This is a genomic window from Marmoricola sp. OAE513 (assembly GCF_040546585.1).
Taxonomy (GTDB): Bacteria; Actinomycetota; Actinomycetes; order Propionibacteriales; family Nocardioidaceae; genus Marmoricola.
This window is the reverse complement of sequence record NZ_JBEPOC010000001.1, coordinates 3202501-3890914: the sequence shown is the minus strand read 5'-3', so window position 1 is coordinate 3890914 and position 688414 is coordinate 3202501. Positions and strand designations below refer to the sequence as shown.

The 688414-nt window shown below is 70.0% G+C and carries 697 protein-coding genes, 10 tRNA genes, 3 rRNA genes, 1 other RNA gene, 7 pseudogenes and 6 riboswitches (1 of these 724 cut by a window edge); of the genes and pseudogenes, 283 read left to right on the top strand and 435 right to left on the bottom strand.

What is annotated here, in order from left to right; all coding sequences use genetic code 11:
* Positions 1-130 precede the first annotated feature (130 nt).
* Positions 131-295, bottom strand: coding sequence for a hypothetical protein (locus ABIE44_RS19585; protein ID WP_209713845.1), 165 nt, complete (start codon positions 293-295; stop codon positions 131-133).
* A gap of 31 nt (positions 296-326) precedes the next feature.
* On the opposite strand from ABIE44_RS19585, the gene ABIE44_RS19580 reads away from it, so the two are divergent.
* Positions 327-1652: a wax ester/triacylglycerol synthase domain-containing protein gene (locus ABIE44_RS19580; protein ID WP_209713847.1), complete on the top strand. Its 1326-nt coding sequence runs from the start codon at positions 327-329 to the stop codon at positions 1650-1652.
* Here ABIE44_RS19580 and ABIE44_RS19575 read toward each other — a convergent pair.
* Positions 1649-2737 (bottom strand): NAD(P)H-dependent amine dehydrogenase family protein, encoded by a 1089-nt coding sequence (locus ABIE44_RS19575; RefSeq protein ID WP_354438349.1) that lies wholly within the window; start codon positions 2735-2737, stop codon positions 1649-1651. The genes ABIE44_RS19580 and ABIE44_RS19575 overlap by 4 nt on opposite strands.
* Positions 2738-2789: 52 nt before the next feature.
* On the opposite strand from ABIE44_RS19575, the gene ABIE44_RS19570 reads away from it, so the two are divergent.
* The gene (locus tag ABIE44_RS19570; protein WP_209713848.1) at positions 2790-3527 is read left to right on the top strand and encodes a glucose 1-dehydrogenase; all 738 of its coding nucleotides are present in this window, start codon (positions 2790-2792) and stop codon (positions 3525-3527) included.
* On the opposite strand, the gene ABIE44_RS19565 is transcribed toward ABIE44_RS19570, so the two are convergent.
* Positions 3528-4244, bottom strand: a complete 717-nt coding sequence (locus tag ABIE44_RS19565) for a DUF8692 domain-containing protein (RefSeq protein ID WP_209713850.1) — start codon at positions 4242-4244, stop codon at positions 3528-3530. It lies immediately after the preceding gene.
* Positions 4245-4328: 84 nt separating this feature from the next.
* Between ABIE44_RS19565 and secG the strand changes: the two genes are divergently transcribed.
* Genes secG through ABIE44_RS19550 form a run of 3 tightly spaced genes read left to right on the top strand, consistent with a single transcriptional unit; the run spans position 4329 to position 5225 of the window.
* Positions 4329-4562: a preprotein translocase subunit SecG gene (secG, locus tag ABIE44_RS19560; protein WP_209713852.1), complete on the top strand. Its 234-nt coding sequence runs from the start codon at positions 4329-4331 to the stop codon at positions 4560-4562.
* 40 nt (positions 4563-4602) lie between these two features.
* Positions 4603-4962: an RNA polymerase-binding protein RbpA gene (locus ABIE44_RS19555; RefSeq protein WP_209713854.1), complete on the top strand. Its 360-nt coding sequence runs from the start codon at positions 4603-4605 to the stop codon at positions 4960-4962.
* 35 nt (positions 4963-4997) lie between these two features.
* The gene (locus ABIE44_RS19550) at positions 4998-5225 is read left to right on the top strand and encodes a hypothetical protein (RefSeq protein WP_209713856.1); all 228 of its coding nucleotides are present in this window, start codon (positions 4998-5000) and stop codon (positions 5223-5225) included.
* On the opposite strand, the gene pgl is transcribed toward ABIE44_RS19550, so the two are convergent.
* The 6 genes from pgl to tkt are packed head-to-tail and all read right to left on the bottom strand — an operon-like array spanning position 5222 to position 13289.
* The gene (pgl, locus tag ABIE44_RS19545) at positions 5222-5929 is read right to left on the bottom strand and encodes a 6-phosphogluconolactonase (protein WP_209713858.1); all 708 of its coding nucleotides are present in this window, start codon (positions 5927-5929) and stop codon (positions 5222-5224) included. The genes ABIE44_RS19550 and pgl overlap by 4 nt on opposite strands.
* A gap of 31 nt (positions 5930-5960) precedes the next feature.
* A complete protein-coding gene (locus ABIE44_RS19540) occupies positions 5961-6872 on the bottom strand; it encodes a glucose-6-phosphate dehydrogenase assembly protein OpcA (RefSeq protein WP_209713860.1) in 912 nt (303 codons plus the stop codon).
* A complete protein-coding gene (gene zwf, locus ABIE44_RS19535) occupies positions 6869-8389 on the bottom strand; it encodes a glucose-6-phosphate dehydrogenase (RefSeq protein WP_209713862.1) in 1521 nt (506 codons plus the stop codon). Before zwf ends, ABIE44_RS19540 begins: the two co-directional genes overlap by 4 nt.
* Entirely contained in the window at positions 8386-10029 is a 1644-nt protein-coding gene (pgi, locus tag ABIE44_RS19530) for a glucose-6-phosphate isomerase (protein WP_209713864.1), read from the bottom strand. The genes zwf and pgi overlap by 4 nt, the downstream gene beginning before the upstream one ends.
* A complete protein-coding gene (tal, locus tag ABIE44_RS19525; RefSeq protein ID WP_209713867.1) occupies positions 10026-11129 on the bottom strand; it encodes a transaldolase in 1104 nt (367 codons plus the stop codon). Before tal ends, pgi begins: the two co-directional genes overlap by 4 nt.
* A gap of 24 nt (positions 11130-11153) precedes the next feature.
* Complete coding sequence (gene tkt / locus ABIE44_RS19520) at positions 11154-13289, bottom strand: transketolase (RefSeq protein WP_209713869.1); 2136 nt, start codon at positions 13287-13289, stop codon at positions 11154-11156.
* Positions 13290-13360: 71 nt separating this feature from the next.
* On the opposite strand from tkt, the gene ABIE44_RS19515 reads away from it, so the two are divergent.
* From ABIE44_RS19515 to ABIE44_RS19505, 3 genes are read left to right on the top strand one after another with little or no spacing between them, the layout of a single operon-like run.
* The gene (locus ABIE44_RS19515; protein ID WP_209713871.1) at positions 13361-14302 is read left to right on the top strand and encodes a heme o synthase; all 942 of its coding nucleotides are present in this window, start codon (positions 13361-13363) and stop codon (positions 14300-14302) included.
* Positions 14299-14763, top strand: coding sequence for a GNAT family N-acetyltransferase (locus ABIE44_RS19510; protein ID WP_209713873.1), 465 nt, complete (start codon positions 14299-14301; stop codon positions 14761-14763). Before ABIE44_RS19515 ends, ABIE44_RS19510 begins: the two co-directional genes overlap by 4 nt.
* Positions 14760-15326, top strand: a complete 567-nt coding sequence (locus ABIE44_RS19505) for a DUF2238 domain-containing protein (RefSeq protein ID WP_354438345.1) — start codon at positions 14760-14762, stop codon at positions 15324-15326. The genes ABIE44_RS19510 and ABIE44_RS19505 overlap by 4 nt, the downstream gene beginning before the upstream one ends.
* Here the strand turns inward: ABIE44_RS19505 and ABIE44_RS19500 are convergent.
* Genes ABIE44_RS19500 through ABIE44_RS19480 form a run of 5 tightly spaced genes read right to left on the bottom strand, consistent with a single transcriptional unit; the run spans position 15323 to position 19463 of the window.
* Positions 15323-16522, bottom strand: coding sequence for a low temperature requirement protein A (locus tag ABIE44_RS19500; RefSeq protein WP_209713875.1), 1200 nt, complete (start codon positions 16520-16522; stop codon positions 15323-15325). The genes ABIE44_RS19505 and ABIE44_RS19500 overlap by 4 nt on opposite strands.
* Positions 16519-16878: a thiol-disulfide oxidoreductase DCC family protein gene (locus tag ABIE44_RS19495; protein ID WP_209713877.1), complete on the bottom strand. Its 360-nt coding sequence runs from the start codon at positions 16876-16878 to the stop codon at positions 16519-16521. Before ABIE44_RS19495 ends, ABIE44_RS19500 begins: the two co-directional genes overlap by 4 nt.
* Before the next feature lies 1 nt (position 16879).
* Positions 16880-17746, bottom strand: a complete 867-nt coding sequence (locus ABIE44_RS19490) for a COX15/CtaA family protein (RefSeq protein ID WP_354438343.1) — start codon at positions 17744-17746, stop codon at positions 16880-16882.
* Positions 17737-18510, bottom strand: coding sequence for an ABC transporter permease (locus ABIE44_RS19485; protein ID WP_354438341.1), 774 nt, complete (start codon positions 18508-18510; stop codon positions 17737-17739). The genes ABIE44_RS19490 and ABIE44_RS19485 overlap by 10 nt, the downstream gene beginning before the upstream one ends.
* Complete coding sequence (locus ABIE44_RS19480) at positions 18507-19463, bottom strand: ABC transporter ATP-binding protein (protein ID WP_354438340.1); 957 nt, start codon at positions 19461-19463, stop codon at positions 18507-18509. Before ABIE44_RS19480 ends, ABIE44_RS19485 begins: the two co-directional genes overlap by 4 nt.
* A gap of 113 nt (positions 19464-19576) precedes the next feature.
* Here ABIE44_RS19480 and ABIE44_RS19475 point away from each other — a divergent pair, with 113 nt between their 5' ends.
* The 9 genes from ABIE44_RS19475 to ABIE44_RS19435 are packed head-to-tail and all read left to right on the top strand — an operon-like array spanning position 19577 to position 26652.
* Positions 19577-20242: a helix-turn-helix transcriptional regulator gene (locus ABIE44_RS19475; RefSeq protein ID WP_209713879.1), complete on the top strand. Its 666-nt coding sequence runs from the start codon at positions 19577-19579 to the stop codon at positions 20240-20242.
* Positions 20239-21657: a Fe-S cluster assembly protein SufB gene (gene sufB, locus ABIE44_RS19470; protein ID WP_209713881.1), complete on the top strand. Its 1419-nt coding sequence runs from the start codon at positions 20239-20241 to the stop codon at positions 21655-21657. The genes ABIE44_RS19475 and sufB overlap by 4 nt, the downstream gene beginning before the upstream one ends.
* A 46-nt stretch (positions 21658-21703) precedes the next feature.
* Positions 21704-22870 (top strand): Fe-S cluster assembly protein SufD, encoded by a 1167-nt coding sequence (sufD, locus tag ABIE44_RS19465; RefSeq protein ID WP_354438337.1) that lies wholly within the window; start codon positions 21704-21706, stop codon positions 22868-22870.
* 4 nt (positions 22871-22874) lie between these two features.
* Positions 22875-23189, top strand: a complete 315-nt coding sequence (locus ABIE44_RS19460) for a non-heme iron oxygenase ferredoxin subunit (RefSeq protein ID WP_209713884.1) — start codon at positions 22875-22877, stop codon at positions 23187-23189.
* Between the two features lie 2 nt (positions 23190-23191).
* Positions 23192-23953: a Fe-S cluster assembly ATPase SufC gene (gene sufC, locus ABIE44_RS19455; RefSeq protein ID WP_209713886.1), complete on the top strand. Its 762-nt coding sequence runs from the start codon at positions 23192-23194 to the stop codon at positions 23951-23953.
* Position 23954: 1 nt separating this feature from the next.
* A complete protein-coding gene (locus ABIE44_RS19450) occupies positions 23955-25199 on the top strand; it encodes an aminotransferase class V-fold PLP-dependent enzyme (protein ID WP_209713888.1) in 1245 nt (414 codons plus the stop codon).
* 12 nt (positions 25200-25211) lie between these two features.
* A complete protein-coding gene (gene sufU / locus ABIE44_RS19445) occupies positions 25212-25667 on the top strand; it encodes a Fe-S cluster assembly sulfur transfer protein SufU (RefSeq protein ID WP_209713890.1) in 456 nt (151 codons plus the stop codon).
* The gene (locus tag ABIE44_RS19440; RefSeq protein ID WP_209713892.1) at positions 25664-26023 is read left to right on the top strand and encodes a metal-sulfur cluster assembly factor; all 360 of its coding nucleotides are present in this window, start codon (positions 25664-25666) and stop codon (positions 26021-26023) included. Before sufU ends, ABIE44_RS19440 begins: the two co-directional genes overlap by 4 nt.
* Before the next feature lie 17 nt (positions 26024-26040).
* Positions 26041-26652 (top strand): acVLRF1 family peptidyl-tRNA hydrolase, encoded by a 612-nt coding sequence (locus ABIE44_RS19435; protein ID WP_209713894.1) that lies wholly within the window; start codon positions 26041-26043, stop codon positions 26650-26652.
* 1 nt (position 26653) lies between these two features.
* On the opposite strand, the gene ABIE44_RS19430 is transcribed toward ABIE44_RS19435, so the two are convergent.
* On the bottom strand, positions 26654-27268 hold the full coding sequence (locus ABIE44_RS19430) for a DUF2510 domain-containing protein (RefSeq protein ID WP_209713896.1): 615 nt from the start codon (positions 27266-27268) through the stop codon (positions 26654-26656).
* Positions 27269-27309: 41 nt separating this feature from the next.
* On the opposite strand from ABIE44_RS19430, the gene ABIE44_RS19425 reads away from it, so the two are divergent.
* On the top strand, positions 27310-28221 hold the full coding sequence (locus ABIE44_RS19425; protein ID WP_209713898.1) for a phosphotransferase: 912 nt from the start codon (positions 27310-27312) through the stop codon (positions 28219-28221).
* Here ABIE44_RS19425 and bioD read toward each other — a convergent pair.
* From bioD to ypfJ, 4 genes are read right to left on the bottom strand one after another with little or no spacing between them, the layout of a single operon-like run.
* Positions 28218-28898 (bottom strand): dethiobiotin synthase, encoded by a 681-nt coding sequence (gene bioD / locus ABIE44_RS19420; RefSeq protein WP_209713900.1) that lies wholly within the window; start codon positions 28896-28898, stop codon positions 28218-28220. The two genes, ABIE44_RS19425 and bioD, sit on opposite strands and share 4 nt — an antisense overlap.
* Positions 28895-30013, bottom strand: coding sequence for an aminotransferase class I/II-fold pyridoxal phosphate-dependent enzyme (locus ABIE44_RS19415; RefSeq protein WP_209713902.1), 1119 nt, complete (start codon positions 30011-30013; stop codon positions 28895-28897). Before ABIE44_RS19415 ends, bioD begins: the two co-directional genes overlap by 4 nt.
* On the bottom strand, positions 30010-31299 hold the full coding sequence (locus ABIE44_RS19410) for an adenosylmethionine--8-amino-7-oxononanoate transaminase (protein WP_209713904.1): 1290 nt from the start codon (positions 31297-31299) through the stop codon (positions 30010-30012). Before ABIE44_RS19410 ends, ABIE44_RS19415 begins: the two co-directional genes overlap by 4 nt.
* Positions 31296-32216 carry a KPN_02809 family neutral zinc metallopeptidase gene (ypfJ, locus tag ABIE44_RS19405; RefSeq protein WP_209713906.1) on the bottom strand — a complete coding sequence of 307 codons (921 nt, stop codon included), beginning with the start codon at positions 32214-32216 and terminating at the stop codon, positions 31296-31298. Before ypfJ ends, ABIE44_RS19410 begins: the two co-directional genes overlap by 4 nt.
* Before the next feature lie 46 nt (positions 32217-32262).
* On the opposite strand from ypfJ, the gene abc-f reads away from it, so the two are divergent.
* The 4 genes from abc-f to ABIE44_RS19385 are packed head-to-tail and all read left to right on the top strand — an operon-like array spanning position 32263 to position 37343.
* Positions 32263-33864, top strand: coding sequence for a ribosomal protection-like ABC-F family protein (abc-f, locus tag ABIE44_RS19400; protein WP_354438333.1), 1602 nt, complete (start codon positions 32263-32265; stop codon positions 33862-33864).
* Positions 33865-33893: 29 nt separating this feature from the next.
* On the top strand, positions 33894-34685 hold the full coding sequence (locus tag ABIE44_RS19395) for an enoyl-CoA hydratase/isomerase family protein (protein WP_209713910.1): 792 nt from the start codon (positions 33894-33896) through the stop codon (positions 34683-34685).
* Positions 34686-34710: 25 nt separating this feature from the next.
* Positions 34711-36591 carry an ABC transporter ATP-binding protein gene (locus tag ABIE44_RS19390; RefSeq protein ID WP_209713912.1) on the top strand — a complete coding sequence of 627 codons (1881 nt, stop codon included), beginning with the start codon at positions 34711-34713 and terminating at the stop codon, positions 36589-36591.
* Positions 36588-37343 carry an SDR family oxidoreductase gene (locus ABIE44_RS19385; protein ID WP_209713914.1) on the top strand — a complete coding sequence of 252 codons (756 nt, stop codon included), beginning with the start codon at positions 36588-36590 and terminating at the stop codon, positions 37341-37343. The genes ABIE44_RS19390 and ABIE44_RS19385 overlap by 4 nt, the downstream gene beginning before the upstream one ends.
* Here ABIE44_RS19385 and ABIE44_RS19380 read toward each other — a convergent pair.
* Positions 37284-38144: an SURF1 family protein gene (locus ABIE44_RS19380; protein WP_209713916.1), complete on the bottom strand. Its 861-nt coding sequence runs from the start codon at positions 38142-38144 to the stop codon at positions 37284-37286. The two genes, ABIE44_RS19385 and ABIE44_RS19380, sit on opposite strands and share 60 nt — an antisense overlap.
* A 51-nt stretch (positions 38145-38195) precedes the next feature.
* Between ABIE44_RS19380 and moaA the strand changes: the two genes are divergently transcribed.
* Positions 38196-39194: a GTP 3',8-cyclase MoaA gene (gene moaA, locus ABIE44_RS19375; protein WP_209713918.1), complete on the top strand. Its 999-nt coding sequence runs from the start codon at positions 38196-38198 to the stop codon at positions 39192-39194.
* Here moaA and ABIE44_RS19370 read toward each other — a convergent pair.
* Together ABIE44_RS19370 and ABIE44_RS19365 are read right to left on the bottom strand one after the other, a co-directional pair.
* A complete protein-coding gene (locus tag ABIE44_RS19370) occupies positions 39181-39375 on the bottom strand; it encodes an acetone carboxylase (RefSeq protein WP_209713920.1) in 195 nt (64 codons plus the stop codon). The genes moaA and ABIE44_RS19370 overlap by 14 nt on opposite strands.
* A 133-nt stretch (positions 39376-39508) precedes the next feature.
* Positions 39509-39835, bottom strand: a complete 327-nt coding sequence (locus ABIE44_RS19365; RefSeq protein ID WP_209713922.1) for a DUF3099 domain-containing protein — start codon at positions 39833-39835, stop codon at positions 39509-39511.
* A gap of 44 nt (positions 39836-39879) precedes the next feature.
* Here ABIE44_RS19365 and ABIE44_RS19360 point away from each other — a divergent pair, with 44 nt between their 5' ends.
* The 6 genes from ABIE44_RS19360 (at position 39880) to ABIE44_RS19335 (ending at position 44540) form a co-directional block, all read left to right on the top strand.
* Entirely contained in the window at positions 39880-40092 is a 213-nt protein-coding gene (locus tag ABIE44_RS19360; protein WP_209713923.1) for a dodecin, read from the top strand.
* Positions 40093-40311: 219 nt separating this feature from the next.
* A complete protein-coding gene (locus ABIE44_RS19355) occupies positions 40312-41016 on the top strand; it encodes a beta-ketoacyl-ACP reductase (protein ID WP_209713925.1) in 705 nt (234 codons plus the stop codon).
* Positions 41017-41021: 5 nt separating this feature from the next.
* Positions 41022-41792 carry an enoyl-ACP reductase FabI gene (gene fabI / locus ABIE44_RS19350; protein WP_209713927.1) on the top strand — a complete coding sequence of 257 codons (771 nt, stop codon included), beginning with the start codon at positions 41022-41024 and terminating at the stop codon, positions 41790-41792.
* Positions 41793-41821: 29 nt separating this feature from the next.
* The gene (locus ABIE44_RS19345) at positions 41822-43201 is read left to right on the top strand and encodes an MFS transporter (protein ID WP_209713929.1); all 1380 of its coding nucleotides are present in this window, start codon (positions 41822-41824) and stop codon (positions 43199-43201) included.
* On the top strand, positions 43198-43707 hold the full coding sequence (locus ABIE44_RS19340; RefSeq protein ID WP_209713931.1) for a SixA phosphatase family protein: 510 nt from the start codon (positions 43198-43200) through the stop codon (positions 43705-43707). The genes ABIE44_RS19345 and ABIE44_RS19340 overlap by 4 nt, the downstream gene beginning before the upstream one ends.
* Positions 43708-43745: 38 nt before the next feature.
* Positions 43746-44540 (top strand): DUF4190 domain-containing protein, encoded by a 795-nt coding sequence (locus ABIE44_RS19335; protein WP_209713933.1) that lies wholly within the window; start codon positions 43746-43748, stop codon positions 44538-44540.
* Here the strand turns inward: ABIE44_RS19335 and serB are convergent, their stop codons facing one another.
* A complete protein-coding gene (gene serB, locus ABIE44_RS19330) occupies positions 44541-45773 on the bottom strand; it encodes a phosphoserine phosphatase SerB (RefSeq protein WP_209713935.1) in 1233 nt (410 codons plus the stop codon).
* Positions 45770-46498: an Rv1486c family protein gene (locus ABIE44_RS19325; RefSeq protein ID WP_209713937.1), complete on the bottom strand. Its 729-nt coding sequence runs from the start codon at positions 46496-46498 to the stop codon at positions 45770-45772. Before ABIE44_RS19325 ends, serB begins: the two co-directional genes overlap by 4 nt.
* 35 nt (positions 46499-46533) lie before the next feature.
* On the opposite strand from ABIE44_RS19325, the gene ABIE44_RS19320 reads away from it, so the two are divergent.
* The 4 genes from ABIE44_RS19320 to ABIE44_RS19305 are packed head-to-tail and all read left to right on the top strand — an operon-like array spanning position 46534 to position 49664.
* Entirely contained in the window at positions 46534-47334 is an 801-nt protein-coding gene (locus tag ABIE44_RS19320; RefSeq protein WP_209713939.1) for an ABC transporter ATP-binding protein, read from the top strand.
* Between the two features lie 9 nt (positions 47335-47343).
* Positions 47344-47805: an NfeD family protein gene (locus tag ABIE44_RS19315; protein WP_209713941.1), complete on the top strand. Its 462-nt coding sequence runs from the start codon at positions 47344-47346 to the stop codon at positions 47803-47805.
* Entirely contained in the window at positions 47806-48918 is a 1113-nt protein-coding gene (locus tag ABIE44_RS19310; protein WP_209713943.1) for an SPFH domain-containing protein, read from the top strand.
* The gene (locus ABIE44_RS19305; protein WP_209713945.1) at positions 48915-49664 is read left to right on the top strand and encodes a sulfite exporter TauE/SafE family protein; all 750 of its coding nucleotides are present in this window, start codon (positions 48915-48917) and stop codon (positions 49662-49664) included. Before ABIE44_RS19310 ends, ABIE44_RS19305 begins: the two co-directional genes overlap by 4 nt.
* On the opposite strand, the gene ABIE44_RS19300 is transcribed toward ABIE44_RS19305, so the two are convergent.
* The 3 genes from ABIE44_RS19300 to ABIE44_RS19290 are packed head-to-tail and all read right to left on the bottom strand — an operon-like array spanning position 49661 to position 51584.
* Positions 49661-50116, bottom strand: coding sequence for a hypothetical protein (locus ABIE44_RS19300; protein ID WP_209713948.1), 456 nt, complete (start codon positions 50114-50116; stop codon positions 49661-49663). The genes ABIE44_RS19305 and ABIE44_RS19300 overlap by 4 nt on opposite strands.
* Before the next feature lie 9 nt (positions 50117-50125).
* The gene (locus tag ABIE44_RS19295) at positions 50126-51076 is read right to left on the bottom strand and encodes an alpha/beta hydrolase (RefSeq protein ID WP_209713950.1); all 951 of its coding nucleotides are present in this window, start codon (positions 51074-51076) and stop codon (positions 50126-50128) included.
* Positions 51057-51584 carry a YbhB/YbcL family Raf kinase inhibitor-like protein gene (locus ABIE44_RS19290; protein WP_209713952.1) on the bottom strand — a complete coding sequence of 176 codons (528 nt, stop codon included), beginning with the start codon at positions 51582-51584 and terminating at the stop codon, positions 51057-51059. Before ABIE44_RS19290 ends, ABIE44_RS19295 begins: the two co-directional genes overlap by 20 nt.
* Before the next feature lie 68 nt (positions 51585-51652).
* Between ABIE44_RS19290 and cobA the strand changes: the two genes are divergently transcribed.
* Together cobA and ABIE44_RS19280 are read left to right on the top strand one after the other, a co-directional pair.
* Positions 51653-52879, top strand: a complete 1227-nt coding sequence (gene cobA / locus ABIE44_RS19285; RefSeq protein WP_209713954.1) for a uroporphyrinogen-III C-methyltransferase — start codon at positions 51653-51655, stop codon at positions 52877-52879.
* Positions 52872-53675 (top strand): TrmH family RNA methyltransferase, encoded by an 804-nt coding sequence (locus tag ABIE44_RS19280; protein WP_209713956.1) that lies wholly within the window; start codon positions 52872-52874, stop codon positions 53673-53675. The genes cobA and ABIE44_RS19280 overlap by 8 nt, the downstream gene beginning before the upstream one ends.
* Here the strand turns inward: ABIE44_RS19280 and def (ABIE44_RS19275) are convergent, their stop codons facing one another.
* Positions 53676-54248: a peptide deformylase gene (def, locus tag ABIE44_RS19275; RefSeq protein WP_209713958.1), complete on the bottom strand. Its 573-nt coding sequence runs from the start codon at positions 54246-54248 to the stop codon at positions 53676-53678. It lies immediately after the preceding gene.
* A gap of 88 nt (positions 54249-54336) precedes the next feature.
* On the opposite strand from def (ABIE44_RS19275), the gene ABIE44_RS19270 reads away from it, so the two are divergent.
* Positions 54337-55701 (top strand): acyl-CoA dehydrogenase family protein, encoded by a 1365-nt coding sequence (locus tag ABIE44_RS19270; protein WP_209713960.1) that lies wholly within the window; start codon positions 54337-54339, stop codon positions 55699-55701.
* Positions 55698-56912, top strand: a complete 1215-nt coding sequence (locus ABIE44_RS19265; protein ID WP_209713962.1) for an acyl-CoA dehydrogenase family protein — start codon at positions 55698-55700, stop codon at positions 56910-56912. The genes ABIE44_RS19270 and ABIE44_RS19265 overlap by 4 nt, the downstream gene beginning before the upstream one ends.
* On the opposite strand, the gene ABIE44_RS19260 is transcribed toward ABIE44_RS19265, so the two are convergent.
* On the bottom strand, positions 56905-57909 hold the full coding sequence (locus ABIE44_RS19260) for a galactokinase (RefSeq protein ID WP_209713963.1): 1005 nt from the start codon (positions 57907-57909) through the stop codon (positions 56905-56907). The genes ABIE44_RS19265 and ABIE44_RS19260 overlap by 8 nt on opposite strands.
* A gap of 30 nt (positions 57910-57939) precedes the next feature.
* On the opposite strand from ABIE44_RS19260, the gene ABIE44_RS19255 reads away from it, so the two are divergent.
* From ABIE44_RS19255 to ABIE44_RS19245, 3 genes are read left to right on the top strand one after another with little or no spacing between them, the layout of a single operon-like run.
* Positions 57940-59370, top strand: coding sequence for a GuaB1 family IMP dehydrogenase-related protein (locus ABIE44_RS19255; protein ID WP_209713965.1), 1431 nt, complete (start codon positions 57940-57942; stop codon positions 59368-59370).
* Positions 59370-59930 carry a nucleosidase gene (locus ABIE44_RS19250; protein WP_209713967.1) on the top strand — a complete coding sequence of 187 codons (561 nt, stop codon included), beginning with the start codon at positions 59370-59372 and terminating at the stop codon, positions 59928-59930. Before ABIE44_RS19255 ends, ABIE44_RS19250 begins: the two co-directional genes overlap by 1 nt.
* A complete protein-coding gene (locus ABIE44_RS19245) occupies positions 59927-60073 on the top strand; it encodes a DUF1059 domain-containing protein (RefSeq protein WP_209713969.1) in 147 nt (48 codons plus the stop codon). Before ABIE44_RS19250 ends, ABIE44_RS19245 begins: the two co-directional genes overlap by 4 nt.
* 3 nt (positions 60074-60076) lie before the next feature.
* On the opposite strand, the gene ABIE44_RS19240 is transcribed toward ABIE44_RS19245, so the two are convergent.
* Positions 60077-60946, bottom strand: a complete 870-nt coding sequence (locus ABIE44_RS19240) for an SDR family oxidoreductase (RefSeq protein ID WP_209713971.1) — start codon at positions 60944-60946, stop codon at positions 60077-60079.
* Positions 60947-60988: 42 nt separating this feature from the next.
* Between ABIE44_RS19240 and ABIE44_RS19235 the strand changes: the two genes are divergently transcribed.
* Positions 60989-61477: a glutathione peroxidase gene (locus tag ABIE44_RS19235; protein WP_209713973.1), complete on the top strand. Its 489-nt coding sequence runs from the start codon at positions 60989-60991 to the stop codon at positions 61475-61477.
* 6 nt (positions 61478-61483) lie between these two features.
* Here ABIE44_RS19235 and ABIE44_RS19230 read toward each other — a convergent pair whose 3' ends face one another.
* On the bottom strand, positions 61484-61723 hold the full coding sequence (locus ABIE44_RS19230; protein ID WP_209713975.1) for a hypothetical protein: 240 nt from the start codon (positions 61721-61723) through the stop codon (positions 61484-61486).
* Positions 61724-61797: 74 nt separating this feature from the next.
* Positions 61798-61885, bottom strand: a tRNA-Leu gene (locus ABIE44_RS19225).
* Positions 61886-61937: 52 nt separating this feature from the next.
* Here ABIE44_RS19225 and ABIE44_RS19220 point away from each other — a divergent pair.
* A complete protein-coding gene (locus ABIE44_RS19220) occupies positions 61938-63857 on the top strand; it encodes a neutral/alkaline non-lysosomal ceramidase N-terminal domain-containing protein (protein ID WP_209713977.1) in 1920 nt (639 codons plus the stop codon).
* 29 nt (positions 63858-63886) lie between these two features.
* Positions 63887-65197, top strand: coding sequence for a M20/M25/M40 family metallo-hydrolase (locus ABIE44_RS19215; protein WP_209713978.1), 1311 nt, complete (start codon positions 63887-63889; stop codon positions 65195-65197).
* Here ABIE44_RS19215 and ABIE44_RS19210 read toward each other — a convergent pair.
* From ABIE44_RS19210 to ABIE44_RS19200, 3 genes are read right to left on the bottom strand one after another with little or no spacing between them, the layout of a single operon-like run.
* On the bottom strand, positions 65103-66440 hold the full coding sequence (locus tag ABIE44_RS19210; RefSeq protein WP_209713980.1) for an HNH endonuclease signature motif containing protein: 1338 nt from the start codon (positions 66438-66440) through the stop codon (positions 65103-65105). The genes ABIE44_RS19215 and ABIE44_RS19210 overlap by 95 nt on opposite strands.
* Before the next feature lie 50 nt (positions 66441-66490).
* Positions 66491-66724, bottom strand: coding sequence for a DUF5703 family protein (locus ABIE44_RS19205; protein ID WP_354438328.1), 234 nt, complete (start codon positions 66722-66724; stop codon positions 66491-66493).
* 2 nt (positions 66725-66726) lie between these two features.
* Positions 66727-67689 carry an aldo/keto reductase gene (locus ABIE44_RS19200; protein ID WP_209713982.1) on the bottom strand — a complete coding sequence of 321 codons (963 nt, stop codon included), beginning with the start codon at positions 67687-67689 and terminating at the stop codon, positions 66727-66729.
* Positions 67690-67788: 99 nt separating this feature from the next.
* Here ABIE44_RS19200 and ABIE44_RS19195 point away from each other — a divergent pair, with 99 nt between their 5' ends.
* Complete coding sequence (locus ABIE44_RS19195; protein WP_209713984.1) at positions 67789-68610, top strand: undecaprenyl-diphosphate phosphatase; 822 nt, start codon at positions 67789-67791, stop codon at positions 68608-68610.
* A 1-nt stretch (position 68611) separates the two neighbouring features.
* Here ABIE44_RS19195 and ABIE44_RS19190 read toward each other — a convergent pair whose 3' ends face one another.
* Positions 68612-69589 carry a magnesium and cobalt transport protein CorA gene (locus ABIE44_RS19190; RefSeq protein WP_209713986.1) on the bottom strand — a complete coding sequence of 326 codons (978 nt, stop codon included), beginning with the start codon at positions 69587-69589 and terminating at the stop codon, positions 68612-68614.
* A 48-nt stretch (positions 69590-69637) separates the two neighbouring features.
* On the opposite strand from ABIE44_RS19190, the gene ABIE44_RS19185 reads away from it, so the two are divergent.
* From ABIE44_RS19185 to mshC, 4 genes are read left to right on the top strand one after another with little or no spacing between them, the layout of a single operon-like run.
* Positions 69638-70333 (top strand): MSMEG_4193 family putative phosphomutase, encoded by a 696-nt coding sequence (locus ABIE44_RS19185; protein ID WP_209713988.1) that lies wholly within the window; start codon positions 69638-69640, stop codon positions 70331-70333.
* A 9-nt stretch (positions 70334-70342) separates the two neighbouring features.
* On the top strand, positions 70343-70933 hold the full coding sequence (locus tag ABIE44_RS19180; protein WP_209713989.1) for a DUF3090 family protein: 591 nt from the start codon (positions 70343-70345) through the stop codon (positions 70931-70933).
* 5 nt (positions 70934-70938) lie between these two features.
* The gene (locus tag ABIE44_RS19175) at positions 70939-71724 is read left to right on the top strand and encodes an SCO1664 family protein (RefSeq protein ID WP_209713991.1); all 786 of its coding nucleotides are present in this window, start codon (positions 70939-70941) and stop codon (positions 71722-71724) included.
* A 23-nt stretch (positions 71725-71747) separates the two neighbouring features.
* Complete coding sequence (gene mshC / locus ABIE44_RS19170; protein WP_209713993.1) at positions 71748-73004, top strand: cysteine--1-D-myo-inosityl 2-amino-2-deoxy-alpha-D-glucopyranoside ligase; 1257 nt, start codon at positions 71748-71750, stop codon at positions 73002-73004.
* On the opposite strand, the gene ABIE44_RS19165 is transcribed toward mshC, so the two are convergent.
* The gene (locus ABIE44_RS19165; RefSeq protein ID WP_209713995.1) at positions 73001-73861 is read right to left on the bottom strand and encodes a PAC2 family protein; all 861 of its coding nucleotides are present in this window, start codon (positions 73859-73861) and stop codon (positions 73001-73003) included. The genes mshC and ABIE44_RS19165 overlap by 4 nt on opposite strands.
* A gap of 251 nt (positions 73862-74112) precedes the next feature.
* Between ABIE44_RS19165 and metH the strand changes: the two genes are divergently transcribed.
* Both metH and ABIE44_RS19155 read left to right on the top strand, forming a co-directional pair.
* On the top strand, positions 74113-77766 hold the full coding sequence (gene metH / locus ABIE44_RS19160) for a methionine synthase (RefSeq protein WP_502912766.1): 3654 nt from the start codon (positions 74113-74115) through the stop codon (positions 77764-77766).
* Positions 77766-78260: pseudogene (locus ABIE44_RS19155) on the top strand (HAD family hydrolase); the annotation flags it as partial. The gene metH and the pseudogene ABIE44_RS19155, both read left to right, overlap by 1 nt.
* A 21-nt stretch (positions 78261-78281) precedes the next feature.
* Here ABIE44_RS19155 and ABIE44_RS19150 read toward each other — a convergent pair.
* Together ABIE44_RS19150 and ABIE44_RS19145 are read right to left on the bottom strand one after the other, a co-directional pair.
* Complete coding sequence (locus ABIE44_RS19150; protein ID WP_354438326.1) at positions 78282-79247, bottom strand: RecB family exonuclease; 966 nt, start codon at positions 79245-79247, stop codon at positions 78282-78284.
* A gap of 27 nt (positions 79248-79274) precedes the next feature.
* On the bottom strand, positions 79275-79844 hold the full coding sequence (locus ABIE44_RS19145; protein WP_354438325.1) for a GtrA family protein: 570 nt from the start codon (positions 79842-79844) through the stop codon (positions 79275-79277).
* Between the two features lie 56 nt (positions 79845-79900).
* On the opposite strand from ABIE44_RS19145, the gene ABIE44_RS19140 reads away from it, so the two are divergent.
* The 15 genes from ABIE44_RS19140 (at position 79901) to ABIE44_RS19070 (ending at position 96306) form a co-directional block, all read left to right on the top strand.
* Positions 79901-81046, top strand: coding sequence for a M50 family metallopeptidase (locus tag ABIE44_RS19140; protein ID WP_209714001.1), 1146 nt, complete (start codon positions 79901-79903; stop codon positions 81044-81046).
* On the top strand, positions 81043-82008 hold the full coding sequence (locus ABIE44_RS19135) for a tRNA (adenine-N1)-methyltransferase (protein ID WP_209714003.1): 966 nt from the start codon (positions 81043-81045) through the stop codon (positions 82006-82008). Before ABIE44_RS19140 ends, ABIE44_RS19135 begins: the two co-directional genes overlap by 4 nt.
* A 101-nt stretch (positions 82009-82109) precedes the next feature.
* Entirely contained in the window at positions 82110-83852 is a 1743-nt protein-coding gene (arc, locus tag ABIE44_RS19130) for a proteasome ATPase (RefSeq protein WP_209714005.1), read from the top strand.
* Between the two features lies 1 nt (position 83853).
* Positions 83854-85359: a depupylase/deamidase Dop gene (dop, locus tag ABIE44_RS19125; RefSeq protein ID WP_354438324.1), complete on the top strand. Its 1506-nt coding sequence runs from the start codon at positions 83854-83856 to the stop codon at positions 85357-85359.
* Positions 85360-85398: 39 nt separating this feature from the next.
* Positions 85399-85608 carry a ubiquitin-like protein Pup gene (locus tag ABIE44_RS19120; RefSeq protein WP_209714007.1) on the top strand — a complete coding sequence of 70 codons (210 nt, stop codon included), beginning with the start codon at positions 85399-85401 and terminating at the stop codon, positions 85606-85608.
* A gap of 5 nt (positions 85609-85613) precedes the next feature.
* The gene (prcB, locus tag ABIE44_RS19115) at positions 85614-86444 is read left to right on the top strand and encodes a proteasome subunit beta (protein WP_209723002.1); all 831 of its coding nucleotides are present in this window, start codon (positions 85614-85616) and stop codon (positions 86442-86444) included.
* Between the two features lie 10 nt (positions 86445-86454).
* Positions 86455-87153, top strand: a complete 699-nt coding sequence (prcA, locus tag ABIE44_RS19110; RefSeq protein WP_209714009.1) for a proteasome subunit alpha — start codon at positions 86455-86457, stop codon at positions 87151-87153.
* Between the two features lie 9 nt (positions 87154-87162).
* A complete protein-coding gene (gene pafA / locus ABIE44_RS19105; RefSeq protein ID WP_209714011.1) occupies positions 87163-88524 on the top strand; it encodes a Pup--protein ligase in 1362 nt (453 codons plus the stop codon).
* A complete protein-coding gene (locus tag ABIE44_RS19100; RefSeq protein WP_209714013.1) occupies positions 88524-89465 on the top strand; it encodes a hypothetical protein in 942 nt (313 codons plus the stop codon). Before pafA ends, ABIE44_RS19100 begins: the two co-directional genes overlap by 1 nt.
* A 25-nt stretch (positions 89466-89490) precedes the next feature.
* Positions 89491-90471 carry a helix-turn-helix transcriptional regulator gene (locus ABIE44_RS19095; RefSeq protein WP_209714015.1) on the top strand — a complete coding sequence of 327 codons (981 nt, stop codon included), beginning with the start codon at positions 89491-89493 and terminating at the stop codon, positions 90469-90471.
* Positions 90468-91451 (top strand): helix-turn-helix transcriptional regulator, encoded by a 984-nt coding sequence (locus ABIE44_RS19090; RefSeq protein WP_209714018.1) that lies wholly within the window; start codon positions 90468-90470, stop codon positions 91449-91451. The genes ABIE44_RS19095 and ABIE44_RS19090 overlap by 4 nt, the downstream gene beginning before the upstream one ends.
* A 42-nt stretch (positions 91452-91493) precedes the next feature.
* The gene (tatA, locus tag ABIE44_RS19085; protein ID WP_209714022.1) at positions 91494-91739 is read left to right on the top strand and encodes a Sec-independent protein translocase subunit TatA; all 246 of its coding nucleotides are present in this window, start codon (positions 91494-91496) and stop codon (positions 91737-91739) included.
* Between the two features lie 16 nt (positions 91740-91755).
* On the top strand, positions 91756-92592 hold the full coding sequence (tatC, locus tag ABIE44_RS19080; protein WP_354438321.1) for a twin-arginine translocase subunit TatC: 837 nt from the start codon (positions 91756-91758) through the stop codon (positions 92590-92592).
* Between the two features lie 37 nt (positions 92593-92629).
* Complete coding sequence (locus tag ABIE44_RS19075) at positions 92630-93505, top strand: diacylglycerol kinase (RefSeq protein ID WP_209714024.1); 876 nt, start codon at positions 92630-92632, stop codon at positions 93503-93505.
* Positions 93502-96306, top strand: a complete 2805-nt coding sequence (locus tag ABIE44_RS19070) for a DEAD/DEAH box helicase (RefSeq protein WP_209714026.1) — start codon at positions 93502-93504, stop codon at positions 96304-96306. Before ABIE44_RS19075 ends, ABIE44_RS19070 begins: the two co-directional genes overlap by 4 nt.
* A 9-nt stretch (positions 96307-96315) precedes the next feature.
* Here ABIE44_RS19070 and ABIE44_RS19065 read toward each other — a convergent pair whose 3' ends face one another.
* Positions 96316-96753, bottom strand: a complete 438-nt coding sequence (locus ABIE44_RS19065; protein WP_209714028.1) for a MarR family winged helix-turn-helix transcriptional regulator — start codon at positions 96751-96753, stop codon at positions 96316-96318.
* Positions 96754-96881: 128 nt separating this feature from the next.
* Between ABIE44_RS19065 and ABIE44_RS19060 the strand changes: the two genes are divergently transcribed.
* Positions 96882-97976, top strand: a complete 1095-nt coding sequence (locus ABIE44_RS19060) for a substrate-binding domain-containing protein (protein ID WP_354438320.1) — start codon at positions 96882-96884, stop codon at positions 97974-97976.
* A 16-nt stretch (positions 97977-97992) separates the two neighbouring features.
* Here ABIE44_RS19060 and ABIE44_RS19055 read toward each other — a convergent pair whose 3' ends face one another.
* The 11 genes from ABIE44_RS19055 to urtA form a co-directional block, all read right to left on the bottom strand.
* A complete protein-coding gene (locus ABIE44_RS19055) occupies positions 97993-98745 on the bottom strand; it encodes an urease accessory protein UreD (RefSeq protein ID WP_209714030.1) in 753 nt (250 codons plus the stop codon).
* Positions 98726-99469 carry an urease accessory protein UreG gene (ureG, locus tag ABIE44_RS19050; protein WP_209714032.1) on the bottom strand — a complete coding sequence of 248 codons (744 nt, stop codon included), beginning with the start codon at positions 99467-99469 and terminating at the stop codon, positions 98726-98728. The genes ABIE44_RS19055 and ureG overlap by 20 nt, the downstream gene beginning before the upstream one ends.
* On the bottom strand, positions 99462-100124 hold the full coding sequence (locus tag ABIE44_RS19045) for an urease accessory protein UreF (protein ID WP_209714034.1): 663 nt from the start codon (positions 100122-100124) through the stop codon (positions 99462-99464). The genes ureG and ABIE44_RS19045 overlap by 8 nt, the downstream gene beginning before the upstream one ends.
* A gap of 6 nt (positions 100125-100130) precedes the next feature.
* Positions 100131-101831 carry an urease subunit alpha gene (locus ABIE44_RS19040; protein ID WP_209714036.1) on the bottom strand — a complete coding sequence of 567 codons (1701 nt, stop codon included), beginning with the start codon at positions 101829-101831 and terminating at the stop codon, positions 100131-100133.
* Positions 101824-102153 carry an urease subunit beta gene (gene ureB / locus ABIE44_RS19035; RefSeq protein ID WP_502912748.1) on the bottom strand — a complete coding sequence of 110 codons (330 nt, stop codon included), beginning with the start codon at positions 102151-102153 and terminating at the stop codon, positions 101824-101826. Before ureB ends, ABIE44_RS19040 begins: the two co-directional genes overlap by 8 nt.
* Positions 102154-102173: 20 nt before the next feature.
* A complete protein-coding gene (locus ABIE44_RS19030; protein WP_209714038.1) occupies positions 102174-102476 on the bottom strand; it encodes an urease subunit gamma in 303 nt (100 codons plus the stop codon).
* 9 nt (positions 102477-102485) lie between these two features.
* Positions 102486-103178, bottom strand: a complete 693-nt coding sequence (locus ABIE44_RS19025) for an ATP-binding cassette domain-containing protein (RefSeq protein WP_354438317.1) — start codon at positions 103176-103178, stop codon at positions 102486-102488.
* Positions 103171-103926 (bottom strand): urea ABC transporter ATP-binding protein UrtD, encoded by a 756-nt coding sequence (gene urtD / locus ABIE44_RS19020; protein ID WP_209714040.1) that lies wholly within the window; start codon positions 103924-103926, stop codon positions 103171-103173. The genes ABIE44_RS19025 and urtD overlap by 8 nt, the downstream gene beginning before the upstream one ends.
* A complete protein-coding gene (gene urtC, locus ABIE44_RS19015; RefSeq protein ID WP_209714042.1) occupies positions 103923-105080 on the bottom strand; it encodes an urea ABC transporter permease subunit UrtC in 1158 nt (385 codons plus the stop codon). Before urtC ends, urtD begins: the two co-directional genes overlap by 4 nt.
* A complete protein-coding gene (gene urtB / locus ABIE44_RS19010; protein WP_209714045.1) occupies positions 105077-105958 on the bottom strand; it encodes an urea ABC transporter permease subunit UrtB in 882 nt (293 codons plus the stop codon). Before urtB ends, urtC begins: the two co-directional genes overlap by 4 nt.
* An 80-nt stretch (positions 105959-106038) precedes the next feature.
* Entirely contained in the window at positions 106039-107310 is a 1272-nt protein-coding gene (gene urtA / locus ABIE44_RS19005; protein WP_209714047.1) for an urea ABC transporter substrate-binding protein, read from the bottom strand.
* 174 nt (positions 107311-107484) lie between these two features.
* On the opposite strand from urtA, the gene ABIE44_RS19000 reads away from it, so the two are divergent.
* The 3 genes from ABIE44_RS19000 to ABIE44_RS18990 all read left to right on the top strand — a co-directional run bounded on the left by ABIE44_RS19000 (position 107485) and on the right by ABIE44_RS18990 (position 109816).
* On the top strand, positions 107485-108408 hold the full coding sequence (locus ABIE44_RS19000) for a 5'-3' exonuclease (protein WP_354438315.1): 924 nt from the start codon (positions 107485-107487) through the stop codon (positions 108406-108408).
* Between the two features lie 407 nt (positions 108409-108815).
* Positions 108816-109346, top strand: a complete 531-nt coding sequence (locus ABIE44_RS18995; RefSeq protein WP_209714049.1) for a DinB family protein — start codon at positions 108816-108818, stop codon at positions 109344-109346.
* Positions 109343-109816, top strand: coding sequence for an FxsA family protein (locus tag ABIE44_RS18990; protein ID WP_209714051.1), 474 nt, complete (start codon positions 109343-109345; stop codon positions 109814-109816). The genes ABIE44_RS18995 and ABIE44_RS18990 overlap by 4 nt, the downstream gene beginning before the upstream one ends.
* A 9-nt stretch (positions 109817-109825) precedes the next feature.
* Here the strand turns inward: ABIE44_RS18990 and ABIE44_RS18985 are convergent, their stop codons facing one another.
* The 3 genes from ABIE44_RS18985 to ABIE44_RS18975 all read right to left on the bottom strand — a co-directional run bounded on the left by ABIE44_RS18985 (position 109826) and on the right by ABIE44_RS18975 (position 112575).
* On the bottom strand, positions 109826-110218 hold the full coding sequence (locus tag ABIE44_RS18985; RefSeq protein WP_209714053.1) for an RNA polymerase-binding protein RbpA: 393 nt from the start codon (positions 110216-110218) through the stop codon (positions 109826-109828).
* A gap of 201 nt (positions 110219-110419) precedes the next feature.
* Entirely contained in the window at positions 110420-111778 is a 1359-nt protein-coding gene (locus tag ABIE44_RS18980) for an MFS transporter (protein WP_209714055.1), read from the bottom strand.
* Entirely contained in the window at positions 111775-112575 is an 801-nt protein-coding gene (locus ABIE44_RS18975; protein ID WP_209714057.1) for a glycerophosphodiester phosphodiesterase family protein, read from the bottom strand. Before ABIE44_RS18975 ends, ABIE44_RS18980 begins: the two co-directional genes overlap by 4 nt.
* A gap of 113 nt (positions 112576-112688) precedes the next feature.
* Between ABIE44_RS18975 and ABIE44_RS18970 the strand changes: the two genes are divergently transcribed.
* Positions 112689-112946, top strand: coding sequence for a TFIIB-type zinc ribbon-containing protein (locus ABIE44_RS18970; RefSeq protein WP_354438313.1), 258 nt, complete (start codon positions 112689-112691; stop codon positions 112944-112946).
* Between the two features lie 12 nt (positions 112947-112958).
* Here ABIE44_RS18970 and ABIE44_RS18965 read toward each other — a convergent pair whose 3' ends face one another.
* Positions 112959-114488 carry a helix-turn-helix domain-containing protein gene (locus ABIE44_RS18965; protein WP_209714061.1) on the bottom strand — a complete coding sequence of 510 codons (1530 nt, stop codon included), beginning with the start codon at positions 114486-114488 and terminating at the stop codon, positions 112959-112961.
* A gap of 63 nt (positions 114489-114551) precedes the next feature.
* Between ABIE44_RS18965 and ABIE44_RS18960 the strand changes: the two genes are divergently transcribed.
* The gene (locus ABIE44_RS18960; RefSeq protein WP_209714063.1) at positions 114552-115568 is read left to right on the top strand and encodes a zinc-dependent alcohol dehydrogenase family protein; all 1017 of its coding nucleotides are present in this window, start codon (positions 114552-114554) and stop codon (positions 115566-115568) included.
* A 27-nt stretch (positions 115569-115595) separates the two neighbouring features.
* Complete coding sequence (locus tag ABIE44_RS18955; RefSeq protein ID WP_209714065.1) at positions 115596-116357, top strand: isocitrate lyase/PEP mutase family protein; 762 nt, start codon at positions 115596-115598, stop codon at positions 116355-116357.
* Between the two features lies 1 nt (position 116358).
* Here the strand turns inward: ABIE44_RS18955 and ABIE44_RS18950 are convergent, their stop codons facing one another.
* A complete protein-coding gene (locus tag ABIE44_RS18950; protein ID WP_209714067.1) occupies positions 116359-116751 on the bottom strand; it encodes a limonene-1,2-epoxide hydrolase family protein in 393 nt (130 codons plus the stop codon).
* A gap of 80 nt (positions 116752-116831) precedes the next feature.
* Between ABIE44_RS18950 and ABIE44_RS18945 the strand changes: the two genes are divergently transcribed.
* The 3 genes from ABIE44_RS18945 to ABIE44_RS18935 are packed head-to-tail and all read left to right on the top strand — an operon-like array spanning position 116832 to position 118861.
* Positions 116832-117224, top strand: a complete 393-nt coding sequence (locus ABIE44_RS18945) for a response regulator transcription factor (RefSeq protein WP_209714069.1) — start codon at positions 116832-116834, stop codon at positions 117222-117224.
* Entirely contained in the window at positions 117217-117669 is a 453-nt protein-coding gene (locus ABIE44_RS18940) for a PaaI family thioesterase (protein WP_209714071.1), read from the top strand. Before ABIE44_RS18945 ends, ABIE44_RS18940 begins: the two co-directional genes overlap by 8 nt.
* Before the next feature lie 28 nt (positions 117670-117697).
* Positions 117698-118861 carry a zinc-binding dehydrogenase gene (locus tag ABIE44_RS18935; RefSeq protein WP_209714073.1) on the top strand — a complete coding sequence of 388 codons (1164 nt, stop codon included), beginning with the start codon at positions 117698-117700 and terminating at the stop codon, positions 118859-118861.
* Here ABIE44_RS18935 and ABIE44_RS18930 read toward each other — a convergent pair.
* Positions 118769-119239: a VanZ family protein gene (locus ABIE44_RS18930; protein WP_209714075.1), complete on the bottom strand. Its 471-nt coding sequence runs from the start codon at positions 119237-119239 to the stop codon at positions 118769-118771. The genes ABIE44_RS18935 and ABIE44_RS18930 overlap by 93 nt on opposite strands.
* Positions 119240-119396: 157 nt before the next feature.
* On the opposite strand from ABIE44_RS18930, the gene ABIE44_RS18925 reads away from it, so the two are divergent.
* From ABIE44_RS18925 to ABIE44_RS18905, 5 genes are read left to right on the top strand one after another with little or no spacing between them, the layout of a single operon-like run.
* Positions 119397-119768, top strand: a complete 372-nt coding sequence (locus ABIE44_RS18925) for a helix-turn-helix transcriptional regulator (RefSeq protein WP_209723020.1) — start codon at positions 119397-119399, stop codon at positions 119766-119768.
* A gap of 10 nt (positions 119769-119778) precedes the next feature.
* Positions 119779-120192: a VOC family protein gene (locus ABIE44_RS18920; protein ID WP_209714077.1), complete on the top strand. Its 414-nt coding sequence runs from the start codon at positions 119779-119781 to the stop codon at positions 120190-120192.
* Positions 120189-120800, top strand: coding sequence for a glyoxalase (locus ABIE44_RS18915; RefSeq protein WP_209714079.1), 612 nt, complete (start codon positions 120189-120191; stop codon positions 120798-120800). Before ABIE44_RS18920 ends, ABIE44_RS18915 begins: the two co-directional genes overlap by 4 nt.
* Entirely contained in the window at positions 120797-121246 is a 450-nt protein-coding gene (locus tag ABIE44_RS18910; protein ID WP_209714081.1) for a pyridoxamine 5'-phosphate oxidase family protein, read from the top strand. The genes ABIE44_RS18915 and ABIE44_RS18910 overlap by 4 nt, the downstream gene beginning before the upstream one ends.
* Positions 121247-121295: 49 nt before the next feature.
* Positions 121296-123662, top strand: coding sequence for an ATP-binding cassette domain-containing protein (locus ABIE44_RS18905; protein WP_209714083.1), 2367 nt, complete (start codon positions 121296-121298; stop codon positions 123660-123662).
* On the opposite strand, the gene ABIE44_RS18900 is transcribed toward ABIE44_RS18905, so the two are convergent.
* Entirely contained in the window at positions 123655-123978 is a 324-nt protein-coding gene (locus ABIE44_RS18900) for a hypothetical protein (RefSeq protein ID WP_209714085.1), read from the bottom strand. The two genes, ABIE44_RS18905 and ABIE44_RS18900, sit on opposite strands and share 8 nt — an antisense overlap.
* Before the next feature lie 79 nt (positions 123979-124057).
* Entirely contained in the window at positions 124058-124573 is a 516-nt protein-coding gene (locus tag ABIE44_RS18895) for a M15 family metallopeptidase (RefSeq protein ID WP_209714087.1), read from the bottom strand.
* Between the two features lie 211 nt (positions 124574-124784).
* On the opposite strand from ABIE44_RS18895, the gene ABIE44_RS18890 reads away from it, so the two are divergent.
* The 6 genes from ABIE44_RS18890 to ABIE44_RS18865 all read left to right on the top strand — a co-directional run bounded on the left by ABIE44_RS18890 (position 124785) and on the right by ABIE44_RS18865 (position 128759).
* The gene (locus ABIE44_RS18890) at positions 124785-125141 is read left to right on the top strand and encodes a cupin domain-containing protein (RefSeq protein WP_209714089.1); all 357 of its coding nucleotides are present in this window, start codon (positions 124785-124787) and stop codon (positions 125139-125141) included.
* On the top strand, positions 125141-125374 hold the full coding sequence (locus ABIE44_RS18885; RefSeq protein ID WP_209714091.1) for a phage terminase large subunit family protein: 234 nt from the start codon (positions 125141-125143) through the stop codon (positions 125372-125374). Before ABIE44_RS18890 ends, ABIE44_RS18885 begins: the two co-directional genes overlap by 1 nt.
* Positions 125371-125895: a GNAT family N-acetyltransferase gene (locus ABIE44_RS18880; RefSeq protein WP_354438311.1), complete on the top strand. Its 525-nt coding sequence runs from the start codon at positions 125371-125373 to the stop codon at positions 125893-125895. The genes ABIE44_RS18885 and ABIE44_RS18880 overlap by 4 nt, the downstream gene beginning before the upstream one ends.
* A 141-nt stretch (positions 125896-126036) precedes the next feature.
* On the top strand, positions 126037-126984 hold the full coding sequence (locus ABIE44_RS18875) for an alpha/beta hydrolase (protein ID WP_209714093.1): 948 nt from the start codon (positions 126037-126039) through the stop codon (positions 126982-126984).
* A gap of 170 nt (positions 126985-127154) precedes the next feature.
* The gene (locus tag ABIE44_RS18870) at positions 127155-127991 is read left to right on the top strand and encodes an aldo/keto reductase (RefSeq protein WP_209714095.1); all 837 of its coding nucleotides are present in this window, start codon (positions 127155-127157) and stop codon (positions 127989-127991) included.
* Positions 127992-128060: 69 nt separating this feature from the next.
* Complete coding sequence (locus ABIE44_RS18865; protein WP_209714097.1) at positions 128061-128759, top strand: peptidylprolyl isomerase; 699 nt, start codon at positions 128061-128063, stop codon at positions 128757-128759.
* On the opposite strand, the gene ABIE44_RS18860 is transcribed toward ABIE44_RS18865, so the two are convergent.
* Positions 128743-129204, bottom strand: a complete 462-nt coding sequence (locus tag ABIE44_RS18860) for an OsmC family protein (RefSeq protein ID WP_209714098.1) — start codon at positions 129202-129204, stop codon at positions 128743-128745. The genes ABIE44_RS18865 and ABIE44_RS18860 overlap by 17 nt on opposite strands.
* Before the next feature lie 34 nt (positions 129205-129238).
* Between ABIE44_RS18860 and ABIE44_RS18855 the strand changes: the two genes are divergently transcribed.
* From ABIE44_RS18855 to ABIE44_RS18820, 8 genes are all read left to right on the top strand, one after another.
* Complete coding sequence (locus ABIE44_RS18855; RefSeq protein WP_354438310.1) at positions 129239-130744, top strand: M1 family metallopeptidase; 1506 nt, start codon at positions 129239-129241, stop codon at positions 130742-130744.
* Positions 130734-131708 (top strand): ERAP1-like C-terminal domain-containing protein, encoded by a 975-nt coding sequence (locus ABIE44_RS18850; protein WP_354438309.1) that lies wholly within the window; start codon positions 130734-130736, stop codon positions 131706-131708. Before ABIE44_RS18855 ends, ABIE44_RS18850 begins: the two co-directional genes overlap by 11 nt.
* Complete coding sequence (locus ABIE44_RS18845) at positions 131705-132553, top strand: formate dehydrogenase accessory sulfurtransferase FdhD (RefSeq protein ID WP_354438308.1); 849 nt, start codon at positions 131705-131707, stop codon at positions 132551-132553. Before ABIE44_RS18850 ends, ABIE44_RS18845 begins: the two co-directional genes overlap by 4 nt.
* Positions 132554-132590: 37 nt before the next feature.
* Positions 132591-133745: an exonuclease SbcCD subunit D gene (locus ABIE44_RS18840; protein WP_209714101.1), complete on the top strand. Its 1155-nt coding sequence runs from the start codon at positions 132591-132593 to the stop codon at positions 133743-133745.
* Positions 133745-136735, top strand: a complete 2991-nt coding sequence (locus ABIE44_RS18835; RefSeq protein ID WP_209714102.1) for an AAA family ATPase — start codon at positions 133745-133747, stop codon at positions 136733-136735. Before ABIE44_RS18840 ends, ABIE44_RS18835 begins: the two co-directional genes overlap by 1 nt.
* Before the next feature lie 24 nt (positions 136736-136759).
* Positions 136760-138298: a TldD/PmbA family protein gene (locus tag ABIE44_RS18830; RefSeq protein ID WP_209714104.1), complete on the top strand. Its 1539-nt coding sequence runs from the start codon at positions 136760-136762 to the stop codon at positions 138296-138298.
* Positions 138298-139677, top strand: coding sequence for a metallopeptidase TldD-related protein (locus ABIE44_RS18825; RefSeq protein WP_354438307.1), 1380 nt, complete (start codon positions 138298-138300; stop codon positions 139675-139677). The genes ABIE44_RS18830 and ABIE44_RS18825 overlap by 1 nt, the downstream gene beginning before the upstream one ends.
* A gap of 120 nt (positions 139678-139797) precedes the next feature.
* Positions 139798-141018 carry an SGNH/GDSL hydrolase family protein gene (locus tag ABIE44_RS18820; protein ID WP_209714107.1) on the top strand — a complete coding sequence of 407 codons (1221 nt, stop codon included), beginning with the start codon at positions 139798-139800 and terminating at the stop codon, positions 141016-141018.
* A gap of 25 nt (positions 141019-141043) precedes the next feature.
* Here ABIE44_RS18820 and ABIE44_RS18815 read toward each other — a convergent pair whose 3' ends face one another.
* The 20 genes from ABIE44_RS18815 to ABIE44_RS18720 form a co-directional block, all read right to left on the bottom strand.
* Positions 141044-142300, bottom strand: a complete 1257-nt coding sequence (locus ABIE44_RS18815) for a serine hydrolase domain-containing protein (protein ID WP_209714109.1) — start codon at positions 142298-142300, stop codon at positions 141044-141046.
* On the bottom strand, positions 142297-145113 hold the full coding sequence (gene gcvP / locus ABIE44_RS18810) for an aminomethyl-transferring glycine dehydrogenase (RefSeq protein WP_209714110.1): 2817 nt from the start codon (positions 145111-145113) through the stop codon (positions 142297-142299). Before gcvP ends, ABIE44_RS18815 begins: the two co-directional genes overlap by 4 nt.
* 65 nt (positions 145114-145178) lie before the next feature.
* Positions 145179-145286: riboswitch (glycine riboswitch) on the bottom strand.
* A 98-nt stretch (positions 145287-145384) separates the two neighbouring features.
* Positions 145385-145972 carry a MerR family transcriptional regulator gene (locus tag ABIE44_RS18805; protein ID WP_502912765.1) on the bottom strand — a complete coding sequence of 196 codons (588 nt, stop codon included), beginning with the start codon at positions 145970-145972 and terminating at the stop codon, positions 145385-145387.
* A gap of 239 nt (positions 145973-146211) precedes the next feature.
* Positions 146212-146685, bottom strand: coding sequence for a bifunctional nuclease family protein (locus ABIE44_RS18800; protein WP_209714115.1), 474 nt, complete (start codon positions 146683-146685; stop codon positions 146212-146214).
* A 102-nt stretch (positions 146686-146787) separates the two neighbouring features.
* Positions 146788-147516: a transcriptional regulator FtsR gene (ftsR, locus tag ABIE44_RS18795; RefSeq protein WP_209714117.1), complete on the bottom strand. Its 729-nt coding sequence runs from the start codon at positions 147514-147516 to the stop codon at positions 146788-146790.
* Between the two features lie 3 nt (positions 147517-147519).
* Positions 147520-148032: a zinc-ribbon and FHA domain-containing protein gene (locus ABIE44_RS18790; protein WP_209714119.1), complete on the bottom strand. Its 513-nt coding sequence runs from the start codon at positions 148030-148032 to the stop codon at positions 147520-147522.
* 123 nt (positions 148033-148155) lie between these two features.
* Positions 148156-148542, bottom strand: coding sequence for a glycine cleavage system protein GcvH (gcvH, locus tag ABIE44_RS18785; RefSeq protein ID WP_209714121.1), 387 nt, complete (start codon positions 148540-148542; stop codon positions 148156-148158).
* Positions 148543-148606: 64 nt separating this feature from the next.
* Positions 148607-149359 carry a DUF881 domain-containing protein gene (locus ABIE44_RS18780; RefSeq protein WP_209714123.1) on the bottom strand — a complete coding sequence of 251 codons (753 nt, stop codon included), beginning with the start codon at positions 149357-149359 and terminating at the stop codon, positions 148607-148609.
* Positions 149356-149688, bottom strand: coding sequence for a small basic family protein (locus ABIE44_RS18775; protein ID WP_209714124.1), 333 nt, complete (start codon positions 149686-149688; stop codon positions 149356-149358). The genes ABIE44_RS18780 and ABIE44_RS18775 overlap by 4 nt, the downstream gene beginning before the upstream one ends.
* Positions 149685-150533 (bottom strand): DUF881 domain-containing protein, encoded by an 849-nt coding sequence (locus ABIE44_RS18770; protein ID WP_209714126.1) that lies wholly within the window; start codon positions 150531-150533, stop codon positions 149685-149687. The genes ABIE44_RS18775 and ABIE44_RS18770 overlap by 4 nt, the downstream gene beginning before the upstream one ends.
* A gap of 3 nt (positions 150534-150536) precedes the next feature.
* Entirely contained in the window at positions 150537-151187 is a 651-nt protein-coding gene (clsA, locus tag ABIE44_RS18765) for a cardiolipin synthase ClsA (protein WP_209714128.1), read from the bottom strand.
* Positions 151188-151415: 228 nt separating this feature from the next.
* Positions 151416-152459: an AI-2E family transporter gene (locus ABIE44_RS18760; RefSeq protein ID WP_209714130.1), complete on the bottom strand. Its 1044-nt coding sequence runs from the start codon at positions 152457-152459 to the stop codon at positions 151416-151418.
* Between the two features lie 9 nt (positions 152460-152468).
* Positions 152469-153605, bottom strand: a complete 1137-nt coding sequence (rlmC, locus tag ABIE44_RS18755; RefSeq protein ID WP_209714132.1) for a 23S rRNA (uracil(747)-C(5))-methyltransferase RlmC — start codon at positions 153603-153605, stop codon at positions 152469-152471.
* The gene (locus tag ABIE44_RS18750) at positions 153605-154027 is read right to left on the bottom strand and encodes an SRPBCC family protein (protein WP_209714134.1); all 423 of its coding nucleotides are present in this window, start codon (positions 154025-154027) and stop codon (positions 153605-153607) included. Before ABIE44_RS18750 ends, rlmC begins: the two co-directional genes overlap by 1 nt.
* A gap of 12 nt (positions 154028-154039) precedes the next feature.
* The gene (locus tag ABIE44_RS18745; RefSeq protein ID WP_209714136.1) at positions 154040-154453 is read right to left on the bottom strand and encodes a hypothetical protein; all 414 of its coding nucleotides are present in this window, start codon (positions 154451-154453) and stop codon (positions 154040-154042) included.
* Between the two features lies 1 nt (position 154454).
* The gene (locus ABIE44_RS18740) at positions 154455-155144 is read right to left on the bottom strand and encodes an acyltransferase (RefSeq protein ID WP_354438305.1); all 690 of its coding nucleotides are present in this window, start codon (positions 155142-155144) and stop codon (positions 154455-154457) included.
* A complete protein-coding gene (locus ABIE44_RS18735; RefSeq protein WP_209714138.1) occupies positions 155145-155921 on the bottom strand; it encodes an SDR family NAD(P)-dependent oxidoreductase in 777 nt (258 codons plus the stop codon).
* A gap of 24 nt (positions 155922-155945) precedes the next feature.
* On the bottom strand, positions 155946-156344 hold the full coding sequence (locus tag ABIE44_RS18730) for a RidA family protein (RefSeq protein ID WP_209714140.1): 399 nt from the start codon (positions 156342-156344) through the stop codon (positions 155946-155948).
* A gap of 37 nt (positions 156345-156381) precedes the next feature.
* Complete coding sequence (locus tag ABIE44_RS18725; RefSeq protein WP_209714142.1) at positions 156382-157416, bottom strand: MaoC family dehydratase; 1035 nt, start codon at positions 157414-157416, stop codon at positions 156382-156384.
* A 65-nt stretch (positions 157417-157481) separates the two neighbouring features.
* Positions 157482-158627: a ScyD/ScyE family protein gene (locus tag ABIE44_RS18720; RefSeq protein ID WP_209714144.1), complete on the bottom strand. Its 1146-nt coding sequence runs from the start codon at positions 158625-158627 to the stop codon at positions 157482-157484.
* 73 nt (positions 158628-158700) lie between these two features.
* Between ABIE44_RS18720 and ABIE44_RS18715 the strand changes: the two genes are divergently transcribed.
* Positions 158701-159432 (top strand): alpha/beta fold hydrolase, encoded by a 732-nt coding sequence (locus tag ABIE44_RS18715; protein WP_209714146.1) that lies wholly within the window; start codon positions 158701-158703, stop codon positions 159430-159432.
* Between the two features lie 63 nt (positions 159433-159495).
* Here the strand turns inward: ABIE44_RS18715 and ABIE44_RS18710 are convergent.
* Positions 159496-159569, bottom strand: a tRNA-Pro gene (locus tag ABIE44_RS18710).
* A gap of 164 nt (positions 159570-159733) precedes the next feature.
* Here ABIE44_RS18710 and ABIE44_RS18705 point away from each other — a divergent pair.
* Positions 159734-160405 (top strand): group I intron-associated PD-(D/E)XK endonuclease, encoded by a 672-nt coding sequence (locus tag ABIE44_RS18705; protein ID WP_209714148.1) that lies wholly within the window; start codon positions 159734-159736, stop codon positions 160403-160405.
* Here the strand turns inward: ABIE44_RS18705 and ABIE44_RS18700 are convergent.
* The 31 genes from ABIE44_RS18700 to ABIE44_RS18550 all read right to left on the bottom strand — a co-directional run bounded on the left by ABIE44_RS18700 (position 160395) and on the right by ABIE44_RS18550 (position 193151).
* Complete coding sequence (locus tag ABIE44_RS18700) at positions 160395-161327, bottom strand: hypothetical protein (RefSeq protein ID WP_209714150.1); 933 nt, start codon at positions 161325-161327, stop codon at positions 160395-160397. The two genes, ABIE44_RS18705 and ABIE44_RS18700, sit on opposite strands and share 11 nt — an antisense overlap.
* Before the next feature lie 51 nt (positions 161328-161378).
* A complete protein-coding gene (gene der, locus ABIE44_RS18695) occupies positions 161379-162746 on the bottom strand; it encodes a ribosome biogenesis GTPase Der (RefSeq protein ID WP_209714152.1) in 1368 nt (455 codons plus the stop codon).
* On the bottom strand, positions 162743-163474 hold the full coding sequence (locus ABIE44_RS18690; RefSeq protein WP_209714154.1) for a lysophospholipid acyltransferase family protein: 732 nt from the start codon (positions 163472-163474) through the stop codon (positions 162743-162745). Before ABIE44_RS18690 ends, der begins: the two co-directional genes overlap by 4 nt.
* A complete protein-coding gene (gene cmk / locus ABIE44_RS18685; RefSeq protein WP_354438304.1) occupies positions 163471-164184 on the bottom strand; it encodes a (d)CMP kinase in 714 nt (237 codons plus the stop codon). Before cmk ends, ABIE44_RS18690 begins: the two co-directional genes overlap by 4 nt.
* Positions 164185-164288: 104 nt before the next feature.
* Positions 164289-165371 carry a prephenate dehydrogenase gene (locus tag ABIE44_RS18680; protein ID WP_209714159.1) on the bottom strand — a complete coding sequence of 361 codons (1083 nt, stop codon included), beginning with the start codon at positions 165369-165371 and terminating at the stop codon, positions 164289-164291.
* Positions 165371-165769, bottom strand: a complete 399-nt coding sequence (gene aroH, locus ABIE44_RS18675) for a chorismate mutase (RefSeq protein ID WP_209714161.1) — start codon at positions 165767-165769, stop codon at positions 165371-165373. The genes ABIE44_RS18680 and aroH overlap by 1 nt, the downstream gene beginning before the upstream one ends.
* 10 nt (positions 165770-165779) lie before the next feature.
* Complete coding sequence (locus ABIE44_RS18670; protein ID WP_354438301.1) at positions 165780-166544, bottom strand: pseudouridine synthase; 765 nt, start codon at positions 166542-166544, stop codon at positions 165780-165782.
* Positions 166537-167238, bottom strand: coding sequence for an SMC-Scp complex subunit ScpB (scpB, locus tag ABIE44_RS18665; RefSeq protein WP_209714163.1), 702 nt, complete (start codon positions 167236-167238; stop codon positions 166537-166539). The genes ABIE44_RS18670 and scpB overlap by 8 nt, the downstream gene beginning before the upstream one ends.
* Entirely contained in the window at positions 167235-168176 is a 942-nt protein-coding gene (locus tag ABIE44_RS18660) for a segregation and condensation protein A (RefSeq protein ID WP_209714165.1), read from the bottom strand. Before ABIE44_RS18660 ends, scpB begins: the two co-directional genes overlap by 4 nt.
* 7 nt (positions 168177-168183) lie before the next feature.
* Positions 168184-168552, bottom strand: a complete 369-nt coding sequence (locus ABIE44_RS18655; RefSeq protein WP_209714167.1) for a hypothetical protein — start codon at positions 168550-168552, stop codon at positions 168184-168186.
* Positions 168534-169505 carry a ParA family protein gene (locus tag ABIE44_RS18650; protein WP_209714169.1) on the bottom strand — a complete coding sequence of 324 codons (972 nt, stop codon included), beginning with the start codon at positions 169503-169505 and terminating at the stop codon, positions 168534-168536. The genes ABIE44_RS18655 and ABIE44_RS18650 overlap by 19 nt, the downstream gene beginning before the upstream one ends.
* 266 nt (positions 169506-169771) lie before the next feature.
* Positions 169772-170725 (bottom strand): site-specific tyrosine recombinase XerD, encoded by a 954-nt coding sequence (gene xerD / locus ABIE44_RS18645; protein WP_209723037.1) that lies wholly within the window; start codon positions 170723-170725, stop codon positions 169772-169774.
* On the bottom strand, positions 170722-171849 hold the full coding sequence (gene ald / locus ABIE44_RS18640) for an alanine dehydrogenase (RefSeq protein WP_209714171.1): 1128 nt from the start codon (positions 171847-171849) through the stop codon (positions 170722-170724). Before ald ends, xerD begins: the two co-directional genes overlap by 4 nt.
* A gap of 64 nt (positions 171850-171913) precedes the next feature.
* Complete coding sequence (locus ABIE44_RS18635; protein ID WP_209714173.1) at positions 171914-172516, bottom strand: NUDIX domain-containing protein; 603 nt, start codon at positions 172514-172516, stop codon at positions 171914-171916.
* A complete protein-coding gene (gene pyrG / locus ABIE44_RS18630) occupies positions 172509-174215 on the bottom strand; it encodes a CTP synthase (protein ID WP_209714175.1) in 1707 nt (568 codons plus the stop codon). The genes ABIE44_RS18635 and pyrG overlap by 8 nt, the downstream gene beginning before the upstream one ends.
* A gap of 153 nt (positions 174216-174368) precedes the next feature.
* Positions 174369-175259 carry a copper transporter gene (locus tag ABIE44_RS18625; protein WP_209714177.1) on the bottom strand — a complete coding sequence of 297 codons (891 nt, stop codon included), beginning with the start codon at positions 175257-175259 and terminating at the stop codon, positions 174369-174371.
* Positions 175256-176404, bottom strand: coding sequence for a putative cytokinetic ring protein SteA (gene steA / locus ABIE44_RS18620; protein WP_209714180.1), 1149 nt, complete (start codon positions 176402-176404; stop codon positions 175256-175258). Before steA ends, ABIE44_RS18625 begins: the two co-directional genes overlap by 4 nt.
* Before the next feature lie 85 nt (positions 176405-176489).
* Complete coding sequence (gene recN / locus ABIE44_RS18615; protein ID WP_209714183.1) at positions 176490-178226, bottom strand: DNA repair protein RecN; 1737 nt, start codon at positions 178224-178226, stop codon at positions 176490-176492.
* Positions 178223-179146, bottom strand: coding sequence for an NAD kinase (locus tag ABIE44_RS18610; protein WP_354438412.1), 924 nt, complete (start codon positions 179144-179146; stop codon positions 178223-178225). The genes recN and ABIE44_RS18610 overlap by 4 nt, the downstream gene beginning before the upstream one ends.
* Before the next feature lie 92 nt (positions 179147-179238).
* Entirely contained in the window at positions 179239-180072 is an 834-nt protein-coding gene (locus tag ABIE44_RS18605; RefSeq protein ID WP_209714187.1) for a TlyA family RNA methyltransferase, read from the bottom strand.
* A gap of 12 nt (positions 180073-180084) precedes the next feature.
* Positions 180085-180330: a hypothetical protein gene (locus tag ABIE44_RS18600; protein WP_209714189.1), complete on the bottom strand. Its 246-nt coding sequence runs from the start codon at positions 180328-180330 to the stop codon at positions 180085-180087.
* The gene (locus tag ABIE44_RS18595) at positions 180327-181307 is read right to left on the bottom strand and encodes an HAD-IIA family hydrolase (RefSeq protein ID WP_209714192.1); all 981 of its coding nucleotides are present in this window, start codon (positions 181305-181307) and stop codon (positions 180327-180329) included. The genes ABIE44_RS18600 and ABIE44_RS18595 overlap by 4 nt, the downstream gene beginning before the upstream one ends.
* A 4-nt stretch (positions 181308-181311) precedes the next feature.
* On the bottom strand, positions 181312-182259 hold the full coding sequence (locus tag ABIE44_RS18590) for a tetratricopeptide repeat protein (RefSeq protein WP_209714193.1): 948 nt from the start codon (positions 182257-182259) through the stop codon (positions 181312-181314).
* Positions 182260-182378: 119 nt separating this feature from the next.
* Positions 182379-182495 (bottom strand): 5S ribosomal RNA (rrf, locus tag ABIE44_RS18585).
* Positions 182496-182578: 83 nt separating this feature from the next.
* Positions 182579-185686 (bottom strand): 23S ribosomal RNA (locus tag ABIE44_RS18580).
* A 364-nt stretch (positions 185687-186050) separates the two neighbouring features.
* A 16S ribosomal RNA gene (locus tag ABIE44_RS18575) occupies positions 186051-187572 on the bottom strand.
* Together the 16S, 23S and 5S rRNA genes form the textbook arrangement of a ribosomal RNA operon.
* Positions 187573-188207: 635 nt before the next feature.
* Positions 188208-189245 carry an alpha-hydroxy acid oxidase gene (locus ABIE44_RS18570; RefSeq protein WP_209714195.1) on the bottom strand — a complete coding sequence of 346 codons (1038 nt, stop codon included), beginning with the start codon at positions 189243-189245 and terminating at the stop codon, positions 188208-188210.
* Positions 189245-190507: a tyrosine--tRNA ligase gene (tyrS, locus tag ABIE44_RS18565; RefSeq protein WP_209714197.1), complete on the bottom strand. Its 1263-nt coding sequence runs from the start codon at positions 190505-190507 to the stop codon at positions 189245-189247. The genes ABIE44_RS18570 and tyrS overlap by 1 nt, the downstream gene beginning before the upstream one ends.
* A gap of 66 nt (positions 190508-190573) precedes the next feature.
* Positions 190574-192127, bottom strand: coding sequence for a succinic semialdehyde dehydrogenase (locus ABIE44_RS18560; RefSeq protein ID WP_209714199.1), 1554 nt, complete (start codon positions 192125-192127; stop codon positions 190574-190576).
* Positions 192128-192158: 31 nt separating this feature from the next.
* On the bottom strand, positions 192159-192587 hold the full coding sequence (locus tag ABIE44_RS18555) for a VOC family protein (RefSeq protein WP_209714201.1): 429 nt from the start codon (positions 192585-192587) through the stop codon (positions 192159-192161).
* 9 nt (positions 192588-192596) lie between these two features.
* Positions 192597-193151 (bottom strand): DNA-3-methyladenine glycosylase, encoded by a 555-nt coding sequence (locus ABIE44_RS18550; RefSeq protein ID WP_209714205.1) that lies wholly within the window; start codon positions 193149-193151, stop codon positions 192597-192599.
* A 65-nt stretch (positions 193152-193216) separates the two neighbouring features.
* Here ABIE44_RS18550 and ABIE44_RS18545 point away from each other — a divergent pair, with 65 nt between their 5' ends.
* Positions 193217-193573: an MmcQ/YjbR family DNA-binding protein gene (locus ABIE44_RS18545; RefSeq protein WP_209714207.1), complete on the top strand. Its 357-nt coding sequence runs from the start codon at positions 193217-193219 to the stop codon at positions 193571-193573.
* Positions 193574-193588: 15 nt separating this feature from the next.
* On the opposite strand, the gene argH is transcribed toward ABIE44_RS18545, so the two are convergent.
* From argH to argC, 9 genes and pseudogenes are all read right to left on the bottom strand, one after another.
* Positions 193589-195019 (bottom strand): argininosuccinate lyase, encoded by a 1431-nt coding sequence (argH, locus tag ABIE44_RS18540; protein WP_209714209.1) that lies wholly within the window; start codon positions 195017-195019, stop codon positions 193589-193591.
* A 48-nt stretch (positions 195020-195067) separates the two neighbouring features.
* Positions 195068-195580 carry an arginine repressor gene (locus ABIE44_RS18535; RefSeq protein WP_209714211.1) on the bottom strand — a complete coding sequence of 171 codons (513 nt, stop codon included), beginning with the start codon at positions 195578-195580 and terminating at the stop codon, positions 195068-195070.
* Positions 195577-196497: an ornithine carbamoyltransferase gene (gene argF, locus ABIE44_RS18530; protein WP_209714213.1), complete on the bottom strand. Its 921-nt coding sequence runs from the start codon at positions 196495-196497 to the stop codon at positions 195577-195579. The genes ABIE44_RS18535 and argF overlap by 4 nt, the downstream gene beginning before the upstream one ends.
* Positions 196494-197141 carry an aminotransferase class III-fold pyridoxal phosphate-dependent enzyme gene (locus ABIE44_RS18525; RefSeq protein WP_354438411.1) on the bottom strand — a complete coding sequence of 216 codons (648 nt, stop codon included), beginning with the start codon at positions 197139-197141 and terminating at the stop codon, positions 196494-196496. Before ABIE44_RS18525 ends, argF begins: the two co-directional genes overlap by 4 nt.
* Before the next feature lie 85 nt (positions 197142-197226).
* Positions 197227-197658: pseudogene (locus tag ABIE44_RS18520) on the bottom strand (aminotransferase class III-fold pyridoxal phosphate-dependent enzyme); the annotation flags it as partial.
* A gap of 32 nt (positions 197659-197690) precedes the next feature.
* Positions 197691-198638, bottom strand: coding sequence for an acetylglutamate kinase (argB, locus tag ABIE44_RS18515; RefSeq protein WP_354438298.1), 948 nt, complete (start codon positions 198636-198638; stop codon positions 197691-197693).
* The gene (gene argJ, locus ABIE44_RS18510) at positions 198635-199786 is read right to left on the bottom strand and encodes a bifunctional glutamate N-acetyltransferase/amino-acid acetyltransferase ArgJ (RefSeq protein ID WP_209714217.1); all 1152 of its coding nucleotides are present in this window, start codon (positions 199784-199786) and stop codon (positions 198635-198637) included. The genes argB and argJ overlap by 4 nt, the downstream gene beginning before the upstream one ends.
* A gap of 14 nt (positions 199787-199800) precedes the next feature.
* Positions 199801-199995, bottom strand: a pseudogene (locus ABIE44_RS19640) (ACT domain-containing protein); the annotation flags it as partial.
* Between the two features lie 227 nt (positions 199996-200222).
* Positions 200223-201264: pseudogene (gene argC / locus ABIE44_RS18500) on the bottom strand (N-acetyl-gamma-glutamyl-phosphate reductase).
* A 107-nt stretch (positions 201265-201371) separates the two neighbouring features.
* Here argC and ABIE44_RS18495 point away from each other — a divergent pair.
* The gene (locus ABIE44_RS18495) at positions 201372-202160 is read left to right on the top strand and encodes a sortase family protein (RefSeq protein WP_209714222.1); all 789 of its coding nucleotides are present in this window, start codon (positions 201372-201374) and stop codon (positions 202158-202160) included.
* A 43-nt stretch (positions 202161-202203) separates the two neighbouring features.
* Here the strand turns inward: ABIE44_RS18495 and pheT are convergent, their stop codons facing one another.
* From pheT to ABIE44_RS18450, 9 genes are all read right to left on the bottom strand, one after another.
* The gene (gene pheT / locus ABIE44_RS18490; protein WP_209714224.1) at positions 202204-204693 is read right to left on the bottom strand and encodes a phenylalanine--tRNA ligase subunit beta; all 2490 of its coding nucleotides are present in this window, start codon (positions 204691-204693) and stop codon (positions 202204-202206) included.
* Positions 204694-204698: 5 nt separating this feature from the next.
* Entirely contained in the window at positions 204699-205820 is a 1122-nt protein-coding gene (gene pheS, locus ABIE44_RS18485; RefSeq protein ID WP_209714226.1) for a phenylalanine--tRNA ligase subunit alpha, read from the bottom strand.
* 145 nt (positions 205821-205965) lie between these two features.
* Positions 205966-206994 carry a sensor histidine kinase gene (locus ABIE44_RS18480; RefSeq protein WP_209714228.1) on the bottom strand — a complete coding sequence of 343 codons (1029 nt, stop codon included), beginning with the start codon at positions 206992-206994 and terminating at the stop codon, positions 205966-205968.
* A gap of 8 nt (positions 206995-207002) precedes the next feature.
* A complete protein-coding gene (locus tag ABIE44_RS18475; RefSeq protein ID WP_209714230.1) occupies positions 207003-207149 on the bottom strand; it encodes a hypothetical protein in 147 nt (48 codons plus the stop codon).
* Positions 207146-207970, bottom strand: a complete 825-nt coding sequence (locus tag ABIE44_RS18470; protein WP_209714232.1) for a TrmH family RNA methyltransferase — start codon at positions 207968-207970, stop codon at positions 207146-207148. Before ABIE44_RS18470 ends, ABIE44_RS18475 begins: the two co-directional genes overlap by 4 nt.
* Before the next feature lie 44 nt (positions 207971-208014).
* Positions 208015-208398 (bottom strand): 50S ribosomal protein L20, encoded by a 384-nt coding sequence (gene rplT, locus ABIE44_RS18465; protein WP_209714234.1) that lies wholly within the window; start codon positions 208396-208398, stop codon positions 208015-208017.
* 58 nt (positions 208399-208456) lie between these two features.
* The gene (gene rpmI / locus ABIE44_RS18460; RefSeq protein ID WP_209714236.1) at positions 208457-208651 is read right to left on the bottom strand and encodes a 50S ribosomal protein L35; all 195 of its coding nucleotides are present in this window, start codon (positions 208649-208651) and stop codon (positions 208457-208459) included.
* Positions 208652-208666: 15 nt separating this feature from the next.
* Positions 208667-209395: a translation initiation factor IF-3 gene (gene infC, locus ABIE44_RS18455; protein WP_502912764.1), complete on the bottom strand. Its 729-nt coding sequence runs from the start codon at positions 209393-209395 to the stop codon at positions 208667-208669.
* 208 nt (positions 209396-209603) lie between these two features.
* Positions 209604-210116 (bottom strand): SseB family protein, encoded by a 513-nt coding sequence (locus ABIE44_RS18450; protein ID WP_354438293.1) that lies wholly within the window; start codon positions 210114-210116, stop codon positions 209604-209606.
* A 47-nt stretch (positions 210117-210163) separates the two neighbouring features.
* Here ABIE44_RS18450 and ABIE44_RS18445 point away from each other — a divergent pair, with 47 nt between their 5' ends.
* Complete coding sequence (locus ABIE44_RS18445) at positions 210164-211381, top strand: amino acid deaminase/aldolase (protein ID WP_209714240.1); 1218 nt, start codon at positions 210164-210166, stop codon at positions 211379-211381.
* Entirely contained in the window at positions 211378-211926 is a 549-nt protein-coding gene (locus tag ABIE44_RS18440) for a nucleoside/nucleotide kinase family protein (RefSeq protein WP_354438292.1), read from the top strand. Before ABIE44_RS18445 ends, ABIE44_RS18440 begins: the two co-directional genes overlap by 4 nt.
* A gap of 8 nt (positions 211927-211934) precedes the next feature.
* Here the strand turns inward: ABIE44_RS18440 and ABIE44_RS18435 are convergent, their stop codons facing one another.
* From ABIE44_RS18435 to pyrR, 27 genes are all read right to left on the bottom strand, one after another.
* Entirely contained in the window at positions 211935-212390 is a 456-nt protein-coding gene (locus tag ABIE44_RS18435; protein ID WP_354438291.1) for a PH domain-containing protein, read from the bottom strand.
* A 4-nt stretch (positions 212391-212394) separates the two neighbouring features.
* Complete coding sequence (gene hisG / locus ABIE44_RS18430) at positions 212395-213270, bottom strand: ATP phosphoribosyltransferase (protein ID WP_354438290.1); 876 nt, start codon at positions 213268-213270, stop codon at positions 212395-212397.
* Between the two features lie 8 nt (positions 213271-213278).
* Positions 213279-213542, bottom strand: coding sequence for a phosphoribosyl-ATP diphosphatase (locus ABIE44_RS18425; RefSeq protein ID WP_209714243.1), 264 nt, complete (start codon positions 213540-213542; stop codon positions 213279-213281).
* An 88-nt stretch (positions 213543-213630) separates the two neighbouring features.
* The gene (gene ribH / locus ABIE44_RS18420; protein WP_209714245.1) at positions 213631-214122 is read right to left on the bottom strand and encodes a 6,7-dimethyl-8-ribityllumazine synthase; all 492 of its coding nucleotides are present in this window, start codon (positions 214120-214122) and stop codon (positions 213631-213633) included.
* On the bottom strand, positions 214119-215417 hold the full coding sequence (locus tag ABIE44_RS18415; protein WP_209714247.1) for a bifunctional 3,4-dihydroxy-2-butanone-4-phosphate synthase/GTP cyclohydrolase II: 1299 nt from the start codon (positions 215415-215417) through the stop codon (positions 214119-214121). Before ABIE44_RS18415 ends, ribH begins: the two co-directional genes overlap by 4 nt.
* On the bottom strand, positions 215410-216018 hold the full coding sequence (locus ABIE44_RS18410) for a riboflavin synthase (protein WP_209714249.1): 609 nt from the start codon (positions 216016-216018) through the stop codon (positions 215410-215412). The genes ABIE44_RS18415 and ABIE44_RS18410 overlap by 8 nt, the downstream gene beginning before the upstream one ends.
* Position 216019: 1 nt before the next feature.
* Positions 216020-217039 carry a bifunctional diaminohydroxyphosphoribosylaminopyrimidine deaminase/5-amino-6-(5-phosphoribosylamino)uracil reductase RibD gene (gene ribD, locus ABIE44_RS18405; RefSeq protein WP_209723057.1) on the bottom strand — a complete coding sequence of 340 codons (1020 nt, stop codon included), beginning with the start codon at positions 217037-217039 and terminating at the stop codon, positions 216020-216022.
* 134 nt (positions 217040-217173) lie between these two features.
* Positions 217174-217304, bottom strand: a riboswitch (FMN riboswitch).
* Between the two features lie 264 nt (positions 217305-217568).
* Positions 217569-218225 carry a ribulose-phosphate 3-epimerase gene (gene rpe / locus ABIE44_RS18400; protein ID WP_209714251.1) on the bottom strand — a complete coding sequence of 219 codons (657 nt, stop codon included), beginning with the start codon at positions 218223-218225 and terminating at the stop codon, positions 217569-217571.
* Positions 218226-218257: 32 nt separating this feature from the next.
* A complete protein-coding gene (locus tag ABIE44_RS18395; RefSeq protein ID WP_209714253.1) occupies positions 218258-219568 on the bottom strand; it encodes an RsmB/NOP family class I SAM-dependent RNA methyltransferase in 1311 nt (436 codons plus the stop codon).
* Entirely contained in the window at positions 219555-220010 is a 456-nt protein-coding gene (locus tag ABIE44_RS18390) for a hypothetical protein (RefSeq protein ID WP_209714255.1), read from the bottom strand. The genes ABIE44_RS18395 and ABIE44_RS18390 overlap by 14 nt, the downstream gene beginning before the upstream one ends.
* Positions 220007-220948, bottom strand: coding sequence for a methionyl-tRNA formyltransferase (gene fmt / locus ABIE44_RS18385; RefSeq protein ID WP_209714257.1), 942 nt, complete (start codon positions 220946-220948; stop codon positions 220007-220009). Before fmt ends, ABIE44_RS18390 begins: the two co-directional genes overlap by 4 nt.
* Before the next feature lie 5 nt (positions 220949-220953).
* The gene (gene def, locus ABIE44_RS18380) at positions 220954-221496 is read right to left on the bottom strand and encodes a peptide deformylase (protein ID WP_209714259.1); all 543 of its coding nucleotides are present in this window, start codon (positions 221494-221496) and stop codon (positions 220954-220956) included.
* A 45-nt stretch (positions 221497-221541) separates the two neighbouring features.
* Positions 221542-223596 carry a primosomal protein N' gene (locus tag ABIE44_RS18375; protein ID WP_209714261.1) on the bottom strand — a complete coding sequence of 685 codons (2055 nt, stop codon included), beginning with the start codon at positions 223594-223596 and terminating at the stop codon, positions 221542-221544.
* Between the two features lie 109 nt (positions 223597-223705).
* Positions 223706-224902 carry a methionine adenosyltransferase gene (gene metK, locus ABIE44_RS18370; protein ID WP_209714263.1) on the bottom strand — a complete coding sequence of 399 codons (1197 nt, stop codon included), beginning with the start codon at positions 224900-224902 and terminating at the stop codon, positions 223706-223708.
* 141 nt (positions 224903-225043) lie between these two features.
* Positions 225044-226285, bottom strand: coding sequence for a bifunctional phosphopantothenoylcysteine decarboxylase/phosphopantothenate--cysteine ligase CoaBC (gene coaBC / locus ABIE44_RS18365; protein WP_209714265.1), 1242 nt, complete (start codon positions 226283-226285; stop codon positions 225044-225046).
* Between the two features lie 44 nt (positions 226286-226329).
* A complete protein-coding gene (gene rpoZ / locus ABIE44_RS18360) occupies positions 226330-226626 on the bottom strand; it encodes a DNA-directed RNA polymerase subunit omega (RefSeq protein ID WP_209714267.1) in 297 nt (98 codons plus the stop codon).
* A gap of 61 nt (positions 226627-226687) precedes the next feature.
* Positions 226688-227260, bottom strand: coding sequence for a guanylate kinase (gmk, locus tag ABIE44_RS18355; RefSeq protein WP_354438289.1), 573 nt, complete (start codon positions 227258-227260; stop codon positions 226688-226690).
* Positions 227253-227573 (bottom strand): integration host factor, actinobacterial type, encoded by a 321-nt coding sequence (gene mihF / locus ABIE44_RS18350; protein ID WP_209714269.1) that lies wholly within the window; start codon positions 227571-227573, stop codon positions 227253-227255. The genes gmk and mihF overlap by 8 nt, the downstream gene beginning before the upstream one ends.
* Before the next feature lie 226 nt (positions 227574-227799).
* Positions 227800-228270 (bottom strand): hypothetical protein, encoded by a 471-nt coding sequence (locus ABIE44_RS18345; RefSeq protein ID WP_209714271.1) that lies wholly within the window; start codon positions 228268-228270, stop codon positions 227800-227802.
* A 7-nt stretch (positions 228271-228277) separates the two neighbouring features.
* Entirely contained in the window at positions 228278-229129 is an 852-nt protein-coding gene (gene pyrF / locus ABIE44_RS18340; protein WP_209714273.1) for an orotidine-5'-phosphate decarboxylase, read from the bottom strand.
* Entirely contained in the window at positions 229126-230199 is a 1074-nt protein-coding gene (locus tag ABIE44_RS18335) for a quinone-dependent dihydroorotate dehydrogenase (protein WP_209714275.1), read from the bottom strand. Before ABIE44_RS18335 ends, pyrF begins: the two co-directional genes overlap by 4 nt.
* A complete protein-coding gene (gene carB, locus ABIE44_RS18330) occupies positions 230196-233507 on the bottom strand; it encodes a carbamoyl-phosphate synthase large subunit (RefSeq protein ID WP_209714277.1) in 3312 nt (1103 codons plus the stop codon). The genes ABIE44_RS18335 and carB overlap by 4 nt, the downstream gene beginning before the upstream one ends.
* 4 nt (positions 233508-233511) lie before the next feature.
* Positions 233512-234642 (bottom strand): glutamine-hydrolyzing carbamoyl-phosphate synthase small subunit, encoded by a 1131-nt coding sequence (carA, locus tag ABIE44_RS18325; RefSeq protein ID WP_209714279.1) that lies wholly within the window; start codon positions 234640-234642, stop codon positions 233512-233514.
* On the bottom strand, positions 234639-235097 hold the full coding sequence (locus ABIE44_RS18320) for a PH-like domain-containing protein (protein ID WP_209714281.1): 459 nt from the start codon (positions 235095-235097) through the stop codon (positions 234639-234641). The genes carA and ABIE44_RS18320 overlap by 4 nt, the downstream gene beginning before the upstream one ends.
* Positions 235098-236399: a dihydroorotase gene (locus tag ABIE44_RS18315; protein ID WP_209714283.1), complete on the bottom strand. Its 1302-nt coding sequence runs from the start codon at positions 236397-236399 to the stop codon at positions 235098-235100.
* Positions 236396-237370: an aspartate carbamoyltransferase catalytic subunit gene (locus ABIE44_RS18310; protein WP_209714285.1), complete on the bottom strand. Its 975-nt coding sequence runs from the start codon at positions 237368-237370 to the stop codon at positions 236396-236398. The genes ABIE44_RS18315 and ABIE44_RS18310 overlap by 4 nt, the downstream gene beginning before the upstream one ends.
* 5 nt (positions 237371-237375) lie before the next feature.
* Positions 237376-237945 carry a bifunctional pyr operon transcriptional regulator/uracil phosphoribosyltransferase PyrR gene (gene pyrR / locus ABIE44_RS18305; RefSeq protein WP_209714287.1) on the bottom strand — a complete coding sequence of 190 codons (570 nt, stop codon included), beginning with the start codon at positions 237943-237945 and terminating at the stop codon, positions 237376-237378.
* 253 nt (positions 237946-238198) lie between these two features.
* On the opposite strand from pyrR, the gene ABIE44_RS18300 reads away from it, so the two are divergent.
* Positions 238199-239533 carry a WS/DGAT/MGAT family O-acyltransferase gene (locus ABIE44_RS18300; RefSeq protein ID WP_209714289.1) on the top strand — a complete coding sequence of 445 codons (1335 nt, stop codon included), beginning with the start codon at positions 238199-238201 and terminating at the stop codon, positions 239531-239533.
* Here ABIE44_RS18300 and ABIE44_RS18295 read toward each other — a convergent pair.
* From ABIE44_RS18295 to ABIE44_RS18180, 24 genes are all read right to left on the bottom strand, one after another.
* Positions 239530-241164, bottom strand: a complete 1635-nt coding sequence (locus ABIE44_RS18295) for a thrombospondin type 3 repeat-containing protein (protein WP_354438286.1) — start codon at positions 241162-241164, stop codon at positions 239530-239532. The two genes, ABIE44_RS18300 and ABIE44_RS18295, sit on opposite strands and share 4 nt — an antisense overlap.
* 112 nt (positions 241165-241276) lie before the next feature.
* Positions 241277-242629, bottom strand: coding sequence for a dihydrolipoyl dehydrogenase family protein (locus ABIE44_RS18290; protein ID WP_209714291.1), 1353 nt, complete (start codon positions 242627-242629; stop codon positions 241277-241279).
* A gap of 56 nt (positions 242630-242685) precedes the next feature.
* Positions 242686-243096, bottom strand: a complete 411-nt coding sequence (gene nusB / locus ABIE44_RS18285; RefSeq protein ID WP_209714293.1) for a transcription antitermination factor NusB — start codon at positions 243094-243096, stop codon at positions 242686-242688.
* A 7-nt stretch (positions 243097-243103) separates the two neighbouring features.
* The gene (gene efp / locus ABIE44_RS18280) at positions 243104-243670 is read right to left on the bottom strand and encodes an elongation factor P (protein ID WP_209714295.1); all 567 of its coding nucleotides are present in this window, start codon (positions 243668-243670) and stop codon (positions 243104-243106) included.
* A gap of 67 nt (positions 243671-243737) precedes the next feature.
* Entirely contained in the window at positions 243738-244175 is a 438-nt protein-coding gene (locus ABIE44_RS18275; RefSeq protein WP_209714296.1) for a type II 3-dehydroquinate dehydratase, read from the bottom strand.
* Positions 244172-245299, bottom strand: a complete 1128-nt coding sequence (aroB, locus tag ABIE44_RS18270; RefSeq protein WP_209714298.1) for a 3-dehydroquinate synthase — start codon at positions 245297-245299, stop codon at positions 244172-244174. Before aroB ends, ABIE44_RS18275 begins: the two co-directional genes overlap by 4 nt.
* Entirely contained in the window at positions 245292-245822 is a 531-nt protein-coding gene (locus ABIE44_RS18265) for a shikimate kinase (RefSeq protein ID WP_354438283.1), read from the bottom strand. The genes aroB and ABIE44_RS18265 overlap by 8 nt, the downstream gene beginning before the upstream one ends.
* Positions 245819-246997 (bottom strand): chorismate synthase, encoded by a 1179-nt coding sequence (aroC, locus tag ABIE44_RS18260; RefSeq protein WP_209714300.1) that lies wholly within the window; start codon positions 246995-246997, stop codon positions 245819-245821. Before aroC ends, ABIE44_RS18265 begins: the two co-directional genes overlap by 4 nt.
* A gap of 72 nt (positions 246998-247069) precedes the next feature.
* Positions 247070-247813, bottom strand: coding sequence for a prepilin peptidase (locus ABIE44_RS18255; RefSeq protein ID WP_209714301.1), 744 nt, complete (start codon positions 247811-247813; stop codon positions 247070-247072).
* Positions 247810-248643, bottom strand: a complete 834-nt coding sequence (locus ABIE44_RS18250) for a shikimate dehydrogenase (RefSeq protein WP_209714303.1) — start codon at positions 248641-248643, stop codon at positions 247810-247812. Before ABIE44_RS18250 ends, ABIE44_RS18255 begins: the two co-directional genes overlap by 4 nt.
* Positions 248644-248647: 4 nt before the next feature.
* Complete coding sequence (mltG, locus tag ABIE44_RS18245) at positions 248648-249811, bottom strand: endolytic transglycosylase MltG (RefSeq protein WP_209714305.1); 1164 nt, start codon at positions 249809-249811, stop codon at positions 248648-248650.
* Positions 249808-250287, bottom strand: coding sequence for a Holliday junction resolvase RuvX (ruvX, locus tag ABIE44_RS18240; protein ID WP_209714306.1), 480 nt, complete (start codon positions 250285-250287; stop codon positions 249808-249810). Before ruvX ends, mltG begins: the two co-directional genes overlap by 4 nt.
* On the bottom strand, positions 250280-252952 hold the full coding sequence (alaS, locus tag ABIE44_RS18235) for an alanine--tRNA ligase (RefSeq protein WP_209714308.1): 2673 nt from the start codon (positions 252950-252952) through the stop codon (positions 250280-250282). Before alaS ends, ruvX begins: the two co-directional genes overlap by 8 nt.
* On the bottom strand, positions 252952-253254 hold the full coding sequence (locus ABIE44_RS18230) for a DUF6167 family protein (RefSeq protein ID WP_209714310.1): 303 nt from the start codon (positions 253252-253254) through the stop codon (positions 252952-252954). The genes alaS and ABIE44_RS18230 overlap by 1 nt, the downstream gene beginning before the upstream one ends.
* The gene (locus ABIE44_RS18225) at positions 253251-253772 is read right to left on the bottom strand and encodes a hypothetical protein (RefSeq protein WP_209714311.1); all 522 of its coding nucleotides are present in this window, start codon (positions 253770-253772) and stop codon (positions 253251-253253) included. The genes ABIE44_RS18230 and ABIE44_RS18225 overlap by 4 nt, the downstream gene beginning before the upstream one ends.
* Before the next feature lie 11 nt (positions 253773-253783).
* Entirely contained in the window at positions 253784-255142 is a 1359-nt protein-coding gene (locus ABIE44_RS18220) for a replication-associated recombination protein A (RefSeq protein WP_209714313.1), read from the bottom strand.
* 30 nt (positions 255143-255172) lie between these two features.
* Positions 255173-256342, bottom strand: coding sequence for an ABC transporter ATP-binding protein (locus tag ABIE44_RS18215; protein WP_209714315.1), 1170 nt, complete (start codon positions 256340-256342; stop codon positions 255173-255175).
* Positions 256339-257427 (bottom strand): ABC transporter ATP-binding protein, encoded by a 1089-nt coding sequence (locus ABIE44_RS18210; RefSeq protein ID WP_209714317.1) that lies wholly within the window; start codon positions 257425-257427, stop codon positions 256339-256341. The genes ABIE44_RS18215 and ABIE44_RS18210 overlap by 4 nt, the downstream gene beginning before the upstream one ends.
* A 15-nt stretch (positions 257428-257442) precedes the next feature.
* Positions 257443-258459, bottom strand: coding sequence for an ABC transporter permease (locus ABIE44_RS18205; protein WP_209714319.1), 1017 nt, complete (start codon positions 258457-258459; stop codon positions 257443-257445).
* A gap of 96 nt (positions 258460-258555) precedes the next feature.
* Entirely contained in the window at positions 258556-260295 is a 1740-nt protein-coding gene (locus tag ABIE44_RS18200) for an ABC transporter substrate-binding protein (RefSeq protein WP_209714321.1), read from the bottom strand.
* Positions 260296-260377: 82 nt separating this feature from the next.
* A complete protein-coding gene (locus ABIE44_RS18195) occupies positions 260378-261148 on the bottom strand; it encodes an ABC transporter permease (RefSeq protein WP_354438279.1) in 771 nt (256 codons plus the stop codon).
* A gap of 453 nt (positions 261149-261601) precedes the next feature.
* Positions 261602-263374: an aspartate--tRNA ligase gene (gene aspS / locus ABIE44_RS18190; RefSeq protein WP_209714323.1), complete on the bottom strand. Its 1773-nt coding sequence runs from the start codon at positions 263372-263374 to the stop codon at positions 261602-261604.
* The gene (gene hisS, locus ABIE44_RS18185) at positions 263371-264753 is read right to left on the bottom strand and encodes a histidine--tRNA ligase (RefSeq protein WP_209714325.1); all 1383 of its coding nucleotides are present in this window, start codon (positions 264751-264753) and stop codon (positions 263371-263373) included. The genes aspS and hisS overlap by 4 nt, the downstream gene beginning before the upstream one ends.
* A complete protein-coding gene (locus ABIE44_RS18180; protein ID WP_209714327.1) occupies positions 264753-265469 on the bottom strand; it encodes an MBL fold metallo-hydrolase in 717 nt (238 codons plus the stop codon). The genes hisS and ABIE44_RS18180 overlap by 1 nt, the downstream gene beginning before the upstream one ends.
* Before the next feature lie 139 nt (positions 265470-265608).
* On the opposite strand from ABIE44_RS18180, the gene ABIE44_RS18175 reads away from it, so the two are divergent.
* Complete coding sequence (locus ABIE44_RS18175; RefSeq protein ID WP_209714329.1) at positions 265609-266850, top strand: DUF349 domain-containing protein; 1242 nt, start codon at positions 265609-265611, stop codon at positions 266848-266850.
* Between the two features lie 293 nt (positions 266851-267143).
* Here ABIE44_RS18175 and ABIE44_RS18170 read toward each other — a convergent pair whose 3' ends face one another.
* From ABIE44_RS18170 to pgsA, 24 genes and pseudogenes are all read right to left on the bottom strand, one after another.
* Positions 267144-269480, bottom strand: a complete 2337-nt coding sequence (locus ABIE44_RS18170) for a RelA/SpoT family protein (RefSeq protein ID WP_209714330.1) — start codon at positions 269478-269480, stop codon at positions 267144-267146.
* A 26-nt stretch (positions 269481-269506) separates the two neighbouring features.
* Positions 269507-270053, bottom strand: a pseudogene (locus tag ABIE44_RS18165) (adenine phosphoribosyltransferase).
* A 22-nt stretch (positions 270054-270075) separates the two neighbouring features.
* Positions 270076-271326 carry a protein translocase subunit SecF gene (gene secF, locus ABIE44_RS18160; protein WP_209714334.1) on the bottom strand — a complete coding sequence of 417 codons (1251 nt, stop codon included), beginning with the start codon at positions 271324-271326 and terminating at the stop codon, positions 270076-270078.
* The gene (secD, locus tag ABIE44_RS18155) at positions 271326-273065 is read right to left on the bottom strand and encodes a protein translocase subunit SecD (RefSeq protein WP_209714336.1); all 1740 of its coding nucleotides are present in this window, start codon (positions 273063-273065) and stop codon (positions 271326-271328) included. Before secD ends, secF begins: the two co-directional genes overlap by 1 nt.
* A gap of 14 nt (positions 273066-273079) precedes the next feature.
* Entirely contained in the window at positions 273080-273376 is a 297-nt protein-coding gene (gene yajC, locus ABIE44_RS18150) for a preprotein translocase subunit YajC (RefSeq protein ID WP_209714338.1), read from the bottom strand.
* A 149-nt stretch (positions 273377-273525) separates the two neighbouring features.
* Complete coding sequence (gene ruvB, locus ABIE44_RS18145; RefSeq protein ID WP_209723068.1) at positions 273526-274596, bottom strand: Holliday junction branch migration DNA helicase RuvB; 1071 nt, start codon at positions 274594-274596, stop codon at positions 273526-273528.
* Positions 274597-274642: 46 nt separating this feature from the next.
* On the bottom strand, positions 274643-275245 hold the full coding sequence (gene ruvA, locus ABIE44_RS18140) for a Holliday junction branch migration protein RuvA (protein WP_209714340.1): 603 nt from the start codon (positions 275243-275245) through the stop codon (positions 274643-274645).
* Entirely contained in the window at positions 275242-275760 is a 519-nt protein-coding gene (gene ruvC / locus ABIE44_RS18135; protein ID WP_209723071.1) for a crossover junction endodeoxyribonuclease RuvC, read from the bottom strand. Before ruvC ends, ruvA begins: the two co-directional genes overlap by 4 nt.
* A gap of 105 nt (positions 275761-275865) precedes the next feature.
* On the bottom strand, positions 275866-276630 hold the full coding sequence (locus ABIE44_RS18130) for a YebC/PmpR family DNA-binding transcriptional regulator (RefSeq protein ID WP_209714342.1): 765 nt from the start codon (positions 276628-276630) through the stop codon (positions 275866-275868).
* Positions 276631-276641: 11 nt separating this feature from the next.
* Positions 276642-277253, bottom strand: coding sequence for a pyridoxal 5'-phosphate synthase glutaminase subunit PdxT (gene pdxT, locus ABIE44_RS18125; RefSeq protein ID WP_209714344.1), 612 nt, complete (start codon positions 277251-277253; stop codon positions 276642-276644).
* Between the two features lie 9 nt (positions 277254-277262).
* Positions 277263-278117: a hypothetical protein gene (locus ABIE44_RS18120; protein ID WP_209714346.1), complete on the bottom strand. Its 855-nt coding sequence runs from the start codon at positions 278115-278117 to the stop codon at positions 277263-277265.
* Positions 278114-279499: a LamG-like jellyroll fold domain-containing protein gene (locus tag ABIE44_RS18115; protein ID WP_209714348.1), complete on the bottom strand. Its 1386-nt coding sequence runs from the start codon at positions 279497-279499 to the stop codon at positions 278114-278116. The genes ABIE44_RS18120 and ABIE44_RS18115 overlap by 4 nt, the downstream gene beginning before the upstream one ends.
* Before the next feature lie 4 nt (positions 279500-279503).
* The gene (locus ABIE44_RS18110; protein WP_209714350.1) at positions 279504-280172 is read right to left on the bottom strand and encodes a hypothetical protein; all 669 of its coding nucleotides are present in this window, start codon (positions 280170-280172) and stop codon (positions 279504-279506) included.
* 82 nt (positions 280173-280254) lie between these two features.
* Positions 280255-281343, bottom strand: a complete 1089-nt coding sequence (locus ABIE44_RS18105; RefSeq protein WP_209714352.1) for a signal peptidase I — start codon at positions 281341-281343, stop codon at positions 280255-280257.
* Entirely contained in the window at positions 281343-281951 is a 609-nt protein-coding gene (locus ABIE44_RS18100; protein WP_209714354.1) for a SipW-dependent-type signal peptide-containing protein, read from the bottom strand. Before ABIE44_RS18100 ends, ABIE44_RS18105 begins: the two co-directional genes overlap by 1 nt.
* Positions 281944-282651 (bottom strand): hypothetical protein, encoded by a 708-nt coding sequence (locus tag ABIE44_RS18095; protein ID WP_209714355.1) that lies wholly within the window; start codon positions 282649-282651, stop codon positions 281944-281946. Before ABIE44_RS18095 ends, ABIE44_RS18100 begins: the two co-directional genes overlap by 8 nt.
* Positions 282648-283259, bottom strand: a complete 612-nt coding sequence (locus ABIE44_RS18090) for a signal peptidase I (RefSeq protein WP_209714357.1) — start codon at positions 283257-283259, stop codon at positions 282648-282650. Before ABIE44_RS18090 ends, ABIE44_RS18095 begins: the two co-directional genes overlap by 4 nt.
* Positions 283260-283284: 25 nt before the next feature.
* Complete coding sequence (locus tag ABIE44_RS18085) at positions 283285-283836, bottom strand: alternate-type signal peptide domain-containing protein (protein WP_209714359.1); 552 nt, start codon at positions 283834-283836, stop codon at positions 283285-283287.
* Between the two features lie 258 nt (positions 283837-284094).
* Positions 284095-284829 (bottom strand): TetR/AcrR family transcriptional regulator, encoded by a 735-nt coding sequence (locus ABIE44_RS18080; RefSeq protein WP_209714361.1) that lies wholly within the window; start codon positions 284827-284829, stop codon positions 284095-284097.
* Positions 284826-286499 carry an FAD-dependent oxidoreductase gene (locus ABIE44_RS18075; RefSeq protein ID WP_209714364.1) on the bottom strand — a complete coding sequence of 558 codons (1674 nt, stop codon included), beginning with the start codon at positions 286497-286499 and terminating at the stop codon, positions 284826-284828. The genes ABIE44_RS18080 and ABIE44_RS18075 overlap by 4 nt, the downstream gene beginning before the upstream one ends.
* Position 286500: 1 nt before the next feature.
* Positions 286501-287514 (bottom strand): AurF N-oxygenase family protein, encoded by a 1014-nt coding sequence (locus tag ABIE44_RS18070; RefSeq protein WP_209714366.1) that lies wholly within the window; start codon positions 287512-287514, stop codon positions 286501-286503.
* 121 nt (positions 287515-287635) lie between these two features.
* On the bottom strand, positions 287636-288196 hold the full coding sequence (locus ABIE44_RS18065; protein WP_209714368.1) for a DUF6891 domain-containing protein: 561 nt from the start codon (positions 288194-288196) through the stop codon (positions 287636-287638).
* A complete protein-coding gene (gene pdxS / locus ABIE44_RS18060; protein ID WP_209714370.1) occupies positions 288196-289113 on the bottom strand; it encodes a pyridoxal 5'-phosphate synthase lyase subunit PdxS in 918 nt (305 codons plus the stop codon). Before pdxS ends, ABIE44_RS18065 begins: the two co-directional genes overlap by 1 nt.
* Positions 289114-289157: 44 nt before the next feature.
* The gene (pgsA, locus tag ABIE44_RS18055) at positions 289158-289811 is read right to left on the bottom strand and encodes a phosphatidylinositol phosphate synthase (protein WP_209714372.1); all 654 of its coding nucleotides are present in this window, start codon (positions 289809-289811) and stop codon (positions 289158-289160) included.
* A gap of 150 nt (positions 289812-289961) precedes the next feature.
* On the opposite strand from pgsA, the gene ABIE44_RS18050 reads away from it, so the two are divergent.
* The 3 genes from ABIE44_RS18050 to ABIE44_RS18040 all read left to right on the top strand — a co-directional run bounded on the left by ABIE44_RS18050 (position 289962) and on the right by ABIE44_RS18040 (position 293276).
* The gene (locus ABIE44_RS18050) at positions 289962-291602 is read left to right on the top strand and encodes a sigma-70 family RNA polymerase sigma factor (protein WP_209714374.1); all 1641 of its coding nucleotides are present in this window, start codon (positions 289962-289964) and stop codon (positions 291600-291602) included.
* Between the two features lie 71 nt (positions 291603-291673).
* Entirely contained in the window at positions 291674-292300 is a 627-nt protein-coding gene (locus tag ABIE44_RS18045; protein WP_209714376.1) for a sortase domain-containing protein, read from the top strand.
* Between the two features lie 340 nt (positions 292301-292640).
* Positions 292641-293276: a hypothetical protein gene (locus ABIE44_RS18040; RefSeq protein WP_209714378.1), complete on the top strand. Its 636-nt coding sequence runs from the start codon at positions 292641-292643 to the stop codon at positions 293274-293276.
* Between the two features lie 87 nt (positions 293277-293363).
* On the opposite strand, the gene ABIE44_RS18035 is transcribed toward ABIE44_RS18040, so the two are convergent.
* The 5 genes and pseudogenes from ABIE44_RS18035 to ABIE44_RS18015 all read right to left on the bottom strand — a co-directional run bounded on the left by ABIE44_RS18035 (position 293364) and on the right by ABIE44_RS18015 (position 297866).
* Entirely contained in the window at positions 293364-293918 is a 555-nt protein-coding gene (locus ABIE44_RS18035) for an HIT family protein (protein WP_502912747.1), read from the bottom strand.
* Positions 293915-295835: pseudogene (thrS, locus tag ABIE44_RS18030) on the bottom strand (threonine--tRNA ligase). The gene ABIE44_RS18035 and the pseudogene thrS overlap by 4 nt, the downstream one beginning before the upstream one ends.
* A 46-nt stretch (positions 295836-295881) precedes the next feature.
* Positions 295882-296577 carry an NADPH-dependent F420 reductase gene (locus tag ABIE44_RS18025; RefSeq protein WP_209714381.1) on the bottom strand — a complete coding sequence of 232 codons (696 nt, stop codon included), beginning with the start codon at positions 296575-296577 and terminating at the stop codon, positions 295882-295884.
* Positions 296578-296613: 36 nt separating this feature from the next.
* Positions 296614-297399: an SDR family NAD(P)-dependent oxidoreductase gene (locus ABIE44_RS18020; RefSeq protein WP_209714383.1), complete on the bottom strand. Its 786-nt coding sequence runs from the start codon at positions 297397-297399 to the stop codon at positions 296614-296616.
* Positions 297396-297866, bottom strand: coding sequence for a nuclear transport factor 2 family protein (locus ABIE44_RS18015; protein WP_209714385.1), 471 nt, complete (start codon positions 297864-297866; stop codon positions 297396-297398). Before ABIE44_RS18015 ends, ABIE44_RS18020 begins: the two co-directional genes overlap by 4 nt.
* Before the next feature lie 46 nt (positions 297867-297912).
* Here ABIE44_RS18015 and ABIE44_RS18010 point away from each other — a divergent pair, with 46 nt between their 5' ends.
* Entirely contained in the window at positions 297913-298710 is a 798-nt protein-coding gene (locus ABIE44_RS18010; protein WP_209714387.1) for an SDR family NAD(P)-dependent oxidoreductase, read from the top strand.
* A 2-nt stretch (positions 298711-298712) separates the two neighbouring features.
* Positions 298713-299327, top strand: coding sequence for a TetR family transcriptional regulator (locus tag ABIE44_RS18005; protein WP_209714389.1), 615 nt, complete (start codon positions 298713-298715; stop codon positions 299325-299327).
* 4 nt (positions 299328-299331) lie between these two features.
* Here the strand turns inward: ABIE44_RS18005 and ABIE44_RS18000 are convergent, their stop codons facing one another.
* A complete protein-coding gene (locus tag ABIE44_RS18000) occupies positions 299332-300393 on the bottom strand; it encodes an NAD(P)H-dependent amine dehydrogenase family protein (RefSeq protein ID WP_209714391.1) in 1062 nt (353 codons plus the stop codon).
* Positions 300394-300462: 69 nt separating this feature from the next.
* Here ABIE44_RS18000 and ABIE44_RS17995 point away from each other — a divergent pair, with 69 nt between their 5' ends.
* On the top strand, positions 300463-300888 hold the full coding sequence (locus ABIE44_RS17995) for an SRPBCC family protein (protein WP_209714394.1): 426 nt from the start codon (positions 300463-300465) through the stop codon (positions 300886-300888).
* A gap of 13 nt (positions 300889-300901) precedes the next feature.
* Here the strand turns inward: ABIE44_RS17995 and ABIE44_RS17990 are convergent, their stop codons facing one another.
* The 3 genes from ABIE44_RS17990 to ABIE44_RS17980 all read right to left on the bottom strand — a co-directional run bounded on the left by ABIE44_RS17990 (position 300902) and on the right by ABIE44_RS17980 (position 301691).
* Positions 300902-301039, bottom strand: a complete 138-nt coding sequence (locus ABIE44_RS17990; protein ID WP_209714395.1) for a hypothetical protein — start codon at positions 301037-301039, stop codon at positions 300902-300904.
* A gap of 58 nt (positions 301040-301097) precedes the next feature.
* A tRNA-Val gene (locus ABIE44_RS17985) sits at positions 301098-301169 on the bottom strand.
* A 63-nt stretch (positions 301170-301232) separates the two neighbouring features.
* Positions 301233-301691, bottom strand: coding sequence for a PGPGW domain-containing protein (locus tag ABIE44_RS17980; RefSeq protein WP_209714397.1), 459 nt, complete (start codon positions 301689-301691; stop codon positions 301233-301235).
* 251 nt (positions 301692-301942) lie between these two features.
* Here ABIE44_RS17980 and ABIE44_RS17975 point away from each other — a divergent pair, with 251 nt between their 5' ends.
* The gene (locus ABIE44_RS17975; protein WP_209714399.1) at positions 301943-302368 is read left to right on the top strand and encodes an SsgA family sporulation/cell division regulator; all 426 of its coding nucleotides are present in this window, start codon (positions 301943-301945) and stop codon (positions 302366-302368) included.
* A 16-nt stretch (positions 302369-302384) separates the two neighbouring features.
* Here ABIE44_RS17975 and ABIE44_RS17970 read toward each other — a convergent pair whose 3' ends face one another.
* A complete protein-coding gene (locus ABIE44_RS17970; RefSeq protein ID WP_209714401.1) occupies positions 302385-303206 on the bottom strand; it encodes an aminotransferase class IV in 822 nt (273 codons plus the stop codon).
* Between the two features lie 115 nt (positions 303207-303321).
* Between ABIE44_RS17970 and ABIE44_RS17965 the strand changes: the two genes are divergently transcribed.
* The 3 genes from ABIE44_RS17965 to ABIE44_RS17955 all read left to right on the top strand — a co-directional run bounded on the left by ABIE44_RS17965 (position 303322) and on the right by ABIE44_RS17955 (position 303592).
* Positions 303322-303394: transfer RNA gene (locus ABIE44_RS17965), tRNA-Gly, on the top strand.
* Positions 303395-303421: 27 nt separating this feature from the next.
* A tRNA-Cys gene (locus ABIE44_RS17960) sits at positions 303422-303492 on the top strand.
* A 25-nt stretch (positions 303493-303517) separates the two neighbouring features.
* Positions 303518-303592, top strand: a tRNA-Val gene (locus tag ABIE44_RS17955).
* Between the two features lie 58 nt (positions 303593-303650).
* Here the strand turns inward: ABIE44_RS17955 and ABIE44_RS17950 are convergent.
* Positions 303651-303980 (bottom strand): hypothetical protein, encoded by a 330-nt coding sequence (locus tag ABIE44_RS17950; protein ID WP_209714404.1) that lies wholly within the window; start codon positions 303978-303980, stop codon positions 303651-303653.
* Positions 303977-304264 (bottom strand): phage holin family protein, encoded by a 288-nt coding sequence (locus ABIE44_RS17945; RefSeq protein WP_209714406.1) that lies wholly within the window; start codon positions 304262-304264, stop codon positions 303977-303979. The genes ABIE44_RS17950 and ABIE44_RS17945 overlap by 4 nt, the downstream gene beginning before the upstream one ends.
* Positions 304265-304321: 57 nt before the next feature.
* Between ABIE44_RS17945 and ABIE44_RS17940 the strand changes: the two genes are divergently transcribed.
* Both ABIE44_RS17940 and ABIE44_RS17935 read left to right on the top strand, forming a co-directional pair.
* Positions 304322-304453: a hypothetical protein gene (locus ABIE44_RS17940; protein WP_354438273.1), complete on the top strand. Its 132-nt coding sequence runs from the start codon at positions 304322-304324 to the stop codon at positions 304451-304453.
* The gene (locus ABIE44_RS17935; RefSeq protein ID WP_354438271.1) at positions 304410-304751 is read left to right on the top strand and encodes a DUF1905 domain-containing protein; all 342 of its coding nucleotides are present in this window, start codon (positions 304410-304412) and stop codon (positions 304749-304751) included. Before ABIE44_RS17940 ends, ABIE44_RS17935 begins: the two co-directional genes overlap by 44 nt.
* Before the next feature lie 184 nt (positions 304752-304935).
* Here the strand turns inward: ABIE44_RS17935 and ABIE44_RS17930 are convergent, their stop codons facing one another.
* The 7 genes from ABIE44_RS17930 to ABIE44_RS17900 all read right to left on the bottom strand — a co-directional run bounded on the left by ABIE44_RS17930 (position 304936) and on the right by ABIE44_RS17900 (position 311196).
* Positions 304936-305499, bottom strand: a complete 564-nt coding sequence (locus tag ABIE44_RS17930) for a hypothetical protein (protein ID WP_209714408.1) — start codon at positions 305497-305499, stop codon at positions 304936-304938.
* Between the two features lie 149 nt (positions 305500-305648).
* Positions 305649-306758 (bottom strand): phosphotransferase, encoded by a 1110-nt coding sequence (locus ABIE44_RS17925; RefSeq protein WP_209714410.1) that lies wholly within the window; start codon positions 306756-306758, stop codon positions 305649-305651.
* 7 nt (positions 306759-306765) lie between these two features.
* Positions 306766-307851, bottom strand: coding sequence for a potassium channel family protein (locus tag ABIE44_RS17920; RefSeq protein ID WP_354438269.1), 1086 nt, complete (start codon positions 307849-307851; stop codon positions 306766-306768).
* 12 nt (positions 307852-307863) lie between these two features.
* The gene (locus ABIE44_RS17915; RefSeq protein ID WP_209714412.1) at positions 307864-308214 is read right to left on the bottom strand and encodes a hypothetical protein; all 351 of its coding nucleotides are present in this window, start codon (positions 308212-308214) and stop codon (positions 307864-307866) included.
* Between the two features lie 59 nt (positions 308215-308273).
* The gene (locus ABIE44_RS17910) at positions 308274-308531 is read right to left on the bottom strand and encodes a hypothetical protein (protein WP_209714414.1); all 258 of its coding nucleotides are present in this window, start codon (positions 308529-308531) and stop codon (positions 308274-308276) included.
* An 83-nt stretch (positions 308532-308614) separates the two neighbouring features.
* Positions 308615-309658 carry a YihY/virulence factor BrkB family protein gene (locus ABIE44_RS17905; protein WP_354438268.1) on the bottom strand — a complete coding sequence of 348 codons (1044 nt, stop codon included), beginning with the start codon at positions 309656-309658 and terminating at the stop codon, positions 308615-308617.
* 89 nt (positions 309659-309747) lie between these two features.
* A complete protein-coding gene (locus ABIE44_RS17900) occupies positions 309748-311196 on the bottom strand; it encodes a glycine hydroxymethyltransferase (protein ID WP_209714416.1) in 1449 nt (482 codons plus the stop codon).
* Positions 311197-311324: 128 nt separating this feature from the next.
* Here ABIE44_RS17900 and ABIE44_RS17895 point away from each other — a divergent pair, with 128 nt between their 5' ends.
* The 4 genes from ABIE44_RS17895 to ABIE44_RS17880 all read left to right on the top strand — a co-directional run bounded on the left by ABIE44_RS17895 (position 311325) and on the right by ABIE44_RS17880 (position 314981).
* Positions 311325-311414 carry a putative leader peptide gene (locus tag ABIE44_RS17895; RefSeq protein ID WP_354438267.1) on the top strand — a complete coding sequence of 30 codons (90 nt, stop codon included), beginning with the start codon at positions 311325-311327 and terminating at the stop codon, positions 311412-311414.
* Between the two features lie 70 nt (positions 311415-311484).
* Entirely contained in the window at positions 311485-313215 is a 1731-nt protein-coding gene (locus ABIE44_RS17890; RefSeq protein ID WP_209714418.1) for a nitrite/sulfite reductase, read from the top strand.
* Between the two features lie 190 nt (positions 313216-313405).
* Positions 313406-314152, top strand: a complete 747-nt coding sequence (locus tag ABIE44_RS17885) for a phosphoadenylyl-sulfate reductase (protein WP_209714420.1) — start codon at positions 313406-313408, stop codon at positions 314150-314152.
* A gap of 85 nt (positions 314153-314237) precedes the next feature.
* The gene (locus ABIE44_RS17880; protein WP_209714422.1) at positions 314238-314981 is read left to right on the top strand and encodes a sirohydrochlorin chelatase; all 744 of its coding nucleotides are present in this window, start codon (positions 314238-314240) and stop codon (positions 314979-314981) included.
* A 42-nt stretch (positions 314982-315023) separates the two neighbouring features.
* Here the strand turns inward: ABIE44_RS17880 and ABIE44_RS17875 are convergent, their stop codons facing one another.
* The 3 genes from ABIE44_RS17875 to ABIE44_RS17865 are packed head-to-tail and all read right to left on the bottom strand — an operon-like array spanning position 315024 to position 317028.
* Complete coding sequence (locus ABIE44_RS17875) at positions 315024-315431, bottom strand: DUF3037 domain-containing protein (protein ID WP_209714423.1); 408 nt, start codon at positions 315429-315431, stop codon at positions 315024-315026.
* A complete protein-coding gene (locus ABIE44_RS17870) occupies positions 315428-316192 on the bottom strand; it encodes a HipA family kinase (RefSeq protein ID WP_209714424.1) in 765 nt (254 codons plus the stop codon). The genes ABIE44_RS17875 and ABIE44_RS17870 overlap by 4 nt, the downstream gene beginning before the upstream one ends.
* Positions 316189-317028, bottom strand: a complete 840-nt coding sequence (locus ABIE44_RS17865) for a PPK2 family polyphosphate kinase (protein WP_209714426.1) — start codon at positions 317026-317028, stop codon at positions 316189-316191. Before ABIE44_RS17865 ends, ABIE44_RS17870 begins: the two co-directional genes overlap by 4 nt.
* Before the next feature lie 107 nt (positions 317029-317135).
* Here ABIE44_RS17865 and ABIE44_RS17860 point away from each other — a divergent pair, with 107 nt between their 5' ends.
* From ABIE44_RS17860 to ABIE44_RS17850, 3 genes are read left to right on the top strand one after another with little or no spacing between them, the layout of a single operon-like run.
* Positions 317136-318248 (top strand): ATP-dependent DNA ligase, encoded by a 1113-nt coding sequence (locus tag ABIE44_RS17860; RefSeq protein WP_209714428.1) that lies wholly within the window; start codon positions 317136-317138, stop codon positions 318246-318248.
* The gene (locus ABIE44_RS17855; protein ID WP_209714430.1) at positions 318245-318781 is read left to right on the top strand and encodes a hypothetical protein; all 537 of its coding nucleotides are present in this window, start codon (positions 318245-318247) and stop codon (positions 318779-318781) included. Before ABIE44_RS17860 ends, ABIE44_RS17855 begins: the two co-directional genes overlap by 4 nt.
* The gene (locus ABIE44_RS17850; RefSeq protein ID WP_209714432.1) at positions 318778-319194 is read left to right on the top strand and encodes a hypothetical protein; all 417 of its coding nucleotides are present in this window, start codon (positions 318778-318780) and stop codon (positions 319192-319194) included. Before ABIE44_RS17855 ends, ABIE44_RS17850 begins: the two co-directional genes overlap by 4 nt.
* Here the strand turns inward: ABIE44_RS17850 and ABIE44_RS17845 are convergent.
* The 4 genes from ABIE44_RS17845 to ABIE44_RS17830 form a co-directional block, all read right to left on the bottom strand.
* The gene (locus ABIE44_RS17845; RefSeq protein WP_209714434.1) at positions 319184-319633 is read right to left on the bottom strand and encodes a hypothetical protein; all 450 of its coding nucleotides are present in this window, start codon (positions 319631-319633) and stop codon (positions 319184-319186) included. The genes ABIE44_RS17850 and ABIE44_RS17845 overlap by 11 nt on opposite strands.
* A 46-nt stretch (positions 319634-319679) precedes the next feature.
* Entirely contained in the window at positions 319680-320126 is a 447-nt protein-coding gene (locus tag ABIE44_RS17840) for a PaaI family thioesterase (protein ID WP_209714436.1), read from the bottom strand.
* A gap of 18 nt (positions 320127-320144) precedes the next feature.
* Positions 320145-321224 carry a DNA polymerase domain-containing protein gene (locus ABIE44_RS17835; RefSeq protein ID WP_209714437.1) on the bottom strand — a complete coding sequence of 360 codons (1080 nt, stop codon included), beginning with the start codon at positions 321222-321224 and terminating at the stop codon, positions 320145-320147.
* A gap of 234 nt (positions 321225-321458) precedes the next feature.
* Complete coding sequence (locus ABIE44_RS17830; protein WP_209714439.1) at positions 321459-322682, bottom strand: ELWxxDGT repeat protein; 1224 nt, start codon at positions 322680-322682, stop codon at positions 321459-321461.
* 100 nt (positions 322683-322782) lie between these two features.
* Between ABIE44_RS17830 and msrB the strand changes: the two genes are divergently transcribed.
* Positions 322783-323190, top strand: a complete 408-nt coding sequence (msrB, locus tag ABIE44_RS17825; protein WP_209714441.1) for a peptide-methionine (R)-S-oxide reductase MsrB — start codon at positions 322783-322785, stop codon at positions 323188-323190.
* Between the two features lie 59 nt (positions 323191-323249).
* Here the strand turns inward: msrB and hemQ are convergent, their stop codons facing one another.
* Together hemQ and hemG are read right to left on the bottom strand one after the other, a co-directional pair.
* Complete coding sequence (gene hemQ, locus ABIE44_RS17820; RefSeq protein ID WP_209714442.1) at positions 323250-323948, bottom strand: hydrogen peroxide-dependent heme synthase; 699 nt, start codon at positions 323946-323948, stop codon at positions 323250-323252.
* 23 nt (positions 323949-323971) lie between these two features.
* The gene (gene hemG, locus ABIE44_RS17815) at positions 323972-325387 is read right to left on the bottom strand and encodes a protoporphyrinogen oxidase (protein WP_354438265.1); all 1416 of its coding nucleotides are present in this window, start codon (positions 325385-325387) and stop codon (positions 323972-323974) included.
* Positions 325388-325451: 64 nt separating this feature from the next.
* Here hemG and ABIE44_RS17810 point away from each other — a divergent pair, with 64 nt between their 5' ends.
* Positions 325452-326378 (top strand): DUF4349 domain-containing protein, encoded by a 927-nt coding sequence (locus ABIE44_RS17810; RefSeq protein WP_209714446.1) that lies wholly within the window; start codon positions 325452-325454, stop codon positions 326376-326378.
* On the opposite strand, the gene hemE is transcribed toward ABIE44_RS17810, so the two are convergent.
* Complete coding sequence (hemE, locus tag ABIE44_RS17805) at positions 326375-327427, bottom strand: uroporphyrinogen decarboxylase (protein ID WP_209714448.1); 1053 nt, start codon at positions 327425-327427, stop codon at positions 326375-326377. The genes ABIE44_RS17810 and hemE overlap by 4 nt on opposite strands.
* Before the next feature lie 71 nt (positions 327428-327498).
* Between hemE and ABIE44_RS17800 the strand changes: the two genes are divergently transcribed.
* Both ABIE44_RS17800 and ABIE44_RS17795 read left to right on the top strand, forming a co-directional pair.
* The gene (locus tag ABIE44_RS17800; protein ID WP_209714449.1) at positions 327499-328098 is read left to right on the top strand and encodes a DUF3000 domain-containing protein; all 600 of its coding nucleotides are present in this window, start codon (positions 327499-327501) and stop codon (positions 328096-328098) included.
* A 5-nt stretch (positions 328099-328103) separates the two neighbouring features.
* Positions 328104-329387, top strand: a complete 1284-nt coding sequence (locus ABIE44_RS17795; RefSeq protein WP_209714451.1) for an HRDC domain-containing protein — start codon at positions 328104-328106, stop codon at positions 329385-329387.
* Positions 329388-329404: 17 nt separating this feature from the next.
* On the opposite strand, the gene ABIE44_RS17790 is transcribed toward ABIE44_RS17795, so the two are convergent.
* Positions 329405-330778 carry an extracellular solute-binding protein gene (locus tag ABIE44_RS17790; protein ID WP_209714452.1) on the bottom strand — a complete coding sequence of 458 codons (1374 nt, stop codon included), beginning with the start codon at positions 330776-330778 and terminating at the stop codon, positions 329405-329407.
* 112 nt (positions 330779-330890) lie between these two features.
* Here ABIE44_RS17790 and ABIE44_RS17785 point away from each other — a divergent pair, with 112 nt between their 5' ends.
* The 4 genes from ABIE44_RS17785 to ABIE44_RS17770 all read left to right on the top strand — a co-directional run bounded on the left by ABIE44_RS17785 (position 330891) and on the right by ABIE44_RS17770 (position 333300).
* Positions 330891-331625 carry a hypothetical protein gene (locus ABIE44_RS17785; RefSeq protein ID WP_209714454.1) on the top strand — a complete coding sequence of 245 codons (735 nt, stop codon included), beginning with the start codon at positions 330891-330893 and terminating at the stop codon, positions 331623-331625.
* Between the two features lie 46 nt (positions 331626-331671).
* The gene (locus ABIE44_RS17780) at positions 331672-332301 is read left to right on the top strand and encodes a hypothetical protein (protein ID WP_209714456.1); all 630 of its coding nucleotides are present in this window, start codon (positions 331672-331674) and stop codon (positions 332299-332301) included.
* 196 nt (positions 332302-332497) lie between these two features.
* Positions 332498-332944 (top strand): type II toxin-antitoxin system PemK/MazF family toxin, encoded by a 447-nt coding sequence (locus ABIE44_RS17775; protein ID WP_209714458.1) that lies wholly within the window; start codon positions 332498-332500, stop codon positions 332942-332944.
* Complete coding sequence (locus tag ABIE44_RS17770) at positions 332941-333300, top strand: type II toxin-antitoxin system PemK/MazF family toxin (protein WP_209723085.1); 360 nt, start codon at positions 332941-332943, stop codon at positions 333298-333300. Before ABIE44_RS17775 ends, ABIE44_RS17770 begins: the two co-directional genes overlap by 4 nt.
* A gap of 327 nt (positions 333301-333627) precedes the next feature.
* Here ABIE44_RS17770 and hrpA read toward each other — a convergent pair whose 3' ends face one another.
* Together hrpA and ABIE44_RS17760 are read right to left on the bottom strand one after the other, a co-directional pair.
* A complete protein-coding gene (gene hrpA / locus ABIE44_RS17765; RefSeq protein WP_209714460.1) occupies positions 333628-337371 on the bottom strand; it encodes an ATP-dependent RNA helicase HrpA in 3744 nt (1247 codons plus the stop codon).
* Positions 337372-337459: 88 nt separating this feature from the next.
* On the bottom strand, positions 337460-337945 hold the full coding sequence (locus tag ABIE44_RS17760; protein WP_209714462.1) for a hypothetical protein: 486 nt from the start codon (positions 337943-337945) through the stop codon (positions 337460-337462).
* Positions 337946-338073: 128 nt separating this feature from the next.
* On the opposite strand from ABIE44_RS17760, the gene ABIE44_RS17755 reads away from it, so the two are divergent.
* The 3 genes from ABIE44_RS17755 (at position 338074) to ABIE44_RS17745 (ending at position 341501) form a co-directional block, all read left to right on the top strand.
* The gene (locus tag ABIE44_RS17755; RefSeq protein ID WP_354438263.1) at positions 338074-338802 is read left to right on the top strand and encodes a response regulator transcription factor; all 729 of its coding nucleotides are present in this window, start codon (positions 338074-338076) and stop codon (positions 338800-338802) included.
* 10 nt (positions 338803-338812) lie between these two features.
* Positions 338813-340270 (top strand): sensor histidine kinase, encoded by a 1458-nt coding sequence (locus ABIE44_RS17750; protein ID WP_209714464.1) that lies wholly within the window; start codon positions 338813-338815, stop codon positions 340268-340270.
* Positions 340271-340331: 61 nt separating this feature from the next.
* Complete coding sequence (locus tag ABIE44_RS17745; RefSeq protein WP_209714466.1) at positions 340332-341501, top strand: nucleotide sugar dehydrogenase; 1170 nt, start codon at positions 340332-340334, stop codon at positions 341499-341501.
* A gap of 114 nt (positions 341502-341615) precedes the next feature.
* Here the strand turns inward: ABIE44_RS17745 and ABIE44_RS17740 are convergent, their stop codons facing one another.
* Positions 341616-342230 carry a TetR/AcrR family transcriptional regulator gene (locus ABIE44_RS17740; protein WP_209714468.1) on the bottom strand — a complete coding sequence of 205 codons (615 nt, stop codon included), beginning with the start codon at positions 342228-342230 and terminating at the stop codon, positions 341616-341618.
* A gap of 71 nt (positions 342231-342301) precedes the next feature.
* On the opposite strand from ABIE44_RS17740, the gene ABIE44_RS17735 reads away from it, so the two are divergent.
* The 3 genes from ABIE44_RS17735 to ABIE44_RS17725 all read left to right on the top strand — a co-directional run bounded on the left by ABIE44_RS17735 (position 342302) and on the right by ABIE44_RS17725 (position 345373).
* Positions 342302-343828 carry a flavin-containing monooxygenase gene (locus tag ABIE44_RS17735; protein WP_209714470.1) on the top strand — a complete coding sequence of 509 codons (1527 nt, stop codon included), beginning with the start codon at positions 342302-342304 and terminating at the stop codon, positions 343826-343828.
* A complete protein-coding gene (locus tag ABIE44_RS17730) occupies positions 343825-344658 on the top strand; it encodes an SDR family NAD(P)-dependent oxidoreductase (RefSeq protein WP_209714472.1) in 834 nt (277 codons plus the stop codon). Before ABIE44_RS17735 ends, ABIE44_RS17730 begins: the two co-directional genes overlap by 4 nt.
* Positions 344659-344839: 181 nt before the next feature.
* A complete protein-coding gene (locus ABIE44_RS17725) occupies positions 344840-345373 on the top strand; it encodes a DUF402 domain-containing protein (protein ID WP_209714474.1) in 534 nt (177 codons plus the stop codon).
* 53 nt (positions 345374-345426) lie between these two features.
* On the opposite strand, the gene ABIE44_RS17720 is transcribed toward ABIE44_RS17725, so the two are convergent.
* On the bottom strand, positions 345427-346113 hold the full coding sequence (locus ABIE44_RS17720) for a VOC family protein (RefSeq protein WP_209714476.1): 687 nt from the start codon (positions 346111-346113) through the stop codon (positions 345427-345429).
* 33 nt (positions 346114-346146) lie between these two features.
* Here ABIE44_RS17720 and ABIE44_RS17715 point away from each other — a divergent pair, with 33 nt between their 5' ends.
* Positions 346147-347259 carry a glutamate--cysteine ligase gene (locus ABIE44_RS17715; protein ID WP_209714478.1) on the top strand — a complete coding sequence of 371 codons (1113 nt, stop codon included), beginning with the start codon at positions 346147-346149 and terminating at the stop codon, positions 347257-347259.
* A gap of 63 nt (positions 347260-347322) precedes the next feature.
* On the opposite strand, the gene ABIE44_RS17710 is transcribed toward ABIE44_RS17715, so the two are convergent.
* From ABIE44_RS17710 to ABIE44_RS17700, 3 genes are read right to left on the bottom strand one after another with little or no spacing between them, the layout of a single operon-like run.
* Positions 347323-347946, bottom strand: coding sequence for a hypothetical protein (locus ABIE44_RS17710; RefSeq protein WP_354438262.1), 624 nt, complete (start codon positions 347944-347946; stop codon positions 347323-347325).
* Positions 347828-348439: an FUSC family protein gene (locus tag ABIE44_RS17705; protein WP_354438261.1), complete on the bottom strand. Its 612-nt coding sequence runs from the start codon at positions 348437-348439 to the stop codon at positions 347828-347830. The genes ABIE44_RS17710 and ABIE44_RS17705 overlap by 119 nt, the downstream gene beginning before the upstream one ends.
* Positions 348423-349925, bottom strand: coding sequence for an aldehyde dehydrogenase family protein (locus ABIE44_RS17700; protein ID WP_209714480.1), 1503 nt, complete (start codon positions 349923-349925; stop codon positions 348423-348425). Before ABIE44_RS17700 ends, ABIE44_RS17705 begins: the two co-directional genes overlap by 17 nt.
* A 93-nt stretch (positions 349926-350018) precedes the next feature.
* On the opposite strand from ABIE44_RS17700, the gene ABIE44_RS17695 reads away from it, so the two are divergent.
* Together ABIE44_RS17695 and ABIE44_RS17690 are read left to right on the top strand one after the other, a co-directional pair.
* The gene (locus tag ABIE44_RS17695; RefSeq protein WP_209714481.1) at positions 350019-351425 is read left to right on the top strand and encodes a WS/DGAT/MGAT family O-acyltransferase; all 1407 of its coding nucleotides are present in this window, start codon (positions 350019-350021) and stop codon (positions 351423-351425) included.
* A 60-nt stretch (positions 351426-351485) separates the two neighbouring features.
* A complete protein-coding gene (locus ABIE44_RS17690) occupies positions 351486-352370 on the top strand; it encodes a matrixin family metalloprotease (RefSeq protein WP_209714483.1) in 885 nt (294 codons plus the stop codon).
* A 6-nt stretch (positions 352371-352376) separates the two neighbouring features.
* Here ABIE44_RS17690 and ABIE44_RS17685 read toward each other — a convergent pair whose 3' ends face one another.
* The 3 genes from ABIE44_RS17685 to ABIE44_RS17675 form a co-directional block, all read right to left on the bottom strand.
* Positions 352377-352685 carry a helix-turn-helix domain-containing protein gene (locus tag ABIE44_RS17685; protein ID WP_209714485.1) on the bottom strand — a complete coding sequence of 103 codons (309 nt, stop codon included), beginning with the start codon at positions 352683-352685 and terminating at the stop codon, positions 352377-352379.
* Positions 352686-352786: 101 nt separating this feature from the next.
* Positions 352787-353311: a flavin reductase family protein gene (locus tag ABIE44_RS17680; protein ID WP_209714487.1), complete on the bottom strand. Its 525-nt coding sequence runs from the start codon at positions 353309-353311 to the stop codon at positions 352787-352789.
* 12 nt (positions 353312-353323) lie between these two features.
* Positions 353324-354121, bottom strand: a complete 798-nt coding sequence (locus ABIE44_RS17675; RefSeq protein ID WP_209714489.1) for a lysophospholipid acyltransferase family protein — start codon at positions 354119-354121, stop codon at positions 353324-353326.
* Between the two features lie 128 nt (positions 354122-354249).
* Here ABIE44_RS17675 and ABIE44_RS17670 point away from each other — a divergent pair, with 128 nt between their 5' ends.
* Entirely contained in the window at positions 354250-355041 is a 792-nt protein-coding gene (locus tag ABIE44_RS17670; RefSeq protein WP_209714491.1) for an alpha/beta hydrolase, read from the top strand.
* Positions 355038-355442, top strand: a complete 405-nt coding sequence (locus ABIE44_RS17665; RefSeq protein WP_209714493.1) for a hypothetical protein — start codon at positions 355038-355040, stop codon at positions 355440-355442. Before ABIE44_RS17670 ends, ABIE44_RS17665 begins: the two co-directional genes overlap by 4 nt.
* Positions 355443-355484: 42 nt before the next feature.
* Here ABIE44_RS17665 and ABIE44_RS17660 read toward each other — a convergent pair whose 3' ends face one another.
* From ABIE44_RS17660 to ABIE44_RS17635, 6 genes are all read right to left on the bottom strand, one after another.
* Complete coding sequence (locus ABIE44_RS17660; RefSeq protein WP_209714495.1) at positions 355485-357194, bottom strand: TadE/TadG family type IV pilus assembly protein; 1710 nt, start codon at positions 357192-357194, stop codon at positions 355485-355487.
* On the bottom strand, positions 357194-357646 hold the full coding sequence (locus tag ABIE44_RS17655) for a TadE/TadG family type IV pilus assembly protein (protein WP_209714497.1): 453 nt from the start codon (positions 357644-357646) through the stop codon (positions 357194-357196). Before ABIE44_RS17655 ends, ABIE44_RS17660 begins: the two co-directional genes overlap by 1 nt.
* A gap of 95 nt (positions 357647-357741) precedes the next feature.
* Positions 357742-358614, bottom strand: a complete 873-nt coding sequence (locus ABIE44_RS17650; RefSeq protein ID WP_354438408.1) for an ROK family glucokinase — start codon at positions 358612-358614, stop codon at positions 357742-357744.
* Between the two features lie 69 nt (positions 358615-358683).
* On the bottom strand, positions 358684-359100 hold the full coding sequence (locus ABIE44_RS17645; RefSeq protein WP_209714501.1) for a hypothetical protein: 417 nt from the start codon (positions 359098-359100) through the stop codon (positions 358684-358686).
* Entirely contained in the window at positions 359097-360287 is a 1191-nt protein-coding gene (locus tag ABIE44_RS17640; RefSeq protein WP_209714502.1) for an ArsA family ATPase, read from the bottom strand. The genes ABIE44_RS17645 and ABIE44_RS17640 overlap by 4 nt, the downstream gene beginning before the upstream one ends.
* Positions 360288-360297: 10 nt before the next feature.
* Positions 360298-360735: an SRPBCC family protein gene (locus tag ABIE44_RS17635; RefSeq protein ID WP_209714505.1), complete on the bottom strand. Its 438-nt coding sequence runs from the start codon at positions 360733-360735 to the stop codon at positions 360298-360300.
* Positions 360736-360853: 118 nt separating this feature from the next.
* Here ABIE44_RS17635 and ABIE44_RS17630 point away from each other — a divergent pair, with 118 nt between their 5' ends.
* The 10 genes from ABIE44_RS17630 (at position 360854) to ABIE44_RS17585 (ending at position 372324) form a co-directional block, all read left to right on the top strand.
* Positions 360854-362671, top strand: coding sequence for an AMP-dependent synthetase/ligase (locus ABIE44_RS17630; RefSeq protein WP_354438258.1), 1818 nt, complete (start codon positions 360854-360856; stop codon positions 362669-362671).
* A 289-nt stretch (positions 362672-362960) separates the two neighbouring features.
* On the top strand, positions 362961-363644 hold the full coding sequence (gene cpaB / locus ABIE44_RS17625; RefSeq protein ID WP_209714509.1) for a Flp pilus assembly protein CpaB: 684 nt from the start codon (positions 362961-362963) through the stop codon (positions 363642-363644).
* A gap of 24 nt (positions 363645-363668) precedes the next feature.
* Positions 363669-364853, top strand: coding sequence for a CpaE/TadZ family protein (locus tag ABIE44_RS17620; protein WP_209714511.1), 1185 nt, complete (start codon positions 363669-363671; stop codon positions 364851-364853).
* A 478-nt stretch (positions 364854-365331) separates the two neighbouring features.
* Positions 365332-366558 carry a TadA family conjugal transfer-associated ATPase gene (locus tag ABIE44_RS17615; RefSeq protein WP_354438256.1) on the top strand — a complete coding sequence of 409 codons (1227 nt, stop codon included), beginning with the start codon at positions 365332-365334 and terminating at the stop codon, positions 366556-366558.
* The gene (locus ABIE44_RS17610; RefSeq protein WP_209714515.1) at positions 366555-368507 is read left to right on the top strand and encodes a type II secretion system F family protein; all 1953 of its coding nucleotides are present in this window, start codon (positions 366555-366557) and stop codon (positions 368505-368507) included. The genes ABIE44_RS17615 and ABIE44_RS17610 overlap by 4 nt, the downstream gene beginning before the upstream one ends.
* A gap of 1 nt (position 368508) precedes the next feature.
* Entirely contained in the window at positions 368509-369450 is a 942-nt protein-coding gene (locus ABIE44_RS17605) for a type II secretion system F family protein (protein ID WP_209714517.1), read from the top strand.
* A gap of 12 nt (positions 369451-369462) precedes the next feature.
* On the top strand, positions 369463-370965 hold the full coding sequence (locus tag ABIE44_RS17600; protein ID WP_209714519.1) for a sensor histidine kinase: 1503 nt from the start codon (positions 369463-369465) through the stop codon (positions 370963-370965).
* A gap of 51 nt (positions 370966-371016) precedes the next feature.
* Positions 371017-371658 carry a response regulator gene (locus ABIE44_RS17595; RefSeq protein ID WP_209714521.1) on the top strand — a complete coding sequence of 214 codons (642 nt, stop codon included), beginning with the start codon at positions 371017-371019 and terminating at the stop codon, positions 371656-371658.
* Between the two features lie 211 nt (positions 371659-371869).
* A complete protein-coding gene (locus ABIE44_RS17590; protein ID WP_209714524.1) occupies positions 371870-372079 on the top strand; it encodes a Flp family type IVb pilin in 210 nt (69 codons plus the stop codon).
* Between the two features lie 38 nt (positions 372080-372117).
* The gene (locus ABIE44_RS17585) at positions 372118-372324 is read left to right on the top strand and encodes a Flp family type IVb pilin (RefSeq protein WP_209714526.1); all 207 of its coding nucleotides are present in this window, start codon (positions 372118-372120) and stop codon (positions 372322-372324) included.
* 91 nt (positions 372325-372415) lie between these two features.
* Here the strand turns inward: ABIE44_RS17585 and ABIE44_RS17580 are convergent, their stop codons facing one another.
* From ABIE44_RS17580 to ABIE44_RS17560, 5 genes are all read right to left on the bottom strand, one after another.
* Complete coding sequence (locus tag ABIE44_RS17580) at positions 372416-373675, bottom strand: M48 family metallopeptidase (protein ID WP_209714528.1); 1260 nt, start codon at positions 373673-373675, stop codon at positions 372416-372418.
* A 55-nt stretch (positions 373676-373730) separates the two neighbouring features.
* Positions 373731-374714, bottom strand: a complete 984-nt coding sequence (locus tag ABIE44_RS17575; protein ID WP_209714530.1) for a hypothetical protein — start codon at positions 374712-374714, stop codon at positions 373731-373733.
* A gap of 247 nt (positions 374715-374961) precedes the next feature.
* Complete coding sequence (locus tag ABIE44_RS17570) at positions 374962-375930, bottom strand: C40 family peptidase (protein ID WP_209714532.1); 969 nt, start codon at positions 375928-375930, stop codon at positions 374962-374964.
* 44 nt (positions 375931-375974) lie between these two features.
* Positions 375975-376158, bottom strand: a riboswitch (cyclic di-AMP (ydaO/yuaA leader).
* A 158-nt stretch (positions 376159-376316) separates the two neighbouring features.
* Complete coding sequence (locus ABIE44_RS17565; protein WP_209714534.1) at positions 376317-376523, bottom strand: hypothetical protein; 207 nt, start codon at positions 376521-376523, stop codon at positions 376317-376319.
* Between the two features lie 82 nt (positions 376524-376605).
* Complete coding sequence (locus ABIE44_RS17560) at positions 376606-376863, bottom strand: hypothetical protein (RefSeq protein ID WP_209714536.1); 258 nt, start codon at positions 376861-376863, stop codon at positions 376606-376608.
* A gap of 90 nt (positions 376864-376953) precedes the next feature.
* On the opposite strand from ABIE44_RS17560, the gene ABIE44_RS17555 reads away from it, so the two are divergent.
* The 7 genes from ABIE44_RS17555 (at position 376954) to ABIE44_RS17525 (ending at position 383298) form a co-directional block, all read left to right on the top strand.
* Positions 376954-378738, top strand: a complete 1785-nt coding sequence (locus ABIE44_RS17555) for a DEDD exonuclease domain-containing protein (RefSeq protein ID WP_209714538.1) — start codon at positions 376954-376956, stop codon at positions 378736-378738.
* Between the two features lie 16 nt (positions 378739-378754).
* Positions 378755-379033 (top strand): Lrp/AsnC family transcriptional regulator, encoded by a 279-nt coding sequence (locus ABIE44_RS17550; protein WP_209714540.1) that lies wholly within the window; start codon positions 378755-378757, stop codon positions 379031-379033.
* A 158-nt stretch (positions 379034-379191) separates the two neighbouring features.
* On the top strand, positions 379192-379878 hold the full coding sequence (locus tag ABIE44_RS17545) for a glycosyltransferase family 2 protein (RefSeq protein ID WP_209714543.1): 687 nt from the start codon (positions 379192-379194) through the stop codon (positions 379876-379878).
* A complete protein-coding gene (locus ABIE44_RS17540; protein WP_209714544.1) occupies positions 379878-380213 on the top strand; it encodes a DUF2304 domain-containing protein in 336 nt (111 codons plus the stop codon). The genes ABIE44_RS17545 and ABIE44_RS17540 overlap by 1 nt, the downstream gene beginning before the upstream one ends.
* Entirely contained in the window at positions 380210-381709 is a 1500-nt protein-coding gene (locus ABIE44_RS17535; protein WP_209714546.1) for a DUF2142 domain-containing protein, read from the top strand. Before ABIE44_RS17540 ends, ABIE44_RS17535 begins: the two co-directional genes overlap by 4 nt.
* Positions 381706-382590: a glycosyltransferase family 2 protein gene (locus tag ABIE44_RS17530; protein WP_209714549.1), complete on the top strand. Its 885-nt coding sequence runs from the start codon at positions 381706-381708 to the stop codon at positions 382588-382590. The genes ABIE44_RS17535 and ABIE44_RS17530 overlap by 4 nt, the downstream gene beginning before the upstream one ends.
* Positions 382591-382656: 66 nt before the next feature.
* Positions 382657-383298 (top strand): hypothetical protein, encoded by a 642-nt coding sequence (locus tag ABIE44_RS17525; protein ID WP_209714551.1) that lies wholly within the window; start codon positions 382657-382659, stop codon positions 383296-383298.
* Here ABIE44_RS17525 and trpD read toward each other — a convergent pair.
* From trpD to ABIE44_RS17510, 3 genes are read right to left on the bottom strand one after another with little or no spacing between them, the layout of a single operon-like run.
* On the bottom strand, positions 383279-384319 hold the full coding sequence (gene trpD, locus ABIE44_RS17520) for an anthranilate phosphoribosyltransferase (RefSeq protein WP_209714553.1): 1041 nt from the start codon (positions 384317-384319) through the stop codon (positions 383279-383281). The genes ABIE44_RS17525 and trpD overlap by 20 nt on opposite strands.
* A 4-nt stretch (positions 384320-384323) precedes the next feature.
* Entirely contained in the window at positions 384324-384734 is a 411-nt protein-coding gene (locus ABIE44_RS17515; protein ID WP_209714555.1) for an Rv3143 family two-component system response regulator, read from the bottom strand.
* Between the two features lie 13 nt (positions 384735-384747).
* Positions 384748-385698 carry a cytochrome c oxidase assembly protein gene (locus ABIE44_RS17510; protein ID WP_354438253.1) on the bottom strand — a complete coding sequence of 317 codons (951 nt, stop codon included), beginning with the start codon at positions 385696-385698 and terminating at the stop codon, positions 384748-384750.
* Between the two features lie 198 nt (positions 385699-385896).
* Between ABIE44_RS17510 and ctaE the strand changes: the two genes are divergently transcribed.
* From ctaE to ABIE44_RS17470, 8 genes are all read left to right on the top strand, one after another.
* Positions 385897-386475 carry an aa3-type cytochrome oxidase subunit III gene (gene ctaE, locus ABIE44_RS17505; RefSeq protein ID WP_502912746.1) on the top strand — a complete coding sequence of 193 codons (579 nt, stop codon included), beginning with the start codon at positions 385897-385899 and terminating at the stop codon, positions 386473-386475.
* Between the two features lie 22 nt (positions 386476-386497).
* Positions 386498-387358 (top strand): cytochrome bc1 complex diheme cytochrome c subunit, encoded by an 861-nt coding sequence (gene qcrC / locus ABIE44_RS17500; RefSeq protein WP_354438252.1) that lies wholly within the window; start codon positions 386498-386500, stop codon positions 387356-387358.
* Positions 387355-388386, top strand: coding sequence for a cytochrome bc1 complex Rieske iron-sulfur subunit (gene qcrA / locus ABIE44_RS17495; RefSeq protein WP_209714563.1), 1032 nt, complete (start codon positions 387355-387357; stop codon positions 388384-388386). Before qcrC ends, qcrA begins: the two co-directional genes overlap by 4 nt.
* Entirely contained in the window at positions 388386-390134 is a 1749-nt protein-coding gene (gene qcrB / locus ABIE44_RS17490) for a cytochrome bc1 complex cytochrome b subunit (RefSeq protein WP_502912763.1), read from the top strand. The genes qcrA and qcrB overlap by 1 nt, the downstream gene beginning before the upstream one ends.
* Before the next feature lie 139 nt (positions 390135-390273).
* Positions 390274-390780 (top strand): SigE family RNA polymerase sigma factor, encoded by a 507-nt coding sequence (locus ABIE44_RS17485; RefSeq protein ID WP_209714567.1) that lies wholly within the window; start codon positions 390274-390276, stop codon positions 390778-390780.
* Complete coding sequence (locus ABIE44_RS17480; protein WP_209714570.1) at positions 390773-391801, top strand: hypothetical protein; 1029 nt, start codon at positions 390773-390775, stop codon at positions 391799-391801. The genes ABIE44_RS17485 and ABIE44_RS17480 overlap by 8 nt, the downstream gene beginning before the upstream one ends.
* Before the next feature lie 73 nt (positions 391802-391874).
* Positions 391875-392660: a FadR/GntR family transcriptional regulator gene (locus ABIE44_RS17475; RefSeq protein WP_209714571.1), complete on the top strand. Its 786-nt coding sequence runs from the start codon at positions 391875-391877 to the stop codon at positions 392658-392660.
* Positions 392657-393379, top strand: coding sequence for a sterol desaturase family protein (locus tag ABIE44_RS17470; RefSeq protein WP_209714573.1), 723 nt, complete (start codon positions 392657-392659; stop codon positions 393377-393379). Before ABIE44_RS17475 ends, ABIE44_RS17470 begins: the two co-directional genes overlap by 4 nt.
* Before the next feature lie 111 nt (positions 393380-393490).
* Here the strand turns inward: ABIE44_RS17470 and ABIE44_RS17465 are convergent, their stop codons facing one another.
* The 4 genes from ABIE44_RS17465 to ctaC form a co-directional block, all read right to left on the bottom strand.
* Complete coding sequence (locus ABIE44_RS17465) at positions 393491-394699, bottom strand: L,D-transpeptidase (protein ID WP_209714575.1); 1209 nt, start codon at positions 394697-394699, stop codon at positions 393491-393493.
* A 181-nt stretch (positions 394700-394880) separates the two neighbouring features.
* Positions 394881-395276, bottom strand: a complete 396-nt coding sequence (locus tag ABIE44_RS17460) for a cytochrome c oxidase subunit 4 (protein WP_209714577.1) — start codon at positions 395274-395276, stop codon at positions 394881-394883.
* The gene (ctaD, locus tag ABIE44_RS17455; protein ID WP_209714579.1) at positions 395276-397009 is read right to left on the bottom strand and encodes an aa3-type cytochrome oxidase subunit I; all 1734 of its coding nucleotides are present in this window, start codon (positions 397007-397009) and stop codon (positions 395276-395278) included. The genes ABIE44_RS17460 and ctaD overlap by 1 nt, the downstream gene beginning before the upstream one ends.
* Positions 397006-397899, bottom strand: coding sequence for an aa3-type cytochrome oxidase subunit II (gene ctaC / locus ABIE44_RS17450; protein ID WP_502912745.1), 894 nt, complete (start codon positions 397897-397899; stop codon positions 397006-397008). The genes ctaD and ctaC overlap by 4 nt, the downstream gene beginning before the upstream one ends.
* 153 nt (positions 397900-398052) lie before the next feature.
* Here ctaC and ABIE44_RS17445 point away from each other — a divergent pair, with 153 nt between their 5' ends.
* Together ABIE44_RS17445 and ABIE44_RS17440 are read left to right on the top strand one after the other, a co-directional pair.
* Positions 398053-399150, top strand: a complete 1098-nt coding sequence (locus tag ABIE44_RS17445; RefSeq protein ID WP_209714582.1) for a cysteine desulfurase family protein — start codon at positions 398053-398055, stop codon at positions 399148-399150.
* Positions 399147-399380: a sulfurtransferase TusA family protein gene (locus ABIE44_RS17440; RefSeq protein ID WP_209714584.1), complete on the top strand. Its 234-nt coding sequence runs from the start codon at positions 399147-399149 to the stop codon at positions 399378-399380. The genes ABIE44_RS17445 and ABIE44_RS17440 overlap by 4 nt, the downstream gene beginning before the upstream one ends.
* A 99-nt stretch (positions 399381-399479) precedes the next feature.
* On the opposite strand, the gene ABIE44_RS17435 is transcribed toward ABIE44_RS17440, so the two are convergent.
* Positions 399480-400454, bottom strand: a complete 975-nt coding sequence (locus tag ABIE44_RS17435) for a carbohydrate kinase family protein (RefSeq protein ID WP_209714587.1) — start codon at positions 400452-400454, stop codon at positions 399480-399482.
* Between the two features lie 112 nt (positions 400455-400566).
* On the opposite strand from ABIE44_RS17435, the gene ABIE44_RS17430 reads away from it, so the two are divergent.
* The gene (locus ABIE44_RS17430; RefSeq protein WP_209714589.1) at positions 400567-400800 is read left to right on the top strand and encodes a hypothetical protein; all 234 of its coding nucleotides are present in this window, start codon (positions 400567-400569) and stop codon (positions 400798-400800) included.
* Positions 400801-400853: 53 nt separating this feature from the next.
* Here ABIE44_RS17430 and erpA read toward each other — a convergent pair whose 3' ends face one another.
* The 3 genes from erpA to ABIE44_RS17415 all read right to left on the bottom strand — a co-directional run bounded on the left by erpA (position 400854) and on the right by ABIE44_RS17415 (position 402827).
* On the bottom strand, positions 400854-401204 hold the full coding sequence (erpA, locus tag ABIE44_RS17425; protein WP_209714591.1) for an iron-sulfur cluster insertion protein ErpA: 351 nt from the start codon (positions 401202-401204) through the stop codon (positions 400854-400856).
* 86 nt (positions 401205-401290) lie between these two features.
* Positions 401291-402385 (bottom strand): glycerate kinase family protein, encoded by a 1095-nt coding sequence (locus ABIE44_RS17420; RefSeq protein WP_209714593.1) that lies wholly within the window; start codon positions 402383-402385, stop codon positions 401291-401293.
* Positions 402386-402422: 37 nt separating this feature from the next.
* Positions 402423-402827, bottom strand: coding sequence for a VOC family protein (locus tag ABIE44_RS17415; RefSeq protein ID WP_209714594.1), 405 nt, complete (start codon positions 402825-402827; stop codon positions 402423-402425).
* Positions 402828-402917: 90 nt separating this feature from the next.
* Here ABIE44_RS17415 and nadA point away from each other — a divergent pair, with 90 nt between their 5' ends.
* Positions 402918-404093 (top strand): quinolinate synthase NadA, encoded by a 1176-nt coding sequence (gene nadA, locus ABIE44_RS17410; protein WP_209714596.1) that lies wholly within the window; start codon positions 402918-402920, stop codon positions 404091-404093.
* Here the strand turns inward: nadA and ABIE44_RS17405 are convergent.
* Positions 404090-405301: a sensor histidine kinase gene (locus tag ABIE44_RS17405; RefSeq protein ID WP_209714598.1), complete on the bottom strand. Its 1212-nt coding sequence runs from the start codon at positions 405299-405301 to the stop codon at positions 404090-404092. The two genes, nadA and ABIE44_RS17405, sit on opposite strands and share 4 nt — an antisense overlap.
* Positions 405302-405442: 141 nt before the next feature.
* Between ABIE44_RS17405 and ABIE44_RS17400 the strand changes: the two genes are divergently transcribed.
* Positions 405443-406021: a DUF3043 domain-containing protein gene (locus ABIE44_RS17400; RefSeq protein ID WP_209714600.1), complete on the top strand. Its 579-nt coding sequence runs from the start codon at positions 405443-405445 to the stop codon at positions 406019-406021.
* 12 nt (positions 406022-406033) lie between these two features.
* On the opposite strand, the gene ABIE44_RS17395 is transcribed toward ABIE44_RS17400, so the two are convergent.
* Complete coding sequence (locus tag ABIE44_RS17395; protein WP_354438247.1) at positions 406034-406282, bottom strand: hypothetical protein; 249 nt, start codon at positions 406280-406282, stop codon at positions 406034-406036.
* 1 nt (position 406283) lies between these two features.
* Positions 406284-407381 (bottom strand): glycine cleavage system aminomethyltransferase GcvT, encoded by a 1098-nt coding sequence (gene gcvT, locus ABIE44_RS17390; RefSeq protein WP_209714602.1) that lies wholly within the window; start codon positions 407379-407381, stop codon positions 406284-406286.
* 95 nt (positions 407382-407476) lie between these two features.
* Between gcvT and ABIE44_RS17385 the strand changes: the two genes are divergently transcribed.
* Positions 407477-408967, top strand: coding sequence for a leucyl aminopeptidase (locus tag ABIE44_RS17385; RefSeq protein WP_354438245.1), 1491 nt, complete (start codon positions 407477-407479; stop codon positions 408965-408967).
* Positions 408968-408991: 24 nt separating this feature from the next.
* On the opposite strand, the gene ABIE44_RS17380 is transcribed toward ABIE44_RS17385, so the two are convergent.
* Complete coding sequence (locus tag ABIE44_RS17380; RefSeq protein ID WP_209714604.1) at positions 408992-409303, bottom strand: hypothetical protein; 312 nt, start codon at positions 409301-409303, stop codon at positions 408992-408994.
* 209 nt (positions 409304-409512) lie between these two features.
* On the opposite strand from ABIE44_RS17380, the gene lpdA (ABIE44_RS17375) reads away from it, so the two are divergent.
* Genes lpdA (ABIE44_RS17375) through ABIE44_RS17355 form a run of 5 tightly spaced genes read left to right on the top strand, consistent with a single transcriptional unit; the run spans position 409513 to position 414580 of the window.
* Complete coding sequence (gene lpdA, locus ABIE44_RS17375; protein WP_354438243.1) at positions 409513-410904, top strand: dihydrolipoyl dehydrogenase; 1392 nt, start codon at positions 409513-409515, stop codon at positions 410902-410904.
* Between the two features lie 14 nt (positions 410905-410918).
* A complete protein-coding gene (gene sucB / locus ABIE44_RS17370; protein WP_209714608.1) occupies positions 410919-412688 on the top strand; it encodes a 2-oxoglutarate dehydrogenase, E2 component, dihydrolipoamide succinyltransferase in 1770 nt (589 codons plus the stop codon).
* A gap of 18 nt (positions 412689-412706) precedes the next feature.
* A complete protein-coding gene (locus tag ABIE44_RS17365; RefSeq protein ID WP_209714610.1) occupies positions 412707-413480 on the top strand; it encodes an alpha/beta hydrolase in 774 nt (257 codons plus the stop codon).
* A gap of 52 nt (positions 413481-413532) precedes the next feature.
* Complete coding sequence (locus ABIE44_RS17360; RefSeq protein ID WP_209714612.1) at positions 413533-414225, top strand: YwaF family protein; 693 nt, start codon at positions 413533-413535, stop codon at positions 414223-414225.
* Between the two features lie 28 nt (positions 414226-414253).
* Complete coding sequence (locus ABIE44_RS17355) at positions 414254-414580, top strand: YciI family protein (protein WP_209714614.1); 327 nt, start codon at positions 414254-414256, stop codon at positions 414578-414580.
* Positions 414581-414739: 159 nt separating this feature from the next.
* On the opposite strand, the gene lpdA (ABIE44_RS17350) is transcribed toward ABIE44_RS17355, so the two are convergent.
* Positions 414740-416137, bottom strand: coding sequence for a dihydrolipoyl dehydrogenase (gene lpdA, locus ABIE44_RS17350; RefSeq protein ID WP_209714616.1), 1398 nt, complete (start codon positions 416135-416137; stop codon positions 414740-414742).
* 128 nt (positions 416138-416265) lie between these two features.
* On the opposite strand from lpdA (ABIE44_RS17350), the gene ABIE44_RS17345 reads away from it, so the two are divergent.
* The 7 genes from ABIE44_RS17345 (at position 416266) to ABIE44_RS17315 (ending at position 422492) form a co-directional block, all read left to right on the top strand.
* Entirely contained in the window at positions 416266-417153 is an 888-nt protein-coding gene (locus ABIE44_RS17345; protein WP_209714618.1) for a TIGR01777 family oxidoreductase, read from the top strand.
* A 19-nt stretch (positions 417154-417172) separates the two neighbouring features.
* Positions 417173-417892 carry a lipoyl(octanoyl) transferase LipB gene (gene lipB / locus ABIE44_RS17340; protein WP_209714620.1) on the top strand — a complete coding sequence of 240 codons (720 nt, stop codon included), beginning with the start codon at positions 417173-417175 and terminating at the stop codon, positions 417890-417892.
* 10 nt (positions 417893-417902) lie between these two features.
* Positions 417903-418550, top strand: a complete 648-nt coding sequence (locus tag ABIE44_RS17335) for an HAD family acid phosphatase (RefSeq protein ID WP_209714622.1) — start codon at positions 417903-417905, stop codon at positions 418548-418550.
* 101 nt (positions 418551-418651) lie between these two features.
* Positions 418652-419671 carry an ABC transporter ATP-binding protein gene (locus tag ABIE44_RS17330; protein ID WP_209714624.1) on the top strand — a complete coding sequence of 340 codons (1020 nt, stop codon included), beginning with the start codon at positions 418652-418654 and terminating at the stop codon, positions 419669-419671.
* Positions 419668-420639 carry an ABC-2 transporter permease family protein gene (locus ABIE44_RS17325; RefSeq protein ID WP_209714626.1) on the top strand — a complete coding sequence of 324 codons (972 nt, stop codon included), beginning with the start codon at positions 419668-419670 and terminating at the stop codon, positions 420637-420639. Before ABIE44_RS17330 ends, ABIE44_RS17325 begins: the two co-directional genes overlap by 4 nt.
* Positions 420640-420712: 73 nt before the next feature.
* Positions 420713-421669, top strand: coding sequence for a lipoyl synthase (lipA, locus tag ABIE44_RS17320; RefSeq protein WP_209714628.1), 957 nt, complete (start codon positions 420713-420715; stop codon positions 421667-421669).
* A gap of 121 nt (positions 421670-421790) precedes the next feature.
* The gene (locus tag ABIE44_RS17315) at positions 421791-422492 is read left to right on the top strand and encodes a DUF4191 domain-containing protein (protein WP_209714630.1); all 702 of its coding nucleotides are present in this window, start codon (positions 421791-421793) and stop codon (positions 422490-422492) included.
* Positions 422493-422644: 152 nt separating this feature from the next.
* Here ABIE44_RS17315 and ABIE44_RS17310 read toward each other — a convergent pair whose 3' ends face one another.
* Both ABIE44_RS17310 and ABIE44_RS17305 read right to left on the bottom strand, forming a co-directional pair.
* A complete protein-coding gene (locus ABIE44_RS17310) occupies positions 422645-423385 on the bottom strand; it encodes an SCO4651 family lipoprotein (RefSeq protein ID WP_209714632.1) in 741 nt (246 codons plus the stop codon).
* Between the two features lie 48 nt (positions 423386-423433).
* Complete coding sequence (locus ABIE44_RS17305; RefSeq protein WP_209714635.1) at positions 423434-423832, bottom strand: RDD family protein; 399 nt, start codon at positions 423830-423832, stop codon at positions 423434-423436.
* 193 nt (positions 423833-424025) lie between these two features.
* Between ABIE44_RS17305 and glnA the strand changes: the two genes are divergently transcribed.
* A complete protein-coding gene (gene glnA, locus ABIE44_RS17300) occupies positions 424026-425456 on the top strand; it encodes a type I glutamate--ammonia ligase (protein WP_209714637.1) in 1431 nt (476 codons plus the stop codon).
* Here glnA and ABIE44_RS17295 read toward each other — a convergent pair.
* On the bottom strand, positions 425444-426142 hold the full coding sequence (locus tag ABIE44_RS17295) for a hypothetical protein (RefSeq protein WP_354438239.1): 699 nt from the start codon (positions 426140-426142) through the stop codon (positions 425444-425446). The two genes, glnA and ABIE44_RS17295, sit on opposite strands and share 13 nt — an antisense overlap.
* A gap of 364 nt (positions 426143-426506) precedes the next feature.
* Here ABIE44_RS17295 and ABIE44_RS17290 point away from each other — a divergent pair, with 364 nt between their 5' ends.
* The gene (locus tag ABIE44_RS17290; RefSeq protein ID WP_209714642.1) at positions 426507-426908 is read left to right on the top strand and encodes a PPOX class F420-dependent oxidoreductase; all 402 of its coding nucleotides are present in this window, start codon (positions 426507-426509) and stop codon (positions 426906-426908) included.
* A 3-nt stretch (positions 426909-426911) separates the two neighbouring features.
* Here ABIE44_RS17290 and ABIE44_RS17285 read toward each other — a convergent pair whose 3' ends face one another.
* Positions 426912-427100 carry a hypothetical protein gene (locus ABIE44_RS17285; protein WP_209714644.1) on the bottom strand — a complete coding sequence of 63 codons (189 nt, stop codon included), beginning with the start codon at positions 427098-427100 and terminating at the stop codon, positions 426912-426914.
* Between the two features lie 183 nt (positions 427101-427283).
* On the opposite strand from ABIE44_RS17285, the gene ABIE44_RS17280 reads away from it, so the two are divergent.
* Entirely contained in the window at positions 427284-428411 is a 1128-nt protein-coding gene (locus tag ABIE44_RS17280) for a DUF5005 domain-containing protein (RefSeq protein ID WP_209714646.1), read from the top strand.
* A 10-nt stretch (positions 428412-428421) separates the two neighbouring features.
* Here ABIE44_RS17280 and ABIE44_RS17275 read toward each other — a convergent pair whose 3' ends face one another.
* Complete coding sequence (locus tag ABIE44_RS17275; RefSeq protein WP_209714648.1) at positions 428422-428991, bottom strand: hypothetical protein; 570 nt, start codon at positions 428989-428991, stop codon at positions 428422-428424.
* A gap of 158 nt (positions 428992-429149) precedes the next feature.
* Between ABIE44_RS17275 and ABIE44_RS17270 the strand changes: the two genes are divergently transcribed.
* Positions 429150-431447, top strand: a complete 2298-nt coding sequence (locus ABIE44_RS17270; RefSeq protein WP_354438237.1) for an ATP-binding protein — start codon at positions 429150-429152, stop codon at positions 431445-431447.
* Here ABIE44_RS17270 and ABIE44_RS17265 read toward each other — a convergent pair.
* Together ABIE44_RS17265 and ABIE44_RS17260 are read right to left on the bottom strand one after the other, a co-directional pair.
* A complete protein-coding gene (locus tag ABIE44_RS17265; RefSeq protein ID WP_209714650.1) occupies positions 431444-432898 on the bottom strand; it encodes an ABC transporter substrate-binding protein in 1455 nt (484 codons plus the stop codon). The two genes, ABIE44_RS17270 and ABIE44_RS17265, sit on opposite strands and share 4 nt — an antisense overlap.
* A 102-nt stretch (positions 432899-433000) precedes the next feature.
* Complete coding sequence (locus ABIE44_RS17260) at positions 433001-433597, bottom strand: TetR/AcrR family transcriptional regulator (protein WP_209714652.1); 597 nt, start codon at positions 433595-433597, stop codon at positions 433001-433003.
* A gap of 98 nt (positions 433598-433695) precedes the next feature.
* On the opposite strand from ABIE44_RS17260, the gene ABIE44_RS17255 reads away from it, so the two are divergent.
* Both ABIE44_RS17255 and ABIE44_RS17250 read left to right on the top strand, forming a co-directional pair.
* Positions 433696-434307 (top strand): hypothetical protein, encoded by a 612-nt coding sequence (locus ABIE44_RS17255; RefSeq protein WP_209714654.1) that lies wholly within the window; start codon positions 433696-433698, stop codon positions 434305-434307.
* Entirely contained in the window at positions 434304-436223 is a 1920-nt protein-coding gene (locus ABIE44_RS17250; RefSeq protein WP_209714656.1) for a linalool dehydratase/isomerase domain-containing protein, read from the top strand. The genes ABIE44_RS17255 and ABIE44_RS17250 overlap by 4 nt, the downstream gene beginning before the upstream one ends.
* Here the strand turns inward: ABIE44_RS17250 and ABIE44_RS17245 are convergent.
* A complete protein-coding gene (locus tag ABIE44_RS17245; RefSeq protein ID WP_209714658.1) occupies positions 436220-438115 on the bottom strand; it encodes a M48 family metalloprotease in 1896 nt (631 codons plus the stop codon). The genes ABIE44_RS17250 and ABIE44_RS17245 overlap by 4 nt on opposite strands.
* A 186-nt stretch (positions 438116-438301) precedes the next feature.
* A riboswitch (cobalamin riboswitch) is annotated at positions 438302-438386 on the top strand.
* Between the two features lie 58 nt (positions 438387-438444).
* Between ABIE44_RS17245 and cobN the strand changes: the two genes are divergently transcribed.
* The 5 genes from cobN to ABIE44_RS17220 are packed head-to-tail and all read left to right on the top strand — an operon-like array spanning position 438445 to position 444571.
* A complete protein-coding gene (cobN, locus tag ABIE44_RS17240; RefSeq protein ID WP_209714660.1) occupies positions 438445-442086 on the top strand; it encodes a cobaltochelatase subunit CobN in 3642 nt (1213 codons plus the stop codon).
* 7 nt (positions 442087-442093) lie between these two features.
* Positions 442094-442813: a precorrin-6A synthase (deacetylating) gene (gene cobF, locus ABIE44_RS17235; RefSeq protein WP_209714661.1), complete on the top strand. Its 720-nt coding sequence runs from the start codon at positions 442094-442096 to the stop codon at positions 442811-442813.
* On the top strand, positions 442810-443346 hold the full coding sequence (locus ABIE44_RS17230) for a 2'-5' RNA ligase family protein (RefSeq protein WP_209714664.1): 537 nt from the start codon (positions 442810-442812) through the stop codon (positions 443344-443346). Before cobF ends, ABIE44_RS17230 begins: the two co-directional genes overlap by 4 nt.
* Positions 443343-444056 carry a cobalt-precorrin-6A reductase gene (locus ABIE44_RS17225; protein WP_209714665.1) on the top strand — a complete coding sequence of 238 codons (714 nt, stop codon included), beginning with the start codon at positions 443343-443345 and terminating at the stop codon, positions 444054-444056. The genes ABIE44_RS17230 and ABIE44_RS17225 overlap by 4 nt, the downstream gene beginning before the upstream one ends.
* Positions 444053-444571, top strand: a complete 519-nt coding sequence (locus ABIE44_RS17220) for a bifunctional adenosylcobinamide kinase/adenosylcobinamide-phosphate guanylyltransferase (RefSeq protein ID WP_209714667.1) — start codon at positions 444053-444055, stop codon at positions 444569-444571. The genes ABIE44_RS17225 and ABIE44_RS17220 overlap by 4 nt, the downstream gene beginning before the upstream one ends.
* A gap of 52 nt (positions 444572-444623) precedes the next feature.
* Here the strand turns inward: ABIE44_RS17220 and ABIE44_RS17215 are convergent, their stop codons facing one another.
* The 9 genes from ABIE44_RS17215 to ABIE44_RS17175 all read right to left on the bottom strand — a co-directional run bounded on the left by ABIE44_RS17215 (position 444624) and on the right by ABIE44_RS17175 (position 454713).
* Positions 444624-445409: a CbtA family protein gene (locus ABIE44_RS17215; protein WP_209714669.1), complete on the bottom strand. Its 786-nt coding sequence runs from the start codon at positions 445407-445409 to the stop codon at positions 444624-444626.
* Between the two features lie 294 nt (positions 445410-445703).
* On the bottom strand, positions 445704-445922 hold the full coding sequence (locus tag ABIE44_RS17210) for a CbtB domain-containing protein (protein ID WP_209714672.1): 219 nt from the start codon (positions 445920-445922) through the stop codon (positions 445704-445706).
* A gap of 194 nt (positions 445923-446116) precedes the next feature.
* A complete protein-coding gene (locus ABIE44_RS17205) occupies positions 446117-446800 on the bottom strand; it encodes a (2Fe-2S) ferredoxin domain-containing protein (RefSeq protein ID WP_354438235.1) in 684 nt (227 codons plus the stop codon).
* On the bottom strand, positions 446797-447708 hold the full coding sequence (locus ABIE44_RS17200; protein WP_354438234.1) for a cobalamin biosynthesis protein: 912 nt from the start codon (positions 447706-447708) through the stop codon (positions 446797-446799). The genes ABIE44_RS17205 and ABIE44_RS17200 overlap by 4 nt, the downstream gene beginning before the upstream one ends.
* Positions 447705-448472 carry an adenosylcobinamide-GDP ribazoletransferase gene (locus ABIE44_RS17195; RefSeq protein ID WP_354438233.1) on the bottom strand — a complete coding sequence of 256 codons (768 nt, stop codon included), beginning with the start codon at positions 448470-448472 and terminating at the stop codon, positions 447705-447707. Before ABIE44_RS17195 ends, ABIE44_RS17200 begins: the two co-directional genes overlap by 4 nt.
* Positions 448473-448476: 4 nt before the next feature.
* Positions 448477-449517 (bottom strand): nicotinate-nucleotide--dimethylbenzimidazole phosphoribosyltransferase, encoded by a 1041-nt coding sequence (gene cobT / locus ABIE44_RS17190; RefSeq protein WP_209714673.1) that lies wholly within the window; start codon positions 449515-449517, stop codon positions 448477-448479.
* Positions 449514-452057, bottom strand: coding sequence for a bifunctional hydrogenobyrinic acid a,c-diamide synthase/histidinol phosphate aminotransferase CobBC (cobBC, locus tag ABIE44_RS17185; RefSeq protein WP_354438231.1), 2544 nt, complete (start codon positions 452055-452057; stop codon positions 449514-449516). The genes cobT and cobBC overlap by 4 nt, the downstream gene beginning before the upstream one ends.
* A complete protein-coding gene (cobO, locus tag ABIE44_RS17180) occupies positions 452054-452668 on the bottom strand; it encodes a cob(I)yrinic acid a,c-diamide adenosyltransferase (RefSeq protein ID WP_209714675.1) in 615 nt (204 codons plus the stop codon). The genes cobBC and cobO overlap by 4 nt, the downstream gene beginning before the upstream one ends.
* Complete coding sequence (locus ABIE44_RS17175) at positions 452668-454713, bottom strand: VWA domain-containing protein (RefSeq protein WP_354438230.1); 2046 nt, start codon at positions 454711-454713, stop codon at positions 452668-452670. The genes cobO and ABIE44_RS17175 overlap by 1 nt, the downstream gene beginning before the upstream one ends.
* A gap of 46 nt (positions 454714-454759) precedes the next feature.
* A riboswitch (cobalamin riboswitch) is annotated at positions 454760-454902 on the bottom strand.
* A 48-nt stretch (positions 454903-454950) separates the two neighbouring features.
* On the opposite strand from ABIE44_RS17175, the gene cbiE reads away from it, so the two are divergent.
* Complete coding sequence (gene cbiE, locus ABIE44_RS17170) at positions 454951-456177, top strand: precorrin-6y C5,15-methyltransferase (decarboxylating) subunit CbiE (RefSeq protein ID WP_209714677.1); 1227 nt, start codon at positions 454951-454953, stop codon at positions 456175-456177.
* Between the two features lie 95 nt (positions 456178-456272).
* Here cbiE and cobM read toward each other — a convergent pair whose 3' ends face one another.
* From cobM to ABIE44_RS17140, 6 genes are all read right to left on the bottom strand, one after another.
* Positions 456273-457040: a precorrin-4 C(11)-methyltransferase gene (gene cobM / locus ABIE44_RS17165; RefSeq protein WP_209714679.1), complete on the bottom strand. Its 768-nt coding sequence runs from the start codon at positions 457038-457040 to the stop codon at positions 456273-456275.
* Complete coding sequence (gene cobJ / locus ABIE44_RS17160) at positions 457037-458671, bottom strand: precorrin-3B C(17)-methyltransferase (RefSeq protein ID WP_209714681.1); 1635 nt, start codon at positions 458669-458671, stop codon at positions 457037-457039. Before cobJ ends, cobM begins: the two co-directional genes overlap by 4 nt.
* The gene (locus tag ABIE44_RS17155; RefSeq protein WP_209714683.1) at positions 458668-459339 is read right to left on the bottom strand and encodes a precorrin-8X methylmutase; all 672 of its coding nucleotides are present in this window, start codon (positions 459337-459339) and stop codon (positions 458668-458670) included. The genes cobJ and ABIE44_RS17155 overlap by 4 nt, the downstream gene beginning before the upstream one ends.
* Positions 459336-460175 (bottom strand): ferredoxin-like domain-containing protein, encoded by an 840-nt coding sequence (locus tag ABIE44_RS17150; protein WP_209714685.1) that lies wholly within the window; start codon positions 460173-460175, stop codon positions 459336-459338. Before ABIE44_RS17150 ends, ABIE44_RS17155 begins: the two co-directional genes overlap by 4 nt.
* 55 nt (positions 460176-460230) lie before the next feature.
* Positions 460231-460424: riboswitch (cobalamin riboswitch) on the bottom strand.
* 28 nt (positions 460425-460452) lie between these two features.
* Entirely contained in the window at positions 460453-461931 is a 1479-nt protein-coding gene (locus tag ABIE44_RS17145; protein WP_209714687.1) for an ABC transporter substrate-binding protein, read from the bottom strand.
* A 102-nt stretch (positions 461932-462033) separates the two neighbouring features.
* Positions 462034-462390 carry a hypothetical protein gene (locus ABIE44_RS17140; RefSeq protein ID WP_209714689.1) on the bottom strand — a complete coding sequence of 119 codons (357 nt, stop codon included), beginning with the start codon at positions 462388-462390 and terminating at the stop codon, positions 462034-462036.
* Between the two features lie 274 nt (positions 462391-462664).
* Here ABIE44_RS17140 and ABIE44_RS17135 point away from each other — a divergent pair, with 274 nt between their 5' ends.
* From ABIE44_RS17135 to ABIE44_RS17125, 3 genes are all read left to right on the top strand, one after another.
* A complete protein-coding gene (locus ABIE44_RS17135; RefSeq protein WP_354438228.1) occupies positions 462665-462823 on the top strand; it encodes a hypothetical protein in 159 nt (52 codons plus the stop codon).
* 72 nt (positions 462824-462895) lie between these two features.
* Positions 462896-464569 (top strand): DUF3556 domain-containing protein, encoded by a 1674-nt coding sequence (locus ABIE44_RS17130; RefSeq protein WP_209714694.1) that lies wholly within the window; start codon positions 462896-462898, stop codon positions 464567-464569.
* A 177-nt stretch (positions 464570-464746) separates the two neighbouring features.
* Complete coding sequence (locus tag ABIE44_RS17125; protein WP_209714696.1) at positions 464747-465520, top strand: alpha/beta fold hydrolase; 774 nt, start codon at positions 464747-464749, stop codon at positions 465518-465520.
* 686 nt (positions 465521-466206) lie between these two features.
* On the opposite strand, the gene ABIE44_RS17120 is transcribed toward ABIE44_RS17125, so the two are convergent.
* The 3 genes from ABIE44_RS17120 to ABIE44_RS17110 all read right to left on the bottom strand — a co-directional run bounded on the left by ABIE44_RS17120 (position 466207) and on the right by ABIE44_RS17110 (position 467236).
* On the bottom strand, positions 466207-466590 hold the full coding sequence (locus tag ABIE44_RS17120; RefSeq protein WP_209714698.1) for a DUF5994 family protein: 384 nt from the start codon (positions 466588-466590) through the stop codon (positions 466207-466209).
* Between the two features lie 155 nt (positions 466591-466745).
* Entirely contained in the window at positions 466746-466973 is a 228-nt protein-coding gene (locus tag ABIE44_RS17115) for a hypothetical protein (protein ID WP_209714700.1), read from the bottom strand.
* A 14-nt stretch (positions 466974-466987) separates the two neighbouring features.
* Positions 466988-467236 (bottom strand): hypothetical protein, encoded by a 249-nt coding sequence (locus ABIE44_RS17110; protein ID WP_209714702.1) that lies wholly within the window; start codon positions 467234-467236, stop codon positions 466988-466990.
* Between the two features lie 247 nt (positions 467237-467483).
* Between ABIE44_RS17110 and ABIE44_RS17105 the strand changes: the two genes are divergently transcribed.
* Positions 467484-467618 carry a hypothetical protein gene (locus ABIE44_RS17105; protein WP_354438226.1) on the top strand — a complete coding sequence of 45 codons (135 nt, stop codon included), beginning with the start codon at positions 467484-467486 and terminating at the stop codon, positions 467616-467618.
* A complete protein-coding gene (locus ABIE44_RS17100) occupies positions 467615-468757 on the top strand; it encodes a N(5)-(carboxyethyl)ornithine synthase (protein WP_209714703.1) in 1143 nt (380 codons plus the stop codon). Before ABIE44_RS17105 ends, ABIE44_RS17100 begins: the two co-directional genes overlap by 4 nt.
* Before the next feature lie 47 nt (positions 468758-468804).
* Here the strand turns inward: ABIE44_RS17100 and ABIE44_RS17095 are convergent, their stop codons facing one another.
* Complete coding sequence (locus ABIE44_RS17095) at positions 468805-471135, bottom strand: enoyl-CoA hydratase-related protein (protein WP_209714705.1); 2331 nt, start codon at positions 471133-471135, stop codon at positions 468805-468807.
* A 174-nt stretch (positions 471136-471309) separates the two neighbouring features.
* Here ABIE44_RS17095 and ABIE44_RS17090 point away from each other — a divergent pair, with 174 nt between their 5' ends.
* Positions 471310-472212 carry an NAD(P)H-dependent flavin oxidoreductase gene (locus ABIE44_RS17090; RefSeq protein WP_209714707.1) on the top strand — a complete coding sequence of 301 codons (903 nt, stop codon included), beginning with the start codon at positions 471310-471312 and terminating at the stop codon, positions 472210-472212.
* On the opposite strand, the gene ABIE44_RS17085 is transcribed toward ABIE44_RS17090, so the two are convergent.
* Positions 472199-473020: a pseudouridine synthase gene (locus tag ABIE44_RS17085; RefSeq protein ID WP_209723112.1), complete on the bottom strand. Its 822-nt coding sequence runs from the start codon at positions 473018-473020 to the stop codon at positions 472199-472201. The genes ABIE44_RS17090 and ABIE44_RS17085 overlap by 14 nt on opposite strands.
* Positions 473021-473234: 214 nt before the next feature.
* Here ABIE44_RS17085 and ABIE44_RS17080 point away from each other — a divergent pair, with 214 nt between their 5' ends.
* The 9 genes from ABIE44_RS17080 to ABIE44_RS17040 all read left to right on the top strand — a co-directional run bounded on the left by ABIE44_RS17080 (position 473235) and on the right by ABIE44_RS17040 (position 486131).
* Positions 473235-475220 carry a putative Ig domain-containing protein gene (locus tag ABIE44_RS17080; protein ID WP_209714709.1) on the top strand — a complete coding sequence of 662 codons (1986 nt, stop codon included), beginning with the start codon at positions 473235-473237 and terminating at the stop codon, positions 475218-475220.
* 193 nt (positions 475221-475413) lie between these two features.
* Positions 475414-478458 (top strand): beta strand repeat-containing protein, encoded by a 3045-nt coding sequence (locus ABIE44_RS17075; RefSeq protein ID WP_209714711.1) that lies wholly within the window; start codon positions 475414-475416, stop codon positions 478456-478458.
* A gap of 315 nt (positions 478459-478773) precedes the next feature.
* Complete coding sequence (locus ABIE44_RS17070) at positions 478774-479853, top strand: NAD(P)H-dependent amine dehydrogenase family protein (protein ID WP_209714713.1); 1080 nt, start codon at positions 478774-478776, stop codon at positions 479851-479853.
* Between the two features lie 58 nt (positions 479854-479911).
* Complete coding sequence (locus ABIE44_RS17065) at positions 479912-481417, top strand: glycosyltransferase family 39 protein (RefSeq protein WP_209714715.1); 1506 nt, start codon at positions 479912-479914, stop codon at positions 481415-481417.
* Between the two features lie 70 nt (positions 481418-481487).
* Positions 481488-482006, top strand: coding sequence for a CAP domain-containing protein (locus ABIE44_RS17060; protein WP_209714717.1), 519 nt, complete (start codon positions 481488-481490; stop codon positions 482004-482006).
* 78 nt (positions 482007-482084) lie between these two features.
* Complete coding sequence (locus tag ABIE44_RS17055; RefSeq protein WP_354438224.1) at positions 482085-483005, top strand: alpha/beta hydrolase; 921 nt, start codon at positions 482085-482087, stop codon at positions 483003-483005.
* Positions 483006-483086: 81 nt separating this feature from the next.
* Positions 483087-483935, top strand: a complete 849-nt coding sequence (locus ABIE44_RS17050) for an LLM class F420-dependent oxidoreductase (protein ID WP_209714721.1) — start codon at positions 483087-483089, stop codon at positions 483933-483935.
* A gap of 18 nt (positions 483936-483953) precedes the next feature.
* On the top strand, positions 483954-484583 hold the full coding sequence (locus ABIE44_RS17045; RefSeq protein WP_209714723.1) for a TetR/AcrR family transcriptional regulator: 630 nt from the start codon (positions 483954-483956) through the stop codon (positions 484581-484583).
* A gap of 24 nt (positions 484584-484607) precedes the next feature.
* Positions 484608-486131 (top strand): FAD-dependent oxidoreductase, encoded by a 1524-nt coding sequence (locus ABIE44_RS17040; RefSeq protein WP_354438223.1) that lies wholly within the window; start codon positions 484608-484610, stop codon positions 486129-486131.
* Between the two features lie 65 nt (positions 486132-486196).
* Here the strand turns inward: ABIE44_RS17040 and ABIE44_RS17035 are convergent, their stop codons facing one another.
* Complete coding sequence (locus tag ABIE44_RS17035) at positions 486197-486400, bottom strand: hypervirulence associated TUDOR domain-containing protein (protein ID WP_209714727.1); 204 nt, start codon at positions 486398-486400, stop codon at positions 486197-486199.
* Positions 486401-486467: 67 nt separating this feature from the next.
* On the opposite strand from ABIE44_RS17035, the gene ABIE44_RS17030 reads away from it, so the two are divergent.
* Positions 486468-486782 (top strand): hypothetical protein, encoded by a 315-nt coding sequence (locus ABIE44_RS17030; protein ID WP_209714728.1) that lies wholly within the window; start codon positions 486468-486470, stop codon positions 486780-486782.
* 22 nt (positions 486783-486804) lie between these two features.
* On the opposite strand, the gene ABIE44_RS17025 is transcribed toward ABIE44_RS17030, so the two are convergent.
* The 5 genes and pseudogenes from ABIE44_RS17025 to ABIE44_RS17005 all read right to left on the bottom strand — a co-directional run bounded on the left by ABIE44_RS17025 (position 486805) and on the right by ABIE44_RS17005 (position 493423).
* A complete protein-coding gene (locus ABIE44_RS17025) occupies positions 486805-487164 on the bottom strand; it encodes a DUF4288 domain-containing protein (RefSeq protein ID WP_209714731.1) in 360 nt (119 codons plus the stop codon).
* 14 nt (positions 487165-487178) lie between these two features.
* The gene (arfB, locus tag ABIE44_RS17020) at positions 487179-487622 is read right to left on the bottom strand and encodes an alternative ribosome rescue aminoacyl-tRNA hydrolase ArfB (RefSeq protein WP_209714734.1); all 444 of its coding nucleotides are present in this window, start codon (positions 487620-487622) and stop codon (positions 487179-487181) included.
* A gap of 3 nt (positions 487623-487625) precedes the next feature.
* Positions 487626-490142, bottom strand: a complete 2517-nt coding sequence (locus tag ABIE44_RS17015) for a bifunctional [glutamine synthetase] adenylyltransferase/[glutamine synthetase]-adenylyl-L-tyrosine phosphorylase (RefSeq protein ID WP_354438221.1) — start codon at positions 490140-490142, stop codon at positions 487626-487628.
* Positions 490143-490627: 485 nt separating this feature from the next.
* Positions 490628-491966, bottom strand: a pseudogene (locus ABIE44_RS17010) (glutamine synthetase family protein).
* A 59-nt stretch (positions 491967-492025) separates the two neighbouring features.
* Positions 492026-493423, bottom strand: a complete 1398-nt coding sequence (locus ABIE44_RS17005; RefSeq protein WP_209714740.1) for an FAD-binding oxidoreductase — start codon at positions 493421-493423, stop codon at positions 492026-492028.
* Positions 493424-493593: 170 nt separating this feature from the next.
* Between ABIE44_RS17005 and ABIE44_RS17000 the strand changes: the two genes are divergently transcribed.
* Complete coding sequence (locus ABIE44_RS17000) at positions 493594-494733, top strand: helix-turn-helix transcriptional regulator (RefSeq protein WP_209714742.1); 1140 nt, start codon at positions 493594-493596, stop codon at positions 494731-494733.
* Between the two features lie 4 nt (positions 494734-494737).
* Here the strand turns inward: ABIE44_RS17000 and ABIE44_RS16995 are convergent, their stop codons facing one another.
* The gene (locus tag ABIE44_RS16995) at positions 494738-495172 is read right to left on the bottom strand and encodes a hypothetical protein (protein WP_209714744.1); all 435 of its coding nucleotides are present in this window, start codon (positions 495170-495172) and stop codon (positions 494738-494740) included.
* Between the two features lie 111 nt (positions 495173-495283).
* Between ABIE44_RS16995 and ABIE44_RS16990 the strand changes: the two genes are divergently transcribed.
* Positions 495284-495970: a response regulator transcription factor gene (locus tag ABIE44_RS16990; protein WP_209714746.1), complete on the top strand. Its 687-nt coding sequence runs from the start codon at positions 495284-495286 to the stop codon at positions 495968-495970.
* Between the two features lies 1 nt (position 495971).
* Positions 495972-497270 (top strand): sensor histidine kinase, encoded by a 1299-nt coding sequence (locus ABIE44_RS16985; RefSeq protein WP_209714747.1) that lies wholly within the window; start codon positions 495972-495974, stop codon positions 497268-497270.
* Positions 497271-497753: 483 nt separating this feature from the next.
* On the opposite strand, the gene ABIE44_RS16980 is transcribed toward ABIE44_RS16985, so the two are convergent.
* The 3 genes from ABIE44_RS16980 to ABIE44_RS16970 form a co-directional block, all read right to left on the bottom strand.
* Positions 497754-498140, bottom strand: a complete 387-nt coding sequence (locus ABIE44_RS16980; protein ID WP_209714750.1) for a hypothetical protein — start codon at positions 498138-498140, stop codon at positions 497754-497756.
* Positions 498141-498180: 40 nt separating this feature from the next.
* On the bottom strand, positions 498181-498570 hold the full coding sequence (locus tag ABIE44_RS16975; protein ID WP_209714752.1) for a hypothetical protein: 390 nt from the start codon (positions 498568-498570) through the stop codon (positions 498181-498183).
* Positions 498571-498695: 125 nt separating this feature from the next.
* Positions 498696-500738: an NAD(+) synthase gene (locus tag ABIE44_RS16970; protein ID WP_209714753.1), complete on the bottom strand. Its 2043-nt coding sequence runs from the start codon at positions 500736-500738 to the stop codon at positions 498696-498698.
* Positions 500739-500810: 72 nt separating this feature from the next.
* Here ABIE44_RS16970 and ABIE44_RS16965 point away from each other — a divergent pair, with 72 nt between their 5' ends.
* The 5 genes from ABIE44_RS16965 (at position 500811) to ABIE44_RS16945 (ending at position 504601) form a co-directional block, all read left to right on the top strand.
* Positions 500811-501137 (top strand): antibiotic biosynthesis monooxygenase family protein, encoded by a 327-nt coding sequence (locus ABIE44_RS16965; RefSeq protein WP_209714755.1) that lies wholly within the window; start codon positions 500811-500813, stop codon positions 501135-501137.
* The gene (locus ABIE44_RS16960; RefSeq protein WP_209714757.1) at positions 501137-501682 is read left to right on the top strand and encodes a GNAT family N-acetyltransferase; all 546 of its coding nucleotides are present in this window, start codon (positions 501137-501139) and stop codon (positions 501680-501682) included. Before ABIE44_RS16965 ends, ABIE44_RS16960 begins: the two co-directional genes overlap by 1 nt.
* A 160-nt stretch (positions 501683-501842) precedes the next feature.
* Positions 501843-502706 (top strand): 3-methyl-2-oxobutanoate hydroxymethyltransferase, encoded by an 864-nt coding sequence (gene panB, locus ABIE44_RS16955; protein ID WP_209714758.1) that lies wholly within the window; start codon positions 501843-501845, stop codon positions 502704-502706.
* 38 nt (positions 502707-502744) lie between these two features.
* Complete coding sequence (locus tag ABIE44_RS16950; RefSeq protein ID WP_209714760.1) at positions 502745-503392, top strand: class I SAM-dependent methyltransferase; 648 nt, start codon at positions 502745-502747, stop codon at positions 503390-503392.
* A 54-nt stretch (positions 503393-503446) separates the two neighbouring features.
* Positions 503447-504601, top strand: a complete 1155-nt coding sequence (locus ABIE44_RS16945; RefSeq protein ID WP_209714762.1) for a PQQ-dependent sugar dehydrogenase — start codon at positions 503447-503449, stop codon at positions 504599-504601.
* Between the two features lie 3 nt (positions 504602-504604).
* Here ABIE44_RS16945 and ABIE44_RS16940 read toward each other — a convergent pair whose 3' ends face one another.
* Positions 504605-504874, bottom strand: a complete 270-nt coding sequence (locus ABIE44_RS16940; RefSeq protein WP_209714764.1) for a hypothetical protein — start codon at positions 504872-504874, stop codon at positions 504605-504607.
* The gene (locus tag ABIE44_RS16935) at positions 504871-505062 is read right to left on the bottom strand and encodes a hypothetical protein (protein ID WP_209714766.1); all 192 of its coding nucleotides are present in this window, start codon (positions 505060-505062) and stop codon (positions 504871-504873) included. Before ABIE44_RS16935 ends, ABIE44_RS16940 begins: the two co-directional genes overlap by 4 nt.
* A 23-nt stretch (positions 505063-505085) precedes the next feature.
* On the opposite strand from ABIE44_RS16935, the gene map reads away from it, so the two are divergent.
* Positions 505086-505934 (top strand): type I methionyl aminopeptidase, encoded by an 849-nt coding sequence (gene map, locus ABIE44_RS16930; protein ID WP_209714769.1) that lies wholly within the window; start codon positions 505086-505088, stop codon positions 505932-505934.
* 28 nt (positions 505935-505962) lie between these two features.
* Complete coding sequence (locus tag ABIE44_RS16925) at positions 505963-506430, top strand: pyridoxamine 5'-phosphate oxidase family protein (RefSeq protein WP_209714771.1); 468 nt, start codon at positions 505963-505965, stop codon at positions 506428-506430.
* Position 506431: 1 nt separating this feature from the next.
* Here ABIE44_RS16925 and ABIE44_RS16920 read toward each other — a convergent pair whose 3' ends face one another.
* The 5 genes from ABIE44_RS16920 to ABIE44_RS16900 all read right to left on the bottom strand — a co-directional run bounded on the left by ABIE44_RS16920 (position 506432) and on the right by ABIE44_RS16900 (position 509651).
* On the bottom strand, positions 506432-506842 hold the full coding sequence (locus tag ABIE44_RS16920; RefSeq protein WP_209714773.1) for a tetratricopeptide repeat protein: 411 nt from the start codon (positions 506840-506842) through the stop codon (positions 506432-506434).
* Between the two features lie 86 nt (positions 506843-506928).
* Positions 506929-507351 (bottom strand): nuclear transport factor 2 family protein, encoded by a 423-nt coding sequence (locus ABIE44_RS16915; protein ID WP_209714775.1) that lies wholly within the window; start codon positions 507349-507351, stop codon positions 506929-506931.
* An 84-nt stretch (positions 507352-507435) separates the two neighbouring features.
* Complete coding sequence (locus ABIE44_RS16910; protein ID WP_209714777.1) at positions 507436-507663, bottom strand: hypothetical protein; 228 nt, start codon at positions 507661-507663, stop codon at positions 507436-507438.
* Between the two features lie 41 nt (positions 507664-507704).
* Positions 507705-509078, bottom strand: a complete 1374-nt coding sequence (locus ABIE44_RS16905; protein WP_209714779.1) for a wax ester/triacylglycerol synthase domain-containing protein — start codon at positions 509076-509078, stop codon at positions 507705-507707.
* Between the two features lie 144 nt (positions 509079-509222).
* Entirely contained in the window at positions 509223-509651 is a 429-nt protein-coding gene (locus ABIE44_RS16900; protein WP_209714781.1) for a ScoMcrA-related endonuclease, read from the bottom strand.
* Positions 509652-509704: 53 nt separating this feature from the next.
* On the opposite strand from ABIE44_RS16900, the gene ABIE44_RS16895 reads away from it, so the two are divergent.
* Complete coding sequence (locus ABIE44_RS16895) at positions 509705-511228, top strand: molybdopterin-dependent oxidoreductase (protein WP_209714784.1); 1524 nt, start codon at positions 509705-509707, stop codon at positions 511226-511228.
* A 171-nt stretch (positions 511229-511399) separates the two neighbouring features.
* Positions 511400-511540 (top strand): hypothetical protein, encoded by a 141-nt coding sequence (locus ABIE44_RS16890; protein WP_209714786.1) that lies wholly within the window; start codon positions 511400-511402, stop codon positions 511538-511540.
* A 443-nt stretch (positions 511541-511983) separates the two neighbouring features.
* Here ABIE44_RS16890 and rnpB read toward each other — a convergent pair.
* Positions 511984-512357, bottom strand: an RNA gene (rnpB, locus tag ABIE44_RS16885) — RNase P RNA component class A.
* A gap of 101 nt (positions 512358-512458) precedes the next feature.
* On the opposite strand from rnpB, the gene ABIE44_RS16880 reads away from it, so the two are divergent.
* From ABIE44_RS16880 to ABIE44_RS16870, 3 genes are read left to right on the top strand one after another with little or no spacing between them, the layout of a single operon-like run.
* Positions 512459-514072: a circularly permuted type 2 ATP-grasp protein gene (locus tag ABIE44_RS16880; RefSeq protein WP_354438216.1), complete on the top strand. Its 1614-nt coding sequence runs from the start codon at positions 512459-512461 to the stop codon at positions 514070-514072.
* Positions 514066-514992, top strand: coding sequence for an alpha-E domain-containing protein (locus tag ABIE44_RS16875; protein ID WP_209714789.1), 927 nt, complete (start codon positions 514066-514068; stop codon positions 514990-514992). Before ABIE44_RS16880 ends, ABIE44_RS16875 begins: the two co-directional genes overlap by 7 nt.
* The gene (locus tag ABIE44_RS16870) at positions 514989-515834 is read left to right on the top strand and encodes a transglutaminase family protein (protein ID WP_209714792.1); all 846 of its coding nucleotides are present in this window, start codon (positions 514989-514991) and stop codon (positions 515832-515834) included. Before ABIE44_RS16875 ends, ABIE44_RS16870 begins: the two co-directional genes overlap by 4 nt.
* 21 nt (positions 515835-515855) lie before the next feature.
* On the opposite strand, the gene ABIE44_RS16865 is transcribed toward ABIE44_RS16870, so the two are convergent.
* Entirely contained in the window at positions 515856-517286 is a 1431-nt protein-coding gene (locus tag ABIE44_RS16865; RefSeq protein WP_209714795.1) for an RNB domain-containing ribonuclease, read from the bottom strand.
* 61 nt (positions 517287-517347) lie between these two features.
* On the opposite strand from ABIE44_RS16865, the gene yaaA reads away from it, so the two are divergent.
* Positions 517348-518121, top strand: coding sequence for a peroxide stress protein YaaA (gene yaaA / locus ABIE44_RS16860; protein WP_209714798.1), 774 nt, complete (start codon positions 517348-517350; stop codon positions 518119-518121).
* Here yaaA and ABIE44_RS16855 read toward each other — a convergent pair.
* From ABIE44_RS16855 to ABIE44_RS16795, 13 genes are all read right to left on the bottom strand, one after another.
* The gene (locus ABIE44_RS16855; protein WP_354438215.1) at positions 518118-518282 is read right to left on the bottom strand and encodes an AbrB/MazE/SpoVT family DNA-binding domain-containing protein; all 165 of its coding nucleotides are present in this window, start codon (positions 518280-518282) and stop codon (positions 518118-518120) included. The two genes, yaaA and ABIE44_RS16855, sit on opposite strands and share 4 nt — an antisense overlap.
* A gap of 82 nt (positions 518283-518364) precedes the next feature.
* Entirely contained in the window at positions 518365-519519 is a 1155-nt protein-coding gene (locus ABIE44_RS16850; protein WP_209714837.1) for a bifunctional RNase H/acid phosphatase, read from the bottom strand.
* Positions 519516-520229: a CT398-like coiled coil hairpin domain-containing protein gene (locus ABIE44_RS16845; RefSeq protein WP_209723119.1), complete on the bottom strand. Its 714-nt coding sequence runs from the start codon at positions 520227-520229 to the stop codon at positions 519516-519518. Before ABIE44_RS16845 ends, ABIE44_RS16850 begins: the two co-directional genes overlap by 4 nt.
* Positions 520230-520278: 49 nt before the next feature.
* Entirely contained in the window at positions 520279-521415 is a 1137-nt protein-coding gene (locus tag ABIE44_RS16840) for a Nif3-like dinuclear metal center hexameric protein (protein WP_209714840.1), read from the bottom strand.
* Between the two features lie 23 nt (positions 521416-521438).
* Entirely contained in the window at positions 521439-521630 is a 192-nt protein-coding gene (locus tag ABIE44_RS16835; protein ID WP_209714843.1) for a hypothetical protein, read from the bottom strand.
* Complete coding sequence (locus ABIE44_RS16830) at positions 521627-522295, bottom strand: hypothetical protein (RefSeq protein ID WP_209714846.1); 669 nt, start codon at positions 522293-522295, stop codon at positions 521627-521629. Before ABIE44_RS16830 ends, ABIE44_RS16835 begins: the two co-directional genes overlap by 4 nt.
* Entirely contained in the window at positions 522295-523824 is a 1530-nt protein-coding gene (locus tag ABIE44_RS16825; protein WP_209714849.1) for an AMP-binding protein, read from the bottom strand. Before ABIE44_RS16825 ends, ABIE44_RS16830 begins: the two co-directional genes overlap by 1 nt.
* 48 nt (positions 523825-523872) lie before the next feature.
* The gene (locus ABIE44_RS16820; RefSeq protein ID WP_209714853.1) at positions 523873-524646 is read right to left on the bottom strand and encodes a DUF3105 domain-containing protein; all 774 of its coding nucleotides are present in this window, start codon (positions 524644-524646) and stop codon (positions 523873-523875) included.
* Between the two features lie 46 nt (positions 524647-524692).
* Positions 524693-524764: transfer RNA gene (locus ABIE44_RS16815), tRNA-Val, on the bottom strand.
* A gap of 157 nt (positions 524765-524921) precedes the next feature.
* Positions 524922-525383 carry a peroxiredoxin gene (locus tag ABIE44_RS16810; RefSeq protein WP_209714856.1) on the bottom strand — a complete coding sequence of 154 codons (462 nt, stop codon included), beginning with the start codon at positions 525381-525383 and terminating at the stop codon, positions 524922-524924.
* A gap of 10 nt (positions 525384-525393) precedes the next feature.
* A complete protein-coding gene (locus ABIE44_RS16805; protein ID WP_209714860.1) occupies positions 525394-527037 on the bottom strand; it encodes an AMP-binding protein in 1644 nt (547 codons plus the stop codon).
* Positions 527038-527074: 37 nt separating this feature from the next.
* Positions 527075-527491, bottom strand: coding sequence for a DUF3052 domain-containing protein (locus ABIE44_RS16800; RefSeq protein ID WP_209714862.1), 417 nt, complete (start codon positions 527489-527491; stop codon positions 527075-527077).
* A gap of 129 nt (positions 527492-527620) precedes the next feature.
* Positions 527621-527914 carry a hypothetical protein gene (locus tag ABIE44_RS16795; RefSeq protein ID WP_209714865.1) on the bottom strand — a complete coding sequence of 98 codons (294 nt, stop codon included), beginning with the start codon at positions 527912-527914 and terminating at the stop codon, positions 527621-527623.
* A 95-nt stretch (positions 527915-528009) separates the two neighbouring features.
* On the opposite strand from ABIE44_RS16795, the gene aceE reads away from it, so the two are divergent.
* Positions 528010-530811: a pyruvate dehydrogenase (acetyl-transferring), homodimeric type gene (gene aceE, locus ABIE44_RS16790; protein WP_209714868.1), complete on the top strand. Its 2802-nt coding sequence runs from the start codon at positions 528010-528012 to the stop codon at positions 530809-530811.
* Here aceE and ABIE44_RS16785 read toward each other — a convergent pair.
* Positions 530732-531262, bottom strand: a complete 531-nt coding sequence (locus ABIE44_RS16785; RefSeq protein ID WP_209714871.1) for a hypothetical protein — start codon at positions 531260-531262, stop codon at positions 530732-530734. The two genes, aceE and ABIE44_RS16785, sit on opposite strands and share 80 nt — an antisense overlap.
* 106 nt (positions 531263-531368) lie before the next feature.
* Between ABIE44_RS16785 and ppk2 the strand changes: the two genes are divergently transcribed.
* From ppk2 to ABIE44_RS16760, 5 genes are read left to right on the top strand one after another with little or no spacing between them, the layout of a single operon-like run.
* Positions 531369-532259: a polyphosphate kinase 2 gene (ppk2, locus tag ABIE44_RS16780; RefSeq protein WP_209714874.1), complete on the top strand. Its 891-nt coding sequence runs from the start codon at positions 531369-531371 to the stop codon at positions 532257-532259.
* A 42-nt stretch (positions 532260-532301) separates the two neighbouring features.
* On the top strand, positions 532302-533000 hold the full coding sequence (locus tag ABIE44_RS16775; protein WP_209714877.1) for an energy-coupling factor ABC transporter permease: 699 nt from the start codon (positions 532302-532304) through the stop codon (positions 532998-533000).
* On the top strand, positions 532997-533338 hold the full coding sequence (locus tag ABIE44_RS16770) for a PDGLE domain-containing protein (protein ID WP_354438210.1): 342 nt from the start codon (positions 532997-532999) through the stop codon (positions 533336-533338). The genes ABIE44_RS16775 and ABIE44_RS16770 overlap by 4 nt, the downstream gene beginning before the upstream one ends.
* 12 nt (positions 533339-533350) lie before the next feature.
* Positions 533351-534028 carry a cobalt ECF transporter T component CbiQ gene (gene cbiQ / locus ABIE44_RS16765; RefSeq protein ID WP_209714880.1) on the top strand — a complete coding sequence of 226 codons (678 nt, stop codon included), beginning with the start codon at positions 533351-533353 and terminating at the stop codon, positions 534026-534028.
* Positions 534025-534765, top strand: coding sequence for an energy-coupling factor ABC transporter ATP-binding protein (locus ABIE44_RS16760; RefSeq protein WP_209714883.1), 741 nt, complete (start codon positions 534025-534027; stop codon positions 534763-534765). The genes cbiQ and ABIE44_RS16760 overlap by 4 nt, the downstream gene beginning before the upstream one ends.
* Positions 534766-534774: 9 nt before the next feature.
* Here the strand turns inward: ABIE44_RS16760 and ABIE44_RS16755 are convergent, their stop codons facing one another.
* Together ABIE44_RS16755 and ABIE44_RS16750 are read right to left on the bottom strand one after the other, a co-directional pair.
* Positions 534775-535455, bottom strand: coding sequence for a DUF6989 domain-containing protein (locus tag ABIE44_RS16755; protein ID WP_209714886.1), 681 nt, complete (start codon positions 535453-535455; stop codon positions 534775-534777).
* A 1-nt stretch (position 535456) separates the two neighbouring features.
* Positions 535457-536422 (bottom strand): alpha/beta fold hydrolase, encoded by a 966-nt coding sequence (locus tag ABIE44_RS16750; protein WP_354438209.1) that lies wholly within the window; start codon positions 536420-536422, stop codon positions 535457-535459.
* Between the two features lie 204 nt (positions 536423-536626).
* Here ABIE44_RS16750 and ABIE44_RS16745 point away from each other — a divergent pair, with 204 nt between their 5' ends.
* The 6 genes from ABIE44_RS16745 (at position 536627) to ABIE44_RS16720 (ending at position 543040) form a co-directional block, all read left to right on the top strand.
* Positions 536627-537775 carry a PucR family transcriptional regulator gene (locus ABIE44_RS16745; protein WP_354438207.1) on the top strand — a complete coding sequence of 383 codons (1149 nt, stop codon included), beginning with the start codon at positions 536627-536629 and terminating at the stop codon, positions 537773-537775.
* A gap of 79 nt (positions 537776-537854) precedes the next feature.
* A complete protein-coding gene (locus ABIE44_RS16740) occupies positions 537855-539039 on the top strand; it encodes an acyltransferase domain-containing protein (RefSeq protein ID WP_209714889.1) in 1185 nt (394 codons plus the stop codon).
* Positions 539036-540040 (top strand): beta-ketoacyl-ACP synthase 3, encoded by a 1005-nt coding sequence (locus tag ABIE44_RS16735; RefSeq protein ID WP_354438206.1) that lies wholly within the window; start codon positions 539036-539038, stop codon positions 540038-540040. Before ABIE44_RS16740 ends, ABIE44_RS16735 begins: the two co-directional genes overlap by 4 nt.
* A gap of 47 nt (positions 540041-540087) precedes the next feature.
* Positions 540088-540336, top strand: coding sequence for an acyl carrier protein (locus tag ABIE44_RS16730; protein WP_209714892.1), 249 nt, complete (start codon positions 540088-540090; stop codon positions 540334-540336).
* Between the two features lie 5 nt (positions 540337-540341).
* Positions 540342-541595, top strand: a complete 1254-nt coding sequence (fabF, locus tag ABIE44_RS16725) for a beta-ketoacyl-ACP synthase II (RefSeq protein WP_209714895.1) — start codon at positions 540342-540344, stop codon at positions 541593-541595.
* Positions 541592-543040: a carboxyl transferase domain-containing protein gene (locus tag ABIE44_RS16720; protein ID WP_209714898.1), complete on the top strand. Its 1449-nt coding sequence runs from the start codon at positions 541592-541594 to the stop codon at positions 543038-543040. The genes fabF and ABIE44_RS16720 overlap by 4 nt, the downstream gene beginning before the upstream one ends.
* Before the next feature lie 154 nt (positions 543041-543194).
* Here ABIE44_RS16720 and ABIE44_RS16715 read toward each other — a convergent pair whose 3' ends face one another.
* From ABIE44_RS16715 to ABIE44_RS16705, 3 genes are all read right to left on the bottom strand, one after another.
* On the bottom strand, positions 543195-543698 hold the full coding sequence (locus tag ABIE44_RS16715; protein ID WP_209714901.1) for a DUF3145 domain-containing protein: 504 nt from the start codon (positions 543696-543698) through the stop codon (positions 543195-543197).
* Between the two features lie 167 nt (positions 543699-543865).
* Positions 543866-544795 carry an alpha/beta fold hydrolase gene (locus ABIE44_RS16710; RefSeq protein ID WP_209714904.1) on the bottom strand — a complete coding sequence of 310 codons (930 nt, stop codon included), beginning with the start codon at positions 544793-544795 and terminating at the stop codon, positions 543866-543868.
* 66 nt (positions 544796-544861) lie between these two features.
* Positions 544862-545671, bottom strand: a complete 810-nt coding sequence (locus tag ABIE44_RS16705) for a PP2C family protein-serine/threonine phosphatase (protein ID WP_209714908.1) — start codon at positions 545669-545671, stop codon at positions 544862-544864.
* A 142-nt stretch (positions 545672-545813) separates the two neighbouring features.
* Between ABIE44_RS16705 and ABIE44_RS16700 the strand changes: the two genes are divergently transcribed.
* Together ABIE44_RS16700 and ABIE44_RS16695 are read left to right on the top strand one after the other, a co-directional pair.
* Entirely contained in the window at positions 545814-547172 is a 1359-nt protein-coding gene (locus ABIE44_RS16700; protein ID WP_354438203.1) for a hemolysin family protein, read from the top strand.
* Between the two features lie 73 nt (positions 547173-547245).
* Positions 547246-548283 carry a hemolysin family protein gene (locus ABIE44_RS16695; RefSeq protein ID WP_209714914.1) on the top strand — a complete coding sequence of 346 codons (1038 nt, stop codon included), beginning with the start codon at positions 547246-547248 and terminating at the stop codon, positions 548281-548283.
* Positions 548284-548411: 128 nt separating this feature from the next.
* Here the strand turns inward: ABIE44_RS16695 and ABIE44_RS16690 are convergent, their stop codons facing one another.
* From ABIE44_RS16690 to ABIE44_RS16680, 3 genes are read right to left on the bottom strand one after another with little or no spacing between them, the layout of a single operon-like run.
* Entirely contained in the window at positions 548412-549329 is a 918-nt protein-coding gene (locus ABIE44_RS16690; RefSeq protein ID WP_209714918.1) for a carbohydrate kinase family protein, read from the bottom strand.
* Positions 549326-550009 carry a class II aldolase/adducin family protein gene (locus tag ABIE44_RS16685; protein ID WP_209714921.1) on the bottom strand — a complete coding sequence of 228 codons (684 nt, stop codon included), beginning with the start codon at positions 550007-550009 and terminating at the stop codon, positions 549326-549328. Before ABIE44_RS16685 ends, ABIE44_RS16690 begins: the two co-directional genes overlap by 4 nt.
* A complete protein-coding gene (locus tag ABIE44_RS16680; protein WP_209714924.1) occupies positions 550006-550653 on the bottom strand; it encodes a TetR/AcrR family transcriptional regulator in 648 nt (215 codons plus the stop codon). The genes ABIE44_RS16685 and ABIE44_RS16680 overlap by 4 nt, the downstream gene beginning before the upstream one ends.
* Positions 550654-550719: 66 nt before the next feature.
* Here ABIE44_RS16680 and ABIE44_RS16675 point away from each other — a divergent pair, with 66 nt between their 5' ends.
* Both ABIE44_RS16675 and ABIE44_RS16670 read left to right on the top strand, forming a co-directional pair.
* Positions 550720-552207, top strand: a complete 1488-nt coding sequence (locus ABIE44_RS16675) for a flavin monoamine oxidase family protein (RefSeq protein ID WP_209714928.1) — start codon at positions 550720-550722, stop codon at positions 552205-552207.
* Positions 552204-553298, top strand: coding sequence for an SMP-30/gluconolactonase/LRE family protein (locus ABIE44_RS16670; protein ID WP_209714931.1), 1095 nt, complete (start codon positions 552204-552206; stop codon positions 553296-553298). The genes ABIE44_RS16675 and ABIE44_RS16670 overlap by 4 nt, the downstream gene beginning before the upstream one ends.
* A gap of 81 nt (positions 553299-553379) precedes the next feature.
* Here the strand turns inward: ABIE44_RS16670 and ABIE44_RS16665 are convergent, their stop codons facing one another.
* A complete protein-coding gene (locus ABIE44_RS16665; RefSeq protein WP_209714934.1) occupies positions 553380-553568 on the bottom strand; it encodes a DUF5999 family protein in 189 nt (62 codons plus the stop codon).
* Between the two features lie 242 nt (positions 553569-553810).
* On the opposite strand from ABIE44_RS16665, the gene ABIE44_RS16660 reads away from it, so the two are divergent.
* On the top strand, positions 553811-554479 hold the full coding sequence (locus tag ABIE44_RS16660) for a class I SAM-dependent methyltransferase (protein ID WP_209714938.1): 669 nt from the start codon (positions 553811-553813) through the stop codon (positions 554477-554479).
* On the opposite strand, the gene ABIE44_RS16655 is transcribed toward ABIE44_RS16660, so the two are convergent.
* The 4 genes from ABIE44_RS16655 to ABIE44_RS16640 form a co-directional block, all read right to left on the bottom strand.
* Positions 554477-554550 (bottom strand) — tRNA-Ile (locus ABIE44_RS16655). The genes ABIE44_RS16660 and ABIE44_RS16655 overlap by 3 nt on opposite strands.
* A gap of 88 nt (positions 554551-554638) precedes the next feature.
* Positions 554639-556921, bottom strand: a complete 2283-nt coding sequence (locus ABIE44_RS16650) for a right-handed parallel beta-helix repeat-containing protein (RefSeq protein WP_209714941.1) — start codon at positions 556919-556921, stop codon at positions 554639-554641.
* Between the two features lie 123 nt (positions 556922-557044).
* Positions 557045-557959: an esterase/lipase family protein gene (locus ABIE44_RS16645; RefSeq protein ID WP_209714944.1), complete on the bottom strand. Its 915-nt coding sequence runs from the start codon at positions 557957-557959 to the stop codon at positions 557045-557047.
* 61 nt (positions 557960-558020) lie between these two features.
* A complete protein-coding gene (locus ABIE44_RS16640) occupies positions 558021-559769 on the bottom strand; it encodes a DEAD/DEAH box helicase (protein ID WP_209714947.1) in 1749 nt (582 codons plus the stop codon).
* A gap of 107 nt (positions 559770-559876) precedes the next feature.
* On the opposite strand from ABIE44_RS16640, the gene ABIE44_RS16635 reads away from it, so the two are divergent.
* Positions 559877-561100 carry a lipase family protein gene (locus tag ABIE44_RS16635; RefSeq protein WP_209714950.1) on the top strand — a complete coding sequence of 408 codons (1224 nt, stop codon included), beginning with the start codon at positions 559877-559879 and terminating at the stop codon, positions 561098-561100.
* 1 nt (position 561101) lies between these two features.
* Here the strand turns inward: ABIE44_RS16635 and ABIE44_RS16630 are convergent, their stop codons facing one another.
* From ABIE44_RS16630 to dnaG, 4 genes are all read right to left on the bottom strand, one after another.
* A complete protein-coding gene (locus tag ABIE44_RS16630) occupies positions 561102-561587 on the bottom strand; it encodes a hypothetical protein (protein ID WP_209714953.1) in 486 nt (161 codons plus the stop codon).
* A 72-nt stretch (positions 561588-561659) separates the two neighbouring features.
* Positions 561660-561735 (bottom strand) — tRNA-Asn (locus ABIE44_RS16625).
* Between the two features lie 55 nt (positions 561736-561790).
* Positions 561791-562321: a hypothetical protein gene (locus ABIE44_RS16620; RefSeq protein WP_209714956.1), complete on the bottom strand. Its 531-nt coding sequence runs from the start codon at positions 562319-562321 to the stop codon at positions 561791-561793.
* Positions 562318-564195 (bottom strand): DNA primase, encoded by a 1878-nt coding sequence (dnaG, locus tag ABIE44_RS16615; RefSeq protein WP_209714959.1) that lies wholly within the window; start codon positions 564193-564195, stop codon positions 562318-562320. Before dnaG ends, ABIE44_RS16620 begins: the two co-directional genes overlap by 4 nt.
* 80 nt (positions 564196-564275) lie before the next feature.
* On the opposite strand from dnaG, the gene ABIE44_RS16610 reads away from it, so the two are divergent.
* The 3 genes from ABIE44_RS16610 to ABIE44_RS16600 all read left to right on the top strand — a co-directional run bounded on the left by ABIE44_RS16610 (position 564276) and on the right by ABIE44_RS16600 (position 565251).
* Entirely contained in the window at positions 564276-564551 is a 276-nt protein-coding gene (locus ABIE44_RS16610) for a hypothetical protein (protein WP_209714962.1), read from the top strand.
* Positions 564552-564632: 81 nt separating this feature from the next.
* Complete coding sequence (locus ABIE44_RS16605; protein WP_209714964.1) at positions 564633-564938, top strand: hypothetical protein; 306 nt, start codon at positions 564633-564635, stop codon at positions 564936-564938.
* Positions 564939-564948: 10 nt separating this feature from the next.
* The gene (locus tag ABIE44_RS16600) at positions 564949-565251 is read left to right on the top strand and encodes a hypothetical protein (protein WP_209723754.1); all 303 of its coding nucleotides are present in this window, start codon (positions 564949-564951) and stop codon (positions 565249-565251) included.
* Here ABIE44_RS16600 and ABIE44_RS16595 read toward each other — a convergent pair whose 3' ends face one another.
* From ABIE44_RS16595 to ABIE44_RS16515, 17 genes are all read right to left on the bottom strand, one after another.
* Positions 565252-566505, bottom strand: coding sequence for a deoxyguanosinetriphosphate triphosphohydrolase (locus ABIE44_RS16595; RefSeq protein WP_209714967.1), 1254 nt, complete (start codon positions 566503-566505; stop codon positions 565252-565254).
* 25 nt (positions 566506-566530) lie between these two features.
* Entirely contained in the window at positions 566531-567139 is a 609-nt protein-coding gene (locus ABIE44_RS16590; RefSeq protein ID WP_209714970.1) for a response regulator, read from the bottom strand.
* Positions 567136-568254: a sensor histidine kinase gene (locus tag ABIE44_RS16585; RefSeq protein ID WP_209714972.1), complete on the bottom strand. Its 1119-nt coding sequence runs from the start codon at positions 568252-568254 to the stop codon at positions 567136-567138. Before ABIE44_RS16585 ends, ABIE44_RS16590 begins: the two co-directional genes overlap by 4 nt.
* A gap of 29 nt (positions 568255-568283) precedes the next feature.
* Positions 568284-569075: an ABC transporter permease gene (locus ABIE44_RS16580; RefSeq protein ID WP_209714975.1), complete on the bottom strand. Its 792-nt coding sequence runs from the start codon at positions 569073-569075 to the stop codon at positions 568284-568286.
* Positions 569075-569977, bottom strand: coding sequence for an ABC transporter ATP-binding protein (locus tag ABIE44_RS16575; RefSeq protein WP_209714979.1), 903 nt, complete (start codon positions 569975-569977; stop codon positions 569075-569077). Before ABIE44_RS16575 ends, ABIE44_RS16580 begins: the two co-directional genes overlap by 1 nt.
* 189 nt (positions 569978-570166) lie before the next feature.
* The gene (locus ABIE44_RS16570) at positions 570167-571117 is read right to left on the bottom strand and encodes a type IV toxin-antitoxin system AbiEi family antitoxin (RefSeq protein WP_209714982.1); all 951 of its coding nucleotides are present in this window, start codon (positions 571115-571117) and stop codon (positions 570167-570169) included.
* A 170-nt stretch (positions 571118-571287) separates the two neighbouring features.
* Positions 571288-572217 (bottom strand): GTPase Era, encoded by a 930-nt coding sequence (gene era, locus ABIE44_RS16565; RefSeq protein WP_209714987.1) that lies wholly within the window; start codon positions 572215-572217, stop codon positions 571288-571290.
* Entirely contained in the window at positions 572210-572986 is a 777-nt protein-coding gene (locus ABIE44_RS16560; protein ID WP_354438197.1) for a siderophore-interacting protein, read from the bottom strand. Before ABIE44_RS16560 ends, era begins: the two co-directional genes overlap by 8 nt.
* Positions 572987-573023: 37 nt before the next feature.
* Positions 573024-574109, bottom strand: coding sequence for a glycoside hydrolase family 43 protein (locus tag ABIE44_RS16555; protein WP_209714990.1), 1086 nt, complete (start codon positions 574107-574109; stop codon positions 573024-573026).
* Positions 574110-574180: 71 nt separating this feature from the next.
* On the bottom strand, positions 574181-575476 hold the full coding sequence (locus ABIE44_RS16550; RefSeq protein ID WP_209715008.1) for a class I SAM-dependent methyltransferase: 1296 nt from the start codon (positions 575474-575476) through the stop codon (positions 574181-574183).
* Entirely contained in the window at positions 575473-576840 is a 1368-nt protein-coding gene (locus ABIE44_RS16545; RefSeq protein WP_209715011.1) for an FAD-binding oxidoreductase, read from the bottom strand. The genes ABIE44_RS16550 and ABIE44_RS16545 overlap by 4 nt, the downstream gene beginning before the upstream one ends.
* A gap of 56 nt (positions 576841-576896) precedes the next feature.
* Entirely contained in the window at positions 576897-577235 is a 339-nt protein-coding gene (locus ABIE44_RS16540) for a cytidine deaminase-like protein (protein WP_209715014.1), read from the bottom strand.
* 28 nt (positions 577236-577263) lie between these two features.
* A complete protein-coding gene (locus ABIE44_RS16535) occupies positions 577264-578580 on the bottom strand; it encodes a hemolysin family protein (protein WP_209715017.1) in 1317 nt (438 codons plus the stop codon).
* Positions 578577-579077, bottom strand: a complete 501-nt coding sequence (gene ybeY / locus ABIE44_RS16530; RefSeq protein ID WP_209715020.1) for an rRNA maturation RNase YbeY — start codon at positions 579075-579077, stop codon at positions 578577-578579. Before ybeY ends, ABIE44_RS16535 begins: the two co-directional genes overlap by 4 nt.
* Complete coding sequence (locus ABIE44_RS16525; protein ID WP_209715023.1) at positions 579074-580111, bottom strand: PhoH family protein; 1038 nt, start codon at positions 580109-580111, stop codon at positions 579074-579076. Before ABIE44_RS16525 ends, ybeY begins: the two co-directional genes overlap by 4 nt.
* A 105-nt stretch (positions 580112-580216) precedes the next feature.
* Positions 580217-581392, bottom strand: coding sequence for a hypothetical protein (locus tag ABIE44_RS16520; RefSeq protein WP_209715026.1), 1176 nt, complete (start codon positions 581390-581392; stop codon positions 580217-580219).
* Positions 581389-581739 carry a histidine triad nucleotide-binding protein gene (locus ABIE44_RS16515; protein WP_209715029.1) on the bottom strand — a complete coding sequence of 117 codons (351 nt, stop codon included), beginning with the start codon at positions 581737-581739 and terminating at the stop codon, positions 581389-581391. Before ABIE44_RS16515 ends, ABIE44_RS16520 begins: the two co-directional genes overlap by 4 nt.
* 99 nt (positions 581740-581838) lie before the next feature.
* On the opposite strand from ABIE44_RS16515, the gene ABIE44_RS16510 reads away from it, so the two are divergent.
* Genes ABIE44_RS16510 through ABIE44_RS16500 form a run of 3 tightly spaced genes read left to right on the top strand, consistent with a single transcriptional unit; the run spans position 581839 to position 584469 of the window.
* Positions 581839-582387, top strand: a complete 549-nt coding sequence (locus ABIE44_RS16510; protein WP_354438193.1) for an RNA polymerase sigma factor — start codon at positions 581839-581841, stop codon at positions 582385-582387.
* Positions 582384-583403, top strand: a complete 1020-nt coding sequence (locus ABIE44_RS16505) for a Gmad2 immunoglobulin-like domain-containing protein (protein ID WP_209715032.1) — start codon at positions 582384-582386, stop codon at positions 583401-583403. The genes ABIE44_RS16510 and ABIE44_RS16505 overlap by 4 nt, the downstream gene beginning before the upstream one ends.
* 7 nt (positions 583404-583410) lie before the next feature.
* Positions 583411-584469 (top strand): winged helix DNA-binding domain-containing protein, encoded by a 1059-nt coding sequence (locus tag ABIE44_RS16500; RefSeq protein WP_209715035.1) that lies wholly within the window; start codon positions 583411-583413, stop codon positions 584467-584469.
* Between the two features lie 117 nt (positions 584470-584586).
* Here ABIE44_RS16500 and ABIE44_RS16495 read toward each other — a convergent pair whose 3' ends face one another.
* The 6 genes from ABIE44_RS16495 to ABIE44_RS16470 form a co-directional block, all read right to left on the bottom strand.
* Positions 584587-585321 (bottom strand): 16S rRNA (uracil(1498)-N(3))-methyltransferase, encoded by a 735-nt coding sequence (locus tag ABIE44_RS16495; RefSeq protein ID WP_209715038.1) that lies wholly within the window; start codon positions 585319-585321, stop codon positions 584587-584589.
* Positions 585318-586481, bottom strand: a complete 1164-nt coding sequence (gene dnaJ, locus ABIE44_RS16490; protein WP_209715042.1) for a molecular chaperone DnaJ — start codon at positions 586479-586481, stop codon at positions 585318-585320. Before dnaJ ends, ABIE44_RS16495 begins: the two co-directional genes overlap by 4 nt.
* A 9-nt stretch (positions 586482-586490) precedes the next feature.
* Positions 586491-587513 (bottom strand): heat-inducible transcriptional repressor HrcA, encoded by a 1023-nt coding sequence (hrcA, locus tag ABIE44_RS16485; protein ID WP_209715045.1) that lies wholly within the window; start codon positions 587511-587513, stop codon positions 586491-586493.
* A 73-nt stretch (positions 587514-587586) separates the two neighbouring features.
* Positions 587587-587739, bottom strand: coding sequence for a hypothetical protein (locus tag ABIE44_RS16480; RefSeq protein ID WP_209715048.1), 153 nt, complete (start codon positions 587737-587739; stop codon positions 587587-587589).
* Between the two features lie 25 nt (positions 587740-587764).
* Positions 587765-588373 (bottom strand): hypothetical protein, encoded by a 609-nt coding sequence (locus ABIE44_RS16475; protein ID WP_209715051.1) that lies wholly within the window; start codon positions 588371-588373, stop codon positions 587765-587767.
* On the bottom strand, positions 588370-589710 hold the full coding sequence (locus tag ABIE44_RS16470) for an MFS transporter (protein ID WP_209715054.1): 1341 nt from the start codon (positions 589708-589710) through the stop codon (positions 588370-588372). The genes ABIE44_RS16475 and ABIE44_RS16470 overlap by 4 nt, the downstream gene beginning before the upstream one ends.
* A gap of 57 nt (positions 589711-589767) precedes the next feature.
* Between ABIE44_RS16470 and ABIE44_RS16465 the strand changes: the two genes are divergently transcribed.
* The gene (locus tag ABIE44_RS16465) at positions 589768-590622 is read left to right on the top strand and encodes an MBL fold metallo-hydrolase (protein WP_209715058.1); all 855 of its coding nucleotides are present in this window, start codon (positions 589768-589770) and stop codon (positions 590620-590622) included.
* Positions 590623-590626: 4 nt separating this feature from the next.
* On the opposite strand, the gene ABIE44_RS16460 is transcribed toward ABIE44_RS16465, so the two are convergent.
* From ABIE44_RS16460 to ABIE44_RS16450, 3 genes are all read right to left on the bottom strand, one after another.
* A complete protein-coding gene (locus ABIE44_RS16460) occupies positions 590627-591007 on the bottom strand; it encodes a DUF1707 SHOCT-like domain-containing protein (protein ID WP_209715061.1) in 381 nt (126 codons plus the stop codon).
* Positions 591007-591708: a PadR family transcriptional regulator gene (locus ABIE44_RS16455; protein ID WP_209715064.1), complete on the bottom strand. Its 702-nt coding sequence runs from the start codon at positions 591706-591708 to the stop codon at positions 591007-591009. The genes ABIE44_RS16460 and ABIE44_RS16455 overlap by 1 nt, the downstream gene beginning before the upstream one ends.
* A 104-nt stretch (positions 591709-591812) precedes the next feature.
* On the bottom strand, positions 591813-592937 hold the full coding sequence (locus ABIE44_RS16450; protein WP_209715067.1) for a DUF3152 domain-containing protein: 1125 nt from the start codon (positions 592935-592937) through the stop codon (positions 591813-591815).
* 59 nt (positions 592938-592996) lie between these two features.
* Between ABIE44_RS16450 and ABIE44_RS16445 the strand changes: the two genes are divergently transcribed.
* On the top strand, positions 592997-593842 hold the full coding sequence (locus tag ABIE44_RS16445) for a DUF3097 domain-containing protein (RefSeq protein WP_209715070.1): 846 nt from the start codon (positions 592997-592999) through the stop codon (positions 593840-593842).
* Positions 593843-594249: 407 nt separating this feature from the next.
* Here the strand turns inward: ABIE44_RS16445 and hemW are convergent, their stop codons facing one another.
* From hemW to ABIE44_RS16425, 4 genes are all read right to left on the bottom strand, one after another.
* The gene (gene hemW, locus ABIE44_RS16440) at positions 594250-595449 is read right to left on the bottom strand and encodes a radical SAM family heme chaperone HemW (RefSeq protein WP_209715073.1); all 1200 of its coding nucleotides are present in this window, start codon (positions 595447-595449) and stop codon (positions 594250-594252) included.
* A 9-nt stretch (positions 595450-595458) separates the two neighbouring features.
* Complete coding sequence (locus ABIE44_RS16435) at positions 595459-596325, bottom strand: intradiol ring-cleavage dioxygenase (protein ID WP_354438189.1); 867 nt, start codon at positions 596323-596325, stop codon at positions 595459-595461.
* 184 nt (positions 596326-596509) lie between these two features.
* The gene (locus tag ABIE44_RS16430) at positions 596510-598339 is read right to left on the bottom strand and encodes an AMP-dependent synthetase/ligase (protein WP_209715076.1); all 1830 of its coding nucleotides are present in this window, start codon (positions 598337-598339) and stop codon (positions 596510-596512) included.
* A gap of 67 nt (positions 598340-598406) precedes the next feature.
* Positions 598407-599120 (bottom strand): MOSC domain-containing protein, encoded by a 714-nt coding sequence (locus ABIE44_RS16425; RefSeq protein ID WP_354438187.1) that lies wholly within the window; start codon positions 599118-599120, stop codon positions 598407-598409.
* A 102-nt stretch (positions 599121-599222) separates the two neighbouring features.
* On the opposite strand from ABIE44_RS16425, the gene ABIE44_RS16420 reads away from it, so the two are divergent.
* Together ABIE44_RS16420 and ABIE44_RS16415 are read left to right on the top strand one after the other, a co-directional pair.
* Positions 599223-599591: a YciI family protein gene (locus ABIE44_RS16420; protein WP_209715082.1), complete on the top strand. Its 369-nt coding sequence runs from the start codon at positions 599223-599225 to the stop codon at positions 599589-599591.
* Positions 599592-599601: 10 nt separating this feature from the next.
* A complete protein-coding gene (locus ABIE44_RS16415; RefSeq protein WP_502912744.1) occupies positions 599602-600852 on the top strand; it encodes an RNA polymerase sigma factor in 1251 nt (416 codons plus the stop codon).
* Here the strand turns inward: ABIE44_RS16415 and ABIE44_RS16410 are convergent.
* The 4 genes from ABIE44_RS16410 to ABIE44_RS16395 all read right to left on the bottom strand — a co-directional run bounded on the left by ABIE44_RS16410 (position 600849) and on the right by ABIE44_RS16395 (position 603732).
* The gene (locus ABIE44_RS16410; protein ID WP_209715085.1) at positions 600849-601403 is read right to left on the bottom strand and encodes an ankyrin repeat domain-containing protein; all 555 of its coding nucleotides are present in this window, start codon (positions 601401-601403) and stop codon (positions 600849-600851) included. The two genes, ABIE44_RS16415 and ABIE44_RS16410, sit on opposite strands and share 4 nt — an antisense overlap.
* Before the next feature lie 113 nt (positions 601404-601516).
* Positions 601517-602434, bottom strand: a complete 918-nt coding sequence (locus ABIE44_RS16405; RefSeq protein ID WP_209715089.1) for an aminoglycoside phosphotransferase family protein — start codon at positions 602432-602434, stop codon at positions 601517-601519.
* A 110-nt stretch (positions 602435-602544) separates the two neighbouring features.
* Positions 602545-603246 (bottom strand): hypothetical protein, encoded by a 702-nt coding sequence (locus ABIE44_RS16400; RefSeq protein ID WP_209715092.1) that lies wholly within the window; start codon positions 603244-603246, stop codon positions 602545-602547.
* 90 nt (positions 603247-603336) lie between these two features.
* Entirely contained in the window at positions 603337-603732 is a 396-nt protein-coding gene (locus ABIE44_RS16395; protein WP_209715095.1) for a MerR family transcriptional regulator, read from the bottom strand.
* 60 nt (positions 603733-603792) lie between these two features.
* On the opposite strand from ABIE44_RS16395, the gene ABIE44_RS16390 reads away from it, so the two are divergent.
* Positions 603793-604632: an NAD(P)/FAD-dependent oxidoreductase gene (locus tag ABIE44_RS16390; RefSeq protein WP_209715098.1), complete on the top strand. Its 840-nt coding sequence runs from the start codon at positions 603793-603795 to the stop codon at positions 604630-604632.
* A gap of 115 nt (positions 604633-604747) precedes the next feature.
* On the opposite strand, the gene lepA is transcribed toward ABIE44_RS16390, so the two are convergent.
* On the bottom strand, positions 604748-606625 hold the full coding sequence (gene lepA, locus ABIE44_RS16385; protein ID WP_354438185.1) for a translation elongation factor 4: 1878 nt from the start codon (positions 606623-606625) through the stop codon (positions 604748-604750).
* 140 nt (positions 606626-606765) lie between these two features.
* Between lepA and ABIE44_RS16380 the strand changes: the two genes are divergently transcribed.
* The 5 genes from ABIE44_RS16380 to rpsT all read left to right on the top strand — a co-directional run bounded on the left by ABIE44_RS16380 (position 606766) and on the right by rpsT (position 610763).
* Positions 606766-607323, top strand: coding sequence for a type 1 glutamine amidotransferase domain-containing protein (locus ABIE44_RS16380; protein WP_209715101.1), 558 nt, complete (start codon positions 606766-606768; stop codon positions 607321-607323).
* Positions 607324-607382: 59 nt separating this feature from the next.
* Positions 607383-608780: a WS/DGAT/MGAT family O-acyltransferase gene (locus ABIE44_RS16375; protein ID WP_209715104.1), complete on the top strand. Its 1398-nt coding sequence runs from the start codon at positions 607383-607385 to the stop codon at positions 608778-608780.
* Between the two features lie 9 nt (positions 608781-608789).
* Positions 608790-609746, top strand: a complete 957-nt coding sequence (locus ABIE44_RS16370) for a phosphotransferase (protein ID WP_209715106.1) — start codon at positions 608790-608792, stop codon at positions 609744-609746.
* Positions 609743-610378, top strand: a complete 636-nt coding sequence (locus tag ABIE44_RS16365; RefSeq protein ID WP_209715110.1) for an NAD-dependent epimerase/dehydratase family protein — start codon at positions 609743-609745, stop codon at positions 610376-610378. Before ABIE44_RS16370 ends, ABIE44_RS16365 begins: the two co-directional genes overlap by 4 nt.
* Before the next feature lie 124 nt (positions 610379-610502).
* Positions 610503-610763, top strand: coding sequence for a 30S ribosomal protein S20 (gene rpsT, locus ABIE44_RS16360; RefSeq protein ID WP_209715112.1), 261 nt, complete (start codon positions 610503-610505; stop codon positions 610761-610763).
* A gap of 66 nt (positions 610764-610829) precedes the next feature.
* On the opposite strand, the gene holA is transcribed toward rpsT, so the two are convergent.
* From holA to leuS, 5 genes are all read right to left on the bottom strand, one after another.
* Positions 610830-611789, bottom strand: coding sequence for a DNA polymerase III subunit delta (gene holA / locus ABIE44_RS16355; protein ID WP_209715116.1), 960 nt, complete (start codon positions 611787-611789; stop codon positions 610830-610832).
* Between the two features lie 12 nt (positions 611790-611801).
* Positions 611802-614063, bottom strand: a complete 2262-nt coding sequence (locus tag ABIE44_RS16350) for a ComEC/Rec2 family competence protein (protein WP_354438184.1) — start codon at positions 614061-614063, stop codon at positions 611802-611804.
* 36 nt (positions 614064-614099) lie between these two features.
* The gene (locus ABIE44_RS16345; RefSeq protein ID WP_209715123.1) at positions 614100-614993 is read right to left on the bottom strand and encodes a ComEA family DNA-binding protein; all 894 of its coding nucleotides are present in this window, start codon (positions 614991-614993) and stop codon (positions 614100-614102) included.
* Between the two features lie 71 nt (positions 614994-615064).
* Positions 615065-615934: a DegV family protein gene (locus ABIE44_RS16340; protein WP_209715126.1), complete on the bottom strand. Its 870-nt coding sequence runs from the start codon at positions 615932-615934 to the stop codon at positions 615065-615067.
* Positions 615935-615987: 53 nt separating this feature from the next.
* Positions 615988-618474, bottom strand: coding sequence for a leucine--tRNA ligase (gene leuS, locus ABIE44_RS16335; protein ID WP_209715129.1), 2487 nt, complete (start codon positions 618472-618474; stop codon positions 615988-615990).
* A gap of 217 nt (positions 618475-618691) precedes the next feature.
* Between leuS and galE the strand changes: the two genes are divergently transcribed.
* From galE to ABIE44_RS16315, 4 genes are read left to right on the top strand one after another with little or no spacing between them, the layout of a single operon-like run.
* Entirely contained in the window at positions 618692-619666 is a 975-nt protein-coding gene (galE, locus tag ABIE44_RS16330) for a UDP-glucose 4-epimerase GalE (RefSeq protein ID WP_209715132.1), read from the top strand.
* A gap of 45 nt (positions 619667-619711) precedes the next feature.
* Complete coding sequence (locus ABIE44_RS16325; RefSeq protein WP_209715135.1) at positions 619712-619957, top strand: DUF1272 domain-containing protein; 246 nt, start codon at positions 619712-619714, stop codon at positions 619955-619957.
* A 27-nt stretch (positions 619958-619984) separates the two neighbouring features.
* Positions 619985-620764 carry an SDR family NAD(P)-dependent oxidoreductase gene (locus ABIE44_RS16320; RefSeq protein ID WP_209715138.1) on the top strand — a complete coding sequence of 260 codons (780 nt, stop codon included), beginning with the start codon at positions 619985-619987 and terminating at the stop codon, positions 620762-620764.
* Entirely contained in the window at positions 620764-621588 is an 825-nt protein-coding gene (locus ABIE44_RS16315) for a hypothetical protein (protein ID WP_209715143.1), read from the top strand. The genes ABIE44_RS16320 and ABIE44_RS16315 overlap by 1 nt, the downstream gene beginning before the upstream one ends.
* Positions 621589-621674: 86 nt before the next feature.
* Here ABIE44_RS16315 and ABIE44_RS16310 read toward each other — a convergent pair whose 3' ends face one another.
* Together ABIE44_RS16310 and ABIE44_RS16305 are read right to left on the bottom strand one after the other, a co-directional pair.
* A complete protein-coding gene (locus ABIE44_RS16310) occupies positions 621675-622055 on the bottom strand; it encodes a DUF1304 domain-containing protein (RefSeq protein WP_209715146.1) in 381 nt (126 codons plus the stop codon).
* 9 nt (positions 622056-622064) lie between these two features.
* Positions 622065-623018 carry an AraC family transcriptional regulator gene (locus ABIE44_RS16305; RefSeq protein ID WP_209715149.1) on the bottom strand — a complete coding sequence of 318 codons (954 nt, stop codon included), beginning with the start codon at positions 623016-623018 and terminating at the stop codon, positions 622065-622067.
* Positions 623019-623101: 83 nt separating this feature from the next.
* On the opposite strand from ABIE44_RS16305, the gene ABIE44_RS16300 reads away from it, so the two are divergent.
* Together ABIE44_RS16300 and ABIE44_RS16295 are read left to right on the top strand one after the other, a co-directional pair.
* Entirely contained in the window at positions 623102-624550 is a 1449-nt protein-coding gene (locus tag ABIE44_RS16300) for a flavin-containing monooxygenase (RefSeq protein WP_209715151.1), read from the top strand.
* Positions 624551-624572: 22 nt separating this feature from the next.
* Positions 624573-625124: a sugar O-acetyltransferase gene (locus ABIE44_RS16295; RefSeq protein WP_209715154.1), complete on the top strand. Its 552-nt coding sequence runs from the start codon at positions 624573-624575 to the stop codon at positions 625122-625124.
* Here ABIE44_RS16295 and ABIE44_RS16290 read toward each other — a convergent pair.
* Both ABIE44_RS16290 and ABIE44_RS16285 read right to left on the bottom strand, forming a co-directional pair.
* The gene (locus ABIE44_RS16290) at positions 625111-625452 is read right to left on the bottom strand and encodes a DUF2834 domain-containing protein (RefSeq protein WP_209715157.1); all 342 of its coding nucleotides are present in this window, start codon (positions 625450-625452) and stop codon (positions 625111-625113) included. The genes ABIE44_RS16295 and ABIE44_RS16290 overlap by 14 nt on opposite strands.
* Complete coding sequence (locus tag ABIE44_RS16285; protein WP_209715160.1) at positions 625449-626324, bottom strand: TIGR03619 family F420-dependent LLM class oxidoreductase; 876 nt, start codon at positions 626322-626324, stop codon at positions 625449-625451. Before ABIE44_RS16285 ends, ABIE44_RS16290 begins: the two co-directional genes overlap by 4 nt.
* A 93-nt stretch (positions 626325-626417) precedes the next feature.
* Here ABIE44_RS16285 and ABIE44_RS16280 point away from each other — a divergent pair, with 93 nt between their 5' ends.
* Positions 626418-627146, top strand: coding sequence for an enoyl-CoA hydratase/isomerase family protein (locus ABIE44_RS16280; RefSeq protein WP_209715163.1), 729 nt, complete (start codon positions 626418-626420; stop codon positions 627144-627146).
* Positions 627147-627202: 56 nt separating this feature from the next.
* On the opposite strand, the gene ABIE44_RS16275 is transcribed toward ABIE44_RS16280, so the two are convergent.
* The 19 genes from ABIE44_RS16275 to rplU all read right to left on the bottom strand — a co-directional run bounded on the left by ABIE44_RS16275 (position 627203) and on the right by rplU (position 647707).
* A complete protein-coding gene (locus ABIE44_RS16275) occupies positions 627203-627742 on the bottom strand; it encodes a hypothetical protein (RefSeq protein ID WP_209715166.1) in 540 nt (179 codons plus the stop codon).
* Positions 627743-628395: 653 nt separating this feature from the next.
* A complete protein-coding gene (locus tag ABIE44_RS16270) occupies positions 628396-634158 on the bottom strand; it encodes an RHS repeat-associated core domain-containing protein (RefSeq protein WP_354438179.1) in 5763 nt (1920 codons plus the stop codon).
* The gene (locus tag ABIE44_RS16265) at positions 634109-634576 is read right to left on the bottom strand and encodes a hypothetical protein (RefSeq protein ID WP_354438178.1); all 468 of its coding nucleotides are present in this window, start codon (positions 634574-634576) and stop codon (positions 634109-634111) included. The genes ABIE44_RS16270 and ABIE44_RS16265 overlap by 50 nt, the downstream gene beginning before the upstream one ends.
* Positions 634577-634851: 275 nt before the next feature.
* Positions 634852-634924 (bottom strand) — tRNA-Ala (locus ABIE44_RS16260).
* Positions 634925-635011: 87 nt separating this feature from the next.
* Positions 635012-636475, bottom strand: coding sequence for a phospholipase D-like domain-containing protein (locus ABIE44_RS16255; RefSeq protein ID WP_209715172.1), 1464 nt, complete (start codon positions 636473-636475; stop codon positions 635012-635014).
* Positions 636476-636568: 93 nt separating this feature from the next.
* A complete protein-coding gene (locus ABIE44_RS16250; RefSeq protein ID WP_209715175.1) occupies positions 636569-637225 on the bottom strand; it encodes a histidine phosphatase family protein in 657 nt (218 codons plus the stop codon).
* A complete protein-coding gene (gene rsfS / locus ABIE44_RS16245; RefSeq protein ID WP_209715179.1) occupies positions 637222-637626 on the bottom strand; it encodes a ribosome silencing factor in 405 nt (134 codons plus the stop codon). Before rsfS ends, ABIE44_RS16250 begins: the two co-directional genes overlap by 4 nt.
* The gene (gene nadD, locus ABIE44_RS16240; protein WP_354438403.1) at positions 637623-638240 is read right to left on the bottom strand and encodes a nicotinate-nucleotide adenylyltransferase; all 618 of its coding nucleotides are present in this window, start codon (positions 638238-638240) and stop codon (positions 637623-637625) included. Before nadD ends, rsfS begins: the two co-directional genes overlap by 4 nt.
* On the bottom strand, positions 638237-638398 hold the full coding sequence (locus ABIE44_RS16235; RefSeq protein ID WP_209723757.1) for a hypothetical protein: 162 nt from the start codon (positions 638396-638398) through the stop codon (positions 638237-638239). Before ABIE44_RS16235 ends, nadD begins: the two co-directional genes overlap by 4 nt.
* Positions 638399-638408: 10 nt before the next feature.
* Positions 638409-639611: a glycosyltransferase family 61 protein gene (locus ABIE44_RS16230; protein ID WP_209715187.1), complete on the bottom strand. Its 1203-nt coding sequence runs from the start codon at positions 639609-639611 to the stop codon at positions 638409-638411.
* Positions 639612-639624: 13 nt separating this feature from the next.
* Positions 639625-641322, bottom strand: coding sequence for an FkbM family methyltransferase (locus ABIE44_RS16225; protein WP_209715190.1), 1698 nt, complete (start codon positions 641320-641322; stop codon positions 639625-639627).
* 64 nt (positions 641323-641386) lie between these two features.
* A complete protein-coding gene (locus ABIE44_RS16220; protein ID WP_209715193.1) occupies positions 641387-641857 on the bottom strand; it encodes a hypothetical protein in 471 nt (156 codons plus the stop codon).
* Positions 641854-642591 (bottom strand): CDP-alcohol phosphatidyltransferase family protein, encoded by a 738-nt coding sequence (locus tag ABIE44_RS16215; protein WP_354438177.1) that lies wholly within the window; start codon positions 642589-642591, stop codon positions 641854-641856. The genes ABIE44_RS16220 and ABIE44_RS16215 overlap by 4 nt, the downstream gene beginning before the upstream one ends.
* Complete coding sequence (locus ABIE44_RS16210; protein WP_209715196.1) at positions 642588-643832, bottom strand: glutamate-5-semialdehyde dehydrogenase; 1245 nt, start codon at positions 643830-643832, stop codon at positions 642588-642590. Before ABIE44_RS16210 ends, ABIE44_RS16215 begins: the two co-directional genes overlap by 4 nt.
* Positions 643833-643846: 14 nt before the next feature.
* On the bottom strand, positions 643847-644203 hold the full coding sequence (locus ABIE44_RS16205; RefSeq protein WP_209715201.1) for a DUF8830 family protein: 357 nt from the start codon (positions 644201-644203) through the stop codon (positions 643847-643849).
* Positions 644204-644351: 148 nt separating this feature from the next.
* The gene (gene proB, locus ABIE44_RS16200) at positions 644352-645470 is read right to left on the bottom strand and encodes a glutamate 5-kinase (RefSeq protein ID WP_354438176.1); all 1119 of its coding nucleotides are present in this window, start codon (positions 645468-645470) and stop codon (positions 644352-644354) included.
* The gene (obgE, locus tag ABIE44_RS16195; RefSeq protein WP_209715203.1) at positions 645467-647026 is read right to left on the bottom strand and encodes a GTPase ObgE; all 1560 of its coding nucleotides are present in this window, start codon (positions 647024-647026) and stop codon (positions 645467-645469) included. Before obgE ends, proB begins: the two co-directional genes overlap by 4 nt.
* 88 nt (positions 647027-647114) lie before the next feature.
* On the bottom strand, positions 647115-647369 hold the full coding sequence (gene rpmA, locus ABIE44_RS16190; RefSeq protein ID WP_209715207.1) for a 50S ribosomal protein L27: 255 nt from the start codon (positions 647367-647369) through the stop codon (positions 647115-647117).
* A gap of 35 nt (positions 647370-647404) precedes the next feature.
* Positions 647405-647707 carry a 50S ribosomal protein L21 gene (gene rplU / locus ABIE44_RS16185; RefSeq protein ID WP_209723152.1) on the bottom strand — a complete coding sequence of 101 codons (303 nt, stop codon included), beginning with the start codon at positions 647705-647707 and terminating at the stop codon, positions 647405-647407.
* 184 nt (positions 647708-647891) lie between these two features.
* Here rplU and ABIE44_RS16180 point away from each other — a divergent pair, with 184 nt between their 5' ends.
* The 3 genes from ABIE44_RS16180 to ABIE44_RS16170 are packed head-to-tail and all read left to right on the top strand — an operon-like array spanning position 647892 to position 650637.
* A complete protein-coding gene (locus tag ABIE44_RS16180) occupies positions 647892-649625 on the top strand; it encodes an MFS transporter (RefSeq protein WP_354438175.1) in 1734 nt (577 codons plus the stop codon).
* On the top strand, positions 649622-650050 hold the full coding sequence (locus ABIE44_RS16175) for a MarR family winged helix-turn-helix transcriptional regulator (protein WP_209715211.1): 429 nt from the start codon (positions 649622-649624) through the stop codon (positions 650048-650050). The genes ABIE44_RS16180 and ABIE44_RS16175 overlap by 4 nt, the downstream gene beginning before the upstream one ends.
* 29 nt (positions 650051-650079) lie before the next feature.
* Positions 650080-650637: an HAD family acid phosphatase gene (locus ABIE44_RS16170; protein ID WP_209715214.1), complete on the top strand. Its 558-nt coding sequence runs from the start codon at positions 650080-650082 to the stop codon at positions 650635-650637.
* Between the two features lie 13 nt (positions 650638-650650).
* Here the strand turns inward: ABIE44_RS16170 and ABIE44_RS16165 are convergent, their stop codons facing one another.
* The 3 genes from ABIE44_RS16165 to ABIE44_RS16155 form a co-directional block, all read right to left on the bottom strand.
* Entirely contained in the window at positions 650651-653647 is a 2997-nt protein-coding gene (locus ABIE44_RS16165) for an Rne/Rng family ribonuclease (protein WP_209715218.1), read from the bottom strand.
* Positions 653648-653843: 196 nt separating this feature from the next.
* The gene (locus ABIE44_RS16160) at positions 653844-654602 is read right to left on the bottom strand and encodes a TIGR03936 family radical SAM-associated protein (RefSeq protein ID WP_502912762.1); all 759 of its coding nucleotides are present in this window, start codon (positions 654600-654602) and stop codon (positions 653844-653846) included.
* Positions 654589-655782 (bottom strand): winged helix DNA-binding domain-containing protein, encoded by a 1194-nt coding sequence (locus ABIE44_RS16155; protein ID WP_209715225.1) that lies wholly within the window; start codon positions 655780-655782, stop codon positions 654589-654591. The genes ABIE44_RS16160 and ABIE44_RS16155 overlap by 14 nt, the downstream gene beginning before the upstream one ends.
* Positions 655783-655855: 73 nt before the next feature.
* On the opposite strand from ABIE44_RS16155, the gene ABIE44_RS16150 reads away from it, so the two are divergent.
* From ABIE44_RS16150 to ABIE44_RS16125, 6 genes are all read left to right on the top strand, one after another.
* Positions 655856-657085: a CynX/NimT family MFS transporter gene (locus tag ABIE44_RS16150; RefSeq protein ID WP_354438173.1), complete on the top strand. Its 1230-nt coding sequence runs from the start codon at positions 655856-655858 to the stop codon at positions 657083-657085.
* A gap of 150 nt (positions 657086-657235) precedes the next feature.
* Positions 657236-659401, top strand: a complete 2166-nt coding sequence (gene helR / locus ABIE44_RS16145) for an RNA polymerase recycling motor ATPase HelR (RefSeq protein ID WP_209715232.1) — start codon at positions 657236-657238, stop codon at positions 659399-659401.
* A 33-nt stretch (positions 659402-659434) separates the two neighbouring features.
* Complete coding sequence (locus ABIE44_RS16140; RefSeq protein ID WP_209715235.1) at positions 659435-659896, top strand: hypothetical protein; 462 nt, start codon at positions 659435-659437, stop codon at positions 659894-659896.
* A 50-nt stretch (positions 659897-659946) separates the two neighbouring features.
* On the top strand, positions 659947-660276 hold the full coding sequence (locus tag ABIE44_RS16135) for a hypothetical protein (RefSeq protein WP_209715239.1): 330 nt from the start codon (positions 659947-659949) through the stop codon (positions 660274-660276).
* A gap of 21 nt (positions 660277-660297) precedes the next feature.
* Positions 660298-660714 (top strand): nitroreductase family deazaflavin-dependent oxidoreductase, encoded by a 417-nt coding sequence (locus tag ABIE44_RS16130; protein WP_209715242.1) that lies wholly within the window; start codon positions 660298-660300, stop codon positions 660712-660714.
* 37 nt (positions 660715-660751) lie between these two features.
* On the top strand, positions 660752-660949 hold the full coding sequence (locus ABIE44_RS16125; RefSeq protein ID WP_209715246.1) for a hypothetical protein: 198 nt from the start codon (positions 660752-660754) through the stop codon (positions 660947-660949).
* Between the two features lie 52 nt (positions 660950-661001).
* Here ABIE44_RS16125 and ABIE44_RS16120 read toward each other — a convergent pair whose 3' ends face one another.
* Positions 661002-662969 carry a TIGR03960 family B12-binding radical SAM protein gene (locus ABIE44_RS16120; RefSeq protein ID WP_209723158.1) on the bottom strand — a complete coding sequence of 656 codons (1968 nt, stop codon included), beginning with the start codon at positions 662967-662969 and terminating at the stop codon, positions 661002-661004.
* Between the two features lie 90 nt (positions 662970-663059).
* Between ABIE44_RS16120 and ABIE44_RS16115 the strand changes: the two genes are divergently transcribed.
* Positions 663060-664157 (top strand): calcium:cation antiporter, encoded by a 1098-nt coding sequence (locus ABIE44_RS16115; protein ID WP_209715249.1) that lies wholly within the window; start codon positions 663060-663062, stop codon positions 664155-664157.
* Between the two features lie 24 nt (positions 664158-664181).
* Here ABIE44_RS16115 and ABIE44_RS16110 read toward each other — a convergent pair whose 3' ends face one another.
* The 12 genes from ABIE44_RS16110 to ABIE44_RS16055 all read right to left on the bottom strand — a co-directional run bounded on the left by ABIE44_RS16110 (position 664182) and on the right by ABIE44_RS16055 (position 677354).
* Entirely contained in the window at positions 664182-666563 is a 2382-nt protein-coding gene (locus ABIE44_RS16110) for a S8 family serine peptidase (protein WP_209715252.1), read from the bottom strand.
* Positions 666564-666670: 107 nt separating this feature from the next.
* Entirely contained in the window at positions 666671-667840 is a 1170-nt protein-coding gene (rodA, locus tag ABIE44_RS16105; protein ID WP_209715255.1) for a rod shape-determining protein RodA, read from the bottom strand.
* Positions 667837-669969, bottom strand: a complete 2133-nt coding sequence (mrdA, locus tag ABIE44_RS16100; protein ID WP_209715258.1) for a penicillin-binding protein 2 — start codon at positions 669967-669969, stop codon at positions 667837-667839. Before mrdA ends, rodA begins: the two co-directional genes overlap by 4 nt.
* Positions 669969-670511 carry a rod shape-determining protein MreD gene (gene mreD / locus ABIE44_RS16095; protein ID WP_209715261.1) on the bottom strand — a complete coding sequence of 181 codons (543 nt, stop codon included), beginning with the start codon at positions 670509-670511 and terminating at the stop codon, positions 669969-669971. Before mreD ends, mrdA begins: the two co-directional genes overlap by 1 nt.
* Positions 670508-671410: a rod shape-determining protein MreC gene (gene mreC, locus ABIE44_RS16090; protein ID WP_209715264.1), complete on the bottom strand. Its 903-nt coding sequence runs from the start codon at positions 671408-671410 to the stop codon at positions 670508-670510. The genes mreD and mreC overlap by 4 nt, the downstream gene beginning before the upstream one ends.
* A complete protein-coding gene (locus ABIE44_RS16085) occupies positions 671410-672444 on the bottom strand; it encodes a rod shape-determining protein (protein ID WP_209715267.1) in 1035 nt (344 codons plus the stop codon). The genes mreC and ABIE44_RS16085 overlap by 1 nt, the downstream gene beginning before the upstream one ends.
* A gap of 175 nt (positions 672445-672619) precedes the next feature.
* Entirely contained in the window at positions 672620-673345 is a 726-nt protein-coding gene (locus tag ABIE44_RS16080) for a hypothetical protein (RefSeq protein ID WP_209715271.1), read from the bottom strand.
* A gap of 8 nt (positions 673346-673353) precedes the next feature.
* Complete coding sequence (locus ABIE44_RS16075) at positions 673354-673911, bottom strand: hypothetical protein (protein WP_354438169.1); 558 nt, start codon at positions 673909-673911, stop codon at positions 673354-673356.
* A 213-nt stretch (positions 673912-674124) separates the two neighbouring features.
* A complete protein-coding gene (locus ABIE44_RS16070) occupies positions 674125-675189 on the bottom strand; it encodes a hypothetical protein (protein WP_209715277.1) in 1065 nt (354 codons plus the stop codon).
* 2 nt (positions 675190-675191) lie between these two features.
* Positions 675192-675599 (bottom strand): nucleoside-diphosphate kinase, encoded by a 408-nt coding sequence (gene ndk, locus ABIE44_RS16065; protein WP_209715280.1) that lies wholly within the window; start codon positions 675597-675599, stop codon positions 675192-675194.
* Positions 675600-675609: 10 nt separating this feature from the next.
* Positions 675610-675957 carry a DUF4233 domain-containing protein gene (locus tag ABIE44_RS16060; RefSeq protein WP_209715284.1) on the bottom strand — a complete coding sequence of 116 codons (348 nt, stop codon included), beginning with the start codon at positions 675955-675957 and terminating at the stop codon, positions 675610-675612.
* Positions 675957-677354, bottom strand: a complete 1398-nt coding sequence (locus ABIE44_RS16055) for a bifunctional folylpolyglutamate synthase/dihydrofolate synthase (protein WP_209715287.1) — start codon at positions 677352-677354, stop codon at positions 675957-675959. The genes ABIE44_RS16060 and ABIE44_RS16055 overlap by 1 nt, the downstream gene beginning before the upstream one ends.
* A 304-nt stretch (positions 677355-677658) precedes the next feature.
* Here ABIE44_RS16055 and ABIE44_RS16050 point away from each other — a divergent pair, with 304 nt between their 5' ends.
* Genes ABIE44_RS16050 through ABIE44_RS16035 form a run of 4 tightly spaced genes read left to right on the top strand, consistent with a single transcriptional unit; the run spans position 677659 to position 681462 of the window.
* Positions 677659-678129, top strand: coding sequence for a DUF4334 domain-containing protein (locus ABIE44_RS16050; RefSeq protein WP_209715291.1), 471 nt, complete (start codon positions 677659-677661; stop codon positions 678127-678129).
* Positions 678126-679223, top strand: a complete 1098-nt coding sequence (locus ABIE44_RS16045; RefSeq protein ID WP_209715294.1) for an NAD(P)-dependent alcohol dehydrogenase — start codon at positions 678126-678128, stop codon at positions 679221-679223. The genes ABIE44_RS16050 and ABIE44_RS16045 overlap by 4 nt, the downstream gene beginning before the upstream one ends.
* Positions 679224-679239: 16 nt before the next feature.
* Positions 679240-680388, top strand: coding sequence for an acyl-CoA dehydrogenase family protein (locus tag ABIE44_RS16040; protein WP_209715297.1), 1149 nt, complete (start codon positions 679240-679242; stop codon positions 680386-680388).
* 21 nt (positions 680389-680409) lie between these two features.
* Positions 680410-681462 (top strand): acyl-CoA dehydrogenase family protein, encoded by a 1053-nt coding sequence (locus tag ABIE44_RS16035; RefSeq protein WP_209715301.1) that lies wholly within the window; start codon positions 680410-680412, stop codon positions 681460-681462.
* Here the strand turns inward: ABIE44_RS16035 and ABIE44_RS16030 are convergent.
* Positions 681459-682361 carry a GNAT family N-acetyltransferase gene (locus tag ABIE44_RS16030; protein WP_209715304.1) on the bottom strand — a complete coding sequence of 301 codons (903 nt, stop codon included), beginning with the start codon at positions 682359-682361 and terminating at the stop codon, positions 681459-681461. The two genes, ABIE44_RS16035 and ABIE44_RS16030, sit on opposite strands and share 4 nt — an antisense overlap.
* Positions 682362-682438: 77 nt before the next feature.
* Between ABIE44_RS16030 and valS the strand changes: the two genes are divergently transcribed.
* Positions 682439-685054, top strand: a complete 2616-nt coding sequence (valS, locus tag ABIE44_RS16025) for a valine--tRNA ligase (protein ID WP_209715307.1) — start codon at positions 682439-682441, stop codon at positions 685052-685054.
* A 20-nt stretch (positions 685055-685074) separates the two neighbouring features.
* On the opposite strand, the gene ABIE44_RS16020 is transcribed toward valS, so the two are convergent.
* The 5 genes from ABIE44_RS16020 to ABIE44_RS16000 form a co-directional block, all read right to left on the bottom strand.
* Positions 685075-685380: a hypothetical protein gene (locus tag ABIE44_RS16020; RefSeq protein WP_209715310.1), complete on the bottom strand. Its 306-nt coding sequence runs from the start codon at positions 685378-685380 to the stop codon at positions 685075-685077.
* A gap of 4 nt (positions 685381-685384) precedes the next feature.
* A complete protein-coding gene (clpX, locus tag ABIE44_RS16015) occupies positions 685385-686665 on the bottom strand; it encodes an ATP-dependent Clp protease ATP-binding subunit ClpX (RefSeq protein ID WP_209715313.1) in 1281 nt (426 codons plus the stop codon).
* Between the two features lie 161 nt (positions 686666-686826).
* Entirely contained in the window at positions 686827-687432 is a 606-nt protein-coding gene (locus ABIE44_RS16010; protein ID WP_209715316.1) for an ATP-dependent Clp protease proteolytic subunit, read from the bottom strand.
* 7 nt (positions 687433-687439) lie between these two features.
* Positions 687440-688048: an ATP-dependent Clp protease proteolytic subunit gene (locus ABIE44_RS16005; RefSeq protein ID WP_209723161.1), complete on the bottom strand. Its 609-nt coding sequence runs from the start codon at positions 688046-688048 to the stop codon at positions 687440-687442.
* A gap of 122 nt (positions 688049-688170) precedes the next feature.
* Positions 688171-688414, bottom strand: the 3' portion of a protein-coding gene (locus ABIE44_RS16000) for an SRPBCC family protein (protein WP_209715319.1). It continues 206 nt past the right edge of the window; 244 of the gene's 450 nt are visible here — the last part of the coding sequence; its start codon lies beyond the right edge, outside the window — the gene reads right to left on this strand; its stop codon occupies positions 688171-688173.

Genomic DNA, 688414 nt, shown 5'->3' with positions numbered 1-688414 from the left:
ACGCCCGGCACGCGGTCGGCGCCGACTCGGTCGGTCTGATGACGATGGCACGCCTGCTGCCGTCCAAGGCCGTGCACCAGGTCATCCGGGTGGCGATGGGCCAGCCGCGGCACGGCTCAGTCAAGCCGGACTAGTAGAGGTAGGGCACCAGCCGGCGGTGCGTCCGGGCGTACTCGGCGTACGCCTCGCCGAGCTCGGCGGAGAGCGCCTGCTCCTCGACCCGAACCCGGTAGGCCAGCCCGACGAAGGTCAGCACGCGGAGCGCGATCCAGAGGATCCCGACGAAGGTGGTCACGGGCGCAACGTCCTGCCACTACGGTGTGCGCATGGAGTTCGAGGCGATGACGGGCTCGGACTGGATGCTTCTCGAGTTCGAGTACCCCGACACCCCGATGCACACCCTCAAGATGGTCGTGGTCGACGGCGCCGGCCGGGGGAGGCCCGTCACCCTGGACGAGGTCGCGGCGGTGGTCCCGCGCTACCTCGACCTGTCGCCCCGGTTCACCAGCCGCGCCGAGAAGCGTGCCGGGCGGTGGCTCTGGATCCGCCAGCCGCTCCGGATCTCCGACCACCTCGACGAACGCACCCTGGGGAGCCCGGACGCCTTCGACGACCTGTGCAGCGCGCTCTCCCAGGAGCAGCTCGACCGGTCGCGACCGCTGTGGGCCATCACCCTGGTGCACGGGCTCGCCGAGGGACGCCAGGCGATCGTGGTGCGGGTCCACCACGCGCTGATGGACGGTTCCTCGGCGCAACGCATCTTCACCCGGGTCACGAACACCGAGCCCGGCGTACCCGCTCCGCTGCCGGAGCCGAGCACCCTGCTGGGGCCCGAGTACCGGGCGCCGCTGCCGCGACGTCTGTACGACGTCGCGGGCGCCCTGGCCGACGTGCTGCGGCAGTCGCGCAGGTACGGCCCGGACAAGGAGCTCATCCCGCACGGGATGGTCCGGCGCTCCCAGCTCAACCAGCGTTCCGCGGGCGGCCGGCTGTGCGCCGTCTCCGAGCTGCCGCTGGCGGACTTCCGCGAGCTGGCGTCCCTGACCGGGACCAACGTCAACGGCGCCGTCCACGGCGTCATCACCCGCGCCCTGCGCGCTCGGATGCTCGCCGACGGCGTGCAGCCGACCGAGCCGCTGGTCGGCAGCTTCGGGGTGATCGAGGACCGCAGCCTCGAGCGCTACGCCGGCAACAACCTGGCGACCGCCCGTTACTGGCTGCACGTCGAGGAACCGGACCCGGTGCGGGCCGTGCAGCGGGTGGGTGCGAGCTGCGCGGAGACGGTGCTGTTCCGCCGCGCCCGTGGCTTCCGGCTCCAGACGCTCGGGTCCGAGTTCGGCCGGTTCATCCCGCCTCTGCGCAACCGGTTCGTGCACCTGTGGCCGCTCACCCCGATCCACCTGCTGACCGCGTACGTGAGCGGACCCCAGGAGCAGCGCTGGCTCGGGGACGTCGAGGTGGTCTCCTGGATCTCGATCGCGGTGTCGATCGAGCTGACCAACGTCAACGTGGTCGCCTACACCTACGCCGGCAAGGTGGCGTTCGGGTTGATCACCACCCCGGAGTCGATGCCCGATCCGGCCGGCTTCCTGCGCCTGCTGGGCACCTGCCTCGAGGAGCTCCTCGAGGTCGCGCGCGTGCGCGCCTCCTAGACCTTGGCCGGCGCGACGAACGTGCCGCGACCGGTGGGGAGCGGCAGCTCGAGCGTGGTCCGGATGCCGGGGGCCGCGGCGACGACGTCGGGGATCGCGTTCACGATCCGGCCGCAGGCCGCCACGATCGCGGCGTGGTTGTGGTCACCGTGCTCGCTGCTCGGCACCACGTCGACGACGTAGCTGGGCTCCCCGGTGATCTCGATCCGGTAGGCACCGCCTCCTGAGGACGGTCGCGCCCAGTCGGGACGGAGGTCGTCGCGGGTGCGCGTCACGTGCTCGACCACGATGGCGGGATGGCCGTCGACCATGCCACTGATCGAGAAGTGCAGGGCGGCGATGGTGCCCTCCTTGATCGTGCCCGCCGCGATCTCGTAGGTCTCCGGGGCGGGCTCGGCCTCCCAGAACTCCACGATCTCGTCGACCTCGATCCCGAGCGCGGTGCCCATCATCCGGATCGCGGTGCCCCAGGCGAGGCCGAGGACGCCCGGGAGGAAGAGCATCGGAGTGGAGTCGACCGGGGCACCGAAGCCCATCAGGTCGAACATCACCTCGGCGCCGTCGTACGTCGCGTAGTCCGCGAGCTCGTAGCACGTGATCTGCTCGATCCGCTGGCAGGTGCTGGCCAGGGCGAGCGGGATCAGGTCGCTCGCGAAGCCGGGATCCACTCCCGTGATGTAGACGCTGGCGCCCCCGGCCTGCGCGGCCGCCTCGACCTTGTCGATGACCTTGTCGGCCATGGTGCCCCAGGGGAACTGGAGCGTGCCCGGTGCCGACCCGACGACATCGATGCCGGCCTCGAGGAGCTTGATGACGTCCTTGGTGGCCTCGACCGGGCGGGTGTCGCCCATCGCGCAGTAGACGACGGCGTCCGGCTTCGTGGCGATGAGTGCGTCGAGGTCACCGACCGCGTGGACGCCGGTCACGGCCTCCACGCCGGCGAGCTCACCGGCGTCCTTGCCCACCTTGTCGGGGCTGGACGTGCTCACGGCGACCAGCTCGAAGCGGTCGTCGGCGATCAGCTGGCGAAGGGTCAGCATGCCGGCGTTGCCGGTGGCGACCTGGGCGACACGGATCCTGCTCACGGGAGCCTCTTCTCCTAGAACGTGTTCTAGAAAACAATGTATCGTCTCCGGCATGGGACGTGTAGACGACAAGGTCGTTCTGATCAGCGGTGGTGCGCGCAACATCGGCGGGGCGAGCGCCCGGAAGCTGGTGGCCGAGGGCGCGAAGGTGGTCATCGGTGACCTGCTCGACGAGGAGGGCGCGGCCCTCGCGGCTGAGCTCGGGGACGCCGCGCGGTACGTCCACCTCGACGTCACCTCCGAGGAGGACTGGAAGGCCGCGGTCGAGCTCACCGTCTCGGAATTCGGCAAGCTCAACGTCCTCTTCAACAACGCCGGCATCTTCAACGGCGGCCAGCTCCAGCGCTACAAGGCCGCGCAGTGGCAGCAGATGCTGGACGTGAACCTCACCGGCGCCTTCTTCGGGGCCAAGGCCTCCGCTGACGCGATCATCGCGGCCGGTGGCGGCTCGATCATCAACACCTCCTCGATCGAGGGCCTGCGCGGAACGCCGTGGGCGCACGGGTACGTCGCCTCGAAGTGGGGCCTGACCGGCCTCACCAAGTCGCTGGCGATGGAGCTCGCTCCGCACAACGTCCGGGTGAACTCGATCCACCCCGGCCGGATCAGCACCCCGGCCACCGACCAGATGCCCGAGGGACTGATCCCGATCCCGCTGGGTCGCGCCGGTCAGCCCGACGAGGTCGCGACCTTCGTGGTCTTCCTCGCCAGTGACGAGTCGTCGTTCTCGACCGGCTCGGAGTACGTGGTGGACGGCGGCACCGTCATGCACATCCCCACCAACATCTGATCAGGCTCGCTGCTCGACCGTCGCCTGAATCGTGGTGGCGGTCGCGCGCAGACGGATGGTGGCGTCCGCGCGCTCGATGATGCCGAGCAGCACCGTGAGCACGATCAGGCTGCCGGCCAGCTCCAGCACCTCCTCGAAGAGCGTGATCGCGTGGTACCCCGGCGAGTCGCGGCCCGGGGTGATCACCTTCCCGGAGATCACTTCGACCACGAGCGCGCCACCGAAGTAGACGCCGCCGCCGAGCAGCAGCCCCAGGCGGGCCACCGGCTCCAGCGCGAACAGCAGCGGGAGCAGGTAGAGCCCCGCGACGACAAGCACGAGTGCTGCCGGGATCACCCAGGCGAAGAAGAGGCTGTCGCCCATCTCCACGTCCAGCAGCTTGCGCATCCCGCTGGTCGCCATGTCGTGGATCTGCGAGGCCTCGTCGACCGTCATCACGAGCAGCAGGGCGCTGACGACGAACCAGCGGCGGGCGTGCGGGTCGTTCCGGGACCGGGCCAGCACGGTGTTCCCGGCGGCAGCGATGGTGCAGCAGAGCAGGATGAACGCCTCGAACCAGCTGGCGAAGTTGCCCTCCTGGTTCAGGTCCACCTGGCGCCAGAGGCCGTGGATCCGCTGCCACTCCCACCACTCGTGGCCCAGGATGCCGAGCCCGTCGAGCACGACGGTCACCACGGAGGCCAGGACCAGGAGGGGGAGGATGCGGATGTTCAGCACCCGAGAACTATAGAGAACCTCGGATTCGCCCGAACTTGGGTGCCGATCCCGAGAAAGTCGCAGGCGTCGGTTAAGATTCCCGGCGTGATCACCCTCTTCGAGGTTCTCCTCGTCATCTCCAGCCTGCTCATGATCGTCCTCGTGCTGCTGCACAAAGGTCGTGGCGGTGGCCTGTCCGACATGTTCGGCGGGGGTGTGTCCAGCGGTCTCGGAGGTTCGTCGGTTGCCGAGCGCAACCTGGACCGGATCACGGTCGGCATCGGCCTGGTCTGGTTCGCCTGTGTCATCGGCCTGGGGCTCCTGCTCAAGGCCCAGTAGTACCAACTGACCTTTCGAGTGCGGGCGTAGAGGAGAACAGGTGGCAGGCGGAGGTAGCGCCATTCGGGGGAGCCGCGTCGGAGCGGGCCCCATGGGCGAGGCAGAGCGCGGCGACGCCGCGCCGCGGCAGAACGTGACGTACTTCTGCTCCCAGGAGCACCGGACGATGATCGCGTTCGCGGTGGAGGCCCAGGTCCCGGAGTCGTGGGACTGCCCCAAGTGCGGCCTGCCCTCGAGCATCGACTCGGAGAACCCGCCGCCGCCCAAGAAGGTCGAGCCCTACAAGACCCATCTGGCCTACGTGAAGGAGCGTCGCTCCGACACCGAGGCGAAGGAGATCCTGGAAGAGGCCCTCACGACGTTGCGCACCAAGCGCAAGAGCGGCGAGATCGTCTTCTGAGGAACCAGGCAGCCGCCCACGCCGTGGTTCCGGCCATGGTCAGCTCGCTGATCGGGTTCTGGGTGGCTGTGCGAGCGTTCGCCTCCGGTGAAGACGCCCGGGTGCAGAACGTGGCTCTGCTGACGACTGCTGCGGTCGTGGTGCTGCTGGTGGTGGGGCTGTGGTCGCGCTCCGCCCGTGCGCCGGCCCTCGGCGTGGCCGCCGGGCTCGCGATCGGGCTCGCATCCGCCGCGCTGCTCGCGGTGGGATTCGGCGCTCTCTAGCGCCCCGCCGCCGCCTCGTCCACGAACCACGTCACCGACGGTCCGCTGATCCCGCGCGCCGGGGTCTCCTCGACCGTGCCCTCGAACGCCCAGGCCCGCTGCACCGCCTCGGCCTTCTCCGACCCCGTCACCAGGAACCACACCGCGCGCGCCCGGTTGAGCGCGCCGAAGCTCAGGCTGACCCGGTCGGGCGGCGGCTTGGGGGAGTCGTGAACGGCGACAGCGATCTCGTCCACGCGCAGCTCGGGAAAGCCCGGGAACAGCGAGGCCACGTGGCCGTCCGGTCCCATCCCGAGCATGACCAGGTCGAACTCGCCCGAGCCCGCGCTGCGCAGCAGTGCTGAGTACGCCGACGCCGCCTCCTCGGCCGTGTCCACGTCGTCGCTGCTGGGCACCTCGTGCACGTGCGGGGCGGCGATCGGGTCCAGCAGGTCCTCGCGTGCCTGGCACGCGTTGCGGTCCGTGCTCGACGCCGCGACGAAGCGCTCGTCGCCGAACCAGAAGGTCACCCGGTCCCAGTCCGGGCCGTCGTCGGCGAGCTCCGCGATCCTGCGGTGCACCAGGCGGGCGACGGTGCCGCCGGTCAGGGCCACGTCGACGGCCTCATCGCGGTCCTGCGCCGCCCGGATCCTGTCCAGGAAGCGTTCCGCCACCTCGGCCGCGACGGCGTCCGGGTCGGGCAGCACGACGACGTCCCGGGTCATGCTGGGTTCATTTCTGGGCTCATTTCTGGGCTCATTTCTGGGCTGCCAGCTTCAGCATCCGCTTCGCGGTCGCCTGGTAGACGACGTCCTCGTCCAGCCGTCGCAGCTCCTCGGCCAGCAGGTCCGGCAGCTCGCGGCGGCGCAGCGCGACCGGTCGGTCGGGGCGGTTCGGCGAGGAGAACACGGCCAGCTTGCCGTCGCTGCGAGCGATCCGGATCGGACCCTCCTTGGTCTCCAGCACCACCTCGGTGATGCCAGGACCCTTCGAGGTCACCCGGTCGACGGGCACGCGCAGCCGGTCGCTGAGCCAGGCCGCGAGCAGGTCGGCGCTCGGGCTGATCCGCTCGCCGGTCACCGACGCCCGGCGTACCTTGAGCGGTTGCTGGTCCAGCGCCGCCGCCAGCAGGGCGCGCCACGGGGTCACGCGCGTCCAGGCCAGGTCGGTGTTGCCCTTCGTGTACGACGCGCACTGGGTCGCCATCGCCCGGGTCTTGTTGCGGGAGGCCGCTGCCGCGTCGGTGATCCGGCGCTGCGCCAGGCTGCCGAGGGGATCGGCCGCCGGGTCCTCGGGCGGGTCGGTCGGCCACCAGACGGCCACCGGGGAGTCCGGGAGGAGGAGCGGCAGCACGACCGATTCGGGATGCTTGACCACCGCGCCGGAGAGCCGGATCATCGCGGTCTCGCCGGTCCAGTCGTCCCCGATGCCGACCTGGGCGTTGACCACACCCTTGCCGCGGGCGTCGCCGAGGATCACGGCCAGCACCCGGGCCGGGTGCTCCCGGGAGGCTCGGCGAGCCGCCTTGAGCGCCTCGGTGGCGACGTCCTCGTCCACCACGATGACCAGGGTCATCACCATGCCCATCGCCGGGCTGCCGGCCTTGGTGCGCGCCTTGACGAAGGCGGCGGCGATTGCCGCGGAGTTGGTGTCCAGGAGCTCTTTCACGGCCTCCTCCAGGTCCTTCCGTCACGCGCGAGCATCTTGTCCGCCGAGGCGGGTCCCCAGCCGCCGGAGGCGTAGGACTCCGGCTTCCCGCGGGTGGCCCAGTACGCCAGGATCGGGTCGAGGATCTTCCAGGAGAGCTCGACCTCCTCGTGCCGCGGGAACAGCGGCGGGTCGCCGAGCAGGACGTCGAGGATCAGCCGCTCGTACGCCTCCGGCGACGCCTCGGTGAACGACCCCCCGTAGGCGAAGTCCATGTTCACGTCACGGATCTCCATCGCGGTCGCGGGCACCTTGGAGCCGAACCGGATCGTCATGCCCTCGTCGGGCTGCACCCGGATCACGATGGCGTTCTGGCCCAGCGCCTCGGTCGCCGTCTCGGTGAACGGCAGGTGCGGGGCGCGCTTGAAGACGATCGCGACCTCGGTGACCCGACGACCGAGGCGCTTCCCGGTACGCAGGTAGAACGGCACCCCGGCCCAGCGGCGGGTGTCCACGTGCAGGGTGACGGCGGCATACGTCTCGGTGGTTGACCGAGCGCCGATGCCGTCCTCCTCGCAGAAGCCGATGACCTCCTCGCCGCCCGCCCAGCCTGCGGCGTACTGGCCCCGGGCCGTGGCGAGGTCCAGGCGCGGCGGTAGCGTGACCGAGCTGAGCACCTTCTGCTTCTCGATCCGCAGGCTCTCGGCGTCGAACGACGTCGGCTCCTCCATGGCGACCAGCGCCATCAGCTGGAGCAGGTGGTTCTGGATCACGTCGCGGGCAGCGCCGACGCCGTCGTAGTAGCCGGCCCGGCCACCGATGCCGACGTCCTCGGCCATCGTGATCTGGACGTGGTCGACGTAGTTGGAGTTCCAGATCGGTTCGAACAGGTTGTTCGCGAACCGCATCGCCAGGATGTTCTGGACGGTCTCCTTGCCGAGGTAGTGGTCGATCCGGAAGATCGAGCCCGGGTCGAAGACCTGCCCGAGGATGTCGTTGAGCTCGCGAGCGCTCTCCAGGTCGTGCCCGAACGGCTTCTCGACGACCACCCGGCGCCAGGAACCCTCCTTCGGGTCGGCCAGGCCGTGCTCCTTGAGCTGGGCGGCGACGTTGCCGAAGAACGACGGGGGGATCGCCAGGTAGAAGGCGTGGTTGCCCTGGGTGCCGCGGGTCTCGTCGAGCTCCTCGATCGTCCGGCGGAGGTTGGCGAAGGCGGTGTCGTCGTCGAAGTCGCCGGGCACGAACCGGAAGCCCTCGGCGAGCTGGTTCCAGACCTCCTCGCGGAACTCGGTGCGGGCGTGCTCACGGACCGAGTCGTGCACGATCTGGGCGAAGTCCTGGTCGGCCCAGTCCCGCCGGGCGAACCCGACCAGGCTGAACCCCGGCGGGAGCAGCCCGCGGTTGGCCAGGTCGTAGATCGCCGGCATCACCTTCTTGCGCGACAGGTCGCCGGTGACCCCGAAGAGGACCATGCCGCACGGGCCAGCGATCCGGGGGAGCCGCCGGTCCGCCGGGTCGCGCAGCGGGTTCTCGGTCATCTCCGGTTCTCCCGGTAGTAGGCGATCAGAGCCCTGGTGCTGGGGTCCTGCGCCTCGGCGGGCGCCTCCTTGCCGGCGAGCGCCGGCTCGAGCTCCAGGGCGAGCTTCTTGCCGAGCTCGACACCCCACTGGTCGAAGCTGTCGATGCCCCAGACAACGCCCTGGGTGAAGGTCAGGTGCTCGTACAGCGCGATCAGCTGACCGAGCACCGACGGCGTCAGGTCCGGCGCCATGATCGAGGTCGTCGGCCGGTTGCCGGTGAAGTTCCGGTACGGCTCCTCAGCACTCTTGCCGAACGCCAGGGCGTGGGTCTGGGCGAAGAAGTTCGCCAGGAACAGCTCGTGGACGTCGACGCTCTCGCCGTCGTGCTCGTCGACGAGCGGGTACGCCGGGTTGGCGAAGGCGATGAAGTCGGCCGGGATCAACCGGGTGCCCTGGTGGATCAGCTGGTAGAACGCGTGCTGGCCGTTCGTGCCGGGCTCGCCCCAGAACACCTCGCCGGTGTCGGTGCCGACCTTGCTGCCGTCCCACCGCACGCCCTTGCCGTTGGACTCCATCGTCAGCTGCTGCAGGTACGCCGGGAACCGGTGCAGCTGCTGCGCGTACGGGAGCACCGCGTGCGTGGCCGCGCCGAGGAAGTTGGTGTACCAGACGTTGAGCAGCCCCATCAGCAGGGGAGCGTTCTGCTCGGGAGGCGCGGTCCGGAAGTGCTCGTCCATCGCGTGCATCCCACCGAGGAATTCAGCGAAGCGCTCCGGGCCGATCGCGACGACCAGCGACGTGCCGATCGCCGAGTCGATCGAGTAGCGCCCACCGACCCAGTCCCAGAACCCGAAGGCGTTCTCCGGATCGATCCCGAAGTCGGCGACCTTGTCGAGCGCCGTGCTGACCGCGACGAAGTGCTTCCTGACGGCGTCCTCGGCGTCACCGGCCGGCAGCCGATCGAGCAGCCAGGCCCGGCACAGCCGCGCGTTGGTGAGCGTCTCCAGGGTCCCGAAGGTCTTGCTGGCGACGATGAACAGGGTCGTCTCCGGGTCGAGCCCGGCGAGCGTTGTGGCAGCGTCGGTCGGGTCGATGTTGCTGATGAACCGGCACTCCAGGCCCTCGTGCACGTAGGGCTTGAGGGCCTCGTACGCCATCACCGGTCCGAGGTCCGAGCCGCCGATGCCGATGTTGACGACGGTCTCGATGCGCCGGCCGGTCACGCCGGTCCACGCGCCGGAGCGGATCTTGTCGGCGAACGCGTAGACGCGCTGCAGCGTCTCGTGCACCTCGGTCACGACGTCGTGGCCGTCGACCTCCAGCGAGGCGTCCGCGGGCAGCCTCAGGGCGGTGTGCAGCACGGCCCGGTCCTCGGTGGCGTTGACGTGCTCCCCGCGGAACATCGCGTCCCGGCGCCCGGCGACGTCGACCTCCTCGGCGAGCGCGAGCAAGGCGGCCAGCACCTCGTCGGTGACCAGGCCCTTGGACAGGTCGACGTGCAGGTCGGCTGCCTCGACGGTGAGCCGCACCGCCCGCTCGGGGTCGGCGGCGAACCAGCTGCGCAGGTCGGGGACGAACGCCGCCCGCAGCTCGGCCAGGCGGGACCAGGACGTGGTCGTGGTCGGATCGACGGGGGCGCCCGAGCGGGAGGCCGTCATGCCTTCGCCTGCTCCAAGCTCTTGCCGACCGTCTCGAGCAGCTCGTCCCAGGCGGTCACGAACTTCTCCACGCCCTCGCGGATCAGCAGCGCGATCACGTCGTCGTAGTCGATGCCCGCGGCCGCGAGATCCTCCAGCGTCTGCCGGGCCTCGGCGTAGAAGGGACGCACCCGGTCCCCGGCCACGACGCCGTGGTCGGCCACCGCCTGCAACGTCTTCTCGGGCATCGTGTTCACGGTGTCCTCGACCACCAGGTCGACGACGTACATCGTGTCGTCGTACTCCGGGTTCTTGACGCCGGTGCTCGCCCAGAGCGGGCGCTGCTTGTGCGCGCCCTGTGCAGCGAGCGCCTCCCAGCGCTCACCGGAGAAGAACTTCTCGAACGCCTCGAACGCCAGTCGGGCGTTGGCGATGCCGGCTCGACCCTTGAGGACCGGTTCGGCCCCGGCTGCGTCCAGCCGGGCGTCGATCTCGGTGTCGACCCGGGAGACGAAGAACGACGCCACCGAGTGGATGGTGCTGAGGTCGTGACCGTTGGCCGCAGCCTGCTCGAGACCGGCGACGTAGGCCTCCATCACCTCGGCGTACTGGTCGAGGCCGAAGATGAGGGTCACGTTGACCGAGATGCCCGCCGCGAGCGTGCGGGTGATGGCGGGGTTGCCCTCCGGCGTACCGGGGATCTTGATGAGCACGTTCGGGCGGTCCACGGCGGCCCAGAGCTTCGCCGCCTCCGCGACGGTCTGCTCGGTGTCGTGGGCGAACCCGGGGGAGACCTCGATCGAGACGCGGCCGTCGACCCCGTCGCTGGCCTCGAACACGTCACGCAGGACGTCGGCTGCGTTGCGCACGTCGGTGGTGGTCAGCTCGAACACCGTGCGCTCGACGTCGGCGCCGTCGGCAGCGAGCTCGCGCACCTGCGCGTCGTACCGCTCACCCTTGGCCAGCGCGGACGCGAAGATGGACGGGTTCGTCGTCACGCCGACGACGGAGGAGGTCTTGACGAGGTCGGCGAGGTTGCCGGTCTCCAGGCGTTCCCGCGACAGGTCGTCGAGCCAGATCGACACACCTGCCTCTGCCAGCTGCTTCAGACGGTCGGACATGGTGTGCCTTTCTGGGAAGTGGTACTAGCTCCGGGCTGCCTTCGAGACGGTCCTGAGGGACTCCTCGGCAGCAAGGGTGACGGCCTCGGCGGTGATGCCGAACTCGCGGTACAAGGTCGAGTAGTCCGCGGAACCACCGAAGTGGTCGAGCGAGACGATCCGGCCCGCATCTCCTACAACGTCGCGCCAGCCCTGGGCGATTCCCGCCTCCACGCTGACCCGGGCCTTGACGTCGGGCAGCAGCACCGAGTCGCGGTAGGCGGCGTCCTGGGCGTCGAACCACTCGCGGCACGGCATCGAGACGACCCGGGCACCGATGCCCTTCTCGGCGAGCTGGTCACGGGCGGTCACGGCGAGCTGGACCTCCGATCCGGTGCCGATGAGGATCACGTCGGGTGTGCCCTCGGTGTCGATCAGGGTGTAGCCACCCTTGGCCACGCCCTCGGTGGTTGCGTACCCGTCTTCGCCGCGCGGAACCGTCGGAACGTTCTGCCGGGTGAGTGCCAGGGCGACCGGGCGGTCGGTGATCTCCAGGGTGGCCTTCCACGCTGCGACGGTCTCGTTGCCGTCAGCGGGTCGGACGACGTCGAGACCCGGGATCGCGCGCAGCGACGCGACGTGCTCGACCGGCTGGTGGGTCGGACCGTCCTCGCCGAGACCGATCGAGTCGTGGGTCCAGACGTAGATCGTCGGCAGCTTCATGAGCGCGGCGAGCCGGACGGCCGGACGCATGTAGTCGGAGAAGACCAGGAAGGTCCCGCCGAAGACGCGGGTGCCCCCGTGCAAGGTGATGCCGTTCATCACCGAGCCCATCGCGTGCTCGCGGATGCCGAAGTGCAGGACGCGGCCGTACGGGTTCCCGCTCCAGTACGACGTCTGCCACTCCTCGGGCGTGAAGCTCGGCTCGCCCTTGATGGTGGTGTTGTTCGAGCCGGCGAGGTCGGCCGAGCCGCCCCAGAGCTCGGGCAGGTGCGCGGCTACCGCGTTGATGACCTCGCCCGAAGCGACCCGGGTGGCGACGCCCTTCGCGTCCGGTGCGTACGACGGCAGGTCGGCGTCCCAGCCGGCCGGCAGGCTGCGCGACCGGAGCCGGTGCAGCAGGTCGTTGCGCTCCGGGTTGGCCTCCGCCCAGGCGGCGTACTGCTCGTCCCAGGCAGCGCCCGCGGCCGCGCCGCGCTCGACCAGCTTGCGGGTGTGCGCGATGACCTCGTCCTCGACCTGGAACTGCTGGTCGGGGTCGAAGCCGAGGACCTTCTTGGTGGCTGCGATCTCCTCGTCGCCCAGCGCGCTGCCGTGCGACGCCTCGGTGTTCTGGGCCTGGGGGGAGGGCCAGGCGATGATCGTGCGCAGGACGATCAGGCTGGGCTTGTCCGCGACGTCCTCGGCCTGGTCCAGCGCGTCCCAGAGCGCGGGGATGTCCTCGTAGTAACCGTCACCGTCGGCGTGGTCGCCGTTCTTGGTCCAGTCGACGTGCTGGACGTGCCAGCCGTAGGCCTCGTAGCGCTTCCCGACGTCCTCGGTGAAGGCGATGTGGGTGTCACCCTCGATGGAGATCCGGTTGGCGTCGTAGATCAGCGTCAGGTTGCCCAGCTGTTGGTGACCGGCGATCGAGGAGGCCTCGGCGCTGACGCCCTCCTCCAGGTCGCCGTCGGAGCAGATCGCGTAGACGTGGTGGTCGAACGGGCCGTCTCCGGTGGTCGGGGTGCCGCCGTCCGGGTCGAACATGCCCTTCTCGCGGCGAGCGGCCATCGCCATGCCCACCGCGTTCGCGACGCCCTGGCCCAGCGGACCGGTGGTCGTCTCGACGCCGGCGGTGTGCCCGTGCTCGGGGTGGCCGGGGGTCCGGCTGCCCCAGGTGCGCAGCGCCTTGAGGTCGTCGAGCTCGAGCCCGAAGCCGCCGAGGTAGAGCTGCGTGTAGAGCGTGATCGAGGAGTGGCCGCAGGAGAGCACGAACCGGTCGCGGTTGGACCAGTCCGGGTGCGCCGGGTCGTGCCGCATCCGCTTCTGGAAGAGAAGGTAGGCCACCGGAGCGAGGCTCATGGCGGTGCCCGGGTGCCCGTTCCCGACCTTCTGGACAGCGTCCATGGCGAGGCAGCGGGCGGTGTCCACGGCCCGCTTGTCGAGATCGGACCATTCCAGCGGGGTACGTGCGCGGCTCATGCGTCGAGCCTACCGATAGACTGAACCGCCGGGACCAGCCGGTCCGACCATGGAATGAAGGCGAGGCGTGCGTGACCGCGCTCGACGCAGAGGTGTCCGTCACCGGACAGGCTCCCTCCCGAGCGACCCTTCGTGACGTCGTCGCCGCCTACGTCGGGCTGACCAAGCCGCGGGTCATCGAGCTGCTGCTCCTCACCACGGTCCCGGTCATGTTCTTCGCCGCCCAGGGCGTGCCCGGCTTCGGCCTGGTGGTCGCCACGGTGATCGGCGGGACGCTGTCGGCGGGCTCGGCCTCGGTCTTCAACTGCGTCTACGACCGCGATATCGACGAGCAGATGCGACGCACCCGCCGGCGCGCTCTTCCCCGGCACATCGTCACGCCGCGGGCCGCGCTGATCTTCGGTGTCGTGCTGGGCGTGCTCTCGACCGTGATCCTGGCGGTCTGGGTCAACCCGCTCTCCGCGATCCTCTCGGTCAGCGCCAACGCCTTCTACGTCTTCATCTACACGATGCTGCTCAAGCGCCGGACGACGCAGAACATCGTCTGGGGCGGCCTCGCCGGCTGCTTCCCGGCGCTGATCGGCTGGACCGCGGTGACCAACGAGCTGGCCTGGGCCCCGGTCGTGCTGTTCCTGGTCGTGTTCTTCTGGACCCCGCCGCACACCTGGGCGCTGGCGATGCGCTACCGCGAGGACTACGCGGCGGTCGACGTCCCGATGCTGCCGGTCGTCCGGACGGGGGAGCAGGTCGCCCGCCAGATCGTGGCGTACTCCTGGGTCATGGTGGCGGTCTCCTTCGCGCTCTGGCCGGTCGCCGGCACCGGCATCGTCTACCCGGTCGCAGCCGGGGTCCTCGGCGCCACCTTCCTGGTCGAGGCGCACCTGATGTGGGTCCGCGCGCGGCGCAGCGACGAGCTCACCGAGATCAAGCCGATGCGGCTCTTCCACTGGTCGAACCTCTACCTGTCGCTGCTGTTCGTCGCCGTGGCGCTGGACCCGCTGCTGACGCGTTGAGCATCACGTTCGTCCCGCTGGCATCGGACGCTCCGGAGGCCGAGCGCCTGCTCGCCGAGTACGCCGCGGAGATCGCCGCCATGTACGACGGCGCTGACCTGGCCGCTCCGGGGATGCCGTCGGGGTCGCCCGCGGACTTCGCGCCGCCGGGCGGCACCTTCCTCGTCGGGTTCCGCGACGGCGAGGCGGTGTGCTGCGGTGCGGTCAAGGGCATCGGTCCCGAGGTCGGCGAGATCAAGCGGATGTACGTCGTCCCGGACGCCCGGAGGCAGGGCATCGCCCGGCTGCTCCTCGCTGCGCTCGAGGACGCTGCCCGATCGCTGGGGCACGGCACCGTGCGGATGGACACCGGGTCGAAGCACCAGCACGCGGTCGCCTTTTACGAGGCGTCCGGCTACCGGCCGATCGCCGACTACAACCAGAACCCGCTCGCGACGTGGTTCGGGGAGAAGGTCCTGTGAGGGTCCGGCTCACGCGCATGCTGCCGCTGGTCATCCTGCTGCTCACCGTCGGCCAGCTCGCCGTTGCGGAGTGGTGGCCCGGGATCGACCGGTTCGCCGACAAGGCTTTCGGTGCCCGGCTGGTCGCCTACCCGTTGCTGATGCTGCTCGCGCCGGCCCTGTGGTGGTGGTTCGTGAAGCGTCTGCGACCGGACGCGGTGGCGCCGTACGGGGCGTTCTCGCTGATCATGCTCGGGTTCCTCGTCGACGTCACCGGGAACAGCGCGGACCTCTACGACACCGTGTCGTGGTGGGACGACGCCAACCACTTCGTGAACTGGTTCTTCCTGCTGTCGGGCATCGGGCTGATCATCGGCGATTCGGTGCGGCCGCGGTGGGCCCTGGTGCTGCTGGTCACCGGACTGGGTGCCGTGCTGGCCATCGGGTGGGAGCTGGGCGAGTGGTACACGTTCATCCGGCACGGCACCGAGCTCGACACCGCCTACGAGGACACCCTCGGCGACGAGGCGCTGGGCACGCTCGGCGCGCTGTGCGCGGGGCTGGTCGTCGGGCGACGGCGCTAGCCGGCGTCGGCGCTGACGCCGGTGCGCAGCTGGTGGTCGAACACCGCTCCGACCAGGACCAGCCCGATCGCCAGGACGCCCGGACCGACGTGGTGCGACTCCTCCGTGGCGACCACCGCCGCGACGACGACCAACGTGCTGACGACCGACGGCGCGACCAGGGTGCGCAGGTCCCCGGTGCCGAACGCGTGGATCGAACCCAGCGCCAGCAGGTAGACCACGACCGCGACGGCCAGGCACAGGACGGCCTGGCGGTGGGTGATGCCGTGCGCCTCGTGCTGGACGACGTCGACGTTCGCGGCCAGGGCAGCGCCGACGGCAGCGATGCCCCCGAGCAGGAAGTAGTGCGCGTAGCCGAAGAGGAAACCGTTCCGGCCGTGGATGCAGTCGACCATCGGGCGCTTGAAGTACACCCACCACAGCGAGAGCACCAGCAGCAACCCGCCGGCGATGACCATCCCGAGGTCGGCGGAGAACCCGTGCTTGCCGCGGCTCGCCGAGATCGCCTGGGTCGTGGCCAGGATGACCTCGCCCAGCACGATGATGGTGAAGAGCTCGAACCGCTCCACGATGTGCTCGACGTGCCAGGGCGTGGACTCGCCACCGCTGTTCTCGGCGACGTACGGGATCGCCATCTCGGCCAGCGCCAGGGCGACGAAGGTGACCAGTCCGAGTGCCTCGTCGTGGACGAGCAACCGGGCCACCCACAGCACCTGGACGACCGCGATGCCGGCGGCGTAGCGCAGCGCGATCCGGCGCGCCTGCGGGTGGTCGCGCGCGACCCGCAGCCACATCGGGATCAGCGCCGCGCGCATCACCAGGTAGCCGGTCACCACGACCTTGAAGTCGGGATCGTCCTCGAAGATGTCCGGGATGCCGGTGGCCAGCACCAGCACCCCCGCCAGGATGACGAACGTCGTCAGCCGGAAGACCACGTCGCCGGTGTCGTAGGCGCTGGCGAACCAGCTGTAGTTCAGCCAGGCCCAGTACGTCGCGAAGAACACCATCGTGAACGCGATCAGGCCGTCGAAGTGCCCGGCGGAGAGCTCGTGGTGGAGGGCTGCCGCGGCGGCGGCGACCGCGACGACGAAGCTCAGGTCGAAGAGCAGCTCCAACGGGGTGGAGGCGCGGTGCTCCTCCTCGGGGTCGCGGCCGGTCAGCGGACGCTTCCACGGGACGGCGGTGGTCCGGCTCATCGGTGCTCCTCGGGAGGGGTGATCCGGCAGGCGGCGGTGCCTCCGGGCATCCGGTGCCGGTTCGCGGCGATCCGGGGGTAGACGAGGGCGGCGGCGTGCCGCAGGCCGGGCACGGTGAGCAGCCAGCCTGCGACTCGCGCGGGCCCTCGCTTCGCTCGGAGCGCGCGGACGATGGCGGGAGCGCCCAGTGCCGTGATCCGTCCGTCGACGAGCCACCCGGCGTTCTGGTCGGCCTGGTCCCGGGTGGCACCGACGGCGGTCAGGTCGAGCGTGTGCCAGGCGACGGGTGCGTCGTCGAGCCAGTGCGCGGACCGGGTGCAGAAGCCGCAGTCGGCGTCGTAGACCAGGTGTCCCACCTCATGCCTCCCGCGTCGCCAGCACCGCCCAGGTCATCGCGGCGGAGATCAGGGCCGCCCCGAGCATGTGGAACCCCACCAGGACGACGGGCAGGTCCGTGAAGTACTGGACGAACCCGATCGCGCCCTGGGCGATCTCCACGATCAGGAGCAGTCTGGCAGCCCGCTTGGCTGCGGCGCTCGCGCCGGTGACGTGCAGGACCACCAGCAGACCGATGGTGAGGCCGACGAACAGGAAGACCAGGTCGGCGTGCAGCTGCGAGAGCTGCAGCGGATCGAGCCCGTTGCGGGGGGCTTCCTTGTCGCCCGCGTGCGGTCCGGCGCCGGTGACGACCGTGCCGACGTACAGCACCGCCCAGCCGGCGGCGAACGTGGCCCAGGCCAGCCCGGTGACCGGCTTCACCGCGGTCGCGGGCGCCAACGGGCCGTCCCGGTCGACCAGGTGCAGCAGCAGCACCGCGGCCCCGACCATGGCCATCGAGCAGAGCAGGTGGAAGCTGACCACCCACGGGTTCAGGTCGGTCAGGACGCTGATGCCGCCGATGACCGCCTGGGCCGGGATGCCGAGCGCGAGCACCAGGGCGACCTGGCGCAGCTCGCGACGACCGGACTGCCACGCGGCGACGAAGGTCGCGACGGCCACGGCGACCAGGACGAAGGTGAGCATCCGGTTGCCGAACTCGATCGCGGAGTGCAGCGACAGCGAGCCGTGCGGGGTGAAGGACTCCTCGGTGCACCGCGGCCAGGTGGGGCAGCCCAGGCCCGAACCGGTCAGGCGGACGGCACCGCCGGAGACCACGATGACGATGTTGGCCACGATGCTCGCCCACGCGAAGCGCCGCAGCTGCGGCGTCAGGTTCACTCCCACCGGAAGGTCCTCGCGGTGAGCACGGTGCCGAGCGCCGCCCACACGACCAGCACCATCAGGTGGGCAGTCGCGAGCTGGCCCTCCATCAGGGCACGGCGCATGGCCTCGCCGAGCGCGCCGGACGGCAGGTGGTCGAGCACGATGTCGGCGCCGCCGTACTCGGAGACGGGCAGCACCACGGCTCCGCCGGCGAGCAGGAGCAGGTAGATCAGGTTCGCCGCAGCCAGGGTCGCCTCGGCGCGCAGGACGCCGGCGACGAAGAGGCCGAGGCTCGCGAACGCTGCAGTGCCCAGCAGCAGCGTGACGGCGGCGGCCAGCAGCGACGTCGCCGTCAGCTCCGGGTCCCAGCCCAGCACCAGGCCGACGGCGCCGATCACGACGACCTGGAGCAGCTCGACGAGCAGCAGTGCGCCGACCTTGCCGACGAGCAGTCCGGAGCGGGGCAGCGGCGAGGTGCCCAGGCGCTTGATGACGCCGTACCGGCGCTCGAAGCCGGTGGCGATCGCCAGGGAGGTGAACGCCGTCGACATCACCGCCAGGGCGAGCACGCCCGGGGTCAGCACGTCGACCGGGCGGTCGGAGAGGTCGAGGCCGACGTGCTCGGCACCGCGGACGCCGCCGATCAGCACGATCACCGGGATCACGACGGCGAGCAGCAGCTGCTCCCCGTTGCGGATCATCAGGCGCGCCTCCATCGAGGCCTGGGCGGCGATCATCCGGCCCAGGGGAGCGCTGCCCGGGCGCGGGGTGAAGGTCCCGCTCACGACTCGGGTCCTTGTCCGGCCAGACCTCGACCGGTCAGCTCCAGGAAGACGTCCTCGAGGTTGCGCTGGCCCAGGCTCAAGGACTCCGGCAGCACGCCCTGCTCTTCGCACCAGCGGCCGACCGTGGCCAGCGTGGTGTGGTCGGCCGGGCCGGTGACCAGCAGGCTGACGTCGCTGATCGGGGTCACCTCGACGCCGGCGCCGAGCGCCCGCTGCAGGCTCTCGGGCGCACCGTCGGGGAACGGCTTGGTGACGACCAGCCGGATGGTCGCGGTCCCGCCGCGGGTGAGGTCCAGCGGAGTGCCCGAGACGATCATCCGACCGCGGTCGATGATGTGGATGTGGTCGGCGAGCTTCTCGGCCTCGTCCATGTAGTGGGTCGTGAGCACGACGGTCACGCCGTCGTCGCGCAGCTCCGAAAGCAGCTCCCAGGTGTTCCGGCGGGCCTGCGGGTCCATCCCGGCGGTCGGCTCGTCGACGAAGACGACCTCGGGCCGCCCCACGACGGCCATCGCCAGGCCGAGGCGCTGCTGCTGCCCGCCGGAGAGCCGTCGGTACGGCGTCCGGCCGCAGTCGCCCAGCCCCACCCGCTCGGCCAGGTCGGCCGTGTCCAGCGGGTTCGCGTGCAGCTTGGCGATGTGCTCGAGCATCTCCATCGCGCGGATGCCGGACCAGGCGCCGGAGCCCTGCAGCATCACGCCGATCCGGGGGAGCAGGTCCCGGCGGTCGCGGACGGGGTCGAGCCCGAGCACCCTGACCTCGCCGGCGTGGGGGCGTCGGTAGCCCTCGCAGGTCTCCAGCGTCGTGGTCTTCCCCGCGCCGTTCGGGCCCAGGACGGCGGTGATCGTGTTCCGCTCGACGACCAGGTCCAGGGAGTCCACGGCGACCTTGTCGCCGTACGTCATCCGGAGCCCGCGGACCTCGACGGCAGGAGTCGTCGGGTCGGTGGTCACGGCCGAAGTCTAGGAGAGGGTCTGGGAGGCTCCTGCACGAGGGAGTCTCTTGAGATCAAGAGTTAGGCAACCCTTATTTGAAACCTTGATTTCATTAACGGCACACTGGTGTTGTGGAAATCGACCAGGTGACCGACGACGCCCCCACGCGGGAGCGTGTGGTGCGGTCGATCCTGGAGAACGGACCGTCGACCGCAGCCGCCCTGGGCGAGCGCCTGGCACTCACCCCGGCCGCCGTACGGCGCCACCTCGACCAGCTCCTGGCCGACGGTGCCGTCGAGGCGCGGGAGCCGCGAGCGGCCAGCGCGCGGGGCCGAGGCCGCCCGGCGAAGGCTTTCGCACTGACCGAGGCGGGACGCGACCGCTTCGACCAGCAGTACGACGACCTGGCCGTCCAGGCGATCCGGTTCCTGGCCGAGACCGGCGGCGAGGACGCCGTCCGGGCGTTCGCGGACCGCCGGGTCGCCTTCATCGAGGAGGAGTTCGGCGCCGCGATGGCGGCGGACCCCGAGTTGTCCCCGGCGGAGGCACTGGCGCGGATCTTCTCCGGCCAGGGCTACGCGGCCAGCGCGCGGAATATTCCGGTCGGTGAGCAGTTGTGCCAGCAGCACTGCCCGGTCTCCCACGTCGCGCACGAATTCCCGCAGCTCTGCGAGGCCGAGACCGAGGCGATCAGCCGCGTCCTCGGCACGCACGTCCAACGACTCGCCACCATCGCCCACGGCGACGGTGTCTGCACCACCTGCATCCCCACCCCTCAAGAGAAGGTGTCGAAATGACCAGCATCGAAGACCTGAACCCGGAGCTGAAGGGCATCGGTCGCTACGACTTCGGCTGGGCCGACAACGACGTCGCCGGCGCCAGCGCCAAGCGTGGTCTGAACGAGGACGTCGTCCGCGACATCTCGGCCAAGAAGAACGAGCCGCAGTGGATGCTCGACCTGCGCCTGAAGGGTCTCAAGCTCTTCCACCGCAAGCCGATGCCCACCTGGGGCGGCGAGCTCGACACGATCGACTTCGACAACATCAAGTACTTCGTCCGCACCAGCGAGAAGCAGGCGACCTCGTGGGAGGACCTCCCCGAGGACATCAAGAACACCTACGACAAGCTCGGCATCCCGGAGGCGGAGAAGCAGCGCCTGGTCGCCGGCGTCGCTGCGCAGTACGAGTCCGAGGTCGTCTACCACTCGATCCGTGAGGACCTCGAGGAGCAGGGCGTCATCTTCGTCGACACCGACACCGCGCTGAAGGAGCACGAGGAGCTCTTCAAGGAGTACTTCGGCACCATCATCCCGGTCGGCGACAACAAGTTCTCCGCACTGAACACGGCCACCTGGTCGGGTGGCTCGTTCATCTACGTGCCCAAGGGCGTCCACGTGGACATCCCGCTGCAGGCCTACTTCCGGATCAACACCGAGAACATGGGCCAGTTCGAGCGCACCTTGATCATCGTCGACGAGGACGCCTACGTGCACTACGTCGAGGGCTGCACCGCGCCGATCTACTCCTCGGACTCGCTGCACTCGGCGGTCGTCGAGATCATCGTCAAGAAGGGCGGTCGCTGCCGCTACACGACCATCCAGAACTGGTCGAACAACGTCTACAACCTGGTGACCAAGCGCGCGGTCTGCGAGGCCGGCGCCACCATGGAGTGGGTCGACGGCAACATCGGCTCCAAGCTGACGATGAAGTACCCGGCCGTGTACCTGATGGGCGAGCACGCCAAGGGCGAGACCCTGTCGATCGCGTTCGCGGGCGAGGGCCAGCACCAGGACGCCGGCGCCAAGATGGTGCACGCGGCCCCGAACACCTCGTCCTCGATCCTGTCGAAGTCGGTCGCCCGCGGTGGGGGCCGGACGTCGTACCGCGGCCTGATCCAGGTCAACGAGGGTGCGCACGGCTCGAAGAGCAACGTGCTCTGCGACGCGCTCCTGGTCGACCAGATCTCCCGCAGCGACACCTACCCGTACGTCGACATCCGCGAGGACGACGTCTCGATGGGCCACGAGGCCAGCGTCTCCAAGGTCTCCGACGACCAGCTCTTCTACCTGATGTCGCGCGGCATGGAGCAGGACGAGGCGATGGCCATGATCGTGCGCGGCTTTGTCGAGCCGATCGCCAAGGAGCTGCCGATGGAGTACGCCCTCGAGCTGAACCGGCTCATCGAGCTCCAGATGGAAGGTGCTGTCGGCTGACATGGTCACCCAGCTCCCCTTCCCACCCGACACGAAAGCGTTCGACGTGACCTCACCTGACACCGTCGCCGCAGCTCTCGAGCAGAGCCGCGTCGACTCCCACCTGCACCCGACCGGGTCCTTCGACCTGGCCGACCACCCGGTGCCCACCGGCCTGGAGGAGGTCTGGCGGTTCACGCCGCTCAAGCGTCTGCGCGGCCTCGCCCAGGACGCCCCGTTCGGCGCCGAGGTCAAGGTCGACGTCGAGGCCGCCGAGGGCGTCCTGGTGTCGCAGGAGTCCGCCGACGCGACCGTGCGCGGCACCTCCGGCCTGGTCCCGCTGGACCGGGTCTCGGCCCGGGCCTGGGACGCGTCCTCGTCGGTGACCGTCGTCCGGGTGCCGACCGAGCACGTCGCGGAGACCGCCACGGTCCTCCGCGTCGTCGGGTCCGGCGTCGACGCCTCCAGCGCCGCGCACACGGTGATCGTCGCGGAGAAGTTCTCCCGCGCGACCGTCGTGCTCCAGTTCGAGGGCTCGGCCGTCCTGGCCGACAACGTCGAGATCGTCGTGGAGGACGGAGCCGAGCTGACCGTCGTGTCCCTGCAGGACTGGGCCGACGACGCCGTGCACCACTCCAGCCAGCACGCGAAGGTCGGCCGCGACGCCAGCCTCAAGCACGTCGCCGTCACCTTCGGTGGCGACCTGGTGCGCCACGACACCACCGCGGAGTACGCCGGCCCCGGCGGCTCGGTGGAGATGCTCGGCATGTACTTCGCCGACGAGGGTCAGCACATCGAGCACCGGTTGTTCGTCGACCACACGGCCCCCAAGACCAAGAGCAACGTCATCTACAAGGGCGCCCTGCAGGGCGAGGGCGCGCACGCGGTGTGGATCGGCAACGTCCTGATCCGCAAGGTCGCCGAGGGCATCGAGACCTACGAGGAGAACCGCAACCTCATCCTCACCGACGGCTGCCAGGCCGACTCGGTCCCGAACCTGGAGATCGAGACGGGCGAGATCGAGGGGGCGGGGCACGCCTCGGCCGTCGGTCGCTTCGACGACGAGCAGCTGTTCTACCTGCGCTCGCGCGGCGTCGAGGAGTCCGAGGCCCGTCGTCTCGTCGTGCACGGCTTCTTCAACGACCTGGTCCGCAAGATCGGGGTGGCCTCGCTGGAGGCCAAGCTGATCGAGACCGTCGAGGCCGAGCTGGCCAAGAACGTGCTGAAGGTCTGAGGAGATGACCTTCGTCCGCGCCTGCTCGCTGAGCGAGGTACCCACGGGTGCCGCGCTGTGCGTGGAGGTCGACGGCCTCGACGTCGCCATCGTGCGCGACGGCGAGGACGTCTTCGCCATCGAGGACCAGTGCAGCCACGCGGCCGTGCGGCTCTCCGAAGGCGACGTGGAGGGCTGCGAGATCGAGTGCTGGATGCACGGATCACGCTTCGACCTCCGCACCGGCAAGCCCCTCGGCCCGCCGGCCACCGAACCCGTTCCCGTCTTCCCGGTGCAGATCTCCGGGGACGACGTACTCGTCGATCTAGGAGAGAACTGACCATGGCAACACTGGAGATCAAGGACCTGCACGTCTCGGTCGACACCGAGGACGGTCCCAAGGCGATCCTCAAGGGCGTCAACCTGACCATCAAGGACGGCGAGACGCACGCGATCATGGGCCCGAACGGCTCGGGCAAGTCCACCCTCGCCTACTCGGTCGCGGGACACCCGAAGTACAACATCACCGGCGGCAGCGTCACCCTCGACGGCGTCGACGTCCTGGAGATGTCGGTCGACGAGCGCGCCCGCGCCGGCCTCTTCCTGGCGATGCAGTACCCGGTCGAGGTGCCTGGCGTCTCGGTCGCGAACTTCCTGCGCACCGCGAAGACGGCCATCGACGGCGAGGCGCCGAAGCTGCGCACCTGGGTCAAGGACGTCAACGGTGCGCTGGAGCGGATGAACCTGGACTCGACCTTCGCCTCCCGCTCGGTCAACGAGGGCTTCTCCGGTGGCGAGAAGAAGCGTCACGAGATCGCCCAGCTCGAGCTGCTCGACCCGAAGGTCGCGATCCTCGACGAGACCGACTCCGGGCTCGACATCGACGCGCTCAAGGTCGTCTCCGAGGGGGTGAACCGGTTCCGCGAGAACGACGGCAAGAGCGTCCTGCTGATCACGCACTACACCCGGATCCTGCGCTACATCAAGCCGGACCACGTGCACGTGTTCGTCGCCGGCAAGGTGGCCGAGTCCGGTGGTGCCGAGCTCGCCGAAGAGCTCGAGGCGAACGGCTACGACAGGTTCCTCAAGGCTGCGGCGGTCTGAGATGACCGCCGTGGAAGGACTTCTCTCCGACCTCGAGGTCATCCGCAAGGACTTCCCGATCCTCGGGCGCACCGTGGCGAACGACCTGCCGCTGGTGTACCTCGACAGCGCCAACACCTCGCAGAAGCCGCAGGTCGTCATCGACGCGATGGTCGACCAGCTGGAGAACCACAACGCGAACATCTCCCGAGCGATGCACACGCTCGGCGCGGAGTCGACCGAGGCGTTCGAGGCTGCCCGTGACCGGGTCGCGGCGTTCCTGAACGCGCCGTCGCGCGACGAGGTGATCTTCACCAAGAACGCCTCGGAGGCGCTCAACCTGGTGGCCCGGACCTACCCGCTCGGGCCCGGCGACCGCGTGGTCATCACCGAGATGGAGCACCACTCCAACATCGTGCCGTGGCAGCTGGCCACCGAGGCCGCTGGTGCCGAGCTGCGCTGGTTCGGGATCACCGAGGACGGCGAGCTGGACCTGTCGAACATCGACGAGCTGCTCACCCCGAGCACCAAGGTCGTCGCGCTGACCTGGGTCTCCAACATGCTCGGCACGATCAACCCCGTCGCCGAGATCGCCCGACGTGCCCACGAGGTGGGTGCCGTCGTGGTGCTCGACGCCTCGCAGGCGGCGCCGCAGCTCCCGGTCGACGTCCAGGCCGTCGACGCCGACTTCCTGGCCTTCACCGGGCACAAGGTCACCGGGCCGACCGGCATCGGCGTGCTCTGGGGCAGGTCCGAGCTGCTCGACGCCATGCCGCCGTTCCTGGGCGGCGGCGAGATGATCGCGACCGTGTCCATGGAGAAGTCCACCTGGGCGCCGATCCCGCACAAGTTCGAGGCGGGCACCCCGCCGATCGTCGAGGCCATCGGGCTCGGGGCGGCGATCGAGTACATCTCGCACGTGGGTCTCGACCGGATCCACGCCCACGAGCAGGCGATCACCGGCTACCTGCTGGACGGCCTGGCGAGCGTCGGGGGCGTGAAGGTCCTGGGACCGACCGACCCGACGCGTCGCGGCGGCGCCGTCGCCTTCGAGCTCGCCGGAGTGCACCCCCACGACGTCGCTCAGCTGCTCGACAGCCGGGGGATCGCCGTCCGGGCGGGGCACCACTGCGCGAAGCCGGCGCACAAGCGTTTCGGGGTGCAGTCCTCGACGCGCGCGTCGTCGTACCTGTACACGACGCCGGCGGAAATCGACGCGCTGGTCGAGGGCCTGAACTACACCAAGAACTACTTCAAGGTCGGGTGACGTTACACAGTCATGGACTTGGACTCGCTCTACCAGGAGATCATCCTGGACCACTACCGGAACCCCCTGCACGCGGGGCTCCGGGAGCCGCACGAGGCCGAGGTTCACCACGTGAACCCGACCTGCGGTGACGAGGTGACCCTGCGGGTGCACCTGGAGACCACCGCCGGGGCCACGATCGTCTCGGACGTCTCCTACGACGCCGAGGGCTGCTCGATCAGCCAGGCCTCGGCCTCGGTGATGGCGGACCTGGTGATCGGGCGCTCGGTCGACGAGGCGCTCGAGACCCACGGCGCGTTCCTGGAGCTGATGCAGGGCAAGGGTCAGGTGGAGCCCGACGAGGAGGTGCTCGAGGACGGGATCGCGTTCGCCGGTGTGGCGAAGTTCCCGGCCCGGGTGAAGTGTGCACTGTTGTCCTGGATGGCGTTCAAGGACGCTGCCCTGCAAGCGCAAGGAGAGAACGCATGACCGATCACTCTGATCTTCCCGAGGTCGACCTCGGCGGCGGGACCGCCCTGGCCAGCGACGAGGACATCCTCGAGGCCATGCGCGACGTCGTCGACCCCGAGCTGGGCATCAACGTCGTCGACCTCGGTCTGGTGTACGGCGTCAACCTGGACCCGTCCTCCAACCTGGTCCTGGACATGACGCTGACCTCGGCGGCCTGCCCGCTGACCGACGTCATCGAGGACCAGACCAACACGGCTCTCGAAGGCCTGGTCAACGACGTCACGATCAACTGGGTCTGGATGCCGCCGTGGGGCCCCGACAAGATCACCCCCGACGGTCGCGACCAGCTGCGCGCGCTGGGCTTTAACGTCTGAGCTGTGGTCGAGACCCGGTGACGGCGGTCGCAGTCCCAGCCGAACGGTTCCCGCGCTGGATCGCCAACTTCGAAGCACGTCACGGCAGCACGACGTTGACCGTCGCGGACGGCCGGCTGGCCGGTGCGGCCGTCGACGGCTCGAACTTCGTTGCCGCGCTGCCCTTCTCCCGCTCGTACGAGGGCGTGCCCGAGACTGACCCCTTCCTGGCCGCAGCGCACCCGCCTGCGGACTGGGCCGTCCTCCTCGTCCGCAAGGGCGGCTTCGCCGTGGCCCGCCTGTCGGGTGGATCGACGACAGCCTCGAAGGTCGGCCAGCGCCACGTCCAGGGCCGGACCAAGGCGGGCGGTCAGAGCCAGCAGCGGTTCGCCCGTCGTCGGGACAACCAGGCGCGGGCCGCCTTCGAGGCCGCGGCCGAGCACGCCGTCCGGTTGATCGCCGGCGCTCCGGCCGTGGTGGTCGGCGGTGACACGTCGGCGGTTGCCGCCGTGCTCGAGGACCCGCGTCTCAAGGAGCTCTCCGTCCGGGTGGTCGGCCGCTTCCTCACCGTCCCCGATCCGCGCCGCGGCGTGCTGGAGGAGGCCGTCGAGGCAGCTCTTGCCCTGACTGTCGAGGTCGAGAACGCCTGAGTCAGCCCGCCGTGTGCGGGGTCCAGGCCTCGCCGTCCCAGTAGCGCAGGGGAGCCTCGCGCAGCGGGTCGTCGTACCAGTCCGGGGCGACGCGCTGGGTCGGGATCCTGGGCGCGACGACCCGCTCGGAAGGAGCGGCGACCTCCTCCCGCGAGATCAGGCGGCGGGTCTCCTCGGCGAGGGCGTGGTCGCCGCGGAACTCCGGGAAGGCGAAGAAGAACGGTCCGGAGTCGCTGGTGATCTCGAGCATCCAGAGGTTCGTGCTGGTGCCCGGGAGCAGCTGCTGGTGCACCCCGATCAGGGACTCGGGGCCGCGGTACAACGAGCTGAAGTCGTGCTTGGTCCGGAAGCCGCCGCGAGACGCGGTGATGATCATCCGGTGAGGCGTGAGCAGCATGACCGCGTTCGGCCAGGTCTTCCCGTACCGGTGCAGGATGCCGGGGGTGAGCCAGTCGACGGTCTCGCCCGGGGCGAGCTGCGCGGCCGCGAGGTCACCGTGCTGCGCCACCGTCGCCGACGCGGCCTGGACCCAGGCCGGCGCGTCGAACCTGCTCAGGTTGCGGCCCAGCGCAGCGGTCACCTCGGAGACAGCCGCCTCGGACACCTCGATCGTCATGCTCGGAGCATAGTCGTCGGGCTTCTGCCACGATGGGTGGCATGTGGCAGCCCGATCCCGCGTGGACCCCGCTGCCCGCCGGCGGCGGTCCGGCCACCGTCGGCGTCTGGAGGGCCGTCCACGAGGGCACTGCAGCCGTCGTGAAGAGGCTCGGCCGGCCCGGACCCGACGACCAGCCGCTGCTGGAGGACCGCGCGCACGCCGGCTACTGGCGCCGCGAGGCCGAGGTGGCGATGAGCTCCGAAGTGGTCGACGGCCCCGGGCTGGTCCCGCCGCGCTACCTGCGCTGCGACGAGGACGAGGACGGCATCACGCTGTGGTCCGAGCAGGTCGTCGCCGAACCGCCCACCTCGCTCCTGGTGGCGCGGTCGCTGGGACGCTTCGCCGGGGCGCCGTACGACGAGCCCGCCTGGGCAGCGCGACGCACCCTCACCGACCGGCTGGCGATCGCCGAGAGCCGGGGCGGGTGGCCGACGCTCGAGCGGACCACCCTGGCCGACGTGGCCGCCCACCTCTGGTCGAACCGGGCTCGGCTGCTGGCCGCCCGCGACGAGGCGCCCCGTGGACGCGTGCACGGTGACGCCGTCCCGGCGAACTTCGTCGCCACCCGTGGGGACGCCGTTGTGGCGGTGGACTGGCAGGGCTTCGGCGTCGGGGCGGTCGGTACCGACCTGGGCTACTACGCGCTCTCGGCGCGCGAGGACTTCGAGGTGCTGCTCGCGACCTTCCTCGACGGGGTGGTCGAGAGCGGGGGCAGTCCGGACCCTGCCGCGGTGCGCACCGCCGCCACGGTGATGGCGGTCTACACGGTCTTCAGCCGAGCGGAGTGGGCGCTGTCCCGGGTCGCCGGGGGAGAGGGTGCCCTCGCGGGCAAGTTCGGGCACCCGTCGGTGGCGCCGCACCTGCGCGCCCTGCAGCGCCAGGCGCCGCAGATCGAGTCGCTGCTCGGTTAGTCCAGCTCGACGCCGGGGGCGACCACGGCGGCGAACTCCTCGGCGTCCCAGGTGCCCGCGCCGGCGGGGATCCTCGCCATGATGCGGGATCCGGTCATCCGCGGCAGGTCGAGCAGGTTCTGCTCCGATGCCAGATCGGGTTCGACCGGCCACGACCCGACCACCAGTCCCTCGACCTGGTGACCACGTGCCCGGATGGCGTCGACCGTCAGTGCGGAGTGGTTGAGGGTGCCGAGCCCGGACCGCGCCACGACGACCCAGCTCACCGCTGCGCCGCTCGCCTGCACGGCATCGGCCAGGTCGAGCAGACCCCAGTCGTCGCCCAGGTTCACCAGCAGACCACCGGCACCCTCGACGAGCACGTGGTGCCGGCTCGCTGCGTCGACGACGGCAGCGGCCTGGGCGGCGACCGTGGGGAGCGAGGCGCCCTCGAGGCGTGCCGCGGCATCGGGGGCGAGGGGAGCCAGCAGCCGGACGCCCTCGTGTCCCGGGACGCCGCCGGTCAGCCGTTGCACCTCGGCCAGGTCGCCGGGCTCGTCGGCGGTGACGCCGGTCTGAGCCGGCTTGACGACGTACGGGTCCCTGCCGGCACGGCGAAGTGCCACGGCGAGCGCTGCGGTGGCGACGGTCTTCCCGACCTCGGTGTCGGTGCCGGTGACGAACCAGACCGTCGTCACAGCAGGCCTCGCAGCACGCGGGCCGACCGGTCGAGCTCGTCCTCGGTCAGGTGCGCGTGGGCGGTCAGGCGGAGCCGGGAGATGCCGTCCGGGGTGGACGGCGGTCGGAAGCAGCCGATCCGCACTCCCTGCTCGGCGGCGCGGGCGACGGCGGCCACGGCCTCCTCGGGCCCGGGCACGGCGACCGCGAGCACGGCACCGTCGGCGGACGGTACGCCGCACGCCTCGGCCAGTAGCCGGGCGACCTCGCGGACCCGACCGACGCGCTCGGGCTCCTCGAGGATCACCTCGAGGGCTGCCAGCGCAGCGCCTGCCGCGGCGGGGGCCAGGCCGGTGTCGTAGATGAACGGGCGAGCGGTGTTGATCAGGTGGTCCCGGACCGCGGCCCCGGACAGGACCGCGCCTCCTTGGGCCCCCAGGGACTTGCTCAGCGTCAGGGTGGCGACCACGTGCTCGGCTCCGGCCAACCCGGCCTGGTGCAGCAGTCCGCGGCCCTCGGGCCCGCAGACGCCGAGGGCGTGCGCCTCGTCGGCGACCAGCAGGGCGTCGTGCTTCTCGCACGTCGCAGCGAGCTCTGCCAGCGGCGCGGCGTCACCGAGCACGGAGTAGATCGACTCGACGAGGACGAGCGCGCGTGTCTGGGTCCGGTCGGCCAGCGCGGCCTCGACGGCGGCGACGTCGTTGTGACCGACGACCTGGACCGTCCCGCGGGAGAGCCGGCAGGCATCGATCATCGAGGCGTGCACGTGGGCGTCGGAGACGATCAGGGTGTCGGCGTCCGCGAGGGCGGCGACGACCGCGAGGTTGGCGTGGTACCCGGTGGACAGCACCAGCGCCGCGGGGAACCCGGTGAAGGCCGCCAGCGCGTCCTCGAGCTGCTCGTGCACGGAGAGCGTGCCGGTGACCAGGCGGGATGCGCCGGCCCCGGCGCCGTACGCCTCCGCGGCCTTGGCTGCGGCCGTGACGACGCGCGGGTCGCGGGAGAGTCCGAGGTAGTCGTTCCCGGCCAGGTCGAGCATCGGGCCGGCGACGTCGCTGGCGAACAGGCTCCGGACCAGGCCGGCCTCGGCGCGAGCGGCGGCACGTTGGGCCAGCCAGTCGCTGAACGAGCTCATCCGTGCACCTCCTCGACGGCTTCGACGATCGCGGTCGTGATCGTCCTCAGATCCTCCTCCGACGTCACGTACGGCGGCATCGAGTAGACCAGATTGCGGAACGGACGGACCCAGACCCCGCGGGCGAGCGCGGCCTCGGTGACGCGTCTCACGTCGACGGGAGTGCCCAGCTCGACCACCCCGACGGCACCGAGGGTGCGGACGTCGGCCACGCTGCCCAGGTCGCGGGCGGGCGCGAGCCCCTCGTCCAGGGCAGCGTTGATCCGCGCGATGTTGGCCGCCTGGTCGGTCGCCGCGAGCAGGTCCAGGCTGGCAACGGCGACCGCGCACGCCAACGGGTTCGCCATGAAGGTCGGTCCGTGCATCATCGCGCCCGCCGGGCTGGCGTCGACCGCGGCGGCGACCTCAGCGGTCGTGAGCACGGCAGCGAGCGTCACGTATCCGCCGGTGAGCGCCTTGCCGACGCACAGGACGTCCGGGGTGACACCGCAGGCGTCTGCCGCCCACGCCGTCCCGGTGCGCCAGAAGCCGGTCGCGATCTCGTCGAAGATCACCAGTGCGCCGTGCTCGCGGGCCAGGGTCGCGAGAAACCGGACGGCCTCCGGGTCGTACGCGTGCATGCCGCCGGCGCCCTGCAGCAGCGGCTCGAGGATCACCGCTGCGACGTCGTCCGCGTGCTGCTCGAAGAGTGCCTGGGTCGCCGACTTCCACTCCTCCAGCGGCTCGCCGGTCGCCGGAGGGCGGTCGGCGAAGACGTGCTCCGGCAGGAAGCCTGCGTACAGCGAGTGCATCCCGCCGTCCGGGTCGGTGACGCTCATGGGGGAGAACGTGTCTCCGTGGTAGCCGCCGCGGACGGTGAAGAACTTCGTCCGACCGATGCCGTCGCGGGCGTGCGCCTGCCACGCCATCTTCATCGCGACCTCGACGGACACGGAGCCGGAGTCGGCGAGGAAGACCTTGTCGAGGCCTGCGGGCGCCAGGTCGACGAGTCGGCGCCCGAGCTGCACGGCGGGCTCGTGCGTCAGACCGCCGAACATGACGTGGCTCATCCGTCCGAGCTGGTCGACCACGGCAGCGTCGAGCTCAGGGACGGCGTACCCGTGGATGGCGCACCACCAGGACGACATCGCGTCCACCACCTCGACCGGGCCGGAGTCACGCTGCAGCCTCAGACGGACGCCGCGGGCCGAGAGCACCTGCTGGACCGGGCTCGGTGCCGTCATCGAGGAGTACGGGTGCCACAGGTGGTCCCGGTCGAACGCCAGGAGGTCGTCGTACGAGGTCACAGTGCCCCGGCGCGGAAGGTGTCGCAGGCCTGGAACGAGCCCTTCTCGAGACCGATGTTGAACCAGCGCGCCCGTTGCTTCGAGGACCCGTGCGTCCAGGACTCGGAGTCGACGCGGCCTCCGCCGGCCTTCTGGATCCGGTCGTCACCGACCGCCGTCGCCGCGTCGATGGCCCGGGCGATGTCGTCCTCGGTGAGGCCCTCGATGATGGTGTTCCCCTCGGCGTCCCTGGTCTCCTGGGCGCCCTTGGCCCACATGCCGCCGAGGCAGTCGGCCATCAGCTCCGACCTCACCGAGTCGCTCTTCGGTCCCTGCTGGGTCCGGATCCGGCTCAGGTAGCCCAGCAGGTCCTGGACGTGGTGGCCGTACTCGTGCGCCATCACGTAGGCGAGCGCGAAGGTGCCGCCCTGGGCGCCGAGGTCACCCTCGAGCATGTCGTCCATGAAGTCGGTGTCGATGTACACCCTGGCGTCGTTCGGGCAGTAGAACGGGCCCATCGCCGACTGGGCGGCACCGCAGCCCGAGGAGGTGCCGCCGGCGAAGATGATCGTCTGGGCACGGTCGTACGAACCGAGGCCCTGCTCGGCGAAGGTGGTATTCCAGTAGTCCTGGATCGACGTGGTCAGCAACGAGATGGCGCAGTCGTCGGTCTCCGACTTGTTGGCCTCGGCACCCGTGCAGCGGACGTCGCTCCCGGTCTGGTCGCCGCCACCGTCGCCGGTCAGGCCGCTCATGTCGACACCGGTGAGCTGGGCGACCAGGTACAGCAGGCCCGCGGCCACGACCCCACCGATGGTAAGCCGGCCGCCGCCACGGCCGCCGAGACCGGGGAGGCCGATACCCCCACCGCCTCCGCCGCCACCGGTGCGGCGGGAGGTCTGGCCACCGTCCGAGCTCGCCTTGGGATTGAACCTCATGCCCGCCTACTTCCGTCGTCCGTGCGACTCGTAGACTAATGCCTCCGTGATCACCGCCTCCCGCCTCGAAGTCCGTGCCGGCGCCCGTCTCCTGATGGAGAACGTGTCGTTCCGCATCGCGACTGGCGACCGCATCGGACTGGTCGGGCGCAACGGCGCCGGCAAGACCACGCTCACGAAGATCCTGGCCGGCGAGGGCCTGCCCGCGTCCGGGTCGGTGACGAGCTCCGGCACGCTCGGCTACCTGCCGCAGGACCCGCGGACCGGTGACCCCGAGGTCCTCGCCCGCGACCGGATCCTCTCGGTGCGCGGACTGGACACCGTCGTGGCGCGGCTGCGCGAGGCCGAGGAGCAGATGGCCTCGGACGACCCGGACGTCCGCGAGAAGGGCATGAAGCGCTACGAGAAGGCGGACACCGCGTTCCACGCGGCGGGCGGCGGGTACGCCGCCGAGGCCGAGGCCGCGCAGATCTCGGCCGGTCTCGGGATCGACGAGCGGCTGCTCGGTCAGCCGCTGAAGACGTTGTCCGGCGGTCAGCGTCGCCGGGTGGAGCTCGCCAGGATCATCTTCTCCGGCGCAGACATCCTGCTGCTCGACGAACCGACCAACCACCTCGACGCCGACTCCATCGTCTGGTTGCGCAACTTCCTGGCGAGCTTCAGCGGGGGACTCGTGGTGATCAGCCACGACGTCGAGCTGCTCGAGGCAGTCGTCAACAAGGTGCTGTACCTGGACGCGAACCGCGCCGAGGTCGACCTCTACAACATGACCTGGAAGAACTACCTCCAGCAGCGCGAGAACGACGAGCACCGTCGCAAGAAGGAGCGCGCAGCTGCGGAGAAGACGGCCGAGACGCTGATGGCGCAGGCCAACAAGATGCGCGCCAAGGCCAGCAAGGCCAAGGCCGCGCAGTCGATGATCAAGCGCGCCGAGAAGATGATGGACGGGCTCGAGAGCGTCCGCGCCGCCGACAAGGTCGCCAAGATCAAGTTCCCCGAACCGGCTCCGTGCGGCAAGACGCCGCTGATGGCCCAGGGGCTCTCGAAGTCGTACGGGTCGTTGGAGGTCTTCACCGACGTCGACCTGGCGATCGACAAGGGCTCACGGGTGGTGATCCTCGGACTCAACGGGGCCGGCAAGACGACGATGCTGCGGATCCTGGCCGGCGTGGACTCCGGCGACACCGGCTCGTTGCTCCCGGGGCACGGCCTGAAGATCGGCTACTACGCCCAGGAGCACGAGACGCTCGACACCTCGCGGACGGTCCTGGAGAACATGGCCACCTCGGCCCCCCAGCTCACCGACGCGGAGCGGCGTACGGTCCTGGGCTCGTTCCTGTTCAGCGGCGACGACGCCACCAAGCTCGCAGGGGTGCTCTCGGGCGGCGAGAAGACCCGACTGGCGCTGGCCATCCTGGTCGTCTCCTCGGCGAACGTGCTGCTGCTCGACGAGCCGACCAACAACCTGGACCCGGCCTCGCGGGAGGAGGTCCTCGCGGCGATCCGGAGCTACCAGGGGGCGATCGTGCTGGTCACGCACGACGAGGGCGCCGTCCAGGCCCTCGAGCCCGACCGGGTGCTGCTGCTGCCCGACGGCGACGAGGACCTGTGGAACGACGGCTACCTCGATCTCATCTCGCTGGCCTGAGGGTCGGTGTCCGCCACTAGGCTCGGGCCATGCCTGGACTCCCCGACGCCGACACCCTCGCCGCAGCGCGCCTCGCCCTCGAGATCGACGGTGCCGTCGCCACCATCACCCTGAACGCGCCGCAGAAGCGCAACTCGCAGGTGCCGTCGCTGTGGCACAACCTCGCCGCGATCGGCGAGGCGCTGCCCGAAGAGGTCCGCGTCGTCGTCGTCAAGGGCGCCGGCACCTGCTTCTCGGCGGGGCTGGACCTGGGGCTGCTCAGCCCGGGCGGGGTCGAGGGGGAGGAGTTCCTCGACATCGCGGCGTCCTCGGACGAGCACGTCATCGACACCATCGACGGCTACCAGCGCGGGTTCACCTGGCTGCACGATCCTCGGTTCGTCACGGTCGCCCAGGTCCACGGCTACGCCATCGGCGCCGGCTTCCAGCTCGCCCTGGCCTGCGACCTCCGGGTCGTTGCCGAGGACGCCTGGTTCTGCATGAAGGAGCCAGCGCTGGGCCTCGTGCCGGACCTGGTGGGAACAAAGCCCCTGGTCGAGCTTGTTGGCTATGCACGGGCACTGGAGATCTGTGCGACCGCTCGGCAGGTCTCCGCGCCCGAGGCGGCCGCCATCGGGTTGGCGACCGCTGTCGTCCCGGCCGCCGAGCTCGACGAGACGACCGCGGAGCTGACCGCGGCGCTCCTGGAGGTCAACGCCGGTGCGGTGAAGGAGACCAAGGCCCTGCTGCAGTCCGCGAAGGCCACCGACCTGGAGTCGCAGCGGCTGCTGGAGCGGACCGCGCAGACCCGCCGGTTCCGCGCCCTGTCCAACGGGGGCTGAGCACGCTGGACCGAGGAGGACCGAGATGAGCGCGATGAGCCCGATGATGGCGGCGATGCGTGCGATGCGCACCGACCCGTCGGTCGTCGACCAGAAGCTGACCCGACGCACGCTGCGACGTGTCCTCGGCTTCGCCGGCCCGCACAAGAAGCTGATCTCCGGGTTCATCTTCTTCGTCGTCCTCGACGCCGCGCTCGTCGTGGTCACGCCGCTGCTGGTCAAGTACCTCCTCGACGACGGGATCGTGGCCGGCAACGGTTCGGTGATCACCTGGGTCGCGCTGGCGATGGTCGGCGTCGCCCTGGTCGACGCGCTGCTCGGGGTCGCCAGTGGTTACCTGTCGTCGCGGATCGGGGAGAACCTGATCTTCGACCTGCGTACCCAGGTCTTCGCCCACGTCCAGCGGATGTCGCTGGCGTTCTTCACCCGCACCCAGACCGGTGCGTTGGTCTCCCGGCTCAACAACGACGTCATCGGGGCCCAGCGCGCGTTCACCTCGACGCTGTCCAGCACCGTGGCCAACACGATCTCGGTCGTCGTCGTCGGGGTCGCGATGGTCACGCTGTCGTGGCAGATCACGCTGGCCTGCCTGGCGCTGTTCCCGATCCTGCTGGTCGCCTCGCGCTGGGTCGGGCGCCAGCTGAGCGGACTGACCCGCCAGCAGATGGACGGCAACGCCGACCTGTCCAGCCTGATGACCGAGCGCTTCAACGTCGGCGGCGCGCTGCTGCTCAAGCTCTTCGGACGCCGGGAGGACGAGGACGCCGTGTACGCCGAGAAGGCCGGCGTGGTCCGCGACCTCGGCATACGGATCTCGCTGGTCACGCGGATCTTCGCGGCCACGATGATGCTCATCCCGGCACTGGCGACGGCGCTGGTCTGGGGGATCGGCGGCCACCTGGTCATCGACTCGACCCTGACGATCGGCACCCTGACCGCGTTGGCGACCCTGCTGCTGCGTCTTCTGGGACCGCTGCAGGGGCTCTCGAACGTGCGGGTCGACGTGATGACCGCGCTGGTCAGCTTCGACCGTGTCTTCGAGGTCCTCGATCTGCCCTCGACCGTCGCCGAGCGCCCGGACGCGGTGATCCTGCCGCACACCGCCGGTCGCCTGGAGTTCGACCAGGTCGACTTCACCTACCCGCGCGCCGACGAGGTCTCACTGGCGAGCCTCGAGGTGGTCGCACGGCCCGAGAGCCGGGACCAGGCACAGGTGCTGCACGACGTCTCCTTCACCGCGGAGCGCGGGCAGATGGTCGCCCTGGTCGGGCCCTCGGGCGCCGGGAAGACGACGATCACCCACCTCGTCGCGCGCCTGTACGACGTCACTGGCGGCGCCGTGCGCGTGGGTTCGCACGACGTCCGTGACCTCACCCTGCAGTCGCTCGAGGACACGATCGGGTACGTCACCCAGGACGCGCACATGTTCCACGACACGATCCGGGCGAACCTCCGCTACGCGCGGCCGGGCGCGGCCGACACCGAGATCTGGGACGCGCTCGACGCCGCCCAGATCGGTTCCCTGGTGCGGTCGCTGCCCGACGAGCTGGACACGGTCGTCGGCGACCGCGGTTACCGGCTCTCCGGTGGGGAGCGGCAGCGGCTCGCGATCGCGCGCCTGCTCCTCAAGGCCCCCTCGATCGTGGTGCTGGACGAAGCGACCGCCCACCTGGACTCCGAGTCCGAGCAGGCCGTCCAGGCGGCGCTCGACAAGGCCCTGGAGGGGCGCACGTCGCTGGTGATCGCCCACCGGCTCTCGACGGTGCTGAACGCCGACCAGATCCTTGTCGTCGAGGACGGGCGGATCAGTGAGCGCGGCACGCACGCGGAGCTGGTCGCCCTGGACGGCACCTACGCCCACCTGTACGCCACCCAGTTCGCCACCGACGTGCTGGTGCAGCCGTGAACGGCCCCCTGGAGGGTTCCGTCTACGTCGTCACCGGCGGTACCCGCGGTCTCGGCTTCGCGACCGCCGCGCTGCTCCTCGAGCGCGGCGCCCGGGTCGTGGTGTCCGGGCGGCACCAGGAGGGCGTGGACGCCGCGGTCACCCGGCTCGGCGAGGGTGCCCGCGGCCTGGCCGCGGACTCGGCCTCGCCCGACGCGGCCGCCGGTCTCGTGGAGCTCGCGCGGAGCGCGTTCGGCAGGCTCGACGGTGCGCTGATCTCGGTCGGCGGTCCGCCCACGGGCACCGTGATGGAGACGCCCGACGCAGCGTGGACCGCTGCGTTCGAGTCGGTGTTCCTCGGCGCGGTCCGCACCGCACGCACGGTGGCCGAGGCGATCTCCGGTCCCGGCTCGATCGCGTTCGTGCTCTCCTCCTCGGTCCGGGCTCCGCTGGCCAACCTGGCGGTCTCGAACGGGCTGCGTCCCGGGCTCGCCATGGTCGCCAAGACCCTGGCCGACGAGCTGGGACCGCGCGCCATCCGGGTGAACGGCCTGCTGCCCGGACGGATCGCCACGGACCGGCTGGCCGAGCTCGACGCCGGGACCGGCGACGGCGAGGCGGCCAAGGCACGCGCGATCGAGTCGATCCCGCTGGGCCGCTACGGGGAGCCGGCGGAGTTCGCCGAAGCGGCTGCGTTCCTGCTCAGCCCGCAGTCATCGTTCGTGACCGGAGTCATGCTCCCGGTCGACGGGGGCATGCTGCGCGCCCTCTGAGCGCGCTTGTGAACGTGCCTGGCGACGCTCGTCGTACGCGAGGTAGCCGAACCCGAAGATGGCCAGGGCGGCGAAGAACCACCACTGCAGGCCGTAGAAGAAGTGCGGACCCTCGCTGGTGTCGTCGGGCAGCTCGACAGCCGCGAGGCTGCCCTCCGCCTCGGGCGTCTCGGTGTGCAGGTCCAGCCAGCCGCCGTAGAGCTCGTAGCCGGTCTTCTGCTGGTTCAGCACCGCGCTGGCCGCCTTGCTCGAGACCGCGCGGGTGGCCAGGTCGTTGACCTCGGTCGAGCCGCCCGTCGCGTTGCGGCGCACCCAGCCGACCACGGTGACCTGGCCCGCGGTGGCGGCCGGGAGCTTCGGACGCTCACCGCCGCTGTTGTCGGTCTTCATCCAGCCGCGGTCCACCAGGACGGCCGGACCGTTGGTCGCGCAGGTGTCGTCGTCCGGGTCCCCGTTGCCGCCGGTCTCCACCTGGGCGCAGGTGACCAGGGGAGTGACGACGTCGACCCCGGGCCCGCCGTCGCGGGTCTGGTACTTCAGCACGATGGTGTTCTCGTCGTCCCAGGTGCCGTGCACGACCACCTTGCGCCACTCGTCGCCCTTGGCCGGGTCCTTGCCGATGCTGAGGACGTCGGCGACCGGGACGGGTGGGAGGTCGAGGTTCTTGGCCACCAGGGTGTTCAGCTCGCGGCGCTCGTCGAGCCGGCCGAACTGCCACTGCCCGAGCTGGGTGGCCAACCAGGCCAGCGCCGCGACGGTCAGCGCGAACAGGACCCAGCGACGGGTGAACAAGAACCTCACTCGGGCGAGCGTAGCCGTGGGTCCTTGAGGGTCGGACACTAGGATCGGTTCATGCGCACGCAGGAGCTGGTCGACCGTCACGGTCGCATCGCCACCGACCTCAGGGTCTCCCTGACGGACCGGTGCAACCTTCGCTGCAGCTACTGCATGCCGGCCGAAGGCCTGGACTGGCTCCCGCACGAGGAGGCGCTGACCGACGACGAGGTGGTCCGGCTCGTCGGCATCGGCGTGGAACGTCTCGGGATCACCGAGGTCCGGTTCACCGGGGGCGAACCCCTGCTGCGCCGCGGGCTTGCCGACATCGTGCGCCGTACCAAGGCGCTGGCCCCGACCCCCGACGTCTCGATCACGACGAACGCGCTGGGTCTCGAGCGGGTCGCGCCGACCCTTGCTGCCGCGGGCCTCGACCGGGTGAACGTCAGCCTGGACACCGTGCGGGCCGCGGACTTCCACACGATCACCCGCCGGGACCGGCTGCACGACGTGATCGCCGGCCTCCGGGCGGCCGAGGCAGCCGGCCTCACCCCGGTGAAGGTCAACGCCGTCCTGCTGCGCGGGATCAACGACGACCAGGCGCCGGAGCTGCTCGCCTGGTGCCTCGAGCGCGGCTACCAGCTGCGCTTCATCGAGCAGATGCCGCTGGACGCCCAGCACGGGTGGACACGCGAGGACATGGTCACCGCCGAGGAGATCCTGGCCTCGCTGGAGTCCGAGTTCGTCCTCACCCCGACCGGTACGCCGCGCGGCAGCGCGCCGGCCGAGGAGTTCCTGGTCGACGGCGGCCCTGCCAGCGTCGGGGTGATCGCCTCGGTGACCCGGCCGTTCTGCGGGGACTGCGACCGGGTCCGGCTGACGGCGGACGGTCAGGTGCGCGACTGCCTGTTCGCGAGCACCGAGTCCGACCTCCGGGCGGCGATGCGTGCCGGAGCCTCCGACGACGAGCTGGCGGACCGCTGGGTCGCGGCGATGCTCGGGAAGCGGGCGGGCCACGGTATCGACGACGTGACGTTCCTGCAGCCGGACCGCCCGATGTCCGCTATCGGTGGCTGACGACGTCCTTGAGGAAGCCGCGGGCGCCGAGGAAGTCGCTGAGCGAGGCCTTGTGATCGTCGCACGCCAACCAGGTCTTGCGCCGGTCGGGCGTGTGCAGCTTGGGGTTGTTCCAGAGCAGCTCCCACTGTGCTGGGGCGGTGCAGCCCTTGGCGGAGCAGGCGGTCTCGTCAGTCGTCACGGTGTGTGTCTCCGAAATTGGGTGGTGCCGGACGATCTGGGGGTCTCGTCCGGCACCGAGGTCGGCGCCCGGGGGACAGGCGTGATCGACCTGGGTCGATCGTGCCACCTCCGGCTGGTCGGTGGTCAGGGTTTCAGCGGTTCCGGTCCTCGGGTGGTAGCAGCTCGCCGTAGTCGGCGAAGGGGCTGACGCCCGGGCCCTCGAGGTCCTGCGCGACGCGCGGGGCGGCCTGGTTGGCGATGACGACGGCGATGAACGGGAGGAAGAACGACGCCCCGATGAGCGACGCGCAGAGCCACGGGATGCTCACCGTGAACAGCGCCGCCACGAAGCAGACCATCCTGACGGTCATCGACAGCAGGTACCGGCCCTGGCGCTTGTCGATGTCCTGGTGGGGGTTGTGCGGCGCAGCAGTGATCCGGACGACGTCCGGTTCGACCTTGCGGTGCAGCAACCCCATGGTCCGATCGTACGTCGGCCCCTGAAGCGTGGCATTCTTGGTCCATGACGAATCGCACCTACCGAGTCACCGAAATTGTCGGCACCTCCCCGGAGGGCATCGACCAGGCGATCCGGAACGGCATCGAGCGCGCCGCGTCCACGCTGCGTCACGTCGACTGGTTCGAGGTCACCCAGGTGCGCGGCCAGGTCAAGGACGGCACCGTCGAGCACTTCCAGGTCGGGATCAAGGTCGGCTTCCGCCTAGAAGACGACTGAGCTGTCGATACGCAGCCATTCGCTGCGTTGTCGTCGCTTGACGTCCGCTCCGCTGCGCTCCGCATGAGGACGCCTGCGCTCCTCCGCCTTGCGACTGACTACGTCTCGACACCTCAGTTTGTGGGAAAGTCACAAACGATCTTGATGGTTCTTGTGCCCGTCGGGCGCTCCCGAACTCTGATTTGGAAGTAGCCGACAGATCGGCTCTACGGTCGCACCATGAGCAGATCTGTTCTGGTGACCGGCGGCAACCGCGGGATCGGCCGCGCGATCGCCGAGGCGTTCCTCGCTGCGGGCGATCAGGTGGCCGTGACCAGCCGCAACGGGGAGGGCCCTGACGGGGCCTTCGTGGTCGCGTGCGAGATCACCGACCAGGAGTCGGTCGACGCTGCCTTCGCGGCCGTCGAGGAGCACCAGGGCCCGGTCGAGGTGCTCGTCGCCAACGCGGGCATCACCCGCGACACGCTCGTGCTGCGGATGTCCGACGACGACTGGTCCTCGGTGATCGACACCAACCTCACCGGCTCCTTCCGCGTCGCCCGCCGGGCCGCGAAGGGCATGCTCCGGTTGCGCCGCGGTCGGATCGTCTTCGTCTCCAGCGTCGTCGGCCTCCTCGGCTCGCCCGGGCAGGTGAACTACGCGGCGTCGAAGTCCGGACTCGTCGGGATGGCCCGGTCGCTGGCGCGCGAGCTCGGCAGCCGGTCGATCACCGCCAACGTGGTCGCGCCGGGCTTCATCGAGACCGACATGACGGCCGAGCTCCCCGCGGAGCAGCAGGACGCCTACCGGTCCCAGATCCCGCTGGGTCGGATGGGAACGGCGGAGGAGATCGCGGGCGCGGTCCTGTGGCTCGCGGACGAGAAGAGCGGCTACGTGACCGGGGCCGTGATCCCGGTCGACGGCGGACTAGGGATGGGGCACTGAGACCGATGGGCATTCTCGACGGCAAGCGGATCCTGGTGGCCGGCGTCACCATGGACACCTCGATTGGCTTCGCGGTGGCGAAGGTCGCCCAGGAGCAGGGCGCCACCGTGCTGATCTCCAACTTCGGACGCGCGCTCGGGATCACCCGGCGGATCGCCGGTCGGCTCCCCGCCGAGGCCCCGGTGCTCGAGCTCGACGTCACCGACCCCGAGCACCTGCAGCGGCTGCCCGACCTGGTCCGCGAGCACGTCGACGGCCTCGACGGCGTGGTGCACTCGATCGCCTACGGCAACCCGGAGACACTGCTCGGCGGCCGTTTCGTGGGCGGTCCGTGGGAGGACGTCGCGCAGGCCGTGCAGGTCTCGGCGTACTCGTTGGCCTCGCTCAGCGAGGCCTGCCTGCCGCTGATGGGCCCCGGCGGCTCGATCGTCGGCCTGACCTTCGACGCGACCGTTGCGTGGCCGGCGTACAACTGGATGGGCGTGGCCAAGGCCGGTCTCGAGTCGACCGCGCGCTACCTGGCCCGCGACCTCGGACCCGACGGCATCCGGGTGAACCTGGTCAGCGCAGGCCCTCTGCGGACGCTGGCAGCCAAGGCCATCCCGGGGTTCTCCGACCTCGAGGAGGGCTGGTCCGGCAAGGCCCCGCTCGGCTGGGACAACGTGGACCTGGACCCGACGGCGCGCGCCGTCGTCGCGCTGCTCTCGGACTTCTTCCCCGCCACCACCGGCGAGATCGTCCACGTCGACGGCGGCTACCACGCGATGGGCGCCTGAGCGTCGGTCCGCTGGCGTACCGTGACCGGGTGCTCGAGCTCCGATCGCCGCGTGGCCGGCTGACCCTGGCCACGGTGATCCTCGGCACGGGGGTCGCGCTGCTGGACGGCACCGTGGTCAACGTCGCGGTCCGCAGCATCGGTGAGGACCTCGACGCCGGGCTGGTCTCGCTGCAGTGGGTCGTCAACGGCTACCTGCTGAGCCTCGCGGCGCTGATCCTGGTCGGCAGCTCGCTCGGGGACCGGCACGGCCGCAAGAAGGTCTACCTGGTCGGCGTCGCTGCCTTCGCGGTCGCCAGCGTGCTGTGCGCGTTCGCCCAGACCCCGGGCCAGCTGATCGCCTTCCGGGTCCTGCAGGGCGTCGCCGCCGCGCTGCTCACCCCGGGCGCGCTGGCGATCATCCAGGGCTCGTTCCGGCCCGAGGACCGCGCCGCAGCGATCGGGACCTGGGCCGGGTACGCCGGCATCACCGCGGCGGTGGGCCCGTTCATCGGCGGGTTCCTGGTCGAGAACGCCAGCTGGCGCTGGATCTTCGCCCTCAACATCCCGCTGTGCGTGCTCGTGCTCTGGTTGGGCCGCCAGGTGCCCGAGTCGCGCGACGAGGAGGAGACCGCGCCGTTCGACGTCCCGGGTGCGCTCGTCGGGACGCTCGCGCTCGGCCTGCTCACCTACCTGCTGACGTCCTGGCGGGACCTGCCGACGGTGCCGCTGGTGGGCGGCGCGGTCGTCGGCCTGGTCGCGCTGGCGGTCTTCGTGGTCCTGGAGCGTCGACCCGGGGCGATGGCCCCGGCGGAGCTGTTCTCCTCGCGGATCTTCACCGCCGCGAACGTGATGACCTTCCTGACCTACGGCGCACTCGGAGCAGTGCTGTTCCTGCTCGTGCTGCAGCTGCAGGTCACGTCCGGCTACACACCGCTGGAGGCAGGGGTGGCGACCCTGCCGATCACGGTCCTCATGCTGCTGTTCTCCTCCCGCGCAGCCACCGTGGCGGCGAGGATCGGGCCGCGGCTGCCGATGAGCGTCGGGCCGACCCTCTGCGCCCTGGGCGTGCTGCTGCTCTCGTTCGTGAGCCGGGACGCCTCGTACGTCGTGCACGTGCTGCCGGGCATCACCATCTTCGCCGTAGGTCTGACGATGCTGGTCTCCCCACTCACGGCCGCCGTGCTCGCCGCGGCGCCCGACCACCACGCCGGGGTGGCCAGCGGCATCAACAACGCCGTCGCCCGGACCGGTTCGCTGCTCGCGGTCGCGGCTCTTCCGGCTCTGGTCGGCCTGAGCGGCGCCGACTACCAGGACCCGGTCGCCCTGACCGACGGCTTCCGCCAGGCCTTCTGGTTCTGCACCGGGCTGCTGGTCCTCGGTGGCGCCGTCTCGTGGTGGGGACTGCGTCCTGAGACGATGGAGCCATGAGCACCCGCACCCTGGTCGTCATGCGACACGCGAAGGCGGAGCCGGTCGCGGCCAGCGACCACGACCGCGAGCTGCTGCCGCGCGGTGTCGCGGACGCCACCGCTGCCGGACGCTGGGCAGCGTCGGTGGGGATCACCCCGGACCACGTCGTGGTCTCCTCCGCGGCGCGCACCCAGGGGACCTGGCAGGCCGTGGCGGACGGGGCGGGCTGGAGTGCCGGCGCGGTCACCGACAAGTCCTTGTACAGCGCCGGCACCGATGGTGCCCTGGAGATCCTCCGAACGGTTCCCCCGGACGCGGCCACGGTGCTGCTGGTGGGTCACAACCCGACGATGGCCTACCTGGTGCACCTGCTCGACGACGGCGGTGCGGACCCGGCGGTGTTCGCCGAGATCAGTGCCGGGTACCCGACGTCCGCGCTGACGGTCCTCGAAGTCTCCGGGCCCTGGGAGTCCCTCGACGTCGGTACGGCGCGCATCACGGGCTTCCACGTCGGTCGCGGGTAGTTGCGCTCGCGGCCGCGATCTCGTGTTGACTGTGCGCCATGAGCGATCAGACGCCGCCGACTCCGCCCACTCCGCCGACCGGCCCCACCCCGCCGACCTACCCGGCTCCGCCGTCCGCCCCACCGGCGTACCCGGCCCCGCCGGCGCCGGCACCCGGTGGCTACCCGCCGCCCCCGACCGGCTACCAGGCCTACCCTCCGGCGTACGGCGGCGGCACCCCGGAGCCGAGCAAGACGATGGCGATCATCGCGCTGGTGCTCTCGTTCATCCCGATCTGCCTGACCCAGATCGCCGCGATCATCATGGGCTTCATCGTGCTGAGCAAGGCCAAGCGGAACGAGGCCGCCGGCAAGGGCCTCGCGATCGCCGCCATCGTGATCAGCTTCCTCGTGATCGCCGCGGGCATCGCGCTCGTCGCGGTGGGCGTGAACGAGGACCAGAAGCAGGACAAGGCCCGGGAGACCGGATCCGGTGACATCGGGCTCGCGCGGATCAAGGTCGGTGACTGCCTTCCCAAGATCCTCACCGGTCGCGTCGGGTCGACCCTCGAGATCACGCCGTGCTCCAAGCCGCACGAGGGTGAGGTGTTCACGGCCTTCAAGGTCGACCTGCCGAACGACGCCACCCAGGACGAGATCAGGAAGGTGGTCGAAGAACGGTGCTTCAAGGACTTCGCCCGCTACGTCGGGTCCGACCCGATGAGCTCCGAGCTCGACGTCACGTACATCGCTCCTGCCAAGGGAATCTCGTTCCGCGTCGACAAGAAGGCCGCCTGCGTGGTGACCGACGGCGGGAAGAAGACCACCGGAACCCTCAAGGGCTCCAAGCGCTGATCAGCCGAGCGGCGGCGCGGGCGTGACAATGCCTGCGGCCGCGTCCGCCGCCTCGATCTCCTCGCGGCTGATCCCGAGCAGGTACATCACCGTGTCCAGGTACGGAACGTTCACCGACGTGTCTGCCGCCTTCTGCACCAGCGGCTTGGCGTTGAACGCGATCCCGAGACCGGCGGCGCTGAGCATGTCGAGGTCGTTGGCGCCGTCGCCGATGGCGATGGTCGCGGCCTCGGTGATCCCGACCTCGGCAGCGAAGCGGCGCAGCGCGCGCGCCTTGCCGGGGCGGTCGACCACCTCGCCGAGGACGCGCCCGGTCAGCTTGCCGTTGACGATCTCCAGCTCGTTCGCCGCGGCGAAGTCGATGCCGAGGTCAGCAGCCAGACGGTCGGTGATCTGGGAGAACCCTCCGGAGACGATCGCGAACCGGTAGCCGAGCCGCTTGAGGGTGCGGATGGTCGTCCGGGCTCCGGGAGCCAGCACGAGGTCCTCGTAGACGCGCTCGATCGCGCCGGCGTCCAGACCCTCGAGCAGGCTCACCCGCGCCGTCAGGCTCTCGGTGAAGTCGAGCTCGCCGCGCATGGCGGCCTCGGTGACCCGGGCGACCTCGGGCTCGCAGCCGGCGTGTGCCGCCAGCATCTCGATCACCTCGCCCTGGATGAGCGTGGAGTCGACGTCCATCACGATCAGTCGCATGCCGCGACGCAGCAGGTCCGCGGACTGCACCGCGACGTCGACCCCCTGGCGGGCGGCCTCCTCGGCCAGGACCGCGCGGAGTTTCTCGGGTGCGGCACCAGAGACGTGCAGGTTGATCGCCGTGACCGGGTAGCGCGCCATCCGCTCGATGCGGTCGATGTTGGCCCCGACGTCGGCGATCCGACCCGCGATCGCGGCGACGGCCGCCGACTTCAGCGGCGTGCCGAGGACGGTGACGTGGCTGCGGCCGTCGGGGCGCGGCTTGTTGTCGCCGGCACCGCGCTCGACCTCGACGCTCATCCCGAGGTCGTCGGCGACCTTCTCGACGGCGTCGCGCAACGGCTTCCAGTCGCGCGGGGTGGAGACCAGCAGACCCAGGACGAGCCGACGGCGCAGCACGATCTGCTCGATGTCGATCACCTCGACGCCGAACCGGGCCAAGGTCTCGAACACGGTCGAGGTCACGCCTGGACGGTCCTTGCCGGTCAGGGTGATCAGCAGGGTCTTCGGCCGCTCGTCGGCCCCGGGGCGCTCGCTCATGACGCTCTGAGGCTAGCGGAGCAGAACGCCACCACCGCGCGACGGGCGGCAACGTCGAGATCCGTGAGACAGCGCGCCCGGGCCGCGGCCTCGTGCGCCGTGATCGCGCCGCCGTCGTCGGCTCTCGCGAGGGCCACGACCTCAAGACACAGATCCGCCCGTTCGAGTGCCTCGACCGCGACGGGCGGGGTGCCCGGGGGGAGGTCCAGCCCCGGACGGTGAGCGAGGTTGAGCAGCAGGTCGGGGATCTCGGGCTGCCAGCTCGCGACGTCGAGGCGGACCAGCTCGGCCGTGGCGCCGAGCAGCACCTGACGCAGCACCCGGCCCTCGTCGTACGGGTCGAGAACCCGGGGGGAGACCGCCTCCGTCACGGTCCAGAGCACGGTACGGGCGTCGATTCCCGGCAGCAGCCCGAGCGGCCGGGGCCCGTCGAGGACGACCGCCTCGCCCAGGTCCACGGCATCGGCGTTGAACGCTGGCGGACCCGCCAGGCCCAGCGGGTCGCCGGCTGTCGGGAGGGTCAGCGCCGCGCGGGTGCAGCCGTACCCCCGGGCCGATGCCGGGAGGTCGGCGAGGGGCACGGGGACCGGTGTCCCCGGCCAGCCCAGAACCAGGTGGGCGGGGTCCTCACCCCGGACCGCCTCGGCGAAGTCGTCGGGCCCGGTCCTGCCGTCGAGGAGCGCGTTGAACCACAGCGAGAACAGGGCACTGCGTGGGAGAGGCACGGGGAGAGGGTAGTCAGGCTAGGTTGGACCGCGTCATGAACAACGTTCTCGAGCTGGCCGGCGTCACCGTGCGCAGGGGCCGGTCCACGCTGCTGGACTCCGTCGACTGGACCGTGGGCGAGGGCGACCGCTGGGTGATCCTCGGTGCCAACGGTGCCGGCAAGACGACACTGGTCCAGCTCTGCTCGGCCCACCTCCACCCGACCTCCGGACGCGCGGCGATCCTCGGTGAGACGCTCGGCGCTGTCGACGTCTTCGAGCTCCGCCCGCGGATCGGCTACACCAGCGCGGCCGTCGCCGAGCGCATCCCGCGCGACGAGCTCGTCCGCGACGTGGTCGTCTCGGCGGCGTACGGGATCGTCGGACGCTGGCGCGAGCAGTACGAGAACCTCGACCACCAGCGCGCGCACGACCTCCTCGTCGAGGTCGGCGCCCAGAAGCTCGTGGACCGCACCTTCGGCACGTTGAGCGAGGGCGAGCGCAAGCGGGTCCAGATCGCCCGGGCGCTGATGGCCGACCCCGAGCTGCTCATCCTCGACGAGCCCGCAGCCGGGCTGGACCTCGGTGGCCGCGAGGACCTGGTCTCCACGATGAGCGTGCTCGCCACCGACTCCCACGCCCCCGCGATCGTGCTGGTCTCCCACCACGTCGAGGAGGTGCCACCGGGCTTCACCCACGTGCTGATGCTGCGCGCCGGCACGGTCGTCGCGGCAGGGCCGCTGGAGGAGACGATGACCGCGGAGAACCTGTCGACGACCTTCGGGATGTCGCTCCAGCTCAACGTCGAGGACGGCCGGTACGCCGCTCGCAGGCGCGCGGGGCGTCGCCTCGGCTAGGGTCTCGCCATGGACTGGTTCCGGGACAACATGTGGGCGACCTGGTTGATCATCGCCACGGCGTTCGGAGTGCTCGAGCTGCTGAGCATGGACCTGATTCTCATCATGCTCGCCGGCGGCGCGCTCGTCGGCATGGTCGTCGCCCTGGTCACCGGGTCGGTGGCCGTGCAGATCCTGGCCGCGCTCGCGGCCGCACTCGCGCTGCTGGTGTTCCTGCGACCGGGCATGGTGCACCGGCTGCACGCTGGCCCGACCCTGGCGGTCGGGGCCGAGGCGCTGATCGGCAAGCGGGCCTTCGTGCTCGAGGCGCTGACCCACACCGCTCCCGGGCGGGTCAAGATCGGGGGAGACGTCTGGACGGCGCAGCCGTTCGACGAGGACGACCAGATCGCCGAGGGAACCTCGGTCGAGGTCGTCACGATCAAGGGCGCGACGGCGTACGTCGTCCGGTCTCGGACAGAAGGAGTTTAGATGGAGACGTTCCTGCTCGTGTTCTTCACGGTGCTGGTCCTCTTCGCGATCCTCGTGCTCGCGAAGACGATCCGGATCATCCCGCAGGCACGCGCCGGCATCGTGGAGCGGTTCGGCAAGTACCGCACCACCCTCTCGCCCGGCCTCAACATGGTCACCCCGTTCATCGACCGGGTCCGCTACGTCATCGACATGCGCGAGCAGGTGGTCTCGTTCCCGCCGCAGCCGGTGATCACCGAGGACAACCTGGTCGTCTCGATCGACACCGTCATCTACTTCCAGGTCACCGACCCGGTCGCCGCGACGTACGAGATCGCCAACTACATCTCCGCCATCGAGCAGCTCACCATGACGACGCTGCGCAACATCGTCGGTGGGATGGACCTCGAGCAGACGCTGACCTCGCGCGAGGACATCAACCGGGGTCTCTCCGGGGTCCTCGACGAGGCCACTGGTCGCTGGGGCGTGCGCGTCGGACGCGTCGAGATCAAGGGCATCGACCCGCCGCCGTCCATCAAGGACGCGATGGAGAAGCAGATGCGCGCCGACCGTGACAAGCGCGCACTCATCCTCACCGCCGAGGGTCAGCGGCAGTCCGCGATCCTCACGGCCGAGGGAAACAAGCAGTCCGCGATCCTGAACGCCGAGGGTGACCGCGAGGCGCTCATCCTGCGCGCCCAGGCCGACCGCGAGTCCGCGATCCTGCGGGCCCAGGGTGAGGGGCAGGCCATCCTCACGGTCTTCCAGGCCATCCACGACGGGAACCCGGACCAGTCGCTGCTGGCCTACCAGTACCTGCAGATGATGCCGAAGATCGCGGACGGCGACGCCAACAAGCTCTGGATCGTCCCCTCGGAGTTCACCAAGGCGCTCGAGGGCCTCGGTTCGTCCATCCACGAAATCGCCGGCATCCCGCAGCAGTCCACCGGCCCGAAGGTCCGGGTCGACATGGGTTCCAGCGAGCGCGTGGAGCTGGGCGGCAGCGGTGCCCTGCAGGGGGCGCACGAGAGCGTCGAGGCCGCGCTGAAGGAGGCCCAGGAGTCGGCCGCTCCTGAGGCCGGCCCCGAGGTCGGGACCGATCCGGACGCAGGGCCGCAGCCTCCGGCTCCGTGAGCCTGCTCGAGTGCGCCGTGATCCTGCTGGCAGGGGTCGCGGCGGGCACGATCAACACCGTGGTGGGGTCGGGAACGCTGATCACGTTCCCGACCCTCCTCGCGTTCGGTGTCCCGCCGGTCACCGCCAACGTGTCGAACACGCTCGGGCTCGTGCCGGGTTCGGTGTCCGGCGCGATCGGCTACCGGGCCCACCTGACCGGCCAGCGAACGCGGATCCTGCGGCTGGTCGTGGCCACGCTGGTCGGGTCCGCGATCGGCGCGACCCTGCTGCTGGTGCTGCCGTCGTCGGCCTTCAAGGCGATCGTGCCGGTGCTGATCCTGGTCGGTCTGCTGCTGGTGGTGCTCGGACCGCGGATCTCGGCGCGGGCGGCGGCGGCCGCTGACGGGAGCGCGCCGGACGCGCCCTGGGTGCCGCCCGCCGTCCTCGGCGCCGGTGTGTACGGCGGCTACTTCGGCGCCGCCCAGGGCGTGATCGTGCTCGGCATCTTCGGTGCCGGCGTGCACGAGTCGCTGCAGCGCCAGAACGCCGTCAAGAACGTCGTCGTCGCGTCGTCCAACAGCCTGGCCGCGGTGATCTTCACCTTCTCCGGCCACATGGACTGGTTGATCGTCGCCCTGCTGGCCGTCGGCGCGGCCACCGGCGGTCAGATCGGTGCGCGGGTCGGGCAGAAGCTGCCGCCGAACGTGCTCCGGGCAGTGATCGTGGTCGTCGGCCTGGTCGCGCTGGTCTCGTTCCTGCTCTAGTCCGAGCGCTGCGCCTTCGCGGCCTTCTTCAGGGCCTTCCGGGCCTGGCGCTTGGAGAGAGCGGGCTGTACGGCGACGACCGTCTTGCCCGCCCGCGTCCGCGCGAAGAGTCCGACGAAGCCGGCTCCGACGGCGAACACGGCCGGCGCGACCAGGCCGATACCGACCTTCTGGTCGACCGCTCCGGTCTGCATCGCGTCGTACCCGGCGTACGCGTCGGCGCCGTCGACGGCGATGCCGAGCGCCACCAGCTGACGCCGCGCAGCGCCCTTGGACACCAGCGTGACGGCGCCGAGGGCGATCTCGCGGGAGCCGAACATCCGCAGCATGTACGGCAGCTGCGGGTTGTTCGCGGTGTCGAGCTTGAACAGCTTGCTGGCGAGCTCGGGGGCGGCGAGGGCGCCGGCGCCGATGGCGATGCGGCCGAGGGAGAGTCCAGTGACGGGGTTCATACCTTGAACCTAGCCATCGACGTACGCGGAGAGAAACACCGCCACCTCGTCGAACACGACTTTCCGAACCTCCGGGCGCGACAGGGTGACGTCGTGGACGGCACCGTCGATCTGCGCCAGCGTCACGTGCCGGCCCAGGAGAGGCGCCCGCCGCCGGATCTGCTCGACGTCCAGGACGATGTCGGTGCTGTGCACGTCGGGGTGGTGGATCGAGCTCGGGTGACCCGAGCGGCTCGAGGACAGCACCAGGACCGGCGCCGGCACCTCGATCCCGCGAGAGATCGCGATCTGCCCCTCACGGATCGCCCGGATCCAGCCGGCGTACACGGGCCAGGACTGCAGCGGCTTCCACTCCAGGTTGAAGTCCCAGTCGCCCTCGTGGGCCGCGTGGATGCTCCGAGCGTAGAAGCCGCTGACCTTGCGCGGGATCTCCAACTGCGGCCTGCGGGACCCGAGCCGTCTGATGACCGGCATCGCGACGTTGCGGGTGACCGCGTCGCCCTGCATGTCGAGCCAAGGTGCGTTGAGCACCATCCCGGCGATGTCGAGCCTCCGCGCTGCCGCCCACAGCGGCACGGTCAGTCCGCCGGTGGAGTGCGCCGAGAGGACGATGTGCTGGTAGTTGGCGCTGATGGCCTCGTACGCCTGGTCGAGCTCCTCGTGGTACGTGCTCAGGTCGTCGACGTAGTTCGGCGTCTGGTGGGGCAGCAGCGACCGCCCGTACTTGCGCAGGTCGAGGGCGTAGAAGTCGTACCCCCGGTTGCACCAGAAGTCCGCAGCCGGGGTCTGGAAGAAGTAGTCGGCGAACCCGTGGACGTGCAGGACGGCCTTACCGGTGGGCGGCCCGTCGGCGGGACGGTGCACCAGGGTCGCGGTGACCTCGCCCTCGGCGTCCGGCCGCAGCGCGAGGGTTCGGGCGAGGTACGGCGCCCCGAGGATGTCAGTGCTGGTAGGTGCCATGGAGGATCGCTCGGCCGAGGGTCTTGAACGCCAGGTTGAACGAGACCACGGCCGCTGACGCGTCCGAGTCCACCCCGAGCTCCGGGGTCTTCACGGCGTGCACGACGAAGTAGTAGCGGTGGACCTGGTCACCCTCGGGCGGAGCAGCGCCCATGAACGCCTTGGGTCCGCCGTCGTTGCGGCACATGAACGCGTTGCCGGGCAGGTCGGCACCCTCGGCTCCGGCCCCGACGTCCAGGCTGGTGACGTCCGCGGGAACGTCGACGAGGACCCAGTGCCAGAACCCCGACGGAGTCGGCGCGTCCGGGTCGAAGCAGGTGATCGTGTAGCTCTGCGTCCCTTCCGGGGCGCCGCTCCACGACAGCTGGGGAGAGGTGTTGCCGGCAGCGGCCACCTGGTCGTCCTTGAGCGGCTGGCCGTCGGTGACGTCGTCGCTGGTGACGGTGAAGGAGGCGACGGCCGGGAGCAGGGGGTACGGATCGGGGGATACCGGGCGTTCGATGCTCATGGCACGACACTAGTCCGCAGGGTGAACCCGCGTCAGCACCTCGTGCGGCGGATCGGGAGAATGGCCCGGTGAGCGACTACCCGACGTACCCCTCCGGACTCAGGCTCGCGGGCCGCAAGGTCGTCGTCGTCGGTGGGGGACACGTCGCCCAGCGTCGCGTCCCCGGTCTGATCGCCGCGGGTGCGGACGTCCACGTCGTCGCCCCCGAGGTCACGCCCGCCATCGAGGGTCTGCACGGGGGTGGTGAGATCACGCTGCTGCAGCGTCCCTTCGAGGACGGCGACCTCCACGGCGCGTGGTACGTCATCGCGGCCACCGACGACCCGGGCACCAACCAGCGGGTGGTCGAGGTCGCCGAGAGCCTGCACACCTTCTGCGTCCGCTCCGACGAGGCCCTCGCGGGAAGTGCCTGGACGCCGGCCGTCGGGCGGCACGGCGAGGTGACCGTCGCCGTCCTCGGTGATCGCCGCGAGTACCGCGACTCCCGGCAGACGGCAGCGCTGCGCGACCGGATCATGGAGGGCCTCCAGGACGGGACGCTGGACGGCGTCGACGTCCCGCGGGAGCCCGGCGTCGTGCTGATCGGCGGTGGCCCGGGGGATCCCGGCCTGATGACGCTGGCCGGTCGGAAGGCGCTGATGGAGGCCGACGTCGTCGTCGCCGACCGTCTGGCCCCGCGCGAGCTCCTCGGTGACCTCAGCCCGGACGTCGAGCTGGTCGACGTCGCCAAGCTTCCGCGAGGACGCTCGGCCCAGCAGGAGGAGATCAACCGGATCATCGTCGAGGCCGCCCTGGCCGGGAAACGGGTGGCCCGGTTCAAGGGCGGCGACAACTTCGTGTTCGGACGCGGCTACGAGGAGATCCTCGCGTGCCGCGACGCCGGCGTCCCGGTCACCGTCATCCCCGGCATCAGCAGTCCGATCGCCGTGCCGGGAATCGCCGGCATCCCGGTCACCCACCGCGGGGTCACCCACGAGTTCACCGTGATCTCCGGTCACCTGCCACCGGGCCACCCCGAGTCGCTGGTCGCCTGGGACGGTGTGGCCCGGATGACCGGCACCGTGGTGGTGATGATGGGCGTGCAGAACGCCCCGGCGATCGCCGCGACGCTGATCGAGCTGGGTCGCGACCCCGAGACCCCGGTCGCCGTGGTCTGCGACGGCACCATGCCCACCGAGCGCACGGTCGTCTCCCGGCTGCGCACGCTCGCCGACGACCTGGTCACCCACGACGTGAAGGCGCCCGCGATCATCGTGATCGGCGACGTGGTCCGCGTCGCCCACCCCGATGCCTGACCTGATCGAGATCACCGACCGGGCCGATCCCCGGCTGGCCGACTACCGCGACCTGCGCGACGTCCAGCTCCGGGCCAGCCTCGAGGTCGAGCACGGCCTGTTCCTCGCCGAGGGCGAGAAGGTCGTACGCCGCGCTGCCGCGGCCGGGTTCGCCGCGCGGTCCTACCTGATGGCTCCGCGCTGGGTGGACACGCTGGCCGACGTCACGAGCGCGTCGAACGCCCCCGTGTACGTGCTCGCCGAGGAGCTCGTCGAGCAGGTCGTCGGCTTCCACGTGCACCGCGGCGCGTTGGCGTCGTTCGCGCGCAAGCCGTTGCCGTCGGTCGACGAGGTTCTCGACGGGACGCGGTCCGTCCTGGTGCTCGAGGACCTCGTGGACCACACCAACGTCGGGGCGGTCTTCCGCTCGGGGGCGGCCCTCGGGTTCGACGCCGTGCTGCTGGCGCCGCGCTGCGCCGACCCGCTCTACCGACGTTCGGTCAAGGTCGGGATGGGCGCGGTCTTCTCGACGCCGTGGACCCGGCTGCCCGACTGGCACTCCGGTCTCGTGGACCTCTCGACGCGCGGATTCACCACCGTCGCCCTGACCCTGGCGCCCGACGCCGTCCCGATCGAGCAAGCGGTTGCCGGGGTCGGCCGGCTCGCGCTCGTCCTGGGGTCCGAGGGCCACGGCCTCTCGCAGCGCTGGGAGTCCTCCGCCGACAGGCGCGCCGTCATCCCGATGGCGGCCGGCATCGACTCGTTGAACGTCGCCGCGGCGTCGGCGGTCGCCTGCTACGTCGCCGCCCGACGCTGATCAGGCAGGCCAGCCCGGCGGGAACTCGTGGGCCTCGGACTCCATCTGTTTGGTGAGCTTCTTGCGCTGACGCGTCGAGAGGCGGTCGCCGAACACCATGCCGTTCGTGTGGTCGGTCTCGTGCTGCAGGCAGCGGGCCAGCAGACCGTCCCCGGAGTACTCGACCGGGTCGCCGCGCAGGTCCTGGCCCGTGACGCGCGCGAAGTCCGGTCGCGCGCACGGCACGAAGGCGCCGGGGAAGGAAAGGCAGCCCTCGTCACCGTCGTCGAGGCTGCGGTCGCGGCCCTCGGGCAGGTGCAGCACGGGGTTGCACACGACCCCCTGGTGCTCGACCCCCGCCTCGTCGGGGCAGTCGAAGACGAAGATCGCGAGGTCGACGCCGATCTGGCACGCGGCGAGCCCGACGCCCTGGGCGGCGTACATCGTCGCCACCATGTCGGCCGCGAGGTCGGCAAGCGTCTGGTCGAAGGTCGTCACCGGACGGGCCGGGCGGTGCATCACGGCTTCGCCCCACCGGGTGATCGGGCGCACGGTTCCCCCGGACGGGAGGACGGACTCGGGAGCGGTCGTCATGGGCTGAATCCTAGACAGGCCGAAACTCGTGACCGGCGCCACGTACGAAGTTGTAGCGCTATGTGTAACTCGCAGTTACAGTAACGGCATGGCATTCGACCCCGTGAAGAGCGTGCTCGCCGCAGGCGGCAAGCACGGACTCAGTGACAACGAGAAACGTGACCCGATCGGCCTGGCAGTCGTCGCGCTGAACAAGCTCGCGCAGAGCGATGTGCTCGACCGCCTCGGCATCCGCAGGACCAGTGAGCAGACCGTGTTCCGGGTGACCAGCGCGGGGTTCAAGACCGCCAGCGCCGCCGGCCGCGCGTTCGCCAAGGTCGGCGGGAAGGGCGGCGGCAAGCGGGTTCCGTCCGCGCAGCCGACCGGTCTGTTCGACCTGACCCCGAGCGAGGACGAGCAGATGCTCGTCGACGTGGTCTCCGAGTTCGCCGACGAGGTCGTCCGACCCGCGGCTGCCGAGGCCAACGAGGCCTGCGCGACGCCCGAGGAGCTGCTCAAGGCCTCGCTCGAGATCGGTCTGCCGATCCTGGGTGTCGCCGAGGACCTGGGCGGCATCGCCACCGAGCGTTCCGCCGTGGCGGGCGTCCTGGTGCACGAGGCCCTGGCCAAGGGTGACCTCGGGATCGCGGTCGCCGCACTGTCCTCCGGCGCGGTCGCCACGGCGCTCTCGTTGTACGGCACCGACGAGCAGCAGTCGACGTACCTCCCGGCTTTCGCCGGCGACGAGGTCCCGGCCGCTGCGCTCGTGCTCGCCGAGCCGACCGCCCTCTTCGACCCGCTGGTCCCGAAGGCCACGGCGACCAAGAAGGGCTCCGGCTACGTGCTCAACGGCGTGAAGTCCGGTGTCGTCCGCGGCGCCGAGGCCGAGCTGTTCCTGATCGGCGCGGAGCTCGACGGCAAGCCGCAGCTCTTCCTGGTCGAGTCCGGCGCCGAGGGCATCACCGTCGTTTCCGACCCGTCCATGGGGGTCCGAGCGGCCGGCATCACCCGCCTGGAGCTCCACGACGTCGCCGTCGAGGACGTCGCGCTGTTCGGCGACGAGGCCACCTACCGCGAGGTCGTCCAGAACTCCCGCCTGGCCTGGTGCGCCCTGGCGGTCGGCACCGCCCAGGCGGTGCTCGACTACGTCACGCCGTACGTGAAGACCCGGGAGGCGTTCGGCGAGCCGATCGCGCACCGCCAGTCGGTCGCGTTCATGGTCGCCAACATCGCCATCGAGCTGCAGGGCATGCGCCTGGTCACCTACAAGGCGGCGGCGCGCGTCGCTGCGGGCAAGGACGCGAGCCGCGAGATCGCCCTGGCCCGCCGGCTCTGCGCCGAGCGCGGCATGGGCATCGGCAACGACGGCGTCCAGCTGCTCGGTGGCCACGGATTCGTCAAGGAGCACCCGGTCGAGCGGTGGTACCGCGACCTGAGAGCTGTCGGCCTCATGGAAGGAGCCGTGCTGGTATGAGCATCAACCTGGAAACCCCGAAGAAGGTCCGCCCGCTCATCGACCAGGCCCACCAGGTCGCGATGAACATGCTGCGGCCGATCTCCCGCAAGTACGACGCCGCGGAGCACGAGTACCCGGTCGAGCTCGACATGCTGGCCGCGATGATCGACGGACTGGCCGACTCCGGTGCTTCGGAAGGCGCCGGTGCGGCAGGAGTCCGGCGTGACGACAAGCCGGTCGAGAAGGGCAACAAGAACGGCGCCAACCTCGCGTCCGTGCTGTCCATCCTGGAGATGTGCTGGGGCGACGTCGGCCTGACGCTGTCGATGCCGCGCCAGGGCCTCGGCAACTCCGCGATCGCCTCGGTGGCCAACGACGAGCAGCTCAAGAAGTTCGACGGCACCTGGGCGGCGATGGCGATCACCGAGCCGTCCTTCGGGTCCGACTCGGCCGCCATCCGCACGACCGCGGTCAAGGACGGCGACGAGTACATCCTCAACGGCGAGAAGATCTTCGTCACGGCCGGTGAGCGCGCCGACAGCGTCGTCGTCTGGGCGACGCTCGACAAGAGCCTCGGCCGTGCGGCGATCAAGTCCTTCGTGGTCCAGAAGGGCACCCCGGGCATGCGGGTGGAGCGGCTGGAGCACAAGCTCGGCATCCGCGCCTCCGACACCGCGGTGATCATCTTCGACAACTGCCGTGTGCCCGCCGAGAACATCCTGGGCAACGAGGAGATCGACACCAAGGAAGGCTTCGCCGGCGCCATGGCGACCTTCGACAACACCCGTCCGCTGGTCGCGGCGATGGCACTGGGCTGCGCCCGGGCCTCGCTCGACCTGACCCGCGGGATCCTGGCCGACGCCGGTGTCGAGGTCGACTACGACCGTCCGGCGTTCAACCAGTCGGCTGCGGCGGCGACCTTCCTGCAGCTCGAGGCGGACTGGGAGGCGGCGTACCTGCTGACCCTCCAGGCCGCGTGGATGGCTGACAACCGGGAGCCGAACTCGTTGGAGGCCTCGATGGCCAAGGCGAAGGCGGGTCGGATGGGCAGCGACGTCACCCTGCGCTGCGTCGAGCTGGCCGGCACGCTGGGCTACTCCGAGACCGACCTGCTGGAGAAGTGGAGCCGCGACTCCAAGATCCTCGACATCTTCGAGGGCACCCAGCAGATCCAGCAGCTCATCGTCGCGCGCCGGGTCCTCGGCCTGAGCTCGGGCGAGCTCAAGTAGTCAGCACCTGCGCACCGTCGGACGCCTCGACCCTGAACAGGGTCGGGGCGTTCTGCGTGATCCGGTCGGTCACCGTCGCGACCCGCTCCTCGCTGCACAGGACGATCGCCGACCCGCCGAAGCCACCGCCGGTCATCCGGGCCCCGAGGGCACCCGCGCCCAGCGCCGTGGCGACGATCAGGTCGAGCTCGGGACAGGACACCTCGAAGTCGTCGCGCAGCGACAGGTGGGAGGCGGTCATCAGGTCGCCCGCCTCCTGCCAGCGGCCGTCCTGGGTCGCCGCGGCGAAGGCGTCGACGCGCAATTGCTCGGTGACCACGTGCCGAGCACGGCGGCGCAGCGAGTCCTCGGAGAGCCTCCCCAGGTCCTCGTAGCCCGCGTGCGCGAGGTGCTCCAGCCCGAGCTCGTCAGCGGCCCGGCGGCACTCGGCCGCGCGGTCGCCGTACGAGCCGTCGCGGAGCCGGTGCCGCACCCCGGAGTCCACGACCAGGAGCGCCACGCCGTCCGCTCCGGGGTCGAAGGCGACGTGGCTCAGGTCGCCCGTGGCGAAGTCGATCAGCAGCGCGGTCCCCGGCCGGCTGAACAGCGCAGCGGTCTGGTCGAGCCCACCGCTGGGCACGCCGACGTGCTCGTTCTCGGCCCGGATGCACGCGTCCCTGAGCTCCTCTCGGGACCTGCCCGGACCGAGCAGGGCGTCCACGGCGAGTGCCACGCTGCAGGTCAGAGCCGCCGAGCTCGACAGGCCCGCACCGACCGGCACGTCGGAGTGCACCGACACGGCCAGTGGCTGGTCCACCCCGAGCTCGGCGAGGACTCCGTCGACGTACGCCTCCCAGCCCCGGCTCGATGCGGTGCTGGACCGGCGGGGGACCTCGGCCAGGTCCACCGTTGCCGTCGTCGTGCGGTCGATCGCGATCGGCAGGCACCGACCTCCGTTGTAATCCAGGTGCTCGCCGATCAGGTTCACCCGTCCGGGCGCCCGTGCTGCAGTGCTCACTCGCACATCCTGCCGCAGTAGATTCTTCTCGTGCGCTTCCTCAACGAGTCCCCGTTCGACCTGACCTACGACGACGTGTTCATGGTGCCCCGGAGGTCGGCCGTGTCGTCCCGGTACGACGTGGACCTGTCCTCCAGCGACGGGACCGGGACCACGATCCCGCTCGTCGTCGCCAACATGACCGCGGTCTCCGGCCGACGGATGGCCGAGACGATGGCGCGTCGCGGAGGCCTCGCGGTGCTGCCGCAGGACATCCCGCTGGACGTCGTCGCCGAGGTGGTCGCGTGGCTGAAGACCCGGCACCCGCTCTTCGAGACCCCGATCACGCTCGACCCGCACGAGACCGTCAGCGACGCCCTCGCCCTGCTGCCGAAGCGGGCGCACCGGGCAGCGATCGTGGTCTCCGACGGCACGCCGGTCGGCATCGTCACCGAGGCCGACTGCACCGGCGTCGACCGGTTCACCCAGGTCGGCCAGGTGATGACGACCGACATGGTCACCCTCGACGACCAGGTGGACGCCCGGAGCGCCTTCGACCGTCTCGCCGCGACGCGTCATCGCCTCGCCCCGGTGGTGGACGGCAACGGCGCGCTCGTCGGGCTGCTCACCCGGACCGGGGCGCTGCGCTCGACGATCTACACCCCGGCGCTCGACGGCGCCGGGCGTCTCCGGGTCGCTGCGGCCATCGGGGTGAACGGCGACGTCGCGGCGAAGGCCGAACGGCTCGCCGAGATCGGGGTCGACACCCTCGTCGTCGACACCGCCCACGGCCACCAGGAACGGATGATCGACGCGCTCAAGGCGGTGCGCGGTACCGGCCTCGAGCTGCCGGTGGTCGCCGGCAACGTGGTGGCAGCCGAGGGCGTGCACGACCTGATCGACGCGGGCGCGGACATCATCAAGGTCGGTGTCGGTCCCGGCGCGATGTGCACCACCCGGATGATGACCGGTGTCGGGCGTCCGCAGTTCAGTGCTGTGCTCGAGTGCGTCGAGGCGGCCAAGGAGCACGGCAAGCACGTGTGGGCAGACGGGGGAGTCCGGCACCCGCGCGACGTGGCGCTGGCCCTGGCCGCCGGCGCGTCGCAGGTGATGATCGGCTCCTGGTTCGCCGGGACCTACGAGTCGCCCGGTGACCTGCAGCGCAGTGCCGACGGTCGCGCGTACAAGGAGTCCTTCGGGATGGCCTCGGCGCGGGCGGTGGCGAACCGGACGGCCGGCGACGACGCGTTCGAGCGCGCCCGCAAGGCGCTGTACGAGGAGGGCATCTCGTCCTCCCGGATGTTCCTGGACCCGCAGCGACCGGGCGTCGAGGACCTGGTCGACGAGATCTGCTCCGGGGTCCGGTCGGCCGCGACGTATGCCGGTGCCCACGACCTGGCGGAGTTCTCCGCACGCGCGGTCGTCGGCGTCCAGTCGGCCGCCGGCTACGCCGAGGGTCGCCCGCTGCCGGCGGGCTGGTGATGACGTCGTTCCTGGTCGTCTCGGCGTTGGCGTCCGAGGCGGCGTACATCCCCGAGGGCGTGCCGGTGGTGATCACCGGCATCGGCAAGACGACCGCTGCGGTCGAGACGACGCGTGCGCTGCTCCAGTACGGCGACACCACCGACCTGGTCGTGCTCAACGTCGGGACTGCGGGCGCCCTGCGCGACGGGTTGACCGGCCTGTTCCGGCCGGGCACCGTCGTCAACCACGACATCAGTGCGGACGCGATCCGTGCGCTCGGCGTGGACCCGCAGGAGGTCCTCGAGCTCGACAACGGCGACGGCACCGTGCTGGCCTCGGGAGACGTCTTCGTCACCGACCCGCTCGTGCGGGACGTGCTGGCCGAGCGCGCGGACCTGGTCGACATGGAGGCGTACGGCGTCGTGCTCGCCTGCCAGCGGCTCGGCGTCCCGGTCGAGCTGGTCAAGCACGTCTCCGACAACGCCGACGAGGGTGCCTTCGACTGGCCGTCCGTGGTCGACGCGAGTGCCCGAGTTCTGGGTGCGTGGGTCGGCGAGCGGCTAGGCTCGGTGCTATGAAGACGCGACTCAACTGCCCCTGCGGCGAGTACATCACGGGTGCGAACGAGGACGAGCTGGTCGAGAAGGTGCAGGCGCACCTGAAGGCCGAGCACGAGGGCCGCGAGTACGACCGCGAGGCCATCCTGTTCATGGCCTCCTGAGGCCTACTCCACCTTGTTGCGGGCGCTCGTCGAGCGTCCGAGCCGGCGTACTTCCTCGTCCATGAGCGGGAGCAGCTCCGGCACGTGCTTGAGCGTCGCCCGGTCGCCGTTGGCCGAGGCGAGCAGGTTCCGGCGGTTGCGGATCGCGCCGACCCAGCCCGGGACGAAGACGCGCCGCTTGCGCCCTTCGATGCCCTTCACGAACGCCGTCACGCACGCCTCGACATTGGTGGTCCTGTTGAGCGGGTAGGGCAACCGCTTGATCATCTGGTCGAACGCCTTGAGGTCCTTCTTCGCGTCCTGGACCAGCGGGGTGTCGATCCACGACATGTGAGCGACGCCGACGGCGACGCCCTGGTGGTGCACCTCGAGCCGGAGCGCGTTGCCGAAGTGCTCGACCCCCGCCTTGCTGGCGTTGTACGCCGCGAGCCCGGGGGCCGCGGCGAAGGCGGCGAGCGACGAGACGACCAGGACGTAGCCCTTCGACTCGATCAGCGCGGGCAGACCAGCGCGCACGGTGTGGAAGACGCCGTTGATGTTGATGTCGATGAGGCGGCGGAAAGCCGCCGGGTCCACGCCCAGCACCGACCCGTAGGTGGCGATGCCGGCGTTGGCGACCACCACGTCGAGCTTCCCGAACTTCGCGATCCCAGCCGCCACTGCCGCCTCCATCGCGGCCAGGTCGGTCACGTCGGCCAGCACGGCGAGGACCTTGTCGTCCCCGAGCTCGGCGGCCACCTCGTCCAGGGGCTCCTGGTCCACGTCGGTCAGGATCAGCCTGCCGCCGCGGGCGGCGATCTCGCGTGCTGTCGCCGCGCCGATTCCGCGTGCGCCACCGGTGATGAGGACGACCTTGTTCTGGAGGTTCGACATGGACGCAATCTAGCGCGCCGCGGATTCGTAGACTCGAGCACCATGAGCATCCTCGACGCCTCCGTGGCCCGCCTCGACGGCACCCCGTCCACCCTCCGCGAGCTGACCGGCGGTCGGCCTGCCCTGCTGGTCAACGTGGCCAGCAAGTGCGGTCTCACCCCGCAGTACGGCGGCCTCGAGCGGTTGCAGGAGACCTACGGTGGCCCGCGGTTCACCGTGGTCGGCTTCCCGTGCAACCAGTTCCTCGGGCAGGAGCCCGGGACCAGCGAGGAGATCGCCGAGTTCTGCTCCGCGACGTACGGTGTCACGTTCCCGATGACCGAGAAGATCGACGTCAACGGTGACGACCGCCACCAGGTCTACCTGGGCCTGGTCGAGAGCCCGAACGAGAAGGGTGAGGCCGGCGACGTCGCCTGGAACTTCGAGAAGTTCCTCGTTGACGCCGACGGCACCGTGGTCGCGCGGTTCAGCCCGACGGTCGAGCCGGAGGACCCGCAGGTCATCGCAGCCATCGAGGCGACGCTGGCCTGACCAGGCTCAGCGGATGATGATCTTGAACAGATCCCCACGACGCATGGTCTCGACGGCGCGCTTGGCCCAGGCGCGGTCGAAGGTGGCGCCGTTCACGCGCTGAAGCCGGGTGTGCAGCTTGTCGATCGCGACCTCGACGTCCTCGTCGATGGTGGCGTACACGATCTCGTCGACGATGTCCTTGACCTGGCGCTCGATCCGCGCGCGCTGCTTGTCCTCGCCGGACGGTGCTTTCTTCCTGGCCATGCTTCCTCGTGTCGTGTGCTGTTCAGCGAACGAAAGAACCCCAGGTCTCTGACCTGGGGTTTTCCGTTCAAGTTTGGTGTCCGAGGGGGGACTTGAACCCCCACGTCCGTTAAAGGACACTAGCACCTCAAGCTAGCGCGTCTGCCATTCCGCCACTCGGACGAGCGGGCGCAACAGTAGCAAAGACGAGTCACTTCGACCCAATCGGGGGCGCATGGACGCCGCGCACGTCTTCGCACGCGCCGACCTCACCGGCAAACGCTTCCGGATCACCTACGGTCCCTTCGCCGAACCCGAGCTCCCGCACGTCGAGCGCCTGCTCGCCGGGGCGGCTGAGGTCGACATCACCCCGCCCCCAGGCATGCCCAAGGCGGGGCATTCGAAGAACGCGCACGACGGCACCGGGTTCCGCACCCGGATCAAGGCCCGGGTGCTGCACCTGCGCACCGGGCGCTCCTCGGTGGTGCTGGTCGCACTCGACCTGCTGGCCGGCTCCGCGCTGGTCCAGCACGCCCTCGCCGAGGCGCTCAGCGACACCGACGTCCCGCTGAGCGGCATCTTCCTCGCGGCGACGCACACGCACGCCGGGCCGGGGCAGTACAGCGGCAGCGCCTTCTACAACGACTGGGCCTCCAACCGTCCCGGCTTCGACCCCGACTTCGCGGCGTTCCTCGTCGCGCGCCTGGAAGGCGCCGTCCGGGAAGCCGTCGCGTCCCGTCGGCCGGCGCGCGCCGCGTTCGGCATGACCGAGGTCTGGGGGCTCACCCGGAACCGGTCGCTCGGCGCGTTCGTGCGCAACGAGGGGCTGGCGGACCGGCGTACCGAGGACCAGCGCAGGTACGCCGCCATCGACCCACGCCTGCACCTGCTCCGGGTGGACGACGAGGACGGCCCGCTGGGGTCGTTCACCTGGTTCTCCATCCACGGCACCGGCATCAGCCACCACGACACGTCCTACAACGCAGACGTCTGGGCCTACGTGAACGGCGAGCTCGTCCAGCAGGTGCTCGAGGCGACCGGGAGTCGCATGGTCAGCGGCGCGGTGGTGGCGTCCCACGGAGACATGACGCCGGCGGTGAAACCGGGAATGCTCGTGTTCCCGGAGGCCGAGCGAGTCGGACGGGGGATCGGGGCGGCCGCTGGCGCCCTGCACGCAGAGCTCGGAGGCCGTCTGAGCGCGGAATTCCCGGTCGTCACTGCTCTGCGCCAGCTCGACACCACCGAGGATCCCGAGGTCGACGGCATCCGGCTCGCGTCCCCGAGGATCGGATGGGCCAAGACGGCGGGCGCGGCGGAGAACACCACGCCCGTGCTGCACCTCCTGCCGCCCTTCAAGGCCGGGCACGGTCGCCGACCGAGAGGACCGCACGGCGAGAAGCGGATCGCCGGCACCGAGTGGGGGCACAGCCGCTTCGTCGGACCACCCGAGGCGTTCCCGACCGTGCTCCCCGTGCACCTGCTCCTGCTCGGGCGTGCCGCAGTGGTCGGGCTCCCGTTCGAGACCACGGTCGAGGCAGGACGCCGGATCGGCGACGCGGTGCTCACCTCGGGCCTGGCCCTGGACACCGCCTTCGTCTCGTCTCTGGTCAACGACCAGACCGACTACCTCACGACACCGGAGGAGTACACGGCTCAGTACTACGAAGGGGCCTCCGTCCTGTTCGGACCGCAGCAGCAGGCGTGGGTGGCGGGCCAGGCACGCCAGCTCGCCGACGATGTCGCCGCGGGCATCGGTTCGGTGCCGCGGGAGCGCAGCTTCGACTTCGGCGTACGCCGGTACCTGGCGCTGCCGACCGGTGCGGCTGCCACCCGGTTGCCGGGCGCCGTGCGCTTCGTCGAGGCGACGCCCACCGAGGACGCTTTCTGGGAGCAGGCCTGGTCCGACGTCGCGCCCGGCGACCTGGTCTGGCACGAGCCGCTCGTCCGGGTCGAGGCCGAGGGCACCGACGGCTGGACGCCAGTCGCCGACGACGAGGGCTGGCACCTCGGCGTCACGTACCTCGGCACGAAGCGCTCCCAGCACCGGTACGCCGCCCGCTGGTACGCGCCGCCGCTGGGGCGGCCGGGCCGTCACCGGTTCGTCCTGGCCGCGAACGGCTCCCAGCCGGAGATCGCCGGGCCTCCCTTCGACTAGGGCGAACGCCGCTGGGGCAGGATGGAGCCATGACGTACGACCCGGCAGCCGAGGTGGTCCAGCTCTGCAGCGACCTGATCCGGCTCGACACCACGAACTTCGGCGACGAGTCCGGCCCGGGAGAGCGGAAAGCCGCCGAGCACGTCGCGGCGCTGCTCGACGAGGTCGGGATCGACGTCGAGGTCTACGAGTCCGAGCCCGGCCGAACGTCTCTGGTCGGCCGCTGGGGCGGGAACGTCGGAGAGCCTGTGCTGCTGCACGGGCACCTGGACGTCGTCCCGGCGAACGCTGCCGACTGGACCGTCGACCCGTTCTCGGGTGAGGTCAAGGACGTCGACCCTGGAGGGCTCTGCGTGTGGGGACGTGGCGCGGTCGACATGAAGGACTTCGACGCGATGCTGCTCTCCACGGTGCGCGCGCGGGCGCGCGCGGGCGCGGTACCGGAGCGGCCGCTGGTGCTGTGCTTCACCGCGGACGAGGAGGCCGGTGGTGCCAAGGGGGCGGGTTTCCTGGCGCGCGAGCACCGGGACCTGATCGACGACTGCACGGTGGCGATCGGCGAGGTCGGCGGGTTCAGCACCACGGTGCGCGGCCGTCGGCTCTACCTGATCGAGGCCGCCGAGAAGGGCATGGCCTGGGTCCGGCTCACCGCGAAGGGCACGGCCGGGCACGGTTCGATGCGTCAGCCGGACAACGCCGTCACCAAGCTCGCCAACGCGGTGGCTCGCATCGGGGCCCATCAGTGGCCGGTCCGGCTGACCCCCACGATGGAAGTCCTTCTGGCCTCGGTCGCCGAGCTGGCCGGAACCGAGGCGACGCCGGAGAACGCCGAGTCGCTGGTCGAGGAGTTCGGCGATGCCTCGCGGATGCTGGGCGCGGTGATCCGCAACAGTGCCAACCCGACGATGCTCGAGGCCGGGTACAAGGTGAACGTCGTGCCGGGGGAGGCGACGGCCCGGATCGACGGCCGGTTCCTGCCTGGGTTCGAGGACGAGTTCTGGGACACGCTCGCAGCGCTCGCCGGTCCGGACACCACGATCTCCAAGGACGTGCACATGGGCGCGCTCGAGACCGGCTACGACGGTGACGTCGTCGCAGCGATGACGTCGTCGATCCTCGCCGAGGACCCGGAAGCGATCGTGGCGCCGTACTTGATGAGCGGCGGCACTGACGCCAAGTACTGGGACGACCTCGGCATGAAGTGCTTCGGGTTCGCGCCGCTGCGGCTCCCCGAGGACCTGGACTTCACGGCTCTGTTCCACGGGGTGGACGAGCGGGTCCCGGTGGACTCCCTGGAGTTCGGCGCTCGGGTCTTCGACCGCTTCTTGGGGGCTCTCTGAGTTCGGGCGTGAGGTCCTGCGTGCCGTCGTGGTCGCGCAGGAACGCGTAGCCGTGCGGTGAGCGCCACAGGAACACGCCGTCGTCCACGCGGGTGTAGTTCCACCCGGCGTGCGTCTTCAGGTTGTGGTGGTGCTGGCACAACGACCCGAGGTTGTCGGTGGACGTCGTGCCGCCGTCGTCCCAGGCCTCGGTGTGGTCCTTCTGGCTTCCGCGAGCAGGGCGGTCGCAGTACGGGAAGATGCAGGTCCCGTCGCGCAGCTCGACGTGCTCCTTGATCCGGTCAGGGATGTCGTACCCGGCGGACGCCAGCGTCTTCGTCAGGTCAATGACCGGCTTGACGGTCACCCGCACGTCAGGGTTTCCGCAGAACGCGGCTACCTGGGCCTGGGTGAGCAGGCGGCTCCCGGGGTTCTCCAGCACGGCGGTGGCGTCGGTGTCGGCGGGCAGGTGCACGTAGAGGGTAACCGGACGGTCGACGTTCGCCTCGCCACGAGCGAGACGGCCGAGGGCCATCGCGCGGCGCACGTCCAGCGAGGCGTCGCACCCGGCTGCCTTCAGGGCTTCGGCCTCGCGGGTGAGGGTCGCATCCAGGTCGAGCGCGTCCGCGATCTCGAGCGCACCGTAGATCTCGCTGGTGCCGCTGAAGGAGACCTGGCGATGGTCGACCACGACGCGCGGTGTGGAGTGGTGGTCGGCACGCTCCTGGGCGATCTCGGGCAGCACGGCCGCGATGGTCTCGTCGATCATCTGCTGCGTCGCGCGTGCCGACAGCTTGCGGGCCACGACGGCCATCCGCTCGCCCAGGTCGACTGCTGCCTCCAGCGGGAGGAGCACCGTCTCGCCAGCGATCCGCCGACCCTTCCAGGCGGCCAGGCGCCCGGCCTGGATCTCCGCGTAGACAGCGGGGAGACGGTGGGCGAGCTCGATCGCGTCCGCGAGGTAGGCGCGCCCGCCGTTCGTCGTCGTGCCGATCACCGCAGCGAACTCGGCGATGCAGCCCTTCGCGAGCAGCGGCGCTCCCGGTCCCGAGATCGACACCGGGCTGTCGCCCCACGTCGCGGACTCCTCGGTGTCGGTGACCTCGTGCAACCGGGCCCACTGGACGGCGGCAGCCAGCTTGCGGGCTTCTGCGGCGTGCACGTCGGCCTGGGCGGCTCGCGCCGCCGCCAGCACCTCGGACTCCGCGAGCGTCCGCGCAGGCTCCGGGCGCCGCGGCTCGAGGTTGCGGAGCGAGGAGGTCATGCCACAAACGCTACGGAACCCCACCGACAGTTTTGTTCCGGAACGTGCGTCTATCCCGCCAACCAGTAGAACTGCTGCGGCTGCCGGATGATCTTCCGCCGCAGCACGACCCGGCGCTTGCCGTCGTTCCCGATCCGCAAGCGGTCCAGTTCCCAGCCGCCGTCGTCGGCGCGCTGCACCAGCAACCGGGTCACGAAGCTCCGCGATTCCTCGCGCGCGATGACCAGCTCGTCGTACTCGTACTCGACCCCGGGACGCAGGGCACGGCGTGCTGGTCTGTGCACGGTCACTCTCCTGGTGGCTCGGGGGTGGAAACGTCTTCGAGGGCCTGCCGGATCTCTGCCGGGAGCTCGCACTCCTCGGCGAGGAGCGAGGCTCTCAGCTGATCGGCAGTGCGGGCGCCGACAATAGGTGCCGTGACGCCAGGAGCGTCACGTACCCAAGACAACGCAACTTCGAGCGGAGTCCATCCCAGACCCTCGCCGGCGCGCGCGATGGCCTCGACCACGCGCTGGCTGCGGTCGTTGAGGTGGCGGCCGACGAACGAGGAGAAGTGCGGTGACGCAGCACGGGAGTCGGCCGGCGTACCGGTCCGGTACTTGCCGGTGAGGACGCCACGACCCAGCGGGGACCAGGGCAGGATCCCCAGTCCGAGAGCCTGAGCGGCAGGGATCACCTCGGCCTCGACGCCGCGGCTGAGCAGCGAGTACTCCACCTGGTTGGAGGCCAGGACGGCACGCCCGGGCACGGCGCGCTGCCACGTCGCCGCCTGGGCTGACTGCCAGCCGGTGTAGTTGGAGATGCCGACGTAGCTCGCGCGCCCGGAAGTGACCGCGTAGTCCAGCGCGCTGAGCGTCTCCTCGAGCGGCGCGTCGTCGACCCAGGTGTGCACCTGCCACAGGTCGACGTGGTCGACCTTGAGGCGCTTCAGGGACGCGTCGAGGCTGCTGAGCAGGAAGCCGCGCGACGCGTTGGTCTCACGCTCGCCGCGGAGCCGGCTGATGCCTGCCTTGGTGGCGAGGACGACCTCCGAGCGCGGGACGACGTCGCCGAGCAGCTGCCCGATGACACGTTCGGAGTCGCCGTTGGCGTAGCCCGCCGCGGTGTCGAGCAGGGTGCCGCCGGCCTCGACGAAGGAGACGAGCTGGTCGCGGGCCTCGTGCTCGTCGGTGTCGCGGCCCCAGGTCATCGTGCCCAGGCCCAGACGAGAGACCTTCAGGCCGGTGCTACCGAGGTACCGCTGCTGCATGGCGCAAAGTTAGCCGGTGCGCACCGACGATCAGGCGGCGGCTCGCCGGTGCGAGTCCTGTCAGGTGACCTTCAGGTTCTGCCCGTAGGCTCACGCCCCGTGGACTACTTGGACGCGATCATTCTCGGCACCGTCGAGGGGCTCACCGAATTCCTGCCGGTCTCCAGCACCGGCCACCTGACGATCGCCGAGAAGATCCTCGGGCACCAGATCGACGCCCCGGAGATCACCGCGTTCACCGCCGTCATCCAGACCGGGGCGATCGCGGCGGTGCTCGTCTATTTCCGCCACGACATCTGGCGGATCGCGAAGGCCTGGACCGCGGGTGTGTTCCGACCGGAGTACCGGGGCTCCCGCGACCACCGGATGGGGTGGTACATCATCGTCGGCTCCCTGCCGATCGGGGTCGTCGGTTTCGCCGCGCGCGACCTGATCTCCGGGGACCTCCGCTCGCTCTGGGTGGTCGGCATCGCGCTCATCGTCTGGAGCGGCGCGATGCTGCTCGCCGAGAAGCGCGGGAGCCAGTCGCGCGGCGAGGACGGTCTGACCCTGCGTGACGCGGTCGTGATGGGACTCGTCCAGTGCCTCGCCCTCATCCCCGGTGTCTCCCGGTCCGGGGCCAGCATCTCCGCAGGCCTGTTCCAGGGCCTGGACCGGGTCGCAGCAACGAAGATGTCGTTCTACCTCGGCATCCCGTCCCTGGTCGGCGCCGGCATCTACGAGCTGAAGGACGCCGGAGGGATCGACGCCGGCGTGGTGGTGGTCGGGACGCTCGTCTCGTTCCTCGTCGCGTACGCCTCGGTCGCGTGGTTGCTCAAGTTCGTCAGCGGGAACAGCATCGGGAAGTTCGTGCCGTACCGCGTGGTGCTCGGCGCCGTGATCCTGGTGCTGCTGGCCACCGGCGCGATGAACGCGACCTGATCTACAGCCAGCCGGAACGTCGCGCGACGATCCAGATCGCCAACGAGCTCGCTGCCATCATCAGCAACGACATCGGGTACCCGAGCACCCAGCCGAGCTCCGGCATGTGGGTGAAGTTCATCCCGTAGATTCCCGCCACCAGCGTGGGCGCAGCGACGAGGCCGACCGCTGCGGAGATCTTCCTCATGTCGTCGTTCTGCTGGATGCTGATCTGCGCCAGGTGCGCCTCGAACGCGGCGGACAGCAGCGACTCGAGGCTCTCCATCGTCTCGGCCACCCGGTTGAGGTGGTCCGCCACGTCGCGGAAGTACGGGGCCGAGTCGGGGTGGACGCCTCGTGCCGCGCCGCTGGCGAACCGGCTGACCGGTTCGCGCAACGGAAGCACGGCACGCCGCATCTCCGCCAGCTCGCGCTTCAGGACGTAGATCCGCGCCGAGTCGTTCGTACGCCGGTCGGCGAACACCGAGGCCTCGACCTCGTCGACGTCGATGACCAGCTCGTCGGCAACCGCCTCGTAGGCGTCGACGACCTGGTCGCACACGGCGTAGACGACGGCGGACGGGCCGTGCGCGAGGACCGACTGCATCCCCTCCAGGGCGACCCGCGCGTCGTGGAGGCCGCCGCCCGTACCGTGCCGGACCGTGACGACGAAGTTGTGCCCGATGAACACGTTGATCTCGCCGGTCTCGACAGCATCGTCCGCGTCGACGTACCAGAGCGTCTTGAGGGTGAGGAACAGCGACTCCTCGTAGCGCTCGAGCTTCGGGCGCTGGTGGGCGGTCAGGGCGTCCTCGACGGCGAGCGGGTGCAGGTCGTAGAGCGCGGCCACGGTGTCGAGCTCGTGCTTGGTGGGCTCGTGCAGCCCGACCCACACGAAGTCGCCGTCGGTGGCCCGGGAGCGCACGCCGGAGAGGTCGGCCGTCGAGGTGCCGCAGTCGACGCGGACTCCCTGGCGGTACAGCGCGTTGTCGACGATCACGGGTCCAGGCTAAGGCGGTGCCCGCCTGTTCCTCGGTAGGCTCAGCCTGTGGCAACTGTGATCCTCGCGCGGCACGGCAGGACCTCCGCGAACGCGTCCGGGGTCCTCGCCGGGCGGACCCCCGGCATCCGGCTCGACGACGTCGGTACCGAGCAGGCGCGCACAGCGGCGGCTCGACTCGGAGGCCTGTCCCTGGCGGCTGCGTTCACCAGCCCGCTCGAGCGCTGCAAGGAGACCTCGGCACTGCTGCTGGCCGGCACCGGGCTCCGGGCCAAGGTCGAGCGCGGACTCAACGAGTGCGACTACGGCGAATGGTCCGGGCGGAAGATGCGCACGCTCGTCAAGGAGGACCTCTGGAAGGTCATCCAGGCGCACCCGGCTGGGGTGACCTTCCCGGGCGGTGAGTCGATGGCGGCGATGTCCGCGAGGGCCGTCGAGGCCGTACGTCGCTGCGATGCCGCCGTCACTGCGGAGCACGGCGACAACGCCGTCTTCCTCGCGGTGGCGCACGGCGACATCATCAAGGCGATCCTCGCCGACGCGCTCGGCATGCACCTCGACGCGTTCCAGCGGATCGTCGTCGACCCGGCCAGCCTGTCGGTGGTCCGGTACACCCCGAAACGCTCCTACGTGCTGGCGACGAACAGCCACGAGGGTTCGCTCGCCCACCTGGCCGCGCAGACCGAGAAGCCCGACGAGAAGCTCGGCGGCGGCGCCGGCAGTACGTCGCGCGCGACCCCGTAGGCTCGAGACATGCCGACGATCGTCCACCGGTTCGACCCACCGGAGCGCTTCATCGCGGGAACGGTGGGGGAGCCCGGCTCCCGTACCTTCTTCCTGCAGGCGCGCGACGGTGCCCGCGTGACCAGTGTCGCGCTCGAGAAGCAGCAGGTCGAGATCCTCGGCGAGCGGATCGACGAGCTGCTCGACGAGCTGATGGGGGCGGGCGGCGTCGTGACCGTCATCCCCGCACTGACCCCGGTCGACATGGTTGACACCGCGCCGCTGGACCAACCGATCGTCGAGGAGTTCCGCGCCGGCACCATCACGCTCTCCTGGGACGGCGAGGACGAGCGCATCGTCGTCGAGGTGTTCCCGGTCGTCGAGGTCGACGGTCCCATCGAGGCCGACGAGGAGGAGCTGGTGGACCTGCCGATCGACGAGCCGGAGCCCGAGGAGCTCTTCGTGGTCCGGCTGCCTCCGGTGCTCGCCCGCGTCTTCGCCACCCGGGCCGCGTCCGTCGTCCAGGCGGGTCGGCCGTCGTGCCAGTTCTGCGGCGGCCCGGTGGACCCGTCCGGCCACCTGTGCCCCCGGGCCAACGGCTACCGGCGTACGCAGGTCTGAGACCGATGCTGAGCGAGTCGCTCGACCTGCTCGCCACCGGCGAGCTGACCCTCCTCGGGCGGATCATGCCGGCCTCGAACCAGACGTACCTCTGCCGACTCGGTCCCGAGGAGGACGCTCCGCAGGCGGTCTACAAGCCGACCTCGGGCGAGCGCCCGCTGTGGGATTTCGAGGACGGCACGCTGAGCAACCGCGAGTACGCCGCCTACCTGGTCTCCGAGGCACTCGGCTGGTCGGTGGTACCGCCGACGCTGCTGCGCGACGGTCCGGCCGGGCCGGGCATGGTGCAGCTGTGGTGCGAGCCCGATGCCGGGGCGGACGCCGTGGACGTCGTGGCTGCCGGTCCGGTCGCGCCCGGGTGGTTGCACGTCGTCGACGCCCACGACAACGAGGACCGGCCGGTGATGCTGGTCCACGAGGACTCCCCGTCGCTCCGTCGGATGGCCGCGTTCGACCTCGCGGTCAACAACACCGACCGCAAGGGCGGGCACGTGCTCGCGATGGCGGACGGTCACCGGTACGGCGTCGACCACGGTGTCTGCTTCCACGAGGACGACAAGCTGCGCACGGTGCTGTGGGGCTTCGCGGGCCTGCCGCTGGAGCAGGCGGAGATCGACGGACTGACGTCGTTGCGGGCCCAGCTCGACGGCGACCTCGGCAACGAACTGGGGTTCCTGCTCAACGCCGACGAGATCGCCGCGACGCGGCGGCGGGTGGACCGGTTGCTGCGCACGGGCGCGTTCCCGGAGGCGGGCGGAGGTTGGCCCTCCCTCCCGTGGCCGCCGTTCTAGGCACCTTCGTTAGTCTTCGACCCATGCGTGCCTGGACTGCCCCCGACGTGCCCGACCTCGAGCTGGTCGGTCCGCCGGTGCAGGTGCACAACTCCGCGACCCGGACCCTGACCGAGGTCACGCCGCCGTCGGGGGTCGCGCGCCTCTACGTCTGCGGCATCACGCCGTACGACGCCACGCACCTGGGCCACGCCGCGACCTACGTGGCGTTCGACCTGTTGAACCGCGCGTGGCGCAGCGCCGGTCACGACGTCCGCTACGTGCAGAACGTGACCGACGTCGACGACCCGCTGCTGGAGCGCGCGAACGCCACCGGGCAGGACTGGGTCGAGCTCGCCGAACGTGAGACCGAGCTCTTCCGCACCGACATGGAGGCACTGCGGGTGCTCCCGCCGGCGGCGTACGTCGGCGCGGTCGAGGCGATCCCGCGCGTCGTGGAGATGATCGAGGAGCTCCAGAAGGCTGGTGCGGTGTACGCCGTTCCGAACGACTCCGGCACCGAGGACTACTACTTCTCCGTGACCGCTGACCCGTCCTTCGGCTCGGTGTCCGGCTGGAACCGCGAGCAGATGCTGGCGATCTTCGCCGAGCGCGGGGGAGACCCGGACCGTCCTGGGAAGCGCGACCCGCTGGACTGCCTGCTCTGGCAGGGCGAGCGCCCCGACGACCCGGCATGGGACTCGGCCCTGGGCCGCGGCCGGCCGGGCTGGCACATCGAGTGCTCCGCGATCGCGCGCGACCACCTCGGCACCGGCTTCGACGTGCAGGGCGGGGGGAGCGACCTCGTCTTCCCGCACCACGAGATGAGCGCCTCCGAGGCCCAGGTCACCGACCCGGACACCCCCTTCGCGCGGGCGTACGTGCACGCCGGCATGGTCGCGCTGGACGGCGAGAAGATGTCGAAGTCCAAGGGCAACCTCGAACTGGTCTCGCGACTGCGTGGCAGCGGCACCGACCCGATGGCGATCCGGCTCGCCCTGCTGGCCCACCACTACCGGTCCGACTGGGAGTGGACGACCGAGGACCTGCAGAAGGCCGAGGGCCTGCTGTCCAAGCTCCGCGACGCCGTGGCTCTCGGAGGCGGCGCCGCCACCGGTCCTGTGACGGAGTCGGTGCTGACGTCGCTGGCCACCGATCTCGACGCACCGGGGGCGCTCATCGCGCTGGGCACGTGGGCGACCGCGACGCTCGCCGGGGACACCTCGGAGCCGGGCGCGGGTGAGGTCGTGCGGCGCCTGGCGGACGCTGCGCTGGGTGTTGAGCTGGGCGTGGCGCTCTAGACGGGACCGTCGTCGGGGTTCTCCCGGCGCTTGAGGTACCGCTCGAAATCTCGCGCGATCGCGTCCCCGCTGGCCTCCGGCAGGTCCGCGGTGTCCTTGGACTCCTCGAGGCTGCGGACGTACTCGGCGACGTCGTCGTCCTCCTCGGCGAGCTCGGCGACCCCGCGCTCCCAGGCCCGGCTCTCCTCGGGAAGGTCGCCGAGCGGGACGGCGATCTCGAGGAGGTCCTCGACCTGGGTGAGCAGCGCCAACGTGCCTTTCGGGCACGGCGGCTGCGGCAGGTAGTGCGGGACGGCCGCCCAGAACGAGACCGCCGGGATGTCCAGCCGTGCGCACGCGTCCTGCAGCACGCCGACGATGCCGGTCGGCCCCTCGTACGTCGACGGCTCCAGCTTGAGGCGATCGTCGAGGTCGAGCTCGGTCGCGGTGCCGGTGACCGGGATCGGACGGGTGTGCGGCGTCTCGGCGAGCAGCGCGCCGAGCGTGACGACCTGGGTCACCTCGAGGTCGTCGGCCGCGGCCAGGATCTCGGCGCAGAAGCCCCGCCAGCGCATGTTCGGCTCGATCCCGCGGACCAGGACGACGTCGCGGTGGGCGCCCGGGGGACGGGCGACGTACAGCTGGGTGGTGGGCCAGGTGATCCGGCGCATGCCCTCGTCGTTGGTGCCGACGAGGGGCCGGTTGACCTGGAAGTCGTAGTAGTCCTCGGGGTCGATCGCGGCGACCAGCTGCGCGTCCCAGACCTCCACGAGGTGGTCGATCACCCCGGTGGCCGCGCCGGCGGCGTCGTTCCAGCCCTCGAAGGCACTGATCAGGACGGGGTTGACGAGCGGGCGGACGGTGTCGATCTCGATCACGTATCCACCCTAGCCACGGCTGCGTTCCTTATGGCGAAATGTCCGACGGGAATGAACCGGTGCGACGTAGACTTCAACGGTCGAGAGGCGTTGCAACGGACCCGGCCCGAACGGTCCGCCACGCTCGGCAGAGCAAAGGACGCCTTCCGCATACGGAAGGAACGTACGTGAACGCCCACGCCAGCTCTTGGGAGCCGCACCTGCGCCCCGACTGCACCGACGAGCTCACCCGCGCGCTGAGCGAGCGGATCATGGTCATCGACGGGGCGATGGGTACGGCGATCCAGCGGGACCGGCCCGACGAGGCCGGCTACCGGGGCGAGCGGTTCGCGGACTGGCCGTCGGACGTCCAGGGCAACAACGAGCTGCTGACGCTGACCCAGCCGCAGATCATCACCGGCATCCACCGCGAGTACCTCGAGGCCGGCGCCGACATCATCGAGACGAACACGTTCAGCGCGAACACGGTCTCGATGGGCGACTACGGCATGGAGGAGCTCTCCTTCGAGCTCAACTACGAGTCCGCCCGGCTGGCCCGCGCAGCGTGCGACGCGTTCTCGACGCCGGAGAAGCCGCGGTACGTCGCCGGCGCGATCGGCCCCACCACCCGCACGGCCACCATCTCGCCGGACGTGAACGACCCGGGTGCGCGCAACATCTCCTACGACCAGCTGGTCGCGGCCTACCTCGAAGCAGCCAACGGGCTCGTCGACGGCGGTTCCGACATCCTGCTGATCGAGACGATCTTCGACTCCCTCAACGCGAAGGCAGCGATCTTCGCCGTCGAGACGCTGTTCGAGGAGCGCGGGCGTCGCTGGCCGGTGATCATCTCCGGCACCATCACCGACGCGTCCGGCCGCACGCTGTCCGGTCAGACCACCGAGGCCTTCTGGAACGCCATGCGGCACGCGAAGCCGATCGCGGTGGGACTGAACTGCGCCCTCGGTGCGCCGGAGATGCGGCCCTACCTCGCCGAGATGGGCCGGATCGCCGACACCTTCGTCTCGGCGTACCCGAACGCGGGTCTGCCGAACGCCTTCGGTGAGTACGACGAGTCGCCCGAGCGCCAGGCCAGCTACATCGCCGAGTTCGCGGACGCCGGCCTGGTCAACCTGGTCGGAGGCTGCTGCGGCACGACGCCGGCCCACATCGCCGCGATCGCCCAGGTGGTCGAGGGCAAGACCCAGCGCTCGCTGCCCGAGATCGAGGTCGCGACCCGGCTGTCCGGCCTCGAGCCGCTGAACGTCACCGAGGACTCGCTGTTCGTCAACATCGGCGAGCGCACCAACATCACCGGCTCGGCGCGCTTCCGCAACCTGATCAAGGCCGAGGACTACGACACCGCGCTGTCGGTCGCGCTCCAGCAGGTCGAGGTCGGTGCGCAGGTCATCGACATCAACATGGACGAGGGCATGATCGACGGCGTCGCCGCGATGGACCGGTTCACCAAGCTGATCGCTGCCGAGCCGGACATCAGCCGCGTGCCCGTGATGATCGACTCCTCCAAGTGGGAGGTCATCGAGGCGGGCCTGAAGAACGTCCAGGGCAAGCCGATCGTCAACTCGATCTCCATGAAGGAGGGCGAGGAGAAGTTCATCCGCGAGGCGCAGCTGTGCCGCAAGTACGGCGCGGCCGTGGTCGTGATGGCCTTCGACGAGCAGGGTCAGGCCGACAACCTCGAGCGCCGCAAGGAGATCTGCGGCCGGGCCTACAAGATCCTGACCGAGCAGGTCGGGTTCCCGGCCGAGGACATCATCTTCGACCCGAACTGCTTCGCGCTCGCGACAGGTATCGAGGAGCACGCGACGTACGGCATCGACTTCATCGAGGCGTGCGCCTGGATCAAGGAGAACCTGCCGGGCGTGCACATCTCCGGTGGTATCTCGAACGTCTCCTTCTCGTTCCGCGGCAACAACCCGGTGCGCGAGGCGATCCACGCGGTCTTCCTGTTCCACGCCATCAAGGCCGGCCTGGACATGGGCATCGTGAACGCCGGCGCACTGGTCGTCTACGACGAGATCGACCCGGAGCTGCGCGACCGCATCGAGGACGTCGTCCTCAACCGGCGCGAGGACGCGGCCGAGCGCTTGCTGGAGATCGCGGAGCGCTTCAACGTCGCGGGCCAGGCCGAGGACCCGCAAGCCGCCGAGTGGCGGAGCCTGCCGGTGCGGGAGCGGATCACGCACGCCCTGGTCAAGGGTCTGGACGCCGACGTCGAGGCCGACACCGAGGAGCTGCGCGCGGAGATCGCCGCAGCCGGTGGTCGTCCGATCGAGGTGATCGAGGGACCGCTGATGGACGGCATGAACGTCGTCGGCGACCTGTTCGGCGCCGGCAAGATGTTCCTGCCCCAGGTCGTGAAGTCGGCGCGCGTCATGAAGAAGGCCGTGGCCTACCTGCTGCCGTTCATCGAGGCCGAGAAGCAACCTGGCGACGAGGACCGCAGCAACGGCACCATCGTGATGGCGACCGTGAAGGGCGACGTCCACGACATCGGCAAGAACATCGTGGGTGTCGTGCTGCAGTGCAACAACTACACCGTGATCGACCTCGGCGTGATGGTGCCTGCGCAGACGATCCTGGACGCTGCCAAGGAGCACAAGGCCGACATCATCGGGCTCTCCGGCCTGATCACCCCCTCGCTCGACGAGATGGTGAACTTCGCCGTCGAGATGGAGCGTCAGGGTCTGGACATCCCGCTGCTCATCGGTGGGGCGACGACCTCGCGCGCCCACACCGCCGTCAAGGTCTCGCCGCGTCGCGGCGGTCCGGTCGTGTGGGTCAAGGACGCCTCGCGGTCCGTCCCTGTGGCCGCAGCGCTGCTCGACGACAAGCAGCGTCCCGCGTTGCTCGAGGCCACCGAGACCGACTACGCGGCCCTGCGTGAGCGGCACGCCCAGAAGAACGAGCGGCCGACGCTCACCCTGGAGAAGGCCCGTGCGAACCGCACGCCGATCTCCTGGGACGGCTACGTCCCGCCGGTGCCGGCGATCGGGACCGGCCTCCGGGTCTTCAGCGACTACGACATCGCCGAGCTGCGCGAGTACATCGACTGGCAGCCGTTCTTCAACGCCTGGGAGATGAAGGGCAAGTTCCCCGACATCCTCAACAACCCTGCCTCCGGCGAGGCCGCCCGCAAGCTGTACGACGACGCGCAGGACATGCTCGACCGGCTGATCAAGGAGAAGTGGCTGACCGCCAACGGCGTCATCGGCTTCTTCCCCGCGAACGCGGTCGGCGACGACATCGAGGTGTACGCCGACGAGTCGCGGACCGAGGTGATCTCCACGCTGCGCAACCTGCGCCAGCAGGGCGAGCACCGCGACGGCATCCCGAACCGTTCGCTGGGCGACTACGTGGCGCCGAAGGACACCGGCCTGGCCGACTACGTCGGCGGGTTCGCGGTCACGGCGGGTCTGGGCAGCGAGGTCAGGATCAAGGAGTTCAAGGACGCGCTCGACGACTACTCGGCGATCCTGCTCGAGTCCGTCGCCGACCGTCTCGCCGAGGCGTTCGCCGAGCGGATGCACGAGCGGGTCCGCAAGGAGTTCTGGGGCTACCAGGCCGAGGAGGACCTCTCCAACGAGGAGCTGATCGGCGAGAAGTACGTCGGGATCCGGCCGGCCCCGGGCTACCCCGCGTGCCCGGAGCACACCGAGAAGCAGACCCTCTTCGGCTTGCTGGACGCGACCTCCAACACGGGCATCGAGCTGACCGAGTCGATGGCGATGTGGCCGGGGGCCGCCGTCAGCGGCTGGTACTTCTCACACCCGGACTCGCAGTACTTCGTGGTCGGACGCCTCGCCCAGGACCAGGTCGCCGACTACGCCTCGCGCAAGGGCTGGACGCTGAAGGAGGCCGAGCGCTGGCTCGGCCCCAACCTCGGCTACAACCCCGAAGACTGATGCCCCTGTCCGCTGTCCTGTGGGACATGGACGGGACCCTCGTCGACACCGAGCCGTACTGGATCGACGTCGAGTTCGCCCTGGTCGCCGAGTTCGGCGGCACCTGGTCGATGGAGCACGCCCTGAACCTGGTCGGCAACGACCTGCTCGTCTCGGGGGAGTACCTCCGCGAGCACGGTGGTGTCGACCTGCCGGCCGAGGTCATCGTGGAGCGGCTGCTGGACGGTGTGGTCGCCCGGATGCAGGACGAGGTCCCGTGGCAGCCCGGCGCTCGCGAGCTCCTGGCGGCCCTGCGCGCCGAGAGTGTGCCGTGCGCCCTGGTGACGATGTCCTACGAGCGGTTCGTCGCGCCGATGCTGGCCGCGCTGCCGGCGAACACCTTCGACGTGGTCGTCACCGGGGACAAGGTCACCGTCGGCAAGCCGCACCCTGAGCCGTACCTGCAGGCCGCTGCCCGTCTCGGCGTCGTACCGGAGGAGTGCCTCGCGATCGAGGACTCCAACACCGGGGCCAAGTCAGCCGAGACCGCGGGCTGCACCGTCCTGGTCGTGCCCAACCACGTCCCGGTCCTGGAGGAGGAGCGACGGGTCTTCGTCGACACCCTTGCGGGGCTCGGCGTCGACGACCTGCGGGACCGGCTCGGGTAGCGGCGGCGGCGTGCCGCCCCAGGCCGGACACAGGTCCTTGAAGCTGCACCACGAGCACGCGACCGACTTGTTGGGTTGCCAGTCGCCGGTTGTCTGCGCCAGCTGGATCGCGTCCCAGATGGCCTCGACCTGACGTCGGGTGGCCACCAGGTCCAGCTCGTCGGGCTCGTAGGAGACCATCTCGCCGCTGGCCAGGTACATCAGCCGGAGCATCTTCGGGATCACGCCACGGGTGCGCCAGATGAGCAGGGCGTAGAACTTCAGCTGGAACAGCGCCCGGGCCTCGAACCCCTCGGCGGGCGCTCTGGCGACCTTGTAGTCGACGACCCGGATCGCACCGTCCGGGGCCACGTCGAGGCGGTCGACGTACCCGCGCAGGAGCAGCTTGCTCTCCAGCAGCGACTCGAGGTAGAGCTCGCGGGCGGCGGGTTCGAGCCGGGACGGGTCCTCCAGGCTGAAGTAGACCCGGAGCGCCTCGGCGCACGAGTCCAACCAGGCGCGCTCGTCCTCGGACCCGTCGGTGGCGAAGAGCGCGGAGCGCTCCGGCTCGAGCGCGGCCACGTGTGCCCACGCGTCGGGCAGCAGGGCCACGGCCCGCTCCGGCGTGCGCTCGGGCGCCGGGACGTCGAACAGGTCCTCGAGGACCTTGTGGACCACCGTGCCGCGTGCCGCAGCGGCTGACGGTTGCTCGGGGAGCCTGTCGATCGTCCGGAAGCGGTAGAGCAGCGGGCAGCTCTTGAAGTCGCCGGCACGGCTCGGCGACAACGCCCCGAGGACGTCGACCCCGTCGACCCGCGTCCCGAGCCGAGCGTTCTCGGCCTCTGATTCCGGCATACCGGTCACCCTAGGCGCGGGGTCCGACTATTCCTCGCTCGGGAGATCCCCGATCGGGGTGATCACGTGGTCCGGCTTGCGCAGGACGGCACCGAAGGCCCAGTACTTGTTCACCACGAAGCTGAGCGGGGTCACCACGACGAGCGCGATGAACTGCGCCCAGTACAGCCGGGTGCGCAGGCCGGAGGAGTCGTCGAAGAAGTCGGGGGACAGGCTCAGGAAGGAGCCCGGGTGCAGCAGGAGGGTCAGCACCCCCAGGTTCAGGGCCAGCCCGATCAGACCGGTCAGCAGCGCCGGCCAGTACTCGGAGAACCAGTGCGCGTGCGCCGTCGTCCGGAACGTGTAGGTGCGGTTGAACCAGAAGTTCGAGGCGTTGGCGGCGAAGAAGGCGATGACCGCGAACACGTGGTACCAGCGGACGTTGTACTCGACCGCGTTCGGCAGGTCGATCGCCACGCCGTGCGAGTCCGGGCCGAGCTTGTTGCAGAGCACGATCACCAGCAGGTTGACCACCAGACCGATCCCGCCGACAGCCATGAACCGGATCACCTGGGTGGCCGGGTGCTCGCTGTGGAAGATGCGGCGGACGATCTGCACGCACCGGAGAGTACGCGGGTCATCCGGGCTGGGCGACTCGGGATAGCGTTTCGCCTGTGACCCCTGACGACCAGCGCCGCTCGACGCAGCCTCCCGGCTCGTTCCGGATCGGCTCGCTCGTCGGGGTCGACGTCTACGTCCGGGCGTCCTGGATCGTCATCGCCGTCCTGATCGCCGCGCTTCTCGCCCCGCGGATCGAGAGCGTCGAGCCCGACCTCGGGGTGTGGAAGTACGTCGCCGGGTTCGGCTTCGCGGTCCTGCTCTACGGCTCGATCCTGCTGCACGAGATGTCGCACGCCGTGATGGCCAAGCGGGTCGGGCTGAAGGTCCGCTCGATCAGCCTGCAGTTCCTCGGCGGCGCCACCGAGATCGAGGGCGAGGCGAAGACGGCCGCCCAGGAGTTCAAGATCGCCGTGGTCGGTCCGTTGACGTCGATCGCCGTCGGTCTCCTCGGGCTGCTCGTCCTGCTGGCCGACCCCCAGGGGCTGACCCGGCTGGCGGTCGAGGGCATCGCGGGGGCGAACCTGGTCGTCGGGGTCCTCAACCTGGTCCCCGGGCTGCCGCTCGACGGCGGGCGAGTCCTGCGTGCCGCCGTCTGGCAGGCCAAGGGCAACATGCACACCGGGACCATCGTGGCCGGCTGGGGCGGCCGGGCGATCGCCGGGCTGGCGCTGATCTGGCCGGCGTTCAGCAAGCAGTTCACCGGCGTCGAGCCGGACCTCTACGACTACCTGTTCGCTGCGGTCGTCGGAGCCTTCCTCTGGTCCGGTGCCAGCGCCTCGATGACCAACGCCAGGATCCGTCAGCGCCTGCCCGCGCTCCAGGCCCGTCGCTTGGCCCGCCGCGTCGTCGCCGTACCGGACGACCTGCCGGTCTCCGAGGCCGTACGCCGCGCGCAGGACGCCTCGGCCGGTGGTCTGGTGGTCACCACCGGCAACGGGACCCTGGCGAGCATCGTGAACGAGACCGCCCTGCTTTCGGTGCCCGAGGAGCGCCGACCCTGGGTGCCGGTCAGCTCGGTGGCCAGGTCCCTGTCCGAGGGCCTGGTGATCTCCGCGGACCTGGCCGGTGAAGACCTGATCCGGGCGATGGCGCACACTCCTGCCTCGGAGTACCTGCTGGTCGAACCGGACGGTGCTCTCTACGGTCTCCTCGCGAGCACCGATGTAGACGCAGCCTTCGAAGCAGGAGCACGACGATGACGCAGGACGAGCAGACCCCGATCGACCCCTCCTGGGCGGGAGTCGGTCGCGGACCGCTGCGCGCGGGGGAGTGGGTGCGGCTGGTGGACGGCAAGGGCCGTCGCCACAACATCTGCCTGGAGGCGGGCAAGACCTTCCACACGAACCGCGGTGGGCTCGAGCACGACGAGCTGATCGGGCGCGACGAGGGCTTCACCATCACCTCGACCTCGGGTGGCGAGTACCTGGTCTTCCGACCGCTGCTCAACGAGTTCGTCGTCTCGATGCCGCGCGGTGCCGCCGTGGTCTACCCGAAGGACGCCGCCCAGATCGTCGCGATGGCCGACATCTTCCCGGGCGCGCGCGTCGTCGAGGCCGGCGTCGGTTCCGGCGCCCTGACCTGCTCGCTGCTGCGCGCCGTGGGCCCGCACGGCCAGGTGTCGTCGTTCGAGCGCCGCGAGGAGTTCGCTGACGTAGCCCGCAAGAACGTCACCCAGTTCTTCCGTGGTGACCACCCGGCCTGGCAGCTCACGGTGGGCGACCTCGTCACCGAGCTCCCCGGCGTGCACGGCCCCGGCACCGTCGACCGGGTCGTCCTCGACATGCTCGCCCCCTGGGAGTGCGTGGACGCCGTCGCCGAGGCGCTGGTGCCCGGTGGAGTCGTGGTCGCCTACGTCGCCACCACCAGCCAGCTCGGGAAGGTCACCGAGACGCTCCGGGCGCACGGCGAGTTCACCGAGCCACAACCCTGGGAGACGCTGGTCCGGGAGTGGCACGTCGAGGGCCTCGCGATCCGCCCCAGCCACAAGATGAACGGGCACACCGGCTTCCTGGTCACGGCGCGCCGGATGGCCCCGGGCAACCCTGCGCCGCGCAAGAAGCGCCGTCCCGCTCCGGGTGCCTACGGCGAGGACTACAGCGGTCCACGCCCGGCGGATGTCCTCGACGAACAGGCTCAGGCGCGGTCCTCGGACGCCGATTGATCTCCCAGGTGTGACGAACACGTGACCAAAGTGCCGAAAATCGTTGCACCTGCGCGGGTAGGGTCGAATCAGAGGAACACTCCGGAGGAGGATGAGGTCCGATGACGAGCGCAGACGGTCAGGACAACGCACAGCTGCTCAGCCAGCTCTCCTACCTGGAGGCTGAAGTGGGGGAGTTGCGCCGCAGACTCGCGGACGTGCCCGGCTCGACCGGTTCGGGAGCCCTGGAGCAGCGACTCGTCGACACCCAGCGGTCGCTCGCCGCCGTCACCGCCCAGAACGAGCGCCTGGCCGGCACCCTGCGCGACGCCCGCGACCAGATCATGACGCTGAAGGAGGAGGTCGACCGGCTGGCGCAGCCGCCGACCGGTTTCGGCACCTTCCTGGCGCGCAACGACGACGACTCCGTCGACGTCTTCACCGGGGGCCGCAAGCTCCGGGTGACCGTGAGCCCGGCCGTCGAGGTCGAGAACCTGGTCAAGGGCCAGGAGGTGATGCTCAACGAGGCCATGAACGTCGTCGCGGCGCTCGAGTTCGAGCAGATCGGCGAGGTCGTCATGTTCAAGGAGCTGCTCGCCGACGGCGAGCGTGCCCTGATCATCGCGAACGCCGACGAGGAGCGCGTGGTCCGGCTGGCCGAACCGCTGACCGAGCTCAAGCTCCGTGCCGGCGACTCGCTGCTGCTGGACGGACGTTCCGGCTACGTCTACGAGCGGGTGCCGAAGTCCGAGGTCGAGGAGCTCGTCCTCGAAGAGGTCCCCGACATCGACTACAGCGACATCGGTGGTCTCGGCGGCCAGATCGACCAGATCCGGGACGCCGTCGAGCTGCCGTACCTGCACCCCGAGCTGTTCCTGGAGCACGAGCTGAAGGCGCCGAAGGGCGTGCTGCTCTACGGCCCTCCGGGTTGCGGCAAGACACTGATCGCCAAGGCGGTCGCGAACAGCCTCGCCAAGAAGGTCGCCGCCAAGACCGGTCAGGAAGGCAAGAGCTACTTCCTGAACATCAAGGGCCCCGAGCTGCTCAACAAGTACGTCGGCGAGACCGAGCGGCACATCCGTCTGGTCTTCCAGCGCGCTCGTGAGAAGGCCAGCGAGGGCACGCCGGTCATCGTGTTCTTCGACGAGATGGACTCGCTCTTCCGCACCCGCGGCTCGGGCGTGTCTTCCGACGTGGAGAACACGATCGTGCCGCAGCTGCTCAGCGAGATCGACGGCGTCGAGCTGCTCGAGAACGTGCTGGTCATCGGCGCCTCCAACCGCGAGGACATGATCGACCCGGCCATCCTGCGCCCGGGACGCCTGGACGTGAAGATCAAGATCGAGCGTCCGGACGCCGAGTCGGCCCGCGACATCTTCTCCAAGTACCTGACCGCGACGCTGCCGCTGCACGCCGACGACCTCAGCGAGTTCGGCGGCGACCGCGACGCCACCGTGGCCGGCATGATCAACGCCACCGTCGAGCGGATGTACACCGAGACCGACGAGAACCGGTTCCTCGAGGTCACCTACGCCAACGGCGACAAGGAGGTCCTGTACTTCAAGGACTTCAACTCCGGCGCGATGATCCAGAACATCGTCGACCGTGCCAAGAAGATGGCCATCAAGGATCTGCTGGACAACAACCAGAAGGGTCTGCGGGTCCAGCACATGCTCCAAGCGTGCGTCGACGAGTTCAAGGAGAACGAGGACCTGCCGAACACGACCAACCCGGACGACTGGGCCCGGATCTCCGGCAAGAAGGGCGAGCGGATCGTCTTCATCCGCACCCTGATCACCGGCAAGCAGGGCACCGAGCCCGGCCGCTCCATCGACACCGTGGCGAACACGGGTCAGTACCTGTGACGTGACCGTCCGAAGGGTGATGGGGACCGAGACCGAGTTCGGCATCTCGGTCGTCGGCCAGCCGCACGCGAACCCCATGGTCGCCAGCACCCGGCTGGTCAACGCCTACGCGAGCGCCGAGGTGCACGCGCGTCGTGCCCGCTGGGACTTCGAGGAGGAGTCGCCGCTGCGCGACGCCCGCGGGTTCGATCTCGCCCGCGAGGTGGCCGACCCGAGTCAGCTCACCGACGAGGACCTCGGCCTGGCGAACGTCATCCTGACCAACGGGGCCCGCCTGTACGTCGACCACGCGCACCCGGAGTACTCCAGCCCCGAGGTGACCAACCCCCGCGACGCCGTCCTCTGGGACAAGGCCGGGGAGCAGGTCGCGCTGGACGCCTGCGGGTTCGCCTCGGTGACCGGTGAGCCCGACATCGTGCTCTACAAGAACAACACCGACAACAAGGGCGCCTCCTACGGCGCCCACGAGAACTACCTGATGAAGCGGTCGACACCGTTCGGCGACATCGTCAAGCACCTGATCCCGTTCTTCGTCTCCCGTCAGGTCGTCTGCGGGGCCGGTCGGGTCGGCATCGGCCAGGACGGTCGCGGGCACGGGTTCCAGATCGCCCAGCGCTCGGACTTCTTCGAGGTCGAGGTGGGCCTCGAGACCACCCTGAAGCGGCCCATCGTGAACACCCGGGACGAGCCCCACGCCGACCCCGAGAAGTCCCGGCGCCTGCACGTGATCATCGGCGACGCGAACCTGTCGGAGATCTCGACCTACCTCAAGGTCGGCACCACCGCCCTGGTGCTCGACATGATCGAGAACAAGTACCTCACCGAGGACCTCAGCGTCTCGAACTCGGTGGCCTCGTTGCGAGCCGTCTCGCACGACCCGACGCTGACCCACCTGCTCGAGCGCGAGAACGGGCAGACGCTGACAGCCGTCCAGCTGCAGTGGGAGTACTTCGGTCTTGCCTCGTCGTACGTCACGTCTCGCTACGGGTCCGACGTCGACGCCGACACCGCGGAGGTCCTGCGTCGCTGGGAGTCCGTGCTGACCCGGCTCGAGCGGGACCCCTTCGAGTGCGCGACCGAGCTGGACTGGGTCGCCAAGCTCAAGCTGCTCGAGTCCTACCGCGAGCGCGACGGCCTGGACTGGGACGACGCCAAGCTGCACCTCATCGACCTGCAGTACTCCGACCTGCGCCCGGAGAAGGGCCTGTACCACCGGCTGCTGCGGCTGGGCCGGATGGAGCGGCTGCTGACCGACGAGGAGGTCGCCGGGGCGATGCACGACCCGCCGACCGACACCCGCGCCTACTTCCGCGGACGCTGCCTGGAGAAGTACCCGGACAGCATCGCAGCGGCGTCGTGGGACTCGGTGATCTTCGACCTCCCCGGGCACGACTCGCTCCAGCGCGTGCCCACGATCGACCCGATGCGCGGCAGCAAGGCGCACGTCGGCGAATTGATCGACGCGAGTGAGACAGCTCTGGACCTGTTCTCGGCCCTGACTCGCTAGGGTCGTAGCAGCGGACTTTGCACAACGAGGGAGAAGCAGATGGCACAGGAGCACAAGCAGCCGCGGAAGTCGTCCGAGACCGAGGAAGCGGTCCCCGACGACTCCGCGACCGCGCCCGCTGAATCCGTTGCCGAGCGCAAGGAGAAGCTCGACGAGGACATCGACGCGATCCTCGACGAGATCGACGACGTGCTCGAGGTCAACGCCGAGGACTTCGTGAAGTCCTTCATCCAGAAGGGTGGCCAGTGAGCACGTTGGACTCCGGGCGTCTTCCCGACGCCTTCCTGACGCCGGGCACCTCGTCCTTCGCCGACTTCGTCGGCACCGTCGCCCCCGACCTGCTGCCGGCCCGTCGGCCGCTGCCACCGGGCAGCGCTGCCGACCTGGCGCCGCACGGCACCACCATCGTCGCCGCCACCTTCGACGGCGGGGTCGTCATGGCCGGTGACCGGCGCGCGACGATGGGTAACGTCATCGCGCAGCGTGACATCGAGAAGGTCTTCCCGGCCGACGAATTCTCCTGCGTCGGCATCGCGGGCACCGCAGGTCTCGCTGTCGAGATGGTGCGCCTCTTCCAGACCGAGCTCGAGCACTACGAGAAGATCGAGGGCAGCACGCTCTCGATCGACGGCAAGGCGAACCGGCTCTCCGCGCTGATCCGCAACAACCTCTCGCTCGCCATGCAGGGCCTGGCCGTGGTCCCGCTGTTCGCCGGTTTCGACCAGCGCGCCCAGCAGGGCCGGATCTTCTCCTACGACGTCACGGGTGGGCGCTACGAGGAGACCGCGTTCCACTCCGTCGGCTCGGGTTCGATGTTCGCCCGCGGCTCGCTGAAGAAGCTGTACCGCAACGGTTTCACCGCCGAGGAGTGCGTGACCGCAGCGGTCCAGGCTCTGTACGACGCCGCCGACGACGACTCCGCCACCGGGGGGCCCGACCTGACCCGGCGGATCTTCCCGGTCGTGCACGTGATCACCGCCGACGGGCAGACCCGGATGTCCGAGGACGCGGTCGCCGCGATCGCCGACACCGTCGTCGCCGCCCGGATGGTCCGCCCCGACGGCCCGCACGCTGCTCTGAGCTGAGGAACTCCCCATGACAATGCCGTATTACGTGAGCCCCGAGCAGCTGATGAAGGACCGGGCGGACTTCGCCCGGAAGGGCATCGCGCGCGGTCGGTCGGTCGCCCTGGTCCAGTACGCCGACGGCGTCGTCTTCGTCTCGGAGAACCCCTCCCAGGCGTTGCACAAGGTCAGCGAGATCTACGACCGGATCGCCTTCGCCGCGGTCGGCCGCTACAACGAGTTCGAGAACCTGCGGATCGCCGGTGTCCGGCTCGCCGACATGCGGGGCTACTCCTACGACCGTCGCGACGTCACCGGACGGGGCCTGGCGAACGCGTACGCCCAGACCCTCGGTTCGATCTTCTCCTCGGGCGGCGAGAAGCCCTACGAGGTCGAGATCTTCGTCGCCGAGGTCGGGGACGAGGCGTCCGAGGACCAGATCTTCCGGCTCACCTACGACGGTCAGGTCGCCGACGAGCACGGCTTCGCCGCGATGGGTGGGGACGCGGAGTCGGTGTCGACGTACCTCAAAGAGCACTACGCGGACGGTCTGGCGCTGGACGCTGCGATCCGGCTCGCCGTGGCCGCCCTGGGCCAGGGAGCGGCGGAGCAGCGCACCATCCCGGCCGACGACCTCGAGGTCGCGGTGCTGGACCGGACCCGGACGCAGCAGCGGAAGTTCCGTCGGCTGGACGGCGATTCCCTCCAAGGGTTGCTCGCCGACGCGTAGGGTTGAGGTGTGGACCGGCGGATCTTCGGCATCGAGAACGAGTACGGCGTCACCTGCACCTTCAAGGGGCAGCGGCGTCTCTCGCCGGACGAGGTCGCACGCTACCTGTTCCGCAAGGTCGTGAGCTGGGGCCGCAGCAGCAACGTCTTCCTGCGCAACGGCGCACGCCTCTACCTCGACGTCGGCAGCCACCCGGAGTACGCGACGCCCGAGTGCGACGACATCATCGACCTGGTCACGCACGACAAGGCGGGGGAGCGGATCCTCGAGGGCCTGCTGATCGACGCCGAGCGTCGGCTGCACGACGAGGGCATCGCCGGGGACGTCTACCTGTTCAAGAACAACACCGACTCCGCGGGCAACTCCTACGGCTGCCACGAGAACTACCTGGTCTCGCGCAACGGTGAGTTCTCGAAGCTCGCCGACGTGCTGATCCCGTTCCTGGTCACCCGTCAGGTGATCGTCGGCGCCGGCAAGGTGATCCAGACCCCGCGCGGGGCGTCGTACTCCCTGAGCCAGCGCGCCGAGCACATCTGGGAGGGCGTCTCCAGCGCCACCACCCGGTCGCGCCCGATCATCAACACCCGTGACGAGCCGCACGCGGACGCGGAGCGCTTCCGTCGGCTGCACGTGATCGTCGGGGACTCGAACATGTCCGAGACGACCACGATGCTCAAGGTCGCCACCTGCGACCTGGTGCTGCGGATGATCGAGGAGGGCGTGGTGATGCGCGACCTCACGATGGAGAACCCGATCCGGGCCATCCGGGAGATCTCGCACGACATGACCGGTCGCAAGAAGGTCCTGCTGGCCAACGGTCGCGAGGCCAGCGTGCTGGAGATCCAGTCGGAGTACCTGCAGCGGGCGCGCGACTTCGTCGACCGTCGCGAGCTGCACACCCCGGTCATCGAGCGTTCGCTCGACCTGTGGGAACGCGGCCTCAAGGCCGTGGAGTCCGGTGACCTCTCCCTGGTGGAGCGCGAGATCGACTGGGTCATCAAGTGGAAGCTGATCGAGCGCTACCGCGCCCAGAACGACCTGTCGCTCGGGCACCCGCGGATCGCCCAGCTCGACCTCGCCTACCACGACATCCACCGCGACCGCGGTCTGTACTACCTGCTGGAGAAGCGGGGTGCGGTCACCCGGGTCACCAACGACCTCGACGTGTTCGCCGCCAAGTCGGTACCGCCGCAGAGCACGCGCGCCCGGCTCCGGGGCAACTTCATCAAGCGCGCCCAGGAGCGCCGCCGCGACTTCACGGTCGACTGGGTGCACCTGAAGCTGAACGACCAGGCTCAGCGCACGGTCCTGTGCAAGGACCCGTTCCGCTCTCACGACGAGCGCGTGGAACGGCTCATCGAGGGGATGTAGTGACCCGGTCACGCAACGCGGCGCTCGCCCTGGCAGCCGCGCTGGTCCTGGTCGCGTCCGGCTGCAGCGGTTCCGGCAGCACGGCCGCGACGGGGGGACTCCAGGGAGTCACCGTCGACGGGGAGCCGGGCACCGAGCCCACCGTCAGGCTCGCCCCGCCGTTGAAGGTGGAGGAGGTCGAGAAGTCGGTCGTGGTGACCGGCACCGGAGCGCCGATCGTGGTCGACCAGCTCTTCGTCCTCCAGGTCACCCTGTACGACGGTCGTACCGGCAAGCGGGCCGCGTCGACGTACGAGAAACCGAACCTGCCGGTGCTCGCCAAGACCACCGACGGTTCGCTGTTCCCCGCCCTCAACGACGCCCTCGTCGGGCTGCGCCAGGGCAGCCGGCTCGCCATGGTGCTGCCCAGCGCGGACGCCTTCGGGTCCGAGGGCGTCCCTCCGAAGGGCATCCGGCCCGAGGACCCCGTGGTCGTGGTGGCCGACGTCATCGCCGTACCGTCCGCCTCGGTGCTGCGGACCGCTCGGGGCACCGCGGTGGCGGCCGCGGCAGGCGCACCCCGGGTGGAGCTCGTCGCCGGGGACCCGACGCGGGTGACCTTCCCGGCCGGCACCTCCGAGCCCGACGACGTCGTCGTGATCCCGCTGATCGAGGGCGACGGGCCGAAGGTGCCCGCGCACGGTCTGGCCACGGTCGACTACCTGGGCCAGAGCTGGGGGAGCCGCGACGCGTTCGTGGACACCTACTTCAAGGAGCCGGCCGTCGTCCCGATCGGGGCGCAGCTGTCCCTACCGGCCTGGGACGCCGGCCTGGTGGGCGTGCGCACGGGTTCACGGGTGCTCATCCTGGACCCGAACCCCACACCGACGAGATCTCAGTTTGTCGACGTCCCGGGACGTGGCACGATCGCCTGGGTCGTCGACGTGCTGGGCGTCAGCTGACCGTGGATCAGGAGGTGCAGCAGGCGTGACCGCATCCAAGTCCGAGCGCCTGATGAACCTGGTGATCATGCTGCTCGTGGCCAGGACGCCGGTGACCAAGGACCGGATCCGCGAGGTCATCGAGGGCTACCAGTCGTCCTCCGACGAGGCGTTCGAGAAGATGTTCGAGCGTGACAAGGCCGAGCTGCGGTCGCTGGGCATCCCGCTCGAGCTCGCCAGCATCGACAAGTACTTCGACGACGAGCTCGGCTACCGGATCGCCCGGGACGCCTTCGAGCTGCCGGAGATCGACCTGGAGCCCGACGAGCTCGCAGTCCTCGGCCTGGCGGCACGGGTCTGGGAGCACGCCGGCCTGGCCGCGACCACCTCGCACGCGCTGGTGAAGCTGAAGGCTGCCGGGTACGAGGTCGACCGGGACGCGCTCGACGTGCTGCAACCGAGCGTGACGGCGGACGACCCGGCGTTCGACGCCATCCTCGAGTTCACCGTCAGCCGGACGCCGATCACCTTCGACTACCGCCGCCCTCGCGACCAGGAGCCCCGGACACGCCGCCTCGAGCCCTGGGCGACGGTCACCTCGCGGGACCGCTGGTACGTCGTCGGCAAGGACCTCGACCGGGGCGAGCCCCGGATGTTCCGGTTGAGCCGCATCGTGGGTGAGGTACGCCGGGCAGGACAACCGGGATCGGTGGTCGTGCCTCCCGGGACCGACATCCGGGCGTTGACCTCCAGCCTGGCGCCGAGCCGACCGACCGAGGAGGCCACCGTGCTGGCACGCCAGGGGAGTGCGGTCCTGATGAGGCGCCGCGCGGTCTCGGCCGAGGGGCCCGTGGCGGGCCCGGACGGTCAGGTGAGCTGGGACCGGCTGGTGGTGAGCACCTACTCCGCGGAGGACTTCGCCGGTGAGGTCGCCTCACACCTCGGGGACGTCGTCGCCGTCGATCCGCCCGAGCTCCGCAAGCTCGTGATCGAGCGGCTCACCGCGCTGGCGGAGGCGGACACGTGAGCGGCGCGTCGACCAAGGACCAGCTGTCCCGCCTGCTGGCGCTGGCGCCGTACCTGCAGACCAGGGGAGCGGTGTCGCTCAAGGAGGTCGCTGCGGACTTCGGTGTCTCCCGCGAGCAGATGCTCAAGGACCTCAGGGTGCTGTACCTCTGCGGTCTGCCCGGGTTCGGACCCGGCGACCTGATCGAGATCAACGTCGAGGCGCTGATCGACGACCCCGACGGCATGGTCCGGATCGACAACGCCGAGTTCCTGGCTCGGCCGCTCCGGTTGGGCAGCGACGAGGCGTCCGCGCTGATCGTCGGCCTGCGCACGTTGCAGGAGTCCAGCCCGCACGCGTCCCGCGAGCTGGTCGCGCGGACCCTGGCCAAGCTGGAGGCAGCGACCGGGCGCGAGGCCGTCCCGGTGGTCGACATCCGGAACCCCGAGACGCGGCCGGCCGTCGTGCAGACCCGGGCCACCCTGGAGACGGCGATCGCGGGGGACCGGCAGGCCCGGTTGAAGTACGTCGTCCCGAGCCGCGACGAGGTGACCGAACGGGTCGTGGACCCCGGGGCGCTGCTCGCACGCGACGGTCACGTCTACCTCGACGCGTGGTGCCACCTGGCCGACGCCCGTCGGCTGTTCCGGGTCGACCGTGTCGCTGAGGTCGAGCTGCTCGAGACGCCCCGCAGCACCCCTCAGCTGACGCCGCGCAACCTGGCCGACGGTCTCTACGAGGCGGGCCCGGACGACGTCGAGGCCCGGCTCCGGTTGAGCCCGCAGATGCGCTGGTTCGCCGAGCACTACCCCGTGCTGAGCGTCCAGGACGCACCGGACGGGAGCTCCGAGGTGACGCTGGCCATCGGGGACGAGCAGTGGTTGCTGCGGCTGGCTTTCCGCTACAACGAGGGGCTCGAGGTGCTCGAACCGATCGCCCTGCGGGACCGGATCCGGGCCGTTGCGGCGGATGCCCTCCGGTTGCAACAGGGCACGGCGTAGCATGGGAACGACAAGCAGCACCCGAACGGAACGAGGAATGCCGTGCGCAACCTAGGCCCCACCGAGATCTTCCTGATCCTGGCGGTGATCGTGCTCCTCTTCGGTGCCAAGAAGCTCCCCGACCTGGCACGCGGCTCTGGCCGCGCCCTGCGCATCTTCAAGGCGGAGACCAAGGGTCTGATCGACGACGACGACGAGCCGACCACCTCGGAGCCGAAGCCTCTCCAGGCCCGGGAGGCCGACGCGACCGCCACTGAAGCGGAGCGTCAGGCCGACAAGACTGACTGACGCCCGGGGCGGAGCGTTGTCTTTCCTCGGTGCTCTGCGCCTGTTCCAGGTCAGCAGCGGCAAGGGCACCGGCCCCGGCGGCCAGATGGCCCTGGCCGACCACTTCCGGGAGCTCCGGGGCCGGCTGATGCGTGCGCTGGCCGTGTTCCTGGTTCTCCTGGTCGTCGCGTTCTTCTTCTACGACCAGCTGCTCGAGCTGGTCCTCGGCCCGTACAACGACGCTCGTGTGGCGCTGGGCGCATCGGTGGAGTCCAAGGCCTACATCAGCGGTGCGACCGGACCCTTCATGCTCAACCTGAAGCTCTGCGCGATGGCAGCTCTCGTCGGGTCAGCGCCGTTCTGGCTGTACCAGATCTGGGCGTTCATCCTGCCGGGCCTGCACGCCAACGAGAAGCGTTGGACCCGGGTGTTCGTCGCCGTCGCCGGCCCGCTCTTCATCGGCGGCGTCGCGGTGGGCTACTACGTGCTGCCCAAGGGGCTCGAGGTGCTGCTCGGGTTCACGCCGGACGGGCTGGAGAACCTCGTCGAGTTCGGCGAGTACTTCAACTTCCTGACCCGGATGCTGCTCGTCTTCGGCGTGGCGTTCGAGATCCCGCTGTTCGTGGTCCTCCTCAACCTGGCCGGCGTCATCTCGGGACGCACGCTCGGACAGCACCGGCCCTGGATCATCGTGGGCACCTTCATCTTCGCAGCGGTGGCCACCCCGTCGACGGACCCGATCTCGATGCTCTTCCTCGCCCTCCCGATGTCGCTGCTGTTCGTCCTCTCCGAGGTCATCTCGCGCGTGATCGATCGACGCCGCGGACGGACGACCGCACTCGAGCTCGACGACGACGCACAGTCGCCGCTCTGAGCCGCGGTAACCACCCGTCGGCAGATAGGGTTCCAGGGTGCGCAAGGAGATCGCAGTACTCACGAACCCGACGTCCGGGAAGGGCAAGGGCGGGAGCGTCGCCGACTCCGTCGTGCCGCGCCTCACCGACGCCGGGTTCGACGTCCGCCAGCTGACCGGGAAGGATGCCGACGAGGCGCTCGACCTGGCCCGGGGCGTGGTGGCCGACGGCGTGGAGACGCTCGCCGTAATCGGTGGCGACGGCATGATGCACCTCGCGGCTCAAGCACTGGCCGGTACGGCGACCCGGTTGGGCGTGATCCCGGCGGGGACCGGCAACGACGTGGCACGGGCGCTCGACATCCCGCGTGACGACCCGCTCGCGGCGACCGACGTGGTCATCGGCGGGAACGAGCGCACGATCGACCTCGGCCGGATCGGCGCCAAGTACTTCGTCACCGTCCTGGCCGCCGGCTTCGACGCGATCGTCAACGAGCGTGCGAACGACATGACCTGGCCCAAGGGGCAGATGCGCTACAACCTCGCCACCCTCGCCGAGCTGCGCACGTTCTCGCCGATCCCGTACGTCATCGAGGTCGACGGCCGGCAGCACCGCTTCGACGCGATGATGGTCGCCGTCGGCAACACCACGTCGTACGGCGGCGGCATGCTCATCACCGACGGAGCGCTGGCCGACGACGGCCTGCTCGACGTGATCGCTATCGCGCCGATGACCAAGCTCGAGCTGCTGCGGACCTTCCCCAAGCTGTTCACCGGAGCCCACATCGGACACCCGAAGGTGACCCGCTACCAGGGCAGCACCGTCACGGTTGCCGCCCCCGGCATCGTCGCGTACGCCGACGGGGAGCGGATGTCGTCCCTGCCGCTGACTGTCGAGGTCGTTCCCCAGGCGCTGCGCGTCCTGGTGCCATGAGCAGCCCTGCCGGGGACCCGAGCCCGGCCGAGAAGTACGCCCGCTACCGGCGCAACAAGCAGCACCCCGAGGTGGCGGCGTTCGCCTCGCACTACGAGTTCGGCCTGGACGACTTCCAGCTCCGCGCCTGCCGCGAGCTCGAGGACGGGCGGTCGGTGCTCGTCGCGGCACCCACCGGCTCCGGCAAGACCATCGTGGGCGAGTTCGCGGTGCACCTGGCGTTGGAGAGCGGCCGCAAGTGCTTCTACACCACGCCGATCAAGGCGCTGTCGAACCAGAAGTTCAACGACCTGGTCGACCGGTACGGCGCCGAGCACGTCGGTCTGCTGACCGGCGACAACAGCATCAACGGCGACGCCCCCGTGGTCGTGATGACCACCGAGGTGCTGCGCAACATGCTGTACGCCGGTTCGCGTGCCCTGGTCGACCTCGGCTTCGTCGTCATGGACGAGGTGCACTACCTCGCCGACCGGTCCCGGGGTGCGGTCTGGGAGGAGGTGATCATCCACCTGCCCGACTCGGTGGCGGTCGTCTCGCTCTCGGCCACGGTCAGCAACGCGGAGGAGTTCGGCGAGTGGCTGGGCACCGTGCGCGGTGAGACCACGACGATCGTGGAGGAACGGCGGCCGGTGCCGCTGTACCAGCACGTGCTGGTCGGCCGGAAGATGTTCGACCTGTTCGCCGACGGTCCCACGGCCCCCGAGGAAGGGACGGTGAACCCCGAGCTGCTCCGGGTGGCGCGCGACGACCACTTCAGCGCCCGGCTCAAGGACCGGCGCTCGCCCAAGGGGCAGCGCCGGCCCGACCGGGCCCGGCAGTCCGGCAACGGGCGCCGGGTCTGGGTACCGAGCCGGGCCGACGTCGTCGAGCAGCTCGACCGGGCCGGCTTGCTCCCGGCCATCACGTTCATCTTCAGCCGGGTCGGCTGCGACGCCGCCGTGCAGCAGTGCCTCAACAGCAACCTGCGGCTGACCACGCCGGCCGAGCGGGACGAGATCTTCGCGTTCGTCGAGGAGCACTGCGCGCACCTGCCGGACGAGGACCTGCAGGTGCTCGGGTACCACGAGTTCCTGGACGGACTGACCCGCGGGATCGCCGCGCACCACGCCGGCATGCTGCCGACCTTCAAGGAGTGCGTCGAGGAGCTGTTCCTGCGCGGGCTGTGCAAGGTCGTCTTCGCCACCGAGACCCTCGCGCTGGGCATCAACATGCCGGCGCGCTCGGTGGTCATCGAGAAGCTCTCGAAGTGGAACGGTGAGACGCACGCGGACATCACCCCGGGGGAGTACACCCAGCTCACCGGCCGGGCCGGTCGCCGCGGCATCGACGTCGAGGGGCACGGCGTCGTGCTCTGGCAGCCCGGCCTGGAGCCGAAGTCCGTTGCTGGTCTGGCCTCGACCCGGACGTACCCGCTGAAGTCGTCGTTCGCGCCGTCGTACAACATGGCGGTCAACCTGGTCCACCAATTCGGGCGGGAGCGGGCGCGGGAGCTGCTGGAGTCCTCGTTCGCCCAGTTCCAGGCGGACAAGGCGGTGGTCGGCCTGGCCCGGCAGCTGCGCAAGAGCGACGACGCGCTCAGCGGCTACGAGGAGGCGGCGACCTGCCACCTCGGCGACTTCGGCGAGTACGCGCGCCTGCGCCGCAAGCTCTCCGACACCGAGACCGGCATCGCCAAGGCGCGACGCCACGACCGTCGCGCCGAGGTCCTCGACTCGCTGGCCGCCCTCAAGCCCGGTGACATCATCGAGGTGCCGTCGGGGCGGTTCGCCGGCATCGCGGTCGTCATCGACCCGGGAACGAGCTCGGGCGACGGGCCGCGACCGTACGTGCTCACCTCGGACAAGCACGCGCGACGGCTGTCGATCGTCGACTTCCCGACGCCGGTTGCGGCGTTCAACCGGATCCGGATCCCGAAGAACTTCAACGGTCGCAACCCACAGTCGCGGCGCGACCTCGCGACCACGCTGAAGAACCGGACCCACGGCTTCCAGCTGCCTCCGGGACACCAGCCGGCCTCGACCAAGCAGGGCCAGCGCCGGAGCGGCCCGTCGGAAGCGTCCTCGGAGATCGAGGACCTGCGTCGGCAGCTGCGCCAGCACCCGTGCCACGACTGCCCCGAGCGCGAGGACCACGCGCGCTGGATGGAGCGCTGGTACAAGCTCGACCGCGACTCCCAGACGCTGCGCCGACGCATCGAGCAGCGCACGAACACCATCGCGCGTCAGTTCGACCGGGTCTGCGAGGTGCTGACCGCGTTGGACTACCTGGACGGAGACCCAGGAAATGTCACGGTCACCGGGCGCGGCAAGGCGCTCATGCGGATCTACAACGAGATGGACCTGCTCACCGCGGAGTCGCTGCGCGCCGGGCTCTGGAACCATCTCGACGCCAGCCAGCTCGCAGCGGTGCTCTCGACCCTGGTTTTCGAGTCACGGAAGGCTGACGACGCCGCCTCGCCGCGGATCCCGGGCGCACCGGTCCGCGATGCCCTGGCCGCGATGACGTCGATCTGGGCGGACCTCCACGAGCTGGAGAAGCAGCACAAGATCGACAAGCTCCGCGAACCGGACTTCGGGTTCGCGTGGGCGGCGTTCCGCTGGGCCGAGGGCGACGACCTCGACGAGGTCCTGGACGCCACGGGCCTGGCCGCCGGTGACTTCGTGCGCTGGGTCAAGCAGCTCATCGACCTGTCCGGGCAGGTCGCCGACGCTGCCGGGCACGCGGCTCTGCGGGACACCGCGCGCGAGACCGTCGGGCGGCTCCGCCGGGGCGTCGTGTCGTACACCTCGGTCACCGACTGAGGTTCGCGCTCAGTCCAGGACGTGCGGGAGCAGAGCCAGGTCGCGGGCGAGGGCCTTGAACCTGTCGGCTCCCAGGCCCGCGGCGATGATCTCCTCGGCCGCGCGCTCCTCGGCGAGCAGGGCCTCGGCAACCTCGGTGCCACGCCGGGAGAGGGCGAGAACGACCCGACGCTTGTCCGCGGGGTCGACCCGGCGCACCACCATGCCGCGCTCGACGAGCTTGTCGACGTGCCGCGTCACCGAGGCACTCGGGAGCACGGCACCCTTGGCGATGGCGCCGGCTCCGAGACCGGGGCGTTCGTGCAGCAGAGCCATCACCCGCCAGTGCTCCGGCGCGAGGCCCGCCTCGTCGAGCACGGGCTGAAGTCGTTGGCGGACCTTGTCCTCGCAGTAGCGGAGCAGGACGACGAGGCTGCCGGCGCGGCTGGCTACGACCGGCTTCGCCATCGGACCCCCTCGTTCCTGAGACCGCCTGACAGGGAACCAGGGATCGGCACTATCCTAGGGGCGACGGACAAGCCAGCACCGTCAGACTCGCGTCTCACCCGCCGGTCCCGATCATCTTCGGAGGCAGGGTGGAACCTGGGCAGAGCACGGCGAGCGCCGCACGGCGCGAGGTGCTTCCGGTTGCCCTGGTGGTGCCGCTCCAGGGGACGACCGGCATCTACGGCCCGTCCTGCCTGGCGTGTGCCGAGCTCGCCGTGGACGAGATCAACGAGCATGCCGGGATCAACGGTCGGCGGCTCGACCTCGTCGTCGTGGACGGTGGCGGTGAACCGGCCGACGTCGCCGCCGAGGTCGGAGCCTTGGTGGACGCGGGACGGGTCGAGGCGGTCGTCGGCTGGCACATCTCGGCCGTGCGCCAGGCCGTCACCGCGCGGATCGGCGGACGGGTGACCTACGTGTACGCCGCGATGCACGAGGGCCGGGACGACACCCCGGGCGTCTTCATGCTCGGCGAGCGGCCGGTCAACCAGCTGCTGCCAGCAGCACGGTGGATGCACGAGCAGCTCGGGGTAGGGCGTTGGGCCGTGGTGGGCAACGACTACGTGTTCCCCCGGGTGACCGCTGCGGCGGCACGGCAGGCTCTTCGCGACGGGCCGTCCTCGATCGTGCACGAGAGCTACGTGCCTCTCGGGACCACCGACTTCCGCGGGGTCCTCAGCGAGCTGCAGCGTCCGGACATCGACGGCGTGATCATGCTGCTGATGGGACAGGACGCCGTTCAGTTCAACCGTCAGTTCGCCCGCGCCGGGCTCAGTGGCACGCTGCCACGGCTCAGCCCCGCCGTGGAGGAGAACACCCTGCTCGGCGGGGGCGTGAACGCCCACGAAGGCTTGTACGCCGCCGCGGCCTACTTCGACGGGATGGGCACGGTGGAGGGGCGCCGCCTCGAGCGGGCCTACTACGACCGCTACGGCGAGTTCGCGCCGGCACTCAACGCGGTCGGCGAGTCCTGCTACGAGGCGATCCACTTCCTCGCCCGGATCGGCGCCGTGTGCGGTGGTGTCGACGTGGGGTCCGCGGAAGCCATGCGGTCGGGGCACGTCTACGAGGGTCCCCGCGGGCTGATGCGCCTGGACGGCAACCTGGTCAACCAGGACGTGTACGTCGCTGCGGCCCGCGGACTCGAGTTCTCCGTCCAGGACCAGATCGCCCGCACCCGCTGACCGCAGGCTGCCGAGATCACCAGGCCGCGAGCACCGCACGCCAGGCCTCCGTCGGGATCGCCAGGTGGGCCTCGTGCGCCAGGCGTCGCCACAAGGTGCCGCCCTCGTCGAGGTCGAGCCGGTCCTCGGCAGCGACGTCCACGGGGACGTCGAGACCGAGTGCGACGACCGAACCCAGGACGCGGTTGCCGCCGAGGACGCCCGGGCGGTGCGACGAGGCGCCGAGGCTCAGGTGCTCGACGAGGAGCTCGGCGCCGTCCGGGCCGCGAGCGGTCCAGTGCTGCTCGAGGTCGCCGATCCGCTCCTGGTGGCGCCCGAGGACCAACGTCTCCCGGACCGCCAACCGGGCGCCGGCCCCCAGGGTGACGTCCGTCGTACGGCGGACCCGAGCACCCGCGGAGAGCACGAACGGCTCGCCCGCCCAGGTGAGGCTCGCGCCGGCAGCGAGGTCGAGTCTCACGTCCCACGAGGCCTCGCCACCGCGCATGTCGTAGGCCACCGTGCCGCTCGGCTCCACCAGGTCGAGTCGCGTGGCGGTGCCCACCCGGACGTCCAGGCTGATCGCGTCGCCGGCCAGCAGCAGGGCTCCGTCCGGGACGAGCGCCACCCGCGCGTAGCCGGGTGCGCTGTCCAGGATCATCGTGCGCAGGCAGGGCAGCTCCGGGTCTCCGCTCGTGGTGGCCAGCACGCGTGCCCGTCCGCCGGAGGCCGCGTCGACGCGAATCCGGGTACGGCGCAGGCCGGCACGGTCAGGCAGCAGAGTGGTCATGGTCCCCGTGATCGTGGGAGTGGTCGTGGTCGTGGTCGTGGGAGTGGCTGTGCGGCGCCATCGGGCCGGGGTCGGCGGGGACGAGATCCCCGGCACGGTGCTCGGCCAGCTGGGCACGGACCCACGTGGTCAGGGCGTCGATGGAGCTCCGGTCCGTGCGGGACAGTGCGATGACGATCCGTCCGTCCCGCGCGGCCGTGGCATCCAGCACCATCTGCTCCCGGTCGACACCGACGTGCGGCGCCAGGTCGGTCTTGTTCACGATGAGCAGGTCCGCGCGCTCGATCCCTGGCCCGCCCTTGCGGGCCACGTCCCCACCGCCGGCGATGTCGAGCACGAAGATCTGGGTGTCGACCAGCGCGGGGGAGAAGGTGGCCGTGAGGTTGTCGCCGCCGGACTCGATGAGGACGACGTCGGGGGAGTAGGTCTCCTCGAGCTCCTCGACGACGAGCAGGTTCGCGGTGATGTCGTCGCGAATGGCCGTGTGCGGGCACGCGCCGGTCTCGACCGCCCGGATCCGCTCCGGATCGAGAACTCCTGCCGAGCGCAGGAACCGGGCGTCCTCGTCGGTGTAGATGTCGTTGGTGACGACCCCGAGCGACAGCTCTGCGGACAGCTCGCGGCACAGCAGGGCGATCAAGGAGCTCTTGCCGGTGCCGACGGGCCCGCAGACGCCGAGACGCAGCCCGCGGCTCGGAACGTGGTGGGTGGTGGAATCAGGCACTGAACAACCTCCTGCTGGTGAGGGCGTGGGTCTGTGCCCACACCTCGATCTGGGGAGCGGCCAGGGCGGGGATGCCCGTGGCCTCACGGATGTCGGCGACCTCCTCGGCCAGCGCTGCGACGGCGGGCAGGGCGTCGTGCACCCAGCCGGTCGTCGTCGCCGGGTCGAGGGGGAGCAGCTTGAGGGCGGCGGACGCGACGGTCTGCACGTCGTCGTACCCGATCAACCGAGCCAGGGACCGCGGGGACAGCTGCACCGTCGCGGCGGCGGCGGCGACCGCGACCGGGCGTGGTGCGCCGACGAGCCTGGTGGCGTCGGCGACGTGCTGCGAGTCCGGCCACAACGAGCCGCAGATCCGCAGGAAGGCCCTGGCCTGGGTGCGCGATGCCTTCCGCAGGGCGGGGCTCGGCGTCCGGGCAGCCCACGCCCGTACGACCGGATCGACAGGTCGGCCCTGGTTCATCAGGTGCAGGGCGGCGACCGCGGTCCCGGCCTCGACCCGCAGCACGGTCTTCAGGCGTGCGGCCAGGTAGAGCGGCACCTCGGCGGCCGTCAGGCCGGCCCGGACGGCGGGTTCCAACCCGGCACTCTGGGTGTGGCCGGCGACGGGCAACCGGGCGTCGCCCAGCAGCATCATCAACAGGTCGTCGCTCATGGCGCCTCAGAACAACGCGTAGAGCTGGGTCAGGGGGAGGGCCTCCGCTGGCACCGGGACGATCCGCTCGCCGTCGACGTCGATGGCGAAGGTCTCCGGGTCGACGACGATCTCGGGGAGGGCGTCGTTGTTGATCATGTCCGCCTTGCCGATGTCGCGGGTGGGACGCACGCCGGCAAGCCGTCGACGCAGCCCCAGGCGCTCGGCGAGCCCGTCCTCGAGTGCAGCCGGGGCGACGAAGGTGACGGCGTGGTCGGCGCCGTCGCCATCGACGAGCGTGGGGCGCATCAGGACCGGTTGCGGCGTCGGGATGGAGGCGTTGGGGTCGCCGAGGGCCGCGTACACGAGTGCTCCGGCCTTCATGACGACCGAGGGCCGGAACCCGAAGAACTTCGGCTCCCACAGCACCAGGTCGGCGAGCTTGCCCACCTCGATCGAGCCGACCTCGTGGTCGATGCCGTGCGCAATCGCGGGGTTGATCGTGTACTTCGCGACGTAGCGTCGGGCCCGCTCGTTATCGGCGGGACCGCTTCCGAGAGGACCCCGGTTCGCCTTCATCACGTGCGCGACCTGCCAGGTCCGGGTGATCACCTCGCCGACACGGCCCATCGCCTGCGCGTCCGAGGAGGTGACCGACAGCGCACCGATGTCGTGCAGCACGTCCTCGGCCGCGATCGTCGTCGCGCGGATCCGGGACTCGGCGAACGCCAGGTCCTCGGGAACGCGCGGGTTGAGGTGGTGGCAGACCATGAGCATGTCGAGGTGCTCGGCGACCGTGTTCACCGTGTGCGGCAGCGTCGGGTTGGTGGAACCCGGGATGACGTGCGGCTGACCGGCGACCCGCACGATGTCGGGCGCGTGCCCACCGCCGGCGCCCTCGGCGTGGAACGCGTGGATGGACCGGCCGGCGATCGCTGCCAGCGTCGACTCCAGGTACCCGGCCTCGTTCAGGCTGTCTGAGTGCAGCGCGACCTGGAGCCCGAACTCGTCGGCGGCGCGCAGGGCCGCGTCGATGGCTGCCGGGGTCGAGCCCCAATCCTCGTGCACCTTGTACGCCGCGGCTCCGGCCAGCGCCTGCTCGGCGAGTCCGGCGGCGGAGACGGTGTTGCCCTTGCCCATCACCAGGAGATTCACCGGCAGCGGATCCAGGGCGCGGTGCACGGTGCGCAGGTGCCAGGCGCCCGGGGTGACCGTGGTGGCCTTCGAGCCTTCCGAGGGTCCCGTACCGCCGCCGCCGACGGTGGTGATCCCGGTGGCGAGCGCCTCGTGGATCTGGGACCGGGACAGGAAGTGCACGTGCACGTCGATCGCCCCCGCGGTGAGGATCTTGCCCTCGCCGGCGACGATGTCGGTGGACGGTCCGATCACCAGCTGCGGGTGCACGCCGTCGGCGATGTCGGGATTGCCGGCGCGACCCAGCGCCACGATCCGTCCGTCGCGGATGCCGACGTCGGCCTTCACGATCCCCCAGTGGTCCAGGACCAGCGCGTTGGTGATCACCGTGTCCGGTGCACCGCCGGCCCGGGACAGCGTGGACTGGGCCATCGACTCCCGGATCGACTTGCCGCCCCCGAAGACCGCTTCCTCCCCGCCGACGGTCAGGTCGTCCTCGACCTGGATCCACAGGTCGGTGTCGCCCAGGCGTACCTGGTCGCCGGTGGTGGGTCCGTACAGCGCGGCGTAGTCGGACCGGAAGATCTCAACCACGGTCTGCCTCCCGCACCTGGATCCCCGGCACGAGCCGGGCCCCCCGCAGCGCGACCAGGTCGACCTCGCGGGAGGCACCGGGCTCGAAGCGTCGGCTGGTGCCCGAGGGAATGTCGAGCCGGAACCCCGCTGCGGCCTCCCGGTCGAAGGACAGTGCCGCGTTCACGTCGGGGAGGTGGATGTGCGAGCCGATCTGCACCGGGCGGTCGCCGGTGTTCACGATGACGAGCGAGAGCCGTTCCTCAGGGGTGCGGTCCCCGTTGAGGACGACGCTCCCCGCAGCGCAGCGGATCTCGCCGGGGCCGGTCGGTAGGTGAGCCACGAGATGTCCCTTCCGGGGTGTCAGGCGATCGGTTGGTGGATGGTGACGAGCTTGCGGCCGTCGGGGAAGGTGGCCTCGACCTGGACGTCGGCGAGCATCGCCGCGACGTCGGGCATCACCTGGTCGCGGGTCAGGACCTCCCGGCCCAGTTCCATCAGGTCGGCGACGCTGAGCCCGTCGCGAGCACGCTCGATGACCCAGGTGCTCAGCAGCGCCACGGTCTCCGGGTAGTTCAGCCGTACGCCGCGGGCGAGCCGGTCACGCGCGACCATGCCGGCCACCGACAGCAGCAGCTTCTCGGTGTCTCCAGGGGTCAGGTGCATCGCGCGCTCTCAGACGGCCATCGCGTCGCGGACCACGTCGACGGCGTCGTCGCCGCCCGCGCCGCTGGCAGTGACCCGGCCGGATTCCAGGACGTAGTAGCTGCTCGTCGCGCGCAGGGCGAACCCGACGTGCTGCTCGACGAGCAGCACCGAGAGGTCGCCCCGTTGGGTGAGCTCGGTGATCACGCGCTCGATCTCCTGCACGACGTTCGGCTGGATGCCCTCGGTCGGCTCGTCGAGGATGAGCAGCCGGGGCTTGGTCAGGAGCGTCCGTGCGATCGAGAGCTGCTGACGCTGACCACCAGACAGCAGCCCGGCCCGCCGGGAGAGCAGCTCGCGCAGGGCCGGGAAGGTGTCCAGGACCTCGTCGATCTCCGACTTCACCGTGCTGACCAGCTGCAGGTTCTCCAGCGTGGTCATCTGGGGGAAGCTCAGCTGGCCCTGGGGGACGTAGCCGAGTCCACGGCGTACGCGGGCGTGCGGCCGCAGCTTCGTGACGTCCTCACCGTCGAGGAGCACCTGCCCGCTCTTCACGGCGAGGAGACCCACGGCCACCCGCAGCAACGTCGTCTTGCCGGCACCGTTGTGTCCCATCAGGGCGACACCGGAGGCCACCGGGACGGTCAGGCTTACGTCGTGCAGCACCATGCTGCGGCCGTACCCCGCGGTCACGTTCACCAGCTCGAGCATCGACTCACTCATGGGTCGCCCCTTCCACGCTGCGGCCCAGGTAGACCTCTTGGACCTTCGGGTTCGCCTGGATCTCGGCGACGGTGCCTTCGGCGAGGACCTTGCCCGCGTGCAGCACCGTGACGATGTCGGCGTAGTTGCGGACGAAGTCCATGTCGTGCTCGATGACGACGATGGTGCGCGACGGGGCGATCCGCCGGAGCAGCTCGCCGGTCTCGTCGCGCTCCTCGTGGCTCATACCGGCGACGGTCTCGTCCAGGAACATCACCTTGGCGTCCTGGACGAGCAGCATGCCGATCTCCAGCCACTGCTTCTGCCCGTGGGCGAGGATGCCGGCAGGGCGGTCCTTGAGGTCGGCCAGCCCGACGGTCTCCATCGCCTCGGCCACGTAGTCCGGGATCCCGCGGCGCGCACGCAGCATGCCCCAGGCCTTGCGGTGGACGCCGCCCGCGATGTCCAGGTTCTGCAGCACCGTGAGGTTCTCGAACACGGTGGCGGTCTGGAACGTCCGCCCGACGCCGGCTCGGGAGATCTGGTGCGACTTCAGCGCGAGCAGGTCCTTGTTCCCGTAGCGGGCGTACCCGGTGCCCTTGACCAGGCCGGTGAGGGCATCGACCAGGGTGGTCTTGCCCGCTCCGTTGGGCCCGATCAGGAAGTGGATGCGCCCCTGGAGGAACGTCACGTCGACGTCCTCGTTGGCCTTGAACCCGTCGAAGTCGACGGTGAGGCCCTGGACCTCCACGTAGTCCTGCCCGGTCATGACGTCACCGTCCTGGTCGCAGGAGCGCTGCGTCTCGCGGCCACGTAGCCGCTTATCCGGCGGGGGAGCGAGGCCAACCCGTTCGGCAGCAGCAGGGTCACGACGATGAACATCAGCGCGAGGATGTAGATCCAGCCGTCCTGGATGCTCTCCGACAGCGTCGAGCGGCCGTAGCCCAGCAGGAGGGCACCGAGCACTGGTCCGAATAGCGAGGCCCGGCCCCCGAACGCGGCACCTGCCAGCATGAAGATCGATGCCGCGGCGCCGATCTCCTTCGGCGAGATGATGCCGGCGATCGGCACGAACATCGCTCCACCGATGCTCGCCATGACAGCGGCGCTGACGAAGGCGACGAGCTTGACGTTGGCCGGGTCGTGGCCGAGGAAGCGCACCCGCTCCTCGGCGTCGCGGGTCGCCACCAGCAGCTCCCCGAAACGGCTGCGGTAGAGCTGCCACGCGATCAGCAGGCACAGCACCAGCAGGCCGGCGACGATCGTGTAGATGAACTGCTTGTTGGCGGGGTCGTTGAGGTCGTATCCGAAGAAGAACTTGAAGTCGCTCAGGCCGGTGTCACCACCGGTCAGCTTGATCGTGCCGCCGATCAGGTAGGCCAGGGCGACCGCGAGGGCCTGGGAGAGGATCGCGAAGTAGGCGCCCTTGACCCGACGCTTGAAGATCGCGAACCCCAGGATGCCGGCGACCACGACCGGAGCGACGACGATGGAGATGATGGTGAACGCTCCGCTGCGGAACGGTTCCCAGAACGCAGGCAGCGGGGCCAACGGGTCGTAGAGGATCATGAAGACCGGGATCGAGTCCGGTCCGCCGCTCTCCAGGGTCAGGTGCATCGCCATGGCGTAGGCGCCGAGGGCGAAGAACACGCCCTGTCCCATCACCAGCATGCCGCCCCGGCCCCAGGCCAGGCCGATGCCGACGGCGACGATCGCCCAGCAGCAGTACTTGCCCAGGTTGTTGAGCCGGAAGTCGCTCAGCAGCGCCGGTGCGACCAGGAGCAGGACGACCGCGAGGACGCCGATGCCGATCAGGGAGCCCCAGTTGCGCCCGAACTCGCCCAGCGAGAGCTGCCGCCCGCTGCGCGTCGGGTCTGGGACCGCGGTTCCGCCCGCTGTCTCCTCGGGGTCGGTGGTGCTCATGCGAGTCCTCTCGTCCGGACGGTGAACAGACCCTGCGGCTTCACCTGCAGGAAGATGACGACCAGGACGAAGGTGATGACCTGGGCGAGGCTGCCCGTCGTCCAGTCCGCCAGGTACGCCGTGACGACGCCGACCGTCCATGCCGCGATCACCGCGCCGCGCAGCTGGCCGAGTCCGCCAGCGACGACGACGAGGAACGCGAGGATGATGTACTTGGTGCCGAGCTGGGAGTTCGTGCCGCCGATCAACGACGCTGCCACGCCCCCGACACCCGCGAGGCCGGAGCCCACGAAGAAGGTGATCCGGTCGACCGAGCGGGTGGCGACACCCAGGGTCTCGGCGAGCGCCCGGTTCTGCACGGTGGCGCGGATGCGCCGCCCGAAGGACGTGTACTTCAGCATCGCCCCCAGCGCAGCGAGGCAGAGGAGCGCCAGCACGATGGTGAAGACCTGGCGCAGCGGCCACGCGTAGCCGAAGACGGTCCACTGGCCGTCCAGCAGGCCGGGCTTCTCCACCGGGACGCCGCTCGGGTACTTCTGCAGGAAGATCTGCTGCAGCGCGAGGCTCACCCCGACGGTCGCCAGCAGGGTGTCCAGCGGCCGGTCGTACATCCACTGGATGATCGTGACCTCGAGCAGGACGCCGAGGGCGCCTGCGAGCAGGAACGCGACCGGGAGGGCCACCAGGATCGAGACGTCGGTGTTGGAGACGAGCTGCTGGGTCCAGTAGGCGCACACGGCACCGGCCAGCAGGAACTCGCCGTGCGCCATGTTGATGACGCCCATCTGCCCGAAGGTGAGCGCGAGGCCGAGGGCGGCGATGAGGAGGAGTGCTCCGTCGGCGGTGCCGTTGAGCAGCGGGGCGATCAGGGTGTCCATGCAGGACCTCTCGACGCGGTGACGGGGGAGGGGAGGGGTCCCGTGCCCGAGAGCACGGGACCCCTCGTGTGCAGCGAGGACTAGCCGGCGGCTGCGACCAGCGCGTCCCGGGTGGCAGCCGGGAACCAGTCGTAACCCTTGAGGAACGGGTCCGGCTCGATCGGGCCGTCGGAGGACCAGACGATGTCGAACTGGTTGTCCGCGTTGATCTGGCCGATCAGACCGGGCTTGCTGATGTGGTGGTTCTCGCCGTCGACGACGACGGTGCCCTCGGGGGCGTCGAACGAGACCCCGTCAGATGCCGCGTTGATCTTGTCGACGTCGAAGGAACCGGCTTTCTCGACCATCGCCTTGTAGAGGTACAGCGAGTCGTACGCCGCCTCCATCGGGTCCGAGGTCACGTCGCTCGGGCCGTCGAAGGCCTTCCAGGCCGCGATGAACTTCTCGTTCGCCGGGCTCTTGACCGACTCGAAGTAGTTCCAGGCGGCGTACTGACCCTCGACGGAGGCGCCCATGTTGGGGGCCTCCTCCTCCGCGATCGACACCGAGATGATCGGGGTCGTGGCGGCCTTCAGACCGGCGTCGGTGTAGGCCTTGATGAAGCCGACGTTGGAGGAACCGTTGATGGTGTTGAAGACGAAGTCGGGCTTCGCCTCGACGATCTTGGACACCTGGGTGGTCCAGTCGTCCTTGTCGAGCGGCACGTACTCCTCGCCGACGATCTTGATGCCGAGCTCCTTGGCGTAGAGCTTGATGATCGCGTTGGCGGTGCGCGGGAAGACGTAGTCCGAACCCGCGAGGAACAGCGTCTTCACGCCCTTCGACTTGAGGAACTCCATCGCCGGCAGGATCTGCTGGTTGGTGGTCGCACCGGTGTAGTAGATGTTCTTGGAGGCCTCGAGACCCTCGTACTGGACCGGGTAGAAGAGCAGGCCGTTGTTCTTCTCGACCACCGGCTTCATGGCCTTGCGCGAGGACGAGGTCCAGCCACCGAAGATGGCGGCGACGCAGTCGTCGGTCAGCAGCTTCTCGGTCTTCTCCGCGAAGGTGGGCCAGTCGGTCGCGCCGTCCTCCTGGATCGGCTCGATCTTCTTGCCCATGATGCCGCCGGACGCGTTGATCTCGTCGGCGGCCATGTCGAGCACCTTCGAGACGGTCTTCTCCGAGATGGCCATGGCGCCGGTCAGCGAGTTGATGAAGCCGAGCTTCACTGTGTCGCCGGAGGTGTCGACGCAGGACTTGCCGGCTGCTGCCGGCTTGTCACCGGCCTTGGCACCGCCACAGGCGCTGAGGGTCGCCGCAGCGACCAGGACGACTGCGGCGGCAGCCGTCAAACGTGTGCGTGAGTTCAACACTGGGGTACCTCTCGGTTCTCTGATGCCGTTCAAGGGCGGCACGTCGTTGTGCCGTTCGGTGTCGCTGAACCTAGGGACCGTGTGTTTCGAGGTATTACCAAATGGAGTTAACTCCGTGTTTCGCAGGAGCGTGCCGCGTTAACTCCTCGTGCACGGCCTACGCTGGCGCCCGTGAGCTCCCTGATGCTGCTGGACACCGCCTCGCTCTACTTCCGCGCGTTCTACGGCGTCCCGGACTCGATGCGCGCCCCGGACGGCACCCCGGTCAACGCGGTCCGCGGCCTGCTGGACTTCATCTCCCGGCTGGTCGAGGAGTACCGACCGACGCACCTGGTCTGCTGCTGGGACAACGACTGGCGCCCGCAGTGGCGCGTCGACCTGATCCCGTCGTACAAGGCGCACCGGGTCGAGCAGGAGGTCCCGGGCGGTTCGGACATCGAGGAGGTGCCGGACCCGCTGCAGGTGCAGATCCCGATCATGATCGACGTGCTCGCGGCGTTCGGGATCGCTGTGGTCGGCGCGGACGGGTACGAGGCCGACGACGTCATCGGAACCCTGGCCACGGATGCCGGCATGCCCGTCGAGATCGTCACCGGGGATCGCGACCTGTTCCAGCTGGTCGACGACAGCCTCGGGGTGCGCGTGCTCTACACCGCGCGCGGTGTCGGCAAGCACGAGCGGATCACCAACAGCGTCGTGCGCGAGAAGTACGACGTCGAGGCCGACCAGTACGCCGATTTCGCCACGCTGCGCGGTGATTCCTCCGACGGCCTGCCCGGCGTCGCCGGGGTGGGGGAGAAGACCGCAGCCACGTTGCTGAACAGGTACGGGTCGCTCGACGGCATCCGCGCAGCAGCGTTCGACGAGTCCAGCGATCTTGCGCCCGGACCCCGACGCAAGATCCTCGACGCAGCGCCGTACCTCGACGTCGCCCCTCAGGTGGTGGCCGTTGCGCGCGACATCGACCTGGGTGACCTCGAGGTGCTGCTGCCGGCGACACCGGTCGATCCCGGGGCCCTGACCGAGCTCGCCGAGCGGTGGGGCCTGGAGTCGCCGATAGCGCGCCTGGTCTCGACGATCACCGACGCGCGCTGAACCCTCAACGTGCACTTCAAGCGTGTCGTCGGTGACACGCCGCGCGGCTGAATTTCTTTCATGAATTGTTGGCGCACAGGTCACTCTCCTGACCTGCAGTTTTGCGCGTTCACGCAGGTCAGGGGGCGGTTGACAGGACGCACCGGGATCGGTTGTGTTGCCTCGTTCCTCCAGGCAGATCGTCCTGCTTGCGGGTCCGGACATGAGGGGAAGATCCTCACCGACCTCCACGGTGCGGGTGAATCCCTTCGACGAGTCGGGACGCCGCGACCAGGACGGGAGAACACGGGGGGAGTGCGGCGCCAGTAGACAACGGTCGTGCGATGACAGCCAGTCACCGTGCGGGCGGTCCGAAGGTTTCGTTCCTCCCCCCGCCGCCCTTCTCACCACCGGCTAGCGTGGGCAGCATGGCTGAACGCGTCGATCCTCCGCTCCGGGCCGGCGAGGCCGAGACCCTGCTCGCCTTCCTCGACTACCACCGGGCCACCCTCCGGGGGAAGGTCGCGGGACTCGACGTCGCGGCGCTCGACCGCCCCGTCCCTCCCTCCACGATGACCCTCGGTGGGCTCGTCTCGCACCTGACGCTCGTCGAGGACAACTGGTTCTCGGTCGTCCTGGCCGGCAACGACAGCGCACCGCCGTGGGACACCGTGGACTGGGACGCCGACAACGACTGGGACTGGCACGTCGCTGCGGGCCAGGACCTCGAGAGCCTGCTCGCGGCGTACGACGAGACCGTGCAGCGCACCGACGCCTGCATCGCAGCGGCCCTCGACGGCGGCGGCCTGGACACGGTTTCGGTGCGGACCAGCCGCCGTACCGGCGAGGGCAAGTTCAGCCTGCGCTGGATCCTGCTCCACATGGTCGAGGAGTACGCGCGGCACAACGGGCACGCGGACCTGCTGCGCGAGGCCGTCGACGGGAGCGTCGGCGAATGAGGCGCTTCCGCTGGGGCCTGGTCCTGCTCGCCTTCATCGCGCTGCCGATCCTGGAGATCTACGTGATCATCCAGGTCGGCCAGGTGATCGGAGCCTGGTGGACGATCGTGCTGCTCATCGCCGACAGCGTGTTCGGATCCTGGCTGCTGCGGCGCGAGGGTGGCCGTGCCTGGCGGGCCCTGCAGTCTGCGCTCCAGGAAGGTCGGATGCCGACCCGCGAGCTCGCCGACGGCATCCTCATCGTGGTCGGCGGCACGCTGATGATCAGCCCGGGCTTCGTCACCGACGTCTTCGGCATGCTGGCGATCCTGCCGTTGACGCGTCCTCTGGGGCGGAAGGTGCTGACCGGCTTCATCAGCCGGCGCCTGGTGGTCGTCCCCGGAAGCGGACCCGGACGTGGACCCGGGAAGCAGCATCGCCCCGGACCCCACGGTGACGTGGTCCAGGGCGACGTGGTGGATCCGGAGTAGACGCGGTTCCTAGGCGTTGGCCTTCTTCTTCGCGGACTTCTTGACCGGGCGGTGCAGGTGCGCCGGACCGATCTCGCCGCCGCGCAGCAGCTCGAGACGCTCGGTGAGGATGTCCTCGAGCTCCTTGATCGAGCGACGCTCCAGCAGCATGTCCCAGTGCGTGCGGGCCGGCTTCTCGACCTTCTCCTCGGGCAGGATGCCGGCGGTGCTCAGGCCCTCGGCGCCGCAGCGCGGGCACTCCCAGGTGGCCGGGACCTCGGCCTCGACGGACATGGTGATCTCGAACAGGTGTCCGCGGGTGCACTGGTAGCCGACCTGCTGACGGGCGGCGAACTCGATGCCGCGCTCGTCCTCGAAGCTCTGGCCGCCGAGGCGTGCGCCTCGCAGGGTGCGGTCTCCCATGAAATCCTCCAAAAGTCTTGTGGGGCCAGATCGTGGTCCCACTCATGCGTACTACCTCAGGGACGGGCATTCAAGTCGTTCGTGACGCCGGAGCACCCGTCGGCGCGGTGCGGCCCGCTGCGGGCCACGTTCCACCATGACAGATCGACAACGACCCGCGCACCTTGAGGATTCCCGCCCAGCGCGAGCGCGAGACGGGTCTCACACCCCGGCAACGGGCTCCGGCACGGCGTTCCCGGCCTCGCGGATGCCCCGTACCGGGTCCAGCCGGGCGAGGAACACGGCACCGAGCACGAAGAACACGATCAGCGCCAGGATCGCGGGGCGGTAGGACCCGGTGATCTGGAAGGTGAGCCCGAAGACGAGGGTGCCGAACCAGGAGGTCCCGCGCTCGGCCGCGCCGTACAGCGCGAAGTACTCGCCCTCCCGGCCACGCGGGATGAGCAGGCTGAAGAACGAGCGCGAGAGCGCCTGGGTGCCGCCCATCACGACGCCGATGGCCACGGCGACCAGCAGGAACAGGGCGACGTTCTTCTCGGGCAGCGCCAGCGCGACGACGACGATGACCATCCAGGCGAAGGTGCCCGCCTTGATCAGGCGGTAGGCGCCGTGCCGTGCCGCGAGCCTGCCGAAGAGGAGCGCACCGCCGAACGCGACGAACTGGATCAGCAGGATCGTGCCGATGAGGACCGACGTGCCGAACTTCAGCTGCTTCTCGCCGTACGTCGCCGCGGCGTAGATCACCGTCTGGATGCCGTCGTTGTAGAAGAGGTACGCCACCAGGAAGGTGAGCGTCATGGGGTAGTTGCGCAGGTCCTTGAGCGTGCGCAGGAGCTGGCCGAAGCTCGAGGTCCAGACGCTGCCCCCGACCCCGACCTGGTTGCGGGGGGCGTAGTCGCGCAGCTTCACGAACGGGATGATCGTGAAGGCGGCCCACCAGACCGCCGCACTGAGCAGCGAGAGGCGGACGGCAAGCCCCTCGGAGAGCCCGAAGGTGTCGTGAGCCAGGAACATCACCAGGTTCACCGCGAGCAGGACACCGCCGCCCAGGTAGCCCCACGCCCAGCCGCGCGAGGACGCGCGGTCGCGTTCCTCCTCGGTCGAGATGTCGACCAGGATCGCGTAGTAGCTGACCAACGAGCACCCGGCCAGGATGCTCGCGCAGACCACCGCGACCGCGCCGAGCTGCCAGTTGTCGCCCTCGAGGAAGAAGAGCAGCGACCCGAAGGCCGCGCCGGCCCAGGCGTACCCGGCCATGTGCCGCTTCTTGTGGTGCGACCGGTCCACGAACGCCCCCACGACGGGGAGCAGGAACGCGCTCGCGATCGTGGCAAAGCTGGTCAGGTAGCTCGGCAGGGACCCGGCCGCGAGGTGCAGACCGAGCAGCTCGACCGTCTTCGAGCAGGTCTCGTCGGCGTCGACGCAGCCGGCGGCCTTGCCGGCCACCGTGATCATGTACGGCGCGAACATCACCGAGAGCACGGTGGTGAAGAACGCCGAGTTGGCCCAGTCGTACCAGTTCCAGGCCTTCTGCTGCGCGAGCCGGTCCGCTGCGGTCATCCGTGGTCCCCCCACTGTCCTCGTGCGACCAGGACGTCCTTGAGCAGGTCGGTCCGGTCCGTGATCAGCCCGTCGACACCGAGGTCGATCAGCTCGTTCATCTCCGCCGGGTCGTCGACGGTCCAGACGTGCACGTGCGCACCGGCGGCGTGCGCCCGGCGTACGAGGCCCGCGGTGACGATCGGCACCCGACCCCGCCGTCGGGGGACCTGCAGCGCAGCCACCCTGCCCCGGGTCAGGGCGCGTGCCGGCGCACCGGGAAGCAGGAACGCCCCGACCTCGGCGGGCGCCGCCGAGGTGGCCACCCGTCCTCGCGTCAGCGCCCGGAACTCCCGGAGTCGCGGCAGCGAGAACGACCCGACGCAGACGCGTGCCTCGGACGCCGTGCGCGCCAGCAGGTCGGCGAGCGGGCGTGCGGCCGCGTCGGCCTTGAGATCGATGTTGAACCGCGCTTCGGGGAACGACTCGAACAGCTCCGCCATCGTCGGTACGGCGTGCGCGCCACCGATCCTGGCCACCGCGATGTCGGTGGCCCTCATCCCGGCGAGCTCCCCGGAGACGTCGGTGACCCTGTCGAGCACGTCGTCGTGGAAGGCCAGCAGGACGCCGTCGGAGCTCGCGTGCACGTCGGTCTCCAGGTAGCGGTAGCCGAGCGCGGCGGCGTGCTCGAAGGCGTGCCGGGTGTTCTCCAGGCCGCGCAGGTCCGGGTGGTCCGCACCGCCGCGGTGGGCCATCGCGAGGACCGTGCCGTCGGGGACGTCGTCGAGGTAGGCGAAACCCGTCCGGACCCGCGCCATCGTCCTCACCCCGCTCCCTGGGACCAGTATTCACCCCGAGGTCGGAATTCGGTGCAAGTCGGGCACCCGCGTGGCACTCCGCACGACGGATCCCGCGGCGGTAACGTCGATCCATGGAGCTGACCTGCCCGCAATGCCAAGGCGTGATGGCCGAGCGCACCCTCGGCCACGTGACGACGCACCGGTGCGACGGGTGCGGGGGCGTGTTCCTGGCCCGCGCGGACCTCGGTGGCCTCGTCGAGGCCGAGAACGACTGGCACGCGCACCAGTCCGCGAACACCGCCGCGCTCCCGCGGATCTCGTCCTCGATGCCGCCGCCGGGCCCCGTCGAGCGCAGTCGCGCCTACGTCGAGACGCTGTTCAAGGGTTGACGGTCCCCGGCCTCAGCGCAGGTCCGAGAAGGTCTCGATGCGTGCTCCGAGCAGGTTGAGCCGCTCGGCGAGGTCCTCGTAGCCGCGGTTGATCACGTAGACCGAGCGGAGCACCGAGGTGCCCTTGGAGGCGAGCATCGCCAGCAGGATCACCACCGCCGGACGCAGTGCCGGCGGACAGACGATCTCAGCGCCGGACCAGTGCGTAGGACCGTCGATCATCACCCGGTGCGGGTCCAGCAGCGTCACCTTGCCGCCGAGCTTGCCGAGCTCGGTGAGGTAGATGGCCCGGTTCTCGTAGACCCAGTCGTGCAGCATCGTCTGGCCCTGGGCGACGGCGGCGATGATCGCGAAGAACGGCAGGTTGTCGATGTTCAGCCCGGGGAACGGCATCGGGTGGATCTTGTCGATGGGGGAGTGCAGCGGGGAGACGGCCGTGGTCAGGTCGACCAGCCGGGTCTGCCCGTTCGCCGCCCGGTACTCCTCGGAGCGCTCGTAGCGGAAGCCCATCTCCTCCAGCAGCGCCAGCTCGATCTCGAGGAACTCGATCGGGACGCGTCGGATGGTGATCTCCGAGCCGGTGACGATCGCGGCCGCCAGCAGGGACATCGCCTCGATCGGGTCCTCGCTCGGCGAGTACTCGACGTCGACGTCGATCTCGGTCCGGCCGGTGACGGTCAGCGTCGTCGTCCCGATGCCCTCGATCTGCACGCCGAGCTCGACGAGGAAGAAGCACAGGTCCTGGACCATGTAGTTGGGGCTGGCGTTGCGGATGACGGTCGTGCCCGGCGACATGGCAGCGGCCATCAACGCGTTCTCGGTGACCGTGTCGCCGCGCTCGGTGAGCACGATGGGCCGCAGCGGCACCGTGCCGTCGGCCACCGTGGCGTGGTAGCTGCCCTCGGTGGCCTTCACCTCCAGGCCGAAGTGTCGCAGGGCGGCGAGGTGAGGCTCGACCGTGCGGGTCCCGAGGTCGCAGCCGCCGGCGTACGGGAGCTCGAAGTCGTCGCTGCGGTGCAGCAGCGGGCCGAGGAACATGATGATGGAGCGGGTACGGCGGGCGGCCTCGTCGTCGATCGCCGCCAGGTCGAACCGGGCCGGCGGGACGATCTCGAGGTCGTTCTGGTCGTTGAGCCAGCGGGCCCGCACGCCGATGCTGGTGAGCACCTCGAGGAGCCGGTTGACCTCCTCGATCCGGGCGACCTTGCGCAGGGTGGTGCGACCGTTGTTCAGCAGGGCGGCGCAGAGCAGGGCGACACCGGCGTTCTTCGAGGTCTTGACGTCGATGCTGCCCGAGAGCGTGGTCGGGCCGGTGACGCGGAGGTGCACCGGTCCGGCGCCGATGCTCACGATCTGCTCGTCCAGGGCCTCGCCGATGCGCGCGAGCATCTCCAGGGAGACGTTCTGGTGGCCACGCTCGATCCGGTTGACGGCACTCTGACTGGTCGAGAGAGCGTCGGCCAGCTGCTGCTGGGTCCACCCGCGGTGGTGGCGGGCACTCCTGATGAGGGTGCCGATCTGGGTGAGGTAGTCGGCAGTCACCCGGCGGACGTTATCTCAGATATGAGATGAAGCCAACGTGGCGCGCACTGGCAGGATCGGGGGATGCGCGTCACCACGATCCACGCCGCCGGGGACATCCGCCTCGAGGAGCGACCGGAGCCCGCCCTCACGGCACCGACCGACGCTGTCATCAAGATCACCGCCGGCTGCATCTGCGGTTCCGACCTGTGGCCGTACCGCGGCGAGAACCCGATCACGCCAGGGTCGACGATCGGCCACGAGATGGTCGGGGTGATCGAGGAGGTCGGCTCGGCGGTGCGGTCCTTCAAGCCGGGCGACTTCGTGGTGGTGCCCTTCTGCACCTGCGACAACACCTGCCCGCACTGCCTCAACGGCGCCCAGTCGGCCTGCGTCCACGGCGGTTTCACCACCGGGGGACAGGGCGAGTACGGGCTGGTCGGCCAGGCCGAGGGCAGCCTGGTCAAGACCGACGGCATGCCCGACCCGTCGATGGTCGCCTCGCTGCTCACCCTGTCCGACGTGTTCCCCACGGGATGGCACTGCGCCGTCTCGGCGCGGGTGAAGAAGGGCGACACGGTGGTCGTCGTCGGTGACGGCGCGGTAGGGCTGTGCGGCGTGCTGGCCGCGGTCCAGCTGGGGGCGGAGAAGGTCGTCGCCATGTCCCGGCACGCCTCCCGCCAGGAGGTGGCACGGGCGTTCGGTGCCACCCACGTCGTCGCCGAGCGCGGCACCGAGGGCATCGAGCGCATCCGGGAGATCACCGACGGGGTGGGGGCGGACGCCGTGCTCGAGTGCGTGGGCACCGACGAGGCGATGAAGACGGCCTTCGAGGTCGCGCGGCCCGGAGCGATGGTCGGGTTCGTCGGCGTACCGCACGGCGTCGTGCTGCCGGTGCGCCAGATGTTCTCGAAGAACGTCGGCCTCGCGGGCGGCGTCGCCCCGGTGCGCAAGTACCTGCCCGAGCTGCTCGACCTGGTCACCAGCGGAACAGTCGACCCCGGCTTGGTGTTCGACTCGGTGATGCCCCTGGCGGATGTCGCCGAGGGCTATCGAGCGATGGACGAACGACGGGCCATCAAGGTCCTGCTGCAACCCTGAGCTGAAACGCCGACGAAGGAGTCACCGATGACCGACACCGCCCGCCTGGCCGGACTGGCCGACGACCTGCTCGCGCTGCACCAGCCCGGGAACCCGGTGGTCCTGCCGACCGCCTGGGACGCCTGGTCGGCGAACGTGGCCGTGAACGCCGGCTTCGCCGCGATCACCGTCGGCAGCCACCCCGTCGCCGACTCCGTCGGCCGCCCCGACGGGGAGGGGATGAGCTTCACCGAGCTCACCGACCGCGTCGCCCAGATCACGGGGTCGGTCGACGTGCCGGTGTCGGTGGACATCGAGTCCGGGTACGGGCTGTCGGCCTCGAAGCTGATCCAGGGGCTCCTCGACGCCGGCGCGGTCGGGCTCAACATCGAGGACACCGTGCACTCCGAGGACGGCCGGATGCGGACCGAGGAGGAGCACGCCCAGGTGATCACGGACCTGCGCGCCGCGGCCGACGCGGCAGGCGTCCACGTCGTCATCAACGCCCGCACCGACACGTTCAAGAACAAGGTCGGTTCGGACGAGGCCCGCGTCGACATCGCCATCGAGCGGATGCTCGCGTGCGCCGAGGCCGGCGCGGACTCGCTCTACCCGGTCGGCTTCCACGACGAGGAGACGCTGAAGCGCCTGACCAGCGCGCTTCCGCTGCCCGTGAACGCGATCGCCAACCCGGTCGACGGCGACCTGGCGATGTACGCGCGCGCCGGCGCGGGCCGGATCAGCTTCGGGCCGATCTGGCAGATGAACCTGGCGGCTGTCTCCGGCGAGTGGCTCGCACGCTGGAAGTAGGTCAGCGCCGGACGGTACCGATCAGGCCCCGGATCGAGGCGGCGACGAAGTTGCCCATCGCGAAGTGGTCGTCCCACAGCGTGATCTGACCGTCGACGACCTCGAAGGTGCCGCACACCCAGAACGCCGACTCCCAGCGCTTGTACGACAGGTAGTCGGTGCGGTCGGTGAGCACGATCCTGCCGTTCCCGGCGATGTGCTTCATGTCGACGCGGAAGCCGATGCCACGGCGCTCCATGTCGTGCAGCATGCCCACGACCTTCTTCCCGCGGAAGGTCGGCATCCCCGTGTTGCGCCACTCCACGTCGGGCGCCAGGAGCGCGATCGCGTCCTCGGCGCGCCCGGCTTCGAGCAGGTCCAGGAAGGTCTCGACGACCAGCGCCTCAGCAGTCATGGAGGACAGGTTAGACCGGTCTACTCCGGCCCGGTGGCGCACGCAGGATCGACCTACGATGGACGGCAGGGGAGGTGGACATGACGATCACGGAGACGATCACCAGGACACCGCGGGTGCTCATCGTGGATGACACCGACGACGCGCGAGCGCTGCTGCGGATCAAGCTGGGCGTCAACGGCCTGTACCAGGTCGTGGGCGAGGCGGCCGACGGGCTCGAGGCGGTGCGCCAGGCGCGCGTGCTGCAGCCCGAGCTGATCATCCTCGACATGGCGATGCCCGGGATGGACGGGCTGGAGGCGCTACCGCTCCTCCGGGACGCGGCACCCGGAGCACGGGTGATCGTGCTGACGGTGTTCCAACCCGGGGCGCTGGAGGACCAGGCGATGGCCGCCGGAGCGGACCGGTACGTCGTCAAGGGCGGCCGGATGCGGGACCTGATGAACGTGATCGACGACGTGCTGCATGTCTGAGACGAGCCTGCAGGACCGCTACTTCCCGGACCTGCCGTGCTTCGGCTGCGGGCCGGCGAATGCCGAGGGCCTCCGTCTCAAGAGCCACCTGGACGGCGACGAGGTCGTGGCCGCCTTCACCCCGTGGCCGCAGCACGACAACGGTCTGGGCTACCTCAACGGCGGCATCATCGCCACCGTCCTGGACTGCCACAGTGCGGCCGTGGTCACGCACGAGGCGTACGAGCGCGGGTGGCCCCCGTTGCCCGGAGCGGCGTTGCCCTACGTGACCGCCGGGCTCGACGTCCGCTACCTCCGGCCGACACCCCTGACGGAGACCGTCCACCTCGTCGGCGTCGTGACGACCGCTTCCGAGGACGAGATGCAGGCCGAGGTCCGGCTCGAGTGGGACGGCAAGCCGCGCGCCACCGGCACGGCTGTCTGGAAGCGCTGGCGACCCCGTTGAAGATCTGCCGGGAGTAAGGTGCACCCGCATGAGAGCAGTGACCGTCAGCAAGTCCGAGCTCAACGTCTCCGACGTGGCTGCACCGACGCCCGGCAACGGTCAGCTCGTTCTCGACGTCGTCCGGTGCGGCATCTGCGGGTCTGACCTGCACGCCCGCCACCACGCCGACGCGGTCGCCGACATCGCGGCGGAGATCGGCTACACCGGCTTCATGCGCCCGAACGAGTCGGTGGTGCTGGGGCACGAGTTCTCCGGCATCGTCTCCGCGGTCGGCAGGGGCAGCCGGCTCAAGGAAGGTACGCCCGTCGTCTCGTTCCCGCTGCTCCGCAAGGGCAGCGAGGTGCACACCACCGGCCTCTCGGTGCACGCGCCCGGCGGGTACGCCGAGCAGGTGCTGGTGCAGGACGCCCTGAGCATCGCGATCCCGAACGGGCTCGCCACCGACGTGGCAGCGCTGACCGAGCCGCTCGCCGTCGGTCTGCACGCCGTACGTCGGGGCGAGGTCGGCAAGGGTCAGGTGGCGATCGTCATCGGCTGCGGGCCGGTCGGGCTCGCGGTGATCATGATGCTCAAGGCCCAGGGGGTGAGGACGGTCATCGCCAGCGACTTCTCCGCCGGCCGGCGCGCGCTCGCCACCACGTGCGGGGCCGACGTCGTGGTCGACCCGGCCACGGAGTCGCCGTACTCCTCGGCCGCGTCGCACGGGCACATCGTCGGTGGGCCGGAGATGTTCGAGCTCGGCGTCTCCACCGTGGAGAAGCTGGGCAAGCTGCCGGTGCCGTGGCCCCTGGTCTGGCGCGCGGCCGACAAGCTCGGCGCGGCGACCCCCAAGCACCCGGTGATCTTCGAGTGCGTCGGCGTCCCCGGCGTCATCGAGGAGATCATCAGCACCGCGCCGCTCGCATCACGCGTCGTCGTGGTCGGCGTCTGCATGGAGCCGGACCGGTTCCGGCCGTCGATGGCGATCAACAAGGAGATCGACCTGCGGTTCGTCCTCGGCTACACGCCGCTGGAGTTCCACGACGCGCTGCACCTGCTCGCCGACGGCAAGGTCAACGCCGAGCCGATCATCACCGGTGTCGTCGGCCTCGAGGGCGTCTCAGGGGCGTTCGACGCCCTGAAGGACCCCGAGACGCACGCCAAGATCCTGATCGACCCGACCAGCAGCGCGACGACTCCGGTTCCGCGCTAGCGCGGCGATCGGCCAGGCGAGCACGGCGCCGAGCAGCGCGCCGTACGCGTTGTGCAGCACGTCGGCACCCGAGGACACCCGCGTCGGCAGGTAGGCCAGCTGGACGTACTCGATGCCGGCAGAGGCGGCGAGACAGAGCAACGCGCTCAGCCAGGCCCGCTGGGTCACCAGGGTCAGCAGGAACGCCGCGGGGACGAACAGCGCCACGTTCGCAAGCACCTCGGTGCGCTCCCAGGTCAGCCGGCCGTCCGTTGCGGCGGTCGCGAAGCGGTCGGCTGCAGTGAATGCCCAGGATCCCGCCGACGGATCGGCCAGGGTGAGCCGGGCGACGACCACGGCGTACGCGGCGAGCAGGACGGCGGCAACGGTGCGGTGCATGTCCTCGACGCTAGGAAGCAGCCGGGCCGGAGCGCTCGGTCTCAGGTACCGATCGCCGGCACCTGGGTACCCGGCGTGACAGACTCCGGGAGTGCCCGACCCCGCCACCGACGCCCGCCTGCGCGACCTCGCGCTGCTGCGCCGGGTGCGTGACCGGATGGACCGCGAGTACGCGCAGCCGTTGGACGTGGAAGCACTCGCGCGCGGGGTGCACATGTCGGCAGGGCACCTGAGCCGGCAGTTCAAGCTCGCCTACGGCGAGTCGCCGTACGCCTACCTGATGACCCGGCGGATCGAGCGTGCGATGGCGCTGCTGCGTCGCGGCGACCTCAGCGTGACCGACATCTGCTTCGAGGTCGGTTGCTCGTCCCTGGGCACGTTCAGCACGCGGTTCAGCGAGCTCGTCGGCGTACCGCCAAGCGTCTACCGCGAGCAGGCGGCCGAGTCCTCGGGCATCCCCTCGTGCGTCTCCAAGCAGGTCACCAGACCGATCAGGAATCGAGAAGCGCCCACAGCCAGCGCCCCCTAGCGTTGCGGCCATGGACATCAGCATTCACTCCGCGTTCCTCCCGCACACCGACCGCGACGCCGCGGTCGACTTCTACTGCGACAAGCTCGGGCTCGAGCTGCGCAACGACGTCGGCTACAACGGGATGCACTGGCTCACCGTCGGCCACCCGGACCAGCCGTCCACCAACCTGGTGCTCACGCCGCCGGCCGCGGACCCCGGGGTCACCGAGGACGAGCGGCGGGTGATCACCGAGATGATGGCCAAGGGCACCTACGCGATCCTCACGATGGCGACCGCCGACCTCGATGCCACCTTCGAGAAGCTGCAGGCCGCTGACGTCGACATCGTTCAGGAGCCGATCGACCAGCCGTACGGCATCCGCGACTGCGCGGTCCGCGACCCGTTCGGGAACCTGATCCGGATCAACCAGGTGCCGGCATGAGCACCGCGGTCTCGGTGGCGACCACCGTGGTGCTGGAGTCCGGCGACGTGGCGGGGACCGAGGCCTTCGTGTCCGCGCTGGGTGCGACCGGGCTGGTCGGTGCTCGCGCGACCGCCGGCGAGAGCTCGGGCTTCCGCGGCTTCACGCTCTCGCTCGTCTGCAGCCAACCCGCTGACGTCGACGCTCTCGTCGAGGCCGCCACCGGTGCCGGGGCGTCGGTGCTCAAGGCGGCGACCAAGAGCTTCTGGGGGTACGGCGCCGTCGTGCAGGCTCCGGACGGGACCGTCTGGAAGCTCGCGGCGTCCTCGAAGAAGAACACCGGTCCGGCGGCGACGTCGTTCGAGGACCTCGTGCTCCTGCTCGGCGTCGCCGACGTCAAGGCCAGCCGGAAGTTCTACGCCGACCAGGGCGTCGGGACAGCCAAGAGCTTCGGGGTCAAGTACGCCGAGCTGGAGACGTCCGGTGTCACCGTGGCGCTCTACCCCCGCAAGGCTGCGGCCAAGGACGCCGGCGTACCGGTCGAGGGGTCCGGCTCGCACCGGGTCGCGGTGCGCAACGGGCTCGGCGGGTTCACCGACCCCGACGGCTTCGTCTGGGAGACCGCGTGATCGAGCCCCGCGACGCGGCCACGCGGCGCCGCGACACCGAGTCCTTGCTGGCGACGCCCGCGATCGACGTCTGGGTCGCCAGCTCCTCGCGTGACGGCACTGCCCACCTGGTGCCGCTCTCGCTGTGCTGGACCGGCGGGCTGGTGGTGCTCGCGACCAGCCCGGAGTCGGTGACCGCGCAGAACCTGATGACCTCCGGGGGTGGCCGGCTCGCCGTCGGACCGACCCGCGACGTGGTGATGATCGACGCGGTCCTCGACCGGGTCGTTCCCGTGGAGCACGACGACGCGCTGCACGCGGCGTACGTCGCCCAGGCCGACTGGGACCCACGCAGGGGAGGGGGAGCGGTGTTCCTGGTGCTCCGCCCGGTCCAGGTGCAGGCCTGGCGGGAGGTCAACGAGATCGCCGACCGCACCCTCATGCGTGGGGGAACTTGGCTGGCCTGACCATCGTTCGAACCTTGCTGCACCGCCGTAGGACTACTGAGGGAGCGCCATGACCCACCCCGCCGACACCCACGACCTGATCAGGGTCGCCGGAGCCCGGGAGAACAACCTGAAGGACGTCAGCGTCGAGCTGCCGAAGCGCCGCCTCACCGTCTTCACGGGGGTCTCGGGATCCGGCAAGAGCTCGCTGGTCTTCGGCACGATCGCCGCCGAGTCCCAGCGGATGATCAACGAGACCTACAGCTCGTTCGTGCAGGGGTTCATGCCGACGCTCGCTCGCCCTGAGGTCGACCTGCTCGACGGCCTGACCACGGCGATCATCGTCGACCAGGAACGGATGGGCGCGAACCCGCGCTCGACGGTCGGCACCGCGACGGACGCCAACGCGATGCTCCGGATCCTGTTCAGCCGGTTGGGGGAGCCGCGCATCGGCTCACCCACGGCGTTCTCCTTCAACGTGCCGACCCGCAAGGCCAGCGGCGTGATGAGCACCGAGAAGGCCGGCGGCCGCGTCGAGAAGAACGTCGTCAAGGAGGCCGTCTACCTGGGCGGTATGTGTGCGCGCTGCGAGGGCTTGGGCAACGTCAGCGACATCGACCTGACCGCCCTCTACGACGCGGAGAAGTCGCTCAACGAGAGCGCCATCAAGATCCCCGGCTACTCGATGGAGGGTTGGTACGGACGCATCTTCCGCGGCTGCGGCTGGTTCGATCCCGACAAGCCGCTGAAGAAGTTCACCAAGAAGGAGCTCAACGACCTCCTCTACAAGGAGGCCACCAAGATCAAGGTCGAGGGCATCAACCTCACCTACCTCGGGCTGATCCCGCAGATGCAGAAGTCGATGCTCTCCAAGGACGTCGAGGCGATGCAGCCGCACATCCGAGCGTTCGTCGAGCGGGCTGTCACCTTCCAGACCTGTCCGGAGTGCGACGGCACCCGCCTCTCGGCCGAGGCACGTTCGGTGAAGATCGCCGGCAAGAACATCGCCGAGCTGTGCGCGATGCAGATCACCGACCTGGCCGACTGGTTGCGCAAGCTCAAGGAGCCGTCGGTAGCGCCGTTGCTCACCGGGCTGCAGGCGCTGCTCGACGCGTTCGCCGACATCGGCCTGGGCTACCTGAGTCTGGACCGGCCGGCGGGCACGCTCTCGGGCGGCGAGGCGCAGCGCACCAAGATGATCCGACACCTGGGATCGTCGCTGACCGACGTCACCTACGTCTTCGACGAGCCGACCGTCGGGCTGCACCCGCACGACATCCAGCGGATGAACGAGCTCCTGCTGCAGCTGCGCGACAAGGGCAACACGGTGCTCGTCGTCGAGCACAAGCCCGAGACGATCGCGATCGCCGACCACGTCGTCGACCTCGGACCCGGCGCGGGTACCGGCGGCGGCACGATCTGCTTCGAGGGCACCGTCGCCGGGCTCCGCAAGAGCAAGACGGTCACCGGCAAGCACCTCGACGACCGGGCTGCCCTGAAGGACGAGGTCCGGTCGTCGACCGGATCGCTGGAGATCTGCAAGGCATCGACCCACAACCTCCAGGACGTCGACGTCGACATCCCGTTGGGCGTCCTGTGCGTCGTCACCGGGGTAGCCGGCTCCGGCAAGAGCTCACTCATCCACGGCTCGGTCGCCGACCGGGAGGGCGTCGTCGTCATCGACCAGAGCGCCATCAAGGGCTCACGGCGGAGCAACCCGGCGACGTACACGGGGCTCCTGGAGCCGATCAGGAAGGCGTTCGCCAAGGCGAACGGCGTGAAGCCCGCGCTGTTCAGCGCGAACTCCGAGGGCGCGTGCCCGGGCTGCAACGGCGCCGGCGTCATCTTCACCGAACTCGGCGTGATGGCCACCGTGGAGTCGACCTGCGAGGAGTGCGAGGGGAAGCGGTTCCAGGCCGCCGTCCTGGAGTACACCTTCGGCGGAAAGAACATCGCCGAGGTGCTGGCGATGCCGGTCAGCGAGGCGCTGGCGTTCTTCAGCGACGGCGACGCCGCGACGCCGGCAGCCCAGAAGATCCTTGAACGGCTCGAGGACGTGGGTTTGGGTTATGTCAACCTCGGCCAGCCGTTGACCACCCTGTCGGGAGGGGAGCGCCAGCGGCTCAAGCTGGCGACTCAGATGGCCGAGAAGGGCGACATCTACGTCCTGGACGAGCCGACCACCGGCCTGCACCTGGCTGACGTCGAGAACCTGCTGGGGTTGCTGGACCGCCTGGTCGAGTCCGGCAGGTCGGTGATCGTCATCGAGCACCACCAGGCCGTCATGGCGCACGCCGACTGGATCATCGACCTGGGACCCGGCGCCGGCCACGACGGCGGCACGGTCGTCTTCACCGGGACGCCGGCGGAGCTGGTGGCGGCGAAGAAGAAGACGCTGACCGGCGAGCACCTGGCGGCGTACGTCGGTGCTACTTGACCTGGATGCCCCAGCCTTCACCGCGGTCCCCGGTGGCGCAGTTCGCGCGGCTGGAGTAGCCGCGCTTCTGCAGAACCCACGGGCCGTACCGGGCGTAGTGGTCGCGTGTTCCCGTGGGCGTCACGTGGTAGCACTGCAGCGAGACGCGGACGTACGTGCCTTTCGCCTCAGGGTCGCAGGACGCGACGCCATAGTTGGGCGTCGCGAAGACGAGGCCTCCGCTGCACCAGTCGACCGCCTGGGCGGGCGGCGTACTGATGCCGACGGCGACCGTGGACAGGACGGCGCCAGCACCTACGAGGTAGCGCAGTTTCATCGTTTGCTCCCAGATCGGACCCGGCGGGTCCACCCAACTGAGACCCGGGCGGAGTGGATCTGCTTACGCGAGCCGGCGATCAACGATTCCGGTAGCTGCTGTCCGGCAACATCTCCGGGCACGTCCCTCCGGGCGTCGTGGCGAGCTCGAAGTGCCACATCTCGTTCGCGAACATCCGGCACAGGCCCCAGGTGGCGCCGTGCTGCTCGAGCCACACATCGGCCTCGGTCGGGCCGATGTCCACAGCGTCCCCGGTGACGTGAGCCGAATTGTCCGGAGTGGAGACGAACCTGAGCGCTTCCTCCAGGCTGCCGTAGCGAGCGACCGCCTCGTCGAGCAGGCGTCTCTGGTGAGCCTTGCTGCGCCATCCGCTGGTGACCTTCATCTGGATGCCGTCGGCCGCGGCGGCTCTGGTGGCCTGCTGGACAGCCCGGCGCAGCTCGGGGTCCAGGCCCTTGCGGTGCGCCGTGTGCTTCTTCGGTACCGGAGGAGCCATTTCAGTATCGGAGGAAGGTTCCGGAACGGTCTGGATGGTCATGGGGACGGTGCAGCCGGCGACGAGTGCGCCCGCGGCCAGCAGGAGGAAGAACTTCATGACCTCGACGCTAGGAACCACGCGCGGCGCACGGATCCGTCGCAGGTACGTGGTTGCATGCCGTAGGTGCAGCAGGACTCGTTCTCAGGGCCAACCAGGTCAGAACACGTTCCAGAAGGGGTTCCTGCGCGTAGATAGGTCGCCGATAAGGGACATTATGTCAACATGCACCGATCGGCATCCCTCCTACCAGTCCTGGCATGCTGTCCTCATGGACGTCGTCGACCTGGCCGACAAGCTGAGCCTGTTCACCCAGCACTGGTCGCCCAAGCGCGTCGCCACGCTGAACGACTACGAGATCAAGGTCGTGAAGATCCAGGGTGAGTTCGTCTGGCACACGCACGACGACACCGACGAGCTGTTCCTGGTGCTGTCCGGAACTCTCACGATCCAGCTGCGTGACGGCGACGTCGTCCTGGGACCTGGCCAGCTCTACGTCGTGCCCCGGGGTGTCGAGCACTGCCCGGTCGCCCAGGACGAGGTGCACGCGGTTCTCATCGAGCCGCGTGGCGTCGTCAACACGGGCAGCGCCGGTGGGCCCCTGACAGCAGTCGTCGAGGCTCTCTGATGAGCCTCACCCAGCGCCTCGTGCTGCGTTTCGCCGGGAACCGCGCCGCGGAGATCGAGCGGGAATCGCGCTCCTGGGTCGTCCACTGCCCGTCCTGCGGCGTGCGCACCAGCTACTGGGACCTCGGCGGAGTCCGCTGGAAGGCCTCCTCCACCGGCAAGAAGATCCGGAGCACCTGCCCCGGGTGCGGCCGCTCCGGGATGGTCGACGTCGTCCGGGAGCCGGCCCCGTGACGATCCGCCTGGTGAGACCCGAGGACGCCGAGGCGATGGCAGCGCTCCTCCGGGCCAACCGGGAGCACCTCGCGCCCTGGGATCCGGTGCGTCCCGACTCCTACTTCACCCTCGAAGGCCAGCGCGACGTCATCGCACGCCAGGTCGCCAGCCTCCGGGCCGGCACGGAGTACCCGTTCGTCATCGAGCAGGACGGCGCGATCGTCGGCCGGGTGACCATCTCCAACGTCGTTCGGGGCCCTTTGCAGAGCGCGAATCTCGGCTACTGGATCGACCACGAGCGCCAGGGCACCGGCCTGACGACGCGCGCCGCAGCCGCAGCGGTCAACCACGCCCGCGACGAGCTCGGTCTGCACCGGCTCGAGGCCGGAACGCTCGTGCACAACACCGGCTCCCAGCGCGTCCTGGAGAAGCTCGGCTTCGTCCGGTACGGGCTGGCTCCGGGCTTCCTCAACATCGCCGGCAGGTGGCAGGACCACGTGCTGTTCCAGCTGCTGCTGCACGACCGCGACGCACTCTGAGCTCTCCCCTTGCCGGCGACGCAGCGGTCTAGTCGTCCGCGCACGCCCTCCTGCGGGTGACGTTGGATCAAGGCGTTCCCGTCGTCATCTCAGGTAGGCGCTGCTTCCATCCGATCGGCGCGCAGCAACGAAGGGAAGGTCATGGGTCTCCTGCACGACGCGCGCGCCTGGCTGATCCAGAAGTCGGCGCCCCGCACCGTCAGCTACGGCGAGAACCATCGCTACAGCGGGACCGACCTGCCCGCCCCGACCTCGATCCAGGTCCCGACGCGGCACGGCCTGGTGCGGTGCGACGTGTACCGACCGTCCGTCGCCACCACGTCCCTGCGGCCGGCGTACGTGCACTTCCACGGCGGCGCGTTCCTGATGCGCTACCCCCAGATGGACGACTTCTTCGCCCGGATCGTCGCGGCCGAGACCGGCGCCCTGGTGGTCAACGTCGACTACGACGTCGCGCCGCAGGTCCGTTTCCCGGTCGCCCAGGAGCAGTGCCACGACGTCGCTGCCTGGGTCGCCACCCACGGCGAGGAGCTCGGGATCGACGAGAGCAGGGTCGCCATCGGAGGTTTCAGCGCCGGGGGCAACCTGGCTGCCTCAGCCGCGCTCCAGGCCCGGGACCTCGGCTCCTTCTCCCCCGCGTGCCAGCTGCTCGCCGTGCCCTCGTTGGACGTCGCCGAGCCGATCGTGTCCAAGAAGGCGACGATCGAGCACCCGATGATCACCGCCGGCCTGCTGCACCTGGTCCGGCAGACCTACTTCCGTGACGTCGAGGCCCGGCAGTCCCCGTACGCCTCCCCCGTCCGTGCCCTCGACCTCACGGGTCTGGCGCCGGCGATCGTGATCACCGCCGAGAACGACCTCCTGCGCGCCGAGGGCGACCGGTACGCCGTACGGCTGCGCGAGCACGGGGTCGAGACCTTGCACCACGTGGTGCGCGGCGCCGACCACTACTTCCTCGAAGCCGGCCCCGCGGGAGCACGCAGCACGCTGAACGTCGTCGTCGGAGCCCTTCTGCTGCACCTGGCGCCGCCGCGGGAATCACCTGAAATCCTGCCCAATCCGACCCGAACGACGCGGAACTCCGGGTAACTCCGCCGTTCATTTTGTCGCAGTAGTCCGAAATCTACCGGCCTGAATGCGTTACACGGACGCCCAACCTCGCTAGGGTTGCCCTGAACCCGGCCGCTGGGGAGAGAACGCACGACGACGTGGCTGAGTGATCCGTGTTGAAGCCCGCGAGCAGAAACGTGAGAAGTTTGATGGATATCCCGATTTATGACCTCAACGACGGCACCGAGCTCCCGGCAGTGGGCTTCGGCACGACCGGGCTCCAGGGAGCGGACGGCCTGGACGCGATCCTGTCGGCCGTCGAGGCCGGCTACCGCCTGATCGACACGGCCGTGAACTACGGCAACGAGATGACCGTCGGCGAAGCCATCCGCCGCTCGGGTGTCCCCCGCCCCGAGTTCCGCGTGACCAGCAAGCTGCCCGGTCGGCACCACGCGTACGACGACGCGATCGTCTCCACGCACGAGTCGCTCGGTCGTCTCGGCCTCGAGCACATCGACCTGCACCTGATCCACTGGCCGAACCCGAAGCGTGACGAGTACAGCGAGGCCTGGCGCGCGCTGGTCGACCTGCAGCGCGACGGTCTGGTCACCACGATCGGCGTCTCGAACTTCACCGCCGAGCACCTCGACCGGATCATGGACACCAGCGGCGTCGTCCCCGCGGTCAACCAGATCGAGATGCACCCGTACTTCCCGCAGGAGGAGCTCCGCGCGGTGCACGACTCGCTCGGCATCCGCACGGTCGCCTGGAGCCCGCTGGCACGCACCAAGGGCCTCTTCGAGGAGGACGTCATCCGCAACGCAGCGGAGGCGCACGGCGTGAGCGAGGCCCAGGTCGTCCTGCGCTGGCACTTCCAGCTCGGGTCCGTTCCGATCCCGCTGTCCACCAAGCCGGAGAACCAGCTGGCCAACGGTGACATCTTCGAGTTCGAGCTCAGCGACGACGAGGTCGACGCGATCTCCTCGCTCGGTCGCGAGGACGGTCGTTGGTTCGACGGCGACCCGAACGAGCACTACGAGATGTAGCCCAGCTCTTTCGAAGGGCCGCGGACCGGTGTCCGCGGCCCTTCGTGCTTCCCTGGCTACCATCAGCGCATGTCCCGACTGCGCGCCCTGACGCTCCTCGCCCTTGTCCCGCTCGCCCTCGCCGCCGGCTGCGGTTCCGACGGCAAGTCCTCCTCCAGCGAGCCGAAGGCCGACGGGAACGGCGGGGTCTCCTGCAGCTACCCGAAGGACGGCGAGGCCAGCAAGCCCGTTCAGCTCCCCGCCAAGCTCAGCGACCCCAGCGCAGCGACCCGGACGACGATCACCACGAGTGCGGGAGCCATCCCGATCACGTTCGACGTGGAGCAGGCACCGTGCACGGTGCACTCGTTCCTCTCGCTGGCCAAGCAGGGCTACTTCGACGGCACCACCTGCCACCGGCTCACCACCAGCGGCATCTACGTGCTCCAGTGCGGCGACCCGACCGGTACCGGAACCGGGGGTCCGGGGTACACCATCGCGGACGAGCTGGTGCCCGACGACCCACGCCTGCAGCCGTGCGACGCAACCGGAGCGTGCACCTACTCCAACGGTCTGGTCGCGATGGCGAAGACCCCGGCGCCCGACTCCGGCGGCTCGCAGTTCTTCCTGATCTACGCGGACTCGCCGCTGCCCCCGGAGTACACGGTGTTCGGCAAGACCGACGCAGCCGGCCTCAAGGTCCTCAAGGCGATCGGAGCCGCGGGAACCGCCGACGGCGCTCCGGACGGCGCCCCGAAGACCCCGGTGAAGATCACGTCGGTGAAGTAGCCGCTCCCCCCTGGACCATCTCGACCGGGGTGGGCAGGGCGACCGTGCGGCTGACCGTGCACAGCCGGTCGCGGGACTGCTCGATGGACCGCTGGACGACCGACCGCGCGGCGTCGCCGGCCTCGCCCTCGGGGAAGGTGATGTCGAAGGTCACCTTGAGGTTGGTCAGGTGGTTGCCGTTCTCGTCACGGACCTTGTCCCCCTCGACGTGCACGTCGAAGTCCGTCGGCTGCGCACGCTTGCCGGTGATCAGGTCGACGTCGATGGCGCTGCACCCGGCGATCGCCGCGAGGAGCAGCTCGACCGGGGTGAAGTCGGGATCCTGGCCCCGCCCGATCGGGAGCACTCCCCCGCGCACGTTGGTGGCCTTGTAGCGGCTCTCGCCGATCCGGGTGAGCTCGACGGTCCGGAGGTCGGGGCGGGGATCGGGGCGGTCCTCAGTCATGGGGCCAGCCTGCCACGTGGCTAGGCTGGCCGACGTGCGCAGTCTGCAGCTGAGTGAGTCCCGGGACCGGTTCGACCTGCTCGAGGTGACGTCGTACGACGTGACGCTCGACCTGCGCGACGAGAGCACCTTCGCCAGCCGCACCGTCATCGGGGTGACGTCCCAGGGCGGGGAGACCTTCCTGGACCTCAAGCCGGTCTCGCTGGAGTCGATCGTCCTGGACGGTGCCTCGCTGCCGGTCGACGCCCTGGACGACGGGCGCTACCCGCTGTCGCTGGCGCCGGGTGCCCACGAGCTCGTGGTCGAGGCCACGATGGGGTTCCGCAACGACGGCGAGGGCCTGCACCGCTCCCTCGACCCGGCCGACGGCCGGACGTACGTCTACCAGATGAGCTTCATGAGCGCGGCCCCGTCGGTCTTCGCGTGCTTCGACCAGCCCGACCTGAAAGCGCCGTACACGCTGCACGTGTCCGCCCCCGAGGACTGGAACGTGACCGCGAACGCGGCCGGCCGCGAGGTCGAGCCGGGGCGCTGGGAGTTCGATCGGAGCGAACCGCTCTCGACGTACTTCGTCAGCCTCGTCGCCGGCCCGTACCACCGCCTGCACGACGAGCACGACGGCATCGCGCTGGGGCTGCTGAGCCGCGTCTCCCTGGCGCCGGCGCTGGACGCCGACGCCGACGAGCTGTTCACCATCACCAAGCAGTGCTTCGACGAGTTCCACCGGTTGTTCGGGATCCGCTACGCGTTCGGGAAGTACGACCAGGCGTTCGTGCCTGAGTTCAACGCCGGCGCGATGGAGAACCCCGGGTGCGTGACGTTCCGCGACCCGCTGCTGTTCAGCTCGCGGGTGCCCCGCAGCACCCGGATCCAGCGGGCGACGACGGTCTCCCACGAGATGGCGCACCAGTGGTTCGGCAACCTGGTCACCCCGCGGTGGTGGGACGACCTGTGGCTCAACGAGGCTTTTGCCGAGTACATGGGCAACCGGGTCGCCGGCGAGGTCACCGAGTTCGACGACGCGCTCGTGTGGGCGGCGACGGACCGCCGCAACTGGGGTCTCACCGCGGACTCGCGCCCGTCCACCCATCCGGTCGCGGGCAACGGGGCGCTCGACGCGGACGCGGCCCTGCAGGACTTCGACGGCATCTCCTACTCCAAGGGTCATGCCGTCCTCACCCAGCTGGCGAACCAGGTCGGCGACGACGTCTTCTTCGGCGGCGTGCGGGACCACTTCGAGCGGCACCGCTTCGGGAACGCCACGATGCGCGACCTGTTCGACTCCTGGGAGCGGGCAGGCGCCGGCGACCTGACGGCGTGGACGGGGGCGTGGCTGCGCACCGCCGGCCTGGATCGGATCGAGCTGGACCGGGCCACGGGTTCGCTGCGCCGCACCCCGCCGGGGGGTCAGCCCGTCGACCGGACCCACGTGCTCGGTGTCGCCACCTGGACCCGGGTCGACCTGGGAACGTTCCGAGGTCACCGTCTCCCAGGACCACACCCCCCTCGAGCTGCCCGGCGGTGCGCCGGTGATCCTTGATCCCGAGGTGGAGGCCTGGGCCGATCTCACCATCGACCCCGTCAGCGCCGCCGAGCTGCCCGCCCTCCTCCCCCGCATCACCGACCCGCTCCTGCGGGCGTCCGTGTGGATCACGCTGCGCAACGGCGTCCACCACGCGCGTCTCGACCCGGACGCCGCTGTCGACCTGCTGTGTGCCGGGATCCCGACCGAGGACCAGGACGTCGCCATCGGGGCGATCGGCACCTGGGTCGGCGACGACGGCGAGGGCACCCGCGGCGTCGTGCACGAGAAGCTGCTCGCCGTCGTCCGCGATCCGCAGGCTGCGCGGGAACGCCTGCACGCGGCCTTCCTGCAGCGCGCGGGTTCCGCCGAGCGCGGGTCGGACCTGCAGCTCGCGGCGGTCCGCGCGTCCATCTCCACGGCGTCCTCGGACGAGTACCTCGAGGAGGTGCTGGCAGGCGCCGGACCCGGCGGGCTGGTTCCGGATGCCGACCTCCGCTGGCGGGTCCTCAAGCGGCGCACCACTCTCGGCCTCGCGGACTCCGACGACCTGGACCGCGAGCTCGCCGCGGCCAACGACGCCAAGTCCCAGGTCGCGCACGCCTGGTGCCACGCCCGCCTCGCGGATGCCGACGCGAAGGCGTGGGCCTGGCAACGGTTCACCGGCGAGGCAGCGGCATCGAACTACGAGGTCGAGGCCATCGGCACCGGGTTCTGGGGACGCGGCCAGGACGCCGTGGTCGCTCCGTACGCCGAACGCTTCTTCGACGAGGTCGCCGCCACCACGGCGGTGCGCACCGGCTGGGGACTCGCCGACGGCGCCCTGTTCTTCTACCCCATCACGCAGGACGACGACGCCACACTCGCGCGGACCGAGGCGCTGCTGGGCGATCCCGACCTCAACCCGAGCATCCGGCGCGTCCTGATCGATGCCGGGGACGAGGTCCGGTGCCGCCTGCGCGCGCGGGAGCGGTACGCGTGACAGCACGCGAACGTCGCCCCGGCCCGACCGTCCGCACCCGGGTGACCGAGGTCCGTCCCGACCTCACCACCCACCACGAGGACCGGCTCGCGACCGAGGAGCCCCTCGAGATCAGGCTGGCCTGGCCCGGCGCCCCGGCTCGGCGCGCGGGGGTGACCATGCGCACTCCCGGACACGACTTCGAGCTGGCCGTCGGGTGGCTCGTGCACGAGCAGGTCCTCGCGCGCGACGCCGTCTCCGCCGTGCGCTACTGCACCGACGCCGACCTCAGCGACCTCGAGGAGTTCAACGTGGTCACCGTCGAGAGCGACCGAGCGCCGCTGCGGTTGCCCGAGAGCCGCCTGGTGAGCTCGGCCTGCGGCGTCTGCGGCAGTGAGTCGATCGCGGACGTGCTGCGCGACGTGCCGGCCGGGCAGGCTGGGCAGCCCGGGCAGCCCGGGCCGGTGATCGGCGCCGCGGTCGTCGGCGCGCTCCCGCAGGCGCTGCGCGAGCACCAGGGCGTCTTCGAGCGCACCGGCGGTCTGCACGCCGCGGGGCTGTTCACCGAGGGCGGCGAGCTCGTCGTCGTGCGCGAGGACGTCGGGCGTCACAACGCGGTCGACAAGGTCGTCGGCAGCAGGATCCTCGCCGGAGCGAGCGTCCCCGGTGTCCTGGTGCTCAGCGGCCGGGTCGGCTTCGAGCTGGTGCAGAAGGCGGTCGTGTCCGGCATCGGCGCGGTGGTCGCCGTCGGCGCACCCAGCTCGCTGGCGGTGCGCCTGGCGTCCGAGGCCGGGGTCGGTCTGGTCGGTTTCACCCGCCCGGACCGGTTCGTCGTCTATGCCGGAGGCGCCCGGTTCGGCGTGTGAACCGACGTTTGTCGGGGCCCTCTCCTACGGTGAGGACGTGCGCATCCTCCACACCTCAGACTGGCACCTCGGGCGCCAGTTCCACGGTCAGTCGATGCTCACCCACCAGGCGGCGTACGTCGACCACCTGCTCGGCCTGATCGAGGACCGCGAGATCGACCTGGTGGTGGTCGCCGGCGACATCTACGACCGCGCGCTGCCTCCGGTGGACGCCGTCGCGCTGGCCGACGACGCCTTCGCGCGGCTCGCGGCGTCGCGCGCCCGCGTCGTCGTGACCAGTGGCAACCACGACTCCGCCCAGCGTCTAGGGTTCAACTCCCGGCTGGCCGACGCGGCCGGGTTCCACCTCCGGACGCACCTCGACCGGGTGGCGGAACCGGTGCTCGTGCCGGACGAGCACGGCGAGGTGGCCGTGTACGGGATCCCCTACCTCGAACCCGACCACGCCAAGCGGCACTGGGACCTCTCGACCAGGTCCCACCAGGCCGCTCTGGGCGAGGCGATGAGGCGGATCAACGCCGACCTCGCCGCGCGGGGACCGGTCCGTTCCGTCGTCCTGGCGCACGCCTTCGTCATGGGCGGCACCACCAGCGACAGCGAGCGCGACATCGCCGTGGGCGGGGTCTCCGCCGTCCCGACCGCTCTCTTCGACGGCATCGACTACGTCGCGCTCGGCCACCTGCACGGGCGGCACACCCTGACCGAGTCGGTACGGTACTCGGGCTCCCCACTGGCCTACTCGTTCTCCGAGGCCGATCACCTCAAGGGCACCTGGCTGGTCGATCTGGGCGCTGAGGGACTCGCAGCGACCGAGTTCGTCGCCGCGCCGGTGCCGCGGCCGCTCGCCCGGATCTCCGGGACCATCGACGAGCTGCTCACCAGCACCCGGTACGACGCCGACGAGCACTCCTGGGTCCAGGCGACGATCACCGACCCCGTCCGTCCAGCCCAGGCCATGGCCCGGTTGCAGGCCCGCTTCGAGCACGTGGTCGCGCTCCAATTCGCCCCGCCGACCACGGCCGGCGCTTCCCGCCGCCGGGTCGTGACCGGGCGCAGCGACCACGAGATCGCCCTGGCCTTCGTCTCCGACGTCCGGGGCGAGCCGGCCAGCGCGGCCGAGTCCGACCTGCTGCGTGACGCCTGCGAGGCGTGCGCGCTCGATCCCGACGGTGACGTGCGGGTGCGAGCCTGATGCGCCTCCACCACCTGTCGGTCACCGCGTTCGGCCCCTTCGCCGGCACCGTCGAGGTCGACTTCGACGAGCTCTCGTCCGCGGGCCTCTTCCTGCTCACCGGAGCGACCGGAGCGGGCAAGACCAGCGTGCTGGACGCCGTCTGCTTCGCGCTCTACGGGCAGGTGCCCGGCGACCGCGCCGGCGCCAAGCACCTGCGCAGCGACCACGCCGCCCCCCAGGTGGCTCCGGAGGTCAGGCTGCGGCTCAGCATCGGTGAGCGCGAGCTTCTCTTCACCCGCTCCCCCGCCTGGATGCGTCCCAAGCTGCGCGGCACCGGCGAGACGAAGGTGCAGGCGCACGTCCTGGTCGAGGAGCTGCGCGACGGTTCCTGGACCGTGCTGACCAACCGGCTGGACGACGCCGGTCTGCTGGTCAGCGATCTCCTCGGCATGACCTGCGCGCAGTTCAACCAGGTCGCCCTGCTTCCCCAGGGCCGTTTCCAGGCGTTCCTCCGGGCCACGTCGGCTGAACGGCACGCCGTCCTCCAGCAGCTGTTCCGCACCGATCGCTACGAACGCATCGAGCACTGGTTGGTCGAGCGCCGTACCCGTGCCCGTCGCGCCAGCGAAGCAGCCGGCGAGAGCGTGCTGGAGACGGTGAACCGTCTGCGGGAGGCGAGCGGGTCCGAGGTCGAGGAGGAGTGGTTCGCCGACCTGGGTACCGCGTTCGAGAACGGCGACCTCGAGCGCTGGGTCGCTGCCGGCACCGCCGCGGCCACCGGGCAGAAGGCCACGAGCGCGGCCCGTTCGCAGGTGGCCGATGCGGATCTTCTCCGGGCGACGACCCGCCTCGAGGAGGCGCAGCGGCTCCGCGAGCTCCGTGCACGAGGCGCCCGGGCAGAAGCTGCTGTCGCGGAGTGGGCAGCACGCGCCGACGAGCTCGAGGAGCTCCGGTCTCGCACGCTCGACCACCATCGTGCTGCACCCCTGACCGCGCTCGCCCGCAGCCACGACGCGGCCGAGCGCGCAGCGTCCGCCGCACGCACCACCTGGTCGGCGTGGACCCTCCCCGCGGAAAGCCTGGACGACGCGCTCGGTCGGGCCCGCGCGGCGCACGCGACCGCTGTCGCCTTCACCCCTCGGGAGACCGCCCGGCTCGAGGCCCGTGCCCGCGCCGACGAGGTGCGCTCGACGTTGCGGGCGGTCGAGTCAGGGGTCGCGGAGCTCGAGCTCGTGATCGCGGATCAGCCCGCGGTCATCGCGGAGGCAGCTGCTGCCACCGACGAGGCTCGAGCCGCCGCGGCAAGGCACCCCCTGGCGCTGGCGCGCGTGGACGCCCTGGAGACCTCGCTCGGCGAGGCACGCCGGGCGGAGCTGCTCGGACTCGAGCTGACCGCGGCCCGGACCGACGTGCTCAGCGCCACCAGCACGGCGCAGCGGGCCCGCGAGCACTACCTCGACCTGCGCGAGGCACGGATCAACAACATGGCCGGCGAGCTCGCCGGCCAGCTGGCCAGCGGGTGCTCGTGCCCGGTCTGCGGGAGCGCGTCCCACCCGGCTCCGGCGCGCAGCCAGAGCAACGGCGTCGGCCGTGCCGAGGAGGACCAGGCCCGCAAAGAGCTCGAGGACGCCGAGTTCGAGCTCCAGGCTCGCCAGGTCCAGGTAGCCTCACTCGAGGGTGAGCTGAGCGGGCTGGAGCTCCGGTTGGCCGGGCTGGACCGCGAGCGTCTCGCCGATCAGCTCGCGTCCGCCCGGGACGAGGCCGAGCGGCTCGAGCCGCTGGCGGCCGCACTCGACGTGCTGACTGCGCACGAGGCCACGTGCCGTGACCGGCTCGAGCGTGCGCGCGCCGACCTCGCCTCGGCGCTGCTCGAGCGCACGGCTCTGCAGACCGAGCTCGCGGGTATCGCCGAGCTCGACGAGGCGATCGCTACCGAGTGGGAGTCCGTGCTCGCCGCGTCCGGGTCCGCAGACGCCGAGACGTCCACCATGCCCCTGGCGGAGATCATCGGTCTCCGGGCCCGCCGGGTGAGCGACCTCGAGAGGGCCGCCACCGACCTCCAGCGTGCGCAGGAGTCGCAGCACCAGGCCGACCAGCTGTTCGAGCAGCTGGGGCGCGCTGCTGCCGACGCAGGCTTCGAGGACCCCGCGGCCGCGGTGGCCTCGCTGCTCGCCCCCGAGGATCTCCGGCAGGCGGAGGACCTGCTCGCCGAGGCGGACCTGGCCGTGCACGCCGCGCGCGCGACGCTCGCTGACCCGGACGTGCTCGACGCGCTGGAGCAGCTGCCTCTGGCGCTGCCCGATCTGGAGGCGGCCGTGGAGTCCGCAGCGGCCGTGGCGCGAGCGGCGGCGTCGGCCTACTCCGCGGCGACGGCGCGCTGCGAGCGGCTGACGGCGCTCGCTTCCCAGCTCGGCACCAGACTCGAGGCGTGGGCTCCCCTGCGGGCAGACCACCGCACCGTGGCCGCACTGGCCGCCCTGGTCGAGGGCAAGAGCGTGGACAACCCGCAGCGGATGAGGCTGGCGGCGTACGTGCTCGCCGAGCGGTTGCGGCAGGTCGTGGACGCGGCCAACGAGCGCCTCGCTGCGATGTCGGACCAGCGGTACGCGCTCGAGCACACCGACGACCGGGGTTACGGCGAGCAGCGCGGCGGGCTCAGCCTGCGGGTGCGCGACGACTGGAACGGCGTGCACCGCGATCCCGCGACGCTGTCCGGCGGCGAGACCTTCGTCGTGTCCCTCGCGCTGGCACTCGGCCTGGCCGACACCGTCGCGCACGAGGCGGGCGGGACCGACATCGACACCCTGTTCATCGACGAGGGCTTCGGGTCTCTCGATGCCGACACCCTCGAGGACGTCATGGACACCCTCGACCGGCTGCGGGACGGCGGACGTGTGGTCGGCCTGGTCAGCCACGTGCCGGAGCTGCGCAGCCGGATCGCGACCCAGCTCGAGGTCAGCAAGGGCCGCTCGGGCTCGACACTGCGCGCGGTGCTGTCCGGAGGGTGACGGTGCCCTCGGTAGGGTCGTCGCATGAGTGCCGACGACGCCGCGCCGATCGACCCGACGTTCACCGCCCTGCCGTTCCGGAAGCTGGCCGACGCCGCGCTCTCCCGCGCTCGTGACCTTGGTGTCACCCATGCCGACTTCCGCTTCGAGCGGGTGCGGTACCAGCACTTCTCGGTCCGCGACGGCAGCCTGCAAGGCGCGGAGGACGTCGAGGACCTCGGCTTCGCCGTGCGCGTCATCCACCGCGGGGCCTGGGGTTTCGCGTCCGGGGTCCTGCTCACCAGCTCCGAGGCGATCACCGTCGCCGAGCAGGCGGTGAACGTCGCACTCGTGGCGGCCGAGATGACCCGGCGACCAGTCGACCTGGCCACCGAGCCGCTCTACGACGACGTCGCCTGGTCCTCGGCGTACGAGATCAACCCGTGGGACGTACCGCTCGGGGAGAAGGTCGACCTGTTCCGCGGTTGGACCAGCACGCTGCTCGCCGCCGACGTCGTCGAGCACGCCACCGGCGGCCTGCAGCAGGTGCTGGAGAACAAGTTCTACGCCGACCTGGCCGGCACCAGCACGACCCAGCAGCGGGTGCGGCTGATGCCGTCGATCGAGGTGCACGGCTCGCGCGGGGACCGCTTCGACTCGATGGCCTCGATCGCCCCGCCGGTCGGTCGCGGGTGGGAGTACCTCGTCGACGGCGGCTACGACTTCGGGGCCGAGCTCGCCGAGCTCCCGGCCCTGCTCGACGAGAAGCTCTCGGCCCCCAGCGTCACGGCGGGCACCTACGACCTTGTCATCCACCCCAGCAACCTGTGGCTGACCATCCACGAGTCGATCGGCCACGCGACCGAGCTCGACCGTGCCCTGGGCTACGAGGCGAACTACGCCGGCACGTCGTTCGCGACACCGGACAAGCTCGGCACGCTGCAGTACGGCTCGGCCCTCATGCACGTCACCGGGGACCGCACCCAGACCCACGGCCTGGCCACCATCGGGTACGACGACGAGGGCGTCGCCGCCCAGAGCTGGGACATCGTCAAGGACGGAGTCCTGGTGGGGTACCAGCTCGACCGCCCGATGGCGCACACGTTCGGTGCGGCGTTGAACGGTGGTCGCTCCAACGGGTGCGCCTACGCCGACTCCCCCGGGCACATCCCGATCCAGCGGATGGCGAACGTGAGTCTCCAACCGGACCCCGACGGCCCCGACACCGCCGGCCTGATCAGCCAGGTCGAGCGCGGGATCTACATCGTCGGCGACAAGTCCTGGTCCATCGACATGCAGCGTTTCAACTTCCAGTTCACCGGCCAGCGCTTCTACGCGATCGAGAACGGCGAGCTGCGCGGACAGCTGCGCGACGTCGCCTACCAGGCGACCACCACGGACTTCTGGAACTCGATGAGTGCCGTGGGCGGCCCGGAGACCTACGTGCTCGGCGGGGCGTTCAACTGCGGCAAGGCCCAACCGGGCCAGGTCGCAGCGGTCAGCCACGGCTGCCCGAGCGCGCTGTTCCGGGACGTGAACGTGCTCAACGTGGCCGCCGAGGGCGGCGAAGGAGAGGACATCTGATGGCGCTCGTCAAGCCCCAGCACCTGGTCGAGCACGCGCTCGACGCCTCGACCTCACCGGCGTGCATCGTCATCGTCCAGGACTCCAGCAGCGCGAACCTGCGGTGGGCGAACAACACCCTGACCACCAACGGGGTCATGCACAGCATCGGCGTCACGGTGATCGCCTTCGCCGGCGACGGCAACGCGTCGGTGAGCGGCACGGCCGCCTCCCCCGAGCAGGTCGCCGACCTCGTTGCCCAGGCCGACGCCGCGGCTCTGCTGGCGCAGCCTGCTGAGGACCGCGCCGACCTGCTCACCGAGGGCGCCGCCGCAGACTGGGACGACCCGGCCGAGACCACCTCGATCGAGGTCTACCGCGACTTCGCCACCGAGCTCGGGCGCGAGTTCGAGCGCGCCGAGGCCGAGGACCGGATCCTCTACGGCTTCGTGAACCACGAGGTCACCACCACCTACCTCGGGTCCAGCACCGGCCTGAGGCTGCGGCACGTCCAGCCGACCGGCCACTACGGCTGCACCGGCAAGCCGACCGATCTCTCGACCAGCGCGTGGGTGGGAGGTGCCACCCGCGACTTCTCCGACGTCTCCGCAGCGAGGATGGCTGCCGACGTCGCCACCCGGATCGGTTGGGGCGCTCGGCGCATCGACCTGCCGGCCGGACGCTACGACACCGTGCTGCCCCCCGGAGCCGTGGCCGACCTCATGATCGACGCGTACTGGAGCGCCGGCGCGCGGGTGGCCCACGACGGTCAGACGGTGTACTCGAAGTCCGGCGGAGGCACCCGCGTCGGCGAGCAGATCGTCGACCCGCGGGTCACCCTGCACTCGGACCCCGGCTACCCGGGCCTCGGCGCCGCGCCGTTCGTGATCGCGAGCGGTTCGGGCAACGACAGCAGCGTCTACGACAACGGTCTTCCGCTCGGTCCGACGTCCTGGATCACTGACGGCGTGCTGACCTCGCTGCTGCAGACACGGCACTCGGCAGGGCTCACCGGACTGGCGACGACCCCCGGCATCGACAACCTCGTGCTCGACGTCGCCGGTGGCTCGGGCTCCGAGGGCGACCTGGTGACAGGGCTCGAGGACGGCCTGCTGCTCACCTGTCTCTGGTACATCCGCGAGGTCGACCCGCAGACGCTCCTGCTGACCGGGCTCACCCGTGACGGCGTCTACAAGGTCGAGGGCGGCGAGATCGTCGGCGCGGTCAACAACTTCCGGTTCAACGAGTCCCCCGTCGACCTGCTCAAGCGGTTCACCGCGGCGTCGGCCACGGTGCCGAGCTTCGGCCGCGAGTGGGGCGACGACTACTTCTCCCGGACCGCGACCCCGGCGCTGCGGATCCCCGACTTCAACATGAGCTCGGTCTCCCAGGCGCTCTGAGGGCCCGGCGGTTACCTACCAGTAACCGCGATTGAGTACAAGACTGCCGGAGGTGTGACCGGGGCCACTACGTTGCGGGGGAGCCCGCTCGGGCTCCTCACCCAGCCAGGAGGCAATCCGGTGTCATCCCTCCCCTTGCGTCGCCGTCTCACCATCCTGACCGCCCTGTCGCTCGCGACCGTCGGCCTCAGCGCGGTCACCTTCGCCGATCCGGCCCACGCCGACGGCCCGGGGGTCGGGACGCCGTACGTCGTGTCCGTCGGCGACTCCTACATCTCCGGCGAGGCCGGCCGCTGGGCGGGCAACACCAACAACGGCGAGTCCCTCCACGACGCGCTCGGCGGCACCGCGTACTTCGACAACGCCGCGAACAACGCCGAGACGATCAACCGGTGCCACCGCAGCAAGTCGGCGGAGATCGCCATCGGCGGCGGGATCAGCTCGCTCAACCTGGCGTGCTCCGGGGCCAAGACCGGGACCTACACCGACGGGTCGAACTTCAAGCCCGGCATCGACTTCTACAGCTCCGGCGGCAACCAGGGCCAGGCACTGATGCTGCAGAACTTCGCCGCCACGCACAACGTGAAGATGGTGCAGATCAGCATCGGCGGCAACAACTTCGACTTCGCGGGCATCGTGACCCAGTGCGTCGTCGACTTCCTCGGATCGCCGACGTGGTGGAAGGACTACTGCAAGGACGACAGCATCGTGGTCAACAACCTGTCGACCTCGGCGGTGAGCTCCCGTCGCGCCGAGATCGCTGGGGCGTTCCAGAACGTGCGCACCGCGATGCGCAACGCCGGGTACGCCGACGGCTCCTGGACGCTGCTGGTCTCCAACTACATGTCCCCCCTGCCCAACGGATCCGGCATCCGGTACTCCGAGTCCGGCTACACCCGGCAGAGCACCGGCGGCTGCGGCTTCTGGAACGCCGACGCCGACTACGCGAACAGCACCCTGCTGCCGAAGATCAACCAGACGATCAGTGAGGCGATCACCGCGTCGGGACTGACCAACGTGAAGACGATCAACGTCGCCAACGCGTTCAACGGCCGTCGGCTGTGCGAGAACACCGTCGGTCTTCTCGAGGAGAAGGGTCTGCCGAGCTGGACCACGGCCGGCGCCGTCGACAAGACGGAGTGGATCAACACCATCCGCACCGCCACGGCGACGGGCAACTACTACATCCAGGAATCGCTGCACCCGAACTACTGGGGTCAGAAGGCGCTGCGCAACTGCGTGCGCCAGGCCTACAACGGCGGTGCGCCGAAGAGCGGCACCTGCGTGCGGGGGTCCAACGGCCTCAACGGCAACGGTGAGCCCAACATGACGCTGCAGTAGGCACCGTCGGTTGAGCCTGCCGAAACTAGGGGCCGTCCGGGTAGGGCACTCGCGTGTAGCGGAACGTCGCGCACTCGAGGGCCTCCGGACGGCCCTCGGCGTCCCGCTGCACGACCTCGAGGGTCTCCCCGAGCAGGTAGCCCTCGACCCCGCGGATCCGGTCCGGGCCGACCTCGAACCTGTCGGAGAGCCGGGCGTCCTGGAGCGTCCGCAGCTCGAGCAGCTGGTTGGACCAGCGCAGCTCGTGGGCGGTGTTGCCCCAGAACCAGACGCCGAGAAGCTCGGCGACCCGTTCCTCCGGAGCCACCGACGGACTCCAGCGCTCGCCGGCGTACTCCTCAGCACCGTCGAGCAGGGCGGGGGCGAGCACGTCGGTCGCCAGGCCCGTGGTCGCGTTGCTCAGGGCCACCGCCCCGGTCCGGGTCCTCCGGTCGACGAAAGCGCAGGCCTGGAACCCGGGCATCGAACCGGTGTGACCGACCAGGACCCTGTCGCCGTCCACCATCCGGCGCAGGCCCAGGCCGTACTCGCCGTGCGGGGCTGGTGCGCTCATCTCCTCCAGGGTCGTGGCCGCGAGGATCTCGGGGTGACCCGTCGCCAGGAAGTCGACCCAGCGGGCGAGGTCCGCCAGCGTGCTCCAGACCTGTCCGGCCGGCGCCATCGCTCCGGTGTCGGCGTGCGGCTCACGGGTCAGGGTGCCGTCGAAGTGCCCGACGCTGTAGCCCTGCGCGTGCTCACCCGTGTGCAGGTACGTCGTCCGGGTCATGCCCAGCGGTGCCAGCAACCGCTCCGCCACGAGGTCCCACCAGATCTCGCCGCGCAGTCGGGCGACCGTCTCCCCCAGCAGTGCGTACCCGAGGTTGCTGTAGTGGAAGGTCGTCCCCGGCGCGAGCACCTGGCCGCTGCCGTCGTTGGCCGCCACGAGGGTCTCCACGTCGACGCCGGGTGACCGCTCCCACCAGGGGCCGACCGGTTCGGCCTGCATCCCCGAGGAGTGCCGGAGCAGGTCGCGCACCGTGTGCGCGGCGTACCCGGTGCCGGGCAGGAACCGTCCGAGCTCGTCGTCCAGGCCGAGCAGGCCGTCGTCACGGCACTGCATCACCAGCACCGCCGTCATCGTCTTCGTGATCGACCCGATCCGGTACTGGGCGTCGACCGCGCCCCCGTCCCCGGCGATCCCGGTCCACGTCAACCGGCCGTCCTGGACGGTACCGCCCACGACCGAGGGCAGCCGTCCCTCGGCCTGGGCCCGGTCGAGGACCGCCTGCTGGCGAACCGTCACGCGAAGGCTTCGGGCGGCGGGCAGGAGCAGACCAGGTTTCGGTCGCCGTACGCCTGGTCGATCCGGTTGACCGGCGGCCAGTACTTGTCCGGGTCGAACCCGTTCGGGAAGACCGCGGTGGCGACGTCGTACGGCAGGTCCTGGTTGATCGCGTCGGCGGTGTGCGGGGCTCCGGTGAGCGGGTTCGCTCCGGCGGCCCACTCCCCCGAGACGACCTTCGCGATCTCGCCGCGGATCGCGATCATCGCGTCGACGAATCGGTCGATCTCGGCCAGGTCCTCGCTCTCGGTGGGCTCGACCATCAGCGTCCCAGCGACCGGGAAGCTCATCGTCGGGGCGTGGAAGCCGTAGTCGATGAGGCGCTTGGCGATGTCGTCGACGCTCACCCCGGTGTCCTTGGAGATACCGCGGACGTCGAGGATGCACTCGTGCGCGACCAGGCCGTTGTGGCCGCGGTAGAGCACCGGGAAGTGCTCGTCGAGACGAGCGGCGACGTAGTTGGCAGCGAGCACCGCGACCGCGGTGGCGCGGGTGAGTCCCTCCGCCCCCATCATCCGCACGTAGGCCCACGAGATCGGCAGGATCCCCGCCGAGCCGTACGGCGCCGCGCTGATCGGGCCGATCCCGCTGCGCTTGTCCGCCTCGGGGTGCAGCGGATGGGTCGGGAGGTACGGCGCCAGGTGCTCGCGGACGGCGACCGGGCCGACACCCGGACCGCCGCCACCGTGCGGGATGCAGAACGTCTTGTGCAGGTTCAGGTGGCTCACGTCGCCCCCGAAGTGACCGGGCTTGGCGTGGCCGAGCAGCGCGTTGAAGTTGGCGCCGTCGATGTAGACCTGACCGCCGGCGTCGTGCACGATGCCGCAGAGCTCCGAGATCGTGTCCTCGTACGCACCGTGCGTGGAGGGGTAGGTCACCATGATCGCGGCGAGGTCGGCCGCGTGTGCCTCCACCTGCGCGCGCAGGTCGTCGAGGTCGACCGATCCGTCGTCGGCCGACTTCACCACGACCACCTTCATGCCGGCCATCACCGCCGAGGCGGCGTTGGTGCCGTGTGCCGACGACGGGATCAGGCAGACGTTGCGCTCGGTGTCGCCGTTCGCGAGGTGGTACCCCCGGATCGCCAGCAGACCGGCGAGCTCGCCCTGGGAACCGGCGTTCGGCTGGATCGAGACGCGGTCGTAGCCGGTCACCTCGGCGAGCCAGCCCTCGAGGTCGCTCACCAGCTCGGCGTACCCACCGGCGTCGGCGGCCGGGACGAACGGGTGCAGGTTCGCGAAGCCGGGCAGGCTGATCGGCTCCATCTCGGAGGTGGCGTTCAGCTTCATGGTGCAGGAGCCGAGCGGGATCATGCCGCGGTCCAGCGCGTAGTCCCGGGCCGAGAGCCGACGCAGGTAGCGCAGCATCGAGGTCTCGGAGCGGTGCTTGTTGAACACCTCGTGGGTCAGGAAGTCGGTTGTCCGGTTGAGCGCCTCGGGCAGCACGCGGCCGGGCTCGACCGCTGCCGGGGTGATGCCGAACGCGGCATGGATCGCCCGCAGCGTCCCGGCGTCGGCGGTCTCGCCGAACGACAAGCCGACCGTGTCGGCGTCGACCTGGAGCAGGTGCACGCCCTCGGCGCGCGCTGCGGCCACCACCTCGGCCGCACGACCCGGGACGGCGACCTGGAAGGTGTCGAAGAACGCGTCGGTCAGCACCGTCAGACCCGCGTTGGTCAGGGACGCTGCGGTACGGGCGGCCAGGTCGTGGATGCCGCGCGCGATCGCGCGCAGCCCGTCCGGGCCGTGGTAGACGGCGTACATGGCCGCCGTGACGGCCAGCAGCACCTGGGCGGTGCAGATGTTGGAGGTGGCCCGGTCGCGGCGGATGTGCTGCTCGCGGGTCTGCAGCGAGAGCCGGTACGCCGGCCGCCCGGCCGCGTCGACCGAGACGCCCACCAGACGACCCGGCAGGTGCCGCTCGAGACCGGCGCGCACCGACATGTACCCGGCGTGCGGTCCGCCGTAGAACAGCGGCACGCCGAAGCGCTGCGAGGAGCCGACCACCACGTCGGCGCCCAGCGTGCCCGGCGCCTCCAGCAGGGTCAAGGCGAGCAGGTCGGCAGCCACGACCGCGAGCGCGCCGCGCTCCTGGGCGGCGGCGATCAGGGCCCGCGGGTCGGTGATCCGGCCCGAGGCGCCCGGGTACTGCACCAGGAGGCCGCTGAGCTCGCCCGCGGGCAGGCCGTCGGTCAGGTCGGCCACGAGGACGTCGATGCCCATCCCCTCGGCCCGGGTCCGGACCACCTCGATGGTCTGCGGCAGCGCGTCGGCGTCGACGACGAAGGGGCCGTTCGCCTTGGGCGCAGCGCGACGGACGAGCGTCATCGCCTCCGCGGCCGCCGTGCCCTCGTCCAGCAAGGACGCGTTGGAGGTCGGCAAGCCGGTGAGGTCGGCGATCATCGTCTGGAAGTTGAGCAGCGCCTCGAGACGGCCCTGGCTGATCTCCGGCTGGTACGGCGTGTACGCGGTGTACCAGGACGGGTCCTCGAGCACGTTGCGCCGGATCACCGGCGGGGTGATCGTGCTGTGGTAGCCGAGGCCGATCATCGGCGTACCGGGCTCGTTGCGGCCGGCGAGCGCCTGCAGCTCCGCGGCCGCGGTCGCCTCGGAGGCCGCCTCGGGGAGCGAGAGCGCCTTCTCGGCGCGGATCCGACCGGGGACGGCCGCTTCCATCAGGGCGTCGAGGGAGTCGAAACCGACGACCTTGAGCATCTCGGCGATGGCGGCGTCGTCGGGCCCGATGTGACGGTCGACGAAGGGACGAGCAGACATGAGGCTCCCAAAAGCAAGGTCGGGTCACCTCCCCCTCTGTCGGACACGATGTCCTTCAGAGTTGCCTGTCCCGCGCAGTCCGTGCGCCTGAGAGGTTCCGGGGAGGAGTTGCCCCTTCGGCGCTCCGGTTCGGTACCTCGTCGTACCGCCGGAGACTCTCCCGCGCGGGATGTCCAGCAGGGACCAAAAGTACCAGCCCCGTCCCGGTCGAGGACCGGAACGGGGCTGGTTGAGACTGGAGTTTGTTGCTGGTGCTGCGAACCGGGCTGGATCAGCCCGACATCCGCGCCTGGCGGCGGGCCGCCAGCTCGTCGTTGGCGTCCGCGGTCGCGTCCGCCTCCTCGGCGGTGCGCTCGGAGGGCAGCTCGGCGAGCGAACCCTCGATCTCGCGCCACACGCCGCCGATCGCGATGCCGAAGACACCCTGGCCACCCTGGAGCAGGTCGATGACCTCGTCGTTGCTGGTGCACTCGTAGACCGAGGCGCCGTCGCTCATCAGCGTCACGCGGGTGAGGTCGTCGGTCCCGCGGGCACGCAGGTGGGCCACGGCGGTACGGATCTGCTGCAGCGAGACGCCGGCGTCGAGCAGGCGCTTGATGACCTTGAGCAGGAGGATGTCGCGGAAGCCGTACAGGCGCTGGGTGCCGGACCCGGTCGCGCTGCGGACGGTGGGCTCGACCAGACCCGTGCGGGCCCAGTAGTCGAGCTGGCGGTAGGTGATCCCGGCGGCGTTGCACGCGGTCGGACCGCGGTAACCCAGGTCAGCCGGAAGGGTCGAGACGTCCTCGCTGAACAGCAGTCCCTGCTGGTCGGCGGACTCGGCAGCCTTCGCTGCGGCAAGCTCCGCCTGCGCGTCGATCTCGGCTACGGACTTGCCGTCTCCACTGTTGATGCCCACTACGACCTCCAAGTCTCCTCCACTGAGCGTAACCCCTGGGGAAGGGTGGTCGAGCGCCTGCCGAGCAGAAATCTCAACCATGGAGTTACAGCGAAGTTCCAGAGAAAGGTAAACCTCAGGTTGAGGGTTTACCAAAGACGCTCACCGGCGTGTCGCGAAACTCTGAAGTCGAACTTGAGGCTTTGGGCGCGGTCGGGCCGCTACTCCTGGGGGCTCTCGAAGTCCTCGGGAGAGACGTGGTCGAGGAACTCCCGGAACTTCTCGACCTCCTCCTCCCGCTCGTCCGGGACAGCGATGCCGATCTCGTCGAGCAGCTCCTCGGAGCACACGATCCGGGACCCGGTCCGCAGCGCCAGGGCGATCGAGTCCGACGGGCGCGCGTCCACCTCGACCCCGCTCTCGAAGGCGAGGACGGCGAAGAAGACACCGTCGTTCATCGCGGTGATCCGGACCTCGTCCAGGACGGCGCCGTTGGCCTCGAGCACGTCCTTCATCAGGTCGTGGGTCAGGGGGCGTGGCGGGACGACACCCTGCTGGGCGAACGCGATGGCCGTCGCCTCGCTGCCGGCGATCCAGATCGGCAGGTAGCGCTCGCCGTCGGTCTCGCGGAGCAGGACGAGCGGCTGGTTGGAGGGCATCTCCACCCGGACTCCGACTACTTCGACCTCACGCACGCTTCGAGCCTACCGAGTGCCCGAGCTTGCTCGAGGCCGAGTAGACGAAGAAGCGTTGAGGAGCGCAAGCGACGATCACGCTTCGAGCCTACTCGGAGCATGTCAGCGCATCGAGCGGAGACCGGTGCGCACCAGCGTGGCGTGCAGACGCAGCGACAGTGCGGCGATGTCCTCGATGGCCTGGGCGGCACGGCCCTCGGCGCCGTCCTCACGGCTGCGGCGGATCGGTGCGACGACCTGCTCGACCAGGCCGACCTCGCGGTCGGCGGCCGCCTTGAAGGACCGCAGGTGACGCGGCTCGATGCCGAACGCCGCGAGCTCGGCGGCGACCTTCGCGATCACGACCGCGTCGGCGTCGAAGTGCTTGGAGCCGGCCCGGGTCCGCACCATGCCGAAGCCCTCGAGCTGCTCGAGGAACTCCTCGGTGATCTCCGCGGTCTTCAGGAGCTCACGTCGGGAGACCCGCACGTCGGCCCGGTCGGCGCGCAGCAGCTCGTTGACGCCGGGATCCCCCAGCGCACCGGGGAGCGAGCCGCCCGGCACCTGCGGGGACGCTCCGAACGGAGCTGGCTCCAAGCCACGGTCGATCGCGTCGAGGTGCTCGCGGATCACCTTCAGCGGCAGGTAGTGCTGCTGGGCGCGGATGATGTAGCGCAGCCGCTCCATGTCCTGCTCGGAGTACTTGCGGTAGCCCGACGGCGTGCGCTCGGGCTCCAGCAGACCCTCGGACTCCAGGAACCGGAGCTTGGACTCCTTGATGTCCTCCTCGGGGAACTCCGCCGACAGGTCGGCGAGCGCCTGCCCGATGCTCTTGCGGGCGGACTGCCGCACGTCTCAGTCCCCCGTCGCGGCGCTGGCGAAGAAGACCAGCCGGAACTTGCCGATCCGGACCTCGTCACCGTTCTGGAGCAACGCGTCGTCGATCCGGTCACGGTTGACGTAGGTGCCGTTGAGGCTGCCCACGTCGGAGACGCGGAAGGTACCGCCCTCACGGCGCAGCTCGACGTGCCGGCGCGAGACCGTGATGTCGTCGAGGAAGATGTCGCTCTCGGGGTGCCGACCGGCGCTGACCAGGTCGGTGTCGAGCAGGTAGCGGCTGCCCGCTCCCGGACCCCGCTGCACGATCAGCAGGGCGTTGCCCGGCGGGAGGGCGTCCGCCGCAGCGGCGTCCGCCTCGTTCAGTCCCGAGCCGTCCTCCGGGTCGACCGGACGGGCCTGCGTCGAGCCGAACGTGATCGTCGCGGTGGTCTCAGCGGGGACATCGGACGTCTCCAGAGCATGACCACAATGGGAGCAGAACCGACTACCGTCGACGTTCTGGCTCCCGCACTGCGAACACGTCTGCATGCCCTGCGCCTCTCCTGAGATGACCTGCCTCGACGGAACCTTCAACCATTAGTGGAGGTTCACCCTTCGTGATCTCAACCTATCAGTGCAGCGCAACGGGGTGGGCGGATCGCGGAGCCCGGTTCAGGAGGCGACGGTGGACTCGTACGTCGCGGCGTCCATCAGCTCGGAGGTGTCGGCCCCCTCGGCGACAGCCACCTCGAAGAGCCAACCTGCTCCGTAGGGGTCGCTGTTGACGAGCTCGGGCGTCGCGTCGAGCGCCTCGTTGCGAGCGACGACCTCGCCGGTGACGGGCGAGTAGACGTCGGAGACCGACTTCGTGGACTCCAGCTCACCGACGGACGCACCCGCGGTGACAGCGTCACCGAGCTCGGGCAGCTGCACGTACACGATGTCGCCGAGGGCTTCCTGGGCGTAGTCGGTGATGCCGATCCGGACCGAACCCGCGGTCTCGCCCGGGGTGCGGACCCACTCGTGCTCGGCGGTGTACTTCAGGTCGTCGGGAAACACGGTGCTCTCCTCGGTGCTGGGCCGTTCGGGTCGGGTGCTGCTGGGGCAAACCTATCGTCCGCGTTCACCGCGGTGGCGTCGACTCCGCGTAGCGCGGCTCGACGGCCTTGCGCAGGACGGTGATCTTCACCTTGTCGAGCTTCTTGATCGACACCGTGCCCTCGTCCAGGGCCAGGTCGTCGACGAAGCCGCCGGGGAAGCGGAGGGCTGCGGTCAGTCCGTCGGGGTCACCGATGGCGTCGATCACGAACGGCGAGGTGAGAACCTGCCCGTCGATGTCGACGCCGCCGTCAGCAGCCTCGAACGACGTCTGCGCGACCACCCGGACCTTGTCGTTGATCTCCATCGCCTCGGCACCGGCGTCACGGAGCTCCTCGATACCGTCGAGCAGGTAGTTGAGGCTGATGCCGGAGTCGGGAACCTTCACCGTGATCCGGATGCCCTGACCGGTCGCCGGCAGAGTGCCCGCCAGGATCCCGAGCGCCCCGAGCTCCGCTTTCGCCTGCTTCAGCGCGGTCGACGTGCGCGCGTTGTTGTCGCGCAACGAGTCCCGGGTCTTCTGCAGGTCGCGGATGTCCTGGTCGTTGCGCTGCGAGGCCGCCTGCAGTCCGTTGAGCGCCTGGATCAGGTCGGCCTGGCGCAGGCCGGACAGGTCGTCGTCGGTGCCCGCGATCCGCACCTGGGTGACGCCGGCGGTGCCGAGTACGGCAAGCAGGACGGCGGCCGTCACCTGGCCACGACCCGGGTGGAGCAGCGCCCGCACCAGGCGCTCCCGTGCGGTGGGCCCGGTGGCCTCCTCGGGGTTCTCGTCGCTCATGCGTGGAAGATGTGCCGGCGGATGGCGGCGACGTTGGCGAAGATGCGGATCCCGAGGACGACGATCACGCCGGTCGAGAGCTGGGCACCGACGCCGAGCTTGTCGCCGAGGAAGACGATCAGCGCGGCGATGAACACGTTGCTGATGAACGAGACGACGAAGACCTTGTCGTCGAACAGCCCGTCGAGGAAGGCCCGCAGGGCGCCGAACACGGCGTCCAGGGCGGCGACCACCGCGATCGGCAGGTAGGGCTCGAGCCCGAGCGGGACGTCCGGTTTGACGACCAGACCGATGACGACGCCGACGACCAACCCGATGATCGCGATCATTCCTCGTCCCTCCCGAATTTGTTCTTGCCGTTCTCGTCCTCGATGTACCGCAGCTGCGGGACGTCGGCTCCGGGGAGCCGCAGGGAGGACTGCGTCTTGAGCGAGTACCGCAAACCGACCTCGCGTTGCAGATCCAACCATGCCTGCCCGCTCGTCGTCTCCGCGAACCGTGCGGGCAGCTGGTCGGGGTTCCCGATCGCCGAGATCCGGTACGGCCGCCCGAGCGAGGTGAAGTTGACGGTGATCGCCGTACCGGCGTGCCGGATCGCGGACAGTGCGGTCAGGCGCTCCCCGTTGATGGAGATGGCTTCGGCACCTGCCTGCCACAGGCCGTTGACGAGCTTCTGCAGGTCGCTGTCGAGCACCCGGTTGCGGTCACTCTCGGCATCGGGGGCGTCGTCGGCGACGATGAGGACACCGGGGCCCTTGGCGGGGGCGATGCCGCTGCGCAGACCGAGCAGGGCGACCTGCTCGAGCAGACCGTTCGAGCTGCCCGAGTTGGCGAAGAGCTGGTCCTCCAGGCGGCGGTTGAGGCCCTGCAGCGCCTCGATCGTGCGGCGCTGCTCGGTGACCGCGGCGCGCTGACTCTTGACCTGGCTGATCAGCTCCCGACGCTCGCGTTCCGCGGAGCTGCTGTTGCGAGAGGTCTGCAGGCCGGCCACGACCGCGAGGACCGCGAAGATCGCGAGCACGGCAGCGCCCCGCACGCCGACCTTGCGCCGCTGGCCCGTCGCCGTCCGTTCCCGCTGCTCGGCCGCGGCGGCGTAGTCCTCGTCGAGCGCGTGCGCGTTGATGTAGGGCAGCAAGCCCATCGTCACCCGCTCGGGCAGCTGCTGCTCCGCCACGGCTCAGTCCGATCCCGGAGCCCGGTTCAGCGGCAGCTCGGGGGCCCGACGGTCACGATCCGCGAGCAGCTTGCGCACCTGCCAGGCGTAGAGCAGTCCGGCCCACCAGTAGAGGCCCATCCCCCAGATCGCGAACGCCCAGCCGAAGACCTTGGCAAGGGTCTCGAAGGTGCTGGTGCCGTCACCGACGAAGAGGAGCGGGAAGGCGTAGAGCAGGTTGGCCGTTGCGGCCTTGCCGAGGAAGTGCACCGGCAGGGCGCTGTAGCCCCGGGTGCGCAGGAACGGCACGAGCAACCAGAGGAACGCATCCCGCGCAGGCAGGATGATCGCGATCCACCACGGGATGATCTCGCGGAACGCGAGCCCGACCACGACGGCGAGGATGTAGAGCCGGTCGGCGACCGGGTCCAGGATCTCCCCCAGCTTGGAGGTCTGGTGGAGCCTGCGCGCGAGGTAGCCGTCCAGCCAGTCGGTGAAACCGGACGCCATCAGCACGATGAGCGCCCACACGTCCTCCTCGGGACCCAGGACGAGCCACAGGAACAGCGGGACGCCGAGCAGGCGCGCGAAGCTGATCGCGTTCGGAAGCGTCCAGATGAGGGAGGTCTGGGGGGCTCCGTCGCGGAGGTGGTGGTCGTTCGGGGCGCTGCTCATGTCGGGGCCACCCTAGCCCTGCAGGACCCCTGCAGGACGTGCGACCCGGCCTACGCCACCCGCGCCGTCTGGCAGCCGCACCGCGGGCAGGAGGACAGCCGGGTGTCGTCCAGGTCCTGGCCGCACCCGCACACCGCAGGTCCCGCCGCTGCTCCGTTGTCGTCCGTCATCGCCGCCTCCTCGCGTCTGCAGGTAAGAACGGCAGCGTGACGGCGGAGTTGAGGAGTTCTAGGTCTTGGCCTCGGCCTTGCCAGAGATCAGCGGGAGCAGCCACCGAGCCTCGGGATCGGCCTCGACGAGCAGCGCCTTGAACAACAGGCTGAGCGGGACTGCGAGCAGCGCGCCGAGCGGGCCGATCATCGCGGCCCAGAAGATCAACGACAGGAACGTCAACGTCGCCGAGAGGCCGACCGCGTCACCGATGATACGCGGCTGGACGACCGACTGGACGACGAAGTTGATCACCACGTAGACGACGATCACCGCGATCATCATCCCGGGGCCGCCCTCGAGCAGCCCGATGAGTGCAGGAGGCACCACGCCGACGACGAAGCCGATGTTGGGGATGAAGTTGGTGACGAAGGAGAGCACGCCCCACACGAACGCACCCGGGATGCCCATGATCACCAGCGCGACCGAGTCCAGGACGGCACAGACCAGACCGAAGCCGGCCGAGACCGCCATGTACCGGCGGACGCCGGAGGCGAACGAGGCGAGCGCCTCGACGAAATCGGGTTTGCTGTTCTTCAGCGTCGCGACCACGTGGGTGGTCGGAGCCGCGTCGAAGGCCAGGAACAGCAGCAGGATCAGGATAAAGACGAGGTCGGACAGGATCCCCAGGATGCTCTGCAGGATGTCCGTCGCGGCGCCCACCAGGCTGCCGTAGTCGAACTCGTTGGTGATGGTGCGGACCTGGTCGGCGCCGACCCCGCGGTTCTCCAGCCACCCGGCGATGTCGTTGATGTAGCCGTTGAACTGGTCGCTGTACTCCGGTACCAGCTCGGCCAGCCGTGCGACCGAGAGCACCAGCGCGAACGTCAGCAGCACCAGCAGCAGGTAGACCGACAGCAGCAGCACCAGCGCGGCGACGCCCGCGGGGACGCGCTTGCGGACCATCCAGCTGCGGATCGGGTAGACGGTGATGATCAGCACGACCGCCAGGAAGGCCGGCCCGATGATGTCGCCGATGCTGCGCAACCCCGCGAGTGCGATCACCAGGGCGGCCATGCCGACGAGCACGGCCAGAGCGCGGGGGTGCAGGCGTTCGGTCACCCGCGCAGGCTATCGGGCTGCCGTGGCCGGTGCACGTTCGAGAAGCACGAGGACCTCGGCGTGCGCGGTCTGCGGGAACATGTCGAACAACCTGCCGCGCACCGGGCGGAGGCTCGGCATCGCAGCCAGGTCGGCCGACAGGCTCTCGGGGTTGCAGCTGGAGTACAGGACCAGGGCGACGCTGCTGTTCTCCAACCAGCCGGCGAGATCGCCACCGATCCCCCGCCGCGGCGGGTTGACCACGACCAGGTCGGGCACGGCGCCGGACCGGGCGGCGTACGACGCGGCGTCGCCGACCTCGAAGCGCGCCCGTGCGCCCGTACGGCGGGCAGTCTCCTGCGCGCTGAGGACGGCCTCGGCAGAGACCTCGATCCCGACGACGTCGCGGTCCTGCCGCGCGAGGTGCAGCGCGAAGCCACCGACCCCGCTGTAGAGATCCCACACGGTGCTGGCCCCGGAGTCCTCGACCCAGGAACGAGCCTCGCGGTACAGCGCGGCGGCCACCTCGGTGTTGGTCTGGAAGAAGCTCTGCGGACGCAGGGCGAGCTCGACGTCGTTGAGCGTCATCGTCAGCTCGTCGTGCTCGGTCAGCACGATCTCGACGTCGCCCTCGAGGACCGCCTTGGGCTCGGGCTGCAGGTTCACGCTCGCGACGCGCAGCGACGGCAGCGCATCGGTCAGCCAGGGCAGGTGCTTGCGGAGCCGGGTGACGGGTTCCTGCGACCGGCACACGAACCGCACCATCAGGGCGCCGTCCGGCGCCCCTGTCACGAGCAGGTACTTGAGCTCACCGCGGCGGGACCGCACGTCGTACGGCTCCAGCCGCGCGCGGGTGACGAACTCCGCGAGCACCGGCAGCGCTGACGCGACCGCGGTGACGTGCAGGCCGCAGTCGACCAGGTCCACTCCCCCGTCCGGGCCGGTGATGCCGAGGACCGGTGCCTCGACGGTGCCGGACACCACCATCTTCGCCTTGTTCCGGAAACCGCTCTCCTGCCCCGTGAACGGAGCCGCCCACACCACGCCGGGGTGAGCCGCCAACGCCTCGGCGCACCGCCGCTGCTTCGCGGTGACCTGGTCGGCGTACGGCGTCGGCAGCCAGCTGCACGAACGGCAGGTGGAGGCTTCGAAGTGGCGGCAGTCCATCAGCGCTTGCTGGCGCGCACCAATGCCGTGAGCAGGACCCGGGCCACGACCGCGGCCGCCACCTTCTCCACCACCGGGACGCGCTCGTCCAGCGAGATCGCGTAGTCGATCCGGGTGGAGGCCCCCTGGGGCGTCAGCGTGACCGTGCCGCCGTAGTTCTTGAACGGGACGCCGCCCAGCGCTCGGTACCCGAAGGTGCGGGTCGGCTCGAAGGCGACGACCTCCTCGACGATCGCCGGGGCCGGACCGGGCGCGGTGATGCGCCGAACCGCTCCGAGGCCGTTGCGGTCGGGGGCTCCCTCTGTCTGCAACGTGACCGTGATTCCGGGTCCCCACGAGGACATGCCTTCGTGGTCGACGAGCACGTCCCAGACGTGGCTGGCGCTGCGGGGAACGGTGGCGGTGGCGGTGGTCGTCGACATGGCCGAACCGTGTCACTTCTCCCGCGTGCTCGCAATGGCGCGGATCACGCCGCGCGTCGCCAGCACGTGCAGCCCGGTTCCCACCACCAGCGCACGGTAGGCGCGTCCCGGCACCCCGGGGAACTCGGCGTACGAGTGCGCGTGCAGGAGGGTGGTGCGCTGCTCGGTGCGCGGCTCCACCTCGAGGACGAGGCGGTACCGCGCGAGCCGGTGCCGCCCGGTGAGCGCGAGCACCCGGCCGGGGACCTCCACCTCCGCCGTGAAGCCGGAGCGAGGTTCGGTGCCGAGCAGCAGGGCGAACGGGTTCCGAGGACCGAAGCCGACGTCGGCAGCGAACCGCAGCACGGCGTCCCACACGGGCTGCGGGCCGTGCGCGACCGTGACGGTGTGCGTGTCGAGGTACGGCAGCTGGTCCGACACGGGCACGTCAGGCCTCGCCGGCCATCCGGGCAGCGACCTCGGCGGCGGTCCACGCCGGTTTCACATCCGATCCGTTGGTCGCGACCCAGCCGGTGCCGGGCTCCAGGCGACGCACCACCTTGGCCGGCACACCGGCCGCGACGCTGTGGTCCGGGATCGTGCCGCGGACCACCGACCCTGCGCCGATGACCACCTGACGGCCGATGGTGGTTCCCGGCAGGATCACCGCACCGTGGCCGATCCAGCTTCCCGAGCCGATCGAGACCGGCTGGTGGTCGCCGAGCTGGTCGCCGATCGGGGTCTCCGGGTCCTGGTAGCCGTGGCTGGCGTCGGAGACGAAGACGTTCTGCCCGAACCAGACGTCGTCACCGATCGTGATCGAGCTGTGGGCGGTCAGGATGCTGCGGGCGCCGATCACGCAGCGGTCACCGATCTCGAGGCCCTTGGCCGGACGGTTGTCGTCCTGCGGACCGTAGCCGACGGCGAGCACGGTGTACTGCCCGATCAGGCAGTCCTCGCCGACGAAGACCGAGCCGAGTCCGTACTGGGTCCCGATCGGGTGGCTGATCCAGGTGCCCTCGCCGAGGCGGCCGAAGGTGTCACCGTGCCTGGTCCCGGGACGGACGGCGCCGTGGTGGTGGAGCCAGCGGTTGACCGCCAGGACCACGCGGTTGCAGAGACGTTCGTAGGGGTTCACTCAGCCCGCCAGGTGTCCCTGGTCGACCATCTGGATGCTGCCGTGCACCGCCACCGCGTCGTCGGAGGCGAGGAACGCGATGACGGCTGCGACGCTGTCGGCGGTCATCAGACCGCGCTTGGCGGCGACCCGCATGATCAGCTCCCAGTCCGCTCCCTCGGGGACCTCGATGGTGGTCACCTGGGCGGTGTCCATCCCGCCGGGACAGACGCAGTTCACCCGGAGCGGGGTCTTAAGGTACTCGATCGCCAGGGCCTTGGTGAGGCCGACGATGCCGTGCTTGGAGGCGGTGTACGCGGCGGAGTAGGCCTCGCCCATCTGGCCCGCCACCGAGGCGACGTTGACGATGTTGCCGCCGACCTCCAGCAGGTGCGGAATGGCGGCCTGGGACAGGAAGAAGGCACCGTTCAGGTTCAGCGCCACGTCGCCGACCCACTGGTCGTCGGTGACCTCGGTGGTGATTCGGAAGTCGTGCCGACCGGCGTTGTTGACCAGGACGTCGAGCCGTCCGTAGGCCTCGACCGTCGCTGCGACGGCGGCACGGCACTGCTCGGGCGAGGCGACGTCCAGCGGGCCGAACCGCACCTCGCCGGGCAGCTCCGCGCAGGATGCGGCGACCTCGGCCAGCTTCGCCTGGTCCCGGGAGGCGGCGTAGACCTGACCGCCACCGGCGGCGAAGCGGCGCACCGTCGCGGCACCGAGGCCGGAGGAAGCGCCGGTGACCAGGATGCTGCGTCCGGCGAAGGTGGTCGAGGTCGGGAGTTCGCGATCGTTCACCGGAGCATCAAACCGTACCTGTCGCTATCGGACCACCGCGGCGATCGCGCTGATCTCGATGAGCGCGCCGGGAACGCCGAGACCGGCCACCTTCGCTGCCGTCACCAGGGGCGGCGCTCCCCCTGTCGCCAGCCGGGGAGCGATCGCGCCGTAGGCGGCTCCCAGGTCCGCGTCCTCGTCGATCAGGACCGTCCACTGCACGACGTCCGCGAGGGTGGCTCCGGCAGCGGCGAGGGCGATCTCGGCGTTGTCGACGGCCCGGACGGACTGCTCGGCCACGTCGGACGAGACCACCGTGCCGGCGTCGTCGACACCGTCCTGACCGCCGACGTAGATCGTGGTGGCGCCGGCGGGGACCACGGCGACGTGGCTGAACGCCGGGCTGCGGACGAGCCCGGCCGGTTGCAAGCGTGAGATGTCCATGCCGGGAGCGTTCCACCGCCCACCGACAGGAAACGTCCTACTGCGGGATCAGTGCCCAGTAGTCCAGGTCGAGCAGCACGCCCTCGGCGTACTTGCCGTCCTCGCCGCGCAGCGTGGTGGTCGTGTCGCGCCCCCGGGTGGCCACCAGCCGGAGCCGGATCGCGCCGACCCCCGGCGCCGGGGTGTCGGCGACGTCGAGCACCTCCGACCACGCGTAGATGGTGTCGCCGGCGAAGGCCGGTGCGGCGTGCGCACCGGCGTTGATCGCCGAGATCAGCTGCGCGTTCGCGAGACCGTTGAACGACAGGGCACGCGCCAGCGAGATGATGTGGCCGCCGTACACCAGGCGCTTGCCGTCGGGGCGCGCCTCGGTGTTGAAGTGCACCTTCGCGGTGTTCTGCCAGAGCCGGGTCGCGAGCATGTGCTCGGCATCGGTGAGGGTGATCCCGTCGACGTGGTCGATCTTCTCGCCGACCGCGTAGTCGCCCCAGCGGTGGGACTCCCCCGCGGCGTCGAAGTCGTAGGAGGAGAAGTCGAGCCCGTCGGGGATCAGGAGGTCCTCGACGGCGACGGCGTCGGCCACGGTCGGGACGACGGTCTCCGGGGCGGGAGCGTCCTGGTCGCGCTTGTGCACCATCACCCAGCGGACCCAGTCCAGGGCCACCTCGCCGCGCTGGTTCACGGCGGTCGAGCGCACGTAGACCACGCCGGTCTTCCCGTTCGAGTTCTCCTTGAGGCCGATCACCTCGGAGCTCGTCGACAGGGTGTCGCCGGTGACCACGGGGCGGTGGAAGCGGAGCTCGGCGTACCCGAGGTTGGCGACGGCGTTCAGGGAGACGTCCGGAACGGTCTTGCCGAAGGCGATGTGGAAGGCGACCAGGTCCTCGACGGGCGCCGGGGTCAGACCGACGGACTCGGCGAAGGCGGCCGAGGACGGCAGCGCGAACCGGGTCGGGTACAGGGCGCCGTACAGGGCCCGGTCACCCTCGGTGACCGTGCGCGGGGTCGCGTGCCGGATCACCTGGCCGACGGTGAAGTCCTCGAAGAAGTTGCCCGGGTTCGTCTTGCTCATGGGCTGAAGTGTGCTCGACCCCGGCTGCGCGGAGGCAGCCGGGGTCGAGATCTGGACGCGTGCGGTCAGTGCGTGCGGTACCGGACCACCTGACCGGCCGGCTCGTCCCCGGGCTGACCGGACAGCCCGGTGAGGACCTGGTTGGTGACGAGCAGGCGTCCGTCGTGCCAGGCGACGTCACCGGGCATCGGGGTGCGGACGAAGGTCGTCGGGGTCGAGGATCCACGGAGGATCCGGACGACGCGGTTGCCGAAGAGCTCGGCCACGTAGACGTTCCCGCGGGGACTCACCGCCAGACCGGTCGCGCTGACCAGGCCGCCGACGACCTTGCGCACGGCACCGGTCTTCGGGTTGATCCGGTAGACCGACGCGGCGGCGCCGAGGCTGCCGTCCTCCGGACCGCCCGGCAGGGTGCTCACGTAGAGACGACCCCGCGGACCGACCTCGACGTCGGTCGGGACGGCCTCGAAACGGTAGGTCCGCCCGACCGAGCAGGCCGGCCACTCCGAGCGCTCGGCGAAGTCGGCGGTGATCTTGAGCGTCGAGGGCGGGAGCACTGCCACGGTCCGGACCTTGCCCGACGGCTTGACGGCCAGGATCGCGTTCGCGGCCGCGTCGGCGACGTACGTCGTCCCGCCGGCGACCTGGGCGGTGGCGTACGGGTGCGCCTCGACGATCCCGGTGTAGGACGGGGGCATGCCCTCGGCCGGGAACTGCGCCGCGCACTCGGCGGGGAGACCGGTGAAGCCGTAGTGCACGCCGCGGTCCGGGTTGCGGGTCTTCTCGTACGCCGCCAGGTCGGCGATCTTCTTCGCCTTCCCACCCTTGCGCAGCTCCATCAGCGTGGTGGTGCCCTCGCCGCTGAGCGCGAACCGGACGGTGCCGCGGCGCACGGACACGGCACCGACCTCGACGCCGCCGGTGCTCCGGTAGACGACCTTGGCCTTCTTGCCGGGCTTCTGCCGGTGCAGTGAGCCGGCGAAGTTCTGGGAGTAGTAGCGGGTGCCGTCGGCGGCGACCTCGATGCTCAGCGGGCTGAAAAGACCGCTGGCGAGGACGTGGCCGGGACGCGGCTTGGGCGTCGGGTCGGCGGCGTTCGCCGTACCGGTGGCGACGGCGGAGCCGGCCAGGGTGAGGGCCGCCAGCGCGGCGACGCCGGCTCGGCCGACGGGACGGGCGGGGGTGCGCACGGGGCGCGCGGTGCGGGACATCGGAAAACCTCTCTCGTTCTCGGGTGTTGTCATGGAAGCGTGCTGCGACCGGCGTCCCGGCCGCATGAGCCCGATGTCCCGACTTCCCGGGCAGATCATGACCGCCCCGTACGGTGGTGGGGTGCGCCGTCTCTTCCTCGCCTTCGCCGTGCTCGCCCTGACTGCTCTCGCGGGGTGCGGTTCGGACGACAACGCCGGGCCCGCCGCCGACGCTCCCGCGACCTCGGCCGGCTCGGCCACTCCGAGCACCGCGGACTCTCCGGGCACAGCGCCCGACGGTGACAGGATCGCGATCGGCAGCAACGAGGCGCTCGTGTGGGGCGACGGCCGCTACGGCGTCGTGCTCGCGCACGGCCGCTCGTACGACGCGGCGAGCTGGGCGGCCCAGGCCCCGGCGATCGCCGCCCAGGGGGCGACCGTGATCGCGGTCGAGAGCATCGAGCCGGGTGCGATCAAGGACGCGGTCGACAAGCTGCAGGCCGACGGCATCTCCCGGGTCGCGCTGGTGGGCGGGAGCGCCGGGGCCGACGCCATCCTCACGCTGTGCGCGCAGGAGCCGGACCTCGCCGACCGGCTGGTGCTGCTGTCGCCGAACGTGGTCGTCGACGGCCTCGGGTCCCAGCCGAAGCTGTTCGTCGCGAGCGCGGACGAGCGCAACGTGGACGTGGCCCGCACGCTCGCCGCCGACTCCCCCGGCGACAACGAGCTGAAGATCCTGCCCGGGCGGTCGCACGCGCAGGCGATCTTGAAGAAGGACGCCGGCGGGCCGGTTTTCCGGCTCATCCTGGACAGGCTGCGGCCCTGACCAGCGCTGGGGACGACCGAAGGCGGTCCCCAGCGGGAACCGCCTCCGCGTCGTGCTACTCGGTCGGGCTGACAGGATTTGAACCTGCGACCCCCTGACCCCCAGTCAGGTGCGCTACCAAGCTGCGCCACAGCCCGAGTGCTCGTCCGAACGAGCGACCCGAACACTACCGCAGCACCTCCGCTCAGACGGAATCGGGAGGCCAGTCCGCCTGTCCCACCCCACGGCTAACTTCGTGCAGGTGCGGACCTACGACGACGAACAGCTGACGCGGGCCGTGTCCTCGTCCAACTCCTGGCGGATGGTGCTGCGCTCGCTGGGCCTCTCGGCCACCTCGTCGGGGGCGATCAGATCGGTGCGCCGGCACGCGGATCGGCTCGCACTCGACTACCACCACTTCACCGGCGGCCGATCTTGGACTCCAAGAACGCTGGCCGACGCCGTTGCTGCGTCGACGACGTGGCGGGGTGTCGGCGACCTTGTCGGAGTCTCGGACGACGCGAGCGTGCACGCCCTTCGGGGTCACGCCACACGCCTCGGGATCGACACGGATCACCTCGAGCCACAATCGACTTTCACCCACAGGTCGACGACTCTCCGGCCGGATCCTGCGAACCTTCCTCGGGCAGGCTCCCTGCTGGCAGCGGCTCACTACGAGCTCTGCGGATGCCCGGTCAGCTGGCCGCTGGAGCCGCGCCCGTTCGACCTGCTGGTGGAGCGCGCCGAAGGGTTCGTTCGCGTCCAGGTCAAGACCACACGGCTTCGCGAGGGCGGCAGCTGGAAGGTCTCCTTGCTGAGCGGGCGCAGGACGACGCCGACCTACAGCCCCGACGAGATCGATGAGTTCTTCGTGATCGACGGAGACCTGCGCTACTACGCCATCCCCATCTCCACCGTGGGCGGGCTGAGCGCGCTGAACCTCAACAAGTACGAGAAGTATCTCGTCTCTCAGCAATCGGGGTTCAGCGCTTGAGCGACGACGTGTCCACTGCGACGAACGCGGACGCTGGGATCTTCTTGAGGTCCTCGATCAGCTTCTCGGGCCACTTGGCGTTCTGCTCCCCCTGGAAGTACCAGGGCGATCCGTTGTCGGCGAGCACCAGGCCGTACTTCTTCATCGCCGCCACGACCGCGCGGGCGTTCGCGCCCAGCTTGGACGCGTTGTACGACGCCTTCAGCCGGAACCGCGCGCCCATCGGCGGGTAGCTGAGACTGTTCGTCGATCCGGCGTGGTGCCGTGCCGGCCACAGGTGGTGGTTGCTGGTGACGTCGGTGGTGAACCGGATCGCGTGGTTGACCTTGCCGGCCTTCACCTCGTTCCAGCGCAGCAGTCCCGGAAGGATCGGCAGGCCCGCGGCGTCCGCGGACGTCCAACCGTTGGGACGCAGCTTGTTGCTGCGCAGCGACCAGGTCGCCCCGGAGCCCGCGTGCCACTTCCCCTTCACCACGCGGGTGTTCCAGGTCTCGTAGAGCCGGCAGGAGGATTTGTCGATGATCACCGCGTGCTTGTCGCCCGAGGAGTTGCGGCCGCCCTCGATCTTGGTGTCGGCGCCGAGCGGGTACCTCACCTTGTCGCTCTCGCCGGCGTACCCGAACTTCACACCGACCTTCGGGTGCTTCTTGGTCACCACCGTGATCGGGATGCCGTAGTTCGGTCCGTCGCCGTACGACGGCCCGAAGTCCGGGTGCAGCTTCCGGCCCGTCGACATGTGCGAGAGCCACGTCCCGCTGAGCCGGTGAACCGGCAGCTTGCTGACGTCCGCGCGCCAGTAGTTGCTCTTCGGGAACGTCGGGCACTTGGTGCCCTTCACAGCCATCGCGCTGACCGGAGACCCCGCGGACAGGCCGAGGACGGCGAGCGGTGCGATCAGGACGAGGACGAGGAGGCGTCGCATCGCTTCATCGTGCCACGCCCTGACCTTTTTGTCCTGATTGGGCCGCGTCGCTCAGCGCGTGCGCTTGCGCTTCTCCCGAGCCCGGACCTGGATCTGGATCGGGGTCCCCACGAAGCCGAACTCCTCGCGCAGGCGCCGCTCGATGTACCGCTCGTAACCAGCGTCGAGCTTGCCCGAGGTGAACAGCGCGAACGTCGGCGGAGCCGTCTGTGCCTGGGTGCCGAACAGGACCCGCGGCTGCTTGCCGCTACGCACCGGGTGCGGGTGCTCGGCGACGAGCCGACCGAGGAACGCGTTCAGCGCGCCCGTCGACACCCGGGTCTCCCAGCCCTCGAGAGCTGCCTCGAGCGCCGGCACCAGCCGGTCGATGTGCCAGCCGGTACGCGCGGTGATGTTGATCCGCGGAGCCCACTGCACCTGGACCAGCTCGCGCTCGTACTCGCGCTCGAGGTAGTACCGGCGCTCGTCGTCGACGAGATCCCACTTGTTGAAGCAGATGACCAGCGCACGCCCCGAGTCGCGCACCGTCTGGATGATCCGCATGTCCTGCTCGGAGATCGACTGGCTGCCGTCGATGACCAGCACGGCCACCTCCGCGCGCTCCATCGCGGTCGCCGTGCGCAGCGAGGCGTAGTACTCGTGGCCCGACGCGGTCTTGACCCGCTTCCGGATGCCGGCGGTGTCGATGAACTTCCAGACCTTGCCGCCGATCTCGACCAGCTCGTCGACGGGGTCGACGGTGGTCCCGGAGGCGTCGTCGACGACGACCCGGTCCTCCTTGGCCAGCTTGTTGAGCAGCGAGGACTTGCCGACGTTCGGACGACCGATGATCGCGATCCGCCGCGGGCCACCGATCTCCGTGCCGATCGTCTCCTCGGGGGTTTCCGGGAGCGCCTCGAGGATCGCATCGAGCATGTCACCGGACCCGCGACCGTGCAGCGCGGAGACCGGATAGGGCTCGCCGAGACCGAGGTTCCACAGTCCGAACGCCTCAGCCTCGGCGCGCTGGTCGTCGACCTTGTTCGCCGCGAGGATCACCGGACGTCCGCTCTTGCGCAGCACCTTGACCACCGCCTCGTCGGCGTCGGTGATGCCGACCGTCGCGTCGACCACGAAGAGCACGGCGTCCGCGAGGCTGACCGCCACCTCCGCCTGGGCCGAGATCCGTTCGGCCAGACCCTCGGCGTCCGGGTCCCACCCGCCGGTGTCGACGACGGTGAAGGCGCGCCCGTTCCAGTTGGCGTCGTACTGCACCCGGTCACGGGTGACACCCGGCTTGTCCTCCACGACCGCCTCCCGGCGGCCGATGATCCTGTTGACCAGCGTCGACTTGCCCACGTTGGGGCGGCCCACGACGGCCAGGATGGGGGTGCGGATCTCGTTCTCGGAGCCCTCCTGGGGCTCGACCTGCTCGGTCACTGCTCGTCCTTGTCTGCTTCCGGGAGTGGCCCCGGAAGGGTCATGCCGGTGGCCTGGCTGGCCTCGTCGGCGGTGGCGATGATCGCCAGCCGGATGCGCTCGGTGAGCGCCTGGATGTCGGCGGTACGCCGCGGCCACGGCTGGGCGTCGACGGTGAGGGCCGGTCCGTAGCTGAGGGCGAAGCGGGTGCCCCTGGGCGGGAAGCTCGACCTCGACCCCGGCAGCCGGGTGCCCAGCACCGACATCGGCACCACGGGAGCCCCGGTCACGAGCGCCAGGTACGCCGCTCCCCCGGCGGCCTTGGCCATGTCGCCGCTCCCCCGGGTGCTCTCGGGGAACACCCCGGCCACCCCGCCGTCGCGCAGCACCCGCAGCGCCGTGCGCAGCGCGCGCGGGTCCGGTACGTCCCGGGAGATCGGGATCTGGCCCGATCCGTGCAGGAACGTTCCCAGCGGTCCGACGAAGAGCTCCCGCTTGGTCAGCGCGTGCACCGGACGCGGTCCGACGATCGCCATCAGCGGGCCGTCGAGGAAGCCGATGTGGTTCGAGGCGACGACCACCGGGCCCTCGGTCGGGAAGTTCTCCAGCCCCCGCATCTCGAGGTCCCACCGCCGGTGGATCACCGACGCGAACGTCGGCCGCAGCCGGTGCAGCATGCCGCGGCGCGGGTGCTTGATCCCCACCGTGCGGGGCAGCTCGAGGTGGGTCGAGTCCTGGGTCGTCGTCACGGTGCCGCCCGGGACCCGGTGGCCTGCTCGACGATGTCGACGACCAGGGCGATCACCTCGTCCAGCCCGTACGGCGTGGTGTCGAGGTGCACGGCACCCTCGGGCACGACGAGCGGCGCGGAGGCCCGCGAGGAGTCGATCGCGTCGCGTCGCAGCAGGTCGGCCTCGGTCGCCTCGACCGAGCCACTTCCGTTCTCCGCCGTACGACGGGCTGCGCGGGCCGCAGCGTCCGCGGTCAGGTACAGCTTCACGGCGGCGTCAGGCCACACGACCGAGCCGATGTCGCGACCCTCCACGACGATCCCGCCGGACTGCAGCGCCGCGGCGATGATGCCGCGCTGCAGCTCCAGCAGCCGGACACGCACCTGGGGCACCGTGGCGACCGGGCTGACGGCAGCGGTGACGGCCTCGGAACGGATCGCCTCGGCGACGTCCTTGCCGTCCACGGTGATGGTGGGCGCGAGCGGGTCGGTGCCGGAGACCAGCACGGGCTCCCCGGCGCGCGCTGCCACGGCCTCGGCGTCGTGCACGTCGACGCCGTGCTCGAGCATCCAGGAGGTCACCGCGCGGAACTGGGCTCCCGTGTCGAGGTAGGCCAGCCCGAGCTTGTCGGCGACGCCGCGCGACGTGCTCGACTTGCCGGACCCGGACGGACCGTCCATCGCCACGACCACGCCGGTCGAACCTGCTGCGTTCACGGAATTGCTCACGGGAAACTGCTCCTGCCCCACGGTTGATGCCCCTCGTCCACGCTCGTTCACCATGTTTCGGGCGCCCTGATCGGGACCCGCACGGCATCGCGCCAGGCGAGAGTCTACCGGTGAGAGGTCCAGTTCCTCGCTTCGAGCGCCTGGCGGAGCCTCTCGGCGGCCGCGGCCTCGACCTGGAGCTCGACCAGACCGACCGGGCGGCCGGGGTCGTGGTCGATGCGCAGGTCCTCGACGTTGACGCCGATCTCCCCGATGTCCGCGAACAGCCGGGCGAGCTCACCGGGCTGGTCGGGCACCAGGACGAACAGCGGACCGGTGGCCAGCGGGGCTCGGCCGTGCTTGCCCGGGATGATCCGGGTCCCGGCCCGGCCCCGGGTCAGGATCTCGCCGAGGTCCGCGCCGGAGGCGCCGTCGGTGGGGTCGTCCACCGCCGCGATGAGCTCGTCGAGCTGGTCCCGGACGCCGCGCAGCAGGTCGCCGACGACACCGGCGTTGGCCCGGATGATCTGGCTGTAGAGCTCGGGGTCGCCGCCGGCCACCCGGGTCACGTCGCGAACTCCCTGGCCGGACAGGCTGAGGTGCTCGGGGACGGCGTCGTTGAGCTGCCCGGCCGCCAGCACGGCCAGCAGGTGCGGGACGTGCGAGGTCCGGGCCACGGCCAGGTCGTGCTCGACCGGCGAGAGCCGGACACCGACGGCGCCGCACAGCGCGATCAGCTCCTCGACCAGCAGCACCGCTCCGGGGTCGGAGTGCACGTGCGGGGTGACCGCCCACGGGCGCCCGTCGAACAGGGACGCACTGGCAGCCAGCGGCCCCGAGCGTTCGTTGCCCGCCATCGGGTGGCTGCCGACGTACCGGGTCAGCAGGTCCTCGCCGACGTGGTCGCTGATCTGGGCCAGCGGCTGCGCCTTGACGCTCCCGATGTCGGTGACGACCGCGCCGGTCTCCAGCGCGGCGACCGCCACCTCGGCGATGTGCACCGGGGGGACCGCGACGACGACCAGCTGCGGCACCCCGTCAGGCGGGACCGCCACCCCGGCCCCGAGGCCGACCGCCGTTCGGACGTGCTCGGGGTTGTGGTCACTGAGCCAGACCGTGACACCCTGACGGCTCGCCGCCAGGCCGATCGAGGTGCCCAGCAGGCCGGCGCCGATGACGTGGATCGGTCCGGTGAGGCCAGCGGCCATCAGGCTCTGCTCCCGGGCTCGTCCGGGACCGAGCGGACCTTGGTGAGGTCCGAGCGCAGTGCTGCCGCGCCGTGCAGGTAGACGTGGGTGATCTCCGAGCGGGCCCGGTCGGTCTCGACGTGCGCCATCATCCGCACGACCCGCGGCATCGAGCCGTCGATCTCCAGCTCACGCGCGCAGATCAGGGGCACCTCGCCGAAGCCCAGCCCACGGGCCGCGTACGCCGGGAACTCCGCGACCAGGTCGGAGGTCGCGGTGAAGATGACGGAGATGAAGTCGTCGACCTCCAGCCCGTTGGCGGTCATCACCTCGGTGACCATCTCGGCCACCCGGTCGAGCATCTGCTCCCGGGTGTCGGCGGTCAGCTGGGTGGCTCCACGGATGGCACGTACGGACACGGGACCGACCTTATAGTCCGGCGGTGTCGAGCAGCGATCCGACCTCGTCGGGGGTGAGCTCGCGCAGGCTGCCCTTCTTGAGCCGGCCGATCTGCACCGGCCCGATCGCCGTCCGGGTGAGGTGGGTGACCGGGTGCCCGATCTCCGCGAGGAGACGCCGCACGATCCGGTTGCGACCCTCGTGGATCACCAGCTCCACGATGCCCCGGTTGCTCGTCGTCGAGATCACCCGCGCCCGACGCACCTCCACCGGCCCGTCCTCGAGGGTGACGCCGTCGAGCAGGGTCCTCACCGTGCCCTTGTCCACGGCACCCTCGACCTCGGCGACGTAGGTCTTCTCCATCTCGTACGACGGGTGCGCCAGTCGCTGGGCGAAGTCCCCGTCGTTGGTCAGCATGATCAGGCCGTCGGTGTCGGTGTCGAGACGACCGACGTGGAACAGCCGCTCCGGCCGGTCGGCGACGTAGTCGGTCAACGTCGGGCGACCCTCCGGGTCCGCCATGGTCGACACGACACCCCGCGGCTTGTTGAGCACCAGGTAGACGTGCGCGCTGATCGGGGGCAACCGCTGCCCGGAGACCCGGATCACCGCGGTCGCGGGATCCACCTTCGTGCCCAGACGGGTGACGATCTCGCCGTCGACCTCGACCTCGCCCGCGAGCATGAGCTCCTCGCACTTGCGGCGGCTCGCGACGCCCGAGGTCGCCAGCAGCTTCTGCAGCCGGATCAAGCCGTCGTCATCGAGTCCGGGGAAGGCCCCGGGTGCCTCACTCACCGTCGTCGGGTTCGTCCGCGTCCGCGGCGCTGCTCGCGACGGGCGCGCTCGGAGCGATCGACTCCTCGTCGAGGTCGAACTCGTCCATGTCCGGGACGAACGGAGCCAGCTCCGGCAGCTCGTCCAGCGAGGTGATGCCGATGCGCTCGAGGAAGTAGGTCGTGGTCCGGTACAGGTGCGCGCCGGTCTCGACGTCGGTACCCGCCTCCTCGACCAAGCCCCGGGTCAGGAGCGTGCGCATCACGCCGTCGACGTTCACGCCACGGATCGCCGAGACCCGGCTGCGGCTGACCGGCTGCTTGTAGGCGACCACGGCGAGCGTCTCGAGCGCGGCGTTCGTTAGACGTGCCTGCTGTCCTTCGAGGACGAAGCGCTCGACGACGGGCGCGTACTCCTCGCGGGTGTAGTAGCGCCAGCCACCCGCGACGTTGCGCAGCTCGAAGCCGCGCACGGCCTCGTCGTACTCGGCGGCGAGCTGGGCCAGCGCCTCGTTCACGGCGGTGACCGGGTAGCCCACCGCGGTGGCGAGGTTGACCTCGTCCAGCGGCTGGTCGGCCACCATCAGCACGGCCTCGAGGGCAGGGCGCAGGGCGGCGAGCGGGATCGAGAGGGTCTCCCCCTCGGACTCCACGACCTCGTCCTCCACCACCTGGTCCTCCACCGCGACGGCCTCCTCGGTGCTGGTCTCGGTCATTCCTGGTCCTCTGGTTCGTCGGTCTCGGGGTCTTCGGTCCCGGGGTCGGTCTCGGGGTCGGCGTCGGTCTCGGTGGTGACCTCGGCACGGGGCTCGTCGAGCGGCAACGGGGTGCCGTCGAACTCGTCGGTGATCTCCACCTCCTGGTCCTCACCGCCCGTCCAGCGCACGGTCAGCTCCCCGAGCGGGGTCATCTGGTCGAACGCCAGCACGCCCTCGCGGAACAGCTCCAGCAGCGCCAGGAACCGGGCGACCCGGGTCATCGTGTCCGGCGCGTCCGCCGCGAGCTTGCGGAAGGTCAGCGTGCCGTGCACCTTCAGCCGCTCGACGACCACGTGCGCCTGCTCGCGGACGCTGACCGCGGGCGCGTGGATGTGCGCGATCGAGATGCCCTCGGGCTCCGGCTTCGGCTCCAGCGCCTTCGCGGCGAGGCCGGCGAACTCCTCGAGCCCCAGGCCGATCAGCACGTCGGGCAGCAGCGTCGCGAACCGCTCGTCCAGTCCGACGGCCCGGGGGAAGCGCAGCGACTCGGCGTCGATCCGGGTCTCCAGCACCCCGGCCACCTGCTTGAAGGCGCGGTACTGCAGCAGGCGCGCGAACAGCAGGTCGCGGGCCTCGAGCAGCGCGAGGTCCTCCTCGTCCTCGACGTCGCCGGAGGGCAGCAGCCGAGCAGCCTTGAGGTCCAGCAGCGTCGAGGCGATCAGCAGGAACGAGGTCGTCTGCTCCAGGTCCCAGACGTCGCCCGCCGCCTTGATGTGCGCGATGAACTCGTCGGTGACCTTCGACAGGGCCACCTCGGTGACGTCCATCTTGTGCTTGCTGATCAGGCTCAGCAGCAGGTCGAAAGGACCCTCGAAGTTGTCCAGACGAACGGCGAAGCCGCTCTCCACCCCGTCGGCGCCGAGGTCGTCCGGGGCGGTCGTGGTGGCAGTACTCATCCGGCGGTCACCCGAGCAAGCGGCGGACGAGCTCGCTGTCGTCGCCGTGCTTCTCGAGATCGGCCAGGACGATCGCCAGGGCTTCGCGCACCAGCCGGCCGCGGTCCACGGCCAGGCCGTGGTGGCGTCGCAGGTCCAGGCGCGCGTGCTCGATGTCCACGAGCTCGTCAGCCGTCACGTAGACGGTCATCTTCTCGTCGTGCCGTACCCGCCCGCTGGACTGGCGCGGTCCGGCCGCCTTCTTGGCCGCAGCCTTCTTCGCCGGCTTGGCGTCCGGGACAGCCTTGACCGACGGCGCGTCCTCGCCGTTCTCGTCCTCGCTGGTCGGCCGGAACAGGTCGTCAGCCGTCGGCAGGCTCACGCGTCGTGCTGCCAACGAGCCAGCACCTCCTTGGCCAGCTGCCGGTAGGAGTCGGCACCGGTGGACGAGGACGCGTACGCCGTGATCGGCTCGCCGGCCACGGTGGCGTCCGAGAACTTCACGGTACGCCGGATGACGGTGTGGAAGACGGTGTCCCCCCATGCCTCGACGAGCCGCTCCATGACCTCGCGGCTGTGCAGCGTCCGGCCGTCGAACATGGTGCCGAGGATGCCCTCGACCTCCAGACGCGGGTTGAGGCGCTCCTTGACCTTGTCGATCGTGGTCTTGAGCAGCGCGACGCCACGCAGCGCGAAGTACTCGCACTCCAGCGGAACGATGACGCCGTCCGAGGCGGTGAGCGCGTTCACCGTCAGCAGGCCGAGGGACGGCTGGCAGTCGATGAGGATGACGTCGTACTTCTCCAGCGCCGGGGCGAGCACGCGCTGCAGGGTCTGCTCGCGGGCGACCTCGTGCACCAGCTGCACCTCGGCGGCGGACAGGTCGATGTTCGAGGGCAGCAGGTCCATGCCGGCCACACCGCTCGGCACGACGACCTCCTCGAGCGCGACCTCACGGTCCATGAGCAGGTTGTAGATGGAGTACTCCATCTGGTGCGGGTTGAGACCCAGGCCGACCGAGAGCGAGCCCTGCGGGTCGAAGTCCACGAGCAGGACCTTGCGCCCGTACTCGGCCAGCGAGGCGCCCAGGTTGATCGTCGTCGTGGTCTTGCCGACGCCACCCTTCTGGTTGCACATCGAGATGACGCGCGCCTTCGTGCGCGCCCCCACGGGGCCGGGCTCCGGGAAGTCGGGCAGTGGCCGACCGGTCGCGCCGATCACGGCGTCCACGGTGTTCTCCTCAGGCTGGACGACAGGTGTCTCCAGGGTGACAGCAGGGTCCGACTTGTACGGCAGCACCGTCGCGTCCTGCTGCTCCCGCTCCTGCGCGGTGACCGGGTTGTGAACCATCGGTGGCACCTCGGAGGCGCTGGTGGAGTGTCCGCCGAATCCGTCGGCACCGCTCATGGTCCGGTTCCCCTGTCTCAGTCGACTGCAGCTTTGTCGACTTGGCCACAAGTCGTGCAGTGGGCGCGACTCTAGGCCCGCCGGGTCAGGGCATACAAGGCGAGCCGGAGGTCTGATGGACCCGAACTGAAATCTGGGGAAACAGTGTGCACAGAGTCCCGCTCAGATGCACAGGAGACCCTCTGCCTGTGCATAAACCTGTGCGTTTCTCAGGCCTTCAGCGCACGCGGATGAGCAGCGGCGTAGACCTCGCGCAGACCGTCGACGGTCACCAGCGTGTAGACCTGGGTGGTGGTCACCGACGCGTGCCCGAGGAGCTCCTGGACGACCCGGATGTCGGCACCGCCCTCGAGCACGTGGGTGGCGAACGAGTGCCGCAGGGTGTGGGGCGAGACCTCGGCGGTGATGCCCGCACGTTCGGCCGACTTCACGATCACCGTCCAGGCGCTCTGCCGCGACAGCCGTCCGCCGCGGGCGTTGAGGAACAGGGCCGGGGTGCCCTTCCCGGCGGAGACCAGCTCCGGGCGGGCGCGGGTCAGGTACGCCGCCACCGTCTCGGCGGCGTACCTGCCGAACGGAACGATCCGCTCCTTGCTGCCCTTGCCCCGGAGCAGCACCGTCTGCGTCTCCAGGTCGACGTCGTCGATGTCGAGACCGACGACCTCGGAGATGCGCGCCCCGGCGCCGTACAGCATCTCCAGCAGCGCGCGGTCCCGCAGCGCCAGCACGGTGCCCGGAGCACCGGCCGCCTCGAAGATCGCCATCACGTCGTCGAACGGGATCGCCTTCGGCAGCCGCTTGGCGGGCTTCGGCGGGCGCACCGCGACCGACGGGTCGAGCTCGGCGAGACCGTCGGCGACCGCGAACTTGTGGAAGCCGCGGACCGCCACGATGGTGCGTCCGGCGGACGTCGCGCTGAGCGGCGGGTTCTCGCTGTCCCCCTCGCGCAGTGCGGTCAGGAAGCCGAGCACGGTCTGCTCGGAGATCGCGCCCAGGTCGCCGATCCCGACGCTGTCCAGGTAACCCAGGTAGCGGCGCAGGTCGCGGCGGTAGGAGGACAGCGTGTTCGCCGCGAGCCCGCGCTCGACCCCGAGGTGGTCGAGGTAGGTGCGGACCGCGCGGACGAGCGGGCTGGGCCTGGTTGCGGCGTCTGGTTCGGTCAGGACGAGGCTCCTGCAAGAGCGTCCTCGGGAGCCACGGACGCGATGCCGTGCGCTTCCCCGACGGGCGGGCAGGTCAGGGTCCCGGCGTGGGTGTTCAGCCCCAGCGCCAAGGAGCGGTCGGCGCTGCAGGCGCCGTGCCAACCCTTGTCGGCCAGCGCGACGGCGTACGGCAGGGTCGCGTTGGTCAGCGCGTACGTCGAGGTGTTCGGCACCGCGCCGGGCATGTTCGCGACGCAGTAGAACGTCGAGTTGTGCACCTGGTACGTCGGGTCCGCGTGCGTGGTGGCGTGGGTGTCCTCGAAGCAGCCACCCTGGTCGACCGCGATGTCGACCAGGACCGAGCCCGGCTTCATCCGGGACACCAGGTCGTTGCTGACCAGCTTGGGGGCGGCCGCGCCCGGCACCAGCACCGCACCGATGACGAGGTCCGCCTCCATCACCTGCTGCTCCAGGGCCAGCTTCGAGGACGCGAGTCCGTGCACCCGGTTGTTGTAGCGCCAGAAGGACATCCGGAGCTTGTCGAGGTCGGTGTCGAGCAGCGTGACGTCCGCTCCCATGCCGAGCGCGATGTTCGCCGCGTTCTGACCCGAGACTCCGGCCCCGATGATGACGACCTTGGCGTTCGCGACACCGCCGACCCCGCCCATCAGCACGCCGCGACCACCTTGGGCCTTCAGCAGCGAGTGGGCGCCGACTTGCGGCGCCAGGCAACCGGCGACCTCGGACATCGGGTAGAGCAGCGGCAGCCCGCCCGAGGGCAGCTGGACGGTCTCGTAGGCGATCGAGGTGACCTTGCGGGCGACGAGCTCCTCGGTCAGCGGCCGGTCCGCGGCGAGGTGGAGGTAGGTGAACAGGACGAGGCCCTCGCGCAGGCGATGGTACTCCTCGGCAACCGGTTCCTTGACCTTGAGCACGAGCTCCGCGCTCCCCCAGACCTCGTCGGCGGAGTCGATGATCTTCGCGCCGGCGGCCTCGTACTCGCTGTCCTCGATCGACGACCCCGCCCCGGCCGATCTCTCGACGAGGACCTCGTGCCCGTGCGCCACCAGCTCGTGGACGCCGATGGGCGTGATCGCCACCCGGTACTCGTGGTTCTTGACTTCCTTCGGTACGCCGACCCTCACAGCGGTCCTCCCAGACAGTTGGACGGCACGTCGTCGTGCCCTGCTCGGGATTGTATGACTCAGGTCACTCCGCAGGTCGGTCGAGGCGGCCGCGGGCTCGCAGCGCCTCGACGCCCAGCACCGCCGCCGCGAGCGGCGCGTCCGCAGCACGACCGTCCAGCACCGCGTCGAGGAGGTCGGCGTACGGCACCCGCTCCAGCGTCATGTCGGCCTCCTCGTGCTGGACCTCGAAGTCCCGCGGGACCTCGCGCAGCGAGCGGGCCAGGTACAGCGCGTGGGTCTCCGAGGTGATCCCCGGGGACGCGTACGTCGTCAGCAGGTGCGTCCAGTCGTCCGCGGCCAGGGCAGCCTCCTCGCGCAGCTCGCGCTGCGCGGCGACCAGCGGGTCCTCCCCCGGCTTGTCGAGCTTGCCGGCCGGCAGCTGGATCATCCGCTTCTGCACCGCGTGCCGGTACTGGCGCAGGACGACGACCTGCTCGTCCTCGTCGATCGCCAGCACGACCACGGCGCCCGGGTCCTCGACCACGAGCCGGGTGAACTCGTGCTCGGGCTCACCGGGGACGTGGATCGTGTCCTCGCGGAACTTCACCACCCAGCCGGTCTCGTAGACGTACTCCGACCTTGTCCGCGGCCAGGACTGCGGGACGTCCGCGAGCTCGTCACTCATCGGAGTCGTCGGCGTGCCGGCGCAGACCGGTCTCGTCGATCGGGATCCGCAGCTCGCGCTGGCGGGTGATCGCTGCGCCGACCAGACCGGCGAACAGCGGGTGCGGGCGCGTCGGTCGCGACCGGAGCTCGGGGTGCGCCTGGGTGGAGACGTAGTACGGGTGCACCTCGGCCGGCAGCTCGACGTACTCGACGAGGTTGTGGTCCGGCGACAGCCCGGAGAAGACCAGGCCGGCCTGCTCGAGCTTGTCGCGGTAGGCGTTGTTGACCTCGTAGCGGTGACGGTGCCGCTCCTCGACCTGAGCAGCCCCGTACGCCGCCCGGACGACCGAGCCCTCGGCGAGGTTCGCCGGGTACAGGCCCAGACGCATGGTCCCGCCCAGGTCGCCTGCACCCTCGACGAACGCGTGCTGCTCCTCCATGGTCGCGACCACCGGCTCGGCGCACTCCGGGTCGAACTCGGTCGAGGCGGCCTCGGTCAGGCCGGCCTCGTTGCGCGCGTACTCGATGACCATGCACTGCAGGCCGAGGCAGATGCCGAGGGTCGGGATCAGGTTGTTCCGGGCGTAGGTGAGTGCCCCGAGCTTGCCCTCGATGCCCCGGATGCCGAACCCGCCGGGGACCAGGACCGCGTCGACGTCGGCCAGCGCCTTGGCGGCGCCCTCACGGGTCGCGCACTCGTCCGACGGGATCCAGGAGACGTTGACCTTGGCCTTGTGGGCGAACCCGCCGGCGCGCAGCGCCTCGACCACCGAGAGGTAGGCGTCGGGCAGGTCGATGTACTTGCCGACCAGACCGACGGTGACCTCCTCGTCGGGGTGGTGCACGCGCTGCAGCAGGTCGTCCCAGGTGCTCCAGTCGACGTCGCGGAACGGCAGGTTGAGGCGCCGTACGACGTAGGCGTCCAGACCCTCCTTGTGCAGCACCTTCGGGATGTCGTAGATCGAGGGCGCGTCGGCCGCGGTGACCACCGCGTCCTGGTCGACGTCGCACATCAGCGAGATCTTCTTCTTGATGCTGTCCGGCAGCTGGCGGTCCGCGCGGCAGACGATGGCGTCCGGCTGGATACCGATCGAGCGCAGCTGGGCGACCGAGTGCTGGGTCGGCTTGGTCTTGAGCTCCTGGCTCGGACCGATCCACGGGACCAGCGAGACGTGCAGGAAGAAGACGTTGTCGCGCCCCAGGTCGTGGCGCACCTGGCGGGCTGCCTCGAGGAACGGGAGCGACTCGATGTCACCGACGGTGCCACCGATCTCGGTGATGACGACATCAACAGGGTCGCCGTCCTCCCGAGTCCCCATCGCGCGGATCCGGTCCTTGATCTCGTTGGTGATGTGCGGGATCACCTGCACGGTGTCGCCGAGGTAGTCGCCGCGGCGCTCCTTGGCGATCACGGTCGAGTACACCTGTCCGGTGGTGACGTTCGCGATCTGGTTGAGGTCGGTGTCCAGGAAGCGTTCGTAGTGCCCGACGTCGAGGTCGGTCTCGGCGCCGTCGTTGGTCACGAAGACCTCACCGTGCTGGAACGGGTTCATCGTGCCCGGGTCCACGTTCAGGTACGGGTCGAGCTTCTGCATCGTGACCCGCATGCCGCGCGACTTCAGCAGGCTCCCGAGACTGGAGGCGGTCAGTCCCTTGCCGAGCGACGAGGCAACCCCGCCGGTGACGAAAACGTGCTTGGTCGGCTGGCTTGGTGCCAAGGTGACTCCCGTGTCCTGGTTCGCATGAGGTGCAGGTCTGCGGGGGCAAAACCCCTACATCTCCACGGGATTCGATCCTACCAAGAAACTGGGCATCCTTCGTACGACGCTCCCGACTGGTCCAGGCAGATCGAGGAATTCCGCGCAGGACTTCTACGACAGAGGCGGGACGGCGTCGTCGACGTCACCGACCGCACCGAAGTCGCCGACGTCGCCCCGGGTACGGGCGGCGATCGCCAGGATCGCGGCCACCCGTCCGGCCGCGCTCTCGACGCTGTCGACCGTGCTGTACCTGCCGTCCGCGGCACGCAGCGCCCCGAGCAGTCCGTTGAGCCCTGCGGACCCGGCTGGCCCGGCCACCACCGTCGGGATCTGCGCGGCGTACGTCGTCAGGGCGGCGGTGAGCGCTTCGTAGGCGTCGGGATCCGTCTGGTCGGGGAGCAGCACCAGCGTCAGTCCCGCGCGCGCACCGACCTTGACCCCCTCGACCAGCTTCGCGGCCTCGAACCCCGACATCACCCCCAGCGCCGGCCCGTCGTAGAGACCTCCGACCGAGCGCGAGGCAGGCGGCACGGCGATGCCGCGGGCGAGCAGCGCGCCGAAGCGTTGGTACGTCGACGCGTCAGCGGGCGCCACCAGCCCGGGGGTCTGGGCGGCGAGCTGGCTGGTGAGGGCGTCGACGAGACCGGTGCTTCCGGAGGAGAGCAACGTCGCCGTGAGCCCCACCTCCGCCGACACCTCGCCCCCGGCAGCGCGGACCAGACCGCGGAGCAGGTCGGCGGTGTCGAAGCTGGCACCGGGGAGCACCACCAGGGCGACCTTGCGACCGGTCAACGTGCCGGCCAGGACCCGGGAGGCCGTCGTCCCGGCGTAGGCGTCGCTGAACGACCTCGCGTCGCGCAGGTCCCGGAGCCGTTCGTCGTAGCCCTCCTGCGCCCGGTCGTCGGTGCGCGGAGCGTCGTCCTGCAGGGGCCCGGCGCCCAGCACGACGCCGAGAGCGACCAGGACCACCGCCGCAGCGGCAGCGAGCGCCCGTGCCCTCATCGGCCGAGACTTCCGGGCAGGTGCGGACGCAGGTCGTGCCACCAGTCCTGACCCACCGGCGTCGCCGCGACGGCGACGGCGAGCACCCCGAGGGCGACCACCAGGGTCAGGGCGACCTGCCACCGGCGGACCCGACCGGTGTACAGCAGCGGGACAGCGGACGCCTCGACGAGCACGGCACCGACCTTGAGCCGGGTCAGGACGTTGCTGGCCTGGGCGCTGCGGTTGCGGTCGATGAAGTCCTCGAGGGTCGAGGGGTAACCGACCGGGATGACAAGCCGGGCGCCGGCCCGGTGGGCGAGGAGCAGACCGACGTCCGTCCCCGCCAGGTCGGTCGACGTCTCGTGGACCACCTTGCCGGCGTCCTCCGCCCGACGGCGAGCCGCGGCGCCCGCTCCGACCAGCAGCACCTCGCGGCACCGCGTCAACGTCCTGGGTCTGACCTGACCGGCTGCACTCAGCACCACCACGTCGGGGCGCAGCCCACGCTCCACCGCGACGTCGGCGCCCCCGTCCACCGCGATCAGCGCCGGCTTCTGCTCACGCAGGAAACCTCGGAGCTTCTTGAGGTCCTCGGGACGCGCCGTCGGTCCGACGACCACCACGGGTCGCCCCTCGACGGGGGTCTGCACCTGAGGGATCCCCTCACCGTGGAGGAGGAATCCCTCCTCGTGCCGCAACAGCTCGCTGGTGGTGTGCGCGAAGGTCTCCAGCTGGGCGGCGAGGCCGGAGCTGGCGGCCGTCATCCGTCGGGTGATCTGGCCGATCTCGACCGCCTGGACGTCGAGCGCGACGACGGGCCCGTCGTACAGGGTGCCGTCGTGCAGCCGCAGCGTGCTCCCGTCGCTCAGCGCCAGGATGCCCTCGCGGGCGCCCTCGAGGAGCACGACGCCGTTCTCGGCGAGCAGCTTCGGCCCGAGGTTCGCGAACCTGCCGGAGATGAACTCCGCCGCGTTCAGCACGGCGTACGGGCGGCGGTCCAGCAGGGTGCGCGCGGTCTCCGCGTCGAGGTCGCGGTGGTCGATGACGACCAGGCACCCGGTCAGGTCGCGGGCGAGCAGTGTCGCGGTGTCGCGGTGGGCGTGCACCCGCAGGGTGACACCGGGTGGGGCGGCTGGAGCAGGGCGGCGGAGGGAGAAGCGCATATCCGGACAATCGTGACACGCGGCGCGCCCGAGGCCGCCCGACCCGGCAGACCGGGCGTGTCGTCGTCAGCCCGGTCAGCGTCGGTCAGCTGCGGGCGGCGCGCGCCTGCTGCGCGACGTCGAGGAGCTCCTGGGCGTGGGCCATCGCGGTCTCTGACTCCTCGAGCCCCGCGAGCATCCGGGACAGCTCCCGGACCCGGCCGTCGTCGTCCAGGGTCTCCAAACCTGAGGTGGTGACGGTCCCGTCGCTCGACTTCGCCACCACCACGTGCCGGTCGGCGAAGGCGGCCACCTGCGGGAGGTGCGTGACGACGAGGACCTGGGCACTGCCCGCGAGCGCGGCGAGCCGTCGGCCGATCTCGACCGCCGCCTTGCCCCCGACGCCGGCGTCGACCTCGTCGAACACGAACGTCGGCACCGGGCTGGTGCCGGCCAGGACGACCTCGATCGCCAGCATCACCCGAGACAGCTCACCGCCCGAGGCACCCTTGTTCAGCGGACGTGCCTCCGACCCGGTGTTGGCCGCGAGCAGGATCTCGATCTGGTCGACGCCGTGCGCGGTGAAGCGCCAGGTACCCCCGTCCACGGCGAGCCCGTGGGCGTCCTCGGTCCGGGTGAGCCGGATCTCGACCCGAGCGTGCGGCATCGCGAGCGCCGTCAGCTCCTCGCTGACTGCGGCAGACAGCCTGGTCGCTGCAGCGGCACGGGCCGACGACAGGTCGCCGGCCTGGGTCGCGAGCTCGGTCCGCAGGCGCGCGGTCTCGGCGCGGAGCTCCTCGATCCGCTCCTCGGAGTTGTCGAGCAGCAGCAGCCTCTCGGCGGCAGCGGCGGACCAGGCGAGCACCTCGTCGATGGTCTCGCCGTACTTGCGGGTCAGCGAGGTCAGCGTCGCGCGGCGCTCGGAGACCACCGCCAGTCGTGCCGGGTCGGTCTCGAGTCCGGTCGCGTAGGACGCCACGTCCGCCGCGACGTCGGAGAGCAGGTAGGTGACCTCGGCGACGCGGTCGGCCAGCCGTCCGGCCTCCTCGTCGTGCTCGCGCACCGACTCCAGCGCTCGCCGCGCCAGGGCAGCAGCACCGAGGGCATCGGGGGTCTCGTCCTCGGCGGACAGCGCCTCGCGTGCCGTCTCGGCCGCAGTGCGCAGCGTGTCGGCGAACCCGAGCCGGCCCTCCTCGGCAGCCAGCGCGAGGTCCTCCCCCGGCACCGGCTCGACGGCCTCGATCTCGGCGAGGCCGAGTCGCAGGACGTCCGCCTCGCGGGCGCGTTCGCGCGAAGCCCCGAGCACCTCGGCCAGCTCCGCCTCGACCGCTCGGAGGGCGGCGAAGTTGCGGGCGTAGGCGTCCTTGAGCCGGTCGACCTTGCTCCCGGCGAAGGCGTCCAGCGCGGCCCGCTGGGCGTCGGCCTGCAGCAGCCGGTGCTGGTCGGACTGCCCGTGCACGGCGACCAGGTGGTCGGCCACGGTCTGCAGTGCCGAGACGGGAACCGAGGCCCCGCCGAGGAACGCCCGCGAACGACCCTCGCTGGAGAGCTGACGGGCCAGCAGCAGGGCGCCGTCCTCGACCTCTCCCCCGTACTCCTCGGTCAGCTGGCCGACGCGACCAGCGGCAGCGCCGAGGGCCACGACGCCCTCCACGCGGGCTGCCTTGGCGCCGTTGCGCACCGCTCCGGCGTCCGACCGTGCTCCGAGCAGCAGGCCGAGCGCGGTGACCAGCATCGTCTTGCCCGCGCCGGTCTCCCCGGTGACGACGTTCAGACCCGGTCCCAGCTCCAGGACGGACTCCTCGATCACCCCGAGGGAGGCGATCCGGATCTCCTCGATCATGCCGGATCCGCCGCCTCGGGCTGTGGCTTGCGACGACGTTCCGACGCACCACGCCACCCCTCGACGGGCAGGTCGAACTTGGCGACCAGCCGGTCGGTGAACGGTGCCTGGTGCAGACGGACCAGCCGGACCGGCTTGCTCCCGCGGCGCACCTCGATGCGCGCCCCCGGCGGGAGCTCGACCGTACGGCGACCGTCGCACCACAGCACGCCGGCGCCCTGGGTCTGCGCGAGCACCTCGACCGCGAGGACCGAGTCCGGAGCGACGACCAGAGGCCGCGCGAACAGTGCGTGCGCACTGATCGGCACCATCAGGAGCGCCTCCACCCCGGGCCACACCACGGGCCCGCCGGCGGAGAAGTTGTACGCCGTCGAACCGGTCGGTGTGGCGCACACGACCCCGTCGCAGCCCCACCGGCTGAGCGGCCGGCCGTCGACCTCCACGACGACCTCGAGCATCCGCTGCCGGGCCGCCTTCTCGACGCTCGCCTCGTTCAGCGCCCAGGTCGAGGAGACCAGCTCCTTGCCCTGGTAGACCCGGACGTCGATGGTGAGCCGGTCCTCGGCGGTGTACCGGCGCTCGAGGATCGCCTCGATCGTCGCCTCCAGGTCCTCGCTCTCGGCCTCCGCGAGGAAGCCGACGTGGCCGAGGTTGATGCCCAGCAGCGGCGTCCCGGACTCGTGGGTCAGCTCCGCGGCGCGCAGGATGGTGCCGTCGCCGCCGATGACGACGACGAGCTCGCAGCCCTCGGACGCCTCGTCCTCGCTGACCAGCTCGACGTTGGCGGTGGCGTCGACGCCGAGCTCGTCGGCCTCCTCGGCGAGGACCTGGACGACGACGTCCTGCCCGACCAGCGCGGCGAGCACCTTGCGGGCGACGGCGAGCGCCTCGTCACGACCGGTGTGCGCCAGCAGCAGGATCCGGCGTACGCAGTCCTGGGCGCCGTCCTGGGCGCCGTCCTGGGCGCCGTCCTGGGCGAGGTCCGCGGACCGGTGCTGGTCTGTGCTCACGGCTACAGCCTCTCACCAGCGGCGTCGGTGAGGACGGAACGGCTCGCCTCGGCTGTGATCTCCGGCTCGCCGATCGAGGGTGTGCCCTTCCGGAGCCACAGGAAGAACTCCACGTTCCCCGACGGACCAGGGAGCGGGCTGACCGCGACGCCGACTGCACCCCAGCCGCGCTCCGCGGCGTCCTCGGCCACGCGGAGCACGGCGTCGGCCCGGTGGGCCGGGTCGCGGACGACACCGCCCTTGCCGAGTCGGTCCTTGCCGACCTCGAACTGCGGCTTCACCATCAGGGCGAGGTCGCCGTCGGGACGGGTGACCCCGATCAGTGCTTCGAGGACCAGACGCAGCGAGATGAAGGACAGGTCGCCCACCACGACGTCCACCGGCCCGCCGATCAGGTCGGGCGTGAGCTCGCGGATGTTGGTGCGGTCGTGGACGTGCACGCGGTCGTCGGACTGCAGCGACCAGGCGAGCTGACCGTAGCCGACGTCGACCGCGACCACCTCGGCAGCGCCGGCCCGCAGCAGGACATCGGTGAATCCGCCGGTGGAGGCACCGGCGTCCAGGCACCGCCGACCCACCACCGACAAGCCACGGGGCGCGAACGCGGCCAGCGCGCCGGCGAGCTTGTGCCCGCCGCGACTGACGTAGTCGGGCTTGTCCGGGTCGGCCCGGACGACGAGGTCGGAGTCGGTGGTGACGCCGGTCGCCGGTTTGGTCGCACGCTGCCCCTGCACCGTCACCCGGCCGTCGGCGATCAGCTCGGCAGCGTGGTCGCGCGACCGGGCGAGACCGCGACGGACCAGCTCGGCGTCGAGGCGGAGACGACGAGGAGGCATCCCAGCGTCAGCTCAGCTCGCGTCGTCGCCCGCGCCGGACAACGTGGCGCGCAGCTGCTCGTGCGCCTTCTCGAACAGGGCGACGTGCTCGTCCACGGGCACGGCGTCGAGGGACTCCAACGACCTGATGACCTCGTCCACGGCCTCGTTGCCCGTCTCGACCACGCCCGGGGCACGCGCGGCAGCCTCTTCCGGGCTGTCCTCGAGCAGCGCCTCGCGCCGCTCCTCGTCGGTGATGTCCGCAGGCTGTTCGGTCATGGGGCAACGCTACCTGGGACGACCGACGTGGTCCGCGCAGGTCGACCCGTCGCGTCCAGGTGCGCCCACAGCGCCAGGCTGACAGCAGCCCACCAGGAGTGCTCGTCACCGGTGCCGTGGACCCGCAGTCGGTCGTCCACGACCTCGGCCGACCAGGTGCCGGCCTCGACCTCGCGGGTGAGCGCGGTCAGGTCGGCGGCGACGTACGTCGGCCGGAGCGCGGGTTCCAGCGCGGCCACGTCGGCGAGCGTGGTCACGCCGGTCATCACCAGGAGGCTGTCCCAGCCCACGGCGATCGCGCCCTCGATGTCGGTGTCGATGCGGTCGCCCACGACCAGGGGGGCCTTGCCACCGACGCGCGCGAGCGTCTCGCGGAACAAGGGTGGCTGCGGCTTGCCGGCGACCACGGGACTGCGGTCGGCGTACTCGGCGACCAGGCGCACCAGGGTGCCGTTGCCCGGTCCGGCCCCGCGAGGTGTCGGCACGGTCAGGTCGGTGTTGCTGGCGACCCAGGGAAGTCCCTCACGGACCAGCAGCGCACCGGTGATGACCTGGCGCCACGGCATGTCAGGCCCGTAACCCTGGACGACGGCGACGGGCTCCGGATGCTCGGGACCGACGGTGGTCAAGGGCACCAGGCTGTGCTCGCGCAGGGCAGCCTCGAGCCCCGGACCACCGATCACGTAGACCGGGGCTCCGGCCGGGACCTGCTCGGCGACCAAACGGGCTGCTGCCTGCGCGCTGGTCACGACATCGGCAGGTTCTGCGGGGATTCCGATCCGGGTGAGGTGGCGCGCCACGTCGGCCGGAGGGCGGGCGGCGTTGTTCGTGACGAACGCCAGCTTCATGCCGGCCTCGCGCGCCGCAGCCAGACCCCCGGGGGCGTTCTCGACCGCGTGCGCGCCGATGTAGACGACGCCGTCCAGGTCGAGGACGGCGACGTCGTAGCGGTCGGACAGTGGACGCGACCCGGTCACGGCTTCAGGACTTCGGGAGCGAGCGCTCGATCTCGAGCGCGCGCAGACCGGCGTCGGTGATCTCGTCGACGTCGATGGCTTCGGTGCGGTGGAACCACTCCAGAGCGTCCTCGGGGCGCTTGCCGGCGAGCAAGGTCTCGGCGTAGGCGTACCGGAGCCGGACCACCCAGGGGGCGCGCGACTTCGAGTTCAGGTTGCCGTTCTCCAGCGTGCGCAGCGCGGCATCGATCTCACCGCGGTCGCGACGGGCTCCCGCTTCCACGATGATCACCTCGGCGAGCAGCGGCGGAGCGAACTTGTCCCGAGGCGTGTTCTTGAGCAGCGTGAGCGCCCGGTCGGGGCGTCCGAGCGCGCGCTCGCAGTCGGCCATGATGGCCACGTAGTCGTGGGCACCGTTCATCCTCTTGGCGGAGCGCAGCTCGGCGAGAGCCTCGCTGTACTCCCCCGCCGCGTACGCCGCCTCACCCACGGCCTCGCGCACCACGGCCAGCCGGCCGGCGCGTGCCCGGGCGGCGAGCGTGTGCTGGTACGCAACCTTCGGGTCGGAGTCCATCAGCTCGCCGGCAGCGACGAGGTGCCGGGCGACCCGGAGCATCAGCTTCTCGGGAAGCGACTTCAGCTGGTCGGCCACGGAGCGGTCGAGCTCCTTGCCGGTGATCCACTCCGCGATCTCCGGGCCGTCGTACTTGGCCTGGTCCGCCGTGCGCGCGACGTCGGAACGCGGCGGACGTCGATCGTCACGTCGGTCACGGCTGTACGGGCGGGAACCGCCGCGGTTGTCGTCACGCTTGCCGTACGGCTTCTTGTCGCCGTCGCGCTTCGCGTACGGCTTGTTGTCAGTCGAACGCGTGGAGCTTCGTCCGCTTCCTGAGCGAGAAGGGCCGGAACGGCCGCTGCTGGATCCGCCCTTGCCGGCGGGTCGGGACTGCCTGGGCTGACGGTCGTCTGCCACGGTTCCTCCAAGTCGATCTGACACTTTTGAGTTTGAGTTTGTTACAGAGTTTCGCCCGCTCACAAGCCCGGAAAAGGCGTAAGGGCCGCCCCCGGAGGGGCGACCCTTACTAAATTTATGTCCGGCGACGTCCTACTCTCCCACAACCTCCCGGTTGCAGTACCATCGGCGCTGAAGGGCTTAACTTCCAGGTTCGGAATGGAGCTGGGTGTTTCCCCTTCGCTATGGCCGCCGAAACTCTATTGAGTTATTCAATCTCAGCCTTAACAGGCTCCCGACCGTAACTCGGGAACCACACAGTGGACGCGCAACATCTTTGAGGGACAAGCCCTCGGCCTATTAGTACCGGTCGGCTAGGTATTACTACTGTACACCTCCGGCCTATCAACCCAGTCGTCTACTGGGGGCCTTACCCGGTTAACCCGGTGGGAAACCTCATCTTGAAACGTGCTTCCCGCTTAGATGCTTTCAGCGGTTATCACTTCCGAACGTAGCTAACCAGCCGTGCTCCTGGCGGAACAACTGGCACACCAGAGGTTCGTCCACCCCGGTCCTCTCGTACTAGGGGCAGCTTTTCTCAAGTTTCCTGCGCGCGCGGCGGATAGGGACCGAACTGTCTCACGACGTTCTAAACCCAGCTCGCGTGCCGCTTTAATGGGCGAACAGCCCAACCCTTGGGACCTACTCCAGCCCCAGGATGCGACGAGCCGACATCGAGGTGCCAAACCATCCCGTCGATATGGACTCTTGGGGAAGATCAGCCTGTTATCCCCGGGGTACCTTTTATCCGTTGAGCGACGCCGCTTCCACATGCCAGCGCCGGATCACTAGTTCCGACTTTCGTCCCTGCTCGAGCTGTCACTCTCACAGTCAAGCTCCCTTGTGCACTTACACTCGAAACCTGATTGCCAACCAGGCTGAGGGAACCTTTGAGCGCCTCCGTTACATTTTAGGAGGCAACCGCCCCAGTTAAACTACCCATCAGGCACTGTCCCTGATCCAGATAATGGACCTAGGTTAGATGTCTAATACGATCAGAGTGGTATTTCAACGATGACTCCACGAGAACTGGCGTCCCCGCTTCAAAGTCTCCCACCTATCCTACACAAATCGAACCAAACACCAATACCAAACTATAGTAAAGGTCCCGGGGTCTTTCCGTCCTGCCGCGCGTAACGAGCATCTTTACTCGTAGTGCAATTTCGCCGAGTCCATGGTTGAGACAGCGCCCAAGTCGTTACTCCATTCGTGCAGGTCGGAACTTACCCGACAAGGAATTTCGCTACCTTAGGATGGTTATAGTTACCACCGCCGTTTACTGGGGCTTAAGTTCTGAGCTTCGCTCCGAAGAGCTAACCCGTCCCCTTAACCTTCCAGCACCGGGCAGGAGTCAGTCCGTATACATCGTCTTACAACTTCGCACGGACCTGTGTTTTTAGTAAACAGTCGCTTGGGCCTGGTCTCTGCGGCCATCAATGCTTTTTGCAGCAAGTGCAATAACAAATCCGGCCCCCCTTCTCCCGAAGTTACGGGGGCATTTTGCCGAGTTCCTTAACCATGGTTCACTCGATCGCCTTAGTATTCTCTACCTGATCACCTGAGTCGGTTTGGGGTACGGGCGGCGCATAGCTCGCTAGAGGTTTTTCTCGGCAGCATAGGATCATCCACTTCGTCCATAAGGACTCCCCATCAGGTCTCAGGCATGCAGTTGACGGATTTGCCTATCAACAGCCCTACACCCTTAGCCGTGGTCTACCATCGCCACGGTTGGACTACCTTCCTGCGTCACCCCATCGCTTGACTACTACCGGTTCGGGTCCTGTGCTCCGCCTTGCCCTCTCGCCCCGAAGGGTCCGATAAGCAAGGTTTCGGACAGTTAGCATCACCGGGTTCGTCATGGGCGCTATTTTGCCGGTACGGGAATATCAACCCGTTGTCCATCGACTACGCCTGTCGGCCTCGCCTTAGGTCCCGACTTACCCAGGGCAGATTAGCTTGACCCTGGAACCCTTGATCATTCGGCGGAAGAGTTTCTCACTCTTCATTCGCTACTCATGCCTGCATTCTCACTCGTGTGGCGTCCACGGCTGGATCACTCCGCCGCTTCACTCGCCACACGACGCTCCCCTACCTATCCGTGCAACTGGACCCGAAGGCCTGTCTTAAGCACGAATACCATAGCTTCGGTGGATAACTTGAGCCCCGCTACATTGTCGGCGCAGAATCACTTGACCAGTGAGCTATTACGCACTCTTTCAAGGGTGGCTGCTTCTAAGCCAACCTCCTGGTTGTCTGTGCGACTCCACATCCTTTTCCACTTAGTTATCGCTTAGGGACCTTAGCTGATGGTCTGGGCTGTTTCCCTCTCGACAATGGAGCTTATCCCCCACTGTCTCACTGCTGCGCTCTCACTTACCGGCATTCGGAGTTTGGCTAACGTCAGTAACCTTGTTGGGCCCATTGGCTATCCAGTGCTCTACCTCCGGCAAGAAACACGCAACGCTGCACCTAAATGCATTTCGGGGAGAACCAGCTATCACGAAGTTTGATTGGCCTTTCACCCCTATCCACAGGTCATCCCCTCAGTTTTCAACCTAAGTGGGTTCGGTCCTCCACGCGGTCTTACCCGCGCTTCAACCTGCCCATGGATAGATCACTTCGCTTCGGGTCTTGAGCGTGCCACTCAGTCGCCCTATTCGGACTCGCTTTCGCTACGGCTTCCCCACACGGGTTAACCTTGCGACACACCGCAAACTCGCAGGCTCATTCTTCAAAAGGCACGCTGTCACAGTTATAAATAACCGCTCCAACGGATTGTAGGCACATGGTTTCAGGTACTATTTCACTCCCCGCCAGGGGTACTTTTCACCTTTCCCTCACGGTACTTGTCCGCTATCGGTCACCAAGGAGTATTTAGGCTTAACGGGTGGTCCCGCCAGATTCACACGGAATTTCAGGGGTTCCGTGTTACTTGGGGTGACGTTTCAGAGTCTCATGCTTACGTGTACGGGGGTATCACCCTCTACGCCGGGACTTTCCAGTCCTCTTCGACTTCACAGGAGATTTCTTACTCTGTGCTGGTTCGGCAGAACCAGCTAAACGGCCCCACAACCCTCAAACAGCAACGCCTGCCGGCTATCACACTGCTTGAGTTTGGCCTCTTCCGATTTCGCTCGCCACTACTCTCGGAATCACTATTGTTTTCTCTTCCTGAGGGTACTGAGATGTTTCACTTCCCCTCGTTCCCTCCAACTGCCCTATGTGTTCAGGCAGAGGTAACTGGACATGACTCCAGCTGGGTTTCCCCATTCGGAAATCCCCGGATCACAGTTCTGTTGCCAACTCCCCGGGGCTTATCGCAGGCTCATACGTCCTTCATCGGCTCTTGGTGCCAAGGCATCCACCATGTGCCCTTAGTAGCTTGTCTTGCTACAAAGATGCTCGCGTCCACTGTGTAGTTCTCAAGATACGGGCGGTGCCGCCATCGGTTCCTCGCCTACCGGGAGATCCGCAAGGATCGTTCTCAATGGTTCGAGGGGATGGTGGCCCAAGAAGAATCGATCTCTCGATCCCTCAGGACCCAACAGTGTGCCTGATTCGCTCCCAGCCGCAGCTCTCGGTGTTCCACTCTGAACTCCATCCGAAGATGGCAGAAGTACTGGCGAGGCGTTGCCTGGTCACAAGCCAAATAATCGACGTTCCACTAGTGAGCAGTGCTGAGCGGTAGAACGTGTGTCTACACGAACTCAAGCGCCCTGGACAGGTTGAGCCTGCCAGATAAAGCTCCTTAGAAAGGAGGTGATCCAGCCGCACCTTCCGGTACGGCTACCTTGTTACGACTTCGTCCCAATCGCTCGCCCCACCTTCGACAGCTCCCTCCGTAAACGGTTGGGCCACTGGCTTCGGGTGTTGCCAACTTTCGTGACGTGACGGGCGGTGTGTACAAGGCCCGGGAACGTATTCACCGCAGCGTTGCTGATCTGCGATTACTAGCGACTCCGACTTCATGGGGTCGAGTTGCAGACCCCAATCCGAACTGAGACCGGCTTTTTGGGATTCGCTCCACCTTGCGGTATCGCAGCCCTTTGTACCGGCCATTGTAGCATGCGTGAAGCCCTAGGCATAAGGGGCATGATGACTTGACGTCATCCCCACCTTCCTCCGAGTTGACCCCGGCAGTCTCTTATGAGTCCCCACCATGACGTGCTGGCAACATAAGACGAGGGTTGCGCTCGTTGCGGGACTTAACCCAACATCTCACGACACGAGCTGACGACAGCCATGCACCACCTGTATATGAGTGTCCAAAGAGACCTCTATCTCTAGAGGCTTCTCACATATGTCAAACCTAGGTAAGGTTCTTCGCGTTGCATCGAATTAATCCGCATGCTCCGCCGCTTGTGCGGGCCCCCGTCAATTCCTTTGAGTTTTAGCCTTGCGGCCGTACTCCCCAGGCGGGGCGCTTAATGCGTTAGCTGCGGCACGGAACTCGTGGAATGAGTCCCACACCTAGCGCCCAACGTTTACGGTGTGGACTACCAGGGTATCTAATCCTGTTCGCTCCCCACACTTTCGCTCCTCAGCGTCAGGTAATGCCCAGAGAACCGCCTTCGCCACCGGTGTTCCTCCTGATATCTGCGCATTTCACCGCTACACCAGGAATTCCGTTCTCCCCTGCATACCTCTAGTCTGCCCGTATCGGAAGCAGGCTCAGGGTTGAGCCCTGAGTTTTCACTCCCGACGTGACAAACCGCCTACGAGCCCTTTACGCCCAATAATTCCGGACAACGCTCGCACCCTACGTATTACCGCGGCTGCTGGCACGTAGTTGGCCGGTGCTTCTTCTGCAGGTACCGTCACTTTCGCTTCGTCCCTGCTGAAAGAGGTTTACAACCCGAAGGCAGTCATCCCTCACGCGGCGTTGCTGGATCAGGCTTTCGCCCATTGTCCAATATTCCCCACTGCTGCCTCCCGTAGGAGTCTGGGCCGTGTCTCAGTCCCAGTGTGGCCGGTCACCCTCTCAGGCCGGCTACCCGTCGAAGCCTTGGTGAGCCGTTACCTCACCAACAAGCTGATAGGCCGCGAGCTCATCCTTCACCGCCGGAACTTTCCACCACCATCAGATGCCTGAAGTGGTCGTATTCGGTATTAGCTTCCGTTTCCGGAAGTTATCCCAAAGTGAAGGGCAGATTGCTCACGTGTTACTCACCCGTTCGCCGCTCGTGTACTCCCGAAGGAGCCTTACCGCTCGACTTGCATGTGTTAAGCACGCCGCCAGCGTTCGTCCTGAGCCAGGATCAAACTCTCCATTGAAATCTAGCTGCCCGACTGCCGAAGCACTCGAGCAAATCTCTTAGATGTTTTTTCCTGGCAAGAGACCGAATCGCCGACAATGTATTGTCGGAATCATCGTTTCTTACCAAAGGAACCGTCGACCATCAACGCTCGGAAACCGAGCAGATCCAGTCAGACGGGTATCAAACTAATTCGTCGACTTTTGGCACACTGTTGAGTTCTCAAGGATCAAGCGCGCACCGGAGACAGATCGTGAGACCTGCTCGGGGGCAACCTGGTGAAACTTACCGGTCTTGGCGTGTCGAGTCAAATCGACTTCTTGGCCCGGCTCCTCAGCTGCGATCCGTCTGCGTCGAGCAGGACTTGGCCGCTAGTGCGCGCACTTGCCAGCTCCGTGGAGATGGGATCTTGCTGAGGGGATTCGCTCCGGGCCGGCCACCCAGCCTCTCGGCTTTGTGTCCCGCCGCACCGGGCGACAGAGAGAACATTATGGGGATGTTCCGACTTCGTCAAATCGAGTTCGTGTGGTCCGGGCCACATTCAGCGTTGTCGCAGGTCAGAGGCGGTTTTCGGGCTGAGGGCTGTCTGGGTTCGTCCCGTTCTGGGCACAGTACGACGGCGAAACCGGTGAGCCCGAAGAACACCACTGTTGTTCACGAAGTCCCCGGAACGATGCCTCGGGCGTCCCCTGGACGCCTGCAGCCGGCGAGGACCAGCGCTTCGACGAGCTCGGCGGTCAGGTCCGCGAACATCTTCCCGACGCCGGCGGCACCGTCGACAGCAAGCGCGTAGAGCGGCAGACGCCCCAAGAAGATCCCGTCCGCGCCGAGGGCGAGCGCCGTCAGCGCCGAGATCCCGGTGCGCACTCCCCCGTCGACGTAGACCGGGACCTGGCCGTTCACGCGCGCAGCGACTCCATGCAGCGCGTCCGCGGTGGCGACCGCGCGGTCGAGCTGGCGTCCGCCGTGGTTCGAGACCCAGACGGCCGCGGCGCCGGCGACGACCGCAGCGTGCGCAGCCTGCGGTCCTAGCACACCTTTTGCCACCACCGGCAGGCCGGTCGTCTCCCGCAACCACGTGATGTCGGCCGGGCCGAGGTCGCGGGCCTTCGGAGCTTCGGCGGCGGCACCGAGGTTCAGACGCACCTGGTCGGCCGCGCCGGTCCCCCACACCGCGCCGCCGTCGTACTTCGTGGCCACCACCGGTGTGTCGACCGTGAGCACCACGGCGCTCGCACCCGCTTCCACGGCGGCCTCGAGCATCGGTCGGGCGAGTGCGCGGTCCTGCGGCAGGTACGCCTGCAGCCACCAGTGGACGCCCGTCGCGGCGATCTCCGCGAGGGTCGATCCGGCGTTGCTCGAGACAACCATCGGGAGCCCGGCACTGGTGGCCGCCGCCGCCACGGCCACCTCGCCGTCCGGGTGGGCAGCCCGCTGCAGCGTCGTCGGTGCGATCCCGAACGGCGCCCTCGAGGTCCTGCCGAGGAAGTCCGTGCTCAGGTCGACCTCCCGCACGTCCGCGAAGATGCGCGGCACCAGACGGTGGCGCTCCCAGGCAGCGGTCGCCTCGTCCGCACTGGTGCTCTCCCGGGAGCCCTGGCGGTAGTAGCGGTAGACCTCCGCAGGCAGCTTGGCGCGCGCCTGCTCCTCGAGCGACGCGAGCCAGCTGCTCCCGGTGGCCGGACCGGACATCAGCCGATCTCGACCCCGGCCAGGTTCCGCTTGCCTCGGCGCAGGACCAGCCACCCGCCGGCCACGAGGTGTTCGGGGCCGGGGACCAGGTCGGGATCGGTGACGCGCTCGTTGTTGAGGTAGGCGCCGCCTTCGGTGATGGTCCGGCGGGCTTCACCTTTGCTCTTGACCAGGCCCGACTCGACGAGCAGGTCGACGTACGGCGTACCAGGGGCTGCCTTCACGGCTCCGGCTTCACGCAGCGCTGCGCCCAGCGTCCCGGGGTTGAGGTCGGCGAGGTCGCCGCCGCCGAAGAGCGCCGCGGCTGCTGCCTTCGCCTGCTCGGTCTCCGCTGGTCCGTGCACCAGGGTGGTGACCTCGTCGGCCAACGCCTTCTGGCCGGCCCGGCGGAACGGCTCGGCCTCGGTCTGCGCCGCGAGGTCCTCGATCTCCTCGCGCGAGAGGAACGTGAAGACCTTGAGCAGCTCGACCACCTTGGCGTCCTCGGCGTTCAACCAGAACTGGTGGAACGCGTACGGCGACATCATGTCCGGGTCGAGCCACAGGGCGCCGCCCTCGGTCTTGCCGTACTTGGTGCCGTCGGTCTTGGTGATCAGGGGCGTCGCGAACGCATGCGCCTTCCCGGCGTCGGCCCGACGGATCAGCTCGACGCCGCCCGTCAGGTTGCCCCACTGGTCCGAGCCACCGAACTGGAGCGTGACGCCGTACTGGCGGTAGAGCTCGAGGAAGTCCATCGACTGCAGCAGGATGTAGCTGAATTCGGTGTAGGAGATGCCGGCCTCGAGCCGGCTCTTCACCACGTCGCGGGCGAGCATCCGGTTGACCGGGAAGTGCTTGCCGATGTCACGCAGGAAGTCGATGGTCGACAGCGACGCCGTCCAGTCGTAGTTGTTAACCATCGTTGCCGCGTTGTCGCCGTCGAAGGACAAGTAGGGCTCGATCTGGCTGCGGACCCGCTGCACCCAGTCCTTGACCGTGTCGAGCGAGTTCAGGGTCCGCTCGCCGGAGTCGCGGGGGTCACCGATCATGCCGGTCGCTCCGCCGACCAGCGCGAACGGCGTGTGCCCGGCCAGCTGGAGCCGACGCGCGGTCAGGATCTGCACCAGGTTGCCCATGTGCAGGCTCGGGGCTGTCGGGTCGAAACCCACGTAGAACCGCACGCTGCCAGCCGTCAGCGCTTCACGCAGCGCGTCGAGGTCGGTCGAGTGCGCGATCAGGCCGCGCCACTCGAGGTCGTCCAGGAGGTGAGGGTCAACAGTCACGGTGCAAGCCTGCCGTATCCCGCTCCCGTGCGGCCCACCGGGTTTCGGCAAGCTCAACCACCGGAGTCAGCGGATGCCGAACTTCCGCATGAAGCGCATGCCCTGGACGGTCTTCTCGACCTGCTTGGTCCAGTCGGTGTCCGGCGGGTTGCTGAGGACCTGCTTCTTGAGCACGGCGACGTTCTGGACGTCGGTGTACTTCAGCATGCCGGCGTCACCGTGCCGGCTGCCGACGCCCGAGGTCTTGAAGCCGCCCGACGTGCTCTTCTTCGACGCGTACGACGCGGCGAGACCGTCGTTGATGTTGATGTTGCCGGCCTCGATGCGCCGGCCGACCGCTTCGGCGGCCTTGAGGTCCGAGCCCCAGACGCTCGCGTTCAGGCCGTACTCCGTGTCGTTGGCAAGCGCGACCGCCTCGTCGACGGTCTTGTAGGTGTAGATGCTCGTGACCGGTCCGAACGTCTCCATCTTCGCCAGGATCATGTCCGGGGTGATGTCGGTCAGCACGGTCGGCTCGTAGAACGCCGGGCCCAGGTCGGGACGGGCCTTGCCGCCGGTGAGCACGGTCGCGCCCTTCGCAACGGCGTCGTCGACGTGCGACTCGATCCGCTCCCGCTGCGAGACCGAGACCAGTGAGCCCATGTCCGGGCTGAAGTCGTACTTCGCGTCCACGCCGATGGCCTGCGCGGCCTCGACGAAGCGCTTGGTGAACTCGTCCTTGCGCTTCTCCGAGACGTAGATCCGCTCGATGTGCATGCAGGCCTGGCCGGTGTTGAGGAACGCGGCCATGATCGCGCCCGGGATGACCTCGTCGAGGTTCGCGTCGTCCAGGACGATCAACGGGTTCTTGCCGCCGAGCTCCAGGGTGCAGCCGGTGAGGTTCTGGCCGGCCTGGGCACCGATCGTGCGGCCGGTGGCGGTCGACCCGGTGAACATCACGTAGTCGGCGTTCTCGACGATGGTCGGGCCGATGTCCGGGCCCTCGCCGCAGACGATCTGGACCAGGCCCTCGGGCATGCCGGCCTCGTAGAGCAGCCCGACGCCGTACGCGACGTTGAGGGTGGACTTGTTGTCGGGCTTCAGCACGATCCCGTTGCCCGCGATCAGCGCCGGCATCGCGTCCGACAGGCTGGTGGCGAAGGGGAAGTTCCACGGGGAGATCAGGCCGACGACTCCCTTGGGCAACCGCACCTCGGTCGAGGTCGAGACGATCGGGACGACTCCCCCGTGCTTCTTCTCCTTGAGGATCCGCGGCGCCGCCTTGATGTAGTGGCTGGTGACCATGAGGACGTCGCAGGTCTCCTCGAACGCCATCCGGCGCGCCTTGCCGGTCTCGACCTGCATGAGGTCGGCGATGATCAGGCCGTCGCGCAGCAGCAGCTCGTGGAAGGACTTCATCACCTCGATGCGGCGCTTCAGCGGCCACGACGCCCAGACGGCTTGGGCCTTGCGTGCGGCGGCGTACGCGGTCTCGACGTCCTCGGGGCTCGACTGCGGCAGGTCCAGGACCTTCTCGCCGGTGTAGACCTCGGTCAGCGGGTAGGTGCGACCGCTGGTGGAGACGATCATCGCGGTGAGCTTGTCGAGGATCTCGGGCTTGAACGAGGACGGCAGAGTCATGGTGAAACTGTAACTCGTTCTAGTTTCGTTGTCAGCGTCCCGGGAGCCAGAAGTGGAACGAGATCAGGTTGCCGTCGAGGTCGAGCACGTGGAACTCCAACGTGCCGTACTCGGTCTCCGCGGGCGCACCGGTGTCGGTCGGGTGGATCACCCCGGTCGCCGCCAGCTCGGCGTGCAGGTCGTCGACCTCGGCCGCGCTGCTCACCTCGATCCGGCAGCTCGCCGTACCTGCCAGGAAGCTCTCGGCCCCGCTGCGCACCGGTTTGGCGCTGAGGTCCGACCGGGCGAGCCAGTCCTCGTGGTCGGCCGGCCACAGGTTCAGCACGGCCTCGTCGCGACGGAGCACCACCACCCCGTCGTCAGCGTGCAGCACCTCGAAGCCGAGCCGGCTGGTGTAGAAGTCCCGGGCCGCCACCAGGTCGGCCACCGGCAGGGCGGGAATCGTGCGCGTGAGTGCCATGGCCGCAGTCTAGGAACGTCGGGGCTTGGCGGCGACGTACCGGCTCACCGTCGGGTCCCCGTCGATCCAGAACCGCCAGGGTCGGTCGGCGGCGAGTCGGAGGCCGACCCGCGGTCCGACCGCGATCGCGTGCGGGTCCACGGGCTCGCCGAGCTCGAGCCTCACGGGGCCGGCGATCAGGTCGGTTCCGGTGAGGCTGCGGTCCAGGCCGAGCGCGGCGCAGAGCTTCGCGGGGCCGCGAGCCGTTCCCGGCGGCATGCCCTCGATCTCGCCGGCTCGGAAGAGGACCGCGGAGGCGACACCGTCGGGACCGCAGACCACGTTGGCGCAGTGGTGCATCCCGTAGATGAAGTACACGTAGAGCAAGCCCGCAGGGCCGAACATGACCTGGTTGCGCGGGGTGCGTCCGTTCGCGGCGTGGCTGCCGGGGTCGTTCGCACCGTCGTACGCCTCGACCTCGGTGATCCGGGCCGTCACGCCCGCGTGGCTGAGCCGCGCGCCGAGCAGGCGCGGGGCGACCTCGAGGACCGGACCGGCCAGGACGTCGACGAGGGACTCGGGCATGCGTGGATTCTGGCACCCCGCTCTCGATGGGGCCGGATGTCGGTGCCCGGTGCCAGGGTGGGCTCATGCCGGTGGACCTGGACGACGTGCGCGAGGTGGCGCTCGTCCTGCCGCGTGCCTACGAGGCCCAGGTGCGCGAGGCGACCAAGTTCCGGGTCGGCTCCCTGGTCTTCGCGGCTGTCTCCCCCGACGGCACCCGGCTCGGGTTCGGGTTCCCACGGGAGGAGCGCGACGGGTTGGTGGCCGGGGAGCCGGAGAAGTTCCTGCTGCCGCGGCGCTCGGACATGCGGTACCCGTGGGTGGCGGCGCGGATGGAGTCGCTCGACCTCGACGAGCTCCGCGAGCTGATCACCGACGCGTGGGCGATGTGCGTGCCGAAGAAGGTGCGCGAGGCGTGGTTCAAGGAGCAGGAACTCGACTGATCGCTCGCTGCTCGATCACCCGGCTGCCCGGGCTGCCGCGATCCGCGCCCGGAGCTCCGCCAGCTGCTCGGCCACCCGGACCGGTGCGGTGCCGCCGCGACCCGTGCGGGAGGCGACCGAGCCCTCGGCGGTGAGCACGTCGCGCACGCCCGGCGTCAGGTTCGGATCGATCGCGGCGAACTGCTCGTCGGTGAGCTCGTGGAGCTCGATGCCGAGCTCCTCGCAGCGGCGTACGCAGGCGCCGGCGACCTCGTGGGCGACCCGGAACGGCACCCCCTCGCGGACCAACCACTCGGCGATGTCGGTGGCGAGCGAGAACCCCTGCGGCGCGAGCTCGGCCATCCGGGCGGTGTCGAAGGTCAGGGTGGCGATCTGGCCGGCGAACGCGGGCAGCAGGACCTCCAGGGTGTCGACCGCGTCGAAGACCGGCTCCTTGTCCTCCTGCAGGTCGCGGTTGTAGGCGAGCGGGAGCGCCTTCAGGGTCGCCATCAGGCCGGTGAGGTCTCCGATCAGGCGGCCCGCCTTGCCGCGGGCGAGCTCGGAGATGTCCGGGTTCTTCTTCTGCGGCATGATGCTCGACCCGGTGGAGTACGCGTCGTCGAGCGTGACGAAGCCGAATTCCTTGGTCGCCCAGAGGATGACCTCCTCGGCGAGCCGGCTGACGTCGACACCGATCATCGCGGTGACGAAGGCGAACTCGGCGACGAAGTCGCGGGCCGCGGTGCCGTCGATCGAGTTGGCGACCGAACCGGTGAAGCCGAGGTCGGTGGCGACCTGCACCGGGTCGAGACCGAGGCTCGAGCCGGCCAGCGCTCCGGCGCCGTACGGCGACTCGGCCGCCACCCGGGCGTCCCAGTCCGCCAGCCGGTCGACGTCGCGCAGCAGGGGCCAGGCGTGCGCCATCAGGTGGTGCGAGAGCAGCACCGGCTGTGCGTGCTGCAGGTGGGTGCGTCCGGGCATGATGCTGGGCTGGTCTCCGGCCAGGTGCGCCTCTGCCTGGGCGGCGAGAGCGTCGACAAGGTCGAGCACCTGGGCGGTGATCACCCGGGCGTGGTCACGCAGGAACACCTTGAACAGCGTCGCGATCTGGTCGTTCCGGCTCCGACCGGCACGCAGCTTGCCACCGATCTCGGGACCGATCTCGTCGAGCAGCATCCGCTCGAGCGCGCCGTGCACGTCCTCGTCGCTGGGGTCGGGGTGCAGGTCCCCGGCGGCGAACCGCTCCTCCAGGCTGGTCAGTCCGCGCTGAAGCTCGGCCAGGTCGTCATCGCTGAGCAGGCCGGCGGCGTGCAGCGCGCGGGCGTGCGCCTGGGAACCCGCCAGGTCGTACGGCGTCAGCCGCCAGTCGAAGTGGGTGCTCCGGGAGAGCGCCTCGAGCTCCGGGCTCGGTCCGCCGGCGAAGCGGCCGCCCCAGAGCTTGCCTTCGTTGGTGGTGGATTCAGTCATCAGTTCCTCAGATCGGTATCAGGCGTCTCGGCAAGCTCGACGACCGGTTCAGTCGTGCTCGCCGTTGGCGAGGGCGAGGAGGCGTTGGGCCAGCGGCTCACCGCCGGCGGGGTCACGGGAGATGACCAGCACGGTGTCGTCGCCGGCGATGGTGCCGAGGACCGACCCCAGCTCCGCCTTGTCCAGGGCCGAGGCCAGGAAGTTCGCGGCGCCGGGCGGCGTCCGGAGCACGACCATGTTCGCCGAGGCATCCGCGGAGACCAGGAGCTCGGCGCACAGCCGGGCGAGGCGGGCCTCGGAGGCTGCGGACTCGCGGCCGACCACGGGCGTGCGGTCCCCGCCCTCGGCGGGTACGGCGTAGACGAGCGCACCGGAGGCGACCCGGACCTTGACCGCGTCCAGCTCGACGAGATCGCGGGAGAGCGTCGCCTGGGTGACGTGGATGCCGGCGTCCGCGAGCCGGTCGGCCAGCTCGGTCTGCGACTTGATCTCGGTGGTCGCGAGCAGCTCCACGATCTGCTGCTGCCGCGCTGTCTTGGTCAGCGGTGCGTGGGCCGTCATCGGAGCAACCAGGTGATGATCGCCTTCTGGGCGTGCCGGCGGTTCTCGGCCTCGTCCCAGATCACGCTCTGCGGGCCGTCGAGGACCTCGGCGGTGATCTCCTTGCCCCGGTACGCCGGCAGGCAGTGCAGCACGATCGCGTCGTCGGCGCCGAGTGCCAGCAGGTCCTCGTTGAGCTGCCACGGCCGGAAGACCTCGGCGCGGTCGGCCGACTCGGCCTCCTTGCCCATCGAGACCCAGGTGTCGGTGACCAGGACGTCGGCACCGTCGGCTGCCTTCGTCGGGTCCAGCACGATCTCGGCCGACCCCCCGGTGCCCGCGGCGATCTCCTGCGCCCGCGCCAGGATCCCGGAGTCCGGCTGGAAGCCGTCCGGTCCGCTGACGCGCACGTGCATCCCGGCGGCCGCCCCGGAGAGCAGGTAGGAGTGGCCCATGTTGCAGGCCGCGTCGCCGAGGAACGTCATCGTCAGACCGGCCGTGGCGCCCTTGTGCTCCCGAACGGTGAGCAGGTCGGCCAACGTCTGGCAGGGGTGGAACTGGTCGGTGAGCGCGTTGACGACGGGCACGCCGGCGTACGCGGCCATCTCCTCGATCCGGCTCTGGTCGTGGGTGCGCCACACGATCAGGCTCGACTGACGTCCCAGGACGCGGGCGACGTCGGCGATCGACTCGCGGGTGCCGATCTGGGCCAGGGTGCCGTCGACCACCATCGGGTTGCCCCCGAGCTCGGCGATGCCGGCGACGAAGGAGGCCTGGGTCCGCAGGGTCGGCTTGTCGAAGATGATCGCCACGGTCTGCGGACCCGCCAGCGGCTTGTGGGAGTACGGCGCCGCCTTCAGCTCGGCGGCGAGGTCGAGGACCTCGTTCAGCTCGACCGGGGTCAGGTCGTCGTCGCGCAGGAAGTGCTGGGTCGTCATGCCGTGCCTCCGAAGGCCGCGTCGAGGATCCCGGGCCAGGCGGCGAGGAACGCGCTCGCGTCCTCGTCGGTGAGCACCAGAGCCGGCGCCAGCCGGATCCGGTCGGGGGTGGGGTTGTTGACGATGTAGCCCGCCGCCAGCGCCGCAGCACCGACCTCGGCGCTCAGCGGCTCGGACAGGGTGATGCCGATCAGCAGGCCCTTGCCCCGGACCTCGACCACGCGAGGATCGGCCAGGAGTCCGTCGCGCAGCTTCTGGCCGAGCAGGAGCGTCCGTTCGAGCAGGTCCTCGGACTCGATCACGCCGATCACCGCCAGCGCCGCGGCGCAGGCCACCGGGTTGCCGCCGAAGGTGGTGCCGTGGTTGCCCGGCTCGAGGAGGTGCGCGGCATCGCCCAGCGCGATGCAGGCACCGATCGGGAAGCCACCGCCGAGCCCCTTGGCGACCGTGACGAGGTCGGGCGGCGTCTCGACGAGCTCGTCGACCGCGTGGTGCGCGAACCAGGCGCCCGTGCGCCCCATGCCGGTCTGGATCTCGTCGAGCCAGAGCAGCGCGCCCTTCTCGCGGGTGATCCGCCGGGCGGCGGCCAGGTAGCCGGCCGGGGGCTCGAGGACGCCTGCCTCGCCCTGGAACGGCTCGAGGATGACGGCAGCGGTCTCCCTCGGTGACGGCAGCGGCCAGCGCGGCCTCGTCGCCGTACGGGACGAAGGTGACGTGTCCGGGGAGCGGCTCGAAGGGAGCCCGGTAGGCCTCCTTCGAGGTGAGGGCGAGCGCCCCCATGGTCCGGCCGTGGAAGCCGTCGAGGGCGGCGACCAGGTGGGTGCGACCGGTACGCCGGGTGACCTTGAGCGCGGCTTCGTTGGCCTCGGCGCCGGAGTTGGTGAAGAAGACGCGGCCGTCCGGGGTCGTCGAGCCCGTCGAGACGAGGTCCAGCAGCTTCTCGGCGAGCTCCACCTGCGGCCGGGTGAGGAAGAGGTTGGAGACGTGGCCCAGCGTGCTCATCTGCTCAGTCACGGCGGCGACCAGGGCGGGGTGGCCGTGCCCGAGCGCGTTGACCGCGATGCCACCGAGGAGGTCGACGTACTCGGTGCCGTCCTCGTCCCACACGTGCGTGCCGGAACCCTTGACCAGGGCCACCTTCGGGACGCCGAACGTGTTCATCAGCGCGCCGGCGTAGCGCTCCTTGAGCGTGCTCATGAGGATCCCTTCGCCTTCCGGATCTTGGTGACGACGCCGGGCAGCACCTGGGTGCCGACGCCCTCGTCGGTGAACAGCTCGAGCAGGACCGCGTGCGGTTCGCGGCCGTCCACCACGGTGGCGCGCGGCACTCCCCCGTTGACGGCTGCCAGGCAGGCAGCCATCTTCGGGACCATGCCGCTCTCCAGGCTGGGCATCAGCTCGGCCAGCGACTCCGGGCTGATCTCGCCGATGACGTCGTCGCTGTTGCCGTAGTCCCGGTAGAGACCCTCGACATCGGTCAGGACCAGGAGCTTCTCGGCACCGAGCGCGGCAGCCAGCGCGGCCGCGGCCGTGTCGGCGTTCACGTTGTGCACGGCGCCGTCCTCGTCGGGCGCGACGGAGGAGATGACCGGGATCCGGCCGGCGTCGATGACGTCCTGCACGGCCTCGGGCCGTACGGCGGCGACCTCGCCGACGAGGCCGAGGTCGATCTCCTCGCCGTCGATGATCAGGTTGGTGCGCTCGGCCGTGAACAGACCGCCGTCCTCTCCCGAGAGCCCCACCGCGAGCGGGCCGTGCTGGTTGATCAGGCCGACCAGCTCGCGCTGCACCTGCCCGACCAGCACCATCCGGACGACGTCCATCGCCTCGTCGGTGGTGACCCGCAGGCCACCCCTGAACTCGCTCTTGATGCCGAGGCGGTCGAGCATCGAGGAGATCTGCGGCCCCCCGCCGTGCACGACGACGGGCTTGAAGCCGGCCATCCGCAGGAACACGATGTCCTCGGCGAACGCCTTCTTCAGCTCGTCGTCGACCATGGCGTTGCCGCCGTACTTCACCACGACGATCTTGCCGTGGTACTGCTTCAGCCAGGGCAGGGCGGCGGCCAGCGTCGCCGCCTTGGCGGGCTCGACAGCCGGTCGCATCTCGTCATCGATCACGGGCTCTCCCGGGGTGCTCATGAGCTGTACGCGCTGTTCTCGTGGACGTAGGCGTGGGTCAGGTCGTTCGTCCACACGGTCGCCCGCTCGGACCCGGCCTTCAGATCGATCGTGACGGTGACCTCCCGGGCGTCCAGGTTCACCCCTGCCGGGTCCTCGGCCGGGGTCGACGCCTTGCAGACCCACACGCCGTTCATCGCGACGTCCAGATCGGCCGGGTCGAACGCAGCCGTCGTCGTGCCGACGCTGGCCAGCACCCGGCCCCAGTTCGGGTCCTTCCCGAAGACGGCCGCCTTGAACAGGTTGCTCCGCGCCACGCTGCGCCCGACCTCGACGGCTTCGTCCTCGGACGCAGCGTTGAGCACGGTGATGGCGATCTCGTGGTCGGCGCCCTCGGCGTCGGCGAGCAGCTGCATCGCCAGGTCGGTGCAGACCTGGGTCAGCGCGTGCGTGAAGTCGGCCCGAGCCGGGGTGATCCCGCTGGCGCCGCTGGCCATCACGGTCACGGTGTCGTTGGTCGACATGCAGCCGTCGGAGTCGAGCCGGTCGAAGCTGACCCGGGTCGCAGCGCGCAGGGCAGCGTCGAGGTCGGCGGCCGGGACGACCGCGTCGGTGGTGATGACGACGAGCATCGTGGCGAGCTGCGGCGCCAGCATGCCGGCGCCCTTCGCCATGCCGCCGATGCTCCAACCGGCGCCTTCGACGACGACCTGCTTGGAGACGGTGTCGGTGGTCATGATCGCGGCGGCCGCGTCGGCCCCGCCCTCGGCCGAGAGACCGGCGACGGCGGCGTCGACCCCGTCGAGGAGGTTCTGTCTCGGGTTGGCCAGCCCGATGAGGCCGGTCGAGCAGACGACGACGTCGATCGCACCGATACCGAGTCCGGCCGCGACCTGCTCCGCGACCGCGTGCGTGGTCTGGAAGCCTTCGGGGCCGGTGTAGCAGTTCGCTCCCCCGGAGTTCAGGACGACCGCCTTGACGGTGCCGTCCTTGACGACCTCCTGGCTCCACAGGACGGGGTTGGCCTTGCAGCGGTTCGCGGTGAACACGGTGGCGGAGTCGAAGGTCGGGCCCTGGTTGACGACGAGGGCGAGGTCCTGGGCTCCGGTGGACTTCAGGCCGGCGGGTACGCCGGCAGCGACGAAGCCGGCGGGGTGGGTCACGCTCATGGGATCTCTCAGTTCTAGGAAGGGTTGACGACGGGGGCGGGGGTCACGGTGTGCCCTCGTCGTCGCCACTCCTCGGCCGCGGCGGCGGCCTTCTCGGTCGGGACCAGGATCCAGTCGGTCGGGAAGGTCGACAGCGTGAAGACGCTGATTCCGGCCTCGGCCAACGGCGCGAGGATGCCGAGCAGCACGCCGGTCAGAGCGAAGTCGAGCTCGTCGGCCACCGCGAAGGCCGTGAACGGGCCCTGCTGCTTGACCTTCTTCGGCACCGAGCGTCCGGCGCTGACCAGCGTCGTCTCGGTGGCGGTGGCGATGATCGCGAAGACCGAGGAGGACTCGGCCCAGGACGGCACGTCGGCCCCCGCGGGCAGCGACGCCACCACGAGCTTCTCGGGGTACTGGTGCAGGGTGTAGGTCTGCTCGCTGCTCACGGTCACCATCATGGCGCCACCCCCACGGCGGAGAGGCCGGTCGTCTCGGGCAGGCCGAGGGCGAGGTTCATGCACTGGACCGCGGCACCGGCGGTGCCCTTGGCGAGGTTGTCGACGGCACCCACGACGACGACCCGACCCGCGGTCTCGTCGAGGGCGAGCTGGAGGTGGACGCTGTTGGAGCCGTGAACGGCCTTGGTGCTGGGCCACTGGCCCTCGGGCAGCAGGTGCACGAACGGCTCGTCGGCGTACGCCTCGGCGTAGGCGGCGCGCAGGTCCTCGGCGCTCACTCCGTCGAGAACCGGCGCGGTGCAGGTGGCCAGGATCCCCCGCGGCATCGGGGCGAGCAGCGGCGTGAACGAGACCCGGACGTCCGAGCCGGTCAGCGCACCGAGGTTCTGGATGATCTCCGGACCGTGCCGGTGGACGCCCCCGACGCCGTACGGGGCTCATCGAGCCCATCACCTCGCTGCCGAGCAGGTGCGGCTTTGCGGCCTTGCCGGCTCCGCTGGTGCCGGACGCGGCGACGATCACGATGTCCGCGGGATCCACCAGGTCGGCGGCCACGGCCGGTGCGAGCGCCAGCGTCGACACCGTCGGGTAGCAGCCCGGGACGGCCACCCTCCGGGCACCGCTGAGCACCGTCCGCTGGCCGGGAAGCTCGGGGAGCCCGTAGGGCCAGGACCCGGCGTGGGGCGTTCCGTAGAACTTCTCCCACACGGCTGAGTCGGTGAGCCGGAAGTCGGCACCGCAGTCGATGATGACGACGTCGTCCCCGAGCGCCTCGGCGTACTCGGCGGACTGCCCGTGCGGCAGCGCGAGGAACACCACGTCGTGGCCCGAGAGCGTCTCGACGGTCGTGTCGGCCAGGACCCGGTCGGCCAGCGGCACCAGGTGCGGCTGGAGCGCACCGAGGGTCTCGCCGGCGTTCGCGCCCGCGGTCAGCGTGCCGATCTGCACGTCCGGATGACCCAGCAGCAGGCGCAGGACCTCGCCACCGGCGTATCCGCTGGCTCCGGCGACAGCGACCTTGAGAGGACTCATATGCATGACTATACATAACTATGTATGTATGTGCGAACAGGATGGTCGACCGATCGGCTCCGGATCCACACTAAACTCGGCGCACCCGCCCCACCTAGCCCCAGGGACCCGAGTTGGCAGGAAGTCACCGCGCACCACGCTCCGCCGAGCCGCGGCCGACGTCCGGGCGCGCCAAGCGGCGGATGGCTCCCCCGCGACTGTCTCGCGGCGCCGTCGCGGTCGCCGCAGCAGTTGCGCTCGTGCCGGCTGTCCTGCTCGGAGCCCAGAAGCTGTTCGAGGATTCCGAGGATCCGGGCGGGACCACGAAGGGGGTCGTCGAGCCGCCGATCCCGCCGGTGACCACCCCGGGCCTGACTCCGGGCCTGACTCCGGGCTCGACTTCGGGGACCCCGAGCAGCTCTCCCCCGACGACGTCAACGAGCAGCCCGCCGACCCAGGGTCTGCCCACGGTGCCCACCTCGGTCCCCCGCAGCCTGGTCGTGAAGGGGCTGCTCGAGGTCGGTTTCGACGACGCGGTCACGCCCGAGGGCGGCAAGTTCGTCGCAGGTTCGACCGCCGAGGCAGCGCGCTGGGAGTCGCGTGGCCAACCCGGGAGCCCCGGGAAGGACACGGTCTTCCTGATCGGCAAGGTCTACCGCCAGGGCGCCAGCGCGTTCGACGACCTGCCGTCGGTGAAGGTCGGCTCCGAGATCGTCATCCGCACCGACGAGGGACGGTTGACCTTCACGGTCACCGCGTCCGACGACCGGCCGGCCTCCGGGCTCATCGACACCCCGGACTTCACCGACAAGGTGCCAGGACGCCTGGTGCTCGTCGGCATCCTGTTCGACGCCTCCGACGACGAGCGGACGGGCCAGTACCGGGTCGTGGTCGCCCAGCTGAGCGGGGCAACCCGGAGCTGAGAGCGCCGGTCACCACGTCTCGGCAAGCTCGACGACCGGGCCGCTACCGCTGGACGGCGCCGTGCCGGGCTGCCGCGAGCTCGACGGCCGCGGCGCGTGCGGCCCCCGTCTCGGCCTCGGTCAACGTCCGGTCAGGGGCACGGAACCGGAGCGCGAAAGCCAGCGAGCGGTTGCCCTCGCCGACCTGCTCCCCGGTGTAGACGTCGAAGAGCCGGACGGACTCGCAGAGCTCTCCCGCGCCCTCGCGCAGCGTCGCCGCCACCGCCTCGGCCGGTACGTCGAGAGCCACCAGCAGTGCGACGTCCTCCTTGGCGACCGGGAAGGTCGAGAACTCCGGAGCGGGGACGATGGCGACCGCGTGCTGGAGCAGCCGGCTCAGGTCGATCTCGGCAGCCACCGTGCGGGCCGGGACGCCGGTGGCGACGCAGACCCGCGGGTGCAGCTCGCCGGCGTACCCGATCGGCACCGGACCACCCTCGGCGACGACGCTGATCGCGGCGCAGCGGCCGGGGTGCCACGGCGCCTGCTGGGCCGCGTCCACCGACAACGTGACGCCGACGGCGTCGGCAACCTGGCGTACGCCCTCGATCGCATCGGACCAGGTGGCCCTGCGTCCGGCGCCCCACCACCCGGAGAGCTCGCGCTCCCCGGCCAGCACCAGTGCCAGGTGAACCGGCTGGTCCGGAAGTGCCTTGTTCAGGTCGTCCCACTCCCCGTCGGTGGGCCGACGGTCGACGGGCAGGATCGGCGCGACAGCACCGACGTGCGGCAGCGTGACCGGAGCAGCCTCGAACAGCGCGACATCCGTGGATCCGCGGCCGACGTTGCGCGCCAGCGCCTCCAGCATGCCCGGCAGCAGCGTCGTGGTCATCAGCGGCGCCTCCGCGGACAGCGGGTTCGCCAGTCGCAGGGCCGTACGCCGGACGTCCTCGGCCGGGATCGACAGGGCGTCGAAGGCCGACTCGCCGACGAACGGGAAGGTCAGCACCTCCACGAACCCGGCGCCGGCCAGCGTGCGTCCGACGCGGCGGCGCAGCAGCTGCTCGGGGGTGAGGCCGCGGCCTGCGGGAGCGGGCGGGAGCACCGAGGGCACGTTGTCGTACCCCACCACGCGGGCGACCTCCTCGACCAGGTCGAACGGATCGGTGATGTCGGGTCGCCACGGCGGCGGGACGACCGTGAGGGTGTCGTCCCCGCTCACCAGGCAGCCCACGGCCACCAGGTTCTCCCGGGTGGTCGCGGCACTAATCTCCATCCCGGTGATGCGCGCGGGCAGGTCGGCCGCGATCGTGATCGTCGGGCGCCCGGGCGCCGTACCGACCTTGGTGACACCGGCGTCGGCCGTTGCACCTCCGAGCTCGACGAGCAGCTCGACGACCCGGTCGGCAGCGGCCTCGGGGATGGTCGGGTCGACGCCCCGTTCGTTGCGCTTGCCCGCCTCCGAGGTCAGCTTGTGCCGCTTCCCGGTACGGAACATCGACACCGGGTTCCAGGAGGCGACCTCGACCAGGACGTTCGTCGTGGTCGCGGAGATCTCGGTGCTCTCACCGCCCATGACGCCGCCCAGCCCGATCGGGCCGGAGTCGTCGGTGACGACCAGGTCCTCGGCGGCCAGGGTGCGCACGACCCCGTCGAGGGTGGTGAGCTTCTCGCCCTCGTTCGCCCGACGGACCCGGATCGGGCCGCTCAGCTTGTCGGCGTCGTAGCCGTGGATCGGGTGACCGAGCTCGAGCATCACGTAGTTGGTGATGTCCACGGCGAGCGAGATCGGGCGCATGCCCGCGTGCTGGATCCGTCGAGCCATCCAGCGCGGGGTGGGTGCCTCCGGGTCGAAGCCGCTGACGGTGCGCGCCACGAACACCGGGCAGCCTTCGGGGTCGTCGATCTCGACCGGGTAGCCGTCGGCGTTCGGGGCCGGGGTGTCCCGCAGGGCGGGATCGGTGAAGGTACCGCCGGTACCGAGGGCTGCGTCGCGCGCGACACCGCGCAGCGAGAGCGCGTAGGCGCGGTCGGGGTTGATCTCGAACTCGATGACGTCGTCGTCGAGCAGCAGGTACTCCCGGACGCTGTCACCGGGCTCGCCTGCGTCCGGTGGGAGCACGATGATCCCCGTGTGGTCGTCGCCGAGGCCGAGCTCCTTGGCGGAGCAGATCATGCCCGCGCTGAGGTGGCCGTAGGTCTTCCGCTCGGAGATCTCGAAGCCCCCGGGCAGCACACCGCCGGGCAGCACGACGACGACCAGGTCGCCGGGACCGAAGTTGTGCGCCCCGCAGACGATCCCCTGGGGCTCGCCGGTGCCGTTGGCGTCACCGACGTCGACGGTGCACCAGTTGATCGTCTTGCCGTTCTTCTGCGGCTCGGGCTCCTGGGTCAGGACGCGCCCGATCACCAGCGGGCCGGTGATGTCGGCGCCGGGCTTCTCGAGCGCCTCGAGCTTGAGTCCGAGCGCAGTCAGACGTGCAGCGAGAGCCTCGACGGTGACGTCGGCGGGCAGGTCCACGTAGTCGCGGATCCACGAAAGAGGTGCCTTCATGGCGCTCAGATCTCCGTTCCGAAAGCGCGCGAGAAGCGGATGTCACCCTCGAAGACGCTGCGCAGGTCCTCGACGCCGTGGCGGAACATCAGCGTGCGGTCGATGCCGAACCCGAAGGCGAACCCGGTGTAGCGCTCCGGGTCGACGCCGCACGCGGTGAGCACGCGCGGGTTGACCACACCGCAGCCACCGAGCTCGATCCAGCCCTCACCGCGACAGGTGCGGCAGGTGGGGACCTCGGCGTCGGGGTCGTCGTTCAGGCCGGTGCCCCGGCAGACGAAGCAGACCAGGTCCATCTCCGCGCTCGGCTCGGTGAACGGGAAGTACGACGGTCGGAACCGGGTCACGACCCCCTCGCCGAAGAGCGCCTGGAGCATGTGGTCCAGCGAGCCCTTGAGGTGCGCCATCGTGATGCCCTCGTCGACCACCAGCCCCTCGACCTGGTGGAACATCGGGCTGTGGGTGGCGTCGTACTCGTCGGTGCGGAAGACGCGTCCCGGGCAGACGACGTAGATCGGTGGCTTCCGGGTGAGCATCGTGCGGGCCTGCACCGGCGAGGTGTGCGTGCGCAGCACGACGTGGTTCTCGGCGGGTTCGGTCCAGAAGGTGTCCTGCATCGTGCGAGCAGGGTGGTCGGCGCCCAGGTTGAGGGCGTCGAAGTTCAGCCACTCGGCCTCGACCAGCGGACCCTCGGCGACCTCCCAGCCCATGGCGACGAAGACGTCGGCGATGCGCTCGGACAGCATCGTGATGGGGTGCCGGGCCCCACGCGGGGTCCGGTCCCACGGCAAGGTCACGTCCACGGTCTCCGTGACCAGCATCCGCTCCTCGGCCTCGACCTCGAGCACGGCCTGCCGCGCCGCGAGGGCCTGGTTGACCGCCCCGCGAGCCTGGCCGACGCGCATGCCGGCGTCCTTCTTGGCCTGCGGCGGCAGCGCGCCGATCTCCCGGTTCGCGAGACCGAGCGGCGAGCGGTCGCCGGCGTGCTCGGTGCGGACCTGCTTCAGGGCCTCCAGATCGGTCGCTGCGGCGATCGCGGCGAGTGCCTCGTCGCGCATCGCGAAGACCTGCTCCTCCCCGAGCGGGGCTACCTGCTTGGGGTCGAAGGAGCTGTTGGGGGCTGACATGAGGGCCTCTCGGACGCGGTCGGGCGGAACTACGGGGAGCAGTCTAGGAGACCGAGACCCCCGTGCTTGCACGGGTTTCGACGTCCTCAGCGCGCCGGAGCTTGCCAGGGCACGAGTGCAGCGGCGTTCCTGCGACGAACCGGTTTCAGTTCCGGCGGTCCTCGGCGGGCCAGTCGACCACGATGCGGGCGCCGCCGCCGGGCGCGTCGGTGATCGACAGCTCTCCGCCGTGGACGCGCACCAGGCCGTTGACGATGTACATCCCCAACCCCGTGCCTCCGCGGGTGCCGTGCTTCCAGAACTTGGTGAACACCCGCGCCCGCAGGATCTCCGGGATGCCGTCACCCTCGTCGTCCACGACGAGCCGGAATCCCAGGGGTCCGTCCTCCAGGGCGACGCGGACCGTGCCCTCGCCGTGCCGGACAGCGTTGTCGACCAGGTTGGTGACGACCTGGACCAATTTGTCCGGGTCGCCGAACACGGGCACCTTCCGGTCAGCACCGACGACCTCGATCGTCCGGCTGGTGCCCGCCCGGACCGAGTCGACGACTCGCTCGACGACCGGCGCCGCGTCGAGGTCGCGCCGGTACAGCGGGAGCCGTCCGGTGTCGATCCGCGCGACGTCGAGCAGCTCGGTGATCAACCGGGACAGCCGCTCGGCATCCGTGGCAACCGTGGTCAGCATCAGCTTCTTCTGGTCGTCGTTGAGCTTCTCCCACTTGCTCAGCAGCGTGGTGACGAAGCCCTTCACCCCCGTCAGCGGGGAGCGCAGCTCGTGGGCGACCGTGGCGACCAGGTCCGAGCGCTCCCGGTCCAGGCGCGCCCGACCACGACCGGACCGCAGCACCAGCGAGACCCGCTCGACCGGGCCCTGCGTGGTGCTGCGCTCGAGCCGGGTGGTGACCAGGACCTCCGAGCCGTCAGGCAGCAGCCAGGACTGCTCGGGTACGCCGGAGACGATCGCCAGCGCGTCGTACGGACGGACGGTGCCGAACCAGTCGGCGGCGTCGGTGTCCTGGAGCGTCAGTGCCTCGGCGAGGTGAGCGCCCGGGCAGGCCTGGTCGCCCAGCATCTTCCGGGCGGTCGCGTTGACCAGCAGGACCACGCCGCCGGCGTCCGCGACCACCACCCCATCGGGCAGGGCGTCCCAGAGGGCGCGCTCGTCGAGGTCCACCGGGGCGGTCAGCCGGCGTTGCGGATGACGAACATCGTCTCCGGGTTGGTGCCGCCCTCAGGGTCCGGCACCGGCCGTACGTCGTGCTCCGCGACGGTGTCCTCCAGGCGCACCGACGGCGGCAGCGAGGTGTAGTCGGGCGCGGGTGAGGTCATGCCCCGAGCGTACGCCGCCCGGTCGCCGATGCGTAGAGGCAGACCGCAGCTGCCGTCGAGAGGTTCAGGCTCTCGGCGCGCCCGTAGATCGGGATCGCGACGCGGTGGTCGGCCACGGCAGCGAGCTCCTCGGGCAGCCCCCAGGCCTCGTTGCCGAACAGCCACGCGATCTTGCCGGTGAGGTCCGCACCCGTGAACAGGTCGACCTCTCCGGAACCGTCCGCGGCGAGCACCCGGTACCCGGCGGCCTGCACGGTTGCGACGGCCTCGAACGGGTCGAGGCCGGTGGCGATCGGGACGTGGAAGAGCGAGCCGACCGTGGCACGGACGGTCTTGTCGTTGTACGGGTCGACGCTGTTGCCGGCCAGCACCACGGCGCCTGCGCCGACGGCGTCCGCCGTACGGATGATCGTGCCGGCGTTGCCGGGATCGCGGACGTCGGCGCAGAGGACGACGACGTCACCACCGAGGACGGCCTCGACGGGCCGGTCCACGAAGCGGCAGACCGCGACTATCCCTTGCGGGCTCTGGGCACCGGCGAGCGAGGCCACGGCGTCGTCGGTCGCCTCCTGCCAGGGCAGGTCGGCGGCGACCACCCGGTCGCGCAGCGTGTCGTTGGCCGCCGTGGCGTCGAGCGTCGCGAAGACCTCGACGACGCAGCCCGGCAGCTCGAGCGCCTCGGTCAGCGCCTTCGACCCCTCGGCCAGGAAGAGCCGCACCTCGGCCCGGGAATTGCGACGGGCGAGCTTCCTCGCCGCCTTGACCCGACCGGAGCTGCTGGTCAGCAGCTCGCGATCGGCACCGGCAGGGAAGCTCGCCACGTCAGTGTTCTTCGCGAGGGAGGGCCGGAGCCCGTCCGCCAGGCTCAGGCGTTGACCGGAGCGTTGACGTCCTCGGGCAGAGCAGCCTTCGCCACGTCGACCAGCGCGGTGAACGCGGGCAGGTCGTTGACGGCCAGCTCGGCCAGGATCTTGCGGTCGACCTCGACACCCGCGAGCGTCAGGCCCTGGATGAAGCGGTTGTAGGTCAGACCCTGTGCCCGGACACCGGCGTTGATCCGCTGGATCCAGAGCTTGCGGAACTCGCCCTTCTTCTTGCGGCGGTCGTTGTAGCTGTAGACCAGGGAGTGGGTGACCTGCTCCTTGGCCTTGCGGTACAGGCGCGAACGCTGACCCCGGTAGCCGGAGGCGCGCTCGAGAACTACCCGGCGCTTCTTCTGGGCGTTTACCGCCCGCTTGACGCGTGCCATCTTGTGTTACTCCTTCAACGAATCTGGTCTCGACTGAGCTCGACCAACGACTTGGGGCTCAGAGACCGAGCAGCTTCTTGGCGCGGGGAACGTCGGCCTTGGCGACCTCAGCGGTGCCCGAGAGGCGACGCTTGACCGAGGCGGACTGCTTCTCGAGGTTGTGGCGCAGGCCCGCCTTCTGGCGGCGGATCTTGCCCGACCCGGTCACCTTGAAGCGCTTGCTCGCTCCAGAGTGCGTCTTGTTCTTCGGCATCTGTCTTTCCTTCTCTCAGGCTTCGATCTCGGGATCGAGGTTCTCTGAACGCTTGCGTTCCTTCTTCTGCGCGGCAGGGCCGGTGTGCGAGGCCTTGATCTCGGCCTCGATCTCCGCCTGCTCGGCCGCCTTCTCGGCTGCGGCCTCGACCTTCTCGGCCTTGACCTCCGCCTTGGCTTCCGCCTTCTTCTTGTGCGGGCCCAGAACCATGATCATGTTGCGGCCGTCCTGCTTGGGCGAGGACTCCACGAAGCCCAGCTCCGTGACGTCCTCGGCCAGCTTCTGCAGCAACCGGAACCCGAGCTCGGGGCGGTGCTGCTCGCGGCCGCGGAACATGATGGTGATCTTGACCTTGTCGCCCGAACGGAGGAACCGCACGACGTGACCCTTCTTGGTCTCGTAGTCGTGCGCGTCGATCTTCGGTCGGAGCTTCATCTCCTTGATGACGACATTCGTCTGGTTGCGGCGAGCCTCACGGGCCTTCTGGGCGTTCTCGTACTTGAACTTGCCGTAGTCCATGAGCTTGCAGACCGGCGGCCGGCCCTGCGGAGCGATCTCGACGAGGTCGAGGTCGGCCTCCTGGGCAAGCTTCAAGGCCTGGTCGGTCGGCACGATGCCGACCGTCTCACCGTTGGGGCCAACGAGCCGGACCTCGGGAACCCGAATCCGGTCGTTGATGCGCAGCTCAGTGCTGATGTGTCCTCCTGGGTAGCTTTTCCTGGTCGACCACCCGGGGCCCCACAAATCAGAAGGGCCTCCGTGAAGACGCACGGAAGCCCCTGGATCAGCGATTCCGACGCGTGGTCGAACCGCTGGACCGGACCCGACGACCTGGTGCCTCCACGTTCGAGGCTGGCGGTCGGTGCGGGTGGGAGGAGGCCTCCACTTGTCAGATCCGACGCCGGAGCGACGGATCGGTCGTTCACAAGGGTACAGACCAGGGCCCGACAAGTCACATCGGGCGTTCGACGACCTTGGCCCAGCCCCAGCCGTCGTCCACCCGGAGCAGTTCGAGACCCTCCCCGAGCGCGGCGAGCTCATCGGAATCCACCGGGAACGGCACCGGGCCGGCCACGTCGACCAGCAGGGCCGCAGCGCCGTCCTGGATGGCGGAGAGCGCCGCCTTGCGGAGCTCGACGGCCACCGGGCGGGCCTCGGGGTTCCACGCCTCGAGGGAGGCGGTGGAGGTGAACGCGAGCAGCGCCGTCCGGCCGTCGCGCCCGGTGATCAGCACGGTGGCCATGTCGCTGGTCTTGTCGTGGGCCAGGCCGTTCTCGTCGTGCTCGACCTCGCCGAGGACCGCCACCACCGGCACCAGCACACGGGACTCCTGCAGCGCGGCGAGCGCCTCGACCCGCGGGACGGCGCCGCCGGCGTACGCCGCCAGGGCCGCCATGACGCTCGGGCTCGCCGCACCGTCGTCGTCGGCGAACCCGGGATCGGGGATCACGCGTTCGAGGTCCACGCCGGGCATCGTCTCAAACCGGGCGGCGTCTTCGTAGGGTGGACCCCATGAACGACGCCGCGCGCACCAGGCTGGCCGCTCGACTCGGCGCGGCCGTCGGCTCCCTGGAGGACCCGGCCACCCCGATGGTGGTCGTCGACCTCGACGCGTTCGACGCGAACGCCGCCGACCTGCTGCGTCGCGCCGGGGGTACGCCGATCCGGGTCGCCTCCAAGTCGCTGCGGATCCCGGCCCTGCTCGAGCGCACGCTCGCGCTCCCCGGGTTCGCCGGCGTGCTCGGGTACGCGCTGCGCGAGGGCCTGTGGCTGGTCGAGCAGGGCATCAGCGACGACGTCGTGCTGGCGTACCCGACAGTCGACCGGGTCGCCCTGCGCCGACTGTCGTCCGACGATGCCGCGCGAGCGGCGGTGACGCTGATGGTCGACTCCCCCGCCCACATCGACCTGCTCGACGCCTGCCGGGTCGGGGACGCGCCGTACCGGGTCGCCCTGGACGTCGACGCCGGGTTCCGGCTGGGCAGCGGGCGACTCGGTGCCCACGTCGGTCCGAAGCGCTCGCCGCTGCAGGACCCCGACGACGTGCTGGCGTTCGCCCGCCAGGTCGTCGACCGGCCCGGGGTCGAGCTGGTCGGGGTGATGACCTACGAGGGCCAGGTCGCCGGCGTTCAGGACACCGTGCCCGGCCAACGGCTGAGGTCCGCGATCGTCCGCCGGATGAAGGCCGCCTCGATGGACCAGCTGGTCGAGCGTCGCGGACGTGTCGCCGCAGGCCTGAAGGACCTGGTCGAGCTCGAGTTCTGGAACGGCGGCGGCTCCGGGAGCGTCGAGGCCACCGCGGCCGACCCGGCCGTCACCGAGATCGCCGCCGGCTCGGGGCTGCTGGTGCCGACGCTGTTCGACCACTACGCCAGCTTCGAACCGCGACCTGCCGCCTTCTACGGCGTCCCCGTCGTACGCCGCCCCTCGGCCGACGTGGTCACGGTCGCCGGTGGTGGGTTCACCGCCAGCGGTCCGGCGGGACCGGACCGGGCGCCCACGCCGTGGGCTCCCCCGGGCCTGTCGCTGACAGGGCTGGAAGGGGCTGGTGAGGTGCAGTCGCCGCTGACCGGTCCGGGGACCGCGGGGCTTTCGGTCGGCGACTGGGTCTGGTTCCGGCACGCGAAGTCCGGCGAGCTGGCCGAGCACACGAACCTGGTGCACCTGGTGGCCGGGGACGCGGTGGTTGAGTCCGTTCGCTCGTACCGCGGGTTCGGCTGCTCCTGGTGAAGCGGAGCGCCATCAACGACGTCGTCCACGCCGTCGACCTCGAACGGGGCTTCGACCCGAGCACTCGCTCGGTACTCTGCATCGACGGGCGCGCCGGGACGGGCAAGACCACCCTGGCCGCGGCGGTCGCAGCCGAGGACGGCGGCGCCACGGTGGTGCACACCGACGACCTGCTGCCCGGCTGGGACGGACTTCCCCAGCTGCCCGCCCTGCTGGCCGGCCTCGTCGAGCCGCTCGCGGCGGGCCTGCCGGGGAGCTACCAGCGCTACGACTGGGCTGCGGGCAGGCTGGCCGAGACCGTCGTGGTCGAACCATCTTCGGGGTTGGTGATCATCGAGGGCGTCGGCGCAGGATGCCGGACCCTGCGACCGTGGCGGTCGGTGCTCGCCTGGGTCGAAGCGGGGTCGGAGGTGCGCAAGGCCCGTGCGCTGGCTCGCGACGGCGATGCCTTCGCGCCGTACTGGGACGCCTGGCTGCTCGCCGAGGACGCGTACGTCGCCACCGAGCTCGATCTTGACCGGATCGACGTGACCGTCTGGACCTGAGCCCCGCCTCAGTCGTCGGTGGGGCTGCTCTCGGCGACCAGGCGCCGGAACTCGCGGACCGCGTGCAGCGCACGGTCGCCGTCGGAGGACTGGATCGCCAGGGCCGAGATCGAGGTGCCGTCGGAGAGGTCGAGCCCGGCCCACGGCGCGCCCCGGCGCATGTTGACCGCGATCAGCTGGGCCCAGTCCAGGTCGTACCGCTTGTAGCCGTTGACCACGGTGACCCCCGACTCGGAGACCGTCACCCGCGAGCGCATCAGGGCGAACCAGACCCCGAGTGCGATCAGCCCCAGGAACACCAGGGTGCCCTTCTGGAACGGCGTGAACTTCGCCCGGATGTCAGGACCCAGCGCGATCCAGCAGGTCAGGGTGAGCGCGACCAGCATGACGCCGAGCACGGTCCCCATCAGGCGCGCCCCGAACGGGCGCCAGGTGTGCGGGAGGTCGACCGGCTTGTGCGTCACGCGATCACAGGCGGCAGGCGTGGATGTCGGTGAGCAGGATCGCTCGGGCGCCGAGCTCGTACAGATCGTCCATCAGCTGCTGGGCGCCGGCACTCGGGACCATCGACCGCACCGCGACCCAGCCCTCGCGATGAAGCGGGGAGACCGTGGGGCTCTCCAGTCCGGGGGTCAGCTTGATGGCGTCCTCGACCCGGTCGCTGGGGATGTCGTAGTCCATCATCAGGTACGAGCGCGCGACCAGGACGCCCTCGAGCCGGCGCCGGAACGTCGTCAGCCCCTCCGGCTCGGAGCCTGCACGGGTGATCAGCACCGCCTCGGACTCCATGATCACGTCGCCGACGATCACCAGGCCGGCCTGCTTCAGCGTGCTGCCGGTCTCCACGACGTCGGCGATGGCGTCGGCGACCCCGAGCTGGATGCTGGTCTCGACGGCGCCGTCGAGGTGCACGACGCGGGCGTCGATCCCCTGCTCGGCGAGGTAGGCCTCGACCACCCCGACGTACGAGGTCGCGATGCGCTTGCCGTTCAGGTCGGCCAGCGAGTCCAGCACGCCCGGACGCGCCGCGAACCGGAACTTCGAGCGCCCGAAGCCGAGCTGCATGGCCTCGGCGGCCGAGGAGCCGGAGTCGAGCAGCAGGTCACGGCCGGTGATGCCGATGTCCAGGGTGCCCTCGCCGACGTACAGGGCGATGTCGCGGGGGCGGAGGTAAAAGAACTCGACGCCGTTGGCGGTGTCGAGCAGGCTGAGCTCCTTGGAGTCCGAGCGCTGGCGGTAGCCGGCTTCCCGGAGCATCTCGGAGGCGGCCGTGGAGAGCGCGCCCTTGTTGGGCAGCGCGATCCGGAGCAGGTTCGCTCCGTTGGTCGGGCTTGTCGAGACCATGAGGTGTCCTAGAGGTGGGAGTAGACGTCGTCGAGCGAGATTCCGGCGGCGAGCATCAGGCACTGCGCGTGGTACAGCAGCTGGCTGATCTCCTCGGCCGCCCGCTCATGCCCCTCGTGCTCCGCGGCCATCCAGGACTCGGCGGCCTCCTCCACCAGCTTCTTGCCGATGAAGTGCACGCCCGCGTCGAGCGCGGCCACGGTGCCGGAACCCTCCGGGCGCGACTCAGCCTTCTCGCTGAGTTCGGCCCACAACTCCTCGAACGTCTTCACGGAAGGACAGCCTAGTGGCTGGGTCGAACGAGTTCTCACCGCGTCTCGACAAGCTCGACCACCGGGGGCGCTCCAACGAGGCGGTCCGTCAGCCGAGGTGCTCCCGGCGGCGGATCTTGCGCAGCGTGACCGCCGTCTGCAGTGCGGCGCTGGTGGCCTCGTAGCCCTTGTCCTCGCGCGAGCCCTCCAGGCCGGCCCGGTCGAGCGCCTGCTCCTCGTCGTCGCAGGTGAGCAGACCGAAGCCGACCGGGATGCCGTGGTCCAGGGCGACCCGGTTCAGGCCGTCGGTCGCGGCCGAGGAGACGTACTCGAAGTGCGGCGTGCCGCCGCGGATGATCACGCCCAGCGCGATCACCGCGTCGAAGCCCTGCCGTGCCAGGGCGTCCGCGACGACCGGGAGCTCGAAGGAGCCCGGGACCCGGACGACCACCGGCTGCTCGACCTGGTGCTTCTTCAGCGCCTCCAAGGTGCCCTCGAGCAGGCCGGTCATCACCTTCTCGTGCCAGCTCGCCGCGACCACCGCGACCCGCAGGTCGTGGCAGTCGAAGGGACGGTCGGTCGGGCTGCCTTCGCCACTCATGAGGTTGCTCCCGTTGTCGTCGCGGTCGAGGTCAAGTCGGGCAGGTCGTGGCCCATCCGGTCGCGCTTGGTGCGCAGGTAGGCGATGTTGTGGTCGTTGGGCCGCGGCGTCAGGCCCACCTGCTCGGTCACCGGGATCCCGTACGACGACAGGCTCGCGGTCTTGTCCGGGTTGTTGGTCAGCAGCCGGACCGACTCCACACCGAGGTCGCGCAGGATCTGGGTCGCCGCCCCGTAGTGGCGGGCGTCGGCCGGCAGTCCCAGGTCGAGGTTGGCGTCCACGGTGTCGCGACCGCCGTCCTGGAGCTGGTAGGCCTGCAGCTTGGCGAGCAGACCGATCCCCCGGCCCTCGTGCCCGCGCAGGTAGATCACCACGCCGCGGCCCTCGGCGGCGATCCGCTCGAGCGCCTCGTCCAGCTGCGGCCCGCAGTCGCAGCGCGAGGAGCCGAACACGTCGCCGGTCAGGCACTCGCTGTGCACCCGGGCCAGCACGGGCTCCCCGGAGCGCAGCTCGGCCGGGTCGCCGTACACCAGGGCGATGTGCTCGGAGTCGTCCACGGTGATCCGGTACCCGAACGCCGTGAAGTCGCCGTGCGCCGTCGGGAGCAGGGTCTCGGCGACCCGCTGCACGTGCGTCTCGGTACGCCGGCGGTAGTGCACCATCTGCTCGATCGAAATCATCTTCAGACCGTGCTCGTCGGCGAACGCGCGCAGCTCCGGGCCGCGCTTCATCGTGCCGTCGTCGTTGACCACCTCGACCAGCACGCCGGCCGGGGTCAGGCCGGCCATCCGGGCCAGGTCGACCGCCGCCTCGGTGTGGCCCCGGCGTACCAGGACACCTCCCTCGCGGTAGCGCAGCGGGAAGACGTGGCCGGGCCGGGTGATCTCCCACGGCTCGGTCGCCGAGTCCGCCAGGACCCGGGCGGTGTGCGCGCGGTCTGCCGCGGAGATCCCGGTGGAGACGCCGTCGCGGGCGTCGACCGAGATCGTGTACGCCGTCCGGAGCTTGTCCTTGTTGTGCGGGGTCATCAGCGGGATCTCGAGCCGGTCGAGCATGTCCGCCGGCATCGGCACGCAGATCACTCCCGAGGAGTGCCGGATGGTGAAGGCCATCAGCTCCGGCGTGGCCTTGGCGGCCGCGAAGATGATGTCGCCCTCGTTCTCGCGGTCCTCGTCGTCGACGACCACCACGGCCTTGCCGGCGGCGATGTCGGCGATCGCGGCCTCGATGTCGTCGAGCCGGATGCCGCGGTGCTGCTCCGGCGTACCGGTGCTGCCGTGGATGTTCTCAGTCATGTGCCTTCACCATCTTCTCGACGTACTTCGCGATGACGTCCACCTCGAGGTTGACGCTGTCGCCGGGTTGCTTGAAGCCCAGGGTCGTGCGGGCCAGGGTCTCGGGGATGAGGCTGACCGTGAAGGTCGGGCCATCCTCGGCGGAGTCGTCCAGGTCGGCCACGGTCAGGCTGATGCCGTCGACGGTGATTGAGCCCTTGGCGACCAGGTACTTGTCCAGCTCCGCGGGCAGGGAGATCGTGACCAGCTCCCAGTGCTCGCTCGGCGTGCGCGACACGATCTCGCCGGTACCGTCCACGTGTCCCTGGACGATGTGGCCGCCGAGGCGCGTCGCCGGCGTGACCGCCCGCTCCAGGTTGACCTTGCTGCCGCGCTTGAGTCCGCCCAGCGCGGTGTTGGCGAGAGTCTGCAGCATCACGTCCGCGGTGAACACGCCGCGCTTGTTGGTCACGACGGTGAGGCAGACGCCGTTGACCGCGATGGAGTCGCCCAGCTTGGCGCCGGTGGCCACCTCGGGACCCTGGATCGAGAGCCGCACGGCCTCGTGCAGCGGCTCGATCCCGGAGACCACCCCGAGCTCCTCGATGATGCCGGTGAACATGTCAGTCCTTCTTTCCGTGGTGACGCGGTCGGCCGGTGAACCGGACGTCGTGGCCGAGGACCGTGACGTCCTCCACCTCGAGTTCCAGCGCTCCGGTGATCGATTCGATTCCCAGGTCGGCGACGGCGCTGCGGCCGGACCCGAGGAGCTTGGGGGCGACGTACGCCACGACCTCGTCGACGCGACCGGCGGCCAGGAACGCCGCACCCAAGGTCGGGCCGCCCTCCAGGAAGACGTGCTGGATGCCGAGCTCGTGCAGCTCGGCGAGGGCACCGGCGACGTCGCGGGTCTGCAGGTGGACCGTCTCGGCCGATCCGTCGAGCAGGCGGGCACCGGGCGGCAGCTCGCGCTCGCCGACGACGACCCGCAGCGGCTGGAGCCCGACCAGCTCGCCGACCTCGTCGCGGACGGTCAGTGCAGGGTCGTCGGTCAGGGCCGTGCCGGTGCCGACCAGGATCGCGTCGCACTCCGCGCGCAGGCGGTGCACGTCGCGGCGGGCCTCCTCGCCTGTGATCCACCGGCTGGAACCGTCCGCCGCCGCGCTCCGACCGTCCAGGGTGGCGGCGAGCTTCCAGGTCACGAACGGACGTCCGTGCTCGAGGGCGAACGTCCAGGCTCGGTTCAACCGACGCGACTCGCGCTCGAGCAGTCCGGTCTCCACCGCGATCCCGGCCTCGCGCAGCGTCGCGGCTCCCCCGGCGGCGAGCGGGTTCGGGTCGGGCTGGGCGAAGACGACCCTCGCCACGCCGGCGTTGACGAGGGCACGGGCGCAAGGCCCCGTGCGGCCGGTGTGGTTGCACGGTTCGAGGGTCACCACCGCGGTCGCGCCGCGGGCGGCCTCGGGGCCGGCGAGCTCGTACGCCGCCGCGAGGGCCGCAGCCTCGGCGTGCGCGGTGCCCGCGCCGCGGTGGAAGCCCTCCGCGATCACCGAGCCGTCGGTAGCCAGCAGCACGCACCCGACTCGTGGGTTCGGTCCGTGCGGGACGCCGGAAGTCGCGGCCAGTTCGAGGGCACGGCGCATCGCACGCTCGATCGTGGGCTGGTCTGCAGCCACTGCACCGCTCCTCTCCGTCCGGCTCGCGGACTCTGAGAGGGGTGCAGGGAAGTGCGCACAGGCCGCGCACGAGGACGTCGTGGACGTCCTGGCACGAGACCCAGCGTGCGTCTTCCCATCCGGACTTTCACCGTCGGTCCAGGAGTTTCACCTGGTCAACCGATCGCTGGCTGCGAACGGGTCGCGGACTTTAACCGCCGGCTCGGACTTTCACCGATCCCAGAGCACGCGAGTTCTCACTCGTAGGGACAAGCCTGCCACATCTCAGACTAGAACGCGTTCTATTTTTGACGTGAGGCCGCGCACACCCCATGAACGCCGAGAGGGCTGACATGTCCCACCCTCGAACGCCGAGCGGGCTGAGATGTCCCACCTCACACCGCCGAGAGGGCTGAGATGTTCAGGGCGCGGGACATCTGCGCCCGCTCGGCGTACGGGAGCGGGACATCTGCGCCCGCTCGGCGTACGGGAGCGGGACATCTGGGCCCGCTCGGCGTCAGACTGACTCGGCCCTGGCCTTCAGCTCGCGCACCATCGCGTCGGGGTCCTCGGCGGAGAACACCGCGGAACCGGCGACGAACACGTCGGCGCCGGCCTCGGCGCAGCGCTCGATCGTGTCCAGGGAGACTCCGCCGTCGACCTGCAACCAGACCTCGAGGCCGGCCGCGGAGATCAGCTCACGTGCGCGGCGGATCTTCGGCAGGCAGACGTCGAGGAACTTCTGGCCGCCGAAGCCGGGCTCGACGGTCATCACCAGCAGCATGTCGAGCTCGCCGAGCACGTCGGCGTACTGCTCGATGCCGGTAGCGGGCTTGAGCGCCATCGACGCGCGGGCACCCTTCGCCCGGAGCTCGCGAGCCAGCCGGATCGGCGCAGCGGCGGCCTCGGCGTGGAAGGTCACCGAGCCCGCGCCCGCCTCCGCGTACGCCGGCGCCCAGCGGTCCGGGTCGGCGATCATCAGGTGCGCGTCCAACGGGGTACCGGTCGCCTTCGCGAGCGACTCGAAGACCGGGAGACCGAGGGTCAGGTTCGGGACGAAGTGGTTGTCCATCACGTCCACGTGGATCCAGTCCGAGCTGGGGATGCGGGCGACCTCGTCGGCGAGGCGTGACAGGTCGGCGTTCAGGACGCTCGGCGTGATCTGGATTCCCATGGCGAGGCCCATCCTAGGGGTGGCGGCGGGTGCTAGCGGCGCCGGAGCAGTGCGACGAACATCGCGTCCGTACCGTGCCGGTGCGGCCAGAGCTGCAGGGCACCCTCGAGGTGCGCCGAGACTGCGTCGCCCGCTTCCGGGAGCAGCGCGGGAGCGTCCTCCAGGACGACGTCGTCCCGCACCGCCAGCACGGTCGCCACCACGCCGGCAGTCTCCTCGACCACCGGTGAGCAGGTCGCGTAGACCACGACTCCCCCGGGCCGGACCGAGTCGAGCGCCGCACCGAGCAGAGCCACCTGGAGGGGCACGAGCTCCTCGACGTCGGCCCGCGTACGCCGCCAGCGGCTCTCCGGTCGTCGGCGCAGGGCTCCGAGGCCGCTGCACGGCGCGTCCACCAAGACCCGGTCGAACGAGCCCGGCGCCCAGGCCGGGCGGGTGCCGTCACCCGTGACGACCCCCAGGACGCCGGCGACCGCAGCGCGGACTCCCTGGGCGACCAGGGCGGCGCGGTGGGGCTGACGCTCGTTGGCCAGCACCCGGGCGCCCTGCTGCGCGGCGAGCGCGGCGAGCAGAGCGGCCTTGCCGCCGGGGCCGGCGCACAGGTCGAGCCAGCGCTCGTCGCGCCCCTCGACGACCGCGCGCGCGAGCACCAGCGCCACGGCCTGGGAACCGGCGTCCTGGACCCCGGCGCGCCCCTCGCGCACAGCGGGGATCGCACCCGGGTCGCCGCTCTCGAGCTCGACGGCGTACGGCGAGACGGAGACCGGCGTGCCGCCCAGCTCGCCGACGTCGCAGAGGCCCGGACGGGCGACCAGCGTGACCGCGGGTCGAGCGTTGTCCGCAGCGAGGAGCGCCTCGACCTCCTCCGGACGGGCGAGCGCCTCGCCGAGCGCCTCCACGATCCAGTCGGGGTGAGCGGTGCGGGCGGACAGAGCCCGGTCCAGCATCCAGGCCTCGAGCGGCTGCGCCGCGATCTTGCGCAGGACCGCGTTGACCAGTCCGGACGGCTTGTGGCCGATGCGGTCCTTCACCAGGCCCACGGTGGTGTCGACAGCCGCGTGCGTCGGGACCCGCATCGCCAGCAGCTGGTGCGCCCCGAGCCGGAGCGCGTCACGCACGGGCGGGTCGAGCTCGCGGGTCACCAACCGGTCGACGATGTCGTCGTAGGTGCCCAGCGCCCGCAACGTGCCGCCGACGAGCTCGGTCGCCAGGGCGGCGTCACGGCCGCCGAGACCCTGCTCGCGCAGCAACCGGGAGAGCTCGAGGTTGGCGTAGGCGTCGTTGTCCGCCACCGCCCGCAGCACGTCGAACGCCACGAGCCGGGCCGGGTCAACCTTGGGCATCGTCGCGCTCGGCGAGGAACTTCTTGACCAGTGTCTTCGGTGCGCAGGCGCACCACGCCTCCGTGACCACCTCGACGAGCTCGTCGAAGGAGATCTCCCCGAGCCGGGACTGCTGCACCAGGACGGCGTTGAAGTTCTGGAAGTGGTCGATGGTGAAGAACGGGCCGTCGTCCTCCACGAGCGCCTGCTTGTCGTCGGCGTTCGCGGTGCGGATGACCAGCAGGTCGGTGTAGGGCTCGCCCGTGGCCGGGTCGAGGGCGTCCTTGCGCGGCTCCCGGTAGAGCAGGAAGCCGCGCCCCTTGTCGACGCCGTCGCGGACGCGGTGAGGGACCAGCCAGGTCGGCACCGCTCCCCAGCTCGTGCCGAACCAGGTCTCCGGCAGGCTGCCGCAGATCGCGTCGACGTCGGACGCGGCGGCGGGTCGTGCGCCGGAGCGGGTCATGCGTCCGCCAGCGGACCACCGAGGACCGTGCCGGACTCCAGACGGACGCCGCGAGCCCAGTCGGCGGCCGGCATCTGCTTCTTGCCGAACGCCTTGACCTCGCCGAGCTGCACCGGCGCTGTCGCCGTACCGACGAACACCGCGTTCTTGGTGACCTCGACGACGCCGGGCTCCAGACGCTCGCGGTCGACGATCCTGACCGGACCGAGCTTCATCCGCTCCCCGTCGTACGTCGTCCAAGCGCCCGGTCCGGGGGTGCAGGCGCGGATCCGTCGGTCGGTGCCGATGGCAGGGTCGTCCCAGTGCACCTGGGCGTGCTCGACCAGGATCTTCGGCGCGAACGAGACGCCCTCGGTCTGCTGCTCGCGGGCTTCGATGTCGCCGCTCTCGATGCCGTCCAGCGTGGCCACGAGCAGACCAGCGCCGCCCTCGGCCAGCTTGGCCAGCAGGCTTCCCGCCGTGTCGTCGTCGTGGATCAGCTGCGTCATCACGCCGAAGGTCGGTCCGGCGTCGAGCTCCTTGACGATCCGGAAGGTGGTCGCACCCGTGACCTCGTCGCCGGCGAACAGCGCGTGCTGGACGGGGGCGGCGCCGCGCCACTGCGGGAGCACCGAGAAGTGCAGGTTCACCCAGCCGTGCACGGGGATGTCGAGCGCCGACTGCGGCAGGAGAGCGCCGTACGCCACCACCGGGCAGCAGTCCGGGCGCAGCGCCGCCAAGGCCTTCTGGAACTCCGGGTCGCGCGGGTGCTCGGGCTTGAGCACCGGGACGCCGAGGGACTCGGCGAGCTGGGCGACCGGTGACGCGACCAGCTTGCGACCTCGTCCTGACGGAGCGTCCGGACGGGTGACGACTCCGACGAGGTCGTGGGGGCTGTCGGCGATCGCCTGCAGCGCGGGCAGGGCGGGTTCCGGCGTACCGGCGAAGACGACGCGCACGGCGGTCAGATCCCGAAACCGTTGGTGGCGTGCGGCGACAGCTTGACCTGGGTGTCGGCGCCGAACCACTCCGCCTCGCGGATGGCCTTCATCGCCGTCTTCCGCGCCTCGCGGTCCAGCCGGTCGACGAACAGGATGCCGTCGAGGTGGTCGGTCTCGTGCTGGATCGCACGCGCGAGCAGCTCCGAGCCCTCGATCACCACCGGCTCTCCGTGCATGGTGAAGCCGTGCGCCACGACGGACAGCGCGCGGACGCAGTCGATGGAGAGACCCGGGATCGACAGGCAGCCCTCGGGCCCGTCCTGGGTGTCGGAGGACAGCGTCAGGCTCGGGTTCACCAGGTGCCCGAGCTCGCCGTCGACGTTCCAGGTGAAGACCCGCAGGCCCACCCCGATCTGCGGCGCGGCGAGGCCCGCGCCCGGAGCCTCCAGCATGGTCTCGGTCAGGTCCGCGACCAGGGTGCGGAGCTCCTTGTCGAAGCTTGTCACCTCCGCCGCAGCGGTGCGCAGCACCGGGTCACCGAACAACCGGATCGGCCTGACAGTCACACGCTCTCCTTCCACGAGACCAGCCAAGTCTAGGGCGGGAGCACCTCAGCCGAGAGCGGCCGGGTCGACCTCCACCCGCAGGTGGGTCTCCTTGCGGGCCGAGCGCTGCGCCTGCAGGGCCACCAGCGCTGCCGAGAGGTCCGTGCCCGCGGCCCGCGGGACCCGGATGACGTAGCGCACCTCGTCGCCCCGATCGCCGGGGACCTCGACCGGGCCGAGCACCTCGGCACCCTCGGGCAGGGCCCCGGGAACACCCAACGTCGTCAGGGCGGCCTCGACCTGGTCCCCGGGGCCGGAGACCACCGCCACCCGGGAGGCAGGCGGCAGGTGCGCCTCCCGACGTTCGTCGATCTCCCGTGCGGCGAACCCGGCCGGGTCCCAGCGCACGAGCGCCTGCATCGAGGCGCGGGCGGGGTCGCCGACCGCGAGGATCCGGCCGCCGTCCGGGCGGACCAGCGCTGCGGCGTTGAACCAGCGCCGCAGCGCCTCTTCCTCGGCTCGGAGGTCCGAGCGCGCGAGCAGCAGCCAGGTGTCGAGCAGCACGACCGCGGCGTAGCCGTCCGCAGCAGGCGGTTCGGCACCCGGCGTCGCGACCACGATCGCCGGGCGTGCTGCGACCCCGGACAGCACCCGCTCGCCCGAGGACGTCTGCACCGGCACCGACGGGAAGGCGCGACCCAGCTCCTCCGCGGTACGCCGGTCACCGAGCACCGGGGCGCGCAGGCCGCGGCCACCGCACTCCGGGCAGCTCCAGGCGACAGCGGCCGTCCCGCACCAGGTGCAGGTCGGTGGTGCGTGGGCCGCCGAGATCGTCAGCGGCCCGTGGCACACCGAGCAGCCGGCCGGTGTCCGGCAGGTGTCGCAGGCGAGGCGGGTCGCGTAGCCCGAGCGCGGCGTCTGGACCAGGACGGGGCCGTGCACGAGCGCCTCCCGCAGGACGTCGAAGACCTCCCGCGGCAGGCGGCGGGACCGGGCACCCGGGTCGCGCTCGAGATCGAAGTCCGAGTCGCCGGTGATGCTGGCGGCCACTCGGGACCGGAGCGCAGCCCGCGGCAGGGCGACCTCCTGGGCCCAGCCGCTGCGCACCAGGTACTCGGCCTCGACGCTCCGGGCGTGCGCGGCCAGCAGGGCTGCAGCACCGCTGCGCTGCGCACGCACGAGCAGGACCTCACGGGCGTGCGGGTAGGGCGCGCGCGGCTCGGAGTACAGGTCGTCGCCGTCGTCCCAGAGCGCCACCAGGCCGAGGTCGTGCACCGGAGCGAACGCTGCCGCGCGGGTGCCGATGACGATCTTGACGGCTCCACGAGACACCGCGAGGAAGGCGGCGTACCGCTTGGACGGACCGGCGTCCGCCGTCAGTACGACGTGCCGCCCCGCGCCGAGCCGGGCTGCCAGGACGGCGTCGAGACGCGCGACGTCGCGTACGTCGGGCAGGCAGACCAGGGCCCCGCGCCCGGAGACTGCGGTCGCGACCACGGCCTCGGCGAGGACGGCGAACGGGTCGTCGCCCGGCCCCACGCTCCACACGACCCGGGGGCTCCCACCGGCGGCCAGGGCGCCCAGTGCTTCGGCTCCCCCGCTGTACGACGACCAGGCACCCGGGTCGGGGACCGCCTCGAGCGCCGGCGCTGGCTCGCTCGGGAGCTTCTCGGTGGCGGCGTGGCGGGCCGGGACGGCCAGGCGCAGGACGTCGGAGCGGGTCCCGGCGTACCGCGCGGCGACCTCGGCGACCACCTCGGCGATCTCCGGGCTGAGCACCGGCTCGGCGCTGACCACCCGGCGCAGGTTCTGGAGCCGGCCGGTGTGGTCGGTCGTCGAGGTCCGTGCGACCACGTAGCCGTCGACGTCCTGCCCGGCGAACCGGACCTTCACCCGCGCGCCCGGGACCGCGGTCGCTGCCATGGTCGCCGGGACGCCGTAGTCGAACGGCCGGTCGAGGTGCGCCAGCGGCAGGTCGACCAGCACCCGCGCGATCGGGTCGACCTCTGCGCGAGGAACGCTCTTCTTCTCCGCGGGCGGCTTCGCCCGGCGGGCCTCGGCGCGCACCAGCCCGGGCAACGAGAGCTGCTGGTCAGCCTCGTTCTCGGGTCCGCTCGCCATGGCTGTATCCAACCAGCCACACCCGACGAAGCAACGAGCCCTCCTGGTCTCGGGGACCAGGAGGGCTCGTTTAGGAGCTGTGCGTCTCGACAGGCTCGAGACCGGGCCGTCAGATACCGGCAGCAGCCTTCAGGGCGTCGGCGCGGTCGGTGCGCTCCCAGTACAGGTCCGGGAGCTCGCGACCGAAGTGACCGTACGCCGCCGTCTGGGCGTAGATCGGGCGCTTCAGGTCCAGGTCCCGCACGATGGCGGCCGGACGCAGGTCGAAGACCTCGAGGACGGCCTTCTGGATCGCCTCGTCGGAGACGACGCCGGTGCCGAAGGTCTGGATGAAGACGCCCACCGGGGCGGCCTTGCCGATCGCGTAGGCGACCTGCGCCTCGCACCGGGTGGCCAGACCGGCCGCGACGACGTTCTTGGCGACCCAGCGCATCGCGTAGGCGGCCGAGCGGTCGACCTTGGACGGGTCCTTGCCGGAGAACGCGCCACCACCGTGGCGGGCCATGCCGCCGTAGGTGTCGACGATGATCTTGCGACCGGTCAGACCCGCGTCACCCATGGGGCCGCCGACGACGAACTTGCCGGTCGGGTTGACCAGCAGGCGGTAGCCCTCCGACGGGATGTCGAAGGTCTCCAGGATCGGGTCGATGACGTGCTTCTTGATGTCGGGCGCCAGCGTGGCGTCGAGGTCGATGCCCTCGGCGTGCTGGGTGGACAGGACGACGGTGTCGACGCGCACCGGGCGGTCGTTCTCGTCGTACTCGATGGTGACCTGGGTCTTGCCGTCGGGACGCAGGTAGTCGAGGGTGCCGTTCTTGCGGACCTCGGTCAGGCGCTCGGACAGACGCTGGGCCATCGAGATCGGGAGCGGCATGAGCTCCTTGGTGTCGTCGCAGGCGTAGCCGAACATCAGGCCCTGGTCACCGGCGCCCTGGCTGTCCAGGTCGTCCCCGGAACCCTCGACGCGGGCCTCGATGCCCTTGTCGACGCCCTGGGCGATGTCGGGCGACTGGGCGCCGATGGCGATCTGGACGCCGCAGGAGGCGCCGTCGAAGCCCTTCTCGGACGCGTCGTAACCGATGTCGAGGATCTTCTGGCGGACGAGCTGGGCGATCGGCGCGTAGGTCTTGGTGGTGACCTCACCGGCGACGACGACCAGGCCAGTGGTGATCAGGGTCTCGACCGCGACGCGGCTCTGCGGGTCGTCGGCCAGCAGCGCGTCGAGCACGGTGTCGCTGATCTGGTCGGCAATCTTGTCCGGGTGTCCCTCGGTGACAGATTCCGAGGTGAACAGACGTCCAGTCACTTGATGTCTCCTGCAGTTTCTCCAGCCCGGTCCGGGCGGGGATTTAGGGGGGATTCGGGGTATGCGCGGCAAGCGTAACCGGTTGTCCTGATGGTGAGACGGCATCTCAGGAAAATGGCTACTGATCTGGTCGTGTTTGCCTCAGCGCGCGGCGAGGAGCAGGGCGACCCGGTCCCAGATCACCTGGGCGACGGCGCTCTTGGACGCCCGCGGCACCGGGGTCGAGGATCCGTCCGCCCCGAGGACGACGGCCTCGTTCTCCTCGGACCCGAAGACCTTGCCGCCGCCGACGTCGTTGACCACGAGCAGGTCGCAGCCCTTGCGGAGCAGCTTGGCACTGGCGTGGTCCATCACGGTGCCGTTGGCGTCCCCGGTCTCGGCGGCGAAGCCGACGACGACCAGGTCGGGGTGGGGGCGGTCGTGGGCCAGGCCGGCCAGGATGTCCGGGTTCTGGGTCAGGCGGATCTCCGGCGCGCTGCCGTCCTCGGCCTTCTTGATCTTGGAGTCGGCGAAGGTCTCCGGGCGGAAGTCGGCGGGAGCAGCAGCCATCACCACGACGTCCGCCGCCCGGCTGGCCGCGACGACCTGCTCCTGCAGCTGCGCGGTGGTCTCCACGCGAACCACCTTCACCCCGGCCGGGTCGGCCAGGTTGGTGTTGGCCGCGACCAGGGTGACCTCGGCGCCACGGGCCGCGGCGGTGCGGGCCAGCGCGTAGCCCTGCAGTCCCGAGGACCGGTTGCCGAGGAACCGCACCGGGTCGAGGTACTCCCGGGTGCCGCCCGCGGAGACGACGACCTGGCGTCCGGCGAGGTCCTGGGCCTGGGCGCCCCCGCGCGCGAGCACGTCGGTGGCGAACGCGAAGATCTCGCCGGGGTCCGGGAGCCTGCCCTTGCCGGTGTCCGTGCCGGTCAGGCGCCCCTCGGCGGGTTCGATGACGAGGGCACCGCGGTCGCGCAGCGTGGCGACGTTGGCGACCGTGGCCGCGTGCTCCCACATCTCGGTGTGCATGGCCGGGGCGAAGATCACCGGGCAGCGAGCGGTCAGCAGCGTGTTCGTGAGCAGGTCGTCCGCGAGGCCGTGCGCGGCCTTCGCCAGCAGGTCGGCGGTGGCGGGCGCGACCACGACGAGGTCGGCAGTCTGACCGATCCGGACGTGCGGCACCTCGTGCACGTCGGTCCACACCTCGGTGCTGACCGGCTTGCCGCTCAGGGCGGACCAGGTCGGCGCGCCCACGAACTGGAGCGCGGCGGCGGTCGGCACGACGGTGACGTCGTGACCCGACTCGGTGAACCGCCGCAGCAGCTCACAGGCCTTGTACGCAGCAATCCCGCCGCTCACGCCGAGTACGACGTGGGGGCGGGACTGGGCGGAGGTCTCACTCATGAACGAACCTCGTCTCGACGAGCTCGACGACCGGTCGCGGAGGATCAGGCGGTTGCCTGGTCCGCGGCCTCTTCGGGGTCGATGTCCTCGCAGACGAGGAGGTCCTCGTTGATCTCGCGCATGGCGATCGAGAGGGGCTTCTCCTGGACGTGGGTGTCCACGAGCGGGCCGACGTACTCGAGCAGGCCCTCGCCCAGCTGCGAGTAGTACGCGTTGATCTGCCGAGCACGCTTGGCGCTGTAGAGCACCAGCTTGTACTTGGAGTCGGTCTTGGTCAGCAGGTCGTCGATCGGGGGGTTGGTGATCCCCAGGGCGACGGGCTGGTTACCGGACACGCTCATGCGGGCCTCTCGAGAGGAGTGAATGGGGTGATCCCGGGCGCTGACCAGGTCGAGCGGCGCCTCAGGACCGCATTAACTCTACCAACTCTTCGACCGCAGCGGGAATCGTGTGGTTCACGACCGTCACGTCGAACTCGGGCTCGGCCGCCATCTCGGCGCGTGCCGTGTCCAGGCGGCGCTCCCGTTCCGCCTCGTCCTCGGTCCCGCGACCGACCAGGCGGCGCACGAGCTCGTCCCAGGACGGCGGCGCCAGGAAGACGAACCGGGCCTCCGGCATCCGCTCGCGGACCTGCCGCGCGCCCTGCAGGTCGATCTCCAGCAGGGCCGAACGCCCCTGCTCCAGTGCCTCGAGCACAGGACCGCGCGGGGTGCCGTACCGGGCGAGCTTGTGCACCACGGCCCACTCGAGCAGGTCGTCAGCCGCGACCATCCGGTCGAACTCGGCATCGTCGACGAAGTGGTAGTGCACGCCGTCGACCTCGCCGGGGCGGGGCTTGCGGGTGGTGGCCGAGACCGAGATCCAGACCTCCGGGTGGTGCTCGCGCAACCAGGCGGTCACCGTGCCCTTGCCGACGGCGGTCGGACCGGCCAGGACCGTCAGCCGGGTCGGGGTGGCCGCGGCGGGTTCACTCACCGTCGGAGAACTCAGCGACCAGGGCCGCGATCTGCTTCGTCCCGAGCCCGCGCACGCGCCGGCTCTCGGAGATCTTGAGCCGTTCCATCAGCTGCGTCGCCCGCACCTTGCCGAGACCCGGCATCGACTGCAGCAGCTCGCTCACCCGCATCTTGCCGATGACCTCGTTGGTCGCGCCCTCCTCGAGCACGTCGGCGATGGACGCGCCCGAGTGCTTCAATCGGTTCTTCACGGCGGCACGTTCACGGCGGGAGGCAGCTGCCTTGGCGAGTGCGGCCTGGCGCTGTTCAGGCGTGAGCGGTGGCAGGGCCACGGAGAACCTCTTGTCGTGCTGGGAGAGCGGATGGCGGTGTGGAGCAATCTAGTCAGCGATGCTCATCACCCGCAACGCAGTGGGGAAAACCGAGACAGTCCCCCGCTGCTGTGAGTCGCGAGACGTGGTGCAGCGCAAGGCGGAGGAGCGCAGGCGTCCTTCAGCGGAGCGCCAGTGGAGCGGACGTCAAGCGACGACAACGCAGCGATGTGCCGCGTATCGCGGCTCACAGGCCGAGTTGGAGCTTGCAGACGTCTTTGGCCTGTTGCTCGATGCCGGCAGCTGCACCGGCGACGTCGTCCTGGGCCAACCGGTCGGCAGCAGCAGCGATGATCGCCTGATCCTCCTTGGTCAGACCCACCGGCGGCATCGCGTTGACGAAGTCGGTCGGCTTCAGACCGACGGCGGTGATCGCGTTGCGCAGGCCCTCGAGCGCGCTGAGGAAGCTCTGCCACTCGTCCTGGAGGTCGTCCGGAGCGACCTTCTCGAGCTTCTCGAGCTTCGGGATGTTGGTGACCAGCCCGAGCCCGGTGCCGTCGTCGGCAAAGATCTCCTGGTACTTCTTCATCGCCCCGCAGTACTCCTGGAACTGCTTCGGGACGCCGTCCGCGTTCTCGTCGCTGCCGCACGCGACGGGCACGACGGCGAGGACGAGGGCCGCGGCGAGCGCGGCCGGTCGGTGGCGGATTCGGAACATCACCGGGTCATCCTGCCGCAACCCGGGCGAACGACTCCGCGGCGCTCTCCACGGCGGACCGCAGGGCAGCGGCGTCCGGGCCCGCCCCGAGGATCTCGCGGGAGCTCGCCGGGAGCACCAGGTCGAGCACGTCGCCGAAGATCCGGCGGACGTCGTCCGCGGTCCCACCCTGGGCACCGATCCCCGGGACGAGCAGCGGCCCGTTGATCGCCAGGTCCACCTGGACCGCGGTCGGGTCGATCGTGGCACCGACGACCGCCCCGAAGGACCCCAGCGGCGCGGCACCGTCGTTGGCCGCCCGGAGCGAGTCGAGGACCGAGGCCGCGACGGCGCGTCCGTCCGGTTTGGTGGCGTGCTGGAACTCCGGTCCCTCGGGGTTGGAGGTCAGCGCGAGCGCGATCACGCCGGCGTTGTTGCGGCGCGCGGTCTCGATCATCGGGTCCAGGCTGCCGAAGCCGAGGTACGGGCTCGCGGTGATGCAGTCGACCGCCATCGGAGAGGACTGGTCCAGGTAGGCGTCGGCGTACGCCTGCGCCGTCGTACCGATGTCTCCGCGCTTGACGTCGAGGATCACCAGCGCCCCGGCCTCCCGGCAGAGCGCGACCGTCTCCTCGAGGACCGCGACACCGGCGGACCCGAAACGCTCGAAGAACGCCGACTGCGGCTTCACCGCGGCGGCGACCGGTCCCATCGCCTCGGCGGCCCGCAGCGCGAAGCTGCGGAGACCGTCGACCGTCTCGGTGAGACCCCAGGAGCTCAGCAGGCCGACGTGCGGGTCGATGCCCGCGCACAGCGGACCGCGGCTGTCCATGGCTGCACGGAGACGTGCTCCGAACGTCTGCTCGGGGATCGTGGTCATCGGTGCTGCTCCTTCGCGATCGCGGCGTTCAGCGTGCGCGGCCACAGAGGGCCCTCGTAGATGAAGGCGGTGTAGGCCTGGAGCAGGTCGGCTCCGGCGGCGAGCCGCTCCACCGCGTCCTCGACCCCGGCGATGCCGCCGACGCCGATCAGGGTCATGTCGCGGCCGACGCGGCCGCGCAGCAGGCGGAGGACCTCCAGGGAACGCTTGCGCAGCGGCTCCCCCGACAGGCCGCCGGCGCCTGCTCGTTCGATGGCGTCGGCGGTGGAGGTGAGCCCGGTGCGGCTGATCGTGGTGTTGGTCGCGACGATCCCGTCGAGGCCGATCGCCGTGGCGAGGTCGGCCACCTCCAGGACGTCCTCGTCGGAGAGGTCCGGGGCGATCTTGACCAGCAGGGGCACGCGACCGCGGTCCTGGGTGACCTCGTCGGCTCTCGCGCGGACGGCCTCGAGCAACGGCTGGAGCTTCGCCACCGCCTGCAGGTCGCGCAGGCCGGGGGTGTTCGGCGAGGAGACGTTGACCACCAGGTAGTCGGCGTACGGCGCCAGCAGACCGGTGCTCTTCTCGTAGTCGGCGATCGCGTCGGACTCCTCGACCACCTTGGTCTTGCCGATGTTCACACCGAGGACCGGGCCGGGGGTGCGCCCCTCAGCACGTCTCGACAGGCTGGACGCCCGGGCCTGGAGCCGACGCGCGACGACCTCGGCGCCGTCGTTGTTGAACCCCATCCGGTTGACCACGGCGCGGTCGTCGGGCAGCCGCAGCAGCCGGGGCTTCGGGTTGCCCGGCTGGGCTTCGCCGGTGACCGTGCCGACCTCGACGAACCCGAACCCGAGGGCACCGAGCGCGTCGATGCCGACCGCGTTCTTGTCGAAGCCGGCCGCCAGGCCGAGCACACCGGGGAAGTCCAGGCCCATCACCCGCACCCCGGCCCGCGCGGGCAGCACCTTCGACACCCCGCGCAACGCCGGGCCAGCCGCTCGGATCCCGGCGAACCCCGCGTGGTGGGCCTGCTCCGGGTCGACCCGGGTCAGGACCCGGTCGAAGAGGAACCGGTAGGGACCGTTCACGCGTCGCCCTCCGGACCGACGACCGAGGCCCAGTCCTGGAGCGAGCGGACGCCGATGGTGCCCGAGCGGATCGCGGCGATGCCCTGCACCGCGGCGGCCAGCCCCTGCACCGTGGTGATGCACGGCGTGCCGGTGAGGACGGCCGCGGAACGGATCTCGTACCCGTCGATGCGGGAGTCGCCGCCGCCCGTCGAACCGTGCGGGGTGTTCACGATCAGGTCGATCTCCCCGTCGAGGATCATCTGCACGGTGGTCTTCTCCCCCGCCGGCCCGGTGCCCTCGAAGTGCTTGCGCACCACGGTGGTCTCGATGCCGTTGCGCCGCAGGACCTCCGCGGTGCCCTGGGTCGCCAGGATCTCGAAGCCGTAGTCGGCCAGCACACGCGCCGGGAAGATCATCGTGCGCTTGTCCCGGTTCGCGATCGAGACGAAGACCCGCCCGGACGTCGGCAGCGCCCCGTACGCCGCGGCCTGGGACTTGCTGAACGCGCGACCGAAGTCGGCGTCGAAGCCCATCACCTCGCCGGTCGACTTCATCTCCGGCCCGAGGACGGTGTCGACGAAGCTCCCCTCCTTGGTGCGGAACCGGTTGAAGGGCAGCACCGCCTCCTTGACCGCGATCGGCGAGTCCGCGGGCAGCGTGCCGCCGTCCCCGGTCGCCGGGAGCGCACCGGACGCCCGGAGCTCGGCGATCGACTCGCCCAGCATCAGCCGGGCCGCGGCCTTCGCGAGCTGGGTGCCGGTCGCCTTGGAGACGAACGGGACGGTCCGGCTGGCGCGCGGGTTGGCCTCGATCACGTAGAGCACGTCAGCACCGAGTGCGAACTGGATGTTGATCAGGCCGCGCACCCCGACCCCGCGGGCGATGGCCTCGGTGGCCTCGCGGATCCGGGTGATCTCGGCCGCGCCGAGCGTGATCGGCGGCAGCGCGCAGGAGGAGTCGCCGGAGTGGATGCCCGCCTCCTCGATGTGCTCCATCACGCCTCCGAGGAACAGCTCGGTGCCGTCGTACAGCGCGTCCACGTCGATCTCGACGGCGTCGTCGACGAAGCGGTCCACGAGCACCGGCCGGTCGGCGCTGATCTCAGTCGCAGCGTTGATGTAGGCCTCGAGCGCAGCGTCGCTGTAGACGATCTGCATACCGCGGCCGCCGAGCACGTAGGAGGGCCGCACCAGGACCGGGTAGCCGATCTCGTGCGCGATCTCGAGCGCCTCGTCGAAGGTGACCGCCGTGCCGTGCTTGGGTGCGACCAGGCCGGCCTCGGCGAGCACGCGACCGAAGGCGCCACGCTCCTCGGCCAGGTCGATCGCCTCGGGGCTGGTGCCCACGATCGGGACGCCGGCGTCCTGCAGGCCCTGCGCGAGCCCGAGCGGGGTCTGCCCGCCGAGCGTGGCGATGACGCCGGCGATCGGGCCGGCCGCCTTCTCCGCCTCGTAGATCTCCAGCACGTCCTCGAGCGTCAGCGGCTCGAAGTACAGCCGGTCGCTGGTGTCGTAGTCGGTCGAGACCGTCTCGGGGTTGCAGTTGACCATGATCGTCTCGTAGCCGGCCTCGGCGAGCGCGAGCGAGGCGTGCACGCACGAGTAGTCGAACTCGATGCCCTGGCCGATGCGGTTCGGGCCCGATCCCAGGATGATCACGGCCTCCTTGCCCTCGGCCCGCGGACGGACCTCGGTCTCCTCGTCGTAGGAGGAGTAGTAGTACGGCGTCTCGGCCGCGAACTCCGCGGCGCAGGTGTCGACGGTCTTGAACACCGGTCGGACGCCGGCGGCGTGCCGAGCTTCCCGGACCTCGGCCTCGGACAGGCCCCGCAGCTGGCCGACCTGAGCGTCGGAGAACCCGTGCCGCTTGGCCAGGCGGAGCGTCGTGGCGTCGAGCTCGTCCGCAGCGGCGACCGCGTCGGCGACCTCCTTGATCAGGAACATCTGGTCGACGAACCAGGGATCGATCCTGGTGGCCCCGTGGATCTCCTCCTGGGTGGCGCCGGCCCGCACGGCCTGCATCAGCTTTTGGACCCGGCCGTCGTGCGGGACCGTGATGGCCTCGAGCAGGGCGGCCTTGTCCCCGGGCGTGGACGCCCACTCGAACGGGGCCTTCTTGTCCTCCAGCGACCGCAGCGCCTTGTTGAACGCCTCGGTGAAGTTGCGTCCGATCGACATCGCCTCGCCCACCGACTTCATGTGCGTGGTCAACGTGGTGTCGGCCGTCGGGAACTTCTCGAACGCGAACCGCGGCACCTTCACCACGACGTAGTCCAGCGACGGCTCGAAACTCGCCGGGGTCTCCGCTGTGATGTCGTTCGGGATCTCGTCGAGGGTGTAGCCGACAGCCACCTTCGCGGCGATCTTCGCGATCGGGAAGCCGGTCGCCTTGGAGGCCAGCGCACTGGAGCGCGAGACGCGGGGGTTCATCTCGATGACGATCACGCGGCCGTCCGCCGGGTTCACGGCGTACTGGATGTTGCAGCCGCCGGTGTCGACGCCGACCTCGCGGATGATGTCGATCGCCAGGTCGCGCAGGTGCTGGTACTCGCGGTCGGTGAGCGTGAGCGACGGCGCGACCGTGATCGAGTCACCGGTGTGCACGCCCATCGGGTCGAAGTTCTCGATGGAGCAGATGATCACGACGTTGTCGGCCTTGTCGCGCATCACCTCCAGCTCGTACTCCTTCCAACCGATGATCGACTCCTCGATCAGCACCTCGGTGGTCGGGCTGGCGGACAGGCCGGCGCCGGCGATCCGGTGCAGGTCGGCCTCGTCGTAGGCGATGCCGGAACCCAGCCCGCCCATCGTGAAGGACGGTCGGACCACGACCGGGTAGCCCAGCTCGGCGGTCGCCGTCTCGACCTCGTCCATCGAGTGGCACACGAAGCTGCGGGCGACCTCGCCGCCCACCTTCTTCACGATCGCGTTGAACAGCTCGCGGTTCTCGCCGCGGTGGATCGCCTCGAAGCTGGCGCCGATCATCTCGACGTCGTACTTCTCCAGCACACCGCTCTCGTGGGCGGCGATCGCCGCGTTGAGCGCGGTCTGCCCACCGAGGGTCGGCAGGATCGCGTCGGGACGCTCCTTCGCGATCACCTTCTCGACGAACTCCGGGGTGATCGGCTCGACGTAGGTCGCGTCGGCGAACTCCGGGTCGGTCATGATCGTGGCCGGGTTGGAGTTGATCAGGATGACCCGGAGGCCCTCCTCCTTGAGCACCCGGCAGGCCTGGGTACCGGAGTAGTCGAACTCGCAGGCCTGACCGATGACGATCGGCCCGGAGCCGATCACCAGGACGGACTTGATGTCTTCGCGCTTCGGCATCGGGTCAGGCCTTCTTGTTCTGGTGGATGAGGTCGAGGAAACGGTCGAAGAGGTAGGCCGCGTCGTGCGGGCCGGCCGCCGCTTCGGGGTGGTACTGCACCGAGAAGGACTTGAGGTTCCCGTCCGCGTCGCGCAGCTCGAGACCTTCCACGACGTCGTCGTTGAGACAGACGTGGCTGACCGTCGCCTCGCCGTACGGCGTGGAGGTCGGACCCTCCAACGGGGCGTCGACCGCGAACCCGTGGTTGTGGGCGGTCACCTCGACCTTGCCGGTGGTGCGGTCCATCACCGGCTGGTTGATCCCCCGGTGGCCGTACTTGAGCTTGTAGGTGCCGAATCCGAGCGCACGTCCGAAGAGCTGGTTGCCGAAGCAGATCCCGAAGTACGGGACCTCCCGCGATAGGGCATCCTGGAGCAGCTCGACCTGGCTGGTCGTCGCCGCGGGGTCGCCGGGTCCGTTGGAGAAGAACAGACCGTCCGGGTCGACCGCGAGGACGTCCTCGATGCTCGCCGTGGCCGGCAGCACGTGCACCTCGATGCCCCGCTCGCTCATCATCCGTGGCGTGTTGGTCTTGATCCCGAGGTCGACCGCCGCGACGGTGGCGACCTTCTCACCGACGGCCGGGACGACGTACGCCTCGGTCGTGCTGACCTCGCCGGACAGCTCCGTGCCCGCCATCTCGCCGGACGCCCGGACCCGCTCGAGCAGAGCCTCGGGGTCGGTCTCGGTGGTCGAGATGCCGACGCGCATCGCGCCGCGCTCGCGCAGGTGCCGGGTCAGTGCACGGGTGTCGACACCGCTGATGCCGACCACCCCCTGCTCGCGGAGCGCGTCGTCCAGGCTGCGCTGCGAGCGCCAGTTCGACGGCACCCGTGCGGGGTCGCGGACGACGTACCCGCTGACCCAGATGCGCGAGGACTCGGGGTCCTCGTCGTTCATCCCGGTGTTGCCGACGTGCGGGGCCGTCATGACGACGACCTGGCGGTGGTAGGACGGGTCGGTCAACGTCTCCTGGTACCCGGTCATGCCGGTGGAGAAGACCGCCTCACCGAAGGTCTCCCCCTCGGCACCGTACGCCGCGCCGCGGAAGGTGCGGCCGTCCTCGAGGACGAGGATGGCTTCGGTCGTGCTCATGCGTTACCCCTTGAGAGCTTGGAGATCGTTCGGACCCAGTCGTCGGTCTGCGGGACCGCCGTCCCGCCCTTCTTCTTGGCCGCATCCTTGAGCGTGCGGCTGGCCTCCATCCGGAAGCCCGTGCGCCAGTCGTTGCCCTCGTAGACCCAGCGGACCACCAGCAGGTCCGGCACCGACTTGCCGAGGAACTGGTCGGCCTTCGTCGCCCCGCGCAGCGCGCTCACCGGGATCCGGAACGACCCGGCCATCCGGACCACGTCGAGCGCCTCGGTCGAGAGCGAGAGCCGCGCCGAGCTCTTCGCGGCGAGCGTCTGCCCGATCACGCGCTGACCGTCGGCGTCGACGGTCCCGAGGTAGCGGGCGGCCGAGTTCAGCTTGGCCGGCGGCAGCTCGGAGACCTTCGGGATCTCGATCAGCTTGGGCACGCCGTCGGCGGCTCTGCGGAAGAGACCCATTCAGACCAGCTTCCCGTCCAGGACGGTGGCCTTGCCGCGCAGGAACGTCGCCACCACGCGGCCGGGCAGCTCCCGGCCGGCGTACGGGGTGTTGCGCGAGAGCGAGGCCATCTCGCCCGGTTCGATCGTCCGGGTCGCGGCAGCGTCGTACAGGACGACGTGGGCGGGCTCCCCCACGGCGATCGGGCGTCCGTGATCGGCGAGCCGGCCGATTCGCGCCGGAGCGTAGGACATCCGCTCGGCGACGCCGGTCCAGTCGATCGCCCCGGTGTCGACCATCGTGTGCTGGACGATCGACAGCGCCGTCTCGAGGCCGAGCATCCCGAACGCGGCGGCCTGCCACTCGCAGTCCTTGTCCTCGTGCGGGTGCGGTGCGTGGTCGGTCGCGACGATGTCGATGGTCCCGTCGGCGAGTCCGGCCCGGACCGCCTCGACGTCGGCGGCCGTGCGCAGCGGCGGGTTCACCTTGTAGATCGGGTCGTACGTCGCGGCCAGCTCGTCGGTCAGCAGCAGGTGGTGCGGGCAGGCCTCGGCCGTGACGTTCCAACCCTTCGACTTGGCCCAGCGGACGATCTCGACCGAGCCGGCGGTGGAGAGGTGGCAGACGTGCAGGCGGGAGCCGACGTGCGCGGCGAGCAGGCAGTCACGCGCGATGATCGCCTCCTCCGCGACGGCGGGCCAGCCCCGCAGGCCGAGGCGGCCCGACAGCTCCCCCTCGTTCATCTGGGCGTCCTCGGTCAGCCGCGGCTCCTGGGCGTGCTGCGCGACGACCCCGTCGAAGGCCTTGACGTACTCCAGCGCACGCCGCATCAGCACCGGGTCGGCGACGCACTTGCCGTCGTCGGAGAAGACCCGGACGCGGGCTGCGGAATCGGCCATCGCGCCGAGCTCGGCGAGCTGCTCGCCGGCCAGCCCGACGGTGACCGCCCCGACCGGGTAGACGTCGCAGTAGCCGGCCTCGCGACCCAGCCGCCAGACCTGCTCGACGACACCGGCGGTGTCGGCGACCGGATCGGTGTTGGCCATCGCGTGCACAGCTGTGAAGCCGCCGAGCGCTGCCGCTCGGGTGCCGGACTCGACCGTCTCGGCGTCCTCGCGACCCGGCTCGCGCAGGTGGGTGTGCAGGTCGACCAGGCCTGGCAGCGCGATCAGTCCGGTGGCGTCGACGACCTCGGCACCGGCAGCGTCGATCCCGCCGGTGGTCGAGCTTGCCGCGACCTCGGCGATCACGCCGTCGGCGATGAGGATGTCCGTCGGCTCGCCGCCGAGGATCGAGGCGCCCTGGAGCAGGTACTGGGTCACGCGTTGTTCTCCTCAGAGGTGGTGGTCAGGGCGGACTCGCTGCCGCCGAGCAGGAGGTAGAGCACAGCCATCCGGACGGCGACCCCGTTGGTCACCTGCTCGACGATCACCGAGCGGTCGGAGTCCGCGACGTCGGCGGTGATCTCCATGCCACGGACCATCGGGCCGGGGTGCATGACGATCGCGTGCTCCTGCAGCGCGGCCATCCGCCGGGCGTCCAGGCCGTAGCGGCGCGAGTACTCCCGTGCGCTCGGGAAGTAGGAGTCGTTCATCCGCTCGCGCTGGACGCGCAGCATCATCACGGCGTCCGCCTTCGGGAGCACGGCGTCGATGTCGTAGGAGGTCTGGACCCCCCAGGTGTCGACGCCGTACGGCAGCAGCGTCGGCGGAGCGACCAGGGTGACCTCGGCGCCCAGCGTCTGCAGCAGCAGCGCGTTGGAACGGGCCACCCGGCTGTGCAGCACGTCGCCGACGATCGCGATGCGACGGCCGTCGATGCTCCTGGTCGGTCCGGTGCCGAGGTGGCGGGTCATCGTGAACGCGTCCAGCAGTGCCTGGGTCGGGTGCTCGTGGGTGCCGTCGCCGGCGTTGACCACGGTGGACCGGGACCACCCCGCGTGGGCCAGGTTGTACGGCGCCCCCGAAGCCCAGTGCCGGCAGACGACGGCGTCGGCCCCCATCGCCTCCAGGGTCATCGCGGTGTCCTTGAGCGACTCCCCCTTGCTCACCGAGGAGCCCTTCGCGGAGAAGTTGATGACGTCGGCGGAGAGTCGCTTCGCGGCGGCCTCGAAGGACATCCGGGTACGGGTGGAGTCCTCGAAGAAGAGGTTGACGACGGTGCGGCCGCGCAGCGCCGGCAGCTTCTTGATCGGCCGGTCCGCCAGGGAGCGCATCTCCTCCGCGGTGGCGAGGATCAGGTCGGCGTCGTCGCGGGTCAGGTCGCCGGCACTGAGCAGGTGGCCGGTGCTCATCGAGCTCATCGGATCGTCACCGAGTCCTCCCCGTCGTACTCCGCCAGTCGGACCGCGACCTTCTCGCTGGTCGAGGTCGGCAGGTTCTTCCCCACGAAGTCGGCGCGGATCGGCAGGTCGCGGTGGCCGCGGTCGACCAGGACGGCGAGCCGGACCGCCTGGGGGCGGCCGATGTCGTTCATGGCGTCCAGCGCTGCGCGGATGGTGCGGCCGGAGTAGAGGACGTCGTCGACCAGCACGACGACCTTGCCGTCGATGCCGCCGGCCGGGATCGCCGTCGGCGCGAGCGCGCGGGCCGGACGCAGCCGGAGGTCGTCGCGGTACATCGTGATGTCGAGGGATCCGCTGGCCACCTCGGCGCCCTCGACCTCGGCGATGCGAGCGGCGATCCGCTGCGCCAGGTGCACGCCCCGGCTGGGGATGCCGAGCAGGACCAGGTCCTCGGAACCCTTGTTGCGCTCGAGGATCTCGTGGGAGATGCGGGTCAGCGCTCGGGCGATGTCACGAGCGTCGAGGACCGTGCGTCCTCCGGGCTGCACGTCCGTCTCCGGACCAGGGTCTGGGGTAGGCGTCATGACGCCAGACCTCCTTCTCCGCCTCACAGGACGGACCGTTAAAGGATGTCGAACTCAGGCTGGACTCTAGCAGCCCCCGCCCGAGCGAGAAGAAGCGGCACCCGCCGCAGCGGGTGCCGCTGTCTGCCCTCCCAGGCAGGTCTTGTTCCACTCCACCACTACCCCTGGAGCAGGCCGCGAAAACCGGTGTGGAGCGTCGCGTGACCCGGATCACGCCCGCCCCTACGATGAGGCGCACCAGGAGGCGACGCCGATGAAGCTGCTCAGCCCGGTCGACAGCATGTTCGTACGCATGGAGACCTCCCGTGCCCCGCTGCACATCGGGTGCGGCGCGATCTTCGAGCTCCCCGAGGGCGCCGGGCCCGACTTCGTCCGCGACCTGCACCAGGCGTTCGCCCAGCTCTCGTGGGTGCCCTTCACCTACGACAGCGTCGTGGATCATGGGCCCGCGAACGCGCTGTCGCGCTGGGTCAAGGTGACGCCGGACCCGTCGTACCACGTGCGGCTCTCGGCCCTGCCCAGCCCGGGGACCGACGCCCAGCTCGGCCAGCTGATCGAGCGGTTGCACTCCCACCCGCTGGACCTCACCAAGCCGTTGTGGGAGGCGCACGTGATCGAGGGCCTCGAGGGCAACCGGTTCGCCTTCTACTTCAAGGCCCACCACGGAGCCACCGACGGCCTCGGCGCGATGCGCACGATCAAGCAGTGGCTGACCACCGACCCGCACGGCAACGTCGCCCCCGGCGGAAAGGAGTCCCCCGAGCGCGCGGCGCTCGCCCGAGCCGACCGCCAGGCGATCAGGCTCGCCCGCTCCATCGTCGGCGGGATCGGCGCCACCGGCGAGATGGCCGGCAAGGTGCTCGAGATGGCCCTGGGCGCCAACAGCGCTGTGCTGGGAGCGCTGCGCACGCCGGGCACACCGTTCAACAAGAAGGTCACCCGCAACCGCCGGATCGCCAAGGCCGAGCTCGACCTGCCACGCCTGCGCACGATCGCCCGGGCGACCGGGACGACGGTGAACGACGTGGTGCTCACCGCGATCAGCGGTGCCGTCCGGCGATACCTCACCGATCTCGACGAGCTGCCGAACCGCACCCTGACCGCCTCGGTGCCCGTGGGCATCGACCGCGACGAGGGGACCATCAACGCGGCGGCGGGCTTCGTCTGCCCGCTGGGAACCGACGTGGCCGACCCCGTGGCGCGCCTGCAGGGGATCAACGCCGTGACCGCGCGCGGCAAGAAGGAGCTGGTCGCCCTCTCCCCCGGCGCCCTCCAGCAGTTCACCCTGGCCGGGCTGCTGCCGATCGCGTTCTCCCAGAAGGTCGTCACGGCACCGCCGCTGTTCAACTTCGTCGTCTCGAACCTCGTGCTCTCGCGCGAGCCGCTCTACCTCGCCGGTGCACGACTGGTCAGCATGGTGCCGGTGTCGTTCCTCTCCGACGGCTACGGCCTCAACGTCACGCTGATCGGGTACGGCGACAAGGTCATCATCGGCTTCGTCGGTTGCCGCGACACGCTGCCGCACCTCCAGCGGCTCGCCATCTACACCGACGAAGCGCTGGACGAGCTCGAGGCGGCAGTCGGCTAGATCGGCCGGAGGACCTTGTTGCCGGCGAACTTGGCGGTCGCCTTCACCTTGCCCTTCGGGACCGCGACCTTCGCCGTCGTGAACGTGCACGTGGTGCCCGTCCGCTTCAGCGGCGCCGTCACGCTCTTGACCTTCTTGCCCACTGCGAGCCGGACGGTGACCGTCCCGCTGCAGGCGACGGCGGCCGTCGTACCGGCGGGCAGGAACAGCCTGCCGGACGCCGCGACCTTCGGCTTCTTGCCCTTCGGCTTGGACGCGGCCACGCTCAGGACGCCCTTGAACCGGTCGACCGTGACCGGTCGCGACGTGGTCGCCTGGGCGTTGACGGCGTCACGCGCGGTCGCCGTGAGCACCTGGACCCCCGTCTCGCGCTCGGTCGGCTTCACCGCGCAGCTGTACGGCGCGGTGGTGTCGACGCATACCGTCCGCGCCCCGAGCCTGAACGTCACCGAGGCGACGCCGAGGTCGTCGGTGGCGGTCGCGGTCACCGTCGTCGCGCGGGTCGGGTCGAGCAGCGCCCCGGCTGCCGGCGAGGTCAGCTTCACCGTCGGCGCGGTGTTGTTGCACCCGTCGGACCGGGTGCCGAGGACGAGCGGACAGGAGTCGGAGGCGTCCGGAACGCCGTCGTTGTCGTCGTCGGGGTCGCAGGCGTTGCCGAGGCCGTCACCGTCGGTGTTCGCCTGGTTCGCGTTCGCGACCGACGGGCAGTTGTCGACGGCGTTGTTCACCCCGTCGTTGTCGAGGTCGAGGTTGTTGACCGGGTCGCAGGCGTTGCCGAGACCGTCGCCGTCCACGTCGGCCTGGCCCGGGTTGGCCGTCGTCGGGCAGTTGTCGACGTCGTTGAACACGCCGTCCCCGTCCACGTCGTCGTTCACGAAGTCGCAGGCGTCGCCCTTGCCGTCCCCGTCCAGGTCCTCCTGCTCGGGGTTCGCGACGGAGGGGCAGTTGTCGTCCTCGGTGAAGACCCCGTCCCGGTCGATGTCGTCGTCAACGTCGTCGCAGGCGTCGCCCTTGCCGTCCCCGTCGACGTCGGACTGCGACGGGTTCTCGACCGCCGGGCAGTTGTCGACATCGGTGAAGACGCCGTCGCGGTCGGGGTCGTCGTCCGTGCCGTCGCAGAGGTCGCCGCGTCCGTCGCCGTCGACGTCGGACTGGTCGGGGTTGACCACCTGGGGGCAGTTGTCGACGTCGTCGCTGATCCCGTCGACGTCGCTGTCCGCACTGCACGAGACCAACCACGTCGGGTCGTGCACGACGGCGAGCGGCACACTCCAGGAGAGCGAGTAGTCGGCCGAGACCGTCACCGGGTAGACGATCTTCTGGGGCACCTGGACCGACAGGGAGACCGGGACGTACCCGGGCTGGCCGAGCTGGTCGGTCTGGACCGCGAGCAGACCGGCTGCCAGGCCATCGGTGCCGGAGACGTCGAAGACCAGGACCTCGCCTGCCTCGAACGCCCCGACCGCCGTGCCGTTGTTGTACTCGCCGTCGACCGATGCGCTGTTCATGCTGGCGCAGCCGGTCGAGACGGCGGACGCGATCGTGGGCCACGCGACCAGGCCGACCGCGGCGAGCGCGAGGACGACGACCACCCTCAACGACGTCCTGCACGACGTGGGCGCTGAGCGCATGGATCCCCCCGGTGGAAGCGCAACGTCCCGAAAGGGACCTTTAGGACATATCTACCGTACGGACAGCAGCGCCGCCGTGGCTAGGGCCAGAGGTCCCGACTTGCTCCCGGGCTCAGTCCACGAGGTCGCGCAGCACCGGCTGCAGGGCCCGGTAGAACGTCGGGTACGCGAAGTGCATCTCGGTGAGCGTGCTGAGCGGGATCTCCGCGTGGATCGCGGTGGCGACCAGCGAGATGACCTCGCCGCCGGTCGAGCCGACGACGCAGCCCCCGACCAGGACGCCGCGCTGCCGGTCCGCCACCAGCTTGACGAGACCTTCCTCCTTGGCCAGCCAACCGCGCGACCCCAGGTCCCCGGTGGCGACCCGGATGTCGATGCCCTGCTTGCGGGCCGCCGCCTCCGACAGCCCGACCGAACCGACCTCGGGGGAGGTGAAGGTCGCCCGCGCGACCGCGCGGTAGTCGGCCCACGGACCGTCCTCGCCGAGCACGTCACGCACGACGACGTCGGCCTGGTACATCGAGACGTGGGTGAACGCGCCCTTGCCGGTGATGTCACCCACCGCCCAGACACCGTCGGCGACCCGCATGCGCTCGTCCGGCTCGAGGACCCGCGCCTCGGGGTCCAGCCCGACGTGCTCGAGGCCGATGCCGGCCAGGTTGTTCCTCCGGCCCGCCGCGACCAGCAGCTGCTCGGAGGTGATCTCGCGGTCGGCCAGGACGACCGTGAACCCGCCGGCGCCGTGCTCGACGCGCTCGATCTTCGCCCCGGCGACGACGTCGATGCCCTGGTCGCCGAACGCCTTCGTCAGCACCTCGGACGCCTCGGGCTCCTCGACCGCAATGATCCGGTCGGCCACGTCCACGACGGTGATCTCGACCCCGAAGGTCGAGAAGACCTGGGCCAGCTCGCAGCCGATCGGGCCGCCGCCGATCACCGTCATCGACCGCGGCAGCTCGGTGACCCTGACGATCTCGCGGTTGGTCCAGAACGGAGTGCCCGCCAGCCCCTCGATCGGGGGCGCGCTCGGCGTCGTCCCGGTGTTGAGCACGATGCCCCGGCGCGCGGCGTACGTCGTGCCGTCCACGGTGACTTCCCGCGGCGCCGTGATCGCTCCACGCCCGCGGACGAAGGTCGCCCCCGCGTCCAGGAGCCGGTCGACGGCCACCTTGTCGTCCCAGTCGTCGGTGGCCTCGTCGCGAATCCGGGCCGCCACCGGTCCCCAGTCCGGAGTGACGTCCGCCCGTCCGGCGAGCTCGGAGACGCGCCGTGCCTCGTGCAGGGTGGTCGCGGCAGCGATCATCATCTTCGACGGGACGCACCCGAAGTAGGGGCACTCGCCACCGACGAGCCGTTCGTCGATCGCGACGACGTCGAGGCCCTTCCCGGCCAGCAGCAGGGCGGCGTGCTCGCCGCCGGGTCCGAGTCCGAGGACGACGACATCGCATTCGTGGCGGGAGGTCATGGCCCCAGCCAACCAGTCGCGCGCAAGTCCGGCCAGTCCCGGGGGCGCCGCGGAGGTTACGGGACGAGCGATCCCTTGTCGCGGGCGACGTTGCCGAGCAGTCCGTTGACGAACGCGGGCGACTCGTCGGTCGACAGGTCGCGCGCCAGGTTCACCGCCTCGCTCACGGCCACGGCGTCGGGGACGTCGTCGACGTAGAGGACCTCGTAGATGCCGAGGCGCAGCACGTTGCGGTCCACCGCGGGGAGGCGGTCGATGGTCCAGCCCTCGGCGTACCGCGAGATGAGCTCGTCCAGACGGGCGCGGTGCTCGTGCACGCCGCGCACCAGGGTCAGGGTGTACTCGTTGGCCGGACCGTCGCCGGCGTCGAGCTGGTCGCTGAGCAGCTGGTCCGCGCTGAGGCCGCGGGCCTCGGCGGCGAAGATCAGGTCGAGGGCCCGCTTGCGGGCCTTGGAGCGTGCGCTCAAGGAGTGATCAGCCCTTGACGCGGCCGAGGTAGGAGCCACCCTCACGGGTGTCGACCTTGATCTTCTCCCCCTGGTTGATGAACAGCGGCACCTGGATCTCGTGACCGGTCTCCAGCGTCGCCGGCTTGGTGCGGCCCGTCGCCGAGTCGCCGGCGAGGCCGGGCTCGGTGAAGCTGATCAGCAGCTCGACGGAGGCGGGCAGCTCGACGAAGAGCACCCGGCCCTCGTTGGTCGCGACGATCGCCTCGCCGTTCTCGAGGAGGTAGTTCTTCGCGTCGCCGATGATCTCCGGGGCGATCTCGAGCTGGTCGTAGGTGTCGGTGTCCATGAAGACGTACGACGTGCCGTCGTTGTAGAGGTACTGCATCGTCCGCTTGTCGACGCTGGCGGTCTCGACCTTGGTGCCGGCGTTGAAGGTCTTGTCGACGTTCTTGCCCGACTCCACGTTGCGCAGCTTGGTCCGGACGAAGGCCGGGCCCTTGCCGGGCTTCACGTGCTGGAACTCGGTGACAGCCCAGAGCTGACCGTCGATGTTGAGAACCATGCCGTTCTTGAGGTCGTTCGTCGTTGCCATGCGCGCAGGAACCTTGTCTGGTCAGGTGTGGTGGGGGCGGCCGTTCGGAGGAGGCCGACGGGTGAGTCTAGCCGTCCCGGCTCGTCGCGACGAACTCCAGCGCCTGCCGGTAGCCGTCGATCCCCTGCCCCGCGATCACCGCGGCGGCGTACGGCGTCACGACCGAGTGGTGCCGGAACTCCTCCGGGCGCGAGGCCGGGTCGGAGATGTGCACCTCGACGAGCGGAGCGACCAGCTGGGCGCAGGCATCGAAGATCGCGTAGGAGTAGTGCGTCCAGGCTGCGGCGTTCAGCACCACCGGCGTCGCCTCGTCGGCAGCGTCGTTGAGCCAGTCGAGCATCTGGCCCTCGTGGTTGGTCTGCCGGACCTCGACGTCCAGGCCGAGGTCCCGCCCCCAGCCGACGCAGAGCTGGGCGAGCTCGGCGTGGGTCGTGGAGCCGTAGATCTCGGGCTGGCGCCGACCCAGGCGTCCCAGGTTGGGACCGTTGAGCACGAGTACCTTCATGGACGCCCCGTCTCGACAGGCTCGACGACCGATCCGGCCAGGTGCTCGTAGGCGGCGCGGAGGTGCTCCTCGCTCGGGCCGGCGAGCACGACCGGTTTCGCGAGCCCGTCGAGCACCACGAACCGGAGCTGGGACCCGCGCGACTTCTTGTCGACCTTCATGGTGGCGTGCAGCGTCTCGAACGCCGTGCCGCTGTAGCGCGTGGGCAGACCCACCAGCTCCAGGACGGTGCCGTGGCGAGCGGCGGTGTCGTCGTCCAGGTGTCCGGCGAGGCGGGCCAGCTCGGAGACGAAGACCATCCCGAGCGCGACGGCCTCGCCGTGCCGGATCTCGTACGCCGTCGCCTTCTCGATCGCGTGCGCCATCGTGTGGCCGTAGTTGAGGACCTCGCGGCCTGGGTGCCCGTCCGCTCCGCCCTGCTCACGCAGGTCGTCGACCACCACGGCGATCTTCACCGCGATCGCGCGCTCGACCAGCTCGCGCAGCTCGGCGGACCCGGGGTCCAGGGCAGCGGCCGGACTGCGGTCGATGATGGCGAGGATCTCGGGGTCGGCGATGAAGCCGCACTTCACCACCTCACCGAGCCCGGCGACCAGTTCGGCCTGCGGGAGCGTGGTCAGGACGTCGAGGTCGCAGACCACGCCGGCCGGTTCGTGGAACGAGCCGACGAGGTTCTTGCCCGCGCCGGTGTTCATGCCGGTCTTGCCGCCCACGGCGGCGTCGACCATGGCGAGCAGCGTGGTCGGCACGTGCACCACGGGGACGCCGCGCAACCAGGTGGCGGCGATGAAGCCGCCCATGTCGGTGGTGGCTCCCCCGCCCACGGTGACGACCGCGTCGGACCGGGTGAACCCGGCGGCCCCGAGCTGCTCCCAGGCGCCGATCGCGACCTGACCGGTCTTGGCGACCTCGCCGTCGGGCAGCACGATCCGGGTGATCTCGTGGTCCCCCAGACCTGCGACGACGCGGTCCGCGAGGTGGGCCAGGGGCTCGGCGTAGCAGACCGCGACCCGCTCGGCTCCCGGCGGGAGCATGCCCGCGACCTCGCCGAGCACGCCGTGACCCACGACCACCTCGTAGGGCGAGGCCCCGCGCACCGGCATACGGGTGATGGGCTCAGTCATGGGAGCCATCCTGCACCAGCGCGAGGACCTGATCAGCGACCGCGGCGGCGTCGAGGCCATCGGTCTCCACGGTGTGCCGGGCGACCGCGAGGTAGATCGGGGTCCGTTCGTCCAGCAGCTGCTTGATCCGACCACGCACGTTGCCGAGCAGCATCGGGCGGGAGACGCCGAGTCCGACCCGGGACGCCGCATCGGCCAGGCCGACCTTGAGGAAGACGACGCAGTGCCCGGCGAGGAGCTCCTGGCTCTGCGGGTCCATCGCTGCGCCGCCGCCGAGGGCAAGGACACCGTCGAACTCGTCCAGCGACTCGGCCACGACGGTGCGCTCGAGGTCGCGGAAGTGCGGCTCACCGTCGTCGACGAAGATCTCCGAGACCGGCTTCCCGGCGCGCTCCTCGATCACCTGGTCGGTGTCGCGGAACGACAGCCCGAGAGCCTCGGCGACGAGCCCGCCGACGGTGGTCTTGCCGGCCCCCATGGAGCCGATCAGGACGACCTTGGGCCCGCAGGAGGAAGCGCTCACACGTACCTCAGGTTCGCGAGGTAGGTCTCCAGGTTGCGCCGGGTCTCCGCGACCGAGTCGCCACCGAACTTCTCCAGCACGGCATCCGCGACGACCAGGGCCACCATCGCCTCGGCGACGATGCCGGCCGCCGGGACGGCGCAGACGTCGGAGCGCTGGTGGTGCGCGACGGCCGCCTCGCCGGTCGCGACGTCGACGGTGCGCAGAGCACGCGGGACGGTGGCGATCGGCTTCATCGCGGCACGGACGCGCAGCACCTCACCGGTGGACATGCCCCCCTCGGTGCCGCCCGACCGACCGGAGGTGCGTCGCAGCTTCCCGGCCTCGGTGACGATCTCGTCGTGGGCCAGCGAACCCGGGGTGGCGGCGAGCTCGAAGCCGTCCCCGACCTCCACGCCCTTGATGGCCTGGATGCCCATCAGCGCGCCCGCGAGCCGCGAGTCGAGGCGTCGGTCCCAGTGCACGTGGGAACCGATCCCCGGCGGCAGGTTGTGCACGACGACCTCGACGACGCCGCCGAGGGTGTCGCCGTCGTCGTGGGCCTGGTCGATGCGGGCCACCATCGCAGCGGACGCCTCGGCGTCCAGGCACCGCACGGGGTCCTCGTCGAGACGGGCCAGGTCGCCGGGGACCGGGATCGACCCCTTCGGAGCGGGCACCCCACCGAGCTCCACGACGTGCGAGAGGATCTCGATCCCGCCCACCTGGGCGAGGAAGTTGCTGGCCACCCGGCCGAGCGCGACCCGGGCCGCGGTCTCGCGCGCCGAGGCCCGCTCGAGGACCGGGCGGGCTTCGGTGAAGTCGTACTTCTGCATGCCCGCGAGGTCGGCGTGGCCGGGACGCGGACGGGTCAGCGCAGCGTTGCGACCGGTCTCCTTGAGCAGGGACGGGTCCACCGGGTCGGCGGACATCACGGTCTCCCACTTCGGCCACTCGGAGTTGCCCACCTGTACCGCGACGGGGCCGCCCTGGGTCACCCCGTGGCGGACGCCGCCGGTGATGGTCACCTCGTCGGCCTCGAACTTCATCCGGGCCCCGCGGCCGTAGCCGAGGCGGCGTCGGGCGAGGGAGTCGGCGAGGTCGGCGCTGGTCACCTCGACATGAGCCGGGAGACCTTCAAGGATTGCGACGAGGGAGGGGCCGTGCGACTCCCCCGCAGTGAGCCATCGGAGCATGCGCGCAGTCTTTCACGAGGGGGCACCCGGTTTTCGGCTGCGGTCCCGCGACGAGATGGGTCCGGAGACCGATCAGTACCCGAGCAGCTGCGCGATCGGGACGCCGAACGCCGCGCCGACCACCGCACCGGCGACCATGTGCGGGCCGTAGGGATTGCGTCGCCGGTCGACGAGCTTGAGCACCAGCAGCAGCGTCGGGCCGAGTCCGCCGAGCAGCGCGGTGGCCATCACACCGACGGCGTACTCGTACCAGCCGAGGTAGCCCAGGACGGTACCCAGCAGGAGCGTGAGCCGGACGTCGCCGTACCCGATACCGCCGAAGAACCAGAAGACGTGGAACAGCGCGCACCAGGCCAGCGCGCCGATCAGGGCACGCTGGGCGTCCGACCAGTCGCCGTCGACGGCCGCGAGACCCACGACGGCTCCGGCGACCACCACCAGGGTGGCGTAGATCAGCACCGTGGGCAGGAACGTGGTCCGGGCGTCGATGTACGCGAGCCACACCAGGCCCGGAGCGGCGAGCCCGGCAACCAGGAGCTCGGGACTCCACCCGAGCCGTACGCCGAGCAGCGCCCCGAGGGCGGCGGAGAACACCGCGCACAGCAGCAGCGTGCGCGGACCTGCCGCGACCTCGGCGTAGGTGACCTTCTCGTAGACCGGCCGGAAGGTCAGCCGGCTCTCCGGCTCCTCCTCGCCCTCGGCGGGCTGCTCCTCGAGCTCGGGCTCGGGCAGCCGGCGCATCACCGCCGGCCCGAGCGCCCCGACGACCAGACCCAGGGCCCCGGCGGTCACCGCCGCGACCAGCTCGTCGGTCACGGCCGGACCCGCGCCGCCAGCGCGCCCTCGCCGGCGGCACGCATCGCCGCGACCGGGGCCGGGAGGTTGGTCATCAGCTCGACCTGCCGGGCGGCCTGGTTGATCAGCAGGTCGAGACCCCCGACGAGGATCCGGCCCGACCTCAGCGCGGCAGCGGCCAGCGGCGTGGGCCACGGGTCGTAGACGACCTCGAAGACGACCGGGCACGGGTCGGCGCTGGCCACCAGGGCGGGAGACTGGGCCGAGGCCGGGATGGTGGAGATCACCAGGTCGACCGCCCCGACCGGGTCGCCCAGCGTCCCCACCTCGATGACCGGGCCGCGCTCGGCGCGGGCGACCGTCTCGACGGTCTGGGTGGCGCGGGACGGGTCGCGGACGAGCAGGCGCGCGTACTCGCAGCCGAGCTCGCCGAGGGCGAGCAGCATCGAGGCCGCCGTCGCCCCTCCCCCGAGCACCACGGCGTTCGTGAACGGACCGGGCACACGTTCCTGCAGCGCCGCGATCGCACCCGGGATGTCGGTGTTGAACCCGCTCATCGCACCATCGGCGAGCACGACGGTGTTCGCCGCGCCCGAGACCTCCGCCCAGAGGTCCATGTCGTCGAGGAACGGCATCACGGTCCGCTTGAGCGGCATCGTCAACGACAAGCCGCGCCAGCTCGCGTCCAAGGTGCGCAGGAAGCGCGGGAGCTCGGGCTCCTCCACGTCGACGGCGCTGTACTGCCAGGGCAGACCGAGCTCGGCGTACGCGGCACGGTGCAGCACCGGGGAGAGCGAGTGCTCGATCGGGGAACCCAGGACGGCACAGTTGCGGACTGCAGGTGTCGCCATCGGCTCAGCAGGCGTCCGAGGTCGAGCAGTACTCGCGCAGCACCTCGCGGTCGGCGAGGTGGCCGTCGTACGTCTCGTTGAACCGGGTCTCTCCGGTCTTCAGGTTGACCACGATCCAGTACAACCACGGGCCCTTGACCGGGTTCAGCGCTGCCTCGATGGTCTTCTCCCCCGGCGACCCGATCGGTCCCGGCGGCAGACCCGCGTGCACGTAGGTGTTGTAGGGCGAGGGGTTGTTGCGCTCGGCGTCGGTCGTGTAGACGGTGCCTGACAGGTTGTTGGCGTAGGCGACCGTCGCGTCGGACTGCAGCAGCATGCCGATCTCGAGGCGGTTGTAGATGGCCTGGGCGATCTTCGGGTAGTCCTCGTCGCGGCTGCCCTCGTACTCCAGGATGCTCGCCACGGTGAGGACCTGCTGCGGGGTGAGTCCCACGGCCTTCGCCTTCGCCTTGATGTCCAGGGACTTCTCGACCTGCTTGGTCTTCTCGACCATCTGCGTCAGCAGACCCTTCGCGGTCATGCCGGGCAGCACGTTGTACGTCGCCGGGAACAGGTAGCCCTCGAGCTTGCCGTTCGCCTCCGGCGGCAGACCGAGCCCGGCGGTGTCCTTGATCGCCGCGTTGACCTGGGCCTTGGTGAAGTCGGTCTTGGCCAGGATCCGCTTGACGATGTCCTTGACCCGGAAACCTTCGGGGATCACCACCGCGGTCTGGATCAGGTTCTTCGGGTTGACCAGGATCTCCAGGGCTGCCGAAGCCTTCATCTGCTTGTTCAGCGCGTAGAAGCCGACCTGGATCGACGTCGAGCGCTCGTCGGCGCGGGCGGCGTCGACGAACGCGTCGACGCTCTTGACGACGTCGGCGGCCTTCAGCGAACGGCCGATCGCTGCCGAGCTGTCGCCCTCGCGCACCTCGATGGTGGCGACGTTCTTGCCGTTCTTGGGCACGACGGTGTTCGTGCTGGAGTAGTCGGGAGCACTGCCGGTCAACGACTTCACCTTGTCGACGACCCAGCTGCCACCGAAGTAGGCGCCCCCGGCGATCAGGGCCAGGACCACCAGGAGCGGGAGGCAGCCGCGGGCACGGCTCCGGCGGGGCTCACCGCGACGCGAACCTGCCCTCGGCAGGCTGGCGGGCTCGTGCTCGGGGCCAGGTCCGATGTCGCTCACAGTGTTCCTTCTCCTTGTACGACCAGCTCGCCGGCCGGCCGGCCCAGCGTGCGCTCGGTGTCGATCGCGCCCTGCAGGATCACCACGGCGGCCGCCTGGTCCACGACGGCTCGCCGCTTCTTGCCCTTCTTGCCGCGGTCGCGCAGCACCGCCTCCGCGGTGACCGTGCTCATCCGCTCGTCGACCAGGCGGAGCGGGAGCGGTGCGACCCGTGCCGCCAGGTCTGCGGCGAATGCTCGAACCTTACCCGCCGCCGGTCCCTCGTTCCCGCTCAGCGAGCGCGGCAGCCCGACGTACACCAGCACGGCGCCGAGCTCCTCGACGAGCGCAGCGATCCGGTCCAGGTCGCCCTCACCGCGGGGCACCGTCTCCACCGGCGTGGCCAGGATCCCGCTGGGGTCGCAGGAGGCGACCCCGATCCGGGCGTCGCCCGGGTCGATCCCCAGGCGGACGCCGCGGGGGTCCAGGTCAGGCATGCGCCAGGGCGGACCGGGCCGCTTCGACGGCCTCGTCGACCTTCGACGCGTCGGCCCCGCCACCCTGGGCGACGTCGGCCTTGCCGCCGCCCTTGCCGCCCAGCACCCCGGCCGCGGCACGAACGAGGTCGTTGGCCGACACGCCGGCCGCCTGTCCGGCCTCGTTGACCGCGGCCACCATCGCAGGCTTGCCGTCGGCGACACCGATGATCAGCACCGCCCCCGGCCGGTCACCCGGCAGACGTCCGCGGACGTCGAGCGCCAGCGTGCGGACGTCACCGCCGCCGGCACCCTGGACGATCTCGCCGACGAAGGAGACGCCACCGACGTCCACGGCTCCGGCGGCGAGCGTGCCGGCACCCGCGAGCAGCTGCGCGAGGCGACCCCTCTCCAGCTCCTTCTCGACCGACTTCAGCCGCTCGACCAGGTCGCCGACGTGGCCGACCAGGTCGTCGGGCTGGGTCTTGAGCAGCGTCGTGAGCTGCGCGACGACGTCGCGCTCCTTCGCCAGGTAGGCGAAGCCCTCGTACCCGGTGAGGGCCTCGATCCGGCGGCTGCCCGACCCGACCGAGGACTCACCGGTGACCACGATGGTGCCGATCTGGGCCGAGTGGTCGACGTGGGTGCCACCGCAGAGCTCGCGCGACCAGGGCCCGCCGATCTCCACGACGCGCACCTTGGTGTCGTCGTAGGTCTCGCCGAAGAGCGCGATCGCACCCCAGTCCTTGGCCTGCTCCAACGTCATGTAGTCCCACCCGACCGCGAGGTCGGCGCGCAGCGCGTTGTTCGCAACTGCCTCGACGTCGCGGTACTGCGCCTCGGTCAGCTTGGAGGTCCAGCCGAAGTCGAGCCGCAGGTAGCCGGGGCGGTTGTAGGAACCGGACTGCAGTGCCGTGGGCCCGAGCACCTCGCGCAGCGCGGCGTGCACGACGTGCGTGCCGGAGTGCGCCTGCCGGGCGCCGATCCGCCAGTCGGGGTCGACCTTCGCGAGCAGCTCTCCCGACGTCCCGGAAACGCTGTACTCACCGTCGATGATCCTCACCTGGTGCACGACCAGGCCCTTGATCGGACGCTGGACGTCGAGGACCTCCAGCACCCCGCCGTCGAACTCGATGGTGCCCGCGTCGGCCGCCTGGCCGCCGGACTCGGCGTAGAACGGGGTCCGGTCCAGGACGAGCTCGCCGATGTCGCCGGCCCCGAGCACCGGCACCGGCGCACCCCCCGAGAGCAGGGCGAGCGGCTTCGACTCGGTCGTCAGCGTCTCGTAGGCCAACCACTCGGTCGGTCCGTTGGCGTCCAGGATCCCGCGGTAGACGCTGGTGTCGGCGTGCTGACCCTTCTTGGCCTTGGCGTCCGCCTTGGCTCGCGACCGCTGCTCGGCCATCAGGGCGCGGAACCCGTCCTCGTCGACGGTCAGGCCGTTCTCGGCCGCCATCTCCAGGGTGAGGTCGATCGGGAAGCCGTAGGTGTCGTGCAGCGCGAAGGCCTTGTCGCCCGGCAGCACGGTCGCCCCGGCAGCCTTGGTCTCGACCGCGGCGTTGTCGAAGATCTGGGTGCCGGAGCGGAGCGTCGTGCGGAACGCGTCCTCCTCGGCGTACGCGACCTGCGCGATCCGGTCCCAGTCGCTGGCGAGCTCGGGGTAGCCGGGCGCCATCTTGTCGCGGCTGACCGGCATCAGCTCCGGCAGCGCGCGGTCCTCGTAGCCGAGCAGCCGCATCGACCGGACGGCGCGACGCAGCAGGCGGCGGAGCACGTAACCGCGGGACTCGTTGCCCGGCGTCACGCCGTCACCGATGAGCATCATCGAGGAGCGGATGTGGTCGGCGACGACCCGGAACCGGACGTCGTCGCCCTCGTTGGCGCCGTACCGGCGACCGGTGAGCGCCTCGGCCCGCTCGATCACCGGGTACATCACGTCGATCTCGTACATGTTCGCCTTCTCCTGCAGGAGGAAGGCGACCCGCTCGAGGCCCATGCCGGTGTCGATGTTCTGCTTAGGCAGCGCGCCGGCGATGTCGAAGTCGACCTTGCTGCGCACCGCGCTGAGCTCGTCCTGCATGAAGACGAGGTTCCAGATCTCCAGGTACCGGTCCTCGGCACCGAAGTCACCGTCGGCACCGTACGCGGGTCCGCGGTCGTAGAGGATCTCCGAGCACGGGCCGCCCGGACCCGGGACACCCATCGACCAGTAGTTCTCGGACTTGCCGAGGCGGGCGATCCGGTCGTCGGGGACGCCGGTGATCTTCTTCCAGAGCTCGACGGCCTCCGGGTCGTCCTCGTACACGCTCGGGTAGAGCCGGGACTCCTCGAGCCCGAAACCGCCGTCGGCGATCGGCTTGGTGATCAGGTCCCAGGCCAGCTCGATGGCACCGGCCTTGAAGTAGTCGCCGAAGGAGAAGTTGCCGCACATCTCGAAGAAGGTGCCGTGCCGGGTGGTCTTGCCGACGTCCTCGATGTCCGGGGTGCGCACGCACTTCTGCACGCTCACCGCGCGGCTGTACGGCGGCGTCTCCTGGCCGAGGAAGTACGGCTTGAACGGCACCATGCCCGCGTTGACGAACAACAGGTTCGGGTCGTCGACCAGCAGCGGCGCGGAGGGCACCGCCGTGTGACCGGCGGCTTCGAAGTGTTCGACGAAGCGACGGCGGATGTCGGCGGTGTGCATCAGTGCGTGCCTTCCAGAGCAGGTCGATCAGGTTCGGGAGTTGTCTCGAGGACGAGAGGGCCGTCCAGAGGGGCGTCCAGCGCGCGGTGCTCGTCGGTGAGGGCGAAGCGCTCGCGGAGCTCGGCCTCGCGGTCGGTCATCCCGGCGCGCACCTCCTCGGCGAACAGCTGGGCGCCGACCTGGAGTCCCTCGAGGCGGTCGCGCAGACCGTCCGGCGTGAACACCTCGGCGGCCCGACGGGCCTTGACCATCACGTAGACGCCGGCGCCGGCTCCTGCCACGAACCAGAAACCGCGCCTCATGCCAGCGACTCCTGCGACCGGTCATCGGCCCGGAGGTCGCGCTGGTACTGCTTGACCAGCTGCTTGCGGCGCTTGCGGGCCGCCCGCACCTCCCGCCGCATCTCGAACCAGATCCGGTTGCGGTTCTCCGGGGACAGGGCCCGCCGTACGCCGTGGCTGAAGGCGGCCACCTTGACCAGCGGCGTGCCCACGGTGGCGCTCAGCACGAGCCGGTCCGGCACCACGACCGGGTCCTCGACGGGCACCGCGACGTCGGCGCCGGGGCGACCTGCGTCGGTGATCAGGTAGGTCAGACTCTCGGTCGGGACGGCCGCCGGGTGGTCGGGCAGCTGGACCGAGAGCTCCTCGAGCCGGGTGCGCAGGTCGTCGCTCTCGCGCAGGGCCGCGTCCAGCATCGCCTCGAGGTCCGCGCGGGACCGGTTGCGTCGGCGCAGGACGGCCAGGAGCCCCACCGCGAGCAGGGCCACGACGGCTCCACCCAGGGCGGCGAGGATCGCTCCCAGCAATGCACTGTCCATGGCAGATGACCCTACCTGCCGCGGATGATCCGCCGAATTCGCTCCCACCGCTCCCGGACGGCCGCTTCTGCCCCGAGGTTCGTCGGTCGGTAGTACTCCGCGTCGAGGACCACCTCCGGGGCGTACTGCTGCTCCGCGATGCCGAACGGCTCGTCGTGGGCGTACTTGTAGCCGGCGCCGTGACCGAGCGCCTTCGACCCCGGGTAGTGCGCGTCGCGCAGGTGCGCCGGCACCGCTCCGATCTTGCCCGCCCGTACGTCGGCGATGGCGGCGTCCACGGCCACGATCACGGCGTTGGACTTCGGCGCCACGCACAGCTCGATGACCGCCTGCGCCAGGTTGATCCGCGCCTCCGGCATGCCGATGAGCTGGACGGCCTGGGCCGCGGCCACCGCGGTGGTCAGGGCGGCCGGGTGCGCGAGACCGATGTCCTCGCTGGCCGAGACCACCAGGCGCCGCGCGATGAACCGGGGGTCCTCCCCCGCCTCGAACATCCGCGCCAGGTAGTGCAGCGCGGCATCGGCGTCCGATCCGCGGATCGACTTGATGAACGCGCTGATCACGTCGTAGTGCTGGTCGCCGTCGCGGTCGTAGCGCACCGCGGCCCGGTCGACCGCGGTCTCGGCGGTCGCCAGGTCGACCTCGTCGAGGCCCTGGGCGATCGCCGCACCCGCCGCCGCCTCCAGGTACGTCAGGGAGCGGCGCGCGTCGCCGCCGGCGAGCCGGACCAGGTGATCGGCCGCCTCCTCGGTGAGCCCGACCGCTCCCGCGAGCCCGCGTTCGTCGCTGAGCGCCGCGGTGATGACGCCCCGGACGTCCTCGTCGGTCAGAGGTTCCAGGGTCAGCAGCAGCGAGCGGGACAGCAGCGGCGAGATCACCGAGAAGTGCGGGTTCTCGGTGGTCGCCGCGATGAGCGTCACCCACCGGTTCTCCACCCCGGGGAGCAGCGCGTCCTGCTGGGCCTTGGTGAAGCGGTGCACCTCGTCGACGAACAGCACGGTCTCCTGTCCGGTCGCCACCAGGCGTGCCCGGGCACCGTCGATGGCCGCCCGGACCTCCTTGACCCCTGCGGCCACGGCCGAGACCTCGACGAAGACCCGGTTGGTCTGGCCGGAGACGATCGCCGCGATCGTCGTCTTGCCGGTACCCGGCGGCCCCCAGAGCAGCAGCGCCATCGACTGGTCGCCCTCGATGAGCCGGCGCAGCGGGGAGCCGGCCGCGAGCAGGTGCTGCTGTCCGACCAGCTCGTCGAGGTCACGCGGACGCATCCGGACAGCGAGCGGCGCCGACGCGTGGTCGTTGCCTGCGAGCGTCCCGCCACCCGGCCCGGCCGGCGCAGGAGCGGTCGCCTCGAAGAGTCCCTCGTCCACGGGTTCAGCCTAGGAGGTGGGACGGACAGGTCACCGGGGGCCGGTGGTCTGCCCGGTCTGCAGGTCCAGCCAGGTCGCCTCGAATCCGGGGCTGTGCACGCCGGGCGTCGAGGGGTCCGGCGTGGTGCTCTGCGCGATCGGCGTCGCCGGGTGCGCGCCGAGCTCGCCCGCGAAGTGGCAGGCGACCTTGTGCCGCGGGCCGATCTGCAGCAGCGGCGGCTCGACCTGGGCGCAGACCTCCTGCGCGAACGGGCACCGGGTGCGGAAACGGCACCCCGACGGCGGGTTGATCGGGCTCGGGACGTCGCCGGTCAACCGGATCCGCTCGCGACGGCCACCCACCGACGCCTGCTTCACGTCCGGCACGGCGGAAAGCAGTGCCTGGGTGTAGGGGTGGTGCGAGTGGTTGTAGAGCGTGTCCCGGTCGGCGATCTCGACGATCTTGCCGAGGTACATCACCGCCACCTCGGGGCAGAAGTGGCGCACGATCGCGAGGTCGTGGGCGATGAAGAGGAAGCCGATGCCGAATTCCTTCTGGACGTCCTGGAGCAGGTTGATCACCTGCGCCTGGATCGAGACGTCGAGGGCGGAGACCGGCTCGTCGGCGACGAGCAGCTTGGGCTGCAGCGTCAGGGCGCGGGCGATGCCGATGCGCTGGCGCTGGCCGCCGGAGAACTCGTGCGGGTACCGGTTGTAGTGCTCCGGGTTGAGACCGACGATCTCGAGCAGCTCCTGGACCCGGGGAAGCACCTTGTCCTTCGGCACGACCTTGTGGATCCGCAGCGGAGCACCGACGATCGCACCGACCGTGTGCCGCGGGTTCAGCGAGGTGGCCGGGTCCTGGAAGATCATCTGGATCTCGCGCCGGATCGGCATCAGCTGCCGGGGCGTCATCTTCGAGATGTCGGTGCCCTCGAAGTTGATGCTGCCGCCGGTCGGCCTGTAGAGCCGCGTGATCAGCCGCCCTGTCGTCGACTTGCCGCAGCCGGACTCGCCCACCAGACCGAGCGACCCGCCCTGGGGCACCTGGAACGACACCCCGTCGACCGCCTGGACGTGCCCGACCGTACGACGCACCAGGCCGCTCGAGCGGACCGGGAAGTACATCTGCAGGTCCTCGACCGTCAGCACCGGCGGTGCGTCGACGTCGAGGACCGAAGCGGCGTGCGCTGTCACGTGGGAGGACTCCGTCTCGCTCATGCGTGCCCCTCGACCTGGTCGGGAGCGATCTCGGGCAGGACCTCGGCCGCGTACACGGCGCTCGGGTCGCTGAGGTGGCAGCGCTTGGTGTGGGTGCCCCCGGAGGCGGCGGGCGTCAGCGCCGGAAGGACCGTGGTGCACAGGTCGCCCGGGACCTGGTCGCGGAAGTCGCACCGCGGGTTGAACGGGCAGCCGGACGGCGGGTTGAGCAGGCTCGGCGGGTTGCCGCGGATCGGGATCAGCTTGGCACCGGTGTCACCGACCACGTCGGGCACGCTCGAGAGCAGACCCCAGGTGTACGGCATCTCCGGGCTGACCAGCACCTCGCGGGTGGGGCCGTACTCGACGGCCCTGCCGCCGTACATCACGAGGACGTCGTCAGCCATCTCGGCGACGACGCCGAGATCGTGGGTGATGATGATGATCGCGGAGTTGAACTCGCGCTGCAGGTCCTGGAGCAGGTCCAGGATCTGCGCCTGGACGGTCACGTCGAGGGCCGTGGTCGGCTCGTCGGCGATCAGCAGGCCCGGGTCGTTCATCAGGCTCATCGCGATCATGGCCCGCTGGCGCATGCCGCCGGAGAACTGGTGCGGGTAGTCGTCGACGCGACGGTCGGGCTGCGGGATGCCCACGCGTCCCAGCATCTCGATCGTGCGCTGGCGAGCAGCCTTCTTGCTCACGTCGTTGTGCACCAGGTACGCCTCGGCGATCTGGTTGCCGACCGTGTAGTACGGGTGCATCGCGGAGAGCGGGTCCTGGAAGATCATCGCCACGTCGCGACCCCGGCGACGACGCATCTGCTCGTCGTCGAGAGCCAGCAGGTCGGCGCCGTCGAGGAGGATCTCGCCGGAGACCCGGGCGGTCGTGCCGCGGTGCAGACCGAGGATGGCCGAGCTGGAGACCGACTTGCCGGAGCCGGACTCCCCCACGATGCCGAGCGTCTTGCCGCGCTCGAGCTCGAAGGACAGGCCGTCGGTGGCCTTGACGATGCCGTCCGCCGTCGGGAAGTGCACGACGAGGTCGCGCACCGACAGGAACGGTGCGCCGGTCTGGGCCGGCGGTGGTGTCTGGAGCGTTTCCGTCATGGTTTCCGAGTCCCCTCAGCCGACCCGCACGCGCGGGTCGATGACCGCGTAGAGCAGGTCGACGATGATGTTCGCGACGATCACGAAGGCGGCCAGCAGCAGGACCAGCCCGACCAGCGTCGGTAGGTCGTAGTCGCGGTTGGCCGCGACGGCGAGCTTGCCGAGGCCGGGGTAGTTGAAGACCGACTCGGTGATGATCGCGCCGCCGAGCAGGCCGGCGAAGTCGAGGCCGGCCATGGTGACCAGCGGTGTCAGCGCCGCGCGCAGCGCGTGCTTGAACGTGATGGTGCGCTGCGGCAGGCCCTTCGCCTTCGCGGTGCGCACGTAGTCCTCGGAGAAGGCCTCGAGGACGAAGGCCCGGGTCATCCGGACGTAGCCGGCCATGAAGAACACGGCCAGCGTGATCGCGGGCAGGATGAGGCTGGACGCCCAGCCGCCGATGCCGCCCTCGGCGATCGGCGTGTACCGAGGCACCTCGACCAGCTTCCACTGGACCGCGACGAATTTGTAGAGCAGCAGACCGATGAAGAACGTCGGGAACGCGTACAGGACAAGGGATATACCCACCAACCCCCGGTCGATGATCGACCCCGCTCTGAGAGCGGCTATCACCCCGAGCAGCACGCCGCCGATGATCCAGAACAGGAAGGCGAAGATCGCAATCGAGACCGAGACCGGCAGTGTCTGCTTGATCAGGTCGGTCACGTTGGAGGTGCGCTCGCGGGAGTAGCCCAGGCACGGGGCGTCGCAGTGCGCGATGGTCTGGGGTGCCGTCTTCTTCAGCTCCGGGTCGTCCGGGAAGTCCCGGCCGGTGAAGATGCCCTTGGAGAACTTGGTCCACTGCTGGAAGAAGTTGTCGTCGTACCCGAGCGCCGCCGCCGTCTGCTTCTGCTGGGCGCGCGAGCAGTTCTTGCCGCACGCGAACTTCGCCGGGTCGATCGGCGAGGCGAAGAACAGCGCGAAGGTGATCAGGCTCATCACGATGAGCAGGATGACCCCGGAGACGAGGCGTCTGACGACGTAGGCAAACACAGATGGACCCCTGAGAAAGTACGGGTGGGACTTGCTCTCGGCACCGACGGCCGGGACCGCGAGACGCGGCCCCGACCGTCGGGTGCTACCGAGGTGTTACTTCTCCACTCCGATCAGGGCGAGGTCGGCGTAGCCGTTCACCGAGACGTTGTTGGAGTAGCCGGTGACCTTGCCGCCGTGCAGGAAGTTGAACAGCGTGATCTCCAGCGGGATGTAGGCAACGTCCTCACCGAGCTTGGCGTCGAGCTCGGCCCACTTCGTGGCAGCCGCGTCGAGGTCCGTCTCGGCGTAGGCGGCGTCGATCATCGCGTCGACCTCCGGACCGCCCTTGTAGTTGCCGTAGTCGTTGCCGTTGGAGTCGCCGGTCAGGTTGATCCGGCTGTCCATCAGCGGCGGGATGACCGTACCGATGGACGGCCAGTCAGCACCCCAACCACCCCACGTGACGTCGAAGTCCGCTTCGGGCTTCTGGATGACGTCGTAGTAGGTGTCCTCGAGCGGGTCCAGCTCCGTCTTGAAGCCGGCCTTGTCCCACGACTCCTTCAGGGCAGCAGCCTGCTTGTCGGACGTCGGCGTTCCACCGGAGTAGGTGAACTTGATCTTCACCGGCTTCGGGGCGGGGCAGTCGGCTAGAGCGGCCTGGGCCTTCGCCGTGTCACCTGCGTCGGGGATGTCCGCGAACGCCGCGTTCTTCTTGTAGCCGGGCACGCCCGGGTTCACGATCGAGTACGCGGGCTTGAAGGCCTTCTCGCCACCACCGGCCTGGATCCAGGCGGCCTTGTCGGTAGCGAACTTGAGTGCCTCGCGGCAGGCCTTGTTCTTGAAGACGTCCGAGTTGAAGTTCGGCAGGACGTAGTCGACGTACGGCGACTCGACCTTCGTGTAGCGGTCACCCGCCTCCGGGATGCGGCCGTAGAACGTCGGCGGGATGCGACGCTCGGTCACGCCGTACTGGGCGTCACCGTCGTCGGCGAACATCTGCTCGTAGATCGCCTCGTCGGCGTCACCCTCGCGGAAGTCCCACTGGTCCGGCAGAGCCTTGCGGATCGTGTCGGTCTTCTCGTCCCAGTTCTCGTTGCGCACGAACTTGGCGCCGGTGCCCTCGGTCCACTTGCCGTCCAGCTTGTACGGACCGTTGGAGATGATCACGAAGTTGTTCGCGTCACCCTTGTCCAGGTCGGCACGGTACGGGTCCATGTAGCGGAGCGAAGCCATCGACTGCGGGAAGTCCGGCCACGGCTTCTTCATGTTGTACGTGATCGTGTTCCCGTCGCAGGTCACGGCCTTGTCGAACAGGTCCTGACCGGTCTTCTTGTACGGGCCCTTGTACTCGGGCAGCCCGTCCTTGCCGGTCGGGATGTCGAGGTAGGTGAACAGGTAGTTGGCCGGTCCACCGATGATCACGTCGGTCGCGAAGTTGCGGCTGGCGCCGTACTTGAAGTCCTCGCAGGTGATCGGCTTGCCGTCCTCCCACTTGACGTCGTCACGCACGGTGAACTTCCAGACCTTGCCCTCCTGCTCCGACGTACCCGTGTCGGTCGCGAGGTCGGGAACCGGAGTGGTTCCCTCCACCGGGTCGTTGGACGCGGGGAACGCGACCAGGCTCCGGTAGAAGAGTCGTCCCGAGTTGTTCAGGTCGCGACCGATGTACATGCGCTGGGGGTCCCAGTGCTCGGTGTTGCGGGGGCCGTTGTAGAAGATCGCGGTACCGCCCTTGGTACCTTCGGCCTTCGAACCTCCGCCATCCCCGTCATCCCCGCTCCCGCACGCAACCAGCGTGGCTGCGGCAAGGGCAGCGACAGCAACCGCGGCGAGCGGTTTCCTGGTGATCGCCATCCATTCTCTCCTATCGGTTTGGCGCCGGTGACCCGGCGTCGGCAGCACTTCGCCTTTCTGGCGGCGGAGTACTGAGTCTTTTCTAACGGTGTGCTTTCGGATCAAGGGCGTCTCGGGCACCGTCGCCGACGAGGTTGAACACGACGACGGTGAGCGCCAGGACGATGCCCGGCATGAAGAAGAAGATCGGGACCGCGCTGGTGTAGTTCACCGAGTCGGCCAGGATGTTGCCGAGGGTGGGCGTGGGCGGCTTGATGCCGACCCCGAGGAAGCTGAACGCCGCCTCGGCGGAGATGTACGCCGGCACCAGCAGGGTGGTGTAGACGAGGATCGGTGCCCACAGGTTCGGCAGCACCTCGCGGAAGTACAGCCGCGAGCGGGACGCACCGATGAGCTTGGCGGCCTCGATGAACTCGCGCTCGCGGATGGAGAGCACCTGGCCGCGCACGACGCGGGCCACCGGCGGCCAGCCGAAGACCGCCAGGATGATGATCACGTAGAGGCCCGAGGCCCGGTCCGGGTCCGAGAGCAGGCCGAGCCCTGGCCACTCCGAGACCTTGGTGCGCAGCAGCAGCACCGCGGGCGAGGAGAGCGCGAGCAGCATCATCGTCTGCGGGAACGACAGCGTGAGGTCGATGAAGCGGCCCACCGTGTTGTCGACGATGCCGCCGGAGAACCCGGAGATGATGCCCATCACGACGCCGATCACGACGGTGATCAGGGTGGCCGTCAGCGCGATGCCCAGCGACCACGTCAGCGCGAGCATCAGCCGGGCGAGCATGTCCCGGCCGGTGCCGGGCTCGACGCCGAGCCAGTGACTGCCGTCGATGCCGCCGAGCTTGCCGAGCGGCACGACACCCGTCGGACTGGAGCAGCTTCTGGTGGAACGTGTACGGGTCGATGACGTCCATCTTGACCAGGATCGGGGCCATCACCGCGCACAGCACGATGAACGCGGAGATCCCGAACGAGACCATCGACAGCTTGTCCTTGCGGAACCGTCGGATCGCCAGCTGGGTCGGGGACCGACCCTCGACCGCCTTCTCCGTCGGCGGGTCGACCGGCACCGTGGTCGACTCGAACTGCGACTCGGACAAGGACACTCGGCACCTCTTCGACGGGATCGGTCGGACGGGTTCGACGGCGGTCCGTGAGGTCGTCACGACCGCCGCCGCGAGCGACTCTATGCCAGCGAACTACCGAGATTGATCACTGGCCGGTAACGATCTGGACACGGCTGTCCAGGCAATATCGCGGCCCGACTAGACCCGTCCCGCGGGCCTGCAGGAGAGGTGGAACTACCCCGTCACGCCTCTGCCGGAGCGGGGGCCGCCGGCTTCGCGTCGACGCCGGCTTCCTTGCGCTGCGCGGCCGTGATCGGCGCCGGAGCCGCGGTCAGCGGGTCGTAGCCGCCACCGCTCTTCGGGAACGCGATGACGTCGCGGATCGAGTCCGCCTTGGCCAAAAGCGCGCAGATCCGGTCCCAGCCGAGCGCGAGTCCGCCGTGCGGCGGCGCACCGTAGGCGAAGGCGTCGAGCAGGAACCCGAACTTCTCCTGCGCCTCCTCCTCGCCGATGCCCATCACCGAGAAAACCCGCTTCTGGATGTCCTCGCGGTGGATACGGATCGAGCCGCCACCGATCTCGTTGCCGTTGCAGACGATGTCGTAGGCCCAGGCGAGCGCGTTCCCCGGGTCGGTGTCGAAGTCCTCGAGGTTCTTGGGCGATGTGAACGCGTGGTGCACCGCCGTCCACGCACCGCTGCCCACCGCGACGTCGCCGGACGCCGTCGCGTCGTCGGCCGGTTCGAAGAGCGGCGCGTCGACGACCCAGAGGAAGCTCCACGCGTCCTCGTCGATCAGCTCGCAGCGACGACCGATCTCCAGGCGGGCAGCACCGAGCAAGGCCCGGCTGGACTTCACCGCACCGGCGGCGAAGAAGATGCAGTCCCCCGGGTTGGCGCCGACGTGCGCGGCCAGGCCGGCGGCCTCGGTCTCGGTGAGGTTCTTGGCGACCGGGCCGCCGAGCTCGCCGTCCTCGCCGACGAGGACGTAGGCGAGTCCCTTGGCGCCGCGCTGCTTGGCCCACTCCTGCCAGGCGTCCAGCTTCTTGCGCGGCTGGCTGGCTCCACCGGGCATCACGACGGCACCGACGTACGGCGCCTGGAAGACCCGGAAGGTGGTGTCCGCGAAGTACTCGGTGCACTCGGTGAGCTCGAGGTCCAGACGCAGGTCGGGCTTGTCAGACCCGTAGCGCCGCATCGACTCGGCGTAGGTCATCCGCGGCAGCGGGGTCGGGACGTCGTACCCGATCAGCTTCCAGAGCGCGGTGAGGATCTCCTCGGTCAGGGCGATCACGTCGTCCTGCTCGACGAAGCTCATCTCGAGGTCGAGCTGGGTGAACTCGGGCTGTCGGTCGGCGCGGAAGTCCTCGTCGCGGTAGCAGCGGGCGATCTGGTAGTAGCGCTCCATGCCAGCGACCATGAGCAGCTGCTTGAACAGCTGCGGGCTCTGCGGAAGGGCGTACCAGGAGCCCGGCGCGAGGCGTGCGGGCACCAGGAAGTCCCGAGCCCCCTCCGGCGTGGAGCGGGTCAGCGTCGGCGTCTCGACCTCGACGAAGTCGTGGCGGCCGAGCACCTCGCGAGCCGCCTTGTTGACGTCGCTGCGCAGGCGGAGCGCCGCGTTGGGTCCGCTGCGGCGCAGGTCGAGGTAGCGGTGCTTGAGCCGGGCCTCCTCGCCGACGTCCACGTGGTCGCTGATCGGGAACGGCAGCGGCGCCGCCTCGCTCAGGACGACGACCTCGGACGCGACGACCTCGATCCCGCCGGTCGCGAGGTTGGGGTTCTCGTTCCCCTCCTTGCGGGCGATGACCTCGCCGGTGATCTTCAGGCAGTACTCGGCCCGCAGCGAACCAGCGATCTCCTCGTCGCGGATGACCACCTGGACCACCCCGCTGGCCTCGCGCAGGTCGATGAAGGCGACGCCACCGTGATCGCGACGGTTGGCCACCCAGCCTGCGAGGGTGACGGTCTGGCCGACGTGCTCGGCGCGCAGGGCGCCGGCGTCGTGGGTGCGGATCACTGGGTCTTCTCTCTATCGGTGGTTGAGCTTATCGAAACCCTGATGCGGGGCTTGAGGTCCTCGACGGGCGGGGACCACGTCGTGACGTCCACGGCGACCTGGTCACCGCTGCGGATGTCCTTGATCTGGGGCCCGTCCTCGGTCGAGAACAGAACGTACGGGATGCCGCGACGCTCGGCGTACCGGATTTGCTTGCCGAACTTCGCGGCCGAGGCCGCCACCTCGCAGGCGATGCCGTTCGCGCGCAGCTGCGTGGCCAGGTCGTCGCTGGCGACGCGGCTGTCCTCGTCGGTCAGGGCGACGAGGACGACACTGGGCACCGAGCGGTCGGCGACCAGCTCGCCCTTGTTCAGCAGCGGCACGAGCAGGCGGCTGACGCCGAGCGAGATGCCGACGCCGGGATAGGTGGTGCGGCCGTCGTTCGCGAGGGCGTCGTACCGACCTCCGGAGCAGATCGAGCCGAGCGCTTCGTTCCCGACCAGTCGGGTCTCGAAGACGGTGCCGGTGTAGTAGTCCAGTCCGCGCGCGATCGTCAGGTCGGCCTCGATGGAGACGGACTCGCTGACCAGACCCGCACAGCCGTTGACCAGGGCCGCGAGCTCCTCGAGCCCCTCGTCCAGCAGGGCGTCGTTGACACCCAGGGCACGCACCTGCGCGACGAAGGAGTCATCAGTCGTGCGGATCGAGGCGAGCGAGAGGCATCCTGCCGCCTGCTCCGGGGTGAGCCCGGCACCGAGCAGCTGCTCGCGGATCTTCTCGGCGGGCACCTTGTCGAGCTTGTCGATGAGGCGCATCGCCTCGTCGACATCGGTGATGCCGAGGCCCTGGTAGAAGCCCTGGATGAGCTTGCGGTTGTTCACCTGCAGGCGGAAGCCCGGCAGGCCGATCGACGTCGCGACCCGACGCAGGGCGTCGACCATCACCCGGGCGATCTCGGTGTCGTGGTGGAACGGGAGCTCCCCCACGCCGACGATGTCGATGTCGGCCTGGGTGAACTCGCGGTACCGGCCGTCCTGGGGCCGCTCGCCGCGCCACGCCTTCTGGATCTGGTAGCGCCGGAACGGGAACTCGAGCTTGCCGGCGTTCTCCAGCACGTAGCGGGCGAACGGGACGGTCAGGTCGAAGTGCAGGCCGATACCCGAGTTGTCGGTACCGCCCTTGTCCTCCTTCTCCGCCTGGAGCCTGCGCAGGACGTAGACCTCCTTGGAGGTGTCGCCCTTGCGGAGCAGCTGGTCCAGCGGCTCGACGGCGCGGGTCTCGATGTTCGCGAACCCGTGCAGCTCGAAGGTCTGTGCCAGCGTCGCGAGCACGTGGGTCTCCACCGACCGCTGTGCGGGCAGCAGCTCGGGGTAGCCGCTGAGCGGCGTGGGTCTGCTCATCACAAGCCCCGGGTGATCGGAGAGGTCGGGTTCCCGGACTCGTCGATCAGGTCGAGCAGGAACGGGTTGGTGGCGCGCTCCTGGCCGATCGAGGTCTGCTCACCGTGACCGGGGAGCACGACGATGTTGTCGGCCAGCGGCAGCACCTTGGTGCGCAGGCTGTTGAGCATCGTCGGGTGCGACCCGCCGGGCAGGTCGGTGCGCCCGATCGAGCCGGCGAAGAGCAGGTCGCCGGAGAACATCACCTCGGCGATGCCCTGGTCCTCGTACGGCGTGCGGAACACGATGGAGCCCTCGGTGTGCCCGGGCGTGTGGTCGACCAGGAACTCGAGCCCGGCCAGCTCCAGGGTGCGACCGTCCCCGATCTCCTCGACGTTGTCCGGCTCGGCGAACTCGTACTTGCCGCCCAGCATCATCGCGGTCGTCTCCGCGGACATCCCGGCCATTGGGTTCGCGAGCAGGTGCCGGTCGTTGGGGTGGATGTAGGCGGTCGCGTCGTAGGTGCCCGCGACCGGGGCGACGCACCACATGTGGTCGACGTGCCCGTGGGTGACCAGCACCGAGACCGGCTTCAGGTTGTGCTCCCGGACCAAGGCGTCAACGCCCTCCGCGGCGTCCTTGCCGGGGTCGATGACCACGCACTCGGTGCCCGGTCCGGTCGCCACGACGTAGCAGTTGGTGCCCCACGGCCCGGCTGGGAAGCCTGCGATCAGCACTGAGTTCTCTCCTGCTCGGGTGGTGGGCGTACAGCGCTCAGCCTACTGGCCCGCGCTCCCGGCGCGCTCGGCACGGGTATGGCTACGATGAACCCGCAGCAGGCGCTCGACGAGCGATCATCAGACGAAGGGGTCAGCAGTGACCGCGCAGGGCAACGACCACAGCAGTTTCGGCCGCGTCGACGCGGACGGGACCGTTTACGTCCGGATCGGCGACGAGGAACGGGTCGTCGGTCAGTACCCGGAGGGGACGCCCGAGGAGGCGCTCGCCTTCTACACCAACCGCTACGAGGGTCTGGCCTTCGAGGTGCAGCTCCTCGAGCAGCGGGTCCGCGGTGGCGCGATGGCCCCCGACGAGGCGACCGCGTCGATCGCCCGGATCGCCGAGCAGCTCGTCGAGCCGCACGCCGTCGGTGACATCACGGCCCTCAACTCCCGCCTGAACGCGCTCAAGCCGATCATCGGCCTGCAGCGCGAGAAGCGTCGCGCGGAGCGGTCGGCCAAGGTCGAGGAGTCCCGCACCCGCAAGAACGCGATCGTCACCGAGGCCGAGAAGATCGCCTCCGGCAAGGACTGGCGCAACGGCGCCAACCGGCTGCGCGACCTGCTCGCCGAGTGGAAGGAGCTCCCCCGTCTCGAGAAGGCGGCCGACGACGAGCTCTGGCACCGCTTCTCGGGCGCCCGTACGACGTACACCCGGGCCCGCAAGGCGCACTTCGCCGTGCTGTCCGAGCAGCGCGACAGCGCCCGCGTCGTCAAGGAGCGCCTGGTCAAGGAGGCCGAGGCCCTCGCCGACTCCACCGAGTGGGGCCCCACCGCCACCAAGTACCGGAACCTGATGGCCGAGTGGAAGGCCGCCGGCCCCGCGCCCAAGGACGTCGACGACGAGCTGTGGAAGCGCTTCCGCGGCGCCCAGGACACGTTCTTCGGCGCCCGCGACGCGGACAACGCCAAGATCGACGAGGAGTTCGCCGCCAACGCCGTCGTCAAGGAGGCCCTCCTCGTCGAAGCAGAGGCCCTGCTCCCGATCACCGACCTCGCCGCCGCGAAGAAGGCGTTCCGCGACATCGGCGAGCGCTGGGAAGCCGCCGGCAAGGTCCCCCGCGACAAGATGAAGTCTCTCGAAGCGCGCATCCGCAAGGTCGAGCAGGAGATCCGCAACCTCGAGGACGACCAGTGGAAGAAGTCCGACCCCGAGAAGTCCGCCCGCGCGGACGGCATGGTCGGACAGCTCCAGGACGCCATCGACAAGATCGAGGTCGACCTCGAGAAGGCCAGGGCCGCCGGCGACGCCAAGAAGGTCAAGGACCTCGAGGAGAACCTGGAATCACGGCGGGCATTCCTCGAGATGGCCAAGCAGACAGCTTCCGAGTTCAGCTAAAGCTGCGCCGACCGGGCACAGATGTCCCACCCACGTACGCCGACCGGGCACAGATGTCCCACCCACGTACGCCGACCGGGCACAGATGTCCCACCCACGTACGCCGACCGGGCTGAGATGCACCACCCCGCGTACGCCGACCGGTGAAGGTCCCGTGAGGTCCCGCCCCCACCGCGACATCTACGACCGCTCGGCAGTCACGGGCGGGACATCTGCGACCGCTCGGCAGTCACGGGCGGGACATCTGCGACCGCTCGGCAGTCACCGGCGGGACATCTGGGCCCGCTCGGCGGTCAGTGGGTGACTCGGTAGGCGTCGAACACGCCGTCAATCGAGCGAACTGCCTTGAGGATTGCGCCGAGGTGCTTGGGGTCGCCCATCTCGAAGGTGAACTTGCTTTTGGCGACGCGGTCGCGAGTGGTGTTCAACGAGGCGCTGAGGATGTTCACGTGCTGGTCTGACAGCACCAGGGTGATGTCGCTGAGGAGGCGGGCGCGGTCGAGGGCCTCGACCATGATCTGGACGAGGAAGGTGCTTGACGAGGTGGGGGCCCACTCGATGTCGACGAGACGCTCGGGCTGGGACAGCAGGTCCTTGGCGTTGGTGCAGTCCTTGCGGTGCACGGAGACGCCGGCTCCACGGGTGACGAAGCCGAGGATGTCGTCGCCGGGCACCGGCGTACAGCACTTGGCCAGCTTGACCAGGACGTCGCCGGTCATCCCGGTGACGATGACACCGGAGTCGCCGGTGACCTTGGGGGCACGCCGTGGCCGGGTGATCGTCACGGCCTCGGCGAGGTCCTCAGCGGCTCCCTCGGCGCCACCGAAGATCTCCATGACCTTGCGGACGACGGCCTGGGCGCCGAGGTTGCCCTCCCCCACGGCGGCGTACAGGGCGGAGACGTCGGCGAGCCGGAACTCGTTGGCGACCTGGGTCAGCGACTCGTGCGTCATCACGCGCTTGAGGGAGACACCCTCCTTGCGCATCAGACGGGCGATGTCGTCCTTGCCGTGCTCGATCGCCTCTTCGCGGCGCTCCTTGGTGAACCAGTGCCGGATCTTGCTGCGGGCGCGGGGCGACTTCACGAAGCCGAGCCAGTCGCGGCTCGGACCGGCGTTCGGCGACTTGGACGTGAAGACCTCGACGACGTCGCCGTGCTCGAGCTTGGACTCCAGCGGGACGAGGCGACCATTCACCCGGGCACCGATGGTGTGGTGGCCGACCTCGGTGTGGACCGCGTAGGCGAAGTCGATCGCCGTCGAGCCGATCGGCAGCCCGATCACGTCTCCGCGCGGGGTGAAGACGTACACCTCGGCGGCGTTGATCTCGAAGCGCAGCGACTCCAGGAACTCGCCCGGGTCCTCGACCTCGTTCTGCCAGTCGAGCAGCTGCCGCACCCAGGGCATGTCCTGCGAAGCGGTGTCGGCCAACGACTTGTCGGTGTCCACCCCGGCGCGGGTGTCCTCCTTGTACTTCCAGTGCGCTGCGACGCCGTACTCGGCGCGGCGGTGCATGGAGAAGGTCCGCACCTGCATCTCGACGGCCTTGCCCTCGGGGCCGATCACCGTGGTGTGCAGGGACTGGTACATGTTGAACTTCGGCATCGCCACGAAGTCCTTGAAGCGTCCCGGGATCGGGTTCCAGCGGTTGTGCAGCACACCGAGGACGCCGTAGCAGTCCGGGTCGCTGTCGACGAGGATCCGGATGCCGACCAGGTCGTAGATGTCGGTGAACTCGCGGCCCCCGTGGATCATCTTCTGGTAGATCGAGTAGTAGTGCTTCGGCCGACCAGTGACGCGGGCCTTGATCTTCGCGGCCTTCAGGTCGGTCTCGACGACCTCGATGACCTGGCGCATGAACTGGTCGCGCGAGGGCGAGCGCTCGGCGACCATCCGGACGATCTCGTCGTAGATCTTGGGGTGCAGGGTGGCGAAGGCCAGGTCCTCGAGCTCCCACTTGATCGTGTTCATACCCAGGCGGTGGGCCAGCGGCGCGAAGATCTCCAGGGTCTCGCGGGACTTGCGCTCCTGGGTCTCGGCCTTGACGTAGCGCAGCGTGCGCATGTTGTGCAGCCGGTCGGCGAGCTTGATGACGAGGACGCGGATGTCCTGGCTCATCGCCACGATCATCTTGCGGATGGTCTCGGACTGCGCGGAGTCGCCGTACTTGACCTTGTCCAGCTTGGTCACGCCGTCGACCAGCAGCGCCACCTCGTCGCCGAAGTCCTTGCGGAGCTGGTCCAGCGTGTACGGCGTGTCCTCGACGGTGTCGTGCAGGAGCGAGGCCACCAGCGTCGGCTCGGTCATGCCGATGTCGGCGAGGATCGTGGTCACCGCGAGCGGGTGGGTGATGTACGGGTCCCCGCTCTTGCGCATCTGGCCGCGGTGGTGGAGCTCGGCCGTGGCGTAGGCGCGCTCGAGGAGTGCCAGGTCGGCCTTCGGGTGGTTCGCCCGCACGGCGCGGAACAACGGCTCCAGCTCGGGGTTCCCGGTCTGCTTGCTGGTGCCGATCCGCGCCAGCCGGGCACGGACGCCGCGGCCGCCGCTGAGGCTGACCGGGACTCCGGAGGAGACCGGCGGGACTGCAGGCGCGAGCGGCTCCGTCTCCGAGACCACCCGTTCCTCCGCCATGAACCGAGTCTAGTGGGCAGGCGGAGTCACAGCGTGCGGAGTGCGTGCAACGGCGTCGGACCGAGGGCGTTGCGTCCGTGCAGGAACGACAGCTCCATCAGGACGGCGAGCGCGGTCACCTCGGCCTCGGCGTACCCGACCATCTTCTGGGTCGCCGCCGCAGTGCCTCCGGTGGGCGAGCACGTCGTCGACGAGCAGGACCCGCTCCCCCGGCGTTAGCGCGTCGGTGTGCATCTCCAGGGTGGCCTCGCCGTACTCCAGCTCGTAGCTGACGGTGTAGCACTCGGCCGGCAGCTTGCCGGCCTTGCGCACCGGCACGAACCCGACGCCGAGCGCCAGCGCCACCGGAGCGGCGAGGATGAAGCCGCGCGCCTCCATCCCGATCACCTTGTCGACGACGGTCGTGCCGGACGCGTCGCGCCCGGCATCGGCCAGTGCCTCGATGATCGCGGTGAAACCGTCGTGGTCGGCCAGCAGCGGGGTGATGTCCTTGAACAGCACTCCCGTCTTCGGGAAGTCCGGGATGTCGCGGATCAGCGTGTCCAGGTAACCCTCGACGGATCCGCGACTCATCGTGCCGACTTCCTTGGGGGGTTCACTTGCCGCGCTTGGAGCGAGGCTGCTTGCTCGGCTGCGGTCGGTTCGCAGAACCGGACTGCGACACCGGTGCCTTGGGGTCGGGCACGACCCGACCGGACCCCGATGCCGTGGGCCGGGCGATGGGGGCGCGGAACTGCGCGCGCTCCCCGCTTCCCACCCCGTCGTCACCGTCGCCGGGCTCGTCACCACCGTCGGGGTCCGCCGAGATCGGCATGTCCTCGGTGAACGCCGGCACGTTGGCGTACCGGTCGACGTCGCGACGGGCGCGCGCCAGGGCGCGGCGGTCGCCGGCCTGCACCTCCGGCTCCAGCGACTTCAGGTGCACCAGCACCCGGGGCGCGAGGAACACCGAGGAGTACACGCCGACCGCCATACCCACGAACTGCGCGAGCGCGAGGTCCTGCAGCGAGCTCTCGCCGAGCTTGATGGCACTCACCGCGAGGATCGAGCCGATCGGGATCAGCGCGACGATCGAGGTGTTGATCGAGCGCACCAGCGTCTGGTTGACGGCCAGGTTCGTCGCCTGCGCGTAGGAGAGACGGCTCTGCGAGAGCTGCCGGGTGTTCTCACGGATCTTGTCGAAGACGACGACCGTGTCGTACATCGAGAAGCCGAGGATCGCGAGCAGACCCGTGACCGCAGCCGGCGTCACCGGGAAGCCGGAGAGCGCGTAGATGCCGATGGTGATGGTGATGTCGTGCGCCAGGGCGACGAACGCTGCGACCGACATCTTCCACTCGCGGAAGTACATCCAGATGAAGAGCACGACGAGCAGCAGGAAGACCGCGACGCCGAGACCGGCGCGTTGGGCGACCTCACGACCCCAGCTCGCGCCGATGTCGGACTCCGAGATGTCCCCGACACTCGCGCCGGTGTCCTTCTGGATCACGTCGATGATCCGCTGGCCGTCCTCGTTGGAGACCGACTCGAGCTCGACGACCAGCACGCTGCTGCCCGCCGTGGTGACGGTCGGGAGACCGGCCTCCTCGATGTTCAGGTCGATGATGTCCTGCCGCACGTCGTCGGCGCGGGCCTGGGAGTCCGGGACGGTCTCGAGCTTCTCGATGCGGTACTGGGTGCCGCCGGTGAACTCGATACCGAAGGCGAGGCCCTTGATCGCGATGATCGCGACGCAGGCTCCGACAATGACCGCCGTGGCGAGGTACCAAGGCGCCCGCTTGGTGACGAAGTCGATGGACCGGTGACCGCTGTAGAGCTCGTTGCCGAGTCGTGAGAACTTGCCCATCAGGCCTTACCTCCTGCGTGCGTACCGGCGCCGATGGCGTCCATGCCCAGGGTGTTGGCGCTGAGCCCGGACAGCTCACCACCGCCGTTGAAGAACTTGAAGCGGGCCAGGTAGGACACCGCGGGCTTGGTGAACCAGAAGAGCACCGCGAGGTCGATCGCGGTCGAGAGGCCGAGGGCGAAACCGAAGCCCTTCACGACGCCGGTGGCGAAGATGTAGAGCACGCCGGCCGACAGCAGCGAGACCACGTTGGCCGCCATCCGCGTCTGGCGCGCACGCTTCCAGCCGGTCTCCACGGCCACCCGCATCGAGCGGCCCTCGCGCATCTCGTCACGGATGCGCTCGAAGAAGATGACGAAGGAGTCGGCGGTGACACCGACGCCGATGATCAGACCTGCGATACCCGGCAGGGTCAGCGTGAAGCCAGCCGTCTTGCTGAGCAGCAGCACCATCGAGTACGTGATCGCCGCAGCCAGTGCCAGCGAGGCCAGCACCACCAGGCCGAGGCCGCGGTAGTAGATGAGGCAGTAGATCATCACCGCGAACAGACCGATCGCTCCGGCCAGGAGACCGGTGCTCAGCTGGTCACCGGCGAGCGAGGGCCCGATCGTCTCCGAGGACGGGTCCTTCTCGAACGCGACCGGCAGGGATCCGAACTTGAGCGAGTTCGCCAACGACTTCGCGGTGCTCTCGGTGAAGTCACCGGTGATCTGCGGCTTGCCGTCGGTGATCACGCCGGTGAACTGCGGCGCGGAGAGCACCTGGCCGTCCAGCACGATCGCGAACTGGGTCGGCATCGCCGAGGCGTTCTTGTTGTCGAGCAGCTTCTGGCTGATCTTGGTGAAGTCCGAGACCGCTCCGACCTTGTTGCTCAGGGTCAGGTTGACGGTCCACTCCAGCTCGCCCTGCGGGATGCCGGCCGAGGCGGTCTTGAGCGAGGTGCCCTCGATCACAGCCTTGGTGAGCAGGTAACGCCCACCGTCCTCGTCGCAGGTGATCAGCGGCTGGTCGGGGTTGTCGACCGGCTGCAGGACGCCGGCCTTGGGGCACTCGAAGGTCGAGAACTTGGTGGTCCAGGCCTCCGGCGGGCTCGCCGCCCACGCGATGGTCTGGTCGAGGGTCTGACCCTTGGTGGACGGCAGTGCCGCGTCGAGGATCGACGGGGACGACTTGCCCGACGGCGTTGGCGTCGGGGTCGGGGTCGGGTCGGCCTGACGGACGAACGGCGCGGGGCGCTGCGCGGCACCGGACTTGGTCGCCGTGCTGGTCGGGGTGCCCGACGGCTTGGCCGACGGGGTCGAGGACGGCTTGGCCGTCGGCGACCCGGTCGGCGCCGTGGTCGACGACGGGGTCGGCGTGGTCACCGTGGTCTGCACACCGGGCTGGTAGCCGGCGACGAGACGGAACCGGAGCTGCGCCTGACGCTTCACGGTCTCCACCAGGTCGCGCTTGGTCTTGCCCGGGATCTCCACGACGATGAACTTACTGCCCTGGGTGGTGACCTCGGACTCCGCGACACCCGAGGCGTTGACGCGCTGGTCGATGATCTTGCGGGCCTCGTTGAGGCTCGACTTCTTGACGTCGCCGGTCGCGATCAGCGTGATCCGCGTGCCGCCCTGGAGGTCGAGGCCGAGCTCGGGTTTCCAGTTGCCGCCCAGGGCGACCAACCCGTAGAGCACGCCGACTCCCAGGAAGAAGATGACCAGGTTCCGCCCCGGTCGGTACGTCTTCTTAGCCACGGTCCTGCGTCTCCTCAGTCTTCGGGGTGCTCGTCGGCGGGTGCTGCTTCGGACTCCGGCACACGCCGTACGACGACCTGACGGGCGACCGTGATCACGGTGCCCTCGGCGATCTCCAGCTCCACGCGGTCGTCGTTGACCTCGCGAACCGTGCCGAAGATACCCGCGGTGATGATCACTTCGTCGCCGATCTTGATCTCGGCCTGCAATTCGGCCACCCGACGCTGCTGGGCGCGGGTGTTCCTGGTCATCACGAACCAGAGCCCGATCAGGGCAACCAGGAACACCACGAACTGAATTGCTGGGTCCACGGTGAGAGCTCTCGGTTCGACTACAGATCAGGGGGCGGTGCACGGCGCGGGGCGCTACATCTCTACCGCCGCAGAAGTGTAACGGCCGGTACCGCTCGAACGTGCCCCCGGTCACGTCGCGCGGGTCGCGCTCGACGTGACCGGCGCGGTCAGGAGCCCCCGAACAGCGTGCCCTCGTCCGAGAACGGCGCAGCCGCGGGGACGCTCAGGCCCAGGTGGGTCCAGGCCGCCGGGGTGGCGACCCGGCCGCGCGGCGTACGGGCGAGCATGCCGTGGCGGACCAGGAACGGCTCGGCGACCTCCTCCACCGTCTCGCGCTCCTCGCCCACGGCGACCGCGAGGGTGGAGAGCCCCACGGGTCCCCCGCCGAACCGGCGGCACAGGGCGTCCAGCACGGCGCGGTCCAGTCGGTCGAGCCCGGACTCGTCGACCTCGAACAGGTCCAGCGCGCGGCGGGCGACATCCCGGGTCACGACCCCGTCGGCCCGCACCTGCGCGTAGTCGCGAACCCTGCGGAGCAGCCGGTTCGCGATGCGCGGTGTCCCCCGCGAGCGCGACGCGATCTCGGCGGTGCCGTCGGGACGCGTCTCCACGTCCAGCAGGCCCGCCGAACGCTGGACGATCTGGTCGAGCTCGTCGGCGGCGTAGAACTCCAGGTGGCCGGTGAACCCGAAGCGGTCGCGCAACGGGCCGGGCAGCAACCCCGCCCGGGTGGTGGCGCCGACCAGGGTGAACGGCGGGATCTCCAGCGGGATCGAGGTCGCGCCGGGCCCCTTGCCGATGATCACGTCGACGCGGAAGTCCTCCATCGCGAGGTACAGCATCTCCTCGGCGGGCCGCGACATCCGGTGGATCTCGTCGACGAAGAGGACGTCACCCTCGTTCAGTCCCGACAGGATGGCGGCGAGGTCGCCGGCGTGGGTGATGGCCGGCCCGCTGGTCAGCCGCAGCGGCGCGGACATCTCCGCAGCGATGATCATGGCGAGCGTGGTCTTGCCTAGCCCGGGTGGCCCGGAGAGCAGGACGTGGTCCGAGGTGCGCGCGCGGCTGCGGGCGGCCTCGAGAACCAGCGAGAGCTGCTCGCGGACGCGTTCCTGGCCGACGACCTCGTCGAGGGTGCGGGGACGCAGGGCGGCCTCGACGGCGCGCTCGTCGGCGTCGGCAGACACCCCCGTGACGCTCGCCCGCTCCTCGAGGAACGCTTGCTCGGCCCGCTCCAGCGCTGCCTGGATCGAGGCCTCGGCGCCGGACTCGTGCTCGGTCACGTCAGGCCTTGCTCAACGTCTGCAGCGCGAGGCGGAGCAGCTTCGCGACGTCGGGAACGGCCATCGCCTCGGCCTCGGGCGTCACCGCCGCGACCGCGCGGTCGGCCTCCTTGCCGGACCAGCCGAGGCCGACGAGACCCCCGTGCACCTGGGACTGCCACCCCGAGACCGAGGGGGCGCCGGCGGTGACCGGCGCCGAGCCGGGGGCGCCGATCCTGTCCTTGAGCTCGAGGATGATCCGCTGCGCGCCCTTCTGCCCGATGCCCGGAACGGCGGTCAGGGTCTTCACGTCCTCCCCCGACACGGCCCGACGGATCGCCTCCGGAGCGAGCACGGCCAGCATGGACTGGGCGACCTTGGGACCGACGCCCGACGCGGTCTGCACGAGCTCGAACATCTGCTTCTCGTCCTCGTCGGCGAAGCCGAACAGGGTCAGCGAGTCCTCCCGCACGACCAACGAGGAGGGAAGCAGTGCCTCGGCGCCGGTACGGAGGTCGGCGAGCGTGTTGGGCGTGCACTGCAGCTCCAGGCCGACCCCGCCGACCTCGAGGACCGCCGAGGTCAGTCCGACCGCGTGGACGCGGCCCCGTACGAACGCGATCACCGTGCTGCTCCTGTCGTGCCGGCCGCAACGGCGGCCTGGATCCGGTTGGTGGCGCTCCCGCGCCAGAGGTGGCAGATCGCCAGCGCGAGCGCATCTGCGGCGTCGGCCGGTTGGGGCGCCGCGTCCAGCCGCAGCAGTCGGGCGACCATGGTGCCGACCTGGGCCTTGTCGGCCCGGCCGCTGCCGGTCACGGCGGCCTTGACCTCGCTGGGCGTGTGCATCGCGACGGGCAGCCCGCGCGCCGACGCGGCCACCAGCGCCAGGCCGCTGACCTGGGCGGTGCCCATGACCGTACGGACGTTGGCCTGCGCGAACACCCGCTCGACGGCGATCGCGTCCGGTCTCGTCGCCTCGATCCACGCCTCGATCCCGCGCGAGATCAGCAGCAGGCGCTGCTCGACCGGCAGGTCCGCACCGGTCCGCACCACGCCGACGTCGACGAGCGACAGGGGACGACCGACGGTGCCCTCGACGATGCCGACGCCGCACCGGGTCAGACCCGGGTCGATGCCCAGAACGCGCATAGCAGCCTCACAGTCGATGCGAACAGGTGTTCGGATCAACCTAACCGGAGTCCGGTCGCCGCGGTGGCGCGACACACCGGTCCCGGACCGCGGGGCTCAGGCGTCGAGCGCCGCCATGATCTCCTCGGAGATGTCGAAATTCGCGTACACGTTCTGCACGTCGTCGAGGTCCTCCAGCGCGTCGACCAGCCGGAGCACCTTGGCAGCGCCGTCCTGGTCGAGCTCGACCTGCATGGACGGCACGAACTGCGCCTCGGCGGAGTCGTAGTCGATACCCGCGGTCTGCAGCGCCGTCCGCACGTCGACCAGGTCCGTCGCCTGGCTGACCACCTCGAAGGCACCGTCGAGGTCGTTCACGTCCTCGGCGCCCGCGTCCATCGTCGCCTCGAGGACGTCGTCCTCCGAGACGGTCCGGCCCTCCTGCTCGACCGGCACGATCACGACCCCCATGCGGTGGAAGAGGTAGGCGACCGAGCCGGGGTCCGCGAGGGAGCCGCCGTTCCGGCTCATCGCCGTACGGACCTCCATCGCGGCACGGTTCTTGTTGTCGGTGAGGCACTCGATGAGGACCGCGACACCGTTCGGGGCGTACCCCTCGTACATGATCGTGGAGTAGTCCGCGCCACCGGCCTCGGCGCCCGAGCCACGCTTCACGGCGCGGTCGATGTTGTCCTTGGTGACCGAGTTCTTCTTGGCCTTCTGGATCGCGTCGAAGAGGGTCGGGTTGCCCGTCGGGTCGCCTCCGCCCAGACGGGCGGCGACCTCGATGTTCTTGATGAGCTTGGTGTTCAGCTTGCTGCGCTTGGCATCGAGCGCGGCCTTCTTGTGCTTGGTCGTCGCCCATTTGGAGTGGCCGGACATGACTTCCCTTCCTACTGCTTCTCTACGAGCTCGACGAACAGCCGGTGGATCGAGAGGTCGCCCCCCACCTCGGGGTGGAACGACGTCGCCATCACCTGGCCCTGACGAACGGCGACGATCCTACCGTCGGCCTCCGCACCCTCCCGGGTGCCCTCGACGCGCGCCAGCACCTCGACACCCTCGCCAGCCGACTCGACCCAGGGCGCGCGGATGAAGACCGCGTGCACCGGGTGGTCGACACCGGTGAAGTCGAGCTCGGTCTCGAAGGAGTCCACCTGGCGCCCGAAGGCGTTGCGTCGCACGGTGATGTCGAGACCACCGAGCGTGACCTGGTCCGCCGTGCCGTCCTCGACCCGGTCGGCCAGCATGATCATCCCGGCGCAGGTGCCGAACGCCGGCATCCCCTCGGCGACGCGCTTCTGCAGCGGCTCGAAGAGCTCGAAGGTCTTCGCGAGCTTGTACATCGTCGTGCTCTCCCCACCGGGGATCACCAGTCCGTCGCAGCGCTCGAGCTCCTCGGGTCGCCGTACGCCGATCGCGTCCACACCGAGGGCGGTCAGGGCGGCGAGGTGCTCACGGACGTCGCCCTGGAGGGCGAAGACGCCGATCGTCGCGGGAAGCATCCCTCCAATTTAGTGAACGGCCGCCGTACTGCGTGCAGCGCGTCGCCCGGTGGTACGCGCGGTGGTCAGGGCGGCAGGCAGGAAGCAGGCGCCCACCAGAGCCGCCCACCACGGCCAGCCGACCGCCGCGCCCAACGTCACGGTGAACCGGCGCGGCTGCGTCCCCGGCAGGGTCCCCCCGTCATCGTCGGGGACGGCTGCCGTCACCCCGCCGACCTCTCCCGGGCGCAGCACGACCGACGCGCCGTCGCGGCCGCTCAGCCGGACGGGCAGCACCCCGGTCCCGACGTAGGTCGCTCGCGCACTGCCGTCCTCGGGGGTGAAGGTCACCTGCTCCGCACCGAGCAGCGGGCGGTACACGACGAGCGCGACGGCGAGCACGACGGCGCTTCCCAGGACCGCGACGGGTTCGCGCAGGTCCGGGTCGCGGAGCCGTCGCACGACCCACCAGACGAGCAGCGCGCCCACACCGAGGACGGGAGCGGCCACCACCAGCCAGCCGACGCCCGGCCAGACCCACGTCGTCCGACCGACGATCTCTGCCGCGGTGATGCGCCACGGGTCTGCGCCCGTGATGGCGCCCCGTGTGCTCAGCGTGCCGTCGCTGTTCACCGCCGCGACCAGGTGGCTGTAGGTCTGCTCGGAGCCGGGAGGCCGGAAGGTGAGCAGGTCCCCGACCCGGACGTCGTCGACATCGACCGGCTCGACCCAGAGCAGCGATCCGACCGGCGCGCGCGTGCCCATCGACGGTGTCTCCACGCGCGCCCAGCCACCTCCGTGAACGCGCCACCCGAGCAGCACGACGGTCGCGGTCAGCACCACCACGAGGGCAGACCAGCTCAGCGCCCGGCGCACCGTGCTCACCCGATCACCACCGACGTCGCGTCGGCGAAGGAGAACGTCCGCGACCAGGCCGAGCCCGACGGCGCCGACTGGATGCGGTGCTGCACCGGTACCGCGAGGCGGAGCCCGGCGACGTACGCGTTCCAGGTCGCGTCACGGGACGCCGTCGCGACCCAGCTCTGCGTGGCGCCCGGCGCTGGAGCGGCGATCGTGTGCCAGGACCCGTCGGCGAACGCCGACAGCTTGGTGCCGCCGGCCGAGATGGTTCCGGCCGGCGTCGTGGCGCTCCAGGCCAGGTCGACCATCGAGCAGGGTGAGGTCGCCCCGATGACCGGGAGTGTTCCGCTGTGGGTCGAGGTGCCGGAGTCGTCGAGCATCCAGAGGTGCGTCGATCCCGCGAGACCGAGTGCGAGGGTCGCGTACGCGCTGCCCGTCGCGGCGCCGAGCAACGAGGACCGGGTCCCCGAGCTGACCGTCGAGCTGGTCACGAAGGCGCCGGCCAGCGAGCCGGGCAGGGTGGCGGCGGGGGCACCGGCGACCCCGGTGAAGTCCGCCCACCCCAGGTGCCAGTACGCGTTCCCGCCGGTGAGCGCCGACAGGCCCAGGCCGGTCACGCCGGCGGCCGCGTCGACGTACAGGGTGGGGGTGGAGACCAGGGTGGCCGCGACGCTGAGCACCGCCAGGTGCCAGGCCCCGTCGTTGTACGACGACACCGACGCCCCGCTGCTGGAGGTCCCCAGCGTGCCGGTGAGCCGGAAGCGGATCTTGCCGGTGGTGTCCATCCACAGCATCGGGCTCGACGCTGCCGAGCTCCCGTCGACCGGGCTTGCCGCCAGGCTCATCAGCGGCCCGCCGGCGGCGTACCCGTTCGCGACCTTGAACCAGACTCCGAGGCTGTAGCTCGAGCCGAGGAGGGTGCCGGTGCTGGTCGCGACGACGTCGGCGGCGTACCCGCCGCTGCTGAAGGTCACCGCTGCGGAGCCCCCCCAGGGGTCGGTCTGCCCGAAGGCGGTGCCGAGTCGCGGCAGCAACGGATCGGCTGCGGTCCGGCTGTTCGCGAGCGCGACCGGCCCGCACGACGTCGCCCGGACCTCGGAGACGAGGCGTGCGGCGGACAGGGTGCCGTTGTTGGTCAACGTGTCTGTCGCTGAGACGCCACCGACCGTGACGGCTGCGGACGGCAGCAACGACCCGGAGCAGCTGACGGCACCGGTCCCCCGCGCCGTGATCGCGCAGGACCCGCCCGGGTAGGCGTGCGCGAGGGCCAGGGTGGCCGCCGCGGCGTCGGACCCCGGGTTCGCCACCACCGCCGCGGTCCAGCCGCTCAGCGTCGCCGTAGTTCCGGTCGCGAGCACCGCCGCCGCCACGAGGGCGGCGACGAGCGTCAGGCGACGCGCGGTCATCGGATCAGACGTTCAGGGTCCAGGTCAGCGGCTGCGAGACGGTGACGCCCTGCGCGAGCACCGACGCTCCCGCCGTGACCGCGACCGTGAACCGACAGGTGAACGACGCGCCCGCAGCGATCGTCGCGGTGTGCGTGAGCGTGGCGGGCGTGCTCCCCGGGGCGCTCGCGGCGTGGACCAGGTCGGCCCAGGCCGAGCCGCTGGCGTAGGTGGCCCCGTCGGAGCACGAGACCGCGACCGTCAGGTCACCGCTGGTGCACACGTTGGCAGCCGCAGGGGTGCCGCTGCCCGCGGTCGGGGTCTGCGAGCACGACCCGGTGCCGAGCACGAAGGTCGATGCGGAGGCCGATCCGACGTTGGTGAACACGACGTCGGTCGTCTGGTTCGTGCCGGGAGCGAGCGGGCTGGCCGTGCCGCCGTACTTGTTGATCGTGCTGCACGTGTAGCTGTTGCCGGCGCCGCTGCTGGAGAAGCAGGTCTGAGGACCGGGCCCGACCTCGCGCAGGATCACCGCGGCAGACGTCGCTGCGGTGTTCGTGTCGTTGGCGATGACCGCGCTGGTCCACGAGGCTAGGGTGCCGTTCACGCCGAGGACGAGCACGACGGCCGCGAGGGCGCTGCTCCCCCAGACCGCGATCGTCGTGCGGGTGGTCCTGCTGTTCCTGGTGTCCATGGTCGTGCCCCCTTGGGAGCCCTGGGCTGGACCCCGTCAGCACCCCCATCGGTCCGTGGGGTGCCGACCTGAGGGGAAACGGTCAGGGAACCGGGTTGCACACGGCGTTGCCGGTTCCGTTCCCGGTGAACGCGTAACGGTTCGACTGCGGCGAGGTGGAGCTGCCGTTGATCGCCACGACCCAGATCTGACCGGTCTGGTTGTTGAAGTTGGCCACCGACGTCGTCGCGGTGCGCACCGTGCCGGCCAGCAGCGGTTCCGTGGTGTTCGGCGTGGTGTACCGGATCTGGAAGTTGGCCGGGTCCACGGCCTGGGTCCAGGTGAGGGTGATCGCGTTACCGGAGCGGACGCAGCTCGTCACGGTCGGCGCTACCGGAGGAGCCACCACCCAGGTCCCCGACGTGATCGTCGACCCGGAGACCGCCGCGTCGTCGGTCCACGCCGCCCAGGTCGCTCCCCCGAAGCCCGAGAGCGCGAGCACGCCTGCAAGGAGCGCACTGCCGACGAGGACCGCACGGCGCGGCCCGCGGGCGGTCCGGGCGAGCACCACCGGCTCGACCATGATCGGTGGCGGCAGGATGTTGCCGCTGCGTCGCGTGGGGACCGGCTGCGGGATCAGGACCTGCGGCTCGCGGGTGCGGTGGCGTCCCGGCGTACGGCCGGGAGTCGTGCCCGAGTCGACGTTCCTCCTGCGGGCGATGACCACCAGCATCAGGGCGACGTAGAGCGCGAGCACGTAGCTGCCGGGGGCGTGCGAGAGCCAGTTCACCAGGTAGCCGAGCTTCGGCACGGCGAACATCAGCCGGGGAGCCGAGGACACCCGGTAGAGCTCCTCGTCCGCGGTCTGGTTCGCGTCACCCTTCAGCTGCAGCGTGACGACGTCGTCGTGGTGGGTCGCGGCGACCACCCGGTGCGTGACCTTGGCATCCACCTTCGTCGTCACCGTCACGACGTCGCCGACCTTGATGTCGGCCGCGTCGACCGACCGCGAGAAGCCGAGCGACCCGGTCGTGACGTCGGGCGACATCGAGCCGGACAGGAAGACGAGCGGACGGACACCGGTCAGCACGGCCACCAGCGTGAGCACAGCGCACGCCGCACCGACGACGGCACTGGCGGCGAGCGCCACCCGGCCGGTCCGGTGCAGCGCGTTCAGGGCTCGGAGGTCCATCACGGGATGATCTGGCTCGCGGTGAAGGCGAAGCTGACGTTGGTCGACGCGTTCTGCAGGGAGGTCGCAGCGCCGGTCGGCAGCGTCGCCTCGATGCACAGCGTCTCCTCGGTGCCGGCCGCGAGCTGGCGCGGGTTCGTCGAGGAGACCAGGTTGTTCGAGAACGACGTACCCGTGTTCGCCAGGGTCGCGCCGCCGCAGGTGAAGCTCGAGCCCGAGGCAGTCCTGGTCGCCGCTCCGGTGACCTTGACGACGAGCGCAGCGCCGAGGCCCTTGCCGTCGGCGTTGCTCGCTGCCCCGTGGGCGTAGTAGGTCAGCGGGGACAGACCGTTGTTGCGCACGGTGATGACACCGGCGGTGCTCTGCCCGGGCACGATGTTGCTGAAGCTCAGCTGCGTGTAGGCGTTGTCGTTGTCCAGCCGGTTCCCGGCGGTCCCGTTCACCTTCAGGTCGATCGACCCGCTGGTGATGGTCGACCCGGCAACGGCTGCGGAGTCCGACCAGTAGGCGTAGGTGCCGGTCGCAGCTGCACCGAGAACGAGGCCGAGGCTCGCGATCGCCTGGAAACGGACGTCGCGGAGCAGCTTCGAGAGCTGGGGCTTACGCATGGGAGGTCTGCCTTTCGTCTGTGTCGCGGTTGCGGCGGCCGATGCCGACGAGCCCGAGGCCGCCGGCGGTGAGGACCACCGCGAGCAGGAGCAGTCCACGGCTGATCGTGGAACCGGTCCCGGGGAGGACGCCGTTGTTGTCAGGACCGGCGACGCCGTTCCCGTTGCCATCACCGTCGCCGTCCCCGCCGTTGTCGGGCGGGAGCACCGAGGTGTCCTGGCTGAGGGTCACGCCGAACCGCAGGTCGAGCTGCTTGGTCTGCGAGGCGTTGGAGGATGCCGGTTCGAACGTGATCCGTACGTCGATGCGCCGGACCTCGCCGGCAGGGATCTGCTCGCCCTGGACGAGGGTGTGCGGACCCGCGGTCGTGACTGCGGCGTACTCGGAGTCGCCGACCCGGACGGCGACCTCAAGATCACCGGTGTCGATCAGGGAGCGCACCTGGGTGCTCTCCATCACGACCTGCAGGACGCCCGCCTCGGAGTCCTGGTTGCGCACGTAGAACGAAGCCGTCTCGACGTCGCCGGGGACCCAGCGGAACGCCGGGTCGAAGAGCGGCGCCGGCAGGTTCGCCGACCAGGTCACGCCGTCGGGGCTCAGCCCGAGCTCGTCCGCCGCTGATGCCGGAGCAGCGGACCCGAGGGCCGCCACGAGCGCACCGATCAGCGCGAGCAGCACGGCCAGGACGCGGGCCTTCACGACCCCACCTCGTGGAGCTCTCGTTGCTCGTTCACGTTCTCCTCTGACGCGACGGTGGTGCCGTCGCGACGGTTTCGCCGGTTGCGGATGCCGTCCCGAGCCGCTCCCCCAAAGGAGAACGCCGCGTAGCCGAACAGCACCAGGATCGCACCGCTCACGGCGAGCCGACGGATGTCGCCGTCGACCATGCGGGCCGGGTAGCCCACGTAGGGCACGGCGTACCAGAGCACTCCGCGGATCTGCTTCGGGCGCACCGGTTCGGGGTCCGGTGCTCCGTTGGCGTCGCCCTGCGTAATGAATCGGCGGTCGCCCTTACCATCCAAGGAAATCGACACGACTCGGTGCGTTGCGACGGTCGGCTTCCCCGACTCAATCTGATAGGTCACCACGTCGCCGACGCGGATGTCGTCAGCTGCGGCCGGCCGGACGACCACCACTGTTCCCGGCGGCAGCTGCGGACGCATCGACCCCGTGAGAACCGTGTACGCAGTTCCGCCGCCGACCGCAGGCACGAGGACCGTCGCCCCAAGGACAACGATGACGAACCCCGCGACCAGCAGGGCGAATGCCCTACCGGCCACGGTGCGCACGGTGCGCTGGTTCGTCATCGTCGAATCTCCTGGAGCGGGCGGATCAGTGGTTGTTGACCTGGGTGACGGTCAGGCTGATGGCGTCGAAGGTCGCGCTGTCACCCTGCGAGCTGTTGTCGACCGACGAGCCGTAGGGGAACGTGACGGCGAAGTCGGCGACGACGGTGTAGTCACCCTCGTCGAAGTTGAACGACGAACCCGGGGTGACGGTCTGCGGCGAGCCACCGGCCTTGGTGATGGTGAAGGACGACGAGTTGGTCGACAGAGCCGACTTGAGGTCACCCGAGCTGGTCGGCACGCTGACGTCGAGCTTGGCGGCGAGGTGGTCGCCGGTCGAGCTGATCGTGTAGGTGCACTGCTTGGTCAGCGAGTCGCCCGGGACGAGCAGGCGGCCGGCCAGCGGACCGCCGGTGCCGCCCGTGCCGTCGAGCACCCAGTCACCGCACGCGGTCTGGTTGAGGTCGAGCGTGCCCGCAGTGATGGTCGAACCGGCCACGGAGGCGTCGTCGGCCCAGAATGCGAGGGTGCTGGCGCCGCCCAGCAGCAGGGTGCCAGCAGCGGCAGCGGCGAGAGCGCCCTTGGTGGACTTCTTCATGGTTCTCCTCCAGGAGAGATTTGTGAGGTTTGTACCGTTCGGGCAGTTCAACGACGCACCGACGGCCGGGTTACCCCTTCGGGTGGAACTGCCCAAGATGCCTACGCGCCCAGACCACGTCAAAGCCTTGTGTAGACCGCGAAAACGGCTAATCGGACAATGGTCGGGAAACCGGGACACGCCCGGGCCAGCGAAGGTAAAACGGAGCATCTCGCAAGGTCAGTGACAAAATGATCGACATCGGCGCTGTACTCCGATTCAGTCGCCGCGCAGGGCTCCGAGGATCAGGTCGTCGAGCGACAGGTTCGGGTCCAGGACGGCGCCGCGGTCGCGGGCGTGGCCCTCGATCTGGAACCACACCGACCGGGCCAGGTGGTTGGCGAGCACGTCGGCCGAGGGCACCTGTTCCTCGCGGGCCAGCCAGAACCGGACGGTCCCGACCGCCTGTCCGACGATGCCGAAGACCAGCGGGTCGAGGATGTGCTTGTCGTCCTCGTCGAGCTCCACCGAGAGCAGGCTCGCACCCGAGGTCACGAGCATCGCGATCAGGCCGCCGATCTGCTCGGTGGCCTGGATGACGTCACCCAGGCGCTCGGCGTCCTGGCTCTCGGACGCGCCGATACGGTGCAGCGCGGGGTGCTCGGCCGCCCAGGCGACGTACGCGTGCACGATCCGCTCGATGATCTGCTGGATCGTTCCGGAGAGCTCGAACTGCGGCACGAGCTCGTCCATGAGCAGCTCGATGATCCGCTTCTGGATCGCGCGGTCGAGGTCGGCCCGGTCGGTGAAGTGCCGGTAGAGCACGGCACGGCCGAGCCCCGCCTCCTCGGCGAACTGCCGGACGTGGATCTCGGCACCGATCGGCTCGCGCTCGATGACGACGATGGCGGCGTCGAGGATCTGCGCCCGGCGTTCCTCCCGGTGCGCGGCCCAGCGCTCGCCCCGACCGTCGCCGCCACCCGAGGGCGCGGGAACGGTCGGTTTGCTGCTCACACGGAGGAGCCTAGAGGCCAGCGCTGACGTCCGCCGCCGCCGACACGTCTGCGGGGAACTTCCGCGCGCGTCACCGCGAGCATCTCGGCGACGTCGAGCAGCTTGACCCGCCCCCGGCCCGACGCGGCGCCCAGCGCGAGCTCGTGCCGGTCGATCGCCTGCCAGCCGGCCAGGTCCACGACGTCGGTCCCGGCGAAGAAGTCCTCGAGCTCTGCCCTGGTTCCGAGCGGTTCGCCCAGCAGACCCGCCTGAGCGTCGTCGAGCAGCGCCGCGACGGTCTCCTCGGAGCACGCCTTGTTGGTGCCGATGAAGCCGCTCGGTCCGCGCTTGATCCAACCTGCGACGTACGTGCCCGGGACGACCCTGCCGTTGGTGTTCGGGACCGTGCCCGAAGTCTCGTCGAAGGGCAGCCCGTCCACGGCAACGCCGCGGTAGCCGACCGAGCGCAGCACCATGGACGCCTCGATGACCTCAACCTCGTCGGTCGCGACGGCGTGGACGCGTCCGTCGGTCTCGGTCAGACGGGTCCGGGCGACCTCGAGCCCGGACACGCTCTCCTGGCCGAGGATGCGCACGGGCGCGGTCTGGAAGCGCAGCACGATCCGGCGACGGCCGGGACGCGGCGCGCGCTCGGCGAGCTCGGCGAGCAGCGCGGTCTTGGCGGAGTCCGCGACGATCGCCTCTCCCCCGTTGTCGATGATGACGTCGACGTCGTCGAGCCCGGCCAGACCGATCAGCTCGGGCACGGTGAACGCCGCCTGCGCGGGCCCGCGCCGACCGAGCACGACGACCTCGGAGACCTTGCTGCCCCGCAGCGTCGCCAGCGGCAGCGCCGCGGTGTCCGTGGGGAGCAGCGAGTCCGGGTCGGCGGTGAGGATGCGCGCGACGTCGAGTGCGACATTGCCGTTGCCGACGATGACCACCCGGTCCCCACCGAGGTCGACGGGGGTGTCCTGCGCGTCGGGGTGGCCGTTGTACCAACCCACCACGTCCGTGGCCGAGACACTGCCGAGCAGGTGCTCGCCCTCGATGCCGAGCGACCGGTCGCGCGAGGCACCGACGGCGTAGATGACACCGTCGTAGCGCTGCGTCAGCCACTCGTGGGTGACCCCGGCAGCACTGTCCGGCCCCACCTCGACGTTCAGCCGGTAGCGGAACCCGGGCTGGCCCTCGATCGCGGCGAACAGCTTGGTGACCTGCTTGGTGTGCTGGTGGTCCGGAGCCACCCCCGCCCGCGCCAGTCCGTACGGCGTGGGGAGCCGGTCGAAGACGTCGACACTCACCCCGGCGTGCTTGAGCAGCTCGTCCGCGGCGTACAGGCCGGCGGGGCCGGCGCCGACCACCGCGACACGGATGTCCCGGTCGACCGCGCGGACAGCGGGTACCAGCGCGAGCGGCGTCCGGTCGGCGTGCGGCTGGTTCTCGAAGTAGAGACGGTTCAGCGCCAGGAACGGCAGCTCGGCGTCAGTCAGCTTGGTGTGCGGCTTGAGCGCGTCGACCGGGCACGCGGTCGTGCAGGCGCCGCAGTCGACGCAGGCCTTCGGGTCGACGTACAGCATCTCGGCCTCGGCGAACCCGGGCTCGCCGGGGGCCGGGTGGATGCAGTTGACCGGGCAGGCGACGACGCAGGAGGCGTCGCTGCAGCAGGACTGCGTCACGACGTACGGCATCTCAGGCTGCCTTGCGGACGCTGGGCTTCCGGTCGCTGGACTTCCGGCTGCTGGGCTTCACCGGCTCGCTGCGGTAGCGGGCGCCGGCGCCGTCGATCTTCAACGCCTTCCAGACCCGGCGCGAGACCGGGTTCATCAGGTCGAGCTCCTCGGCCAGGGCGCGCACGTCGTAGAAGACGTCGCTGAGCATCGCGCGCGCCTCGGGGCTGTCCCAGAAGGTCTCCTGGAGCACCTTCTTCGGGACGCCCACCTGCTTCGTCATCTCCTTGCCGGGCACCATGATCGCGTCGCCGAGGAGACGCATGATCACCGGGAAGACGACCGAGAGGACACCCTTCTGAAAGCGGCCCACCCGCGGCACGTTGCGCTTGAGGTACTCGTGGGCGAACGAGATGTGCCGAGCCTCCTCGGCGATGTGGATCTGCATGATCCGGGTGAGCAAGGGGTGCATCACGGTGCCGTCGGTGCCCTCGCGCAGGATCGCCTTCTGCAGGTGGTCGATCGGCTCCTCGCCGGCCAGCACCCCCATGAAGAACACGATCGACAGCGGCCGCGCAGCCAGCGGCAGGAACGGCGCGAGGGCACGGAAGTAGCGCGGCCCGCCCGGGACGTCGATCCCGGTGCGGTTGACGAACTCCTGGAACATCTGGGTGTGGTGGGTCTCCTCGGTCGCCTCGTGGGTGACGTACCGGTACTCCGGCGACCCGTTCGGCAGACCCATCACGTACTCCATGAGCCCGCGGATCAGGATGTTCTCGAACTGCAGGCCGACCTTGGTCACGTTCGCCTGGCGCCACAGACCGATCTCGATCTGCCGCTCCAGCGGGAGCGCCTGGTACCACTCGCTGCGACCCAGGGCATCCGCCTTCGGAAGCACCCAGCGCGGGTCGTCGTGGTGGATCGCGTAGTCCGGGTTGTCCCAGTCGATGTCGATCCACGGGTCGAAGTGCTGGTGGACCGACCCCTCGGACAGGGTCTGCAGCTTCTCTTCGTAGGTCTGGGTCGCGGCGGTCATCGGAACTCCTCGTGACGTCGTTGTCGGACTCCTCACGACGTTAGTGTGACACCGCGTCACATGTAAATAGGTATCTGTGACTTCGTGTCACAGTAATTCCTTCTCCCGCGTGGAACGTGTCTCAGGTCACCTGTTCCGGACGCCGCTGCCAGTGCGCCGCGACCTCGATGCGACCCTCGTCGAAGTGCGCGCCCAGACCGGCGTCCGCGAACGCTGCCAGGGCTTCGACGAGCAGCTCGTCCCCCGGCGCGGCGTTCGCCGTCGTGCCGTGCCAGAGGTTGACCTCGAGCATGCCCTCGTCGACGGCGTGCCAGACGTCGGGCGCGGTGAACCAGGCGATGCCGACCGGCTTCGGGTCGGCGCGGTCCAGCTCGTCGCGCGCCGCCCAGTGGTCCGCGCAGCCCTGCAGGACGACGACCCCACGGGCCTCCAGCGAGGCGAACGCGACCTGCAGCCGGTCGTAGTTGGTCGTCGCCGGCCATCCGGCCGCGTCGGCGTCCCAGCGGGCCCGCGCCTCCGCGATCCACGCGTCGGCGGTGCTCGGTGCGTCCAGCTCCTTGTGGTCGGCGCGCAGCGCCTCGACCACCTGCTGACGCACCGCCTCAGAGGTGCCGAGACCGGAGCGGACGACGACGTCCACCCAGGCCCGGTTGCCCTCGGTACGGCGCTCGCGCCGTCCCACTACCAGCCGCGCTCGGCCAGGCGGTGGGGCTGCGGGATGTCCTCGACGTTGATGCCGACCATGGCCTCGCCGAGCCCTCGCGAAACCTTGGCGACCACGTCGGGGTCGTCGTGGAAGGTGGTGGCCTTGACGATCGCCTCGGCCCGCTGGGCCGGGTTGCCGGACTTGAAGATGCCCGAGCCCACGAACACACCCTCGGCGCCGAGCTGCATCATCATCGCCGCGTCGGCCGGGGTGGCGATGCCGCCGGCGGTGAACAGCACCACCGGGAGCTTGCCGTTGGTCGCGACCTCCTTGACCAGCTCGTACGGCGCCTGCAGCTCCTTCGCCGCGACGTACAGCTCGTCGTCGTGCAGGGCACCGAGCCGGCGGATCTCGCCGCGGATCGTGCGCATGTGGGTGACGGCGTTGGACACGTCACCGGTGCCGGCCTCGCCCTTGGAGCGGATCATCGCCGCGCCCTCGGTGATCCGGCGCAGCGCCTCACCGAGGTTGGTCGCACCGCACACGAAGGGAACCGTGAAGGCCCACTTGTCGATGTGGTTGCTGTAGTCGGCCGGGGTCAGCACCTCGGACTCGTCGATGTAGTCGACGCCGAGCGACTGCAGCACCTGCGCCTCGGCGAAGTGGCCGATCCGGGCCTTGGCCATCACCGGGATCGAGACGGCCTCGACGATGCCGTCGATCATGTCCGGGTCACTCATCCGCGACACGCCACCCTGGGCGCGGATGTCCGCAGGAACGCGCTCCAGCGCCATCACCGCGACGGCGCCGGCGTCCTCGGCGATCTTCGCCTGCTCGGCGTTGACGACGTCCATGATCACGCCGCCCTTCAGCATCTCCGCCATCCCGCGCTTCACGCGCGAGGTGCCGGTGCTGGAGGCGAATTCGGGGGAACTGTTCTGCTCTGCGGACATGGGGCAAGCCTACGTGCGCTCGCCCCTGGATCCCCTCGTGGGGGTCAGTTCTCGGACGCCTGCTCGGCAGCGATCTCGGCGAGCACCTGGTCCCGGACCACCAGCACCCGCTGGACGACCGTGATCGTGTTGGCGACCGCCAGCAGACCCAGCGCGATCGGGATCGCGATCAGCCAGTCCTCGCCGCCGCCGACCATGTTGATCAGGTCCGCGACGCCGGTGGTCACCAGGATGAAGACGAGGCGGTCCGCACGCTCGGCGATCCCGACCTTGGCCTGCAGGCCGAGGGACTCCGCGCGAGCCCGGGCGTAGGAGGTCACCGACCCCATCGAGAGCGAGTAGATCGCGAGCGCCGCGAGCCAGTCGTTGTCGCCGGGACCGACGTAGTACATCGCCAGGCCGCCGAAGATGGCTGCGTCACCGATGCGGTCCAGCGTGGAGTCCCAGAACGCCCCGAACTTCGAGGTGTTCCCGGTCAGCCGGGCCATGTAGCCGTCCATGATGTCGCTGAAGACGAACGCGGTGATGAACAGCACGCCCGCGAGCAGCTTGCCCTGCGGGAAGAAGATCACGGCGCCGGCGACGACGCCGAGCGTGCCGACGAACGTCACCGTGTTGGGGCTGATGCCCAGCCGGATGAACAGGTTGGCGAGCGGGGCCCAGATGTTGGTCCAGAACTGGCGGAATCTCTCAAGCATGGTGGCAGCAGGCTACCGGCAGAAAGGTGCCGAAAAGTTGCAAGGGTTCGTCCCCCGACGCCTCCTACCTGTGTACGACGACCGGAACAGGAGACCTGAGGATGCCTCGCGAGGACGTGACCGCCGTGCTCTGCGCCGTAGGATCCGAGCGTGAACGCGCTCTCGGGTCCGACCGACGCAGAGCTGGTTGCGCGCGTCCTGCAGGCCGACCGGGAGGCCTTCGCGTCGGTGTACGACCGGTACGGGCCGAAGCTCTACGACTTCGCGTACTCGATGCTGCGCCACCGCGAGGACGCTGCGGACGCCGTGGCCGACTCGTTCATCCTCTTCGCCGAGCGGCTCGGCCAACTCCGCGACCCCGACCGCCTGCGCCCGTGGCTCTACGCGATCGTGCGCAGCGAGTGCCTGCGCAAGCTGAAGGCCCGCAAGCGCGTCTCCTACGGCGACGACGAGCAGCTGATCCAGATGGCTGACGACGGAGCCACCCCGGAGCAGTCCGCCGAGACCGCCGCCTTGCAGCAGCTGGTCTGGGACGCAGCTGCCGGTCTGGCCGACCGCGACCGCGCGCTGCTCGACCTGCACCTGCGCCAGGGCCTGGAAGGCGCGGAGCTCGGCGAGGCGATGGGCGTGAGCGCCGCCAACGCCTACGTGATGCTGAATCGCCTCCGGGCCCAGGTCGACAAGTCCCTCGGCGCGCTGCTGGTCGCGCGCCTGGGCCGCCACGACTGCGACGAGCTGGACGCACTGCTCGTCGACTGGGACGGCACCTTCTCCCCGCTGATCCGCAAGCGCGTCGCGCGCCACGTCGAGAACTGCTCGACCTGCGGCGAGCGCCGCAAGAAGATCGTCAGCCCGTGGATGCTGCTGGCCGGCGTCCCGGTGTTCGTCGCCCCGCTCTCGCTGCGCGACCGGGTGCTCGACGACACCCAGCTGGTCGCCTACTCGGGCACCCCGACAGCGACGAGCAGGTGGCGGAGCCGCAGCGCGGGCGCTGCCGCCGCGGCGGCGCTGGTCGCGGCGGCCTCCGTCACGGCCGTCGTGGCGTGGCCCGAGGACGACAAAGCGAGCGACGCATCCGCCCAGGTCACCGAGTCGCCCGCGCCGGCACCGTCGGCTTCTGCGCCGACGCTCGCGCCCACGACGACGGCCCCGACGGCGCCCGCGACCGCAGAGCCGAGCGCCTCGGAAGAACCCACCGCGAGCGCCGGCACGATCTCCGTCTCCACGACCTCGATCAACCTCGGCACCCGCGGCACGCGTGGCATTGCCAGGCTCACCAACACCGGCGGATCGCCGGTCGCGTTCACCGTCGCCCCCGACTCCGGCTGGCTCAGTGCTGTCCCGGGTTCCGGCACCCTCCAGCCCGGAGCGTCGACGACGCTGTCGATCCGCGCGAACCGCAACCGCGTCGAGGAGGGTCGTTCGACCGGTCGGGTCAGGATCCGGTGGGAGGACGGCAGCGCAACGGTCGCGGTGTCCCTGAACGAGCAGAACGCGCCGCAGGTCGGAGCCCCGACCGCGAGCCAGGCCCCGTCGTGCGAGCAGCAGACCGTTCAGGTCCGCGCGACGGTCACGGACCAGAGCAGGCTCACCTCGGTGCGGTTGACGTGGTCCGGACCGAACGGTGCGGACACGGCGACCATGACCCGGTCCGGGTCGCGCTGGGTCGCCTCGATGGGCCCGTTCACGTTCGGCGGCCCGGTCACCTTCCGAGTCGTGGCCACCGACCGGTTCGGCAACACCACCACCGGGCCGGCCAGCACGATCGAGGCCACGCCCTGCCCGGGGTGAGCGGAAACTTGTAAGAACCGGGTCACCTCCGGCCTCCCACTCGTGAGACCCACGAGCCCCCGGAGGCCCCCATGAAGCACCTGATCCGTACCGGCGTCGTCACCGGCGCCGCCCTGCTCGGCGTATCGACCCTGAGCAGCTGCGGCGGAGCGTCGAGCGCCCCGCACCTCGAGAACCGGCCGACTGCCACGGTCACCGTTGCGGCTGCCCCACCGACCGTCGTACCGGTCATGACGCCGGCGGCCGCTCCACGCCACGTGGGGCGTCCGACCCGGGTGGTGATCCCGAGGATCAAGGTCGACGAGGCCCTCCACGGCATCGGGTTGAAGCCCGACGGCGCGATGCAGACGCCCGACTTCGGCGATGCCGCCTGGTACGACCTCGGCCCGCGTCCCGGGGCGCGCGGACCTGCCGTGATCGTCGCGCACGTGCACGGACCAGCCGGGGACGACGTGTTCGCCGACCTGGCGAAGCTGCGCCCGGGCGACCGGGTGACCGTACGGCGTACCGACGGGGTCGGCGTCTTCGCGGTGGACGCGGTGGAGCAGAACAAGAAGGACTCGCTGCCCACCAAGCGCATCTGGAGCAGCACTGACCAGGCCGTCCTCCGGCTGATCACCTGCGGCGGGACGCCCGACCCGGTCACCCGGATGTACCCGGAGAACACGGTCGTCTACGCCCACCTGATCTCCCCCTGACGCCGAGCGGGCTGGCATGTCCCGCGCCAGAGCGCCGAGAGGGCTGGCATGTCCCGCGCCAGAGCGCCGAGGGGGCTGGCATGTCCCGCGCCAAAGCGCCGAGGGGGCTGGCATGTCCCGCGCCAGAGCGCCGAGGGGGCTCAGATGCCCCGCGCCACCGGGCATCTGAGCCCTCTCGGGCCTGTACGGCGGGACATCTGGGACCTCTCGGGCCTGTGCGGTGGGACATCTGTGCCCTCTCGGCGAAAACAGTCCGCGAAAAGTTGCAAGGACTCCGGGCGCCGGTGCTCCTACCTCCAGAAGAACGACACCTCGAACCCACAAGCTCACAGGAGAAGCCATGAACAAGATCGCTCGCACGCTGGTGGTCGCCACGCCGCTGGCCACCGCCGCCCTCAGCCTCGTCCCGGGCGCAGCCCAGGCCGTCGACGCACCGCACGGCGCGTCGGACATCAAGACCTCGGTGGTCGACCCCGACCCCGAGCCGAACCCGTGCCCGGTCCCCGGTGGACCGCGCCGCGGCGGTCACTGCGACGAGCCGGGCGAGCCCGGTGGCGGTGACAACCCCGGTGGCGGTGACAACCCCGGTGGCGGCGGCAACCCGGGCGATGGTCCGGGCGGCGTGATCACGAACCCGGAGCCGTGCCCGACCCACGGCACCTGCCCCGGTGACGGTGGCGATGGTCCGGGCGACAAGAACGGCTCCGGCGGCGGCGACGAGCCGGGCGACTCCGACCAGCCCGGCGACGGCAAGGGTGGCGACGGCGGGAACGGTGGCAATGGGGGCAACGGCGCCGGTGGCCCGACCGACCAGTTCGTCACCCCGACCCGCATCGACGCCGGGCTCGGTCCGGTCGCAGCCTCCGAGGCCCACGACGACAGCCTCACCCTGTCGTTCGTCCTCGCCGGCGGCGCTCTGGTCAGTGCGTCGGGGGCGGCCCTCGCGGTGCGCGCCCGGCGCGTCCGGAGCGCCTGAGACTCAGCTCCCTGCTCTGGGGGGAGGGAGCTGACTCGGGGATGCAGGGCCTCGCGCTTAGGCGCGGGGCCCTGCTTCTGCGTGCGTCTAGGACCAGGCGCCGGCGAGCAGCGAGCGCGTCTCGGTCAACAGCTGCGGGAGCGGCTTGGTGCGGCCGATCACCGGCATGAAGTTGGCGTCGCCCGACCAGCGCGGCACCACGTGCTGGTGCAGGTGCGCCGCGATCCCGGCGCCGGCGATCGGACCCTGGTTCATACCGAGGTTGAAACCCTGGGCGCCGCTGACGACACGGATCGTGCGCATCGCGGTCTGGGTGAGGGCGGCGACCTCGTGGGTCTCCTCGGTCGTCAGGTCGGTGTAGTCCGCGACGTGCCGGAACGGGCAGACCAGCAGGTGGCCGGAGTTGTACGGGTACAGGTTGAGCACGACGTACGCCGTGGTCCCCCGGTGCACCACCAGGCCCGCCTCGTCGTCGAGGCCCGGGATCCGGCAGAACGGGCACTCCGACTCCGAGTCGTCCACCGGCTTGCTCTCGCCCCGGATGTAAGCCATCCGGTGCGGCGTCCAGAGACGCTCGAGCTGGTCGGACTCCCCCAGTCCGTCCTGGTGGAGCTGCTCGTCGGCCTGACCCGCGTCCGTCACACCTGGACCCGGGTCGCCACGGCCTCCGCCACGCGGGCGATGGCCTCGTCGATCGGTACGCCGTTGTCCTGACGGCCGTCGCGGTAGCGGAACGAGACGGCACCCGCCTCGACGTCGTCGGCACCGGCGATCAGCATGAACGGCACCTTCTGCAGCTGCGCGTTGCGGATCTTCTTCTGCATCCGGTCGTCGCTGTCGTCGACCTCGACGCGGATGCCGACGGCCTTCATCTTGGCGGCGGACGTCGTACAGGTAGTCGGCAAAGGTGTCGGCGACCGGGATCGCCTGGACCTGCACCGGCGCGAGCCACGGCGGGAACGCTCCGGCGTAGTGCTCGACGAGCACGCCGAAGAACCGCTCGAGCGAGCCGAACTTGGCGGAGTGGATCATCACCGGCTGGTGCTTCTGGCCGTCGGAGCCGTTGTACTCGAGCTCGAAGCGGGCCGGCTGGTTGAAGTCGTACTGGATGGTCGACATCTGCCAGGTGCGACCGATCGCGTCGCGGCACTGGACCGAGACCTTGGGGCCGTAGAACGCGGCACCGCCCGGATCCGGCACGAGCTCGAGACCGGACTCGATGCAGACGTCCTCGAGCACCTTGGTGGCGATCGCCCAGTCCTCGTCGGAGCCGACGAACTTGTCCGGCTTGGAGTCGTCACGGGTCGACAGCTCGAGGTAGAAGTCATCCAGCCCGAAGTCCTTGAGCAGGCCGAGCACGAATTCGAGCAGGTGCTTGATCTCCCCTGGCGCCTGCTCGGCGGTCACGTAGGAGTGCGAGTCGTCCTGGGTCAGGCCGCGCACGCGGGTCAGTCCGTGCACGACGCCGGACTTCTCGTAGCGGTAGACCGAGCCGAACTCGAACAGCCGCAGCGGCAGCTCCCGGTAGGACCGGCCGCGCGAGCGGTAGATCAGGTTGTGCATCGGGCAGTTCATCGGCTTCACCATGTAGTTCGAGCCCTCGAACTCCATCGGCGGGAACATCGTGTCCGCGTAGTACGGCAGGTGGCCGGAGGTGTAGAAGAGCTGGTCCTTGGTGATGTGCGGAGTGCCGACGTACTCGAAACCCTCCTCGATGTGGCGCTGGCGGACGTAGTCCTCCATGACCCGCTTGAGCACGCCACCCTTGGGGTGGAACACCGCCAAGCCGGACCCGATCTCGTCGGGGAAGCTGAACAGGTCGAGGTCGCGACCGAGCTTGCGGTGGTCGCGGCGCTCGGCCTCCTCGATCCGGTGCAGGTGCTCGTCGAGGGCTTCCTTGGTCTCCCACGCGGTGCCGTAGATCCGCTGGAGCTGCTTGTTCTTCTCGTCACCGCGCCAGTACGCCGCGGCGCTGCGCATCAGCTTGAACGCCGGGATCCGCTTGGTGGTCGGCAGGTGCGGACCGCGGCACAGGTCCTTCCAGGCGACCTCGCCGTTGCGGTTGAGGTTGTCGTAGATGGTGAGCTCGCCGGCACCGACCTCGGCACTCGCGCCCTCCGCCGCGTCCGCAGCCGAGCCCTTGAGACCGATCAGCTCCAGCTTGTACGGCTCGTCGGCCAGCTCGACGCGGGCATCGTCGTCGTTGGTGACCCGGCGGGAGAACTTCTGGTTCTCCTTGATGATCTTCTTCATCCGGGACTCGATCTTGACCAGGTCCTCGGGCACGAACGGGGTCTCGACGTCGAAGTCGTAGTAGAAGCCGTTCTCGACCGGCGGGCCGATGCCGAGCTTGGCCTCCGGGAACAGGTCCTGGACCGCCTGGGCCAGCACGTGCGCCGTCGAGTGGCGGAGGATGTCGCGACCGTCGGCGCTGTCGATCAGCACGCCCTCGACCGTCTCACCCTCGACGATCTCGTACGACAGGTCCTTGAGGGCACCATCGACCCGCGCCGCGATCACGTCCGGCTCGTCCTTGAACAACTCCCAGGCTTTGGTCACCCCAGGATGCTATCGAGGTGGTGCCACCGGGTTTCTCCCGGCTGACTCAGAGGTCCCGGTAGCGCTTGGCCTCCGCGAGCTTCTCGCGCAGCAGGTCGGCGTCGGCCCGACGTACGCCTTGAGGCGGCCACACGCTCAGGTCGCCGTCGACGTAGAGACCGGCGTACGCCGGGGTGTCCCGCTGGAAGCGCCAGCCCTCCGCGAGCGGCCCGACGTCGTAGGCGTCGTACCCGATCTGGTCGAGGAACTCCGTGACGGTCTTCTTGGCCTCTGCGTCGTCGCCGGCGATCGCCAGCACGCTGCGGTCCTCCGCGCCTGCCGGCCGAGCCAGGTCGCGCAGGTGCTCGAAGTAGATGTTGTTGAAGCCCTTCACCACACGCGACTCCGGGAGGTGCGCCTGCACCAGCTCGGAGGTGGTGGTCGTCTCGTCGTCCAGAGCGGCGATGTGACCATCGCGCTGCGGGTAGTAGTTGCAGGTGTCGATGACGACCTTGCCGCGCAGCTCCTCGACCGGTACGTCGTCGACCGCCCGGAGCGGCACCGTCACCACCACCAGGTCCCCGGCAGCCGCAGCTTCCGCAGCGGTCCCGGCACGCGCCGAGTCACCGAGCTCGTCGACCAGGTCGGTGAGCGTCTCGGGCCCCCGACTGTTGCTGAGCACCACGTCGTACCCGGCCTCCACGGCCAGTCGAGCGACGGTGCTGCCGATGTTTCCGCTTCCGATGAGTCCCAGAGTCGTCATACAGGCGGCAACGGCGGGATCGTCCGCGGCATTCCGTCAGTCGTTCTCGGCATCCAGGTCGGGAGCCCAGGCGACACCGTTGATGTGGGAACCGCCGTCGACGAACAACGTGTTGCCGGTCAGGTAGCGCGAACCCTCGGAGGCGAGGAAGACGGCGACCGGGGCGATGTCGTCGTACGGGTCGCCCATCCGGCCCATCGGGTTGGCGGCGTCGGCGAGCGCGACCAGCTCGGGGTACTCCCCGATCGCGCGCAGGAACGCCTGGCTCTTGGCGGCCGGCGCGATCGCGTTGACGGTGACACCGGTCGGCGCCCACTCGCGTGCCGCCGTACGGGTCAGGGCGCGCAGGGCCTCCTTGGCCGCGTTGTACTCCAGCGAGCCGACGTGCGCGTTGACGCCGTTGAGACTGACCATGTTGATGATCCGGCCCCAGCCGCGCTCCTTCATGTGCGGGTAGGCAGCCTTCATGGCCCAGAACGGCCCGAGGTAGCCGACCGCCATCCCGGCGTTCAGGGCCTCACCGGTCTTGTTCTCGACGCGGCCGATCGAACCGCCGCCCCAGGCGTTGTTGACGACGATGTCGATCGCCCCGTACGCCGCCAGCGCAGCCTCGACCGCGCCCTCCACGTCGACCCGACGAGCAACGTCGCACCGCGCGAAGATCCCGCCGACCGCGTCCGCGACCTCCTGACCCTGCGTCTCGTCGAGCTCGGCGACGACGACCTTGGCTCCCTCGTCGGCGAACCGGCGCACCAGGCCGGCACCGATGCCGGCACCTCCCCCGGTGACCAGGGCGACGCGACCCGACAGCTGGCCACTCATCGCACGACCGCCAGCAGGTCACGGGCGGCGGCATCGCCGTCGAGGGCCCGGGTGGTGCGGTGCAGGATCTCCCAGACCCCGTCGTTGCGCACCAGCTCGAACCGGTTGGCCCCGGCGCGGGCCACGTGGAACCGCTCCTTGTGGTGGACGACCAGCACGGACTCGCAGACCGCGACGGCGGTGTCGCCCTCGACGGTCACGACGACCGGCCCGAGGAAGTGGGTGCACCCCGCGGTGACCAAGCCCTGGTGCTGCGGCGAGAGCACCATCGCGTGCACGTCGGCCCGGCTGCGCATCCCCCACCCCTCGACGTCGTAGGTGCCGTCCTCGGCCCACAGGGCGGCAACCGCATCGGCGTCGGCAGCGTCGACCAAGGGCCCGTAGCAGCCGATCAGGCGGGTGATCGCGCGCTCGTCCTCGAGCCGGGCGAGTCGGTCCTCTAGCGCGTTCAGCCTGTCGTCGGTCATGCTGACGACACTAGAATGAATTCTAAGAATGCGGAAGGTGCGACTCGTGACCGATCTCGACAAGTACGGACCCTGGGCGGTGATCGCCGGCGGCTCCGAGGGCGTCGGGTCCGCCTTCGCGACCGAGCTCGCGGCCGCCGGGGTCAACCTGGTCCTGCTCGCCCGCAAGCCGGTCCCGCTCGAGGAGACCGCGATCGCCTGCCGGGCGCTCGGCGTCGAGGTGCGCACGCTCGGTGTCGACCTGGCCGCCCCCGGGGCGGTCGAAGACGTGCTCGCCGAGACCTCCGACGTCGAGGTCGGTCTGCTGATCCTGAACGCCGGCGCGAACACGCACAGCGCTGAGTTCCTCGACGGCGACCTGGACGCCTTTGGTCAGGTGATCACGCTCAACGTGACGACGCCGCTGACCCTTGTCCAGCACTACGGCCGCGCGATGCGCGAGCGTGGACGTGGCGGGATCGTGCTCGTCGGCTCGATGGCGTCGTACATGGGCTCGACGCACCACACGGTGTACGGCGGCGCGAAGGCCTTCAGCCGGATCTTCGCCGAGAGCCTCTGGCTCGAGCTGCGCGAGCACGGCGTCGACGTCCTCGAGCTCGTCCTCGGCGTGACCCGCACGCCGGCGATGGAACGGGTGGGCCTGGACTTCGAGGTGCCCGGCATGAAGGTCGCCGAACCGCTCGACGTGGCCCGTGAGGGGCTCGCAAACCTGGCCAACGGACCCGTGCACGTCGCCGCCGGCAACGACGAGTACCTCGCGATGCGCACGCACCCCGACCGCGCGAAGGTCGTGCTCGGCGCACACCAGTTCATCCAGAAGCTGATGGGCCTGGACAAGGAGTAGCCGTGCCCCGAATAGCCGAAGGACGCCCTCCCGCCGTACCGACGACGGTGCAGCAGCAGGAGCGCTGCGACCGTGCACTGGCCGCCGCGGCGCGGCTCGGCGCGGCCCACGGGCTCGAGCACGTCCAGATGGCCCAGGTGGCCGCCGAGGCCGACCTGGCGCTCGGCACGCTCTACCGGTACTACCCCTCCAAGCACCACCTGTTCGCCGGGGTGCTGGCCCGCAACGTCCAGGCGCTGCGGCCCGCCGCCCGTCGTCCCGGTGCGAGGCCTGCCGAGGCGGTCGCCGCCTTCATGGCCTCTGCCTGCCGCTCGATGCTGCGCAGCCCCCGGCTCGCCCGCGCGATGATCAACTCGGTCAACGTCGTCCGGTCGACCACGGCAGTGGCGCCTGACACGACCATGCGTGACCGCATCCTCACCGTCGCCGGCATCACCGACCCGGACGAGTCCGACCTTCGCCTCGCCCGGCTGGTCGAGCAGTGTGCGTACGGCGTCCTCACCTGGGCGGTCGCCGGGGAGTCCACCGCCGCGGAGGCCGAGGCCGACCTTCGCCGCGCCTGCCTGCTGCTCTGCGCCCCCTGGGGGCCGGTCGTCGAGCCGGCAGAGACGTCGTGACGAACTAGCTCAACGTCCCGTACCGCAGCGGCACGTCCAGGGCGTCGTACAAGCCGGGCTCGGCGGCGACGAGCCACTCGATCGCCCCCACCAGGCGTCCGACCGCGGTCGCGTTGCCGCCCTCGGCCCGGTTGCCGGTCACGTCGGTCGCCTCGACGCTGACCTCGATCCGCGGCTCCCCCTCGATGATCACGCGGTGGGCGCCGTCACCCGTCGGCGGCACCGGCCACTCCGGCGCACAGGAGGCGTGGATGCGGGTGACGTGCTCGCAGATGATCCGCGGCTCGCCGGCGACGATGCCCTGGACCTCGAACCGGATCGCCCCTTGCGTCCCGGCCTCGAAGTCACCCATCGTCGTCGTGGTCACGCTCTGCTCGAGCGGGCGCCGCTCCACGACCTCGCGGATCTCGTCGAGCTCGACGCCGAGACCGCGCGCGATCATGCGGACCTGCCCTCCCCAGACCATCGTCGGCACGGTGGCGGCGATCATCGGGGCGTCGTAGTCCATCGGTTGCCCCATGCCGACGAGGTAGCGGACCGAGTCCTCCTGGTCGTAGGTGGTGTAGTCGAAGATCTCCTGGCACCGGATCACGTCGACCCGCGACCCGAGGCCGCTGATCAGCAGCGGCAGGATGTCGTTGCCCCATCCCGGATCGACCCCGTTGGCGAACAACGAGCCGCCGCCGGACTCGACGGCCGTGGCGACCGGGTCGCGAACCTCGGCCGGGGCGTTGCGCTGGTCGTAGAGCGCGTAGAGCGCCGGGGTCACCACGACCGCGCCGGCGCCGATCGCCCGGACCACGTCGGCGAGAGCGTCGTCCGGGCGGATGTCCCCGGACGCCCCGTAGACGACCGCCCTCGGCTTCGCCGCGAGGACCGCCTCGATGTCGTCGGTCGCCACGACACCGAGCTCGCGTTCCATGCCGGCGAGCTCTCCCGCGTCCTTCCCGACCTTGGCGGGGTTGTGCACGATGACGGCGGACAGCTCGAGGGCGGGGTGCGCGTCGACAGCCTTGATGGCGAGGCGGCCGACGTTGCCGGTCCCCCAGACGATGGTCGAGATCATGCGCCCGACCGTAGTCGGAAACTGGAACGTGTTCTAGTGCAGACGCGGACATCCTCCTAGGATCACCGCATGCCAGCACCCCAGCGCGTCCACGTCACGCACGAGTTCAAGTCCGATCCGCAGACCGTCTTCGAGAAGCTCGCCGAGCACGAGAACCTCGGCCCCGTCTTCGGAGCCAAGATCAGCCGGGTCAAGGACGGCACGGACTCGCGCAACGGCGCGGGTTCCGTACGACGCCTCAAGATCGGCCTCCTGCCAGCCTTCGAGGAGACGACGACGAAGGCGGAGCCCTACTCGCTCATCGAGTACGCGATCACCAAGGGTGGACCTCTGCGCGGCCACTGGGGTCGTCAGGAGCTGAGCCCCACGGCGACCGGCGGCACGCTGCTGAACTACACGATCGGGTTCGACGCACCCCTGCCCGGGATGGCGAACCTGGTGGCCAAGACGCTCAGTGCCTCGCTGACCAAGGGCCTCTCGCGCCTGGTCGACTGATGGCGCGACGGATCTAGCGGCGCCGGTCGTCGGTGAACCGCGGCTCGCCGAACGGCGGCTGGTCGTGGGTGCCCGTGTCGCGGCAGTACCAGGCCCAGACGGCCAGTGCTGCGACTAGCGGGAGACCCACGGCGAGAACCAGCGTCAACATGCCGGATGGATACCCTCGGCGCGCGGATCCATGCGCAGGCCGGGGCCGTCTTCATCGGTGGGCGATACTGGGTTCGAACCAGTGACCTCTTCGGTGTGAACGAAGCGCGCTACCACTGCGCCAATCGCCCGATGTCGTACCTGTTGTGCGACGTGAACCTTAGCCCATCGGGACCGTCAGGTTCACATCGGCATCACATGCCCGGCAGCTCCGGGAGGAAGCCGATCACCGACTGCGCCCGGTTCCAGCCCGACACGGCCCAACCCGGCCAGTCGCGCAGCCAGACGTAGACCGTCACGACCAGCACCGTCCCGACCGTGATGATCGTGGTGATGAGTGCCCGCTTCTTGCGCTTGCGGGTCTCCTCCTCCGTCTCGCCCTCGATCGCCTCCTCCAGCTTGCGCCGGGCGGTCTGGAGCCAACGGTCCGCCCAGTCCCACTCGGTCGCCAGGATCGCCAGGCCGGCCGCGATGCCGACCAGGCCCGGCCCGGGGGTCACCATCATGATCAGGCCGCCGGTCAGCACGACGCCGCCGATGATCGTCACGACCAGCTTGGTCGTGGCGGCAACGGCGCGGTTGCGGTGCAGGTGGTGATGGAGCCGCTGGTAGCGCGACGGGCCTTCCGGATCGGGAACGGGCGGGGTCGTCATGGCCACAGCCTGACAGGACCCTGTTCAGACCTCTGGGAGCGGGTCCGTCCCGGCTGTCCACCTGGACTAGACCAATCAGACCCCAAAATAGACCACACGCTCGATTTTGCTAGACCACCACCCTGTTTTGGGCCTAAATACCCCCTCGGGACTTGCCACCGGGTGACGGCTGACACACCCTCAGGGGGTCGCGCTGGGAGTTTGCGGGAGGGCTTTCTCCATCAGACGCGGCCACCTGAAAGGCATGACCGATGCAGAAGGAAGTCACTTCTCAAGCAATCACCGAAGCGATGCAGATGGAGTTCGTCGACACCGAGGGAACGTCGACCCCGCTGCAGGCCTCGTTCGAGTACACCACCGCCGACCCGTACGCGGTCAGCATCCTGTTCAAGGGTGAGCCGGTGCCGGTGCGCTGGACGTTCGCCCGCGACCTTCTGATCGAGGGTTTCTACGAGCCGACCGGCGACGGTGACGTCCACGTGTGGCCGTGCCTCAGCGCCGAGGGTCGCGCCGTGGTGATCCTGGAGCTCAACTCCCCGAGCGGCGAGGTGCTGATCCAGGTCAGCTCGCGCACCCTGTCGGACTTCATCCGCCAGATGCTGGCCAAGGTCGCCCTCGGCGCCGAGGCCGACCTGATCGACTTCGACGACGAGATCGCCGAGCTGCTGAGCGCCTGAGGCTCGGCACGTCCCGTCAGGGGTCGATGCCGTCAGCCTCGCGCTCGGCCCAGGTCTCCATCGCCCTGAGGGTCACGGGACCAGGAGCCGGCAGCTCGCGGTCACCAAGTCGGCGCAGCGGCTGTACGTCGCGCGTCGTCGAGACCAGGAACAGCTCCTCCGCCTGGTCGAGGACGGACATCGGTTCGTCCACCTCGCGCACACCGCACCACTCGACCACGAGTGCGCGGGTGACACCCGCAAGGCACCCGGAGGCCAGCGTCGGCGTACGGGCTTCTCCGTCGATGACGTAGCAGAGGTTCGAACCGGTCCCCTCGCACACGTTGCCGAGGGTGTTGCCGAAGATCGCCTCGGTCGCTCCCCGCTCGCGGGCATAGGCCAGCGCGACCACGTTCTCGGCGTACGACGTCGTCTTCAGACCGGCGACCGCGCTGCGCTCGTTGCGCACCCACGGCACCACCACGGCCTCGGTCGATGCAGCAGCCGCCTCCATCGGAGCGGCGACCACCACCAACGTCGGTGGCCCTCCCCCGCGACCGGACCCGAGCGGTGCCGGACCGGCCGTCCACGTCACCCGCAGCCGTCCGAGGGGAAGATCCTGGCCCGCTGTCACCGCCGCGATCGCCTCCCTGATCTCCGCGACGTCAGGCTGAGGAAGTCCGAGACCTGCGGCGGAGCCCACCAGACGGTCGAGGTGACGGGTGAGCGCGAACGGCTGTCCGTCGACGATCTTGACCGCTTCGAACACCCCGTCGCCGACGGTCAGACCGTGGTCGTCGATGCGGATCGAGGCCGCTGTGGGGTCTTCGAGGACCGAGCCGTTGAACCAGACGCGCATGGGTCGAGCCTAGGCGCTGGTCCTCGGCAACTCGCTCAAGTGGGGGGCCGAATTGGCCGGTGCGTGAGCATCCGCTAATGTTCTCTTCGCGCCTCCGACCAGTCGGAGTTCGCAGGCGGACATAGCTCAGTTGGTAGAGCGCAACCTTGCCAAGGTTGAGGTCGCGAGTTCGAGTCTCGTTGTCCGCTCGGAGTAGGAACTGCCGAAACCTCCACGGTGGGTTGGCCGAGAGGCGAGGCAACGGACTGCAAATCCGTCTACACGGGTTCAAATCCCGTACCCACCTCGAACAACTGAAACAGCAACACCTCGGGCGATTGGCGCAGCGGTAGCGCGCTTCCCTGACACGGAAGAGGTCACTGGTTCAAACCCAGTATCGCCCACCAGTACGTTGGCCCCGCTCCTCGGAGCGGGGCCTTCGTCGTTCTCGAGTCGTGACGGACCTCAGTCCTCTCGGAGCTCGGTGCCCGACCAGCCGCCCTTGCGCACCAGGCTGACTCCGCTGCTGTGCACCGCAGCCCCGGCGACCGCGACGCCCATCACCAACAAGATGATCGGCGTGCGCACAGCACCGTCGCGGGCCTCGTCGCAGAAGTCGGGGTAGCTGATGTCCTCCTCGTCCCGCTGGTCCGCTGCGTCCTTGGCTCGCTCGGACTTGCTCGTCGGGTTGAACACCGACCCGCAGTCGATCTCGTAGCTGTTGAGGGGCAGGAAGCCGAGGATCAAACCGGAGACGAGCAGACCGGCCGCGACCCAGCCGAGGATCTTGGTCACTGCGGCGGCCCGTAGCCCGGAGGTCCGGTCTGGAAGCCCGGTGGCGGAGGACCGACCCGCGTGAGGTCCCCCCGTGCCGTCACGAAGTAGATGATCGTGCCGATGATGCCGAGCACGACCATGAGCACGACGTGCAAGATCTTGTTCTGACCGGCAGCGGTCCACTGGGCGTCGGGCATGTTGATCGCCTCGATCAGGAACACCAGCCACAGCACGATGCTCCCCAGCGCGAACAGCCCGAAGATGACGAACAGTCCGGTAGCGATCCCGAATCCAGCGTCCATGACCCGACGCTACCGCGCGAGCCCGGGTTTGTCGGTGCACCCTGCAAGGCTCCGAGCATGAAGACCGAGCTGCAGCGAGAGAAGCCGATGTACGTCGTCCTGAGCCGCGGCGACGACACCCCTGCCGAGATCGTGGACCGCCTGCGTGGGACCGCCGGCGTGCCGCCGTTGGAGGACGACGCTGTCTAGCGGCGAGGTCGTCGAGTTCACCGCCGAGCTGTTCCTGTGGAGCGACGGCGGCTGGTACTTCGTCCGGCTCCCGGTGGAGGCGGCCGAGGAGGTGCGGGACCTGGTCACCGCTCCCCCGACGGGCTTCGGGTCGGTCCGCGTGGAGGTCACGATCGGTACGTCGCGGTGGCGCACATCGGTGTTCCCCGACAAAGCGTCCGGGTCGTTCTTGCTGCCGGTCAAGAAGCCGGTGCGCGTTGCGGAGGGCATCGATGACGGCGACGAGGTCCGCGTGCTGCTCGAGGTCACCGGTGACTGAGCCTCATGGTCCATCGCACTCCGGGTAGCAACCGGGTATGACCACGACTCCGAACGAACCCGTCGAAGACCCGAACATCGTGCCGCCCGGGGAGGACCCCGGCATCAATCCGATCGCCCCTGGCACCCCCAAGAGCCCTCAGGAGGATCCGCAGACACGCCCCAACGTCTGAGGCACCCCGCCGTCAGCGGCGCGGCTGGTCGAGCGCCAGCAGGCGCAGGCCGTCCTTGAACATCTGGATCAGCGGGATGTGCTCCGGGTGGCGCACGCCTGGCTTGAAGCCCGGGCAGTACGTAGGCCCGTCCGGGCTGAGCCCGAGACCGACGTTTCCGGCGCCGCACCCGACGTCCAGCAGCGCAGGATCGATCCAGTGGAACTGGGTCCAGTGCTGCTCCTGGCAGTGGCGCTCGTGCTTGCGCAGCCAGGTGGACGGCCTCGGGCCGCTGGCTTCGCGTCCGTGGACCTGGCCGAACCAGCCGTCGTCGAGGATCGCGAACTGTCCGAGCTGCCAGACGGCGTGCTGGTGCTTGGCCCCGCGCGACGCCTGCACGACCAGGTAGCCGCTCGGCACCAGGTTGTCGCGCCGGATGATCATCAGGGCGTTGTCGACCAGCTGCACCAGCGACGGGGCGCGGTGGCTGCGGTGGCTTGCTGCGCCGCCATCGGGAGCCTGACGCTGCTCAGGCACGTACGGCGAGGCCGCGGACTGCAGCAGCGGTCCCGGCTCGGCGACGATCCCTTCGGCCATGCGCCCAAAGTACGAGCCTTTCGAGACCCGTGAGCCTCCGATTCCGGAACTCCCCGTTCAGCAGTCAACTCGCGTGACGCAGTGAGATTGGTGGGACGGATGAGGCGACTCCGGTCCAGTCCACCGACCGTCGCCCGACGCTGTCTCGGTCACCTCGACAGCGCCGCCGGCGTATCCAGGTCCTCGACTGCGGCGACCGCCCGACGCAGACCGGTGTCGGCGATCTCGGTCCCCTGCAGCCCTCCGAGGCCACTGGTAAAGGTCGTCGCGACGTACACGTACGCGACCATCTGCCGGTACGTCGTCCAAGCCGCATCCGCGCCGACCTCGGGTCCGCCCGCGGCGGCGAGCTCGCCGCAGTAGTGCGCCAGCAGCTCGCGCTCGTGCTCCCGGCGTACGGCGGCCTCGAGGCTCAGCACGGTGAAGTAGGTCGCGTCGCGGAACCCGTTGCCGCGGCGGACGGCCTGCCAGTCGAGCAGACCCACGTGCTGGTCGCCCGGCTCCCCGAGGAGGTAGACGTTGCCGGGGTGCGGGTCGCCGTGCAGCACGCAGAACGCGTCCCGGTCCAGGACCTCGGCCCACCGGCCGTAGCTGCGCAGGAGTCCGTCTCCCCCGGCTGCCACCAGCGACGGATCGCGTTCGGCGACCTTGCGGCCGAGCCGGCCGATGACGCCGGACACCACCGGCATCAGCGCGTCGGCCGAGTTCGTGCCCAACCAGGTCGGCAGGCCTGCGCGACCCGAGGTCGAGCCGTGCAGCGCGGCCAGGGTGCTCAGTCCGGCGGCCACCTGGTCCGCGCTCAGCGGAGTCGTGGTGTCGACGAACTCCGCACCGCGGGCGGCGAGGTCTTCCAGCACGACCGCGAAACGCCCCGTACGCCGCTCGAAGCGTGACCCGAGCGCTGCCGGCGCCTCCAGGTCGAGCCCGGCCCGCAGGTCGCGGAAGAAGCCGACCTCGACCTCGCCCAGTCGTGCCAACCCACCGAAGAGGCGGGTGCCCAGGTCGGTGGCTGCGGACTTCACGAACACCGTGTCCGGGACGTCGTCGCCGCGAAGCCGCAGCACGCTGCGGTCCGTCGTACCGGTCGTCCCGCCGATCGGTTCGCAACCGCTGACCTCGCGCCCGAGCAGCGACGACATCACTGGGGGCGTGAAGTCCGCCGCCCGTCCCGGCAGTGCCGACGACGACGGCAGCAGGTCCAGGGCGACCCTGCCGAGCTCCTGCCCGAGACGTCCGGCCGTGCGCACGACCGACGGCACGGGTGACTCAGTCCTCAGCCACGGCTTCACCGTGGGTGCCCGGCCGGGGGGCCCACGGCAGCTCCTTGGACGGCCGGACGACGACCAGCCGGTCCCCGCGCGCGAGCTGGGTCACCGTCGGGTCGAAGTAGCGGTAGACCTTCTCGTCGCGCAGCACCGCGATCACCTGGTCCGGCAGGCTCTGCGGCGCCTTGCCGACCTCGTTGACCAGCAGCTCGCGCTCGGCGACCTCGAGGCCCTCGCCGTAGGTGAGCAGGTCCTCGAGCACCGAGGCCAGCGGCGGCGAGATCGACGACAGGCCGACCAGCCGGCCGACCGCGTCCGAGGAGGTGACGACCGCGTCCGCACCGCTCTGCCGGACCAGCGGGACGTTGTCCTGCTCCCGGACCGCGGCCACGATGTAGGCCTGCGGGTTGAGCTGGCGCACGGTCAGGGTGGCGAGCACCGTGGTGTCGTCCCGCGGGGTGGTGATGATGACCTGGCGGGCGCGCTCGACGCCGGCGCGGCGCAGCACCTCGCGGCGGGCGGCATCCCCGGTGACGACGGCCAGCCCGTGCGCGTGCGCCTCGCCGAGCGCGACGCTGCTCGGGTCGACGATGACGATGTGCTCCTTGTCGACCCCGTTGTTGACCAGGGTGTCGACGGCGCTGCGGCCCTTGGTGCCGTAGCCGATGACGACGATGTGCTGCTCCATGTGCTTCCTCCAACGGGCGTTCCGGATCATCTCGCGCCCCTGGTTGGCGAGGACCTCCAGCGTGGTACCGATCAACAGGACCAGGAAGCCGATGCGCAGCGGCGTGATGACGAACGCGTTGATGAGCCGGGCGTGCTCGCTGACCGGGGCGATGTCGCCGTAGCCGGTCGTGCTCAGGGTGACGGTCGTGTAGTAGATCGAGTCGACGAGCGTGATCGCGTCCCGGCCCGGGTGCGCGCTGTCGCGGTAGTTGTGGCGGTCGAGGTAAACCACCAGCACGGTGAACAGGAGGATGCCGACCGCGAGCAGCAACCGGCGGGTGAGTTCCCACCACGGCGACCGGGTCAGGACCGGCAGCTTGAGGACGCCGGGGACGACCTTCGACTCGATGTCAGGCACGGGCGGACACGGCTACTTGACCACGGTGCCGTAGATGAGCACCTTTGACTCGGGCTCCGCGCCCGAGACCCCCGAGGTGTCCATCGACACGAACCGGAACTTGTCACCCTTGTCGGGCAGGGTCGCCCCGGCCGAGTGGTTCCAGATGCCGCAGAGCTCGCCGTCGTCGTTGACGGCCTTCTCGTCCTCGACGCCCTTGCCCTCCAGGCACAGGGTGGAGGTCCGGGAGTCGAAACTGGCGACGGTGGCCGTGGAGCGGTTCGGGGTGTCCGGACCGGCGACCGTGCCGATCAGGTACCCGGCCACCAGGCACAGCGCGCCGCCGGCCACGAAGACCGGGGTCGGAAGAGTCACGTTTCCCACGAGCAGAGCATGTCACGGCGGCCATCACGTCGGGCGCAGCGCCTCCCGCGTGCCGTCGGTCAGCGCGGGTGCAGCTCGATGACCTCGGCGCAGCGCTCGACCGGCTTGGAGATGTCCTCGATCGTCACGCGCTTGTCCGGCCAGCGGCGAAGGACCACCCAGTCACCCGTCTGCACGGCGCACGCGCGGTCGCGCGCGATCCGACCGAGCATCCGACCCGAGTAGGTCGCTCGCACCTCGCCGCGCTCGGTCCGAACGACGGCGACACCCGGCTCGCAGCCGACGACGCAACCCAACCAGGGGTCGAGTCGCGTCACACGCTCGACGCTCATCGAACGCCGATCTCTTCGACGGAAGTCACGCGCTCAATGTACGGCGCGAATTCACCTCTGGCACGCGATTAACCGGACTTCTCCGCGCCCTGGGACGGCCCGGTTTCCGAGACCCCGGAGTCCGGTGTCGAGTCGTCCTCCGCACCCGTCGTCGTACGCCACGGCAGGACCACGTCCAGGCTCAACCTCTTCAGCAGCTCCGACCGTGCCCGGGTCGTCTCCTTCTGCGGCCAGATCTGGTCGAACGCCGCGTTCAGGGCGGCACCGATGAGCACCGCGATCGAGAGCACGTAGAGCCACAGCAGGATCGCGATCGGCGCTGCCAGCGGGCCGTAGATCGAGGTCGAGCCCTGCGCCGTGCTGACCAGCACCCAGCGCAGCACGGCGGAGCCGACCACCCAGCAGAACAGGGTGAACACCGCACCGGGGAGGTTGAAGCGCCACGACGTACGGACCGGCACCGAGAGGTGGTACAGGGTGGCGAGGAAGCAGATGCAGAGCACCACGACCGTCGGCCAGTACAGCTCGTTCAGCCAGTCCCAGCGCTCCGAGAGCGCCTCGTCGACCAGCTTCGGCCCGGCCACGACCAGCGGGATCGTGATGACCCCGGTGAACATCCCCAGGACGTAGAGCAGGAACGACAGCGCCCGGGTCCGCACGATCCCGCGGTGCCCGCCGAGGCCGTACATGATGGTGATGGTGTCGACGAAGACGTTGAGGGCACGGGAGCCCGACCAGAGCGCGAGGATGAAGCCGATCGAGATCACGTCGTACCGACCGCCGTTGAGCACGTCGTCGAGCGTCGGTTGGATGATCTTCTGGACCGTGTCCGGGGTCAGCGCCTGACCGGCGAGGTCCAGCACGTTGGTGCGGACGTCGTTGATCTGGTCGTCGCTGAACTGGTTGAACACGTAGCCGACCGAACCTGCGAGCGCGAAGATCAATGGGGGTAGCGAGAGGATCGCGAAGAACGCCGCCTCGGCCGCCAACCCGGTCACCCGGTTCTTCATGCAGGTGTCGACCGTCGAGACGGTCAGCCGCCACAGCGCCTTGCCGACGTTGGTCGGGGTCCACCGGCGAGCAGGCGTCGACGCACTGCTCGGGGAGACCATGGGGTCAACCGTAGAGCCAGACGCGGCTGGATCCACGCACCGTGGAGGCCGATGTGACCCGTTCGTCAGGCGGGCGGTGGCGTACGGCGTCAGCTCAGCTCGAGGCCCGGGTACAGCGGGTGCTTGTCCAGCATCTCCGCCGACTGCGACCGCACGCGGTCCGCGACGCCGTCGGCCAGCTTGTACGTCGCCTTGGAGGGCGCGCCGGCCTTGTTGGTGCCGGCCTCGGTGTTCGTGAGCACGTCGACGATCATCTCGGCGACCTTGTCGAACTCCTCGTGGCCGAAGCCGCGGGTCGTCAGCGCAGGCGTGCCCAGGCGGACGCCGGTGGTGTACCAGGCGCCGTTCGGGTCGTTCGGGACCGAGTTGCGGTTGGTGACGACGCCGGCGTCGAGCAGCGCCGACTCCGCCTGGCGACCGGTCAGTCCGAACGAGGCGACGTCGAGCAGCACGATGTGGTTGTCGGTACCGCCGGTGACCAGCTTGGCGCCACGGGTCAGGAACCCGTCAGCCAGCGACTTCGCGTTGTCGGCGATGTTCTGGGCGTAGGTCTGGAACGCCGGCTGGCGCGCCTCTGCCAGGGCGACCGCCTTGGCGGCCATCACGTGCGACAGCGGGCCACCGAGCACCATCGGGCAGCCGCGGTCGACGTCGGCCGCGAACTCCTCCTGGGCCAGGACGAGGCCACCGCGCGGGCCGCGCAGTGACTTGTGCGTGGTCGTGGTGGTGATGTGCGCGAACGGGACCGGGTTCTCGTCGCCGTTGAAGACCTTGCCCGCGACCAGACCGGCGAAGTGCGCCATGTCGACCATCAGAGTGGCGCCGACCTCGTCGGCGATCTCGCGCATCTTGGCGAAGTTCACGCGTCGCGGGTACGCCGAGTACCCGGCGACCAGGACGGCCGGCTTGAACTCGCGAGCCTTCGCGGCTACCACGTCGTAGTCGAGCAGCCCGGTCTCCGGGTCGGTGCCGTACTGCTGCTGGTGGAACATCTTGCCGCTGATGTTCGGTCGGAAGCCGTGGGTCAGGTGACCACCGGCGTCCAGGGCCATGCCGAGCAGCCGCTGGTTGCCGAACTCGTGGCGCAGCTGCTCCCAGTCGGTCTCGGAGAGCTCGTTGACGTTCTTGACGCCGTACTTCTCCAGGGCCGGCGTCTCGACGCGGTGCGCCAGGATCGACCAGAAGGCGACCAGGTTGGCGTCGATGCCCGAGTGCGGCTGCGCGTAGGCGTACGGCGCTCCGAAGAGCTCGCGGGCGTGCTCGGCAGCCAGCGACTCGATGGTGTCGACGTTCTGGCAGGCCGCGTAGAAGCGGTGACCGACGGTGCCCTCGGCGTACTTGTCGGAGAACCAGGTGCCCATCGTCATCAGGGTCGCGGGCGATGCGTAGTTCTCCGAGGCGATCAGCTTGAGCGACGAGCGCTGGTCGGCGAGCTCCTTGCGTGTGGCTTCCGCCACACGCGGCTCCACGGACGCGATCACCTCCAGCATGGCGTCGTACGCTGCAGAAGTCGTCTTGGCGAGGGATTCGGCGCTCATGCGCACAGCCTAGAGCCGACCTCGGACCGCGGGCGGACCACCCGGGCCCATACCAAATGACGGACAGGCGTCTCATGACATGAGATTCGGGTTTGTGGAACGCGTGTCCGGAACCTGAGACTTGACCCATGATCAGCGCCTCCACCTCGACCTGGCTCGTGACACGTCGTCACGTGGACCTCGGTCGTACCGGTAGCGCCATGTGTCCCGCCCGCTGAACCTCGCCCTTGTTCACCTCCGTGTGCAACGACGCATGCGCTCCCCTTCAGCGAAGGACTTCCTTCTCAGATGCCTGACCAGCGTTTCGATTCCCTTCCGCCTCGCAAGACCGAGATCCCGCGCCCGAAGAGGGCCGAGGGCCAGTGGTCGCTGGGCCAGCGTGAGCCGCTGAACAAGAACGAGCAGTCCAAGAAGGACGACGACCCGCTGAACGTGCGGGACCGGATCCTCTACACCTACTCCAAGCGCGGCTTCGACTCGATCGACCCTGCCGACCTGCGTGGCCGCTTCCGGTGGATGGGCCTGTACACCCAGCGCAAACCCGGCATCGACGGCTTCCACACCGGGGCGATGGAGGAGGAGGAGCTGGACGACCGCTTCTTCATGATGCGCGTCCGCAGCGACGGCGAGCTCCTCGACGCGGCCAAGCTCCGCGCACTCGGCACCATCGGCACGGACTACGCCCGTGGCACCGCCGACATCAGCGACCGCCAGAACATCCAGTACCACTGGATCCAGATCGAGGACGTCCCCGCGATCTGGGAGCTCCTCGACTCGGTCGGGATGAGCAGCCTCGAGGCGTGCGGCGACAGCCCGCGACCGTTCCTGGGCTCCCCCGTCGCCGGCGTCGCCGCTGACGAGATCATCGACGGCACCTGGGCGCTGGAGGAGATCAAGCGCCGGTACCTCAACAACAAGGAGTTCTCGAACTTCCCGCGGAAGTTCAAGACCTCGCTCACAGGACACCCGAGCCTGGACACCGTGCCGGCCGTCAACGACGTCTCGTTCGTGGGTGTCGTGCACCCCGAGCACGGACCCGGTTTCGACGTCTGGGTCGGCGGCGGCCTGTCGACGAACCCGATGTTCGCCCAGAAGCTCGGCGTCTGGATCCCGCTCGACGAGGTCCCCGACGTGTGGGCCGGTGTCGCCGGGATCTTCCGTGACTACGGCTACCGCCGGCTGCGCGCGCGTGCCCGGCTGAAGTTCCTCGTCGCGGACTGGGGCGTGGACAAATTCCGTGAGGTCCTCGAGAACGAGTACCTCGACAAGACGCTCGTCCGCGTCGACTCCCCGCCGGTCTCCACCGACAGCGGTGACCACGTCGGCGTGCACGCCCAGAAGGACGGCAAGTTCTACATCGGTGCCGCCCCGATCGCCGGCCGCGTCAACGGCCAGGTGCTCACCGACCTCGGTGACCTGGTCGAGAAGTACGGCGCCGCCGGAGCCCGGCTCACCGCGCAGCAGAAGCTGGTCGTCCTCGGCGTCGACGGCACCGACGTGGACGCGTTCGTCGCCGACCTCTCCGCGATCGGCCTCGAGGCCAACCCGTCGAACTGGCGCCGCAACACGATGGCCTGCACCGGCATCGAGTTCTGCAAGCTCGCGATCGTCGACACCAAGGAGCGCGCCCGCGCGCTGGTCGGTGAGCTGGAGGCGCGCTTCCCCGACCTCGACACCCCGATCACGATCAACGTGAACGGCTGCCCGAACTCCTGTGCGCGCACCCAGGTCGCCGACATCGGCCTCAAGGGCATGGTCGCGCTGGACGCCGAGGGCAACCAGGTCGAGGGGTTCCAGGTGCACCTCGGTGGTGGCATCGGCCTGCACGACACGTTCGGCAAGAAGCTTCGCGCCCACAAGGTCACCAGCGCCGGCCTCGATGACTACGTGACCAACGTCGTCACCGCCTACCTGGCCGAGCGGACCGAGGGTGAGTCCTTCGCCGCGTGGGTCCTTCGGGCCGACGACGAGGTGCTCCGCGGCGAGACGGCGTACGCCAAGGAGCCGGTGACGATCTGATGACCTCCTCCGAGCGCGCCGTGCCGTACCACTGCCCTTTCTGCGGTGGCGAGAACCTGTGGCCCCACGAGGGCGCTGCCAGGTCCGACGGTGCTGCCCCGCAGGGCGGCTGGGAATGCCGTTCCTGCCTGCGCGCGTTCAAGATCACCATGATCGGAAAACTGGCCCGTCCTGCGTTGGGAGGTGACCGATGACCACGCCCACCACCCTCGCGGCTCGCGCGGCGCGTGGATCGGCGACCGAGGGACGCAGCATCGAGGAGCTGAAGGACATCGTCTTCCAGGTCGGCGCGGAGCTCGAGCTCGCGCCTGCCGAGGACATCGTCGAGTGGGCCTTCGCCACCTTCGGCGAGCGGTTCTGCGTGACGTCCTCGATGGGAGACGCAGTACTCGCCCACGTGGCCTCCAAGGTCGCCCCCGGCGTCAAGGTCGTCTTCCTCGACACCGGCTACCACTTCGTCGAGACCATCGGGACCCGCGACGCCGTCGCCGCGACGATGCCGGTCAACCTGCTCACCATCACGCCGGTGCAGTCGGTCGCCGAGCAGGACGCCCAGTACGGCAAGGACCTCTACAAGACCGACCCGGACCTGTGCTGCAAGCTGCGCAAGGTCCAGCCGCTCGCCGACACGCTGGGCAACTACGACGCCTGGGCGACCGGCCTGCGCCGGGCAGAGACCCACAACCGGGTCATCGCCCCGGTCGTCGGCTGGGACGAGAAGAAGCAGAAGGTCAAGGTCTCGCCACTGGCCCGCTGGACCGACGAGGACATCGAGAAGTACATCGTGGAGAACGGTGTCCTGGTCAACCCCTTGCAGTACGACGGGTACCCCTCGATCGGCTGCTGGCCGTGCACCTCGCGGGTCGCACCGGGCGAGGACGCCCGGAGCGGTCGCTGGGCCGGCACGAACAAGACCGAGTGCGGGATCCACCAGTAGCAGACGAACACCCACCCCGAGCAGCACCCACCCATCGCAGAGACAACGGCGTCACAGCGCGATCGACGAGAAGGGAGACCGGTCCGTGACCGCTCCAGCCCTCATCGCCCTTGCCCACGGCAGTCGCGATCCCCGATCGAAGGCGACCATCGAAGCACTGGTCGCCGAGACCCGCCTGATGCGTCCGGACCTGCGGATCGAGGTCGCGTTCCTCGACCACGTGCGGCCGTCGTTCGAGACGACCGTCAACAAGCTGGTCCGTGCCCGCTACGAGGAGATCGTCGTAGTGCCGCTGCTGCTCAGCGAGGCGTTCCACGCGAAGGTGGACGTGCCCCAGGTGATCGCCGAGGCGACCGAGCGGCACCCCGGTCTGCAGATCCGTGCCACCAAGGTGCTGGGCCTCGAGCACACCTTCCTGGAGGTCCTCGACAAGCGGCTGCGCGAAGCGCTCAGCGCCGCCCGGGTCCGTGAGCTCGACGCCCTGGTCCTCGCCGCAGCCGGCTCCTCGGACCCGCTGGCCAACCAGGCCGTCGCGCGTCTCGCTCGCGTCTGGGGCGCCCACCACAAGCTTCCGGTGACTGCAGCGTTCGCCTCCACGACTCCCCCGGCGACCGGTGAGGCCGTACGCGCCTTCCGCGCCGAGGGACGGCGCCACGTCGCGGTTGCCTCGATGTTCCTCGCGCCGGGCTTCCTGCCCGACCGGGCCGCCGAGCTCGCGCTCGAGGCCGGCGCCGTGGCGGTCTCCGAGCCGCTCGGAGCCGACCCGGAGGTCGCGCGGACGATCCTGGCGCGGTACGCCGTCGGGGCCGTCGAGCTCGTCCCGGTCTAGCGAAGACGCGACCAGCGTGGCGAAACCTGGTGACGTGCGCGCCTAGGTCGCGTCCCGCTCGTACGCCGGAGGCTCCACCAGCGCCTCCAGCAGCCGGACCAGCTCCTCGCTCGGGTCGGCAGTGAGCCCGCCGTGCACGGGCCCCGGCTGCACGACCGTCGAACGCGGCGCCTTGAGGAACCCGAACCTGCTGCTGAGCGACTGCCGACCGACCGAGCCGGCGTCCTCGTCGCCGGCGCACACGTCGTCGATGAAGCACAGCGCGTCGCTCACCGCGGTCACGTCGACCTGCGGATCGAGCGCGCGCAACCGGGCCACCGTGACGCGCCAGTGGCACTCCAGGAACCCGGCGTCCTCGCAGTAGAGAACGAGGCCGACGTTCACGAACTCCTCGCGCTCCACGCGCGGGACGCAGCGCAGCACGACGTACTGGTAGGGCATCAGGCTCATGCAGCACCTCGCCGCGGGAGCCAGCTGCGGGACCCGTCCAGGCGCGCACGCAGGAACCGCCGGTAGGCCTCGCGCAGCTCCTCGGGGCCGACCGGCCCGACCAACCACTCGTCGGGGACCTGCGCGGTGATCTCCGCCAGCGCGGCATCGGTGACCAGATCGGCGTAGCCGTCGGCGACGGCGGGCAGCTGGTCGACGTACGCCGCCATCACGTGGTCGGCCGACGACCACGGTTGCTCGGCGAAACGCTGCGGGTCGGTGACCCCGCCGCTCCAGGCGTGGTGGAAGTACAACGACGCCCCGTGGTCGATCGCCCAGACGTCGCCGTGCCAGACGAGCAGGTTCGGGTTGCGCCAGGTGCGGTCGACGTTGGCGGTGAACGCGTCCAGCCACAACACCTTGGTCCCGACCTCTACGGGGAACTCGGTGGTCGAGTCGAAACCGAACGAGCCGGGCAGGAAGTCGACACCGAGGTTCTTCCCCAGGCTGGCGTTGAGCAGGTCCTGGACCTCCTCGTCGGCCTCGTACCGCGCGATCGGTTCGGTGAGGTCGATCTCGGCCAGGCGCGGCGTGCGCAGGTCGAGCAGGTCCGCCAGTCCGCTGACGATGACCTCGGCCACCAGGACGTTGAGCCCCTGGCCCGCGCCGCGGAACTTGCAGACGTAGGTGCCGAGGTCGTCGGCCTCGACGATCCCGGGCAGCGAACCGCCCTCACGCAGCGGAGCGATAAACCGGGTGGCGGTGACCTGCGGGAGGCTCACTTCTCGTTCTCCAGGCGGGCACGCTGCTCGGCGATGTCGTAGTCCGGCTCCGGCCAGTCCAGGTCGAGCGCGGCCAGGTGCTCGCGCAGGAGCTGCCCGATCGCCCAGTTGCGGTACCACTTCCGGTCGCTCGGCACGACGTGCCAGGGAGCAGCCTCGGTGCTGCACCACTCGAGCGCGGTGGCGTACGCCGCCTGGTAGGCGTCCCAGTGGCCACGCTCGTCGACGTCCTCGGGCTTGAACTTCCACTGCTTGGTGGGGTCGTCGAGCCGGGCGAGGAGGCGCTCCTTCTGGGTCTCGGGCGAGATGTGCAGCATGCACTTCACGATCACCGTGCCCTCGTCGACGAGGCGCTGCTCGAAAGCGTTGATGGCGTCGTACCGGCGCTCGATCTCGGCGGCGTCGGTGAGCTGGTGCACCTTGACCACCAGCACGTCCTCGTAGTGCGAGCGGTCGAAGATGCCGATCTCGCCGGGGCCGGGCAGCTCACGCTCGATCCGCCACAGGAAGTCGTGCGAGAGCTCTTCCTTGGTCGGCTTCTTGAACGACTTCAGGCGCATGCCGCCGGGGTCGAGGAGGCCGACCGCGTGCCGGAGGATGCCGCCCTTGCCGGAGGTGTCCATGCCCTGCAGGACCAGCAGCAGGCGCCGGTCCGATCCGGTGTAACCGGCGGCGAAGAGCTTCTCCTGCAGGTCTGCCATCTCGGGGGCGAGCTCGGGCAGCGCCTTCTCGGCATCGCTCTTGCTGCCGTCGAAACCGGGCGTGCCCCGGGTGTCGAGGTCGGCCAGGTCGGTGCCGTGGCGGTACCGGAGTGCGTCCGAGATCGGGGAGCTCATGGTCAGAGCCTAGGGCTACGCTCCCCCTCATGATCCTCGCTGCGCTCGTCAACGCACTGTCGTCCACTCGGCCACGAGCAAGCCCGGGCGCTCGGTAGGCTTCGCGCGTGGACCTTCCGGTGATGCCGCCCGTGCAGCCCATGCTCGCGAAATCAGTGAAGGGCATCCCCGACCCGGCGAAGTTCGAGGGTGGCCTGTCCTTCGAGCCCAAGTGGGACGGCTTCCGATGCCTCGTCTTCAAGGACGGCGACGAGGTCGAGATGACCTCGCGCAACACCAAGCCGCTGACCCGCTACTTCCCCGAGGTCGTCGAGGCGCTGCGCACCCAGCTGCCCGACCGGTGCGTGCTGGACGGTGAGCTCTTCGTCGCGATCGGACCCCGGCTCGAGTTCGAGGTGCTCCAGGAGCGGATCCACCCGGCAGCCTCGCGCATCGCCAAGCTGGCCGAGGAGACCCCGGCCAGCTTCGTGGCGTTCGACCTGCTCGCGTACGGCGACGAGGACCTCACCGAGCGGCCCTTCGCCGAGCGCCGGGCGCTGATGGAACAGCACCTCACCGGACTGTCCGGTCCGACGTACCTGACCCGCACCACCCTCGACCCGGTCGAGGCCGAAGCCTGGTTCGAGCAGTACGAGGGCGCCGGGCTCGACGGCGTGATCGCCAAGCCGATGGCCGCGCCGTACAGCCCGAACGGGCGCACCATGCTCAAGATCAAGCACGCGCGGACCGCCGACGTCGTCGTCGCCGGCTACCGCGAGCACAAGAACTCCACACCCGAGCGACCGTTGCTCGGTTCCCTCCTGCTCGGCCTGTACGCCGACGGCGAGCTCCAGCACGTCGGTGTCGCCGCATCGTTCACCGAGGCCCGTCGCGCCGAGCTCATCGAGGAGCTGCAACCGCTGGTCGTCCCGATCGACGAGCACCCGTGGGGGCGGTGGCAGGAGTTCCTGACGGCCAACCCCGATCGCGTGCCAGGGACGCAGAGCCGGTGGAGCGCCGGGAAGGACCTGTCCTTCACCCCGCTGCGCCCCGAGCGCGTGCTCGAGGTCGGCTACGAGCACATGGAAGGTCGACGCTTCCGGCACACCGCCCAGTTCAAGCACTGGCGCCTTGACCGCGATCCGGAGTCGTGCGGTTACGAGCAGCTCGACGAGCCGGTGAACTACGACCTGTCTAAGGTGTTGGGTGTGAACTCTTCGACCGGCAAGGAGACGCGATGAGCGACTACGACGTGGCGCTGCTGATCGAGCAGGCGCTCACCGCGCAGGATGCGACCCAGATCCGCAGCCTGCACGACGGGATCGAGGACCCGGTCCTGTACCACGTGCTCATCCCGGTCGAGGAGAGCGCGGCGCGGATCGAGGCCGGCATCGGCGGGCTCGGTGCCGGCGAGACCCTCGTCGCTCCCCCGATCCTCACCGACCCCGACGTGGTCGCCGAGCTCCAGCAGGACCTGCTGGACGTGGCGCGTGACGCCGTACGCGACTCGGTCGCCGCCATCGAGGCTGCGGGCGGTCGCGCCGTGGGCGACATCGTCACCACCGACCCGATCGAGGGCCTGGCCGGCAAGGTCGCCGCGGTGGACGCGCGCGAGGCGATCATCCTGACCCGCCCGCACGTCGTCTCCGAGTTCTTCCACCTCGACTGGACCTCGCGCGCGCGACGCAAGCTCGGCGTGCCGGTCCTGCACCTGCTCGAGCACGAGACCTTCGACGAGCAGGCGGGCGAGGGCGAAGGCATCACCGGCCTGTGATCGTCCAGGCCTTGGACGGCCGGTACGTCACCGTCCGTCGGCGCTGGGTCCCCTGGCGTCTCAAGGCCCGCAAGTTCGACGGCTTCGACGCCTTCGACATCGTCGGGGGTGCTGACGACCCGGTCAGCTTCGTCGCGCTCCTCGCGCTGGCGATCTTCCTGGCCCTCTTCGGCGGCATCATCCTGACCGTCGCGGTTCTCGCCGGAGAGTTCTTCCTGCTGCTCCTGCTCCTGCTGCCGCTGCTCGCGGCGGCCCGGATGCTCTACCTGCTGCCGTGGAAGATCGAGGCGACGTACGGCGACCAGACCCTCGGGACCGTCGGCGTTCGCGGTTGGCGCGAGTCCGAGGAGCGGATCCGGGACATCGCGGGTGCCTACCAGCGTGGCGAGGATCCTTTCCCGGTCAGCGCCTGACCGGGACCTGACGGAAGCGCGTCTCCAGGGCCTCGCCGATCGCGACGGCGAGCGGCTGGTGCACCCGGCCGAACACCCGGATCCTCGTCGACTCCGCATCAGCGACAACCGAGACGGTGAGCTTCATGCGGGTCGCGCCGAAGGCGAGCAGCAACAGACCGATCGGGAAGGTCACGAGCGCGAGGAAGAGCATCGCGCCGGAGCTGTAGCGGTACGAGAGCTGGTAGGTGCCGGGGAGGACCATCTCGAGCTCGACCTTGCGGGCCAGGCCCAGCAGCTCGACCACTGCGGACTCCACCTCGACCGCCGGCGCGGACACGACGAGCTCGTCAGCCACGTTGACGATGGGCGTGCGCAACGACCGCACCACCGATACGGCCAAGGAGATCACTGCGGCGAGCACCACCACGGCAACCAGGAACGGTCCGACGAAGCTCATGCCGATCAGGGTAGATCGCCCGCCGCTGTTCCGCGCGTGCTGTTCCTCAACCCATCACCCTGAGCTGGTAGAAACCGTGGGTCTTCGCGACCACGGTGCCGTCCTCGTCGGTGACCTCGGTGAGCAGCTCGAAGTTGGACTTGCCGTTTTCGGTCGCCTCGGCCTGGACCCGCGCGCGCTCCTCCTCCGACAGCGTCGTCCTCGCCGTGGCCGCGGTCATCGCCGGGCGGGTGAAGTCGATCTCCAGCCGCTTCACCAGGGGTACCGCTCCGGACACGTCGAAGAAGCCGCCGATGATCCCGCCGAGCATCTCCGCCACTGAGAACAGCGACCCGGCGTACGCGACACCGAAGTGGTTCACGTTGGGTCCGCTCGGGATGCGGGCGGCCGCGCTCCCGGGTGTCGCCTCGAGCACCTCGAGACCCATCGCGCCCAGGATCGGGACGACGGCATGGACTCCTGCGGTGGCCTCGGCGAGGTCGGTCTCAGTCATGACCGGGACGATAGCGGCTCAGCCGTCGATCCGGTTGCCTTCGTCGTCCCAGTGCTCGGCGACCTTCTTGCTCGGCTGCACCCGCGGCGGCTCGCCAGGCATTTTCGGGTAGTCCGGCGGGTAGTTGAGCTCGACGGCGCCCTGCTCCTCGAACGCGTCCAGCAGCGGCTGCAACGAGCAAGCGACGTCGTCGATCGCGGCCCACGGGTCGCCGTCGGCCAGTCGGTCGGGGACGGTGAACAGGTTGTAGACCTTCGGGTCGGTGACGCCGGCCAGCTCGTCCCAGGTCATCGGCGTGGAGACCGGGGCGCCGGGGATCGGCCGCAGCGAGTACGCAGAGGCGATCGTGCGGTCGCGGGAGTTCTGGTTGAAGTCGACGAAGATGCGCTCGCCGCGCTCCTCCTTCCACCAGGCGGTCGTGACACCGTCGTCCCGCTTCTCCAGCTCGCGCCCGAAGGCGATCGCGGCGTGGCGGACGTCGACGAAGTCCCAGCGTGGCTCGATCCGCACGTAGATGTGCACGCCCCGGCTGCCCGAGGTCTTCGGGAACCCCACGATCCCGAGGTCCTCGAGCAGCTCCTTGGCGACGCCGGCGACACGGACGGCGTCGCTGAACGACGTACCGGGTTGGGGGTCGAGGTCGATGCGCAGCTCGTCCGGCTTGTCGACGTCGGAGCGGCGTACGGGCCACGGGTGGAAGGTGAGCGTGCCCATCTGCGCGCACCACACCGGCACGGCGATCTCGGTCGGGCAGACCTCCTTCGCGGTCCGACCCGAGGGAAATGTGATCTCGCAGTCCTCGAGGTAGTCGGGCGCGCCCATCGGCACCCGCTTCTGGTAGAACGCGTCCGACTTCTCCCCCGGCCGGCCGGTGCCGAGCTTGATGCCCGGCAGCACGCCCTTGGGCCACCGCTCCAACGCCGTCGGGCGGTCACCGAGCGCGCGCATCAGGCCGTCGCCGACGTCGCAGAAGTACTGCGCGACCATCAGCTTGGTGACCTCCGGCGTCGACTCCGTCCCCGGGTAGATCACCCGGTCGGGGCTCGAGACCCGGACAGCACGGTCACCGGCGAGGACCTCAGCAGCGGGCGTAGCCATGCCCCCGACCCTAGCCCGATCGCCGAGAGGTCACAGATGTCCCGCCCCGGAACGCCGAGAGGTCCGAGATGTCTCGGTCACACGCATCGAGAGGGCGCTGATGTCGCACCGGGTGCGACATCAGCGCCCTCTCGGCGCACTTCAGTGAGACATCTGTGACCTCTCGCCGTACGGGAGCGGGTCATCTGTGACCTCTCGCCGTACGGGGGTGGGACATCTGTGACCTCTCGGGAGTCAGTTGCTCCCGCAGTCGCTGACACCGCCGGGGATCGAGGTGACCCGCGTCGTACCGGCCGCGGTTCCGTTGGTGCGCCAGACCTGCTCCTTCAGCGTGCTGCCGCTCCACGCCTGGAAGTAGGTGACGGCGCCCGCGGTCGCGAAGGACTCGGGGTAGTCGTAGCTGCCGCCGCGGTTGAAGGACGCGACCTTGCTGGTCCCGGCCTTCGTACCGTTCGTCTTCCACACGGTGTAGACGTTGCTGCCGCCGTCGGCCACGAAGTACGCCTTCGAGCCTGCCGCGGAGAACACCCCGGCGTTGGCGCTCTTCTTGCCCTTCTTCAGGTCCTTGAGGAGCTTGGTGCCCTTCTTGGTGCCGTTGGTGACCCAAAGCTCGCGACCGTGGGACTTGTCGTACGCGCTGAACACCACCTTCTTGCCGACGCGTGCGCCCTGCTCGGGGTCGCTGCCCTTCGAGCCCTTGCGAATGTCCTTGAGCAGCTTGGTGCCCTTCTTGGTCCCGGTGGACACCCAGAGCTCGCGACCCTTGCCCTTGGCCGAGGCCGTGAAGACGATCTTCTTGCCGAGACCCGTGATCCCCCAAGTGCCCTTGGAGTTCAGGTCCTTCACCTTCTTCGTGCCCGCCGTGGTGCCGTCGCTGACCCACAGGTCCTTGTTCGCGGCGAAGTAGACCTTGTTGCCCATGCCCGCGAAGAACGCCGGCTCGCTTCCTGCCGAGCCCGGAAGAATGTCCTTGACCAGCTTCGTGCCACCGGGCGTGCCGTTGGTCACCCAGAGCTCGCGGCCGTGGCTGCCGTCGTTGGCCCGGAAGTAGGTCTTGCCCTGCCAGGTGTAGAAGCCACCCGCGTTGCTCCACCCGGACCCCAGCCGAACGTCCTTGAGCATGAAGGTCCCGGCGTCGGTGCCGTCGGAGACCCAGGGCTCCTTGCCGTGGACGCCGTCGCTCGCGCCGAACACGACCTTGGAGCCCAGGGCCGCCGGCTGCGCGGGGTAGCCGGGTTCCGTGCCGGTGATGATGTCCTTGACCAGCTCGGTCGTCGAGCCGTTGGTCCGGAACAGCTCGCACCCGGTCGACCCGTTGTCGGCGCCGAAGTAGACCCACCCTCCGGCCGCGGCCTGGTCGGTGGGTTCGGCGGCGTACGACGAGACGCTGCCGGCGAGGATGACGGCGCCTGCAGCTGCAGCGATCGAGAGCCGGGCGATCCGAGATGTGCGAGCCATGGGGCAACCTTCTGTTCCTGAGAGATCCGAGGGCCTTGAGGGTGTCCGATTTCCCCGGTTCGATCAAGTAGGGAAACCACCCGGTCAGTAGACTTCAGGTATGGGATACAAGGTCGAGAAGTCCGACGCCGAGTGGCGCGAGCAGCTCTCCCCCGCCGAGTTCCAGGTGCTCCGCCAGGCCGGGACCGAGCGGGCTTTCACCGGTGAGTACACCGACACCAAGACGGTCGGTGTGTACAAGTGCCGCGCCTGCCAGACCGAGCTCTTCCGCAGCGACACCAAGTTCGACTCGCACTGCGGCTGGCCGTCGTTCTACGCCCCGCTCGCCGGCGACACGGTCGAGTACATCACCGACACCTCCGGCGGCATGGTGCGCACCGAGGTCCGCTGCGCGAACTGCGGCTCGCACCTCGGCCACGTGTTCGAGGGCGAGGGCTACGGGACGCCGACCGACCAGCGCTACTGCATCAACTCGATCAGCCTGACGCTGGAGCCGGACGAGGCCTGAGACTTGAGTTGTGTGCTCCAGGACGCGGCCCAGCGCGTCCTGGGGCACACGACCCGGGCTCAGGGGAGCTTGTTGATCATCTCCGCGGTCTCCAGCCGACGGCCCGTGTAGAACGGGGTCTCCTCGCGCACGTGGCGCCGGGTCTCGGACCCGCGCAGGTGGCGCATCAGGTCGACGATCCGGTACAGCTCGGCGGCCTCGAAGGCCAGCATCCACTCGTAGTCACCGAGCGCGAACGACGAGACCGTGTTCGCCCGCACGTCCGGGTAGTCGCGCGCCATCCTGCCGTGCTCGGCGAGCAGGCGACGACGCTCGCCGTCCTCGAGCAGGTACCACTCGTAGGACCGCACGAACGGGTAGACGCAGACGTAGGGCTGCACCTCCTCGTCGGCGAGGAAGGCCGGCACGTGGCTCTTGTTGAACTCGGCGGGACGGTGCAGGGCCATCTGCGACCAGACCGGCGCCAGTCGACGGCCGAAGCCGGTCGCGCGGAACCGGTGGTAGGCGTCCTGCAGCTCGTCGGAGGTCTCGGCGTGCCACCAGATCATCACGTCGGCGTCCGCGCGCAGGCCGCCGACGTCGTACACGCCACGGGTGGTGACGTCGGCCGCGTCGAGCTCGGCGAAGAGCGTCTCGACCTCGCTGATCTCGTCGCTCCTGTCCGCGGTCCCGTACAGGTCGTCGAGGCGGAAGACCGACCACATGGTGTAGCGCACCATCTCGTTGATCTCGCGGGCCTTCTTCACAGACGTCGACATGGGGACATCCTCCCAAGGGTCACCTAAGGAGTCGAAGGCAGGGCGGGTAGTTGGTCCAGCAACGACGAGACGGCCAGGTGTGCCGAGGCGATGCACGCCGGGATCCCGAGCCCGTCGTACGCCGCTCCGCACACCGCCAGGCCCGGCACCCGGGCCACCTCGGCCCGCACGGTTCCGATCCGGTCGAGGTGCCCGACGGCGTACTGCGGCAGCCCCCCGCCCCAGCGCTGGACGTGCGTGTCGATGGGCTTGACCGACAGGCCGATGGCATCGGTCAGGTCCTCGAGCGCGACCTGCACGAGCTCCTCGTCGCTGGCCTGCAGCTGGTGCTCCTCGCGGTGGCGCCCGATCGAGCAACGCATGACCAGGACACCGTCCCCCGTCTCGCGGACCCAGTCCCACTTCGCGAACGAGAACGTGGCCGCCTTGATCGTGCGCTTCTCCACCGGCGGGACCAGGAACCCCGACCCGGTGACGGCCGGGAAGTCCCGGGCCGCGAACGCCATGGTCACCAGCGCGACCGAGGCGTGCTCGATCCGCGCGAGCTCCAGGGCCGCTCTCGGTACGACGTCGCTGAGCAGCTTCGCCGCCGCACGGGCCGGAACCGCGACCACGACGGCGTCGGCGTGCACGAGCTCGGGTGCCGTGGTGGAGCCCACCACGACGGTCCAGCCGCCTTCCGGCCGACGGGCCAGGCCGCGTGCGGTGGTACCGACCCTGATCTGGGCTCCGCTGGCGGTCGCCACCGCGGCGGGAAGCCGTCCGACTCCGCCGACGAGGCCGGCGAAGACGGGTATCTCGCTGGCAGGCCCGGACGTCGCGCGCGCTGCCGCCTTGCCCAGCGAGCGGTCGCGGTCCAGCAGCGCCACCACCTGCGGTACGGCGGCACGTGCGGAGATCTCCCGGGCGTGCCCGGCGTACACCCCGCCCAGGAGCGGCTCGACGAGTCGGTCGACGACCTCCTTGCCGAAGCGCTCCTCGACCAGCCCCCCGATGCTCGTGTCGCGGCCGTCCAGCGACGTCGCGGGCAGGACGGTGTCCATCGCCGCGCGCGCCATCCCGGCCTTGGAGATCACGCCGGTCTCGGCCAACGCACGGAGGTCGACGGGGATGCCCATCATCGTGCGCGGCATCGTCACCAGGTCGCCCCGGTTCCACAGGTGCGCGGTGATCGTGGCCGGGTGCACGACCGCATCGGCCAGCCCGGAGGTGCGCGCCAGCGCGACCGCTTCGGGACGCCGGTTGAGCATCGCCTCCGCCCCCACGTCGACGACCACGCCACCGACCTCCGCCAGCTTCAGCTTGCCGCCGATCTCCGGGGAGCCCTCGAGCACCACGATCTCGGCGTCGGGCCGTTCCTCGCGCATCCGGGCTGCTGCCGCCAGGCCGGCGATGCCGCCGCCGATGACGACGACGACCGGAGCGGGGGTGGCGGACACGCCTCCCAGACTACGGATCCGGCGGAGGAGGGATCCAGACGGGCAGGTCGTGCGTCGTACCGCCATGAAGATCTCGCGCGTGGCCCTCGCCGTCCCTGTTCTCGCCCTCGTCGCCGCCTGCGGTGCCGCGGCCCACGATGCCGGCGACTCCAAAGCCGCGAGCGCGGATGCCGACTCCTCCCAGGTCGACCCGGCGTCGGCGCCGGGGGCCGAGCCCGCGCCCGGCGCCCGCGACGCCTCGGGCGGCACCAGTGCCGAGGGCTTCGCGTACTCCGACGCCAAGGTCGCGAAGAGTGACTCCGTACCGCAGGAACGAGCGATCATCAGTACCGGTCAGGTCTCGCTGCGCACCAAGGATCTCGACCAGGCGCGGTTCGACCTGCAGAAGCTGCTCGACTCCCTCGGCGGGATCATCGCCGACGAGGAGTCCAGCGCGGACGAGAAGGGTCGCACCGACCGGCAGCGGCTCGAGCTACGGGTGCCCAGCACCAAGTTCGGTACGGCGATGGACCGGATCTCGAAGCTCGGGGTGCTGGTCGACCGGAGCCGCAGCTCCGGGGACGTCACGGCCCAGGTGATCGACAACAACGCCCGGCTGCGCAGCCAGAAGCTCAGCCTGGCCCGGATCCAGGCGTTGCTCGCGAAGGCCAAGGACCTCGACCAGGTGATCGCGATCGAGGGTCAGCTCAGCCAGCGCCAGGCCGACCTGGAGGCGCTGGAGTCCCAGCAGAAGTACCTGTCCGACTCCACCGCGCTGGCCACGATCAACGTCTACCTGCGGCTGCCGGACGACGAGACCGCGACGCCGAAGAAGGACGACGACAACGACGGGTTCCTCGGCGGTCTGGATTCGGGTTGGGACGCCCTGGCCACGGTGACCTCGGTGGTGCTGGTCAGCGTCGGCGCCCTGCTGCCGTTCGCCGCAGTGCTCGCGGCGATCGGCGTGCCGGTCTGGATCTCGCGACGCCGGCGTACGGCGCAGGTCGGCTAGCGCGCGCTGACCTCGTGGACGTGGTCGGTCAGCCGCTTGAGCTGGTCGGGGTTCGTCGAGGGGATCACGCCGTGGCCGAGGTTGAAGATGTGGCCCGGTGCCTCGCGTCCGGCGGCGAGCACCTGGTCGGCGCGATCGAGCATCACCTCGGTCGGCGCGAACACCAGGGTCGGGTCGAGGTTGCCCTGGACGCTGCGGCCACCGACGCGGCGTACGCCCTCGCTGAGCGGCACCCGCCAGTCCACCCCCACGACCTCGGCGCCGGCCGAACCCATCAGGTCCAGGATCTCACCGGTGCCGACGCCGAAGTGGATCCGCGGCACGCCGGTCACGCCGATCGAGGTCAGGACGTCGGTCGAGTACGGCAGCACGTGCTTCTCGTAGTCGGCGCGGGTGACCGCTCCGGCCCAGGAGTCGAACAGCTGGACGGCGCTGGCGCCGGCGGCGACCTGGACGTGCAGGTACGCCGCGGAGATGCCGGCGATCTTGCGCATCAGGGCGTCCCAGACGTCCGGCGCACCGAACATCAACGTCTTGGTCTTGGCGTGCTCCTTCGACGGGCCGCCCTCGACCAGGTAGGAGGCGACCGTGAACGGCGCGCCCGCGAAACCGATCAGCGGGGTCTGGCCCAGCTCGGAGACGAGCTGCGAGACGGCCTGGGTGATGAACGGGACGTGCTCGGGCGCGAGGTCGGGGATCGCCTCGACGTCGGCCAGGGTGCGTACCGGGTTCGCGACCACCGGCCCCACCCCGGCCACGATGTCGAGGTCGACCCCGATGGCCTTGAGCGGCAGCACGATGTCGGAGAAGAAGATCGCCGCGTCGACGCCGTACCGGCGGACGGGCTGCAGGGTGATCTCGGTGACCAGGTCGGGCTGCATGCAGGAGTCCAGCATCGTGACGCCCTCGCGCACCTTGAGGTACTCGGGGAGCGACCGGCCTGCCTGGCGCATGAACCAGACCGGGGTGTGCGGCACGGGCTCGCCGCGGGCGGCGCGGAGGAAGGCGGAGTCCTGAACGGACTCGGGGACGGACGAGGAGACGGACATGGGGACGATCTTCGCAGGTCAGGCGGCGAGTCGGGGACGCGGGATCTGTTGATCCGTCCTAACCTGAGCCCATGGCTGCACCCCGCGAACGGCACATCGAGCCGACGCCGATCCCGGCGGAGTTCGAGCGCGCCGTGCGCCAGCTGCGCGGCGCGACCTTCCGTCCCGAGGTCTTCACCGAGGAGATGCCCGCTCCGCAGCGGATCGCCCCGTTCGCCTCGGCGATCTCGGCGGACGTGACCGTGGACGGTGAGGACGTCGGCACCGGCAGGATCGTCGTCCTGCACGACCCAGCCGGCAACGACACCTGGGACGGCACCTTCCGCTGCGTGGCCTACGCCCGCGCGGACATCGATCCTGAGCTGGTGACCGACCCGCTGCTCGCCGAGGTCGGTTGGACCTGGCTGACCGAGGCACTCGAGGCGCACGGAGCCGAGTACGGCGCCCCCTCGGGCACGGTGACCAGCGTCGCCTCGGAGAGCTTCGGCGGGATGGCCGCCGAGCCCGGCACCGCCCAGATCGAGATCCGCGCGTCGTGGACCCCGGTCGGCGACCTCACTCCGCACGTCGAGGCCTGGGGCGAGCTGCTCTGCACCGCCGCCGGTCTCGCACCCGTCCCCGAGGGCGTTGCCACGATCCCGAGCCGACGCGGTCAGCGCGGCCCGGAGTAGTGGAGATGGCTGAGGACAAGTCCGAGCGGGCTGTCGAGGAGACGGTCGAGGAGAAGCCCGAGGCTCCCCTGCTGACCCTGCGCGACGGACTGCCCCCGATCGTCGAGACGCGTGCTGCGCTCGACGAGGTCGTCGGCGCCGTGGCCGCCGGCACCGGACCGATCGGCCTGGACGCCGAGCGTGCTTCCGGCTACCGGTACTCCGCCCGCGCGTACCTGATCCAGCTGCGCCGTGAGGGTGCCGGTACGGCGCTGATCGACCCGATCGCGTTCGACGACCTGAACGACCTGAACGAGGCCTTCGGCGGCGCCGAGTGGATCCTGCACGCGGCCAGCCAGGACATCCCGTGCCTGCGCGAGGTCGGCCTGGTCCCGACGGCTCTCTTCGACACCGAGCTCGCTGCACGGCTCCTCGGCTACCCGCGGGTCGGCCTGGCCACCCTCGTCGAGGTCATCGTCGGCAAGACGATGCGCAAGGAGCACTCGGCCGCGGACTGGTCGAAGCGCCCTCTGCCCGAGCCGTGGCTGGAGTACGCCGCCCTCGACGTCGAGGTGCTCACCGAGCTCCGCGACGTGCTCGCTGCCGAGCTCGAGGCGTCCGGCAAGACCGAGTGGGCGCGCCAGGAGTTCGAGGCGCTGCTCTCCTACGAGACCCCGGCCCGCCAAGACCCGTGGCGGCGCACGTCCGGGATCCACAAGGCCAAGGGACGCCGGGCGCTCGCCGCGGTGCGTGAGCTGTGGACCGTGCGGGACGAGCTCGCCGCCGACCTCGACACCACCCCGGGCCGCCTGATCCCGGACTCGGCGATGATCGCGGCTGCGAACGCGCTGCCGACCAACGGCAAGATGCTGATGGACACAGCCGGCTTCCACGGACGTGGCGCCCGCCGCTACCTGGACACCTGGGTCGAAGCACTCAAGCGCGCCCGAGCGCTGCCCGACAACGAGCTGCCTCCGGTCGCGAACCGCTCCGACGGGCCGCCCCAGGTGCGCTCGTGGCCGGACCGGGACCCGGTGGCCGCAGCGCGTCTGAACACGGCGCGCGCGGCGGTGACGGCGCTGTCGGAGGAGTGGAACACGCCGGTCGAGAACCTGCTGACACCCGACTACATGCGACGGCTGCTGTGGAGCCCGCCGCAGGTCGCCGACGAGGAGCTCGAGGGCGCCGTCGGCGCTGAGCTGCTTACGCTCGGCGCTCGCCAGTGGCAGGTCGACCTGATGGCACCGATCATCGCCGAGGCGATCCGCAACCCGGGCGAGCTCGACTCTCCCGGCGCTGAGGCCGAGTAGGACCTACGGGGTAGGACCTACGGGCTCGGCGTCGCCGACCCGCTGGGCGTGCCCGTGGGGACAGCCGGTGGGGTGAACACCGGCACCGATGCCTCGTCGATCGCCTTGAGGCGCTCGTCCAGCGGCTCGATGAGGGCGTCGTAGAACAAACGGGTCAGGAGCGGCTCGGCGGCGGCCGCAGCGGCAGGGAAGTTCCCGGACGGCAGGATGCGGCTGTAGCGAGCCTGCTGGTCGAAGACCTCCGCGTGCTCGGGCAGCTGACCCGGCTGGAGGTAGGAGTCGGAGTGCGCCACGTCGACGTTGGTCGGAACCGTGAACCCCGTCTCGGCCAGGATCGAGGCCGCCTCGTCCGACACGGCGTACGCCATGAAGTCCGCGGCCTTGCTGCTGTGCTCGGAGCCGGCGCTCAGGCACAGGCCCGAGCTCTGCCCGACCGTCGCGCGCTTGCCGAGGCTCGGCATCGGCATGACGTCGAACTTCAGCTTCGCCTGGGTGCGCAGCTCCGGGGTGAGGCTGCGGTAGCCGAAGATCATCCCGAGCTTGCCGTTCTTGAACCGCTGGATTCCCGAGCTGCGCGCGATCTGCTTCTCGTTGTACGTCGCGAGCGGGTCGCGGACCAGCTCGAGCACCTTCTCGAGCGCGGCCTCGGTGGAACCGTTCTCCAGCTTCAGCGTGGTCGGGTCGGTCTTGCTGTCGACCAGGTCGCCGTTGCCCGAGTAGATGAGCGGGGCGAGCTGCTCGATGGTCGGGGCGACGTACAGGCCGCGGACACCGGGGCCTTGGACGCTTCGTGCCGCCCGGGCGAACTGGCTGAAGGTCCAGCCGGTGTCGTGGGAGACCTCGGTCTCGTTCTCGCCCGCCACCTTGTTGAGGTCGATCAGGTCGGTGTTGTAGTAGACGACCATCGGCGAGACGTCGACCGGCATGCACTGCAGCGCGTTGTCGGAGGAGAACGCCTCCAACGAGTAGCGGTTGAAGCCGTCACCGAAGTCGACCTCCCGCTCTCCGAGGAGGTCGTCGACCCGGCGGATCGCCTTCTCCTCGACCAGGTCCGGCAGCGCCGAGGGCGGGGCCAGGAACACGTCCGGCTGCTTCCCGGCGGCGAGCTCGGCCTTGAACGCAGCCTGCGACGCCGACGCGGTGCCGTAGGGCCGGACGCTGACGGCGACCTTCGGGTGCTCGGCGTTGTAGTTGGCCGCGATCCTGGCGTACGCAGTGATCACCTGGGGCGGTCCGTAGACCGAGAAGGACAGCAGCGTGGGCCCGGACGGTGCAGCCGAGGTCACCGTCGGCTCGGGCTTCTCGTCGCTGGAGCACCCGGCAGCCAGTCCGGCGGCGAGCGCCAGCACGGTCACGAGGACGACACGACCACGTGAGGCGCGGCTGGCCACAGCGGACTCCCTTCTGCCCGGGGGGAGGTCCCACGGCAGCATCACGATAGCCGGACACGCCGCGCCCTCCCCGGAGCCCCGGGTGTGATGTTCGCCCGCCTAGGCTCGGACCATGCGTTCTCCCCGTTCGATGCCCTCCCTCCTCCTCGGCGTTCTCGTCGCCGCTCTCGTCGCCGCTCTCCTCACCGGGTGCGCGTCCAAGGACGACTCCCCCGCGAAGGCGGCTCCCGGCGAGAGCCCGAGCAGTGCGCCGAGCGCCAGCGCCCCCGTCGACGAGCCGACCGACGAGGTGAGCGAGGAGCCGACCGAGGAGCCGACCGACGATGCCCCGGCGACCCTGGCCGACCGGCTGCTGCCGACAGCGTCGGTGCCCGGCCTGAACGCGACCTGGCGCTGGGAGGACGGCGAGACCGGTCCCGCCGGCTCCGAGGCGTTCGGCCTCTGCGCGAAGGTCGACCTGGCAAGCATCGGTGCCACGGAAGTCGTCGAGCGCACCTACTTCCCGCCGGTCGACACCGACGACAACGCTGCCGAGCAGATCGCAGAGTTCCCCGACGCGACCACGACCGCGACCGCCCTGAAGGTGCTCAAGAGCTGGCACAAGCGCTGCTCGGCACCCCGGGTCAAGGTCGGTCCGCTGACCAGCGTCCAGGGTGGTTCCTGGTACCTGGTCACCAAGACCTCGCCGAACAAGGACGAAGGCCTGTTCCAGGCGGTCGGGCTGGTCACCTCGGGCACCCGGATCGCGGTGCTGACGATCGACCTGATCGGCCAGGACTACAACTACCCCGCCGGCAAGGAGCCGATGGTCGCGATGGTCAACGCCGCCGCCGCCCGCTTGGCGTGAGCCGGATTCGCGGCGTTCGTCCAGGTTCACCGCGTAGGTTGGTGCCATGAGTGACGGCACCGGTTCCCGCGGGCACCACCGCCCCTCGCTGCCCGGTGCCGGGCACTTCGAGGCGATCGAGACCACCGAGCACGACCCGGCGGTCCTGGCCGAGGCGGCCGAGCGCGCGGCGTTCGCCCTGGTGCGGGGCGCCCGGGACCAGGCGGACGACGAGCTCGTCGGCCGCGTCGTCCACCTCGCTGACACCGAGGGTCTGGAGACCCTGGCCGACCTCTGGTCCGGCGCGGCGCCTACCTCGCTCGCGGGCGTGCTCTGGCGGCTCTACCTGCTGCGCACCTGGGTGTACGCCGACCCCGCCACGGCGGCGCGCGAGTTCGACCGCGGCCGGGCCCTGGCACCGGTGGCCGAGGCGATCTCGGGCGTCGAGGAGCCACCGGGCCCCGACGAGGTCCGGGTGCTGGTCGATTCCGTGCTCAGCGGCGTCGTCGTCGGCGACTTCGCGGACACGTTGTTCCGCGCGTCGGCGTTCGCCCGGGTCGCGGCCGCCGGACGCGCCCAGGAGGAGTCGGTCTCCGGGTCGTCGTACAGCAGCGACCTGTCGGCCGCGCGACTGCTCACGCTGGCCGAGCAGCTCCAGCAGGCGGCACGGCTCGAGCTCGCCGGCGACCTCGGGTGAGGACGGGTAAACCAGCGGCGCAACCTCACGCCGGTTAGAATTGCAGAGCGCCGGGCCGTGGCAGCCCCGGGACCTAAAAATAGCCGCTTCGAGCGGCCACGCGCCGTGAGGCGCTCCCGGCCCGGCGCGCCCGGGGTCATCGTCGCTGTGGGGCCGACCGCCCACCGGCGTCGCGAACTCGACTAGCGTTCCGGCCATGGCATCACGCATCGTGCAGTTCTTCCGGCGCAGCCTGGCTCGGCGCACGCCACGCCTCACGACGACCTACGCACCACGCCGCAACGGTCGCCCGGACCCGGGCGAGGTCTGCTGGGCGTGGGTGCCCTTCGAGGAGGACGCCAGCCAGGGCAAGGACCGGCCGGTGCTGGTGATCGCGATCTACGGGAGCACCGTGATCGCGTTGCCGCTGACCAGCAAGGACCACGACCGCGACGCCGACCACCAGGCCCGCGAGGGCCGCTTCTGGATGGACATCGGGACCGGCGACTGGGACCGGCAGCGCCGCCCGAGCGAGGTCCGCCTCAACCGCGTTCTCCAGCTCGACGTGAAGACCGTACGGCGTGAGGGCGGTGCGCTGCCGCGCCCGATCTTCGACGCCGTCATCGCGGCGGCGACGCCGTACCTGCCCGAGGCGACGTCCTGACCCGGCCGCCGTACAACCCGGCCGTCGACGGTCGCCCGTACCCGGGTGAGGTCGTCTGGACCTGGGTCCCGTTCGAGGAGGGCTCGCGCGAGGGCAAGGACCGTCCGGTCCTCGTGCTCGCCGTCGACGGCGCCCGGCTGACGGCGCTCCCACTGCGCAGCCGGACCGACCAGCAGCGCCGCAACCAGGTCTGGATGGATCTCGGCGCCGGTGCCTGGGACCGGCAGGACCGCAGCAGCGAGGTCCAGCTCAACCGGGTCCTGACCGTGAGCATCTACGACGTGCGCCGCAACGGCGCCGAGCTCGACGCCGCCCTGTTCGACGAGGTGCTGCGCGCGAGCCGGCGCTACCGCTGACCCACCCGACGCCGAGAGGGCCCAGATGTCCCACCTCAGTGCGCCGAGAGGGCCCAGATGTCCCACCTCAGTGGGCCGAGAGGGCCCGGGTGCCTCACGTCAACGCGTCGAGAGGTCACGCATGTACGGACTCGAGTCCGCCCGCGAGACGTCTGAGACCTCTCGGCGACCGCGGGCGGGACATCTGAGACCTCTCGGCGACCGCGGGCGGGACATCTGAGACCTCTCGGCGACCGCGGACGGGACATCTGAGACCTCTCGGCGACCGCGGACGGGACATCTGAGACCTCTCGGCGACCGCGGGCGGGACATCTGTGACCTCTCGGCCTAGGTGTCGTTCATGGCGGCGCGCAGACGGGTGTCGGAGACGGTCTGCTTGGTGCCGAGCTGCTGGGCCCACAGCGAGACCCGGTACTCCTCGATGAGCCAGCGCAGGCGCTCCAGCGCGAGACCCGGCGGACGCCCCGGCGGGAGCGCGGCGAGCCGCTGCTCGAGCCCGTTCTGGAATTCCGCGACCCGCGACATCCGCTCGAGATCCTTGGCCGGTGACTCGGGCAACCGCCGGTACCGCTCGTTGAGTGCGGCCAGGTAGCGCGGGACCTCGCGCAGCTGAGTGGTCCCGGCCTCGCTCACAAAGCCGGGGGCCAGCAGGCGGCCGTAGTGCTGACGCATGTCGTTCATCGACGCGAGCACCGCCATGTCGACCCGACCGTGCAGCAGCTTGTCGGTCTCCCGGGCCTCGGTGAGGATCCGGAGCACCAGACCGCGCACTCCCAGCGCCTGGTCGGCCACGACGGCGCGCACCCGGGAGACGAGCGCGTCGAAGGCAGCCTCGTCGCGCACCGGTTCGGTCAGGTCGCCGAACGCGGCCAGCACGCAGTCGGCCAGCAACGCCTTCACGTTGGGGTACGGCGAGCTGGCGAGCGTCAGCTTGGTGACGTTGTCCAGGCCGACCTCGAGGTCGGGTGCCGGGATCGCGAGCATCAGCAGCCGCCGTACGCCGCGCAGGTGCTGCGCTTCCTGCTCGGCCTCGGTGGCGAACACCTGGAGACCCACCGTCGTGCCCTCGTCGACCAGTGCCGGGAACCCGCGGACCTCGTGGCCGGCGCGGACCTGGCGGAACGAGGGCTCGATGGTCCCGAAGGTCCAGCTCCGCTGTCCGGTGGCGGTCATCCCCGACTCGGCGGCCGCTCCCGCCATCGCCTCGTCGAAGGACGCCCGCAGCGGACGCTTCAGCGCCTCCAGGTCCTTGCCCTCACCCAGCACGGCCCCGCTCTCGTCGACGATCCGGAACGACGGCTTCAGGTGCTCGGGCACCTTCTCCCAGTCCCACGCCTCGGCAGGCACCGCGACGCCGGTGAGAGCACGCAGGTGCCGGGTCAGGGCGTCGGTCAGCGCCTCCTCCCCTGGCGGGACGGCAGCGAGGAACCCCTTGGCCACGTTCGGCGCCGGCACGAAGTTCACCCGCAGGGCCTTCGGCAGCGACCGGAGCAGCGCGATCACGAGCTCCTCGCGCAACCCGGGAACGTGCCAGCTGAACGCACCGGCTCCGAGGTGGTTCAGGGTCGCCAGCGGTACGTCGATCCGGACCCCGTCCTGTGCCGATCCCGGCTCGAAGTGGTAGGCCAGCGGGAACTCCGTCGCCCCCTCCTGCCACAGGTCGGGGAAGTCGCGCGCGGTGACCTCGGCGGCCGTCTCGTGCAGCAGCATCGCCGGGTCGAAGGTCAGCAGGTCCGGGTTCTCGCGGCGCGCCTGCTTCCACCACCCGTCGAAGTGCGCGCCCGAGACGACGTCTGCCGGGACGCGGGCGTCGTAGAAGTCGAAGAGCGTGTGCTCGTCGACGACCAGGTCGCGGCGCCGTGCCCGGTGCTCGAGCTCCTCGGCCTGCTCGAGCAGCTCGCGGTTGGTCGCCAGGAAGCGGTGCCGCGAGTGCCACTCGCCGTAGACCAGCGCGTGCCGCAGGAACAGCTCACGCGCCAGCGCCTGGTCGTGCTTGCCGTAGTTGATCAACCGGTCGGCGACCAGCGGGACGCCGTACAGGGTGACCCGCTCGTGGGCCATCACCGCAGCGCGCTTCTTCGACCAGTGCGGCTCCGACCACGTGCGGGAGACCAGGTGCGCCGCTGCCCGCTCGACCCAGAGCGGGTCGACCGCTGCACACTGCCGCCCCCAGAGCCGGGAGGTCTCGACGAGCTCGGCGGCGATGATGAAGTCGGGCTGCTTCTTGAACAGCCCCGATCCCGGGAAGACCGAGAACCGGGTGCCCCGCGCGCCGAGGTAGTCGCGCCGGTCGGCGTCGCGCAGGCCGATGTGCGACAGCAACCCGGTGAGCAGCGCCTGGTGGATCTGGTCCTCGGCGTGCACCCCCGGCTCGGAGGGCTTGCCGACCTTCAGACCGACCTGCTTGGCGACCTGGCGCAGCTGGCTCTCGAAATCCTGCCACTCCCGGACCCGGACGTAGTTGAGGTACTCCGAACGGCACATCCGTCGGAACGCGCTGGACCCCAGAGCCTTCTGGTTCTCCCGGAGGTGGTCCCACAGGTTCAACCACGCCATGAAGTCCGAGCGCTGGTCGCGGAAGCGGCTGTGCTTCTCGTCCGCCTTCGCCTGCGCGTCCACGGGACGTTCTCGCGGGTCCTGGATCGAGAGCGCCGACGCGATCACCAGCACGTCGCGCAGGCACCCGAGGCGGTCGGCCTCGAGCAGCATCCGGCCCAGCTGCGGATCGATCGGCAGCCGGGCGAGGGCGCGGCCGACGCGGGTCAGCCGGGGCCGGGAATCGCGACCCGAACCGGCCGAGATCGCGCCGAGCTCCTCCAGCAGCGTCTTGCCGGCGCGGACGTTGCGCGGGTCCGGCGGCTCGACGAACGGGAACCGTCCGACGTCGCCGAGGCCGAGCGAGGTCATCTGCAGGATGACGCTCGCCAGCGTCGTGCGCAGGATCTCCGGCTCGGTGAACTCGGGACGGCTCTCAAAGTCCTCCTCGGAGTACAACCGGATCGCGATGCCGGCCTCGACGCGACCGCAGCGCCCCGACCGCTGGTTGGCCGAGGCCTGGCTGATCGGCTCGATCGGCAGGCGCTGCACCTTGGTGCGCACCGAGTAGCGGCTGATCCGGGCCACGCCGGTGTCGATCACGGCGGTGATGCCCGGAACGGTCAGCGACGTCTCCGCCACGTTGGTGGCCAGGACTACCCGGCGCCGCGAGTGCCGCTCGAAGACGCGGTGCTGCTCAGCAGCCGACAGCCGGGAGTACAGCGGTACGACGTCGAACCCGCGCGGGCCCTCCGAGCGCTTGCGCAGGACGTCCTCGGTGTCGCGGATCTCGCGCTCGCCGGGGAGGAACACGAGGATGTCGCCGTCGATCTCGGCCCGGAGCTCGTCGACGGCCGCGACGATGGCCTCGGTCTGGTCGCGGACCACGACCTCGCCGTCCTCGTCTTCCTCCTGCTGCTCGACCAGCGGCCGGTAGCGGATCTCGACCGGGTAGGTGCGGCCGGAGACCTCGATGATCGGCGCCGGCGTACCGTCCGCCGCCGCGAAGTGCTCGGCGAACCGTTCGGGGTCGATGGTGGCCGAGGTGATGATCACCTTGAGGTCCGGGCGTCGCGGCAGCAACCGCTTGAGGTACCCGAGGATGAAGTCGATGTTGAGGCTCCGCTCGTGAGCCTCGTCGATGATGATCGTGTCGTAGCGCTGCAGGTCGCGGTCGTGCTGCAGCTCGGCGAGCAGGATGCCGTCGGTCATCACCTTCACCCGCCCGGCCGACGAGGTCTTGTCGGTGAACCGCACCTGGTAGCCGATCACGTCACCGAGATCGGTCCCGAGCTCATCGGCGATCCGCTCGGCCACGCTGCGCGCGGCGATGCGTCGCGGTTGCGTGTGCCCGATCAGCTTGCCGTCACGGCCCCCGACGCCGCGGCCGAGCTCGAGACAGATCTTCGGCAGCTGGGTCGTCTTCCCCGAGCCGGTCTCCCCCGCGACGATGACCACCTGGTGGTCCCGGACGGCGACGGCGATGTCGCCACGGCGGGCCGAGACCGGGAGCTCGGCAGGGAAATGGATGCGCACAACCCCGCCATTCTCCCCAACGGCAACAGGCCCACGCCACTGGATAGCGGCGTGGGCCTGTCTCCGGCCGGGAACTGATCGGGTGCGGTCAGCCCGGGGTCTCGTCGTCCGGGGCGTTCTGGTTCCCGTTCTGCTGGTCGCTCTGGCCGCCACCCTGGCTGCCGTCCTGACCCCGCTGTTGCAGCGGCCCGTCGTTGCCGCCGCCGCGGGAGCCAGGGCCGTTGAACCCCGGACCGTTGAACCCCGGCCCACCGGGGAACCGCCCGTCGCGTCCCGGCCCGTCGGCGAACCGACCGACACGACGTACGTCGCCGTGGTCCTCGGAGGTCGCCGCCACGATCGCGGCACCGCCGGCCCCGCCGAGGAGCAGGGTCGCCACCCCGACGGCCACCAGGGCGCGGAGGGAGAAGACCCGGTCACGCAGGCGCGGGTCAGCGGGAGCAGGTGCAGGTGCAGGTTCTGTCGGTGGAGCCGCCACGGCCTCGTTCACCGTGGTCGGTTCGTCGTTCGCATCCCCGGGTCCGTCGGTGGGCACCTCGGCCGGGGTCTCGTCAGGTGTCTCGTTGTCTGCCATGCGATCCAGCATCCGGGACCTCCCTGTCAGAGGGCTGTGACCCGGCCAGGAGAACCTAGGAATTCGTTCACAGGTTTCTCACAGCCAAACCATGGCGAATCACGACACAGCCGGTCCAGGGTGGTCCCATGAGCACTGCACGTGGCCCCGAGCTGACCCGCCTCGACGGCAGCCCCCTGCGCGTCCTCGTCGTCGACGACGAGGCCAACATCGCCGAGCTCCTCCGGATGGCGCTGCGCTACGAGGGCTGGGAGGTCGAGGTCGCGTTGTCCGGCTCCAAGGCGGTGGCGGCCGCGCGCGCGTTCGCCCCGGACTCGATCGTCCTGGACATGATGCTCCCGGACTTCGACGGCATGGAGGTGCTGCGCCGCGTGCGCGCCGACGCCAACGACGTACCGGTGCTGTTCCTGACCGCCAAGGACGCTGTCGAGGACCGAATTGCCGGCCTGACGGCGGGCGGCGACGACTACGTGACCAAGCCGTTCTCGCTGGAGGAGGTCGTGGCCCGGCTGCGGGCGCTGATGCGACGCGCCGGCGCCCAGCAGACCGCTACCGACTCGGTGCTCTCGGTCGGCGACCTGGTCCTCAACGAGGACAGCCACGAGGTCGCCCGGGCCGGTACGGCGATCGCCCTGACAGCCACCGAGTTCGAGCTGCTGCGCTACCTGATGCGCAACCCGAAGCGCGTGCTGTCGAAGGCGCAGATCCTCGACCGCGTGTGGAACTACGATTTCGGCGGGCAGGCCAACGTGGTCGAGCTGTACATCTCCTACCTGCGCAAGAAGGTCGACGCCGGACGTGAGCCGATGATCCACACCATGCGCGGCGCCGGCTACGTCCTGAAGCCGGCCGAGTGAAGGTCCGCCGATGACCCTGGTCCCCCGCAGCCTGACCAGCAGACTGGTGGTGACGTCGGTCGCCCTGGTCGCGTTCGTCGCCGTCCTGGTCGCGCTCAGCGCGACGCTGGTGATGCGGGGGATCCTCACCGACCGCCTCGACGACCAGGTGCGCGACCAGATGCGGCGCGGCCCCGGCCCCTCGCTCCAGATCGGCGACAGGGGCGACGACACCCCCGGCGGTGTCCCCGGTCCGGTGATCGGCGGCGCCGGGACCAACAACCTCCAGTTCGTCGGCACGTTGTTCGCCGCCGTCAACGATACCGGGTCCACCACGCTCCTGGCCGGTCGGATCTCCACCCGGGAGGGCAGCAAAGCCCTGAGCTCCGCCTCGATCAAGCGCCTCGCGAAGATCCCCCAGGACGGCAAGGCGCACTCCACCGACGTGCTCGGCCAGACCTACCGGGTCCAGGTCGAGCGCTCGCCCACGGGCGAGATCCGCATCGTCGGGCTGCCCACCGACGACATGGACGAGACGTTGGGCAGCCTGATCAGCACCTTCGCACTGCTCACGCTGATCGGCGTGGTGGCCGCGGCGGTGGCCGGCACCGGCTTGGTGCGGCACCAGCTCCGGCCGCTGCGCGCCGTCGCCGACACCGCCCGCGAGGTCGCCGACCAGGACCTCTCCAGCGGGGAGACCACGATCACCACCCGGGTCGACGCCGGCCTCGCCGACTCGGCCAACGAGGTGGGCCAGGTCGGCTCCGCCCTCAACACGCTGCTCGACCACGTCGACAGCGCACTGGCCGCGCGTCACCGCAGCGAGCAGCAGGTCCGGCAGTTCGTCGCCGACGCCTCGCACGAGCTGCGCACCCCGTTGTCCACCATCCACGGGTACGCCGAGCTGTCCCGCCGTACGCCGGACGACCCGGCCGTGCTGTCCACCGCCCTCAACAAGGTCGAGACCGAGGCCGGCCGGATGTCGGCCCTGGTCGAGGACCTCCTCCTGCTCGCCCGTCTCGACGCAGGGCGGCCCCTGGCCAGAGACGAGGTCGACCTGACCCGCCTGCTCCTCGAGGCGGTCGCCGACGCCCGCGTGCTGGCGCCCGAGCACCACTGGCGCCTGGACCTGCCCGAGGAGCCGGTGACCGTGACCGGGGACGACGCCCGGCTGCACCAGGTCGTCACCAACCTGCTGAACAACGCACGCAACCACACCCCCGCCGGAACGACCGTCACCGTCGGAGTCGCGCGCGCCGAGGACGGAGGCGTGCAGATCGACGTGCACGACGACGGCCCCGGGCTGCCCGAGGACATCAGCCAGGCAGCGTTCGAGCGCTTCACCCGCGGCGACAGCAGCCGTACCCGTGCCTCGGGCGGCGCCGGCCTTGGGTTGTCGCTGGTCAGCGCCATCACCGAGGCGCACGGCGGCACCGCGAGCGTGCGTTCGCAACCCGGCAGCACAACCTTCACCGTCGCGTTGCCCTAGGCCCCCCGGGGCGTCGCCAAGTCGCTGATTCCCGGCTCCCCGCGCCAGTAGGATCCGACGTATGAAGATCGCGATCGCCGGCACCGGCTACGTGGGCCTGTCCAACGCGGTGATCCTCGCGCAGCACCACGAGGTCTGGGCGCTCGACCTGGATGCCGAGAAGGTCGCGACCATCAACGCGAAGCGGTCCCCGATCGTGGACGCGGAGATCGAGGAGTACCTCGCCACCAAGCCGCTGAACCTGACTGCGACCCTCGACCAGCAGGCGGCCTTCTCCGGCGCGACGTTCGTGGTGGTCGCGACGCCGACGAACTACGACGAGCGCACCAACTACTTCGACACCAGCTCGGTGGAGTCCGTCGTGGCCGACGTCCTGCGGATCCAGCCCGACGCGACTGTCGTGATCAAGTCCACCGTGCCGGTCGGCTTCACCGGCGGACTGCGCGAGCGGCACCCCGGGGCGTCCATCATCTTCTCCCCCGAGTTCCTCCGTGAGGGCTACGCGCTCTACGACAACCTGCACCCGTCCCGGATCATCGTGGGCTCCGAGCTCGAACCCGCGCACCGGTTCGCCGAACTGCTCGTCGAGGGCGCGATCCGCAAGGACGTACCGGTGCTGTTCACCGGATCGACCGAGGCCGAGGCGATCAAGCTGTTCGCCAACACCTACCTGGCCCTGCGGGTCGCCTACTTCAACGAGCTGGACACCTACGCGGTCAGCCACCAGCTCGACACCCGCCAGATCATCGAGGGTGTCGGCCTCGACCCGCGTGTCGGCAAGGGCTACAACAACCCCTCCTTCGGGTACGGCGGCTACTGCCTCCCCAAGGACACCCGCCAGCTGCAGGCCAACTACCGCGAGGTCCCGCAGAACCTGATCAGCGCGATCGTCGACGCCAACACGACCCGCAAGGACTTCATCGCCGACGACGTCCTGCGGCGCAACCCGCAGACGGTCGGCATCTACCGCCTGACGATGAAGGCCGGGTCGGACAACTTCCGCGAGTCCGCCGTCCAGGGCGTGATGAAGCGGATCAAGGCCAAGGGCATCGAGGTCGTCATCTACGAACCGGCTCTCGAGGACGAGACGTTCTTCAACTCCGAGGTCATCACCGACCTCGACGAGTTCAAGAAGCGCTCCGACGTGATCATCGCCAACCGTCGTACCGAGGACCTCGCGGACTCCGGCGACAAGGTCTACACGCGCGACATCTACGGCAACGACGAGTAGGTCAGCTCAGCACGCACCTCGCCAGGTTTCGACACGCTCGGTCGCCGAGCTCGTTCCTCGCCTCGGCGCTCGCTGCTCAACCACCATCGATGGAGTCCGCAGACGCGTCCTCCATCAGGCCAGCACGATCGCCGGCAGCGCCTTCGCCAGACGCTCCAGCAGCTCCTCGCGGCTGATGCCGCGCGGGTCGGTGACCCAGTCGATGATGACGACCTCGAGCATGGCCGCCCACCCGTTCACGAGCATCCTCATCGTCGGCGAGTCCGACAGCCCGAGCGCCGCCAGCCCCTCGGGACCGGTGACCTCGAAGATCCGGTCGGTCAGGGCGCGACGGCCCTCCTCGTAGAGCGCACGGAGCTCCTCGTTGCCACCGGAAGCAGCGCGGACCAGCGAGACGTAGCCGGTGAAGTTCTCCGCGACGTAGTCGACGTACGCGCCGATCGAGACCGCGAGCTGCTCCAGCGGGTCGTCGATGTCGCGGGGCGCGGTGATCGCGACCAGGTCCTCCACGGCCCGCCGGACGACGGCGACGTGGAACTCCTGCTTGTTGCCGAAGTAGTGGTAGAGCAAGCCGCGCGAGATCCCCGCCTCCTCGGCGAGCACCTCGATGGAGATCTCCTCCAGGGTGCGGGTGGAGAGCAAGCGGGTGCCGAGCTCGAGCAGCTGCTCGCGTCGGCTCTCCGGGGACATCCGAAGTCGCCCGCTCCTCGATCCGCTGCTGGCCGTCATGTGGGCTACATTACTGAACATCAGTCAATAACGCTATTGACGTTCGTTCAACAGGGTTTAGGATCTTCAGCATGACAACCCAGACCTCCACTCTCCCCGAGCGCGTCCGCGTCCTGGTGATCGGCGCCGGCTTCGCCGGACTCGGAGCGGCCATCAAGCTCGAGGAGGCCGGCCACGCCGACTTCCTGGTCATCGACAAGGGAGAGAGCGTCGGCGGCACCTGGCGCGACAACACCTACCCCGGTGCCGCCTGCGACGTACCGAGCCAGCTGTACTCGTTCTCCTTCGCCCCGAACCCGAACTGGTCGCGCTCGTTCTCCCCTCAGCCCGAGATTCACGCCTACCTGCAGGACGTCGCCCAGAAGTCCGGCGTGCTGGACCGCTTCCGCTTCGGCGTGACGGTGCAGGACGCCGCCTGGGACGAGACCGACCAGGCCTGGACCGTGGTCACCAGCGCCGGCACCGTCATCACCGACGTGCTGATCAGCGGTGCGGGCGGCCTCTCGGAGCCGAAGAACCCCGACATCAAGGGCATCGACGACTTCGGTGGCCAGATCTTCCACACCGCCCGCTGGGACCACGACACCGACCTGACCGGGAAGCGCGTGGCGATCATCGGCACCGGCGCCTCCGCGATCCAGGTGATCCCGGAGATCGCCAAGACCGTCGGCCACCTCGACGTCTACCAGCGCACGGCTCCCTGGGTGATGCCGCGCCACGACCGCGCGTACACCGGCATCGAGCGCCTCGGCTTCAAGCTGGTCCCGGGCCTGCAGAAGCTCTACCGGACCGCGATCTACTGGGGTCGCGAGACCTACGTGCCGGGCTTCGTCCGCGCACCGAAGATCCTCACCCTCGCGAAGACGATGGCGCTCGGCAACATCAAGAAGGGCATCAGCGACCCCGACCTGCAGGCGAAGGTCACCCCCGACTTCGCGATCGGCTGCAAGCGGATCCTGATCTCGAACACGTACTACCCGGCACTTGCCCAGGACAACGTCGAGGTGATCACCGACGGCATCGCCGAGATCACCCCGACCGGTGTGGTCACGCGCGACGGCGTGTCCCGTGACGTCGACGTCCTCATCGTGGCCACCGGGTTCCACACGACCGACCAGCCGATCGCGCACCACATCAAGGGCCGCGACGGCCGCACCCTGGCCGACGTGTGGTCCGTCGGCGGGATGGCGCAGTACAAGGGCACCACCACCTCGGGCTTCCCGAACCTGTTCCAGATCGTCGGCGCGAACGTGGGCCTCGGCCACTCGAGCATGGTGTTCATGATCGAGAGCCAGGTGAACTACATCGTCTCGGCCCTCCAGCAGATGGGCGCCGGCCAGATCTCCTCGCTCGAGCCCACCGTCGAGGCACAGACGGAGTGGTCCGAGGACCTGCACCGCCGGATGCAGACCACGGTGTGGAGCACCGGCGGCTGCGCGAGCTGGTACCTCGACGAGCACGGCCGCAACACCACGCTCTGGCCGCGGACCACGTTCGCGTTCCGGCAGCTGCTCCGCGAGTTCGACATCGACAAGTACGTGGTGACCGCCCGGTCCACCGCCCCCACCCACAGCACCGAGGAGAAGGTCGCATTATGAAGTCTTTCGAGGACAAGGTCGTCGTCATCACCGGTGCCGGCGGAGGCATGGGTCGCGAGATGGCTCTGTACGCCGCCCGCGAGGGGGCACTGCTCGCCATCTCCGACTGGAACGCCGAGTCGCTCGCCGAGACCGTCGACCTGGTCAAGGAGATCGGCGCCGAGGTCCGCAGCGACGTCATCGACGTCTCCGACCGCGCCGCGATGGGCACCTGGGCCACGGCGGTCGCCGAGCAGTTCGGGCGCGTGAACGTCGTGGTCAACAACGCCGGCGTCACCGTCACGGGCGACTTCGAGGAGATGTCGTACGAGGACTTCGACTGGATCGTCGGGGTCAACTTCAACGGCGTCGTCAACGGCACCAAGGAGTTCCTGCCGCACCTGATCGCCTCGGGCGACGGCGCGCTGGTGAACATCTCCAGCCTCTTCGGTCTGATCTCCATGCCCGGCCAGACCGCCTACAACGCCACCAAGTACGCCGTGCGCGGCTTCACCGAGGCGCTCCGCGAGGAGATGCTGATCAACAAGCACAACGTCTCGGTGACCTGCGTGCACCCGGGCGGCATCAAGACCGGCATCTCCCGCAACGGCCGCAAGACCGCCAGCCAGGACGGCGCGAAGCTCGACGAGCTCTTCGACAAGAAGCTCGCCCGGATGACCGCAGAGAAGGCCGCGAGGATCATTCTCGACGGCACCAAGAAGAAGCAGGCGCGCGTGCTCGTCGGCATCGACGCGCACATCATCCACCACGCCGCGAAGCTCGCCGGCTCGCGCTACCAGGACTTCGTGGCCTGGGGCAGCCCGCGCGTCGTCCCCAAGAAGAAGCGCTGACCTGGCAGGGATGTGCCAGCCCTGAACGCCGACCTGGCAGCGATGTGCACACATTGGTGCCAGGTCGGCGCGGTTGGAAGGCACATTGGTGCCAGGTCGGCGCGGTTGGAAGGCACATCGCTGCCGGGTCGGCACGGTTCGGAGGCACATCGGTGCCGGGTCGGCGCACTAGGCTCCGACCGTGAGTGCCTCTGAGCTGCGCACCGTGCGCGTCCTGACCCGGAAGTGGCCCGACAGCCCGCACTGGGAGTTCGACGCGATCCGGCTGGGGGTGGACGCGCACGGGCACTGGGTCGGCGTGCCGAAGGGCACCTGGCTCTCCAAGCCCGACAAGGGCTTCACCGCCACCGCGGACCACGTCGTGCTGCTCCCCCACGACGCCTGGTGGGTCGCGACGATCTACGGCGACGACGCCGAGCGCCCGATGGACGTGTACGTCGACATGACCACCCCCTGCGTCTGGGCCGACGACGAGACCACCGTGACCTGCGTCGACCTGGACCTCGACGTCATCCGCGGTGTCGACGGTGAGGTCTGGGTCGACGACGAGGACGAGTTCGCCGAGCACCAGGTGCGCTACGGCTACCCCGCCGACGTCGTCGCAGGCGCCGAGGCCAGCTGCGCCGAGGTCTTCGCGGAGCTCACCGCGCGCAGCGGAGCGTTCGACGGGGTCGCACTGGGCTGGCTCGCCCGGCTGCGCTCGAAGCTCGGGTAGTCCCCACCGGGGAGCACCACGCGCGCTCTCGGAATGGTGTCCTCAGGTGGGGACTATCCCAGCTGGCCCGTGTACGGGTCGCGGTCGGTGATGCAGTAGAGCGCGCCGGCGGGGTCGCGCAGCACCGTCCAGTGGTGGCGGGTGGTCTCCACCCGCGCGCCGAGGGTGCGGTGCCGCTCGGTCTCCGCGGCCCGGTCGCTGGTGGCGATGTCGAGGTGGGCCCGCGCGGGTCCCTCGCTCTCGTCGAGCCGCTGGAGCAGGATCCGCAACGGCATCGCGTCGGGTCGCACCAGGTAGCGGAACTCCGGACGTGACCCGTCGCGCAGCTCCCAGCCGGTCTGCTCGGCCCAGAACGCGCACTCCTCGTCGTACGCCGGCGCCGGGATGTCGATCGTCACCTGGTCGACCAGGCTGGTGTGCCCCGAGGCCCAGATCCGCGGGAGCGGACGGGTCTCCGTCTCGCCCTCGTTGAGGCAGAACGGCAGACCCGCGGGCGACCGGCCCGGGACCCACGTGCCGTCGGCCGCGTGCAGGTCCACGTGCACGCCCGCGGGCCCGGAGGCGATGCGCTGCAACCGCAGGTACGCCGCTCCGTCCGGCGGCAGGAAGGTGGAGAACTCCTCGTCGGCTCCCCTGGCGCGCGACATCGTCGCGCCGGTCACGCCGCACCAGAACGAGGCGGCCACGTCGTGGCGCGACGCGGGGACGTCGAGGAACGCGGTGATCCAGTCTGTCGTCACGCATCTCATGGTTCCACGTGGGAGCATTCTCGTGTGGTCATCGACTTCAGCGGCTCGCCGCGGCCGACGCTCGGGGTCGAGTGGGAGTTCGCGCTCGTCGACCACACCACCCGCGACCTGGTGAATGCCGCCTCCGAGCTCTTCGACCTCGTCACCGCCAAGCACGGGCCGCAGCCCCAGCTGCACAAGGAGCTGCTGCTCAACACCGTCGAGCTGGTCACCGGCATCTGCGAGAACACCGACCAGGCGATCGCCGAGCTGGTCGACCTGCTCGCCAAGGTCGTGCCGGCCGCCACCGAGCTGGGCGTCGACCTGTTCAGCGCCGGCACCCACCCGTTCGCCGCCTGGTCGGACCAGCTGATCACCCCGGGCAAGCGCTACGAGGAGCTGATGGCGCGCACCCAGTGGTGGGGTCAGCAGATGCTCATCTGGGGCGTGCACGTCCACGTCGGCGTCCGCCCGGACCAGGTCATGCCGATCGTGTCGTCCTTGCTGAACTGGTACCCGCACCTGCAGGCGCTCTCCGCCTCCTCGCCCGTCTGGGCAGGCCACGACACCGGCTACGCCAGCAACCGGGCGATGATGTTCCAGCAGCTGCCGACCGCGGGGTTGCCGTTCCAGTTCGACACCTGGCCGGAGTTCGAGGCGTACGCCGAGGACCTGCTCACCACGGGCGTCATCGACGAGGTCGACGAGATCCGCTGGGACGTCCGCCCCGCGCCACGGACCGGCACCGTGGAGGTCCGGATCTGCGACGGCGTCTCCACGCTGTGGGAGATGCGCGCACTGGTCGCCCTCACCCACTGCCTGGTCGTCGACCTGTCCGAACGGCTCGATGCCGGCGAGAAGCTGCCGACGATGCCCCCGTGGCACGTCCAGGAGAACAAGTGGCGCGCGGCACGCTACGGCCTGGATGCCTGGATCATCCTGGACGCCGCCTCCAACGAGCGGCTGCTGCGCGATGACCTCGCCGACCTCCTGCTCCGGCTCGAGCCGGTGGCCGAGCGCCTCGGGTGCGCCGAGGACCTCGTGCTGGTCAACGAGATCACCCGGCTCGGGGCGTCGTACCAGCGGCAGCGCGCGGTGGCCGAGGCGACCGGCGGGGACCTGCTCGCCGTGGTCGAGTCGATCGTCCGCGAGCTGTAGGTTTCGTCAGGCTCAACCACCCGGAGGCCCAACCACCGGGAGGCTCAACCACCGGAAGCATGCTCAACCACCGGCGATCGGCGGGATCTGGTCGGTCGCCTCGAGCGGATCCATCCCGCTGACCGCCAGCAGGTCCGCGATCATCGACCGCACGCTGGCCAGCACCACCTCGGCCGACAGCACCGCGGTGCGCTCGAGCTCCGAGCTGTGCCGGCCGAGCGCGATCAGCGGCTCCTGCATGCTGACCGCCATCCGGTTCGCCCTGAGCTCGCCGGCCAGGGCGTCGGTCGCACCGGCCAGGTCACGCAGGAACACCGCGTAGCCCTGCGGGATGGGCTCGTGCCGGTAGCAGGCGACGGCGACACGGCGGGCGACGACCCGGGTGTTGCGCAGCGCGAAGTCCAGCGGCTCGACCAGGTCGACCATCCGGCGTACGCCGTCGCGGTGACGCCAGCGGAACGGTGAGGAGGCGAGCACCGAGAGGCCCTCGTCGGCCGCAGCGCGCAGCTCCGCGATCAGCGCGTCGGTGGAGCGCGCGTCGGCGAGCGTGTCCATCGCCCGATCGACGTCACCGTCCTCGATCCGGTCGGCCGAGTCGCGCAGCAGCCCGGAGATCTTGCGGACGACGACCGAGGCCTGTTCCCGTGGCCGCCGCAGCGGCGCCCGCGGCACGACGGTCGCGGCCACCAGGGCCACCCCTCCCGATCAGGGCGTCGCTCCAGCGCAGGAACGCCTGGCCCGGGTCCGGGACCAGCGTGCTCACCACGATCGCCTGGACGGCTGCCTGGGTCACGAAGATCGCACCGGCGTCCAGCAGCAGAGCCGAGACCATCGCCAGGCTCACGATCAAGGCGATCTGCCAGCCGCCCGAACCGAGCAGGTGCGTCAGGGCGTCGCCGAGGAACACCCCGATGGCGACGCCGAGGGTCACCTCGGCGACCCGCCGCAACCGCTGCCCGTACGACGTACCGAGGCTGACGACCGCGGCGATCGGCGCGAAGAACGGCTGGGTGTGACCGACCAGGTCGGCCGCGACGAACCAGGCGACCCCGGCCGCGATCGCGCACTGGCCGACCTGCCAGGACTTCGAGCGCAGACGGGCCACGCGGGCCCGGGCCGAGAGCCGGCCGCGGGTCAGCGCGTGGTCGAGAGCGGGGTGGGCGCTACTTCTTCCCACCACGGCCGTGCAGCATGGCGATCATCTTGCCGAGCTGCTCCTCGGCCTTCTCGGTCCGCTGGAACGTGGTCAGCGCGATCAGCGGCTTCATACGCTGCCGGGTGATCGCGTGCGCGTAGGTGAACTCCTTGAGCCCGTCGGGACCGTGGATCCGACCGAAGCCCGAGTCGCCGACCCCACCGAACGGCAGCGACGGGACACCGGCGAAGGTGATCACGCCGTTGATCGCGGTCATGCCGACGCGCAGCTTCTCCGCGATCTGCATGCCGTTGCGCTTGCTGAACACCGAGGAGCCGAGCGCGTACTTGGACGCGTTGGTCAGCGCGACCGCCTCGTCCATGCTCTTCACCTTGGTGACCGTCATCGTCGGGCCGAAGGTCTCCTCGGTCACCGCCGCCGAGGTCTCCGGTACGTCGACGAGGATCACCGGCTGCACGAAGCGGTCACCGACCGATTCCGGTCCTCCGAGGACGGCCTTGCCGCCCGAGGCGAGGGCGTCGTCGATGTGCCGCTTGATGATGTTCAGCTGGCTCGGCATCGTGATCGGCCCGATCTTGGCGTCCGCGTCGTTGTTCGCGTGCACCTCCTTGGTGCGGGCGACGACCTGCTCGAGGAACTCGTCGTAGACCTTCTCGTGCACGTAGACACGCTCCACGCCGGCACAGGTCTGGCCGGCATTCGCGTTCGCGCCCCACACGGCCCCGTCGACAGCGGCCTCGATGTCAGCGTCGACGTCGACGATCAGAGCGTCCTTGCCGCCCGCCTCGATGAGCACCGGGGTCAGCGACTCCGAGCAGGCCGCCATCACCCGCTTGCCGGTCGCGGTCGAGCCCGTGAACGCGACCTTGTTGACGCCCGAGCGGCACAGTGCGGCGCCGGTCTCACCCAAGCCGGTGACGACCTGGAACACCGGCTGCTCGAAGACCTCGTTGGCGGTCTTCTCCAACCACGCACCGACGCCCGGGGTGTACTCGCTCGGCTTGAACACGACGGCGTTCCCGGCGGCGAGCGCGTAGGCGATCGAACCCATCGGCGTGAAGACCGGGTAGTTCCACGGACCGATCACACCGATGACGCCGAGCGGGGCGTACTCGACGGTGGCCTTCTGGTTGGCCATCACCAGGCCGCTGGGCACCTTGTGCCGACCGAGCACCTTCTTGGCGTGCCCGGCGGCCCACGCGAGGTGATCGATCGCCAGGGCGCACTCGAGCATCGCGTCACCCTGGGGCTTGCCGGTCTCGGCCTGCATCACCGCGGCGAGCTCGTCGATGCGGTTCGTGATGAGGCTCTTCCAGGCGTTCAGACGGGTCTTTCGATCGGCGAAGCTGAGGCCGGACCACCAGGTCGCCGCCTTCCGGGCACGCTCGACCGCAGCCTGGACGTCGGCCTCGCTCGCGATCGGGTGGGTCGCCACCACGGCTCCCGTGCGCGGGTCGAGCGAGTCGAAGGTCGCAGCGGTGCGGGTGCCGGTCGGTTCGGTGATCGTCATGATCAGAACATACTCCGGGATACGCCCGAAGGGCACCTACCAGGGTCGGATGTCGGCCTTCCCAAACGCCCCACTAGCCGCAAGGATCACAGCGTGCCCACCACCATCGACCCGACCTCGCTCGGCTTCCTGCTCGCCGAGAACCGGAACCAGCCGATGCACGTCGCCGGACTGCAGCTCTTCGAGCTCCCGCCGGACGCCGGACCTCACTTCGCGCGCGAGACCTACGAGGCTGCGCTCGACACCGAGGAGGTCGCCCCGCTGTTCCGCAAGCGGCCGACCCGCTCGCTGAGCAGCCTGGGCCAGTGGGCCTGGACCGACGACGAGCAGTTCGACATCGAGTACCACGTGCGGCACAGCGCGCTGCCCGAGCCGGGCCGGATCCGCGAGCTGCTCGAGCTCGTCTCCCGGCTCCACGGCCAGCGCCTGGCCCGGGAACGTCCGCTGTGGGAGGCGCACATCATCGAGGGGCTCGCCGACGGCCGGGTCGCGATGTACACCAAGCTCCACCACTCGCTGGTCGACGGCATCTCCGCGATGAAGCTGATGCAGAGCGTGCTCACCTCGGACCCCGACAAGCGTGGCATGGGCCTGCCGTTCGAGGCCCGGGCCAACACCCGCAGCAAGAAGGTCCGCGAGGCGACCGAACGTCCGCTCACCGAGATCCCGATGGACGCACTGCGCTCGGCCTTCGGGATCACCGCCGACGCGGCCGGCCTGCCTGCCGCCCTGGTGCGCACGCTCAACAAGGGCGTGCGGAACGAGGCGTCCGCGTTCTCGTTCCACGCACCGAAGTCGATGTTCAACGTCAACATCACCGGCTCGCGCCGGTTCGCTGCCGACGACTGGCCGCTCGAGAGGATCCGGGCGATCTCCAAGGCGAGCCGCACGACCCTGAACGACGTGGTCCTGGCGATGTGCGGCGGTGCGCTGCGCAACTACCTGCGCGAGGTCAACCGGTTGCCGGTCGAGTCGCTGGTCTCGATGGTGCCGGTCGGCCTGAAGTCGCGGAAGGCGGAGTCGGAGTCCGGGGGCGGGGGCAACGCCGTCGGTTCGGTGATGGTGAAGCTGGGCACCGACCTGGCCGACCCCGCTGACCGGCTGGCCGCGATCCACGGATCGATGGTCGCCGGCAAGGAGGCCCTGGAGTCGATGACGCCGAACCAGATCGTCGCGATGAGCGCGCTCGGGATGGCACCGTCCCTGGCGATCCCCATGCTGCGGCTCAACGGCATCGTGCGACCGCCGTTCAACGTGATCATCTCCAACGTCCCGGGACCGCGCTCGACGCAGTACCTCAACGGGGCCAAGCTCACCGGCACCTACCCGGTCTCGATCCCGATGCAGGGCATGGCGTTGAACATCACCTGCAACAGCTACGCCGACGACATGGGCTTCGGACTGACCGGGTGCCGCCGCACGGTGCCGCACCTGCAGCGCCTGCTGGTGCACCTGGACGCCGAGCTGACCGAGCTCGAGAACGCCACCGGCGTCTCCTGACCGCCCCAGATCAGCGTTTCACCTCACGGCCTAAAAAGGACAAATAGGATCGCTCCCGTCATGGAGCGCCCCGACCTTCCTTCTGCTGCCGATCTCGGTGTCACCGAGATCGAGTACGAGCGCATCCTGCGCGGGTTGCGGGAACGCGAGCAGTCAGCAGGCCCCTGGGTGCAGGTGCCGGACGACGCCCGCGACCTCGTCGAGCAGGGCGGCACGGTCGAGTACGTCGGCGAGCCGTCGTTCGCGCTCCCGCCCGACCCTGCGCGGGAGCGCGCGAAAGAGCGACCCGCCTCGAGGAAGGGCCGGGCCATCGGCTGGAGCCTGGCACTCGGCGCGCTCCTCCTGGCCGTGGTCCTGCAGGGAGCCGGGTCGGAGGCGGAGGACGGACCGGGCTACGCGTTCCTGCAGAGCCTCGAGGGTCGACCCGTGACCCGCAGCTCGTGCCGCGCGATCCCGATCGCGATCTACCCCGCCGGCGGACCGAAGGATGCCGAGAGCATCGTGCGCGAGGCCGTGAAGATCCTGCGCAACGCCACCGGTCTCGACATCGTCGTCACCGGCGTCTTCGGCGGTCACGCCCCCGGTTGGAATTTCGAGGCTGCGCCGGTCCTGCACGACGACCCGATCAGCGTCTCCTGGCAGACCGGCGAGGCGATCGCCGCCTTCAAGGGCGAAGCGGTCGGGGTAGCCGCGCCCTACAGCGAGACCACCCCCAGCGGCACCACCTACCTGTACGCCGGCACCGTCGCGCTCGACCGCGAGTACGCCACCCGACAGGACCGCGCGCACAACCTCACCGTGGTGCTGCACGAGTTCGGGCACGCGCTCGGGCTCGACCACTCGGGCTCGAGCAGCGACGTGATGTACCCCGCGGTGGGAACGCAGACGCTGGGCAAGGGCGATCGCGAGGGCCTGCGGCTCGCCGGCAAGGGCCCCTGCGTCTGACCTGGGTCAGGCAGCAGAGGCGACGACGTCGCCCGCACGCACCGGGACCCGCTCGACGGCGGCCTCGGCGACGAGCCGGGCCTCCTCGACGGCAACCGTGTCGCTGACCTCGCGCAGGACGCTCGACAGCGGGATCTCGAGAGCGTCGCACAACGACGCGAGCAGCTCCGAGGACGCTTCCTTCTGGCCGCGCTCGATCTCGGAGATGTAGCCGAGGGAGATCCGGGCCTCGGAGGAGAGCTCGCGCAGAGTCATGCCACGACGCATCCGCTCGCCGCGGAGCACGTCACCGAGTTGTCGGCGGAACAGCACCATCTCTGCGATCTCCTTCCGTCCTGCTGGGTCTTGCAGGTGCAACGCTACCGGTAGGTCGGTTCTTCCCGGCCAGTTCTGAGCCATCGGAGCCAGGTTTCTGCTCAGGACCGATCTTTCCCTAGACCACCGACAGACCTGTACCTGCCCCTGCGGTGCTCCAGACCGGCGTCGTCCTCGGCGACGTGGACGCCCTCCACGACGACGTCGGCCAGCACGGACCAACCGACCTCGCGCAGCGACTCCAGCCGGACCAGCGCGTGGGTCCTACCGCCGAGCACCGGGCCGTGGTCGCCCTGGACCCAGTCCACCGCGGAGCGGAACGGTCCCCCGGGCGACGGCTCACTTCCTCCGAACGCTTCGGCGACGCCACGGTCGTGGGCCCCGAGCAGCTGGACCACGGCGACGCCGGTGCTCCTCAGGGCCTCGGTGAGGTCGGCATCGGGGTCCAGCAGCCCGAGCAGGTGCGCAGGATCTCCGTTCGCCACCACCAGCGAGGACACCGTGAGACCGGCGCGGGAACCCTCCGCACCTGCGGTCCACAACGAGACCGCACCGCCGAGGCGCCCGCGGAAGCGCCGCACCACATCGGCAGGCTCGGCGAACGGGAACGTGTCGTGGATCGTCACGGCAGGAAGCGTTCAGGAGGCCTTGGGCTCCGAGGCGCCGTCGGCCTTCTCGGCACCAGCGGTCGCCGCCTGCGCAGCGGCGGCCAGCTCGGCGGCCGCGGCGCGCTCGGCAGCCTTGGCGGCCTCGGCCGCCTTCTTCTGCTCCTCCTTGGCGCGACCGGCGTACAGGTCGACGTACTCCTGGCCGGAGAGGCGCATGATCTCGTACATGATCTCGTCGGTGACCGACCGCAGGATGTAGCGGTCGTTCTCCATGCCCTCGTAGCGCTCGAAGTCGAGCGGCTTGCCGAAGCGCACCACGGGGCGCGTGATCGAGCCGAACTTCTTGCCCGGGGGCGCGATCGCGTCGGTACCGACGACGGCGACCGGGATCACCGGGACGCCGGTCTCCAGCGCGAGCCGGGCGACGCCGGTCTTGCCGCGGTAGAGCCGACCGTCGTGGGAGCGGGTGCCTTCGGGGAAGATCCCGAACATGTCTCCGTCGGCGAGGATCCGCTTGGCGGAGCTGAGTGCGCCCTCGGCGGCCGACGCACCGGACCGGTCGATCGGAACCTGGCCCGCTCCGGAGAAGAACTGCTTCTGGAACCAGCCCTTGATGCCCGGGGTGTTGAAGTACTCGGCCTTGGCCACGAAGGTCACGCGGCGCGAGAGCGTGAGAGGCATGAACAGCCAGTCGGCGTACGAGAGGTGGTTGCTGGCGAGGATCACCGGACCCTCGGCGGGGATGTTCTCGGCGCCCTCGGTCTGCGGCCGGAAGACCACGCGAAGCAGTGGACCGAGCGCGATCCATTTCAGGAACCAGTAGAACAACCCACACCTCCTCGTCAGCAGAACCCTAGCCCGTCCTGGGGCAGCATGAAACGATGGTCCACGAACGACCGGGCGCCCAGCGCTGCCTGCCGTCGAACAACCCGTGAACACATCCAGGGAGGAACCCGGTGCCAGTCGCCGCGCACGCCGAGACGTTCTACAGCGACGGCACCCCGGACGCGTCCGGACGCCGGATCGGCGTCCTGCTCAGCCACGGCTTCACCGGTTCGCCGGCCTCGGTCGTGCCGTGGGGCAGGTATCTCGCCGACCAGGGCTTCGCCGTCGCGGTCCCCCGCCTCCCGGGCCACGGCACCGCCTGGCAGGACATGGTCCCCACCCGCTACGACGACTACTACGCCGCGATCGAGCAGGAGTTCGAGACCCTCCGGGCCCGCACCGACGCGGTCGTCGTCGGAGGCCTGTCCATGGGCGCCTGCCTGACGCTGACCCTGGCCGAGCGACGGGCCGGCGAGGTAGCGGGGCTGGTGATGGTGAACCCCGCCGTCGCGAGCACGAACAAGCAGCTGCTGCTCCTCCCGGTGATGAAGCACCTGGTGAAGGCGTTCCCCGCGATCGGCAACGACATCAAGAAGGAAGGCGTCTCCGAGCACGCCTACCCCAAGACCCCCCTCAAGCCGCTGGCCTCGATGCTGGAGGCCTGGAAGGGCATCCGCGCCGACCTGCCCAAGGTGACCGCGCCGGTGCTGCTCTTCCGAGCGGCCGACGACCACGTCGTCGACCCGTCCTCGGCCCGGATCATCCTGGACGGGATCTCCTCGGCCGACGCCGAGGAACGGGTGCTGACCGAGAGCTACCACGTGGCGACGCTCGACAACGACGCCCCGCTGATCTTCGCCGGGACCGCCGACTTCGTACGCCGCGTGACGGCGCAGGCGCCAGTCCGGAAGACAGCGCCGTGAGCCGTCCCGACGAGGATGCCCTGTGGCGCGACATCGTCGACTCCTACGGCGACCGCCCCGAGTTCCCCGACGTCGTACCCGAGCAGGAGCCTGTCCCCGCGCGGCCCGCGCCCGAGGTCCCGCACGAGCTGGACGCGGCCGCCTGGGAGGACGAGGGTCGCTTCGTCCCGCCGGAACCGCCACCCGTTCCGCGACCGCGGGGCGTGCGCGCCCTCGCCTGGTTCGGCCTGTTCGGGATCCCGGCTCTGATGCTGGTCATGGTGATCGCGCACTGGTCCCCGCCCTCACCCACCGGTCTGCTCATGATCGCGTGGTTCGTCGGTGGCTTCGGCTACCTGGTGGCCACCATGAACGGCCCCCGCGACCCCGACTCCGGCTGGGACGACGGCGCGGTGCTTTGAGGGCGTTGCGCGCACGTCACCCCATCGCGGCAGGCTCGATGATCAGGGGAGCCGGATCAGCTTGATGCCCGACCCGGCCTGCGACAGCGCCGTCTTGAAGATCGGTGCCATGTCGGTGCCGGAGGCCGCGCAGAAGAAGTAGTCGCCGTCGGTGTTCTCCGCGGTGCGACCGGCGGTGGTCCCGCAGTCGCTGTTGTTCGTGCTCGGCGCTCCGGTGGAGGTCGGTGAGGCGACGTCCGCCAGCACGCTCGACACGTTGGCTCCCGACGGTGCCGACCAGACCAGCTTGTTAACGGTGCGGTTCACGCGTTGCTGGATCGTGCGGACCTTGCCGACCAGGACGTTGCTCAGCACGGTGATCGGGCCGTCGGACGTCGTCGACGTGGGAGCCGGCGGGGTCGGGTTGTAGTCGTCGCAGGCCTTGCCGGCGATGTTGAAGGCGATGGTCACCACGAGGATGCCGGCCGCCTTCGCGTTCGCCGCCAGCAGCTTGAGGTTGTTGCACGCGTTCTGGCCACCGTTGTAGGTGTTGGTGGTCGTCACGGTCGTGGTGTTGTACGTCGTGGTCGTGTTGATGGTGATCTGTGCGGCTCCGTATCCCGACGTCGTCGTGACCGTGACCGGCACCGCGACCGGTCCGGTCGTCGCGGTGGAGGTGCTGTAGTCGTCGGTGTTGGAGAACAGGTCGCTGCTGGTGGACAGCGAGGCCGAACCCCCGGTCGCCGCGTTCTCGTTCGGCTGGCCGTCGGTCTCGAAGATGAGCACCTTCTGCGGCGTCCCGGTGTTGCGGGCCGGCAGCGAGGACAGGTTGTTCGACGCACCCACGGCAGACCCGAGCAGGTAGCGCGCAGCACCCTTGAACGGAGCCGACAGCGACGTACCGGTGTTGGAGAAGCCGAGGCAGCTGATGTCCTTGACCAGCTGGTTCGAGGTGTTCAGGTCGGTCCCAGCGGCGTTGAGGTATCCGTTGGTGAAGGCGGTCGGCATCCACGGCCCCGAGGTCAGGCTCGTGCTCGGGCTGGTCTTGCACGACGACGGCGCCGAGGAGCTGGACCGTCCGATCGTTCCGAGCGAGACGTACTGCTGCGAGGGCGTCATCACCTTGAGCATGCCCTTGATGCCGTTGACCATCGCCGTCACGTCCGTGCTCGTCATGCTGGTGGTGCGGTCGGCGACGACCGCGACGTCCATCGGGTTCGGCGGCACCGTGCCGCACGAGCCCTTGCAGGCCACCGACTGGGTCGCGCCCGTACCGCCCTTGGCGATGCCGAGAGCGCGCGCGAAGGTGAACGGGACGTCCTTCTCGTCGACCAGCCTGATGGTGTTGCACTGGTCACCGGAGGCGGGTTTGCACGGGATGGAGCAGATCGTCGGGCCGCACTTGAGGCCGGTGTAGGTGCTGCCGACCTTGGCGGAGGCCGGGTTGCACACGCTCGGGATCTGGCTGGCGTCCAGCACCCAGAGCGCACCACTCTTCATCGACGCCACCACGCAGAAGTAGTCGACGTCCGGGGTCGCGGTCGCGTCCGCGGCGCGGGCGAACGAGAGCGCGTCGACCTTCGACTTCGTGCCGTCGGTCGGCAGCGGAAACGCGCCGGCCTGGGCGCCGGCATCCATGGCGTCCTGCAGCTTCTGCCGCTGGTTGACCTGCGAGGCGAAGTCGACACCCAGCGCGGCAACCCCCATCAGCACCAGGGCGAGCAGGCCGAACATCAGGGCGACCGCCCCGCTCTCGTCTCGGCGCCGAGTCATCATTCGATCCTCATCTCGACCGTCTTCGACAGCAGGATCCCGTTGCCGAAGGTGCTTCCCACCGGGGTGATCCAGGAGTGCGACAGCGTCACCTTCACTACGACCGTTCCGCCCGAGACGGCGTCGGTGGCGAAGTTGGTGCACACCGAGTTGTCGGGCTTGCGGCAGGTCACGCTCACGGCGATCTTGGAGGGCGTGGTGCCCACCGGCTCGACGGCCGAGAGGCTGCGACGCACGACCGCGACGACGGAGGCGGAGTCGGGGTTCAGGGACCCCTCGCGAGCGCCTTCGCGCGCAGCGTTGTTGACGGCGGTGTCCCGGTTGATCGCCCACCCGAAGTCGACGATCCCGAACACGACCATGACCAGGATCGGCACGATCAGGGCGAACTCCAACGCGGCCGAGCCGCGCTGGTCGCGACTTCGGCGCTGCTTCTCACTTCCGTGTGGCATCACACAGCCCCCTCCCTGGGACGCCACCTAGCGTAGCAAGGAAATGGGGCGAAACGGACTTTTCGTACGAAATCACCAATCTGGCGAGGGCGGAATCAGCCCTGACGTGCGAGGTCCGCTGCGCCGATGAGGCCGGCGTCGTTGCCGAGCACGGCGCGCGCGATCCGCGGCGCCGGGCGGTGCCCGAACCCGCTCTCGGCGTTCTCGAAGGCCGCGACCACCCGGTCCAGGTCCAGCGCTGCGGACTCGCTGACTCCCCCGCCGACGACGATCACGTCGGGGTCGATGATCGCAGTCAGGCTGGCCAGGCCCTCGCCGATCCAGTCGGCGAGCTCGGCGAAGCTCTGCAGGGCCACCGGGTCGCCGCCCTCCGCCGCGGCCGACACCATCGGACCGGTGATCTTCTCCGGATCGTCCTCGGCCAGGGCGAGCAGCACGCCGGCACTGCCCGGGTCCGCGGACGCGAGCTCGCGCGCCCGGACGGTCAGGCCGGTGCCCGAGCCGTAGGCCTCCCAGCACCCGAACCGGCCGCACGCGCACGGGCGTCCTTGCGGCACCATCCGGATGTGCCCGATCTCGGCGCCCACACCGAATCCGCCGCGGAACACCTCGCCGCCCAGCACGAGCCCGCCCCCGATACCCGTGCCGACGGTGGCCATCAGGAGGGCCCGGGCGCCCTGGCCGGCCCCGAAGCGGTACTCGGCCCACGCGGCCGCGTTGGCGTCGTTCTCGATCACTGTCGGCAGGCCGACCTGCTCGGCGACCAGGTCGCGCAACGGTTCGTCGCGCCAGGCGAGGTTCGGCGCGAACATCACCTCGGTGCGCTCCAGGTCGATCCAACCGGCTGCGGCGACCCCGACCGCGGTGACGTCGTGGTCGGCGCGGAAGCCCGCGACCAGGGTCGCGATCTCCCGGGCGATGGCCTTCGGGTCCTCGGCCGGCGACTCGCTGCGCGAGCTGGTGACCAGGGTCCCGTCCTCGGCGACGACACCCGCTCCGATCTTGGTGCCACCCCACGTCGATCCCGACAGTCACGCTCACGACTCGTCCCAGGTGCTCTCGTCCAGGTTGATCTTCTCGACCGGCGAGCTCTTCGCGTCGCCCGGGACCTGGGTGGCGAGTACGCCGGCCGCGGCCTGCATCAGCGAGCTGGCGGCCAGGGTGAGGTGGGCCTTGACCTCCGGACTGGTCGACCGCACCACGGAGATGACCTGGCAGACGGGGCAGTACTTGCAGTCGGCTCCCCCGGTGGCGATGTGCTCGTTGACGTTGTTCAACGCCTCGGACATCGCGCCAGCGGCACCTGCCGCCGTACCGGCGTAGTCCGTGCCCTGGTCCTTGGCCCAGCCCGAGAGAGCGGCGAACAGCTTCGCCGCCTCCTCCCCGACACTGCCGACGTCCTCGGACCCGCCCGGCCCGGGAGCACCACGACCGGCGTCGAAATCGTCGCTCATCGTGACTCCTCGTCGTCGGTCTCGGTACGGAACTTCACCTGCAGGGAGCCCGCCTCGACGCGGGCACCGGTGACAGTGTGCCGCGCCAGGGCCGCCGGCAGAGCCAGCAGGCGCCGGTACGAACCGACCGTCACCACCAGCTCGTCGCCGTGACGGGCCAGGTCGACATCTTCCTTGGCCGCGAACGGGAGAGCAATTCGCAGCACCGCCCCGGTCTCGGTCCGGGTGATCGTCATCGGGCCGTCGCCGCTCGGAATGGCGAGGGGGTCGGCCCCGTCGTACGCGGCCTCGGCGAAGGTCGCGAGCGCGTCCACGCCCATCGGCTCGCCGGGCTGGTACGACGAGGTGTAGATCGGGAGGTCGACGAACGACTGCCGCACCTCGGCCAGCACGCCTGCCTGCGCCTCGACCCACGCGTCGCGCCACGGGTCGGCACCGTCCGCCGGGAAGACCCGGTTGGCGATGACGCCGTCGACCCGGTAGCCGTAGAGCGAGAGCGTGGTCAGCGAGCGCCGCGCCTCGGCGACCACGACGGCCTCGGGCGTCAGCACCAGCCGCACGCTGGCGTGCTTGTCGCTGAGGATCTGCTGGACCTCGTCGAGATCGCTGTGCAGCCGCTCGATCGCGTCGAAGACGGAGTCCCCCGGCATCGGTACGCCGGCCGCGCGGGTGAGAACGGGGCGCAGGGCCCGCATCACCCGTCGCTGCACCCCGAACATCCGCGACATGTACCAACCGAGCGCCTCGGGCAGCGCGAGCAGCCGGAGCGTCTCGGCCGTCGGGGCGCAGTCGACGATGATCACGTCCCAGTCTCCGGAGAGCGCGTGCTGCCGCAGCTCCAGCAGCGCCAGCACCTCCTCGGCACCGGGGATGACGGTCAGCTCCTCCGCGGTGATCGGATCGACCCCGGCCGCGTCGAGCACGGAGAGCAGGTAGCCCTGGATGTCGCCCCAGGACTTCTCGAACCGGCGCTGCGCGTCGACCTGGTGCACCCAGAGGTTCGGTGCCACCGGGGTCGGCTCACGGCCGATGGTCTCGCCGAAGGCGTCACCGAGCGAGTGCGCGGCGTCCGTGGAGAGCACCAGGGTACGGGCACCACCGAGGGCCGCGAGCGTCGCCGTACCGGCCGCGGACGTGGTCTTGCCGACGCCGCCCTTGCCGGTGAACAGGATGATCCGGACGCTCATGCAGCCGCCGTCAGCCCAGGGACTCGACGCGCTTCTTCAAGCCCTTCAGCGCGGTGTCGATGATGACCTTCTCGGCCTTGCGGCGCAGCAGCCCGATCATCGGGATCGCGACGTCGACGGAGAGCTGGTAGGTCACCCGGGTGCCGTTCCCGGCGGCGGCAAGCTCGTAGGAGCCCTCCATGCCACGCAGCATCTTGCCCTCGGCCAACGTCCAGCGCAGGGTCTCGTCGCCCTCGTAGCGGTAGGCCAGCGTGTAGGAGTCCTTGATCGGGGCGGCCTCGAGGTCGAAGTGCACGGTCTCGGCGCGCCCGGAGGCGTCGCGGGTGACGACGTGCACCTCCTTCATCCCCTGCGCCCACGCCGGGTAGGCCTCGAAGTCGACGATCACCGCCATCACCTGGGCGACGGTGGCGTCGATGACGATGCTCGACGTTGTCTGTTCCGGCATGACTGCGAGGCTATCCGATCCCCCGGGACCCCTGGGCCCACCCCTGGGGTGCGGCTAGTGAGTCTCCCGCCACACTAGTACCGTTCAGATGCTTGGCCAGATCCGACGAGGAGAAGTGTTGCGCGAGTACTCGACGCCCCTGCAGGTCACGGTCGCAGAGACCGGGAACCTGACCGACGACGTCGTCCGCAACGGTCGGGAGCACCCCTCGGCGGTGGTCTTCGCGCGGCGCAGCGGCACGGAGTGGGTCGACGTCACCGCGGCGAGCTTCCTCGACGAGGTCCAGGCGGTCGCCAAGGGGCTGGTCGCCGCGGGCATCGAGCCCGGCGACCGGGTCGCACTGCTGTCCCGCACCCGCTACGAGTGGACCTTGTTCGACTACGCGATCTGGTTCGCCGGAGCCGCCACCGTTCCGATCTACGAGACCTCCAGCGCGGAGCAGATCGAGTGGATCCTCGCCGACTCCGGCGCCCGAGCCGTCGTCGCCGAGACACCCGAGCACACTGCTCGGCTCAAGGAGATCCGCGACCGGCTGCCCGAGGTGCACCACGTCTGGTCGATCGAGACCAGCACCGGGTCGGGCGCGGTGACCGTGCTCACCACGTTGGGTTCGGAGATCTCCGACGAGGTGCTGGAGGAGCGTCGTACGACGAACGGCCCGGACGCTCTCGCCACCCTGATCTACACCTCGGGCACCACCGGTCGCCCCAAGGGCTGCATGCTCACCCACGGCAACTTCATGTTCGAGCTCACGGTCGCCGTCGACGAGCTCGACCGGCTCTTCAGCCCCGACTCCGAGAACGGCGAACCCGCCGCGACGCTGCTCTTCCTGCCGCTGGCACACGTGTTCGCGCGGATCATCCAGATCGGTTGCGTGAAGTCCCGGGTCAAGCTCGGCCACTCCGCAGACATCAAGCATCTCCTCGACGACCTGGGCGCGTTCAAGCCGACCTTCATCCTGGCCGTCCCGCGCGTCTTCGAGAAGGTGTTCAACACCGCGTCCCAGCGCGCGGTCGCCGACGGCAAGGGCCGGATCTTCAACCGGGCTGCCGACGTGGCCATGGCCTGGTCCCGCGGCCAGGAGTCCGGCAGGATCTCGCTGGTGGTGCGCAGCCAGCACGCCGTCTTCGACAGGCTCGTCTACGCCAAGCTCCGTGCAGCCCTCGGTGGTCGCTGCCTGTACGCCGTCTCCGGCGGAGCACCCCTCGGCGACCGGTTGGGGCACTTCTATCGCGGCATCGGGGTCAACGTCCTGGAGGGCTACGGCCTGACCGAGACCACCGCGGCCCTGACGGTGAACCTCCCCGGCGCGCAGAAGGTCGGCACCGTGGGGCGCCCGCTGCAGGGCACGTCGGTCCGCGTCGCCGACGACGGCGAGCTCCTCTTCCGCGGCGGCCAGGTGTTCGCCGGCTACTGGAAGAACGACGAGGCCACCCGCGAGGCAAAGGGCGACGGCGGCTGGTTCCACACCGGCGACGTCGGCGAGATCGACGACGAGGGCTTCGTCCGGATCACCGGCCGGAAGAAGGAGATCCTCGTCACCGCAGGCGGCAAGAACGTCGCCCCCGCGGTGCTCGAGGACCGGTTGCGCAGCCACCTGCTCGTCGACCAGTGCATCGTCGTCGGCGACGGTCGGCCGTTCATCGCCGCGCTGGTCACCCTTGACCGCGAGACCGTCCCGGGTTGGGCCGAGCAGCACGGGAAGCCCACCGACATCGCCAAGCTGCTCGACGACCCCGACCTGCTCGCCGAGATCGACGGCGCGGTCGAGGAGGCCAACAAGGCGGTCTCAAAGGCGGAGTCGATCCGCAAGTTCGCCGTCCTGCCCGGCGAGTGGACCGAGGAGGGCGGTCAGCTGACGCCGAGCCTCAAGCTCAAGCGCAACGTGGTGCTGCGGCAGTACGTGGACGAGGTCGAGGCGCTCTACACCCGCTGAAGGTCCCGCCCGGTTCGATCCGGACATATCCGGACATAGTCCATTCGGGCTACTCCCGACATAGCCATATGGTCGGATATCGGGCTTTCCAGTGCAAATGCCCGAATTGTCGCGCATAGTTCATGGTGTCGCCTACGCGTGAGGGTGCGTCGGCGACCAACACTTCGGTGCTCGTGCGCGACCTGCCCTCCGGTGCAAATCCGCACTCGGAGACAGCTGCAACGGGACGCCATGAGCGAAGGGGGTCCCTCAGATGGATCGCAGGAGAGTCCTACTGGCAGCAGCCGCGGTGATCGCAGCACTGGGCACGCTGATCGTCTTCCTGTACGTCCGCAACGCCGACAACCGGGCAGCGGACGCGTACAAGGCAGTTCCGGTCCTGAAGGCTGTGAAGCTGATCAACGCCGGGGAGAGCGTCGCCGACGCGCAGGCCGCCGGCAAGATCGAGGAGAGCACCGTCGGCGAGGGCGACCGCCTGCCCGACGCGCTGACCTCGCTCGACGCGATCAGCACCCAGATCGCGCAGACCGCGATCAACCCCGGTGAGCAGATCATCGGCACCAAGTTTGCCGCTGCCCCGGCCTCGACCAGCACGCTGGCGATCCCGAAGGGCCTGATGGCGGTCTCGGTGAACCTGACCGACACCGGTCGTGTGGCGGGCTTCGTGAACCCGGGCGACAAGGTCGTCATCTTCTCGGTCTCGGGCGAAGGTTCGCGCACGCTGCTGACCGACGTCCCGATCATCGGCGTCGGCACCACCACCGTCGTCGCCACCACGACGACGGACGAGAGCGGCGCGCAGACCACCGAGCAGCTGCCGCGCACGCTGTTCACGCTCGGCGTGAGCCAGCTCCAGGCGCAGAAGATCCTCTTCGCGACCTCCAGCTCCGAGCTCGCGTTCGGCCTGGTCAACAAGGACTCCGAGGTCAGCGCCGACCTGAAGGTCGACAACTCCAACCTCTTCAAGAAGTGACCGACTCTCCCGAAAGGTCGCACCATGCCTGTTCTTGTCGAACCTGACAGCAGCTGGGCCAGCGCGCTCGCGCCGGCACTCCCGCTGGGGACCCAGGTCGTCGCCGATGCGTCGCAGCTCGACGCCTGGCTGACCGAGCAGGGCAACGAGTACGTGGCCCTGCTCGGACCGAGCACCGATCTCGACACCGCGCTCGCGATCGGGGCGACTCTGCGTGCCACGCACCCGGCACTGGGCGTCGTCCTGCTGCGCACCGACCCCACCTCGGACGTGTTCCAGTCCGCGATGCAGGTCGGCGCGAGCGCCGTCGCCCGTGCCGACGACCTCGACCAGATCACCGCAGCCGTGGACCGCAGCCGGTCCACCTGGGAGGCCATCCGCGGCCCGGTCGGTGACGGCGGCAGCCGCGACGGCAAGGTGATCACGGTGTTCTCGCCGAAGGGCGGGGTCGGCAAGACCACGGTCTCGGTGAACCTGGCTCTGGCGCTGAGCAACCGGGGCGCCAAGGTCTGCCTGGTCGACCTCGACCTCGGCTTCGGCGACGTGGCCATCACCCTCCAGGTGATCCCGGACCACACCATCGCCGAGGCGATCGATGCCGAGGAGCACCTCGACTTCAGCCTCCTGGACACGCTGCTCACCCGGCACGACGGCCTGTCGATCCTGGCGGCTCCGACGCACCCGGACGCCAAGGAGCGGATCAGCCCGGCGCTGATCCTGCGGGTCCTGCGCATCCTCCGGGAGCAGTTCGACTACGTGGTCCTGGACACCTCGCCGTCGTTCGACGAGTACGTCCTGCACGCGTTCGAGGAGACCGACGAGTGCGTGCTCATCGCCACGCTGGACGTCCCGACCGTCAAGAACGTGAAGGTCGCGATCGAGACGCTCGACAACCTCGGCCTGGTCCCCAGCCACCGGCACCTGCTGCTGAACCGCGCGGACGACGAGGTCGGGCTCGCACCGTCGGTGGTCGAAGGGCTGCTCAAGATGAAGATCTCCACGTCGCTGCCGACCGCGCTCGCCGTGGCCAGCGCGACGAACAACGGGCGGCCGATCGTGGTCGGGAACCCGGACCACCCGGTCAGCAAGGCACTCCTCGGCCTGGCGGCCGAGCTGCACGGCGCAGGCAGCCGGACCTCGGCCCAGCACAACGGCGCAGGACCGGTCGAGCCGGCCAAGCGCAGCGTGTTCAGCCGGCTCAGGAAGTAAAGACCAAGCGTTAACCGACATTGGGGGCGGGGAGCATGAGCGAATTCCAAGATCGACTGGCACAGCTGCTGGGATCGACCGAGACCGGCGGAAAGCCTGCGGCGAACGGCGCCGAACCGACCGCGAGCGCGGCCGTGGCGCCGGCCCCGGCGGCACCTGCCCCGGCACCGGCCGCGACCCCGGCCCACGCGGCTCCGGCAGCACCGGCCCGGGTCCAGCGGGCAGCGGCGCCCGCCGCCCCGTCGGCGAAGCCCGCCACGTCGAACGGCGGATCGAACGGCGGTGCGCACGTGGGCGGCAGCCACCCCGCGACGGCGCGACCGCTGCTCCGATCGCGACGTCTCCCCCGCCGGCACCCACCCCGACGCCCACCCCGGCGCCGAGCCTGGGCTCCGGCGTCACCGGCACGCCCAGCAAGGGCAAGCCCGCCAAGGACCGGTTCGACGACCTCAAGGGCACGGTGCACGAGGAACTTCTCGTGCAGCTCGGTCCCAAGCTGTACGACGCCAACCTCAGCGCCACCGAGCTCGAGGCGATGGTCCGCCAGGCGCTGGCCGACGTGATGGCCGCCAGCGAGCGTCCGCTCACCGCCAACGACCGGCAGCGGATCACCCAGGAGATCGCCGACGACATCCTCGGCTACGGGCCGATCGAGCCGTACCTGCGTGACAGCAGCGTCGCCGAGGTCATGGTGAACGGGCCGTTCGACATCTGGCTCGAGCGCAACGGCAAGCTGGTCCGGGTCGACGGCACCTTCAACGACGAGGCCCACCTGCGTCGCACGATCGACAAGATCGTCTCCCGGATCGGTCGCCGGATCGACGAGGCCTCCCCGATGGTCGACGCCCGTCTGCCCGACGGCAGCCGTGTCAACGCGGTCGTCCCGCCGCTGGCGATCGACGGCAGCACGCTGACCATCCGGAAGTTCGCCGCCGACCCGCTCACCGTCGAGAACCTCATCGACTTCGGCTCGATGTCGCGCAAGACGGCCGACTTCCTCGACGCCTGCGTGCGCGGCCGTCTCAACGTGATCGTCTCCGGCGGTACCGGTGCCGGCAAGACCACCACGCTCAACGTGCTCTCCTCGTTCATCCCCTCCGACGAGCGGATCGTGACGATCGAGGACGCCGCTGAGCTGCAGCTCAAGCAGGACCACGTCGTGCGCCTGGAGTCGCGTCCCTCGAACATCGAGGGCAAGGGCGAGGTCAGCATCCGCGACCTGGTCCGGAACTCCCTGCGCATGCGGCCCGACCGCATCGTCGTCGGCGAGGTCCGTGACGCCTCGGCACTGGACATGCTCCAGGCGATGAACACCGGTCACGACGGCTCGATCTGCACGGTCCACTCCAACGGCCCGCGCGACACGCTGGCCCGGCTCGAGACCCTCGTCCTGATGGCAGGCATGGACCTGCCGATGCGCGCCATCCGCGAGCAGGTCGCCTCCGCGGTCGACGTGATCGTGCACCAGGCCCGCCTCAAGGACGGCACCCGCCGGATCACCCACGTCACCGAGGTGGAGCGGATGGAGGGCGACGTCATCACGCTGCAGGACATCTTCCTCTTCGACAACTCCGCCGGCTTCGACGCCGACGGCCGCAGCCTGGGCTCGCTGAAGGCGACCGGTCTGCGACCGAAGTTCCTGGAGAAGATGGCTCATGCCAACGTGACCGTCGACGCCCGCACGTTCATCCCGGAGTCGTCATGAGGAAGTCGGCCCGAAAGTCGGTGCTGCGCGTCCTCTCCGCCACCGCCGCGGTCGCCTTCGCGGTGCTGGTCCCGGCGGCCGCCACCGCAGCTGACGACGCCCGGATCGACCACTCCGAGAAGGCCGACGGCACGATCCGCCTGCTCGTCTCGGTGGACAGCGACGACAAGGTCGACCTCGACTCGGTCGACGTCTCGATCGGCGGCCAGAGCGCCGACGCGTCCGCCGTCCTGGCCGCGTCCAGCGACAAGGTCCGACGCACCACCGTGCTCGCGATCGACACCAGCAGCAGCATGTCCGGCACCCGCATCGCCGAGGCGCGCAAGGCGGCGCTGAAGTACCTGGACACCGTCCCGGCCAACGTCGAAATCGGCATCGTCACCTTCGACGACAAGGTCACCGTCCGGCAGACGCCGAGCCTGGACCGGAAGAAGTCGAAGTCGGTCATCAACGGCCTCGACCTGCACCCGGACACCTCGCTCTACGAGGGCGTGCAGACCGCCGTCAGCACGACCGGCGACTCCAACGGCCAGCGCCAGGTGCTGGTGCTCTCCGACGGCCTGGACAACACCGGCGCCGACCTGAAGCCCGTCCTGGACGCGGTGAAGGCCTCCGGCGTGAAGCTGGACGTGGTCTCCCTCGAGCAGGGCACCAAGGCTCCCGAGCCGCTCACCGAGCTGGTCGAGGCCGGTCGCGGCACGGTCATCTCGGCGGCCGACCCCAAGGCACTGACCGAGGCGTTCAGCACCGAGGCCGGCACGCTGGCCCGCCAGGTGCTGGTCACGGCGACCGTCCCCGCTGCGGTCAAGGACACCGACGCCACCGTCAAGGTCACCCTGGACGCCGGCGGCAGCAGCCACACCGCCGCTGCCTTCGTCTCGGTCCGGGAGCCGGACGCACCGACCGAGGCCGTGAACAAGGTCTCCGACGTCATCGACGGTTCGATGCCGATCTCGCAGCCGCTGATGTACGCCGCGGTGTTCGCGATGGGCATCGGCCTGGTCGGCGTCCTCTACATCGCCCTGGCCAAGCCGGCCGAGGCGAAGGTGCCGCTCGCGGACCAGATGCAGGTCTACACCGCGACCGAGCCTGCCGGCTCGAAGGTGACCCGGGCCTCGATCCGCGCCGAGCAGGACGCCGCGCGCAGCCTCGCCGAGCAGGCCCGTCAGGCAGCCGCCACCGTGCTGTCCAGCAACCAGGGCATCGAGGCCAAGATCGCCCTGCGGCTCGAGGGCGCCGGCTTCGCGCTGAAGTCCTCGGAGTGGCTGCTCATGCACGCCGGCATCGCCTTCGGCGCGGGTCTCGTCGGCCTGCTGATCACCGCAGGCAACCCGATCGCCCTGATCCTGTTCCTCGCGCTCGGTGCGATCGGTCCGTGGATCTACCTCGGCTTCCAGCGCTCACGACGGCTCAAGGCGTTCGGCACCAACCTGGCCGACACCCTGCAGCTGATGTCGGGCAGCCTCTCGGCCGGCCTGTCGCTGGCGCAGTCGATGGACACCATCGTGCGGGAGGGCACCGAGCCGATCACCTCGGAGTTCAAGCGAGCGATCGTGGAGAGCCGCCTCGGCGTACCGCTGGAGGACGCCCTGGAGGGTGTCGCCGAGCGGATGCAGAGCCGGGACTTCAAGTGGGTCGTGATGGCGATCCGGATCCAGCGCGAGGTCGGTGGAAACCTGGCCGAGCTGCTGCTCGCCGTCGCCAGCACGTTGCGCGAGCGGGAGTACCTGCGCCGCCACGTGCGCGCCCTGTCGGCCGAGGGCCGCTTGTCCTGCTGGATCCTCGGTGGTCTGCCGCCGGCGTTCCTGGCCTACCTGACGCTGTCCAAGCCCGACTACGTGCACCCGATGTACACCACACCGATCGGGTGGCTGATGTGCGCGGGCATGGCCGTGCTGCTCGGCGTCGGAATCCTGTGGATGTCCAAGGTCTCGAAGGTGGAGGTGTGAGATGAGCTCAGCCATGATGCTCCTCGGAGTCGGACTGATCTTCGGTGCCCTCGTCATCGTGATCGCGGTCCTGGCCCTGTCGCCCCGCGGCGACCTCGGCGTCAACCGGTCCATCGCCGTCCTGGAGGCGCTCACCTCGGCGCCGACCGAGATGAAGAAGGAGATCGACGCGTCGTTCACCGACCGCGTCCTGCTCCCCCTCCTCGCCAAGGCCCAGGGCCTCGGACGTCGGTTGACGCCGGCCGACGCAGGTGACCGGATCCACGAGAAGCTCGAGCTCGCCGGCAACCCGCGCGGTTGGACCGCCGACCGCGTCAGCGCCGGCAAGGTCGTCTGCTTCTTCGCGGCCCTGGTGGTCTCGCTGCTGCTGACCACCGTCATGGGCCTGGGCTTCCTACCCACCCTGGTCGCCGTGGTGGGTCTCTCGGTGGCCGGCTACATGGCACCGAACCTGTACCTGTACCAGCAGGCCTACGAGCGTGCGGAGCTCCTCCAGCGCGCCCTGCCCGACGCCATCGACCTGCTGACCATCTCGGTGGAGTCCGGCCTCGGCTTCGACGCCGCCGTGGCCCAGGTGGCCCGGAACACCGAGGGGCCGCTGGCCGAGGAGTTCTCCCGGATGCTGCAGGAGATGCAGATCGGTCGCGGGCGCACCGAGGCACTGCGCTCGCTCGCCGAGCGCACCAACCTGCCCGACCTGCGCTCGTTCGTCAGTGCGATGGTCCAGGCCGACTCGTTCGGTATCCCGATCGCGCAGGTGCTGCGGGTGCAGTCCTCGGAGATCCGGGTCAAGAAGCGCCAGTGGGCCGAGGAGATGGCGCAGAAGGTGCCCGTCAAGATCCTGGTCCCGCTGATCTTCTGCATCCTGCCGTGCCTGTTCATCGCGGTCCTCGGTCCGGCCGGGATCCAGATCATGGACAGCTTCTCGGGCACCGTGAAGTGACATGATCGCCGCGTGACCGATCTTCTCCGGGTGGCCGCGGCGGCCAGGGTCTTCACCCTCGCCGTCATCGCCTCGACCGCGCTCGTCGGGCAGGTCACCCTGGACGGGCTCTGGTTCGTCGCCGCGATCGCGGTGGCCGCCGGGACGGCGTCGCTCACCCGGCGCTTCCCGGACCGGCTGATCGTCCTCGCCGAGGGCGCAGCCACCGGGCTCGTCGCGATCTGGGCCTATCCCGACCACCAGGCGGCGATGCCCTACCTGGCGACGCCGGTGCTGATCGGGGGGATCGCCGCCGGCATCCGCTGGGTGGGCGCCGTCCTGGTCGCGGAGGCGATCGCCATGGGCCTGTCGGCGTGGTTGGTCCTGGGCCACTTCCACTCCGAGGTCGCCGGCACGGCGGTCACCTGGTTGACCACCGGGCTGGGCCTGGGACTGCTCGGCACCTTCACCCGGCGTACGGTCACCACGCCGTCCGCGGACGAGTCCTACCGCAGCGCACTGGGACTGATCCGTCAGCTGCGCGACCTCTCCGGCCAGCTCACCTCGGGCCTGGACCCGGTCGACCTCGCCGACCAGGCGATGGCGGTGGTCGCCGAGGAGGTCGTCGTCCGGCAGGCGGTCGTGGTGGTGCGCCACGGGGACGCCTTCACCCCGCTGCGGTACTCCACGGGAGCGGTCACCTTCCCGCTGGAGTCCTCCGACGTGCTGCTGCGCGAGTGCTGGCGGACCCAGCGCCCGACGTACGGCGGCACCCGGATCGCACTGCCGATGAGCAGCGGCGCCGAGAAGGTCGCGGTCGTCCTGATCGAGTGCCCGGCTCCCCCGGACCCCGCGGCGCTCGACCGGATCATCCGCCGGCTGCACAGCTCGGCCGTCCAGCTCAGCGCTGCCCTGCTGTTCACCAGCGTCCACGAGGCCGCGACCGCCGAGGAGCGTCGCCGGCTGGCCCGCGAGGTGCACGACGGCGTCGCGCAGGACGTGGCCTCCCTCGGCTACCTGGTCGACAACCTGGCCGCCTCGACGACCGACCCGGACCAGGCCGCGGGTGTCGCCCTGCTCCGCAAGGAGGTGACCCGGGTCGTCGGCGAGCTGCGCAACTCGGTGTTCGACCTGCGCAACGAGACAGCGCCGGGGCAGGGCCTCGGGGAGAGCATCGCGCTGTTCGCCCGGCACGTCGGGTCGCACTCACCGATGACGGTGCACGTGACCCTCGACGAGTCCTCGGTACGTCTGCGGCCTCTCGTCGAAGCCGAGCTGCTGCGCATCGCCCAGGAGGCGATCAACAACGCCCGACGGCACTCGGGCGGGAGCAACCTGTGGGTGCGGTGCCGGGTGCACCCGCCGTACGCCGAGATCGACGTCACCGACGACGGCACCGGACTGCAGTCGGCCCGAGCCGATTCCCACGGGATGCGCATCATGGAGGAGCGCGCCGAACGCGTCGGTGCCAGCCTCAGCGTCGAGTCCCCTGTGGGCGACGGACGAGGAACGCGGGTCTCCCTCCGGCTCGCCTAGGGCTGGACCGACTCCGCAGCAGTTACCCTGCACAGACCGAGAGGGGCGCACTTGACCACGTCAGTACTGCTGGTGGACGACCACGAGCTGATCCGCCACGGGCTCGCGATGGCGTTCGCCCGCGAGGCCGGGTTCGCCGTGGTCGGCGAGGCGTCCTCGATCGCCGAGGCCCAGTCCACCGTCAGCGCACTCGCGCCGGACGTCGTCGTGGTCGACCTGCGGCTCCCCGACGGCTCCGGGCTCGACCTGGTGCGCTCCCTGCGCAAGGAGCGCAACGAGCTCGGCATCGTCGTGCTCACCATGTACGCCGGGGACGAGCAGATCTTCGCCGCGATGGACGCCGGCGCCTCGGCTTTCGTCGGCAAGGACTCCCCCAGCGGAGAAGTGATCGCCGCCGCCCGGCACGCCGCCGTGTCCCCCCGCAGCTTCACCTGCGCGGGGCTCCCCGAGGCGATGATGCGACGGATGTCGTCCTCGACGCCGCGGCTCTCGGACCGCGAGCGTCAGGTCCTCGACCTGCTCGCGGACGGCCTGGGCGTGGCGACCATCGCGGCCAACCTGTACATCAGCGAGTCGACGGCGAAGACCCACATCGCCAAGGTCTACGAGAAGCTGGGCGCCGGGAACCGCGCCCAGGCCCTCGTCTCCGCGATGCGGATGGGCCTGATCGACGCCACCCCGCCGCCCCAGTAGTCACCTCTCCGACCTGCGGCATACCAGGGTCCCGACCTCGACGAGGGACCTTTCAGGACCATCGTCCTTTCGTGGCCCGACGCATGACCCGTTATGACTATATGGTTCAAACCGGACATATCATCCCCAAAGCATCGTTTCCTGCCATAGTTGGACACATCGAAGGGGCGCCCGTGGCGGTAGCCCTGGACCACAAGGGGAGGGAAACCCAATGCTCGAGTTCTTCCGCACCATGATGCCCAGCAGGCGCAACGAGGACGGCGCGTCCGCCGTCGAGTACGGCCTGCTGATCGCGGGCATCGCCGCGCTCATCGTCGCCATCGTCTTCGTCCTCGGCGGTGTCATCCGTGACGCCTTCGACGACACCTGCAAGACCGTGTCCAACCAGGGCAACGCGTCCGGCACCGCGACCTGCAGCTGATCACTCCAAACACACACCACATCTCGAAAGGAACCACCATGCTTGAGTACTTCCGCAACCTGATGCCCAGCAAGCGCAACGAGGACGGCGCGTCCGCCGTCGAGTACGGCCTGCTGATCGCCGGCATCGCCGCGCTCATCGTCGCCATCGTCTTCGTCCTCGGCGGTGTCATCCGTGACGCCTTCGACGACACCTGCTCGACCGTGAAGCAGGGTGGCAGCTCCACCGCAGCCACCTGTAGCTGACCGGACCGCTGGGCTGCACCGCCCAGCAGCACGACTGGGGGATCGGGCCGCAACACCGCGAGGTGTTGCGGCCCGAGTGCTGTTTTCGCCCCTACTCCCCCACGCGCTCGAAGAGCCGCGCCAGGCCGACGCGCTGCAGCACCGTCGGGTGCGAGCCGAACCAGAACTGGCTGACCCGCGGTGGCGTCGGGTCTGCGAGCGACTTCAACGTCAGCTGCCGCTGCATCTGCACGAACGTGTCGGGATCGCCGGTCGCCTCGAGCGAGGTCAGGTCGGCGCGCGCCTCGACCGCGCGGCTGATCGTGTTCTGCACCGGGCTCGCGACGAACGCGCCGACAGCGGCGAGCGCGAGCACCAGCGGGATCACCCGAGGATCGCCCGGCCCGTCGGCACCCGCTCGGTCCAGCAGCCGCCGACGCGACAGCAGCCAGCCGAGCAGTCCGATCCCCGACGCCGACCCGACGGCACCGAGGACCGTGCCGACCAGGACGTCGTCGTGCTTGGCGTGACCGAGCTCGTGGGCGACGATCACCTCGGTCTCGGCCCGCGGCAGGTCGGTGAGCACGTTGTCGTAGAGCACCACCCGCCGGGTGCTGCCGAAGCCCGAGACGTACGCGTTCAGGGTCGTCGTACGGCGTGACGCGTCCGCGACCAGGACGTCGTCGATCGGCACCTTCTCCTTCTCCGCCAGGGCGAAGATCTCGGTGCGCAGCCGGCCGTCGGGCAACGAGGTGAAGTCGTTGAAGAGCGGCTCGACGACGACCGGGTAGACGAAGGAACCGATCATCGCCAGGCAGGCGCCGGCCGCGGCCGCCCAGGCGGGCCAGGTGCGAGGCGCCCTGCGCGCGATCGCCAGGACGACCAGCACCCCGATCGCGGTGAACGCCCACGCCACGCCCGTGCCGATCAGCCCGTCGAGCAGCCAGCTCCCCCAACCCTGCGAGCTCAGACCCTCGCTGCGCGCCACCTGCTGTCCCCGCGCCGAGAGCGGGAGCTGGGCCACCCAGACGATGACGGTGAGGACACCGGTGGCGAGCAGCACCTGGGTCCACCAGGGACCGGGCATCCGCTGCACGATCCTGCTCCCCCGCTTACTCAGCCCGAGCCACAGCGAGACGCCGAGCCCGATCGCCAGGTTGGCCCAGCTGGGCAGCCGGAACATCCACCCGACGTGCTCGTTGTGCTCGATCTGCGCCTTCGTGAAGACCGAGTCGTCCGCGACCGCGTGTACGTGCTCACCCGGGAACCAGTGCCACGGCACGAGCACGACGGCCAGGACCACGAAGACCGCCCCGGCGAGGGCGGCGACGACCAGGCCCGTGCGGGCACCGGTCGGCGAGTCCTGCTCCATGACGGTCAGCCTGCCACGCGACCTGAAGAGGGCCTGCAGGACCCGGTCCGACCGATCAGCGTGCGAGCGTGCGCAGGTCGGCCCGCCACCGCTGCACGAACGCGGCCTCGGTCGTCCCGAGGACCGAGCCGAAGGCCTCCGGGGTCTTCGTGCCGTCGTTCACGGCGTCGTAGAACGCGATCAGCTTCGCCTCGCCGTACGCTCGCGCCAGGAACCGGTTCGCGAGCCACGCCTCCTCGTACGTCGCCCCGAGCCCACCGGCTGTCGGGCTCAGGTCGTCGTCGGTCGGGAGGGTGTCGGGGAGGCCGTCGGTGCGGATCCGCTTCAGGATCTGCGCGGCGGCGGTCCGCACGCCGATCCCCGAGTGCGCCAGCGCCACGTAGTCGGCGAATCCCTCGAGCAGCCAGGTCGGCATGTCCGCGAACGTGGCTCCGGTGGCGACGTGCGTCGACTCGTGGCTCATCACCACCTGGGCACCTCGACGTCCGATCGTGTCGAACACCGCCGGGTTCAGGAACACGTGCACCGGCGAGCCCGCGTCGAGCGAGCCGTCGACGCTGGCGGTGACGGCGGCGATGTTCGCGTACTGCGCCCGGGGTGCGCCGAGCGCGCGGTCGAACTCCTGCTCGTCAGCAGCCTGCTCGACCACCAGCCGTCCGCGCCAGCGCGGCAGCACCTTGTCGACGTCCGCGACCGCGCGCTGCGCGAGCGCGGAGGCGCGCTCGCCGGAACCGTCGCGGGTCAGCACCAACGTGCGGCCGACCGCGACCGCCTTGACCGGACCGGCGAGCCACAGCGGCGTTCGCCCGTCCGCCGAACCGATCTCCGCGATCTTCACGCCCTCCCCGTCGGGGGCGAAGCTGAAGGTCGTCTCGACGTCCGTCGACCCGGTGTCCCAGCCGTCGAGCCGGTAGGAGACGGCGACGGTCGCCTGCCAGGTCTCCGGGCCGTCGGCGGTCCCGGCGACCGCGGTGGCCGGGATGTCGGCGACGTAGCGCACGGACAGGTCGACCAGGTCTAGTCGCTCGATGTTGGCCACGGCTGCGTCCAGCCGGTCGGCGAGCTCGGGGACCGCCAGCGCCTCGGCGGCGGGAGCGTCGCCGGCACGCAGCGCCGACTCGAGGTCGCCCAGGGTCTGCTGCGCAGCGGCTTCCCGTGCCTCGGAGCTGTCGGTCGCCGCGGTCGGCGGCGTGATGCTGGTGTCGTCGGAGCAGCCGACCAGGGTCAGCGAGCAGACCAGTCCGATGACGACTGCAGCGGCGAACCTGCGTGCCCGCCGGGGTCGATCAGCCAGGGCGGACGGCGCCGACGTACGGCATCGAGTGCAGCGGGCTGACCCGGACGCCGGCGCTCGGGTTGGCGGCGTGCACGATCAGTCCGTTGCCCAGGTACATGCCGACGTGGCTCACCGGGCTGTAGTAGAAGACCAGGTCGCCGGGCTGGAGGTCGCCCTCGGAGACTCGCAGACCGGAGCCGGTCTGGGCCCGCGAGGAGTGCGGCAGGCCGACGCCGGCCGAGCCCCAGGCGCGCATCGTGAGGCCGGAGCAGTCGAACGAGCTCGGACCGGCTGCGCCGTAGACGTACCGCTTGCCGACCTGGGCGAGCGCGTACCGGAGGGCCACCGCGGCCTTGCCCGAACCGTCGAACGTCGGGATCGAGCCCGAGTAGTCACCACCGAGGAGCTTGGCGCGCGCCTGCGCCTCGAGGTCGTCGAGCAGGTCCTGGGCCTTCGCGGCCTTCTTGTCGATCTGCTTCTTCTCGGCACCCATCTGCTTCTGCAGCGCCTTGAGGCGGGTCGCCTCGGCCTGGACGGCCTTCTTGCGCAGCTTCAGCCGGTCGAGCTGGGTGCTGTAGTCCTCGATCACCTGGCCGCGCTGGCTGTTGTACGCCGAGACCGCGTTCAGGTTGTCGAGGAAAGCGTCGGGGTTGTTCGACAGCACCAGCTGCGAGGTCGTCGAGAGGGCGTTGCCCTGGAACTGCTCGACCACCAGCGCGGCGACCTGCTCGCGCATGGAGTCGACCTTGACCTGCTGGCGGCGGAGGTCGGAGTTGAGCGCGGTCAGCTTGGTCTGGGTGCGGGCGACCTTGACCTTCGCGTCGTTGTACCGCTCGGAGGCGGCCTCGGCCTGGCGGTCGAGCTTCTCGACCTGCTTCTTGACCGTCTTGAGGTCCGGTTTGGCGCTCGCGGACTCAGAACCCGTGACGCCGACGGCGACCACGAGGAGTGCAGCGAGCAGGGCGATCAGGGTCGCCACGACAGTGGCGGTGCGTTTCCGGCCGTGAAGCACGAGCGGACGGTCTCCTCTTTGTCGAACGCTTACCAGGTGAGCTGACGGATTCGGGCGCAAAGATCGCCCTACCAGCGCGCGGACAACAGGTCACCCCACGGTCGTTGCACCGGATTCACCCCATGAAGATGTGGTTCCCCGGCTCCGGTTCACGCTCTCCGAGAAGCGCGACGACGGATTCAGCGCGGCCCCTGAACCACCTGGTCAGTGGCTCGTGCAGGGACCTGAGCCATAGACGATAAACGAACGGTAACGACGTGCCAAACCTGGGCCCCATGTCGCCGTGTGTTTCGGAACACGTCCGCCACTCCTGCCCCAGGGGTCACTTCCGGCGCAGAGGAAACGGCCAGCCCCTACGCCGACTCGATGTGCCGACCGTCCACCGGCGTGACCATCCGCAAGGGTGGGATCAGCCCGGAGTCGGCGAGCACCGACAGCGCCTGCTGCTCGTCGGCGTCGAAGCTGAGCTCGGGGGGCGGCCCCAGCAGGACCGTCACGACGCAGTCGTGGCACGACAGGCCACGGACCAGGCAGGTGTCGCAGTCGACGTGCACGCTCATCGGTTCTCTCCTTCTCGTTCCGCGTTCTGCGGTCGAGAAGAAGACTCGCACCGACCTCCGACACATCCGGAGGAGGCGGGTCTCAGGCCCCGGGCGTTCCCGTCGGGTCAGCGTCGTTGCGGTCGACCAGCTCGATCGCGTCGTCACGGCCGCACCAGCGGCAGGTCACCGACTCCACCGACTCCTCGCGCAGCTCGGTCTGCTCGACGTCGTGGTCCCCGGCGAGGTCGAAGTGCCAGAACTCCGTCGTACGGCGGGTGCGGGTGAGGTCGAAACGGGTGAGGTTGCCGCAACCGCCGCAACGCCAGCGCTGGGTGGGTCCGGGAAGGGCGATGCTCACGGGTGACTCCTCGTTGGTGTGGTGGAACCGGGCGAGTCTAGTGCGCGCGTCGGACCCGTTTGTGTCGGCGGTCTTTCCTACGGTCGTCCCATGACCGCAGCGCACCTCGACCCCGCGTCGTCGCGGTGGGCTGCACAGATGAGCTTCGACGAGCTCGGGCGTCCCCTGCGCGACCTGACCTTCTGCGTCGTCGACCTCGAGACCACCGGCGCAGCCGTCTCCCAGGGCGCGATGATCACCGAGATCGGCGCGGTGAAGGTGCGCGGTGGCGAGATCCTCGGTGAGTTCCAGACCCTGGTGAACCCGCACTCCGCGATCCCTCCGTTCATCGCCGTGCTCACCGGGATCACCAACTCGATGGTGGCCTCGGCTCCCCCGATCGACTCGGCGCTGCCGGCCTTCCTGGAGTTCGCCCGCGGCTGCGTCCTCGTCGCGCACAACGCCCCGTTCGACGTCGGCTTCCTCAAGCACAACGCCGAGACGCTGGGGTACGCGTGGCCGAAGTTCGAGGTGCTCGACACCGCCCGGCTGGCGCGCCGGGTGGTCACCCGCGACGACGCCCCGAACTGCAAGCTCAGCTCGCTGGCCGTCGCGTTCGGTGCCACCACGACGCCCAACCACCGGGCCCTCTCGGACGCCCGGGCGACCGTGGACGTGCTGCACGGGCTCTTCGAACGGCTCGGCAGTCTCGGTGTCTACACGATCGAGGAGCTGCAGACCTTCACCTCGCGGGTGACCTCGGCGCAGCGGCGCAAGCGGCACCTGGCCGAGGACCTTCCGCACGCACCCGGGGTCTACCTCTTCCGCGACGACCGCGACCGGGTGCTGTACGTCGGCACGTCCCGCGACCTGCGCACCCGGGTGCGCTCGTACTTCACGGCCTCGGAGACCCGCTCGCGGATGGGCGAGATGGTCGGCATCGCGACCCGCGTCGAGGGCATCGAGTGCGCGACGCCGCTGGAGGCCGAGGTCCGCGAGCTACGGCTGATCGCGCAGCACAAGCCGCGCTACAACCGCAAGAGCCGGTTCCCCGAGAAAGTGCACTGGCTCAAGCTGACCAACGAGGTGTGGCCCCGGCTGTCCCTGGTGCGCCAGGTGCTCGACGACGACGCCGACTACTTCGGTCCGTTCAGCTCGCGCAAGCGCGCCGAGAAGTCGCTCGCCGCCCTGCACGAGACCTTCCCCGTCCGGCAGTGCAGCGGCCGGCTGCCCGCTACCCCGTCGAGATCGGCCTGCGTGCTCGCCGAGATGGGTCGGTGCCTGGCCCCGTGCGACGGCAGCACCGACCTGGACACCTACGCCGAGATGGTCGCCGAGCTCCGCGACAACCTGTTGCACCGCGCCGACGAGGTGGTCGAGGCGATCTCGCACCGGATGGACGCCCTCAGCGCGGGCGAACGGTTCGAGGACGCCGGCGTCCACCGCGACCGGCTCTCGGCGTTCCTGCGCGCCGCGTCCCGCACCCAGCGTCTGCGCGCCCTGACGCGCTGTGCCGAGGTGGTAGCGGCCCGTCGCGAGGACAGCGGCCTCTGGGCCGTGCACGTCATCCGCCACGGTCGGCTGGCCGGCGCCGGGGTGATCCCGGTCGACGCCCATGCCGGGGAGTATGTGGAGCAGCTGCGCCTCTCCTCCGAGACGGTGGGCCGGGGCCTCGGTCCCACGCCGGCGGCCACCGCCGAGGAGACGGAGAAGGCGCTGCGCTGGTTGGAGAGTCCCGGTGTCCGGCTGGTGCGGGTCGACGGCGAGTGGTCGTGCCCGGTCCGCGGCGCCGGCAAGCACCTCGCGCTGCACGACGCCGTCGAGGAGTCCCGTCAGGGGCTCGCCCCGTTCGACGAGCGCAGGTCGATGCCGACCTTCCACCAGCCGGCGCGGTGAGGAGTAGGTTGCAGCCATGATCACCGCCATCGTCTTCGTGAAGGCAGACGTCAACCGCATCCCCGAGGTCGCCGAGGAGATCGCTGCCCTCGACGGTGTCACCGAGGTGTACTCGGTGACCGGCACGATCGACCTGATCGCGATGGTCCGCGTCCGTGACCACGACGCCGTCGCCACGACGATCGCCGACAAGCTCAACAAGGTCGCCGGCGTGCTCGAGACCGAGACCCACATCGCCTTCCGCGCGTACAGCCAGCACGACCTGGAGTCGGCGTTCTCCCTCGGCCTCGACTGACCGGAGCCGGGCCGCATAGCCCGAATTGACTAGTCGCCCGCGCCTTTCGGCCTGAATAGGGCGTTTCAGACCGAATGTTTCGCTATGTCCCTTTTATCCACCTCCGTTCTGATGGACGATCAGGTCAGTGCCTGGGGTGTCAAAGGGGAGGTCAACTCATGGCGATGGACGATGTCTGGGTCATCGTGCCGATGTTCAACGAAGCCACCACGGTGGCCGAGGTCATCGGCACGCTGCACACGGAGTTCAGCAACGTCCTCTGCGTCGATGACGGCAGCCACGACGGTTCGGACCTGATCGCGCGTGCGGCCGGCGCCACCGTCCTGCGGCACGCGGTCAACCAGGGTCAGGGCGCCGCACTGCAGACCGGATTCGACCACGTCCTGCGCGCCACCGACGGTGCCTACGTCGTCACCTTCGACGCCGACGGCCAGCACCTGGTCTCGGACGCGGTCCGGATGGTCGAGGAGGCTCGCAGCACCGCGTGCAACGTGGTGCTCGCCTCGCGCTTCACCGGCACGACGACCCGGATGCCGGCAGCGCGCCGCCTCGTGCTCAAGGCCGGGCTCGCCTTCACCCGCTGGACGTCCAAGCTCGAGGTCACCGACACCCACAACGGCCTGCGCGTGCTCGACCGGCTGACCCTGACCCGGATCCGGCTGACGATGCCGCGGATGGCCTACGCCAGCGAGCTGCTCTCGGCGATCGTGCCGAACGGACTGACCTACACCGAGGTGCCGACGACGGTGATCTACACCGAGTACTCGCGCGGCAAGGGGCAGACCAACATCAACGCGATCAACATCCTCTTCGACCTCGCGGTCCGACGTCTGCGGGCGATCTGATGCTGATCAAGGTCCTGCTCATCGGCGGCACCCTGACATTCGGGTTCCTGACCCTGCGCGAGCGTCGTCCCGCCACCCACCAGGCCGTCCGCCGGATCGCGCTGCTCGCGCTCGTGCCGCTCGGCGTCGTCGCGGTCGCGTTCCCGGAGACGACCGTCTGGGCGGCCCACCTCGTCGGCGTCCAGCGGGGCACGGACCTGCTGCTCTACACCTTCGTGATGACGTTCCTGTTCACCACGATGGCCTGCTACCAGCGGCTGCACCACGTCGAGAACCAGCTGGTCGAGCTGACCCGTGAGCTCGCGCTCGCCGAGCAGCGCGAACGCGTTCGATGAGCGCACGCCTCCGCACCACCGTGCTGGCCGGCGTCGGCTTCCTGGCGCTCCAGCTCGGGTGGATCCTCTGCGTCGCGCCGAACTACGGCATCGACGAGTTCGACCACTCCTACCGGGCGAGCTCGGTGGCGCTCGGCCACTGGGAGGCCGGGAGCGAGCAGGTCTCGGCCGATCTCGGCCGGGGTGACCTGATCCCGGTACGTGCGGACGTCGCCGAGGCCGCTCGGGCCGCGTGCGAGGCACGGCCCTACACGCGCACCTTCAACTGCCGTCCGTACGAGACGCTCGCGAACGGCGAGGTCATGCTCGCCAGCGGGGCCTCGCGCTACAACCCGGTGTTCTACGGGCTCGTCGGCACCCTGGCAGCACCGTTCCACGGCACCGCGAACCTGTACGCGATGCGGCTGGTGACCGCCCTCCTGGGGTGTGCCCTCTTCATGATGACGATCTGGCTGACCCTCGCCGGCGCGCGTACCGTCTGGCCCCTGGTCGCCGGCCTCGTCGCAGCGCTGCCCACCACGGTCTACTCGACCGCCGTGGCCACGCCGAACGGGCTCGAGATGCTTGCCGGCCTGGCTGCGTGGGTGGCCCTCCTCGCTCTCGTCGCGCCGCGCGGCGACCAGCGGCGCACCCCGTCGTACGCCGCCCTCGCGGTCGCGTCCGCCGTGCTCGCCAACACGCACACCCTCGGGCTGCTCTGGCTCGGCCTCATCGTGGTGGCGGTCGCGGTCGTCCACGGCCCGGTGGTCACCGCTCGCGCGCTCCTGCCCCGGGGCGGACGCGAGATCGCGATCGGCCTGGCCACCGGGGTTGCCATCGGGTTCGAGATCGCCTGGGTGCTGCTCTCCGGCGTGAACAGCCCGTCCGCGGAACGCGCGATCTTCCTCGGGAACCCGTGGAGCGCCGTCGCCCGAGGGATCGTGCTCTGGCCGCTCCAGGCGATCGGCGCCTTCCCGATGCGCGACGAGCACGCTCCGGCCCTGGTCTACGCGGTCCTGCTCCTGGTGCTGGTCGGGATGACGGTCCTCGCCGTGCTCCGCCGTGCAGGAGGAGGTCGGGTACTGCTCGGCATCGGCTTCGTCGCCCTGGTCTCGTTCGCCGTGCCCGCCTCGCTGACCGTCATCTCCTTCCACCAGGTCGGCGGCGCGTGGCAGGGGCGCTACGGGATGCCGTTCACCGTCGGGCTCATCGTGCTCACCGGGTACCTGCTCGACACCGACGCGCGACCGTTCCCGCAGGCCAGGTTCGCTGCACCCGCGGTCGCCGTCGGCCTCGTCGCCGTCCAGCTGCTCAGCCAGTGGCACGTGATGGCCGGGCAGCGCGCCAAGCACGCCCTGGTCGAGGCGACGCACTGGTCCCCACCGTCGGCGCTGCTGCTGATCGCGCTCGCCGCCGTCGCCCTCGGCTGCTGGGTGCGCGCCACCTCGACGCGCCCTGCCCCGATCTCGCCCGAGCCCGCTCGAGCGGAACCCGTCCTGATGGAGGCGAACCGATGATCGACGTCCTGCTGCCGTTCTACGGCGACCCCGACATGATGCGCCAGACCGTGGCCAGTGTCCGGGCGCAGACCTCGAGGGACTGGCGCCTGGTCGTCGTCGACGACGGCTACCCGGACCCGACGATCGCGACGTGGTTCGCCGACCTGGGCGACGACCGGATCGAGTACCACCGCAACGAGGAGAATCTCGGCGCGAACCTCAACTACATGAAGGCACTCAGCCTCGCCTCCGCCGAGTACGTCGTGGTGATGGGCGCCGACGACCTGATGAAGACGCGGTACCTGGCTGACCTCGAGCGGGCGATCGCAACGTTCCCCGGCGTGGCCATCATCGAGACCGGCGTCGAGATCATCGACGAGACCAACCGGGTGGTGCGGCCGCTCGTCGACCGGGTCAAGAGCCGGCTGACCCCGAGCGTCGAGGGTCCGCGTGAGCTGTCCGGCGAGTCGTTGATGGTCTCGCTGCTCCGCGGCAACTGGACCTACTTCCCCAGCCTGTGCTGGCGGCGGGACGTGATCGAGCAGATCGGTTTCCGTCCCGACTTCCACGTCGTCCAGGACCTCGGTCTGCTCCTGGACGTGCTCCGCGGCGGAGGGTCGATGGCGCTCTGCCCGGAGGTCGCGTTCCAGTACCGGCGGCACACCAGCAGCGACTCGTCGCTGAAGACCCTGACCGGCGAGCGGTTCGCCGAGGAGCGGCACTACTTCCGGACGATCGCCGACGAGCTCGGCTCCCAGGGGCTGGTCCGGGCCGAGCGTGCGGCTCGGCGACACCTGACGTCGCGCCTGCACGCCGCCGCTCTCGTGCCGTCCGCGCTGTCGGCGCGCAAGCCGGCTGCGGCCCAGGGGCTGCTCCGCCACGCCCTCGCCAAGGGCTGAGGAGTACGACGCCCTGTCGGGTTAGTGTCGGATCATGATCCGCGCGTCGCTCGTCAACGAGTCCTCGTGAGCTGGCTCGACGCGATCGGCTGGACCGGATCGGCGCTGCTCGTCTACTCCGTCATGCAGGCCCGGGTGCTGCGCTTCCGGGTGCTCAACCTCGCCGCGTGCGTCGTGCTGACCGGCTACAACGCCACGCTCGAGATCTGGCCGATGGTCGCGATGAACGTCGCACTGATGGCGATCAACCTCTGGCACATCCGGAACCTGACCAGCACGCGCCACGACACCGAGACGTACGTCGTGCTCGAGGTCGGCGGGCAGGACGACTACCTGCGGCACGTGCTCCGCGTGCACGAGCCGGACATCCTCACCTTCCAGCCCGACCTGGTCTGGGACGGCGCCGACGAGGACAACCGGGCCTTCATCGTGCAGCGCGGTGACGAGACCGTCGGGGTGGTGCTGCTACGCATCGACGGCCCTCGGGCGACCGTGCTGCTGGACTACGTCACCCCCAAGTACCGCGACTTCTCCCCCGGCCGGTTCGTGTGGCTGCAGAGCGACATGTTCGTCGGACGCGGGGTGACCACCGTGACGACGTCACCGAGCATGGTCGGGGCGTACTACGAGAAGGTCGGTTTCACCGCCCTGGCAGACGGGTCCTTCGAGCTGGCGGTCCCGAACGACGCTACGCGGAAGCCGCGCTGACCCAGCGGTCCAGCGTGGCCTGGGCCGCGCCGGAGTCCAGGGCTTCGTCGGCGCGCGCGATGCCGGCCGCGACCCGCTCCTCCAGCGTCCCGGCGTCGTCGGCGTGGATCGCGAGGGCGGCGCCGGCGTTGAGCACGACCGCGTCCCGTACCGGGCCGCGCTCGCCGGCCAGGAGCCGGCGTACGACGTCGGCGTTGAAGGCGGCGTCCTGACCGCGCAGGCTCTCCGCGGTGCCGGGCGCGATGCCGAGCCGGGTGGGGTCGAGGGACTCCTCGACCACCTCGCCCGCGCGCACGGTCCATACCCGGGAGGTCGTGGTGGTGGTCAGCTCGTCGAGCCCGTCGTCACCGCGGAACACCCACGCGTCGACACCCCGACGCGCGAACACACCGGCCATCACCGGGGCCATCCGCGGGTCAGCGCACCCGATCGCCTGGGCGGCCGGCTTCGCGGGGTTCGCGATCGGGCCGAGGAAGTTGAAGGTCGTGCCGATGCCGAGCTCGCTGCGCGCGACAGCGGCGTGACGCAGAGCCGGGTGGAAGGCTGCGGCGAAGCAGAAGGTGATGCCTGCCTCGGCGGCCACGCGCGCGACGGCGTCGACCGGCAGGTCCAGCCGGATGCCGAGGAGCTCGAGCACGTCAGCACTGCCCGCCTTGCTGGAGGCCGACCGGTTGCCGTGCTTGACGACGGTGACCCCGGCTCCCGCTGCCACGATCGCCGCCATCGTCGAGATGTTCACCGAGAAGGAACGGTCCCCGCCCGTCCCGACGATGTCGAGGGTCCGACCCTCGACGTTCAGGGGTGCGGCGTGCTCGTACATCGCATCGACGAGTCCCTGCATCTCCTCGACCGTCTCCCCCTTGGAGCGCAGCGCGACCGCGAAACCGGCGATCTGCACCGGGGTGGCGGCGCCGAGGAGGATCTCGCCCATCGCCCAGCTCGTCTGGTCGACCGACAGGTCGTGGCCCCCGACGAGCGCGGTCAGGACCTCGGGCCAGGTGCGGCCCGTCTGCCCGCTCACCGGGTCAGGCTTCGGCGGGGACCCGCGAGCGCAGCAGACGGATGACCGTCTCCGCGAGCTCGATCGGGTCCAACGGGTGCGACACCGCCGCCTCGGCGCGCGACCAGGTGGCCAGCCAGTTGTCCTGCGGCCGACCGGTGAGCACCAGCGCCGGCGGGGCCTGGTAGATCTCGTCCTTCATCTGGCGCGCGATGCCCAGGCCACCGGCCGGGGTCGCCTCGCCGTCGAGGATCGCGAGGTCGATCGTGCCCGAGTCGAGCTGCTGCCAGACCACCGGCTCGGTCGCCACCTCGACGTACTCCAGCTCCGGCAGGTCGGGGTGGACCCGCCGACCCAGACCCAGGATGACCTGGGAGCGGACGTCGGAGTCGTCGCTGTAGACGAGGACACGCAGTGCGGGGGTGTTCGCAGTCACACCGAGAACCTTACTAGTCCGGGTCGGCGGACGCCGCGAGGCGTTCCAGCCGGTCGAGACGGCGGTCCTCCCGTTCGGCCTCCTTCATCGAGGCGCGGACCCACTGCACGAAGAGGACGGCGAAGAAGATCAGTCCGATCAGGTCGCCCGAGCTCCACAAGATCCCGCCTGCGGTGTGCTGGTCGTCGAGCGGTTCGGGCAACCAGGTCAGGGTCCGGTGCAGGTCGGGGTACCAGTCCCCGCCGATCAGGCTGCTCTGTCCCATGATCGTGATCCCCAGGAAGGCGTGGAACGGCAGCGTCAGCACGACCACGAGCATCCGCGCCGGGTAGCCGATCCGACCCGGGAGCGGGTCGATCCCCATCAGCGGCCAGAAGAAGAGCGCGCCGACGGCGACCAGGTGGAAGTGCATCATGTCGTGCTGGAACGTCGAGTGCAGCGTGGCCTCGTACCACCCGGTGAAGTAGAGCGCCCACGGGCTGACGACGTACAGGGCGAGGGTGAGGGGTGCGAAGGAGAGCACCTTCGCGACTCGCGAGTGCAGCACCGCGAGCAGCCAGGCCCGCGGTCGCGGGGGCAAGGTGCGCAGGGCCAGCGTCACCGGGGCGCCCAGGGCGAGGAAGAGCGGCACCACCATCCCCAGCAGCATGTGCTGGACCATGTGCACGCTCAGCAGCGTGGTGTCGTAGGCGCCGATTCCCGAGGACGTCGCGACGTAGAAGGTGCCCATGCCGCCGAGGACGAATGCCAGCGTCCTCCCCACCGGCCACCGGTCACCCCGGTTGCGCAGGGTCCACACCCCGAGCAGGTACAGGCCGGCGACCCAGATCGTGACGATGAACGGGATCGGGTCGATCCCCCACGCGGTGAACACGCTCGACGCGGTGAAACGGGGCAGATCGGACGTCGCTGCGGGCGCGGCGAGCAGCGCAGACGCAGGGACGAGGGCGGGCGTGAGGGGCACCTTGACAGGGTAGAAGGTGGCCCGATCACGTGAGTCACACCACCCCCACCCGCTCCATCCCCAGTGCCCGTCGGGAAACACGTGTCTAAAACAGGGGGTCGGGGTGGCAGCACGCTCGGGTAACGACATAATGGCCGCGTGGCGACAGCATCTGCGATCCCAGCATCCCGACTGCACGGGCACCATGACCGACCGAGCATGGTCAGCGTAGGAACCATCATCTGGCTCTCGAGCGAGCTGATGTTCTTCGCGGCACTGTTCGCGGCGTACTTCACCATCCGGGCCGTGAGTCCCGACCTGTGGGCGGAGTCGACGGCGGACCTGAACGTGCCCTTCGCGTCGACGAACACGTTCATCCTGGTGGCGTCCTCGGTGACCTGCCAGCTCGGCGTCTTCGCCGCGGAGCGCGGTCAGGTGGCCCGCACCGGCGCCCTCCTGAACCTCAAGCTGTGGGGTCTGCGCGAGTGGTTCGTGCTCACCTACGTGATGGGCGCGATCTTCATCGGCGGCCAGGCGTTCGAGTACACCGAGCTGATCCACGAGGGTGTCACCATCCCGGCCAACGGCTACGGGACGATGTTCTACCTGACCACCGGCTTCCACGGCATCCACGTGACCGGCGGCCTCATCGCCTTCCTCTTCGTCCTCGGACGAACACTCGTCGCACGTCGCTTCACCCACGAGCAAGCGGTCACCGCCATCGTCGTGTCCTACTACTGGCACTTCGTCGATGTCGTCTGGATCGGCCTGTTCGCGACCATCTACATCATCAAGTAAGCCTGAACCGATAGGACCTGTTGTGCGACTGCTCACGCGCAAGATCTCAGCTCGGCTCTCGGCCCGCCGGCGCAGCCGATTCGCGGCGCCCGCTGTGCTGATCCTCGGCCTGCTGGCCACCGGTGGCGCCTGGGCCGCCCTGGCGCCCGCCGGCGCCGAGGAGGCCGGCCCGGACACCGACGCGATCGCTGCCGGCCGCGCCCTGTTCGCGGTCAGCTGCTCCTCCTGCCACGGCCTGAACGGCGAGGGCATCGTGACCAAGAAGGGCAACCAGTACGGCCCGCCGCTCATCGGCGTCGGGGCCGCTGCGGTCGACTTCCAGGTCGAGAGCGGCCGGATGCCGATGGCCCAGCCCGGAGCCCAGGCCGTCCGCAAGCGCCCGGTCTTCACCAAGGAGGAGACCGCCCAGCTCGCGGCGTTCGTCGCCTCGCTGGGTGCCGGCCCGGCCATCCCGACCAAGGACGAGTACGACCCGGCCAAGGGTGACGTCGCCCGCGGTGGCCAGTTCTTCCGCACCAACTGCACGGCGTGCCACAACTTCGCCGGCAGCGGAGGCGCCCTGCCCAAGGGCAAGTTCGCGCCCAGCCTGATCGGCGTCTCCAGCAAGCACATCTTCGAGGCCATGCAGACCGGTCCGCAGCAGATGCCGGTCTTCTCCAACGGCGTCCTGTCCCCGCAGGACAAGCGCGACATCATCGCGTACCTGAAGAAGCAGGAGGACACGCCGAGCTACGGCGGCTTCACGCTCGGCTCGGTCGGGCCGGTCGCCGAGGGCATGTTCGCCTGGCTCGTCGGCATCGGCGGCCTGGTCGGCTTCGGCATCTGGATCACCGCTGGCTCCGCCCGCGTGAAGAAGACGAACAAGAAGGGGGCCAACGCGTGAGCGACGACCACACCGGCCACGGCGCACTCGAGCCCGCTGAGCCGATCGCGAACCCGGGCCTGCCCGAGCACCTCCCCCGGCCGACCGACGTCGACCCGGCTGCGGAGAAGCGTGCCGAGCGCCAGGTAGCGACGCTGTTCGGCCTCTCCGGCGTCTCGGCGATCCTGTTCTGCGTCTCGTACTTCGCCATCGGCAAGCGCGACGAGTTCGCCGGCATGGGCGCGCTCCAGCTCGCCCTCGGCACCACCCTGGGTCTCGCTCTGCTGTTCATCGGCATCGGCGCGATCCAGTGGTCGCGCAAGCTGATGAGCGACCACGAGATCGTCGAGTACCGGCACTCCGCGGCCTCGCCGCAGGAGGACCGCGACGAGGCGCTCGCCGCTCTGGACGCCGGCATCGCCGACTCCGGAATCGGTCGCCGTCCGCTGGTCCGCAACTCGCTCCTCGGCGCGATGGGCCTGCTCGGCCTGCCGGCCATCGTCGCCCTGCGCGACCTCGGCCCGCTGCCGGGCGACAAGCTCGAGCACACGGTCTGGAAGAAGGGCATGTTCGTCGTCCAGGACGTCGACGGCGCCAAGATCCGCCCCGAGGACATGCAGATCGGTCAGCTCGTCAACGCCGAACCCTCCGCGTTCTTCCCGACCGAGGAGGGCGAGGAGGCCGAGTACGAGGGCCACGAGCTGCAGGCCGAGAAGGCCAAGGCCGCGGTGATCCTGGTCCGGATGCACCCAGACGACATCAAGGACAAGGACCGCGCGGAGAACTGGGGCGTCGACGGCATCCTCTGCTTCTCCAAGATCTGCACCCACGTGGGGTGCCCGATCTCCCTGTGGGAGCAGCAGACGCACCACCTGCTCTGCCCCTGCCACCAGTCGACGTTCGACCTTGCCGACAACGGTAAGGTGGTCTTCGGACCCGCCGGCCGACACTTGCCACAACTTCCGATCACCGTTGACGCTGAGGGCTACCTGGTAGCCAAGCGAGACTTCGACGAGCCGGTCGGACCGAGCTACTGGGAACGTGGGTGATCGAGATGGCTACCACTGCAGCTACGACCAACGGCACCGAGCCGGCGAAGACGCCGAAGGCCAACCCGGCTGGCGCCGTCGCGAACTGGGCCGACGAGCGCCTCGGTATCGCGACGGCGACCAAGAAGCAGATCCGCAAGGTCTTCCCGGACCACTGGTCGTTCATGCTCGGCGAGATTGCGTTGTGGAGCTTCGTGATCCTGCTCCTCACCGGCGTCTTCCTGACCCTGTGGTTCAACCCGAGCATGGGCGAGGTCACCTACAACGGTTCCTACGACCAGCTCCGCGGCATCCACATGTCCGAGGCGTACGCCTCGACGCTGCACATCAGCTTCGACGTTCGCGCCGGACTGCTGATGCGGCAGATGCACCACTGGGCCGCGATGCTGTTCATCGCCGCGATGCTCGTCCACATGATGCGCGTCTTCCTCACCGGCGCGTTCCGGAAGCCGCGTGAGCTCAACTGGATCATCGGTGGGGTGCTGCTGCTCCTCGGCATCCTCGAGGGCTTCGCGGGTTACTCGCTCCCCGACGACCTGCTCTCCGGGACCGGCCTCCGCATCGCGGACGGCCTGGTGAAGGCGACCCCGGTACTCGGCTCCTACATGTCGTTCTTCATGTTCGGCGGCGAGTTCCCGGGCGACCAGATCATCCCGCGCCTCTACACCGCGCACATCCTGCTGATCCCCGGCCTGCTGCTGGCGATGATCGCGGCCCACATGCTGCTGCTCGTCTACCACAAGCACACCCAGTGGCCCGGGCCCGGCAAGACCGAGGACAACGTCGTCGGCTACCCGATGATGCCGGTGTACGCCGCCAAGGCCGGCGGGTTCTTCTTCATCGTCTTCGGCGTCGTCGCCCTGATGGGTGGCCTGATGACGATCAACCCGGTGTGGCGCTTCGGCCCGTACAACCCGGCAGAAGTGACGGCGGGCTCCCAGCCCGACTGGTACATGGGTATCGCCGAAGGCCTGCTGCGCATCATGCCCGGTTGGGAGACGCACATCTTCGGCGTCACCCTGAGCTGGAACATCTTCCTGCCCGGACAGATAGCGCCGATCGCCCTGCTGGCCATCGTGCTCGCCTACCCGTTCATCGAGCAGTGGATCACCGGCGACAAGCGGGAGCACCACCTGCTCCAGCGTCCGCGCAACGTCCCGACCCGGACCGCGTTCCTGGCGGCGATGATCACCCTCTACGGCCTGCTCTGGGCCGCCGGCGGCAACGACATCCTGGCCACGACGTTCCACCTGGACCTGAACACGATCACATACTTCATGCGTGGGGCGATCTTCGTGATCCCGCCGCTCGTGTTCATCCTGGCCAAGCGCTGGTGCATCTCGCTCCAGCGTCACGACGCCGAGATGGTGCTGCACGGCTACGAGAGCGGCATCATCATGCGGGACGCCGAGGGTGGCTACACCGAGAAGCACCTCCCGCTCAGCGAGGAGCGCGCCTACATGCTCACCTCGCACGAGCGTCCGCAGGTGTACGCCGGTCTCAGCGGCGCCGACGCGAACGGTGTCTCCGCCCCCAAGGCCCGCCTGGACCAGCTCCGGGCGAAGCTCTCGAAGGCCTGGTACGCCACCGACCTGCAGAAGCCGACCGCGGCGGAGCTCGAGGCGGCGCACCACCACGCCGAGCTCGAGCACGCTCATGACGCTCCCCTGGAGGGTCATGCGGCCGACGGTCACCAGTTCGACGGTCGTCACGACGTCGACGGCGAAGAGCTGACGCACAAGCACTGAGCACCACTCGTCACAGGGCCCGGAGGATCTCCTCCGGGCCCTGTGCCGTGTCGCTTCCGAGAATTGTCTGCGGACACCGCAACCTGAGCGCTTGCCCGCGCGTATCCCCCGTGACAATCAGGTGAGAACGGGAGGACCCATGGACGAGGCCGAGTTCGACGAGTTCTACAGCTCGTCGTTCACGCGCATCACCGGTCAGCTCTACGCGATGATCGGGGATCGCGACGAGGCGCAGGACTGCGTCCAGGAGGCGTTCGTGCGTGCCTGGTCCCACCGGCGCAAGCTCTCCCGCGCGGACCACCCGGAGGCGTGGGTGCGGACGACGGCGTACCGGCTGGCCGTGAGTCGGTGGCGGCGCAGGAAGCTGGCGGCGCGACCCCAGGACCGGGCCCTCGAGCCGGCGCCCCGAACGGCGGCGGTCGACGAGGCCCGGGTCGCGCTGATGACGGCGCTGACCCAGCTGCCGCAGAGCCAGCGCCAGGCCCTCGTGCTGCACCACCTCTGCGACCTGCCGGTCCAGGCCGTGGCGCGCGAGACGGGAGTGCCTGAAGGGACGGTCAAAGCACGCCTGTCCCGCGGTCGCGCCGCGCTTGCAGCACTGATCGCACCCAGCGACATCACTGACCAGGGAGCCCACCATGCCTGAGCCGCAGGACCCGATCACCCAGCTCGAGAACTTCGGGAACGGAGGCATCGTGACCACTCCCCTCGAGCCGGCCGCCGTACGCAGTCTGGGAGACCGGCGCCGCGCGCGGAGGACCGCCCTTCTCACGGCGCTTGCTGCCGCCGCCGTGTTCGCCGTTGTCGTTCCCACCGCCCTGGTCGCGTCCCGCGACAACGGTGGCAGTTCCGTCGACCCGGTGGGAACGCCCGGGCCGACCGCAACCAGCGGGACGCCCTCGGCACCCCCGGTTCCCGAGGTGATCACCTACCCGGGCACGGGTGTGGAGATCTCGGCGCCTGACCAGGTTCACCTGCTCACCGGCACCAGCACGACGTTCAAGGCGTTCATCGCCGAGGTGGCTCGACGGGCGAACCAGGACGGAGCAGCGTGCCCCGCGGCGTCCCACGGCGTCACCGTGCAGAAGTACTCGAGCGCCGGCTACGCCATCGGCGGGGTGAACAGCTGCGGCGGGTACGCCGCCCTGTGGGTCGACCGCGACGGCAGCTGGCAGGAGGGGATGGGTACCCAGGACGCCTGGAACTGCGACACCCTCTCCTACCTGAAGGTTCCGAAGTCCTTCGCCGGCGAGTGCTTCGACGAGGCGGGGGGATTCGGACCGACGACGGTCAACGATCTCCGCCTCGGCATGACCGCGGCGCAGGTCACCGCTGCCGGTGGGTCGCTCGGGCAGCCTGGCGAGGGCTGCCGCAGCGTGCAGCTTTCGTACCAGCCCGCTGTCCCGGCCAAGACGGACGGGTACTTCTCCCCCACGATCGGTCTCGCCGCCGTGTTCGCCCGTCCCGGCATGACCACGCCTGAGCGCATCGGCCTCGGGTCGAGCCTGGCCAAGCTCCGTGACGCGTACCCGACCGCCAGGACCGGGGGAAACGGCTACTGGGTGGTGACGCTCAGCGACGACACCGAGTACGAGTTCGGCATCGAGAAGGACGGGACCGTCGGAGAGATGCTCCTCACCCGGACCGACCAGGACTGTTTCGGGTGACACACGAAGCCTGATCTCACCTACTGGTCAGACCACTTGACCACTGACCAGTAGGCCGCGCAGACTCGGCCGTATGGCCCTCACTCCCATCACCAAGCGTCTCGTGCCCGACGACGTCTTCGACCAGCTGCTCGGGGAGGTCGTCGACGGCTCCCTGAGTGCCGGGGACACGCTCCCCAGCGAGCGCCGTCTGTCTGAGCTCCTGGGCGTCTCCCGTCCTGCTGTCCGCGAGGCGCTGCAGCGGATGTCGGCCACCCGTCTGGTCGAGGTCCGTCACGGGGGCGCGACCACCGTCCGGGACTTCCAGCGGTACGCGGGCCTCGACCTGCTCCCCCGGATGCTCGTCCGCGACGGCGAGCTGGACCCGACCGTGGCCCGCAGCATCATCGAGGCCCGGTTCGCGATCGCGCCGGGCGTGGCCCGGATGGCGGCCGAGCGCATCGGACGCGCCGACGAGCACACCCGCAGGGCCCTGGAAGAGGCGCTGGGGACCCTGGCAGCCGCCGGGGACCCGGTGGCCCGCCAGCACGCCGCCCTGGCCTTCTGGGACGCGATCGTCGACATCGCCGACTCCATCGTCTTCCGGATGATGTTCAACAACCTGCGGCTGGCCTACGAGCCGGCTCTGGAAGCCCTCGCTCCCCTGCTCGACGGCGAGGTCAGCAACCTCGACGGCTACCGGGAGATCCGCGACGCCGTGGTCGACGGGCTCGGGCTCGCTGCCCAGGGCGCCGCCACCGACCTGCTGCGACCCGCCACCGAGGCGATGGTCGACTTCCTCGACGCCCTGCAAGACGAACCCGACGAGGACGAACCCGCCGAGGACGGACCCGGCAAGGACGAAGGAGAAGCACGATGACGAAGGCATCCCCCGAGATCGAGGCGCTGGCCGCCGAGCGTCTGGCCGCCGAGGAGTCCCGGATCACCGGGTCGCGCCGTACGACGGTGAACCTCCGGACCACCGGGGCGGAGTTCTGGAAGCACCCGAGTCCGTGGATGATTGCCGCCGCTCTCGTCGGCGCGGTCGTCTGGCGCGCGCTCGAGGGTGACTTCCGGATCAGCGACCTGCTCGCCCCTGCGATCTACGTCGCGCTGTTCCCGGTCCAGGAGTGGCTGATCCACGTCTTCATCCTGCACTGGCGCCCGCGGAAGATCGCGGGCATCACGATCGACAGCGAGCTCGCCCGGGACCACCGTGCGCACCACGCCGACCCGCGCGACATCCCGTTGGTCTTCATCCCGTGGCGCTCGTTGATCGCGGTGATCGCGGGACTGGCAGCGATCGGCCTGCTCGCGTTCCCCCGACTGGGTCAGGGGCTCACCTTCATCGCCGTGGTGGCGGCAGCCGGCCTGGTCTACGAGTGGTCGCACTACCTGATCCACAGCGACTACAAGCCCCGCACGCGGATCTACAAGGCGATCTGGCGCAACCACCGGCTGCACCACTACAAGAACGAGCACTACTGGTTCACCGTGACCAGCACCGCCACGGCGGACAAGCTGTTCCGGACCTACCCGGACCCGGGCTCGATCAAGGCGTCACCGACCGCGAAGAACCTGCACGGCATCGACGCCTGAGCGCCGACCCGGCAGCGATGTGCACCTGAAAGCGCCGACCCGGCAGCGATGTGCGTACATCGCTGCCGGGTCAGCGGCGTTTTCAGCACATCCGTGCCGGGTCGGCGTCGCTCAGAGGGCGCTGCCCTGGGCGTACTCGTCGATGGGAAGGTTCCAGTCGCCGAAGCCGTTCTCGAGCGTCATCTGCTTGGTCGTGCCGGTGTACTCGATGACGTCGCCGATGATGCTCTGACCGTAGAACCAGCCCGCGTTCGCGGTGCTCATGCCGGTGCAGCCGTGGCTCACGTTCGCGCGCCCCTGCTGGCCGACCGACCACGGAGCGGCGTGGACGAACTCGCCCGAGTAGGTCAGCCGCATCGCGTACTCGACGTCGTCGAGGTCGTAGCCGTCGGCGCTGTTCGGGTCGATGCCGATCGTCTCGGAGTTCATCCGCTTGTGGCGGAACTTCTCGATGATCACCTTCGTGCCCGACCGGGTGGTGAACTTCGGCTGCTCACCGGTCGTGATGGGCAGCGTCCGGATCAGCTTGCCGTTCTTGAACACCTTCATCTGGTGGGTCTTCATGTTGACCTTGCTGACCAGCGAACGGCCGATGGTGAAGGAGTTCTTGCGGCTCTCCTGGCCGAAGACGCCGTTGCCCGCCGGGACGCTGTCGATGTCGGCATCGACGGTCACCTTGGTGCCCGGCTTCCAGTACTTCGCGGGACGCCAGTGCAGCTCCTTGTCGGAGATCCAGTGGAAAGCGCCGGTCTGGGCCGGGGTGCTGGTCACGGTGATGTGGCGCTGCAAGGCCGCGTGGTTGGTGACCGGGACGTCGAAACGGATGATCACCGGCAGTCCGACACCGACCGTCGAGCCGGCGGTCGGGAAGAAGCTGGGGTAGGTCTGCTTGTCCAGGGCGAGCGCCGCGGTACGGAAGCGGGCCTTGTAGACCTTCTGCTCACCGGACTCGTCGACCGCGATACCGCGGACCCGGTACAGCGCACCGGGCTGCAGCCGACTGGTGTTCTGCCAGCTCGCCCTGTCGGCCGAGAGCGCGCCCTCGACCTTGCCGGCCTTGCTCGAGATCGAGACCTCGCTGAAGGTGCCGGCCGTGACGTCGAGCCGGAGCATCCGGTTGACCTTCACGTTCTTGGAGCCGGGAGCGATCGACGACGTGATCTGAGCAGCCGACTGCGGCTCGGCGGACGCCGAGGTGCTGGCCTTGCCGCCGGGCTCGTCGTTGCCGACGGTCTTGGGGTCCTTGTCCCCCGAGCACGCCGACACCACGGCGAGCAGAAGGACGGTTGCCAGGGCGACCCCGGTACGACGCGAACGCATGTTTCTCCCGAACGATCAGGTTCAAATGGTGTCCCCAGCGTAACAAGGCACCCGAACAGCCGTTCCCACGCAGCACGTGGAAAACGTCACGGTCGGCCCGATATCGGACCGACCGTGACGAAACGGGTCAAACGGTGTGCGTGATCGCTCAACACTTGCTCAGTGCGCGTGATCGCTTCGCTCAGTGCGCGTGCTCTCCGCGGTAGTACTCGAAGATGAGGCCAGTGAGTGCGACCGAGCCCAGCACCGCACCGATCACGAACAGCCACCAGCCGACGACGACGCCGACCACGATCAGCGCCAGCGTCAGACCGCACCACAGCGGCCACCAGCTGTACGGCGGGAAGAAGCCGAGCTCGCCCGCCCCGTCCGCGATCTCGCCGTCGTTGCGGTCCTCGGGCCGCGGCTCCATCTTCTTCGCGTGGAAGCCGAGGTAGAAGCTGATCAGCAGCGTCAGGAGGGCGGTCATGACCAGGGCGGAGGTACCCGTCGGGTCCGAGGTCACCAGCCAGTACGCCGGCGCGAACAGCAGGAAGAAGAAGGTGCAGATCACGAAGATCCAAGTCTCAGACTTCATCAGGCGTCATCCCCTTCCAGCAGCTCCTTGCGGCCGTTCATGTCCGGTGCGTCCGCGATGCCGGCGGACTCCAGGTTGTCGTTGGCGTCGTACTCCAGCGCCGCGATCTCCGGGTGGTGGAGGTCGAAGGCCGGCGACTCCGAGCGGATCCGCGGGATGGTCACGAAGTTGTGACGCGGCGGCGGGCAGCTGGTCGCCCACTCGAGCGACCGTCCCCAGCCCCACGGGTCGTCGACGGTGATCTTCGGACCGCGGCGCGACTTGTAGACGTTCCAGAGGAACGGCAGCGTCGAGGACGCGAGCAGGAAGGCCCCGACCGTGGAGATCTGGTTCAGCGTCGTGAACCCGTCCTTATCGGCGTAGTCGGCGTACCGGCGCGGGAAGCCCTCGACGCCGAGCCAGTGCTGGACCAGGAAGGTGGTGTGGAAGCCCACGAACAGCAGCCAGAAGTGGATCTTGCCGAGGCGCTCGTCGAGCATCCGGCCGGTCATCTTCGGCCACCAGAAGTAGAAGCCGGCGAACATCGCGAACACCACGGTTCCGAAGACCACGTAGTGGAAGTGCGCGACCACGAAGTACGAGTCCGACACGTGGAAGTCCAGCGGCGGCGAGGCCAGGATGATGCCGGTCAGACCACCGAAGAGGAACGTGGTGAGGAAGCCGATCGACCAGAGCATGGGGGTGTCGAAGGACAGAGATCCCCCCCACATCGTGCCTATCCAGTTGAAGAACTTGACGCCTGTGGGCACCGCGATCAGGAAGGTCATGCCCGAGAAGAAGGGCAGGTCGACCGCGCCGGTGACGAACATGTGGTGCGCCCACACGGCCACCGAGAGGATGGCGATACCGAGCGTCGCGGCGACCAGGCCGATGTAGCCGAAGAGCGGCTTGCGGCTGAAGACCGGGAGGATCTCGGTCACGATGCCGAAGAACGGCAGCGCGATGATGTACACCTCGGGGTGCCCGAAGAACCAGAACAGGTGCTGCCAGAGGATCGGGCCGCCGTGGCTGGCGTCGAAGACGTGGGCGCCGAGCTTCCGGTCTGCCTCCAGCGAGAGCAGCGCGCCGGCGAAGATCGGGAACGCGATCAGGACCAGCAGGCTCGTGACCAGCGTGTTCCACACGAACAGCGGCAGGCGGAACATCGTCATGCCGGGCGCGCGCATGCAGATGATCGTGGTGATGAAGTTGACCGCACCGAGGATCGTTCCCAGACCGGCGAGCCAGAGGCCCATGATCCAGAGGTCGCCACCGATGCCGGGCGAACGCACCGCGTCGGACAGCGGGGCGTAGGCGAACCAGCCGAAGTCGGCCGCGCCGGACGGGGTCAGGAAGCCGGACGCAGCGATCAGACCGCCGAACAGGAACAGCCAGTAGCTGAACATGTTCAGGCGCGGGAACGCGACATCGGGCGAGCCGATCTGCAGGGGCATGATCACGTTCGCGAAGCCGAAGAACAGCGGCGTGGCGAAGAGCAGCAGCATGATCGTGCCGTGCATCGTGAACAGCTGGTTGTAGACCTCGTCGTTGACGAGCTGCTGGCCCGGGAACGCGAGCTCGGAACGGATCATCAGCGCCATGACGCCGCCGATCATGAACCAGGCGAACGAGGTGCCCAGGTAGAGCTTGCCGATCAGCTTGTGGTCGGTCGTCGTCATGATGCGGACGACCTGCTGACCCAGGGTGCGTGTGGGAGCGCCGACGTTGGTGGGCGCGTCAGATACCGCGGTCATTCGCCTTCTCCGTCATAGGGTTGTTCGCGTTCGAGGCCCTTGACCTCGCGTTCGTACGGGCCCGGGGCGTTCATGCCGGTGTTGCCGGCCGCCTGGAGCGACTCGAGGTGCTTGTCGAACTCCGCCTGGCTGACGACCTTGACGTTGAACAGCATCCGGGAGTGGTAGACGCCGCACAGCTCGGCGCACCGGCCCACGAACTCACCGCTCTCGGTCGGCGTCAGCGTGAAGTGGTTCTCCTTGGCGCGGCCCGGGACGACGTCCATCTTGAAGAGGAAGTTCGTCGGCCAGAAGGAGTGGATGACGTCCGGCGAGTACAGGTCGAAGGAGACGCTCTTGTCCTTGACCAGGTACAGCGTCGGGATCTTGGCCGGGGTGCCTGCGTCCCAGACCGTCTCCTTCACCGTGGTGCCGCCCTTGGCGTAGTTGAAGGTCCAGGACCACTGCTGGCCCACGACGGTGATGTTCAGGTCGGCCTGTGCGTTCGCCTCCTGCAGGTCCTTCGGGGCGTGCAGCACGTCGTCCTGGGCGCGAACGGTGAAGAAGAAGAAGACGATGACCATCATCACGGGGGCGACCGTGTAGAAGATCTCGATCGGCAGGTTGTAGCGGGTCTGCACCGGGATCTCGGACTCGCTGCGACGGCGGTACTTGACCGCGACGTAGAACATCAGGCCCCAGACCAGGATGCCGGTCAGGATCGCGGCGAGCCACGCTCCCTGCCACAGGTCGTAGATGTGGTGAGCTTCCTTGCTGGCCGGGTTCGGCATGGCAAGGTTCTTGAGCTCTTCCTTGTCCTTGGCCGAGCAGCCGCTCAGGAAAAGCAAGGCGGAACCGGTAGTCACACCGACTGCCAGGTGTCGCACGCGCTTGGGGAGTTCCAGACCCACGAACGAGCCCTCTCTCTTGGCCGATCAACTTCTTCAGACGGACATGCGAACCCTACTACTGAGGTACCCCGGTCGGCGTGCCAGGTCGGGGTGTTGGACGGTGTGCGTCCCGCCACGTGCTCCCCTCCCACGTCCGGAGGCTAGTTTTCCCCTGTGACCACCTACTTCGACACCGCTTCCAGCGAGCCGCTGCACCCGGCCGCGCGGGCTGTCCTGGAGCAGGCGGTCGCTTCTGGGTACGCCGACCCGCGCCGCCTGCACGGCCCCGCCCGGAATGCCCGGATCATCCTGGACAACGCCCGCGAGGCCACTGCGGAGGCGCTCGGCGTACGGGCCGACGAGGTGACGTTCACGCCCAGCGGCACCCACGCCGTGCACCTGGGAGTGCTGGGGCTGCTCGGCGGTGCCGCACGGTCCGGCAACCGCCTGGTCGCGACCGCGGTCGAGCATGCGAGCGTGATGCACGCCGGCCGCTGGCACGCCGAGCACGGCGGCGTCTTCGAGACCGCGCCGGTCGACGCCAGCGGACGGGTCCTCCTCGATGAGGTCCCCGAGGCGACCGTGCTCGCCGTCCAGACCGCCAACCACGAGGTCGGCACTCTCCAGCCGGTGGCCGAGCTCGCCGAGCGGGCGCCCGTGTTCACGGACGCGTGCGCGTCCGGCGGCCGGATCGCGCTGCCGGAGGGATGGTCAGCTGCGGCGCTGTCGGCTCACAAGTGGGGCGGTCCTGCCGGCGTCGGACTGCTGCTGGTGCGCAAGGGCGCGCGCTGGCGCAACCCGTTCCCCGGCGACGACCGTGTCGAGGAACGCGCCACCGGGATGGAGAACGTGCCCGCGGCGCTGGCCGCAGCCGCAGCCCTGCAGGCCGTGGTGGCCGAGCGCGACGAGGTCAACGCCCGGCACGCGCGGTTGATCGACCAGCTCCGGGCGGGTGTCGCGGCGATCCCGGACACCGAGGTGGTCGGCGACCCGGTGGCCCGACTCCCCCACCTGGTCACCTTCTCGTTCCTGTACGTCGACGGCGAGGCGATCGTCACCGAGCTCGACCGACGCGGCTTCTCGGTCGCCAGCGGCTCGGCCTGCGCGGCCAGCACCCTGGAGCCCAGCCACGTGCTCACCGCGATGGGGGCGCTCACCCACGGCAACGTCCGCGTCTCGCTGAGCCGGGAGACCAGCGAGGCCGACGTGACCCGGCTGCTCACCGAGCTGCCCGACGTCGTGGCCCGCATCCGGCACGAGGCCGGGCTGTGAGCGCGGCCCTCGAGCTGGACTGCCGCGGAATGCTCTGCCCGCGCCCGATCATCGAGCTCGCCCGCAACATCGGACAGGTCGAGGTCGGCGAGGTCATCAGCGTGGCCGCCGACGACGTGGCCGCGCGCACCGACGTCCCGGCGTGGTGCCGGATGCGCGAGCAGGAGTACGTCGGGGCCGAGGACGCCGAAGACGGCGTACCGGTGTTCCTGGTACGCCGTCTTCGCTAGGTGACGGAATTTCGGGGGAACACGTGATTCCGCGCCGAACAGGGGAAGTTTCGCCAGGTCGGTGCAGTTTCACCGGTTCCCCCGAAACTCTGTCGAGGATCAGCTCAGGTGCTTGCCCACCTCGGCCGCGGCCTCGTCGCCGTACGACGCACCGAGGCGCGCGACGAACTCCTCGCGGGTGAACGAGTACTCCTGGGTGCCGACGGTCTCCACGACGTACGCCGCGATGGTGCAGCCGACCTGGGCGGCGCGCTCGTGCGAGAGGCCCCACTCGGTCGCGGCCAGGAAGCCGGCGCGGAAGGCGTCGCCGACACCGGTCGGCTCGACGGCGTTGACGTTGTTCAGCGCCGGCACCACGATCGGCTCCTGACCCTGGGCGATGATCTTCACGCCGTCCTTGCCGAGGGTGATCACCTGCGTACCGACCAGGCCGAGGATCTCCTCCGCCGACCAGCCGGTCTTCTGCTCGATCATGTGCGACTCGTACTCGTTGCTGAACAGGAACGTCGCGCCCTCGATCAGCTTGCGGATCAGGTCGCCCTCGCCGAACGCCAGCTGCTGGCTCGGGTCGGCGATGAAGGAGTAGCCGCGCTGGCGGCACTCCTCGGTGTGGCGGAGCATGCCGTCCGGGTCGTCCGCGCCGATCAGCACGTAGTCGGGGGCACCGACGCGCTCGACGATCGGGGCGAGCTCGATCTCGCGGGCCTCGCTCATCGCTCCGGGGTAGAACGAGGCGAACTGCGCCATCGTGGTGTCGGTGGTGCAGACGAAGCGGGCGGTGTGCTTGGTCTCAGAGATGTGCACCGACTCGCAGTCGACGCCGTGGCGCTCGAGCCAGGAGCGGTAGTCGGTGAAGTCCTCGCCGGCGGCACCGACCAGCACCGCGGAGAGACCGAGCTGACCGAGGCCGAAGCAGATGTTCGGGGCGACTCCCCCGCGGCGGATCTCGAGGTCGTTGACCAGGAAGCTGACCGAGAGCTTGTCGAGCTGCTCGACGACGAGCGAGTCCTCGAACTTCCCGTCGAACTTCATCAGGTGGTCGGTGGCGATGGAACCGGCGATCAGGAGCGGCATGAGTCCTCAGTCTGGGGAGAATTGTTGCGTTCGTGTGAGCGCTTCGTGAACTCTGGAGCCTACCGGCCGGTAGACGTAGGAGTACCCGGAAGTAGCCAATAACGTCGAGGACATGAGCTACGAACGCCTTGCCTACGACGACCAGGACACGACCGTGAAGATGCACACGGACTGCACTGCGTGCGCGTCCGAGATGGGTATCCCCGACCAGCGCGCCTCGCTCGACATCCTCGGCGACGCGCCTTCCATGGAGTACGTCGACTACCGCGAGATGCCGAAGCCGGTCATCAACGTCGACGAGGCCACCGCGCACCTGGCTGCGCGCCTGCACCTGCACCTCGACTGACAGCAGAAAGGCGCCCGTCCCCCTTGGGGGACGGGCGCCTTTCGCGTTTCAGATCAGTTGAAGCTGTCGCCGCACGCGCACGAACCCGTGGCGTTCGGGTTGTCGATCGTGAAGCCCTGCTTCTCGATGGTGTCGACGAAGTCGATCGTGGCGCCGTTCAGGTACGGCACGCTCATCCGGTCGACGACGACGCTGACGCCGTTGAAGTCCGTGACGACGTCGCCGTCGAGGGTGCGCTCGTCGAAGAACAGCTGGTAGCGCAGGCCGGAGCAGCCACCGGGCTGGACGGCGATGCGCAGGGCCAGGTCGTCGCGGCCCTCCTGCTCGAGGAGGCTCTTCACCTTGGACGCGGCGGTGTCCGTGACGTTGATGCTGTCGGTGCGGATCTCGACCTGCTCGGTCATCGTGCTCTCCCGGGTGTGTTCGTGGGGGTCCGTTGCGGACCATTCAACAGTTCCAATGGTCTCACACCGGTGGATATTCCCCGGCGCTAACGGCCCCAGGTCCGGGCAACGCGCTCGGCCAGGTCGGCCAGCGACTCGGCCGGCGCGGCAAAGGCGCGCTCCTCCCCCACCCGGTCGACGATCGAGTACGCCGCCTCGATCCCCAGGGCGCGCATCTCCCGGGATCCCACCAGCACCTGACCGGCCAGCGCGATGCACGGCACCAGCGCTGCGGTCGCGGACTGCGCGACGCCGTACGGGACCTTGCCGGAGCGGGAGGAGAAGTCGAAGGCTCCTTCGCCGGTGATGACGAGGTCGGCGCCGACGAGCGCGCCGGCGAGGTCCACTGCCCCGGCGACGACGTCGACGCCGGGCACGCGCTCGGCGCCGAGCAGGAGCAGGGCGAAGCCGATGCCTCCTGCTGCACCTGCGCCCTTGACGGTCGCGACCTTGCGATCGGTCAGCTCGGCGAACGTCTGCAGGTGCCGGTCGACGAGGAGCAGCTCGTCCTCGGTCAAGCCCTTCTGCGGGCCGTAGGTCTTGGTGGCGCCGATGAGTCCGAGCAGCTGGGTGTCGACGTCGGAGGCCAGCACCAGCTCGACGTCCTCGACCGCAGCATGCGCCGGGCCAAGGTCGACGGCCGTCAGGCCGTCTAGGCCGTAGGGGCCGGCATCGAGGGGTGCTCCCGCACCGGTGGCTCCCAGCCCGGCGAGCAAGCCCGCTCCCCCGTCGTTGGTCGCCGTGCCCCCGGCACCGATGAGGACGCGGGTTGCTCCGGCGTCCACGGCAGCCGCGATGAGCTCGCCGACGCCGCGACTCGAGCCGACGGTGGGGCGGCGCTGCTCAGCGGGGGTCAGGTGCAGGCCGACGGCCTGGGCGGTCTCGACGTACGCCGTGGTGCCGACCAGCAGCACCGTGGCCGGGACAGGTTCGCCGTACGGGTCGGGAACGGTAACGGCGATCAGCTCACCGCCGAGCGCCGCGTGCAGGACGTCGACGAAGCCCGGACCGCCGTCGGAGAGCGGCACCTCGACGAGCTCGGCGTCCGGAACCCGGCGGGACCAGCCGGTGGCGATCGCGCGGGCCGCCTCGACGGCGCTCAGGGTGCCGGCGAACTTGTCCGGCGCGATCACGACGCGCATGCGGCCATCCTGCCGTAGGGCCGTCCGAGCAGACGGGTCAGGCCACGAAGATGCAGAACGGGTGACCGGCGGGGTCCCTCAGCACGTACAGCGGCTCCTCGTCGTGGTCGCTGCGGTCCAGCACCATCTCGGCGCCGAGATCCCGTGCTCGATCGCGCTGGTGCTCCAGCTCCGTCACGTCGGGCACGGTCAGGTCGAGGTGCATCTGCATCGGTACGTCGTGGTCCGGCCAGGTGGTGCGCTCCAGGTGCTCGACCTGCTGGAAGGCCAGCGCGCGACCACCGTTGCCGCCCAGCAGGACGAGCCAGTCGGGGTCCGGGCCGCTTTCGTCCGGCGCGTCACCAGGCCGGTACTGCAGACCCAGCAGTTGCCGGTAGAACTCCGCCGTACCGCGGACGTCGGTCGTGTCCAGGACGGTGTGCAGCAGCGTCGGGTACGTCATGGGTCACTTCTACCCCCGCGTGCGGAATGCAGCCGCCCGCGCCGTGGTTCCCCCCGTGATCCAGTCGTACCCCCGTGGGAGGATGTCCCCATGACCACGATCGACCTGCCGCTGCTTCCGCTGGGACGGGGCAAGGACTTGTCCTCAGAACGGGGTGTCGAGTGCCCGGGCGACCTGCCCGCTGCGTCCGATCCGGACCTGGTCGCGCGCGCCGAGGCGGCCAAGGCCAAGCTCGGCAACCGGGTGTTCGTCCTCGGTCACCACTACCAGCGCGACGAGGTCGTGCAGTTCGCCGACGTGATGGGTGACTCCTTCAAGCTCGCCAAGGACGCGGCAGCGCGACCGGAAGCCGAGTTCATCGTCTTCTGCGGCGTGCACTTCATGGCCGAGTCGGCCGACATCCTCACCAGCGACGACCAGAAGGTGATCCTCCCCGACCTAGCGGCCGGCTGCTCGATGGCGGACATGGCCCGCCTCGGTCAGGTCCAGGACGCCTGGGACGCGCTGACCGACGCAGGGGTCGCCGACGTCGTCGTGCCGATCACGTACATGAACTCCTCGGCCGACATCAAGGCGTTCTGCGGCAACCACGACGGCGCCGTCTGCACCTCCTCGAACGCCGACGTCGCACTGGAGTGGGCGTTCGCCCAGAAGGGTCCGGACACCAAGGTCCTGTTCTTCCCCGACCAGCACCTCGGCCGCAACACCGCCGTCCTCAAGCTCGGGTACTCCCTCGACGACTGCATCGTGTGGAACCCGCTGCTCCCCAACGGCGGCAACACCGTGGAGGAGCTGCGTGCCGCGAAGGTGATCCTCTGGAAGGGGCACTGCTCGGTGCACGGGCGGTTCTCGGCCGAGGTCGTCGACGAGCTCCGCGCGACCATCCCGGACGTCCAGGTCCTGGTGCACCCCGAGTGCGCGCACGACGTCGTGCTGAAGGCGGACAAGGTCGGGTCGACCGAGTTCATCATCAACACGATCGAGGCCGCGCCGGCCGGTTCGAGCTGGGCGATCGGTACCGAGCTCAACCTGGTCAAGCGGCTGGCCAACGCGCATCCCGACAAGAACATCGTCTTCCTCGACAAGACCGTCTGCTACTGCTCGACGATGAACCGGATCGACCTGCCGCACCTGGTCTGGGCGCTCGAGTCACTGGTCGAGGGCACCGTGGTCAACCAGATCCAGGTCGACGGGGAGACCGAGAAGTGGGCGAAGGTCGCCCTGCAGCGGATGCTCGACCTCCCGGGTCGCACCAGCAAGGACTAGGCGAGCTGGCCCGCAGCAGGTAGCTCGAACCAGAACGACGAGCCGCCGGTCGGTGACGGGTCGACCCCGATCGCTCCGCGTCGGGTCCGGACGATCCGGGCGCAGGTCGCGAGCCCGATCCCGTAACCGGCTACGTCGGTGTCGCCGCGGACGTTGAGGCCGAAGACAGCCTCGCGCTGCTCCTCCGGCACGCCCGGACCGTTGTCGGCGACGGTCACCCGGACCGTGCCGTCGTGGCTCTCGCCGTGGATCTGGATGTGCGGCACCGCGGTCGGTGCGGAGAACTTCACGGCGTTGGCGACCAGGTTCTGCATCACCGCTCGCAGCTCGGCGCTCTGACCCAGGACGGCGGGCAGCGGTTCGACCTCGATCTTGGCGTCGGTCAGGCTCCAGTCCAGGTCGGCGAGGACCTCGCTGACCACCTCGTTCAGGTCGACCGGGACGGTCGGGCTCGAGGACCCGGCGACCGCGAAGTCGAGGAGCTCGGTGATCGTGCTCTGCATCCGGCGTCCACCGGAGCGCGCGTGCCCGAGCAGCATTTGCGCGTCCTCGGAGAGGTCGACCTCGTCCTCGAGCAGCTCGAGCGCGACCTCGACCGCGGTCAGCGGCGCCTGCAGGTCGTGGCTGATCTGGCCGGCGAAGGCCTCCAGCGACTCGTTCGAGGAGTGCAACGCGCGGTGCGACCCGGCGAGTCGGTTGAGCGCCGTCGCAAGCTCACGCTCGGTGCGGCGCATCTCCAGGATCTCGACGATCGTCGCCGACAGCGACTGCAGCGCGGCGAGCTGGTCGATCGTGACCTCACGCGGTTCGTAGTCGAAGACGCACAGGTTGCCCAGGACGACTCCCGTCGGCCCGACCATCCGCGCGGCGGCGTACGAGCGGATCGAGGCCCGCTCACCGGTCACGTACGGGCTGGAGGCGAACGGCTCCTGCTTCGTCGCGTCCACCACCGTGTAGGTGTCGACCCCGTAGCTGATCACCGGGCTGCAGAACGAGAACTCACGCGGTACCCGCAGGTGGTCGCGGTTGGTGGTCGCGACGTGCACGACGTCGTCCAGCGAGACGGCGTTGACCTCGGCCACCGCCATGCCGCAGATCTCCGCGGCGAGGTCGGCGATCCGCTCCAACGCCGGGATCTGCTCGGCGTCGAGCACCGCGTAGGCACGCAGCTCTGCTTCGCGCTCGAGATCGACATAAGACTCCCTCACGATGACAAGTGTGACAAAACGGACATCGTTTCGTCTCCGAAATGCCGGGGACCGGGCCCTTCGGTCCTCGCGGCCGGGCCCAACGGGCGACAGGTAGTCTTCACTCGATCTGTTCCTCCCCTGTTCGAGAAGGCATCCACGTTGTTCGGTCGTTCCGATAGCTCCTCAGTCCCCGAGTCCCAGCCCGTCGAGAGCGCGGCAGCGGACAAGAAGGGGCGCCCGACGCCGACCCGCAAGGAGGCCGAGGCGGCCGCCAAGGCGCGCGCCCAGGCGGCCGGCGACAAGAAGGCAGCCGCGAAGCTGCTCCGCGAGACCCGTGGGGACTCGAACAAGCGGATCCGCGAAGGCATGAAGAACGGCGAGGAGAAGTACCTCCCCGCGCGGGACAAGGGTCCCGTCAAGCGTGCGGTCCGCGACTGGGTCGACTCCCGCCTGATGTTCACCGAGTTCATCCTGCCGATCCTGCTGGTGATCCTGGTCGCCGGCTCCGTGGGGAACAAGGACGTCCAGAACGCCGCAGGCATCCTGCAGACCGTCACGATGGTGCTGCTGGTCGTCGACGTCGTGACGATCCGCTTCCGCCTGAAGAAGGCACTGACCGAGCAGTTCCCGGGCGAGAGCCTCAAGGGCACGACGTTCTACGGGTTCACCCGCGTGCTGCAGCTGCGGTTCATGCGTCTGCCGAAGCCGCAGGTCCGCATCGGCGGCAAGCCGATCTGAGGCTTCCTCCGACTACGCCTCGAGGGACATGGGGCCGTACACCTCGCGGTCGCCCTCGAACAGGGTGACCGAGGCGACGCCCTCGTCGGCCAGGTCGGCCCAGAACTCTCCCACCCACGACTCTGCGTCGCTGCGGGTCGGGAACTCCTGACGGCCGTCGGCCGGTTCGAGCACCGCCCCGTCGGCGTCCAGGTGCTGCCACCACCAGGGCACCTGCGCCGAGGCAGCAGGGAACGCGGTCGGTTCGGGAGAGTTCGTCATCTCACGCCTCCCGTACGCCGGCGGTGACGAACGGCGGTTTGGTCACCACGAAGATCTCCGAGCGTCCCCGGACGTCGACGGACACCTCGGCGCCCTCAGCGACCTGGGAGTTGATCAGCGCCAGCGCGATGCCCTTCTTCAGCGTCGGCGAGAACGTTCCCGAGGTGATCTCCCCGATCGGCATGTCGCCGGTGAGCCGGACACTCATGTGGGGCCGCGGGATGCCACGACCCGAGGCGACCAGACCACGCAGGGTGACCTTCGGGCCCGCCTCCCGCTCGGCCTCCAAGGCGGCCTTGCCCCAGAACGCGTCCTTCTTCCAGCCGATCGCCCAACCGATCCGCGCCTGGACAGGCGTGATCGACATCGAGATGTCCTGGCCGTGCAGCGGGTAGCCCATCTCCGTGCGCAGGGTGTCGCGGGCGCCGAGACCGCACGGCGCGAGGTCGTACGCCGCCCCCGCCTCGAACAGCGCGTCCCACAACGCACCCGCGATCTCGTTGGGGGCGATCAGCTCGTAGCCGCGCTCCCCCGTGTAGCCGGTACGGCAGACGACGACGTCGGTACCGTCGAAAGGGGCTTCGGCGAACGCCATGTAGTCGTGACCGGTGGGGAGGTCCAGCGCCTGGAGCACCTCGTCGGACTTCGTCCCCTGGACGGCGAGCACGGCATGCGTCTCGTGGTGGTCGGTGATCGTCAGGCCGGCGGGCGCCTTGGCCTCGAGGCGCCGTACGACCTCGGCGGTGTTGGCCGCGTTCGGCACCAGCAGCAGGTGGTCGTCGTCCTTGAGGTAGACGATCAGGTCGTCGACGACGCCGCCGGTCTCCTCGTCGCAGCACAACGTGTACTGCGCCTTGCCCTTCTCGATCCGACCGAGGTCGTTGGTGAAGCAGGAGTTGATGAACTCCAGCGCACCCTCGCCGCGCACGACGACCTTGCCGAGGTGGCTGACGTCGAAGACCCCGACGGCCTCGCGCACAGCGGTGTGCTCGGGGACGACACCGGCGTACTGCAGCGGCATCTCCCAGCCACCGAACTCGGAGAACTTCGCACCGAGGGCGACGTGACGGTCGTGCAGGACGGACTGCTTGAGGGCCATGAGGGAGAAGTTACCGCAGCAGCTCGACCACTCCGTCACGAGCAAGCTTGGCCACTCGGTCACGAGCAAGCTCGCACACTCGGTAACCTCGACCCGTGACGACCTACACGCTGCGCAAGGCCGCGGCCGACCGAGTCCGCACCGACCTCGTCGTCATCGGGGTCGGGACCGACAAGAAGGGCGCTGCGGTGCCTCTCGGTGGTGCCGAGGCGGTCGCCGCGGCGTACGGGCGGGGCTTCGCACCGCTCCTCGCGGCAGCCGGGTTCACCGGTGCGCCGGGTGAGACCGCACGGGTCCCGGCGGGTGACCAGGTGAACGCCGGCCAGCTGCTCGTCGTCGGGCTCGGGGACCGTGACGCGCTGACTCCCGAGAAGGTACGCCGCGCTGCCGGCGTCGCTTCCCGGTCGCTCGGCAACGTGGCCTCGGTCGCGCTCGCGCTGCCCGCCGACGACGCCGACCACGTCCGGGCGGTCGCCGAAGGTTTCCTCTCCGGCCTGTACCGGTTCGAGGCGTTCAAGTCGAAGCCGCGCAAGGTCTCCCTGGCCGACGTGGTCGTGCTCAGCTACGGGGCCCGACGGTCCGACGTCGTCGCGGCGCTCGATCACGCGGTGCTGCTCGGGGACCTCACCGCCAAGGCGCGCGACTGGGTGAACACTCCCCCGAACGCCCTGGTCCCCACCAAGTTCGCCGCCGAGATCCAGAAGCTGACCAAGGGCACCCAGGTCGGCTACGAGCTCGTCACCGCGGCTCAGCTGAAGAAGCTCGGCTGCGGCGGCATCCTCGGCGTCGGCCTCGGCTCGGCCAATCCCCCGTGCCTGGTCAAGCTCACCTGGGCGCCGGCCGAACCACGCGGCTCGGTTGCGCTCGTCGGCAAGGGCATCACCTTCGACTCCGGCGGCCTGACCATCAAGCCCGGCGGATCGATGTCGGCGATGAAGTCCGACATGGCCGGAGCCGCTGCGGTCGTCGCGGCGATCCACGCGGTCGCCGCGCTCGAGCTCCCGGTGGCGGTGACGGCGTACGTGCCGATCGCGGAGAACATGGTGAGCGGCACCTCGATGCGACCGGGCGACGTCCTCTCGATGTACTCGGGCAAGACCGTCGAGGTCACCAACACCGACGCCGAGGGCCGGCTGATCCTCGCCGACGCCCTCACCATGGCGGCGCGTGAGGCGCCCGAGGTGATCTTCGAGATCTCGACGCTGACCGGTCCGTGCGTGGTCGCGCTCGGCGACCGGATCGCCGGCCTGTTCGGTGACGACGAGACGGTGGCCGAGGTCGAACGAGCCGCCGGGGTCACCGGCGAGCTGTTCTGGCACCTGCCCATCCCGCCGGAGCAGCGCACCAGCGTGCGCACCGAGAGCAAGGTCGCGGACCTGCTGCAGCACAACTGGGTGCGCTGGGGTTCGGCCCTGTACGCCGCGGCGTTCCTCGAGCAGTTCGTCGAGGACGTGCCGTGGGCGCACTTCGACATCGCCGGCCCGAGCTACAACACCGGCGGCCCCTGGGGCCACGTGCCCAGCGGCGGAACCGGCTTCGGGATCAGCACGCTGGTCGAGCTGGTCGCGGCGCGCGCGAACCGCTGAGTGCGCGCGGCCGTCCCGCCGACCTCAGTCGGTCGGCGGCGGCTGCGAGAACGGGTTCGGGGCCTTCGCGGACTTCTGACGGCTGTTGTAGTCACGCATCCGCTGCGGAATGCCGACGACCGCAGCGTCGTACGACGGCACGCTGAGCTTGTTGCAGAACGTGTGCGCCCAGTGCACCGACTCCACCCGACGCCGGGTCCACTCGCCGTCGTGCGCGACGAGCAGCAGCGTGACCTCGCTGACCGTCGTCCGGGGCTCGACGAATCCCTCGACGCCACGGCGGGCGATCACCCACTCGCGCAGGTGGGCTGCATCGGTCGAGTCGGCGGCGCGCACGGTGGACCCCGTAGGTCCCCCACGGGAGAGGCCGTTGCTACGGCGGAATCGATCGAACAGACCCATGCGCGCAAGTGTGCGGCATGCCTGGTCGCCGCCGCCAACCGGTCCGGTCCGCCCCGCGTGTCGCCCTGCTGTGGACTTGGGGAACAGAAGTGCAAGGATGGCCTGAGTCAACGTGCACGCGCCGACGAGGAGGACGAGGGACCGTGGCGGACGCCAACCACTTCGATGTGGTGATCCTGGGAGCAGGGTCCGGCGGTTACGCGTGTGCGCTCCGTGCCGCGCAGCTCGGTCTCACGGTGGCTCTGGTCGAGAAGGGCAACCTCGGCGGCACCTGCCTGCACGTGGGCTGCATCCCGACCAAGGCGCTCCTGCATGCGGCGGAGGTGGCCGACGCCACCCGTGACGCCGGGCAGTTCGGCGTGCAGGCCAGCCTCGAGGGCATCGACATGGCCGGCGTGAACACGTACAAGGACGGCGTCGTCCAGCGGTTGTTCAAGGGCCTCACCGGGTTGATCAAGGGCCGCGGCATCACCGTGGTCGAGGGCGCCGGGCGCCTGGTCGGCCGTGACGCGATCCTCGTGGACACGGCCGACGGTCCGCAGACCCTCACCGGGAAGAACGTCGTGCTGGCGAGCGGGTCCTACTCCCGCACGCTGCCCGGTCTGGAGATCGACGGCGAGCGGGTGCTCACCTCCGAGCACGCGCTGCGCCTCGACAAGGTCCCCGCTTCGGTGATCGTGCTCGGCGGCGGCGTCATCGGGTGCGAGTTCGCCAGCGTCTGGCGTTCGTTCGGTGCCGAGGTCACGATCGTCGAAGGACTGCCGCGCCTGATGGCCGCCGAGGACGCCGACTCGTCGGCGCAGCTCGAGCGCGCGTTCCGCAAGCGCAAGATCAAGGCGCTGACCGGAACGATGTTCGAGTCCTACGAGAAGACCGAGACCGGCGTGCGGGTCACCGCAGGAGGTCAGGTCCTCGAGGCGGAGCTGCTCCTGGTGGCCGTCGGCCGGGGAGCGTCGACCGACGGGCTCGGGTACGACGAGCAGGGCATCGCCATGGATCGCGGGTTCGTGCTCGCCGACGAGCGCTGCCGCACCAACGTCCCCGGAGTCTTCGCGGTCGGGGACATCGTCCCCGGCCTGCAGCTCGCCCACCGCGGCTTCGCCCAAGGCATCTTCGTCGCCGAGGAGATCGCCGGGCTCGCACCGACACCGATCGACGAGACCGGCATCCCCCGGGTGACCTACTGCGACCCCGAGCTCGCCTCCGTCGGCCTGACCGAGGCCCAGGCCGTCGAGCAGCACGGCGCCGACGCGGTCGAGAGCCTCGTCTACGACCTCGGCGGCAACGGCAAGAGCCAGATCCTCAAGACCCAGGGCAGCGTCAAGCTCGTACGCCGCAAGGACGGGCCCGTGGTCGGCGTCCACCTCGTCGGCGCCCGCGTCGGGGAGCTCATCGGCGAAGCCCAGCTGATCTACAACTGGGAGGCGTTCCCCGCGGACGTGGCCCCGTTGGTGCACGCCCACCCGACCCAGAATGAAGCTCTCGGCGAGGCCCACCTGGCTCTCGCCGGCAAACCTCTGCACGCACACTCCTGAAACGAAGGAAGCACATGTCGACACCGGTCACCCTTCCCGCCCTCGGCGAATCCGTCACCGAGGGCACGGTCACCCGCTGGCTCAAGCAGGTCGGCGACACGGTGGCGGTCGACGAGCCGTTGCTCGAGGTCTCGACCGACAAGGTCGACACCGAGATCCCCTCCCCGGTGGCCGGAGTGATCCTCGAGATCAGTGCGGCCGAGGACGAGACCGTCGAGGTCGGGGCCCAGCTGTGCGTCATCGGTGACGAGGGCGAGGGCGGCGGATCCGCCCCCGCGGCCGAGGCGCCTGCCGCCGAAGAGCCGGCCGCCGAGGCCCCTGCCGAGCCAGCCGCCGAGCCTGCCGAGACGCCCGCACCCGCGCAGGAAGCGGCTCCCGAGGCTCCCTCCGAGCCCGCTCCCGCAGCGTCCGCCCCCTCGGGAGGCTCCGGCACCCCGATCACCCTGCCCGCCCTGGGCGAGTCCGTCACCGAGGGCACCGTGACCCGCTGGCTCAAGCAGATCGGCGACGACGTCGCCGTCGACGAGCCGCTGCTCGAGGTTTCGACCGACAAGGTCGACACCGAGATTCCCTCGCCCGTGGCCGGCACCCTGCTGGAGATCAACGTCAACGAGGACGAGACCGTCGAGGTCGGAGCTCAGCTCGCGGTGATCGGTGCTGCTGGTTCGGCTCCCGCGGCCGCACCGGCACCTGCTGCGCCGGCCGCACCGGCCGAGCCCGAGCCGGCACCGGCCGAGCCGGAGCCGGCACCGGTCGTCGAGCCTGCCGAGACGCCCGCACCCGCGCAGGAAGCCCCGCCGGCACCGCCTGCTCCCCCGGCACCTCCTGCCCCGCCGGCTCCCGCTCCTGCAGCCCCCGCGACCAGCGCCGCGACCGACAGCGGCTCCTACGTGACCCCGCTGGTCCGCAAGATGGCCGCCGAGCGCGGCGTCGACCTGGCGTCGATCTCCGGGACCGGCGTCGGTGGCCGGATCCGCAAGCAGGACGTCATCGCGGCGGCCGAGGCCAAGCCCGCCGCCGCTGCACCGTCGGCCCCGGCCACCGCTGCTGCGCCGTCGAGCACCCCGAGCCCGTTGCGCGGGAACACCGAGCCGTTGAGCCGCCTGCGCAAGGTGATCGCCAGCCGGATGATCGAGTCGCTGCACACCTCCGCGCAGCTGACCCAGGTCATCGAGGTCGACGTCACCAACGTCGCCCGGATCCGCGAGGCGCAGAAGGCCGACTTCCTCGCTCGCGAGGGCGTCAAGCTGACCTACCTGCCGTTCTTCGCCAAGGCGGCGATCGACGCGCTCAAGCAGCACCCGAAGCTGAACGCGAACATCGACACCGAGAAGGGCGAGGTCACCTACTTCGACTACGAGGACGTCGCCTTCGCCGTCGACACCGAGCGCGGTCTGCTCACGCCGGTCGTCAAGGGCGCCGGAGACCTGTCGATCGCCGGTCTCGCCAAGAAGATCGCCGACCTCGCGGAGCGCACCCGGACGAACAAGATCACTCCGGACGACCTCACCGGCGGCACCTTCACGATCACCAACCTGGGAACGTTCGGGGCGCTGTTCGACACCCCGATCATCAACCAGCCCCAGGTGGCCATCCTCGGTCCGGGCGCGGTCGTCAAGCGCCCCGTCGTGATCGACGACCCGCACCTGGGCGAGACGATCGCGATCCGCCAGATGGTGAACCTGGCGCTGACCTACGACCACCGGCTCGTGGACGGTGCCGATGCCGGACGGTTCCTGTCAGACGTGAAGGCCCGTCTGGAAGCCGCGCAGTTCGAGGTCTGAGCCGCGAGGTCTGAGCCGATGACCACGCTGCGCCTCGGGGCCGACCAGATCTGGTACGACGATCTGGGGGGCTCCGGGGTGCCCCTGGTCCTGCTGCACCCGGGGATCACCGACTCGCGGGTGTGGGACCCGCTGCTCCCCCTGCTCGCCGGTCGACGGGTGATCCGGTTCGACCGCCGCGGCTTCGGTCGCTCGGCTGCGCCCACCGAGGACTACAGCGCCCTGGGAGACCTGACCGGTCTGCTGGACGCGCTCGAGCTGGAACGGGTGCACCTGGTCGGCAACAGCATGGGCGGCGAGGCTTCCCTGGCGCTCGCGGTCACCGCCCCGGAGCGTGTGGCGTCGATGACGCTGCTGTGCCCCGGGGTCAGCGGCTACGCCTTCAAGGAGGTCGCGGTCGACCCGGACCTTGAAGCCCGCTGGGACGCCGCCAAGGAAGCTCAGGATCTCAGCGCCCTCGGCCGGATCCAGGGCGAGTACTGGTGTGCCTCGGGCACCGATGAGTACCTCGACAACGTGCTGCTGCGCAGCTGCGAGCTCGACAACTCCCCGGCCGCGGCGTTCGAGCAACCTCACCCCGAGCAGTGGTCGCACCTTGCCGACCTGACGATCCCTACCACGGTCATCGCCGGCGACCTCGACCCGGAGGACTCGCTGCAGGCCTCGCTCGACCTGGCCGAGCGGATCCCCGGAGCCGTGCTGGTGCGGCTCCCTGTCGACCACCTGCCGCAGTACCGGGACCCTGCAGGCGTCGCCGAGGCCGTGCTCGCGACCGTGGCACGGGGCGAGTGAGTTGAGTACGCGTGCGCATGCCGCGGTAGGGCCCGTCTAGCAGGCTGGGGCCATGCCTCCCCTCAGCACGCGCTTCCAGGCCTTCGGGACGGAGCACCTGCTCCTGCTGACGCTCTTCGTCGTCGTGCTCGTCGCCGTCGTGGCCGCCGGCCGGTCCCGCGGCGACGACCCTCGCTTCCGGCGGGGGTTCGCGATCGCGATCCCCTGCTTCACGCTCCCGATGCAGATCTGGCAGCTGCTGCCGTCGGACTTCGGCCTCGGGACCTCGCTCCCGCTGCAGTACTGCGACCTGGCGTGGGCGATCGCGGCGTACGCGTTGTGGACCCGCAAGCCCTGGGCGGTCGCGCTGACCTACTTCTGGGGTCTGACCCTGACGGTCCAGGGCATCGTCACGCCCTCACTGGGTGAGCAGTTCCCGGACCCCCGCTACTTCATGTTCTTCGGCATGCACTTCCTCACGGTCTGGGCGGCCGGGTACCTCGTCGCGACCGGGAACCGTCCGACCTGGGCGCTCTACCGCTTCGCCGTGGTCGTGACCGCGGCCTGGGCCCTGGTCGTGATGACGTTCAACGGGATCACCGGCACGAACTACGGCTACCTGAACCGCAAGCCGCCCGGCGCCTCGGCGCTGGACCTGCTCCCCGGCTGGCCGGCGTACGTCGTGATCGAGATCGTGGTGATCGCCGGGGTCTGGGCGCTGATGACGTGGCCCTTCGTGCGGCGCGCCGAGCGGGTCGCTGTTTGACCCCGACGCGGGCGGGCACGGGCTGACCATGGCCACCTTCATCACCATCGGGTACGGCGACCGCGCCGGCTACGACCGCACCGATCCGGAGGTGCGCGACCGCGCGCACGCCGCCGACCAGGCACTGGTCGAGCGCGGCACGGTGATGGGGATGGCGGGCGAACCCGTCCAGGTGCGCAACCACGACGGCAGCGAGGTCGGCCTGGTCAACGGGCCGTTCGCGGCCAGCGCGCTCCCGGTCGCCGGGTTCGCCGTGATCGAGGCGGAGTCGCTCGCCGAAGCGATCGAGCTCGCCGCGAAGTCACCGTGCGCGGTCGCGCAGGGCGTGGTCGAGGTGTGGCCGCTGCAGTCCTGACGTCTCGGCAGGCTCGACGACCGCACGGGCACCGGCGCGTCAGCCCACGGCCTGGCTCTACGACCCGACGGGCACCGGCGCGTCAGCGCCACGGCGCGAAGCGCCCAACAACACAGCATCATGTGGCCCGGCACATGATCGATTTGTGGAGCGAAGCGCTCACAAATTGATCATGTGACCTGCGATGCCGTGGATGGCTTCCTTGACCGCCTCGGACAGCGTCGGGTGGGCGAAGACGTTGCGCCCGACCTCGTCAGCCGTCAGGTCCCACTGCTGCGCCAGGGTCAGCACCGGCAGCAGCTCGGTCACGTCCGGGCCGATCAGGTGGGCGCCGAGGATCTCGTTGTACTTGGCATCGGCGACGACCTTGACGAAGCCGACCGGCTCACCGAGACCCATCGCCTTGCCGTTGGCCGAGAACGGGAACTTGGCGACCTTGACGTCGTACCCCTTCTCCTTGGCCTGTGCCTCGGTGTAGCCGAACGAGGCGATCTGCGGCTGGCAGTACGTCGCCCGCGGGATCATGTCGAAGTCGATCTCCATCGTCTCCGCGTTCGCGATCGTCTCGGCCGCGACGATGCCCATCGCCTCGGCGGTGTGGGCGAGCATGAGCTTGCCGGTGACGTCACCGATCGCGTAGACGCCGTCGACGTTCGTGCGGCCGCGCTCGTCGACCGCGATCGCACCACGCTCGGTGGTCGCGACACCGGTCGCCTCGAGGCCGTAGCCGTCCAGGCGCGGGGCGAAGCCGAACGCTGCCAGGAACTTGCCGGCCTCCAGGACCTGCTCCTCGCCGCCCGCGGCCGGGGCCACCGTGACGCGCACGCCGTTGCCGGTGTCCTCGACGCTCTTCACGGCGGTCGAGGTGAGGATGTTGATGCCGAGCTTCTTGTAGTGCTTGAGCAGCTCCTTGGAGACCTCGGCGTCCTCGGTCGGGACGATCCGGTCCAGGAACTCGACGATGGTGACGTCGACGCCGAAGTTCTTCAGCACGTAGGCGAACTCCACGCCGATCGCGCCCGAGCCACCGATGATGATCGAGGACGGCAGGTTGCTGTCGAGGATCTGCTCCTCGTAGGTGACCACGTTCTGCGAGAGCTCGACGCCCGGGACCAGGCGGACCTTCGCGCCGGTGGCGATGATGATCTTGTCGGCGGTGACCTCGCGGGTCGAGCCGTCCTCCTGCGCGACCGAGATGGTCTTGGGGCCGGTGAAGGTGCCCCAGCCGTGGATCTCCTCGATCTTGTTCTTCTTCATGAGGAAGTGGACGCCCTTGACGATGCCCTCGGAGACCGAGCGACTGCGCGCGTGCGTCGGGCCGAAGGACATCGTGGCGTCGCCCTCGATGCCGTACTTGTCCTTCTCGTGGGTCAGCGTGTGCGCCAGCTCCGCGTTCTTCAGCAGTGCCTTGGACGGGATGCACCCGACGTTGAGGCAGACACCTCCCCAGTACTTCGACTCGATCACAGCGGCCTTGAGGCCCAGCTGCGACGCGCGAATGGCGGCTACGTAGCCACCGGGACCAGCACCTACGACGACTACATCGAAATCGCTCACGCTACAAGCCTAGCGAGTGTCCGAGCTTGCTCGTGACCGAGTAGGCGCAGCAGCGTTGAGGAGCGCAGCGACGATCACAGGATGAGGCTGCAACCGCCCACTTCCCACCTTCGTGGCAAGGTGGAGCCATGCGCATCCTCATCGCTGGAGCGTCCGGATTCCTCGGGTCCCGTCTGCGGACGAGCCTGGACAGGGCCGGGCACGACGTGACCACCCTGGTACGCCGGCCGGCCGGTGCCGAGGAGGTCCAGTGGGACCCGTACGCCGGCACTCTGGACCCGGCCGCGATCGAGAACGCGGACGTCGTCATCAACCTCGCCGGCTCCCCCACCCTGGGGAACCCGCACTCCAAGAAGTGGGCCGAGGAGCTGCTGCGCAGCCGGGTCACCACCACCCGGGTGCTCGCCGACGCCATCGCCGCCTCGACCCACCGCCCCGCGTTCCTGGCCGGCAACGGCATCTCCTACTACGGCGACCGCGGCGAGGAGGTGCTGCCGGAGAGCGCCCCGACCAGCGGTGACGCCTTCCTGACCGAGGTCACCCGGCAGTGGCAGGCCGCGACGAAGTCGGCGACCGACGCCGGCGCCCGCGTCTGCATCCTCCGGACGGCCCCGGTACTCGACCGGCAGAGCGCGCCGTTGAAGCAGCTCCTGCTGCTGTTCAAGGCCGGCCTGGGCGGCAAGCTCGCCGGCGGCGACCAGTACTTCCCGATCATCTCCGTGCGCGACTGGGTCGCCGCGGTCACCTACCTCGCCGAGCACGACGACGTCTCGGGCCCGGTCAACCTGTGCTGCCCGAAGACGCCGACGAACGGCGAGTTCACCGAGGAGCTCGCACGCCTGGTGCACCGACCAGCGTTCCTCGGCGTACCGGGTGCGGTGCTGCGGCCCGCTGCCGGACGGATGGCACCCGAGCTGCTCGGGTCCGTGCGGGCCGTACCGGCCGTGCTCACCGACGAGGGCTTCCGCTTCGCCGACCGGGACGTGGCCGAGGTGCTGCGTACGGCGATCGCCTGAACCGGCATAGGCTCTCCCCATGACCCTGGAGTACCGGACCCTCGGCAGCGTGGACTACCGCGAGGCCTGGGAGCTGCAGCGCCAGGTGCACGCAGACGTCGTGGCCGGTGGCGCCGAGGCCACCCTGCTGCTGGAACACCCACCGGTCTTCACCTGCGGCAAGCGGACCACGCCGGACGAGCGACCGCTGGACGCCGGCGGCGCCGAGGTGATCGACGTGGACCGCGGCGGGAAGATCACCTTCCACGGGCCGGGCCAGCTGGTCGGCTACCCGATCGTGCGGCTGCCCGACCACGTCCTGGTGGTCGACTACGTACGCCGCGTGGAAGAGGCCCTGATCGAGGTCTGCACCGTCCTGGGCGTGGAGACCGCACGCATCCCCGGCCGCAGCGGCGTCTGGCTGAAGGCGGACCCGACGACCGGTCGACCCGAGCGCAAGATCGCCGCGCTGGGCATCAGGGTCAGCCGGGGCGTGACGATGCACGGTTTCGCGATCAACTGCGACGTGGATCTCGGGTGGTACGACCGGTTCGTGCCCTGCGGGATCGCCGACGCGGGCGTCACCTCGCTCTCGGCCGAGCTCGGCCGCCAGGTCGGCGTCGAGGACGTCATCCCGCTCGTCACCCGCGCACTCGACCGGTTGCTGGCCTGGGAGCCGTACCGCTCGACGCCCGACTACGAGCCGCGACCCGAACCAGGTCGCGGCCTGCGCGTCCCGATCCTCAACCCGCAAGCCTGAAAGGCCTCCCGTGAAGCGCTCACTGCACGCCGCCGCCCTGCTGATGACCGCTGCGCTGCTGGTCTCCTGCGGTGCCGACCCCGAGCGAGGGACGCTGGCAGGCGCGACGCCCGGGACGTCGACCAGCGCTTCTGCGGCGGCTTCCACCTCTTCCGGAACCACCACCTCGAGACCCGTCGGTCTCCCGAGCAAGAAGGTGTGGCTCGCCGACGTGCGGAAGGCGATGACCGGCTCGACGGCGTACCTCGACGCAGCGATCGCGAAGAAGAAGCCCGGCCAGCGGCTCGCCATCGTGCTCGACATCGACAACACCTCGATCGCCTCGAAGTACGCCTGGCCGCGGCCGGTGAAGGTGACCAAGGCGTTCGCGACCCACGCCGTCTCCCGGGGCGTCACGGTCTTCTTCGCCACGGGCCGCAACCAGGGCACGCTCGGCCAGATCAAGCCGGTGCTGACGAAGGCCGGTTACCGGTACGCCGGCGTCTGCGGTCGCAAGGGCAAGGAGACGCTGCCGCAGGGCAAGCAGCGCTGCCGCAACGAGATCACCGCTCAGGGCTACACGATCGTGGCGACCGTCGGGAACAGGAAGACCGACCTGGTCGGCACGCTGGTCGGTCGGGGCTTCAAGCTCCCGAGCTACAACAAGAGGCTGTCCTGACCCTGCGTGTCCCCGCGCTCAATCCGTGAGCCTGACGCCGACCTGCGACATGCTGAGAGGCGCCCGTCGGACCACGACCCAGAGAGGGGTTGGCTGAACCCATGACCGATCTCGTGGTCGAGACGCGCGGACTGCGCAAGGTCTACCGCGACCAGGGACGCCGGATCGTCGCCGTCGACGACCTCGACCTGGCTGTCGAGCGCGGGACCGTGCACGGTTTCCTGGGTCCGAACGGGTCCGGCAAGACCACGACCATCCGGATGCTGCTCGGCCTGGCCCGTCCTGACGCCGGCACGATCTCCGTCCTCGGCAACGACTTCCCCGCCGGCATCCCGGCTGCGCTCGGCCGCGTCGGCGCGCTGCTCGACCGCGGTCAGTTCTCCTCCGACCTCACCGGGCGCCGCAACCTCGAGCTGCTCGCCCGCGCCGCCGGACTTCCCACCGCTCGTGTCGACGAGGTGCTCGACGAGGTTGGCCTGGTCGAGGAGGGGCGACGCGGCTACCGCGGCTACTCGCTCGGCACCCGACGCCGCCTGGCTCTGGCCGGGGCGCTGCTGAAGAAGCCGGCACTGGTCATCCTCGACGAGCCGTCCAACGGACTGGACCCGGCCGGCATCCGGGACATGCGCGAGACGATCCCGCGGCTCGCAGCTGCCGGCGTCGACGTCCTGCTGAGCTCGCACATCCTGGCCGAGGTGCAGCAGGTGTGCACGTCGGTCTCCATCCTCAGCGAGGGCAGGCTCCTGCGCACCGGCCGAGTCCGCGACCTGATCGGCGAGAAGGCAGCCCGCACCCGGGTCGGGGTGACCGACCCGGACCGGGCGACCTCGGTCCTGCTGGCCGGCGGTTTCGAGGTCACCCGCGAGGGCGCGTTCCTGGTGGTCGAGGGCCACGAGCACCCGGACGCCGTCACGCGGACCCTGGCCGAGGCCGGGCTCTACCCCTACGAGATCTCCGCGATCCGCCCGACGCTGGAGTCCTTCTTCCTCCAGCTGACCGGTCACCGACCCGCGGTCCCGGCGGACCCGGCTGAACGTGCTGCCGACGAGATCGCCCAGATGGTCGCCGAGCCCTCGGTCCTCCAGGACGCCCCCGGAGCAGCGGAGCAGGACCCGTCGTGAGGAACCTGATCCGGGTCGAGCTGGCCCGCTACCGCACCCGCCGGGTGATCCTGCTGATCGTCGCGGCGGCGACGTTGATGACCGCGCTGGTGGCGTTCAAGACCGCGTGGGACACCCGTCCGGTCACGGCCACCGAGATCGCGACCGCGCAGGCGCGGGCGGACGCCGAGGGCGACCGCAGCGACATCAAGGCCGACATCGCCAAGTGCCAGAAGGACCCGGGCGCCTACCTGGACCCGGGCGCCTCCACCGACCTGTGCGAGGAGACGCTGCGCGCGGCCGCGAAGAGCTACCTCCCCCGCGAGCCGCTGAACCTGGACGGGACCCTCAAGGGCAACGGCATCGGGATCGCCCTGCTCCTGGTCGCCCTGCTGATCATCGCCGGGAGCACCTTCGCCGGCGCCGACTGGTCCTCCGGCTCGATCCGCAACCAGGTCCTCTTCGAGCCGCGTCGCTCGCGGGTCTGGGCCGCCAAGGCGATCGCGGTGGCGATCGGCAGCGGTGCGGTCAGCCTGGTGCTGCTCGGCGGGTTCTGGCTCTCGCTGTTCCTGGTGGCCGCGAGCCGCGACGTCGAGCACGGCTCCGGGGTCGCCGACGACATCGTCTGGCACGTGCTCCGGGCGGTGCTGCTGGCGACGGGCGCCGGGGTCGGGGCGTTCGCGTTGACCACGATCTTCCGCAACTCGGTCGCGACGCTGTCGCTGCTGTTCGCCTACAGCATCGGTGGCGAGCTGCTGACGTTCCTCTCCCCGGTCAGCGGGCTGACCCGGTGGTCGCTGGGCAACAACGTCTTCGGCTGGCTCGAGACCCGCCTGGAGTACTTCGACTACGGCGGTCACTGCGCCCGGATGGGCACCTGCGAGGACCCGATCCACATCAGCCACCTGAACGCCGGGTTGTACCTGCTCGTGGTCCTCGGGATCGCCTGCGCCGCCTCCTGGGCGTCCTTTCGCCGCCGCGACATCTGACACCGGTCGTCGGGCCTGCCGGGACGCGGTGACCCGGGCAGGGGCCTGACCGCTAGCGGCGTACGCTGGTGCTGTGACTTCTCCGGACTCTCCCGCCACCGCAGCTCCCGAAGGCCGCAAGCTCCTGCGCCTGGAGGTTCGCAACGCGGAGACGCCGATCGAACGCAAGCCCGAGTGGATCAAAACGCGGGCGAAGATGGGACCGCAGTACCGCGAGCTCCAGCAGCTGGTGAAGTCCGAGGACCTGCACACCGTGTGCCAGTCGGCGGGCTGCCCGAACATCTTCGAGTGCTGGGAGGACCGCGAGGCGACCTTCCTCATCGGCGGCGACCAGTGCACCCGTCGCTGCGACTTCTGCCAGATCGACACCGGCAAGCCCACCGACCTCGACCGCGACGAGCCGCGCCGGGTCGCAGAGTCGGTCCAGACGATGAACCTCCGCTACGCCACCATCACCGGTGTCGCCCGCGACGACCTCCCCGACGGCGGCGCCTGGCTGTACGCCGAGACCGTCAAGCAGATCCACGCGCTCAACCCGGGCACCGGCGTGGAGAACCTGATCCCCGACTTCAACGGCGTCCCGGACCTGCTGGCCGAGGTCTTCGAGTCCCGCCCCGAGGTGCTCGCGCACAACGTCGAGACCGTCCCGCGGATCTTCAAGCGCATCCGCCCGGCGTTCCGGTACGAGCGCTCCCTGGACGTCATCACCCAGGCGCGCGCGTTCGGACTGGTCACCAAGTCGAACCTGATCCTCGGCATGGGCGAGACCCGCGAGGAGGTCAGCCAGGCGCTGACGGACCTGCACGCCGCCGGCTGCGAGCTGATCACGATCACCCAGTACCTGCGGCCGTCGCTGCGCCACCACCCGGTCGAGCGCTGGGTGAAGCCCGAGGAGTTCGTCGAGCTCCAGGCCGAGGCCGAGCAGATCGGCTTCGCCGGCGTGCTGTCGGGTCCGCTGGTGCGGTCATCGTACCGGGCCGGGCGTTTGTACAAGCAGGCCATCGAGGCGCGCACCGACGAAGCCGTCTGAGATCTCGACTGTCCGCTCGCAGGCTCGCTGCTCGATCCACCGGATCTCGACTAGGCTCGATCACCGCCGACTAGGCTTTCCCCCGCTCACCCGAACACCATCTGAAGGCACAGGCACAGGCATGGCGAAGAAGCCCAAGGACCCGAACAAGCCCTCCCGGATCTCCCAGATCCGGCAGAGCTACCAGATCACGAAGAAGTCCGACCCGCGGATCGGGCTGATCCTGCTCGGCGTCTTCCTGGTAGCCGGCGCCATCGGGTTCGGCCTGCTCTACCTGGTCTTCCCCGACACCCTCGTCTTCCCGATCATCTTCGGCGTCCTGCTCGGCACCCTGGCCGTCCTCATCGTCTTCGGCCGCCGTGCCCAGTCCGCCGCCCTCGCCTCGATCGACGGTCAGCCGGGCGCGGCCGCGGCCGCGCTGGGCATGCTGCGTCGCGGTTGGAAGACCGACCCGGGCATCGGCTTCACCAAGCAGCAGGACGTGATCCACCGCCTCGTCGGACCTCCGGGGATCGTGCTGGTCGCCGAGGGCAACCCGAACCGGCTCAAGCCGCTGATGTCGGCCGAGCGCCGCAAGCACGAGCGGGTCGCCGACGGCGTCCCGATCCACGAGGTGTACGTCGGCAACGCCGAGGGCGAGATCCCGCTGAAGAAGATCGTCCGCTACGTCACGAAGCTGGGTCGCAACCTCAAGCCGGCGCAGATGACCGACGTGCTGATGCGGATCAAGGCGTTGGACGCGAACCGCTCCAACATCCCCCTGCCCAAGGGCCCCGTGCCGACGTCCATGAAGGGCGCCCGCTCGAACATGCGCGGACGGTGACCTCTTCGGTCACCCAGCCTGCCGATCATCGGGCCTGCCGGTCATCGAGCCTGCCGAGATGCCGTGAGGTACCCGCGGACGCCACCGCGTCTCGACAAGCTCGACGACCGGGGAGCGCTCGACGACCGGGGTGCGCTCGACGGCCGGGGGTGCTAGTTGAGCAGCTGATCCCCCGTCGGGATCTTGATGTCGACCGGCTTGTTCCAGTCGCTGAACTTCAGCGCCAGCTTCTGACCGCTCAGGTCCAGCTGGATCTGCTGGAGCAGGTCGCCCTCGCCGACGAAGAACTTCATCTCCACCGGGCCGGACGCACCCGCGAGCGCGGTGAACGCGCCGTCGACCTTGCTGGTGTCGGCAGTGACGTCGTACTGGGTCACCTTCTGGCCGTCGACGGTCTTCTCCCCCACCTTCTTGAACTTGGTGATGCCACCCTTGATGCCCGTGACCGCCTGGCTCGGGGACAGGCCGTTGAAGGTGCCGAGCAGGCTGCCGAACGTCGGGTCGTCCTTGCCGATCTTGCGGTACTTGGTGCCCGGCGCCTGCAGCATGTACATCGCGTTGTCGGCCAGGATCATCTCGAGCTTGCCGGCACCCATCGAGGCGTTGAGCTTGATGACCGGGTCGGCACCGAGCTTCATGTCAGCCTCGGCGGTGAGACCGCCCTCGATGGTCATGTGCACCGACTTCTGCTTGTTCATCGCGGCGACCAGGTCGGCGGTGAACTGGTCGGCGTCGTCCGCACCGGCCGACGCGGCGTCGTTCCCGCCCTTGTCGCTGGCCGAGGAGCTGGTGGCGTCCTTCTTCTTGTCGTCTCCCCCGCAGCCAGCGAGCGGCGCGAGCAGGAGGACGCCGCTGGCAGCGGCGGCGACGAGACGGGTGCGGGTGCGGGTCATGGATCCTCCGAGTCGGAATGTCAGGGCAATGGTGCTGACGTGGTGGCTTCAGCCTAGGCGGCGGGGGAAGACCGCGGAGTTTGTCAGCAGATCGTGCAGGCCGCGGCCGTCGGAGCGGAACACCAGCGGCGGGACGACCAGGCAGATCAGCAGCTGGCGCTGCAGCGCCTTGAGCAGGGTGAGCGGGCGTCCGTTGATCTCGTGGACGCGCAGCCGCAGGATCATCTGTCCGAAAGATCCCCCGACCAGAGCCACCCCGACGCTGGACTGCAACCAGAACGCGGCCAGGACGACCCAGCTGAACTGCTTGTTGTCGGTCCCGCCGAGGATGAACACCACCGCGAGGTACGAGGCCGCCCAGTCGATCGCGAGCGCGCCGACGCGCTGGAGCCAGGACGCGGTGTCCGGGATCAGGGGGCGGCCCGACGGGGTGGTCTGCTCAGTCATCGCTGCCGACCCTAGCGACCCGGTGCGCGCGCGTTCGACAGGTGGTACCTGTAACACGCCTGAAACAAACCCGATACGGTCCTTTCACGAGTGAACCGTAGGTTTTCGATGCGTTTCACGCGCTGTGACTCACCGTCGCGTCGCACACCTCACCCTTTTGACTCGGTCACCGGCCGGTGACCAAGGAGGACGAATGTTCCAGAACAGCGAAGAGCTTCTGAAGTACATCAAGGACGAAGGCGTCGAGATGGTCGACGTCCGCTTCTGCGACCTGCCCGGAATCATGCAGCACTTCACCGTGCCGGTCTCGTCCTTCGACCAGTCCGTCTTCGACGACGGCCTTGGCTTCGACGGCTCCTCCATCCGTGGATTCCAGGCGATCAACGAGTCCGACATGCAGCTCTACCCGGACCCGACGACGGCGTACATCGACCCGTTCCGGAAGTCGAAGACGCTGAACGTGAACTTCTTCATCCACGACCCGATCACCGGTGAGGCCTACTCCCGCGACCCGCGCAACATCGCCAAGAAGGCGCTGGCGTACCTGGCCAGCACCGGCATCGCGGACACCGCGTTCTTCGCCCCCGAGGCCGAGTTCTACATCTTCGACAACGTCCGTTACTCGACCGGCGTCAACGAGGGGTACTACCACATCGACTCCGTCGAGGGCTGGTGGAACAGCGGGTCTGAGGGCGGCGACAGCTCCCCCAACTTGGGCTACAAGACCCGCCTCAAGGGTGGCTACTTCCCCGTCGAGCCGTACGACCACTACAGCGACCTGCGCGCCGACATGGTCAAGAACCTGGAGGCCGTGGGCCTGCAGGTCGAGCGCGCCCACCACGAGGTCGGCACCGCCGGCCAGGCGGAGATCAACTACCGCTTCGACACGCTGCTCAAGGCCGCGGACGACGTGATGAAGTTCAAGTACATCATCAAGAACACCGCCTGGCAGCAGGGCAAGTCGGTCACCTTCATGCCGAAGCCGATCTTCGGTGACAACGGCTCGGGCATGCACGTGCACCAGTCGCTGTGGAACGGCGGCGAGCCGCTGTTCTACGACGAGACCGGGTACGGCGGCCTCTCGGAGATGGCGCGCCACTACATCGGCGGCATCCTGAAGCACGCCCCGTCGCTGCTGGCGTTCACCAACCCGACCGTGAACTCCTACCACCGCCTGGTGCCGGGCTTCGAGGCCCCGATCTCGCTGGTGTACTCCTCGCGGAACCGGTCGGCGTCGGTGCGCATCCCGATCACCGGCTCGAACCCGAAGGCCAAGCGCATCGAGACCCGGTTCCCCGACCCGTCGGCGAACCCGTACCTCGCGTTCTCTGCCCTGATGCTCGCCGGTCTCGACGGCATCAAGAACAAGATCGAGCCGGCCGCGCCGATCGACAAGGACATCTACGAGCTCCCGCCGGCGGAGATGGCCGAGATCGACCAGGTCCCGACGTCGCTCGGTGCCGTGCTGGACGCCCTCGAGGCCGACCACGAGTACCTGACGGTCGGCAACGTCTTCACCCCCGACCTGATCGAGACCTGGGTCGACTTCAAGCGCGAGAACGAGATCGCGCCGGTGCAGCTGCGGCCGCACCCGCACGAGTTCGAGCTGTACTACGACATCTGAGCCAACAGCTGGTTGAGCTTGTCGAAACCCTGGCGGGCCGTCGATCTTCGGATCGGCGGCCCGTCTGCGTGCCGTGGACCTGCGTGCGCTGCTAGCGCCTCTTCCCACCCTCGAAGCTGCCCGGCGCACGGTAGTCCATGGCGTCGCGCTTCTGCTGAAACAGGACCTTCCCGGACTCGCCGCACTCGATCACTTCTCCAGCGGCGGACCTTCGTGTGCTCGTCGACCGTCCACTCCCCCGCAACCAGCGTCGTCGTCACGTTCTGCAGGCAGACCGGACACTTCCGGGAGCGCATGGGGACTGCCTTGCCGCCGCTCCGGCCACCCGAACCGTCTGACTGCTTGCCACGCTTCTTGTATTTGCATTTGATGCACGTGCCAGCCTTCTCGTCGAACGAGATCACTGACTTCCTCTTCTTGCAGACCGAGCACGTGCGCATCTTGGGCGTAGCAAGGGGCTTGGGCCGCTTTCCGAAGCCCTGCCCGCAGCGAGGTCGCACCGACGGGTCCTGACCGCTGTCACGTGCGAGCAGGAACTGCTCGCACGTCGCGTGGGTGGCGAGGTAGCTCGCCGCTGCGGCCAGAGCATCCCCGTCGACCGCCGGATCTGAGTTCGCCGCGTCGACGAGAGCGCGCATGCGGCGCAGCTTGCGCCGGTGCGCCGGCTGCAAGCGAATGTCGTTCATCCCGCGTTCCGCCCCTTCGTCCACACCGGCCGCTCGACCGGTCTGGGCAACAGCGAACCAGAACCAGCCGACACAGGACGCACTTTGGGCAACCTCTGCAGCGTCGCGGCTTAGCTCTGGACGCTGGAGTTGCCACGCCTCGAGAAGTGGCACAACTCCTCAGCCCGCTGCGTCATCCCGGTCGAAATGGAGCCTGCATGCGGGGTCGAGCACCTTCGAGCTGAACGTGTCGCCGATGGTGAGGACAAAGCGTTCCACCGCCTTCGCGTCGGCCGAGTCCGGGTGGATTTTCAGTATTGCGATGCTGGATCCTCGAGCTCAGCGGCACCGACGCGCAGCCCACCAGATCGAACGGGAGCACACGATGGGAACCGAAGGAACTAACGACCGGGCTTGGACCGAGGTCGGCAAGGCGTCGTACGTCTCGTTCACCAGCTACCGCAAGGACGGGGCCCCGGTCTCGACCCCGGTCTGGATCGCTCCGGACGGCGACGACCTTTACTTCTTCTCCGACACCGGCGCGTGGAAGGTGAAGCGGGTGCGCAACAACCCCGCGGTGACCCTGCAGCCGTGCGACGTACGCGGGCGGATCAAGGACGGCGCTCCCCTCGTGTCCGGTCTCGCGGAGGTGCTCGAGTTCAGCGAGAGCCGGCGGGTGCGCAAGATCGTGAACCGGAAGTACCGGGTGATGGGGACGCTGGGCGGGTTCTTCAGCCGGCTGCGCGGCGCCGAGGCGGCCGTGGGGATCCGCGTCCGCCAGGCGTGAGCCCTAGCGCGACAGGTGGTCGATCAACCCGCGCGGCTCCTGGTGGCCCGGGATCTGCCCGGTGTCGACCGTGCTCGGGACGCCCTTCAGGTCCGCGGACAGACCTCGGACGATGTCCGCGCCGAACGCCATCGTCGCAGTGAGCAGGACGATCTGGAGAACGAGGATGAAGGCGTACTGCTTGGTGCGCAACGGAGGGCTCCCGAGTCTTCCCTCCCCGGTAGTCACTTCTGACTACCTCAACGCGCCGAACGGCTGATTGGTTACGGCCCCAGCGTCTTCTGTTTCGGGGCGTTTCGCCCTTTTCGATCGGTGCGGGGAGAATGGTCGCGGAGGTGCAGGGTGGGCTGGTTCCGGCGTACTCGGAGGGTTCGGGTGCTGGTCCTGGCGTGCGCGGTGGTCGTCGCCGTCGCGTCGATCGAGGGCTCCGGCTCCCGCGCAGGCACCACCTCTCCCCCAGCCAGGACACTGTCCCTGGACTGCCTGCCGTTCGCGCCCCCGAAGAGCGTGGGCGCGCTGAACGCACAGATCGCCCGCTACCGGTCTGTGCCCGGGTTCGTCGGCGCGGACGTCGGCGCCTCGGTCACCTTGCACGACGGGCGCAGCCTCTGGGTCTTCGGCGACACGCTGCGCCAGGCCGACGAGCCCGGCCAGCGCATCGTGCGCAACTCGATGCTGATGTTCTCACCGGGGTGCGCGACGGTGGTGTCCCCGACCGACCACGGCGCCGTCATCCCCGACCGGTCCGACGGCGTCGGCTACTGGCCGATGGACCTCGGCGTCGTCGAGAAGCCCGGGTACGACCTCGTGGGGGTCAGCCTGCAGCGCGTCCGGTCCACCGGCACCGGATCCTTCGACTTCGAGATCCTCGGGCCGGCGATAGCGTTGCTGGAGATCGCTCCGGGCGCAGCGCCCGAGCTGTTGCTGGTGAACGATCTCGGCCCGGACGACCCCGACAGCGAGCGCCCGATGTGGGGTGCTGCGGTCGAGACCGTCGGCGACGTCGCCTACATCTACGGCACCGCCCAGCCGAACGATCACAGCGCCTTTGGCTGGTCCCTCCAGGTCGCCCGGGCGCCGATCGGGCGCGTGACCGATCCGAGCACCTGGCGCTACTGGGACGGCCGCCGCTGGCAGCGCGACCCGACCCGAGCCGCTGTCCTGATCCCGGCCGTCAAGGGCGTCTCCGAGGTCCTGTCGGTGTTCCACCGCGGACGACGCTGGTACGCCGTCAGCAAGCGCGACGAGATGCTCGGTACCGACCTGGTGATCTGGTCCGCGCCGTCGGCAACCGGACCGTTCACCCCCGGCGACGCGCTGGCGAAGATCCCGTCGGACTCCAAGGACGGCGTGCTGCGCTACATGCCGCTCGCGCACCCGGACCTGCTCCCGTCGAAGGACCGCATCGTCGTGTCGTACAGCCGCAACACCGCCGACCTCCAGCGCCTGCTGAACGAACCCGGGTTGTACCGGCCGCGCTTCCTGCAGGTGCCGCTCCCCTGACCTGGCAGTGTCAGGCTCGGCGGCGCTCGGGCAGGAGCCGACCGCCCTCCTCGACCACCTGGATCTCCAGGCTCCGCAGCCACGACAGGTCCTCGGGCGGCACGACGCGGGTCAGGTCGGCGAAGGTGGCGAGCTGCCAGATGACCTCCGCCGACCGACACGTCGGCCCGGCCGCCGGCGCGATCACCTCCCTGTTACGCGCCGGCGGCGGGTCGTAGGGGAACACCGTCAGGTGTTCCCCGGTCAGGTGGTCAGCGACGGCGTGGTGAAGCGTCGGGCTCCAGTTCCGCAGGGCACACGTCGTACTGACGGCTCGGTCCAGGCGCTGGCGGTAGCCGTCGCGGAGCGCGGCGTACAGGTAGTAGCGGACAGGCTTGCCGGGACAGCCACCCTCGAGCAGCTTCACCAGCAACCAGCCGAAGGCCTGGTAGGTCAGGGGCGTCGCGACGTGGTCGCCGGCGATGGTCTTGGCGAGCAGGTGGACCGGACGGTGGTGCCGGTCGTACAGCGTGCCGAAGCCGTGCAGATCCCCGGCGCGTACTCGCTCCATGCACTGCTCGTCGGTCTCGATCCGGGCCATCGGCTGCTCCTCCCTGGTGGGGATCTGTAGCCCTACCGTGCGCCCGGTGTGCTGCTCGCGGTAAGCGTGGAACCACCTGTTCGAGTACGTGTCCGCGCTGTCCACAGGCACCACGTAGTGACCCGACGGCAGATCCTGAACGGTCCTAGACTCCCCCGATGCTGGATCCGGGTCAGGCAGGTCAGGGAGCACTGCTCGGCAGGAACCTCGAGGTGGCCGAGGTCCTCCGACTGCTGACTCCCGGCCGAGCGCTCACCCTCACCGGAGTCGGCGGCACCGGCAAGACCCGGATCGCCCAGCGGGTCACCGCCGACTCGAGCGGCCACTACCCCGCGGGGGTCTGGGTCGCCGAGCTCGCCGACACCACCGACCCCGAGCTCCTGGACGCGGCGCTGGCCGCAGCGCTGGACCTGCACATCCCGGCCGGCAACCGCGACCGGTCGATCATCATCGACTTCCTGGTCGACCATCCCGGGCTCCTCGTCCTCGACAACTGCGAGCACCTCGTGGAACCGCTCGCCGTGCTGGTCGCCGACGTCCTGCGCGCGGCTCCGGACCTGACCGTCCTGACCACCACCCAGCTGCCGTTGCGGATCACCCACGAGACCGTCTACCCGGTCGCGCCGCTGCCCACCCCGATCCCGGGCGCCGAGACGTCGCTGGACATGGTCGACCGGTACGCCGCGGTCGCCCTCTTCGCCCAGCGCGCCACCGAGGCCATGGCTTCGTTCGAGGTCACTGCGGAGAACGTCGGCGCGATCGCGGAGCTGGTGACCCTCCTCGACGGGGTCCCGCTCGCGATCGAGCTCGCTGCCGCCCGCGTCCGTCTCCTCACGCCGGACGCGCTGCTCGTCCGGGTCGCCGAGCACCTCGACGTGCTCGAGTCCGACCAGCGCGACCGCCCCGACCGGCACTCCTCGCTCGCCGCCTCGGTCGGGTGGAGCTACGCCCTGTGCTCGCCCTCCGAGCAGGAGCTGTGGAACCGACTCTCTGTCTTCACCGGCGGCTTCGAGCTCGAGGCGGCGGAGCAGGTGTGTGCCGGCGAGGGCATCACGTCCGCGGACGTGCTCGGGCTGCTCTCGACGCTGGTCGACCTGTCGGTGGTGCAACGCGTCGGTGAGACCGGGACCCGGTTCCGGCTGCTGGAGGCCATCCGCCTGTACGGCGCCCGGCAGCTCGCGACGACAGGGTTCCCCTCGACGTGGCGCGACCGCCACCTCGCCTGGTACGCCGAGCTCGGTGCCACGGTCGGCCTGCAGTGGTGCGGACCTGACCAGCTGCGCTGGCAGGACCGGTTGCGTGCCGAGCACCCCAACCTGCGTGCAGCGCTGGAGCACGCGCTCGCAGCTCCGGCCACGGCCGTGGTCGCCCTGCGCCTGGCCGTTCAGCTTGAGTACCTGTGGTGGTGCGGTGGGCTGATGACCGAGGGCCGCCGCTGGCTCGGCCGCGCGATCACCGCCACCGAGGGAGCTCCCGAGGAGAAGATCCGCGCGCTGCGTCTGTGCGCCTGGTTCGGTTCCCTGCAGACGGACCTCGGCTATGCGCGGGACCGGAGCAACGAGCTGGCCGAGCTGGTGGCGACGACGTCAGACCCGGTGGCCGGCGCCGACCAGCTGTTCGCCGACGGGGTGGTCACCGGGTGGGAGAAGGACATTGCCCGGAGCGCGGACCTGCTGACCGAGTCCGAACGGCTCTACCAGCGCGCGGGCACGACGACCGACGTCCTGGAGTCGCAGTTCATGACCGGGATCGCGTTGATCTTCGCCGGTGACCTCACCGCAGCCGCCGCAGCCCACCAACGCTGCCTGGACACCAGCACGCGGCTCGGCGAGACCTGCATGAGCGGATTCTCCCGGTGGGGGCTCGGCCTCACCGCCCTGCTCGGAGGCCGAGCGGACGACGCCGAGAGGCTCTGCCGCAGCGCGCTCGAGCAGTCCGCCAGTCTGGACGACCGCCTGGCGATGGCGGTCCAGCTCGAGACGCTCGCCTGGACGGCCGCCACCCGGGGGGACGCCGAGCGGGCCGTCCTGCTGCTCGGAGGCGCCGGCGCGATCTGGAAGCGGATGAACATGCCGGTCGAGCGGACGCCGTACTTCTCCGACCTGCACGCGATGGCCGAGCAGCAGGCCCGGGAGCTGGTTGCCGACGGGGCTTCCTTCGAGGGCCGGCTCGCCCTGGGGCTGACGATGCCGCTCGTCGACGTGGTCGACCTCGCGCTGCACGCCGAGCACGCACCCGGCCCCCGGTCTGCCCGCGGGCCGCTGAGCCGACGCGAGACCGAGGTGACCGCGCTCGTCGCCGAGGGTCTGACCAACCGCGACATCGCCGAACGCCTCTTCATCTCCGAGCGCACCGTCGAGGGCCATGTGCAGAGCACGCTGCGCAAGCTCGGCTTCCGCTCACGCACGCGGATCGCGCGGTGGTTCCACGACCAGGCGGGCCTGAGGCCCGACTAGCCCTTCGAGTACCCGTTGCAGACGTACTTGGTGCCCTTGATCGGCACGAACTTGTTGTTCTTCACCTGCAGGAACCGAATGCAGCTCGGCGCGTGCTTCGCCCCGACCTGCATCGGGCCGTGCAGGTCGCCCGCGGTCCAGTTCTTCACGCCCCTCAACGAGTTGACCAGCGCAGGGCGCGAGAGCTTGCCGCCGAGCTCGATCGACTGCTCGACGAACAGCTTCGCCGCCGACCAGGCGAACAGCCCGAAGAACGTCGGCTTCGCCCCGGGCGCGACCTGCTGGAGGTAGGTGTTGTAGAGGCGGAACTCCTTGGCGTTCTCGGCGAACGGCGTGAAGTTCACGTAGACAAAGGTGTTCTCGATCGCGTCACCGCCGGTCTGCAGGAAGCCCTCGTCGTACGCCGACGGGTCGAGCATGTAGACGTCCGGCTTGTAGTTGGCCGCCTTCATCGCCTCCGCGAACCGGACCTCCTGCTGGTAGGCACCGAGGAACTGGACCCAGCGGACGCCGAGGGTCTTGAGCTGCTGCACGTACGGGCCGTAGTTGAACTCGGCGACGTCGATGGCCTTGGTGTAGACGACGTCGAAGCCGCGCTTGACCGCGACGTTGCGCTGCGTCACGCCGTTCTCTGCAGCAGCGCCGACGTTCAGGTAGAGGAACGCGGCCTTCTTGCTGGCTGCCTTATAGTTCTTCACGAAGAAGTCCGGTACGGCGTTGGAGAACTCGTGGTCGCCGGTCGCCTCGGCGGCGAAGCAGACCTTGCAGCGGTTCCGGTCGCCGGTGACCGCGACGGCGCGCAGGTCGGGCAGGCCGCACGCCTGGGCAGCGGCAGCGCCGCCGGAGTCGAAGGTGGCCATGCCACCGACGGTCGCGAACGCCTGCTCGCAGAACTTGGCCGAGGCCTGCTGGTCGGCGCCGGCATCGGTGCGGGTGTCCGCAGTGATCAGCTTGAGCTTGCGCCCGCAGATGCTGGACTTGGAGTTGAAGTAGGACACGTAGGCTTTCGTGGCCTGCTGGGTCGCCGTGAACAGACCGGGCACCGGGCCGCTGATGTCGGCGCCGTTGCCGATCGTGATGGTGCTGTCGGTGATGCCGGTCTGGTTTTTGAAGCCCGCGCAGCTGCTCGGGGACGGCAGCAGCGGGTCCCCCTTCTCGGCGCCCGGGCCTCCGGGCTGTGGCTGGTCGGGGTTGCTCGGATCCGCCGGACCGTTCGGAACCGAGGGATCGTTCGGGCCGGTGGTCGCCTGGGGGTCGTCCGGATTCGCGACGCTTTCAGGCAGCTGGCCGTTGGGCCCAACCGAGTCGCCCGGTCCGAGCCCGGCCGCCTTGCGATTCGCCTCCTGCACCGCCTTCGGAGACATCTGGGAGCCGCCGCAGGCGGTGACGCCGAGGACGCCGAGCAGGACGAAGGCCACGACAGCGAGCAGACGACGCCGGGGGTCGCGCATGAGAAAGGTCCTCTCGGAGGCATGCGGAAAGCAGGGAGGGTGAGACAGGTCACAAACATAAAGGGCTCTATGACTCCGAGGCAATGCCTCCGGAGCCAGAGTTCAGGATGTGGATAGACCGATGGCGATGATCGCCTGGACGATCTCATCCTTGGTCGCCTGCACCTCACCGGACAACCAGCTCGTCACCAGGTCGGTCGTGCCCGAGACCAGGATCCGGGTCGCCAGGTGGCGCTCCACCGCGGGGAGATCGGAAACCGGGAGCACGTGGTCGGCGACGAACTCGGTGTACTCGGTGATCGCTTGCGCGCGACGACGAGCGAGAACCGGGTGGCCGGCGCTCTCGGCGTACAGCCTGGCGCGGCGCTGGTCGCCGGACAGGACCTCGACGAGGGTTCGTACGACGGCCCGCGACCGCTCGGCGCGGTCGGAGAACTCGGCGAGGTCCTCGCCCATCCGGGACCGGATGTCGGCGAACAGGCGGTCGACGAGCTCGAGCAGGAACGCGTCGCGGTCCGTGAAGCTCTCGTAGAAGTACCGCTTGCCGAGCTCCGCCTGGGCGCAGACCGCCTCGATGGAGCAGCTGCCCACCCCGTCGCGTCCGATGACGACCAGGCCGGCGTCGAGCAGCGCCGCCCGCCGCTTGGCCGTGCGGTCCTCCGCGCTCACGCCTCCGTACGGCCTGCGCATGTCGGTCACTCGACCATCCTTGCGGCCGCCGTGGTCCCGCGGGGCCATTGACACCGTGAGCCCTCCCACCTAGTTTCTGTTACGGCACCGTAACAGAAAGGGTTCCGATGGCTTGCTGCATCGCGATCGCGTTCGTCTTCGGGGTGCTGCGCGCTGCCTGGTTCAAGGTCTCCGGGCGTACGCCGACCGAGGTCGGGTTCGCGCCACCGGCGTACCGGGCGGCTCCGGGGGTGGTCGAGAGCGCGTTGGTCGGCACGTCTCGGCAAGCTCGACGACCGGGGGCGGCTCGACGACCGGGGGCGGCTCGACGACCGGGGGCGGCTCGACGACCGGGGGCGGCGGTCGCGCGGGGTGTTGCGGTCGGGGTGCTCACCTACACCGCCGTGGTCGCTGCGCTGCTCACCTCCGGGTTGGCCGGCGCCACCGGGGCGTCCTGGCTCGTCCGGGACGTCGCACTGGTGCTCCTCGCGACGACCGCCCTGTCCGTCGCGCTCGCCCTGCACTCCCCCGAGCTGACCCACCGTCGCGTGACCGTGGCAGCGATCGGGGCGACCTGGGTCGAGCTGGGACTCCTCGACATGCACCTGCTCGGACTCTTCGAGTTCCCGCGCCACGCGGTCCTGCTCGACCTCGTGTTCCACGGCAGCGGGTTCGTCCTGCTCGCCCTCGCCGTCCCGTCCCTGTCCCGCCGTACCGATCGCCGGAAGGTCTTCGCATGACGCTCACCACCGAGGCCCGTACCCCGGCTCTCCTGCTGCCCGACCACCCTCCGCTGCAAGGACCGGCGACCCGGAGCGCGATGACGCGGACCGCGATCGCCTACCTCGTGCTGTGGTTGTGCGGGCTGGTCCCTCTCGCCGTCGGCGCGTCCGAGACTGCGCGCGCGGTCGGGCTCGGCCTCGCGCTCCCGGGCGGCGGACTCTTCTACGCAGGGCACCCCGTCTGGGGCGCGATCACGATCCTCGGCTTCGTCGTCGCGATCTTCCTGTGGTGGTCGATGGGCCCGATCGTGGCTCCTCCCCTGGTCTGGCTCGGGACTGCCGTGGTGCCGTTCGCCCTGACCGTCGGCGAGCCCGCTACGTCGACCGGGATCGCGGTCCTGGTGGTCGTCCCGGCGCTGGCAGCCGTCGGTCTCGCCGTGCACGCGGCCCGGCACCGCGCGCAGGTCCGCGAGGGCGCACGGCTCAACGCGCTGCTGCGCGACGTCAGCTTCTCCATCGGCGGGCGCCCCGACCTGGAGACCGGCTACCCCGTCGTCGAGCACGACGAGCGCGACCTCCGCCGGCTGCGGCACAGCCTCGACCTGGCACTGCAGCCGCTGGAGGCCTACGACGGCTTCACGCACATCGACCAGTTCCGCGAAGGTGCTTTGCGCTACCAGCTCAACGCGCTGGGCTACGGGCTGGCGATGTCGCAGTTCACCCGGACGCCTGCGTTCGGCGGCTACCTCGCCGAGGCGCAACGCAACGCCGTCGAGAAGGTGCTGCAGCGCAAGGTCTGGGGCTACTGGGGCCTGGAGAACGCGTGGGGCAACCTGCGGTTCGACCGCGACCCCGTGGCCAACGACGAGAACGTGATGCTCACCGGCTTCTACGGTCTGCAGGTCGGGATGTACTCGGTGCTCAACGACACCCGCTACTCCGAGCCCGGGTCGCTCACCTTCCAGTGGGACGAGAGGACCAACTACCCCTCCTCGCTGCCCGACCTGTCGGACTCGATCGCCCGCAACGTCGCCGGGTCGGCGTACAGCCTGTTCCCGTGCGAGCCGAACTGGATCTACACGATCTGCAACACCTTCGGCCTCAACACGGTCACCGTCGAGGGACAGCTACGTCCGAGCCCCGCCGCCGGTGAGGTTGCGACCCGGCTGCTTGCGGCCTACCAGCGCGAGTTCATGCGCCCCGACGGCAAGATCATCGGTGTCCGTTCGGGCCACCTCGGACTGTCCTGGAACTTCTGGGCGAGCCAGGCCGTGCAGCTCGCGACGACGTACTGGATGCACCCGGGACTGCCGGACCTCTCGCACCGTTCGTGGTGGTTGCTCCGCGAGAACTGGCTGCAGCTGTCCGGTGGTCGGATCACGACCCCGCGCGGTCTCGGCAGTCGGCTGGACCCGGGCAACTACAAGATCGGCTCGGACACCTTCACCCTCGCCGTGACCACGATGGCAGCGCGCGAGCTCGGCGACGAGGAGTACGCCGTCGCGGCCGAGGCCACCCTGGCCGACCGTGAGCGGATCGAGGTCGAGCACGGAGCCGAGCGGTACGCCGACGCCTCGGGCCTGGCCAACTCCTACCTCAACCTCGGCCTCTTCGGCCGGGCGAGCGGACTGCGCGACCTGGTCGCCTACGGGCCACCAACCGCCTGGGGCAGCGGCCCGCGGTTGGAGAACGCGGCCTACCCGGATGTGCTGGTGGCCCGCGCCGTCACGGACGGCACCGCTCTCGACCTGGTGCTGCGGCCAGGATCCGGAGCGGTGCGGACCGTGCTCGAGCTGTCCCGGTTGGTACCGGGACGCACGTACCTGCTCGAGGGCGCGGTCGAGGAGACGACCGTCGCGGACGCGCAGGGACGCGCCCTGGTCGAGGTCGCGCTGGAGGGGCGCACCGAGGTCCGGGGCCGGCCCCTGCCCTAGTCGACGGTGTACCGCGGACCGAGGTAGTAGGAGACGGCAAGCCACGGCTCGCCGACCGAGCCCGAGTAGCCGCCGACCTTGAGCACGACCTCCGCACCGTCGGTCAGGCGGAGGCGGACCTTGCTCGACCCGATCCTGCGGGTCGCGACGTGCACCGCTGCGACGTCGGACCACGCGTAGGCGATCGTGCGCGGGTCCGCCGCCAGGGTGGCAAGCGGAGTGCGCTCGAAGCGACGCGCCATCGCGTCCGTCGACCGACCGTAGTTGGCCTTGAACCCCCAGGTCAGCTGCTGCACCCAGCCGACCTTGGGCAGCAGCAGTCCGACGCCGGTGGCCACCAGGGCGCGGGTGCCGCGGTGGCTGACCGGCGCGATCACGCCGAGGGTCCCGTCGAGGGCTGGGCTCTCGACGACGGACAGCGGCGCATCGTCCGGTACGTCGAGCACCGCGTCGAGGTCGACGCCGTGCGCGACCGCCCACGCGCGGAACGGGGTGACGTCGTCGGACTCCGCGACCGTCCGCGCGGCGGACCACGGGTCGAGCGAGGTGCCGTCCTCAGCGGTGAGCTTCCACCCGCCCCCGGACCACGACAGCCGGAAGGTCGCAGCTCCCGCCCGGACCAGGTGGTCGGCCGTAGCGTCGCCGAGGATCCGCGCGGCCAGGGTGCTCTCCTGCTCCTTGGTCGCCCCGTCCCCGAGCCCGAGCGGTACGCCGGCGGCCAGGTTGGCGAGCGCCGCCCCGAGCGTCGGCGGCTCCCCGGCGAGGTCCGGGCGCGAGGCGAGGAAGGCCGAAGCGTGCACGACCTCGCGGACACCCTCGCGCTCGGCGAGGTCCTCCCACCGGGCCGGGCGACGTCCGGTCCCCGCGAACAGCTGCTCCTCGAAGCTCGCCAAGGTGCGACGGGCGTCCACGAGCAGGTCGAGCCCGGGGGCGGTGTCAGGAGCCACCGGCGGGACGTCGGCCGCCTCCATCACCGCGATGCGGTGGCGCAGCGGCGGGTGGGTGTCGTAGACCGAGGTCTCCGGCTCGGGGAGGTCGCCGCGGACCTGCTCCATCAGCTCGGCGGACGCAGGGTCAGCGATCAGCGCGGCGAAGCCGATGAACAGGTCGTCGGGGCGCTGGGAGTCCTCCTCGCCGAAGGCGACGTACGTCGTCACGAAGTAGTCCCAGGCGACGCCGAGCGCGGCCACCTGGCGCAGCGCCGACGTCGCCGCAGGCCTGCCCGCGATCCGGAGGCTGTACTCGTCGGCTTCCAGCTCCTGACGGCGGCTCGTGCTGTGCGAGGCCGCGTAGTACAGCTTCGCGTAGAGCCCGAGCAGACGGCCGAGCACCGTGGTGGGGCCGAGCTCGCGCAACACCCGGGCGATCGCCTCCTTGCCGCGGTAGGTGATCGGCCCGAGGGCGGTGTGCTTCCCGGAGTAGTGGCCGAGCTCGTGCGCCAGCACCGACCGGAGCTGCCCGCGGTCGAGCCCGAGCAGCAGCGGGACACCGACGTACAGCCGCCGGGTCCCGGGCACCAGACCGAGGAACGAGGAGTCCTCGGCGACCGCTGCGTTCACCTGGGCGACCAGACGGATCTCGTCGGGGACCCGGGTACCCACCTGGTCCGCGAGGCTGCGCACCTCCGCCCAGAGCACCGGCTGCTCGACCTCGGTGACGGCCGTCCCGTCCGGCTCGCCGTCGTTCTCCTTGGTACGGGAGAAGAGCCCCTTGAAGATCGCGAACCCGGCGACGGCTGCGACGGCGACCAGCTTCGCGACCACGGCGCCGTTCGCGCCCAGCGCGACCGCCTCCACCACCACCGCGACGAGGGCGACCGCCAGACCGACCGCGACGACGTAGAACCCGACCAGCAGGCCGACGGCGAGCAGGGCCCGCAACGTGTACTTCATGGTCTCCCCCGAGACGGGCCAGACGAACAGGAACAGATGACGAGCCGACGATGCTAGTCGTCGAGACCGTCCCGAATCAGGAGATTCGGGACAAATCTGGATCGCAGGCCGGCTCGGCGTCCGCCGCGGTGCACCTGACGTCGTACGTCGCGCCGGCTCCCGTAGGCTGACGGCTCGCCCGTGCTCCAGGAACCCGGTTCGAATCCGGGGCGGTTCCGCCACTGTGAAGTCCTTCCGCGACGTCGTCGCGAGGGGACCAAGCCAGACACTGCGCACGGGACATCCCACCGATCGACGGGGCGAGAACCCCGGAGGAGGAACCCCGCTACATGTCTGTTCGCATCGCCCTGTTGTCCACGTCCGACACGGACCTGCTCTCCGCCCGCGCGAGCGGCGCCGACTACGGGTGGTTGAACCCGAGCCGGGCCAGCGACGAGGAGCTCGCCGCGGCGGTCGCCGGCGCGGGCCTCGTCGTCGTCCGGTTGCTCGGCTCGGCGCACGACCTGTGGCCAGGTCTGGACGACGTCCGCGCCGCAGGCACTCCCCTGGTCATCCTCGGCGGCGAGCTGCAGCCGAGCGCCGAGCTGATGGAGCTGTCGACGGTGCCGATCGGTGTCGCCGCGCAGGCGCACCGCTACCTCGCCGAAGGCGGGCCGCGGAACCTGGGGCAGCTGCACGCGTTCCTGTCGGACACCGTGCTCCTGACCGGTGAGGGGTTCGAGCCGCCGGAGGTGATCCCGGCGTGGGGCGTGCTGGAGCGACCTGACCAGGTCTCGGCAAGCTCGACCACCGGAGACAGCTCGACCACCAGAGCAAGCTCGACCACCGGCGCCAAGGTGGGGGTGCTGTTCTACCGGGCGCACCAGGCCAGCGGGAACACCGGTTTCGTGCACGCGCTGTGCGACGCGATCGACGCCACCGGTTCGGCCGTTGGCGTCCCGATCTACGCGGGGTCGCTGCGGGCGGCGCCGGACGAGCTCTTCGTCGCGCTCGCCGAGCTCGATGCTCTGGTCGTCACGGTTCTCGCGGCCGGCGGCAGTACACCGGCTGCGGTCAGCGCCGGCGGGGACGACGAGACCTGGGACGTGCAGCGCATCGCGGCGCTCGACATCCCCGTCCTCCAGGGCCTGTGCCTGACCAGCAGCCGCGAGGAGTGGGAGGAGTCCGACGACGGCGTCACGCCGCTGGACTACGCGAACCAGATCGCGATCCCGGAGTTCGACGGCCGGATCAGCACGGCGCCGTTCTCGTTCAAGGAGCTCGACGAGCAGGGCTTGCCGTCGTACGTCGCCGACCCCGAGCGGTGCGCACGGGTCGCGGGCCTCGCGGTGAACTACGCGCGCTTGCGGCACGTGCCGAACAGCGAGAAGCGGCTGGCGCTGATGCTGAGCGCGTACCCGACCAAGCACGCCCGGATCGGCAACGCGGTCGGGCTGGACACGCCGGGCTCGACGGTCCGGTTGCTACGGAAGCTGCGGGACGCGGGGTACGACCTGGGCCAGGGCAACACGGTCCTCGACGTCCTCGCGATGGACGACGACACCGCGGCCGGGGACGCGCTGATCCACGCGCTGATCGCCGCGGGCGGGCAGGACGAGGAGTGGCTGACGAACGCTCAGCTCACCGATGCGCACGTCCGGGTCACGAAGGACCAGTACGACGCGTGGACCACCGACCTGACCGAGGACCTGCGCGCGGACATGGTGGAGGCATGGGGCCCGTCCCCCGGGTCGCTCTTCGTCAACGACGCGGACGAGATCGTGCTGGCCACGCTCCGGGCCGGCAACGTCGTGCTGATGATCCAGCCGCCCCGCGGCTTCGGCGAGAACCCGGTCGCGATCTACCACGACCCCGACCTGGCGATCAGCCACCACTACCTGGCGGCGTACCGGTGGCTCCAGCACGGCTTCGGTGCCCACGCGGTCGTCCACCTCGGCAAGCACGGCTCGATGGAGTGGTTGCCGGGCAAGAACGCAGCACTGTCGGCCTCCTGCGGCACCGACGCCGCAATCGGCAGCATGCCGTTGATCTACCCGTTCCTCGTCAACGACCCGGGCGAGGGCGCGCAGGCCAAGCGACGCGCACACGCGACGATCATCGACCACCTGGTCCCGCCGATGGCGCGCGCCGAGTCGTACGGCGACATCGCGCGGCTGGAGGGTCTGCTCGAGGAGTACGACAAGATCTCCGCGATGGACCCGGGCAAGCTCCAGGCCATCCGGGGCGAGATCTGGCAGCTGATGCACGCGGCCGAGATGCACCGCGACCTCGGTCTCGAGGAGCAGCCCGACGAGGAGTCGTTCGACGACTTCCTGCTGCACGTCGACGGCTGGTTGTGCGAGATCAAGGACGTCCAGATCCGTGACGGCCTGCACGTGCTCGGACAGGCTCCCGAGGGTGAGGCGCGGGTCAACCTGGTGCTCGCGATCCTGCGAGCGGCCCAGGTGTGGGGCGGTCAGGCACAGGCGGTGCCGGGGCTGCGCGCGGCGCTCGGGCTGGTCTCGGACGCAGCGACCCCCGAGGTCGACCGGGTGGAGGCGATCGCCCGCGACCTGGTCGAGTCGATGGAGAAGGCCGGCTGGGACCCGGCCCGCGCCGACGAGGTGCACGAGGACGCCGCCGTCCGCCAGGTGCTGCGGTTCGCCGCCACCGAGGTGGTCCCGCGGCTGGCCCGCACGACCGACGAGCTCGACCACACGCTGCACGCGCTGGACGGCGGGTTCGTCCCCTCCGGCCCGTCCGGATCCCCCCTGCGCGGTCTGGTCAACGTGCTGCCGACCGGACGGAACTTCTACACCGTCGACCCGCGTGCGGTCCCGTCGCGGCTCGCCTGGGAGACCGGTCAGGCGATGGCCGACTCGCTGCTCGGCAAGTACCTCGAGGAGGAGGGCAGCTACCCCGCGTCGGTCGGCCTGTCGGTCTGGGGCACCTCGGCCATGCGGACCTCGGGTGACGACGTCGCCGAGGTGCTCGCGCTGCTCGGCGTACGACCGGAGTGGGACGAGGCCTCCAAGCGCGTCCGCGAGCTCACCGTCGTCCCGCTGGCGGAGCTCGGTCGCCCCCGCATCGACGTGACGGTCCGCATCTCCGGCTTCTTCCGGGACGCGTTCCCGCACGTGGTGACCATGCTCGACGACGCCGTCCAGATGGTCGCGGAGCTCGACGAACCGGCCGAGCAGAACTTCGTCCGGGCGCACGCGCAGGCCGACCTCGCCGAGCACGGTGACGTCCGTCGTGCGACCATCCGGATCTTCGGCTCCAAGCCGGGTTCGTACGGCGCCGGGATCCTGCAGGCGGTCGAGTCCGGGTCGTGGCGCGACGACGCCGACCTCGCCGAGGTCTACACGGCCTGGGGCGGGTTCGCCTACGGCCGAGGCCTCGACGGCGCGCCGGCCAGCGAAGACATGCGCGCCAACTACCGGCGCATCAAGGTGGCCGCGAAGAACATCGACACCCGCGAGCACGACATCGCCGACAGCGACGACTACTTCCAGTACCACGGCGGCATGGTCGCCACGATCCGTGCGCTCACCGGCTCGGACCCCAAGGCGTACGTCGGCGACTCCACCTCGCCCGACGCCGTTCGCACCCGGACGCTGCAGGAGGAGACGAACCGGGTCTTCCGGGCCCGGGTGGTGAACCCCCGCTGGATCGCCGCGATGCAGCGACACGGGTACAAGGGAGCGTTCGAGCTCGCCGCCACGGTCGACTACCTGTTCGGCTTCGACGCGACCGCCGGCGTCGTGCACGACTGGATGTACGAGCAGCTCGCGAAGGACTACGTGCTCGACGAGACCAACCAGCAGTTCCTGCGGACCTCGAACCCGTGGGCGCTGCGCGGCATCGTCGAGCGGCTGCACGAGGCGGCCGAGCGTGGTCTGTGGGCCGAGCCGGACGCAGTCGTGATGAGCGCGCTGCAGCAGGTGTACCTGGAGGTCGAGGGTGACCTCGAGGACGGCATCTCGGGGTGATCGGCCGATGAAGGTCCGGATCGTCGGCATCGGGATGGGGCCGCAGCACGTCACCCCCGAGGCGGCCGCCGCGCTGCGGTCCGCGGACTACGTGGTCGCGGCGTCCAAGGGCGACGACGACGGGCTGCTCGCCGCACGCCGCGAGGTCGCAGCGGCGTACGGGCTCGAGGTCGTCGCGGTCGCCGACCCGGAGCGCGACCGCGCAGACCCGGCCGACTATCCCGGCGCCGTCGCGGACTGGCACGCGGCGCGGGTGGCGGCGTACGCCGAGGTCCTGGGGTCCCGCGGTGGCACGGCAGCGTTCCTGGTCTGGGGAGACCCGTCGCTCTACGACTCGACGATCCGGATCGTCGAGCAGCTCGCCGACCGGCTGCCGCTCACCTACGACGTCATTGCCGGGATCAGCGCCCCGCAGCTGCTCGCTGCCCGGCACCGGATCGTCCTGCACCCGGTCGGGCAGCCCGTCCACGTGACGACCGCGCGACGCCTGCCCGAGGCCGTGGCCACCGGTCAGCGGAACATCGCGGTGATGCTGACCGGAGCGCTGGACCTGGCCGGGCTCGAGGACTGGTCGATCTGGTGGGGCGCGAACCTGGGAACGCCGTCCGAGGCGCTCGTCGCCGGGACGGTGCGCGAGGTGCTCCCCGAGATCGAGGCGGCGCGGGTGCGCGCGAAGGCCGCGGCTGGTTGGGTGATGGACGTGTACCTCCTGAGAGCCGCCCCGTGACGCGTGCTGCCGGGCACTCGGTGATCGTCGTCCCGGTGCCCGAGCTCGACGAGGTCGTCCGCGAGCGCACCGCCTTCTACGACCCGTCCTTCGTCTCGACCGACCCGAGGTTCGTGCACGCGCACCTGACCGTGCTCGGTCCGTGGGTCGCGAAGCCGTCGATGGCGGACATGGCCCGGCTCGCCGCGATCGCGCGGGCGACGCCGGCGTTCGAGGTCGAGCTCGCCGAGATCGGCGAGTTCCCGGACGGACTGCTGTCGCTGCTCCCGGAGCCGGACACGTCGTTGCGGTCGCTGACCGCCTGGGTCGCCGCGGCGTTCCCGGACCACCCGCCGTACGGCGGGAAGTTCAAGGATCCCGTCCCGCACCTCACCCTCGACCAGCGCGGCGCGGACGTCACGCCGGAGTCGGTGCTGGCCCGGGTCGCTCACCTGCTCCCCCTGACGGTGACGGTCGACCGTCTCGACGTGCAGTGGTGGGAGAACGACGGCTGCCGGGTGCTCGGCTCGGTCCCGCTGGGTGAGCCCGCATGAGGGTGCTGCTGCTCGGGGGTACCGGCGAGGCCCGCGACCTCGCGGTCCGGCTCGTCGACACCGGGGTGTCGGTGACCAGCTCGCTGGCCGGCCGGGTCGCGCGACCGCAACTGCCCGTGGGCGAGGTCCGCACCGGCGGGTTCGGCGGCGTCGAGGGTCTGCGGGCCGCGGCACGCGAGTTCGACCTCGTCGTCGACGCGACCCACCCGTTCGCCGCCGGGATCAGCGCGAACGCGGCGGCCGCGTGCCCCGAGGTCCTACTCCGGCTGCAGCGTCCGGGTTGGGAGCCGGAGGCCGCCTGGGAGTACGTCGACACCCACGCCGAGGCGGCCCGGACGGCGGCGTCCTCCGAGCGCCCGTTGCTCACGATCGGTCGCCAGGCGCTGGCGGAGTTCGTCCCCGACCTCCGCGACCACGCTGTCCTGGCCCGGGTGGTCGACGAGCCCGACCAGGACCTGCCCGAGACCTGGGAGCTGCTCCGCGACCGCGGCCCGTACACCGTCGACGGCGAGCTCGCGCTGATGCGGCGGCACGGCACCGACGTACTCGTCACCAAGGACTCCGGGGGTGGGTTCACCCGGCCGAAGCTCGATGCCGCGGCAGCGGTCGGCGCCCGGGTCGTCGTCGTACGCCGCCCGCCGGCACCGGCCGGCGTCCGCACGGTCACCACCGTCGACGAGGTCGTCGCCTGGATCGAGGAGCAACGATGAGAGTCCTGGTCACGGGCGGGGTGCGGTCGGGCAAGTCCCGGCACGCCGAGTCGCTGCTGTCCGGCGCGGTCACCTACGTCGCTCCCGGGCCGACACCGGCCGAGGACAGCGACCCGGACTGGGCCGCGCGCATCGCCGCACACCAGGCGGCCCGGCCTGCGTCGTGGACTACCCTGGAGTCCCGCGACCTGGCCGCCGCCCTCGCCGTCGACGGCCCGGTGATCGTGGACTGCCTGGGGACGTGGTTGACCGCGGTCCTCGACGAGCGCGAGCTCTGGGACGCGCCGAGCGACGACGTCACGGCGATCGTGCTGGCGCTGCTCGGCGACGTCGTCCCGGTGCTGGAGGCGCGCGACGACGTGGTGCTGGTGACCAACGAGGTCGGCCTGGGCGTCGTACCCGAGCACCGGTCCGGGCGGCTGTTCCGGGACCTGCTCGGGACGGTCAACCAGGTCCTCGGCGCGGCGTGCGACGAGGTACACCTGGTCGTGGCCGGCCGGGTGCTCAAGCTCTGAGTGGTCGTGTGCCTGAGGACGCGCTATCGCGCGTCCTCAGGCACACGACTTGCTACAGGGAGGCGGCGAGCTCGCGGCGCTCGACGACGGCCCGGGTCTGGCTCTGCAGCCGGAGCAGCAGGCCCGTCAGCACCACGCCGATCACCGACCACATCGTGACCAGCGTGAGCAGCGAAGCGCGCCGGAAGTACCAGAGCTCGTCGGCCGGGAAGTCACCGATCTCGTTGACCGTCGCGAACAGCTGGCCGGCGACCACAACCACTACGAGGTAGCCGACGACACCGGCGACGACCGCGCCGTACGTGCCGAGCTGGGGCGCGACCCGGACGGTCAGGACCGTGGCAGCGACGGCAGCGACGAGCGACACCACCAGGAAGCCGAAGTACACGTCCGTGCGGTGCCCGATCGTCTCACCGTTGCCGACGGCCGGTGGGGTCGCCGGGTACTTGAGGAACGGCACCAGCGCGAAGGCGACGAAGCCGATGGCAGCGACCACCGCCGTGGATTGGCCGAGGGTCAGCCGCCCGAGCCGACCGGCGACACCGGCGGCGATCAGGGCGACCACGCCACCGAGGGCGATGCCCACGGTCAGCGACCCGGTCAGCAGGCCCCAGGTGCGCTGGTTGTGGCGGGAGACGGTCGTTCCCTCCTCCTCGCCCTCGTCGCCGTGGGAGTGCGTGTGACCGTCGGCTGCCGGAGCTTCGGCAGCACCCGCCTCCTCGAGGGCGATCGCCCTCTCGACGTGCGGTTCGCCGACCTGGTAGGCGACGAAGAAGGTGGCGAGCCCGGCGAGCAGGCCGGCCAGCAGTCCTCGGACGAGGAATGCGCGTGCGTTCATGGGTACATCCGTTCAGGAGGGCGCGCGGGAGCGCGCGGGGAGGCGTGAACCCGGGTAGGGGTCAGCGAGTGGGGTCGGTCATCGAGCAAGCCTGCGATGCAGCGGACTGCGCCCGGGTCACCCCGTCTCGACAGGCTCGACGACCGGGGGCGGACTGCGCCCGGGTCACCCCGTCTCGACAGGCTCGACGACCGGGGGCGGACTGCGCCCGGATCAGCCCGTCTCGACAGGCTCGACGACCGGGGCGGCCGACGACTGACCTGGTTCAGTGACCGGGTCGGTCAGCGGGACGTCTCAGTGGCAGGGGTAGCCGAGGAGGTGACGTCCGTCGTGGACCCACTCGTGGATCGCCGTACCCGACGGGATCGAGATGGCGCCCTGGTCGGCGCTCACGAAGAAGAGCACCAGCACCGCGAGAAGTCCGAAGAAGAGCGCCCACGGGGCGAGCTCACGGAGCGGGATGGTGGGAAGTTCGACTGCACCGGAAACCGGTGCCGCAGCAGACTGCGACATGTGTCCTCCTTCGGGGGTGCGTGCGCCCCCGGTCAATGGGTGGTGACAGGCATGAGGGTCTGGCTCCACCCCGACCGGGTCTCCTCGGAAGAGGTGTCACAGTAGCGCGACTGCGCCGGAATCCCACCGGCTTCCTCATGCATGCTTCGGTCCGAACTCTAGCGGTTTTCGCGGGCCGCGGGGCACTCCGAGACTCACGTCTCACGGGTCAGTCGGTTGCTCTCCAGCACGTGTCCGCCGGCGAGGTGCTCGGCCACGATCGCGGTCGCCGTTGCGGGGTCGACCGACCCGTACCAGACGTCGTCCGGCTGGACGCTGACGACGGGAGCCTGGTTGCACGGGAACTGGCAGCCGGTGTGCACGAGCAGGACGTCGTCGTCGCCCAAGTTGTGCTCCATGAGTGCGAGCACCATCGCCCGGACGGTCTCGTCGGACCCCTTCGCGGTGCACCGCGGGCCCCGGCAGACCATCACCTGGTGACGGTGCCCGGTGACGTCCTCCCAGGCGCTCGAGGTGAGTCCCGGTTCGTCCCCGGATATCGGCTTGGTCGCGGTGAGGACCTCGTCGATCCCGCCGAGGGTCGTGGTCAACCGGGTCGCGACGAGAACGGTCGGGCGTACGCCGGCGCGCTCGCGCCACCAGTAGGCCGCGATCCGTCGCAACCACGAGTGGGCGGGCGCGAGGATCCCGGTGTGCACGCCGACGAGGGTGATCGCGGTGGCACCGGCATCGGCGAGCCGGGTCAGCTCCGCCGACAGCGACGGGTCGCCGAGCTGCAGGAACGCCAGCGTGCCACCGCGCTCCTGGGCGGCGGCCGCGAGCAGGTCGCGTCGGTCGACGTCGCTGACCGACATGCCGACGAGTACCAGCGCCCTCACCGTCGCGCTCCGAGCACCGCCGCGACCAGGGCCGCACCCGCTCCGACCCGACGAGCCAGCCAGTTCGCCCGAACGACGTCACCGGGCTCCGGTGACCGTCCGCCCCCCATCACGGCACGTTCCTCGACGCGCGAGCCGTAGTACTGGTTGGTCCCGCCGAGCCTGATCCCGAGCGACCCGGCGAACGCGGCCTCGACGACTCCGGCGTTCGGGCTCGGGTGAGCTGCGGCGTCGCGACGCCAGGCGCCCCAGGCCACCCCGGCGCGCCCTGGATCCGCAGCCAGGGCCAGCAATCCCGACGTCCGCGAGCCCGGCAGGTTGAGCAGGTCGTCCAGCCGGGCCGAGGCCCAGCCGAAATTCTCGTAGCGGGCGTTGTGGTGCCCGACCATCGCGTCCAACGTGTTCGCGGCGCGGTACCCGAGGAGACCGGGTACGCCGGCGACGGCTCCCCAGACCAGCGGCGCCACCACGGCGTCCGAGGTGTTTTCCGCGATCGACTCGATCACCGCGCGGGAGACCTCGGAGGGGTCCAGGTGCTCGGTGTCGCGCCCGACCAGGTGGGTGAGCCGGACCCGCGCGCCCGGCAGGTCACCGGCCTCCAGAAGTCCGTGCACCGCGCTCGCCTCCCGCTCCAGCGAACGTCCGCCGAGCACGGCCCAGGTCGCAGCAGCGGTGACGAGCGTGTGCGCCCACGAAGGGCGCGAACCGCGTTCGGCAGCCACCCCGACCAGCACGGCCCCACCGACCAGCACGCCGGTGTAGGCGGCACCCCGCGCGCGGGAGTCGGCGTACAGGCGGCGCTCCAGGGCGAGCGCCGCGCTCCCGAAGCCGGCCACCGGGTGCCACCGCTGCGGATCGCCGAACATGCGGTCGGCGGCGTACCCGAGCAGGATGCCAGCGGCTCTCACACCAGCCCCAGCAGCAGGGCCGCGAGGGCGACCTCGATGCTCGCCCCGAACACGTCGCCGGTGACCCCGCCGAACCGGCGCACGGTCCGGGCGACCAGGATCAGCACGGCGACCAGCGCGAGCGCGACCGCAACGGCACCGCGCCACCAGTCCAGACCGATCCCGTGTCCGAGCGCGGCCACCACGGCGGCCGCGGCGACCCAGACCAGCGCCGCGCCCAACACCGGGATCGTCTGCGTGTAGACCAGCCCGAGGCCGTCGTCACGGGCGGCCGCGACACCCCTCGCGCAGCAGACGACCAGGGCCGCGCGGGAGAGGCAGACGAGCGCACCCGCGAGCACGGCTGCGCGCCAGGAGGGTGTGCCTGCGAGCAACGTCGCCAGGCAGGTTGCCTGGAGCGCGAGCACGAGGACGACGGCGACAACGCCCGCCGGCCCGGAGGTGCCCGACTTCATCACCTGGAGCGACCGCTCCCGGTCGTAGGAGGCGGCCAGTCCGTCGACGGTGTCGGAGAGCCCGTCGAGGTGGAAGGCGCGGTTGCCCAGGACGAGCGCTCCCAGCGCGACGACGGCGGTGACCAGCGACGGCCACTCGAGCTCGTGGCCCAGGAGTGCCACTCCCGCCACGGCGATGCCGAGCGGCAGCGCTGCCAGCGGCGCCAGCACCATCGCAGCCCCCGCGCGACGTCGGTCGACGGACACGGGCGGCTTCGTCGGGAACGCGGTCAGCGTCCCGAGCGCCAGCCGCCACGCGTCGAGCAGCACGAGGTCAGGCGCCCAGCTCGGAGAGCAGTGCCACGTCGCGAAGGACCGCTACCGCGCTCCGGATCACCGGCACGGCAGCCACGGCACCCGAGCCCTCGCCCAGACGCATGCCGAGGTCGAGGACCGGTTCGAGGCCGAGCTTCGCGAGCGCCAACGACTGGGCCGGCTCGGTCGAGCGGTGACCGGCGGCGAACCACGCGGCCGCACCCGGAGCGATCCGGTCCGCCGTCAGGGCGCAGGCGACACTCATCAGACCGTCGAGGAGCACCGGTACGCCGGCCGCAGCCGCTGCGACGAGGTACCCGGTGGTGGCCGCCAGGTCGGCACTGCCCAGAGCGGTCAGCGTCTCGACGGGATCAGCAGTCCGCTCACCGGCACGGTCCAGGGCTGCCTGGATGACACCGGTCTTGTGGGCCAGTGCCGCGTCGTCGATGCCGGTGCCCCGACCGACCACCTCCGAGGCCGGCAGCCCGAGCCCGGCGGCGACCATGGCCGAAGCAGGGGTCGTGTTGCCGATGCCCATGTCACCACTGATCAGCAGCTGCGCCCCCGCGGCGATCTCCTCGCGGGCGACGCGCGCGCCGGCATCGAGCGCGGCCCGGGTCTCCTCGGGGGTGAGCGCGTCCTCGAGGTGCAGTGCACCACTCCCCCGACGGACCTTGAACGCCTGCAGCGGAGCGCGGACCTTCTCGTCGAGGTCGGCGAAGTCCTCGTCGACGCCGAGGTCGAGGACCCGGACGGCGACACCGTGCGCGTTCGCGAGCGCGTTGACGCCCGCCTTACCGAGCAGGAACGTCCGGACCATCGCGCCGGTGATCGCCGACGGGAACGCCGAGACCCCGTGCGCCGCGACACCGTGATCGCCGGCGAAGATCACCAGCCGGATGCGGTCGACGGGCGCCGGCGGGACGACGCCCTGGCACGCGGCCGCCCACACGGCGAGGTCGCCGAGGCGACCCAGGGCTCCCGGTGGGGTCGCCAGCGAGGCGAGCCGTTCGGTTGCCTGGTCGCGGACGGTCGGGTCGGGCGTGCTGATCGCGGTCATCGGGATTCCTGTCGGGTCGGGTCGATCTGGTCGAGGGCGGCGAGAAGGCGGGACGTCAGGGGCGGCGGTCGGACGGCGATGCGGACCCAGGAGTCGTCGAGGCCGGGGAACGTGTCGGCCCGTCGTACGGCGACGCCGCGGGAGCGCAGCGCCTCCCGGGTCCCTGTCCCGGGCCGGGCGAGGACGTAGGAGGCCGACGAGGGCACGTGCTCGATGCCTCGTTCGGTCAGGGCGCGCTCGAGGTCCTCGCGCCAGCGCACCAGGTCCCGGGCCCGGGCACCGGCCTCAGGCTGGGCAGAGGGCGCGGCGCAGGCGACGGTCGCCGCGATCGCGGGGGTCGACACCGACCAGGGCGGCTGCAGGTCGGCGAGCTCCCGGACCAGGGTCGGGTCGCCGACCACGTAGCCCGCCCGGATGCCTGGGATCGCCCAGTGCTTGGTGAGGCTGCGGACGACGAGGAGACCGTCGAGCGCGACGCTCGCCACCGACTCGGCCTCGCCGGGCACCGCGTCCATGAAGGCCTCGTCGACCAGGACCACCCGGCCCGGGCGGAGCAGCGCGCGGATCGTCGTCGCCGGGTGCAGCACGCCGGTGGGGTTGCTCGGGTTGCCGAGGACGACGAGGTCCGCGGACTCGGGGATCGCGGCGGGATCGAGCCGGAAGCCGTCCTCGGGTCGGCAGTGCACGGCGGTCGTCTTGTGCCCGGCGGCTTCCAGAGCGGCCTGCGGCTCGGTGAACTGCGGGTGCACGACGACGGGGTCCGTCCAGTCGCGCAACCGCGCGACGAGGGTGAACGCCTCCGCGGCGCCGGCAGTCACCAGGACGTCGGCGACATCGCGGGCGTGGTGGGCGGCGACGGCGGCGCGCGCCGGGGTCGAGTCCGGGTAGGTGGTGGACTCGTCGACCGCCCGGTGCAGCGCACGGTCGAGCCAACCGGGGCGCGGGCCGGCGTGCACGTTGACCGCGAAGTCGAGGAGGTCCGGCGCGGTCTCCCGGTCGCCGTGGTGACGGAGGGGGTCGAGCACGGGTGGTTCGGGCGGGGGCGTCTCGGCAAGCTCGACGACCGGGGGCGGCTCGACGACCGAGGGCGGCTCGACGACCGGGGACGTCTCGACGACCGGGGGCGTCTCGGCAAGCTCGACGACCGGGAGGTGCGCGGGCTCGACGACCGAGGGTGCTTCGGCGACCGGGGCCCCGTGCACCGCGTCCGCGAAGCGTTGCGCGAGCTGCGGGTGGCCGGCCCAATGCACGTGCAGGTACGACGCGTGCAGGGTTGCGCTCGCAAAACCGGTCGGCTCCCCCTCGATCGACCACGCCGGCGACTCCCCTGCCGTCGGGGTGGTCCGGGTCCGATGGAACTCGTGCCCGGTGACGACCTCGCCGGCACGGGTCAGCAACGAGTCCGCGACAGCCGTGGCCTCGGGGTAGCGCAGAACCAGCCGCTCAGCCATCGCGGCATCGGCGCGCACCGCCCCGGCCATGGCGACGCCGTCGAGGGTGTCACCGAGGTAGAGCAGACCCGCGCACTCGGCGACGGTCGGGGTGCCCGCGTCGACCGCTCGTCGCAGGTCGGCGAGCAGAGCGGTGTTGGCGGCGAGGTCGGCGGCGTACACCTCGGGGAAGCCACCGCCCAGGTAGATCCCGCGGGTGCCCGCCGGGAGCGCCGTGTCGGTGAGCGGATCGAAGGTGACGACCTCGCAGCCGGCCGCGGTCAGCAGCTCGGTCGTCTCGGCGTACGCGAAGGTGAAGGCGCGTCCACCGGCGACGGCGACGACCGGGCGGTCGGTCCCGCGCGCCGTGACGACGGCCGCGGGGTCCCACGGCGACGCGTCGAGGGCGGGCGCCGCATGCGCGACCTCGAGCAGCGCGTCCAGGTCGAGGTGCCGCGCGACCTGCTCCCCGAGGTGCTCGATCAGCTCGGCGGCGGTCGCGCGCTCGGCGGCCGGGACCAGACCGAGGTGCCGCGACGGGGTGACCAGCCGCTCGTCGTTCGGCAGCCTGCCGAGCACCGGGACGCCTGCCTGCTCGACGGCGCGGGTGATCTCGGCGGTGTTGCGCTCGGACCCGACCCGGTTCAGCACGACCCCGGCCACCGCGACGTCGCGGTCGAACGCGACCATCCCGGCGACGATGGCACCGGCGGACCGCGACAGCCGGGCGACGTCGACGACGAGCACCACGGGCGAGCCGGTCAGGGTCGCGACGTGCGCGGTCGAGGCGTACCCGTCGGTGCCGAGGCGGCCGTCGTACAGACCCATGACACCTTCGATGACGACGATGTCGGCGGACCGCGGAACCTGGGAGCCGTGCAGCAGCAGCGGCACGACCAGGTCCTCCCCGAGCAGGTGCGGGTCGAGGTTGCGACCCGGTCGTCCGGTCGCGAGGGCGTGGTAGCCGGGGTCGATGTAGTCCGGACCGACCTTGTGACCGCTGACCTCGAGACCGCGACCGCGCAGGGCAGCCATCAACCCGGTCGCGACCGTCGTCTTGCCCTGGCCCGTGGACGGCGCAGCCACGACGAGCCGCGGCAGAGCGGTCACCACTCGATGCCCTTCTGACCCTTCTGACCGACGTCCATCGGGTGCTTGACCTTGGTCATCTCGGTGACCAGGTCGGCGATCTCGACGATCTCGGGAAGCGCGTTGCGCCCGGTGATGACCACGTGCTGGAAGCCGGGTCGCTGTGCCAGCGTCTCGACGACGTCCGCGACGTCGAGCCAGCCCCACGTCAGCGGGTAGGTGAACTCGTCGAGGATCAGCAGGTCGTGCTCCTCGGTCGCGAGCCGCCGCTTGATCTCGGCCCACCCCTCGACCGCGGCCGCCTGGTGGTCCTCGGCGTCCCCCTGCTTGCGGGTCCAGGACCAGCCGGAGCCCATCTTGTTCCAGGCGACGGGCCCGCCCTCGCCCGTCTCCTCGTGCAGCCGACCGAGCCGCTCGAGGACGGTCTGCTCCCCGATCCGCCACTTGGCGGACTTCACGAACTGGAAGACGCCGATGTTCCAACCCTGGTTCCAACCGCGGATCGCGAGGCCGAACGCTGCCGTCGACTTCCCCTTGCCGTCGCCGGTGTGCAGGGCGAGCAGAGGTCGGTTGCGGCGTTGCCTCGTGCTCAGCCCGTCGTCGGGGACGGTGAGCGGCTTCCCCTGAGGCATCAGGCTGCCCCCGCCGACGGACGGGTGCGGGTGCGTACGGCGTCGCTGAGCGCGGTCGCGCTGACGTCGGTCACGCTGAGGTGCTCGGCACGCAGCAGCACCGCGAGGTCGCGCGCGAGCCCGAACCGCAGCGGGCCGCTCTCGCTGTCGACCACGACGGTGGTGACGCCGAGCCCGGCGACGTGCTCGGCGGCCCGGCGCGACCGGGCGACCGCATCCGTGCCGCCGGTCGCGCGACCGTCGGTCACCAGCACCAGCAACGGGCGCAGCCGCGGGTCGCGCAGACGTTCGCGGGAGAGCACCTTCGCGGCCTCGAGGAGACCCTCGGCGAGGGGGGTCCGCCCGCCGGCCGGGAGCTCGTCGAGCCGTACGGCGGCGATGTCGACCGAGTGCGTGGGCGGCAGCGCCACCTCCGCCTGGTTGCCGCGGAACGTGACCAGCCCGACCTTGTCGCGGCGGCGGTAGGCGTCCAGGAGCAGCGAGAGGATCGCGGTCTTCACCTGGGTCATCCGCTTGCGCGCCGCCATCGAACCGGATGCGTCGACGCAGAAGAGGACCAGGTTCGCCTCGCGTCCTTCGCGGACGGCGACGCGCAGATCCTCGGACCGCAGCTGGACCTTGCCGGAGGTGCGACCGCGGGCAGGCTGCTTCCCCGCCGCGGCCAGCAGGGTCTCGATCAGGTGCAGCGAGCCGGTCGGGCCGTCGGGACGCTTGGCGCCGACGCGGCGGCCGGTCGACGCGAGCGCACGGCTTCGACGGCCGGCGTCGCCCTCGCCGAGACCGGCGACCCGCAGGTGCTTGGTGCGGTACGCCGCCGCGGCGGAGACGGTGCTCTCGATCCCCCCGGTTGATTGAGGTGCGTCCGCGCTAGCGTCGTCGGTTGGTTGAGGTGCGTTCGCGCTAGCGGGCGCCTCGAAATCCTGGTGCCCGTCACCGTCGTCCGCGCCACTCTCCGCCGCACCCTCGGACGCTGGCGCCTCGACCTGCTCCTCGAGCCCGTGCGGGTCGTCGTCCGGCGGCAGCTCGTCGCCCAGCAGCTGGTCCAGCAGCTCCTCGTCCAGGCCGAGCGGGTCGAACGGGTTGCGTCGACGTCGGTGCGGGAGCGCGAGCAGGGCGGCCCGTCGGATGTCAGCGCGCGTGACCTCGTCACGGCCCTCCCAGGCGGCGTGCGCGACAGCGGCACGGGCCATCACGATGTCGGCGCGCAGGCCGTCGACCTCGAAGGCGGCGCACACCTCGGCGATCTTGAGCAGCGCACCCTCGCCCAGATCGACCTTGTCGATCCGTCGGCGTGCGTCCTCGAGGCGCTCGGTGAGCGCGGCGTCCTCGGCGGCGTACCGGGCGGCGAAGGCGGCGGGGTCGGCGTCGTACGCCATCCGCCGTCGGACGACCTCGGCACGCAGGCGCGGGTCACGGGGCGCGGCGACCTCGACGCTCAGGCCGAACCGGTCCAGCAGCTGCGGTCGGAGCTCGCCCTCCTCCGGGTTCATGGTGCCGATGAGCACGAACCGGGCCGCGTGCTCGACCGAGACGCCGTCCCGCTCGACGGTGACGTTGCCCATGGCCGCGGCGTCGAGCAGCAGGTCGACCAGGTGGTCGTGCAGCAGGTTGACCTCGTCGACGTACAGGATGCCGCGGTGCGCGCGGCCGAGCAGTCCGGGCTCGTACTCGACCTTGCCGTGCGAGAGCGCTCGTTCGAGGTGCAGGGAACCCAGGACGCGGTCCTCGGTCGCGCCGACCGGGAGCTCGACGAGACGGACCGCGCGGGTGAGCACCTCGGCGTCCTCGTCGAACGGGCCGTCCGGGGAGACCGCGGCCGGGTCGGCCGGGTCGACCGAGAACCGGTCGCCGGCGTACACGTCGATCGGCGGCAGCACGGCGGCGAGCGCGCGGACGGCCGTGGACTTGGCGGTGCCCTTCTCGCCGCGGACCAGGACGCCGCCGATCTCCGGCGCGATGGTGGTCAGCACCAGCGAGAGACCCATGTCGTCCAGGGCGTCGGTCTCGCAGCCGAGGACGGCCGAAAAGGGGTACTGCTGTGGCATGGAGGCTCCCGCTCGCGATTGCTCAGGTAGAGCACCGGCACGGTCCCGTGACGGTGCGCGCGAGGCCGGTCTTCGGACTTGTCGGGTCCCCTCGGCTGAAGGGCCTGATTTACCGCAGCGGGCCTGTGCCGGAATCTCACCGGCTTCCCAGATTCTCCCCGCCGACCGTCCTCACCGTTTCCGATGGCTGGGGCGTAGGGGCACCTCGTGCTGGGCCTCACGATAGCGTCTCGTCCCGTGCCTGCTGCCTCGCGTCCCAGTTCGCCGCCGTCGTTGACGGTGGTCGGGATCGGCGCGGACGGGTGGGACGGGTTGTCCCCCGCCGCGCGAGAGCTCGTGCTCGGCGCGGGCACGGTGCTCGGCGGGAGCCGGCACCTCGACCTGCTCCCCCCGGTCGCCGACCAGGACCGACGGCCGTGGCCCTCGCCGCTGCGCGACGGGCTACCCGCGCTGCTGGACGCAGTGACCCGCGCGCCGGTCGTGGCGCTGGCATCGGGCGACCCGCTGGTCTCCGGGATCGGAACGACGCTGGTCGACCTGCTCGGCAAGGACCGCGTCACCGTCGTCCCCGCCGTCTCGTCGGTCGCACTCGCTCGGGCCGAGCTGGGCTGGTCCGCCGAGTCGGTGGGCGTCGTCAGTTTGGTCGGGCGCGAGGAGACCCTGGTGCTGCGCGAGCTCGCACCGGGGCGACGCCTCCTGGTGCTGTCCTCGGACGAGAACACCCCGGCCGTGGTGGCCGAGCTGCTGGTCGCGGCCGGGTACGGCGACAGCCGCCTGACGGTGCTGGGCGATCTCGGCTCGGCGGCGGCCGCACGCATCGATGCCACCGCCGCGACCTGGACGGCATCCGCTCCCCGGCTGCACGTCCTCGCCCTCGATCTCGTCGGTCCGCACCTCGGCGGGTGGACGGCAGGACTGCCGGACGAGGCCTTCGAGCACGACGGTCAGCTCACCAAGCGCGACCTGCGCGCCTCCGCCCTCGCGCGGCTCGCCCCGACCCCAGGCGCCCATCTGTGGGACGTCGGCGCCGGCGCCGGTTCGGTGGCGATCGAGTGGATGCGGGCGCATGCCACGTGCACCGCGACCGCGGTCGAGGGCAACGAGGACCGGGCCAAGCGGATCGGCGTGAACGCCCGCACCCTCGGGGTCCCCGGGCTCGAGATCGTGCACGGACGCGCACCTGAGGCGCTGGTCGGCCTGCGAACTCCGGACGCCGTCTTCATCGGCGGCGGCGCCACGAACCCCGGGGTCATCGACGCGTGCTTGGCTGCCCTGCGCCCCGGCGGTCGGCTCGTGGTCCACGGCGTGACGCTGGAGACCGAGCAGGTGCTCGCGGCTCTGTACGCCGAGCACGGCGGCGAGCTGACCCGGATCTCCGTGGAGACCGCGACGCCGATCGGGGGCTACACCGGCTGGAAGCCGGCGCGCGCCGTCACCCAGTGGGCGTTCACCAGCCCAGGATGATTGAGGTGCAGCCGCGCTAGCGGGTGCCTCGAAATCTGGCGAGGGACTGCGCGAAGGTCACCGGGTTTCGAGGCGAGCGCCAGAGCGCTCGCACCTCAACCAACGGGAGGGCGGGCCTTCACCGACCGGTCGCGGGCGACGTCGTACAGGTAGGACTCGCCGCCGCGCTCGGGCTCCAGAGCCCGTCCGACCAGGATCACGGCAGCCTGCTTGAGCCCGGCTTGCGCGACGGCGACGGCGATCGTGCCGACGGTGCCGCGCAGGACGAGCTCGTCCGGCTGGCTCGCCCGGTACACGACCGCGACCGGGCAGTCATCCCCGTACTCGGGGGCGAGGTCGGTCATCAGCGCGCCAATCCGGGTGATCGCGAGGTGCAGCACCAGGGTGGCTCCGGTCGCGGCGAAGGCCGCGAGCGACTCGGTCTCGGGCATTGCGGTCGAGCGTGCCTGCGCGCGGGTCAGCACGACCGACTGGGCCACCAGCGGCACGGTGAGCTCGCGGCCGAGAACCGCAGCGGCGGCGGCGTACGCCGGAACGCCGGGGGTGACGTCCCACGGGACCCCGGCGGCGTCGAGACGGCGGGTCTGCTCGGCCAGTGCCGAGTACACCGACAGGTCGCCGGAAGCGAGCCTGACGACGTCCTTGCCGGCGGCATGCGCGGCGGCCAGGTGCTCGGTGATCTGGTCCAGGTCGAGGTCCTGGGTGTCGATGAGCTCGGCCGTCGGACTGACGTGGGTCAGCACGTCGGGGTCGAGGTAGGTACCCGGGTAGAGGACGACGTCAGCCGCGGCGAGCAGGCGGGTCGCGCGCACGGTGAGCAGGTCGGCGGCTCCCGGCCCTGCCCCCACGAAGTGCACCGTCACCGGACGTACCTCGGCGTCCACACCCCGGCCGGGCTGACACGCGTGCTCTCGGCGCCGATGATCAGCAGGCACTTCATGTCGATGCTCGCCGGGTCCAGCTCGGCGAGCGTGGTGACCGTGACCGACTCCTCGGCCCGTCCGACGTCGCGGCCGACGACCACGACCGTGTCGGGCTTGCGGTGCTCGAGCAACAGGTCCTGGGCGGTGGCGACCTGCTCGGTGCGCGAGCGCGACGCCGGGTTGTAGATCGCCAGCACCAGGTCGGCCTCCGCGATCGCACGCAGGCGTCGTTCGACGACCGACCACGGCTTCAGGCGGTCCGAGAGCGAGACCACGGCGAAGTCCGCGCCGATCGGGGCACCCGCCTTCGCGGCGACTGCCTGGACGGCGCTGACGCCGGGGAGCACGCGCACCGCGACACCCTCGTACGCCGGGTCCTCGGCCGCCTCGAACACGGCCGCCGCCATCCCGAACACTCCCGCGTCGCCGCCGGAGACGACGGCGACCTTCTCACCGGCCAGCGCCAGGTCGAGCGCGAACCGGGCGCGGTCGACCTCGACGGTGTTGCCCGACGCGTGCCGGGTCAGCCCGACGCGCTGCGGGACGCGCTCGACGTACGGGCCGTAGCCGACAACGTGGTCGACAGCGGCGAGCGCAGCGGTGACCTCGGGGGTGAGCCAGGCGTCGGGGCCGGGTCCGAGACCCACGACGAGGAGCTCGCCCCCGGCGGCGGACGGCGCGCTACCCCCGGTTGATCGAGCGCAGTCGAGATCCTGGTCTCGACTACGCTCGACCGACCTGGCGCCGGTGCGCAATCGGGCCACCCCGGTTGATCGAGCGCAGTAGAGATCCTCGTCTCGACCATGCTCGACCGACCTGGCGCCGGTACGCAACCGGGCCGCGGAGGACTCCCGTGCGGAGTCACCCGGCACCACGATCAGCGAGAAGTACGGCACCGAAGCGGGATCGACCTCCGCCACCGGGATCCAGCGCTCCTCGGGCTGAGAGGCGCGCTCGACGTACAGGGCTCCGTCGAGGCGACCGGCCTGCTCGAGCGCGCTGAGCACGGCCGGGAACGTCCGCCCGAGCTTCATGATCACGGCGGCGTCGGTGTCGGCCAGGCGCCGGGCGAGCTCGGGCTCGGGCAGCGTGCCGGGCAGCACCGTGAGCACGTCGTTCTGCCGGACCAGCGGTGCGGGCACGGTGGCCGTCGCGGCCGCGAACGCCGGGACGCCGGGGACGACCTCGACGTCGAACCGGTCGCGGAACCGGTCGAGCAGGTACATCGACGAGCCGTAGAAGAGCGGGTCCCCCTCGGCCAGCAGCACGACGTCCCGTCCGGCGTCGAGATGGGCCGCGAGCCGGGTCTCACACTCGTCGTAGAAGTCGGCGAGCGCGCCGACGTACCCGCCGGGGTGGTCGGTGCTGCCGGTGGTGACCGGGTAGCGCAGCTCCTCCTCGATCGCGTCGGCCGGGATCAGGTCGGCCGCGATCCGCCGAGCGTGCGAGGACTTCCGCACTCCGGCGTGGTAGGCGACGACCGGCGCGGCGGTGATCAGCCGCTCGGCCTTGCGGGTGATCAGCTCGGGGTCCCCGGGGCCGATGCCGACGACGTGGAAGCGCCCGGTCATTCGCGCTCCTGGGCCAGGGCGTTGAGCGCCGAGGACGTCATCGCCGAACCACCTCGTCGGCCGGTCACCGTCACGTACGGCAGGTCGATGCCGTGCTCGTCACGGAAATCGATCAGCGCCTGTTTGGACTCCGCAGCGCCGATGAAGCCGACCGGGCACCCGACGACCGCTGCCGGGCGCGGACCCCCGGCGAGGATCATCTCGAGCAGGTGGAACAGCGCCGTCGGGGCGTTGCCGATCGCGACGAGCGCGCCGTCGAGCACGGGCTCCCAGAGTGACACGGCCGCGGCGGTCCGGGTGGTCGCCCAGTCCTGCGCCAGCCCGGGGACGCGCGGATCGTTGAGGAAGCAGAGGACGTCGTTGTCCTTCGGCAGCCGGGCCCGGGTGACGCCGGTCGCGACCATCGTCGCGTCGCAGAGGATCGGCGCACCCGCCTCCAGCGCAGCGCGCGAGGCGCTCACCATCTGCGGGTGCACGACCAGGTCGCGGGCGAGGTCCACCTGCCCGCTGCCGTGGATCATCCGGACGGCGAGCTTCTCCGCGTCGGCCGGGACACCGGTCAGGTCGGCCTCGCGCCGGATGGTCGCGAACGAGTCGACGTAGATCGCCGGGCCGCTGTCGACGTACTCGTAGGCGCGGGGCGGACGTCGCAGGTCGAGCTGGGTCATCGGGTCTCCTGGGGGACGAGAACGCCGTGCCACGGCGTGACGATCAGGTGGTCGGAGCGGGCGGCCAGAGCCTCGACGGCGGCTCGGTCGAGGACCTCGGCCGCGACGTGCTCACCGCCCGCGACCTCGCCGTACGGGAGGGGCGCGAGCGGTGCGGGCAGGCGTGGGTCGGGTGCGTCGGGGCTAGTCAACGGCTCGGCCAGCTCGACGACGTGCCAGGGCGCTTCGGGACCGCTCCCCCGGCGTACGGCGAACTCGCGGGCGAGCCAGGCCAGACCGACCGCTGCCTCGTCGAGCGGGAGTACCGGACCCCACGCCTCGCCGACGCGGAGCTGCGCCGTCGTGTCGTCGAGGACCACCAGTCCGAGGTCGCACGAGCGCCCGACGAGGTCGCCACGTCCGTCGTCGAGCACGAACAGGAAGCGCCCCGACAGGTCGGCGAGCGTCGGGTCCTCGCAGACGGCCGCGTCCAGCTCGGCGGCGACGGGGCCCAGGTCGGCACGTCCTTCAGACAGGCCGGTCTGCGGCGAGACCAGCACGTTGCGGACCAGCTCGTGCGTGCGCGTCGGGAGCAGGCCGGTCGCCTCCAACGCCGCCAACGCCTCGGGCGTCAGCGCACCGTCGTCGCCGGGGAAAGCGCGCACCTGCAGGTTGGCGCGGGAGGTCAGGTGCACCCGACCGTCGCCGTACCTCTCGGCGGCCTCGACCAGGGCGAGCAGGGACGCTGCGGACACCTGACCGCCGATCAGCCGGAGCCGGACCAGCAGACCGTCCTCGGCCAGCCACGGCCGGAGCGCGCCTGGGCAGAGGTCACTGCGTCGACGAATTGCTGACACCGGGTACTACCTCACTGGCCAGGACTCTTGCGCGGAGTCACGTACGACCTGACGGCGATTGCCGTTAGGGCCAGCAGGTCTTCGGACTCGGGATCAACCGGTACGGAGCACCTTCCCGGAGCCAGGCTCCAGTGGCTGCGGTCTCCCGCGCGCTCCGCCCGTCACCCTCACCGCTGCGCGTCAGTCCCGGATTCTCACCGGGTTCCCTGACCCCACGTGTGGAGTACGACTGGCGCGGTGAGCCTACCCCGGCCGTCGGCGGCACCGACAGGTCAGGTCAGTCGTCGGCGAAGGACGTCTTGATCAACCGCCCGCACACCTGGGACTTCGGCGCGTGCCGCCACGTGCCTCCCGAGAGCCGGGTCAGGTAGGCGCAGGTGTAGGTCGTCTTGCCGCCGACGTCCATGTTGAGGTGCATGCCGTTGGCGGTCCACTTCCGCTCCTTGCGCACCTCCTTCAGCAGGGACGCGCGGGTGAGCTTCCCGCCGAGCTGCGAGGCGTTCTCGATGAACATGCGCATCGCCGACCAGGCGAACACCCCGAAGCTGCTCGGGTCGGCACCGGGACGGACCTGCTGCAACCAGGTCAGGTACAGCTTCATCTCGGCGTTGGGCTGGTTGAACATGCCGTGCGGCAGCGAGATCAGCGAACCGTCGCCGTTCGCGCCGACGCCCTCGGTGTACTCGCGCGTGTACTGCGTCTGCGAGAGCTGGTAGATCTCCGGCGTGAAGCCGGCATCGCGCATCGCGCGGGCCAGGCGGATGGCCTGCGGCGTGGCGGAGACGAAGTGCACGTACTTGATGCCCAGACCCTTCATCCGCTGGACGTACGGGCCGTAGTTGAAGTCAGCGGTGTCGATGCCCTGGATCATCTTCACCTTCCAGCCGGCGGCCTTCGCGACCTGGGCGTAGCCCTGCGCGAGGACCGGCGAGCCGCCGGTGTTGAGGTACAGGAAGGCCGCGTTCTCGCTCGCCGCCTTGTTCTCCTTGCGCATCTGCACGTAGGGGCCGATGCCGATGTAGCCGGTCCGCGAGCTCTGCATCGGGTAGCAGACGTTGCAGCGCACCCGCTCGTTCGACAGCGACACCGAGCGCAGGTCGGGGATGCCGCAGCGCTGTGCGGTCGACGCGCCGCCGGAGTCCAGGATCGAGACAGACCCGATCACGGCGAAGGCCTCCGAGCACGCTTTCTCGTAGGCGACGGTGTCGCCCGTCGCGTCGGTGCGACTGTCGTACTCGACCAGGCGCAGCGACCGGCCGCAGAGCTTGCTGGTCGCGTTGAAGTAGGCGATGTACGCGCGGACGCCGTCACGCGCCGCGGCGAACAGACCGGGGACCGGACCGCTGAGGTCGGAGGCGTTGGCGAGCACGATCTCCTTGTCGGTGACGCCGGTCTGGTTCTTCAGTCCGTCGCAGGGCCCTGCCCGGCCGGCTCCGGTCGGCGCGTTCACGCCGGTCCCGGTCGGCGGAGCAACCCCGTCGCCGTCCGAGGGATCGATCCCACCGGGGGTCGCCGGACCGTCAGCGGGAGCGTCCGGGTCGAGCGTCGTACCGGTCTCGCCGGTGGCGACCGGCTGGTCGCCGCTGGGTACGACGGTGTCGCCCGCCGGGGCGTCGCCGCGAGCCAGGTCGGCAAGATCCTGGTGCATCGCACGTGCCTTCTCCGGGGAAACCCGCGAGCCGCACGCCGTGACCAGCAGCGCCGCCGCCACGACCGCGACGAGCGCCGCTGAGGTCCGTCGTCCCTTGATCAGCACGCGCTGCTCCTTCGGGTAGGCCCCCGAGACGTGCCGGTGAGTGGCACGTTGCTGACCTAACTAGCGAGAACGCGTGGCGTTACGGGTATGGCGGGACCCGTTTCACTCGATACCGGCAGTCCTGTCGAGTCGTTGGAGCAGCTCGTGGGCCGCGATCTCGACCTTCTTGTGCCGCCACTCCGCGGCCCGGTAGACGCACGCGATCAGCCCGGAGCGGTGGACCCGGCGCAGGTCGCCGTACACGAACGCGTGCCGCGCCTTGGTGTCGTCGCTGGCCCCCACGGTGAGGCCCAGGTGCCAGGCGGCGTACTCGTCCCAGGTGTGCCGGGCGAGGAACCGGTTGCCGTCCTCGGCGTTCGGGGCGACCAACCCCCAGTCGCTCTCCAGGACGTACTGGTGCGCATCGATCAGGTCTCGCGCCTTAGCGACCGCGGCGTCGTTGACTTCGTAGCGGGCCATGACCTGGTCCTACCCAGGCTCCGCGGCCACGACGCACCTGATTCGTCCCGTGGTAGGAAACAAGGCGTGGACGAGCGACTCGACGACGGCAGGTACGACAAGGACGTCGATGTCGACGGCAAGCGCTACGCCATCACGGTCGTGCGCGACGGCGACTCCGTGCGCGGAGCCGGCCCGGGCAGCGACCCGCTGGACGCGTTCGTCTTCGATCCGATCCTCAAGCTGCTGACGAGCTCGCGGCGCCGCCGCGGCGACGGTTGGTCGGTCGGGGGTCGTGCGGGAGGATCGCGGTCGGCGCCGGGTCGTGCGCCGGGTGCGGGTGCGCACCGTGGCGGAGGCCGAGGCGGTTGTCCGGGCGCTCGAGGAGGAGGCGCGCACGGGTGCGTTCCTGAAGAGCCCGCACGTGAAGTGGTCGGCACCGAGCAACGGCTGAACCCTCCCCAGAACTGCTGCGCGGGCGCTACGGTGCCAGGCACTGCTCACCGGCCGTGCCCTAGGAGGCTTCATGGGTTTCCTCCAGCCCAACCTGCCCGACGTCGACCACGAGGTCTGGGGCAACCAGCCGCGCGCCGAACGCATCGTGCCGATGGCCAAGCACTTCGCCAGGCACGGCTTCGGTACGCCGGACGTGATGGTGATCTTCTACTTCGTGAAGATCCTGCTGTACGTGCTGGTCGGGTGGCTCCTGGTCCTGAGCACGCCGGGGATCGACGGCTTCACCGACTTCTCCTCCTGGTGGGAGAACCCGGTCGTGTTCTACAAGTTCGTGCTCTGGACGATGCTGTTCGAGGTACTCGGTCTCGGTTGCGGGTTCGGCCCGCTGAACCTGCGCTTCCTGCCGCCGCTCGGGTCGTTTCTGTACTGGCTGCGACCAAGCACGATCCGGCTGCCCCCGTGGCCGGGCAAGGTGCCGCTGACCCGTGGGGACAACCGCGGCCTGGTCGACGTCGCCCTGTACGCCGGCCTGGTCGGCACGTTGGCGTGGGCGATGTACGGCGGGCTCCCCCGCGAGCAGGTCGCGATCGTCCTGGGGTTGCTGCTCGCGATCGGTCTGCGCGACAAGACGATCTTCCTGGCCGCGCGGGGTGAGGTGTACGGCGCACTCGCGGTGACCTACCTGTTCGTCGCCGGCGACCAGGTCATCGGCGCGAAGCTGGTCCTGTTCGCGATCTGGTGGGGTGCGGCCACCTCCAAGATCAACAAGCACTTCCCTTTCGTGGTCGCGGCGATGATGAGCAACTCGCCGATGACTCGGATCGGGAACCTGCGGGAGAAGTTCCACCGCGACTACCCGACCGACCTGCGGCCGTCACGGTTGTCGGGGGCACTCGCCCACGGCGGCACCGTGGTGGAGTTCGGGGTGCCGATCGTGCTGCTGGTCAGCAACGGCGGGACGCTCACGACGGTGGCCGCGATCGTGATGATCTGCTTCCACCTCAACATCATCTCGAGCTTCCCGATGGGCGTGCCGCTGGAGTGGAACGTCTTCATGATCTGGGGCATCGTCACGATGTTCCTGGCGCACCCCACCGCGCACGTGAACGACCTCGCCGAGCCGGGGTGGGTGATCGGGTTGATGGTGCTCGTGCTCGGCACGGTGGTGATCGGCAACCTGCGGCCGGACAAGGTGTCCTTCCTTCCCGCGATGCGCTACTACGCCGGGAACTGGGCGACGACCACGTGGTGCTTCCGCGGCGACGCGCTCGAGCGGATCGAGGAGCGGGTCGAGAAGGTCGCGATGCTCCCGCACGCGCAGCTCACGAAGATCTACGGCTCCGAGCAGGAAGCGTTGATCCCGCTGCACATGGGCTACGCGTTCCGGGGGTTCCACACGCACGGGCGCGCGCTCTGGACGCTGGTCCCCCAGGCGTGCGGACCTGAGCACGAGGACTACTTCGTGATGGACGGCGAGATCCTCGCCGGCGTCGTGCTCGGCTGGAACTTCGGCGACGGGCACATGCACCACGAGCAGCTGATCGAAGCGCTGCAGAAGCGGTGCGACTTCCAGCCCGGCGACGTCCGGGTGGTGATCCTCGAGGCGCAGCCGTTCGGGAAGGACACCCAGGAGTACCGGCTCGTCGACGCCGCCACCGGCGAGCTCGAACGCGGACACGTGCTGGTCAGCGAGATGGTGGTGCGGCAACCGACGGACACCGACCTGCCGCTGTACCCGCACTGAGCCCGGTCATCGAGCTTGTCGAGTTGAGGTGCGGGGGTGGCTGGCGGTTGGGTGTCGTGAGGCTGTTGACGCTGTGCGTGGGTGCGGGCCCTGGAAGCTAGTCGCCCGTAGCGCCGCGTTGCGGACGCGCCCCGATCTGCCGATGACAGGTCGTTCGCCGGCCTGCATCCTGGTGGGGTGGAGTACGACGTCGAGCATCGAGGTTCGGGGCGCCCACTTGTGCTGCTCCACAGCGGATTCTGCACATGGGTCGAGTTCCGACGCCTAATCGACGACCTTGCGCTGGACCATGAAGTCTTGGCACCGACCCTGCCCGGCAGCCTTGGTGGTCCTCCGCTCGATGTGCAGCGGCCGATGCTCGAGCAGCATGTCGACTACGTTCAGCGCCTCTTGGACGACCTCGCCTGGTCGGACGATGTCACGGTGGTTGGCAGCTCCTTCGGCGGCGTGGCGGCCCTGCAACTGAATGCGCGCGGGCGCTCTGGTTCAGTTGTCGCTCTGGCGCCTCCCTGGACGTCCGGGGCGGGGGTGGCTTTCTACGGTGCACTCTTCTCGGGCATTCCCGCGATCGGGCTGACCCGCCCGCTCTGGAGCCGAACCACCAAGTCTGGGCTCATCAACGGACTCTGGTTTCACCAGTCCCGCACTCCGCCGGAGATCGACCCTGATGACGTCGCGATACTTCTTGAGTCCTGGAGTCGATTTCCAATCTATCGGGTCGGTGCCGCAGCGGGGCGCCGAGGTCCTGGGATGCCAGAGCTCAGCAAGATTGACCAGGCCTCGACCACATTGGTGTGGGGAGGGCGTGATGCCTTCGTTCCAGGCTGGATGCGACGGCGGTGGGCAGATGCGCTGCCCCAAGCTCACGAGACGACCCTGCCTGGGTACCCCCATCAACCGCACCTGCGTTCCCCGGATGCGGTCGCCGCGTTGATCCGTTCGACGGGGTAGGTGAGCACGAACGCGCAATATCCGGATCTGCCGCGAAGAGTGCGTCATTCCGCCGCGGAACGACGCAACCACCGCGCTTGTCGGAGATCCGGGATTTGCCGAGGTACAGACGCACCTGCCACGGGGCGGGACTGTCAGAGCGGATGGTTGGTGCTCCTGGCTGGGACGGGCCTGCCCGCGCTCATTGTTGGACGAGCAGGCCCTAGATCAGCAGCTCAACCGGCATCAGCCGCTCCCTGAACTGGAGATACCCCCGATGCCTCACCTCAGCCTTGTCGGGTTGAAAATCTCGCCAGGTGAAACCGGGGTCCTCGTGCTGGCTTCACCCGGGCTGGAGCGCGGTTGGTGTGCTACGACGAAACAGGTGGGTGCTGGTCGAGCCGGAACGCAGGACCTGGAACATTTCCCACCCGCTGGAGCCGAGAGCTGCTACAGCACGATGTACCCCTACACCGTTTTCCGGAGCGATGGCGGGGTCTGCGGTGAACTCGGTCCAGGTCCATCGATCGACACGGGTTGTGAGGTGCCCGTGCTCCCACGTTGTGGCGGTCATGCCTGTGCTCTCTCGGGTCAGGGCGGATCGTTCGCCGGCGGTACCCCTGTCGGCGCCTAGGCAGGCGACAGGGGTCCCGGCGGTTCGGGAGCAGCACGAGCGTGTCGGTGCTGCCCCGGTTCAGGAACTACAGCTAGGGCGTGGAGCGGTGCAGGTCGTCGAGGATCTTTGTTGCGGCATCGGTTGCGGTGCCCGGATCGATGACGGAGATGACCTGACGCGAGCGGTCGGAGAGCGTCAAGGTGATCGTGTGGGTGTCGTCGTTGGGGAAGTGGCCGGTCTTGACCCAACGGCCGTTCACGGGAACCTTGCGCGGCTTGTCGTCCCAGTCCGGCGGGGAGTACAGGACACGGTTGATCCTTGGCTGGTCCGGCGGCCATGAGTCGAACAGGTGCTGAAGTTGCTCGGTGAGCTGCCGGTTGTGCGGCCACCAGGCTCCGTCAGGAACATCGCGAAATCGAGGATCACCTGCTGGGCGGACGCCGTGAGTGAATCGTCGAGCGGTTTGAGCGGCCATGCGGCCACCACCTTGCTGTTGCCGACTGCGCTCATCCGTCTCACACGGGCGCTGGGCCCAAGAACTCACGCTTGCGGTCGTGACACCAACCTAGCACTGCACCGGGGCACGCCCTACCAGCCGCGAACCAATGATGGGTGGACCACGCGGAGTCTTCAGCCCTTGGGCTCCCTGACCATCTTCTCCAGGTCCAACAGGACCCAGGCCTGGGTCGATGTGTCCCACTGCTGCGCGATCACCGGCCTGAGGTGCCGGTCGGGATAGCGGTGGATTACCCAGTTGTAGTCCATTGCCTGCTCCAAGGCGTCCTCGACGGTCAGCGCGCGGAACTCCGGCCCGATGCGTCGGTTCCTACCAGCATCTCCGTACGGGACGAGCCGCACGCGAACGAGCCCGATCACATCTCGCCTCGCTGAGGCGTCTCGAACGGCTTGTCGCACGAGACCGCCTGCGCGTAGCTGCGGACCTCTGAAGGCGACAACCTGACACCGACCGTTGCGAACGCCGCGGCAGCGGCACCGACGATGTCGAGAACCGGTCGGCCGGTGAAACGACTACGTAGGTCAACGTCGACGGCTTCGATCCTGCGGGTTGCATCGGAAACGACTTTGGCCATGCCGCTCTGATGATCGTTCGGGTTCGTCACAGGGCGCCGCACCTCTCGACCGACAGCCACGCCCGTGCGGGGAGGCAGTTCAGGTCTTTGACAACCCACACTACTCGCAAACTCCACAGGCGACGTCCGCGCGTCAACGAGACGTCCTGTCGAACGGTGGCTGAAAGTCCGGCATCGCCCGGCCCTGCCCATCGAGAGCACCGGCGCCCGGAAGACTTCACAAAGGCGTAGAGTCGGCAGCCGAAGCTACTCAGGCTTCCTCTCAGAGAGACGCCAGATGAGCGACAAGTCGCCGCGCCAGAGCATGACGAAGAAGACCGGCAAATCCATCAAGGAGAAACGCGCCGACAAGCGCGATCAGAAGTCCGCGAAGGCTGTCGCCGAGAAGGTTCGCCCGGGCAAGAGCAGATGACGCTCGCTTCGCTCGGCGTCATCGGGTCCTCAGCCAAGGAGAACGAGTACCGGCTGCCCATCCACCCCTCGCACCTGGGTCGTCTCGAACCCGACCTGCGTGAGCGCATCACCTTGGAACATGGATACGGCGCACGGTTCGGCGTCAACGACGCCTCGTTGCGCGACCACGTCGGCGGGTTCGCATCCCGCGAACAGCTGCTGGCGGATTCAGAGGTCGTCCTGCTGCCGAAGCCGCAGCTCGCCGACGTCGAAGTCATGGGGCCGGGACAGGTGTTGTGGGGCTGGCCGCACTGTGTCCAGGACGCCCAACTCACCCAGGTCGCCATCGACCGCAAGCTGACGGTGATCGCGTTCGAGGCCATGAATCACTGGACGCGCGACGGCACTGTCGGACTGCACGTGTTCCACAAGAACAACGAGCTGGCCGGGTACTGCTCGGTGCTCCACGCTCTCGAGCTCGCCGGCCTGACCGGCGACTACGGCCGCCGACTGAGCGCGGTTGTCATCGGCTTCGGCGCCACCGCGCGAGGTGCCGTGACCGCCCTCAACGCACGCGGCGTTCACGAGGTCGCGGTTCTGACCAATCGCAGCGTGGCCGCAGTCGGGTCGCCGATTCACTCGGTGCGCATCCGTCAGTTCGAGCACAATCGGGGCGACGAGCACACCAGCGAAGTGGTCACCGAACGCGGTCGAGAGCCGCTCCCCGCGTACCTGGCCGAGAACGACATCGTCGTCAACTGCACCTTCCAGGACACCGCCAACCCGCTCATCTACCTCGACGAGACCGACATGGCAGCGTTCCGGCCGGGAAGCCTGCTCGTCGACGTGTCGTGCGACCTGGGAATGGGGTTCACCTTCGCCCGCCCGACGACCTTCGACGAGCCGACCTTCGTCGTCGGTGACAACGTCCTCTACTACGGCGTCGACCACAGCCTGTCCTACTTGTGGAACTCCGCGACCTGGGAGAACAGCAACGCACTCATCCCGTTCCTGCGACCGGTCCTCGAAGGCCATGCAGCATGGCGCACCGACGAGACACTGAGCCGCGCGATCGAGATCCACGACGGCAAGGTGAAGAATCCCGCGATTCTCGCCTTCCAGAACCGAGAAGCCGCACACCCACATCGGATCGCCTGACAGCAACCCAGGGCCGTGTCACGAAACAACGTCCCTGGACATCACAGCTAGTTGCGGCGGTAGGTCGGCGTCTTGCCGGTCGTGTCAGCCGCGAACGCCTCGGCGGCGTCGGCGGTGACGTACAGCGAGTCCTGGGCATCGTCCGCGTACTCGGCGGCAGCCTCGGCCTCGCCGGCGCGCTCGAGCGCCAGGACGGCCAGCGTCTGCTCGACCGCGAGCGGCGGGGCTGCGGCGAGCTCGGCCGCCAGCGCCCTGGCCGCGGCGAGCGCGCCCCCGGTCGGGACGACCTCGTTGACCAGGCCCCAGCGCTCGGCGTCGGTCGCCGACAGCGGCCGACCGGTGAGCGCGAGCTTGTTGGCCACGGCGGCGGGCACCCGGGCGGAGAGCCGTCCCAGTCCCCCGGCGGCCGCGATCCGCGAGGACGTCACCTGGGTCAGCCCGAGGTTCACCTGCTCCTCGGCCACGACCAGGTGGCAGGCCAGCACGACCTCGAACGACGTGCCGAGCGCGTCGCCGGTCAGCGCCGCGATCACGGGTTTGGTCAGCGTCCGTGACGTCAGGCCCGCCAGGCCGGTCGGCGGGACGACCTTGCCCAGCGAGAACGCCGGCAGCGCGACCTGGTCGGACCAGAGCCCGGCCGGACCGGTGAGCACCGCGGCACGCAGACCCGGGTCCGCCTCGAACGCGTCGAAGACGCCGGCGAGCTCGAAGTGCGCGAACGGCGAGAGCGCGTGCGCGTCGTCGGTCCCGGTGATCGCGATCTCCAGCACGCCGTCGGCGGCAGAGACCTCGAGGAAGAGGTACTCGTCCTGGAGCCCGACCGGGCGCGGCGGCGCGAGCTCGTTCATCCGCGACTCCGACACCGCGACACGGTTGCCCTCGGGCAGGGCTCGCACGTGCAGCAGCGCACCGGGTCCGTGCTCGCCGAGCAGCAGCTCACGCACCTCGTCGTCCTCGGCGAAGTCCTGCGCCACGAACCGCTCGCCGCTCGCCGTACGACCGATGACCACGGCACGCGGCGGGCCGCCCTCGAACCGCACGGTCCAGGTCTCGACGGTCGCGGGGCCGTCCGGGTGGAGCGTGACGGGCACGCTCGGCGGTGCGTCGAGCTCGGCCTGGAGGAGGTCGTCGTTCCCGACCTTCCACTCGGCCCGGGCGGTCGAGTACACGCCGACCGAGTACTTCGAGAGCATCCCGCCGTTCGCGCCGACGAGTCCCCAGCCAGCTGGGTTCTTGCGGCAGTGGTCGACGATCTCGACGATGCCGTGCATCGAGTAGCCGTTGCCGGGGCCGCCGAAGAAGGGCAGTCCGCCGGTCGCGGTGAGGCGCCGCGGGTCCTCGGGGGTGAGCCCGAGGTCGTCGGCGACGGTGCTGACCGCGATCGGGAAGCAGCTGTAGAGGTCGAACGCCGTCACGTCGTCCAGGCTGATCCCGGCCATCTTCAGCGACGCGTTGACGGCAGCGATGGCGGGCAGCGACCGGCTCAGGTCCTGGCGGTGGGTCAGCTCGCGGTCGTGCAGGTCGCTGTGGCCGTTGAGGTAGACCCACTGCTCGCGCGGGATGCCGAGCTCGGTGGCGACCTCCTCGGAGGTGATCAGCACGGCTGCGGACTGGTTCACCTTCTCCCGCGCGACGACCGACTTCGGGTACGGGTCCGCGATCATCCGGTTGGAGTCGGTGACGGTCGTGAGCTCCTCGGCGGTGAAGACCGTCCGTACGGCGGAGTGCGGGTTGGCCGCGGCGACCTCGGTGAACGGCGCGAACCAGCGGCCCATCTCGGCGGCCTGCTCGGCGCGGGTCTGACCCAACCGGGTGCGGCGGGCGTTCTCGAAGATCGCGTACTGCGTGGGGGCGTCGGTGAGCTGGTGCGCCACCTGGGTGCTGGCCAGGATGCCGGCCAGACCGGGGCCGCGGTCCTCGTCGGTGACGCCGGTCGTCTCGGTGAGGTCGGGGACCCCGCCGGTCTGCTGACCCTGCTTGGTCAGGTGCAGCACCGTCGAGATCGCCTCGGCGGCGACCGCGAGCGCGATCTTCGAGGTGCCCGCGGCGATCGCTCCGGCGAGCTCGGTCACCAGCTCCTGGGGCGACTGCCCGCCGGTGACGGCGTAGATGCAGCGCTCGGGCTTGGCGTCCAGACGGTTGGCCAGCGCCCGGGGGAAGTTGTCCGGGCCGCCGAGGGCCGGCGGGAAGCCCGGCACGGACTCGTCGAACTGGCGGGTGCAGGCGACCACGTCGACCAGGTCGGCGCTGACACCGGCATCGGCGAGAGCGGCCCGGGCTGCACGTTCGGCCATCGCGACCGGGACGAGTCCCTCGTAGCCGTCGTCCCCGAACCACTCGGAGTGCTGACCGATACCGACGAGCACGGGCGTGCCCATGTGACCACCTCTTGCCTGGATGCCTACGGAGCAGCGGCGACCCTCACGAGACTCACCGTCTCGTGAGGCTAGTCGCACCCGGGCACCTCGCGCCCCCCAAGCACGCCAGATGGGACGCACCTCACGTCCGCGTGATACCTCTGGGCGGTGACCCAGACCCCGTACCGGAACCGTGTGACCGAGCTCCTCGGCGTCCCGATCCCGATCGTCCAGGCGCCGATGACGTTCATCGCCGACGCCGGCCTCGCCGCGGCCGTCTCCGAGGCAGGCGGCCTGGGCATCATCGAGACGCTGTCGCCGCAGGGCCGCGAGGACCTCGCCCGGGTCCGCGAGCTGACCAGCAAGCCCGTCGGGGCGAACCTGATGATCCAGGGCTGGAAGAACGACCCCTCGATCGTCGACGTCATCGCCGAGGCCGGCATCCGGTACGTCGCCACCTCGGCCGGCCACCCCGGACTGTTCACCCAACGGCTGCACGACGCCGGCATGACCGTCTTCCACGTCGTGGGTTCTGAAGTCGCTGCCCAGAAGGCGATCGACGCCGGCGTGGACGGCCTGGTCGTCGAGGGGGTCGAGGGCGGGGGCTTCAAGGGAGCACTCGGCGCCTCGACGATGGTGCTGCTCCCACTGATCGCGTCACGGACCGACCTGCCGATCATCGCCGCGGGCGGGATCTGCGACGCCACCTCGATGGCCGCCGCGTTCGTCCTCGGGGCCGAGGGCGTGCAGATGGGCACCCGGATGCTCGCGACCGTCGAGTCGCCGGTGCACCAGAACTTCAAGGACTCGATCCTCGGCGCGACCGACGACAGCACCGTGCTGATCAGCGTGCCGGGCAACCCGACCATGCGGGTCCTGCGGAACACGCTGACCGAGCAGGTCCAGGGCGGCGAGCCACTGCTGGGCCAGATCACCGACCTCTACTTCGGGGGCGACATGGAGGCCAGCGTCGCCAACACCGGCCAGGTCTCCTCGCGGATCGACTCGGTCGTGCCGGTGGCTCAGCTGCTCGAGGAGATGTGGTCGGGCTGCACGGCGGCGCTCGATGCGGCGCGGGCCCGGCTCACGACGAGCTGATCGGGAAGGTCCGGCCGCTCACGTAGCACCGCTCGGTCCCGTCCACGGGGTCGGTGAACGCCAGCTCGGCGGCCAGCAGCTGCAGCGGCGTCGAGAAGTCGTCGATGCTCACCTCGTGCACGTCGGGGTACAGCGGGTCCCCCACGATCGGGATCCCGAGCCCGTGCAGGTGCATCCGGATCTGGTGGGTCTTCCCGGTCCGCGGGGAGAGCCGGTAGACGGCCAGGTCGCCGCGCCGTTCCTCCAGCTCCACCAGGGTCTCGGCGTTCGGGGGTGCGTCCGGGACGACGTGCGCGACCAGCGAGCCCCGTTCCTTGGCCAGGTGGTCGCGCACGGTGACCGGCAGCGCCAGGTCCGGCCGGTACGGCGCCAGCGCCCGGTAGGTCTTGCGCACCGCACGGTTCTGGAAGAGCAGCTGGTACGGCCCGCGCCACCGCCGCTCGGTGGCCAGCATCAGCACCCCCGAGGTGACCCGGTCGAGGCGGTGCACCGTGGAGAGCTCGGGCAGCCCGAGCCGGTTGCGCAGCTTGACCACGACGCTCTCGGTCACGTGCTCCCCGCGCGGGATCGAGGACAGGAAGGGCGGCTTGTCGACGACCACGATCCGCTCGTCGCGGTGCAGCACCCGGATCTCGCCCGGCACGGGCGGCTCCTCCCGCAGGTCCCGGTGGAACCACACGAACGTGTGCTGCCGGAAGGCGTCGTCGTCCCGCACGGGTGTCGCGTCGGCGTACACGAATCGCTCGTCGGCCAGCATCGTCTCGACGTCGACGCGCTCGGGAAAGCGGTCCCGCAGCCACGCGCCCATCGACGTCGCGCCCACCTCGGCAGCACCCGGAGTCCGCACCCAGGCGGCGTCGAGACCGTGGCGCTGCGGCAACGGCGAACGAGGAGGCACCCGGTGATGCTAAGGGCGTACCGGCCCAATGTCCTTCCTGAACCTCCCCCTTCGACATAGCCTCGGAGCAGCGCGCGCAAGCGCCCCTCCCTGCAAGACCCCTCCCTCCCAGAAGGTGTACCTCGTGACGACTTCACCCCGGACCAGGCTCTGGTCGACGCTCGCGACGGCAGCCGTGCTGCTGGTCGCTCTGACCGGTCTCGCGGCACCGGCCCAGGCGGCCACCGCGCGGTCCCTGACGACCAAGGCCTCGCCGGCCCTCGAGTACGGCGGCAAGCAGGTGACCTTCTCCGGCACCCTGTCGAAGTCCCCCAAGGGCAGCACGGTCAAGATCAAGCTGAAGTCGGGCACGTCGTACGTGACCGCCGCGAAGACGAAGACCACGACGTCCTCGGGCAAGTACTCGGTCAAGGTCACGCTGCCGACGACCCCGGCGTCGTACACCTACCGCGCCGCCGCCCCGAAGAAGGGCAAGCTGGCCACGGCGTACTCGAAGACGATCACCGTCAAGGTGCTCCGCAAGACCACCGCGACCCTGACCGCGAACCCCACGATCGTCGCCTCCGGGGGCACCGCGACCCTGTCCGGCACGGTCTCGCCGTTCGTCTCCGGAACCAAGGTCGCCGTGCAGCGTCTCTCCGGGACCAGCTGGGTCCTGGTCGGCAACGCGACCCTGTCGGGTTCCGGCGGTTACTCGGTCGGGGTGAACCCGACCACGACCACGAGCTACCGGGTGCAGGTCCCGCTGACCGGCCTCAACGCCGGCACGGTCTCCCCCACGCGGGCGGTCCAGGTCAGCCTCGCGAACGCGCCGACGATCACCACTACGTCGTTGCCCGAAGGCGACAAGAACCTGCCGTACTCGGCGACCCTGACCAAGACCGGCGGCGACGGCACCTGGTCGGTCGCGGGCGGAACGCTCAAGCCGGGACTGACCCTGAACGCCACGACCGGCGCGATCACCGGCACGCCGGAGGGCTCGGGCACCAACAACGTGATCTTCAAGTTCACCGAGACCGGGTCCGGCCTCTCGGCGACCAAGAACCTGTCGATGACGTTCTCGCCGCTCCCGACGATCTCGACCAACTCGCTGCCCGACGCCACCCGCGGTGCGCCGTACACGGCCGAGCTGGCGAAGACCGGCAAGGCGGGCACCTGGTCGCTGGAGACGCCGGTCACCGGCCTGACGATCAACCCGACGACCGGGGTCATCTCGGGCACGACGAACGTCGCGCTCGGCACCTACGGCGTGTACCCGACCTTCACCGAGACGGCCGGTGGTCGCAAGGTGCTCAAGGCTCTGGCCCTCAAGGTCATCGGCACACCGCTGGCGATCACCACCGACCCGACGCTGCCCGACGCCCACCGCCTGGCGCCGTACTCGGTCACCTTCACCAAGGTCGGCGGGCCGGGTACCTGGTCGGCGAACCAGATCCCCGACGGCTTCAGCCTCGACCCGGCCACCGGCACCCTGACCGGTACGCCGACCGTCGCTGGCCTCAACGCGGTGTACGTCACCTTCTCCGAGACCAACGGCGGTTCTGTCACCAAGGGCTTCTCGCTCAAGGTCGTCCAGCCGAAGATCACCACCACGTCCATCCCGGACGCGGTGACCGGTCAGGCCTACAGCTTCCAGTTCGCCAAGACCGGGCTCGACGGCACCTGGGAGATCACCAGCAGCGGCTTCCCGCCCGAGGGCGTCACGCTCTCGAGCAGCGGCCTGCTGGCGGGAACGCCGACGGAGTCCGGTGACTGGGGCATCACGGTGACGTTCACCGAGACCAGCACCGGTGCCTCGTCGTCGAACATCTTCATCTTCCACTCCGCAGCGCCGGGCTCCCCGACGATCACGACCACCTCGCTGCCGAACGGCACCGTCGGGTCGGCGTACTCGGCGACGCTGGCAGCGACACCTGCCGGCGGCACCTGGTCGATCACCCAGGGCAGCCTGCCGGTCGGCCTGTCGCTGAACCCGACGACGGGGGCGATCACCGGGACGCCGAGCGTGCCGGAGAACGCCCGCTTCCAGGTGACGTACACCAACGGAGGCACGAAGAACACGAAGCTGCTCGGTCTCCTGGTGCCGAACCCGACGCCTCCGGCGGGCTGAGACCAGCCGAGGAAGACGCAGGCAGAAACCGCCTTATCGGAAGGCCCGGGACAAATCGCCCCGGGCCTTCCGCAATTGGTCGTCGCAGCGCCACTCCAGTACTTCCTGATCACTTGAGTTCCGCATAGCCTCGGGAATCCGCGCACGTGGGGTGCGCACCACTCGGGTTGCATCAGCAGAAGGTTGGAGATCGATGAGTTTCCGCACCAAGTCACTGTCCTGGATCGCCGTCATGGCCGTCGCCCTCCTGGCCTTCACGGGTCTGGCCCCGGCGCAGGCGGCGACTGCCCGCAAGCTCACGCTGGGCGCGAGCCCGGTCTACCAGTACGGCGGCAAGGCGGTGACCTTCTCCGGCACGCTGAGCAAGTCCCCCAAGGGCAGCCTCGTGCGCATCCAGCGCAAGTCCGGTGCGAGCTGGGTGACCCAGGTGAACACCGCGACCACCACCGCGGGCGGCAAGTTCGCGGTGAACCTCAACGTGCCGAGCACGCCGGCGGCGTACAGTTACCGTGCGGTCGCCCCGCGCAAGGGCAAGAAGCTCGCCACGGCGTACTCGGCGAACAAGACCGTCACGGTGCTGCGCAAGACCACGGTCACGTTGAACCTCTCCCCTGCCTCGATCACGCTCGGCCAGCCCACGACCCTGTCGGGCACGGTCTCCCCGTACGTCTCCGGCACCAAGCTGGCCGTCCAGCGCCTTTCCGGTGGCTCCTACGTCTCGGCCGGGAGCACGACGCTGGCCTCGAACGGTTCGTTCACCGTGCAGGTGACCCCGGCGTCCGCGGGCACCACGACGTACCGGGTCCAGTCCCCGCTGAGCGGTCTGAACGCGGGCGCCGTGTCCCCGTCGAAGTCGGTCACGGTGACCAACCCGAACGCCCCGGTCATCACCACGACCTCGCTGCCCGACGGTGACACCGGCCTGGCCTACTCCGCGACGCTGACCAAGACCGGCGGCGCCGGCACCTGGTCGCTGAACGGCGGCACCCAGCTGCCCGGCGGGCTCACCCTGAACGCCGACACCGGCACCATCTCCGGTACGCCGACCGGCCCCGGCACTACGAACTTCACCGTGAAGTTCACCGAGACCGGGAGCGGGCTGTCCGCCACCAAGGCGCTCTCCATCACCCGCTCCCCGCGACCGGAGATCACCACCGCCACGCTGCCCGACGCGACCCAGGGCGTCGCCTACACCGCACCGCTGGCGAAGACCGGCAAGGCGGGCACCTGGTCGCTGGAGACAACGGTCACCGGCCTGACGATCAACCCGACCACGGGGGTCATCTCGGGCACGACGAACGTCGCCGTCGGCACGTACGGCGTCTACCCGACCTTCACCGAGACAACCGGCGGACGCTCCGTCCTCAAGCCGCTCGCGCTCAAGGTGCTCGCCGGCTCGGAGAACCCGCCGACCGGTCCGACCATCACCACGACCTCGCTGCCCGACGGCGACACCGGTCTGGCCTACTCCGCGACGCTGACCAAGACCGGCGGCGACGGCACCTGGTCGCTCTCCGGCGGCACCACGCTGCCGGGCGGCCTGAGCCTGGCGTCGGCCACCGGCATCATCTCGGGTACGCCGACCGGCCCGGGCACCACCACGTTCACCGTGAAGTTCACCGAGACCGGGAGCGGGCTGTCGGCGACCAAGTCGCTGTCCATCACCCGCTCGCCGCGACCGGAGATCACCACGACCACGCTGCCCGACGTGACCCAGGGTGTCGCCTACTCGACGACGCTGGCCAAGACCGGCCGCGCCGGCACCTGGTCGATCACCGGCCTCCCGGCCGGCCTGACGATCAACGCCGAGACCGGCGTGATCAGCGGCGTCACCGCAGCCGCCACAGGCACGTACGGCGTGTACCCGATCTTCACCGAGACAGTAGGAGGACGCTCGGTCCAGAAGGCGTTCGCGCTCAAGGTGCTGCAGGGCTCGGAGAACCCGCCGAACGGTCCCACCATCACCACCACCTCGCTGCCCGACGGTGACACCGGGATCGCGTACTCCGCGACGCTGGCCAAGACCGGCGGCGCCGGCACCTGGTCGCTCACCGGCGGCACCCAGCTGCCCGGCGGGCTCACCCTGAATGCCGACACCGGCGCCATCACCGGTACGCCGACCGGTCCGGGCACCACGAACTTCACGGTGAAGTTCACCGAGACCGCCGGCGGCCTGTCCGCGACCAAGGCGCTGTCCATCACCCGCTCCGCGCGTCCGGAGATCACCACGGCGACGCTGCCGGACGCGACCCGCGGTGCGGCGTACTCGGCCACGCTGGCCAAGACCGGCAAGGCCGGCACCTGGTCGATCACCGGTCTCCCGGCGGGTCTGAGCATCAACGCCGCGACCGGCGAGATCAGCGGCACGACGAACGCCGCTATCGGTGACTACGGCGTGTACCCGGTCTTCACCGAGACGTCGACCGGACGCAGCGTCCTCAAGCCGCTCGCCCTGCACGTCGGCGGCACCGCGCTCGCGATCACGACCGACGCGAACCTGCCCGACGCCCACCGTGGTGGCGCCTACTCGGTGACGTTCACCAAGACCGGCGGCCCGGGCACCTGGGAAGCCGTGCAGATCCCGGACGGGTTCTCCCTCGACCCGGCCACCGGCACGCTGACCGGTACGCCGACCGTCGCGACGATCTACCAGGTCAAGATCGCCTTCCACGAGACCGGCGGCGGGGACGTCAGCAAGTCGTTCGCGCTCAAGGTCCTGCAGCCCAAGATCACCACCACGTCGATCCCGGACGCGGTCACCAACCAGCCGTACAGCCAGCAGCTGACCAAGACCGGCCTGGACGGCACCTGGACGGTCGCTGGATTCCTGCCCGACGGCATCACCTTCTCCGCCGGCGGCCTGCTCTCGGGCACGCCGACTGAGACCGGTGACACCCCGCTGATCGTGACCTTCACCGAGACCAGCACCGGTACGTCGACCAAGCAGGGCTACATCTTCCACGTGGCCGACGCGGGGTCGCCGACGATCACCACCACCTCGCTGCCGGGCGGCACCGTCGGAGCGGCGTACAACGCCTCGCTCGCGGCGACCCCGACCGGCGGCACGTGGTCGGTGACCGACGGCAGCCTGCCCGTCGGGTTCACCCTGGACCCCGCGACCGGCGCGATCACCGGAACGCCGATCGTCCCGGAGGCGGCCACCTTCGTCGTGACCTACACCAAGGGCGGCACCAAGAACACGAAGTACCTCGGGATCACGGTCGTCGCCGCCCCCTGACGCCGACCGGGCACAGATGTCCCACCCAGGTACGCCGAGCGGGCAGAGATGTCCCACCCAGGTACGCCGAGCGGGCTGAGATGTCCCACCCAGGTACGCCGAGCGGGCTGAGATGTCCGCCGCTGAGACATCCGCGCCCGCTCGGCGTCCGCCGCTGAGACATCCGCGCCCGCTCGGCGTCCGCTGCTGAGACATCCGCGCCCGCTCGGCGTCCGCGGCTGAGACATCTGGGACCTCTCGGCGTCCGCCGCTGAGACATCTGGGACCTCTCGGCGGTGCTGGACACCTGTCCAGTTCCGTGGGAGCGTCCCGTGCATGACCTCACCTGCTCCCCTGCGCGTCGTCCAGTGGACCACCGGCAACGTGGCTCGCAAGACCCTCCGGAGCGTGCTCGCGCGTCCGGACCTCGAGCTCGTCGGCTGCTACGCCTGGAGCGCGGACAAGGTCGGGCAGGACGCCGCTCTGCTCTGCCGGCTGGACGAGCCGTGCGGCATCCGGGCCACCGATGACGCCGAGGCGCTGCTCGCCCTGGCGCCCGACTGCGTGATCTACACGCCGCTGCACCCCGACGTCGAGGAGCTCAGCCGGATCCTGCGCTCCGGCGCCAACGTCGTCACGAGCGCCGAGTTCCTCACCGGCCACAGCCTGCCAGCCGGTTCCCGCGAGGCGTTGGAGGCTGCGGCACGCGAGGGCGGCGCGAGCCTGTTCGGCAGCGGCATGAACCCCGGCTTCGCCCAGCTCCTCGGCGCGGTCGCGACGGGGGTGTGCCAGGAGGTCCGCAAGATCACGATGCACGAGTCGGTCGACGTCAGCGCGTACGCCTCGGACTCGAACATGGACGGCATGGGGTGGGGGCGTCCGATGGACGACCCCGGCCACGCCGCGGACGTCGAGGCTGCGTCGGTGGTGTTCGCCGACGGCGTGCACATGCTCGCCGCGACGCTCGGCATCGAGCTCGACGAGGTGCGGTGCCACGTCGGGTTCGCAGCGACGACCAAGGACCTCGACCTTCCCGGGCGCCCGATCGCCGCCGGCACGATGGCCGGGCTGGACCTGCGCTGGGTCGGCGTCGTGAACGGCGGCGAGGTGCTCGACCTGCACCAGCGCTGGGTGATGACGCGGCACCTCGAACCCGCAATGCCGGTCGAGCACGGCTACAAGGTCGAGGTCGAGGGATCCCCGAACGTCACCCTGAACTTCGGCCTGATGCCCGACCAGCCGCTGGACACGCTGACTGTCGAGGACATGCACGGCATCGGCATGACGATCACCGGTCTGCCCGTGCTCAACGCCGTCCGGCACGTCGTCGCGGCCCGCCCCGGCATCGTCACGTACGCCGACATCCCGGTGCCGACGGGTCCGGCCGCGTGGACGCTGGCGGGCGGGAAGAGCTGACGGTCTCGCGGTACGTGTTCCGCGCCTGAGCGGGTGGGCCGACCGGCATCATGGACCTGTGACCTCTCCCAGCGCGACGGCGACCGCCGGGCGCCGTTCCTCGGTGTGGTCGCTGCCATGGGTTCCCGCGGCCGTCCTGGTGATGATCGGGCTCCGGCTGATCCAGCTCCGCCTCGGAGGCACCCCCGACGAGGGCGGGTTCCTGGTCCTCGCCGGGCAGTGGAGCTCCTCGGGCGACTCGCTCTACGGCAACTACTGGGTCGACCGTCCTCCGCTGCTGATGATGCTGTTCCAGGTCGCGGACCTCTTCGGCGGGATCCCGGCGCTCCGGGTGATCGGCATCGCCATCTCCGTGGCGACGGTGCTCCTGCTGGCCTCCACCGCCCGCCGCGTCCTCGACGACCGGGCCGCCTCGGTCACCGCAGTGGTCGCCGCCGCCCTGCTCGGCGGGCCGCTCGCCGGAGCCGCGAGCGTCAACGGTGAGCTGATGGCGCTGCCGTTCCTCGCTCTGGGGCTGCGCACCGCGACCGAGGCGGTGCTGAGCGACGAGGAACGCACCGCCCGGCTCGCGGCCCTGGCGACGGGTGCCGCAGCGGTCTCCGCCCTGCTGGTCAAGCAGAACATGGTCGACGTCGTCGTCTTCGCCGCCGTGTTCTGGATCTTCGCCTGGCGCCAGCGCCGGGTCACCTGGGGGCAGCTCGTCCAACGGGTCGGCCTGGCCGCTCTCGGCGCCGGTATCGCCTTCGGACTGGTAAGCCTCTGGGCGGTCGCGCACGGGACGTCACCCGCCGATGTCTACGAGGCGACCTACCCGTTCCGGGTCAAGGCCGCCCGCGTGATCGCCGACAACCCCTCGGTCGCCGAAGCCTCCGGACAGCGCCTCGCCCTGCTCACCCTCTCGGTCATCGGCAGCGGGTTGCCCCTGGCCGTCGGCATCTTCCTCATCCGCGGCACCTGGAGGACCAAGGACCTGGCCTTCGCGTGGGCGATCGTGGCGCTGCTCGCCTGGGCGACGTTCTCGATCGTCGCCGGCGGCTCCTACTGGTTGCACTACCTGGTCGAGGCCATCCCTGCGGTGGCTCTCGCCGCCGGGGCGGTGCTGTTCCGCTCGCCGGTCGCGATCCGCCGTACCGTCCAGCTCATGGCGGTCGCCGCCGTGGTGAGCGCCGTGATCGCGGCGTTCATCCCGCCTGGCTCCCCCGCGACCCAGGTCGGCGACGCCCTGGGCCGGGTCAAGCGCCCCGGCGACACGGTCCTGGTCACCTTCGGCGACCCCGAGGTGCTCCGCGCCTCGGGGATGTCCTCGCCGTACGAGTACCCCTGGAGCCTGCCGGCCCGGACGCTGGATCCGGACATGAAGGACCTGCGCGCCGTGCTCGCCGGGCCCGATGCGCCCACCTGGGTGGTGGTGCGCGGACCGCAGACCCAGGCCCGGCTCAAGCTCGGCGGCGCCTGGTCCTTGATCAGCGAGCGCTACCGGCGGGTGGGGACGCTCTGCGAGCGTTTCGTCTACCTGCGCAACAACGTCGACAGGGCCGTGCCCGATGCGGGCGACTCCTGCTGACCTTGCACCAGCGCGACCCAATTGTCCGATTCTGCTGCGGAAGACGCCCCCGAGGCGCCACAGTGGCCCCATGGGGCGGATTACGTGGATTGGTTGGATCGTCGGGTTGGTCCTGGTTGCCGGGACCGCACTGCCGGTCGGGAGTGCCCGCGCCGCCGCGCCGGAGCCCTCGTCGGCCCCGCGTACGACGGCGCTGACCACCGGCCAGTTCGAGGCCCAGCTGCTCGCCCTGACCAACGCCCGTCGTGCGCAGGTCGGCTGCAAGGCGGTCAAGCGCAACACCGCACTGGTCAAGGCGGCCCGCAAGCACACCCGCAAGATGGTGGCGGCCGGGAACCTGTCGCACCAGCTGCCCCGGGAGCTCGGCCTCGCCAAGCGCATCACCAAGGCGGGCTACAAGCGGTGGACCGGCCTGGCCGAGAACATCGCCTGGGGAGCCGGTACGCCGAAGGCCACGTTCACCATGTGGATGAACAGCCCTGGGCACCGCGCGAACATCCAGCGCTGCTCCTACAAGGAGGCGGGCTTCGGGGTCAGGTACAGCAAGGGCCGCCCGTGGGTCACGCTGGACCTCGGCAGCCGTCGCTGACACCCTGCCTGGGTGACCCCACGGAGAAGCAGGCTCAGCAAGGCGGTCCGGTTCGCTCCTGGGGTACTCGCTAGCTTCGTGCTGCGCGTCCTGGTGCGGCTGCGGCCACAGCGCTGGGTGCCGCCGTGGGTCACGCTCCGCCTCGCACGGCTGGCCAGCGGACCCGGCGGCGAGCTCACCGCGACCGCACTGCGCCGTCACCTGCCTGCGGAGGGATGGACCACCCGCAGCGGCCTGGTCTACGACGAGGGCCTGGGACGGTACGGACTCCTCGACCTCGCCCTCCCGGACGGCCCCGGACCGCACCCCGTGGTGGTGTGGGTGCACGGAGGAGGTTGGCAGTTCGGCGACAAGACCGAGGTCCTGCCCTACCTCGAGCTGGTCGCCAGCCGAGGCTTCGCCGGCGCCGCGGTGAACTACCCGCTGGCCCCGGAGGCCGCCTACCCGGCCGCACCCGACGGCGTCCGGGCAGCGCTGAGGTACCTGCGCGACCACGCGGCTGAGCTCGGGATCGACCCGACCCGGATCGTCATCGCCGGCGACTCCGCCGGGGCCCAGGTCGCCGCCGAGGTGGCGGTCGAGGACCCGAGCGCGTTTCGCGGCGCGCTGCTGTTCTGCGGCATCTTCGACCCGAGGGCGGTCGCGGACTCGGACCGTTTCTTCGCCGCGGGACTCGAGTCGGCGATGTGGTCGCTGGCACGGACCCGGGCCTGGCAGGACAGCCCGACCTGCCGGTCGATGACGGTCCTGGACCGGGCGACGGGCTCGTTCCCGCCGACCTTCCTCTCTGCGGGGAACGCCGATCCGCTGACCCGGAACCAGACCGTGCCGTTCTCCGCGCGGCTCCGCGAGCTCGGCGTCCCGGTGGACGAGTACCACCCTGGCGACGACGCGAGCCCGGTGCACCACGTGTACCAGTTCCGGCTCGACCGACCCGAAGGGGCAGAGGCCCTGGAACGCCTGACGGCGTTTCTCGAGAAAGTCCTCGAGACCCGCTAGCAATTCTCATTGACTCCTCTATGATTCCTGGCGGGACCCGCGTCAGGGTCTGCCCGACAGAGCACCCAGGAGACGACTTTCATGCGCCACGGCATCGTGCTGTTCACCAGCGACCGAGGGATCACCCCGGCCCAGGCCGCCAAGGCCGCGGAGGACGCGGGCTTCGACACCATCTACGTGCCCGAGCACACGCACATCCCTGTCAAGCGCGACGCCGCCCACCCGGGCACCGGCGACGAGACCCTCCCCGACGACCGGTACATGCGCACCCTGGACCCGTGGGTCTCGCTGGCCACCGCGGCCGCGATCACGACGAAGATCCGGCTCTCCACCGCCGTCGCCCTTCCGGTCGAGTCCGACCCGATCACGCTCGCGAAGACGATCGCGACCCTCGACCACCTCTCCGGCGGCCGGGTCACCATCGGTGCCGGCTTCGGCTGGAACACCGACGAGCTGACCGACCACCACGTACCGGCGGCGAAGCGTCGTACGGTGCTCAAGGAGTACCTCGGCGCGATGCGCGCCCTGTGGACCCAGGACGAGGCGTCGTACGAGGGCGAGTTCGTCTCGTTCGGACCGTCGTGGGCCTGGCCGAAGCCGCCGCAGGGCGAGGTCCCGGTCATCATCGGCGCCGCGGCCGGGCCGAAGACGTTCAAGTGGATCGCCGAGAACGCCGACGGCTGGATGACCACGCCCACCCAGGCCGACATCACCGACAAGATCGTCGACCTGAAGCAGGCGTGGGCCGATGCCGGTCGCGACGGCGCACCGGAGATCCACGTGCTGGTCGTGATGCGGCCCTCCCCCGAGGACCTGGCCGCCTGGGAGGCCTCCGGCGTCACCGAGCTCATCTGGGGCGTCCCGGACAAGAGCGCCGAAGAGGTCGAGGCGTTCATCGCCAAGCACGGCGCCCGCCTCGGCCTGAGCTGACCGGACCTCGAGACGTCCGTGACCGCCACCGTCCCGCTCAGCGCCAAGGGAACCCGCCTGAACAAGCGGGGGCTCGAGACGCGCCAGGTGCTCCTGCGCACCGCGCTCGAGTGCCTGGCCGAGGGCGGCGCCGAGTCGGTCAGCGCCAGCCTGATCGCCCGCGAGGCGGGCGTCACCTGGGGCACGGTGCAGCACCAGTTCGGTGACGTGGACGGACTGTGGGCGGCCGTGCTGGAGCACGTCCTCCACGACACCTCGACGATGCGTCCGCGGCTGCCGGACTCCCCCGAGCTCGCTTCCCGGGTGACCGCGATCGTCGAGATGCTGTGGACGGCGATGGACCTGCGGACCTCGCGGGCCATCCACAACCTGCGGCTCGCGCTCCCCCGGCAGCGCGACGAGCTGGAGTCCGAGTACCCCGCGACCGCTGCCGCGATCGCGCACTTCGACACGGCGTGGACCGACCTGGTCGGGCACGCCTTCGACGGCTTCGACCTCGACCCCGTGCGCCTGGCCCGGGTGCGCAGCCTCCTGCCCGGCGCGATGCGCGGGCTGCACTCCGAGCAGTACCTCAGCACCTACACCGATCCTGCCGAGGCCCGCACCGGGCTGGCCGAGGCCATCACCAGCTACCTGCAGAGCACCTGAGCCTGCCTCTCGATGGGAGACCCTGTGAGCGAGACCAGCTTCGACGTCGTCGTCGTCGGATCCGGCGGCGGCGCGCTGACCGCGGCGTACCTCGCGCAGAAGCGGGGCCTGCGCACGGTCGTGGTCGAGAAGACCGCCTACTGCGGCGGCACGTCGGCGTACTCGGGCGGTGCGTGCTGGCTGCCGGGGTCGCAGGTCCAGCAGCGGGCCGGCATCTCCGACTCCACCGACGGCGCACGGGACTACCTCGGAGCCCTGCTGGTCGACCCGGACCAGGTGAAGGTCGAGGCGTTCCTCGCCGAGGCGCCGCGCCTGGTCGCCGAGCTGGAGGAGGACGACGCCTTCGACTTCGAGTGGCTGCCGTTCCCGGAGTACTACGACGGCCCGGGCCGGGTCCCGTTCGGCCGCTCGATCCAGCCGAAGAACGTCAAGCGCGCCGAGCTCCCCGAGGACGTCGCGGCCCTGGTGCGGCCGCCGGTGGAGCTCGACCGACAGGGCCTGCCGGGCAAGAACACCCTGTCGGGCGGGCAGTCCCTGATCGCCCGGTTGCTGTGGGCGTTCACCCGCGACGGCGGCACTGTGCTGACCGGCCACAGCGTGGAGACGCTGGTGACCGAGGGCGACGGCGCGGATCTCCGGGTGACCGGGGTCGTGGCACGCACGGCGGCCGGAGAGACGACCATCACCGGGACGCGCGGGGTGATCGTCGCCTCCGGAGGGTTCGAGCACAACCCCGCGTGGCGCAGCCGGTACGGCGTCCCGGGCGACTCGACGTGGTCGATGGCGCCCGACGACACCAACGTCGGCGAGCCGATCGCCGCCGCGCAGTCGATCGGGGCCGCCACCGATCTGCTCGACCAGGGCTGGTTCTGCCCCGGCCTGGAGCACCCGGACGGGCACGGGTCGTTCACCCTCGGGTTCCGCAGCGGCGTGATCGTCGACGCCGACGGGGACCGGTACGCCAACGAGTCGCTGCCCTACGACCGCTTCGGCAAGGAGATGGCGAAGGCCGAGAACCGCATTCCTTCGTGGTTCGTCTTCGACAACGCCGAGGGCGGCGGACTGCCCGCGATCGCGATGCCCGAGGGCGACCCGGCCGACCACCTCGCCGCCGGGACCTGGGTGCGCGCCGAGACGCTCCAGGAGCTCGCCGAGACGCTCGGGCTGACGAACCTGCTGGCGACGGTCGAGCGGTTCAACGGGTTCTGCGAGAGCGGTGTGGACGAGGACTTCGGTCGCGGGGCCGACGAGTACGACACCTTCTTCACCGGCGGGACCGGTCCCAACAAGGCGCTCGTCGGCGTGCACCAGGGGCCGTTCACGGCTGCCCGGTTCGTGCTCTCCGACCTCGGCACGAAGGGTGGGATCGTCACCGACTCATCGGGGCGTGCACTGAAGGAGGACGGCTCCGTGCTCTCCGGCCTGTACGCCACCAGCAACTCGGCCGCCAACGCGTTCGGAGCGTTCTACCCCGGACCGGGCGCACCGCTCGGGACGGCGATGGTGTTCGGCTCCCTGGCGGTGCAGGACATCGCCGCGGCGGGCTGAGCACGCGCGCCGACGCCTCGCCGGCCCGCCCAGAGAGAACGCCCAGAGAGAACGACCAGGTCGGGTCAGCGTCGGGTCAGAGAGCTTTCCTTGTGCGCTGCGCGCGCACCGGTCTTGGCGGACTCCACGATCCAGTAGGGGTCGTCGGACGACGCGTTGAACTGCTGCCCGTCGAACTGGAACTGCTCGGTCCGCTTCTCGACGGTCTTGCCGTGCGTCGTCCCTTGGGAGGTGTTCCAGGTGACCTCGGTCCCGCGCCTCAGTGCCATGAGGCGCTTTACCCGCAGTCAGGTCGCCCATGCGGTTCGAACAGACCGGGCCGGGTACGTCCCGGGGGTGACCGACAAACACGTACCGCCGAAGGGCGTCCAGCAGACCGGTGAACGAGCCGTGAGGTGGATCAGCGCCGGCCATGCCGGCCGCAACTTCACCGACGTGGGCCGGAACCGGGCGCATCAGCTCGCCGAGGGCCGCGGCCTCACCGACGCCGAGGTCAAGAAGATGCGGGCCTACTTCGCCCGCCACACCGTCGACAAGCAGGCCGACGGCTTCAAGCGCGGGACCGACGGGTTCCCGTCCCCGGGTCGCGTCGCCTGGGACGCCTGGGGCGGGGATGCCGGGGAACGTTGGGTGCGCAGGATCGACGTCTGACCGCTCGCGTCCCCCGGACCGTTCAGTCGTCCTCGTCGCCCTCGACGTCGTCCCCGTGGCTCTGGTGCTCGGAGCCGGTGTCGAAGAACGTGTCGAGGTACTCCTCGGGCGTCAGCGCGCTGTCGCGCATCAGCGAGAATATCTCGGCGCCGTCGACGGGGTCGTCGAACAGGTGGAAGCACTGCGCCAGCCCGACGTACTCGACCTCGGCGCCCTCGATCGACGCGGCGTAGTCCTCGGCCTCCGCCTCGGCCCGCTCGATCGCCTCGGAGCTGTCGGCCGCCTGCCAGAGGGTGATCCGTTCCTCGTACGTCGTGAGGCCGACGTCGACGACGGAGCGGAAAACGCAGCGGACGGCGTACCAGGCAGAGTCGAGGGTCACGGATCCATCGTGCCCTACTCGTCGGTCACGCGCCCCCGCAGACTCTTCGTCTGACCGCGCTGCTTCTTCGTCTCGACCCGGCGTCGCTGGGAGGACTTGCTGGGCTTGGTGGGGCGACGCGGAGGCGGCGGCGGGGCCACGGCCTGGCGCAGCAGCGCGACGAGCCGCTCACGCGCCGCCACCCGGTTGCGCAGCTGGGACCGGTGCTCCGACGCCGTGATCGAGATCGGTCCGGGTGGGAGCGCGGCGAGGATGCGTCGCCGCTGCGGCTCGGTGAACGCCGTGGAGACGGCCGGGTCGAAGAGCAGCTCCACGCGGGAGTCGCTGGTGTTGACCGACTGACCGCCCGGGCCCGACGAGCGTGAGAACCGCTCGGTCAGCTCCGCGGCCGGGATCGTCGTCCCCGAGGGAAGCCCGGGCCCAGCCGGTACGACGAGGTCACCGCCGGGCTCCGCCACGGCTCAGCTCCGCCAGAAGATCCGGTCGACGACCTCGGCCGCCCGACGCGTGGCGCGCTGGTAGTCGTTGACCATCGCCGTGGTCTCCCCCGGCTCGTAGCCGAGAACCCGCGCCACCGCAGCACGCTCCCGCGGGTCGGTGGGCAGCTGGTCGGAAGCCTTGCCGCGCACCAGGACGGTGGCGTTGCGCGCCCGGCTCGCCAGCACCCACGCCCCGCTCAGGACGTCGGCGTCCTCGGCCGTCAGGAGCTCGTGGGTCACGGCGACGTCGAGCGCGTCCAGGGTCTTGGTGGTGCGCAGGTCGGGCAGGTCGCCGGCGTACTGCAGCTGGAGCACCTGGACGGTCCACTCGACGTCGGCGAGCCCGCCGCGGCCGAGCTTGAAGTGCGTGGCGGGGTCGGCACCGCGCGGCATCCGCTCGTCCTCGACCCGGGCCTTGATCCGACGGATCTCGACGAGGTCGTTGTTGCTGAGCCCCACGGACGGGTAGCGCAGCGGATCGATCAGGTCGCTGAACTCCTGCTTCAGCGCGAGGTCGCCGACCACTGGCTCCGCCCGGAGCAGCGCTTGGGCCTCCCACACCGCGGACCACTTCGCGTAGTACGCGGCGTAGGCGTCCAGCGTCCGGACCAGCGGCCCCTGGGTGCCCTCCGGTCGCAGGTCGGCGTCGACCTCGAGCGCGGGGTCGGATCCGGCCGTGCCCAGCAGACGGCGCACCTCGGTGGCGACGGCGGTCGCCATGCTGCTCGCCCGCTGCGGATCGGCGCCCTCGTGCGGAGCGTGCACGAACATGACGTCGGCGTCGCTGCCGTAACCCATCTCGTAGCCGCCGTACCGGCCCATCGCGATGATGGCCATCCGGGTGGGCAGGGTGGCCTTGCGCTCCTTCTCCACGATCTCGATCGCGATCGCCAGCGCCGCCTCCAGGGTGGCGTCGGTGAGGTCGGTGAGCGCGTACCCGACCTCGGCGACTCCGAACGGCACGCAGAGGTCGGCGGCACTGATCCGGAGCAGCTCACGACGACGGATCGCGCGGATGCTGCGGATCGCCTCCTGCGGGTCGCCGCGTCGGGCAGCACTGGCGAACATCTCGGCCTGGATGGCCTTGCGCGACGCCGGCCGCAGGGCGTTCTCGCCGCCGAGGATCTTCACCCCCTCGGGCTCGCGCTCGAGCAGGTCGGTCGCGTACCGGCTGGTGGCGAGGATCTGGGCGAGCCGCTGCGCCGTCTCGCCCTCGTCGCGCAGCGTGGCGAGGTACCAGGGCGAGCTGCCGAGCGCGTCGGAGATCCGGCGGAACCCGAACAGACCGGCGTCCGGGTCCGGGGCGTCCGCGAACCAGGCGAGCAGCGCCGGCAGCAGCGCCCGCTGGATCGCGGCGGTGCGGGAGACCCCGCTGGTCAGCGCCTGGAGGTGACGCAGTGCGGCGTCCGGGTCGGCGTACCCGAGGGCGGCGAGCCGCTCCTTCGCCGCATCGGTGGTGAGTCGGGCCTCGTCGCCGGGGATCCGGGCGACTGCTGCGAGCAGCGGTCGGTAGAAGAGCTTCTCGTGCAACCGCCGGGCCTCGCGCCGGTGGTGCCGCCAGGTGCGGTCGAGCTCCTCCTCCGGGTGCTTGAGGTACCCGAGCGAGCGACCGAGGCGGCGCAGGGCCTCCGGGTCCTCGGGGACCACGTGCGTACGCCGGAGCTGGTACAGCTGGATGCGGTGCTCGAAGGTGCGCAGGAACGCGTACGCGTCGTGCATGGTGCGCCCGTCCTCGCGTCCGATGTACCCGGCGCGGGTCAGGTCCGACAGTGCGCTCAAGGTGGTCGGCGCCCGTACGGCCTCGTCGGTGCGTCCGTGCACGAGCTGGAGCAGCTGGACCGCGAACTCGACGTCGCGCAGACCGCCGGAGCCGAGCTTCAGCTGCCGCTTCGCCTCGTGCGCCGGGATGTGGTCGAGCACCCGCCGGCGCATCGACTGCACGTCCTCGACGAACCCGTCGCGGCCGGCGGCCTCCCACACCATCGGGCCGATCGACTCGACGTACGCGCCGCCGAGCTCGAGGTCTCCGGCGACGGGGCGCGCCTTGAGCAGCGCCTGGAACTCCCAGGTCTTCGCCCAGCGCTCGTAGTAGCCACGGTGGCTGGCCAGGGTGCGCACGAGCGGACCGTGCTTGCCCTCCGGTCGCAGGTTCGCGTCCACCGGCCAGATCGTCCCTTCGCGGGTCTGGTCACCGCAGACCTGCATCAGCGTCGAGGCGAGCTGGGTGGCGACCCGGAGGGCAGCCGTCTCCTCGGCCCCCTCGGCGGGCTCCCCGACGAAGATGACGTCGACGTCGCTCACGTAGTTGAGCTCATGGCCACCGCACTTGCCCATCGCGATCACCGCGAGCCGGCACAGCGCGGCGTCCGGGCCGACCTTCGCCCGGGCCACGGCGAGGGCGGCGTCCAGCGTGCCGGCGGCCAGCTCGGCCAGCTCGGCGGCGACGTCGTCCATCCCCACGTGGTGCGCGAGGTCGCGGCTGGCCAGGCGCAGCAGCACCCGGCGGTACTCGACGCGGGAGCGCGTCGGCGGCGTCGGCGTACGGGAGCGTGGAGGTCGGGAGCTGGTCGAACGGCTCGGCGCCCACGGCGGCCATCAGCCCGGCGCGGACCGCGTACGCCGGCGGGCGGGTGGAGCCGAGCGTCGGGTCGCGCAGCTCGTGCCACTGCTCCGGGTGCCGGACGAGATGATCGCCGAGCGCCTCGCTCATGCCGAGCACCGAGAGCAGGCGCATGGCGGTGCCCTCGTCCTCCTCGAGCACCTGGACCAGCACGTCCTTGTCCGCGGCGGACTCGTGCAGCCGGACCAGGGTCGCGAGCGCCAGGTCGGGGTCGGCGGTCTGCCCCAGGATCGCCACCACCGGGGAGGCCGGCGGGCCGAGCACCTCCAGCGCCGTCAGCGCAGCGCTCGTGTCCTGGAACCCGAGGCGGGCCAGGTTGCCGGAGGACAGGTAGTGAGAGACCTGGCGGGGCATCGCGAGTCGGTCAGATGACCGGGAGCATCCGGTCGCGCTCGAAGGCGGAGACCTGCCCACGGTATTCCTCCCACTCCTGACGCTTGTTGCGCAGGAAGAAGTCGTACACGTGCTCACCGAGGGTGTCGGCCAGGAGCTCCGAGCGCTCGGCGACCGCGATCGCGTCGTGCAGGCTCTTCGGCAGCTGCTCCAGGCCGAGGGCCTGACGCTCGCGGTCGGTCAGCGACCAGACGTCGTCCTCCGCCTCTCGGGGCAGCTCGTACTCGCCCTCGAGACCCTTCATGCCGGCCGCCAGGACCACGGCGTACGCCAGGTAGGGGTTGCAGGCCGCGTCGATGGTGCGCAGCTCGATGCGGGTCGACTGACCCTTGTTCGGCTTGTACATCGGGACGCGGACCATGGCGGACCGGTTGTTGTGGCCCCACGAGATGTACGACGGGGCCTCGCCGCCGCCGATCAACCGCTTGTAGGAGTTGACCCACTGGTTGGTGACGCAGGTGATCTCCGCCGCGTGGTGCAGGATCCCCGCGATGAAGTGGCGGCCGCGTCTTGGACAGCTGGTACTCGGCACCGCCCTCGAAGAACGCGTTCCGGTCGCCCTCGAAGAGGGACACGTGCGTGTGCATGCCCGAACCCGGGTGCTCGGTGAACGGCTTCGGCATGAAGGACGCCCAGACGCCCTGGCCCAGCGCCACCTCGCGCACGACCGTGCGGAAGGTCATGATGTTGTCGGCGGTCGAGAGCGCGTCGGCGTACCGCAGGTCGATCTCCTGCTGGCCGGGCCCGCCCTCGTGGTGGCTGAACTCGACCGAGATGCCCATCGCCTCGAGCATGGTGATCGCCTCGCGGCGGAAGTCCGAGCCCGAGCTCTGCGAGGTGTGGTCGAAGTAGCCGCTGCGGTCGACCGGCTCCGGCACGTGGCCCGGCTGCGGCTCGCCCTTGAACAGGTAGAACTCGATCTCGGGGTGCGTGTAGAAGGTGAAGCCCTTCTCCGCCGCGGACTGCAGGGTGCGCTTGAGCACGTAGCGCGGGTCGGCGTACGACGCGGAGCCGTCGGGCATCGTGATGTCGCAGAACATCCGCGCGGTCGCCGGGCCGTCGCCCCGCCACGGCAGGATCTGGAACGTCGACGGGTCCGGGTGGGCCAGCATGTCGGACTCGGTCACCCGGGCGAAGCCCTGGATCGCGGAGCCGTCGAAGCCGATGCCTTCGGTGAAGGCACCCTCGAGCTCGGCCGGGGCGATCGCCACCGACTTCAGGTACCCGAGCACGTCGGTGAACCAGAGCCGTACGAAACGGACGTCGCGCTCCTCGAGAGCGCGGAGCACGAAGTCTTCCTGCTTACCCATGGTGCAAACGATAGGGCCTCCGGAGGGGTGCGGACCGCCGTACCCCTCCGGCGACCCGCTCAGCCCTCGATCGCGAAGTTCGCCAGGAACAACCCGGTCGGGTCGACCTCGCGGCGCACCGCCACCAAGCGGTCCCAGGCGGCCGGCTCGAACGCGAGACGCGGGTCGACGGACCGCTCGGCGAAGTTGAGGAACAACCGCTCACCGAGGTGCGGCGCGAGCCCGGCCAGGACGCCCTCGAGCGCCTGGTCGCAGGCGGCGGCGATCTCGGGGGTGGGCGTCACCGAGAGCAGCAGGCACAGGTGCGACCCCTCGATGCCGGTCAGCGCCCCGGGCGTCTCCGAGGTCCGTGCGAGGGCACCGCCGAGCTGGCGCAGCTCGGCCATGAAGACGGGCGTCTCGACGCCCGGGCCGACGGCTGCCAGGAAGGACTCCACCGCGGCGGCGTCCAGGTCGGCGACGACCGCGCCACGTCCGACCGACGGGGTCGGGTCCTCGGGATCCATGTGCAGCCGGAGCAACCCGGCGGCGGGGACCCGACCGAAGGTGTCCATCTCCGCGCCGAGATCGCGCAGCGGCGCGAGCGCGGCTGACGCGGCGTCGTCGTCGAGGAGCGCGACGCCGTCCAGGATCACGACCGCGCGACCGCTCAGGAACGGCGGCAGCTCGGGGATCGGCGGGAAGCGCATCACCCGGAACGACGTGGTGATCTCCTCCGGCGCCGTGCGGCACCAGGTGGCCCAGGTGTTCAGGACCTCCGGGGCGCGGGCCACGTCGAACAGGAGCATCCCGGCGAAAGCGTCGGGGACGTTGAGGAGCTCCAGCTCCACGGTGGTGACGAGGCCGAAGTTGCCCGCGACGCCGCCGCGCAACGCCCAGAACAGCTCGGTGTTCTGCGAGGCGTCGGCCCGGACGAGCTCCCCGTCGGCGAGGACGAGCTCGACGGCCAGCACCGACTCGACGGCCAGGCCGTGCTGGCGTGCGAACCAGCTCAGCCCACCGCCCAGGGTGTAGCCGACGACACCGATGTCGGGAGCCGAGCCGTGCATCGCGGTCAGGCCGTGCACCGCAGCAGCGGTGACGACGTCCTCCCAGCTCGCGCCCGCCTCGACGCGGGCGACGCGGCGTACCGGGTCGACGTGGACGCCACGCAGGCCCCCGGTGCGTACGAGCACGACGTCGTCGAGCGCGTGGCCGGCGAGGGCGGACGCCGCGTGCCCGGTGGACTGCGCGGTGACCCGCAGACCGGTGGCGGCCGCCGTACGGACGACCCGGATCGCCTGGTCGACGGTCACCGGGGTGGCGACGGCGGCGGGACGCTGGCCGACGCCCACGTTCCAGGGCGTCCGCCCGCGGTCGTACTCGGGCGTGCCGGGCAGGTGGACGACGTCGCCGCAGGCTGCCTTGAGCCGGGTGACGGAGTGGCCGGTGCTGACCGGGTGGACGGTGTTCGTCATGGTGCTGTTCTCCTCGGGGGATCTCGTTGTCGATGACGAGAACCCTCCGACGGCACCGCCGGTGTCCACCATCCCGAGGAGCCGGGGAGATCCCGCCCGGCAGGGCTGGGGATCCGACACCCCACAAATATGGGATTCCGGAGGACCGGAACTACGGGCAGACTGCTCCCATGCCTCCCATCACCCTGACCGGGCAGCGCGTGCTGCGCGACGTCGAGGTGGTCGCGCGCGCCGGCCTGGACGCCGAGACGTTCTTCGACGAGGCACTCTCCTCGATCTCCCGGGCGGTCCCCCACGTCGCCGCGTGCATCGGCGCCTTCGACCCGAGCACCCTGCTGCTGACGGGCACGCTGAAGTTCGGCGACCTCAACGGCAAGGACGAGCACGACGAGGAGTTCGGGCTGATCGAGTTCGGGACCAGCGAGGCGTCCTCGTTCGAGGAGCTCGCGCACCGTGCCGTGCCGGCCGCCGCCGTGCGCGCCAGCAGCCCGGACTCCTACCGCCTCAACGAGTTCATGCGCCCGCGCTACGCCTACGAGGACGAGCTCCGCGTGATCCTGCGCGACCGTGGTCAGGTCTGGGGCGGGGTCGCCCTGTTCCGCGGCAAGGACGAGGCCGGCTTCGACGCCGGCGACGTCGAGCTGATGGCCGCGCTCTCGGAGAGCATGTCGGTCGGCATGCGCGGAGGGCTCCTCACCCGCCTCGGCGAGACCTCCGCACTGCCGTCCCCCGGTCCGGCCGTGGTCGTGATCGGAGCGAACGACGAGATCCACCAGATGAGCGCCGGCGCCGAGGAGCGCCTGGCGGACCTGATGATGAGCGACCTGGGGACGGCACCGACCGCGATCATCTCGGGCCTGGTCGGCGCTGCCCGCAGGTTCGCCCGGGGCGAGACGCCCCGGCCTCCCCGCTGCCGGGTCCGCTCCCGCAGCGGGATGTGGTTGGTGCTGCACGCGACGCCGATGAGCCCGCGCGGCGACGTCGCCGGCGACGTCGTGGTCACGATCGACGAGGCCAGGCCGCCGGAGATCGTGCCGCTGGTGGTCGCCGCGTTCGACCTGACCGAGCGCGAGCGTGCGGTGACCGAGCGCGTGCTGCAGGGACTCGACACCAAGGACATCGCCGCGTCGCTGCACCTGTCGGCGTACACGGTGCAGGACCACCTCAAGTCGGTGTTCTCCAAGGCCGACGTCCGCAGCCGGCGCGAGCTCATCGCCCGGATCTACTTCGACCAGTACGTGCCGCGGATGGGTACCGAGATCGGGCCGTCGGGGTGGTTCGCCAACGCTGAGATCACGAGCTCCGACTGATCGCTCAGGTCTCCGGCAGCGTGTTCCGCTCGATCTCTGCCAGCGTCGGACGACCGCGGTTGCAGAAGACCTCCAGGTCCACCGAGCGCCGGCCGTCGCTGAACACGGCGTCGACGTCGTCGTCGGGACCCTGCTCGTAGCTGATCACCCGCCAGCCCTGGGCCGCCGCCGGTTCTGCCTTCAGCCCGTAGGCGTAGACGCCGCGGCACTCGACCTGGAACGAGCCCCAGTCCCCCGTGATCTCGTCCTTGACCCGGACGGCGTCCGCCGGCGGTGTCTGGATCTGATCCGGGCCGACCGGTTCGGCGCGCACCTCGTCCCCCAGCGGTCCGCGCCCGCGCAGGCTGGCGCCGACGGTGGTCACCGCGAGGACGCCCAGCGCGATGGCGAGGGCGGTAGCGGTGACCCAGGCGATGCCGTAGCCGATCCGCTTGTCCACGTCCCCATTGTGTCGGTTCGGACGTCTCCGGACGCTAAGGCAATGGTTAAGGGAGTGCTAAGTCGGGCGCTGCACGCCCGAGCAAGCTCGGGCACTCGGTAGCCTCGGGCCGTGGCCGAGGTACTGATCATCGAGGACGACGACAAGATCCGTCCGCTGCTGGTGCGTTCGCTGCGCGAGCTCGGGTACGCCGTGTCCTCGGCCCCGACCGGCATGGCCGGCCTCAACCTGGCGCTCGACAACCGGCCCGACCTGGTCATCCTCGACCTCGGCCTGCCGGACGTCGACGGCACCCAGGTGCTCTCGATGCTGCGCGCCGTCAGCGACGTCCCGGTGATCATCGCCAGTGCCCGCGACGACGACCCCTCGCTCGTGCAGGCGCTCGACGCCGGCGCGGACGACTACGTGGTCAAGCCCTACACGACGGCACAGCTGGAGGCCCGGATCCGCGCTGTGCTCCGCCGCGTCGGCGGCGGTCGCACTCCGCGCACCGCCCTGGTGGTGGGTGGCCTGGAGATCGACGTCTCGGCCCGTCGCACGACGCTGGACGGGGTCGAGCTCGACCTGACCCCCCGCGAGTTCGACCTGCTCGTGCACCTCGCCGAGCGAGCGGGCGAAGTCGTCACGAAGAAGGAGCTGCTCGTCGAGGTCTGGCAGCAGCCGTACGGCGGTTCGGACAAGACCGTCGACGTGCACCTGTCGTGGTTGCGCCGGAAGCTCGGCGAGACTGCGGCCGAGCCGAAGTACCTCTCGACGGTGCGCGGCGTCGGCGTCCGGATGACCGCGCCCGGGGAGTGACGTGCGCCGGAACCTGATCCTCACCGTCGCCGCCGTCGTGACGATGGTGCTGCTCGCGATGCTGGTTCCGATGGCGGTGCTGGTCCGCAGCTACGCCCTCGAGGACCGCTTGTCCCGTGCGGCGCTCGAGGTGCAGGCGACCGAGACCGTCGTCTCCGGCCAGGACAAGGGCACCGTCGCGCAGTACCTCGACCGGATCAACGGCGACCACGGCATCACCACGACGGTGTTCTACCCCGACGGCATCGCGGTCGGCCCGGCCCCCGACGCGGACCCGCGGATCGCGGACGCCCGGCGTACCGGGCAGGCGCGCGTCGACGACGTCGACGACGGCACCCAGATGCTGATCCCGGTCTCCCAGGGTGGCAGCTCGGCGCTGCCGTCGCAGACCCCTGTGATCCGCGTGCTGGTCAAGTCCCCCGGCATCGGCTCGTCGGTCGGGCGCGCGTGGCTGGCCCTCGCCGGTCTCGGCCTGGTGCTGCTGGCGGGCTCGTTGGTGCTGGCCGATCGGCTCGGTCGCTCGTTCGTCCAGCCGATCCGCGACCTGGCCTCGCGCACCCAGTCCCTGGGCGCTCCCGGGGCCCCGGTCTTCGTCGAGCCCTCCGGACCGCCCGAGGTGCGCGAGCTCGGCTCCGGCCTGAACAGGCTTGTCAGCCGGGTCGAGCTCCTCCTGGAGCGCGAGCGCGAGTCCGTCTCGGACCTCTCCCACCGCCTGCGCACGCCGGTCACCGCGCTGCGGTTGCGCATCGATGGCCTCAGCGACCCCGACGAGCGGGCGCGCGTCGCCGCGGACCTCGACGACCTGGAGGCGACCGTCGACCGGATCATCCGGGAGGCGCGGCGCTCCGAGCGCGAGGGCGTCGACCCGCGCACCGACGCCCGTGCTGCTCTCGTGGCACGGGTCCGGTTCTGGGAGCCGCTCGCCGAGGATCAGGGTCGGTCGCTGACGGTCCGACAGGACGCCGGCGACCCGGTCGAGGTCCGGATAGGCGTCGAGGACCTCAACGCGATGGTCGACGTCATCCTGGACAACGTCTTCAGCCACACCGACGAGGGCGCCGCGATCGCGGTCACGGTCTCCCAGCGCACCGATGGCGTCACGCTGACGGTCGAGGACGGCGGGCCGGGCTTCCCCGACGGCGTCGACGTCACGGACCGGGGTACGAGCGGTGCGGGCTCGACGGGACTGGGGTTGTCGATCGTGGACCGGATCGCCGCGGAGTCGGGTGGGGCGCTGCGGCTCTCGCGGTCGGCGTCCCTGGGCGGAGCGCGATTGGATGTGGAGCTCGGGCGGTCGTAGGTCGCGTTCTGAACCACTCAGGCTCGGAACCAGCCACTCCAACCTCGGTTTGAGCTAACCCGGTCCAGAACAGGAGAGGGGACACTCGCTTTGGACCTGGGAGGTTCAAAAGCCACCAAGCTCTCCCGGTTCTGAGCGCCGACGGTTCACGACGCCTCGGCAGCGCCAAGCGGTTTGAGCTGATCCGGTCCACAACAGATGAGAAGGCACTCGCTTTGGACCTGGGAAGCTCAAAGGCCACCAAGCTCTCCCGGTTCTGAGCGCCGACGGTTCACGACGCCTCGGCAGCGCCAAGCGGTTTGAGCTGACCCGGTCCACAACAAATGAGAAGACACTCGCTTTGGACCTGGGAGGCTCAAAAGCCACCAAGCTCTCCCGGTTCTGAGCGCCGACGGTCCACCACACCTCGGCAGTGCCGGGCAGCAGAACAGCAAAGGGACCCCGATGCAATCTCTGCATCGGGCCCCCTCGAGCGCTGCTGGATCAGCGAGTGACGACCTTCACCGAGCAGTACTTGCCAGTGCTCAGGTTTCGGACGCTGAACTTGAAGGTGTCCTTGCCCGCGGTGTTCGGGCGGATCCGGTCGAGGTCGAGGTCGCCCTCGTAGTCGGCGGTCCGGTTCACCCGGGTGACGAGCTTGCCGTCGTGGCGCAGGGCGACCCGCCACTTGCTGCCGGCCACAGCGTTGTCGATGCTCCCGTCGACCTCGAAGCGGCCGTTCTCACGATCGACGCTGAGCTCGACCTCGGCGGCGCCGCAACGGATGGTGCGCTCGACGTCGGCCGAGGCCGGCGATGCGGTCAGGACGGACGCGGGCAGAGCGATCGCGGTAGCGAGACCGGCAGTGGCGAGTGCGTACTTCTTGTTCATCTTCTTCTCCTTGGGTGGGTGGTGCTCAGGGGTGGGGTGATCAGTGCTTCAGGGTGGCCGTGCAGGTCTCGCCATCAGCCGGCGTGAAGGCAACGGTGAACTCGTGGTCGCCGTCGGCCTTGCCGATGAAGGCGTCGAGGTCGACCTCGGCGTCCTCGTCGGTGACCCGGTCACCGGCGATGAGCGTCTTGCCGTTGTGCTTCAGGACGACGTTCCAGGTCTCGCCCGGGGCGGCCGACTCGAGCTCGAAGGAGGCCTCCAGGCCCCCGTCCTCGCGCTCCGCGCTGAGCTCGTACGACGTCATGGCGCAGGTGCCGCGGGTCTCGGACTCAGCCGCGTCGCGGTTGTCCGAGATGGCCTTGGCGCCTCCGGCGATACCGAAGACGGCGACTCCGGCGATGATCGGAACGGCGATGCGGTTGATCTTCATGGTGCTTCTCCTCGTATCGGTTGAGCTGATACGAGGAGATTGCAGCGAGAGCCGCTAAGGGCGAACCAGTGCGACCTTAAGGACAGGCAAAGGTCCGGGCGACCCTTCTTTACCTGGCGGGACGCTCAGGCGTCCGGCACTTTCTCGAGGTCGGCGAGCCAGGCCTTGGCGTTGCCGTCCGACGGCGCGCGCCAGTCACCGCGCGGTGAGAGCGACCCGCCCGCGGACACCTTCGGACCGTTCGGCATCGCCGAGCGCTTGAACTGGCTGAACCCGAAGAAGCGGTTCACGAAAACGCCCAACCACTTCTTGATGGTGGCGAGGTCGTAGGCGATCCGCCGGTCCTCGGGATATCCCACCGGCCAGTCACCGGTGGTCGCGTCGGACCACGCGTGCCGGGAGAGGAACGCGATCTTGCTGGGCCGGAAACCGTGGCGCAGCACGTAGTAGAGGGTGAAGTCCTGGAGCGCGTAGGGCCCGACGGAGGCCTCGGTGCTCTGGCCGTCCTCGCCCTCCTTGGTCGGGATGAGCTCCGGCGTGATCTCCTGCGCGACGATCTCGGCGAGCACCGCGTCGACGTCCTCGGAGAACTGCGAGGTCGAGATGACCCAGCGGATCAGGTGCTGGATGAGCGTCTTCGGCACCCCGGAGTTCACGGTGTAGTGCGACATCTGGTCACCGACGCCGTAGGTGCACCAACCGAGCGCGAGCTCGGAGAGGTCGCCCGTCCCGAGCACGATGCCGTTGCGCTGGTTCGCGAGCCGGAACAGGTAGTCGGTCCGCAGGCCCGCCTGCACGTTCTCGAACGTGACGTCGTAGACCTCTTCACCGCGACCGAACGGGTGCCCCATCTCGGTGAGCATCTGCTGGGCGGTCGGCCGGATGTCGATCTCCTCGAACGTCACCCCGAGGGCCTCGCCGAGCCGGTACGCGTTCGTCTTGGTGTAGTCCGACGTCGCGAAGCCGGGCATCGTGAACGCCAGGATGTCGGTGCGCGGGCGTCCCAGACGGTCCATCGCCTTCGCCGCGACGATCAGGGCGTGCGTGGAGTCGAGCCCACCACTGACCCCGATGACCACCTGCGGGTTGCCGATCGCACGCAGGCGCTGCTCGAGCCCGGAAACCTGGATGTTGTAGGCCTCGTAGCAGTCCTGCGCCAGCCGCGCCGGGTCGTCGGGCACGAACGGGAACCGGTCGACCTTGCGCAGCAGTCCGATGTCGCCGGTCGGCGGCTCCACCCGGAAGCCCAGGTGGGCGAAGTCCTCCCACGTCACCCCGAGCGCGTCCCGGTTGTCGTCGAACGTGCCCTGACGGAGCCGCTCCTGCTTGATCCGGTCGAGGTCCACGTCGACCACCGTGCGCCGGGCACCTGTCGGGAAGCGCTCGGTCTCCCCCAGCAGGTCCCCGCACTCGTAGACCATCGTCTGACCGTCCCAGGACAGGTCCGTCGAGGACTCGCCCTCGCCGGCGGCGGCGTACAGGTAGGCACCGAGGTAACGTGCGCTCGCCGACCGGACGAGCAGCCGTCGGTCCTCGGCACGCGCGACCGTGATCGGCGATCCCGAGAGGTTGGCGAAGACGGTCGCCCCGGCGAGGGCGGCGCGCGCGCTCGGCGGCACGGGCACCCACATGTCCTCGCAGATCTCGACGTGCAGCTCGAGCCCGGGGACGTCGTCGGCACTGAAGATCAGGTCCGTGCCGAACCGGTACGGCTCGCCGCGCAGCCAGATGGTGTCGTCGGGCGCCGAGGTGCCGGCGGCGTACCAGCGGGCCTCGTAGAACTCCCGGTACGTCGGCAGGTGCCCCTTGGGCACCACCCCCAGCAGCTCGCCGCCCTTGATCACGACGGCGCAGTTGTAGATCCGGTTCATGCTGCGCAGCGGGACACCGACCACGAGCACGGGCAGCAGGTCCGCGGACGCCTCGACCAGGTCGAAGACCGCCCTCTCGGCCGCCTCGAGCACGACGTCCTGCATCACCAGGTCGTCGATCGCGTAGCCGGTCAGGCAGAGCTCAGGGAAGACCGCAACGGCCACGCCCTCCTGGTGGCACTCCCGCACCTCCGCGAGCACCCGCGCAGCGTTGGTCGCGGGATCGGCGATCGCCACCGGGATCGTGCAGGCAGCCACCCGCGCGAACCCGTGGGCGTAACAGGAGTCGAAGTCCACCCCACCAGTCTCGCGGATAACGCCGGAAAAGGGCTAGTTGCGGGCCTGGGGCACTGCGGCAGAATCGACCCCGTGCCCCTCGCCTCCCTCCCAGAACCGCCGTACACGGCCGTCATCTTCAGCAACATCCGGACCGACGGCGACCACGGGTACGCCGTGATGGCGCAGCGGATGGCGCAGCTCGCCGCCGAGCAACCGGGATATCTGGGATACGAGTCATCGAGGGAGAACGGACTGGGTATAACGGTCTCGTACTGGATCGACGACGCCGCGGCGCAGGCCTGGAAGCAGGTCCACGAGCACTCCGTGGCCCAGCAGCGCGGTCGCGACCTCTGGTACGCCGACTACCAGGTCAGGGTGGCGACGGTCACCCGCTCCTACGGACCGGAAGGACACTGATGGCCAGCCCCCAGCTGCAGACCGAGCGGCTCGTCCTCCGGCAGTGGAAGGACGACGACCTCTGGCCGTTCGTCGAGCTCAACGCCGACCCGGAGGTCATGGAGTACTTCCCCGCGCCGGTCACCGCGGAGCAGAGTGCCGAGATGATGGGCGTCCAGCAGAGCCTGCTCGATGCCGGCAAGCCCGCCCTGTTCGCGGCAGAGATCTGGGCGACGAGCACGTTCATCGGTTTCATCGGTCTGTCGGTCCCCCGCTTCGAGGCCCCCTTCACACCGTGCGTGGAGATCGGTTGGCGCCTGGCGCGGTCGGCCTGGGGCCACGGCTACGCGACCGAGGGCGCAGACGCCGTGCTCAAGTACGCGTTCGTCTCGCTCGGTCTCCCCGAGGTCGTCTCGTTCACCGCCGAGGGCAACAAGCGCTCGCGCGCGGTGATGGAACGGCTGCGGATGTCGCACGACCCGGCCGAGGACTTCGACCACCCCTCCGTGCCCAGCGGCGACCCGCTCCAGCGTCACGTCCTCTACCGGAAGTCCCGGCCGCGCTGAATGCCCCGCCGCGCGAGAGGTCCGGCCGCGCTGAACGCCCCTCCGCGCGGAACGTCCCGGTGACGAGCGACACACGTACAGAACTGTCCGGTAAGGCTTAGCGTGGTGGTGGTCCGTGGACTCCGATCGGGAGCTGCGAGAACGTGTGAGGAGCTCGACGATGAGCGAAGCCAATTCCACCGAGGAGCAGGCCCCCTACGGGTCGGGTCCCGCCAAGCCGGAGACGCCGCGCAAGCGGATCCGCACCCACCACCTGCGGGAGATGAAGGGGCGCGGCGAGAAGTTCGCGATGCTGACGGCGTACGACATGTACACCGCCGCGGCTTTCGACGACGCCGGCATCGAGGTCCTCCTCGTCGGCGACAGCGCGTCGAACAACGTGCTGGGCAACGAGACCTCGATCCCGATCACGGTCGACGAGCTGATCCCGCTGACCCGGGCGGTCGCGCGGTCCGCGCACCACGCCCTCGTGGTCGGCGACCTGCCGTTCGGCTCCTACCAGCGCTCCCCCGAGCAGGCCTACGACACGGCCGTCCGGTTCATGAAGGAGGGCGGCGCGCACTGCGTGAAGCTCGAGGGCGGGGCCGAGATGACCGGACAGATCGAGCTGCTCGCCCGCGGCGGAATCCCGGTGATGGCGCACATCGGGTTCACCCCCCAGAGCGAGCACGCCCTCGGCGGCTACCGGGTGCAGGGTCGCGGCGAGACCGCCCAGCGCATCCTCGCCGACGCGAAGGCCGTCGAGGCGGCGGGCGCGTTCGCGGTCGTCATGGAGATGGTCCCCGGTGACGTCGCTGCCGAGGTCACCCGCGAGCTCAGCATCCCGACGATCGGCATCGGCGCCGGCAACGGCTGCGACGGACAAGTGCTGGTCTGGCAGGACGCCTTCGGCCTGCGCACCGGCAAGATGGCCCGCTTCGTGAAGCAGTACGCCGACGTGCACGGGATCCTCACCGAGGCTGCCCAGGCGTACGCCGCCGACGTCAAGGCCGGGACGTTCCCGGGACCCGAGCACACCTTCTAGTTGACTTCATCCCAGGGCGAAGTAGCAGGCTCGCGGCCATGACCCACGAACACGACCACGAGCAGTCCACCGAGGAGCGCTACGGCCAGGCCACCTGGGACGCGCGCTACTCCGAGTCCGACAGGATCTGGAGCGGCAAACCCAACCAGCGCCTGGTCGAGCAGATCGGAGGGCTCGCCCCGGGGACGGCGATCGACATCGGCGCGGGCGAGGGCGCGGACTCGGTCTGGCTGGCGAGCAACGGCTGGAAGGTGACCGCGCTCGACGTCTCCCCCGTCGCGCTGGCGAAGACGCGCGCTCATGCCGCCGAGGCGGGCGTCGAGGTCACCACGGTCCAGCACGACCTGATCAGCACCAGCGCCCTGCCCGGCACCTTCGACCTGGTCTCGGCGCACTTCTGGCACCCACCGCTGGACCGGTTCGCCGACTTCCGCGACGTCCTCGGCGCGGCCGTGAACCCGGGTGGGACGCTGCTCGTCGTTGCGCACCACCCGGCCGACCACGGCCCGCACCGGCCCGACCCGCACGGCCACGCGGCGTTCCTGTTCACCCCCGAGAAGGTGACCGCCCTGTTCGACGACAGCTGGCAGGTCGTCACGTGCGAAGCGCAGGAACGGCCGACGAACCGTCCCGACGGGCCGCCGGTGCTGACCGACACGGTGGTCAGGCTGCGCCGAAACACCTGACCGCTATGTCGGTTTTGCCCTTCGGTGCGTCGGATCGCGGCGTAGGGTCGGACCATGCGCCGACTCGGACTCCTCGCCGTCACCTCTGCCCTCGTCGCGACCTTTCTCGCGCCGTCCAGCGCCCCCGCGGCGGCACCCGAGAAGCAACGAGCAACCAAGGTGCCTGCACTCCAGGTGACCAACGCGGTGACCGGGCTCGACATCCCGTGGGACGTCAAGAACCTCCCGGGCGGCCGGTTGCTGATCGGCGAGCGCGAGACGGCGAAGCTGATCGTCACGCACAACGGCAGCAAGAAGGTGCTCTCGTTCCCGTCGAGCAAGGTCTGGACCGAGGGCGAGACCGGCCTGATGGGTCTGGCGGTCGACCCGTCCTTCAGCAAGAACCGCCGGATCTACACCTGCCAGGGCGGTTTCAAGAAGGGCGGCGGCCACGACGTCCGCGTCGTCGCCTGGAAGATGAACAGCTCCTACACCGGGGTGAGCTACCAGAAAGTCCTGGTCAGCGGCTTCCCGACGACGTCCGGTCGGCACGGCGGCTGCCGCCTGCTGATCGCTCAGAACGGTGCGATGATCGTCGGCACCGGTGACGCCGCGGTCGGCACCAACCCGCAGAACAAGCGCTCCTTCGGCGGCAAGACGTTGCGGCTGGACCGGTTCTCCGGCAAGCCCTGGCCCAAGAACAAGTGGGTCAGGTCGAAGTACAAGGCGAAGCGCTACCTGTACACCTACGGCCACCGCAACGTCCAAGGCCTCTCGCAGCGCTCCGACGGCACGATCTGGTCGGTCGAGCAGGGCACGGACCGCAACGACGAGGTGAACAAGCTCGTCAAGGGCGGCAACTACGGCTGGAACCCGGTCCCCGGGTACAACGAGTCCCGCCCGATGACCGACTTCGGGCTGAAGGGCAAGCAGCGCGGCGCGAAGTGGAGCTCGGGCAACCCGACGCTCGCGACCTCCGGCGGCTCGTGGGTCTACGGCAAGCAGTGGGGGGACCTGAACGGCACCCTCGCCGTGGCGGCGCTCAAGGCGAACCGGGTCGTGTTCATGAAGTTCGACAAGGCGGGCAAGCTGCTGTGGACCCGTACGCCGGACGCGCTGCGCCACTCGGGTCGGCTGCGCTCGGTCACCCAGGCCGCGAACGGCGACCTGCTGATCACCACGTCGAACAACGACAGCGACGCCGTCATCCGGGTGCACCCGAAGCTCTGAGGCCTACTGGTTGAGGACCACCACGACGGTCCAGATCGCGAAGGACAGCAGGCCGAGGTAGATCACCCGCCGCGGGTGCGGCATGAACCAGCGGGTGCCCTGGAACAGGATCAGCGCCCACGCGACGAACATCGCGATCGCGGCCCACCAGCCGTAGACCTGCAGCGCTCCGAAGATCAGGAACGGCGTGCACGCCAGCATCGCCATGCCGACGAAGGAGTCCCGGTAGACGCGGATGTCCTTGATCCGCCCCGGTGGCTCCTGGTCGGTCACGAACCCTCGCCCGGCTTGTCGTTCCACTTCGGATCGTTGTCCCACTCCTCGTTGCGCTCCGCGACCTTGTCGAGCGCGTGCGCTGCTTCCTCACGGGTCGCGTACGGGCCGAGGCGGTCGGCGTTGCGGCATCCCTGCCGCCCCTCGACCTCGTGGTGCTTGAGGCAGTACCAGAACTCTTCGTCCATACCTCGAACTCTAGACTCGACCGGTGACTCCCGTAGCCCCCGGCGCCATCTCGCCGCGCCGTCCCGTCCCCGCGCACATCCCCCGCCCCGAGTACGTCGACCAGCCGGCGCCCGCGAAGTTCACCGGCAGCGAGGTCAAGGACGCCGAGACGATCGAGAAGATGCGGATCGCCGGACGGATCGCCGCGCAGGCACTGGCCGAGGTCGGCCGCAACGTCGTCCCCGGGGTGACTCACGACGAGCTGGACCGGATCGGGCACGAGTTCCTGCTCGACCACGACGCGTACCCCTCGACGCTGGGGTACCGCGGTTTCCCGAAGTCGCTGTGCACCAGCGCGAACGAGGTGATCTGCCACGGCATCCCCGACAGCCGCGTCGTCGAGGACGGCGACATCGTCAACATCGACATCACCGCGTTCATCGGCGGCGTGCACGGTGACACCAACGCAACCTTCCTGACACCGGGCGTGAGCCCCGAGGTGCGCGACCTGGTCGACCGCACCGCCGAGGCGCTGCGTCGCGCCATCCAGGCCGTGAAGCCGGGACGGCAGCTCAACGTCATCGGCCGGGTGATCGAGGCCTACGCGCGCCGCTTCGGGTACGGCGTCGTCCGCGAGTTCACCGGTCACGGCATCGGCACCGCGTTCCACTCCGGGCTGATCGTCGCCCACTACGACGACCCGCAGTACGACACCGTGATCGAACCGGGGATGACGTTCACCATCGAGCCGATGCTCAACCTCGGCACGCACGCCTGGGAGATGTGGGACGACGACTGGACCGTCGTGACGGCGGACCGGCAGGTCTCCGCACAGTTCGAGCACACCCTGCTGGTCACCGAGACCGGCGCGGAGATCCTGACCCTCCCCTGAACCCGTCCCGGTCGCGCAGACTGGTGGCATGGACGATCTCGCGGCCCTAGCGCGCCACCAGCTCGCCGCGAACAGGTTCCTGGTTCTCGGCACGGTCGACCCGGACGGCAGGCCCCGGGTCTCCCCGGTCTGGTTCTCGCTCGTCGACCACCGTGACCTGTACTGGCTCTCGGCACCTGAGGCGCACCACTCTTGCAACGTCGCCAGCCGTCCCGAGATCTCCGCAGTCGCCTACGACTCCGCCGGCGATCCGGCGACCGGCCAGGCGGTCTACCTCGAGGCGACCGCCGAGCGGGTGCCCGACGACGAGCTCGACGCAGCCTGCACCGCGGCCTTCGCGGACGTCGACGACGCGCTCTCGTTCACCCCGACCACGCTCGAGGAGCAGCCGTTCGTGCTCTACCGGGCGCGCCTGACCCGGGTCGAGGTGCACGTCCGGGGAAGCGATCCCGAGCACGGCACCGGGATCGACCGTCGCGTGGCCGTCGAGCTCTGACCTAGATCTTCCCGGCCAACCGCTCCACCCGCAGCACCGCGAGCTCGTGCTCGGGGTCGCCGCTCATCGCCGCCGCCAGCCGCAGCTGGGGCAGCGCGTCGTCGTACCTGGACTGGCGCTCGAGCACCCGCCCCAGCGTGAACCGTGTCCAGACGTCGTCCGGGGTCTCCTCGACCAGCGACCGCAGCTCCGTCTCGGCGCTGCCGAGCTGGACCCGGATGAAGTACGCCCAGGCGCGCAGCGTGCGCAGGCCGGTGTTGCCCGGGTCCTCGGCCAGGGCAGGCTCGAGCAGTGCCAGCGCCTCCTCGGGCGCCCGGCGGCTCAGCAGGTCGAAGGCGACCCGGTACGCCGAGGCGGCGTCGACCTGACCGGGGAAAACCACGGGAGGCGCTTGCAGCTCGAACTCGTCCATGCCCCGTTCAACGCTTGCGGGGCGAAACCGATTCCGACGTCACTCCTGCTCGCTCCGCCAATTACTCGCTCTGCTCGCTCCGCCAATTACTCGCCCTGCTCGAAAACCATCCGGTCCATGTTCCACCAGCCGCGCAGGTTGGTGATCTTGTGGTCCTCGTTGAGCGTGTAGGTGAACACCCCGCGGACGTGGCTCTTCAGCCCGTTGTCGAACGAGCTGTGCAGCGTGAGGATGTGCGCGATCTCGAGGTCGGAGGAGGACGGGAAGGTCTCCTCGCACTCGACGCGCAGGTTGTTGGTCGCGATGTTGGTGTCGAAGAACTCCTCGACCGCGGCCTTGCCCCGGACCCCGTTCCCGTCAGGGTTCGTGATGGCCTTGCCGATCGGGTCCTCGATCACGATGTCGTCGGCCATCAGACCGAGCCAGCCCTCCTTGTCACGCGCCTGCACGCAGCGCCAGGAGGCCTGCGAAGCGGCGAGGGCGGGGCTGATCGTCGACTGCTCGGTCACGGGGTTCTCCTCGTTCGGGTGTTGGTCCGACGTTCCCAGACCAACCACATCGGGTCAACACTTTCATAGAAGGGTCGATGAAAGTCACGCGCCGGGCGGTTCCGACCGCACCGGAACCAGGTAGATCACGAAGACCCACTCGGTCCGCACCATCCCGGTCTTGTCGTCGACCTGCAGCACCAGCGCCTGCCACGTCGGCGGGCTCGCCAGTCGTGGGATCTGCCGCCACCCGAGCACGAGCCCCTGGCTCGGCGGCCCACCGAAGCCCGAGCGCACCCACACGTGCCGCACGCGGGCCCGGCGTTGCTCCATCCGCGCATGTTAGAACATGTGTTCGAACGATGCTCGCGCGGTCAGCTCTCCGCGCGCGCCAGCACCAGCAGGTCGGCGACGACCTCGCGGACCACCCCGAGGAACGCCTGCGGGTCCTCCATCGACGCGGGCGTGGTGACCATGCCGAGCGAGATCCGGTCCTCGTAGGTGTACGCCGTGAAGCTCACGTTCGCCGGCGTCACCGAGACCGCGATCGACGTCCAGGCGGCGACCTTCACGTCGCCGAACCAGCGTGTCTCCCGCGGTCCCCCGACGTACGCCGTCAGCACGTGCACGGGGGTGGCGAACATGAACCGGACGAACCGCTCGCGCAGGTACGGGATGAAGGAGGAGAACTCCGCGGCCAGCGCCTGCAGCTCGAACCCGCGTTGCCGGCGCAACGCGACGGACTCCTCGCAGCTGCGCCCGGCCCGGCGTACGGCATTGACCATGTCCTCGTCCTCGACGGGCAACCACACCCGCGCGGTGGCGAGCCTGTTGCCGTCGCAGCGCTCGCGGGTCCGGTCCTCGGCAACCCCGAAGTTGGACACCAGCGGGCCCCTCGGGGTCACCCCGTGGGCGAGCATGTGCCGGCGAAGGGCGATCGCGAAGATGCCGTGGATCGCTCCGTTGATGTTGGTCCCGGCGAGGTCGGCCACCTCACGCACCTCGGGCAACGACAGCTCGGAGGTCCCGCACCGACGCTCGCTCGTCCCGGTGGTCGTGTTGAACATGCTGCGCGGCAGCGACTTGCGGGGTACGTCGGCGCTCGGCGCGAACTCCCGGGTGCGCCGGCGACCCTCACGGGTGGCAGCCCCGACGGCGGCCAGACGTCGACGCAGCGGGGGCCGGTCAGCACTGCGTGCGGCGGGCAGCTCGCCGGGCTCGGCGGGAGACGTCCCGGGCACCGTGGTGGTGACCCGACCGAACAGGTGGGCGGCCGCCGTGCCGTCCATCAGGGCGTGGTGGGCCCGCACGATCGCGACCTGGCGACCGTCGGGAAGTCCGTGGACCAGGGTGATCGCCCAGAGCGGCCGGTCGCGGTCCAGGTGCCCCTCGGCCAGCTCGACGAAGAGCGCGCGGAGCTCGTCCCGGTCCGCGACGTGACGCTCGTCGAGGTGCTGCGCGAGGTCGAAGGACTGGTCCTGGACCCAGTGCCAGCGACCGTCGATCCGCTCGACACGACACGTGTAGTACGGCGAGATCCCCAGGTAGCGCGGGACGACCGCGGCGATCTCGTCGAGCGTCACCTGACGACCCCGACCCGAGGTGTCGAGCTCCACCATCTTCAGGGTGTGCATCGGGGTGTCCGGCGCCTCGAACCGGAGCAGCATCCAGTCCGAACCCTCCATCGGCTCCACGAACGGGCCGGGTGCTCGGAGGGCCCGCGTTTCCGAGTCAACGCGCGTGCTCATAGCAGGGACCCTAGGAGTTCGGGGAACCGCCGATCGCATCGTGGTGCGGTTTTGGACGAACTGGTGCAGACCACCGGCAATCCGTCCGTCTCACGGCCGCGAATCACGGCCATGGTGACGCCGGATGACGACCAGCCGGGCTGGTCAGTCGCAGTAGTCGCAGCTACCGGCGACCGAGAGCTGGGTGAAGCACGTCGGGCAGAGCTTGACCACCGGCTCGGGCTTGCGCACCGCGGTCGTGCGGGGTTTCGGCGTACCGGTCGCGCGCGTGCGCCTGGCGGCCGGCTTCGGCCGGTTCAGCTCACCGATCGAGACCACCGAGAACCCGAGGTCGACCAGCACCCTGAGCTCGCTCAGCGAGACCTGGTCAGGACCGAGGTACTCCCCCGTCGCCTTGCCGTGGGCGTAGGCCAGGACGGCCCTGGCGTCGTACCGCTTGCCGCGCTCGACGACCACCTCGTCGCTGGCCTCGGTGAACCCGAGCCCGTCGCGGAACTCGACCGGCCCCTGCTGGTCGTGGTCCCTGATGGCCGTCAGGACGTTGATCCGGGTCACCAAGCCGAGAGAAGTCACGGAAGCAACCCTAGTCCGCCTGCCGCGTGGGGTGATGAGGGACCATGGGAGACGTGAACCAGTCCCGCCGCCTGCTCGCCCTCGCCGGGGTCCTGGTCGGCATCGCCGGCCTCGTGACCAGCCAGGCGACCGTGTGGCTGTTCAAGGCGAGCAACGGCCCGGTCAGTGCCGTCGCCGATGCCGTCGGCGACCTCCTCGCCGGAGGACCCGCGATGGACCTGGGCCACCTGGTCGGCCCGACCTGGGACAAGCGACTGCTGGTCATGGGTGTCGTGGCGTTCCTGGTGGGCGCGAGCGCCTGGCTCGGGACCCTCGCCGGACGCCGTCCGGTCCTGGTCGACGTCGCGTACTTCGCCCTGGCGGCCATCGGGTTCGTCTCGGTCACGCGGCTGCCGAACTCGAGCTCGGCGTCCCTGGTCGGCGTGGTCGTCGGGCTGATCACCTGGATGGTGGCGTACCGGGTGCTGACCGCTCCGCTGCTCGCGGACAAGGGACCCGACGACGGAGCAGCCGACGAAGCCACCCGTCGCCAGTTCCTCAAGCGCGCCGGGATCACCGTCGGTGTCGTGGCCGGAGCCGGGCTCCTCGGCGGGTTCAGCTCCCGCAAGGTGCGCGAGGTGCAGAAGGCCCGCAGAGCGCTGAACCTCGCAGCGGGCAAGGGGGCAGTCCCCGACGGCGTCGAACTCGGCGTGCGCGGCGTCGCGCCCTGGCGTACGCCGAACGAGGAGTTCTACCTGATCGACACCGCGTTCTCGAAGCCCGCGATCGCCCCGGACGAGTGGCGCCTGCGGATCCACGGGATGGTCGAGAACGAGATCACGCTGACCTACGACGACCTCATCAAGCGTGCCCGCACCGAGGACTGGATCACCATCTGCTGCGTCTCCAACGAGGTCGGCGGCGACCTGATCGGCAACGCGTACTGGTCGGGGTTCCTGATCCGCGACATCCTCGCCGAGGCCGGCATCAAGGAGGGCGCCACCGCGGTCAAGCAGACCTCCGACGACGGCTGGACCTGCGGCACCCCGATCGAGGCGCTGACCGACGACCGCAACGCGATGCTGGCGGTGGCGATGAACGGCGAACCGCTGCCGATCGAGCACGGTTTCCCGGTGCGGATGATCGTCCCCGGCCTCTACGGCTTCGTCTCGGCGACCAAGTGGCTCGTCGATCTCGAGGTCACCACCTTCGACGACTTCAGCGCCTACTGGACCGACCGCGGGTGGTCAGCGGAGGGCCCGGTGCTGACCCAGTCGCGGATCGACGTCCCCCGCAACGGCGAAGAGACCGAGCGCGGCACGGTGCGGATCGGCGGCAGCGCCTGGGCGCAGCACACCGGCATCGAGAAGGTCGAGTTCCAGGTCGACGGCGGCAGCTGGCAGCAGGCCGACCTGGGCACGGTTCCTGACCTCGACACCTGGGTGCAGTGGTCCGGTACGGCGGAGGTCGGCAAGGGCCGGCACCAGGTCGTCGTACGGGCGACCGACCGCAGCGGCTACACCCAGACCTCGGTGCGCACCGACGTCATCCCCAGCGGCGCCACGGGCTGGCACAGCATCGAGTTCGAGGCCCGCTGACCGATGTACTCATTCGGAGCCTTTCCAGGACCGGATTGGAGTCGCGCACCAGCGGTCTAGAACAGCGCGACCGCCCAGGCGCCCGCGTCATGGAAACGTCACATTCACGCGCTAGAACTGAGGTAACAGTCCCGGAGCTTCCCCGGGGCGCTACTCAACGGGGTACCTGAAATGACGAACAACTTCCGAGATCTCCAGCCGACCGAGACCGACGCGACCGGCATCGTGGGCGGCTCCTTCCTCGGCTTCGGCCCGACCGTGGTCCCGCTTCCCGGCGGCGCGTCGATCACGCTCTTCGGCAACGTCGACTGAGCGTCGTCCAAGACAGACAGCGGCCCCCGGCACCTGATGGTGCCGGGGGCCGCTGCTCGTCGCTGCTGCTCGTCGTTGTCGGTGGCCCCGCCTACCGTGGAGGCGGCCCCCGACCCAGGCGTGTTCTAGGTCGGGGGCCTATCCGCTTGCGCGACACGTGTCATCGGACGCGGACAGGTCGCCGGTACCCGCGAGTCTCGAATACACACCGAATTCTTCGGCCTCGGTCTCCAGAGGAGGCGGCAAAGCCCGAGATCCGGAGCGCACGCAACGGGCTCCTCCCGGTCGTCCGCCCCGGTCACTGGGGGAATCTGACCGGGGCGGCGCTGACCAAGCGGCCGCGGCTCTGCTGCGTGAACGAGGCTGCGGTGACGGCCGGTACCTCTCGCAGGGAAGATGCCCGCACGACGTTCGTCGAAACCCGGAGCAGTCAGGGTGTGGTGCGGACGGGCTGGCTCGTAGGCCGGGTTCTGTTCCCCGGGCCGCCTCACGACGACCCGGCTGGCGACCATCCATCTAGCGCTGCCGTTGCCGACACCGTCGTGCGATCTACCCGTGAGCTCGGGCGGGCCGCCCTCGAACGCTCACTGTCTGATCTTGCTCCAGGTGGGGTTTGCCGAGCCACGACGGTCACCCGCCGCGCTGGTGGTCTCTTGCACCACCGTTTCACCCTTACCGCCGGCAAGCCGGCGGCGGTCTGTTTTCTGTGGCACTTTCCCGCGAGTCACCTCGGGTGGCCATTAGCCACCACCCTGCCCTGTGGAGCCCGGACCTTCCTCGGTGGAGTCACCCCCAACGCGGTCGCCCGGCCAGCCCATCCGCGGGCTCAGAGTACCGGGAACAGGATCTGGGTAGGAGACGCAGAGTTGCATTCATTCGGAAACAACCCAGAAACGACCGGTGATTAACCTGCGGAGCGTGACTCACCACCTTTTCGAGTCGTACGACGACGCAGGTCCGGCGTACGACGAGATGTTCACCGGACGTGCCCCGCGGGAGGCCTACGCCCGGCTCTCCCAAGCGTTCGGCGAGCTGTCCGGGCGCGAGCTCGAGGCTCGCGTCGAGGGCCTGCAGAGCAGCTACCTCGACCAGGGCGTGACCTTCGACATCGGTGGCGAGGAGCGCGCATTCCCGATCGACATCGTGCCGCGGGTGATCGAGCAGGAGCCGTGGTCGCGCATCGACCTCGGCGTCCAGCAGCGCGTCAAGGTGCTGGAGATGTTCCTCGCCGACATTTACGGCCCCGGCGAAGCCTTCCGCGACGGGGTGATCCCGCGCAGCGTGGTGACCACCTCGAGCCACTACACCCGGGAGACCTACGGGATCGAGCCTCCCAACGGCGTGCGCGTACACGTCTCGGGGATCGACCTGATCCGTGACGACGCCGGCGAGTTCAGGGTGCTCGAGGACAACGTCCGGGTCCCCTCCGGGGTCTCGTACGTGATGACCAACCGGCGCGCCATCTCGACCGCCCTCCCGGAGTCGTTCGCGCAGCACCGGGTCCGTCCGGTGGCGAACTACCCGCAACGACTGCTCGCCGCGCTGCGCGCCGCCGCCCCGGCGGGCGTGATCGACCCGACGGTCGTCGTGCTGACCCCCGGCGCCTACAACGGCGCTTACTTCGAGCACGCGCTGCTCGCCCGGACCATGGGCGTCGAGCTCGTCGAGGGCCGCGACCTCGAGTGCCACCGCGGCCGGGTCGTCATGCGCACCACCAACGGGCTGCAGCAGGTGCACGTCATCTACCGCCGGGTCGACGACGAGTTCCTCGACCCGGTGCACTTCCGCGCCGACACGTTGCTCGGGTGCCCCGGGCTCGTCAACGCCGCCCGCGCCGGCAACGTCACCATCGCCAACGCGATCGGGAACGGGGTCGCGGACGACAAGCTGACCTACACCTACCTGCCAGACCTGATCCGGTACTACCTCTCCGAGGAGCCGATCCTCGCGAACGTGGACACCTGGCGCCTCGGCGAGCCCGAGCACCGCGAGGAGGTCATGGACCGCCTCGACGAGCTCGTCCTCAAGCCGGTCGACGGCAGCGGCGGCAAGGGCATCGTGATCGGACCGAAGGCGAGCGTCGCCGAGCTCGACCAGCTGCGTCAGACCGTGCTGAAGGACCCCCGCTCCTGGATCGCCCAACCGGTCGTCCAGCTCTCCACCGTGCCGACGTACCTCGACGGCAAGATGGCACCGCGCCACGTCGACCTGCGCCCGTTCGCCGTCAACGACGGCCAGAAGGTCTGGGTGCTCCCCGGCGGACTGACCCGGGTGGCACTGGCCGAGGGCGAGCTGATCGTGAACTCCTCGCGCGGTGGCGGCTCCAAGGACACCTGGGTGCTCGCCGGCCCGGGCGCCGCCCCGGTCCATCCCGGACACGCGCCGGTCGGGCCGCGCGAGATCGCTCCGCTGGACGGTGGACCGGTCGGTGAGGGCGCCGGCGCCCAGGCCGAGCAGCAGCAGCAACAACAGCAGTCGCAGTCGCAGTCGTCGCAGTCGCAGCGCGCAATCGTCGAGGACGAGCCGTGCTGAGCCGGATCGCGGAGTCGCTGTTCTGGATCGGGCGCTACATCGAGCGGGCCGAGGACACGGCACGCATCCTCGAGGTCCAGACCCAGCTGATGGTCGACGACCCGACGCTGGACATCCCGACCGCCTGCTCGGAGGTGCTGGCGATCATGGGTGTCCCCGAGGTCGCGGGCACCACGGTCGGGACCCACGAGCTCCTGCAGCGGCTCGCCTACGACCCCGCGTCGCCGGCATCCATCCACGCCACGATGAGCAACGCACGGGAGGTCGCCCGCCGCGCACGCGAGACGTTGTCCACCTCGATGTGGGAGGCCGTCAACACCACGTGGCGGATGATCCCCAGCGGCCGGTTCGAGTCGATGGGACCCTCCGGCTCCTTCCGTTGGATGCGGGACCGCGCTGCCCTGATCAACGGCACCGCCGACGCCACCATGCCGCGCGACGAGGGCTGGCAGTTCCTCATGCTCGGCCGCTGGATCGAACGCGCCGACATGACGGCGCGTCTGGTCTCCGCGGCGTCGGTGTCCACGTCGTCCGCCTGGGCCACGTCGCTGCACGCCAGCGGCGGGTACGAGTCCTTCCTGCGCACCTACAACGGCCTGGAGACGGACCGGAAGGCGGCCGAGTTCCTGGTGCTCGACCGGCTGTTCCCCCGGTCCGTGGTCTTCGCGCTCAGCCGGGCGGAGGTCTGCCTGGAGAACCTGGAGTCCGCTGGGCAGCGGGCAGGCTTCCAGAACGAGGCGCAGCGACTCCTCGGCCGCACCCGCGCTGAGCTCGAGTACCGCGCCCTGGCCGACGTGCTGACCGATCTCCCGCACGAGATGGAGCGGCTCCAGCGCACCTGCGCCCAGGCCACCGAAGCGGTCACCCGGCGGTACTTCGCCGGGTCGGTCGCGACCATCTGGAACCAAGGACGGTGGTGACCGTGCAGCTCAAGGTCGTTCACAAGACCGAGTTCACCTACGAGGGAGGGGCCGCCGCCTCCTTCAACGAGGCCCGACTCACCCCGCAGACGACGGCCGGTCAGATCGTCGTCCACACCCGGCTCGACGTGCACCCGACCCCCTGGTCCTGGTCGTACCGCGACTACTGGGGCACCCAGGTCACCGCGTTCGAGATCCTGGACCCGCACGACTCGCTCACGGTCACGGCCACCGCCACGGTGCACACCGAGAAGCTCGACTCGCCCGTCGAACGGCTGAGCTGGTCCGAGCTGCACTCGGACCCGGTGACCGACCGGTTCACCGAGCTGCTGCACATCCGCGACCGGGTCCGGCCGCCGGCCGACCTCGCGGCGCGCTTCGCCGAGATCGGGACGGCGAGCCCCGACCCCGAGTCGGCCGCGCGAGCGGTGTGCTCCTTGATCCACGACGAGGTCGACTACGTCGTCGGCAGCACCCACGTCCAGGGCCTCGCCGCCGACTCCTGGGAGGCCCGGGCCGGCGTCTGCCAGGACATGGCCCACCTCGTCATCGGCGGCCTGCGCCAGCTCGGGATCCCGGCGCGCTACGTCTCCGGCTACCTCCACCCCGAGTCCGAGCCCGAGCTCGGGGTCAGCGTGCGCGGGGAGTCGCACGCCTGGATCCAGTGGTGGGACGGCGGCTGGCGCGGCTGGGACCCGACGAACGACACCGCACCCGCCGAACGGCACGTCGTGGTCGCGACCGGACGCAACTACGCCGACGTGAAGCCGCTGTCCGGAATCTTCAGCGGCGGTGGCAAGTCCACGATGGCCGTGGACGTCCAGGTCACCCGGATCGGCTAAGTCCCAGGCTGCTGCCCCGAGCTAGGGCGCCTCGAAGCGCACGACCCGCGTCCTCGGGTCCGCCTCGACCAGGGTCGCCTCCAGGAGCTCTCCGACCGGCAGACCTCCGGTCCCGGTGATGCGTGCGGTGACCGCCGGGTCGCGCACCACGAAGTCACCCTTGTCCGGGTCGTCGTGCTCGGTCTCGACCACGACCCCGGTGAACTTCTCCCCGACCCGTGCAGCGAGGGTCGCCGCCTCGATCAGGTTGAGCACCGCGTTCTCATAGGTACGGGCCCGGCGCCCGGACTCCTGCATGGTCTCGTCCAGCTCGGGCAGTGCCGCCAGCACCCACTCCGGCACCGGCGTACCGGCACAGAGCGCGACGCAGACCTCCAGACCGAAGCGGTCCACCAGGCGGCGCAACGGCGCGGTGACGTGCGCGTACTCCGAGGCGAGTGCAGCGTGCAGCGGCTGCGCCGGGATCTCTCCGACGAAGTCGGTGTAGCCGGCACCGCGGAGCAGCGAGGTGCAGGCGGTGATCATCGCGAGGTGGTTCGGTCTCGCCGGGTCCAGCGACCGGATGAAGTCGGGGTAGGTCTGCTCGGCCGGCCACTCCACCCCGAGCGCCCGGGCGGTGCGGTGCAGGCGCTTGACCGCGCCGGACTCCGGGGGCGGGAGCGTGCGCAGGATCCCGACCTTGCCGTAGACCATCATCGAGGCGGCCGCGAAACCGGTGAGCAGCGAGATCTGCGCGTTCCAGTCCTCGACGGGGAGCAGGTCGCGGAAGGCGACGCTCCACCCGCCCGGAGCACAGTCCACGACCTGCTCGGGCATCGGCAGGCTGACCCCGCCACGCGCGGCTTCCAGCTTCTGGCGCAGCTGGCCGATCTCCTTCAGCAGCTCGAGCATCGGCGGAGCGGTCCCGGCGTCGAGCTGGTGCTGGACCCCGTCGTAGTCCAGACGCGCGGTCGAGCGGACCAGCGCACGCTCGAGGTGCGCATCCGTCTGCTCCCCCGCTGCGTCGAGCTTGATGGTCCACAGGAACGCCGGCCGGGTCTGGTCGGGCAGCAGCGAGGCCGCGTCCTCGGAGAGCTCTCGCGGGTGCAGCGGGATCTTCGAGTCGGCGCCGTAGAGCGACTCACCACGACGGCGCGCCTCCGCGTCGATGGCGCCGCCCGGTACGACGAAAGCGGACACGTCGGCGATGGCGTAGTGCACGACGTACCCGTCACCGTCGCGCTCCAGGTGCATCGCCTGGTCCAGGTCCATCGCGCCGACCGGGTCTATGGTGACGAACGGCAGGTCGGTCCGGTCCAGGTCGGGCAACCGGGGTGCCCGGGCAGCAGCCACCGCCTCGGCGACGACCTCGGCCGGGAACTCGGCGACGAGGTGCTGCTCGGCCTGGATCGCCCGGACGCCCTCCTCCAGCTCGGCAGCGGATGTCCGGACCCGGAGTACGCGGTTGCTCACGGCTTCACCCTAGGGGCCGGGTGGTCGAGCCCTGTCGAGACCACCGCCCTAGGCTTGCCGGATGCTCATCCTGCTCCCCCCGTCCGAGGGCAAGGCGTCGCCGCGACGCGGCAAGCCGCTGGACCTCGGTGCGCTCGGGTTCCCAGCACTCACCGAGGCACGCGAGACCGTGCTCAGCGCCCTGGTCGAGCACTGCTCGAATGATCCCGACCTTGCTGCGAAGACCCTCGGCCTCGGCCCGACGCAGGCCGAGCACGTCACGGCGAACACGCTGCTGCGCACGGCTCCGGCCCTGCGCGCGGACCGGATCTACACCGGCGTCCTGTACGACGCCCTCGGCCTGACCACGCTCGAAGGTGCAGCCAAGGGCCGGGCGACCCGGTGGTTGGGCATCATGTCGTCGGTCTTCGGCGTCGTACGTCCCGACGACCGGATCCCGGCGTACCGGCTCTCCGGGGACACCAACCTGCCGGGGACCGGGATCGTCAGCAGCTACTGGCGCGAGCACCTCGACCCGGTGCTCGGTCCCGCCGCCGGCAACGGCCTGGTCATCGACCTCCGCTCCGGCATGTACGCCGGGTTCTGGCGCCCCGTGAACGCTGGCAAGGTCGCCACCGTCCGGGTGCTGCACGAGCACCGCGGCACCCGCAAGGTCGTCAGCCACTTCAACAAGGCCACCAAAGGTCGCATCGTTCGTGCGCTCCTCGAGGACGGCAGCAAACCGCGGGACCCCGTCGCCCTGGCCGAACACCTGACCACGCTCGGCTGGACCGTCGAGCTGCACGAACCGACCAAGAACGGCACCCAGCTCGACGTCGTCGTCAGCGAGCTCTAGGAGGGTTCGGCGGGCGCGTCGTCAGGCTGCGCCGCCGGCGGTTCCACCTCGAGCCGGAACCTGCCCGGCTCGACCCGGACGAAGCGCAGCCGCGTGCCCGGCCCCGCCTGCAGCTCGGCCCGTACGTCGGCCGGGATCCGCACCCTGCCGCGCTTGCTCACCCGAGATGTCCACATGGCTCGCCTCCCCTGTCGTCCTCCCCAGGACGTACGCCGGCCCGAAAGATGACGGGCACGGGAGAGGTCAAGCCAGGAAAGGGGCCTCGGTCGGGCGCGCATTGAACAGGCGGAGGCTGGAGAGGAGCTCGTCTCCCCCGTACCCGCCGCGGTAGTACGAGATCACGGTGACCGATGCCGGCGACAGCTCCATCCGGTACAGCGCCTCCAACGGCGCACCGAGCGCGTCGGCGACCAGGGTCTTGATCGGGGTGACGTGGCTGACCGCGACCACGGTCTGGCCGGTGTGCGCGGCGATGATCCGGTCGCGGCCCTCGAGCACCCGGGCCTGCACGGTGCGGAACGACTCGCCCCCGGACGGGGCGAGGTCGAGGTTGCCGAGCCAGGCGTCCAGGTCGTCGGGGTACTTCTCCTGGATCTCGACGAAGGACATCCCGTCCCACGAGCCGAAGTCCATCTCCGCGATGCCCTCCTCGATCCGCGCCTCGTGACCCAGGATCTCCCCGAGGATCGCGGCCGATTCCTGCGTGCGGCGCACGGGACTCGCGATGAGGGCGTCGACGGACGCGGCCAGCGGCGCCAGCCACTCACCGGTCGCGCGCACCTGGTCGCGGCCCTCGTCGTTCAGACCGGGGTTCGACCCCGTCAGCCCGCCCGAGAACAGCTTCTTCGTGGTGTGGTCGGTGACCCCGTGCCGCACGAGGATCACCGTGGTCGGCGGGTCGGTCGGTGCGGACCACCCGCGGGAGGACATCGAGGCCGGCTGGGCGTCGTCGGTCGTGCTGGGGGTGGCCGTCGAGCCGTAGAAGGTCGGGTTCCCGTCGAGCGCCTCGTTGGCGAGCCGGTCGGCGTGACCGTTCTGCTCGCGCGGGACCCAGGTGAACACCGTCCCCGCCGGCGCGAGCCTGGAGGCCTGCTCGAAGAGCGGCTTCATCGAGGCGTGCTTGACCTTCCAGTTCCCCGCCATCTGCTCGACGACGAGCTTGGAGTCCATCCGCACCTCGACCGAGGCGCCGGGCGCGAACTCCGCGGCGAGTTCGAGGCCGGCGATCAGGCCGCGGTACTCGGCGACGTTGTTCGTCGCCGTCCCGATCGTCTCGCCGGACTCGGCGATCACCTCGCCGGTGACGGCGTCCTTGAGGACGGCCCCGAAGGCGGACGGGCCCGGGTTGCCCCGGGAGCCGCCGTCCGCCTCGACCAGGACGCGGGACGGCTGGCTCAAATGCCGGACTCGCTGGTGCGCACGAGGATCCGGTCGCACTCCTCGCAGCGGACGACCTCGTCGGCCGGTTTCCCGGCGATGACGGCCAGGTCGGCGGCGTTGATGGTGATCCGGCAACCCTCGCACTCCTTGCGGCGCAGCGCGGCAGCACCGACACCGCCCTTGGAGGCGCGCAGCTTCTCGTAGAGCCCGAGCAGGTCCTCGGGCAGGCCGACCACGGCGGCGGCCCGGTCCTCCGCGACTCCGGCCAGCTGCTGCTCGAGGGCGGCGGCCTTCTCGGCGCGGGTGGCCTCGAGGGCCTCGGCCTCGCTGTCGATCTTCGCCAGGGCGGCGGTGCGGTCGTCGAGCTCGGCCTGGGCCGCCTCGAGCTTCTCCATCACCTCGAGCTCGACGTCCTCGAGGTCGGAGATGCGCCGCTGCAGCGACTCCAGCTCACCGAGCATCCGCTGGAGGGCCTTGGGGTCGCTGATCGAGCCGGAGTCGACCATGCCCTGGTCGCGGACCCGACGGGCCTTGACCTGCTCGACGTCGGCGTCGGCACGCTTCTGCTCCTCGGTGAGGTCGGCGACCTCGATCCGGGCGTCCCGGGCAGCGTCGTCGACGTCGGAGCGTCCCCGCTTGAGCTCTGCCAGCGCGACTGCCTCCGGGATGGTGGCGAGCTGGTGCCGCAGCGCGTCGAGACGGGAGTCGAGCTCCTGGACGTCGAGCAGCTTCAGTTGGACGGACGGATCGGCTTTCAGCGGAACGCTCCTCGGCAGGTCAGACCCGGAAGGTCCAGGGGTCTGTGGTGGTGGTGCTGATGTGCACGCTCACCCCCACCGTATCGTTTGGCCGAGCGCCCAGCGCGTCGACCAGACGATCCCGGAGCACAGGCAGCCACAGGGACTCGGCTGCCCAGTGCGCGACGTCGATGAGCGCAGGCCCGCCGTCCTCGACCGATTCCGAGGCCGGGTGGTGACGCAGGTCGGAGGTGACGTAGACGTCGGCCCCGGCGCGACGAGCTGCTCCGAGCAGGAAGTCGCCGGCGCCACCGCACAACGCGACCCGCGTGACGGGCCGCTCCGGGTCCCCGGCGACCCGCAGACCCCCTGCGGTCTGCGGGAACACCGACGCGGCGTGGTCGGCGAACTCACGCAGGGTGACCTCGTCGGGCAGCACCCCGATCCGTCCCGAACCGCGCGTCGGGTCCGGGAGGTCGGCCAGCTCGAGGACGTCGTACGCCGGCTCCTCGTAGGGGTGCGTGCGGATCAGCGCGGCGAGCACCCGGGACCGGATGCTGCGGTCGGCGACGACCTCGATGCGCTCCTCCTCGACCACCTCGAGGTCCCCGACGGTCCCGATCGTCGGGTTGGCGCCCGCCAACGGCCGGAACCGGCCCTGACCCGGGCTGACGAAGCTGGCGGAGTCGTAGTCGCCGATCGAGCCTGCCCCCGCCTCGGCGAGCGCCGTGCGCACCTGGTCGGCGTGGGACAGCGGGACGAAGGTGACGATCTTGTCCCGGGGCTCGTGCGGGTCCGGGTCCAGCGGCCGGATCTCGCTGAGTCCCAGCGCGGTCGCGATCGCCTCGCTCACCCCGCCCGCGGGTGAGTCCGCATTGGTGTGCGCGGTGAGCAGAGCGCATCCCGAGCGGATCAGGTCGTGCACGACCCTGCCCTTGGAGGTGCTCGCGGCGACCGTCGTGGTCCCGCGCAGGTAGAGCGGGTGGTGCACGATCACCAGGTCGGCGGCGCCCGCCACCGCCTCGTCGGCGACCGCCTGGACCGGGTCGACGGCGAGCAGGATGGAGCGCACCTCGGCGTCCGGGTCGCCGCACACCAGGCCGACGGAGTCCCACTCCTCGGCACGGTGCGGCGGGTACCAACCCTCGACGAGGGCGACGACGTCAGCGAGGCGCATGGGGGAAGGCTAGCGGCAGGACGTCATTCCCCCGGCGTCTGCGTGCTGTCCGCCCGGGTGCCCTCCGGATCCTGGGTGCGCTCCTCGGACTCCTCCAGGATGGCCTCGGCCTGGGCCTGCGGATCGTCGCTGCCGGCGGCCTGCTCCTCGGGGAGCAGCTGTGCCCTGCTCGCGACGTCCTCCTCACTCGGGGGCTCGCTCGGTGGTTGGCTCATGCGTCACCTGTACCCCGAAGTGGCCGTCCTGACGCGAGGGCGGCGACGAGACCCTGGATCGCCTCGGCGACCTGCGTCGGCGCGTGCAGCTGGTGGAGGTGCTGACCGGGGATCGTCGTCGTCGGCCACCCCTGGGACGAGGCGAACGCGCGTTCCTCGGCATAGGTGTCGCCGAACGCGAGGTAGGCGCAGTCGCGCCCTGCCCAGCCGGGTGCGACGGGGACCCGTTCGTCGAACCAGGCGAGGCTCAACCGCGGCTGCTGCTCCTCGACGGCGGCACGTGCGGCGGCGTGCGGGAAGAGCCCTTCGACGTCGTCCCACCACTCGCTCCACGGCGGGAGGACGCCGTCCGGGCCGGCGAGCCCGGCCAGGAACCCCCGGAACTCGCTCGACGCGAGCGGCACCTCCTCGACGTCCTCGGGCGGCAGGGCAGCGTCGACGTACACGGTCGCGGCTGCGGGGATCAGCGAGGCCCACCAGGAGGCACGCAGGCCCGCGTTGCTGTGCGGGACCAGGACGACGTCGGTGAGCCCGTCCGCCGCCGCCAGCACGTCGTCCACGCGCGCGACCTCGGCACGTGCGCCGGCGGAACGCAGCGCGGCGGCGACCGGGTCCCAGGTCGCGGGGCCGAGCAGCGGGCTCGGCACGAGGAGGTAGGTCAGCACTAGTTGACCTGCCGGTCGCGCCCTTCCCAGTACGGCGCCCGCAGCTTGAACTTCTGCAGCTTGCCCGTCGCGGTCCGGGCGAGCACGTCGCGGAACTCGATCGAGGACGGAGCCTTGTAGCGGGCCACCTTCGACTTCACGTAGTCGATCAGCTCCTGCTCGGTCAGCGATGACCCCTCGGCCTTGACCACCAGCGCCTTGATGGTCTCGCCCCACTTCTCGTCCGGGACGCCGATGACCGCGACCTCGGCGACGTCGGGGTGGCTGAAGATCGCGTCCTCCACCTCGATCGAGGACACGTTCTCCCCGCCCGTGATGATCACGTCCTTCTTGCGGTCGCTGATCGAGAGGTAACCCTCCTCGTCGATGACGCCCCCGTCGCCGGTGTGGAACCAGCCGCCCTCCAGCGCCGCGGCGGTCTCCTCCGGTTGCTCCCAGTAGCCCTCGAGGACGACGTTGGAGCGGGCGAGCACCTCGCCCTCGTCGTCGATCTTGAGCGTGACGCCGAGCGCGGGGTTGCCGGCGCGCACCAGCTTGGAGGCACGGTCCTCGGGCGCGAGGTGGTCCCACTCGGCACGGGTGCGGTTCACCGTCAGCACCGGCGAGGTCTCGGTCAGCCCGTAGATCTGCATGAACTCCCAGCCGAGCTCGGCCTCGACCCGGGCCACCGTCTTGGTGGGAGGGGGTGCGCCGGCGACGATGATGCGCACGCGGTCGCGCCCGGGGATCTCGCCCTCCCACGACGCAGCGGCCTCCAGCACCGCAGCGACGACGGCCGGAGCGGCGCACATCACGGTGACGCCGTGCTTCTCGACGCGACGCAGGATCTCGGCACCGTCGACCTTGCGCAGGATCACGTGCGGGACGCCGAGCCCGGTCATCGCGAACGGCATCCCCCAGCCGTTCGCGTGGAACTGCGGCAGCGTGTGCAGGTAGACGTCGCGGTCGGTGACGCCGGCGTGGAGCGCGAAGGTCACCGCGTTGGTCCAGATGTTGCGGTGGGTGATCTGCACGCCCTTGGGGCGCGCCGTCGTACCCGAGGTGTAGTTGATCGTCGCGGTGGCGTTCTCCTCGTGCTCCCAGGCCCTGGGCTCGACGCCGGGCAGGTAGAGGTCGTCGTCCTCGCCAAGCACGAAGGTGTGCTCCGCCGTGACTCCGGCGAGGGCGTCCTTGAGCTCGGGGTCCACGTAGAGCACGCGGGCTCCGGAGTGCTCCACGATGTAGCTGATCTCCTCGGCCGAGAGCCGGAAGTTCACCGGCACCAGCACGCGGCCGTAGCCGCAGACCCCGAAGAACGCGGAGAGCAACCGCGCGCTGTTGTGGGAGACGAACGCGATCCGGTCACCGACCTCGAGGCCCAGCGCGTCGTGCTTCGCCGCCATCGCCTTCGCCCGCTCGCCGAGGTCGGCGTAGGTCAGGTCGCCGAGCGACGGGGCCGGCTGGTCCGGCTCGTCGTGGACCCCGATCCGCTCGCGGTAGACCGCCAGAGCGCGGTCGAGGAAGTCAGCGGCGCTGAAGGGAACGATCACGGGAGTGGCCTCCGTCACACATCGGGTGAGGCCAATCTAGCCCGTGCGTCAGGGGGCGTCGGGCTCGGGCGAGTCGCTCTTCGGGTACTCGATCATGAACGCCTTGACCGCGGCTCCGCTGACGCCGTCGCAGTACTGCGTCACCCCGGTCTCGTCGTCCCCGCTGCCGGCCCAGTGGGTCAGGGCCAGGTGGGCTCCGTCGGGGAAGGCCCCTCCGTCGGGCTTGTCGCCGGAGGTGGTCCACGGGGCGATGACGAGGTTGTCCTCGGTGATCAGCTTGTCCGCGATGTCCTGGAGCACGGCGAAGGCGGTCTCGTCGGCAGCGAGCGTCTCGTCGTACCAGAGCACCGTGTGACCGTGCTCCAGGCTGTGCACCAGCTGCTCCTTCGGCGGCCGGTCCTTCTCGGTGAAGATCGTGCGGTAGCGGCCCGTGGGCAGGAACTCGCTCCAGTGCTTCCCGTACGACGGCGGTGCGTCCTCGTAGGACAGCGTCGTCCCGGGGTCGACGTGCCACCCGCTCTTCGGGATCGAGATGTCGACCTTCTCCTCGGGGCGGCACCCGGCGGCCGAGGGAGAGGTCCCGATGCTGCCGAGCGCGAGGTTCTTGATCCGGTTCTCCTTCGCGCGGTCGTCCAGGTAGGGCCGCAGGAAGGCGACGTAGGCGAGTCCGAGGACGACGGCGGCGATCAGCGCGAGGTAGATCCAGGCGCGGATCTTCTCGCGCCGGCGTTCGGCCCTCTTGAAGGCCTCGGCCTCGGCCTGGGCGGCTTCCCTCGCAGCCTTGCGTGCGGCAGCCTTCGCGGAATCCTTGCCCTTCGCCATGCGCGGAACCTACAGGGCGGGACAGCACGATCCCAAGAACTACCGGTGGGTGCAGAGGGGATCGAACCCCCGACATCTTCCTTGTAAGGGAAGCGCTCTACCGCTGAGCTATGCACCCGCAGCCCGAAAGCCTAGGGCGTGCACTGCAAGGGGAGCAAAAAGGCTGCGACCGCTGACGTCTCGGGTCATCAGCGGTCGCAACGAGGCAATCTTTACAGACCTGCTGTCAGATGCAAGAGGAAAACCCAACTACGCGTCCAAATAGTCAAAAGTGACTAGGCCGAGGCTGCCAACTGGATCGCCTGCATGTCCAGATCGCGCGCTTCGCCCATTTCGTTGTGCACCGCCCAGGCGATCCGGCCGTCCTTGTCGACCACGAACGACGAGCGTTCCGGACAGCCCTGCTCCTGGTCGAGGACCCCGTACGCCGAGGCGACCTCGCCGTGCGGCCAGTAGTCCGAGAGCAACGGGAAGAAGATCCCGTCGCGATCCGCGAAGGCGCGCTGGCTGTAGATCGGGTCGCACGAGATGGCCGCGACCGTCGTCGTCGCGGTCTCGAACTCGCCGAGCCGGTCCCGGAACCCGTTCAGCTCGCCGGTGCACACGCCGCTGAACGCGAACGGGTAGAAGACCAGCAGGACGGCCTTCTTGCCGGCGTACGCCGAGAGTCGGAAGTCCGCGCCGTGCTGGTCGCGCAGGACGAAGTCGGGGGCGGGGTCCCCCACCTGGAGTGGCATCTGGTCAGTCTTACCCGTCGTAGTCGGTGAGCCCGCGCTTGAGGATCTTGCCGGTGGCGTTGCGAGGAAGCTCGTCGAGGAAGACGAAGTCGCGCGGCACCTTGTAGCGGGCCAGGTTCGCCTTCACGTGCTCGCGCAGCTCGTCCTCGGCGACGTCGCCACCGGGGACCACCACGACGAACGCGCGCAGGCGCTTGCCGAACTCGTCGTCCTCGACGCCGATCGCTGCGACCTCCGCCACGGACTCGTGACGGGCGATGCAGTCCTCGACCTCCTGGGGGAAGACGTTCTCTCCCCCGGAGACGATCATCTCGTCATCACGTCCCTCGACGAACAGCCGCCCCTCCTCGTCGAAGCGCCCGACGTCCCCGGAGCTCATCAGGCCGTCGATGCTCTCCTTGTGCCCGCCGCCGGTGTAGCCCTCGAAGAGCATCGAGTTGCCGACGAAGATCCGACCCGTCGACCCGGTCGGGACCTCGGCGCCGTGCTCGTCGTACAGGCGCACCACGGTGTTGACCGGGGGCTTGCCCGCGGTTCCGGGGGCGGCCCGCATGTCGCGCGGCTGGGCGACGCTGGCCCAGGCGACCTCGGTGGAGCCGTAGGTGTTGTACAGGGTGTCGCCGAACTGGTCCATCCACTCGATGGCCAGGTTGCCCGGCATCGCCGAACCGGACGCGGCGACGACCTTGACGCGGGACAGGTCGTAGGAGTCGAGGGTCTCCTGCGGCAGTCGGAGGATCCGCTGGAGCATCACCGGGATGACCACGAACGAGTCGCACCGGTGCTTCGTGAGCACCTGCAACGCGGACTCCGGCTCGAACTTCCGCGTCAGCACGACCGTGCCACCGAGCAGCATCGAGAGGCTCAGGTGCGCGAAGCCCCAGGTGTGGAACAGCGGCGCGGCGACGTGCGTGCGCCAGCCGGAGCGCAGCGGGATGCGCTCGAGCAGCGCCACCGCAGCGTCGAAGTTGCCGCCTCCGCGCGGAGCACCCTTCGGTGTCCCGGTGGTGCCCGAGGTCAGGATCACCATCTTGCCCTCGGTCGGCGGCGCTTTGCGGCTCCGGGGCGAACCCTCGGCGACCAGCGCCTCGACGGTGTCCCGACCACGGTCGTCCTCGTCGGTCCAGGCGAGCACCCGCGGTACGTCGACGCCGGCCTCGTCGACCAGGGCGTCGAACTCCTGGTCGTGGATCAGCAGCGTGGCGTTCTCCCGGCCGCAGACCTCGCCGAGCTGGGGCGCGGCGAAGGCGGTGTTGAGCAGCAGCACGTGCGCACCCAGCTTGGAGATCCCGAGCGCCGAGTCGAGGAAGCCCCGGTGGTTGCGCACCAGCAGCGCGACCCCGTCGCCGGGGCCGATGCCGCGCTTCGCGAGCGCGTCCGCGAAGGCGTTGCTGCGTTCGTCGATCTCGCGGAAGGTCAGCGAGCCGAGCTCGTCGACCAGGCCCTCGCGGTCGGGGAACCGGATGGCGACCGCCTGGAACCCGCCGGCCAGACCCATCCCCCAGTGGTGCAGGGTCAGACCGAGGTTGGCGAGGGTGACCGGACCGAACGGGCGGATGACACCCGCCTGGGTGAGGACCCGGGCGGCGATCGCCTTGTTCTTCGCCTGCGCGACGACCTGCCCGACAACCCTGTCGGCGAGTGATCCGGTCATGCCGACACCGTACTGCGCGGCGCGGCGGCCGGGGACGTCAGAACGACTTCGGCGTGACCAGCTTGGTCGCGGACCAGTCGGCGCTCACCGGCACCGAGTTGGTGGTGGCCAGACCGGCGATCGGCGCGGCCTCGGCGACGTCGGAGGCGTCCACGGCCGAGGCGCGTCCCACCTTGGGCGAGAGCAGCCAGATGGAACCGCCACCGACGAGGTCGGTCTTGGCGTCGACCAGCGCGTCGACCAGGTCGCCGTCGCCGTCGCGCCACCACAGCAGGACCGCGTCGACCACGTCGCCGTAGTCGCCGTCGACCAGGTCGGAGTCGATGGTGTCCTCGATCGCGACCCGGACCGTGTCATCGACGTCCTCGTCCCAACCCAGCTCCTGAACGACCATGCCGGGCTTGATGCCCAACCGGTCCCCTACCTGGTTGGCGTCCCCTGCGGACGGGCTCACGTCGATGCCTCACTTTCAGTACTGATCGGGTCCTCGTACCGAGGATGGTGCCTAAGTTTGGCCCAAGTTCATCGGAGACACGCATCAATCCGCAAGCCCGTTGCCTCCCGGGTCCGCCCAGCGGACGGCTCAGGGACGCCTGAACCGGCCCTTCACGCGGGTGAGCACGTGCTTCCCGAGAGCCTGGACGCCGGGTCGGTAGAACGACCAGACGGCGAGCACGGCGAGCACACCGAGGGTGCCCTTCAGACCCAGACGCCCGTGCGCCTTCTCGACCACGAACAGCACGATCGTGAGCGCGAAGACGAGTAGCAGCCACCACGGCGCACCACCGAACCAGTCCCTCCAGCGCCAGACCAGGTAGTCCCAGGCGCCGGCCGGCGGACGTTCGACCACCGCGGGCTTCCGACGCTTTCTGCTCACCGGGCGATCATGCCGGTTCAGGGCCGCCGATCAGGGCCGCAGCACGTACCGACGAGTAGATTTCTTCGCTCGTTCGCGCGTGCCAAGATGCAAGGGTGACTGACGAGAACACCACCTCCGAAGAACGCCCCGCGCCGGCCGCGCCCCCCGTCATCCACGAGGGCCTGCCGACCCAGCTCCCGGACATCGACCCCGATGAGACCGAGGACTGGATCGCGTCGTTCGACCAGCTCATCGACGACCGCGGCCGGGAGCGCGCGCGCTACGTGATGCTCCGCCTGCTCGAGCGCGCCCGTCAGAAGCAGGTCGGCGTCCCGGCCCTGCGCAGCACCGACTACATCAACACGATCCCGCCCGAGCGCGAGCCGTGGTTCCCCGGCGACGAGGACATCGAGCGCCGGATCCGGGCCTTCATCCGCTGGAACGCGGCCGTGATGGTGTCCGACGCGAACCGCCCCGGCCTCGAGGTCGGCGGGCACATCGCGACCTACCAGTCGAGCGCGAGCCTCTACGAGATCGGCTTCAACCACTTCTTCCGCGGCAAGGACGCCCCCGGCGGCGGCGACCAGATCTTCGTCCAGGGTCACGCCTCCCCCGGCATCTACGCCCGCGCCTTCCTCGAGGGCAGGCTGAACGAGCAGCAGCTGCTCAACTTCCGCCAGGAGGTGCAGCACGGCGTCGGCGCCGGCCTGTCGTCGTACCCGCACCCGCGGCTGATGCCGGAGTTCTGGGAGTTCCCGACGGTCTCGATGGGCCTGACCGGCATCAACTCGATCTACCAGGCCCGGTTCAACCGGTACCTGTCCAACCGCGGCATCAAGGACACCTCCGACCAGCGCGTCTGGGCGTTCCTCGGCGACGGCGAGATGTCCGAGCCGGAGTCGCTCGGCGCCATCCGGATCGCCGCCCGCGAGGAGCTCGACAACCTGACCTGGGTGGTCAACTGCAACCTGCAGCAGCTCGACGGCCCGGTGACCGGCAACGGCAAGATCATCCAGGAGCTCGAGGCGAACTTCCGTGGCGCGGGCTGGAACGTCATCAAGGTGATCTGGGGCCGCGACTGGGACGCGCTCCTGGCCCGCGACGTCGACGGTGTGCTGGTCAACAAGATGAACACCACCCCTGACGGCGCGTTCCAGACCTTCTCGGTCGAGGACGGCGCCTACAACCGCGAGTTCTTCTTCGGGCCCGACCCGCGTCTGCGCGCGATGGTCGAGCACATGAGCGACCGGCAGATCGAGAAGCTGCCGCGCGGTGGCCACGACTACCGCAAGGTCTACTCGGCCTTCCACTCCGCGACCAAGCACGTCGGCCAGCCGACGGTGATCCTGGCGCACACCATCAAGGGCTGGACGATCGACGCCCTCGAGGGCAAGAACGCCACCCACCAGATGAAGAAGCTCAAGCTCGCGGACCTGCTCAAGTTCCGCGACCGGCTCTACCTGCCGATGAGCGACAAGGACATCACCGAGGCGTACGAGGCGGACCACACGGCACCGTTCTTCCACCCCGGCGAGAAGTCCCCCGAGATCGAGTACATGCTCGAGCGGCGTCGTCAGCTCGGCGGCTCGCTGCCCAGGCGGGTGATCCGGTCCAAGCCGCTCAAGGTCCCCGGCGACGAGATGTACGCCGAGCTGAAGCAGGGCTCGGGCGCGAACAAGATCGCCACCACGATGGCCGTCGTCCGGCTGCTCAAGGACTGGATGAAGGACCCGGAGATCGGGAAGCGGATCGTGCCGATCGCACCGGACGAGTACCGCACGTTCGGCATGGACGCGATGTTCCCGACCGCGAAGATCTACAACCCGAACGGTCAGCAGTACGAGAGCGTCGATCGCAAGCAGCTGCTCAAGTGGCGCGAGTCGGCCGACGGTCAGATGCTGCACGAGAGCATCTCCGAGGCCGGCGCCGTGGCATCCGCGACAGCGGCCGGGTCGGCGTACTCGACGCACGGTGAGGCGATGATCCCGTTCTACATCTTCTACTCGATGTTCGGGTTCCAGCGGACCGGCGACTCGATCTGGGCGATGGCCGACCAGCTCGCCCGGGGCTTCCTGATCGGTGCCACCGCGGGCCGGACGACGCTGACCGGCGAGGGCCTGCAACACGCCGACGGGCACTCCCCGCTGCTGGCGGCGACCAACCCAGCGGTCGTGCACTACGACCCCGCGCACGCCCACGAGGTCGCGCACATCATGCAGTCGGGCCTGAAGCGGATGTACACCGTCACCCCCGATCATCCGCTCGGTGAGGACGTCATCTTCTACGTCACCGTCTACAACGAGCCGATCACCCAGCCCGTCGAGCCCGAGGGCCTGGACGTCGACGCACTCCTGGCCGGCATGTACCGGTTCGGTTCCGGCCCGGACCTGGGTCCCGACAGCCCGAAGGCTCAGCTGCTCGCCTCCGGCGTCGGCTTCCCGTGGATCGTCGAGGCGCAGCGGATGCTGGCCGAGGAGTGGGGCGTCAGCGCCGACCTGTGGTCGGTGACGTCGTGGAACGAGCTGGCCCGCGAGGCGATCGAGACCGAGCGCGAGGCCCTGCTGTCGGCGAACGGTTCCGGCCAGGTGCCCTTCGTGACCCGACAGCTCGACGGGGCTCCCGGCCCGTTCGTCGCCGTCACCGACTACATGCGCGCCGTACCGCTGCAGATCGCGCGCTGGGTCCCCGGCGAGTACCACGTCCTCGGCACCGACGGCTTCGGCTTCGCCGACACCCGGGCGGCTGCCCGCCGCTTCTTCAACGTCGACGCTGCCTCGGTGGTGGTGCAGACACTGCAGGCCCTCGCCGCGCGTGGCGAGGTCAAGGCGGAGGCGGTCACCGAGGCGATGACGCGCTACCGGATCGACGACCCGACGGCTGTGGCTGGGGTCGCACAGGAGGGCGGGGACGCGTGATGCCCACGGCGATCAGGTAGATCGCCAGCGGGAGCAGGCCGATCAGCGCGGACGATCCTGTCATCAGCTCACCGTGCCGCAGCGCCGTCGGGTCCACCCGGCGGTCCTGCGCGGTCTGCTCCGCGCCGACGAGCCAGTAGCCGGCGGTGATCGCGCCGCAGCAGGCGGTGTAGAACGCGACCGACACGGCTGCCCGCGCCGACGCCCAGCCGCGCGTGCGTGCGAGGACCGACTGCGTCAGAGCAACGACCAACGGCGCGAGGCCGAAGACGCCGGCGAGCACGACCGCGGCCAGCGCGGCCAGACCGTCGAGCGAGCCGATGTCGTCGACGTTGGTGCCGTTGAAGATGATGTCGTCGCCCTTGATCACGACGACAGCCATGAGGACGAAGGCGGCGACGCTCGTCCAGAGCGAGACGAGGGCGGCTGCGGAGGTTCGCTGGGTTTCCATGCCTCCAGCCTCGATCGGTCAGCGCCGGCGCACATCAGTACGCGTACTCAGTTCTCCCCTCGGGTCGTTCACCGCCGGTTCATGTCGTGCCCCTACGTTCCGGCGCATGATCGCTGACCTGCGCGCGCACATCGACCGTCTGCAGCTGGACGGCCACACCATCGACGACGACCACGACGACGACCCGCTGCTGATCGACCCGCAGGGCAACGCCGTGGACACGTGGCGCGAGAACTACCCGTACGACGAGCGGCTGGACCGTGAGGTCTACGACTTCGAGAAGTACAACCTCCAGGTCGAGCTGCTGAAGTTCCAGACCTGGCAGCAGCGCACCGGTGGGCGCCACGTGATCCTCTTCGAGGGCCGCGACGCCGCGGGCAAGGGCGGCACCATCAAGCGGTTCATGGAGCACCTGAACCCGCGCTACGCGCGCACGGTCGCCCTGGTGAAGCCCAGTGAGCGCGAGAGCAGCCAGTGGTACTTCCAGCGCTACGTCCAGCACCTGCCGGCCGCCGGCGAGCTCGCCCTGTTCGACCGCAGCTGGTACAACCGCGCCGGCGTCGAACGCGTGATGGGCTTCTGCACCGACGACCAGTACGAGACCTTCATGGACCAGGCCCCGGTCTTCGAGAAGATGCTCATCGAGTCCGGGATCTCGGTGACCAAGTTCTGGTTCTCCGTCACCCAGTCCGAGCAGCGCACCCGGTTCATCATCCGCCAGATAGACCCGGTCCGGCAGTGGAAGCTCTCCTCGATGGACCTGGAGTCCCTCGACAAGTGGGACGACTACACGGCCGCCAAGGAGGAGATGTTCCGGCGTACCGACACCAAGGGCGCGCCGTGGACGACGATCAAGTCCAACGACAAGAAGCGCGCCCGACTCAACGCCATGCGGCACTTCCTCTCGCAGTTCGAGTACGACGGCAAGGACCCCGACCTGGTCGGCGTACCGGACCCGCTGATCGTCCAGCGCGGCAAGAAGGCGGTCGGAGACTGACCCGACCTCGTTGTTGCAAGTTGTTTGCAATAGTCTTGTCGCGTGCACGTACCTGACGGCTTCCTCGACGCCCCCACGTCCGTCGCGACCGGAGCGGTCGCCGTCGTCGGCGTCGGCCTCGCCCTGCGGGGCGCACGCCGCGAGCTCGACGACCGCACGGCTCCGCTCGCCGGACTGGTCGCCGCGTTCGTGTTCGCCACCCAGATGATCAACTTCCCGGTCGGGGCCGGTACCAGCGGTCACCTCCTCGGCGGTGCGCTCGCCGCTGTCCTGGTCGGGCCGTTCACTGCCGTGCTCTGCACCAGCACGGTGCTACTGGTGCAGTGCCTCCTCTTCGCCGACGGCGGCATCACCGCGCTCGGCACCAACATCACGCTGATGGGTCTGGTCGGTGTCGGCGCCGGATGGCTGCTGTTCACCCTGGCTCGCAAGGTGCTCCCGAAGCGCACGGAGTCCGTCCCGGCGGCGGCCGCGTTCGGAGCGCTGCTCTCGGTCCCGCTCGCCGCGCTCGCCTTCACCGGCCTGTACGCCGTCGGCGGCGAGGCGCACATCCCGCTCGGCTCGCTGGCCGCCGCCATGATCGGCTGGCACAGCCTGATCGGCATCGGCGAGGCCGTGATCACCTTCCTGGCCGTCAGTGCCGTCGTCGCCGTCCGGCCCGACCTGGTGCACGGCGCCAGGGACGTGGTGGCCGCCCGCGAGCTCGAGATCCGCACCAGCAGCGAGGAGGTCTCCGCGTGAGCACCACGACTACTGTCCCGAGGAACCGGATCTCCACCCGGACGCTGATCATCGCCGGCCTGCTCGTCGCGTTCGTCCTCGCCGGCTTCGTCAGCTACTACGCCTCCAGCCACCCCGACGGCTTGGAGTACGTCGCCGGCGACAAGGGCTTCCTGGACACGGCCAAGGACCACAAGACCTCGCAGGACAGCCCGATGGCCGACTACTCGACCCAGGGCGTCGACAACCCGCGCCTGTCCGGGGCCATCGCCGGGGTCACCGGAACCGTGCTCGTGCTGGTGATCGCGGGCGGGGTGGCCCTGCTGGTACGCCGCCGCGGCACCGACGAATCCGCCTGAGAGACTTCCCGGATGGGCGGCGCGCACGGACACAGATTGCACTTCCACGCGCACTCGCCGGTTCACCAGCTGCCTGCGCACGTCAAGCTGGTGGCGCTGCTGGTCTTCATGCTCGTGGTGGTCGCGACGCCCGGTGATGCCTACCCGTTCTTCGCGGGCTACCTCGCGCTCCTCGGGGTCGTCATCGCGGTCTCCCGGGTGCCGCTCAGCTACCTGCTCCCCCGCCTGCTCGTCGAGGTACCGTTCGTCGTCTTCGCCGTCCTGCTGCCGTTCATCGCCACCGGCCCGGAGACCGACGTCCTCGGGATCACCGTGAGCGAGCACGGCCTGACCGCCGGCATCTCGCTGCTGGTGAAGGGCACGCTCGGTGTGCTGGCCAGCCTGACCCTGGCCGCCACCACCGAGCCGCACCGGCTGCTCGACGGACTGACCCGGCTACGCGTGCCGCACCAGCTGGTGCAGATCATGTCCTTCATGATCCGGTACCTCGACGTCGTCACCGACGAGCTGCGCCGGATGCGGATCGGCCTGGACTCGCGCGGTTTCCAGGCGCGCTCGGTGCGGCAGTGGGGTGTCCTGGCGAGTACTGCCTCGGCCCTGTTCATCCGCAGCTACGAGCGCGGCGAGCGGGTGCACCTCGCGATGCTGTCGCGCGGCCACGACCCGAACGCCCCGGCAGGTCGCTCGTGAGCGTCCCCGTCCTCGACGTCCGCGGACTCGCGCACGCCTACCCGGACGGCCACCAGGCCCTCTTCGGGGTCGACCTGCACGTGCACGCCGGCGAGCGCGTCGCCCTGCTCGGTCCCAACGGCGCCGGCAAGACCACGCTGGTCCTGCACCTGAACGGGATCCTCACCGCAGGAGCCGGGACCGTGGCCGTCTCGGGCCTGCCGGTGGAGAAGAAGAACCTGCGCGAGATCCGCCGCCGTGTCGGCATCGTCTTCCAGGACCCCGACGACCAGCTGTTCTCCGCGACCGTCCGCGACGACGTCGCCTTCGGGCCCCGGAACCTCGGCCTGCGCGGCGCCGAGCTGGAGGCGCGGGTCCTGCACGCGCTCGACCAGGTCGGCATGACCGAGTACGTCGACCGCCCGCCGCACCACCTCTCCTTCGGGCAGCGCCGACGGGTCGCCGTGGCGACGGTGCTGGCGATGGAGCCCGAGATCCTGGTGCTCGACGAGCCGTCCTCGAACCTCGACCCCGCCTCGCGGCGCGAGCTCGCCGACATCCTGCGCTCGCTCGACGTGACCGTCCTGATGGTCACCCACGACCTGCCGTACGCCCTCGAGCTGTGCCCGCGGTCGGTGGTGCTGTCGGACGGCGTGATCGTCGCCGACGGAGAGACCCGGGACGTGCTCACCGACGACGTGCTGATGAAGGCGCACCGGCTCGAGCTGCCGTACGGGTTCGACCCGCGCTCGGTCTGACCGCCCGAGTCACGCGGTGATCCGCCACCCGGCCACGTCGATGACGAAGTGCGCCAGGACCAGGGCACCCAGGTAGAACGTCGACACGGCGAGCGCCGCCGCGACCCGCGTCAGCAGGTCCTTGTTCCGCACCTGGACGAACGCAGTCGCCGTCGCCCACCCCAGCGCCGCCTCGGCCGGCACGACGTAGGTCGCGACGCCCCAGATCCGGTGCGTGTCCCCGGTCGGTTCCCACAGCCCGAGCGTCGGCGCGAGCATCTCGGTGCCGAAGAAGATCGCGGCCGCCAGGAACGCCGTGCGGCCCGGTCTGGCGCCGGTCAGCACGACCGCCGCGAACAAGGGCGCCACCCACATCGCCGCCATCGCCAGCGGGATCACGTCGTCGACCCGCGGTCCCCCGCGGTCGGGGAAGCGCAGCGTGCCCACGACGTCGGCGAGCACCCAGTCGGGAAGCACCTGGAACGCCGAGACCAGCGCCAGGAAGCCGACCAGGGATGCGAGGTCGGACCGCCCGGTGGAGCGGCAGACCGCGAGCAGCGCGACGAGGTAGGCGACGACGACGGCCAGAACGCCCCAGCCCTGGTGAGGAGGGTCGAGGGAGAGCACCACGGCGCCGCCGGCGAGCAGGCCGACGTGCACCAGGACGATCAGCCCCGCACCCTGGGTGCTCGAGCGCAGCGGCGACGTCACCTCAGGCGATCGGTGCCGCGCGCGGCACCAGGTGCAGCTGCTCGGAGACCGGCGCCAGCGGGCCGTTGCGGAGCAGGCTGCGCCACCGGCCCCGGTGGTACGACGCGGGTTGGGTCGAGCGGATGAAGTCGTTGAGGATCTTCACGAACCTCTCCGGGTGGTCCTTATGCGGGAAGTGCCCGGAGTTGCCGAGCACCTCGACCTGGGCCCCCGGAGCGATCGTGGTGACCGTCTCGGCGTGCTTCGCAGGGATCACCTTGTCCTCGGTGCCCCAGACCACGAGCATCGGCATCGCCTGGGTCAGGTACGCCCGGTCGACCATCGTGACGATCTGGCCGCGGGCATCGACGACGGCCCGGACGACGTGGGAGATCGCCCGGCGCGTGCCCGGGTCCTTGAACGAGTCGTAGATCTCGGCGACCTCGTCGAGGTCGTGGGTGATCGTCATCCCGGTCCGCGACAGGGCCCGCATGCCGGCGATGCCCGCGTGCCGGATCCCCGGCAGGGTCAGCACGGTCATCGCGGCCTTGAAGCCGGGCAGGCCGACAGCTCGGATCATCGGCGTGACCTCGGGGCCGAGTCCGCCGGGGGCGACCAGCACCATCCGCTCGGTGCGCTCGGGGAACTGGTAGGCGAACTGCATCGCGACGCCTCCCCCGAGGCTGTGCCCCACGACGGTGACCTTGTCGATGTTGAGCACGGTGAGGAGGTCACGCATGCCGTTGGCGTACCCCCCGACCGAGTAGTCGGCCCGGGGCTTGGCGCTCTGGCCGTGGCCGAGCAGGTCGGGTGCGATCACCGTGTACTTCTTGGCGAGCTTCGCGATCACCGGAGCCCACGTCGTGTGGTCGCAGCCGAGGCCGTGGAGAAGCAGGAGCGCTGGCGCAGTGCCGACTTCTGGGCCGGCCTTCACGTAGGCACGGCGGTGGCCGTGGATCGTCACGTGCTGGACCTCGAGTGAATCCACGTGCACTCTCCCGTCTCGGTTTCCTCGGCGGTCGGGCGGCCGCCGAAGACTTGACGAGTCAACCAGAGGTTTATGACGAATCCGTTACCCGGTCGGAGATCTGACACCGTGTTGTGACAGAAGTGACACCTGGGGCGGCCTAGGCGGCAGTGGTCCAGACGAGCGAACGCGCGAGTAACCCCGTCGTACGGGCAGGATGGCGAGGTGGCCCGTACCCGTGCACAGATCGCGCAGCGCCTGACCCGCTCGAGCGGAGCGCTCAGCACCGCCGCGCTGGGGCGGATGGAGTACGACATGCCCTGGGTGACCGAGCTCCCCGCCGAGGACCGGTCCTGGATCGGCCTGATCGTCCAGGCCGGTATCAAGTCGTTCATCGACTGGTACCGGCACGAGGAGGCCTCCGCCCCGATCAGCGCCGAGGTCTTCGGCGTGGCGCCTCGGGAGATGGCCAGCGAGATCACCCTGCAGCAGACCGTGGCGATGGTCCGGCTGTCCGTCACGGTCGTCGACGAGAACCTCGACGACCTGCTCGGCCCGGACGCCGACAGCGCCCGCAGCGCCCTGAACCGCTACGCCCGCGAGATCGCCTTCGCGACGGCCGAGGTCTACGCCCGGGCCGCCGAGCAGCGCGGAGCCTGGGACGCGCGCCTCGAAGCCCTCGTCGTGGACGCGATCCTGCGCGGCGAGGACGAGGACACCATCTCCTCGCGGGCCAGCGCCCTGGGCTGGGACACCTCCGCGAACGTCGTCGTGGTGACGGGACGGCTGCGCAGCGAGGCCGACCTCGACCAGATCCGTCGCCGCGCCGCGGACCTCGGGCTCGGTTGCCTCTGCGCGGTCCAGGGCACCCGCCTGGTGGTCGTGCTCGGCGGGGTCGACGAGCAGGGGCGACCGGCCGACACCTTGTCGGACGCCTTCGCCCCCGGGCCGGTCGTCCTCGGCCCGGTGACCCGGTCGTTGGCCGACGCCAAGATCTCCGCGGACGCCGCACGCTCGGGCCTCCGCGTCGCGCACGGCTGGACCGGAGCACCACGACCGGTGGCCGCCGACGAGCTGCTCCTCGAGCGCGCGCTCGCCAGCGACCGCGCCGCTCGCCGGATGCTGGTCGAGCAGGTCTACCTGCCGTTGCGCGATGCCGGCGGCTCCGTCCTGGAGACCGTCGAGAGCTACCTCTCCGGCGGATCCTCGATCGAGGGAACCGCACGCGCGTTGTTCGTGCACGCCAACACGGTCCGCTACTACCGCCTCAAGCGCGCCGCGGAGCTCACAGGGCTCGAAGCCACCGATCCGCGGGACTGCTACACGCTGCGGATCGGGCTCACGCTGGGTCGGCTGGACGTCCGCGAGTTGTAGGAACCCTCCAACAACTGCCCGGAGGATTTCGTGCACGGCGACCCGCAGGCCTCAGCGCCGGGTCCGCGACAGTGGACGTGTGCTGATCATCGTCGCTCCCGGACAGGGAGCCCAGACTCCCGGATTCCTCCGCCCGTGGCTCGAGGACCCGCAGTTCGCCGAGCGCCTGAACTGGCTCGGAGCGGTAGCCGGCCTGGACCTGGCGCACTACGGCACGGACGCCGACGCCGAGACGATCCGGGACACCGCGATCGCCCAGCCGCTGCTGGTGGCCTCGGGCCTGGTCGCGGCACTCTCGCTGTTCCCGCACCCCTCGGACGCCTTCGGTCGGATCGGCGCGGTCGCCGGCCACAGCGTGGGCGAGCTGACCGCCGCTGCCGGCGCCCGCGCCATCAGCGCCGAGCAGGCGATGGTGCTGGTCCGCGAGCGCGGCAACGCGATGGCTCACGCAGCCGCCGCGACGCCGACCGGGATGACCGCGGTCCTCGGTGGCGACGAGGCGGCGGTGATGGCCGCACTCACGCAGCACGGCCTCACCGCCGCGAACGTCAACGCCGCGGGCCAGGTCGTCGCCGCCGGCACGCTGGAGCAGCTGGCAGCGCTGGCAGCCGACCCGCCCGCCAAGGCACGGCTGATGCCGCTCTCGGTGGCCGGCGCGTTCCACACCGAGCACATGCAGCCCGCTGTAGGGGCGCTCGCGAGGCTGGCCCCGGCCGTCTCCACCCACGACCCGCGCGCCGTGGTCATCTCCAACGCCGACGGGCAGGCGATCCACGACGGACGCGAGGCGGTCCGCCGGATCGTCCAGCAGGTGGCCCGCCCGGTGCGCTGGGACCTCTGCATGGGCACCATGCGCGACCTCGGCGTGACCGGCGTGCTGGAGATGCCGCCCGCCGGAACGCTGACCGGCATCGTCAAGCGCGCCCTGCCCGGCGTCGAGACCTTCGCCCTCAAGACGCCCGACCAGCTCGACGCCGCCCGCGACTTCGTCGACAAGCACGGGGCGCCGTCCCCGATCGACATCCACCCGACCTGGCGGATGCTGGTCGCCCCGACCAAGGGCACCTTCGTCCGCAGCGCCGGCGAGGAGGGTGAACGGCTCCGCCCCGCCAGCTCGGTCGGCCTGGTCCGCTCGACCCGCGACGAGACCGCCGTGATGGCGCCGTACGGCGGCACGATCGTGGAGTGGCTCGTCGAGGACGGCGACCTGGTCTCGCCCGGTCAGCCGCTGGTCCGGGTGCACCCCGAGGGCGTGGCGGTGTGACCGTCACCTGGGAGATGCCGACGGGCACGGCGCACGCTGCGGTGCTGGGCCTCGGCGTGCACCGCGCTCAGCGGGTCGTGCCGAACAGCGAGATCGTGGACGCGATCGACTCCAGCGACGAGTGGATCCAGCAGCGTTCCGGCATCAAGGAGCGCCGCTGGGTCGGCCCCGAGGAGACCCTCGAGTCGATGTCCCTGGCGGCGGCGAGCCAAGCTCTGGCGGACGCGGACGTCGCGGCGGCGCAGATCGACGCGGTCGTCCTGGCGACCTGCACCAACACCCAGCAGATCACCTCTCTCGCCTCCCGGATCGCGTTCCTGCTCGGCGCCGAGAGCCCGGCAGCGTTCGACATCTCCGCCGCCTGCGCCGGCTTCTGCCACGCACTGAGCCTGGCCACCGACATGGTCCGTGGCGGCACCGCCAAGTACGTCCTGGTGATCGGCGCCGAGCGCCTCTCCACGCTGGTCAGCGAGAAGGACCGCGGGACGGCGTTCATCTTCGGCGACGGCGCCGGCGCGGTGGTCGTCGGACCCTCCGAGGTCCCGGGCATCGGACCGGTCGTGTGGGGCTCCGACGGCGAGCAGCACAGCGCCATCGAGCTGAGCAGCGACTGGGTCGAGGCATTCGAGGCCGATGCCACGACGCTCCCGCACATCACCATGGACGGGTCCGCGGTGTTCCGCTGGGCGGCGTACGAGATGGCGAAGGTCGCGCAGGAGACCCTGGACCGCACCGGCATCACCGTCGAGGACCTGGACCTGTTCGTGCCGCACCAGGCGAACATGCGGATCACCGACACGATGGTCCGCGCGATGAAGCTTCCCGATCACGTGCGGATCGCCCGCGACATCGCCGAGCAGGGCAACACCTCGGCCGCCTCGATCCCGCTCGCGCTCGCCAGGATGTACGCCGACGGGACCGCTTGCAGCGGCGACCTGGCGCTGTTCATCGCGTTCGGCGCCGGGCTGACCTACGCGGCCCAGGTCGTCCGCGTCCCCTAGATCTGCACCACCCCAGTCCCCTGCACCACCCACGAGAGGAACCCAGCATGGCCAGCACCGAAGAGATCCGTACCGACCTCGCCGACATCGTCAACGAGGTCACCGGCATCCCCGCCGCCGACGTCCAGCTCGAGAAGTCGTTCACCGACGACCTCGACGTCGACTCGCTTTCCATGGTCGAGGTCGTCGTGGCCGCCGAGGAGAAGTTCGACGTGCGCATCCCCGACGACCAGGTCAAGAACCTGAAGACCGTCGGCGACGCCGTCAGCTACATCGAGAAGGCCCAGGCGGCCTGATCTCCATGAGCCGCAGAAGAGTTGTCATCACCGGCCTGGGCACCACCAGTCCTGTCGGTGGGGATGTCGAGAGCACCTGGCAGGCGCTGGTCGCCGGCCGTTCGGGTGTCCGGCACCTCACCGAGGACTGGGCTGCCGACCAGCCGGTGCGGATCGCCGGAACTGCGGCTGTCGACCCGTCCGAGGTCCTCGACCGGGTCAAGGCGCGCCGGTTGGACCGGTCCGCCCAGCTGGCGATGGTCGCGGCCATCGAGGCGTGGGCGGACTCCGGTCTGGCCGATGCGGGCGTCGATGCCGAACGGCTCGGCGTCGCCGTGGCCTCCGGCATCGGTGGCGTCACGACGCTGCTGAGCAACTACGACGCGCTCCAGGAGAAGGGTCCGCGCCGGGTCTCCCCGCTCGCGGTCCCGATGCTGATGCCGAACGCGCCGGCCGCGAACATCGGCCTGTACGTCGGCGCCAAGGCGGGCGTGCACACGCCCGTCTCCGCCTGCGCCTCGGGCAACGAGGGCGTCGCGCTCGCGCTGGACCAGATCCGTCTGGGCCGGGCCGACGTGATGCTGGCCGGTGGCGCCGAAGCGGCGATCCACCCGCTCCCGATGGCGGCGTTCGCGCAGATGATGGCGCTGTCGAAGACCGGGAGCGAGGACGGCGGCGACCCGACGGCCGTCTCCCGCCCCTGGGACACCGGCCGCGACGGGTTCGTGCTCGGCGAGGGCGCCGGCGTCCTGGTGCTCGAGGAGCTCGAGCACGCCCAGGCCCGCGGCGCGAAGATCTACGCCGAGCTGCTCGGCGCCGGCATCACCAACGACGCCCACGACATCGCCCAGCCCGACCCCGAGGGCCGTGGCGGCACCCGGGCGATCGCCCGCGCTCTGGAGGACGCCGGCATCGCGCCCGGCGACATCGCGCACGTCAACGCGCACGCGACCTCCACACCGCAGGGTGACGTCGCCGAGGGCCTGATGATCCACGCGACGCTCGGCAAGTTCGCCGACGAGGTCGTGGTCACCAGCACCAAGTCGATGACCGGGCACCTGCTCGGTGGCGCCGGGGCGTTGGAGTCGATCGCGACCGTGCTCGCGATCCACCACCGGATCTCGCCGCCGACGATCAACCTCGACAACCTCGACCCGGCCGTCGAGCTCGACATCCCGACCACCGCGCGCGAGCTGCGCAGCGGCGACATCGCGGCACTGAACAACTCCTTCGGCTTCGGCGGCGCCAACGTCGCCGTCGCGTTCGGGAGCCTTTCGTGACCGCCGCGCCGCATCTCGACAAGCTCGATGACCGGGCGCCGGTCGTCGAGCTCGCCGAGACGCCCGCAGATCCGCGTCATCCCCTGGTCCGGCTCGAGGCGCTCTTCGACGAAGGCACGTTCCAGCCGCTCTCCCCGGTCGACGGCTCCGGGATGCTCTACGGCATCGGGCGCACCCACGGGAAGACCGTGGTCGCGTTCTGCTCCGACCCCACCGTCATGGGCGGGGCGATGGGCTTCGAGGGCTGCAAGGTCGTCGTCGCGGCGTACCAGCGAGCGCTGACCGACCGGGTCCCGATCATCGGCCTGTGGCACTCCGGCGGCGCCCGGCTGGCCGAGGGCGTGCTCTCGCTGCACGCGGTCGGCGAGATCTTCCACGCGATGACCAAGGCGTCCGGCACGATCCCGCAGATCTCGGTCGTGCTCGGACCCGCCGCCGGCGGCGCGGCGTACGGGCCGGCGCTGACCGACGTGGTGATCCTCGGTCCCGAGGGCCGCATCTTCGTGACCGGCCCGGACGTGGTCCGCTCGGTCACCGGTGAGGACGTCGACATGCTGCGGCTCGGTGGCCCGGAGCCGCACGGACGTCGGTCCGGTGTCGTGCACGTCGTCACCGACACCGAGCGCCAGGCGCTCGATGCGGCCCGCGACCTGGCCTTCCTGCTCGGCGCCCAGGGCACCCTCGACGTCGCCGCTGTCGAGGACATCGACCTCGGCGGCCTGCTGCCGGAGTCCAAGAAGCGCGCCTACGACGTGCACCCGCTGGTGGCCGGCGTCCTGGATGAAGGCACCGCGATCGAGCTGCACGCGAAGTGGGCCCCGAACATCGTCACCACGCTCGGACGCTTCGGGGGCCGCAGCGTCGGCGTCATCGCCAACAACCCGCTGCGCCTCGGCGGCTGCCTGGACTCCGCCTCGGCGGAGAAGGCGTCACGTTTCGTGCGGATGTGCGACGCGTTCGGCATCCCGCTGATCGTGCTCGTCGACGTCCCCGGTTACCTCCCCGGCGTCGGCCAGGAGTGGGACGGCGTCGTACGCCGAGGCGCGAAGCTCCTGCACGCGTTCGGCGAGGCGGTCGTGCCGCGGGTGACCGTGGTGACCCGCAAGACCTACGGCGGCGCCTACATCGCGATGAACTCGCGCTCGCTCGGCGCCACCAAGGTCCTGGCCTGGCCGGACGCGGAGGTCGCCGTCATGGGCGCCGTCGCCGCCGTACGGATCCTGCACCGTCGCAAGCTCGCCGACGTGGCTCCCGAGATCCGCCCGCAGGTCGAGGCCGAGCTCGCCGAGGAGCACGCCCGGATCGCGGGCGGCATCGACAAGGCTGTCGAGATCGGCGTGGTGGACGAGGTCGTCTCACCGGCGTCGACCCGGTCGGCGATCGCGAAGGCGATCGCAGGCGCTGGGTTGGTGCAGCGCGGGGCACACACGAACATCCCGCTCTGAGCTCTGGCGAAGAGCGGGATGAAGCCGACCCGTCGGTTTTGTGCACGCGTGCGGAGGAGCGCACGTGCGCGAAAGCGACGTGTCGGCGCACCCGGCACCAACGCGAGCATCGTTCAGACCCGCGACGCGATCGCTGACCCGGGCTGGTGGTCGATCACACCACCTGGTGGAGCCACCTGACCGGCACGCCGTCGCCGGCGTACCGGAAGGTCTCGAGCTGGTCGTCCCACGGCTTGCCGAGGAGCTTGTCGATCTCGAGCTCGATCGTGGTCTCGCCGAGCGCGGCCTTGATGACGGCTGCCTTGATCCGGTCCTCGGGGATCATCAGGTCGCCGTGCAGGCCGGTCACGCCGTGGAACACACCGAGCTCGGGGGTGTAGGAGAAGCGGGCGCCCTCGGTGGACGAGGTGGGCTCCTCGGTGATCTCGAAGCGGAGCTGGTTCCAGCCGCGCAGGGCCGAAGCGATGGCAGCGGCCGTGCCGGCGTCTCCGGTCCACGAGTACTCCGCACGGTAGGTACCCGCCTGAGCAGGCTGCGGCGTCCACTCGAGGTTCACGGCATTGCCGAGCACACCCCCTGCGGCCCACTCCACGTGCGGGCACAGCGCAGACGGCGCCGAGTGGATGAACAAGACTCCACGGGTCGCAGTACGTGTCACTTCAGCCTCCTCTGACTCCGGCGTTGAGCTACGCCTTCCCCAGCGGGCTCTTCGACGTCAGCGAGGTTGACCTGTGACGAATGTGAACTTGTGTCCCCCATTGTGGCTCAAGTCGAGCCCTGACACCAGAGGGACACAGGATCGGTTGTGGGGCAAATGCGGAGGAATCACGCTTTCGCCGCGCGCTTGCGGGTGACCTTGCGCGGCCCGAGCTCCATCAGGGTCTGCAGCACCTCGGTCGCCACGCTCATCCCGGACAGGTGCGACTCCCCGTCGATGGTGGCGAACGCCGCGTCGGGCAGCCGCTCGACCATGTGGACGCCGTGCGCGTGCGGGATGATGTGGTCGTCGTCGCCGTGCCACCAACGCACCGGCACGCTGACGTCCGCGGCCTCGAAACCCCAGTGCTTGGTGAAGAGGATGATGTCGGCCAGCGGGGCGCCCACCTGGAACCGGGAACCGTTGATCAGGTCGTCGAGGAACATCGCCTTGAACTCGGGCCGGGCGAGCAGCTCGCGGTCACCGCGGGGCTGGAAGACGCCGTAGGTGCCGATCGCCAGGCCGGCCAGCGGCTTGACCAGCTGGATGCCGGCGGCCAGGGCGTAGCTGAGCGGGAGCCGGACCGCACCCAGGACCGGGGCGGCGTACGGCGCGACCTCGACCAGCCCGCCGCGGATCGCGTCCGCGCCCTTGGTGGGCGCGACGCCGCCGAGGACCCCGACGCCGTGCACGCGGTGCGGCAGGGCGGCGCCGGCCGCGAGCGCATAGGGGCCGCCGCCGGACAGGCCGATCACCCGGAAGGTGTCGATGCCGAGGTTGTCGGCCAGGAGCTCGAGGTCGCCGGTCCAGTCGAGGATGTCGTCGTACAGGTGCGGGGTGGAGGTACCGATGCCCGGGCGGTCGATCCCGATGATCCGGAGGTCGTGCTCCTCGGCGTACAGGCGCGCCTCGACCGGTACCTGGCGGCGTCCGCCCGGCGTGCCGTGCAGCCAGATGATCGCGGCGCCGCGCGGCGTCCCGAACTCGGCGAAGGAGAGCCGACGCTCGCCGCGCACGGCGACGGAGCCTTCGAGACGGGGGCGCGCGATGTCAGCCATCCCGCCATTCTCCCCGCACGAACGTGAAAGTGGAACACGTTCCAGTGTGGAACCTGCCACTCCTGCTCAGGCGGACTCCGGCGCCCGTACGGCGGCGACGTCGACCACGTTCCCGGGATCCCCGAGCGCGCCGTACAGATGACCGTCGGCACTGATCTCGGGGCCGTCGACGACGGTGGCCAGGACACAGGTGACGTTGTCCCTGCCGCCCCGCCCCAGCGCCCGCGCGATCAGCTCGGGGACGGCTGCGTCGTCGCTCGCAGCGCCCAGCGTGCGCGCGATCTCGTCCTCGGTGACCAGGTCGCTCAGGCCGTCGCTGGCCAGCAGTACCCGGTCTCCGACCACCAGGTCGAGCTCGACCAGGTCCGGCTCGACGTCGGCGTGCCCGTTCACGACCCGCAGCACGACGTTGCGCCACGGGTGCTCGGCAGATCCCGCCTCGTCGAGACGCCCCTCGTCGAGCATGTTCTGGATGTAGGTGTGGTCGGTGCTGACCCTGTTCAGCTCGCCGTCGCGGAACACGTAGCCGCGGGAGTCGCCGAGGTGCCCGAGCACGAACCGGGTCCCGTCGGTGACCACGGAGGTCAGCGTCGTCGCCATGCCGCTGCGGCTCGGGTCGAGGTCGACCCCCGCGTGCACCTGGGCCTGGGCGAGCGCGAACCCGGCGGCGAGCACCTGGGCCGGGTCCTCGCCGCGGCGCATCAGGGCAGTTCCTGCCAACGCGTACGCCGCCGTGGCCGAGGCGACCTCGCCCGCTGCTCCCCCGCCGACCCCGTCGGCGACCAGGATGCAGTACGGGCTCACGAACGCGGAGTCCTCGTTGTTGCCGCGGACAAGACCGACGTGGGAGTCGCCGGTGCCGGAGAGCCGAAGCATCGAGGTCCTCCTGACGACGGGATGCGAACCGCTGGTTCGCGCGAGATGACGACCCTCTCACGACTACCTGGGAGGAAGTCCAGAGCCTCTCCTGCACCTACCTGTGCGGCGCGAGTGGGAGCGACCCGCAACAATGGGGCGCATGGAGTGGATCCTGCTCGGCGCGGCCGTGGCCCTGATGGTCATGTGCGGCCTGTTCGTCGCGGCCGAATTCGCCCTCGTCACCGTCGACCGCGCCGAGGTCGAACGAGCCGTCGCCAGTGGCGACCGTGGCGCCGAGGGAGTCTCGGTCGCGCTGCGTTCGCTCTCGACCCAGCTCTCCGGTGCCCAGGTCGGGATCACGCTGACGAACCTCGCGATCGGTTTCCTCGCCGAGCCCGCGATCGCCCGGCTGCTCGAGGACCCCCTGGAGTCGTGGGGCCTGTCGGAGGACACGGTCACCCCGGTCTCGGTCGCCCTCGGACTGATCATCGCCACCTTCGCGACGATGATCTTCGGCGAGCTGGTGCCGAAGAACGTGGCGATCTCCCTCCCGCTCGCGACCGCCAAGGCGACCCAGGGCTTCCAACGCGTCTTCACGATGGTCATCTCGCTCCCGATCAAGGGGCTCAACGGCTCGGCGAACGCGATCGTCCGCGCGCTCGGCGTCGAGCCGCAGGAGGAGCTCCGGTCGGCACGTTCCTCCGAGGAGCTCGCCTCGCTCGCCGGGCGGTCGGCCTCCGAGGGAACCCTGGACACCGAGACCGCGCACCTGGTGCAGCGCTCGATCGCGTTCGGACCCCGGACCGCCGGCGAGATCATGACGCCGCGGATGCGGATGGCGTCGGTCGACGCCTCCGACCCGGTCTCGAAGATCATCGACCTCTCCGCAGCGACCGGGTTCTCCAAGTTCCCCGTCATCAAGGGCAGCAGCGACAACATCGTGGGGTCGGTGCACGTGAAGCAGGCCGTCGCGGTGGCCCGCAGCGACCGCGACTCCACCCTGGTCCGCGAGGTGATGGTGGCCGCCACACTGGTCCCCGAGTCATTGCGCCTGGACCCGTTGCTCGCGCTGCTGCGCGGTGAGGGTTTCCAGATGGCGATCGTCTCCGACGAGTACGGCGGCACCGCGGGGATCGTGACCCTGGAGGACGTGGTCGAGGAGATCGTCGGCGACATCTCCGACGAGCACGACCGGCTCTCGGCCCGGCTGCGCCGGCGTCCGGACGGGTCGTGGATCGTCTCGGGCCTGCTGCGTCCCGACGAGGTGCTCGACGCGACCGGTCTCGACCTGCCCGAGCACGAGGACTACGACACCGTCGCGGGACTGCTGGTCCAGGCGCTCGGCCGGATCCCCGTCCGCGGCGACGAGGTCCGCGTCCCCCTCCCGGTCATCCCCCCCGAGGACGACGACGAGAAGCCCGTGCACGAGTTCGCCCGACTGCGCGTCGAGCTGATGGACGGGTTGCGGGTCGACCGCATCTCGGTACGCCGTGAGGTCGACGAGGAGGTGCAGGCATGAGCGAACGAAGTGAGCGACTGATCGAGCACTGCCACCTGTGCTCGTGGGCGGCCGACACGAAGCGAGGTCGCGCATGAGCACGGAAGCCGGTCTCCTCCTCGGCGTCGCGCTGCTGATCGGCAACGCGTTCTTCGTCGGTGCCGAGTTCGCGTTGGTCTCCGCCCGTCGTACGCAGATCGAGCCACGCGCCCAGCAGGGTTCGGCGCTGGCCAAGTCGGCGCTACGCGCGATGGAGCAGGTCTCCCTGGTCATGGCCGGAGCCCAGTTCGGCATCACGGTCTGCTCTCTCGGCCTCGGTGCCGTCGCCGAACCCGCACTGGCCCACCTGCTGGAACCTATCGCCGAGAACCTGGGCATCCCGCACGGAGCCGTGCACCCGATCGCGTTCACGATCGCGTTGACCTTCGTCGTCTACCTGCACGTGGTGCTCGGCGAGATGGTGCCCAAGAACCTGGCGCTGGCCGGCCCCGAGCGCGCGGCGCTGGTCTTCGGCGCGCCGATGATCATGATCGTCACCGCCCTCAAGCCGATCGTGTGGATCCTGAACGCGATCGCGAACGGCATCCTCCGCCTGGTCGGCATCGAGCCGAAGGCCGAGGTGTCCTCGGTGTTCACCCACGAGCAGGTCGAGGCGCTGGTCGACGAGTCCCGCGCCGAGGGCCTGCTCGAGGAGGGTGAGTACGAACGCCTCTCCGGCGCCCTCGGGTTCACCTCCCGAACGGTCGCCGACGTGTACCTGCCGATGGCCGGGCTGCAGACCGTCACGCGGGGTGCCCGGGTCACCGAGGTCGAGGCGATCTGCGCGGAGACCGGGTTCTCCCGCTTCCCCGTCGTCGGTGAGACCGGCACGCTGATCGGCTACCTGCACATCAAGGACGTCCTCGGTCACGACCCGCATGGACGTGCCCGGGTCGTCGAGGACCGCTGGATCCGCCAGTTCGCCAACGTCCGGACCGGCGAGACCCTGGTGCACGCGCTGCAAGCGGTGCAGTCCCAGGGCGCGCACATGGCGCGAGTCGTCGACGAGTCCGGCGAGGTCGTGGGCATCGCGACGCTCGAGGACGTCATCGAGGAGCTTGTCGGCGAGATCCGCGACGCAGCGCACCACTGAGTCCGGTCGTCGAGCTGCATCGGTCGTCGAACGGCATCGGTCGTCGAGCGGCATCGGTCGTCGAGCTTGCCGAGACGCCCTGAGGTCCACGCGTACCGAACCGCGTCTCGGCAAGCTCGACTACCGGGCTAGCCGGCGAACGCCTTGACCTTGTCCCAGTCGTAGTCCCCCGCGTCGGTGCCGACGCCGGTGGCGACCTGCGCGGCGGCGGCGCACCCGAGGCGGGCGGACTCGGCGAGGCCGAGGCCCTCGGCCCGGGCGAGCAGGAAGCCGGCGGAGAACGCGTCGCCGCAGCCGGTGGTGTCGACGACCTCGATGCTGAACGCCGGGACCTCGTGCTCCTCCTCGGCCGTCACGACGATCGCGCCCTTCGAGCCCTGGGTGACCGCAACGCAGCCGGCTCCCTTGGCGACGAGCGCACGGGCACCGGCGGCCAGGTCGGTCTCGCCGGTGAAGCCGAGCACCTGTTCGTCGTTCGGCAGCAGGTAGTCGGTGTGCGGGAGGCAGTCCTCGATCCACGCGAGGAGGTCGGGGTCGCCCGGCGCGAGGATGTCGACCGAGGTGGTGCAGCCGGCCGCCTTCGCCGCGGCGAGCAGCTCGCCGGCGGCCGGGCCACCGAGGAACTCGGGCCCCCCGAGGTGCACGTGGGTCAGCCCCGGCACCGAGGTCAGGTCGATGTCCTCGAGCGTCAGCGTGCCGTTGGCGCCGATGCAGTGCCACGCCGGGCGGTCGCCGTTCGGGCGCACCGGGATCACGCTCGAGGAGGTCTGCACCCCCTCCTTGGTGACCAGGCGCGAGACGTCGATGCCGTCCGCAGCAAGAAGCGAGGTGAGCACGCTGGCAATCGGGTCGTCACCGAGCGCGCCGATGCTGTGCACGTCGGCGCCGAGGCGGGACAGCACCAGACCGGTCCCCCCGGCGGTCCCGGCGGCCGACATCCGGATCGTGTCGACGACGGCGCCGTCGGAGCTCTCGGGGATCGACTCGACCCGCAGGACGTGGGTGTCGAGCACGTGGACGCCGACCACGGCGATCGTCTGGGTCATGGAGTCTCCTCGGGATGGCGGTCCGCGACCGCTCGGGTGGTTCCGTAGCTGCGGGCGAGAGCGGCCTCGATGACCGCCGCCTGCTGGACCTCGTCCAGAAAGCGGGGGCTACCCAGGACGGTCGCGTCGAGCAGCAGCCGGCAGCACCACTCGAGCAGCAGCGCGTTCTCGACAGCCTTGGCCAGGTCGCCGCCGGTGGTGACCGCTCCGTGGTTCGCCATCAGCGCGGCGGACCGGCCGGTCAGTGCCGCGGTGACACCGTCAGCGAGTTCGGTGCTGCCGAAGGTCGCGTACGGCACCACCGGGATCGCACCGCCGAGCAGCAGCTGCTGGTAGTGGATCACCGGGAGCTCGTCCTGGACGCAGCCGACGGCGGTGGCGGCAGGGGCGTGCGTGTGCACGACCGCGAGCGCGCCCGCGCGTCCGACGGCAGCGAGGTGCAGCTCGACCTCGGAGGTGGGCTCGAGATCGCCGAGGACGACGTTCCCGTCCCGGTCGACGACGGTCACGTGCTCGGGAGAGCACTCCCCCAGGACGACCCCGGTCGCCGTCACCGCGACGTGGCCCGAAGACGCGTCGACGGCACTGACGTTGCCCGCCGTACCGATGAGGAGGCCTTCGGCGGCCAGGCGCCGCGAGGCGTCCGCGACCTGCGCGCGGACCCCGTCGTACGCCGTCACGCCGCGGGCTCCGCAGCGAAGGTGCGCAGGTAGGCCGCGACCATCGCGATGCCCTGCTCGACCAGGAACGGATCCCCGGCCAGATCGGTCTCGTAGGCGAGCTGGAAGCAGCGGTCGCCGATCTCGACCGCGAGCTCGGCCGCGGCCAGCGGCATGTCCGGACGGGCAAGACCGGCGTCGACCGCGAAGGTGCGCAGCTCCTGCGCGGTACGCCGGTTGTGCTGCCGACCGAAGTCGTTGACGGCGGGGTTGGTGCGACCACGCAGCCAGATCTCGACGAAGTCCGGACGCCGGGCGTAGACCTTCACGTAGGCGCGCATCGTCGTCTCGACCAGCGAGGCCACGGAAAGGTCCGTCAGCTCCGCGAGGTCGGCGGCGACCTGCTCGTCCATCTCCAGGGTGTCGCGCTCGACCAGGGCCAGCAGGATGGCGTCCCGGTCGGAGAAGTACTGGTAGAGCGAGGCGATCGGGACCTCGGCCTCGGCCGCGATCGCCCGTGTGCTCAACGCGTCGACACCGTGCTCCACGACGAGGTCCGAGGCGGAGTCCAGGATGCGCTCGACCCGCTCGCGCGAACGAGCCTGCATGGGAGTACGACGCAGCCCCGGCGAGCCGGTGAGCGCAGGTGAGGTGACAGCAGGCACGGCCTGAGGTTAGCATCAAACCTAAACCTGACACATGTTCGCTTTCTGCCCTCCCAGGAGCACTTCATGACCCTCCCCCTCGACCGGCGGACCCTGTTCAAGGGCGCCCTCGCCACCGGCCTCGGCACGATGGGTGTCGGCCTGCTCGAGGAACAGGTCAGCGCGGCGACGCTGCAGGGGTCGCTGCCGAAGAAGGTCGACGTGGTCGTCGTCGGCGGCGGCCTGTCCGGACTGGTCGCCGCTCGCAAGGTGGCGCGCGCGGGCAAGTCCGTGCTCGTGCTCGAGGCCCGCAAGCGCGTGGGCGGGCGACTGCTCAACCACGAGCTCAAGAACGGCAGCGTCATCGAGGCCGGTGGCGCGTTCGTCGGGCCCACCCAGGACCACATCATCGCGCTGGCCAAGAAGCTCAAGGTCCCGACCTTTCCCGAGTACACCGCCGGCAAGAACGTCTTCGTCTCGCGGGGTCAGCGGTCGACGTACACCGGTACCGTGCCGCCGGACCCGACGATCCTGCTCGACGCCGCGCTGCTGCTCAGCAAGCTGGACGGGTACGCCGCCGAGATGCCGGTCGACGCGCCCTGGTCGCACCCCAAGGCGAAGGAGTGGGACTCCCAGACGCTGTCCCAGTTCATCCGTCACAACACCTTGAACAAGACCGCGGTCGAGAACCTGATCAAGTGCTGGACCCAGCCCGGCTTCGGCGCGGACCCGAACCAGCTCTCGCTGCTGTTCGTCATCCACTACCTCGCGTGCTCCGGCAACGAGTCCACGCCCGGCACCTTCGAGCTCAACTCCGACACCAAGGGCGGCGCTCAGGAACGTCGTTTCGTCGGTGGCTCCCAGCTGGTCCCGCTGCGCCTGGCCGAGAAGCTCGGCCACCGTGTCGCCCTGCACACGCGGGTCAACCGCATCGACCAGAGTCCTGGCCACCGTGCGGTGGTGCACACCAGCCGCGGCATCGTAAGGGCCCGCCGGGTGATCGTCGCGGCGCCGCCGCCGATGGTGCTCGGGATCGACTGGTACCCCCAGCTCTCGACGCAGCGTCACAACCTGCTCACGCACTGGAACATGGGCGAGCTGATGAAGTGCGACGCCGTCTACTCCACGCCGTTCTGGCGCAAGGACGGCCACAGCGGATCCGGCCTGGCCGACGCGGGCGCCACCCGCGCGGTCTTCGACAACTCCCCGCAGGACGCGAAGGTGGGCGTCCTGCTCGCCTTCGTCGGCGGCTCGGTGCACCGGCAGTACGCCCACCTGTCGCTGGCCAACCGCCGGAAGGCGGTGCTCGAGGGCTTCGCCCAGATGTTCGGACCGAAGGCGCTCAAGCCGATCGAGTACACCGAGCACGACTGGACCAAGGAGCGGTGGACCGGCGGCGGACCGGTGCCGATCATGGCGCCGGGAACCATGACGAAGTACGGCCCGGCGATCCGTCAGCCGCACGGTCGCGTGCACTGGGCCGGCACGGAGACCTCGACGTACTGGAACGGCTACATGGACGGAGCCGTGCGCTCCGGCAAGCGTGCCGCGATCGAAGTTCTGGACAAGCTGTGAGGCGGGTCCTCGCGGCCGCCGTCGCCACCGTCCTCGGCGTCGTCGTGCTGTCCGCGCACCCGCAGTCGGCCTCCTCGGCCGCCCGCGCGAAGTGGAACACCCAGGTGTTCTCGCGGGTCCCCTACCCGGGCACCCCGGCGTACGTCTTCGCGCACCCCAACGGCCGGGTGTACGCCGGCACCTACGCCTCGACGTCGAACAAGACGGCCTCGCGGGTCTTCGAGTGGACCGGCAGCGGGACGCTGCTGCGCTCGTGGACGGTCCCCGGCCAGAAGCTCGGGCAGGAGCCCGGCGTCCAGGTCGCGACCTCGGACGCCCGCGGCAGGCTGGTGCTGCTGGAGAAGTCGACCTCGGGCGTGCTCACCCTCAACACCAAGACCGGCAAGTTCAAGCGGCAGGCGACCCTGCCCGACCTGCCGCTGTGCTCGAAGAAGAAGAAGCCGTGCTCCCCCAACGGCTCCGACGACAAGGCGATCCCGAACTACGCCGCGTGGGGCCCGGACGGTGCCCTGTACATCACCGACTACGGCCAGGCGGTGATCTGGCGGATCCCGGCGAAGGGCGGTGCGCCGACGGTGTGGTTCGCGTCGGCAGCGTTGGACAACAGCCTCGGGTTCGGCACGACGGGACTGGTCTACCAGGCCTCGACCCGCTCGTTCCTGATCGGCCAGCAGACCACCGTCGACGGGCAGGCCCTGCGCGGCCGGCTCTACCGACTGCCCGTCAAGAAGGGCGGGAAGCCCGGAGCGCTCAGCACGCTCTGGAAGTCGCGCACGATGGAGCTCCCCGACGGCTTCGGCATCGGGAAGTCCGGCAAGATCTACCTCGCGAACGTGGTCTCGAACCAGATCGTCGTGCTCTCGCCCGCGGGCAAGGAGCTCGAGCGGTTCCCCAAGGGGGTGGGTGCCGGCAAGAACGGTTCGTCGATCCCGTTCGACGGGCCGTCGAACGCGACGTTCATCGGGAAGCGACTGCTGGTCGCGAGCCAGTCGCCCGTCGCGGGCGACCGGAACCACCACGTGATCCACGACGTCCAGGTCGGCGAACAGGGTGTGCCGACCTACCGCCGGAAGATCTCCCGGCTGCGCTGAGATCCTGGGCTGACTTCTGTGCTGACTTCTGGGCTGACTTCTGGGCTGACTTCTGGGCTGATCAGTCTCGGGGTGTGCTGATCAGGAAGCTGCGGACAGCGGGACCATCTCGACGTGGCCGTCCGGGGCGAGGTACCGGCCGTCGTCGAACAGGATGACCCCGTTGCAGAGCTGCTCCCAGCCCTGCTCGAAGTGGTCGGAAACGGTGTGCGCGCTGCAGCAGTTGGGAGCGGTGGCTTCCGGACAGCGCGGCGAGTGAGTGCACTGCATTGTGCTCTCCCTTTCAACTCGATCTGAGTGCTTGCCTCTATGGAACACCCAGATCGGCCGTGGATCGATCTAAACGCGCAAATCGGACGTCAATTGTCTGAATCGTGACCTAGGTCCCGGGGTGGTCCAGACCTATGGGGACGCACCCCCGGCCTGGCGCGCTGCCCCGAGCGGCCCGGCACAGCGCGCCGCCGTGAACCTCAGCTGGGGCGAGCGTGCCTGGTTGCCCGTAGGCTCCACGGATGGAGCGTCGCCACGTGCCGGACCCAGGGGGTCCGCCCAACGCCCGCACCGTCGCGTCCTACGAGCTGATCGCCGAGGACTACGCACGCGAGACGGCCGGCGTCGGGTTGTCCGAGGTCCTGACCCGCTTGGTGCGGGCCGTCCCGACGGGCGAGGTCCTCGAGATCGGGTCCGGCCCCGGCTGGGACGCCGATGCCCTGGAGGAAGCCGGCCTTCGCGTCCGCCGTACCGACATCACGCAGGCCTTCCTCGACCTCCAAGCGGCACGCGGCAAGCGGGTCGAACGGCTCGACGTCGTGACGGACGACCTCGGAGGTCCGTACGACGGGGTGGTGGCTCTGCACGTCCTGCAGCACGTCGAGCCCCAGCACCTCCCCGGCGTCCTCGCCCGCATCTCGACCAGCCTGCGTCCCCACGGCCGGTTCGCCGTAGCGGTGCGCCTGGGCGAAGGGACAGGTTGGGAGGTCGGCGAGTCCGGCAACCCCTACTTCCGAGCACTGTGGTCCGAGGCGCAGTTCGTTGCTGAGATCGAGCGGGCCGGGATGAGCGTCGAGTGGAGCGTGCAGAGCAGCGACGAGGAGCAGAGCAGCTGGTTGACGCTGCTGGCCGCGACGCCTGCGCGACAGGACGACCTCGACGCACCGACCGGCAGAATTTCACCTGAGTAGGGCGGGTGGGGCTCGAACCCACGACCCAAGGATTATGAGTCCTCTGCTCTGACCGACTGAGCTACCGCCCTTCGACGCGCGAGCCTACCCATACGCTCCGGGGCGCGGAGCAGCACGTCGGTTGCTGGATGTCCCTTCCAGCAACCGACATGCCCCGGATCACTGGTTGGCTGCGGTGAACGCCGCTGCCGCTCCGTAGATCTTGTACAGCGCGAACCCGCCGGAGTAGCCGCTGGTGCAGCGGCCGTCGAAGAGCTGCTTCGCGGCGTTGTCCTTGAGCAGCGAGCCGTAGCCCACGGCCTTGTTGCCGCCCTGGACCTGCTTGCCGTTCATGTTGCGGATCCGCTGGATGATCTCCAGCTGGGCGCTCGGGGTCGCCTTGTTCCACCAGCTGCAGGTGTACATGCTCAGCGGCTTGGTGCTGGTCGGACCGGGCTTGACGTTGCCGGGCAGCAGCGGTCCGAGCACCATGTTCAGCAGGCCGACGGCGTCGAGACCCTGCTTGTAGGGCTTGCAGGTGCGCTGGCCGAGCCCGGCCTTGCAGAACGCCGACATCACCTTCATCTGCTGGTCGCTCACCTTCGTCGAGGACGCGGCCGCCTTGGCGGCTGCGCTCCCCGGCTTCTTCGGGGTGACCGCCCAGGTGCAGAGTCCGTCGGTGCCGCCCGGGTACCCACCGAGCTGGAGACCGGCGAGGCAGGCCACCAGCTCGGCCTCGCCCAGCACGTTGCCCAGGCCGACGCTCTGGTTCGGCTTGGTGCCGCTGCTGCAGCTCGGCAGCATCGTGTTCGTGCTGACCTTCTTGCCGGGCGCGGCGGTGTTGCCCCACCAGCAGTTGCCGGTGTTGGTCGGGAACGCGTCCCACCAGAAGTCGGTACCGTTCGGCCGGACGTCGCCGTTCGGAGCGACGCCCATCTTGTTGTTGAACGTCTTGTTCCCGTACGACGTGCTGATCCCGATCGGGTTGCAGCCCGGGATCGGCGTCTCCGTGTCGCCCAGGATCGGGCCGCAGACGGTCGCGTCCGGGACGGCGAAGATCATGGTGCCGTAGCGCCAGTTGTCGTAGAACCGGTTGTTCTTGACGATGTTCTCGTTGCCGCCGGCGAGCCAGAGCCCGGAGCCGACCGGTGCCGGGATGAACGGCACGACGTCCGAACCAGGCTTGAACGGGTTGAAGTTGTTCGAGTAGAAGTTGTTGCCGTCGATGACGTTGCCCGCCTGCGGGAAGCCGGGGTGGCCGGCCGCGGTGAAGACGTCGGTGGTCAGGCCCAACGCGTTGTCGTAGAAGTTGTTGGCGTAGATCAGCGTGCCGTGGCTGTTGGTGCCGGAGAAGCCGCCCGTGTTGTGGTGGCTGTCGCAGAACCGGTAGTACTGGCTGTACCGCGCAGTCGGGTAGAACCCGGTGTCGCGGTTGGCGAGCAGGCTGGGCGCGCCCGAGCCCGGGTAGATGCCGGAGTCACCGGACCCCTTGGCGTCGCAGTTCTGCACCACACCGTGGTCACCGACGAACGACAGCACGCCGTACGCACCGGCGTAGTAGGCCTTGAACCGGTCGAACAGGTAGCCGTCGGTCTCGATCACGTAGATGCCGTGCTCGCGCGCGTGCCGGATCTTGATGTTGCGCAGCACCACGCCGTCGGCGCGGTCGACGAAGATGCCGACGTCCTTCTTGTGACCGGCGGCCGAGGGCCCGGAGTCCCCGGCCTTCGGGTCGCCGGCCTCGATGATCACGTCGTCGGCGCTGACACCGGAACCCTCGAGCTGGAAGTTGCAGCGGATGCACTTGCCCGGGTTCGGGATGCCGAGACGGTTCTCCAGCGCCGGGTCGGGGTCGGCCTTCATGCCCTTGCCCAGGTCGCGACCGATGATGGCGATCAGGTTGGCGTCGTTCGGGCAGCGCAGCTGGGCCTCGTGCGACATCGCGCCGGGGTCACCGGAGTCGGAGTGGGTGTGGTACTTCGCGCACCTGGCGTCGTACGTCGGCTTGGACCGCGAGGTCGGCTCGAGGTACATGCCCGGCATGATCACGACCCGGTCGTTGTTCCCCGAGGCAGTGACAGCCGGCTGGATCTCCTTGTACTTGCAGCGCTCGAACAGGGCCTTGTTGATGCGCAGCAGCTTGGCGGCGGCCTTCTTGCCCAGCGCGCGGTGGTCGGACGGACGGATGTAGTAGCCGTCCTCGCGCGCCTTCCTGATCGACTTCTTGACCAGCTTCAGGGAGTTGGACTTGCAGACGACCCGGGTCTTGCCGGGCTTGCTCCTGTCCAGCGCCGAGGACAGAGACCGGGCCGTCGGTACGGCGCCGCCCGCGCAGGGTGCGACCGCGCAGTCCGCCGTCGGGTCGGGCCAGTACGACGGCCGCTCCACGTGGGCCGAGGCGGCCTGCGGGACGAAGAGCAGTGCCGAGAGGGCCACGGCAAGGGCAAGGAGGAAACGCCGCATCTACAGTTCCTTGGTCATAGGTGCGCGCGGACGCGCTGTAGGCCCTCACCCACGACGAAACCTAAGAGCAGCCTGAGAGCGTGTCAAACACCCACGATGCGTGTCATAGACCGCTTGACGGACTCAGATCCCACCGACGAAGGGCAGGACGACGGAGCACGTGAGCGTGCGCGGATGGGCCGGGTCCAGCGCGTTGAGCACGAGAACACTGGCATTTCTGTCCGACGCGATCTCGAAATGCTCGCTGTAGTCCTGCGCGCAACGGTCCTGGAGCACGATGTTCGTCATCCCCGGCTGCGCCCCACTGGTATAGGGAACGACGAGCTCGTCGTACTTGGTCATGATGTTCGTGTACCGCACGCCTGCGGCCGCCGTACCGCCGGCCTGGATCTGCGCCATGAACTCGGTGCCCGTCGCGAACTGGGCGCAGGCCACGCACACCGGGGTCTGCTCGGCGGTGAACAGGAACACCGAGCGCAGCAGCGTGATCGGGTCAGCGAGCCGGGTGCCGTTCCAGACCGGGGCCAACGAGATGTACTTGTCGACCTTGGCGGCGCCGCCGAGGTACTTCACGTAGTAGTTCGGCATCAGGGTGCCCTGGGAGTGCCCGATCAGGTCGACCTCGCGCGCGCCGGTGCTGGCCAGCACCTTGTCGACGAAGACCTGGAGCTCACCCGCACTGGTGCGCATGTCGCCGAACCCGCCCAGCGCGCCCGGGTACGGCAGCGGCAGCGTCGAGCCGTAGGTCAGCGAGAACACGCAGTAGCCGTTGTTCTTCAGCAGCGGCCCGTAGGTCTGCCAGTTCGTGCTGCGGTTGCCGGCCGTGCCGTGCACCAGGACGACCGGGTTGGGGTGCGCCGCCGAGGGCTTGCAGCCGAAGTCGTTGGTGCCGGGGGCGTCGGAACCGGGGACGCCGCCGAAGAGTGCGTTCGGGAGGAACGAGTACGGCACCGGGAGGGGCTTGTCCGCGGCCTGCGCGGGAGCTGTCAGGAAGCCGACGGCGAGCAGCCCGATCAGCAGGGAGGTGAGTCGACGCATGCACGGAGCATGGACTCGAGAGGTTTGCGGCGCAACCTCCTGGACCAACCCGTGGGCGGGGCTACTTGTCCCGCTTCTTGTGCCGCGGCTTCTTGGCGCCCGCGTAGGAATCGCCGCCGGTGGCGTTCCACTTCTTGTTCGGGCTGCCGGTCGGACCGGTGTGCCCGCGCTTGTGACCTCGGTCGAACTTGTCCGGCTTGATGTTGATCAGCACCCCCGAGATGCGGGTGCCCGACAGCTTGTCCAGGACCGCGGGGTCGAGATCGACCGGGAGCTCCACGATGGAGAAGGCCGGCTTGATGTCGATCTTGCCGAAGTCCTCGCGGGACAGACCGCCCTCGTTGGCCAGTGCACCAACGATCTGGCGGGGCTCGACGTGGTGCCGCTTGCCGACCTCGAGCCGGTAGCTGGCGAACCCGCGGCGCTCGCCGGAACGCGGCGCGCGGTCCTTGGAACGCTCCTTGTGCGGCACCCGCAGCGGCTCGGGCATCTCCTCGAGCAGCAGCGGCTGGCCGTCCTGGGAGAGCACCGCGATCGCGGCGGCGATGTCGAGCGCGGGTACGTCGTTGTTGCGCTCGTAGTCCTCGATCAGCTCACGGAACAGCGCGAGCTGCGGGTCGCTCATCGCCTGACCGATGGCGTCGTTGAACTTCGAGACCCGGAAGGCGTTCACGTCGGAGACCGACGGCAGCCGCATCTCGGTCAGGGTGGTCTTGTTCGTCTTCTCGATCGCGCGCAGCAGGTGGTTCTCGCGCGGAGTGACGAAGGAGATCGCGACACCCGAGCGGCCGGCGCGACCGGTGCGGCCGATGCGGTGGACGTAGGACTCGGTGTCGGTGGGGATGTCGTGGTTGATGACGTGGCTGATCCGCGGGACGTCGAGACCACGGGCCGCGACGTCGGTTGCGACCAGGATGTCCAGCTTGGCGTTGCGCAGCTGGTCCACGGTCCGCTCGCGCTGCACCTGGGCGACGTCACCGTTGATCGCGGCGGCCGAGAACCCGCGGGCCCGGAGCTTCTCGGCGAGCTCCTCGGTGGCGTGCTTGGTGCGGACGAAGATGATCATGCCGTCGAAGTTCTCGACCTCGAGGATGCGCGTAAGAGCGTCGACCTTCTGCGGGTGAGCGACCTTGAGGAAGCGCTGCTCGACGTTCGCGGCCGTCGTCGAGGTCGCCTTGACCTTGATCTCGGTCGCGTCCGGGGCGTGCCGCTTGACGATCCGCTTGATCTGCGAGGGCATCGTCGCGGAGAACAACGCGACCTGCTTGTCGTCCGGGGTGTCGGACAAGATCGACTCGACGTCCTCGGCGAAGCCCATGTTGAGCATCTCGTCGGCCTCGTCGAGCACGACGAACCGCAGCTCGGAGAGGTCGAGGGTGCCCTTCTCGATGTGGTCCATGACGCGGCCCGGCGTACCGACGACGACGTGGACGCCGCGACGCAGCGCGGAGAGCTGGACGCCGTAGCCCTGACCGCCGTACACGGGGAGGACGTGCAGGCCGCGGATGTTGCTCGCGTACTTCTCGAACGCCTCGGAGACCTGGAGCGCGAGCTCACGGGTGGGCGCGAGGACGAGGACCTGCGGGGTCTTCTGGCTCAGGTCGATCCGGGACAGGATCGGCAGCGCGAACGCTGCGGTCTTGCCGGTTCCGGTCTGCGCGAGACCGACGACGTGACCGCCGTCGAGCAGTGGTGGGATGGCCTCGGCCTGGATCGGCGAGGGGGTCTCGTAGCCGACGTCCTTGATGGCCTTGAGCACTTTGGGGTCAAGACCGAGGTCGTCGAACGTGATGGTGGAAGTCTCGGTCACCGACCAAGGGTAGTGGGCGGCGGCGCAACCTACCTATTCGAGAAGCCCGCGGAGAAGGGCCTCTCGCCGTGTTTCGGGACACACGAGGCCGGGCGGCTAGATTCTCCGTGCGCACGTTCCCGACCTCGGAGGTCTCCGCCATGTTCCGCCGGACCGCAGGCTCCGCTGCCCTCGTCGTGGTCCTGGTGACCGCGCTGCAGGCCTGCGGCGCCAGCGGCGACATCCGGACCATCAAGGGAGCCGACCTCGGCGGTACGACGCCGGGGTCGCTGGTGCGTGCCGAGACCATGCCGCAGCTCGACCGGTCGGTGATCCGCGCGGGGATCAGGGCCGCCCGGGTCTCCTACCGCTCGACCGACGCCAGCACCGGCAAGGACACCGTCGTCTCCGGCACCGTGTTCGTCCCCGACCGCGACGCGCCTGCCGGAGGGTGGCACGTGGTCGCCCTCGGTCACGGGTCGACCGGCATCCTGAACAGCTGTGCGCCCTCGAGCAGCCCGGACCTCGCCGAGCAGGCGCAGCTGGTGATCAAGCTGGTGCGTCTCGGGGTCGCCGTCACGATGACCGACTACCAGGGCCTCGGCGAACCAGGCGTGCACGCCTACCTCGACTCCCCCACCGCCGGCCTGAACGTCATCGACTCGGTTCGCGCCGCGCGAGCAACCTTCCCCGGGATCTCGACGACCTGGGCAGCCTTCGGCGGCTCCCAGGGCGGGGGTGCCGTCTGGGCGGCCAACGAGGAGGCCGGCTCCTACGCTCCCGAGCTCGACCTGGTCGGCGTGATCGCCCTGGCTCCGGCAGCGGACGTGACGGGTCTGGTCGACAAGGCCGTGGCCGGCACCCTGACCGCCGACCAGCGGCCGACGTTGCAGTGGTTGCTCGCGAGCCTGGAGCGCCAGCACCCGGACCTCGACCTCGACCACTACCGACGCGGTGCGGCGAAGACGTACTGGGACACGTTGTCCACCTGCGCGGGGGTCAAGGACGACGGCGGCAGGCGGCAGGACGCACAGGCCGAGGTGAGCAACGCCGACCTGGCACCCGACAGCCCCGAGGCCGCCGCGCTCCTCCGCAAGGCGCTGGAGGGGTGGGCGCTGCCGCGGAAGCCGACGAGCGCCCCGATGTTCGTCGCGTACGGCGAGAAGGACACCTTCATCGACCCGGTCTGGACGACCCGGGCGCTGGCCCGCGCGTGCCAGCAGGGCGACGTGATCGAGGCGCACCTCGACCCTGAGGGGACCCACGCCGTGATGAACGCCGGTGACCCGGCGCAGTGGTTGGCGGACCGGTTCGCCGGCAAACCGGCGAAGAACGACTGCCCCGGGGCCTGAGCTACTCCGACCGGGCGACGGACTTCTTGCTGACAGCCTTGCCGTCCAGCTTGAAGCTGCTGACCTTGCCGTCGGTCAGGACGACGGCGGTGACCTTGCTGCACCCGGCTCCCGTCGTGGAGCAGAGTCGGTAGACACCGGGCTCCGGGGTCCTGAGCTCCAGGGCAGCAGGCTTCTCGGCCGCACTGCTCAGGGATGCGATCAGCGCCCTCACGTAACCGGCGGCGTCCGACTGCGGTGCGACCAGGTCCTCGACCGCGGTGAGCTGGTCGGGGTCGTTGGACGCCAGCGCCTCGAAGAAGTCCTGCCCGGTGGCGAAGTTCACCGACGGGGTCGTTCCGGGTCCGGTGGCCGAGGGCAGCGCGGTCGAGGACGGCTTGGCACCGGCCTTGGACTTCGGGTCGTCGTCACCGCCGCACGCGGACAGACCGAGACCGAGGGTCAGGGCGAGGACGGCGAGCAGGGCGGCAGGGCGGCGGGAGGGCATGGGGTCTGTTCTACCCCAGGTCCCCCTGGGGAAAGACAAAGACCCGCACCACGAGGTGCGGGCCTTCGCTGCTGGCTCCCCCGGTTGGACTCGAACCAACAACCCTCCGATTAACAGTCGAATGCTCTGCCAATTGAGCTACAGGGGATCGTGCCGGGAAAGATTAGCAAGGGGGTCGGGCAGTCGGCTAATCGGCTCCCGGTCTACTCCCCGACGTCCGCCCGTGCGCGCACCAGGGCCTCTTGGGCAGCCTTCTGGACGTCGGCCCGCTCGGGGTCGATCCCGGCGTCGTACTCGTGCATCCACGCGATCTCACCGCCCGCCGGCGACCGCCGACCGATCACCTTGAAGCCCCTCTTGCCCTCGATCAGGTACCCGCGCTGGAGCACGACGCTGGCGGTCACCCGCTCCCGGATCAGCTGCAGCAGCAGCACCGGGTCGTCGAGACCGAACACGTACGCCGCCCGGGGCGAGCCGAACTCGCCGACCTCGCTGAGCGTCAGGGTCTCCTCGTCCTGGGACCAGTCCGCAGCCTGCACCGACTCCCAGCCGATCCGGACGGACTCCTCCCCCGGCGTGACGAGGTGGAGTGCGAACCGCGTCCCCAGCAACCAGCGCTGACCGTCCCCGGCGCGGGTGTCGCGGGCGAAGGCGAGCACCTTCTCGCCGCGAGCGAGCGACGCGGCCTCCACGACGGCGGCAGGCGCCTTCTCGGCCCGGTAGAAGAACCTCACGTCGCGTCCAGGGCGGCTTCGCGCAGCATCCGGCGGTGCTGCTCGAGCGCTACGAGATCGCCGAACATCCGGTTGTACTCGAGCTGGTCGTCGATCGGGTTCGTGCGCTGGAGCTTGGACTTCAGGTCGGCGATCTGCCGCATCACCGTCACCTCGCGGAGCCGGTTCGCGTGCACCGAGGCGTACGCCGCGTCCGGCGCCTTGGCGGTCCGGATCGGCTCGACGCTGAGGGCGGTGAGGAGGGAGTGCACCCGCTCGTCGACCGAGTTCGCCTGCAGTCGTGCGCCCCAGCTGGCGTCCTCGACCGTCGGCGGCCCTCCGGCGAGAGTCACCACGGCCCACACCGCTCGGTACGCCGGGTGGGTGAAGTCCTCCGGGCCGACCTCCTTGAGGACGGCGGCGATCACCTGCGGGTACTGGACGACGAGCTTGAGGGTCTCGCGCTCCAGCAGGAAACGCGGGTCGCGCGGATCGGGCATGCCGAGGGACTCCGCCGGCGCCGGCGCAGGAGCGGCCCGTCCGCCGGAGGCGGTGTCGTTGCCGCGACTCGCGGCGCGCCGGACCTCGCGCTGGACGTCGTTCGGGTCGATACCGAGCATGCCGGCGAGCTCCCGGGCGAAGGCGTCGACCTTGGAGCGGTCGCGGATCGCGGTGACCAGCTTGGCTGCCTCGCGCAGGGCGTCGATCCGTCCGTCGGCCCGGTCGAGGTCGTAGCGCTGGACGACGTTGCCCAGCACGAACCGGTACAGCGGCACCCGGCTGGCGACCAGGTCACGGACGGCCGCGTCGCCGTGCTGGAGCCGGAGGTCGCACGGGTCGAGGCCCGCGGCGGCCACCGCGACGTAGGTCTGTCCGGCGAAGTTCTGGTCACCCTCGAACGCCCGCATGGCCGCCTTCTGACCGGCCGCATCGCCGTCGAAGGTGAAGATCACCTCGCCGCGGAACTCGTCGTGGTCCTGCAGCAGTCGCCGGATCACCCGCGCGTGGTCGTCGCCGAACGCCGTACCGCAGGTGGCGACGGCCGTCTTCACGCCGGCCAGGTGCGCAGCCATCACGTCGGTGTAGCCCTCGACGATGACGGCCTGGCTGGCCGTGGCGATCTCGCGCCGGGCCAGATCGATCCCGTAGAGGACCTGGCTCTTCTTGTAGATCGGCGTCTCGGAGGTGTTGAGGTACTTGGCCTCGATCCGGTCGTCGTCGAAGATGCGTCGGGCGCCGAACCCGATCACGTCACCGCTGGAGTCGCGGATCGGCCACATCAGGCGGCCGCGGAACCTGTCGTAGAGGCCGCGGTTGTTGTCGCCGGCAAGGCCGGCGGTGACCAGCTCGGCGTCGCTGAACCCGAGCTGCTTGAGGTGCTTGGTCAGGTCGCTGCCCCCGCGCGGGGAGAACCCGACGCCGAAGTGCGCCGCTGCGTCCTTGTCGAACCCGCGGGTGTCGAGGAACTGCCGCGCGGTCATCGCCTCGGGAGTGGCGAGCTGGTCGGCGTAGTAGGCGGCGGCGATCTTGTGCGCCTCGACGAGCCGGGGCCGCTGCGGGCCGCCGCTGCTGCGGGACGGTCCGGTGCCCTCCTCGTACCGGAGCGCGATGCCGACCTTCTCGGCCAGCCGCTCGACGGTCTCGGAGAAGCCCAGCCCGTCCATCTCCATGACGAACTTGATGACGTCGCCGCCTGCTCCGCAACCGAAGCAATGGTACATACCCCGGCTTGGTGTCACATTGAACGACGGTGACTTCTCGTCGTGGAACGGGCACAGCCCCTTCATGTTGCCGCCGCCGGCGTTCCGGAGGGTGACGTAGGTGCCGATGACGTCGTCGATGCGCGCGGTCTCGCGCACCTTCGCGATGTCTTCTTCGTTGATGCGGCCCGCCACGGCGGTGAGTCTACGTCGGCGGGCGGACACTCCTCCTAGCGCTCTGTTCACCTCTCGGACGCGGTCCTAGAGTCGGGCACATGAACGAAGTCGACGTCCGTCTCGCAGTTCAGGATCTCCAGCAACGCGTGGCCGCGCTCGAGGCCCAGGTCGCCGCCCTGACCGGCACGTCGGCACCCGTCCCTGCCGTGCCGTCCGCCCCCGCGGGTGGTCCCGAGCACGACCCGGAGGTACTCGCCTGCCTGCAGGCCGGCAACGAGATCGGCGCGATCAAGGCGTGGCGCGAGCGGACCAACCTCGGACTGGCCGAGGCCAAGTTCGCCGTCGACCAGGCGCGAGCCCGGCTGGGGCTCTGAATCGGTCGCTCTGATCGGTCGTGGTGTGTGTCCCGCGCGTGAAATGGGTATGTGTCCCTCAACCGACGATGGGAGTCACGCATGAGTCGCACGCAGACCGCCGACCTCGGCGCGCAGATCGCCGAGCAGCGGGATCGTCTGTCCGAGTCCGTGGGGGCGGTCGCCGAGAAGCTCGGCGACAAGATCGACACCACTGCTCTGACGGACAAGGTCGAGAAGATCACGTCCAACATCGACACCGACGAGATCAGGGCGAAGGCCGAGGCCGGTGCCTCGCAGCTCCTCGACCAGGCCACCGACGACCAGGGTCGCCCGAAGAAGGGTTTCCTGCTCGGTGCCCTCGGTGTCGTGGTGGTCCTGGCGATCGTGCGTCGCCTGGTCCGCTGAGGAGGCTGACATGGTGAAGAAAGCACTGGTCCTGACCGCGTTCACCGCTGGCTACGTGCTGGGGGCGAAGGCCGGCAAGGAACGCTACGAGCAGATCCGGTCGCTCTTCCTGAAGGTCAAGGACAACCCGACCGTCCAGGAGAAGGCCCACGAGGCCGCGCACTTCGCCCACGACCAGGGTGTCGCCCTGGCCGAGGCCGTCGTGCACAAGGTCACGCCGGAGCCCGGCATCGAGCAGACCGGCGACCTGCGCCCGCACGGGGCCACCGCCGCGACCGCACCGGGCGTCGACCCGTTCGCGGTCAGGATCTGATCAGCCCGAGGACCGGCACAACCGCTCGTGCCACGCGACGGCACTGCCGTCGGTGAGCGACGCGATCTGGTCGACGACGACCCGCCTCCGGGCGGCGTCGTCGTCGGCCTCGTCGTAGTCGGGGCGCAGGGTGGCGTCCAGCAAGGTGCCCTCGGAGGAGACCAGCACGGCGAACAGCTCCTCGACGAGCGCCCGCTGCCGCTCCATCAGCGCCACCCGTGCGGGTGAGCGCATCACGTAGTGCGCGGCGATGCCCTTGAGCACCGCGATCTCCTCGGCGGTCTCCGCCGGCACCACGAGGTCCGCGTCGTAGCGCACCAACGGACCCTCGCCGTACCGGTTGCGGGTGGCCGTGTGCACGCTCCCGCAGAAGACGCCGATGAGGTCGCTGGTCAGGTTCTTCAGGCCGGACAGCGCGCGCCGGCTGCCGTCGTACTCGGTGGGTGACCAGGTGCGCACGGTGCGCAGCCGCTTGAGCGCGGCGTCGAGCCGGTCGTCCTCGACGTCCGGCAGGTACCAGTCGCGCACGGTCTCCCACACGCCGCTCAGCTCGTCCGGGGCGTCGAGCACCGCGGCGTCGATGTGTCCGCCGACGATGCCGTCCTCGAAGTCGTGCACCGAGTAGGCGACGTCGTCGGCGAAGTCCATCACCTGCGCCTCCAGGCACCGACGGCGTACGGCGGCGCCGGTGCGCATCCAGGTGAACACGGGGAGGTCGTCGGCGTACGCGCCGAACTTGCCTCCCGCCTCGGGGCGCGGCCACGGGTACTTGGTGCAGGCGTCCAGGGTCGCGCGCGTCAGGTTCAGACCGATCGAACGCCCCTCGGCGTCGACCGACTTGGCCTCGAGCCGGGTCAGGATCCGCAGGGTCTGGGCGTTGCCCTCGAAACCGCCGCAGTCCTGGGCGAGGCGGTCCAGGGCTTCCTCGCCGTTGTGCCCGAACGGCGGGTGGCCGAGGTCGTGCGCGAGCGCCGCGGTCTCGGCGAGGTCGGGATGGCAGCCCAGCGGGTAGGCGATGTCCCGAGCCACCTGGGCGACCTCGAGGCTGTGCGTGAGCCGGTTGCGCACGAAGTCGTCGGCCTGCGGTCCGAGCACCTGCGTCTTCGCCGCGAGCCGGCGCAGCGACGCCGAGTGCACGACGCGGGCACGGTCGCGCTCGAACGGGGTGCGGACCGGCGCGGCCACGCGTTTGACGGGCTCGTCGACCAGACGCGCGCGGTCCGCGTCGTCGTACAGGTCGTCCCAGGTCGTCACGGGTGGAGCGTACCGAGTGGGGCCGTCAGAGCCAGCCGTTGTTGTCCGCGGTGATCACGGCCTCGGCACGGTTCGCAGCGCCGGTCTTCCCGATCGCCGCAGACAGGTGGTTGCGCACCGTCCCCTCGGAGAGGAACAACCGGGACGCGATCGCCGCCACCGCGGAGCCGTCGCGCGCAGCGCGCAGCACCTCGGTCTCGCGCGCGGTCAGGGGCGACTCCCCCGCGACCAGGCTGTCGGTCGCCAGGGCGGGGTCGACCACGCGCAGTCCGGCGTGCACCCGGCGTACGGCGTCGGCGAGCTCGGCAGCCGGGGTGTCCTTCACGACGAACCCCGAAGCGCCTGCCTGGAGGGCCCGACGCAGGAAACCTGGTCGTCCGAAGGTCGTCACGATCAGCACCCGGACGTCGGGGAACTCGGCGCGGACCAGCGCTGCGGCCGCGATGCCGTCCATGCCGGGCATCTCGACGTCGAGCAGCGCGACGTCGGGACGGTGCTCGCGCACGGCGTCGAGCACGGCGTCACCGGACCCGACCTCGGCGACGACCTCGAGGTCGGGTTCGAGGTCGAGCAGCGCCGAGAGGGCGCCGCGGACCAGCGCCTGGTCGTCGGCCAACAGGATCCGGATGCTCACGGCGCCACCACCGTGAGGGAGAACCCCGGCTCGGTCGCCGTGGTGACCACAGTGGCAGCGACCACCGCGGCCCGCTCCCGCAGACCTACCAGACCGTTCCCGGGCACCGAGGACTCCGGCCCTCGCCCGTCGTCGGCCACCTCGACGCTGCGCGGGGTGAGCCGTACGACGCACCGTCGTGCCCCGCTGTGCCGGATCACGTTGGTGACGCCCTCGCGGATCGTCCACGCGAACAGCTCACGCAGCTCGCCGGGGACCTCGTCGGTCGAGTTCGGCAGATCGGCTTCGATCTCGGCGGCCTGCAGTGCCATCCGGGCCCGGGACAGCTCCCCGGGCAGCGTGAGCTCGCGGTAGCCCTCGACCGCACGGCGTACGTCGGCGAGCGCGTCGCGCGAGAGTCTCTCCAGGTCCGCGACCTCGGCGCGGGCCCGCTCGGGGTCGACGTCGAAGAGCTTCTGGGCCAGCTCGGCCTTCACCGTGATCACGGTCAGCGAGTGGCCCAGGATGTCGTGCAGGTCGCGGGCGAACCGGTTGCGCTCGTCATCCAGCGCCAGCTTCGCGTTCTCCTCGCGGACGGCGAGCACCTCGATGTTGCGGCTGATCGACTGGGAGATGCCCCAGATCGCCAGGGCGGCCACGAGCGTCCCGAAGAGCAGCCCGCGGTCCTCGTGCCAGCCGTCGACGACCAACCCAGCGCCGTACGCCGTCCCGGCCACCAGCACGGTGACGAGCCAGGCCCAGCGGGCCTCCAGCGCGATCATGCTGGTCACGGCGACGTAGACCGCCGTGGCGGTGCCGGCCTGGCCGACGGCGGCGCAGACGACGACGGCGAGGACGACCTGCGCCGCGATCATCGTGATTCCGAGGGTCACGCTCTGCGACATCCGGAACGGACTGCCGACGGGTCGGTTGAGCCGGAGCATCAGGAACCCGGCGCCGTACACGACCGCGAAGGTGATCGTCGCGACGATGCCGACCCAGCCCGAGACGGTGTCGCGCTGGCTCCACGCCTCCTCGAGCGGGTTCAGCAGGTAGAACAGCCAGACCAGCGCGAACACCGGGCCCCAGCGACGCGGACCACCGGGAGAATCCACGTCGACGGGGTGCTTGCTCATGAGCGTCACGGTAGTGCCCGACGTCGTGCTCAGACCCGTGCGGTGTCCTTGCTCATCCGCCACGCGGCGCCGGCCACGAAGACGGCGAGCCAGACCACGGCGTTGAGGACGGCGTACCAGGGCAGGTCGTGGGTCAGCGGCGACCGCGAGATCTCGGCGACCCCGAACATCGGGGTGAACGAGGCCACGTGCCACAGGGTGCTGCCCTCGGTGATCGGGAAGAACACGTTGCCCAGGAAGGACAGCAGCGCCAGGCCGGGCCCGAGGATCTGCATCGCGTTCTCGCCGGGGACCAGGTAGCCGACGAAGACACCGAGCGCGGCGAAGACCAGGGTGCAGAACAGGGTCAGCACGCCGCAGGCGATCCAGGTCCCGAACGGCATCTCCGGCTTGCCGTTGAGCACCCCCATCGCGTTCACGATCACGATGGCGAACGCGCCGAGCACCAGGGCCATCACGACCTTGACCAGGATGTAGACGGTCGGGTTCAGCGGGGTCAGACGGAGCTGGCGCGACCAGCCCAGTGCCCGCTCCATCGCGACCATCGCGCCGCCCGACGCTGCCGTGAGCGCGGCGCCGTACAGGGCCATCGAGGCCAGGATGTACGCCGCCTCGTTGCCGTTGCCGACGTGGTCGTTCCAGGTCTTGTCGGAACCGACGATGATGAAGAACATCGCGCTGGGGAAGATCAGCGTGAAGAAGATCGTCCGGCGGTTGCGCAGCATCCGGCGCAGCTCGAGCCGGAGGATCGTGAGGTTAAAACCGCCCAGCGGCGGCACCGTGCGGGTGGTCGGGTCGAACAGCGTGGTCTCGGTACTCATCAGTCGCTCCCGTCGGAGGTGAGGGTCAGGAAGGCTTCCTCGATGCCCTTGGCCGCGATCTCGATGTCGCGGGCGGGCGTCTGGTTGAGCAGGTAGCGGGCGACGGCGTCGCTGTCCTTGGCATGCACGATGATCGAGTCACCACGGACCTCGACGCTGTCGACACCGCCGACGGCTGCCAGGGCGGACGTGTCGGGGTCCGGCAGGGTGGCCCGGACGACGCGCCCCGAGGCGAGCGCCTTGATCTCGGCGCCGCTGCCGTCGGCGACGATCCGGCCGTGGCTGATCAGCACGATCCGGTCGGCGTACTGGTCGGCCTCCTCGAGGTAGTGGGTGGCGAACAGCACCGTGCGGCCGCGGTGGGCGTCGGCACGGATCGCGGACCAGAACGTACGGCGGCCCTCGACGTCCATGCCGGTCGTCGGTTCGTCGAGCAGGAGCAGCGCGGGGTCCGACAGCAGCGCCATTGCGAACCGGAGCCGCTGCTGCTCGCCTCCCGAGCACTTGCCCACCAGGCGGTCGGCGATCGCGGTGATGCCGGCGTCGGCGATCACCTCCTCGACGGTGCGGGTCCGGGCGAAGAGGCTCGCCGTGTACGCGACGGTCTCCCGCACGGTGAGGTCCTTGAGCAGTCCGCCGGTCTGCATCACCGCGGAGACCAGGCCACGGGCGATCGCGTCGCGCGGCGCCAGGCCGAGGACGCTCGCCTCGCCCGCGGTCGGCTGGGACAACCCGAGGATCATGTCGATCGTGGTGGTCTTGCCGGCGCCGTTCGGACCGAGGAAGGCCACCACCTCACCGGGTTGGATGGAGAGGTCGATGCCCTTGACCGCCTCGACGTCACCGAAGCGCTTCGTCACTCCCTCGAGCCGGACCGCAGCCCGGGTGGTCGTTGTCGTCATGCCCCCAGCCTGCATGCTCGTGGCGGGCCGCGCCTCGCCCGTGCGTCACGTCCTACCCATGACATTTGTCAGCCACCTGGCAGGGATGTGCCCCAGCAGCTCGCCGACCCGGCAGCAATGTGCGCGGCAGTTCGCCGACCCGGCAGGGATGTGCACGCACCGTAGCCCGACCTGGCGGGGATGTGCGCATCAGCGAGCGTGCAACCGCAACGCCGCCAGTCTGCTGCCCTTGAAAAGAGCCAGCTCCGCCGTCTGTCTCCGTCCGAACACGTCCTTCGCCCGGAACACGTCGACCATCCAGCCCTGTCGACGGATCCAGGCGCGCCGGTGCTCGTCGTGGGCAGCGGCTTCCTCACCGTGGAACTCTGCGCCGTCGTACTCGGCGGCATAGCGCGTACGACGATCGCCCAGGTCAAGTCGCGCTCGCACCCGGCCGTCCTCGTCGAAGACCTCAATCTGAGTCTCCGGTCGGCCGGAGCAACCAGCGTCGTACCAGCGGAGCCGCAGCACCGATTCACCGAACGACTCCGACCCCGGGTCGACCAGCGGCACCAGCGTCCGCAGCTGACGCACGCCGCGGAAGCCCTTGAACCGACCGACCTCGAGTGCGAGCTCGTCCAGACTGAACGCGCCGAGACGCGCGACAGCGTCCATGGCAGCGAGCGCCGAGTCCCGGTGCAGAAACCGGCCCACGTCGCACGCCGTTCTCAGTGGTGTGGTCACCCGGATCCCGCTCACCTCGGTGATGTCGTGCGCACTGAACGTCCGCTCCCCGCTCGCGGCGGTGTCGCGCCGGATCCGACGACCCGGTCCCTGGAAGATCGAAACCCGCGGGACGGTCAGATGACTGTTCGGCGCCAGCGCCATCCCTGCACCGTGGAGCCAGGCCGCGGTCCGATCGGTCACGACGGCGTCGGCCGGGACGACGACTGCCAGGCTCGCCACCCGGTTCGCGAGCGTGTCGTCGAGGTGCCCCGGCACGTACACCCCTTGGAAGGGATGGTCGAGGAGGCCCAGGTCGACCAGCGCGGCAAGACGGCGAGATGACAGGCCCGCGGCTCGAGCCGTTGCTCCGCCGAAGGGGCGGCTCAGGTCGAGACCGGAGTTGACCAGTACTGCAAGTGGATCGGTATGAGGCACCGCAGAAGCGAAACCGCTTGGCGGACGGGGCCACGCGTCCCGTCCGGTGCCTGTTGAAAGGCCACCGGGAAGAATGCTTGGGGACTACACATCCCTGCCGGGTCGGCGTACAGGAGGCGCACATTGCTGCCGGGTCGGCGTACAGGAGGCGCACATTGCTGCCGGGTCGGTTAGAAGCCGAGCTTGCGGAGCTGACGGGGGTCGCGCTGCCAGTCCTTCGCGATCTTGACGCGCAGGTCGAGGTAGACGGGCGTACCCAGGATGGCCTCGATCTGCGTGCGGGCGGCCATCCCCACTTCCTTCAAGCGCGCTCCCTTGTGGCCGATGATGATGCCCTTCTGGGAGTCGCGCTCGACGTATAGGTTCGCGTGGATGTAGAGCAGCGGCTTGTCGGCGGGGCGATCCTCCTTCAGGCCCATCTCCTCGACCACGACGGCGATCGAGTGCGGCAGCTCGTCACGGACACCCTCGAGCGAGGCCTCCCGGATCAGCTCGGCGACGATCGTCTCCTCGGGCGCGTCCGACAGGTCGCCGTCCGGGTAGAGCTGCGGGCCCTCGGGTAGCCGGCCCACGAGCAGGTCGGCGAGGAGCTGGACCTGGTCGCCGGACTTCGCCGAGACCGGCACGATCTCGGCCCACTCCGTCCCGGTCTCGCGCCCGAGCTCGGCGATGGCGAGCAGGTGCGCGGCGAGCTCGTCGGGAGCGACCAGGTCGGTCTTGGTCGCGATCGCAAATTTCACCGACTTCCGGACCTTGGCGAGCTCGTTGACGATGAACCGGTCGCCCGGCCCCGGCTTCTCGTTAGCCGGGAAGCACACGGCGACGACGTCGACCTCGGCCCAGGTGGTCTTCACCAGGTCGTTCAGCCGCTCGCCGAGCAGGGTGCGCGGCTTGTGCAGACCGGGGGTGTCGACCAGCACCAGCTGGGCGTCGTCCCGGTGCACGATGCCGCGTACGACGGTCCGGGTGGTCTGCGGCTTGGAGGAGGTGATGACGACCTTCGAGCCGACCAGGGCGTTGGTCAGGGTCGACTTGCCGGCGTTCGGGCGCCCGACGAAGCAGGCGAACCCGCTCTTGAAGGTTTCACCAGGCTCAACCACCGATGTCTCCTCGTGCCTTGTCGTAGTCGTCCCAGATCTGCGCGTCGCTCTTGCCCACTGCCTTGCCCGCGGCGTAGATCGGGCCGGGGTCGACCGCCCGACGCTGGCGGCCGCGGCTCCCGCTCCAGTAGCCCATCACGTCGTACGCCGACGACGCCATCCCGACGTCGTGCCGGACGTAGCGGCGGATCTCGCGCATCTGCGCGGACTCCCCCGCCATCCAGAAGTAGCCGGCACCCGGGGGCCAGGTCAGCCCGCGGACAAGATCGGCCAGACCGCTCTCGTGCGGCGCGGGTGGCGCGACCCAGCTGACCTCGCCGTCGACGTACTCGGCGAGCGGACCGTCGGGCGTCTCGACGTACGCCGTCACCGAGAGGTCCACGGTCTCGGAGATCCGGGCGATCGCCGGTAGTCCGGTGAGGTCGCCGACGAGCACGACCCACCCGGCGTCGGGTGGCAGCTCGAAGGAGCCCTTCGGCTCCGAGAGACCGACGACGTCGCCGACGCAGTCGGTCTGCGCCCACTGGGTCACCAGGCCCTCGTCGTGGATCACGATGTCGAGGACGATCCGGGACGCGTCGTGCGCGCGGATCGTGTAGTACCGCGTCTGGAACTGACCGGGCACCGTGAGGGCGATCCACTCGTCGGGGATCCCGGTGCTGGTGAAACCGCCCGCGACCTCGATCGTCACCCGGATCAGGTGGTCGCCGAGGACCTTGCGGTCGACGACCGTGCCGGTCACGGCGCGGGCTTCGGGACGGGCGTTCACGAGTCGAGGCTATCGGCAGCGACGCTCGGGCAGAGAATCACGTGGTCCAGCGCACGACCTTGAGCGTCCCGTTCTTCTTCACGCCGAGCGTCGCGATGTAGAGCCGTCGTTGACCGCAGCCGAGCCAGGTGGAGCGGCAGGTCTCGGCGTCCTTGGCGTAGCCGACCGCCCCGGTGCGCCACGCGTGGTAGGCGAGACGGAGGTTCCCTGCGGCGTCCACGAACGGGGTCGCACCTCCGGGGCCGGACAGGTACTTGCCCGACTTCATGAACGGACCCTTCTTGGGCCGCTTGCAGTCGCGGTACCACTTCTTGCAGATCATGTAGCCGACCGCGTACTTCGAGGACGCGTAGGAGTTTGCGGAGTAGAACAGGTAGAAGCGCTTCTTGTAGCGGATCATCGCCGGGTTCTCGATGATCTTGCCCTCCCAGTCGCGGGCGATCCCGCCGAGGTAGAAGTGCTTCGCCCCCGGGGTGACGGTGACGCCATCGGCGTTCAGACCGATGGTGAACATCTGCGCCGGGTAGTGGTCCTTCTTCCAGAGCAGGAAGGGGCGCCCGGTCGGGGCGATGAAGATCTGCGGGTCGATGGCCCCGCGGTCCGGGCAGACCGTCGGCTTGGTCGAGCTGTCGACGAACGGACCCGCCGGGCTGGTGGACCGCGCGATCGAGATGCACATCCGGGCGTTCGGCGCCTTCGTCCGGGTCGCGTAGGCGAGGACGTACCTGCCCGGTCCGATCCTGGTCACCGTCGGCGCCCAGGTGGTGGCCCGGTAGCGACCGTCCTTCTGCTCGACGCCGTCGGACCACACGGGCGTGCGCGGCAGGGCGTCGCCAGTCGGGTTGGCCGACGTCCCGTGCACGGCGCGCCAGCTCTTCAGGTCCGTCGAGGTCAGCGCCGGCACGTTGAGCCCGTAGCTCGTGGTGGAGAACGCGTAGTAGTTCAGACCGACCCGCAGGACTGCCGGGTCGGGGAAGTCGCCGGAGTACCTCTGGCCGGCCGTGATCGGGTCCTGCCCGACCGGCGCCGGGCGCGCCCCTGCTCCCAGGGCAGGAACCGAGGCCAGGGAGACGGTGAGGAGCAGCCCGGACAGAACTGCCAGGACCCGGGATCGCGCGCGCATCGGACAATCTTGCGGGAGAAGCGCCCGTGAATCAGGGGTTTCGGCACTCTTGCGTGTCGGCGGGCACCCGCTCAGGGAGTCCAGGTCGGGCGCAGCGGGTAGCCGCTGTTGCCGTCGGCGTCGGTCTTCGTCGCCAGCACCTGGTGCAGCTGGATCTCGTTGGTCTCGAAACCCATCCGCGAGCCGGCGATGTAGAGACCCCAGACCCGAGCGGTCTCCTCGCCGACCTCGGCAACGCACTCGTCCCAGTTCTCCACCAGGTACGCGTTCCAGCCCGCCAGGGTCTTGGCGTAGTGCATCCGGAGGTTCTCCTCGTGGTGCACTTCCAGCCCGGCGTCCTGGATCTCGGTGATCATCCGGCCCGAGCCGGTCAGCTCGCCGTCCGGGAAGACGTACCGGTCGATGAACGCGCCGGTCGACGTCTTCTTGTTGTCGGCACGGGTGATCGAGTGGTTGAGGAGGCGGCCCTGCGGCTTGAGGCGGTCCCGCAGGAACGCGAAGTACGCCGGGTAGTTGTCGACTCCGATGTGCTCGGTCAGGCCGATCGAGGAGATCGCGTCGAAGTCGTTCTCGGTGACGTCCCGGTAGTCGAGGTGGCGGACCTCGGCCCGGTCCTCGAGACCTTCCTCCTTGATCTTCTGCTGCGCCCAGAAAGCCTGCTCGGCCGACAGCGTCACGCCCAGCGCGGTCACGCCGTAGTGCTTGACCGCGTGCCGGACCATGCCACCCCACCCGCAGCCGACGTCGAGCAACCGCTGCCCCGGCTGGAGGTCGAGCTTTTGGGCGACCAGGTCGTACTTGTGGAACTGGGCCTCCTCCAACGTGCTGTCCTCGGTCGGGAAGCACGCGCAGGTGTAGGTCATCGACGGCCCGAGGACCATCTCGTAAAACCGGTTGGAGACGTCGTAGTGGTGGTGGATGGCCTCGGCGTCGCGCTCGGGCGAGTGCAGGAACCCCTCCATCAGGCGGCGCCAGCGGGGAGCGTGCTCGGTCGCCGGGATCGGCGGCGGCTTGAGGTTGGTCAGCCCGACGGTGCGCACCAGCGCGAGCGCCTCGAGCGGCGTGGGGGTGCGGAACTTCAGCCCGGTCTTGCTCCCCTTGATGTGCGAGAGCGCAGCGAAGGGGTCTCCGGGGTGCGCGCCGACGAGCTCGAGATCGCCCATCACGTAGGCCCGTGCGAGCCCGAGGTCACCGGGAGCGGTCACCATGTAGGACAGACCGCGCTCGTTCTTCAGGTGCAGGCCGAACGCGGAGTCCTCGGGACCGGCGCTGCTGCCGTCGTACGCCGTGAACCGGAACGGGATGTCCCCGATCAGCAGCGCGCTGAACGCGTCGGCGATCGTGGAGGTGGGAGAGAGGATGCTCATCGTCGTGCTACCGCTTTCTCGTACAGGCTGATGAACCGGTCATCAGGGTCGTAACGCTTTTTGACCGCCGCCAGATTCCGGCCGTCGTAGAGCTGGTCGAACGTGTCGCGGTCGTAGAAGGAGTCCGAGTACAGCGACTTGTGCCCGTCGAGCTCGTGCACCTTGGCCTCCACCGCCCTGTTCTTCGGGGCGTTCACCCGGTCCGGACCGACGTGCACCGTGCCCCAGAACCCGGCGTTCACGTAGGTCTTCTCCGGCACCAGCGGGTAAGACGGCCAGTCCCGGCTCGCGCGCAGCGGGCACAACCACACCGGCCGCATGCCGATCTCGTCGTCGAACCAGTCGAGGAACTCCCCCAGGCGCTCGACCGGGACCTCGATGTCCTGGATGACGCGCTCACGCTCGGGGCGCCCGGCACGCTTGTCGAGCTTGTCGGCGATGCCGAAGCGCAGGTCGAGGGCGAGCAGCTTCATGTACGCGTCGGAGCGCTTCCAGCGGCGCGGCCAGAACCGGCGCAGCGTCGGGTTCTGAGCACCGAACGCGCCCGAGCACCAGAACCAGTCGGTGTCCCAGCGCCAGAGGTAGTCGTGCACCGTCAGCAGGTCGGTCTGCTTTTCCTGGATCGAGCGGAAGTAGATGTCCATCCCGGTGTAGTCCGAGGGCTCGGCCTCGCGCTCGGCCGTCCACCGCGCGAGGGTCAGGTAGTACTCGCCCGGCTCGAAGGCGACGCCGTCGAGGCCGTCGACCCGTTCGCCCTGCCACTCCCCGGACTCGGTGATCTCGGCGATCGCGGCGGACAGCTTGTCGGTCTCGTGGAACCGGACGTGCCGCAAGGCGGCGTACGCCGGCACCTTCTCCAGCTTGATCCGCAGCCGGGTGGCGTAGCCGAGCGAGCCGTAGGAGTTCGGGAAGGTCGCGTACAGGTCGGCGTGCTCCCCGGTGGGTGCACAGGTGACAACCTCGCCGGCGCCGGTGAAGACGTCCATCTCGAGGACCGACTCGTGCGGCAGGCCGTTGCGGAAGGACGTGGACTCGATGCCGAGACCGGTGACTGCACCGCCGAGCGTGATCGTGCGCAGCTGCGGGACGACGTACGGGATGAACCCGAGCTTGAGCGTCTCGGCCACCAGGTTCTCGTAGGTGCACATGCCCTGGACGTCGGCGGTCTGCGCGACAGGGTCGATCGAGATCACGCCACCGAGACCGGAGACGTCCAGCCCGGGACCGACGGAGGCTGCCCGTTGTCGGAACAGGTTCGAGGTCTTCTTCGCCAGCCTGACCGGGTCTTCCGGTGCGATAGCGGCGTACGACGAGCGCAACCGTTCGACGGCTGCCTGGTGGTGGAGGGTCCCGACTAAGGCCACTCCTGCACCCTAGTACTACCGGAGGGGGCCTCCGCAACCGAGATTCCGAGGTGTTATCAGGTCGAGACCGTCGAGCCGATCGCGCCGGCCGGCGTGCCGATGTGGACCGGAACTCCTGCACCGGCGAAGTCCCCCAGCGCGGCCAGTGACGGGTCTGCACCCTCCCCCAGGACGACAGCCGCTTCGGCACCCTTGGCCCCACTGGCGATCGCCATCGCGATGCAGACGTCGAGGGCGCTCACCTCGAGGGACGGCAGGGCGACCGTCGCGGCCGCGTACGTACGGCCGTCGAGGTCGCGCAGTGCTGCTCCTTCGGCTGCCCCTGTGCGGGCACGGGTCGCGCGGGCCAGCACGACGAGCTTGTTGTCCTCGGGGTCGAGCTCCACGGAAGTCACGCAGGGAAGTCTAGGGTCGCGCTCCGGCTCACGCGTTCGCGGCGTCGACCGGCTCGGCGTCCTCGACGACCTCGGGGACCAGCGGCGTGATCAGCACCGTGCCGATCTTGTTGCGCCGCCCCTTGGCCTCCTCGGCGCGGAAGCGCAGGCCCTCGAACTCGACCTCCGACCCGGGGATCGGGACCTTGCCGAGGACCTTGGCCAGCAACCCGCCGACCGAGTCGATCTCGTCGTCCTCGATCTCCACGCCCTCGATGACCTCGTCCAGGTCGTCGATCGGGTAGCGCGCCGGCACCCGCACCGAGCCGTCCTCGAGCATCTCGATACCGACCTCGCTGGTGTCGAACTCGTCAGCGATCTCGCCGACGATCTCCTCGAGGATGTCCTCGATGGTGACCAGCCCGGCCGTGCCGCCGTACTCGTCGACGACGACGGCGACGTGCTTGCGCGACGCCTGCATCTCGCGGAGCAGGTCGTCGGCGGGCTTGGAGTCGGGGATCCAGAGGACCGAACGCATCAGGGACTCGACCTGCTCGGTGCTCTCGGCGTCCTTCCGGTCGAACACCCGGCGGCTGACGTCCTTGAGGTACAGGAACCCGACGATGTCGTCGAGGTCCTCCCCGACCACCGGGACCCGGGAGAACCCGCTGCGCAGGAACAGCGACATCGCCTGGCGCAGCGTCTTGTGGCGCTCGATGAAGACCACGTCGGTGCGCGGGACCATCACCTCGCGCACGATCGTGTCCCCGAGCTCGAAGACCGAGTGGATCATCGCGCGCTCGTCGGACTCGATGACGCTGCTCGCCTCGGCGAGGTCGACGAGCTCACGCAGCTCGGCCTCGGAGCCGAAGGGACCCTCGGAGAACCCCTTGCCGGGGGTGAGCGCGTTGCCCAGCTTGATCAGCAGCTGCGGGACGGGACCGAGCACGCGCGTCAGGCCGACGATCACGACGGCCGAGGAGAGCGCGATCGTCTCGGCGTGCTGACGCCCGAGCGTGCGCGGACCGACACCGATCACCACGAACGAGATCACCAGCATCGAACCGATCGTGACCAGCGCGACTCGGCCGGTGCCGTCCCCGACCCGTGCCTGGACCCAGAGCGTGGCCAGTACGACGGCGGCGGTCTCCGAGAGCAGCCGCAGGAACAGCGTGGTGTTCAGGTAGCGGGTCGAGTCCTCGACGATCCGGAGCATGCTCGCCGCTCCGGCGCGCCCCTCGGCGACCAGGCTCTCGGCACGCGACCGGGAGAACCCGGCGAGTGCCGCCTCGACGGCGGTCAGCAGGCCGGCGACCAGCACCAACCCGATGACCACGACGAGGGCGCCGGGACTGTCCGCCCTCATTTCTGAGCCTGCTGGCTCAGCTCGCCCAGGTGTCCCTGCCAGGAGATCAGCAGCCGAGCCTGCAGGCCGAACATCTCGGCGTGCTCCTCGGGCTCGGCGTGGTCGTAGCCGAGCAGGTGCAGGATGCCGTGCACGGTCAGCAGCTCGAGCTCGTCGGTCACGCCGTACCCGGTCTGGCCCTTGGCCGCAGCCTCCTCGGCCTGCTTGGCCGCGATCGACGGGCACAGCACCAGGTCGCCGAGAACGCCCTCCTCGGGCTCCTCGTTGATCATGCCGGGCCGGAGTTCGTCCATCGGGAACGCGAGGACGTCGGTCGGACCGTCCTTCTCCATCCACTTGCCGTTGAGCTCGGCGATGGTGTCCTCGTCGACCGCGGTGATGCACAGCTCGGCCTGCGGGTGAACCCGAAGCTGCTCGAGCACGTACGCCGCGAGCTGCTGGGTGCGGCGTACGTCGAGGGTGCCGGTGCCGGACTCGTCGAGGACCTCGATCGTCACTCCGCGCCTCCGTTGCCGCGCATGTTCTTGCGGTGCTCGTTGTGCGCGTCGTGCTCGTCGTACGCCGCCACGATCTTGCCGACCAGCCGGTGTCGGACGACGTCCTGGGCGGTCAGCCGGTTGAACGAGATGTCCTCGATGTCGTCGAGGATCCCCTCGACGATCCGCAGGCCGGACTTCTGCCCGCTCGGCAGGTCGGTCTGGGTGACGTCGCCGGTGACGACGATCTTGGAGCCGAAGCCGAGCCGGGTCAGGAACATCTTCATCTGCTCGGGGGTGGTGTTCTGCGCCTCGTCGAGGACGATGAACGCGTCGTTGAGGGTTCGGCCACGCATGTACGCCAGGGGTGCGACCTCGATGGTCCCCGAGGCGAGCAGCTTCGGGATCGACTCGGGGTCGATCATGTCGTGCAGCGCGTCGTACAGCGGGCGCATGTAGGGGTCGATCTTCTCCCCCAGCGTGCCGGGCAGGAAGCCGAGGCGCTCGCCGGACTCGACGGCCGGGCGGGTCAGGATGATCCGGTTGACCTGCTTGGCCTGGAGCGCCTGGACGGCCTTGGCCATCGCCAGGTACGTCTTGCCGGTACCGGCGGGACCGATGCCGAAGACGATCGTGTGCTTGTCGATCGCGTCGACGTACCGCTTCTGGTTCAGCGTCTTCGGCCGGATGGTGCGGCCCCGGTTGGACAGGATGTTGAGCGACAGCACGTCGGCCGGCCGCTCCTCGGTCTCCGCCCGGAGCATGCCGAGCACGCGCTCGACCGTCTCGGCGTTGAGACCCTGACCGGTCCGGATGATCGTGACCAGCTCGTCGAGCATCCGCTCGGCCAGAGCGATCTCAGCGGGTTCACCGCGCAGGGTGACCTTGTTCCCGCGGACGTGGATGTCCGCGTCCAGCGCTTTCTCGATCAGGGCGAGGTGCTCGTCGCCGGCACCGAGGAGCGCGACCATGTTGACACTGTTCGGAACGACGACCGTGTGGACTGTCTCCGGTCGATCCTCGTTGCCGTGCTGTGCCTTGTTCGTCTCACTCATGCGTGCCCTGGCGGGCGGCCCTTCTGATCGGTGTCTGTGGTACACCAAACATGCTACGGGAGCGTCGTGTTCCCGGCACCTGCGTTACGGCCAGCGTGAAGGCGGTCAGGGTTTGGTGACCAGCACGATGCCCAGGCACATCTCGTCGGTGGTGCCCTCGCCCCACATCACGTACCGCTCGGGCTGGTCCTTGAAGGACGGCAGCAGGTCGCGCAGCTCCTGCGTGTGCCGGCAGGTGATCCGCACGGTGTCGCCCTTCGCCAGCCGGATCGGCTTGGTCGGGACGCTGCGCTGGTCGTCGAAGTTCCAGATCGGGATGTTCAGCACCGTCCGCGCGCGCGGTGTCCCGGGGTTGGTCTCGATCTTGAGGGACTTGCCGAGCAGGTGCATGTGGCCGGCGACGCCGCGGATCGTCTGCGGCGTCGTGATCTCGCGGGTGCAGCTCTGCACCGGGCCGATCGGCGCACCACCGCAGAGCACGTGCAGGTAGTTGGCGGTCGAACCCGGGCCACGCCCGAAACGGGCCTGGACGTCCTTCAGCGCCGCCGCCCGGTCGCAGAGCGGACCGGTCTTGCCCGACCGGCACGGCAGCTCGACGGGGGCGGGCAGCAACATGGTCTGCAACGCCTTCGTGCGCGGGTTCTCGGTGAGCCGGAGCTCGGCACCGCTGGTGTCGGGCTCGGCGCCGGCGAGCAGGTTGTAGTGCACCTGCATGACGACCGCCGACCCGGCCGGAAACTCCTCACCGAGGCCCTTCCCGTAGAGCTGCTCGGCGCCGCCCGGCGCCCAGGCCCCGAGCCACGGCGCGTCGTCGATGCTTCCGTCGTTGCCCAGACCCGAGGTCCCGAAGCAGGTCCAGCCCTCCCCCGGGGTCTCGGCGTCCTTCTTCTCCGCCTGGCCGACCATGTCGGGTGGGACCCGGAACAGGATCACGTGGTGCACGACGTCCGGGTTTCCCGGCAGCACGTTGAAGCCCGTCACGAAGCTGTCCTTCGCGACCTTCGGGTCGAGCAGGAAGCAGCGGTAGTCGTCGGTGCCGACGCCGGTCGGCGCGCTCGGCGTGTACGCCGCCGGCATGGTGACCTCGACCCGGCGCTCGCCGGCGCGCAGGGGCTTGGGCTTGGCAGGGGTGGCGGAGGGGGTGTGGTTGGTGTGGGTCTCGGCAGGCTCGACCACCGGACTGGGGGTCGTCCTCGGGGCGGACGCCTCCCGGCCGTCGCCGCTGCCGCAGGCGCTGAGCACCAGCAGCACCGCCGCTGCCAGTGCAGCTCGCCGGATCATCCCGGGGGCCAGCCCATCGAACGTCCGCCGAGAAGGTGCAGGTGCACGTGGAACACGGTCTGGTGCGCCTGCTCGCCGGTGTTGAAGACGAGCCGGTAGCCGCGCAGGAGGCCCTCGCTCTCGGCGATCTCGCGGGCAGCGTCGAGCAGGTGCGCCGCCGTGGCCGGCTCGTGCCGGGCGAGCTCACCCGCGTTCGGGTAGTGGCTGCGCGGGATCACCAGGACGTGCACGGGCGCCTGGGGCTGGAGGTCGCGGAAGGCGAGGGTGGTCGGGCTCTCGTGCACAATGTCGGCGGGGATGGAGCCGGCGACGATGCGGCAGAAGATGCACTCGGGGTCCGTGCTCATGGGGCGAGGGTAATCGGACGAATCGGAAATCCCCTGCTCCGAGGTCAAGTCGTTACCCGGGCGTGTAAACCCGCAGGGCACCCCGCGCGTAGAAGTAGCGTGAACACGATCGCAGCCGCCAGCGCAGAGGAGTCGGTCATCGACGCTGCCCGAACGGACGCCGACCAGGCTCTCGCCGAGCTGTACGCCGGGCACTACGCCCGGCTGGTCCGCCTCGCAGTCCTGCTCCTGCGCGACCGGGCCCTGGCCGAGGACGTCGTCCAGGACTCGTTCGTCGCGGTGCACCAGCGCTGGCACCGGATCGACCAGGGCAACGCCCCGGCGTACCTGGCCAAGAGTGTGGTGAACCGGTCCCGCAGCGCGTTGCGGCACCGCACCGTCGTGGCGCGGCACCGACCGGACCCGCTGCCGGACGCCGCGCCCGCGGACGCGCCCCTGCTCGAGGCCGCCGGGCGCAAGGCCGTGCTCGACGCGCTGGCAGACCTGCCCACGCGGCAGCGCGAGGTGCTCGTGCTCCGGTACTACCTCGACCTCACCGAGCGCGACATCGCCGAAGCCCTGGGCGTCAGCCAGGGCGCGGTGAAGAGCCACGCTGCCCGCGGCGCCGCCGCCCTCCGCCTCTCGCTTTCCCCCAAGGAGCAGTCATGAACGACGACGACCTGCGGAACCTCTTCCACGAAGCCACCGCCGACATCCGACCCGAGGGCACCCTCGACGACATCCGCACCCGGACCGAGAAGGTGGACCCGATGGCACGACGCTGGTTTCTCCCCTCCCTCGCCGCAGCCGCCGCGATGGCCTTGGTGATCGGCGGTGCCTTCTGGGCAACGCGCGACGACGACAAAGCCTCGCAGGCCGGCCCGGCGGGTAACCCGAGCTCGTCCGCGACGGCAGACCCGACGGGCGTGCCCGCCGACGGGTTCTCGGTGCCCGCGTTCTTTGTCGGCGACGGCGCCGATGGTCCGCGACTGTTCTCCGAGGAGCACCCCGTCGGGGACGAGGACCCGCAGGAGGACGCGGCCAACACCTCGGCCCACGGCACCCCGTTCGACCCGGACTACAAGACCTACTGGCCGAAGTCGTCGGTGGTCGAGAGCGTGGCGATGGTCAGCGACGGCACCGAGTCCTTCCAGGTGTTCCTGTCCCAGGCGGTCCCCGACGTTCCCGAGGGCGTGACGGCCGAGCAGGCGACCCGCCAGGTCCAGGCCGTGGTCAGGACCATCCAGGAGAACCACAAGTCGTTCTACGACAAGGGCGCCAGCCTGCCGCCGGTCGAGTTCTTCGTCGGCGACAAGCTGCAGAAGACCGTCCTCGGCGTCACCGGACCCGAGTTCGGACCTGGCACCGACGAGGACGTGCTCGCGCTCGTCTCCATCACGAGCCCGAGCAACAACCAGAAGTTCCTGCCGCAGCAGAAGATCACCGTCACCGGCATGGCGGCGGCGTTCGAGGCGAACGTGCAGTGGGAGCTCCTCGTCGGCGGCGACGCCGTGGTCGACAGCGGCGTCGCGACGGCGGGCGAGGGCGGCGTCCTCTCCCCGTTCTCCTTCGACCTCCGGCTCGAGGCAGGCACCTACACGCTGCGGGTGAGCGACACCGACGAGTCCGGTGAGGGCCGACCGCTCAACTCCGACACCAAGGACATCGTCGTCGAGGCGCCATAATCCCGAGGTGGACATCTCGAGGCGCGCGCTGACCCGGACCCTCTGGCTGCGTCAGGGCTTGGTTCCGGGTCAGCGCCTTCCGGGCGGCGTCCCGGAGGTGGTCACGCACCTGATCGGACTCCAGGCCCAGGACAACCTGCCGCCGTACCTGTCCTTGGCGGCGCGGATCGACGCGTTCACGCCGGCCGACCTGTCCGACCTGCTCGGTCGGCGCGAGCTCGTCCGGTTCCTGACGATGCGCGGCACCGTGCACGTGCTCACCGCGGACGACGCGCTCCAGCTGCGCGGATGGGTGCAGCCGGCGCTGGACCGGCAGAGCGCCACCAACCAGACCAGCCGCCCGGCCAAGCACCTGAGCACCGAGGACCTCGACGGGGTCCTGCGCGATTTCGTCGTCGAGCCGCAGCCCCTGGCCGCGATCGGAGACCGCCTGGTCGAGGCCTTTCCCGGGATCGACCCGGTCGCGCTGAAGCACGTCGCCCGCGAGAGGTTGCCCTTCCTGCAGACGCCCCCGCGCGGCCAGTGGAAGAAGAGCGGAGGCGTGGTCTACGCGTACGCCGACCGGTTCCTGGACCGCCCGTTCGCCGAGGCCGACGTCGAGAACCTGGTGCTGCGGTACATGGCGGCGTACGGGCCGGCCACCGCGGCGGACATGACGAAGTGGTCGTTGGTCACCCGGCTCGGGCCGGTGTTCACCGCGATGCACAAAGACGGACGGCTGACCACGGTGACCGACGACAAGGGCCGAACCCTGTACGACGTCCCCGGCGCTTCGATCGCGGAGGAGGACCTCGAGCTGCCGGTCACGCTGCTCGGCATGTACGACAACATCTTCCTCTCCCACGCCGACCGGGACCGGATCGCGCCGGACGACGTGCGCAAGAACTGGATGGGCGCCAACGGAGGCGTGGGGTCGGCGCTCTTCGTCGACGGGCTGCTCGGTGGTCTGTGGCGGGTCGAGGACGGCCGCGTGGTCGTCGAGCCGTTCCGTGCGCCGACGAAGTCCCAGGCCAGCCAGCTCGAGGGCGAGATCGAGCGCGTCGAGGCACTGCTCGCCTCGCCCTGACCGGCACTGAACCGACAGCGCTCACAACCCAGCAGTGCTTTTCGATTTTGAGCCTCGGAGGCTCAAAATCGAGAACCGTTGCTGGGTTGTGACCCTCCGAGGTTCACAACCGGGCCATCAGGCCCAGCGATCCGTTCGGGACAGCAGCGCAGCCACCGCGGCCACCCCCGCGGTCGAGGTCCGCAGCACCGAGGACCCGAGCCGGACGACTCGAGCCCCGGCGAACGCCGCGAGCTCGTCGTCGCTGATCCCGCCCTCGGGCCCGACGACGACGACGATCGAGGACACTCCGGCCAGGTCGAGCTCGGCGATCGGGAGGTCGGCCGCCTCGTGCAGCACCACGGCCAGATCCGCTTCCGCGACCAGCGCGACGACCTCGGCTGTCGACGCCAGCTCCCGCACCTCGGGAAGCCAAGCGCGTCGGGCCTGCTTCGTCGCCTCGCGCGCGGTGGCCCGCCACTTCGCGAGTCCCTTCGTCGCTCGCTCGCCCTTCCACACCGCGACCGACCGCGAGGCTGCCCACGGAACGATCCGGTCGACGTCGATCTCGGTGAGCACCTCGACGGCGAGCTCGCCGCGGTCGCCCTTCGGCAGCGCCTGGACGACCGTCACCTGCGGTGTCGCGCGCTCGGCGACGGAGACCTCGTCGACGACCAGGTCGAGCGACGACCTGGCCGCTGCGGACACCGTGCACGTCGCGGTCGTCCCGGCACCGTCGGTGACCAGCACCTGCTCTCCCGCGCGGATCCGCTTCACGGTCGCAGCGTGTCGCCCCTCGTCCCCGTCCAGCAGGAGCACCTCTCCGGGGTGCATGCCCGCGACGGCGCCGGCGAGGAAGACGGGCAGGGTCATTTCTGGTTGAACGCGTCCTTCATCCGACCGAACAGCCCCTTGTGCGCGGGGAGCGCCCGACCCTCGGGGTTCTCCTCGTTGCGGAGCGAGGCGAGCTCTCGGAGAAGCTCCTCCTGGCGCTCGTCGAGCTTGGTCGGCGTCTCGACCTCGATCGTCACGACGACGTCGCCACGTGCCTGGCTGCGAAGGCTCGGTACGCCGCGGCCACGCAGAACCTGCTGCGTCCCCGACTGCGTCCCTGGGCGGATGTCGATCGGCACCTCGCGCTCGACGCTGATCTCCTCGGTGTCGAGGTCCGCCTCGAGCAGCGGCAAGGTGATCGAGGTGCCGAGCGCGGCCGCCGTCATCGGGACCGGCACGGTGCAGTGCAGGTTCAGGCCCTCACGGGTGTAGGTCTTGTGCGGCAGCACCTGGACCTCGACGTACAGGTCACCCGAAGGCCCGCCGCCGGGTCCGACCTCGCCCTCACCGGTCAGCTGCACCCGGGTGCCGGTGTCGACACCGCCGGGAATCTTGACCGTGAGCGCGCGGCGCGAGCGCACCCGTCCGTCGCCGGCGCAGTCGCGGCACGGGTCGGGGATGATCTCGCCGTACCCGCGGCAGGCGGCGCACGGGCGCAGGGTCCGGATCTCGCCGAGGAAGGACCGCTGGACGTGCTGGACCTCGCCGCGTCCGTGGCAGGTCTCGCAGGTCACCGGGCGCGAGCCCTCCGCAGCACCGGAACCGTCGCACGTCGTGCACACCACCGCCGTGTCGACCTTGAGCTCGCGGGTGACGCCGAAGGCGGCCTCGGCCAGCTCCAGGTCGAGGCGCACGAGCGCGTCCTGCCCGCGGCGCATCCGTGACCGGGGACCGCGGCTCGCACCCTGCTGACCGCCGAAGAACGCGTCCATGATGTCGGTGAACGAGAAGCCCGCACCCTGGCCGAACCCACCTGCACCGCCGCCGAACGGGTCGCCGCCGAGGTCGTAGACGCGACGCTTCTCGGGGTCCGAGAGGATCTCGTACGCCGCCGAGACCTCCTTGAACTTCTCCTGCGCACCCGGATCGGAGTTGACGTCCGGGTGGTACTGACGGGCGAGCTTGCGGTACGCCTTCTTCAAGGCATCGGCGTCCGCGTCGCGGTCGACTCCGAGGATGGCGTAGGGATCCGGGTTCACGTGAGGCTCTCAGGATTCATCGAGGATGGTGGACATGTAGCTGGCGACCGCCCGCACGGCGGCCATCGACCCCGGATAGTCCATCCGGGTCGGGCCGACGACTCCGAGCACCGACAGCGCGTCCTCGGACGCTCCGTAGCCGGTCGCGACGACGGAGGTCGAGGAGAGCTGGTCGATCGGTCCTTCCTGGCCGATCCGCACGGTGACGTGCGAGGACGACGTGGCATGACCGAGGAGCTTGAGCAGCACGACGTGCTCCTCGAGAGCCTCGAGCATCGGCTTGATCGACTGGTCGAAGTTGTCACCGAAGCGAGCCAGGTTGGCAGTTCCGCCGACGACGACGCGCTCGTCGGAGCGGTGGTCCGACATCGCTTCGACCAACGCCGCCACGATCACCGAGTACGTCGCCGCATCGTCCGCGGCGACCTTCTCGGGCAGTGCACCGAGCGCCGCGGCCGCGTCGGAGATCCGCTCGCCGCTGGCAGCTCCGTTCATCTTGATCCGCAGGTCGCCGAGCAGCTCGTCCGTCAGCTCGACCGGCACCTCGACGATCCTCTGCTCGACACGACCGGTCGAGAGGATGAGTACGACCAGCACCCGCGAGGTGGTCAGCGCGACCATCTCGATGTGCCGGATCGTGGACTTCGCGAGCGTGGGGTACTGCACGATCGCGACCTGCTGCGTCAGCTGAGCGAGAAGGCGGACGCTGCGCTGCACGACGTCATCCAGGTCGTGAGCGCCCTCGAGGAAGCCCGAGATCGCCCGCTTCTCCGCAGCCGACATGGCCTTCAACGTGGTCAGCCGGTCGACGAAGAACCGGTAGCCCTTGTCCGTCGGGATGCGTCCGGCACTGGTGTGCGGCTGTGCGATCAGACCCTCGTCCTCCAGCGCCGCCATGTCGTTGCGCACCGTGGCCGGGGAGACGCCGAGCTGGTGCCTCTCCACGAGCGCCTTGCTGCCGACCGGCTCGTGCGTCGCGACGTAGTCCTGCACGATCGCGCGCAGGACCGCAAGCTTGCGGTCCTCGACCATGTCGACTCCTCTCGTCCCACACCTGGCACTCCGGTGGTGCGAGTGCCAAGTCTACTAGGCCGCCGGGCGAGGGTCAGTTCCCGGCGCGGACCCAGATCACCATGGCGATGCTGATGATCGAGAGCACCAGCGCCCAGAACCCGAGAAGGTTCGTCTCACCGAGCACGCGCTCGGTCCACCGGCTCAGCGCTGCACGCATCTTGCTCCATCCCAGGTCTCGGCCCACGGAAGGCAGTGTTCCACGAGGGACCTCAGACCAGGTTCCGGACCCGGTCCTTCAACGAGTCCTTCACTGCGGCCGTGACCGCGACCTCGATCTGCCGCTCCAGGTCTCCCTGATCATCCAGGTTCGCGAGCAGCTCGCGGAGATCGAGCTTCTTGATGGCGCGGGTCAGGACGTCGTCCGTCTTCAGCACCCCGTTGACCGCGGAGTCCGGTAGCGCGCGGATCGCCGTCTTGACCAGCCCGGGAAGGTCGATCGAGTCGAGCGCCTCGTCGAGGAGCACGGACGCCTTCGGCAGCGACCCGTCCTTCTCCATCCGCCGCACGGCGCCGAGCAGTCCGGCCCGCAGCGCCGCGACCTGACGGTCGCTGAGCCGGTCACCCCCGGCGAACTCCAGCGTCAGAGCCTCACGGCTCAGGTGCAGTCGGCAGGCAGCACCGTCGAGACCCAGCAGTACCAACCGCTCCGAGAGTCCCTCGATCCCTTCGGCCCGCGAGCCGACCTCGCGCGCGACGCACGGATCAGCCGCCCGCAACGGCTCGAACTCCCCGCCGCCGTGCGCCCGCTGCACCCCGAGCACCCCGGCGACCAGAGCGAGCGCGAACACCGGGAGCGCCCAGTACCGCCACGCCTTCACGAGGCTCTCCGGCGCGGTACGACGACCGTGACCAGTGCGAGCAGCCCGAGCCCGGCACCGATGAGGAACGAATCCCGGAAGGCGTACGTGGCGGCGCGTTCGAGCTGCTCGTCCAGGTCGTCCTGGAGGCGTTTCGCTGCCGGCAGCTCCTCGGGCGAGAACCTCGCCTTCCGGAACGCCTCCGACAGGTCGGGGACCTGACCCTGCTGGGCGCTCAGGTCCTCTCCGAGCGCACCGGCCAGGTCGATCTTGTCCTGCGGCTGCAACGGGGCGTCGAGGACCAGCGACGTGATGGCTTCCTGCGCGGGTCGCTGCGCGTCCTGCAGGTCCCCGGTGAACACCGGCGTCAGGATCGCCAACCCCACGACGACCCCGAGGTGCCGGGCGCTCAAGGTCCACCCGGCGTGGTTGATCCGCGGCAGCCGCAGCTCGAGCGCCTGCGCCGTGAGCCGGTCGACGGTCATGCCGAGACCGAGCCCGACGAGCGCCTGCGGAGCGATCGTCCAGGCGAGCTCGGCGGACGGAAGGATCCCGAGCCCGACCAGTCCTCCGGCGATCAGGAAGCAGCCCACCGCCACCTCGACGTCTTTCGGCGCGTGCAGCAGCCGCGCCAGCGGTCGCGCGAGCAGCGCCGCGACCGGCACCACCGAGACGGTCATCGCAGCCGTCGCGGGCGACCTGCTCCAGCCCTCGACGAGCAGCAGCACCAGCAGGAACAGCGCAGCGGTGAGGGACGCCGAGAGCAGTGCCAACGTCAGGTTCGGACGGATCGCCGGACGGTGCCTGTCGACGGTCACCTCCGGCGCCGCGGTCACGGCGAGCGCGGCGGGCACGGCGAGCAGCGCGAAGGGCACCTGGACGACGAAGATCGCCTGCCAGGAGATCGCCTCGGTCAGCAGTCCGCCGACGAACGGACCGGCCGCCGTCCCGACCACCCCGGCGGCCACCCAGGTCCCGACACCCCGCCGCTCCCCCTGGTCGGTGACGAGCAGCTCCAGGCACCCGACCAGCGCGAGCGCGCCGCCGATCGCCTGGATGCACCGCGCGATGATCAGAATCTCGATCGACCCTGCCAGCGCGCACCAGGCCGAGGCACCCGCGAAGACGGCGATCCCGGCCGCGCTGAACCAGCGGGGCTGGGCACGCGCGAAGACCAGCGCGGTCGGCACCGATCCGAGTCCGAGGACCAGGTTGAAGCAGATGAGCACCCAGGAGACCTCGGTGACCGAGGCGTCGAGGTGCCGCAGGATGTCCGGCAGCGCCAGCGTCACGACCGCGGAGTCGGCGAGCACGAGGGCCACGGTCACGGCGAGGAGTGGAGCGACGGCCTTGCGCACGGGTCCCATCCTTGCACCCGCCGCGGCGCACCGGACCTCCTCACCTAGGGTGAGGAGGTGACCGCCTTCACCGAGATCGCCGACCGCGTCTGGGTGGCTCGCTACCCGTGGTTCGACGTGAACGTCGGGCTGGTCGCCGGCGACGCCGGGATCGTCGTCATCGACACCAACGCCTCGGGTGCTCTCGGTTGCGAGGTTCTCGACGCCGTGCGCCGGATCTCCTCGGCCCCGCTGGTCGCTGCCGTCAACACGCACGTGCACTTCGACCACACCCTCGGCAACGCTGTCCTCGAGCAGGCCGGCGCCGAGCTGGTCGCCCACGAGAACGCCGCGGCGGCGCTGGTCGAGCACGTTGAGGGCATCCGTCGCCAGGCGGTCGACGACCCTTCACCCGGGATCCCCGAGCTGCTGGGCACCGACGTGGCGGTCCCACGCCGGACCTTCTCCTCCGCCCTGGCGCTCGACCTGGGCGACCGCGCGCTCGAGCTGGTGCACCCCGGGCGCGGGCACACCGACGGCGACATCGTGGTCCGGGTCCCCGATGCCGACGTCGTCTTCACCGGCGACCTCGTGGAGGAGTCGACCGAGCGGTCCGCCGTCCCCGGCTTCGGCCCCGACTGCTTCCCGATGGACTGGCCTGCGAGCCTGGACCTGGTGCTCTCGCTGACCGGGTCGGCCACCCGGTTGGTACCGGGGCACGGCGCGGTCGTCGACCAGGACTTCGTGCACGAGCAGCGCTCGGCGATCGGCGTCGTCGCCGAGACGATCCGCGACCTGGCCACCCGCGGTGTCCCGCTCGACCAGGCCCTGGAACTCGGCGACTGGCCGTATCCGTCGGAGGACATGGCGGACGCCGTACGCCGGGGCTACGAACAGCTCCCCCGCGTACGGCGCCAGCTCCCGTTGATCTAGCCCGTCAGCAGGCCCAGCGGGCCCGGTGCCTCCAGCGCAGCGGCGCGGTCAGCACCAGGACGGCGGCGACGACGACCAGCGCGATCCACGGCACGTGGCCCGTGGCTGCGAGCACGATCGCGATGATCAGCAACGGCAGGACCGGGAACGGGAAGGGGAACGGCACCGGCCCCCGACGGAAGTGCCCGGCGCGCGGCCGCACCGCGAGGTCGGCGAAGACCGGTTCGAGGTCGCCGTGCGTCCGCGCCGTTTTCACGGCGTCGGTCCGCTCGGCGAGCTCAGCGGCGTCGATCCGACCACGGCGGTGCTCGCGCGCCAGACCTCGCAGGGCGGCCCTGCGGTCCCGGTCAGACAGCCGGATCGACGGAGGCGCGAACGTGTGCATCAGTCCTCCCCGGCGGCTTCGCGGCCCTCGGCGGCCTCGGGCCCCTCGGCGAGGAGCCCGTACAGCTTGCGGCGGGTGTCCGCCAGGATCTCGACGGCCTTCGCCTGTTGGGCAGGCGTCCCGGCCGAGGCGACTTGGACGATCGCACCGACAGTCTGCTTGATGACCTGGCGGAGATCGGTGTCCTGGTCCTCGCTGTCGCCGGCCTCGAAGGCGGCCCACACGGCGGCGATCTGATCGGCGTTGTCGGCGACGTACGCGCGACCGGCCTCGGTCAGCTGCACGGTCTTGCGCCCGATCGGCGCGTCCTCGACGAGGCCCTCGTCGACCAGCTGCGCCATGGTCGGGTAGACCGACCCGGGACTGGGCTTCCAGGCGCCCTCGGTGCGCTCGGCGATCTGCTGGATCACCTGGTAGCCGTTGATCGGCTCGGGCGAGGCACCCAGGACGTCGAGGATCGCAGACCGGACGTCACCGCGGCGGGCACGCGGACGGCGGCCGCCGCGACCTCCTCCGGGGCCACCGAACTCGGGGCCGAACATCTGACCGACCCACGGCGGCGGCCCGAAACCGGGACCGCCCCAGCCACCGCGACGGCCACGACCGTGGCCACCGTGGCCGCGCTGGCGGCGTACGGACTCGAACTCGGACCTGAACGGGGCTGCCTCGAACGGCGCCCACGGTGCGTTGGGGTTCTTCATGGTGTTTCTCCTTGCATCAGGATCGAGGCGGCGGTTCTAAGTTCGCCGTTCTTCTCGATGTGTTAACGATATATCGCGAACACTCACGATGCAAGAAGATATTCCTACCGGCTCGTCCACCTCTCCGACGGCAGCGGGAACGGGTTGAACCGGCAGCCCCCGAGACCCTTCGACTGCTGCATCATCACCGGCGCCTTCTTGCCCTTGCCCGGACAGCCGCGGTGGCGGTGCCCCAACCAGTGCCCCGTCTCATGGTCGACGACCATGTGCCGGTAGTCGCGCAGCTTCAGCTTCTGCGCGTTCCACGCCGGCGACGCGTGCAGCCAGCGCGTCTGGTTGATGATCACGTTGCGACCGACCCGGCAGCTCCAGGTCCTGCTGCAGGGGAACCCGAAGCTGGGCATCTGGCTCGAGCTCGCGAGCACGAGGGTGAAGTCCCCACCGCGCGCGACCCGGCGGAACGAGTAGCCCGCCGAGCGCCAACCGCGCGGATCGCCGTACGTCTGCGCCGTCAGCGCAGCGAACGTGTCGAGGTCCGCGGTGATCCGACCCCGGGTTGCGATGCTGTACGTGAATGTCTTCCGCACACCCACCCGGTGCCCGATCGGCCCGGTCCGGAACGACAGCACGGCCCCCGGCTCGTAGAAGTCGCGCCGCGGCGAGACCCGTACGGCGATGTGCTTGCCGTAGTCCTTGACCTTGAGCGTGTAGGTCGCCTTCGTCGCCCCCGGGATCGGCCGGTCCTCGCGCAGCCACTGGTACCGGTACGACGTCGGCTTCGGGCTCCAGGCCCCCGGCTTCACGGTGAGCTTCCGCCCCCACCGCCGTACGCCGGAGATCGTCGGACGAGCGGTCGAGGCGAACCGGCCCTTGCCGACCGCAGCCGTCTCGGCCGACGTAGCCGGCTGGCCCGAGGCCTCGCCGTGCGCGGTCACCCGCACCGCCAGCCGGTGTCCGAGGTCGCCGTTCGCCACCCGGTACATCGCCCCGGAAGCCCCCGCGATCGCGGCACCGTCGCGCAACCAGGTGTAGGAGTACGACGACCCCTCGGGCAACCACGTCCCGGGATCAGCCGTCAGCGCCGCGCCAACCCGGGCCGTGCCGACGACGGCGGGCGGGGTCTGGTTGACCGGCGGCACCGGGTCCAGCGCGCCCGCCGGGCTGAACAGACCCGGAGCGAGCAGGAGCGAGGCCAGCGAGAGCAGCACGACCCAAGATTTACGGTGCATGCGTGCGAGCCTAGGCGAGCCTCCGTTACTCCTGGGGCGGAAGTGCCTAGCGTGACCCGGTGAGCAGCTTCGATCGATACGGGTCCGACGTCCTGTCCGGTGACTGGCGCAAGCCGAAGAACGGCCGGTCGGTCGAGGTCGCCGCTGATCCCGGTCTGGTGGTCGAAGAGGTGCAGACCGACTTCTGCGGCGAGATCGTCAAGGTCGAGCGCGACCTCGGCACCGTGATCCTCGAGGACCGCCGCAACAAGCGACGCACCTTCCCGCTCGGTCCGGGCTTCCTGCTCGACGGCGTCCCGGTGATCCTGGTTGCGCCGGTCAGGAAGGGCCCAGCCGCTCCCATCCGCACGGCCTCCGGCTCGGTCGCGGTCCACGGCACCAAGGCCCGCGTCGCCCGCGCCAGCCGGATCTTCGTCGAGGGCCGGCACGACGCCGAGCTCGTCGAGAAGGTCTGGGGCGCCGACCTGCGCATCGAGGGCGTGGTCGTCGAGTACCTCGAGGGCATCGACGACCTCTCCGCCCACCTCCGCGACTTCAACCCCGGCCCGGAGCGCCGCGTCGGCGTCCTCGTCGACCACCTGGTGCACGGCTCGAAGGAGAGCCGGATCGCCCAGTCGGTGGCCAAGTCCCCGATCGGCAAGCACGTCCTCATCGTCGGGCACCCGTACATCGACGTCTGGGCCGCCGTGAAACCCGAACGCCTCGGCAAGGACGCCTGGCCGACCGTCCCCCGCAACATCGAGTGGAAGAAGGGCGTCTGCCAGCAGTTCGGCTGGCCCCACCGCGACCAGGCCGACATCGCCCGCGCCTGGCAGCACATCCTCTCCAAGGTCACCTCGTACGCCGACCTCGAACCGGCACTCCTGGGTCGCGTCGAGGAGCTCATCGACTTCGTGACGCAGTAGGCCACGCTCATCGAGCACCCCCGGTCATCGAGCACCCCCGGTCATCGAGCACCCCCGGTCATCGAGCTTGTCGAGATGTGGTGACCCGCGCACCAAACCACCACGACCCAGGCTCGGCACCCGGTCATCGAGCTTGTCGAGATGTGGTGACCGGCGCACCAGGGCGCCACGACGCAGGCTCCGCAACCGGTCATCGAGCTTGTCGAGATGTGGTGACCCGCGCACCAAACCACCACGACCCAGGCTCGGCACCCGGTCATCGAGCTTGTCGAGATGTGGTGACCGGCGCACCAGGGCGCCACGACGCAGGCTCCGGCGGTGATGGATGGGCTGGCACCCGTGAGCGAAGCGAACGGCTGGTCGTCGCCGCCGGAGCCTGTGACGTGGCGCTCAGGCGAGCCGGGCACCTACCCCAGCAGGTCGCGCACCACGGCGTCGGCCAGCAACCGCCCCGGCCGAGTCAGCACGAGCCGCTCCCCGACCACCTCCGCCAACCCCTGCGCCACGACCGCATCCACCCGCGAGCGGTCGACGAGTGAGACCGGAAGCCCGTCCCGCAACCGGACCTCCAGCAGCACCCGCTCGACCCGCCGGGTCTCCGCGTCCAGCACCTCGCGCGCCAACCCCGGCGACTCCCCCGCGGCCAGCCGGGCCGCGTACGCCGTCGGGTGCTTGGCGTTCCACCACCGCACCCCGCCGACGTGCGCGTGGGCGCCCGGTCCGACGCCCAGCCAGTTCTGCGAGGTCCAGTACAGCTCGTTGTGCCTGCAGCGGGAGCCCTCGTCGCGCGACCAGTTCGACACCTCGTACCACCCCAGCCCGGCGGCGCCGAGCAGATCGTCGACGAGCTCGTACTTGTCGGCCAGGTCGTCCTCGTCCGGCATCGGGATCACCCCGGAGCGCACCTGGCGCGCCAGGGCGGTGCCGTCCTCCACGATCAACGAGTACGCCGACACGTGGTCCGGCGAGCACGCGAGCGCGGCGCGCACCGACTTCTCCCAGTCGGCCACCGACTCCCCCGGCGTCCCGTAGATCAGGTCGAGGCTCACCTGCTCGAACCCGGCCTCGCGCGCCCACGCGACGGCCCTCGGCACGCCCTCGGGGTCGTGGGTCCGGTCGAGCACGGCGAGCACGGCGGGCACCGCCGACTGCATCCCGAACGAGATCCGGGTGAACCCACCCGCGCGGAGCTCGGCGAGGCTCTCGGGGGTCACCGAGTCCGGGTTCGCCTCGGTCGTGACCTCGGCGTCGGCCGCGAGACCGAAGCCGTCGCGGACCCCGGCGAGCATCGCCACCAGGTCGGCGCTCGGCAGCAGCGTGGGGGTCCCCCCGCCGAAGAACACCGTCTCCACGGGCGGCGCACCGACGAGCACGTCAGCGAGCAGCTCCACCTCGCGGACCGCGGTCACGGCGTACGACGCCTGCGAGGCACCCCCGCCCAGCTCGGTGGCGGTGTAGGTGTTGAAGTCGCAGTACCCGCAGCGCACCGAGCAGTAGGGCACGTGCAGGTACGCCCCCAGCTTCCGGCCGCTCAGCTCTGCCAGTGCCGAGGACGGCAACGAGCCGTCGCGCGGCGCCGGATCACCGTCGGGGAGCGAAGAGGGCATCCCCCGAGGTTAGACCGGCACGTTCAGCGTCGCGACGTAGCCCTTGCTCACCGACCCGGTCATCTTCGCCAGCTGCAGCGAGTAGCCGTCGGAGAACACCATGTCGGTGTTCAGCGACGTCCGCGCCAGGTTGTTGACGCTCGCCTCGTACCCCGACGTCGCGTACACCGCCTCGCAGGTGTCCTTCGGGAACGCCAGCTGCGAGGTCCGGAGCTTGTTGGACGCGTTCGTCGCGTCGTCGACGCTGCCGTAGACCTCGAAGTGGATGTGCGGCCACCGCCCGTCGTACGCCGCCGGGAAGATCGAGGTGAACTCGACCCACCCGTCGTCGTCGGCTTCCTGGACCCCGCGCAGGTAGTTCTCCTCGGCGATCTCGGAGTCGTACATCGAGTACCGCCCGTCCCGGTCGCAGTGCCACAGGTAGACCGCGGCTCCCGGCAACGACTGGGTCGTCTCGCCGGTCAGGTCGTAGACCTTCAACCGGATCGTGAGCGGCACGCCCTCGGCCACCCCGGTCGCGCCTCCGAAGCTGGAACGGATGTCGGAGCGGACGACCCCGGTCTGGTTGAGCACGTTCTTGCCGTTGGAGCCGTCACCCGGGTACGGGCCGGCCGTCTCCTCGGGGATCTCGCCGTCGGCGACTGCGGTGCCGGTGCTTCTTCCCGGGCTGCTTCCCGGGCCACCACCGGTGCTGCTGGTGGTTCCCGAGGTCGACGCGTCCTCCCCCGCGCCGCAGCCCGCGACGACCGCAGCCGCCGAGAGGCCACCGAGGATGCCGAACAACCGACGTCGGGCCACCCCCTGCTCGATGATCCGAGGCAGGTCGTGGGACAGCCCGAGGTCGTGGTCGTCGTGGTGCATCTCTTCGGTGGTCATGCAGTGATCGTGCGCCGAGGAGTTGTGCGTTTCCTGTGAAGCGGTTGTACGTCGCCTACGTCTCGGCAGGCTCGACGACCGGAGCGCGTGATCGTCGCTGGGCTCCTAGGCGAGATCGTCGCTGCGCTCCTCAACGCCGTCGTCGCTCGGCACAAGTTCGAGCAAGCTCGACTCGGCCTCGCTCCTAGGCGTACAGCCCGTCGATGATCGCCTTGTTGTTCTCCTCCACGACGTTCCGCTTCACCTTCATCGACGGGGTGAGCTCACCGGACTCGATGGTGAGGTCGTGGTCGAGGATCTCGAACTTCTTCACCGTCTCCCAGCGGTTGAGCTGGTTGTTGAGCTCGTCGACGTACTTGGTGACCATCGCCTTGGCCTCGGGCGAGCGGACGATCTCGGTGTAGGACTGACCGCTCTTGCCGTTCTCGTTCGCCCAACCGGCGATCCCGTCGGGATCCAGCGTGACCAGCGCGATGCAGTAGTTGCGCTCGTTGCCGAAGACCATGAACTGGCTGGCGTAGGGGCAGATCGCCTTGAACTTGGCCTCGATGGCCGGCGGCGCGACGTACTTTCCGCCCGAGGTCTTGAAGAGCTCCTTGATCCGGCCGGTGATGGTGAGGAAGCCGTCGGCGTCCAAGGAGCCCTTGTCGCCGGTGTGCAGCCACCCGTCCTCGGTCAGCGTCTTCGCCGTCTCCTCGGGCAGGTTGTGGTAGCCGTCCATGATGTTCGGGCCCTTGATCAGCACCTCGTCGCCGTCGCCGAGCTTGACCTGACCGCCGGGGAACACCGGTCCGACCGTGCCGATCTTGTAGTCGTCGGGGTGGTTCACGAACGCGCCGGCCGAGGTCTCGGTGAGGCCGTAGCCCTCGAGGATCAGCAGACCGGCAGCGTGGAACCACTCCGCGATGTCGCGGTTGAGCGCTGCCGAGCCGGAGATGAAGAACCTGATCCGACCACCGAAGCGGGCCCGGATCTTGGAGAACACCAGCTTGTCGAACAGGGCCCGCTCGACGGCGAGCAGCGGGGGCACGCTCTTGCCGGCGAACGTCAGCGCGTCCGCCTTGCGACCGACCTCGAACGCCCGGAGGAACAGCTTCTCCTTCAGGCCGCCCTCCGCCTCCTGCATCGTGACGATGCGGGCGTAGGCCTTCTCGAAGATGCGCGGCGCGGCGCCCATGAAGGTCGGCTGCACGATCGCGAGGTTGTCGATGATCCGGTCGACCCGACCGTCGACGGCGGTCGCGAAGCCGCAGGCCAGCTGCGCGGAGAGCAGCACCTTGCCGAACGAGTGCGACATCGGCAGCCACAGGAACTGCAGGTCGGATTCGTCGAGGATCTTGTTGGACTGGATGACCGCGCCCTCGTAGGTCCACGACGAGTGCGTCAGCCGGACGCCCTTCGGCTTGCCGGTGGTGCCCGAGGTGTAGATCAGGGTGGCCAGACCGTCGCCGCGGATACCGGCGACCGCCTTGTCGACCGCGTCCGGGGTGGCGGCGAGGTGCTTCTCGCCGAGCGCGGCCAGGTCGTCCAGGCTGATCACCCAGTCACCGTCGGCGGTGCCGTCGAAGACGACGACCTTGCCGAGCGCCGGGAGGTCGGACTTGTGCTCGCGCAGCTTCGCGACCTGCTCGTCGTCCTCGGCGAAGACGATCCGGGACTCGGAGTCGGCCAGGATGTAGGCCACGTCGGCCGCCATCGTGGACGGGTAGACCGTCGTGGTCGCCGCACCGGCGGACAGCACCGCCAGGTCGGCCTGGATCCACTCGACCCGGGTGCCCGCAGCGATACCGACCCGCTGCTCGGACTCGATGCCGAGTGCCAGCAGACCGGCCGCCAGTTTCTCGACCCGGTCGCCGGTGTCCTTCCAGGACAGCGACTTCCACGGCTGGCCGTCGGCCTGCGGGTAGCGGAACGCCTCGGCGTTCGGGGTCTTGGCGACTCGGTCCCGGAACTGCGTGGCCATGTTCGACGGCCGGTTCTCGATGAAGGTCAGGTCTCGCACCACGGGGGACATCGTTGGCTCTCGCTTCTCAGCAGGGTCTGGGCTTGCACGTAACCTAGATCACCCCTGGTTGGCGCGGCTAGTGAACCCACACCAATCGCCGGCAACCGCCTTGTTCGGCGGGACCTACGTCCTGCGCGCGACGACCTCTGCCCGCTCGTAGATCCACGGCTTCAGGCCCGGTACGTCGAGCACCTTGGGCAACAGCTGCGGCCGGATCGTCACCGCGGCGAACAGCTCCGCGACGCTCAGCCCGTGGTCGGGACGTTCCTCCACCACGATCGCGTCGCCGGCCTGCACCACCCCCTCCTCGAGCACCCGGAAGTACGGGCCGGGCCCCCCGACCGGCGAGGGCGAACCGCTTGACCCACGCCGTGGCGTCGTACCCGCTGTGGCCCATCCAGCCCTTGAAGGTCAGGCACGGGGTCCGCACGTGCGCGATCTGCAGGCGCGCCGTACCGACCCGCCAGATCTCCCCGACCAGGGCCGCGTTCAGGTCGATGCCCTCGGTGGTGAGCTGCTCGGCGAAGTGGCCGGGGGCCAGCGTGCGCCCGAGCTGGGCCTGCCACCAGGAGTAGTCCTCGACGGAGTAGGCGTAGACGCGCATGAACTCGTCGCCGTGGTTGTGGGTGTCGCCGACCCCGTTGCCCTCGACCCCGGCGAGGCTGATCCGCACCGGTCCATCGACCGGCTGCTTCTCGATCCCCGTGGTCGGGAGCGAGGTCGTCTCGTACGGCACCGCCTTGGGCATGCCGACGTTCACGGACACGACCCGGGGCGCGAGGGAGGACATGCGAAAAGAATCTTCCCGCGCTCTGTCGTATTCCCCTGACCTCGTTCGTGGACAGGTCGACAGGACAAGATGGGGCCAGCGCCCCCGGACCGAGGAGAAGACATGACCACCTACCTGCTTTCGGTGATCCACCCCGACGGCGTCACCGACGAGTGGAAGCCCGCCCACCTCTCCCCCGAGGAGGTCGAGCAGTCCTTCGCCGACACGGGCGCCTTCAACGAGGAGATCCAGGCCTCCGGCCACTGGGTCTTCGCCGGCGGCCTGGAGCCGCCCAGCAACGCCACGGTCGTCGACAACAGCAACGGCCAGAACGCCGTCACCGACGGCCCGTTCGCCGAGAGCAAGGAGCAGCTCGGCGGCTTCTGGGTCATCGAGGCGGCCGACCTCGACGAGGCGCTCGCGATCGCAGCACGCGGCTCGAAAGCCTGCCGCAACCCCGTCGAGGTCCGCCCCTTCCAGGGTGTCGCCTGAAGGTCGAGGCGTGAGCGCACCCCCTGACCCGGGCCCCGAGGTGGACTTCACCGACCGGGTCGCCGCGATCGTCCGTGCCGAGCACGGACGCGTCGTGGCCCAGCTGATCCGCCGTCTCGGCGACATCGACCTCGCTGAGGACGCGGTCGCCGAGGCGCTGGTCACGGCCTTGGAGCGGTGGCCGGCCGACGGCATCCCGCCCAACCCCGGCGCGTGGTTGACCACAACGGCCGGTAACAAGGCGATCGACCGGATCAGGCGGGAGGGCAAGCGCGACGCGAAGCACGCGGAGGCGACGATGCTCGACCACGACGAACCGCACGAGGAGACCGGCCCCGTCACCGACGACCGGCTCCGCCTCGTGTTCACCTGCTGCCACCCGGCGCTCGCGCTGGAGAACAGGGTCGCCCTGACCCTGCGCCTCCTCGGCGGGCTGACGGTGGCCGAGATCGCCCGCGCCTTCCTGGTCCCCGAGACCACGATGGCGCAGCGGATCACCCGTTCGAAGCAGAAGATCAAGGCGGCGAACATCCCGTACCGCGTCCCGCGCGAGCAGGACCTGGTCGAACGTCTCGGCGGCGTGATGACCGTGCTGTACCTGATCTTCAACGAGGGCTACCTGGCCTCGACGGGCGAGGGCGCCCGCGAGGACCTGTCCTCCGAGGCCATCCGGCTGACCCGCCAGCTCAGCGCGATGCTGACCTCCTTCGACCTCGGTGCCCCCGAGCTCGACGGGCTGCTCGCGCTGATGCTGCTGACCGAGGCCCGGCGCGACGCCCGGTTCACCGACGGCGTGCTGACCACCCTGGACCGCCAGGACCGCTCCCGCTGGGACCCGGCTCTGATCGACGAGGGCCACCAGCTCGTACGCCGCTGCCTGGCCGTCAACCGCCCCGGGCCGTACCAGATCCAGGCCGCGATCAACGCCGTGCACACCAACGCGATCGACGCCTCGATGACGGACTGGTCGCAGATCGTGCAGCTCTACGACCAGCTGCTCGCCCAGGACCCGAACCCGGTCGTGGAGCTCAACCGCGCGGTCGCGGTCGCCGAGCTCGACGGTCCCGAGGTCGCGCTGAGGATCGTCGACCGCCTCGACCTCGTCGGCTACCACCCGTGGCACGTGACCCGTGCCGAGCTGCTGCGCCGGATGGACCGCCACGACCAGTCCCGAGAGGCGTACGACGCCGCGCTCGCGCTGTCGGAGAACGACGCCGAGCGCGCGCACCTGGTCAGGCGGCGGGGGTCCCTGCCGGGTTAGCGAGCCAGTGCGGCCCTGATCTGGCGGGCGATCTGGTCGAACCCCCGCCGCTCGGCGTTCTGCAGCACGGTCCGGCCGAACCGGTCCCGCACCGCCGGGTCGGCCCCGGCGGCCAGCAGCAGCCGCACGGCTTCCTGGCTGTCGGGTCCCCCGTTGCCGAGACCGACGGCCTCCCCGAGAGCGGTCCACCCGAGGTCGTTGACGTGGTCGACCTCGATGTCGGTGGCGAGCAGCACCCGGATGACGTCGAGGTGTGCGTGCTCTGAGGCAGGGATCAGGGCGGTGCCGCCGTACCGGTTGGTGCTGCGCACGTCGGCGCCGTTCCGCAGCGCGGCTCGGACGACGTCGACGTAGCCCTCGGCGCCGGCGTACAGGAACACCGAGTCCTGGAGGTCGTCCTGCACGTTCACGTCGGCTCCGCGCTCGACCAGCGCCAACGCCGCGGCAGGGTCGTCGCGCTTCAGTGCCGCTACCGCCCGCAACCCGAGCCGGCGCGCCTGAGCGGCCGTCAGCGTCGGGGTCGAGGTGGCCGTCGGCGTGGCGGTGGGCATGACGGGGGGCTTCGTGCTGGGCGTGGTGCTGGACGTGCCGGTCTGCTCGGAATTCTCCGACGAGCATCCCGCCACTACGAGCAGACCCACCAACGCGAGACCGACGAGGCGCATCAGTCCTGCACCGCTTTCGCCACCGCGATGCACAGCGTCAGCCAGTCGACGTCGTCCAGCTCGGTGTCGATCGGCCCCCGCTCGGTCAACCGCCACACGGCGTTCGCCATCATCCGCACCACCACCCAGTCGCGGGCGCGGTCCTCGTCGAGGTCGGCACCGTCGATCAGCGCGTGGAAGCGTCGTCGGATCCCGTTGCGCAGGTCGCCCGCGAGCTCTTCCGTCCGGTTCCACAGCATGGGCGCCAGCTCGTAGTGCGAGTCACCGGACAACGGCTTGGGGTCGATCGCCAACCAGCCGTCGCGGCCGGCCGAGAGCACGTTCCCGTAGTGCAGGTCGGTGTGGATCAGGGTGCCGTCGGTGGCCTCGTCCTTCACGAAGTCGCCGGCCAGCGAGACCGCTTGCTCGACGAGGCGGCGCGGCAGCGGCGCGCTGCGCTCGAGCGCCCGCAGCTGGGTCAGCGGTTCGACCAGGGCCGCGGACAGCCGGCGGAACTGGTTCGGGGCCGGGACGTGCAACCGCGAGTACAGGCTCGCCACGATGCCGCAGGCCTCCAGGTCCCAGTGGTCCGCGAGATCGGTACCACGCAGGTGCTCCAGCAGCAACGCCCGTCGGTGCGGGTCGGCACGCAGCAGCCGGACGGCACCGTTGCCCTCCCATCGGGTCAGGGCCAGGTGCTCGAGCGCGGACTCCTCGTCGGGGTACCCGACCTTGAGCACGGCCATCAGCCCGTTGCGGGTGACCACCGGGACGACGATCGCGGTGAACCCGTGCAGAGGATCCCCGTCCGTGCGCAGCTCCCACTCCTCGAGCAGGCCGCCGAGCACGCCGGGCAGGCGCTCGACCCAGTCGGCCCAGCCGGTCCCCCGCGCCGCCATCGCCAGCACCTCGGCGGGCAGGACGGGGGCGGAGGGCATCCGCCCAGCCTACCGAGCGCGCGCGGCCCGAACGCCCTCGGAAAAGCGAACCGGCCCCGGACAGGAACGTCCGGGGCCGGTCACCAGGTCGAAGCCTGATCAGATCCGGGTCAGATCTTCTTGCTCGGACCGGTGGACGCGCTCTGGAACACGTTGGTCCCGACGACCACCAGGCGGTAGGACCTCTTCTTCTTCAAGTAGATCTTGTACTTCGCGAAACCGGCGGAGTTCAGCTTCAGGGTCTTCAGCTTCTTCCACTTGCCGGCCTTCTTGTACTGGATCGTGGCCTTGCCGACCGAGATCAGCTTGCCCGTCGCGGAGATGTACCGGACCGTCGCCTTGAAGGTCAGCTTCTTGCCGACCCGCTTGTACTTGATGATGCTGTTCGGGTCGACTGCGTGCCGGACCTGCACGGAGTTGGCCGGAGTCGCCACCGGCAGATCGGTGAAGTCACCGGTGTTGGCGTCGGTGCCTGTCACCTTGACGTTGGTGAGCTGGACCGTGCCGGCGCCCCAGGAACGGTTGTAGTTGAAACCGTTGGGAGCCAGCGGAACGCTCGTGGCGACGGTCTTGCCGTTCACCTTGACGTCAGCCTCGACATCGTAGATGTCGACGTCCTCGTCCCAGTCCAACCCAATGGTGCCACCGATGAAGTTCTGACCAGCGTTGTACGTCACGATCGGCTTCAGCTTGATGCCGGTGACCTTGATGGAGGCGGTGTCCGCCTGGGCCGGGACGACGGCGGTCCCCACGAGAGTGAGCCCGGCGATGGCCGCCGCAGCGGCGAGACGCATGATGCGAGATGTCTTCAAGAGGTTCCCCAAGATAGAAGTGCGTGTTGACGCCGGACATCCTGCCATTCCGAGACCGATCGGGAACGGATATTTCACCCGGATGTGAATTCAGAAATCCGTGAGCAGGTCTTTCACGTGCTTGCGGAACCCCGGGCACGAGGTCACGTCGTGCTCCTTGCAGGAGAACGCGTGCTGCGCCATCTCGCGCGACTGACGCATCTCCTCCATCCGCCGGTCCAGGTCGGCGATGTGCGCCTCGAGCACCTCGTGTCGCCCCCGAGCCTCGGAGTCCATCAGCACCCGGATCTGGTCGAGGCTCATCCCCGCCGCCTTGCTGCGCTGGATCACCGCAACCCGGACAACGTCGTCGCGGCCGTACCGACGGCGGTCCGCGGAGTCACGCGCCGGGGTCAGCAGACCGACGGTCTCCCAGTGCCGCAGCACGTTGGTGGGCAGCTCGAACCGCTCCGCGACCTGACCGACCGTCCACTCATTTGACTTCATGTCAACATGAAGTCACACGCTGGTCCCTGAATCAAGTTCCCGACCTCTCAGGAGACTCCCGTGCACGACGTGATCATCATCGGCGGAGGCCCCGCCGGCCTCCAGGCAGCACTCACCCTCGGCCGGATGCACCGCTACGCCGTCCTCCTCGACTCCGGGGTCTACCGCAACGACCCGGCAGACGCGATGCACAACTTCCTCACCCGCGACGGCACCGACCCGGCTGAACTGCGGGCGGATGCCCTGCGGGAGATCGCGACGTACGAGACGGTCGAGGTACGCCGGGTCGCCGCCACCGAGGTGTCCGGCACCGAGGGCGACTTCACCGTGACCCTCGCCGAAGGCGAGCCCCTGCGCGCCCGACGCTTGCTCCTCGCGACCGGGGTGCGCGACACCCTGCCGGACATCCCCGGCCTGCCCGAGGTCTTCGGCAGCGCGGCTGCGCACTGCCCCTTCTGCCACGGCCACGAGTACGCCGGCGGCCGGGTCGTCATCGAGGGCAGCGAACACGCGCAGGCAATGGTGCTGATGATGGCCCCCATCGCCGCCGAGACCGTCGTGGTCGACGACATCGTCGAGGTGCGAGCCAGCGGTGACGGCGTGGTCGTCACCCGCGCCGACGGGACCGAGATCGACGCCCGCGGCCTCATCGTCAAGACGACCTATGCGCAGTCCACGCCGTTCGCCGAGCAGCTCGGGCTGACGATGCTGCCGACCGGCTGCATCGAGGTGGACGGCTTCGGACGCACCAGCCTGGCGGGCGTGTACGCCGCCGGCGACCTCGCGACGACTGCCGAGCTGCAGATGCCGATGGCCTCGGTGCTCAACGCCGCCGCGAACGGACTCCTCGCCGCAGCGTCGTGCGTCCGGGACGAGGTCCTCGCGACCCTCGCGGGCTGAGCGTGGTCAGACGTGGTGGCTGGCAAGGCGGAGGAACGCAGGAGTCCTCATGCGAAGCGCAGCGGAGCGGACTTCAAGTGACGACAACGCAGCCAGGTGCCGCGTATGACCGCGCTCACTTCTTCTTGGTGTCGCCGCCGCCGGCTGTCGTGGAGAGGGCAGCGATGAAGGCCTCCTGGGGGACCTCGACCCGTCCCACCATCTTCATCCGCTTCTTGCCCTCCTTCTGCTTCTCGAGCAGCTTGCGCTTCCGGCTGATGTCGCCGCCGTAGCACTTGGCGAGCACGTCCTTGCGGATCGCGCGGATGGTCTCCCGGGCGATCACCCGGGCGCCGATGGCGGCCTGGATCGGCACCTCGAACTGCTGCCGGGGGATCAGCTCGCGGAGCTTGCCGGCGAGCATCACGCCGTAGGAGTACGCCGCGTCCTTGTGCACGATGGCGCTGAACGCGTCCACGGCCTCTCCCTGGAGCAGGATGTCGACCTTGACCAGGTCGCCGGGCTGCTCGCCGTCGAACTCGTAGTTCAGCGACGCGTAGCCCTTGGTGCGCGACTTCAGCTGGTCGAAGAAGTCGAAGGCGATCTCACCCATCGGCAGCGTGTAGCGCATCTCGACACGGTCCTCGGAGAGGTAGTCCATCCCGAGCAGGGTTCCCCGCTTGGTCTGGCACAACTCCATGATCACGCCGATGTAGTCGCTGGGCGCGAGCACGGTCGCCTTGACCACCGGCTCGAGCACCTCCTTGATCTTGCCCTCGGGGTACTCGCTCGGGTTGGTCACCTCGATCCGGGTGCCGTCGTCCATCGTCACGTGGTAGACCACGTTCGGCGTCGTCGAGATCAGGTCCAGGTTGAACTCGCGCTCCAGCCGCTCCCGGGTGATCTCCATGTGCAGCAGTCCGAGGAAGCCGCAGCGGAAGCCGAAGCCGAGGGCCCCGGAGGTCTCCGGCTCGTAGGCGAGCGCGGCGTCGTTGAGCTGCAGCTTCTCCAGCGCGTCGCGCAGCGTCGGGTAGTCGTCGCCGTCGATCGGGTAGAGGCCCGAGTAGACCATCGGCAGCGGGTGCTTGTAGCCGCCGAGCGCCTCTTCGGCCCCGTGGTGCTGGCTGGTGACGGTGTCGCCGACCCGGGACTGTCGCACGTCCTTCACGCCGGTGATCAGGTAGCCCACCTCACCCACTCCGAGGTCGCCGGCCTTCATCGGCTCCGGGCTGATGACGCCGACCTCGAGCATCTCGTGGACCGCGCCGGTCGACATCATCTTGATCCGGTCGCGGTGCGAGAGCTTGCCGTCGACCACCCGCACGTAGGTCACCACGCCGCGGTAGGTGTCGTAGACCGAGTCGAAGATCAGCGCGCGCGGCGGCGCGTCCGGGTCCCCGACGGGGGCAGGCGTCTGGGCCACGATCTGGTCGAGGAGCTCCTCGACGCCGAAGCCGGTCTTGGCCGAGACCCGGAGGACGTCCTCCGGCTCGCAACCCACCAGGTGGGCGAGCTCGGCGGCGTACTTCTCGGGGTTGGCGCTCGGAAGGTCGATCTTGTTGAGCACCGGGATGATGTGCAGGTCCGCACCCATCGCCAGGTACAGGTTCGCCAGGGTCTGCGCCTCGATGCCCTGGGCGGCGTCGACCAGGAGAACCGCGGTCTCGCACGCCTCCAGCGACCGGGACACCTCGTAGGTGAAGTCGACGTGGCCGGGGGTGTCGATCATGTTGAGGACGTAGTCGTTCGGCTCGGCCCCGGCCTCGTTGTCGGGCTTGACCCGCCACGGCATCCGGACGGCCTGGCTCTTGATCGTGATGCCGCGCTCGCGCTCGATGTCCATCCGGTCGAGGTACTGCGCCCGGGCTGCCCGCTCGTCCACGACGCCGGTGAGCTGGAGCATCCGGTCGGCGAGGGTCGACTTGCCGTGGTCGATGTGCGCGATGATGCAGAAGTTGCGGATGATCGCGGGATCGGTCTTGCCCGGCTGGGGCAGGGTCGAGTTGGTGGCCACGCTCAGCTTTCTCGTTCAGGCGCTCGTCGTGATCGGCGTTCGTCAAAGGGCGGAGGCCATCCTCCCACGCGGGGCGCCACCCCGCCCAAACGGCGTGTTCCGCGGCGCATGGGCGGACGCGGAACGGGAACCGGAGGTCCATGACTGATCTGACGCAGAAGAGGGTCGCCTTCCTCACCGCAGGCGAGGGTGTCGAGCGGGTCGAGCTGACCCACCCGTGGGATGCCGTGCTCAACGCAGGCGCCACCGCCGACCTGCTCAGTCCGGAGACCGGGGAGGTGCAGACCTACGACCACCTCGACAAGGCGGAGAAACGACCCGTCGACCGCCGGGTCCGCGAGGCCGACGTGGACGAGTACGACGGCCTGGTCCTGCCCGGTGGCGTCGCCAACCCCGACGCCCTGCGACAGGACGACGACGCCGTGGCGTTCGTCCGCGACTTCCTCGCCAGCGGCAAGCCGGTGGCAGCGATCTGCCACGCGGGCTGGCTGCTCGCCGAGGCCGACGTCGCCCGTGGTCGCCGGGTGACGTCCTGGCCCAGCCTGCAGACCGACCTGCGCAACGCCGGCGCCGAGTGGGTCGACGAACCCGTGGTCACCGACGGGAACCTGATCACCAGCCGGAAGCCGGACGACCTCCCCGGGTTCACCCAAGCCTTCCTCGCAGCGGTGGCCGGCGGGGCAGCCGACACGGATTGATTCCACAAGGCGCGGCTCGGCTCTCGTCCTGACCCGCACCGCTCCCCTACGCTGCGGCCATGAAGCGGATGAGCGGGGTGGACGCCGCATTCTGGTACGGCGAGACGCCGGCCTGGCACATGCACATCGGCGCGGTCGCCATCCACGACACCGTCGATGCTCCGGACTTCTCGTTCGCCGAGGTACGCCGCATCGTCATCGAGCGTCTCCCGCAGATGCCGCAGCTGCGGTGGAAGGTCGTCGAGGCGCCGTTCGGACTCGAACGGCCCTGGTTCGTCGAGGACGAGAATCTCGATCCCGACTTCCACATCCGTCGGATCGGTGTCCCCCAGCCGGGCACCCGCAAAGAGCTCGACGAGCTGATCAGCCGGCTGATGTCCTACAAGCTCGACCGCAACCGACCCCTGTGGGAGCTCTGGGTGATCGAGGGCCTGCAGAACGGCCGCGTCGCCACGCTCACCAAGATGCACCACTCGATCGTCGACGGCGTCTCCGGCGCCGGGCTCGGCGAGATCCTGCTCGACATCGAGCCCCAGCCCCGTCCGCCCTCGACCGAGGTCGTGCACAGCATCGGCAGCGACACCCCCAACCAGCTCAAGGCTCTCGTCGGCGGCTGGGTCAACGTCGGGGTCCGCACGCCGGCCAGGATCATCGGCATCCTCAACCAGACCGTGCGCCAGCAAGTCGCGGTGCGCAACCTCAAGAACAAGCCGCCGGCCTTCTTCTCCGCCCCGGCCACCCGGTTCAACGCCACCCTCAGCCCGCACCGCAGGATCACCGGCGCCCGGGTCGAGCTCGCCCGGGTCCGCGCGGTCAAGGACGCGTACGGGGTGAAGCTGAACGACGTCGTGCTCGCCCTGGTCTCCGGCGCGCTGCGGATCTACTTCGCCGAGCGGGAGGGCATCCCCGCCAAGCCGCTGATCGCGCAGATCCCGGTCTCGACGCGGACCGAGGACACAGCCGGCCACGTCGGCAACCAGGTCTCCTCGATGACCGTCAACATGGCCACCGACATCGCCGACCCGGCAGAACGCATCAAGGCGATCTTCGAGAGCTCCCAGGGCGCCAAGGAGATGGCCAAGGCGCTGAGCGCGCGGCAGATCATGCAGCTGCCCGACATCACTCCCCCGGGCCTGCTCACCATCGCGTCCCGCGCGTACACGATGAGCGGCCTGTCGAACTCGCTCGCACCGATCAACCTGGTCGTCTCCAACGTCCCGGGGCCGAGCTTCCCGCTCTACATGGCCACCGCACCGCTGCGCTCGCTGCTGCCGATCGGTCCGCTGGTGCTCGACGTGGCCCTCAACATCACCGTCTTCAGCTACCTCGACTGGGTGGACTTCGGTTTCGTGACCACCCCCGAAGTTGCCCCGGACGTCGACGCGCTCGCGGACGCGGTCAAGGCAGCACTGGTCGAGCTCGAGGAAGCCGCGGGCATCACGCCGCCGTCTGCTTGAATCGCCGCCATGGAACCCTCGCCGGTCGGCACGCGTGGCGTCGACGCCGTCCCGCACGGGAAGACCGCGCTGCGGCTGGAGTGGAAGTTCCTGCCGCCAGAGGTCCGGTCCCTGGTCGAGGACGAGCTGGGCTCGCCGGTGGTGCGCGCGGAGTCCCGCACCAGCGGTTTCACCCCGGGCTTCGCCTCGGTCCTCACCGGCGAGAACGGTCGGCAGACGTTCGTGAAGGCGGCCAGCAAGGTCGCCCAGGCGCAGGTCGCCGCCTCGTACGCCGAGGAGATCCGCAAGGTCAGCGCGCTGGGTGACGTCGTACCGGCCGCCCGGCTGGAGTGGTTCAGCCAGCAGCAGAACTGGGTGCTGCTCGGGTACGAGGCCGTCCCGTCCCGGCAACCCCGCCGCCCCTGGAACACCTCCGACCTGGAGCGGTGCCTCGACCTCGCCGAGGAGATCGCCGTCCCTGCTGCCGACCTCCCCGGCGGCACCCAGCTGGTACCGCTGCTCGACGAGCTCCCATCGCTGGTCTCCGGCTGGGACAGCGTCCCGGACTCCTGGCCGCACCGTGACGAGGCGGCCGGGCTCGCCGCGGGGCTCCTCACCCTCCCCGCAGAGCACCTGGTGCACGCCGACCTTCGCGACGACAACATCCTGCTCGGCGCGGACGGCCGCACGCTCGCCTGCGACTGGAACTGGCCCGGCCTGGGAACGCCGTGGCAGGACGGCCTGGACCTGCTGGTCTCGGCGCACGGTGACGGCATCGACGCCGAGGCGGTGCTCCAGCGACGCCCCGCCCTGAGCGGCGTCGACCCCGACGACGTCGACGCCTGGCTCGCCGGGATCTGCGGCTTCATGCTGGAGGCTTCCCAGCGCCCGGTGCCTCCGACCTCGCCCTACCTGCGGGTGCACAACCGCTGGACCGCCGAGGCTGCTTGGTCCTGGTTGGCCCGACGACGAGGATGGACGCCATGAGCCGGACCGCCCTGATCGCCGGAGCCTCCGGGCTGGTCGGCTCCCGCCTGCTCGACCTGCTGCTCGCCGACGACACCTGGGACGCTGTCCTCAGCGTCGGTCGGCGCGAGGTCGACCGCAGCGACGCCAAGCTGGAGCAGCGGGTCGTCGACCTCCTGACGCTCTCCGGCCTCCCGGCCGTCGACGACGCGTTCAGCTGCCTCGGTACGACGATCAAGATCGCTGGCAGCCAGGAGGCGTTCCGGGCGGTCGACCACGACGCGGTCCTCGCTGTCGCGGCCGCCGCGCGTGCGGCCGGAGCGACCCGGTTCCTGCACGTGACCGCGATCGGGGCCTCCCCGGACTCCCGCGTGTTCTACAACCGGGTCAAGGGCGAGACCGAGCGCGACGTCGCCGCGAGCGGCATCGCGACGACGGTGGCGGTCCGCCCCTCGATGATCGACGGTGCCCGCCCTGACGCCCACCGTCCCGGTGAGTCGATCGGCCTCGTGGCGATGCGCGCCGCCGGACCGCTCCTCGGCAGGTACCGCCCGAACAAGGCGACCGACATCGCCCGGGCCCTGGTCCGGGAGGCGAAGTCGGACGCGGTCGGCCACCGGGTCCTCGACGCGGGCCAGATCGGGCGCTCCTGAGGATTTGGGCGGCAACCCGCTCCGCTGGTATCGTTTCTTTTCGTGTCTGGGCTGGTCCAACAGCCCTGCCCACGCACCCTCAATCTTCTTCCGTCATCCAGCATCAACAGACAGGTGAGCCCCCGTGGCAAACATCAAGTCCCAGATCAAGCGCAACAAGCAGAACGAGCGCGCCCACGAGCGCAACAAGGCCGTCCGCTCGGCCCTGAAGACCTCGGTCCGCAAGTTCCGCGAGGCGTTCGAGGCCGGCAACGCTGCCGAGGCCAAGACCCTCGCCGCCGAGGCCGGCCGCAAGCTCGACAAGGCCGCGTCCAAGGGCGTCATCCACAAGAACCAGGCTGCGAACCGCAAGTCCTCGATCGCCAAGCAGGCCGCGTCCCTCTGAGGACCCGCCGCCGCTGAGAGGCGTCCACCCCTTCGGGGTTGGGCGCCTTTCTGCTTCTCCGGGGCCTCAGGCTCGCGCCTGCCGGGCCTCCACGATCTGCAGCACCATCTTCTCCAGCGCGTACGCCGAGTCGTGGGCCTTGCCCTTGATCTCGGCGTCCGCGTTCGCCACGACGCGGATCGCCCGGGCCAGACCGCCCTCGTGCCAGCCGTTCGCCTGGGACCGGAGATTGCGCACCTTCCAGTCCGGCATCCCGGTGCCACGAGGCGACGCCTTGAACGAGGCCAGGCTGCGCAGGCTGTTCGCCACGGCGCCGGTGATCATCACCGGCGAGGCGCCCGTCTCCAGCGCCCAGCGCAGCTCCTCCAGCGCTGGCCCCGGACGACCCAGGAGCGCGTTGTCGGCGATGGCGTACGCCTTGGCGTCCGCGCGGCCGCCGAAGTAGGTCTTCACCATGTCGATCCCGATCGCCTGCCCCCCGAAGTCGCCGGCGAGCTGGCTGGCCGCCGCCGCGAGCGACCGCAGGTCCTGGCCCACCGCCTGCACCAGGTACGCCGCCGCATCCTGGTCGATCCGCACCTGGTGCGCCCGGAGCTCGGAGACCACGAAGCCCGGGAACTCCCGAGCCGTCAGGCTCGTCGACTTCACCTCGGTGACGGACGCGAGCTTGCGCAGCTTGGTCAGCACCCCACTGCCCTTGGAACCGCCGCCGTGCACCAGCACGAGGGCGACGTCCTCGGCCGGCGCCCCGACGTACTCCAGCAGCCCGGGGACCGACTCCTCGGGCAGGTCCTCGAAGGAGCGGACCACCACGCAGCGGGTCGAGGAGAAGAGCGACGGCGCGGCGAGCTCGCCGAGCGTCGCCATCGTCAGCAGGTCGGCGGTCGTCTCGCTGAACTCGGCCTCCGGGTCGGCCTGACGCACCGAGGCACGCACCGACTGCACGGTCCGCTCCGCCATGAACTCCTCGGGACCGGTCACCAGCGTGACCCGACCGAGCACCTGCGAGGGATCCGGAGCAGCCATGCACGCAGCCTCTCACGGCCGACCGACAGCTCCCCCGCGGCTCACCACCGACAGCCGACCGCCGTCGCCGACGACGACCGCCAGGTCGCCCTCGCGGTCGGTCCGGTGCACCTGCAGACCAGCGTCGGAGAGCAGGTCGAGCGTGCTCGGCGCCGGGTGCCCGTAGTCGTTGTCGACCCCGTCGGAGATCAGCGCCAGCCGCGCGCCCAGCGAGCCGATGAGTCGCACGTCCTGCTTGCTGCTGCCGTGGTGCGCGACCTTGAGAACGTCGGCGTGCAGGTCCGGGTAGGTGCGCCGCAAGGCTGCCTGCGAGGGCCGCTCCTGGTCGCCCATCAGCAGGATCCGCACCCCCCGGACGTCGGCCAGCAGGACGACGCTGGCGTCGTTCGGCGGCGACTCCGAGTCCGAGAACGTCGCCGATGCGGGAGCCAGCACCTGCCACTGGACCTGCCCGACCGTTGCCGACTCCCCCACCAGCACAGCTCGTACGCCGATCCGGTGCTGCGCGGCCAGACGGGCCACGGCGCGCGCTCCGCCAGCAGGGTCCGCGAGCGGGCTGGTCAGCACCGCCCCGACCCGGCGACCCTCGAGCACGCCGGCCAGGCCGTCGACGTGGTCGGCGTGGAAGTGGGTCAGGAACACCACCGGCACCTCCTCGATCTCCAGGCGACTCAGGCACTGGTCCATCGCGCGCGGATCCGGCCCGGCGTCGACGACCAGCCCGCTGCGGGCTCCGGTGCGCAGCACCAGACCGTCCCCCTGCCCGATCGAGCAGGCCACCAGGACCCATCCCGCTGGCGGCCACCCTGGCGTCGGCAACGGCTTGAGGACCGCCAGGGTCAGCACGCCGACGACCAGGAGCGAGACCCGGCGTCGCCCCAGCACCCACGGCAGCACGCACCCGATCCCGCCGCAGGCGGCCACCAGGACCACCAGGGAGAGCAGGTCCGGCGTCCAGCCGATGCTGGGGACCGGCAGAGCAGCGGCGTGCGATGCGACCGCCACCAGACCGCTCGCGCACCAGCCCGCCGGTGCCGCCACCACCCGCCCCGGCGCGGGTGCGACCACAGCCACCAACCCGCCCGCGAGACCCAGCACCGTGGCCGGCGCGACCAGCGGTCCGGCGACCAAGTTCGCCGCGACCGCCACCAGGCTGACCTGACCCGAGATCGCGGCGACCACCGGCGTGCAGACCAGCTGGGCCGCCAGCGGGACGGAGATCGCTTCGGCCGCCCACCGCGGGAGCCACCGGCGCAGAGCGTCGCGCCAACCCGGAGCCAGCAGCAGGATCCCTCCGGTCGCGATCGCGGACAACGCGAAACCCGCCGACCGTGCCAACCCGGGATCCAGCAGGAGCAGCACGACGACACCGATGCCGAGAGCGCGCAGACCCCGCTCCCTGCCGCCGCTGGACAGGCCGAGGAGCGCGATCGACCCCATCGCCGCCGCACGCAGGACGCTGGGTTCGGGGCCGGCGAGCAGGACGAAGCCGACGACGCCGAGGAGCCCGACGACAACGAGGGCGCGCGCACGCACGCCCACCCACCGGGCGACCAGGAGCAGGCAGCCGACGATCAGGGTCAAGTTGGTACCGCTCACCGCGAGCAAGTGGGTCATCCCGCTGGTCCGGAAGTCCGCGACGACCTCGTCCGGGAGGTCCCCGTCCTCGCCGTCGACCAGCGCAGGCACGAGCGCCCGGGCCGCCGTCGGTTGCCCGCTGACACCTTCCCGTACGCCGGCCCGCACCCGCCCGGCCGCTCGCTCCAGCAGCCCCGGCCCACCGAGCACGGTGATCTCGCCCCGCACGACCAGCACTCCTGCCTGCTCGCGCCGGTCCGAGGGGCGCAGCGACCCCGCGACGCGCACCCGCGTCCCGCGCACCAGGCCGGCGACCGGGAGCGGCAGCAGCGCCAGCACCGGAGCCCGGACGTGCACGCGACGGTGCCGGGACCTGACCTCGCGGACCTCCGCGCGCGCCCACGCCTGCCGGGCGAACCGACCAGCGGAGGGCACCGGGTCCGAGGAGAGCACCAGGACCGCCGTCACCGGTGCGTTCGCCGCCGCGAGGTCGTGCACCGGTCCGGCTGCGACCGCCTCGGACCCGAGCACCGTCGAGCACGTCACGGCTCCCGTCACCAGCAGCGCCACGGCGAGCCCTGCCCAGGAACGGCCCGTGGCCCGACGTCGGCGAGCCACCAGGGCACCAGCGACCAGCGCTGCCAGGGTCAGGGGCACCCACCCGCCCGAGGCGGCCAGCGCACTCGCCCATGCCACCAGTCCGAGGGCGAGAGCACGCAGGTCCCGGACCACCTAGACGGTCACGTGCGGCGCGATCTCGGCCAACGTCTTCTCCCCGATCCCGGAGACCTCGAGCAGCTCGTCGACGGAGGTGAACGATCCGTGCTCGGTCCGCCACGCGACGATCTTCCCGGCCGTGACCGGCCCGATCCCGGGGAGTGCCTCGAGCTCGGTCGCCGACGCCGTGTTCAGGTTCACCGGTCCGGTCGCAGGACCGGCCGCGGCACCCGGCGCGGGGGCAGCCGACCCGGTGGCGACCGACGGCGACCCGCGCGCCGGCGGCTCCCCCACGAGCACCTGCTCGCCGTCGACCAGGACCCGCGCCAGGTTCAGGTTCTTGAGGTCCACCCCGCCGCGGGCACCACCCGCGTGGCGCAGCGCGTCGATCACCCGGGAGCCCACCGGCAGCGTGACGACCCCTGGTCGGCGCACCTTGCCGGCGACGTCGACGACCACGACCCCCGGGGTCGCTGCGCCGGAGGGAACCGCGGAGGCCGAGGACGTGGGTGCGGCGCTGCTCGTCGCCAGCAGCCCGGTCGCCGACACCGGCCGCGGGGTGGTCGGGACCGCGCTGACCGACGGGGCCGCGCGGAGCGCCCACCACGCCGTGATGGCCAGCCCGCCGGCCACGAGCACGGCGACGGCGGCCACGTGCCCCGGGGTGAAGCGCTCCCGGAACCGGCCGATCTCGCCGAGCCGTTCGCTTAGCCGTTCGCCTAGCCGTTCACCGAGGTGCTCGAGCGTGGCGGGACGACGACGCCCGAGGGCGTGCCGACCCGGCTCCGGGACCACCACCGCGGGATCGGGTTGCTCCCACGCGGCAGGCAGCTCCCGTCCGAGCTCACGTCCGAGCGACTCCAGGCGCCGCTGGGTCGCAGCGGCTACTTCGGCGGACTCTCGGCGCATGCGGCGAGGCTAGGAAACGCCCGTCGCGGACCGGGTGCTGCCGGGGCCGGTCTGTGGACCGCGGGCAGCGCTCAGCCGCTGTGCGTCGTACGCCGGGCGACGCAGACCGCGACCATCCCCGGCCCGACGTGCGCACCCAGCACCGCACCGATCTCGCCGACGGTGACCTCGCGGTCCCCCAGCCCCTCAGCCAAACGACCGGTCAGCCTCTCGGCGAGCGTGGCCGCCCGCTCCGCGCTGGCCAGGTGCGCCACGGCGACCTCGACCTCGGCGTCGCCGGCGGCCTCGACCGCGAGCTCCTCCAGGCGCGCCAGTGCTTTGGCCGAGGTGCGGACCCGCTCGAACGGTCCGACCCGGCCGTTGTCGACCTTGAGGATCGGCTTGACCGCCAGAGCGGACCCGAGCAGCGCTGCGGCGGCACCCATCCGTCCGCCCCGGCGCAGGTACTCCAGGGTGTCGACGTAGAACAGCGACGTCGACGCGGCGGCACGCTCCTTGGCGGCCGCGACCATGTCCTCGGCCGATCCGCCGGCGTCGCGCACGTCCGCAGCAGCGAGCGCCGCGAACCCGGTCGCCATCCCGACCTGACGACTGTCGACCAGCCGCACCGGTACCGGGGAGCGACGCGAGGCCAGCTGGGCCGACTCGAAGGTCCCGCTCAGCTCCGAGGACAGGTGGACCGACACGATCTCGGTCGCCCCGTCGCCGGCCAGGCGCTCGTACACCTCGAGCATCTCGTCCGGGTTCGGCCGCGACGTGCTGACCGGTGTCCAGGCCTTCAGCGCCTCGGCCAGCTGGTCGGTGGTGACCCCGCCCTCGACACCTTCGTCGTAGGACTCCGACCCGATCACGACCTGCAGCGGCACCACCGTGATCCCGCGCTTGTCGGCCACGGTCGGGTGCACCGACGCGGTCGAGTCGGTCACGAGGGCGATGGGCATGAACGCAGCCTAGTAGGTGGGCGAATCACCCCAGAAGGGGAAACACCGACCTTTCAGACGACGATGTTGACGAGCTTCGGAGCGCGCACGATCACCTTGCGCACCTCGCCCCCCGCGAGCGCCCGGACCACGTTGTCGTCGGCCAGTGCCAGTGCCTCGAGGTCGGCCTCGGAGATGTCCGGGGACACCTCCAGACGTGCTCGTACCTTGCCCTGGATCTGGACGACCGCGGTGACGGCATCCTCGACCAGCAGGGCCGGGTCGACCTCGGGCCAGGACGCTCGTGCGACGCCGGCCGGATGGCCGAGCCGCTCCCACATCTCTTCCGCCGTGTACGGCGCGACCAGGGACAGCAGCATCGCGACCACCTCGGTGGCTTCCCGGACGGCCGGGTCGGCTGGACCGGCACCGGAGTCGATGGCCTTGCGGGTGGCGTTCACCAGCTCCATCACCCGGGCGATCATCACGTTGAAGCGGTACCCCTCGACGAGCTCGGCGGCGTCGCGCAGGGTGCGGGCGGTGTGCTTGCGCAGCGGCACGTCAGCGCCGTCGCCGCCGCCGATGACCAGCGGCGTACCGGCCGGAGAGGTGACGTCGCCGGCCAGGCGCCAGGCGCGGGTCAGGAACTTCAGCGACCCGCTGGGCGACATCTCGGCCCAGTCGATGTCGTCCTCCGGCGGGCCGGCGAACACCAGGGTCAGCCGGACGGCGTCGACACCGAACTCCGACAGCTGCTCGCCCAGGTTCACGCCGTTGCCCAGGGACTTGCTCATCTTCTTGCCCTGGTTGATGACGAAGCCCTGGTTCAGCTGGGCGGCGAACGGCTCGCGGAACTCCAGCAGCCCCATGTCGGCCAGCACCTTGGTGAAGAACCGCGCGTAGAGCAGGTGCAGCACCGCGTGCTCGACGCCGCCGACGTAGATGTCGCACGGCATCCAGGCGTTGACGACCGCCGGGTCGAACGCCTGGGTGTCGTCGTTCGGGGAGCAGAACCGCAGGAAGTACCAGGACGAGTCCACGAAGGTGTCCATCGTGTCGCTGTCCCGCTTCGCGGCGCCACCGCACTCGGGACAGTCGACGTTGACCCAGTCGCTGGCGGCGGCCAGCGGCGAGGTGCCCTTGGGCTTGAGGTCGGCGCCCTTGAGCTCCGGCAGCTCCAGCGGCAGCTGGTCGTAGGGCACCGGAACCTCGCCGCACGTGGGGCAGTGGATGATCGGGATCGGGACGCCCCAGTAGCGCTGGCGGCTCAGCAGCCAGTCGCGCAGCCGGAAGTTCACGGTTCCCTCGCCGGTTCCCGCGGCCGCGAGCTGCTCGATGATCGCGTGGATCCCGGCGGCCTTGTCGGTCAGCCCGTCCAGCGGCCCGGAGTTGACGTAGGCACCGCCCCCGGTGGTCGCCTCGTAGGTCTCCTCCGGGTTGTCGGCTCCCGGGACGTCGACGACGCGGCGTACCGGCAGGTCGAACTTCCTGGCGAAGTCCAGGTCGCGCTGGTCGTGCGCCGGCACCGCCATGATCGCGCCGGTGCCGTAGTCGGCCAGCACGTAGTCGCTCGCCCAGACCGGGATCTGCTCGCCGGTCACCGGGTTGGTCGCCGTCACGCCCAGGTCGACGCCCGACTTGGGCCGGTCGGTCGCCAGCCGGTCGATGTCCGAGGCCTTGCGGATCTCCTCGACGTACGCCTCGAGCGCGGGGCGCTGCGCGTCGGAGACGATCTCGGCGGCCAGCGCGGCGTCGGCCGCCACGACCATGAAGGTCGCGCCGTACAGGGTGTCGGGGCGGGTCGTGTAGACGGTGACGGGCTCAGGTCGTCCCTCGACGACGAAGTCGACGTGCGCACCCTCGGACCGCCCGATCCAGTTCCGCTGCGCGGTGACCACGCGGTCGGGCCAGGTGGCGCTCAGCACGTCCAGGTCGTCGAGCAGCTCCTGGGCGTACTCGGTGATCTTGAAGTACCACTGGTTCAGCTCGCGCTTGGTGACCTCGGCACCGCAGCGCTCGCACTTGCCGTCGACGACCTGCTCGTTGGCCAGCACGGTCTGGTCGTTCGGGCACCAGTTGACCGGCGAGAACTTCTGGTACGCCAGCCCGCGCTCGCGGAACTTCAGGAACAGCCACTGCGTCCAGCGGTAGTACTCCGGGTCGGAGGTGTGCAGCCGTCGGGACCAGTCGAAGCTGATGCCGAACTTCTTGAAGGACTCGAACTGCGTCTCGATGTTCGCGTAGGTGTACTCGGCCGGGTGCGCGTCGTTCTTGATCGCGGCGTTCTCGGCGGGCAGACCGAAGGAGTCCCACCCCATCGGGTTCATCACCTCGAAGCCGCGCAGCCACCAGTACCGGGCGATCACGTCGTGCAGGGCGGTGACCTCGGCGTGCCCCATGTGCAGGTCGCCGCTGGGGTACGGGAACATCGTCAGCGCGTACTTCTTCTCGCGCGGCGACGCGTCGTCGGCGCGGAACAGGTCGAGGTCCTGCCACACCGGCAGCCACTTGGCCTCGGTGCCGTGGACGTCGTACCCGACCTGCTCGTCTCGCTCGCTCATCTGTCCGTCTCTCGATCTGCTGGGGGGAGGTGCTCCTGACACAACAAAGCCCCTCGCGCAGGAGGGGCAGCCGCAACGCGTGACGCGCGCTGCGGCTAGGTAAGGAGGAGCTGGAACCTCATGGGAACATCCTACCGCCGCAGGACCCGGGCGTCGTGACAGCACTCTCCGGGGTCGGATCGGTAGGGTCGGAGGTCCGCGAAAGAGGGGAAGCACCATGTCCTGGTTGGTCACCGGCGGCGCCGGCTACATCGGCTCGCACGTCGTCCGCGCACTCGGCGACGTCGACATCCCGGCAGTCGTGCTCGACAACCTCAACACCGGGCACCGTCGGTTCGTGCTCGACGACGTCCCGTTCGTCGACGGCAACATCCTCGACACCGACCTGGTCGAGCGGATCATCACCGAGCACGACGTGCACGGCGTGATCCACCTGGCCGGATTCAAGGCCGCCGGAGTCTCGGTCGACACCCCGCTGGTCGCCTACACCCAGAACGTCACCGGCACCGTCAGCGTGCTCGAGGCGATGCAGCGCACGGGAGTCGACGCGATGGTGTTCTCCTCCAGCGCCGCCTGCTACGGCACGACCGACGTCGACCTGGTCACCGAGGAGCTGGTCCCGGCGCCGGAGTCGCCGTACGGCGAGACCAAGCTGATCGGCGAGTGGCTGATGCGCGACCAGGCCGTCGCCGCCGGTCTCCGGCACACGTCGCTGCGCTACTTCAACGTCGTCGGGTCCGGCTCCGAGGACCTCTTCGACGACAGCGCCCACAACCTGTTCCCGCTGATCTTCAACGCGCTGCTCGAGGGCCGGACGCCGAAGATCTACGGCAACGACTACAGCACCCCGGACGGCACCTGCGTGCGCGACTACGTGCACGTTGCCGACCTGGCTGCCGCCCACGCCGTGGCCGCCCAGAAGCTCGAGGCGGGCGCCACGCTGGAACCGGTCTACAACCTCGGCAGCGGAGCCGGCTCGTCGGTGCAGGAGATCATGGACGCGGTCCGCGAGGTCAGCGGCATCGACTTCGAGCCCGAGATCATTCCGCGGCGCCCCGGGGACCCGGCCCGGATCGTGGCCGACGGCAAGCTCGCCGCCCGCGACCTGGACTGGCAGATGCGCCACGACCTGCGTGACATGGTCGCCTCGGCCTGGAGCTCCCGCCAGTACGCCGCGTCGCTGGGCGAGTGACCGTGCTCGCCCTCCGCTCCCACCCCCGGCACCACGGCGACGAGCATGCTTGAGCTCAGGCCGTCCTGCGAGTGCTGCGACCGCGATCTGCCGCCGGACGCGGCCGACGCCCGGATCTGCACCTACGAGTGCACCTTCTGCGCCGACTGCGTCGAGCGGTGCCTCCGGGGCGTGTGCCCGAACTGCGGCGGGAACTTCGCCCCACGACCGGTTCGTCCGGCGGCGCGGCTCCCGAAGGACCCGCCCAGCACCGAGCGGGTGTTCCAGGCCGGGCTCCACGTCACACCCTGAGCGACCGGGATCGGGCATGATCAGCCCATGTCTGACTCGCTGACCTCCCCCATCAACGACCTGTTCCGCCTCGACGGCAAGGTCGCCATCGTCACCGGCGCCTCCTCGGGCCTCGGTGTCGCGTTCGCGCAGGCCCTGGCCGAGGCCGGCGCCGACGTGGTCCTCGGGGCGCGTCGCGTCGAGAAGCTCGCCGACACCGCCGCGCTCGTCGAGGCGGCCGGCCGCCGGGCACTGAGCGTCGCCACCGACGTCGCCGACCCGGCCTCGTGCCAGGCCCTGGTCGACGCCGCGATGGCCGAGTTCGGCCGGGTCGACATCCTGGTCAACAACGCCGGCATCGGCACCGCCGTACCGGCCACCCGGGAGACGCCGGAGCAGTTCCGCGAGGTGATCGACGTGAACCTGAACGGGTGCTACTGGATGGCGCAGTCCTGCGGCCGGGTGATGGGCCAGGGCTCCTCGATCATCAACATCTCCTCCGTCCTCGGCATCACCACCGCCGGGCTCCCCCAGGCCGCGTACGCCGCCTCGAAGGCCGGACTGATCGGGCTGACCCGCGACCTGGCGCAGCAGTGGACCGGCCGCAAGGGCATCCGGGTCAACGCGATCGCGCCGGGCTTCTTCACCTCCGAGATGACCGACCAGTACCCGCCGGGCTACCTGGAGTCGCAGAACGACCGCAACCCGATGGGCCGCAAGGGCGACCCGCGCGAGCTGGCCGCCACGGTCGTCTACCTCGCCTCGCCCGCCGCCGGCTACGTGACCGGGCAGACGTTGCCGGTCGACGGTGGGATGACGATCACCTGATGACCTCGACCACGGGGGTGTACGACAAGTTCGTCTTCACCGACGGCGACGAGCTCTGGGACCGGTTGCACCAGGCCCACCGACGCTTCGCCGCGCTGCTCTCGGTGACGCCGCGCAAGCACCGGCTGCGCAACTCCGACTGGGCTGCCGGCGACGTCGCCGCACACCTGCTCAACGTGGTCCAGCTCTGGACCCGGCGCGACCTGGACGACGCCGCCGGCCTGGCCACCTCCCCCGAGGGCGTCGCCGCGCTGAACAGCACCGCCCTGGCCGGCGTCGCGGACTGCGGCGTCCCGGAGATCATCCAGCAGCTCTGGCAGGAGCTCGACGACCTCGAGCGCATCCTCCCCCGCACCACCGACCTGCACCGGACCTACCCGTTCCACGCCGGGCAGCAGGTCGACGCCGCCGGACTGCTCGGCAACCTGATCGGCGAGTTCCTGCTGCACGGTCGCGACGTCGCGATCTCGCGGCGCAAGACCTGGTTGATCGGCAGCCGCAACGCCGCCCTCGCGCTCAACCTCGGCGTCCAGGCCGTCGGCGGTTACGTGTCGCCGGACGCACCAGGCGACCTCAAGCTCGAGATCCGGACGCCGGAGACGTCGAACTGGATCCTCGACCTCGCCGGGACCGATGTCGAGAGCCGGGCGGCCGAGCCGCGCGAGCGCGTCGACGTCCGGGTGCTCTGCCGCCCCGAACCGCTGCTGCTCAACATGTACGGCCGGATGAGCCTGAACCGGATGGTCCTGCACGGGGCGTTCGTGGTGGGCGGTCGACGCCCCTGGCGGATCCGGCGGCTGCCGGAGTCCTTCGAGACGCCTTAGGCGCCTCGAGCCCGCCACCCCGGTCGGGGGCTACCACCCCGTTCGGGGAGCCCACTAGCCCGGTCGTCGAGCCTGCCGAGACGTGGTTACCCGAGCGCCCAGACCCCCAGCGCGATCAACCCGAGCGCGGGGAACAGCCCCTGCACCACGGCGCCGCGCGCCTTGCTCGCGTCCGAGGTGATCAGCACCAGTGCCGCAGCCACCATCGAACCGGTGGCGAGCAGGATCAGCGAGATGCCGGCGTCCCGGTTCGACCCGGCGATGCCGATGCCGACGGCCGTGCCGATCGCGAGGAACAGGTTGTAGAAGCCCTGGTTGTAGAAGATGCCCTTCATCGTCGCGGCGTCCTCGGCACCGATGCCGAAGGCCTTGCGGCCCGTGGTCTCGAAGACGATCGACTCGATCCAGAAGATGTAGACGTGGACGAGCGCGGCCAGGGCGGCGAAGACGTACGCGACGGTCAGCATGCTCGGACTCTAGACCCGTCCGGTCGGTGTCGTGCCGTGCCAGCGCCGGTGCGCGTGGATGAAGCTGGCGGCCTCGGTGTACCCGAGCCGGTGCGCGACCTCGGTGACGCTCAGCGAACCCGTTGCCAGCAGTCGGGCCGCGAGGGAGATCCGCACCTCGTCGAGCAGTGCCGAGTACGACGTCCCGTCGGCGGCAAGGCGACGTCGCAGGGTCCGCTCCCCCAGGGCCAGCGCCGCCGCGACGCCGGCGGCGGACGGGTCGAAGGCGAGCCGCTGGGCGAGGAGGATGCGTACCTGCTGGGCCAGCGGGCTGGCATCACGCCGACGGGACGCGAGACCCGCGCAGAGCTCCTCGGCGAGCGCGACGGCCGCCGGGCTGGCGTGCGGCAGCGCGGCGTCCAGGTACGACGCCGGGAACCGCACCGAGCCCCTCGACGCGTCGAACGACGTCGGCAGGTCCCCGAGGAAGAGCTCACGCAGGACCGCCTCGACGGCGGCCAGGTCGCGCACCACCAGGAACGCGCGCACGTCCGCCGGCAGCGCCTCGTCGTACGCCTCGATGACGACGTCGTCGTCCTCGATCCGGGCGTACGGGATCGAGAAGGTGAAGGTCAGGTCCAGGAACCGCAGCGCGAAGTTCATCGCGTCCAGCAGCGTCCAGCTCGAGACGAGCGCGTACCCGGCGATCCCGAAGGTCTCCAGCCGGTACCGCCGCCCGAGCACCACCGGCGACCGGGTCGCGGCAGCCCCCGCGCGCAGCAGGTTGCGCACCACCCGGAGCTCCTGGTCGGCGGTCACCTCCCGCTCGACGTCCTCCAGGTCGCGGGCGCTCAGACCGGTGCCGGCCAGCGCCGAGCGTGCCGGGAGCCCGGTCGCCTCGGCGTGCGCGACCAGGACCGCGATGCTGGCCGCGCTGCGTGGGAAGTCCCAGTCCCGGGTCACCGGCTCCAGCAGCGTCGTCACGCTTCGAGCATAGGCCGGAATTATCAACTCCTGGGCACGTCGGGACCTGTCCGGCGGCGCCGCCGATCCCTAGGGTTCCTTCCATGACCTCACCCAGGATCGTCATCATCGGCGCCGGCTTCGGCGGCCTCGGCACCGCGATGGAGCTCAAGCGGCACGGCTTCACCGACATCACCGTCCTGGAGCGCGCTCAGGACATCGGCGGCGTCTGGCGCGACAACACCTATCCCAACGCCGCCTGCGACGTGCCCTCGTCGCTGTACTCGTGGTCCTTCGCCCCGAACCCGACGTGGCCCCGGCGCTACTCCGGCCAGGCCGACATCCTCACCTACATCAACGCCGTCGCCGCCGACGAGGGCGTGCGTGACCTGGTGCGGACCGGCGTCGAGGTGACCGGCGCGTCGTACGACGAGAGCTCCGCGACCTGGACGGTCTCCACCGCGACCGGGGAGCAGCTCGTCGCAGACTTCCTGGTCGCCGCCGTCGGCCAGCTCTCCCGCCCCGTGATCCCCGCGATCCCCGGGGCGGACACGTTCGCCGGACCCGCCTTCCACTCCGCGCAGTGGCGCCACGACGTCGACCTGACCGGCAAGCGGATCGCCGTGCTCGGCACCGGCGCCAGCGCGATCCAGTTCGTCCCCGGCATCCAGCCCACCGCCGGCCAAGTGACCGTCTTCCAGCGCTCCGCCCCGTACGTCGTCCCGAAGGCCGACCGCGCCTACACCCGCTCGCACCACCGTGCCTTCGAGCGGTTCCCGCGCAGCCAGGCGTTCGGGCGCAAGCTCACCTGGGTGCTGTCCGAGCAGCTGAACAAGTCCCTGACCGGGACCAACCCGATGAAGTCGGTGCTCGAGAAGGCGTGGCGGTTGCACCTGCGCCGGCAGATCCCCGACCCGGTGCTGCGCGCCAAGCTCAAGCCTGACTACCCGATCGGCTGCAAGCGGCTGCTGTTCTCCAACGACTGGTACCCGGCCCTCGCTGCACCCAACGTCGACGTCGTCACCGACGAGGCCGTCGAGATCACCCCTGACGGCGTCCGCGCCGCCGACGGCACCTTCCACGCCGCGGACGTGATCATCTACGGCACCGGGTTCGCCGCGACCGAGTTCCTCGCCCCGATGGAGCTCACCGGTGTCGGCGGCCGCTCCCTGAACGAGGCGTGGGCCGACGGTGCCCGCGCGTACTTCGGCGTCTGCGTCCCCGGGTTCCCGAACCTCGGCATCGTCTACGGCCCGAACACGAACCTCGGCGGCAGCTCGATCATCAACATGATGGAGTCGCAGTCGCAGCTGATCCGCCAGCTCGTCCAGCGGGTCGCCGGCGGCGGCAGCATCGCGGTGCGCGAGCAGGTCGAGGAGGAATTCGATCTGGAGATCCAGCGCCGCATCTCCGAGAGCGTCTGGGGTGGCTGCGACAGCTGGTACCGCGACGCCGCCGGCCGGGTGACGACGAACTGGCCGGGCACGGTCGTGGAGTACAAGGACCGTACGGCGACGCTGGACCCCGCGGCGTTCGTGGTCACGCCTGCCTAGGGCGCCTGCCTAGGCTGGGCGCATGAGCGAGCGCACCGAGCGGGAGAAGATGCTGGCCGGGGACCTCTACATGGCGGACGACCCCGAGCTGGTGCTCGCGGCCCGTCGCGCCCGCGGACTGATGGAGGAGTACAACACCGCGCGCGAGGTCGTCCGACCCGGCATCCTGCGCGAGCTGCTCGGCTCCGTCGGCGAGGACGTCACCCTCCGCCCGCCCCTGTACGTCGACTACGGCAGTCAGATCAGCATCGGCGACCGGGTCTTCGCGAACTTCGGCCTGACCGCGCTCGACTGCGCGGAGATCACCATCGGCGACGACACCCAGATCGGCCCGCACGTCCAGCTGCTCACCCCGACGCACCCGCTGGACCCCGACGAGCGGCGCACGAAGATCGAGGGTGCCGGCCCGATCACGATCGGCTCGAACGTGTGGCTCGGCGGCGGCGTGATCGTCCTGGCCGGCGTCACCATCGGCGACAACGCGGTCGTGGGCGCCGGGTCGGTCGTCACCCGGGACGTGCCGGCGAACAGCGTCGCCGTCGGCAACCCCGCCCGCGTCGTCAAGCAGCTCTAACTCGCGCCAACGTCCTGGCCCGTCCGATCAGGTACAGCGGGAATGCCACGCTGACGGCGACCGCGAAGACGAGCACGACGTATACCCAGAGGAACCGCACCTGGTTCTTCCGCCCGTCGACGACCATGAAGATCGTGGCCGCGAGCGCGACGGCGAGCAGGTCGATGCTCACGAAGGTCGCCGCGTTGCCCTCGACCGTCGCGTCGAGGAAGTCGCCCATCGTGCCGGTGCCGGCGACGTAGTCGGCGAGCACCCACTGGGTCCCGACGAACGCCGCGAGCGCGATCAACCCGTAGACGACGCAGAGGGACTTCTCGCCCCGGGTCATCCGTTCTCCTTCTTGAGCGGCTCGAGGATGTCGGCGGCGAACCGCTGGATCCCGTCGATCTTCTGCTCCAGCGAGCACTCGAGGCCGTGGTAGTACGCCCACGGCATCGTCCAGACGTCGGTCACGCCGACCTCCTCGGCCGCGGCGAACTGCTCGGGCAGGAACGCGTCGGTCAACGCGGTGATGAACCGGAAGTCGCCCTCGCGACCGAGCTCGTCACGGATCTCGGCGAGCCGCTTGGCGTGCTTGGCCGCCTCCTCGGTCGAGTACAGGTCGCCAATCCAGCCGTCGTGCCGGGCGGCGCGCCGCATGCCGACCTCGGAGAGGCCGCCGACGTAGATCGGGATCCGCGCCGTCGGCGTCGGCTCCATGACGAGGCGCGGGGTCGGGTAAAACTCCCCCTCGAACGAGTTCCACCCCGGCGACCACAGCTCGGCGAGCAGGGCGAGCGCCTCATCGGTGCGCTTGCCCCGGGTGCTGAAGTCCTGGCCCATCAGCTCGAACTCCTCGCGGCACCAACCCACGCCCACGCCCAGCGCGACCCGGTTTCCCGAGAGCGCGGCAGCGGTGCCGACGGACTTGGCGACCTGGTACGGGCTGCGCAGCGCCGCGACGTACACCGACGTGTAGAAGTGGATGTTCGTCGTCACCGCCGCCAGAGCGCCCGCCAGCACCCACGGGTCCGGCCAGTCCGCGCTGTGCTCCCAGCGCCGCTTCCCGTCCGGTGTGTACGGGTAGGGCGTCTCGAGCGTCTCGAGGTCGACGACGTGGTCGGGGATCGAGATGGCGTCGTAGCCGCACTCGTCCGCGGCCTTGGCGATCGCGGCGAGCTGGTCGACGGGCTGGAACGCGACGGTGATCGAGAAACGCATGTCCTGAGACTAGAACGTGTTCTCATTCTGCGCAGCAGTTGTACGCCGCAACGTGCGGCAGACACGGCTGACAAGTTCTGGCAGGGTGCCGCCATGGAACCAGTCGTCCTCTGCGAGGTCACCGACGGCGTCGCTCGGTTGACGCTCAACCGCCCTGACAAGCTCAACGCGCTCACCGCACAGTCCTTCGCCGAGCTCCGGACCCATCTCGAGACGCTCGCGACGCGCGAGGACATCGCCGTCCTCGTGCTCTCGGGCGCGGGTCGGTCCTTCTGCGCCGGCCACGACCTCGCCTCGCTGGCCGCCGGGGACGCCCTGGAGAGCCGCTACGAGGAGGCGGAGACCGTCGACCTGCTCGAGGCCTTCCCTGCGCCCACGATCGCCAAGATCCACGGCCACTGCTTCACGGGAGGGCTCGAGCTCGCCCTGGGCTGCGACCTGCTGATCGCCTCGGACACCGCCCAGATCGGCGACACCCACACCGCCTGGGGCCTGGCCCCTGTCTGGGGCATGTCTGTCCGCCTCCCCGAGCGCATCGGCCGCTCGGCCGCCAAGGAGCTCTCCTTCACCAGCCGCCGCATCGACGGTCGGATAGCAGCCTCCATCGGCCTCGTGGACCGCTCGGTCCCCGACATCGCCCTGGACGGCACCGTGGCCGCCCTGGTCGCCGAGATCAAGGCCTGCTCCCCCGGCGCCAACCGCATCGTCAAGCGCCTGTACGCCGACGCCGCCACCCGCCCACGCACCGAGGCGCTGCTGTACGAGCGCGACATGCCCTACGGGATCGCGGCCGACGCGGTGGAGCGCCTCGGCGGGAAGTAGCTCGTCACGGTTTTCCCACCATCGACGGACGACTCACCCCTGCGCGACTCACGCAATCAGCCGTCGGCCGGTTTCGACTCCACGGCCTCATGTCTCCGATGGATGACCGCGTTCAACTCAACAAGCTTCTCGTCCAGCTGGTGCTCGCCCCAGATTGCAAGCGACGGGAGACGTTGCGACAGTCCTCGTTCGGATTTCGTCTCCAGCCAGAAGATCGGCAGACCTGCCCAGCCGTAGGAGGTCGCGACCTGCGTCCATGTCAGGTGCGCGGTCGCCGAGATCTCAACGATGTCGTCGCACCGGATTTCTCGCAGAACGCGATCCCCTCTGCAGATCCTCAGGCAATCTTGTCCGCACTCATAGCGGGTCCGACCGGCAGCGAGCCACCAACTCACGGAGATCAACGAATATCCCGCGCCAATCGACCACGTGATCAGCAGACTCGACAGGAATCTGGAGCTTGAGTCCGCGTTCGTCGCCCATCGAAGGACAAAGCACAGCGACGCGACGCACCCAGCGAGCGCAGCCAAGCGCGCGTAGAGCCAGGTCGTCTTGTTTTCGCTGCGCAGGCTGTATAGGCCGTCTCGGTTCGTCATGGCTTGTGGGTCTTGGATCTGCGACGGTCCGAGGGGCTTCCGATCTGATCGCCGATCCCGAACGGCGCGTGCGAGAGACCCACGATGGTGTTTGCCGTCGCCGCTGCCACCAGCCAGCCGACCTTGTTCATGGGATGTGCAATAGGCGCCATGTAATAAAGGACATTGGGGAACACGAGCAATTATGCGGAATCAGACGAGGACTCGCGAGGGCTCCGCTGGAAAAATCGTCTGCGCCTGTGATGCCGAAGTCACGCTACTGACGGAAGGACGAGGCTCGAAACCTGCGAAGCAGCGCAAGGGTCGAGGTTGCCGCTCCCACGACTGGTCCGACGGGATCAACCTCCTGCGAGAAGACGACGTCGTGACCCGAGATCGAGCGAACGGCCATGGAGAGCGTCAATGCAGCAAGTCCCGCCAGGATGAGAGTCGACGGTACGTCGTCCAATCGCCTGCAAGTCGCAACCAACAGAACGATGAGGACTCCAAGCGTCGCCGCCGCGAGTCCACTGCCGATGTAGTCGACTCCCGGCTCCGCTTTCAAACAGCCGACCAGCGTCCAGCCGGTGAGCAATAGGCCCGCCAGCCATCCGCTCGATGCAAGTACTCGACTCGCAACCATGGCACCAACCGAGGGGCGCCACTCTCCGTCGCTAGAGAAAGGCATGGATCCCGTCGTTTCGCTTCCAAGGCGACTTGAAGGTTCTGTCGATCAGATAACCGACCGTGTAGTCATACTTGTAACGGACGTAGAACTTGCCTGTTTTCTTGGTCTGCGGCCGCCAGAATCCGTCCTTGCAAACGAAGGTCAGTCTCATCTCGTACTTTCGTTGCCAGTATGCGCGGTTGACGAAGAAGGTCCCGGCATTCCATGCACCACTCGCAGCCTGAGCCAGCCTAGAGAGCTTGCCTCTCGTCCAGAACGCCTCGACCCATTTGGTTCGTTGATAGTACGTGCCACCACCTACGCTCTTGCTTCCTTTCCTGCAGGGTCCGCACAGCCGCCCGCTTAGGTCTGACTGGTTGACTGGGTCCAATGGGTAGACATAAGCATTGTCGTTTCCTCCACGGATCGAATCGCGCGACATGAAGCGCCCGGTTGCCGGGTTGTAGAGACGCGCCCCCATCAGCATCAAACCCGCATCGGCGTCACCAGAACGCGCAAATGCGCCCAGCCATGTGTAGTTCTGCCCGAGGGCGGAACCCGGCGTGCGGGCCTCCCCATACTCGGTGGACCGGGAGTAGTCCTCGAGGCCTGTGAACCCAGTGCTTGTGTTCGACAGCGTCGACACCACATCGCCGTGCAGGTTTGTGAGCTCGAGGCGACTAGTCCCATCGGACTTCTCGATGAGCCCGAGATCGCCGCTGGGCGTGGCGACATTTCGAGTCCAGTTCGACTCCCACGCGCTCGCGCCGTCAGCGCGAGCCTCATCGGTCGACCACGAAGGCACATCAGACGTGTCGGCATAGCGATTGGTCGTTCGCCGCAGTTCGGTTCCGCCCGTGCTCGCAATAGTCTTGGAAATCCTGCCCCCGACATCGAGGGAGTAGGTGCGCCTGGTGCTCGAAGCTCCCGATCCGCGAGCGACACTCGCGACCATGTCGTTCGCGTGGTAGCTGATGACTGCGGCACCACCGGCAGGATTGTCAGTGTCCGCCGCCTGCAAGCTGGTCGTACGGCCCAGGGCGTCGTAGGTGTCCCCCGCCTTCTTGTCGTCACCATCGAACGTCGCGTTCGTGGTCGTCGCGGTGGTCGACGTGGAGCATGCCCCCCCGGCACCGGGCGCGTAGGACTTCGCTTGGGTTCGATCCGAGTCCAGGCTGAACGTGTAGGCCCGCGTCGTGCACTTGCCAGCAACGGAATCCGCGACCTGGGTGAGTCGTCCCCTGTCGTCGTACTTGTATTCCGTCTCAGCAAGAGGCCCGCTCGTCGTGCGCGCACGACCGTCGATGTCATAGCTCTGGAAGAACGCTAGGAATGAGTCTCCCGTCGGTTCCACGTAGTTGAGCATCGTCTGCCGACCCTGCAGGTTGAACGCACTCACAGCGCTCACTCCGTTCGGATACTTCAGCTCGGACTGGTTCCCGGCGGCGTCGTACGCAGCCATGAATGTGTCGGGCCCCGTGACCAGCCCGACGTCGACCTTGGTGACAAGACCTCGTCTTTCCGCCGCGCCGGCGACGTCCGTGCCGTCGTAGGTGTAGGTGTAAAGGCCCTTGCCGTCATCAAAGGTCTTGGTCCTTCCAGCGGCGTCGTACGTCGACGTGCCCATGTTGCCGTTGCCGTCGCTCTGGGTGAGGACCCGGCCCCAGGTGTCGTAGCTGGTTGTCTGCGTGGAAGAGCCATCAGTGGTGCTCACCAGAGCGCCTGTGGCGTCGTCGTAGGTATTGGTCTTGTCCGGAACCGGGACTTCGCCTGAAGGAGCACCAGTGACGATTAGGGAGGTCTTCTTCGGCCGATCGGCCGCGTCAAACGTGGTCAGCGTTGCCTTCGTTGTTGATCCAGCAGATTCAACGACCCGCGTGGGGCGCCCAAGGTAGTCGTAGCCGGGGACGTTGGTCGTCGGCGCGCTCGACCCGCTACCGGGAGCCGACCTGCAGACCTGGTCCGCCCACTGAGGCTTCGACTGGCAAGCCGCTGGGCCCGTTGCCCCAGTGGAGTAGTAGGTCGTAAAGGTCGAGCGACTGTCATCAGCGCTGTAGGTACTCGTCCCGACACCCTGCGGCGTACGCGACTCGATGGTTCGCCCCTGGGTGTCGAACCGGTTCACCGTGGTCGACCAGCCAGAGCCGAGCTGCAACGAAGTTCGGGTGGGAATCCCTAGCACCCAGCCGTCGCCGTCGCCAGCAGTCACGGGGTTGTAGAAATTGCGAGTCACCTTCGGGTCATAGGCAACAGTTCCTGATCCAGTAAGAACGTCTCGCGTCTCCTGAACCACCAAGTTGCGACGTGGGACCGCATCGGTTGCCGGACGTCCCGGTATCAGTCCAGAGCCAACTGCGACCTCGTCGTCGTAGTCGTACCGGGTGCGAGATCGGCCGTAGCGCTCGACGCCGTCGTCGGTAACAACGAAGGCGCTCGGCCCGACTACCTGTTCAACCCGACCGTCGATGGAGTTGTACGTCGTTTGGCTGGTCAGGTCGGCCCGGATCTTCGCGGCGCTGAAGCCCGCCCCGAGTCCGACGCTTCGGCTCATCGCGTCCAGGGTCCAGCTCTCGACCCCAAAGGTCCGGTCGTACTGGGTGGTGTCGATCTGCCAGTCGCCAGCGCCGTACTGCGCAGTGTTGGTCGTTTGGCCGTTCGCCGTGAAGTACGTGAGATCCGCGTACGTGTAGTCGGTGAAGTTGGGTGCGTCCGGACCGAATACCGCAGTGGCCTGTCCAGGAAGCTGGTCGGCCTGCCCCCAGGTGGCGACCTGAGACGCCGTCATCGTCGGCAAACCCGAGCCTGCCAAGGGAACGCCGTACTTGACCTTCCACGTCGCGGTTCCTCCCACTGCCACGTCCTGGGCGCGGGTCACCGAGTCGAGACGTCCCGAGCCATCCAGGTTGAAGTTCCATGTCTTCTGACCAGGCGGAGTCATCGAGGCGAGCACTGTTCGACCTGCAGAACTCTGGTAGGTGTAGCTCGTCGCGACATGCTTCGAGCCGGCGTCGTAGTCCTGCCGCGGGTCCCAGACCGAAGTCAGCTTTCCTGAACCGTCGTAGTTGTACTTAGCCACCGTGAACGAACCCATGGTCGCTCCGAGCCCAGGAGTACCCGCCTCCTCGCCCGCGCCCGGACCATCTGAAGGACGCGGCTTCGGGTCCCAGGTCTTCAGGTCCACCTGGCTCAAACGGGTTGCATTCCCGGTTCCCGTGTAGCTCAGCACCAGTGCACGACAACCGGCGACCTGGGTGGTGGCCGTGCAGCCGGAATCTGAAACACCCGGGGCCTGCGACAGGATCGCCGTCAAGTAGGTGCCGGTCGGTGCGTCGTACACGAACCGTGTCGCCGGAGCCCCGGTCGGATCGGTCGCACTTGGATCAACCACACTCTTGATGTTCCAGATGTTCGACCCGGCGTAGGTCCAGGTCGTCTTCGCGCCGTCCTCTTCGCTGAGCACCAAGGTTTTCGTTCCCGCGACGGTGCTGATCTCAAGACGTTCGTTGTACGACTTGGCAAGGCCTTGGCCGACATACACGCCGGCAGCCTGCGCCCCGGGCGCTCCCAATTTGTAGGACGAGGTGGACCCATCGGTGTCAACCAACATGATGGTGCCGCTTGCTGCGGTCTTGTCGACAACTTGTGCCGCCGAGAATCCGACGCTGGGCCCATCGAAGTTGGCTATCCATCCAGGACCGAACACGCCTTGAGCGGCCGAGGCAGGGCTGCCGAAGGACTGCGCAGTCCGCGAGATCGACAACGAGTCGTTGTAGCCCGGGACAGTGACGTCAGCTGAGTCGACGTCGAACTCACCGGTGAGGAGCGCTACCGAGGCCGGGCCGACGTCGGCTGTGGGAAACGAACCACCGAAGGCGTGCTGAACGAGACTGACCTGACGCGCAGCCGTGCATCGTTGAGCTGGCGAACTCGTGTAGCTGAAGCAGACACGCATGTCCAGGTTCGATGGATTGACAACTCCGGCCTCCGACGCCGCGTCCCAGATCAGGTCACCCGTGGTCCCTAAAGACCCGGAGTCGGTGACTGAGCCGGTCCAGGTCGAGCCAGCCTTGGTGACCTTGGCCGCCGCGACGAAGGTGCCTGTCCCGGACAGTCGCCACTGGACGACTGCGCCTGTCGCCGTCGCCATCGACGTCGCGTTGACCGGGAATGAACCCGTCGAGGTGGCCCCGGGTGTCGGTGCGTCCATCGCTCCACCACCCACGCCGAACTTGTACTTCGTCGTGCCGCTGAAATTGCCGGCTGCATCCGTCGCCGAGACGGCCAGGTTCAGGTAGTCATCTGCGGCGATCGTGAACGACTTCGACGTGGAGTTGCTTGCAAGCGCTGGAAAGCCGGCATCGGCGCCGTTCTTCGACGCCGTGACCGCAACGGTGTCGGTCGACGTACTGATGGTGCAGGGCGCAGTTCCAGGTCCGCTGGACGGCGTCCAGCTTCCATTCGTGTAGTAGCCGCCGCTGGCGCAGTTGATGGTGGGTGCGCTCGGAGCGACCGTGTCGACCACGAAGGCCTGTCCCGAGGACCACCCCGAGGTCAGAATTCCGTCGCTGACTCGCCACTTGGCCGTGTAGGTACCGTCGGACAGCGCGCTGGCGAGGGTCCGGGAGACGTTGGACCCGCTGGGGACCGCGTTGCTGGTCCAGTCCTGGATCACTGTCGACCCTTGCAGGATCTGGAGCTGCGCGGTCACGTTCCCCCCGTCGGGATCACTGACCGGAATGCTCAGCGTCGGCTTGCTGGCACTTGTGTATCTCGTCGAGCCCGAGAGCGTTCCCGGTGTGATCTGGGTGTTCCCCGGCGGTACCGCCGGTGGGGTGTCGTAGTTCTGGACGAACTGTGGAACCTTCGAGAGGTCGCCGTTCTCCAGGGAGCGGACCCGCCGGAAACCAGACGCAGCATTCTCGTCGTCGGCCTTCACCCGCACGCCCACGATCCACGCTCCAGCGGCCCAGTCGTTCCGGATTCCCGAGGTGTCGAAGACCATCACCCCCTCGCTCGTGCATCCGGCGGCGCCGTACGACGTGGAAGTCGACGTTGCATTCGCAGGCGTCACCGCGGGTTGCGTAGCCCACGACACGCTCGGCAGTGTCCATCCGCCGGTGATGCGAGAGACCGTCAACGGCGAGCCGGCACACGACCCGGACTCGAAGTTCGACAGGCGAAGCTCCGAGCTCGTGACCGTGGATCCTGCCGGGGCACCCACGCCGGTGAAATCGAAGTGGATGAACGACCGGGCGACCGTTGCGCCACCGTCGTTCGATCCGACCCGAAGTTCGGGTGAGTTGTACTGACTGCTCGTGTCACCGGTGTTCTGCACCCAGGTGTCGCCGGCCGTGTTCACGATGACGCTGGGATCAATGGTCACCGGATACGTCGTACCCGGGTCTGCCAGGAAGTCCATGTCAGGTCTGAGCACCAGCACTCGCGACTCCCCGTCGCCCTCGATCGTCGTGCGCACTGCCCACTTCTTGCCGCCGCCATCCGCGTTCGCCTTGGCGGCGTCCCACATCACCGGCGCAGTCATCGCAGCAACCCGATTGCGACCCCTCTTGAAGTAGACCGAACCGTCCTCCGAGACGACCGCCTCGGCTCCGTCGAAATCGAACGGCACCCGCAGCTCGATCGGCGCGCCTGCCGTGTCCGGCGCCTCGTTGAGGACGACGGAGAAGTTGAACCCGTCCTTGAGCGAGGTGACCACCAGGTCACCGCCGGTGTCCACTGCGTCGGCGTACGTCAGCTTGTCGCCCTTCACCGTGGGCACCCGGAAGTTTCGAAGGCCAGCCCACCTCGACGGATGCGCGCGAGCCTGTATCCAACGACCCGAGCTTCTTGTCACCACCGTCGGAGTAGTGGACGTCGAAGGGAACGGCGGCGGGGCCGTAGCGCCCGTGCTTCTTCACAACCGACGGATCGACTGCGACCCAGGCACTATCGTCCTCCGGCGCCCGTACGACACCGGCGTACGCCTTCGTCGTCCACGACCCGTCCGGGTTGGCGTAGGTCGCTGTCGTCGGAGTGCGTTGCGACTCGTCTTCAACCGGCGAGCCCTGGCGCTGGGCGGTGGACATCGACGACAGCCGATCGGGCCGGCTCTCCACCGAGGGCAGGTGCCTTTTCTGGCGACTCGGCAGCGCCGCGGAAGATGCCGGCACCGGAGCCAGCAAGGTCATGCTCAGAGTGGTCGCAGCCGCGGCCGCCAGGATCCGGAACCGCCGAGATGACGCTGCAACCATGAACGGTCCTCCTGGGACTGACGGCTTGACTGCCGACCTGCATGGTTCGGATGAACCAGGCACATTCATGACGCACAGGGACTACCTGTCATCACGTGGGATGTTCGATGACTTTCTAGGAAGAACTCTGTGACTCGCGTCAACCGACTCATGCGCCGACGCAACCACCCCCGAAAACGACGGAAGCCGCCTCGCGGCGGCTTCCGGTTCGGTGGAGCTGAGGGGACTCGAACCCCTGACCCTCTGCATGCCATGCAGATGCGCTACCAGCTGCGCCACAGCCCCGAACCTTGTCCGGATCGCTCCGGACAACGTGCAGAAGATTAGCCGACCCGATCCGTCAACGCGAAATCGGGGTCGCCTTCTTCGTCCCTACGGCCCGTAGAGCGGCTGGATCCCCATGCGGTGGGTGACCCGGCTGTTCCACATGTACTTGAACTGGCCGTAGTACTTCTGGAAGGTGTCGCGGTTGTTGAGCTGGATCACGACCTCCTCGTTGGCGAACGAGAGGGCGTCCCAGTTCTCCGAACCGGTCCACACGGTGTCGGTCGGCTTGCCGTTGTACATGCCCGACAGCGCCATCACCTTGTAGTGCGAGTAGAAGCGCGGGCCGTAGCCGCCGATGCCGTCCTCGACCAGCGGGTCACGCTCGGTGAACAGCCAGTCGGCGCTGCGCAGCGGGATGCCGGCCTTGCTCAGGATCCGCGCGGTCTTCCCGCCCGGGACGCTCATGATCATCATGATGTTGCAGCCGTTCCGCTTCAGGCGCGCGATCTCCCGGGCGATCGCCTCGCCGCGCGCCTTGAACATGGCGTACATCGTGATCCGGATCAGGGTGCGACCGTTGGAACCGTAGCCCTTCGGTGCCGCGCACGTGACCCGCTTGAGCCGCTTGACGACCCGGTCGCTGCTGGCCTTGTAACGGCCGGTCTTCTTGATCGCGACGACCTTGGTCGTGGAGCGGGAGACGCCCATGATCTTGGAGAACTGCGCGCCGTAGGCACCCGAGGTGGCGGCGTAGGAGATCCGGCGAGGACCGACCCGCTTGCGGTTCTTGATCTGGGTGAACATCTGGATCCAAGCGCCGTATAGGGCGGTGTCCTGGCTGATCGCGTTGGAGTCGTTCCACTGGCGGTAGGTCGCCTTGCTGGTCAGGTTGCCCGAACCGATGATCAGCAGGCCGCGCGCGCCACCGGTCCGGCTGAACGCGAACACCTTGTCGTGCAGGTTGCCGCCGGGCCCCTTGCTGCGGCAGGCGCCGCTGCAGGAGATCACGAAGCTGCTCTTCTTCGGGTTGGAGCCCAGGTACTTCTGGAGGCCGCGGGTCACCCCGGACATCACCGCGCCGTTCACGACGACCTGGATGCGCACGCCGCGCTTCTTCGCCTTGCGCAGGGCGTAGGCGACCTCCGACCGGTCGAAGGAGTAGACCGCGATCCGGATGTAGGAGCGCTTCGGAGCGTGGTTGATCGCGTTGACGACGCGACGGATGTTCGCCTGCGCGGCGGCCTTCGAACCCAGCGGGTTGTTGAAGACCGGGCCGAGCTTGGGGCGCCAGCCCTTGAGGTACGGGAGGATGCAGTTCTTCTGGTGCACCACCGGCTGCGGCGCCGGCGTGACGCCCGGCGTCGGGGTGGGAGTGCTCGTCGGCGGGATCACCGGGCACAGCGGGTTGCCCTTGGAGGTGACCTTGCCGCCCTTGGGGACGATGTCGGCCATCGGCGCGACTCCGGCTGCGGAGGCGCTGCCGTTGCTGGAGACGGCGGCGAAGCCCACTCCGGCCGCGAGGGCGAAGGTCGCTGCTAGCGCGGTCCACCTGGTCGAGCGTCGCGCCACAGTCAGATCCCCAAACTTTGGTCAGGGCGTCGATCGAGGGTGCGACGCCAGCAGCCGTGAGTGTACCTACTAATCCGGGACAGGTCCGGCGCGTCACGCGATCGGTGGATTACCGTTCCCGGGGATCTCGCGCTCGGCTGTGGCAGGTGTCACGTTGTACGCCGCCAATCGGACTCCCGAAGTACCGGAATCCCGCTCCAGGACCACCCAGCCGGCATTGTCCAGGCCGCGCAAGGTGTTCCCGACCTCGGCAGGCCATCCGAGCAGCTCGGGCAGCGAGACCCGCAGGCAGGCACCGTGCGCGATCACCGCGGTGGTCTCCCCGTCCGGGGTCGCCGCCCAGATCTCCCGAAGCGCCGGTACGACGCGTGCCGTCACCTCCTCGAGCGTCTCGGCACCGGGAACTCCCCCGGTGACGTGCCCGGCCTTCCAGGCCCGGTAGGCCTCCGGGTAACGCTCGGCGAACTCGGCGACGTCGAGACCGGCCCGCTCCCCCACGTCGAACTCGCGCAGCCGGGCGTCGTACCGGGCGGTGAGGCCGGTGGCGGCCTCGACGGCGGCCGCGGTCTCCCGGGCACGCGCGAGGTCGCTGCTCCAGAGCGCGGTCGGCTCCAGGCGCGCCAGCGCCGGCGCCAGTGCCGCCGCCTGCGCACGACCCACGTCGTCCAGGCTGACGTCGGTGTGGCCCTGGGCGCGTCCCTCGGAGTTCCAGGCGGTCCGCCCGTGGCGGACGAGGACCAGCCGGCTCACTGGTCCTGGCTGGGCTCTGCCGCCGCGGTCTCGACCGGACCGACGGCCTCGCGGACGTCGATCGCCGGGCAGTCGCGCCAGAGCCGCTCGAGGGCGTAGAACTGGCGCTCCTCGGCGTGCTGGACGTGCACGACGACGTCGGCGTAGTCCAGCAGTGCCCAACGGCCGTCGCGGACGCCCTCGCGGCGTACCGGCTTGGCGTCGAGCGCGCGCAGGGCGTCCTCGATCTCGTCGACGACGGACTTCACCTGCCGCTCGTTGGCCGCCGAGGCGACCAGGAACGCGTCGGTGATGACGAGCTGCTCGGAGACGTCGAACGCGACGATCTCGGTGGCCTTCTTCTCCGAGGCCGCCGCGGCGGCAGCCTGGATCAGCTCGATGGCTCGGGGTGTGGCGGTCATGCGTGGTCCTTCGTGGGGCTTCGGTAGAGGTCGTGCTTCGCGATGTACTGGACGACGCCGTCCGGGACGAGGTACCAGACCGGCTGACCGGCGCTCGTCCGCTCGCGGCAGTCGGTGGAGGAGATCGCCAGAGCAGGGATCTCCAGGATGGTGACCCGGTCGGCGGGGATCCCCCTCAGCGAGTCGGCGTCCATCTCGTAGCCGGGCCGGGTGCAACCGACGAAGTGCGCGTAGGTGAAGAGGTCGGCGGCGTCGCGCCAGGTGAAGATCTCGGTCAGCGCGTCGGCACCGGTGATGAAGAACAGGTCCGCGTCGGGCATCGCAGCCGACAGGTCTCGCAGGGTGTCGACCGTGTACGTCGGGCCGTCGCGCTCGATGTCCACGCGCGACACGGTGAACCGCGGGTTCGCCGCCGTCGCGACGACGGTCATCAGGTACCGGTGCTCCGCCGAGGTGACCTGCCGGTCGGACTTCTGCCACGGCTGGCCCGTCGGCACGAAGACGACCTCGTCGAGGTCGAAGAACGCCTGGACCTCACTGGCCGCGACGAGGTGGCCGTGATGGACGGGATCGAAGGTCCCCCCCATCACGCCGACGCGCCTGCGGCTGGTCAGGAGTGCTCGCGTCCCTTGCCGAAGGCCATGACGGCCGCGACCATCGCGAGCAGGAGGAGCAGGATGCCGCCGCCGATGTAGTACGGCGCCCAGTAGGTGCCGCCTTCGGCCAGGTCGGAGCTGCCGCCCCCGGACAGCAGCGTGAGCAAGATGTTCATGCCCGGCATCCTACCGGCTGCGGTCGGCGAGCAGCGCGGTGACCATCTGCTCGAGCCGCGGGAGGTCGACGGTGATGTCGGCGACCACGAACTCGCGTCGGGTGGTGCCGGCAGCCGGCCCGGCACCGGAGAGGTACTGGTACTCCAGGCCCTCGATGCCGCACGTCATCTTCCAGTAGTCGGCGACGATGGACATGCTCGGGAACAGCTCGAGCAGGGACGCTCCCGGACTGCAGAACGGCAGGTTCGCCAGCGAGGCGCCGTGCGGGGCGACGATCACGTCCGCCTCCGCGAACGCACGGATCTGCTCGCGCACCGAGAGCGCACCCGGGTCGAGCACCTCGAAGCCGAGCGGCTCGAGGAGCTTCAGGACGTCGTCCTGGTTGACGACGGCCCGGTTGTGCCGGCCGGCGTCGCGGGCCAGGTAGTAGTGGCGCCCCGGTACCCGGTCGATGCCGGGGGGCACGAGCCGGGCGCGCAGGAGCTGGGAGACCCACGGCGGGTTCCGCTCGATGGTCGAGGCGAGGCCGGGCACCACCAGCGTCTCGGCTCGCACGTGCCGGACCTCGTCGCTGTTGACGACCTGGTCCTCGCGGATCCCCCAGAGCTCGAGCAGCTCCTTCTGGAAGCGTGTGGTGGCCGGCACGTACCAGCGGTCGGGCAGCTCGATCCCGGCCTGCTCCAGCACGTTCTTGCGCGGCAGCGCGTCGTGCAGGAAGTGGTAGTAGTTCTGGTCGCCGCGGGTGTTGAGCACACCGAGGCGCCCCTCGACCTCGACCGGCGGCCCCGGGAACGGGTGCAGGTACATCGGGTGCTGCCGCGGTCGCGTGGTACCGAAGTACTTGTTCTGCTCCCACAGCCACCGGTTGTTCGCGGTCACCACCACGCCGTGCGGCTGGAGCACCCGGCCGCCGTCGAGCTCGAGGACGCCCACCCGCGGGACCGTCTCGGTCAACGCCTCCTCGAACGCGGGGTACCGCTCCGGGTACCCGACCGGACGAACGCGGTGCAGGACCTCCTCGGGGCGCGCGAGCGTGAACCGACCACCGTCGTCGGCAGCCTTCTCCATCGTCTCAACGACGCTCGGCGGCAACCAGCCACCGCGGAGCCGGCTCAGCCGGACGGTCGCGGGCGACGCCGCTCGGGTGCCGTGGGTGTAGGCAGTCTTGAGCGGCGCGAAGTACGGGCGCAGGCCCTCCGGAAGCCGGACCACGATCTGGTCAGGGTCAGCGGTTGGTGAAGCCGACGAAGTCGCGCGCCAGCCACACCAGTCCGAGGTCCGCCCGCTCGGGACGGTGATCGACCAGGTGCAGGCCCACGCCGGCGAACCAGGCGCGCAGCTCGGCCCAGGACTCGCCCGGGACGTCGTGGTACTCCAGGACCACGCGCTGGACGTCTGCCCAGCTCTCCGGCTTGGAGCGGTAGGCCAGCTGGTACTCACCGCCCTCGCAGTCCAGCTTCACGAACGTGACCGGCCCGGGGGCCTGGGCGATCGCGTCGTCGAAGCTCAGCGTCGGGACCTTGACTCCCGTGCCTTCGGCGTGGGGGTCGTCGACGGGGTGCGCACCCTTGAGCCCGTTGTGGACGCTGGCGCCGCCGTGCTCCTCGAACAGGGCGAAGCCGGTCTCCCCGGCCAGCGCGGCCTCGACCACCGAGACCCGGTTGCTCAGGCCGTTCTGGTCGATGTTGCGCTGCAGGTACGCCACCGTGCCGGCGGACGGCTCGAAGCAGGTGATCTTGGCCTTCGGCAGCACCTCGGCGAGGTGGCACGCGAACGTGCCGACGTGGGCACCGACGTCGAAGGTGTTGATCTCGGTGTCCTTGTACGCCGCCAGGAACCACTCCAGCTGGTAGCCCTCCTCGGCGTACTGCTCGTACGCGGGGAGCCGGGCGCCCGGGGTGTTCGGCGAGGTGATCTTCTGGCCGGTGCGGGTCGCGAAGGTGAGCTCCTGGGGGCCACCACCGACCTTCTCGGTCACGAGGCTGGTGAGCAGGGACGGCCAGTTCGAGAACGCCTTCGGCGTCTGTCCGACGCGACGGACCGCGTACGTGACCTTGCCGACGGCGCTCCGCGGGCCGTGACCCTCGGGGTCGCGCAGCGGGGTGCGGGAGAGCCAGGCCGTGCCGGCGATCTTGGAGCGCTCGTCGCGGACCACGTGCAGGCCGACCGAGGCGAACCAGTCGCGCAGCTCCTCCCAGCTCTCGCCCGGCATCGTGTGGTACTCGAGCACCAGGCGCTTGACGTTCGCCCAGCTCTCCTTGGACGACTTGTAGACCATGTCGTACTCGCCGCCCTCGCAGTCCATCTTGATCAGCTCGACCGGACCGCGGGCGTTGGCGACGACCTCGTCGAAGGCGACCGTCTCGACGCGGACGCCGGAGCCGTCCACCCGGTCGTCGAAGGCGAGGTGGTTGTGACCGGAGCCTGCCCCTTGCAGGTCGAAGATGGCGAAGCCGGTCTCGCCGGCCAGTGCCTTCTGGTGCGGGCTGAGCCGGCCACCGTTGCCGTTGACCTCGATGTTCGACTTGAGGAACTGGAACGTGTCGGGCGAAGGCTCGAAGATGTCACCGGTGGCGCCGGGGTGCAGGGCCGCCAGGTGCGTGGAGAAGGTACCCACGTGCCCACCGACGTCGAGGAAGTGCAGCGGGCGCTCGATCAGGTCGCCCAGGAACCACTTCAGGTCGTAGCAGTCCTCGGCGAAGACCTCGTAGACGGGGACGCGCGCGCCGGGTGCGTTTGGGATGGAGATCGTCTGGCCCGTCCGGGCGTGGAAGGTGAGGATCTCCGGGCCTTCGGCGACCTCCTCGCGCACCATGCCGGCCAGCAGACCCGGCCAGTTCGTGAAGGCACGAGGAGTCTGGGTGAAGCGTCGGAAGCGGTACTTGACGGCCCGGACCCGAGAGTTCTTCATTTCAACGATCACGGCGCAAACAGTACCGGGCTAGACGGCTCCGAAAGCCGGAAGTCCGGAACTCAGGTGCCCTTGCTCAGAAGATCGCCTGGAACAGGTCCTTCACGACCCCGGCGCCCTCGATGACCAGCCAGAAACGTATCGTCCGGCCGACCAGGACGGTGCCGATGAAGATGGGCAGGTTCATCCGCAGCGAGCCGGCCAGCACCGCCATCACGGCCAGCGGCGGGAAGCCGCTGACGGCCGAGGTGAACATGAACGCCCCTGCCGTGGCAGGACGACCGACGATCCTCTCGTGCCACTTCTGGTACGACGCCTGCCACTTCGGCGTCTCGATCTTGCGGGCCAACCACGGGATCTTCATCGAGTGGATCCCGGCGTAGTACCAGATCACCTTGCCGATGGTCTGGCCGGCGCCCGCGGCGAAGGCGAAGAGCCAGGCGTTGGTGCTGCCGGTCGGGATGCCCGCGAGCGGGATCTCGGCGTTCAGGACGGGGACCAGCGCGGACGCGATCGAGTAGAAGAACGTCCCGAAGACGAGGTTCACGCCGTCGCGCCCCGCTCCTCGGCGGCGCGCGTGCCGTCCGCCAGGCCGGTACCGGTCGGGATCGGCAGCCCGAGCCTGGCCAGCCTCACCAGCATGGCGACCTTGAAGACGAGCAGGCCGGCGGCGATCACACCGCCCAACCACGGGTTCTGGGTGACCAGCAGGAGGACCGCGAACAGAGCCGAGTTCACGGCCTTCGCCGGGTGCGACCAGTTGAGCCGGTAGATGGCGGCGTCGACGACGTAGAAGTAGTTGGGGCTGCGGATCTTCCACGCCAGGAACGCGATCGAGAGGAAGAAGTCGATCACCATGAACTCGGCCAGGTAGAGCACGACCGGCAGCAGGAACTCCGAGTGCAGCCAGGCGAGCCCGAAGTAGAAGGCTGCCGAGCAGAACCGGTCGCACATGATGTCGATGACCGCGCCGATCCGGGTCTCGTGGTGCATGCGGCGCGCGACCTGGCCGTCGAGGCTGTCACCGGCCCAGTAGACGACCAGCGCGATCGTGAGCAGCTGGAGCGCCGGGCTCCAGAAGTCGCCGTCGTCGGGAACGCCCTCGCGGATCGCGAGCCCGACCAGCACGATGCACGCGATGGTCCGGATGAAGGTGATGATCGTCGCCGGCGTGAGGAACCGCTCGGTGCTGGTGTCGGCCCAGACGTCGAGCTGGTCGGGGTCCGCACCGCGCACGAACGGCTTCCTGATCGTGCCGTCGTCGACGGCGACGAACCTCACCGGAGGTGACCGTCGCCGGTGACGACGTACTTGCTCGACGTCATCTCGGGCAGCCCGAGAGGACCCCGCGCGTGCAGCTTCTGGGTGGAGATACCGATCTCGGCACCGAACCCGAACTCACCGCCGTCGGTGAAGCGGGTGCTCGCGTTCACCATCACCGCCGCGGAGTCGACCTCGGCCGTGAAGCGACGGGCGGCCGCCTGCGACCCGGTCACGATCGCCTCGGTGTGACCCGAGGAGTGTGCCCGGATGTGGCTGATCGCACCGTCGAGGTCGGCCACGACGGCGGCAGAGATGTCCAGGGAGAGGAACTCCGTGTCCCAGTCCTCCTCGGTCGCCGCGAGCACCCCGTCGTACGCCGTGAACGCCGCGTCCCCGTGGATCGTCACCCCTGCCTCGTGCAGCGCGGCCACGACCTTCGGGAGGAAGGCGTCGGCCACGTCCGCGTGCACGAGCAACGACTCGGCGGAGTTGCAGACCGAGGTGCGGTGGGTCTTGGAGTTCAGCACGATCGCGAGCGCCATCTCCAGGTCGGCCTCGGCGTCGACGTACACGTGGCAGTTGCCCACCCCGGTCTCGATGACCGGCACCGTGGACTCCTCGACGACCGAGCGGATCAGACCCGCTCCCCCGCGCGGGATGAGCACGTCGACGAGGCCGCGCGCCCGCATCAGCTCCTTGACGGCGTCGTGGCCCTCACCAGGCGCCAGCTGGACGCAGTCCTCGGGCAGCCCGGAGGAGGCCAGGGCGAGTCGGAGCAGACGGACGATCGCGGTGTTCGAGCTCAGCGCGCTGGACGAACCGCGCAGCAGGACGGCGTTGCCGCTCTTCAGGCAGATGCCGGCCGCATCGGCGGTGACGTTCGGGCGCGCCTCGTAGATCACTCCGACGACGCCGAACGGGACCGAGACCTGCCGCAGCTCTAGGCCGTTGGCCAGCGTGGAGCCGCGCAGCACCGTGCCCACCGGGTCCGGGAGGCCGGCGACCTCGCGCAGCCCCTGGGCCATCCCGGCGATCCGGGAGTCGTCGAGGCGGAGCCGGTCGATCATGTGCGCCGGCGTCCCGGCCGCCTCGGCGGAGGCGACGTCAGCGGCGTTGGCGGTCAGGATCTCGGCGCTGCTCGCGACCAGCGCAGCGGCCATCGCCTCGAGCGCCGCATCCTTGGTCGAACGGGTGGCGAGGGCCAGCACGTTCGCCGCTTCGCGGGCGCGCAGAGCCACCTGGGAGATCGAGTCGGGCATGGTCGCAGCCTAGATCAGAGCTGGAAGTGCAGCGGAGCCGCCGCCTGCGCACCGAGTGCGGCCGTGCCCGACCGGGCGTCACGGACCGACTTCTCGACGACCTCGAGGCCGACGATCTCCCAGCTCGGGAGGCCTGCGGATTCGCGGTGCTCGATCCACAGGCGCAGCGCCAGGGAGGCGACGTCGAGCATCGCCTCACCCTCGTCCCAGTAGCGGAGCTCGGCGCTGCTGGCGGTGAACTCCACCGTGTCGATGAAGGGGCGCTCCTCGCGGAGCCGGGACAGCGCGCCTCGGACGAGCATCGGCTCGACGGCCTCGCCGGCCACGGTCAGCGTGACGTGCCACAGCCGTCCGCCCTCGTTCGCGCCCACGTGCCCTCCTCCCCGTTGAACCAAAAGTCTGAACGCCGGGTATGAAACCTGGGCCCGAACTACCAGCCCGACTTGAACCCAGTGTGGTGGAACCCGCAGGCGTTCGGTACCCGAATGCGAGAACTGGGGTCCTAAGTCCTCAACCGGTCTACTTTCGGAGCAGCGTCAGGTCGTCACGGTGGACGACCTCGCGTTCGTAGTGCGCCCCCAGCTCTTGGGCGAGCTCGTGGGTCGAGCGTCCCATCAGGGCAGGCAGCTCGGTCGAGTCGTAGTTGACCAGGCCGCGGGCGACGAGCTCGCCGGAAGCACTGACCAGGTCCACGGGGTCGCCGTCGACGAACGTGCCCTCGACGCCGGTGATCCCGGCCGGGAGCAGCGAGGCGCGCCGCTCGGTCAGCGCCCGGACGGCGCCGTCGTCCAGGACGATCCGACCCTTGCCCGAGGTCGCGTGCGCGAGCCAGAGCATCCGGGTGGACCGACGGACACCGGTCGGGTGGAAGAGCGTGCCGACCTCGTCACCCGCGAGCGCGGCGGCAGCCTGCGCCGCACCCGTCAGGACGACGGCGACTCCCGCCTCCGTGGCGATCCGGGCTGCCTCGAGCTTGGTCTGCATCCCGCCCGTACCGACGCCGGCGGCTCCGGCCTTGCCGACCACGACCTGGTCGAGGTCGGCCTCGGCGCGCACCTCGGGGATCAGCCGGGCGCCGGCCGATGACGGAGGACCGTCGTACAGTCCGTCGACGTCGGAGAGCAGGACCAGCAGGTCCGCCTGCACCAGGTGCGCGACCAGCGCGGCGAGGCGGTCGTTGTCGCCGAAACGGATCTCGGTGGTCGCCACGGTGTCGTTCTCGTTGACGATCGGCACGACCCCCATGCCCAGGAGCGTCACGAAGGTGCGCTGGGCGTTGCGGTAGTGCCCTCGACGGGTGACGTCGTCCAGGGTCAGCAGCACCTGGCCTGTGACCTGCCCGTGGCGTGCGAACTCGTCGGTGTAGCGGTGCACGAGGATGCCCTGACCGACCGAGGCGGCAGCCTGCTGCCGCGCGAGGTCACGGGGACGACGCGCGAGCGACAGCGGGGCCAGTCCGGCCGCGATCGCACCGGAGGAGACCAGCACGATCTCGGTCCCGCGGGCGTGGGCGCCCGCGAGGGTGTCCACCAGCGCGCGGATCCGCTCGGGGTCGATGCCGCCGGCCGCCGTGGTCAGCGAGGACGAGCCGACCTTGACGACGATCCGCCGGGCCTCGGCCACGACGGACCTGGTCACCGGTCGTCCTCGTCGTACACGTCGTCGAACGAGTCGTTGACGAACACGACCTTGACGGCGTCCGTCTCGTCGTCGAGGTCGTCGGTGTGGTCCGCCTCCAGGCTGTCCAGACGACGGGCGACGTCCGCGCGGGTCTCGTTCTCCCCGCGCTCGGGCAGCAGCTCGTCGATCGCGCGCCGGCGACCGGCGGCGGGACGCTCCTCGCGGAAGCGCTCGTCCTCGCCGCGGCGTCCGAGCATCTCGGCGCCGCCGGCGTCCAGGCCCGGCTTGAAGTCGAAGACCACTGCGTTGTCGGGATGCCCGATGAGCACGGCGTCGCCCTCGACCGCACCGAGCTCGAGAAGCCTGGTCTCGACGCCGAGACGGTTGAGACGGTCGGCGAGGAAGCCGACGGCCTCCTCGTTGCTGAAGTCGGTCTGCCGGATCCAGCGCTCGGGCTTGACCCCGCGCACGCGCCACCCCTCGCCCGTCCGGGTGATCGTGAACTCCTCGCCCGAGCCCTTCGGCTGCGGCCGGATGATGATCCGCTCGGCGACCTCGACGACCTGGTTGCGCCGCGCGGTGGCCACCACCTCAGCCATCGCGAAGGTCAGCTCCTTGAGGCCCTCGTGCGACATCGCACTGATCGCGAACACGGGCCAACCGCGCTCGGCGATCTCCTCCCGGACGATCTCGGCCATGTCGCGGCCGTCGGGCAGGTCGGCCTTGTTGAGCGCCACCAGGCGCGGGCGGTCCTCGAGCCCGCCGTACTTGGCGAGCTCGTTCTCCATGATCGCCAGGTCCTCGACCGGGTTGCGGCCGGGCTCGAGCGTGGCCAGGTCGATCACGTGCAGCAGCGCGGCGCAGCGCTCGATGTGCCGCAGGAAGTCGTGACCGAGGCCGCGGCCCTCGCTGGCGCCCTCGATCAGACCAGGGACGTCGGCGACGGTGAACACGGTGTCTCCGGCCTTCACCACGCCGAGGTTCGGGACCAGGGTGGTGAAGGGGTAGTCCGCGATCTTGGGACGTGCGCGGCTGATCGCGGCGATCAGGCTGGACTTGCCCGCGCTCGGGAAGCCCACCAGCCCGATGTCCGCCACGACCTTCAGCTCGAGGCCGATCGTGCGTTCCTCCCCGGGCTCGCCGAGCAGGGCGAAGCCAGGGGCCTTGCGCTTGGCCGACGCCAGAGCGGCGTTGCCGAGACCGCCACGACCGCCCTCGGCGATCACCATCTCGGTACCCGCGCCGACCAGGTCCGCGAGGACCACACCGTTCTCGGTCACGACGGTGCCGTCGGGAACGGGCAGCACGAGGTCCTCGCCGTGCGCACCGTTGCGGTGGTCGCCGGCGCCGTGACCGCCGTGGGTGGCCTGCCGCTTGGCCTTGTGGTGGTAGTCGATCAGCGTGGTGACGTCGGGATCGACCCGCAGGATGATCGAGCCACCCGGGCCACCGTTGCCACCGTCCGGACCGCCGAGGGGCTTGAACTTCTCGCGGTGCACCGAGGCGACGCCGTTACCACCACGACCCGCGCTGACGTACAGCGTGACGTGGTCCACGAACGTGGGGACAGCCATCGGTGCTCCTTGTAGAACGACGAAGGGCGCCCCTGGCAGATCCAGGGACGCCCAACGGTGAGACGGTGGGTTCGTGCAGCTGCCCCGGTCAGGCAGACGGCACGATGTTGACCACGCGACGACCACGGCGGGTGCCGAACTCGACGTTGCCCGCGGTCAGGGCGAAGAGGGTGTCGTCACCGCCACGGCCGACACCGGTGCCGGGGTGGAAGTGGGTGCCACGCTGGCGGACGATGATCTCGCCGGCGTTGACGAGCTGGCCGCCGAAGCGCTTCACGCCGAGGCGCTGGGAGTTCGAGTCGCGGCCGTTCTTGGTGGACGCTGCGCCCTTTTTGTGTGCCATGAATTCAGTCCTTGAGAGTTAGTGCGGTACGCGGCTCAGGCCGAGATACCGGTGACCTTGACCTGGGTGTACTTCTGACGGTGACCCTGGCGCTTCTTGTAGCCGGTCTTGTTCTTGTACTTCTGGATGACGATCTTCGGACCCTTGGTGGCGCCGAGGACCTCGACGGTCACGGCGGCCTTGTCCAGGCCGGTCGCGGTGACCTTCTCGCCGTCGACAAGCATGACGACCGGCAGGCTCAGGGAAGCGCCTGCGGCCTCGTCGGTCTTGTCGATCTCAATGACATCGCCAACAGCAACCTTCTGCTGCTTGCTGCCACTACGCACGATCGCGTACACGGCGGACTCACTCTCGTCGGGGTTCAAGCTGGACAGGATGAAAATCAAGGGGGCGTGCTCGAGCACACCGAGGGTCAACTTTACGGGCAACCGCCCCGCAGGGTCAAAACGGCGCAGCGGGACCCGTCGGCAGTGAGGGCAGGCCCGGCGGATTTAGTTACCAGAAGTGAAGTAATCTGGGGCGGTGACAGATTCCCTCGCACCTGCACGCCGTACGCGTCGCTTCGACAAGGACCACCCGCACTACCGCTGGGTCGCGCTGTCGAACACCACCATCGGCATGCTGATGGCAACCATCAACTCCTCGATCGTGATCATCTCGCTGCCCGCGATCTTCCGCGGCATCGACCTGAACCCGCTGGAGCCCGGCAACGTCAGCTACCTGCTCTGGATCATCATGGGGTTCCTCGTCGTCTCCGCCGTGCTCGTGGTGACCCTCGGGCGTCTCGGCGACATCTACGGCCGGGTCAAGATGTACAACCTCGGCTTCGCGGTCTTCACCGCCTTCTCGGTGCTGCTCTCGGTGGACCCGTTCACCGGCGGCGCCGGCGCGTGGTGGCTCATCCTCATGCGGGTCGGTCAGGGCGTCGGTGGCGCGATGCTGTTCGCCAACTCGACCGCGATCCTCACCGACGCCTTCCCCGCCCACCAGCGCGGGATGGCCCTGGGCATCAACCAGGTCTCCGCGATCGCCGGGTCCTTCCTCGGCCTGGTCATCGGCGGCCTGCTCTCGGAGTGGCACTGGCGCGCGGTGTTCTGGGTCAGCGTGCCCATCGGCATCCTCGGCACACTCTGGGGCTACCGGTCGCTGGTCGAGCTCGGGGAGCGCCGGCACGCCAAGCTCGACCTCCCCGGCAACCTGACCTTCGGCGTCGGACTGACCTCGCTGCTCGTCGCCATCACCTACGGCATCCAGCCATACGGCGACCACGCCACCGGCTGGCAGAGCCCGTGGGTGCTGGGCGGGATCGCCCTCGGCGTCGCCCTGCTCGCTGCCTTCGTCGTCATCGAGCAACGGGTCGAGCACCCGATGGTCTCGATCGAGCTCTTCCGCATCCGCGCCTTCGCGCTGGCGAACGTGGCCGGACTGATGGCCTCGATCGGCCGCGGCGGCCTGCAGTTCATGCTGATCATCTGGCTCCAGGGCATCTGGCTGCCGCTGCACGGCTACTCCTACGAGTCCACCCCGCTGTGGGCGGGCATCTACCTGCTCCCGCTCACGGTCGGGTTCCTGATCGCGGGTCCCGTCTCCGGCTGGCTCTCGGACCGGTACGGCGCCCGCTACTTCTCGACCGGCGGCTCGCTGCTGGTCGCGCTCTCGTTCGTCCTGCTGCTGGTGATACCGATCGACTTCGACTACTGGACCTTCGCGCTGATCCTGTTCGCGAACGGCGTCGGTTCCGGCCTGTTCACCGCACCGAACACCACTGCGGTGATGAACTCGGTCCCGGCGCACGAACGTGGTGCCGCCTCCGGCGTTCGCGGCACGGTGTTCAACTCCGGGTCCTCGCTGTCGATCGGCGTATTCTTCTCGCTCATGGTCGTCGGCCTGGCCAGCGTGCTGCCGCGGACGCTGACGGACGGGCTCACCGGACAAGGAGTCCCCCACGACGTGGCCGCCGACGTCGGCAACCTGCCCCCGGTCGGCTCGCTGTTCGCCTCCTTCCTGGGCTACAACCCGATCGAGTCGCTCCTCGGACCGACCGGCGAGCTCGACCGCCTGCCGTCGGCGAACGCCGACACCCTGACCGGCAAGGAGTTCTTCCCGCACCTGATGTCCGGCCCGTTCCACGACGGCCTGGTGATCGTGTTCCTGGCCGCGGCCGGGATGATGCTGATCGCGGCGATCTCCTCGTGGGCAGCCGGCGGCAAGTACGTGCACGACGACTCTGCAGGCGAAGCGCTGGGGCGCGAGTGAGTACTGACGACAGCGCCCGGCTGTACCTGGCGATGATCCGGCTCAACCGGGCCCTCCGTCGCGACTCCCGCGAGGCGCAGGTCAGCCACGGCGGCCTCAGCGCGATCGCCACCCTGGTCGCGGAAGGACCGCAACGCGCCGGCACGCTCGCCGAGATCGAGGGCATCACGGCCCCGGCGACGACGCGCCTGGTCAACGCGTTGGAGGCCTTGGGTTACGTGGCCCGTACGCCGGACCCGGCCGACGGGCGCGCGCAGCTGCTGGTCGCGACCGAGGCCGGCCACGACCTGGTCCTCGCCGGACGGACCGCACGACTCCAGGCGATCGAGGAACGCTTCGAGCGGCTGGCCCCCGAGGAGCGCGCCGCCATCGTCGCGGCGTTGACTGCTCTCGAAGCCCTCACGAATACATCTATTTCAACTTAAACCATCCCGTAACGGTCATACTCGACCGCATGCGTTGGTCGACCACCCTCACCCTCGGCCTGATGGCCACCCTGCTCCTGCCGGTGCCGGCGGCGACCGCGGCCCACCAGCTGCCGTCCCGGGAGCGCTGGCACGCCGACGTCCGCGACGTCATGCACGGGTCCCGCGCCTACCTGGTGGGGCGCGCCCGGACGGCAGCATCCAGCGAGCGCCTCGCGGTCAACCTGGACATCGACAACAGCTCGCTCGCTACCGGGTACTCCCCCGGTCGGGCGATGAAGCCGGTCCTGCGTTTCACCCGGACCGCGCACGCCCAGGGCATCGCGATCTTCTTCAACACGGGGCGCACCGCCGAGGCCGAGGCCGCAACCCTGCACCAGCTCCGGCGTGCGGGCTACCACGTCGACCGGCTCTGCCTGCGGCGCAGCGGCGAGAGCCTGGTGGAGGGCAAGCAGCGCTGCCGCGCCGAGTTCGTGGCCGCCGGCTACACGATCGTCGCGAACGTGGGCAACCGGCGTACCGACTTCGTCGGCGGTGACTACGAACGTCGTTTCAAGCTCCCGAGCTACGGGAACCGGCTCAGCTGAGTGGACCGAGGGGTCAGCGCTTGCGCGAACCCTTCTTCTTCACCGGCACGTGGAAGACCGGGGCGCTCGACTCGTCGCCGTCCGTCCCGACCTCGGGGGCCTCCCCCTCGGGAGCCTCCGCCTCGGGGACCTCGGCCGTGGGCTCAGCAGCCTCGGGCTCAGCAGCCTCGGGCTGAGCAGCCTCGGGCTCAGCAGCCTCGCGCTCAGCAGCCTCGGGCTGAGCAGCCTCAGCCGTCGGCTCGACCACGGCGGGGCCGGCCGGGCGACCGGCACGGCGACGACGGGTGGTCGTGACCACGATCGGGGCGGCTACCGGCTCGGGCGTCTCCGGAACAGCCGGCTCAGCCTGCTCTGCAGCGGGCTCCTCGACGGCCCCTCCGGCGGGCTCGGCGGAGCCGGGCTCGGACCGGCCGTCGTCTCCTTTGGGCACGACGGCCTCCGCGGCCGGCGTCTCCTCGGACTTGCCCTCGGACGTGCCTTCGGTGACCACCGGCGCCTCGACCTCGGGGGTCTCGACCTCGGGAACCACGATCAGCTCGTCCTCGGTGTGCGGCTTCGAGCCGGCCAGGGCCATCGGGGACGGCTTGGTCTCGACCTGCGGCTGGGACTGCTGGGCGTTGTCGTCGCCACCGCGGTTGCGTCCGCGTCCGCCTCGGTTGCGACGGCCGCGGGGCTCGTCGTTCCCGCCCATGCCGCCGCCCATGCCGACGCTCTTGTTGCTCGGCTCGATCGGCTGCTCGTGCACGATGATGCCGCGACCCTTGCAGTGGTCGCAGTCCTCGCTGAAGGTCTCCAGCAGGCCGGACCCGATCCGCTTGCGGGTCATCTGCACCAGGCCGAGCGAGGTGACCTCGGCGACCTGGTGACGGGTCCGGTCGCGTCCGAGGCACTCGACCAGACGCCGGAGCACCAGGTCGCGGTTGGACTCCAGGACCATGTCGATGAAGTCGATGACGATGATGCCGCCGATGTCGCGCAGCCGGAGCTGACGGACCATCTCCTCGGCGGCCTCGAGGTTGTTCTTGGTGACGGTCTCCTCGAGGTTGCCCCCGGAGCCGGTGAACTTGCCGGTGTTGACGTCGACGACGGTCATCGCCTCGGTGCGGTCGATGACCAGAGAGCCACCGGAGGGCAGCCAGACCTTGCGGTCCAGTCCCTTGGCGATCTGCTCGTCGATCCGGTAGGTGCCGAACACGTCGCGGCCGCTGTCGTCGGGCTCGAAGCGCTGCAGCCGCTCGCGCAGGTCGGGCGCCACGTGCGAGACGTACCCGTCGACCAGGTCCCAGGCCTCGTTGCCGTCGATGACCAGGCTCTTGAAGTCCTCGGTGAACAGGTCACGGACGACCTTCAGCGTCAGGTCCGGCTCGCCGTACAGGAGCTCGGGCGACTTGCCGGCCTTGACCTTGCCCTCGATGTCGGCCCAACGGGCGGTGAGGCGCTCGACGTCCTGGGTGAGCTCCTCCTCGCTCGCCCCCTCGGCCGCGGTGCGCACGATGACGCCGGCGGTGTCCGGGACGATCTCCTTGAGCAGCGTCTTGAGACGGTTGCGCTCGGTGTCCGGCAGCTTGCGGGAGATGCCGGAGGTGTTGCCGTCCGGGACGTAGACCAGGAAGCGGCCCGGAAGGCTGATCTGGCCGGTCAGGCGCGCGCCCTTGTGGCCGACCGGGTCCTTGGTGACCTGCACCAGGATCGTCTGGCCGGACTTCAGCACGGACTCGACCTTGCGTGGCTGGCCCTCGACGTGGCCGAGCGCGGACCAGTTCACCTCACCGGCGTACAGGACGGCGTTGCGGCCCTTGCCGATGTCGATGAACGCGGCCTCCATCGACGGGAGCACGTTCTGCACCCGGCCGAGGTAGATGTTGCCGATCAGCGAGGTCTGCGACTCCCGCGAGGCGTAGTGCTCGACGAGGACCTTGTCCTCGAGCACGGCGATCTGGGTGAGGTCGGCCCGCTGACGGATCACCATCACGCGGTCGACAGCCTCGCGGCGGGCCAGGAACTCGGCCTCGCTGACGATCGGAGCGCGGCGACGGCCGGCCTCGCGTCCCTCGCGGCGGCGCTGCTTCTTGGCCTCGAGCCGCGTCGAACCACCGATGCTGGTGATCTCGTCCTCGGGGTTGCGGGGCTGACGGACCCGGGTACGACGGCGACGCGAGGTCGCACCGCTCTCCTCGGCGTCGTCGCCGTCGGAGTCGTCGCCCTGGCTCTCGGACTGGGTGTCCTCGGAATCCTCGGAGTCCCCGTCGGCGGAGTCGGAACCCCGGCGACGACGACGGCCACCGCGGCGGCGGCGGCGACGGGCGCCGCCCTCACCGGGCTCGCCCTCGGTCTCGGCGTTCTCCCCGTCGGCCTCGGTCGGCTCGGCGGCCTGGGCGGCCTCGTCCTCTGCGGGAGCGTCGCCCTCGGCAGGGGCAGCAGCAGTCTTCTTCGCCGCACGCTTGCGCGCGGGGGCCTTCTTGGCCGGCGCAGCGTCGCCCTCGGCGGTCTCGGTGGTCTCAGCAGCATCGCCCTCACCGACCGGAGTCTCCTCGGCGTCCTTGGCAGCGGCCGTCTTCTTCGCCGCGCGCTTGCGGGCCGGCGCGGTCTTCTCGGGGGCCTGGAACAGCACCATCGGCGCCCCGGAACCGGCCGGGGTCTCGGCCGCCTCGTCCTCGGTGGAGCCGGCGTCCTGGGCGTCGGCCTCGACGGCTGCCGGCTTGGCTGCGGCCTTCTTCGCCGCGCGCTTGCGGGCCGGGCGCTGCGCGGGGGCCTCGCCCTCAGCGGCCTCTGCGGCGGGAGTGCTCTCGCCCTCGTCAGCCGGAGCAGGTTCGGCTGCCTTCGCGGTCTTCTTGGCTGCCTTCTTGGCAGTCGACTTCTTGGTCGCCTTCTTTGCGGTCTTCTTGGCCGGAGCGGCAGTCTCCTCGGCCGCAGGGGCGGGAGCCTCGGCAGCAGGAGCCTCGGGAGCGGGGCTCTCAGCGGGCTCGGTGGTCGGGTTCTCTTCGGTGCCGGGGTTCTCAGCGTCGAGCATGGAGCTCTCCTCGTGCACGGAAAGCCGGCTACGCCGGCGTGACCGTGCGGGTCACAGCTGCTCGGTGCGTCGCACCGGGCAGCAAAAGCCTTCAGTCGGCGACGACTTCCTCCGTGTCATTACGTCGCGTGGCTTCTCTGCTGGCACCGACCGCGGTCGCAGGGGCGTTGGTACGAGGAGAGCTGTCACCTGCTCCTCATCCGGCCGCGTCGCGGTCGAGTGCTAACGGATCACCCACCGTGCCGGTCCGTTCGTCCAAGGGGCCCTGTGCCAGCCGCTGCGCAAGCGCAACAGAACTGGAACTGATCCCCGAGATCTCCCGGAGCGCGGCGAGAACGTCGTCGGGTCTCACGGACGGGGTTCCGTGACGCAAGACCACCTGCAGTATCGCACAAGAACCACCGGTTGCCGTCGACTCGCCCGGACCGCGCACCTCGAGGTGGGCGATCGACGCGCGTGCGTCGAAGGTACGCAGGCCCTTCTTGGTCATCCGCTCGACCATCACCTCGGGGACCGCGAGCAGCTGCCCGACGCCGTCCCGGAGAGTGTCCTCGTCGACGCCCGCGACCGTGATCTCCCACAGCGACGCCTCCAGCTGGTCGGCCAACGAACCGCCCGCGCTGACGACCACCTCGAGGATGTCCAGGCCGGTCGGGAGCGACTCGTCCAATGCGCGGGCGACCTCGGCCGGTTCGCGGACCTGGGCGAGCCCGATCTCCAGGTACTCCGCCTCGCTGGCGGCGCCGGTAGGGCTGGCGCCCGCGTAGGAGATGCGCGGGTGCGGGTTGAAGCCCGAGGAGTAGGCCATCGGGACGCGCGCCCGCGAGATCGCGCGCTCGAAGGCCCGGCTGAAGTCGCGGTGGCTGGTGAACCGCAGCCGCCCCCGCTTGGCGTACCGGACCCGGAGTCGCTGGACCGGCGGGGCTTGCTGCTCGGGCTGTTCACGCACCCGCAGAGGTTACCGGGACCGCCGCCGCCGCGCGCGCCAGCGGTGACTGGTAGATCGACCGGACGACGTCGCCGCCCAACCACGCGGTCAGCTCGGCGGCCCGCTCGTCCAGCGCCTTCGTCGCCTTCGCACCCAGCTTCTCCGCCGGTACGACGACCACCGTGCCGTCGTCGTGCTGGTACCACCCCCCGACGACCCGGCCGTCCCACCAGGCGGTCGGGCCACCGTTGCCGTTGCGGTCGAACATCTTCTCAGCGTGCTCACCGAGGTAGAAGTCCCGCTGCTTCCAACCCATCGTCGTCGGGTCGAGTGCGGGCAGCAGCGCCGCCCACGGCTCGACCGGCTCCACCTCGTCGAGGTCGTCGGGGAGCACGTAGCCGACCGAACCGTCGCCCAGCGCCACCTCGACCGCCTCGACGTCGGCCAGCGCACGGCGTACGGCGGCCTTGGTGGCACCCAGCCACCAGACGACGTCGTTCTCGGTGCCCGGGCCGAAAGTGCGCAACCACGACCGCACCAGAACGGCGTACGCTTCGGCCTCGGGCAGCGCGTCGCCGATGCCGGGCAGCCAGTCCTCGGTCACCGTCCACCGGGGACGCGAGCTCTTCCAGGAACCCTCGTTCTCCCCGCGCATCACCGAACCGTCCGCGGCCAGCGTCGTGAGCACCCGCGGCGCGACCGAGATCTCTGCACCCCACTTCTGTTCCGGCGAGACCGACATCCGGGCGTCCAGCACCGGGAGTGCCTCACGCAGCTTGAGCGTCGTGGTCGGACCGTGGGTGCGGAGGTGGTCGAGCACGGCTGCGCACGCCTCGGCGACCCAGGCGGCACCGTCCGGTGCGACGCCGTACTTCTCGACGTCGCGGGCGAGCTGGCCCTGCTGCATGACGGCGACGCGGGCCGACGCACTTCCCCAGACCGCAGGCAGCAGGTCCCGGGGGAAGGCGAAGACGGTGCGTCGCATCGCCAGCTGCTTCACGATCGACCGGTCGGCGTACAGGGCTGCCTCCACCGCGTCCCGTCCCGCGCCCGTGCGCGCGAACGCAGCCAGGTGGACCGAAGCGGGTTCGGTGGAGTGCCAGCAGGTCATCGCCGCGGTTGCGGACGCGACGTCGGCGTACCGCTGGGCCAGCCCGTGCCTGATCGCGAGCCTGGCTCGGCGCTGGTCGTCACTGATCTGCTGCATGCGTCCATCCAAGCCCAACCCACGGACAGAGCCCACGGGCAGCGCCCTCGTGCTGCAGTGGTTGGATCGAGCGGTGTCCCCCGAAGCCGCACCCGAGCACGCACCGACCCGGTTCGAGCGGGCCTTCGTGGTCCTCGGCATCGTCGTGCTCGCGTTCAACCTGCGCCCGGCCGCCGTCAGCGTCGGTCCCGTGCTCGACGAGGTGTCCGACGGGCTGGGCATGGCGTCCTGGGAGACCGCCCTGCTGACCACCCTCCCGGTGCTCAGCTTCGCCACGGTCGGGGCGCTGGCCCCGCGGGTGGGACGCGTGCTCGGCACCCACCGCGCGACCCTGGCCGCCCTGGCCCTGGTCTGCGGGGGTCTGATCGCCCGGGCGCACGTCGACGCCCCGGCCGCGTTCCTGCTGCTCTCGTTCACCGCGCTCAGCGGGATGGCGGTGGCGAACGTGCTGCTGCCGAGCCTGGTCAAGCTGCACTTCCCGGACCGCGTCGGCACCCTGACGGCCGTGTACTCGACCGCCATGGCGATCGGCCTGACCAGCGCGTCGGTGCTCACCGTGCCGTTCTCCGACGCCGGTTCCGCGCCGCTCGACTGGCGGCACGGACTGGTCGTCTGGGCGTTCACGGCGGGGATCGCCGCACTGCCGTGGATCGCCCTGGTCCGGCACGACCGGCGTACGCCGCAGTCGCCCTCGGCGATCACCACCGGCACCGTCGCGCAGACCCGCCTCGGCTGGTTGATGGCCGGCTTCTTCGGGCTGCAGTCGCTGCAGGCGTACGCGATCTTCGGCTGGCTGGCCCAGGTGTTCCGGGACGCCGGCAGCAGCGCGCACGAGGCGGGCCTGCTGCTCGGCATCACCACCGCGATCGCGATCCCGCTCTCGTTCGTGATCCCCGGCCTGACCGCACGCAGTAAGGACCAGCGGATGGTGCTCACCGCGATCATGGCCTTCTACCCGATCGGGTACGCCGGCCTCATCGCCGCACCCGACACGGCGCCCTGGCTCTGGGCGCTCACCCTCGGCATCGGCACCTGCACCTTCCCGTTCATCCTCACGCTGATCGGGCTGCGCGCGCGGACTCCCGGGGGTACCGCTGCCCTGTCCGGATTCACCCAGTCGGCGGGCTACCTCATCGCGGTCGTCGGGCCGTTCGGCGTCGGGGCGCTGCACGACGCCGCGGACTCGTGGACCCTTCCCCTGCTGGTCCTGGTCGGGCTCTGCGTGCCGCAGTACCTGCTCGGGCTGCTGGCCTCGCGACCGACGTACGTCGAGGACGAGATCCCGGGCTCGGGCCGACCCTGACCTCGGAGGTCCGGCGGGCACGAAAAAAGGGAGCCACCGGCTCCCTCTCCACTCTCAACTTATAGCCCAGTGGGGGGCTTGCCGCAAGGCCCTGGCGAGGGCGCACAATCACCGACCCGGCCCTGACCCCACCACCCTGGAGCTGATCGAGTGACCTCCACGCCCACCAGCGTGTTCGCCCTTCCCGACAACCTCTCTGCCAAGTCCGACCCCGCCCTGATCGCGGACGACGAGACGCACTTCGCCGCCGTCGCCAGCACGCTGGCCACCTCGGTCGCCGAGCTCGACGAACGCCTCGACGAAGCCCGTCGCGCCCCGGGCGGCATCGGCCAGGAAGCACTCGACCGCGACCAGGAGGTGCACCGTCTGACGGCCAGGGTGCGGATGCTGCGCCGCTTCGGCTCGGACCTCTGCTTGGGTCGAATGGTGGCCGAGGACGGCACCACGACGTACATCGGTCGTCTGGGGCTGACCGACCGCGACGGCAGCCGACTGCTGCTGGACTGGCGCTCCCCCGCGGCAGAACCCTTTTTCGGCGCGACCCACGCGAACCCGATGGGGTTGGCCAGCCGCCGCCGCTACCGGTGGAGCCGCGGGAGCATCTCCGACTACTGGGACGAGGTGTACACCGCCGAGGGCCTCGAGAACCGTGCCGCCCTGGACGACCAGTCGGCGTTCATCGCCAGCCTCGCCGGCAACAGGTCCGCGCGGATGCGGGACGTGCTCGGCACGATCCAGGCCGACCAGGACGCGATCATCCGCGCCGGCTCGCGCGGTGCTCTGGTCGTGGACGGAGGACCCGGCACCGGCAAGACGGTCGTCGCGCTCCACCGCACCGCCTACCTGTTGTACGCCGACCCCCGCGTGGGCGACCGCCGCGGCGGTGTCCTCTTCGTCGGCCCGCATCGGCCATACCTCGACTACATCGGCGACGTGCTGCCGAGCCTCGGCGAGGAGGGCGTGCAGTCGTGCACGCTCGCCGACCTCGTCCCCGAGGGCAGGCGAGCCCTCGAGGAGGACGACCCCGAGGTCGCGCGACTGAAGGCGTCCGTGGCCATGGCGACCACGGCGATCGAGACCGGCGTGAGGTTCTACGAGGACGCGCCGACCGAGGGCATGGAGGTCGACAACGAGTACGCGGACCTCTGGCTCAGTGCCGACGACTGGAACGACGCGTTCGCCGCGGCGGCTCCCGGCACACCGCACAACGAGGCACGCGACGACGTCTGGGAGGAGCTGCTGACGATCCTGGTCGACAAGGTCGACACCGCGGACGAGGACGACGAGGAGTCGGGCGTGACCCCCGAACTCGTGCGCCGCTCGCTGGCCCGCAACCGCGAGCTCGCCGAGACCTTCAACCGGGCGTGGCCGTTGATCGAGCCGACCGACCTGGTCGGAGACCTCTGGACGGTGCCGGCGTTCCTGCGGCTGTGCGCGCCGTGGCTCGAGCGCGACGAGGTGGTTCGACTGCAGCGCAGCGACCCCGACGCCTGGACCCTCTCCGACCTGCCGCTCCTCGACGCCGCCCGCCGACGGCTCGGCGACCCCGAGGCTTCCCGGCTGCGGCGCCGGCGCGAGGCGGCGGAGGCAGCCGAGCGCGCCCAGATGGACCGGGTCGTCGACGAGATCCTCCAGCAGGACGACGACGAGGGCATGTGGGCCCAGCTCAGGCAGCAGGGCATCCGCGACGCGCTGGTCGACGAGGCCGCGCTGCCCGAGGCCGATCTCGACCAGCTGGCCGGCCCGTTCGCGCACGTCGTGGTCGACGAGGCCCAGGAGCTGACCGACGCCGAGTGGCAGATGCTGCTGTCGCGGTGCCCCTCCCGCAGCCTGACCGTGGTCGGCGACCGCGCCCAGGCCCGGCACGGCTTCACCGAGTCGTGGGGCGCGAGGCTCGAGCGTGTCGGGCTGCAGCAGGTCGAGCTCGCCTCGTTGAGCATCAACTACCGGACGCCCCAGGAGGTGATGACCGAGGCCGAGCCGGTCATCCGAGCGGCGCTGCCAGACGCGAACGTGCCGACCTCGATCCGGAGCAACGGGGTCGCGGTCCGGCACGGGTCGGCGTCCGAGCTCGAGGCGGTCCTCGAGAGCTGGCTGGCGTCGAACCCCGGCGGCGTCGGCTGCGTGATCGGCGCACCGGCGTTCGTCGGCAGCGAGCGGGTCCGGTCGCTGACTCCGGTGCTGTCGAAGGGCCTGGAATTCGACCTGGTCGTGCTCGTCGACCCCGAGGCGTTCGGCGACGGCATCGAGGGCGCCGTCGACCGGTACGTCGCAATGACCAGGGCGACCAGCGAGCTGGTGGTGCTGACGAGCTAGGTCGTTGTCGGTGCGTCCTGCCACTCTCGCTCCATGACCGACGACCAGGCCCACGGCTTCGACTTCCTGCACGGCTCGTGGAGGGTGGACCACCGCGTGCTGCGCGAGCGGCTCGCAGGCTGCACCGACTGGGACGCGTTCTCCAGCACGGCCGCGTGCACTGCGATCCTCGGCGGGGTCGGCAACCTCGACCAGATCGAGCTGCCACACCGCTCGACGACCGGCGCCACGCTCCGCCTGTACGACGCCGCCGCCGACCACTGGACCCTGCACTGGACGACCTCAGGGTCCGGACGCCTCGACCCGCCGATGACCGGGAGGTTCACCGACGGCGTCGGGACGTTCCTGGGCACCGACCGGCACGACGGAGCCCCGATCGACGTGCGCTTCGTCTGGGACGAGGTCACCGCGAGCTCGGCACGGTGGACCCAGTCGTTCGCCCCCTCCGGGTCGGGCTCCTGGGAGACCAACTGGGTGATGGTTTTCAGTCGCTGAGGACTGAAAACCGTTTGCCGCCCCCGGCCCACGTTGAGGAGGCTCGCGCCATGTCCCCTGCGCTCGTGAACCCGCTGACCGAACCGTTCCTCGCTGCCGCCGAGGAGGCTGCCCGCGTCCGGCCCGAGGTCGACCTCGACCTCGCCTGCGAGCTGATGGAGGAGGCCGCCACCGTGCTCTACAACGGGCTCGCGCTCGAGGGTCTGGACGAGCACGACACCGCGGTCGTCGCTGCCCACCTGGCGACCGACCTGACCGCGGTCGACCCGGCCGCCGCCGTCCTCGCGCGGTCGCAGGAGATCGACGTCAGCGAGACCGTGCACGACCCGGAGGCCGTCGTCGCGTCGTACCTGATCGCCGCCGCGATGCTGCGCCTCTGAGCCTCGGGCTAGATTCGAGGAGTGAACGACTTCAACGCCCAGGTCATCCAGGAGTTCCGTGCGAACGAGGGCCGCGTGTCCGGCCCGTTCGAGGGCGCGCCGATGGTGCTCGTGCACCACGTCGGCCGGCGCTCGGGGAACACCCACGTCAGCCCGATGATGTACCTGCCCGGGCCCGACGGCGCGATCTACGTGTTCGCCTCCAAGGGCGGCGCCCCGACCGACCCGGACTGGTACCTCAACCTGGTCGCCGCCGGCTCCGCCGAGGTCGAGGTCGGCACCGAGCAGTACGCCGTCACCGTGACCGAGGAGACCGGCGAGGACCGCGACCGGATCTACGCCGAGCAGGCAGCGCTCTACCCGGGCTTCGCCGAGTACGCCGAGAAGACCGCGGGCATCCGGGTCATCCCGGTGCTGCGGCTCGACCGCGTCGCCTGAGTCGCTTACCGGGCGAGCCCCTGGGTACCACCCAGGAATGACTGAAGCCGATCCGACCGAGAACGAGGGCCAGGTGTCCGAGGTCGCGAACCTCGACCCCGCCCGCGAGGAGACCCCGATCGCCGACGGCGATGCCGCGGCGGGCTACCCGGACAGCGAGAGCGGAGCGGCCCAGGAACCCGAGCCCGAGGCCGGCCCCAACGCGAACCCGCACCGGGACCAGGACACGCACTGACCAGTCGTGTGCCTGAGCGCGTCGCCGACGGCGCGCTCAGGCACACAACTCGCTAGACGATGCTGAGCGGGAGCAACCGCTGGCCCGTGGGCCCGATCTGGATGTCGGTGCCCATCTCCGGGCACACGCCGCAGTCGTAGCAGGGCGTCCAGCGGCAGTCCTCGACATCGGCGACACCGTCCGGGTCGTCCGCTGCTGCCAGCGCGTCCTCCCAGTCCTCCCAGAGCCAGTCCTTGTCGAGGCCGGAGTCCAGGTGGTCCCAGGGCAGGACCTCGGCGTAGGTGCGCTCGCGGGTGGTGAACCAGTCGACGTCCACACCGGTGCCCTCGAGCCCGACCGAGGCCGCGGTCATCCAGCGGTCGTAGGAGAAGTGCTCGCTCCACCCGTCGAACCGGCCGCCGTCACGCCAGGCAGCCTCGATCACGCGACCGACGCGGCGGTCGCCGCGCGACAGGATGCCCTCGACAATGCCGGGCTTGCCGTCGTGGTAGCGGACGCCGATCGCGCGCGCGTACTTCTTGTCGCTGCGGATCGCCTCGCGCAGCTTCCAGAGCCGGTTGTCGGTCGTCTCGTGGTCCAGGTGCGGCGCCCACTGGAAGGGCGTGTGCGGCTTGGGCACGAAGCCACCGATGGAGACCGTGCAGCGGATGTCGTTGTGGCCGGAGACCTCGCGACCCTTCTGGATCACCCGACGCGCGAGGTCGGCGATCTGCAGCACGTCCTCGTCGGTCTCGGTCGGCAGACCCACCATGAAGTACAGCTTCACCTGCCGCCAGCCGTGCGAGTACGCCGCGGCGACGGTCGCGATCAGGTCGTCCTCGGTGACCATCTTGTTGATCACCTTGCGCATCCGCTCGGACCCGCCCTCGGGCGCGAACGTCAGGCCGGAGCGTCGGCCGTTGCGGGAGAACTCGTTGGCCAGGCTGATGTTGAACGCGTCGACCCGGGTCGAGGGCAACGAGAGCGAGACGTTGCTGCCCTCGTAGCGATCGGCCAGGTCCTTGGCGACCTCGCCGATCTCGGTGTGGTCGGCCGAGGACAGCGAGAGCAGACCGACCTCGTCGAAACCGGACTTCTCGATGCCGTTCTGCACCATCGCGCCGATCGTGGTGATCGAGCGCTCGCGCACCGGGCGGGTGATCATGCCGGCCTGGCAGAACCGGCAGCCACGGGTGCAGCCGCGGAAGATCTCCACGGAGAAGCGCTCGTGCACCGTCTCGGCCAGCGGCACCAGCGGGTTGCGCGGGTAGGGCCAGGAGTCCAGGTCCATCAGCGTGTGCTTCGCGACCCGGGCCGGTACGCCGGGCACGTTCGGCACCGCAGCGCCCAGCGAGCCGTCCGGCCCGTAGGAGACGTCGTAGAACTTCGGCACGTAGACCCCGCCGCTGACGGCGAGCCGGCGGAGGAGCTCGTCGCGAGCAGTAGGCATGGCGCCCGACGGGCAGCCCTCGCCCTTCCACTCCCGGACGACCTCGCTGATCTTGAGGACCACCTCCTCGCCGTCGCCGAGCACGGCGGCGTCGATGAAGTCGGCGATCGGCTCGGGGTTGAACGCGGAGTGACCGCCGGCCAGCACGACCGGGTGGCCGTCGGTGCGGTCGACCGCGTGCAGCGGGATGCCGGCGAGGTCGAGCGCGGTGAGCATGTTGGTGTAGCCGAGCTCGGTGGAGAAGGAGAGCCCGAGGAGGTCGAAGGCGCCGACCGGACGGTGGCTGTCGACGGTGAACTGCGGGATGCCCTCGCGGCGCAGCAGCGCCTCCATGTCCGGCCAGACGGCGTAGGTGCGCTCGGCCAGGGTGTCCTCGGCCTCGTTGAGGACCTCGTAGAGGATCTGGACGCCCTGGTTGGGCAGACCGACCTCGTAAGCATCGGGGTACATCAGGGCCCAGCGCACGGTCCGGTCGTCGGGACCCCACTCCTTCTGCACGGAGTTGAGCTCCCCACCGACGTACTGGATCGGCTTCTGCACGCTCGGCAGGTGCGGCTCCAGACGGGCGAAGACTGACTCAGGACCGGTCAGGACGGGCACGACGAACCTCTCAACGACGAACAGGGGAAGGCCCCCAGCGTACGCGGTCGGCGCTCAGGTGCGCTCCCTAGACTCAGGGCCATGACCCCTCCCCCGCCGTCCCTGACGACCCGCGCCCGTGACTGGACCACGTTCGTCCCGGTCACCGGCGCGATCGCCCTCGCGGTGCTGTGGGGGTCGCACCCGAGCGACCTGGTCCTGATCGCCCTGGTACCGCCGCTGCTCGGCGCCGTCTTCGCCGCGGTCCAGCACGCCGAGGTCGTCGCCCACAAGATCGGCGAGCCGTTCGGCTCGCTCCTGCTCGCCGTGGCGGTCACGATCATCGAGGTCGGTCTGATCGTCATGCTGATGACCTCGGACAAGGACACCTCCGAGCTCGCCCGCGACACCGTCTTCGCCGCCGTGATGATCTGCCTGAACGGCATCGTCGGTCTGGTGCTCCTGGTCGGCGCCCTCAAGCACCACCTGGCGAACTTCAACCCGGAGGGCACCGGCGCCGCGCTCGCGACCGTGGTCACGCTGGCGTTCATCACCCTGGTCCTCCCCCGCTTCTCCACCAGCCACCCCGGACCGGAGTTCACCGGCTCGCAGCTGGCGTTCGCGGCGATCGCGTCGCTCGCGCTCTACGGGATGTTCGTGTTCACCCAGACCGTCCGCCACCGTGAGTTCTTCCTCCCGGTCGACACCGACGGGGACGGCATCGAGGAGCCGCACGAGGTCACCACGCACGACGCCTGGTGGAGCCTCGCGCTCCTGCTCGTCGCGCTGGTCTGCGTGGTCGGACTGGCCAAGCTGGAGTCCAGCGGCATCGAGCGCGCCGTCTCGGCGGCCGGCCTCCCGCACGCGGTGGTCGGCGTGGTGATCGCCCTCCTGGTGCTCGCGCCCGAGAGCATCGCCGCCGTCCGCGCCGCGGCGGCCGACCAGGTGCAGACCGGTCTCAACCTGGCCTACGGCTCGGCGATGGCGTCGATCGGGCTGACCATCCCTGCGATCGCCGTCGCCTCGATCTGGCTGGACGGGCCGCTCGAGCTGGGGCTCACGCCCGTGCAGATCGTGCTCCTGGTGATGTCGGTGTTCGTCAGCATCCTCACCGTCGTCCCGGGACGGTCGAAACCACTCCAGGGCGGCGTCCACCTGGTCATCCTGGCGGCGTTCGTCTTCCTGTCGATCGCACCCTGACGTCAGCACGGACGTCAGCGCGGCTCAACGCCGCTTCAGCACGACCGTGAGCAGCTCACCGGGCAGACGGTACGCGCCGGCCACGGGGTAGACGGCCTTCACCTTCAGCTTCCTGTTCGGCACCCCGGTCGGCCGCACGAGCTTGCCGACCTTGCAGCCTGCCCTGTCGAAGGCTGCCACGGCCCGTGACGGGGTCCTGCCGATCACCGCGGGCACGATGCACCCGGCGACCACGAACGATGCCCTGGCCGGGGTCGGGTCGACGTTGCCGTACCGGTCGACCGCACGGACGGCGAAGACGTGGTGACCGGGCCGCACACCGCGGACGGCGCCGTTCGGGTTGCAGGCACGGAAGGGACCGGAGTCGATCCGGCACTGGAAGGTCACCCCGGGGATCGTGCCGTTCTGGCCGGCCTTGATCGCCACGGCTTGGCCGGAGACCCGCGGGCTCGCCACCATCCGGGTGTCGGGCGGCACCAGCCTGCCCATCGCCGCGGCCACGTCGAGCCGACCACCGGTGACCGTCCGCCCCTTCCACGCGGCCACCCGCCGAGCACTGCCGAGGATCGCGGCCCGCACCTGTGCCGTCGTGGCACCGGGCTTCAGGGAGTACAGCAGCGCGGCCGCTCCCGAGACCATCGGCGCCGCCATCGACGTACCGCTGAGGAGCTGGTACGGCGCCGGCCGCGCGACGGCACCGCAGCTCACCTTGAGGTTGTCCAACCAGACGCCGTAGCCGGCGTCGAGGCCCGGCGGCGCGGTGTAGTCGAGGTGCAGCGAGACCTGCTTGCCGGCGAGCTCGGTGGCCTCGAAGACGCCGGTGCTGAACGACTTGAGCACCGGGTTGGTCCAGGTCACTGCGAGGCTCCGGCTGACCGGGGTCTCGGCGCCGTCGACCCACAGGGAGTAGCTGAAGTCCTCGGCATCGGTGAGCTTCGCGAAGCGCTCGCCGCCGATCTCGCAGTACTCCGCGGTCCGCGGCACCGCGAACGACCGGGTGCGGATCGCGTGCGCGCCCGCCACCGGGGCCGCGCCCGGGGAGTCGGTCAGGCCCTTGCTGACCAGCGGGCCGTCGCCGGCGGCGCCGACGCCGAAGCCGGGGTCGCCGTTGACCCACGAATCCAGGTCGCCGTCCTCGAAGTCGTCGCTCCACACGACCGTGGCCTCGTAGCGTCGGTAGATGCTCCAGATGTCGACTCCGGGCGCTGCCAGGTCGACGTGCCGGGCACCCCAGTTGCTGAAGCTCGCGGGCTTGCCGGCCCGGTCGAGCGCGGCGACGCACACCACGTTGTCGACCCGGCCGGGCACCGTCGAGTCCGCCACCGGGTCGTAGTTGCACGGGTAGACCGCGCGCTGCTCGTTGTCGCGTGCGTCGTTGCCGGCGGCGGCGACGTACAGGGTGGCCGGGTTGGCGGCGAGCGCGTCGGCCATCACCTGGTCGTACTGGTAGCCGCCGAGGGAGAGGTTGGCGACCCGCGCGCCGTTCTTGCCCGCGTAGTTGATCGCCTGCACGATCGCCGACAGCAGGCACCGGTTCGTGCCGCCGAGCGCGGACCGCGAGCAGGCGCGCAGCGGCATGATCCGCACGTTCTGCGCGACCCCGGTGATGCCCGTGCCGTCGTTGCCGCGTGCACCGAGGATGCCCGCGACGTGGGCTCCGTGGCCCCCGGTCGTCGGGTCGTCGTCGGTGGGGTCGTTGTCGCCGGTCGGCTGGTCGAGGTTGGACCCGACGAAGTCCCACCCGCGGACGTCGTCGACGAACCCGTTGCCGTCGTCGTCGACGCCGTTGCCGGCGACCTCGTCGGCGTTCTGCCAAGCGACCGGCGCCAGGTCGGGCGCCTCGAAGTTGTACCCCTGGTCGATCACCGCGACGACGGTCTGCGGCGACCCGACGGCCCGCTCCCAAGCGGGGCCGACGTCGATCCCGCCACCGGACGTGCTGCCCCCCGCGCTGGTCGTGGCGCCGTCGGGCTGGAGCGCCCACTGCCGCGGGAGGTCCGGGTCGTCGGGCGTCCCGAACGTCGCGAGGTAGTGGTCGGCGTCGGCCGAGGCCACCCGTGGGTCGGCACGGAGCGCGCGCAGGGCGTCGGAGACCGACTGCCCCGACCGGGGATGCACGAGCTCGAACTCCTCATCGCCCAGCGCGCCGCCGGCCCGGGTGCGGGTAGCGGCCCGTGCACGCTCGCGCGCGGCGGTCGAGGCCGAGTCCTTCCACCGGACGACGATCCTGGCCGGCACCGGCAGATCAGCGCCAGCGGCGGGGTCGACCACCGGTGCGGGAGCGACCGGAGCGGCCGCTTCGGCCTGTGCCCCGGGCACGACGGGACCCAGCATCGTCGTGGCGATCGCGAGCGACCCGAGGACCGCGACCGGACCTCGAGCACTCCGCCGTGGCTGGGAGGGCACACGGCATCCTCACCCGAGCCGGGGCACCGGTCCAAACCCTGCCCCCAGGGTGTCCAGACCTCCGGCCCGTCGTTAGCCGCCCTGCCTCGCTGCGCTCCTGGGGTGGGTCACCAACGAGCCGGCTTCATCGAGCTTCGCTCGATGTTGAGCAGCAGCCCGATCGCCATCATCGAGGCGAACATGGAGGATCCCCCGTAGGAGACCAGCGGCAGCGGGACCCCGGTCACCGGCATGATGCCGAGGCACATGCCGATGTTCTGGAACGCCTGGAACCCGAACCAGCAGGCGATGCCTGCAGCAGCCACGCGACCGAACAGGTCCTCGGCGCGCTTGGCGATCAGCAGCGCGCGCCAGAGCAGCACCGCGATGAGCGCGATCAGCAGGCCGGCACCGACCAGGCCGAGCTCCTCACCGGCCACGGTGAAGACGAAGTCGGTGTGCTGCTCGGGCACGAACCCGGAGCGCGTCTGCGAGCCGTCGAAGAGTCCCTGGCCGAACAGGCCCCCGTTGCCGATCGCGATCCGGGCCTGGTTGACGTTGTAGCCGGCTCCGCGCGGATCCAGGCCCGGGTCCGTGAAGGCCAGGAACCGGTGCACCTGGTACTCCTTGAGCACCCCGGCCGAGATGACGAACACCGCACCCGCGCCACCCGCCAGGCCCAGACCGACCAACCAGCGCGGCGGCGTTCCCGCCGCAGCGAGCACCCCGAAGACGGTGGCCGAGAGCACCAGCATCGTGCCGAGGTCGGGCTGCAGCAGGATGAGAGCAGCCGGGAGTCCGGCGACCACAAGCATGCCGAGCACCTCCAGCGCGCCGACCTTGCGCTTGCGGGAGGACTCGGTGCGCTCGGCGACCAGCAGTGCCATCCCGACGACCACCGCGAGCTTCGCGAACTCGGCGGGCTGGATCGACAAGCCCCCGAGCAGCAGCCAGGAACGCGAACCGTTGATCGTCGATCCCATCACGAGGACGAGCAGCAGACCGACCACGGAGCCGGCGTACACCAGCGGAGCAAGGATGCGGACCCACCGGCGGTCGGTGAAGACGACCGCTGCAGCCAGCGCGAGACCGATCACCACGTTGACCACCTGCTTGCGCAGGTACGCCGTCGGGTCGCCGCCGGTCAGCGCGTCGTTGGTCGAGGTCGCCGACCACACGAGCAGCGTGCCGGTGACCAGGACGGCGGCTGCGGCGCCGACGAGGATCCGGTCGACCTTGGCGGCCGGTCGGGCTGAGGTCCGAGCCCTCGCCGGGCTCGGGTGCGCGAGGATCGTCACTTCCTGCCCCCTCGGGCGGGCGGCATGATCGAGCCGTCAGCGCCGAAGACCGGCAGCTTCTTGGGCGAGGTGGTGCCCGGGACCGCAGCACGGCTCGGACGGACGTCCTCACCGTCGATGCCGTACAAGCCCTCCCAGATCTTGCGGACTGCCGGACCCGAGGTGCCCGAACCGGTACCGGCCTGGGTCACCATCATCACCACGACGTAGTCCTTGGTGTAGGTCGCGACCCAGGAGGTGCTCTGCTTGCCGTAGACCTCGGCCGACCCGGTCTTGCCGCGCACCTGGACCTTGTCGAGCGGGAACCCGACGAACTTCCACGCCAGGGTGCCGACCTTCGGGGTGCCCTTGAGCGCCTCGTCGACGTACTTGAGCGCGGACTTCTTGGACTTCACGTGGCCCTGGACCACCGGGGCGATCCGCTTGACCAGCTTGCCGTCGGCGCTGACCACGGCCTTGGCGATCCGCGGGGCGTAGAGCGTGCCACCGTTGGAGAGCGCGGCGTACGCGCGGGCGAGCTGGATCGGGGTGACGATCGTGTCGCCCTGCCCGATCGCGTAGTTCACCGAGTCGGTCGCGCGGTACTTGTTGCCCTCGACGCAGAACTCGTGGGCGAAGACGTGCAGGAAGTCGCGCTTCCCGGTCTTGTTCCGCTTGTCGATCTTGCAGTAGTAGCCCTTCATCGCGTTCCAGTACTCCAGCTTCCACTTCCGGTCCGCGATCCGCCCGCTGGCCTCGCCCGGGATGTCGAGGCCGGTCTTGGTGCCGAAGCCGAACGACTTCGCGATCGAGACGAGCGGGTCCTTGGCCTTGACGTTGCTGGCGTCCGACCCGTACTTGTTCCAGTAGCCGAGCCCGACCCGGTAGAAGAAGGTGTCGCAGGAGATCTGCAGCGCTCGGGCGAAGTCGATCGACCCGTACGACGCGGACTCGTAGTTCTTGAACCAGCGGTTGCCGACCTGGAGACCGCTCGAGCAGTTCAGCCGGGTGTCCTCGCCGTACCCGTTGTTCAGGGCACCGACCGTCATGAGCGGCTTCCAGGTCGAGCCCGGCGCGAACTGCCCCTGGGTGGCCCGCGACAACAGCGGCTCACCGGCCTTCTTCGAGTACAGCTTCTTGAGCTGCTTGGCCGAGATGCCTCCGACCCACGCGCCCGGGTCGTACGTCGGCTGGCTGGCCATCGCGACCACGTTGCCGGTCTTCGCGTCCATCACGACCACGGCCCCGGAATCGGCGACGTAGTTCTTGTGCGTGACGGGGTCGTAGGTCTTCCGGGCGGTCGTGATCGCCTCGTGCAGCTCCTTCTCCGCCAGGCTCTGCACCTTGGCGTCGATCGAGGTGACCAGCGTGTCCCCCGGTTCGGCGGCGATCGTGCCCGTGTTCCCGAGGACGTGTCCGTCGGAGTCCACACCGACCTTGGTCGTCCCCGGCGTGCCGCGCAGGTACTGGTCGTAGGTCTTCTCCAGGCCGGCCCGGCCGACGACCGACGCCCCGTTGACGCTGGTGTCGTCGGACTTCTCGGCCTCCTCGAGCTCGTCACCGGTGATCGGGCTGAGGTAGCCGAGGACGCCGGCCGCGTTGATGCCGAACGGCGAGGGGTAGGCCCGCACGCTCTCCGCCTGCGCCAGCACGCCCGGGTAGTCCTCGCCCTGCTCGGAGATCTTCACCGCGACCTGCTGCGGGACGTCCTGGGCGACCGGGATCGGCTGGAACGGCGACCCGTTCCAGCAGGTGCCCTTGACCGCGCCGTCGGTGCCGCAGAGCACCGTCCGGGCGACCACGTCGTCGTACGGCGCGTCGACAGCCTTGGCGACCTTCCGAAGCAGGGTCTCCCGGTCGTCATCGGCCATCTTCGCCAGGACCGTGCGGTCCACGCTGACGACCCAGCTCGTGCGGTTGGCCACCAGCGAGCGCCCCTGCGCGTCGACGATCAGGCCGCGGGCCGGCTGCACGACGACGTCGCGGACCGACTGCTCGGCGGCCTTGGCCTGGTACTCCTCCCCCGTGAGCACCTGCAGGTACCAGAGTCGGGCGAACAGCGTGAGGAACAGGGACAGCATCAGGACCTGCATGACGAACAGCCGCAGGCGGCTCTTCGTCGGGTTCGGCCTGATCAGGACTGCTGCCATCACGGCATCCGGTAGGTGCTGGCCAGGGAACCGGTCGTGCGGCCGTAGGAACCGAGGCGGTCGACCAGCCAGACGAGACCGGGGACCAGGAACGGCGCCAGCGCGACGTCCCACAGGACGCTGATCAGGAGCACCTTGATGGTCAGGTCGACCGGCAGGACGCCGTCGTCGAGCACGACACCGGTGAGCGCGAAGACCGAGGTACCGACGAAGGACATCGCGGCGACCAGCCCGACGGCCATCACCGGGGAGGTGCGCGCGTCCTGGCGGACCCGGCCGGCGAGGTAGCCGACGACGACCAGGGCGAGCGCCCACCGACCGGCGACGTGGTCGGCCGGCGGCGCGAGATCGAGGAGCAGTCCGGTCGCGAATCCGAGGACCGCGGCGAACTGCGACCCGCGCGAGATCGCCGCAGCGACGACCACGATGAGCGCGAGGTTGGGGACCACGCCGTCGACGGCGACGAAGCGGAAGATCACCGACTGGGCGACGACCGCCAGACCGACGACCAGCACGAGCGCGGCATCGCGGAACGCGGTCATCGGGAACCTCCCTGGGTGATCACGGTGCGGTCGCCCTGGGTGCCCTTCGGGACGACGACCCCGACCACGTCGAGCGCGGTGAAGTCGACGAACGGGGCGATCACGGCGACCCGCGAGCTCTGCCGCGGCGAGGAGACGACCGACTCGACCTTGCCGATCGGGATCCCGGCGACGTACGGGACGCCGTTGTCGGAGCCCCAGGTGACCACGACGTCGTCGCGCGAGGGGGCGACGGCGTTGTCGACGAGCTCGAGGTCGAGACGTCCGGCGCCGCCGATGGTGCCGCGACCGCGCAGGAAGCCGATCTCGCTGTTGGTGCCGAGCCGACCGCCGACGACCGACTCGGTGTCGACGATGAGCAGCACGGTGGCGGTCGAGCGGGTGACCTGCACGACCCGGCCGACGAGCCCGTCGTTGTTGAGGACGGTCATGTTCTTGGTCAGGCCGGCCGACGTACCGGCGTCGATGGTGACCGTCCGGGAGAACGACTGCACCGGTCCGAGCGCGATCACGCGGGCCGCGACCAACGAGTAGCCGGTCTCGCTCGCGGTCCGGGTCAGGCTGTCGAGCTCGGCGAGCCGCTTGCGGTCCAGCGGCTCGGTGGACACCTCGTTGCGCAGCCGCGCGTTGTCCGCCGACAGGGTCGCGACGTCGTCACGCAGCGACTTGTTGGTCGTGAAGTAGTCAGCCAGGTCGGAGATCGGCCGGGTCACGGTGGCGGTCGCGTTCTCGACCGGCCCGACCACGGAGCCGACGGCCGAGCGCACCGGGTTCAGCGGGGAGTCGTCGCCGGTCCGCGCGTCCAGCGTGATCACGGTCAGGGCAGCCAGCACCAGCAGGCCGAGCACGCGTCGCGAGCCGTCCGAGGTGGGCCCCTGCCCGAGGTTGCGGCGAGCCATCAGGCGGCACCCCGGCCGTTCTCGGCGACCAGGACCTGCTGCAGCGCCTCGAACTCCTCGACGCACTTGCCCGAACCGAGCACGACCGAGCTGAGCGGATCGGCAGCCACGTGCACCGGCATCCCGGTCTCGTTGCGGATGCGCTCGTCCAGCCCGCGGAGCAGCGCGCCCCCGCCGGTGAGCACGATGCCGCGGTCCATGATGTCCCCGGCCAGCTCGGGGGGAGTCTGGTCCAGCGTGGTGCGCACGGCGTCCACGATGGAGTGCAGCTGCTCCTCGATCGCGTGCCGGACCTCGACGCTGCTCAGCCGGACCGAGCGCGGAAGTCCGGAGATCATGTCTCGGCCGCGGATCTCCCCGGTCAGCTCGCTGACCATCGGGTACGCCGACCCGAGGGTCATCTTGATCTCCTCGGCCGTGCGCTCCCCCAGCATCAGGGAGTGCTCCTTCTTGAGGTAGGCGATGATCGACTGGTCGATCTCGTCGCCCGCGGTGCGCACCGACAGCGTGGTGACCAGACCGCCGAGCGAGATCACCGCGACCTCGGTGGTGCCGCCGCCGATGTCGACGACCATGTTGCCGGTCGCCTCGTGGACCGGGAGCCCGGCGCCGATCGCGGCGGCCATCGGCTCCTCGATGATGAAGACCTTGCGGGCGCCGGCCTGGTAGCCGGCCTCCTTGACCGCGCGCTGCTCGACCGGGGTCACGCCGCTCGGTACGCAGATGACCATCCGGGGCTTGGCGAAGTAGCGGCGGCGGTGCACCTGGGCGATGAACGTGCGCAGCATCTGCTCGGTGGCGTCGAAGTCGGCAATCACGCCGTCGCGCAGCGGGCGCACCGTGGTGATGGCGTCCGGCGTACGGCCGACCATGCGCTTGGCCTCCGTGCCGACGGCCAGGACCTCGCGGGTCTGGCTGTTCATCGCGACCACGGACGGCTCGTCGAGGAGCACGCCCTTGCCGCGCACGTAGACCAGCGTGTTGGCAGTGCCGAGGTCGACTGCCAGGTCACGGCCGATCAGGTTGTTCGCCATCTTTCCTCGCAGGTACATCGTGGGGAAGTAGGCATCGCGCGTCGTCCCCTGAGCAACACAGGAACCACGCGTAACACCAGTCACGAGCCTACGGTCGGTACGGCCCCGATCCTGGGGGCGACACGCGGACCTGCCCTGACGGCGCACAACTGGCGCCGTCAGGGCAGGTCCACTGCTAGCAGCCCACCCGGGCGCCGCGTTGCGGATCTCGTTCCTTGGCATCCGCACGCTGCACCATGCGAATCAAGTCACCAATCGCACTCTTGTCAGCCACGACTCGACCTGCAACCGAGGAATCAGCGAGCGTGGTGACGTCGCGTAGTTTCTGACCACCCCTCGCATCGATCTCGCCCTCGCCGACCTTTTTGCCGTCGTACGGGACAACACCCCAACTCCCGATCGCCTGCCATCCACCCGCCTCTACATCGTCGTCCGGGTTGCATCGCGGCTCGAGGTAGCGAATGGCCACCACGTACCGATGCCCGGGGATCATTCGGGACGATCCGTGCTTGGTGACGATGGGGCGCAGGGTCGCCCCGCGGCCTTTCATCCAGCCAGCGACGCGCATAGACAGCGCATCCGGAAGAGTCGGCGCACCCGCACGTTCATAAAGGACCTCATGGACTACGAAGTCGGCCAGCCGGTCGACAAAGAATTCGTCTCCCTCGCTGACCTTTTCGCTCGTCATGGACAAGTCGAGGATGTAGTCAGCGTTTCCGGCCCAATCGGCTGGTGTCTCGCTTGAGAACATCTCATGCCCAGACGTCACATAGACGGGGTCTCCCTCGACTATCGACGCAGCGTCATGCTTCGGCACGCCCTGTTTGTCCGACCGAAGGATCCCAAATACCGCAGCCGTCACTACAACTGTGATGACGACGATTCCCAAGATCTTCTTCATTGCGATCCTCATCCGTAGAAGTTGTCGACTTGAGCCTTGGGCTCGGAACCGAGCGCTGTCGGGAGCGGATCGCGGTCGCCCATGATTCCGACCAACGTGTCGCTCTCAGCCTTGACAGGCTTCGCGTTTCGACCGTGCGTGAGGCCGAGCGTGTGACCAGACTCGTGAGCGACAAGCCACTTGTTGTGGACCCCTGCGCCGCGGATGCGGACGTAGAAGGAATCGCACTCCCACGAAGTCCCGTCGATGATGTCGACACACCACGTCACGCCGTCGCAACAAGGAAAGCCGGTGGTGTATCCCTCTTGAAAGACCACGTCGGTCTCAGCTGCTCCAGAGAATGTTGGCGTTGAGTCATAGGAATCGTTGATGACCGTGCTGGAACTCCAGGCCTTAATTCCTGCTGAAGCGGCTGTTCGATCCTCCGCCTCCAACTCGAACTCTCCACTGCTGTCCATGTACCAGGTCCAAGTTGTGTTCTCTGTACGGCAGTTGCCTGGATCCGCCGTCGGACTGGACTCAGGGCTGTCTATGCAGGCGATCTGATTTCCCGTGGGCGTCAACATGTCGAAAGCCGAAGCAGGTGGCGCAGTCAGCATCAGTGGAATGCACGCAACAGACGTGAGTCCTATCGATATCAACCAGCGTTAGAATGTGCGTTTCATTTTCAAGGTCAGCCCTTCCCGTGGACCTCGAACGCTAGGCACGTTCGACGAGCCGCGAAGGAGCGCACGACTGACCTGTGGATAACGCCTGCCCGATCGCGTCTGTGGAAAGGGCTACAACCAGCGGCAGGTCGGTGCCCCGCCCGCGAGCACCGCGCGCTTGTCCAGCCGCAGCAGCGACGGCACGATCGGGTCACGGCCGTGCAGGTAGGCCTTCACGCCGGCCTCGCTGACGGTCCACAGGTCCGGCCCGCGGATCTCGACGTCCTCGGCACCGTGCACGAACGTCACCGGCTTGTGACCCGGCGCCTTCAACGAGGCGCAGTGGGCGTCCGAGGAGCTGAACCACAGGCCTTTGTCGGTGCTGGAGATGCCCTGGAGCCGCACCGGGACCCGCTCGACCGAGGCGGGCCCGGAGATCAGGGTGCGCCCGGGGCGCAGCACGTCGGCGACGGAGAACCAGCGCAGCTTGCCGGTCGAGGCCGGCCGGTAGCTGCCGAACCCGATCCGGTTGCCGTCGATCAGCACGGTCGCCCCGCGGACCCGCTTGTCGAGCCGCCAGACCCGGAGGACCGGGTCGCCCTTGCCGAGCTTGGCGGGGTCGAGCAGCCAGAGCCGCTCGAGCTCGGCGACCCAGAGGCCGTGGGAGTCCATGTCCATCCCGCCGCCGTGCCGGCAGTACGTCGGCGTCGGCCCGTAGACGGGAGCCTGGAACTTCTTCACGAACGCGAGCGTGCGCCCGGTCCGGGTGTCGATGACCGCGATCTGGCAGGGGCGACGGCTGACGCTGCGGTTCCACTTGTAACCCCCGACGTAGGCCAGGTCGCCCTGGATCTCGAGGGCCTGCGGGGTGAAGTAGTCGTCGAGGTGCGGGGCCCAGTACGCCGCGCACACCGCGGGCATCACGCGGGTCTTGCGCAGCTTCGCGTGGCCCAGCTTCGGTTTGGGACCGAGCACGTCGCCGTACGAGACGCCGCCGCAGCGGCGTGTGGGCGCAGGGTCCGGGTCGGACTGGCCGGTCGGTGCCTGCGTCGATCTCTGGGTGGGCGTCGGCGCCGGCTCACCCGGCCCGGCGTTCGTCGAGGGCGCCGGCACAGCGTTGCGCGACGGCTCGCCGCCGCAGCCCACGAGGAGCCCGGCGAGCAGTGCGACCAGGGCGAGGCCGAGACGGAGCCGCATCCTCAGAGCTCGGGGAACCAGATGCCGATCTCGCGGGCGGCGGACTCCTCGGAGTCCGAGCCGTGCACCAGGTTCTCGCGGTTCGACAGCGACAGGTCACCGCGGATGGTTCCGGGAGCGGCCTTGCGGCCGTCGGTGGCGCCGTTGAGGCCACGCACGACCTCGATCGCCTCGTCGCCCTCGAGCACCAGGGCGACGAGCGGACCGCTGGTCACGAAGTCGCGCAGCGGCGGGTAGAAGTCCCGTTCGACGTGCTCGGCGTAGTGCTGGTCAGCGATCGCGGCGTCGATCTGCCGGTGCTGCAGCGCCACGATCGTCAGTCCCTTGGCCTCGAAACGCGAGAGGACCTCGCCGACGAGGCCCCGACGTACGGTGTCGGGCTTGAGCAGGACCAGGGTTCGCTGAGTCATGCGGCGAAGCCTAGTCGGAGGCGCCGTCCGCGGGCACAGCGGCGGCCTTGTCCCGGTCGATGGTCGCCCCGAGCCGGTACGCCGCGAACCACAGCGCCGCGAAGATCACCCCGAGCACGATCATCACCGGGGTGAACGCCCCCAGCGCGAGGGCGCCGGCCTGGATCAGCCAGCCGAGCACGTAGGCCCAGCGCGCGCGGAGCATCCCCGCGACCAGCAGGCAGGCGACGCACAGGCCGAGCCCGATCACCAGACCCTGGGTCGTGCTCAGGTCGTCGGCGTGCACCAGCACCGGGGTGGTCAGACCGAGCACCACCGCCTGGAGGAAGAGGATCGCCGAGCAGAGTCGCCGCTGCATCAGGAGCCTGCACTCCCCTGGGCGCGTCCCTGGGTCAGCAGCGAGCGCGCCTCGCCGACGGTGATCACCGAACCGGTGACCAGCACGCCGCCCGAGCCGATCGCCTCGCCGAACACGCCCCCGACCTCGGCGAGCGTGGCTGCCTCGTCGATCGCGGAGGACAGTGACGGCTGCACGCTGACCCGGTCCTGGCCGAAGATCCCGCGCGCCACCTCGGCGAGCTGGCTGGCCGACATCGAGCGCGCGGTCGAGTTCTGAGTGCAGACGATGTGCGCGAGCACCGGCTCGAGCGTCGCGAGCAGCCCCTCGTAGTCCTTGTCCGCCATCACCCCGACGACACCGACCAGCGGGTCGAAGGTGAACGAGTCGTAGAGCGCCTCGACCAGCGCGGTCGCGCCGTGCGGGTTGTGCGCCGCGTCGAGCACGATCGTCGGCGAGCGGCGCACGATCTCCAGGCGTCCCGGCGAGGTCACCTCGGCGAAGGCCTCCTTGAGGACGTCCTCGCTCAGCGGAGCGTCACCGCCGACGAACGCCTCGACGGCCGCGAGGGCGATCGCGGCGTTCTGGGCCTGGTGGGCGCCGTACAGGGGCAGGAACACCTCGTCGTACGAACCGCGCAGGCCCTGCAGCGACAGCATCTGGCCGCCGACGGCGGGGACCCTGGTGCGGACACCGAACTCGAGGCCCTCGCGCGCGACGATCGCGCCGACCTCGGAGGCCTGCTGCACGATCTGCGCCGCCACGTCAGGCTCCTGGATGGCGGTGATCACGGTCGCACCCGGCTTGATGATGCCGACCTTCTCCCGCGCGATCTCGGCGACCGTGGCCCCGAGGTACTGCGCGTGGTCGACGGAGATCGGCGTGAGCACGGCGACCTGTCCGTCGGCGACGTTGGTCGCGTCCCACGAGCCGCCCATGCCGACCTCGATGACCGCGGCGTCGACCGGGGCGTCGGCGAAGGCGGCGAACGCCATCCCGACGACGGTCTCGAAGAACGACAGCGGGTGGTCGGACTCGGCGTCGACCAGGTGCGTGTACGGCGCGACCTCGTTGAAGGTGCGGATGAAGGCCTCGTCGGACAGCGGCTCCCCGTCGATGACGATCCGCTCGTTCATCACCTCGAGGTGCGGGCTCGTGAACCGCCCGGTGCGCAGACCGAGGCCGCGGATGAGCGTCTCGATCATGCGGGCCGTGGAGGTCTTGCCGTTGGTCCCGGTCAGGTGCACCACCGGGTACGCCGCCTGCGGCTCGCCGAGGAGCTCGGTGAACGCCTGGATCCGGTCGAGCGACGGCTCGAGCCGCGACTCGGGCCAGCGCGAGAGCAGCGCGTCCTCGACCTCGGCGTAGGTCTCGGCCGGGCGGGCTTCTGCGGGGGTGAAGTCATCGGGGGTACTCATCGCCCGCCCATCGTAGTTCCGCGAGCGGGCCCAGATGTCCCACGGGGTTCCGCCGAGAGGGCGCAGATGTCCCACGGGGTTCCGCCGACAGGGCACAGATGTCTCGCCCCGGGGCGCCGAGGGGGCTCGGATGTCGCGCGACCGGAACACCCGGCGGGACATTCGAGACCGCTCGACGTCACCTGGTGGGACATCTGGGACCGCTCGGCGTCACCTGGTGGGACATGTGAGCCCGGTGGGCGTCGCGGAACGGGACATCTGTGACCTCTCGCCGACTAGAACCTGTTCCACTATCGTGGCGGGCGTGAGCCTCCGCGAACGCTTCGACGTCCTGGCTGCCGCAGCCTCGGCCGACACCAACGACCTCGACGCCCTCTGGGCAGACCTGGCCGTCCTCACCCCCGAGGAGATGCTCGGCGCCTGGCGCGGGGGCGACTTCGCCACGGGGCACCCGGCCGGAGGTCTGCTCACCAAGATCGGCTGGCACGGGAAGCGGTTCGACTCGCTCCTCGACGGTCACCCGCTGATCTGCCGGGGCGAGGACGGGGAGCTGTACTCGAACACCAAGTTCGCCGGCGGCGGCTACTCCTCGTTGTGGGAGGTCGGCTTCCGCGGCGAGACCACGGCAACGATGGTGTACGACGCGATGCCGGTCTTCGACCACTTCAAGCGGGTCGACGACACCAGCGTCATGGGGATCATGAACGGCAAGCTCGAAGCGGCCTTCGGGACGCCTGACAACTACTACTTCTGGCTGGAGCGTGACGATCGATGAAGACCACTGTCGCTGTGGTGAACTCTCAAGGCGCCGACTTCACGCTGGAGGAGGTCGACCTCGACGGCCCGCGCGCCGACGAGGTGCTGGTCAAGATCGTCGCCACCGGCCTGTGCCACACCGACATCCACCTCAAGGGCTTCCTGCCCGAGGAGATGTTCCCCAACGTCTTCGGGCACGAGGGCTCCGGCATCGTCGAGGCGATCGGCGAGGACGTGACGGGCATCGAGGTCGGCGACCACGTCGTGCTGAGCTTCCGCTCCTGCCGGGCCTGCGGTCCGTGCACCGAGGGCGCCGTCGGCTACTGCGACTCCAGCCTGCTGCTCAACTACATGGGCATGCGGATGGACGGCTCGCAGCCGTACTCCAAGGACGGCGCCGGGGTCTTCGGCAACTTCTTCGGCCAGTCCAGCCTGTCGCAGCACGCGATCGCGTACGCCGACAACTGCGTCGTCGTCGACAAGTCCGTCGACCTGACCAAGGTGGCGCCGTACGGGTGCGGCTTCCAGACCGGAGCCGGCACGGTGCTCAACGTCATCAAGCCCGAGCCGACCGACAGCCTGGTCGTCTTCGGCTGCGGCGCCGTCGGCATCGCGGCGATCGCGGCTGCCAAGCACGCCGGCGTCGGCACGATCATCGCCGTCGACCCGCTGGAGTCCCGGCGCGAGGCAGCCGGCAAGTACGGCGCGGTCGGCGTCGACCCGACGGTCGAAGAGGATGTCGTCGCGAAGGTCAAGGAGCTCTCCGGGGGTGCCGGGGCGTCGTACAGCATCGACACCACCGCGATCTCCGCCGTCGTGAAGCAGGCCCAGCAGGCGCTCAAGCCGCGCGGCACCCTGGTCGCGCTCGGCCTGGGCCCGGAGGAGTACGCGATCGACGCGATCGACCTGCTGCAGACCGGCAAAATCATCCGCTCCTCGATCGAGGGCGACTCCGACCCCCAGGAGATGGTCCCGCGGCTGATCGCCCTGAACGCGGCCGGCGAGTTCGACGTCGACGACCTGATCACGACCTACCCGTTCAGCGAGATCAACACCGCGGTCGCGGACGTTCTCGCCGGGAAGGTCGTCAAGCCTGTTCTCGTCTGGGAGTGATCAGTAGGGTCGAGCCATGAGGCTGCGACTCACCGAGGAGGAGGCTGCGTTCCGCGAGGAGATGCACACCTTCTTCAACACCGAGATCCCCCAGGACATCCGCGACGACATCCGCGCGGGACGCGAGATCGGCAAGGACCACTTCGTGCGGTCGCTGCGGGTCATGAACGCCGCCGGCATCGCCGTACCCAACTGGCCATTGGAGTGGGGCGGCAAGGACTGGACGCCGCTGCAGAAGCACATCTGGCACGAGGAGCTGCAGCTCGCGTGCGTGCCGCCGCCGCTGGCGTTCAACGCCGGGATGATCGGGCCGGTGATCGCGCACTTCGGCTCCCAGGAGATGAAGGAGCGGTTCCTGCCGGCGACGGCGAACCTCGACATCTGGTGGGCCCAGGGCTTCTCCGAGCCGAACGCCGGCTCCGACCTGGCCTCCCTGACCACCCGCGCCGAGCGCGACGGCGACGACTGGATCGTCAACGGCCAGAAGACCTGGACCACGCTCGGCCAGCACGCCGACTGGATCTTCTGCCTCTGCCGGACCGACCCCGAGGTCAAGAAGCAGGCCGGCATCTCGATGCTGCTCTTCCCGATGGACTCCCCCGGCGTCACGCTGCGGCCGATCAAGCTGCTCGACGGCTCGTACGAGGTCAACGAGGTCTTCTTCGACAACGTCCGGGTCCCGGGGGAGAACCTCGTCGGGGAGGTCAACCAGGGCTGGACCCAGGCGAAGTTCCTGCTCGGCAACGAGCGCGTCGGCGTCGCTCCGGTGGGCGCCACCAAGCGCGCGCTCGCCACGGCCAAGGAGCACGCGATCGACCTCGGTGTCCTCGACGACCCGCTGCTCGCGGCCAGGTTCGCCGAGCTGGAGAACCAGCTGCTGGCCCTCGAGCTGACCGCCCTGCGCGTAGTCGCGAACTCGGCCGACGGCAAGCCGCACCCGGCCTCGTCGGTGCTCAAGCTCAAGGGCACCGAGCTCCAGCAGGAGGTCACCGAGCTGCTCGTCGACCTGGCCGGACCGCTGTCGCTCTCCTCAGGGTCGGAGTCGGTGCCCGAGTGGGCAGCCCACACCGTCCCGACCTACCTGAACTTCCGCAAGGCGTCGATCTACGGCGGATCCAACGAGGTCCAGCGCTCGATCATCGCCGGCACGATCCTGGGCCTGTGACGGGCCGAGAGAGGGACTGACATGGACTTCGAGCTCGACGAAGAGCAGACCGCCCTGCGCGACACCGTCCGCGGCCTGCTGAAGGGCTACGACCCCGCGACCAACTTCGAGCACCGTCGGGAGGTCACCGCGACCGACCCCGGGTACGACGAGGCGCTCTGGGGCCGTCTGGCCGAGATGGGTCTGCTCGGCCTGCCGTTCTCCGAGGACGACGGCGGCATGGGAGCAGGTCCGATCGAGGTAGCCGTGGTCGCCGAGGAGATCGGCCGCGTGCTGGCTCCTGAGCCGTACGTCGCTGCGGTCGCCCTCGCCGGTGGCGTGGTGGCCGCGCTGGGCAGCGACGAGCAGCGGGCCGAGGTGCTCGGTGGACTCGCGTCCGGCGAGCGGCTGATCACCTTCGCCTCCGGCGAGACCGCCGAGCCGGTGATCCAGGGCGCCCGCGCCGAGACGATCGTGTGGGAGGTGGGCGGCGAGGTCTTCCTGGTCGACCGGCCGACCGACGCGACGGCGTACCGGACCCACGACGGCGGTCGGGCCGCAAGGCTGGTCTTCGACCGGGCCGCGGCGACGCCGCTCGGCGCCGGCGGGGACGCGACCGACGCGCTCACGCAGGTCTTCGCCCGCGCCCGGATCGCTGCGTGCCACGAAGCCCTCGGCGCGATGGACACCGCGCTGCGGCTGACCACGTCGTACCTGACGACGCGTCAGCAGTTCGGGGTCACCCTCAACCGCTTCCAGGCGCTCACGTTCCGAGCGGCCGACATGTACACCGACCTCGAGCTGACCCGCAGCATCGTCACCTGGGCGACCATGGTCGCCGCGGACGGCGAGCCGGATGCGGTCGTGGACGCCTCGGCGCGCGCCAAGCTGCAGACCGTACGAGCGGCGCGACGCATCGGCCAGGAGGCGATCCAGCTGCACGGCGGCATCGGCGTGACCGACGAGTTCTCCATCGGTCACTTCACCTCGCGGCTGACCGCGTTGAGCCACTGGCTCGGCGACGCCCGGGAGCAGGTCGGGGTGCTGTCCAGCGGCCTGGCGTCGTACGGCGTCATCGACCCGCTCGACGCCTAGCGGCCTCGGTTGTCGAGCCTGTCGAGACGCAAGCCGCCGGTCTCCGCGATCGGCCGGAACCCCAACCGCACGTAGACCCCCGTCGAGGTCGTGTTCTGCGCGTCGGCGAACAGGCACACGCGCGCGCCCTCGTCCAGCAGACGTCGCGAGATCGCGGCGACGCCGGCGGCGGCGTACCCGTGGCCCCGGTGCTCCTTCGGCGTGAACACCGGCCCGACCCGGGCGACGCCGAAGCTGGCCGGGTTGAACGCGGTCACCCCGGCCGGAACGCCGTCGGGCGTCTCCCAGAGCCAGACGTCACCGGCGGCGATCCGCGCCGCCGTGCTCTCCCGGGTCTCGATCGCAGGGTGCGGGTCGACCCGACCCGCCTGCTCGGAGGCGTCCGGTCCGAACGCGTCGAACCAGCCCTGGACCAGGTCGACCTCGTCGTCGCGCGCGACCCGGAGGTGCCCCGGCACGCCCGTCGGCTCGACGAGATCGGTGAGCTCGTAGAGCGAGGTGCGCTCGGTCTCGGTCGCGGTGCCCCCGGCCAGAACGAGCGTCTCGGCGACGAGCACGTCGATGGTGGGCACGAACCCGTTGACGATCTCGACCGCCTCACCGCGTTCGTGCAGGGTTCGGGCGACCAGGCGGGCGGCATCATCAGGCATCGCGACGAAGTACGGCGGGTACGGCGGCAGCGGCGCCGTACGCATCCCGGCCCCGACCACGGTGCCGCCGGCATCCCGGACCACCAGCCACCACGGCTCCGGCGCCCCCGCCGGGCGGCTGGCTCCCCCACGCAGGTGGCGAGCCGTGACCGAGGCGATCACCGTGCACCGGACCGGCTCGGCACTCAGCAGCGGCTCGGCCGCAGCGAGGAAGACGTGCGGGTCGTCGAGGAACTCCAGCGTGTACACCCGTCGAGGCTAGCGGCGGGTTCCACCGCCCTGAACCCATTTTCGGCCGCTCCGCGCGCGCCCGTAGCATTGCCGCCATGACTGATACCCAGAGCACGCCCGAGACCACGACGATCGCCGCGCCCGGCGTCGTCGTAGTACCGGACAAGCCCGCTCTGGAGGGCCTGGAGGCGACCTGGTCGGAGCGCTGGAAGGCAGCCGACACCTACGCGTTCGACCGCACCCAGCCGCGCTCGAACGTGTACTCGATCGACACACCCCCGCCGACCGTGTCCGGCAGCCTGCACGTCGGTCACGTGTTCTCCTACACCCACACCGACCTGATCGCCCGCTACCAGCGGATGCAGGGCAAGTCGGTGTTCTACCCGATGGGCTGGGACGACAACGGCCTGCCCACCGAGCGCCGGGTGCAGAACTACTTCGGCGTCCGCTGCGACCCCTCGCTGCCGTACGACGCGGACTTCACCCCGCCGGACAAGCCGGACCCGAAGAAGCAGATCCCCATCTCCCGCCCGAACTTCATCGCCCTGTGCGAGCAGCTGGTCGAGGAGGACGAGAAGGTCTTCGAGTCGCTGTGGCGCACCCTCGGCCTCTCGGTGGACTGGTCGACGACGTACACGACGATCGGCAAGGACGCCCAGGTCGTCAGCCAGCGCGCGTTCCTGCGCAACTTCGCCCGCGGCGAGGCGTACCTGCAGGACGCGCCGACCCTGTGGGACGTCACGTTCCAGACTGCCGTGGCCCAGGCCGAGCTCGAGGCCCGCGAGTACGCCGGCGCGTACCACCGCGTCGCGTTCCACCGTCCCGACGGCGGCGAGCCGGTCCACATCGAGACCACCCGCCCCGAGCTGATCCCCGCCGTGGTCGCGCTCATCGCGCACCCGGACGACGAGCGCTACCAGCCGCTGTTCGGCACCACCGTCACCTCGCCGGTCTTCGGCGTCGAGATCCCGGTCGTCGCGCACGAGGCTGCCGAGCCCGACAAGGGCGCAGGCATCGCGATGTGCTGCACCTTCGGTGACCTCACCGACGTGCAGTGGTGGCGCGAGCTCCAGCTCCCGGTTCGCACGGTGATCGGCCGCGACGGCCGGCTGCTGCGCGAGACCCCGGAGTGGCTGGCGGCACCCGCTGCCGCGGCGGCGTACGAGGAGCTGGCGGGCAAGACCACGTTCAGCGCCCGCGAGGCGATGGTCGCGAAGCTCCGCGAGACTGGCGACCTGGACGGCGAGCCCAAGCCGACCCAGCGGATGGCGAACTTCTACGAGAAGGGCGACAAGCCGCTCGAGATCGTCGCGACCCGCCAGTGGTACATCCGCAACGGTGGTCGTGACGAGGACCTGCGCGACGAGCTCGTCGAGGACGCCAACCAGATCACCTGGGTCCCGCCGCACATGAAGCACCGCTACGACAACTGGGTCGGCGGCCTCAACGGCGACTGGCTGATCTCGCGGCAGCGGTTCTTCGGCATCCCGTTCCCGGTCTGGTACCCGCTCGACGCCGACGGCGAGCCCGACTACGACCACCCGTTGCTGCCGACCGAGGCCGCCCTGCCGGTCGACCCGTCGACGGACGCGCCCGAGGGCTACACCCCCGACCAGCGCGGCCAGGCGAACGGCTTCATCGGCGACCCGGACGTCATGGACACCTGGGCGACCTCCTCGCTCACCCCGCAGCTGGCCTGCGGCTGGGAGTCCGACCCGGACCTGTTCGAGCGCACCTTCCCGATGGACCTGTGCACCCAGGCCCACGACATCATCCGGACCTGGCTGTTCTCCCGCGTCGTCCGCGCGCACCACGAGAACCACGTGCTTCCGTGGTCGCACGCGATGATGTCCGGCTTCGTCATGGACCCCGACCGCAAGAAGATGTCGAAGTCCAAGGGCAACGTCGTCGTCCCGACCGAGATCCTCGAGAAGTTCGGCGCCGACGCGGTCCGCTGGCGTGCAGCGATGGCCCGGCCCGGTCTCGACTCGCCGTTCGACGAGGCCCAGATGAAGGTCGGCCGCCGCCTGGCGATGAAGGTCCTGAACGCGTCCAAGTTCGTGCTCGGCGGCTTCGGCGCCACGGACACCGACCCCGCGATCATCACCGAGGCGATCGACCGCGCCCTCCTGGCCCGTCTCTCGGGTGAGATCACCCGCGCCACCGACGCGTTCGAGGCCTACGACTACACGACCGCCCTCGAGGCCATCGAGAAGTTCTTCTGGGAGTTCTGCGACGACTACCTCGAGCTGGTCAAGGAGCGCGCGTACGACGAGGACGGCGGCGCCGGCACCGCCTCGGCCCGGGCTGCCCTGGTCACCGCGCTCAACATCCAGCTTCGCCTGCTCGCGCCCTTCCTCCCCTACGTCACCGAGGAGGTCTGGTCCTGGTCGCACGAGGAGTCCATCCACCACGCCGCCTGGCCGACCACGGCCGAGCTCGCCGGCGTCAGCGAGGGTGACGCCAGCATGCTGTCCGCCGTGGCCAGCGCGCTCGGTGGCATCCGCGGAGCCAAGTCGCAGGCGAAGGTCTCGATGAAGACCGAGATCACCCGTGCGGTCATCTCCGGCCCGGCCGCCCTGGTCGACGCGGCGGCTGCCGCGACCGAGGACCTGCGCAACGTCGGCAAGATCACCGGCACGCTGGAGTTCGCCGCGACCGACGCGAACGAGCTCACGGTCGAGGCCGAGCTTGCCCCGCAGCCGCAGTAGGTCGTGTGCTTCTGGACGCGCTAGAGCGCGTCCTGGGGCACACGAGTGGACCAGCGCTGGCTGATGCGGAGCGAGCGGATGTACAGCACCACCACAACGGCGAACGACACGTAGTGGATGCCGTCAATCCAGGTGCCGTCGACCAACCAGCTGACCACCGAGATGGCGAGGAACACGAACAGGGACACCCGGAACCACCGCATGTCGCTCGGCAGGTCGGCGAACCTCACGGGTTCCTGCCGACCGGTCAGGACACGCAGGTCATAGCGGTGCCAGTCCCCCATCGTGCGCCAGAACGAGCGACGCCCCACCGAGACCTCACTCACCGGATCAGGCCGACTTCTTGGCCTTCTTCTCGGGCTCGCGCGGCACCAGCGTCGGGTTGACGTTGTCCGCGACGACCTCGCCGGTCACGACGACCTTGCCGATGTCCTCGCGCGAGGGCACCTCGTACATCACGTTGAGGAGGACCTCCTCGATGATGGCGCGCAGGCCGCGGGCGCCGGTGCCCCGCTCCATCGCCTTGTCGGCGATCGCGCGGACGGCGTCCTCGGTGAACTCGAGCTCGACGTCGTCGAGCTCGAAGAGCTTCTGGTACTGCTTGATCAGCGCGTTCTTCGGCTCGACCAGGATCTGCACCAGGGCCGGGTTGTCGAGCTTGTTGACCGAGGCGATCAGCGGGAGCCGGCCGATGAACTCGGGGATCAGGCCGAACTTCACCAGGTCCTCGGGACGCACCTGAGCGAACATCTCGTCCGCCTCGGCCTCCTTGGAGGCGCGGACGTCGGCGGTGAAGCCGAGGGTCTTCTTGCCGACCCGCTGCTCGACGATGTGCTCCAGACCGGCGAAGGCACCGCCGACGATGAACAAGATGTTCGTCGTGTCGATCTGGATGAACTCCTGGTGCGGGTGCTTGCGACCGCCCTGCGGCGGCACCGAGGCGGTGGTGCCCTCGATGATCTTCAGCAGCGCCTGCTGGACGCCCTCGCCGGAGACGTCGCGGGTGATCGACGGGTTCTCGGCCTTGCGGGCCACCTTGTCGATCTCGTCGATGTAGATGATGCCGGTCTCGGCCTTCTTGACGTCGTAGTCAGCAGCCTGGATCAGCTTGAGCAGGATGTTCTCGACGTCCTCGCCGACGTAGCCGGCCTCCGTCAGCGCGGTGGCGTCGGCGATCGCGAACGGCACGTTGAGCATCCGCGCGAGCGTCTGTGCGAGGTAGGTCTTGCCGCAACCGGTCGGACCCATCACGAGGATGTTCGACTTCGCGACCTCGACGGCGTCTTCGCCCTTCTTCGCCGAGCCGGTCGTCACCCCCGCCTGGACACGCTTGTAGTGGTTGTAGACCGCGACCGCGAGCGACTTCTTCGCCTGCTCCTGGCCGATCACGTAGGAGTTCAGGAACTCGAAGATCTCACGGGGCTTGGGCAGCTCCTCGAGACCGACCTCGCTGGTCTCGTTGAGCTCCTCCTCGATGATCTCGTTGCAGAGGTCGATGCACTCGTCGCAGATGTAGACGCCGGGCCCGGCGATCAGCTTCTTGACCTGCTTCTGGCTCTTTCCGCAGAAGGAACACTTGAGCAGGTCTCCACCGTCACCGATGCGTGCCACGGGCGGCCACTCCCCTCGTTCGTGCCGGTCCGAGGACCGGCGCCGTTCACAGTGCCTTGATCATTTTCTGGTGCTGCAGCGGCTCTGTGCGTAGTCCGACCGTACTCCGTCAGCTGGACGAATACGGTCGGACACGACACAAAACCACCGGGACGGTGTGCTCAGACGAGCGCAGCCGCCTTACGGGACTCCAGGATCGAGTCGATCAGTCCGTACTCCATCGCACCGGCGGCGGTGAGGATCTTGTCGCGCTCGATGTCGCGGCTGACCTCGTCCTTGTCCTTGCCGGTGTGCTCGGCGATGAGCTCCTCGAGCAGCTCGCGCATGCGCAGGATCTCGTTCGCCTGGATCTCGATGTCCGAGGACTGCCCGTAGGTGCCCTCGGTGTACGGCTGGTGGATGAGGATCCGGCTGTTCGGAAGCGCGAGCCGCTTGCCCGGCGTGCCGGCGGCGAGCAGGATCGCGGCGGCCGAGGCGGCCTGGCCCAGGCAGACGGTCTGGACGTCCGGCTGGATGAACTTCATCGTGTCGTAGATCGCCGTCATCGCGGTGAACGAGCCACCGGGCGAGTTGATGTAGATCTGGATGTCGCGGGTCGGGTCCATCGACTCCAGGCAGAGCAGCTGGGCCATCACGGCGTTGGCGATGTCGTCGCTGATCGGGGTGCCGAGGAAGATGATCCGGTCCTCGAAGAGCTTGCCGTACGGGTCGATCCGCCGGAAGCCGTAGGAGGTGCGCTCTTCCCACTGCGGGATGTAGTAGTTCATCGCTCGATCACTTCTCACTCTTGCGGGCCGGACGGCCCTCGTCGGCGGCTTCGCGAGCACTCGTGATGACGTGGTCGATGAAGCCGTACTCCTTGGCCTGGGCGGCGGTGAACCAGCGGTCACGGTCGGCGTCGGTCTCGATCTGCTCGACCGGCTGGCCGGTGTGCTCGGCGATCAGGTCGAGCAGCACCTTCTTGATGTGCAGGGACTGCTGCGCCTGGATCTTGATGTCCGAGGCCGAGCCGCCCATGCCGCCGGAGGGCTGGTGCATCATGATGCGCGCGTGCGGGAGGGCGTACCGCTTGCCCTTCGCGCCGGCGCACAGGAGGAACTGACCCATCGACGCGGCCAGGCCCATGCCCACGGTCGCGACGTCGTTCGGGATGTAGTTCATGGTGTCGTAGATCGCCATGCCCGCGTCCACCGAGCCACCCGGGGAGTTGATGTGCATGAAGATGTCCGCCTCGGGGTCCTCCGCCGAGAGCAGGAGCAGCTGCGCGCAGAGCGCGTTCGCGTTCTGGTCGCGGACCTCGGAACCGAGGAACACGATCCGCTCGCGGAGCAGTCGCTGGTAGATGTGGTCGTCAAGCCCGTACGATGCGGCGCCGCCGTTCATCTGGGGTTCAGAGTTCAGGTTCACGTCGATGACACTAGACGGGCCCGTCGCCAAAACCACGGGCAAACAGCCGTTGTTCGCCCAGAGCAGATTTACGGGCAGATTCAGGGGCAGGGCACGCCTCAGCGCTCGACAGCGGCCTTGATCTTCACCAGCGTCGCCTCGATGCCCGCCGCGAGCTCGCCGTCGTGGCCTGCTGCGCCCCCGATGAACGGGCCAATCAGCCGGCTCCCGATCGTGTACGCCGGCAGCACCCGGCGACCGGTCAAGGTCGTCCCGGTCGCGGTCGGCTCGAGCTCGTAGACCCAGGTCGCGCCGCTCTCGCGCGTCTTCCAGGCGACCGCCCGGTTCGGCTCCCAGCGGACC

Excerpts from the sequence above, each read along its gene's own strand:
- ABIE44_RS16280 (WP_209715163.1), top strand. The coding sequence starts at position 626,418 with ATGGAACCAGTCGTCCTCTGCGAGGTCACCGACGGCGTCGCTCGGTTG.
- serB (WP_209713935.1), bottom strand. The coding sequence starts at position 45,773 with ATGAGCGAGCGCCCCGGGGCCGACGAGCGGCCGAAGACCCTGCTGATC.
- rplT (WP_209714234.1), bottom strand. The coding sequence starts at position 208,398 with ATGGCACGCGTCAAGCGGGCGGTAAACGCCCAGAAGAAGCGCCGGGTA.
- ABIE44_RS18275 (WP_209714296.1), bottom strand. The coding sequence starts at position 244,175 with ATGAAGGTACTCGTGCTCAACGGTCCCAACCTGGGACGCCTGGGTCGG.
- ABIE44_RS18600 (WP_209714189.1), bottom strand. The coding sequence starts at position 180,330 with ATGACCGAACAGCCTGCGGACATCACCGACGAGGAGCGGCGCGAGGCG.
- ABIE44_RS18415 (WP_209714247.1), bottom strand. The coding sequence starts at position 215,417 with ATGACTGAGAACATCCACGGCAGCACCGGTACGCCGGAGCAGCACCGC.
- hisS (WP_209714325.1), bottom strand. The coding sequence starts at position 264,753 with ATGAGCAGACCCACGCCGCTCAGCGGCTACCCCGAGCTGCTGCCCGCA.
- ABIE44_RS16010 (WP_209715316.1), bottom strand. The coding sequence starts at position 687,432 with ATGAACTACTACATCCCGCAGTGGGAAGAGCGCACCTCCTACGGCTTC.
- ABIE44_RS16380 (WP_209715101.1), top strand. The coding sequence starts at position 606,766 with ATGACTGATCTGACGCAGAAGAGGGTCGCCTTCCTCACCGCAGGCGAG.
- ABIE44_RS16055 (WP_209715287.1), bottom strand. The coding sequence starts at position 677,354 with ATGAGTACCCCCGATGACTTCACCCCCGCAGAAGCCCGCCCGGCCGAG.
- pdxT (WP_209714344.1), bottom strand. The coding sequence starts at position 277,253 with ATGCTTCCCGCGACGATCGGCGTCTTCGCCCTCCAGGGCGACGTCCGT.
- ABIE44_RS18940 (WP_209714071.1), top strand. The coding sequence starts at position 117,217 with ATGTCTGAGACGAGCCTGCAGGACCGCTACTTCCCGGACCTGCCGTGC.
- ABIE44_RS16170 (WP_209715214.1), top strand. The coding sequence starts at position 650,080 with ATGCGTTGGTCGACCACCCTCACCCTCGGCCTGATGGCCACCCTGCTC.
- ABIE44_RS17735 (WP_209714470.1), top strand. The coding sequence starts at position 342,302 with ATGACAACCCAGACCTCCACTCTCCCCGAGCGCGTCCGCGTCCTGGTG.
- ABIE44_RS17540 (WP_209714544.1), top strand. The coding sequence starts at position 379,878 with ATGCTGATCAAGGTCCTGCTCATCGGCGGCACCCTGACATTCGGGTTC.
- ABIE44_RS16520 (WP_209715026.1), bottom strand. The coding sequence starts at position 581,392 with ATGATCCGGCGAGCTGCACTGGCAGCGGCGGTGCTGCTGGTGCTCAGC.
- ABIE44_RS18990 (WP_209714051.1), top strand. The coding sequence starts at position 109,343 with ATGAGGCGCTTCCGCTGGGGCCTGGTCCTGCTCGCCTTCATCGCGCTG.
- ABIE44_RS18750 (WP_209714134.1), bottom strand. The coding sequence starts at position 154,027 with ATGTCGACGACCACCGCCACCGCCACCGTTCCCCGCAGCGCCAGCCAC.
- ABIE44_RS17645 (WP_209714501.1), bottom strand. The coding sequence starts at position 359,100 with ATGAGCGACGATTTCGACGCCGGTCGTGGTGCTCCCGGGCCGGGCGGG.
- ABIE44_RS17485 (WP_209714567.1), top strand. The coding sequence starts at position 390,274 with ATGGACGAGGCCGAGTTCGACGAGTTCTACAGCTCGTCGTTCACGCGC.
- ABIE44_RS18875 (WP_209714093.1), top strand. The coding sequence starts at position 126,037 with ATGGGTCTCCTGCACGACGCGCGCGCCTGGCTGATCCAGAAGTCGGCG.
- ruvX (WP_209714306.1), bottom strand. The coding sequence starts at position 250,287 with ATGCCTGACCTGGACCCCCGCGGCGTCCGCCTGGGGATCGACCCGGGC.
- ABIE44_RS18025 (WP_209714381.1), bottom strand. The coding sequence starts at position 296,577 with ATGACGACTCTGGGACTCATCGGAAGCGGAAACATCGGCAGCACCGTC.
- ABIE44_RS19280 (WP_209713956.1), top strand. The coding sequence starts at position 52,872 with ATGCCTGACCTGATCGAGATCACCGACCGGGCCGATCCCCGGCTGGCC.
- ABIE44_RS16420 (WP_209715082.1), top strand. The coding sequence starts at position 599,223 with ATGACCACCTACCTGCTTTCGGTGATCCACCCCGACGGCGTCACCGAC.
- ABIE44_RS17555 (WP_209714538.1), top strand. The coding sequence starts at position 376,954 with ATGACCGCAGCGCACCTCGACCCCGCGTCGTCGCGGTGGGCTGCACAG.
- ABIE44_RS18730 (WP_209714140.1), bottom strand. The coding sequence starts at position 156,344 with ATGGACATCTCACGCTTGCAACCGGCCGGGCTCGTCCGCAGCCCGGCG.
- gcvT (WP_209714602.1), bottom strand. The coding sequence starts at position 407,381 with ATGGCCCTCAAGCAGTCCGTCCTGCACGACCGTCACGTCGCCCTCGGT.
- ABIE44_RS17225 (WP_209714665.1), top strand. The coding sequence starts at position 443,343 with ATGAGGGTGCTGCTGCTCGGGGGTACCGGCGAGGCCCGCGACCTCGCG.
- ABIE44_RS18200 (WP_209714321.1), bottom strand. The coding sequence starts at position 260,295 with ATGGCGATCACCAGGAAACCGCTCGCCGCGGTTGCTGTCGCTGCCCTT.
- ABIE44_RS18105 (WP_209714352.1), bottom strand. The coding sequence starts at position 281,343 with ATGGACCTCCGAGCCCTGAACGCGCTGCACCGGACCGGCCGGGTGGCG.
- ABIE44_RS18040 (WP_209714378.1), top strand. The coding sequence starts at position 292,641 with ATGAACAAGATCGCTCGCACGCTGGTGGTCGCCACGCCGCTGGCCACC.
- steA (WP_209714180.1), bottom strand. The coding sequence starts at position 176,404 with ATGCGCTTCTCCCTCCGCCGCCCTGCTCCAGCCGCCCCACCCGGTGTC.
- ABIE44_RS18865 (WP_209714097.1), top strand. The coding sequence starts at position 128,061 with ATGTCCCGACTGCGCGCCCTGACGCTCCTCGCCCTTGTCCCGCTCGCC.
- ABIE44_RS17345 (WP_209714618.1), top strand. The coding sequence starts at position 416,266 with ATGCGCATCCTCATCGCTGGAGCGTCCGGATTCCTCGGGTCCCGTCTG.
- ABIE44_RS17330 (WP_209714624.1), top strand. The coding sequence starts at position 418,652 with ATGACCGATCTCGTGGTCGAGACGCGCGGACTGCGCAAGGTCTACCGC.
- ABIE44_RS17255 (WP_209714654.1), top strand. The coding sequence starts at position 433,696 with ATGGCTTGCTGCATCGCGATCGCGTTCGTCTTCGGGGTGCTGCGCGCT.
- ABIE44_RS19580 (WP_209713847.1), top strand. The coding sequence starts at position 327 with ATGGAGTTCGAGGCGATGACGGGCTCGGACTGGATGCTTCTCGAGTTC.
- ABIE44_RS16730 (WP_209714892.1), top strand. The coding sequence starts at position 540,088 with ATGGCCAGCACCGAAGAGATCCGTACCGACCTCGCCGACATCGTCAAC.
- ABIE44_RS17070 (WP_209714713.1), top strand. The coding sequence starts at position 478,774 with ATGACCTCACCTGCTCCCCTGCGCGTCGTCCAGTGGACCACCGGCAAC.
- ABIE44_RS19355 (WP_209713925.1), top strand. The coding sequence starts at position 40,312 with ATGAGCAGATCTGTTCTGGTGACCGGCGGCAACCGCGGGATCGGCCGC.
- mshC (WP_209713993.1), top strand. The coding sequence starts at position 71,748 with ATGCGTGCCTGGACTGCCCCCGACGTGCCCGACCTCGAGCTGGTCGGT.
- ABIE44_RS19415 (WP_209713902.1), bottom strand. The coding sequence starts at position 30,013 with ATGAGCTCGTTCAGCGACTGGCTGGCCCAACGTGCCGCCGCTCGCGCC.
- ABIE44_RS16810 (WP_209714856.1), bottom strand. The coding sequence starts at position 525,383 with ATGCCACTCCAGGTGGGGGACCCCGCCCCCGACTTCGTCCTGCGCGAC.
- ABIE44_RS17475 (WP_209714571.1), top strand. The coding sequence starts at position 391,875 with ATGGCCCTCACTCCCATCACCAAGCGTCTCGTGCCCGACGACGTCTTC.
- pyrF (WP_209714273.1), bottom strand. The coding sequence starts at position 229,129 with ATGACCACGATCCCCGAGCAGACGTTCGGAGCACGTCTCCGTGCAGCC.
- recN (WP_209714183.1), bottom strand. The coding sequence starts at position 178,226 with ATGATCGAGGAGATCCGGATCGCCTCCCTCGGGGTGATCGAGGAGTCC.
- ABIE44_RS17660 (WP_209714495.1), bottom strand. The coding sequence starts at position 357,194 with ATGACTCGGCGCCGAGACGAGAGCGGGGCGGTCGCCCTGATGTTCGGC.
- ABIE44_RS17250 (WP_209714656.1), top strand. The coding sequence starts at position 434,304 with ATGACGCTCACCACCGAGGCCCGTACCCCGGCTCTCCTGCTGCCCGAC.
- ABIE44_RS17435 (WP_209714587.1), bottom strand. The coding sequence starts at position 400,454 with ATGCCGCTCCTGATCGCCGGTTCCATCGCCACCGACCACCTGATGAAG.
- ABIE44_RS16370 (WP_209715106.1), top strand. The coding sequence starts at position 608,790 with ATGGAACCCTCGCCGGTCGGCACGCGTGGCGTCGACGCCGTCCCGCAC.
- ABIE44_RS16785 (WP_209714871.1), bottom strand. The coding sequence starts at position 531,262 with ATGGAAACCCAGCGAACCTCCGCAGCCGCCCTCGTCTCGCTCTGGACG.
- ABIE44_RS16710 (WP_209714904.1), bottom strand. The coding sequence starts at position 544,795 with ATGGCTGACATCGCGCGCCCCCGTCTCGAAGGCTCCGTCGCCGTGCGC.
- ABIE44_RS19135 (WP_209714003.1), top strand. The coding sequence starts at position 81,043 with ATGACGCAGGACGAGCAGACCCCGATCGACCCCTCCTGGGCGGGAGTC.
- ABIE44_RS17590 (WP_209714524.1), top strand. The coding sequence starts at position 371,870 with ATGCTCGAGTTCTTCCGCACCATGATGCCCAGCAGGCGCAACGAGGAC.
- ABIE44_RS17885 (WP_209714420.1), top strand. The coding sequence starts at position 313,406 with ATGACCACGCCCACCACCCTCGCGGCTCGCGCGGCGCGTGGATCGGCG.
- ABIE44_RS19150 (WP_354438326.1), bottom strand. The coding sequence starts at position 79,247 with ATGCCGGAATCAGAGGCCGAGAACGCTCGGCTCGGGACGCGGGTCGAC.
- ABIE44_RS17890 (WP_209714418.1), top strand. The coding sequence starts at position 311,485 with ATGCCTGACCAGCGTTTCGATTCCCTTCCGCCTCGCAAGACCGAGATC.
- carB (WP_209714277.1), bottom strand. The coding sequence starts at position 233,507 with ATGCCGAAGCGCGAAGACATCAAGTCCGTCCTGGTGATCGGCTCCGGG.
- ABIE44_RS16630 (WP_209714953.1), bottom strand. The coding sequence starts at position 561,587 with ATGCCCTCCCGCCGCCCTGCCGCCCTGCTCGCCGTCCTCGCCCTGACC.
- ABIE44_RS19550 (WP_209713856.1), top strand. The coding sequence starts at position 4,998 with ATGGTCAGCTCGCTGATCGGGTTCTGGGTGGCTGTGCGAGCGTTCGCC.
- tkt (WP_209713869.1), bottom strand. The coding sequence starts at position 13,289 with ATGAGCCGCGCACGTACCCCGCTGGAATGGTCCGATCTCGACAAGCGG.
- ABIE44_RS16675 (WP_209714928.1), top strand. The coding sequence starts at position 550,720 with ATGACCCTCCCCCTCGACCGGCGGACCCTGTTCAAGGGCGCCCTCGCC.
- scpB (WP_209714163.1), bottom strand. The coding sequence starts at position 167,238 with ATGACCGAGACCAGCACCGAGGAGGCCGTCGCGGTGGAGGACCAGGTG.
- ABIE44_RS16805 (WP_209714860.1), bottom strand. The coding sequence starts at position 527,037 with ATGACCGGATCACTCGCCGACAGGGTTGTCGGGCAGGTCGTCGCGCAG.
- sufU (WP_209713890.1), top strand. The coding sequence starts at position 25,212 with ATGGACTTGGACTCGCTCTACCAGGAGATCATCCTGGACCACTACCGG.
- ABIE44_RS19450 (WP_209713888.1), top strand. The coding sequence starts at position 23,955 with ATGACCGCCGTGGAAGGACTTCTCTCCGACCTCGAGGTCATCCGCAAG.
- ABIE44_RS17275 (WP_209714648.1), bottom strand. The coding sequence starts at position 428,991 with ATGGCCCGGATCGAGACCGACGAGCAGTGCATGGAGCGAGTACGCGCC.
- ABIE44_RS17700 (WP_209714480.1), bottom strand. The coding sequence starts at position 349,925 with ATGACGATCACCGAACCGACCGGCACCCGCACCGCTGCGACCTTCGAC.
- ABIE44_RS18560 (WP_209714199.1), bottom strand. The coding sequence starts at position 192,127 with ATGACTCTGCCGTCCTCGTTCAAGCCCGAGATCCTCGACAAGCTCACC.
- ABIE44_RS16425 (WP_354438187.1), bottom strand. The coding sequence starts at position 599,120 with ATGTCCTCCCTCGCGCCCCGGGTCGTGTCCGTGAACGTCGGCATGCCC.
- ABIE44_RS19460 (WP_209713884.1), top strand. The coding sequence starts at position 22,875 with ATGACCTTCGTCCGCGCCTGCTCGCTGAGCGAGGTACCCACGGGTGCC.
- argF (WP_209714213.1), bottom strand. The coding sequence starts at position 196,497 with ATGACGACCCAGCACTTCCTGCGCGACGACGACCTGACCCCGGTCGAG.
- ABIE44_RS16555 (WP_209714990.1), bottom strand. The coding sequence starts at position 574,109 with ATGCGCGCGCGATCCCGGGTCCTGGCAGTTCTGTCCGGGCTGCTCCTC.
- ABIE44_RS17105 (WP_354438226.1), top strand. The coding sequence starts at position 467,484 with ATGAGCGACAAGTCGCCGCGCCAGAGCATGACGAAGAAGACCGGCAAA.
- ABIE44_RS19210 (WP_209713980.1), bottom strand. The coding sequence starts at position 66,440 with ATGACCTCCTCGCTCCGCAACCTCGAGCCGCGGCGCCCGGAGCCTGCG.
- ABIE44_RS17265 (WP_209714650.1), bottom strand. The coding sequence starts at position 432,898 with ATGCGCGACCCCCGGCGTCGTCTGCTCGCTGTCGTGGCCTTCGTCCTG.
- ABIE44_RS17355 (WP_209714614.1), top strand. The coding sequence starts at position 414,254 with ATGGCCACCTTCATCACCATCGGGTACGGCGACCGCGCCGGCTACGAC.
- ABIE44_RS19235 (WP_209713973.1), top strand. The coding sequence starts at position 60,989 with ATGAGCATCCTCGACGCCTCCGTGGCCCGCCTCGACGGCACCCCGTCC.
- ABIE44_RS18130 (WP_209714342.1), bottom strand. The coding sequence starts at position 276,630 with ATGTCCGGCCACTCCAAATGGGCGACGACCAAGCACAAGAAGGCCGCG.
- sucB (WP_209714608.1), top strand. The coding sequence starts at position 410,919 with ATGTCGACACCGGTCACCCTTCCCGCCCTCGGCGAATCCGTCACCGAG.
- ABIE44_RS17830 (WP_209714439.1), bottom strand. The coding sequence starts at position 322,682 with ATGGCTCGCACATCTCGGATCGCCCGGCTCTCGATCGCTGCAGCTGCA.
- ABIE44_RS19365 (WP_209713922.1), bottom strand. The coding sequence starts at position 39,835 with ATGGGGTTGCTGCACCGCAAGGTCGAACCGGACGTCGTCCGGATCACT.
- ABIE44_RS18835 (WP_209714102.1), top strand. The coding sequence starts at position 133,745 with ATGCGCCTCCACCACCTGTCGGTCACCGCGTTCGGCCCCTTCGCCGGC.
- ABIE44_RS17210 (WP_209714672.1), bottom strand. The coding sequence starts at position 445,922 with ATGTCGCAGTCTGCTGCGGCACCGGTTTCCGGTGCAGTCGAACTTCCC.
- valS (WP_209715307.1), top strand. The coding sequence starts at position 682,439 with ATGACTGATACCCAGAGCACGCCCGAGACCACGACGATCGCCGCGCCC.
- ABIE44_RS16165 (WP_209715218.1), bottom strand. The coding sequence starts at position 653,647 with ATGCTCGACGCTGAGAACCCCGGCACCGAAGAGAACCCGACCACCGAG.
- ABIE44_RS18375 (WP_209714261.1), bottom strand. The coding sequence starts at position 223,596 with ATGGCGAGCGGACCCGAGAACGAGGCTGACCAGCAGCTCTCGTTGCCC.
- ABIE44_RS18650 (WP_209714169.1), bottom strand. The coding sequence starts at position 169,505 with ATGGTTCACAACCCGGTCACCGCGCAGGAGCGGGAGCAGCAGGACGCG.
- ABIE44_RS17865 (WP_209714426.1), bottom strand. The coding sequence starts at position 317,028 with ATGAGCTCCCCGATCTCGGACGCACTCCGGTACCGCCACGGCACCGAC.
- urtB (WP_209714045.1), bottom strand. The coding sequence starts at position 105,958 with ATGGACACCCTGATCGCCCCGCTGCTCAACGGCACCGCCGACGGAGCA.
- ABIE44_RS17635 (WP_209714505.1), bottom strand. The coding sequence starts at position 360,735 with ATGCCGGAACAGACAACGTCGAGCATCGTCATCGACGCCACCGTCGCC.
- ABIE44_RS17550 (WP_209714540.1), top strand. The coding sequence starts at position 378,755 with ATGATCACCGCCATCGTCTTCGTGAAGGCAGACGTCAACCGCATCCCC.
- ABIE44_RS17605 (WP_209714517.1), top strand. The coding sequence starts at position 368,509 with ATGAGCTCAGCCATGATGCTCCTCGGAGTCGGACTGATCTTCGGTGCC.
- ABIE44_RS18930 (WP_209714075.1), bottom strand. The coding sequence starts at position 119,239 with ATGCACCGCACCGTTGCCGCCGTCCTGCTCGCCGCGTACGCCGTGGTC.
- ABIE44_RS16085 (WP_209715267.1), bottom strand. The coding sequence starts at position 672,444 with ATGGCGAACAACCTGATCGGCCGTGACCTGGCAGTCGACCTCGGCACT.
- ABIE44_RS19045 (WP_209714034.1), bottom strand. The coding sequence starts at position 100,124 with ATGAGCGACGACCTGTTGATGATGCTGCTGGGCGACGCCCGGTTGCCC.
- aroB (WP_209714298.1), bottom strand. The coding sequence starts at position 245,299 with ATGACTGAGCCCATCACCCGTATGCCGGTGCGCGGGGCCTCGCCCTAC.
- rpmI (WP_209714236.1), bottom strand. The coding sequence starts at position 208,651 with ATGCCGAAGAACAAGACGCACTCTGGAGCGAGCAAGCGCTTCAAGGTG.
- ABIE44_RS17295 (WP_354438239.1), bottom strand. The coding sequence starts at position 426,142 with ATGAACGACATTCGCTTGCAGCCGGCGCACCGGCGCAAGCTGCGCCGC.
- ctaE (WP_502912746.1), top strand. The coding sequence starts at position 385,897 with ATGGTCAGCGTAGGAACCATCATCTGGCTCTCGAGCGAGCTGATGTTC.
- ABIE44_RS17060 (WP_209714717.1), top strand. The coding sequence starts at position 481,488 with ATGGGGCGGATTACGTGGATTGGTTGGATCGTCGGGTTGGTCCTGGTT.
- ABIE44_RS17215 (WP_209714669.1), bottom strand. The coding sequence starts at position 445,409 with ATGAACGCACGCGCATTCCTCGTCCGAGGACTGCTGGCCGGCCTGCTC.
- pgsA (WP_209714372.1), bottom strand. The coding sequence starts at position 289,811 with ATGCTTGAGAGATTCCGCCAGTTCTGGACCAACATCTGGGCCCCGCTC.
- ABIE44_RS19065 (WP_209714028.1), bottom strand. The coding sequence starts at position 96,753 with ATGGCGAAGCCGGTCGTAGCCAGCCGCGCCGGCAGCCTCGTCGTCCTG.
- ABIE44_RS19500 (WP_209713875.1), bottom strand. The coding sequence starts at position 16,522 with ATGAGCCGGACCACCGCCGTCCCGTGGAAGCGTCCGCTGACCGGCCGC.
- ABIE44_RS17480 (WP_209714570.1), top strand. The coding sequence starts at position 390,773 with ATGCCTGAGCCGCAGGACCCGATCACCCAGCTCGAGAACTTCGGGAAC.
- ABIE44_RS17730 (WP_209714472.1), top strand. The coding sequence starts at position 343,825 with ATGAAGTCTTTCGAGGACAAGGTCGTCGTCATCACCGGTGCCGGCGGA.
- ABIE44_RS19320 (WP_209713939.1), top strand. The coding sequence starts at position 46,534 with ATGAACAACGTTCTCGAGCTGGCCGGCGTCACCGTGCGCAGGGGCCGG.
- ABIE44_RS17980 (WP_209714397.1), bottom strand. The coding sequence starts at position 301,691 with ATGACGACCCCGCCCGTTCCCGATCCGGAAGGCCCGTCGCGCTACCAG.
- ABIE44_RS17130 (WP_209714694.1), top strand. The coding sequence starts at position 462,896 with ATGGGTTTCCTCCAGCCCAACCTGCCCGACGTCGACCACGAGGTCTGG.
- ABIE44_RS17800 (WP_209714449.1), top strand. The coding sequence starts at position 327,499 with ATGGCTGCACCCCGCGAACGGCACATCGAGCCGACGCCGATCCCGGCG.
- ABIE44_RS17470 (WP_209714573.1), top strand. The coding sequence starts at position 392,657 with ATGACGAAGGCATCCCCCGAGATCGAGGCGCTGGCCGCCGAGCGTCTG.
- ABIE44_RS16910 (WP_209714777.1), bottom strand. The coding sequence starts at position 507,663 with ATGGAGCAACGCCGGGCCCGCGTGCGGCACGTGTGGGTGCGCTCGGGC.
- ABIE44_RS17930 (WP_209714408.1), bottom strand. The coding sequence starts at position 305,499 with ATGGCCGAAGGGATCGTCGCCGAGCCGGGACCGCTGCTGCAGTCCGCG.
- ABIE44_RS17835 (WP_209714437.1), bottom strand. The coding sequence starts at position 321,224 with ATGGCTACGCCCGCTGCTGAGGTCCTCGCCGGTGACCGTGCTGTCCGG.
- urtC (WP_209714042.1), bottom strand. The coding sequence starts at position 105,080 with ATGAGCACCACCGACCCCGAGGAGACAGCGGGCGGAACCGCGGTCCCA.
- ABIE44_RS16410 (WP_209715085.1), bottom strand. The coding sequence starts at position 601,403 with ATGCCCACCGCCACGCCGACGGCCACCTCGACCCCGACGCTGACGGCC.
- def (WP_209713958.1), bottom strand. The coding sequence starts at position 54,248 with ATGACGACCGCTCCCGAGTCCGTCCTCCCGTCCGGGGGAACCGTGCGC.
- cobO (WP_209714675.1), bottom strand. The coding sequence starts at position 452,668 with ATGCCTCAGGGGAAGCCGCTCACCGTCCCCGACGACGGGCTGAGCACG.
- ABIE44_RS16295 (WP_209715154.1), top strand. The coding sequence starts at position 624,573 with ATGAGCGAGCGCACCGAGCGGGAGAAGATGCTGGCCGGGGACCTCTAC.
- ABIE44_RS17420 (WP_209714593.1), bottom strand. The coding sequence starts at position 402,385 with ATGCGCGTCGTGATCGCGCCGGACAAGTTCGCCGGCACCCTGAGCGCC.
- ABIE44_RS16695 (WP_209714914.1), top strand. The coding sequence starts at position 547,246 with ATGAGCACGGAAGCCGGTCTCCTCCTCGGCGTCGCGCTGCTGATCGGC.
- mreD (WP_209715261.1), bottom strand. The coding sequence starts at position 670,511 with ATGACCGCGTTCCGCGATGCCGCGCTCGTGCTGGTCGTCGGTCTGGCG.
- ABIE44_RS19265 (WP_209713962.1), top strand. The coding sequence starts at position 55,698 with ATGAGCATCAACCTGGAAACCCCGAAGAAGGTCCGCCCGCTCATCGAC.
- ABIE44_RS19390 (WP_209713912.1), top strand. The coding sequence starts at position 34,711 with ATGAGCGCGATGAGCCCGATGATGGCGGCGATGCGTGCGATGCGCACC.
- ABIE44_RS16005 (WP_209723161.1), bottom strand. The coding sequence starts at position 688,048 with ATGAACGGCGGCGCCGCATCGTACGGGCTTGACGACCACATCTACCAG.
- ABIE44_RS17460 (WP_209714577.1), bottom strand. The coding sequence starts at position 395,276 with ATGAAGTCTGAGACTTGGATCTTCGTGATCTGCACCTTCTTCTTCCTG.
- efp (WP_209714295.1), bottom strand. The coding sequence starts at position 243,670 with ATGGCAACGACGAACGACCTCAAGAACGGCATGGTTCTCAACATCGAC.
- ABIE44_RS19290 (WP_209713952.1), bottom strand. The coding sequence starts at position 51,584 with ATGAGCATCGAACGCCCGGTATCCCCCGATCCGTACCCCCTGCTCCCG.
- ABIE44_RS18885 (WP_209714091.1), top strand. The coding sequence starts at position 125,141 with ATGAGCCTCACCCAGCGCCTCGTGCTGCGTTTCGCCGGGAACCGCGCC.
- galE (WP_209715132.1), top strand. The coding sequence starts at position 618,692 with ATGTCCTGGTTGGTCACCGGCGGCGCCGGCTACATCGGCTCGCACGTC.
- ABIE44_RS17050 (WP_209714721.1), top strand. The coding sequence starts at position 483,087 with ATGCGCCACGGCATCGTGCTGTTCACCAGCGACCGAGGGATCACCCCG.
- ABIE44_RS18700 (WP_209714150.1), bottom strand. The coding sequence starts at position 161,327 with ATGCGACGCCTCCTCGTCCTCGTCCTGATCGCACCGCTCGCCGTCCTC.
- ABIE44_RS17035 (WP_209714727.1), bottom strand. The coding sequence starts at position 486,400 with ATGGCACTGAGGCGCGGGACCGAGGTCACCTGGAACACCTCCCAAGGG.
- ABIE44_RS18475 (WP_209714230.1), bottom strand. The coding sequence starts at position 207,149 with ATGACCTCACCCGCGCCCGACTACACCTCGCTGCCGCCGTCGGTGCGC.
- ABIE44_RS18410 (WP_209714249.1), bottom strand. The coding sequence starts at position 216,018 with ATGTTCACCGGCATCATCGAGGAGCTCGGGGTGGTCTCCGGGATCGAG.
- ABIE44_RS17900 (WP_209714416.1), bottom strand. The coding sequence starts at position 311,196 with ATGAGCGCCGAATCCCTCGCCAAGACGACTTCTGCAGCGTACGACGCC.
- ABIE44_RS17005 (WP_209714740.1), bottom strand. The coding sequence starts at position 493,423 with ATGACGAACACCGTCCACCCGGTCAGCACCGGCCACTCCGTCACCCGG.
- hisG (WP_354438290.1), bottom strand. The coding sequence starts at position 213,270 with ATGGTCTCGACAAGCCCGACCAACGGAGCGAACCTGCTCCGGATCGCG.
- ABIE44_RS18895 (WP_209714087.1), bottom strand. The coding sequence starts at position 124,573 with ATGAAGTTCTTCCTCCTGCTGGCCGCGGGCGCACTCGTCGCCGGCTGC.
- ABIE44_RS18075 (WP_209714364.1), bottom strand. The coding sequence starts at position 286,499 with ATGCCGTACGTCGTGACGCAGTCCTGCTGCAGCGACGCCTCCTGCGTC.
- ABIE44_RS17360 (WP_209714612.1), top strand. The coding sequence starts at position 413,533 with ATGCCTCCCCTCAGCACGCGCTTCCAGGCCTTCGGGACGGAGCACCTG.
- pgl (WP_209713858.1), bottom strand. The coding sequence starts at position 5,929 with ATGACCCGGGACGTCGTCGTGCTGCCCGACCCGGACGCCGTCGCGGCC.
- ABIE44_RS16980 (WP_209714750.1), bottom strand. The coding sequence starts at position 498,140 with ATGAACAAGAAGTACGCACTCGCCACTGCCGGTCTCGCTACCGCGATC.
- ABIE44_RS16645 (WP_209714944.1), bottom strand. The coding sequence starts at position 557,959 with ATGCGTCGACTCACCTCCCTGCTGATCGGGCTGCTCGCCGTCGGCTTC.
- ABIE44_RS18925 (WP_209723020.1), top strand. The coding sequence starts at position 119,397 with ATGGACCGCGAGTACGCGCAGCCGTTGGACGTGGAAGCACTCGCGCGC.
- ABIE44_RS19270 (WP_209713960.1), top strand. The coding sequence starts at position 54,337 with ATGGCATTCGACCCCGTGAAGAGCGTGCTCGCCGCAGGCGGCAAGCAC.
- ABIE44_RS18545 (WP_209714207.1), top strand. The coding sequence starts at position 193,217 with ATGCCGGTGGACCTGGACGACGTGCGCGAGGTGGCGCTCGTCCTGCCG.
- ABIE44_RS18015 (WP_209714385.1), bottom strand. The coding sequence starts at position 297,866 with ATGACCGACGACAGGCTGAACGCGCTAGAGGACCGACTCGCCCGGCTC.
- ABIE44_RS16115 (WP_209715249.1), top strand. The coding sequence starts at position 663,060 with ATGACCCCTCCCCCGCCGTCCCTGACGACCCGCGCCCGTGACTGGACC.
- ribD (WP_209723057.1), bottom strand. The coding sequence starts at position 217,039 with ATGCGCCGTGCCCTCGAACTGGCCGCGACTTCCGGCGTCCCGCACGGA.
- ABIE44_RS16325 (WP_209715135.1), top strand. The coding sequence starts at position 619,712 with ATGCTTGAGCTCAGGCCGTCCTGCGAGTGCTGCGACCGCGATCTGCCG.
- ABIE44_RS18210 (WP_209714317.1), bottom strand. The coding sequence starts at position 257,427 with ATGACGGAAACGCTCCAGACACCACCGCCGGCCCAGACCGGCGCACCG.
- ABIE44_RS17755 (WP_354438263.1), top strand. The coding sequence starts at position 338,074 with ATGAGCACTGCACGTGGCCCCGAGCTGACCCGCCTCGACGGCAGCCCC.
- ABIE44_RS18995 (WP_209714049.1), top strand. The coding sequence starts at position 108,816 with ATGGCTGAACGCGTCGATCCTCCGCTCCGGGCCGGCGAGGCCGAGACC.
- ABIE44_RS16275 (WP_209715166.1), bottom strand. The coding sequence starts at position 627,742 with ATGACGAACCGAGACGGCCTATACAGCCTGCGCAGCGAAAACAAGACG.
- panB (WP_209714758.1), top strand. The coding sequence starts at position 501,843 with ATGAGCGAAGCCAATTCCACCGAGGAGCAGGCCCCCTACGGGTCGGGT.
- ABIE44_RS16290 (WP_209715157.1), bottom strand. The coding sequence starts at position 625,452 with ATGACCCGGGGCGAGAAGTCCCTCTGCGTCGTCTACGGGTTGATCGCG.
- gcvP (WP_209714110.1), bottom strand. The coding sequence starts at position 145,113 with ATGTCTGCTCGTCCCTTCGTCGACCGTCACATCGGGCCCGACGACGCC.
- ABIE44_RS18825 (WP_354438307.1), top strand. The coding sequence starts at position 138,298 with ATGGCGCTCGTCAAGCCCCAGCACCTGGTCGAGCACGCGCTCGACGCC.
- ABIE44_RS16600 (WP_209723754.1), top strand. The coding sequence starts at position 564,949 with ATGGTGAAGAAAGCACTGGTCCTGACCGCGTTCACCGCTGGCTACGTG.
- ABIE44_RS16950 (WP_209714760.1), top strand. The coding sequence starts at position 502,745 with ATGACCCACGAACACGACCACGAGCAGTCCACCGAGGAGCGCTACGGC.
- ABIE44_RS16395 (WP_209715095.1), bottom strand. The coding sequence starts at position 603,732 with ATGAAGTCAAATGAGTGGACGGTCGGTCAGGTCGCGGAGCGGTTCGAG.
- ABIE44_RS17270 (WP_354438237.1), top strand. The coding sequence starts at position 429,150 with ATGCTGGATCCGGGTCAGGCAGGTCAGGGAGCACTGCTCGGCAGGAAC.
- moaA (WP_209713918.1), top strand. The coding sequence starts at position 38,196 with ATGCGCACGCAGGAGCTGGTCGACCGTCACGGTCGCATCGCCACCGAC.
- ABIE44_RS16515 (WP_209715029.1), bottom strand. The coding sequence starts at position 581,739 with ATGAGCACGGACCCCGAGTGCATCTTCTGCCGCATCGTCGCCGGCTCC.
- ABIE44_RS18790 (WP_209714119.1), bottom strand. The coding sequence starts at position 148,032 with ATGCAGACGTGTTCGCAGTGCGGGAGCCAGAACGTCGACGGTAGTCGG.
- ABIE44_RS18230 (WP_209714310.1), bottom strand. The coding sequence starts at position 253,254 with ATGAGGCGCGGTTTCTGGTTCGTGGCAGGAGCCGGCGCCGGCGTCTAC.
- ABIE44_RS19250 (WP_209713967.1), top strand. The coding sequence starts at position 59,370 with ATGACGTCGTTCCTGGTCGTCTCGGCGTTGGCGTCCGAGGCGGCGTAC.
- ABIE44_RS16495 (WP_209715038.1), bottom strand. The coding sequence starts at position 585,321 with ATGACCCTGCCCGTCTTCCTCGCCGGCGCCGTCGCGGGCATGCACCCC.
- ABIE44_RS19230 (WP_209713975.1), bottom strand. The coding sequence starts at position 61,723 with ATGGCCAGGAAGAAAGCACCGTCCGGCGAGGACAAGCAGCGCGCGCGG.
- ABIE44_RS18115 (WP_209714348.1), bottom strand. The coding sequence starts at position 279,499 with ATGACCGCGCGTCGCCTGACGCTCGTCGCCGCCCTCGTGGCGGCGGCG.
- ABIE44_RS16925 (WP_209714771.1), top strand. The coding sequence starts at position 505,963 with ATGGACGATCTCGCGGCCCTAGCGCGCCACCAGCTCGCCGCGAACAGG.
- ABIE44_RS18550 (WP_209714205.1), bottom strand. The coding sequence starts at position 193,151 with ATGCCCGAGTCCCTCGTCGACGTCCTGGCCGGTCCGGTCCTCGAGGTC.
- ABIE44_RS16045 (WP_209715294.1), top strand. The coding sequence starts at position 678,126 with ATGAAGACCACTGTCGCTGTGGTGAACTCTCAAGGCGCCGACTTCACG.
- ABIE44_RS16460 (WP_209715061.1), bottom strand. The coding sequence starts at position 591,007 with ATGCACACGTTCGCGCCTCCGTCGATCCGGCTGTCTGACCGGGACCGC.
- yaaA (WP_209714798.1), top strand. The coding sequence starts at position 517,348 with ATGCTCATCCTGCTCCCCCCGTCCGAGGGCAAGGCGTCGCCGCGACGC.
- ABIE44_RS16705 (WP_209714908.1), bottom strand. The coding sequence starts at position 545,671 with ATGCTTCGGCTCTCCGGCACCGGCGACTCCCACGTCGGTCTTGTCCGC.
- ABIE44_RS16340 (WP_209715126.1), bottom strand. The coding sequence starts at position 615,934 with ATGCCCATCGCCCTCGTGACCGACTCGACCGCGTCGGTGCACCCGACC.
- ABIE44_RS16610 (WP_209714962.1), top strand. The coding sequence starts at position 564,276 with ATGAACGAAGTCGACGTCCGTCTCGCAGTTCAGGATCTCCAGCAACGC.
- ABIE44_RS19240 (WP_209713971.1), bottom strand. The coding sequence starts at position 60,946 with ATGTCGAACCTCCAGAACAAGGTCGTCCTCATCACCGGTGGCGCACGC.
- ABIE44_RS17750 (WP_209714464.1), top strand. The coding sequence starts at position 338,813 with ATGACCCTGGTCCCCCGCAGCCTGACCAGCAGACTGGTGGTGACGTCG.
- argJ (WP_209714217.1), bottom strand. The coding sequence starts at position 199,786 with ATGAGCGTGACCCACCCCGCCGGCTTCGTCGCTGCCGGCGTACCCGCC.
- ABIE44_RS17990 (WP_209714395.1), bottom strand. The coding sequence starts at position 301,039 with ATGTTGACGCTGGTTCTCGCCGTGGGTCTCCCGCTAGTCGCAGCACTG.
- hemE (WP_209714448.1), bottom strand. The coding sequence starts at position 327,427 with ATGTCCGTCTCCTCGTCCGTCCCCGAGTCCGTTCAGGACTCCGCCTTC.
- ABIE44_RS16035 (WP_209715301.1), top strand. The coding sequence starts at position 680,410 with ATGGACTTCGAGCTCGACGAAGAGCAGACCGCCCTGCGCGACACCGTC.
- ABIE44_RS17875 (WP_209714423.1), bottom strand. The coding sequence starts at position 315,431 with ATGAGCCTGATGCCCTACCAGTACGTCGTGCTGCGCTGCGTCCCGCGC.
- arc (WP_209714005.1), top strand. The coding sequence starts at position 82,110 with ATGACGAGCGCAGACGGTCAGGACAACGCACAGCTGCTCAGCCAGCTC.
- glnA (WP_209714637.1), top strand. The coding sequence starts at position 424,026 with ATGTTCCAGAACAGCGAAGAGCTTCTGAAGTACATCAAGGACGAAGGC.
- lipB (WP_209714620.1), top strand. The coding sequence starts at position 417,173 with ATGACCCTGGAGTACCGGACCCTCGGCAGCGTGGACTACCGCGAGGCC.
- ABIE44_RS16920 (WP_209714773.1), bottom strand. The coding sequence starts at position 506,842 with ATGGACGAGTTCGAGCTGCAAGCGCCTCCCGTGGTTTTCCCCGGTCAG.
- ABIE44_RS17840 (WP_209714436.1), bottom strand. The coding sequence starts at position 320,126 with ATGACTGAGACCGACCTCGCCGAGGCCACCGCAGGAGTCCATGCCGTC.
- ABIE44_RS18975 (WP_209714057.1), bottom strand. The coding sequence starts at position 112,575 with ATGGCGCGGGTCCGGACGGGTTTCGCCTACCTCGACGACGTCCCCGAC.
- ABIE44_RS17975 (WP_209714399.1), top strand. The coding sequence starts at position 301,943 with ATGCAGAAGGAAGTCACTTCTCAAGCAATCACCGAAGCGATGCAGATG.
- ABIE44_RS19120 (WP_209714007.1), top strand. The coding sequence starts at position 85,399 with ATGGCACAGGAGCACAAGCAGCCGCGGAAGTCGTCCGAGACCGAGGAA.
- rlmC (WP_209714132.1), bottom strand. The coding sequence starts at position 153,605 with ATGGACTGCCGCCACTTCGAAGCCTCCACCTGCCGTTCGTGCAGCTGG.
- ABIE44_RS18775 (WP_209714124.1), bottom strand. The coding sequence starts at position 149,688 with ATGATCGCGATCATCGGGTTGGTCGTCGGCGTCGTCATCGGTCTGGTC.
- ABIE44_RS17465 (WP_209714575.1), bottom strand. The coding sequence starts at position 394,699 with ATGCGTTCGCGTCGTACCGGGGTCGCCCTGGCAACCGTCCTTCTGCTC.
- secF (WP_209714334.1), bottom strand. The coding sequence starts at position 271,326 with ATGGGCAAGTTCTCACGACTCGGCAACGAGCTCTACAGCGGTCACCGG.
- ABIE44_RS18970 (WP_354438313.1), top strand. The coding sequence starts at position 112,689 with ATGGAGCTGACCTGCCCGCAATGCCAAGGCGTGATGGCCGAGCGCACC.
- ABIE44_RS16155 (WP_209715225.1), bottom strand. The coding sequence starts at position 655,782 with ATGCAGCAGATCAGTGACGACCAGCGCCGAGCCAGGCTCGCGATCAGG.
- ABIE44_RS17095 (WP_209714705.1), bottom strand. The coding sequence starts at position 471,135 with ATGGGCACGCCCGTGCTCGTCGGTATCGGTCAGCACTCCGAGTGGTTC.
- cobN (WP_209714660.1), top strand. The coding sequence starts at position 438,445 with ATGTCTGTTCGCATCGCCCTGTTGTCCACGTCCGACACGGACCTGCTC.
- ABIE44_RS16820 (WP_209714853.1), bottom strand. The coding sequence starts at position 524,646 with ATGGCGAAGGGCAAGGATTCCGCGAAGGCTGCCGCACGCAAGGCTGCG.
- hemW (WP_209715073.1), bottom strand. The coding sequence starts at position 595,449 with ATGCCCTCTTCGCTCCCCGACGGTGATCCGGCGCCGCGCGACGGCTCG.
- rpoZ (WP_209714267.1), bottom strand. The coding sequence starts at position 226,626 with ATGAGCGTGTCCGGTAACCAGCCCGTCGCCCTGGGGATCACCAACCCC.
- ABIE44_RS16315 (WP_209715143.1), top strand. The coding sequence starts at position 620,764 with ATGACCTCGACCACGGGGGTGTACGACAAGTTCGTCTTCACCGACGGC.
- ABIE44_RS18860 (WP_209714098.1), bottom strand. The coding sequence starts at position 129,204 with ATGACTGAGGACCGCCCCGATCCCCGCCCCGACCTCCGGACCGTCGAG.
- aroC (WP_209714300.1), bottom strand. The coding sequence starts at position 246,997 with ATGCTCCGATGGCTCACTGCGGGGGAGTCGCACGGCCCCTCCCTCGTC.
- holA (WP_209715116.1), bottom strand. The coding sequence starts at position 611,789 with ATGGCTGCTCCGGATCCCTCGCAGGTGCTCGGTCGGGTCACGCTGGTG.
- hrcA (WP_209715045.1), bottom strand. The coding sequence starts at position 587,513 with ATGGTCGAGGACCGCAAGCTTGCGGTCCTGCGCGCGATCGTGCAGGAC.
- ABIE44_RS17565 (WP_209714534.1), bottom strand. The coding sequence starts at position 376,523 with ATGAGCGTGCACGTCGACTGCGACACCTGCCTGGTCCGTGGCCTGTCG.
- ABIE44_RS17290 (WP_209714642.1), top strand. The coding sequence starts at position 426,507 with ATGGGAACCGAAGGAACTAACGACCGGGCTTGGACCGAGGTCGGCAAG.
- ABIE44_RS18955 (WP_209714065.1), top strand. The coding sequence starts at position 115,596 with ATGACCGACACCGCCCGCCTGGCCGGACTGGCCGACGACCTGCTCGCG.
- ABIE44_RS18555 (WP_209714201.1), bottom strand. The coding sequence starts at position 192,587 with ATGGCACTCACGCGCACGATTCCCGCCCTGCCGGTGGCCGACCTGGTG.
- ABIE44_RS16580 (WP_209714975.1), bottom strand. The coding sequence starts at position 569,075 with ATGAGTACCGAGACCACGCTGTTCGACCCGACCACCCGCACGGTGCCG.
- ABIE44_RS18680 (WP_209714159.1), bottom strand. The coding sequence starts at position 165,371 with ATGGCCGCTGGCCTCACCGGACCGATCCACGTCATCGGCGCCGGCCTG.
- ABIE44_RS16535 (WP_209715017.1), bottom strand. The coding sequence starts at position 578,580 with ATGAGGGCGGACAGTCCCGGCGCCCTCGTCGTGGTCATCGGGTTGGTG.
- ABIE44_RS18720 (WP_209714144.1), bottom strand. The coding sequence starts at position 158,627 with ATGTCCCGCACCGCGCGCCCCGTGCGCACCCCCGCCCGTCCCGTCGGC.
- ABIE44_RS18950 (WP_209714067.1), bottom strand. The coding sequence starts at position 116,751 with ATGACTGCTGAGGCGCTGGTCGTCGAGACCTTCCTGGACCTGCTCGAA.
- ABIE44_RS16135 (WP_209715239.1), top strand. The coding sequence starts at position 659,947 with ATGTCCCCTGCGCTCGTGAACCCGCTGACCGAACCGTTCCTCGCTGCC.
- ABIE44_RS18900 (WP_209714085.1), bottom strand. The coding sequence starts at position 123,978 with ATGAAACTGCGCTACCTCGTAGGTGCTGGCGCCGTCCTGTCCACGGTC.
- ABIE44_RS16265 (WP_354438178.1), bottom strand. The coding sequence starts at position 634,576 with ATGACCTTGCTGGCTCCGGTGCCGGCATCTTCCGCGGCGCTGCCGAGT.
- ABIE44_RS19570 (WP_209713848.1), top strand. The coding sequence starts at position 2,790 with ATGGGACGTGTAGACGACAAGGTCGTTCTGATCAGCGGTGGTGCGCGC.
- ABIE44_RS18960 (WP_209714063.1), top strand. The coding sequence starts at position 114,552 with ATGCGCGTCACCACGATCCACGCCGCCGGGGACATCCGCCTCGAGGAG.
- ABIE44_RS16835 (WP_209714843.1), bottom strand. The coding sequence starts at position 521,630 with ATGAGCCAACCACCGAGCGAGCCCCCGAGTGAGGAGGACGTCGCGAGC.
- ABIE44_RS17140 (WP_209714689.1), bottom strand. The coding sequence starts at position 462,390 with ATGGCCCGCTACGAAGTCAACGACGCCGCGGTCGCTAAGGCGCGAGAC.
- ypfJ (WP_209713906.1), bottom strand. The coding sequence starts at position 32,216 with ATGAGGTTCAATCCCAAGGCGAGCTCGGACGGTGGCCAGACCTCCCGC.
- ABIE44_RS17970 (WP_209714401.1), bottom strand. The coding sequence starts at position 303,206 with ATGCGCGTCTGGTTCAACGGCTCGGTCCTCGAAGACCCCACAGCGGCC.
- ABIE44_RS19340 (WP_209713931.1), top strand. The coding sequence starts at position 43,198 with ATGAGCACCCGCACCCTGGTCGTCATGCGACACGCGAAGGCGGAGCCG.
- ABIE44_RS16975 (WP_209714752.1), bottom strand. The coding sequence starts at position 498,570 with ATGAAGATCAACCGCATCGCCGTTCCGATCATCGCCGGAGTCGCCGTC.
- ABIE44_RS18890 (WP_209714089.1), top strand. The coding sequence starts at position 124,785 with ATGGACGTCGTCGACCTGGCCGACAAGCTGAGCCTGTTCACCCAGCAC.
- ABIE44_RS18625 (WP_209714177.1), bottom strand. The coding sequence starts at position 175,259 with ATGAGGGCACGGGCGCTCGCTGCCGCTGCGGCGGTGGTCCTGGTCGCT.
- ABIE44_RS18830 (WP_209714104.1), top strand. The coding sequence starts at position 136,760 with ATGAGTGCCGACGACGCCGCGCCGATCGACCCGACGTTCACCGCCCTG.
- ABIE44_RS19310 (WP_209713943.1), top strand. The coding sequence starts at position 47,806 with ATGGAGACGTTCCTGCTCGTGTTCTTCACGGTGCTGGTCCTCTTCGCG.
- ABIE44_RS18570 (WP_209714195.1), bottom strand. The coding sequence starts at position 189,245 with ATGTCCGGTCCGGCCACCGGGAGCAGCTGGCTCGCGTCGCTCGAGGAG.
- ABIE44_RS16375 (WP_209715104.1), top strand. The coding sequence starts at position 607,383 with ATGAAGCGGATGAGCGGGGTGGACGCCGCATTCTGGTACGGCGAGACG.
- ABIE44_RS17780 (WP_209714456.1), top strand. The coding sequence starts at position 331,672 with ATGAGTGACGGCACCGGTTCCCGCGGGCACCACCGCCCCTCGCTGCCC.
- leuS (WP_209715129.1), bottom strand. The coding sequence starts at position 618,474 with ATGAGCGAGCGAGACGAGCAGGTCGGGTACGACGTCCACGGCACCGAG.
- ABIE44_RS17100 (WP_209714703.1), top strand. The coding sequence starts at position 467,615 with ATGACGCTCGCTTCGCTCGGCGTCATCGGGTCCTCAGCCAAGGAGAAC.
- ABIE44_RS18705 (WP_209714148.1), top strand. The coding sequence starts at position 159,734 with ATGGTGCTGCGCTCGCTGGGCCTCTCGGCCACCTCGTCGGGGGCGATC.
- ABIE44_RS18905 (WP_209714083.1), top strand. The coding sequence starts at position 121,296 with ATGACCCACCCCGCCGACACCCACGACCTGATCAGGGTCGCCGGAGCC.
- mrdA (WP_209715258.1), bottom strand. The coding sequence starts at position 669,969 with ATGGCAGCAGTCCTGATCAGGCCGAACCCGACGAAGAGCCGCCTGCGG.
- alaS (WP_209714308.1), bottom strand. The coding sequence starts at position 252,952 with ATGCACACCGCCGACATCCGCCGTCGCTTCGTCGAACACTTCGAAGCC.
- ABIE44_RS17310 (WP_209714632.1), bottom strand. The coding sequence starts at position 423,385 with ATGACCCGCACCCGCACCCGTCTCGTCGCCGCCGCTGCCAGCGGCGTC.
- ABIE44_RS19025 (WP_354438317.1), bottom strand. The coding sequence starts at position 103,178 with ATGAGTGAGTCGATGCTCGAGCTGGTGAACGTGACCGCGGGGTACGGC.
- ABIE44_RS16945 (WP_209714762.1), top strand. The coding sequence starts at position 503,447 with ATGCGCCGACTCGGACTCCTCGCCGTCACCTCTGCCCTCGTCGCGACC.
- ABIE44_RS17740 (WP_209714468.1), bottom strand. The coding sequence starts at position 342,230 with ATGACGGCCAGCAGCGGATCGAGGAGCGGGCGACTTCGGATGTCCCCG.
- ABIE44_RS17685 (WP_209714485.1), bottom strand. The coding sequence starts at position 352,685 with ATGGTGCTGTTCCGCCGACAACTCGGTGACGTGCTCCGCGGCGAGCGG.
- ABIE44_RS18295 (WP_354438286.1), bottom strand. The coding sequence starts at position 241,164 with ATGCGCTCAGCGCCCACGTCGTGCAGGACGTCGTTGAGGGTGGTCGTC.
- ABIE44_RS16605 (WP_209714964.1), top strand. The coding sequence starts at position 564,633 with ATGAGTCGCACGCAGACCGCCGACCTCGGCGCGCAGATCGCCGAGCAG.
- pdxS (WP_209714370.1), bottom strand. The coding sequence starts at position 289,113 with ATGTCCGCAGAGCAGAACAGTTCCCCCGAATTCGCCTCCAGCACCGGC.
- ABIE44_RS17085 (WP_209723112.1), bottom strand. The coding sequence starts at position 473,020 with ATGGGCGCGTGGCTGCGGGACCGCTTTCCCGAGCGCGTCGACGTCGAG.
- mreC (WP_209715264.1), bottom strand. The coding sequence starts at position 671,410 with ATGGCTCGCCGCAACCTCGGGCAGGGGCCCACCTCGGACGGCTCGCGA.
- ABIE44_RS17000 (WP_209714742.1), top strand. The coding sequence starts at position 493,594 with ATGCCTCCCATCACCCTGACCGGGCAGCGCGTGCTGCGCGACGTCGAG.
- pgi (WP_209713864.1), bottom strand. The coding sequence starts at position 10,029 with ATGACGGCCTCCCGCTCGGGCGCCCCCGTCGATCCGACCACGACCACG.
- ABIE44_RS18980 (WP_209714055.1), bottom strand. The coding sequence starts at position 111,778 with ATGACCGCAGCGGACCGGCTCGCGCAGCAGAAGGCCTGGAACTGGTAC.
- ABIE44_RS17945 (WP_209714406.1), bottom strand. The coding sequence starts at position 304,264 with ATGGACGCTGGATTCGGGATCGCTACCGGACTGTTCGTCATCTTCGGG.
- ABIE44_RS16405 (WP_209715089.1), bottom strand. The coding sequence starts at position 602,434 with ATGCCCTCCGCCCCCGTCCTGCCCGCCGAGGTGCTGGCGATGGCGGCG.
- ABIE44_RS18045 (WP_209714376.1), top strand. The coding sequence starts at position 291,674 with ATGAAGCACCTGATCCGTACCGGCGTCGTCACCGGCGCCGCCCTGCTC.
- ABIE44_RS18020 (WP_209714383.1), bottom strand. The coding sequence starts at position 297,399 with ATGAGTGGCCAGCTGTCGGGTCGCGTCGCCCTGGTCACCGGGGGAGGT.
- ABIE44_RS18920 (WP_209714077.1), top strand. The coding sequence starts at position 119,779 with ATGGACATCAGCATTCACTCCGCGTTCCTCCCGCACACCGACCGCGAC.
- ndk (WP_209715280.1), bottom strand. The coding sequence starts at position 675,599 with ATGACTCAGCGAACCCTGGTCCTGCTCAAGCCCGACACCGTACGTCGG.
- ABIE44_RS19180 (WP_209713989.1), top strand. The coding sequence starts at position 70,343 with ATGCCGACGATCGTCCACCGGTTCGACCCACCGGAGCGCTTCATCGCG.
- ABIE44_RS17855 (WP_209714430.1), top strand. The coding sequence starts at position 318,245 with ATGAGCGACTACGACGTGGCGCTGCTGATCGAGCAGGCGCTCACCGCG.
- ABIE44_RS17155 (WP_209714683.1), bottom strand. The coding sequence starts at position 459,339 with ATGACCCAGCTCGACCTGCGACGTCCGCCCCGCGCCTACGAGTACGTC.
- ABIE44_RS17745 (WP_209714466.1), top strand. The coding sequence starts at position 340,332 with ATGAAGATCGCGATCGCCGGCACCGGCTACGTGGGCCTGTCCAACGCG.
- ABIE44_RS17940 (WP_354438273.1), top strand. The coding sequence starts at position 304,322 with ATGAAGACCGAGCTGCAGCGAGAGAAGCCGATGTACGTCGTCCTGAGC.
- ABIE44_RS17365 (WP_209714610.1), top strand. The coding sequence starts at position 412,707 with ATGACCACGCTGCGCCTCGGGGCCGACCAGATCTGGTACGACGATCTG.
- ABIE44_RS17810 (WP_209714446.1), top strand. The coding sequence starts at position 325,452 with ATGAAGATCTCGCGCGTGGCCCTCGCCGTCCCTGTTCTCGCCCTCGTC.
- rpe (WP_209714251.1), bottom strand. The coding sequence starts at position 218,225 with ATGGGAATCCAGATCACGCCGAGCGTCCTGAACGCCGACCTGTCACGC.
- ABIE44_RS18345 (WP_209714271.1), bottom strand. The coding sequence starts at position 228,270 with ATGTTCCGAATCCGCCACCGACCGGCCGCGCTCGCCGCGGCCCTCGTC.
- ABIE44_RS18635 (WP_209714173.1), bottom strand. The coding sequence starts at position 172,516 with ATGAGTGACGAGCTCGCGGACGTCCCGCAGTCCTGGCCGCGGACAAGG.
- ABIE44_RS16300 (WP_209715151.1), top strand. The coding sequence starts at position 623,102 with ATGACCTCACCCAGGATCGTCATCATCGGCGCCGGCTTCGGCGGCCTC.
- clsA (WP_209714128.1), bottom strand. The coding sequence starts at position 151,187 with ATGAGCAGCGCCCCGAACGACCACCACCTCCGCGACGGAGCCCCCCAG.
- ABIE44_RS18250 (WP_209714303.1), bottom strand. The coding sequence starts at position 248,643 with ATGGCGACACCTGCAGTCCGCAACTGTGCCGTCCTGGGTTCCCCGATC.
- nadA (WP_209714596.1), top strand. The coding sequence starts at position 402,918 with ATGACCACGATCGACCTGCCGCTGCTTCCGCTGGGACGGGGCAAGGAC.
- ABIE44_RS16665 (WP_209714934.1), bottom strand. The coding sequence starts at position 553,568 with ATGCAGTGCACTCACTCGCCGCGCTGTCCGGAAGCCACCGCTCCCAAC.
- ABIE44_RS18100 (WP_209714354.1), bottom strand. The coding sequence starts at position 281,951 with ATGCGTAAGCCCCAGCTCTCGAAGCTGCTCCGCGACGTCCGTTTCCAG.
- obgE (WP_209715203.1), bottom strand. The coding sequence starts at position 647,026 with ATGGCTGTCCCCACGTTCGTGGACCACGTCACGCTGTACGTCAGCGCG.
- ABIE44_RS17620 (WP_209714511.1), top strand. The coding sequence starts at position 363,669 with ATGCCTGTTCTTGTCGAACCTGACAGCAGCTGGGCCAGCGCGCTCGCG.
- ABIE44_RS16140 (WP_209715235.1), top strand. The coding sequence starts at position 659,435 with ATGACCGACGACCAGGCCCACGGCTTCGACTTCCTGCACGGCTCGTGG.
- ABIE44_RS17655 (WP_209714497.1), bottom strand. The coding sequence starts at position 357,646 with ATGCCACACGGAAGTGAGAAGCAGCGCCGAAGTCGCGACCAGCGCGGC.
- ABIE44_RS16070 (WP_209715277.1), bottom strand. The coding sequence starts at position 675,189 with ATGCGGCTCCGTCTCGGCCTCGCCCTGGTCGCACTGCTCGCCGGGCTC.
- ABIE44_RS19295 (WP_209713950.1), bottom strand. The coding sequence starts at position 51,076 with ATGGCACCTACCAGCACTGACATCCTCGGGGCGCCGTACCTCGCCCGA.
- ABIE44_RS17075 (WP_209714711.1), top strand. The coding sequence starts at position 475,414 with ATGAGTTTCCGCACCAAGTCACTGTCCTGGATCGCCGTCATGGCCGTC.
- ABIE44_RS16575 (WP_209714979.1), bottom strand. The coding sequence starts at position 569,977 with ATGACGACAACGACCACCCGGGCTGCGGTCCGGCTCGAGGGAGTGACG.
- ABIE44_RS17245 (WP_209714658.1), bottom strand. The coding sequence starts at position 438,115 with ATGAAGTACACGTTGCGGGCCCTGCTCGCCGTCGGCCTGCTGGTCGGG.
- fabI (WP_209713927.1), top strand. The coding sequence starts at position 41,022 with ATGGGCATTCTCGACGGCAAGCGGATCCTGGTGGCCGGCGTCACCATG.
- ABIE44_RS18170 (WP_209714330.1), bottom strand. The coding sequence starts at position 269,480 with ATGGCGGAGGAACGGGTGGTCTCGGAGACGGAGCCGCTCGCGCCTGCA.
- ABIE44_RS18000 (WP_209714391.1), bottom strand. The coding sequence starts at position 300,393 with ATGATCTCGACCATCGTCTGGGGGACCGGCAACGTCGGCCGCCTCGCC.
- ABIE44_RS17220 (WP_209714667.1), top strand. The coding sequence starts at position 444,053 with ATGAGAGTCCTGGTCACGGGCGGGGTGCGGTCGGGCAAGTCCCGGCAC.
- ABIE44_RS17640 (WP_209714502.1), bottom strand. The coding sequence starts at position 360,287 with ATGAGCGTCCGGATCATCCTGTTCACCGGCAAGGGCGGCGTCGGCAAG.
- ABIE44_RS18395 (WP_209714253.1), bottom strand. The coding sequence starts at position 219,568 with ATGCCCAAGGTTGACCCGGCCCGGCTCGTGGCGTTCGACGTGCTGCGG.
- ABIE44_RS18085 (WP_209714359.1), bottom strand. The coding sequence starts at position 283,836 with ATGAAGAAGTCCACCAAGGGCGCTCTCGCCGCTGCCGCTGCTGGCACC.
- ABIE44_RS19070 (WP_209714026.1), top strand. The coding sequence starts at position 93,502 with ATGAGCAGCCCTGCCGGGGACCCGAGCCCGGCCGAGAAGTACGCCCGC.
- ABIE44_RS17545 (WP_209714543.1), top strand. The coding sequence starts at position 379,192 with ATGGCGATGGACGATGTCTGGGTCATCGTGCCGATGTTCAACGAAGCC.
- ABIE44_RS18320 (WP_209714281.1), bottom strand. The coding sequence starts at position 235,097 with ATGGGTCTCTTCCGCAGAGCCGCCGACGGCGTGCCCAAGCTGATCGAG.
- pheT (WP_209714224.1), bottom strand. The coding sequence starts at position 204,693 with ATGAAGGCACCTCTTTCGTGGATCCGCGACTACGTGGACCTGCCCGCC.
- ABIE44_RS18090 (WP_209714357.1), bottom strand. The coding sequence starts at position 283,259 with ATGACGAACCAGCGCACCGTGCGCACCGTGGCCGGTAGGGCATTCGCC.
- cbiQ (WP_209714880.1), top strand. The coding sequence starts at position 533,351 with ATGGGCGGCGCGCACGGACACAGATTGCACTTCCACGCGCACTCGCCG.
- ABIE44_RS16935 (WP_209714766.1), bottom strand. The coding sequence starts at position 505,062 with ATGGACGAAGAGTTCTGGTACTGCCTCAAGCACCACGAGGTCGAGGGG.
- ABIE44_RS16585 (WP_209714972.1), bottom strand. The coding sequence starts at position 568,254 with ATGAGCAAGCACCCCGTCGACGTGGATTCTCCCGGTGGTCCGCGTCGC.
- ABIE44_RS16840 (WP_209714840.1), bottom strand. The coding sequence starts at position 521,415 with ATGCGCCTCGCTGACGTCGTCGCCCTCGTCGAGGGTTGGTACCCGCCG.
- ABIE44_RS18110 (WP_209714350.1), bottom strand. The coding sequence starts at position 280,172 with ATGGACACCAGGAACAGCAGGACCACCCGCACGACGATCGCGGTCTGG.
- ABIE44_RS18535 (WP_209714211.1), bottom strand. The coding sequence starts at position 195,580 with ATGACGGCCCACGCACCGCTGACCAAGACAGCGCGGCAGCAGCAGATC.
- prcA (WP_209714009.1), top strand. The coding sequence starts at position 86,455 with ATGACAATGCCGTATTACGTGAGCCCCGAGCAGCTGATGAAGGACCGG.
- ABIE44_RS19055 (WP_209714030.1), bottom strand. The coding sequence starts at position 98,745 with ATGACCACTCTGCTGCCTGACCGTGCCGGCCTGCGCCGTACCCGGATT.
- ABIE44_RS16310 (WP_209715146.1), bottom strand. The coding sequence starts at position 622,055 with ATGCTGACCGTCGCGTACGTCTTCGCCGCCCTGGCCGCGCTCGTCCAC.
- ppk2 (WP_209714874.1), top strand. The coding sequence starts at position 531,369 with ATGATCGCTGACCTGCGCGCGCACATCGACCGTCTGCAGCTGGACGGC.
- ABIE44_RS17530 (WP_209714549.1), top strand. The coding sequence starts at position 381,706 with ATGATCGACGTCCTGCTGCCGTTCTACGGCGACCCCGACATGATGCGC.
- ABIE44_RS19220 (WP_209713977.1), top strand. The coding sequence starts at position 61,938 with ATGGACGCCGCGCACGTCTTCGCACGCGCCGACCTCACCGGCAAACGC.
- ABIE44_RS19430 (WP_209713896.1), bottom strand. The coding sequence starts at position 27,268 with ATGACGATCGAGGTGTCCGAGGCGGCTGTCTCCGAGGTGACCGCTGCG.
- ABIE44_RS17760 (WP_209714462.1), bottom strand. The coding sequence starts at position 337,945 with ATGGCAGACAACGAGACACCTGACGAGACCCCGGCCGAGGTGCCCACC.
- ABIE44_RS16890 (WP_209714786.1), top strand. The coding sequence starts at position 511,400 with ATGACGAACAACTTCCGAGATCTCCAGCCGACCGAGACCGACGCGACC.
- ABIE44_RS17905 (WP_354438268.1), bottom strand. The coding sequence starts at position 309,658 with ATGGTCTCCCCGAGCAGTGCGTCGACGCCTGCTCGCCGGTGGACCCCG.
- ABIE44_RS19175 (WP_209713991.1), top strand. The coding sequence starts at position 70,939 with ATGCTGAGCGAGTCGCTCGACCTGCTCGCCACCGGCGAGCTGACCCTC.
- sufB (WP_209713881.1), top strand. The coding sequence starts at position 20,239 with ATGACCAGCATCGAAGACCTGAACCCGGAGCTGAAGGGCATCGGTCGC.
- ABIE44_RS18935 (WP_209714073.1), top strand. The coding sequence starts at position 117,698 with ATGAGAGCAGTGACCGTCAGCAAGTCCGAGCTCAACGTCTCCGACGTG.
- ABIE44_RS17120 (WP_209714698.1), bottom strand. The coding sequence starts at position 466,590 with ATGGCCGCTCAAACCGCTCGACGATTCACTCACGGCGTCCGCCCAGCA.
- argH (WP_209714209.1), bottom strand. The coding sequence starts at position 195,019 with ATGACTGAATCCACCACCAACGAAGGCAAGCTCTGGGGCGGCCGCTTC.
- msrB (WP_209714441.1), top strand. The coding sequence starts at position 322,783 with ATGGGATACAAGGTCGAGAAGTCCGACGCCGAGTGGCGCGAGCAGCTC.
- ABIE44_RS17585 (WP_209714526.1), top strand. The coding sequence starts at position 372,118 with ATGCTTGAGTACTTCCGCAACCTGATGCCCAGCAAGCGCAACGAGGAC.
- pyrR (WP_209714287.1), bottom strand. The coding sequence starts at position 237,945 with ATGACGCCTACCCCAGACCCTGGTCCGGAGACGGACGTGCAGCCCGGA.
- ABIE44_RS16345 (WP_209715123.1), bottom strand. The coding sequence starts at position 614,993 with ATGCGCCGAGAGTCCGCCGAAGTAGCCGCTGCGACCCAGCGGCGCCTG.
- ABIE44_RS19335 (WP_209713933.1), top strand. The coding sequence starts at position 43,746 with ATGAGCGATCAGACGCCGCCGACTCCGCCCACTCCGCCGACCGGCCCC.
- ABIE44_RS17845 (WP_209714434.1), bottom strand. The coding sequence starts at position 319,633 with ATGAGCTTCGTCGGACCGTTCCTGGTTGCCGTGGTGGTGCTCGCCGCA.
- ABIE44_RS17175 (WP_354438230.1), bottom strand. The coding sequence starts at position 454,713 with ATGCCACAGCAGTACCCCTTTTCGGCCGTCCTCGGCTGCGAGACCGAC.
- ABIE44_RS18780 (WP_209714123.1), bottom strand. The coding sequence starts at position 149,359 with ATGAGCGACGAGAACCCCGAGGAGGCCACCGGGCCCACCGCACGGGAG.
- ABIE44_RS16650 (WP_209714941.1), bottom strand. The coding sequence starts at position 556,921 with ATGCGGCGTTTCCTCCTTGCCCTTGCCGTGGCCCTCTCGGCACTGCTC.
- ABIE44_RS16285 (WP_209715160.1), bottom strand. The coding sequence starts at position 626,324 with ATGCGTTTCTCGATCACCGTCGCGTTCCAGCCCGTCGACCAGCTCGCC.
- ABIE44_RS17795 (WP_209714451.1), top strand. The coding sequence starts at position 328,104 with ATGGCTGAGGACAAGTCCGAGCGGGCTGTCGAGGAGACGGTCGAGGAG.
- ABIE44_RS19030 (WP_209714038.1), bottom strand. The coding sequence starts at position 102,476 with ATGCACCTGACCCCTGGAGACACCGAGAAGCTGCTGCTGTCGGTGGCC.
- tal (WP_209713867.1), bottom strand. The coding sequence starts at position 11,129 with ATGTCCGACCGTCTGAAGCAGCTGGCAGAGGCAGGTGTGTCGATCTGG.
- ABIE44_RS16235 (WP_209723757.1), bottom strand. The coding sequence starts at position 638,398 with ATGAACATCTTGCTCACGCTGCTGTCCGGGGGCGGCAGCTCCGACCTG.
- fabF (WP_209714895.1), top strand. The coding sequence starts at position 540,342 with ATGAGCCGCAGAAGAGTTGTCATCACCGGCCTGGGCACCACCAGTCCT.
- ABIE44_RS19215 (WP_209713978.1), top strand. The coding sequence starts at position 63,887 with ATGACGTACGACCCGGCAGCCGAGGTGGTCCAGCTCTGCAGCGACCTG.
- ABIE44_RS16320 (WP_209715138.1), top strand. The coding sequence starts at position 619,985 with ATGTCTGACTCGCTGACCTCCCCCATCAACGACCTGTTCCGCCTCGAC.
- ABIE44_RS16455 (WP_209715064.1), bottom strand. The coding sequence starts at position 591,708 with ATGAAGAACCCCAACGCACCGTGGGCGCCGTTCGAGGCAGCCCCGTTC.
- ABIE44_RS19300 (WP_209713948.1), bottom strand. The coding sequence starts at position 50,116 with ATGAACCCCGTCACTGGACTCTCCCTCGGCCGCATCGCCATCGGCGCC.
- ABIE44_RS17535 (WP_209714546.1), top strand. The coding sequence starts at position 380,210 with ATGAGCGCACGCCTCCGCACCACCGTGCTGGCCGGCGTCGGCTTCCTG.
- ABIE44_RS16905 (WP_209714779.1), bottom strand. The coding sequence starts at position 509,078 with ATGAGCACGCGCGTTGACTCGGAAACGCGGGCCCTCCGAGCACCCGGC.
- ABIE44_RS17305 (WP_209714635.1), bottom strand. The coding sequence starts at position 423,832 with ATGACTGAGCAGACCACCCCGTCGGGCCGCCCCCTGATCCCGGACACC.
- ABIE44_RS18225 (WP_209714311.1), bottom strand. The coding sequence starts at position 253,772 with ATGGACAGTGCATTGCTGGGAGCGATCCTCGCCGCCCTGGGTGGAGCC.
- ABIE44_RS16550 (WP_209715008.1), bottom strand. The coding sequence starts at position 575,476 with ATGAGCATCCTCTCTCCCACCTCCACGATCGCCGACGCGTTCAGCGCG.
- ABIE44_RS16060 (WP_209715284.1), bottom strand. The coding sequence starts at position 675,957 with ATGCAGCGGCGACTCTGCTCGGCGATCCTCTTCCTCCAGGCGGTGGTG.
- ABIE44_RS16365 (WP_209715110.1), top strand. The coding sequence starts at position 609,743 with ATGAGCCGGACCGCCCTGATCGCCGGAGCCTCCGGGCTGGTCGGCTCC.
- ABIE44_RS18715 (WP_209714146.1), top strand. The coding sequence starts at position 158,701 with ATGTCCCGACTTCCCGGGCAGATCATGACCGCCCCGTACGGTGGTGGG.
- ABIE44_RS16075 (WP_354438169.1), bottom strand. The coding sequence starts at position 673,911 with ATGTTGACGCCCACGGGAAATCAGATCGCCTGCATAGACAGCCCTGAG.
- ABIE44_RS16040 (WP_209715297.1), top strand. The coding sequence starts at position 679,240 with ATGAGGCTGCGACTCACCGAGGAGGAGGCTGCGTTCCGCGAGGAGATG.
- ABIE44_RS16125 (WP_209715246.1), top strand. The coding sequence starts at position 660,752 with ATGACTGAAGCCGATCCGACCGAGAACGAGGGCCAGGTGTCCGAGGTC.
- ABIE44_RS19360 (WP_209713923.1), top strand. The coding sequence starts at position 39,880 with ATGACGAATCGCACCTACCGAGTCACCGAAATTGTCGGCACCTCCCCG.
- cobT (WP_209714673.1), bottom strand. The coding sequence starts at position 449,517 with ATGACCGCGATCAGCACGCCCGACCCGACCGTCCGCGACCAGGCAACC.
- coaBC (WP_209714265.1), bottom strand. The coding sequence starts at position 226,285 with ATGAGTGAGACCTCCGCCCAGTCCCGCCCCCACGTCGTACTCGGCGTG.
- ABIE44_RS18915 (WP_209714079.1), top strand. The coding sequence starts at position 120,189 with ATGAGCACCGCGGTCTCGGTGGCGACCACCGTGGTGCTGGAGTCCGGC.
- ABIE44_RS17995 (WP_209714394.1), top strand. The coding sequence starts at position 300,463 with ATGCCAGCACCCCAGCGCGTCCACGTCACGCACGAGTTCAAGTCCGAT.
- ABIE44_RS18070 (WP_209714366.1), bottom strand. The coding sequence starts at position 287,514 with ATGACCGCCGCGACCCAGACCTACGAAGAGAAGCTGCAGACCCTGTCC.
- urtD (WP_209714040.1), bottom strand. The coding sequence starts at position 103,926 with ATGACCGGGCAGGACTACGTGGAGGTCCAGGGCCTCACCGTCGACTTC.
- pheS (WP_209714226.1), bottom strand. The coding sequence starts at position 205,820 with ATGTCAGCCCCCAACAGCTCCTTCGACCCCAAGCAGGTAGCCCCGCTC.
- ABIE44_RS18945 (WP_209714069.1), top strand. The coding sequence starts at position 116,832 with ATGACGATCACGGAGACGATCACCAGGACACCGCGGGTGCTCATCGTG.
- ABIE44_RS18985 (WP_209714053.1), bottom strand. The coding sequence starts at position 110,218 with ATGGGAGACCGCACCCTGCGAGGCGCACGCCTCGGCGGCCAGAGCTTC.
- sufC (WP_209713886.1), top strand. The coding sequence starts at position 23,192 with ATGGCAACACTGGAGATCAAGGACCTGCACGTCTCGGTCGACACCGAG.
- ABIE44_RS17415 (WP_209714594.1), bottom strand. The coding sequence starts at position 402,827 with ATGACGTACCCGACGCTGCTGCACACCGTCCTGGACACGACCGACGTC.
- carA (WP_209714279.1), bottom strand. The coding sequence starts at position 234,642 with ATGAGCACGACCGAAGCCATCCTCGTCCTCGAGGACGGCCGCACCTTC.
- ABIE44_RS19200 (WP_209713982.1), bottom strand. The coding sequence starts at position 67,689 with ATGCAGCAGCGGTACCTCGGTAGCACCGGCCTGAAGGTCTCTCGTCTG.
- ABIE44_RS18215 (WP_209714315.1), bottom strand. The coding sequence starts at position 256,342 with ATGAGCGAGACGGAGTCCTCCCACGTGACAGCGCACGCCGCTTCGGTC.
- ABIE44_RS16660 (WP_209714938.1), top strand. The coding sequence starts at position 553,811 with ATGGAGCGTCGCCACGTGCCGGACCCAGGGGGTCCGCCCAACGCCCGC.
- ABIE44_RS19395 (WP_209713910.1), top strand. The coding sequence starts at position 33,894 with ATGCCTGGACTCCCCGACGCCGACACCCTCGCCGCAGCGCGCCTCGCC.
- erpA (WP_209714591.1), bottom strand. The coding sequence starts at position 401,204 with ATGACCGAGCAGGTCGAGATCCGCACCGACAGCATCAACGTCACGGAC.
- ABIE44_RS17785 (WP_209714454.1), top strand. The coding sequence starts at position 330,891 with ATGCGTTCTCCCCGTTCGATGCCCTCCCTCCTCCTCGGCGTTCTCGTC.
- ABIE44_RS18290 (WP_209714291.1), bottom strand. The coding sequence starts at position 242,629 with ATGACCTCCCGCCACGAATGCGATGTCGTCGTCCTCGGACTCGGACCC.
- cobF (WP_209714661.1), top strand. The coding sequence starts at position 442,094 with ATGAAGGTCCGGATCGTCGGCATCGGGATGGGGCCGCAGCACGTCACC.
- ABIE44_RS18660 (WP_209714165.1), bottom strand. The coding sequence starts at position 168,176 with ATGAGTACTGCCACCACGACCGCCCCGGACGACCTCGGCGCCGACGGG.
- ABIE44_RS19245 (WP_209713969.1), top strand. The coding sequence starts at position 59,927 with ATGAAGACGCGACTCAACTGCCCCTGCGGCGAGTACATCACGGGTGCG.
- metH (WP_502912766.1), top strand. The coding sequence starts at position 74,113 with ATGGTCATCGACGGGGCGATGGGTACGGCGATCCAGCGGGACCGGCCC.
- hemQ (WP_209714442.1), bottom strand. The coding sequence starts at position 323,948 with ATGTCGACGTCTGTGAAGAAGGCCCGCGAGATCAACGAGATGGTGCGC.
- ABIE44_RS18445 (WP_209714240.1), top strand. The coding sequence starts at position 210,164 with ATGAACGACGCCGCGCGCACCAGGCTGGCCGCTCGACTCGGCGCGGCC.
- ABIE44_RS19425 (WP_209713898.1), top strand. The coding sequence starts at position 27,310 with ATGTGGCAGCCCGATCCCGCGTGGACCCCGCTGCCCGCCGGCGGCGGT.
- ABIE44_RS18390 (WP_209714255.1), bottom strand. The coding sequence starts at position 220,010 with ATGACCCGCTCCGGCGCACGACCCGCCGCCGCGTCCGACGTCGACGCG.
- ABIE44_RS16435 (WP_354438189.1), bottom strand. The coding sequence starts at position 596,325 with ATGACCACCGAAGAGATGCACCACGACGACCACGACCTCGGGCTGTCC.
- zwf (WP_209713862.1), bottom strand. The coding sequence starts at position 8,389 with ATGACCGAGAACCCGCTGCGCGACCCGGCGGACCGGCGGCTCCCCCGG.
- ABIE44_RS17610 (WP_209714515.1), top strand. The coding sequence starts at position 366,555 with ATGAGGAAGTCGGCCCGAAAGTCGGTGCTGCGCGTCCTCTCCGCCACC.
- ctaD (WP_209714579.1), bottom strand. The coding sequence starts at position 397,009 with ATGACCGCGGTATCTGACGCGCCCACCAACGTCGGCGCTCCCACACGC.
- ABIE44_RS18605 (WP_209714187.1), bottom strand. The coding sequence starts at position 180,072 with ATGCCTCCTCGTCGTCTCCGCCTCGACGCCGAGCTGGTCCGTCGCGGT.
- ABIE44_RS17430 (WP_209714589.1), top strand. The coding sequence starts at position 400,567 with ATGAGCTACGAACGCCTTGCCTACGACGACCAGGACACGACCGTGAAG.
- rsfS (WP_209715179.1), bottom strand. The coding sequence starts at position 637,626 with ATGACCGCCACACCCCGAGCCATCGAGCTGATCCAGGCTGCCGCCGCG.
- ABIE44_RS16430 (WP_209715076.1), bottom strand. The coding sequence starts at position 598,339 with ATGTCCCCCGTGGTGCGAGACCTGACCTTCATCGAGAACCGGCCGTCG.
- cobJ (WP_209714681.1), bottom strand. The coding sequence starts at position 458,671 with ATGACCGGGCGCTTCCACGTCGTCGGCATCGGCCCCGGGGACCCCGAG.
- ABIE44_RS18870 (WP_209714095.1), top strand. The coding sequence starts at position 127,155 with ATGGATATCCCGATTTATGACCTCAACGACGGCACCGAGCTCCCGGCA.
- ABIE44_RS18310 (WP_209714285.1), bottom strand. The coding sequence starts at position 237,370 with ATGAGCACCGGCCACCTGCTCAGTGCCGGCGACCTGACCCGCGACGAC.
- ABIE44_RS16505 (WP_209715032.1), top strand. The coding sequence starts at position 582,384 with ATGAACGACGACGACCTGCGGAACCTCTTCCACGAAGCCACCGCCGAC.
- ABIE44_RS18725 (WP_209714142.1), bottom strand. The coding sequence starts at position 157,416 with ATGAGCAAGACGAACCCGGGCAACTTCTTCGAGGACTTCACCGTCGGC.
- ABIE44_RS16080 (WP_209715271.1), bottom strand. The coding sequence starts at position 673,345 with ATGAAGAAGATCTTGGGAATCGTCGTCATCACAGTTGTAGTGACGGCT.
- ABIE44_RS16210 (WP_209715196.1), bottom strand. The coding sequence starts at position 643,832 with ATGCCCGACTCGATCTCCCAGGTGGCTCTGCGCGCCCGCGAAGCGGCG.
- ABIE44_RS17895 (WP_354438267.1), top strand. The coding sequence starts at position 311,325 with ATGATCAGCGCCTCCACCTCGACCTGGCTCGTGACACGTCGTCACGTG.
- argB (WP_354438298.1), bottom strand. The coding sequence starts at position 198,638 with ATGAGCACCCCGGGAGAGCCCGTGATCGATGACGAGATGCGACCGGCT.
- ABIE44_RS16525 (WP_209715023.1), bottom strand. The coding sequence starts at position 580,111 with ATGAGTGAGACGAACAAGGCACAGCACGGCAACGAGGATCGACCGGAG.
- ribH (WP_209714245.1), bottom strand. The coding sequence starts at position 214,122 with ATGAGTGGCGAAGGCAGCCCGACCGACCGTCCCTTCGACTGCCACGAC.
- ABIE44_RS18300 (WP_209714289.1), top strand. The coding sequence starts at position 238,199 with ATGAAGCTGCTCAGCCCGGTCGACAGCATGTTCGTACGCATGGAGACC.
- ABIE44_RS17775 (WP_209714458.1), top strand. The coding sequence starts at position 332,498 with ATGGCATCACGCATCGTGCAGTTCTTCCGGCGCAGCCTGGCTCGGCGC.
- rpmA (WP_209715207.1), bottom strand. The coding sequence starts at position 647,369 with ATGGCACACAAAAAGGGCGCAGCGTCCACCAAGAACGGCCGCGACTCG.
- ABIE44_RS16700 (WP_354438203.1), top strand. The coding sequence starts at position 545,814 with ATGGAGTGGATCCTGCTCGGCGCGGCCGTGGCCCTGATGGTCATGTGC.
- ABIE44_RS16450 (WP_209715067.1), bottom strand. The coding sequence starts at position 592,937 with ATGCACCGTAAATCTTGGGTCGTGCTGCTCTCGCTGGCCTCGCTCCTG.
- ABIE44_RS19315 (WP_209713941.1), top strand. The coding sequence starts at position 47,344 with ATGGACTGGTTCCGGGACAACATGTGGGCGACCTGGTTGATCATCGCC.
- ABIE44_RS16960 (WP_209714757.1), top strand. The coding sequence starts at position 501,137 with ATGGCCAGCCCCCAGCTGCAGACCGAGCGGCTCGTCCTCCGGCAGTGG.
- ABIE44_RS17580 (WP_209714528.1), bottom strand. The coding sequence starts at position 373,675 with ATGGAGCAGGACTCGCCGACCGGTGCCCGCACGGGCCTGGTCGTCGCC.
- ABIE44_RS19440 (WP_209713892.1), top strand. The coding sequence starts at position 25,664 with ATGACCGATCACTCTGATCTTCCCGAGGTCGACCTCGGCGGCGGGACC.
- ABIE44_RS16690 (WP_209714918.1), bottom strand. The coding sequence starts at position 549,329 with ATGACCCAGACGATCGCCGTGGTCGGCGTCCACGTGCTCGACACCCAC.
- ABIE44_RS17315 (WP_209714630.1), top strand. The coding sequence starts at position 421,791 with ATGGCGAAGAAGCCCAAGGACCCGAACAAGCCCTCCCGGATCTCCCAG.
- ABIE44_RS17690 (WP_209714483.1), top strand. The coding sequence starts at position 351,486 with ATGGAGCGCCCCGACCTTCCTTCTGCTGCCGATCTCGGTGTCACCGAG.
- ABIE44_RS17395 (WP_354438247.1), bottom strand. The coding sequence starts at position 406,282 with ATGACGAACTCTCCCGAACCGACCGCGTTCCCTGCTGCCTCGGCGCAG.